This is a genomic window from Mucilaginibacter metallidurans (genome assembly GCF_003286435.2).
In the GTDB taxonomy this organism is placed as follows: domain Bacteria; phylum Bacteroidota; class Bacteroidia; order Sphingobacteriales; family Sphingobacteriaceae; genus Mucilaginibacter; species Mucilaginibacter gossypii.
Genome location: NZ_CP043449.1, coordinates 4776990 through 5699735, shown reverse-complemented (window position 1 = coordinate 5699735; position 922746 = coordinate 4776990). Strand labels below are relative to the sequence as shown.

Genomic DNA, 922746 nt, shown 5'->3' with positions numbered 1-922746 from the left:
ATAATTTAAACCCGATCACATGGCTAAAGTAATTTTCGATACCAATGGTTATCGTAACCTGGTATCAACCAAAACGTTTGAAGAAATAGACGACTGTATCGCCTTAATTAAAGTTAAGGAAAAGGAGAATGACATCGAAACGATGTTCAGCCCGATTGTAGCGCAGGAACTGTTAGCTCACCTTGCGGATAAAAATGACAACGCTTTTGACCGCTGCTTACGCGCCAATAAGGCCATGTACCTGCACAATGGCGACCGTGCTCAGGTAAATATGTTCCCGATGTTCGAAGCACTGCTGGCGCATATGTATTTCAATGATACTCCAGCCAAACGAATAGAGACCTATAATGCAATAGCACAGATCTCCATGCACCTTGCACTCAATCCAAATGAAGCGACGTTTGCTATTTTTCATGATAAATTGCAAACAATTAAAGCTTCAGTGGATATGGGAGAGGCTGGATTTGTTGACGGGATGTTCCAGTTTGTGAAGCAAACCGATCCTGCAGCAACTGATTGGATGCCATTTCGCAATGACCCCAAGAAGCGTCAAAAATTATTGACTGGGTTAAGATCAGATGGTGCAAGTTACGAGATTGCAAAGGGCTACATTTTCATGACCCACATTAACCTAATTGAAAATGGCCACTCCAATATTTATTCAGCCGAACAGATTACCGATTTTTCGAAATCTGTTCTCGAAAAATTCCCTGAGCCTATCGCTTTATTTAAAACGGTGATCGAGAATTTAGTTAATAGTGACTTTCCGCTTGACCAGGCGAGCAGGGCGAATTTCGTTTGGGATATAGCCCTGATGTTTGGAGCTGGTAAACATTCTATAGGGAATGACAAACTGTATTTTGTAACCGGCGACAAAGCGATCATCAATACCGCTATCCGGCAGGGTTCCGGCACATCCGTACTGACTTTACAGGAATATCTGGATTATATAGGGGTATAATTAAATAACCTAACTGGCCGGCGGTTCTTTTTAGTTCTGCCGGCTTTTGCATTTTGGGTCAGCTTGTTTCTAAAATGCTGCAAACCTGTATCTTTAAACCTAATAAGCACAGCCCTTTTCACTTTTAATAGTCTTTTTTATGATGACGATCAATGACATTATTGTTTTATTAACGCTGATCATCGCGCTGATTGCCATCATTAATGAAAAGAACCGGACGCACTTGCTGCTGAAATTCACCAAACTGGACAGGTGGCTTTTTGGTCTGGCTTTGGTGCTGATCAATTATTTTGTGTTTTATCAAGATTTTGAGCAAAAAGATTGGGTGATCCATTCGCTTTACTTTCATGGTTTCGGTTTGCACCAGCCACGGCATTGGGCGTATATCATTACCCTAATCAGCCTGATCTACCTTTTTTATAAGATCTACGGTTCATTCTATGCCAAATTTCAGATTGAAAAGGTCAATGCTTTTTATAGCAAGCAGATCGAGAACTTGGAATTATCCTTTTTAATAGACCTGATCGAGCGATACCACAAAAATGATATTATCCAATGGGTGAGTAAAAATCCAGTAAACAACGATGACTCCGAACGGGAGCTTGAAATTGATGAACCAGAAACATGGCAAGTTAAAGTAGGTATTTGGTGGACTGGATTTATAGCCGGGCTATTTCCGCTATCATGGAATAACCGAAGTACATATGCCCGTAGAGTCCTTCACTCTATTATTAACACGCCGGGATTTATTTGCCATGCCGCCAATCTTCGTCCGTATTTCTTTCCGGAGATTTACATGCACTTGACCGCCGCTCAGCACGACCAATATCCCGACGAACTAATTAACTCCTTTTTTAATGAATTGCTGCGGGACAAAAATTACTGGTTAAAAAAGGAACTGAAAGCAAGCGAATCCTTCGATACAGGTCAGCCGATACGATTTCACGAAGAAAATAAAATACTATCGGGCTTACTGGAAGATTTGACGGTTTCCGCGAAAAGCAAGATTTGGCAGTCCTTCGGTGATACCGCGGTACATGAACTCCAGGAGGAAATTCAAAAGGGTCTGGATAGTCCACTTTATCAGGAATATTTTTCCGACAACCAGCTTTGGGAGTTTAAGACACAGTTCTCCTACCAATTCTTTAAGATTTTGATTATCGAGGCGATCAATAAACAACATAACGGCCAACACTTCTGGCTCTTTTATTATGACCGGATCATTGAAAAGATCATCAAAGCATGGGAGAAAAATCCTCCTGTGGAAGATGTCAGCAAAACTGTGGGCCATAAATTCATCGAAAACATTTTTGATACCCTCCAGCAATGGCTTGAATTTGCCAACGAAAAGGAGCATACCGGTTTGTATTGCGATATTACAAGTTGCATCGGCAGGGTATTGCAGGTGGTTAATGAGTCAGCTCAATACCCGGAAAAAGATAAGATCAGGATGCTTGATATATTATTTAGAACCTATTGCAATTTAGCCGATAACGGCCAGACCGATACCCTGCGGACGGAGTTGGAGAAGGTTATTAAAAAGCCCAATAATCTGGTAGAAGCAGGTTTTCCATATTATGGAATCGTTGCCAAGGCCTGGGATCAATTTGATAAGGTACCGCATAGGGTTCAGGATTTTACGGACTATGCCTACTTTGGACGGTTCAAACGTAATGTAATCCAGCCACTTGGGTTGCCAACTAATACGCACTGAGATATTTGTAATTGTGATATTTAATAGCGAAATTTAAAATAACAAGTCCGTCAGCCTATGAAAACGAAAGTCCGCTTTGAATTTGACACCCAGTTATTCTACCCGGCTTATAATGGTCCGAGGAACATCATCTTTGAAAACCCGCCGCATATCCCCGCGACCGGCGACGCGGTTAACTTTAGGATCGCTGACTTTTTTGACGATAAAAAAGTGATCAAAAAGTTTGAGGCGCTGGATGATGGTAATGTTTTCTATGCCGAACGCTTACAGGCGATCTACAGTAAAGAGGAGATAGAGATCATTGTGGTGGTTTACGAAGAAGCCATATTTAAAGAAAACTTCCCGCAGTTTTTTGAGCGAAGCCTGATGTAATTTATAAAGTATTTTTGCAGCCTTATTCGTACTGGATTTTTAACTATATAATATCAGAATCTTTGTCCGATAATAGAAAATGAACAAACTCGAACTATTACGTTCTGAAAAAACTAAACTTTTCAATAATCGCGCGAAAGCTCCAAGCGCTCCCAATCGAAAGAGCGGTATGAGATAGGAAGGTCGAACCGCTCCCGTAAATATTCAAGATAATCTATAGAGTTCGGCTCAGGTTCCCGCTGTCCAACAACAATAATTTTTTTTGCCCGCTCTACGGCCGGATAGTAGGCATACTCCATTACCTGGCCAATGGCATTGCGTATGCTTCGTTTAGGACTGTCGGTCTTTATCTCAAAATAGTGCCAGGTTCCATCCGGCAAAACGGCTTTAATATCTACCCTGCTTTTTTCAATATATACATGCTTATAACCATACTTAGGATCGCTCCGTAAATGCTCAACAATGGCATTTTGCATTCGGTCATGTATCGGGTCGTATTCCTGTTCACCGTTAAATGTACGCTTTCTTTTGCCTTCATTTTTAAATTTGCCTTCGTCCGTTTCTTCCGGTTCGATTGGATTTAGGGATGGTACATATTCTCCCCGGTAGGGCAACAGCTTAAAATGGTCGGTTGTAATATTATCATCGATATCCGCCAGTTCCTCCATTTCGGCCTTCTGCTCGATATTGTGAAGCTTAAAACGCACATTAAATAGGAACTCAGGTTTGGTTTTATTGAAATGGGCAACATCGGCTTCGACATGTTCCAGTGATTTCGCCATTTCTGACAGCCAGCCTTTTGCTTGATAAATTTGGTAAACTTCTTTGGATTCTGCATTTGAAATTCCTTGTGCATCCCTGATGCAGCCTACATAATAATAGTTTCGAGAACTGTTTTGAGCATAAAGATGAACATTGTAAATTTTGCCGGCGTGGATTTGGTTTTTGGACTGCATGCCCTGAATAAAGCCATAATGATAGCCTTTGATTAATTTCGTACGGTCAAAAAGCCACTCTTCATATCCAAATCCATATTGCCCTTCATGTGTTTTGGGGTTAGCCGATTTACCCATCCAGCCGGATGGATATTGCCAATTGTTCTCGTTCCATGATAACCTTGTAATCTTGTTTTTTTTTCCGAATAATACCTGCCGGTTCCGAAGTTCGATCACTTTTATGCCGAATTTCTGAAATTGTGCGTCCGATACTTTGGAGATGCCAGGCGGGTTTTCAATTTCAAGCAGGTGGTCAACTTTTGGCTTAAAAATTTTAATGAAATAATCGAAATTTTTAAGATATTCATCGTTATTCTTTCCGGGGAATGCCTTGAACCATTTATGTTTAGTACCGGGGTGGTCAAAGCCTTTTTCCAATTTAGCAACCTTCTCTAAAAAGGGGACAACCTGTTCATTCCCCTGAGCAGACAGTTCGATATAACTGCTACGATCCGGCATAACTACAAACCCAATGAAATTTACCTTTTCCTTCCAGTCTGATCCTCGCCAAAGACACACAAATACGTACTTATCGTTACCTAAGAACCAGTAGCCTTTATCCAGGCGCTGATTATTATTCTTTTGGCGCGGCATAAAAAGCAATCCCGGATCAGTTTTGCGGCGCTCGATTAGGTGGTCAAGCAGTTTTTCGTGAATTTTAGCGATGGAAGGCATGTTACAGGTGATAAAGGTTTATTAATAATAATTCGTTTTATTCGTCATTCAGTTCTTTAAATGAAAAATGATGACGTTGAACGGAATGTGCTTCAGCTTTGATCTGTACAGCATTTATCGTATAAACGCCTACTGATTCGATGATCAATTTTAAGGATACCTGTCTTTCGTCAGTATTGGGATTATACGGGTATATATAAAAAGACCCAGGAGCCAAAGGAGGTAAATCTTCCCGAATGTTCGAGTTGGTCTCAGGAACGGGTTCTTCTTCTCTTTCATAGACCGTATATGACCGATATTCTTTTTCTGCATCTACATGGAGATTATGATGAATGAGACCACACCATTTCGGCGCAAGCTGACCCACTGTTTCGGGGCAAACTGACCATGGTATTTCGGGGCAAACTGACCCACCAAAACGCATAGCAAATGCTGTAGAAGCAACCATCTTTTGAGGGCAAAAGACCCGTTCTAAGATGGCCAATTTGACAATCAGCATGAGTAAGATTAGAAAGATTTTAAGGATGAACAGCCAGGGTCGCAGCACGCGATTTATAGCTGCCCAGATTGAATCATCCCGGAATACCGTAAGAAAGTACCTGGCGGTCCTTAAGAAGAGCGGCTTTACCTTTGAAGAAGTTAATAACCTGAATGATAAGGAACTGGAAGACCTTTTCGGCAAGACCAGAGAAAACAACCAGCCAAGCAGCCGTATGCAATCCATGCTGCGCTGCTTTCCACACGTTGATAAAGAGCTCAAAAAGACCGGGATGAACCGGCAGCTCCTGTGGGAAGCTTATATCAAAGAGTTTCCCGACGGCTATAAGTATACCCAGTTTTGCACGTATTACAACCAATGGAAGACCAGGGTCAACCCGACCATGCACATGGATCACAAGGCCGGGGACAAGCTATACGTCGATTTTGCGGGTGAAAAGATGAACTATACGGACAAGGAAACCGGTGAAGTCATTGAAGTAGAAGTCTTTGTAGCAATCCTTGGTGCCAGCCAGCTCACCTACGTAGAGGCTGTTATGAGCCAGCAAAAGGAAGACTTTATAGCGGCCTGCGAGAATACTTTGCACTTTATCGGCGGCGTTCCTGCCGCCATTGTACCGGATAACCTGAAAGCGGCTGTAACCAAAAGCAGCCGCTATGAACCAACCCTTAACGAAACGTTTGAGGACTTCGCCGACCATTATGGGACTACCATTCTACCAGCGCGGGCGTACCGCCCGCGTGACAAGGCATTAGTAGAAGGCGCCGTTAAGATCATTTATACCAAGGTATACGCCCCTTTAAACAAGCATATCTATCATTCTTTATCAGAACTCAATACGGCGATCCGGCAAGCTCTGGAAGTCCATAACAGCCAGTTGCTCAAGGGGCGCAATTACAGCAGGAAACTACAGTTTGAAGAGATCGAGCGCCAGACCCTGGCACCGCTGCCGGTATTGCGTTACCAGTTCAAAAAGCACTTCTATGCCAGGGTGATCAAAAACGGCCATGTCAATCTCGGCCCTGATAAGCACTATTACAGTGTGCCTTACCGCTTTATTGGCAAGCGGGTTAAGCTGTTATATTCCCGTACCATTGTAGAGATCTACTCCAATTATGAGCGTATCGCTTTGCACCCGCGCGAAAAGAACCCCTATGGTTATACGACCGACAAAGAACACATGGCCAGTGCCCACCGCTTCAAAAGCGACTGGACGCCAGATATGTTCCTCAATTGGGCGGCCTCCATCCACGAGGATGTCAGGTTATATATCCTTCAGATACTGGAGCGTAAACAACACCCCGAACAGGCTTACAAGTCCTGCCTGGGAGTACTTGGCTTTGCAAAAAAAGCAGGGAACGACCGGTTAATAATGGCCTGTCAGCGAGGGCTCAGTTATGGCCTTTATAGCTATAAAACGATACAAACCATATTGGAAAACAAGATGGACAACTATGAGGAAAGCATATTTGCCGATGAGCTGCCCATGCCTGATCATGGTAATATCCGGGGAAAAGACTATTACAAATAACCATTTAAAACAACAATAACATGAACACAAGCACCTTAGACAAACTGCGGAAGATGAAGTTCTTCGGCATGTTCCATGCCTTTAAAAGCAGCATGGAAACCGGTAAAACAAACGATTACACGGCAGATGAACTGCTGGCCCACCTGGTAGATGCAGAATGGGACGACCGGCAGAACAGGCGTATTGAACGCACCATCCTATATGCCCGGTTCCGCTATAAAGCTTCAATTGAAGATGTTCACTATCATGCTGACCGAAGTATTGACCGCAACCAGATCATGCGCCTGGCGGATTGTACGTTTGTTGACCGCTTCGAGAACCTGCTGATCACCGGGAGTACAGGTATCGGTAAAAGCTATATTGCTTCTGCTGTGGGCTACCAGGCCTGTGTATTGGGCTACCGGGTATTGTACACCAGTACGCCCAAACTATTTGCCAAGCTCAAGATGGCCAAGGCCGACGGCTCCTATATGAAAGAGCTGGCTAAGATCGAACGCCAGCAACTGCTCATACTCGACGACTTTGGTATCCAGCCATTTGATGCACAAAGCAGGGCGGCACTAATGGAGATCATTGAAGACAGGCACGGAAAGACCTCGCTGATCATTACTTCGCAGCTGCCGGTCAGTAAATGGTTTGAGGTGATCGGTGAAAAAACGATTGCTGATGCTATCCTGGACCGGATCGTTCATGATGCACACCGTATCGAGCTAAAGGGGAATCTATGAGAAGAAAACGTAACGTAGAACCGGAAAACAGCCACTAATGAAATTACCTTTTAAATAACTATTTTTGTACGTGCTTTTATAGCATTTGCTGCAACCCAAAAGTCAGCTAACCCCTGGGTCAATTTGGCCCGAAACAGGGTGGTCACTATCTCCATAATATACAACCAGCTAAAGATATCGAGTTAAAGCCCGCCCATATCTGGGCTTTCCTTAAATGTTTGCCATTGCTATTATTTGCCATTACCTTTCTGCTACTGGCTTGGTGGCTGTCGTATTATTTTATTCTATTCAGCCTCGCTGTAACCGGTGCGGCCTGGTACCGCATGCTATATCTGCGTAGCTATACCTTCCATGTCACCGCAGAACTCATCCGTTTGCAGCGTGGTATATTCAGCAAACGTTCTGATCAGGTAGAGATGTTCCGCATCAAAGATTACGTTGTTACCCAATCTTTCTTTCAGCAAATATTTAAATTAATGGATGTCACGCTGATAACTACCGACCTGGAAAACCACTCCGTTTATATGTTCGGCATTCCCGAATCGGACATAATTGATACCATCCGCGAGCGGGTACAACAGGCCAGGCAGGACAATCATATCTATGAAATAAATTAGATTTCGCTTGGGATATACTAACTTTATTAGTAAATTTAACTATAGAAAAGATATGAAAAATTTCATCCACCTCATCTTTACCTGCATGGTTTCTTTCTTTGCTTTTTGCGGTGCATTAAGTATGAAGGACAACCCATGGCCGGGTTTTGCAATCGCATTTGGGATCTGGGGAATATTCTTATGGCGTTACAATGTGCGTGCTAAACGCAATGCGATGAAACGCGAGTACGAAGAATGGATGTTCCGCGAATACATGCGATCAAGGTCTAACAGTCATCGTTAACACAACAATTAAAATTTTTAATGTAAATTGGCCACATTATTACAGTGCTCAACACTGTATGTGATAAGGTTTAGGTTGAAGAGTCCTGGCGGCGAGCGTTCAGGACTTTTCTATTTTTAAACCTTTCTTTTTTCCCCTTCCGGGTTAGGCTTTTTACAGCTCATTCATCTTTTTATTTTAATATCATGAATCTACATCAGGTTTGGATAGCGCCTGTCAGGCCATCTATCCGCTATACAGCCATTTGCACAGCGCCCTGGCTTTTAGTGTTTTTTATATTGACTGTCGCCGGATATTATGTGCATCCGCTGCTGATCATAGTCAGTTGGATTTCCCTTTTCGCTTTTTTCTACCACGTTCTGTTACTGCAATCTCATACCTACTTAATTACTCCCGAATATTTTTTGATTAGTAAAGGCCTGCTGAACAAGAAAGTGGAATGGGTGGAACACCTACAGGTAAAGAACTACGATATTCACCAGAACTTTTACATGCGCCTGGTTGATGTCGTTAGTGTCACAATTACCGTTAATGAACAATCTGAGGCCCAGTTCACGTTAAGAGGAGTTAGCCTTGCAAAGATGAAAATTGCATTCAGCGGCATCATTGATTTTTTGGAGGTGCGCAAAAACTATTATCAAAATATGCTTGATGCCGCAGAAGCTCTGGCCGGTAAAGCCAAAGCGGAAGGCTTACTGTAACGAATGCTTTGTTAATTTGGATCAGATCCATGCTACTAAGGGACATTCCCAGTGTCCCCGCACCAACTAAAGGTGTCTTTAACCTTAGCCAGTTACAACATCGCTGGCTAAGGCTACCTGATCACATATGGATTATGCGCTATGCTGCAACCTCATTCCATAATCACGTTAAGAAAACCTTCTTAACGCATCCACATCAAAATTTAATAAGGTGAATAAATTTGAGGGCTTAGATATTCTACGTAAGACAGATCTTACCGTCGAAGAAATAAAGGGCCATCCCGCATTCGCCAAACTCGAGGAAAGTCAAATCGCAGACTTTCTGCTTACCATCAAAACCATTACAGAAATCGCCTTCAGATGCGCCGATATTTCCGAAAAAAACCTTGGAAAACCCCCTGAAAATGGCGAAATTTAACCTATATAAAGCTTTTTAAAGCATTCTGGCATGATTGAAATTTCTCCATTTGACACCTTTGCAAAAGGTACTATAACATCAAATAAGGTACGTGGTACAAACTGCGTGATTTATACACGAGTAAGCAGTCGGGAACAGGCTGACAATTTGAGTTTGGGTACGCAGCTTAAAGGTTGTAACCAATATGCCGAGCGATTAAAATACAAAGTACTTGCCCAATTTGGAGGCACTTATGAAAGCGCTGAAAATGATGAGCGTAAGGAATTCATCGCCATGTTGGCCTTCGTAAAGAAGTCAAAGGAAAAGGTATCATATATCTTAGTTTATAGCCTGGAACGTTTTTCAAGAAATGACAATTCAATCTGGTTAAGCGGCGAGTTAAGAAAGCTGGGTATAGAAATAGTTTCAGTTACTCAGCCAATAGACACATCAAGCGCATCCGGACAGATGCAACAAAAGATGCTGTTCTTATTCGGTGAGTTTGATAATCAGTTAAGAAAGCAAAAATGTACCGCCGGGATTAAAGAAATGCTGCTCCGCGGCGATTGGCCTACCGCGGCACCGCTTGGTTTTGATATCGTACGCAGTAACGGGGTTCGCAAGATTGTTGTTAATCATAAAGGGAAGCTCTTGCGGGAGGCATTTGAGATGAAAGCGCAATACAATCTTTCCAATGAAGCCATCCGTCAAAAATTAAATGACAAAGGGCTAAAATTAAACCATCAAAGGATCTCTGAAATTTTTAGAAACCCATTCTATTGTGGGTTAATGGCCCATAATATGTTAGAAGGGCGGGTTGTTGAAGGCAATCAAGAGAAATTAATATCAAAAGCCACCTTTTTAAAAGTAAACGGAATCTTAGATCAAAATGCTCATGGATACTCTTTAAAAGAGGAGAATAATGCAATTCCTTTGAAAAGATTTACTAAATGTGCGGAATGCGGTAAACCTTTAACAGGTTACTTAATGCGCAAAAAGAACATTCATTATTACAAATGTAAAACGCTTGGATGTAATACCAACAAAAATGCTTCGTCATTGAATGAGACGTTTTATAAATTATTAAATAATTTCACTTTGAACTTAGACAATGATTTTTTAAAACTCATCCGTCAACAAGCTATAGCAACATTTAATCAACTTTTTAAGGGAGAAGAAGAAGCTTATGTTTCTTTATCTAACCAATACAAAGAACTGGAGAAAAGGATAGGTAGGCTTGAGGAACGTTACGTAGAAGAGGAAATTAATAGTGACTTATACAATAAGTTCTTGGAGAAATATCACCAGGAAAAAGGCGAGTTAGAGCGTAAACTTTTAAACGCCTCCAAAAAAAGTTCGAACCTGGGAAATTGTATTGACATTTCCATAGAAATAGCCTCTAAAATGGCTGAAAAGTGGGTTTTAAGCGACTATGTGAGTAAGCAACAGATCCAGTCTTTGGTGTTTCCAGAGGGTATCACTTTTAGTAAGAAAAAGGAAGAAGTTCGAACTCCCCGAATAAATTCTCTTTTTTTGTATCTCACTTATCTTCAGCAACTTATAAGCAATAAAAAAAGCGGCATACCAGAATTAAACCTGGATTTTGCCGCTTTCGCCTGTTTGGTAGCGGGGAGCAGGATCGAACTGCCGACCTTAGGGTTATGAATCCTACGCTCTAACCATCTGAGCTACCCCGCCGTTTGTTTTTATGGCTCTTTTTGTGGTTAGTAAAAAGAGTGGCTTTGCTTTAAAACAAGTGGCCGTCCCTAAAAAGGTTTGCAAATATAGTAGAAATTCGTTTTCTTTAGAAAAAATGTTTCACATTTACTTTTGTTCCTGTTTTTTTAAGTGTAAACCGAATGTCCGAAAAGAAAAAATTTACCATTGAGTACGAGATTAAGTCATCTCCGCGTATCCTGTTCAGCTTCTTAAGCGAGCCTAATGGCTTGTCTCAATGGTTTGCCGATGAGGTTAATATTCGTGACCATGTTTATACTTTTACATGGGATGACGAATCGCAAAAAGCCAAACTTTGCTCAGTTAAGGAAAACAGATCCGTACGTTTTAAATGGCTCGATGATGATGCCCAGTATTATTTTGAAATGGAAATAATGCAGGATGAGCTTACCAATGATGTAGCCCTGGCCATTACTGATTTTGCAACCGAAGATGCCATCACAGAACGAAAGCAGATCTGGGATAACTCTATCGATTACCTCATAAGTGTATTGGGCGCCTGATAAAACTTTATTTTAGCTAATTTTGTACGCTGAACTGGTTTTGCACGTTAAAGGGTTTTAACTGTGCGGCTAACTGGTTTTGCCCCTGTTAATTGCAAATAGCACTAATGAAGAAGATCCACCTTTTACTCCTTAAATCATTTATAAGGCCTTTTTTGGTTACGCTTTTCATCGTGATGTTTGTGTTGCTGATGTTGTTTTTGTTTAAATACATTGACGACCTTATTGGCAAGGGCTTTGCCTGGTATACCATCCTGGAGCTCATGATGTATAATTCGGCCACCAATGTTCAAATGGCCCTCCCTTTATCCATCCTGCTCTCTACCATCATGACCTATGGCTCCCTTGGCGAAAATTACGAGCTTGTTGCTATCAAAGCGGCAGGCATTTCGTTGCGCCGGGCCATGTACCCAATGATCGTGATCATTTCCATACTTAGTATCGCGGCGTTCTTTTTTTCTGATTATATGCTGCCGGTGGCCAACCTTAAATATTATTCGCTGCTGTATGATGCCCGCAAACAAAAATCGGCCGATTTGCTGCCCGAGGGGGTGTTCAGTACCAGTTTTCCCGGCTACACAATCCGTGTAAAGCGTAAAGACCCGGACGGACAGCGGTTGTATGATATCATGATCTATAAAAAAAGTGAGAAAGGTGATAATAACAATTCGGTGATCCTGGCCCGCGAGGGCACCATGTTTCGTACCATGGGCGATAAATACCTGGTATTACGTTTAAAGGATGGGGTGACATATGAAGAAACCGCTTCCGAAAATGCCACATATAATACGAGGCAGCGCCTGCTGCGGGAGCGTTTTAAGGAAACCGAAACCAAGTTTGATCTGTCGGCATTTAAGCTCACCCGCACCAGTGAAAGTGAGTTCAAATCGGCATCTCAAATGATGAACATTAAACAGTTGAGGCATTATCTCGATTCGTCGCAACGTTCAGTAGATAGCAATGTGATGGTGAATTATAAACTGGTTACCCCATACATTAAATACTATTCAATACCTGCGCAATCAAAGGTTATTAAAAAATATAAAGAGTTTGATCCTAAAAAAGATGTTTTTCAGGGCCTTACCTTATCCGAACAGCAAATGAGCCTCAACAGTGCGGCTTCCGAAATAAGATCGATCAAGGATGTGATCAAAAACCGGAGCGACAGGTATAAAGGCGATTCGGAAGGTATCCGCAGGTATTTTGTAGAGTATCAAAAAAAATATAACCTTTCGGTAGCTTGTTTGGTATTGTTTTTAATTGGTGCACCGCTGGGCTCCATTATCCGCAAAGGTGGTTTGGGCTTGCCGGTTGTAGTTTCGGTGGTATTTTTCCTCATTTACTATATCATTACCACCATTGGCGAAAAATCGGTTAAGGGCGGCGATATTAACAAGTATTTGGGCATGTGGATTTCTATTATCACGCTGCTGCCTATCGGTTTGTTCCTCTCTTATAAAGCGGCTACAGACTCCGCCTTGTTTGATATGGAGATTTATAAACGTTTTGTAAACCGCGTGGCAGCAAAGTTTAAGCCCAAGGCAACCCGCCACGGTCATTAACGGTATATTTAATAAACGCCATATTATAAAAGCATTATCATTTTACACAAGGCCGACCCAAGTCATGGTAATATGCGTTAAATTTGATTTAGATTAAACAAGCGTTTAGGCGCTACCCAACAAGTAAGTATAGAATGTTAAACACCATACAGGAAGCGATTGAAGAAATCAAAGCAGGTAAAACAATTATCGTAGTTGATGACGAAGATCGTGAAAACGAGGGCGACTTTTTAACGGCCGCCCGCAATGCCACCCCCGAAACAATTAATTTTATGGTACGCCATGGCCGCGGCCTGGTTTGCGCCCCAATTACGGCGCAAAGGGCGCGCGAACTTGACTTGATGCCTATGGTAAGCCATAACACCACATCGCACGAAACTAATTTTACGGTTTCTGTCGATTTACTTGGGCATGGCTGCACTACAGGCATTTCTGCAAGCGACAGGTCAAAAACCACACTTGCGCTGATCGATCCGGCTACTAAACCCGAAGATCTTGGTCGCCCGGGGCATATTTTCCCGCTGATAGCTAAGGATGGCGGTGTACTGCGCCGTACCGGGCATACCGAAGCTGCTATTGATCTGGCTGTTTTAGCCGGAATGGAACCGGCCGGTGTTATCTGCGAGATTATGAAGGAAGATGGTGAAATGGCCCGTCTGCCCGATTTGCTGGAGATTGCGAAAGAATTTAACCTCAAAATAGTATCTATCAAAGATCTCATTGCTTATCGCCTGGAGCATGAGTCGATGGTAAGACGTGAAGTAGCTGTTAAGATGCCCACCGAATGGGGGGATTTTGACATGATAGCTTATACGCAGGTTGATACCGGCGAAAATCATCTTGCCCTGGTAAAAGGTACCTGGGAGCCCGGTGAGCCTATTTTGGTCCGTGTGCATAGCTCATGCGTTACCGGCGATATTTTTGGCTCATGCCGTTGCGATTGCGGTCCGCAGTTGCATAAAGCAATGGAGATGATCAGCAAGGAAGGTAAGGGCGCTATTGTTTATATGAACCAGGAAGGCCGCGGCATTGGCCTGATCAATAAATTAAAGGCCTATCATTTACAGGAAAACGGTTATGATACTGTTGACGCTAACCTGAAGCTGGGCTTTAAGATGGATCAGCGCGATTATGGCATCGGTGCACAGATCCTGCGCAGCCTCGGTATCACCAAAATGCGTTTGATGAGCAATAACCCCAAAAAACGTGCAGGCCTTATCGGCTACGGTTTGGAAGTTGTTGAAAACGTACCTATCGAAATAGCCTCAAACCCTCATAACGAAGCTTACCTGCGCACCAAACGCGACAAGATGGACCATGCCATTATGCGGGATCATTGATCGTTATAAGCTAAAAGCGAAAGGCTGAAAGCCTAAAGCGAAATAAATAATTTATAGTAAAAGGCTTAAAGCGATCTGCTTTAAGCCTTTTACTATTCAATGTATTTGTGCAGGAAAGCTTTTGGCTCTAAGCCTGCAGCTCTACTGGTCCTCATCTTCATCGGGTCTGGTTGCCGGTGTAGTAATTGATGATGGGATAGGAGCGGGGTTAACCGGTGCGTTTTTGCGGCGGCCCTGTCTAAATATGTTCCGGATAAACTCGCCGAAGGTGTCAAAGTCACGCTGGTAAACCAAACCTAATCCGTTTACATACTGTGGTGCCAACACATCTGTAAGGCTGCTTAGTGTTACGTTGTTTAACGCCCTGTAAGAGTATCTTGCCGTTAGGTTGCCATCTCGGCGTATTTTGTATAAGGCCTCAAAGTCTTTGGTAAGGCTGTTAAAGCGTTGGTTAAACAGGTTGCTGTTGTTATTATTAAAAATATCATTTGAGCCATTATTACTAAATAAGCTTCCGTTAAATGTAAGTCTGTCGCCATAAAACCTGAACGATGCGCTTGCTTCATTTAATGAGCGAATGTTCAAATCAAAATATTTAATGTTCGATTGCGAAATCAGGCTGTTAAGCTTGTTAAATGCAAATTCGCTCACCGCCTCGCCGGCTGTACCCAGCACCTGGTTGGTTAAGTTATTACTGTTTGAGGTAAAGTTACGGCGAACGATAATGCTGATAGCCTGCTGGCTCCGGTTATTGGCATCGGCAAGGTAAGTCGCCAGATCGTCCTTAACAGATGGATCGGTAGGAAAGTTAAAGTCGAAATCAATATTAGGTTGTAACAGTGATTTGGTCAGGATCAGTTCGGCCTGTACCAAAGTTTGCTGCCCCGAGGTAGGAGTTTGCAGGCCTGCGGCAGTATACAGCGGCGCTTTACTGGTACGGACTTCATACAAGGCTTTAAGGTTTATTTCCGCGTTTGAAGGGTTGCCCGTCCACCGGATGGTGCCGCCCTGGCTTACCGTAAAGTTTTTACTGATAAAGTTTTTGGCAGTAAATTCAAACTTACCTGATGATATTAAAAAGTCACCGTACATCTCAAAATCGCCCAGGCTGTTAATATTCAATTTTAAATTACGGGCAACGCCGCTGCCTTCAAGCTGGCCATAATCAGTAGCTATTTTTACAATAGTTTTTTCATCGGCGCTTAAATCAAAGTTTAGGGTAACACCGTTGAAAGCACGCTCTTTGGCAACAACTTTAGCGGTGTCACTATGGCTTACAAATTTAATGAAATCGTAATCATTGGCGGTTGACGAGGTATTAAGGGGGATATTGAAAACGGTACCTGCATTGGTGCTGGCGGTAATATCAATCTTCATGTTATCAACCGGGCCATTAAAGCTGAAAGTACCTGTGCCATAAGCTGTACCATAATAAAGGTGATTGTCCTTGAATGTGGTATTCAGGGCCATCAGGTTATTGGCTTTAAGGGTTACATCAATATCCGGGTTGGATAGGTTATTGAGGTTTACGGTACCATTGGCGGTTCCGGTACCTTTGTGAATGTCTTTCAAAACCATATCCTTAATGCTGATAATGCTGTTGTTGACATCCAGCTTGTTATTAACCGTATAAGCTGTTTTTAAATAATTAACGGTAAGGCCGGTGTTAACAAGTGTAACTGTACCGTTAAGTTGTGGGTTTGAGGGCTTGCCGGTAAGTTTGAGGTCGGTTGAAACATGGCCTTTTATATCCGAAACAAGGTCTTTAATAAAAGGCTCAAATATAATAGCTTCGGTTTGGTTCATCTTGATATCAAAATCAAGGTTATCATCAGTCTCTTTGCCAAACGAGTAGGTGCCGCCAATGTTCATGGTTTCCAGGCCGCGGTTAATGATATTCATATTAACATCGGCCTGCTTGCGGTCGTTACCAAGTGTGGTAACCAGTTTTACATTGCCCACCAATGTCTTGTTCATGACAAGCGAATCGACAGTTAAATGCGAATCAACCCCCGGGGATTTGAGCACCGAGGTCAGTTTAACGTCACCATCCAGGTAGCCTTTTAAGTTTACCCCCGAAGTGCGCGTGAGCTGGTTAAACGTACGCATGTTAAATTTCTGGAACGAGAGCTTTAACTGATCGGCGGGGTTATCGGATATAAAACCATCGATAAATACTTTTTGCGGCCCGTTTGAAAGTTCAAAGCCCGATACCTGTGTTTTGCCGTCCAGTAAACGGATGCGCACCTGCTCCTGGATCTTCCATTTCTCTTTTTCCAGTATCACGTCTGATGGCAGCAGTTTCAGTTTGGCCGTAGTATCGCGGCCAAATTCAACCAGGCCGTAAAGGTCCAGCTGGTTAACAGCGTTTTTATCGGAGAGCTTAACGTTAAAGTTAAGGCTGTCGTTTTTCAGGAAGTTGGTAATGTTGATATCCTTGATAAAAAGACTGTCGGTTAGGTCAACCCTCCTCAGGGACACGTTGAGGCCCAGCAAACTATCGGTAGTGTTTTCGTCAATAATAAAATCATGGAAAACTGTTTTGCCGTATTTAAGCGTTTTGATATAGCCCGATAGCGTAGCCGTTTTCTTTTCCGAGTTAAACTGCCCAACAAAAGTTCCCTGGTCGGGGATTTTCAGATCGGGCAGGAAAATCGCTGTAAGCGGATCGAGGTTTTTAAGGTTGAGATTAAAATCAAACTCCTCCGGCTTAGGCGGCACTATAGTTGTTTTTATAGAAGGGATATACTTTTTAACGATGGTTTTAAAATACGAAGGCAACGTTGCAAGATCGTATTTGCCCTTGATGCTACCATCGGCAAAGTCAGATTTTAAAGCGATGGTGCGGTTATTACCTATTCCTTCTGCTGATAGGTAAAGCGAGTCAACCGCGTAATTATTCCGCGGATTGATCACCCTTGCCGGCGAAAACAGGATGTTCCCTTGCAAATTGGCCAGGTCATCGCCTTTAAACTGGGTTTTAAGCAGCGTGCTTACAGTTAAAGTATCTTTGGTAAAACCAAGCTTGTTCAGGTTAGCGTCCCTGATATCGGCAGTTAAATCATAAGTTGGCAAAGCGGGATTAAGGTTAACCTTGCCTTTAAGGTCAAGCTTTATGTTCCTGTCGTTTATGGTAATATGAGCGTTGGCCAGCCTGTTTATAAAACTGCCGTTAAGTGTAAGCCTGTTATAGGTGTAGTTATTATAGGTGACGGATGCGATTTTGGCATCCACTTTTTCAGTAAGGCTTTTCAGCGCGTCGCCGCTGCCCTGTATGTTTGAAGTAAAGGTGGCCCTGCCCAAGTCGCTTTGATCAAGCAGGGTGCCCAGGTCAAAAGCATAGGCGTTAACCCTGCCGCTGTAGCTTGGACGGCCATTTTTATCAATTTTAAGGTTGATGTCAGAATCAAAACGACCGAGTGCAGTTTTGAAAACACCATAAGCAACAAAATCATTCTGTGAGCCGGTAAACCTGCCGGTAAAATTAAAGTTGCCGAATTTGGAAAGTATGGCTGGGGCCTTTTCTGTAGGCGTTCCCGAAAAATGGCTGATCAGGTAATCAAGGTCTTTTTTGTTGGAGGCAACCTGGTCAAATTTTAGCTCAAGGAATGCGTTGTCCCAATCGGTAAGGTTGTGCAGGTTAAAATCGCCTTTAACAAAAGTGGCCTGCCCGCCGGTAATGGTCACTTTTTTGGCTTTGAGGTTGTTCACATAACCTTTGGCCTGCCCGTCAATACCCAAATCAAAACTCACTTTTTCTAATGAACTGGTAAAGTAGGAAATATCTGATGACGAAATGTGTGACGATTTAAAGCTGGCATCCATGTGCACCTTGTTTTCAAAATCATCAAAATCATCAAACGATTTAAACTTCATCCTGAAATAATCCTTCAGGTCTGATCGGGGTGTTTGAATGGCCAGGTGCCTTAGTAAAATTTGATTGGTATCTATTGTAGCGTCCGATGCGAAGTGTTTTACGGTGAACCCGCTTTTTTCATGCAGGCTTAGGCTTTTTATATTGGCTTTAAACAGGTGGTTCTTTAAATCCATACCCTGTATCAACGTGCTGAAATGCTGAACATCCAGGTCGTTAAAGTTAACCCCGGCTATTACCGTATCGCGCAGGCTGTTCTTGTACCTGAAATGAAAGTTATTGATAGCAATGGTTCCAAAATTTAGCGTCCAGGGTTTGTTTTGGTTTTTTTTGGTGGTATCCGCCGAATTAAAATAATCTATAACAAATTGCAGGTTGGTAGTACTGTCTTTTTGTTTTTTGAGATAGAAGGAGCCATTATCCAGTTCGATATTGGAAAAGTTGATGGTACGGCGTTTAATACTTCTGAAAAGATAAAAACCCTCAATATCAACAGCTAATCGGGGTGTGCTTAGTAAAGTGTCCCGCTTCTTATCCAAAATATAAAGCCCCTCAATTACCACCGAGCGAAATGGCCTGAGGTAAAGGCTTTTAATCCCAACCTTGGTTTTCAATTCGCCGGCAAGGTAAGCTGCTGCTTTTTTGGCAGCCCAGGTTTGTACCGGCTTAAACTGAAATGTGAGCAAAAGTATGCTCAATGTCAATAAAATGAACAATACCAGGCCCAGGAATATTTTGAGTACTTTTTTAATAACTTTGCACCTTTAAATAAATTAATGATTTAGTGATTTAGCGAATTCATTACTATTCCTCTACAATTTTGCAGAAAGATGGTTTGCCGCTAAATGATAAATCACTAATTCGCTAATTCAATAACTCAATAATTAATTAAACACGTGCCCGTAATTTTAGGAATCGAATCATCATGTGATGAAACCTCAGCTTCGGTTTGTGTTGATGGCGTGATCATGAGCAATGTTATTGCCAATCAAACCATACACGAGGCCTATGGAGGCGTGGTCCCGGAGTTAGCCTCAAGGGTTCATCAGCAAAATATTGTTCCGGCTGTTCAGCAGGCGTTATTAAACGCAAAAGTAAGCAAAAATGATATTGATGCGGTAGCTTTTACACGCGGTCCCGGACTTTTAGGCTCGCTTTTAGTAGGTGTGTCATTTGCAAAAGCCTTTGCCTTAGCAAAAGGCATCCCGCTTATTGATATCAACCATATGCAAGCGCATATCCTGGCGCATTTCATCGGCGATAAAAATCCCTCGTTCCCTTTCCTTTGCCTCACCGTATCCGGCGGCCATACGCAAATTGTGCTGGTGAAAGATTATTTTGATATGGAGATCATAGGGCAAACCCTTGACGATGCCGCCGGCGAAGCCATGGATAAAACCAGTAAAATTTTAGGCTTGCCTTATCCCGGCGGACCGCTCATTGATAAATATGCACGCCAGGGGAACCCTGATGCTTATAAGTTCCCGGAGCCGCAGATCCCGGGGTATGATTTTAGCTTTAGTGGCCTGAAAACTTCCATTCTGTATTTTATCCGCGATAACGTAGCTCAAAACCCTGATTTTGTTAGCCAGAACATGGCCGATATTTGCGCATCTGTAGAAAAACGGATCGCTACCATCTTGCTTAACAAACTGCAAAAAGCAGCGCAGGCATATGGCATTAAAGATATAGCTTTGGCAGGTGGCGTATCGGCCAATACAGGCTTAAGGTTAGGACTGCAGGCCATGGCCGAACAAAATGGGTGGAACAGCTTTATCCCTATAATGGAATACTGTACTGATAACGCCGCCATGATTGCCATAGCAGGCTATCATAAATACCTTAAAGGCGAGTTTATAGGGCAGGACGTTGCCCCGATGGCAAGGATGGCTTTTTAGCCCCCCGGCCCCCTAAAGGGGGAGGTATGGCTGAAGCTTAGTATAAAGATGATATTATAAAAATAAATAACACATTAACATTCCCCCTTTAGGGGGTTAGGGGGCATATGAACGCATCAGGATATATTTTTTACATTGTTTTTGTTATTCCGCTAATAGCAGCGATGGTTTGGCTTATGCGCCAGGATAAGAAAAAAGGGAAGATCGGGCTTGTAGTGCTGGCGGTTTTGGTGGTAGGGGTCTTGATTTACGTTTATCTTAACCGCGACGCTTTGAATGGCGTACGGCCATAAGCTTAAAGCGCAGCGGGCTAACCATTTGCTGTCATCTTTTCATATTCCCTGATCAGTTTTTTGGTGGCCCTTGCAAGGTAAGCTGTTATTAACAGGTGCTTCAGATCGCCGGGTGAAACGGTTTCGAGGCTCACCAGCATGTATTTATAATTTTGGTAATGCGGGGTAATGAAAAAGGTATGCGGGTCAAGCGCCATCCATTTTTCGCGCTCGGTGGTGTAAATAGCCAGTTGCTCATCCTTTTCATGTATGTTGGCGAAGATCTTATCGTTAACGTAAAATGCAGGATGCTCAAAGTGCATTTTATGGGTAACACCCGGCAGCGGCAACAAGGTGCTTTTCATAAACTGAAAAAAAATATACATATCGGTAGCCATACTTAAAGTTAACAAGTTTTCTCCATGGCATCCAATAAAACAGTAATTTCGGGTGAAAACAGGATTGGCCATGAACAGCAATAACCTCCGGAAATTATACGGCGATATCGATATCTATTTATTCGACCAGTTATTAAAAGGGCGTTTTGACGATTGCCGCACTATACTTGACGCAGGTTGCGGCGAAGGGCGAAACATAGCTTATTTTTTGCAAAACGGCTTCAAGGTTTATGGTATTGATCAAAGCGAGTATGCTGTTGAACTGGCCAAACGGCTATCCGCCGATCTGTGCCCTGATCATTCGCCTGATAATTTTAAACGGTGTACTGTTGAAGACTTGCCTTTTGATGACCGACAGTTTGACCTGGTAATTTGCAGCGCCGTGTTGCATTTTGCTAATGATGCCGAGCATTTTGACAATATGGTGCGCTCACTGTGGCGCGTACTGAAACCAGGCGGTTATTTCTTTGCAAGGCTTGCATCTGATATCGGCATTGAAACATTGGTACAACCTTTAGGCAATTACCGCTACCTGCTGCCCGACGGCTCCGAACGATTTTTGGTAAATGAAGGCATCCTGCTTGAATATACCCGTGAACTGGGCGCTCAACTTTATGAACCTATAAAAACCACCAACGTGCAAAACCTGCGCTGTATGACAACCTGGTGCATGCAGAAGCAGTAATCATAATTAACTGCTGAAGTTTTCTCTCCGTCTACGTCATTTTGCTGTTCATCGATACAATGTTGCCATGTATCGATACAGTAAGTGTTAACAACAATTTCGTCCGAAATATTTGCGTTAAGCTTTCAATAACGGTTTACACAACAATTATTATTAACGCTTAACACACCACCTTATGATTATTCTGCTTTGCGGGTTATCCGGATCAGGTAAAACCACCCTTGCTCAACATGTTAAAATGAGGTTATCTGATACTGATATCCCTGTTGAAATTATTGATGCTGATGTATACCGTCAAAAGCTGTTCCCTAACCTGGGTTACACCAGGGAAGACCGTTTTGAAAATATCCGCAGGCTCGGTTTTATTGCCGGTAAATTATCCGGGCATGGTGTGGTGACTATTGTCAGCGCTATAAACCCATATGATGTGATCCGCCGTGAACTGATAGCGACTTACCCTGATGTGAAGCTGATCCATATTGATTGCCCGGTTAAAACGCTGTTGCAAAGGGATACCAAAGGCCTTTACAAGCGCGCGTTATTGCCCGAGGGGCATCCGGACAAGGTAACTAACCTAAGCGGTGTTAATGACCCTTTCCAAATCCCGTCATCGCCTGATTTGTATATCAACACCCATATTACCAGGCAGACCGAAGCAACCGAAATGTTGGCAGGTTTTATTCTTGACAACTATCAGCAGGAGCAAATTAAGCAACTACAGCCAGCCGGCCGTTATTAACCAAGCTATGATCAATACAACAGTTAAATTCACGCCCCGGCAAACGTTAATTATTGCGGGGATGCACCGTTCGGGTACATCGCTTATAACCAATTGGTTAAACCGCTGCGGCCTGCAAATTGGCGAGCGCTTATGCGGCAGCGGTACAGGCAATGTTGATGGCCACTTTGAAGATCTGGAGTTTTTGAAGCTGCATGAAGAGATCCTTGATCGTAACAGTTTGGAAGTATCGGGGCTAACCGATACCCGGGATATTGAGGTGCCGCTTTATCAACTTGAAAAGATGAAGGCAGTAATTGGCATTAAACAGCAGCTTTATGACCAATGGGCCTGGAAAGACCCGCGTACCTGCCTTTTTTTGGATACTTATGCAAAGCTGCTGCCAGGCGCCAGGTACCTGGTGGTTTTGCGTAATTACCAATCGGTGGTTAGCTCATTACTCAGGCGCGATTTTGTATCCGTTGATCAAAAGTACATGGCCCGTAAATATATTCAGCGCCAGGTATGGACTCATTTCAGACGGCCACGCAGGTTGAAAGCATTTTACCATGACCATGCCGAAAGCTATTTAAAAGTATGGATCAATTACAATGAAGCAATATTGAAAATGCTTAAAAAGCTGAAGCCCGATGATTACCTGGTAATTAACTATTCGCAGTTGCTTGAAAACGACAGCGAAGTTTTTTCGTTTTTAACCGGCAAATGGAAGTTTGCACTCAATTATTTCGATTTTAAGGACGTGTATAAGCAGGAGCTGATGAACAAAGCAGACGATATCAGCGAGTTTGTTACCGATAAAACATTGCTGATAAAAGCAACCTACCTGCTAAAACGTTTAGGCAGCTATATGCGGGGCAGTGAAAGTTTTCCGGGGAGGGAGGAGTAGTTTTCTAAACAGGGTAAGGCCGTAGTGCTTGATATTGCCGTGAAAATTTGTTATATTATAATATGAATATTATAACAGAATTTTACCAACAGGCCCTTGAACACTGGCCAAAAACCGGGCAACATATTCTTGCTCATCAAATAAATGAGGAAATTGTAGTTTACCAGGCTTACAAAAAAAGTATTGCCCGCTTCGCTGCCGAAAACCAGTTTTTAGGCGGGAATGAATACAGCTACAATCGCATGTCGTGGATTAAGCCTAATTTTTTGTGGATGACGTACCGCTGCGGCTGGGCCGAAAAGGAAAACCAGGAAAGTGTGCTGGCTTTATGGATAAGCAAAAAAGATTTTGAGTCTATTTTAAATGAAGCTGTGATCTCGTCCTTTAATCCCAGTTACCATGATAACCACGAACAATGGCGGGCTGATCTCGACCAAAGGGAAGTACGCCTGCAATGGGATCCCGATCATGACCCATATGGGCATAAGCAGGAACGCCGCGCTATACAGTTAGGCTTAAAAGGAGGGTTACTTGAAAACTTCGGAAAAAAACAAATTATCCGCATTGAGGATATCACCGGTTTTGTTAAACAACAGAAATCCCTGTTGGATAGTGGCAGGCTTGATGAATTGCGGGTACCGGTTGAAAGGGTTTACAGAACTATTGATAACGCCTTGAATAAAAGGGTAGGGATCACTCCATAAGCGACAATATCAAATCTATATCTTGATTAGGCAAATACCTAAACTTCTTTGCATCAGGTACCATGTAAATAGCAGCATTTCTTTGTACTGCCCAGGCCCGGACCCTAAACCGGGGAAAATACTGATCTCTTTGCTGGCGCATTTAGCACGTCAAATAAACTTCCCGATGATTTTGTGAAAAATGTTCATGGTTAGCTTAGAAGCCTATATTTTAAAACCTTATTTGTAATTAATCTAAATAAATATAACTTTGCGCCGGTTCCGGGCCCTGGTGCACTCTGTAGCCCGGATCAGTTAATACTGATCCTTTAATCAATTCATTATTAAGTAAAATATGCATTTTACATTTACCCCTATTCTTGCTTCCGGTAAGCCGGCCATAACAAATGTTTCTTCAAATTTTAAAGTAGTGATGAAAATAGCTTTTAGCTTCATGCTGACGATGCTGTTTTTAAACTACAATGCAACTGCGCAAACCGGCACAGGAACTGTAAAGGGTACTGTAAAAACGGCCGATGGTAAGGCTGCGGAGTTTGTCAATATTTTTTTAACAAATACTAAGTTTGGTGCTACTACTGGGCAAAGCGGTCATTTTACTATTAAGAATATTCCGGCTGGCCCATACACTGTTGTTGCAAGCTTTATCGGCCTGCAAAGTCAAACCAAAGAGATTACTGTTAGTGCAGGTGAAACCACCACAGTAGGTTTTGTTTTAACCGAAGGGGCAAAAGACCTGCAGGAGGTTTATGTGAAAAGCGCCAGGCACAACAAATTCCTGAAGAAAGAAACTGAAGATGTTGCCCGCCTGCCGCTGAAAAACCTTGAAAACCCGCAGGTATACAGTGTAGTTACCAGCGAACTGATGAAAGAACAAATTGTAACCAGTTATGCAGATGGTTTTAAAAATATCCCGGGTACGGGTGTGCCATTAGTATATAATAACGGGCGTACTACCTTGTTATCAAGAGGTTTTGTTACCGGCAACTTTATCCGTAACAGCGTGGCGGGGTATAATTTTAATAGTATCGATCCTGCCGATATTGAAAAGATAGAAGCTATAAAAGGCCCTACCGGTACACTGTTCAATAGCAGCCTGGCTTCATTCGGTGGCTTGTTTAATCGTGTTACCAAACAACCCAATGAAACACCACGTACCGAAATCGCTTACCAAACGGGCAGCTTCGATCTCAACCGCCTTACGGCCGATGTTAACATGCCTTTAAATAAGGATAAAACCGTATTGTTCCGCGTTAACGCGGCGCTGCACAACGAGCACAGTTTCCAGGACGCGGGCTTTAACCGCGGTTTTTTTGTAGCCCCCAGCATAACCTACATCATTAATGATCGTTTATCGGTTGATGTTGACGCCGAAATAGGTAACTCGAACGCTACTTCGGCCTACAGGCTTGCCCCGGATATCAAAGGAAAGACCTATAATGTTAAAGATCTGGGCATCAACTATAAACGTTCTTTCGGTAACAATAGCGTTGATTACCTGAGCAGGCAAATTGATCTTTATTCATTGATCAATTACAAAATTTCGGATCACTGGAAATCGCAAACCATGTTCAATAAAACTTTTTCGACCACCAAAGGCATGGTTACGGCATTTACGCTTGTTGATAGTTCCAAACAGATAAAACGACAGGCTACCCAGGAAGATTATCCTTACTATATCACCAACGTACAGCAAAATTTTATAGGCGATTTTAAAATCGGTCAGTTCCGTAACCGCATTGTTGCAGGTTTGGAATTTTACAATCAAAAAAGCACTAATACCAATGTTACCGTAAGCACACCGGCAATAAGTTATCTTAACCCGGGAGCAGCTTATAATAGTTTTACGGCAGACAAAGTTTCGGCACTTGTAGCCGCCGCCGCTCCCAAGCCCGGCGATTATGTTCAAAACAATCAAAGTTCATATGCGGCCTATGTATCGGATGTGTTTAATATTACCGAACGGCTGAATGCCATGGCCAGCATCCGTATCGACAGGTTTGTTAACAAAGGCGCTTACACACCCGCCGATGGCAAAACCACCGGCAATTTCAGTCAAACGGCGTGGTCGCCCAAATTTGGTTTGGTTTACCATGTAGTTAAAGACCAGGTATCATTATTTGGTAATTATATGAATGGTTTTAATAATGTAAGCGCCACCAGTTTTGATAACACACCCTTTAAACCGCAATATGCCAACCAGTGGGAAGCCGGTGTAAAGGTTGATGCCTGGGATCACAAGATCAACTCGACTATCAGTTACTACGATATCTCGGTAACCAACACTACTATGGATGATCCTGCCCATCCCGGCTTTTCAACCCAGGCTGGTACTCAACTCAGCAAAGGTATCGAGGCTGAATTGATTGCTAATCCTTTTAACGGTTTCAACATTGTAGCTGGCTTTGCGTATAACAACAGCAAAATTACCGCCGCCGCTCCTGGCACAGGTCTGCAGGGTTTACGTCCTGCCAACTCAGGTCCGGCAAGGTTGGCCAACCTATGGATGAGCTATCGCATTACCCACGGTAAAGTTCAGGGTTTAGGTTTTGGAGGGGGCGGCAACTACGGAAGTGATTCGTACCAAACCAATACCGCTGCGTTTAAATTCACCATACCGTCATATACCACGGTTGATGCCACTGTGTTTTATGATCAGCCTAAATACCGCATCGGCTTTAAGCTGGACAACCTGACTAACGAAAAATATTGGTCGTTCCGTTTGGCGCCACAAAACCCAACTCGTGGTACATTAAGCATGAGTATTAAGTTTTAAAAATAATCGCATACAATTATATATAAAAGGCTTACCTCATTTAAGGGTAAGCTTTTTTTATCGCTAAAATTTATTGTTGAATGTCGCATCCCGGTGCATTTTTTCGTATCCCTTCTAAACCATACTTTACACAAACATGAAATTACATTTAACCTTGTCGTCCCTGCTATTATTGGCATGTTTTAAATTGTCCGCACAAACAAACGCTATTCAATTTGGCATCAGGGCGGGCGTAAGCAGCACCTGGTTATCCCGGACGCCCGGCACGGATGTGCAGATCCGCGATGCCGAAAAAAACGGGTCCGGCTATTTCGCCGGGGCCTTTGCCAGCATTAATGTCAACAGGTTTTCGTTGCAGCCGGCTATTATTTTCAATTCATTAAGCAGTAAAACTACCGAAGAAGTTTTAAGCGGAGATATTGTTTACCGGATGTATGGCAAATGGCGTTTATATTATATCCAGGTGCCGGTTAACCTGGTTTATAACATTCCGGTTCATGGAGGCAAATTTTATCTGGGCGCCGGGCCTTATATTGGTTGGGCTTTGTCAGGCAGGTTTACACCGGCAAGCAACGAATCGCCAGGGCAATCATCTCCCGCCGACTTTAGCTTCAAAGCCAAATTCGGCAGTGATGACAGGAGCAATTTTAAATCTTTCGACTATGGAGCCAACGTAGTCGCCGGCTTTGAGTTTGATAACGGTTTAATGATTAATGCGGTTCATAATTTAGGGCTTGCCAATATCGAGGTTGGTAATTACCCGTACGAGAAAACCAGGACCCGGAGCCTGGGCATTGCTTTAGGGTATAAATTTTAGTGAAGCTTTTTAGCTCAATTTTGCAAACCAGACCTGCCAACATACTTGTTTTACCTTACACTCCATGTAGCAGATGTTAACCTCATTCAAAACTTTCATAGCCGAAATTTGTATTTCAACTATGAAAGCATTGGTTTTTGAGCAGGCAGGCAATGCCGCTGATGTGATACAACTGAAACATTTAGCCTACCCCAAACCGGCTTCCGGCCAGTTGCTCATCAGGGTGAAGGCTTGCCCTGTACACCCGGCCGACCTGCTTTTTATTGCCGGAAAATACCGCTATCAGCCAGTGCTGCCCCAAATAGCGGGACTGGAAGGCGCCGGTTATGTTGAAGAAGCCGGACATGACAGCATTATCCCTAAAGGAAGCCTGGTAGCTTTTAGTAAAATAGGGGCATGGGCACAATATGTGGTAGTTGACGAGCAGGACGTGGTATTATTGCCCGATACCTTCCCATTAGCAAAAGCCGCGCAATTATTACTCAATTCGTACACCGCATATGGTTTAATAGAGGAAGCAAAAGTTAAAAGCGGCGATTGGCTGCTGCTTACCGCGGGCCATTCTACAGTATCGCGCATAGTGATACAGCTTGCCGCCGAAAAAGGTATTTGTGTTATAGCCACAGTACGCGATGAGGCGCAAAAGCAAGAGTTATTAGCTTTAAAAGCCGAGGAAGTAATAGTTCCCGAACCCGGTAAGCTTAAGCAGGTTATTGATGAAATTACCAAAGGCAAGGGCATCAAAGCGGCACTTGACGCGGTAGGCGGGGAACTGGCTACTGAAATAATATCCTCATTATCGCCCGGAGGGCACCTTATTGTTTATGGTTTGCTTGATCCACAGCCGGCTGCCTACCTCAACGCCGAAGTCGTGTTTAAAAACCTGGTCATTAAAGGTTTTGGTGTGAGGGGATATGTGGCAGGACTTTCGCTCGAAGAAAAAACTCAGATGATCAGTCATTTAGTACATTCCATTGGCAGGGCCGAGTTTCAGCTTTCCCCATCGGCAACTTATACAGTTGATGAGTTTGCGCAGGCTTTTGCTTATGATAAAGGGGGGAAGGTTTTATTAGCGTTTTAGCTGCAAATAGTTGTATTAAATAGTTAAACAAATCGTAAATTTAGCATTAAGCGCACGGGTCTCGTACGTACCTAAATTGTTTGTTATGAAAACTATATTAATACCGGTAGATTTTTCCGACACCAATACCAATGCTATAAAATATGCAGCCGACATGGGTTGTGATATGCCGGTAAAGAAAATTATACTGCTCAAAAGTTATTATACATCGGTATATGAACAAATCCTTCCTTCGCCCGATTTTTTACTGATAAGCGCTGATGATATTGAAAATGAGCGGCAAAAAATAGAAGTTCAGCTTAAGGAACTCATGAAAAAGCTGAAAAACCGCTGCCACGAAAATATTGAGATAGAAACGGTAGTTAGCACTGAGCCTATCGTTAGGGCTATACACAATGTAGTTGAAGATCAGCACCCCGACCTGATGATAGTTGGCGGCGATATGGGGCATGAGTTAAGTATGATTGGCGAACAGATTATCGAAATTGCAAAAAGCAGTCCGGTAAAAGTATTGGTTATTCCGCCCGATTGTAACTATCATAAAATAGAACAGGCACTGGTACCCTGTGATTTGGAAGCCGTAGCCCGGCTCGGCGTTTTAAAAGGCCTTAACACGTCGCACAGCTGGCTTAACCCAAAGCTAATGCTCCTGTATGTCGACCCGAAGAAAAAACATATTGGCCGGGAGGCCGAATTTGAAGCATCAGTAAAACAGCTGGTTAATTGTTATGAATGTAAGCTTCACTATTCGGAGGATAAAAATATTGTACGGGGCATACTCAATTTTGCTACAGAACAGCAAGTACAATTGATCATTGCCCTGCCGGGCAAACACAGCTTTTTTTATAATTTAACCCACAGCAGCATAACAGAAGCTTTGTCTTTAAATGCCAGGCACCCGGTATTGATACTTAAATAAATATTTGTATCGACTTTATCACCTTGTCTTTTAAGTTTGCGTCTTAATGAATTGTTAATTTTTACCGCAAACAGATGAGCATGTATAAACTCAAAGTAATAACATCAACCGTACGTCCGGGTCGTAAAGGGCCTGCAATAGCAAAATGGATAACTGAGGCTGCCAACAGCCATGGTTTCGAGGCTGAAATGATTGACCTTGGTGAACTTAACCTCCCCCTGATGAATGAGCCTGTTCATCCTGCCCTTAAGCAATACGAACACGACTATACCAAACAATGGAGCACTAAAATTGAAGAGGCGGATGCCTTTATTTTCGTAACTGCCGAATATAATTATAGTTATCCTGCCCCGCTTAAAAATGCAATTGAGTACTTAGTACACGAGTGGGCTTATAAGCCAAGTGGCATTGTAAGTTATTCTATAGGCCCTTTTGCCGGAGTAAGAGCAGTTATGAGTTTAAAAACCGATTTGCTCTCACTAAAAAATGTAGCCCTTGCCGAAATGGTAAATATCCCTCAGCTAAATCAGTTTGTTGACGAGGACAATAACTTTATGGCGGATGAAAGACTGGATAAAAATGCCAAAATTATGTTCGACCAATTGGTAAGGTGGACAAAGGGTATGAAAGCGATTAGAGAAGATAAGTTTTAAATAACAACACAGCTTTAAGCAGCCTGGGTTTTGTATTCCTGATAGTGTAAACAGAAAAGCTTTGACAGATTCATGTCCTGTAAATCTTGGGGTTCACAATGATTTAACGCTGTCGTTAAGTCTTGCTAAAACCTTTCTGTTTATATTTAGTTAAGTAGTCATTTATAATTAGCTTACTTAATTAAAAGCATGGAAAATTTTACAATGCTGCAGTTTTTTGAATGGTATTACCCCGCCGGAGGCAGATTGTGGAATCAGTTAAAAAATGATGCAGAAAACCTGAAGAAAAAAGGGATCGATTCGGTATGGCTTCCGCCGGCTTATAAAGCGGCAAGCGGGGGGCTCTCGGCCGGGTACGATGTTTACGATATTTATGATCTTGGCGAGTTTGACCAGAAAGGTACAATCGCCACAAAATACGGCACCAAACAGGAATATCTCGACGCCATAGCTGCGGCGCAAAAAGCCCAATTAAAGGTTTATGTTGATGTGGTACTTAATCATATGGGCGGTGCCGACGAAATAGAAAAGGTGAACGCCCGCAAGGTTGACCCCGCCAACCGGAACGAGTTTATTAGCGAGGTTTACGAAATAGGTGCATATACAAAATTCACTTTCCCGGGCCGCAAGGGAAAATATTCCAAATTTATATGGGACTGGCAGTGCTTTTCGGGTATTGATTATGATGCCTATAAAAAGGAAACGGCCATATTCAGCATCCAGAACCAATATGGTGAAGGTTGGAAAGATGTACTTGACGACGAAAACGGCAATTTTGATTACCTTATGCTTTCAGACATTGACACCCGTAACCCAAGCGTACGGGAGGAACTGAAAAAATGGGGCAAATGGTATTTTGAAACCGCAAAATTTAATGGCTTCAGGCTTGATGCCATTAAACATATGGATCATGGCTTTTACAACGAATGGCTTGATTATATGCGCAATGAGTTTAAGCAGGAGTTTTTTACTGTTGGTGAGTATTGGGCTTTCGATTTGCCCAAATTATTAAAATACATTGAGGTGACCGAAGGGCGCATGTCGCTTTTTGATACCTTACTGCATGATAACTTTCATCATGCTTCGAGGGCCGGGAAGGATTATGACCTCACCACTATTTTTGATAATACACTTGTGAGCGTAAAGCCCGAACTGGCAGTTACACTTATCGAAAATCACGACACCCAGCCGCTGCAGTCGTTGGAGCAACCAATCGATCAATGGTTTAAGCCTTTGGCCTATGCGCTGATCCTGCTGCGTGAAGCCGGTTACCCATGCGTTTTTTATGCCGATATGTACGGCGCAAAATATACAGACAAGGGGGGCGACGGTGAAGATCATGAAATAGAGCTGCCTGTAGTAACCGAACTGGAAACCATGCTTTATGTAAGGAAAAACATGGCTTACGGAACTCAGCGCGATTATTTTGACCACCCTAACTGCATAGGCTGGACGCGTGAAGGCGATACCGATCACGAAGATTCAGGTTGTGCCGTAGTGATTTCAAACAGTGAGGATGGTTTTAAGGAAATGGAAATTGGGGCAGGGCATGCAGGCAAAGTGTTTGTTGATTACCTTGATAAACACGATGGAGAAGAGGTAGTGATCACTGCCGATGGCTGGGCCGAGTTTAAAGTGAAGGCCGGATCGGTATCGGTTTGGGGAATTAAGAAGTAATTTCTGTTAAACGGGGTGAACATTTTATACATTTGTTCACGCCGTAATATATACGCTATGAAATACGAAGAAATCCCCCTGGTAAATAATGAGGCCATCCACAATTTTGAATTGACGGTTGAAGGCTACCGTGCTTTTATCGACTACAAAAAAAAGGACGATAAAATTTACCTCATCCATACCGAAGTGCCGGTTGAGCTGGAAGGCAAAGGCGTGGCATCGGCCATTGTTGAAAAAACATTCAACTATATCGAACAGAATAACCTGAAACTGGTGCCGCTTTGTGTTTACGTGGTATCATACCTGAAACGCCACCCCGAGTGGTCCCGGATATTGGCTATTGCTCCCGGTCATTAACTTATGCTGGTTTTAGTTACGGGCTCATCCGGCAGGTTAGGAGCAGTTACAGTTAAGCATTTGCGGGCGCACGGTCACAACGTTATCGGCATAGACTTGATTGCCGCCGAAACTACCGATGAACAGATTGATATATTAAATAAAGATGCTGTTTTAGCCATCGCAAAAAACACCGATGCAATTATTCATACCGCGGCAATCCACGGTAAACATTATGAACTCAACTACCCCAGGGAAGCGTTCATCGATGTAAATATTTACGGTACGCTCAATTTGCTTAATGCCTGTATTGCTAATGGTGTTCAAAAAATGCTGTATACCAGTACCACATCTATTTATGGCGATGCGATGGTGGATGCTAACCAGGCCGTTTGGGTTGATGAAGAACTGCCTATTAAACCACGGGATATTTACGACATCACCAAGCAAACCGCCGAGCAGCTTTGTAAGGATTTCTTTTACCGCGAAGGCTTGCAAACATCGGTTTACCGCGTTGGTCGTTTCCTGCCCGAAACGGATAACCTCAAACTAAATCACCGACTATACCGCGGCCTCGATGAACGCGATGGTGCCGAAGGCCTCCAATTAGCTTTGGAACAAACTTTTCCAGAGTTCGAGATCTTTAATATCACCAGTAGTTCACCCTTTAAAAAAGATGAGCTTGTGCAATTAAAACAGAACCCGGCAGAAGTGATCATAAAGCACTATCCGCAGGCTAAAGCTATTTACGAATTAAATGGCTGGACATTTCCGAAAAGCATTGACCGGGTTTATGTAAGCAACAAGGCTAAACGGTATTTTGGTTATGAGCCAAAGTTTACGTTTGATTATGTGTTGAATAACCTCGAACTGTGATAAGACTTGCGAAGTTTTCAAAACTTCGCAAGTCTGGTTTTTAATTTAAAGAAGGGTAACCACTCACTAATACGGCGAAGTACTAACCGCCGTCCATCCCCCATCAACTACCAAATTTTGCCCGGTAATGTGCCTTGCATCTGGCGAAACCAAAAACAACACCGCGTTTGCCACATCTTCAACAGTTGCGGCGCGACCCATAGGGGTAATGCGGGCCCAGGTTTTTTGATATCCGGCATCTTCCATCGTGCGCTCGGTAAGGGTGGCACCGGGCGCCACGGTATTCACGGTAATTTGATGTTGTGATAGTTCAACCACCAGGCTTTTGGCCAGCATTTCGAGGGCTGCTTTCGTCATACCGTAAGCTGCGAGGTCCTGATGGGCCTGGTGCCCTGTAACCGAGGACATGAACAGGATGCTGCCCCCGCTTTTTTGTTTCACAATTTGCCTGGCTGCCCTTTGCGCCAAAAAGAAACTGCCCTGCAAATTAACATTCATTACACTTTGCAGGGATTGGGCAGGGTAATTCAAAAAATCGCCAAACAAAGTGATCCCGGCATTGGCAACGGCAATGGTAAGTTTGCCATAACGCTGTACCGCTTCATCAACCATTTGCTGTATAAAATCAATGTCCGAAGCATCGCCGGCTATCGGGTAACAATTACCGCCGAGCCCATTAATGGTATCGGATGCCTGAACAGCCAGTTCCTCACTCAAATCATTCAATAATAAATCCGCACCGGCGAGACTTAGCTGTTTAGCTATTTCAAAACCTATCCCTTGCCCGGCACCGGTTATTATGGCTACCTGTCCGCTAAATTTATCAGTTATCATTTTTTAGGTTAATGGTTGGTTAACTAATTGCTGGCTGTCATGGGTAGCATGTCGAAGCATGGTGGGCGGGCCTCTGCGCGCGAGTCTTCGACAGGCTTAGACTGACCGCCCCTCGCTCAAAGCTTATTTGTTATTTTGTCTCTCTCAATGCGAATCCCTTAAAACCTCACTTCCCGAGCCTCCTCTTAAAAAATCAAGATCAGCCCCCAGATGGGCTTGCTCTACATGCGTTTGGTATAAATAAGTGTATCCCCGTTTGCTGATAGTGTTATTTAATGCCAGCTTTGATTTTCTTTCGGCAATTTCTTCATCACTAACCTCAAGGTGCAGTGTACCGGCAGGTACATCAAGTTTAATCATATCGCCATCCTGTACTATAGCCAATGTTCCGCCGATGGCCGCTTCTGGTGATACATGCAGTACTACCGTGCCAAAGCCGGTACCGCTCATCCGCCCGTCAGAGATGCGTACCATATCGGTAATGCCCTGGTCGGCCAGTTTTTTTGGGATCAGCATATTGCCAACTTCGGGCATGCCGGGGTAGCCTTTTGGGCCTGCATTTTTCAATACCAGCACACTGTTTTTATCCACATCCAATGCCGGATCATTGATGCGATGATTAAAATCCTCTATATTTTCAAATACAACGGCCTTACCGGTATGCTGCATTAAGCCCGGGCTTGCCGCCGACGGTTTCATCACTGCTCCATTTTCGCAAAGGTTACCTTTAAGTATCGTTATACCTGCTGTTGGGTTAAAAGGATTATCAACCGGCGCTATCAGTTCGCGGTTAAAACATTCGCTGTTTTCATAATTACGCAATATAGGGTGGCCGCTTACGGTTATGGCACCGCTGTTAAGTTTTTCATGCAGCTCTTTCATTAAGGCCGGTAAACCACCAGCGTAATAAAAATCCTCCATAAAATATTTGCCCGAGGGCTGCAGATTGGCCAGTAAGGGTATTTTGCGGGATGATGTATTGAAATCATCCATACTTAAATCAACCCCAATGCGGCCTGCTATGGCCAGCAGGTGAATAATAAAATTTGTAGAGCCGCCAATAGCCGCATTAACGGTGATGGCATTTTCAAAAGCCTGCCGGGTAAGGATGTCTGAAGGTTTCAGATCTTCATGCACCATATCAACAATGCGATTGCCCGATAGGTGCGCTAATACTTTACGACGAGAGTCGGCCGCGGGGATAGCCGCATTCTCTGCCAGTGAAAGTCCCAGCGATTCGACCATGCAGGCCATTGTTGATGCCGTTCCCATTACCGCGCAATGCCCCTGGCTGCGGGCCATGCAGGCTTCGGCAGTATAAAGGTCTTCATCGTTCATTTGCCCGGTTTGATGATCGGCGAAAAAGCGCCAGATATCCGATGTGCCAATATCCCTGCCCCGGTATTTACCTGTCAGCATGGCCCCGCCCGATACTACTATGGTTGGAATATTTACGCTGCAGGCTCCCATTACCAGTGCAGGCGTGGTTTTATCGCAGCCGCAAAGCAGCACCACGCCATCCAGCGGATTTGCGCGGATACTCTCTTCCACATCCATACTTACCAGGTTTCGGTACAGCATGGCAGTAGGTTTTACCAGTGTTTCGCCCAGCGACATCACCGGGAATTCAACGGGATAGCCACCGGCTTCATAAATGCCGTTTTTTATAGATTGGGCTAATTCCCGGAAATGGGCATTGCAGGGTGTAAGCTCTGACCATGTATTGCAGATGCCGATCACCGGCTTCCCCTGCAACTGATGTGCCGGGATGCCCTGATTTTTCATCCAGGCGCGATATATGAAGCCATCCTTGCCCTTTTTACCAAACCATTGCCGGCTCCGTAGCGGTTTTTCCTCCATTATATAAGATGTATTGTGTTTTGAATTGGTTGTTTAACAAATATAGATTTCTATAAATCGTTTTAGGCATTGGAAATGAAAAGTTAGAGAAATAGTGTGCCGGAGGTAGACAAGTCATCGTTGGCAGAGTTTCCGGCGGTTGTCTTCCTAAGTATATAGCAGAGGTTGCAACTGGATAAGTTATTTATAGACCGGATAGATGTTGATGACTCGTGATTTTTGTAAGTATTAATTGTGTGCTCAAAACAGCAAGCTGAATGAGGGCGTTGCCTTCGGCCGGGCTATTCGCTCATACGCCTGCAGGCTTTGCGCTCGTTGGCCGGTATCCGCTGCTATCCCTAACGCCGGTTTTCGAGGCTTGTATAAACTTTTTCTATCTGATGTATAGTATGTTAAGAAGATATTAAGGAAAATAGTAGAGAATAATTTGGAGAAGGCGTAAAAGTGGCTACCTTTGCAGCCCGCAAACGAGGAAGCGAGTTAAGCGGGGTTAGTGCATTGAAAAGGATAGAAAAGTAAAGGAAAAAAAGATTAAAATCTTTTTGTGGGAATGAAAAAAAATCCACACCTTTGCAGCCCGCAAAAGAGGAAAAGAAGAGAGTGAAGCGGGTCTGAAACTTTGAAAAATAAAAAACAAAAAAGTTTTGGAAATAAGAAAAGGTTTTCTACCTTTGCAGACCCAAACGGAAGGGAGCTTGAAAGAGCGAAAGAAGTTGAGGCTGAGCGATTTCAGTCAATAAAAGAAGGAAGAAAGTTAACAATAGTTAATGAGTAGTTCAAAAGAGCCGAAAGCGATTTTCGGGGAAACAAACTGACAAGTTAAGCAATGCGAATTGCGACGACATAATAGCTGATTCGGATGATGAAGCGAAAAAGTTCTTTTAAGAAATGGAAATCATGTAGCGTAACGGGAGGCAAAGTCTAACCAAGGTTAAACTGAGCTGAAGAGTTACAAAAAGAAGAGAGACTGTATAAAGATATATAATACAGATTCTATTAATTAATAATAGGGTCAGTGGTTAAACAAAACATTTTACAATGGAGAGTTTGATCCTGGCTCAGGATGAACGCTAGCGGCAGGCCTAATACATGCAAGTCGGACGGGATTTGGGAGCTTGCTCCTAATGAGAGTGGCGCACGGGTGCGTAACACGTATGTAACCTACCTTAGTCAGGGGGATAGCCTCTCGAAAGAGAGATTAAGACCGCATAACATATTGAAGTGGCATCGCTTTAATATCAAATATTTATAGGACTAAGATGGGCATGCGCAACATTAGCTAGTTGGTGTGGTAACGGCATACCAAGGCGACGATGTTTAGGGGATCTGAGAGGATGACCCCCCACACTGGTACTGAGACACGGACCAGACTCCTACGGGAGGCAGCAGTAAGGAATATTGGTCAATGGACGGAAGTCTGAACCAGCCATGCCGCGTGCAGGAAGACGGCCCTACGGGTTGTAAACTGCTTTTGCAGGGGAATAAACCTTCTTACGTGTAAGAAGTTGAATGTACCTTGAGAATAAGGATCGGCTAACTCCGTGCCAGCAGCCGCGGTAATACGGAGGATCCAAGCGTTATCCGGATTTATTGGGTTTAAAGGGTGCGTAGGCGGCTTTTTAAGTCAGGGGTGAAAGACGGTAGCTCAACTATCGCAGTGCCCTTGATACTGAAGAGCTTGAATGTACTTGAGGTAGGCGGAATGTGACAAGTAGCGGTGAAATGCATAGATATGTCACAGAACACCAATTGCGAAGGCAGCTTACTAAAGTATGATTGACGCTGAGGCACGAAAGCGTGGGGATCAAACAGGATTAGATACCCTGGTAGTCCACGCCCTAAACGATGAACACTCGATGTTGGCGATATACGGTCAGCGTCTAAGCGAAAGCGTTAAGTGTTCCACCTGGGGAGTACGCCCGCAAGGGTGAAACTCAAAGGAATTGACGGGGGCCCGCACAAGCGGAGGAGCATGTGGTTTAATTCGATGATACGCGAGGAACCTTACCCGGGCTTGAAAGTTAGTGAATGTGACAGAGACGTCACAGTTCTTCGGAACACGAAACTAGGTGCTGCATGGCTGTCGTCAGCTCGTGCCGTGAGGTGTTGGGTTAAGTCCCGCAACGAGCGCAACCCCTATGTTTAGTTGCCAGCATTTAAGGTGGGGACTCTAAACAGACTGCCTATGCAAATAGAGAGGAAGGAGGGGACGACGTCAAGTCATCATGGCCCTTACGTCCGGGGCTACACACGTGCTACAATGGATGGTACAGAGGGCAGCTACCTGGCAACAGGATGCCAATCTCTTAAAGCCATTCACAGTTCGGATCGGGGTCTGCAACTCGACCCCGTGAAGTTGGATTCGCTAGTAATCGCGTATCAGCAATGACGCGGTGAATACGTTCCCGGGCCTTGTACACACCGCCCGTCAAGCCATGGAAGCTGGAAGTGCCTGAAGTGCGTAACCGCAAGGAGCGTCCTAGGGTAAAGTCGGTAACTGGGGCTAAGTCGTAACAAGGTAGCCGTACCGGAAGGTGTGGCTGGAATACCTCCTTTCTGGAGCAGGATCTCTGATAGACTCGGAACTGTTCGCTACATGATATTTCTTAAAACACAAACAAAAAGACAAAAGGAAACCCAGAAGATGAAGCCATCTGTGGAATGTGCAAACGCAAGTAAGCACAGGACAAGTGGCAGTAAGCAGTGGCAGCAGCAGTAGGCAGAAAAGTCCTGCAAACTGCAACTGATAACTGCAACTAAAAACAAATAGTCCTGTAGCTCAGCTTGGTTAGAGCACTACACTGATAATGTAGGGGTCAGCAGTTCAAATCTGCTCGGGACTACTATTAAGGCGAAAGGAGGTTAGAGATAAGAGGTTAGGGAACTAATCACTGATCATCGATCTCTGATCATTCATCAACGGGGATTAGCTCAGCTGGCTAGAGCACCTGCCTTGCACGCAGGGGGTCAACGGTTCGAATCCGTTATTCTCCACCAAGTATTCTACAGTAACTATAATATAGGTTACGCTACAGATGAAAACTAACGTTCTTTGACATATTGGAAGAAGTAATTGAAAACAAGAGAAAACAACAGATAGAGACGTTGTACTTGATCAAGAGCTTCAAAGGTAAATAAGTAGCAATACTAATGAACCAATGAACTAATGAACAAATACGACTGATCTAACATAAAGACATACCTTGCGGCGCAAAAGGCGCAAGAGTAGAAGAAAGTAAGAAAGGGTACACGGGGGATGCCTTGGCTCTCAGAGGCGAAGAAGGACGTGATAAGCTGCGATAAGCTGCGGGATTAGCAAATATGAATTAATCCGCAGATTTCCGAATGGGGAAACCTAGTTATTTGAAGAATAACTGCATAAATGCGCTAACCTGCCGAACTGAAACATCTAAGTAAGCAGAGGAAGAGAAAACAATAGTGATTTCCAGAGTAGTGGCGAGCGAAATGGAAGAAGCCCAAACCTGTTATGTTACGGCATAGCAGGGGTTGTAGGACCACAACATGAATATTAAATAGAACCGGAACGGGTGGGAAACCCGGCCATAGAGCATGAGAGCTGCGTACGGGTAATAGATAATAGGATAGTGGTATCCTGAGTACCGCGAGGTCGGAGACGCCTTGTGGGAATTTGCCGGCACCATCCGGTAAGGCTAAATACTCCTGAGAGACCGATAGTGAACCAGTACCGTGAGGGAAAGGTGAAAAGAACCCCGAACAGGGGAGTGAAATAGAACCTGAAACCGTGTACTTACAAGCGGTCGGAGCCTGGAAACGGGTGACGGCGTGCCTTTTGCATAATGAGCCTACGAGTTACTCTTCCCTGGCAAGGTTAAGTGTTTAAGACACGGATCCGAAGCGAAAGCGAGTCTGAAAAGGGCGTATAGTCAGGGGAGGTAGACGCGAAACCTTGTGATCTACCCATGGGCAGGTTGAAGGTGCCGTAACAGGTACTGGAGGACCGAACCGATAAACGTTGAAAAGTTTCCGGATGACTTGTGGGTAGGGGTGAAAGGCTAATCAAACTGGGAAATAGCTCGTACTCCCCGAAATGTTTTTAGGAACAGCCTGGCGGTTGAGTTATAAAGAGGTAGAGCTACTAATTGGGTGCGGGGGAGTCAAATCCTACCAAATCCAGATAAACTCCGAATGCTTTATAATATACGCTGGAGTGAGGCTATGGGTGCTAAGGTCCATGGCCGAGAGGGAAAGAACCCAGACCATCAGCTAAGGTCCCTAAATTATTGCTAAGTTGAACTAACGAGGTCCGATTGCACAGACAGCTAGGATGTTGGCTTGGAAGCAGCCATTCATTTAAAGAGTGCGTAACAGCTCACTAGTCGAGCGATCGGGCATGGATAATAAACGGGCATCAAGCAGTATACCGAAGCTATGGATTCACAGTAATGTGACTGGTAGGGGAGCATTCTATTTGTCGGAGAAGCAGGAAGGTAACTGACTGTGGAGGGAATAGAAAAGCAAATGTAGGCATAAGTAACGATAAGGCGGGAGAGAAACCCGCCCACCGAAAGACTAAGGTTTCCTGATCAACGCTAATCGGATCAGGGTTAGTCGGGGCCTAAGGTGAAGCCGACAGGCGTAGCCGATGGACAACTGGTTAATATTCCAGTACTTTTTATTACTGCGATGCGGTGACGGAGTAGTGACACTGACGCGAACTGACGGAATAGTTCGTTAAAGGCTGTAGGTAAATAAACTGTAGTTAAGTACGCAGATTATGCTGAAAGCTGATAGTACACAGAACCTTCGGGGGATGTGATAGTTCAGGTAATCAGACTTCCAAGAAAACCCGCTAAGCTTCAGGTAATAAAAACCCGTACCGTAAACCGACACAGGTAGTCGAGGAGAGAATCCTAAGGTGCTCGAGTGAATCATGGCTAAGGAACTCGGCAAAATGGCCCTGTAACTTCGGGAGAAGGGGCGCTGGCAGCAATGTCAGCCGCAGTGAAAAGGCCCAGGCGACTGTTTAACAAAAACACATGGCTATGCAAAATCGCAAGATGACGTATATGGCCTGACACCTGCCCGGTGCTGGAAGGTTAAGAGGGGATGTTAGTCGCAAGGCGAAGCATTGAATCGAAGCCCCAGTAAACGGCGGCCGTAACTATAACGGTCCTAAGGTAGCGAAATTCCTTGTCGGGTAAGTTCCGACCTGCACGAATGGTGTAACGATCTGGGCGCTGTCTCAGCCATGAGCTCGGTGAAATTGTGGTATCGGTGAAGACGCCGGTTACCCGCAACGGGACGGAAAGACCCCATGCACCTTCACTATAGCTTAACATTGATATCGGATACAGGATGTGTAGGATAGGTGGGAGACTGTGATCCGGCTTCGCCAGGAGTCGGTTAGTCAACGTTGAAATACCACCCTTTCTGTATTTGGTGTCTAACTCTTCAAAGAGGAGAACATTGTTTGGCGGGTAGTTTGACTGGGGTGGTCGCCTCCAAAAAGGTAACGGAGGCTTTCAAAGGTAAGCTCAGTACGCTTGGTAACCGTACGTGGAGTGCAATAGCAAAAGCTTGCTTGACAGTGAGACAGACAAGTCGAGCTGGGTCGAAAGACGGATATAGTGATCCGGTGGTTCTGCATGGAAGGGCCATCGCTCAAAGGATAAAAGGTACGCTGGGGATAACAGGCTGATCTCCCCAAGAGCTCATATCGACGGGGAGGTTTGGCACCTCGATGTCGGCTCGTCACATCCTGGGGCTGGAGAAGGTCCCAAGGGTTGAGCTGTTCGCTCATTAAAGTGGCACGCGAGCTGGGTTCAGAACGTCGCGAGACAGTTCGGTCCCTATCTGTTGTGGGCGTAGGAAGTTTGAGTGGGGCTGACCTTAGTACGAGAGGACCGGGTTGGACTAACCTCTGGTGAATCTGTTATGCCGCCAGGTGTACTGCAGAGTAGCTACGTTGGGAATAGATAAGCGCTGAAAGCATCTAAGTGCGAAACTAGCCACAAGATGAGACTTCCATTGAGGGTCGTAGGAGACTACTACGTTGATAGGTTATAGGTATAAAGGTGGTGACATCATAGCCGAGTAATACTAATTGCCCGAAGCTTTCTTCAAAGCAGAGATTAGAGGTTAGAGATTAAGAGATTAGTCGCTACCTCTAATCCGAGACAAACAGATAAACAACAAAAGCTGTTGTTTTCTCTTAACTTCAATCACTTCTTTCAATAATATGTCATTTATGAGGCTGAAAGGCCAAAGGATAAAGGCGAAAGGTAAGAAACCTTTAACCTTTTACCTTTAAGTTTTCACCTTAATAAAAAGAAATTCAGGTGCCTATATCGGCGGTGTCTACCTCTTCCCATTCCGAACAGAGAAGTCAAGCCCGCCAGAGCCGATGGTACTGCGGTAAAACGTGGGAGAGTAGGTCGGTGCCACCCTTTATCACCTTCAATGGTGCTACATCGCAAAAGCCTTAGCTAATAACTAGGGCTTTTTGCGTTATTGGCCTTTTGATAAGCTTTTTTTCCCGCCACGCTACTATTCACCCAATAGCCAATTGCAGGCATCGACCCGGTTACAACCCACGGCCCATTTTTATAGGTGTGAAAACTTGTTAAGCCCTGCAGGATAATTGTATATGATAACCAGCTGGTTATAATCCTGCCAAAATCTCCTTACAACCGGATGAGCAGACAGATGTTGGTAATCAGTAAGTTATAGAAATTCATTCCATTAGTAGAATACCCTGTTTTAAACATTTGAACACTGACCATATAGTATCACCATTTTGCTTAAAAGCGCGTGGTAAATTGTATCACTTTTAAGATATACCGAATATCCGGGGCTTATAGTGCCTAGCTGATAATTCGACATTAAAAAAATTACTCCAATTAAAAAAAGTACGCTATATTCACGGCGTCAAATTAAGTGTTAATCTCACACTCAGTATAAACCAAATCAGTGATAGTCATGATGTTTAAACAGTTATCTCATAAAGGCGCAAAAGTTAGGCAATCGATTGCGTGGTTTGTTTTTCTTTTAGCTGGCATGTCTGCCATGCCGGCTATAGCAGTTATTAAATCTTTCAAAAAGGCAGCTGACGGGGTTACTTTCACGCTCGACAAAGGTTTGATGAAAGTGCTTATCCGCAGGGATGATATCATCGAAGTAAAATATACCATCTTTGATGCTTTTGATACCAAGCCATCATTGGTTGTGAATAATAAATGGGTTCAGCGCTCAGCGTACCAGGTTACTGATGGGAAAACCGAGGTGGTTATTACTACGGCAAAGCTGAAAGTAAAGATCAATAAGGCTACCAATGCCATCACCTATAATGATTTGAAGGGTAACGTGATTACTGCCGAAGACAGCGACAATAAATCCATTACTCCGGCAACCATCGCGGGGATCAGCACTTATAACGTTACTACCCAATTTGCGTCGCCTAAGGATGAGGCCCTGTTCGGTTTAGGCTGCCATCCTTTAGATTCCATGTCGATCAATTATAAAGGCCGTAACCAGGACCTGGCTATCAAATATCTTACCGGCGCTATCCCGGTGCTGTTATCAACAAAAGGCTATGGCTTAATGTGGGATAACTATTCGGCCAGTAATTTTTATGGTGCCGAAGCGGACAACACTAAATTTAAATATGTATCCGAAAGCGGTAAGCAGGTTGATTATTTCTTTTTTTACGGGCCGGGCTTTGACCATATCATCGATCTTTATCGAACCGCTACCGGTAAAGCGCCGATGTTTGGTAAATGGGCTTATGGCTTGTTTCAATCGCAAGACAGGTACCTGAGCGAGGACGAAATCCTTACCGTAAAGGATAATTACCGCAATAACCATATCCCGGTTGACGTGATTGTGCAGGATTGGTACTACTGGGACCCATTGCCGATAGGCTCACATGTAATGAAACCGGAACGTTACCCGCATCCGCAAAAATTGGTTGATGCTTTACACGCAGCCAATATCCATGCCATGATCTCTATCTGGCCGGTGTTTGGTAAAGGCACCCCTAATTATGATGCGCTGAACAAAATGGGAGGTTTAACCGATATCACCTGGGATAACGTGGTTACCCATACCTTTGATACTTATTATGATGCCCATAACCCTAAAGCTCGTGAGCTTTACTGGGACCAGGCCCGCGATAGCCTCATTAAACGTTACGGCTGGGATGCCTGGTGGATTGACCAGTGTGAGCCGGATAATGGTGCTTTACTTGACGCCCGTCGTCAAAGCAATTTTGCTATCGGTAAAGGCATTGATTATTTTAATACCTACTCTTTACAGCATACAAAAGGCGTTTACGAAGGCTGGCGCAGGGATATCCCGGGTAAACGTGCTTTCTTTTTGGTAAGGCAGTCCTTTGCCGGCGAGCAACGCAACGCCTCTACGTTATGGTCGAGCGATATTGAATGTACTTTTCATGATTTTAAAGACCAGGTGCCACAGGGCATCAACGCCTGTACCTCCGGCATCCCTTATTGGACGTCAGATATCGGCGGTTATCACTACCACTGGAAACCTGCCGATTGGTCGCAGCCGGATAAACGGGAGTTATTTACCCGCTGGTTTCAGTTTGGTACGTTTTGCCCTATTTTCCGAATCCACGGTAAAGGTGAGCGAGCCATCTTCAGCAAAAACTGGGACGAAAATACGAGGTCGATCCTGCTTAATTTTGACAAGCTCCGTTACCGTTTGATGCCCTACATTTATTCACTGGCAGGCCGTGTAACTAACGATAACTATACCATTATGCGTTCGCTGGCTTTTGATTACCGCGGCGACAGCAAGGTTTACGGTATTCCTGACCAGTATATGTTCGGGCCGGCCTTTATGGTTAACCCGGTAACCGAACAGCTATATACTTCAAGTGATGCAGATAAAAAAGCCAAGGCGCGCCAGGTTTACCTGCCTGCCGCCAGCAAATGGTATAACTTCTGGACAGGCGAACTGCTTGACGGTGGCCAAACCATCAGCGCTGCGGCACCTATCGAGATTTTGCCGTTATATGTAAAAGCGGGCTCAATTATACCAATGGGGCCGGATGTTGAGTATGCTACCGAAAAACCAAACAGCAATATTGAGCTTCGCATCTATCCCGGCGCTGATGCTTCATTTAAGTTTTACGAGGATGAAAACGATAACTACAATTACGAAAAAGGACAATCAGCTACGTTTACATTAAGCTGGAACGATAAAACACGTAAACTTAGCATATCTGACACTAAAGGCCATTTTCCGGGCCAGCTGAAAAGCCGTACGTTTAACATTGTGATGGTTAAAGGCGCCCATGGCTCGGATGTAGCTTTAACAGCTAAGGCTGATAAGGTTGTTAAATATGCAGGTAAAGCGGTGGTAGTGGCGCTATAGTGCGTCATTTGAGTCATTAGGATTTTCTCCCATTATGTCACTATAAGCGTAGCGCGGCAATCGCACGGAAGCATAACCGCTTTATATAACATGCGATTGCCGCGCTACGCTCAATGACATTACTTATTGTTTTGTCCTTTCTTTCCCTTATTCGCTTTCATTTTCAAATTCAGCATCTCTACCAAAACAGAGAATGCCATAGCAAAATAGATATACCCTTTGGGGATATGCTGTTCAAAAGCTTCGGCCAAAAGCGAAACGCCAATCAGCAGCAGGAATGATAGCGCCAGCATTTTTACGGTTGGGTGCTTGTTTACAAACGATGCTACCCCGTTTGATGCCCACATCATAATGCCTACGGCTATAACAACCGCCAGGATCATGATCTCCACATGGTTGGCCATTCCTACTGCGGTGATCACCGAGTCGAGCGAGAAAACGATATCCAGCAGCATGATTTGAATTATGGTACCCCAAAACGAATGTTTCTTTACATTGCCTTCTGCCTCTTCTTCGCCTTCAATTTTATGATGGATTTCGGCGGTGCTTTTGTAAATCAAGAATAAACCGCCGATAATAAGGATAAGATCGCGGCCGGAAATAGCCAGTTTCTCAACCCATTCGGCATCCGTAATACTGAAAATGGAGCTTAGGTTAAACATGGGCGCTGTTAAAGTCATTACCCAACTGATGGATAACAACAGCAGCACACGGGTGATCATGGCCATACCAAGACCAACCCTCCGGCCTTTGCTTTGCTGACTGGCGGGAAGTTTATCGGACAGGATTGAGATAAATACAATGTTATCGATGCCTAAAACAATCTCCAGTAAGGTAAGTGTGATTAAGGAGATCCATGATTCGGCGTGTTCGAAAATTTCAAAACTCATAGGTTGCAGGTATTTGTTTCTTCCCAAAAATAACAAAACCCCTGCCGTTACTGGTAGGGGTTTGCAAAAAATTAGGTTTATAACTGGTTTTTATTCAACTGTAACTGATTTTGCCAGGTTACGGGGCTGATCAACGTTACAGCCGCGCATCACGGCTATGTGATAAGCCAGCAACTGCAGCGGAATGGTTGCCACCAGCGGCACAAACGCCTCATTGGTTTGCGGGATCTCTATCACATAATCGGCCATGCCTTTCACTTCGGTATCTCCTTCGGATACAATAGCAATTACGTGGCCTTTGCGGGCTTTTACTTCCTGTATGTTGCTGATCACCTTTTCGTATGATGAATGTTTGGTGGCAATGAACACCACTGGCATCTCGTCGTCAATTAAGGCGATAGGGCCATGTTTCATCTCGGCGGCGGGATAACCTTCGGCATGGATGTAGGAGATCTCCTTGAGCTTTAAAGCACCTTCCAGGGCTACAGGGAATGAGCTGCCCCTGCCCAGGAACAGGCAATTGGTCGAATCTTTAAACCGGGCTGCAATTTGCCGGATATGTTCGTTTAATTTCAGGGACTCCTGTACCAGGTTAGGGATCTCGTTTAAGCCGGTTAAATATTCAACCATTTTGCTTTGGGTAATTTTACCCCGCTGCTGGGCTATATAAAAAGCTATTAGTGTTAGCACGCTTACCTGGGCGGTGAAGGCTTTGGTGGATGCTACACCAATTTCGGGCCCGGCATGGGTATAAACGCCCGCATGCGTTAAACGCGGAATAGATGCACCGACCACATTACAAATGCCGAAAATGGTAGCGCCTTTTTCCTTAGCCAGTTCAATGGCGGCCATGGTATCTGCTGTCTCTCCCGATTGGGAAATAGCTATCACCAGGTCTTTTTCAGTAATGATTGGGTTGCGGTACCTGAACTCGGAGGCATATTCAACTTCTACCGGCACACGCGCGTATTCTTCAATCAGGTATTCGCCCACCAACCCGGCATGCCAGGAGGTGCCACAGGCTACGATAATGATCCTGTCAACATTTTTAAGTTTCTCGGTGTATTCCTTAATGCCGCCCAACTGAACTTTGCCCTGCTGGGGGTAAATACGGCCACGCAGGCAGTCGCGGATGGAACGGGGCTGCTCATAGATCTCTTTCATCATGAAATGGTCGTAGCCGCCTTTCTCCAGCATTTCCAGTTTTAAGTCCAGTTCCTGGATATAGGGTGTTTGTACCGAATTGTCGATGTTTTTTACCAGCAGGCTTTCGCGGTGTACATAGGCAATTTCGTTATCATTCAGGTAAATTACATTTTTAGTATACTCTACAATAGGTGTAGCGTCCGAAGCTATGAAATATTCGCCTTTGCCTACGCCAATTACCATCGGGCTGCCTTTACGGGCTGCAATAAGCAGATCGGGCTCATCGGCACTCATGATAACGATGGCATATGCGCCTATTACCTTATTTAATGCAACGCGTACGGCGTCTTTCAAATCCAGGCCGGTTGCCTTTTGGATATCCTCAATCAGGTGTATTAAAACCTCGGTATCTGTATCGCTTTTAAAAACGTGGCCTTTAGCTGTAAGTGTTTCCTTGATCACGCCATAGTTTTCAATAATACCATTGTGGATAATGGTAAGCCTCCTGTCGCCCGATGAATGGGGGTGCGAGTTACGGTCGCTCGGTTCGCCGTGGGTGGCCCAGCGGGTATGGCCCATTCCTATTGTCCCCTTCAGGTCAATTCCCTTCACAAAATTTTCAAGGTCCTCAACCTTGCCGGCCTTTTTATAAACTTTAAGGTCATGATCAAGCAGGGCAACACCGGCACTGTCATAGCCCCGGTATTCGAGCCTGTGAAGCCCTTTTATAACGATAGGGTAAGCATCCCTGAATCCTATATAACCAACAATTCCGCACATAAAATAATCAAGTATAAATGTTAAACGCCGCAAAATAAACAGCTATATAACACATATCCGCAATAATTATTTTGATTTTTTTCGAAAATGAGGAAGTTTTGAAATACTTAAAAAAGTATTTTAAGAAGTGTGTTTGTCTTAAACAAAAAAATCCCCTAAGCGGGGATTCTTTTGTTTATTGAGAGATTATCTTACTTGCGAACCTTAGTGTAAATGATGTTCATGCGGATGCTGTAACCCGGGGTTGACTTATCGCTCCCCACTATTACCGTACGGGCTGCCGTTTGTGTTGACGGCGCCACGTCAATACCTGTTGTAGTGTTAACAAGGGTGGTATCAACCGGGGCAATATAAGTACCGTAATCAACAGTTTTTTTACGGATCAGGTCCTGTACAAAAGCTGTAACCAGGAAGTGGTATTCTTTTTTGGTACGATCATAACGGCCGCCAAATAAACTTGTTTGCGAACGCGGGTCGCTTGCGGTGGCGTCTTGTATCAATGTTCTTTGTTTGGCAATATCCAGCCTGTACATGGTAAGCTTAGGTAAAGGCGCATAAGGCACACCTGAGCCTGCACGTGGTGTTATCACAATCTCGGCACGGTTTAATACTACCGATGAGTCAACAAGCTTGTCAAGGCCCGGGAAACTAAGCTTAGCCCTTAAGCCTGCAAGCCCCTGGAGGTAAACCGTATTTTGTGATGTTGTTGTATTATTCAGGGCTGCCTGGATAGTGGTACTATAGGTATGCGTAATTTCGGCAGCTCGGTTAAAGAATGGCAGGGTTACCGATGCCGTATCAATGGCGCTGGATGTTGTACTGGTGGAGGCAGTAACAACCTTATAAAAAACATCAATGTGAGATGATGCGAGATTAAGCTGGATAATACCGCCGGCATCGCTGGCCTGTGCCTTGTCTAATGAAAGGTAAAGGCCTTTTACTGTACTTTGAAAAGTTGTTGGCGATGCAAGTACAGCACCACTTGCATTAAAAAGGTTGTTATAGATAAAGGCTTTACTAAGCGGCACACGTAACTGAGGTGCTACGCGCTGAACGGTATCCAATGTATCGGTACGGATGCGTGCTATGGTGATACTATCATGCGTACGGGCTGTGAAGGTCTTAGAGCCAAGCAAAGTGCCCAGGTCGGCATCCCAGTGGTTGTTGCTGTAATAGGTTTTGCTTTCTACTTTTTGTTGAAGCTGATACACGTTTATTTTATAGCGTGAAGCCAGCGAATCACCATAAAAACCGTCAGAATATCTAAGCACAAGTACAGCCGAGTCAATTGTCAGGGTACCTGCAGGAACAGTATAAGCTGCGCCGTTAGGCAGGTTAACACCTAAAGCAACGATGCTTTTTGTTGTACCGAATACCGGGTCGGTAAAGTTGGCAAGCGGTGTCCGGTTTTGACCCGAGGTAGCCGCGGTATCATCAACAACAGTGTTAATAACGATGTTGGTATCAACTATCAGGTTGCCATTGATCTCGTTTTGATCATTGACGCCCAAACCAATACCATCCTGGCGCTTACAACTGTTCAAAATAAAAAGACTTATTAACAGGGTCAATAAGTCTAATCGGAAAAATTTCATATATAATATTAAGTCTTATGCAACATCCACCAATTCGTCGTTGGTAATTTCGTCGTAAAAATTGTAATAATTTTCGAAATCTGCGGTAGAATCAAATTCTAAAACCGATTTATTGCTGTTTTTAACATTATTTAACACATCTGCATCAATATCAGGGCTGCCCAAAACAATACCGTCTGAGTAGTGGATTGCACCGGCATACAGCGCCGAATTGGTGCCGCCTTTGTAAGGCGCCACATGTTGCTCGTTCATATTGCTCATGATGGCTTTTGTAGCAAAGTCATTGTGCAATTGCTCTTTAAAATCATTTTCATAAATAGAGTAAATGATTTTTGAGTGCTTAAATGTTGGATCGTCTTTGTAGGTTGTTTTCAGATAAGCAGGCACAAGCGCGCTCATCCAGCCATGGCAATGGATCACATCCGGCGCCCAGCCTAATTTTTTAACAGTTTCTAATGCACCTTTGCAAAAGAAGATCATACGCTCGTCATTGTCGGCGTAAAATTTACCTTCCTTGTCTGCAAACACATGCTTACGCTGAAAATATTCTTCATTATCCAAAAAATACACCTGCATACGCGCCGCCGGGATAGATGCTACTTTGATGATCAGCGGGTTATCATTATCGTCGATAATAATATTCATACCCGACAACCTGATCACTTCATGAAGCCTGTTCCTGCGCTCATTGATATTGCCGAAACGCGGCATAAGGATACGGATCTCGTAACCTTTCTCCTGCATGGCCTGCGGAAGTTGGCGTGTTATTTCAGCAATTTTTGTGAGTTCAAGGAAAGGGGACATTTCATGAGTTATAAACAAAAGCTTAGATTTACCCATCACTAAATCAGTATTTAAAATGTAAAGAAGTCAAAAAATTTGAGTTTGCAAATATAACTATTATTATATAAACTGCCAACGAATTATGCAAGTAACTTTTGGTTATTTTTAATCAATTGTACACCTTTGCCAAATTTTGTAACACCTATTACGTTGAAAATATTCAGCACTAAAAACGAGATAACCGATTATTTTAACCGTAAGCCGGTAAAAGTAATTGGCTTTGTACCAACCATGGGCGCATTGCATAAAGGGCACCTGGGTTTAATTGAACTGGCAAAGCAGCAAAGCACCCAGGTTGTTTGCAGCATTTTTGTAAACCCCACTCAGTTTAATGACCCCAAGGACCTTGAAAAATACCCCCGCCCCATTACTGACGATATCCGCCGCCTTGAGGAAGTTAACTGCGATATTTTGTTTAATCCGCAGGTTACCGAGATGTATGCTGATAATGAAAAATGGCATTTTGACATGGGCGATCTGGAATACCTGCTGGAAGGAAAATTCAGACCCGGGCATTACCAGGGAGTTACTCAGGTAGTAAATAAGCTGTTCAATATTGTAAAGCCCGATATCGCTTTTTTTGGGCAGAAGGATTATCAGCAGTTTATGGTGATTAATAAAATGGTTGAGGTGCTGGAGATGCCCGTTAAGCTGGTGATGTGCCCGATTGAGCGTGAGCCCGATGGCCTGGCCATGAGCTCAAGGAACATCCACCTAACCCCGTATGACAGAGAACACTCGCTCATTCTCTCCAAAGCACTTAACTGGGTTAAGGAAAACTTCGATATTAACAAAATTGACACCCTGCAGCAGCAGGCAGCTCAAATGATCAGCAACGAACCCGGTGTTGAGCTGGAGTATTTTGAAATAGCCGATGGCAAAACATTGCATCATGCCACACCCGCATCCGAAACTATTGTTGCCCTTGTTGCAGCACGCGTAGGTAAAACAAGATTGATTGATAATGTGTTGATTGGGAAGGAGCTTATGGTTCATAGATCATAGTTCATGGTTTGATCGTTTTTTATCTGTTCTGGGGCGGTAACCGCTTAATTTCCATTTAACTGTAAACTTACTGCCATGAACCATTAACCATCAACTATGAACTTGTTCCCATGAATTAAATATTCCTAACTTTGCGCCATGATAATTGAAATATTAAAGTCCAAAATTCACCGGGTTAAGGTAACGCAGGCGGAGTTGAATTACGTGGGCAGTATCACTATTGATGAAGACCTGATTGAGGCTGCAAATATCATCCCCAACGAAAAGGTTCAGATAGTGAACAATAATAACGGCGCCCGCTTTGAAACCTATGTTATCAAAGGCGAACGCGGAACAGGCACTGTATGCCTTAACGGCGCTACTGCTCGCCTGGCACAGGTTGGCGATATCGTGATCATTATGTCATACGCCTACATGGAGGTTGAAGAAGCCCGGAATTATGAGCCTATTTTAATATTTCCCGATTCGGATAATAAATTGATTAAGTAAATTTTTTGTGAGGTCCCCGGTTTAATTAGCCGGGTACGATCCAATTCCTAATGATACTTTCAGGCTGGCATCAGTTGCCGTCGCTTTACGCAGGCGGTAAACCATCCGGATGCGCACGCTTGGCTGGCGCACCAGTTCGTCTAAAAAGTGAGAGTTGTCAATGTCAAGTACTATGCTGTTGCCGGCATTGGGGCTTATATCTTTACGTATAGCCACCATCACCTCTTCACTGCCATCGTTTTTAGCCATGTATACCCTTAATGACGCTATATTGCCAATGTTATAATCTGATGGGTCGCTCGACTGCAGTTTGGCTGATATGATGCGTACCTCGCTTATCCTGCTGGCATTATTGCCATCTTTAGTAAAATCCTGGTCAAAGCTGTTACCCGTGCTTATTGCAGTTTGCGCCTCATCAACTTTGGCCGACGCCGGAATAACCATGGTTGCAGTATATGGAAATGTTGATTTAACAACTGATTGCAGCATGGCGCAGCTGCCAAAAAATAAAATAGCCGCAAGCAATATAAAAACAGGCTTCTTTATCATAGTTCTTAAATATAAAAAGTATTTGCGGTTTCACGCAATTACAGGTTCAATTGGAAATTACAGGCCGGTCTGCAAGTAAATATAGTGAGATTTTACGGAAATAGTGAGCCTATTGTTTTAAGAAAATGTGCCCCGAAACTTAAAAAATGCCGGGTGTTATTGCTGTAATATTAAATGTGAAAAAAAACATGAATGGTGTTTGTTAAAACTCTATCTTTGCACCCCGACGCTGAAGTCGGGATTTCTTGGCTTTCAGCGCATAGGAAAAACCGTTTAAAGGCTTAAATGCCTTTGACTTTTGACTTAGAACTTTTGACTTAAAAAAAGCCCTATGCCCAAAGACACCTCCATCAAATCCGTTCTGATCATTGGCTCCGGCCCAATCATTATCGGCCAGGCTTGCGAATTTGATTATTCCGGTTCACAAGCCGCTCTCTCGCTAAAAGAAGAAGGCATCTCCGTTTCTATTATTAACAGCAATCCGGCAACTATCATGACGGATAAAGTTATCAGCGACCATGTTTATCTTCTGCCGCTCACTTGCGAAAGCATTGAGAAAATTTTAACCGAACAGCAGATAGACGCTGTGCTGCCTACCATGGGCGGTCAAACCGCGTTGAACCTTTGTATCGAAGCGTCTGAACGCGGCATATGGGAAAAGTATGGCGTTAAGGTTATCGGTGTAGATATTGCTGCCATCGAAAAAACCGAAAACCGCGAGGCGTTCCGCCAGCTGATGGTTGATATCGGCGTAGGGGTTGCCAAATCAAAAATCGCCAACTCTTTCCTTGAAGGTAAAGAAGGTGCGCAGGAAATTGGCTTCCCGCTGGTTATTCGCCCAAGCTACACACTGGGTGGTAAAGGTGCAGGTTTTGTTCACAGAAAGGAAGATTTTGATGCCGCCCTTAACCGTGGCTTACAGGCTTCACCAACCCATGAGGTATTGGTTGAGCAGGCTGTGTTAGGCTGGAAAGAATACGAATTGGAGTTGCTGCGCGATAGCAACGATAACGTAATCATTATCTGCTCTATCGAAAACTTTGATCCGATGGGTATCCACACCGGCGATTCGATCACTGTAGCCCCTGCCATGACCCTGAGCGATCGTTGCTACCAGGAAATGCGTAACCAGGCTATCAAAATGATGCGTGCCATTGGTAACTTTGCCGGTGGTTGTAACGTTCAGTTCTCGGTAAACCCTGCTGACGAAGCGATCATCGCTATTGAGATCAACCCGCGTGTATCCCGTTCATCGGCTCTTGCTTCAAAAGCTACCGGTTACCCTATCGCTAAAATTGCTGCAAAGCTTGCTATAGGTTATAACCTCGACGAAATTGAAAACCAGATCACCAAAACAACCTCGGCTTACTTTGAGCCAACTTTGGATTACGTGATCGTTAAAATACCTCGCTGGAACTTTGATAAGTTCAAAGGCGCCAACAAAGAGCTTGGCCTGCAGATGAAATCGGTAGGTGAAGTTATGGGTATCGGCCGCAGCTTTACCGAGGCTTTACAAAAAGCCTGTCAAAGTTTGGAGATCGGTCGTGCCGGTTTAGGTGCCGATGGTCGCCAGAGCCGTAATCTTGAAGAGATCATGGCCAGCCTGGAGCACCCAAGTTGGGATAGGCTATTCCACATCTATGACGCCCTGAGTCTTGGCGTGCCTATCGAATCGGTACGTAAAGCAACCAAAATCGACCGCTGGTTCCTGAACCAGATCCAGGACCTGGTTAACCTTGAAACAGAACTTCGCCGTTACTCACTGAACAATGTTCCTGAAGAGTTCCTGTATACCCTGAAACAAAAAGGTTTCTCAGACGTGCAAATCGCTCACATTTTGGGCAACGTGACCGAAGAGGACGTTTACCAGCGCCGCAAAGCCCTGGGCATGCACCGCGTTTACAAAATGGTTGATACCTGTGCTGCCGAGTTCCCTGCTAAAACTCCATACTACTATTCAAGCTACGAGGGCGAAAACGAGTCGGTAGCATCTGACAAGAAAAAGATCATCGTGTTGGGCTCGGGCCCTAACCGTATAGGCCAGGGTATCGAGTTCGATTACAGCTGTGTGCATGGCTTACTTGCCGCTAAAGAAGCAGGTTTTGAAGCCATCATGGTTAACTGCAACCCTGAAACCGTATCAACCGACTTTAACATGGCCGATAAGCTGTACTTTGAGCCGGTTTACTGGGAGCATGTACGCGAGATCATCGAGCTTGAAAAGCCGTATGGTGTAATTGTTCAGTTGGGTGGCCAAACAGCCCTTAAAATGGCCGAGAAAATGCACGAGCACGGCATCCGGATCATTGGCACATCATTCAATGATATGGACATCGCGGAAGATCGCGGCCGGTTCTCTGACCTTTTGAAAGACCTTGACATTCCATATCCAAAATATGGAGTAGCTGAAAGCGCTGAAGAAGCACTTGAAGTTGCCCACAAGGTTGGTTACCCGGTACTTGTACGCCCAAGCTACGTATTAGGCGGCCAGGGTATGAGCATTGTGATCAATGATGAAGACCTGGAAAAAGCGGTAGTAAGCCTGCTGCGCAACCTGCCCGGTAACCGTGTACTGATCGACCACTTCCTTGACCGTGCCGCCGAGGCCGAATCTGATTCGATCAGCGATGGTGAGGATGTACACATCATTGGTATGATGGAGCACATCGAGCCTGCCGGTATCCACTCGGGCGACTCATACGCTGTACTGCCTCCGTTCGATCTGTCGGATAATGTAATTCACCAGATAGAAGAATATACAAAAAAAATAGCTAAAGCGCTTAACGTACGCGGTTTGCTTAACATACAATTCGCGGTTAAGGATGATAAGGTGTATGTGATTGAGGCCAACCCGCGTGCTTCGCGTACGGTGCCTTTCATCGCCAAGGCTTACGATGTGCCATATATCAACATAGCCACAAAGGTTATGCTTGAGGCCAATAAGCTGAGCGACTTTACCATCGAACGCAAGCTTTGGGGGTATGCCATTAAAGAACCGGTGTTCTCGTTTGATAAGTTCCCTGAAGTTACCAAGGAGCTCGGCCCTGAAATGAAATCAACAGGTGAGGCTATCCGCTTTATCCCTAACCTGCAGGACCCATACTTCAGGCATCTGTACAAAGAGAAATCAATGTATTTGAGTAAATAATTAAAACATTAAATTGCAGCCTTTGTAGTTTAATTGCTAATAACGTGAACCTGCAACCCTAATTGCAGGTTCACTATTGTTGTATTTAGTTGCTATAGATTGAAAGTTAATACGGCTAATGGTCAGGAAATCAACCTGAAGAGTGTTGATCCTGAAGATATGGATGATGTTTTAGTGAAAATTGAAAAATCATTTAACATCAGTTTAAACGATACATCGGTAAACGATGTGCAAAACTTTGGTAAACTTTGCGACGTTGTTGTTGAAAAAGTAAAAAAAACAAATGATGGCTGTACCACACAGCAGGCGTTTTACAAACTCCGTAATGCCATCAATACATCATCGGGGTATGATAAGGATATCATAAAGCCCCAAACTAAACTCGCTGACCTTTTTCCGCGCGATAGCCGTATTGAGGCTGTGGCCGCTATTGAAGAAGAGATGGGTTTCCAGATCCGTTTGCTTCAGCCCAAGCAGTGGATAGTTAACCTGTTTTCCATGATATTGGTGGTTAGCTTTGTTCTGGCCTTTTATTACCTGGCCATAGGTATTGCCGGTATGGCAATAGCCGGGATAGGTTTAAAACTCGCAGGCCGTTTTGGCAAAGAGATGCATGTAAAAACCATCGGTGACCTGGCCGAAAAAATTGCCCGCGAACATTATATGAAATGCAAACGCGAAGCATCTGCAGTAAACAAAAACGAGGTTTCTGAAAAATTAAGGCAGCTCATTGTAACAAACGGGTAGATATTTGCCCGCCTTGAATAGCTTTATTTATCTATCATTAATCCTTTTACCTCAAAGCCAACCTTTCGGCCGGGGTTGGTATTTGTTTTATGCTGTTTTTTGCCGCTAACCGTATCGCCGGCCATATGCTGCAGGTCATCGGCAATAAATTGTTTGGCTGCTATTCCCGAAATGATTACTGTACGGCCCGCCAATTGCCTGGGAAGGTTTATCCCTGCATTGGTAAAATGGGCAGTTATGACCCGGTTGTTACCCGCATCCATTTCAAACCAGCCGCCTTTTTCTATGATTACTTTAATAACCCTGCCACTGATGGCCGTGGTGACCCGTGTTTTTTTTCCCATAAAAGCTTCCAGTTTGGAGGCGGGCATTAAAGCTATCGTGTCGGGCTTTTCGCCAAATATCATTCCGTGGGGTAGTGGTACATGTTTTTGCGCAATAGCTGTATTGGCTATCAAGATGGATATGAACAGCGTTATGAGTTTCATAGTAAATTAATAACAGGTATACACCAAAAATGTTGCCGGATTTTGATGATTTTGCCCCCGTTTGGAAGCAGTTAACTGGTTTTATTTGTGTTTGCAGGGCGGCGAAGCCTTTTGGTAAGTAATAAGTATGTTAATATTTGTTAAAATGTTACTTTAAAGTAATTTGCTACGTATTGATAAGTTAATTTTGCTTACTTACTACACATAACTTTTAAACTAACTCGTGAAAAAGAGCTTTACCAAAACAATTTTATTTGCCGCGTTTTTATTTGCCGTTGCTTTGGCCGGCACAAGCTGTGGTAAAAAAGGAAACGTTACACCCGTAACCGTGCCTGATTTAACCACAATGGATGTGGTGACTACCGAAAGTGGAACCATAGCCTATATAGGCGGTTTATTTAATGGATCGACTGACGTGAGCCTGAGCAGCTACGGTATCTGTTACAGCGCCACCAATCAAACTCCTACCACTGCCGATAAAAAAACCACCGATACGGTAATTTTGTACGCCTATACTACAAAGCTTACCGGCTTAAGCCCTAAAACAACTTATTATGCACGCGCATATGCTGTAAACAGCGCGGGTACAGGCTACGGTAAAGTGGTGCAGTTTACCACCGGCGATGGTACAACATCAACAGGAGGAACAGTTAGCACATTGGCGGGCAATACCGCGGCCGACTTTGTTGACGGTTTGGGCGGCGCCGCTCTTTTTAACAGCCCGCAGGGGATAACTGTGGGTGCCGACGGCAATATTTATGTAGCCGATTCATTTAACAGCGCCATACGCAAAGTTACTACGGCAGGAGATGTCACTACACTTTCGGGCAACGGTAGCATTGGCTATGTTGACGGCCCTATAGCCACAGCCCAGTTTTATGCTCCGCAAAGTTTGGTTACGGATGCAACAGGCAATATTTATGTAGCCGATTATGGTAATAATAATATCCGCAAAATTACCCCGGCAGGTGTGGTAAGCACTTTTGCAGGCAGCGGCGATGCCGGATATGCCGATGGTACAGGCACCAAAGCAACGTTTAACAGTCCGCGCGGGTTAGCAATTGATGGCTCCGGAAATATTTTTGTGGCCGATATGGGCAATAACCTGATCCGCAAAATAACCCCGGCGGGTGTTGTTACCACATTTGCAGGCAGCAGGGGTGCGAGCTACCTGGATAATGCAACCGCAACCAGTGCTACTTTCAATAAGCCCAACGGCATAGCTATTGATGCCAATAATAATATATATGTAGCCGAAACACTTAATCATGCCATTCGTAAAATAACCCCGGCGGGTGTTGTTACTACTTTTGTTGGCGGTAATAAACGAACCGGAGTTGTTGGCAACCCGTCGGCCATTGCGTTTGATAAAAGCGGAAACCTCTTCATAGCCGACCAGAATGGCAGGATCCTGGAGATTACCAAGGATAAGGTGTTAAAAGTAATTGCCGGTAACGGAACAAACGGTTTTGCGGAAGGTGTGGGCACTGCAGGGATTTTTAATTCGCCGCAGGGTGTTACCGTTGATGCCGGAAACAATGTTTACGTAGCCGACTATTATAACAACCGAATCCGTAAGATTGTGCTGCAATAAGCTTAATTGTTTAAATATTTTTAAGCGCCATAGCAGCTCTCTGTTTCGGGAAAATGCTATGGCGCTGGCTTTTTAGAGAGACTTTAATTGGGAAAGGTTTCTTGAAATCGCCTTGATTGAGGTTGTTATACAAAGAGATTATTTCAATATCTTAAAGCCTAACCAGCAATGTCATGAAAATAAAAGCAAGCTTAGATACAATTATACTTTATGTGCAAAGTGTTGAAAATTTAAAAACATTTTATGCCCGGTTATTTAACTTTCCTGTTGTAGAGGAATATGACTCTGTATGGGCGTTACTTGACGCAGGAGGCGCAAAAATCGGGCTTCACAAAATTGGCGAACAATATTCAAAAAAAATCAAGGGTAACTTTAAAGTTGATAATAACACCAAGATAGTTTTCGAAATAGGTGAAGATATTAACCAGGTAAGGACCGGGCTAATTGAGCAACACGTACTTATGAGAGAAATTAAAACGTTTGACAATTATGAATTTTGGCTGTGCGACGGAGAAGATCCAGAGGGGAATGTTTTTCAACTAAAGCAAAGGAAAATAGCATCTGCTTTATAAATAAATAAAATGTAGCAGATACTAAGGTTAAAATGATGATAACTGAATCTTTCAGTATGAGTTAAAAATCGGTATCATCTTTTGGAGGCAAATCCGCACTTTCCTTGCTATACGGGCTCAATGTTGCTTTGTATTAAGTCCTAACGGATTCTGACATTCAAAAAGAATCAGGAAGTTCTCGTTCCTAATTCTTCTTAAAATCATACGCGCCCCGCTCTACAAAATCAGCCACTTTTACGCGTACTCCCGTAACCTCGCCGTTTTGTACCATGAACGGAAATACAGCTTTCCCCAGTGTAGGATCAGAAAAAGTTACATAAAAGCGGTTACCGCCAAGTGGTTTTAGCAAGGCATACATTTTAGGGTGATGCTCAAAGCGCATTTCAAGATTGTTGCCCTCGCCCTGGGTAACCTCCATGCTGCCATAAAAATCGTTGCTGTACTTGCCAATGTATTTGTTTGGCAACAACATTGGTTTGGGGTTTAACAGGACAGAATCCCTCAGCTTTTTATCTTCGGCCTGTTCGGTTGCGATATTGGCTTTGTATTGTTTTAAATAACCTTCGCTGTAATTGCGGAAGGGTTGTTTGAAATAAGCATCTAAAATATCCCAGCGCAGGGCCTCAAACAACTGGTTCTGATCGGTATTGGTTAATATGATGATGCCCAGGTTGTCCTGCGGCGAAAGGGTTACTGACGACAAATAGCCGTTAACCCCGCCATCATGCATCACCAGCCTGTGGCCCGAGTAATCCTGGATAAACCAGCCTAAGCCATAAAGCTCAAAGTTATTTTCGCCGTTCATATGATGAACACTACTCACAATATCCTGCGGTACACGTGTTGCCTGGATGGCTGCGGAAGGGATCACCTGGCGCTGCCCAACCTTACCGTCGTTCAGTAAAGCAAGTGCCCATTTGCTCATGTCATTTACCGATGAGCTGATTGATCCCGCAGGTGCGATCCCATCTATCTGGCAATAAGGGATTGGCGTAAGCCTGCCGTCGACAATAGTATGCGGCACCGTGCGGTTTAAGGATGTTGGCAAATCCTTGCTTAGGGCCAAAGTATTGCCCATGCCCAGTGGTGCAAAAATGGCTTCCTTTAAGTAAGCTTCCCATGAGTGCCCGTTGGTAACCTTCGGAATGATCTCGCCGGCCGTTAAAAATGCCGCGTTGGTATAACCCCAGCGTGTACGGAACGGATAAGTAGCTTTAAGCTTGCCCAAACGCTGAATTACCTCCTGGCGTGTAAGGTTGGTATTGTAAAAAGTAAAATCGCCCTGGAAGGTTCGGAAGCCGAGGCGGTGGCAAAGGAGATCTCGCACTATTACCTGGTCGCTTGCGTTTTTGTCTTCCAGTTTAAATTCAGGTATGTATTTGGTTACCTTGTCATCTAACGACAGCTTTTTGTTTACTTCCAGCATGGCAAGCGCTGTTGCCGTGAAAGCCTTGGTATTGCTGCCTATCATGAACAGGGTATTTTCATCAACTTTGTTCATGAGGCCAAGCTCTTTAATGCCATAACCTTTCATCAGTACAACCTTGTTATCTTTCACAATACAAACAGCTATGCCCGGCACGCGCCAGTTGGTTAAGGCCTTGCTGATATATAGGTCTAAACTGTCTTTAATGAATTTGCTCCTGTCGGCCCGCTGGGCGTTTACCGATGTGAAAAATAACATGCAGGCAGCGAGCAATAGAGGTATTTTTTTCATTACAGAGGGCTTTAGAGTTCTTTATTGTGCTAATTTAACGCAAAATTTACAGTGACGTTATTTAATAAATAAAAATAACGCCGCTCTATTAATTCAAACTAAATGTATATGAAATTTTACCGTTCGGGATTATTTTTCCTTACTGCGCTATTGTTAATCTTACTGCAAAATACGGCCCTGGCGCAACGGGCCGCCGTTAACTGGACAAAAGACGGCTATCAGTATTACCGCATAACCGGCGGGCAGATCATCATGATTGATGCCCGCGATACCTCCAAAAAAACTGTTTTTATCACCAAAGAAGAATTGACGCCTGCAGGCAAACCGCCTATCAGTGTTAAAAGGTTTACGGTGAGCGATGATAATAAAAAAGTGCTCATTAATACCAATACCCAAAAAGTATGGCGTTATGATACCCGCGGCGATTACTGGGTGTATGATTCTAATACCAAAAAGCTTTGGCAGTTGGGTAAAAACCTGCCGGCATCATCACTGATGTTCGCCAAATTTTCGCCCGATGGCAGTAAAGCAGCTTACGTAAGCGGGCATAACATTTACATGGAAGATTTGGCCGATGGTTCGGTAAAACAATTAACTACCGATGGTACCCAAACGCTTATCAACGGTACTTTTGACTGGGCTTATGAGGAAGAATTTGGCTGCCGGGATGGTTTCCGCTGGTCGCCGGATAGCAAATCAATTGCGTACTGGCAATTAGACGCCAGCAAGATCAAAACCTATTTGATGCTGAACACTACCGATTCGGTTTATCCATATGTTGTGCCGGTTGAGTACCCTGTTGCGGGCGAAGATCCAAGCTCATGTAAAGTGGGCGTTGTTAACACCGCTACCGGTACAACTACCTGGATCAATGTGCCAGGCGATGCTGTGCAGCACTACATCCCTAATATGGAATGGGCCGATAACTCAAACGAAGTTATTCTTGAACAACTAAATCGTGCGCAAAATGAAAGCCGCGTGTTTATAGGCAACGTGTCAAACGGCACAACCCGTGTAATCCGCGAAGAGCATAATGATTCATGGATTGATGTTAAAGCACGTGTAGCCGGGGGCGACCCGGTAGGCTGGGGCTGGATTGAAAAAGGCAAAAGTTTTTTATGGCTGAGCGAAAAGGATGGCTGGCGCCATTTGTATAAAATAACCCGCGAAGGCAAAGAAAGCCTGATCACCAAAGGCAATTATGATGTGATCGGTATCGACATGATCGACGAAGCTCTGGGTTATGTATACTTCATCGCTTCGCCGGATAATGCTACACAGAAATATCTTTACAAAATAAAATTAAGCGGCGGCACGGCCGAGCGTGTTTCGCCTGCTGATGAACCGGGTACGCATAGCTATGATATTTCGCCTAATGGTAAGGTTGCGCTGCATAATTTCAGCAACAGCTATACCCGTCCGCAAAGCGAGGTGATCAGTTTGCCCGCTCATAAACATATCGGCGGTACTGTAATATCCGTTGATAAAAACGCTAAAAATAAACCCGAGTTTTTCAAAGTAACAACTGTTGATGGCATTGAAATGGACGGCTGGATGGTAAAGCCAACCAATTTCGACCCAAATAAAAAATACCCGGTACTGTTTACCGTTTATGGCGAACCGGCCGGACAAACCGTAACGGATACCTGGGGTACAGGTCGTAACAGGCTGTATGAAGGCAGCATGGCCGATGACGGATATATTTACATGTCGGTTGAAGGCCGTGGCGCTCCAGCCCCTAAAGGCACAGCCTGGCGCAAGGCTATTTACAAGAACATAGGTATCATCAACATCCGCGATCAGGCTATGGCTGCCAAAGAGATCATTAAATGGCCATTTGTCGATTCAGCCCGTATAGCAGTGCACGGCTGGAGCGGCGGCGGTTCATCAACCCTTAACCTGATGTTCCAGTATGGCGATATTTATAAAACAGGGATAGCGGTAGCGGCCGTAGGCAACCAGCTTACTTATGATAACATTTACCAGGAGCGCTATATGGGCGTACCAACCGATGATGCCGGCCGTGCAGTGTTTATCAAAGGTTCGCCGGTTACTTATGCTAAGAATTTGAAAGGCAACCTGCTTTACATTCATGGTACGGGCGATGATAATGTGCATTACAAAAATGCCGAGCTGCTGATTGATGAACTGGTAAAATACAACAGGCAGTTTCAGCTGATGTCATACCCTAACCGTACACATTCGATATCGGAAGGCGAAGGTACAACACAGCATTTGCGCACGTTATTTACACAGTATCTGAAAGCTAAATGCCCTCCGGGAGGAAGATAACATATTAACAGGAAAAGCCCTCATATAGTCCATTATATGAGGGCTTTGCGTTTGCCTGGAAAAAGAATATGCTGCTGTATCATTATGCTTTTTTTAAGCGTAATCATTGATATGAAACAAATTACGAATCCTGCCAAAGTGTTAGGCTTGTTAGCCATTGTTTTAGTAACGGTTTTTTGGGGCTGTCATAAAGAGACGGTAACGAAGAGTGAACTAAACATATCCGGAAAATGGATTGTTCCGGCTGCTTTTTCAAAACAGGGGGTACAATACGAATACGATTTTAAAACCGACCACACATTTGAAGGTACGGTGACCAGTATCGACTCGGTTTCCAAAAAGCTTATCGGAACAGCGTCAAAAAGGGTTGGAAAGTATAAGATCCAGAATTCGGTGTTAACCTTGTATGATATAACCGATTATCAAAACAAAAACAATGCTTTTGGTCCGGTTTCCGAACTGGCGGCGGTTAGCAATGTCATTGCGGTAACGGCCAACTACACTATGGTTTTAAATGCCGGAGGGAATGTACTTACGCTGACATATATATGCGGACCTGCCGACGATTGTACCGCGCCGCAGGGTGTGAACTATTTTAAGCAATAACCGATTTGTAATTCTCCGAATTATCCGGGATATAAAAAATGCCAGTGACAAGTGTTACCGGCATTTTTTCTTTGGGATGTTTTAGTAAGTATCGGTAATTTAATAATCTTCGGCATTTAAATGATCAATAAACGAATCTCCGTTTTTTGCGGGTGATTTTAACGGCTCGGTTTCAAAATCACTTTTTCGGCCAAGCATAGTGAAGTTTTCGGCCACAATTTCGGTAGTGTATTTTTTTATACCTTCCTTATCCTCAAATGAACGGGTGCGGAGTTTGCCCTCAATGTAAACCAGTTTCCCTTTTGAAAGAAACCTGGCCGCTACTTCTGCCAGCCCGCGCCACATTACAATATTATGCCATTCGGTTTGTTCAACCTTGCGGCCATCTTTGTTAAAAGTTTCGGAAGTAGCTAAAGGGAAACTCGTAACAGATACGCCACCTTCTAAATTCCGTACTTCAGGGTCTTTGCCTAAGTGGCCAACGAGTATTACTTTGTTTATTCCAGACATGCCATAAATTAACGTAAAATTATTTTACAAATTAAAAATATTTTTTAATAATATAAAAATGATTTTTGGTAAAGCTAACTCATGCAGGTTATGAACGTTAATTTTAACCCAGTTTTCGTGCGTTTTGAGTGGCTGGTTTTTAATTTTTATCAGTCTTACAAAAAGCCGCTGATGAGTAAGGATATGTTTATGAACCGGCGAGATTTCAGTAGCTTCAATACCATCACCAAAAACAGTTAAAACTTCGGGTTGTTTCAATAATTCTTCAAGGCTTAAAAGCGTATCTGTTTCAACCATAGGTAAATCAAACATATTAGCCCAGATGTCTTTATCGCCCCTTTTGTTCATCAAAATGGTGTCGCCGTTGGTTACCAGGAAATAATTAAAAAAGCGCTCACGTACTTTTACAGTTTTTAATTTCACCGGGAGAGCGGCGACAGCGTTGGTATTAAAGGCCACGCAACCCAAGCGGATAGGGCAAATATCACAGGCCGGATTTTTAGGTTTGCACAGCATGGCACCAAACTCCATCATGGCCTGATTATGCAGTCCCGGCATTTTCTTATTAAGAAAATCGTCGGCGGCTTGTTGAAATGTTTTTTTACCCCGGGTTGAGTTGATTGGTTCATAGATACCCAGGTATCGCGCCAGTACACGATAAACGTTACCGTCGACCACGGCTTTGGCTTCATTAACTGCAAACGAAGCGATAGCGGCGGCTGTGTATTCGCCAATACCTTTTAGTTTTATCAGTTCATTATAGCTATCCGGGAAACGGCCGTTATGGAGCTCCTGTACCAACCGGGCTGTTTTAAGCATGTTGCGCCCCCTTGAGTAGTAACCCAGTCCCTGCCACAGCTTCAGGATCTCATCTTCATGGGCTGCTGCAAAGCTGCTTACATCAGGATATTTTTCCAGGAAGCGATAAAAATATGGCATGCCCTGTTCTACCCGGGTTTGCTGCAATATGATCTCAGATAGCCAGATCACATAAGGATCGGTAGTATTGCGCCAGGGCAGGTTTCGTTTGTTGTTTAAGTACCATTGTACAATTTCGTCGGTAAAATTCATTGTTGTAAAAGTAATTAAGAAACAAGAAGGCAGGAAACAAGAAGGTAAGAATCAGGAATCAGGAGGAGAGGGCAGGAGGCATAGTCATGAGGCAGACAATCAAGAACCAACAAGACGGGGGAGGGTTGGGAGATATGATATTAAGATTCAGGAACAGGTGGAAAGCCAGGAGGCCGGGGAGTTGATATTTAAAAATCAGAGATAAATATTGGCAACTAACCTGTGAAAGTACAAGCCCTTTACTACCAGTTGGATTGATAGATTTTCACACTTTTTTTCACACTTCTTTACACCTGCAAATTGATGTTTAACCAGTAATTTATAAGCCTCTCATACTCAAAATTGTAACGAAAATGTAGGTTTTACGCCCCTGGCAAAAAAAAAACGGATAAATATTTCGCTGTTAACGGATAAAGCGATACTTTTGCAACCCCAAAACAGTTAAGTATTTATAAAATTAAATTAAGTAAATAAGATATGACTAAGGCAGAAATTATAACTGAAATCTCATCAAAAACAGGTATAGAGAAAGTAGACGTGCAGGAAACTGTTGAGGCGTTTTTCAAAGTTGTTAAAAGCTCAATGGTTGGCGGCGAAAACGTATATGTAAGAGGGTTCGGTAGCTTTGTGGTTAAAAAAAGAGCTAAGAAAACAGCACGTAACATTTCAAAAAATACTGCCATCATTATCCCTGAGCACTTTGTGCCAAGCTTTAAACCGGCCAAAACTTTTGTTGAGAAAGTAAAGTCAGGTAACAAAACCAGCAAAAAATAATTATACGTCATCATGAATAAAAAACAAATAGTCGTTAGTGCAGCCGTAGTTGTTATTATGGGCTATTTGTATTGGTTGCCCGTAAAAGGTTTAGTAAAACCAAAAGACGATAAAAACGGCAAACCGGCCATGGCCGCCTCAGCAGGCGCTGTTAAACCGGCAGCTAATGTTACCGTTGATATGGTGTCGGCCCCTGCCAAAGCAGCTATTGGGGATGCATTGGCGGCTAAGATCAATGACCTTGAAGCCCAGTTAAAAAAAGCATCAGACGCAGATGCGCCGGCTTTGCAAGCGCAGCTTGCCAAGCACTGGGATGATGTTAACCAGCCCGCACCTGCAGCGTTTTATTACCAGGCATTGGCCCGTAAAGAAAACAAGGTACAAGACTGGATAAATGCAGGTAACCGTTTTAATGATGCATATAAACTTACACAGGATACTTTATTTCAACCTGCGTTTGTGAATGATGCTGCCGAAGCATTTCAAAATGCTTTGAAATTACAACCCGAAAGCCTTGAAGGTAAAACCGGGTTGGGCATAGCTTACGTTAATGGCGCAGCAGGCCCTATGCAGGGTATAGCGCTGTTGCTTGAGGTTGTTAAAAAAGACCCGAAAAATTGGAACGCTAACCTTAACTTAGGTATGTTCGCCATGAAATCGGGTCAGTATGAAAAAGCGGTAAGCAGGTTTAAAACACTGCTTGCGCAAAAGCAGGAACTGGAACCTACTTTCTATTTAGCCGAAAGCTATAAGCAATTAGGCATGAAAAAGGAAGCTATTGACGCTTACCAGAAATGCAAAGAAATGATGCCTGACCCTGTTTTCAGTCAGCGCATTGATGGATATATTAAGGAATTAAATAACTAACACACATTTTAAAATTATTATTATGCCGAGCGGTAAAAAACGTAAAAGACACAAAATGGCTACCCACAAACGTAAAAAACGTTTAAGAAAAAACAGACATAAAAAGAAATAAGCATTTATGTTAAGTCGATAGTTCTTAGTCTTAAGTACAAAGTCTTTTTTTCTGACTTTAAACTTTCGACCAACGACTGAAGACTAAACATTAGTGATTTTACCTGCCCCAAACCGGGGTGGGTACTTTTTATTTATTAGTGTTTTTTACCCACTTATTAACACACGGTTTTTACCGTTATAAGAAATGGAGTAGCAATTGATAAAGGAATTAATTATCGATTCATCCCCCAACGGGGCTACCATTGCATTATTACAGGATAAACAACTCGTAGAGCTTCACAAAGAACAGGTAAGCAACAACTATACAGTTGGCGATATTTACCTGGGCCGCATCAAAAAGATCATGCCCAGCCTAAATGCCGCCTTTGTTGACGTTGGCTATGAGAAGGATGCCTTTTTGCATTATCTTGATCTTGGTCCGCAGGTACAAAGCCTGCTTAAACTAACCAAGCAAGTACGTAGCGGGGGATATCAGTCAAAGCTACTGGATGGGTTTAAGCTTGAGGCCGATATCAATAAGGGAGGAAAAATCTCCGAGATATTAACCAAAAATCAGCTTATCCCGGTACAGATAGCCAAAGAACCCATATCAACTAAGGGGCCGCGTTTAAGTTCCGACCTGTCGATAGCAGGCCGGTATGTTGTTTTAGTGCCTTTTTCGGAAGCAATTTCCATTTCGAAAAAGATAAAAAGCAATACTGAGCGCACACGTCTCCGTAAAGTAGTTGAAAGCATTAAGCCAAAGCATTTTGGCGTTATCATCCGTACAGTTTCCGAAGGTAAAGGGGTTGATGAGCTGCAGAAAGATTTGCTTGACCTGATCTCGAAATGGGAACAGTTTATTACCAAGCTTCCTTCTGTTGAGCCTTCAAAAAAGGTATTGGGCGAAATAGGGCGCACATCAACTATCCTCAGGGATATTTTGAACCCCGATTTTCAGCACATTTATACCAATGACAATAGTATGTTCGAAGAAATTCGGTCATACATTCATGAAATCTCGCCCGATATGGAGAGTATAGTCCGCATGCACAAGCACAAGGAGCCTATATTTGACCATTTCGGTATCGAAAAGCAAATTAAAGGCGCGTTTGGAAAAACCGTTAACCTTGCCGGCGGCGCTTACCTGGTAATTGAGCATACCGAAGCCCTGCACGTTATTGACGTAAATAGCGGTAACCGCACAGCCAGCAAAGAAAACCAGGAAGAGAACGCTTACCAGGTAAACAAGGAAGCAGCTAAAGAAATTGCAAGGCAGTTACGCCTGCGCGATATGGGCGGCATTGTGGTAATCGATTTTATCGACATGCACAAACCGCAGAACCGTAAAGAGCTTTTTGATTTTCTGCGTGCCGAAATGCAGTATGACCGGGCCAAGCACACCATTTTGCCGCCAAGCAAATTTGGATTGGTGCAGATCACCCGTCAGCGTGTAAGGCCCGAAATGAACATCGTTACCAGCGAGGTTTGCCCTACCTGTAACGGAACTGGCACTATCAGGCCAACCATTTTGCTGATGGATGATATTGAGAACAATTTCAATTACATCCTTACCGAGCAAAACGAAAAAGGCATAACCCTGTGTGTACACCCATATATTGAGGCCTTTATTAAAAAGGGCATCTATAACCGCCAAATGAAGTGGTTTATCAAATATGGCCAATGGATAAAGGTTAAAAATAACCCATCGTACCAAATCACGGAGTTTCATTTCTTCTCATCAAAAGACGAAGAAATTAAACTGTAAAAATTCAGAAGTGCAACTGTTTGAAAATGGCACAAAATTAAAGATCTTTAAAAAGAGCAGGTGTTGGATGAGCACCTGCTCTTTTTGGTTTTTAGGGGACCTTAAACCCAATTCAAAACAGCGTTACCTGTCATGGCTGTCGCTGTGTTCGGCATATGCATCAGGTGCAATAGCCTTATGGCAGCAGAGACGACGTCAGCCTTATGTTGGTTAGCATTTGGAATAAATAACAAACCTTGCTATTGCCAGTCTTTAATCATATCTTGCCCATCAATGATCAATTATCACATAACCAAATTCAATTGGTGGCGTCACAGTTTTGTGCAGCCGGGATCATAACGACTATCAGGTATTAGTCCTTTTTTAAATATCCGTCCGGCAGTATCATTATACAGATCCTTTTTTTATCCATAACAAATTACAATAATGGCTTTTGAACTAAATAACGTTGTGCCCTGGGGCCGCACGTTTACCGAATATCAGAAAATGTTTAACCTCAGCGCCGGTGATGTTACCAAAAAGATCGTCAGTATAGGTGATGGTCCGGCAAGTTTTAATGCGGAGATGCACGCAATGGGTAAGCAGGTTATCTCCATCGATCCTTTATATCAATTTTCGACTGATGATATCCGAAAACGGATTGATGAAACCTGTGTAGAAGTGATAGGCCAGGTGAGGGCTAACGCCGATAAGTTTGTTTGGAACAACATTAAAGATGTGGAAGAACTGCAGGAAATAAGAATGACCGCGATGAACCATTTTCTGCGGGATTTTGACCAGGACTGCTTTCGGCAAAGATATATTAAACATGCCATGCCCGCTAAAACCTCTTTCGCGGATAACGCATTTGAGTTGGGCCTAAGCTCTCATTTTTTATTGCTGTATGATAATCTGGGGTTAAAGTTTCATACGGAAGCGATACAGGAGATCATGCGCATATGCACCGAATTGCGGATCTTCCCAATATTAAACCTCAATGCCGGGGCTCCAATGTTTTTTGACGAATTACTTGAGGTGCTTGGCGGCGATTTTAATATTGATATACAAAAAGTGGATTACGAATTTCAAAAAGGAGGTAATCAAATGTTGGTTATTAAAAGCAAGACATAAGTAAATGTGAAAAATAGCCCGGTTGGATCTGATGTTTTTTAAAACCAACACATTTATTTTTGAGATATGGAGATAATTGATAAAATAAAAGAGATTTTCGAGCCAAACTTCGAAGTTTTAAAGGTAACGAGATCAGGCCCTGATAGCTTAAACGCCGAAGCCTTTATTACTATTGAGGCAAAGCACGAGGGGAAATCACATAAACGTGCTTTTAGAGAAGCTGAACTGATACAATTAAACGCCGAAGGTAAGTTAGCTGAAACAATAAGAGCGCTGTGCGCTGTAATGCTAACATCAGAAGAGTAAATACTTGTTTAAGTACCGGTGCGTTTCCTTCACACAGATAACGTTTAATTAATAATAGTTGTCGTATTGCTTCCGGCTTGGTTCGTGCCGGCAACCCTCCTGGTCGAAGGTGTGCCGGCTGCTTAACTCCGACCAGTTAGGCACATACAGTCTTTTCAGGTTGCCTGATGATGTACCAGGTCTGCCAGCTCATCCACATAGGTTTTATGTTTTTTCTTTTTAGGGTGTTTGGCCTCAAGATAATCCTGGACGTGTTCCTGTTGGGAGCCGGCTGTTTCATCTGATTTTTTGCCACGGAAGTAAAACCAGATCCCCGCGCCTGCTGCCAAAACTCCTGTTATGCCGGCTGTGATCCATAATCCGGTATTGTTTTTTTGTGCAAATAGGTTTTTCATAGCTTTTTTCTTTATAGCTGAACAAGCTACATTTCATTTAGTTGTAATTAATTTAAAAAGACAATTATTTACTCGGTGGTTAAAACCATTGAAATGTAGCGTTGTTAATCTGTTACATCTAATAAGAAAAGCTATGTCAAAAAGAGGCGTAAAAGTGGAAAGGAACTCTGTATCAGAGCAACCACACGAATTGAACTATGAAGCGCGCAAAGAAGGAACAACCGCAAAAAAGGTGGAAGCGGCAAAGAAATCAGCAGGCTCCAACCAACGTAGTACAGTTGAAAAGAAATTGAATAAGTAAGGTATTAATAATGCTGGCCGAAGTTCCTCTCTACTTCTCTGGTGTTTAGCGCAGCGTAACTTCAGCCTAAGATAAGGCAAGCATTCTGCTTGTGTGCCCTCTTATATAAAATAGGAATTTGTGTTCTTATACAGTTAAGTTGAAAGTTTTTAAACCTTCTCAAAACGGATTACCGCCACTTAAAAATCTCTTTATTCGGCCATCTATAAGAGCACTCAAAGGAGACTTAACGAGATGTATCCAATCATTTAATCTATATCCTATCAAAGCCTCATAAACATCAGGGTCATCTTTTCCTTCGTCCAGATACACAAATAGAAACTGGTCGCCCGCATTATAAACATCTATTACATAAAAAGGCCTGGAAATAACCCGGTTACGCCCGCCAATAGTCATAAATCTCCTGGAGCTTTCTTGCATCTGCTCCTGAGTATCATTGATGCCATAGTCGAGTACATAACAATCCCCTCCGGCTAAAAACAACAATTCACGCAAGGCTGCAGGAAATAGTCTGCCACCATTATACTTGTTTTCCAAGGCGATAATTTCTTCAACTGAAATCGGGCTTACAGCCTCTTTAATTCCGGTGTTGGGCGCTGTCACTGATAGGTTATCATTCAGCAATTTCATATATTTTATCTCCATAGCTTACTTTATTATTGATTATTGGATCTTAACCAAAGATGGGTCGAAGTTCAGGGTTTTATTTTTTAAAATCCGTCAAAATATGCTCTAAAAACGGCATCGATTTTACAGGGAAAATCATTTTAAAATAATGTGCTTCATCAATGCCCCAGCTTTTAGTTGCATCATGAAGTACCTCTATATATGCTTTTAGCTTTTCTTCGGTAAGCATGGGCATAACACGATGCACCAGCACAACTCCTTTCTTTTCTATCCAATGAAAATCACACAGACAATCGTAAACGGCATTCCAATTACCCCCAAAATAGTCTGGAAATTAAGTACCGCACTCAGCTCTTTTAACAATTCACCTTCTCCTTCAACTGCAGGAAGATGAGCGATAAATTCGCCTTCATCAAAATATTTATCGGGTTCATTCAAGAAAACAAATTCTATCATAAGCATCTTTTATATGGGTATGGGCCCAAGCCTATCCCCTCTAAAACAGTATAAAAAAAATCCCTTACTTTACCATCGTTAACAACCTATTTCATAACCTATGCTTAAATATTCCCGGTGGTTGATAGTAATAGCTGGATTGTTAACAACGGCTTCCTGCCGCAAATCCGGCAATGTTACAACAGCCTTTTATTACTGGAAAACCAGCTTTAACCTTAATCAACAGCAAGCGGCCTTACTAAAGCAAACCGGTAACAATGCCTACATCCGTTTTTTTGATGTAAGCTGGAACGATAAAGAACAACGCTCATATCCTAATGCAATTGTTCAACTTAATGAGCTCCCGGCGGGCTTAAATATTACCCCGGTTATTTACATCACCAATAAAACTTTCGAAAACACTGCAGATACTGCTGTAACCACCCTTGCCAGCCATTGCAATAAACTAATCAATCAACTGGCCGGAGAAAAGAAGATCAACTATACCAAAGTACAGGTTGATTGTGACTGGTCATTAAGTACCAGGGATAAATACTTCAGCTTCCTTAAGGCTTTTAAAAAGCTTAACAAAAAACAACTGGAAGCAACCATCCGCCTGCACCAGGTTAAATTTAAAGACCGTACAGGTGTGCCTCCTGCCGACCGCGGGGTATTGATGTTTTACAACATGGGCAAGCTCAACGCCGATCTGCAGCAGCCCAATTCAATATACAATAGCGATGATGCGGATAAGTATATTGCTTACTTGGGCAGCTATCCCCTGAAGCTGGATATTGCTTTGCCTTTATTTTCCTGGGCTATTCATATCAGGGAGGGCCGGGTGATCCAGGTATATGGAAAAATAGGGCGAAGGCAACTTTCCGATCAGGCTCATTTTGAACCAATTGAAGGGCAGGCAAATTACAGGGCCAAAACAAGCTTTTTTCTGGATGGAATTTATATCAAACAAAATGATATTTTTAAACTTGAAGAAACGGACAGCAATACATTGAACGCTGCCGCCCAGCAATTAACACAGCATCTGCCTAAACAAAAACATACAACCATCATCTACTATGAACTGGCCAATATCGACCTTTCAAAATTTAACCAGGAAACCCTTACGCAAATTTCTGCTCGTTTTTAGTTTATGCACACTAACGATAGCTGGCGTAATCTGGGCTTGTGCCGACTCGGACGATTCGGACTATTCTGTTTTTGCGCCTGAGTATTTCGTTAATAAACAGTACTCACCATTCTTTTATTCCAGCTATGAGATTTATTATGGCCAGGGCTATGCCGAAAGTAGTAACACCAGGTATAATGACATTATAGTTAATGAGTGGGATGCACATTTTAATCATCAGTTTTCTGCTGCATCCCTAAAGTTTTTATTACTGAAAGCAACCCCGGGGCAAGTGGATTCGGCTTACCGGAAATTTACCGGCGCGTTAAAAACTTTACCTGCAAAATATCCCCCAATAAATACAGGTACAATTTCGCATAAGATGTTGGCGGCATTTTATAATTATCTTAAGTTGGCTAAAAGCTGCGAATCCTACACCGTGAACAATGAAGACTACGTTTGGGAAAAAGTAACACCTAAACAGGCTTCGGTTAACCTCGAAGCAACATTGTTTAACGCTTATAATAAGGAAACCGATCCATTTATTAAAGAACGCCTGTGGTTTCAAACCGTGCGGTATTATTATTTTGCAGGTGGCAGCCTTAACGCCAAAATTGTAAAAGCTTTTGAGCAGTTTAAAACACATTTCCCCAAAAATCTTACCTGGTATCGTGCCTGGGGTTATGTGGCAGGCTATCACTATCAACAAAAAAACTATGCCTTATCCAATTATCTGTACAGCCTTTGTTACGATTATACTTATAAGCTGAAGATCCCGAGCTTCTGGAGTTTTCATCCCCAAAACGAAACGGACTGGCAGGCTACCCTAAAACTGGCCAAAACTGTCGACGAAAAAATTACACTATGGCATTTGCTGGGTGCCCAATATGATGAAGGGAGGGCTATTAAAGAGATAGTTGCCATTAATCCCAAATCCGAAAAACTGGATTTGTTACTCAGTCGCCTTATTAATATCCGCGAAGCGGGAACAGTGTCAATAGAAACCCCTCCGGTTGATTCGGCCCGAAAATCGAGAGTAAACAACAGGCGCCTTGTTGAAAGTATCGCCTTAAAAAACAATACCGCTAAGCCCTATTATTGGAACCTGGCAGCGGGTTATCTTAACTTTTTAGATAGTAATTACACGGCCGCAGGCAAGTTTTACACCGCTGCCAGGAAACAATTGCCTGCCGGCGATAAAATGCTCACCGCTCAAAGTAAACTACTGGATATTTTACTGTATGTTAAAACGCTTAAAAAAATCGATGCTACTGCCGAAGCCCGGCTGGTTGAACCATTAAACTGGCTGGCCAACCTGCGCGATGATAAAATTGAAATAACCGATTTAAGATTTAAAAACGCTGTAACCGATTGTACCTTCGCTATTTCTAAATTATATAAAAAACAGGGCAACTTAATTAAGCAGCTGTGTTTTGATAACAACTATCACGAGTTTTATAACGATAGTACTAATGTTTCGAGTTTAATTAACCTGTTAAACAAGCCCGTCAAAACACCCTTTGAGCAGGCTATGCTGCGATATTATCCTGTAGAGGTTAATGACCTTTACTATCATCAGGCCGTTATGTTGACTTACCGGCAAGAAACGCAAAAGGCTATAACATGGATTAAGAAAATGAAACCCGATACCACTACATTCCCGGGCAATCCTTTCAACGGGCGATTGGTTGACTGCCATGATTGTGACCATGCTGCACCTCAAAAACAAAAGTTTACCACCATGAGCTTTTTACAAACGCTTAATGCCATGGAAACCGAAATTAAGGACGGTAAAAGCATCTATCGTAATGCCTACCTCGTTGCCAATGCCTACTACAACATTACTTACTATGGTAACGCCCGGGCGTTTTATGAGGGAGACCCGGTAATGCCGGGCGCATGGAGCCGCTATTATTACGAGGACGAAGAAAAGATGAATGAAAAACTAACGTCAATGCGTATAGCTATAATATATTACGAACTCGCCCGTAAAAACGCAGCTACCGATGAGCAGCGTGCCCGCTGTACATTTATGTTGAGTAAATGTGCCCTGAATGAAATATATAATGATCCGGAATTTAAAGGTGCCGATAAGTTTGCCGATATAAAAGCCAGTCAGCCTGTTACGAATGCGTATTACAAATATTTCGCACAGTTAAAAGAGAAATACAATAACACGGCTTACTATAAAGAAGCGCTCAAAGAATGCGGGTACTTCAGGATTTATGCTGATAAGAAATAGATATTGTTTTGCTAATTTAATTAGTAAAAATCAAAATAATCTGCATATTTGCACATCTGTAATCTGCACATCTGATTAATAATGGCCAAATCCAAGATCGCGTACTTTTGTCAAAGCTGTGGCTTTGAATCCCCCAAGTGGCTGGGTAAATGCCCGTCATGCCAGCAATGGAACACTTTTGTTGAGGAGGTGATTGAAAAAGGCAATGCAGCGGTACCTGCCTGGAAGCCTGCATCAACCAGTCAGCAGCGGGCCAATAAACCTGTGGCCGTAACGGAGATCACTTATACCGAAGAGCACCGTGTGCCAACTCCCGATAAAGAGTTTAACCGCGTTTTGGGAGGAGGGATAGTGCCCGGTTCACTGGTATTGATAGGCGGAGAGCCGGGCATAGGCAAATCAACCCTGATGCTGCAGCTTGCGCTCAATATGCCAAACCAAAAAGTTTTGTATGTATCGGGCGAGGAAAGTGAAAGGCAGATAAAAATGCGGGCCGAAAGGTTAGCTTCGCCCGAAGGGGGAGTCATAGGCGAAGGGGCTTATATACTGACAGAAACTTCAACCCAAAACATATTTAAACAGATAGAATCATTAGAACCGGATATGGTGGTGATCGACTCGATCCAAACCCTGCATTCGGCACATATCGAATCAACTCCCGGCAGTGTATCGCAGGTTAGGGAATGTACCGCCGAATTGCTTCGCTTCGCCAAAGAGACTTCGACGCCGGTATTTTTAATTGGTCATATTACCAAAGATGGGATGATTGCCGGTCCGAAGATATTGGAGCACATGGTTGATACTGTGCTGCAGTTTGAGGGCGACAGGCACCACGTTTACCGCATATTGCGCACCATTAAGAACCGTTTCGGCTCGGCATCCGAATTGGGTATTTACGAAATGATGGGGGAAGGATTACGGGAGGTGTCCAATCCGTCGGAGATCCTGCTTTCGCACCGGGAAGCACCATTAAGCGGCATCACTATTTCGGCTACTTTGGAAGGGATGCGACCGATGCTGATTGAAACCCAGGCCTTGGTTAGTGCGTCGGCCTATGGGACGCCACAACGTACTGCTACAGGCTTCGATACCAAACGTATGAGTATGTTGTTGGCTGTATTGGAAAAACGCTGCGGTTTTAGGTTGGGTGCAAAGGATGTGTTCCTGAATATTACCGGCGGTATTAGGGTTGAGGACCCGGCTATTGACCTTGGTTTGGCGGCGGCCATTATCTCATCGCACGAGGATATGCCCATCCCGTTCAAAACCTGTTTTGCAGGCGAATTGGGACTTTCGGGCGAAATCAGGGCGGTGAACCGCGTGGAGCAACGCATTGCCGAAGCGCAGAAGCTTGGCTTTAACCAGATCTTTATCTCCAAATATAACCTCCCGGCCAGCGGCCAGGATAAAAAGCGCATGGATTTGTCCCGCTACGATATCGACATCAAAATTGTAAGTAGTATCGAAGAGGTTTTTAGCTTGTTGTTTGGATAAGAGGGGAGCTTAAAGCAGAAAGCTCAAAGCGTTTAGTTGATTTCATGTTATCTTTTTATAGTGTTGTTAGATAGCAATGATCATAAAACTATTGGCTTTAAGCTTTAAGCATTCCGCTTTTAGCTTTTTCACCCTAAAACTTCAAATTTGTTTTAAGCCAGTTCTGCACACCTTCCTGGCTGGTGATATCGGCAGGAAGTTCATTGTGGATCAGTTTTTCCATTTTATTGCCGGTATTGGCAAAACGGTAATCCCAAATCACCATTAATTTATTGATCAGGTATACCATCTCGTTCCCTTCGTTTTTGTTAAACGCGGTATGATCGGGCCTGCCATTTACACGCGGATCATTCGGGATGTAAGTAGTCCATTGGTAATCGGTGTAGTATAGATTTCTTTTTGAAAAAAGGATCATAAGCCGGCAAATTTCTTTAAATATACATATAATAAAACAGAAATGAATGGCGCCAAACCGGTTTTTAAATGAAGTAGCGAAAGGTTTGGAGGACGTAATTTTAGCAATTGATTCGTTATATTTGTATAGCGATGCAGTTATCAACTAAGGACATACAAATACTAAAAGATTACTTTTCGGGGCAACCTGTAATAAAGGCATATCTGTTTGGTTCCTATTCGCGCAATGAGGCCGACGATGAAAGCGATATCGACATCCTGGTTGATCTTGACTACTCAAAACACATTGGTTTGGGGTTTGTATCTATGCAAGCCGATATACAACAAAGGCTCCATAAAAAGGTAGACCTTATTTCGTCAAAAGCCATATCTAAATACCTTTCGCCATTTATCGAAAAAGACAAAATTTTGATTTATGAGAGGTAAGATGGGCGATAGCCAAAGATTGCTACATATTTTAGAGGCAATTGATGAGATTCATTCTTATACTTTAAATACCGACTTAACAACATTTCTTTCAAATTCAATGATGCGGTTTGCCTGCGTTAAGCAAATTGAAATTATTGGCGAGGCCGCCAACTACATTACGCCCGAAACAAAGGCAATGTTCACCGATTTAGAATGGAAACAGATTATCGGGATGCGGCACATTCTTGTTCACGAATACTTTGGCGTTGATTTTAATCTTATCTGGCAGGTTATCATTAATGATCTCCCGGTTTTGAGACAAAAAACTTCGATAGTATTAGAGAATATCAGGTAATAATATTGATATAAATTTTTCGCGATTTAATAGTAATTTCAACGCTGATAATTTAAGTTGATGAAAAAATTACTACTCTTTACCGCCGCCTCGGTACTTGCGTGCAGTGTTATGGCACAGCAGGAACCACAAAAAGCTATTTACTATTCCATATCGTTTCCAAACGCGGCCCATCACGAGGCCGAGATAAGCATGACCATTCCGCAGGCACCATCAGGCGCTTTCAGGGTACGGATGAGCCGCTCATCTGCCGGCCGGTATGCAACCCATGAGTTTGGTAAAAATATTTACAACGTTAAAGCTACCGATGTTGACGGTAAGGAGCTGCCTTTAACCCAAATTGAAGGTGACGTTTACGAAGTGGGAGAACACCCGGCCGCGGTGAAAGTGAGCTATACACTTTTTGGCAACTGGACCGATGGCACTTATGCTTCTATCGATCCGAGTCATGCCCACCTGAATATGCCCGCCACGTTTATGTGGGTGGTAGGGCAGGATAAACGTCCCCTTACCTTTGAGTTTAACGACATTGATAAATACGGCTGGAAAGTAGCTTCACAACTTAAGCATGAAGGCTCAAATGTGTACAGCGCACCCAATCTGCAATATATGATGGATAGCCCTACCGAACTGTCCAATTACAACGTTAGCAGTTGGGAAGTAGTAAATACCGATGGTAAGAAAGAAAAAATAAACCTTACCATGCACTCAGACGATGGCCAGGGTGTGATTGATAACTTCGGCAAGATGATCCAGAAGCTGGTGCTGGAAGAAAAAGCCGTATTTGGCGAACTGCCCACTTATGATTTTGGCGAGTACACTTTTGTTAGCGATGTAAATCCTGCTGTATCAGGTGACGGTATGGAACATCGTAACTCCACTTCTATAACTATTCCGGCACCCAAGGTTGAAGGATTTGAAAATAACCTCATGGGTGTTTATGCACATGAATACTTCCATAGCTGGAATGTAAAACGCATCCGCCCAAAATCATTGGAGCCTTTTAACTTTGAACACGCCAACATGAGCAGCGAGCTTTGGTTTGCCGAAGGTTTTACGCAATATTACGGCGAATTATTACTTGCGCGCGCCGGCTTTGTAACGGTTGATGATTATACCAAAACCATTGCCGGTTTGGTAAACCAGATCTTAAACACACCTGCCGCTGCCAAATATTCGGCCGCCCAAATGAGCCGCTATTCGGTTTTTGCAGATGCCGGTGTATCTATCGACCCTAATAATAACGTTAACGATTTTACCAGTTATTACACTTACGGCGGTGCTATTGCGTTGGCGCTCGACCTTCGCCTCCGCAGCGATTTTAACATGACGCTTGATGATTATATGCGTGCTGTTTGGCTTAGCAGGGGTAAAGTAATGAAACCGTACACTATTCCCGATTTGCAAACCGATTTAGGTAAAGTAACCAATAACCCTAAGTTCGCGGCTGATTTCTTTAAACGGTACATCAACGGAACCGACAAAAATAATTACGAAGAACTATTGGCTAAAGCAGGCCTGGTGCTGCGTAAAGTACAGCCGGGCAAAGGCTGGGCTGGTCCGCTGGCAGTTACGCCGGGCCGTGGCCGCGCCGGGCAGGTACGCGCTGCCGATGCCGAAGGCTTGCCAATACTTTCGAGCACGACTATAGGTACCCCGGTTTACAAAGCAGGCCTCGATGCCGGTGATGTTATTTTGAAAGTTGATGGAAAAGATGTGAAAGACCAGAAAGGCTTCAGCGATATTATTGCCGATAAAAAGCCGGGCGATAAGATCATGGTAAACTATAAAAACCGGACCGGTGCCCATGAAACCACTATCACACTTGAGGAAAACCCCAACTTTGAAGTGGTAACCTTTGAAAAGGCGGGCAAGCAACTGAGTAAAGAACAGGAAACTTTCCGTAACAACTGGCTACAGTCAAAAGTCAAATAACTATGAAAAAGATCTCGATAATAACAGCGGCATTGTTAAGCGTTTCGGCTTATAGCTTTGCGCAGGATGTTAATAAACTCATTAGTAAAGATGATGTAGCCCGGATTATCAAAACCCTGTCGGCCGATGATATGCAGGGCAGGGCCACTTTTACGCCGGGCATTGAAAAGGCCGCTACATTTATTGAAGGCGAATATAAAAAGGCCGGCCTTAAACCTATGGCCGGCAATACCGGTTACCGTCAAAACTTTACGATGGTACGGTCGACCCCTGTTAGCTTGAGTGTAAGCATCAATGGTAAAGCTATAGTTGCAGACAGCGCATTTGCAAGCGGTACGGATTCGTTTAAATGGGCAAGCGATAAAGATGTACAGGTAGTTACCGTTGGTGCGGATAAAAATTTCAGGACCGAGTACCGGGCAGCTTCACAAAGCGGCAAAAAAACACTTTTGCTGATCGACCCTAAGTTTAAAGATCTGTTTAGCCGGGTTAAGTCGTACCTTGGGGCAGGCAGCACAAATTTTAAAGGCACAGTAAAACAGCCCCTGGTATTTGTATTGGGCAAGTTCGATAACACAGCATCATTTGATGTTAACTGCGATATCAAAAACGAAGAACTGCCGCTGTTTAATGTTGCCGGTATCCTCCCCGGGAAAACCAAACCGAATGAATACGTGGTATTTTCGGGCCACTACGACCATTTGGGCATTATCAAACCCGATAAGCCCGGAGTAACTGATAGTATTGCCAATGGCGCGGATGATGATGCCTCGGGCACAACCGCGGTATTGAGCCTGGCTAAATACTATAAAAAGCTCAACAATAATGCCCGTACGCTTATTTTCGTAGCCTTTACTGCCGAAGAGATTGGCGAATACGGGTCGCAGTATTTTGCCAAACAAATAGATGCAGATAAGGTAGTTGCTATGTTCAACATCGAAATGATTGGTAAAGCATCTAAATTTGGCACTAACTCGGCATTTATTACCGGGTTTGAAAGATCTGATTTTGGCAAGATCCTGCAGAAGAACCTGAAAGGTACCGCCTTTAAGTTTTACCCGGACCCTTACCCAGACCAGAACCTGTTTTACAGAAGTGATAACGCGTCGCTGGCTGAAGTTGGCGTACCGGCCCACACCATCTCAACCGACCAGATTGATATTGACAAATTATACCATACTGTTAGCGATGAGTTTAGTTCGCTGGATGTGAACAATATCACTTCGGCCATCCGCGCGATAGCCCTGAGCTCGCGCACTATAGTTTCGGGCCAGGATACACCAACAAGGGTTCCGAAGAAAACGGAATAAGTGATTAGAGGTTAGTGATTAGAGATTAGTTTGCTCCCTTTACAGAAAAGAATAAAAGAAAATGTCATTGCGAGCGATAGCGTGGCAATCGCACAGCAGCAAAGCCGCCCTGTATAGCATACGATTACTTTTGTTCCTCCTATGACATTTTTGTCTTTCCAATAGCTGCGCTGTTGTCATCGGCGAAAAAAGAACACTTTGACGCAAATCCCCTCTCATGAGGGGATTTTTATTTAATGTAATTTTACCTCATGAACAAAATACTCAAAATAGCAGTCGTAGGCCCCGAATCAACAGGGAAGTCAACCATGTCTGAATATTTGGCGGCGCGTTACAATACAATTGCTGTACCCGAGTATTCGCGTGAGTATTGTGCAAATCTCACGGGCGATTGTACCTGGCAGGATGAGGTAAATATGTTCCACGGCCAGATAGCGCTTGAAAAAAAACTGCTGCCGCGGGCTAATGGGATCCTGATTTGTGATACCACTTTTTTAACAGTAAAGATCTGGAGCGAGGAAATGTTTGGCAGCGCCCCGCAGGAGGTGCTTGACGAATTGCCCCACCATCCTTATGATTTTTATTTACTCTTAGATATCGATCTGCCCTGGCAGGACGATCCTTTACGTAATTTTCCGACCAAACGCGAGTATTTTATGAACGTTTGGCACCGGGAGCTCCAGGCGCTCAACGCTAATTATAAGGTAATCTCCGGCCTTGGGCAGGATAGGTATGATAATGCGGTGAAAGTGGTGGATGAATATCTGCACCCGGATTTTTAGGATTAAAGGATGACCGGGATGATTTTTGGGGATGATGTGCGGATGTGTAAATGTTAAATGTGCAGATGGTGAATGTGCGGGTGATTTAATTATTCTATTAATTCAATAAATTCAGGTTCAGACAAAAACATCTGCGCATCTAAAATCGCCCTAACTCCATATTTTCAAAAAAATTATCAATAATTAAAAAAATATTTTTCACATACGTGCAACGTTGCAAAATGCCTTGCGTCTATTAACCTGAAGCCGGTCACGAATTTGGAAGCAATATATATTGATAAACATTACAACCTGGTAATTGAGTGCAAACAGGGGAGCAAAAAAGCCTGTTATGAGCTTTACCGTTTGTATTCGAAAGCTATGCTGAACGTGGCCTTTCGGATAGTGGGCGATATTACCGAAGCAGAAGATGTGCTGCAGGAAGCTTTTGTGGATGCCTTTGCCAAGCTGAAGGATTTTAGGCAGGATACCACATTTGGCCTCTGGCTTAAGCAGATTGTTGTAAACCGGTCGATCAACCTGCTGCGCAAACGAAAGCTGGAACTGGTTGAGCTGGAAGATGGCCATCTTGAAAATATTGCCAATGACGAGAGCTGGGACGATGAAGACCTGCAGTACCAGGTTGCCAGGGTAAAAGAAGGCATGAATCAGTTGCCCGATGGCTATCGCGTGGTGATATCATTATATCTGCTTGAAGGATATGACCACGAAGAAATAGGACAAATATTGAACATATCAGAAAACACATCAAGAACCCAGTTTTTGAGAGCTAAAAGAAAGTTAATTGAAATTTTAAACAGGAAAGGACAAGTATCATGAGCAAGCGATTTGAAGATTTCATGCACGACAATAACGAGGAATTTAACGAAATAGAACCATCGGCAGATTTGTGGGGTAAAATTGAGGCACAGCTCAATTTTTTGGACCAGGAGCAGGAGCAACCAAAAAAGCGGGAAGCAAAGACTTTTTCGCTGGGCTTCGTGCTAAAAGTGGCCGCATCGGTGATCATTGTAATGGGCGTAGGCTTCGGCATATATATACAAAGCCAAAAAGGCGCAAAAGGCGTTGACCTTGCCGCTATTAACCCCGAGTACGCACAACAGCAAATGCGCTATGCATCGCTTGTTGAAACCAAGCTTACCGAACTTAAGTCAGCATCTAAAAATGATCCTCAGCTATACAAGGAGTTCAGCGCCGAGATAGCCAAGATGGATTCAACCTATAAAAAACTAAACAGTGATTTAGCCACCAGCCCTAATCAGGAACGTGTTTTACGTGCAATGATCCGGAACCTGCAAATACAAACCGAGGTGCTAACTCAGCAATTAAATGTAATTGAACAGTTTAACCAGATGAAAAAGGAACAAAACAATGAAACCAAAAATATTTAGTCCGGCCCTGCTTATGCTTATCGGCTTATTAGCCATAAGTACAGCAAACTTTGCACAGGTAAGTCCTGCAGCCCCGCCTGCGCCGGCAATGCCAAAATTGCCTCCTACACCGCCTCCCGCCGCTGAATTGAACGGGGATGGCTGGACTTCGGTAACCGACAGTAAGGAGTATCAGCAAAAAATGAAAGAGCTGAACGCCAAAATGCGCGAACTGCAAAAGGAAATGAGCAACCTGCGCGTGCAGCAGCAAAAGCAATTGCATCTTAAAATGCAAAATATGCTGAAGCTGAACAAACAGCTTGCTTTTAAGTTTAAGGATAGCCTGAAGCTTAAAAACTTTGATAGCCTGAAATTTAAAATGAAGTTTAAAGGATTTGACAGCTTGAAGTTTGCCGATAAATTTGAGATGCTAAGTCCTAATATTAACTTCGGTTTTAAAAACTTCGACCAAAACTTTAGCTACAGTTATGATGGTGACGAGGGTTATGAAAAGCAGGTACAAAACGGAGACATCATTGAGAAGACCAAAAGCTACAGTAAAAGCTATAATGTTGACGGCAACGATGTGATTAACATTGATAATAAATATGGTAAAGTAACGGTGTTTACCTGGGCAAAAAGTGAGGTGAAAGTTGACGTGCAGATCGTAGTTGGCGCCAACGACGAAGATAAGGTGCAAAAGATGCTGGATGCCGTAAGCATCAAGGATAGCAAAGATGGTTCGGGTGTTTCATTCAGGACATCCATTAATCAGGGCGATGGTGATAATGAGGGCGGCATCTGGGGATCATTGTTTGGCAAAAGAAACGCGTTCCGCAAAATGGAGATCAATTATACCGTGTATATGCCAGCCAGAAACCCACTTACCATTAACAACAAATATGGCAATACCGAGTTGCCCGACCTGAGCGGTAAACTCAATATCAATAACTCATATGGCAGCCTTAGCGCCAAATCCTTAAGCAACCCAGCTTGCCAGATCAGGGTTAAATATGGCAGTGCAACTATCGGCAACCTTACCGGCAGCGATTTGGATGTAGCCTATGGCAGCCTTAATCTTGGTGATTGTGATAAACTCAATGCTGATGTAAGCTACGGCTCGGCCAAAATTGGCCGTATTACTACTTCGGGTAATATCAACGTTAAATTCAGTGGGGCGTTAAAGATTGAAGAGGTTGATAAAAATGTGAAAAATCTTTCGGTTAATTCATCATATTCAAGTGTAAAACTGGGAGTGAGCGACGGCCAGAATGCTGATTTTGATATCACTGTGCACTACGGTAGCTTTAACTATAGCGGCCATGATGTTAACATCACCAGTAAAACCCCTGCCGACGGTGAACGTGGCTATAGTCCGACAAAAACCTACAAAGGTCATTTAGGTAAAGGTGGTAGTGATAAAACCATTACCATCAATACCAGTTACGGCAGCGTAAGCTTTGATTAAAAATATTTTAGATGTAAAATAGAAAACGGCGTATTGTAACTGATGCGCCGTTTTTTATTGATTAGCCCGTTATTGCAAATCTACCGTATCCCTCATAGCTTTGGTGCAAACATCTCGTCATGCATCACCAGGATAATGAAAAACAGATCTTTAATACCCTTTATGATCAGTACAAGCACCTGGGCTTGCCACTTGAGCTAATAAAGCATACCGATTTTACGGTTTTTAACCTGAAAGATATCAATCAGCCAATGCCGTTTAGATCGCCCTTGAGCAGGCTTAACTTTTTTGTTTTCGCCTTTATTAAAGATGGGAGTGGCGATTATACCATTGATGAGCAAAATCATAAGCTGCAGCCCCGTGCTATTTACTTTACCAATCCGGGCCATTTTCGTTCGTTTAACTGGGAGCGTATTGGCGATGTATACCTGTTTACGTTGAGCGAATCGTTTTTGAAGGAAAACGTACACGCCAATATTTTTGATGAGTTTCCTTTTCTGCTAGCCGAAACATTTCCGGCCCGCGTACTTACGCCCGAAATTTTTGAGGAGTTTGATATTTTATATCACCAGATCCTGAAAGAGTATAATTCAGATAGCCCATTCCGTTACCGGATCATCGGTAACCTGTTTGTGGTGGTGCTGTTAAAATTCAAAGAATATTTCTGGAAAGACTATAACCCGATATATGAAGGTAACAGAAGCTCGGAAATTGTAAAAAACTTTAAACGCCTGCTCGAAAAACATTATCGCGACCTGAGCAGCGGCGTAGCCGAACAAGCTTTCAGAGTGCAGGACTACGCCGACGCGCAAAGCCTTCATCCCAATTACCTGAGTAATGTTATCAAAATAAAAACCGGCAAAACCATCAGCAACTGGATTGCCGAAAAAACTATAACTGAGGCCAAGGCCCTCTTGCAGAACTCAAAACTCTCTATTAAAGAAATTGCTTATCGCCTGGGTTTTTCTGAAGCTACCCATTTCAGTAATTATTTTAAAAAGCATACTGATTTGTCGCCGGTGCTGTTCAGGAAGGAGCACCATAGGGTATCCTCTTAATAAAGATGTCTATAAAGCAAGCTGGCTTGATAACTTACAAGGCTGCTTGTCCTATGGGAGACGCATGTAAGGCGTCTCTACTTTAAACCATCTCAAACAAAATTTATAAGCCAATCTTAGATATTCGTATGTAATGCTTTGATATGTGTATCATTCAGGGGCCTCGCCCTTGCCACCTTTGTATTGTCAATCTACGACAACAAAACATACACAACAAAATGAAACCATGAACACATTAGCATCAAAAGTAGTATTAGTAACCGGCGCCTCAAGAGGCATAGGTGCAGCAGTAGCCCACAAATTAGCAGCCGAAGGCGCTAATGTAATTATCAACTACGCAGGCGGCAAAGAAGCTGCTGACCAAACCGTAAACTCTATCAAACAACAAGGCGGCGATGCCATTGCCCTGCAGGCCGACGTTAGCAAGGCCGATGAAGTAGCAGCCATGTTTGATGCAGCGATAGCTCATTACGGCAAAATTGATGTACTGGTAAACAACGCCGGCATCATGATTACCAAATTAATAAAAGACACTACCGACGAGGATTTTACCCGTCAGTTTGATATCAACGTTCGCGGAACATTTAATACCATGCGCGAAGCCGCAACTAAACTGGCCAATGGCGGCAGTATCATCAATTTTTCATCAACCACTACCCGCGTTATGATGCCAACTTATGCTACCTATGTAGCCACCAAAGGCGCGGTGGAGCAATTAACCCGCATATTTGCCAAGGAAGTGGGAGCAAGAGGCATCAATGTAAACACAGTATCTCCGGGCCCAACAAATACCGAACTGTTTACCAAAGGCAAACCTCAGGATCTGATCGACCGCCTGGCGTCATTATCAGCTTTTAACCGCATCGGCGAACCTGAAGATATTGCCAAAATAGTAGCCTTCCTGGCAAGCGACGACGCCAAATGGATCTCTGCGCAAAATATCGGGGCTAATGGTGCAATGGCGTAAGCCCCTAACCCCTGAAGGGGAATGATAGAAGCAAGACGGCAAGAGTCAAGAAGCAAGACAGCGAGAGACAGGAATAGTAATCATAGAATCATTAACGCAATCGGTGAAATCAAACTTCATCGGTGTAATCAAAAAAACAATCATGAACTCATTAAATAATAAAGTAGCGGTAATAACCGGCTCGGCCCGTGGTTTAGGTAAAGCAATTGCAGAACGTTATGCAGCATTAGGTGCCGACATCGTGATCAACTATTCGCGCGATAAAGCATCGGCCGATGAAGTGGTCAGCAACATCAAAGCGATGGGTGCAAATGTAATAGCTGTGCAGGCCGATGTAAGTAAAGTAGCTGATATTGAAAGGCTTTTTAAAGAAGCTAAAGAAGCGTTTGGTAAAATAGATATCGTAGTAGCTAACGCCGGTATCGAACTGGTGGAAACCCCGGTAATTGATTTTACCGAAGAACAGTTCGACCGTGTGTTTGGCATTAATACAAAAGGCACTTACTTTACTATGCAGCAGGCAGCCAAAAATGTTGAGGATAACGGCCGCATTATTTACATAGCCTCAAGCACAACCTCATTCCCTGTACCCGGAATGGCAGTGTATGGCGGCAGTAAAACTACTCCAAGGTATTTGGTTGATATCCTTTCGAAAGAAATTGGTCACCGTGGTGTAACAGTTAACTCTATCATACCGTTTGCTGTTGATCATTCAGGTATCTTTGCCGAAGCTGATAGTTACCCCGCATTAAGAAAACAATTGCTTGACAGTTGTCCGATGGGCCGCCTGGCCGAAGTTGAAGATGTGGCCAATGTGGCCGAGTTTTTCGCCAGCGATCTTTCATCATTTGTGAACGGACAACACCTGTTGGTAAACGGCGGCGCAACAAATTAATGGTCAGTTTAGTAACATAGGGTAGCAGCTTATAGTCATAGCTATAAGCTGCTACCTGTATTTAATTCAAAAAGTAGCATTATTTGATTATACATCTACCATGTCATGAAAACGCTTAATCATTATATCATATACGGCACACTAATTACTTCTGCTGTTAACGCACAAGCTGCAAAAACACCTGCTGCAACTATCCAAAATATCAATACCATGAATACCGAAAAGTTAACTAACCCGGTAGTGAAACAAGCCATCGACGCCCTGCAAAGCGGCGATAAGCAGGCTTGGTTTAGCTTGTTCACCAATGATGCCCAACTTTTTGATGATGGTAATAAAATGGACTTTAAAAGTTTTTTTGAAAAAGCTTTAGGCCATGAACGTTTTACCAGTATCGACAAGGTGGAACAAAACGGCCTGCACCTATACGGCAAATTTCACAGCGACCAGTGGGGCGATTTTAAAACCTATTTTAAGTTTACGATTGGTGCCGGCAATAAGATCAGTAAATTGGAAATAGGGCAGGCGGGTTAGCCCCACCCAAACCCTCCCCGGAAGGAAGGGCTTTAAAATGAGATAAATAAAAGTCTCCCTCCGGGGGAGATTTAGAGGAGGCTTGTTGCTTCGTTCCTCGCAAGGACTTTTTTTATTGATGCTTTTACTTCAATTTTACCTGATCTTTGTATCATGCAACAGCAACTTATAGCCAGGTTACAGCAGTTAAAACCTATCCCGGTTGATGATCAGGAGCTCATACTAAAAGCCTTTGAGCCAACGAAATTTAAAGAAGGGGATACGCTTTTGCATCTCGGGCATGTAGCAAGACAGCTCTTTTTTATTACCAACGGCATACTGCGTATTATGGCGCGAAATGACAAGGGAAATGAGGTTACTTATTTCTTTTTAAAGGACAATCAGTTTTGCACCATTCTGTATAGCTTTAATAACAACTTGATCACTGATGAAAGTATTCAGGCCGCCTGCAATACAGAACTATTGGTTATTAGCAAAAACAACCTGCTGGCTTTATATGAAAAGCTGCCTTATCTCAAAGGAATGATCGATCAGATTTCGCAGCATACGCTTATGGAGAAGATAAAAACGCGAAACACTTATCTTGGTTACGACTCGTCGGAAAGGTACCGGTTGTTTTTGGAACGGCAGCCCGAGGTTGCCAGGAGAGTATCACTTACCGATATCGCGTCTTACCTGGGCGTAACGCCTCAATCATTGAGCCGGATCCGCAAAAATATTCGCTAACGTTTCTTGCCATCTGTTAAATTGGCACAGCGGAAATCGCTATCAATAAAATCTATATAAAGCAAAAATAAAATAGCTACTATGAATACAGTCAAAACAGGATGGATTGGTTTAGGCAAAATGGGCATCCCAATGTCGCAGCAATTAATCAAAGCCGGCTATCCGCTCAGCGTTTATAACCGCAGTAAGGATAAGGAAGCAGGGTTTAAAGAGCAAGGTATCGGTACGGCTGCATCTCCGGCCTCATTATTAAATAACGCCGATGTTGTTTTTGTGATGGTATCTGATGATAAAGCCATCAATGATATTTTTAATGGTGAGGGAGGTTTGTTAGCTGCAAATGTTAGCGGTAAGATTATCATTAACATGAGCACTGTATCGCCTGCTATCAGTAAGGAAATGGCTGCTGCATGTAAACAGCGGGGTCACTATTACCTGGACGCCCCGGTATCAGGCAGTGTCAAACAGGCGGAGGATGCCATGTTGGTTATTATGGTGGGTGGCGAGGCTGAAGCTTTTGACCAGGCTAAACCAATCCTCGAAAAAATGGGCAAGCTGGTGATGCTTGTAGGCGACACAGGCGCGGGCAACGTAGCTAAATTAGCCATCAATACGCTGCTTGGTATTGTTGCACAGGGATTTGCCGAAACAATAACACTGGCGCAGCAAAACGGTATTAATGCAGAAGCACTCACAATGCTGATTAGCAACAGCGCCTTAGGCAGTCCGTTTATCAAATAAAGGGCGATGCCATTGTTAACAATAATTATAACGCTGCATTTGCATTAAAACATATAGCCAAAGACCTGCGACTGGCTAAAGACCTTGGTTTGGCTACACCGCTTGGCGAAACCGCCTATCGAACCTACCAGGATGCTGAAAAAGCCTTTGGTGAAGAGGATATTATTGCGGTGATAAAACAGGTGGGGAAGGAGTAAAAAAGGAAGCACAAAAAATAGAGTCATGCCGAATTTATTTCGGCACCCCACATGCAAGGTGTAAACTATGCATGTGGGTAACCTTACCTGTGAGGTCCTGAAACAAGTTCAGGATGACAGATTTATAATCTACTCCAAAACTATCTTCTGATGCTGGTACGGGATCTCAACATGATGAAAGCCGTGCGCTTTAATTTTCGCGGCAAAATGCTGCTGCACTTCGTACTCGCCGTGAACAAGAAATACGGTTTTTACCAATGCGGGGTCCTGGCAGGCCAGGAAATGGAGCAGGTCGTCATAATCGCCGTGGGCGCTCATTGATTTAACGGAGCGGACCTCGGCTTTTACCTCATACATTTCGCCAAAAATATGTACCTCATGATCGCCTTTTAATAACCGGCCGCCCAATGAATTTGGCTCAGCATAGCCCACCATTAAAATAGTGTTCTTTTGATTATTGATATTGTTTTTAATGTGGTGCTTTACCCGTCCGGCCTCGGCCATGCCCGATGAGGAAATGATGACACAGGGGCGCGGATCGTTATTCAGCGCCTTTGATTCCTCTACACTTTCAATAAAGCGCAAGCCCTTAAACCCAAAAGGATTGGCATCGGTTTTTAAAACTTCCTGCACATTTTTATTATAAACCTCGGTGTGGTTCATCAATACTTCGGTTGCTTTTTCCGATAGCGGGCTATCTACATAATAAGGAACATCCGGCAGGATACCTTTCAGTTCCAGGCCGTTTAAGGCGTACAGTAATTCCTGCGTACGGCCAACGCTGAATGCCGGGATAATTACCTTGCCATTTTTAACTTCGCAGGTTTCTTTAATGATCTCCAGCAGCGACTCTTCAATAGGCCCCAGTTCTTTATGCAGGGAATCGCCATAGGTTGATTCCAGTAAAATATAATCAGCCTGCTCAAATGTTTGCGGGTTTTTCAACAGCAGATCGTCATAACGACCAACATCGCCGCTAAAAGTAATGTGGGTATCCCTGCCGTTTTCTGTAACGGTAATATGCACTGCCGCGCTGCCCAGAATATGCCCGGCATCAGTAAAGTTGAATTTTACGGCAGGGGTAATTTCAAACTCTTCACCATATTCAACAATTTTGAACAGGCGAAGGGCCTCCATCACATCCTCTTCGGTGTATAGAGGATTAAGCAGCGGCAAGCCTTTGCGGATGCGGTGTTTGTTACTATACTCGGTGTCCTGTACCTGGATCTTTGCCGAATCGAGCAGCAGGATGCGTGTAAGGTCCATCGTGGCCGAGGTGCAATAAATGTTTCCCTCAAATCCTTCGGCAACGAGCCGCGGAATTAAACCGCAATGGTCAATATGCGCGTGCGAAAGGATCATGTGCGTTACACCTTTGGGATTAAAGCCAAAATGTTCGTTCATTTCTTCGGTTTGCTCACCCAGGCCCTGGAACATGCCGCAGTCTAATAATATGCTGGTACCGTCGTTTAATCGGAGTAAATGCTTGCTGCCGGTTACGTTACGGGCAGCACCATGGAAGGTTATGTTCATTTATAAAATGGTATGAAGTATCACAACGAATATGATGATTTAAAGTTTAAGAAATTAATAACTAAAAATTTAGTTGCAAATATAAAATACATCTCTTACCTTAGTTTAACCAATTAAACACATTAATACACGAGGTATTAATATTTAAAGTACGCACATGGAAATTAAAGAGTTAACCCGCGCCGAAGAGCAGATTATGCAAGTGCTCTGGCAATTAAAAAAAGGGTATGTTAAAGACGTTATCGAACAGTTACCTGAACCCAAGCCAGCTTACAATACGGTATCGACAATTATCCGGATCCTGGAAACAAAAGGTTTTGTTGGGCATGAAGCGTTTGGTAAAAGTCATGAGTATCACCCGGTAATCAGCAAGGAGCAATACCAGAATTTTGCTGCCGACAAATTACTGAGCGGTTATTTTGACAACTCTGTTAACCGTATGCTTTCATTTTTTGTAAAGAAAGAAAAGATCGACCTGAAAGAGGCCGATGAGATCATGAAACTGATTGAAAAACTAAAAGAAAAGTAATTATGAACTGGTGGCAATATTTATTACTGGTAAACATATACCTGTTGCTGTTTTACGGGTTTTATGTGCTTTTGCTTCGCAAAGAAACCTTTTTTCAGCTTAACAGGCTTTACCTGGTAAGTGCCGCTTTACTATCATTTATGATACCCGTTATCCAGGCCGATTGGGTGCAAAATCTATTTATTACCCAGCAGGTAAAGTATACCCTGTACAGTAGCCCGGTATTGGTTTATCACTTTAAACCTATTGAAGAATCGCCTATTAGTATAGGGGAGGTGCTGTTTATTATATATGCGGCGGGTATCGTTTTTTTATCGCTCAGATTGATCTGGCAGTTGTTTAAGCTAAAAAAGGTGATTAGTCAGCCGCAATCACAGGTATCCTATTCCTTTTTCAAAACCGTGAAATTAAATGCCGATGGGGAGGCCAATGAAGCAATTGCCACGCATGAGGATGTACATGCCAAACAATGGCATTCGGCCGATGTGTTGCTGGTTGAACTGGTGATGATCATTAACTGGTTTAACCCGATTGTTTATTTCTATCGTCGGGCGATCAAGCATATTCACGAATTTATAGCCGACAGGCATGCTGTTGAAGCTGGTACTGATAAGGCCGATTATGCCATGCTGCTTTTAAGCCAAACATTTAATACGCCTTCACACAACTTGGTTAATTCATTTTTTAACAAAAGTTTGTTGAAAGAACGTATTATCATGTTGCAAAAAAATAAATCGCACCGCATAACGCTTATTAAATACGGACTGTCGGCCCCTCTGTTTATTTTGATGATGGTACTGTCATCAGCTACAATTAATAATAGTGATACCATTACGGTCATCAACACTAAGGCCGATAAAGTTTTCTCGACGCCGGCCAGTAAAGTGGCGGAGATTACTATTGATGAGCCTCTTAAACTTGAAAGGCCGGTTGTAGCAGCTGATACCTCACCGGTATATACTGCGGTTGCCCGTTTGCCCGAGTTTCCGGGCGGGCTGGGGGCTTTTGGTAAATTTTTATCTACCAATATAAAATACCCTGCAACAGCCCGTGAACAAAAGATCCAGGGAAGGGTGATCATAACCTTTGTTGTTGAAAAGGATGGCTCGCTTTCAAATGAAAGGATTGTAAAGGGTATTACGGATGATCTGAATAACGAAGCATTAAGGGTGATAAAACTATCGCCTAACTGGAAGCCCGGTATGCAGGGAAATCGTACGGTGAGGACACAATATTCAGTGCCTATCAGTTTTAGGCTTGCTCCCAGCGATGATACTACAAAGACTACCGCACCTGTAACATTCTCAATAGCTTCGGCTCAATCAGGTTCTGATCCGGTATTTACATCGGTTGAGCAGGTGCCTGAGTTTAAGGGTGGGTTAGAAGCATTTGGAAAATTCCTGATGACTAACCTGAGGTATCCCAAAGCCGCCCGCGATAATAATGTTCAGGGCAGGGTGATCATAACTTTTGTTGTTGAAAAAGATGGGTCGTTATCAAACATGAAGGTTGTAAGAGGGATAGGCTCAGGTTGCGACGAGGAAGCTGTAAGAGTGCTTAGTATATCGCCGGCCTGGAAACCTGGAATTCAGAATGGCAAGCCGGTAAAAGTGCAGTATTCGGTACCGATAAGCTTTACACTTGCCGACGATAAATCTGCCAAGCCGGGCGAAAACAAAACAGGGGATGTTGTAAATCCGTCGGGCGAAGACAGGCCAATATATGGCGGTTTGGTTGTTGATACCACCAGGCAGCATGTGATAGTTAGTGACAAGTATAGCGGTAAATCAGCGCCTTTAATTATTATCGATGGGGTAGCCCTGGCCCAGGGGACATCGTTAAGTAAGATTAATCCGACCGATATCGAACAGATAAGTGTGTTAAAAGATAAAAATACTGTGGCTATTTACGGCGAGAGGGCCGTAAATGGTGTTGTGCTGGTGACTACAAAAACAGCTGCTAAGAAAAGGGCAGCTTCAGGTAGTCCGGTGAAAGCCGTCAATTGATTTTCCTTTGATGTTGATGGGTTTTGGCGCAGTGTTGTGCTAATTTATGTGAAGTTTTATATCTTTGAAGCCAAAACCTTATTACATGAAAAAAAGAATACCGCTTTTATTGGCTTTAATCGCTATTGTCATTTACTCATCTTGTCATAAAGAGCAAAACAATCCCACTCCTCAGCCTGTAAAGCTTCAGGGAATAACAATAACTGATACTTTAACCGCTTACATAGGTAACGTGTTGCAAATGGATTTGAAGGTAGATCCCGTTTCGTTTGATACCTCAAAGTTTTTATGGCAATCTTCTGATACTTCGATTGTTTCTGTGTCTAAAACAGGAAAAATCACCGTTAAGAATGAAGGCACCTCAAAGATTTGGGTTACTGATTCTGCCAAAACAAAAACAGCCACCTGCCTGGTAACTGTTAAGGACAGCTTAAGTATAGGCCTGTTGGCGTATTACCCTTTCAATAATAACCTTAACGATTTTTCGCCCTATAAAAATAACGGTAAAGCCAATGACATATCATCAACAACCGATAGGTTCGGAAACGCAAACAGTGCTTTCTATTTCAATGGATCGAGCAGCTATATTGTTGTAAAAGATAACCAGGCCTTACGTTTAAGCAATACAAGCATCACATTAAGTACATGGGTTAAGTTAGATCAGTACAATTACTCGTACGGTGTCAATCTATTAACTAAGCATTATTCAGGCATTGAAAACGGATGGGCCTGGGGTATCACGGGCTATGGGTTTTCAACATTGGGTATTGTAACTTACGGCACAGGCGGTGGCAGTGCCGCAGCCCGGGGGACGCAGGTAATTAGTCTGAATCAATGGCACTTAGTTACCAATGTTTACGATTTGTCCAAACATCAGCTGAGCATCTATGTTGACGGCACACTTGATACCATAACAAACAATATGCCGGTGCCTAACATGAACATAGATGCCGACCTGTATATTGGGCGTGATAACCCAGGTGTTTCATCGGACGGGTACCTTGTACGTGGTGCTATGGATGAAGTAAGGATTTATCACAGGGCCTTGAGTGCCTATGAAATTCATAAATTATTTATATCAAAGAAATATTAAGAGCTACACGGATAATTAAAAAATAGGAGGACCGGTTAATGATATTCCAGTCCTCTTATTTTTTTAATACAACCGCGTATTGCAACTCTTCAGGTTGTTCCAGTCTGGGCTTATTTGTTATTTAAAACTGGTAAATTAGCTATATGTGAAAGGTAATAACAGATAAACACCGGCACAATGCAATAGGGCTATCTATGTCATCGCTGCTCCAAAAGCCCCCTTTAATATTATTTATTAACTTTGCGCCTGCAAAGCAAAGCATATTTACTCTGTATCTGTAATGACCGAAAATCCCAACCGCGAAAATGTAGTGTCATACTACGACGAGCACGTTAAAAATAAGCTTAACGACTACATCGTAGTTAATCCCCGCATAGAGCTTGGCTGGGAAACCATAAAACGATTTACAACGAAACCAAAAAGGATATTGGAAGTAGGCTGTGGCATGGGCAATATCTGTTCACGGATGCATAAATATTGGCCGGATGCGGTTATAACAGGTATTGATATCAGCACCTTATCTATACAGGTTGCCCAAAAGCTTTTTGCAGATAATAAACTGGATTTTAGGGAAAGTATACTTACTAAAGATACGTTTGATGAGCAATTTGATTTGATCATCTTTATGGACGTTTATGAGCATATTGCAGTTGTTGACAGGCCGGAGGTACACGCGGCCCTTGCAAAAATATTAAGTAATAAGGGGCGGATAGTTTTAACCGTGCCCACACCGCATAACCTTAAATGGTCATTGGTAAACAAGCCGGAAACGATGCAGCCGGTTGATGAGCATATATCTTTTGAAACCGTTGGCAAACTGGCTGCCGATATAGGTGCAGAAGTAATACTGTATGAATCCAAAAGTGTTTGGAATGTAGGTGATTATGCCCACATTGTACTGGAAAAAAATGACGACTTTGAGGCTGCTTTCTTTTATCCCAAGCCCGTTACATCTTCACAACGTGCAAAGCGTATTATAAACAAAGCCATTAATAAGTTTAGCAGCGTATTTCGTAGGTTTTACGTGAAGAGAAAACTTGGTTGATATGAAGGATACGTTCAACTTGTGTATAGTTAAGCCAAATAAATCCACCTTTTCTGAAACCTTTATACAAGCTCATATCGATAGGTTGAAGGGGAACAAAAAAGTACTCTATGGTGGCGACTTTCCGCTTTATGACCATGAAGGGAAATTTCTTATCCGCTCAAAGTTCTCGCTGTTAGCTTATCTCGTTCAAAAAAGGATTTTAAAAAAAAAGGAGATAGGAGTTCGCATAAGAGCTCTTTCTGCTTATCTAAAGGAAAATAAGATCGATGTTGTACTTGCCGAATATGGTATGGTAGGTGCGGCGATTGCATCGGCTTGTAAAATGGCCGGTGTACCACTGATTATTCATTTTCATGGTGCAGATGCGCATCATAAGCCCACTATAGCAAAATATTTGCCACTTTATCGTGTTGCCTTTGATTATGCTTCTGCAATTGTTGCGGTATCAAACGATATGGTTAAGGCTTTAAAAGAAATGGGTGCCCCGGCATCAAAAATACATCTCAATCCTTATGGCGTTGACGGAGCTAAGTTTCCACTGATGGATATAATAAATTCCGGTCCTTATTTTTTGTCGGTTGGCCGGTTTGTTGAAAAAAAATCACCTCAATCGGTCATCCGGGCCTTTAAGCAGGTACATTTGGGTTTTCCGGAAGCTCATTTATGGATGGTAGGCGACGGGCCTCTTTTTGATAATACAAAGCAGCTAATATCAGAACTTGGCCTTACAGATAGTGTAACGTTGACCGGTGTAATGACGTCTGCTGAGATCCGAGCACTTATGCAAAAAGTACGTTGCTTTGTACAGCATTCGGTAACGGCCGCCGACGGTGATATGGAGGGAACTCCCAATACCATTCTTGAAGCAGCTTCTGCAGGTTTGGCCATCGTAAGCACAGCTCACGCCGGTATAAAAGAGGCTGTTATTGACAGCGTAACAGGTTTTCTGGTTGCTGAACACGACATCGATGATATGGCAGCTAAAATGAGGCGTATTGCGGGCGACGTGGAATTAGCCGCGAAAATGGGATTAGCTGCTCATGATCATATTGTCAAAAACTATGATATTCACATGCGCATCGCTTTGCTTGATCATATTATCCAAAGCAGTATAAGCAATAATAAAATTAAATGAATCTTTTACAAAAGCAGGGATTTTTTAACAGCCTCATATTGTATGCGGGAGTTGCTTTAGGCTTCTTTAATCTTATCATTCTTTTTCAGCGTATCCTTACCACAGAAGAGATCGGTTTTTTTATTTTAATGGGGACCATATCGCTGCTGTATGCACAACTTGCGGGATTAGGTATTGGTAATATCATTCTTAAATATTTCCCTTACTATCGCAGCGACGATAAAAAACATGGCGGTTTCGCATCTTTTGTTACTGTTTGGAGCCTGATAGGTTTTGCGATCTTCACGGTGCTTTTTGTAGTTTTTAAGGATTTTATTATTAGTTACTACAAGAATAAGAATGGAGCTCCGCTACTGATCAGGTATTTCTATTACCTTATTCCTTTGTCATTTTTTACGCTGGTATTTTCTGTTCTGGAAAACCTGGCGCTTACGGTATTTAAAAATGTGCTTTCTTCCTTTTTACGCGAAGTAGGATTACGTTTGTTCACAACTGCGGGCGTTTTGCTCATAGCCATTAAGCTGGTTGATTACCATGTTTTTTTGATGATATATATAGCAGCTAACCTGGTAGCTGTATTGGTGTTGCTTGCTTATATTAGAAAAGGCCGGCACTTTAAGTTTTCGACTGTTGGTGCTCAGCTGCTGAACGAAAGAAAAACGTTTTTTAGTTATGGCATTTTTACGGTATTAAGTGGCAGCTCCTTTGTAATGATCCAGAACCTTGATACCCTGATGCTGAGCATGCTTACCAAAGAGTCATTTAGTTATGTAGGTATTTACGGTACGTTTTTCGCCATTGCGGTAGTGATAAGTTTACCGGCAAAGGCATTGAGCCGCACCTCACTGCAGATCATAGCCCAGTCATGGGTTACCAATGATCTGGCCAAGATTGGTAAAATTTATTACAAAACATCAGTAGTGCAAATGCTTATCGGCTGCCTGCTTTTCATAGGCTTGGTTATTAACAGGTCGTTTATTATAATGTTGTTACATAAACCTGAGTACGCCAATTATTTCAATGTATTTATTATAGTGGGCGTGGCCTTTCTGGTTGATATGACGGGAGGGTTAAATGGCTATATCATGAATGTATCTAAGTATTACAAGCTCACCACTGTTTTTATTGTTTCGGGGGTGGTGTTTTGTGTACTGTCAAATTTGGTTCTGATACCTATGTTAGGCATGATGGGAGCCGCCTTATCATACCTGATCACCATGTTTGTACTAAACTTTGCTTATTGGTTGTTTGTTAAAATTAAGTTTAACCTTCAGCCTCTTGCAATGGCGCATGTTTATATATTACTGATTTTTACGGTTTGCCTGCTTATCGGGCTTTATCTTCCGTCGTTAAAGAATGTATTCGCAGACATGATTTACAGATCGGTTATCGTGGGCGTAGTTTATGTGTTTTTGGCATATATTTTAAAAATTTCAGAAGATATTAATATAGTATTTGATCGCATCCTGAAAAAGGTATGAGTTAAGTTGTATTAATTGCTATAGTATTCCAGGCCTTTATAAAGTTTTATTGCCATCCGCTCACAATATTATTGCCGTTTATGTTATTAGCCGGGCTGAATTTACCCTTTATGGTTAATTAAATAAAACCGCTACCGGCGCAGGTTGTCATTCATCAGTCCCTTATTGAATGTACTTCATGTAAATTGAATTATCGATAACTCATGGTTTTCACATCATGCACTCAACCGGTACGGCTTTGCCCTCTCCTTTAAAAGGTAAAAATTTGTAATAGCTTCAATTGCAGTAAAGCATAGTTTGAAATTTTTTGATAATGTGAACATTATAATTAATTGTACCGTAGAAGAGCTTAGGATACCGTTGTAATATAACGTTATTGATAAACCTGAATTAACAAAAATAATTAATTAACATAACTGATTGGGCTAACTCAACGCGGATTGGCTTTGAAATCGTTTCGTTAATGATTAAAATATTTTGAAAATTTAGTAATATGAAAGATAATTATTATCATTATCCGTTAATTTAAACTATGCGCCCTAAACCTGCACCTCTATATAAAATAGTATTATGGGCAATGTTTTGCCTGTCTTTTCTCCCGTTCGCTGGGTTTGGCCGGGCATTTGAAACCCCATTGCCTGTTAACGTGGAGCCGCGGTCTGTTGAACCAAGGTTTACTCCATACCATATTAGGGTCGCCCCCCTGCAGGCAATTACCATTTGCTCCGCTGCTGCGGCTGTACTTAACGGCGATATAAAAAACCCTGTGCCCGACAGTTATCTATGGCAAATAAATAACAACGGAAACTGGGTAAATGCACCGTCGGCAAATACTCAAAAAGATTATATCACATCTTCGTTAACAAATACATCTGCTTCAAGTATTGTATACAGCCTGCGCCGCAGGATCTCTACCGCCGGCGTAGTGGATTATGATTCTTATTATGATGTTACCGTAAGGCCGATAGCAGCAGTCAATAACAATACAATAGTAGCGCCAGCTGTTACCCAATTTTGTTCAACAGGCAATCCGGCGGCTATTACGGGTAGTGTGCCCGGAGGGGGCGATGGAACTTTTTCATATCAATGGCAATCATCCACAGATAACGCAACATTTAATGATATTTCGGGTGCTGTATCAAAAAACTATGACCCGCCGGTGCTAAACAATGATACTTATTATCGCCGTATGGTTTCTTCAGGGGCATGTACAACTCCGGCGCTTAGTAATGTGGTGCTCATTAAGGTTTCAACACCACCACCTCCTCCGTCGCCTGCAGCGTCAACGATAACCATTTGCCAGGGAACCCCGGCTACATTGACGGTTGCCTCGCCGCAGGCCGGATTTACATACAATTGGTATGATTCGTCGGCTAAAACCACGGTGCTTGCTACAGGTACGTCATACACTACTCCTGTTTTAAACGCAGGCAAAAGTTATTATGTTGAGGCATCTAATAGCACCTGCAGCAGTCCTTTAACAACAATACAGGTAACTGTTTCGCCATTACCGGCGGTACCGCAATTTACGCAAAGCACTATTAGCGTTTGCTCCGGCTCCACAACGACAATTACCATACAAAACGCGCAAAGTAGTGTTGTTTATAACTGGTACGGCAGCGCCACCGAAGCTAACATTTTACATACAGGGACCAGTTATACAATCAGCAACGTAACAGCGGCAACAACCTATTATGTACAGGCTGTCAACGCTGCAGGGTGCGGTTCCTCGGCCCGGGGAACGGTTAGCGTAGCTATCATTCCGTTGCCGGTGGTTACAATAAGCAGTTCGGGAACATCTGTTTGCCCGGGCACCAGCGCTACATTAACCGCTTCAGCATCAGGCGGAGCAGTCATTTCCTGGTACGATGCACCGACGGGTGGAAACCTGCTTGCCCAGGGCAATACCTATGTTACGGCTAACTTAACATCGGCAAAAAATTATTACCTGGAAGCAACCAACAGCACTGGGTGTAACAGCAGCGGAAGAGTCACAGTGCAGGTACAGATGACCAAACCGCTTGATGCGCCCCTGGTAACGGTTGGCGAAGTTACGTCATCGAGCGTAGCTTTTGAGTGGAGCGCGGTAAGCGGCGCTACCAGTTACCTGGTAAGTACCAACAATGGTTTAACCTATACTGCGCCAAGTTCGGGCAGTAACGGTTTAACGCATAAAGTGGGCGGCCTTGGCCTAAACGAGTCTGTTACCATTACAGTGAAGGCTTTGGGAGCATCGTCATGTACGCTTAGCGGGGCATCGGCCGCGGTTACTGCCGCCACCATCGATAATAACAATGTAATATATGTAGCCAACAACTTTACCCCCAATGGCGACGGAAATAACGACATTATTTATGCACATGGAAAAAATATAAAAACACTTTCTTTTTATGTGTATGATCAATGGGGACAATTGGTTTTTACATCAACTGATGTTAACAAAGGATGGGATGGTTATTATAAAGGCTCATTGATGCCTGTAGGGGTATATGTATACTATTTAAAAGCTACAATGAATAACGGGGCGCAATTGAATAAAAAAGGAACAATTACGCTATTAAGATGAAGAAACTACTACTCATTATTACGATAGCGCTGCAGTTTGCAGTTGCAGAAAAGGTGAAGGCGCAGGTTGATCCGCATTTTTCACAATACTACGCTTACCCGCTTTGGCTTAACCCGGCGCTTACGGGCGTTTTTGACGGCGACACACGCTTATCTGCCAACTACAGGGACCAGTGGGCAAACATCAGCAATGGCTACCGCACAGCAGGGGTATCTGCCGATTTTAAACCAACCGATAAAGTGGGCTTAGGCCTTAATATACTTGATCAAAAAGCAGGCACTGCCGGGTATAATTACTTTACAGCTTATGGTTCATTTGGTTATGGCATAACCCTGTCAGGCGATGGTAATCAGCGGCTGCATTTCGGCTTGCAGGCGGGAGTTATCAGCCGTAATTTTGATCCGGGTAAGCTCCAGTCTGATAACCAGTACGATCCGAACAGCGGCTTCGACCCTACCTTGCCTAATTTCGAAAACTTTGGCTATTCGTCAAAAACGGCATTTGATGCAGGCGCCGGTATTTATTATTACAATGCCGACCCGATGAATAAAGCCAATTTGTTTGGCGGGCTTAGCATTAACCATATCAATGATGTAACAGATCCTTTTGCCGCTGGCGGTATAGCCAGCAAATTGCCTATGCGATTTACTGCACATGGCGGTGTCCGTATAAAAGCGTCTGATTTTTTTGACCTGATCCCAAACGCAGTTTACGTTAAACAAGGCAAAGGCGAGATCAAAGCCTTCGGATTATATTCTGAACTTAAGTTTGCCGATGATAACGGCCTGGTACTCGGTGGTATGGTCCGGGTACAGGATGCTGCAATTGCCAACGTTGGTTACCATATACACAGGATGGTGATTGGTGCCAGTTATGATTTTAATACTTCAGGGCTTCGCGCGGTTACATCAGGCCGCGGCGGTTTTGAACTATCAATAAGCTATATATTTAGTCGCTACACTGATTCCCCGGCCCCAATTTGCCCAAGGATATAATATGAAAAAACTATTACCCTATTTCTTACTATTGTTTTTTCCGTTGGTTTCATTTGGACAGGCGAAAAACTACAGGGCACTGGCCGACACTGCCTTTAACAGGCATGAGTACTATACTGCCGCGTATTATTACAAGCATATTGCCGATGGTACAACCGATGAACCAAAAGGCAGTGTGCAGCGTTCATCAGCAGTAAAAAAAATCAGTTCAAAAAAGGCTGAGACTAATCAATACATCATTTATCGCCTGGCCGAATCATATCGTCTGTATAAAGACTATACTGATGCTACCATATGGTATGCCCAATTGGCTAAGGAAGCACCAGCTGCCCAATATCCGTTAATACCGCTTTGGTACGGCATCTGCCTGCAGGCAAACGGGAAGTATAATGAAGCATTGGTCCAGTTAAAGCATTTTGCAGGGAACGCTCCCGATCCGCAGTATGCCGCTCTCGCTAAAAAAGAAATAATCTCGTGCGAATATGCCTTGAAGCAATTGGAACACCCACGCGCCGTTGATGTATCAGCGTTGGTGTTTTTAAATAAAGACCAGGGAGACTACGCCCTTACCGTTAACCTGGGCAGGTATTGGTTTACTTCATCGCGCCTGGTTGATAAGGATAAGTTTTATACCAACAGGGTTTACAGTTCGGCCATCCTTGATTCAACTAAAGCGCTTGCCACAAACTTTAACGCGTTTGATAAAGAAGGGCAAATTGAATACGCTACATCTGCGCTTGATGGTACCGGCACCAGGATGTACCTTACCCGCTGGTATAAAAAGAACGGGAAAACAGTATCTGCCATTTATTTTAGTCAACTGGTAAGCAGTGTATGGCAGCAGCCGGTAAGGCTGAATAATACTGTTAATGCCGAAGGCTATAATTCCAAACACCCTTTTGTTAGCGCTGATGGCCGGCGATTGTTTTTCTCATCAGACAGGCCCGGCGGTGAAGGCGGCGACGATATTTGGGAAAGTAACCTTGATGATGCCGGGCAACCGAAAACTGTAAGTAACCTGGGCGATGCAGTAAACACAGCATATGATGAACAGTCGCCATATTATGACCAGGCGGATAAAGTGTTATTTTTTAGCTCGAATGGTTTTACCGGTATGGGCGGTTTTGATGTTTACCGCAGCGAAGGAGATTTTGGTCATTGGTCGGCCCCGGTTAATTTAGGTTACCCGGTTAACTCATCTAAAGACGACTTGTACTATAGCCTTGATCCAACCAATCCAAATAAATTTTACCTGAGTTCGGCACGCGGCTCTGACTGCTGCTTAAGCCTGTTTACCGGGCAGTATAAGTTTTTATATATCAGTGGCCGTGTAATTGATTGCCACACTAACGGTGGTATGGCAGGGGCAAGGGTAATCCTTAAAGATCCGGACGTGAAAATGGGTTTGGCCGTTAAGGTAACCGATGCCAAAGGCGATTATGTTTTCCAGGTAAAGGAAAAACTGCCCAGGTATAAGCTGGAGATTTCGCAAAAGGGGTACTTTACCAAAGTTATTCCTGCACCGATAGTAAAGCCGGGTATCGACACGCTCATTAACCCCGAAATTTGCCTGCAGAATTATAAGATCAATGTTCAGATAACTATTGAGAATATTTATTTTGATTTTGGTAACGCCCATCTCCGGTCCGAATCATTTGATACGCTGGATAAACTGGTTGCCATCATGAACGATAACCCTAAAATTAAGATCGAGCTTGGCTCGCATACCGATGGGATAGGTACCGACGCGGCGAACATGAAGTTGTCGCAGGCCCGGGCCGAGGCTTGTGTTGATTACCTTTTACTGCAAGGCATTAAGTCTGCACGTATTACAGCCCGCGGCTATGGCAAAAGAATGCCCATCGCCCCAAACAAATTACCAAATGGCAAAGATAACCCCGAGGGCAGGCAACTTAACCGGCGCACCACATTTACTGTAAAATCGGTAGAATAAAAACAAATTGTTTTATTTGTTTGCAATCGGAAGGTTATGGTATAATTTTGCCTTGCAAATTAAATGCCCCGCTTAATGCAAGGCGTTTAAATTGCAATACCTGATCTGCTGAAATTATACCATGCAAAATCTTGCCCCGATAGCTCTTTTTGTTTATAACCGGCCCGACCATACCCGCCGTACCATCAGTTATTTGCAGCAAAATTTGCTGGCCGATGAGTCGCGCCTGTACATTTTTTGCGATGCAGCCAAAACCGATGCCGATAAGCCAAAGGTTGAACAGGTGAGGCAACTGGTAAAAGATGTAAGCGGTTTTAAATCGGTAAAAATTATTTTGCGTAATCATAATCTCGGTCTGGCCGAATCCATCATCAGCGGGGTAACACAGTTGGTGTATGAATATGGCAAAGTGATTGTTTTTGAAGACGATCTGTTATCTTCGCCATATACCTTGCAGTATTTTAATGACGCATTAACAAAATATGCAAACCAGGAACAGGTAATGCATATCGGGGCCTATATGTACAATCTGCATGACAAAAAACTGCCCGAAACATTCTTTTATCGTGCAGCCACCAGCTGGGGCTGGGCAACCTGGGCCCGCGCCTGGAAAAACTTTGAACCCGATGTTGATAAGCTGATTGCTCAGTTTGATACGCTGAAAATAGCCCGCTTTTCGATAGAAGGCAAAATGAATTTCTGGAAGCAGATAGAGCAGTTTAAGGCCGGTAAAAATAATTCATGGGCCATTCGCTGGTATGCCTCTATTTTTTTGAAGAACGGGTTGACATTGAACCCGTCGCAGTCGCTTATTCAAAATATAGGTCATGATGGTACTGGCGTACACTCCAATAAAGAGGATATGTACCATGTGCAAATGGGACGCAAACAGGTAACGCAATTTCCCGACACCATAGAGGAGAATGAAGAGGCTTATAAAGCTATCAAAAATTTCCTGGCAAACAGAAAGGGCACCTTGCTGCAGCGGATCAGAAGGTTCATGAAGCAGCAGATGGGGCGATAAGCTATTTAAGGCGTTTACAGCGCAAGTGTATAGACGTATGTGATGCCGCTCTGCGTGGAAATAATTAATTTGAACTCCCAGCTTAAACCGGGAAACAGAATTTCCCCATCAATACTGCCGGGTTAACACCAATCCTGATCGGCTCACCGCATAAGGCTTCATTACCTAATAATGCAAATAATATAGCTTCCTTAGCATCGGGGTTGATCCCCAGTAAACTGCTATCCTCTATTGCCGCTTGGGGCAATAGTTTTTTTAATTCCGCAATAACAAATGGATTTCGTGCCCCGCCGCCGCTGGTAAAAATTTTAACATGATCCCCTGTGATATTTTCCTTAACAAAACCGGCTATGGATGCCGCGGTGAAGGCGCTTAGGGTACAAATAAGGTCTTCACCACTAATTTGCCCGGTACCTGACCGTTGCTGTGCTTCAGCAATCATGGCAAGGTTGAACAGTTCTGGTCCGGTGGTTTTAGGGGCTTTTTCATCAAAAAACGGCTGGGAGAGGAGCGCCGTTAATAGATCATCATTTACCTGCCCGCTGTAAGCTATGGCTGAATCCTCATCAAAAGGCTTATTAAAATATTTTCGGCAGGCAGCATCAATGAGTGTATTGCCGGGGCCAATATCTGTGCAGAGCACGCGGTTAAAATCACCCTCGCCAGGAAGCCAGGTTAAATTAGCAATGCCTCCTATGTTTAACAGCACCCGGTTTTGGCCGGTTTTATTGCCCAATAATACATCACCATATAAAGCCAGCGGAGCGCCTTCTCCTCCGGCAGCAATATGCTTTTGCCTGAAATCGCTGATGGTTAGTATGCCGGTTTTTACGGCGATATGATCGCCGTCGCCAATTTGCAGTGTGGCGTTAGGGTAGTTTTTATGCTGATGTAAACGCTGGGGGGCATGGTAAATAGTTTGACCGTGACTGGCTATAAAATCAACCTCTTGCGGGTCGACTTTCCATTGAGCAAGTGCCTGCAATATCAGTTCGGCGTGGTAGCTGCCGATATAAGCGTTAAGTAAAGTTACCTTTTCCAGATCTGCATTACGTCGGGCAAATACCTGCTGAACTTGTAGCTTAAAGTCATCCGGATAGGGGATTGTGATAAATTGTACCAGCTCAAAATGAGTGCTTAAACCATTACCGGTAAATTTGCACAGGGCAATGTCAAGCCCATCCAATGAGGTGCCAGACATTAGGCCGACACCCATTTTTGATGGTTTTTGAGCGATGCTAAACAGGTGCTGCAGGTTATGGTTCAATGCTATCATGGGCTTAAATTACTATTTGTACGGCAACCCGCAAAAGTTGGGGCAATGCATTTAATATTTTGGTGACGATGACTTGTTGTTAAAATAGCTAACGAAATAAGATGATGATGTCGGCAAACTATTAGTATTTAATGATACTTGTCTTATGGCCTGATGCCGGTTAAACGGGGCAGGTGTCATTAGCACCTGATTTTGTCAATAACAGGGGCAAACGTTTGGATGTGTTAATTGCTCGAAAATATCAGTTTAGTGTAACCCGTGACTGTATTTAAACTGTTGATTGTTAATATTTTGCATTTTAAAGATTTGAAATGTGTTAACCTGTGTTAACCCCATTTAAATGGCTTAACACTACCGCAAAAGTTAAAATAATAACGGCACTATGTAAATATCTGATATATTTGTTTACAACAACTAACCTCATTTTCATTTCCTAAGATTCATGGCACGATTAAATTTATTGGAAGAGACACGTTACGAGAAGTTACCGGTAAGCGTATACAACAACCAGCAGGAAGCCTCGGTAGCGGTAGCGAACCGAATAGCAGATCTGATCCGCGCAAAACAAGCTAAAGGCGAAAAAGCGGTATTAGGGCTTGCCACCGGTGTAACCCCGATAGGGGTATATGCCGAACTGGTAAGGCAGTACAAAGAAGCAGGCTTGAGCTTTAAGAATGTGATCACTTTCAACCTGGATGAGTACTACCCGATGAAACCCACAGCAGCGCAAAGCTACGTGACTTTCATGTACGAAAACCTGTTCAGCCATATTGATATAGATAAAGCCAATGTGCACATCCCGGATGGTACACTGGATAAAGAAGCCGTAGCAGGCTACTGCCTGGCTTACGAAAAGCAGATAGAAGAACTTGGCGGCTTAGACCTTCAGATCCTGGGTATCGGTCGTACAGGTCACATCGGCTTCAACGAGCCGGGTTCTGCACCAAACTCAGGAACCAGGATGGTAACGCTTGACGACCTGACCAGGAGTGATGCTTCAAGGGATTTTGGTGGTAAGGCGAATGTGCCAACCAAAGCCATTACCATGGGGATCGGTACCATCTTCAAAGCCAGGGAAATCATCCTGATGGCCTGGAACAAGAAGAAAGCGCCGATCATCAAGAAAGCGGTAGAAGGGGAGATCTCGGGCGAAGTACCTGCAACCTACCTGCAACTATCACAACATGTAGAGTTTGTACTGGATGCAGATGCTGCATCAGAACTGACCAGGTTTGATACCCCGTGGCTGGTAAAAGATTGTGTGTGGGATAACCAGTTGAAAAAGAAAGCGGTGATCTGGCTTGCTAATGAGGTTAACAAACCTGTACTGAAACTAACCGAAGAAGATTACAATAACCACGGTATGGCGCAACTTGCAGTAGAGCAGGGCCCGGTATACAATATCAACATTGATATTTTTAACCAAATTCAGCATACCATCACCGGCTGGCCGGGTGGTAAACCGGATGCGGATGATTCGCAAAGGCCGGAAAGGGCACTGCCTGCTAAAAAGAGAAGTATCATTTTTTCACCACACCCTGATGATGACGTGATCTCGATGGGCGGTACCTTTATCCGTTTGGTAGACCAGGGACATGATGTGCACGTAGCTTACCAAACTTCAGGCAATACTGCAGTATGGGATGATGACGTGTTGAGATACATGGAATTTGCTATCGACTTTACAAAAAGCATTGGCGAGGACACAACGCATCTTCAAAAATCATATGAAGATATGCGTGCCTTCTTCCCAACCAAACAACCAAACGAGATCGATACCCAGGAGATCCGGAATGTAAAAGGGTTTATCAGGAAAACGGAAGCTATTTCCGGGGCGAGGTATGCCGGTTTAGAGGATGACCATATTCACTTCATGGCACTGCCGTTTTACGAAACCGGTAAAACGAAGAAGAACTCGGTAGGTGAGGAAGATATTCAATTAACCATCGACTTGCTCCAGAAAGTAAAACCACAGCAGATCTTCGCTGCCGGTGACTTTGCCGATCCCAACGGTACTCACCTGGTATGCTTCAAGATCATCTTAGCTGCACTGGACAGGTTAAAAGGTAAAGAAGCCTGGGTAGAAGACTGCTGGCTGTGGATGTACCGTGGTGCATGGCATGAGTTTGAAACACATGAGATAGAGATGGCAGTACCATTGTCGCCACAGGAAGTGATCCGCAAGCGAAATGCGATCTTCAAACACCAGTCGCAAAAGGACAGGCCTGTGTTTCCGGGCGATGATGCAAGGGAGTTTTGGGTAAGAGCAGAAGACCGTACCCGCGATACTGCCCAGCGCTACGACCGCCTTGGCCTTGCTGAATATGAGGCTATGGAGGCGTTTAAACGATATATGTTTTAAGGATTTGGATTGAACCCTATTGCAATTGGGACGATATAAGCAATGGCCTTGTGCGACTCCCCTCTTGAGAGGGGCGGAGGGGTGTGTTCCTCATCAAGCGACGAACACACCCCTGCCAATGCACAAACCCGACGCACCCCCTCTCAAGAGGGGAACTTAGAATCTGATCGTAAGCCTATGACCTCAGCTATAACCGAAAAACCCAAACGCCTTCTTTCTCTTGATGTGTTCCGGGGCATTACCATCGCCATGATGATCCTCGTTAATGATCCCGGTGATTGGGGGCATATCTATGCACCGCTTGAACATTCTAAATGGAACGGTTGTACACCTACCGACCTGGTTTTTCCTTTCTTTTTGTTTATGGTTGGCGTATCGGTTATATATGCCATGGAAAGTAAAAAGGCTACGGTATCGCATAGTAAACTCATCCTGAAGGCGCTGCGCCGTACCGTGATCCTGCTGCTGATCCCTTGGATAACTCAACTGATCTTTCGCCCCGATACCGGGCTGGCTCATTTACGTTTGCCAGGTGTGTTGCCGCGCATAGCCCTGGTATATTTCATCAGCACGGTGCTTTATCTCAAGACATCACAAAAAACACGCGACTGGATTTTTGCCATCGCACTTATAGGTTATTTTATCATCATGACCTTTATCCCCGTACCGGGTGTAGGCTATGCCAATCTCGAACCCGAAACCAATATGGGAGCCTGGATAGACAGGCTGGTATTTACGCCTGATCACCTCTGGCGCGAATCGCATACCTGGGACCCGGAAGGTTTGCTGGGAACTATTCCCGCCGTTGCCACAGCCCTATTTGGTATTAGGGTGGGCAGCTGGCTAAAACGTAGGGACCGCGATGATAACATCAAAACTAACTGGATGTTTGTTTACGGAATAATCGCGGTTATGGCAGGCTTGTTCTGGGATTTGTTTTTTCCTATTAACAAAGCCTTGTGGACAAGTTCCTTTGTGCTTTATACCGGAGGCCTGGCAACCATTGGGCTGGCTTTATGCTACTGGCTTATTGACATACAAGGGTACAAACGCTTTACTTATCCCTTTGTGGTATTTGGTGCAAATGCCATAACAGCTTATGTGCTGTCGGGCTTTATTCCGCATTATATGGGGATGATTAAAATAAACGGCTCATCTATTTATCAAACTTTTTTTGCTCCTTATTTTTCACCTGTAAATGCTTCGCTGATTAGCGCTATATTTACGGTGCTCATTTTATGGGTAGTGATGTGGGTGCTCTACATCAAAAAGATCTTTATCAAAATTTAATATGAACCTAAAACTTAAACTTATCGCATTAACAGGAATCATCCTGTTTTCTTTTTCAAGCTTAAAAGCGCAAACAACCACTCAAACTATTACCCAATCACATTTAAAGTCCGCTGAGCAATTGTTAATTTCTATTGGTATAGATAAACAGTTTGGCGGAATGATGGATAATATCATTAGCACTTCAAGTAGTCAAATGCCTGCAGAGCAGCGTGCCAAATTCATTGATGTGATGAAAACCTTTATGAACAAATACTTTACGTGGAATTTGCTTAAGGATAAAATGGCGGCTATTTATGCTGAAGAATTTACTGAAGATGAACTTAATCAGATTTCTGTGTTTTATAGCTCACCGATAGGGCAAAAAGTAAGCTCAAAATTGCCTGCGTTAATGCAAAGGGGGATGATGGTTGGCCAGAATGCCGTTGCAGAACATAAAGATGAGCTAACACAAATGATGCAGGATGCTTTTGGCTCTTCTAACCGGGCTCCGGCTAATCAGGCTCCGGCTGAAAAGCCGGCCTCAAAATCAACTACAAAACATTAATTTTCATAACAATACTTTGTAACTAAGATTTTCGTTTTGCATCTTAGTACCCTGACTATTTAAACTTTATAATGAACCTGAACAAATACGTTCCGCTGGCCCTATTGGCTTTAACACTTTCGGGCGGAAGTGCTTTTGCACAAGTAAAAAAGAAACCTGTTCCGTCGCCTAAAAATAAACCGGGCACCCAGGCCATTGCTGCCAAGAGCGATATATTACCGGTTGACAAGGATGTGATCATTGGTAAATTACCCAATGGCTTAACTTATTATATCCGTGCCAATGTTGAGCCTAAAAGCAGGGCCGAACTTTACCTGGTTAATAAAGCCGGTTCGGTTTTGGAAAATGACGATCAGCAGGGCCTGGCCCACTTTACCGAGCACATGGCTTTTAATGGGACACGCGATTTTCCAAAAAACCAGATGGTTGACTACCTGCAAAAAGCAGGCGTAAAATTTGGCGCCGATTTAAACGCATACACCTCGTTTAACGAAACCGTATATCAATTACCTCTGCCAACTGATACCGTCAACGTGTTTGAAAAAGGCTTTAATATACTGGCTAACTGGGCCGGGTATGTAAGTTTTGATCCTGCCGAAATTGATAAAGAACGCGGCGTTGTTTTGGAAGAAGAACGTCTTCGTGGCAAAAATGCCCAGGAACGCCTGCAACAGCAAACATTGCCCGTGTTGCTTAATAACTCAAGGTACGCGTTGCGCTTGCCTATAGGTAAAGAAGACATCCTGAAAAACTTTAAGCCGGAAACCATCAAAGCTTTTTACCAGGATTGGTACCGCCCCGATTTGCAGGCTGTTGTTGCCGTGGGCGATTTTGACCCAAAACGTGTTGAGGCGCTCATTAAACAAAACTTTTCACAGCTTAAAAACCCGGCCGCCGAAAAGCCGAGGACAAAATATTCCGTACCTGCAACACCGGGTACCGCGGTAAAAATTGTTACGGATCCGGAGTATCCATACACTGTTGCACAGATCATTGTAAAACATCCCGGCACGGTTACTAAAACTACCGGCGATTACATGCAGCAGGTAAGGGTGCAGTTGTTTAACCAGATGCTTAATTCGCGCATAAACGAGTTGCTGCAAAAACCTAATCCGCCGTTTTTATATGGCCGTACCAGCTATGGTAATTTTATCGGCGACCAGGATGCTTACACTTCACTGGTTGTCGCCAAGCCCGGCGAACTTGAAAAAGCGGTTAAAGCCGTAGTGGCTGAATCTGAACGCGCCCGCAAATTTGGTTTTACCCTTACCGAGCTGGAACGCGCCAAGCAGGATGCGCTGGTTGGTATTGGTAATGCTTACCGGGAGAGGGATAAAACCCCTTCGGCAAATTTTGTACGTGAATACCAGGCTAACTTTTTAACCGGCGAAGCTATCCCGGGTATCAGCTATGAGTACAATTTTTATATAGGCAATATCTATAAAGTAAGCTTGGCCGATATGAATGCCATGGCAGGTAAATTTATCAGCGATCAAAACCGTGTGGTGGTAGTACAAGCCCCGGATAAAGAAAAAGCCAATTTGCCCGATGAAAAAACCTTACTGAACTGGATTGCAACAGGCGGCCAAAATGTAACTGCCTATATTGATAATGTATCAAGTGACCCGCTGCTGGCCAAAGTTCCTGAAGGTACTAAAGTTGCCAAAGAAGAAACAGATGAGGCCCTTGGTACAACCACGCTTACTTTAGGCAACGGTTTAAAAGTGATCTTAAAACCTACTGAATACCGTAACGATCAGATCCTGATAAACGGTTACGCTTTTGGCGGTACATCACTGGCAAGTGACGATGAATTTACGTCGGCAAACCTGGCCTCATCTATTATCAGCGGTAGCGGTATAGCGCAGTTTAACCAGGGCATGCTTGATAAAAAGCTGGCTGGCAAAAACCTGAGTATTTCGCCGTATATCAGTGAGTTTGCACAGGGTATTTCGGGAAATACTTCCCCGGCCGATTTTGAAACAGCCCTTCAACTGATTTACCTGTACTTTACCCAGCCCCGTAAAGACAAAGACATTTGGGATGCCAACATCGATCAAACCAGGTCGGTATTGAGTACCCGCGGGCTTGATCCCGGAAGTGTTTACCAGGATACGGTATCGGCTGTATTAAGTAACTATAATTTCCGTGGTATGGTAACTACCTTACCAAGGTTAAATGCGGCAACACTTGATAAAGCTTACGATTTTTACAAAAAACGCTTTGCCGATGCCAGTGGTTTTACCTTTACACTGGTGGGTAATTTTAACGTGGAAACAATTAAGCCATACCTTGAGCATTACCTTGGCGGTTTGCCCTCAACCAACAGCAAGGAAACTTATAAAAACATGAATATTGAGCCGCCTGCAGGTTTGATCACCAAAACGGTGAATAAAGGGGTAGGTGAAAAAAGCACAGTACAATTGGTTTTTAGCGGCGATTATGATTACAATGAAGCTAACAATATACAGGTAGATGCGCTGGATGAAGTATTGAACATTAAACTGATTGAACGGTTACGTGAGCAGGAAAGCGGTGTATATGCTCCCGGGGTAAGGGCCGGCTACCATAAAATTCCGGGAGGCCGTTACACTTTTACCATATCTTTTGGTTGCGCACCCGAAAATGTGGATAAGCTGATCAACGCTACCATGGAAGAGATAGCCAAAATTAAACAGAACGGCGCCTTACCGGTAGATATCCAGAAATTTGTTGCCGAAGAAGCCCGTTCAACCCAGCAGCAGCTTAAACAAAATGTTTTCTGGGCGGGATATCTTGCCTCTACATCGCAAAACGGCGAAAACCCGGACCAAATCCTGGGGCATGTAAGCAGCCTTGAACAAATAACCCCTCAAAGCACTAAAGACGCCGCCAATAAATACCTTAGCGGTAAGAATTTGATTAAATTGATATTGATGCCCGAAAAGAAATAAGGATAGTCGATATCATAATAAAAAAGGCCTTCCCAAAACGGGAAGGCCTTCTTTTTTTGTAGAGACGCATCACATTTGCGTCTTCCGCAGGACAAGCGGCTTTGCTTAATGTGGTGATCTGCATGCCGGAGTCGCAATAATGCGTCTCTACGTCGAAAATATTCAATGCATATTCAAATAAGCCACTGCAGTATCATTGGCTTTATGTACTACCACGCCAACGCAACGGCCGCTGCTATCTATTTCAAAAGAAATCCCTTTACCCGGATCGGTGTAAATCTGCACCTTATCGCCATTGTTGGTATAGGTAGAGGTTGACTTTAATGCATAATATTTTTTAATATCCTGTTTGGTTGAACCTACACCTACGCCCTCACCGGTTTTAAACCGCGGCGATGTTATGAGGATCTTTTGTATGTGACCTATTGATTCATCCTTACCGCCCATGTTACGGTGCGAAAAAACAGCGGTACGGTAACGGGTAATATCATGTTTGGCAAACCAGACCATCAATGAACTGCCCATGGCCGCGTCAGAGCTATCAGGCTTGCCCAATTGCTTTATCACATTTTGAACATCGTCATTTAAAATAATATGCCCGATGCTTTTGCCGGGAGTTATCAGCCAGTCGGATTCGGGGACATTGGCGGTGCCGGTATCCGATGCCATAGTATGATGAATGGTGGTGTCGTTTTTATCCGGGAGATGCTGCCCCTCGGTATCTTCAGGTAATTTATTGGTATCGGCTAAAGTTGTTTCTTTTTTTGTGTTATTGCCACAGGCTAAAAGGCATATGGCGATCGAGATAATTATTAAGCTATTTCTGATCATAAGAGTATAACCAATTTAATAGTTATTTTGTTGGCATGTTTGGTTCACCTATAACCAAACAACAAAATTTTTGTTAACAGGATAATGACAAGCATCGGCCAACAGGTTATACAGCAATGGTACACGGAAAAAAACTGGGAGCAGTTCACTTTCCAGGAAGAAATGATGGAGGCGTACCTTGGCGGCTATTCAGGCTTGTTGAATGCTCCTACTGGCAGCGGTAAAACTTTTGCCCTGTTCCTGCCTTTTTTAGCGGGGTTCATCAACACACATCCCGATACCTATAAAACAAAACAAAATAATGGCTTGCTGATGCTTTGGATAACCCCATTACGGGCGCTTACCAACGATATCCGCAAAGCCATGCAGGAAGCCTGCGATGAGATAGGTTTACCATGGCGCATAGCTACCCGAACCGGGGATACCCCCGCTGCCGAAAAACAGGCCCTCAAAAAAAAGCTGCCCGAAGTGCTGCTCACCACGCCGGAAAGCTTGCACCTCATGCTTGCCCAAAAGGAATATCCTAAACTGTTCAGTCAGCTGCAGGTAGTTGTAATTGATGAATGGCATGAGTTGTTGGGCACGAAGAGGGGAGTGCAGGTGGAGCTGGGTTTGTCCAGATTAAAGCACCTCACCCCAACCCTCTCCAAAGGAGAGGGAGTCGAAAAGTTAGATACTAAAGTAAAAGAAAAATATCCCGGCTATCATACAACCGATGCTTTGAGCTGGCAGGCAAATATTGATAATGCAAAGTTTATGCGTCATCAACCTACCGAAGCTGAAAATATTTTGTGGCAATTATTGAGAGGTAAAAGGACGGGATATAAATTCAGAAGGCAACATCTTGTGTTGAATTATATACCAGATTTTATCTGCCTTGAGAAGAAATTGATTGTTGAGGTTGATGGAGGATATCATAACAGCATAGAACAACAACATTTAGACGAAGAAAGGACAGCATATTTAAATTCACAGGGATATACCGTGCTGAGATATACTAATGATGAAGTGTTGCAAAATCCTGAAAAGGTAATTGATTCCATTAAGCAATATTTAGAAAAAAGCTCCCTCCCCCTCGGGGAGGGTTGGGGTGGGGTGAAAATCTGGGGCATCTCCGCAACTATCGGTAATCTTGAACAGGCCGCCGAAGTTTTATTAGGGAATGATTTTCCGTCGGAACAGGTTAAAATGGTGCGCGCTAACCTGGAGAAGAAGCTGGATATCCGGTCTATTATTCCACAGAATATTGAGAATTACTCCTGGGCTGGGCATATCGGTTTAAAGCTGCTGCCCGAGGTGATGGAGATAGTTGCCAAAAGTAAAACCACACTGATATTTACCAATACCCGTTCTCAATCGGAGATCTGGTACCATGCCATTTTGGATAATTACCCGGAATATGCAGGCATCATGGCTATGCACCATGGCTCATTGGATAACGAGCTACGCAACTGGGTGGAAGCCGCCCTGCATGCCGAAGCCCTTAAACTGGTGGTGTGTACCTCAAGTTTGGACCTGGGGGTTGATTTTCGCCCTGTAGATACCGTTGTACAGGTTGGCAGTCCCAAAGGTGTTGCCCGTTTTATGCAACGCGCAGGGCGAAGCGGGCACCATCCGGGAGCGACATCTCTGGCTTATTTTGTACCCACGCACTCGCTCGAGTTATTGGAGGGCGCGGCGCTGAAGGAAGCTATTAAGGATAAGATTTTTGAAAGCCGCGATCCGATGCTGCTTACCATGGATGTGCTGATCCAGTACATGGTGACACTGGCCGTGTCAGATGGTTTTTACGCCGACGAACTTTTTAAGGAGGTTAAAACCACTTATGCCTTTGCCGATTTGAGCAGGAACGAATTTGGGCAATTACTTGATTTTATTACCAGCGGCGGTAAAACACTTGCCCAGTATGATGAATTTTTAAAAGTTGAGGTTGAAAACGGATTGTATAAAGTAAATAGCCGCAGAGTAGCCATGCGCCACCGGCTGAGTATTGGCACCATTACCAGTGAATTAAGCATCCGCGTAAAATGGCTCAGCGGTGGTAGTCTGGGTACTATTGAAGAGTCCTTTGTATCGAAGTTAAAACCCGGGAATACCTTTTGGTTTGCAGGCCGGAGTTTGGAGTTTGTACGGGTGAAAGAAATGACAGCCTACGTTAAAAAATCCAACTCAACCAAAGGCATCATCCCGAGTTGGAACGGGGGGCGGATGCCGCTGTCGTCACAACTGGCAGCCGTATTCAGGCTTAAGCTGGATGAGGTGGCGCATGGCATCGAAGAAGATGTAGAAGTTAAAGCTTTAAAACCGCTTTTTGATTTGCAGCAGCAATTATCACATCTGCCGCAAAGCCATGAGTTTTTGATCGAATCATTTAAATCAAAAGAGGGGCACCACTTGCTGTTTTACCCTTTTGAGGGACGGTTGGTTCACGAAGGTATGGCATCGCTGCTGGCTTATCGCATCAGTAAAATAAGGCCTGCAAGTTTTTCTATCGCCATGAATGATTACGGTTTTGAATTGCTTACCGACGAAGATATCCCATTGAAGAGGCGCTTGAAGATACCGGCTTTTTTTCGATAGATAACCTGATAGATGATATCCAGCACAGCTTAAATGCTAATGAAATGGCCCGCCGCCGTTTCAGGATATAGCACATATCGGTGGCTTGGTTTTCACGGGTTATCCCGGTCAGCAGGTTAAGAACAAGCATTTGCAGGCATCAACTTCATTGTTGTTTGAAGTCTTCAGCGAGTATGAGCCGGATAACTTACTGGTACGCCAGGCCTATAACGAGGCTTTGGCCTTTCAATTAGAAGAGTTCAGGCTAAGGGCTGCTTTGCAACGGATCCAAACACAAAATATCATTTTGAAAGTGATTGAGCGACCAACACCTTTTGCCTTTCCGATCATGGTTGACAGTCTTGGCCGGGAAAAACTGACTACCGAGACCATGGAAGAGCGCATAGCCAAAATGGCCCGCAGCTACGGCGCCGAAGGTGTTCCCGAACCTGCAGAGCGGAAAAGCAGAAAGCCGGGGATCACAAGGAAGAAGGGGTTTTAAATAAATGAAAAACAAAAGAGGCCAGCTGTATGCAAAGCAAACGGTGGCCCCTTTTTTTCTATCTTTTTACCTTATCAAAATCTCCTGTTCTACGTTTATCTCCTTTAAAAAATATTCATCGTGCGATACAACGATGAGCGTTCCCTGGTAATCGTTAATAGCTGCTGTTAAAATTTCGATGTTTTGAATATCGAGGTTATTGGTGGGCTCATCCAGGATGATCATATCTGGTGCCTGGTTGCTGATGGTTAACGAACAGAGCATCAGCCGCATTTTTTCGCCGCCGCTCAGGGCGCTGCATGGCTTAGCCCAATACTCCTTAGTAAACAAAAACCTGTTGAGGCGAATTTTGATGTCATGTTCCTGCAATACGCCCGAATTATATTCTTCTGCCTGTTCATAAACACTGAGCTTGTTATTGATGAGTGAATAATCCTGGTCGATATAAATGGCTTTAACCGCCGCGCGTTCAATTGTGCCCGATTGTGGTTTCAGTGAGCCCAGCAGCATCTTTATCAGCGTTGTTTTGCCCGAGCCATTTGCCCCTTTGATCACCAGCCTTTCGCCGCTGGTGATTTGAAAACTTAACGGCGGGTTCCAAAGCTCCTGATCTCCATATCCAAAGTTGAGGTCCTTAGCGGTAATCAGTACCTTCCCTTTATGAAGTGCCGAATTGTCAAAGCCCATCTTCATTTTATCAATATCCGGCAACCGTGTACGCAGCTGGCTTAGTTCCTGTGCGATAGCATCAGTTTTTTCGGCATGGATACCCTTCATCTTCGAGGTGCTTTTTTCGGCGCTGTTTTTAAGCGTTTTCATCATGATAGTGGGCACACCGGCTTTTTCCTGTTTCTTTTTACCACGGGCGTCCAGCTTTTGCTGTCGTTCAACTGATTCCCTTTCTGTTTCCTTAGCCTTGCGGAGTGCTTTTTCCCTGTTTCTTACATCCTGGTCCAGGGCATCGCTCTCCGTCATTTTTTGTTCGGCATAAAAATCGTAATCTCCGCCGTAAACGGTTATGCCCCGCTTGCTAAGTTCGCAAACCGTATTAAGTAAGTTGAGTAAGGTACGGTCGTGACTAACCACCATCAGTGTATTATTGGTTGATTGGATATAATTATACAACAGTTCCCGGCTTGTGTTATCCAAGTGGTTGCTCGGCTCATCCAGCAAAACTATTTCGGGGCGATGAATGGCGATGCCTGCTAAAAATACTTTTGTTTTTTGCCCGCCGCTAAGCGTGTCCATTTTTTGCGACAAATCAATATCCTTAAGCTGCCAATGTACAAACGCTTCCTGGCAGCGTTCCTCAATAGCCCAGTCGTCATTGAGCAGGGTCATATTTTCGTCGGTAACATTGCCTTCAAGGATCTGTTTTAAGGCATTTAGTTTATCGGCTATTTGCAGGGCTTCGGCAACGCTAAATGCATTGTACTGTCCAAAAATCTGGGGCACATAATATGGTTTCGAACCGGTTTTTACTACGCCGCTTGCGGGCTGTAAGTTTCCGGCCAATATTTTAAGCAGGGTTGATTTACCGGTGCCGTTGTTGCCTATGAGGGCTATTTTATCGTTTTTATTAACTACGAGATCTATACCGGCAAATAAAAGATCGCGGTTAGGGTGTATATAAGTGATATCGTGCAGAATAAGCATAATTTCTTTCTTTAAAAAGGTGAATAATTGCAGGGGCGTTGTGGCAACGGCGCTGTTTATTTGTCCTGAAAGAAATTATTTATCACATAGAGGGATTGGCTGTTTACCGGGGCAAAAATAATAAAAATGGTGGAAATGTAATGAAAGCGATATTCATTCCTCTTTCCACCAGAATCGGTTTAAAACAAAAAAGCCTTCAAACTTCAGTTCAAAGGCTTAGTTCTATATCAATCCTCCGACAAAATTATTTGCCGATCTTCAACACCTTAAAATCTTCAAACTTTACGTCAAAGCTTTGTTTGCCGGGTGCTGCCGCTACCATGCCTATCATCGCTTTTGCATTGGGCGGAAAGTAAGCCAGGCGGAGCATGTCATATTTTTCACCGTCGAACGAATATTTGATCTCTACGAAATCGCCTTTGCGCAGCAGTTTCAGCCAAACCGATTTGGGACTATCATGCCTTGGCACTACAGACCAGTCTGAAACTTCGCGGGTAACCACTGCGCTTACGTTTTGTACGCCGTCAACATATTCAATTCCGGTTTTGATCCAGTTTTTGTTATCTATCCTTACCATTAACCCGGCCTGGTGAAACAGCTCTTTGTAGGCCCCGGTAATTTTTACGCTGGCTTCAAAATCACCTTCCTGTTCGGTAAAATAAAATGGACCGTTATCCCTTATAAAGCCATAATGCGTTACCCGCCAGTAATCGGTTGCGGGGTCAACGGTCATGTGTAACGTACTGCCTTCTATTAATGATTTTTGAGGTTTACTGTACCACTGCATACTGTTTAAGTTTTGTGCGAAACCAAATTTGCTGAGCAGGGCAAATAAGGTTAAAAAGGTTAGTTTTTTCATAGAGGTAAATTTATGATAATAAAGAATGAAGGTCGTTTTAGTTTATAAACTTTTGCTCGATCGGCCCGGATCATACCAGGCTTGATAACGTCAGAGGGGGGGTATTTACTAATTGTTAAAATATGCTTAACTTAGTATTAAACAACATAAGCAAAATGTATGTCGAAGAACAAACTGCCACTTTATGCTATAGTTGAATTATTGATGCGCCTTGCCGGTATCGATCCTCAAATCGGAAATTATAAAAATCATTCAGAACGCGGAGACAACGTTCTTGTAAAAACCGCCAACGGTACTATTCAACTTTCAAGGGCCCTTGTTTTATCCCAGTTCCATAAGCCTGAAGACATTGAGAAACGCGATTTGGAATCCCTGGCTTCAAGGTTTAGAAGGAAACTGAGCAGGGCGAACAGGTGAAAGAAAAATCAGCCCCAAATCAAAGTAATAACCACATCGAGTATTTGTAATCTTTCGCAAAAAAACTGAATAGTTGTTTGACTGTGGGCTAATCGTCAATTTTTTAGAACAGCAGTCCTTATAGCTAAAAATTCAGGAGATTCGCCTCTTAAAAGATTTGCTTATGAACCTCGGATTAGATCAAAAGGTAGCTGTAGTGCTGGCTGCAAGTAAAGGATTAGGAAAAGCCTCGGCAATGGCTTTATCAGCAGAAGGCGCGAAAGTCATCATCGGTTCCCGGAACGCGGCAGAACTTAACGAGGCCGCAGAAGAAATCAGCTCAAAAACGGGCAATGAAGTGTCCTGCTTCCCGGTAGACGTTAGCAATAGCGGGCAATTGACTTCGTTTATAAATGGGGCGGGCAGCCTATACGGACGGATAGATATATTGGTTAATAACGCCGGCGGGCCACCTTTCGGAAAGTTTGAGAGCTTTGACGACATTCAATGGCAACAGGCTTATGAACAAAATATGCTCAGTTTCGTTCGCACATCCCGGTTGGTATTGCCGTTCATGAAAACGGCAGGCAGCGGCCGTATTATCAATATCGTTAGCGGTTCGGTCAAGTCTGTATTGACCAACTCGGTGCTGTCTACCGCGATGCGTATGGGCGTAGTTGGTACGGCCAAAATGCTTGCCGACGAATTAGGCGTTTATGGAATTACCGTCAATAACATTGCGCCGGGCCTTATTTTGACAGATCGGATCAGGCACACACTGCCCCGGGACGTGGACCCCGAAGAGGCAATTAAGGAAAAAGCTAAAAGCATTCCACTCAAACGCATTGGTAAGCCGGAAGAGTTTGCAGCCCTGGTAGCATTCCTTTCATCTGCCCAGGCGGCATACATCAGCGGGACAACCATACAGGTAGACGGAGGCGCCAGCCGCGCTATTTTTTAATAAGATTTGAACTTGTTGCCTGTAATTCTCTCACTCTCAGCAACATCGAACCTCTGATCTACTTGTATGCAATTGCCGCGCTTGATGGCCCCGTTAATGGAATGATTGAAGTTGATTTAAACCCGGCAATATTTGCCCACCCGTTAAAGTCGGCAAATGTGTAATCAAATCCGGTACCTGTTTCAATAAGCATATTCAAACTCATCATCATTCCAAAAACATTTTGCTTTCGCTCATCATCTATTATGTTTTCGATAGCTACAAATGCCCCGTTGGCGGGGAGCGCGTCATAAGCTTTTTTCATTAATGATATTTTATTTTCCTCGTCCCAATCATGCAGGATATTTCCCATTACAACAACATCAGCATTGGGTATCGGCATAGTGAAGAAGTCGCCGCTTGCTGTTTTTACCTGGTCGGATAGCCCGAATTGTTGTATAGTTGCGTTTGCAACAGGCTCAACCGGCGGCAGGTCAAAACTGGTGCAACGCATATGGGCATTATGCCTGGCAACCATCAATGAAAGCAGCCCGGCCGAACCGCCTACATCAATCAGCGTTTTATATTGGGTAAAATCAAATTTTTGAGCAAAGGCCATAAAGTTCCCCATTTGAATGCCACTCATTGCATTAATAAACCCTTTCAATTTTTCAGGATCTGAATATATTAAGCCAAAAAAATCCTCGCTTTTTTTTATTTCGTTTTGCGGAAGTCCGGTAAGCAACCCTTCGCCCAGGCTACCCCAAAATGCATATAAACGATTATTCATCATTTCAAGGATGCCGCCAATGTATGATGGCTTATTTTTATCTAAAAATGTATCTGTGTCCGGCGTATTTGAATAGATAGCGGTATCCAAAATACCTTCACGCTTTAAACAACCAAAAATGGTTAACGCATCTAAAAAATCGTAAACATTCCTGTCGGTACATTTAAGCCCTAAAATGTTTTTGATATCGTTGGCTTTCATGGTTTTCTTTTCGGCAAGCCGGGTGAACAATTGAAAATTTACGGCGGTTAAGAGGATTTTTGAAGGCCAAAAGCCGGTGCCAATTTTCATAATGTTTTCGGGTGATGGCTGGTTAGGTTGCTGTTCCATTTTTTAGTAATTATCGGTTTAAAACTGGTGATGCCTTTCGGCGAATTCTACCCGGGCGGGAGAAATTAATTATCTAAAATACAGGTATTTAATTTAAAAAGAAAGGGGGATTGATAATTATGAAGAATGTATTTATGTTAATTGATTATACCTTTTTCTGTTCGGCCCAAATGGAGGCAAGGCATGATAATTTCTTCGAAAGAATGAATTTTGCTACAAGCCATGCCTTTATTGCTTAAAATGATATCAGTATTTGGAGTGCCACTACGGATGAAGGTACGACTGATTTGAGCAGGGCTTGCGACAAAAGGGAATGATGCATCGGTGAAAAACTATTCCTCGGCTATTCGTCGACACAATCACCTCATTCATCGTCACATTGACACAAAAAATAGGCGGATTTGTTCCCTCAATAAACAAACTTTTTAAATCATGAAAAAGCTATTTTTATTTACTGCAGCCCTAAGCCTTATGCTCTTTTCCTGTAAAAAGGATAGTACCAATAACGGGAGTACCGCCCACGTGACCGTGAAGATGACCGATGCCCCCGGCGCTTTTGATGCCGTAATCCTGAATATCAAAAGTGTGATCATTGTAACCGATAAGGGTGAACAAACGCTCAACGTGGATGGAGGCGCGGTTGATATCCTGCGTTTCCGTTCGGGCCGTGATACTGTGCTGGCCGACCAGGATATCCCCGCAGGGACTATTCAGCAGGTGCGCCTGGTGTTGAACGACAGCGGCAACCGCGTGATTGTAGCCGGAGTATCATATGACCTGACCACGCCAAGCGGCCAGACCTCCGGCGTGAAGCTGAACGTTCATGATAAGCTTACCGCCGGTATCGCTTATACTATGCGTTTGGACTTCGACGCCGCGCAATCCGTTGTATTTACCGGTAACGGCAAGTACATCCTCAAACCAGTGATCCGCGCAATTGCCACTGCCGCTTCGGGTGCGCTGACCGGTGTAGTTAGTCCCGCCGCATCCTCACCGAAGGTATATGCTATTACGGGTGCCGACACCATTGGCTCAACTACAGATGCCACCGGTAAATATTATTTTCCTGGCCTCGCAGCAGGCAGTTACCAGGTGAAATTTGTGCCGGTTAGCCCTTATGCCATCAAAACAGTAACTAACATTTCGGTAACAAACGGCACCGTCACTGATATGGGAACGGTGAATATTACCCAGTAACCCTGGTTTACTATTAAAAGGAAACAGCGGAGATTCAGCGGATGGTTAGATGATCTCCGCACCGTTAACCTATATCAGTAAAAAGCCTTTGATCTTCAGATTAAAGGCTTTTTAGTTGAAATTTGGCCTCAGTGAGGATATTTCTAAGCTCATAGCTTGCAGTGTTTCCTAAATTAGGCTATTTGCTATTCATTTTTTTGAGATAGGTGGGCTGCAAATCTTCAACATCGGTATAGTCAAACGCGGTCCGATAGTGCCTCTTCATACTTCCTGCCATAATTCTATGTCTTTCGCTTATCTTTGCGCGCAATTCAATATTAGCATACAGTGATTAATGTCAACAACATTTCCGTTTCATTTGGCGGAACCACCTTATTTAGCGACGTAACCTTCTCTATCAATGAGAACGATAAGATAGCCCTGATGGGTAAGAATGGCGCAGGCAAGTCGACCATCCTCAAGATCATCGCCGGTGCGGCCAAACCTACTACCGGCAATGTAACCGGACCAAAGGATGCGGTAATAGCTTATTTGCCGCAACATTTGCTTACCCAGGATAACGTTACCGTTTTTGAAGAAACGATGAAAGCTTTTGACGAGGCTAATCAGATGCAGAAAGAGCTGGACGAAGTGAATGAGCAACTTAATATTCGTACCGATTACGACAGTGACGACTACATGAAGCTGATTGAACGGGTATCGGAGCTGAGCGAAAAAGTTTATTCGCAGGAAGAGGTGAATTATGATGCAGAGGTTGAAAAGGTATTGAAGGGATTAGGTTTTGAACGCAAGGATTTCACCCGCCAAACTTCCGAGTTTTCGGGTGGATGGCGCATGCGGATCGAGCTGGCCAAAATTCTGTTAAAGACACCGGATTTGATATTACTGGATGAGCCTACCAACCACATGGATATTGAAAGTATACAATGGCTGGAAGACTTCCTGGTAAACTCGGCTAAGGCGGTGATGATTATCTCCCACGACCGTACTTTTGTTGATAATATCACCAACCGTACCATCGAGGTAACCATGGGCCGGATCTACGATTATAAAGCCAAATACACCCATTATCTTCAGCTGCGTGCCGACCGCCGGGTACATCAATTAAAAGCATACGAAGAACAACAGCGTTTTATAGCCGATAATCAGGAATTTATAGACCGGTTCAGAGGCACGTACTCCAAAACTTTGCAGGTACAATCCCGCGTAAAAATGCTCGAAAAGCTTGAAGTCATTGAGATAGATGAAGTGGATACTTCGGCATTGCGATTGAAATTTCCACCATCGCCACGTTCTGGCCAGTACCCGGTAATGGTTGAAGACCTGACAAAAACCTATGGTGACCATGTGGTGTTCCAAAAGGCAGCCATGGTGATTGAGCGGGGCGAAAAAGTGGCTTTTGTTGGTAAAAACGGTGAAGGCAAATCGACTATGATTAAAGCCATCATGGGCGAGATTGATTTTGAAGGAAGTTTAAAAGTAGGTCACAACGCCAAGATCGGGTACTTCGCCCAAAACCAGGCGGCATTGTTAGATGAGAATTTAACGGTATTTGAAACAATAGATCAGATCCCTTTGAGCGATGGCACGGTAAAAATTAAAGATCTTTTGGGTGCATTTATGTTCAGCGGCGATGATACCACCAAAAAGGTTAAGGTACTTTCGGGCGGCGAGAAGACGCGTTTGGCCATGATCAAGCTGCTGCTGGAACCTGTAAACGTACTGATCCTGGATGAGCCCACCAATCATTTGGATATGAAAACCAAGGATATCATCAAAGATGCTTTAAGAGATTTTGACGGAACGCTTATCCTCGTATCTCACGACAGGGATTTCCTTGACGGACTGGTACAAAAAGTATTCGAGTTTGGCAATAAACGCGTTCGTGAACATTTTGAGGATATCAAAGGGTTTTTGGCTTATAAAAAGATGGATAGTTTGAAGCAGATTGAGCAGGGGTAAAGAAGTTCATTTTTGCTATAAAAGAAAAGCTTGCAATTACTTGCAGGCTTTTCTTTTACAATATTGTTTTATGTGGTCGATACGTTAGTTGAACACTTAACGAAAGTTTTAAAAGCAATGTAAGGGAGCCATCATAAATTTCCCGACTCCCAGTTTGACCAATGGTTGTTTGGTTTGTTTTTCGGTTTCCAAAAACCAGGGTTTCCAGTTACAAGCACTTTTGCAATCAACTGATAGGTTTCCTGGTTACTTGGCAAAATGTGTTTTTGATAAACACTCTCAAAATGAAACTTATCTATAATCGATATTTCAGGCAGGTCACTTGGCAAATGTGCTTTGATATCGTCTTCGGTTGCATTCATAATTAAGGGGTGAGTTTCGCTGAGGTATCGTACTAACCCCTCAAAATTTATTAAGCGCTTCGGGTTATCTTAACCTTATGACCTCTCACAATAACATAGTTAGCGTTTGGATCAACTAACTCGAACTGTTCCATTTCCGACCCGCTTTTGTTTTGTATTCGCTCGTATTCTTCTCCAGTAATTAATATTATACGACTTGCATTGGTAATATAATTCCGTTCAGGGTATTTATCTATAGGATAATTAATGCAGTTTCCTATATAGTCCAATTCGATCTCGGCATCACCACCACGGTTTGCGTAACCGGTTTTTTCAAAAACAATTGCCCAACGGCTTGCATCCGCATAAAGATGGATACGATTACCCGCTGTAGCAAAATAGCCATGTTCAAGGTCAAAAAAGAAATTGTATTTAATATCATCTTTCTTCCCAGCCGGGTAATATTCGCTCGGGATACCTTTAAAGGCAAGATCCAACTGAGTAAGTATTTCTTTTTCGGTGAAGCTTGTTTTAAAAGAAGTATTATTAGCCACGTTATAAAACAATAAAGCGAATGGCAATAAGCCAATGATAAGAATCGGTTTCATGAAACTAAAGTTAATTTATTCAGTAAGAATTACGAAAGTTTTTGAATTTTCATCTAAAGCTTCTCATATTATTTTTGCTCGCTTTCGGTGTTATCACTGAGCTACTTTAACGTTCCAATAACGACAAAAGCCTTGAGACTTCCGTCTAAAGGCTTTTGTCTTAGGATGTGGTCCCGACGAGAATCGAACTCCATCGGCCTATATGCTTTAAACGCTGTTTTTGCGTATATCTTCTTCAAAAACTCACCAGTGTTTCATAAGCCCTGGCTGTAAATGTTATACACAAATTTAAGGATTATTTTTAAAATATCACCAAACGTATTTTAAAAGGATTAGATTCCGTTGATTAAAAATGTGATGTGTTCGATTCTCTTCGGGGTCACTTCAAAAGCAGAAAACGGCCAAGTTGCTATTGCAAAGGCTCTTTTTTGTTTCACCAAGTAATAGAAGTAATTGATTTTGGATCTACATTATACCACGACTCATAGTCAAATCATCCCGCAACTTCAATAATATTACAATTATTGTTCTTAGGAAATACATGTAGTCAAATTCCTGTCGCTTCGCATTTCGGTCGTGAGAACCGTGTAAATACTTATTTCTAATATCCTTTGCGTTACTAAACTCTTTCATATTTAGATAAAAGTTCAGATAACTTACCTCCTCCTTGTTAAATAAACCATCGGCCGTTTCCAAAAAACCTTCTCTGATCAGACGATCTATTGCCGTCCTAAACGGTGCCGAAATATGCCAATAGCTGATGTATCCATTCTTCCGCAGTTTTCCTGCTATGAAAACCATAACCGGATCGATCATTTCGATAACATCATTTTCTGCATGGTGCAAATAACCCTGATCGATAGCGCGCTCCAAATGGGGCTGCTGGTAGGCTTCAAATTCTGATTTATATGTTTTTTGGGTGGACAGCCTTTGAAACACCGTATGTCGGTCTTCCATGTCTCCTCGATCTGCTAAAATGCTGTTAGGATCAAAGAAATAATGCTGTATTTCGCGAATTCTGTCATTCCTTGAGAAAACATATTTTTTCTTTAGCAGGCTTGGGACATCGCTAAAATGCACCGGTGATGAATCCAATTGCAGCAGTTCATGATCAATAACACCATCAATAACAAAATTTTTGAATTGCTTGATCAGATAATCAATTTCCGGCGCTGCCGACTTGATTTTTTCAGCAGGTGTCAAGCTATGAATTGGCATTTTAAAAACGAGATCTTTGATGCCACAAACATCACTAAAAAACACATGTACAAATCTTTCCAAAATCGCTTCGATTGAGGAACCTTTATCAGTCAAATAATGAGTCATGATTCCCAGTTGCGCTAATGAAAGCATATTTTTACGTTCAAATACTATCCCACGCTGGTACTCATTTTTAGAATGCATGAAAAGCTTCTCCAACTGATCCATCTCCGAATCCTTGCTTAGCAACGAAATCAATCCTTCTTCATCTGTGTATTGAAAGAGGTCGCTAAAGACGTTAAAAAGTTCCAGTTCAGTTGCCAACGAATCGAAATATCGGCCTCCGTAAACGATGGTCGGTTCCTCACGTTTATCATCGTAGATTAGCGGCTCAACCTGATTTTTATCGAGGCTGGCAGCTACACCAATGCGAATCGAATTCTCGCTATTAAATATTTCATCCCGTTTCCTTTCAGAAATCCGTTTCGCTCCCAAACGGACTTTTGGCGAAAGCTTTAGTTGCCTGGCGTTACGTGCGAGATCAATAAAATTCAGATTTGGGTCTTCAGACTCTATATAGTTTGTTATAATAATTTCCTTGTCCGTATCTGTTAGGCTTTTCGGAAAATGATAATTGCTTTGGTCTCCATCCCTTTTTTGTTCATAATGCGACAATAGCAATTCGGCAGCGTCCTCATAATTAAATAAAAAAAACCGGATTTCATGATTATAATGATCGACCAGCCCCTGTAAGGAAAGTATTTGGCGTATGTGATGAGGATAAGTTGATAAAATTTTTTCAAACACTGACCGGTCAACCTTTTTCTGCAATTGGAAATACCGAAAGACAAGCCAAAAGCTTTCCCGGTTATCAAACTCCAGCTTTCCGACTTCCTGAACCATTTCCTCATCCGATAGATTGTAAAGGAACAATCTTATTGCAGCCATTGCTTGGCCTACTTTAGCCTTATACCCCTCAATCTGCTCTACCGACCAATGCGTCAGAAACATTTCTATTTCAAAATATCGCTGAATATGATGAAATTCTATCAAGTCGTTGAGATCTAATCCACCGAAATCGAGGGTTCTATCCAATAACTTTTCGGCATTGCCCAGCATATGCGGCGCCATTAAATCACGCTTGGAAAAAAAGATAACACGTTCGAGCCTATTCATATTAACTGTATTTATTATAATTTTTTAAGCAAAGCAACGACTATCAATCCATTTATACTTGAATGGAATTGATTAATAAAGATAAGGTTAACCAAGAACCTGCCGATGATTAAGCTTTTCAAATTTCCTGATACAAAGAAAAAGGGAATGTGCGCAATCTATTTGCGCAGTAAACATCAAATTGTCTATACGGGGAATTTTTCTTTGTGTAAAATACTTGAGTGACTGTTGAGGAAAAAATTAGCATAGTACGCTGAAAATAAATGGATGGAAATCTTTTCAGACCACGTAGCTATTAGCTGATGGGGGTTCGTTATCAGCGGAGCGGGAATGCTGCTAACAGGATTATTCACCCTCAGTTTCCGAACCATCAGAGCTTACATGGCCAGTTGATATAAGTTTGATCTCGATGCTCAAAGCCTTTACTTCGACAGCTAAGCAAGCGGGGCTGTGATTTATTCACATCCCCGCGATGCTTTCGCTGGGGCTACTTGGTCGTTCCTCCTCGCGTTTCTTGGCGGTACATTACAAATTTCATTATGTAAATCCGGATAATCTATTCTTAACGTTTCTAAAACATTCAAAAACATGGGATATTTTAGTCTACATTTATTCGCTCACGAAAACTTACCTAATGAATACTCGAGAAATGCGATTTGTTGATTGTATAGTTCCTCAGTTCTTGACAGATACTGTTCTATCTTTTTTGTGGCGGTTTCTAAAACGGATTTTTCAGCTTTGAAATTTTTTGTTTTAGGCTTTGGATATCCTTTATCGAAAAGATTGTAGAAAACAAACTCCGTGTCATCATCTGTGTCCTTATAAAGGATATATTGGTAATCATCAGTAAACAGGCTTATTATCTGTTGCAGTTTGGCAAATTTTCCTTCCTGTCTGTTGTATCCCAACTTAAGCTCTATCGCACATCGTTGTACAGTTTCAATCGCTTTAATCATAAATGATATTGCAGACTTGTATTCTTCTTTCTTCAAGTGGGTTTCTATTCGTTTTAACAGGCTACAGCACTCTTTATGAGCGTTTTTCCAGCACCGTTCCAACACCTTCTTATGCATTTCGACAGTCACATATTCAGGATTTGGAATTACAAGATCCTGGTCGGTATATAATACTGTCCCTGCATATACTACCCATTCCCAAAAGCGTGGATTCGTTTTGATTTCATCTAACGCACTTTTGAGTTTATAAACGAGGGGAACGATAAATGTTTTTCCAAGCCTGTCAGATTGAATTTTATCCGATATCTCATCTTCTGTTATTCCAACCCGATCATCAACTAAAATTAACAGGTAAATCCTGTCTGCATATGGCAGAGCGCCCAGGTGGCATAAGTGCCGGATAAATGGAAATTCTTTTACGAGAGTCTCGGCCATTTCCCCGAATTTAAATTCCTTCTCTAATCTGTTTTTTCGTTTAAGTGCTCGTGGCAACTTCCAATCGAAAAGATTGTAATTTTCCGTGTCCTCCATAATCGTGATCACTTTCCTGCCGTCTTTAGTATAAGATAAATGATGGCCGTTATTTGTAGTGAGGGTTTCCCACACCGCACCGATAGCAAGTTGTTCGACCATATAAGCTGCCGAGTGGAGTTTTAAAAGGTCGTCGAATAATTGGGGCATATTGCCTTCAAATTCTGCTACGGTCAATGCCTTATTGCTCAGCGCTGAGTAAAGCCAGTAATCAAAATAGTCACGGATATCCTGCAAGCCGATATAGCCAAAGATTCGTCTAAAGACGATATACGGATTCCGCTCTTCGTAAAACGACAAATCATCAGGAAAATATTTCCAGGTATTCTTGGCAAAATTTAACTGCCAACCCTCAACAAGTTCAGCCTTATCCCAATCATCCGGGGTTTTTCTGTCAAGCCACAAAATATAGCAGATCTCGATCATCCTGACCCATTCATTTACCGCCTGTACAATTTTAGCTGGGCCGTCTTTACCACCCTGGTAATGTGTATCGCTTAGCGCAAATGCTTTTAATTGTTCCAGCAAACGTTTATTCCTTTCGGGTTCGCCCCAAAAACTGTCGCGTAGCGCGCGATAGGGATCGCGGATTTCATTGAATAGCAGGAATTTAGGATAGTTCTCCCACGGTACATAATGTTCGTCACCTCGCATAGCTTAATAAATTGAGTGAATAATAACTTGATATTCGAAGTTGATGATACCCGCTTGTATACCCTAATTAACCATTTTCTAACTTATATTTTCGCCCTGCATATTTCACCGTTTATTATTTCTATATTAGATAAAGCGGCACATTTTATTATTTTTTTTAATTTTGAGCATACTCTATATACTAACTTATGAATACTACCGACACACCAAAGAATATCCATCAAGGCCGCAATGTTAAACGTTTTCGTGAAATGCTTGGGTTAAAGCAAGAAGCACTCGCCATTGCTCTCGGTGAGGAATGGAGTCAGAAAAGGGTGTCACTCCTGGAAGCGAAAGAAGTTATAGAACCTGAGTTGCTGACTAAAGTTGCTAATGCTTTAAAAGTACCTGAAGAAGCGATCAAAAATTTTGATGAGGAAAAAGCAATAAACAACATTCAAAATAATTATGATAACGCAGTAATACATGCAGGCCCGGCAATTAATTTTCAATGCACTTTTAATCCAATAGATAAATGGCTTGAAGTCATCGAAGAAAACAAAAAGCTTTATGAACGCCTCCTACAAAGTGAACGTGAAAAAGTAGAAATCTTAAAGAATAAAGGTTAATGGAAGAGTATGCTGGTGAAAACAATTACCAGGATAGGGTATTTGCATTTATCAACGATAAAGAATTTGCTGCTATAGACCAGCGATTTAAACCTTACTTCGAACTTCATAAGATTGCAGCCGTTTTTGATCTGTTTGATGTTATTCAATCCGATTCCGGTGGTAATAATACAGCCAAACTCATTTGGAAAACGCAACGGGACTTACCTATCGAACTTAAGAAAGCCGTTATCGACGTTTACAGCAGACATTTTCAGAATTAGATTTACCTCTACATCGTAGCCGATTGGCCAGATAATCACAAACGCACCCAGTCATATCACCGCTTAAACAACAGGGGCTGTTAGCAGGAAAACTGTCAAGGCCCGGCGATAGCCGGTTTATATAGCCTTGACTGTTTTCCTGCGTAGCTAACTTTGTGACTGCGGTGCCGTGACTAATTAATATTCAGCGGGCGGGACAGGCAGGTGTGTATGAGGAACGAATACACTCCTGCGCGCGCGGCGGCGAGGCTGGCGGCGCAATGACACCCGAAGCGGAGCGCGTGGTGTAATGGAGCCGCCTGCCGCAGCCGCATGGGCTATCTTTACTTAGCGTGATAGCTGTTGTCCCCGATCATAACCCTGTCCCGGTCTTCTCTTCTTTTTGCGCCTCCTGCCGTCGTCTACAGTCGGCGGCCCATAGTTTTTGGCAGCACCATCAAGTAATACATCTAGGATGCCTTTGCTATGGCTTTGCTGGAAAAGGTTGCCGGACTCCTGAACCCTCTGTTTTTCCCTGAACTCAGCCTTTTGTTCGTAGCTTCCATTTTTCATAGCATTCGCATATCCAAAAGATTCTTTGACCTCCCTTTCATAATTAAACATTCTGTCAAAAATCTGCTCCGCCGACTGCTTAAAAGCTACCCGGTCAAACTGTCCAACGATTTTACTATGTTCAGCATTCGTCCCTTTTGAATTATTTAAAGGGCTTAACTTGATGGTATTACTGGCATCCTTCCTACTGACAATGACCTGAACATGCATCTGTTCTCCTGGTTTGACATCCCCTCTGCTGGCCTTGCCTTTTCTCACTTCCAAATCTTTATGAGTATAATACCTGTTGTTTTCCAGCTTGGCATAATAAACCAGGTCCTGGTTACCTGCTACCCGGTCACGTTTAAAGTTTTTAGCATAAGCATTCATCACCTCATTGGCGTAAGCTTTTAAATATCCTTTCGCGCCCTCCTTTCCAAACTTCTCCTTCAGGTACAATAACTCTTTTTCACTCGGGCTGATGTTCACCAGGAAAAACTTGGCATCGTCTTTTGAAAGTTTCGCTACGTTATTATCGATACCCGACCTTACCTCATAGGGCTGGATATTATCCCGTTCGTGGTTGAACCAATACTCCGGCTGGTAATGCTTATCCAGCACTTCGGCCATACGGTTCTCTTTTTCCAGGTAGGCTACCAGCCGGCTGCTGCTGCCTTTATTGTTCCCGGTTTCACTGGTTGTGATATTGATGTGCATTTTTTTCTCGATTAGTTGTAAATAAAATACCCCAATACGCGCTGGCTCATTATTGATGTCAAAGACTTTCCAACTGTTCCCTTGCAAAACGTACCAGCTCATCCTTATCTGCCTGCTTCGCAAATACATTTAAGTTCTCCCGCTGGGAAACGTAATGCTCCAGGATTGATTTGAAACGGGCTTTCAGGTTTCTTTTTTCCAATTGCAGCCTGTCTATAATTTGCAGGTATTTCACGATCTCTTCAATCGCTTTTCTTTGGGCGAGATAAGCTTCTTTCTGCTCTTTGTTATGCGTGATGATATATTGATTAAAATACTCCACGATCTTCGATTGTGAACTAACAATACGCTCCGAATCTTTTTTTAAGGGCATCAAAAGTTCCTGCTCCTGTGTCCTGATAAACGCAACGATATTGTCCGTCTTCCTGTTGATCGCATTTTTCAATAGCTCATCGTTCAGATCCCTCGGATCTTTCTTCGTCTTATAAAAATAGTCTACCATAAACATGAACAGGTCAAGCTTCGAAAGGCCGCATTTATTAGCAATGATCACCAGCTTCTCATCTGTCTTCACCGGGAACCGGATCGTTTTTATATTTTCATCCTTGCTCATAAGTTCTTTCGTATTGCAATAATTGAGTATACCGCCAGGTATACTGTTTTCTTTATCGGTAGCATAAAAGCGGGAGGAAAGTATACCGCAGGTATACGCAAAACCGCGTTAGCCCCGCAGGGCGAGCGGAAAAGTCGGGTGTGCCCGACTTCCGCTCGCTCCCTCCGCTTTTGCGAAGCGACCACCGCTTTTCTTCCTGATTTGCGAAGCAAATCATTACCTGTACAGCTATCGGCTGCACCGGGTTTATATATTATATAGCTCAATATCTGACTATACCTATATCGGAATAACCAGTTATTCCGATATGCGGTTATCCATATAGCCCGATATGCAGATATACGGATATAAAACACCGGGCTATACTTCCCAACCGGCAGGCCAGTAAACCTGGCTGCCGAGTTTAGGATGGTATGACGGCTGATAACGGATGTAACCATATTCATCGAGTTCTTTGATACACTTGTGATAGGTTGCGATAGAGGCGATCTTGCTGAACGTCATCATCGCCTTCCGGGTGATTGAAAAAGGGTTGGCATAACCATTCCGTTGCCAGTGAACGAACAGGCCTGTAAACAGGCTGACATGCGTTGCATTGAGCCGCTCGTCTTTGCTCATGCGTTTGAGCAACTTACTATAACCGGCAAGTTCACTGACCGCAATTTTATGAATACTCATTGCAGTCCTCCTTCCAGTAGCTTATTAATGTCGTCGAGCTTGTAATACATGATGCTGCCGACACGGGTATAACTCAATGTTCCGTTGATCCGCAGGTTCTGTAAGGTGCCCGGTGATATTTTGAGCAGCTTTCTTACTTCGTTACTTTTGAGCCATTTTTTGGACTGGCCCTGGCCATCCAGTTGAACCAGCCTTTTGATTTCTGTTAACAGTTCGCTTTTAAATTCATTCAGATCTCCTTTAGTGATCAGTTCGCTTGCATTCATAATCGCCTCCTTCGTTAAATCATTACTTAATACTTGTACCGTCCATACCGGGTACTAAGCAAAGATGTGGGCAAAGGGATATTTTTCATTACCATAAGCCAAGCTATGGTAACGGCAGTCAAAGCATCGTGCTGAAAAAGAGTGCGCTGAATAGTTTCGTGGCAATTGTTAATGTTTGCCAGCAAAAGAAAAGTGAACGTATGATCAGTTCTTAACCTGCCCTGCGTTTTGCAGGAACGATGTTAAAATGCTGGTTTTCGGAGGGGATGGCAGATGACCTGCCGCTCGGGTTACCTGCGTCACGCGGATAATAGCGCCGTACACGGTCTAACTTGATCGGCTCGCCGTCTTCCTGAAAGTACCGGCAAATCAGTTTGGCCCAGGTGATCGGCATCTGTGAAAATACCAGTTCCTTATCGCCAACTTTTAGCGCCTCGATCTTCTTGAAAAGGTCAACTACCGTGAGGAAATGACCACTGGTAATATTGATGGGATAATCGGTATCCAACTTCTCAGCCTCCCTGCGCTCATCCATCAGGCGTTGCACTTGTTCTTTGAGTATTTTGATCTGGCCTTCCTTCTCTGCAATGATCTCAGCCTGGGTACGGCCAAGGTTCCACTCATCAATACTTTGAAGATATTCTGCAAACCGATTAAGGTGAAACTTGTAGCGGAAGGTTTGGGCATGACTTGAAGTATACCTATCTTTTTGCCTTAATTGTGCAATAGCATCTTGTATGACTTCCCACACATACCTGAAGAACTCCTGCTGAGTTGCATCCTCGTATTCAGATAAAAAGAATTGCAGATGGTAGCTATACACTTCATCGAATTCTTGTTCACTCTTTCGATAAAGCATGTTAAGAAAATGGTTGTCCTCAACTTTTTTGTTCCAAAAAAATGGGCGGCCTATGTCATTAGTGTCTTTATTAAAATCGAAAGGAGATCGGTGTTTGAAATATTGTTCGCGCATAGGTTATGATTTAACCTAAAGTTATAATTTAACCACTACAAAAAAATTTAATGCTAATCCAATTATTCACAATTTATTTACCAAAATTTGGTAAAGCCGTTTTTTTTACCTATTTTTGGTAATAATTAATAAAAAGTTTAACTAAAAGCTTAGCAGTAAATTTATGAGTGACTAATGAATGTGATTATTGAAGACGACTACCTTGCAGATCTGTATGCGGGTGTCGGGGTGAAAGGAAAGCCGAGGTATAGCGAAGATATCATTCGCGGATTCCGTAAAAGGGTAACGCAAATGAAAAACGCTAAAGACAGTAATGACTTGAGAAATCTGAAGTCTTTGCACTTTGAAAAGCTTTCCGGAAATCTAAGAGGGAAAAACTCCATTAGGGTCAATGATGCTTTCCGCATCATCTTTAGACTGGAGTCGGACGGTACGAATGAACGTTTAGAGATCATTATGATCGAGGACCTTAACAACCATTACGACTGATCTGTATTTCTTAATCACTTTACCGATTAATTTACAAAGGGACTGTAAATACATGGTAAATCAAGTGTATTCAAAAAACGGAGACGAATTAAAGACTGATTTTGTGCTCCACCCCGGCGAGGTTTTGTTAGACGAGATCGAAGCCAGGGAATTAAAAAAATCAGCAGTTGCCGCTGAACTGGACATTCTGCCGGGCCACCTGAGCGAGATGTTCAAGGGCAAGCGTTCCATCAGTGCGATGACTGCCGTAAAACTGGAGAAGGTTTTAGGTGTCAGCGCCGAATTCTGGCTTGGGTTGCAGAGCGATTACGATCTGGCTCAGGCGCGAAGAATTCTAGCAGCATAAACAGGCGGGCCGCGAAAGCGGCCCGTTTTAATTATCAAATGTCCTTGAAGAAAAAAAATACCGAAACAAAAAAGCCAGCCGATTGGTCCGATGACCCGCACTTCAAAGCCATGCTGGCCAAGTTACAGGAACAGCAAGACAAGGAAACAAGCAGGCAGGAGGATCTGAGCAGGTTCGCTGCTAAACTGGATAATGCCGATCCGGTGCAAAATGCCTATGCACTCATTCACTATTATTATGAGCAGCATAACCGTTATTATGGTGACTATGAATTTTTGATACTGCTGGCCAGCCGCGGATTCGATGTGAGTGTCTATCAAATGTCTGTATTCAAAGACTGGAAAGTCGCAGCGGCGGATGAGATCGAAAAACAGTCCTGGTCAAGCCATTATAATGCGAATACAGGAGAGCAAAAAGTAGTAAAGACCAATCTTGAAGAGATTTGGCCATTCCCCGAATTTTGGCGGAGCGGCCGTAATGAGGCGAACAGTATCGATGCGACAATGCTGCGTATGGTCGATCATTTCAAGATCAATGGCTTCGATGGTTATTGGAACGAAATGAAGCAGGATGTCGAACTTTCGGTTGCGGGAAATTCCGAGGGGCAACATGCCATGGCGCAGTACCTTTTCAATATGTGCCGCTCAGAAACAGGTATCGGACTTTTACAAGAGCGAATGGCTATCATCATCGAGATCATGATCAAAGGCAAGCCTCACAACATCAAGCATTTTTGGGAATACCAGGATCTGAATAAAGATGGTAGGTATCATTATAAATGCCCTTACATTGCCGCTGGTCTGTTATTCAGCATCCTCAAATTGGGATTAAGGGAAAAATATGGCGACGTGGTCGGGGCTTGCGAAAAATATCTTCTGTCAGCCCAATCAGCAAATGGCGGTTGGAAGGCAGTTTCCCTGCATGAAACGGAATCTGTTGATGCTACCGCCGTTTGCACGCACGCTTTAGCATTGATGGACAGGGCGAAAAATCAACAAAGCCTCACTTTAGCAGGAGAATACCTGCTGAGCAAACAAGATAGTTGGTGGTTGTGGCATGAGGACATTAACCCGTATGTCAGTTACCCCTACCTTTCCGTGCTTGTACTCGACGCCTTAGAATTGGCGCGGGGAAACGACAGCAAGCTGACTTTTAAACTTGCGCCTTTACAGCAAGGCATACAGAATTCGGAAAACATTAAAAAAATCATAATAAATCAAATGGGAGATAATTACAATTTCAACGGCGGCCAGTTCGGTGCCGTAGGCCATGAGGCGAAAGCAGAAAACAACACTTTCAATCAGGCCAACTACCAACTACCCGCAAACCTCAATTATGAGCAATTAGCTGCGGAATTAGACCAACTGAAAACGGCGATGAAAGGCAAAGCGGATACACCAGAGGAATACCTTGCGCTTGCGGAAGTAGCCAACGCAAGGCAGGCCGCCAGTGAACAAGACGGCAATAAGGTCGTACAAAAACTTTTAGGCGCGGGTAAATGGGCATTAGATACTGCGAAAGATATCGGCGTGGGTGTGGTGGTCGAATTGCTCAATAAACACATCTCCGGGTAAACGGGAGGTTAGCACATCCTTCGAGTGATTACACCCTATACAACCGGAAAAAATAGACTTGGTCTATTGATCAGGCCGCGCCGGTGCCCGTTCTGCCAGTCAGCTGACCGTATCCTTTCTTTTGTTTCAGTTAGCTGATGCCGACTTTTGGGGGCGCTCCTATCAGATACCCATTACAAATGACTCATTAAGGCGCGGTGGTGCTGCGGGAAACAAAGCGCCGCCGTGCCGGACCGGTCGCAGCCGGGAGACCGGCAACTGCCTTTCCGAAGTAATTCGGAAGGTGCACCCGGAGGGCAGCAAGCTCTGCCACGGGCAGTACTTGCTGGTCGGTGGTCGAGCGGCTGAAGTGATACAGCATTGTAGTGATGTTGATTTTCGATATCTTGCGTCTTCTAAACCATGATCATGTCTTCTTCAGAAAATATCTTTCAGATCTGGGACCGTATCGGTAGAAAGGTCATACATTACGAAAATAAACTTATTCAGCTATAAGTTTTCCTAGTCCTAAGACTAATGTCGTAAAACGAGTTACTTTCTCTGCTAAAACAGAAACCGCCTATCGTGAATTTCAATCGAACGGGTTTGCGGCCCATTCTTCACTAACCACCAGGTCCAGGAATGTGGGATCGCCGCTCGGTGCTTCCAAAAACCCCAATCGATCGTTAAGGCTTTTCCATTTCAGTAATTTGATCCGGTAACTGATAAAAACGACCAGGTCATAAGGCCCTTCGTAGCCATCTTGAGTAGAGGCCTTGAGCCGGTAATGGATCAGTTCACACTGGTTGAGTTGCTCCAGCAAAGCATCAAAATGCAGTTTTGCACGTTTTTCGATATCAACTACCTGATAAAAAATAACGTTACGATGTAACTCTTGTCCGTGCGCCGCGATCTCTTTATATTCTTCGGTGAGTTCAGGAAATAACCGTTTGGCACTTTTACGCTCGTCGAACAGCCATTGGGTCTGTGAGTTGATCTCCGCGCCCTCGTTATGCAACAAAAAGGCCAGGACCAATTTGCCTTTGGGTGTCAGAAAGCCCAATTCAAAAGCCAGCTCGTTCAATTGTCTAATGGTTTCACCCGCGCCTTTGAACGCGGTGATCGCCTGACAATATTGATGCACGATCTCCGCGTGTTTCTGATCGGCCTCCGCTAATTTTTCAAACAGTTTTTTCTCGATCGCCTGGAGATCTTTGACATCCTGCTCATACGAGGCACCGATGGGGTCCCAGAAAAAGTCAATGATCTTAACGCTGCCGAATGCATCGATCATGACGTTATACAAGCGCAGATCATTATGGATCACGCCGTAATGATGGGATTTCTCCATCCCGGTTACGAGTTCAGCGATCATATTGTAATATTGGTTCAAGCCGATCGTCGCACTGGTTTTGATGAATTCCTCTAGGGTTTTGCCGTGGATATATTCCATCAGGTAGCCTACCTTCGGTTCAGCGCCGTCTTTTACATTGACCAGCCCGTAGACCGTAGCGATCTCCGGTTCGGCGGACAATCGCGCCAGTTTTTGGAACTCAACCTCCTGGTATTCGTTAAAGTTATCGATCTCGAATACCTTCAATACATAGCTTATCCCGGTCACAGGTTCCCGGTATACATAGATACCCAGATTGGAGATTATGATGAATGAGACCACACCATTTCGGCGCAAGCTGACCCACTGTTTCGGGGCAAACTGACCATGGTATTTCGGGGCAAACTGACCCACCAAAACGCATAGCAAATGCTGTAGAAGCAACCATCTTTTGAGGGCAAAAGACCCGTTCTAAGATGGCCAATTTGACAATCAGCATGAGTAAGATTAGAAAGATTTTAAGGATGAACAGCCAGGGTCGCAGCACGCGATTTATAGCTGCCCAGATTGAATCATCCCGGAATACCGTAAGAAAGTACCTGGCGGTCCTTAAGAAGAGCGGCTTTACCTTTGAAGAAGTTAATAACCTGAATGATAAGGAACTGGAAGACCTTTTCGGCAAGACCAGAGAAAACAACCAGCCAAGCAGCCGTATGCAATCCATGCTGCGCTGCTTTCCACACGTTGATAAAGAGCTCAAAAAGACCGGGATGAACCGGCAGCTCCTGTGGGAAGCTTATATCAAAGAGTTTCCCGACGGCTATAAGTATACCCAGTTTTGCACGTATTACAACCAATGGAAGACCAGGGTCAACCCGACCATGCACATGGATCACAAGGCCGGGACAAGCTATACGTCGATTTTGCGGGTGAAAAGATGAACTATACGGACAAGGAAACCGGTGAAGTCATTGAAGTAGAAGTCTTTGTAGCAATCCTTGGTGCCAGCCAGCTCACCTACGTAGAGGCTGTTATGAGCCAGCAAAAGGAAGACTTTATAGCGGCCTGCGAGAATACTTTGCACTTTATCGGCGGCGTTCCTGCCGCCATTGTACCGGATAACCTGAAAGCGGCTGTAACCAAAAGCAGCCGCTATGAACCAACCCTTAACGAAACGTTTGAGGACTTCGCCGACCATTATGGGACTACCATTCTACCAGCGCGGGCGTACCGCCCGCGTGACAAGGCATTAGTAGAAGGCGCCGTTAAGATCATTTATACCAAGGTATACGCCCTTTAAACAAGCATATCTATCATTCTTTATCAGAACTCAATACGGCGATCCGGCAAGCTCTGGAAGTCCATAACAGCCAGTTGCTCAAGGGGCGCAATTACAGCAGGAAACTACAGTTTGAAGAGATCGAGCGCCAGACCCTGGCACCGCTGCCGGTATTGCGTTACCAGTTCAAAAAGCACTTCTATGCCAGGGTGATCAAAAACGGCCATGTCAATCTCGGCCCTGATAAGCACTATTACAGTGTGCCTTACCGCTTTATTGGCAAGCGGGTTAAGCTGTTATATTCCCGTACCATTGTAGAGATCTACTCCAATTATGAGCGTATCGCTTTGCACCCGCGCGAAAAGAACCCCTATGGTTATACGACCGACAAAGAACACATGGCCAGTGCCCACCGCTTCAAAAGCGACTGGACGCCAGATATGTTCCTCAATTGGGCGGCCTCCATCCACGAGGATGTCAGGTTATATATCCTTCAGATACTGGAGCGTAAACAACACCCCGAACAGGCTTACAAGTCCTGCCTGGGAGTACTTGGCTTTGCAAAAAAAGCAGGGAACGACCGGTTAATAATGGCCTGTCAGCGAGGGCTCAGTTATGGCCTTTATAGCTATAAAACGATACAAACCATATTGGAAAACAAGATGGACAACTATGAGGAAAGCATATTTGCCGATGAGCTGCCCATGCCTGATCATGGTAATATCCGGGGAAAAGACTATTACAAATAACCATTTAAAACAACAATAACATGAACACAAGCACCTTAGACAAACTGCGGAAGATGAAGTTCTTCGGCATGTTCCATGCCTTTAAAAGCAGCATGGAAACCGGTAAAACAAACGATTACACGGCAGATGAACTGCTGGCCCACCTGGTAGATGCAGAATGGGACGACCGGCAGAACAGGCGTATTGAACGCACCATCCTATATGCCCGGTTCCGCTATAAAGCTTCAATTGAAGATGTTCACTATCATGCTGACCGAAGTATTGACCGCAACCAGATCATGCGCCTGGCGGATTGTACGTTTGTTGACCGCTTCGAGAACCTGCTGATCACCGGGAGTACAGGTATCGGTAAAAGCTATATTGCTTCTGCTGTGGGCTACCAGGCCTGTGTATTGGGCTACCGGGTATTGTACACCAGTACGCCCAAACTATTTGCCAAGCTCAAGATGGCCAAGGCCGACGGCTCCTATATGAAAGAGCTGGCTAAGATCGAACGCCAGCAACTGCTCATACTCGACGACTTTGGTATCCAGCCATTTGATGCACAAAGCAGGGCGGCACTAATGGAGATCATTGAAGACAGGCACGGAAAGACCTCGCTGATCATTACTTCGCAGCTGCCGGTCAGTAAATGGTTTGAGGTGATCGGTGAAAAAACGATTGCTGATGCTATCCTGGACCGGATCGTTCATGATGCACACCGTATCGAGCTAAAGGGGGAATCTATGAGAAGAAAACGTAACGTAGAACCGGAAAACAGCCACTAATGAAATTACCTTTTAAATAACTATTTTTGTACGTGCTTTTATAGCATTTGCTGCAACCCAAAAGTCAGCTAACCCCTGGGTCAATTTGGCCCGAAACAGGGTGGTCACTATCTCCATAATATACAAGCTAAGATCAACGCAAACATTTCGGGAGTAATGTCAATTTTTGTCCCTCTGTAATAATCCAGATAGATCTGCCATGGGGCTTTCATATTGTTCAGAAAACAAAGCTGGCAAGCCTTAAGGCCAAGTTCGAAGCCTAATGTCGGGGTGCCTTCGTAGACTAAATAATCTGCCACCTTCTGATAGCCTTCAAGATTTCCCACTGCTTTCAAGTAGGACAGCAGGGTTTCGTTAAAGGCATCTTCGGTCATTGAAATAACCCGGCTAAGTTCTGTGGAGATAAACAATTGTGGAATTGTACCGTGGTTGAGTACCGCCTTGTTTATATATTTGAGATTAGCGTCAATGACCTCCCAATGATGACCGTGAAAAGCAGATTTCCATACAAAGTCGATTGTGGCGAAGGAAAGCGCTTTCTCAGATTTTCCGGATTCGTGAATATATTGGAAATAGAACCGGTAACTTTTTGAATATTCAAACACTCCCTTTTCTTCAAACCACGAAATAATTGGATTATAAACTGTTCTTTCGAGTGAAATTTGATTTTTTATCAGCTGGTCGATAATGTACCTGCGGAAACTTTCATGATAAATACTGTATCCGTTTTGAGAAACATTCAGTTTGATGACCGGTCTCAGGGTTTCCAGTGATTTTTCAACTAGCTTTCCTTCGCCGGTGATCTCCTGAAGTTCATTCGTTGTCACACTGAAATTGATCCCGCTAAGTATTCTTGGTATCTGTTCCTTCAGGCTCAACTTACTTAATAAGTATTGATAATATCCCTTCAGACCTGCGTCGTAATGTGGGATCTGCTGCAAATGTTCAAGATCGATGCTTTCGAGATTCTGAATTTCTTCAACAATGTATCGGAGGTACAATGGATTGCCACAAACCTTTTGGTCAAGGTATTGGGACAATTTTTGATCGTCGGCTACCAATTGATCCTCAATTCCGCACTTATTCAGGTAGCGTTCAATTTCAGAATGCGCCCATCGCGGTATCAAGATCGAATGAAAATGATCAAGTTCTACTAATTCAGTTATAGGCTGCGATATAGAGAGTATTTTAACGAACGGCGAAGGGGTTAATTTATTAATGGCATGAAGAATATCGATCTCTGATCGCTTAAGATCAACCGAAAGATTTCTAAATTGATAAATACGCTCAATATGGTCGATGCCATCAATAACAAGGATTGTCTCTTCATCGATAGCGCTTAATAATAAATTGAGTTCCTCCAGGTCACTTGCATAGACCTTTGCTTTAGAATCTTTCAGCTTTGGAAAGATGTCAAGGATCTCCTTGATAAGGTTAGCGTAGAATACGTTGATCTGGATCCGTTCTTTTTGAAACTGATCATTCAGGTCGGTATAACAAAGATGGCGAATCAAATGAATTTCCGTGCCCGTGACATATTTTTTAAAATTTTCTACCAGCCACGATTTACCCATCCCTGGTTCTCCGGTCAAGGAGATCCGCTGATGTGCTTTCAATTCGAGGATCAGTTGATCATAGATCGAAACGGTCTCTATTTTCTGATTTTCATTGATAGGGAATACTTGCTGGATTGCACCGTAATCCGTTTTGATGCTGAAATTGTCGTAAAAATCAGCGGTTGTGAAGGCAACCCCTGAACTACGGTGTTTTCTAACTTTTGCCAGTAAAGCGGCAGCAAATTCTTGCTTTTTGTAATGATCATTGGGGAAATAGCCAATACCTAAACCTTCGACCTTATCTAAGACCAGTTTTTCCAGCGGTCCGGGTTGATAGAGATCCTCGCTGAATTTAGGTAATTCAAGTTCTATGGTCAGGTAAGTTAGAAATTCGCTGAATTTCTGACGATCTATTTGTTGCTGTTTGAACTTATTCCAACCTTGAGGCGGGGTGCCGGCTGCGGGCCAGAATTTGTCTATGTTGAATTGGAATACCCTCGTTTGAAATCCGGAAAAAGAACCTTCCATTAAAAGTTCATCCATAAGATCGGTCAAATTCGCATCTGGAGAATTCCATGCCAGGCAAAGCCGGACATAAGTTTTTGGTTTAATACTTGAGATCCATGAACTATAAAGGCTGAAAAGCGCTAGTTGGTAGTTACCATCATTGGCTAGATCATTTTTAGTAAGGGTATGGTTATTTTGCTCATTACTATATTTAACCTGCTTTTTATATACCGCGTCGGAATGTAAGATGGTAAAATCATCGAACCTGTCTTCTTTATATTCCTTAACGTCGATATAAAAATCAGAGATGTTGAATTTAACGACATCATCTAAAATATAATAGCAACATAAAAGGTCCTGATAGCTATATCCCTGATGGGCATCCCCAAGTGCCATATCAATCTTTAAAATAAGTTAACACCCTAAGAAAAGACTCAACGGTTAAAACCTCTACAGTTTCATCTTTTTCGGGATGAGTGATAGTGATGAGAGCGCCGAGATCAGGTGCCTTCTCGATCTTTGTGATCTGCTCTGAATCGATCCCAACCGGACCGTTGGCTGTAACTACAGTAATTTGGTATTTATAATGAGTTCCCATAAATTCGCACTTTAACAAGGTTTATTATCTTCGCCGTTATGAACTGATAAATATAATAATTGGTAGTTACTGATATTAATATTTAGGCGATTTGTCAATAATAAACTAATGCTCAAGGTTTACCAAATTTCATAAATCCACAGACCATTTTGACCTTTTTGCCACCAAAATTCAGGGTCAGGCGGTATCGTTAAAAGACTACAAAATAAATTACGTATAATATTGATTATCAGCATCTTTTGAGGGCAAGATTTGCAACTTTAAATTCAGGATGAATTGAGGTGAGTGATTCGGTGAGGAATATCGAACAGCTTCATAAGTAACTGAAAAACAAACCATTGGAAAGGACGGATAAATCCCTCCATTATTTAACCTATCATTCAGTTATTATAAATAAAAATTATTTTCAATTTCGCACCAAGCCTACAGTTTTGTATATTTGTTGTATACGATTGACGGCAAAATACTGTATTGTACAAATCGTTGAATGATCTTTTAAGAGTTCATAACCCATTATAATTTAAGGACTTATAAGCGAGGTTCGATTCCCGCTCTCAATACATTCTAACAAAACTTTTCTTTGCGCTATTTGAAATACCTGTTGCCGAACATGCTTTTATTGTAAACTTCGAAGTCTTCCTTAAGTTTAGCAAAACCAGGTTCTGTTCACCAATGAGCATATCCTCTGAAATTATTGTTTTAATAACATTGATATTTCCCAGCTTTTCACGAAAACAGAAACCTTCACAATTTACACACACAAAACTGAAATTCGTGTCGTTCATTTCAGCTTCAAAAATATTATATAACCCTGGTACTTTTCATCCGACGGCGCTGCAACAATACCCCAACCGTTTCTGTTTAAATAATGTTTGATAATATCCTCGTTAGATAATTTCATATCTTTTACTATCCGCTCCCTGTATCTTTTAAAAAATGAGGTGGATAAATGGTCGTCATATTTTTTTCTAAAGTTAATGCGGCAAGATAATTACCTTCAGGTCTATTATAGATTCCACAAATACCAATCAAAGGTTTTTCCCGATCGCTACGTTTGGATGCATATAAATTAACTTTAAAAAGATTTTTTTTGAGTCTTGTCCGGCAATAGTAAGTTTGAGAAACAGGATATCGACTTGATTTTAATACCATTCTTTTGAAATCTCTATGGCAGTTATCGATCTTACTTTCAAGCGTACGCAAATCACTATAGAGTTCTTTATGATTTCATTTAAAGTCATTGAGGGAACTATCATAACTAAATTTTTTTGTTAAAATGAGTATCGGTTACCATCGCTCGTTATGTGAACAATTATTATTATATTTAATTACTAATCTAAACCAAAATGCCTGCTCCAATTAAACCTACGGCTAACAAGATCAAACTTTATTTGATCAAACCGGCATACAAAGATTTTATGAAAATCTTGAAGGACCCTGCTGCGGCGGCGTTGCGATCAACGGTACTGCCAGGCATCGGCACCCTTTACTATAAACAGTCATTCCCTCAAACGCCGGAATGGCTCAAGGATTTCTTTGAAAATCACCCGGCACTTCATCTAGGAGACTTCAAAGTATCAAGTACTTCCGCTGTATTACTAGTAGAACAAAAAATAAAAACTGACTCAAGAATATTCGCCCTTACTTTTGGCGGTGGCCGGCACCTGTTGCATGAATTTGCCACAGAGGGCAGGTTCGGACTAATTACAACTTTAAATATAGTAGAACCTGCCGGCCTAAGGAGCATGATTAAAACAACGCTGAGTGCGAATCCTAAAATCAGCGCAGAACAGGTATCCAGAGCTAGTGACACCAAGGATTTTCAAATTAACATCGAGCAAGACATTGTCGAATCGATCACCGGAAGTAATACGCATCCGGACTTTGGCAAGATCATCTCGGGAAAGGACGCACTAAGTGTAACCGGAAAGATTACTGCCAAAACCCTATCACCATTTTTGAAAAAAATCTTCTTGCTTTATAGCAAAAAAGATTATCGAACCAATTTTAAATGGATAGATCAAATACAGGAGATCAAGGATTCCAAACTGATCGATCAGCTAAATAGCATCTTGTTAGACGGCATTAATAAGGTAATTGATATACCACTCTGGATGGCGGTTCCTGAGATCATCGATTGGAGTGATTTTAATGGCTTCAAATATTCTAATCGAAAAACAGACGACCTCCACGAGGACCTCGACTTGGAGGTTTATATAAGTGCCAAGGGCGGTAAGCCAATTTCTTACGATGATCTTAAACATGATATTGTAAGTTGCTGGCGTGAATCAAAGGACAATAGTGTGCTGCAATGGAGCGTGTTTAAATGCTTGAATAGCGAATTGACTCATGGAATTGATCTTTATTTTTTAGATAAGGGCAAATGGTACAAACTCGAACGCTCGTTTGTTAAAGAAGTTAAGAAAGTAGTAGCAGAAATTAAAATTTACCCGAAAGTTTTACCGGATTTTAAGCACAAGGATGAGGGCGACTACAACCTAGCTTTGGCTACTTCTTTAAAAGCCCTGTTATTAGATGCCCGGAATGTTCCCTATGGAGGAGGTGCCAGTAAGATCGAGGTTTGCGACATTCTAACGCCGCAACAAGAGTTTTTCCACATTAAGAAATATGGGGGGTCATCGACTCTGAGTCATCTTTTTGCGCAGGGTTTTGTATCCGGCGAATTATTTGCATCAGACTCGATCTTTCGTGAAAAAGTTAAAAAACACTTATCAGTGGGACCGCCATATAATGCATTTTTTTCAAAAGACCGGCCGGCTATCCATCAATATAAAGTTATCTATGGCGTTATCACCGCATCAAAAAAAGGGATTAGTATTCCTTTTTTCAGCCAAGTGACGCTAAAAAACTATAAGAGAATCCTGGAAGGTTACGGCTATACCCTTTATCTTGCGGAAATCAAAAACATTAACCCACCTTCAAAACCACCGAAAAAGAAAAAGGCTGTTAAACCTTAATTTTGCTTCAGTTATGATCAATGCTTATAACGCAGCTGCTTCTGCAAACTTCGCTAACTACGAAGGCTGTGGTAAACATAGGTATATTGTTTTCTGTATGATGTAGTTACGCGAATTGCCTCGAGTTGTATATAAATTCAAGTCCTGTATTCATGCCTATTTGCTACCGGCTGTAGTCTGCGAACTTTTATTATTTAATTAAATTATAAAAAAGATTGTTTTGAGCCTCATCCGGCAATTCGCAGGCAAAATTGGTTTCTTTCAAAATATATATGATTTTACATCTCAGCTTATAGCTTTGGAAGAAGCCATAAATTCCATTCCTATATATTAATGTTTATAAAGATCGACATCCGAGTCGGATTATATCGGACTGTTTTACGGTTACTAAAATTGTGTTTGCTTAAACTAAAAACAGGATTCAATTGTAGCAATAGATTTTTCAACGAAAGATTATCTGCAGCAATTCAACAAACTATTACTGAATGATCTGAAAGGAATGATTTCCGCCCAGAGAGAGCAGGTCAAACAATGGTTGAAAGCGCGGATATCCAAATTATGTAGCAAAATTTTGAAGGTCAGGAACTGCCGCTTAATATTTCGATCTATCCTGAGGCTGGTATCGGTTACCAGCAAACCGCCCTGGATAAATTGAACCCTGTGCTGAATAACTTACGCCAAACGGTCAATAAATCGACAGAATCCTCCTGAAGCGCGATTCATAGCCTGCTTATAGGGAATTGGCGAAAAATATTTGCTTAGTTTATTCATACTGTTCAAACACGTAGCTGATCACGTATTTATTGAAATACTAATGACATCAATGCGAAGGTTCACAGCAGGTGATCACGAAATTAAAGACGCCGGACGGGGAATGGCCAGGTAATGGAAGCGCTAAATCCTTTCTTACACTTTGTTGATTTATTCCATTTGTCGGATCCGCGTGTAGACAATGTAAGTTTCCGAAAAAGCATTGTAAATGCGACGCTAAAAAAGTAGACGTTTTTTTTGCGATGAAGGGTCAGGTATCTCACCCGCTCACCAAAAACTCCGGTTCAATTGTTATAACAGGGTGCATGATCAGAACGCGATCAGAGTAAAAGTACTCGGCCAAGTTTATTCTTTTCAAGAGAGATTATAGAAACAGAATGCGGAAAGGTTTGGAAAAAAGTCAGATAGGTAAAGGGGCAATCTCGGGATTTAGATTAACTGTGGTTGATAAAACAATTGATTAGTCAAAATCATACAGTTATTGAAATTTCTAATATCCTAAAACTGTGAAATAAATACAATATTTACCAAAAAGCAATCAATAACACACTAATATACAAAACATAATATAGTTATAAAGATAGATTGATTATATTAGTAAAGAATTACCGGACTATTTCCGATAACGGCTTTTTCACCTTACCTTTTTCATGATGAAGAATCAATTCAATCTGCTATTGGCATTATTATGCGTGCCCTTCTCTTCTTATTGCACCCCAAAAACTTATGCACTCCTGATAGGAATGAATAAAATCAACGTGCAACGTTATGCAACACAATACGGCCGTTCTTATAACAATGCAGCCGTTGCCGGAGTACAAAAAGATCTAGGTGACATTCAGGCAATATTAAGGCTTCCTCCCGGTGATGTAAAGGTACTAAAAGGGGAGGATGCTACACACGAAGACATACTTGCAGCGATGGAACGAATTGGCGGAATCGTAAAGCCTGGCGATATGTTTATATTTTATTATTCGGGTCATGGCGATACAATACCAGATATCAACCACGATGAAAGAAATAGCAAGTACGACCAGGTATTGGTAGCTTACGATCAATTTGTAGTTGATGATGAAATTGATGTGATAATGAGGAAATATTTCACCAAAACGATCAACTGTTTTATGATGGACTGCTGCCATTCAGGGACAACGTATAAATTCAATTCATTATTCCTGGATTTCAAACCAGTAAAAGATAAAGAAAACAAAAACTTCCAGTCATTTGCCAAAAGCGTTAATAAACAACAACAAGAACTGGCAAATTGCACGTTTGGCAAGCCTATCCCGGAATCATACAGCCTGATCTATTTTGGTGCAACTGCTGATGAGGATCTGGCGATTGGAAACGAAGCGGGGGGCCTACTGACCAGAAGCTTATTATATATCTTTAATGTAGCACTGTCAACCGGACAATGGGAGCAGTATAACTACAGGAAACTCGCCTGTGAAGTCCGGGATCTGATGGCTGGCGACAGACAGGCCCTTCAATATCACGAGATCGGAACTGGGACCGATCAGTTAGCCCTGCGTAAACCTTTTAACAATTAACATATGAAAACACGATTCCTGACATTGATGCTTGTTTTGTTGAGCGCATCAGCCATGGCACAGCCTTATTACCAATTATCTTCCGGTAACCCATTAAATGGCAACCCCTATTACATCTTGCCCAAAGCTGCTATTGTAATTGCTATACCTGTTACGACCCAAAGCTATATAGGGAGCAGTACATTGATCGCGGATTACAGTGATGATGAACAAAAGATTCTAGCATTGAAATACGGTTTTGATGCTGATATTTATAAAATTTTAATAAAAAAGGCGGAAAGGAAATTCGAAAAATCTTCGATTGGCAATGACTCCGTTAAAGTCGCATTGATAGCCAAACCTGATTATGCTAAAGTGTTTTTTACTGATGCCGAAAAAAAATGGAACAAAAATAAGTCGGTCAGTTTTACTTATGGCAGTGACGGCATTGTAACAGATGGAGAGTCTTTTACGGAAGATAAGACATTTGACCTGGTGGTTAAAACCTTTAGCAGTGTTGTATCTATAGCGGCTGCCGTATTCAAAGGCCCGGAGGAGACTTTGGCTGCAACGCCGAGAGTAACATTCGACGATTTAGATGAAATTAAAACGAAAATGGATGCGTTAGATCATATTATTAATAATGATATCTATAAAGACCGGAAAAGCATTCTACAGGGCAAATATGATAAAGCCTTCGCTGAACATTTTTACAAGGAAAAGAAAACAATAAAAATTACCAAACTTTACTATACCCCTAAAGCAGAATCCGTACCTGCAGACAACCAATACCAAACGCTATTTTCCTTAAACCCGGATAATGGTAAACTTACATTTAACAAAGAACTTTCGCAGGAACTTTGGGCTGTCAACATTTTCACGGCCGAGCTTGATCCCAAAGAGAGTTTTAAAATTAAATTTACCTCTCACCCGCAAACATTACAGAACGCCATTGGCCGGAGTTCGTTCCCTTCCAACGGGTTTGCCTATAATATCCCATCCCAAAAGGAATTTAAACTGGTAGATAAGAAAGAGGAAACTATTTATGATGATTTTATAAAGATACCTCAATGGGGCATTGTCGGAAGGCTAAATACTGAAAAAAACAAACTCACGTTTTCATTAGATCCTGTAACAGGTGAGTTGAAAAAAGTAGTAATCGGAAGTTCCGCAATTTCGTCTGACCAGATCGGCGGAGTAACATCTGGCCTAACTGACGCAGTAAAGTTTGCAAGGGGAGATAGTAAAGATACAGAGCGGGAAAAGGAAGCTAAACGTTTAGAAACGGAAGTTAAAATCAGAGACCTTCAAAAAAGTCTTGACCAGCAATAAATTAAATGCCGCCTGTCGTTAAACAGGCGGCATAACGGTATTGATATCGTTTAAAATCGGCGGTTATTCCTTCAATTCCACCTTGCCGTTCAACGCCCAGTTTTCTGCCCCGGAAACCATTCTATCGAGCATATCTGATAATGATAAAGGGCTTCTTCTAAATTTCAATTTATCCGATACTCATCTGTGGAAATGGAGATGACGAAAGCGCATAGTAAACAACTATGCGATATTTTGTGAATGAAAGCGAATTTGGAGTAACTATATAGATAGTATTTAAAAATGGAGACTCAAATAAGAATTGATTCCCTTACATATTTCGATCAAAGTTTAAAAAGTCTACAATTAAAAATCCCGTTAGCAGGAATTCAGAGCCATAGATAACAAAGCACTGTTAAAATTTTAAAATTATTGCCAGATGATGGAAAATATTCAAGTCATGTAACGATAATTCAAGCTATAGCCCTCCAAACAGCCATCATATTTAACCTTTGGTATCCTACAGATATTTGCAATTCATCAAATGAGTCCATCTAATATACAGCAGAAGACATGGGAAAATAGCATTCAATTTGGTTTTGTAAAACAGAAGCTTTCATCCTTTGAAATAATTTCAAAATAGCTATATTTACATTAAAGATTTGCGATCAATCTGTATCAAAAAACGCGGTGAGTAATTCGGTGAGTAGTGAATTATCAATCAGCTAAAATACTCTATTTCATATAATTAAAGGCACTGTTCGATTCTCGTCGGCAAGTTTCAGTTCATCCGCACGTCCTGATTACCGATGTTTTACATCCTTACGAAGTCCTTGATCTTGACCAGCCATAGAATACAATTTGTGTGTTCACTATCACGAATTCTATCCTGCCTGCATATCAAATCACATCTTGCGACCGAAGCCCTTTTTAGGTCTGCGTTTAATGGTCTGGACGATATTTTTTTGTAGAATAAGTTCATGGTCAGCAATGGCAGCTTTGATCGATCTTTCGATAACCGACCATTTAAATTCATCCTTGATAAGCATAATCTCAGTTGTGAAATCTATATCCTGGTGATGGAGCAACGACATCCTCACTTGATGGCTATTCGTATTAGGGTATTTAGTTAAGTAGGCCTCAACAATCTGCTGATAGGGCATTTCTTTCAATAGGTAATGGATATCTACAAAATCTTTTAACCGTGTACCATTCCCTACTATGGCGTTTATCTTCATAGCAGCGATATCTTCCAAACCGAGCATTCGGATACCTTCAGGATCGAGTACTCGATTTACGTGAGGGTAGTTGTGCAACAACATGTCCAGCCTTACACCATTAATATGACCAGTTAAAAAATTGTTACGTGCATTTAAGATAGTTGCCTGATGATCATCGTTTAAGTGTTTAGCCAATTCCAAACCATCAAAACTATCGGCCGTAAAAAGATCTATATCAATTGATAACCGGTGGCCAAGCATTAATGATAGTGCAGTGCCTCCTACCAAATAAAATTGTTTTAATTTTTCATCATCCATCAAGCGATGGATCAATTCCAGTGTTCCTGGCGTAACAGTTTCCGTGTGTAGCATTTGAGTTGAGTTTTACTCAACTGAAAATAGGTACAAGCGGCTTCCATGCCGTGGTCGGTTAAATAAGGTATATCTTCTGTTAATGCACTAATTACACGTTTCCTGCTGTAAAAGTTGATCATTGTTTCCCATTCCGCGGGTAGCCCTCTTTCGATGACACGTTCTATTACAGTCCGATAACTCCGCTGCCAATCCATTTTATCAAAGTCAAACTCCCAGAATAAATGTTTCGGCAGGTCGGGTTGAGCGGATCGGTGTTGTACCGGTTTTCTTTCTATACGGATCTCGTCATTTTCAAACGGGATTTTTCTCTTTGACAGGTAATTATTCAGGGTGTTATAGTTATAAGCGGGATGATTTTCACAGAAATTTTTCAGGCTGGAGAATATTTCAAAACTATGCTCAGCCAGTTTTTTCCACTGAACTACCAAGACGCGCCGGTTTTGATCTGTCTGTTCCTTCATTATACAAAGATATGTAAAATAACTTTTCAACCAATATTGTACGATATTTGTCAATTGAAGTGTTAAATAAAAATTATAATATGATATCCGTTCGTGCGTTTCTTAGCGAAACATGCTGACTACACGCCCCATTTCAATTTGTTCCGGCCCTGTAGCTTCAAAGTTGCCGGTCGTTGTAGCCTTATCATATAGCCGTTCTTCAAGCTTCTGCATATCCTCGCTTGTTTTGCTATCTAGCACTTTGGCGTAATGTTGCGTTGTCTTAATACTATTGTGTCCGAGCATTTTTGAAACAGTTTCCATTGGAACTCCATTAGATAAAGTAATCGTAGTGGCAAAAGTATGTCGGGCCATATGAAAGGTCAACGTTTTGGTGATACCACACAAATCGCCTATTTCCTTTAGATAACTATTCATCCGTTGGTTTGTCAGTACAGGTAACAGTAATGACCTGCGTACGCATACAGGGTGGTCTTTGTAATTTTCTATAATTTCGAGCGCCTCTTTTAATAAGGGGATATGTGATGGGGTATCCGTCTTATGTCTTTTGGTAAACACCCATAATTTGCCGTCGTCGCCTTGAGCTATTTCGTTGGGAGTCAATTTTTGCACATCAATATAGGCCAGTCCCGTGTAGCAGCTGAAAATAAAAATATCCCTTACGAGATTCAGCCGTTCAATACTCAACGCTTTATTTCGGATAACGTCCAACTCATGCTTTGTTAAAAAAGTTCTTGGAGAAGGCTTTGCGGTCGATTTGTAATGTAAAAAAGGATTGACTACTATCCACCTGTTGGCCAGGCAAAGCAGGATGATCTTTTTTAAGTGCTTAACATATTTGTCGGCAGAAATTGGGATACAATTCTTTTCAGTCCGCAAAAAGAAGTCATAATCTTTTATAAAGTTAAAATCGACTTTCCGCAATTCATAATCGGGCCGCTTAAACTTCCATTCAACAAATTCCCGCGCATGTTTAAGAGAGCTTTTAAAAGTTTTATGTGTATTGGCACCAAAGCCCCTGCCGATCAGGGATTCCATCTGTTTATTATGATCACTGAAAATCTCCAACAACATTTTAGATTTTTTCCCTTTGCCGTCCAGCTCGTTCCGCAAAGTATCGGCAGAGATCTCTTCTTCGCTGTCCAGCAGTCGTGTATGGATACGTTTCAGCTTCGCCAGGATACTGTCCAAATGGGCATTTAAACTCCTGGCATCCTCCGTATTTCCACGCGCTTTTCCACGTTTTTCGTCCCATTTTTCAGGTTCGATTCCTCGCCCGATAGTTGCCTCACTCCGTTTCCCGTCAACGGAAATACGCAAGTAGATAGGTAAATCACCTGATTCATAGCCCTTTACCTTCTTTAGATAAAAAAGCAGGTTAAAATTTTTAGTCTTCATTTACTCACCAATTTGTGTTTACAAATCATTACAAACCTACATTTACAGGCCACGAAAATCAAGATGTTCAAATTTTGAACAGGTTGAAAATCAATGATTTATGACACTTTTGGTGAGTAAATTGGTAAGTGGCAAAAAAACGCTCTAAAACTCACCAGAACAGTGAAAAAAGATGCATAAAATGGCCATTTTACCAAAATTAAAAAGCCTGTAAATGTTTGATTTGCAGGCTTTTGATTGTTTTTGAATTAAGCGTATGTGGTCCCGACGAGAATCGAACTCATATCTAGAGTTTAGGAAACTCCTATTCTATCCGTTGAACTACGGGACCGTTCAAAAATCAACCTCGAAAAGGCCGATCTTTTATTTAGTTTGCAAAGGTGCAATTTTTCATTGAAAAATCACACCCTAAAATCAAAATTTAAAACAGGCTTCATTTGCACATCCGCACATCTGAAATTTGCACATCTACCTAATTACCGCACCGTTGTGAAAATCTTCGGTTGGGGCAACAAAGCTTAACTTGCCTTCGCTGTTTTCGGCCATCAGGATCATGCCTTGCGATACAATGCCTTTGATCTCTCTTGGCTCCAGGTTTACCAGGATGCTTACTTTTTGACCGATAATGTTTTCCGGCTCATAATATTCGGCAATTCCTGATACTACGGTGCGCTCGTCGATACCGGTATCGATGGTCAGCTTCAGCAGCTTTTTGGTTTTGGCAACCTTTTCGGCAGCTAAAATGGTACCGGTGCGGATATCCATGGTGGCAAAGGTTTCGTAATTAACGTTTTCCTTTGCAGGCAGCACGTCGGCCGATTTTGGTGGAGCTACCACCTTTTTATCTGCAAGTTTTTTAAGTTGGGCCTCTATCACATCGTCCTCTACCTTCTCAAACAACAGAGCAGCAGGGTTTAGCTGGTGCCCATTGTTGAAATACATCTCCTGATCATAAGCAATCGGCTCATTAGGCAGATTAAGCATGGTGATGATCTTCTTAGCCGTAGTAGGTAAAAATGCCTGCGCCGCAGTTGCCAGGTGGCCAATCAATACTAAACAGTTGTGCAGCGCTTCTTTAGCGGCGGCAGGGTCTGTTTTAATGGTTTTCCATGGCTCTTTTTCAGTGAGGTAGCGGTTACCTAAGCGGGCCATATCCATTACAGCTTGTAAAGCCTGGCGATAGCGGTAAGCCTCAAGGTTTTTCTCTATCTCATCATAATATTCGCCTATGCCATTGCTCAGGTTTTCGTCGGTAAATTCTATCCTGTCGGTGTCTGCCTCAATTTTACCATCGTAAAATTTGTGCATCAATATCATTACCCGGTTCAAAAAGTTGCCAAGGATGGCAACCAGCTCGTTATTTACGCGTGCCTGGTAATCTTTCCAGGTAAATTCGCTGTCGCTGGTTTCGGGCAGGATAGAGGTTAACACATAGCGCAACTCATCCTGTTTGCCCGGAAATTCTTCCAAATACTCATGCAGCCAAACTGCGTGGTTGCGTGAGGTAGAAAGTTTATCGCCCTCTAAATTCAAAAACTCGTTGGCTGGTACGTTTTGCGGTAAAATGAATTCGCCGTGTGCATGCAGTATCGAAGGGAAAATAATACAGTGGAACACGATATTATCCTTGCCGATAAAATGAAGCAGACAGGCATCATCCTGCTCGTCGGCTTGTTTTTTCCAGTATAATTTCCAGTCCTTTTTGTTATCAATAGCCCATTGCTTGGTGGCCGAAATATAACCTATTGGCGCATCCATCCACACGTAAAGCTTTTTGCCTTTGGCTTCGGCTAATGGCACATCAATGCCCCAGTCAAGGTCGCGTGTCATGGAGCGTGGTTGCAGGCCCGATTTAAGCCATGATTTGCACTGGCCAAAAACGTTAACTTTCCAGCTGCCTTCCTTGGCGTCAATCCACTGCTCCAGCCATGGCTGGTATTTATCCAAAGGCAGGTACCAGTGTTTGGTTGATTTCAATACCGGACTTTTGCCGCTCAGGGTCGAGATCGGGTTGATGAGATCGGTAGGACTAAGAGAAGTACCGCAGCGCTCGCACTGGTCGCCGTAGGCATTTTCATTGCCGCAATTAGGGCAGGTACCAATGATATAACGGTCGGCCAGGAACTGCTGATAGTCTTCATCAAAGTACTGATCAGAGAATTTCTCAACAAACTCATCTTTTTCATACAAGTTCAGGAAAAACTCCTGGCTCAGCTCATGATGAATAGGCGATGAGGTACGGTGGTAAATATCAAATGCAATCCCGAACTCTTCAAAACTATCTTTTATTTGCTTGTGATATTTATCGATGATAGCTTGCGGGGTAGTATCTTCTTTTTTGGCTTTGATGGTAATGGCCGCACCATGCTCATCCGAACCGCATATATACACTACATCTTTCTTTTTAAGCCTTAAATACCGTACAAAAATATCTGCCGGTAAGTAAGCACCAGCCAGGTGACCAATATGTAAGGGGCCGTTGGCATAAGGCAGGGCCGATGTAATGGTGAATCGTTTATATTTGTTGAGTTGTGACATTAAATATCGCCTTGGTAAATAGTGTGCAAAGATAATTGATTTAAGTGGGAAAAATGCCTGAACCATGATGCTCATGATTTAAGGATTTCCTGATTTTTTTCTCTTATTATCAAGGTAATCGTTCAATCTTTAAAATCATGGTTCAAACTCAACCCCCATACCTCGAAAAAGGCGACAAAATAGCCATCACCTGTCCTGCCAAAAAACTGCCCAACCCCATGACAGATGCTATCGCGCTTCTGCAGAGCTGGGGACTGGAAGTTGTTTTGGGAGATACTGTAGAAGCCTCATTTCACCAATTTGCCGGCGATGATGATTTTAGGGCTGCCGATATGCAGCGATTTATTGATGATGACAGTATCAAAGCTATCATTGCCGCCCGTGGGGGCTATGGAACCGTGAGGATGATTGACAAGGTTGACTTTAGCCGTTTTTCACGAAATCCCAAATGGCTTATCGGCTTTAGCGATATAACCCTATTGCATACGCACTTGTTCACTAATTATGGTGCCCAAACTATTCACGGGCAAATGCCGGTTAATATCCCTGATGCATCCAAACATTCGATCGATACTTTACGAAGAGCCTTATTTGGCGAAGAATTAAGCTATGAATTTATAACACATGATACCAATAAGCCCGGCGTAACTTCAGGTATCATAGTAGGGGGTAATTTATCCCTGTTGGTTGCAGCAGCCGGTTCGGTATCTGATTTAGACTACGTAAGGAAAATTCTGTTTATAGAAGATATCGGCGAATATCTTTACTCGATAGACAGGATGCTGCGCATGTTGGACAGGGCGGGTAAACTAAAAAATCTTGCCGGCCTGGTAGTAGGCGGCTTTACTGATATTAAAGATAATGATATCCCTTTCGGTCAAACTGTTTCGCAAATAGTGATGGATATAGTTAAAGGATACGACTACCCGGTATGTTTCGATTTCCCGGCCGGGCATATTCCAGATAATAACAGTTTGGTATTGGGGCGGGAAGTGCATTTGAAGGTTGATGAAAAGGATGCCAAATTGTGGTTTAAGTGAGATTTTTTCAAATCCCCTCTTGAGAGGGGGCGCGATGGAAAGGGTGGTAGCAGGGGGGCGGCGACATTCATTAGCTCGTTGCATAAACACACCCCTCCGCCCCTCTCAAGAGGGGAATCGCTCATTCCCCGCTTTTTATTCCTTAAGTTGACGAGCCTGCTCTGAAGAGGGAACCGCGCAGCCCTATGCTTTTAAAGCTCCCCCTTTAGGGGGCAGGGGGGCGAAGCAAACCAATTTGCTTATCAGTAGTTTATATAACATGGCTAAAAAACCACTGCTTGAATTTACAGATAAAGGGATTTACTGCGCGCAGGGCAAATTTTATATCGATCCATGGAAGCCGGTTGATAATGCTGTAATAACCCACGCCCATGCCGATCATGCTTATTGGGGGCATAAACATTACCTTGCCCATCATCTTTCACGCGAGGTTTTATTGTACCGTTTAGGCGAAATCAACCTGCAAACGGTTGAGTATGGTGAAATAGTACACAAGAATGGTGTTACTGTGTCACTCTTCCCGGCAGGCCACGTGATCGGCTCAGCGCAGATCCGGGTTGAATACAAAGGCGAGGTTTGGGTAGTATCCGGCGATTACAAGGTAGAAGATGATGGGATCTCTACTCCATTTGAGCCGGTTAAAAGCCATCACTTTATTTCAGAGTGTACTTTTGGGATGCCGGTTTACCAATGGAAGCCGCAGGTACAAACTTTTAACGAAATCAATAGCTGGTGGCGTAATAACCTTGATAATGGACTGGCCACCGTATTGGTGGGTTATTCTTTAGGAAAAGCACAACGAATATTGCAAAACCTCGATCTGTTTAATGGCAGGGTTTATACTCATGGTGTTATCGAAAATACCAATGAAGCCCTGCGCCGTAATGGTGTATTGTTAAACCCAACCGAGCGGATAACCGCGGAAAGCTCAAAAGAAGAGGTTAGGAAAGGCATCATCATAGCGCCACCCTCATCAGTAGGTACGCCCTGGATGCGGAAGTTTCAGCCGTATAGTTTTGGATATTGCTCTGGTTGGATGGCTATTCGCGGAGCTAAACGCCGTCGTGCTGCCGACAGGGGTTTTGTTCTGTCCGATCATGCCGATTGGGATGGTCTCATTAGCGCTATTGACGCTACGTGTTGCGAATGCGTTTACCTCACCCATGGATACACAGCCACGTTTTCGAGATATTTAAATGAGATTGGTTTTAATGCCCGGGAGGTGCATACGCTTTATGGCGGCGAAGAGGAAGCCCCCACCCAACCTCCCCCGGAAGGGGAGGGGTTAAATGAATATGAAGCGAGCAAGAAAGTCTCCCCTTCCGGGGGAGATTTAGAGGGGGCCATTTCATGAAAGCCTTCGCCCAACTCTTTCTTTCGCTTGACGAAACCAATAAAACCAACGAAAAGGTTAAAGTATTAAAAGACTATTTTAATACGGTGCCCGATACCGATAAAATGCACATGCTTGCTTTGTTTACCGGTCGCCGGCCAAAGCGGCAGATCAATTCAACGCTGGTACGAAACTGGGCTATCGAGGCATCACACATTCCTGCCTGGCTGTTTGAGGAAAGCTATCATGTAGTGGGAGATTTGGCAGAAACTATGGCGCTGCTTATGCCCCAAAGTGACGCAAGCAGCAGCAAAGCACTCACCGAATGGATAGCTGAGATCAATGCCCTTAACGATAAAACCGAAGAGCAAAAAAAAGAATGGCTGATGGAATCATGGGCCATGCTGGATAACCAGGAGCGCTTTGTTTTTAACAAACTGCTTACCGGCAGTTTCAGGGTTGGGGTATCGCAAAATCTGGTAATCAAGGCGCTGGCGGATATTTCCGGACTCGAACCCGCAGTACTTACCCATCGCATTATGGGGAGCTGGCTGCCCGAAACCTATCAGTTTTCGCAATTGCTGGCAGAGCAGGATGCCGAAGCTAGTATCTCCCGGCCTTATCCTTTTTTCCTGGCCTATCCTATCCAGGAAACATCCGAAAAACAAAAAACTCCTGCCGAAGTAGGGATTGCCCTCGGCGATGCATCCGATTGGCAGGCTGAGTGGAAGTGGGATGGGATCCGTGCGCAGATGATAAAGCGTAATGGGGAAATATTTATCTGGAGCCGCGGCGAAGATCTGGCTACTGAAAAGTTTCCTGAGTTGCATCTCTTTTTAAATGCCCTGCCCGATGGTACAGTGATTGACGGTGAGATCCTCAGTTTCCAAAATGGCTTGCCTATGCCGTTTAATGTGTTGCAAACGCGGATCGGCAGGAAGAATCTCAGCAAAAAAATTCTGGAAGAAAGCCCTGTAGCCGTTATTGCTTATGATTGCCTGGAACATAAAGGTGAAGATATCCGCTATAAAACCCAAACCGAAAGACGGGAGATTTTGGAGCAGTTACAAACAGAAACACGATATTCCGAAGTGTTCCGTATTTCATCGCTGATTCAGTTTGAAAGCTGGGAACAGCTTGGAAGTATCAGGGAACAGTCGCGCGCTATGATAGCCGAGGGGATCATGCTGAAACGCAAAAGCGCGGCCTACCAGGTAGGCCGCCGCAGGGGCGATTGGTGGAAATGGAAGATCGATCCGCTATCGGTGGATGCTGTGTTGATCTATGCGCAAAAGGGGCATGGCCGCCGGGCCGATCTGTATACAGATTATACTTTTGCTGTTTGGGATGGCGATAAACTGGTGCCTTTTGCCAAGGCGTATTCGGGGCTTACCGATGCAGAGATCAATAAGGTTGATTATTTTATAAAACGCAATACCATCGAAAAATTTGGTCCCGTACGTACCGTAAAGCCCGAGCTGGTGTTTGAAATAGGTTTTGAGGGCATCAATAAATCCACCCGTCATAAATCGGGCATAGCATTGCGTTTTCCGCGGATCTTGAGGTGGCGGCATGATAAACCCAAAGAAGAGGCTGATACATTGGAAAGCTTAAAGGCATTACTGGGCGAATAAACACTATAATTTAATACCTTTGCGGCTTCAATATTAAAAAAACCTAACTATCAATAAACCAATATGATTGTAATCAGCAGTTTTCAGGAGTTTGAACAGCAGGTTGGCAACGACCTTGGCGTATCATCATGGCACACCATTACGCAGGAGCAGATCAACAAATTTGCCGATGCAACGCTCGATCACCAATGGATCCATACCGACCCGGAAAGGGCAAAAACTGAAAGCCCGTTTAAGTCAACCATTGCACATGGCTACCTTACACTTTCGCTTATCCCTCACCTATGGAAAGAGATCGTAAAGATCGAAAACCTGAAAATGGAAATTAATTACGGTATCGAAAACCTTCGTTTTGCACAACCGGTGCTGGTTGATAATGAGGTACGGTTAAAAGTAAAGCTAACCAGCTTGCTTAACCTTCGTGGCACAACGAAATCCACCATGGCCATCGAACTTGAAATAAAAGACCAACGCAAACCGGCTTTTACCGGCGAAGTTGTGTTTTTATATCATTTTATTGGGTAAATCCACACTCAATAATCGCCTGTTATTGCTGTAAGGTACGAAGCGATGACGGGCGATTTAGATTTACGGAGTTACCTGTACAAGCTTTTGCTCTCAATAAATTTCAATACCGGGTCTGGTACAAAAAACTGTACGTTCTTTTTTTCGGCTATTGATTTGCGGATAAACGTTGCTGAAAGTTCCATAAGCGGCGTCATAGTGATGGTAACCGAAGGGTGATCGGCCAGTTCGGCGTTTTCATAGCCGGGGCGCGGGTACACGTAAATACGATAATCGCGTAAGATAAGCTTATAGTTTTTCCACTTATGCAGGGAGCCAAGGTTATCCGAACCCATGATGAGGGCAAATTCATGCTCGGGGTATTTTTCCTTTAAATGAGTAAGGGTATCAATGGTATACGATGGCTGGGGCAACTTCAACTCAACATCGCTCACACTAATATTGGTTGCATTATCAGTAGCCAGGCGAGCCATCTCCAATCTGTCATAAGTGTTGATCAGATCGCCATACTTTTTTAACGGATTCTGGGGCGATACCACCAGCCACACCTTATCAAGCGTGGTATGGTTTGCCATATAATTGGCAATAATCAAATGCCCTATATGTATAGGATTAAATGAACCAAACAGTAAGCCTATCTTCATGTTGTGCCCTAACCCCTAAAGGGGAAATTAAAAGTTTTGTAGATTAAATGCTCCCGGTGTACAAAATGAGTTTTTTGCACTCCCCTTTAGGGGGCCGGGGGCTAATAAAGTTACTCACCAATTCCTCCGCCTCTGCGCAAGCCGTTTCAAGATCGTAATTTTTGAGTATAATATCAAATTGCGGAGCGTATTTAAGCTCTTTTTCTGCTTTTGCAAAGCGTTCTTTCAGTTTTTCTTCGCTATCGGTGCCACGGCCGGTCAACCTTTCAATTAAGACCTCAAGCGATGGCGGTTGTACAAATATAGCCAAAGCCTGGGGGCCGTATTTGCGTTTAAGGTGAAGGCCTCCTTCAACGTCAATATCAAATATTACCGTTTTGCCTTTTGCCCAAATGCGCTCAATTTCGGTACGGAGCGTGCCATAAAATGTACCGGTATAAACCTCTTCAAATTCAACAAACTGTTTTTTGGCAATGCGGTGCAAAAACTCTTCTTTGCTTATAAAGTAGTAATCTTTTTCATGCACCTCATCGCCGCGGCGCTCACGCGTGGTGGCCGAAATGGAAAATTCAAGATCAGGAATTTTTCCCAGCAAATGATGTACTATGGTGGTTTTACCAGCACCTGATGGAGCCGAAAATATGATGAGTTTACCTTCTTTGGTCATCGTTCATTAGTTCATGGTTCATAGCTGGCTATAGGGCAATGGAAGTAATCCATGAACTATGAACCATCATCTATGAACTTTACAATACGTTTAACAGTTGTTCTTTAATTTTTTCAAGCTCTTCTTTCATGCCTACTACCAGTTTCTGGATGTTGGCATCATTGGCTTTTGATCCTAATGTATTGATCTCGCGGCCAATCTCCTGCGAAATGAAGCCCAGCTTTTTGCCGTTTGCATCAGCGTTTTTTAATGTTTCGATAAAGTATTCGCAATGCGCTTTCAGCCTTACCTTTTCTTCGGTAATATCAAGTTTATCGATATAGTAGATCAGTTCCTGTTCAAACCGGTTTTGATCTATAGCTTCGCGGCTTGCGGCTTCGGCTAAAAACGTATTGAGGCGCTCCTTAATCAAAGGAACACGTTTTGGATCTTCCAGTTCAACGAGCTCCAGGTTTTTTAATATGGTATTGATACGACCTTTGATTTCCTGTTCAATAACATTCCCTTCCTGTGACCTGAAATCCTGGAAAGCGGCCATAGCCTGTTGGAAAGTTTTTTCAACGGCTTTCCACTCATCTTCGGATATGGTATCTTCTTCGTATTTAACAACTTCGGGTAAGCCCAATGCCAGCTGAAGCAAGTTGCCGGTTGGTTCGCCAAGCTCTTCACTAACCGATTTAAGTTGATTATAGTAGTGTTTAAGCAGATCTTTATCGATCCCCGCCGCTTTTACCGACTGGCTTACCTGTTCGGTATTGATAGATAAGTTTACTTTACCGCGTTCAATAAGCTTGCTGCAGTCATTACGCAGCTGAAACTCTTTTTCGGCAAAAATCTTCGGCAAACGAAGTGATAATTCTAAAAATTTGCTGTTCAGGGATTTAACCTCTACGGTGTATTTTGTACTGCCCGAATCAAAACTGGCAATTCCATACCCTGTCATGGATTTTATCATGCGGCAAAGATAGCAAATTTAGAGATTAGTGGTTGGTGGTTAGAGATTAGTGTTTTTCACCCGGAGAAACGACGGTTTACGGTAATCATTTATGATTAATGTTATGTTTTTTTGCTTTTACATGGCAAAACTAACCTCCAATCTCTAACCTATAACCACCAGGGCGAAGCCCTTTAACACTTTTTCACATTTCAAATAAAATACACTTCCTATATTTACGTTCAATTATCACTGATGCGCAACTATTTATACCTGCTTGTAACAGGCGTTCTATGCCTTATAACCGTTCATGTTTCGGCCCAGGAGTTTATGGTAAAGGGGGTTATCTCAAAAAAGGTAACCAACGAGCGCGTGGGGCAGGTTTTCGTTAAAGATCTCAACACTAAAACATTGATACTTAGTGACGATGTAGGCTGGTTTAGTATAAAAACCCGCGTTGGCGATACGTTGCTTTTTTCCCGCGATGACTATACCCCCCAAAAAGTAGTGGTACTGAACAATAGCGACATGCCCGTTTACATGCAGCCCATTATAAAACTTGACGAAGTAAAAGTTGTTGGCCAAACCAAGAGACAGGAGATAAACCAGGTGTTAAACGATTATAAGAAACAGGGAGCTTATTATAATGGCAAGCCGCCCGCGTTATCTTTTTTAAGTAATCCAGTAACCGGCCTTTACGAGCTTTTAGGAACAACTCCCAATCGCGCACGTCGCTTTGCTCAAAACGCCCAAGGTGAATTGGAGCAGGCCGAAATTCACAAACATTACAACATTCCATTTGTAAAACAATATACCGGCCTGGCTACTGATAGCCTTGCCCGTAAGTTCATGAATTATTATACGCCTACCTATAAGGATATCAAAGCATGGACTGATTATGACCTGATTAAGCACACCATACGGGCATATGAATATTACAAAAACAGCAGTGATAAAGAAAAGCTCGAAAAGCTCAACAGCCCAACATTCATCGTGCCGGATTCGACTGTTAAACTGGGTGAAGGGCCGGTGCAGCTTAAAAAAGAAAAGCAGCCACCGCTTTAATTGTTAAAAAAACTTTGAATCAGATGCCCAGGGCTTCGCATGCTTTTTCGGCGGCAAGCTTTTCGGCGTTCTTTTTACTGAACTCTTTGCCCGAGCCCATTACTTCACCATCTATGTTGGCCTGTACAGTGAAAAGCTTGGTGCTTTCGCCGTCCTGGTTGGTTACCAGTTCAAAAATAATATCGCGGCCATGTCGCTGGCACCATTCAATAAGCTTGCTTTTGAAGTTAGTTTCGGTTTGCTCAAGCGTATGAATATCAATATGAGGTTTTATGATGTGGTTGATGAGGAAGTTTTTGGTAAAGTCATAGCCTTTATCCAAATAAACCGCGCCAATCAGGGCTTCAAATGCATCGCCCAGTAATGATCCCTGCCTGCTCGAGTTAAGCATACGGTTGTCATACTCAATCAATTTATCAAAGCCAAGTTTTTTTCCGAGTGCGTTAAGGTTTACACGGCTTACTATTTTTGAGCGTAATTCGGTCAAAAAGCCCTCATCTTCATAAGGGTATAATTTAAAAAGCACTTCAGCAACAACACTGCCCAGTACGGCATCGCCCAAAAACTCCAGGCGTTCGTTACTGTTTTTTACCCCCTTCTTGATGTTTTGGGCTACCGATTTATGACGAAAAGCCATGCGGTATAAAGACAAATTGCCCGGCACAAAACCGAGCAAATTCTTTAAAATTTTAACATACTTTCTGTTGGGTGATATATAAAGCTTGTAGAACCGACTTATAGGCATCAAACCACAATTAATCTTCGTACTTTTTAAATATCACAGAAGCGTTGTGTCCGCCAAAACCAAATCCATTGCTTTGCACTATATTAATATCGCGTTTTTGAGCGGTATTGAAAGTGAAATTGATCTTAGGATCAAAAGCCGGATCATCAGTGAAGTGATTAATGGTTGGAGGGATGATACCATGTTTTAATGCCAGTATCGAAGCAATAGCTTCAACCGCGCCGGCAGCCCCAAGTAAATGGCCTGTCATTGATTTGGTTGAGCTAATGTTGATACGGTAAATATCATCACCAAACACATCCTGTATTGCTTTAATTTCCTGCGGATCACCGATTGGGGTTGATGTGCCGTGAACGTTCACATAATCAATATCGGCAGGGCTAAGGTTAGCATCTTCGAGGGCTGCGCGCATTACAAATGCGGCACCTAAGCCATCGGGATGAGGTGCTGTCATGTGATAGGCATCGGCACTCATGCCGCCACCCACCATTTCGGCGTATATTTTAGCGCCGCGGGCTTTAGCATGTTCTAACTCCTCTAAAATAATAGTACCTGCTCCTTCACCGGCCACAAAACCATCCCTGTCCAGATCAAACGGACGCGATGCCGTTGCCGGATCATCGTTTCGGGTTGATAATGCGTGCATGGCGTTAAAACCACCTATGCCGGCTTCGTTGATAATGGCTTCAGAACCACCGCTGATGAACATGTTAGCTTTACCCAAGCGGATGTAGTTAAATGAATCTATCAGGGAATTATTTGATGAAGCACATGCCGAAACAGTAGTGAAGTTGGGACCGCGCAAACCATATTTAATAGATATATGGCCGGGAGCTATATCGGCAATCATTTTAGGGATGAAGAACGGGTTAAAACGCGGAGAGCCATCACCTTTGGCAAAGGCCGTCACCTCGTCGAGGAAAGTTTTTAAACCCCCAATACCCGAACCCCAGATAACGCCAATACGGCTGGTATCCAGTTTTGAAAAATCTAATCCTGCGTCTTTTACGGCTTCTTCGGTTGAAAATAAGGCGTATTGTACAAAGGGATCCAATTTGCGGGCGTCTTTACGGCCCAAAAAACCATCCGCGTCAAAGTGTTTTACTTCGCACGCGAACTTAGTTTTGAATTTTTCGGTATCAAAACTTTTGATCAAGGCAGCGCCACTTACTCCATTGATCAGTCCGTTCCAATAATCTGAAACAGTGTTACCAATAGGAGTAAGTGCTCCAAGCCCGGTTACTACAACTCTTTTAAACTCCATTTAATCCAGTTAAGGAGTTTTATTTAACGTTTTTTTCAAGGTAAGCAACTGCCTGGCCAACAGTACCAATAGTTTCAGCCTGATCGTCAGGAATAGCCACGTTAAATTCTTTTTCAAACTCCATGATTAATTCCACGGTGTCTAACGAGTCGGCACCAAGATCGTTGGTGAAACTCGCTTCTGGCGTAACTTCACTTTCGTCAACACCCAGTTTTTCTACGATAATAGCTTTTACTCTTGAAGCGATATCAGACATAGTCTTTATAGTTTAATGATTAATAAAAATTCAGTGCAAAGAAAAATAAATTCTGTCAATAAACAAATCTAAAACTTTTACAATATAAATCTCTAAACAAAATTTTATTGAAACGGTTTGTATTAGTAATTTTGACGGCGTAAAAGTAATGATTTTGAACAGGAAATTTTTAAAGTTTGAGATCGATTTTGATTTTGTGCTCATTGCAGTAACAAGCTCACTTAAAGATTACCGGGTTTGTTTTCTTATAAACAAGTACTTAAATTTTAATTTCGTAAAAACCGATGACCTGGAAGTAGATATTTACCCCGGGAGCGAACCTGTTTTGTTTTCATTATACCGTTACAGCTGGGAGACCACCGAAACAGACTTCTTCTTTATAGGCAATAAAGGCTCAGATGGCTACCTGGTGCCTGAAATAAAAAGTGCCGACTATTTTTTAATGATCCGCAACTATATAGATGATAATGAGCTTGATACGATCATTTCATCGCTAAATAAAATACCAGAGATCGTTGCAGCTGTAAAGATTGACCCAAAAAAAATAAAATCACGGGAAAATCTTTTATTTTAGCGCCGAATTTAAAAAGATGTTGGTTTTACAATCATTAAATACCCTCCAGTTTTAACCCGAATAATATGGAACTATACTATAATCGTACAAAAATTGTTGCCACCATGGGGCCGGCATCAGCTAAAAAGGATGTTTTATTAGCGATGATCAAGGCAGGTGTTAACGTTTGCCGTCTTAATTTTTCGCACGGTAAGCCTGAAGATCATAAGGTAGTGATCGATCTTATCCGTGAAATTAACGAGCAATACAAAACCAATGTAGGTATCCTGGCCGATTTACAGGGCCCAAAGATCCGCATCGGACTGGTAAAGGACGGCGGTATTCATTTAGTTAACGGAACGCACATTAAAATTACCACTCACGAGTGCATTGGTAACGATGAGCAGATCTATATTACTTATGATACCTTCCCACAGGACGTACAGGCAAACGAGATTATTTTGCTTGATGACGGCAAACTGCAGTTAAGGGTTATTGAAACCAACAAAATTGATACAGTTATATGTGAGGTTGTTCACGGCGGTATCTTAACGTCACGTAAGGGGGTTAACCTGCCTAACACCAAAGTGTCTATCCCAAGCTTAACAGAAGAAGATTTGATCAACCTTGAATTTGCCCTTAAACAGGATGTTGAATGGATCGGTCTTTCTTTTGTTCGCACAGGCGAGGATATCATTGACTTGAAACGTATTATAGCACGCAACGGTTCGGCGGCTAAGGTAATTGCCAAAGTTGAAAAGCCGGAAGCTATTGAAAATATTGATGCCATTATTGCTGCTACAGATGGTGTAATGGTTGCGCGTGGTGACCTTGGTGTTGAAATGCCGCTTGAAGAAGTGCCGTTACTGCAAAAAATGATTGCCCGTAAATGCCGCGCTGCTTCAAAACCGGTTATCGTAGCTACCCAGATGCTGGAATCAATGATCACCACACCTCGCCCTACCCGTGCCGAAGTAAATGACGTTGCCAACTCTGTACTTGATGGTGCCGATGCGGTTATGTTAAGCGGCGAAACATCTGTTGGTGAGTTCCCGGTTATTGTTATTGAAACTATGGCCAAAATTGTACGCAATGTTGAAGAATTAGGCTATCCGTTTAACGCTCCAAAGCAAGCAACAGTTAAAGACCCTTCTTCTCCTGATTTCCTGATCAATGCACTTTGCGAATCTGCCGTACATATTGCTGAGCAAAGTAATGCGGTAGGTATCGTTTCCATGACAACTTCAGGTTATACCGCATTTGAAATATCAAGCCACAGGCCTAAAGCCAGTACCTATATATTTACATCAAACAAGCAGCTATTGAATGCGCTTAGCCTTGTTTGGGGTGTGAGGGCCTATTATTATGATCAGCTGGAAAGCACTGATCAAACCATTGCCGATGTTAATGACACTCTTAAAGCCGAAGGCTTGATTAAAACGGGCGACGTAGTTGTTAATACTGCTTCTACCCCCATAATTAAACAGGGTAAAACCAATACGCTTAAATTAAGCGTTGTGGAATAAGGCTATTTAAAATCTTACTTTTAATGAAGAAGGCTCGCCGGGATAACTGGCGGGCTTTTTTGTTGGTGGGATATGCAGGCATCAATGGAATAGCGTATTCCGCCTTGTAGGATATAAGATGAGGTCCCTTCTTAAAAAACAATGCCGGCTACCCGAAAGTAAACCGGCAAAGCACAATTAAAATCAGGCATAATTCAGGTTTAAGTTGAAAAGCTGATTTCTCTTGCTATCCTAAAAAATAAAAGGTAGATGCTTAAATAAATTTATCCGCGTTTATAAAACCTGTTTGAGCACCTGCTGCAGCGATAGCGTTTTACTGCAAGCCGGGGAAGCAACAGTTTAACAATAGCACCTCTTTTGATCCGGTCGCAAAATTTGTTTTTGCATCTCGGACATATTGCATCAGGCGCTTTGCCGATAGTTGGTATTGTATCGGTTTGGCTGTTAAGGGTACGGAGATTATCCTCATTAAAAGTCACAGTCATTATATTGGGGGTGATTGTATCTCACAAAGCTGCCTAAAAGCGATATAATAAAACTGCCATTTAGCTTTATAAAACCGCCATTTGCTTAAAAAGCCTCCTGTCAGTTAAAGGTTTCTGATAATTAAAAAGACAATGATAAGCGGCCGGATTGTTTAAAGTAGCTCGTTAACGTCGCGGCCATAATGTTCCTTAAACAATTTGCCAAAGTATGCAGGTGTATCAAACCCCGCGGCATATGATACTTCGGCAATTGTGCGGTACTTTCCGCTTTCGATCGCTTCGCGTGCTATTTGCAATTTAATGGCGCGGATGTATTTATTAGGCGTAAGTCCGGTAATTGATTTTATGCGGCGAAACAATTGCCGCTCACTGATCGCCAGTTCATAGCTCAGTGCGGCAAGGGTAAGATCGGTTTTGCCGGTATGTTTTCGTACCTGGGCTTCCAATTCCTCGAGCCAGGATAAATCGGCAGGCGAAAGTTTCAAGTCCGGGTTTTCTGCCGGTTGTTCAATCTGCTGACCATTGGTTCCTGTAATCAGCTCATCATCAGGAATGGTAGCCCCGGAGCGGGCGGCGGCGTTATTAATAAGATTGACAGCGCGTGCAAGCAATTCGCTGCTTAAAAATGGTTTGGTGAGATAATCATCAACACCAATATGAAGCGCTTTAAGCTTATGCCGCGTATTGGCCAGTGCGGTGAGCATGATCACCGGGATGTTGCAGTAAGCCGGGCTTTGCTTCAGGGTTTCAAGCAGGGTAAAGCCATCCATTTCGGGCATCATTACATCTGATATGATCAGGCTGGGCATTACCGGCATATCCTGCAGTTTTTGCAGTGCTGCGCGGCCATTGCCGGCAGTGATGAGTCGATATTGTGGCCGTAAAATATTTGCAATATAAGCAGCCATTTCATGATGGTCTTCAACCAGCATAATAAGTTCCCCGTTAGTGTCTTTCCCCACGGTTTTACTATGCGAAACAATTAAGGCTTCTGTTCCGGACACTTCAGTTGCCGGCTTTTCAGTTGCCTTAAGCGGGATAACTATCTTAAAAAACACACCCTTTCCCCAATTATTATCAACTGTAATCTGCCCGCCCATCAGTTCTGTAAGTTCACGCGCTATAGCAAGGCCTATGCCTGTGCCGCTTTCTAAGGGCGCGTTATTACCCCTGCCCTGGTAATAACGGTCAAAAATATTGGGCAGATCATCCGGATGAATCCCCACACCAGTATTGGCTACTCCAAACTCAATCATTTCCAGCTTAATATCAGCAGTAATGGTTATAGTACCTGCATGAGGCGTAAACTTAATGGCGTTACTGATGAGGTTATTAGCTATTTTGTCAAACTTTTCCTGATCGAGCAAAACAAAAAGTGCCGGATTAATGGAGTTGAGCAATCTGTAATCGATTTGTTTATATTCAGCGGCCGATACAAAACCCTGGTATAGTATCTTCACAAATGATAATAATGCAACGGGCTGGGGTTGTAATGCTAATTTCCCTGCTTCCAACTTGCCAAGATCAAGCAATTCGTTGGTCATATTCAGTAGCTTTTTGCTATTGCGTAATATCGAATGCAGCATGTTACGCTGCTCATCTTCATAATTAGTAAAAGCCAGGAGCTGAACCGCCGGCCCCATGATGAGTGTTAATGGGGTGCGTAATTCATGACTTACGTTTGCAAAAAAGCGTGTTTTCATAGCATCCATTTTTTCCAGTTGACTATGTTCTTCGGCCAGCAAAGCCGTCTCTCTTTTCTTTTTAAGAATAAACCAACGATAACTGATAATGGAGGCCATTACTATAAACAGCGCAAGCACAATTAAAAAATTCCGTTGTACCTCCACCAGCTTAGTTTCACCGGCGGCTATTAATAACCGTTTATCCGCCTGGTATTTTTTATCCAGTTCGGAAGCATCCCTCGCTTTATCGAGCTGATTGATGCTGTCATTAAGCCGCCGGTACAGATAACTATACTTAAAAGCGTTTTTATAATCACCAATACCTTCATATGCATCGGTTAAATGATTATATATGTTTTTTTGTACGGTGATGTTACTTTGTGATTCGGGTTGGATACTAACCGCCATTTCCCCGTATCGCGCGGCCTTTTTAAACTCCTTATGATCAACATACATGGTCATAAGTTCGTTAAGGTTATGCTTTTCGAGAGTTTTGAACTCGCCTTTGCGGGATAATTCCAGCGATTTCATCAGGATCTCCTCTGCCTTTTTATCCTGGTTGGTCATGAGGTAAAGCCGGCCCAGATTGCCCTGGTAACGGGCTATGCTAAAATCTGAAAGAAAATGAGCATACTTTTTATCAAGTACCTGTTCCATTAGTCGGGTAGCTTTTACCAGGTTACCCGGCGACGATATACTCCGTTCGGAAAGGATGTTGGATAGGTTACTCAGCGCAAAAATATAAGAAGCTGTATCTTTTATGCTCAATGCATCTTTTGAAGCTTGCTCAGCATAAGGCAGGGCTTGTTTAGGGTTACCTATAGATCGATAAATATCGGCAATACAAGCCCGACAGTCTATACTCAAGCTTTTCCATCCCTGATTATCGCACTCTTTCAGTATTTTAAAGGCAACATTTAAGGCTTCAACCGTTTTGGCCTCGCGGCTGAGCATGTAGGCTACCATTATTGGTGCTTTTTCATAAGTAAGTGAATCGGCCGTGGTTGTCAATTTGGTAGCTTCTTGCCCAAACGTTAAAGCATCATGTTCATTACCTATGCCATAAGCCTGGTAAGCCCGGGCCAGCCATACCCGCGCTTCAAATGGCTTATTGTTGTTTTTCCTGGCCGAATCGATCAGCTTTTTTGCAAGCACAGCTGCCGAATCCGGACTTTTCATGCTGCGGAGCATTTTTAATACAGGTTCTTTAGCGGGACGGGATGGACTTTGAGCCAGTGCAGCAAAGCTGCATAAAATGATAACACAAAAAGGGATGATCCTTCGGAAAAGACGAATAGGGTAAATTGTAATAGGGGTCATGATATTGAAGCCCAAATTACAATTTTATCGGCGCCCGGAATTACCTTAATTTGAAATAAATCTCCTTATAAACAATTTTTATCCAAGGTTTTTTCAGCTTACCCGTTTTAAATCAATAGTTAAAACTGCCAGTTTTGCTGTTAATATTACACCATTAAAGCTATGCCAGCTTAAGCTATAATTGATTACTTTAGCAGTTGATATCGTTATAAAATTGACCATGAAACACTACGGGCTAATTGGTTTTCCGCTCTCTCATTCATTTTCAAAAAAGTTTTTTACCGAAAAGTTCAAAAACGAAGGGATTACAGATGCACGCTATGATCTTTACCCTATTGAGCATATCAAGGACCTGCAGGACCTGCTTGATGAGCATCCGGATATTTGCGGTCTTAATGTAACCATTCCTCATAAAATAAACGTGCTGCCTTTTTTAGATTGGATAGAGCATGACGCCCGTACAGCCGGCGCTGTAAACTGTATCAGGGTAACTGCTGAAAGCCCGATTGAAGCCGCATTTTCGGGCGAGATAGGGGTTAAAGACCATGATTTCAGACTGGAAGGCTATAATACTGATATTTATGGGTTTGAGGAATCATTAAAGCCTTTAATTGGCGATGGCAATGATGACGCCCTGGTTTTGGGCGATGGAGGTGCCGCAAAAGCAGTAAAATGTGTACTGGAAAATTTAGGTATCACCTATAAAGTTGTTACCCGCAAGCCAACACACCATGCGGATAATATTCTGTTTGAAGATCTTCAGCCACACCATATCTTACAGCACAAACTTATCATCAATACAACTCCTTTGGGTACCCATCCTAATATTGATGAATGCCCGCCTATACCTTATGATTTTATTGGCGAAAATCATATTTTGTACGACCTGATCTATAATCCCGAAGAAACCCTGTTTTTAAAACACGGCCGCGAGCGCGGCGCGGTAACCAAAAATGGCTATGAAATGCTGGTTTTGCAGGCCGAAAAATCATGGGAGATCTGGAACTCAAAGGAGAAACATCCATGAAGTATGTAAGTTTACTGGCAGCGGCGCTACTGTTTTTGGCTGCATGCGGCGGCAATCATGATTACGCGCCCAAGCCCCGCGGCTACTATCGCATTCCGTTCCCAAAAAAAGAATACCAGGATTATGCTGCTGGTTGCCCGTATGCTTTTACATATCCCAAGTACGCCTTTATAGAACCGGATAAAAAGCGAGGTGCCAAACCTTGCTGGATAAACATGCAGTTCCCGCGGTTTAATGCCACGCTGCATTTAAGCTATCAGCCCATCACCTCAAAAAAAGAGTTTAACCAACTGGTGGAGGATGCCCGCACCTTCGCCTTTAAGCATACCGTAAAAGCCACATCCATTGACGAAGGCATCATCCATTATGCCGATAAAAAAGTTTATGGCATTTATTATACCATAGACGGCAATGCCGCTTCATCAGCGCAGTTTTTCCTTACAGATAGTGTGCATAATTATATACGGGGAGCGCTATATTTTAACACCGAACCCCGGCTCGACTCCATACAACCTGTGCTTAGTTTTATAAAGCAGGACATGGCGGTGATGATCAAAAGTTTTAAGTGGAAGTAGAAGCCAGAATCAAGACAACAAGATAATAGAAGCAAGACTTCAAGAGCTGGATATTTTAATCATGCAAAATTGCTATATAGGTATTGAAATAGGCGGAACCAAACTGCAAATAGTTTTGGCCGATGATAGTTTTATTATCAACAGGACATTTCGTTTTGCGGTAGACAGAGTGTTGGCTGCCGCAGGGATCAGGGAGCATATCGCCCAAACCATCACCAATATTTCAAAAGAGTATATCATTAAAGGCATAAGCATCGGTTTTGGCGGACCGGTTGACAGGGAGGCGGGCTGCATTGCTAAGTCGCACCAGTTAAGCGGATGGGACGGATTTAACATTTCGGGTTGGTTGCAACAGCAGGTTAATGTACCGGTTATTTTGGAGAATGATGCTAATGCAGCTGCCCTTGGCGAGGCATTAAAAGGGGCCGGGCGTAACTATGAACATGTATTTTATGTAACTCTTGGCAGTGGTGTAGGTGCCGGAATGGTCATTAATGGCCAAATTTATCACGGGACAAAACCCGGAGAAGCTGAGATAGGGCACATTCGCCTTAACCGCGAAGGCCTTACGCTTGAAGATAGCTGCTCGGGCTGGGCGGTTGACAAAAAGATCCGTACAGTAATCGCTCAAAAGCCTGATGGTAAACTGGCCCAACTTTGTGCGGATGTAAATGGAGGCGAGGCCAAAATGTTACTAACTGCTTTGGAACAGGGAGATGCAGATGCGCTGAAAGTATTGAATGATACCGCTGCCGACCTGGGCTTCGGCTTATCACATGCTGTTCATCTCTTTCATCCGGATATTATAGTGTTAGGCGGAGGCTTATCCTTATTGGGTGAGCCTTTGCGCGTTCGGGTACAAAACGCCATCCGGGCTAATACCATGGCACTGTTTTTACCCGGCCCCGAGGTTGTAATAGCCGAATTAGGCGAACTGGCAGTACCCGTTGGGGCAATTGAAAACTTAAGGAAACATATAGGTTAAATTAATTACCCTTCAAGGTTAGTTTCTCGCAATTTCAGAAAATCATTCCACCTGAATAAGCTTGCCTCTATAGTAACCATCCCGACCAGGATGAAAATATGGTTTAGCTATCCCCCTAAAACTTATTGTTCTGTTTCCGCCAAATTTACAAACACGCAGATGGATCTGTTGTTAATAATACAGCAGCTTAATAACTGCCATTAATTAATAAACAATGAAACTTATCAAATTCAATAAAATAGGTAATGATATCCGGTTGCATACCGAAAGCCTTGCCCATATGGGGTTTAGGAAAATATTTGAAGGCATCGATCAACTTAAAATAAAAAACGGCGTTGATAAACTCGGTCTCGAAGGTTTTATTAACCAGTGCGCTTGTCTTGCAGCAGGCTCGGGGGCTATGGCCGGCAGCGGGGGGATGTTTACCCTCGTAGCGGGGATCCCATTTGATTTCATGAATTTGATCACCCAGCAGTTTAGGGCTATTATGGGCATTATGTATTATTACCGGGGCACATATGATAATGGATTCGACGATTTTATGTCATTAGTGGCAACATCAGTAAGGGTGGAAGCCGGCGTGGCTATCACCAAATCCATGATGGAAGGCATTGCCGAAAGGATGCTGATGATATTAGGCACCCGCACTGCCGAACGCCTGGTTCCGGTTGTTGGCGCGGTTATTGGCGGTACGGCAAATTACCTGTTTATTAAACGCATGGCCGAGCAGGTGAAACGGATGCAAAAGGATTTTGTGGTTATTGAAGTGGGATAGGGCACCTAAACGCAGAACGGGCATATAGGCCTTTAACTTTAGGCTTTCAAGACTACAATGGCATCAAGTAATTACAGATTGAACTACGGTTTGATGATATACCTGAGTTGAATAAGTCCGCTTGAAAATTGCTCGGCACCAAGCAATACCAGGTTAATGCGTTCTTTTATATTTGTAAAAAGAGGTTTTCCACTACCTAAAATTACCGGGTGTACTGATAGTAATAATTCGGAGATTAGATTTTTTTTGATAAACGCTTCAACAAGTTCTGCCCCGCCAAACAACCAGATATCGCGTCCTTCCTGGCTCCTGATTTCTTCGATCCTGCTTTTAAAATCAGCAGACCTCAGTATTTTAACATTATCAGCTTGCGGGTCATGAAGTGTATCTGAAAACACATAAATTTTCATGTCGGCAAACATTTCTGGATCGGTACGCATGATCAGCTCATAGCTTTTGCGCCCGATGAAGATGGCATCACAGGCTTTAAAAAAGTCGGTAAGGCCATAATCCTGGTCGTCAAAGCACCAGTCGTACTCACCATTAGGGCCCTCAATATAGCTGTCGAGACTAACGGCGACGTTTAAGATTATTTTACGCATAGCATTATTCTTCGGGTGTGTTGTTCATTTCCTGCCATTGCTTGCTAAATGATTTATCAGCTACATGCGGCATCTCGCGTAAATGGCCCCAGGTACGTTTAAAGAAGGTTTTAAGCAGGAAGTTTTTCATGCCGCCGCCAAAAAAATCGGTAAGTTTGCGTTTAAGCATTCCTTTTTTCCAGATAGCCCAGCCCCAGCGTTCTTTATTGGTAACCAGGTTTTCGTTCACCGCATCGCGGCGGTTAAGGAGCAACATTTTATGGATGTCGATCTTAACCGGGCAAACCTCGGTACATTTACCACACAGGCTTGAAGCATAGCTCAAGTGTTTAAAATTTTCCATCCCCTGCGTATGCGGGGTAATAATAGAGCCTATCGGGCCACTGTAAGTGGTGGCATAAGTGTGGCCTCCAATGTTTTTATAAATGGGACAACCGTTAAGGCAAGCCCCGCAACGGATGCAGTAAAGGCCCTGGCGCTGGTCTTTTTTTGCCAGCAGGTTGGTGCGGCCATTATCCAGCAGCACTACGTACATTTCCTCAGGGCCGTCGGTTTCATCCGGCCGGCGCGGGCCACTTAATATAGTATTGTAAACAGTAAGATTTTGCCCGGTGCCATGTGTGGACAGCATTGGCCAAAACAAGTCCAGATCGGTAATGGAAGGGATGATCTTCTCGATCCCCACAATGGCAATATGGATTTTAGGGAATGTAGTACAAAGGCGTGCGTTGCCTTCATTTTCGCTGATGGCGATGCTGCCTGTATCCGCTAATAAGAAATTGGCACCGGTGATACCTACATCGGCCTGTACATATTTTTCACGAAGCAACTCGCGGGCTTTCAGGGTAATTTGTTCGGGCGTTGCATCAATGGGGGTGCCAAATTTTTCGTGGAAAAGCTTCGCGATATCCTCCTTGCTGAGGTGCATAGCCGGGGTAACAATATGATATGGCTTTTGGCCCAGCAGCTGCACTATATATTCACCCAGGTCGGTTTCAAGCGATTCTATTTGATTGCTCTCTAAAAACTCGTTCAGGTGAATTTCTTCCGTAACCATCGATTTGGATTTCACCACAGTTTTGGCGTTGGCTTTTTTGATGATGTTCAGGATCTCACGCTGGGCCTCTTCTACGTCGTTAGCCCAAATCACCTTGCCACCTCGTTTCTGAAAATTGGCCTCAAACTCCGGGAGGAATTTATCAAGGTTTTCCATCACCTTCCACTTAAGTACGTGGCCTTTTTTCTTGGCATTATCTAAATTGATGATGCGCGACAGTCCCCGCGATACCGCCGTGTTATACCGGTCAATATTGAAATTGATAATACGACGGTGATCAGCATCAAAAGCCTTCTCCTCCGATTTTACCAAAAATTCTTCAGCGGTTGCTCCCATATATGCGAAAGTAGGATTTTTGTTTTATTTTTTGGGTGAGTGGTTGATTAAGTTGATTATGTGAGTGGTTGTTTTTGAACAGATAACATGTTAGAAGGTTTTAAAAGCTTCTCATTGCCGTGGGTTTAGCGCAGCGTAACCCGTGGTTCTAAATAATTGAAGCTTTCAGCTTCAGTGGTTAAGTTGAAAACTTAACCGATACAACCCACGGGTTACGCGGCGCTAAACCCGCGGCAGTTATTTATAAAACATAAAAGGCGCATATTCTGCGCCTCTTGTGTTTTATTTTAATGAGAGAACCACTCTCCCAATCAATCACTCACTATTCCCCTCCGGCAGCAGCTGCGTCCACTACAGGGCGTTTATCGCGGTTAGCAAGTTCCCATCCGGTGTAAAATACCAGTTGAGCACGCTTGGCCAGCAGCGGGAAATTGATCTTGCTTACTTCATCACCCGGTTGGTGGTAATCAGCGTGTACACCGTTGAAGTAGAAGATGATTGGTACGCCGTGTTTTGCAAAATTATAATGATCGCTGCGGTAGTAAAACCTGTTTGGATCATTTGGATCGTCATACTTGTAATCAAGCTTTAACTTGGTGTAAGTGTTATTGGCATTTTCACCAATTTCATGCAATTCCTTGCTCAGCATGGCCGAACCGATGGGGTAGACATAATTTGCAGAATCGGGTTTGCCGATATATTCTTCACCAACGCGGCCAATCATATCAATGTTTAAATCGGTAATGGTATTAGCCAGTGGGAATACAGGATGATCTGAATAATACTCTGAGCCCAATAAACCTTTTTCTTCGCCAACGTTACCTAAAAACAGGATGCTGCGACGGGGGCCGTGACCGTCTTTTTTAGCTTTAGCAAAAGCGCGGGCAATTTCCAAAATGCCGGTAGTACCCGAGCCATCATCGTCGGCGCCGTTGTTCACTTTATCTTTTGCTTTTTCATCAGGGTTTAAACCGATGTGGTCATAATGTGCAGAAAAGACCAATACTTCATCTTTTAAATCGGTACCAGGCATGTAACCTAATACGTCAACTGCTTTTACATCTTTTTTAGTAGTTGCGTAGTTTATAACTACATTATCTTTTATAACAGTAGCAGGGGTAACTGCTGCTGCAGAAGCAGATTTAAGATCAGCATAAGTTTTACCGGTTGGTTTTACCAGTTCGTCAGCTAATGCAGCCGTGATATTAAATACAGGGGCATTGGTGTTTGCCGGTTTGCCTGCTTCGTCTTTAATGGTTAACCGCGGACTTGTTACGCTTTTTCCAAAGCGGGCCAGTGCAGCTGCAATACCCGGGTTAGCAGCTAATATGATAGCGGGATTTTTGCTTTGTAAGTTTTTTACAACCTTCATACGCGCATTGCTCATGCGATAGCTGGTATTTGGTGTTGCTCCTGCTTCGGGTTTATCTTCGTTGATCCAAAGTATAATTTTACCCGCCAGATCAGTGCTGCCTATTTCGGCATCGGTACCGTAGCCAACAAAAACGATATCACTTACAGATGTACTTTTATCAGGGAACGCACCTCCTAAATAAAAATCGGTACCATACTCAAATAACTTGCCGTTAACGGTGAATGCTGTTACTTTTAACGCATTTTCGGTAAGAGGAACAGCAAAAAAGTACGATCCGTTAACAGGAGCCTGAAGCCCTAATTTTTTAAACTCGCCGGCTATATAGTTAGCGGCCTTTTCAGCGCCTGGTTTGCCCGTTTCGCGGCCTTCAAAGGCATCCGAAGCCAGGATGCTCAGGTGCTTTTTCGCATCTTCAGCTGTTATCAGCCCGGCATATTTCATTGCCGTGGCATTCTGCTGGGCACAGGCTGTCGTTGCCGAAGCCAGCGCGATGAGCAATAGTGGTAATTTATTCATTCTTTTAGTTAATAGTTCGTTGTTAGTTGATGGATCATGGTTAATAGATCATAGCCATCAGTCGGAACAAAACCAACTAATCTCTGATCTCTAACCTCCAATCGCCGGCTTAAGCACAGGCTATCTTTTCCACACGGTTAGCATGCCTGCCGCCTTCAAATTCAGTATTTAAAAATGTAGTTACTATAGCCTTCGCTTCTTCGGGGGTAACAAAGCGGGCAGGTACGCAAACTATGTTGGCGTTGTTATGGCTACGGGCCAGTACTGCTATTTCTTCTTTCCAGCAAATGGCAGCACGAATGCCCTGGTGTTTGTTGGCAGTTATCGCAACGCCATTGGCGGCGCCGCAAATCAGGATTCCGAGGTCGTATTCACCGCTTTCAACGGCATTGGCTACAGGGTGGGCAAAATCGGGATAATCAACCGATTCGGATGAATAGGTACCGAAATCTTTTACTTCGACAGAAGACAGCGTCTCTGTTAAAATTTTTTTGTAATCATACCCGGCGTGGTCCGAACCGATAGCTATTTTTAATCCTTGCTTCATTTATCAAAAGTATAACGTTTTATCTCTTTTTAAAGGTAAATAATTTGTTATAAACCAACCGGGGTGTATTTACCAAAAAGGGGGATTATTACAGTCAAAAATATGCAGATCTCACTTTTTCTATACAGTCCAATAAAAACTACTTGTTAACTGTAGAATAAAGCGATTTTACTATTCGCCTTTTTCGAAATCAAGTTCCTTTTTGATCTTACGTTTTTCAACAAGGCCTGCTACAACAATACTAACCTCATACAATACAAACAGCGGGATACTAACAACTGTCATAGTGAGCATATCAGGAGTTGGGGTAACCACGGCGGCTATGACCAGGATCACCACTATAGCATAACGGCGGGTTTCTTTCATGAACTTAGGTGTCATGACACCCAGGTTGGCCAATATATACACGATGATAGGCAATTGGAAAACAACGCCTGTAGCCAGGGTAAGGGTAGCTACTGACGAGATATAAGAATCGATATCAAATAAATTTTGGATAGCCGCACTCACCGTATAACTCGACAGGAAATTAATAGACATCGGTGTGATCACGAAGTAACCAAAAGTGATCCCTAAAAAGAAAAGCACACAGGCATAAAACACAAAGCCGGTAGCGGCTTTACGCTCGGCGTCATGCAGGGCCGGCTTGATAAACCGCCAGATTTCCCATATCAGATATGGGACACCCAATGTGATACCGATAATTAATGCCGAGTTGATTTGCAGGGTAAACTGGCCGCCATTTCTGTATTAATGAGCTTGATGTTTACTTTGTCAATACAAAAACCATCACGGTGCAGGGCGGCGCCAATTTTGCAAAGCATCCTGTAAGTCCAGAAGGTTGACTTGCTGGGCCCCATGATAATGGTATCAAAGATCCAGTCGTAGTAGTAAAAAACAACAGCGGTAAATATTACAATTGCTACCGAAGCTCTTACGAGGTGCCATCTCAAGGCTTCGAGGTGATCAAAGAACGACATTTCTGCCTCTAACGTTTTACCTTTATCCTTTATGGCCTTGATGATCTTGTTTTCGCTCATTGTAATATATACCGCTGTATCAACGCTATAGTGCTAAATACGTTTTATAGTATGAAGATAGTTTGAATTTATTTTTATAATTCAAATGTATCCATAAACTTGGTGGTAAAGTTACCAGCGCGGAAGTTAGGATCCTTCAATAATTTTAAATGGAATGGAATTGTAGTTTTCACGCCTTCTATCACAAATTCGCTCAAGGCGCGCTCCATGGTGCTTAAAGCTTCATCGCGGGTTTGGGCCACGCAAATTACCTTTGCAATCATCGAATCGTAGTTTGGCGGGATAACATAGCCTGTATACACGTGTGTATCAATACGTACACCATGGCCACCCGGAGAGTGAAAATTGGTTATTTTACCCGGTGACGGACGGAAACTGTTAAACGGATCTTCGGCATTGATACGGCATTCAATGGCATGCATTGTTGGCTCGTAATTTTTACCTGAAATAGGGATTCCTGCAGCTACTTTAATTTGCTCTTTGATCAGGTCGAAGTTGATCACTTCTTCGGTAACCGGGTGTTCTACCTGGATGCGGGTGTTCATCTCCATAAAGTAGAAGTTGCGGTCTTTATCAACCAAAAACTCTACAGTGCCGGCACCTTCATATTTAACAGCTTTGGCGCCTTTAATAGCTGCCTCACCCATTTTTTTACGGAGTTTTTCGGTCATGAAAGGGGAAGGTGATTCCTCAACCAGTTTCTGGTGACGGCGCTGGATAGAGCAGTCGCGCTCAGACAGGTGGCATACTTTGCCAAACTGATCGCCTACAACCTGAATTTCGATGTGGCGCGGGTCCTGAACGTATTTTTCAAGATATAAGCCGTCGTTACCAAAGGCAGCACCTGATTCGGCACGTGCCGAATCCCAGGCGTTTTCAAATTCTTCGTCTTTCCAAACAATCCGCATACCACGGCCACCACCACCGGCAGTAGCTTTCAATATAACAGGGTAGCCTATTTTGTTGGCGATGGCAATACCCGATTTTACATCGGCAAGCAGACCATCAGATCCGGGAACAATAGGCACACCAGCTTTTTTCATGGTATCTTTGGCCGAAGCTTTATCACCCATCTGGTTGATCTGCTCGGCAGTAGCACCGATAAATTTGATACCATACTCAGCGCAAATGGCCGAAAATTTAGCATTTTCAGACAGGAAACCGTAACCCGGATGGATCGCATCTGCATTGGTTAGTTCGGCAGCCGAAATGATATTCGGAATATTTAAATAAGAATCGCGGCTTGGCGGCGGACCGATACAAACAGCTTCGTCGGCAAAACGAACGTGAAGGCTGTCGCGATCTGCAGTTGAATATACAGCAACCGTTTTAATACCCATTTCCTTACAGGTGCGGATAATACGAAGGGCGATTTCGCCACGGTTAGCTATTAATATTTTTTTAAACATTGTTTTTCTTGAATGTGCAAATTACAGATGTGCAAATATGCAGATGAAAAATATTAATGAATGATTGAAGGGCAAATATGTAAATTATAAATGTGCAAACGAATTAAATATCATCTGCACATCTGTAATCTGCACATATGTGCATCAATTAAACTGGTTCTACTAAAAACAGTGGTTGATCGTACTCAACTGGTGAAGCGTTATCAACAAGTACTTTTACTATACGGCCTGAAACTTCAGATTCAATTTCATTGAACAGTTTCATAGCCTCAATGATACATACTACGCTACCTGGTTTAATCTCGTCGCCAACATTAACAAACAGGGGTTTATCCGGGCTTGATGAACGGTAAAAAGTGCCGATCATTGGTGATTTTACGGTAATGTATTTCGACGTATCCGGAGCAGCAGGAGCAGTAGGCTCAACAGGCGCAGGAGCCGGTGCAGTTGGTAATGCCTGTGTAACAGGTTGCGTAACTGCCGGAATAGTGGCATGAACCACTGTAGGTTGCACCTCGTTGGTTTTTATTGTGATCTTAAAATCTTTTTGCTCGATTGATACTTCGTTCACGCCCGATTTGGAAACAAAGCGAATAAGGTCCTGAATTTGTTTAATATCCATGTTGAAGGATTAATTGGTTTTGGACAAAGTTTATATCTAAGTTATAGTCAAATGTGCAGATATGCAAATGCGCAGATATGCAAGTTATGTGTTGATTAATTAGCTTTTAAAATGACCGGCTATCGTAATTAAGCGGTCTGTTTTCTATTCCCTTAAGCAGATAACATGTACTTTTTACAGATGTTTTAAATTTCTGATGTGATGAATATACTTCCTTTATGTAAATTGGCACATCCGCACATCTGGAATCAGCACATCAATAAGCCCATTTTAAATAAACTGAACCCCAGGTAAAGCCACCGCCAAAGGCTGCTAAAATGAGGTTATCCCCTTTTTTAAACTTGCTTTCCCATTCCCACAGGCAAAGCGGGATGGTGCCGTTGGTGGTATTGCCATAGCGCTCGATGTTAACGATCACTTTATCTGAGCTTATACCTGTACGGTTTGCAGTAGCATCAATAATACGCTTGTTGGCCTGGTGTGGTACCAGCCAGGCAATATCATCACCGGTAAGGTGGTTGCGTTCCATTACCTCGTGCGCAACATCGGCCATATTGGTTACTGCAAATTTAAACACGGCCTGGCCTTCCTGGTAGGCGAAATGTTCTTTAGCATCAACCGTTTCATGGCTTGCCGGTTTCAATGAACCGCCAGCTTTCAGGTTTAAGTACTGACTGCCCGAACCATCGCTTTTTAAAATAGAATCGATAACTCCGTTGCCTTCTTCATTAGGCTCAAGCAATACCGCGCCGCAGCCGTCGCCAAAAATGATGCAGGTTGCACGGTCCTGGTAGTTAATAATGGCCGACATTTTATCGCCGCCAACAACCAGCACCTTTTTATGTTTGCCGCTTTCAATAAATTGAGCGCCTGTGGTTAAGCCGTATACGAAGCCTGAACAGGCTGCCTGCAAATCAAATCCCCATGCGTTTTTAGCACCAATTTTATGCGCTAAAAGGTTTGCTGTAGCCGGGAAGATCATATCGGGGGTAGTAGTGCAAAAGATGATAAGATCGATCTCCTCTGCACCGATGCCGCGTTTTCTGAGCAGCTCGGTAACGGCAGGGACCGCCATATCAGATGTAGCAAGGCCTTCGCCTTTTAATATGCGCCGCTCTTTGATACCGGTACGGCTGGTTATCCATTCGTCATTTGTATCAACCATTGTTTCCAGTTCCTGGTTGGTTAATACATAGTCGGGAACGTAACCATGTACTGCGGTAATAGCGGCATGAACTTTACTCATCTTTATAAAATTACTGGAATGCTTGTTTTATTTTATCAACGAGGTTACTGTCCACCATGTTCCTTGATAAAAGGACCATGTTTTTTATTGCCTCGGGGCTCGAGATGCCGTGACCAACAACAACGGGGGCATTTACACCCAGTATAGGGCTGCCACCGTATTGTTCATAATTAAACCTGTCAAAAAACTCGTCCTTTAGCTGTTTCTTCCGCGTTATAACATAGAACGATTCGGCAAGCTTTAATATTACATTGCCGGTAAAACCATCGCATACATAAACGTCGGCGCTTTCACTGAAAAGATCGCGTCCTTCAACATTACCTACAAAGTTAAACAACGTTGTAGCTTTCATTAATGGGTAGGTGGCCTGGCTAAGGATATTACCTTTTTCTTCTTCTTCGCCGATGTTCATGAGAGCAACACGCGGGTTGCTGATATCATAAACTGCCTGTGCAAATAAACTGCCGAGTACACCGAACTGAACAAGCACATCTGGCTTACAATCGGCATTGGCACCTACATCTAACAAAATACCCAAACCGCCTTTAAGTTTGGGTACAATAGTAGTCATTGCCGGGCGTACAACACCCGGAATAGTTTTTACGCTGAACATGGCACCAACAAGCATGGCGCCGGTATTGCCAGCCGATGAGAAGGCCTGAATTTCGCCGCTTTTTAACAGTTGGAACCCAACTGATATGCTCGAATCAGGCTTCTGAACAATAGCTTTGGTAGGGTGCTCACCCATACCAATAACTTCGGTTGTATGTACAAACTCGAAGTTATCAGGGCTTACACCATTTTCCTGAAGAATACTTACTGTAACTTCCTTATCGCCAATAAGTACCAGTTTCTGGTCGGCAGATAAAGTTTTATACGCTTCGATAGCTCCTAAAACAGCTGCTTTGGGAGCGTAATCACCGCCCATAATATCTAAGCCAATCTTCATTTTCAGAAAATTAAACTTATGCTACTGCTGCTTTCTCAATAAGAACTTTACCGTTGTAGTAAACATTACCATCAACAGTATATGCCCTGTGCGGCAAATGCACAGCGCCTGTAGTTTGGCAGGTAGTTAAAGTTGGAGCTTCCGCTTTGTAATGCGTTCTGCGTTTATCTCTCCTTGATTTCGAAAATTTCCGCTTTGGATGTGGCATAATATCCTAATATTAATTATTTATTCATTTTCCTGAGCGCATCCCACCGTGGGTCTGTTTGCTCACTTTGTTCACCATTTGCCGAAAAACTATTAAGTTTTTCAAGCATTTCTTTATCACAATAAGGGGTTTCACCCTCGTTGTCGCAAACCGATATAAACGGCACTGCAACGTTAATGTATTCATAAATCAGCCCGGCTACATCAATCTCATGATCGTTTTTGCCAAGGGTAATGATCTCCTCGTCTTCATCTATCGGTTCATCGCTGAACTTAGCTATTTGCTGTTCAGTAATATCAACCTGCTGCGGCAGTTGCGATAAACACCTGTCGCAGGTGGTATCAATTGTGCCGTCTATCTTAAAATTCAGGATCAGCATAGTTTCCTGCTTATCCAGTTCAACCTCACAGTGCAGGGTTGCTTTTTTAACGAGCGAATATTCAAACTCATCAAAAAAGTCATCCTGTATGTCATACTCAAACTGGTGTTTCCCAAGTTTAAGCCCCGTAAATGGAATCGAATATTTTTTAAGCGATTTCAATGAGCAACAATTAGCCCGCAAATGTAGAGAAAAATACCATAACTGGAAAGTGTTTTTTTATTTTGCCCCTTTGAAGAGGCGAAAGGCGACAGGTTAGAGGTAAAAGGTTATGTTACAGCGATTTTTATGTGCGCAAAAATCGCTGTAACATTGTTAAAAATCAATTTGCTAAGCTGTCGCCTTTCATCTTTGAGGCCAGTTGCAATGCTTTGTAAGCATTTACAATGCCCCCGGTTTTGGATAGCGTTGTAAAATCAACCTTTTCGGTTTTGCTGCCGGGTTTTAATACCATGGTGCCCTTTAGCGGTGTTGCCGAGCCTAAAATAGCTTCCTTTACCTGCTTAGCACTCAGGCTTGGATAGTATTCTAATATCAAAGCCGCAATGCCTGCCGTTATTGGCGACGAAAAGCTGGTGCCGTCTTCTGTATCAACCTCAGCATCGGTAGTGATGGAAGTAACTTTTACCCCCGGCGCAAATATATCAACGCTCTTTTTGCCGTAGTTGGAAAAATCGCCGGCAAGGTTTTGCCCCATTCTGGGCCCCGACGCACCAACGCTGATCACGTTATCAGCATCGCTTGATGAGCCATCTAAAAAAGTATCATTTGGAAATTCGGGCTGAAGATCCATGTCCTGGTTATCGTTACCGGCAGCCATCACTAATAAAACATCCTTTGAGGCAGCATATTTGAAAGCGGCATCTACCCATTCCTTATGCGGCGAGATCTTTTTTCCGAAACTCATGTTAACCACCCTGGCGCCGTTATCAACCGCGTAGCGTATAGCATTGGCTACGTCTTTATCATATTCATCGCCATTAGGGATGGCCTTAATGATCATCAGTTTTACATTATCGGCCACACCATTGATACCATAATTGTTGTTACGCACCGCGCCAATGAGCCCGGCCACACCGGTGCCATGTGCCGCATCGGCAAATTTTACCAGGTTATTGCCATATGGTTTGCCATCCATAGTATCAGGGTCATCCCCCACAACTCGCTTACGCGAAGTAAGATCAGGCGATACATCGTTGTTGAGCTTTGCAAGATATTCGCTTAGGTCTTTAATGATTTTGGCGTTGGTAGAACCGGCTCCCTCCTGCGAAAATACCGATTCCCAAACATATTTGCTTTGGCTTAGGGTGTCATTAGTGGCTTTAACCTTAACAAGGTCGGCCTGGGTAAAAGTGCCGTTTGCCGGTAAGTTCAGACCGCGCTTAATATACCCGCTGGTAACCATCAACGCGTTCATTACCGGCGAAAGCTGGCCGATTTCGGTATTGGCCTTGTTTACTGTTGAATCATAAACCGTTTTAACACGCAGCCAGTAAGCATATTCTTTTTTATTGGTAGCAGTCGAATCCGTAACCGAAGCATATCTACCTTTTAATTTACTGTATTCACGTACCTCTTCTGTGGTTTCGGTAAAGTCGGCTTTGCCGCCGGGGCCGCCTAAAAAGTTCCATCCGTGTATATCGTCAACGTAGCCGTTATGGTCGTCATCAATGCCGTTTCCCGGAATTTCTTTTTTATTTATCCATAGCACTGTTTTAAGATCCGTTTGTGAGGTATCGGCACCACTGTCAATAGTTGCAACAACAACCGGCTTGCTTTTTTTGCCTTGCACAAACATATAAGCCTGCTTTAAGCTGATGCCGTAAAAGCCGCTCTCCTTTAAATCAAGCAGGTGCCAGGCTTTTGGCGGGGCAGGATCGGTAACAGGGGCCTGTTGTGCCGATGCCGGTAAATTAACTAATAATGCTGCTGATAAAGTGGTTGCGCTTAAGTACTTGCAAAATTTGAACATGAACAGTGTTTAATATGATGTCTTTATTTAAAGACTAATGAATCGTTTTAGTTTCTATAATCTTACCAGGCTTTTTACGTGCCGGCTTTCATTTAGGTTAATTTTTATTTTCAGGGTGTTTCCTCTGGCCGGGCTATCCGCTCATACGCCTGCAGGCCTTACGCTCGTGGCCGGTATCCGCTACTATCCCTAACACTGTCTGAACCGGGATTTGGGTGGATTATGGGGATGGACAGGATTTTTTCTTGTGTCCTACTTATAAAATAGGAACAGCAATCCCATAAATCCTAAAAACTCCTCCAAATCCTGGTTCAGAAACTACAAATCAAACTTTATCCCCTGGGCTAAAGGCAGCGTTTTTGAATAGTTTATAGTATTGGTTTGTCGCCTCATATAAACTTTCCATGCATCCGAACCTGATTCTCTGCCGCCGCCGGTTTCCTTTTCGCCACCGAAAGCGCCGCCTATTTCGGCGCCCGATGTGCCGATGTTAACATTGGCAATTCCGCAATCAGAACCTGCGTAGGATAAAAATTGTTCTGCCTCGCGCAAATTATTGGTCATAATAGCCGATGACAGTCCTTGCGGAACACCATTTTGCAGGTCGATGGCCTCCTCAATAGTGCTGTATTTAATGAGGTAAAGGATAGGGGCAAAGGTTTCATGCTGCGCTATCTTAAAGTGATTTTTAACTTCGGCAATGCACGGTTTAACATAGCAACCCGATTCATAACCTACGCCTTCCAGCTTGCCGCCTTCAACTACAAAGTTGCCGCCTTCGGCTTTGCATTTTTCAATCGACTCAAGATACAAGGCAACAGCATCGGCGTCAATCAAAGGGCCCATATGGTTGTGTTCATCCAAAGGGTTTCCAATCCTGATCTGCTTATAAGCGTTAACCAGCTTTTGCTTAAATGCCTCGTAAACGCTTTCATGAATAATAAGCCTGCGCGTACTGGTGCAACGCTGGCCGGCAGTACCCACTGCACCAAACACCGCGCCGATGAGCGACATGTCCAAGTCGGCATTTTCGCTGATGATAATTGAATTGTTACCGCCAAGCTCCAGCAGGCTTTTGCCCAACCTTGCACCAACCGCGGCGCTCACCGCTTTACCCATACGGGTTGAACCTGTGGCTGAAATTAAGGGAACACGCGTATCAGCAGCCATGAGCTCACCAATGTTGCGGTCGCCGATAACCAGGCATGAAACGCCTTCTTCAATGTTATTCTTTTTAAAAACCTCCTGTGCAATATGCTGGCAGGCAATAGCTGTTAAAGGCGTTTTTTCGGATGGTTTCCAGATGCATACATCACCGCACACCCAAGCCAGCAGGGAGTTCCAGCTCCAGACCGCTACCGGGAAGTTAAATGCCGAAATGATACCAACTATACCCAGCGGGTGGTATTGCTCATACATGCGGTGCTCGGGCCTTTCGCTGTGCATAGTTAATCCATACAACTGGCGGCTTAAACCAACGGCAAAATCGGCAATATCTATCATCTCCTGCACCTCACCCAGGCCTTCCTGCAGGCTTTTGCCCATTTCGTAGGATACCAGGGTACCCAGGTCTTGTTTGGCTGCGCGTAAAGCCTCACCAATCTGGCGCACTATTTCGCCCCGTTTAGGTGCCGGGGTTTTGCGCCAGGTTTTAAATGCTTTGGCTGCCTGCTCAACCGCCTGGTTATAATCTGCTTCGGTTGCCAGCCTTACTGATGCTATTTTTTTGCCATCGACCGGCGATGTTATATTTTTTGCTGCAGCACCGTTGCTGCTGCCCCAGGTACTGCCTGTACTAAAGGCGTCATTAATATCGTTTATATGTAAACGTTTTAGGATATCTGAAATATTAGGCTCCATAATTGTTACTTTTGCCAAAGGTAGAAATCTTTAGGGCAATTTTTCAGAATCACTCATCGCTTGCCTGTTGTATCCATTGTCATTAATTATCAATGCTTTGTATTGAACAGTTGTTAAGAATGTTTGAATGTTGAAAACTAAATTGCATTTTGGATGCTTACTTATTGTAATTTGAACTCAATAAGTCTTTACAAGGCAATTTGTCAACCTAAAGCGGATGTTCTGCAAACAAAATTGAATGGAAGAAGAATTTGAATTTGGTTTTACCGAAGACCCAAAATTCTCGGTAGAACGGTACGAGGAAATGATCAGAAATCAGGACTTGTACTTTTTTGATGCCCAGGCGTTTGAGAACATTATCGACTACTACATCGAAAAAAATGATCCGGCCAGGGCATTACAGGTAGCAGAGTACGCGAGAAGCCAGCACCCTTTTGCGGCAATTTTCCTGATTAAACAGGCCCAACTGCTTGTGGTAAGCAACAAGGTTCCGGAGGCTTTTGCCGCTTTGGACCAAGCTGCTATGCTCGAAGCATCTGACGCGGATATCTATATCATCCGTGGTAATCTGTACGAAAGCCTGGAGCGTTACTCCGAGGCGTTGGAAAATTACGAAAAAGCGCTTGACCTTGCCGAAGAGACCGACGAGATCCTGCTGCACATAGCCTACGTTTATCAAAACATGGGCGATTATGATACTGCTATAACCTATCTTAAGCTTTGCCTTAAGCAAAATATGGAAAACCAGGATGCCCTTTACGAGCTGGCTTTTTGCTACGACGTGATGGATAACCAGCAGGAAAGCGTACAGTTTTATCAGCAATATATCGATAACGAACCGTACAGCTACGCGGCCTGGTATAACTTGGGCAACGCTTATACCAAGCTGAGTCTGTTTGAAAAAGCCATCGATGCTTATGACTATGCTATATTAATTAAGGACAGCTTTGCTTCGGCCTATTTTAACAAAGGCAACGCACTGGTTAACCTTGAAAAATATGCAGAAGCTATAGAAGTATACCGTCATACTTTTGAGTATGAACAGCCTAATGCCGATACGTATTGTGCCATTGGCGAATGCTACGAAAAGCTGGAGCAAATGGACGACGCCCGGGCTTTCTACAAAAAATCGGTTAAGATGGATCCAAAGCTGGCCGATGCCTGGTTTGGGATAGGTGTAACCCTTGATTTTGAAGAGCGCTATTTTGAGGCCCTGCACTTTTATAAAAAAGCGCTTGACCTTGACATCGCCAATGCCGATTACTGGTTTGCTATTGCCGATGCCGAATATAAGCTCGGGCATTTGGATGAAGCAGAAAAGGCTTACGAAAAGGTGGTTGAGCTAAATCCGCTTGATATTGATGCCTGGCTTGATTATTCGTCGATACTTTACGAGCAGCAAAAGCTTAATGAAGCTATTGAAATTATAGCCCAGGCTATCAAAAATAACCCCGAAGCGGCCGAGCTTTACTATCGTATGGTTGCCTACCTGTTTGCCAAAGGCGAATACAATGAAGCCCTTAACAACCTGGAGTATGCTTTAGCAGCCGATCCGGAAAAACATTACATCCTGTTTGATTACCTGCCGCAATTGCAAAAGAATAAAGTGATTGTGGATATTATCAACAGGTATACTAAGTAGGGAGAATGGTTGATTGAGTTGATTAGGTGAATGGTTCTATCTCTTAAATAAGGTAAAACACGAAAAGACGCATGGAATATGTGTCTTTTCGTGTTTTAAGATAGACGCGCGGCCGCAAGATGACGGCATATCACCCCACTCACTTAATCAACTCAATCAACAACTCACTACCAACAATGAATTTACCATGAGCTTTAAAATCATTTAACATTTGAAATTTGCACATCTGCATATTTGTTGCGACCTTTGCCTCGTTAGAACTTTTAGTTATAGGCTATAACAAATACTTACAATGAACTACACTATTAATCATCTTCCTGATCGTACAACTAAACCCCGCGATAAAGGCATTACCATGGTTATGGACAAAGGCCTTAGCTTGCGCCAGGTTGAAGATTTTATTGAAGTTGGCGGGCCGTATACTGACATTGTAAAGCTGGGTTGGGCTACATCATATGTAACCCCTAATCTTGAACAAAAGCTAAAGCTCTACCGGGAGGCCGGCATCCCTGTTTATTTTGGGGGCACCCTGTTTGAGGCCTTTATTGTACGTAACCAGTTTGACGATTACCGCCGTTTATTGGATAAGTTCCAGCTGGAACATTGCGAAGTATCCGATGGTTCGATCACTATTGAGCATGATGTAAAATGTAACTATATCAGCGAGCTGGCCAAACAGGTTACGGTAATATCCGAAGTTGGCTCAAAAGATGTTCAAAAGATTTTTGCTCCTTATAAATGGATCAAATTGATGAATGCCGAAATTGAGGCCGGCTCGTGGAAGGTGATAGCCGAAGCTCGTGAAAGCGGTAACGTTGGTATCTATCGTGATTCGGGAGAGGTACGCCAGGGGTTGATTGATGAGATCCTAACCCAGATTCCCGAAGGGACAATTATATGGGAAGCGCCTCAAAAAGCGCAGCAAGTTTGGTTCATTAAATTGATAGGTGCAAATGTTAGCCTGGGTAATATCGCCCCAATGGATATCATTCCACTGGAAACTTTAAGGTTAGGTATCCGCAGCGATACTTTCGACCATTTTTTAGAGATGTAATTGTTGACTGATCTTAATATAACAATTAACCCAGCCTCCGGAGCAATCCGGAGGCTTTTTGTTTTATAATAGTACTTTCCCTTTAACTTTGCCCTTTTTAGCGCAAGTCTTGAGTTTGGGGCTGTGTGTGGTTGACTTGTGCTTTAACTTTAATCTGTAAACTTATTTTAGGACGATACAGCATGGTGTAGAAGGCACAAGTTACCCGTGCTCAGGCAATCGCACAAAACTTGCGCCAGTGAGGGGTTAAAACTATATGTCTTTTTTCTTAAAAATCACATCAATTCTTAATTATCAACATTGCAAGTATTTAAAAATCAATTAATTTCTCTTGCATAAGAACAAGGGATGCATGTTATTCCAGGCATGTGGAAAACTCCGGCTATTATGCTGTTCAGCATACTAATAGATTTGATTTAAAACCCCTGAACCTTTTTAGTGTTGCACGTACTCAGTTAATTTTATCATAATCTGTAAAAGCTATGGCTAAAAACATTACCAGGAAGGCGCCCGCAGCAAGCGGGGAAAAGGGGCTCAAAGCCGAACGCTATTTCACCAAAGAAGGTACCAGTGTTTACGACCTGTTTAAATATGAAAAGCGATCGTCGGTGATCCGCAACCCCTCAGGCGATGCTGTATTTGAAATGAACGATGTTGAGGTGCCTGCAGGCTGGTCGCAGGTGGCTACCGATATCCTGGCTCAAAAATATTTCCGTAAGGCAGGCGTACCCCAACCCGACGGCTCAACCGGATCTGAAAAAAGTATTAAACAAGTTGCCCACCGTATGGCCAACTGCTGGAAGGATTGGGGCATGCGATATGTTTATTTTGCTTCACCAAAAGATGCTGAGATCTTTTATGATGAAATAGTTTATACTATTGTTGGCCAACTGGCTGCCCCAAACTCGCCGCAATGGTTCAATACCGGTCTGCATACTTCATACGGCATTACCGGCAAACCACAGGGGCATTATTATGTAGACCCGGTAACAGAACAATTAAGTAAATCAACTTCAGCTTATGAGCGCCCGCAGCCGCACGCCTGCTTCATCCTTTCTGTTGATGACGATTTGGTGAACGAGGGCGGCATCATGGACCTTTGGGTTCGTGAAGCCCGTATTTTTAAATACGGATCGGGCGTAGGTACAAACTTTTCTAAGATCCGCGGTGAGAGTGAAAAACTATCGGGCGGTGGTTATTCATCGGGACTGATGTCATTCCTGAAAATAGGCGACAGGGCAGCGGGAGCTATCAAATCGGGCGGGACAACCCGCAGGGCAGCCAAAATGGTTTGCCTTAACCTGGATCACCCCGAAATTGAGGGTTTTGTGAACTGGAAAGTGGAAGAAGAAAAGAAAGTAGCAGCCCTGATAGCCGCAGGTTATTCGTCTGATTATGAAGGCGAGGCCTACCGCACGGTATCGGGTCAAAACTCCAATAACTCGGTACGCATTCCCAACAGCTTTTTCACAGCACTTAAAACCGGCTCGGCCTGGAATTTAACCAGCCGGATGAGCGGCAAAACCGTTAAATCCATATCCTCGCAAAAACTGTGGGACGATATCGCTTTTGCTGCCTGGGCCTGTGCCGATCCGGGTGTTCAGTTTGATAGCACCATCAATGAGTGGCATACATGCCCCGAAGGTGGCAGGATCAACGCATCTAACCCCTGCTCGGAGTATATGTTTTTAGATAATACAGCCTGTAACCTGGCATCCATCAATCTTGCTCATTTCTTTAATCCGCAAACACGTGTATTTGATGTAAAGGGTTTTGAACATGCCTGCCGAATGTGGACCATTGTACTGGAAATTTCCGTATTGATGGCTCAATTCCCATCAAAAGAAGTAGCACAATTATCCTATGATTATCGCACACTTGGCCTTGGTTATGCCAACCTGGGTTCGGCCCTGATGGTGAACGGCATACCTTATGATAGTGACGAAGCGCGTGCTATTGGCGGCGCCATCACCGCCATCATGACCGGCACTGCCTATGCAACTTCAGCCGAAATGGCCCGTGAGTTGGGTGCTTTCAGCCGTTACAATGATAATAAGGAGCACATGATGCGGGTGATGCGCAACCATCGCTACGCTGCGTATAACTCTACCGAAAACTACGAGGGACTGGAAATTACCCCTCCGGGTATTAACCCAAAGCATTGCCCCGATTACCTGCTTTCAGCTGCCTGCAATGCCTGGGACAAGGCTGTTGAAATGGGCGAAAAATATGGCTACCGCAACGCCCAAACCACTGTTATAGCTCCGACGGGAACTATCGGTTTGGTGATGGATTGTGATACTACGGGTATCGAGCCGGATTTTGCACTGGTGAAATTTAAGAAGCTATCGGGCGGCGGTTACTTCAAGATCATTAACCAGGCCGTACCGGAGGCTTTGCGCAATTTAGGTTACCAGGAACATGAGGTTACCGCCATTGTTAATTATGCCAAAGGTGCAGCGACCCTAAAAGGTGCTCCGCATATCAATATAGATACGCTTAAAGCCAAAGGTTTTAATGATGATGAACTGGAAAAGCTGGACAAAGGCCTGGTATCTGCCTTTGAGATCAGTTTTGCTTTCAATATCTGGTCGCTGGGCGAAGAATGTTTGAAACGTTTGGGCATCACGGCCGAGCAGTATAATGCGCCCGATTTTAATGTGCTGCGCGCACTTGGTTTCAGCAAAAAACAAATTGCAGAAGCTAATGAGTATATCTGCGGTACTATGACCATCGAGGGAGCGCCGTACCTGAAACAACATCACTATCCTATTTTTGATTGCGCCAACAAATGCGGCGCAAAAGGCCAGCGCTATATCCATGCCCATGGGCACATCAAAATGATGGCAGCAGCGCAGCCGTTTCTTTCGGGTGCCATTTCAAAAACCATCAACCTGCCAAACGAAGCTAAAGTTGATGAGATAAAAGATTGCTACGAGCTTTCGTGGAAGCTGGGCCTGAAAGCCAACGCACTTTATCGTGATGGCTGTAAGCTATCCCAACCGCTTTCAACCAAATCAGATGTTAAGGAAGAAGCTGATGACAAGCTGGATACAATTGAAGAAGTATTAGGCGAAGCTGCTAACGTAAAACTGAGCGATCTGACACCCGAGCAGGTTATTGAAGCAGCCATGGCCATCATGGAGAAATCAAAGGATACCAATTTTATGCGCCAGCTTTCGCGCGTGGTGCAAAAGAAACACCTGCCATACAAACGCCGCGGCTTTACGCAAAAGGCCAGTATTGACGGGCAAACCGTATTTGTACGTACCGGAGAATATGAGGACGGTACCCTGGGCGAGATTTTTGTAGATATGCATAAAGAAGGTGCAACCTTCCGCTCATTGATGAACTGTTTTGCCATCGCGGTTTCTATCGGTCTGCAATATGGCGTACCGCTGGAAGAATACGTAGAAAAATTTACCTTCACCCGTTTTGAGCCGGCGGGAATGGTGGTAGGACATACCAATATTAAAAGTGCAACCTCCATTATCGATTATATTTTCAGGATGCTGGGCTATGAATACCAGGACCGCACCGACCTGGTACACATCATAACCGATAAAAACGGCATATTGGGAAACCCGCAAATGGGTGATGAGGATTTTAATGCCGATGAAACCAATGTGTACCAGCCATCTATGCAACCTTCAGATAATTCTATTAATGCTCAAAGAAAAGGCTTATCTTTCGATGTTAGTATGGGTGTGCAAAGTGATGCGCCGAGTTGTAACGTTTGCGGGCATACCACGGTTCGTTCGGGTACCTGTTACAAATGCTTAAACTGCGGCAACTCAATGGGATGCTCGTAATCAATACGGATTTTTTCAAATCAATTATAAATAGTTAATTATGTTTAGCCCCGCTCGCCAGGCGGGGCTTATTTATTACCAGGGGCAAAATTGATGCAGCAGTAATAGTAATTGCAATGCCATAAAAGCCCGGCTATAAAGCCCACCTCCAACCCGATGCTTATTTTTGTGTTCACAATAGATATGAGCACAAACAAGATTAAACTGAGCGTGCTCGACCAGTCGCCAATTAGAAAAGGCGCTACTGCCGAGCAGGCCATACAGGAAACCATACAACTGGCAAAATATACCGATACCCTTGGCTATACCCGCTTTTGGATTTCAGAACATCATAATATGGGTATTATAGCAGGCTCAACGCCCGAAGTGTTATTAGCCCATTTGGCCGGCGAAACTAAAAACATGCGCATGGGGTCGGGAGGTATTATGATGCCGAACCACAGTACACTAAAAGTTGCCGAAAACTTTCGGATGCTGGAAGCGCTGTTCCCCGGCCGGATTGACCTTGGAATGGGCCGCGCGCCGGGTACCGACAGGATCACCGCTGCCGCGCTTAACCCTTCAAACCAGTTCAGGGAGCAGGACTTTGTTGAGCAACTGGCCGATCTGCAGAATTATTTTCATGATACTTACGAACCGGGGACCATACAGGCGCGTATCAGGGCTATCCCGCAGATTAAAACCGTGCCTAACATGTGGTTGCTAAGCTCAAGCGGACAAAGCGGCTTGTTTGCGGCACATTTCGGTATGGGTTTTTCCTTCGCTCATTTTATTAACCCCAATGGCGGCCCTGAAAGTGTTAAAATGTACAAGGAGCGATTTCAGCCATCTGATGATCTGCAACAGCCAGAGGCCAATGTAGCGGTGTTTATCTTCTGTTCGGAAGATGAAGAAAAAGTAAAGCAACACCAGGCCGTTATGGACCATCGCTTTCTGCAGTTTGAAAAAGGCGGGCCAATAGTGCCGCTAAGCTATGACGATGTGAAAGATGTGGAGTATACACCTGCCGAACAGGAACGCATTCGTTATAATCGTTACCGTGTAATTGCCGGTTCGCCTGCCGAGCTGAAGCTGAAGTTAATGTGGCTTGCCAATGACTATGAAGTGGATGAGATCATGGCTGTTACCATTACCGAAAACTTTGAAGACAGGCTTGAATCGTACCGATTGTTGGCCAAACAGTTTGAACTATTGTAATTTCGGTAAATAACTTTTTTAATTAAATGCCGTTTCTATACCAGTAACGGCATTTTTTATTAACGCCGGTATCATTATTCACATATTAAAAAACTTTATAAGGCTTTAAATCGTATCTTTGGAAAGATTATAAATAAGTCTATTTTCTACAATTCAATGGTTATTGTCATATTCTTTATAGCGCACTGGTTTCTGTCGCTATTTTTTCAAACGTTTTTCCTGCACAGGTACGCATCTCACAAAATGTTCACAACCAATAAGTTTTACGAAGGAATGTTTTACCTGCTTACTTATGTTTGCCAGGGATCATCGTTTTTAAACCCGAGGGCTTATGCCATTATGCACCGTGAACACCACGCATATAGTGATACCGAAAAGGATCCGCATTCGCCTCATTTTTTTAAGGATGTTTTCCAGATGATGGTATATACAGCTAAAAGCTACAGGCTGCATGTAAAGAAGCTTAAAGAACCTGAAGAACGTTTTAAAGGTAACATTCCTGAATGGCGTTTTGTTGATTTCATAGGATCATCGGTTGTATCCCGTATTTCATTCGGCATTTTATATATTTTATTTTATGTAGAATTTGCTACCGCATGGTGGATGTATCTACTGATCCCGATTCACTTTTTAATGGGGCCAATTCATGGTGCTATTGTAAACTGGTGCGGCCATAAATATGGCTATCAAAATTTTGATAATGGAGATAAGTCAAAAAATACTACCCCGTTTGATTTTTTAATGCTGGGCGAACTATTTCAGAATAATCATCACAAACACCCCAACAAAGCCAATTTTGGCGCCAAATGGTTTGAGATAGACCCGGTTTACCCCGTAATGAAACTCATGCACTGGATGCGGATCATTAAACTGCGCAAAGCGTATTTGTAATTGCGCAGCGATTAGGTTAAAGGCGAAAGGTCAAAGGCAAAAGGTGCTTTTGACCTTTTCTTTTTAAGGCGAGACACGACTTGATAGGTCAAGGCGAAAGGTTTTCTCTTATCTTTGACCATATGGCTCTTTACAATGCCTTAAATAAACCTTTCGCCTTCTTCCCAACCTTTCGCCTTTTACCTTTACTCCTTTCAGCTTCTTTCCCGTATCTTTGCAGCTTATAAATACATAAATCCATGAGTGTTTCTTTATTAGCTCAAAATTTGCATGGCTCGGAGATCATTAAGATTGCGGGCGAGATCAACGAATTAAAACGACAAGGCCAGAATATCGCCAACCTTACCATTGGCGATTTCGATTCCAATATTTATCCTATTCCAACTCCTCTAAAGGAAAAGATTATAGACGCCTATAATCATAATCAAACCAACTACCCGGCTGCTGATGGTATGCTTGATCTGCGCCAGAGTGTAAGTGGCTTTTTGAAAAGAAGTTTAGGTCTTGACTATGCACCCAACCAAATCCTGATTTCGGGTGGTTCGCGCCCGCTGATCTATTCTATATTTTTGGCGGTAGTTAACCCCGGCGAAAAAGTGGTTTTCCCTGCACCGTCATGGAACAATAACCATTACAGCGATCTGCTGAATGCCGATGCAGTGATTATCCCTACTGCTCCTGAAAATAATTTTATGCCTACGGCAGATGATATTCGCCCGCATTTAAAAGGAGCGGCTTTGCTGGCGTTGTGTTCGCCTTTAAATCCTACCGGTACTATGTTCAGCAAAAAGGACCTGGAAGAGATCTGCGATCTTGTAATTGCCGAAAACAAGAGCCGTGCAGTGGGTGAGAAACCACTGTATTTACTATACGATCAAATCTACTCGCAGTTAACTTTTGGCGAGCATAAGCATTACGATCCGGTAACCCTTCGTCCTGAATTAAAAGATTATACCATTTTTGTTGATGGCGGTTCAAAATGTTTTGCAGCAACTGGTGTACGTGTAGGCTGGGGTTTCGGGCCGGAGCTGGTTATCGAAAATATGAAAGCCATTGTAGGCCACATGGGAGCCTGGTCGCCAAAGCCTGAACAGATGGCTATGGCCAAATTTTTAACTGATGAGGCTGATGTAAACAGTTATCTTGATGATTTAAAGGGAAAGATCCAGGCAAGCCTTACTGCTCTGCATGAAGGTTTCCAGGAAATGAAAGCCAGTGGTTTAAATGTAGATTCGATTGAACCGATGGGCGCTATCTACCTTACCCTGAAAATAGATTACAGTGGCAAAACCACTCCGGACGGCAAAGTATTGAAAGATTCGGCAGATATTAACTTTTATTTAATTAAAGAGGCCGGAGCTGCATTTGTTCCATTCTCGGCCTTTGGTACAGGTGATGAGGTGAACTGGTTCCGTGCATCGGTTGGTGCAACCCCACTTCATGAAATAGAAGCCTTGATACCGAGGGTGAAAGCAGCGTTGAGTAAGTTAAAATAGTAATTAAATTAAAAAAAATGTCATTGCGGGCGTAGCGTGGCAACCGCATACTATACAGAGCGGCCATGCTTCCGTGCGATTGCTTCGTGCCTCGCAATGACATGATAAAATAAGAAAGGGTAACTCATCACCCTTTCTTATTAAGTCCTTTCCGTAAGGAGTATGGCTTACCCCAAGATCTCCTTAATATCGTCCGCCGTAAGCGATTTAATAAAGCTTTCTTCGGTAGTGATCAACGCCCTTGACAGGCTGAGTTTGCGCTGCTGCAGGGCCAGGATCTTTTCTTCAACCGAATCTTTGGTGATGAATTTATAGATGAAAACGTTTTTGGTCTGCCCGATACGATGTGTGCGGTCAATGGCTTGCTGCTCAACAGCTGGGTTCCACCATGGATCGAGAATAAACACATAATCGGCTTCGGTAAGATTAAGGCCTACGCCCCCCGCTTTTATCGAGATTAGGAACACACGCGTTTTTTCATCCTCCTGGAATTGTTTAACCACATCGCCGCGGTTTTGCGTGGCACCGTCCAGATAGACGTAAGGAATACCAACGCGCTCAAAATGCTCACGGTAAATGCTAAGCTGTTTTACAAACTGCGAAAATATGAGCACCTTGTGACCACCATCAAGCACGTTGCCTAAGGTATGCACCACATCTTCAAATTTACCGCTGTCGCCTTCATAATCCTTATCGATCATGATAGGATGGTTAGCAATTTGCCTTAACTTGATCAAACCCTGCAATACCTGAATCTGTGTTTTAGCGAACGTGCCATCCTCCAGGCTTTTCAGCAACTCATTCCGGTATTCGGATTTTACCTCTTCATAAACCGACGACTGCTCTTCTGTCATCTGGCAGTAGAAAAGATTTTCAGTTTTGGGTGGCAATTCTGTTGCTACCTGCTCTTTGGTGCGGCGTAACACAAAAGGCTTGATCAAGGCCTGAAGTTTGCGGGCCTTATCTTCATCTTTTTTCTTCTCTATCGGTGCCACAAACTCGTTTTGGAAAAACTGTTGCGCGCCCAATAAACCAGGATTAATGAACGACATTTGCGTCCACAAATCGTTGACCGAATTTTCGACCGGGGTACCGCTCAAGATCAATTTAAAGCGCGACTTGAGCTGTTTAACCGCCTGGTATGATTTCGACGAGGGATTTTTGATATTCTGGCTTTCGTCCAGGATCACATAATCAAAAAAGAAGCCTTTAAACATTTCGATATCAATGCGGCTGATGCCATAAGTTGTGATCACCACATCGTAATTGGCAAAAACTTCGGCACTGCGGTAGCGCATAGTGCCCGTATGTACCATAAGTTTCAATTGCGGCGCGAATTTGCGGGCCTCATTAAGCCAGTTATATATCAGCGAGGTTGGCATGATCACCAGCGAAGTGGCTTTGCCTCCAGCCTCTTCCGTATCTTCCTTGTGCTTTTGCAGCAGTGATAAAGTTTGGATGGTTTTACCCAAACCCATATCATCGGCAAGGCAGCCGCCAAAGTGGTATTGCTTTAAAAAGTGAAACCAGTTATAGCCCGCTTTTTGGTATGGCCTCAAATTACCTTCAAAATTAACAGGCATCGGCGCATCTTCAAGCTCATCAAAATTAGTTAGCTTTTGTAGTTTACGGGTCATCGTAACGCTGGCCATTTCGCCTTCGGCCAAATCAGTAACGAGGCCTATATGATGACGGCGTAATTTTAACTCATTGCTGCCTTCGGTAAAATGCAGCAGGTTGCCGTATTGTGAAAACCATTTTTCCGGGATCACGGCTATTTCGCCCGATGGTAATGTAAATTCCTTTTTATGATTGAGGATATGGTTTTTTAACTGGATAAAAGGGATTCGGTAGGGGCCGAAGCTCACCATGGCGTTGATATCAAACCAGTCGTTATTTTCTGTTACTTCAAGCTCAATTTTGCTGCTGCCAAATACATAGCGTTTTTGCCCTTCGGGCTGTTCCAGCTCAAAACCCTGTTCAATAAGCTGATCATGATGCTGATTGAGCCATTCAAAAACGGAGAACGAGCGGTCATCATCTTCATCGTGGCCGGCAACTTCAAGGTTTTGGAACAATGATGAAGCTATTTTAAGCCCCATTTGCTCCAATTGGTGCATCTTGCCTTTTTCCCAGGTAGTTGAACGTTTAATACGGTGAAACAGGTAATCATCGCCGGTTTTTTCCATCCGCACAGAAATGTGCCTGCCATCGCCATAAGGAAATACATAGCCCGCATACTTAAAAGAAAGTTGCAGCTGCGAAGTACCGCCTTCAATATAAATAGGTTTAAGCACAGGGCAGGCATCATACTTTTCGGTATTGATGGTAAACCCTTCGGCGTAAACATTATGCTTTTCGATAAGCGGGGCTACAAACTTTTCAAAGTATGATTGCTCGGACGATTTGGGTATGGCAATAAAACGCTTGTTCAGGAATGGTTGCAGTTTTTTACCCTCAATCTCCTTGTCGAAATAATACAGGGTATCATCAAGCAGCATCCAGGCCGGGTGGTTACAAATAATCTCTGCATTTTTAAACATGAACTCAATGCGCATGCCCTGATATTTGATAGTAGGGAAATACCTGATCTCTTGCTCACTACGCCTGAAATGAAATAATACCGATGCTGCTTCGGTAGCCAGCTGAAGCTTACGCTCGCCGGGATAGCCTTCCTTGCTCATCTGGTACACCTGCTTGCCGCAAAGTAACGATAAGGCTTCGGCGATACGCTTCTCCAGTTTTGGGCGGATCATATCGAACATCTGCTCATTGAAGATCTTGGAGAAAAACTCGAACGGACGGATTGGTTTTTTATAATACCTTTTGATCACGTTTCCCTGCTCCATCTCCTCCAGCAGTTTGATCAACCTGATATCAGTTTCGTCCAGAAACTCGCAAAATTCTTTGGCGGTATTGGAAAATAAACGCTGATGGGTTAACGAAAATTCACCATTGGGATTAAGCTGAACAATGTGAGGCTCAATAACATACGACAGGTAGTCATGCTTGGCAATGGCATAAATAATTTGGCATGGTTTGGAACTGTCGACGCGTAACATGTGCTTCAGGGTAAAAAATTATTTGAAGCTACATCAAGAAAAAATTCAAACGTAAATAGAATTTACTGTAATTGAAAGAGTTTTATATTAAAAAATTGTTAACCCACTGAAATTGACACGGTTTTGATAACATAAAATGTTTTTATGCCGGATATTGTATGCTTATAAAGGGGAAGAGATGTCGTAAAGCGACCCTGTGACTTGGGAATTGCTTTGTTCTACTCATGACATAATAAAAAATCGTAGTCATGTTGAACTTGTTTCAACACCCCACTTGCTAAGCGGCCTCGCTGAGTAAATCAGCTACCTGTCTTGTGGGGTGCCGAAACAAGTTCGGCATGACGTGATGTGGATGTCAATGTTCCATCAGGGTCTCTCGCAGAGGCCCCTGATAGCTTCGCTGTTTATTCTTTTACTTTGGCTTGCTCAATAGATTAATAAACAACCTGTAAGCTCCCGGTACGCCGGCAGGCAGCTCCCTGAAAAATGCAAGTGAAGTATATATAAACCTGCCTTTGCCATAATCACCAACAATTAATGATCCGTTAAGTGGTTCTTCGCCTTTATCGTGCATTTGGAGAAGGGGTTTGTACTGCGGGTCGATATTGCTTACAAAATACAATCCGCGTTCCTGGATCCAACCGTTAAAATCATCATTGGTTATCTTATTAGGATAGTTTAATACCGGATTTTGCGGATCTAAAATCGTCACTTCGGCGTTTTCGTCAGTAACCCTGCGGTTCACTACGGTAAACGGATATGGGCCTATTTGCTTTACAACAATACCATTGTTGTTATTGTATTGCACTACCAGGTTGCCGCCGTTCTTTACATATGCCATTAACTTCGATTGCTGATAAGCAAGTCGCTCGTTCACATTGTAGGCCCGTACGCCGGTAACGATGGCATCATAGCCCGAAAGATCGCCGTTTGTTACCTCGTTTTCACTTAGTAAATGTACATCATAACCTACCTGGCGCAAAGCTTCGGGCATTTGGTCGCCGGCACCGACAATGTAGCCTATTTTTCTGCCGTTATGTTTAAGATCGAGGTAAACAAGCTTTGTTTGTGCCGGCGGAAATAGGGTAATAGCTGGTACGTGATCATACCTGATACGGCGAAGGCTAAGTGAAAATGGTTGGCCGTTAGCGTTAACCACCGCTTCCAGATCGGTAGTCTTAGTTTTAGTATCAGTTGGGGTAACCGTAAATGCTACCGACCATTCCTCATTTTTGTCCTTATCGGTAAAGTCAATTTTTTCGGGACTTATTTTCCAGCCGGCAGCGGGTTTCAGACTGATGGTGCCACTTGCTTTGGTGAAGCTTTTCAGCTTTACCAACACTGTTTGTGCCTGCTGTGCGCTGAAAATATAGTCCTTATCTTCAATGTTAGCTGTTACCGGTGGCGTTATTTCAATAGGCTGATAAACCTCGCCCCTAACCGGGTCAACGTATTTATATACAATACGGCGATCGATATTGATGGGCTTACCCTCAATAATAAACTGGAAAGTAACTTTTGGTAGGTCAGGATTTTCAGGGTTACCGGCAAGCGTGTTATCCTGTAACGTGTAAACGCCTATTGGGTGCGATGAGGCCAGCCAGTAAGGCTGCGTTAGCATGGAAGCTGCCGCAGTAGTTTCAAAAGTTTGCAATTGATTAAATGGGATCTCCTTGCCTTGCAGCGCCAAAGAGCTATCATTGGCATCAATGCTGTTTATTTTAACACGATAATTAAAACGGTTGATCACCTGCGCGCGCACGCCTATTTTATCGCCGAGTGGGTAAGTTGACTCAGTAGCATAAGCCTCAAACCACAGGCCGGCACATGCCGCTATGAGATTGTTTAGCTCTTTAGTTTTTTGTTCGCGCCAGTAGGTATCCGGTACTTTCTCAACTTTCATGAGTAATTGTACCAATGCAGGCAATGATTTTTCTGGTGCTTCGCTGATAAAGTTCCGGCTGATTACACTTATCATGGCTGCAATAGCGTCTCCGTCTTTAACCCGTTTCCAGGTGGTATTAACACCATCCATGAGGTCGTTTTGCGGGGCATCGCCTAAAATAGTTTTAAAAAACTCGTATGATTCGCCGCGTTGCTTGGCCGAGCCAAAGCCCTGGGTTTTATGATTACTGCGGCTTTCGGCAGCTATTTCACCATAACCTTTACCCAGGATGGTATTATAAACCCCAACATTGATCTTAAACTGATCGGCAGCAGTTGTATTGACACTTCCAAAACTAAAGGTGTTCCACATAAGGCGTTTGGCCTGCCACGGCTTTACATATTTTAATTGCTCAGGGTAACGGTTTGGATCGGCTGCGGCTGTAAAAGCTTCCTGCGCTAATATGGCCGATGAGGTGTGGTGGCCATGGCCCCCCTCGCCGGTTGTTGGGAAGCGGCAAATGATCACATCCGGCCTGAATTTGCGGATCACCCAAACTATATCGCCCAATACTTTGTCCTTATCCCAGATCTTTAGCGTTTCTTCCGGTCCTTTTGAAAAGCCGAAATCATTGGCGCGGGTAAAAAACTGTTCGGCGCCATCAATCCGGCGGGCAGCCAGCAATTCCTGCGTACGGATCAAGCCAAGTAATTCGCTTTGCTCATTGCCTATCAGGTTTTGTCCGCCATCGCCACGGGTGAGCGACAGGTAACCGGTGCGATAATGTTTTTCCTGCGCCAGGTAAGCCAGCAGCCGGGTGTTTTCATCATCGGGATGGGCGGCAACATATAATACACTACCAAGCACATCAAGCTTTTTAAGGTTTTGCTGAATGGTGCCGAGATCGGTAGGCGGGTTGGTTTGGGCCTTTGAAAAAACAGTTGCAAACAGGAATATTGCAATGAGGTGGATACGCTTCATAGCAACAAATATATTGAAAGATAGATATTCTGTATTTTCTGTATCAATAATATAACAAAACCATTACGGTGACCATCAATCTGTTAAAGTTTTTGATGATAAATATTAAATGTTTCAACAAACACTTTTGATTTTTACAATTTTTTCAAGCATTGTCAAACAAATCTGTCATTCGATGGTAATCTTAATCAACTGATTAACTTTTTCTGCTTCAATCCGATACGCTTAATCAATCGTTTGATTAATTTTGTGCCGTTAAAACAATGGAAAAAGATAAAATAGATAAAAAGGAACATATCCTCGACGTGGCCGAAAAGGTGTTCGCGGACCTGGGTTATGACGGAGCCTCCACCCGTACCATATCGGGCGAAGCCGGTGTAAACATGGCTATGCTCAATTACTATTTTGGATCAAAAGAAGGACTTTTTCTGGCAGTTTTTGAACGCAAGATCAATTCGTTCCGTACGCTGCTGCAAAATATTAGCAGCGACGGAAGCATGAATGCCTGGGATAAACTGGATAAATGTATTGACAATTACGTTGAACGCATCATTGCCAACAACTGTTTTCAAAAACTCATTAACAGGGAAGTGTCCATGAACAAACGTGGCGACCTTACCGATAAGATCATCGAAATACTGATGGTAAATGTATATGAGGTAAAAAGAATTATGGAAGAAGGTGTAAACAACGGCCTGTTTCATGCAGATGCCGATATACCGTTGGTAATAGCAACCCTCTTTGGTACAAAAAATTATATAGTTAACATGCCTCAGATATCATCATTAGTATTGGGACATGATATTCGTGATGAAAAGTTTATGGAAAATGAACTGAAACCACGTGTTAAAACATACATGAAAAGACTTTTAAAAGCTTATTTAGTTAAAGAACATGACAACTCAAAATAACAAAACCAACCACCTTAAGCTATTAAAGCAGGTGTTACGGCCCATTTTACGCGGCAGTATCGCCCTCATAGTTTTGAGCCTGCCTTTTGCTGCCAGCGCACAAGACAAGACAATTACACTTGACGAAGCCATTAAACTCGGCCTTGAAAACAGTAAAACACTAAAGCTATCAAACTCAAAGGTTGAACAGGCTGTTTCAGAATACAACCAGGCCAAAGATGAAGCCCTGCCAACAGGTAAAGTGAGCTACGGCTATAACCATGCTGAAATTCCGGCCAACAGGCTTGCGTTAGGCGAGTCGAGCTTTAATTTGCCTAACCGCGCTGATGCTTACCTTGGCATTTTAACTTTAAACCAAACCATATTTGCCGGTGGTAAATTGAAATATGCCCGCCAGTCAACCGACTTGCTTACACAGGTTGCCCGTTTGGATGTAGAGAATGATAAAGACCAGATTGTTTACGATATAATCAGCTCATACTACAACTTGTACAAAGTATTGCAAAGCAAAAAAGTAGTAACACAAAACTTAACTACTGTTGATGCCCAGATTAAACAGGCACAACGCTTTTTTGAACAAGGCTTAGTTACTAAAAACGATGTACTGCGTTTTCAATTGCAACGCTCAAACATTGAAGTTAATGGCGTTGACCTGGAAACTAACCGCCGTATCATTAACTATAACCTTAACGTGTTGTTAGGTTTACCTGAAAGTACACAGTTAAACATAGATCAGATTAAGGAGGCCGACAGGCAGGTAGCTCCGTTGACAGCTTACCTTGATACAGCAATGGCTGTACGCCCGGAGTTTAAGCAATTCGCGTTGCGTAGTCGTGTTGCCGAAACCAATATCAAGAGTATTAAAGCTAATGAGCTGCCAACTTTAGGCGCTTCGGTTGCGGGGTATTATGTAGATGTTAACTCCAACCCTATACCTAAAAGCGGCAATTTTATTACTCCGTTATCAGCCGGCTTAACGCTGTCATGGAACTTCGGCTCATTGTGGACTAACAAGAACAAGGTAAAGGAAGCCCAGATCCAGAGCCAGCAGGTTGACATCAATAAAAGTATCACCACAGATCGTGTGAAAGATGAGGTTAACCAAAGCTACCAGAACTATACCCAGGCGCTTGAAAAGGTTAAACTTTTACAGACCGCTATCGATCAGGCTGGTGAAAACAACAAGATCCTCGAATCAAAATACAAAAGCAATATAGCATCCGCAACCGATAGGGCAGATGCAGAAACCTTGCTTTACCAGGCACAGATCAACTTAGAATTGGCTAAAGCCGATGCTGGTCTGGCTTACTATACACTACAAAAATCAACAGGAAAAATCAACAAATAACAATACCAAACCTTTAAATAAAATGGCAAAGGAACAAGAAACACCGGAACAACCGAAAAAGAAAAACAAAGTTATCCCCATCATATTAGGCATTGTACTTATTGGCGGCGTAATTTTCGGTATAAAAGAATACATCTACTTTAGCAAACACATTGATACTGATGATGCCCAGATCGACGGCGATATCAGCCCTGTAGTTGCCCGCGTTGGCGGTTACGTTGATTCAATTTATTTTGAAGAAAACACCCATGTTAATGTTGGTCAGCCGCTGGTTAAAATTGATGACCGCGACTATAAAGTAAAATTAGAGCAGGCTCAGGCGGCACAAGTTGGCGCAAGCGCAGGCATTAATGTTAATCAATCGCAAATTTTTGCTAACGAAGCAAACTCTGCAAGTGCAAAAGCCCAGGTTTCATCAAATCTGGCCCATTTAGAAAAAGTACAGAAAGATTACGACCGTTACGCCAACCTGGTAAAAGATGGGTCAGTAACCCAGCAGCAATTTGACCAGGCCAAGGCCGATTTGGATGTTGCAAAAGCTAATTACAGGGCATCGCAGGATCAGTACAAAGCTGCTGTTCAGCAAATTGGTACAACCCGCAGCCAGTTGGCTGTTACCCACACGGGTGTATCACAAAGGCAGGTTGATATTGATTATGCAAAGCTGCAATTGAGTTACACGCTGGTGAAATCTCCGGCAAGCGGCTTAGCCTCTAAAAAGAATGTACAGTTAGGTCAGCTGGTACAGGCTGGTCAAACTTTGTTTTCAATAGTGAATGATAACAGCCTTTACATTACCGCTAATTACAAAGAGACACAGCTTACCAATATCAAAAATGGTTTAAAAGTTGAAATTGAAGTTGACGCTTATCCAGACATGAAGCTGAAAGGCCAGGTTTACAATTTTTCGCCTGCTACAGGTGCCAAATTCTCCCTGTTGCCTCCTGATAATGCTACCGGTAACTTCGTAAAAGTTGTACAGCGTGTGCCTGTAAAAATTAAAATCAACGGCACTAAAGAGGAGCTTGCAAAATTACGCCCGGGTATGAGCGTAAACGTATCTGTAATTAAAGAATAATATTATGGCTGAAACTGGCTTTAAAAAGTGGATCATTACCATTACGGTGATCACAGCCTCATTACTGGAGCTGATTGATACCACTATCGTTAACGTAGCGTTGCCTCACATACAAGGTAACCTTGGCGCAACCCTTGAGGATGTGGCCTGGGTAGTTACCGGGTATGCGGTAGCAAACGTGATCATATTGCCCATGTCGGGTTGGCTGGGCGGCCGTTTTGGGCGTAAAAACTATTTCATGGCATCTATCATCGTGTTTACCATTGTATCATTTTTATGTGGTAACGCGCACAGTATGGATGAGCTGGTATTGTTCAGGATTATTCAGGGTATTGCCGGCGGTGGTTTGATTTCGACAGCCCAGGCCATATTACTTGAAACCTGGCCCCGTGAGCAGATAGGTACTGCAACCGCGCTATTTGGTTTGGGAGCGGTTGTAGGCCCAACAGTAGGCCCAACCATTGGCGGTTGGATAGTTGAAAACTACTCATGGCCCTGGATCTTTTACGTGAATATCCCGGTGGGGGCGCTGGCGGCGTTTTGTACGTACACCTTCGTGCGGGAAACACCCAAGGATGCCAAAGGTAAACCTGTTGACTGGTGGGGTATTATCCTGTTGGCTATTGCAGTAGGCAGCTTGCAAACCGTACTTGAAAAAGGCGAAAGTGAAGACTGGTTTGCAAAAACATATATTCTGGTATTAACCATCACGGCTATATTAGGGACCATATTGTTCATCTGGCGCGAAATGAGTACAGAGCACCCGATCGTGAACTTCAGCATCCTGCGGCACCGAAGTTTTGCTGTGGGCATGTTCACATCCTTTATACTTGGGTTTGGTTTGTATGGATCGGTGTTCGTGTTCCCGGTATTTTGTCAAAACCTGCTTGGCTTTAACGCCCAGCAAACCGGTGAGCTGTTGTTCCCCGGTGGTTTATGTACCATTGTGATGATGCCATTTATAGGTAAGATGCTTAATAAAGGCATACCGGCCCAATTTATGGCCACAGCGGGCATGTTCCTGTTTTATGTATTTACACATATGCTGAGCAATTCAACGCTGGCCACGGGTGAAAAAGACGTGTTGGTACCGCTGTTGATCCGTGGTGTTGGTATGGCTTTATTGTTCGTGCCGCTTACTACATTGGCTATGGCCGATTTGAAAGGTCCTGAACTGGGCCAGGGATCGGGCTTGAACAACATGATGCGCCAGTTGGGTGGATCTTTCGGGATAGCTACATTAACCACCCTCATCCATATACGGCAGGGTGTGCACCGCAATAATCTGCTTGTAAATATCAATCCGTATAACAATCCGTTTAATGACCGTTTGCACATGCTTACACAAGGCTTTATGGCCAAAGGTAAATCGGTGATTGATGCTACCCATATGGCTTACCAGGCTATTGAAGGTATGGTTACCAGGCAAACATTGTTGTTAACGTATGATGATGCTTATTGGATATCGGGATTGGTGATGTTATTTTCGATACCGTTGCTTTATCTGCAGCCGTTCAAAAAGCTGAAAGCTGTTGCCGATTCGCACTAAAACAATAAAAGCCGTTCCACTATTACCGGAACGGCTTTCCCCAAAAAAAATTAACAATTAAAATTTAAGTAACTCCTCCCGCATAAACAACATATTTGAATATTGCGACCGGGGTTTGTTTAATCTTAAGGTATAAATTTACTGGATTTTAATTAATAAACGCAAATTTTATTGGGCAATAAAATACTATTTATGAAAAAGGCATGAAATTTTATTATTTCATGCCTTTTTCATTGTTAAAATAAGTTAAGCTTGTTAAAATATAACTTTACCTGTAGCGGTAATTAGTGAGGCTATACGTACGGCGTCAAAAATGCGCTCCTCGGTAGTGCCTAATTTTATAAGCGAATCCTCATGTGCGTTTACACACATTTCGCAACCGTTAACAGCCGATACAGCTAAGCTGGCCAGTTCAAAAAATTCTTTACCGGTTACCGGTTTCATCATGAGTTGCATACGGATTCGTGCCGGGATCTGGGTGTACTTTTCCTTTTGGGTAAAATGCCTGAAACGGTAAAATACGTTGTTTGATGCCAGCAATGAGGCGCAACCTACAGCTTCGCCAATTTCGGCATCGGTAGCTTCGCTATCTTTAGCGTATTTGGTAAAGAAGTTGGTAAGCGGAATATTGTTATTGTTTGCAGCAGTAGCCAAACCAAGTAGCGCACATTCTTTATTAGTTAAATGTGCTGAAGTAAGGGTACTGGTAAAATTCAGTTTAAGATCGCGCAGGTAGCGTGATTCGCCTGTTTCTAAAAGGCTCAGGCTGGCTGTACGGTAATTTTTATCTAATCCGATACTTTCAAGTATCTCCTGGATCACTTCGGTACTTTCGTTCATTTTTTGGGGTGATTTTCTTATTGTAGAGACGCATAATTGCGTCTCCTGTATGCAAATTAAGGAGGTTAAACACCATGCAATGTGGCTTGTCCTACGGAGACGCAATTATGCATCTCTATATAAAAAACAACTTTCAGCATTAGGCTTTTAGCCTTCCGCTTTTGGCTTTTCCTCAGCTTAAAAAAGGGTGTAAAAAATCCCCGCACCGAAATACAGTACGGGGACGTTTATCTGTTGTATAATTATACAGTTAAAGTTTCCTGACCTTTTTCCCAGTTGCAAGGGCAAAGTTCGTCAGTTTGTAAACCGTCAAGTACACGTAATACTTCTTTCACGTTACGGCCAACGCTTAGGTCGTTAACTGATACCCAGCGAATAATACCTTGTGGGTCGATGATGAAAGTAGCACGGTAAGCAATTTTTTCAGTTGGCTCTAAAATGCCCAGGTCTTCAGCTAATGATTTTGAAGTATCAGCAAGCATAGGGAATTTCAAATCACGCAGATCGTCATGATCTCTTCTCCAGGCAGCGTGAACAAATTCAGAGTCGGTAGAAGCACCGATCAAACGGGTTTCGCGGTCGCGGAATTCGCCAAAGTTTTTGTTGAATTCAGCAATTTCAGTAGGGCAAACAAAAGTAAAGTCTTTTGGCCACCAGAACATTACAGTCCAAACGTTGTCATCGTTGGTTAAATACTCAGAAGTAAGGGTTTCAAACTCTTTACCTTTTTCAAGGCTTACTACTGCTGTTTTAGAAAATTCGGGAAATTTTTGTCCTATCGTTAACATATTTTGATATTTCTTTTAATGTTTATGCAAATATAAAAATTTTAAACCGCCTCCCGAATACTAATAATTGATGTTATATAGATTTTAACTATATAATTATTGTATAATATAGTTGATTTTTATTGGGTTATTTTAAGGGTTTTAGCCTGTTTTTGCTATTTAAAAAAATACGTTACCTTGGTTGTATGAAAACTAAACCTATCCTCATTATTACCGTAACGGTTGTTGTTTTAGCTATAGGCGGATACTTTTTACTAAAAGGAAAGAGCGCTTCATCTCCAAAACAAGAAGATATAACGCAGTTCTTAAAAAGCTTCAATCAACAGTTAATTAAAGGTAACCGCGACTCACTGCTTTCATATTTCCCGGATAAACAAAACAGTGAACCTATCAACCGGCTAATCACGGCTTTGCTCAACAAAACCGAAGATCCCGAAACTTCGTTTAAGCTTGAGTTGAATGTTGATCAAAGCACAATCAGCTTTACGAACCCCGAACTTGCGGTTGCAGTTGTACCGGTAACGTTTAGTGGTGACCACCTCAGCAACAGACTAAGTAGTTTGACGTTCGCTATTGAAAAAGAAGAGAATAACAGATACAAAATTTACCAGGTTGATGGCACCAGCTTCATGACCGATTATATAGCTTATAAAAGCAGTGCCTGGCAAAAAAATTACAGTGATAAAGAGATTTACAGCCCGGTAACTTTAAAGGCTTTCGCCGATGCTAATAACCTAAAGACCAAATACGATAGCATAATCTGGTTTAGCCACATTAAAGCTCAAACCTATTTTTATGTGGTAAAAGGCAAATGGGATTTTTCAGAACAATTTCAGCAGGAAAAAGATACCGCTAAAACCTATAAAATGGGTTTAGTAAGTCCAGATTACAAAGAGATAATTCCGGCCGAATACGATCTTGTTTATACCATAGGCGGCACTTTTCCTAACCTTGTTGAAGTAGAAAAAGACCACAAACGCGGCTTCTATGACCTTAGCGGCAAAGTAGTATTACCTGTTGAATATGACCAGATATTCCCTCTGAACGATGCTGAAAACGTCGCAGCTATCAGGAAGGGTGATGATTATTTTTGGCTGAAAAGCGATTATACGGTTTCGGAAAAGGCGGATATTCACGTGAAGGATATTTTCGGTAAACTTAAGCAACCGGCTTCGTTCACTTTAAAGCAAAGCCCGGTAGGTGGCATTACCGAGTTTAATTCAAGGGAGCAGCATGGTGCAATTTACATCCCTCCTTCATACCTTGATGATCTGAATTTAATTTGCGGAATTAAACAGTTTAAAAATCCGTTGCGAAACCATGTTTATTTTGAAGAGTCAAGCAGTCAGTACATTGTAAAAGCCAAAGCTTTGCCTGTAAACAGTTCAGCAACAAGCAGCGATAATTGGATCCAAAGTGCTTATTACTCAATCCGCGATTATTTTATAGGTGGCCGTTCTGAATTTTATGACAGCAATAACATGGTACTTATTGATAACAAGAATAATAAACTGTATGGTTACAGGATCGATACCGACATTAACACCGAAGAGGGGGGCGGCGAATTCAGCGGCCGCTGCAATGAGTTTAACATCAATGTGCTCAGCGATTCATTACTGGAGGTCAAAGTAACATCTGTTGGAAGTATTGAATTATATAACAACACATACCTAAATGAACTGCCAGTATTTCATCTGTTAAAGATCCAAAACGGCAAGGTGGAGGAAACGAGAAACACCAAAAGGGTTTTTGCATTTACTAAATTTCGTAAAATGGACAACCATTTTATTGATGGCTGTTACGTTTGTTATAAGATGATCGATGGCCGATATGAAATGACCAGCAGTGGGGCAATTTCGCCAGAAGTGCTACGATATATGAAAAACGAAATCTATGCCGATTATAATTATAGGTTTAAAGACAAACGCTGGACGGAAATGTTCGAACAACAATTTTACGGACATTATAAATCAGAAAACCTCAGCGTTCAGGATTCATTAACCGAGATAGATAAATATAACATTCAGTGGATTGATCAGAAGCTAAAAGGATTGCCGGCAATAAAGCCTAATGTACTTGCGGCAAAATGAGCATCACCGCTCGCATATTAAGATATTTTGCCTTTTTCTGGGTATTTGTACTCTGCGCCGGTACGTTTGTTCAGTACTGGGATTTTAATCATGATTCTTATTTTCTGCATATCAAACAAAAAGCCGTTGAAACCGGATGGTACCTGCCTGCTTTTTATTGCCATATAATCGGTAGTAGTATAATTCTGTCAGCCGGTTTTTTCCAGTTTTCAAAAAAAGTATATAATAACAAAGCCCTACACCGGACATTGGGAAAGCTGTATGTGTTCGGCGTGCTGTTTTTCGCGGCACCGGGCGCTTATATCATGACGCTTTTTATAAACCGGGGTACGGGCGTATTTATATCTTTTTTACTTCAGAATACATTGTGGGTGGCCTTTACCCTGGCGGCATTTTTATTGGTTAAGAAAGGGCGAATTGATGATCATATTAAAATGATGAACCGGAGTTATGCGCTGGCTTTCGGCGCGGTTACTTTGCGGTTTTATATCTGGCTGTTTACTGTTTTGGGTAACGGCGTAAACTTTCATAATAATTACCTCATCATTGCCTTTTTAAGCTGGGTGCCTAATTTGATTTTGGCTGAGGTTATAAACAAGTATGGGAATAGGCAGGTTGAGGTAGAGAAGAGAATGGGTATAAAACAAAAGCGTCATTGCTGTAAAGGAACGAAGCAATGACGCCAATGCATTAATGCCTTCTCCGTTGGAGAGGGTTGGGTGAGGCTCTTTAACTCACGCTCGTCACCGTTTTCTTTAACTCCGTTTCCAGGTTTTGGAGCTCGGTGTTCAGCGTACGACGATTAGCTGTGCCTTCGTCGTGAATGCGTTTTACCTCGGTAAGGGTTTCAATAAGTGATGAAGTAGTCTTTTTCAGTGTGTCTAACGATACTACCGTCTTCTCATTTTCGCGGGCTACATCAATACTGTTTTGTTTCAGCATTTCAGCATTCTTTTGTAAAATGGTGTTGGTTGTATCTGAAATCTTCTTTTGCATCTCCACATTCTCTTTCTGGCGGTTCAGGGCCACAGCTATGGTGAGCTGGTTTTTCCAAACCGGGATTGTAGTTGATACAATAGACTGTGCTTTTTCGGCAATGGTGGTATTGTTGTTCTGCACTACACGGATCTGTGCCAGCGATTGCAGCATAATAAAGCGAACTACCTTCAGGTCGGCAAGGCGTTTATCAAGGCGGTTCACAAAATCGCGCAGATCAGCAATTTCATAGTCCTGGTAGCCTGTCGGGTTACCGTCCATCACAGCCAGTTTTTCGTTAAGCTCATTGTATTTGAGCTGCCCGGCAATGATCAGGTCTTCCATTTGCTTGATATAAGTAACGTTGCTGTCAAACATGGTTTGCAGCGAGCTGTTATCCTTTAACGAATTAACACGGCCTGCCTTGATCTTATTGGTGATCTTATCGATGTTATTAACCACAGTATCGTATTTCTGGAAAAGCTTTTTGGTATCAACCACCAGCTTTTTCATGAACGGGATATGTGATATAAATGAAGTGAACGCGTTTTGGTTCAGCTCGTCAACGTCAATATAGTTAAGCTCGGTAAGTAACTCGTTAATCAGCCCGCCTACTTCGCCTGAATTATAGGTACGTACCGAAGTAAGGAAGTTATTGCTATATTTCTCCATGGAGTTTTGTACCTCAACGCCGTAGTTAAGTATGGAGTTAACATCAGCAGGATTAATATCCTTACCCATCTCTCCATATTTTTGGAGGTCCTGGTTTGGTATAGCGTCAAGGTTGACATTACCTTGTTTATCTACCTTCATAGGCACATTGCCGGTTGGTGCGGCTGCCGCCGGAAGATCCAGATTGGTTGGAGTGATCAGCGGTGGTATATTCAGATTTAGTTCATCATTGTTTGGTGCACTTTCCATAATCTTATTATTAATGATTTAGTAGTACTTAATTAGCTGATCTTAAGCGCCACCCGGCTTAATACTTAAGATCAATGAATTAAACTTTTACAAGTAGGTTGCGGTTACAGTTTTCACTGTTTCTTCCAATTTACGGTCGCGGGTTGGTTCGCCGATGGCATTAAATTTCCACTCGCCGTTCTTTTTGTAAAACACGCCCATCACCATAGATACATGGCCTGCAAAATCCTTGCTGTGCGCAATATCATAAGTAGCGAAGATTTCGTTAACACGGGTTGGCGTACCTTCATAAATACGGATAGAGGCAAACGGTATAGTGCCAAAGTCCTGGCCACGGAAGCTGTTTAACACAAAGGCTACATAGCTTATGGTTGGGCTCAGCGTAGCAAAATCAACGGTGATCACTTCATTGTCCAGGCCGTCGTTGCCTGCCATATCGCCGGTTAGGTCATCGCCGCTGTGCCTTACAGCGTGGTCTTTTGAACGCAGGTTGCCGAAGTAGATTACATCAACCAAACGTTTGCTTTCATCATATAAAATGCAGCTGGCATCAAGGTCAACAGCTTCTTTGGTGGTGCCAAAGCCAAATAAGCCCTTCTTTTCAATAGCGCCCCAGTTTATCCCAACGCATACATTTTGCAATTTGCTGCCATTACTTTTTTCGAGGCTGATCCGTTGCCCTTTTTGAAGATTGATAGCCATGTTTTTAGTTGTATTTGTTTAAATAATCCTGCAGGCCACCTTTCATGCCTACGCCTACAGCTTCAAATTTCCAGTTATTGTCTTTTTTGTAGATACGGCCAAACTCAACGGCAGTTTCTATCGAAAAATCTTCTTCCAGCTCGTATTTCAAAATATCAACATTGGTAGCCGAATCAAAAATGCGGACGAAAGAGTTGCGTACCTGACCAAAGTTTTGACGACGGCTCTCGGCATCATGAATAGTTACTACGATGCAGATTTCAGTAGCGCGCGGATCGATCTTTGACAAGTCGACAATGATCTGCTCATCGTCACCTTCACCTGCACCGGTCAGGTTATCGCCGGTATGCTCAACAGCACCATCCGGAGATTTTGAATTATTATAGAAAACGAAAAATTCGTCGGCCAGTATTTTTTTATTATCGCCCATGATGAACACCGAAGCGTCGAGGTCAAAGGCCGAGCCTGTTGATGAGCTGTTTGTATCCCAACCAAGGCCTATCGTAAATTTAGGGGCACCAATAGTTTCCCTTTGGCCTTTTTGCAAGTTAATTGCCATGCTGAATTAGTTTATTATTGTTTATTAATAGGTTTTGTTTAATAAAGTTTAAGTTAGGTGTATAGGCTTCAATGATATGATAACCATTACCCAAAGCCATATCATACAGCAAGTTTATGAAATTGCTGTCTTGATCTTGTATAAAGATGCAAAAACTTTCGTGATCGTAATTTAAAATATATTTTACTATGCGGGTGTTGATACAAAATTTGCTGTCCTTAATGATATCATTTAAATGATAGATGTTTTTAACATGGTGATAATTGAGGTAGTTCTCAATATTGGGGTGTATGTTTTTGTTCACCAGTTCGGCAAAGTACAGCATGTAAATGTCGTTCTGTAAGCCATACTCGTCCACCATTTTCATGATCATGCGTTCATGACTTCCGGTTATCTTAATGTCATCCAAAAATAACAGCGTTTTGCCCACAAGGAAATCCTTATCAATATGAAACGAATCGTTACCTATTAAATTAATCCTTTGCTCGGCATCCAGCTCGCCATAATCTTCTTTGTAGGTTATGGTACGATGAACCTTGGTTTCCTGCACAACCGGATAACCATGATGGGCCAGCCAACGGTTAAGCCTGCACACAAAGTGGTTTTTCATGGCGAAGGTAGCCGTAGGAATAAATGAGTATGGGCTTGATATAACTACGATCTGTTTTTCTATTGGCTGTTTAGTTAAGATTTCGCTGATAAAGCCATCGGCCAGATCAGTGCCGAAGTAGCGGGATACCTCGCCATCGCCAAATTTAAAGCGACTGTAATCATCGGCATCGAAACCAAAATGTGTTGCGCTGTTGATATGATGTAATGAGTAGGTAGCTTTCATACACTTAATAAGGTTAAAATGGATAAGTTGTTTGAATTGATGAGCAGGCTATTGAGTCCTGCATCATTAGCCCCCGCTATATCTGCCGCCGGGTTATCGCCTATATGTATGATACCTGACCGGTCTATCTGCTTTGGTTTATTACACTCTTTAACTTTTTGCACCATCAGCTTAAATAAATCCCCGTTTGGTTTCGACATCCCCTCTTCGTCCGAATAGATCTGAAAGTTAAAGAACGTATCCAGCCCCAATTTAACCATTACCTTGCGGAGCGTTTGTCCTTTTATAAAGCCTGTATTACTTAAAATACTCAATGAGCAATCACCTTTTTGATTTAGATGCTGCAGCACCTCAATTGTTACAGGCGAGTAAACCACGGGCAGGTAGTAAAACAGCAAGGTTTCCATATCGGCATATAGCTTATCTACATTAATATCGGCAAGCGGATACTGGTTATCGTTGATCGTGCTGATCACCATCAGGTACATTTCATCAGCATCAATGTTTTTGCCGGTACGCTCATTTACTGCATTGCACATGAGGTCAACCTGGCGGAAAGCCCTTGCCACATCATCAATGCTTTTACCCGCCGGGTTAAAATCCCGGTGAAAGATCTTAGTGCGTTCTATCTTAAAGTATGGGTTTGACTTGATCAGCGTGAGCCACAGATCAAATGAATAGTGCTGGTACATTTATGTTTAGGTAGAATTAAACTTAACCAAAATGTCATTGCGAGCGTAGCGTGGCAATCGCTTGCTACACAGAGCGGCTATGCTTACGTGCGATTGCTTCGTCGTTCCTCCTCGCAATGACATGTTTTTATGTTAATAGTTCCGAAGTAATTCCGAAAGGCTATCAGTACTATGCGGATCACCTATGGCACGGAATTTCCAGGTGCCGTCTTTGCGGTATACTTCCGCAAAGGTCATCGAACACATACCGTTATAGGTTGAATCACCGGAGAGACTGAATTTAGCGATCTCTTTACCATGGCTGTCAACCGCGCGGATGAAAGCATTCTCCACCATGCCAAAGTGTTGATTGTTTTTACGACCCTGATAAATGGCTACCAGGAAAAGAATGCGGTCATATTTCGGATCGAGCGAATCAAGCTTTACGATGATCTGCTCGTCATCGCCCTCACCGGCCCCGGTGCGGTTATCGCCGGTAAGCCAGATGTGTCCCGAAGGATGACGCATCGAGTTAAAGTAAATCACATCTCCCTCGAACATATTGATGGTACGCCCATTAGCGGTTTGTTTGGCATAGCCGCGATTCGCTACTTTACCGTTCTTGTCCAGCAAAAATGCAATCGCATCCAAATCATATTCTGCCTCTTCGGCACCGCCAAAGAGTTTGCCTAAAAAGCCGCCATGGGTTTTCCTAACGTCCCAGCCCAAACCTATAGTTACTGACGACAAGTCGAAGCTTTCGCCTTTATCATTTTTACGCAGGTCAATTGTTTGACCTTTTACCAAATTTATAGCCATTGCCTTATTTGATTATTTGCCCTTTAAAATATTTACTTAAAAAGAAGGCCAGGTCTTCTTTGTAACCCACACCAGATGCTTCAAATTTCCATGCGCCACCGCGTTTGTATAACCTGCCAAACTCGATGGCTGTTTCGATAGAAAAATCCTCGCCCAATTCATATTTGCAAACCTCAGCACCTGTCTGGTTATCTAAGATACGAATGTATGAGTCACGCACCTGGCCAAAGTTCTGACGGCGCGCCTGTGCTTCGTGAATAGTTACCACAAACAGGATCTCCTGGATGCGGGCATCTACTTTAGTCAGGTCAACAGTGATCGATTCATCATCGCCGCCATCGCTGTTACCGCCTGTTGGGTCATCGCCGGTATGATGTACAGATTGCTCGGGCGAGTCGACATTATTATAGAATACAAAAAATTCATCCTGGGGTACCAGTCGGTTAACATCGATCATGATAGCCGATACGTCAAGATCGAAGTCATAACCTGTGCCTTCGTTTGGGTTCCAGCCCAATCCAACTGTCATTTTTGAAAGGCCGATATCAATTTTCTGCCCTTTTTGTAAGTTAATAGCCATTTTAGTATGTGTTATTTTTAGGTAAAACCTGTGTAGCCTATTGGGTTTGCGCGGCGCTGCAGGTATTGAGCCGGAGACAAACCGGCAATTAAACGCTTAATCTAAGGTAGATGTTTTATTGAGGTGATATTGTAAAATTGTCTACACAAAAATAAGACGATGACAGGGGGCGGTTGTTACAGAAGAGGGGAGATAATTTAGTTGCGTAATACGCTATTATTTAACAATGGTTGTTGCATTTGTTTTAGCTCATTCGTAATAGTACGTTGTAGTCCCCCAGTCGCTTTTTTATGTAACACGATTAATACACTTGCTTTAGCGTATTAAGGGAAAGACACTTGGTAATTAAGTGAAAGTCATGTAAATTCCGTTTTTATAAAAACCTAAATGTTAAAAAAATCACTTCTGGCCTTAGTTATCACCTGGGGCACAACGGCAAACGGTCACGTTTCTGCACAAGCGGGCACCGATAGCACGGGTTTAGGCCTCGTAATTGCTAATTATCACACTACTATAGGTCAACAATCACACCTATATAATGGGCCCGAATATGAGTTTTATGATCCCATAATAAAAGGTAATGCATATGTTTTTGACAATAAGTTATTTACGGCTGGAGATGTAAAATACGGGACCGCGGTTTATCGCGATGTTCCGATGTTATATGATCTGAATAAAGATTTGGTGGTTATACTGCTTTATAACCACTTTACCAAAATTTCATTACTAAGCGAGCGTGTGCCGGAGTTTTGGCTGCTTAACCATCATTTTATACGCATTACTACCGATTCGACAGGCCAGGCCCGCCTTGGTACCGGTTTTTATGATCAATTATACCAGGGAAAAAAGATCGGGATCATTGTAAAAAGGGCCAAGAGCATCCAAACCAACACGGGAAATAATACCATCGAATCTTTTTTTAGCGAAACAAGCGACTATTATGTTAAAAAAGGGGATAACTATTTCAGTTTTAGCGGAAAGGGCGGACTGTTAGATATTTTTAAGGATAAAAAGAAGGAGTTGCGGCAATATATAAAAGCAAATCATATTGACTTTCGCGAAAATCAGGAACAGGCTATAGTGGATGTAACTACTTATTATGATCATTTAACAAATTAATGTGGTGTGCCTATTATTTAATAACAAGGCAAAAAATGATATAGCATTAAATGTGTAAGGCAGGAAATAAAATAACCGGATGAAAAAAATTTACTTTTTAAGTTTCTGTTTTTTGATTTTAATTAAACTGTGCCAGGCCCAGCAGGGTCCGGTAAAATCAATCAGCGTAAACTTTCAACAAGCTACTATTGAGCAGTTTGTAACAGAACTGGAAGCAAAATCAGGCTTTCATTTTTTTTACGACGCCATGCAGTTTGATAGTTTGAAAGTAACTATGCAAGCAACCAATAAACCTATTGAAACCATATTGAGCCAGGCTTTTAAAAACACCGGTTTTAGTTTCGCCATAACCAAACAACAGCAGGTGTTTTTAACTAAAGGGCGCGAAATACAAACCGGGCTGGCGGTAGGTTATTTTGGCATTACAACTGCCAATGCAACTGCAGCAAATATGAGTGTATCCCCGGCTAATGCTGATCTTGATAAAGATAAAAAGATACCCGAAGCAACAACCGAAAATAAGCTATACGAAATAGGGATCAAAACCAACACTATTGAGGCGGGTACGGCAACGCTTTCGGGATATGTAAAGGAAGCTAAATCGGGCGAATCTGTAACAGGTGCCAGCATATATGTAACCAATACCAAAACGGGTGTAGCTACCGATCAGTTTGGCTATTTCACTATCAAATTACCCAAAGGCAGGCAGGTTTTAAGCGTTAGGGGCATTGGCATGCGCGATACCCGCAGGCAGATCATGCTTTACTCGGACGGTAAGATCATCATTGAGATGCAGGAACAGGTAACCAGTCTTAAAGAAGTAAAGATCTCTGCCGAGAAAGTGGCTAACGTGCGTAATGTTCAATTGGGGGTGAACAGGCTTGATATTAAAAGCATAAAACAAGTACCTACAGTATTTGGCGAAGCCGATATATTAAGGGTAGTGCTTACCCTGCCCGGCGTTCAATCAGTAGGCGAGGCTACCACCGGTTTTAATGTACGCGGGGGCTCGGCCGATCAGAACCTCATCCTGATGAATGACGCCACCATTTATAATCCCTCGCATTTCTTCGGCTTTTTTTCATCGTTTAACCCTGATATAGTTAAGGATATTGAATTATATAAAAGCAGTATCCCGGAAAGGTTCGGCGGGCGTTTATCATCGGTGTTGGATGTAACCAATCGTGAGGGTAATAAAAAGAAATTTACCGGTTCGGCTGGCATTGGTTTAATCACCAGCAGGCTTAACGTTGAAGGGCCTATCATTAAGAATAAAACCTCGTTTTCATTCGGGGGGCGTACCACTTACTCCGACTGGCTCCTTAAACTCCTGCCCGATGCCTACAAGCACAGTTCGGCTTCATTTTATGATCTTAACCTGGATATAAGCCACCAGATTGATGATAAAAACAACCTGTATCTAACCAGCTACATAAGCAAAGATAAATTCAGGCTTAATAGCGATACTGCTTACAGTTACAGCAACAGGAATATCAACCTAAAATGGAAGCATAATTTTAATAACAAACTATTCAGTGTTATTACGGCCGGGATAGACAAGTACCAATATGATGTTTCAAGCGCCGATAACCCGGTAAATGCTTACAAGCTGAATTTTGATATTAACCAGAGTAATTTTAAAACGGATTTTACCTATTACCTTAACCGCAAAAATACTGTCGATTTTGGGCTAAGTTCCATTTATTATAAGCTGCATCCAGGCAACTTTCAGCCTCTTGGCGCCCAATCATTGGTAGCTCCTGATGTTATCGCTACACAACAGGCTCTGGAAAGCGCCCTATACCTGGGCGACAAGTTTGACGTGACCGACGACCTGTCGATAAGCGGCGGTGTAAGGTATTCAATCTACAATTTCCTGGGGCCGCAAACGGTGTATAATTATGCGCCTAATCTGCCTAAAACAAGCGCCAACCTGTTGGATAGTACCTATTACGCGAGTGGTAAGTTTATTAAAACTTATTCGGGGCCTGAAATCAGGCTTTCGGCCAGATATCAACTTGGCGATAACCTATCGATCAAGGGCGGCTATAACACCCTCAGGCAGTATATTCACCTGTTATCAAACACAACAGCCATATCTCCCACTGATGTTTGGCAACTAAGCGATCCTAATATCAAACCGCAATATGGTGATCAGGTATCATTAGGCCTTTATCATAATTTAAAATCAAACACCATTGAAACGTCGGTCGAGGTTTACTACAAACGGTTAAGGGATTATCTTGATTACAAGAGCGGAGCCAACCTGGTATTAAACCATCATATTGAAACAGATGTGGTAGGTACACAGGGGAAGGCATATGGGATTGAGTTTTTAGTTAAAAAAGCCACCGGGAAAGCCAATGGATGGATCAGCTATACCTATTCGCGTACGTTTTTAAGACAAAATGATCCTAACGCAGGCGATTTGATTAATGGGGGGGCTTATTATCCTGCAAATTTTGATAAGCCACATGCTTTTAATTTTATTAGTAACTACAGGTTTTCACATAGGTTCAGCGTTTCATTAAATCTTACCTACAGCACAGGCCGTCCTATTACGCTACCTATTGCCAAGTATGAATATGGTGGTTCCGAACGGGTATTTTATTCAGACAGGAACCAATACCGCATCCCTGATTATTTCAGGTCGGATTTTTCAATGAACATAGAGGGGAACCATAAGGTACATCAGTTAACACACAACTCATTTACAATAGGTGTATATAACTTAACCGGCAGGCAAAACGCATACTCAACATTCTTTACCGAACAGGGCGGGGCCATTAACGGATATAAACTATCCATATTTGCTAAACCTATTCCATTTATTAATTACAATATCAGGTTTTAACAGAAAGAGATGAAAGGAAAACGATATATATTGATTTTATTGTTGCTGGCAGGTATTTACAGTACTTGCAAAAAGCCATATAATCCTAAAATTGTGGATTCGCCTAATCATTACCTGGTTGTTGAAGGGGTGATAAACAATGGCAGCGATTCAACTATAATAAAATTAAGCAGAACGGTTAAAATTTCGGGCAATGTAAGCACAAGCGGAGTTGATAATTGCGCGGTATCTGTTGAAGCCGAAGGGGGAGCAGCATATTCACTTACGCCCCGGGGAAGTGGGACTTATGTTATACCGGCGCTTAATCTGGATGCCTCAAAAAAATATCGATTGCATATTATTACAGGAGATAGCAAAGAATATGCATCAGATTATGTTGTGGTAAAAAAGACACAACCTATTGACAGCATAGGATTTAATATTAAAAACAACAACGTGCAGATTTATGTGAATACGCACGATGCCGCAAATAGCACCCGTTATTATCGTTGGAGTTATGATGAAACCTGGCGGTTCCATTCAAGATATCAGTCGGCATACATGGTTGACCAGGTGCTTAAGGCAGTTGTTTTTCGGCCGGTTAGTGAAAGCAGCTATTATTGTTTCGCGGGGAGCAAATCAAGCACCATAGTGATAGGATCATCAGCTAAGCTGTCGCAAGATGTAATATATCAGCAGCCGGTAACAACCATAGCTTCAACATCCGAGAAAATAGAAACCCGTTATTCCATTTTACTAAAGCAATATGCCTTAACTAAAGAAGCTTACCAGTTTTGGGAAAACATGAAGAAAAACACGGAGCAGTTAGGAAGTATATTTGACGCCCAGCCATCGCAGTTAACAGGGAATATCCACAATCTTAAAGATCCGGCTGAGCCTGTTATTGGCTATATAAGTGTAACCAACATTCAATCGAAAAGGGTATTTATTGATAATGCCGATCTCCCTCGCGATTGGGCGCCTACATATCCATATGATTGCGGTCCCCTTGATACTGCACTCTTTTTTAATCCCAAAACCAAACAAAATGATGTACTGGGCATCATAATTAATGGTAATTCAATACCTGTGCTTGATATAACCGAGAAAATGAATGTAATAGGTTATACTTATTCATCAATTGAATGTACCGATTGCAGGATCAGGGGACGAGTACAAACTCCCTCATTTTGGATAGAGAGATAAAAAAGTTTATGAATGATGCCATGAAAATAAATCAATAAGGTTTGGCTATGAATGAAATTAAAAAACTTGCTATGGTTCCGATGATTTCCGGCATGTTACTGTTGTCATTGAACGGGGTGGCACAAACTATAAGCCAAATTTCCGAGAGCTTTAATAAATATGGCCAAACTTCCTTGCAGGAAAAAATATTTGTACACACCGATAAAAGTGTATATATGACCGGGGAAATTTTGTGGTTTAAAATATATAACGTTGATGCTACTTATCATAAGCCGCTTGGCCTTAGCAAAGTTGTATATGTTGATGTGTTGGACAACAAGCAAAATGCCATAATACAAACTAAAATAGAAATAAAAAACGGCCTCGGTAGCGGTTCTGTTTATATCCCCGTATCGGCAAGCAACGGGAATTATAAATTAAGGGCATATACCAACTGGATGAAAAATTTCAGTCCTGATTATTATTTCGAAAAGAATATAACCATTATTAATCCTCTAAAATCTCCCGAAGCCACGAATAAAGCACAGTCACCGGGCTACGATGTTCAGTTTTTCCCGGAAGGGGGAAATTTGGTCGCGGGCATTAACAGTAAAGTTGCTTTTAAGGTTACAGCTTCGGACGGCATAGGCTTAAGTGAATGCAGAGGTTTTATTGTCGATCAGAACCACGATACGGTAGCACGTTTCCGGCCATTGAAATTTGGTATCGGCAGCTTTTTATTTACCCCGATAGCCGGGAATGTTTATACAGCTGTTATTAAATCGGGTAATAACCCGGCTGTTACCAAAGAGTTACCTGCCGTTGAAAGTCGGGGTTACGTAATGGCTGTAAAAGATGGAGGTAGCACACGGGTGGAGATCACAGTAAAAGGCGCCGGCGTTGAAGCTGGCGAATTATATCTGTTTGCTCATACAGGCCAATTGGTTAAAGCCGGCATGACAGCACCCTTTAATAGCGGTGCTGCCATTTTTACGCTTGATAAAGCTAAATTGGGCGAAGGAGTGTCGCACTTAACAATTTTCAATAGCGCCAGACAACCCGTGTGCGAAAGGCTTTATTTTAAACGTCCCAAACAAAACCTCATTATCGAGGCCTCCGCTGATCAGCCTTCATATACCCGCCGTAAAAAGGTAAGTGTGGACATCGCTGCCAAAGATTTTTCGGGGCGCGTAAAACCTACTAACCTGTCAATGTCGGTTTATAAGATTGACTCATTACAAAATATTGATGCCGGCGAAATATTCAGCTATCTGTGGCTCAAGTCAGATTTACGTGGAAATATTGAATCGCCAGGCTACTATTTCAAAAATTCCGATGCTGAAGCCGACACGGCCCTTGATAACCTCATGCTAACACAAGGGTGGCGAAGGTTTCAATGGGATAATGTATTTGGTAATAAACAGGCGGCATTTAGTTTTTTGCCAGAGTATGACGGGCACCTGATTGCCGGTAAAATAACCAATACGCAAACCGGTGGTATTGCCAAAGATGTAGTAGCTTATTTAAGTGTCCCGGGAAAACGGGTACAGCTGTATGCCGCAAAAAGCGATTCGACAGGCAGGTTGATTTTTAATACAAGACAACTTTATGGTCCCGGCGAAATAGTAGTTCAAACCAATTCAGAACGGGATACCACCTATCATATTGATATTTTAAGCCCTTTTTCTGAACAATTCGCAAAATCCCCAATATTAAAATTTAACCTAACCCGGGGCATGCAAAGTGCCATTGAAGAACGAAGCCTGAGCACGCAGGTTCAAAATATTTATTTAGGCAATAAGATCAAGCACTTTTATGAGCCGCAGGTTGATAGTTCGGGTTTTTATACAACCCCCTATAAAACCTACCTTTTGGATAACTATACCCGCTTTACTACAATGGAAGAGGTATTGAGAGAGTATGTAAAGGAGGTTTGGGTTAACAGATCGCAAAAACGGTATCACATCAAAGTATTGAATGGTAATGGATTTTTAGATGGCGACCCCTTAGTGATGCTTGATGACGTACCTGTTTTTAACATAGATAAGGTTATGGGTATTGACCCGTTGAAAGTTCGTAAACTGGAAGATGTTCCGTACCGGTATTATTGGGGGCCATCTGTTTACGAAGGAATCTTAAGCTTTACAACTTATAAGGGCGATCTTGGCGGTGTTGAAATAGACCCAAAGGCAGTAGTGCTCGATTATGAAGGTCTGCAATTGCAGCGTGAGTTTTATTCTCCGGTATATGACACTGAACAGGCAGTAAAAAACAGGTTACCCGATTTCAGAAACCTGCTTTATTGGGGGCCGGATATCAATACTTCGGCCGCTGGTAAAAATCAGTTGTCGTTTTATACGTCTGATCAAACAGGGAAATATATAGGAATTGTACAAGGGGTTACGTTACAAGGTGACATCGCAAGCCAATATTTTAGCTTTGAAGTAAATTAACTACTATTAAATTTCTACAGGATTTATATTTTGCGATTTCCTGATTTAATATTGAATATCAGTGATTTACAGTCACCAAAAAAGGCACGCCGCGCAAAAAAGTGCTTAATTTTCAAAATAATGAACTTTTTTGAAAAAACAATTTGTGTAGAATAAAATGGTTTGTATATTTGCACACCCAAACGGAGGAGTGGTAGTTCAGCTGGTTAGAATACATGCCTGTCACGCATGGGGTCGCGGGTTCGAGTCCCGTCCATTCCGCTGATTATGTTATCAAAAACATCAAAAAGGCCTTTAATCGTAGATTAAGGGCCTTTTTTGTTTCAGCACTTTACCAAAACTCGCATTAAAACACATAATTCTATTGCGTCATTCATTGCGTCATTTCAAAACCGAAAAAAGACGCAATGAAAACAGCATAACGGATTGATATAGAGCATGTCCAGCGCGTGGACATCTTGTTTGGATGATGATCTAAACCGACATTTGTTTAACCTTTAAAATGTTAGTTTATGTTAGAAAAAAGCTTCGGACTTCTTTTTTATTTGAAACAGTCCAAAAATCAGAAAAAAGGCCCCCTTTACATTTACCTAAAGATTACGGTAGATGGTAAATCAGTTGAGCTGTCTTCCAAGCGAAAATGGGAAGCCTCCAAATGGAGCTCTTCCGCTGCAAGAGCCGTGGGCACAAGGGAAGATGCCAGGGAATTAAATTATTACCTGGATGCATTAGAACAGCAAATTTACCAGGCTAAAAGATCACTGATCGAAGCTGATCGAGAAGTTTCCGCACAGGCGATAAAAGATATACTTACCGGCAATGTCGAGAAGCGTAAAAAGATCCTGGAAGTATTCAGTGTGCATAACGCCCAGATGAAAGCATTACAAGGGGTTGACTTTGCCGCCAGCACCATGCAGCGCTACAACATTTCTTATAATCACACCAGGGATTTTATAAAGTGGAAGTATGGAGCTGATGACAGGGATATTAAGGACCTCGATCATGAATTTATTTCACAGTATGCTTTCTGGTTAAAGACTGTCAGGAATTGCGATCACAACACCACCATGAAATATTTAGTAAACTTTAAAAAGATCGTATTGATCTGTGTGAAGAGTAAATGGTTGCCGGGCGACCCATTCTCCAATTTCAAATTAACGAGAAAGCCCCTGGAGCGAACCGCATTAACAGACATCGAACTTCAACGGATAGCCGAAAAGGATTTTGAAAACGTAAGATTAAGTAATGTAAGGGATATCTTCCTTTTTAGCTGCTATACCGGACTTGCTTATATAGATGTAAAAAACTTAAGACGGAGTGATATACAAAAAGGGGTAGACGGGGAGAAGTGGATTTTTATTAACCGGCAAAAGACGAATGCTTTATCAAGAATACCTTTGTTAAAGGAAGCGATTAGCATTATAAAAAAATACGACAGTCACCCGAAATGTATCGTTAATGGAGTGGTTCTACCGGTACTGACTAATCAAAAAATGAATTCCTATCTTAAAGAGATAGCAGACTGCTGTGGCATTCAAACAGAGCTTACTTATCATATTGCTCGCCATACATTTGCAACGACGGTGACCTTAAATAACGGTGTACCGATAGAAACCGTATCTAAAATGCTGGGACACGCGACTATAAAGCAAACGCAGCATTATGCAAAAACACTTGACTTTAAGGTGAGTGAAGACATGAACATGCTGAAGAAGCGTTTAATTAAGAAAAGGCCCGCATTAGCATAGTTAAACAAGAGGAGTATAAGACTGTACAGTCTTATACTCCTCTTAAATAGTTTGTAAAGGGATTGGAAGTTCGCCGGAACGGCATTTTGAAGGGAAGGGTCAGGCGAAAGCTGCCTAATAAACTAAGTGATAACTTCAATAACGCTACCCGCATAACAATCATAAGTAGGCTGGTATAGAATGTAGCCAAAGTCACATAATTGATTTATACATTTATGGTAGGTTGTTATACTGCCAATGTGGGCCTTCGTCATTAGTTTTTTCCGCGAAATTTTCACTTGTTTTTTGAACCCGCTTTGTTGCCATAAAATAAGCATGGTGATATAAAGGCTGATATGCCATACGCTTACGCGGGAATCTTCAGACATCTTACCATAGAGTTCTGAAATAATGTAGGTGTCAGGCATCGTCAATTATTTTTACCGCTAAGCATATTTTGGATGTCGGTGAGTTTATAAAAATGCATTCCGCCGATTTTCTGGGATTTTAGTTTCCCGGTAATCCTTAGATTTTGAATGGTGCCAGTCGAAACTTTGAGCAATTTCCGGACATCTGCACACCTGAGCCATTCTTTGGCTTCGGGTTTATTGTTGGCTAACAATGAGCGGATATCATTCAACAGCGTCTGGCGAAACGCTTCGAGATCGTCTTTAGTGACTACTTCTATTGCCATGATGATAAATCAAGAGGTTGGATGCGTAACCGGCGACTGCGGAACGCTATTATGAGACAGGTATTAATACCTGATATAAGTAGATTGTATTTTATTAGGGTTATTGAGTATTGTTGATTGAACAATCAACAGCCTGGAATAATCCTGCGTTTGAGCAAGACCATGTATACAGAAAATAGTATCAGCCGGCAAACGGGTTTATAGGTGCGAAGAAGAGATTAACCGCACATTAATTTGTATCGTCGTCAGCGGGTGGCATGTCATCCCAGCGAACACCATAAGGAGCGCCGCCGTTCGTATAGCCAACGATAAACGCAAAATTATCATCGCTATCGCCCAACACGTTGGCACCTGATGATGCTTTTTGTTCTTCCCTCAGTTTCTTTTGGCTGGCATGAACTGCTAAAGCTTGCTGAACTGTTTCCTCATACTTTTCGGTTATGATTACACCGAGCAGCCTAAGTTCCTTGATTGCGCATAGCAAATCGACCCGAAAATGTTTGGCGTAACCCCGAACGATGTTCTTACCATTGTAATTCCCAATCCAGTTTTTGCCTTGGAGGAGGCGCTGGGAACGCGGCAACGTTCTTTTTACAGGGTTATTATTTTTAACTTTTCTTTTGGCAGCCATCGGTATGTACAAATATATCAGTTCATTCATAGGGTTTATTTCGAACCGTCAACAAATTTCTTTTTGGTTCTGGCACGCACCAGGTCATATTTAGGGGGGATAACTTCTGCATAAAATCCCCGATAATTGAACCGGTGTTCACCGCGCAAATAACGGTTTATAAAAACGGTATAGTCTTCCCCGGGTGCAGCAACCTTTCTCCGATAGTGCTCCTTAACAAAGTGCACCATCTGTTTTTTGCTTTCAAACTTGATGAGCGACGTCTTATATAGCTCAGACAGTATCTGCGGTTCTATTGGCACAATCAGCCCTATGTTGTCATATTCCTTGATATAGATGGACCACTCGTAATACATTGACATAGCTACCTGGTAGGACATGGCGATCAGCTTCATTACGTCAACAATTTGTTTTTTAGGCAATAAGGTGACCGCGTTGGCCGGCATGGTATAATTGGGATGCAGGGAAATAGAATTTGGTATTTCGCTGAAAGAAAGTTTGTCCGCGTTATCGACCTTAGTACGTAGAGAGAAAAAGCCCCTGTTAAATTCGTATCCATTTTTACAACCATAAAATGCCTCTGTCTTTTTGTTGTAGAATGCGGAAGAAATCTCATAGGCGTAATGAAGTTTAGATCTTAGCGCTTGTTTCGTGCGGATATCCAGTTGCTTGACCTTGTTAAGTTGTATGGTCTCCTCGAACGTCATTACTTTAATGTTCAGGTCAGGGAAGATATCAGGTGTTGCCTGCAAATCAGTGAATGGCCTGAAAAATTTTACATTATTGTTTAAACTATCTTCGCCCCCGGCCATTAGATACGCTTTATCGAAATGGTTGCGTGTTACGGCAGGCAGGTATTCCGCCAGACGCATCTGATTAAAATTCTGCTGTATCATGAGCATGGCCCATTCCAGGCGGTCAATAAAGTCCGTGCCTATAAAATCGTTGGTGATGGCATCGGAAAATTGCTCGTAGTTAAGTGCTAAATCTTTGTTTAATAAACTGTTGTTTTTCATGGTCTGATGTTGTGGAGCGGGCGGCCCTTGCCCTGGGTTTGCGGATCAACTATTACAAGATGTATTATCGGCCGCGTTTAGGGCCGCGGTCATCTTGTTGATCGTTTCTTCTCTTATTATTATCTTCAATGAACTTCGACAGCCCGGTTTCTGATAACGGTGTAACTTTGGCCACTAATATCATCTGAAAGGGGTGGTCGGTTAATAAATCCGTTTCCCCTATCCCATATTCCCTTGCAACTGCAACCGGGTCCAGTTTTATTTCATAAGGTATTTCCAGTACGACGACCTTATCCGGTAATTCAAACAGGTTTTCATCGGGTTCAAATAGTTCGTGAGTTTCGGTATTGAAAAAACAGAGATATTCTTCCCCGCTGTCCGACATTTCCATTTCCTTAAGACTAATATTTTTCCAAGGTTCCTCTGTCTCCCTTAATTGTTTCAACCGCCAATCGATAGTAAAATCGGTACCTGCCAAATCAATATGTGGCAACGTCCCTGAAAGGCGTAGCGCCGTAGCGTGGTCAGACAGGTAAAAACCCCATTCCTGATGATTGCTCGATGTATTTAGGTCATGCTTGAAATTATCAGTTAGTAATTCCGGGGAATCAATGATCGGCGCAGGGAGCAAAACATCCTTGATGTCTGTTTTGTCCGAATCAAAATTCATTCGGGCGATGGAGAGATAATTGGCATTGTTATCAAAACGTGCTGAGTAATAACCTTCCTCCTTTTTTAAATCCTCAAATTTGATGACGTTATCCGGCCTGTTAAATTGCCTGAATTCCTGTTTCTCCCGGTCAATAACAAAGGGGATCGCCCCAAAGGCAATGATCTCTAATTCTTGTTCCATGATTTTGTAGTTGGAAATGCTTTTACAGTTGAGCTGTCAGCTATTAAAAAAGTAATGAGTTGCTGATAAGAGGTCTAAAAAAGAAAAAAGTTCTAAGCGCTGCCGCCGGACTTTTTAACCTAAACCATATCAGAATGCGGACAAGACGTCCGCTTTAAGATGCTGCAAACTGATAATTTAATTCGAGTATCAATACTCCCTGTTAAATGCTGAATTACGCATATACTCATTGAACCTGCGCTGGTATTCCCGTTCTTCGTTGATCCTTTTATAAAGGATATTACAGCGCCAGGCGCAGGCACCACAAGCTAAAAATGCCACAGATAAACAGGTTAATGTTTCCTTCCTGGCTTCAGCTTTCTGGGCTTTGGTCATTTTATCCTTAGCGTGCTTTCTGGCTACTGCCCCGAAAAAGGCAAACATGGATATTAAACAGGCTAATAAAATGTTTCGGACGATGGCTTTCATAACTCAAATTTATTGATTAAAATTACTAATTAAATTAGCAATTTTCAAGTATATATCAGTTTAATTCGTAAATATTATTGTGATGACGAGACTGTTGCACCCTATCCCTGATGGTGTCGGTGATGGCAGATTCAGGGATTCCTATAAACTGGATTACTGGGTTTTCAGGGTCAGTACTTTTCAGTGTCAGGTACATGAGTTTAAATAGTTGGAGAATAAACGATTGGGTAATTATGTAATCTTTCACCCTGAACATTTCCAGTTGGTCAACACGCTTAAAGAATATACCACGCGTCATGCGGATATACTCCGTAGTGATCAAATATTGAAAACTGCGGATGTATAACAGCCGGTACCAGGCTACGCCGCAAACCGCAAGGCTGAAAAGGATAAAATAAGGCGACAGCCACCAGGCCAGTAAGAGAAAAGTGATGGCCAGCAACATCAGCGGCAAAGCCTTCAGGAATGCAAACAGCATTGCTGGCTTTAATAAAATATCATCGTTCTGCGTCATGTTTTAATTGATCTAAAAAAGTTAATGATTGTACCGGCTTACCGGTTCGGAAACGTGGCCGAATACTAAAGGCTTCCTGGAAAGCATGAAGGGAGATCCGCTCCTGATCAAAGGCCCGAAATAAATTACCCCGGTAAATCAAAATTTGATTTTCGGAATGAAATATCCTAATGTTCAAATTCTTTATTCCGGCTGTTAATTTGATATCGGTGAGATGACCAATAAGGTCTTTACCAAAAACAAGCACAAATTTTCTCCCGCGAAAGTTCTCCCTGATCCAATTGGCCTGTTCTTTATAAAATCTGTTTCCAATGGCCACGACTGCCAATTGCTCCAACCGTGGATACCGGTGACGGTGAAGCGTTAGAAACGCGATGGCCTCCATTACGGAATAGGTAATGATCACTGTTGAGGCGGTGTTATTTCCAGCCACCCAAAGATTTTGGGTTGTCGGAATCTTATGAAAGCCCTCGCCACAATGTTCATACGCATCACAATAATCAAAGTCCAAATCATCGTCAATATTAAAAAAGGCCTGGAGTTCCGGTGGTACTCCAAGCCTTGTTAACATGGTGTTCATTGGTATTATCTGCCGTTGCGATGTTGGGAGCGTTCAAACTGATGCGGTTTAAATCCGTGCTGATTCTCAATATCCTTGATCGCTTGGTAATAACCGGGGCTCAATTTCTCAGCAGCCTTTTGGTCACGTTTCTGGTTGAATAAGGCATTCAGCCCTTTAAAAACCATATAGGATAAACCGCCATCCATCAGGATGGATGCAACCAGTGCCAGTTTATTGGAGCGGATGCCATGCTTGTCTATTGCCGAATAGCTGAAGCGGGTGCCGTCCGGTACCTGCACTTCCTTGCCTTTCCGGTAGTTCTCTTTTTGAGCCTGGGTCAGGAATTCGTTATTGACCATATCAGGGGCCAGGATCTTCTCCGTATCCGAAACGATAAACTCTTTTGTTTCCGGATCAAATTCAACGAGCATTTCCTTTTTATTGCCATGGTTATCGAGGGTAATTCTTAGTACGCTGCCTACCTCACCCTTTTGCAGTTGCAGGGCTTCATTATTGGTCAACAGATCAGGGATCTCCGCATCCCGGTAAATCGGATGGATCAAAAGATCAAGCTGGCCCTTTTCATTAGGTTTCAATGATATCTTCGCATTGATAGATTTGATCTTGATATTTTCGGCTTCGAGGTCATGCAATTCCATTAAGCTTGTGCGGCGACCTGAAAGCAAGGCTTTCAGGTCATCGACGTTTAACAGGAGCTGACCTCCTGAGGCCAGTCCAATGGTCTCCAGATCCTTGACCGGGAGATCATCTTCGTGAAACTTTATCGGGTTCATGTTAACGCCCTATTTTTTGTTGTTGCCCCTGTTCCTCGGCTTGGCCCTGTTCTTCCTCTAAAACCATTTCCGGTTCACGAGGATTGGTTTTCGCCTCCAGTAAGGATTTATAAAGTCCGTAATCCGGCTTTAGTACTTTACGCGCGCCTTCGCCATCTTCCACTTTAATGCTCTTGGTTTTGTAGGTTTCCAGCACTTTATAGGTGGTATCCATATAAGCGATCTCGTCGCCTTTCTTAAAACCAGGCATCTCGGCTCCCTGCTTTTGTTCCCGCTTTTGGGAAACACCCAATAATAAGTTGGCTATTTTTTGCGCATCCCTGGAAGCTTTGGCAATTTCAAAAGGCTCATCCTTTAAGATTTTAGCAAAATTGCTCATATAAGCCTTTTGCTGCCCGAAGTTGTGGCCGATATTTAATTCACCACCGATCAGGATTCCTGCAATTGCCGCACGTAATTCTTCACGGGCGTAATCCAGGGAGGCAAACTTGCCCTCCATCGGACGGTTTAACCGGTCTTCATGGCCGCTCCAATGTGCCAGCTGGTGAATGGCAGCCTGGTAGTATTTGGTTTCATTCTCGAACTGTTCAACCTCCGGCAGGAAGATAGCGTCCCGCTGTTTGTCATAATACGCTTCCTGGCCGCCATGGATGATCACTGCCTTGCTGTCTTCAATCAGTTTGGCCGCACGCTCGATGGATGACAGGGTTTGACCCTCATTTTGCTTGGCCAAAAATTCTTCTAATGGCTGTAAGTCATTCAACTGGCTTCCATTGAACAAAAAAGCCTGACCACGCTGCGGCTTATCAAACTCGACAGTTTTGGTTTGTGTTACGCCCGCATCATCTTTGATAACCTTGCCCTCGGCAGTACGAATGGCCTGAATATCGCTTGTTTTCGGAAACTCGATCATCGTGCCTTTTTCATCCTTTTTGACCCAATTCCCGGCATAACGTGCAGCATCGGCTGACATCCAACGGGGGTCGTCATGGCGCTGCATACCAAGGATCAGCGCATTCATTGCGCTGTAGCCTTTGCCGGTAATGGGATTCACCGGTTTGACAAAGGCAGGCATGCCATTTTCTTTTACCGGTTTTTGAAACAGGGAATTACCCTCTTTAATTTCTGCAACCAGCTTATCTGAAAGCTGGATCGGCAGTGCTTTGAAATTTTTGCTCATTTTCTTGGTTTTTTAGCAGTTCATATAAAAAATTAATTGGATTGATGTATTTGTGTCTGTAGCAAATACTGAAGTGCAGGTGCTGACCCGTCACCCGGCCTGTAGCGCCGGTAATGCCGATGGCATCGCCAGCTTTCACGCTTTCCTGAACGGTTACCAAAATCTGGCTGAGGTGACCGTAAATTGATTCAACATCACCATGTTCCAGCCAAATGTTAATTCCAAGGCCATTGTTATATCCTATCGATCCGACATAGCCGTCAAGAATGGCATAAACCGTATCACTTCGGGCTTTGAAATCGACGCCTTGATGCAGGGCATATTTGCCCGTTAGCGGGTGAATACGGTATCCGAAATCGGAATTTATTTGCAGGTGTTTGAGTGGCAGGCAGATCAGGCAAAGACTGATCAGTAATTTCATCGGCTGTAGGTTTTGGACAGCTCCTGTTTTTGGGTTGGGATAATGGGTTCTAATACCCTCTCCTGAATGCCAGGATTATCGTTTGCAATGGCCAGCGCAGAATACAAGGCCTGGGAAGTACCCCTGTCCTGTAATAGCATAATTTTATACATGGCCTTGAAATCATCAAGCGGCATTGATGAGCCATTGTTCGTCAGGTCATTGAAGACAGCCTGCTTATCTTTAAGCATCATCACCTGTTCTGCTGGGAAATAGGACTCCCCGCCTTCGGGAAATTTTACATAGTTTTCCTTTTCCGAAAAGGTAAGTGTTAACACACCGATATGTCCCCGCTTTGCGTCAGGGTCGTTTTCCATATCCGGCTGCACCAAAACGAGTGTTCCGGCTAAAGTTTGATTTTCCATAATATTAAAATGTTTTAAGATGTTACCTGCCGATTTTTCGGGCTGGGGTGAGGTCAAGGGCCTCATTTAAGCGGATGATCGCCACCCGATGAAGCTCTGGGTCGTCCTGTAGGAGTATAAAGGCTTTTTTCAGTTGTTCGGCCGACCCGGATGCTTGAAGCAAGGCCAGGGTTTGTAAATTCTTAGCTACAGGCGGCCATTGAACAGATTTGTAAGTTTCTGCCAATTCATTCAGCTCCTCAGTAGCTCTCAGGATAAACAGTGTTTTCGGGCTGAAGGCATCTACTTCCTCGTCCTCAAATCCAACCCAAATTTTATCTTTTTCAAAATCGGCAAGTTCAATGATGCCGATCTGGCCAACGTGGTCGGAAGTCCAAAGGACCGGGCTGACCATGACTATTAAACCCGTAATTTCTTCCTGTTTCATGTTATTGTTTTAAATGTTTTGTTAGGTTTTGTAATGGCCGGAAGGCCTAAGGGGCTTATCTTTTCAGGCCCCTGGTTTGGTCTATCCCAAGAAACTGGTCTAACCCAATGGTTACCGCATCATGAATGCCACCGTTCTTTTTAACCAGCTCCATTGCAGTGCGGACATGTTTTTCCGTTCCATGATCCAATAAGAGGGCAATATTTTTAAGGTCTTTAAAATCGTCAACGGATAGTGTCAGCGCTTTTTGGTGTAATAAATCGTAGATTTCGCCGGGCTCTTTGAATGTAAGCAGCGCACTGGCACTGTAAAAACCAACCTCGTGGTCGTCAAAACCTACATAAAATTCGTCCGTGTCTAGGATCGCTGCCGTTATAAAGCCGATCTCACCCTGTTTATTTGCCGGGTCATCTTTAAGATCAGGGTGTACCAACAGGTAATCGGGTAGCTGTATCTCATTTGAATCTTTTTTCATTTCTTCATGGATGCTTTAACTGGTGAAGCAGATGGCGGCGGTTTGAACGCCAATACCATTTCCTGTATCTGCTGGGTGATATGGTTGAAATTCTGGCGCAGTTTTTCATCTGTTTTACCACCGAAGTCATAAAAAGTGGGCAGGGACTTATATCCCATTTCTTCCCGCCGGATCTCTTCCATATCGAGATTGATGCGGCAGTTGACCGCAGATGTTTCAAAAGCGCCCGTATATTTTTCCTGGGCATCGGCTGCAATGACGCCAACCAGCTCGCCGGAATTGAGAGAGGCTATCTTTCCCGCAGGAATAAGCACCTCCAGTTTTTCATTCAGCGAAGTAGATGTTTTGTTGCGGTCGATAGACAACCCTTCACCGATCTGTTTGGATTTACCAAAGAGGCGTTCCAGCCATTCCAGGGTTTCCTTATTCCTTACAGAGCCGGACAAGACGGTTCCGACCACGGCGGTAATGGTTGCGGCAGTATCTTTCCCGTATTGCTGATTGAACTGAGGAAGTTCTTGCAAGCCCATCAGCACAGCCACTTTATTGGATCTGGCAGTGGCAATTAAATTTTCGACCCGGTGAACGAATAAAGTAGGTACCTCATCCACGATCAGTGCGGAGGGCAGGTTGCCCTTGGTGTTGATCAGTTTGGTTATTCGGTTGATGATAATGGAATAGCAGGCCGAATTGATGTTTTGGGTGTTAGGGTCGTTGGCCAATACCAGCATTCCGGGATTTTCTTGGGCTGATATTTTAAGGTCAAAGTCATTGCCGGAGAAAACCCAATACGTTTCCTTGGTCGCCAGGCGGCTTATAAATATTTTAAGGGTACCGATCTGCCCTTCTAACTGGTCAGTTGCCTTGGCGTTATAAGCCGTCATGAAGGGCGACAATAGCGAACGCAGTTCCGGCTCGGAGGTCAGGGCATTAAAGATGTCTTCGTACGAATGGTTAAGCAGCGCCAGCACATGCGGGAAACTGGAATAGATGCCGCCTTTGTATTTGCTCATGAAGTACACACAGGAGGCCAAAAAATTAATCGCGGACTGCGTGAAGAACTGGTCGCTCCCGCCTGAGCGGTCACCCTTTTTTAAGGCTTCTACCAGCGCTTCGGCAGTTTCAGCGGCATCAGCCAGTGATTTTATATAATCTGCCCGCCAGGGATTGATACGCCTGCTTTTTTCGATGTCGTTCAAATTGATGACATGAAAGGCAAAGCCTTTCAGCTTGCCGTTCTGTTTGGCCAGCAGGTAATGATAGTAGGCAATATGTCCGAGGTCAGGGAACTTAAAATCATATAGGCATACGGCAAACTCTTTAGCAATCAGCTGACGAATAAAGGGATTAACGATGCTAAAAGATTTACCCGATCCTGGGGTACCGATGACCATCGTGCCACGAAAAACATTGCAGATGTTTATCCAGCCATGCCGAACCTTGCCTTTGTAATAAAAAAGCATGGGAATATTGACCGAGTACGGTGTGTCGATCCGCTTAACCTGTTGCATGAAGCTTTCCGCTTCCGTATTCCATTTATCCTTGCCTAATCCTGAGTGGATGAACTTGGAAATATTGTCCATCGAAAGGCTTACCAGGAGCGCTCCCGTGAATGAGCAGGCCATATACAGCAGGTCATACCAGCTGGTATAGGCGAATGCCAATGGGGACGCACGCCCCCTGCAAACAAGGCTGCCGAAGAACAAAAACAGACCGGCCGTAAGCGGGTAGATGATATGTTTTTTAGGGTCGAGGTCTGTTTTCTTTTTTGCCAGCGTACCAATGCTGACCAGGCAGATCAAGCCAAACGTTGACAGCTTGCTGTAGACCAGGTCAGCGTAAATAACAAGTCGGCTGATCTTGTCGAGCGGGGTATTAAAAATACCCCAGAAAGGAGCATCATGATAAATAAAAATGGCCGCTTCTAAAGCTATGGACAGGTAAATGGCGCACTGCAAAAAACCATGCAGTTTTTGCTGCTCCCTGGTTTCTTCCATGATAAAAAGGTATTAAATAAAAAAAGCCACCGGAACTTGCGGTGGCTTGTGATAATGGATGAACCTAACGCCCAATCTTTCGTTGTTCATTTTGTTCATTATTATCGCTAAGCAGTTTTTGCTTTTGATGTAAGTCCAGCAAAGTAGCCAGTTGATGGCCGTCAGGCACTTCGGCAAAAATGATATGTTCAGGAAAAACAGCCGGAGGGTTGAACGGATCAAACTCATGCGGGAACGGCACCTGGACGACAGTTGTATCAATGTAGATACCCGTTTTACCATCCCGCTTAAACACATCAGCGAAATAGATCATGTTCCAGCAGTTTTCGATATCGCGAAAAGCTTTACGCCTTTCGTCAACAAAGAAGTCCTTTCCGGCGATCTGTATCACCGGAAGATCTGTCGGAAAATCCTTGCGCCAGCCCGGCCGTGTTTCATCCAGCCTGGCATTTCTTCCCTGCGGGTCCATCGCGTCAAAGGGGTAAAACCAAAATAGTTTTACCTGTTCAGGTATCTCCCCGGTTAGCGGGCCGTCATATACCTGTTTGCTATCGGTATCGTACCATAACTCATAGTGATCCTCCAAACACATCATGTCGAAAAGATCGAGCTGATTTTCGGGTTTGTCTACCTGGACCAACGCCATTAAATAACCGTTTACAAAAAATGAAGTGCCCTCCAGCTCAATTACCGGGAAAGGGCCGCTATAGTTACCTGTTTCATTCATGATTTTTAATGATTATCAGCGTCTGACAGCAACCGTTACTGATTCAGTTTCCTCGGGTTCCTGTTCGATCTTTAACTGTTCGGCCTGTGCCTGCTTTTCCTTTTCGGCGATCTTTTGACTGATCTCCAACTCCAGTTTTTCCACTTCCCTTTTCAGTGAGGCCAGCTCATACTCCTTGTCAAATGGCCGTAGGGAAAGTTCTCTGACCTCGGGGATCTGTTTATCGATACCGTCCACTTCCTTTTCGTAGCGTTCGGCCATACCGATAACCCTATTGATGGCATCCAGGAAATAGCGCGCAGCCAGTTTGGGGTTGTCGATATTTGGTGCCCCGCCATTCTGCATGTACTTAATACCTGTGGCGCGGCTTTCCGCATAAAGTGAGGTAACATGTTCGATCCTGCTGGAAAAGCCGGTTTCAACGGTTTGCAGCTTTTTCCTGATATAGAGGTCAAAGCCATACAATTCGCCTAAATGAAGTTCAGGCTTGGTGAAGTCCGTTGGCTGCCAGTTTTTATACAGGTCGATCAGCTTATTGCCGATGGCAACCGGATCTGAATAAACACCATCATTCAGCTTTAAGGGGTTTAATTTTGTTCCGTCCTCGTCAAGCTTTAATACCTGCCTGTAGATAGCTTCATCTTTACGAACAAGTTCCAGTGTTTGCCCGGTTTCCCGGCTTTTCTTCTCCAGATCCTCTAACAGGTAGCGGCTTCGTGAAACCTCTTTGAAATGTGCGCCTTTATAACCTTCCAGTTCAGCAACCTTCTTTTCCAAACGGGTTTTTTCCAGTAAGGAAGTGTCGCCGGATAATATGGCGATGTATTCAGAAAAGCTCATGCCGCTTTGTTCATCCATCGCTCCTTCGTCGAGTGTACGTACAGACAACTGGTTATTTTTCATCTGACTGATGAAGATCTGCTTGTTTTTAAGCAGGTTGAATTTGTAATTGTCCAGTGATTGCTCCACCGCGTAAATGAAATTCCTGACCTTGTTGCCGTAAAATTTCTTGGCCAGCCAGTTACCTTGCCTTGCTCCGCGACCATCGCGTTGCTCCAGCTCTGAGGGTTTCCACGGTATGTCCAGATGATGCATGGCAACGATACGTTCCTGGACATTTAGGCCGGTACCGGCTTTCTCGGTACTGCCGATCAGTATCCGGATCTCCCCGGCGTTCATCTTTCTAAAGAGCTCTTTACGTTGCTTATCTGTAGCCCAGTTATGGATAAAGGTGATCTGGTTTGCCGGGATACCGAAGTCCGTTACCAGTTTATCAAGTAGCGCGTCATACACGTTAAACTCTTCGGGCTTTGGGGTGCCGATGTCGCTAAAAATGATCTGCGTGCCTTTGTGCGACGTGCTTTCATGATAGATCTCCGCAACATTACGGGCGCAGACATTCACCTTGTTGCCGGGATGGTCACCGTATTTATCAGGATTGACCAGGCGCATATCTACCGCCATTTTTTTGGCATAGTTGGTGGCGATGAGCATGCGGCCCTTGTCTTCATCCCTGGTCAGGGGACGTCTACCGATCACGGTGGCATCGCCAGTTTTGGCGAAGGCCATCAGCCGCTTTATAAAATCCTGTTGATCCGGCGTTGGCTTAATGTTCACCAGGGTCTCTTCTATATCCGGCTTATCGAGATTGATATGTTTGGCCGTTTTATAATCGGTGATCTGGTTATAAAACATGGCCAGCTCCGGGACTTTGATAAAGTGGCGGAAACGCTCTTTTGCCCTGATCTCGTTGGTTACCGTAAATTCAAAATCGACGGTTTTACGGGCATAAACTGCCGCCCAGGCATCAAAGTTTGAAATTCGCTGCCTTTCCAGCTCGCGCGGCCGGAGGTATTTGAAGATCAGATACATTTCGGTCAGGCTGTTGGAGATCGGCGTGCCGGAAAGGAAAGTAGCGCATAGATCGGTATCGAAGCGCTCCTGTAAAGTGCGAATGGCAAAAAGCATGTTGAGGGCTTTTTGGCTACCGGCGATATTGCCTAAACCGGCAACTTTGGTATGCCTGGTCGTGAACGTCAGATTCTTGAATTTATGAGACTCATCAATAAACAGGTGATCTACGTTCATTTCCCGGAAATTGATCCCGGTATCCTTGCGTTGCTCTATCGCCTCGATGACGGCTTTGAGTTTAGCTTCGAGATTTTCCTTGCGGATCTCCAATCCCTTAAGCATTTCCTTGCTTATTTCTTCACCGGCATCCTGAACGGCCAATAAATCAAGCTCGGTGTTATCCAGTTCAATTTCGAGGATCTGCCGTTGTATTTCCGGCGCTTGTGGTATTTTTCCGAACTGGTCATGCGTTAAGATAATGCAGTCCCAATTGTTATTTTTGATCTCGTGAAAGATCCTTTTGCGCTTTGCCGGTTCAAAATCGGTTTCACCCGGCGCCAACAATTTGGCTTTGGGATAAGCCAGGCGAAAGGTGTCCGTTATCTGCTGCACATTGGCCTTTAGGGCAATGATCATGGGCTTATGCACGATGCCGAGCCTTTTCATTTCCATGGCGGCAATGATCATTGTCAGCGTTTTACCTAAGCCTACCTCATGATCGATGAGGCCGCCATTATTTTGGATAACGCGCCAGGCGGCGTTTCGCTGGGAGGGATACAGGTCAGCGATCTTTAAGGCTTTAAAGTCAAGCCCCGGAAATGTTAAGTGGCTGCCGTCAAATTCCCGGAGTGCGTAACAGTTATAGGTATCGTTATAGAGCTTCTCTAAATACTGTTTGTCCTCGTTGGGAAGTTCGAGCAGCCATAGCAGGTAACGTGTCCTTATGGTATCGATTTTCCGGTGGGCATTTTGAATGGCCTCGGTGTCGGGCACCCTTACCGTTTTGCCGTATTGTTCTACCGGGTAAGTAAAATGCGGATTCGTGTTCAGCAGCGCATATTCCAGTAAGGTGCGGCCGGTAACCTTATTGCTTTCCTTGGGCGTTACGGAAAACTCTTCATTAGTGATCGTGTTGCCTTTTTTGCCGTAGCTTACCTTATAATCATCTAAGGAACCCAGGTACTTGATCGTTGTATCCAGTTTGAACAGGTCGGTTGCAAAACGCTGATAGTAATCGATAGGCACCCAACGCTCACCGAGGTTAAAATCCAACCTTTCAAAAGGTATTCGCTCCGGCTGCACCCGCCGGATAGCAGCAAGGCTTCTTGCGAACTGTAAGTTTTGCGGCTGCTCTTCGGCAAGGTTTTCGGCAGCCTTCATTTTTGCGACAACATCGCCCGACAAGTAGTTGTCCGTTGTTTCCCACGATCCTGTTTCGGGGTTTAACAGAATTTGTTTTTCGAGTTGAATGATGGCCTCATCGTCGGTTAACCCAGTGATCTGGCAGATCAGCGTAAGATCCACGCGACCGGTATCATTCAGGCAGCGGGCCAGGGCTTCGGCGGGGTCATCGGTTTTCAGCATTTCTTTTTGCTGAAAAAGCGGCCCGTAAAAGATATCCGACCGGATAAACCTTTCGCCCTCCTTTATTTCCAGCGAGGACAGCGTTTTAAAGCCTAAAGCCGCATCGTTAAGTATGCGGTTCCGGTTTGCATTTTTATTGAGCTCGCCATGTTTGGCTAAAAAAGCATCGTAATAAAAGTTAAGTGACTTTCGCAGCTCGGGGAACTGGATCGCGTGTTCATTTTCGTAGCCGGAAAGTTCCAGGTAAATATCCCGCAGCGTCAAATAATCCTCATAGAACGGTAGCTCTGGCTGCGGATCGAGCGGGTTAAATTTCGCCTCAAAATTGTGGGGTTCACCGATGAGACCAAGCTTGCCCTGAAATATGACCAGCGTATCCCTGGTATAAAAGGGCTTCAGGTCTGTAAAAGCCTTTGGCCTGTCCGGCAGTAATTTGAAAGCGGGCTCTAAAGTAGCATCACCTTCATACCGGTAATCATGACCGTAATGCTTTAGCTTTAGTGAAAGTGCGTCCAGTTCCTGACCAAGGCTTAACCCAGTCATCCATTTTGCGGGAAATGAAATTTCAGAGAGGTTGCTAAAAAGTTTATAGCTATACTTATTATTCGCTTTGGCGCGCGCGGTCACCAGGACAATGCTGTCATGCTGCGGCTTGCCGGTAGTCCTGATGGTGCTGATAATTCGTGCAGTTCCGGCATCTACGAATTGTTTATCCAGGTCGTCGAGGTATGCCACCGCTTTGTTATCCTCGGGTTTAGTTACCGGTGCATCAAACAAACCCAACTGTCCTAAGTTTAATGTGGGCTTTTCCGACTTTTTTTCCAAGACTGGTACCGGCAGAAAGGTAAACTGGCTAAGTTGTGCCTGTTTTTGGTCAAAAGAGATGGCCTCCCATTTGGCATAGTTGAGGTTTGTAAACCCTGCGATCAGTTGTTCCTTTAATAAAGGGACGATGTCCTGCATGTCACCGTTTTGCCAGGCGATCCTTGCGGCTTTTCCCCTGGCGTTGGTGCCCTCAATAACTTCGTCGGCATAGACCAATTCGTTTTTATCGGCTAGCCAGGCATTCAGAAAATATTTGCCAAAGGGGTTTGCTACTTCCACCGTTTCGATCAGCTGGCTTTCAGCCTCGGTAAGTATATCCTTAGCGTCATTTTTCTGTACAAGGATGAGGTGCATACCCACTTCGACATTGGCATGTTCCTTCATCAGGTTGGCAGGCAACACGGCGACGGTTAGCAGGTCTGCTGAAGTAAATAAATATTTGCGTGCGGTCTCGTTCGATGGGTTATTCAGGAACGCATCGGTTACGATATAAGCTAAAATGCCGCCATCTTTGATCTTATCCAATCCTTTTGCAAAGAAGTAGGTATGCACCTTGGCGGAGATACCGCTTTTGTTGTAAGCAGGGTCATGAACAGCGATCTTGCCAAAAGGGATATTGCTGATGACCAGGTCAGATTGCGCTTTTTCAGTAACGGAAGTTTCTTCCAGCTTTTTGATCTGCACCTCGACCGGGATATCATGCACCGAACTAATGGCGGTCAATATTCTGCCGGTCAGGATATCCTTCTCCACGGCATTTATTTTTTCAAGATCAGGAAAGGCCTGTACCGCCTCGTCAACAAAAACACCGGCACCTGCACTTGGTTCATATAGGCGCTTTGGAACGATACTGCTTTCCTGCATAGCGGCATAAATCGCCCGGGGGATGTAATCTGGTGTATAATAGGCCGTTTGAGAGCTGCTTTTTAAAGCATCTATTGCTTCCTTATACTCCTTAGCAGTCAGCTTTTCCTGTAACAAACTGTGCAGCTCCATGACCTGGGGGTATAGCTTTAGGTCTGCCTTTGAGGCCCCGAATTTCTCCCATCCCTTTATTTCGCCCGGAGGAAAAAGCACCGCTTTCAGACCGCCGAAACCGGCGTATTTTTTTAGTGTTTCTAAATCTGCCAGCGAGAGTTGCTGGCCGGAAAAGTCCAGCGCTATCCGGATGGCCGCAATATTGTCTGCCATCTTCCGAACCGGATTAAATGCCATATCACACCTCCTGTAAATAATCTGCTATGGTGCCGATCACTTCATATTTTAAGAAGCGGTCGTCCTCGTCCAGGCCTTTGATCAAAGGCGCGCATAATTCGAGGATATTAGTAAGCTCGTAGTGGAGAATCCCGTGGTTGGAAAAGCGCAGGTAGGCCCTGATAAACTCCTCTTCCAACACAAGCTTTACATAATCGTAGGCTATGGAATCATTCATAATAAATTATAAAGGAATTAATTAGGGAGCGTATCTGCATCCAGTATGTCCTGGTAAGATATACTCAGGGTCACGACGCGGCCTGAAAGCTGCTTTTCGCTCAGTTCGGCGTGGAGCACCTTATTCCCGGGGAATGACATCTTTTTAAATACAAAGATGTTCCGGTAATTTTTGGAGAAGGCGGGTGGACTAAACAGCACGAACTCCGGTTTAACTTCCACCGATTGGTTATTGGCTGCCTTGGTCACTTTTTTATCATCCACCTTGAACCGGAAATCAGCAATGTCGTATTTCAGGTTGGTTTTATTATGATAGCCGATATCCAGGAAAATATAATCGCCAACCGTATAAACATGGTTTAATTGACCTTTGATGCCAAAGGCTTTTACCTTTTCCATGCGCTTATCAGGGCTTTTGGCAATCAGGCTGAGTGCTAAACCTTTTAATTGGTTTTGAGATAGGCCGATTCCGGAAATATCCAGCGGCCTCATATCCTCGGGAACGATATTGATTTCTGTGGGAACACCCGGAAAACCCGGCAATAGCTTGTATTGCGCAATAAATTTTTCGCCCGCGACAGTAACCACGGAACCTAAAAAGCTTTTTAGAGAATCGCGCAATTTTAACCGCAGCACATTTTTCAGCGGTAAATCACCAACCAGGTCTTTGGTTGAAATATCTACATATTGTATAGGCTCGGGAGAAACGAAATGTATGGTCAGGTTTTCCGGGAGGTAAACTACGGGTAGTTTATTCTGGGCGTAAAGTGATGGGGCGCATAGCACCAATAGATATAATAAGATCGTTTTCATGTTTATTTATGTTTTTAATAATCGTATACAGTCAAAATGAGTACTGCTCAGTTAATAGGACTTTTGGGCGTTTTGCAACGCGTCGGTGTCGATCAGATAGAGGTAGGAATTGTATTTAAGCTTCGCCTTGTTTTTGCGGATGAGGTCGGCGATGGCTGATGAGGTGGATTGAAATACTTTATCCAGCGAGCTCATGATAAACTGGCTATTACCGGAACTGCCATCTATGGTTACGCCCTGCACGGAATTGCTACCCAAATCTTTCGTAAAGTCACGAAATGCAGATGATGGTACATACAGGCCGGGTAATCCATCCATATCATAGATATCCAATTTGACAGGAAGGATCTTCCCGTCATACAGGATGGATGTTACCGACAGCGTAACACGCTGCTCTGTAAAGCCGCTGACCAGGGCGAAAAGGTAAGTGCCTTTTTTAATCAGGCTATTACCTGCCTTAATATCTTCCAACAGTTTTAACCGTAAACGTGATCCTGCATACCCGGTCACATTTTCGTCGATCACTGCACTAATAAAAGCAGGCTCCTTATCCGGCAGAACGGTATTAAAGTCCGTGGAAATGGCATCAGCTTTTTCAACCGAAAGTTTGACCTGGCTTTGTTTTAGCTTGGCAACTTTATCAGCAGCTTGTTTTTTCTTTAACTCATCTTTATAGGCCGGGTCATTCCCTTTATTGATACTATCCATGATGGCCATTTGTGCTTTGAAAACTTCCATCGGATCTTTTTCCTTCGTTACAGCAACAACCGGATGCGAGGGATTAGCCTGCCTGTGTTGCATTGCTTCAATTGCTTTGGCAACCTGCTGGTCATGTGATAAGCCTGTTGGTTGTTCTTGCCTCACACCCGTAGAATTACCTGTACCGAACTTTAGCTTCATGGCTTGCTGAATAGAATCCAGCTTTTTCTTTTGCTGATCAGAATAGTCATTGTTAAAAGCGGGGTTACTTGAATTTTCACGAGGGATCACATTTACGGCTGTTAAGCCATCGGCCTCTTTGTAGGTGCTCCTGTAGGCGTCGAGCTTATCCGTCAATTGTTTCTTTCGGACATCCGCTGAAACGTTACCCACAGAACCATTCAAGCCGACTTTTTCGCTAACTGCCTGCTTTGGTTTGGAAAACCCGCTATGCCAGACATAAAAGAAAAGACATAAAAAGGGCAACAGGATGAGCGGCAGCATATATTTAGGCTGCTTAAAATTAATTTCCATCGTTTTCTATTTAAGTGTTTGGTGAATTTTGGATAGGCGATCAAGGGCACTATCCAGTAAAGTGCTGTCTACTGCTGAAAGCTGTTTTTTGGCGGTCAGGCTATCCACCAGCTTTTTAAGTTTCATGGTTTCCCGGATATTGCCGGTCGCCTGTAAGATCTGGCGAAAGCCATCCTCCACCGGGTTAACTTTTTTGACAACGGTTATATTGGCTTTTTCGGATTTGCGAAAAACAGTAAAAGACAACACGAATGATAGTGCCATCAGGAAGATCATGGCACCCATAATGAACCTGGGGTAGGCATTTGCCAGGCGCCTGGCTGCGTTCCCGGCAATAGCGAAATAGCTATCAAATTCTTTATGTATTTCGCTGTACAAAGTATCCCTGGGATCTCTGTTAGAATGTATTCTTTTCCACATCTTGCAGGTCTTTATTTTCAAGGGTTTTCCAATTGGTGATCAGGACTCCGTGCGGGTTATTATCACTTCGCGGGATATCCTTCAGGTACCCCTCCGTTATCAGGGAACGGACCACCGTAGAGCTGCGGCGGTCAATTTTAAGTTTGCCGTAATAGCGGAAATAATGTTTAGGAAAATCCACCCAAATGGAATCTGTTTGCAGGGTTAGTACTGAACTTGAAGAAAGGATAGAGTTAAAAAAACCATTTTCCTTCAAATTATTGTATTGCTCCATCCCGGATTGATCGACGAGATACATGGCCTTTTTCATTTGGTATTCCATGTAATTATCATCCGGGGTTAAGGAAAAGAAAAGGGAATGAAAAAGGTCAACATCCGCCCTGTATTCAGCGGGGCGGTTCATTTGCACATCGGTTTGGCGGGCAAGAATCGGGATATTATTATCCAGGATATAAATACTTTTCTGTGCATTGGAAACCATTTTGTAGGCATAAAGACAATTTATACCGACAATGATGAGCGAAGTCAGCAGGCTACCGGCTGCAATGAAAGTGGCTAACCTTATTTTGGCTTCTATATTTTTTATGATCATTATTAAAAGCGTTAAATAGAAAAGGCCGGCCCGCACCTGCGGATCAGCCTGACATCAAAGGAGAAAGAGAAATGAAGATTTTAAAAGAAGCTGCCGGTTGCTTTCCTGGCCATACTTACCACGGTACCTGCGCTGCGGCCAAAAGTGGAGGTAGCAGAACTGATACCGGAGGTCGAGATGATCCAGGTAGAGATACTGGGCACGGTGAACATGCAGATAGCGCCAATCAGAAATACAATAATTACCGTACCGAAGGATAAGATGCCATTACCGGCAAACCAGGCCATCTTTTCGAGATTGGCACTCAATCCATTTTCACCAACCAGCTCCTTGTACTTGCTGATTTCTGAAGTTAAGGCATATTCCTGCATTAGCCCGGTAAGATACATGATCAGGTAAGCTATCCCGCTATAAAGGTTAACCGAAATAAAACGGGCGATCCAGGTGCTGAAGCTATCGCGGAATGCCGGCAGGATGCTCACGGCTACAGCGAAAGGGCCAAGAATAATCAGAATAGAGGAGTAAATGATCTGTATCATAAAAATGATGTACACGGCCAAACGTAAGATCCATATGCCCAATAGTTCAAGCAGTTGTGTAAAGAGCAATTGCATACCCACGGTAAGCCGGTTCTTTAATTCAAGTAACGGAGAAACAACGCTGCTGATACCCTCCTTAACGGTACTGGTTACCGAATCCCAGGCTTGTCCATACCAGGTGTCGCTTTCTTTTTCAGCGACCTCGGTTTGAGCCTGATAAGTATATAGGGAATTGGCAACAGCAAGCATCAGGTTTGACCTGTTTAGCCGCAAATTATCAACAATGGTTTGCTCACTGTTAAACATCTGTTCCGTTTGATTAGTCACCAGGTCAGTAGGGAATGCGATCATCTTAGTGAACGCGCCCCACCATAATATAACCATTGCCAAACCGAACGGCCGTAACAACGGCATAATTTCCAATTGCTTGTCACCTACCATCATTTCGTATGATTTAATGGCAAAAAAGATGATCATAAATATGGCGGCAAGTGCTTTAGCATCTGTAATAAACAGGCCGAAATGCGTCCATACGGAATCTTTAAGCCCTTTTAAAAAAACCATTACACCGGCTTCATAAACCCCGTCGCCCTGTAGAAACTGCAAAGTTTTGGTATTGTCGGTATTGGTTGTTGTTTGGGCAAATACTGCGGATATACATAAACATAGCAGTACTGCTAAAATTATTTTCCTTTTCATTGCAGATGTTGTAAAACTTTATTTGCGATCTGGATGTCTGTTTGTGGCGTCCAGTTGGTGACGGTAACCTGTCCAGCTTGTAACTTCTGCTGTTGGGCGGTCATATTTAGCGTGGCTTGCGCCGATGAGGTTCGGATTGCCCAGACTCCGGCCAGCCTGCGGTATTCCATCAGGTAGCGGTGATAAGCCAGGATGCGCGCACCACGATCCATCGTAGTCGTATGAGCTGCATTGATACGTTCCTTTAACATGTCCAGCTCATTTTTGTACCAGCTATACAAGCCTTCGGAAACCAGTTTTGTGCTGACCTGGGGGGCGAGTCCGGCTAAGATGGACGCCATTGAATAATTAAGCACCGGTTTCAGCTCTTTGCTGTAATAGAGTTGCCATAAAGGGTCTGCATCGGAAATCAGTCCTGATTGATTGGCGATTTCGGATAATGCGGTATTCCTAACTGTATCTGATTGGAGTTTATACTTATTATCTGTTGTATTCATAGCTGCAACTAACGCAAGGCGTTGTGTTTGTGGTCCGGCTGCGCTAAGTGGTCGGAGGTCTGTTTTATGATAATTGGGATGAAACAGCCCCCAGGTGAGCCAGTAATACGGGTTAAGACTTAGAAATCCCGCTTTGGGTTCAAACTTATTCTGGTCCCATTGCAGGTAGACCATACGTTCCTCCTGGTATCGGACGGCTTTATCCTGCGCAACGGCCTGGCCGAAACAATGATGTATCAGCGCCAGCATTAAAAATGGCAGTGGAATTAAGAATTTTTTCATGATTCAATTGTTTTTGTAAGTGTATTCAAGCATCATCCAACTATTGGGACTGATGGTTATTGGTGTAAATATTTAGCGTTTTGAATGATCTGATCAACAATCCGGGTGTCCTGACTGATGAAATTGGCAAACGGGTTGAGCGAAGCGATAACGCCGCGTTCCTTTGCCCAGTACATGGCTTTCCAGGTACCATAGGCTAAGCCGTCCAATATTTGCAATTGAGTAATAACCTTGCTTAATAGCTGGTCGCGGGAGTTATAGTCTGCCAAAACGTTGTTGCCCTCTTTGAGTACATAGCCGGAAACATCGGTTACCAATGCCAGTGACCTCGTTCGCATTTCAGAAGCCATATTCCCGGCAAAGACGAGTAGGTATGGCTCACTTTTGGCCATCGCCAATGCCTGATTAATATACCCCGTCATGTCAGCAATGATCACCGCTATGTTTTTTACTGCAAGCCCGTCCTTTAAAGCTGAATTGACATTAGATAGCCCATTATAGATCATAGTTTGCGCGAGGACTACGGAACCTACATTGGTATTCAGGTCATTGATGTTATTATTAATCTTGCCGAGATACTGGTCATGGGTCACTTCTGCGCTGCTCCTTACGGCGGCATTCTGGGAAACAGCAATCAGGTGCTGGTAATCGATCACGTATTCCTGCGCCTTTACATATTGGAAACATATCAGTAGCACGCTGACAAACCATAAGTTTTTCATTTTAAGTATTTGGCATTTTGAATGATATCACTGCCGATAGACTTATCGGCATCTATAAAATTCTGAAATGGGTTTGCGGCCCGTAACAACGAGGCGAGGCTGGAATACTGCATCATATTGAGCATGTTTCCGGAAAGGTCCTGGATGTTGCTTAATTCAGAAATTACAAAATCAAAAAGCAGTTTTCTATCGGAGGCTTTCATCTGGTTCACATCACCCAGTGATAGGCTGAGCCCGGTCACATAAGCTACCAGGCTTTTTGCCTGACCGGCAAATTGCAAGGCAGATTGGTAACCGATGGCGATTAATGCAGGATTTTTCTGCACCAGTTGGACGATCTGCGACTGATTACTAACGATGCGTTCCACCATGGGTGTCGCATAAATCCCGATGTCGGCGATGTTGATGGCGGTACCAAGGGTATTGTATCGCTGTTGCAAAGTGCGGTACATTTTTTTCATCTTGTCCAGCAGGGTAAGGTTAGCTTGTTCGTTTGCTGTTGCCGCCGCCTGTTGATTCTTCGCCTTTACCTGAAGATTGTTTTCAGATTCCGACTCAGCAACAAGTTGGTGGAGTGCTGGGATGTCAAGTATCTTTTGCTGTGCTAAAGCGGGTAATCCCATACCTGTCCATAGGGTTAAAATGGCTAATATTTTTTTCATAAAAATCTGATTAAGTGTCGTTGCGCTGAAACACGTCCCAGCCAGGGCGCTGGCAGTTTCCAAAGATTTGTACCTTGGCCCGTGTGGGATATAAGGCTTCTATCAGGACGTAAGCGTCTTCGGGTTTTTGACCCTTGCATTTAACCATGCCTGTAAACGGTGATTCCAAAGGGTCTGGAAAATCAATTGCGGGTACTTTGTAACCGTCCTTTTGGAATACCATCAGGTACTCAAAAACTTCCGTTGTGCTGCCGCGTTTCCATTTTGGCCGTTTCCAGATAAGGTAAGTGTCATACTGATATCCGAGGCGGCCTATATATTCACGGCATTCTTCGGTGAATTTTTCGGTTACCCAAACCAGGACGACATGCTCCTGAAAAGCCAGTTCGGCCAGACAGGTTTCTATAAAGTTAAAGGCCCTGAGCGCCCGCCACGTACTGGGAGGGATACTGTCGGTCATGATCTTATTTGATCTTTTGTACGCCCTATATTGTTTCCAGGGCGGACAAATCAGGAATAATTCATATTTCATTGCTTCAGGTATTTAGCATTTGTTAAAACATCATTGGCTATCCTGACATCCTGATTTTGCCATTCTGCCCAGGGGTTTAGTGAGCGAAAAATACCGTTGATCTTCGCCCAGTACATCGCCCTGTCCATACCATAGGCTATACCGCGCAGGATGCGCATTTCATCTGCTATATGGTTCAGCATTTTACCGCGCTCACCGGAATCCATCAGGTTATTTCCGCCTTTAAGAACAAAGGCACTCACATCCGCAGCAAGGGTTGCCGCCCTTGTTTCAAAGTCGCGGGCACCCTGCTCTGCGAATAGCAATAATACGGGGTCGGATTTGGCAAGCTTTACAGATGCCTCCACATCGCTGATAATATCAGTGCCGCATTCGGCGATCTCTTTGATGGTTGTCAGGTTATTGATGACTGATGCTACCTGGCTCAGTCCCTGGTAGATCTTATTTTGAAGGTCATTTACGATAACAAGCTGACCGGTTACCGCCAACTGGCCTTTTTGGATGAGGTCAAGTTTATTATTGGTCGTATTCAACTGGCCGTTGATCACACCTGCGTTAACAGCTATCGCAGCCGATACGGCCGGGTCAACGGTCAGTGTCTGCGCATGCGCATTGCAAATGCAAACGCATAGTACAATGCCTAAAAATGAATTTTTAAATAGGTTGTTATTCATGGTTGCTGATTTTGATTAACCTGTGAAATAAAGGCAGGTAAAGATTTACCGCTGCCTTTAAAGTCCCGGATAAAGGCATCCAGGCCATCCGGGTAAGAACCGAAACGGCTGGTGTAACTTTCCACCGCCGATTTCTCCGGTTTTTCTGTAGTATAAGTAAGGTATTGCTGCAACGACACTTCTACGCCGTAAACTTCGCCAACAGCGCCGCGACGGATATATACCTCTTTAAACCGACCCCGATTTTCCGTGTTGTCCAGTTGGTTAATGGTAAATATCTTACGCCTTTCCGTTTCGTTGATGGATAGCAAGGCGGCAATATCATTATAATTGTCTTTAAATTTAGTTTGGTCCAGCAGGCAGATGGTATCTGAATTATTAATGATACTATCCTTAACCACAACGTTTCCGATGATGTCACCAAGTTCCTGGGTGACGACTATGGCTTCACCCCAAAATTTCCGTACAGTTTTGTAGAGGTACAAAAGATAGCCTGCCATAAGCGGGCTTGCGATGGCTTTCCATGCTTCTTCGACCACTAAAGCTTTCCGCCTGTTCGACCGGTAACGCATTTTTTGGATAAAGACGTCCATAATGGTGAGTGTGACGAGTGGAAAGAGCGTCTTATTTTCCTTAATGGAATCAATTTCATACACAATAAAGCGCTCGGTAAACAATGATTTATCGGTGTCCTCATTCAGTAACCGGGCAAACTCACCCCCCTTGTAAAACTTTTTAAGGACATATTTAAATTCGTCAAAATCAAACACGATCCTTTCCTCGGTCTTGATCTCCGGAATTTTTTCCAGTGCGAATTCATAAAAGGTATTGAAGCTTAAATCACCATTTTCAGCAAAGAATGTGCTGTAGTAGGCTGAGATCACATTTGCGATTACATCGCGTTCCACCGGGCTTAGCGTTCCTTCGGCACCCTTCCAGGTTACCCCGATCAGTGTACAGAGGAAATCCTTCTTTTCTATGTTATATTCCGCCTCGGTGATACGGAACGGGTTCATTGTGATGGGGTTTTTATCGGTGTAAGTGATATATTTCCCATTGTAGTAAGAACATAGGCCAGAATAAGAGTGGCCGGTATCCACGATCACCATATCCATGTTATAGAGCATGTACTGCTCTATAAGTGCATTCATAAAAAAGCTTTTACCTGAACCGCTGGGGCCGAGTACAAACTTGTTCCGGTTATTGATGCGGCCCGTCCGCATGGGCAGATCGGCCGGGTCCATGCCTACAGGGATACCCTGCCGGTCAGTAAACTTTATCAAAAAATCGGAAGGCTCATCCTTTGGCAGGGATTCTTTAAAGAAAAAGCAGATCGCTGCATCACAGGTAGTCAGGAACCAATCGTATTCCTTTAACTCTACGCCGTTCCCCGGCAGCGCGGTACGAAAAAGTTCCAGTTGGTTGTAGGCATTTTTACTGGGGATGATCCCTAACTGGAAGAGCGAGCTTTCCACAAAATTGACGGCCTTTTGAATGGCGGCAACTGGAGCAGCCACCAGGATATTAAAATGGCAATTAACGAGTAACTGGCTTTCGCGGGCTACATCATTCAGCAGTAGATCAATATCCTCCACGCATAATTGGTTGGCAGGGTCAGGTATCCCGGAATGTCTTTTCTTTTTTTGCTCCAGTTTTCTGAGCGTCACTATCTGGTTTGGTATTTCAATGACCTGGTTATAAACGATCACATCCACACCGGGCACCTTAAAGAGGAATGACATGAAATCTACGGGAAACCCACGCATGCTCTCCTTATCATTTAATTCAATGTGTGTAGAAACGTCGGGCGGAAGATCAATACTGTCAATATTGACCAGGCTGATACAGCGTAGCGACTTTTCGCCCATCCTGATCTCGGTTTCCGAGGGAGCAATGTTATCAAGAACAATATTGGACCTGCCAAAATCCATACTCAGCATTTGTAAGACCAATTGGTTCAATTGGCTTTCAATAAGTGCTTTTGCTGATGGCAGTACATCCAGGACTTTTCCGATAGCCTGCCTGAAATCACGAAGAACACGTCTGTCGTAAACATAAAACGCGCCTTTTTTTACCTGGCGCGTGATCGTTAAATAAGTGGCAACCTGCAGGCATTCCCGCCCCTCAAAATGGGCATTATATTTTTTTTGCAGGTATTCACTGGAAGGCGGGCCCTTATAGGGGGAGCGGCTGATGATGTCCTGCTTTTGCAGAAGATAGCCGTCGCCTAAGATTTTAACAACATTAATAAGCAGGTGGTGGAATTCCTCATAACCTGCCGGGTAAGCGGAATAACGGATGACAGGGTTTACCAATTGGATGACAACAGAACATTCGCCGTTGAGGCCGATGAGTAAATCGTATTCACCATCTTTATCCACTCCCGCATAGGGAATGTTAAACAAGGTTTTTACGGCCATAATGATTAAGGATGTAAATGTTTGAGGTACGGCTTTTGGAATGAAGGCCGCCTTTTTGTTTGCTGGCGGTAAAAAGCAGACCGCCGACAATAAAGCCGATCAAGACCATGGCACCAAGCCACATATTGACCAGTGACATGGTTAAAGCTCCAAATACAAGTCCGGTTAAAAGGGAAGCAAGACCCCAGTAAATGAACTTGCCTTTGAAGCCTTTGAATATAAGGGGCCGTTGCAGCCCCTTATAAACAGGATACTTCCTGGCCATGCTTACAAGCCGAAGAAAGCTTTGATCACCAATGCGGAAACAACGAGAAAGACACATGAACCTCCCCAGCCCATTAATTCCTTATTGATATCCTGGTCACCGCTGTTCCACTTGGAATAGACGCGGATGGCACCGACGATACCAACGATGCCGCCGATCACCAAAGTAATGTTGGTTACTGGGGCTACGTAGGTTTTTAAGGTAGAGGTTGCAGTGTTCAGACCGTTAACGCCGCTTTGGGCAAATACGGGAACCGAAAGGGCCAGCAATACGGCTGAAGCCCATAACTTTTTTGTTTTTGAAAACATTAATTTGGAGAAAAAAATAAAGGCGGAGATCTTTTAGAGCCTGCCGGGAGCAGGCCGGTTATGCTAAAAGAGCGTTCAGATCACGAACACGCCCCGATTATTTCACCCAGGATGGATAGCAGACTAATACTGCCGGTCAAATCCAAGAAGGATTTAAACTTTGAAGAAGGTACAGACAGGAATCTTTTACAGCTTCAAGGGAAAGAAGCATTAAAGAAAAACAGGCATTCAGATTCCGAACAATGCCCGTAAAAAAGGACCCGATAGGATCATAAAGAAAGATGCAAAAAACCAGGCTGCAACAGCCGAATCTATCCGATCCTTACCCATTTGCCAGTTATGGTAAACTCTAAGTCCACCGAATAGTCCAAATATGCAGGCGAGAACCATGCAGCAATCAAAGGCGGAAAAGAAGGTGGAAGACAGGTCTTGTTTAGCCTGCTGCATCTCGGTAATCCCGGGTTGGGCAAATGCTGCTGCGCTTATAAGGCAGCAACAAACAGACAGGAGATATTTCATTCATTAGAAGCTAACGGATTTGATGTATTCGACCGATTCCTCACGGGCGAGATTGAAAAGCTGTTTAAGGCTTACACCACCGGAAAAAGACACAGCCGATTCCTTACCGGAACCGGTTATTTCCTCCACCAATGATTTAATGGGATGGATGTCCTCAACAAAAGTGAGTTCATGTTTGTCACTTCCGGTTTCGCCGCGGTTTGTGCGCAGGTAATCCCAAAAAATCAGGACGGTGTAATAGCCGGCATAGACGCCGAGCAGCCATAATGCGAATTTAATCCAAGTCATAATTTTGTATTTTGTAAGTATAGTTTGATGATGTTTTTGAGTTCAGGATTGGACTCAAAAAGGTATTTTACCGCGAAAGCGACAAATTTGGTTATATCAGTACCGGTAGCCATTTTAAACTTGTTCAGCAGGTCAACCGTCTGCGCGTCAAAACGCACATGCACCATTTGCTTGTGGTCACTGTTGTCGTAGGCGTATAGTGACCTCACCACGGTATCATGAACGAGTAACTTATCCACCTTTCTCTCCGGTGGGATCAACGGTTGGATTTTCGGAACATCTACTTCAATAACCGTATCTTCAACTGCTGTTCCTGCCACTTGCTTTTGGCGTTTTTGGTCCTTAATAATAACTATAGTGTAATAGGCCGCGTAGGTACAGAACAAGCTGAGTAAAAATTTAAGCTGTGTCATAAGTAGGATTTTTGTATAAAATGTTTGATTATTGTTTTAAGCTCGGGATGTGCACTGATAAACTGCCGGACGGAATAGGCCACAAATTTGGTGGCGTCCACACCCGTCGCTATTTTAAATTGATTGAGAAAATCAACCGTCTGCTTGTCAAAACGGAAATGCACCATGGTCTTATGATCGCTGTTATCATAGTCGGTTAACAGTTTTAATATGGGTGCATCGGGTGGTTTGTCGGTTTTATATACAGCCGCCTTTTTTTTAACTGCTACAGTATCCGGCTGGTCATTGCCAGGGTTTTCGGCGGGCTTCACCATTTTTTCGCGTAGCTGGTCGGCTAATGATTTCATTTTTTCCATAAGCGGTCGGCAAATATTTCTTCAAAAACAGGGGTGATAATTCCGTAGAGGGATAAGGGCGTCTGGAAGGTGGTGATCCTTTGAAAGTCAATACGATCAGGGATCGCCATGGTGATCTTGCCGAACTTGGAAAGCTGCTCGTTTACCTCACTCATAATTTCAAACTTCACGTTGGCTTTGATTCTATTTGGAACAAAAACCACCTCCACATTCGGATTAACTTTTTTTAGAACGACCGTAAATAAAACAGTCGATTCGAAAGTGAATTCATCATAAGCAAACGGGCATACGACCAGGTCAGCTGATGTAAAAACCGGTATGAGCCCGTCATCGTCGAGCTTACCCGGCAGGTCGATTAAAATCGCATCCTTTTTATTTTTTGTCAGGACGGGTATTAAAGGAGGAAAGCTTTCGAGGTTCGCCGGCAGTACATCGTAAGGCTCTTCATTTTCCAGCACCTTTGCCTTTTCAAATTTTTGCGAAATGGATTGCTGGTAGTCCATATCGATGATAGTCACCGGCCAGTCCTTAGCCAGGCTCAGGTAGTTCGCGGATAGGACGGTGAGCGTACTTTTTCCCACGCCCCCTTTTTGGTTGCCAAATAAACAGATCATAATTTTTCATGGATTTATCCCTTACCGGGTATTTGTTCTTGCTTTCCTTTGCCTCCGGCGTTTCATGCCAAGCACCTGCTGGTCGTCTACATCATCGGCAATCATCACCGGCTGAATGTAGATTGGTTCCGTGGACTGTTCGGAATAATAGGTTATTGCGTTCTCACTTAGGTAGTCGTATAGGTCAATGATTGGCGGGTGTTGTAACAGACCAATATTGATGTCCGCATCCAAAAGCATTTTAAGGTTAAGGATTTCGCTTCCTTTGAAGACCTGCTTTGTGGAATGGTCGATGACCGAATAACCGTATGGCGCTTTACCTTCCGAAGAATGAAATATAAGGTCAAGTCCATATTGCGTTTTCATCTGCCGGACAAAATCAGTGTCTGCTCTGTGGATCATAAACAATCCTTTTAATTCTGCTATTCGTGCTTTGTCTGGTTTATAGGATTGTATTCGCTTTTGAATCTTTTCCTCATTGAGGTAATCCCGGCCAAGAAAGCGTAGGTTTTCCAGTATCAGATAGAACTGTGCTTTAGTACTAAACCGGTATTGCATAGCAAAGTCATAGCCTAACACTTTGTTCATATTTCGGACTGCCCGCACCTGTTCGTAATCGCGGTCAATCTGCTTTCCGTCCTTTCCTACACGGGAACTCACAATATGTACGTGGTTATTATCTGTGTCTTTATGAAAGACAATGAGATAAGGTTGCTCGCCGTACTTCATTTCTTTCATCCACATCACTGCGGCTTTTGTCAATTCCTGTTTGCTATAACTGCGGCCGGTAGCCGAAACGACGGCATGGAATTGTGTGTTTGTAATGCCTTTGTTCTGTGCTGAAATCATTAACAGATAGTTTACCAGATCCTGTGGCCGGGGATTGTTGAGTGCCTGGATAGCACCGAAGTTGGCAATCAGCATCAGTTCGCCTGTATTCCGGTCAACTTTGTTCGTATTGTACTTCACACCGGCAAATGTTCGGGAAGGCTTTTCAAGAATGTGAGCGATCATTGATTAATCAGCGTTAGGAAAACCTATCTATCGATCTGTTTATTTTTAAATGAACCGATCTCGATAGCTACCAATCAGGCAATCTTAGTAGCTGGCAATCAACTTAGCAACCGATCTCACGAGCTGGTAATCTTACGATCTCCTGATCTGCGAATCTTAAAATCAGCCAATCAGCTTATCTCAATAGCTAATAAGCTACCGATCAGGGAATCAGCATAACTTGCGATCTGCCGAACTAACAAGCAGGCTATCTTACGAGTTCCGAATCTTCTAATCTATCGATCTTGTGATCTGTCGACTTGCTTATCCGTATAGCTTGTTTTAATATACGATAACACATACCGGATTAATTTGCGATTACAAGGGTAGCACGAATTCAAATGCCCATTGCCCTGATGATTTTACGAAGGGACACCTCAAATTGCTGTTGAACATGGATGTATTCATCAAACAAAAAGTTGAATTGCGTAATAACCTCCGGGTTTAATGCACTTTTTAATCTTAGCGTATTGGCATGTTTGGCTAATTGATTGATATTATTTCCAATTCTTCCCATTTCAGCGCCGGCGCTGTCAATGTATCTAATTAACTCCCGGGAATTGATTACGACTTTTTTCGCATCGGATAGCATGCGCATTCTGATCAGATCTGTTTTAGAAATACCCAGCTCTTTTTCGAGGTCGGCAATTTCCCGATATTCCACTTCAGTAAACCTGACGTTGATAAACTTGGTTCGTTTGCCCTCCGCTAATTTTGGTCTCCCGATTAACTTCTTTAGGTCAGCCATAGAAAAAACGAGTTGCGAAGTTTTTTATCTCCCCCCTGGAAGGGCAAGAGACTTTTTGTGAAACAAAAAGACATCTTGCCGTTGCAAAAGCAACGGAAATCCTGATTATCAATTTGGAGTTTCACCCATTAAATAAGAAGTTGGGCGGCGGCTCTGCCGCTATCCGCTCCCTAGCTATTTTAACAAAATCTATGGGTTTAACCTTTTGATGATAGGCCCCGTTATTTTTCTCGATGCCGATAAAATTCCGGGCTTCCCGGATAGCGGCAATCAAAAAAGAATCGCAACCGCAGGCGTTATCCAGTACCACCGCTCCAGGTGTGGTGAACGTCCGAATAAGGTAGCGGCCAAGGTCAACCGGCTTTTGTGTCGGATGATAAGGCCTCGTTTCTTCATGCTCACAGGTTTTACAATAAAACCAATCGTCGGGTTCTTCCTCATCAAAAAACAAAATATCAAAAGGATATCTGTCCCCGCTGGTGCTTAAAATAGGCGAAGGTTTGTACTCCCCATAGCACCCTGTGGTTGTCTTTCTCCGCCACCCTCTATTATAAGGTTTGCCGGGTATCATTTGAGGTTGATAAAGTGGCTGCTTATTATAAAAAATGCAGATATCCTCATGCCGCCGGAGCGGTTGTTTTTTGGCGTTTAAAAAATTGGTGGACTTTGATTTGATCCAAACGATCTTATATTTAAACCAAGCTGGATTGCTTAGGATAACTGCGCCGGTAAAAATGCCAGCGGCAGTTAGTGCAATAACGCCGTTGGGTTTAATGATTCGCTTATATTGTAACCAAAGCAAGGTGAAATCAATCGGGATATCCCAAGGATTTAATGTGGTTCCGTAAGGTAGATCACACAAAACCAAATCAATAGAACGATCTGGAAACATATGCATTATTTCCAGGCAATCACCTTCGATTACTGTATTTAAATAATGCGATAGTGGAATATCCATGACGCCTACCTTGCAAAAGGTACCCGTACGTTGGAGAAGAAATTATTCTTTTTTCCATCCTCCGCAACTGGTAGTTTCAGTTGCGCTTTAATTTTGTCGTTATAATCGTTAAAACCGTCGTATGCGGATGAACGGTCCGTAGCATAGGGTAATGCTTTTATGAAATCTCTACTGGCCAATTTGCCCGCCTTATCACGGTCAAAGTAGATGTCAAGACAGGAAAAGGCCTTTGCTTTGGCAATGCCTTGTTGTAATAAGGTCAGCGTGTTTAAAACGATAATGCTATGGTCCGCCTCGGGATTGTCAAAACGCCAACTCAAAAAGTCAAGAAAGCCTTCAAATAAGGCCGCCTTTTTAGGGTGGCCGGGTATAAAGGTAATTCCTTTGTGTCCCATACAGCCTTTGAAATACCGGTTGCGGACCTCCCATGAATTATTTTCATTGAGCCAGCCTGCCGCGAAATAATGTTTACGAACATCATTCTCATCTTCTAAAAAATAATAGACCTCGCTGAGGTAAAATTTTGCAACTTCGAAAACGCCACGACTTTTTAGATAATCCGTGATAGCCGGGTGTGCACCCAAGGGCCTAACCTTTTCCACTACATGATTGACCTTGACAGGTTTTCGAGGTCGCAAAATCCTTGGTTCAGTTGGTTCAATAGAACATACGTCCTGTATCTTTTTAACGACTTCGTTAAATCCTAAATTTTTCCAATAGGCCAAACCAAAATCAATAATGTTTCCGCCTTTTCCGGCTCCATGGTCAAACCATACGCCAAGATCATCATTCACACTAAAGGACGGATTGCTATCATTGTCCCGCAGCATACTAATGTACATTTTTTCACGACCACGCTTAGGGACGGGCTGATACCCCAAACGACTTAACAGGTCTACCAGAGAGGCTTGTTCCTTCAGCTCCCTGGCGGTTAATAACTTTGACATAAATAATGGATTTGAGTTAAACGGAAAGCCGGTTACCGGCAAAAAATAAAAAGACACCTGTTCAAAGAAAATGAGGTGTCGTACTAACGATTAGCGTAGTGTACCGGCAGCGGGTATTGGTCCCGAGAAATTCGCTTCTGCCGGTATATATATTTCGGGACTACTCACGTCAGATCCTACGATCCGGGCTGCCAGCCTGCCTTCGCGTTTTCAGATTGTTGCGGCTTTACGCTCACCTTCGCGAAATTTCCGGCTCCCCGCCGGATAATGCTTTATCCCCTCATGTCAAATAACGCTCGCTTGATCACCAGTCGAAACCGGTTGATCGATTACCGTTGTGGTAATCATGTAGGCAAAGCAAGCGGATATGGATATGCGTAACCAGTGAAAGGGGGTGAAACAAAGCTTTCACCCCTGTGCAGAAAAGAGCTGTTTTTCGGAGAGTAGAATAATTAAAATATTAATAAAGAGCTAGTTGTTTAATTCTTAAGTACCCATAAATTCAGCTAAAGTAATTTCGAGGCTCTTGCAAAATGCTGAGTAAGTACTTATGGAGGGGGCGGTTTAGCCCAACGGAGCGTATGAAAGCTGCGGTAGTTGATATCAGACAATTCAGCCAGTGTTACCATGGCAACGCTTCTATTGGCGTTTAAAATGGTTCTTAAACAGTTTTATACTTGTAAAGTAAACTGAATATTGGTACGGAAGAACGGCTGTTTTATAAAAATCGGGATAACAATTCATTTAATAGTACCTGAACCAGCTATATCATTAAGACAGCTATTAGAAAAAAATCAGTTTTCTAATAGTCGTAACCTGAGAGCTAACCGGCTTGTAATTGTTAATTACCTGAATTTGAATTTACCGCTTCCTTGAGGTTTTAAGCAGCTTGCCGGACAAGTAGGATGTAAAATTTTCGCGATAACTTTCGCCAACGGTGAATGATAAATTATTGTTCATTTTGACAATGTTGCCTTCTATGTAATTTATGCAATCGGTCGAAATAACAAAGGCCCTGTGAAACTGCTTGAATTCATCACGTGATCCCAAGAGTTCCAAAATATCTTTAATCGTTAAATAAACGGTTAAGACCTTATTATTTGCCAAGTGTATCTTCAAATAATTTTGTGAACTTTCAAAAGCGATAACTTCTTTGTAGCCAACCTTTACGATCCGCAAGTCTTCCTCTTTATTTTTTACCATAAAATAATCATCGCCGTGGCTTATTTCTGGGATCTTGGCAACCGTTTCATTCGGAAACAACCGATTGATTGTCATTGAAAACTTCCCAAAACTAAAGGGTTTTAATAGATAGGCATCGCCTTCCACTTCATATGCATCAAATGCATATTTAGAGTGAGACGTTGTAAATATTAGTTTTTGTGTTTTAGGCCTTAAAGCTTTTGCTAATTCGATTCCGGACAAAAAAGGCATATCTATGTCCATAAAAATCAAATCGATATTATTCTCCAGGGTAACATTTTCTAAAGCTTTAAGTGGGTTATTGTAAATTGCCACAACATAAAGTTTTGGGAGAAGTTCGATGTATTTTAGAATTGCATCAACAGAAAATTGTTCGTCATCAATAATAATACAATTCAACATAGGTTCTTAATATTATGCCGATCAAAAATTTGTCCATAAGAGCAGTGTAAATAGAACTTACTTAATACAAAATAACTAATCTTTTGCAAAGTGTAATAATTTTATCGTCGAATATACAATTCAATCTTTTTTAACTCATTCATTATGAGCAATGTCGATAATTTCGGCCTGATCGACATGCCTCAAAACAACTATTTCACTAATTTAATCGTAAAAAGGAGAAAGCTCACTTTAATTACCCAAAAGGGGATGTTTTCTACATAGAAGGGTTCGTTTTCTTTACTGTAAGATTGACGCGATAAGCGGAGGTGCTAAAATAGATAGCTATCGTTGTAGAAGTGCCCGATATAAGATCCTAATTAATTAATGCCTTTTGCCATCGTTATCGTTTGGAAAACACATATTACAAGAATAACGTGTTAATGTGAACGAATAACGATTAAACGTAATTAGTTGCTATTATATGGACATAAACAAATGCATTATCATAGATGATGAGCCCTATGCAATTGAGGGACTGAGAACTTACATCAGTTCGATTCCAAATTTGAGTGTAGTCAAGTCTTATACTGATCCGGTTCAGGCCTTAATTGACCTGGTTACGGCCGATATGGTTGATCTGATACTTTTGGATATTGACATGCCTAAAATTACAGGGATAGAGTTATCCAAGGAGATCCGGCAGAAAACCCGTAAGCTGGTGTTTACAACCTCTTATACCCAATATGGTTATGAAGCATTTGAAGTGGAGGCTGATGCATACTTGTTGAAACCTTATACGCTATCCAAATTTGCCGCTACCATTACTAAACTCTTTCCAAAAGACGAGAAGTCCCAAACAGATATAAAGGCACCTGATGATTATTTTTTTGTAAAGAACAAGGACGACAATTTAAAGATTGTAAAAATCAGGTATGACGAGGTTGTTGCTGTGGAAAGCAAACAAAACTATGTGCTGATCCATACGCTAACCAAAAAAGTACTCACCTATATGTCGTTGACCGAAATTTCCAAAATATTCAGGCAATTCCCAAACTTTGAGCAATTCCAGCGAAGCTATATTATTGGAAAGGATCATATTGACTCTATTGATGGCAATACTATTAAAATGGTCAATGGCCTTAGCATTACTATTGGAGAATATTATAAAAAGGATTTTACAACATTTATGTCGGAAAAATTGATAAAGGCAAAGCGTAAGGATTAACGCCTTGCCTTTAAAGGATTAATTTGAATTGCCGGCACCGAAGATGCCAGTTTTTGTCATTGTGATCATGCTCGTTGTTGGATCAGTACCCTCTGTTTCTGTAATGTTTTTTAAAGATTTAGAGGATTTGTACACCAAAAGTGTGGTGTCGATAATTTTAAATTGTTTGCGTTTCATAAGCTTTTTTTATGAAACTTATCGTGAATTTAATCGGCATTGAAAATGGTTATCTGGAATAGGTAAAATTCTATTCAGAAAGGAGGTTTATCATGAAAGGAATCTTTACAAGTTGGCTTAAAAAATACAGGCTCCATATATTAATATGGATCGTATTTATTCTATATGAATCGCTTACAATCGGTTGGCTTCTGGGCGTATTTGGAAATCCAATAACATATGTTGCGCATTATGTTATTATAATTTTCCTTTTTTATTTACATGCCAACTGGTCTTTACCCTGGGCATTGAAAACCAGCAAAACTATAATGTGGAAACTACCACTTGTCCTATTGCTGGAAATACTGGTTTTTATTTTAATATCTTTTTTTGTGGATAAATTGCTAATCAATATCCACGTTCTTATTAATAAAGGCTCTCTAGTGTTAAACTTTCAGTATAGCTTAAAAACTTTTTTTAGAGATCTTTATTTTATTGGCTTTGCAACAGGCTACTTTTTTCTGATTACTTACAATAAAGAAAAAAGAAAGACAAATGAGCTTGAAAAACAGCGACTAAATGACATCATTTATCGGCAAAAATCCGAGCAGGAATTGACTAAAGCCCAAAATGCTTTCCTAAAAGCACAAATTAATCCCCATTTTTTATTTAACACGTTGGATTTTATTTATCACAATATTGTATCCCTTTCCCCAACTGCCGCTGATACGGTTATAACGCTGGCTGAAATGATGCGTTACGCAATAGATTCTGACAAAATGGGTGACTTTATTCCTTTAGGAGATGAGATAGACCAGGTAGAAAATCTTTTGTATTTGAATCAAATCAGAAAGAATCACGGGCTAGGTTTTCAATTACAGTATGAAGAAGATGTCCGGCAAATACATTTAATTCCTTTAGTACTGCTGACAATGGTAGAAAACATTTTTAAGCACGGTAACTTAACAGAGCACGGACACGATGCATTGGTCCGTATTTATTTGAAAGACGGGGCACTTTTTATCGAAACCGACAATTTAATAGACAACAAAAAAAAGGTTGCTGGAAACCATATGGGCTTAAGCAACATACAACATAGATTAAAATACGCCTATGGCGATGATGTAACATTTTACTATCATACGGATGATACCAATCATTTTAAAGTTCAGTTGGGTATCCCCTTTTCACAATTGAAAGGGCCTGGTGAGTCTTTAGGTTTTTCACCAGGTAATGATATAATATTGCCTCATGACTCCGCTGGTCAGACAAAAATAATCGGTTGACGTGCATATGTAATAAATCCCCTAGCATACTAGCTCGATCAATGTTGTTATCACAACGATTCATGATTTTAAGAAATTGCTTTTCGCAACAACGAACCAACCTACCACTAACTGGGGGCACTTGCCTGGCCTCTTTGTGCTTCTCGAATGACTGATTTATTTTTTTAAAAGTTTCCGGATTCATATTCAATTCTTCGCTAAAGCTATTTGCCATTTTAGTGGCAAAGGCTATTTGGGCAGCTAGATCTTGATAACAGAGTTCTAAAAATCGTTTCATTAACCTTAAAGTATCAGCATATAGATACGCGGTAGTGTATTTTTTTTTCAGCAAAGACAATATCAATTTGCTATTGGTGCAGAAAAAACTTTCAACAAAGTCAATTCTCGTAGCGCCATATCGATGCACCTCCCGGAAATAAGTCTTTATTTGAATTTCGGAAATTAATCCACTTAAACAATCTTCTTCCATTAATGAATTTAAGCGACTAATGGTAAGGTAACCTTGAGATATATCCTTTAATTGCAGGCGTAACCGAAGGTGTGGTTTAGGGTCTTCATACCGGATAAAAAACCATTTTTTTATGTTTTTTTCACCTTCTTTCAAAAAAGCAGCAATTTGGTTAGTCAGCACAGCGTTACTTTTGGAAGGAAGACAATATATTTCAAAATACAGCCAATCACCTCCTGGCAAAGAGATACTTTTTAAGGGCCGATTATGTTCCGTGAAATTTGTTAAATATTGACTTCCAGAATAGATATTACCTTCATGTCCATAATGTACAATATATTCGGCTACATATGGTTTACCCTTGTCATCTGTAATGTCTAATTCGTTTGTTATTAACGCTTCGGAAATGTATATAGCCTTTTGTTGGTTCTGGCGGCAAAAATGAAGGAAAGCAATTTTATCTGCTTCTATAGCAGGGTCAAAGCATAAAGTTTGATCTGCAAAGCCTGCCTTAAGACGAAAATTGATCTGGCTTACTTTAAGCCAGTAATTCAAAGCGGCCTGCGCTTTTAATTGGTGACCTGCTTCTAAATTTTGTAAGATGTCCTTTGGCAACAGCCACATGGCTGGTGAAATAATTATACTCTTATATACTACTCGCGGATAGCGTTGGAGGTTAGGGAAAAATTGCTGGATTTTAAAACTCAGGTCAGACTTTATGCCCTGATGTTGGAGATCACACAAAAATCGGTAAACAGCCAAATCTGAACGGGTATAGTTGTATGCTGATGGAATACGCGGGACCAGTCGTTTTCCAAGTTTCTTTGACCAAAGAATTACCTCGGAATTGCTAATCCCAACAAGAATATCGTCAAAACTTATCGGCGACGGATTACATGACCAGGTCAGTATGGGCAACTCGTTGTCATAAAGTTGTTTTCGCCGGTTTACATTGTCGACTTGCCTTTCAGCTTGGTAGGCAATGTCGAAAAAAATTATATCAGGGTTTGCCTTTTTTTCTATGGATGCGATTTGCTTGCCCAGTTTTTCAAGTTCCGGGCTTGCAATAGTAAAACGGCCAATTAATGCATTTGCTGTACAGCCGCCCATATTTTCTACAACAGGTTGATCGCCAAAAAAGCGATACATGACGCTAAAGGTATTTGGTAGAGGTTTCGAGACTTGAGTTGAGGGCCCGTCGAACTCCTCCAGCCGGATATCGCCGCCCTTTATTAACGAGTCCAATAGAAAATGATATAATTTGGAATTAGGAATTTGTAAAGACCGTTCGTTTTGTCGTGTAGTTTCTAAGATATCAATCAGCACCTGATCTTTCAACTGATCGCCCAGGTTGCCATAGCCAATCCCGATTTCGGGGTCCATTACAATATTGAGTGGAACAACAGTTTTTTCAAACTTTTTAAGAAATGCGTTACGAAAGGTAGTCAATGAGCTATTACCAGCATCGGATAAATTCAATTGTAAAAATCTTATCAAACCTGGAAATTCCTTGACCTTTCTTTCGCTGAAACCGCCTGTGATAAATCTGCGCTCTGAAATAGTGTACATACTGGTTAATGCAGACTTTTCAAAATTTAACCTTTCAAAATAATCTTCACCGGTTACATTTGGAAACAACTCAGTTAAAAGGAGCTGAAGGTTTAAAAGTTGTTCGAGCAGTCCGTCAATAGATTTTATATGCAGATCGAAATTAGACTGTACGTGATCGTAAATTTCCTGTTTAGTAGTTTTTTCTTTACACAGGGTTATAATAGCACTAAGTTCCGGAAACCCTATTACTGAAGCCATTTCAAAACATCCATGTTTGATACGAATAAAGCGAATTTCATCCCCAACCGTATAAACCGAAGAATTGGTGTGAAACCATACCGAGTCATGGACGACTTTGGTAACATCGTTTGTATATGAATCCTTTTGCTGCCAGTCTACAAAGTGTTTGCTTAACAAATCTCCATCCAAGACTAAGGGTGATGTGTCGGTTGAAAACGGAAGGATAGTAAACGCGGCTAAGCCCCCAAAAGGCGTTGCCCTATATTTAGCCCTGTTAAAATACTTCCATACGGAAAAGCTTATTTTTTTGTCGCCTGTTTCTAATTCGTGAAATTCTAAATTTTCAATGATCTTATAAAACGAAGGTGATGCCTGGCTAATAAGTATTTTCAAATTCTGCCATCTTTCCTTCAGGTCATCTGTTACACTGAACACAGGCGTTCGGCAAAGGGGCATATCTAATACTTTCAACTTCATGGTACATTCTTATCAAATAGTAGCGGTAGTTCGCTTTGAACCTGATGCGTTTTATTTCTTCAAAAGAATGATTGTTAGCTGCTCTTACTGACCATTTTCTATACAATAGGGCTTTTTCGGGACAGACAGCTAAATATTCGGGAGATACTGACCTTACCAATTGGTAAACGATAATTAAACAATAGTTAATTTTATCCGGTTTTATTCACCTCGACTTATCGCATTGTTGAAAAATATTCGTAGCAAGTTATTTTATACAGGTACAGATAAATTGAGATGTGAAGTAGAATGCTGCTATTTACTTTATTTATCTAACTATGATCAAGGCTGAAGTTGTTGACAAAACAACGGTGATAAAGGTGTTAATTAGTTCATTTGAAGATAACCAGAGTGTAAATTTCATCATCAGAAAGGATGAGAAAAGAGCGCGACGTATACAAGCATTAATGGATTACTCTTATGAGATATGTTCGTTATTTGGCGAAGTATGGTTATCTGATGATAAAAATGCCTGTGCATTAATATTGTATCCGCAACAAAAACGTACCACGCTAAAGTCAATATGGCTTGATATAAGGCTGATTGTTCAAGCCGTAGGCCTGAGCGGGATAAGCAAAGCATTAAAGCGTGAGGAAAAAATCAAAAAATTGCAACCCAGAGAAAATATAGCCTATCTATGGTTTATTGGTGTTGATCCGGAATTTCAGCACAAAGGCATCGGCAGCAAATTAATGAAAGAGATCATTGCTGAATCAAACCGAAAACATCTACCGGTATATCTGGAAACTTCCACTTTAAGGAACATACCCTGGTATGAAGTACTTGGTTTTCACACCTATAATCAATTGGAATTGGGGTATACCCTATTCTTTTTGAAACGGGAGCCAGATAAGTAATATTATGCTGGTATTCGGAACTCAAATTCATATCGTAACCGCTATATTCATTGGACTTGAAATCTTGATGTTCATTTTCCAGTTGGCAAGTTACTTTTATTGGCCGGGAGATAAAAATCGTGGCCGATATTTGTTATTGCTGTTTTTAATGCTGTTATACAATATCACCGGCGGCCTCTTTCCTGATCCAAAAATTAATATCCCCATTAACATCCAGGAAATGATTGCCTACGGCACTGGTTTTCTTATGGCTTCTTATTTCCCATATTATTTTTATAGAGGATTTGAACTGAAAGAATTGCGTTGGCACGCACTGTTCGGAGTACCATTGTTCCTGATGCTTCCCTATCTTATATTCTTTGTCATTGTCTATGCGATAAATGGCAAGTTAAATGTAGATATCCGTTTTGGGATGATTGTACCCTTTATTTATGCGATTGTTTTGCTTTGGGTTATGTTTACGGCGATTCGGCATAAGCATGAGGTAAATCGTAATAAGAACGAATACCTGGAGGAAGTATCGATGTACTGTGCGGTTACTCCCTGGTTAGCATTAGCACTCTTCGGCCTGGTAGAAGAAAGTCAGTTAATAGAAGTGCTTTGCACGAATACGGGAATCATCATAATCACAGTTCTTTATTTGGCTAAATCTGTCACCAATGCAAGACAGGAGTTTAATCGGAAACTTAATGAATCGGCCATTGATGGTATCAGCCCGGAAGAATTCCTGGCTAGTTGCTTGCATTACAGTTTAACAAGAACAGAGATCCTAATCGTTCAGAAATTGTATAAAGGAATGAAAAATAGCGAAATCGCCGATAGCATGTTTATTTCAAGTGAAACCGTTAAAAAGCACATTCAAAATATCTTCAGAAAAGCCTTAGTAAATAACAGGGCGGCGTTAATTCATAAACTGCAGAATCGTCGCGAACAATAACTTTGCGCTCGTTTGTCATTAAATATACCCCTATTTAGTAATACCATATCCCTGATTTGAGTATTTAGATCACCTCGCCGGCACGGTAAATTTGACCCAGATTATAGGAGTTAAGATCTCCTGCAAGTTCCACCTTCTAGAATATTCCTATGCAGACACATCGTTTATTTGACGTGCTTTTCAGCATGAATCCGCTTCCGAAAGAACTGACAAATGAGGCAAATCGCAAAGAGTTAATAAATTATATCAATTCAAAAATTGGTTTTAGCCATCATACCCATCGTCAGCTTTTGTTAAATCCAGGCCAGATAGCTGATCACCTCTATTTTGTCGAAAATGGGATGGCAAGGGGTTATTATGACGATGAACTAAAGGAGAAAGAGTACACTATCTGCTTATGGGATGAGCAAACCATTATTACAGAACCTCAAAGCTTTTTAAAACGCACTCCATCCCAATTATATATTGAGGTGATGCCTGGCAGCAGATTATTGTCTATATCGAGGCAACAACTGTCAGACCTTATTGATGCGTTTCCGTATGCCGAAATATTTATCAGATGTCTAATGCTGCAATATGTTTCGTATCACACAAAAAGAACTCATGATCTGATTAGTCTTTCAGCTTGGGAAAGATATTTGGACTTACTTCAAAAACACCCTAAAATCGAACAAAAAATTTCAAAGGAGATCATTGCGTCTTATCTCGGTATTACTCCACAATCGCTCAGTCGTCTCATCAAGGACAATGGCCACCCATAACTTGGAAGCAGCTTATCATTTAATAACCCATTTCTGAACAAAAGGTAATTGATTTCTGAACTGAGGTTTACTCCGTATAAGAATATTCAGTTGTAGCTTTATACTACTTATTTAACCTATGAGAAACTTAATATTTATAAAGGGCTGGGTCAATCGCGGATTGATAATACCTGTTGTTTTCGCAACTTATACAATCCGTTTTATCCTCTGTTGTATAAAGTCATATTTACGATACGATATTGTAAATATCCGATCAATATCTAACTACACATGCTCTTCTAATAGATTCCTTGACCGTCCGATTCATAACCGCAAGTTTGCATTGTTTCCGGGTAGCACCAGCAACGTGTAATACATGAAAAGACCCGCCACATCAGACGAGCCTTTTCGGGGCGGCTCACCTCACGAGCAACCGAATTAATCGAATTATAAATATAAAGTTTTTGGAGCCCTTTTTTGCTATTATAAAAAGTTCAATCATGATGAACACCAAACTGTTCAAAAACAAAGTTATGGCTATAGTGGCCATGTTTACAATTGTATTAGGTGTAGGCGCAGCAATTGCGATGAAAGCACCAGATCATAAGATCAAAGTTCTGCCACCGGTTCAATACCAATTCAATGGCACCACGCTGTCCCAGGATAAAACCGCATCAAATTATTCCGTTGTCAGCGGCTCAGGGCCATCTTGTGACGGAACAGCCTTGCCTTGTGTGGTAAGCGTAACAGGAGATCTGCAAACCTGGTTAAATGCCCGCACTGACACCCAGATCAGGGATCAGGCCATATCTACAAAGGATTAACCAAACAAAAAAAGGAACGGCAATGCAAATCAGCACTGCCTTCCTTTTACTTAGGATTCTGCTGCATTCCGGTTAACTGAATAATGTCATCAGGTATGGGTAATGCGTATCGCAAATCATTCGGGAATAAAGTATAAGTTTGTCCGTTTACCTTTCGCGTTAAAGTAATATTAGCCCCCTCCTTATTTAACCTTTTTAGGTCCATCCACCGCAACCCCCTCATTAATAGCTCCTTTCTCCGTTCGTTCAGTATGGCCGTCAGCAAAATAGTTTGATCTGAAGCACTAATCGGCACAAAGGTTCCCGTTTTAAACCTGTTTTTTAATAATATGTTCAGATCATCTGCGGCTTCGGTCAGTTTCCCCGCTCTTGCAAAACATTCTGCCCTGATCAAATAAACTTCATCGGTTGCTATCCCCCCGAATAAGTTACCTCCTCCTTCATAGCTACCTTTGAAAGCGTAAGTTCCGCCAGTACTTGCTTTAAAGAAGATCGTTTTACGCAGATCATTTGCCATATAAGAACGGTAAAGTGCAGAATCTATCTTTGCTCTTGAATTACTCAATGGTGCGGGAACAGGAATTTTATTTTCATGGATCACTTCCATATTAAATTGTGCTATCGGATAGTTTGCAGCAGTATTTAGGGTGTTATAGTCCAATAAAGCATGATTTAATTGCAGGCAGGAATCTGCATAAAGCCCCGCTTTGTCATATTGCCTCATATTAAGATAAGTCCTGGCTAATAGGCCATACGCGGCAGGTTTTGATGACCGCATCACCTGCAAAGGTGTTATGGGTAACAAGGCAGCTGCGGAAGAAAGATCGGTGATGATTTGGTTGTAGGTCTCTTGCAGGTTACTTCTGACCGAAGCCTCATTAAAATCAGACGTTAGTCTGATGGGAATACCCAGCTGAGTAGTCGCTGTGCTTGCATCATAGGCAGAAGTCCACAAGCCAGCGATCTGAAGAAATGCTTTCCCCCGCACGAAAAGGGCCTGTCCTTTTACATTATTGTAATCATTGTGATTTCCTGCAGTCAGGGTTATCTTGTGCAATCCTTCCAAAACCGTGTTTGACGTGAATACCGGCCTGTAGGAATAAAACCAATCATTACTTTGTGGTAAAAACAGATTGTCTTTTTGCCATGTGTACATTCTTCTGGAAGTTTCCTGTGGGAGGGCCAGGTAAACCGCGTCCGTGAGGTAATAATTGTCGGCTGATATTTCTCCAGATCCCGGATCGAAATTATTAATGGCCGGGTAACTATCCAGTAATGCCTGAAAATCAACAAGGCTTGTCGGCACCGCAAGTTTGGCATCCGGTTTTTCGTCAAGAAACTTCTTGCAGCCGGAAACTATAATACAAAGAAAGAGCAGTATAATGATGGGATTGAATTTTTTCATGATTTTTAATTGTCTTGGAATTAAGCATACGGTAAATTAAAATGAGGTTCTTAAACCAAACGCTATCGTAAGCGGAGGTTTTAACGTATTGCCGCTATAGTAGTAATCAGGATCAATATGGTCTTTATTCGCCCGCCAGATAATTCCCAGGTTATTGATATTGGTGTATAATTGCAGAGTCTTAACAGGTAGCCGGGGCATCGTTTTCCGGTTAAATTCATAACCGAGGGTGATATATTGCAACCTCACATGATCGCCCTTTTCTACCAAACTTTCGGAGCCGCCATAGAAAGCATCCCGTGCAGGAATATCAGGATAGACCATCGATGGCACATAGGTATGCAGTTCATCCCCTGGTTTCTGCCAGCGCAGGGCAAAATCAGCATTACCCTGACCATTATTGAAAAGAAGCCCATAGTCAACAGAGGTCTTTCTGAAATAATATCCCAGTTTATAAGTGGCTGCTACGGTCAGGGATAAATTTTTATAAGTAAATGTGTTGGCTACTGATCCGAATTTTGTGGGTAAAGCTGACCCGCTGTATTTCAGATCAGACAACTGGCTATTATAATAAATCGTGTTATAATCTTCACTGACCTGCCCGTTTACGTAGCCACGCGGATTTCCGTTCAATGGATCAAGCCCCGCAGATTTAAAAGACAGAACAGAGTAAACAGGTTTTCCTACAATTCCTGAAATGACCGGTGAACTGCCTACATAGGCATATCCTGTTTGATCTCCCAGATAATAGGCGGTGATCTGATCTTTATACAAACTGAAATTGACCGCTGTTGTCCACTTTAGTTTACCCATAGTATTGATGCTGTTTAGGGTAATATCAATACCATTACCTTTCATTGCCGCTACATTTTTAACAATATAGTAATCTATGCCACTTGTATAATCCAGTGGCGCGAGGCCGAAAAGGTCTTTAGCGTTCTTATGATAATATTCTATGCTTCCTGATAGTCTGTTATTCAATGCACTGAAATCAATGGCCAGGTTTAACATCCTTACCGTTTCCCATTTCAGGTCAGGATTGGCATAGGTATTATATACCGCATACGGCGTTTGTGTATAAGGTGAATTTCCCTGGTAGCTGATCGTAGTTACCGCTGTTCTGGATAAATCTACATTACCGCTAAGTCCATAAGTGGCCCGGAGTTTTAGGTATGGTAAAAACCCTACTTTATAAAAACCTTCCTTAGAAATATCCCAGGCAAGGCCGGCAGACGCCAACGGGTTCCATTTATTATTGGTATTTACCCCGAACAAGTTGGACGCGTCCCTCCGTGCGCTGGCAGAGAAAGTATATTTACGATCATAAGTATAGGCAGCGTTGGCAAATAAGGAAACAAAACGGTTCCTGGTATCGGTTAAACTTTTGTTGTCCGGTATAAACAGGGATGATCCGGTCACATAAGTTGGGTACGTATTGGTTAAATCAACATTGCCAAAGGTGAGGGTGCTCGGATCGTAACCATATAAACTGTTCGCGTTCCCGGTCGTGTTCACCTGTCTTATTTCCGATCCTGCTATCGCATTGACCTCGTTTTTGCCCCAGCCTTTATTCAGGTTGAACTGTCCGCGTAAATTTTGTGACTCTATCAACTGGTCTGAAAGGTTTAAAATACCGCCTACGGGCACAATGTTCGTAACATTGCCTGAAGCATCAATCTGTGTAAACTCATTGATCAGGTTTCTTGCTGCATAACTACCCGCGCCTTGTAAATTATTGGTATGTGAATCCTGTCTTTCGTACTGGTATTGCATATTAAAATTCAGGAAGCTAAACAACTGGTATTGTGCAGACAGATTAGCAGTTAAGTCCTGCAAATTGGTCTTATTGTTTATTTGCTGGTAGTCTGTAAGCGGGTAATATTTCCAATCCTCTAACTGCGCCGATGGAAGCGTAGCTAAATAGGATAAGCTATAATCTTTTGCCACCGGTAATGCATCGCCATTTACATCCGCAAATTTTGCATAGGGATACAAAGCGCCATTATAAGAAGTAATATCGCCGAAGCCAGGCTTACCGGCAGTCGATGTACTTTGGGTATAATATATGGCGGTATTGACCTGCAACTTATTAATTGGCTTAAAAGAGTCCAGGAAATGAAGATTCACCCGGTCGTAGCCAGCTGCGAGGTTACTAAGATCTTTATCATAGCCACTCGAAAACAGCCAGGACTGGGTTGCAGACCCTCCTTTTAAACTGATCGCATACTGCTGGTTCGTGCTTTGCTGATATAAATACTTATTAAAATCATTCCTTACATCGCTGTTTCTTAAAGCATTGATCTGTGCATTGGCCCTGGTGGCTGAAATAGTCCCGTTGCGTACTGCTGAAAGTAATTCTACTACAGGTGTTAAACTGGGATGTGATGGGTCAGTTATTCTGCTGTCATAAAAACCATTGTTAAAAAGCGCCTGTTCAACATTGATATAGTCACTGGATGCCATTTGCCGGATATAGGATAAATCAGGTTTTTTACCAAACGTCAGGTTCGCATTAAGATCAACGGAAAGTGGTTGGTTGAACCTGGCTTTTTTGGTGGTGATGACAATAACGCCGTTCCCGGCCCTCGTCCCCCAAATGGATGCGGCGGCGGCATCTTTTAATACGGTCACACTTTCTACATCATTAGGATTAATATTGGTTATATCTCCTTCATAGGGAAAGTTATCCACCACGATCAATGGTGCAGTTGGGCCATTGATCGTACTTAAACCACGTATCTGTATTTGAGGCGTAGCACTGGTCGTACGGTTAAAAACAAGCCCATTGGTAACAGACTCTAATCGTGACAGTAGATCGGTACTTACCTGTTCATTTAGCTTCTGATTATTTACTACAGTAAATGAACCTGTTGCTCTTTCTTTTGGCAAAGTCTGGTATCCTGTAGAAACAACGACTTCTTGTAATGCCGTTGTGCCGGGCACTATCCTGATTATTAAATGCTGCGCCTGTGTATAGCCAGCCAAAAATAAATGTGTTGTTTTGTATCCCACATGACTAACAACCAAAGTATCAGGATAACTTCCCGCAGTAAAATTAAACGAGCCATCCTCACTGCTGGACGTTACTATTTTGCTTTTTATTAATCTAATGGTTGCACCCCCAATGGCTTCTCCCGTCTGCAGATTTATTATTTTGCCGTTCGTGTTTTGCTGCCCGAACAGATTCAGGCTGAACATACCTAAGATGATTATGATGAGTAGTTTTAGTTTCATACGTTAATTTGTTAAAATTTGAGTTTTGATTTCCTCCTCTTTATTTATCCTTAATGCTCAGCATTTCAACTTTTCTATATGCTGCATAAAGTTTTAAACCGTATCGCCTGAGATTTTTTTTCATAGCAGCCATATCCACTACACTATCCTTAAATTGCAGATCGACGTTTCGGAGATATCCCGTATCGTCAAGGATTACGGCGTTATTACTAATCTTATTCAGATATATACATAAATTGAGCAGGGGGGCATTGTTAAGCCTGGGATTAACTTTGTCGGTTAGCGCATCAATATATTGGCCTCCCTTTGTATGCATTAGGTCGGTATGGCCCGATCTTTCCAGTATCCAGCAGTGTATTTTCCGTTTTTCAAATTGGGCTTTATAAGGGGTGTACCTGTTCATATCCTCCAGAATACGGTCATATAAATGAGCCATCTCATCTGGCGGAACTATAAGTTCATAGCTGTACAGGTTTGCACTTTCCCAGGTGGTTTTGTTTTCTTTAGATGCCCTAAAAGAAAGTTTGGAGGGATCTCTAACTTCAACCGACAGCCGGTTTTCGCTTAATCCTGGGAGTATACCAGCGACGACACTTTGATAAATGGATAATAGGCTACGGTTGTGCAGGATAATACCGCGAGCCGTATCATTTATAACCCGCATCCCGCCACCGCCGATCCCGTCAATCTTCCCCTTTAGCAGCATACTGAATTGCAATAGGTGTTCTGTAGGAAGCTCTTTTACTGTATAAAGAGGTCGTGTGGGATCAAAATCACTTTTATGATGGACAGGTGCCTGATTATTTTTAAAAAAGCGTATAATATTATCACGTGTCAATTCATCGGCGGAAGTAATAGACTTTACGATGCCATTTTGATCTATCCATACATAATGGGGAATAGAAAAATGCGGGAACATTTTTTCTAATAACGTGTCCCCGGTAGCAGAAGGTAAACTGAATTTTGAAATGCCCGATTTATCGAACTTTCGCAGAGTGGTGAGGATTTTTCCTTTGGTGTCTTTTGTGTTTAGGGCATTGACCAAAAGGATTTGCAGTTCATCTTTAAATTCATTTTGTAAGCTATCGGTTAAGGGGAAATGCGCTAAACAGGAACCACACCAGGTAGCCCAAAAGTCAAGGATCAATAACTTGCCTTTAAAGTTGAATAATTTCACGCTTGCAGCGGGTTGGCCGTCAGCTCCTGAATAATTAATGAGGTTGTTAATGGTAATATCGGGAATTTGGTCGCCGATTTTGAGAGCAGTGATATTTGGTTTGTCCTGCGCACGCGCTCCAAAATCTAGGCAAAGCACAGCCAGTACTATTATTAGTATAGTTTTTTTCATGTAATTCAGTTAATGAGTTAGTTGATAATAATTGCCGTAAATGAATACGAAAAGAAGAAACGGCAGCCTTATGCAGAGATTAACTATTAACTGATCGGCTGCCCTTTACCCGCTATTTATTCGGGACTACAAATTATGTTTTTGATCGGGTTCTGGAGTGAAAAGGAAGTGATTTTTCGAGTAATAAATAAAGAAAACAGATAGCGATTACTTGAATAGTAATCGAAGAATAACAATGAATTTATCTGTTTTTGAATGACCTTCATTTTCTTTTAATATCTTTTTATGACACCAAAAGAAATGAACATAAGGCAGGGCCGCCTTTAGTGCTTATTCTGCCGAGAAGGCGTAGGACGGCCACCGTCCGAAGACGGCCGAACACAGAATAAGCAGGCGACCCAAATCCTTATGCCATGCAAAGATAGCATAGGAAATGAGTTCATACCTACTCTTGTGTTCTGAATGTCCTACTTTTCCCCACAAGTTCTTTCGGTAGTATTTACTCAATCCTAAGATTGTTGTTATAAACTATTTGAATTTACATCTATAGGCAATCACATCATTTAATTTACATCAAATATAACAATTTAGATTAATATATACAAATCAACAGTTAATTAACTTAAAAAAAGTATATACTATATCTCTTCATTTGATTAATGATAGAAGATAGCCTCCGTTTAGAAAAAGGAAAGAAAAAATATAAGGTTCCTAACGCCACCGAAATATTAGGAGAAAAACTTAAGCAACGAAGAATAACATCTGAATATTCATTAAGTGACGCAGGAGATTTAACAGGTTTTTCTACTTCAACGATTGTTGATATTGAAAACGGGGTAACAGTCGATATAAATTATTATATTGCCTATGCTCAAACTTTGCTATATCCATTGTCAGAATTTTTTGATATAAACATCCCATATGGTCCAAGATACAAGCTTTCATCTAAGAAACAATCCAGAGTTTTTATAACCTATAATATTAAAAAATTATATACTGATTTCGATTTTTTTGCTCAGAAGCAATCAGTAGGGGATGTGGCACTCAAGTTACTGGAATTGGAGGTTATCACAGACATTAGCCCGTTTATAAGAACCAGGATTTCTGGGGTTCTCTTAAGTTTGGTGGATGAAAATATGCTATTTGTTTCGGAGAAAAAAGGCAGAAACAATCTGTACTTAAAAACTAGCAAAAAGCTGATCAGAAAAGGAAATACAAAGAAAAAATAAAATCCTTATATACTTTTATAATGGATACTTATTGGTCACCTTTAATTTCTGATAATCATAAGCATTTCCATTATCAAGAACGGCCAGTTCATCATAATATTTATTGGCCAGTTCTTTATACTGGTTAAACTGTTTTCTCCTGTCTGCAATTTGTTTACTGTTAAACTTCCACGACTCATCGCCACCTAATCTAAAACTAAGTTCTCTATAAATCTCGGCCCTCAGTACCTTTAAATAAAAGTTCTGCATTTTTAATGTAATCGCTTTTTCAGCCATGTTTTTAGCTATAATCAAATTATTGAATGCGATTTTATTTCCCAGGTCCGGATTTACCATCACCTTATTGAAACTCAAATAAAGAACTGCCCGGAAAAACAAACTGGAGGTATCATTTGGATGAGTTTTTAAGTTTTTGTCCAGGCTATCCGTCAATGCGGAATACTTATTGGCATTCGGCTTACCAATCGTACCATCATTTATATCAATCAACCCTGATCTGACCTGTACGGGTAACTGCGCAAAACTAAAAGTTGATTTTACGGATAGAATAATTAGAATTATGAAAACAAGATTACACTTACTCATGAGCAGAAGATTAGTATTTATTTTCTTAATGATCATAACAATCAAACAAATGATTAGGGGTTTATCTAACAAAGTTCATTACTATTACAGGTACTATCCAAATAGGCTTTATACCGTAGATAGTTAATTAACTCTTTTTTTTGATCATCGTTCATTTCTCTATATAACATCACTGCGCTATCTCTAAAATCCCTGAAATTAATATACCAGCCATTTCGCTCTTCAGCGTCCAGCAAGCCTTCATCTGTTAACAGTTGAATAAGTCCTACGATTACCTGATAACCCAAAACGCTATACACTGGATGGTTATCAAATAAATCGATTCTTTTCATTTCCTGATTGTATCCGCGTTAAATATGGTTTAAGCCAGGCAAACACTTCAGCAGGCATTTACAAAATTAATTTTATAAGCGACATAGCTACCACGGGGAAATGTACTTATCTCCCGAATTTATACCAGTCTATCCCGAAAATATAATTTATGGATTGCAAAAAAGAGTTGAAAACCGCTATTGACTAGCTTCCGGATTAAACTCTAACAATTCTTTGGGCTCAACTTCGAGGGCTTTCGCCAGCTCGGCGAGAGAAAGGAGGGTAATGTTTTGTTTTCCGCTTTCATACCGCTGAATATCTGCATATTCTACGTTACATAGCAGCGACATTTTGCGGAGGGTCAGGTTTTTAGCCTGCCTTAAAAACTTAAGACGCTTTCCAAATTGTATTAATATTCCCTTATCTAAATCGCTAACCATTATCCTTGTAAATGATTAGGGAAATTGGAATAATATAATGTTAATGCTGTTGTGGCATATCACAACAAAGTTTAACTTTGATAATAGTCATGTTGTCACCTATCGTGACTTTATCAAAAACACTGTTGACAATGAGCAATGAATTATCGCTTTTGGAAAGAAAAATAGAAGATCTGTTTGGAGAAGAGCCGTTCAACGAGGTTGACGAGGAACTTTTCAGATGGCTGATGTTCGCTTATTTTGACAAGGGAAGCAATATCAAAAATTTGGATAGCCCGAATTTTGAAATGTTCAGAGATAAGCTTGCCGTGCTGATCGATGCGGTTTACCTGTGGCACCAGGGCCGGATGAAACTCGAAAAACTCAATAACAATCCTCTATCCCAATAGTCTCAATTCGGAAGAGATGCCTTTGAACACAAATTATGTTGTTTTCGGATGTTTATGGTGGCCGGAATATGGTAGTTGTGGAATAACACAACAAAATTGTTACAATCCAAGATGCTTTCTCAAATGCAAAAACGGTCTTAAAAGAGAAAAGCCAGGCATCGCGCCAGGCTTTTCTTACCTAAACCTTATCACAATAGCACGGAATGTGCTAAGATTTTTAAATATACCTGTATTTTCCGGATTGTCAACACTTACTTTAAAGTCAGTGTAAAAAGGGATATTTTCAGCGTTTCTTTTGTTTTTTATAGAATGTTGTCATAAGGGCCAGGAACTTTTCAAAAGAGTAGGGTTTGTTGATCATTTCCGCAACATTCAATTGATAATCTTTTATGCGGCTCAGCCGTTCGGAAGTTGTAATCACAACTTTAACAGAAGACGGAACATGAGGGAGGAAAGCCGGCGCATTCATCGGGCTCATATAGAAATCAAGAAATATAAGATCCAGCTTGCCATCCTGAATTAAGGGCAATGCCAATAACGGATCGGTAAAAGTAGCCACAAGATCAACGAACGGTATCCGGCTGCAATACTCTGTCAATATTTCATTGCACGAAAACTCATCATCTATCCCGATACATCTTATCATATAGGTTACTTTGAAGTCCTTATAAGTAAAAATAGGATTTTTTAAAGAAATATTAAATGATAAACCATAATTGGAAGAATAATCGTTGCCGGTTGGGTGAATTTGTCCGTATGTCATCAAACCTACCCCTATTTAGTTACCGTAAACCCCTGATATAAGTATTTATACCACTTCGGTGGCCGCTTAGTTTTGGAAGTAAATTTTATTGTTTCAAAAACAAATTTTTAGCATCATTTATGAACTTTATATCTATCCAACTGCGGCTATTTGTACAAGAGTCAATAGACCCTAAAAATTTTACGGGCAAACATATCACTACTTTAGAATTCAATAAATGGAAAAATTTCCTGAAAAAAGAAGTTACCGCTATACTTCTTAAAGTTTCAGAATGGCCTTTGAATCTACAGGAGCATGATGCAAAGCACATTGAGCGTTTAATTACCGGCATTGTTATTTTAAGCAATACGCTGAATTCCTACATTTTAAAAAATTCCGTTTTTCTAAAAAACCATCCCCAGGCGAAGATTATCAGGGAACATTACTATTATTCCTTTAATCTATTGGAAGAGCTCCTGTTGTCGCTCGGTGAATCCTTTCCGGGAGCGGCAGCTGGCGTAAAAATATCACAGGCAAATTTGCGACATGTTATCCCCGGCTTGAAAAAAAAGTTTTATAAATTATGCGGTCATTTTAATGAGTTCGTTATTGATAAAGCACTATTGGATATTGTAATACCCGGCATCTCAGCGCTTATCAATAAAAAGGACATCACCTGGGATGACACGAGGTACATTTCCTCCCTGATGGATCTGCTGTTAAACGATTCTGAGTTAGACAACAAAAAACTGGCCGACCTGCTGATCATTCACGATTTTAACATACAAGCGTTTTACCTCTATTATCTACACCGGCTCAGGGAGCGCCTGGATGACATTCCCGGCCTGCATGAACAACGAGAAATGTTATTAGCAGAAAAGGACAGGCTTTATAACCTGACGACCGAAAAAGGATTGATCATGCCCTCTAAGAACAGGAGTCTATTTATGGAACTGGGTGAATTTGTAAACGGTAAATATACTTTCGCAAAAAAAAGGGTTAAGTTACAGCGGAGATTTATACGAGATACTAAGAATGCAAAAACAAATACGCGCTTCCTGATCAATTTACCGGTTCCGCAGTTTGGCCTGTTCATCAGGATGCAAATTGAAAAAGGGTTCCTGGCAAAGGAAAATCTTGGCGAGCTATTCAAATTTTTCGCCGGCCACTTTTATACACCCAACACGTTGTATATTTCTCCGGATAGCTTGCAAAAAAAATCCACCGACGTAGAATTCGCTACTGCACAAAAACTAAAAGGACACCTGATCGGCATGATCAACTGGCTCAATGCCAACTATAACCTGTCCAATTATAATTAGTTAAAGATGAGCATCTGGCCGGTAATATACTGGCCGGTAACTATACCAGGCCTGGCATCAGACGTATAATAATGATTTGAGTAATTAAATTAATTTGCCGATATTTGTTATTAATCATTACGATCATGAGCGACAAGGATTTAAAAAAATTGACCGACCTGGTTAAAGAAGAACTTAAAACCGTTCCTACAAAGGAACAGGCGCTTCAATCCTTTATTTCGGCAGGCATCAAGAACGACAAAGGAGAGTTCACCGCGCCGTATGCTATCTTAACTAAACTGGTTAAATCTGCCTGATGTATGAATCCCGGCCAAATCTGATCATTGGTTTTCACGGCTGCGAAGAAGAGATCAAGAACAAGCTCATCAATAGTTCCAGTACGATTCAGTTGAGTGAAAAGCCTTATGACTGGCTTGGTCATGGCATGTACTTTTGGGAAAACAACTACGACAGGGCCTTACAATGGGCCAAAGACAAAAAGAAGCGCGGAGAGATCAAAGTCCCTGCAGTTGTTGGCGCTGTTCTTCATTTAAATTATTGTTGTGATTTTTTAGATAGCCGCTATATTCAGCTGTTAAAATTCCATTACCGATTGATGGCCAGCCGATATCACGCGCTCGGAGAGGAACTTCCTGAAAATAAAGATCTCGCCCACGATATTCATAAAGATAAGATTTTAAGAGTGCTGGATTGTACAACTATAGAGTACATGCATGCCGGGATATATAAACAATACCAGGCAGAAATTGCGGCTAAGGGATTCAGCGAGATCAAGCTGTTTGATTCCACCAGGGGCGTATTTACTGAGGGCGGGCCAGCCTTTACCGGTGCAGGCATTTTTGAGAAAAGCCATATACAAATCTGTATCCGGAACCCGGATTGTATTCAAGGGTTTTTTAATCCCAGGAAGGGTTTTGATTTTATGAAGTGGCTCGACAAAAAATATGGCAGTGCCTAAATAGTAAACAACAGTGATAAAGAACTTTGTTGGCCAATTGTGCTTATGAATTTTAACCTTTCCATAAAAAAACCAAAAACCACAATATCAGAAGTAGAACCGCAAAGATTGTCTGGTCTGAAAATCTCTCTTTAATTCCCGCTGCAGTCAGGTATTTCTCGCGACCAATGCCCCATTTCTTCATCACTGTCTTTTTTTAAAACAACTCTGATTATCAACCGAATATATATCGAATAGAGATTAAACAATTATAACTATAATTACATGCAAAAGCAATGACACGCTAATATACAAACATACTTATCATGGTTATATAGTTTAAAGTTAACCGGCGATACGGGTTCTGATCATGGGCATATTCAATTATTTATTGCATCTTTAATATTACTTATATCATCTGCCACTCATGGAAAAAACGGTACCAGCAAAAGAACATCTTCTTATCGATAAGCCTGCCGAATTTTCCAACCAAATCATCAAGCAGGTACAGGAATTGATACAGGAAGGCGGACAGATTAAGCCCGAATTGATCAAAGTCGGCCTGCACCGGGCCGCACTTTTAGCGGTCATTCTTAAAGGAGACCTGGTCATAAGTGTATGTTGTCTCAAAACTCCGTTAAGTTCTTACCGGGATAGCGTGTTTAAAGATGCCGGTGTGCCTGAAATGAAAGATGATTACAATGCTGAATTAGGCTACGTGGTTACGCACTCTGACTACGAAGGCTTAAAGCTTTGCCAACAGTTGCTTACTGCCATGTTTCCGCACCTAAATGATAAGGCCATATTTGCCAGTACCCGAAAACCCGCAATGATACATATATTGGGTAAGTTTGGTTTTAAACCAGTGGGTAAAGTTTACAAGCAGGACTTAAGTTTACTGATACGCCAAGGTATTTAAGGGCTGTAATTCTCTGCTTACTTACTGATACTAACAATTATTCCCGGCAGCCTGGCTCAAATAGTTGTGATAGCTCGCGGCTGAAGCGTATAGATTCCTCAATTAAATCCATAATAATTTATCGGCAAGGTTTTTTTATCTAATTTAACCCGGATATAAAACCATATTATTCAATAACCTTGTCCTTATGCATTTAACTGTTCGAATGGCCTGGCATGACAACAAATGGAACGGTAAAGTTTGTTGCGACCCGGCATCCAATACCTATTGTACGGGCGTTCATTCCCTGTTATCCGGCAGGATCGAGAAGCGAAAAAACACAACCTACGAGCAAAGCGATGGTGTTCGCGGGGAATATGTCGCCAAAAACTTTACACCCGGAAACGTCCCACCCTGTTATTGGAGCATTAATGCATTCGGTGATCAGGATATCCCTGTGGAACATCAGCACGCCTTTGATTCGATAGAACAAAGGATACCTGAAACCCTGCGCAAATACTCGGTAATCACCTGGCCCTTTAAGCTATCATTCGTTCATGGCAAAGAAAGCAAGGCGCTTCATGGTAATTACTGGCCGGACCTCGACCAACGGATTGATAATTATATCCAAAAATTCATTCCTAAGCAATCCGTCCTGTTTTTTTACGCCAACTATGATAACCCGGTATCAGGTGATGATATGAAATACCTGATTTTGGGTTGTTCCCTGGTCAGCGAATTGCCCGTACCGCAACATTATGACCTAAGTGATGAAGAGGTTGCGGATTGGAGGGCACCCGGTAAGAAGTTTAAGGACGGAAATTGGCAGGATGATGAAACCATGAAAAACTTTCCTACGATGAACTGGATGCTGCAATTCAGCCATGATCCGGAGAGCGCCTTATTGTTACCTTACCATGAATATCTGGCCTATACTGACGCGCACCCCGATGCAGCAAGCTTACTGGAAGATATCAAGGTGGTCGCAGATGAAGAATCACTTATCAAAGGATTTAAGTATGTGAGCATGGACATTGATGATGATAAATGCCTCTACCTGCTCTACAAAATCCGCAAAGCGATTTTGAAGATCCAGGATCATAACCAGGTCGTTGTTAAAACCGACTATGAAGCGGAGCAGGAAAAAATTGAAAAGCTGATCAGGGGTGTTTGGGAGAAAAGGGGCATTTATCCCGCCTTGGCGCATGTGCTGAATTACCTCATTGAAGACAAAAAGAAAGCTGATGAGCTGGCGAAGATCATCCGGTTCAATGCTAACAATGACTATGACCTGCAAAAAATCTTCGATTCGATATTGGCAGAAGATTTCCCTGGCTACCTGATGCCTTTTGAAGATACTTTGCTTGACCTGGCCGAGAGCCAGCAATTTAAAAAGTATCATAAGTCGTTCAGTAAGCTATCGCTATTTATATTAACGGAGCACCAGGTCAATAAGATCATTAAGGATAAACCGTTGCTTAAAATCATTGAGGAAAACCCTTATATCCTTTATGAGGAATATGAGCCTGATGAGGATAACCTGGACATCCCGGATATGCAGGATGAACCCATAGATGTTTTTAAAGTGGATATGGGTATGATCCCTGACACCAACTTTATGACCCGGCACCGGAAGATGCAGCGTTTAAAGGAGGACAGCCCGCAGCGGTTACGTTCGGTAATCATTAATTACCTATGGCAGATCAGTAGCCAGGGCCATTGTTACAGTTCGGCCAAAGAAACGTTAGATAACCTTTACGAATATCCACTGATCTACAAATCAGGTATCAAACTTGACGATGAGGCCATCCTGTTGCTGGATGATTATTATAAAGCCCACTTTCTTGAAAAACTCTATATCGAGGAATCCAAAAAAGAAAAATACATCTACCTGAAGATCGTCAAACAGGCCGAGGCTTATGTGGAGGAAACCATCACCACCCTTATGAACCGAAAGACAGCCTACCGCGGCAATATTGATATTGCTAAACATATCAAAAGCAGTCTTGCCAAATTAGCCGAAATTGTCAAAACAACGGAACAGGTTGAGATCTTTACGAACGAAAGAAAACAGCTTTACCAAAACGTTTTTGAGAAGGCACTTTTTGTGCTTACCGGCAAGCCGGGAGCGGGAAAAACCTATGAAACCAGTAAGGTCATTGAGCACTTAAACTCTTTGGGGGAAGAAGTAGTCATCCTGGCACCGACCGGTAAGGCTGCATTAAGACTCACGGAAAACATAAAGGCACATACTACTTTGGAGGGTATTGAGGCCAAGACCATTGACAGTTATATTTATCATAAAGGATTCGGATATCTGAACGATAATTGGGATGCGGCCTTTGAACTGGATGATGAAGATAAGATCAGGATCGATAACCTCGTTATTGATGAATCTTCCATGCTCGATCTTAACAAACTGTCCATCCTGTTTTCCATCATCTGCATTAATGAACAATACCCTAAAAGAGTGATCCTGGTGGGTGATGAAAATCAGCTACCCCCAATTGGCATGGGCAAGCCATTTCACGATATGATCACTTACCTAAAATCTGATGACCGGCTCGCTGCACAATACTATATCCATTTAACCTCCAACTGCAGACAAGAGAATGATGAAAATATTTTAGAGCTGGCAGAAGCGTTCACCGAAAAAACAAGGTGTTATGAGCAGGCTTTTAACCTGATCGATAGCGGGAGGGTAAAAAGAGCAAGGGTCTATATGTGTATAAATGGCCCAATGAAGAAGTCCTTCATCAAAAGGTACTCACCGCACTGGAGGAAGTGTTTACACTGGAAATACCTGCTCCTATCCCCGAAGATCATTTTCCCAAGCTCAACCTGCTTTTCAAATTGTATGACAGCGGCTATGTGAACAATCAGAACCTTAAATGGCGGGACGTATTGCAATTGGAATCTTTCCAGGTGCTGACCCCTTACCGTACCGACTATTTCGGGACAGTTGGCATTAACCGGCTTATTCAGGGACAATACCGTTATGTAGATACCAGGGGAAAAGAGGAAGATGTATTCAGGCAGTCTGAAAAGATCATCCGGCTTAATAACTGGTATTGGGGCTATGGGACAAACCGCAGGCTTGCCCTTTCCAATGGCTCCATGGGGGTAGTGAATTATAAATACAAAAAAACTAAAAACTGGTGGAAACAGGAAAAACAATACTTTTTCAGGGATGCCGACCGTATTTTGAACTCCATAGATGACCAGGAAAACTTTGACCTCGGTTACGCGATTACGGTTCATAAATCACAGGGCAGTGATTTCCGAAATGTGTTTATGATCATCCCCAAAAAGACAGCCTTGTTGAACAAGGAGCTTTTGTATACTGCGCTCACCCGCTCCAAATTCAGACTGTTCATTTTTATACAGGAAACCGGAGAAAACCTGCTGATGAAAGCCAAAAAAACCTCGGCGCTTTTGCCACGGCGAACCTCTATTTTCAGGAAACCGGAGATTAAGGTGGGTAAATTCTCACCGGAACCGGGAATAACCGTTTCCTCAAAAATCGAACTGATCATTTACCAGGCCTTGCAGAAAAGCGGGTTAAACTTCAAATATGAGTTCCCTTTAGAAATTCCCGGTCTGCTATACAAGATCCACCCTGATTTTACCATATACCTTCAAAATGGTAAAACAATTTACTGGGAGCATTTGGGAATGCTTGACCTGCGTAAATACTGGAATGACTGGCAGGAAAGAAAAGGGCAATTTATCGGTGATAACAAGTTTGATGATTTGGTAACAACCGATGACCTGGAAGGCGTGGACATGAAAAAACTTAATGAGGTGATTGATGATATCAAACACCTAAACCTAAAGAAGACATCGGGCAACAGGTTTTCAGATCATCATTATGAACTCAATTAATTTATAAAACAAAGCGCTGCCTGTTTACAGGGAACCTCACTTATACCTAAACAGGCGGCGTTGGGGCCCCGGCTCTGCCGGGGCCGTCCAAAAGATTTTCAAAAACTATAATTGGAACCGGTTATTTCCTGATACCGTTTACCCAATTGCTCGTGTGTCATGCCCTGTGTGTTCGCTAAATCCACAAAGGATTTTACCACGGTTTCCCTGGTTCGCCAGTTGAAAGAATAAACCAGCGTATCCTTATTCAGGGTTACGGTTAAAGGAATCGGCAGGCGGAGTGTATGGGCATTTTGCAAGAGGACTATCCGGCAACAGGTACTTTGATAGTCCTGTTCGCTTATATCTTCAAGACTAAGTTTTCGGGCCAGTTTCTCCAACTGGCAACGGCGCAGGTCAACGATGGGTTTAGTTTTCTTTCTTTTGCTTTTCGCTTTTTTCCTGTTCAGGTCATGGTAGAGCATCGTTTCGTTAAAGTCGGGGTAACGGGTTTGTATTTCTTCGATTGCAAACAGCGGGTTCTTTTGAAATACCCGCCTTACAAAATTTTTCCTGATACATTCCTGTGAAACAAAGACTTTACGCTCAATATCGCTGGCGGTTATAGTTAGTTTGATGGATTCGCCCGACGCATTTCTGTATAATTCCCGTAGCAGGATAAGGATAGCCAATCTTTTCTTCCCAATTTGTTCCGTTCTCAGTCTTTCCCCGATTTCGGTCACGCTGTAGTTTTGACCATGCTGTATCAGGTCACGGATCATTGTGCTTTCCTCCTTTTCAGGAATTTCTGTCCTTGTCACCCGTTTGCTATTTTCCTGCTTGCCAATGGTATATCTTTCCCTATAGCCCATAAGCTTTTCCAAAAAATCACTGCCAGTTCCGGCTGATTCCTTATTCAGTTCTTCCGCCTCCTGCTGCTCTGCATAAATGAGTTTATCCCAATCCTCGTATTGGTGGTAGCAAAGGCGGATGTCAAAATGATGGTATTCTATTTCCTCCCGGTTCATTGGCCGGGACAAAAACGGGTGCGCATAAAATAAGCCCATCGGCCTGCGGTTACGGTCGCACCAGGTTTCGGCGTGCATGTAAACATAAATACGCGGCGGGTATTTGGTCTGCGGTTTATAATAATAGTCCACTCGACCTGCTGTTTTACGGGGCAAGGCATTTACCCTGTCAAATTCAGCCTTTTCACGGGCTGTCATTATATAGCCTTCTTTAATCTTTACCATGATCTTAATTTGAAATAGGCCAGTGTTTCAGAAAAGCAAGGATAGCCGGAGGCAGGATTGATTTTATGAAAGTCTGGCGACCCAACACGCCATCCTGCCTGTTGCGGATGAAAGCAGCAAGTGGCAGGATGGCGCGATTTTTATTCGTTTCTTAGCCTGAGCAATTTTTGATAAACATCTTCCCAATAAGCCTGTAAGCCCTCATCCAAAGATTTGAATGAGGGATTGGCATGCCTGTAGTGGCGGTAATCGTCCGCTTGCAGGATAGCTAAATCCAAATTTTCTACGGTGATTATTTTCCCGTTAATATCTACTATCTTCATGACTGTTTAGGCTACTTTTAGTGGTTGTGTCCTGAAATCATGGAGGTTCATAAAGAAGCCCCTATTAAACAGCAAGCCCTCCTTAAACAGTTGCCATAGCAGGGATGAACCCATGTTCGCCAAAGTAGAATTGATAAATAAATCCTGTTTGGTCAGGGCTTCGGCTAAGGAACAGCTTGGCGTGTTGTCAGTAGCGTCTGCCGTTTCTAACAGTTCCTTAAAAGTTTCGGTAACAAACGGCAGGTTTCCCACGGGTGCATACTTCTTAGATTCTGGTTGTTTGTGGTTGCCTATTGTTGACAAAACTACCTGCCCGGTGTCTTTGCTGTTCCCTAAATCCATCCAGTATAAAGGGCGGTTTCGTTCATAGCTTTGGTAGCCTGTAAAGCCTTCCAATATTGTAGCGATTTCAAACCTCGAAACGGCATTGTCCACGCAGGTAACGAACAAATTGGCCTTGCCATCGTTGGATTGCGCTTCCACGTAGTCGGCATCATAGCGTTGCGTTACCGCTTTCCAGTTCGTACCAAAAAAACGGTTAATGCGGTTAATCAATACAACGCTCTTGTACAAGCCGATTTCTGCTTCCGCAAATAGCTGTCTGCCGAGGTTGGCCTCGCTAACCGTATCATCATCATAGGCAAAAACCATAAGACCGGGATGGTTAAGCGCAAGCATGGCCTGATTTATTCTTGCGAGGTTGGTCAGCATTTGGCTACCTGTACCACCGCAACCGATAAGGTTAACGGTAATAGGATTGGTAGGGTTTATCAGGTAGTTATCCGTAATATGTATGGGTGTTAATGTTTTCATTTGATGAGGTGTTTAATTTGAAATTTATTGGGTATCAATACATCTGTCGGGAACTGCTCCCCTGTTTTGGTCAGGTGTTGCCATAGCTGTACGATGTTTCCTTTTACAGGCTGATGCCCGCTAAACAGGTGACTGAAATAGCTATTGAAAAAATAGCTTTGCCATAGTTCCATAAACTGTTCTAACCCGCAATCTTTGGGGATGCTGATGCGCACATTACCCATGCAAACCCTGCCGTCAGGATAGACATTAAAAAACGGGGCATGATATAAAGGGGTATTTTCTGTAAATTCCGTATCGGTTATAACAAAAACCTGTAGGCTATTTTTCCCTGCTTTCCAAACCATTGCAGGGATATGCGCCATTTCTGATGGGATGCCGAGGTTTTCTATGAAAAGCAGTTTGATTTGTTGGGGTGGCGTGTGCCATACCGCAAAGCCGGATGAACTGCTATTGATGGTTAGCACGTTAACGGGCATCAAGCCTTTTGGGTTTAAAAAACCCTGCGCCTTTTTTTCATTTACCTGTAACGCTTTTGCTAATTTATGGCTTTCCTGAATAGATAGCGGATGGCCGTTGATGGGGCAACCCGAAACGTCCATATCATAACTTTCGATATAAAAATCGGATTGATGCCCATTGCCTGTTTTTTGCAGGATAAGCAAGGCTTTTACAGGCTGGTATAAATTTCCAAAAGTATTCGTTAAGTCTTTCATGGCTTGTGGTATAAAAGGGTACATAAATCATCGATAAGCAGGTATAGCTTATCTTCATAGGCCAGTTCATCTGTATAGCGGGGTTGTGCCTGATTAAAAAAAGTAACGACTTCAGGCTCCTGATAACGGGCACGCTCATTAAAATCGTTGTTCACCATATCCCGCAAAGTATCGCTTACGCTATCGTTCACGCTCCCGACAAAAGAGAAATACTCGTGCATGGCTACATAATTATCCTCGTAATCCTCCACCTCATAATCCTGTAAACTGGCATGTTTAAAAAGGTTCATTTTGGGAAAGGTCTGCCATAAGTCCCAACATTTTTGGGCAACGGTAAGGCATTCCTTCTCAAAATCGCTTAGGGCATTAAAGTTGGCTATAAGGCTGTCCAGACTATGGCGGAAACCTGTTGCCATCATTTTTTCCTGTATAAAATCCCCTTGTTTCAGGGCGTTGTCATAAGCGGTTTTTTGCCTGTTATAATCGTCTTCTTCCATGTCGTCCTTACCCTCGGTTATCCATTCTTCCAGTATTTCATAATTGTAAAACATATAGGTGTCTTCGTCCCGGTAATAAGTTACATCCGCTTCGATATACAGGTAGGCGCAAACGGCGGTAATCAATTCGGCACAATGGGTATGTTCAGGGTTTTGCCACAGGTCATAAATGGGCATCACCGGGATATAAAACAAGCCAAAATCCTGATTAAACGTTTCCTTAACGGTCAGGCAGGTATGATTGTCTTCCTGTTCCACGATCAGCAGTTCCCGACACCTGCCCTTTTTTTTCAGTTGGCGGTTGACCTCCTTTTGCGCCATCAGGATATTATAGGGATAGGGTAACTGGCGGTATTTGGTCAGGTTTAGCCCATAATGTTTAGTGAGGTAGGAGAGGGATTTAAAAAAATCCCCCTCTACTGCTGATTGTTTTGGCAAGTCTGTTGCGGTCTGGTACATGGGCATAAAGCTGTGCCTTAAAAAACCATTGGTAACAGGTTCTGCGGTGCGGATTTCGGGCGGTTGAGCCTTGCTTCCTGCGCATCGGGTAGCCTGTCGAGGTCTTTTACGAAGTGTGCGAGTTGCTGATGTAGTTTCCATTGTTGCTGATTGCGTTCTTTGATTAATCCTTTGTTCTCTTTGGTGTTTTCATTCATATTATTTGTTCTTTAATGGCAATGAAGCTACCATGAGCCGATGTGTTTTTTTGGGAGGCTCATGGTGGTCATCGCCTATCCTTTCACCCCTATGGTGGACACAAATTCATATTCCCGGCAGTCGTCCACAAACTCAGGCCCTGAAATTTTGGCGGTAGTCAGAATGGCGTACAGGTTCGCATAATAGTTGCATACTGCTTCGGGGCTAAAATCCTCGTTAGGGTCGGTCAGGTGTATTTTTTGCCCGTTTTCGGTATGGACAAAAACTCTTGGTAGTAATTTCGTTTCTAACATGGCTGTGTTTTTTTAGGAGTTGTAATTCAATAATGCTTTCTCGTACAGGTTGGCTTGTTGCTCCAAATACTGGCGTTTCTTTTTTAGTTCGTTTTCTTTGTTGGGGTGTTCTTCCACGCTCGGCAGGATGGTCAGGGCTTCGGAAAACTTGAATTTTTTAATGAGTTCTGTTACGTTGCTCATCGCTTCATCGTAAGCTTTTTTCTTGTCCTCCTTGCTGATTTTTGGTTCGGGAATTTCGGCATCCCCTGTGTTTTTAGTCGCTGTGTTTGTTTTGGCTTCTCTTGCATCTTTTGCTTCTTTAGCTTTTGCATCCTGTACCAATTTAGAAGCTGCTTTTGCCTGTTCTACGCTTTTTAAATGCGCTTCTAAATTGGTTTGCAGTTCGGCGGTTTTTACTACAGGCTCGGTAATCTTGGTAAAAAATGCCTCGTCTAAATCCTGCGCTGTGCCTGTGAGTGTATAAGGGATAATCAGCTTTACCGCTTTATCCCCGCAGGTAGCGTTAAATAATTCAGATACGGTCATGTTGCCGTCTGCATCGGTTTGAATGACTAACTTCCATGTGCCGGGAAGATTAAGGCTTGCTATATTTTGAAAAAAGTTCGTTGTCATGATTTTAATTTTTAGGTGTCCGTTTATTGAGTTCAATTAAGTGGTTTGCCGACCTGCCGTCTGCGGTAAACAGGTATTCATTCGTTAAAATGCTTTCTTTGATGGCGGTATCACTGGTTAGAAAATCGTATTGATTTTCGAGAGATTTGTACAGGTGACGGTTCAGGATTTCAGCGACCGAACGTAGCCATTCTTCGAGTTTATCCAGTTCCTCAAAGATGTTGTCGTGCGTTTTACCGTCCTTGATAACTTCCGAAATGCCTAAATCCGTTACTACGCCAAACTGCCTTGACCTGCAAATGATTTGTGGTTCGCTTGGCAACAGGCCATTAGCGACCAATGCAATCACCCTGCGGTTAATCTCTGGAATACCAAATACAAACTCCTGCATCGGGGCAAAATCTTTCCACGATTGGTTAGCCACTGCGATAAGCAGTTTGGGTATGTCCACTATTGCGGAGAAACCGCTACCATCGCCTTGGGAATAGAAACCCCTGAATTTGATACTATCCTTATTGACCGCTATGCCTAAGTAGGAACACAGTTCTATAAAGTCCTCCAGTTCATCATCCCACCAATCAAAATCGATATTCAAATCCCTGTAAGTTGTCAATGCCTTTTCTTTGGCTTCCTTATCCAGTTCGTTAAAACTGTATAGTTTTAAGGTTATCGTTTTCATGCTTTACAAGGTTTTGTTTTCGATGGATGACAGGTAAGCGGTGTACCTGCGGGTCAGGTTCTCGCCCTTTCGGAAGATGTCCGTTTTAAAGAAATATATCTCGTCAAAAAACGCTACGTTTTTAGTTTGCAGATTGATTTCATAACGGTAGGTCGCATTGGTACGTAGTTCGTTTAGTGCGCAATGCTCGGTTAGTAAAGCCAGTTCCGCATCTGCATCGTTGAGTGATAATAGCGGGAGCAAAAGTTTTTCAACGATGTACCCTTGTTCGGGTGCGCTACTACTGTCCGCAACACAAATTATCGCTTCGCCATTGGTCAGGATGATATATAAATTTGAACGTGTCATGTTATGCTTTTTAAATGAGGGGGATTGCTCCCCCTGATGGTTAATTAAGGATTAAGGCATTTGCGCCATTTTTGGAAAAATCACGGCAAAGGTTAAAGGCGGTTTGCGCCCTTTGTTTGGCTGTTCCCTCTATAATGGATTTAAATTTGGCTTCTTCGTCCTTGTAGTTGCGGACATTTTGAAAGTAACCTGTCACGGCATTATAAGCACCAAACACCGTTCCTGCGGTCGTTTCCATTTGCTGTGTCGGACTGCTTAAAGCATACTCATATACTTTGTCAACCATATTGGTGTAGGTGGTTGAAAGTTCATCGTCCTTGCCTAATTCGAGATTTTTAAGGACTTCCTTATTAGGAGCCATAGCAACCTGTATTAGTTTTTTCACTTCCTTATCGGTGATACGTACCTTTGACCAATTGTTAAACACGTCCTGTAAATCTGCGCCTAAATTGGAACTGATGCCCATTAAGGTATTCGCCTGTTTTAAGCGGTCGTTAGCCGATGCGGTATGACGGATTTTGATTGCGCCCGAATGGTTGGCTAAAGCAGCATTAAGGGTGTTGTTACAAACTATTCTAATCGGTGTAAAAGCTGCGGTGATACTACCGAAACCATCATGTGAAGTGGTCAGGAAAAGGTATTGCTCGATAAAATCGTCCTTTCCTACACGGATATAGCCGGGCAGTTTGGCGGTGATAAATATGCGCTCGCCCCTGCCCAATGCCCCTGCGGTTTCGTATAAAATCCCGTCCCCGCCACCTACGATGGCATCAAAAAACTCAAAGGCATTTACATTTTGTATGACTTCGTAATCTTTGCCGACTACACCTAATACCTGCTCATTATCGGTGCGGATGGTAGCGAAGTAATTAGGCACTTCGATTTCAGGGATTAGTATATCGTTGTCGGGGTCGCCTGTATGATTTTCGGTGTCATAGGTAAACAAAGGGCGTTTTTCTACGAAATAGTCAAGCCCTGCATATTTGATGGCTTCGGCGCTGGTCGGGTATTGCTCTACGATTTTACCCAATCCGTGCCATGCCCTTTCCTTTACGCTGAAAAAGCTGTATTCCTGATTTGCTTCGTTATAATTTAAGTTGTGTCCCATGATTTTTATTTTTTAGCTGTTTTGAAAATTGAAATGAATGTTAATAGCGGTTAGAATGGCAAATCATCGTCGTCAGCCCCTGCGCCTGTGGTATAGGGTGCGGTTTCCTTTTGTTCTGCTTTAGCTTCGGTTTTTGCGACTAATGAAAACAGTTTGATGGTGTCACAGGTACAAATTAGTCTTGCCTTGATACCATCCTTTTTGCTTTGGTAGCCTTGTGCTTCCATCCATCCCGAAATTTCTACTACTGCCCCTTTGGTGAGGTATTCGGCAATACCGGAGTTGCGCCAGTAAGCGCAGTCAACGAATGCGGTTTTTTCCTTTTTTTCGCCCGCTTTGTTTTTCCATTTTTGGTTAATGGCTACGGTAAAATTGATTACCTGTTTGTCCCCTTTGACCGCATTTACTTCTGCGTTTGCGGTTAATCTTCCTGTGAATAGCATAATTTTTAATGTTTAATAATGAATAATTTGTTGTTTGCTTTTCCTTTCGCCGCCTTGCCCTGATTGATTATTTTTAAAAGAAAAAGGGAAAAAAGAAAGCAAATCTTAAAGCCCCGGCAACGGGCAAAAGGAAACGGAATAATTGGAGGGGACCCGCCAGAGGCGGGGAGGAAACCGTTTATGCCGTAGTCTTTTGCAAACCCAACGACAGATCCGGGCTTGATTTTAGCTGCGCTTTTTACCCGTTTCGTTTAAAATATTCATTGATTAAATAAAAAAATGCCATTGGAGCCGCAGGCGATAAAGATCTCCGGCAGCAGGAATGATGGAAAAACAATAACTAAAAATGATCTCAGACAATAGCAAAAAGATCACCATTCACTTTTCCGCATCATGGGATTAGAGCGGCATCCTTCGATAGAAGATATAGCGGAAAGCCCGGCCCGGAAGGGGATGCCATAATTGGGGTTAGAAAGGTGCAAGGGCCAGGACGAGCGCTTCCGCCTTAAGGGAAAATACGACGCAAATCCATAATCATTACTGATCGCGGTAAGCGCAGAAGTATTCTTTTACATAGCGGCCGGTAAATTTAGCGGCAATGTCCCGGCATCGCTCGAGCTGCCTCCGTTACCGAAAAAGCAATAGCTTTTTACCGTTATTGATCGTATCAGTGGCCAAAAGAGCTGCCTGTTCTATTTTAAGTAAAAACTCAGGCCCCATAAGTCCTTGCGCGGCACACAGATGCTCTTCCATCTCGGCTATCATTTGTTCGTTCGTATTCATTTCGGGCGTTTTTTAGACAAGTTTATTTTTGAACCAGCCCTGCGATCACATTGATGCTCAAGGCTACGATAATGGTGTTAAAAGAAAATGCAAGCAGCCCGTGAAGCAAAGCCAGCCTTCGGATTCTCCGGGATGTGATCTGTACATCTGAAACCTGAAAGGTCATCCCGATAACAAATGAGAAATAGGCAAAATCCAGGTAGTCAGGTTTGGGTTCGTTCGGAAAGGCTAAGCCGCCAGGTTTATAGGTTTTAGAATCCTGGCCATCCTCTATATCACAGTAATAATAATGGGCATAGCGGAAAGTAAAAATAGTATGAACCAATACCCAGGAGGCGACCACACAAGCCAGGGACAACAACACATGAAGTGTTAACTGCCGTGCATCGCTACCCGAGCCGCTACGAAGCAAAAGAACGATGGCGAATAAGCTGGCTACTGAAGCGAATATGGCGAACAGGAAAACCAGCGTCTTGCTCGAATCCTGGGCGTGGGCATCCTGATGTATGACAGCGGGGTGTACGTTGAAGATCGTTAGCGCTGAAAGTGTTAATGAAATTAGCGCATAGGTTAGCCAGACCACCATAAACTGGGTAGATGCAGCTAATTCGCCTCTTGTCACGATCCAGCAAATGGCCGCCAGCGTTAGTGCAACGTATAATTTATGGTGGGCGTCAAGCCGGTTGATATTTAGTTTTTTTGATCTTGTCATTTAGAATTTTGATGTGGTAACAGCTTAACCATGAATCCAAGAGAAACGGAAATATTGGTCGGATATAACAATGGGTCACCGCTAAGTTTGAGATCGCTCAGACCAGTCGAAGCATAGACGGACAATCGTTGGTTGATTTCCAGGCTGTAACCCAACCCGCCGATCAGATAGTTGGCATGCCCTTTAAGACCACGTTCTTTTTGACGAAAGTTGAAAAAATTATAGCCCAGAAATGGGGTCATGATGAAAGCATTCGTTTCGCGGGTAACATAATAATCATAACCCAGATGCAAACCATACTGCGAATAATAGGTGCGATCGGTGCCGAAATTTTTTGCGCCCTCCAGTTGTAAAAACAAGTTTCGGTGTAAACGATAATTAACCCCAAGTTGCAACCCATAATTCATCCAGGAGAGACGACCGTCAGCGCTCGGAGTGGTTCGTACAGGAAATGCGGCCATGGCATAGGTTATCCGGAATTTTTCCGACCGTAATGAATCTGCTGGCCGATATTTTTGGGAATATTGCCCGCTACCAGCGGACTGTCCCTTGGCCTGAAAGAACAGGCAAAGAAGGGATAATAATATAACATGGCAAACCCCTCCCCATAGCCAGGCTATGGGGTTTCGGGGATATGCTTCGGGGATAATCATGCGTTTTGTCATGTCAAGCATTTTTTATGGTTCATACTTTGATCTTAACTGGGAGGCGATCTGCTGCTGCACTTGCAGGCGTTGCCAAACGTGTTTTTTTTCTTCCGGTGTCAGGCCGGCCTGCAGGTAACCGATGTTGATCTGGTTCAGGTTCTCAAACACCTGGTTCATTACCCATAGGTATTGCCTTTCACGATCCAGTCCAACGGGTTGCTGATACCTTCGGAAATTTCCCAGCGCTGCATCCGTATTTCGCTGGATGAACGTTGATACCGGCAGTGTTGGTTGGTTGACCCTTGGGGGTTTCAGGTCGTTGCGCAGCTTGGTGATCAGTTGCAACATCGTTTGCACAAAAGCGGCATTTACAGTGCCGTTTTGGTGTGCCGCTTCCGTTTTTGTTATCACCAATGCCTCACTATAAATGGTCCTGGTAACCCGAAAATAATACTCCCGGGCATTTTTCTCAACGGGTAAGCGCAGTACGGAATCTGCTGTCATCCGGAGCAAATCCATATAATTCGGCGCTTGTCGTTTAACCGGCAACGTTTGGGCCATAACAGGGCTGCCTGCTATTAACAGGCAGCCGGATACGATAGCCACCTTTACCCTGGTCATCTGTTGTTGGAGACGCTTAATGTTCATTAGGAAAATCATTTTGTTCAAGATCCATTACCCGGGCTTGCAGGTGATTAATGTTTTTTTGTTTTTCCGTTTCCCAATGAGCTTTAGCATACGCAGTGAAATAGGAATGATCGGTCATGAATTGTAAGTTCTGCCGGGTCCAATCACCTTCGCTATATTCTTTATGTAATACATTCGCCCATTCCGTGCGGAGGCGTTCAGCGTGCGTGGCGTAATCAGACAGCGCCAGATGGCGCATATCGGCATCACACATGACCGCCTGAAAATGGGTATGCGGTACCTGAGGCATTTGAGTGGCCCTGATACAATCGTTCACCGGGTTGATGAACAGTTCTTTTTTGCCCAGGCTGCGCAAAAAGTCCCCGGCTAATGTCATGCTGATGGCTTCGTGCCCATGGTAGGTATAACAATAACCGCTGTCATGAAACCAGGCGGCAACCAGCAGGATGTCTTGTTCCCATTCATTAAAAAGCATGTGCGTAGTCAAATCCTGTACAGCATCCACCATTAGGCGGGTATGCTCCAGGTTATGGTAAACCATCCCTGCCGGTAGTTTTCCGGTCAATAGCGTGGTTATATATTGTTCGGTTTTTTTGATAAGTTCGTTCATGAGCTAACTTGATGAAGTGCACGGATATCGTTGAATAGCACATAGCCGGAAAGCAGCATGATCGCTACCACACCGGCGAGATAAAAAAAGGCCCAGAAAGTACGGCTAACAGGTTTGCGGGTAACAGCTTCATAAAGCAGTACAGCCATAACCCCGCCGTCCATCGGGGCAAGGGGAATTACATTGAGTAATGCAAGCGCGGTCGATAGGAGAGCGACCAGCCCCCAAAATCGTTTGGCCTCGAAATGGCCGCTAAATAAAGTGGCGATACGGACCGGGCCTACCAACCCGTCCTTTGCCTTCACTTCACCCGAAACGAGCTGGCTCAACCCTTTGGAGTTTTGAGCAATGGTGCTCCAAACCTTCGTGGAACCGGCAGACAGTGACTGACCAATAGATACACGCTCAGGTTTGAACACGGGTAGATTGGTATTCAAACTGAAACCAATATGGCCATCCTTATCTCTATGCGCCAGCATCGTACTGGTTTTACCATCATGTATAACAGTCAGGTATAACTGCCGCTGCTCGTTCTCTTTCAACCGGATAATGAAATCATTGTAGGAACGCACGGAATCCCCATTGAGGGCAATAATGTGCGCCTTTTTAAAGGCCTGGTTACGGCGCAGATCGACATTGGTAAAAAATGAGTCAACCTGAAACCCCGCTTTGAGGGAAAAGAATTGGGTCAGCCCTTTATCTGCCACCAACTGCATAATCTTTGGTGAAACAGCCACATGCAGGTGTACCCTTTCTTTGCCCTGACGGCGAACAATGGAAAGCACAGTATTGCCGTGCATCAAATGCGTACTCAGTAATTCATCTTCATACAATGCCGAGTCCGCATTGATCGAGGTCACTTCGTCGCCCGGTTGTAAGCCCGCCTGCAGACCGAGTTGTCCCGGTAGAATGATGGCATTTTTTCCAAATACGGCAACCTGGTTCCTGCCGTAATACAGGAACATCCCGCAATATACCAGTAATGCCAGCAGCAGGTTCATAAAGATACCGGCAGACATAACGATCAGTCTTTGCCACACGGGTTTATGGCCATAACGATGAGCCGGGGGTACATCAGCATCTTCATCGGGATCACTGTCATCCGCCGTAGCTATACTTCCCGCCATACGCACATATCCGCCGAGCGGTAGCCAGCCGATGCCAAACTCCGTCCCTTTGTAATTAAAGCGGAAAAGCCGCTTACTAAAAGTGTCGAAAAACAGGTAGAACTTTTTAACCCTGATCCCAAATGCCTTGGCAGCCAGAAAATGCCCCAGCTCATGAATAAAAACCAGCAGGCTTAATCCAACCAAAAATTGTGCGATCATGATCAGTATACTCATAGTAGTCCGGCTGTTTGTGTAAGTTGTATCGCTCCCTGGATATGCATGGTAATGTCCGTTTGCGATCTGATCAGCATCCCATCATAATACCCTTGTTCTTTACCACAGGTCAGGTGAATGAACAATTCATTTTTTTGCAGGAAACGCGCCATGAAAGGGGCGATCTGCGCCTGTAAAAGTTTCTTTAATACTATTTCCCGGCCCGGGTGTAACAAAAAGAGGGAAACCGCTGAAGCGTTTTCGCCCAGACTGTCCTCGGGTATACTACGCAGGGTCATCAGATCTTTTAAAGTAATCAGCACCATCTCAGGTCCGTCATTTATTGCAGGCTGGAAACCTTTATCTATGCCCAAGCCGTTAAAGTCATCCGCCAGTAAATGGTAACCAAAGGCCACCTTTACCGCATCCGGCCATAACTCTAAAATTACTGGTGAATACGGCAACAACGCATAACACTCAAGCCCGAGCGACAGCCTGCGCGTCAGTGTCAGGTAAACCTGTAATTGCAGATTACTGTCCTGGATCGTCCGGTGTTCCGGGTTTGCCTTAACATGCAGGAACTGGTAGGTACCTGCTTCCTGGGTAATCTTAAAGGGAAAATCCATGGCTCACCCCTCCATGTCTAAGAACCACTGCTGGGCCCGTTTAACAGCTTCTTCCTCTCGGGTACAGCCCTCGGGAATATCGCTGTCTTTTAACTGCCCTTCGATCTCCAATGCCTTAGCTTTAACTTCAGGCTCCAGGTCTTTTAAAGGGGTTTGTGAATGATCTGAATGATTTGTTTCCATAGGTATTTTTATAATATGATGCCCAGCACCAAAAAGATCAGGAAGCCGGCAAAAAATAAGGCGGTATAAACCGGTGAATCTTTTTCTTCGTGGGCTTCTACCAGCAATTCTTCGGTCACCAGGTAAAGCAGTGCGGCTGCTCCAAACGACAAAATAAATTCCATGAGTTTTTCAGGCGCATTATGAAGCAGGAATAAACCGGCGACCGCACCGATCAGAAACACCAGGTCGAGGCCGACCAAGATCTGGTATAGTTTAGGTTTACTGTTGGTTCCTGACCTGATGGTGGTCACTACAGCGATGCCCAATGAAAAGCATTCGAGCGCTAAGGCGAAGGCTAGCAAAGTGCCTTCCTTTTGCCCGGCGGCAAACCCGATCCCTAAAAGGATACCATCAATAAGCAGGTCTATACCCACCGCAGCTAAAGCCGCCCAGGGCAATGTTCCTTTGCTTGTTGAATTTTCTTCGGTCGCCTCTATTTTTTCTGTGACCCGCTTAACGATCAGCATGGATGCGATACCCACAATGAACCCGGTCACGATCATGATAGGGTCGTGTATCTTGATCATATCCGGCAGCAGTTCAACGGCCACCACTGAAAAAACGACACCGGCGGCGAAGTGCAGGGTCATACTTTTGAATGCGCTGCTGGCATTTCGAAAAATAGCCAGGGTGCCGCCTGCGAGCAATAACACAACCGGGATTAGGGTAAACAGGATCTCTTTTTCAAACTGGGTCATAATGCTATACGGTTAAATAAGTGCCTTTAAATAAACGTTCAGCGCATCAACCTGGTCTTTTAATTTTGGATCAGGAGCAATGCCGGACTGCGATTGATGAACCAACACATTATCCATCATAGCTGCATATTGCAGGAGCAGAAAATTGATGTTCTTTTCAGTATAATGACTTAGATCACGGCGTTGTAAATTGTCCTGCTGTAAATCAAGCAGATCCTCCAAACGTTCACGTGTTTCATGCAATGCCGTTTGCCGGTAGCAATAAATTACGTAGAGCAGTAAGCAATAGGTAAAAGCGTTGATGATAAAGATGCTTTTAACAAAGGCGAAAGTAACTGCCGCTGATAAGCCTATGATATTGATGAACAAGTTGATGGCAATGATCAGATAGCTTGCCTTATAGGTATTCGTTTTCATAACCGGTCATCCTCCTTCAAATGGTTCATGGTTTTAAATATTTATAGAGTTCAGGGAACCGTTCTTCATTGGCCAGCGCCACACGGACATAAGCTATAGAGGCAGCGATAGCTGCTATTCCAATGGCAACCAATAACTGAAGCGGAAAAATCTTCGCCTGTAAAAGCGCGGCAAGGTTTAGGCTTAAGCCGCAAATGATCAGCATCACCTTTACCATCCAGTGGCGTTTGCGTAGACAAAGAAAAGCAAGCAGGCATATACCGGCTACTACCGCCCCGCTGACAAAAAATAATGAACAGCCTTCATAAGGTTGGGGATGCAGAAAGTTATCGGAACGGCCGCATAATTCCGGCCATAGCCAACGTATGGCTTGATTCAGCACAAACAGAATGGCGGTCAATAGGAGGCCGAACATGGAAAAGCGGTTTAGCCAGAACATAAACCTGACCCGTTCTTTATACAGGAACAGTAAAATAATCGCACACCAGTAAGGTATCCAGAACGGCGCGTTGACCAGGTGAGGTGCCAGGTCCATGAATGGTAGCCATTTGATCCGCTGAACATAACTTTCCAGCCAACCATTGATTTGACTCAGATTGACATGAAATACAGTTAAGCAAACTGCAATCAAAAAGCAAACCATGGCTACCGAAGTTGACCAGCACACGATCTGGAAGGTCCTGGAATTGTACTTGGTCAATTTCATTTGCTGAAAAATTCGAGGTAAACCAAAAAAACTGCTCCCGCCGTCATCACCAGCAAACAAAGCCCCCCTAACACATTAGATAATGTCTTATTGGTGTATCTACCCATGATCTTTTCGTTGTTGGCGATATGCAGGACGATCCCGATGATCACCGGGCAGGTAACCCCATAAAGGATAGCTGTATAAAGCAGCGCGTCCACCGGATTGATCCCAAAATAGTTAATACCTAAACCCAGCAATACGGAAATAATAAGGATCACGTAAAAAGCTTTAGCCTGGTGGAACTTTTTATCCAGGCTGCCTTTCAGCCCAAAAGTTTCTGTCACGATATAGGATAGTGAACCACTGAGCACCGGGATCGCCAGAAAACCCGTACCGATGATGCCAACGGCAAACAGCAGGTAGGATGATCTGCCCGCGACCGGTTCAAGGGCTTTGGCAGCTTGTTCAACGGTATCGATATTCCTGACCCCATGCGAATAAAGAGCTGTTCCGGTAGCCAGGATGGTAAAAAACATGATCAGGTTGGATAAAAACATCCCCAGGTTCACATCAATACTCATTTTTTGAATGAGCAGGCCCAATAATTTCCGCTCCCTTTTTTCGCCGTTATCCGGGAAAGCATCGCTTAAGGTCAGCCGTCTTTTATTCACGATCAATTGCCGCTTTACCGTTTTGACATCTTCGGCTTCCATAGCGGTTTGCCAGAAAAACAAATAAGGGGAAATGGTCGTACCCAATATGGCTACCAGCACACCTATAAAATCCTTGTCCCAACGGAAGGTTGGTACCACGGTTTTTTTCAAAACTTCCCACCAGTCCGGTTTCGTAAAGAAAGGCACAGCGATATAAAGCAATAATGTAAGGCAGAGATATTTTAATACCGCGACGAACTTTTGATAAGGTAGGTAAACGATAAAAAATAACAGCAGGCCTGTAAAAAGGATGCTAAAGTATATGGCGGGCACTGATGGTAGAAGCAGGTTGGCCACAGCACCCATTGCAGCAATGTCGGCACCAATATTCAGGATGATCGCAGGAACGCTAAAGATTACCATCAGGTATAATACCGGCTTACCGTAATGCGCTTTCAGTGTGGTGGTCAGTCCTGAAGAAGTGATCAGGCCGATCCTGGCGCACATTTCCTGTATAGCTGCCATCAATGGAAATGTAATGATCACCGTCCATAGGGTAGTTAAGCCATATTTAGCCCCGGCCTGTGAATAGGTCGCTATACCCGATGGATCATCATCACTCGCTCCGGTCACAATTCCAGGCCCGAGCGCCCCCAAAAATTTCTTTACCTTTTTAAGCATCTTTTTTCTTTTTAGATTTTGCTGAATTATGGTGACCGCTGTCGTAAGCCAGTAAGCGAAGTGCATTAAATACCACCAAAAGGGTTGAACCTTCGTGGGCAATAACCGCCGGGCCAATAGAGGCGATACCTAAAATGGTCAATGGGATTAGCACAGCGACCATACCCAAACTGATGCATAGGTTTTGTTTGATGATACCCCGTGATTTGCGGCTCAAGCCGATGGCAAAGGGCAGGCTTTCCAACTGGTCACCCATTAAGGCGATATCAGCCGTTTCCAAAGCCACGTCAGAACCGGCAGCCCCCATAGCGATACCAACCGTACTTTTCGCCATGGCCGGGGCATCGTTAACACCATCGCCGACCATCGCCACTTTCTTTTCTGATTTATCCAGTTTTTGAACAGCGGCAACTTTATCCTCCGGCATAAGGTTACCCCAGGCATCGGTCACACCAACTTCTTTGGCTACCGCCTCTGCCACCTGTTGGTTATCGCCGGTCAGCATGACCATTTTTTTGATCCCTAATTCTTTAAGTTGGGCAATCACGTTCTTCGCTTCCTTTCTTGGCGTATCCATCAGGGCGATGATGCCTAAAAAGTCTTTCCCGGATTTTACCGTCATGGTCGTATTGCCACCTTTTTCCAGTTCTTCAACCTGCTTTTTTAATTCATCAGGCAAGGTTTTACCAAATAAGGCGAGATTGCCGATCAGAATTTCACGACTGCCGATCTTGGCCTGAACGCCTTTACCAACGATGCCTTTTACGCTGCCGGCTTCCGGTATTTTATGATTTCTCTTTAACCTTTCCAGACCACCAACAACAATAGCTTCCGCTAAAGGGTGGTCACTCAACTTTTCAACGGCTATGGCTGTTTCCAGTAATTCTTCCTCGGTAGTTCCTTCAAAAGGAATAACCTGCGTCAATTTAGGTTTGCCTTCAGTTAAAGTCCCGGTTTTATCAAAGGCAATGGCTTGCAACTCACCTAGATCTTCTAGCGGGCGACCGCCTTTGATCAGCACACCGCCACGGGCGGCACGGGCAACACCACTCAAAACAGCGCTTGGTGTGCTGATAGCCAAAGCGCAGGGACTGGCAGCTACCAGTACGGACATGGCCCGGTAAAAGCTTTTGCTGAATGGCTCATCGATCACTAAAAAAGCAAAACATAACGCGGTAACCAGCACCAATACCGCCGGAACAAAGTATTTCTCGAATTTGTCAGTGAAAAGCTGGGTCGGCGATTTTTGCTTCTCCGCTTCGTTCACCATTTTAACCAGGCGGCTAATGGTGGAATCTTTAGCTTCCCGGATCACTTTCACCTCCAGTGCCGAACCGCCATTAATAGTTCCGGCAAAAACCCGGTGTTCGGGCTTGATGGTTTTTTCAGCGCTATAATCCTTATCGATATCGGCAACAGGTCGCTTTTCCACCGGAACGCTTTCACCCGTGATCGGTGCCTGGTTGACGCTGCCTTCACCTTTGACCACTACGCCATCAGCGGGTATCTTGCTATTGGGTTTGATCACGATGACCTCACCCAGTTTCAGTTCCTCAATGCGTACTTCGGTTTGCTTACCGTCACGGATGACATGGGCCGTTGGCGGCGCTAAACTGGTCAGCGCTTCAATGGACTTGCGGGCTTTGCCCATGGCATAATGTTCCAGGGAATGGCCAAGACTGAACAGGAAAAGCAGCAGCGCCCCTTCCAGCCATGAGCCTAATATGGCCGCGCCGACAGCCGCTACCAGCATCAGGAAATCGATCTCAAATCCGCCCTTCAGGACGGTTTCCACGGCTTCTTTCGCCGTGAAATACCCGCCGAAGAAATAAGCGATGATATAACAGGAAAGACTGGCCCACTCCGGCAGCGATTTGACGAAATGCAAACCCCAGCCTGCACCAAGCGCAACACCACAGAGAATCGCAAAGATCAGTTCGGTATTCTTGCCGAAAATACCACCATGCTCATGGTCGTGACCTTCTTCTTGTTCATGCCCCTCTTCATCATGATCGTGACCCTTTTTTTCCTCTTTATCTCCCGGGCGGCTGATATCCACCCTTGGATGTTCGTGCTTGTGCCCTTTGTGGGACGCCGCGTTTTTGCTTTCCTGTTTTTTCATGGTTTATTGGATTTTATTCTTCTTCACTGTTTTTTAGTTTACTCAAAAGGTCATAAGCGCCCCTGGTAACGATCTGGCTGTTCGCCGGGATCGCCGCCGGTAATTCGACCGCGATATAACCGCCTTCCTTAACGCCGGTAGTGATTTCCGCCATTTTAAAGCGATAAACTTTGGTGTCGCCATCTTTACGCTTTTCGGTGTCCGTACCTGACATTAAAAATACGTATTGTTTACCCTCAAAATTTACGATGGCCGATTCAGGCAATGCCGGTGTTTCACTTTTGCCGGTTTCAATAAATGCCTTAACGTAAGTACCCGGGAGGAAGTTAACGCTGCCTTTAGCGATGCTGTGGATACGGATGGTCTTATCGGTATTGATCTCTTTACCAACCAGCGAAACGATGGCCCGGCGCTCGGTAGAGTCGTTGGTGAGGGTGAACCGGACATTCTGGCCTGGTTTCACCTTTTCCGCATCCCGCTCGAACACATTGAGCTCCACATGCAGGTTGTTGCTGTTAACGATCTCCAGCATGATATCATTCGGATTTACGAATTTGCCTACATTGGTATTGACCTTAGTTACATACCCACCAATTGGTGCATAAATATTGACCGTGCTCCTGATAGCGGCGGGAGTTAATTTTGACGGATCAATATTGATCAGCTTTAAGCGCTGGCGCAAGGCTGCCTCTCTTGCCATCGAGCTTTCGTAACTGGCTTTGGCTTGCTGCAAGACCTTGGTCGCGGTCACGTTCTGTGAGGCCAGTGTTTGCTGACGTTTATATTCTTCCGAGTTCAGGTCATGCTGGCTTTTGCTATCTAGATAATCCTGCTGCAATTGCACATAGTCCTGGTTTTCGAGAACGGCGATCACCTGCCCTTTACTTACTACCGAGCCTTGCAGCACCGGAATAGATTTAACGATGCCACCCATTTGGGTACTGATGCTAACCAGGTCCTGCGGTGGTACGTCTATAAAACCATTCACTTTCAAAACCCCGCTCAACGCTTTCGGGCTTACTGTTTCCAGTTTCACGCCGAGTGTATTGTATTGCGCTTCGCTGATCTCAGCGACATTACTTTCTTCTTTCTTTTTGGTTGTATCAGCTTGTTCGGGGGTTTCTTTTTTACCGCCGCCGCAGCTGCCGAAGGTTAGGGCCAGTGAAGCGATCATCATTAACCCTGTAAATTTTATGATTTGTTTTTTCATTTCTTTAATTATAAACCGGTCAGGTATTGCAAGTCGTAAACAGATTGATTGTATTGATTAAGTGCCTGTAAATAGGCCAGCCGGATATCCGAAGCTGTTTTTAAGGCCTGGACAAATTCCACATAGCTGATCTCTCCATTCCGGAAAGCGATCTGCGCCTGTTTAAGGATCAGGTCAGCATTGGGTAAGGCACTGGTTTCGTAATAAGACACCGAGCGGTCGTTCTTCAGTAACTGGTGATAGGCCTGCTCATATTGGCTGGATAAGTTCTTCTCATACAATTGCAGCTGTGTCTGCGATACCTCCTTTTGAATACGGGCCGATTTCACACGCGCCGCATAAGGTTTAAAGAACAGGGGTATGGAAACCCCGGCCTGTACACCCTGGAAACGATTTGCGCCGGTAAAATTCCGGTCAATACCGTTTACATTCTGGATACCCATAATCGATTGGTTAAAATAACCGATGGTAAAATCCGGCCCCGACTTCGCTTTCTCCAGGTCAATGTTGCGGTCAGCCAGAATGATCTGTTGACGCTGGTAGGCCAGCTGCGGGTTCTGATTGATGGCGCTGTCGAGGTGCTTAAATTCGGCTACGGCCCTTTTCAGTGCGCCCTTGGAAAGGGTCACAGAATCGGTAGTATTCATCAGTCGCTGTAATTCGGCACTGCCCGCAGCAATATCCCCGTTATTGCGGGTCGTTTGATTCCTGATCTCATTTAACTGCGTTTCGGCGGTGGTTTTTTCCAGCAGATTACTTGCACCTGCTTTGTAACGAACCGAAGCTGCCCGGTAAAATTCGTTATAAATAGAATCCTGTCGCAGGTACAGGTCGCTTAAAGCCGTAAAGTAGGATAACTGCCCATAAGCTTGTCGCACCTGGTAACGCAGTTGCGCCTGTGTTAAGGTCAGTCCGATCTGGGCATTTTTTTCCTGCGCCTCAAATACCTGGCGCTGGCTTTTAAACAAGCCGGGGAAAGGTATGCTTTGCTGGATATTGATCTGGTTATCCCTTTTAATGCTGTTAAACTGCCCGTATTGCAGATTGATATTGGTCTTTCCGAGATCAAAAGCGCTACCTTTTAAGGCAGTTTGCTGGTTGATCTGAAGTTGGGAAGAGCGCACGCCGAAATTATTGGTCAATGCGGTGTTAACTGCCTGGTCCAGGCTGATAGGGCCACCTGTTCCAACACGGGTCTGCGCTTTAGCAGACGATAGCCCGAAGCCCATGAATAACAACAGGGTGGCTATGATCTTCGCCGCTTTACCGCCCTTGCGGTCACTGCGGGACTTTTCAAAATAGGTATATAACACGGGTAAAACGATTAGGGTTAATATGGTGGAGGTAAGCAAGCCACCGATCACCACCGTTGCCAGTGGTTTTTGTACCTCGGCACCTGCGGCAGATGAAATCGCCATCGGCATAAAGCCTAATGAGGCTACCGTTGCGGTCATCAAAACCGGGCGTAACCTTTCCGCTGTTCCCTCCAGTACGATCTTCTTCAGGTCGGTCAGTCCGCCTTTTTTCAAGCGGTTGAATTCAGTGATCAGTACGATACCGTTTAATACAGCCACACCGAACAGGGCAATAAATCCAACCCCTGCCGAAATACTAAATGGCATCCCTCTTAATAGTAAGGCGAAAACACCACCGATGGCTGCCATCGGGATAGCAGAAAAGATCAGGATGGATTGTTTGATCGAACCGAAAGAGAAATACAGTAATAACAAAATAAGTAGCAAGGCTACCGGTACAGCGACAGACAAGCGGGCAGTAGCTTCTTTCAGGTTCTCAAATTGACCGCCATAGGTTACGTAGTATCCTGCCGGCATTTTGATCTGCTGATTGATCTTGCCCTGGATCTCGGTCACCACTGATTGGATATCCCGGCCACGGACATTCAGGCCTACGACGATACGGCGCTTGGTATCTTCACGCTGAATTTGGTTCGGGCCAACCTGGAACTGCACACTGGCTAACTGTTCCAACGGCACCTGGTTACCATTAGGAGCGGTCACATACAGGTTTTTCACATCATCAATGCCCTGGCGGTTCTGATCTGATAAACGCACGACCATATCGTAACGGCGCTCTCCCTCGTAAACCAAACCAGCGGACTGCCCGGCGAACGCGGCATTAATAGCCGTATTGACCGTTGCTATACTCAAACCATATTGGGCAACTTTATCCCGGTCGATCTTAACTACGATCTGCGGCAAACCGGTGGCTTGCTCGATATACAAATCTTTCGCACCGGAAACACTGTTTACGATCTTTCCTACTTTTTGGGATAGGTCGGCCAGGGTTTGCAGGTCGTCACCAAATATCTTGATACCTATATCCTGACGTACACCGGAGATCAGCTCGTTAGAACGTAATTGAATTGGCTGGGAAAAACCAAAGGTGACACCCGGAACATTTTCCAGTTCCTTCGCCATCAGGTTAGCGAGTTCTTCACGGTCGTGGGTAGTGGTCCATTCTTTTTTGTCTTTCAGGATCACGGTCAGGTCACAGGCATCCATCGGCATCGGGTCAGTGGGTATCTCGGCGGCACCTATCTTACCGATCACCTCCTTTACTTCCGGGAATTTTTTAACCAGGATCTGTGAAGCCTGGTTAACCTTATCAATTGTTTGGGAAAGGGAACTGCCGGTTAGCAGGCGGGTTTCAACTGCAAAATCTCCTTCTTCCAGGGTCGGGATAAATTCGCCGCCCATACGGGTAAAAGTGAATACAGCAGCCACTAATAATACCACAGAAATGATAATGATCTTTAAACGGTGGTTCAGCGCGCCAATGATAAGCGGCTCATAACGTTTATGGATGGCATCCATCATTTTGTCCGAGATATTCTTTCCGTTCTTTGGCTTTTTACTCAGGAACATCGAAGATATCATCGGTACATAGGTCAGTGACAACAGGAATGCGCCAATAATGGCAAAGGCTACCGTTTCAGCCATCGGGCGGAACATTTTGCCTTCAATGCCTACCAATGCCAAAATTGGAAAATACACGATCAGGATGATGATCTGACCGAAAGCCGCAGCGCTCATCATACGCACTGCTGAAGTTTCAACCTGCTCATTCATTTCTTGCTGGGTGTAAGCTTTGGCACGTTGTTTCGCATATAACAAGTGCATCGTAGCTTCCACGATGATCACCGCGCCATCGACGATCAGACCAAAGTCGATAGCGCCCAGGCTCATTAAGTTCCCGGATACCCCAAATAGGTTCATCATACAGATAGCAAAAAGCATGGCCAGTGGTATCACGGAGGCTACCACCAATCCTGCACGGAAATTGCCCAGGAAAACCACTAAAACGAAGATCACAATGAGTGCTCCTTCGATCAGGTTTTTTTCTACAGTGCCGATAGCCCGGCTCACCAAAGCGCTGCGGTCAAGGAAAGGCTCTACCACCACACCTTCAGGTAAAGTTTTGTTGATGCGGGCGATTTTCTCTTTTACCGCTGTTACGACATTATTGGCATTGGCTCCTTTGAGCATCATCACGATACCACCGACGGCCTCGCCGCTGTTCTCTTTAGAGGCACGGGTTAATGCGCCGTAACGGATAGAGTTGCCGATATTGACGGTAGCGATGTCCCGGATCAGCACCGGTGTGCCATCCGTATTGTTTTTGACGACGATCTTGCCGATATCATCAGTTGAACCAACCAGACCTTCACTTCGGATAAAATAAGCATTGGGTTTTTTATCGATATAAGCGCCACCCGTATTTTGATTGTTTTGGGCAAGCGCGTCAAATACATTGTTGATACCAAGGTTAAAACTACGCAGCTTATCAGGGTCAAGTGCGATCTCGTATTGCTTTAGTAAACCGCCAAAGCTGTTAACCTCCGCAATGCCTGGTGTGCCTAATAACTGGCGTCTTACGATCCAGTCCTGCACACTTCGTAATTCACGCGCGTTGTATTTGCTTTCATAACCAGGCTTGGCATGAATAACATATTGATAGATCTCGCCAAGCCCGGTGGAAATGGGTGAGATTTCTGGGTTACCTAAACCTGCAGGGATATTATTTTTGGCTTCTGAAAGCTTTTCATTAACCTGCTGACGTGCCCAATAAATATTTACATCATCGTGGAATACGATAGTTACCACCGACAAGCCAAAGCGCGAAATAGAACGCACCTGCTCGATCTCGGGTATGGTCGCCATGGTTTGCTCAACCGGGTAAGATATGAGCCTTTCTACTTCCTGGGTGGCCAGTGAAGGGCTCAGCGTGATCACCTGAACCTGATTATTCGTAATGTCAGGAACGGCATCTATGGGTAATTTTTTGAGTGACCAGATCCCCCAGGCAATGAGCCCGAGTGTGAAGATCCCGATCACCAATTTATTGTTGATGGAAAAATGAATGATCTTATTCAGCATAAAAATGATCTAATGCTTGGATAAGATATGACAGTACCTCTGTACAATTCCGATCATTGCCAAGACCATAAAAATGGTCATGATGATGATAGCGATGGTGCGTATAATGCGCATCCATAACGGCCTTTGGAATTTCTTCTTCTTTTTTTTCTTGTGAGTTACAGAGGTACGCTTAGCAGGATTTATCCTGTTTGTTGCCATACCGGTACAAGTAAAACATGAAATAATAAACTTGCCGCAAAGCAGCGTCAACTATGACGCAAAACGGCGAACTCGGAAAGTTTATGCGTTTAGCTTGGGCGGTTGCCAAATGTTAGCTGGTCGGGTAACCGGCTTTTCAGGGATCATGAATGCTACAACAGGGGTATAAGTTCCGGCAACCGGTCGGAAGATCATTTTGCTTTGGATAACCACCTGCATGTTACAGCAACTGCAATGGCACATCGGCGGACACTGGTCCTGGTTGGTTTTGGACTGGTGCTGCTTTGTTAGAGTCAATGAAGCGAATGCATCGGGTACACCACCGACTTTATCCTTGCATGGCTCCAGGTCCAGGCAAAGAAAAAAAAGGGCAAATATGAAGCACATCCATTTCATTTCGGTGCAAAGATATTAAATCAGTATTTAAAAATACAATTTATAAGTTTGACTTTTGCCATAACCAAATACTTAACAACGTTTTATACGGTTTGTTTATCAGACTTTACCTTATATCCCTTGTTATAGTTTTAACAAACAACAGGTGATTCGCTTTAAGATCTCCGCAAAGATAGTAGAGTTACTATGTTTTGCAGAGTACCGCGAAGCTTATAAAGATTCTCTTTATGAAATAAAATTGTACCAGATATTACAAACTACTTTTTTCGAAGCTGCAAAAAAGAAAATTCTGGGTGGTTTGAAACGGGGTTACATGATCTTCATGGATACACCTGATCTTTTTAAAATCTTTAGTTAGCTGGTTTTGTAATTGTTCTTCTGTGTATTGTTTTATGGACAGCCCGCTGCATTGTTCTGGTCCGTTCTCCGAAAAAGTGCCAATGACCAGGTAATTTTTAACGGATCTTCCGGCTATGTCCAAATAAGCAGCAATTTGGTTTTGCCCTGTTAAGAAATGAAAGGTAGCACGGTCGTGCCAAAGGTCATAATATTCATCCGGTTTAAAATCAACAATATCGGAAATGATCCATTTGACCAATTCACTTTTTTTGCCAAGTCTTTCTTGTGCTTTTTGCAATGCGGCTGTAGATATATCCAGTACCGTAATATCTTCAAACCCTTCTTGCAGAAGGTAGTCAACCAACTTACTGTCGCCGCCTCCGATATCTATGATCTTTGAAGTTTTGGATAGATCAAAGCTATGAATGAAATCAAGCGAAGTTTGAGGAACAGATTGTGTCCAGCTAACCTGATCCGGTTTTTTGGTTTGATATACCTGTTCCCAATGTGTTTTTTTATTTTCTCTCATATCGGTTTGATGAGCTAATATAACCATCAATTGGAAAATTTATGTCGACTGACAACTACGTTTCCTAAAATTAATATAAGGATTACAATGATCAGGGCCGAAAAAGGAAGTTCAAACAGCCACTTGCTCAAGAAAGTTGAATCAATAAATGTGTTGCTATTACTGACTATATTATTTATTAGTACTTTATTCCGGATTATATTTTGTCTTTCTCGAACTCACATAAACGATCAGACAGCCGGTCAAAAACAGACCCATCGAAATCAATTCTGCCTGGGTTGGTTTTACAAATCCGAGATCATATTTATTATTAACACGGATCAATTCAATGAGAAACCGCTCGGCGCCATTCATTATCAGATAAATTCCAAACAGCCTGCCGGGCGAAGTAATAATCTTTCTCAGTTTCCACAACACCAGGAAAAGCAGGGTGCATACCACAAATTCATACAAGGAGGTCGGGAATACGCCAATAGGTAACTGAAAGCAATGCTCGCCTGTGCAGCCTGGGATCAATACACCCTGGTCACTTACATTGTGCGGATAGGTATAGCTCCACAGCCAATCGGGTAACCATTTTACTGGTTTTTGAAAAGAATTTACAATTCCCCAATCCCCATCGCCTGCCATATGGCATCCTATCCGGCCAATACCATAAGCCAGCATGAGTACGGGCGCAGCGCTATCGGCCAACTGCCATTTGTCGATGTGCTTTTGATGTGCATAGTACAAAATGGCCATCGACGCCACGATCAGTCCCCCATAAAATGTTAAACCGCTAAAAGCAAAGAAGTCAGCCGGATGGGCTATGTAGCTGCTCCAGTTTTCTAATCCGTCAAATAGCTTTGCGCCGACGATGCCGGCGACTGCGGCAATACCGATAATGGTATCGGTTCTTTCATGTGGCCAGTGCGAAATTACCTTCAATTCAGGCTTACCTGCGGCTTTCAGGCTTTTGAAGTAGTACCTTATAAAGGCGACGAGCACTGCAAGAATTAACGCAAAGGCCAGATCCATCAGCACAATGCCGTCATACGGATCGCCATCAAACGAAAAGCGGTTCCGGGCAAAAACAATCAATGCCAGGCCCATTAACAGGGTAATCAGGCCTGTAAAGAATATTTCCCACGAGCTGATTTGCTTTCCGACCCATGTAAGCTCCCGGCAAGGCTGTAACCAACCTTCACTTTCACGGCGTTTTAGTTCTTTCTTTAGGAGCAGCATTGCGACAAGAAACGCGATGGCAACAAACAGGCCGAACATTTTAATAGGTAATGGGATGGAAAAACCAAAAATATCTTTAGTGAGATCGGAGAGTGTTGGATACATAATAAATGACTGTTAAAATTTTCAGAATGGCCGCAGGACTCGCCTTAAGTTAAAGTTTCCCTCCTGCTCAGTCAAACCTGAAGTTCAACCAAATTAGATTGCATCTTAAAAAGCGTTGCATAGAAATAATCCAGGTGCGTTTTATCCAACTGTTGATTGATCATGCAATTTACCTGCTCAATCGCTTGCTGAATTTTGGGAATGATAGCTTCGCCTTTGCTGGTCAATAAAACGAAATGTGCTCTTCTATCCGCACTGTTCTGTTCGGTATAGACCAACCCGTCCCTAGTCATCCCTTCGATCAATACCGCTATACGCGATTTGTCGGCCTGGTATAGTTCTGCCAGCTCTTTTTGCGTAAGTCTGCGATTTGTGTATGCCAGGATGAGAAGGATCTCCGCATGATGTTCGAACTTAAGTTCCGGAAGAACCCTGGTGATAGCGCGGCTATATAAACGGCTCAGGCGGCTCAGACTTTTTGATAATAAAAAATGCATGATGAATTTCTTGAAGAATAAAAAAAGAAACAGCGCTGCTTTACAGCTCGTAAGGCATTAAATGGTCTAGAAAATCAAATACGCAGAGAGAGCCGGAATGGAGGGTAAGGATAAAAGTATCGCCGAAAAGGAACGAGCGTAAGTAATTTTGCACGTCGTCCGATTCGTGCCAGCAACAATAAGATAAAAAAAGAACCAGCCAGTTTAATAAATAAGTGATGAATATTTTGATTTTTATTCAAAACTGACTTATCGGTGCGGTGCATCAAACTGAGGGCGTGATTGTTGGCGTTGTCTAACTTTCGTTTAAAAATAGAGTTATAATGTCCTTGGGGATTGAGCGATCTTTGACCGAGAGGGGGGAGGAATAAAATATGGGTAAGTACTACAAACAAGTAGGCCACGAGAAGAAGCAATACATTTGCATTGTTATATTTACTATTACCCATATACAAACATAAGTTTTTTATTCTGGTAAATTAAAAGCTGAAGCTCTGGTACCTTCCCTTTAGAGATTTCGGGATGCGATTGTTATGGGTAATGGGTATCCTTTGACTAAGAAAAGTATTATCATCAATATGACAAATGCAGTGACATTGACGTTCCGATTTAAGTATTATAGAGATAGTAGGGTAAAGTCAATCACGTTGATGAACACAATTTTCCTACAGAATGATTTTTTATCATTGAATATAAACTTAAAAAATGAAAAAGAAATTATTGTTTGGCGTTATCGCCTTCCTTATCGCAGGCAATGTTATGGCACAGGACTTAAAAAGCTCCGCTGTGCCCTCCGTTGTTAAAGCCGCGCTGGCTAATAAATATCCGCAGGTTACCAAAGTCACCTGGGAAAAGGAAAAAGGAAATTATGAGGCTAATTGGGGTGGAAAATCTGGTGAAGACAATTCCGTTACATTTACACCGGCAGGTGCATTTGTCGAAATTGTGAAGGCCATATCTATAAGCGAATTGCCAAAAACTGTTGCGCCCTATGTTGCCGCGCACTATAAGGGCGCGAAAATTAAAGAAGCCGGAAAAGTAACTGATGCCGCCGGGAAAACCATGTATGAGGCCGAAATAAAGGGTGGCGACCTGATCTTTGATGAAAATGGTAGCTTTTTGAAAAAAGACTAAGTATCAGTGCAACTATCTGATCGAAAAAAACGAATAATGCTGTATGTACTGGTAACCATGATGATTGGTTTTCTGGCGCTCACAGCATTTGTTTTTTTCATGCCAGTATTCTTATTAGACCGGGAATTTTCAGAAGAAGCACAGGAACATCAAAACCCACAGTTGGACACGGCGATGAAAATGGTTAGCTGGTTTGGTTATATGCCAAATTCGGTTATCATCGTTTTGGGTACAGCGTTGCTGTTTTTTCTTTATAAATATAAAAAGGAAGGTTTATTCCTGCTGTCAACCCTGATCTCCGGTATAATCAGTTCTATCGTTAAACTTATTGTTAATCGTCCGAGGCCGTCAGAAACCTTAGTTAGGATCATTGAAAAAACAAGACAGCAAAGCTTTCCAAGCGGGCATGTAATTTTTTATGTCGTTTTTTTCGGTTTCCTGGCTCAGCTGATGTTTGAGATTGCCGCTGTCCCCAAATTTATCCGGGCATCAGTTGGCTCAATTTGTATGTTATTGATATTCATCGTTCCATTTTCCCGTATCTATTTGGGCGCGCATTGGTTAACCGATGTGCTTGGCGGCTTCTTACTGGGTCTGGTAATTTTAGCCACACTTGCTTATCTCTATTTGAAAAAAAGAAACATAGCCCTGCATAGAAACGAAGTGTAACAACGCACTTTCCTACGGTCATCAACAGATAAGTCATCCCTTTTGGTTAATTTGCCAGAAATATTAAATTAAACCCATGAAAAAGTTACTATCCTACCTATTACTCGCTGTATTATTCCTGTCGTTGTCATCGCTTTCTGCTGTCAATAGCGACAATATAGGGATTGGTCAGCAACCCCAGGTTAGCGTCGACACTAAGGGTGTAATCAGGGTTGTTTTTGGATCAGAGGATAAAATATTCTGCGCAACCTCAAATGATCATGGAAAATCTTTTAGTCAACGGGTTTTGGTAGCGCGGGTGCCTGATATGCACCTTGGCATGTCGAGAGGGCCTCAATTATCAAGCTCTGCTAATTATTCAGTGATCACGGCTATGGACAAATCCGGAAATATCCATTGGTTTAAGCTTAGTCACGCTACGGGGCACTGGAAGACGATGGGTGTCGTTAATGATTTGACAGGTTCTGCACCCGAAGGGCTGATGAGCATAGCAGCAGACAAAAAGGATAATTTTTACGCGGTATGGCTCGATAACCGAACCGGAAAGCACAATCAGATCTATTTTGCGTCCTTACCAGGCAAAGCTATGAAGTGGACAAAAAATATTTTGGCTTACCAGTCGCCTGATCAACATGTCTGCGAATGCTGTAAGCCAAGTATAGCTGTACAGGGAAATAACGTAGCTATTATGTTCAGGAACTGGCTGAATGGTTCCCGGGACCTTTATGTAACCCGGTCATTAAATGGCGGGCAGACATTTGCAGCAGCGCAAAAATTAGGTCTGGATACTTGGAAACTCAATGGTTGCCCGATGGATGGCGGCGGCATTGTCATTGATCCTACGAATACCGTTCAAACTACCTGGCAGCGAAAAGGTATGGTATATTTCTGCCAGCCCGGCCAGCCTGAAACTTTTATCGGCAATGGCAGAAGCTGTGCTATCGCGATAAGTGGTACCAGCAGCTTTATTACGTATCAAAATAGCGATACCGTAAAATTAATGTCGCTACAAAGCAAAAAAACACAAGTGGTAGGGAATGGCAGCTTCTTAAGATCCGCCATATTGCCAAACAACAAGATCATTTGTGTCTGGGAGCAGGATCATATGATCAAATTTAAAAACATCTAAACTATTGAATTGCCGGACAGGTTAATATTTTCGTGTCAATAAGCAGCCTATGCCTATAATTGCAATTGCATTTCAACCGCGTTGAGCAATTCAGCAACATCAAATGGCTTTGGCACAACGTCATCCGCGCAAACTTCTTTGATAGCGGTCAGGACTTTTGGATGCGTCGAAAATACAATTACGGGGATATGTTTTGTTTTCACGTTTTTCTTTAGCGTAAGGCATAACAGTGTGCCTTCTTCACTTGGTCTGATAATATCCAGTATGATGACATCCGGTTTGTAATCATTGATCACCTCTAATACTTTGCTCTCCGTGTTTAATGCTTTTACTTCATAACCTTCATCTTCCAGTATCAAGGACACAATTTCGATTATGGCCTGATCATTCTCCATCACAAGGATCTTTTTCTTCATGCTTTATAAAATAAACGTTAAATATAAATAATTTTTTATGGATCAGGCTACGGTGCTCAATGCCGGGATCAACCGCGGCTATCACAAATAACTAACAACTTAGCATGTAACCATATAGCGTCAATTGCGTTAAACAACGTCTAAATTGAATTTGGCCATGCAATTAAAGGAAAACGTTAAATATATATCAGCGGGTGTGATCCTGCTGATCCTGGCTTTTTTACAATGTTACAGGACAGTTCATGACCTGCATTGGGCCTTTGAGCCGGATTTCGACCGGGATATTGGCTATATCAGGAGTACGCTGGATGGACACTTTGGTTCCGACCCCAATATAGCCGGTGAGTATATGTGGTATAACCCCCTGTTGTACCTATCTGAAACTGCCATTGTTTATGTCACCGGCCTGCCGGTAAATATTGTGGTTGCAAGGGCCGGGGCCTTTCTCAACCTCCTTGGCCCAGTTTTCTTTTTTTTCATGATGATCCGGCTGTTTGATTATAAAGTTGCTCTCGCGGGATTATTGTCCTTTTTATTTTTGGCTTCCGGTAATCTGCCGGCTGGGGCGGTGCCACTTATTCACCCTGGCCGCTCGCTGATTCATACGTACAGTTTTTATTTTATCTGAATATTTTCTTTTGCTACAAGGCGTTTTCGACGCAGAAAATGTACTGGTTCTTAGTATTGGGCGCTTTCTTAGGTATCAGCTTTTTGGGGCATTCCGCGCCGACGATCATCATTATTTTGCTGCTGATTTCTTTGCAGGGCCAAAAAGTGGTATTGGCTTTAAAAAACAAGCAATTTAGTACTGTCGGCACCTATTTCCTACAGGGCGCGTTAACCATTATTCCGTTTTTTATCCTGAGCTTCCCTTTTCTATATTTCGTCCTATTCAAATACCACCTACATTTTATCAACCGTGTTATTTTACAGTGCGCACCAGGTATTTTCGCGAGGCACAATACCCTGGAACTGCTGAAACTAAATATTACATTTTCTATGGTTGTTGCTGTCATAGGGTTTGTATGGTTTTATAGGAAGTATCAGCAGCCTGTTATTCGCCGGATAGTTTTTAATTTATTGTTGATTACGTTAATAATGTATGTGTATGAGGCGGCTCTTCCTACAGCGAACCGCATGCTGCATATCACGCTTCCTGATACCATCCCGGCTTTCCATTACTTTTTCTACTTTAAAGCGCTGCAGTCCGTTTTCTTTGGTTTTGGTTTTATCGCCTTATCCGGCCGGTCATTCAATGGTTAAGTGACCTCCTTGTACGGAAATTCACAGTTAAAAACCCGTTGATCCTTTATAGTAATTTGATGGTATTATTCATTTTACTTTTTGCCCTGGTTATTATTCCATTTACAGCAAGCGCAAAGATTTTCTTGAACCGAGGCAGCAAGCGCTGGCTAAGGAAAAACGGACGGATGAAATAGAAGTGTACAATTACATCAGCAAGAATATACCGCTCGATAAAGTGATGCTTTGCGGCCATGATCAGTCTCTTTTCCCGGTAATGGCAACCGGCATTAAAATGGTTTCAGTGGAGATATACTTTTCCAATCCTTATATTAGCTATGAAAAGCGGGAAAGTGACCGGCATGATATGCTTTCCTTTCTGTCTACGTCGCAGCCGCTTTCCGCTGAAAAATTATTTGCTGCATACCGGGTCAGCTATGTCCTGTTAACAAACCAAAGCTTTGAAAACTATAAAAGCCCCTCTTTTCTGGCCAGCAGCGTGGTTTTTAAGAACAATTCCTTTACCCTGATAGCGTTGAACAATACGATATAATACAAGAGGGTAAAATTTGCGCACAAGTAGGTGCATGAAAATCATTGATGCGTAGGAAAAGGATTGCACAAATGAAAAAATATAATGACAAGAATGAGGTATTAACCATATTAAAAATGAATTCATCCTGATTCAGAATAATTTTTATATCGTAACTGCGAGGCTAAATGGTTGTAAATTCAAAAGCTGCTTATATTTTTATACCTTACAGTTACGCACCCGCTAACATATAATTTTGTATGTGACCAAAAACAACATAAACAAAAAATATGTTAACTTAGATATTTAATGAGAAAAAAAGCGGTATTTCTGTTATTTATCTTTTTGCTCAACTCTCTTGTTGGGCTTGGTTGTACTTTACGCCAGAGTTTTCAGGATCTGCCTCATCATAATGATCATGAAGTTGTAATTCATGCCCTGCATAATAGTAATCACGCTGACCACTTTTTAACCGAAAAAAATAATCATCCTGTTTTGCAAAACGAGGATGAGGCATGCTGTCAGAACAGTACGGCCCGGTTTAATTCGCTGGCCAAAGAAACACCTCAAGGTAACAAAGTTTCATTTGAGTCACCTCAAAATATATTTTTTCCCTGTAATCCACTTATCGTCAGGTTTACCAGTTTTTTGCCAGCAATTAAGAATAGTAAAAAGGTTTCCCAATGGCCACCATCCTGGACGATGCGCATAGCTATCCAGCGTTTCCAGATTTGATCAATTCCAATATTTTTTCTCCTTTTCATCATTCGAAGAATAATTGACGCGTGACTGTTTTTGGCCATTTTACTGTCCATCAGGTCTCAGTTAATGTTTGTTGAATGCCAGGAAAAAGGTCATCGGTAAGCACCATTGCATTTAGCGATGCCTCGCTTGTTTATTATGGAATTCGGTATCGCTTTGTACCGGTCAAAATATCAAATCTTTAATATTAAGACTATGTTTTCAGGATTTCCCTCTTTACACCCGTTAATTATACATTTTCCAATTGTATTGATTTTAATGGCATTTGCCTTCCAGATCATAATTGTAGCCAAACCTCAATGGCATCAAATCAGGTGGGCTACATTGGCGATCATGGCCGCAGCTTTTCTTTCCGCATTAGCGGCCAGCACTTTGTTCCATGCTGACCCGGCGGATAATACGCCTAAGGCCGCTATGGCAATATTTGCAGCGCATGAGAAGTATGCAAGGTATACACTATGGTTATCAGGCATCACGTTGCTTTTAAAGGCAATAGGCGTTTTTGCAAAATTTTATTCCAGGTCATATAATACCGTTGTTTTGGTATCGGCTACTCTTGCTGCTATCTGTTTATCAATTACCGGTCATCACGGCGCACGGTTAACGCACATCGCCGGCGTAGGGCCTATGGGCAGATATTTGATGAAAGAGGATGATATGGGTAAGGAGCATGCTAAACCCGGCAAACCAGATAGCCTCATGAAAATGGATTCTACCATGAAATAATGGGCTTGCCCGGTAATCAGGCAGAATGTAGCCAACTAAAGATCAATCCCCATGATGCACAAAACACCTGGACTTTTTGCGTTGTTTCTATTTTATGCTGTGACCGTTCATGGTCATGGCAGGAATAGCTACGTTTCGGCGGGTTTCGTTAATCCCGATACCACGGTAAGTTTCAACAGTATTATTGATAAGATGAATATCCAACTCGGTCAGCTGCTCATGACGGGCAATACTGACCGGGATATCGTCATGTCCATTATCGTAATCAATCTTGGTGCTGTGGAGTTGGAGATGCTGGAGATGCAAAAGGGAAAAAATGACCGGTTGGTCCGGAATGTCAGGAAAATGATTGCTGTCCGAATCCATGAAACTTTAGAATTAAATAAATTCCTGGTCAAGGGGAATCTGCCGGAAAATTACGATCCCTTACATAAAGACGGCTGCATAGGCCGCCAAATAGCTTCATTTCCCCAGCATAAAAAACTGACTTTCGCAAGCAGGCCAACAACCGACGAGGAATTTGTGCTGCTGCTGATCGACCTCGATCAGCAAGGCTTAAAAATGATTAGGGTATTATCGAAGTATGGGAATGATAAGGAACTGCGGTCGTTTGCCAAAAAGATCAGGAAGCATTTACGTGCGGAGATGGGTGAATTATCAGGCTATTATCATCGTAGCGGCAGGCCTGCCATAAACAGACTGGAACATTTCTAATGGCGTATCATTCGTGAGTAACAGACAAGAACATCGTCGGGCATCAGCTTTTGGCTTAAAAGCTAATGCCCGACATTTAGATTACTACCAGTTTAATTATTGTCTATGCCAATTCCAGAAAAGCAAAGAATTAAAAAGTCGGCTCCTAAAAAGAAAAAGCCCTGGACAGCCGGCAGAATATTTAAAGAGATTATCTATACGCTTGTGTTCTTGCTAAGCCTGGCGGGTATTATTGCTGTTTTATGGGCGGCATTCCATACGCATTTGCATTAACAGTACCGATCATGGCGAGACTCCACCGATCATCACTTTATTGCGGTATGACATAAGTATTGAGTTGTACCTAACAAATTATGTAATTCTTTCCCCGAATTATGTAATAGTCATAAAAGAATGAGGCGTAATTTTGTAACCATATATTTAATTCAAGAATGACAGCAGCAACCCAAACACTTACTTTTCCTGTGACCGGCATGACCTGCGCCGGATGTGCAGCGAGTGTAGAATCAATGATCAATGCACAGGAAGGTGTAGAAAAGGCGGAAGTTAATTATGCTACACAGTCGGTAAAAGTAGCCTTTCATCCGGCTTTAGTACAACCCTTTAGCTTGCAACAAGCTGTACAATCTGTTGGGTATGATTTAATCATTGATACGGTGAACGGGCGGGAAAAACAAGCAGAAGCCCAGCAAAGTCAATTGAATAAATTAAAGAAGAATATCATTTGGGCCGGGACATTAACGGTTCCGGTTGTATTGATCGGGATGTTTTTCATGAATTTTCCGTATGGAAATTACATCATGCTGATCCTGACTGCACCCGTATTATTCGTTGCAGGCCGGAGTTTTTTTATCAATGCCTGGAAACAGGCCCGTCACGGCAGAGCAAATATGGATACGCTTGTCGCGATGAGCACGGGAATCGCTTTTGCATTTAGCTTTTTTAATACCGTATATCCCGAATTCTGGTATCGGCAGGGACTGATGCCGCACGTTTATTTTGAAGCTGCTGCCGTAGTGATCGTCTTTATTATGCTGGGCAAGCTTCTGGAAGAGCGGGCAAAGTCTAATACCTCTTCTGCTATCAAAAAATTGATCGGGTTGCAACCAAAAACTGTTTTATTCATCACTGACAAGGGAGAAATAGAAACGCCGATTGCAGAAGTTCAGGTAGGTAACCGTTTGCTGGTTCGCCCAGGTGAAAAGATCCCCGTTGACGGCATCTTATTTGAAGGGAGCTCTTTTGTTGATGAAAGTATGATCAGCGGTGAGCCTGTCCCGGTTGAAAAAAAAGCAGGTGATAAGGTATTTGCCGGAACAATAAACCAAAAAGGCAGTTTTCGCTTTACGGCCGAAAAAGTGGGAAGCGCAACGATGTTGGCCCAGATCATTCAATTGGTTCAGGAGGCGCAAGGTTCAAAAGCCCCGGTTCAAAAACTTGTCGATAAAATTGCCGGCGTGTTTGTACCGGTTGTCATGTTAATTGCGCTGCTGAGTTTCGGAGCATGGCTTTTGTTCGGCGGGCAGCACGCCCTCACCCAGGGCCTGTTAGCTATGGTAACGGTGATGGTGATCGCCTGCCCCTGCGCTTTAGGGCTGGCAACACCTACCGCTGTTATGGTCGGGATCGGTAAAGGAGCTGAAAACGGCATCCTTGTTAAAGATGCTGAAGCCCTGGAACTTGGCTACCGTGTGAACGCTGTTGTTCTCGATAAAACCGGAACATTAACAGAGGGCAAACCAAAAGTAACAGATCTGGTCTGGACAAAACCGGCGGAAGAGAACAGGTCATTTCTTGCAGGAATTTTGCTGTCCTTAGAGCAAGAATCAGAACACCCTTTGGGAGCGGCTGTAGTTGAATACCTCAAAGAGATGGACGTAAAACCTGTTCCCTTAGCTTATTTTAAAAGCCTTACCGGACGCGGAGTAGAAGGCTTGCAGGATGGAAAGCCTTATTTGGCCGGGAGCCCCAAGCTGGTTAACAGCATTAACATCCAAATACCGGATGATCTGAAAAAGCAGCAGGATTTGTGGCAGAATGCCTCGAAGACCGTTATCTATTTTGCAGACCATACATCGGTCTTAGGTATCATCGGTATACAGGACAAGTTAAAAAGCAATTCCGCGCAGGCGGTAGAAGATTTGAAAAAACAAGGCATCGAAGTTTACATGGTTACGGGCGACAACCGGCAAGCGGCGAATAACATTGCAGCTGTAGCAGGGATCGATCAGGTCATAGCAGAAGCATTACCTTCAGATAAGGCAGACTTTGTTAAACAATTGCAAGCCAAGGGAAAGGTCGTAGCTATGGTTGGCGATGGTATCAATGACAGCCAGGCACTGGCCCAGGCTAACCTTTCCATCGCGATGGGGCAGGGTTCAGATATCGCAATGGATGTTGCGAAGATCACGTTGATATCCCCCGACCTTACGCAAATCGCTAAAGCGATAAAGCTTTCACGGTTAACGGTTCGTACGATAAGACAAAATTTGTTTTGGGCATTTGTTTATAACCTGATCGGCATACCTATTGCGGCCGGACTGTTGTATCCTATCAACGGATTTTTATTGAATCCGATGATCGCCGGGGCGGCTATGGCACTAAGCTCCGTATCGGTGGTGAGCAATAGCCTCCGGCTGAAATTATCAAAAATTAACATTTAATATAAATCAAATAACATGGAAACGTTCAAATTCAAAACCAATATTAACTGCGGTGGCTGCATAGCATCTGTAACCCCATCATTGGACAATTTAAAGGGTATAGATAAGTGGGAGGTAGATACCGCTAATCGCGATAAGGTACTTACCGTACAGGCAGAGGGTTTAACTGCCGAACAGATCATCGAAAGTGTGACGGCAAAAGGCTATTTTGCACAAAGAATTGATTAGCAAAGGTGTAGACAGAAATCCTGCTGCGATGCCAGCAGGATTTTAATTTTAAAGAAAAATATTTAGTCAAGAACAATTGTAACTTTTTTGTGTAGTAATAATAATGAAAAAGTTTAGTGCATTGATTTTGGCGGCCTTATACCTGATGTTAACATCAGGGGTATCAGCCTGCTTTTTTCATTGCTGTACCGATGCCGGCCCCGGTTATATTAACCATGGTTCCGCATTGTCCAAAACAGATTCTTGTGACGATGATCATTGCTGTGACGAGCCTTCGGGAGATTCCCCTTCTCAAATAAAAAGTCAGCATTGCACTTGCTGCAACCAGCAAAACTTGTCGATGGTCAAGGAAAATGTTAATGGATCAACGGAATTGCAGTTAGAGGTATTTAAAGTTCAACTTCATCAGATTATATATTTTCAGGATTGCGTTGTGCGAGCTACTACTGAGCAATTCAAATGGCCTATAGCTAAAGCACCACCTGATGCCTCAAAGCCATTTATATATATTTTAAATCGTTCTATCCTCATTTGAGTTCAAGCTGCCGCACCCCGCGGATGGTATTTTAATGTTTAATCGTTAACCGCTTGAAACTCGAACATGATCCTTCATATAAAAAATATGGTTTGCGACCGTTGTATTATGGTCGTCAAACAACAAATAGATAATCACAATTTTCTGGTCTCTGACATCAGCCTTGGCGAGGTTCAATTTCACCCCGAACCAAATGAGGAACAGATGCAACAGATCGCCTCCTCATTAAAAATACTGGGCTTTGAAATCATCGATAAGGAACGTGACCAACTGGTAGAAAAAATTAAAAACACCGTTATCAAGCTGGTCCACCATTCAGACCTGACCGGCGTTTATCAAACCCTCAGCAGTATACTTGCCGAAACCCTGCAAATGGATTATTCTTATCTGAGCCGTGTATTCTCCGATCACGAGGATGTAACCATTGAAAAGTTTATTATACAGCAAAAGATAGCGAAGGTGAAGGAACTACTGCAATATGGTGAGCTGAATATGAATGAAATAGCTCATATGATGGGTTATAGCAGCAATGCACATTTGTCTAATCAATTTAAAAGCATTACCGGTTTGACTCCCAGTCAGTATAAATCAATTGATAAAAATGACAGGAAACCACTGGATAAAATTTAATACCATCATGAAAATCACCATTAACCTATTAATCATCTGTCTGCTTGGATTTAGTCATTCAGCCAGTTGTCAGCAGAAAAAAATGCGCATGACCGATACCACCATGCACATGAAAATGCCGATGCCTGCCTCCAAGAAAGTTACGAAGAAACCTAACAAGTCGACTCCGGCTGCTCATCATATGCCCTCAAAAAACACCTCAGGAATGCCAGGGATGAAAATGGATGGCAGTTCAGCTAAGGCTTCTGGCGTTAAAAAAAGAAGTAATGCAATGCCTGGAATGAAAATGAGTAAGAAAAGTATGCCCGGAATGGATATGTCGGGACAAAATACGATGCCCGGAATGAATATGAAGGAAAAGACTGCAATGCCTGGAATGAACATGCAAGATACCGGTATGAAGCATATGGATATGAAAGATCAAATGAAAATGAGCGAAGGGATGCCGGGTATGCATATGAAAGGGATGACTAAACAGGGAAAGGACACCATAGGCAGTACCTCCTCTACCCTGAATGATCATTATATTCATGCCGGAAAACGGGTAAACTATGACCTCTTTATAACGGATACCATTGCAAATTATACCGGAAAACCGGTAAAAGCGATGGCGATAAACGGCCATATACCAGGCCCTACGCTTTCGTTTACGGAAGGAGACACAGCATATATCCGTGTTCACAACCGGATGAAAACGGAAACGTCTATTCACTGGCATGGTGTTTTAGTACCCAATCAGTACGACGGCGTTCCTTATCTCACCACTGTGCCAATCATGCCGGATTCCACCCATACCTTTATTATACCTCTCCGGCAAACCGGAACATTCTGGTATCACTCCCATACAGATTTGGACGAACAGTCCGGCCTTTATGGCTCCATTGTAATACATCCTCAAATAAAAAGCAAAGATTACCCCGAACAGGTGATGCTTTTTTCCGACTGGACGGATTATAAACCGAAAGAAGTGCAAAGGATGTTAAAGCGGGGAACCGACTGGTTCTCCATTCAGAAAGGAAGCGTTCTCAGTTATGGCGGAGCGATCTCAAAAGGTTACCTGGGCGACAAACTAAAACTGGACTGGATGCGTATGCCGGCAATGGATCTGGCGGATGTCAAATACGACCGGTTCCTGGTTAATGGCTACACGGATCAGCAACTGTCCAAATTTAAACCGGGTGAGACGGTTAGACTACGGATCATTAATGGTTCCTCATCCAGTTATTTTTGGTTGAACTATGCGGGAAGTCAAATGACGGTTGTCGCGGCGGATGGCCTGGAAGTAAAACCTGTGACGGTTGACAAGATACTGATCGGAACAGCAGAAACCTATGATGTACTTGTCAAAATACCCTTAAAAGGCAAATACGAATTCCGCGCGACCTATCAGGACGTATCAGGGAAAGTATCGGCTTGGTTAGGGTCTGGTGCTGAAGTTAAAGTTAAAGACATTCCTCCCGTACCCTATTATAAACTAACCCACACCTTCAACCGGATGATGAGCCAGATGAATATGCCTATGAATTCAGTGCCCAGCTCAAAAGTAAAAAATGACGGCCTGCAGTTCAGCAAGAGTACCGGCGAAATGAAAATGGACGGCATGGATATGGGTGATATGAAAATGGATAAAAAAGCAGATAAGCCTACGCCTGATAAAAGTGAAATGAAGATGAATGGAATTGACATGAAGGGCGACTCAAGCATGAAAAACATGGCTGGCAATAAAACAAAAAAAATGCCCGTGAAAGGAATGAAACCCGATATGGGTGACCAGCAGAAAGACATGGGTAAGATGGATATGGGCGAAATGGGTATGGGGGGCATGGGAAGCATGAATATGACTGATGACGGCAAAGGCACGAAGATGGGGCCGGGCGGTTCCATGTTGCTGGGATTAGGTGGTGAAGGGAAGATACTGACCTACGATATGCTTCAGGCAAATAGTTCAACTGTAATAGAAGGCTCTCATACGGTAAGAACGTACCATTTATATCTGACCGGAAGTATGATCCGTTACACGTGGTTGATCAACAATAAGGCTTTATCGGAAGCAGACAAATTATTGATCAGAAAAGGTGAGATCGTAAGGTTTGTTCTACATAATACCACGATGATGGAGCATCCTATGCACCTGCATGGGCACTTTTTCCGGGTTTTAAACGCCAAGGGCGATTCTGCGCCGCTAAAGCATACCGTCAGTATTGAGCCTATGCAGGTAAAAACCATTGAATTTTTAGCGGATGAAGCGCATGATTGGTTTTTTCACTGTCATACCTTATACCATATGATGTCCGGCATGGCCAGGGTGGTCCGTTATGAAGATAACCCAAGCAACCACGAGGTTGCCCCCTATCAGAAAAATAACCCCTTGTTAAAAGACGACCGCCGCTGGTATACCTGGGGTATGGCCTCTTTTCATTCGCAAACAAGTGTAGGGTCTATTTTCATATCGAACACCCGTTATGAATTCAACGCTAATTACAGGTTCAGCTACGATGGACGGTACGAAATTGACCCGCGTTTCCAGCGGTATCTGGATAATAACCAGTATTTGGCTGCTTATGTAGGCGGCAACTTCGAGCAGACAGAAAAAGGTAGGCTGTTTCGTCGTAACGGGGATAACAGCGCAGTTGCCGGTGTGCGCTACCTTCTTCCGCTTTTCTTACAAACAGATGCGCGTATCAGTAGCAAAGGGCAGTTTCGCTTCACGATCAGCCGGGAGGATATACCGTTGACCAAGAGACTGTACATGGGGTCATCCTATAATACAGATAATGAGTTCCAGGTCGATACGCGTTATATCCTTACCAAAAACTTCGCTGTTTCGGCAAGTTACGACAACCAATATGGTTTTGGCGGAGGCCTGACCATCATCTTATAGTATTTAACATCTAACATAAAACAAATAAAAACTAAGCTATGAAAACAACAATTTTAATGATCCCGCTTTTGGCAGCTAATGCCATTAGCTTTAACAGTACTAAGGGTGCGTTTGCAGGTAACAGTCCATTTGCAACAAAACCGGTTATTATTTTTTCGGCACCTGAAATCAAAACAAGCTTTCATGGGGAGGAGCTGATGGAGGTAATGAATAAGATGATGAAAGATATGGAGGCACAGCCGATGAAAGGCATAGTAGACCTCGACTTTGCGTCTATGTTAAAGATCCATCATCAGGGAGCTATTAATATGGCTAAGGTCGAACTCCAAGACGGCAAAGATGCCAAGTTGAAAGCAATGGCCCAAAAAATCATCGATGACCAAACGAAGGAAGTTTCAGATTTGGACCAGTTAATCGCTTCGTTGCAAAGCACTCCCAAAAACTATGACCCTATGAACAAAAGTGCCGGACCGGCAAAAGCGATGCAGGATAATATGATGTCTATGATGAAACCGGGCCATATGTCGATGTCCTCAGTGGACCATGAATTTGCAGACATGATGATTAAACATCATACGGACGGCATTCAAATGGCAAAAAGTATAATAGCCTATAGCAAAACAGACAAGCTACGTTCGATGGCACAAAAATCCATCCCACAGCAAGGCCAGGATATCAAAGGGTTTCAGCAGTGGAAGACCAATCATAAAGGATAAAATTCAGCAATTCATTTTAAATACACTACCATGAAAATTCTATTTAAACTTTCCATCTTAACCGCCTTTGTCGCCGTTTTTAGCGCATGTAAAAAAGATAGTAACCAATTGCAGCTACAGGGGCATGACCAAAATCAAATGATGGGCATCATGCACGCTACAATGGCGAAAATGGATACCTTAAAAATGACCAAAGACCCGGATAATGATTTCGCGCTGATGATGCGCATTCACCACCAGGGTGCGATAGATATGGCCAACCTCGAACTGCAAAGCGGAACCGATGCGACCATGAAACAAATGGCTCAATCCATCATTACAGCTCAGCAGGCAGAGATAGCGCAATTAACATCGTTTTTAAAATCACACCCGGCACACGGCAACGACCCGGATTTCGACATGCAACAAATGATGGATATGCAAAAAGGCATGAAACAAGCCGATCTACAGATCATTAACGGAAGGATCGATCACGATTTCGCCATCCTTATGATCGGGCATCATCAAACGGCAACAGAAAATGCACGATTAGAACTTTTGAAAGGCTCGGAAAGTGCTATGAAGACGATGGCTCAGAGTATTATAGACAGCCAAACTAAAGAAATCAGTCAGTTCCAGGATTGGTTGCTGGCAAATGGGAACAAATAGCTCCATCATTCATATAAATCTAACTACTAACTATATAAACGAAAAATTATGTCACATCAAAAATTCAAAGATTGCATTGATGCTTGTGTAGCGTGTGCGGTTTCCTGTAGCCATTGCGCTACCGAATGTTTAAAAGAAGAAGATGTCAAAATGCTATCTAAGTGCATACAACTCGATCTGGAATGTGCTGCCATTTGCCGGTCAGCTGCCGAGTTGATGAGTTTAGGCAGTGAATATAGCGCGCATCTGTGCCGCATCTGTGCCGATGCATGCAAAGCCTGTGCCGAAGAATGCGAAAAACATGCGCATATGGGTATGGAGCATTGTAAAGAATGCGCCGAAGCCTGCCGCAGATGCGCTGAAGCTTGTGAACAAATGGCTACAGCCGTTTAATTTTAAACTAAAGGTGTGCTGTGAAGCACGCCTTTAGCTTAATAGGTGAGCAATTTTATTCTTACGTGAGTACTGCTAACCAGCAAATATTTCAGAGATAACGAAATGAACTGGATAAGCTTTTGCCGGGATGCAAAGCATATTTTTTAAAGGAAACGATGTCAAATCCATATCAACAGGAATTTATTCAGAAGCTTGAAAGGTGTACTCTGCTTTGTGCATGCTATGTTGCTCAAAATCTGGGGCAGGACCCCTCCCGGGTTACGGGAACGGGAATACACATGGCTTTGGATTGTGCGTCAGTTTGCAAGGCAATGGCGGAAGAACTGACGCTGGAAGACATCATTACCTTACACTTATGCCAGGTGTGTGCATTCATCTGTAACTCCTGCGGGGAAGAACTTGAAAGGCTTGACGGCATGGGTATAGCATATTGCAGTGAGTGCAGTAAAGCTTGTTATCAATGTGCGCAAACCTGTCAACAAATTCTGTCCCGACCTGATAGCATAATTGAAGAACAACCTATTCAAACTTAAAACAGAAGTACAATGGAAAAGGAAAAAAGCGAAACCGCAATCAAATCCGGCGGAATACAAAAGGAACTGATCGTTGTTTCAGGTGCCAGTGGGTTGATAGGTACCGCGCTTATTGAAAAGCTGGCTTCAAAATTTCTTATTGCTGGATTAGACAATGCCGGCTATCCTTTTCCACCTGCCGAAGCTGAATGTATCTGTGTTGACCTTACCAGTGACCAAAGCGTTGAATTCGCTTTTGACCGGATTCGCTATGCTTACGGAAACAGGATTGCGTCTGTAGTACACCTGGCAGCGTATTACGACTTTTTAGGTAAGCCTTCTGACTTGTATGATAAAGTGACAGTCAAGGGAACGGAAAGGTTGTTAAACAACCTTCAGAAGTTTAAGGTAGACCAGTTTATATTTTCGAGTAGTATGCTTGTATATAAACCATCATCTCCTGGTGTAAAAATGGACGAGGAATGGCCGCTTGAACCCAAGTGGGACTATCCAAAATCAAAGGTGGCAACAGAAAAAGTTCTGAATGAGAAAAGGGGCAAGATACCGGTCGTGACAATGCGTATAGCCGGCGTATATAATGAACAGGGCAATTCAATACCCATTACTAACCAGATACAGCGCATTTACGAAAAGCAGATCAGTGCACGGCTCTACCCTGGCGATGTAACTCATGGCAGTACGTATGTTCACCTTGATGATCTGGTTGATTCCATTGTTAAAGTCATCAACAAAAGGAAAGAGTTGCCGCCAGAAGTCATCCTGAATATCGGAGATGACGAAACCTTATCTTATCAGGAATTGCAGGATATTATCAGTAAAGCAATTAATGGCAAAAATTCAGAAATCATTCATATACCGAAGTGGTTTGCCAAAGCCGGCGCATTTATGTTAAATCTTTTTGGCAAAGCATTTATTAAACCCTGGATGATTGATTTGGCGGATGATCATTTCGAGCTGGACAGTACTAAAGCAAAAAAAATGATAGGCTGGCGGCCAAAAAATGGACTACGTAATACTTTACCACAAATGGTTAAAAATCTAAAAGCGGACCCTGAGAAATTTTATAAGGTAAATAAATTAAAAGAGTAAATCCAATAAGTTTTGACCAATTACTAATCATATGAAGCAGCACGATCATTCTTCCATGTCGCCGCAAGGTGAAACATTTTCCCATAAGCAGCTGGCAGATCAAACAAAAATGATCGTTGAACACTACAATAACTTATATTGGACACATGCTACAAATGTCCTGCTCGGGTTTTTTCTTATGGCAGCGCCTTTTACCTTTGGTTATAAAAGCGCCGCAATGACCTATAGCGATTTGATTAGCGGGGTGCTTTTGATTGTCTTTAGTCTGCTTTCGGCTAACCCTTTCCGGCTTTGGGCACCATGGGCTTCTACAATGGTTGGTTTATGGCTCCTGTTCGCGCCGTTGGTTTTTTGGTCACCCGACGCATCAGCTTATATAACTGATAGCATAGCTGGTATCTTCGCCATTGGCCTATCCGTACTTATTCCGGAAATGCCAGGTATGATGCAAATGATGATGACGATGCCATCCGGGCCAGATACGCCTCCTGGCTGGTCGTACAATCCTTCCACCTGGCTGCAGCGCACGCCCATCATTGTATTGGGCTGGATCGGATTTTTTTGTTCCCGCTATTTGACGGCCTATCAATTAGGTTATATTCATCAGGCCTGGGACCCGTTTTTTAGCATGGGAACAGAAAAGGTTTTAACCTCCTCCGTTTCCAAATCTTTTCCGATTTCTGATGCCGGGCTGGGTAACCTATCCTACACCATAGAAGCCCTCATGGGTTATATGGGGATGTCGAACCGATGGCGAACGATGCCCTGGATGGTTAGTTTCTTTGGTATACTGGTTATTCCATTGGGTGTTGTCAGCATCGTGCTGATTACTTTACAGCCCGTTTCGGTTGGACACTGGTGTACCATCTGCCTGGTTACTGCTATCGCTATGGTCATAATGATACCACTTACTTTGGATGAAGTCGTGGCTATGATTCAGTTTTTGAGTAAGCGTGTAAAAGGGGGAAAGCCTTTTTGGCGTACTTTCTGGATGGGTGATACCATCAAAGGCGGCAGTAAAGATGTCCGGACCCCGCTTTTTACAGATTCTATCTCCAAAACGCTTCCGGCGATGGGCTGGGGAATAAACTTGCCCTGGAGTTTGTTATTATGCACAGTAGTTGGATTGTGGTGGATGTTTTATCCGGGCAATTTTGATATAACTGGTAAAGTCGCTAATTATTTTACCACGCTTGGTGCGTTAGTGGTCACTTTTTCCATAATTTCTATGGCAGAAGTTGGTAGGGCTTTAAGGTTGTTAAATATTATTTTTGCATTATGGCTTATCACAGTCATGGATTTTATGAAGTACATACCTCCTTTTCCACTTTGGAATGCTAACATCACGGGTGTAGCACTGATCGTTTTAAGTATACCAACAGGAAAGGTAAAGGAGAAATATGGAACTTTTAATAGATATATTTTTTAAGGGACATAACACGTTCACAGCTAATTTTAAATCATGAGACGAGATAGAAATAAGCATTTGAAAATCTAATATTAACTGAAATGTTCATCATAATATTTCTCAATGCCTTCCCCGATCAGATTTGCGGTTTCCTGATCAAATTCTCCACCTGCCAGGTCCCAGCTTTTATCTTCATTACTGGTAACAGCGCCTATGGTTTTTCCATTCAAAGAAATCGTAAATATTCCCCCTTCATGGTTAATTTCGAGGGTTTTGGAGTAGGTATTAAAACATAAAGGCGCTTTAATAAAAAAATGATTTTCCATGGTGTTTTGAATAATAGTTTATATCATCTCCATTAAATTAAAACGAATACCTCTATAATAGGTTTTCCATAAAAATACGTTTTTGGCAGCGGAGATATTAGTATTGGATACAATTTATATAAGAAACCATTCAACGATTTGCGGGGCTTCAATTCCTTGATTCATAGGTAAAAATTGGTTACAACTATTGGCTTGACAAATTGTTTCATAATCTACCGAGGCCATCCTTCCGAAACGAAACGATGCCCGGCAGTTATAACAGGTATCTCATTAATTAAAACATTAATTATTGTAACTTGTAAAAGCACAATAAACAGCTTTAATACACGTCTCAATATATATTCCATAGAAATGAAAAAGATTAAAAGCGGCCTTATTTGGCTTTTTAAATTCCTATTTATAAAAAAATGTTGCCGTTAACTTCAACAGTTATCATTAGTTCGACAGCAACCCAATCTATAATTTTTACGTACTGCTAATCAACTTAACAGATTATCAAACCTGCCTTAAGTGAATGGTTTTACAATTTGTTTAGTATTAGTCAAACCGGATGTATAGATGATATCACCTTATCATGAATACTAATTTAGGTTTCGAGCAGAATTACATCGCTTTGCGGCAAATAGAGAAACGGATCTATTCTGATATAGAAGTTTTGTTGTTACCTCATATTGCTCGCGATCATGTCCACTATAAAGAGTGGAAAATCAGAAAGCAATCCTGCAGTTTATTGATCTCCTATCTTAAAAGGAAAAGAAAACCCATAAAAATTCTGGAAGTAGGTTGCGGTAATGGCTGGCTTTCTGCGAAGTTATCAGAAATTGGACAATCAGAAGTAACCGGTTTAGATGTTAATCGGGTCGAAATCAATCAGGCGATAAACGTTTTTAGTAAAAAAAATCTAAAATTCATATATGATCGTTTTCCGTCCGAGCATTTAGAAGGACTGAAATTTGATATTATTGTATTTGCAGCTTCGATACAATATTTCAACTGCTTTTCGGAGGTTATAAATGAAGCATTTAAGTGTTTGACAGTGCGTGGTGAAATACACATAGTAGATACGCCTTTTTATAAGCCAGACGAGCTAGCAGATGCTGCAAATAGATCAAAGAAATATTTTTCAGGCTTAGGACATGCTGAAATGGCCCATCATTACCATTATCATTCAATAAATGATCTCTTAGAATTTAATCATAAAATCTTAGCAAATCCCAGGAAATTATTCAACCGTTTGTTTAAAAAGATCAAGTTTCCCTGGGTAATGATCAAGTGTTAGTTCAATACAAAAAACCGCTTATTACTTAAAGTAAACACTATTCCCATTTGTTTTATTCAATTAAGATGATCAATATTTTGAGAAGAATAATGTCATTTGACATTTAATAGAGAGTTCTGCTATCTTAGTGCATCAATTCTAAACATGAGCGAACATTTACAATCTATTATTACGCAGTATAAGAACGATCAGGAATCTGTTTATAATACCTGGTTTATCAATAATGAAGATCGGCTTAAAGCATTCCGGTCCATCCGCAGAGGTGTTTTGCAGGTCATTGATGATATTAAGAGAAAACGTTTCGGCAATGACTTTAAAGGCACTTCCCTGGAATTTGTGTTGAGTTGCATCACGGAGCAGAAGCAAGTTTTTGAAGGTGCTTCGCATCCTTTTTATTGGAAACCGAAGCTGCGAATACCGGATATTTACGAAAACGAGGCTAATAAAGTAGCTTTCGGTCAGTTTTTGGAAAATTGTATCAATGCAAAGAATGAAATTCAACTTATCCAGGAAATCGAAAAGCTGGATGCTTTAAAGATCAAAGGGCTCGGCCCGGCAGTAGCCAGTATCCTATACTTTTTGCATCCAACACTTATTCCTCCGTTCAACACGGCGATCATCAATGGATTTAATTATTTGTTCAAAGACAAAAAAAAACTGGGAAGTTGGAGCGAGTACCTGAAGATCCGGGAAGTCATCATGGATATGAACCGTAAATATTGTAATGAGCTTTCCATGGACACCGGTGCTTTTGCCGGCTTGTTGTTTGAGATTGGAACGCAAAAACTGCTGTTAGGTAAGGATGAATATTTATCAGAAACTGAACGAACCAGGCTGGAAAAATTAATTGAAAAGCGGCACAAAGACAAAAGGGCAGAGACAGAGGACGAACATTTACATAACGAAATGCAATATCACCTGCTCAAGATCGGGCATTCGTTAGGGTATGATGTAATAGCCGCCTCTAATGACCGCTCCAAATCATGGAACGGAAATAAATTTACTTTTATTTCCCTGGAAGAATTTCCGAGATTGAATCTTGAAAAAGAAGTATTGAACACAGTCAAACTCATTGATGTGCTGTGGTTCGCTAAAGGCACGGCCAAGGTGATCGCCGCTTTTGAAGTTGAAAAGAGCACAAGTATTTATTCGGGGATATTACGATTGACAGATTTGAACTGTAGTGTACAGGACGGCGGTGAAGTATTATATTTAGTTGTCCCCGATCAGCGGGAAAAGGATGTTATTATGCAGCTTTCGCGGCCCTCTATTCGGAAAGGGAATATGCAAATGAGCTATATCTGTTTTTCTGATCTGCGTCAATATTGTGATGCAATCTGCAAATTAGGGGAGGATCATCATAGCATGAAAAAGATAGCGAAATGCGTTTGTTAATCGCAATAAGCGTGACCAGAGGTAATTATGTAATTTATTTACCAAATTATGTAAACATTTATAAAAATAGTTATGTAGATTTGTTCGGAAAATGAAAAGTAAGGCACTATTTCTTTTAACTGTTTTTTTACTGAACACGCTTGCCGGGTTCAGTTGTGCGCTCCATATGAATATGGAAGGTACGGGAAAAAGCATGTTGCATGAAGAGAGTTTGCACGGCGCCCATCATGATCACATGACAATGATGGCTCCTCCAGGGCCCAAAAGCGATGGTCCGCAACTTGAGTCAAAAGCAAATCCTTGCTGTCAGGAAATGTCCAATAATTTTGCGACTCTGGCCAAGCTTATTCCGCAAACTGAGAAGGTTTCTATTCAAATTCCATTTATCTCTGCAGGATCATACTACGGTTTCCGTTTTCTACCCGCATATGATTTGGATGTGCCTTTCAATTACCTGATACCTCAAAAGCGGCCTCCGACGCGGGGCATCCGGCTTATCATCCGTAGTTTTCAAATTTGATTTTTTTTTAATTTTAGTTGCTTGTTGACATGGTTAGCCATGCCCAAATTGTTTATTAAAAATTAATTAAAATCAAAATGAAAAAAATATTTCTTTTAGTTGCATTAGTTGCAGCTACTTTTACCCAAACTTTCGCTCAAAATAGCGCAAAGCCATCTGCACTTGGTTCTTTATTGTCATCGTATTACGATGTTAAGAACGACTTGATCAAATCCAACAGCACCGATGCAGCGACACATGCTGCTGACTTTCTTAAAGCGGTGAATGCTGTTGATATGAAATCATTGCCCGCAGCTGATATGAATGCCTTTATGTCCTTTCAGGACAAGTTAGCCTTCGATGCCAAGCATATTTCAGAAAGTAAGGATATCGCCCATCAGCGCGAGCATTTCGCCAACTTCTCTTCCAACTTCTTTAAATTGGCCAAGGCGGTAAAACTGACCGATCAGGCAGTTTATTACGACTATTGCCCGATGAAGAAAAGTTATTGGTTGTCTGCAGATGCATCGATCAAAAATCCATATTTCGGTAGCCAGATGCTGACCTGCGGTAAGGTTACTGAAACCTTAAATAAATAAATTATTTCCCACTATTTAATTGATATACCCGGAGCATTTTTTTGTTCCGGGTGTATCTTAATTTCAATTTAAACGATATGAAAAATATAATCATTGTTTTGGCCATCGGCCTTACCACTTTATCTATAGCCGCTTGTAATAACAATTCAAAAAAAACGACTGCGCAAGCGGGTAATGATACTACAGCTGCGGCAGCTGCAACAACTACCGAACCTAATTCTTCAAAATCCGGGGTCGATGCTAAAACGAGTGCTTCGGTTAAAGAGATGGTTGCGAATTATTTACAACTGAAGAATGCTTTAACCACTGACAACACTAACGATGCGGCTACTGCCGGCAAAGCATTATCGGAAGGTTTCGTAAAACTCGACAAATCGGTATTGACCGCAGACCAAAAAAAGGCGTATACAGACATAGCTGATGACGCGAAAGAAATGGCTGAGCATATTGGCATAAGCGGAGGCAAATTACCGCATCAACGCGAACACTTTGACATGCTGAGCAAAGATATGTACGATCTGGTGAAATTATTTGGAGCGGGCATGCCTTTATACGTGGACCGCTGCCCGATGTTTAATGATAAAAAGGGTGCAATCTGGCTAAGCGAAACAAAAGAGATAAAAAACCCTTACCTGGGTTCGTCAATGCCTACCTGTGGTTCGATCAAAGAAGAATTAAAATAAAAGTATGAAGCGTAAAGTTTTAATTGGGCTGGGTGTCGTCGTCATTTTATTTATTGTCATTCAGTTCATACCCGGGCAATACAACCAGAGTAAACAGACCTCGGCGAACAATATCGCTCAGGTATATAGTATGCCACAGGACGTACAGGCGATTTTAAAGAAAGACTGTTATGATTGCCATAGCAATAACACCAATTATCCCTTTTACGCGCATTTGCAGCCAATGCGGCTTATGCTGGACAGGCATGTCCGTAATGGCAAGGATGAATTGAACTTCGATGAATTCGGAACGTATTCGGCGAGAAAGAAAAGAAGCAAGTTGCGGGCAATCAGCACAAGTTTAGATGAAGGAACTATGCCCCTGCCTTCATACCTGATTATTCACCGTGATGCTGCACTTAACCCGCGAGACACGGCTTTGATCAAAAATTGGATCAGGAAAGTCAACGAATAAAGTAATGACTAAAATAGCCAGTCAGTCGCGGAAAGGCTGACCGGCTATATTGTCCTAAATATGAACATGTAAAGATGAAAAAAATATTAGTAATTGTGGTACTGCTTTGTTTAAAACAGCTGGCATTCGCTCAAGGCGATATGCAGAATATGGCTGGTATGGAAAAAAAACAAGCGGTTACCTATACCTGCCCGATGCACCCGGAAATTCATGCTTCAAAGCCGGGAAATTGCCCGAAATGCGGCATGAAGCTGGTCAAAGAAAAAAACAAAACCGTTGCAAAAAAGGACAATGGTATGCAAATGCCTGCGAATCCTACTACAAAAAAAGCAGGTAGTATGGATGGAATGAAAATGGGTGAAGAAAATTCTAACCCAAATCCGGAAAAATCAAGCGGCATGTCCATGAAAAACGATGGTCAGAAAACGGATAATATGGAGGGAATGAAAATGGGTGATAACGATGCTGCTTCGGCTGAAATTAAAAGCGCCAGGGCCAATTTAGGGCCTATAAAAACGATTGCTGCTGTTTCTCCTCCGCATACCGTTCGTTACGACTTATACGTCAGGGATACTACGGTAATGCTTGGAAAAAAACCAAAGCGCGCCATTGCGGTGAATGGTCAGATCCCCATGCCCACACTGACATTTACCGAAGGCGATACCGCGGAAATATGGGTTCATAATGAATTGAATGAAGAAACCTCACTTCACTGGCATGGGTTGTTTTTACCCAATAAAATGGATGGCGTGCCTTACATTACACAGATGCCTATCAAGCCTCATACCAAATATCTTTATAAGTTCCCAATCGTGCAGCATGGTACACACTGGTACCATAGCCATTCCGGATTGCAGGAGCAAATCGGTATGTACGGAGCCTTCATTATGAAAAAAAGGCAGGAATGGAATATTCCGTCGATCCCGGTGGTACTAAGCGACTGGATTGATATGAATCCTAAAGAAGTGGAAAGAAGTCTTCACAACCAAACGGACTGGTTTAGTATCCTTAAGGGAACGACTCAGAGTTATGCTGAAGCGATTCGTACCGGTCATTTGAAAACTAAGTTGACCAATGAATGGAAAAGGATGACCGCTATGGATGTGAGCGATGTGGCTTATGACAATTTCCTGATCAACGGTAAAAACCAATCGACGCTGTCGCAATTTAAGGCCGGGGATAAAGTAAGGCTGCGGATAGCCAATGGTGGAGCCTCGTCTTATTTTTGGCTAAACTGGGCAGGTGGTAAGATCACCGTGGTTGCGAATGATGGTAATGATGTAGAACCGGTTGAAGTGGACAGGCTTATTATAGCGGTGTCAGAAACCTACGATGTTGTGGTAACGATACCCGATAATAAAAGTTATGAATTTTTAGTGACCCCCGAGGACCGTACCAAACATGCTTCGCTCTGGCTGGGTAGTGGCGAAAAGGTTGCGGCTACAAAAATGCCGAAGCTAAAATACTTTGCCGGCATGAAAATGATGAATGACATGATGGACATGAAGGGCAACCTGGTAAAGATGGACGGGATGGATATGAAAAACCAGGAGATGGATATGAATACCGTCATGTATCCGGAGATTTCGGGACCTGAAAATCCTGCTGACACGATGAAAAGTAAGCAGGATATGCGGAACAGTGATATGAACAAATCCCCTGTGCCGGCCAAGGATAGCAGCAAAAAAATGCAACCGCAAGGTGGGGCTCAAAGCATGGCTGGTATGGATATGGGAAATAGCAATGCAGATATTGTAACCCTTAGCTATGCGATGCTCCGGGCACCTGAAAAAACAACCTTACGTTCAGGTCCGGTAAAAGAACTCAAATTTAATTTGACCGGTAATATGAACCGTTATGTCTGGAGTATAGATAATAAGGTTGTCTCCGAGGCGGATAAAATTTTGATCAAGAAGGGGGAAAACGTGCGTATCATTTTATATAATAATACGATGATGCGACATCCCATGCACCTGCACGGACATGATTTTAGGGTGTTGAACGGGCAGGGCGAATACGCCCCGTTAAAGAACGTGCTGGACATCATGCCTATGGAAAGTGATACTATCGAGTTTGCCGCGACCGAGCCGGGCGGCGATTGGTTCTTTCATTGCCATATCCTGTATCACATGATGAGCGGAATGGGACGTGTATTTAGCTACCAGGATACCCTGGTTGACAAAACCGACATCACCAATCCTAAGTTAGCTCAGCGTCGTTTAAACGCTGACGATCAAATGCCTCACCCAATGGCGCGTATCGGATTGGAAAGTAGCGGCTCCGATGGAGAGCTTATGTTCGCCAATACCCGTTGGAAAGCAAACTCCATATGGCACCTGGGTTTAAATGCTAAGATGGGTTACGAAAGTGAAACCATGGTTGGTCGCTATATCGGGCGGAATCAATGGTTTTTCCCTTATGTAGGATTCGATTACCATTATAAACAATTTAATCCCGATGAAAAAAATATTTTTGGCAGCGATTATAAGAACTTATTTGGACAGGTAAGCAACAAGGAACACCGTAGAACAGTGGTAGCCGGTATGGCCTACACCTTACCGATGCTGGTCATCGCGGATGCACGTATTGACGGTGATGGTAAATTACGGTTCCAATTGGGACGTGAGGATATTCCATTATCAAAACGCCTTCGTATGAATTTCATGATCAATACCGATAAGGAATATGCAGCAGGATTAAGATATATTGTCACCAAATACTTTTCCTTATCGAGTCATTATGATAGCGATATGGGATTGGGTGCAGGTTTAACAGTAACTTATTAATTTTATCTAATGCCGGCTCATGAGTCGGCATTTTTTATTTAACGGCGACAGGTTCACGGATACATTGTTCAGTATCTGCGGTGGCTATTATTTTTATAAGTCATGGTCTGAGTATAGCTTCTCCACTTATTGGGTTTACTTGAAAATATAGGCACTTAATAGCGGTCAAAATATAAAAATATTAAATAACAAATAAACAATGAGCCATCAAACATCCATCACGAAAATGAAAGCCTGTAAAATTGTAGCTATCGGCTTATTTCTGATAATAACAGCTGCGCTCAATGGTTCGGCTAGCCCTTTCTATTCATATACAAACAGCCTTCCGGTACCTGGCTTTAAAGATTCTTTTGTAGATAAAGAAACACCATCTTTTACGCTGGAAGACAAAAATGGTAAAAGGATAAAATTGACCGACTTAAAGGGGAAAATCGTACTTATTAATTTCTGGGCTCCGTGGTGCGCGCCTTGCAGAGAAGAAATGCCCGGCTTGGATAAATTGTACAGACATTTCAAGGAAGATACAAACGTAATATTCATCACAGTGGATATGGATCATAATTTGAAAAAGTCTCTTGCTTTTATGAGCAGCAATCAATTGATGCTTCCTGTTTACGTTGCAGAGACTCAGATTCCTGCAGATTTTATAGGTGACGCAATCCCTGCAACGGTTATTTTAGATCAATCTGGCAAAATTGTTTTCAAACAAGAAGGGGGATTAGACTTTAACGATGAGCATTTTATCAAGTATTTAAAGAGTTTATTAACAAAATAAGTCAACAATGAAAGATATTCACAAAGATCATCCCGGGGATATGAATAACATATCATCACCCCATAAACATGAAAATCAAGCCTCAGAAGCGACATTAAACAAAGACCCTATGGGGCATGGCAAACACGCTGCGCAAGCCGGTATGGGGATGGCGGGCCATGATCATCACGCTATGATGATCGCTGATTTTAAGAAACGGTTTTATGTTGTTTTGGCGTTAACTATTCCCGTAATGTTGCTTTCTATGCAAATTCAACAATGGCTGCGCCTTGATCTACATTTTGTCGGTTCCAATTACCTCCTGTTTGGCCTGTCAACCGTCGTCTTTATTTATGGTGGATGGCCGTTTTTGTCTGGATGGTTTAGTGAATTGAAAGCAAAAAATCCGGGTATGATGACCTTAATCGGTTTTGCGATAAGCGTAGCTTATATCTATAGTGCAGCAACCGTATTTGGTTTGAAAGGAATGGACTTCTTTTGGGAACTGACAACGCTGATCCTAATCATGCTCTTAGGGCACTGGATTGAAATGCGTTCAGTTGCCGGGGCATCGAGGGAATTAGAGTTGCTGGTACAGTTGATGCCTGCTGAAGCGCATTTGATTGATGGTAAAAACACAAGCGAAGTTAAAACCGATAGTTTAAAGTCGGGTGATCTGATCTTAATCAAACCGGGTGAAAAAATTCCTGCTGACGGCATTATTGAGGATGGGGAAAGTTACCTCAATGAGTCTATGCTAACGGGAGAGTCTACTCCGGTGCAAAAATCCAAAGGACAGGACGTCATCGCAGGTTCTGTAAATGGCAACGGTTCATTACGGGTAAGAGTAACTCATAGTGGCGAAGATTCTTATTTGTCCAAAGTAATTACCCTGGTTAAAAATGCCCAGGATGCAAAATCCAACACGCAGCTATTAGCCGATAAAGCAGCAAAATGGCTGACCATTATCGCGCTTATAGCAGGTATCGGCACTTTTGCCTTTTGGCTGGCAGATGGTAAAGACCTGGCCTTTGCCATGGAAAGAATGGTTACGGTCATCGTTATCTGCTGTCCCCACGCTTTGGGGCTTGCCGTTCCGCTTGTAGTAGCAAAATCGACCTCTCTTTCTGCGAAGCATGGCTTGCTCATTAAAAACAGGACCGCATTTGAAAACTCCCGAAAGATCAGCACGATTGTTTTTGATAAAACCGGAACCCTTACGGTGGGAAAATTTGAAGTGGCCCGGGTACTTGTGATCGACCATCAAAGCAATGACCATCAAAAATGGGAAAATGAAATGCTGCGAATTGTCGCCGCGCTGGAGCAAAATTCAGAGCATCCTATTGCCACAGGAATTCTTGCCGAGATCAAGAAACGTTCTTTGGATGTTCCCAAAGCAATAGACTTTCAGGCGATAACAGGTAAGGGCGTGGAAGCAATGGTGGAGGGTAAACACCTCAAGGTAGTAAGCCCCGGCTATCTTAATGAAAAGCATATCGCTTTACCAGAGGGATTTGAGGCTAACGGCAGCGAAACGGTGGTCTTCGTTATAATCAATGAGGTTTTATACGGCTATATCGCTTTATCAGATACGATACGCCCTGAGTCGGCTGAAGCTATACAAACTCTGCATGACAACGGGATCAAATCACTGCTATTAACCGGCGATAATAGTCAAGTCGCTGAAAGTGTAAGCAACCAGTTAAAAATGGATGGCTTTTTTGCCGAGGTTTTACCGCATCAAAAATTAGATAAAATCAAGGAATTGCAGCAAAAAGGTGAGTTCGTAGCCATGACCGGGGACGGGGTGAACGATGCACCGCCGCTGGCTCAGGCAGATATAGGTATTGCGGTAGGTTCCGGCAGCGATATTGCGGCGGAAACCGCAGGGATCGTTTTAGTAAATAGTAATCCCAAAGACATCGTTAGTTTGATCCTGTTTGGAAAGGCGACCTATCGTAAAATGGTTCAAAATCTGGCTTGGGCGACAGGTTACAATGTGGTGGCCTTGCCCCTTGCCGCCGGTGTGCTTTATAACCAGGGTATTGTATTAAGCCCTGCAGTGGGAGCTGTATTGATGACCGTTAGCACGGTCGTAGTGGCCATTAATGCAAGCTTACTAAAAGTAAAACAGTCATAAGTTATTATAGAACAATGGCATGGATTATTCAATTTACATCAGGCCTTTGCTGATCAGCGATGCGGAAAATAATTTGAAGTGGAGTATTGATCCGGAATTGTGGAAATTAACCGGTGAAAGGCCGGAAAAATACATATCTATGGATTTGGAAGTCGCCTGGTTGTCTTATGTGCTCCGAAATACGACAGATAAATGTTTTGCCATATGTCTGAATTTTCCTGACCATCATATAGGGAACATCGAATTAACGAATATTACCGACCAAGAGGCACAATGCAATGTACTTATCGGGGAAAAACTATTTTGGGGTAAAGGAATAGCGGGTAAAGCCTTATCCCTGGTCAGCGACTACGCCTTCTCCTATCTCAAATTAAAACGCCTCTACACAAAAATTTACAGTGAAAATAAGCCTGCACTTTCCCTTTTTAAAAGGTGTGGGTTTATCGCAATTGGATTAGCCGAAAATAATTTTATAAAGCTTACGGTCGATTTAGAAGATCATCAAGTTAAATTGTCTCATTAACTATTTGCTAAAATAAAAATGATAAAAATTTTCAATTTATTTAAAAAAGCGAGGGCTGAACCGCCAGTCGACATAGATTTTCTTTCTTCAAGCTATCTTCGTTATCAGGACAAACAAATTGTAATAAGCCCCCAGACGGACAGCTCAGGTCGTCATGCAGAAAATACAGCCATCAGGGTCAAAACTAACATGCCTGCGAATCCGGGATATAGTGTTTTTATTAATAAGTCTGACGAGAATATTACCGGAGACACGTCTGTCATGCCAATTCCTATGAGCATCGTGCATACCAACAAATATATTACCGTCTTAAAAGGTTTTGGGGTTCACCCGAGCGGAGGTAGATATTCAGATTATGGATTGACAGTACGATGGACCGATCAGAAAATAGAAAAAATAATTTTTCATCTGCACGATAGGGATGTAAACATTGAGTTCAGTAAATGATAGCCGAACTAATACGTACAATATCATCGGCCTCTTTTTAAACCATTAAAAGCTATTGCTATGAATTCAGATCAATTCATCCGTAGACTACTAATCACTAACTTAATTCTGCTATCGGCCATAAAATTTGCATTAGCGCAGGACCCGGTAAAAGGTAAGGCATTATTCATAGCCAACAACTGTAGCACCTGCCATAAAATAGATGAGCAAATGGTGGGGCCGGCTCTAGGCCCCATGGTGACAATGGGACACAAAGAAGATTATTTGATCAGTTGGATACAAAATAATCAGGCCCTTATTGAAAAAAAGAACCCTGAGGCATTGAAGATTTATAATAAATTCAATCAGCAGCAGATGCCGGTGTTCAGTAACCTCACGAATAAGGACGTTAAGGATATCATTTCCTATATAAGAAGCGAGTGGCAAACCATGCAAACCGCTAACAATGATATGCAAGGTAAAGGAAAAACCGGTGAGAGAAAATTATCTGCAGAAAATACCTGGCCAATTATTGCACTAATTATTACCTTGATTATTACGTTCCTCATTATTGTTATGTTAAACAAGACAATAGCTCGGCTGGAAGGCCTGTTGCTCAACAGGAAAAAAGTGTTGCCCAAAAAACAATTTTCAAAAAAGAAAAGATAGGGGGAATTGCCAATCAAAACAGCCTGTTTGTAAAAAATATTATTACGGCTTGAATTTAACGCCGATAACAACGACGATGGAATTGTTGATAACCGCATTATAAAATTTATCAGCGATCAAATAGACATTTTGTCGTCAGGCTTTTCTTAAGCAAGTTTCCAAATGTTTGTCTTTCCTGACTGATATAGGTTGAACTTATTCCCCTGATGTTGCTAAAAAGATTTGCCGGATCATTGATTTGTATTTCTGAGTTCGGTAATAGAAATAATGGCACATCCATTCCTTTTATATTAATTTAAATGACAGCAGAGTTTGGCTTTTATTAAACATTAAATGTGAGCCAGAATTACCTGCAAATAAATCGCCAATTAGCTTAACACGATTATTTAAATTCCTATCAGTTAAATTCTTAAATACTGGAACGACTATTGTTTGTATAAGTGATTACCTTAATAATAAACTGAAAATACCATGAAAAAAATTTGTTGTATGATTGCCCTAGCCGCAATCTCATTTAGCAGCGTTTATGCGGAACCAAACATAAACTCATCTGTGAAAGCCGATGTGTTGCAAACCCATAAGAAAAAAGTTATTCATAAGAAAAAAAAGCCAATGAAAATGAAAAAAGGGACCTCGATGGGTAAAATGAAAATGTAATTGTAACACTGTTTTAAACGCCCCGGCTTACGGGGCTTTTTTATCTACCACTATTGTTGAGAGTCTTTAAGTTCTTTCAACTTGGCTATCATTAATCTGATCTCTGCTTACTGTCTTGTGATAATACCTTTCGCCGCTTCAGCTCGGACTTTCTAGTCGATCTCGACTATTTTTTGGGTAATCTTATTTCCTATTGTGTGATCCAATCGTGTGCGATGGATGTTAATCCGCTACACTCGGTTTGACGAAAGCTATTTATAGTTGTTGTTCAGGTCAAAAAATAGTTTAGTTGCGGCCAGTTTAAAATCATTTATGGCCTTGGTTCATCTCAATTGTTTTATTAAAAATACAGTGTAATTGGCAGTTGGCTCAGCGGATGTGCGTCTATAATTAACTTTCATAAAAGTTCGCTTGGTATAAACTTTTTACTTTATTGTGTGGCAATATTTTTATTCTTTATCTATATTTGTGTGTTGAAAAAAATTATTTCCATATTGCTCGTATTTGCTTATGCAATCTCTGTTTACGGGGTTTCTGTAAATAAATTTTATTGCTGCGGGCAACTTTCAACAGTCAGTATTGCTAAAATCACACAACTGAATTGTCCGAATAAGTCCGATCCATCTTGTTGTAAAACAACTAAACAAGAGTTTAAGATAAAAGACAATCATGTTTTTGCAAAGGCAAGTTCCATTGCGCATATACAGTTCGCCGTAGTAATTGCCGAGTATTTTATCCAAATACCTGCTGAAAGTATAGGCATCAAAAATGCAAGGGCTTATAATAGTCATGCGCCGCCAGCTACTCGGGATGCGCTTTATACGCTGTTTTGTACCTACAGAATCTGATTTCCTTCTCCTCATTTCTTTCGATTTAATTGAGCATAGAGCTCTTAAATCCACCAATCTCTTTTTTTATTAATCAAATTTTGCTGCAAGCCCATGCAGTGAGATACTTACTTAAATTTAAAAAAATGAAAACTATCACATTTTCAATAACATTGCTTGTATTGTTGTTTTCAAAAACACTTGTTCAGGCTCATAGCTTCAATGCTAATAAAATTCTTTCCAATAATACTGCTATTGCCGTCGCTCAACAGCATCAATTAGCTGATTATAAAGTTGTGGACCGAGGCGTCATTATCATTTACGAACGTGAGCGGCCCGGAGGTAAGCTAAATCTTTTTAAACCCGTTGTAACTTATTACTTCAGTTTGAAAGATTCTGAAAAGATATATTTGCTTAACCTGGAAAATTTGAAAAATATATACAGGGACGGTAAAGCTTTCGACTTGATAGATGGCAACTTTAGGACGGATAATGATTTGTTTTTTTACGACCCTTATCATCATCAGTACCGGATCAATTATTATCTCTCAAAAATCAATCATTCTTAAGGGATGCCCGTCTATTTATCCATCTTGAATTAAAAATATATGAAAAAAGTAACCCTGATAGCTGTGGCCATTCTTTTCTCCGGTGCAACGGTGTTTGCTGCTGGCCTGCCTGTCAAAGCTGTATCTGACACGACTAAAACAAAAAAGGTAAAGCCTGTAGCGAAACCTGAGAAAGTACAATACACCTGCGGTATGCACCCGGATGTATTAAGTGAAAAACCTGGCAAATGCCCTAAATGCGGCATGGAACTGGTAAAAAAAGAACCGGCGAAAAAGAAAGCTGAAACCATGAAGATGTAATTCATTTCAATACTCCATCCCGGTAGCCATCAGGATGGAGTATTGATTAAAACCATTAAGATGATCAATCAACTTATTACCCTGTCCTTAAAGAACAGGTATATCGTATTGCTGGTCGCCGTCGCACTTTTTGGATGGGGAACTTATGCCGTGCGTGAAAACCCAATCGACGCTATTCCTGATCTATCCGAGAACCAGGTGATCGTTTTCACCGAATGGGGAGGCCGCAGCCCGCAGATCATGGAAGACCAGGTGACTTACCCGCTGGTAAGCAACCTGCAGGGGATTCCTAAAGTTAAAGCCATCCGGGCCACCTCCATGTTCGGGATGAGCTTCGTCTATATTGTCTTCCAGGATAATACGGATGTTTACTGGGCGCGCAGCCGGGTACTGGAACGGTTAAGCTATGCGCAGCGCTTGCTGCCGCAAGGTATTACCCCAACATTGGGGCCTGATGGAACCGGTGTTGGCCATATCCTGTGGTACACGCTCGATGCCAAAGGAATAGATCTCGGAGAACAGCGGGCCTTGCAAGACTGGTATGTTAAGTTGGGGCTGCAAACCGTGCCGGGCGTTAGCGAAGTTGCTTCTTTCGGCGGCTTTGAAAAGCAATACCAGATCAATATAGACCCGCATAAACTCAATTATTATAATATTCCCTTATCACAGGTGCTGAAAGCTGTTAAAAGCAATAACAATGATGTGGGCGGCCGCAAGTTTGAAATGAACGGCACCGGGTATATCGTCCGCGGCCTGGGCTATATAAAAAACTTGCAGGACGTAGAAAATATTACCATCGGAACCATCAAAACCGTACCGGTCAGGGTAAAAGACGTCGCGACCGTTCAAATGGGCGGCGATCTGCGCCTTGGCATATTCGACCAGAACGGCGAAGGTGAGGCGGTTGGTGGAATTGTCGTGATGCGTTATGGCGAAAACGCCGATAAGGTTATTCATGCCGTAAAGGATAAAATGGCCGATATACAAAAAGGCTTTCCTCCAGGCGTGAAATTTAAAATTGCCTATGACCGGAGTGAATTGATCGAAAGCGCAATCGGATCTGTCAAACATACGCTGATCGAGGAAATGATCACGGTGTCAATCATTGTGATCCTGTTCCTATTGAGTTTGAAAAGTGCGCTCAGTATAATTATTCAAATCCCGATTACCATCGCGGCCAGCTTTATCCTGCTCAATGCCTTTGGTATTAGTTCCAATATCATGTCGTTAACGGGTATCGCATTAGCTATCGGGGTGATCGTAGATAACGGGATCGTTATGGTCGAAAACTCGCACCGGAATTTATCCGCTGCACAAGAAAAAGAAAAGTCATGACTACAGCAGAAAGAATTAGAATTATAGAAGCATCCTGTAAACAGGTGGGCCGTGGTGTGTTCTTTTCCACGCTGATCATTGTCGCTTCCTTTCTCCCGGTATTTATGCTGGAAGGACAGGAAGGTAAACTGTTTGGCCCTTTAGCATGGACAAAAACTTTCATATTGGCTATAGATGCGGTCCTTGCGGTTACGCTGGCCCCGGTATTGATTTCCTTTTTTCTGAAAGGAAAGCTGAGTTCAGACGACCGTAATCCATTGAACCGATTTTTGGAACGCGTTTACAGGCCGATACTCAACTGGTGCATTACCTGGCGCAAAACCACTATAGGTATCAACATCATCGCGCTATTGATCAGCATACCGCTCTTATTGAGTCTTGGTAGCGAATTTATGCCGCCGTTAGATGAAGGAACGATCCTGTTTATGCCGGTTACATTACCAGATGTGTCCAACTCAGAAACCAAGCAACTGCTGCAAATACAGGACCGGATCATTAAAAGTATACCGGAGGTAAAGAATGTACTAGGAAAAGCTGGCCGGGCGAATACAGCAACCGATAACTCGCCGATAAATATGGTGGAAACCATCGTCTTGTTAAAACCCACCAGTGAATGGCGCAAAGGCATCAAAAAGGAAGATATCATCAATGAACTTAACGGAAAATTGCAAATACCGGGTGTAGTGAATGGCTGGACACAACCTATCATTAACCGCATCAATATGCTTTCTACCGGTATCCGAACCGATGTGGGATTAAAAGTTTACGGTCAGAACCTGGATACGATCTATTCTTTGTCTAATCAGATGAAACAGGCTTTGCAGGGTATTAATGGTGTGAAGGATCTTTATGTTGATCCGATCACTGGTGGTAAATACCTGGATATACAAGTCAACAAAGATGCCATAGGACGTTATGGCCTAAGCGTAGATGACGTGAACGAGGTTGTAGAAAGCGCATTGGGCGGGATGAATATCACACCAACGATTGAAGGGCGCAGGCGCTTCAGCGTTAACCTTAGACTGGCACAAGACTACCGGAGTAACCTGGAGGAAATCAAGCGCACCTTGGTTCAAACGATGAATTATGGCCCGATACCGCTGTCTTCCGTTGCAGATATTAAGATCAGCGACGGGCCGGCAATGATCCAGTCGGAAAATGCCTTATTGCGCGGTACGGTATTATTTAATGTTCGTGACCGTGACATGGGAAGTACGGTAAAAGAGGCACAGGACAGGCTGAACACGATGGTGAGAAGCTTACCTAAAGGTTACTTTATCGAGTGGAGCGGCCAATATGAAAACCTGATCCGGGCTGAACATACCTTAAAGCTTATTCTTCCTATTGTACTGGTTATTATTTTTGGCTGCCTGTATTTTGCTTTTCACTCCATCCGGGAGGCCTTTTTTAGCCTGATCAGTATTCCGTTTGCGCTTATCGGGGGCGCTTACATGGTGTATTTCTTTGGCGTGCATTTGTCGGTAGCAGTAGCAGTGGGCTTTATCGCCCTGTTTGGCATAGCGGTAGAGACGGGTATCGTCATGGTAATCTATCTCAATGATGCCATGCAGCAACTGGTCGTATTGAAAGGAAATAGTAAGGTAACCATAACCAAAGAAGATCTTCGGATTTACGTGATGAACGGCGCGGTAAAACGTTTACGGCCTAAACTCATGACGGTTTGTGTGGCTTTGTTTGGCCTGGTACCCGTGCTTTGGGCAACCGGTACCGGCTCCGATGTCATGCTGCCTATCGTGCTGCCGATGATTGGCGGGGTATTAACTTCTTCCACGCATATTTTACTGGTTACCCCATTGATCTTCCTGATGGTCAAAGAATACGAATTGAGGAAACATGGCAAGCTGGAAGTATTGGAGGTAAAGGAATAATTATGAAAACGAAATATCACATCACCTATATAGTGCTTATCTGCTTTGCAAGCCTGACAGCAGAAGCTCAGGTTCAGCGCTTGCCTTTAGACAGCGTACTGGCGCGTATAGCTGCTAATCCTTCTTTGCAGGCGTATGATGAAAAAATCAGGGCACAGGATGCGTATGCTACAGGAGCGAAAAGCCTAGATGCACCAAAGATCAGCGCAGGCCAATACCAAACCCCTTATCAGATCAATCCGAACACGGGGTCCTTTATGATCCAGGCGGAGCAGATGTTCACTAACCCGGCCAAACTGCGGGCCAAAGAAAATTACATGAAGGGAATGTCTAAAGTAACCGCCGAAGACAAGAACTATATGAAAAATCAATTGATCGCCCAGGCCAGGCAATATTATTATGAACGAGTTGTGCTGGAAAAAAAACTGGCTTTATTGCAAAACACACAAAGCCTGCTGGAATATATGCTCAAGGATGCGAATATCCGGCTCACCTATGGTAAGGAAAAGCTGCCGAATATTTACAAAGCCAAAGCAGACTTATATCAGCTGGATAATACGCGAGAACAATTAAACAATGAGATCAGCCAAAAAAACATTATGCTCAACACGCTGATGAACCGTGATAAGCAAACGGTGTTTACTGTCGATACTACTGTCGTTCTGAAAGATTATGAAACTAACGTTACCGATACGGCAAGTCTCGCAAATGCGCGCAGCGACATTAAAGGGATCGACCGGAATATTGATTTACAACAATTGAATGCTAAAATGGAATACAGCAAGCGCAAACCCGATTTTGGTATCCAGGCGGGGCATATGTTTAGCTACGGAGGAATGGCTAACCAGTATATTTTAATGGCTTCTGTCACCATACCTATCGTTCCCTGGGCATCCAAAGAATACAAGGCCAACCTGAAAGGTATCCGGTATGAGGTAGCTGAATTACAGCAAAAGAAACTGGATATGCTGAACCAGGCCGAAGGGCAGCTGGCCGGTTTAAGAACGGATATGAGCAGCAAAAAAAGACAACTCAAAAACTATAACCAAAATATCATTCCTGCCTTGCAAAATACCTATAAAACATCCTTGCTCGCTTATGAACAGAATACCGGCGATCTGCCATCAGTATTGGACGGTATTAAAGGTTTACAGTTGGCCAGGATGGATGCATTAGATCGTTTACAGGAACTTTTACAATTACAGGTAGCTTATGAAAAAGAAAATGAAACCCATTAGGATCATATTGACCGGCCTCCTGTTAATTACGATGCTGATCAGTGCCTGCTCGGATAAAAAGAAGGTCCCAGCTACTGTACAGGTTACAAGCGATATTAAATATACCTGCTCCATGCATCCGCAGATCCTCGAAGATCATCCGGGCAATTGCCCGATCTGCGGCATGGCGCTGGTTAAAAAGTCAGGTCAGGCCGGTGCGCAGGCAGGCATCAGCATGAATACGGTATTGCAACCGGTTAATTCATCCGTAATAGCGAATATTACTGCCATTACCCCGGAAGAAAAGTTAATCCCAACCCAAATCGCGGCCCAGGGATATCTTGATTTTGATAACAGGACATTTAATAACATTGCCGCACGCTTTTCGGGACGTATCGAAAAGCTTTATATCAAATATGCTTTCCAGGAAATCCATACAGGTCAGCGGATCTTTGATATTTACAGCCCGGATATGGTTGTCGCGCAGCAGGACTTAATTTACCTGATAAAGAACTCATCCCAGGAAACAGCTTTGATCAATGCGGCCAGGCAAAAACTTTTGTTACTGGGAATGACAACAGCACAGGTGGAACAGGTCATCAAAAGCGGTAGGCCGTTTTATAGTCTGCCGGTGTACAGTCCTTATGACGGACACGTACACGATATGCCGCATAGTCAAATGACAGATACTGCAAGTACAGAATCTCCATCAGATTTCGCTAACAATCCTCCGCTTTCCATCAAAGAAGGTATGTATGTAGAAAAAGGGCAGAACATTTTTAATGTTGTTAACCCTCATCAGTTATGGGCGATCATTAAGATCGACCGCTCTGCAATTGCCGCCTTAAAATTAAACCAGCCAGTCACGATAACATTGCCGGATATGCCAGGAAAAACGATTAGGGGCAAAGTCAATTTTATTGAACCAACCTTGCAAAACGGTGATAAAACCACCAGCATTCGGGTTTATATTGACAATATGGATCATGCGTTGAAGGTACACAGCCTGGTTACAGCTAACATACAAACCGGGGAAATAAAAGGTTTATGGATACCAAGATCCGCATTACTAGACCTGGGACGAACGCAGGTAGTGTGGCTAAAAAAAGGCGCATTATTTAAGGCTCATCAGGTAAATACGGGGATTGTAAATGGCAATGAAGTACAAATTGTAAAAGGCTTATCTGTTTCAGATAGCCTGGCATCAGATGCTCAATATTTAACAGACAGTGAAAGTTTTATTAAAACATCAGGCAATGAATAACAGGATCAAACAACATATATGGCTAAAAGCATTGCGTTTGTTAGCTTTTTCCTTGCTGATAGCTGCGCTGTTTACCGCCTGTAAACAAAAACCCCAGCAGGTGGCAAAAACGCAAAGTAAGGCTTATTACACTTGTTCCATGCACCCGCAGATACACGAAGATCATCCCGGCAATTGCCCGATCTGCGGGATGAAGCTGATCAAAGTAGAACTTGCCGGGGGCAATAGCAGTACCGACATGAACACGATTAGGTTAACTGCTTCGCAGATCCAGTTGGCCGGTATCCTGACAGATACGGTCCGGGATGAAAATGTCGGAAATGAAAAAACGCTGACAGGGACGGTAACCACCAATGAAAATACAGCAGCAGAATTGAGCGCCAGGATTGCAGGCAGGATACAGCAATTATTTGTGAGAACTACCAGCGAAAAAATATCGGTGGGCCAGCCTATATATTCCATTTATAGCGAAGACCTGCTGGAAGCCGAAAAGGAATACCTATTGGCGAAACAACAGCAAAAAGTACTGCATAATCCGGATGTGGATTATCAGCAACTGATCAGTGCTGCCGAAAATAAATTACAGCTATGGGGCTTATCTCCCGCACAGATCAGGAACTTAGCGGCTCCCGGAAAAGTTTCTGCGACGACAACAATTTTAAGTAAAATTAGCGGCACCGTTAGTGAAATAGCCGTTCATGAGGGAGATTATGTAACCGAAGGGATGTCCATACTCAAAACACAAGCGTTAAACAGCTTATGGGTAGAAGCGCAATTGTATGCTGGCGAAGCCGGGAATTATAAGGTGAATGACCAGGTTAGTGTTTCATTTCCTGACCTGGGAGGACAGGTTATTGCCGGTAAGATTGAGTTTATTAACCCTGAATTATCTGATGCGTCCAAAGTGGATTTGATCAGGATCAGTATTCCTAATCCGCAGGACTTAATAAAGCCTGGTATGTTGGCCTATATCACTATTGGCGGGACAGGTAACCGTTCTTTAGCTATACCTGCTTCTGCTATTTTAACTGATGGCAAGGGCAGCAAAGTATGGGTCAGAAATACGGATGGCAGTTTTTCACCTAAAATGATTATAACAGGTTCGGGAAACCAAACTTATTTACCCATAGTTTCAGGTTTAAATCCTGGTGATAGGGTCGTTACACAGGGTGCTTATTTGTTGAATAGTGAAGCTATTTTTAAAAATGGTAGCGATAATATGGCTGGTATGAAAATGTAATCTCGAATAAGGAATCAACAGCGAAAGATTGTCTAATCGAACTGAATCTTTTTAACTGCTGGTTATTCAACTTTGGTTGCCGCCAGTCTGCGGAAAGTTAAGAAAAAATGGCAATAGTTATCTAATCATTAACGGCGCACTTTATTTGAAATAAAGCGTGCCGTTTTTATCAATCATAAATAAATTTTAAATGAAAGAATTCATGAAATAATGCTCTTAATAGTTTAATCACATCGTTTTTTCATTAGCCATCTTTCTTATGGCGCTTCATAAAAAACAGGGCTATCGCTAAAAATGCTATAGAAATAAGACCGCCATATAAAAAATCCTTTCCTGCAAAATGGCTGCCGGTGTAGCCTGCTATAGGGTACGCAATAGCCCACCACAAATGGGAAAACGCAAAATGTGAACCGTAAACTTTACCCTGCTCATTTTCTGCGGTATTTTCACCGATCAGTGTTTCTGATGGCATTTCCGCCAAACTTTGCCCCAAACCTGCAAAGACCCATAAAACCATCATGATAGGAAAGCTAACGAAATTCGTAATGGAGATCGTTATCGCTAAGATTAAGGCCCCTAAGATCAGGGATATGCGCCTTGTCTTTGTTTTGTCCAGGCTTCCTGCTACAAATGCCGCGATGCTGGCACCAATGCCAAATGCGGCCATCACCCAACCGTAATGCTTATCATCTAAATGCAAGCCGCTTTTGATGTGACCGACCGAGTTAACCAGTATTTGAGCACCGGCAAGTGCAGAAACAAACTCAATGATCAGCGCAAAGCGTATAATAGGATTGCCGAATAGCAGTTTTATCCCTTTAATTACATCCTGCCAGGCAGTAAACGTCTTCTGGGTGTTATCTACTTTCTTTTGCAGCTTACCTGCAGGCAGCATCAGGATCAATACGCCAGCTATAATAAATGAACCCGCATCGATAAAAAAAATCTCCCTTGCGCCGAACCAAATTGCCAGGATGCCCGCTAGGCCGGGCCCTAATACACCTAATATTTGGAAAGTTGCCGTAGATAAACCTACAGCCTGCCGATAATGTTCCTTGTCTACCACCTGCGGAATCACCGCGCGGTAAGTTGGTGTAAAGAAGGCATTGAACACGTTTAACGCAAATACTAAGGTATAGATCTGCCATTCGGCTTGTACGAATGGCAGGCTGGCTACGATACCCATACGAATAAAGTGGGTCGTGACCAATATAGTCTTTCGGCTTACCCGATCAGCCAGAACACCGACGAACGGAGAGAAAATAATAAATGCGGTTACCCGCAATGTCAAAGCGCTGGCCAAAATGATCGCCGATTTTTCTTTTCCAAACTGGTAAGACAACAACGCTAATCCTACCCAGGTCACCGCATCACCCAATAAACTGACCGACTGGGCGAAGTACAAGCCTGCGAATACTTTATTCTTTAGTGCCACGAAAGTGTCGGCAAAAGCCGAGAGCCAGTTACGGCTTTTGCTGTTATTCATCTTCCCCGGTATTCTTCATTTTCATTAATAAACTGTAAGCTCCTTTGATTACAAAGGTCTGGTTGCGCAATTCTGAACTATTCGCCAGTAATTCTACATAGCCATCTTTAGCTATCCCCGGTTTTATTTCTACGATCTCATAAGCGTTCTTTCCCTTTACCTTAAAAGCGTAACTTTTGTTTTCATAGTTTACAATGGCATCTTCCGGTAGGGTCAACGGACGATTGGCATTAATTTCAATTTCGGCATTCATGAACGTGCCCGGCAAGAGGTCTTTATCATATTGCTTAAAATGGCAATGCACCACCGTTTTACGCTGATCGGTCAAGTCTTTGCCAATCAGTACAATTTTACAGCGGTATTTTTTTTCCGGGTTGCTGTTGGTATAAGCCATCACGGTTTGCCCCTGGTGCAATAAGGTTACATCTTTTTCAAACACATCCAAAGCTAAATGGATGTCCCTTGGGTCAACGATCTCGAACAAAACATCGCTCGGATTAACATATTTACCAATGTTAACGTTCACTTTGCTCACAAAGCCATCAATAGGTGAATGGATAGCTGCGCTTCTCGTAATAGTGCCATCTGTTACTTTAGCCGGGTTCATACCGATTAAACGCAGCTTCTCCGCCAACGAACTGACCATGATCTTCTGGCTTTCATAATCCGCCTGTGCCTGCTGAAAGATCTTATCGCTATTGGCTTTGCTGACGTTCAGATCACGCTGGCGCTCAAAGTCCTTTTGCGCAAAATTCAGTTTGGCTTTGGCGGTTAAAAAATCCTGCTGTAGTTGGATAAATTGCTGGTCTTCCATCATTGCAATAGTTTCGCCACGGCTTACGTGCATACCCGGCAACAGCTTACTTGATTTTAAGTAGCCACCCATTGGGAAACTGATACTTACCATATTTTGTGGTGGCACATCAATGGCACCGGTAACTTTTAATGAGGTCGCTACCGGGCGATTACCTGCGTGGCCGGTATCTATGCCGGCGGTTTTGATCTGCGCGTCGGTGAGCGTAACAGTGGTCATGTTTTCGGTCTTTGGCTTCTCCATGGTTTTGGTTGCCGTTTTGTCGACCGTTTTGCCACCGCAGGAAAACAGCGCTAATGCTGCTATGAGCGCCGTAGTCTTATAAAGGTATGTTTTAGTTGCTGGTTTCATTGGTTCTGTTTTGAAGAGCGTTAATTTGAATAATGGCCTGGTTAAGATTATTGACCGCATCAGTGTATTCACTGCGTAATGCTGTTGCCTGGTTAATGAGCAAGGTATATTCAAGATAATTGACCTGCCCGGCCGTAAATTGCAGGTTGGCCGTTTTTAAGATCAGGGTGGCATTGGGCAAACCTGTCTTTTCATAATAAGCGGTCAACTTTTGGTATTTGACGACTTCCGCCGCCGCCTGTTTATAGCGGTTTTGCAAAGCCTGTAATCCCGAAAGGTAATCTATCTGTGCCTGTTGTTCTTTAATACGGGACGCACTGATTTTATTCTTTTGCGCACCGAAGAACAAAGGCACCGAAACACCTAACTGAACGGATGAAAAGCGATTGCTACCATCATAAGTCCGGTTTATCCCGTTTACGGTTTGTATACCGTTAAAGCTTTGGTTATAGTAACCCATGTTTAGATCCGGCAAGAGTTTTGAACGCTCTAAAGCAGTTTGTGCCTTGCTGACCTGTTGCTGCTGGCCTAACAACAATACCTGCGGATGGTTGCTAAATGCTGTATCTGTTGCCAAAGGTAAGGGCAGTTTCAGTTCCCTGGCTTCCGGCTGGTAATCCGAGGCTGTATTGAGCAGTACACGGAAACGGTCATCAGCAATTAGCAAATCGGCGTTTACCATTTCTGTTTGGCGGGCGATCTGTCCCCGTTGCGTTTCAGCCGTTGTTTTCTCCAGGATATTACTTTCCCCTTTATCAAAGCGTAGGTTGGCGTTTTTAACAAATAGCGCATAGGTACTGTCTGCACTTAATAACAAACTCAATTTCTGTTTCAGGTAGAGAATGTTATAAAAGCTTTCGGTAACTTGCCGTTCCAGTTCTTTTTTTCTGACATTTACATTCAGTTCCCCGGCCTGGTATTCCGCATGGAGCAAAGCTTTTTGCCGGGTGTAAACCGTAGGGAAATTAACAGACTGCACTACCGATAGGCGGTTGTCATTATAAGCGCTATTAATCTGGCCGTATTCGCCAGTAATATTGGTTTTGGGAATCGTAACGCCCGTACCGGTAATTCTTTTCAAATAATCAGCATTCAGCCGTTCGCTTTTCAGGTTCAGGTTATTTTTAAAGGCGGTATCTATCGCCGCCTTCAGGCTGATCGGTGTTTGTGCTTTCGTGCTTCCGGCGAACAACCCTAAAGAAGTGAGTAAGACGATCACCGCAGATTTAACAGGTATTTTCATGGATTTTCCTTTTTCAAACAGGATATACAAAATAGGCAGCACGAATAAGGTCAGGAACGTCGCGGTTATTAAACCGCCGATCACTACCGTAGCTAAAGGACGTTGTACTTCGGCACCTGCGCCATTACTTAATGCCATTGGAAGAAAACCTAAAGAGGCCACCGCGGCGGTCATCAAAACCGGCCTTAAGCGTAATTTTGTACCTTCAAATACAATGTTTCGTAAATTATCCCAGCCATCTTTTCTAAGCCGGTTAAATTCAGATATCAGCACCAATCCGTTTAATACAGCTACGCCAAAAAGGGCAATAAAACCCACGCCGGCACTGATACTGAACGGCATTCCTCTTATTACCAATGCGATCACCCCGCCAATTGCCGATAAAGGCACGGCGGAGAAGATGAGCAGCCCTTGTCTCATCGAACCGAACGCGAAATATAGCATCAGGAAAATGAGCAATAAGGACACCGGTACGGCGATCATCAAACGCTGTTTGGCTGCGTTCAGGTTCTCGAAAGCACCGCCATAGGTGGTATAATAGCCCGGCGGCAGCTTGATCTGGTTGTTTACCTTCTGTTGCAATTCTTCCACAATACTTTGCACATCCCGTCCCAAAACATTAAAGCCGACAATTATCCGCCGTTGCGCGTCTTCGCGCTGAATTTGGTTCGGGCCTTCTTCGATCTTTACATCGGCGACCTGTTGTAAAGGCACCTGGCTGCCTGTGGGTGTAGGGATCAGCATATCCTGCACATCGCTTAACTGCTTACGTTGTTCACCCGCCAGCCTTACGACCAGGTCGAATCGTTTTTCGCCTTCGTAAACGGTGCCGCTGCTTTGTCCTGCAAATGCGGTATTAACCACCCTGTTAATGTCTTCTACATTCAGCCCGTATTCGGCAATAGCGGCACGTTTGTAACGGATAACGATCTGGGGCATACCGGTAACCGCTTCCACATAAATATCCCGTGCGCCTTTAATACCCCCGGCTATAGTGCCCAACTTCTTAGCAAAGATGGCCAGTGTATCGAGGTTCTCACCAAAGATCTTACAGACCACATCCTGGCGAGCACCGGTCATCAATTCATTGAAACGCATTTGTACCGGGTATTGGAAACCAAAAGTAACACCAGGTACTGCTTCCAGTTCCTTCGACATTTTTTCGGTGAGTTCATCAAAACTTTTGGCATTTGTCCATTTGCTCTTATCCTTCAGGATCACCATCATATCGCTGGCTTCAATGGGCATCGGGTCAGTTGGTATCTCCGAACTGCCCGTTTTACCGACCACCTGTTCCACTTCGGGGAATTTGGATAGCAGTATTTTAGAACCTTGTTTAATTGCCTGCACCGAAGTTTGTAGTCCGCTGCCGGTCAATACCCTGGTTTCTACCGCAAAATCTCCTTCTTCAAGTTTAGGTATAAATTCACCGCCTAATCGGGTCAGTACAAATACTGATACGATGAAGGCAATAGCGGCAATGCCAATGGTCATTTTAGGGTGTTTGACAACCCTTACTAACGCGTAATGATAATGCCGCTGGAAAAAATTCATCATCTGATCTGACCAGTTCATCGTATTCTTTTGCTTACGGCTTAAAGATAAACTGCTTATTACTGGTACATAGGTCAGGGAAAGGATAAAGGCCCCGATTAAAGCAAAAGCAACTGTCTGTGCCATCGGCTTGAACATCTTGCCTTCAATACCCTGCAAGGTGAAAATTGGTATATAAACGATCAGGATAATAAGTTCTCCAAATATGGCCGCGTTGCGCATCCTTGCCGAAACGCTGATCACGTCGTTATCCATTTCTTCATGACTGACCGCGGCCCGCTTTTTCAGGTGAATTTCGTGCATGATGGCTTCCACGATAATGACCGTACCATCGACGATCAGGCCAAAATCAAGTGCGCCCAAACTCATCAGGTTACCCGATACGCCAAAGAGGTTCATCAAAATAACCGCGATTAGCATGGCCAGCGGGATAACTGAGGCTACGATAAGAGCCGCCCTGAAATTGCCCAGAAAGATGATCAGTACGATTAGTACAATGGCAATACCCTCTAACAAATTATGTTCTACCGTACCAATGGCATTATCTACCATCTTCGTACGGTCAAGAAAAGCGTCGATCACGACACCCTGCGGTAAAGTCTTTTGGATCTGCACTACCTTATCCTTAATGTTTTTGATCACTTCGTTGCTATTCGCACCTTTCAGCATCATAACGACGGCACCGGACACTTCCTGCTGGCCGTTCCAGGTCATTGCACCATAACGTGTCGCATGATCTAAACCTACTTCACCAATATCACGGATTAACAGCGGTGTGCCGTTGGGCAGGTTTTTCACCACAATGTTCCCTATATCTTCCAATGAACTGACTAAACCCTCACTACGGATAAATAGCACTGTAGGTCCGCGTTCAATATAAGCACCACCCGTATTGTTGTTGTTCTTTTGCAGAGCCGTGAACACTTCGCCGATGGAAATATTATTTGCTTTCAGGCGTGCCGGATCAACTGAGATCTGATATTGTTTAAGGTAGCCGCCAAAACTGCTCACATCAGCAACGCCGGGTAGGCCCAACAACTGTTTACGGACGATCCAGTCCTGAATAGTGCGCAAGGCCATCGCATCATATTTCTTTTCGTATCCGGCTTTGGCGCGGACGGAGTATTGGTAAATCTCACCCAAACCAGTGGTTACGGGTGCCATTTCCGGTTTGCCATATGCTGTTGGGATTTGGCTGGCAATATCGTTAAGCCGCTCGGAGACTTGCTGCCTTGCCCAATAGATCTCCGCTTTTTCATCAAACACAATGGTCACCACCGAAAGGCCGAAGCGGGAAAAGCTGCGGATTTTTTTTACATCAGGAATATTACGGCAGGATTGTTCAATCGGAAAGGAGATGAAGCGTTCCACATCAGGTGCGCCCAATGCGGGGGCACGGGTGATGATCTGTACCTGGTTATCGGTAATGTCAGGTACGGCATCTATCGGCAAGCGTTTCACTTCGTAGATACCAAAACATATCAGGCCGAATATAAAAAGGCCAACGATGAGTTTATTCCGTACGGAAAACTCAATAATTTTATTTAACATTTAGAAAAAGATTACTGTTAATGGTCGGAAAAAAATACAAGGCATAGCCTTTCGCTGTAAAAACAGCGTATGTTAACAGTCTGCAGGAGGGCCGCGAAGTATAGTTTCGTTAGTCACCCAACCCGGAGGGTAAGGCTCATCGGGGCTGACAACCGGCTGGATATACAGGGTCAGCGGAAATCCTCCAAAAACCAAATCCGGCTTAAAGATCAATACCGGCACGAGGGCTTGTAGACCGTCTAAATGATAAGTTTGGGAAGAAAATATATGGTCTACTTTCGCATGTTCAAGGACATCGTTATCATGATGTTCGATGTGATCATGATGATCCTCGTTATGATGATGTGCACAAATATTATGATACAGCAGCAGGACAAGTCCTGTCATTAAGAAAAATCTGCTGATCCAAAGCCTCATACCACAAATATAGTATATATCGCACCGTTTGGCTAAAGGCGGCAAAATATGGTTCGTTGCGTAAAAGAAATATTTGTTCATAACACAGGCTATTTAAGGACTTTGGCGTAATCGATCAATTTGCCGCCGGAATTTTTGATTAGCTGTACAGCCCAGCTGGTAATAACGATAGCGCCGATCAATCCGCTTGCCGCGTCAAGCCAATATAAATTGTAATACCAGCCAAACCCCAAAGTCACAATAGCCGTTAGGCTGGTTAATCCGTCCGCCAGTACATGAATATAGGCGGCCCTGATATTATCGTCATGATGCCCGTTTCCCTGATGCAACATTCTAGCGCTAATTGCATTTACGATCAAACCGATCACGGCGACAATGATAGCTTCACTGAATTTTACCGGCACCGGGTGTATCAACCTGTCAATTGATTCGATAGCCATAATAATGGCGATGATCTGTAAAACGATGGCGCTTGTGAACCCTGAAAGTGACAGCACCTTGTCTTGCTGGAAACTATGCCTTCCCGACTGCCCGTACCTGCGGCTAAAAAGGTATGCGAGCCAGGTAAGCCCAATGGCGAATACGTGGGTAGACATGTGCCAGCCTTCGGCTGTCAGTGCCATAGAATTGGCATAGTATCCGACTCCGATCTCCAGTAACATGGTAGCTACCGTTAAGTAAACAACCCATCGGCTGGTATTTTCATAGTCTATGGTATGCTCATGTACATCCATTGTTTCTTTGACTGATTTTGTATGGGCCACTGTTTCGTTCCTTGCCAGCAATTCCTGCAAATCGTCCCGGTTATCACTAATCCATTCGGTACTAACCTCCAAAGGATTTCTTTTCGATACTCCAGTTATGGTTTTAGCAGGATATCCGATATAAAAAAAACCAAGCAATTTATCTTTGCGTTGTAAGTCAAAGTACGGTTTGGCTTCTTCGAAATAAGTGATACCTGCACTTGTCCAATACGAACCTAAACCATAGGCGGTCACAGAAAGGAACATGTTTTGCACAGCGCAAGCAACGGCTTCTATTTCTTCATTCTCGGGAAGTTTTCCGGTATCGTCCCGTCGCATACCGATGGATATCACATGAGAAGACATCAAAGGATATTCCCGCATTTTACGATGCCTGTCCTCGTTGAAAGATTCTCCGGCAAACTGATTATAAAGGCTGGCCTGCAGATCGCCGAAATATTTCAAACCCTCACCTGAAAACACTTTAAAGCGCCAGGGTTCGGTCTGTTTATGGTTAGGCGCGCGAATAGCATTCTCTAATATCTGCCTGACGATCTCTTCGGGCACCTGTTTGCCTTTAATGTACTGATAAGGATAAATACTTCTCCTGTGCTTAATGATCTCATTAAGCTGTCTTGTATCGTAAGGTGTTTGTATTGATTCTTCCATGTAATTTACAGGTACAAAATTATCTTTAAGACAAATGCCTACATAGGTAAAAAACCGGCTTTTTTCGGTACTTTTGTTGATGCCACTATTTCAGGATATAGAAATAATATCAAAAGAGATACATTCATCAGTCTCTCCGATACATCGTCACCACTACTTTGAGTTATTGTATATCATGGAGGGTAACGGGGTGCATACCATCAATGATAATCATTATCAATACCAGAAAGGAAACCTGTATCTGCTAACGCCGGAGGATACGCATACCTTCAAAATAGAGACAAGGACATACTGTTGTATCATAGACTTCACCAAAGAACTGTTTTCCAAAAGAAAGCGCAAGGAGATGGATCGGGCGGAAATTGGTGAGTTCTTTATCAATATGGAATATGTTTTTCATAATCACCAGAACACGAAAGGCCATATCGAAATGGCGAGCGAGGAAGCGGAGCTAACCGAAAAATTGGTATTCCAGCTTACTGCTGAAAAAGAACACGACCGAATTTATAGTGGCATCATTATTCAGAATATCGTTTTTCTACTACTTAACCTGATCGCAAGGCGGATACAGGAAAATATTGCGGGCGAACTAAAAAACAGAGGTTTAAAGAATGTTGTTCATGAGGTTACAACGTATGTTCAGCAACATATTTATGATAAGGATCGGCTTAAAATAGAAATGCTGGCCAAAGCATTTCATAAAACACCTGATCATTTGAACCGCAATTTTAAACAGCAAACCGGATACACATTAAAAGCTTACATCAATCAATACAGATTAAATCTTATAGAATCGCGTCTGCGTTACAGCAGTTTAACGGTTTCTGAAATTGCTGACGAAATGGGCTTTACAGATGAGAGCCATTTGAATAAGATGTTTAGGAATAACCATGGTCAAACCGCCTCTGCTTACCGAAAAGCCCATTTAAGCTAAACAGAATTTCAGCTTCGGTCGTCAAATAAACAGTTCATTTTAACATTTGATAATACAAGCGGAGACACATGAAATTGCGGAAGCTGCAACGCTATTATGCGGAAATTCAGGTGCTTTGTCCATATCACATTTAGTTTCGTTCCCGGGAGTTTGCTAAATGGAATGAAATTTCTTAATTTCTAACAACAGGGCATAGCTTTTAAAAACGAAAAGTGCGACGAATCAAATTCTGAATTTGTTTTTTTATACCTTTAGCCTGGAAGTACTTCATGAGAAAGATCTGTGCTTTAATAATGACATCATTTTACCTGTTGCTTTCAACAGGCGCTTATGCATGTCTGCTCCATTGCGCGACGGATTATTTTTATGTTCAATTAGCAAAGAATGGTGAAGCGTTTGTTTCGGGCAACGATCATACTCATGATGAAAAGGAAAGTGATGAGGACTGCAAAAAGGGCGATTGTAATTGCTGCTATCACCATGGCACCTATGTAGTCAAAGAAAATGCAAAAGCCCATGCTCATTTTACCTTTCGACCTGCAGATGTGGCCACTGCAATTCTGCAAGCTGATACCGCTCTGTATATCCCATTACATATTACGAGTAGGATCAGCTGGCCAAGGCCCACAGGGCCGCCTTTTCTGCACAGCCAACCGATCTATATTTCCAACAAAGCTCTTTTGATCTGATCCAAGCTAATGCCGGGCTCCCGGCCAGGATACCTATTATCTCATTTTTTAGCTTGAATTATTATCATGACCTTACATTTAATTTTAATTGCGGCTCATTTCCGGTTGGAAAATTGGCCCTATATACCTGCGTTTTTAAAACAAGTTGGGAAAAATATAACTGATGCAACTGTATATTATCCTCGTTTATATTCTTTAATTAACGGCAGTAGCCCATGGTCGAACCTTAACTACTGCCTGGGAGTATGAATCAGCACATTGTTTATAAAATTCAAAAGAAATCAGGCGGGCTTGCCGCGATCAAAATTGTACCCGTAACCATACCCGGTTTCAATAACCGGACCAGTATCACCGGCGTTTTTCAATTGTTTTACTTCCTTTCCAATGGCAACCCAAGAACGGCAGAATTAGATATGGATACTTACATGGGTTTTGCAGGCGCTATTACCTTCTTTAACGAAAACTTTTTCGAGTGGCGGTACGATGGACAAATCCTTGAGGAATTGGAAGTTGCGCAATTGGTAAAGATCATTCAGGATCATGTGGAAGAGTGGTTCGACCAAGCAGATAACCAACCGGTTTTAAAGGAAGAAGATCTGCATGACCCGGAAAGTGCCTTTTACATGAGCGATGCGCAGCTTGCTGCGATCATGGAACATCCCTTATATGATATCTCGCCTTACTTCCTGTTCGGCCCTGATGATAACGTGATCGGGATCGTACAGAATGGGCCAGGATTTGACATTCATATCAACGGAGCCATCGTTGCTCACTTGGAAGTTTTCGAGGAAGATGATTATAAGATTGTAAACGGGGAGATCATCCAGGATGGTCTAACTGGAGAGATCGTTAGAAGAATAAAAGCGGTAAGGGATCTATAGAAAAGCTTTACTTTGCCAAAAACACTGCGATCTATTAAACTTTGCTAATTTAGGGTATCCGTAAAAGCGGATGCCCTAAATTTTATCGATACTCTTGAGTGAACATTCACAATCTGTTATTACCGAATATATGAACGATCAGAAGTAGGTTTATAACACATGGTTCAATGGTGCTTACTTGTTGAACAGAAAAGCGATATTCAAAAATGGAAATGATGTGTAAAATAAAGAGGTGAGATTACCTAAAAAGTGTATTAATTGGCTTTACGTAATCTGTCAGCCAGATCATCTGCTAATGGACTACCTTCAATGGCCTTTACCGCTTTTTCTATGTTATAGCAGAATCGGACAAATTCTACCTGGATGTCATTTTCAAGAGTCAGCAACACATAACAGCCGCGGGGATCTCCATCTTTAGGTTTGCCAACAGACCCAATATTAATCACATGCTTTTCACCAATGATGCGGTGGTAGGGCTTGTGGGAATGGCCGACACATAAAATGTCAGCTTTGGCTTCGATCATCATATCCAGCACATAGGCTTCGTCTGTATCCTCCAGGACATATTCATTGATACTGCGGGTGCTGCCGTGCGCCAGTACAATATTCAATTGGTCATTGTTGAGCTGATATTCCAGTTTGATATGCGACGGTAAAGTATTAAGATATTGCCGATTATTTGCCGATACCAGTTCATAAGCATAGCCTTTACTTTTTTGGTCATGGTTACCCGCCAATGTAGCGATACCGCGCCTACGTATTTCGGCGATGATTTCATTAGGCCAGATGTTATAGCCGATCATATCGCCTAAACAATAAACCGCATCTACTTTTCGGCTGTCCAGATCAGCCAGAAATGTTTCAAACGCCGGTAAGTTGGCGTGTATATCAGAAAAAAGTGCGATCCTCATCTTAGCCGTTCCTTAACATATCTGCATACTCATTGGGTAGCGGGCTATCTTCAACCGCTTTGGCGGCTTTTTCAATATCATAGTCAAAGCGCATAAATTCCACCTGTATGCTATCCTTATCCATTTTTGAGCTACTTTCATTGATGTTTAATAATACATAACCGCCGCGCGGGTCTTTATCTTTCGGTTTGCCTACCGAACCGATATTAATGGCCTGATAATACTGGTCGTTCGCCTCCAGTATCCGATGGTAAGGTTGGTGTGTATGGCCAAAACACACGACATCCGCATCGGCCTGCTCCATAATGCGTAGCATACTTTTTTCATCCCTGTCCTCAAACAGGTATTCATTCACTTTGCGGGGGCTGCCATGCACAAAAAGCACATTCAATTTATCATTGTTCAACTGGAACTCTAAACGGATATGGGCTGGCAGTGTGCGCAAATAAGCCCGCTGCTCATCTTTCACCACCTCGTTGGTATAAGCGATAGATATTTTGCCTAAAGCTTTTTCCTCGTCTGTTTTATAAGCACAGCCGCAATCATCGCTGTGTCGTCCGATACCGAAGTCATAATTGCCGGTGATGCAGGGTATATTGCGTTTACGGATCTCATCAATAACCTCATTCGGCCAGATGTTATAGCCTACCAGGTCACCGAGGCAATAAATGGCATCAGGCTTTTGTAATTCAACATCAGCAAAAAAAGCTTCCAGCGCCGGTAAATTGGCATGTATATCTGAAAAAAGGGCGATCTTCATTATTGAACAGGCGTTAAAGTTTTAGCGGTATAATATTTCTTTCGGAAGTAAAAAGCGAGGTTTACCAAAGCGATCAGGGCAGGTACTTCCACCAAAGGGCCGATCACACCGGCAAAGGCTTCGCCGGAATTGATGCCGAACACCCCAATGGCAACAGCAATGGCCAGTTCAAAGTTGTTACCCGTAGCTGTAAAAGCTATCGATGTTGAACGGGAATAGTCTGCACCAAACGACTTGCCGATAAAAAAGCTCAGCACGAACATGATGGTAAAGTAGATCACCAATGGTATTGCGATACGGAGTACATCAAACGGTATCTGAACGATCAGGTTGCCTTTCAGGCTGAACATCACCACGATAGTAAACAATAAAGCGATGAGTGTTATCGGTGAGATAAAAGGCACATATTTCGTTTGGAACCATTCTTCGCCTTTTAGTTTGATTAAAGAGTAACGGCTGATCACACCGGCGGCAAAAGGGATACCCAAATAAATACCGACACTTTTAGCGATCTCACCAATGGTGATGTTCACCGCTAAACCCTTCAGTCCGAACAGTGGCGGCAACACAGTTATAAATACATAGGCATAAACACTATATAGTAATACCTGAAAGATGCTGTTCAATGCGATCAGTCCTGCGGCATATTCCCGGTTGCCCTCAGCCAATTCATTCCATACCACGACCATGGCGATACATCGGGCAAGGCCAATTAAGATCAATCCAACCATATAAGCCGGATGGTCGCGTAATAAAGTGATTGCCAAAATAAACATCAGTATTGGCCCGATGATCCAGTTAAGGATGAGCGAGGCGCTCAATACTTTGGTATCCCTGAATACCTCGCCCATGTTTTCGTATTTTACTTTTGCCAATGGCGGGTACATCATCAGGATCAAACCAATCGCCAAAGGGATATTGGTCGTTCCGCTGGAAAACGAGTTGATAAAGCCAGATGATGAGGGAATAAAGTAACCTACGCCAACACCAATGGCCATAGCCAGGAATATCCAAAGCGTTAAATAACGGTCAAGGAAACTGAGTTTTTTGCGTTCGGCAACCGGGGTACAGTTGTTTGCTGACATAATTTATTGCGTATATCGTGTTTTAATATGAATAGAGTGTAAACTACTTCCAGTTTTCTTTGAATTTAGAAGCGGCAAAAAGCATTTCCGCTGTGATCAGTTTGGCCTGTACCTCGTACTGCTCATCGGTCGCACCTGCTGAAATGGGCGAATATTTCAATTTAACGGCGAACTTATCAGGGCTGGCCAGCAGCGATGCCGCGCTTTCCTGTGCCAGTATATGAATTGCCTGCGGATTTGAGGGCGAACTTTCTAAGGTAACCGAACCACCCTGGTCGTTATACTTGGCTTCATCGCCGCTTACTTTAAAGCCGAGTTTTGCGAGTGTCGGTGCAACTTTAGGAGACGCGGCTGCGCCAACAACAAAGATTTTCACATCATTTATACCGTAAGAAGCCAGCGCAGCTTTTAGCACGGCCTTGGCAATAGGTGCGCTAAAGCCATCATTGCCCACAAACTCGACGATCACCGGCAATTTTTTGCCTTTGGTAACAATACCCAATTGCTGGATGCCACCGAGTTCATCCTGACGGTCATTTGTAATAGGGGTATTTTTTTTGAGCAATTTGAAAGTCTGTGCCAGCTCAGCATAAATAGGGTCACCGGCAGGTGCGAAAGCCGAACTTACAACCAGTAAGCCTGCTAAGAAAAATAGGGATAAGTTTTTCATGATTTTAAGTTTTATGGTTTAATTGGTTTATTGCTATTTAACGATATATAAGAGTAAAAAAGGGTTAGTTAACGTGTTCGGCTACAAAGTTGGCTGCGTAAATTTTAATCATATCTCTAACCCGGCGAAACTCGGCCATTACTTCTTCGGGTGTGCCGGTAGCTTTGGCCGGGTCGGGAAAGTTCTCGTGAAAGCGTTCGACCTTACCGGGAAAGAACGGGCAGGCTTCATTCGCGTTATCACAAACGGTGATCACCTGGTCAAATGGGATGGCGATATACTCATCCACATAATTAGAAGTGTGCTTCGAGATATCAATATGATCTTCGGCCATCACCTGAATCGCCTTTGGATTGACACCGTGGGTTTCAATACCCGCGCTGTAAACATTGGCCTTGTCACCTGCAAAATAATGTAGGTAACCCTCGGCTAACTGGCTGCGACAGCTATTGCCGGTGCAGAGTACTAATATATTTTTCTTACTCATAATTCTTTTTTCATAACAATGGCCGATACCGGGCAAACATGGCTGAACTCGGATGATTGCTGAACCTCGACTGGTACTTCTTCGCGCGTTATTTTGCTATACTTCTTTCGCTCGAAGTAAGCTGGTGCGGTTTCTGTGAGCAGATATAAAGCTGTAAGGCTATTCTTTTTACTTATGCTGTTCAGCCGTGCTAATAGTTTACCTGCTATCCCGGCACCTCTGTGTTCAGGATGCACAGCTAAAGACCTCAGTAATCCGTTATTTCCATAAACTTCTACACCGGCTACACCAACCACTATACCGTCCTGGATGGCAACAATAAAGTTATCCAGCTTTTCGGGTAGGTCGGCTACCGGCAGCTTTTCAGCCGCCAGCAATTCGATCATTTTTTCTTTATAGGGTTGGGCCTTGTCGATGATCATTTTATAATATTTAGCAGCCGCCCCCTCCCGGTGTGCAGCAAGCTTCCGCTGGTGCAGCAAGGTTGACTAATTGTACTTTAGGTTTTTCCACTACCGCAGGTGTGCAGCACTCTTCACCTTTTTCAGTCGTACCGCAACTACCGCCACGACCGATAGCTTTACATTGTACCGCATCAGGGCGCAGGTCAACAGTCAACGCGTTGCCGTCGATTATCATTTCATTTGGGAACATCTGGCGGGTATCAAACGCTGAATTACCAAACTCGATCTTTACCGTGCCGTTAGGATTAAGCGGCAACATTTTTTCTACGATATCAACAATAGACAAAGCCTTACCTACTTTCATGGAGCGTTCCTGTTGTTCAGCATTCTCTGGTACCCATAACTGCACAATGATCTCCGTCCAAGCGTTCATCACACCACCACAATCTACTGAAGTGATCGGCGCTTGTTTGATCTCGGTAATATGATAGGCTGCATCTACCAGTTTGCCCTCTGCATATTGGAATTGCAGGTCAAGGTCGGGATGCTGTGATAAGGTGTCTTTGAAGGTTTTCCAGCTGATCGCTTCTACTTTATTCATGGCTTTATGGTTATTATATTATTGCAATATTGCGATGGATTTAATCAAATTTTTTTAACAGCAGGTCGCTTTCAGATCATAAGCCGCAAAGAAACCACTCATCTGTTCACGCAGTTCATTCCAAACCGGCGGGTTGATGCAGTAGCATACGCTAACGCCTTCAATCGTTCCCTGTATCAGTCCGGCATTTTTCAGTTCTTTTAAATGCTGCGAAATGGTTGGCTGCGCCAAGCCCAGCTCATCTACCAGGTCGCCGCAAATACAGGTATTAGATTTAATGATCTCCTGTAAGATAGCGATACGGGCAGGATGCGCGATAGCTTTAAGCATCACTGCTAACCTGTTCTGTTTTTCGGTGAATATTTCTGTTTTAGTTAAGCCCATACTTTATATTGCAATATTACGATTAATAATTCAATTATCAAATTAATTTTTACTTCAGTTTCATAAATCCGTAAGTAATTTATTAAATAATTTATATATGCTTTGAGTGGCGAAAAAGCTTCATTCAAAGGAAAAGCAGTAAGTGAGGCGCGATAGTATCCAAATAACGTTTGGTATAAATTTAAAATCTTAAATATCTTGCAACGTTCACCCGGAATTCAAAACGAAACTCATCAAAATTTCGCTGGCCCGGACTAATTATTTGTGAAGAACCGTTTAAAAAGTGTTTGGCGTATTCGACATGGAAGTTTACCAATTTATGTGTAAAAGGCAAGTTATAATTGAATCCTAACCTGATTGCCTGTTCTGTAGCGGTCTGGACCCTATTTGACAAATTAACAAGGTCATACATGGCAAAGGGAACCAGATCGCCTGTACTTTCTTTATCAAAGAGCTGAAATTGCAGCATCGCATAGCCGCCTGCAAGATTTAAACCCTGATCTGAATAACGGGAATAAATCGTTTCATATTCAAACGTATATAAATGCTCGCCAAGGCTATTGGTATAATCCAAATTGTTTTCAAAACTGAATTTATTCCCGGTAGCGGGTGTGCTCCCAAGCGAAACCTGGTTTATTGCGGACGCAAAAACAAAACTTCTGTTGGTAATATCAGCTGTCCGGTCAATGGCAATACCCACGTTTAATCTTTCGGGGCATTTACCCGTTGGGGTGATTAAGGTTTTTGTTACCTTAACGGCTATATCTTTCCAAAACTGGTACCGTGGCGTATCCGTGTTCATTGAACCCCGGTTATCCTGCATGGCAAATTGCAGAAGCATAGTAGGATTAATTTGCTTTTGTATTTGCAAGCCCCACTGCACGCCGAAATTATTTACGGAGCCATGTTCTTCTAAGATCAGACTTCTATTAATGGTGGGAAGATTGCCTGACGAGAGGTTATCTTCACGAGAAAGGATGTGCGTGTTTTCACCAAAAAGTATTCTGAATTTATTGGGGTCGTCCGCATTTTGAAAAGAAATAAATAAATTTTCCCAATCCTTAAAACGTTTGGTCGCCTGGAAGAACTTATTGTCGGTAAAGTCCACCTCATAAAATAATACCGTTCTATACTTCTCGCCATTGATCCGAAAGTTATAAGCCGGAAGTTTAAACTCCATACCCTGTCTTACCCGCCTGAATGCGGGATAATCACCAGGTGAAAACAAACTTTCAGCATAAGCCCAGGTTGTTAAAGTAAAATCCCCCTGTTTATACTGCAAACCGGAATCCTTATCGTATTGAAAAGGATGTGGCCGGGTTGCGCTATCAGTAAAAGTAACTTTTTTAGTAGTATCTGCCGTTTGCGCATGAAGCAGCAGACTAAAAAATAGCAAGGGGACCGAAAGCACAACTGCTATCCAATATTTGAACCTTCCCATTATTTTAGGTTGTCATAATCAATCCTGATCTTTGCAGACAGTGGAAAGGCCTGGCAAGTCAAAATTTGATCGTTTTTAATATCTGTATCGCTTAGAGATGTGTGCTTTTTCATCATAACCATCCCTTCAACGAGCTTTGCCTTACAGCTTGAACAAATACCCTCTCTACAGGAATATGGCGCGTTGATCCCGTTCGCTAATAATACATCTAATAGGATTTGATCTTTTTTACAACTGGTTTTATGGTTGCTTCCATCTAACTGCGCGTTTAAACTGGCTCCGACGGTATCAATATCTTCTAAGCCGGTACCTGCCTTTAACAGATCTTCGGCATTACTGATGGATATGAATTTTTCCAAATGAATTTTAGAGGGCTGTATTTTATGGTAAGCTAATTCCTGTTCAACTAATTCCATAAATGGCGAAGGCCCGCACACATAATAGACGGTATTCGCAACCGGCATGATTTTCCATTTATGCATAAATTGAACTATTTTATCCTGGTCAAGCCTACCCGTTAGTGCACTCCATCCCACAGAGGCGGCACTTAAAACATGGGTGATAGTCAATCTTTCCTGATAAGACGCTTCTAACAGTTCAAGTTCTCTTTGGAATATAATAGAATCTAAATCCCGGTTTGCATAAATCAGGGATATGTGGGAATCGGGCTGTTGATGTAACAGAGATTTGATAATGCTGTATATGGGCGTAATACCGCTTCCGCCAGCAAAAAATACAAAATGGGTTGGGGCGATTAAAGAATATTCTTTAAAAAAATTACCTGATGGCGGAAGCACAAGAAGTTCATCGCCAGGCGTAATAGTATCGTTTAAAAAATTAGAAACGATGCCATCTTTAACCCGTTTGATCGTAAAGTAAAGGCCGTCATCGGTGAAAGGAGAACTTGAAAGCGAATAAGCTCTTTTATACTCGTCACCGTTCACTGTTAATTCTAACTGTATAAATTGACCTGGGATATAGTTGAATACATTTTTTAGGTTCTCAGGTATCTCCAAAACAAATGTTTTTGCATCGGTTGTTTCGCTAATTACTTTTGAAATGCGCAGCTTATAAAATTTTGATGTTTGTCTTTTTTTGATCACGTAACGAACCCTGAAATAGACTGCCGCCAATAAAATTAAAAAGCAGGCCTCACTGGCCAATTTTTCCGCATCCAAATAATCAACCGGCCTATTCTTTAATTCCGGGTCCATCACGATACCGTGTATAATAAAAAGCAACCCGGTTGCATAAGATATTAAATGGATGTTTTTCCAGGCGCGAAAACCAAGCCGGTTTTTGATAGCTTTTTGCGTAGTCAAAATAACCAGAACAATAGCAAACATGGAGATAGTGCCTAACGCCACATATAACCTTTGTGTTGGCGCATGAATAGGAAAAACAATATTAACAAACGAAAATTTTGTTGCCGGGTCAAAGAGCAATAAAACCGGGTGCAGTAATACAATGGATAATGCGATGTAGGCTGTCCAATTATGCCAGTTATAAATACTGATGCTTTTTAAGGCCTTTGGTAGTTTTTGATAAAGAGTTGCCCGTTGATAAGAAGTACTGATCAATATACCGAACAGGTAATTGACGGTAAATATGATTGTAGCTGCAATACCCGCGTCAGCAGATAATTGCAGAAATATTGAATCTGACATAGAGGATGATTTTAAGATTTCCAGAAGATACCTGCCGTATGAACGGCAAGCGCATATTATAGCAGGAAATCAAAAATCAGATACGGAAAACGGAGTATTGCAGAAACAACCTTTCGGGTGGTAGAAACCGGGAAAGATTAAAGATTTTTTTAGGATTAGTTTCTGTGCAGTAGTGTAATGAAATGATGCTAAATGCAAATAACAAAGGTAGGAGAGCTAAATGAACAAGGACTTGAACATCATTTGGCTTTTCTATTGCAATTTTAAATTGTTGTTCCTGTTTAAAATTGGCTTTGCTTTCTTCATGGTCAAATTCTAATACAGATGACAGGTAAATAATACCAGCCAGGAGTAGAAAGAAGCTAAACACTCTGTTTTTCACAACACAAATATAACTTATCGAAGTCAAATTTAGATCTAACAAAATTTATTAGCCTTAAAGGTGTTAAAATCTGTAGGCCAATATTGCGTAGCAGGTATGTCAGCTCCTCAATTCAGCTAATTTGGTTTTATTTCAAAGCGCCTTGTTGACATAGGCGTTTCAATATATGGGACGGTGGGTTTAAAAGGTTGTTAATTTATTATATAACGGCCAAGACACACAATTAACTGTTAGCCAGGACATTGTTAATGGAAGTCTTTATCGCCGTAACTTTCCATACTCCCTATCGCTTAATAACCCATTTTTATATGTTTTATAATTGCAAAACTGCTATTTATTTGCGAACCACTACGAAAACCGTAGCTGTTCGCAAATAAACGATAACCTATTGCAAATTCAATCTTAATACTAAGTTTGCATAACACTACACTATCCGTAGTAAAATGCAAATCAAAAATTCGACAACATCAAGCCCTTCTTATAATTATTTAGAAGGCTATTAAACCTTTCGTTTATATCCTAATATTTACTATATTTAACCAACGATTTAGAATCATTTATCCATTGCGTGATTCGTAAAGTAGTTGATTTTTTGAAAATATAATTATTTGAAATATAGGCAGTTATGAACGATGTTCATGACCCGTCCATTCCGCTAAAAGCCTTACTGAAAAGTAGGGCTTTTTTGTGTTTTAACCTTTTTTAATTTTAAGTTCTACAATTTGTGTAGATCAAAAAGGTTTGTATATTTGCAACCCCAAACGGGAGGAGTGGTAGTTCAGCTGGTTAGAATACATGCCTGTCACGCATGGGGTCGCGGGTTCGAGTCCCGTCCATTCCGCTAAGAAGCATTTTAAAAATGTTCAAAAACCTTTAAATCATATGATTTAAAGGTTTTTTTGTTTGCCTCAAAATATTAAATTATTCCTGTTTTGAAGCCTTGGTTTGATTTTTGTAACTTTGTTTTATGTCGAAAGCAGAAACACTTCAAGATTTTTATCAAAGAAAGGTTAACTGGCTGCCCGGTAACCTTCAGCAAAGCATCGGTCACTTTAATGTATTCAGGATTGAGGATTGTATTGGCCCTAACGCAAAGCAAGTAACCTACAGCCGCCGTACTTTTTATAAGATCAGCCTGATGCGCGGCGATAACATCATTCATTATGCCGATAAAAGTATCAAGCTTTCGGGTTCAACGCTGATGTTCTTCAGTGCCATGGTACCTTATACATTTGAGCACATGTCTGATGACCGCACAGGCTTCTTCTGTATATTTACTGAGGAGTTTTTTCTGGAGAAATTCAGGACAGGCTTAAGCGAGTTTCCGATGTTTGGCCTTAATGCCAAGCCGGTTTATGCCTTAAATGATGAACAGGACGCTTATGTAACCGCTCTTTTTCAGAAAATGCTGTCTGAGATTAATACCGAGTATGCTTTTAAATATGATCTGCTCCGTAATTATGTTACAGAAGTAATTTATTATGCGCTTAAAACGGAACCATCCGAAAATGTTTATAAGCATGTTGATGCCAAATCGCGCATAACATCAGTATTTACCGAGCTGCTTGAAAGGCAGTTCCCTATTGAAACCCCTTCACAGCGGTTTGTATTGCGATCGGCCAATGATTTTGCACAACGGCTTTCGGTGCATGTAAACCATCTGAACAGGGCAATCCGCGAAACTACCGGCAAAACCACTACCGATCATATTGCCGACAGGCTGCTGAGCGAAGCCAAATCATTATTAAGGCATACCGACTGGAACATTTCTGAAATTGGTTATTGCCTGGGCTTTGAGGAGCCGACACATTTTAATAACTTTTTCAAGAAACAAACCCAACAAACGCCAAGCTCGTTCCGAAATGTTTGAATTTTGTAACCTTTGGTTTGATTAATGTAATGTGCCCCCTTTGTTGCTGCTGTAACTTTGTTTTATCTCAAATAAACAAAGCAAACAATTTTTATGGACAACAACAAAGTATGGTTTATTACCGGGGCTTCGAAAGGTTTTGGCCTCAGCTTAGTAAAACAACTACTGGATGCAGGACAGCTTGTTGCCGCTACTTCCAGAAATTTACAGGAATTAACCGCTGCGGTTAATACAACAAGCAATAATTTTTTACCCCTACAAGTCGATCTGGTAAACGATTGCAGTGTATCGCTTGCATTGCAACACACCTATGAAGCTTTTGGCCGTATCGATGTAGTGATCAACAATGCCGGCTATGGCATTGGTGGTGCTATTGAGGAACTTAGTGATGCCGAAACCCGTATGGCATTTGATGTAAACGTATTTGGTACGCTGAACGTAATCCGTGCAGCAATGCCATACCTGCGCAAACAGCGCTCAGGCCATATTATCAATATTTCATCTATCGCAGGTATTACAGCTAATACCGGCTGGGCAATTTATGCAGGGGCCAAATATGCCGTGATCGGTATTTCGGAAGTGCTTGCTGCGGATGTTAAGGAATTGGGTATTAAGGTAACCGTGGTCGCTCCCGGCGCTTTCCGCACCAGTTTTCTTACTGCAGGATCGCTTTCAATTACTGACAACCAAATTGATGATTATACAGAAGTGCGTGCCATTCATAACAAATACCTCAAAATGGACGGCAAGCAAGCCGGTGACCCGGAAAAGGCTGCAACTGCTATTATCAACACAGTTTATGAAGAGAACCCGCCATTGTACCTTTTATTAGGTGGCGATGCATACAATCGTGCTTTGGCAAAGCTTGATACTTTACACAATGAAATCAGGCAGTGGGAGGATGTAACCTGCTCAACTGATTTCTAAATTTTATTCCGTTTACCCTATATCTACCTATAAACACCAAATGGAAAGTATCAAGGATAAAGTGATTGTAATAACCGGTGCCAGCAGTGGCATCGGCGCATCTGCTGCCCGCAAACTGGCACAACTTGGCGCTAAAGTGGTTTTGGCTGCCCGCCGAGAAGATCAATTGAAAAACCTGGCACAGGAAATTGGCGAAAATGCAATTTATGTAGTAACCGATGTTGCCAGGCGAACTGATCTGGATAACGTCATTCTGCAGACCATAGCCAAATTTGGCCGAGTTGACGTAATGTGGAACAATGCCGGCATCATGCCCATCTCTTTTTTTGAAGAAGGTCATGTTGATGAATGGGACAAAATGATCGACATTAATATTAAGGGTGTATTGTACGGGATTAATGCTGTGCTGCCCCACATGCTTGAACGCGGCCAGGGGCATATCCTCTCCACGTCATCGGTTGGCGGTTTAAAAACGTCGCCGGGCATTGGCGTTTACAGCGGTACCAAGTTCGCGGTTAAGGCTATTATGGAAACCCTGCGCGAGGAAGTTGCCCAAAACATTAAGGTAACCACCATTTACCCCGGCGCAACTAAATCCGAATTAGGACATGATATTACCAGCCCTAAGATTAAGGGCTTGTACGGCAACCTTGCCAACATGCCAAAACTTGATGAGGAGGCTATAGCCAACGCGGTGATTTACGCTATAAGCCAGCCGGATAATATCTCCGTTAACGAGGTGGTGGTACGGCCGCTCGGACAAACACGATAGAGCAGGTTGAATTCATCATAAATCGGTGGAATCATAGCCTATCGGTGAAATCCCAAAAGACAAAATAGGTGAAAATCATAAACAATCATTGAAATAGTAACAAGTAAAATCAAAATCTATCAAATACAACATATGGAAAACAACAAAGTATGGTTTGTAACTGGTGCTTCAAAAGGACTGGGACTTGCCTTAGTAAAAAAACTATTGAATGAAGGCTATAAAGTAGCCGCTACATCGCGCAATTTAAGCGATTTGACCAAAGCAGTTGACACGCAAAACGAGCAGTTTTTACCCCTCGCCGTTAACTTGACCAGCGAAGACAGTGTGCAGGAAGCCGTTGAGCTTACTGTAAAAACCTTCGGGAAAATTGACGTTATTGTCAACAACGCCGGTTACGGATTATTAGGCGGTATTGAAGAATTGACCGACCGCGAGGCCCGTGATAACTTTGAGGTTAACGTATTTGGATCATTGAATGTGATCCGCAAAGTGCTGCCTTATTTGCGTGCTCAAAAATCAGGTCATATTTTAAATGTATCGTCGATAGGCGGATTCACAGGTGCGTTTGCGGGCGCCGGTATTTACTGTGCCACCAAATTTGCCGTTAATGGTTTCTCCGAAACATTATCAGCCGAAGTAGCACCATTCGGTATTAAGGTTACCATTGTACAGCCGGGTTATTTCAGGACCAACTTCCTGTCGGCCGGTTCATTGGCGGTACCTCAAAACCAGATAGCCGACTATCAAAACGTTCGCGATACAGTAAATTTTCACCAAAACGACATGGACAAGCAACAAGCTGGCGACCCTGAAAAAGCAGCCGAGGCTATGATCAGCATAACTAACGAAGCTAACCCACCGCTAAATTTATTTTTGGGCGAGGATGCTTACGGTCTGGTTGAAAAGAAGCTTGCCTTCGTTCAAAACGAATTAGCAACATGGAAAGATTTAACACTTTCAACAGCAATACAACAATAAATGCTCATCATTATATAGGTGTATGGGTTACCCGCGATGGGTTTATACGTCATGAATTTTTGCCTAACGGCCGTTATACCGAAGCCCGTGGCGACAAACAAAATGCCTACACAGGTTATTACAGCGTATTAGGGAACCACGTTGAATATCTTGACGATACAGGCTTTACCGCCGAAGGTGATTTCAGGGACGGGGTGTTTTACCATGCCGGCATGGTATTGTACAAGGAAACGGCGTAACGAACATCTCAAACAATACAGTTGTCATTTCTACGACCCAGCCCGGAAATGTATCTAAATGGGAGTCTCCTGCACTATGCATGCTTTATAAAGTATGCATAGTGCAGGAGATTTCTCTTCATGTCATTTACAGGGGAGTTTCTTACACTGTCGTAATTATTAAAGATATGTGTGGTCCCGATAACCTGCTATCCTTTCAAATCGGGCAGCTTTTCGGCCATTACCTCGCTGATCTTCCGGTATGAATCAAATGTCCAGCCGGCAACGTGAGGGCTTAACAGCACTTTGCCGCTTTGTTTTAATTCCTCAAACCATTGTTGTTCGGCAAGGGCTGGGAATTTTTCAACCTCCAATACATCCAACCCTGCCCCTAAAATTTTGCCTTCGCGTATGGCGTTTAGCACGGCACTTACTTTAGCAGTTTTGCCGCGTGAGGTGTTTAAGAAAAAGATAGGCTTTTTAAAATGGAACAGGTATTCATCATCCACCAGTCCGTTGGTTTCTGGAGTTAAAGGGATATGTAAGCTCAGTACATCGCTGTGCTTTACAATTTCTTCCATGCTTACCTCGCGCGCATATTTATCACTGAAGCCGGTTTTGTATTTATCGTAAGCAATAACATTTACCTGGAAGCCCGAAAGTTTCCTGGCAAAGCTGCTGCCCATATGGCCGTAGCCAATAATACCCACTGTTTTACCTTTTAGCTCGTAACCCCGGTTAGCCTCGCGCTGCCACTTCCCCCCGCGAATTTCGGCGTCGCCGCGGTTCAGGTTGTTCATTAATGACAGCAGTAAACCTATGGCATGTTCGCCTACGGCATCCGAATTGCCTTCGGGTGCGTTGATGAGTTTTATGCCTTTTTGAATAGCATAATCTTCATCAATATTATCCATACCAGCGCCGGCGCGGGCTATGAACTGTAAGTTGGTGGCAGCATCAAGCACGGCTTTATCCACCCTGAATTTTGAGCGGATCACCAACCCTGCATAGTCGCCTATGATTTGCATGGCTTCGTCAGGCTTAATCAGGGGGCGGTAATCGCAGGTGTAACCCTTGGCCTCGGCCTGGTGCATAAATATGGCGTGCACATCATCAACAATTAGAATATTATTTTTCAACTTGAATTGATTTTTAATAAGAGGCCAAATTTACAAAATGCAAGGTTATTAGCCGAGAGGGTTTTATAATATGACACTAATTCCTCGAATTAAATCGAATCACATAAGTTTTATTTTCTCTGTAAGGTTTCTAAATACAAATTCGTGTAATTCGATTTAATTTCTTCACATGCAAAGCATTCGTGTTTAAATAAAAACGCCCGGCATTGAAAGATGCCGGGCGTTCAATATTATTAATAATTTGCTTAGTTAGCCGGTTGCGATACGCTTGTATACTTATTGTCAAGGCTGATATAATCGGTCATGATTTGGCCGGCTTCGCGTTTTACAAAGTCAAGGTCTTCGTTTTTAGGTTTGGTTTGACCCTTTTTAAGGGCTGGCAAACCTAATGCTACCCGACGCAGATTGTTACGTTCAAACGCTTTGGTTTCATCGTCGTCACGTTGTTTCTTCAAATCAGATTCTTTTAACGATACGCTGTCATCGGCATCATGTTTTTTGAAATCAGCAATATCTTCAAGCAGGTATTTATAGCTGTCGCTGCCGGACATGCGTTGGTCGTGCAGTTTTTTTAGCTGTGGCAGTACGCCGGTAAAATCGCCTGTTTTGGTGTAATCAGTTTTGGCAATGATGTCAAAAGGCATTGCTGATGGTTCGGTATCTTCGCCATATTTATCCAATGGAATAACGGACGGGAATGAAATATCAGGTGTTACGCCTTTGTGCTGGGTTGAATTACCGCTGATACGATAGAATTTAGCTATGGTAAGATTAAGTTGTCCGTAAGTGCTTTGGCTGCCCGTTGAGGTTATTTTTTTGGAACCGCCAACAACGCCTGCAATTTTTTCACGAAGTGAAGAACCAATCACCCGGTCAAGATCGATAGCGCTTTGTACCGAGCCTTTACCATAAGTTTGGGTACCCAATATCAAACCGCGGCCGTAATCCTGGATAGCGCCTGAGAAAATTTCAGAGGCCGAAGCGCTAAAACGGTCAACCAGTACCGCCATAGGGCCGCTATAGGTGATGTCCGCATCCTCGTCTTTATCAATTTCCACCTGGTCTTTAGTGTCACGCACCTGTACTACAGGGCCGGTTTTAATGAACAGACCAGTAAGCTCAATAGCTTCCATCAATGAACCACCACCGTTTTCACGAAGGTCGATCACCAGGCCATCTACATTTTCTTTCTTTAACGAGTCAAGGATTGCCTTAACATCGTGGGTGGTGCTTTTGTAGTTAGGGTTGCCTGCTTTATAATCATTAAAATCAATGTAGAAGGCAGGGATAGATATTACACCTATCCTAACAGTTTTACCATTGCTGTTGTAAGTGCGGATCTCTTTTTTGGCCGATTGGTCTTTCAGGATGATCTTCTCACGTACCATTTCAACCACTTTGGGTTTGCTTGATGCATTTGCACCGGCAGGCAATATTTCAAGCCTTACCGTTGTGCCTTTAGTACCGCGGATGATAGCGATGGCATTATCAACACGCCATCCCACCACGTTCTGGAATTCGCCGGTTTTACCCTGGGCTACTGCAACGATACGGTCATCGACACTTATCTGGTGGCTTTTATCTGCAGGGCCGCCCGGTACAATGGTTTTAATCGTTACATACTCGTTTTCCACCTGTAGTGAAGCACCGATCCCTTCAACCTGGCGCGACATTTCGATATTGAAATTAGCTGCGTTTGACGGGTTAAAGTAGTTGGTGTGCGGATCAATAGCCTCTGTAAAGGCATCCATAAAGTATTGAAAAACGTCCTGGTTTGATAGCTTGTTGGTTTGTGTTAACAGGTTTTCGTAACGTTTCTTAAGTGTTTCCTTGTTTTTGGCCATATCTGCATTGGCCAGTTTCAGGTTTAGCAAATCGTATTTTACGCGCTTGGTCCACATGGCATCCATTTCGCTTTGCGAAGCAATCCATGGCAGTTTATCGCGATCATAAACAAAGGTTTCAGTTTTATTGAAATCGAAATTTTTATTGATCTGCTCAAGCGAATATTTTACATGCTCGATATATCTTTTCTGAAAAACGTTGAAGATATAAAAAGCATCGGCCAGGTTGCCGGCTTTAATGTCATCATCAAGTACGGTTTTATATTTTTCAAAATCCTTGATATCAGATGCTAAAAAATAGCTGTGGTTCTCGTCGAGCGATTTGATATACCGGTCGTAAATGATGGCGGATACTGAATCGTTCAGCGGAACTTTTTTATAGTTGTAGTTAGAGATTAATGATGCTACCTGCTTACAAACAAGGCTTTGCTGTTCATCGGGCTGTAAATCATTTGAACCTGCTACTTTAACAGGTTTGGATGGTGATGCTTTACAGGCGAGGGCTGCGCCCAGCACCAATAACAAATATACTTTCTTAAACATATCTTTTACTGTAGTTAAATCGGGGTTGGTGTAAAACATCAATACTTGTGCCTATTATTAATTTGCTAATGTAAAATAAAAAAGAGACAGTCAATATGCTGTCTCTTAATTACTAATAACAATAATACGATTATGTTTTACTAATAGTATGCAGGCAACACCATTTTACGTTTTTGTTACAAAAAAATACTATTTGTTAACCGGTTTGGTAATTGTACCTGCATCGGCGGTTTCGGCAAAATGGGTTTCGGTATGCAGCGTGTTGAATTTATTGTCCTGTAAATAGCGCGTTTTTTTCTCTACTGTAGCCAGGTCAAAAGTCAAACCGCGGGCAACAGCCAGTTGTCGGGCTTCGGCCAGGTCCTGTTTAGCTTGTGCGTAATCGCCGTAATCAGCTTTTACAGTTGCAAGGTCGAGCAGGTTGGCTATGGTGTGCCTGTCGTCATTTTGCTGGCGCGATATGGTAATACTTTGCAGCAGGAACCATTTGGCCTCGGCCAGGCGGTTTTGTTTCATATACATCTGGGCCAGGTCGCTAAAGTTGTAGCTGGCGGCATTGTACACATGAAAACGCATATTGTGCTGCGCGGTTTTCATAACCGATTCCTCGATCATGGCCAGTACATATGGGGTATGTTCAATAGTAAACGGGCGGATTTTTACTTTAGCCACTATAGGAGCGGGCAGCCTTTTAATAGAGTGGCTTTGTGCATAAGCCATTTGCGGAGACCGGGTACGCTTATTGAATGGCTTGTAATACCATTGCGCTGATGCATCGAACCCAACAGCGCATAAAATAATAAGTAGGAAATATCTCATCTAATCTTTTTCCTGGGTTTAAACTGTTTATTTTTAAATTAATCAGCTTAACAAATGTAATTATTTGTTAACGGGAAAACAATACCCGTAAAATGCAGTAAATACGTAAACGCCTAAAGGCCACCGTTATTTTACAGGTGCTTAACTTATACCCTTTCTACGGGAAAAATAAATTTAGGTTTTAGTTAAAAACTTCAATATCTCCGTCATGCAGGGCCCATACCATGTAAGGGTGGGTGTCTGAGTGATAGATCTGCCCATCAGTAGTAATGCCTATCACACCGGCAAAGCCGTCGTAAGGTTTCATTTCATCGAGGGTTTTTTCGGTAGCGGCCATAAGGGGCATGCCATCGGTTACTCGCGTAACAATTTTAACAGCTACCGAGCCACTTACAATATCTTCACCTACGCCGGTACATGAAACGCCGGCAAACTCATTGGCATAATTTCCTGCAGTAGTGGCCGAATCACTAACACGGCCGGGAATTTCAAAACCTTTGCCCCCGGTACTCGTTGCGGCTGCCAGGTTTCCATGCACATCCAATGCAACGCAGCCCACGGTGCCAAGCCTGATGGAATCGCTTAGTTTTTGTTCATATTCGTGACGTCGCTGCGGGATTTCGGGGTTATAATATTTATGACCGTTTTCTATAGCAAAATCGCATGCTCCTTTGCCGCTCAATACACGATCATCGTAGGCTTGAAGTTTTTCGGCTACACAGATAGGGTTTTTAACATCTTCAATGTTGATGACGCCCGAAAAGCGTTGGGTTTTGCCATCCATCAAAGAGGCACTGAGGCGGATCTTGCCATCGCTCTGGATCTGTGATCCCGTTCCGGCATTAAAAAGTTCGCAATCTTCAAGCAGCCTTACGGTATAAACGGCCGTTTCGGCAGCAGTGTGATGTTGCAGGTGTTTGTATCCTAACTGCACTATGCCGTTCAGGGCTTCCTGTTTGGCCAGCTTTACTTCCTGGTTGGTATGCGATTCGCTAAAAAAACCGCCGTGAATAATTATTTTCATAATTATAAATTAAAGTAGATGTACTGCATAAATAAGGCCAGGGTATTTATAAGAACTTTATGCAGTTTAAATTATTGTAGAAGTTTGCTGCCTGGTGCATTTATAAAAACACCTTCTTCAACTTTTACGCTCTTTTTTATGATTAAACGGTGCTGCACCAGATCGTACTTATCAAATATCGACATGACGTGCACCCGCAGGTTTTCGATAGATATTGGCGAACCAAGCTCCACATCGTATATATTAGTTGATACGATGTTGCGTCCGTCAACCAAAATAATAAGGCCCGAGCCGATAGCTTCCATCATATAACCTTCGGTAATGAGCAGTCCGGTATCCTCGCCCAAACCTATCCCTAAAATACCGGGATTAGTTGCCACGGCATACATTAACCGGCCTATGCGGCCACGCTGTACAAAGTGAGTGTCAACAATAACCGAATCGATAAAGCCAAGGCCGGCGGTTATCTGCACTTCGCCTTTAACCAGGGCTTCGTTACTTTGCCCGCGGTAGATCATATGTGTAGAAGCCGCTGCAGCGCCTGCTGACGTTCCGGCAATAACGAAATTCTCTTTTTGATAGCGTTGTTTAAGGATCTGTAAAAATTCGGTGCCGCCAAAAATGGCTGTTAGCCTGAGCTGGTCGCCGCCGCTGAACATCACTACATCGGCTTTGCGGATCCTGTCTAAGTATGCCTTGTTCCCCGCATCTTCGCGGCTTTTGATATGTAATACGTTCACATTGGTAACGTTGAGCTGGCCAAACGCCTTGATATACTCGGCGCCGACAAGCTCGGGGATTTGAGAGGCGGTGGTGATCACTTCAATTTGTGAGCCTTCGTGCTTAGCAGATTCGTTAATTATGCGCCTTAATATGCCTTGTTCAAAAAATTTGATATAATCGGGCTGCAAAATATGTTCCTGGAGGGTAACATTGCTCCCCATATCAACCGCGCCGCCTATAATTATTAGCTTACCTTTCGGGACAATCATGATTATTTCACACTATCTTAATACAACTATATACAAATTACGATAAAAACATGCACAAACACAGGAACTAATAATAAATAATGGCTTTTCGCCATCAAAAATTTTATTCCCGTGTTATGTTTTATAGTTTTAAGGGGAAAATCAGACTGACAAAAAAATAGCATCCTACATAATGAAGATCGAGAATATCCAGGTACTACGCGGACCCAACATTTGGAGCATCAGGCGCAAAAAATTAATACAAATGCGGCTTGACCTGCAGGAGATGGAGCACCGCCCCTCTAATGAAATTGATGACTTTTATGAACGGCTTGAAAAGCTGTTACCATCGTTATACAGCCACCGCTGCTCGCCCGGTGTACCCGGCGGTTTTTTTCAGCGGGTGATTGCCGGCACTTGGATGGGACACGTCATTGAGCACATAGCTCTGGAAATACAAACCCTTGCCGGTATGGATACCGGCTTTGGCCGCACCCGCGAAACCAAAACCAAAGGTGTATACAATGTAGTATTTGCTTATCTGGAAGAAAAAGTTGGCGTTTTTGCAGCCGAATCGGCCGTACGCATAACCGAAGCCTTGATAAAAGGCGAGGATTACAACCTGGATGCTGATATTCAGCAAATGCGCGAGATTAGGGAAAATACCCGTCTGGGGCCAAGTACCGGGTCAATTGTGGAAGAAGCGATCGCGAGGGATATCCCATGGATCAGGCTTAACAACCAATCGTTAGTGCAGTTGGGTTACGGCAAAAACCAGGTACGTTTCCGCGCTACCATGACCGAAAAAACCAGCAGCATTGCCGTTGATATTGCCAGCAACAAGGAAGAAACCAAACGACTTTTACAGGAGCAGGCCATCCCTGTTGCTAAAGGCGTAACTATTTCATCCGCATCGGCTGTGCCGGATGCCATCCGCAAAGTGGGCTTCCCGCTGGTGTTTAAACCGCTTGATGGCAACCACGGCCGCGGTATCTCTATCAACATAAAAACCGAAGAAGAAGCCATTGAGGCCTACGAGCACGCCGCCAAAATATCGCGCCGGGTAATTGTAGAGCGATATGTTACCGGCTTTGATTTCAGGGTGTTGGTGATCGATAATAAAATGGTTGCTGCCGCCCTTCGTAAACCGGCACATGTTACCGGCGATGGCAGGCTGAATATCCAGGAATTGATCGACCTTGAAAATACCGATCCGCGCCGCGGTTACGGGCACGAGAATGTGCTTACCGAGATAACTATCGACCGTGACACCCTCGATCTGTTGGCAAAAAAAGACTACACGCTTGAAACCGTTCCCGAAAAAGATGAGGTGGTTTATGTAAAATCAACTGCTAACCTAAGTACAGGCGGCACCTCTGTTGATGTTACCGACCATGTGCACCCGCAAAATATTTTTATTTGTGAGCGCATTTCTAAAATCATCGGCCTGGATATTTGCGGCATCGACATCATGGCGCAAAACCTTACCGAGCCGCTTACCGATACAGGTGGAGTGATACTGGAAGTTAATGCCGCACCGGGCTTCAGGATGCATATTGCTCCAAGCGAAGGTTTGCCCCGCAACGTAGCCGGACATGTGATTGATATGCTTTACCCGGCCGGTAAATCGGCCCGCATCCCTATCATTGCTATTACCGGGACTAACGGTAAAACCACTACCACCCGTTTGATAGCCCACATTGTTAAAAATAACGGTCACCGGGTAGGTTTCACCACCTCGGATGGGATCTATGTACAAAACAATATGATGCTGAAGGGCGATACAACCGGCCCGGTAAGCTCGGAGTTTATACTAAAAGATCCAACGGTTGATTTCGCGGTATTGGAAACAGCCCGCGGGGGTATCCTGCGCTCGGGCCTCGGTTTTGGCTTTTGCGATATAGGGGTAGTTACCAATATCCAGGAAGATCACCTTGGCTTATCGGACATTCATTCATTGGAAGACCTTTCACGCGTGAAAAGCGTAGTGCTTAACTCGGTTAAGAAGGATGGCTGGGGCGTTTTAAATGCCGATAACGAGTATTGCGTACGCATTGGCAAAAAGGCCGAATGTAACATCGCCTACTTTAGTCGTAATGAAAATAACCCAATCATTAAATCGCATTGCAAAAAAGGGGGCATCGCCGCTATTTGCGAAAACGGGTTTATCACCATTTTAAAAGGCGACTGGAAGATCCGCGTACAGCGTACTATCCTGATCCCGCTTACGTTTGGCGGTACTGTGCCCTTCATGATTGAGAATGTGCTTGCAGCAACACTGGCTACGTTTTTATGGGGATTTAAAACCGAGGATATCAAGATCTCGCTCGAAACCTTTATTCCATCGGCATCGCAAACGCCTGGCCGTATGAATATTTTTGAGTTTAAGGATTTCCGCTTCATGATTGATTTTGCCCACAATCCGGATGGGTACACCGGCATCAAGGAGTTTTTAAGACATATCGATTCGCCGCTTAAAATAGGTATCATAGCCGGCACCGGCGACAGGAGGGATGACGACATCCGCGAACTGGGTAAAATATCGGCCGAAATGTTTGATTATATCATCCTGCGCCAGGAAAAACACCTGCGCGGCCGCACCGCCGAAAATATTATTGGTTTACTCAGGGAGGGAATTGAATCAGTTGATCCTAACAAGCAGGTTGAAGTAGTGCCTAAAGAAGTTGACGCTATTAAACACGCCATGAGCCTGGCCCGCCCCGGAACATTCATTACCGCCCTGAGCGATGTGGTTGATAATGCCATTGAAACCGTACAGGATTACCAGGAACAGGAGAGGAATGGGCTATTTAATGTTTGACAGCCCCTAAAGGGGGGGCTTTGATAAGCATATTTTTAATGCGTTGGCGAAGCCAGCGCATTTTTTGTTTATATACTTTTGCAGGTTAAAGTGTAATAACACCAACCATGGACAGCACCAACAGGGGGTTAACAGGGTTAACACAATTTCGAATTATTCGGTGCAATGATTTGAATATCAATTGTTTAATAAATATAGGGGTTACGCGAAAGATGTGATAAAGATATTCAGCTTGCGGTTAGTGTTATTAAATTTAAGCCTCCGAATATCTTTATTTTTTAACGCCTTGCCTGGAGGGTTTGGGTGGGGCCGGTACTCTTTGGCTCAGATAATAATGCCACAAAATCATCGCCGCTACCGTTCGGTATGGTTTCCATTGTTCGGTCACCGCTAACAATTCTTCTTTGGTAATATCTTTTGGCAGATTTTTTACCCGTTTAAGGGCATTCACTGCGGCAAGATCCCCGATAGGGAAAACATCGGTGTGCTGTAATACAAACATCAGGTAAACATCAACCGTCCAGTTGCCAATGCCTTTGAGGGAGGTTAGTTTGGTACGGATAATATCATCAGGCATTTGTTCCATTTCGGCAAGGTTGATCTGCCCGCTTACAATGGCTTCGGCAAGGTATTTTATATAGATGGTTTTTTGGCGGCTTACATAACATGCCCTGAATTCTTCATCGGTAAGCAGTAGCACCCGTGCAGGGGTAATTTGCTGTACCCCCTCGCGGAGTTTATTTAAGGCAGATAATGCCGAAGCCAGGGACACCTGCTGTTCTAAGATAATATGCACCAGTGTTTCAAAACTATTTGGGCGCGACCATAAAGGTGGATAGCCATGATTTTGAATGATCAGGGCCAGATCAGGATCATTAGCTGCAAGATGATCACAAATGGAATGATAGTTTGAATGTGAAAATTGCTCAAACATAGGTTGATATTATGTTTTGCAAGATGGGAGATTGGGTTGGTAATTGCAAAATATTCCACTGTAGAGACGCATAATTGCGTCTTCGCCTATAAATCGGCCCTGCATAGTTGGGAGACGCAATTATGCGTCTCTACGGGAAAAATGCAGGGTTTTACTCGTAACTATGCCGCTCAAAATCATAATCAGATTGCGAGGTAATGATCTTTTTTCGCCGCTCGATATCAGTATCCAGGTTGTGATCGTAAATATTATCCGTAACCGCTATATCCCGTTCCTTATCCCGTTCGGCAAGGTGGATATTGGCTTCGGCTGTTTTGGCGATAGCCGTATCATAAGGCCCTTTGGGCGACATCAGCTTTACAAATACCGGCAAACATTCAAACAAAATGAAAAGGTAGCCGATAAACGAAATAGCGAGATACGTATCGAGGTCGCGCTTGCCGTTTTCAGTGTAGGTGAGCTGGCCTAATGCCCAGTTACGGTCGGAGAAGCCGGCTATGCTGGCCAGGCTGTCCAGTTGATGCTCGGTAAACAAACGGGTGCTGTTCAGTCCCTCATAATCTTTACGGGCGCTCAGGTATTGGTCCATCTGCCCTAAATTATCAGTAACGGATTTAAGCCGGGCTTCCTTTTCTTCCAGTATGGCCTGCTTTTGCTTTGCATAAGTGCCATAACCGGTAATGCCCGATGTTTGGTTGGTTTTATCGCCGAAAACTTCCTGGTTAAGCTGATAACGTGAGCGGTTAATATCCCGTTCAAGCGAATCTTTTTCTTTTTTAAGATCGGTGTTTTTACCCAGTTCCATGGCATACTTCTGCATGTAGGTTTTTTCGAGGGTATCAATTTTACTGCGTTGCCCTTTTAAATAGGCAGTTTTTAGTTTCTGGCGAATTTCTTTATCAAAGATCTTGAGTTCAAGCGGGCGGGATATCACAATACCTATCATAATAGCCAGCAAAATACGGGGCGATGCCTGCAGGATCTGCTGGTTGGTTGTGCCTTCTTTGTTGATACTGGATACAATGTAGCGGTCCATGTTAAAAATGGCCGTTCCCCACAGTAAACCAAATAGTATAGCAAAACCTACAGCAAATGCATCGCCATTAAAAACAAAGTACATGGCATAACCGCCGGATAACGCGGCAAACAGCGCAGTGAAAAATATAGTTGCCCCAATACCAACATACTTATTATGCTCAATTGGGTACTTTTTTAAGGTATCGATATGTGCTCCTGAACAGAACCAGAAAAAGCGTGTAACTTTTTTCATTAAGTAATTATTGTGTAAACATATATGAAACGCTCATATACTTTGATTGTTACAAATAACAAGCCTAAATATTTGATTAAGAAAAAAACTACCTTTGAATTATAATTACATTTAACATGAACGAGATAACCGTACAAGAACTAAAAGAGAAAATTGACAAAGGCGAAGATTTTCAACTGATTGATGTTAGGGAAGATTTTGAATACGAAACTTCAAACCTTGGCGGGCAGCTTATACCGCTTGGCGGAGTGCTGATAGAATCGGAAAAGATAAGTAAAGACAAGCCGGTTGTAGTAATGTGCCGCAGTGGTAAACGCAGCGCGGCTGCTATTATGCAACTGGAGCAGCAGGGTTTTACCAATCTGTCAAACCTAAGAGGAGGGATCCTTGCATGGCAGGCCGAAATTGACCCTGAATTAAACGTATACTAATAATGGGCTTTAAACTGGTGCTCAATGTGCTTTACACCATGGGTGTAGCTTTGTGCTTTATTGTAGCTTATAAAATGTTTACCGAAAAAAACTACCTGATCATGGCCGGTGCCATGATTGTTGGCGTAGTTGTGATTTTCATGAAGCTGAGGCTTTTGAAACAGGTTAAAGAGACCCAGCAAGCCCCGCAAAATAAAAAAGGCAAAGGGACTAAGTAACCCGATATTAATTAGGTTCCCAGACTTACGAAGTTTTCAAAACTTCGTAAGTCTTCCCTACTTCTAATGGCGCAAGTTTTGTGTAAAGGGAACAAGCGCCGGCTAACTTGTGCCGTTATGCTAAGTCGGCAAAAAAAATACCCCCCTTTCGCATCCATCTAATTCCCGGCAATAACAGCCTTAATCCCCTAAAAAACATTCTTATAATAAGCTTGCAGCATGCAAAAAAAGCTTAACTTCATTGCATGTTTATAGCAGTATTAGGAGTTATTGTACTCATTGTGGGTATAGTGCTCAAACGTTCGCCCGAACCGGCCGGCCGCTTTAACGGCGTGGTAACCGCGGTGGGTATCGCCATGGTGGTACTTGGCTTATTACTCAATATATTTAAAGTTATTGAGCCGGGCAAGGTAGGGGTTCAAACCCTTTTTGGCAAGGTGCAGGACCAGGTGCTTGAAAGCGGTTTGCACATTGTAAACCCAGTTGTAGAAATCACAACCTTCGATATCCAAACGCAAACCTATACCATGAGTGCAGTAAATAACGAAGGCCAAAAGGAGGGTGATGATGCTATCCGCGTGCTTTCATCAGATGGATTGGAGGTTACCATCGACCTTTCGGTGCTGTATAAAGTGAAACCCGATAAAGCCCCGTACATTATGCAGAACATTGGCGAAAACTATGTGGATAAGATCGTTCGCCCTGTTTCGCGCACGGCCATCCGCGATAACGCGGTTGCTTATGCCGCTGTCGATCTGTATTCGACTAAGCGGCAGGAGTTCCAGGATAAAATAAACCGTTACATCACCGCCAGTTTTGAAAAACGCGGACTTGAGCTGCAGCAGATCCTGGTGCGCAACATTACCCTGCCAGCCTCGGTACGCGCCAGCATCGAATCAAAGATCAATGCCGAGCAGGACGCCCAAAAAATGGAGTTCGTACTGCAAAAGGAACGCCAGGAAGCCGAGCGGAAACGAGTGGAAGCACAGGGTATTGCCGACTATCAGCGCATCCTTTCAACCGGGTTATCGGATAAGCAACTGCAATACGAAGCCATAAAAGCACAAAAAGAAATAGCGCTTTCGCCCAATGCCAAGGTGATTATTATTGGCGGCGGAAAGGGAGGTAACCCGATAATGATCAGCGATAAATAGTGCGTGATTAATGTACCTTGTTTCGGGCGGGCATAAATGGATTAGTCCGCCCTGTAGGCTTTCAATACTTTCCTTTCCCTACCTTCTCCGGGCCAAAGGGTAATCTTATAGTGATCGGTACCTTCGTCCTCATCGGGATTCACGTTTTTTACAGCATACGAATAAATGCGCACGCGATATCTTGCCGGGGTAACAATGGCTTTCAGGATAATTTTGGTATCCGGAAAATTCAGGACTTCCATAATGCCCGAACTTAGTTTTACACTGCCCTCAACAACGTGATCATATTTGCTGAAATCTTTTTCCGGGTCTGCCGTGTTCAGCACATTAAGTTCGGCCCGTATGTGGCCGTAACTGGCTGTTTTTATGCCGATGATATCTTCAGTAGTTCCTAAGCGCGCATTTTGGGCGTCGCTGTTCCAAAAAGTAGTATCACCGGTGGTACCGGTAAAGGCCGAATCGCAGAGGTAAAATTGGTTGTGGGTAGTGAAAAAATCAAGATTGTATTTGCCGAAAGGACGCATAGAAAAAGCAAAGACCACAGGCAGTATCAAAAGACATGCGATTAGTACTGAATAATGTCTTTTTTGGCTTTTCATTGATAAGGCAAGTTACAAAAAAGATAAAAGTAAATTCACCAATCAAAAGTAAACAAACCTAAATAGCTAATTAAAACCATATTCTTTATTGCTTTTGCCTGGCTTTATTCACAACCTCTTTAAAATCGGCATAATAAGAATCTATTGTTTCTTTCTTGATACCTGGCCAAAGGCTTTTATCAACGCTTAACTTATCTATGTCTTCGTCTTTTACCTTATCATGTGCTGTTAAAACGTTGATCCATCGCTGATCATATAACTCGTCATTTGCAGTTACATAGGCTACAACCTGGGGAACAACCTTTTCTAAGGTATCCAGATGCTCAAAGGCATATTGGTTTATCGACATCCCGATTGGGCCGTTCCAATTGGCTGCCGATACCGTTTTATCTACACTGCGGTTTACATCGTATCTTGATCTTAATTGCGCTACATAAAACCAAAAACAGGCATCGCTATATTTTTCCTGCCCAAATAAAACCATAGCCATAGTAAATAATACCGGAGGGATATGTTTATTGGCGCTGGCCTGCACAGAGGCAATAAGTTTATTTTGAGTTTTGTTGGCGCTGGGATTATAAAATGCCATCATCACCTTCCCGTCTTCACCATTCAATATGATCTGTTCGGCCTTTGATTGTCCCGCCTTTAAAGCCGGAAAATCCTGCGCTTTAACAATACAGGTAGTTGTGATAAGTACGAAAAGTAAAAGATATTTCATGGTTTAGTGTTAATTGCTAAATGTAGGTAAAACAAAACTTTTAGATGGAATATCTAAAACAAAAAACGCATAACCCGCATCTCCCGTCATAGCTAATTGATCAGCGTGGCGGGAGACGCATGTGATGCGTCTCTACAAAAAAGCCCTCCCTATTGGGGAGGGTTGGGAGGGGTGTTTACTTCTCGTTACTCATTGAATAAGGCACATCGGCATCTTTGGTGCCGCGGTCTTTGTTCGGAGTTGCCTGCATATCAAAGTCAAGTACAGCACCGTTTAATAACCCTTTGTGGCTTAACCAGTTGTTGGTGTATGGTTTACCATCAACAGTAAGTGTATTTACATACCTGTTATCCGCGCTGTTTTTTGGCGCGTTAATGGTGATGGTTTTGCCGTTCTCTAAATTAACAGTTACTTTTTTAAACAGCGGGGCACCTAAAACATACTGGTCGCTGGCCGGGGTAACCGGGTAAAAGCCCATGGCCGAGAAGATATACCATGCAGAGGTTTGACCGTTATCTTCGTCACCGCAATAGCCATCCGGCGTGGCTCTGTACAGCCTGTTCATAGCTTCGCGAACCCAGTACTGAGTTTTCCATGGCTGGTTAGCGTGATTATATAAGTAAATCATATGCTGGATAGGCTGGTTCCCGTGAGCGTATTGGCCCATACCTGCAATCTGCATTTCACGGATCTCATGGATCACACCACCGTAGTAGCTGTCATCAAATACCGGCGGCATTTCAAACACCGAATCCAGCTTGGCTGCAAATTGCTGCTTGCCGCCCATCAGGTTTATTAAACCCTGAATATCGTGGAACACGCCCCAGCTATAGTGCCAGCTGTTACCTTCGGTAAAGGCATCGCCCCATTTAAACGGATTAAATGGCGTTTCAAAAGTACCATCCTGGTTTTTACCGCGCATCAGTTTAGTTTGCGGATCAAAAATATTGCGGTAGTTCTGGCTGCGTTTTTTGTAGATCTCAATTTCCTTTTTAGGCTTGCCCAAAGCCTTACCCAACTGGTAAATGGCAAAATCGTCATAAGCATACTCAAGAGTACGGGCGGCATTTTCGTTGACCTTTACGTTGTATGGCACATAGCCTAAAGTGTTATAATACTGCACACCCCGGCGACCGGTAGCATTAGGCCCTTCGTTGTTGGCACCGTGTTTAAGGGCCTGGTATAAAGTCTCGATATCGTAACCGCGTAGGCCTTTCAGGTAAGCTTCAGAAACTACCGATGCAGAGTTGTTACCGATCATACAATCAGCGTAGCCCGGGCTCGACCACTCTGGCAACCAGCCACCTTCTTTATAATCATTGATAAGGCCTTCTTGCATTTCTTTGTTGATAGACGGGTAAACCAAGTTCAGGAAAGGATACAATGCCCTGAAGGTATCCCAGAAACCGGTACCGGCAAACAGGTAACCCGGCGCAACTTTACCGTTGAAAGGGCTGTAATGTATATTTTGCCCATTGGCATCAACCTCATACATCTTGTTTGGGAAAAACAGCATACGGTAAAGGCTGCTGTAAAAAGTACGGGTCTGGTCGATAGTACCACCTTCAACATCTAAACGACTTAACGTTTTGTTCCAGGTATCTTTTGCTTTTTGGCAGGTAGCAGCAAAATTATCGTTGCCCAACTCGCGTGTCAGGTTCAGTTCAGCTTGTTCAACGCTGATAAATGACGAAGCTACTTTTAAATGAACTTTTTCGCCCTTAGCAGTTTTCAGGGTGATCACTGCGCCGGCATGGTCGCCAGTGTATTCCAACTGGCCTGCATCCTGCTTCCAATCGTGCCATGTTGAAGCCAGCGCGAATGGTTTATCTACATAAATAACAAAATAGTTTTTAAAGTTGGCAGGTACCGCTCCGCTGTTTTTAGTGCTGTAACCAATAATCTTTTGTTCGCCGGGAATGATCTTTATATATGAGCCTTTATCAAAAGCGTCGATCACAATGTGCGAGCTATCACTTTTAGGGAAAGTGAACTGGAAGCTGGCAGCGCGTTCGGTTGGCGTTATTTCAGTTGTTACGTCATAGTCGGCCAGGTAAACGCTGTAATAGTAAGGTTTCGCTGTTTCAGCTTTATGCGAGAACCAGCTGGCGCGATCTTTTTCATCCAGTTTTAACTTACCTGTTTCCGGAAAAACAGAAAACATACCATAATCATTCATCCAGGGCGATGGCTGGTGGGTTTGTTTAAAACCGAGGATCTTATCGGCCTCATAAGTGTACTGCCACCCATCGCCCATTTTACCGGTTTGCGGTGTCCAGAAGTTCATACCCCATGGCAGGGCTACTGCCGGGTAAGTATTACCGTTAGATAACGATGGCTTTGATTGCGTGCCCATGAGCGGATTGATCAGATCGACAGGTGACGGCGCCTTTTCTTGGGCCGAAAGTGCTGCCGGTAAAAAGGCAAACGCCAGGAGAAGTAATTTTTTCATTTATTATTTGGGGACTTTATTTTCAAATCAATACAGTATTATCGGTACTCAAAGAAATTTAAAACGGGGATTGCGCGATTCCCTCCCTCGGGAGGGTGTAGGGAGGGGTTAATCACCATGCATATTCATTAGCAAAGCCTACAAACCCCTCCCCGCCACAACACTTTCCACCGCACCCCTCCCAAGGGAGGGAATTAAAAAATCTTCCGAATAGCCGTTATCAATACAAGGACAAATTTTTTGAGCGAATTACGGAATCTCTTTTCAAAAAAACTTCCGCACGTGAAATTTCACGTACGGAAGCATAAATCAACTCTCTCTCAAAAAGACTCTTTTACCATTTAATGCTCACCTTGATACCATCGGGACTGTTGGCAAAGCCCAGGTACAGGGTTTTTGATGATTTATCCCACGAGGATTTTACATCAGCAATGGTTTTTCCTTCGTTATCGGTAACTACTGTTTCTTTCGGTTGCGCCGGCAATAAGATTCGGGCGCTGTTTAATGTATTAATCGGGCTTTTGGCTACAAAACTGTAACTGTTTTCTGTTACTGCTTCGTCATAAACCCTTGAGGCCGATGCCAATACTTTTGGCTGTTTTTTATCCGCAACACGCTTAACTACATACAATAGGGCTTGCTCATTTGGATTGATCGTTTTTTCGGCGAGTACCGGCAATTGCGGATCGAACAGATCGATAACCGGGCCCTTTACCATATATGGCTTGCTATCGGCATTTTCATCCATTACCGAAATAATATCATACGGGCCACGCTCCAGGTACATGCTATTTTTAAATTTTAGCTTACCACCATCGGCATCTTTTTCATAAGCTTGCTTTACAGTTTTGATGAAGTTATCATCATTATTAGCCTGCATTACATACTCTTTGGGGTTTTGCCTCAGTACATAAACCGTACCTTTGCCAACAGCAAAACGCTGATCGTTCCCGGTTGAGTTTATACCCAGCAGTTTAAACAGGTGCTGTGATGGCGCTTTAAAATTATTGCCTTTGGTATCCCACCATTCCGTTACCGATTGGTAAGGGTCATCATCCCTGCCAACATAAATCAATACACCGCCCTGTTTAACCCAGGCAGCCAGTTGCTCATGAACTTCGGCTGATACAGGTTTCATGTTCGAATAGCTCATCACCAAAACCTTAATATCCTTAAGCGATGCGGCATAACCCAGGTTTTCCATGTGTACGGTTTGTACCGGCACACCGCGCTTTACCAGTGGCAGCGTTTGACCATAGAAGTTAGAGAACTGCGGATCTTCAAAGCCGTTATGTGTAGGGAAACGCTGGAACATCAGGGTATTGCTCATCAGCACACCGATTCCATTAACACCAGATACTTTGTTGGTTGAAACAGGCATATCATTCAGCGCGTTTACCATGATCTGCATCTGCGTTGAATAAAACTGGGGGATCAGTGTTTTTTCATTAGTACCCAATACCGGGTAGGGGTGCGTATAGATTCTTTCGGGCCATGGCATTACCTCGTAATCGGCAACCATCGGGTACAACAGTTTGGCGGTAAAAGTAGCCTGGTAGTTACGTTTGTAATCGCTCCAGTCGTGTACACGGTCTTCAATCGGGTCGGTAAGGAAAAATACTTTCCTCCCGGTTGGGGCCGTCATGGATACTACCGAACCGTATTCCAGAAACGCATTCTCGAATACCCGTTCCTTTTCCTTGCCATTAAAATAAGTAGGCTCACGCGAAGTACCTGTCCATACCTGGGCAATATATCCGTCGATACCCGGTAAAGATGCCAGGCTGGCCTCCGGGCTTACAATTTGCCATGATGAATAGTTTACCAGTGAGTGTGTAGCAATGAACACCTTAATGTTCATGCCTTTGCTTTTGCCGTACTCTTTGGCGTATGATGATACCTGTTTTATAGTTTCATAATACAGATTGTACTTTAGCTTGTTTGATAAGTAAGTATTTTCAGGAGATGCGTCCTGCGGTTTCCATGGGAAGCCGTAATATTTTTGCCATTGGTTTTTGAAGCCGGCGCTATACCCGGCACGGGCCCAAAACTCTGGTTCTTCTAAAAAAATTTTGGTGATACCAACGTCTATCACCCGTTTAACTACGGCGGTTTTCATGTATTCGATAAACGAATCATCGGGCACAACATAAGGCATATCCTTCCCGTGGAAAATTGTATCGCCTCTTTGAGTTACCTGCCCTACGCCAAGGTGGTTTTTACCATCCCATTTACCTAAAAAGTAATCTTTGTAATCGCCCCAGGCAATGCCGGTCATGAAATTTACGTCATAGCCACGGTCGCGCCATGATTTAACGCGTTGCTCAAAGGTCATGTTTGGATGATCGTTGGTACCATAAACAATGGCAATGTCCGATCGTACATCAATTTCGGGCCTCCAGGGACTGCTGGTTTGAAAAGCAGTTTTCTCTTTCAGGGAAGCCGGTTTAGGGTTAGAATCCTGCGCATAGGCGCTGGCAGCAAGGGCAAGTCCACAACAAAAAAGCAGCGTATTCTTCATAATGTAGTTTTAATAATAATGCCGTTCAGTCTTCAATCCCCAGTCTTTAGTTGAAAGTCAAAAAACAAGACTTTGACTTGCGAAAAGTACTATTGGCTTAGCGATGTTATATTTTATAAAACTGTGTTGGAAGGAACCGCTGCCGGCTCCCCCCTCACACAGGTATTTATTTCTTTTTACGGAACCTTTACCTCCTTAACGTCGGTATAGTTATAATAATTAAGGCCATAGGAAACCCTTGCACCTACGCGGATGAAATAGCTCCTTTTACCCGGCAATGCACCACCAAGTGTAGTAAGACTAAGAGTTTTACCAACCGAGTTATTTGCATCATTACCGCTCAGCTTAGGTGTGTAGCGATTATCGTAGTTATTATTGCCTACGTAGTTGTTTGAATTGACAAATACAGCCACATCACTTACGTTTTGCTGAAAATTAGGATCGGCAGTACCCCGGGTAACTTTAAAGCTGGTAGTTATGGTGCCATCAGCATTTAAAACAGGATCGCCAACCCACTCTATCCGTAAAAATGGCTCAACCGAAAAGTTTACGGTGGTTACATCTTTAACATCAACCGTTTGGCTTTTATCAACAATGGTTTTGCCGGTGTTATCAACCTGCACCAATGGAACAAAAGCGCCCTCGGCCGAAATTACATTTTTACCTGCAAACAGTTTGGTGTTTTGATAAGTACCATCCTGAAAAGAGGATATATAAAACGGAGTAGGATTTGAGCTCCAGCTTATCTCCAATAATTTAATGCGGGTGCCTGAACCCTGTTCGGTTTGCAGGCTTTTGCCATTCCCTGCATCGGTCACCGTACCTTTTAAGGTAACATTAGGAGCGGCATAATTATCAACCTTTTTGCATGAGCTGCCTGCGGCAACCAATACACTTAATGCTATGCTATAAAATAGTTTTTTCATCTCTCTCTTAAAATTAATAACCCGGATTTTGAATTAAATTCTGGCTTTTCTGGATCTCGCCCTGTGGAATCTGCTCGTAGTACCAGCGCACGTCAAAAGTGTACCTTGAGTTACGTTCGTCTAACCGGGCATCAAAGAAATACTTACCATCATTAGCCGAATAGAAAGGCATCAACGTACGATAGATTGTACTGTTTTGCTCTTTATCAGCAATCCTCCAGCGGCGCATGTCCCAGTATTGTTTGTTTTCAAAACCAAGCTCTTTTTTACGCTCTTTACGAACTACGTCGATAGTTAAATTGGCTGTACCGGTTAACAGGTCGGCACCCGCACGCTCACGGATAGCATTAATCTGGGTAAAGGCATCCTGTAAGTAGCTTTTATCCGACTGGCCTAATGCATTTAATTCTACAGCAGCTTCGGCACGGTTAAGTAATACCTCGGCATAACGCAATTCTATCCAGGTTTGATCAGAACGGTTTTCCAATACTTCGGATGTTGGTTTATCCGGTACGATATATTTACGGATAGAGAAGCCTGAAACAGAATTGGTACCATCGCCTGTGAAATAACCGCTTAAACCGGCAGGGTTCATAGTTGTACCATTTGGCAATTTGTATGGCGTTTGGCTGGCGTTGGCCGATTGAACAATATTATCAGTAGGATAATGAGCAGTCGAACCTGCAGGCAACAGCGGACTGATTCCACCTGCCGAAGGGCCTGTATAAATCCCCCTGCGGATCTCGATGCTTACACCTTTCATTACATCACCCGGCAAAACTACGGTTGCCCTTAACCTTGGTTCGGCATTGGCAAATATATCCATGGTGTTGGTGTACAGATCGTATTTACCACCGGTTGTAGTTTTGATGGTACCATCAGCATTTTTAGGAAAACCGTCAAACAGCTCCACAAAATCCAGCGTAGGGTTAACTTCAGACGAGTAACCATTAGCGCCCATTAACTGGCGGGGTACGTTGTAGGCATCATAACCATGTACCGATTCGGGGTAGTGATACTGGCGTACAAATATGTTTTCGGGGCTGGATGCATCAAAAAACATGTTCACGTAGTTTAGGTACTGCGCATTTTTATCACCCGCAGCCCATGCTTTTTTGTATAAGCTGTATTTGCCGTCAAGCAATGCCGCCGCGTCATAAGCTGCTTTAAAGTAAGTAACCGCTTTTGCAACCGGGATACCGCAAAGCCTGTTTCCGCTGCCATCAACCAATGTAATTTGGTTGTATTTAGCTATTGTACCGGCGTAAAGCATTGCCCTTGATTTGAAACCGGCAGCTGCATATTTGCTGGCCCTGCCCGCCTGGTTAGTTTCAGGAAGGTTAGTGTAAGCATAATCCAGATCGGTACCGATAAAATCATAGATCTTTTCTTCAGACGAACGAGGTATTTTCAGCTCCTCAATACTTTGCTCAGGGTAGTTAAGTACTTTATCAACAAGCGGCACACCGCCATAGCGTTTAACCAGTGCAAAGTAAGTAGCAGCACGTACAAACCTTGCTTCACCTAACCAGTTATTTACCTGATCGTTGGTGAAGTTGCTTGCATATTTAGGCAGGGTTTCTGCAAAATAGTTGGCATCCCTGATAACCCTGTAACAATCGCCCCAGGTTGAAAGGCCTGTGTTTTCCTGCATAGAGCCATTCTGGTCGCGACTTAAAGCTTCGCCGGTGGTAGCGCTTGTAGGGCTGATGATCCAGAACATATTCAAGCCTCTTTCGGGCGAATATCTGAAGTCTTCAATAGGCAATTCGCTGTACATGCGTGACATGTAGGCCTGAATCCCCGCAGCAGTTGCAAAAACGTCATCATCCTTAACAATACTTGGGGGCAGGGTATCCAGCTTTTTACATGCCGTTGTCCAGCAAAGTAAAAAAGCCAATATTGTATATGTGTATTTTTTCATGATCTGTAATGGATTATAGTTTAACATTTACACCGATTGAATAAATTTTATCTAAGGGGTATAAATAACCGTAGTTGGCCGATGGGTGTTCAGGGTCAAGATATTTCAAGCCTGTAATGGTTAAAATGTTGTACCCGTTTACAAAGATCCTTGCGCCTTTAATACCAATCTTTTTGGCGGCTGCGGCAGGAATGCTGTAGCCAATCTCAGCAGATTTTAACCTCACATAAGCCGCACTGTGGATATTTGACAGTGAGTTGGTGTTGGCTGTTGTACCGGTAAGGGCAAAAGTGCCCGGAGTCCATACAGTGTTTGGATCATAAGGATCGGCTTTAGGATCAGTTGGGTGGTACCTGTCCATGAACATAGATAGCGCGCTGCCACCACCCCATAACGGGATGTTCAACTGTTCGATGTAGGATACGTTGATACCTGCTGCACCCTGCCATACAGTATTGATATCAAAGCCTTTGTATGAACCGCCCAGTGTTAAACCAAATGTAGTTGAAGGTACGCTGTAATTGTTGTTACTTACGTTTTGTGCTATTGGGTGCACGTCCTGGTCGTTTATCACGCCGTCGCCGTTCCAATCCTGTAAAATGTAATCACCAACTACTGCGTTACGTGATACAAACTGCAGACTGTTCAGGATCTGCTGATAGTTTTGGAACTGGCCATCGGCACCAAAACCCCAGAATATGTTGTTATAGCGGTTGTCGTTATTATTATGCCAATTAAGCTGTGAGTTACCGTAAGCAGAGTGAACCTTGCTAATCCATTGTGTACGGGTATACCCGAATGTGCCTTTAACAAAATAGTTAAAGCTACCTATATGGTAACGATGGTTTATCTCGATATCGAAACCCTGAGCACGGTCGCTATTAAGGTTTTCCTGTGGCAAACCTGCACCTACTACACCCGGCAGGTTATCGGCACGAGTATCAAGCAGGCCACTTCTGTCGCGCCTGAAGGCATCAACAGTTAAGCCTAACAAACCGTTCCAGGCCTGTAAGTCGATACCTGCGTTGTAGGTTTTAGCAACATACCAGAAAATGTAAGGATTAGCTATACCACGGCTCTGTGCACCGTTAACAAAAGTACCGTCAAATACTGATCCCGGAGGCAACCTGTTGTTATCGCCTGTGGCAGGGTAGTTATAACCGGTAAGATATTGGTAAGCGTTAAGGCCTGCGTCATCACCCAGTTTAGCATATGATAAACGGATCTTCAGGTCGTCGATAAAAGAAAGAGCTGATGTGTTTTTCCAGAAGTTTTCCTGTGAGATTCTCCAACCTGCAGATGCACCCGGGAAAAAGCCCCAACGCTTAAGCGGAGAATTTTTGGAACTGCCATCATCCCTGAAGCTAAACTCAACCAGGTATTTTGATTTGTAATCGTAGTTTACACGACCAACAAATGATTTGTTTACATAATCATAAGGCCAGCCGCCATCAACCGTTGCGGTTTGATTTAAAGCGTTGCCCGCCGATAGCTGATCAACAGGAAGCGATAGTTGACGTTGCGCATTAAAGTTGTCGCCTTTTTGTTCACCTTCTTCATAAAGCGCTAACGCACTAATGTTGTGCCCACCTTTAAACTGCTTAGCATAGTTTAACGAAAGCTGCATTAAAGTGCTTGGCTTTTCATAAAACTGACGGGTGAGTGAACCCGGTGTTTGGTTAGCTATAGCCTGATAAGAATTGCTGTTAGCATCATAATTATACTGGTTATATGAGCGCTGATAGATCTTGTTACTTGAAAAATAGTAATCATAGTTATACAAGCCCTTAGCACTTAAACCTGGTACAAAAGGCACATTGTACGTTGCAGATACCGAAGACTGTAACCATTTATTGGCAATTTGTTTATAACCATCAACATTGGCATCGGCCATTGCGACAGGGTTTGAACCGTCCACCTCACCATTATTCAGGTAAGCCGGATTGTTGTTGGCATAGATACTTTGGGTAGGCACCTGCCTCCAAAACGAGCGGATGATCCACCAGGCATCCTGGTAAGGTTGATTTTTCTGTTCTATGGTACCGCTCAGGTTTACATCAACGGTAAGGTTTTTATTGATTTTGGTAGTGATGTTTGAGCGCAAGTTGTATTTTTTGTAGTTCAGATCGCCGCTTTTGAAAAAGCCGTCCTGATCAGTAATACCCATACTCACAAAGTAGCTGCTGTTATCGGTACCGCCTGTTGCATTCAGGTTATGCTGTTGCTGCGGTGCGCTGTTAGCAAAAACAGGGCTATACCAATCGGTACTGGTTTTTGTGCCGTTTTTGTAAGCTGCAAAATCAGCATCGGTATATTTTACCTGTCCGCCGTTAACGTTGTGCAATAACTGCTCGTTAACCAGGGTCATGAAATCAACAGCGCCAACAGGTTTTGGCATGTACGATGGGATTTGCCAGCCATAAGTGCCCGAGTAGTTAAGGTCAACCGCACCTTTTTTACCTTTCTTGGTAGTTACGATAACTACACCGTTTGCAGCACGCACACCGTAGATGGCAGCAGAAGCATCTTTCAGTACCGAAACACTTTCGATATCGTTAGGGTCAAGGCGGCTAATGTTATCGCGGGGAATCCCGTCAATTACCACCAGCGGGTTACCAAAGCCACGGATATCAAAAGCATTGCTGAATGAGCCCGGCTCAGATGTGTTTTGGGTGATACGAACACCAGCCACTTTACCGGCAAGCATGTTCAGCACGTTCTCGTTTTTGGTGGTTACGATCTCGCTGTTAGTAACCGATGCAACCGATCCGGTCACCGTTGCCTTACGCTGGGTGCCGTAACCTACCACTACCACCTCGTTCATGTTGGTGGCGTTTGGCTGAAGCTTAATGGTGATGCTTTTCTGATTACCTACATTTACTTCCTGTGCAACGTAACCCAGGAAAGTGAAAACCAGCGTTTGGCTTGGTTCGGCATTGATGTTAAACTGGCCGTTAACATTAGTAGTTGTACCATTAGGCGTACCTTTAAGCTTAACGCTTACACCGGGCAGTGGCTGCCCATGCTCGTCATTTACTACACCGGTTATTTTGCTACCCTGAGCAAAAGCCGAAGTACACATGGCTAAAAATAAAAGGGTGGTTATGCAGCATTGAAGCATCCCTTTAATTTTAGCACGATAACGGATGCGATGGCACCCATCATAATTGGTAAAATTTTCGTACATAAATAATTGGTTAATGGGTTTATAACTCTTGCCAAAAGGGAAGCAAAAACCATTAAACAGGGATGGTTAAACCCGTTCAATACATATCATGCTTTCCATTTGGCACAGCAATGATATAGCGGGTGGTATTAAAACGGGGGTTAAAAAAGGGGTTAACTCGGCAAAAATTTTATTAACCGCACAAAAATTAACCGCTTTTTTAAGCGGAGATAGGCTAATTAAAGAAAAACTGCCGCAGGTTTAGCGATAGCGTAACCTTTAGTAGATTGTAGCCAATTTATGAAATGAAAAAAAGTCATGTCATTAAGCGATAGCGCGGCAATCGCACGGAAGCAGGGTCGCCCTGTATAGCATGCGATTGCCACGTCGCGCCCTCGCTCATTCCCGTTCTGCTCCTCGCAATGACATTTTTTTATTCGTACTTGAAAACCCGCGGTAGCATAAATACGATAAAATGCCGAAGGCCCGTTTTGCTACGCAAAAACAGGCCTTCGACTAACGTTCCCCCTTTAGGGGGTTAGGGGGCTAAAACACCCTGCAAAGCAAACCTTTCAAATATTCACCTTCAGGGAAGGAAGCACGGACAGGATGATCTTCGGGTTGATGGAACTGGTAGATAAACTGAACCTGTTTACCCGCATCAAGCGCGGCCCAGGCAATTACCTGTTTAAAGGTTTCCATATCCATAGCACCCGAGCAGGAGTAGGTAGCCAGCAAGCCTCCTTCGTTAAGCAGCAGCATACCCAAACGGTTCAAATCTTTATAAGCCCTCGAAGCACGGGTGAGCGCCGAGCGTGACGGCGCATATTTAGGCGGATCGAGTACGATTACATCAAACTTTTCGCCCTCATCCCTGAATTTGCGTAACTGTACATTCACGTCGGATTTAATTGCTATGTGTTTGGTTGCATCCAGTTTATTCAGCCTGATATTTTCGGCCAGCGTTTCAATAGCTAACGCCGAGCTGTCTACGCTGGTTACTGATGCGGCGCCTTCTTTAAGGCTGTTCAACGTAAAGCCGCCGGTATAACAAAAGCAGTCCAGTACCTTTTTATCTTTAGTATGTACAGCCAACACATGACGATTATCGCGCTGGTCGCAATAAAAGCCGGATTTTTGGCCTTCGGTGATATTGATACCGTAAATAACGTTGTTTTCTAACACCTCAACCAGCTCAGGCGGCGGACTGCCAGCAAGTACTTTATTCTCAGCTTCGGGCAGCCCTTCGTGGGCACGTGAAGCATTATCACTTTTATCCGAAATACTTTCGGGATTCAGTAGTTTTTTTAGTTCATCAATAATAACAGGCATCTCATTTTGAATACCCGAGGTAAGTACCTGCACTGCCAAATGGCCGGCATATTTATCAACGATTAGCCCCGGCAGATAATCCGATTCACTAAAAATTAAACGACAGGTATTGGTACCGTTAGCCAATATGTTAGCACGGCTTTTAACCGCGGTTGCTACTTTTTCGCGAAACCACGCTTCGTTTACATGTACATCCTTGTTCCATTCCAGCAAACGTAAAGTAACCCTCGACTGATCGTTATAAAAGCCATAGGCCATGAATTCGCCCTGAGCATTCAGCAACTGTACCACGTCGCCATTGGCAGGCTTGCCCTTAACTTTTTCAATTGCTCCGGAAAATACCCAGGGATGCCTTTGCAATACGGCTTTTTCTTTACCCTTCTTTAATATAACGTCAATCATGGGTGCAAAGGTAATAAAGCGCTGGCAATTTTAGCTTTACAGCAACGCGGCCTTCATTTATTCCGTATTTACATTGAAGGTGCCTAAACCTTGAAAATATTTTTAGGTCATACACAATAATATCTGCATTAAAACATTTGGTATCTTAGATTCGAAAACTATAATCATGAAAAAAACCTACGTACTCCTGTTCAGTATGCTGATAGCGTGCTGTTGTTTTAGCTCAAAATCATACGCCCAGATTCCCCGCATACCTGAGGCCAGCTCAACTCAAACCATTATCCAGGATTTCGGGTTAGGGAAAATAACCATCACTTATTCCCGTCCAAATGTTAAGGACCGCAAAATATTCGGGGGTATTATCCCTTACGGCGAAGTTTGGCGTACCGGCGCCAACGCGGCAACAACCATTACTTTTACCGAAAAAGTTGTTATTGAAGGTAACCCTGTGCCTGCGGGTACTTATTCCCTGTTCAGTATCCCTAATAAAGGCGAGTGGACCATTATACTTAATAAAGTGGTAAAACAATGGGGCGCATACAGCTACAAGCAAGATCAGGATTTTCTACGTTTTAACATCAAGCCAATCCGCGTGAGCGAAAAACGCGAAACATTTACTATGGCTTTTGTTAATACAACTACCAAATCAACCGACCTTGTTTTGGTTTGGGACAAGACCGCGGCCTATATCCACATGGAAACTGATGACGACGCCAAAATTACAGCTAATATTGATGAGCTGATGAAAGGCGACCGCAAACCATACTATTTCAACGCCATACAATACTACTACGAAAACCATAAAGACGTTGATAAAGCCCTTGGCTGGGTTTACGAAGCCGAAAAAATTGAGCCTAAAGGTCCGTGGTATAAGCTATGGGAGTCGCGTTTGTTACTGCGTAAAGGTGATAAAGCCGGTGCTATAGCAGCTGCAGAAGCCGGTATTGCCTTAGCCAACGCCGACAAAGATGAAGAATACGCCCGCTTAAACCAGGAAGCCCTGGATCAGGCTAAGCGATAGCCCTAAGCCCCACCCAACCCTCCCGGAAGGGGAGGGCTTTAAAAAGAAAATCGCTGTTTTTTATAGGAAATGGCGATTTTCTTTTATGAATTGATAATATTCAGAAAGTCTCCCCAACCGGGGGAGATTTAGAGGGGGCTGCCACGCTGATCAACACCGCAATTACTATCAGCAGAAGTGCACCGATAGCATTGAGCCACAAATAAGCGATTACATCAAAATAGCCCAGGATACAAATAATTGCTTCCGTTATAACTGCCGCTATAAATACCGCAGTCCCTTTTATTTTTTTAAGATAGAAGGCCACTATGAACACTCCAAGGATGGTTCCGTAGATATAGGAGCCCAATTGATTCACGGCTTCGAGCAGGTTACCTATGCGGCTGGCGTAAAGGGCCATCCCAATGCAAACCAGGCCCCAGAACACCGTTGCCAGGCGCGATGCATTTAAATAATTCTTATCTGTGGCGTTGGGATTAACAATTCGTTTGTAAATATCAACCACGCTTGTTGAAGCCAGGGAATTCAAAGCACTGGCGGTTGAGCCCATAGAGGCGAGAAAAATAATGGCTATCAGTAATCCTATCAAGCCTTTAGGCAGATACTGGGTAACAAAGCTAAGGAATACGTAGTTGGTATCGTTATCATCGGCCTTGGGGTTATTTTTTTTCATCAGTTCAATGGCGTTTTGCCTGATGAGGCGGGCCTTAGTGTCGGCCACCTTTAATTGATCTTTGGCATAACTGATCCCCTCTTCATTTTTACTGTTGATGGCTTTTATCAACTCGTTAGCCTTGGTTTTTTTTTGCTCAAAAGCCTGGGTATATTGCTGATTGAGATGGTCATATTCCGCAGCGTAAACGCTTTTTCGAATTTGTTTAACCTCGTACTGGTTAAAAAACATTGGCGGGCGGTTAAACTGGTAAAACGCAAAAACCAGTACCCCTATCAGCAGGATCAGAAATTGCATCGGGATCTTGATCAGGCCATTCATGATTAGCCCGAGGCGGCTTTGCCCCACCGAGCTGCCGGTTAAATAACGGCCTACCTGGCTTTGATCTGTACCAAAATAGGAAAGCTGTAAAAAGAAGCCCCCGATCAATCCGCTCCAAACGGTATAACGGTTATTGGGGTCGAATTTCCAGTCTATCACGTTCATGCGGCCCATTTTACCTGCCATTTTGAGCGAACTCATGAAACTTACATTGCCGGGCAACAGGTAAACAACCAGTACTCCTGCCAAAAACATCCCCGTAAAAATAATGCTCATTTGCAATAGCTGGGTATATGACACGGCCTTACTACCGCCATAAACAGTATAAACAATTACCAGCCCGCCTATAAACAGTGTAGTGTAAACCGTATTAATATTTAATATGGTTGAGAGGATGATAGACGGAGCATAAATGGTAATGCCGGTTGAAAGGCCGCGCTGAACCAGGAAGAGGAACGATGTGAGTGCACGGGTTTTCAGATCAAAACGCTGTTCCAAAAATTCGTAAGCAGTATAAACCTTAAGGCGATGGAAAATGGGGACAAAGGTGATACAAAGTACGATCATGGCCAGGGCAGCCCGAAGTAGAACTGCACAAAACGCATCCCGTCTGAATAAGCCTGGCCCGGTGCCGAAAGAAAGGTAATAGCACTTGCCTGGGTGGCCATTACCGATAAGCCACATGGTACCAGGGCAATGAGCGGCTGCCCATCAAAAACTGGTCGATATTTTTATTATTGCCGCTTTTCCATATGCCATAAAGCACTATAGAAAATATGGTAAGGCCTAAAACAATCCAGTCGGTTAAACTCATTCAAAGAATTTGGTAATGAGCCAGAATACTAAAACTAAAAAAACCAGCCATGCGGCAACAATGCCGTAAAACTGGTTCCAATTTTTTATAAATGAAGGGAGGTCAGGATCAGGCCTCTTCATTACGGCCACGAACTAACACGGCGATATATGCAGCAGCAGTTAACAACCCTAAAACACCACCTACAAAAATCCAGGTAAAGCCTTTTTCAATAATACCGCCTACAAATAAGCCAGAGATTAATCCTACCAAATAGTATATGTAATCAAAGTTTTCTTTTTCTTCTTTATGGTGTCCCATGATGTTATGTATATGATTGCAGCAAAAATAGGTGATTAATTGAATTTTACCAAAGTTTGTTTTGTAAAAGGATTGTGTGGTTTTAAAAGCTCATAAATGACGACAATTATTCAGTCGGTTTCCGGTCGGCTTTAAATTCACTATCGTTGTAAATATGCCAATAGCTTTGCGGTATGCATGAACCAATACCCTTTCAACTATTGTGAAAAGGCTATTCCTGCAAGTTTTTTAACCGCTCAACATTTTCCGCCATAGTTGCCTTATCATTTGCAGAAGTAGCCAGGTTCATAGCTGTTTCGTAATGCTGTAAGGCTTTTTGATTATCTATGCCGGTATACAGGTTGCCCAGCAGCGAATAATAAAAGTGGTTATTGCTTAGGTTCAGTTTTTCGGCTTCGGCTATTGCAGCCGGTTTTCCATTGGCTTTGGCAAGGGCAAATGTCCGGTTTAGCGCGGCGATGGGCGAATACTCCAGCATGAGGAGGCTATTGTATAGCTGTAATATATTTTCCCATTTTTCGGCAGCATCTTCCTTAAAGGTATGCCAATAAGCAATGCCGGCTTCGAGGTGATATTTAGTTATTGAAGTTCCGGTTGAAGCCTGGTTCAGGTAATGGATACCTTTGTTGATCAGGTCCCTGTCCCAAAGTGATTCATCCTGATCATCATAAAGGATCATTTCACCATGATCATTGCTGCGGGCCTCAAACCGCGACGCGTGGAAACACATCAGCGCAAAAAGTGCATTTACGGCAGGGGTATTGGTGGCTGGATTTTCAATAAGGAGGTAATTAAGCCGCATAGCTTCAGTACAAAGATCACGGCGGAGGGTAACATTTTGGGAGATTGAGTAATATCCCTCAGAAAACAGCAGGTAAATGGTTGTTAAAACAGTTTCCAGCCTGTTGCCGATCTCGCTAAGGCCTGGCTGTTGGATCCGGATTCCGGCTTCTTTCAGTTTTTCCTTTGCGCGGTTTATCCGTTTGTATATTACCTCCTTGTTTGCTAAAAAAGCATCGGTAATTTCCTGTACGCCAAAACCGCAAAGCAGGTTAAGGGCAAGCGCTACCTGCGACTCGGCCGAAATAACCGGGTTGCAAACCGTAAAGATCATGGCCAACTGGCTATCAGCTATGTTTTTGGCAGACAGGTCGATCTCTATTTCGCCTGTGCTGTCGGTAGTATATTTTATTTCGGGCAAAAGTTTTTGCTTAAAAATCGTATCCCGTTTCAGGTAATTTTTGGTTTTATTTTTTGCAACGGTATAAAGCCATGCCGTCGGATTATCAGGTAAACCTTTCAGGCTCCAATTTTCAGTGGCTGAAAGGAAGGTGTCGCTCACAATATCTTCGGCAATTTCAATATGTTCAATACCAAAAAGGCGGCAAAGCACTGCTGCAATTTTCCGGTACTCGGTGCGGAACAGGTGAGGTAAAAGTTCTTGGGGTTGCATAGGTTAAAATAAAAATGCCTTTGCAAAAGTACAAAGGCATTTTATTTTATACGGCAGGCACAGCCATTCGTACTTCAACGGCGGCCCCCCATTGCAATATCGGGCAGCCTTTGGCAATTTCAACGGCCTCATCGTAATCTTCGGCCGTGATCATAAACAACCCGCCTATCGATTCCTTAATTTCGGCATAAGGACCATTGATCACGGTATTTTGCTTAATTGTCCGGCCATCGCCGTCCCAGCGTTTGGGAGCACCAACCAGTTTGTTTTGGGCCGCGATGCCGCCTATCCAATCCTGGAAAGGTTTTATAGCTGCCTGCATTTGTTCGGGCGAGGGACTGGCATCTTTACTTTTCAGATCCCTGTGGATCACTAACAAAAACTCATTCATAAGGCTATGTTTTAATGGCGTTAATATAAGCTGTTTATGCAAACTGGCCAACCTGGTATGTGCCGGGAGTATTAGGGAACGATAGGTTGATGCGGTTCCAGGTGTTAATGGTGGTAACGGACAGCGTAAGGTCTATCAGTTCTTCATCACTAAACTGCGCCTTGGCTATGTTGTATACCTCATCGGTTACATGGCAGGCGGTAACGGCTTCGGCCCAGGCGAAGGCGGCCCTTTCACGATCGGTATAATAAGGTGATTCTTCCCAGGCGCTCAGGCCGTATAAACGTTGTTCAGTTTCGCCTTTGGCACGTGCATCTTTATAGTGCATGTCAAGACAATAAGCGCATTTATTGATCTGTGATACCCTGAAATTTACCAACTCACGAAGGGATAACTCAAGGGGCGACTTTTTAAGATAAGTATTGATACCGAATAATGGTTTTAAGGCGTTTTGGCCTTTTTCCCACATGCTGATTCTCTGTTCCATTTTGTTTTAAATTTATGTTGTTAAAACCCAATGACAACCGTGCCTGGCAGATTGGACAAAATGAAAAAATATTTTTTATTTTTTTTAAGATCGGAATTCATATCGGGAATTTTTGTTGGGCGGCATCTAATGCATCGCCCGCTTCGCAGATTTTCCGGTTTAAACTACATATACATGTAATACGTCTCTGTATAAAAATACCTATCTTTCCCTCATGGCCTTACCCAATATTTTCACTGCACAGGTAGCTGATGATGTAATCAGCCGGATCAACAAGCTCACGCCTCAAACCTCACCGGGGTGGGGTAAAATGAACGTGGCACAAATGTTGGCACACTGCTGTGTAACGTACGAAATGGTGTATGAAGATAAGCACCCCAAACCCGGCTTGTTCATGAAACTCATCCTGAAAACGCTGGTTAAAAACAAGGTGGTGAGCGAAACACCATATAAACACAACAACCCTACAGCGCCTGCATTTCTCATTACCGACGAAAGGGATTTCAATACCGAAAAAAACAGGTTGATAGCCTACATCCAAAAAACACAGCGGCTGGGCGAAAAAGCTTTTGATGGCCGCGAGTCGCATTCGTTTGGCTCCTTAACCATTACCGAATGGAGCAATATGTTTTATAAACATATTGACCATCACCTCACCCAGTTTGGCTGTTAAGCGCATAGTTTGAACATACGGTTAAATTTTCCTTTCTTTACCGGCATACAGGTAAATCGATATAGTGCATGGAAAAACTAAGCCCCGCCATCCTTAAAACCAAACAGCATTTTGAAATTCTTGACGGTATGCGGGGCATAGCTGCTATAGCAGTTGTTACTTTCCATTTTATGGAGATTGCTTATTCCGATTACAGTAAGGATTTTATAGGTCATGGCTTTTTAGCGGTTGATTTTTTCTTTTGCCTGTCGGGCTTTGTTATTGGCTATGCTTATGACGACCGCATTGCAAAAATGGGCATTAGGGAGTTTTTTAAGTCGAGGCTCATCAGGCTGCACCCGTTTGTTGTTATGGGGTCAGTATTGGGTTTGTTAAGCTTTCTATTTGATCCTTTTAGCAGCCGGGCTGTAACCCAGAGTATGGGTAGTATACTACTATTATTTCTCAGCTCCATATTAATGATTCCTAACCCGACAATGAGTGAACGGTATTTTAACTTGTTTGGGTTTAATGCACCTGCTTGGTCATTGTTTTGGGAATATGTAGCTAACATTGTTTATGCACTTGTGCTTTGTCGCGTTCAGCGGCGCTACCTGATTGTCCTTGGTGCAACTTCTGCTGTAGGTATTTGCTATGTGGCAGCTCACTCAGGTAATTTAATGGGCGGCTGGAGTGGCGGAACTTTCTGGGATGGAGGTGTACGTATAGCTTATTCTTTTACTGCTGGTTTGCTGGTTTACCGTTATAACCTTATCGTCAAAAATAAGCTTGGTTTTATAGGTCTTTCTATTTTATTGATGCTGGCTTTCCTGTCTCCGTTCTCAACATGGAACTGGCTTACCGAGCCTTTTATAGTTATCATTTATTTCCCGTTAATGGTTTCGCTGGGAGCAGGTGCTGTTCTTAACAACGGCTTACGTAAAATATGTGTTTTTTCGGGGAATATCTCCTATCCTTTATACATGACCCATTACGCAGTAATGTGGATGTTTGGTAATTATTATGCCGCAAATAAACCCGATGCTGTTCACCTGGCATATATCATTATACCCGGTTTAATTGTACTGGTAGCGTTTGCTTACCTGGTTATGGCAGGTTACGATGTACCATTACGGCGTTACCTAACCGAAAGAAGAAAAAAACAGGCTGTTAAATAAACCGAATGGCTATTCGTTGGCTTAATTAAAGATTAAGGAAGGATTTAGCCGACGGTTAAATTAAAACCTGTATGTTTAAAATGCTGGAAAAGTGTTGTTTGTACACTGAAAATATTTATTTTTACAAGTGGTTTTGTGCTGATTTCCAGTTGTTCTGTTGAAGTATGCCAGCCTTTGGTACAATGAAAAAAACGTTAGTTATTGGTTGGCTTGTGATGCTTTTAATCGCCGTTGGCGCTTTGTTTTGGTATAATGAGCTGCAATACCAGTTGCCTACTCCTGTACCGAAAAACTATAAAGCAGTAAAGCAGGGTACGGTAGTATCCATCAATCCCAGGCACTATCAGGATCGCAGTAAACCGCTGTTTCTGCACTTTTTTAATCCGGATTGTCCCTGTTCAAGATTTAATATCAAACAGTTTAAGGCTATTGCCCAGCAATATCGCAGACAGGTGAATTTTGCCATTGTGATTATGAGCAGTAAACACTTCACCGAAAGCGAAATCCAGGACAAGTTTGGGATGAAACTCCCCGTGATATTTGATCCCTCGGTTGCTCAGGCCTGCGGGGTTTACTCAACACCCCAGGCTGCCCTTATTGATACAGGCAGCAAGCTGTATTACCGCGGCAATTATAATGTAAGCCGTTACTGTACCGACGAAAAAACAAGCTTCGCCAAAGTAGCTATCAACGGTTTACTGAACGACAATACACGCCTAACATTTAATAAACTTGCATTAACGTCATACGGCTGTCGACTGCCCGACTGTCATAATTAATATTACCCCTAAATATCAATCATTGTGACCGCAGACATAGTTCAAAACATTAATTTTCAAACCGAGATCAAAGACCGCTCAGACAGGTTGATGGATTATTTCCTGCCTGTGCATTTTGTAGTTGGTTTAGCATTGGCCTATTTTTATGATACATGGCTTATTGCCTTTGGCGTTGGCGGCCTGTGCCTGTTGGCGTACTATACTGCTAAAATAGCCCTGCCTAATTCTTCCTTATACCAATATGTGCTGGCAGCTGTATTAGGTATTTTTATGGCCCAGTATATTTACCAGATGCACGGCTTGTTTGAGATGCACTTTTTTGCTTTTATTTCGAGTGCGCTGCTGATCACCTACCAAAACTGGAGGCTACAATTGCCATTGCTTTTAGTTGTTATTGTACACCATGCTGTTTTTAGTTATTTGCAGGATATTGGTTATGGCGGCATATTTTTTACCCAGCTCAATTACTTTGACCTTCAAACGTTTATCATACATGTGTTGCTTACCGGGGTTATCATGTTCATATGCGGGCTTTGGGCCTATCAGTTGCGCAAGTATAATGAACTAAGAATAGTACAAACCCTGCAAATGGCCGATCTGCAGCGGGAAGCCCAGTTATCGCTCGAGCGCAAACATAATGAGGAAGTTTTGGCAGCTGCAAACCAGGAACTAAACTATTCAAACCAGGAACTTCAAAAGGCACGCCTCGCGGCTGATCAGGCTAACCAGGAAAAAAGTATTTTCCTGGCCACCATGAGCCACGAAATCCGTACGCCTATGAACGGGGTTATCGGGATGTCGGCTTTATTGAATGAAACTGCGCTTAACGATGAGCAGCGTATGTTTAACGAAACCATCATCAGCTGCGGCGAAACACTCATCCATGTGATCAATAATATTCTTGATTTTTCAAAGATAGAAGCAGGTAGTCTTGATCTTGAACAGGATGATTTTAACCTACGGCAATGTATTGAAGATGTGATGGATATGTTTGCCATCAAAGGCGGACAAATGGGGCTCGACCTGGTTTATGAAATTGCCGAAGATATATCGCCGGGTATCATCGGCGATCCGCTGCGGCTTAAACAAGTGCTCATAAACCTGGTAAGCAACGCCATAAAATTTACGGAGAAAGGTGAGGTGGGCATTAAGGTTAGTTGTGTTGACAAACAATCTGATGGCTTGCTGAAATTAAGATTTGATGTTTGGGATACCGGCATAGGCATTCCGCATGATAAGCTGCACCGGCTGTTCAAGGCATTTTCGCAGGTCGATTCATCTACCACACGCAAATACGGGGGCACCGGTTTAGGTTTGGCTATTTGCCAAAAGCTTGTTGCCCTAATGGGCGGCAGTATAGGCGTTGAAAGTGAGCCCGGTGCCGGTACCAGGTTTTTCTTTACCATAAACGCCTATCCCGGCGAGATCTCCCACCGGCAGCCTGCCAGTTTTGATCTTGAGGAACTGCGCGGCAAAAAGATACTTATAGTTGATGACAACCATACCAACCTGTCTATTTTAAACCGTCAGTTTGAAAACTGGAACCTTAAATCGGTACCGGCAGAGTCTGCCGCCGAGGCTTTAGTGATCCTGCAGAGAAACAAAGACATTGACCTGGTTATTACCGACATGAACATGCCCGTAATGGATGGGGTTATGCTGGCCCGCATCATCAGGGAAGGGTACAGCCACATTCCTATTATACTGCTAAGCTCGGTTGGCGAAGAATTTATAAAAGATCAGCGAATGCTGTTTACCTCTGTTATGAGCAAGCCGATAAAACAACAGGTGCTTGGCAAACAGGTTTTTATGGCACTCAGGAATAAACCGGTCCAAAACGATGATAAACAAACTAAGAGCAAGCTTTCGGTTGATTTTAGTGATAAATATCCCTTCAGTATCCTTATTGCCGAAGATAATGAGGTTAACCGGCACGTTATTAAACACATTTTAAACAAAATGGGCTATAAGCCGGGTATGGCCCAAAACGGGCTCGAAGCAATAGAGGCCCTGTACCAGAACGATTACGAGCTTATTTTAATGGATATGCAGATGCCTGTTATGGATGGGCTTGAAGCTACCCGTGTAATCCGTAAAGAAAACGTTAAGCAGCCTGTTATCATTGCTTTAACAGCCAACGCCATGGCCGGCGATGAACAGGATTGTTTGCAGGCCGGTATGAATGATTACCTGAGTAAGCCTGTAAAGCTTGATGAACTGATGAATAAGCTTTCGAGATGGCACACTACAGTTAATAAAACCGCATTGAGTCAGGGTTGATGCAACCGCATTCCTGCAATAAGTTTGAGGTTTGGTTCGCTATCAAGGGGAGGATAATTACCTGGCGGGGGCTGCTTCGACTTAATAGTAGTGAAGTTTTCTCATCCTGATATACGGAATATAAATGCAACAATACTTTTGCAAAACAATTAGGTTATTTTTTTCATTTTTGTACAGCATAAGCAATATGTTGAATAAGCGAAATTCTGAATTTTTGAGATCGTTGCGGATATTATCGGTAATGGCCTTTTATTTGGTCATCGCGAGCAGTCATGTTTTTTTCCTTCCCCGCTTAACGCAACTGGGCCGTACACGTTCAACAGGATTCAATTCGGTTTTTAAACGAAAGATGGAGAACCTGCACAGCAGCTTCAGCGAATCAAGCTACGTTCAAAGACCAGACAAATCAACCCTTGAGGAGAAAAAGTCTGTTACCGATTTGATCAGCGCTGTTGTAGGTAGTTTTATCCTGCTGTTTTTTGCATTGCAGCTATGGAAATTAAATCCGAAGCAATTAATCCGAAACTTCAGAATTATACCCGGGTATCGATACTCCTATCTTTCCCTTTGCACTTTTCGCATTTGATTTGAATGATTAAAGGCGCTCTGCCTTTAGATACATCATCGATCATTTTTTCAATTAATTATCCATCGTTTACCGGCATTTTTTGCAGTGCTTACTGATCTGTAGCGATCAGTGTGCGGGCATTTCCCGGTAAGCATATTCCGTACATCAAGATATGCGAATTTCAAAGAAGTTCTGCTGCCTGTTTACAGGCCTGCTAATAACAGCCTGTACTTATGCGCAGCAACAAGGTAACACACCGGTTAGCTTAAAAACGCTGCTCAACAGCGTAAACCGAAACGCACCCACATTGCTAACCGATTCGGCAGCTATTGCAGTAAGGCAAGCCCAGGCCGCTGAAACCAGGAGTAGCTGGCTCCCTAACCTGAAACTAAATTACCAGGCAGATTATGGCACCAATAACAATGTTGCAGGCCCATATTTCGGCTTTGGTATTATTCCTTCAAACTCCAGGGGCGTACGGCCCGAAAGCAATACTACCACCGTATCAGCCAACGTTGGGGTAGCCGCGCTCGACTGGGAGATCTATAATTTTGGGGCCTATGGTGCTCAAAATAAAGTAGCCAACTCTGATATTCAGGTACAGCAAAACCAGTTTGCTGATTCCAAATATCAGTTGCAGGCTTATGCCATTGGCAATTACCTCCTACTGACGGAACTGGAAAACTTCCTCACCATCCAGGCGCGGAACATAAAACGCAATCAGGAGATCCGCCGGTCGGTACAGTCGCTCGCCAAAAGTGGGGTAAGGGCAGGCGTTGATACCAGCATTGCCGAGGCCGAACTGTCAAAAGCCCGTTTGAACTATATCGAACTTAACAACCAGGTGAAGCAGGTACAGTTACAGCTTTCGGCTGTCAGCGGCTTACCTTATCAGACAATAGTACCCGATACCGCTGCCGAAACAAATCTTATCAATACCGCAACCGGCCTCGACCCCTTGGTTATCGACACCACCGATCATCCCTTGATCAATTATTATAAATCGGTATATCAAAACAGTTTGCAGCGGGAAACACTCGTTAAAAAAAGCTACAATCCTAAAATATTATTGGAAGGCGCCGTTTGGGGCAGGGGATCAAGTGTTGATGCTAACGATCATTTTAACAGCCTCAGCAGCGGATGGGGGTTCGACAGGAATAATTACCTGGTAGGTATAGGCATTTCTTACAACCTGTTTGATTTGCGCCGCAGGCAACTGAAACTAAGAACGCAACGCGCCAATACAGATTATACACTCCGGAAGCTGGATGAGCAAAAACAACTGCTGGCCATCAATGCCAACCGGTCGGGCGTAGAGCTGCAAACCGCCCGCGAACGCCTGGTTGAGATCCCCAATCAGCTTAAAGCGGCTTCTGATGGGTACCGGCAAAAGCTGTCATTATACAAAAATGGGCTAACCGATATCATTGAGCTTAACGCCGCGCTCAATATCCTTTACCGCGCCGAAACTGATTATGTACAGGCCAAATATGCCTATTCAAATGCCCTGTTCCAGCAGGCCGTTACCGGCAACCAGGTAAATACTGTATTAAACCTTTTAAAATAATTTAGCTATGTCAATGGTCACATCCGCACTTAAACGGCCCATCACAACGGTGGTGGTTACCTTGAGCCTGCTCATCTTTGCAGTGCTTAGTGCTATAAAAATACCGATAGATATTTTCCCCAAATTAAACCTGCCCACCATTTATGTTATTGAATCATATGGCGGTATGTCGCCGCAGCAAATGGAGGGTTTTTTTTCAACCCGTTTGCAAGACCAGTTTCTGTATGTAAACGGCATCAAAAGTATTACCAGTAAAAACATTCAGGGTTTAACTATGGTTAAACTGAGTTTTTACGAGAGTACAGACATGGCCGAAGCACAGGCCCAGGTGGCTTTGCAGGTAAGCCGCGTGATGAGCTTTTTCCCGCCGGGAGCACTGCCACCGCAGGTTGTAAGGTTTGATGCTTCATCGTTGCCCGTTGGGCAATTGGTACTATCCGCCCCCAATCGCAGCCTGAAGGATATTTATGATATGGCTGCTACTAAAGTGAGGCCTATGTTTGCTACTGTTCCCGGCTTATCGGCCCCGCCGCCGTTTGGTTCAAACGCCAGGTCCATCACCCTAAATGTTGATCCAAACAAATTAAGAAGTTACGGCTTGACGCCCGATGAGGTAGTAAGTGCGTTGGCTAAGTTCAATGTGATGTCGCCTTCGGGCAATTTAAGGTTAGGCAACACGATGTTTGTAACTACGGTTAACACGTTAATTAACCAAACAGATGAATTTGGCAATATCCCCGTAGTTACCAAAAACGGCGTACCCATTTTGGTAAAAGACGTAGCCCGTGTTGCCGACGCTACCGACGTTACGGTTGATTATGCATTGATCAATGGCAAGCGCTCTGTTTATTTGCCGGTAGTAAAAACCGCCGATGCCAGTACCTGGAGTGTTGTACAGGCTTTGAAAAAGAAGATTCCGGAAATTCAAGGCCTTTTACCCGATGACGTTAAAATCTCATATGAGTTTGATCAATCCATATTTGTGATAAACGCAGTAAAAAGCCTTATGACAGAAGGCGGTCTGGGCGCGTTGCTCACCGGGCTGATGGTATTATTGTTTTTGCGCGACTGGAGAAGCAGTTTGATCGTGGTTATCACTATCCCGGTATCCATTTTGTTAGGTGTATTACTTTTAGGCTTATTCGGCCAAACCATCAATATCATGACATTGAGCGGGCTTGCCCTCGCCATAGGCATTTTGGTTGACCAGGCTACAGTAACCATCGAAAATATTCACCAGCACCTGGAGATGGGCAAAAACAAAGCACAGGCTATTTATGATGCCTGCCAGGAAATCTCGTTCCCCCTATTGCTCATCCTGCTGTGTATCCTTGCAGTATTCGCGCCATCGTTTATGATGAACGGTGTGCCTAAAGCGATGTTTTTACCACTGTCGCTATCTATTGGCTTAACGATGATCGTATCGTACATCATAGCGCAAACACTGGTGCCTATTTTATCAAACTGGCTTATCAAAGCCGAAACTTATCAGCATTATGAACATGGGAAATTGCATGCCCATGCAGGCGAAGCTTTAGACCGGCCCGAAGAAGGGCAGGTAAACCATCACCTGCAACAGGAGCAAAACCATCCCGAAAAGAACGACCTGTTTGAACGGATAAAAATCCGTTTTATGTATATCATTGAACGCTGGATGCCAAACAAAAAATTAATAGTGCCTATTTATCTCGTGGTTGTTTTGGGGTTGGCCGGTGTTTGTTTTGTGACCATTGGAAAAGATATGATGCCGAAGCTCAACAACGGCCAGTTTCAGATCAGGATCAAAGAGCCTGATGGCACAAGACTTGAACGTACGGAAGACGGGCTGAAACAGGTGTTACAAATTATCGACAGCACGGTGAACCATCATATAGCTATTACATCGGCTTATGTAGGTATTGTGCCAAGCAGCTATGGCACCAGCAACCTTTATGTATTTAATACCGGTACACATGAAGCGGTATTACAGGTTAACCTTGATGAAGATTATCACATCAATATGGATGAGCTTAAAGATGCGCTCCGTAAAAATATAGCATCGCGCATGCCCGATCTCCGCATCACTTTTGAACCTATCGACATGACCGAAAAGATCATGAGCCAGGGGGCATCTACACCTATCGAAATAAGGGTAGCGGGTAAGGACATGGCACAGATAGAAGGCTACTCGAACAAAGTGTTGGCCGGACTTAAAAAGATCAGCTACCTGAGGGATGTGCAGATCAGTCAGCCTTTAAAGTTTCCTGTGGTGGCAATAACGCTCGACAGGTTGAAAGCTGCTCAATTAGGCCTGGATATTAAAGATGTTGCCCGCTCGGTTACCGCAAGTACATCATCAAGCCGTTTTACCGAGAAAAACCTTTGGCTTGATGATAAATCGGCCTATACTTACCAGGTGCAGGTGCAAATTCCAGAGTATGTGATGAATACAATGGATGAGTTGAAAGAGATCCCACTGGTGAAAGGCCAAAGTACACCTGTACTTGGTGATATCGCCAGCTTTAAGGTTAATTACGTTCCCGGTGAATATGACCGTACCGGTCCGCGCCGCTTCTTAACCGTGAGCGCCAATATTTATAAAAAGGACTTGGGTACGGCTACTGCCGCAGTGCAGCAGGTGATCAAATCTGTCGGGGCGCCGCCTAAAGGCCTGATTGCTGAAGTTAAGGGTATGTCGAGCTTGTTGACAGAAACGCTCGACAGCTTGCAGAACGGTTTGATGTTTGCCATTTTGGTGATCTTTTTATTGCTGGCCGCTAATTACCAATCGTTTAAATTATCCCTTACAGTACTATCTACCGTACCGGCAGTAATATTGGGATCGCTAACGGCATTACTGCTTACCGGTTCAACACTTAACCTGCAAAGCTATATGGGCATGATCATGTCTACAGGGGTATCGGTGGCAAACGCCATCCTGATCGTAACCAATGCTGAAACCCTGAGACTGGATTATAAAGACTCTACAAGGGCAGCCATTACCAGTGCGTCCATCAGGTTAAGACCAATCCTAATGACCAGTTTGGCCATGATGGCAGGTATGATCCCGATGGCATCAGGGATGGGTGAAGCCGGCGAGCAAACCGCGCCATTGGGCCGCGCGGTGATAGGCGGCTTATTTGCCTCAACATTAGCCGCGCTGTTTATACTACCGCAGGTATTTGCCTGGGTACAGCAAAAAACCACTTATGATTCACCGTCCTTAATGAAGGACGTAAATGTTAATGATCCTCAACAACTTGAAACCTCCAATAGCTAATATTATGAAACTAAAATATATTATACTGCTAAGCAGTATCAGTTTAATGGCCGCTTGCGCCGGCAATCAAAAGCCGGTGGACCTCACAGAAACCAAAAAAACCAACCAAAAAGCAAGCGGATATGAAACCGGCAAAGTGTCGGAAAAAGCACTGTCAAGCGAAGCCCGCCTTCCGGGCCAGTTAAAGCCTTATAACGAGGTAAACCTGTTTCCGAAAGTAAACGGGTTTGTAAAAACCGTTTTTGTTGATCGTGGTACTTTGGTTAAAAAGGGACAATTACTGGTAACCTTAGAAGCGCCGGAAATGGAATCGCAACTGCAGGCCGCCGATTCGCGGTATATGCAGGCTAAGGAAAATGCTGTTGCCAGTAAAGAAAAGTATCAGCGTTTAAAAGAGGCTGCAAAAGAACCTGGATCAGTTTCTCCGCTTGAATTGGATAACGCTTTAGCAAAAATGAAAGCTGATGACGCAATGGCCCGCTCAGAAAGCTCTATCGTGGCATCTGTACGCACCATGCAGGATTACCTGAACATTCGTGCACCGTTTGATGGCATGATCATTCAGCGTAATGTATCTCCGGGAGCTTTGGTAGCCCCGGGTAAAGGTACAGACCTGCCGATGCTTATTTTGCAGGATACCCGCAAGCTGCGTTTAGAGGTTTACATCCCCGAAGATTTCGTAGACAAAGTTGACTTAAAGCAGCAGGTAAAATTCACTTTTAATGCTATGCCGGGGCAGGAACAAACAGCCAAAATCAGTCGCTCGGCCAATGCTTTAGGGAGTATGCGTTCTGAAGCTATTGAAATAGACGTACAAAACCAAAATGGAATACTAAAACCGGGGATGTATGCCGAAGTTAAGATCCCGATGCTTTCGGGCGCCAAATCGTTGTTAGTGCCCAACAATGCCATCATCCGGTCAACCGAGAGGGAATATGTAATAGCCGTAAAAGACGGCAAGGCAGCATTAATTGATATAAAGGAAGGATTATCCAGACATGACTCAACCGAAGTATTTGGGAACCTGAAGGCCAACGATATCATTCTTAAAAATGCCAGCGATGAGGTGAAGGACGGGACGAATATTAATTGACGCAGTTAGAGGCAACGGCTAAGCCTAAGCGGTTTGGAACAGGACTTTCACATCCGGCCTTAATGGCAGAATTGTCGCGTTTTATTGTTATAACTCATTAGTTCATGATACATGACGCATTGATTTTGTTTACTAATGTCCATATCAAACCCTTTACTTAAAATTGGGGCAAGGGTAGCTTTTGAAGAAGAGCGAGAGACATATTTTTTTACCTTTGCCCGTATGGAAACCATCAACTGGCATGATTTTGAAAAAGTAGAACTGCGCGTAGGCACTGTATTGGAGGCGGTCGATTTTCCCGAGGCCCGTAAGCCGGCTTTTAAAGTGAGGGTTGATTTTGGGGCTTTCGGCATCCGGTGGTCGAGCGCACAAATCACTAAGCATTACACCAAAGAAGAATTGGTTGGCCGGCAGATAGTGGGTGTAACAAATTTCCCTAAAAAGCAGATCGCCAATTTCATGTCGGAGTTCCTGGTTACCGGTTTCGCCGACGAGAACGGAGACATTGTGTTAACCGCTGTTGAAAAGCCTGTGCCAAACGGCAGCAAACTTATTTAAATGAGATATATCAGTTTTGAGGATGAGGCCTCTATGTCGCCCGATGAATATTTTATGGGCGAGGCGTTAAAAGAAGCCCGCTATGCATTGGAGGAAGATGAAATCCCGATAGGGGCGATTGTTGTTTACAATGGCCGCATTATAGGAAAAGGGCACAATCTTACCGAACGGCTTAACGATGTATCGGCCCATGCAGAAATGCAGGCCCTTACTGCGGCCGCTAATTTAATTGGAGGTAAATACCTGCAAGGCTGTACGCTGTACGTTACTATGGAACCCTGTGTAATGTGTGCCGGGGCTTCGTACTGGTTCCAGGTAAGTAAGATCGTTTTTGGGGCTTATGATAACAAACTCGGGTTCGGCCGCATCAACCAAAAAATAACCCATCCCAAAACAGTGATCACCGGCGGTATCCGCGAAGCTGAATGCAGCCAGTTGGTGAAAGATTTTTTTAAGGGGAAGAGGAAAAAGTAGGATGTCTGAATCAGAATTTTCAGGATTTTAGAATTTACAGAATATGAATTGGTTTGATGATAAGCATTCTGCTAATTCTTAAATTCTGAAAATCCTGATCAAAAACATGACAATTATTTAGAACAAATAGTTCCGTCAACGCTTATATTTGTTACGTCACAACAAATAGTAAACTTTAAAATAAACAACTAAAATTATGGCATTTACCCTACCGGCGTTATCCTACGCTACTGATGCTCTGGAACCGCACATTGATAAACTGACCATGGAAATTCACCATGGCAAACACCACCAGGCTTATGTTACCAACTTAAACAAAGCTCTGGAAGGTAAGCCTGAGGCTGAAAGCAATATCGACGATATCATTAAAAATATCTCTAAATTCCCCGCTGCTGTGCGTAACAATGGCGGTGGCCACTACAACCATACCTTGTTCTGGACCTTGTTATCACCAAACGGTGGCGGCGAGCCTACAGGCGCTTTAGCTGATGCTATCAAAAGCACTTTCGGTTCATTTGCCGATTTCAAAACTAAAGTATCTGAAGCAGGTGCAACCCGTTTTGGTTCTGGCTGGGCATGGTTAATTGTTTCTGCTGATAAAAAATTAGCTATAACTTCAACTCCTAACCAGGACAACCCATTAATGGACATCGCTGAAGTTAAAGGTACCCCAATTTTAGGTATCGATGTTTGGGAGCATGCTTACTACCTGAAATATCAAAACCGTCGTCCGGATTACTTAGCAGCTATCTGGAATGTGATCAATTGGAACCACGTTGCCGAGCTTTACGCAAAAGCAACCGCTTAATATTATTTAAGCTCATAAATTTAAAGCGGCAGGATCTGATGGTCCTGCCGCTTTTTTATTGGTAACAGACTCAAAAATGTCATTGCTAATGATATAGTTTGAGATCATATTTTACGCCCGCGTTATATACTGGCTACCCATCTCTCTAATAATCTACTAACTTTGTGGACTTTTTTATATCATGATCAAAAAGCCCATAGAAACCCTGCTCAGCGAATCGAAGGAGGAGGGGGAACATTCATTAAAACGCTCGCTTGGACCCATTAACCTTATTTTAATTGGGATAGGCATCATTATAGGGGCCGGTTTATTTTCGTTAACCGGTATAGCGGCGGGCCAGCATTCGGGGCCTGCGGTAACCATTTCTTTTTTAATTGCTGCTATTGGCTGTGCTTTCGCTGCCCTTTGTTATGCCGAGTTTTCGGCCATGATACCTGTTGCGGGGAGCGCTTACACCTATTCTTATGCTACCATGGGCGAGCTTTTTGCCTGGATCATAGGCTGGGACCTTGCGCTTGAATATGCCGTGGGCGCAGCAACAGTGGCCATTAGCTGGTCGCAATACCTTACTAAATTTTTATCCTGGTTTGATCTGTATTTGCCTCCACAGCTTACGCTTTCGCCTTTTGAAACAGCTAAGGCTGCCAATGGCAATATTATTAACGGGATCATTAATTTGCCTGCTGCGCTCATTGTGATTTTGGTTACCAGTATCATTATCCGGGGTACAAAAGGTTCGGCATTGGTTAATGCCATTATTGTAACTTTGAAAGTGGGCGTGGTGCTGGTGTTTATCGCGGTTGGGTGGTCATTTATTAACCCGCAAAACTATCACCCCTATATTCCGCAAAATACCGGTGTTTGGGGCGATTATGGCTGGTCGGGCATATTGAGAGGGGCGGGATTAGTGTTTTTTGTATTTATTGGGTTTGATGCTGTATCAACCGCGGCGCAGGAGGCCAAAAACCCACAGCGCAATATGCCCATCGGGATCATCGGCTCCCTGCTGATCTGTACGGTACTCTTTATTGTATTTGCGCACGTAATGACCGGAATGGCCAACTATAAGGAATTTATAGGTTCAGGCGCACCGGTTGCCATCGCCATTGAAAAAACGCATTACCAGTGGTTGAGTAAAGCTATTGTGCTGGCTATTTTAATAGGTTATACCTCGGTGATTTTGGTCGACCTGTTAGGCCAATCGCGTGTGTTTTTCTCTATGTCGAAAGATGGTTTGCTGCCTAAGGTTTTTTCAGAAGTGCATCCCAAATTTCGCACACCCTGGAAATCGAATATTATGCTTTGCGCTTTTATAGCCCTCTTTGCCGCATTTGTTCCGATACGCGTGGTTGGTGAAATGACCAGCATTGGTACCCTGCTTGCATTTGTTATGGTTTGCGCCGGTGTACTTATTTTACGGAAGCAGCAGCCTGATATTCACCGGCCGTTTAAAACACCCCTTGTACCATTGGTGCCGGTACTGGGTATCCTGACCTGTTTTGCCATGATGACGTTTCTACCCGGCGATACCTGGTTGCGTTTGGTCATTTGGCTTGCAATTGGTTTGGTTATCTACTATACTTACGGCAAAAAGAACAGCGTTATCCGCAAAATACTTGCAGATAAACAATAACGCTATCAATTGATGACCGAAGAGATTTTAAAACTAAAAGTTGAACGCATAAAATGGGAAACCTCAGATACTGCTACTTTTTATTTGAGCAGTATAGATGGTAATCTTATCCCTTATACCGCAGGGCAGTTCATCACACTGATATTTAACCACAGGCAGGAAGAGATCAGGCGCTCGTATTCGTTAAGCTCGTCGCCCGATGAACAATACCCTGCAATAACTATTAAGCGCATTACCAACGGTGAAATCTCCAGGTTTATGCTCACTAAAATAAAGGAAGGCGATGAGTTAACAGCATTAGCCCCTGCCGGTCGTTTTACCATCAGTGACCATCAGCAGGAAAAGGATCTGTTTTTATTTGCGGGCGGCAGCGGCATTACCCCTATATTTTCGCAACTGAAATATATTTTGAGCCGGGAGGGTAAAAGCAGGCTAACTCTCATCTATAGTAATCAAAATGCGGCTTCCATTTTATTTAAAGATGAGCTGGATAAACTGGCAGCCGAACACCCTGAAAGGCTGACAATCATTTACCTGCTTAGCAGCGAAGGGAATCGCCTCAACCCCGATAAGGTAGAAAAGCTGGTGAAGCAATACGCCAGCTTTAACCTGGCAAATGCTGAGTTTTACCTTTGCGGGCCCTTCGCTTATATGCGTATGATCCGGTTCGACCTGGTGTATATGGGGATTGATCAGGCAAAGATCCGCCGCGAAAATTTTGTGCTCGAAACAGTTGCCGTAACAAGCAGCTTTACTAATTTTCCACCCAAAAACATCAAAATAAAATACCGGGGCGAGCTGCACGATATTGTAGTAGGCGAAAACCAATCCATACTGCAGGCTGCCCTGCAAAACAATATCCCTTTACCTTATAGCTGCCGGGGAGGAATATGCTCTACCTGCATGGTTAAATGCACCGGCGGCAAAGTTGAAATGGTGAAAAATGATGTACTTACTGAAGCGGATCTTGCACAAGGATGGATTTTGACCTGCACCGGGCATCCCTTGGATGATGAGGTGGTTATTGGCCCCCCAGCCCCCTAAAAGGGGGACTTATACCAGGAAGCGAAAGAACAATCAACGTAATCAGTATATCAAAAATCAACGGTCGGTTGGCAAATGCTGCCTTACCGTCCTTCTGTGCACCACCGTTTTTACCTTTTTTGATTTGGATTTTTTGCGTTTGCCCAGCCAGATGATAAAGCCGGTGACGGGTAAACTTGCGCAAATAAGGCTGGCCAGAAAAGCAATGATCTTACCGGGAAGGCCTAAGATTTGCCCTACGTGAACATCATAATTCATATTATTCATTTTCATGCCGGCACTTTTTTGTTCATGCGCGGTACGGTTCAATAATTTGCCGGTGTATTTATCGAAGGAATAGCTATCACTTTTATAGTAGTGCAGGGCCTGTGCGTATGCGGTTACGCCTATGGCACCGGCTTTAGCAGCATCGTCATAAATCAAAAACATTTCGGCAGTTGGCGAGGCGGCTTTGGCTGATAAATATGCTTTGTTGATAACCTGGGTGGTATCCATCTTGCCGTTCAACAACGAATCGGACTTGAAAACTACCTTTTCTTCGGGATGTGCTTTGCCCAAATTAGCGGCTGTGTAAATAGCTTCACGCATCCAGTCAAATGATATTGACAGACCTGTTATGGCCAATATGATGGCCACGCTGGTGGCATAAAAGCCCAAAACATTATGCAAGTCGTAATTAACGCGGCGCCAGCGGCCACCCCATTTAATAGTAAAGCTGCGTTTGCGGTCGCTTTTACGTTTGGGCCACCAGAGTATAATGCCGGTGATCATCAGCACCACAAAAACTATTACCGATATGCCTACTACCAGGGTGCCTATATTAGCAGGAAGTAACAGGTACAGGTGAATATATTCAACGATAATAAAAAAGTTCGTGGTGGGGCTTTCGGTATGGGTGATCTTACCTGTATAAGGATTCAGATATACAAAAAGGAGGCCCTCTTTCTTGTCCGTTACCAACACCCCCGCAGGCCGACCGGTACCGTAATAGTAAACATAACTGGCCGCAGCGCCCTTACGGCTTTTCAGTGCTTCGGCCTTAAGTATTGACGGTGCTATGTAGGGTTTATCTTGTACTTCAACCTTACGGTAACTGTGTATCGCATCCTGGATCTCGTCCTGAAAGCAGAAGATACAGCCGGTTATACTCACTATAAATACTACCAGCCCGGATATAAATCCGAGCCAGCGATGTATAAACAACAGTGTTTTTTTAAAAGGTGTCATTCATTAAAATTTGTAGCCGATACTTAAACGTACGTTTGTTGGTGCTTCTGCCTGCCAGCTGTAAACAGTTTTGCCGTCGGTGCTCAACCCCTCGTGCCCACCTGAATAAAGGTATTTGTTAAGCACGTTATTTACATTTAACGCAAAACTCATCTTCTTGACCTGGTAAGATGCGCCTGCATCTAAACGGAAATAGTTTGGCAGATCTGATGTGCCAGTGCCGAGGCTCCATGGCAGGCGGTCAAGCTGCCACTGATAGCCGGTTGAAAAGCCCAAGCCTTTTAAGCTGCCATGCTGTAAACGGTATGTTAACCAGGCATTGGTAACATGTTTTGCAAAGCCGGGAACAGGATTGCCAACATTTGCAGGGTTGGTATCTTTAGAGATCTTCGAATCGGTATACGCATAGTTAACCATCAGGCTCAGGCCGGTTATGATTTCGCCGCGGGCGTCAAATTCAATCCCTTTGGTTTTAGTTTGACCTAATTGCAAAACGTAATTTGCGGCAGATTCACCATGTTTGTCGGGGTCGGTTACCAACTGGTTGTTTTTAAGGATCTGGTAAGCAGATAAGGTAGTATTCCACTTTCCATCAAACCAGTCGCGTTTTAAACCGAGCTCCATGTTGTTGCCGGTAATAGGCTTAACTTTTTGGCCGCTGTATATTTTACCTGTTTGCGGCACAAATGATTGATCATATACCGCATAGGCAGTTGTAGTAGGATCAATGTTGACACTTAACCCAAAACGGGGCGTAAATTTATGCCCTTTAGTATCGCCGGCATAAGGATCGGTAGTAGTGGCATGGGTGTAACGACCGGCTACAGTTAAACGCAATTTCTGATCAAAAAAGCCCAACTCATCCTGTACATAAAATGACCGATATTTTTCGGTATTTACAGCGTTTTTGCCGCGCTCGCTAAGCGGGACCGACCTGTCAAACACGGGTAAAGTAACAGGCCCGTTGTTCGGATTGTGGATATTGAAAGGGTTTGCAGGATCAGGATCAAGCGAACCTGATTGAAAATAATCCGGAATGTAGTACTTGTTGCCGATATCAAGTCCGCTTAACAGGCGGTGAACAACTTTGCCTGTATTAAATTCGCCATTTAAAAAAGCCTGGGCAAATTTGTTTTTGTTAACAGCATCCCATAAACCAAGGTTACGGTCAACATCGCCGTTGCTGCTGATGCTGTTTATCCAATAGCTGTACGCCGTTTGCTTATAATAAAAATAAGCACCCTGCGCGGTAACTTTCCACTTGCTGTTAAAAGTATGCTCATAAGTTAAAAATGCACTTTGGTCCCGGATGCCCGATGATGGTGAATTTGATGGCGCATTAGTAAAGTTGCGCGGCAGTGTTGCATAGCCATCAGTGGAGAACAGGTACGCGGTACCAAAGGCATTCATGCGCTGGTACTGGTAGGTATACTCGGCAGTGAGGGTATTTTTGCTGTTGAATTTGTAGCGTAATACGGGAGCGATAACCGTACGGTTGGTAAAATCATACGGGCGCCATGATTTTGAAAGCTGACCCATCAGGTTGAGACGGTATTGCAGTTTACCGTCTTTAGTAAGTACGCCGTCAAAATCGGCAGTGGCACGGTAGCTGTTAAAACTGCCTGCAGTAAAACTGAATGCCTGGCCGGTAGTGCCGGTAGGCTTTTTAGTAACTACGTTATAAAAACCCGATGGGTTGCCGTTGGCCAGCATGAATGCAGCAGGGCCTTTTACAAATTCAATCCTGTCAACAAATGACATATCTTCGGTTAGCGGGCCCCAGGTAGCTTCGATGTTCATACCGTTGCGGAAAGGTGCAAGCCTGTCGCCGCGGGCATTTACACGGGCATAATTGCCCCAATGCTCCTGCATGGTTAAGCCGCTCACATTGCGCGACACGCCTTCGAGCATGTTAAAGATCTGCTGGTCCTTAATCTGGTCGGAAGATACCACCTGGATGTTTTGTGCCACTTCAAGTAAAGGCTCGTTTAGCCTCAGGCTGGCTGAGGGATCATCGATCTTATATTTTTGTTTCCTGCCCGAAATTAATACCTCTCCAATTTGGTTGGCGTTTTCGCGCAGCATAAAGTTTACGGTAACGCGTTGTCCATCGGCCAGTTCAACTGCTTTTTCTTCAGAAGCCAGGCCCACAAACGTTACTTTAATGGTGTAGCTGCCCGGTTTTACTTTGTTGAAAGTAAACCTTCCGCTTTCGCTGGTAACCGTGCCGGCAGATATCCCATTACCGTTAAGGCTTACGGTTACACCGGGAACGGTTTGGCCATCTGCAGTCGTGATTGTGCCTGTTATGATGCCGGGTTTTACCTCGGCCAGCGCGGGTTTTATATTGAAGAGCAGCAAAACTGCCCATAATAAAAGAGGAGGAAGTTTACAGAAAGAGTGTATGGATTTTGACATTTTATTCAGGATTAACAGGAATGATTTGGTTGTTAACTTAAAGCCGGAACTGTAATACACTCCTGCTTTTTATTTAATGGCTGTTTTAAAATTTATAGGTTGCGCTTAATGCAAAACTTCTTAATTTTTGAGGGTTAATAGTGGTGTAACCTATCCAGTATTTTTCATTGGTAAGGTTGTCAAGCTTAGCACCAAGCCGGTATTTATTAGTATCATAAAATGCTGATGCTCCTAATACAGTGTAAGCCGGCAGGGTAAATACGCCAATGGTCCGGCTGTTTACGATCTTGTTATCGCTGGCATAGTTGCCGCCGAAACCCAAACCAAAACCTTTCACCGCACCCTGATGAAACTTGTAGCTTACCCAAAAATTTGCCAGGTATGGCGATGAGGCGGTTGCAGGCCGAAGACCTTCAACGCTGGCATCTGCACTTTTGGTAAGCTTTGAATCATTATATGAAAAACCTGCTACGATGTTAAGGCCGATTATTGGGTTGGCTATTACTTCGGCTTCAAAGCCTTTGCTGTATTGGGTACCATCCTGTACCGAAAGAATGGGATTTATGGTGGAAGGGCGTACGATATTTTTCACTTTGATATCATAGTAGCTTACGGTACCGCTCAATTTACCATCGAACAGATCAAGTTTTACGCCGCCCTCAATTTGATTGGCTTGCTCGGGTTTAAGCGGTTGGTTGTTTTCGGTAGTACCGGTTTTGTTGTTAAAGCTGTTTTGATAATTGGCAAACAGCGATATGTGGTCTTTAACGGGTTGGTAAACCAAACCAAATTTTGGCGAAAAGGCGGTTTGTTTGTATGCCCCTGAAGTGGTTTGAGTTGTTGGGTCGTAGTTGCCTTTATTGTCAAACCTGTCTACGCGTAAACCTGCCGATGCTATCAGTTGATCCGTAATATTAAACACATCAGAGAGATAAGCGCTGTAGGTATTCCGTTTAAACATGGAAGGGTAGGTAAAACCATAAATGCCGGTAGCATAAAGGGTGTCCATCGCCGCTTTGTTGAAATTGCTATAGTTTTGATTGCCGGTTAGAGATACAGTATCGAGTGTACTGCCAAAAAAATATTGCTGCGAGTTTTCCCTGAAGAAATCCAGGCCGCCTACAAACCGGTTACGGAATTTACCTATTTTGAAGTCGCCGTTAAAGTTCTGCTGGATCTCCATCATGTCATCTTTACTTTTGCGGGTTGACTGATCGTTACGGGAAATAGAATCACCCGGCAACAGGTAGTAGTAAGGGCCAAAGCCGTCCGAATAACTATGGGTGAGGCTCAGGTTGGTTCGCGTTGTCCAGGCGTTGGAGATCTTATATTTTACTTCTCCATAAAAATTCCTGTTTTGTGACGTTTGAGCCAGGTCATCTCCATGATAGCTTTGTTTGTAGTCAAGCCTGAGCTGATCGGCACGACTGTAACCCAGGGCATCGATGGTCTGTCCGTAAGGGAAAAAGAAAATAGATTTTCCGATATTGGTACCATATGACAATTCAGCATCGGCACTAATGGTTAACCTGTCGGAAGCCTTATAAACAATGCTTGGGTCAATAACTATATTCCGCGAAAAGCCGTTGTTTTGGAAACTGCCGTCATGATAGAAAGCGGTGTTTAAACGGAAGAGTACCTTTTTATCTTTATCGAGCGGAGTGTTAATATCGGCGCTGCCCCGGTAAAAACCAAAATTGCCGCCAGATAAGCTTATTTCTCCGCCAAATGTGTCATAAGGTTTCTTGGTAACACGGTTGATCAGGCCGCCATATGAGGTTAAAGAACTTCCGAATAAAGTGGCAGAAGGGCCTTTAATAATTTCAATCCTGTCGATGTTAGCCGCGTCAATGCCATTAGTTATAATCCCTGCAATGCCGTTACGCATGGTACTTTGTACAATAAAACCTCTGCTGTTATAATAAGCGCCGCCATCGCCGCCACGACCGGTAGCTTCCCACATTTTTTGGATCCCTGGGGCATTTTTAATTGCGTCATCAACAGAAAATATCAATTGTTCCTGCATCAGCTGGCTGCTTATGGTATTATAAACCTGTGGGTTTTCGAGGTTGCTTAAAGGCATTTTGGCAACATCCTCGCTGCGTGAGCGTTTAAATTTATTGGTTTTATTGGCATTTATATTTACTTCCTGCAAACCATGAATAGTATTGTCAACAGTAATAACAGGCAGTACAGTTGTTTGCCCGGCTGTTACGGTTACTGATTTTTCCTGTCCTTTTGAGCCAACTTCGGATACTACAAGGGTATAATTTCCTTGCAGGGCTTTAATTTCAAATAAGCCGTTTTCATCGGTTATGGTACCATACCTGGTGCCTTTAAGTACTGCTGAAACGTTTTCGGCGGGGCCATTTTTTATAGTGACAATTTTACCCTTAAGGATTCCCCTGGCTTGCTGGGCAAGGGCCGGGATGGTGCCGATAAGTAGCACTATAAATGAAAGCGAAAAGATTTTTGAGAAAGATGATTTGGATTGGTTCATTTTATTTAGACTAAATATAAATAACTGCGCAAAAGTAGCCAGGCAAGTGTTATGATGCAAATTATTTATAATAAATCTAAATAGTACACTTAATATACTTGTTGTTCAGATACTTGTGTATGTAAGAATGGAGGATTGCTAATCCGGTAAGGGATTGTGAAAGCAATATCACCGAAATTATTCAGAAAAGAGTAGTTAAATTTAAGAATCATGTAAATGGGGGCCTTCTATAATCCTGAAGGCTGTCATCACCTAATGAAGCCTTGCAAAGTTTCCCAAACTTTGTAAGGCTGGTAGATAGATAGGCAATTACTAAATATCCATCACTTCCTTTTTCTTTTTGCTTTTCATCCGCTTTGGCACAAATTCCAGTATTTCAGCTTTCAGCGCTTCAATCATGCGGCGTTTTAAAAAGTTGCGCTGTATCACAATGCTTACCTCACGGGCGGGTTCGGGCGATTTAAAATAGCGTACCTTATCCAGTTGTTTCTCGCTAAGCTCAGACAGGGCCAACTCGGGGAGGATGGTAGCCCCGTTATTTTGGTCGACCATGCGTTTTAGGGTTTCAACGCTGCCGGTATTGTATTCAAAATGCTGAAAGCCACGGGTTGATTTCCGTCGCTGGCAAATATTCAAAACCTGCTCGCGCATGCAATGACCTTCGTTCAGGATCCAGATCTCCTCCATATCTATATCATCCGGCACAATATTCTTCTTTTTAGAAAGTTTGCTGTTTTTGGATACATAGGCTACAAAATTTTCATAAAATACAGGGATTTCGGTAAGGTTGTTTTCATGAAGCGGGGTAGAAAGGATGCCGCAGTCAAGCATACCGAGTTTTAGCTGTTGAATGATCTCTTCGGTAGTTTGTTCCCATACAATCAGTTTTACCTGTGGATATTTTTCAATAAAGCCATGGATGATTTTAGGTAATATATAGGGCGAAACGGTAGGGATGATGCCTACCCGTAATTCGCCCGAAAGTTCCTTTTGCCTGTCGGATATAATTTCTTTGATCTTTTCGCTCTCAGACAGCATTACACGTGCCTGCGTAATTATTTCAATCCCTATTTCGGTAGGCACAACGGGCTGTTTGCTGCGGTCAAAGATCTTAACGCCAAGCGTATCCTCCAGTTTTTGTACCTGCATACTTAATGTTGGCTGGGTAACAAAACATTTTTCGGCTGCCAAAACAAAGCTGCGATAGGTATCAACAGCTACAATATACTCCAGTTGTGTGATAGTCATGTAATATAGATAAATGCTATGTAAAGGTAATAAATATTGATTTTATCTATTCAAATATTTCGCAAGGACTGGATTATAAAAGCAACTAATATGAAAACAAAGAAGAAGGTTAAATACCGGTATTTATAATAAACTAAAGTCTCGTGAAACGGCCACTTTATTATTGTAAAACAGCTTGCCAGTCCATCTGTTAAAATAATTTTGCAGCAGGATTTTTGGATATTATTATTTGTTGTGCAGTTCGGTTGATCTGCTAATAATTTCTCTTAAAACAAAACCATTAAATCCTTACTTTAGGATATATGCTTCCTTTATTAATTGCCGAACAAATTCGCGAGGGTGATGCTTATACTATCGCTAATGAACCTGTTGCTTCTATTGATTTGATGGAACGCGCCTCAAAAGCGTTTGTGGGTTGGTTCGTTAACCGTTTCCCCGATAAAAACGAGCCGATAACTTTTTACTGTGGTACGGGGAATAACGGCGGCGACGGGCTTGCCATTGCGCGTATTTTATGTGATCATCATTATAATAAGCTCAACGTCGTAATAGCCCGGTTTTCTGATAAGGCATCGGAGGATTTTAACATCAATTTTGAAAGGCTAAAACAAACTTGCGTATCTATAAAGGAACTTGCCAAAGATGAAGAGATCCCGGCGGATAGCAGCCCGGTAATTATTGACGCCCTGCTTGGCAGCGGCTTGAACAAACCGCTCACCGGCAATTATGAACGGCTGGTTAAGTTCATTAATGATTTGGGCCGAATAGTTGTTGCTGTTGATGTACCCACAGGTTTTTTTTCGGAAGGGGAAGTAGTCAGGGATACCATTGCTATAAAAGCCGACCTTGTAATTACTTTTCAGCAGCCTAAAATCAATTTCCTGTTACCGGAATCGGCACCTTATATCAATTGCTGGGAAGCTGTGAATATTGGCATAGATGAAAAGTTTATCAAGTCGTTAAGTTCACCGTATCAGCTTGTTGAAGAAAAAGATGTGAGACAAATACTAAAACCACGTCGTCGTTTCAGCAATAAAGGCACATTTGGTCATGTGCTGATTATTGCAGGACAGGCAAAAACCATGGGAGCGGCGCTATTAAGCTCATCAGCTGCAGCACACGCAGGTGCCGGCCTGACGACTGCCTGTATCCCCGAAAGTGGCTTACCCGCACTAAACAGTTATCAGCCCGAGATTATGGCCATAGTTAGGAACGGTGATGAGCAGCCTGATATTGATTGGGATAAATTTAGTTCGATAGCTGTGGGACCTGGTTTAGGCAAGGATGCCGAGGCCTTAACATTATTAAAAGCAATCATCAAAAACTATAACCAACCGCTGGTTATTGATGCCGACGCATTGAACCTGCTTGCAGAAAATAAGGCATTATTAACCCAGCTACCTGCGGGGAGCATCTTAACCCCGCACATGAAAGAGTTTGACAGGCTTTTTGGCGAACATACCAGTTGGTGGCAACGGCTGCAAACCGCTATAAAAAAGGCAAAGGAGTTAAACCTGTGTATCCTGTTGAAAAATGATTATACCATTATCGCAGCACCCAATGGCAAAGCATATTTTAACTCATCAGGAAATGCTGCTATGGCAAGCGGAGGTATGGGCGATGTACTTACCGGTGTAATAGCTGCTTTGCTTGGGCAAAAGCATCCGCCGGATCAAGCCTGCATCATTGGTGCCTATATTCACGGTAAGGCCGGCGATGAACTTGCATTGCCAAACCGGATGCATGTAGTTTTGCCCGGTAAGCTCATTGCGCAATTGCCTGTTACTATGGCAAAGTTAAGGGCATAAAAAAACGGCTGCAAGTATCATACAGCCGTTTTAATTAACTATTAACTGATCTTATAAAGAACTAAATACTCAAATCCGGGGGTTAGGGTTATCAGGTTCACTGTTTCTCGTTTATGTCCTAACTAATCATAAGACGTTTACACGTTCCTATTAGTTACAAAAAAACTAATAATTGGTTTTGGTTTTCGTTAAAAAAATGTTAAATTATTAACCCAGTGTAGTTTAGGTTTACACAAAATACAAGTAATTAACGTATAAAAATCGAAAAGCTTACATCATTTCTGAATAAATCCGAAAAAATGTAAGCTTTTAATCATTATTAAGCTCTGGGAGATCGTGTTCGCTTTAATATTTACCCATTACCACCATTTGTGATAGTGTTGGACTTTCACTACCGCCTCTTGGCTCAAGCGTTACCGCGAAGGCATCGGCCGAGGCTATCGCTTTCATATTTTTGAATCCGCTTGAATCTGCTGTGGCGTCAAATACACCCAAATCAACAGGTTTGCCGGCCACCAGTGCCCAAAGCTGGTATTGATGCGCTTGGTCATTTGCAGGCAATTTAAGGCCTTCCATGTCAATCACCACTTTTTGTTTGGATGGGCTAAAGGCTACGGTCATCACCGACTCAGACGATTTTTCTGTTCCTTTCAGACGGATCAGTTTAAATGAGGTATCCCTTAAAAGGTTCAGCTCGCTGTCCTTTGCGCTAACCGTGGTGCTAAAATGCTGGTTTTGCAACTGCATGGCATTTAGCCGGGTATTGGTATCATTAAGACGGTTGTAAAGGTTATACAAAGCCGCTGCGCTTGCTAACAATAGAACAAGGCATGCGGCAAATGCGTATTTATAAAAATTAATTTCTTTTTCTTTATAGGGCCGTGTAACCACAACGCTTTCCCGTTCTGTATGGGTTTGTGTAGGAAAGTCATTATCGTCGCCAAAATTAGTTAGTAAACTTCCCAATACGCGGCTACGTAAATATTCAGATGGTTCAATCGCGTTTTCTCCGGCATACAATTCCATTGAGCGTTCAATTTCGGCAAGCTCTGCCTTAATAGCAGGGTGCTTTGAAGCCAGTTCTTCAACCTGTAGCTTTTCGGCAGGGGTAACATCCCCTAATACGTAAAGCTCCAGTATCCCTGTTTCAATATATGCTTTTAAATCTTCCACTTCAATTAAAATGTTTTCTGAGTTCCAGGATAGCCATTCTTAATCGGGTTTTAATGGTTCCCAACGGAATGCCCAATTCTTCGGCAGCTTCCACATGGGTATAGCCTTTAAAATAAACCAGCTCGATGATCAGTCGTTGCTCAGGTTTTAGTGTTTGCACTAAATTTTTAACCCCCATTAACTCAGGTTTGTAAACCGTGTTTCGTTGCTCGTCAATGAAAGTTACGTTATTTTCAATATCCTGGTTTTTATTCTGATTCTTAAAATCTTTCGATCTGGTCTTATCAATTGCAAGGTTGCGCGCGATATTAACCATCCAGGTAAATAAACGGCCTTTTTCCGTACTGTAGCTTGAAAAGGAATGCCAGATTTTTACAAAAGTTTCCTGTAAAACATCTTCGGCTATAGCGGTGTCATTTATAATGCGTGATATAACCCCGAATAACGAGGCCGAATACATATCATATAAAGCTTCGACGGCAATTTTTTCCCGGTGCCGTAATGACAACACCAGTTCTTCTTCTGACATCGATATTTTTCGTTTCTTACTCAACCTGATGAAGATATAAAGGAATTATCACATTTCAAACAAGTGTTTTTCTGCATGGTAAGATGAGCGTACCAGCGGCCCACTTTCAACATACCTGAACCCTTTTTGAAGGCCAAATTCCTTATAACGTGCAAACTGATCGGGATGGATCCAGTCAATCACCGGATGATGGTTACGTGTAGGCTGTAAATACTGCCCCAGTGTAAGTATATGAACGCCTGCTGCCAGCAAATCATCCATTGCTTCTAAAACGTCCTCCTCGGTTTCGCCCAAGCCAAGCATAATGCCTGATTTTGTACGCAAACCCGCTTCTGAAATATGTTTCAGGGCTTCAAGACTGCGGTCATATTTTGCCTGGATCCGTACTTCTTTGGTAAGGCGCCTTACAGTTTCCAGGTTGTGTGATACAACCTCAGGCCTGGTTTCCAAAACGCGGGCAAGGTTATCCCAGTTGCCTTTAAAATCGGGCAGCAGGGTTTCTAAAGTAGTATCGGGGCTTTCACGACGAATGGCATTGATGGTTTCGGCCCAGATAATGGAGCCGCCGTCTTTCAAATCATCACGATCGACAGAGGTAATAACGCAATGTTTTACCTGCATTAGTTTTACAGAAGTTGCTACGCGGTTTGGCTCATCAACATCAACAGCTAAAGGCCTGCCGGTTGCAACTGCACAAAACGAACATGAACGGGTGCAAATATTACCAAGGATCATGAAAGTGGCTGTGCCGGCGCCCCAGCACTCGCCCATATTAGGGCAGTTACCGCTTTCGCATATAGTATGCAGTTTATGTGTATCAACAAGGCTGCGTACGTGAGCATATTCTTTTCCTGTAGGAAGCTTAACCCTAAGCCAATCAGGCTTACGGACAGGCTGGCTAACAGCAGGAACTACCGGCAATTCAATCATGGTACAAATGTAGTTAAATATTTAGTTGATGGGGAATGGTTCATAGTTCATAATAGCAGCAAATGACTGCAAAATGATCATGAGCATTTGCAGCAACGTAATTAATACTAAAAATACTTTGTGAACCCATGAACCATGAACTATGATCCATTAACAAAATCTAAATCAGCACTTCTAAAGTTTCATCAACGGAGATGCCGCTGTGAGATTGGTCAAGGATGCATTCGCCATTTTTAATGAGTAACAGTTGGGGCGATTCGTGGTGTACCTCGAACAATTGCGCTACCTGGTTTGACAGGTCACGGTATTTGATCAGGTCTAAAAAGTAAAGGGGCATATTTTCGGGAAGATTATCCCAGTCAAGCTCAAAACGCCTTTTGGCCATCATGCTGATGGAGCAGCGCGTGCTATGTTTAAATATAAGGCTATATCCTTCTTGTTGTTTGATCGCCATTAGCTGATCGGCCGTCTCCAACGAAATCCAGTTCATATTATTAATAGTTAAAATGCTATAACGTAATTATAACACAAAAACTGTGTAGTGTGTTTAAACAGGTTTAAAAATGACAATTAACTGTTAACGGCCTGTTTTAGGATATGAACCATAAGCCGGGCATAATTTATTTGAGCAGGATGATGCTGTTGAAACTGCCGCGGCTATAAGTGCTATGTAAACTAATTTTTTCATGTTGAGCTAAAATTAATTGCTTTAACGGGTTTTAACTGTTTAATGTTTCAGCAAGGGCGGCCATTTTAATAGCGGTTATAGCTGCCTCATCGCCTTTATTACCATGTTTGCCGCCGGCCCTGTCAATAGCCTGTTGCTGATTATCAGTAGTTAATACACCAAATATAACAGGTTTTGAGTACTTTATGGCAACATTACTTACTCCGTTTGCTACCGCGTCGCAAATAAAATCAAAATGCCTTGTTTCGCCCTGTATTACACATCCCAGGCAAATTACCGCGTCAAGGTTGCCTTTTTTTAATAACAGATCTGCTCCCGATGTAAGCTCAAAGCTGCCCGGTACCTGGTATGAAAAAATGTTTTCGGCCAGTGCGCCATTGCTTATCAGGCTTTGGTATGCACCCTGGTAAAGCGCATTGGTAATTTCGGCATTCCACTCGGCTACAACTATACCGAAGCGGTACGGTGCTGCTGATGGTATTTCGGTATTTGAAAAATCGGAAAGGTTTTTAAGATGGGTCGCCATTTGATTTCGGATGTTTTTATTTCGAATTTCGGAGGTTCGATTTCGGATTTTGTTAAGTGTTGTGATCAGCGATCAAAATCTGCCTATAAAAAAAATCGATTCCGAATTTAAAGGTATTTAAAACCAGATAAATCCGAAATCGAAATTCTCAAATCCGATATTAAAATTATTGTTTTGCTTCGGCACGGGCTATATACTCGTCGATATTTTGAGCCTCAGCGCTTTCAGGATATTCGGTTTTTATTCTTTTATAAGCTTCAGCAGCTTCTTTATTGTTTTTTTGAGCCTCATAAGTTAAACCTAACTTCTTAAGGTAAAGCGGTGATAAAAATTTATTCTTTGCTTTATCAGCAGCTTTGCTGAAATAAGTTTCTGCTTTTTCGTAATCTTTCAGTTCAACATAAGCGTCGCCTGTGCTGCCAAAAGCTTCGGCTGCTACCATATTGTCGTCACCGCGGTAATTGGTTAGGTTATCAATGGCTTTACGGTAGTCACCTTTATTTAAATAAGCAGTGCCCAGGTAAAAATAAGCAAGGTTAGCAGCTTTGGTATTGCTGTAATCGCTGATGATCTTTTCAAAACCAGGGAAGCCGGCATCGCCTTTAATGGCTTTGTCCCAGTTTTTTTGCTGCCAAAAATCCTGCGCTTTGTACATTTGGTTAGCGGCAGTAACTTCACGTGGACCTAAGTATAATTTAATGTAAATGAAATAGATAGCAATAAGGGCAATAATGGCCCCTACAATAAATAGTAAGCTTTTCTGGTTCTCGCGTACAAATTTGCCACTCTGACCAAAATTGTTTTCTGGTGCTGCAACTTTGGTGTTCGCCTGGGTTTTTGACATTGTTGTTCTAAAATTAAGTTTGCAAAAATACGGTTTTCAAATTTACTGGCAATACCTTTTGTATTAAATCTTTAAAGAGAGTGGTTCATGGTTAATAGTTCATGGTTCATAGCCGCTGGTAGCTTCTTTACACGTTAAAAAGGATGTTAATGCTTAATAGATTTAAAGATTACTATGAACTATTAACCATGAACCATGAACAACTCAAAAAAACGTAACTTTGCCATCCCATGCACCTGCAACAGCTGTCAGTTATTAACTTTAAAAATTACGATGAGGCCGAACTGGTTTTCAGCGAGGGGGTTAACGCTTTTACAGGTAATAATGGCGCCGGCAAAACCAATTTGCTTGATGCTATTCATTACCTGTCCTTATGCAAAAGCTATTTTAACCCGATAGACAGCCAGCAGATTAAGCAGGGTGCCGATTTTTTTATCATCACCGGCGTCTTTAATAAAAACAATCAGCCCGAAGCTGTTGCCTGCTCTGTAAAGCGTAATCAAAAGAAACAGTTTAAGCGCAATAAAAAAGATTATCAGCGCCTGGCCGATCATATCGGATTGTTACCGCTTGTAATGATATCACCAAATGATACCAGTATCATAACCGAAGGGAGCGAAGAACGCCGCAAGTTTATTGATAATGTGATATCGCAAACAGATAACCATTATTTAGATGAGTTGATCACCTATAATAAAATCCTTACCAATCGTAACGCGCTTTTAAAACAGGTAGCGGATACAGGGCGATATGATGCCGGCTTATTTGAAGTGATTGATGGGCAATTGAACGCTTCGGGCAATCGTATTTTTGAAAGGCGCCGGGCCTTTATGGAGGGTTTTGTTACTATATTTAATAAGCATTACAGTTTTTTGAGCGATAATGCCGAGCATGTTGACCTCGTGTATGAATCGCAACTGCTTGCCGATGATTTCGATAGTTTATTAAAAAAGAGTTTTGACCGAGACAGGGCGTTGGAGCGTACCACGGCGGGCATTCACAAAGATGATCTGCAATTCAATATACATGGTATGGCCATGAAAAAGTTTGGGTCGCAGGGACAGCAAAAGTCATTTTTAATTGCCCTTAAACTTGCACAATATACTTTTTTATACCAGCAAAAAGGATTTAAACCCTTGCTTTTGCTTGATGATATTTTTGACAAGCTTGATGATGGCCGGGTTACCAAATTAATGCAGATGGTATCGAACAATGATTTTGGTCAGGTTTTTATAACCGATACCGGGGTTGAGCGGGTTGAAACCGTTTTTAATAAAATAGGGATACCTGTTAAACTATTTAAAGTAAAAGGAGGAGCGATTGATGCGTAAAACCAACGACAAAACACTGAAAGAAGCTATTGAGCAAATGCTTAATGTATATAAGATCAAGCGGCGTTTTGACGAAACCGGTGTTATTACCGCCTGGCCCGACCTGGTAGGCAAATCAGTAGCCAATCGCACCAAAGAGTTATTTGTGCGCGATAAGAAATTATTTCTGCGGATAGAATCATCAGTAATAAAAAATGAATTGATGCTGATGCGCAGCCAGATAATTGAAAAGATTAATAACGAAGCTAAAAGTGTGCTTGTTGAGGAAATTATCTTCCTCTAAGCATACGTAAGCTGTTATGCTTTAATTTGATATCATCCGTAAGCTTTGAATAAGCAAGAATGAACAGGCCGGGAATGGTAAGCGCAAGCTGGGCTTCGGGGTGTGTTCTGTAAAGCATTATCGATCCAATAACCAACATCACCAATATAAGTACGTAAAATATGTATTTGAATAATGGTTTCATGTTTTGTGATATTATTGGTTGATTAAATTATGTAATAATGTTTAGGTGAATAATGTAAAGTTACAAAAAACGTAACCATAATTACAAAAAAAACGTAAAAATTTCGGGTGTAACTTTGGTTTATATAATTACACCCGAAATAGGTTACTTAAAACCTTTCAAAAGCCGAGAAAAAGAAGTTTCCTTCAATCTCGGCATTCTCGTCAGAGTCTGAGCCATGAACGGCATTTTCACCAATTGATCTTGCATACAGGTTACGGATGGTACCCTCAGCGGCATCGGCCGGGTTAGTAGCGCCAATCAATTTACGGAATTCGGCAATAGCGTTGTCTTTTTCAAGAATAGCTGCTACAATAGGTCCCGATGACATAAACTCAACTAATCCGTTATAAAAAGGACGTTCTTTGTGCACTTCATAAAACTGGCCCGCTTTTTCGGCAGATAATTTAGTGTATTTAAGCGCCACGATTTTAAAGCCGTTTTTGGTAATAATGTCTAAAATAGCACCGATATGCCCGTCTGCAACGGCATCAGGCTTTATCATGGTAAATGTTCTGTTGTTTTTCATTGAAATAATTGTTTCTTTTTTGGGTTATTAATAGATTAAATGCCTTTGTTACGTTGGTTTTAAAACATAAGCTTACTGATGCTTATGATAACATTTAAAATTTGCGGCAAAAATAGGCTTTTGTAACTGTAAGATAAAGCTTTTTGAATTAAATTAGATGGTTTGTATTTCATTTATTTATTTAGCTTTGCAACTCTTTTTTTAAGAATTGATGTTAGATTTAGCTTCGCTTACTGACCTTTTAACGAAACCTCAAAAAATAGTGATCACTACCCATCATAAACCCGATGGTGATGCTATGGGGTCGTCATTAGGCTTATATAATTATTTGATACAGCAGGGCCATCATGCCAGGGTTATTGCCCCTACAGATTATCCTGACTTTTTAAGCTGGCTGCCGGGTAACGAGAATGTTATTATTTATACCGAGCACCGCGAAGAAGCTGCCGCCCTGATAGCAGATGCGAAACTTATATTTTGCCTCGACTTTAATGCGCTGAGCCGTATCAATGACATGGGCGAACTGGTTGGCGAGAGTAATGCCTACAAGATCATGATCGATCATCACCTGGAGCCTGCCGATTTTGACGATTACAGGCACTGGGATATCAATGCCTGTGCTACTGCGCAGTTAGTATACGATTTTATAGTAAACGAGCTTCACCACAAAGAACTTGTAAATAAAAATGTGGCAACCTGTCTTTATACAGGCATTATGACCGATTCGGCTTCATTCAGGCTTCCCAACACTACATCCGGAGTTCACCGCATAGTTGCTGATTTGATAGATGCCGGTGCGGTTAACTGGCGCATTCATGAGCTGGTGTATAATAGCGCATCTGAAAACAGGCTGCGCTTTTTAGGTCATTGCCTGGCTAATTGCCTGGAGGTATTGCCTGAGTTTAATACAGCTATAATTGCAGTTAACAAACATGACCTGGAACGTTTTGATGTTGAAACAGGCGACACGGAAGGTGTGGTAAATTATGCATTATCAATGGCAAGCATCCGTTTGGCTGCTTTCATAGTTGAACGAAGCGACAGGGTGAAACTTTCATTACGCTCAAAAGGCGAGTTCCCGGCCAACGAGATTTGCAAAAAATACTTCAATGGCGGCGGTCACCGCAATGCAGCCGGCGGCCATTCTGACGGTAGCCTTGAACAGGTTATACAACAATTTAAACAAATTTTACCCGAATATAAAAAACTATTAATACAGTAAAAAAGTAATGATGAAAAGAAAACTGATGTTTCTGTCACTTGCGGCTATTGGATTTGCAAGTTGTAACGGTGGGTTTAAGCAGGGCGAAGGCGGCTTGCTTTATAATATCCACACCTCAAAAGGCAATCCTAAAGTTAAGGAAGGTGACTTTTTGACACTGAACATGATCCTCAAAACCGATAAGGATTCAATTATCAATAATTCTTATGATAACGGCCAGCCTATACCAACGCTGATGCCTAAACCCCAAACGAAAGGTGATATTGTTTCTGGCTTAGCATTATTGGGCGAAGGTGATAGCGCCACATTTAAAATAGCTGCCGATTCGGTATTTAAAGGCGGTCAGCAACGCCCACCGGGCTTTAAAGGTAAGTACCTGGTTTATACTATTAAAATTGAAAAGGTAGTTGCTAAGGGCGCACTTACCGAGCAAGTTTTCCGCGATCGCGTTACCCAATACATGAAAGGTCAAACCGACGCCCTTAAAGGTAAAGAGCCTGCTAAGATCCAGGGTTACCTGGATGCACATAAAGACCTGAAATTTGTAAAAACTACATCAGGCTTAAATTATGCCGTTACTACACCAGGCAGTGGTGCTAACGTAGCAGTAGGTGATACAGCAGTAATCAATTATACTTTAAGGCTTGTTACTGGCAAAGTTTTGGAAACAAGTGTTAAAGCAGTAGCTGTAAAAGAAAAGATGCAGATCAACCCGATGAACCCTTATCAGCCAATCCGTATTCCGGTAGGTGAAGGTAAAGTGATCAAAGGCTGGGACGAAGCTTTTCAATTGTTTAATAAAGGGACTAAAGCGATGTTGGTTATTCCATCATCATTAGGTTATGGCGATCAGGGAAGCCAGCAAATGCAGCCTTATACGCCGCTTGTATTTGAAGTTGAGCTGGTAAATATCATCCACCCAAATCCAAATGCACCAAAACCGGTTGCACCGCAAATGCAAATGCCAACCCCGACAACGAAATAATTATTATGTTTTATAAGGCCTTTCCTGCTCAAAGCAGGAAAGGCTTTTTTATTTATAACTTATGAAAAAACATATTTTTTCTTTTTTATTGCCGGCGCTTTCTGCGCTTGCTTTAAACGCAGGTGCGCAAACGGCTGGTTTGCAGAAAACCGCTAAAGGCGCGCTTTACCAGATCTATACTGCTAACCCGGGCAACAAAGCTAAGATCAACGATGTGCTTACTTTTAACTTTATCCAGAAAACCGATAAAGATTCAGTACTGTTCAGTAGTTATAAGGCAGGACATCCCGTACAAGCCCAGGTGCAGGCCTCGCAAAATGTAGGCGACCTGATGGAAATATTCCCGCTGCTTGCAGCAAAAGACAGTGCCCTGGTTAAAATTCCAACTGATTCGGTATTTGTTGGTCATGAAGAAGCCCGTCCGCCATTTTTACCTAAAGGCAGCTTTCTTACTTTTATTTTGAAGATAGAGAAGGTTCAATCGTTAAATGATGCCATTGCCGAAAGGAATGCAGGCCTTGAAAAACTAAAACAAGCTGAAACAGCCGACAGAGAAAGCTATATTACGGCACATGGTCTTAAACCTGTTACTACAGCTTCAGGCTTAAAATACGTGATAACCAGCCCAACAACCAAAAGAAAGCCGCTTAACGGCGATACCGTGCTGGTAAATTATACCGGAAAGTTGCTTAACGGTAAACTGTTTGATACCAGCATTGAAGCTAACGCCAAAGCGGCAGGTATACAACAACCAGGCCGTCCGTATGAGCCTATAAGCGTTGTTTTGGGCGAGCATAGGGTAATATCAGGTTGGGATGAAGGTTTGCTTTTATTAAATGAAGGTTCAAAAGCAACATTCATCATTCCTTCAAATCTTGCCTACGGCGAACGTCCTTACGGATCGGAAATCCCAGGATACAGCACATTGGTGTTCGATATCGAACTGGTAAAAGTAAAACCAGGCAAACATGCCGCGGTTACCCCGAAACCGGCTGCTGGTAAAGCTCCACTAAAAAAGGCCGGCACAAAGAAACCGGCTACTAAAAAGAACTGATAAAAGAAACCTCTCGCCAAAAGCGGGAGGTTTTTTGTTTATAAGGCGTAATTTTTAGTTAAAGTGATTTATACTTTACCGCTATAAATTCGTTATTAAGTATTCAAGGTTTATTTTTGCAGCATGGTTTTAACCGACACGCACACCCATCAATACTACGAAACCATTCCTGAAAAACGCGCCGCGTTAATGCAGCGTTGTATCGATAATAACATTACCCGTTTGTTTTTACCCAATGTTGATGCGGCTTCCGTTCCGTTGGTTTATGGTTTGGCGAATGAGTATCCTCAATATTGCTATCCGATGCTGGGCTTACACCCCTGTGATGTAAAGGAGAATTGGGAAGAAGAACTTTCGGCCATCATGAATGCCCATCAGCAAAACAGGATCTATGCCATAGGCGAGATAGGTATTGACCTGTATTGGGATAAAACGCATTTAAAGGAACAGGTAGATGCGTTTGTAAAACAGATCAACTGGGCCAAAAGCCTTGATCTGGCCATTGTGATCCACTGTCGCGATGCTTTTGATGAAGTGTACGAAGTGCTGAAGGGGGAAGCAGATGAAAAGTTACGGGGTATTTTTCATTGTTTTGGAGGTACTGTTGAGCAAGCCCAAAAAGTGATCGACCTTAATTTTTACCTGGGCATAGGTGGGGTAGTTACCTACAAAAACTCGGGGCTTGATAAAGTAATACCGGAAATTGACCTTAAACATATCGTTTTAGAAACAGATTCTCCGTACCTTACGCCTGTTCCGTTCAGGGGTAAACCTAACGAAAGCTCGTACTTGGTATATATAGCCCAAAAGGTGGCGGAGCTTCACCAAACAAGCATTGAAAAAGTGGCAGAGGTCACTACCGAAAATTCCAGGCTTGTATTCGGAATTTAAAATTGTTTAATATTTATATACAGCATAAACTTAATTAATGAGCCAAATTTTGATCATCTATACCGGAGGGACAATAGGTATGATGAGTGATCCGGTTACAAAGGTGCTCAAGCCTATCAACTTTGAGCAAATAATGGATAACGTGCCCGAGCTTGAAAAGCTTAACTGCCGTATCAAAGTACACTCGTTTGATGAGATCATTGATTCATCAAACATGAACCCCGAAATCTGGAGCGAGCTGGCTGGTTTGATCCAGTCAAACTATCATGATAATGATGGTTTTGTGATTTTGCACGGCTCGGATACGATGGCATATACCGCATCTGCATTAAGTTTTATGTTAGAAAACTTAGGCAAGCCCATTATTTTCACAGGCTCGCAACTGCCGATAAGCGCCATCCGCACTGATGCAAAGGAAAACCTGATGACGGCTATTGAAATAGCCAAAGCCAAAAAGAATGACCGTGCCCGCGTGCCCGAGGTTTGTATCTATTTTGATTATAAACTGTTCCGTGGTAACAGGGCTTTTAAATATAATTCATCAAAGTTTGAGGCTTTTCGCTCGCCAAACTATCCTATATTGGCCGAATCGGGCGTTCATTTACGCTTTAGCGCGAACGATATCAGGCTGCCAGAAGACGAAAGCTCGTTGATTGTACACAATAACCTGGTGAATGATGTTGGCGTATTGAAGTTATACCCGGGCATAAGCCCTAAAGTGGTTGAGAACATTTTAAGCGCCGACGTGCGGGGTATAGTAATGGAAACCTTCGGGGCCGGTAATACCACAACCGACAGTTGGTTTATCGATTTGCTTAAAAGCGCTATCGACAGCGGTAAGGTAATCCTTGATATTTCGCAATGTAAGGTAGGTACGGTTGAACTCGGCCGTTACGAAACCAGCAAACATCTCAAAGATATCGGCGTAGCCAACGGCTATGACATGACCTTTGAATCGGCTGTTACCAAAATGATGTACCTGCTGGGCCAAAGCGATGATCCCTTGCAGGTAAAAGAATGGCTGGAAACGGATTTGAGAGGCGAGATTACGGTATCGTAAATTCATCGGTTAGTGTTGTACTGAATATGAAAATTTGACAGATTTTTAACGCGAGGCCTTTGAAGACTTACGAAGTTTTAAAAACTTCGTAAGTCTGGATTGGTTAATAAGCGGAGATGTTCATGTAAGATTTAAAATATCCTCCTATTAATAAGTTTCATAAAGCCATTTTTAAATTTTTCGCTTACAGGGATGTGTTTATCCGCGATATAAATATGGTTGTCCTGAATTTTTACCAGTTGTTTGGTATTTACAATATAAGAGTTGTGTACCCGCACAAAGGGAGCCGAAAGCTGCTCTTCAATATCCTTGAGCCTGCGGTAAATTAATAACTGTTCCTGACTGGTAACAAGCCGTACATATTCCTTTTCGCCTTCAAAGTATAAGATCTCGTCCAGGAGGATCCTGCGTAATACTTTGCCCGATTTTATAAAGAAATAGCCCTCATCATTAACCGGGGTTTGTTGCATCACCGGTTCGGACTTGCCAAAATACCCTTCAATTTTTTGCATGGCTGCCAGGAAACGTTTCAGTGTGATTGGTTTCAGCAGATAATCAATAGTTTGATAGGTATAGCTTTCGGCAGCGTATTCTGAATAGGCAGTGGTAAACACAATTTTGGTTTGCGGTGGAAGCAAGCCTGCCAGCTCCATGCCCGTTAATTGCGGTATGTTGATATCCAGGAAAATAAAATCAACCTTATTGGTTTTTAAAAAGGCCAGTGCCTCAAGCGCATTATAACATTTGGCTTTAAGCTGCCACTGCGTACTTTGCTGCACCAGCATCTCCAGCAGGTTAACCGCGTTAGGTTCGTCATCAATTATGATACAGCTTAAATTCATGCTATCGGGATCTTTAAAAACGCGGCAAATGTGTTGTTACTTTTATCAATTTTCAGGTCAAAATTTGAACCGTACAGCATGGTTAGCCTTTTGGTTAAGTTGACAATGCCGAAACCGGCAGCGCGTTTGCTTGCTACTTCGGCATGGATAGCATTGTTGGTTTTAAAAAAAAGATAATCACCCTGCTGAACCAAAGATATACCAATAAGGTTTTGTTCGCTCGATTTGTCGATGCCGTGCTTAAAAATATTCTCTACAAAGGTCATGAGCAGCATAGGCGGGATGCGCAGATCCGAATTGAAATTCTTTTCAAAAAAAACAACCACCTCATGCCTGATCCTGATTTTTTCTAATGCGATATAGTTTTCAATAAACTGTACTTCGGTACCGATGGCTACATCATCCTTGGGGCTTTCATCAACAAAATAGCGCATAATGTCCGAAAGCCGCTCAATCAATGCCGCGGTACGGGGAGCCTCGCGGTAAGCTTCGTAATAAATATTATTAAGTGTATTGAACAAAAAGTGCGGCTGCACTTGTGATTTAAGTAGATTTAGTTCGGCCTGGCTTTTTTGAATCATAATCTCTTCCGTTTGCTGCTTTAGCTTAAAATAAGCTATCGCTATGCGAAAGATCAGGCTCATAATGAAAATGAGCACTCCGCCCGAAACATAATTAATGATGGCTTTTTGACTGATATGCTCTGGTGTTTTTGCAAAAAAGGTATTATAAATAAGCAGGGTTGAATAACCCCGGAGCACACCCGTTGCCACTAAAAAAATGATGACAAGTAATACATACCAAACATATTTTTCCTTTTGGTAAAATACAGGATACAGGAAGAGGATGTTACCATATATGATAGCTGCGTAAAACGTAGTGTTAACAATGGTATAAACAGCCGATTGGCCTGCTCCATCCATCGGCAGATAAGAAAAAAATAGCAACAGCGACACCGCTAACCATATCAAGAGCTGGAGTTGTGTAATGGATGGGCGGGTTTTAAATAGTTGCATTTTTAAAATTACTAAGCTTTTTGTTTGTGGATGCCGGTTTTAAATAGTTGCCGGCATTTATTCAATAAATGGCACTAAATGTTCAATAAGTTGGTCTGCAGGTATATTATTGAATAAATACAGTAGTAGGCTAAAAAGAACGCGGCAGCGGTTTAACCGGTTTCATCGGATGGTTGATAAAAGACAGTTTTGAATTGTTAACAGAAAAGTATCCTTATCAAACCATCAAATTATCATGAAAACCGAACAATTAGCCGAAAAATTAGTAGCTGTAAGCCTTAGCTTGTTGCTGCTGCTATCGCATACGCCTAAAGTATTTGCTCAAACTGATACCATCCGTGTAAAAGACAAACGCCTGCTTACATCTGCGCTTAAACCCGGGCTAAAGCAATACCTTGTGTATTTTCAAAATACAAAGGACAACCGGAGCCTGAAATTTTGGCTTTGGCTGCGCGATATAAACCTCGAAACCCGTAACGGTGAAAAGGTATTTACCATAACCCAGCACTGGTATGGAAGCGATAGCTTATCATACCGTTCCATTTATTCCATTAATAAAGTACCTGATTTCGCGCCGATTTATCATTCAGAAACCATCGGCAAAAAAACAAAAGCCTTTAACTGGGCTGCCGATAAAGTGATAAGTGCCGATACCATTGCCAATAACGAGGCTAAGAATTTTAAGCTTGATTTTACCTTCGCCAACTTCAATTGGAATTTAGACATTGAAACCTTCGAGATGTTACCGCTTGCCGAAGGCAAAAGTTTTGCTATCCCTTTTTATGAGGCCGGGATCCCTGCACCGCTTTATGTTTTATACAAAGTAACCGGCAGTGAGTTAATTACCACATTGGATGGTAACAAAGTTGATTGCTGGAAGCTATATAACGAAAGCGATTACAATGGCCGCCATTTTACCGAAACCTACTGGATCAGTAAAAAGAACCATGAGTTTTTAAAAGAGGAGGATTCTTTTGGAGGTGGTTATCGCTACAAAATAAAAATGATGGGTGCCGCGACTAACCTGCTGCCGAGGTTTGCGAAGTAAAATACATTAAAAGAATATACCAATCCTCTGAAAAACAGCCGGGGCTATGATACTAAAATCATAGCCCCGGCCTTTGGTATAAGCAGTTAATAGTTTATTGATTTAACCCAAATGCTTCCCATCCTGAAGCGGTGGTCCGGTTACAGGTCATGGCCTGCGTTCCGTTTTCGCTTGAGATGAATTTGCCGTTGTTTCCGCGCAGTGTGATCTTGCCATCGGTGGTAACTATCCAGTCAAATTTTTCCCAGTCGCTTGGCGTGGTGCGGTTACAGGTGATGGCTTGTGTGCCGTTTTCTGATGATACATATTTACCCATGCTGCGCAGGTAGATTTTGCCGTTGCCTGCGTCAAGAACGGTGAAATGTTCCCAGTCGCCGGCGACGGTGCGGTTGCAGGTCATAGCCTGCGTGCCGTTTTCGCCGCTTACATATTTACCATTAAAGCCTTTAAGCGATATTACAGTGCCTATTGGAGGAGCTGGCGGAGGATTGGTAGTTCCGCCGGTAATAATAGTGTTCATGGCCGAAAGCAGGGAGTTGGCACCTGAAGAAGCGTCGCCGCCCAAATCCCAGATCATCATACCGCCTGCCTGGTTAAGTGCCAGGGTGGTTTTGCTTTTAATAGTTGGGATACCGTTATAGCCAAAAGTTTGAAAGGTATCCGAGTTAGGGCTACCGCCTATCGCTAAAACATCAACATAGTTCATGGTCGAATAATCGTACCGGTTATCCCTGGCATAAAACGGAACCCCCAGAATAGTTTTGGCTGCAGGTAAACCACGGTTTGCCCAATAGCTTAAACAATCAACAGCCGATTGGTAGGTAGAGTGCTGGAAGTTGTTGTCGTCATAATCCATGATGTTGATCCAATCAAGGATAGAGAACATATTGTTGGTAACGTAAGTAGCCCCAACCGAGATGGAGGCGATGGTACATAACCTGCCGCTGTTATGCATGGCAGTAGATAATTCCTGCAGTAATAAATAAAAGTTACTGGTTTCAGTACCTGCCGATGGGAACTCCCAGTCGATATCCACGCCATCAACATTATACTGGTTACAAAAGTTGACCATATTATTAACAAAAGTGGTACGGTAACCGGCATTGGCAACAATGGGATGGAAGGCATCGCCACCACCACCACCGCCTACAGATATCATTACTTTAACATTATGACTGTGTGCGTTTGATACCAGGCTGGTGAATTTTGAAAGGTTATCAAGCGGGTTCAGCCCTCCGGTATTGGTGGGGGTAAGAAAGGCGTAGTTAACGTGGGTCAGTTTGCTGTATTGAACAGCATTTACATCGCCCTGCCAGCTGGGCAGGTAACCAATTACTTTAAACGAGGCGACAGGTACAGCATTATTAACAGAGACCGGCTTGCTGCTGTTATCGGTGTTTGAATCGCTGCCGGTTTTAAACTGGTTCATGTTATCCTTTTTACAGGATGATAGCACGGCGAGTGCAGCCAGGATCAGGCCAAGGAGGTAAGAGTTAAGTTTCGATCTCATAAGTTAAATTTGTTAAGTGGTTTTAGATGTATTATTTGGTTTATAAATAAGCCGGGCAATAAAACACAAACCTGTTAACCAAATTCATGATACTTATGAATATCATATACTAATACCAGGAAAGGCACGTTAATAGGTATAATAGATGTTTTTGTATTGGTAAAATTATATAAACATCTTATTATAAATACCTTATAATAACCTCAATACGATTCGATCACAAGCGTGGTAGTGCTTTTGTAGTGTGATGATATACGGAGAAAACCCGCCTTCCCGACAAAAAAATATTTTGATGATACGCTTAACTCACAGTTTATATATTATTATAGACGGGAAAAAGCGTTGAGTGGGAAAATCGCTTACCCGATTTAAAACCAGATAAGCGGGTGCCTGATGGGTAAATTTCGGATAACTTCTTCAACCTGAGGGTTATGATCCAGTTTTTGCCAGGTTGTTAAACATGCTTTTTCATGGTAGGCATTAGCGCCAAATAGCAGGAAAGGCTGCGCAATAGGCCAGTTGTCCCAATACATTACGTCGGGTTTTAAAGTCCATTTACTTTTATCTGCCACGAAAGGATATAAATAACTTATTCCTTTTTTGATGGATTTACCATCCGGTGTTTCAAAGTTCCATAAATTATCCTGCGGGCTTGAAAGGATCTGGCACAGCATGGTCATGGCATCGAGGTTAAAAATAGAGTAGCCATAGGGTTTGGTACGTGCCATCTCTAAGGGGAAGCTGCCGTCGGTGCCCATTTGGCGGGGGAGCAATATCGTTTTGTATCGCACGCGCACCGAATCAAGCACAACCTCATTTTTGCAAAGTTTGGCAAAGGAAGCTACCTGCATAGCCCAGCAGGTGGCATGGTTATTTTTAACATCCCTTTCCTGCATACCGGGTTTACTGGTCATGAGCCAGTTGGTATAATCGGTAAACCATTTTTTAACAGCGGCTGTAGTTTCGGCGTCCATAGCTTTTTCCATCACGATAATGCCTTGCGCAACTTCCATCAGGTGAATAGTATCGATAATACCATAATTACGGCCGGTAAACTGCCCTTTAACTGCCTGGGCGAACCAAAGACTGGGGTTCATCAACGTTTCGGGATCAATAAACCAGGCTTTAAGGTGGATTACAGCCTGGTTAACATATTTTACATCTCCGGTTATTTTATAGGCCGATGCCAGAGCGCCGATGATCTTGCTAAAGCGGATCATGGCTTTGCGGTGTTCTACAAAATTATCCGGGTTGGTCATGCCATCACGGTTGATGTATGCGCCGTCCGGGTTTTTAGGATCCGGCCAGAAATAATCGGCTTCTGAAAAAAAGTCGTGTTTACCGCCCGCACTTCTGGGTGAAGATGTCGCTGTAACTGTAACCGGCTGCTGTTGCATGGTCCAGGCAGCTTCGGTCATTATTTGCTTTTTCAGGGTTTGTTCGGCGATTTTCTCTGTGGGTGATTTATCGCGTTTTGATTGTTCTGTAGTAAAAGAAAATTGCGTTAAGGTTATGGCAGCAAATAAAATTGCAGCAAATAATTTTTTCATGGCGATGGTTTATAATGGTGCCGACAAGATAACGATAGGCAATGAAATTGGGTAGCTGTTTTTGAAGTATAGGGGATTTGAAGGGGCGCTATTCGGTTTCTTTTGATTTTATCTTATCCCGCCAATCATAAAGGCCATTCTGTTCAAATACGCCTCCTATAAAAAACCTTGAAAGAAATTCGGAAAAAGAATTGGTTAGCACAAAACCCCTTTCGTCCGGATGGTTTATTTGATAACAATTGTTTTCAGGATTGATGATCAATGCCCACGTGTCACAATAACACAAATATTCGCCAATGTATAATATATTTTGCCCTCTGTCGTGAGATAAAAGTTCATTAAGCGGAACGATACGAAACTGGTCCTCGTCGGATATAAAACCATTACTAAACTTATAAAATTGTTTAACATCGTTGGGCAACTTAACACCTGCACTATTTTCAAGCTCTGCTATCTGTTGATCGGTTGCACCCTCATATAACGTAATGTCGGTTTCATCTAAATGGCTTTTCAAATAATTGATAACATCGGATATTGATTCAAAAAGATAGATTGCTTTGGTCATAATAACTCGTTATAATGTGCAGATAAGTTTAACAATATACTTAACAACAATCTAAATACAGTAAGGGGAATAAAGTTTCAACTCAATAATTGGCAAATGGCATAACTATTGATTAAATAATCTACATCAGTATGTAAAAAGCGTTATCCAGCCATAAAATTATGGTTAGGCACTATAAACATTATGCCAACGTTTTTTATGTTTACGCAAATCATTAGATATGAAAACTCTAAAAACACCTTTATTAGCTCTTGCAATAGCTGTTTTAGCTATCACTACCCAAGCCTGCAAAACCAAAAAAGCGGTTGTGCAAACACCGCCACCGGCCCAGCCAACACAACAAGCTGCAACACCTCCGCCCGCACCAAAACCGGCGCCAACCCCTCCGCCGGCACCTGCTCCTGCACCGGAGAAACCAGATTATAATTTCAGCAATATCCAGTTTGAGTTTAACTCAGCAGTGTTAAAAACTGCTTCGTACCAAACTTTAGATCATATTGTTAAAGAACTGAAAAAAGATCCGTCGGCGAAATTCGTTTTAAATGGCAATGCTTCAGCCGAAGGTACTGCCGAGCATAACATGTCATTATCTGTAGATAGGGCAAACTCTGTAAAATTGTACCTGGTAAACAGCGGTGTTAACGGCGATAACCTTACTGTAAAAGGCTGGGGCGAAAGCAAACCGATAGCTGATAACACTACCGAAGATGGCCGTGTGCTTAACCGTCGTGTTGAGGTTAAACTGGCACAGTAAATAAAAATTTTCAATGGAAACCACAGGCAGCTCATTGGGCTGCCTTTTTTGTTAGATAAAATTATTCGGCACCGTTAACCAACTGAAAAATGGTAAATAAATGATGGGCCTCATGCAATACAAAAAACTCGGCCCATTTTAAGATAGTTAGCCTGCCATATTTAGGGTGTACGCCAATGCGCGACAATTCGGTGTCACTAAGGCCCGACAACAGATCGATAATTGTTGTCCTGTCCGTATTTATCATGTCCAGCAGTTCTCTTAAACCCATTGATTTGAAAGGTATAAACTCAGGATCGAGATCTCCGGTGTAACGATCAAAAACAGGCGTATCTTCATTCAATATCAGGTGTATACGGTCTGTAAATATTTTCTGGTACCGGGCCAGGTGGGCTATGTTATCTAAAGCGCTCCATTTGCCGGGTACCGGTGGCGTAATTAATTTATCGTTGCTTATATAGGCAACCAATTGTTCTATGGTAAGATGCTGGGTTTTTAGTCTTTCGGAGAGTGATGTATATAAGCTCATATGCCTTACGGTTAATTTAAAAATTCATCACAAAAATGATACGATTTTACCAATGATTGAGCCGTTTTGTGTAAAATGATTGCTTTAATTTGGAATGTGTAAAACTGTCCGTAGTGCTATATGTTCAGGCATAAAAGCCTCGGTCATTTTTTAACCTTCCTGCTTTATTAAAACGTAAATTTAACCGAACTGGCGCAGGTATTTTGATCACCTATGAATAAATATAAACTATATGCCGGTTTAGTTGGTGCCGGTGCAATAGCGCTTGTTTCAGTTGCGTGGCAAACTAAAATCGTGAAGCAACCTGAGCAGGCAAGGAGACGCCCGAATATTATCGTGATCCTGGCCGATGATATGGGTTTTTCTGATCTGGGCTGTTATGGCGGTGAGGTGAATACCCCCAACATCAATTACCTTGCTAAAAATGGTATCCGCTACAGGCAATTCTATAACACATCGCGTTGCTGCCCAACAAGAGCATCTTTACTTACCGGTTTATACAATCAACAGGCAGGCATAGGCAAAATGACCGATGCCGAAGACGAACCCGGCTATCTCGGTCATATCACAGACAACGCGGTAACCCTTGCCGAAGTTTTGAAATCCGCAGGTTACCATACCGCCATGTCGGGAAAGTGGCATGTGTCCAACACCAACGGACAGCCTAACGCGCAGGACCAGATGGTCTGGTTAAACCATCATAAAGACTTTGGCGATTTTTCGCCCATTAGCCAGTACCCAACCAGCCGCGGGTTCGAGAAGTTTTTTGGAACCATTTGGGGCGTGGTCGATTTTTACGATCCTTTTAGTTTGGTTAGCGGTACTAAGCCCATTAAAACCGTCCCCAAAAACTACTATCATACAGATGCTATTAACGATACAGCGGTAGCTTATATCAAAGGCTACGCTAAATCGTTAAAGCCGTTCTTTTTGTACGTTGCCGAAAATGCACCGCACTGGCCGCTGATGGCAAAGCCAGAGGATATTGCCAAATATAAAGACACCTACAAAGCGGGCTGGCAGGCAATCCGCGAAGCGAGATACAAAAAGATGGTGAAGCTTGGTGTTATTGATCCTGCAAAAACAAAGCTATCCGATCGCTGGAAAGGCGATCTGCAATGGGAAAACAATCCTGATAAAGAATGGGACGCCATGGCTATGGCTGTTCATGCCGCCATGATCGACAGGATGGATCAGGGAATAGGCCGCATTATTAAAACGCTGAAAGAAACGGGTCAGCTGGATAACACCCTTATCGTTTTCCTGTCGGATAATGGGGCAAGTGCTGAAAACTGCGCTGCTTATGGTCCGGGTTTTGATCGCCCTAATGAAACCCGCGACGGACGGAAAATTGTTTATGCCACAAAGAAAGAAGCTTTGCCGGGCCCGGAGACTACTTATTCGTCAATCGGGCCGCGTTGGGCAAACGTAGCCAACACGCCGTATGAATATTGGAAAGCCGAATCATATGAAGGTGGTATCCATACACCGATGATCGCCTTTTGGCCAAAAGGAATTACTGCTAATAGAGGTGGCTTTAATGACCATGTAGGTCATGTGATGGACTTCATGAGTACCTTTGTTGAGCTGGCCGGGGCCAAATATCCTAAAACATATAAGGGACATAATATTCCACCGAATACAGGTATCAGCCTGGTGCCAAGCTTTAAAGGCAAACATACTCCCGGTCATGAGGATTTGTTTAACGAGCACTTCGGCGCGAGGTATGCGCGTTCAGGAAACTGGAAGCTGGTATCGCTGAGTAATGATACTACCTGGCATTTGTACGATCTGTCGCGGGATAAAACCGAAACTGCCGATCTGAAATCGAAATACCCGGAAAAAGTGCACCAACTGGATAGCCTTTGGCATATCTGGGCAAATACGCACCAGGTTTTTCCAAAGCCGGGAAACAAGAGTAAATAATAAAAAACCAACAATAAATTAAAACCAAAAGTAAAACGTAGTTTATGAACCTCATTTTTAAAAAAACGTACTTGCTTGTTTCCGGACTGGCAGCATCGTTTGTTGCACAAACAGCGCTGGCACAAGATAAGATGCCGTCTTATCCGCTGATCACGCACAACACTTATTTCAGCATCTGGTCAAACACCGATAAGTTAAATGAATCAACCACCAAACACTGGACCGGGAAAGACCAATCGTTACTGGGCCTCATTAAGGTTGATGGCAATTACTACCGTTTTATGGGCGCATCGGCCGTTAATTATAAAACCATTTTAGCAGCTACCGACGAAAAATCGTACAACAGTCAATACCTGGCCGAAACTGCCCCGGCAGAAGGTTGGGAAAAACCGGGCTTTAATGATCAGGCCTGGAAAAGCAGCGCTGCGCCATTTGGCGACGAACGTGCAGGCAAAGGCACCGACTGGAGAGGTAAAGACATTTGGGTTCGTCGTAAATTCAATATTGCCGAATTACCGAAAGGCCGTTTAATGCTGAAAGTTTATCATGATGATGAAGCCGAAGTATACCTGAACGGCCAGCAGATTGCTGCCGAAGGTGGCGCTAACGGCGATTTTGAAACTGTTGCGTTGCCTGCCAGTGCAAAATCGAATCTGAAAGCAGGTGAAAACGTTTTGGCTATTCATTGCAAAAACACCGGCGGAGGCTCGTTTATTGATGCCGGTCTTGCTGAAGAAGTGTTGAGCAAGGATGACGAAGCCGTTAAACTGGCTGAGCAAACCAGCGTTAAAGTTACAGCTACCCAAACCGTATATAACTTTAAAGCAGGTGAGGTAAACCTGAAACTTACGTTCACTTCGCCATTGGTTATGGGCGATTTGAAATTACTTACCACCCCGGTATCATACATCACTTACCAATTGAAATCAACCGATGGGAAGGCTCATGATGTTCAGATCTATCAGGGGGTATCAAGCAATCTGGCTGCGAATACACCATCACAGGAAGTTACGGCATCAAAATACAGTCAAAACGGCCTTAAGCTCTTAAAAGCTGGTACTGTGGAACAACCGGTATTACAGAAAAAAGGTGATAACCTGCGTATTGACTGGGGCTATGTTTATGTTGCTTCGTCAACAGCAGGTGCTAAACAATACATCACTCCCGAAGGCGATGCGGTATCATCATTCCTGGGCGCCCAAAAAGGTGAAGCTACGGTTATTGGTAAACAATTCATGTTAAGCACAGTATTACCATTTGGTAAAGTGACTGCTGCGCCGGTCTCTAAATTTATTTCGGTTGGGTATGATGATATTTATGCTATTCAATACTTTAAAACCAATTTAAGGCCATGGTGGAGGAACGCTCCGGGTGCTACTATTGAAGGCGTACTGAGCGATGCTACCAAAGCTTACGCTAAAGTAATTGGCACTTGTGTAAAAACAGATGCTAAGATCTGGGCCGACGCTGTTAAAGCCGGCGGTGAAAAATATGCTAAGTTATGTGTAATGGCTTATCGTCAAAGTATTGCCGCACACCAATTGGTTAAAAGCCCGGAGGGCGAATTGTTATTCTTATCTAAAGAGAATTTTAGCAATGGCTCTATCAATACGGTTGACATTACTTACCCTTCGGCTCCAATGTATCTGCTATACAATCCTGATTTGTTGAAGGGCATGATGAACGGCATCTTCTATTTCAGCGAAAGCGGTAAATGGAATAAACCTTACTCATCGCACGATTTAGGTACTTATCCATTGGCTAACGGCCAAACTTATGGCGAGGACATGCCGGTTGAAGAAAGCGGTAATATGATCATCCTTAACGCTGCTTTAGCAAAAGTTGAAGGCAATGCCAACTATGCTAAAAAACACTGGAAAACATTAACTATCTGGACTGAGTACCTTGCCAAATCAGGTTTTGATCCGGGTAGCCAATTGTGTACTGATGACTTTGCCGGTCACCTCGCGCATAATGCCAACTTATCAGTAAAAGCTATCGTAGCCATTGATGCCTACGGCGAATTAGCCGGTATGTTAGGTGATGCCGCAACCGCTAAAAAGTACAAAGCGATGGCTAAAGATATGGCCAAAAAATGGGAAGAAAAAGCCAACGCCGGCGACCATTACGGCCTGGTGTTTGACAGCAAAGATACCTGGAGCCAGAAATACAACATGGTTTGGGATAAAGTACTGGGCTTGAAATTGTTCCCGCAAAAAGTTTACGATAAGGAGCTTAAATACTATTTGGGACATCAAAACGAATTTGGTTTACCGTTGGATAGCCGTAAAACCTACACCAAAAGCGATTGGATCCTTTGGACTGCAGCGATGGCTGATAACCGAGCTGATTTCAATGCTTTGGTAGCACCGGTTTACAAATTTGCTACCGAAACTTCATCGCGCGTACCGTTAAGTGACTGGCACGAAACTACCAATGGTAAAATGGTAGGCTTCCAGGCTCGTAGTGTGATTGGCGGTTATTACATGAAAACTTTAAGGGATAAGTTGGCGGCTAAATAAGCAACTGATGATCCTTTGATTTTGACCAAGGGCCTGCATTAGCGGGCCCTTAGTTGTTTGAAAACGATTCTGGTCGAAGTTTAGCGGTAGCGTAACTTCGACCAGTAAAAGAAATTCCAAAAACTCGCTGTAAATTAGCATCTTTAGTCCATTCAACCTTAACTGTTACAACATAAATGCAGGATTACACATTTGAATACACCAGGCAAGGTTTTGCTTATCTTTTGTTTGCATTATCATTCGCGATTGTAGTTTTTGGGGTATCCCTATGTTGTATTTTATTTAAGGATATCATACCACTTGGTATAGCGGTAATAGTACTAATAGGATCTGGTATAGCGTTCTTTTTGCTAAACAAGCATCAAATTAAAAGAACCGGGATCGCAAAGCTCTCTATAAATGGCTTAACAATAGAACAGGATCAAGTAATTAATATTCCTTTTAGCGACTTAAAGTACTATTACATTTACGATGGAAAAAATGGAATTGTATTTACCCTGGGCTTCGGGGATGCTACAAAATTTAAAGTAGAAGCTAATAAAAGTTTCTGCAACGACAAGTTGCTAAAAGAGTTTCTCTCCGATTTTCAGTTAGCTATAGATAGTTATAACGCCCAAAACAAAGCTAACATCATTCACTTAGAAACGATATTTGCGAGGAAGCGAACATTATTCGTTTTAAGTATAATTACGGTTTTAGTAATTCTTGGGTTCTGTTTTACAAGTATGCCACTTACGTTATTGCCGATTGGCGTTAGCATGTCTATTTTGTTAGCCTGGATTAGATATTTTCAGCAAAGAAGTAAGAATAAACTTGTTGATTTTTAATCTTCAGTTTGTGGTTCGTATTACTCCCCTCATCTTTCCCTAACATTACAATCATCATAATTTGATATCCAATACTTAGGTTTTATGACTATTTTCATGGCTCGTTAGCTATAATAATTTCTATGCCGCTCCCCTTGGAAAAAATATTGGTTAAAACGCTTAAAATAAGCGCTGTCACCGTTGTTAGTTTATTGCTGTTGATGTTCCTTTTGCCTTATCTTTTTCCCGAAACGGTAACGCAAAAGATAAAGCAATGGGCCGCAGGCAGCGTAAACAGCAAGCTTTCGTTTTCGAGTACACGCTTGTCATTTTTTAAAAAATTCCCGTCGTTAACGCTTACACTGAATGATTTTGTGCTGAATGGCAGCGTACCTTTTCAGAATGATACCTTGGTTTCGGCTAAGGAAATTTCGCTGGCTATTGATCTTTCGTCGGTTTTTAAAAGCAAGATCAATGTAAACAGGATCTATCTTGATCACGCGTTGATCAACATCCAGGTTGATAGTGCCGGTAAAGCCAATTATAATGTTTACAAATCATCGCCCCCAAAACAGGATAATAAAGCTGATACCGCCAGTGCATCATTAGGGATTGAACAGATCCTGATAGACAAAAGCCACCTGGTTTATGACGATCGCTCGTTGCCCATGCAGATCAACGCGCGGGAACTTAACTACAAAGGCAGCGGCGATTTAAGCAAAGACATCTTTGACCTTTATAGCCATGTGGACGCGGCGTCAGTAGATTTTTATTACGGCAATAAGGCCTACGTGCTCAAGAAAAAAGTAAATGCAGATCTCGTAACTAGTATCAATACCAAATCATTGGCCTTCGCATTTCAAAAAAACGACCTGCTTATTAACAAGCTCCCGGTTAAATTTAAGGGTCGGTTTGAGTTCCTGAAAGATGGTTATGATATGGATTTCAAGATCAGGAGCGATCAGAATGACCTTGGTGATGTTTTTACCGCCATCCCCGATGAATACGCCAAATATGTTGATAACATGGATATCAGCGGTAATGGCATCATCCAGCTTGATCTTAGCGGAAAGTACATCGCCTCAAAAAATATTATGCCTAACCTGGGTATCAGCATGAAAGTGCGCGACGGTTCCATCGTTAACAAAAGTACCCCCGCGCCGGTTAAAAACCTGTACTTGAATATGGATGCCAGTTTACCTGGCCTCAACCCCGACAGTTTAAAAGTTAATATTGATTCGGTTTATTTTAATATTGGTAAGGACTACTTTGGTTCGGTACTGAAATTAAAGGGAATCAAATCTCCATACATTTATGCTAAAGTGAACACCGAAATTGATCTGGAGCAATGGTATAAGGTGTTTGGCATTAAGCCGTTCCAGGTAAAAGGAAGGTATGGTTTGCATTTACTGGCCGAGGGTAAGTACACCACCGGCATCAGGAAAACAGGACTAAGGCAAAAGGTCGATACCGTGATAACCAGTATTCCCCAATTTAAACTCAGGTCAACTTTCAGGAATGGCTATTTTAAATACAGCAAGCTGCCGCAGTCCATCAACAATATCAGTTTTGACCTGTATGCCGGTTGTCCGGATCATAATATTGCCAATGCCACTATGGATGTGCGCAACCTAAACATTAATGCACTTAATAATTACATAAAAGGCTATCTGAAATTAAGCAATAAAGCCGGTGCATTGATTGATGCCGGGTTGAATGCTAAATTCCATTTAGATGATATCAAGCAGTTTTATCCGGTTGATAGTATTGATTTCCGCGGTGATTTTGATGCCAACCTGCAAAGTAAAGGCAGGTATATTCCGGCCCGACGCATCTTCCCGGTTACCAATGCGGAGATCAACCTGAAAAACGGATATATCCAAACCAAATACTATCCGCACCCCATGCAAAATGTGCAGGTTAGCGTAAATATTTTTAACAACACCGGCTCGCTAAAAGGGCTTAAGGTGGATATTAAACCGGTGTCTTTCAGTTTTGAAGGGCAGCCATTTTTACTGAGGGCCAATTTCCGCAATTTTGATGACCTTGATTACAACGTAGCCTCGCACGGCAGCCTTGACCTGGGCAAAATTTATAAAGTATTTGCGGTAAAAGGATATGATGTAAATGGTTTTGTAAGCACCAACTTTAAATTGAAGGGCAAGCAAAGCGATGCTACTTCGGGCCACTATGATAAGCTGGACAATTCGGGCAGCATGAAAGTGAAGAACATCAAGCTTACTACCGAGCTGTTCCCTAAACCATTTTTTATCACCAACGGCGTATTCAGCTTTAATCAGGACAAAATGAAGTTTGATCAGTTTAAGGCTAATTACGGTAAATCGATTGTGGTGCTTGACGGTGCTTTATCTAATGTGATAGGCTATGCCATGCAGCCAAATTCGCCATTGAAAGGCGAGTTTAATCTAAAGAGTGATTTGATCATTGCCGATGACTTCATGGCCTTTGCCGGTGTGCCTGCGTCTGCCAAACCAACCAAATCATCTGGCGTGATCCTGGTGCCTGCAAACCTTGATCTTAATTTTGCTGCTGACGTTAAAAAAGTAAAATACAACGGTTTGGATATCAGTGACGCCAAAGGCGCAATGAATGTTACCAACGGGCAGATCGTACTTAAGCAAACTGGTTTCAGCCTGATAGGTGCCCCTGTAGTGATGGACGCCACTTATGGCAGCATCAATCCGCAAAAAGCATTTTTTGATTATCACATCAACGCGAAAGAGTTTGATATTCAGAGGGCCTACCGCGAAATCAAGTTGTTTCATGATATGGCAACTTCGGCCGAGCATGTACAAGGTATTGTATCTTTAGACTATAAGCTTGCGGGTAAGCTAAACAGCGATATGAAACCGGTTTATCCATCATTAAAAGGCGGTGGCGTACTTTCTGTAAAACAAGTAAAAGTATACGGATTGAAATTATTAAGCGCGGTTGGCAAGCAAACCGGTCATGACAGTGTTGGCCACGGTGATGTGAAAAAGGTTGATATCAAAAGTACTATAGCTAACAACATCATGACTATAGAACGAACCAAAATGCGGATTGCAGGTTTCAGGCCAAGATTTGAAGGACAGGTGGGTTTGGATGGCAAACTGAACCTGAAATTCAGGCTGGGGCTGCCGCCCTTCGGTATCTTCGGCATCCCGATGACTATCACCGGTACCCAGGATAAACCTATTATCCATTTGGGCAAAGGCAAAAAAGAAGATGAGCTGAAAGAAACGCAGGAAGAAGAATAAAAGCGGGTTGAGCAGACTGGCGAATTCATTTGTGAAAGAAATAGAAGCGAGGATTGTGCGAAGAGCAGGTAGGTGTACGCCAGTATTATGCCGACCCCGAAAAAGGCGACCAGGAGCTGGCTATATTCGGCACCGCAGGCTTAATGCCGACCATGAAGGGATCTCAATTTATAAATTAACCGACACTACGGGCTATATCCTGGTATCTGATCAGGGCGCCAACCGCTTCCAGATTTTCAGCAGGGAAGGCACAAAAGCAAACCCTTTTGAACATAAACTTTTGAAAATAGCCAACGTTGCCGCCAGACAAAGTGATGGCAGTGACATAACCGCCACTCCTTTAAATGGTACCTTTAAACATGGCATTTTTGTGGTAATGAGTACCGATAAAACTTTTCACTATTACCGCTGAGAAGACATAGCGGGCAAAGAACTTAAGGTAAAATAGTAGCACAAAAAACTCTCGTGTGGCCATATCTTTTTTATTTTACTATTAAAAAAAATGTCATTTCGACGAGCTCTTGGTGGTATTTGTGCGTTGGAGGCGAGGAGAAATCTTCTACGCCCTGCTTTTACAAGCACAGTTGCAAAGCTTAATGTAGAAGATTTCTCTTTCGCCTCATCGTTCATGCCCGTCCGGCTCTATCGAAATGACATTTTTTAAATATGTACACACACACAGTAGCCTTCAGATAGGGTTGGGGCGAAAGTTGTTTTTACCAGAATCATAATAGCTTATTTATAATATCTAAAAACTCCAGCTGAAAACTTTCACCTTTATCCTCGTTATACCATTTCTGCAATGCTATCTTTTTTTCGCTCATTTCAATATGGTCTTTCACCATTTGCAGGTATAATCGCTGGCACTCAGCCGGCCGCGGCCCCCATGTCGCAAGGTCTTGATTATTTTCATCTGCAATAATGATCTTCGGAATTGAGCGGGTGCCATTGGTAAGGTAACTTTCAATCAAAAATGGCGGCGAATCCCTTAACTGATAATTAACTTTAATAAGCGGATTCAATTCCGAAAGGCGATGCAGGAACGGTATAGTATGCGAAGCATCGCCGCACCAGGCCTCGGTAATAACCGTCCATAACTGTGGTTTGCTGATCTTTTCGATGGCATTTGTCAAATCCGGGTTCAGTACGCCAACCTTTAGCCAGCGCTGCTGGCGCGACCAATTAAGCTTTGTATAATTTAAATAATCCGGGTTGTCGTACGGAGTCGGCGGATTAGGGGTATTCAAAATATCGAAAAATAGCTGTTGATATGCTGTGAAATCCATAATAATTGCATTTGGCGCCATTTATGGCAATTCCTTTTACGATATGAAATTAAATAATGTGCGTGTGAATTTTGTTGATGTAGATTAATTTCGATAACCTTTACCGGGCTATGATTAATATACTATGTATTTTTGATTATCAAAGCGGGGTACATGAAAATTAAAATAAACAAACTGCTATTAATAGCAATTAGCCTGGTATGCACCGGGGCTTTATCGTCCTACAAATATTCGCCGGCCAAAAACGTTCCGGTTAAGTTTAAGCAGATCATGGGCGCCGATATTTCATTTATACCCCAGTTGGAAGCTGAAGGGCATAAGTTTTATGATAACGGCGTAAACAAGGACCCTCTCACTATTTTGAAAGATCATGGCTTTAATTATGTACGGCTTCGTATATTCAATAATCCTAAGGCCGATAGCGGGTATTCGGCAAAAGGCTATTGTGGTTTGGAAGATACCAAAAAGATGGCTCTGCGTATTAAAGAAGCCGGAATGGGCTTTTTACTTGATTTTCATTACAGTGATAACTGGGCCGATCCCGGTAAGCAATACAAACCTGCTGCCTGGAAAAAGCTCAACAACCAGCAACTGCAGGATTCTATAAAGGCATTTACCCGGCTTACCTTGCTGGCCCTAAAAAAGCAGGGCACGCTGCCCGATATGGTGCAGGTAGGTAACGAAATTAACCACGGCATTTTATGGCCCGACGGCCGTGTCAAAAACCTGGATACCCTGGCTGGCTTTTTAAAGGCTGGCATTAACAGTTTCAAAAGCGTGAGCAGCAACATCAGGGTAATGCTGCATATTGCCTGCGGCGGGCAAAATGCAGAATCAAGATACTTTGTAGATAACATGCTCAAACGCGGCGTTAATTTCGATATCATTGGCCAATCATATTATCCCGAGTGGCATGGCACACCGGATAGCTTACGCAACAACCTTACCGACCTCGCCGCCCGTTATACACAGGATGTGATAGTGGTGGAATATTCTCAGCGCAAACGCGAGGTAAATGATATAGCTTTTTCGTTACCTGGTAATAAAGTTAAAGGCACTTTTATTTGGGAGCCCTTTAACTGGGGCGAAACCTTTGTTGATAAACAGGGAAATATTAATGCGCATATGGCTACTTATGACAGCATTAGTAAACAATACCATATTCGGCTGTCCCTTGAATAGGAGGATCATGATACGCTTTGGCTTTATCATAGGATAAGTACAGGCAATTCCAATTTGCAGAGTCACTATATGTAGCTTCTTAAAGCGATTTTTCTAAAAATGCTTTGCATGTAGAATAATTGTTATATTGACATCAAATTTGCGATGCCTATTTATCGCAGCCACAATAAACCAAAATGAAGATATTCCGGTGCCCCCTCCCGCTTAAAACGCGAAAAGAACGATCGTTTTTGATGTTTCCTGCTGTATGTACGCTGATGTTATTTGCAGGGTGTAATCATGAACCCTCTGCCAACTCACCACAACTCTTGTTTAAACTGTTGCAGCCGGAACAAACCCATGTTGATTTCGCCAATACCTTAACCGAAGGATTAAACACCAACGTGCTGATGTATGAGTATTTTTATAATGGTGGTGGCGTGGCTGTTGGCGACTTAAACGGCGATGGCTTGCAGGACCTTTATTTTACAGGGAACATGACCGATAATAAATTGTACCTGAACCAGGGCAATATGCAGTTTAAGGATATCACCGCTGATGCCGGTGTAGCAGGACGGCCCGGTCCCTGGAAAACAGGTGTAACCATGGCCGATGTTAACGGTGACGGTAAGCTGGATATATACATATGTTATTCGGGTAAAGTACGGGCCGAGAAGCGGGTTAACCAACTGTTCATAAACCAGGGAAACAACGCTGCAGGTGTACCCATGTTTAAAGATCTGACCGCTGATTTTGGCCTCGATTTTCCATCATTCAGTACACAGGCATACTTTTTTGATTATGACCGGGACGGCGATCTCGACCTGTTGTTAATTAACCACAACCCAGGCCGGATCAGTATTATGGATGATGCCTTTGTTAAGGAGATGTCGGCCAAAAGGGATAACGAATCGGGGATCAGGCTGCTGCGGAATGACAATAATCATTTTACTGACGTTACCATCGGTGCAGGCATTATCAATACACCACTGTCATACGGCCTTGCAGCAGGTATCGCCGATATTAACGGCGATGGATGGCCGGATATCTATGTATCCAATGATTATAGTATTCCCGACAGGTTGTACATTAATAATGGGAAGGGCAGTTTTGCCGATGAGCTCCAGAAACAAATAGGCCATAGCTCGTTTTATTCTATGGGGAATGATGTAGCCGATATTAATAACGACGGCAAACCCGATATCTACACCCTGGATATGCTTCCCGAAGATAACAAACGGCAAAAACTGCTGTTCGGCATTGATAATTATGAAGCTTTTGACCTGAACCTGAGGGTTGGCTTTTATTACCAGTATATGCGTAATATGCTGCAAATCAACAATGGCAATAACTCGTTCAGCGAGATAGGACAGCTGGCAGGCATCTCCAATACAGATTGGAGCTGGTCGCCCCTTTTTGCCGATTATGATAATGATGGCTGGAAAGACCTGTTTGTAAGTAACGGATATACCCGCGACTATACCAACATGGACTTTTTAAAGTTTATGGGCGATAACATCAAAGACAGACGTGTAATGCGGCAAGACCTCCTGGATATTGTTAACCAGATGCCTTCATCGCAAATGAAAAGTTACCTGTTTAAAAATAATGGTAATACCACATTTACCAATAAAAGTGAACAATGGGGCATAACGCTGCCATCAAACAGTAACGGCGCCGCTTATGCCGATCTGGATAATGACGGTGACCTTGATCTGGTGGTAAACAATATCAATCAGCCGGCTTTTGTTTATGAAAACCAGGCCGCTAAACAAAATGACAATCATTATTTAGCTGTAAAATTAAATGGCGGCGGCGCAAATACCCAGGGAGTAGGAGCTAAGGTTAGCATTTATTCGGGTAATAAAACCCAGTATCTGGAGCAAATGCCTAACCGGGGCTATCAGTCGTCAGTTTCAACGATACTGCATTTTGGCCTGGGGAAAGATAAGCAGGTTGATTCATTAAGGATTACCTGGCAAAGCGGCAAATCGCTGGTGCTTCAAAAAGTAAAAGCCGATAAACAGCTTGTTTTAAATGAAAAGGATGCCACGGATGGTAGTCCTGTACAAAAACAGATCAATCCAATATTTAAAGAGGTGCCTGCCCCTATCGCAGGCAGCGAAAGCGATAATACCACCAATGATTTTAAAAGGCAGCCGTTAATGGTTAACTCCATATCGTTTTCAGGCTCCATCCTTACCAAAGGCGATGCAAATGGCGATGGGCTTGAGGATATTTATGCCGGTGCACATGATGGCAAAGCCGGTGTTTTATACCTGCAGCAAAAAGATGGGAAATTTATAAGCAAGGCTGTTGCCGCCTTTGAAGCCGATAAAAACAGTACCGATGCCGCAGCTTTATTTTTTGATGCCAATGGCGATGGCAAGCCCGATCTGTATGTAGCCTCTGGTGGCTATGCCGATTATAAACCGGATGACGCGCTGCTGCAGGACAGGTTATACCTTAACGATGGTAAAGGAAACTTCAGCAAAGCTAATGGTGCCTTGCCCAAAATGATCAGCAGTAAAAGCTGTGTAAAAGCGGCCGATATCAATGGAGATGGTTTTCCTGATCTGTTTGTTGGCGGAAGGGTAATACCCGGGCAGTATCCCGAAGCACCCGAAAGCTATATTTTGATCAATGATGGCAAGGGGCATTTTACCAACGAAACCGTAAAATATAATCTGGCAATAAAGAACATAGGGATGGTGACCGATGCTGCCTGGGTTGATATGAACGGTGATAAAAAGCCCGATCTGGTGTTGGCCGGCGAATGGATGCCGATTACGGTTTTTGAAAATAGCGTCACTAAGCTAACCGATGCCACAACAAAATACTTTGATAAAAAATATGCCGGCTGGTGGAACTGTTTACAGGTAAGCGACATCAACCATGACGGCCATCCGGATATTATAGCCGGAAACATTGGTTTAAATACGCAATGTAAAGCAAGCGATGCCGAGCCTGCGGAAATGTTTTATAAAGACTTTGATGATAACGGCTCCGTCGACCCGATGCTTTGTTTTTACATTCAGCATAAAAGTTACCCCTTTGTAAGCCGTGATGAATTGCTTGACCAGATGAGTGTAATGCGCGGCCGGTTCCCCGATTATAAAAGCTATGCCGATGCTACAATGGACAAGATTTTTACTGCCGAAGAAATGAAGGATGTAAAAAAACTGACAGCCAATGAACTGGCTACATCATGTTTTGTCAGTAATGCACAAGGAAAATTAAAGCAGGCGGTATTACCCTTACAGGCCCAGTATTCGCCGGTTTTTACCATTACTTCATTTGATTACGATCATGATGGCAAGGAGGATCTTCTGCTTTGCGGCAATATCAACAAGGCCCGCATCCGTTTTGGTAAATATGATGCTAACTATGGCGTATTGCTAAAGGGTGATGGCAAGGGTAATTACCAATACATAAACCAGCAGCAATCGGGCTTCAGCATTCGGGGAGATGTTAGGAGCGTGCTTCAATTAAATAATGTTTTACTATTTGCCCTTGATAAAGGCAAACTAAAGGCATATAAGCAATAATAAAAAGGCAATGAAAAAACTGTTAATGCTAATACCTGCCTGCGGCTTATTTGCGATGATAAGCTGCAGCCCGAAAAAGCAACCCGAACTAACCAACCAGGACGTGAGCAAAGTTGTTGGCCATATGACCAGCGTAATGATCCATGATGTTACTAACCCGCCATTGGCCGCCCGTTTTTTTGCTTATACCTGCCTTGCCGGGTATGAGGTAGTTGCCGAAAACGACAAACAGATCCATAGTATGCGCGGTGTACTGAATCAATATCCGGATGTCAAACACCCCAAACAAAATACCGATTATAATTATCAGCTAAGCGCAGTACTGGCCATGTTTGAAACATCTGCCAAGCTGTTGCCATCGGGTACCTTAATGCTGGGCTACGAGTCTTCCTTTATTGATTCGTGCAAGAACGTCGGCTTCAGCAGTGAGGCGATCGACAGCTCAAAAAGCTATGCCAAAACAATCAGTAAACAGATCCTGGCTTATGCCAAGGCCGATGGTTACCGGAAAATAAGTAACTATCCACGCTATAAGCTTAAGCAAACACCCGGTAGCTGGGACCTTACCCCGCCTGCTTATATGCTACCTGTCGAGCCATATTTTAACACTATCCGGCCCATGACGCTTGATTCGGCCGCGCAATTTGTGCCTGATGCGCCTATTCCTTTTTCAACCGATAAGAATTCGCTTTTTTATAAGTTTTTGCAGATGAGCTACGCCAAAAGTGGCAATGCTTTAAAGCAGGAAGAAAAAGATATTGCCAACTTTTGGGATTGTAACCCTTTTGCCGTTCAAAATGACGGGCACATGCTTATTGGCCTAAAAAAGATCTCGCCGGGGGCACACTGGATGGGGATAACGGCTATTGCCTGTAAGCAGGCCAAAACCGGTTTCTCTAAAACGGTGCAGATCAATACCGCTGTAGCTATAGGCCTGCTGGATGGTTTCATTTGCTGCTGGGAAGACAAATACCGCACCAACCGCATCAGGCCCGAAACGGCCATTCGCAGGTATATTGACCCGCATTGGAAACCCCTGTTGCAAACCCCTCCGTTCCCAGAATATATCAGCGGGCATTCGGTGGTTTCAACAACGGCTGCGGTTATCCTTACGCATTACCTGGGCGATAATTTTAAATATACCGATGATGTGGAAGTAAGTTATGGTATCCCGCCAAGGCATTTCAACTCGTTTACGCAGGCTGCTAAAGAAGCTGCTATTTCAAGATTTTGGGGAGGCATTCATTTTATGGATGCTATTGATAATGGTATCGTTCAGGGGAACAAGGTTGGCAACCTGGTCGTCACTAAATTGAGCGGGCAAAAGAAGTCATAAAATAATACGATACAAATAGATAAAAGGTTTTAGCATTTTTGTACATATGTATATCTGACAGTTGTTATATTTGAGTTTTATATTTCTTTGTTCCGGATCTGCGATATAAAAATCAAATCATTTCAACCAAATATATACCTATGCGCCAATCTCATTTAAACAAACAACTCCTTAAGGTTTTGTTGCTTTTCATTTTCGTTTTGAGCCATAAAGCAGGCTTCAGCTTTCAGCAGGCAGATAACGGATTATCGAAATCAGATACTGCTTCTGTTCCGAAAGAGATTGAAGACCCTGAAAATATCGGCATCAATAAGGAGGCAAGCCATGCTACACTTATGCCTTATGCATCTTTAAAAGAGGCTTTGGCCGGTAACAGACGTGCTTCAACCTTTAGCCGCAGCCTGAATGGGCTTTGGAAGTTTAACTGGGTGGACTGGCCGCAGAAACGCCCCGTTAATTTTTATAAACCCGGCTATGATGTAACGGGCTGGAAGGATATCAAAGTGCCATCCAATTGGCAGGTTGAAGGTTACGGCACTCCGTATTACAGTAACTTTACTTATATTTTTCAGAAAGATTTTCCGAGGGTGATGAGCACCCCGCCGGTGAAATATACAGCCTATAAGGAAAGAAACCCGGTAGGCAGTTACCGCCGTGATTTTACTGTACCTGCTGAATGGAACGGCCGCCGCATTTTTATCACCTTTGATGGGGTTGATGCTGGTTTTTTTATCTGGGTAAATGGTAAAAAAGTTGGTTACAGTGTAAATAGCCGTAATGCTGCCGAGTTTGACCTTACCAAATACGTTAAACCGGGCAAAAATACTTTAGCCGTCGAGGTGTACCGCTTTACTACCGGTAGTTACCTTGAAGATCAGGACATGTGGCGTTTAAGCGGCATATTCAGGAATGTAACCCTTTGGAGCAGTCCGCAGGAGCATATCAGGGACTATTTTGTGAAAACAAATCTCGATAAGCAATACAAAAATGCCGATGTGCTGGTATCGGCCAAAATAAAAAACTATGGTACAGTAGCTGTTAAGGCCCGTTTGCTGGATGTGGCTTTATATAATGGTTCGGTACCTGTTCCGGGGGCAACCGTTAAAAAAGCTATCCCGGCCCTAAAACCTGGCGAAGAAGTAACAGTTGAGGCAAGTTTCCATGTAAACAATCCGCAGAAATGGACAGCCGAAACGCCGAAGCTTTATACTACAGTTGTAAAAATTGATGATGGCGCCAATACCATTGAAACCCTGTCATCGCGAACCGGTTTCAGAAATATAGAAATTAAAGGCCGATTGTTTTTGGTTAATGGCGTGCCTATTAAACTGAAAGGTGTAAACCGCCATGAAAACTGGCCGAATGATGGTCATGCTGTTACCGAAGAGCAAATGATTAGAGACGTTGTGTTGATTAAACAAGCCAATTGCAACCACGTGCGTACCTGCCACTATTCTGACGACCCGAGGTGGTATGAACTGTGCGACCAGTATGGAATTTACCTTGTTGCGGAAGCTAATTTGGAAAGCCACGGTGCCTGGGATGAATTTAATGAAGAACCCAGGATTAAAGCCGCGTTGATTGACAGGAACGTGGCCAACGTAGAAAATTTCAAGAACCATCCTTCGGTTATTATCTGGAGCCTGGGTAACGAATGCGGCAGCGGAGGCTCAAACTTCAGGACTATCCTGAAAGTGATCAAAGGTATTGATAATACGCGCCCAACACATTACCAGGGCTTTGGTATAGGCAAAAACAATCCTGCGGATATGGACAGTGAAATGTATACCGATGTGGAGAACCTGGAAAAACATGCCAACGATCAAAGCCTGACCAAACCGTTTTACCTGTGCGAGTATGCACACGCCATGTTCAACTCCATGGGCTCGGTTGATATTTATAATGACTTGTTTGATAAATATCCCCAATTATTAGGTGGCGCTATCTGGGAGTGGCAGGATCAGGGCATCTATAATAACCGCGACCCTAAACATCCAATAACTGCTTTTGGCGGTGGTTTTGGCGAGTATCCGAACGATCAGTACTTCATTCACAAAGGCGTTGTATTTTCAGACCGCTCATTGAAACCACACTATCCCGAATTAAAACATGCCTACCAATGGATCAGCATTCATCCCAAAGATTTGAAAAATGGCCTGGTGACAATAAAAAACCGTTACCAGTTTATTAACCTAAACGGTTTAACTGCCAAATGGGTAGTGACGGAGGATGGTACAACCATATCTTCAGGCGATTTACCGCTTAAGGAAATTAAACCGGGCGAAGAGCTTGATGTAAAAGTTCCGTACCAGGTTACACCTAAACCCGGTGCAGAATATTTCCTGCGGATATCATTCGGTTTGGCGGCTGATAAAATGTGGGCCCAAAAAGGGTTTGAAGTAGCGGCTCAACAATTGGAATTACCAATTGCTCTTCCGGCCGCCAAAGAACAATCTGCAACGGGTAAACTATCTTTATCAGATGCCGGTAATAAGATCAAGGTTAAAGGCGATGGTTTTAGCCTGGAGTTTGACAAGGAAAAGGGCACTTTCTCAAAAATGGAGAAAGATGGGGAAAACGTTTTGCAAAATACCGGCGGCCCTATGCTGCACCTGTGGCGTGCACCTCACCGCAAAGATGATATGTGGGCTTATGAGGATTGGGTAAAATATGGTTTGAAAGAGATCAGCTGGAAAACGGATGCGGTGAAAAGTGCGCAGTTGTCAGCAGGGCAGGTAGAGATCAAAGTAAACCTCACCGGCACCGGTAAGCACGATTTTGTTGTTCATCATCAGGTAACATATACCATAAACAGCACCGGTACTATTAAAGCAGACAATAATGTAAGCTTTAATGCCGATCCTAAACTGGTACTGGCCAGGCTGGGTGTACGTTTGTTCCTGAAAAAGGATCTTGATCAATTTGAATATTTTGGCTGCGGGCCGATGGAAAATTATGCCGACAGGAAAAGCGGCTTTGATGTTGGCCGTTATTCAAGCAGCATAGCGCAACAGCAAACTCCATATGAAAAACCGATGGACTGTGGTAACCACGAGGATGTAAGGTGGGCTAATGTGAGCACCGCTAAAGGTACAGGCATTGCTGTTAAACAGGTAGGTGAGCTATTCCAGGTAACTGCACTGCCATACAGCGATGAGGAAATGACCGATGTGGAATACAAGATAGATTTGCCAAAAAGCAAAGGCACTGTGTTATGCATCAGCCATAAAACATTGGGCGTTGGCTCATATGGATGCGGCCCTAAACCACTGGAACAATACAGGGTTTACGCAAAAGATGCAAGTTTTAGCTACCAGATCCAGCTAATCAGCAAAAAATAGTTACTGATTAAAATAATTTAGATTGGGGGAGCAGATGATCATTTGCTCCCTTTTTACTGATACCCCGCAGCCTGCAAACTAAATAACTCGGCGTAACGGCCATTGTTTGCCATGAGTTCCTGGTGTGTGCCGGCTTCAAGGATTTTGCCTTTTTCTAACACGATGATCCTGTCAGCGAGCCTTGCTGTTGAAAACCGGTGTGAAATAAGCACAGCCGATTTACCCTGGGTTAATGATGAAAAGCGCTGAAATACCTCGTATTCCGCCCGGGCATCGAGCGCTGCAGTTGGCTCGTCAAGGATGAGTACCTGTGCATCTTTCATATAAGCTCTTGCCAGTGCTACTTTCTGCCATTCTCCGCCCGATAATTCAACTCCCTCGTTGAATCGCCTGCCCAGCCATTGCTCGTATCCCAGCGGAAGTTTGGCCGCAAGCGCGTCTGCAAGGCTCTCCCGGGCAGCTTTACGGATTAGTTCGGTATTGCCCTGTTCATCAATGTTTCCGACCGCAATATTCTGCGAAAAGCTCATCTGGTAACGGATATAATCCTGGAAAATAATGCCCAGGTTTAACCGAAGTTCGGTGAGGTTATAATCCCTCAAATCTGCACCATCCAGCAGGATGCGCCCTTCTGTTGGGTCATATAAGCGGGCCAGTAGTTTTACAAGCGTAGTCTTGCCTGCTCCGTTCTCGCCTACCAGCGCAATCTTTTCGCCGGGGTGCAGGGTGAAGTTCAGGTGCCTGTTGGCCCATGATTCGGCATTGTTATATTTAAATCCAACATCCTCAAAAGTAAACCCCTGCTTTATTGGATTTGGAAATGGTAAAGCAGAATCGGTGACTTTGATCTTTGGTTTGATCTCAAAAAACTCATGAAAGTCGTTGAGGTAGATAGCCCCTTGTGAAACTGATGTAAACCGGTTGAGCGAATTTTCCATCAGGCTGCTCAATTGCCGGAATGAACCGGCCAGGAAAGTAAGCGTACCTACAGAAGACTTGCCCGTAACAGTTTGATAAATAATAAAACCATACGCGGCATAGTAGCCAATACTTCCTAAAACAGAAAAGAAGGTACCCCAGGCCGAGCGCCTCACAGCCAGTTTGCTGTTATCGGCATAAAATTTATCTGATAACGTTTTGAAGCGGTTAATAATAAAATCAGACAGGCCAAAGATCTTGACTTCCTTAGCTGTTTCATCGCTCGCGCCAAGGTAGCGTACATAATCCAGCTCTCTTCGTTCGGGTGTCTGGCTCCTGGTGAGCGCGTAATTCTGGCTGTTGAAATAGCTTTCGCCCAGAAACGAAGGGATGATAGAAATAAGCAGCAAGAGGATCAACCAGGGGTTCAAAGTCAGCAAACCGGTAAGCAGGAAAGCAATTGATATAAAATCCTGGATCTGGCTCATCACCTGTGATAAAAGCACGGTACGCCCAACGGTTTGCTGCCGGGCACGCTCCAGTTTATCATAAAAAACAGAATCTTCAAACTGCTCCAGGTCCAGCGTGGCCGCATGCCGCATGATGCGCATGGAGGTATAGTTGGCAAAAAGATCACCCAGCAGGTTGTCCATCAGGCTGATCATCCGGTTTAGGCCGTCGGTTGCCACCGCAAGCAAAAACTCGATAATAACCAGTTTCCATAATTCATGCTGGCTTCCGCCGTGGCGGTTGAGCAATACCACCTGGTCAATGATCAACTTACCTACATATAACAAAGCTACCGGCATGGCCGAACGTATAATACGTAACAAAAAGCTTGCTGTTGTTTTACCCGGACTGCTTTGCCATACCAGCCTGAAAAACCCAGGGAGATTGCTTAATGCCGACAAGCGCTCTCTGAATGAGATCTTTTGCTCTGGTTTGATATTTCTTGTTTTAGCCATCTCCGAGTTTGATAAATGCGATTTTAAATAAAAAAATGTTCTTTACTACTGCAATGCAGGTTTGCGGGCCTATTTATGATCGTTTGCTGACTAAAGAGTAATTAAAATAAAAAAAGATTTGTGCAATCGATTGCACAAATCTTTTTTTATTTGTTACTTAGTCAAATAAACCATCAACAAATATTTCGGAGTTATGAGGTCGGTGAAGCTATTACTTGTCGCGCTGCTCGCTTGTTTGATATTACCGTGCTATGGAATAGTGCGCCTGCCGCAATTGGTTGCGGATGGCATGGTATTACAGCGCGATGCCAAAGTAAAGATCTGGGGATGGGCCGATGCAGGAGAAAAGATCGCCGTTAATTTTCAGCATAAAACATACCGCACCGTTACTGACGAAAGCGGTTCCTGGAAAATTGCCCTTCAGCCAATGAAAGCCGGGGGGCCGTATACTATGGAAATCACCGGTAATAATCGTATTACTATCCGGGACATTTTAATTGGCGATGTATGGTTTTGTTCGGGGCAATCGAATATGGTTTTGCCTATGGAGCGGGTTAAGGAAAAATATCCTGATGAAATAGCAAAAGCCAATTATCCGCAGATCAGGAATTTTTTCGTTAAAACGGAATCTGAAGTAACCAGGCAACATTCGGATCTGTTACCTGGTAAATGGGTTAAGGCCGATTCTGTAACTGTTTTAGGTTTTGGTGCCACATCATGGTTTTTTGCCAAACAGCTTTATCAAAAATATCATGTGCCTATAGGTATCATCAACTCAAGTGTGGGCGGCACGCCTATTGAGGCATGGATCAGCAGCGAGGGCTTAAAAAACATTCAATCATATCATAACAGGATTGCCCGGTTCAGCAATACGGCATTTATGGATAGTGTATTAAAAAAGCACCCGGAACCAGTGGAACCGCTTGACGCAGATAAAGGCTTAAATGAGCCTAAACCATGGTGTGATACCACCTATCAGCCGCATAACTGGCACCGTTTCTGGCTGCCGGGCTACTGGGCCGATCAGGGAGTAAAAGGATTGAATGGCGTGGTATGGTTCAGGAAGGAAATAAACTTGCCCGCATCGGTACAGGGCAAGACTGCTAAGTTGTATTTAGGCAGGATAGTGGATGCCGATCAAACCTATTTCAATGGGAAGTTGGTAGGAAACATTACTTATCAATACCCTCCAAGGCGCTATACATTGCCTGCCGGATTATTAAAGCCGGGTAAAAATACTGTTGTGGTACGCATTACCAATACATCAGGCAAAGGTGGTTTTGTGCCCGATAAACGTTACTATCTGGCGATAGCCGGTGATACTATTGACCTTCGCGGCGATTGGCAATACAAAGTGGGGCAGGTGTTTGAACCCGTTAGGATGAAACCGAAATTTTCGGCCCAGAATGAGCCGACCGGCCTTTACAACACCATGGTAGCACCCGCTATCAATTATACTATTAAAGGTATAGTTTGGTACCAGGGCGAAAGCAATACTTCCCGCGCATTTGAGTATGGCAAGCTGCTAAAAGCCCTTATAGCCGACTGGCGCAACAAATGGCAGCAGGGTAGCATTCCTTTTATTTACGCCCAGCTTCCGAACTTTAACGAGGTGCAATACTCGCCAACCGAAAGCAGCCTGGCCCAATTGCGCGACGGGCAGCTAAGTGCTCTTGAGATCCCCAATACAGGCATGGCAGTTACCCTTGAGGCCGGCGAATGGAACGATATCCATCCTCTTAATAAAAAAACAGTGGGTGAGCGGCTTGCCCGCGCCGCCGAAAATGTTGCTTATGGCGATATGAATGTAGTACCATCCGGACCGATTTACCAATCGGCTAAAATTGAGGGGAATAAGATTGAGATTACTTTTAAAAATACAGGTGCTGGACTTATTGCTGAGGATGGCGAAGAACTATCGCAATTCGCTATAGCTGGGGCCGATAAAAAGTTTGTTTGGGCAAAGGCTATTATTAAAGGAGATAAGATACTGGTTTGGAGTGATAAAATCCCTGCACCGCTTTACGTAAGGTATGCCTGGGCCGATAACCCGGATGGCGCGAATCTGTATAATAAAGAAGGCTTGCCGGCATCACCGTTTCAAACCGGAAAACTGCAATAACCATAAATCATCTTAAAACCAGGGACGATGAAAAGTACTGCCTTCTTTTTCTTACTAACATGGGCCATTGCTGCGAAAGCGCAAACCCTGACCCCGGTAAATTTCACTGCTGACCAGGACCATCAGTATATGATGAAGCAGTTAGGAATTAAAACCTTGCGTAACGGGCCGAGCGGCGATGAATCGGCCCCTAATCATGCTAATTATGATGAAGCGCTGGCTAACCCTTATCCTGATTTGCCTGACGCCCTTACGCTAAAGAATGGTAAAAAGGTAACTACAGCCGAAATATGGTGGAAACAGCGCCGCCCCCAAATTGTGGAGGATATGGAGCGTGAGGTTTATGGCCGCATCCCTGCTAATGTACCCAAAGTAACCTGGACGGTTAAAATAACCGATAAAGAGCGGGTTGGCTTTTATCCGGTGATTGCCAAACAACTGATAGGCCATGTTGATAATACGGCTTATCCGCTTATCAACGTCAATATTGAAATGACGCTTGTAATTCCAGCAAATGCTAAGGGGCCGGTACCTGTACTGATGATGTTTGGTCGGAGCGCGCTACCGGCGCCGGCGCAGCCCCCCGCTGCTGATGTGGAAAAAATCAACGCTGCATTGAAAGAACTTCTTTTAAAAGAACATCCCGAGTTTAAAACTATTTTTGAGCAATATCCCGCTTATAATCCTATTGCCGAACAATCTCCCTTTGGTCCCGGTGGTTTTCCAGTGATGAAAGGCGACCCACCGACTGCCACGCAACTAATTGCCAATGGATGGGGGTATGTACTTATAGATCCGTCGTCTATCCAGGCAGATAATGGCGAAGGTTTAACCAAAGGGATCATCGGTTTGGTGAACAAAGGCCAGCCCCGTAAGCCGGAGGATTGGGGAGCTTTACGTGCCTGGTCGTGGGGAGCGGCACGCGCATTGGATTACCTGGAAACAGAACCTGCGGTTGACGCCAAACATGTAGGTATTGAAGGTGTTTCCCGCTATGGAAAGGCAGCGCTGGTGACACTTGCTTTTGAACAAAGGTTTGCCATGGGGTTGATAGGCTCGTCCGGTGAGGGAGGAGCCAAGTTGCATCGCCGGAACTTTGGGGAAGCGGTTGAAAGCCTTACCGGTGGCGAATATTATTGGATGGCCGGTAACTTTATGAAATATGGTGCATCAGATGCTGTATTCGGTGCTAAAACCGCGAAAGACCTTCCGGTAGATGCGCATGAACTTATTGCCTTGTGTGCGCCGAGGTTTACTTTTATAAGCTATGGCGTGCCGGAACAGGGCGACGCCAAATGGCTTGATCAGCAGGGAAGCTATATGGCAACGGTAGCTGCGGGTTCTGTATTTAAACTGCTCGGCGCAAAAGATATAGGCGTTTCAAACGATTACAAAACTGAAAAAATGCCGCCGGTTAATACAGGTTTGCTTAACGGCGAGCTCGCCTGGCGTCAGCATGATGGTGGGCATACCGATGCCCCAAACGTAAAATATTTTATTGCATGGGCCAATAAGTTAATGCATTATGGTAAAGATGGAAGCGGGAAATGACGTCTCCTTCACGTCATGCCGAATTTATTAAAACCCTATCGAATTTCCACCATCAACCTGTAAAACAACCCCGGTTACGTATTTGGCGGTATCTGTCGCTAAATAATAAACGGCTTCGGCCACATCGGCAGGTTCACCTAATTTGCCCATTGGGGTACGGCCCATTACCTTTTGCTTGCGGGCCGGATCATTATCCAGCGCCTTTGCCGACATATCTGTAGCTATAAAGCCCGGAGCAACGCAATTAATCCTGATGCCCTGTGGTGAAAGTTCGGTTGCCATGGCTTTTGTCATACCTTCGATGGCGGTTTTAGATGCGGTATAGGCAATAACATACGGTATGCCGTATTGTGCAGCCATCGAACTGATGTTAATTATGCTCCCACTGCCAGCTTTCAACATGATTTTTACTACCTCGCGGCTTATAGCAAATATCGAAGTAAGATTGGTTTGGATCACTCTGGCGAACTCTTCATCGGTTACCTCGGCGAAAGCTTTTTTATGGTTAATGCCGGCATTATTAACCAAAATATCAGGTGCGCCAAATTCAGCTTCAATTTCTGCTATCAGTTGCGGTATACCGGTGGTATCACTCAGATCATATTGCCTGTAACTGCAAAGATCGCCGAGCTGTGTTACTGCCGCAATAAGTTTTGCCTCGTCGCGGCCTATGATAATGGTTTTGATGCCCTCCTCTGTGAATTTTTTGGTGGTAGCAAGGCCAAGGCCCGAGGCACCGCCGGTTACGATAGCAAGTTTGGTCTTTGAGTTCATGGATTTTTTAAGTTATTTTCTTCTGGAGGATTCACGTATTATCAATTCCGATCTGAGGATGAGGCTATGCGTTTGTTGCAGGTCCTGCCTGTTTGCCAAATGATTGATAAGCATATTGGCGGCAACCTCACCCATTTCATAGCCTTTATAATTTACTGTAGTGAGATTGGGCTCAATCACACAGGCTGCCGGGTCATTATTGAAGCCCGCAACTGCTATCTGTTCGGGAATTTTGATGCCTGCCTTTTTCAGTACTTGTATACAGCTTACGGCACTTACATCGTTAACTGTAAATATGCCATCGGGCAGGGGATCCATTTGTAAAATGGTTTCTGCCGCTACCGCAGCTTCTTTAGCGCTCAGGTCGTTGATGATCACCAATTGCCCATCAAAATCAATTTGGTGTTCTTCAAGAGCTTTTTTATACCCGCGCAGGCGTTCGGCGTAAACATTGCGCAATTGGTTGCCTGTAATATGTACTATCCGTTTGCAGCCTTGCTGAAGCAGGTGGTTGGTTACTTCGTAGGCGGCTTTGAAGTTATCGATATAGATCTGAGGGTACTGCTCATGCTCAACTATCCGGTCGAAGAACAGCACCGGGATATTGCGTTTGATAAAAGGTTCAAAATGCTCAATGCCGGTTGTATCATAAGCTAATGAAACCAACAGGCCGTCAACCCGGTTATTCAGCATGGCCCTGGCGTTGCTGATCTCTTTCTTCATCGTTTCTAACGACTGGCTGATGATGAGGTTGTAGTTATTGTCGTTCACCACTTTTTCGATGCCTGCAATAACGTCCGACATGAAACTGCTGTTGAGTCGCGGCACAATAACGCCGATGATGTTGCTGTTTTTACGGCGTAAATTGCTGGCGAACGAATTGGAGCGGTAACCCATTTCTTCGGCGGCCTTGATAATCTTCTTTTTGGTATTTTTATTAACCCGCGGGTGATCTTTGAGCGCACGGCTAACCGTAGCTGCCGAAACTTTTAATTTTTCGGCAATGTCATATATGGTTATCTCTTTTCCGCTGTCCGGCATATAGTTAATTTAAAATACATAAACGATGTTGCATGTTCGGTAATAACCGCAGCCAGATTGTTCAGGGATAAAAGTATAAAATTATTACAGATTATTTAAAATTTATGCAATCGATTGCATAAATTTATCGCATTGATATCAATTCGTTTTTAAATAATATGGTACCAGATTTAAAACAAACTTTCAGGTGGTTTGGCCCCGGCGACCCGGTAACTTTAAGCGCAATAAAACAGACGGGAGCAAGCGGGATAGTTACCGCGCTTCATCATATACCTTGCGGGGACGTTTGGGACCGTGAAGAAATCAGGCAGCGGAAAGCGGTAATTGAAAGCGCAGGCTTTAACTGGGTAGTTGTAGAGAGTGTAAATATTCATGAAAGTATCAAAATTGGTAGTGCGGAACGTGACCAGTATATTGATAATTATATCCAAACACTGCAAAATTTAGCGTCGGAGGGAGTCTTTACGGTGTGTTACAATTTTATGCCCGTATTGGACTGGACCCGTACGCATCTTGATTATCAATTAGCAAACGGTGCTTCTGCATTGCTTTACAACGCTCCGGCTTTAGCAGCTTTTGACTTGTATATTTTAAAGCGCGAAGATGCCTTTAACGAATTTACCACCGAACAACAGGCAACTGCAAAGCATTACTTTGATGGGCTGAGTGACGAAGACAGAACGCTGTTAACCAATACAATATTGGCAGGCTTACCCGGTACAGATGAGGTTTTTACCATTGCGGAGTTTAAAGAACACCTTAACAAATACAGTGAGGTGGACGCGCAAGCATTAAAGGAAAACCTGTTTTATTTTTTACGGGCTATAATCCCATATGCCGAAAAACTGGGCATTAAAATGTGTATCCACCCTGATGACCCCCCGTTTCCTATCCTGGGGCTGCCCCGTGTAGCATCGTCCTTAGATGATCTTATTGATATTGTAAATAGTTATCCTTCAGTTGCCAATGGTATCACGCTTTGTACCGGCTCGTTAGGTGCATCGGGCAAAAATGATCTTCCTGAAATTATAAGTCGACTGGGTAATAAGATCCACTTTTTACACCTGCGCAACGTGGCCCGGCAGCCGGATGGCAGCTTTTATGAGGCCGATCATTTAACAGGCAGTGTTGATATGTATGCTGTGATGAAAGCTATTATCAATGAACAGATGGCCCGTAAAAATGCAGGCCGGAGCGATATGGCTATCCCCATGCGACCTGATCACGGGCATAAACTACTTGATGACTTTAATTATGATACCTATCCCGGCTATTCGGTAACTGGCAGGTTAAAGGGCCTGGCCGAGTTACGCGGATTGGAGATGGGGATTAAACGAATACTATACGATGAGCAATAGCTGCAATAAATAAGGTAGCTTAAATAAGGAATCAATAATTAAATTCCTATTGCCAAAAGTCATAAAAGTTTTTATATTGCAATCGATTGCATAAAGCTAAAACTTTATAAACCATACTAAATGAAGCGGGATCTTAACCCATTTCATTCATAAGTTTTTCAACAGATTAATTGTGTTTTTTTATAAACCGCTTATGGGTTTATAAAGCTGGAATTAATAACGTCATGGCCAAATATTCATTAACGAACAGGTGTTTACTGGTACTGCTTTTCATGGCAGCGATAAATAAAGTGTATGCAGATAATGGCTATAAATTATGGCTTGAATATAATAAGGTGAGCAACCGGCAATTGGCCGTTACTTACAGGCAACAATTGCAATATATGATCTTCCCGGCACAGTCTGATCAGCTTAAAGCTGCAAAGGCCGAGCTCTTAACTGGCCTTGATGGAATGCTGGCCCTAAAGCCACGAGATACTAAAAGCATAACCAATGGGCAAACTATTATAATAGGTACGCCGCGATCACTAAAGGCTTTTTCGATAACTGCCCCCGATAGCATCGGCAGCGAAGGGTATCTTATCAAAACTGCCCTTGTCAATCAAAAGAAATGTATCATCATAACGGCCAACACCGATGCAGGGGTTATGTACGGTGTTTTTAATTTTTTAAAGCTGATCCAAACCCATCAATCTATTAATAAACTTGATCTTTCAGATCACCCAAGGATGATGTACCGGGTACTGGATCACTGGGATAACCTGAACCGTACCGTGGAGCGGGGCTACGCGGGCTCATCCATTTGGAACTGGCACAAGCTGCCAGGTGTGGTTGACCAACGTTATATTGATTATGCGCGGGCCAATGCTTCGGTAGGGATCAATGGCTCAGTTGTAAACAATGTAAATGCCGATGCCCTGATCCTTTTGCCCCAATATTTGTTAAAAGTGCAGGCTTTGGCCAATGTATTCAGAATATACGGTATCAGGATTTACCTGTCGGTAAAATTCAGCAGCCCGGTTGAGCTTGGAGGCCTAAAAACTGCCGATCCGCTTGATCCCGCGGTAAAAAAATGGTGGGCTGATAAGGCTGATGAAATTTACCGCTACATTCCCGATTTCGGCGGATTTTTAGTGAAGGCTAATTCGGAGGGACAACCCGGTCCGCAAAGCTATGGCCGTACCCATGCCGATGGAGCAAATATGCTCGCCGATGCTTTAGCTCCTCATCATGGCATAGTGATGTGGCGTGCGTTTGTTTATGATAATAAGGTACCCGACGATCGCTTTAAGCAGGCCTATAATGAATTTAAACCTTTTGATGGAAAGTTTAGGGATAATGTGATCATCCAGGTAAAAAATGGTCCGATAGATTTTCAGCCGAGGGAGCCATTTCACCCATTGTTTGGGGCTATGCCTAATACTCCGCTGATGATGGAGTTCCAGCTTACCCAGGAATATCTTGGCTTTTCAACCCATTTGGTTTTTGAAGCGCCTTTGTTTGCCGAATGCCTGCAATCAGATACTTACACACATGGCATAGGTTCAACGGTTGCGCGGGTTATTAAAGGTGATTACAATAAAAAACTGATAACTGGCATGGCGGGTGTAGCCAACATCGGCACTGATTTAAACTGGTGCGGTCATCCCTTTGCTCAGGCTAACTGGTATGCCTTCGGTCGTATGGCATGGAACCCGGATCAATCATCAGCGGTAATTGCCGGCGACTGGCTCAAAATGACTTTTAGTAACGACGATAGTTTTGTATCGCCGGTAAAAAACTTCATGCTGCAATCGAGGGAAAATACAGTTAACTACATGACACCACTCGGGTTGCACCATATTATGGGCATATCAACGCACTATGGCCCCGGCCCCTGGGTTGATAATGCCGGTCGTCCTGATTGGAATGCCACTTATTACCATAAAGCCGATTCGGCTGGGATAGGCTTTGACCGTACAGGCGCGGGCAGCGATGCACTCTCGCAATATGCACCTGAAGTTAAGGCACACTGGGAAAACCTGCGAACCTGCCCTGATGAATACCTGCTATGGTTTCATCATTTAAGCTGGACCTATAAAATGCGCTCAGGCAGGTCATTGTGGGATGAGCTGGTTCATCATTACTATATGGGGGCCGATTCTGTTAAACAGATGGGCCTTACCTGGAATAAAATGCAGGGCCGGATAGATGCCGAACGTTTTACGGAAGTAAAACAATTAATGCAGGTTCAGTTAAATGAGGCTACAACATGGCGCGATGCCTGTGTTTTATATTTCCAAACATTTTCAAAAATGCCTGTCCCGGCTATCTACCCCAGGCCGGAGCACTCGCTGGATTATTATAAAAAGATGAAATTTTATTATGTGCCGGGCATAGGAGGCAATAACTACATGACCAATTAATCATTACCATAAACCAAACGTCAATGAGCAAGCAATTTACCACAGCAAAATTAGTCCCAGCACTTTTTGCATCCTTATGCATTTTGAGTGCATGTGACTCATCAACAAAAAAGACAGCTAATGCAGGCGATAGTACAAAAACAGATACCGGCAAAAAAGTAAAGTATCTTTCTGAGCCGCTCATCAGTTCCATTTACACAGCGGACCCATCGGCCCATGTATTTAACGGCAAAATTTATATCTATCCATCGCATGATATCGATGCGGGCATCCCCGAAAATGATAACGGCGACCATTTTGCCATGAAAGATTATCACATCCTGTCGATGGATAGTATTGGCGGCAAGGTTACAGATAATGGTGTGGCACTTGATATCAAGGATATCCCCTGGGCTGGTCGGCAGCTGTGGGCACCGGATGCTGCTTATAAAAACGGTACTTATTACCTGTACTTCCCGGTAAAAGATAAAAAAGATGTGTTCCATATCGGCGTGGCAACTTCTGCAAGCCCGGTTGGCCCGTTCAAAGCCGAGCCTGAACCAATAGCAGGAAGTTACAGTATTGACCCTGCTGTATTTACGGATACAGATGGTAAAACTTACATGTATTTCGGTGGGATCTGGGGTGGTCAGCTTCAGCGCTGGATCTCCGGTAAATACGAGACAGATGGATCAAAGACCGATTCGAAACAGGAAAATGCCCCAGCCATAAGCTGTAAGGTAGCACTGCTAAAGCCTGACATGAAAACCTTTGATGGTGTTGCGAAAGACGTAGTTATTGTAGACAGCCTTGGCAAGCCGCTGTTGACCAAAGATCATGACCGCCGCTTTTTTGAAGGCTCATGGATGCATAAGTACAACGGTAAATATTACTTTACCTATTCAACCGGCGATACGCATTTGCTTTGCTATGCGATAGGTGATAGTCCGCTTGGGCCATTTACTTATAAGGGCGTATTTATGAAACCGGTTCAGGGGTGGACAACCCACCATTCCATCATCGAAATAAAAGGCAAATGGTACATATTTTACCACGATACCCAGCTATCGGGCAAAACACACCTGCGCAACGTGAAGGTAACCGAACTGCTGCATAATGCCGATGGTTCTATCAAGCTGATCGATCCGTTTTTGTAATCTCATCGTTATGAAAATCCTTAAAGCTTTAACCCTGTTACTGCTATTGCTTGATTTGTTGGGGACGCATGGTTTTGCGCAGCAGGTTAAGCCGGTTACCATCCCCAGCTCCGAACACCGGCAAATGCACTCTAAACTGGCGGGTAATGATTATGATATTTATATTCATTACCCGGCCGGTTATGATACCGCCAAACAAAAATTTCCGGTATTGTATGTGGTTGATGGTGATAACGACTTTTCACCATCGCTGGAGTATTTAGGATTATCGATGGCCGAATACCATATTCCCGAGCCTATATTGGTGGCCATTGGCGACGGCGGCCTGATTGGTACGCCCGGCAACAAACGTAACCGTGATTTCACACCGGTTGCATTTCCCAATGTGGCTGAAAGCGGCGGTGCGCCCGCATTCCTAGCTTTTATTGAAAAGGAATTGATCCCTTCGATAGATGCCGGTTTAAAAACAGACCCAGCAAACCGTACGCTTTATGGATATTCAATGGGCGGCTTATTTGCTACTTATACCTTGTTTGAAAAACCAACGCTGTTTAAAAATATCCTGATAGGCAGTCCGGCTTTAGGTTATGGTAATGGGGCGATATTTGAAACGGAAAAGCAATATGCTGACAAACATAAAAGCTTGCCCGTAAATGTTTTTATTGAAGTAGGCGGACTGGAAACGCCTGAACAGGTTGTGCCTAACAAACAGCTGGTGGCGTTATTGGATAGCCGTCATTATGAAAACCTTGTTTTTAAGCATATCATTATTGAGGATGTTACACATTTATCAGGCAAACCTGTTACCATGCTCAAGGCTTTGGCATGGGCATATGCGCGCAAATAACAGGGTTCTATTTACATCAAAATAAATAGCTATGAAGTCACCGGTATTAATATTTGTTTTTTGTTGTTTGATATCGCTTAAAGCTAAATCGCAAAATCTATCGCAGGGCATGCCCCAAATAAAGTATTATGGCGGCAATGCAGAGTTATTGGTAGATGGAGCGCCGTATTTAATGACAGGTGGGGAGTTGGGAAACTCAAGTGCCTCAAGCACGGTATACATGAACCCGATTTGGCCCAAACTGCAAAAAATGCACCTCAATACCGTGATTGCACCGGTTTATTGGGAGTTATTGGAACCACAAGAGGGTAAATTTAATTTTACGCTGGTTGATGACCTGATAAAAAGTGCCCGGCAACATCATATGAAACTGGTGTTGCTTTGGTTTGGTACCTGGAAAAACAGTATGAGTTGTTATGCGCCGGGCTGGGTTAAAACCAATCAAAAACGTTTTCCGCGTGTGGCAAATAGTGCCGGCGGCCCCGAAGAGATTATTACGCCGTTTTCCAAAGAGGCTTTACTTGCCGATAGCAAAGCATTCAGTTCGCTGATGAGGCATATTAAAGAAACTGATAGCAAGTTTCACACTGTGATAATGGTACAGGTTGAAAACGAAATAGGCATGCTGCCGGATGCCCGCGATCATTCGAAACTGGCCGATGAAGCTTTTAACCGGCCAGTCCCGACAAAGCTAATCTCCTGGTTAAATTCGCACAAAGACAAGCTTGTACCCGAGATGCAAAAAATATGGCAGGAGGGAGGGAATAAAACTTCAGGTAACTGGGAATCAGTTTTTGGCAAAAGCCCGGCTACCGACGAGCTGTTTATGGTCTGGTACTTTGCCGGATACGCTAACGCTGTGGCTAAAGCAGGTAAGGCCGTTTACCCGCTGCCGATGTATGTGAACGCAGCCCTTAACGCTCCGGGTAAAAAGCCGGGACAATACCCTTCCGCAGGCCCCTTGCCGCATTTAATTGATATCTGGAAAGCGGCAGCACCGGATATTGACTTTCTATCGCCTGATTTTTACAATCCAAATTTTAAGTATTGGAATGACCGTTATACGCGGCCTGATAACGCGTTGTTTATCCCCGAACATCGTTTTGAAGATGGGGTAGATGCGAAAGCTTTTTATGCCATTGGGCATTACAAGGCGCTGGGTTTTTCACCCTTTTCTATCGAAACAGATAACAAAACGGCAGGTGAGCCACTTGGCCAATCTTACAGTGTCATTCAGCAGTTAGCCGGTGAAATCAGTAAAGCCAAACACAAGGGGACTATAGATGGCGTACTGTTAAGCAAGGATGCAGATACGCTTCGGTTGCAAATGGGGGGGTATGTCCTGACAGTTTCGCATGATTTAACCCTGGGCTGGTCACCGAAAACTAAAGATGCAATCTGGCCATTAACCGGAGGGATTATCATTGCTTTAGGTAATGATGAGTTTTATGTAGGGGGTACAGGGTTGGTGATCAGCTTTAAATCTGTTAAAGATGGGGAGCGTGCTGGTGTTTTGCAGGTGGATGAAGGGGTATTTGTAAACGGCAAATGGCAACCCGGGCGTCGTTTAAACGGGGATGAGGATCACCAGGGAAGACATTTGAGAATCCCCGTAGGGGAATACGGGATACAGCGTATTAAGCTTTATAATTATAAATGATCAGAGGTTAAAAACCGTGGAAAATGTTTTTTAAGCACCTTCCGCGGTTTAGAGCCTTTAAGCACTCAACTAATGTTATGCGGGCATCAAATTGGTTGTAATGCCGATCCTGTTCCAGGCGTTAATGGTTATAATAGCTAAGATAACCTGTGCCAGATATTTTTCTTCCAGTACCTTGGCCGCCTGTTGATATGTTTCATCTTTTACGTGGTTGCTGATTAACGTAGCTTCTTCCGTAAGTGCCAATATCGCCCGGTCTTTCGATAGTATTAACGAATGTAGGGATCGAAAAAATGAGAGGTTCAATTATATCCGGACTGCATGTTTGTCAAGGTTTTCGAGAAATTGTTCCGCATTATTTAAATGTGCCCTTCGCTTTTCTGCCGGCATTTTATCAAAAGTTTTCACCAGCATGCCCAAACGCGGATTTTGGAGAAAAAAATTGCGGTGTACGTGCATGAAACGCCAAAAGAGGCCATCCCAGGTATCTTGCCAATCGCCTTTTTTCCAGTCGCCCATTTTTAGCAAATAGTTGCTGCCGCTGATGTAGGGCTTTGTCATCATAAGGCCGCCATCGGCAAATTGGGTCATACCGTAGGTATTGGGCACCATAACCCAATCATAGGCATCTATATACATTTCCATAAACCACCGATACACATCGTCGGGATGAAATTCGCACAGCAAAAAGAAATTACCCATCACCATCAGGCGCTCAATGTGATGGGTATACCCGGTAGCCAGCACCTTTTTTATCACAACGTCGACGGGGTGAATGCCTGTATTGCCTTTCCAAAACGAATGAGGAATGCGGCGTTTACATCCCCAGTAGTTTTTAGTGCGCTGCCTGGTTCCTTCGCGCTCATATACAATATGGATAAATTCGCGCCAGCCCATTACCTGCCTTACAAATCCTTCTAAAGAATTTAGCGGAATATCCATATCGGCGGCCACATCAAGGGCTTTATCAATAACCTGTTGCGGATTAAGCAGGCCAATGTTGAGCGCAGGGCTTAGCACCGAATGATATAAAAAACTTTCGTTGGCCACCATAGCATCTTCGTAAATGCCAAAGTCCCGAAAGCGTTGTTGCAAGAAATCATCCAGCCAGTGCTCTGCTTCCTCATAGGTAGTTGGATAAAAACCGCCCAGGTTACCAAAAGGAGATTTGGTGCTACCATAATTATCGGCGAAATGAGTATCTACATAAAGCCGGGCTTCCTTCAGATAATCGTTTTCCGGCGATATGTTCAGCAGAGGCACTACCCCATTCTTCGGAAACCTGAGCCGGTTTTCACTATCATAGGTCCATTTTCCACCAATGGGCGCTCCATCTGGTTCAATTAAAATATTTCGCTGCCGGCGCTGGCTTATGTAAAAATCGGTTTGGAAGTAGGTTTTCTTTTTATCAAAGAAATCGGCAACCTCGTGAGGACTATTAAGAAAATTGGGACTTCGATGTTTGATGAGCTTAATTTCATTTTCAGCAGACGCTGTGTTTAGTCTGCTTTCCAGCCAGTTATCTGCAGTGTCGGTGTAATAAATGTTTTTGACGCCCTTTTTAGCCAATGACGTAATCAGCCGGCGAACATCAGCAAGTTGATCCTGAGCATCAATATACTTCACCACGATATGCTGATCGGAAAGATGGCTTGCGTAAAACTTCATCGACGCACGGTGAAGTACCAGCTTTTTTTTGTTAAAATTATATTGATTGAAAAACAGTATTTCCTCCACCAAATAAACCGGTCTTAATTGGGTTATCTGGGGATTGTGTTTGAATAATTGATGTGGGAATATAAGTGTTATGCTGTTCTGTTGCATCTAATGGATAATAGGTACAAGGCCAAATATGTTTCAAATTGTCATTATTCATTTTTATAATGCCTTGATATTCTTGTAAGCTCTTTTTGAATTCGTCGCAAAAAAAGCAGCTCCGTTAAATGAGGTCAGTCAAAAACGGAGCAGCCGGGACAGAATTTTTATTAAGTAAATACTTTGTTAAAAAGTAGTTGGCACGTTGTTATGCGTATAGTTTGTCCAGCATAGGAAACCTATATCACCATTAGGCAAGCCGTTACTGTCGCATACATAGTGGCTTGCAATATAACTGGTTTCGGTAGTGCCGTAATGACGATTGGCCACTTCAATTCCCGGCCAGATAGGGTTGTTTACATTACCGTTAGGTGTGCATGGCGGCGACACGGTGCCGTGCATGAGCTTGTACTGGTAATTAAACCCGGTTAATAAGCGGCTGCTGCTCGCCGAGTAAATTGACAGATCACCTTGGATGCCGGCGATGTTGGCGGCATAGCTCAATCCTGTAAGTGAGTACTGATAATGTACATAATCATTGTGCGATCCGCAGATCTCGCCGTCCATCGAGCCGTCTGATGCAATTACGTTAGGCAATACTGTTTTTACAGCGGTCACGCCGTTTTGATATACGGTTTGGCTGTCTTCAAACACGCCGATGGCCATTTTTGCGTAACCTGCAGATACATTCCAGTTGTTGTTAAAGTTGGGGACATTATTGATGTAATTGTCTTTCATATTGTTCAGAAAGTTTACAAACTGGGTGTTTTCGGCAGTGGTCCAGCCGCCGCCAACGCCGCTGGCCGGAATGTAATATTTGATGATTTCGGCAGCCGCAGCAAAGGTAGGCGCAGCCCACGAAGCCTCAAGCGAAGCCTGGTTAGGTTGTGAGCCGGTTACGCTGAAGTTTTGAAAGCTATTGGCCCAGCCATCGAGTATTTGTTTTACGGTAGTTGCATATGAAGCGTTACCGGTTTTAGCCCAGCGTAGTGCCAGGGCATAGCTTAGCAAGGCATCGCCTTTAAAAGCAATTTCATCGGGCGTGGTAACGCCGCCGGCAACCTGTACAGTGGCTTTGTAGGCGCCGCTGGGGCTGTGGTTGTTGCAATAGTTGAGTACAAACTGGTAAGCCGCAAGCCGGTTCGCATCATTTGAATTGGCTTGCTGCCCCACATAATCAAGCGTTTGCTGCGTGTTGAGGATGCCGGGATGGATAAAGCCGGTAGCCTGGGTTTTTAATGCCCCTGAGGTAGCATCATTGCTTGCCGCCGCCGGCGAGACTTGTTTTTTAGTGCAATAAGTAAAAAATAACGCCATAAAAAGGGCCAGGCCCAGCAGGGTTGCAAAGGTAGTTTTTGGTTTGCTGTTCATAAATTGGTTTTTAGTTTGCAATTGGTTTCACCGGTATAGCTTATAAAACAAAGAGCTTAACGTTACCGAGGCGCGCTATTGCCTTGAATTAGGTTTTACCGTTGTTTTAAGAAGATGCCGGATAATTGGTTTGATGAAACAAAATTATTGTAAAGTATTGATTAAAAGCAAGATGTAATTGTGTCGATACGCTTGATTCGCAATAGTACTTCGTGATTGGGGGAGCTGTTTTAATGGGAAAAAAAATTTAATTTTTTTTCCCTGATACGGTTTATCCGCATAATAAATGGCGGGTTGGAGCCCGATTAAGAGTAGAGATCAACATAAAAACAAAAGCCTGCAATTGATTACAGGCTTTTGATAAAATGATATCAAGGAAAGCAGGAGTTGTGCAGACAATACAGGCTTTCGGCCCTCTGCTTTTAACTTTCGGTTTTCCTGTTATTCATTGGTGAGAAATCCTCCTTTGCCACGATAAAGGTCAAGCTTGCCGTTAAGCTCAATTTTTATTACCGACATATATTTATCCTGCTGGTTTTCGGGAATTGGGATGTACAATAAGCCCGGTACCGCACTCCATGAAATTTTGCCGACGATTTTATAGTTTAACGGTGTTTCGCTGCCGAGAACGGTTATTTTTTTGATGCTGTTTTTTAAACCTTTCACCAATACCGGTGCGCTTGTTTTAGCCGGAACAAACAAGTATACGGTGGTTGAGTCTTTTGACAGGGTACTTGCACCATAGTAATGCCCTTGTGGCATACCGGCTACCGTATTAAAAACACCTTCGCCGTTTTTCTTGTTCCATGCACCCAGTTCTTTAAGTATATTCACTTCTTGCGGAGGGATACTGCCATCGCCCTTAGGACCAATATCCAGTAGTAAATTTCCACCGTAGCTTACGGCATCAGTAAAAATGCTGATGATTTCATAAGGGGTTTTAAAATTCGTGTCCTGTGGTTGATAGCCCCAGTTGTCATTGATAGTCATGCAAAGTTCCCACCATTTGTAATTAGGCCGTGATACCGGGAAGTTTTGCTCAGGGGTATCATAATCACCGAATCCCTGCAAGCGTCCGTTTATGATCGCGTTGGGATTGTAGCTTAACAGTTTTTGTCTGATGGCTGATGCTTTCCATTCATCGGCGCTGTGTTCCCAATCGCCATCAAACCACCAAAGGTCGGGTTTATATTGTTTGGCCAGTTCATCCAGCTGTCCGTTCATAAAGGTTAAATATTTTGCCCATTTCGCTGGCTGTGCATTTACCTGGTACCTGCTGCTGTCTTTCAAAAAGCCCGGATAATCAGCATGGCTCCAATCTATCAGCGAAAAGTAGGCGCCTGCTTTTATACCACGTGCGCGCAAGGCATCGTATAATGGTTTTAACAGGTCTTTTTCGGCGGGAGTCTTTTTTACTACATTCAGCGGACCGTATTTGCTGTTCCATAAAGCCACTCCATCATGGTGTTTGGTGGTCATTACTGCGTAGCGCGCACCGCTTTCTTTAATCAGTTGTGCCAGCTCATCCGGTTTATATTGATTTGCCGTGAAGCCTTTTAGCTGGTTCATATAATCAGGGTAGCTGATCTTTTTGTTATGAAAACTCCAGCTTTCATCTATCCCTTTTACAGAATAAATGCCGTAATGAATAAATATGCCCAGCTTACCATCGGCAAACCATTGCATTTTTTCTTTGATCTCATCAGGATTTACACGGTGTTGCGCTTGTGCGTAACCGGTGTATAGCATGGTATAAAATACCATGAAAAGGTGTGATAGATTTCTTCTCATTTTCAAAAGTAATTATTGATTTTATAAATCTATATCATACTTTTTAAAAAAAATAAAAAGTTTTCTTTTGTTATTAAATTAATTTATTTAAATATGCAGATATAAACCCCTGCTACATGTTTCTTAAGCATATTGACCTCATTAAAGGACTTTATTACAATAAAACAGCTTCCCTTAACGACCTGAGTATTTATACTGGCCGAAGCATTCCTTATGTGACCAAAGGGATAGCCGATTTGATGAAGTTAGATATTGTAAAGGAAGTAGGTATAAGGGCGTCAAGCGGGGGCAGAAAGCCCGCAACTTATTCTTTGATAGCTGACACCGGTTTTATCCTTTCGGTAGCTATGAACCAGTTTTTGACAAGAATTGTAATTGTCAATATGAATAATGAATTTGTGGGAGAGGTGCAGGAGTTTGAATTAAAACTGGGCGATAACAAGGATGCTATCCATTCATTGATAGCCTGTATCAAGGCTGTGGTTGTTAATTCAGGATTAGCCCAAGATAAGTTTTTAGCTATAGGGATTACCATGCCTGGATTTATTGACGCGTTTTTGGGTAATAACCTGAGCTTTCTTAAAGTCCCGGAAGAAACATTGGTAACCTACATTGCCAAACACGCCGGACTACCTGTATTTATTGAAAACGACTCGACAGCCATAGCCCTGGCTGAGCAAAAATTTGGACTTCCCATTGCCCGTAATAACTCCATGATCATTAACCTGGGCTGGGGGGTTGGTTTGGGGATGATCATCAATAAAGAGATATTTAAAGGGCACAGCGGTTTTGCGGGAGAGTTTAGCCATTTGCCGCTTCATAAAAACGGAAAGCTATGCTCATGCGGTAAGCAGGGCTGCCTGGAAACAGAAGCTTCTTTGCTGGCTATTGAAGCTAAAGCTGCTGAGGGCCTGAAACAGGGGCAGGTTAGCAGCCTCCTAAAGTACGATACTGTATCGGCAGATAATATCATTGATGAAGCACTTAAAGGTGATGCCTTTGCAATAAAAATCATTGCCGAGGCTGCTTATTTTATTGGCCAGGGCCTGGCCATATTGCTGCATTTAATGAATCCCGAAAGCATCATTTTAAGCGGGAAGGGGAGCGTTATCGGTAAATTATGGCTCAGCCCTATTCAGCAGGCCATGAACGAGCACTGCATTCCCCACTTAACCACCTACACCCAATTAGCGGTTTCAAATCTGGGCAATAACGCGCAACTGTTAGGAGGCGTAACCACAGTGATTGAAAATCTATATAAACTTAATCCGCAGGCCAATATTTCTGAGCCTACATAAACATATTCAAGGTCTTTTTTTAACTCAATTAATCAATTTTTCATGCAACAATTTTATCTAAACTTGAAAAGGTGGGTGGTCCTGCTACTGCCCCTTTTTATCTCGGCAAATTTATTTGCCCAAACCAATGTTACGGGAGTGGTGCGCGATGATGCCGGGCCTTTACCGGGTGTAACCGTGTTAGTTGTGGGTACAACAACCGGTGTACAAACCAACATAAACGGTGCGTACAGCATTAAAGTGGCTAAGGGTGCAGTGCTTAAATTTTCATCTGTAGGCTATACACCAAAAGAAGTTACCGTGGGCGACAATGCTGTGATCAACGTAACACTGGCTGCAGGTAAAGGCGAATTAAATGAAGTGGTAGTTACCTCATTTGGTATCAAACGCCAGGAAAAATCCCTGGGTTATGCTACTACCACCATTACAGCGAAGCAATTAACAGAGGCCGGTAATACTAACTTTGCTTCAGCATTGTATGGTAAAGCTCCTGGTGTTAAAATCACTACTGCTCCAGGCGGTTCAAGCAGCGCTGTGAACGTGCAGATCCGCGGTATCAACTCGCTTAACTATAACACGCAACCCCTGTACGTTGTAGATGGTGTTATTATCCGTAATAACAGCGAGACAGGCGCTGGTGGTTCAAATAACGGTGGATACTGGTCTGATCAGCGGATCAGGGGTAACGGTATCCTGGATATCAACCCACAGGATATCGAAACCCTTACCGTATTAAAAGGTGCGAGTGCTACAGCGCTTTACGGATCTGATGCTATGAGCGGCGCTATCGTGATTACCACCAAAAAAGGTTCAAGATCAAGAGGCCTTGGTGTTGATTTCAACTATGTAGGTACTGCCGAGCAGGTAGCCTTTACACCAAACTTCCAAAACGTTTACGGTCCTGGTTATGACAGGGCTACCAACCTTGCAGGTGGTTTTACCGAAGACGGTTGGTTAGCTGATGCCAATTCGCCAAGCGGTTACAGGCCGCGTTTTAGCTCATATGCACAATTCGGCCCTAAAATGGAAGGCCAAAAGATCAGGTGGTGGGATGGCGAGATCAGGGATTACAGCCCACAGCCAAACAACTACAAAGACCTGTTTCAAACGGGCTATAGCTCAAATGCCAACATAGCTATATCAAACCAAACAGACAACGTTAATTACCGTTTGTCGGCAACCCGTTTAGATTATACCGGTATCCAGCGCGGTCAAAAACAACAAAAAAACTCGTTTAACTTAAATACCACTGTTAAGTTAAGCAATAAGATAAGCGCGGATATCGTTGCGAGCTACGTAAATACTTTAACTCATAACCGTCCGTATCAGTTGGGTCGTGTATTAGCCAACTTTGGTGGCTTCCTAAACCGTTCGGAAAAAGCGAGTGTATTGCTGGATAACTATCAAACATCGGAAGGTTATAAATACGTAACGCTTGCTAACGCTGCCAGAAACCCGGCTGAGGCTTTCAAATACAATATGAGCGGTGCGGATATTATGGACTTTTACTGGACACAGTTAAAGAATAGTGAGGATGAAACCGAAAATCGCTTAATCACCAGCGCTACTTTAAACTGGGATGTGCTGAAAAATGTAAAGTTCCGTGGACGTATAGGTAGTGATTATACCGGTCGCAACACCGACTCGCAACAATACAATGAATACTCTACTGCTTTTAACGGTTCGTCAAGTACAGGTTATTACGGTGTTTCCAAAGCTCAGTATTCAATTACTTACGGCGACTTATTATTAACCTATTCGCCAAAACTTACTAAAGACCTGAGTATGACTGTTAGCGGTGCGTATACCTCACGCAGCGAAACTTATCGTGATCAGTCGTCAGGGACCAATGGCGGTTTAGTAACCGAAAACTTCTTTTCTTTATCAAACTCATACGGCGTGCAAAATACAAGCGCAACCCGTGGGGCCTTAAAAAGCCAGGCTTTCTTTGGTGTCTTAAACTTTAATTATAAAAATTATTTGTTTTTAGAGGGCACTGCGCGTAATGAGTCGGCTTCAACGCTTCCAACAAAAAACAACACCTATTTTTATCCATCAGTAAACGCGGGCTTTGTATTTTCGGATGCGTTTAAAATGCCTGAATTTATCAGCTATGGAAAATTAAGGGCATCGTATGGTGTGGTTGGCAACAGGGCGCCAAGGTATGTGGCAAACGTGTTGTACAATCAATCATCATTGCAAACGCAACTCGGTTCTGTTACACAACTAACCTATGAGGCTGCTTATGGTAACTTGCAATTAAAGCCCGAAATGAAATATGAGCAGGAATATGGCGTAGAAGCCCGTTTCCTGAGAGACCGTTTAGGGTTTGATTTTACTTATTACACCAACCAGGTTAAAGACGTAATTATGGCATTAAGCGTTGCGCCATCTACTGGAGCTGCCAAGTTACTGGCTAATGCCGCTACTTTACATAGCAATGGTTTTGAGGTTGCTTTAAACGGTAAGCCTGTTACAGGTAAGTTTAACTGGGATGTTCGTTTAAATTTTGCTATAAACCGTTCCAAAACAAACAACCTGGCGCCAGGTTTTGACAAGCTTACATTCTACTACGGTGATCAGTCTGCATTAGCAGTAGTAGCCGAGGCCAACCAGCTTATAGGTAATATCCTGGTTTACCCGGTTGCTAAAGATGCTAATGGCAACAAGATTGTAAACGGCGATGGTTTATACACAATTGATAAATCAAAATATGTTAATGTTGGTAATATCCAACCTAAAATTGTAGGTGGTATTGCTAACACATTCAACTACAAAGGCTTCTCTCTTGATGTGTTGGTTGATTATCGTTGGGGCGGTAAAATGGTATCAAACCCATTAAAATACGGTACAGCTGCAGGTATGTACGAAAGCACTTTACAATATCGTGATGCTGCCCACGGTGGTTTGGCTTATTATATTGACGGCAATGGTGGCAAGCACTTAGGGACTGCACCAAACGGTGGCAAAACCTATAATGACGGTGTTATATTACCGGGTGTAAATGAAAGCGGACAGAAAAACACAACCATTGTTGATGCTGCTTCATATTATCTGAATACTTATGATTGGGGCGAAAACTCTGTAAACGAAAACGCGGTGTTTAAAAACAACTACGTGAAATTGCGTGAACTTGTATTTGGATACAGATTGCCTGTAAGTGTAAGCAAGGCGCTGCATCTGAACAATTTAAGAATCTCTTTAGTAGGAAGAAACTTACTGTATGTATACCGCACACTTAAAAACCTTGATCCTGAAGCCCCTATTGGCGACACATGGTACAGGCAAGGTGTGGATGAAGGTTCATCACCTGCTACCAGGAGTTTTGGATTCTCATTAAACGCGAATTTTTAATAGTATAAGTCATTGATTATGAAAAAGAATTTCAAATATATAGGATACGCGTTTTTGCTTGCTTTATCATTGGGAAGCTGCAAAAAAAGCATCGACGAAAAATTTAACAACCCCGAACAAACAGCCCGTGTGACTATTCCTTATATGTTTACTGGCATGTTGAACAACACCAGGGTAAGGGCTGAATACTGGCATTACAGAACGTTTGTATTAACTGCAACAGCGGATTTTTCACAAACCTGTTTCCTGCCGAATACCAATACTGTATATCAGCCTAATGATGGCTATATGGGAAACCGTTGGGAAGATTTTTATCATCCAAATGGTTCGGCCAATGGCGTAATGGCTTTGTATCGCACAATGGAAGTTAATTATAACCAGATGGCGGCTGCTGAAAAGGCTGCTAATGACGTGTTCATGAATGCTTCCCGGGTGGTTTTATTTGATCAGGCATCAGAAATGGTTGATTGCTGGGGTGATATCCCATTCAGCGAGGCAGGAAGCCTTGAGACAAGCGCTGCTGTGAAAAATCCTAAATTTGATGACCAGATAGCGCTTTACAAAAGCTTCATCTCAGGTTTGGATGCCGCTTCAACATATTTTAAAACAGCCACTCTATCGGGCCAGTCAAGCAAGGCATTTACACAACAGGATATCTTGTTAGGTGGCAGTGTTGATAAATGGAGAAGGTATGCTAACTCTATCCGTTTGCGTATGCTGATGCGTATGTCTTTTTATGATGAAGCTGGTTCAAAAGCCGAAGTAGCCAAAATGCTTGCTGATCCAACATCATATCCATTGATTGATGGTGGCAATACTGCGGCTTACAGCCCGGCGGCAACCGACGTTTTATTAACACCGTTAACTACTTACACCGGATCGTTGCAAAACGCGCTTACCGAAGGTGGTAGTAACTATGCGCCAGATTACCTGTTAAATACCGTATTGTTGCCAGCTAATGATCCAAGGATCCCGGTATTATACGATAAAAACGGTAATAAAACCTACCAGGCAATGCCGGTAACTTTTACAAGCGAACAGGCCTCATCTGAAGCTGCGAAATATTCGGTAGTTGATTCAACCACTTTCTTAACCAACAACAAACTTCCGGGTATCGTAATAACCGCACCTGAGGTTAATTTCCTGAAAGCTGAAGCTTTTGAGCGTTGGGGCGGTGGTGATGCTAAAGCAGCATACGAAACTGCGGTTAGCCAATCTGTTTACTATTATTTTTATTTGAACAGCTTGGGCACCGGTAGTAAACCAACTTTAAACACAGCTGATATTTCTACTTTATTAAATTCGGCTTCAGTAGCTTATACAGGTACACAAACACAAAAACTGGCAAAAATATGGACACAGAAATGGGCGCATTTTGGCTTTATGCAAGGCACCCAGGCCTGGAGCGAATACAGGCGTACAAAATATCCAGTATTGAATTTCCCAAGTACAGGTAAATTGGCCAATTACACTACTCCGCCAAACAGGTTAGTATATCCAAGTATCGAAACAGGTCTTAACAGTCATTATAATGATGTAAAAGCAAAAGATACCCGTACAACAAAGATCTTCTGGGATGTAAAATGAGATACCAGATAATAGTTGATTGAGGAGCCGCCCACGTTTGTGGGCGGCTTTTTTTGTACTTGTATAAATATTTTTCCCTATGCGCGATACGTGCAAAAGCAAATCATGTGCCCCGCCCGGATAGTAATCATCAATAAACACTCTATCTGACTTTCAGGGTTGTGGAGCAATGTGGATAGCCCGCATTGGTTCTTAAGGCGGCTGTTCGGTGGGTAAGATAAAACTTTAAATTTACTCACCTCATCGCTTTCCTTATTGATGCGAATTGATGGCAACTGCTGACCGACAACAAAATGCCGATTCAAATGATATGGGCAGGAAAACCTTATCCAATGGATTATGAGGCAATAGCCAGTTTTGATAAGATCGTAAACTTAGGTAAGTATTACCCAAACTGCGCGATTTTAGTCGGGTATGAATTGCGTTTATCACGACTGCTTAAACAAGGGGCAGATGTCTGGCTCAACACGCCGCGGCTAACCCACGAAGCTTCAGGTACGAGCGGGATGTCGGCGGCAATGAACGGATGTATTAATGTTTCGATTCCTGATTGCTGGTTTCCGGAATTCGTTGTGGATAGAGTGAATGGCTTTGTTGTTCCTAACACTCAAATTAATGAACATGAATTTCAACGGGATAAACCGATGCCCATAACCTGTACAACTTGTTGTAAAAACGGTCATTCCGCTGTATTATAATCATCCCGATCAGTGGCTCAGCATGATCACGGCCAGCATGCAGGGTATATTACCTCGTTTTGACAGCAATCGGATGGCAGATGAGTGCTATACACCTTTATACCACCCGGCCTCAATCCTAACGTCCATAGTTCACCTAAAGACAAAAATCATCTTAATTTCTGATAATGAGCATTTATTTAATAGTTAATCGCCCTGAACTTTATAATCAGATTAACTGAATCATTTGTTTTTGCCAGATGCTGGAGAGAATGAGTACACCAGATTGAATGCTATTTCCAATTCTATTTTTTGATTTAACATTACCGGTCAAAACGAGATGAGAGCCCGCTGGGGCGTAAATACCTGTACCAGGCAGTGTAGGTAACAAATGTTACCGTTTAACTTTTTTGCTGAAACTACTTTTGTTAAAAACTAAATTGATGAACAAAATAAAGCAATTGATCAAATGGGGACTGATCCTCTATATAGGAATACCAGGCTTCCTCGCAATAGCACAAGCGCAGGACATCCATCAAAAGCTAAGCCTGAATGAGGCCATTTTGGCAGCTTTAGCTAATAACAAAGCTATTCGAGTGGCCGGTCTGGACGAGCGTATTGCGGAGTCAAATTTCAACCAGACCCAGGCGATCTTCCTGCCGCAGGTTGATCTCTCTTATACAGCTATGAGCACAAACAATCCGCTCAGCGCTTTTGGTTTTAAACTGCAGCAGCGCAGCATTGCGCAAAACGATTTTAATCCCGCCCTTTTAAACCATCCTTCTGCAACACCGGATTATATGGCACAAGTAGAGGTCAAGCAACACCTGCTCAACATTGATATGCTATACATGCGTAAAGGTGCCGAAAAACAAACCGAAATTTACCGGTATAAAACACAGCGCACCCAGGAGTACATTACTTTCGAAATCACAAAAGCGTTTTTGCAGCTGCAACTGGCCTATCAGGCGGAGAAAGTTTTGACGGAAGCAAGCCAAACAGCAAAGTCTGTATATACCTTCACCGAAAATCACTTCAAACAAGGTTTGATCCAAAAGTCGGACTTATTGAATGCCCAGGTGCATGTAACCTCGGTTGAAAGTAACCTGGCAAAAGCAAGAAGCAGTATCCTTAACGCTTCTGATTACCTCAGCCTGTTAATGGGGCAGCCGACCGGGAAAATTTACAGCATCGCTGATGAGCCGCAAACAAACTTGTCAGTTATCGACAGCACGCAAAAGATATTCGCTAACCGGTCAGACTTTATGGCCATGCAGAAAGCAATTGATGCATCCAGCCTGATGATCAAATCGAGCCAGATGAGTTACCTGCCAAAGCTGAATGCCTTTGGCAATTACCAATATAATGACAGCCGTTTAACCGGGTTCGGTGCTAAAGCTTACCTGGTCGGTATACAGTTATCGTGGAACGTTTTTAACGGGAATAAGACCAAACATGTTATTGCCGCACAAAAACTGGAGCGTGACAAACTTACCATGCAGTTAGCTCAGCAAAAAGACCAGAGCCAACTGGAGCTTGACAAAGCTTACCGTGACCTGTCCGATGCACAATTTGAAATGGGCCAGGACCAGGCCGCAATAGAACAGGCAGCCGAGGCCCTGAGAATCTTACAGAACCGTTACCAGCAAGGGCTGGTCAATACCACAGATATATTGACTGCAGATACGCAGTTGTCCCAATTGAAATTTTCGCTTGCACAGGCGCGGTTTACCGCAGATGTGACTAACGCCTATATCACATTATTAACAACAACGACCACCAAATAAACCATCAGATATGAACTTGCCGATCCATAAAAACAGGACTTTACAGCTATTTGCAACGATAGGTTTGCTGCTTATTAGCTCCTGTTCTTCCAACGAAAAAAAAGACACACACGCTGGTGCAGATACCGCCATTTTTGTTACGGTAAGCCAACCTTCGGCCGATGCCAACCAGGGATTGACGGTAAGTGGACAAGTAGAGGCCAGTCAAACAGCCAATATCAGCACCAGGGTCATGGGCTATATCACGAAGATCAATGTTAAAGTGGGCGACCGGGTGAATAAAGGGCAAACGCTGGCGACTATCAGCAATGACGATATCCTGGCGAAACGGGCCCAGGCCGATGCGATGATAACAGAAGCTGAAGCTGGTTTTAAGAACGCACAAAAGGACTATGACCGCTTTACCGCATTGTATAAACAGCAAAGTGCTTCAGCTAAGGAACTCGACAATATTACACTGCAATACAGTTCGGCAAAGGCACGATTGGAAGCAGCAAAACAACAACGTAATGAGGTAAACGCCACGCTCAGTTACACCAGCCTGACCGCTCCTTTTTCAGGAACCGTAACTCAGAAAATGATGGATGCCGGTAGCATGGCCACCCCCGGAATGCCACTATTGACCATTGAACAAAGCGGGAGCTACCAGGTGAGCGCAACTGTGCCTGAAAGCGAGATCAGCCTAATAAAAAAAGATGCGCAGGTAACGATAAATGTCGATGCCATTCATAAAGTGATTAATGGCAAAATAACGCAAATCAACCAGTCTTCTGAAAACAGCGGCGGCCAGTATATGATCAAAGTAAATATCCCAGATAACGAAAAGCAAGGCTTGTTTGCCGGCATGTACGCCAATGTGGCCATCCCGTTACCATCGGCAATAAAAACCAACAATACTGGTGGTCAGTTGATGGTTCCGGTATCGGCTATCGAATATAAGGACCAATTAACTGGCTTATACACCATTGGCAGTAACCATACCGCCTTGCTTCGCTGGGTAAGGCTGGGCAAAGCGCAGGGTAACCAGGTAGAAGTATTAAGCGGACTGGCTTTAAATGAGCAATTTATTGTCAGCGCAGAAGGCAGATTGTATAACGGTGTAGCTGTTAAAATAAAATAAGAACATGAAAGACGGATTTGCAGGAAATATTGCTAAGGCATTTATACAGTCGAAATTAACCATACTGTTGATGATCGCCTTTTTACTCATTGGTGGTTACAGCACCTTCTTAATTCCGCGCGAGGAAGAGCCGCAGATACAGGTACCGATGGCCGATATTTTTATCGGGTACCCCGGCGCCTCTCCAAAAGATGTGGAAACCAAAGTTGCGGCACCAATTGAAAAAATGATCTCGAATATCAAAGGCGTAGAATACGTTTATTCAACTTCTATGCAGGGACAAGCCATGGTGATCGTGCAGTTTAACGTGGGCGAAGATGTAGAACGTTCATTAGTAAAGCTTTACAGCGAGCTATTGAAGAATATGGATAAAATGCCGCAAGGCGTTACGCTGCCATTGATCAAGACCAGGGCCATTGATGATGTGCCGGTATTAGGGTTAACGTTATGGAGTGATAAATATGACGATTACCAGCTGAAACAGGTGGGACAGGAATTGGCTAACGAGATCAAGAAGATCAACGATGTATCTGATGTCAATATCATCGGCGGCCGTAACCGCGAGGTAAAAGTATTGTTGGATAAAAATAAGATGGCCGAAAACCATGTGGACTTTTTGTCGCTGAGCAAACAAATTCAGGGTAGTAATATGCAATTACCAGGCGGCACGCTGCTGCAAAAAGATACTGCCTTTTCCGTCGAAACCGGGAATTTTCTCACTTCATCAGATGATGTTGGCAATTTGGTGGTAGGTATTAACCAGCAGCAGCCGGTTTATCTGAAACAGATAGCCAAAGTTGATGAGGGTGCGGAAACGCCGAATCAGTATGTGCTGTTTGATTATGGGAAAGCGGATACTAAAAACGTTCAAGCCTTTAAATCGAATTACCCGGCTGTCACCCTATCTGTCGCCAAAAAGAAAGGCGCGGATGCCATGAAATTGTCTGAACAGATCCTTGGTAAGGTGGAGCATTTAAAAGCAAGTTTATTGCCTGATGATGTGCATCTAACCGTCACCCGTAATTATGGCGAAAGCGCGTCAGACAAGGTGGGTGAATTACTGCTTCACCTGTTTATCGCCATCGTGGTGGTAACTGTATTTGTAATGCTGGCGATGGGCTGGCGAGGTGGATTAGTTGTATTTCTTTCTGTGCCGGTAACCTTCGCGCTTACGTTGTTTGCCTACTACTTTATGCATTACACGCTTAACCGAATTACCTTGTTCGCTTTGGTGTTTATTACGGGTATCGTTGTAGATGATTCTATTATCGTCGCCGAAAATATGCACCGGCACTTTAAAATGAAAAAATTGCCTCCATTGCAGGCCGCCATCTATGCCATTAACGAGGTTGGTAATCCTACCATACTGGCAACCTTCACTGTAATTGCAGCTGTATTGCCAATGGCTTTTGTATCCGGTATGATGGGGCCTTATATGAGCCCAATGCCTATCGGAGCCTCAATCGCTATGATCTTATCGCTGATAGTTGCTTTGACCTTAACCCCTTACCTGGGCTACATCTTTTTACGTGAGAAAGAGAAGCATGGTATCGCTGACGAAGAAAGCAAACCAAAACTACTGGAAGAAACCCGCATCTATAAAATATACCGCTCATTTATACGGCCTTTACTCGAAACCCGCTGGAAACGCTGGGCATTTATACTAAGCATCGTGGTGATCCTGTTCGCATCGTTATCGATGTTCTACACCAAGGCGGTGGCCGTTAAAATGCTGCCATTTGATAACAAGAATGAATTTCAGGTAGTGGTTGATATGCCGGAAGGAACCACTCTCGAAAAGACACAGGCCGTAGCAAAAGATATAGGATCCTATGTATCCAGACAAGTACTTGTCAGGAATTATGAAACCTACATCGGCACTTCTGCCCCGATCAGCTTCAACGGGTTGGTGCGCCATTATGATCTGCGCCGGGGAGACAATGTTGCCGATATACAGGTTAACCTGGTTGATAAAAATGACCGCAGCATCCAAAGTCACGACATCGCCAAAGAAATGCGTGGTCCAATACAGGAAATTGCCAAAAAATATAATGCCAATGTGAAGATCGTGGAAGTTCCCCCGGGTCCGCCGGTGTTGTCAACCTTGGTGGCTGAAATTTACGGGCCTGATTATAAGGAGCAAATCAAAGTGGCCAGGCAGGTAACAACTTTAATGAATAAAACCTCCAATGTGGTAGACGTTGACTGGATGGTCGAAGACGACCAGCCGGAATATCATATTGAAGTGAATAAGGAAAAAGCAATGCGTTATGGTATCGCTACGGCACAAATAGCTGCAACGGTTAACGCCGGGCTGTCGGGCATGCCGGTTGGCAATACAGCCCAGCCCGCTGCTTATAACCAAACCGCAATTAAGCTACAGTTGAGCGACGCCGATAAGAGCAATATAGATGATGTGCTGAACCTAAAAGTGATTGGATTACAGGGGAACGCAGTACCCGTAAAGGACCTGGTTACCGTAACGCGGCAGACCAAACCTAAAAGCATATACCGTAAAAATCAAAAAGAAGTAGTTTATGTACTGGGTGATATGGCCGGTGACCTGGAAAGTCCATCTTATGCTATTTCGGATGTTTCTGACCACCTGAAGTCGGTGACAGTTCCCAAAGGCTTTTCGCTAAAAGAGGAATACACTCATCAGCCGGAACTGGAGGATAATTACAGCCTGAAATGGGATGGAGAATGGCAGATCACTTTTGAAGTATTTCGCGACCTGGGTATCGCTTTCGCCGTAGTAATCATCATGATCTATATCCTGATCGTAGGTTGGTTCCAGAATTTTACGGTGCCGCTGGTGATGCTTGCTGCGATACCGCTTTCATTGATAGGTATTGTGTTAGGCCACTGGATGCTGCACGCTTATTTTACCGCAACCTCCATGATTGGTTTTATAGCCCTCGCCGGTGTGATGGTGCGTAACTCTATCTTACTGATCGACTTTATCAATATCAGGCTGGATGAGGGCATCCCGCTCAAACAAGCCATTATCGAAGCTGGTGCGGTACGGACTACGCCTATATTACTAACAGCCGGCGCAGTGGCCTTAGGCGCAGTGATCATTCTGTTCGACCCGATCTTTCAGGGGCTTGCTATCTCGCTGATGGGCGGTACGATCACTTCCACCTTCCTAACCCTGATCGTGGTGCCCTTATTATATTTCAAAATGATGCGTAAAACTCATCTTAATCCTAAAAAATCCGCGTCATGAAACTATTGGTCGTAACTTGTCTAAAAGAATGCCTGGGCGACATTTCAAAAATATTTAAAGAGGCAAACATTGATGTTTTTAGTACCAGCGAAATCATAGGACAGAAGCAAGGTAAAGGCACTAATCTTTTGGAAGATTGGTTTGCCAGCGGCGATGAAAAAGTTGAGTCAATGATGATCTTCACGTTTACGCCGTCGGCAAATGCGAAACAGGGGATGGAACTCATTAAAATTTATAACGAAACGCATGATGAAAAATTTCCGGTTAGGACATTCATCATGCCGGTAGAGAAATTTCTATAACCTAAAAGAAGATGAAAGAAAGAATTGTACGTGCCGTTGCCGGTACAATGGTGTTAACCAGTATAATATTAGCGTACACAGTAAATATCCAATGGCTTTGGCTAGGGGCATTTGTCGGACTTAATTTAGTCCAGTCCGCTTTTACGAGGTTTTGTCCTTTGGAATTGATCTTAAAGGCAGTAGGCGTCAAAGATTGATAACGGGAAGGTTTGTAACGGATCGTTCAAGTTTGCCCCCCGTTAGTGCTAAGCGCCCGATAAGTGATGAACATCATGAATGAGGCTATTGACGGTCATTATTTGTTTATTATAACAAAGGTAAATTGGCTTTCTGATCAATACAAAATGGAAACAACCGATGGAAGCGCATTATTATAAAGTAGAAGTTAACTGGAATACAGAACGCAAAGGCATGATGTGTTCCCCCGAGTTAAACCGGGATGCCGGCAGTTGCATCGAAGTTGCGACACCCCCCGAGTTTCCGAAAGGGGTTCCCGGGATCTGGTCGCCCGAGCATTTGTTCACGGCCGCCGTGAGTAGCTGTTTAATGACCACCTTCTTAGCCATTGCAGAAAATTCGAAACTCTCATTTGTGAGCTTCAGCTGCAATTCAAAAGGGAAACTCGAACAGGTGGACGGGAAATTCATGATGACCGAGGTTATTCTTGAGCCCACGGTAACCATCGCTGATGAAAAAGACAGGGAAAGAGCCGAAAGGGTGTTGCAAAAATCAGAAACGGCTTGTCTCATCTCCAATTCAGTCAGGTCAAAGATCATCATGACCCCATTAATCAAAGTTCTCAACATTTAAATTAACTTGTATGTCAAAACCTCATATCATTATCCTCGGCTGCAATTTTGCCGGGCTTACAACAGCCAGATATATTCATGCTGCTGTAAAGGACAAAGCGAACATTACCATCATTGATCGTAAAGCATTGCTCACCTTTGTTCCCAATATCCCTATGCAGGTTTTGGCCAATATCAACCCGGCAATCGACCTGCAATATAAATTCATGTCGTACCTGGAACATGACGGAAGTGAATTTATCCAGGCAGAGGTAACTACCATTGATGCCGATGCCAACACCGTATTTTACCAGCCGAACGAACGGCCCGGTCACCCGGTAAGAAAAATAAAATATGATTACCTGGTTGTTGCGCTGGGTAACCGCCTGGCTTACGATGCGGTGGACGGTTTTAATGAGAACGGACATAGCGTTACGGACGCTTTTTTGGGTAACCGGCTGAGAAATTACCTGCATAAAGAATACAAAGGGGGGCCTATAGCGCTCACCTCTGATGTTTTTCACCAGGGTAAGAGCTGGAAGCTGCCGTCCGGCTTGCCTATAGCCATGACTGCATGCGAAGGCCCGCCTGTTGAACTTGCATTTTCATTGGCACACTGGCTGGAAAAAAATCAAAAAGGCAATGCCGAAACAATTTATCTATCAACTCCTGCAAAAGTAATTGCGGAAGATGCAGGAGAAACGATATTGCATCAGCTATTACCCATGATGGCAAAAATGGGCTACCATTACCAGGCAAATACAAATGGTATCAAAAAGGTTTATAACGGCGGTATTGAGTTTAACGATGGTTCGTCACAGGAAGCAGAGGTATCTATCATTTTCCCCGACTGGCAGGCACATCCCTTTTTAAAGGAATTGCCTTTTACAGATGATATGGGTTTTGTCGTCACCGATCTGTATATGCGCAATCCCGATTATCAGAATATTTTCGCGGTTGGTGACGCCGCTGCAATTACCGTTCCTAAGATCGGGTCACTGGGCCACATGGAAGCCGAAGTATTGGCTAACACTATAGCGAAAGAATTAGGCGCCATTAAGGGAGATATTAAACCTATGGAATTTGAACTGCTATGCATGGGTGATATGGGTGGCATAAAAGGTTTTTACATGCGTACCAATGAATGGTGGGGCGGTAAAGAAAGCCACCTGGAGATGGGCATTACACCTTACGCCCTGAAAATGGGCTTTAAGCAAATGTATTATACCCTGGGCGGGAAAATTCCGCAATGGGGGCTGGCATTAAGTGAAATGATTGGCGATCATACCGTTCTGTAAAAAAATATTAGTGCCTTTAACTATGAAGTAAATCTTAGAAAGACAGTCGTTGAAAATCGAGTGTAACATTTGTTACCGTTGCTAAAGCTGATTCGAGGGATCTTTGTGTGATCATTAAATACTTAACCATCATTAAAATGGAAGAGAAGCAAGAAAAGGCGCTGGCGATGTGGCCGGCCATTGTCAAAGCCAAATGCCCTAAATGTCGGGTCGGAGATATTTATACCAGCCCTTTATATAGTTTAAGCGGCCAGAAAATGCACATCAATTGCCCGCATTGCGGGATGACCTATGAGCGGGAACCGGGATATTTCTATGGTGCTATGTATGTAAGTTACGCTTTTATCGTGGCCGAACTGGTAGCCCTGGCTATTGGTACATCCATCATAACAGGAAGCGATAACCCCTGGTTGTACATTATCGTTTTATTAGGTGTTGTTGGCCTGCTTGCCCCTTTCAACATGAGATACTCAAGGGTTATCCTGCTCCATTGGTTGACTCCAGGCCTCCATTATCATCCGGATTTAAGTGCCGGTCATTAATATGAGGTTATGAAAAATACGATACTGTACAATTGGACCTTGGGCCGCAGGCTTTGGGTCATTATCGGCTTAGTGATTATTACGGAAGGGATTTTCAAAAAAGATTTAGTAAGCTTTATCGGAGGCCTGATTTATACCGGGATAGGGGTATTTAACAAAACGCTGTGTTCAACCGGCTTGTGTTCGTTTTCTCCTAAAATAATAGAAACTCCAACCGACGACAATGGCACCAAACAAATAAAAAATTAATATGAATTTATTTAAGCAGTTATTTGGCGGCTCGCCGTCTGTTGACCTGGGAAGTCTAATCAAAGATGGCGCATTTTTAGTTGATGTACGCACTCCTGGCGAGTTTGCGGGCGGCCACGCTAAAGGTTCTGTCAATATTCCTTTAGACCAGTTACCGCAACAACTTTCCAGGTTCAGGAATAAGAAAAACATCATTGTTTGCTGTCAAAGCGGAGGCAGGAGCGGGCAGGCAAAAGTAATATTGGAAAAAAACGGTATAACCAATGTCATCAATGGCGGAAACTGGAATAATGTAGCGCAATACTGTTAACTTAGCTACATGGATGAATCTGCCAATTTTGCTTTTCAGTTTGAACCTGCGCTGATAGAAGAAATTGAGACGTTTGGTGAATTACGCTCATTCAAAGACGGTGATATCATTATGGATTACGGAAAATACATCCGTATGATGCCCCTCGTAGTAAGAGGTACATTAAAGGTATTGAAAAAGGATGATAATGGCAATGAGATATTGCTATACTATCTATCCAGCAGCGAAACCTGCTCTATGGCATACAGTTGTTGCCTGGAAGAAAAAAAGAGCGAAGTTAAAGCCATCGCTGAAGGTGACCTTCAGATCATAGCCATTCCGCATAACAAGCTGGATGAATGGTTATGCAAATACCCCAGCTGGAAAAATTATATCATGCGGAGCTTCAATGAGCGTTTTTCAGAATTGTTAAAATCGATAGAAAGTATCGCGTTTCATAAGCTGGACGACAGACTGATCGCTTATTTAAAAGAAAAGAAGAGATTATCAGGTTCCAATCTGATTAGAGCCTCCCACTACCAGATTGCCGATGAGCTGGCCACTTCCAGGGTAGTTATTTCACGCCTCCTAAAAATCCTTGAAAATAACGGGAAGATTTTACTATATCGTAACGAGATCAAGTTACTACATAATTTCGACGCTTAATTATTCCAGCCCAACATTGATCGTAATGCAGATCCCGACATTTTATTTAAATAAGACCAGGATCACTTTTCTATGTAACATTTGTCACCTACCAGCCTTTTTATATAGGTTAATTTTATTAAAAAATTAATGCTATGAAAAAGAACATGGGTACGCTTGACCGTTCTTTACGGATCCTTGCGGCGCTTGCAATAGCGATCTTATATTATACGGGTGTTTTGTCAGGGACGCTTGCAATTATTCTGCTGGCCCTTGCCGCTATCTTCATTTTAACAGGGTTTATCAGTTTTTGTCCATTGTATTACCCCTTCAAGATCAGCACAAGGAAAACTGGCGCCTAACTTAAAAAACTGCCGGTTTAATCCGAGCGAAAAGACAGAACGTGATCGCAGGCTTTCGTGAGCTGCATGAACCATTTGCCTGCAAAGTGTCCAGATATGCGTTGAATACCCGGACAGATTCCTTTATGCCTTTTAAGCGACCTGCTTTACTGTTCTATTGCGAGAGTTCAGAGGTTCTTGATGCTGTGGTTTCCGCCCGTTTTCCGTTCACTGTAACGCGCATGTAAATTGGTACCGGGTCGTCATTGTAGTTCTTTGGTTTCTTCAAATGGAAGAGCAAGCTGAAACTAGTTTTCATGTTAAATAACATTAGAAAGTGAAACAAAACTAAGTTTGCAACTAATCACAAAGAGGTTAATTATTTAATTCATTGACATTCAATATGATGTATTTGATTCGGTGAGTGAATAAAAATATCAGGTTTACTCACCTTATCGCTCTCTTTTGATGCGAATTGATGGCGATTTCGAGTATTTGAAATAAAAGCAAAATTCTGCAATTATTTGATTTACAGTCTTTTGAATAATTGAATATCAAAATCAGCGGGGTGAATGGGAATCTATTAGAACACCTGGAAGGAATTTTGGTAATTGTGAGAAGTATAATTGAAAATAAAATTGTTTAAAACCTCAACTAAGACTTAGGAAACTTCGCGTACTTTTTATATTGCTCTATAAATTCTTTCGCATCCCTTAAATTTTTTGGATACGGTGTATAGTTATCGCATTTACCTTTAACTAATTCGCTTTTCCCAACTTGATAAATATGTTGATATGTAAACCCATTATCAATAAGAAAATTTACCAACTGCCATCCTTTTAGATCAGCCTTTTTGGGGGGCCTGAAACGATGAGGTAAAAGTTTCATTGGCTTCCCGCATTGTGGACAGAAAAACACTTTTTCAGGGTCGAAACAAATTTCTCTGTTCAGACATAACCTGCACGATAAACATACTTTTTTGTGCCCCACAGTTGATTTATATGGTTATTTACAAATGTTATTCAAAGTTAACTATTGAGAATAGAAAAAGCCCATTGTTAAACTATAACGATGGGCTTAAAATCTTTCGCAACTTGCGAACCTCTTGCGTAGCGGAGAGGGAGGGAACAATAATCCTTATGATTCTCACTATAAATCAATACTTTGTGTTCTTATTCAATCGGAGGTCACCTAATAGATCACCCTTAAATAATCAAATCGCTTGTGCTTATTGAGCAAAGATAGAACTATTTCTAAATATAATGCTCCCAAATCTAAGAAGCTGTTTAAATTTGATTTAGTAAAAATATTATAGCTGATTTTGGTGGATAATTAAGCAGCTTACAGCGGCGTTGATTGGGAAAAGTCACATAATATTAAGCTTGAATGTCTACAAAATGCCCTATAACATTTTTAAATTACCGTTTTTAAACAGCTTCTAAGATGAAGGAATTGACAGACGCCCTGGTCTCAACTATCTATCGGAACTCATGCTGGTTCTACTCCGGCGCTGGGTACCGAGCCGGAGTTAGTTCTGGAGTATAATTGCCATCAGCCTGATACATTTCATTGTGCTCATCAGCAGGAACGATGATCTTGCCGCAATATCCCATCTATACCGATAGCTTTAAAAGCACAAGAGACTTCAACCCTGTTCTAAAAGTTCCTCCCTCCGGCAGAAATTGCACATCTGCATCCTCCTCAAATTTTTGGCCTACCACTTTCTGACTATTTTCAACAAGCAAGGGTTTTTCCTTAATATCACTACTTAAGTTTTTATTGTTCCCAAATTCGTTGGCCATTATAAAATGTTTATAAAAGTAACAGCCTAAACCAAAATTTCGCATTTAGATGTGTATGCATATAGAACATAATTGCCTACCGGAATGTCAGTAAATTATAGATCACCATTACCTAAGCCCCTTTTAGTAGGAAGAATAAATTGCTTTATAACACCCTTATAATCGCTCAATATCTGGATATATAAAACACCACTTTTGCTGATAAAGCCAAACTCAGTGAATGAAAAGATATGCTTTGAATCGTATGGTATCACCTTTTGTGTAATTAGTTTTATCAAACTGTAAATATAATCATTCAGATGGATATAGCCTTGTCAAGCTACCTGACATGTTTGTTTTTAAATTATGATTTAATGAATTGGTTTGGCAAGCAATTTTTTGGATACAACTACAAAAAAAACAAATAAACGTCAATATTTTTCTACCATAAAATTTCGGAAGTATCAATTTAATTGCCCCCCCAATAAAACAAATGTTGAATTCATATTGAAATGCTGTTTCAGGATAATATTTTTCCATATGGGTCAAGACGTATTCAGCTTTCGTTCTTGATTAAGAAACAAACATGAACTAGTAAAAGCTTTATTAATATTAACTAAGTGATTAATACTAATAAAGCTTAATTCGAATTAAATAATAATCGATTCCCTTACAAGCAAAGATCTTGTCCACCTTGTGACGGCTGACAAGTCAATCCAGAGCAGCATGCCACTCCGAAAAAACCGCTACAAATAAAGTGACTGCTTCCACATCCACCACCCCCACCGCCACTGCCAGCCATAATTTTTTCATTTCGGATCTACTCAAAACATTCTTGATGCTTTTTAAACTTAGTTTTTCAGTTTTCATAAAATATAAAAAGATTTACAATTGGTTTAGCTATCACGTGACTACCGGCATGCAATTAAGGGCATACAACCTTACTTTGCAAAGTATTTTTAGCGACAGTTTAAAGGATCGATCTGCCATAATTCGACCATATTTCTTTGCTTTCACCTATTTATAATTCCAATAATTTCGATGAATAGTTAGGAAACCTGCCTGGCATCATTAAATTCGGAATTGCACGACTTTAGGCATTTGTAAATAATCGAGAAAATATTACGGCTATTCATATTGTGTTTTAGGTCTTGGTTAACTATGAGTAATAGTAAGTATTTTAAAATAAAAAGCAACAACTTTTGAGTTAGGCGATCTTCTTTTTTAATATACAGCCTAAATACATTGCAGATAACAAGGATACAATCATTAGTTTGTTGTAAAATAGATATGCTGGCCTCTCACGGCGCTCATGTTAATGCGCGAAGAAGCAGCTTGGATATCACCAACGTCACAGAGGTCGACCTGGATAATATTTATTACACGGATAGGTATCGAATCAATGATCGAGTAATATCCATGTGTAGATCATCAACCAATTGCCGATATTGATTCCCTATAATTGTCGTTTTGTTTTTTATGCGGGGAATTTTTTACCAGGGCCTATTTTCCGGAAAAGGCTGTTAAAAGGCAATACAAGCATGCACACGATCATAACCGGGAGCGTACGCAACTATAAACGGATCAGTTAATACGGTTTTAGGTTACTTGATAGTGATTGTTATCTTGTTGGTTTAGAAATTGAGAGACGATATGGATATTTATTATTGTTTTTTGATTGATAGTTTTTATAATAAAAAAATAATCTTTACTTTTATAACAACCAATTATTTAAACCAAATACCTTACACTGAATTGAAAATATCTAAAATTATCATTAGTTCTAGTTAAAGAACTGAAATTACAAATTTTTGGAATAAAGAAATGATCTGGTGAGTGTTTACCAGTTGATGATTTTGATGGTATACATCATGAGTTATCACGCAGGTATTGATTCATAGGTACCATTGCTCGCCCGTAAAAATGCTTTGCAAAGAGAGGCTGTATGCACCTATTGCCTACCACTTGCTACGTGATAGCTAAGTTGGCTTAAACCTTAATTGAAATTTTATGAAAAATCAGCAACTAAGTTTGAAAAACATCGCCAATGTTCTGAGCAGATCAGAGATGAAAAAATTATGGCTGGTAGTAGAGGTGGTGGCTGTGTTACATATATAGCATGTGGCATTGGAGGCATTGATACGGGCGGTTCACCGCCGGTCTGCTGTTATGCATGCGTTCCAAATGACGTCTGGTCAGAGCGGCAGCCGTCAGGATATCTGCGTAGTACATTTTCTGGGAACCTGAATTGCAAACGAATAGAGATGGCCAAGCAAGCTTTAGATATTTTAACGCTGACGGCGAAGGAAGATATAGAATTGTTATTGAGGGAATAGATGAAAATGGTAATCTTGAATATCAGGTCTTTCATTATATGGCCAGGTAGATCGAATTGAATTTATTAGTTATATCAATTTCAGGACCTTAGTTTTATTGAATTCGATTTTGAAAAAAGCACTTTGCAAAGTAGGATGCATTTCCTTATTCATAATGCCGGTTGTTCCGTGATAACTATTTGTTAATCATTTATCTAATTTATACTTTATGAAATCAGAGAAATTAAGTCTCAAAAACATCAAAAATGTTTTGAGCAGGTCAGAAATGAAAAAAGTAATGGCTGGAAGCGGTGGAAGTGATTGCTGTTATTGCTACAACGTTTGTACTAGTACAGGATGGCAAGTGGTCAGCAGCAATTGCGCGCAAGCCTGCAATGGTCCTTGTTCCAGCACGCTTTACACCGGCTGCCTTTGATCTATTTAATTGGTCCTCCGCCCGGAACGGGCGGAGGACCAATCATTGCCAGGAACTGGTTAATAAATGTGACTATCGGCAACAAGGGCCCGGCCGTAACTTTTAACAGGAATTCAGGAAATAATGTCTGCTGGACAAACCATGAGTTCTGCCTCCAGCTGATTGTCGTCGGTATTCAATCTCATAATCCAAGCATTATCCGGATATTGCTTTCTAACGAAACCGGATCAATATAATAATCCCCTTCGAAGTAGTCTTCCTTTCCGGATGTTTGGCATATCTGATGATAATAGTTTATTTTGAGGCACTCTGCCATATACCAAAACAGAGGGCTGGGGTAGTCAAGTTCGTTTGTATTCTTCTGATGCAGCTCCAAAAGAGCAGCACCGCTTTCCATAAAGAGGAGATTTGTAAGTCCAGAACCATGTGTCCCGATTAAATACCTGACCTCTGAGAAAATGGCTACTTGTTCTAAAAACGAATGCTTTTCGGGGCAAAAGACTGCGAATCCATACTTTTTTACAACTTCCTGGACGGCTTCTTCGTTTATCACCTTCCGACGTCCGGCAAGTTCGCGGCTGACATAAAGTTTTGGTCTTTTTTGGAAAAATATCTTTTTTGAATTCCTCACATAATTGCGAATAAAGCTGCTGACTTGTTTTAGTTCGGTGGCGCTGTAAGAATCACAAATGGGTTTGATTTGCGGAAGGCACAAACTTTCTACCCAAAGACTTTTGCCATCGGGAATGAAGTAAATGTTTTTTACTCCAAAGGGCTCAAGTGACCCCATAATAAAATCGGCATTTTTGTAGTGTTCAGGAAGAACCAATATCAACTCATCGAGTTTGTCGCGAACGCTCCACAACCTGAAAATTGACTCACAAATCCAGTGGTAATAATTAAACCAGGGATGGTGTATCACTAAATAAGTATGAGAGCCATCGAGCTCAATTAAATTCCCCGGATGGTCAAGTGCATTATAGTAATAATAGCTTACTTCACTCTGGTAGTCTTTTAGCTGGTTTGCGTAATCGTGATGGCTCTCTTTTATCAGTCCATTTTTGTTCATACAAAAACCAGTAAAGGATACGAAAATGTTTTTGAGGCGTTTGACTTTCAACGGGGCCACCTCAAAAGTCAAACGAGAGGCATACAGATGCCTGTTTTCGTTTTTCAAATTTATGGGAAATGGTACTGTAACGGTTGATGGCATAGGATTGGCGATTTTCACTTAATAAAAAAAATGAGTTTGTAGCTGTTATAACACATGGATGGTAGATTCATCTTCTAACAATTTTGAAAAATCGGTAACACTGATTACGTTCATGAGTTTTGTCCTGTTTCTTTCAAAAAACGCATAATCAACGTCGTCTTCCGCCGGAAATAATTCCTGCTGCCCCCGTCTGATAATACCAAGGTCACAATCACTGTCGATAACTACCATTTGAAGATCAGTTTTATGCATTCGATAATGGGCCCAGGATTTCTAGCAATCCCCCATCCATCTGGCGGATATCCTTGGTACCATTTGCATCTCTTCGGTTTCCGGAAGCATATCGTGACAGACAATACTTCCATTTTTAGCCAGGTGCGTTATCGCGTTGTCAATATCTCTTGTAACCTGGTCCGCATGATGAAGGCCATCGATAAAAATAAGATCGAATTTCTTTTCAGCAGGTAAGTTCTCAAAAAAAGCATCTGACGTTAAGCCGATAATGTCTTCTCTTAATGGCTCCGGGTCAACGGCAGTTTTATTTGGACATTGAACCAGGTCGAAATTTTGAGTTGGATTTGAAGTGCCGATTTCGAGATAGGATGTATAGCTGAATTTCTGAATCAACAAATTGATAAGCTGACTCCTTGTTATTCCGTTCAAAGAATTGAATTGTCTGGCAGCTGCACTAATGAGCTGACTTCTGAAGAATTTATAAAGCGCGCTCCTTGGGTAGACTCTATGCTTTTGATTGGCGCATATAATATTGTTTATAAAATCACAAGCGATATTTAATTCATGGTCTGCCATAACACTGCCACCGTATAATTTAAGATAAGCCTCCCATTCTCTTATAGTGTATTTTTCAAGTATCCGTCCGATTTGTTTTCGTTTCAAATCATTTAAGTCCCCGGAAGGAACGGACTCACCGAGTTTTTTTCTGCCTAAAACTGGCGATGCCGAACCTCCTTCCAATAAACTTATCGAAAAACATTGCGATGCTTCATCTATAAAATTATAAAATGATAAGTTCTTGAAGGTCGAATCGAACAGCAGGCCATATTTCATTAAAGACGATCTTCTGAAAATCATGGTAGAAAATGAAAATGGATTGTGATGTAGAAGTACTACTTTAGTGTATTTCTTGAAATTTGACTTCCATAAGAAATCAAACGATGCTTGGGCAACATTTTGGAAGATCAACTGCGTTCCGGAGGCGCCAACACGGGGAGCGCTTTCCATGTATTCAAATTGTCTTAAAAGCCTGTCCTTTGTGTAAGTCATATCAGGCTCGCTGAAACAAACATACTTGGATTTATTATCAAGCAACCACTTGTTAATCAAATCGGATATGTTACGAGTTTCCTCATTATAAATGATTTTTACCCGCTCATCATCGATGCTTTTCAATTTTTGAGGGGTATCGTCCGCTGATGCATTATCGATAATGAGCAATTCAAAGTCTTTAAAGTGTTGATTTAAAATGCTGTCGATGCTTTGATTAATTGTTTGCTGATTATTAAAGCAAATCATTAAGCAAGAGATCTTAGTTTTCATGAAAGATTGGATTAGGTTTATTGCATCCAAAGTAAGAATAATTTTTTTCTTAAAACACTATATAAAATATAAAGGTGACTGATATTGGTTTAGTACAAAGCAGCCTTTATCGCATTGATAATGAAGATAAATAAATAGCGACAAATTGTTTTATATGATATTTTTTCAATATGTTTATAACAATTAAACCAATTAATAGCCAGCCTTATCATGATGTTATTTAGACAGGGATAAGTTTATATTTTCAGGCATGACTCCATAGAGCACGCTATCTTAAAGGAACTTTAAGGTTTTCGCAACGATGGAGGCTATGGCCGAGATTTACCACCCTTAAAAATCCCCATTAGAGCTGTCAGCTAACGGACACCGAATGAAAAACGTAATTTTAATAACAGATGTAAACTTTTGGGAAAAGTGTTCTGGAAACCGGGCGCGGATCGAAGCGCTGATCAGTTATATTGCTAAACACGTGAAACTTACTGTCGTTAATACCGGACCCGCGCCTAAACATATGCAAACCTATCTTGCAGACCGCTATCAGGCAGAGTTCATTATTTTAGAGTGTGACAGGATTCTCAACTCAACCGCTTACATCCGGAGACTCCGTTCTGTGATAAAGAACAGGAGCTTTGATTCGATAATTATAGAGTATGTGCACAGCAGCTATTTTTTAAATTGTTTTCCAGAGAACGTCAGGATGATTCTGGATGCACATGACATTGTAAGTGAACGTGCGCGACAGTTCGCCGCTTTTAATTATCAAGGCGTTTTATACGAAATGAATGAAGAAGATGAATACCGCCTGTTTCAGTGTTATGACCATGTAATGGTGCTTTCTTCCAATGATCAAACAATAGTTTCCGGTGTTTTAGGGCCCGAGCGTACAATTCTTAGTCCTCATCCGGTAGTCACCACTCCGAAAAAACTACGTAATGCTGTCAGCAATATAACCTTCATCGCGAGTTCATATCTGCCCAATGTTGATGGTATAAGCTTTTTTATTGAAAACTGCTGGCCCGCTATCCGCTCAAAATATGATGTCACGCTTAATGTCATTGGAACGGTGTGTGAAAAGCTCCAATCCCCTCCTGAGAAAAACATTATGATAAAGGGCTTTGCTGCAAACCTGAATGATGTTTATGCCGATGCTGACATCATTATCAATCCGGTACGGTTCGGAGCGGGACTTAAAATTAAAAACATAGAAGCGCTTGGTAATGGTCTGCCACTTGTAACAACTTCGCACAGTGCTTCCGGACTGGGTAAAATTCCTGCAGATATTATCAAAATAGCGGATCAACCGGAAGAATTTGTAAATGCAGTGGTACAATTGATCGATAATTATGAGTTACGGAAATCACAGGGCGCTGCCGCTTATCGGTTCATCAGGCAGAATTTCTCCGAAGAAGTCTGTTTTTCCGGCTTACTCCATATTATTGCCTGACATTGTACAAAAAATAATATTTTTTTTCTTGTTTTTTGATACTTAATATTTATTTTTAAAAACCTTGTAACTAATTATAAACCTATTCATGCTTTATCTCACAAATCGTCCCAACGCAGTGTCGGTGATTTTTGAACTGTTTAACTATTTCAAAAAAAACATTGACGAGTCATTGATTGCTGAAGAACTGGAGAAACACCCTGAATATGCCAGCTTACTCGCAGTCAGCGACGTATTGACTGTTTTGGGTGTCGAAAATGCCGCGGCCAACGTAAGTTTTGATGACCTGTCCGATCTGAGTCTGCCATTTATAGCGCATACCAATTACCCGGATAGTCAATTTTTGCTGGTGACTGGGATGGAGTCAGGCAAGGTAGCTTTATCAGGAGGAAAATGGAACAGACGGAAGGAAAGTCTGACAGAGTTTAAAAAACATTTTACCGGGGTTGTTTTAATAGTTGAAGAACCTGGTGATGTCCAATCTCAACCCGAAAATCACTTCTTGACAAAGTCTTTTCGCCACAGGCAGGTGGGCTACTTTTGTTAAGTATATTTTTAACCGGGGTAATATTTAAATCCGGTTTTTTTGGAGGCGACCTGACCTGGCAGACTTTGTTCCTGACACTGATTAAAAGCGCCGGCCTGGCGGTTTCGGTATTACTGTTAATCCAAACCGTCGATAGCAATAATCCACTAATACAAAAAATATGTAAGAGTGGGGAAAAAGTAGATTGCGACGCTATATTATCTTCACCCGCGGCTAAAATCTCGGCGAATCTGTCATGGAGTGAAGTTGGCTTTTTCTATTATTCCGGGACTCTCCTGTTATTATTATTTGGAGGATTTACGCCCTTTATAAGAGAGGTTATCGTTTTACTGAACATCGCGGGTTTACCTTACACTTTTTATTCGATTTATTATCAGGCTAAAATCAAAAAATGGTGTTTGCTGTGCTGCACTGTACAGGCCCTGTTATGGATAGAACTGATACCCAATTTGCCCCCTTTTCCGATACGATCATTTGCTTTACCCGGAACAAGCGAATTTGTCACCGCTTTTATTTGTTTAATACTACCCGCAGCTTTATGGATAATGACCAAACCGTTGCTCATGGAGGCCCGGCAGGCATCAACGCTTAAAGATCAATTGAGGAGTTTTAAATATAACACCGATACTTTTAGTTCCATTTTGGGTGAACAACCTAAATATATCATGCCGAATCAGGAATGGTCGATTGTCCTCGGAAATGCTGAAGCAAGCAATACCATCACGATGGTTACTAATCCGTTTTGCGAGCCCTGTTCTGCGGCTCATGAGCTGTTACATGAACTGTTGGAACAACGCAAGGACTTACAGGCAAGAATCGTTTTTATATCGAAAGACATAAACCCTGCAACTCCCGTCGGAAGCCATCTGATGGCACTAAGTAAATTGGCTGACAAAACGATAGTCAAAAATGCATTGAAAGACTGGTACGGGCAAAAGCAAAAAAATTACGCACTCTGGGCGAAGAACTACCCTGTCGAGTTAACAGGTGACGAACAAGGGGAAATCGAAAAGCACCGGGAATGGTGCGATATTGCTAAGGTACAAGGTACACCTACAATGTTGTTGAACGGGGCATATTTGCCGCAGCAGTACAAAGTATCAGACCTTAAATACATGCTTGAATTTTCATGACATGAATTCGGAATGAGATCGTTTTATCCAAACATGAAATTTAAATCAATTTTAACCTATAAACTTAAATTTTAACAAAATGAAAAAAATGAACCTGAAAAACATTAAAAGTGTGCTTAGCCGGTCGGAGATGAAAAAAATTATGGCAGGAAGCGGACAAGGAACTTGTTGCATCTGTTTCGATCTCTGCACAGGGGCGACCAAGCGAATTGAAACCACGTCTGACTGTGGAACTGTATGTAACGGGGGATGCGAACAATCTGGCGGAGGCTGCGGATATTAATGTAATTGATCCAGCTAGTCGTTCATTCGACTAAAACCCAAAGAATTCGAAACCAACGAATGGTTGAATTTCAGAGGAATAAAGAAAATGCAATTAGAAGCATTTCAATGCTTTTAATTGCATTGCAATGATAAAGATCATGATTGAAAGCAGCCCCGTTCACATTTGTTCCCGTCGCTTCGATCTCTGCTCAGGTAGTGCAACGCAATTTACACTATAGGAGGTACAGAACTGCGTGTAACGGATAATATAAAATCGCTGGATGCTAATGTTGATCACGTAAATGCTGATCGAATAATTCATTCTATAATTATAGTAGCTGCCTGACTTCGGGCGGCTATAAATTCGACCTTACGAGTTAAGTTATGATATCCAGCAAAATAAGTATCGGCCTTGTTGCTTGTTATATTGGTAAATTACCATGGTATTTTGTTTACTTTGTTCACTCCTGCTCGTATAATCCGGATATTGATTTTTTTATAATAACGGACGATGAAAGCTACGATAGCCCGGTGCCTTCAAACCTGAAGATCATTAGGCAGGATATCAAAGAAATCAGGGCCATCGTGAGCAGTAAACTTCAATTGGAGGTTGCGCTTTTTAACGGTTATAAACTGTGTGATTTTAAACCTGCTTATGGTATCATATTCTCTGATTATCTTGAAGGATATGATTTTTGGGGGCATACAGATATTGATATCATTTTTGGTCAAATCCGCGATTTCATCAGCGACGAGCTATTGACTACGCACGATTTGATCAGTGTGAGACCCGATTGGTTGACCGGCTGCTTTTTACTTTATAAAAACGTACCCCATATAAACAGACTGTTTATGCAAAGCAAAGATTATATCCGGGTATTTACTAGTAGGGAGCATTTTTGTTTCGATGAAACCAACTTCGCCCATGACGCCTTTTCTGCGGGAAAGATGTTTTACGAAGTCAACACAGATATTGAAAGCATGATGCATGTGGTGCAAAGGGCAGCCGCAAATCACCAGATAAAACCTTTTTTTGACCTGTTCATTATTGAAGGAACTCCCGGTAGGCTGCACTGGAGAAACGGAAAGCTCTACTATCGAAATAGATTTGAAATACTTTTGTATCACCTGATTTATTTTAAAAAGCAAGATCCGCCATCACGAGCCCCTCAATTTACCACTGCGGGCTTTAGCATAGGGCCATCGAAAATCCGTCATCACAAAACACCTCTTTTCTGCAATGAAGTTTAAATTCTATAAGCAGCTTGACAGTATGGATTGCGGGCCTACGTGTTTGCGTATGGTGGCGAGTTATCATGGACGTAAATTTCAATTGCGCACACTGAGCAATATCTGTGGCTTCAATAAAGACGGCGTTTCGATGCTTGGCCTTAACGATGCTGCACAAAAAATCGGTTTTAAGACCCTGGGTGTTAAAATGACGGTACAGCAGTTGAATTTTGCTGAAAAGCCGGTTATTCTTCATTGGCGGCAAAGTCATTTCGTCGTGCTTTATAGAATAGAAAATGACAAATATTATTTGGCAGATCCGGCATCTGGATTAATAACGCTTAACGAAAACGATTTTAAAAATAACTGGTTAAATGACGAAAAGGAAGAAGGAATAGCGTTGCTTCTTTTTCCAACCCCTGAATTTTATAAGCAACAGGGCGAAAAAAAAGAAAGAGTGCAATGGCTGTTTATATTCAGATACCTGATCAAATATAAACAGCTATTGTTTCAATTAATTTTAGGTCTGTTAATTGGTAGTCTGCTGCAATTGATAGCACCTTTTCTAACACAGTCAATAATTGATATCGGTGTCAATACCCATAATATCAGCTATCTGAATACGATTTTACTGGCACAGGCCGCTTTGATCGTCGGTAGAGTTAGCCTCGAATTCATTCGCGCCTGGATAATCCTGCACATAAGTACAAGAATCAATATTGCAATCCTGACGGATTTTTTGATCAAACTGATGAAACTGCCGATGAGTTTCTTCGATACGAAAATGACCGGGGATATAATGCAAAGAATGAATGACCAAAAGCAAATTGAGACATTTTTAACCAGTTCGGCGCTGACGACCGTTTTTTCGGTATTTAATTTAATTATATTTTCGGTTGTATTGGCCTTTTATAATTTAAGCATATTCTATGTTTTTGCCGGCGGCAGTTTATTATACACATTTTGGGTGTCTTTATTTTTGAGGCAAAGACGGGTGCTTAACTACAAGAACTTTGAAATTGCCGCAAAAAATCAAAGCTGCATGGTTCAGATGATAACCGGTATGCAGGAAATCAAATTAAATAACTGTGAACAGGAAAAAAGGTGGGAATGGGAGGAAATCCAGGCCAAGCTTTTTAATTTTAGTGTAAAGAAAATTGCACTTAGCCAGTATCAGCAGGCAGGTACAACTTTTATCAATGAGGGGAAGAACCTCCTGATTACTTTTTTAAGTGCCACCGCCGTTATCAATGGCCAAATCTCCCTTGGAGCAATGCTTGCCGTACAATATATTGTTGGGCAACTGAGCAATCCTGTCGATCTCCTGCTGGCATTCGTTCAAAATTTTCAGGATGCCAGGATTAGTCTTGAACGATTGAATGAAATTCATGAAATGCAGGATGAAGAAACTGCAGAAAAGCAGTGGATATCTCATTTACCCACTGATAAAAGTCTCAGCATAAACAACGTGACATTCAGATATCCAGGTGCCGGCAATGAAGCCGTGCTGAAGAATATAGATCTGTATATACCTGAAGGAAAGACCACTGCGATTGTAGGAATGAGCGGAAGTGGTAAAACTACGATATTAAAGTTGCTAACGAGGTTTTATGAACCGGAAAGCGGCACGATAACCATTGGCGATGAAGTTATTAACCAGATAAAGTTTAAAACATGGCGGGAACAATGTGGAATGGTGATGCAGGATGGTTTTATTTTTTCTGATACCATAGAACGGAATATTGCGGTCGGAAGTGGCAAACCTGACCTGACCCGGCTTGTTCGGGCCATTCATGTGGCCAATCTTAAAGATTTTATAGAAGGGCTGCCCCTTGGTTTGAACACGAGGATAGGACCGGAAGCAAACGGAATAAGTCAGGGGCAACGCCAGCGTATTCTCATCGCCCGTGCTGTTTATAAAGATCCCCATTATATATTCTTTGACGAAGCTACGAATGCATTGGATGCCACTAATGAACATATCATCAATGAAAACCTTAAAGCCTTTTTCAAGGGACGGACGGTGCTTATTGTTGCTCACAGACTAAGTACGGTCAGCCATGCAGACAACATAATTGTATTGGAACGGGGAGTTATTACAGAACAGGGAACGCACAGGGAACTTACCGATTCTAAAGGTCGTTATTACAGCCTGGTCAAAAATCAATTAGAATTAGGAGCATAGGAATGCAAACAGATACAATTGACACACCTATACCGTCTGCCAGCCAAAGACATACAAAAAATATCGCAGATATTATTGAATCGCAGCCACAGTGGCTAATTCAATGGGGAACTACGTTGTTATTTTTTATTGTAGCGATTGCCCTCTACGCCGCGTCTGCTATCCAATATCCTCAAGTCGTGACGGCAAAATTGAAGCTGATGAGTATTAAAGGCAATTGTCTCGAATTTCAAATACGATCCGGTGAAATTAAAAATTTCAATGTCGGTCAGGAGCTTGTCATCCTCAGCAGGAATCTTCAATCTGACGGCACAGTACGTTTACCGGCGCAGGTATCGTCCGTATCCGGTAATCCCGGCGATGCCATCCTTGTTCTGACAATTTCGCTGAGGGCGGATGATCTTTTTCAAATATCGAAGCAATATCAGGAGGGGGCTGTGGTCAACATGGAAATTGTCATCAAGAAGGAATCATTTTTACGACGAATCTTCAATAGGCTCTCCTTTTAAATGTACAACATAGAAGTGCACAAGGTTATCTTATGAAACATAACGACCCGAAAATATCTTTCTGTACGGTTTGCATGAACCGTTTACATCATTTAAGTAAAACCCTGCCTCAGAATATCTCCGATAACCGAATATATCCGTGTGTCGAGTTTGTCATTGTCGATTATAATTCAAGTGACGGATTGTATGAATGGATATCCACCAATTTCCGGAAGGAACTCAGCACGGGTTTGGTCAGGTATTATCGTACCAATCAACCACATTATTTTAATCGTTCGCATTCAAGAAATATGGCTTTCAAAAAAGCGAGTGGTGATGTTTTATGTAATATCGATGCGGACAATTTCACCGGACCGTTTTTTGCACAGTACATCGGTGAGTATTTCAAGTCAAACCCTAATGCGTTTTTGACACCTGATTATAGTGTCAGAGACGTCATGGGGCGTCTGTGCGTAAAGGCAACTGACTTTGCTGAAGTACGTGGTTTCAATGAACATCTGGAAGGATACGGATATGATGATATGGATATTTATAAACGCCTTGAAGCGAAAGGTTTACTGCATGGATTTATCGATAAGCATCCGGAGTTCTTAAATGCCATCAGCCATCCCAACATAGAACGGTATCAGAATGAATTTTTAGGTAAGCATATTGAAAAAATTTACATTGCTTATTTAAAGCCTTATTTATCAGAAGTTATATTCTTTTTTAATGACGGCCGCTATGAAAAAGGCCGGATATTAGACAGTGAATTAATTAAAGCCAGGAAACTATTCAGAGGCAGCGAAGATAACGAGATTTCACTTCTTAGTGGATGGCAGTCAGGTTCCTGGCTTTTAAAGGAGGAAAACTACTTGTTATCCGGCAATATGCAAAAGTTAATGAAGATGGTTAAAGTTGCTGAAGGTGCCGTAAATTACCGGGACAGAATATTTTTTGAAGTGTCAGATCGTAATGTATTTGATCAATTGATCATTAATAAATCAGAAATAGATAACCGGAGAAAATGTTTTTTTCATGAAAGCTATGTCAACAGAAGTTCGGTGAATACGGAAGGGTACGGACAGGGTGAATTATTGGAGCTTGTTCCTGAAATATAATGACTAACCGGACACTCATTCGATTTTCCATCTACTATGCAGATCAAGCCTGGCAGGAACTGATCAAAAATGTTATCGCTCCTTTTTTGAAACAAAACCAGGCTTTTATCGCACATTTCTATATATTCCTGTCGAACTACCGTGGGGATCATATTAAGTTAATCCTGGAACCGGAGAAGGGGTACAAGACAGCTCTTATCAATAGCTTCAGAACCCAGGTCTTACACTTTTTGGCAGAGATGCCATCCTCGGAACCATCAATCAGGTTCACGCCGGGCAAAAGTATCTGGATGAATTACGCTAATAATTCCTTTGAAATCAACAATTATGATACTTATTTCTTAACCGATGCAAGCCCTTTATTAGATTTTACCAGGGCTACGTCGCGTATGATTCTAAATCAATTTCTAAGCGGGCAAATTGAAGAGATGGAAGACATCATTAATTTGGCCACCCATCTGTTACTTAAATTGATCTCTAACCATGTTGACACACAAACTAACGCCTTTTTTGATTCCATGGTAAAGCAGCTTATAAACGATTTGGGGGCGTCCAGCGATTCGGAAACTATTGACCAAGTATTAGAAGACTCGGCAGAAGCCGCAACTCATAATAAGCATATTTTACTATCGTTTTGCGCATATAATACTGTTGATGAAGAATCATCATTGGAAGATCAAATAATATTATCAACTTGGCTGATACAGGGACAAAAACTAATCTCCGGCGAAGGAGGAAAAAAATTCATAGAAACCTTTTGTTATCAGATCGGTTTGAGCGAACTTTCCAAGTTGTATGTTTTAAACCTGATCGGTCATTTCTGGCGACACTCTCGCCAATCTTGATTATCTGCCGTGGCATTATATGAATATATGTCTTAAAACTTCCCATCTTTCTGTAACCTGACTCAGGGACAAAGAAAAAGTTGCCCGCACTAATGGAAGTCGGCAACTGTTTCGGGGTTGGCCAGCCTTAAATTAAACTGCTTAGCCTGATATGGCAGGAGTGTTATGCCACATAACAAGCGGTATATCAATCACGCTGTCACTTTAATTTTTTTAATAATGATAAGATATACATCTAAATAAACGATCACGCTTTGCGCTGAAAGGTTCAGTGATGGCGCATAAAAAATGTATAATTTGAACCCAATCGTATCGCCGGTAGCGTAAATGTTTTTATCAAAATGAATGTACACTTTTTTTTTTGCTCCGGACGATTTGTTCATACTGTCTGATTTCGCACTGATCTGCTCCAGTTTTGCATCGAATTGCTGAACAGTATTAACATCAATGATCGGTAGCTGAAAAATGCACGTTTAAGAATACCTACCATTTACTGAATATTGTTGACGTGAAAAGTCTTTTATTGCGGTAATAATTTCTTGAGCCTGCCTGTTTTTGAAATGGAACTGCTATGCCATTTTGTTTCGACCTCTGTATTCGGCAAATGAGATGTAACCAGCAGATATGATGAGCATTAATAACTAGCTTGTCTTGTATATTATAGAAGTCATATGTCCGATGCACTACGGTTTGAGCAGTTTCGGTTTTGTATCTCAGTTGGATCTAAATGCGCGATATTTCTCAATTTATACGTTATGTTCGATTAAGTTCCGTTCTGCTTGCAACTCCGTCGTTTTTTAAAGTTTCATCTTTATTCTAAAATCCGGGAACTCGTGAGAATCCCGGATCTTTAGAATGTAGGCTTTAACATCCACACACGCTGCAGCAAATAAAGTCGCGGCTGCAGACGGTACCGCCATCCTGCTCCTCAGCAGTAATCCGAGCCTGTTAATTGCTTTATCTCAGGTTGTGCGTGAAGGTTCCCTTGAAGTCTGTTAATGGTTTTATACATGAAGAAAATTGAAATGGTTTTTGCACATTAAGCTATTGTTATATTGTCAATTCTCCCAACGTCTTTGTACCAACCATGCTCAAAATAGACACAATATACCCTTAGATCAGATTTGGCCGCTTTATCAAACGTCTGCGTAACGGATATGCCATGTTCAAGGTCTTTATTTTCATTTTTAAAAAATTCCCAAAAAGCAGGACTCCATAAGGCAATTCCCCAAGTGTTATTAAATGCGGTAGACGCCGGTTTTTCTTCGGTGCCAATGACACGCTGATCGCTAGTGAACTCCACCGGGGCGAAATGTTGCGGTTCGTTCGTGGGAAAAACTCCTAATACGAGATCGGCATTCTTTTCATCCATCATTTGCTGCAAACTTTCAAATCCATTCGCCGGAGAAAATAGCGTATCAGGCATGGCAAAGCACGTATATTTATCTTTCAGCCAGGGATAACCGGATAACAGCGCGTCGGCTAAACCTGCTGCCTTACCGTTGTATAAATAGGCGATATGGTGATAAAATTGTTCTCCATCTTCGAGGTATCGCATGATCTCCGGTTTCCATTCAGGTACAACGACATATATATCCTGGATTCCGGTCAACGAAAATGCATTGAGCGAATGTTCAATAAGTAGTTTAGGGCGCACATATTCATCCTGGTTGACAGATTCATAATAAACAGGAAGCAGCTCTTTAGGATATCTAAAGGGGCGCATCCTCATACCATGCCCGGCCGCCGGTAATAGTCCGTAAAGTTTTTTCATTGGTGGGTTGTTTTAAGAAACAAAAAAAATTATTTCAAATCCAAAGCTAATAATTCCATGTTTTTTTCGAAAAGGTTTATGTCAACGATATAATTGGCAGTAAAATAGTCTGCTTGTACATCTGATGGTTCGCATATCTGGTGGTAGTAATGATGTTTTAATACCTCAGATAGGCTCCAAAAAGCAACGCTATGCCAATCCCTGCTATTTGTCAGTCGTTTCTGGAACTCAAAAACAACGCCCCCTGGGGGCATAAAAAGCATATTGGTCAAACCGGAGCCATGGATAGAGATTACACATGTCGCCCTGGAATAAATCGCTACCTGTTCAAAAAAGTCATAATCTTCGTTATATATGATTTTAAAACCATATCTTTTCAGAACCGGGACTAATTCGGGTTCGTTAATGATCTTTTTTCTCGCTGCCTTCTCCCTGCTTATATAAAGTCGGTCTCCGAGATTAAAGTTATAGGCATAATTACTGGTCACATAATTCAGATAGAAGTCCCTGACCTGCAGTAAGAGTTTATAATCATAAGATTCTATAAACGGCTTGATTTGCGGAAGGCATAAATTTCTTACCATTAAGCTTTTCCCTTTGGGAATGTAAAAGATTTTTCCGACGCCAAAAGGTAGCAGGGTTTTGTCCACAAAATCGATGCCTGCGTATTCTTCAGGCAATAAAAGTATGAGCTGTGACAGATTGTCTTTGACCGCCCAAAGTCTGAATATTGACTCACATAGCCAATGGTAATACATAAACCAGGGATGGTGAATCATTAAAAAGCGATCCTCACTTTCGAGGTATACAAGTTTATCTGGATTGTGAAGTGCATCGTAATAATAGAAACTGGCCTCTTTCAAATATTTATCAAGGTGTGCTGGATATGCGTGATGTGATTCTTTAACGAGGCCCCTGCCGTTAAGGCAAAAACCGCTGTTTGTTACAAATACGTTTTTTAAATTTTTAACCTTTATTTGCGGAGTTTTGAAAGACAGAAATGAGGCGAATAAATGTTTCTCCCCTTCTTGTACATTACGGGGAAGCGATAAAACAATACATTCTGGCATAAGTAGTGTGAGTTCTGCGGACTGTTTAGGTTTATAAACTCAAGTAATCTGTTCTGCCGCAGGCAACTACTGAAAGATAGTTTTCCAAAAGGAAAATACAGTACAGCAAAAGCTAGCGACAATTGAGATTATGAGTTTATATTATTTGGTGTTATAAAAATAACATTAGAAATTCAAAATGCAAGTATGCAAATAATAATAATTGTATTGTCCTGGAAGGACGGATAGCCAGCGAAAACTCCGTGATCAGCGATGCTTTTGCATACCTTTCTTTTCTAATATGGCTAATAGAGTTTTCAGGAGGTTGCAAAATGCGCTGATGAGCCTTTAGACTTGCCACGGTGATATGGTTACCGCGAACTTTATAACGTTTCGATCGCATGTGTATACAGATTTTGATATCTGTTTTTACCAAAATAGTGACCGCCACATTGCGCTTTAAACGGGAGCTAAATCTTAATGAAATGATAAATCAAATAGGTAAGCATGTTTTGAGAAAGAAGAATCACTTATTTGGAAAACAGGGAAAACATTGTTTGACGATCAACGTGGAGGACGCTAATTATAACTATCAAAAGAAGCAAAAATGTTCAGAATAGCTATTTTTGATTTTCCAAATAGTTGAATAAAAGGGGACGTGTCCAAATGCTTTTCTTCCAATCTCGAAACGCTTATTTTTGAATAAATCACCTTACCTATGAGTGTAATATATTTTAAACCGCATGATCGATTTGATTTTGCAAACGATACACTGGATATCGGCAATCCATTACAATGGGACAGGTCACATTTTTTAAAGCACTTTTTCAAAAGAGTGTTTGCCATTCGAGAAGATCAGATAGATGAATTTTACCAACGCCACCTGGCCTATTATCTGTCTCAACATACTGATGGTACAGAAGAAATATTCTATAAATATTTTTGGTCGCTTATTGAAAGGCAGTTGAAAGTTTTGTTGGGCAAAGATGTCTATGACCAGAATCATTTGAGGAATGAGCGGGAAATATTGCGATTGCAAAAAATTACAGCAATGCTGATCACGCATGACCGCTGGAATATACACAAGTCCAATGATGCAGTGATAGCGCAGCAGGAGTCAGAAATATTAGCACTTAAACAAGAGGTAACGAAATTGAAAGCCGATCTCAGGAAAGCTACAGCGTTTAAAACCGAAGGTTATATCAATATTCCGGAAGGCTACCGAAATGCGGTTTTACATCTGCATTTGCAAATGCAGGAACTTAAAACTCCAGAAGGCAAAGAACTCATGTTTTCCCAAACGCAAAGTGTCTGGATGAAAATGATCTGCAAGTATTTTCGCGAAGGGGATAAGGAGATCAATTACGAAACCATACGCAGGTATTTCCCAAGTGACAAGCGTGACCCTGGAGATAAACACGCCGATATTCCTGCAAAATCAAAGCTTTTTACGATAAATCCTGCAAAAAAGAGGAGTTAACTTTTTCTTTTGCTGGCAACGTAATTAGCTATTCGCAAATATAGCATCAATTTGTCAATGAGTATCTTATAAGCACTTTTAGCTCAGGGCCGACGCATTAGAAATTTTTGTTAGCTATAAGTGTTAGGAGAAACTTGTGATTCCACCCAGCCATTTTTCTTTTGGCCTTTATGCTGGCTTTGCTGGTTTTGTCAGCCTTTAGAATATTTAAAGCTATCTTTCTGACTACAGCAAGATTTTGTGCAGCCTGACTATTTCGTGTGGTATTATAATCTTCGGCAAAACCAACATCCAGTTGCCAGTGCAACTGGTTTTCTATTCCCCAATGTGTGCGGATGGCTTTGTTAAAATAGGCAGCGTCTGCCTGAAGGCTGGAGATGTAATAACGATTTTGTGTAGTACGGCTGTCCCAATTATGCGTTCGGAGGTGATTTTGATAATACTCTTTATTCCTTTCCAATTTTCCTTTTCGTCAATCCAGTTAAGTTCATGTATGACCTTGCAGGTTCTGATCTCAGACCGCCCGTGCCCTTTATCCAGATGCTGGCTGTAACTGTCTTCCCTGAAGTTAAACTGGTTGGTTACCTGGTCATAAAACGTTTCATGGTTTTGCTTCAGGGCCAGGATATAATCCCCTGACTTTCGATAATCTTTTCAGCGATTGCTTTTTGGGTGCCCATCGCATCGATGCTGACTACTGCCCCTTAATGTTCAATAAAGATAGTAATGCCGGGATGGCACTAATCTCATTACTCTTGTCAGCCACCTTTTGTTGCCCAAGTACCAACTGATTACGGCCTGACCAGGCACTTACCAAATGTAATGCCCCAATCCCTGATGCTTGCAGGCGCTATTGCAGACGCTCTTTCCATCGATAGCAATCAGTTCCCTTTCGCCAGATGTACCTGTTGTTTGAAGGCTCTGGCCAAGTTCCGCCGTCCAGGCGCGGAAACAGCGTTCAAAAACATCCGCATCGATCATCATAAAAACGCGATTGATCGTATCATGACTCGGTATGCCATTTTCAAGCGGTAGCAACTGTTTTAAAAAGTCTTCTTTTTCCTTGCCAACTCCTCCATTTCGTACCAGCTTTCCGCACCGCATACAACCGCCAATACCGATAGGATTATTACTTCCAGTAAATTATGTTTCTTATTATTGCCCGTGCGCGGATCGGGTATCCATCTGAAATGATCATGGAGTGAGGTTGTCATATTCTTTTTACAAAGAAAAAATTCTAAAAGGCTTTACCCCCCCCGAACATTTAAACTTATTCCCTCTTTACCAACATTTTGTTGGTAACACTACTCATTTTTACCGTTTCTTATACGTCAGCCCTGACTTTTAGCTTTCTCCAAACCACTCCATTTTAACCATGCAGTTCTGCATGGTCAAGAAATCTGTTCTCTACAGCACACATTTGTTCCAAAACAAATGCTATGCAGATAATTGATCAAGGAGCTCTTAGCCTGTGCATACGCCAGGCAGTGAGGGCGAAACTACAGGAACATTTTAAAACGGGCGGCAGCCAGCTGCCCAACTCAGAAAAACTTTTATCCAAGCAGGAACTTGCCGCTGAACTCGGCGTGTCTCTCGTTACGCTTACTGACTGGATGAAAAAAGGCTTACCCTATTTGCGCCTGCATAAAAGGGTATACTTCAGAAAAAGTGAAGTACTGAATGCCATGCAACAAACCATTAACGATTAAACAAGGAGGAACAGATGAATGTGGAACTGATCACCAAAGGGGATTTACTGGAATTTAAAAGCGATCTGCTAAACGAGATCAAAAGGATCATACAGCCGGGGCAGGCCAGTACCAAGCAATGGCTGAAGAGTGTGGAGGTAAGAAAGCTGTTAGGGATATGTTAAGGAGCTGGCAGCCTATGCCAGCTTGCTTAAATGCATGGAAAAGGATAATCGATTGTTGCCAACCCATCTTAGCCTGTTTACCGGTCTGTTTGTCTGCTGGCAGCGGAACGGCTTTGTCAGCCCATTTAGCGTGACCCGGAAAACGCTTATGGCGTTTTCCAAGGTCGCATCAATTGCCACTTACCACAAATGCATTAGGGAATTGGATGAGTATAGTTATATCCGGTATCAGCCATCTTATCATCCCAAGCAGGGCAGCCTGGTTTACTGGCCGGAAGCAGAAGCAGCGGCGAAAAAGGATACCGTCTAAATTACCGCAAAACTTCGTTTTGCAACATTGGAATCGCATACCGCGAGCGATATGCAGAACAAATACAGATAACGGGATATATGGTGGAGAAATCTAAGACCCGAAGGGAGCGAGTTAATGTTTTTGCTTCACAAAAACCCGGATACACCCCGCCGGGGTGATCCGGTAACTCGCTCCCGTTGGTCGGTTTGGGAAGAAGGTTTAGGAAATAAATTTTATGACAGGATCCACTGAAAAAGAGAAAATACAGAAAAAAAGGGTGCCCGGCAGACCGAAGAAAACAGTAAGCCGAAGCGATTTCCTGATGGTGCGGCTTACGCCGACGGAACGTGTTTTGATCGATGGGCGGGCAAAGAAAGCTGGCTTGAGATCGAGCGAATGGTTCCGCAGGGCTGCCAAAAGCGCCAAAGTCTTCCCGCGATTTACTGTAGAGGAAACCGGTTGGTTCAGGATGCTGGCGGGGCTTGCCAATAACCTTAACCAACTAACACACCTTGCCCATGTGGCCGGGCTTTTTTCTTTGGCTTTTAAGTGTCAGGCTATGCTTAAACAGATCGAAGATTTATTAACTAAGATCAGCAGGAATGATAGGTAAACCAATTACCGGGAGGAGCTTTGGCGGCTGTGTCCACTATGTGGTAAACAAGCAGGATGCAAAGATCATTGCTAGTGAAGGAGTGAGGATGCAGAATGCAAGTACGATCACCCATGATTTCAACCTGCAACGAAAGATGCGGCCGGAGTTAGGTAAAGCGGTGGGTCACTTGGTTTTAAGCTGGAGTAAAGAAGACTTGACCAAACTGACTAATCAAATTATGGTGGAACGAGCAAAAGAATACATGGATAAAATAGGTATCCGTAATACGCAATTTGTTATCGTCCGTCACCATGACAGGGAACACCCGCATTTACATGTGATCTATAACAGGGTAGACAATAATGGCAACACCATTACCGATAAAAATAATTTTGCGAAGAATGTGAAAGCCTGTAAGGAGATCACACTGAAGTATGGCTATCATTTAGGTGAAGGTAAGGATCAGGTAAATAGGCAGGCATTAAAAGGTACGGAGAAAACCCGGTATGAACTTTTTGATATTATTAAAGCAACGCTTAAACAATCAACAGACTGGAAACAACTGGAAGCGAAGCTGCATAAACAGGGTATAGGCATTGCTTATAAATTTCGTAGTGGAAGCACCGAGGTACAGGGTATCTCTTTTGAAAAAGGAGACATCAAAATGAAAGGCTCTGCCATTGACAGAAGTTTGAGTTATGCCGGGATTAATACGCAGCTTAAAGTCAATCGCCAGATGCAACAGCAGCAAGAAATAAGAAGACCAGATTCGCTTTCATTAGCCGATCAGTTAAGGGAGGCGATCCGACAGCATGGCCAGGCTGATCAGTTACACCTTCCAATTCACGGTAAAGGCATCTTGGAAACCTTGTTGGAACCGCAGTTTGTTGCCGGGCCGCCTGACCCGATGGGAGATGCGGATATTGCTCGAAGGAAACGAAAGAAACATGAAGCGGAGCATTCCCAGTCACAAGGAATAAGCAGGTAGCGTGATAACAAAAAAGATTATTTAATTATTAAAACTAAGTTTTATGCAACAGGAAGAACTGGAAGAAAAAGTAACGATGCTGGAGGAACTGATACAGGGGTTCATTCAAAGGATAACCATAGTAGAAACCGAAATGCCGGAATTTTTAAAGGGTTTCTTAAATCAATACAAGGAAACATTAGACCGGATAGCTGGCAGGATTGAAACGGCCAATAAACGTTATGATGATAAAAAAATCCAGCAACAGATCAATGAATTGAAAGATGTAGTTTCGAGAGTACCAAAAGTGATCGGTGTCAAAAATAGCCATCATTTCGGGGCATGGTCAAAAAGCCTGATCATTGGGATAGTCATTGTATTTGTTATTACGACCGGATCATTTGGTACTGCTTTATATTTAAATTATCAAAATGACCGGCTAAACGAGGAAGCTTATAATTTCTGGATGGTCAGGGCGATGTATCCTAAAACGGCCGAAACAATTATTACAAGATTAAAGGATGATCCGAGTGCTTTTATTGCCGAGGCTGAAAAGGCAATGGAGAAACAACAGGCAATTGCTGCCGCTAAAGCTGTTGCCGATCAGGCAGGCAAGGATCAGAAAACGGCTAGGGATAACCTGAACAAAGTAATATTGGCTAAGTGATTAACCTTTATTCGTTTTCTTATGAGATGAGAGAGGGGACGGCCATACGGCTGCGGCAGGCGGCTCCATTGCACCACGCGCTTCGCTCCGGGTTCCATTACGCCGCCAGCCTTGCCGCCGCGCGCGCAGGAGTGTATTCGTTCCTCACACCTGCCTTTCCCGCGCACGAGTTGTAGGTTAGTCACAGCACCGCAGTCACAAAATTAGCTACGCAGGAAAACCGTCAAGGGTATATAAATCCCGATGATAGGATCGGGACCCTTGACAGTTTTCCTGCTAACAGCTCCGGTTGTTTAAGCGGTGATATGACATAGTGTGCGCAGATCACAAGTCGAGAACGATCCGGTTTGCGGCTTCTTTTTTTGCTTTATCCATAACACGGGTATACCGCTGCGTGGTTTTAAGGTGCAGGTGTCCTAATAGCTTTGATATAGTATAAATATCTGTTCCGTGGTCAAGTTGTAAAGTAGCATAGGTATGCCGGAGACAACTAAAAGTCAGATGCTTATTTATACCGGCTTGTTTAGGCCAGACTTTTAAAAGATCCCTGGTGTAATTGTAATTAACTTTTGGAAAGACAAGTGTGGCAGGATCTCCGCGTTCGCCTAAGAGATAAAAGGCTTGGTTAGAGATATAAACGAGTTGGGGCTTATAGGTTTTACGCTGTCGAAATTGGAGATAGTAATTATCCTGCTCGCCGCGAACCTGTTTCCAGTTGAGGTATTTTATATCACAAAACCTAAGTCCCGTTAAAATTCTAACAACACGACCCTTTTATATAAATCATCTTTTATTGGAATGGTAAGCATCTGGCGCACTTCACTCATCGTTAGAAACTCAACTTCCGCCTCGATTTCCTTAAGTCCCGGCGACAACGCGTGTAAGTCATCGCTGATCAGTTTCTCGCGCCAGGCTTGTTTTAGTGCTGTAGGAATTTATTGAAATAACTTAGCGCACTATTATGCCCGATACCACGCCTTGATTCGCGCAGTTTAGGTTCGTCCAATAAAAACCGCTTGAATTGTTCGCAAAGAGACAGGTCAAGTTCAGCAAAACTAATATCTGCGCCATCTGCAAAAAGCTGGAAATACCTGACACTGCTATCCCAATTGTGCCAATTTAAGCCACGTTGCTGATCTGCAAGTTTCCTGAAGTAGGTAATAAAACTTTCATGTTTCCTGAAACTGGGCGACATTCCATGCTTTTGAGCCTGTAATTCGAGTTGACGTTTGGCGCAGATGGTATTTGCCAGCTCCATAGTTGTCCGGTTATGATTCTTTTCCGCAGGTGTTGTCGGATGGTCATATACGAAGAGTTTGAGATTTTCATATCCGGTTTGCTTTTTAGTTTTTGGATTTACGATTAGGGGTAGTAGTCCAAGAACAGGCGATGACGACCCTTGGTAAGGGCATGCGTTCTGATAGTTACTTTCATGGCGTTCGAGGTTGGTTACGGATGAAGTAACAGTTTGCTTAGCTAAAGGCTTAAGAAAATAAAATTATAAGCTGCAAAAGAGCTTTATTTATTATGCTTGTCTTTGAGAATCTCTACTTTTTCTTGTTCGCTTTGTAGCAGTCGTTCATAGAGCTTTTTGTTTTCCTCAAACAATTCTACAAGTTTGTCGATAGGATTGAATGTGAAATTGGGCTGGTATGCAATCGACGTTGAGTTGTCATTACTGGTAAATGTTGAATTGATAATATTAATTGCGGCCTCCTCGTCAAAGTTTTTGATAGAATCTTCCGGCACTTTTAATGCTTTCGCCACTTGAGATAAAATTTCAGGCTCCAAAGTTTCTTTACTTTCCAGTAATGAAACCCTTTTTTGACTCCACTCTTCACCAAGTGCGATAGCCAAAGCCTCTTGTTTAAGCCCCAGCATTTCACGGAAGCGTTTAACGTTACGGCCTTGATGAATATTTTTTGGTGTATCAGTCGTGTTCATAAGTTAGTATGTAGAGTTCGGTCAAATGTAAACAAAATAATAAAAAGCCTTGGTTTATCTAATATAGAAATAATAGTTGATGACTACGTGATCTCTTAAGATGTAGATTCTCTAATTTTTGATAAATATATCGCCCTTCCGTTTAGGTATTCATCTGATTTACAAAGTAATACATTATTCTTTTCATACTACATTATAGTATACGATAGCTCCTAAAAGATAGGGCGGTAATGAGAGGTACCTCCAATTCATTACATAGTGAGAGAATATTTTAGCACATTCCTGAATTTTATATACGCTCCAAACTCGTCTTATTTGTAAAAAAAATCATGAATAGCGTATTATATATAGCACGTAAAGCTAAGGGATTTACCGAAGGGCAGCTTGCACGTTTATTAAACATGGACGAAAAAACCTATGTAGAACTTGAAAACGAAGTTAGACTGCTGGATAAAGATACCTGTCTTAAGCTTCGCAAAATTTTTGATATTCCCGCGGATTATTTTTATATAAGCATAAAAAGAGAGGCTACGCTGCGAGCTAACACGATGAAAGATGTTTTATCTTTATTAAAACTTCCGGGTGCAGGGCTTTTGCCACCAGAAATACACGTTAAAATGGTAGCAATGGGTACTGAGGCTCTTATGGCGCACCAAGAGCTGTACGCAGCTTATCATGAAATTGATATACTAAAAAGGGAAAATGCCGCTATTAGGGATCTTTACACAGCATTGATAGAAGAGAAAAGGCTCTAAGATACGGTTTTGAAGCTCCCCTTGATTTTTTGCAGAAGATGTAACTGTATGCTTATATATAAGATGAGCGTTTCTTGTCAGAAAGTAAACCTGTCGTTTGGCTCTTGATGAAGAATAGTTTAGAAAGTTTAAGGATAGTTTAGAACATATAATTAAGTGACATTTGTGATGTCGGCAAATGATGTAGCGATAAATGCTTCTGGCTTATAAAAAGACTACATATACCTACAGACCAGCAAAACAAAAAAGTTTGTGAGATAATAAAAATTGACCATGAGTCAGATCGGTTGTGTACATAGATTAAGTCTCTTAATCTTTTTGCCGATGGAAAAAAAGAAACCGCACAGGGCACCGCTAGGACCGCAGTTGAAGTTCGGGCAGAGGTCGTGGATTATTCCACGGCCCTGCCAGCTTCACTGTGATTGCCGTTTTGACTGTCGGTGAAAGACTTTGCTTAATGAACGAAAAAATAAAAAATGATTCAATCGGCCTGCTATTCCAGCAGGCCTTGAATAAAAAGCTCGAATCCGATCTAAGCAAGCACCACAAAAACAATTTACGCTACGCCTTTAACCATTTTATGGAGTTCCTTGGAGCGGAAGGACGTGAAATGTCGATCCGCGAATTGACCACCTCCAGGATTGAAGAGTTCTTACAGCTTTTCGGCTCTTCCGCAACATATTACATGAACAGGCGGCTGGAGCTGAACATACTTTTTAATCTCGCTTCAAGAATGATCGACGAGGATTTGCAGGCCGCAAAAAGAACAGAATCCAGGAGAATCAAGGCAACACTCCATCTGGCTTACGAAAAAGAACAGCTAGAACCTGTATTTACTTTCCTGAAGGTTAACCACATAAACCTCTATCGGTGCTGCCTACGCTGATCAAATGCGTGAGGGTACGCGGCTATTTCTTTGAACTGCATGACGATGGCAATTATGTGGTGATACGCGATATCAGGTTAAAAGTGACATTTCGGGAGCGGACAACCAAGGTGAGGGTATATGATAAATCATATCGTAATTACGAATGGCACCCGAACGGGAAAGTTGTTTTCAGAATTGATACGAGGCTGAAATCAGAATGGCAGGACCTCAAAGCGGTTTTGCTGGAAGAGCAATTACCCAAAATACTGGCAAAGCTGGAACTGGCCGCAAAAGAGGAAGAACTTTACCTGGAAAAAGCCCGGATCTGGCAGGCAAACTGGGAACGTGAAAGAAAAGAAAAAGCCGAATTTGATGCCCGAAAAAAGCAGGAAAAAGATGCTTATAAAGAATTGATGAGGGATGCCGAACGCTGGAAGCGAGCTCAGCTGATCCGTGATTATACATTGGCCGTGCCGGATCCTGATCCACAATGGTTTGCCTGGGCGAATGCCAAAGCAGACTGGCTCGACCCTTATGATCCGGGCAATGTTGAATGGTTGAAAGATGCGGATAAGAATGATTTCTGAAGCCTTAGTGTGCCATCGTTAAATAAATACTAAATACATTTACAATTATGCAATTACAGATATCTTCTGATCTTCACCTGGAGTTCCCGGAAAACCGGAATTATATGGCTTTAAACCCTTTGCAGGTAAATGGAGATATTCTTTTATTGGCGGGGGATATAATACCATTGAAGGATATTGACCGTCATCGTGATTTTTTCAGTTTGCTTGCAGACAATTATGAGCATACTTATTGGGTTCCCGGCAATCACGAATTTTACCATTTCGATATAGCCAACAGGTCGGGCGCTTTTCGGGAATCGATACTATCCAATGTGACGCTGCTTAATAATTCTACTATTGAACTGAACCAGATCAGAATCCATTTTACGACACTATGGTCGGAAATATCGAAATACAAAGCCCGTTATATTGAACGCGGGATGATGGATTTCAGGGTAATCAAAAATGAAGGGAAGTGGTTTTCGGTGGAAAAATATAACCAGATGCATTCTGACGCCCTGGCATTTCTCGAAACTGCATTAGATGCTGGAGGGTATAACCGGAATGAGGATGTCAGGAACCTCATTGTGTCACATCACGTGCCGACATTTCAGCATTATCCCAAACAATATTCAGACAGCGTTTTAAATGAAGCTTTTGCAACCGACTTAGATGCTTTTATTGAGGATAGCGGTGCTGATTACTGGATATACGGCCATCATCACGATGCTACTCCTGAATTTAATATCGGGAAAACGAAGCTGTTGACTAATCAACTCGGATATGTACACCAGGATGAGCACAGCAATTTTGATCGCGGCAAGACGATAACAATTGATGCATAGATAAAATAAAGGATGCACTGGCTTGGATTTACACGCCAGTGTTCCTGAAATACGTAAAGATAAATGGGATGTCTGTTTTTTAAAAGCTATCAGTATCCGGCATATAACCGATTCTTTTTCTATCTATTGGCTGCGACTTCTTTTCGATCAGTTCATCGAGATAACCGAATACCAATTCAAGGCTTTTATCGTGCCTGATCAGTTTGCTTTTGATTTGTTCAATTTCCAAACGGAGTTCCGTATTATCGAGGTACATGTTTCGTATCCGGTTGAATATCCGCATAACCTGAATATTAACCTGGATGGCCTGTTTGCTATTCAATACGCTTGAAAGCATCAAAACGCCATGCTCAGTGAACACATAGGGGAGTTTTCGCCTTCCCCCACGTTTTGATGTCGCAATTTGCGACATCAAACTTTCAAACTCCGATTCATTCAACCTGAACATAAAGTCATTCGGGAACCTATCCATATTCCTGATTACCTGTTCGTTCAAGCGCCGTGTTTCTACGCGATAAAGTTCAGCCAGATCGCTGTCAAGCATTACTTTTTGATCCCTGATATAATAGATCTTGGTCATGATGATATCGTCTGATATTGAAGTTGTATTGTTCATTTATGTTAGTTAAAATGTAATAATTAACCATAGAGCCAACGGTGGCTCTATGGTTGTGTAAATAGGCGGTCTAATAAAGCTTCCTTAGCTTAGACATGTCCTGCGCCACTTTCATATCAAGGATTTTAGCATAATGCTGTGTTGTTTTGATATTGGTATGGCCAAGCATTTTTGATACGCTTTCTATGGAAACTCCGTTTGCAAGTGTTACCGTAGTCGCGAATGTATGACGGGCTATGTGATAGGTTAATTCTTTATTGATACCGCAGGCGTCCGCGATTTCTTTCAGATAGCTATTCATTTTCTGGTTGCTCAATACGGGAAGTAATAAGCCATCATTAACGCATTGAGGATGCTCCTCATACTTAACCATTAGTTCCATCGCCTCTTGCAATAAAGGAATGCGGGAAGAAGTATCCGTTTTCTGACGGCTTGTATAAACCCATTTTTGTCCGTCAATGCCCGTTACGATTTCAGTCCGCTTTAATTTCTTGACATCGGCATAAGCTAAGCCGGTGTAGCAGCTGAATAGGAAAATATCCCTTACCTGAGATACCCGGTCGCTAACCAGTTTCTTGTTTGCCATTACTTCCAGCTCTTCGGCATTTAGAAAATCGCGTTTAACTTCCTTTACTTTGGGTTTGTATTTAACAAATGGATCTTTATCAAGCCAGCCATTTGCGATACAGATCAGAATGATCTTCTTAAAGTTTTTCAGGTATTTCACTGTCGAATTATTATTGCAGCTTCTTTCTGAGCGCAGATAAAAGTCGTAAGCCATGATAAACTCATGATCAATTGCCCGGATGTCGATATCTGTCGAATTGTATTTCCAAAGCAAAAAAGCCTGTGTATGTTTCAAGCTTGTTTCATAGCGGTCAAGCGTACCCTTTGCATATTCTTTTCCGATAAGCGTGGCAACCTGTCTGTTATGTTCCTGAAATATCGGTACCAGCATTTTTCCGGGTGAAGGCTTGCCGCCAAGAAGCTTGTCTTTCAAATTAGTCGCAGTGATCAACAACTTTCGCTCTATCATGTCCCGGTGAACATCATAAACCTGGTGTTCTAAAGTTTTCAGGTAAGCGTTGATACTTTTTACTTCTTCACTGTTGCCGGTTAACTTTTGTCCGTTTGTGTTCCATTTGTCGGGATTGACATAGCGTTTAGAGGAGACTTCGATGCGTACGCCATCAACAGTGATACGGAGATAAACAGGGGCGAGGCCTTCGACATTTGTTTTTGATCTCTTTACGTAAAAGAGCAGGTTAAAAGATTTGTTCATCGCTGAAGCTTTTAAGTGAATAAAATTAGTTACATATCCTGCTGAAATCAAGATGTTTAAATAGTGAACATGCTCAATAACAGTGACTTATAAGCATTCCGGTGACCGATAGGATTACCTTGAAAAAGGTCACCCACGGGGCACCAGACCAAAGCGATTAATTGGTTTATTTTGGTGAGGGCTAAAACAGAAAACGCCGTAAATAATTCATTTACAGCGCTTTTGATCCTAATTGAATAATACTTGGCGGAGAGGGAGGGATTCGAACCCTCGATACCCTTTTGGAGTATACACACTTTCCAGGCGTGCTCTTTCGACCACTCAGACACCTCTCCGAGTAAATGCGGATTGCAAAGGTAAAATATTTGCCCTTACTATCAATAAAAAAGCGAAGCCCGTTTTAACCAGCTTCGCTTTCACAAAAACTTAACTCTACTTATAAAAATTGCACTCGCGCAAGTATGACAGTTATGGTGTGCTTTGGTTTAATTTGAGTAAAAAATATTAGGCTGCAATGCAGATACATAATTTTAGCTTATGTTTGCTGCGCACTGTCACATGGCGGTGGTTAACATAAAATACTGTTTTGGTTGCAATGCTGAGCATCAACGACATTAAAAAACCTATTGCTGCTGATATTGATGCGTTTGAGGAGAAATTCAGGAACTCAATGAAAAGTTCCGTTCCGCTGCTTGACCGCATCACACATTATATTGTAAAGCGTAAAGGCAAGCAGATCCGTCCTATGTTCGTGTTCTTTTCGGCCAGTATTTGCGGGGGCATCAATGAGGCTACGCACCGCGGGGCGGCATTGGTTGAGCTGTTGCATACAGCATCTCTTGTGCACGATGATGTGGTTGATAACTCTTATCAGCGCCGCGGCTTTTTCTCTATCAATGCTTTATGGAAAAATAAGATAGCCGTTTTGGTGGGTGATTACCTGCTTTCAAAAGGCTTGCTGCTTTCTATCGATAACAACGATTTTCAATTATTGCGTATTGTTTCGGATGCTGTTAAGCAAATGAGCGAGGGTGAACTGATGCAAATTGAAAAGGTGCGCCGCATGGATATTGGTGAACCTGTTTATTATGAAGTGATCAGGCAGAAAACCGCTTCGCTTATTGCATCCTGCTGCGCCTGCGGTGCTGCGTCGGCAGGGGCCAGTGACGAGGTGATTGAAAAAATGCGCCTCTTTGGCGAGAAAATAGGCATCGCATTCCAGATCAAGGATGATATGTTTGATTTCGGCACTGATGATGTGGGTAAGCCGTTAGGTATCGATATCAAAGAAAAAAAAGTTACCCTGCCGCTTATTTACGCCCTGGCCAATTGCAGCAGTTCAGAAAAAAAGAGGGTGATCAACCTGGTGAAGAACCATAATGAAGACCCTAAAAAGATTGCTGAGATCATTAAATTTGTGAAAGATACCGGTGGCTTACAATATGCCGAAACCCAGATGAAAAAGTACCAGGAGGAGGCTTTCGAAATCCTGAACACTTTCCCCGACAGTGATTCGCACCGCGGGCTGGAGCAACTGGTTAGGTTTACTACCGAACGGGACAAATAATCAATTTTATTGCTGCGTATAAATAACTGGTTTTTTAAAGATGCACTCCCTATCTTTATCACAACCGATTTTTACACTTATGACAGCTACAATCCCTACATTGTTTGAATGGGCGGGTGGTACACCTGCTTTTGAACTGCTTTTCAACGAGTTTTATGATAAGGTTTTGGACGATGAACTGTTGGAACCCGTATTTAAGCATATGTCGCCCCAGCACCGGATGCATGTGGCGCATTTTGTAAGTGAAGTTTTTGGCGGCCCAAAAACCTATAGCGAAACTGAAGGCAGCCATTATGCCATGATCAATAAACATTTGCAAAAGCATTTAACCGAAGCGCACCGCAAGCGCTGGATTGAACTGTTGCTGCAAACTGCCGATGAACTGTCACTGCCCGATGATCCGGAATTTCGCTCAGCTTTTATGGCTTACCTTGAGTGGGGTACGCGGATAGCAGTGCTGAACTCCCAAACAGATAATACTACAGAAAGCCCGGATACGCCTATGCCGAAATGGGGCTGGGGCGTGCCGGGAGGGCCATACATTCCCTGAAATAATAAAACGCGTATGTAAAATGACCGGTGTTCAAGGGCCGCACATCATAATTACTGCTCTTCCGGCATTTATGTTCGGGTAAACTTATTAACTTCGTAAATGCAGTCCATACAATCCCTCTTCCCTAAAATAGGTTTCTTTTCTATTCTTGATGTATTGCTGGTGGCTTTGATCATTTACCAGTTGTATAACCTTATCAGGGGAACCATTGCAGCTAATATCTTCATTGGGTTTGCAGTGATCTTTGCTCTCAATTTTGTGGTGAAGGCTTTGGATATGAAGCTGCTTACCATTATTCTGGGCAAATTTGTTGATGTGGGGATCATTGCCATTATCGTGGTTTTTCAACAGGAAGTAAGGCGATTTTTATTATTGGTAGGTAAAAATGCTTCACTCCAACGCAATAAAGCCTGGTGGCAATATTTCTTCGGAAAATCGGAAGTTGAGAAAAATAATTACGCCAGGATCAAGCCAATAATTGATGCCTGCAAAAGCCTGAAGCAAACCCGCACAGGGGCGCTCATTGTTTTCGCCAAGTATTATGACGAACAGTTTTATCAAAACAGTTGCGAGGTGGTGGAGGCCAAAATTTCAAAGCGATTATTGGAAAGTATTTTTCAGAAAACCAGTCCGCTGCATGATGGTGCGGTAGTGATTTCGGAGAATAAGATTAAATCGGCAAGTTGCATTTTGCCGCTTACCGAAAAAACGGATCTGCCGGCGCAGTTCGGCCTGCGCCACAGGGCAGGTATTGGTGTTACAGAGGCAAATGAGGCCACGGCGATCATTGTATCTGAGGAAACTGGTGAGATCTCGTATGCCAAACAAGGCCGAATTAAAATGAATATCAGCTTCGCAGAGCTGGAAAAAGTTTTAAATAAGGATTTTTAATCGGATAAAAATAAGACGGGATACCTTAACTGGCCCTTTAACTGGCGCAAGTATTGTGTGGTTGCAGGAGCGGGGCGTACTTGTGCCCTCTAAGGAATTAAAATAATCAGCGTTAAATTAACAATGCCACTGCAACCTTCCATCGATAAAATAACAGAAATTTCCCGGGTTCTGCTTTCTATAGCAGTGCGTTATCTTGTATTTGCCGGTGCGTTTTACCTGTTTTTCTATGTGTGGCGAAAAAGAGCTTACTGGTATGCAAAAATTCAGCAACGCTATCCCGCAAATAAGCACCTCGTTAGGGAAATTGTTTATTCATTCTTCACCATATTGATATTTGGTGCGGTGATCATGCTGGTGATCTATGCCAGTAAGCAGCATTTAACAAGGATCTATTTAAATATCAGCGATAAAGGATATCCTTATTGTTTTTTGAGTATAGGGCTGATGATCCTGATGCACGACACCTACTTTTACTGGACACACAGGGCTATGCACTGGAAGCCTTTGTTTAAGCTGATGCACAAAACGCATCATTTGTCAACTAATCCGACACCATTTGCCGCTTATGCTTTCCATCCGCTGGAGGCCGTAGTGGAGATTGGGATTGTACCGCTCATCGCCTTTACTATTCCCTATCACGGTACAGCACTCACTATATTTTCTTTGTATTCGTTGTTATTAAACGTAACCGGTCATCTGGGCTATGAGCTTTTTCCCCAGGGGTTTACTACGCATAAACTGTTTAAATGGCACAATACTTCAACGCATCATAATATGCACCACCGGTTGGTAAAATGCAATTATGGTTTATATTTCAACATATGGGACAGGTTAATGGGCACTAATCATCCCGATTATGAAAAGAGCTTTGAACAGGTGGTTGAAAAGCGCGAAAAGGTGAAGTATAAAGGAGACGGCGAACTACTGCCAAACGAGTTGGCTACGGAGTAACTTTTTCCTTTTTTACCCCGACAGAATCTGGATTCACTATATCTGTTTTTTTAATCAGCATATGGTATTTTATCCCGGGTTCGTCAGTTTTAACAACGGGCATATTGTCGTTCGGGTAATTTTTAACAACAGGCATCCGGCTATAAACGGTCACATTATCAACAAGTTCACGGGTATTTAGCAATGTCCTGTTATCATTTAAAAGTCCGTTTTTCGGAAGTACCGGCATTAGTTTAGACAAGTTGCTGTCAACCTGTAATGGTTTCAAATTAAAAAGTTTATCGACAGCGTTATTGTTTTTAGGTGCTTTATTGAGGTTTTGTGCTTTAAGCTGGCCTGCACAGGCTATGATAGCAGCAAGGATTAAGGTTTTTTTCATGGTGATACTATTTTATACTAATATACCTATCATTCAATAATATTTAAATGTTAAATAATGTTATTAAATGTTAAATGCTTTTGAATTGAACCCAAATACCAAAGCCATAAACTGATAGATTTTATTACTTTTGTGGAAAATTTAAAAACCGATGAGCGAACTCATTAAAAAACAAGTGAACGATGCAAAGGCCTTGATGGAAAAGGCCATTGACCATGCAGATAGCGAATTAAATAAAATACGTGCAGGTAAGGCAAGCCCTTCATTACTTGACGATATCAGGGTTGATTACTATGGTACCCCGACACCACTAAGCCAGATAGGTAGTGTTAACACCCCTGATGCCCGTACCATTGTTGTTCAGCCATGGGAAAAATCATTGTTAAACCCTATTGAAAAAGCCATTAAAGAAGCTAATTTAGGTGTTAACCCTCAAAACGATGGTATCATTATCCGTATTAATGTACCGCCGCTTACCGAAGAGCGCCGCCGTGATTTGGTTAAAAAAGCTAAAGCCGAGGCTGAGACCGGTAAGGTGGCTGTTCGTAACATCCGTAAAGATGCTAACGAAAAGATCAAAAAATTAAAATCAGAAGGTGTTTCTGAAGACGAAATAAAGACAGGCGAAGCTGAAGTTCAAAAACTTACTGATGCTTACATTGCTAAGGTTGATCAGCTTTCAGAAGCTAAAGAAAAAGATATCATGACGGTTTAATATTAACCTTGTGTCAAATTAAAAGGGAATGAGCTACTTAGCCATTCCCTTTTTTTATGTTTGCCGTTGAAACATGAATGTATTAATCTCTTACTTAAAAAAACACCGCTGGATAGTTGTATTTGCACTTTTCCTGGCGGCGATGAATATAGGCTTCTCACTGCTCGACCCATGGATAACCGGGCGTATTGTTGACCGTGTTATTGAACAACGCAGTAAGCTACAATATGACGCATACCTTAACCAGGTGCTGATGCTGGTTGGCGCTGCTATTGGTGTTGCCATGGTATCGCGTATAGCTAAAAACTTCCAGGATTATTTTACCAATATCATTACTCAAAAAGTTGGGGCCGAAATGTATGCCGATGGTTTAAAGCACTCGCTTGAGTTGCCCTACCAGGTATTTGAAGACCAGCGGAGCGGCGAAACTTTAGGCATATTACAAAAGGTGCGTTTAGATTGCGAAAAGTTTATTACCTCCTTTATCGGAATCCTTTTTGTGTCGCTTATCGGGATGGTATTTGTTATCGTTTACTCAGTGAGCGTAAGCTATAAAGTTACCCTGGTATATTTCGCTGCGATACCTGTCATTACTTTTGTGAGTATGGCCATGAGTCGTAGGATCAAAAAAATCCAAAAGACAATTGTAGCCGAAACAACAGCGCTGGCAGGTTCAACAACCGAATCGCTAAGGAATATCGAGCTTGTAAAAAGTTTGGGTTTGGCAAAACAGGAAATAGCAAGGTTGAATAATACCACTTACAAAATCCTCGACCTGGAACTGAAAAAAGTGAAGTATGTACGCAGCATGAGCTTTGTACAGGGTACTACTGTAAACTTTGTGCGCAGTGTGATGGTGGTGGTTCTGCTGATGCTCATTTTTAAAAGCACTATCTCTCCGGGCCAATATTTCAGCTTTTTATTTTACTCATTCTTCTTATTTAATCCTTTGCAGGAGTTAGGCAACGTAATCCTTTCCTGGCGTGAAGCTGAGGTTTCCCTTAGTAACTTCAACAGGATATTAAGCATTCCTATCGATAAAAAGCCAGAAAAACCGGTGCTGCTTGAAAAGGTAGAAACCCTCACTTTTAACGATGTTACCTTTAAGCATTTAACAGCCAATCGTAATGCCCTTAACCATATCAGCTTCGAAACTAATTCGGGCGAAACGATAGCGTTTGTTGGTCCGTCAGGTTCGGGTAAAACTACACTGGTTAAATTATTGGTTGGTTTATATCAGCCTTTGCAGGGAGATATTTTATACAACGGCACATTAAGTAAAGAAATAGACCTTGATCAGCTCCGTGAGAAAATTGGTTTTGTAACCCAGGATACACAACTGTTTTCAGGTACCATCCGCGAGAACCTGCAGTTCGTTCGCCCCGGAGCTACTGATGAAGAATGTATGGATGTGTTACAGCGTGCAGCCTGCCAAACCTTACTGGCCCGGGCCGATAAAGGTTTGAGCACTGTAATTGGTGAGGGCGGTGTAAAAGTATCGGGTGGTGAAAAACAGCGTCTGTCTATAGCGCGAGCTCTATTACGCAGACCGGATATCCTGGTATTTGACGAAGCAACATCATCCCTCGATTCTATCACTGAAGAGGAGATTACAGAAACCATCCGTAATGTATCCGAAAAGGAAAACCATATTACCATCCTGATCGCTCACCGTTTATCAACCATTATGCATGCTGATAGTATTTATGTGCTGGAAAAAGGCCGCATTATTGAAGGCGGTAAACATGCCGATCTGATAGCCCAAAAAGGTTTGTATTACGCCATGTGGCGTCAGCAGATTGGAGAGAAGGATACCGCCGATGCGCTGGATTAAGATATTAGAATATTTTATGTCATTGCTGTAAGCGAAGCGCGGCAATCGCTTGCTATACAGGGCGACCCTGCTTCTGTGCGATTGCTTCGTCGTCCCTCCTCGCAATGACATGTTTTTTTAACTATACTTCCGGCGGTACAAGTATTACTGTAGTACTTGCTACTTCAGTATTTGCCATGTGCTCAAACAAGCATACAGCATTTTTTATCGCCGCTTCGTGTTCTGCCTCAGGTATGGCATTGAGTACTTCTAAAAATTGTTTCCATTTTAAGCCAAGCTGGTCGCCGTAAACCTGGTAATAGTGATAACTCAGATTGTATGATAACAACTGCCCGTTAGTTTTTAGGCGTTTTGCTATTACGTTGCCCCCAAGTGTTGCCCCTTCCAATACATACATTGCACCAAGAATGGATGCGTCACTGTTTAAGTCAATATATTCGGGGGCTTCCGGCAAACTGCTGCTTACAGATGAGTTAATCTCCTCAAGGTCACGAAGCAGCGCTGGTAATTTTATCCTGGCTTCGATATTCAGTTTTTGACATAATTCATCGCTGAGATTGTTAAATAAAAAATCTTCTACCGCCAGGTGCGTAGCGTAGTTTACTGTCAGTATGGTTTGATATTGTTTAAAGGTAAATGAGCCATCCATGATCTGACCGGTAAACATTTTTTGTTCAAGCTGATCATGCAGGTGTGCTGTGGCTTGTTTTATTTTTTCATGAAGCATAGGTGTGCGTTTTTACGCCGCTAAAATACCGTCAATACACTTATAAAGTTCGTCAAGTGCAAATGGTTTTGCGAGGTAAGATGTAGCATTAAGATTTTCAGCAAGCTGCATAATGTTGTCATGGCCTGAAAATAATACAAAAGGTATAGTTCTGTGGTCATCAACCTCATGGATCTCTTTGATTATTTCACGGGCCTGGCGCTGGCCAATATAGTTATCGAGTATGATCAAATCAGGAGAGAAGCGTTCAATTTGCGCTACAACCTCGTAGCCGTCGCGTTTTACTTCAACCTCATATTTATCGCATAATGCGATGCCCATAATATCGGCTATATCCCCATCATCCTCGATGACTAATATTTTTTTCAGCGTTTTAATTGACATTCAGATTTTTAGTGAACCAAAAATTATAAAGTGATTCAACGCAATTTACCAGGTTTAAATAGCCCGCAGGCTTGGTTAAATAAGCATTAGCGCCAAATTCAAGTGATGCTTTAACGTCTTTTGGATTGTCGGACGTTGAAAAGAATATCACCGGAACATATTTTAAAAACGATATTTCACGAATGCGTTTTACCAGGTCGAGCCCCGAAAGCCCGGGCAGGTTAAGGTCGAGCAGTATAAGTTTCGGTTTTACCCTTGCTTCGGTAAGCTGTTTTAACTGCTCAAGCGCATCCTTCCCATTATCAATGATCTTTACCGTAAGCCCGTCTTTCACTTCGCGTACGGCATGCTGCATTATGAATGCAAAATCTTCGTCATCTTCAACATACAAAATATCAGGCGAACTCACAACTAACTAATTTTAAAAGATATATAAAAAACTGTGCCAAATCCTAATTTGCTCTCAAACCAAATTCGCGCTTTGTGTTTTTCAACAATGCGTTTTACAATGGCCAGGCCAACCCCTGTGCCTTCAAATTCGAGCGCGTTATCCATGCGTTTAAATAGTTCAAACACGCGGTTATAATAATTTACGTCGATACCAACACCATTGTCGGATACCGAATAAACGATCTCATTGTTTCTAACTATCCCCTCAACCTTAACTTTTGATGGCGTTGATTTTGAAGAGTATTTAACAGCATTGTTAATCAGGTTGGTGAAAACCTGCGTTATCATTACACTGTCGCCGTCAATACCTGGGGTATCTCCAATGGTAAATTCAATGCTTTCGGGCTTAAGGGCCGATAGTACTTCCCTTTTAATTTCATTTAGTAACAGGCCCATATCAATTGGGGCGGCCTCTATGTTGGTACGGCCCACGCGCGAATAATGCAGGATCTCTTTAATGAGCATGTGCATTTTATCGGTGCCCTTGATGATCCTTTCGAGCATTTTTTTTGCCGAATCATCCAGGCTTTTATTACTGGCCAGCAATAGCTCCGAGTAATTTTTTATTGATGATAGCGGGGTGCGCAGATCATGCGATATGGTATAGCTGAAGGTATCCAGCTCATCATAGGCCAATTGCAAACGTTCATTCAGGATCCTGATTTCGTTGGCTTTGCGGTTGATGGCAAAAATAACATCTTCACGAACCTTTAAAACCGCGGCGATCTCATCATGCTTCCACTTTTCGGATGTGTTTTTAACAATTTGTGTCCAGCTGTCAAATGATTTTCGTGGCGAGAGCTGCAACAGGCCGTCGGCAGTTTCTTCAACCGGCTTTTCCGGATTGCCCGCCCAGTTGATAGCTTTTACCTGCTCGGGCTTAAACCAAATGATCATCTCCCCAAGCTCGCGCGATAAACTGCAGGATAAAATTCCGCTGGCAACATCACTGTAATTTTTTGCCGCCGGATATATTTCGGGGAAACGGTAAGTGCTGTAAATGGTATCAACCATATTTACTTTAAGCCATTCAACTATCTCGGTTATTTGTTCTTCGGTGGGTGTCTGGCCGATGGTAGTTATCTCTTCATCGTACACCAGCGCCACACCCGTAGCCGTGGTAATATCTTTGATAGTAACTTTATTGCGGGTTAAGGCGAAAGTAAAATCAGTGTCCTTTTTAATATAATCGGCAATGGTATTGGCAGCTTCGCCCAGTTCATGAAGTTTTGCCAATTCTTCCTCGTCCTGGCGGTACTCTAATGCTGATGAAAGGATCTGACCGATCAGTTTCGATGCATCACGCGATTTATAGTCGATAAACCTTGGCGAATAATTATGGCAGGCGATAAGTCCCCAAAGTTCGCCATGGGCAATAAGCGAGATACTGAAGCTCGAGTCGACGCCCATATTTTTTAAATATTGGATATGGATAGGCGACACAGCCCTCAATACCGAATGGGTAAGGTCAAGCGGTGCGGCTCCCTCCTCATAGGTAATAATAGCCGAGCTTTCTGAATTTACATCGGCTATAATACGGGTAAGATTGATCTTATAAAGCTCGCGGGCTTGTTTAGGAATATCCGATGCCGGATAATGCAGCCCTAAAAACGGCTCCAGGTCATCGTTCTTCACTTCGGCGGTCACTTCGCCGTGACCATCCTCGTTAAATTTATAGATCATTACCCGGTCATAATTGATGATCTTTTTTATTTCAGAAGCAGCCTTTTGCAGTAGAAGGGATAAGCTTTTACCACTCAGGATCTCGGCTACCGAACGGCCTATAGTTTTTTGAATGTCACCACCCAGATCTGATTCGGTTGGCTCAAACTCCAGTACCAGGTCATTTACCGAGTGACTGATGATAAGATTGTAATTAGTTCCCTTTACATCAATAGCCAGCGGATTGATGGTGTCTGAACTTTTTGCACCTTTAGCCAACTTTAACAACTGCTGCAATGACGCGGTATCATTTGCTATGGCTAATTGTTCTTCCAGTTCGCTAATATTTTTGCCTAAGAGTCCGATTGCGTTGATACCGGTATAGCTTTCAACGTTTTGACTGATGTAGGAAATATTGTAAGATTTGCTGTTTACAGCGATCAAGAAACCGTGCGATTGGATCTTTCCCGGGATATGTATTGGTTCTCTGTCGCAATTGGTCAGGTCTACCTGGTAGCTCATAGTTTTTTGATAGGATGAATGACCGCGTAAAATACAAAAAATACACTTTTATGAAATATATTTTTTAAATAGGTAAGTTGTAAGGATTGAGAGGAAAGGTGATTGTTAATAAAACTATGTCATTAAGCCCATTCCTGGTTTTATCACAGTACCGTGTTAATTAGGGAAGTGAGGCGATGGAAATACCGACCACGAGCAAATGCGGGGAGGAGTTACTTTCCGAATAAATAAAACATCTCATTGCGAGGAGCGGAGGTAGAAAAGCGTCGGAGCGACGTGGCAATCTCATAGATATAAAACTATACAGGGCGCACATACATTGGCCACGATATTGCAACGTTGCGCTCAGCAATGACATGTTTTTATAGGTGTTGGTATGATTTGCGAATGAAAGTTACCCCTAAATATTTTTATTCTCAATCATCCTGAAAAACTCATCGCGATAGGTATCGCCTACAGGGATGATCTTGTCGCCGATCTGGATGCGGCTCCGTTCAATACTGTCTATTTTATTGAGGGCTACAATGTATGATTTATGTACACGTACAAAATGTTTTTCGGGCAAGGCATCTTCCATTTTTTTCATGCCCTGCAGGGTAATAATCCGCTCTGCAGAGGTAAAAATGCTTATATAATCCTTTAAACCCTCAATAAACATAATATCATGCAGGTATACCTTTTGAATCTTATGTTCGGTTTTTACAAAGATAAAATCGGTTGAAAAATCATCCTGCTGCACGGGCTCGGCCTGCATCACTACCTGTGGTTTGGCTGCAACAGGCTGGATAATGCTTTGTGCTTTTTGTACCGATTTAAAAAAGCGATCAAATGCGATTGGCTTTAACAAGTAATCAACTACATCAAGCTCATAGCCTTCAAGCGCGTACTGCGGGTAGGCTGTAGTTAAAATAACCTTGGCTTTGCCGTTAGCAATTTTCAAAAATTGAATGCCGGTAAGCTCGGGCATCTGAACATCTAAAAACACAAGGTCGGCTTCGGCGGCCTGTACCATGGTAAGCGCCTCGATGGGGTTAGTTGTGGCTTTAACCAATTGCAAAAAAGGCATCTTGGAAATATAGTCTTCCAAAATATGCAGCGCCAAAGGCTCATCGTCAACTACCAAACATCTGATCATAGCGTAAAAATAATGTAATAATGGTTATTCTAAATTTTTTAATGTGCTGTTTTGTTATAACGGCGTCAATTCAACAGATTTATACCAGATTTCGGCCCCTTCAGATTGTAAAAGGATGCGACCGTGCGATAATGAGGCTATTCCCCAGTTTACCAAATGCCCGTTAACATAATGTTCAATCTGGTTACCGTTGCATATAATTTCGATGGTGTTCCATTCGCCGCGCGGATTTTCAAAATTGGCGGTGCGGTAAACACGCTGCTGGTCCCACTCAATGGCCGATTTATTGGGCGTAACCACATTAGTATGTTGTACGCACCAAATATCGCCGCAATCACCCTCCTGAATCTGGCATTCTATCGATCTTGGCCATACGATATCTTTATCACCCTCCCCAAAATGATATAAAATACCTGCGTCGCGTACGCCCTTTTCGCGCGGGTGATATTGTTTGCTCCCCCATTTAAATACTACTTTCAGGTAATAATTATCGTACGATTTTTTGGTGGCCATATAACCAAAATACTTGCCCATTACATGCACCATACCATTTTCAATGGCAAAGTTGTTATGTACATCATTATCCTTGCCTAACGTATCCAGGTAGGTATACCAACCCTTTTTATCCTTGCCGTTTAACAATTTTTGAACCCCAATCTCCCTGATCCAGATATTGCGGAACGATACCGGAAACTCATGCTCCTGCAGCAACAGGGGTAAGGCGAAGGCATGTTTTTGATATTTGGGCTGACCAACATGCGCCACTGTTCCTTTTATAGCTACATGGTTTTGTACCAGTATGCCATTGTGTAATACGGTAATGTAAGCCGGTGATTTAACCGAGCTGTCGATATTAAAGCGCGGGGCAGTATAAATGATATCATACTTTTGCCACTGGCCCGGTTTAAGCGAGGCATTTACCTGTGGCAGGTATTGTTTATAAACAGAGCCGGCCTGCCCGTTTGAGTAAGTGCGGTTTTTATAACTATCCAGGATCTGCAGTTCGTAGCGGCTTTGCATAATTACGCCGCTGTTGCCACGCTCCTGTCCTTCGCCTTTAACAACAGCTGGTGTGCGCCATTCTATATGCAGCTGGCAATCTGCAAAGTTTTGTTTGGTGATGATAGAGCCGCTGCCCGGCTTAACGGTTACAATACCATCCTTTACTATCCAGCTCGGTTTGTTACCTTTCTGATCTGTCCATTTGTCCAAATTTTTGCCATCAAACAAAATAATAGCATCAGATGGCGGCTTGTTGCCGGCGCCCGGTAAAACTACTTCAGGCTCAGGGTCCCAAACTTCGGTTGCTTTAGGATCGGTTTGTGCAGATGCGGTAATGGCCGATGCTGCAAGAAACAGGGCTGGGAGCAATTTTTTCAAACAGGTCATGGTTATAATAGGTTATAACTATAAATCTATTGATAATTCGCAGGTGTAAGTATATTCTTCATCCCTTATTTTTAAAGAGTACCTGTTGGGGTAAAGCAGGTTGAGCCGGCGCTGCACATTTATCAAGCCGATTCCACCTACAGCATCACGGTTATTGTTATGTTTTTTATTTTGGATGTAGAAATGCAGTTTACCATCCGCCACGTTAATAAGTAGCTTTATAGGCGAATTGATATCATTTGCAACGCCATGCTTAAAAGCATTTTCGATAAAAGCGATCAGTAGCAAAGGTTCTATTTTTTGATCGGTGATATTGCCATCTACCTTAAAATCAATAAATGCCTTGCTGCCAAAGCGGATCTTTTGCAGATCGATGTAGTTTTGCAGGTACTGGAGTTCTTTACTCAGGTCAACTTTGTTTTCGTTACATTCATACAGCATATAACGCATAATTTCCGAAAGCTTTAAAATAGCCTCGGGGGTAGTTTCTGAGCGCTGATAAGCCAGTGAATAAATACTGTTTAAGGAGTTAAATAAAAAATGCGGGTTGATCTGCGATTTTAGAAAAGCCAGCTCGGCAATGAGGCGCTGATTTTCAAGGTCGCGCTGGATGCGTTCGTTCAGAAACCAGTCTGTACTGAATTTTAGTGCAGTGCTCAAAAATACAAATATGAGGCTGGTGAAAATACTGCTGTAGAAATAAGTAGCAAAACTGGTGACATGACCTTTTTGATGCACCAGTACAATATCTTTAAATAAAAGCCCCACGCCGTATTTGGCTACGCCGTAAACTATGATGCTTGTAAGCACAAAGGTGGCGTATTGCCAGTAGCGTTTTTTATTTAGAAATTTAGGTATAAAAACCAGGTAGTTAAGATAAAATAAGCTGATATTAATAGTAGGATAAAGCAAAAAAATCACCAGCAACTCCTTGGTACTAAGCATGGCATCATTAAGCCGGGCCAAAAAAACAAAAAAGGATATAATGGCTGCCCAGAAAAACAGGTGCCAAAAAATTATCCAGGCGGTTTTTATTCCGGTTCTGGATTTAGGTAATGGTAATGAAGCCTCCATTCGGTGTTTTTAAATCCCTTTTATGTTTACGGGTGTGGCATCTAATTTAATATTTTGATAATGATATCGGTCTGTTATTTATATATAGCGGCCCATTTTTTCGATGAACTGGCTTTTATTATCGATGAACCGGTTAAAAGGTGCAGAAAAGCGTTCATCTATAAACAAAGTGTGTTGGTCTAAATGATTTTAGCAGGTTATTTTTTTAATATTCCTTTGTTGTATAAAATCACCACTCACAATGAAAACGCTTATCAAAAATTCAAATCCTTTTATCATGTTATTGATCCCGGTAATGTTTGCCCTTATTTTGGGTGTAAGCTACCAGTTCGAGCAAAGAAAGGAAACAGCAATAATTGGCCGCACAGCAGTACATGCTACCTCATTGTTTCACAAAGGTTTTGTAATGGTTAAAACCGTTTGCTCAGTAGCAAAAAATAATATATGGTAATTAAAACCGAAGGGCTTTCCTTCACCTTTGGTAAGCAGCAGGTAGTTAAATCACTCGCGCTGCAAGTTCCAGAAGGAAGTATATATGGTTTTCTCGGTCCCAACGGTGCCGGGAAAACCACTACCATCAAACTCCTGCTTAACCTGTTAAAACCCGATGCAGGTAACATCCACATTTTTGAGCAGGATATCAAAACAAGCCGCATCAGCATACTTTCGCAAATAGGTTCGCTTATTGAGCAGCCTGCTTTATACCAGCACTTAACCGGGAGGGAAAATTTATTGAACAGGGCCTTATTATTGCAGGTGCCTGCTCAGCGCGTTGAAGATATGCTTGATCTGGTACAGCTAACCGCTGCTGCGAATAAAAAGGCCGGGCAATATTCATTAGGCATGAAACAGCGCCTTGGTATTGCATTGGCCCTGCTTGCTAATCCCAAATTGTTAATTTTAGATGAGCCCACCAACGGCCTCGACCCAAACGGTATCATCGAGATCCGCGAGCTTTTGAAAAAGCTTGTAGCCCAACATGGCAAAACTGTTTTTATATCAAGCCATTTGCTTGGTGAGATTGAACGGATGGCCACGCATGTGGGCATTATAAATAACGGCGCAATGCTTTTTCAGGGCAGTGTTGCCGACCTGCAGGCCATCAGCAAGCCACTGGTGCGCGTTGATGCCGAAAATACCGTTGACGCCGCCAACCTGTTAACCCGCCACCATATTAACGTTACCGAAGTAACCGACGAGCATTTACTGGTACCCTACATCTCCAAACAACAAATGGGCGAGATCAACGCCCTGCTCAATAAAAACGGGCAAATGGTTTACAGCATCAGTAAACAGCAAAAAGACCTGGAAAAACTATTTTTAGATATCACCCAAAGAGCCTAAGCCATGAAAGGATTTATACTGTCATTCCGTTCGGAGTTTTACAAAAGCCGTAAAACGCTTGGTTTCTGGGCTTCGGTAATGCTTCCTTTATTTATAGGTGTTTTGTTGTTCGTAGGGTTTTATACCAAAAGTGAAAAGTTGGTGTCAATGCCGCCGATGATGCTTTGGCTACAGTTTGCTGGTGCTATTTTGGGTATCATGGGCTCATTGGTGCTGCCAATGTATATCATATTTATAGCATACTCCGTAAACAGTATCGAACACCGGGCCGATACCTGGAAAACCTTGTTTAATCTGCCAATCCCCCGCTGGTCGGTTTATGCGGCTAAATTTTTTTATGCGGTTTTCCTTGTATTTGTTTGTCTTGCATTGTTTGTGCTGTTTACCATTGGTTTCGGCAATTTGTTAAGCATAGTAAAACCGGAGTTACGGTTCGACGATTTCCACATGGAGAAAGAACTGGCACAGATCTATTTCAAACTGTTTTTATCATCATTAGGTATCCTCTCCATCCAGTTTTTACTGAGTTTATTTTGGGCTGATTTTTTGAAGCCGATGGGGATAGGGTTTGTATGTACTATAGTCGGAGTTGCGGCAGCTTCAAAAGGCTGGGAATATAGCTACCTGTTTCCATATGCACACCCCATGGCCGCCATCAGCAGCATGTTAAAAAACAATCATGGCGATCCATCCAACCGGTTACAAATAGATGTTTTTACTAAAGATGTATTTGTAAGTATGGCTATTGCTCTTGTGGTATTTATTGCTGGATATTTTATTGTGCAGCGTAAGAGCGTGAAGTAGTTTTTAGTGATTGGAGGCTGGAGGTTAGTTAATCCTCATTTTTCTTGAGTGCAAAATCTAATGTCCATTATCTAACCTATAATCTTTTGATTATCTACCTCACCGGCTTCGGAAACACCGGCAAACTTTCGTGCCCTTCAGCATCAACAGACTGTACCGCGAAGAAGTAATTATCCTTTGAGTAATTCAACGTAGCTATAGTATCGGTTACATAGAATTTCTTTTCCCAATAGGGGCTGATGGTTTCGCGCATCAGTACATAATAACCGGCGGGCTTTTTGCCGGTAGCGGGAGCTTCCCATTTTAGTTTAGTTTTATTGGTTAAGTCGCTGGTGATCACGCTTACATTCTGCGGACCGGCCGGGGCTGAAGCGAGATTAGCCAATACTGCAAGGTTCATGCGGGCTACTTTTTGCACATAATTAAAATCAACAAAGTCGGGCAGGTCGCCGTATTCAACACCGTTTTCCGTGCGTATGTTCTGGTGCTGACGGTTAAAATTTTCGTTCATTTCGGTAAACCTTACTGCAGTAAAACCCTGCTCTAAAAATGGCAGGTGATCGCCGCCGCGGAGGTAACGGTCGCGCCTGTAAATGAGTTTCACATCCAGTTGATCGACATAACGCTCCCCAATTTCTTTGGTGTACCGCGCCAGTTGTCTTGACGGACTATCATTTTCCCCTCCCAATGATTTCAAAGCTGCCACTTGTTTATCGGTAGCTGCCGTAGGTACACCATCACTAAAAACACGTACGCTGCGGTTATCTTTTAGGTCGGTTTCCATGCCGTAAGTATTGCCAACGATATCATTATTCAGCATGGCATCCACATTCCAGTTTTCGGCTTTGGCCCGTTTGGCTACGTTGGCAGATCCGTAAAGCCCCTGTTCTTCGCCAACCACAGTCATAAAAATAATAGTGGCAGGGAACGATCTTTTAGCCATCACCCTGGCCAGTTCCATCGAAAGTGCAGTGCCTGAAGCATCGTCATTGGCACCGGGTTCAACTCCGTTGGCGTCCATCACGTCATTGATGCGTGAATCATAATGTCCCGATACCAGGTACACCCGTGTATCATTCGGATCGGTACCTTTCAGTGTGGCCAGTACGTTTTTGAGTTTAATGGGTTTATCGATACGTGTACCTTTAGGCTGTGTGAACGTATCAAACTGCACGGTCATCCTCCCGTTTGACTCAGTCGCATATTTCTCCATTTCGGCCTTGATCCAGTTGCGCGCTGCACCGCTGCCCATGGTTTTACTGGTTGTATCGCTCAGCGTGTGCCTGCTTTTAAAGCTAACCAGTTTGCGGATGGTAGCCTCAATGTTTTTGGCCGATACCTCATCAACCATTTGCTTAATGACAGCGTCCTGTTTTATGATGGTTTGGGCAGTGGCAGGCAAGGTCAGGATGAGGAGGAGGAATAAGAAAATGTGTTTCATATGATGATGTTGTTTTTTCCCGTAGAGACGCATAATTGCGTCTCCGACCATACAGGTCAACCTTGATGATTTGGGTCAGATATGTAAATTTTCAAACCTATCTCTTTCAGTAAACCAGTTGTTGGGATTGTTATGAATGTATTGCTTTATGTTATTGTACTCACGATCATTTCTAATTACCCGATCATAATAACGAGGCTGCCAAGCAAAATCGATGCTGTTGTCATTCGCATATTTCTTAACGGATGATTTATAGCCACGCAATACAGAAGCCAGGCTATCTTTTTGAACACCGAATTTATTTGCTTCCCAATTGATTTTATCAGGCTTGTTAAAAACAATATCCCATGCAAATGGTCTGGCATTACCACAAATTCATCCAATTCGACAAATGGATTAATTTCTGGAATTTTTAACCAGTTGATATGAGCGAATTCACCCATAATTGAGGATTGCAGAAATAGAGCTTCATTATTTTCATTTGGGAGGATATCTCCAAAATATGGTACACGGTTAAGGGTACAGATGGTTACAAAATATAAAACATGAGCCCCATAATCCCATCCAGCTAAACGAGGTGATGAGGTGCGATATTTATTTTGATATTTTTCTTCCATTTATATTGTAAGGATTATAATGCAATTGTTCCTGTCCTGCGAGAGACGCAATTATGCGTCTCTACATCAGCATCTTTTATTCTCCTTCCTCCTCCGCAACTATCCCTAAAATCTCATCGGCTTGTTTAAAATTGCTTTTTACAAAATGGCACCAATCGCATTCTTTTTTGCCGCAACCTGTGCTGAAATTGTGGACCATGATTTGCTCATAAGTGTCCTTAATCTGCCCGGTTACTGTCTCTACGTCTTCCGGTGTTATCACAAATTTTTCGCGGTAATATTCACCATCGCTTATGGGTTCAACAAAATCAAAAATGGTGCTGATCACCTGCCAGTCGGTAGTGCGGTCATGGTCTATCAGTATTTTATAAAAAACGGCCTGCCTCCAGTAATCGCCCCCGTTTGGCGCGTCGTTTGTTGGTCGTAACAACTTATCTTTCGCATTTTTAGGCTTGCCTGTTTTGTAATCAACAACGGTAGCCTGCTTGCCGTCAAACTCTATTTTATCCAGGTTACCTTTAATAGGAACACCTGCTATTTCAATGTTTTTTATAGATCGTTCGGTAACAGCTATCTTGTTCCAATGCGGTACGTTTTGTTCATAATATGTCGGCAGGATCTTTTCGCCGTAGGCCGAGCGCAGTTTAAACTCGTCTTTAGTAAATGAATCGCGATTGCGGGCCATATACCATCTAAACTCGCGCATGAAATTTTCCGTACTTAAAAACTCGTTGTCATTATCCTTCAACTGCCTGTAGGTTTTGTTGAGCGCCCAGTGTACTGCCTGCCCAAAAGTAGCCGCCGGGCTTTTACCCGATGGCACCCTGATCAAACACTGAAAATAAAATCGCAGCGGGCAGTCCAGGTAACTGTTCAGGTGGGTTACTGATAGCGTGTAATTTTGCAGCAACTGGTTGATGTAGTTTTTATCCAGTAATTCAACTTTTGGTTTTTCGGCTTCGCTGAATTGGGTTGCCTGGAACTCGATCATATCCATGGCATCCACTTTAGGGTATTGTACCTGCATATTGGTGCTGGCTAATATCTCGCCTATAAATTGGCTTGCCTCCTGGTCTTTGTCCTTCCTGTCCTTAGCGGCGTATGAGATCGTAAGGTGCTGCTTGGCACGCGTTACCGCCACATAAAACAGGCGGCGCGCTTCCTCTTTCTGTGCAATTTCATCAGCGGCGGAACGGGTGAGTGTGTCGGGATAGCTGAAACCGCTGTTCCGGCCTTTACTGTCCCAGGTACGTTTGTCGCAGCCAATAAAAAACACATATTCAAACTCAAGGCCTTTTGAACCGTGTGCCGTGAGGAAGTTGACACCATTCTCCGAAAAGATACTTTGGTTAAGTTCCAGGCGGATCTGATGTTTTTTCATCATCTCGATGGTCGAGATCAAATCAGGCAGGTTGATGTCTGGCCTTTTGCGGCTTTCATCTTTCAGGAAATCGAAAAAACTGGTAAGCATTTGCATGTAGCTGCCCTTATCCTGTTGTTGCATAATATATTTCAGGATGCCCATTTTGGCTATCACACTTTGAAAAAGCTGTTGCAGCGTAACGCTAACCGACTCTTTGAGCAGGTAATCAATATTGCTTACGAGGTACCGCATCTCCTGTTGCTGGTCGGGGTGAAAAAGGTCTGCTTGTTTGGGTGGCCTCATCTCGCTTACGTAACGGCGGATAGAAGTTTTAGGCTGATTGTAAGCCAGGGTACCAAAGTTTTCTTTAAACACGGCAACGCTTGCCTTGGCAATTTCAATAGGGGGGATGTTAAAGAAATCATAGTGCATGATCTCAAATAGTAATTCATCCCCGCTATATGGCGAATCGAGCTCCATGGCAAGGTAACGCAAGATATTAATGATCTTTTCACCAAAGGGTTGGGTAAGCACGTCTATCTTGCGTTTGGTGTTTACCTGGATCTTTTGCACATCCAAAAATTTGATCATCTCCTCAACCTGGTTGTGGTTGCGGTAAATTACCGCTATCTCGCCCGGAGGTACACCGTCAGTAACCAGTTGTTTTATCTGCAGCGATACATCAACCAGTTCTTTATCAGGGTTCTCGTACTCCCGGATCACCGGCCCGACCAACAGGTTATTAAAACGGGAGTGCGACGATTTTAAAGCTTTATCTAAATTAAGCTGACTGGTCAATCGCTCAAAATTGTTATCGATAAGCGCTTTTGAAATATCGAGGATCTGCTGACTGGAGCGATAGTTATGTTTTAGCACTACCGTGTATAGTGTATCTACATAGTCATTGGCAAAATCAAGGATGTTTTTCATATTGGCCCCCTGAAATTTAAAGATCGACTGATCATCATCACCTACCACAAAAACGTTCGGGGTATCCCAATAATTAAGCAGGAAACGCAGTAACTCATTTTGCGATCCGCTGGTATCCTGGAACTCATCAACCAAAATATACTGATAACGCTCCTGGTATTTACGAAGTATTTCTTCATTATCGCGGAACGCGCGCAACACCCAAATGATCATGTCGTCATAATCATAGCGGCCGCGCGTTTTCATTTTTTCTGTATAGTTTTGGTACTCTCCAACAGCAGCCAGCAGTTTTTTCATCACATCATGCGCGGCGTCAATATCTTTTTGTTTCGGGTCACCAATCTTGATGCCCGCTTTGGCATTAGCCCGTTTATAAATAAATTCCTCGCGGTTAGGCAAGTCTTCAAGATAGTCATTTACCGCCTGCTCAATCATTTCGGCGTTCCAGTTTTCCCGCTTCATAGTGCTGAACAGGCTTTTGAGCCGGGGAACATCGTAATAGATATCGCCCGTAAAACGCTTCAGCAGGTGATCGTTCGGGAACTCATCAACCAGCTCACGGAATAACATTGCCGATTCCAGATCAGAAAGCGACTCCAAATTCAGTTTGCCGAAATATTCCAGGTTTTCCTGGATGATCTCATTACAAAACGCATGGAACGTATATATATTAATACGGTAAGCATCAGGGCCGATAAATTCAAAAAGGCGTTTGCGCATGGCTACTGCGCCGGCATCGGTATACGTTAAGCACAGGATTTCGCTGGGTAAAGCGTCTGTATCGGTCAGGATTTTTCCTATCCGCGCTGCCAGGATCTGGGTTTTGCCCGTACCGGGGCCGGCTACTACAAGCACAGGCCCGTCCATTTTGTTAACCGCGGCCAATTGCTCGGGGTTTAAACCGGCTAAGGCTTCCTGAAATTTAGCGTTATATTTATTGAATGTAGATTGCATAATATTTAGTAAAGATAAAAAAGGATGCTGCTGCATTTGCAAACAGGATAATAAATATGATATTTAGGCTATAATATTAACCATGGAAAAACCTTATCAGGGGCGGGCGATAGTTGAGGATAATTTCGAGTATCTCAAAATTACTATTCCTGTAAAACGAAATTATATCTCCATTATATGGATTTGTTGCTGGGTAACTTTTTGGGGATATTTTGGAGCATCTGCATTTGGTGAACTTTTCAATTCCCCTAACGAATTTGGCCGCGTATTCATGTTGCTATGGATAAGCGGTTGGGCCCTTGGCGGAGTTATGGCAGTAAAAACGATAATTTGGTTGTTTTGGGGCAAGGAGATCATCGAAATTGGAATGGGCACCTTCAGCATCAATCGTAAAAATGATCTTTTTACCCGCGAAAAAATTTACGATCTCAATGAATGCAGGGAGTTTGGGATCAGGGAAATAGAATCAGAATCTGACAGGCAATTCTGGTTCGTATTTTATTACCGGAATAAAGAAAAGGGAACTATAGCATTTGATTACGGCATGCGAAACTTCTGCTTTGGAGAAGATCTTTATGAGCCAGAGGCACAATACCTGTTGAATGTTATGAAAAGTAAAAAAGTATTAACCGAAAGCCAGTTTAAATAACAGTTATGAGCTGTTAGATTATTTATAACTGCGGCGCACCTAACCTCTAATCGCCAGTCTCTAATCTCTTTCCTACAATCCCATCCCCGTAGTAAAAAATGCATTTACACTTACAGGCAGCTTACCAGTAGGCTTTAACCGACCGCTAAGCACTTTCGCTGCCGACTGTTGCAAGTCGGGCGACATCTGGTAGCAAACCAATAAACTGCCAGCTTTTTCAAGCCCCGGCAAACCCGCTATAGTATAAGCATTGGCAAACACACTGAATGCCGTGTTTTTGCGTGATGCCAGGTCGGCAATCATCAGTTTTACATCGCTGCTGTAGTCAAGCTTGCTCTGCGGGCGGAGGCGGGTATCATGTATGCCTACAATAATCTGCTGGTACTGTTTAAGCCAGTTCAGGATATTGGTAACTTCAATCGCCGGTGCATCTTTATTAATTATAAAAATGCGACTGTTCGGGAAACTTTTTACAACCTCCATCTGGAAAAGCGTTGGCGAGCTTACGCCTATACTCACGATGGCTGTTTTTAAAAATGGCTTGAGCTTTACCTTATTGTTCTTCAATTGGGTTACCGCGGCATCGCTTAGTTGTTGTACCAGTGCTTTGGCTGCATCGCTGTTAATGTCCTGGCTTAAATTGGTTAAAGCAGTTGGCTTGTATTGATTAAGCCCTGCCCAATATTTTGCTGTTAAGATCTTTTTGATTCTCGCCTCAAATTCGGCGGCACTAACACTGCCATGTCTTACGGCTTTACGGATCAGGCCTATGGCCCGGTCGGAGTTTTCAGACAGCTCGATGATGTCATTGCCTGCAATAAAGGCCTTTACATCGGCTTCACCGTTGGGGAAATATTTGGTTACCCCTTTCATTTCCATCGCATCGGATATCACCAGGCCTTTAAAGTTTAACGAATCTTTCAGGATTCCGGTAATAATAGGGCGCGAAAGGGTTGAGGGTAGTTTTGGCGTATTATCTAAGGAAGGGATCCCCATATGAGCGATCATTACCCCGCTGATACCCGCATTGATGGCTTCGCGGAAGGGATACATCTCCAATGAATCTAATCGACTGCGGCTATAAGGGAGCAGCGGCAAATCAAAATGCGAATCGACATTGGTATCGCCATGTCCCGGAAAATGCTTGGCCGAAGTAAGCAAGCCTGCATCCTGCATGCCTTTAAAATAAGCAATGCCTTTTTTGGCCACGTTATACATGTTATCGCCAAAAGAGCGGTAATTGATAACCGGGTTATTAGGATTGTTGTTCACATCCATATCTGGCCCCAGGTTCATTTGCATGCCCAGGCGTTTAAAATCATAAGCTACCTGTTGGCCCATTTTGTAAATCAGGTTATCATCCTGTATGGCACCGAGGGTCATTTGGTATGGGTATGATATCGTAGAATCCAGGCGCATACCCAGGCCCCATTCGCCGTCCATAGTTATAATTAAAGGTACTTTGGCCAGTTTCTGGTATTTATTGATTAGGTTGGCCTGGCGCACCGGTCCGCCCTGAAAAAACACAACGCCCCCCAATTGCTGCTCTTTAATCACCTGCCCAACCGAATCTTCATAGGCTTTCCCTTTATTGGTATGCGCCCGTACAAATAATAATTGTGCAACCCGCTGCTTACGGCTCATTTTATGATACACCGAATCGACCCAGCGGTTTTGTTTGCCTAACAACTGGATATAACTTTCTTTTTGTGCAAAAACATCGGCGGTGAAAAATGTGAAGATGATAATCAGCGGGTAGAAAATGCGGGTTTTAGAAGCTTGCATAGGCCAAATGTAGCGTTATTCTGAATTTTTGATGAAAATGATGTTATAACTATTATAAAAATCAAACCGCTAATAAACCTTTGTGTTTTTTATTAATCTATCACGTTATTAACATACATACGAGGAAAAGCCGGTGGTAACCGGTAACTAACGGGCTAACGACTTTTCCGCCACTTATTTAAAACAGACAAATACGATGAAAAAATTACTTTTCTTGGCAATGTGCCTCTTTACCGTAGGGACAGTTAGTGCGCAGGGGTATTACTATGGACCGCGTCATCGCCGCCCGCCCGCCGGGTTGTTGAAAGGTCTCAGCCCCAACGCCGTTATGATGATTTTTACACCCCCAAAGTTGGTTTGGCGGTTGGTTTAAACGTTTCAAACACGGTTGATGCTTATAACAGCAATTATAGTTCGAGTTCACTTGCGGGCTGGCACGCAGGTTTAACCTTTGATGTGCCTATTATCTACCCGCTGTCATTTGCTCCCGAAGTATTGTTTTCGCAAAAAGGATATGAGGTGAATGACCGGGACGGGAAATTTACACAGCGCACCAATTATATTGATGTGCCTTTGCTGGCTAAATTTAGGGTGGTACGGGGCTTTAACCTGCTGGTTGGTCCACAGCTTACCTTTTTAACTTCAACCAAAAACACTTACGAAAGCGGTTTGGGCACCAGTGTCGATCATATTGATAACGATGCCAGTCATAGCTACGTAGCCGGCGTAGTTGGTGTAAGCTTTGATATTAACCGCAATGTGGAGATCCGCGGCCGTTATAATATCGACCTTGGCGAAAATCGTCCTTATGCTGATCAAAACCTGCCCGATTACCGTAACCAGGTTTGGCAAATTGGTTTAGGGTTTAAATTTCAATAATAACTAATGGAGTACGGTAATTGATCACAGCTACTTTAATGTAGCATTTACTTTTATGCAAATACGCTAAGCCGCAAAGGGGGAAGAGATTCCAAAACTTTGCGGCTTAGCTTTTTTTGTGAGTTTAAGTTCGATCTTTATTTATTTAGGCGTTGCCTTCGGCCGGGCTTTTCGCTCATACTGCGCAGGGCCTTAGCCACATTGGCTGGTATCCGCTTCAATCCCTAACGTAAAGGCATAATATTACCATTCCCTCGGAGGATGCGTCGAGAGGATCCTTATTTCTTTAGGATAATAATTATTGATCCGATTTGGCAATAATTTGGCCCAGCCAAGCGGATGCCCTTCATAGGTCATGAGCGTCCAGCCTTTATCTGTTGTGGATAGTTCTATGTTGTCCCGGCGCAGGTATTGGATAGCCTGATCTTTATTAAGGGGCGTTTCCAAAACTGCATCTTTATTAATTATAAGGCTTAGCGCCAGTTCATGGTCGGGGATCAGATCTTTACCGGCAAGCTTACCTATAATTACGCCTGATTTTTTTATATAGAGCTGTCGCTGTAGTATATTGAGGCTTTCTTTATGGGCGCGGTTAATAGCCATCCAGTCGTCATTTACCTTAAAATAATAAAGGTCGTCGGGGTTATTAATATATGAGCGCACCTGGTCGAGCTCCTTGCCCGGCAATTTTTGCTGGGTGTTGTTTTTAAAGGAGGCCAGATCGCCGCTGTTTTCTTTTTTTTGCAGGCAGGCGGCAAATAAGCCTTCGCCTTTTATCTTACCCGGGTAAAAACGGTAGCCCCAGGCTTTTTTCTCCGGCGACTGGGTTTCAACAATGCCCCATTCATTATTAATAGGTATGCGGATGCTTTCCAGCTCAAACTCGGTGCAAAGCCAGTCCAGGATATCTTCATTTTCCTGGTGTGAGTAGGAGCAAGTACTATATATAAGGTACCCATCTTCTTTTAAGGCTGGGTAAATATCAGCCAGTATGCGTTCCTGTCGCTGGTGGCAAAGGTTCACGTTCCCTTCCGACCATTCGCTCATCGCGTCCGGATCTTTTCGGAACATGCCCGAGCCCGAGCAGGGGGCATCAGCGAGTATAATATCAAAAAAACTTTTCAGCCTCCCGAAATCTTTAGGGTCATTATTGGTGACAATGGTATTGGCCGTACCCCACCGGTTCAAATTATCTGTTAATATAGGTACACGTGTTTTAATGATCTCGTTTGCCACTAATAAATCGGCAGGTTGCAGGGCCGAATTAAGCAGGGTGCTTTTACCTCCGGGTGCCGCGCAAAGGTCAAGTACTTTTACCGCATCATCATTATTTTGGTTGATTGTTTTAAAAACATGATCAATAAACATTGATGATGCTTCCTGCACATAGTAACAGCCGGCATGAAAGAGCGGGTCAAAAGTGAACGACGGGCGGCTTTCAAGGTAATATCCGTTGGCGCACCAGGGTACATTTTGTGTGCTTTTTAAGGCAGATGGTTTAAAAGGATTAACCCTTATAGAGGTTGGAGCCTCCTCAAACCGGTGCGCTTTTACAAAATTTTCTTCATCGAAACCGTTTTCCGCGCTCAATGATGCGATGAAATGCGGAGGGAAATTATGCTCATTCATATACATTTCAAATATACACATTAGCTAAATGCCTGCCTTTACTTAATTATGAGGGTGCTTGGAGATGTATTTTGCCTTAACTTACAGGCAGTTGTAAAATAGGTTTAATTATTTGAAAATATATCTTGGTTGGTAGCTGGTTTTCTGTGTACATTTGTGACCGCTTTAGAAAAAGAGGCGTTGTTTTTTGAAATTAAGGGCGAAAAAAAAGATTGAAAAAAAGTGAACTTTTCACTTGCTAAATCAAAATGAAATTCGCACCTTTGCAGCCGCTTCAAACAGGAGCGGTAGTTCATACAAAGGGTAGAAGAATCGGTGTTGAAGAGGGAAAGAGAGGAGAGATATAACACTGCAAAACTTTAGAAAATAAAAAATAAAAAAGTTTTGGAAATAAGAAAAGGTTTTCTACCTTTGCAGACCCAAACGGAAGGGAGCTTGAGAGAGCGAAAGAAGTTGAGGCTGAGCGAGTTCAGTCAATAAAAGAAGGAAGAAAGTTAACAATAGTTAATGAGTAGTTCAAAAGAGCCGAAAGCGATTTTCGGGGAAACAAACTGACAAGTTAAGCAATGCGAATTGCGACGACATAATAGCTGATTCGGATGATGAAGCGAAAAAGTTCTTTTAAGAAATGGAAATCATGTAGCGTAACGGGAGGCAAGGTCTAACCAAGGTTAAACTGAGCTGAAGAGTTACAAAAAAGAAGAGAGACTGTATAAAGATATATAATACAGATTCTATTAATTAATAATAGGGTCAGTGGTTAAACAAAACATTTTACAATGGAGAGTTTGATCCTGGCTCAGGATGAACGCTAGCGGCAGGCCTAATACATGCAAGTCGGACGGGATTTGGGAGCTTGCTCCTAATGAGAGTGGCGCACGGGTGCGTAACACGTATGTAACCTACCTTAGTCAGGGGGATAGCCTCTCGAAAGAGAGATTAAGACCGCATAACATATTGAAGTGGCATCGCTTTAATATCAAATATTTATAGGACTAAGATGGGCATGCGCAACATTAGCTAGTTGGTGTGGTAACGGCATACCAAGGCGACGATGTTTAGGGATCTGAGAGGATGACCCCCCACACTGGTACTGAGACACGGACCAGACTCCTACGGGAGGCAGCAGTAAGGAATATTGGTCAATGGACGGAAGTCTGAACCAGCCATGCCGCGTGCAGGAAGACGGCCCTACGGGTTGTAAACTGCTTTTGCAGGGGAATAAACCCCGGTTCGTGAACCGGGTTGAATGTACCTTGAGAATAAGGATCGGCTAACTCCGTGCCAGCAGCCGCGGTAATACGGAGGATCCAAGCGTTATCCGGATTTATTGGGTTTAAAGGGTGCGTAGGCGGCTTTTTAAGTCAGGGGTGAAAGACGGTAGCTCAACTATCGCAGTGCCCTTGATACTGAAGAGCTTGAATGTACTTGAGGTAGGCGGAATGTGACAAGTAGCGGTGAAATGCATAGATATGTCACAGAACACCAATTGCGAAGGCAGCTTACTAAAGTATGATTGACGCTGAGGCACGAAAGCGTGGGGATCAAACAGGATTAGATACCCTGGTAGTCCACGCCCTAAACGATGAACACTCGATGTTGGCGATATACGGTCAGCGTCTAAGCGAAAGCGTTAAGTGTTCCACCTGGGGAGTACGCCCGCAAGGGTGAAACTCAAAGGAATTGACGGGGGCCCGCACAAGCGGAGGAGCATGTGGTTTAATTCGATGATACGCGAGGAACCTTACCCGGGCTTGAAAGTTAGTGAATGTGACAGAGACGTCACAGTTCTTCGGAACACGAAACTAGGTGCTGCATGGCTGTCGTCAGCTCGTGCCGTGAGGTGTTGGGTTAAGTCCCGCAACGAGCGCAACCCCTATGTTTAGTTGCCAGCATTTAAGGTGGGGACTCTAAACAGACTGCCTATGCAAATAGAGAGGAAGGAGGGGACGACGTCAAGTCATCATGGCCCTTACGTCCGGGGCTACACACGTGCTACAATGGATGGTACAGAGGGCAGCTACCTGGCAACAGGATGCCAATCTCTTAAAGCCATTCACAGTTCGGATCGGGGTCTGCAACTCGACCCCGTGAAGTTGGATTCGCTAGTAATCGCGTATCAGCAATGACGCGGTGAATACGTTCCCGGGCCTTGTACACACCGCCCGTCAAGCCATGGAAGCTGGAAGTGCCTGAAGTGCGTAACCGCAAGGAGCGTCCTAGGGTAAAGTCGGTAACTGGGGCTAAGTCGTAACAAGGTAGCCGTACCGGAAGGTGTGGCTGGAATACCTCCTTTCTGGAGCAGGATCTCTGATAGACTCGGAACTGTTACCTACATGATATTTCTTAAAACACAAACAAAAAGACAAAAGGAAACCCAGAAGATGAAGCCATCTGTGGAATGTGCAAACGCAAGTAAGCACAGGACAAGTGGCAGTAAGCAGTGGCAGCAGCAGTAGGCAGAAAAGTCCTGCAAACTGCAACTGATAACTGCAACTAAAAACAAATAGTCCTGTAGCTCAGCTTGGTTAGAGCACTACACTGATAATGTAGGGGTCAGCAGTTCAAATCTGCTCGGGACTACTATTAAGGCGAAAAGAGGTTAGAGATAAGAGGTTAGGGAACTAATCACTGATCATCGATCTCTGATCATTCATCAACGGGGGATTAGCTCAGCTGGCTAGAGCACCTGCCTTGCACGCAGGGGGTCAACGGTTCGAATCCGTTATTCTCCACACTTTGTAAGTAACAGTAATAAGTAGTAGAAGCAGGAAACTGCCACTGCAACTAAAGACTGCCGCTAACAACTAACGTTCTTTGACATATTGGAAGAAGTAATTGAAAACAAGAGAAAACAACAGATAGAGACGTTGTACTTGATCAAGAGCTTCAAAGGTAAATAAGTAGCAATACTAATGAACCAATGAACTAATGAACAAATACGACTGATCTAACATAAAGACATACCTTGCGGCGCAAAAGGCGCAAGAGTAGAAGAAAGTAAGAAAGGGTACACGGGGGATGCCTTGGCTCTCAGAGGCGAAGAAGGACGTGATAAGCTGCGATAAGCTGCGGGGATTAGCAAATATGAATTAATCCGCAGATTTCCGAATGGGGAAACCTAGTTATTTGAAGAATAACTGCATAAATGCGCTAACCTGCCGAACTGAAACATCTAAGTAAGCAGAGGAAGAGAAAACAATAGTGATTTCCAGAGTAGTGGCGAGCGAAATGGAAGAAGCCCAAACCTGTTATGTTACGGCATAGCAGGGGTTGTAGGACCACAACATGAATATTAAAGAGAACCGGAACGGGGTGGGAAACCCGGCCATAGAGCATGAGAGCTGCGTACGGGTAATTGATAGTAGGATAGTGGTATCCTGAGTACCGCGAGGTCGGAGACGCCTTGTGGGAATTTGCCGGCACCATCCGGTAAGGCTAAATACTCCTGAGAGACCGATAGTGAACCAGTACCGTGAGGGAAAGGTGAAAAGAACCCCGAACAGGGGAGTGAAATAGAACCTGAAACCGTGTACTTACAAGCGGTCGGAGCCTGGAAACGGGTGACGGCGTGCCTTTTGCATAATGAGCCTACGAGTTACTCTTCCCTGGCAAGGTTAAGTGTTTAAGACACGGATCCGAAGCGAAAGCGAGTCTGAAAAGGGCGTATAGTCAGGGGAGGTAGACGCGAAACCTTGTGATCTACCCATGGGCAGGTTGAAGGTGCCGTAACAGGTACTGGAGGACCGAACCGATAAACGTTGAAAAGTTTCCGGATGACTTGTGGGTAGGGGTGAAAGGCTAATCAAACTGGGAAATAGCTCGTACTCCCCGAAATGTTTTTAGGAACAGCCTGGCGGTTGAGTTATAAAGAGGTAGAGCTACTAATTGGGTGCGGGGGAGTCAAATCCTACCAAATCCAGATAAACTCCGAATGCTTTATAATATACGCTGGAGTGAGGCTATGGGTGCTAAGGTCCATGGCCGAGAGGGAAAGAACCCAGACCATCAGCTAAGGTCCCTAAATTATTGCTAAGTTGAACTAACGAGGTCCGATTGCACAGACAGCTAGGATGTTGGCTTGGAAGCAGCCATTCATTTAAAGAGTGCGTAACAGCTCACTAGTCGAGCGATCGGGCATGGATAATAAACGGGCATCAAGCAGTATACCGAAGCTATGGATTCACAGTAATGTGACTGGTAGGGGAGCATTCTATTTGTCGGAGAAGCAGGAAGGTAACTGACTGTGGAGGGAATAGAAAAGCAAATGTAGGCATAAGTAACGATAAGGCGGGAGAGAAACCCGCCCACCGAAAGACTAAGGTTTCCTGATCAACGCTAATCGGATCAGGGTTAGTCGGGGCCTAAGGTGAAGCCGACAGGCGTAGCCGATGGACAACTGGTTAATATTCCAGTACTTTTTATTACTGCGATGCGGTGACGGAGTAGTGACACTGACGCGAACTGACGGAATAGTTCGTTAAAGGCTGTAGGTAAATAAACTGTAGTTAAGTACGCAGATTATGCTGAAAGCTGATAGTACACAGAACCTTCGGGGATGTGATAGTTCAGGTAATCAGACTTCCAAGAAAACCCGCTAAGCTTCAGGTAATAAAAACCCGTACCGTAAACCGACACAGGTAGTCGAGGAGAGAATCCTAAGGTGCTCGAGTGAATCATGGCTAAGGAACTCGGCAAAATGGCCCTGTAACTTCGGGAGAAGGGGCGCTGGCAGCAATGTCAGCCGCAGTGAAAAGGCCCAGGCGACTGTTTAACAAAAACACATGGCTATGCAAAATCGCAAGATGACGTATATGGCCTGACACCTGCCCGGTGCTGGAAGGTTAAGAGGGATGTTAGTCGCAAGGCGAAGCATTGAATCGAAGCCCCAGTAAACGGCGGCCGTAACTATAACGGTCCTAAGGTAGCGAAATTCCTTGTCGGGTAAGTTCCGACCTGCACGAATGGTGTAACGATCTGGGCGCTGTCTCAGCCATGAGCTCGGTGAAATTGTGGTATCGGTGAAGACGCCGGTTACCCGCAACGGGACGGAAAGACCCCATGCACCTTCACTATAGCTTAACATTGATATCGGATACAGGATGTGTAGGATAGGTGGGAGACTGTGATCCGGCTTCGCCAGGAGTCGGTTAGTCAACGTTGAAATACCACCCTTTCTGTATTTGGTGTCTAACTCTTCAAAGAGGAGAACATTGTTTGGCGGGTAGTTTGACTGGGGTGGTCGCCTCCAAAAAGGTAACGGAGGCTTTCAAAGGTAAGCTCAGTACGCTTGGTAACCGTACGTGGAGTGCAATAGCAAAAGCTTGCTTGACAGTGAGACAGACAAGTCGAGCTGGGTCGAAAGACGGATATAGTGATCCGGTGGTTCTGCATGGAAGGGCCATCGCTCAAAGGATAAAAGGTACGCTGGGATAACAGGCTGATCTCCCCCAAGAGCTCATATCGACGGGGAGGTTTGGCACCTCGATGTCGGCTCGTCACATCCTGGGGCTGGAGAAGGTCCCAAGGGTTGAGCTGTTCGCTCATTAAAGTGGCACGCGAGCTGGGTTCAGAACGTCGCGAGACAGTTCGGTCCCTATCTGTTGTGGGCGTAGGAAGTTTGAGTGGGGCTGACCTTAGTACGAGAGGACCGGGTTGGACTAACCTCTGGTGAATCTGTTATGCCGCCAGGTGTACTGCAGAGTAGCTACGTTGGGAATAGATAAGCGCTGAAAGCATCTAAGTGCGAAACTAGCCACAAGATGAGACTTCCATTGAGGGTCGTAGGAGACTACTACGTTGATAGGTTACAGGTATAAAGGTGGTGACATCATAGCCGAGTAATACTAATTGCCCGAAGCTTTCTTCAAAGCAGAGATTAGAGGTTAGAGATTAAGAGATTAGTCGCTGCCTCTAATCCGAGACAAACAGATAAACAACAAAAGCTGTTGTTTTCTCTTACATTCAATCACTTCTTTCAATAATTGTCTTAGATATGAGACGATAGATATGAGACGTGAGATAAAAAATCTCAATACTCAAATCTAACCCTCAGATCTAAATAAAAAATAAATGGTTTGGAAAGAAGATATGTCTCAAATCTCATATCTAACATCTCAAATCTAAAGAAATTCAGGTGCCTATATCGGCGGTGTCTACCTCTTCCCATTCCGAACAGAGAAGTCAAGCCCGCCAGAGCCGATGGTACTGCGGTAAAACGTGGGAGAGTAGGTCGGTGCCAATCTTTATCACTTTCAATAGTGTAATAATCGCAAAGCCTTAGCTAATAACTAAGGCTTTTTGCGTTGGTACCTATTTGAATATCGTACAGATTACTCTCGCAAAGGCGCTAAGACGCAGAGCTATTCATTTAGGTGGGTACACACTTGACGGAAAGCAGGGCACTCACCGTTTTTCTGCTCTTAGCGTGACATACGCTTGTGCTGATCGGGAACAAAAGTTTATGGGCTTTTTTTATAAGTTCTGTTGGGGGAATGCCACTCTCGGGTTACAACTTTCCCACCCCAAACTCGCCATCACGTCATTGGGAGGCACGAAGCAACCGCCAACTTTACAGGGCCAATCTGCACAGCTGCTCTGCTCATTGGGGATTATTGATAACGATAATTTGTTGTTTATAGGTATTAATGAGCTCCCTTCGGTCGGTGCCGTCGTGCCTCGCAATGAAGTAACAGAGAGGTTTTTAGGCCGACATACGCTTGTGCTGATCGGGAAAGCAGAAGTCAACCTCTCCCCATCCCCCAATCAGCCACTCGCCGCAACCCCGCGTTAGATAGCAGCTGTAACTAATGCCTGTGCATTATGAGCGCATAGCCCGGCCGTAGGCAACGCCCTAATGAAAACTGTCATTAAGCTTTTAACAAATTCGACGCCTTTTTTTATTTACAATCATTCATCGTTGCTACTTTAGAGTAGTCGACTTTTCTTTTAATATTATTTTAACGTGAGTTCGGTTTAAGCAGCTAAAAGCAATTGATTGTCTTGTTCCTCGAAAACAATATTTAAGGAAGGTTTTTTAGGGAAGAAGTGGTAAGCGCAAAGGGACCCCATTATGTTCATTAAGAAGTTGTTGACGGAGCGGTGTCGGGTATGCTGAAGTTTGCAGATATTCTTTAATTCATCATAGACACATTCGATGATCGCTCTTTTTCTGAGCATGATCTTATCGGCTTGTGAAATATTGAAGTCCTTCATGTTTTTGCGCGGCTTAGTAATCATCTGGATACCATTTCCCCAAAGCAGATCGGCCAGCGCTTTAGATATATAGCCCTTGTCACCAAACAGTTTCCCGAATATTTCTTCTGTCATTGAAGTCATCAATTTGACATTGCGGTCATCTACATTGCCTTTGGTAAGATAAAAAGACAGTATTTCCCCTTTATCATTAATGATGAGGTGTAGTTTAAACCCGTAGAACCAACCTATGGAACATTGCCCCCTTTCTGCTGTCGCTGCAAAGACTTTATGGTTATGAATGCGCCGGTTATGACATACTTTGATATGCGTGGAATCTATAAAATTGATGCCCCTGGAACGTCCAAGGCAGTGCGTTTTCAGGAATAACATCATCGGAACAGCTACCCGTTGCTGCAATTCAACAAAACGATTATATGACACCAGCCCGGGAAAGAAATCTTTATAGTGCGAGCAGATATGCGTTATATAGAAATGCTTGAGGTTGGTGAAGTGCCCACTGTGAAAAGCGATTACGATAGTAATGATCTCGCTGTCCGCAAGTGATGCTTTTCTATCTCTGACCTTGTAATTCCCTGCATCAAGCTTGTGTTTAGCGATTTGTTCTTCACATTCTTTGCAGAAGTCATCCACTTTAACGAAAATTTCAATAATTTTATCAGAAGTAAGCATAGATTGTTATCATTTAGATTCGACACTTAAATATAATAAAATATGCTTACTTATTGATATTCAATTTATTATATATCTAAATCTTTTCCATAATCTTCTTTTCGTTATCCCGAACTCACGTTATTTTACTACTTTTAAGGCATATACCTAAGCTATGCTTACAGCAGAACAAGCCGTACTTTGGCAAAAGATCCTGGATTTTCAATTGGATGATCCGGAAGCTGCTTTTAAATTTTCAGAACGCCTTGCCCGTGAAAACGGTTGGAATATCCACTATGCTCTCCGTGTTATAGCCGAATATAGAAAGTTCATTTTTCTTTGTTGTATATCTGATAAAGGCGTTACCCCGTCTGACGCGGTTGACCAGGCGTGGCATTTGCATTTAACTTTTACGAGATCGTATTGGATTGATCTTTGTCGTGACGCCCTTGGTCGGGAGTTACATCACAATCCGACAAAAGGAGGGACGGATGAGGCTAATAAATACGATGAGTTTTACATAGATACAAGTTATTTATATTATCAATTTTTCGGCGAGTTACTACCTGCGGATATATGGCCTGATAATGCTAAACGTTTTACAGATATCGATTTTGAGAGGGTGAACAAGCGGCGGAACTGGATAATTCGTAAGCCCAGAAGCAATAAGGTATTGTCTATATCATTGTTTTGGACTTTTGCTATATTCATAATGGCATTAAAGGGGGGAAATGGTGATCTGCTCATTTTATCTCTTTTGGCCTTTTTAGTGGTGCTTTTGATAGCTGTTTTTAAATGGGAACGAGGAGGAGGCGATTATAGCGGAGATAACAATAGCAGTGGTTGTGGTACTACTGGTGCCAATGTAAATGATGGTTGTAATTCGGGGCACCACGGCCATTCAGAGCACGGCTGCCACAGCGGCTGTAGCGGACACAGTGGGTGTGGCAGCGGCTGTTCAGGATGCTCATCTTCAGGGTGTAGCAGTGGGCATTGATCCGTACTTTTTATATATTTACTTTGCTGCACCTATTTTATTGCAATGGATACTACAATAACTTATATAATAGACCAATCAAAACTCAATAATCTAATTAAACGCATGCTTATGGCTGCGTTTAATAGAACAGTTATAATAGGTATTTCTGTTTTTGTTTCGCAATCTCTTTTGTATCCAAGAAATAACTGGGGCTTACTTATTATTTCGTTTGGTGTTAGCACTACCCTTTTGATACTTATAATGACGTTAGGAGTTAGGAAAAGACTCAAAAGGACCTATGAAAGTTTCAAGTTGGTTTTAAATATTGAGGGAGTTGAGGCTAAAGCCGAAATGATGCCCTATAGAAGCATTCCATGGCAATACCTTGAAGTAAGGGAGCAAAGGAATGGCATTATTGATCTTTGTGACAATCGTGTTTCTAATTTTTCGCGAAGGTGGAGTGGAAAAGGGTGGATCAGATTACAACCGGAAATGGAGGATCGCGATACGTTATTACATGAGTTAGCAAAAAGGGGGCATCTGGTGGTTTAAGATATTATCTTAATGCCTCAAATATTTCCGCACTAAGTAATCCACTTCCTCCGCCAAAATGCTGCACTATCTTAATATCCGGCTTTTCGTTAATGAAGTAATCTTTCAATTTCCCCTCTGAAACCTCATCAACGCCGCCACCTAACAAAACCACTTTAAAGTCCTGCGCTTTGTATGCCGCAATGGCTTCCTCATCGCTGAGGCAGCCTGTTGCGTTCCAGTCAGGATTATTGTTTACCAGCCGTACTACGGTAGCTAAAATTTCAGGATGGCGGCCAACCACCAGTATCTGTGTCTTTTCCATGATCTTAAAATTTCATCGGTACATCTATCAATAAAAACTCGGCGTCGGTACCTGCTTCAATAGAGAACTTTTCGGTGTCCCAGATACCTAAAGCATCCCGGCTGCTCAATGTTTGACCGTTGATATTTACTTCTCCGTTTAAAACAAACGCATAAACTCCGTTGCCCTCTTTCTTGAGGTTATATTCGGTACTAACCCCTTTGTCAAATTTGCCTAAATGAAACCAGGCATCCTGGTGGATCCATACACCGGCATCATCCGGATTGGGAGATAATACCTGCTGTAATTTATTATGACGGTCTTCAAGATTTAATGAAATCTGATCATAACGTGGTTCAACGTTCCGTTTGTTAGGGTAAATCCAGATTTGAAGAAACTTAACTTCGCTGGTACGGTCAAAGTTATACTCGCTGTGAAAAATTCCGGTGCCGGCGCTCATAGCCTGGATATCTCCGTTTTTGATAACAGCTACATTGTTCATGCTGTCCTTATGCTCCAGATCACCCTCCAACGGAATGGATATAATCTCCATGTTATCATGCGGGTGTTTGCCGAAACCCATACCCGGATCAACGGTATCATCGTTCAACACCCTCAACGCGCCAAAGTTCATCCGTTGAGGATTGTAATAACCAGCAAAACTAAATGATTGGTAGCTGTGTAACCATCCGTGGTCTGCATGTCCGCGGGTGTTAGCTTTATGTAAAACGGTCTGTGCCATTGTGTGTTTCCTTTAAATTATAATACAAATTTAAGGGGGCGTTTAATGATGGCACTTGATGTAGGTTAAGAAAATTGAATGACACGAATTACACGAATAGAACGAATAAAACAGATTTACGTTCTCAATTAATTCGTGTAATTCGTCGTCATTGGTGAAATTTGTGTTTATCGTTTCCTCACCATTTCAGCTTTCATCCGGCTAAAAAATTCGGGGGTTACACCGATATAAGATGCTATTTGTTTTTGCGGCAGATGATCAATTAAGGTGGGGTAACGTTTACAAAAGTTATTATAACGCTCTTCTGCGGTTAGGCTTAGGCTATCAATCAGGCGTTGCTGGCTTGCTACCAAAGAATTTTCGGTGAGGATCCTGAAAAAGTGCTCGAACTTGGGTATTTGAGTATATAACTTTTCCTGATTTGCTTTCGAGAGCAGCAGTACCTCGGTATCTTCCAACGCTTCGATATTCTGGATACCGGGCTTTTGCGAAATTAGACTATACATATCGGCTATCCACCAATCAGCCGGAGCAAAACTTAACACGTGTTCAATTCCACTTTTATCTACCGTATATCCCCGCAAGCAACCGGTTATTACAAATGCCGAATATTTGCACACCTCACCATAAGTAAGCAAAAATTGTTTACGTTTTATTTTTTTTGGCTGTAAATAAGCCGTAAAAATTTCCTGCTCTTCGCGGGTTAGGTGAATGTGTTTTTCGAGATTGTTAAGTATCAAATTAAGCGGCATATGCAAAAATGTGGTTTATTTAGCTTATTTACCGAAGAATGGGCAATTAATCTATCCTGTTTTTTACAGGTACAGGGCATTATTTAATAATTTTTAAATTAGCTTTATCAACCGCAGGTAAGCCATGCCAAAATATGCGCATGTTATGCTTATAAAGCGGTATGGATAGCAAAAAATTATCAATATGATTGTGAATGGCTTTTTAACCAAGGCCTGAAGCATAAACAAATAAACCTGGAACGCATTACCAATTACTGCGTTAAATGATTTTAAAGATAAGTTTTATGGTGAAAAATTATTTTTTAACGATCTGCCTGTGTGTTATTGTTGCTTCGTTTGCTAATGCGCAACAAAAATTTAACGGTCTTGATGTTGGGCTCGGCAACCTTTATCGTACATCTGATGCCAAAACACGGTCTATTAGCCCTGAGAATTTCACGGGTGAAAAAGGCAAAGGTGGTATGGCCACAACAGGCACTGGCGCCAACGCATCCCGCGACTTAGGCCAGACCTGGAAAGTAAGCCCCAGTGTTGTTATCAAAAAGCATACAACTTTTACCGTTGCCGAAATCAATGGTTCGGGAGCTATTCAGCATATCTGGATGACCCCCACTGGCAACTGGCGATATTCAATACTCCGCTTTTATTGGGATGACGAAACTACCCCATCCGTGGAGGTGCCCGTGGGCGACTTTTTTTGTATGGGTTGGGGTAAATATGCGCCGGTAAGTTCCCTTGCCGTTGCAGTAAACCCTGGTAGCGCATTCAATTGTTACTGGCCAATGCCGTTCCGAAAAAAATGTCGCATTACTATGGAAAATATCGACGATGCAGACATGGTGCTATATTACCAGGTTGATTATACCCTGACCGATGTACCCGAGGATGCCGGGTATTTTCATGCGCAATTTCGCAGGATAAATCCGCTGCCATATAAAAAAGATTTTGTTTTGGTAGATAGCATTAAAGGCAAAGGGCAATACGTAGGTACTTACATAGCTTATGGCTCAAACAAAAATGGTTGGTGGGGCGAAGGTGAGATCAAGTTTTTTATGGATGGCGATACCAAATTCCCTACCATAAACGGTACTGGTACGGAGGATTATTTCTGCGGATCATATGATTTTGATACCCGTCATAAGGATGCCGACGGCAAAGAGAAACCCGGAACAGAATACACCGAATTTTGCAGCCCCTACAGCGGCTTGCCGCAGGTGATCCGTGGCGACGGACATTATAATATTGCGCAACGTTTCGGCATGTACCGCTGGCATATCGTTGATCCCATTCGCTTTGAAAAAAGCTTAAAAGTTACCATACAAGCTTTAGGCTGGCGGCACGACGGCCGTTATATGCCTTTGCAGGACGATATCGCTTCAACAGTGTTTTGGTATCAAACCGGCGAACACGGCCCTTTCCCTAAATTTCCCTCAAAAGACGAACTGGAAGTAAACTAATGAAATTATATAAACTTGCCAAAGGCAGCCTATTGCAACATAACGGTTCGTCATATATTATTGATGATGAATGGGATAAACTGATCAACAGGGATGGTTTAGCGGCTTACCTGGAAACGATCACTGCTGATACTACGGCTTTAAGCGCCGAGGTGGAGAATGAATATCTAAGCGGCAAAATATTGCCGCCGATTGGTACCCAGGAAGTATGGGCCGCCGGCGTGACTTATTTACGTAGCCGTGATGCCCGCATGGAGGAATCAGAAACCGGCGCGAGTTTGTATGATAAGGTTTATGATGCACTGCGCCCTGAGCTTTTTTTCAAAGCACTTGCTCACCGGGTATCCGGGCATAACGGTGAGGTTTACATCCGCAAAGACTCGGAGTGGGATGTGCCGGAGCCTGAACTTACACTATTTGTGAATAGCGATGGTAATATCCAGGGATACACCATTGGCAATGATATGAGCTCGCGGAGTATAGAGGGCGAAAATGCTTTATATCTGCCGCAGGCTAAAGTATATGAAAAGAGCGCCGCGCTTGGGCCTTGTTTATATGTTACTTCGTCGCCCATTCCCGGCGAAACGGTGATCAGCATGAATATTAAGCGTGATGGCGAGTTGGTTTTTGAAGATGAAACAACAGTATCGCGGATCAAACGTTCGTTTACGGAACTTACCGGTTATTTATACAGTGAATGTGATTTTCCTTACGGCTGCTTTTTAATGACGGGCACCTGCCTGGTGCCACCGCCAAGCTTTACTTTGCAAGCCGGCGATGTTGTGGAAATCAGTATTGACCATATCGGTACTATGGTAAATGTTATCGGTTTAAACCCTAAACATAAATAAGCAGTATGGTGCAGCTTTTAAAAAAGTCATCATTAGTTTTGCTGCTTGCCGGTTTGGCGCCGTGTACCATACGCAACCCTCAACTACCCATGAAAGGAACTTTTGGATCAGATCTTGATTTTTTAAAAGCAAAGGATAGTGTTATTACTTTAAAAGATGACAGCGGTTTGGGCCAGGTGATCGTATCGCCAAAATACCAGGCAAAGGTTTTTACCTCAACTGCCGATGGCTTAAACGGCAGAAGTTTCGGATGGATCAAATATGAAACGTTCGACCAGAAACAGCCCGACCCGCATATGAATGCCTTTGGCGGCGAAGATCGCCTGTGGCTTGGGCCGGAAGGCGGGCAATTCTCGCTTTTCTTTAAGCCCGGCACCAAAATGGAGTTTGCCAATTGGCATACGCCGGCTGCTGTTGATAATGAAAGCTGGGAACTCATTTCAGCTTCGGATAAAAAGGTATCCATGAGCAAAAGCACGCATCTGCAAAATTATGCCGGAACCGAATTATCCATAAAGCTGGAGCGTGATGTGGAGATCATGGAGCCGAATGCAATTCAGCAAGTATTAAGTATTGATGCGGATACAGCTGTAAAATCAGTTGGTTTTAATACTGTAAATTCCCTCATTAATGCAGGAGATAAAGCTTGGGATAAAGCAACAGGCGCACCTTGTTTATGGAATTTAGATATGTTTACCCCTTCGCCCAAAGTGGTGATTGTAGTTCCCTATAATGAAAATGCGAAAGGGAAAGTAGCCACTACCAATTATTTCGGCGAGATTCCGAAGGATAGGATCACTTATAAAAGCGGCATTCTGCTGTTTAAGGCCGATGGTAAAAGCAGGGGGAAATTAGGTATTCCTCCTCATCGGGCAAAAAATATGGCTGGCAGTTACGATGCCGAGAACGATGTTTTAACCATAACCATGTTTGATGTGGATAGTACAGCATCCTACCTAAACCAGGAATGGAAAACAGATACTGCGCCTTACAGCGGCGACGCGGTAAATGCTTATAACGATGGCCCACTGGCCAATGGTAAACAAATGGGGCCCTTTTATGAGATAGAAAGCGTATCACCCGCCGCGTTCCTGAAGCCGGGCGAAAAGCTTATACATAAACATAGTGTATTCCATTTTACCGGTAATAAAGCCGCATTAAATAAAATAGCATTAAAAACGCTGGGGATTTCGTTAGATGAGATCGCGACCGCATTTAAATAATAGATCAATATACAACCAACCAATAAATACTCAATGTCAAAAAACAACGCCCTGTTCGCAGTAGCATTAATTACCTCCCTATTCTTTATCTGGGGATTTGCGCTCAATCTTAATCCGATACTAATTCCACACTTAAAAAAAGCCTGTCAGCTTAATGACCTGCAATCCTCACTGATCGATTCGGCATCTTATATAGCCTATTTCATATTACCCATTCCGGCCGCGCAATTCATGAAAAAATATGGCTACAAGGGGGGGATCATTTTAGGTTTGATACTTTTTTCAACAGGAGCATTCCTGTTTTTCCCTGCTGCTGCGGTGCGTAACTATGCGTTCTTTTTAGCAGCGTTATTCATCGTATTTTCGGGAGCGGCCTTTTTGGAAACAGCCGCTAATCCTTACATAACGGTATTAGGTGATCCGGCTGGTGCTGAAAGAAGGATCAACTTTTCACAATCATTTAACGGATTGGCTGCTACCTTAGCTCCGCTTGTAGGTGGCAATTATATTTTATCGGGCAAAGTGTTAACAGATGCGGAATCAAGCAAAATGTCGCCCGAGCAGCTGAATGAATATCTTAATCATGAAGCATCGTCTGTACAAATTCCTTTTGTGGTAATCGGCGCAGTGGTGCTTGTAGTTGCATTCTTAATTTATCGTACGCACTTCCCGCCAATTGTTGAAGAAACCAGTGAAGAGGCAGTTAACGACAATCGTTCGCTTGGTGTAAGGATAAGCGAGCTGCTGCACGTGAAAAGTTTAAGGGCCGGTATCTTTGCTGAGTTTTTATATGTAGGGGCACAGGCTGGTATAAGTAGTTTCTTTATCCGCTATTCAGAAAAAGTAGCCGGATTTGCCGAAAAACCAGCTTCTTTTTATCTCACTATCGCTTCTGCGGGTTTCATGGCAGGCAGGTTTATTGGTACATTGCTCATGCGTTATTTTAACCCGGTTAAACTGCTTATCACTTATGCGATTATTAACATTTTCCTGATAGCTATGGCCGTAACACTAAAAGGCGAAGTAGCGGTTTACGCGTTAATGTGTACCTGGTTCTTTATGTCGATCATGTTCCCAACTATTTTCTCGTTAAGTATCCGTGGACTTGGTGCTAAAACCAAATTAGGTTCGTCGCTGGTAATTATGGGTATTGTAGGTGGCGCTATTTTCCCGGTAATCATGGGTAGGGTATCTGATGCCACTCATAGCATTCAGTGGGCTTATGTTGTTCCGGGTATTTGCTTTTTTGGCATCCTGATCTTTGCTATCAACAACCATAAAGTTAAAAAGCTAACCTTATCAGGTTCGCATTAATATTTGATCTATCTATCATAAATAAAATGAATTTACAACTTACAGATAAGGTAATTATAGTTACCGGCGGTGCCAAGGGCATAGGCGAAGGCATAGTGAAGGTGTTAGCCGCTGAGGGCGCTATCCCGGTTATAATAGGCCGGGGTGAGGCAGATAACCTGAAAACGGTTGAAGCTGTAGAAGCAGCAGGACATAAGGCGTACCAGGTAGTGGCCGAACTTACTGATCCCAAAGCATGCGAAAACGCAGTGAATGAAGTAATAACAAAATTTGGCCGTATCGACGGATTGGTAAACAACGCCGGTGTTAACGATGGGGTTGGCCTGGAAAGCGGTAATTACGAAGGGTTCATGGCCTCTCTGCATAAAAACGTGGTGCATTATTACCTGATGGCACATCATGCCCTGCCCGAATTGAAAAAATCAAAAGGAGCCATCCTCAACATTACTTCAAAAACTGCCGATACCGGGCAGGGAAATACCTCAGGTTACGCAGCATCAAACGGTGGCCGTAACGCGCTTACCCGCGAGTGGGCGGTTGAACTGTTAAAATATGGCATCCGTGTTAACGCACTGGTAGTAGCCGAATGCTGGACACCGCTTTACGCTAATTGGATCAAGACCTTGCCCGATCCTCAGGCAAAGCTGAAAGAGATCGAAGCAAAGATTCCATTAGGCAACCGGATGACTACTGCCGAAGAAATTGCCAATACCGTTGCATTTTTATTGTCGCCGGTATCAAGCCATACCACCGGACAGTTAATTTATGTTGATGGTGGTTATGTACATTTAGACAGGGCGCTGGCTAATGCGTAAAAAATAAAATGTCATTGCGAGGAACGAAGCAATCGCACGGAAGCATAGCAGCTCTGTATAGTATGCGATTGGTACGCTGCGCTCGCAATGACATGTTTAGAATTAGTATCTTCTATAACGAAAATCCCTTTAAATACTCTTTTCCCTCCGTGCCCCAATCTTTCATGGCGTTTTGCAATACAGTCATGAAGCTCTTGTTAGTAGCTGCTCTGCCTTTTTTAGGTGCTGTTAATGATTTTTCGTCGATAGGCTGTTCAGTAACTTTAGTGGCAAACCAGGTTACGTTTTCGTGCGGCAAAGCTACGCCTAATATCATCCCCGGCAAGCCATTAAATGATTCGGGACCGCCCGAAACAGGGATCTCTTCGGTATAAAAGGCTACTACATAAATCGAATCAAGAATCAGCCCGTTAGCCCGGCGACATGGATAGCCGGCAATTTCACGGGTTTCACCGGTAAGTTTCCATTTGATATGACGGGTGGTGTCCTTCACTAAAAAGGTTTCTTCAAATACACTTTTTTGGCTGGTGCTCATTCCTGTATTAAAATCAGAAAATATGGTGCTGTTTTGAGCCGTCATCATTGGCTCACTCCAGTAACCTGCTGTTGGTGTTTCCGGTTCAATAGGCATAAACAGCGTTTGGTTATTGCCAAACTTCAAGGTGCTTTTTAACACCTTAAACTGGGGCTTGGTTTTTTTATATTGTTCATACCTGGGCTGGTACCACATTTCGTTATCTTTATTAATGGCTTTTTGCAACATTGCCCATACATTTGAGGTTTTGTTATACTCAATGGTACCGTGAAAAGTAAAATGCTTATTGCCCTGCGCAAGCAAAAGGTTCGCACTTGATAGCAGTATGGTTGTTAAGGTTAAAATCTTTTTCATGATAGGTTATTTTTTAGGTGCACCGCCTCCAACTTTGTTAAAATCCCAGGTGAGGGAAAACATAAAATATCTCCTGATAGTAGTATAACGCTCCTGGGTAAGCACATTGGCCGATCCTGTGCGGTTATAGCCAGTATTCTGATTTAGCAGATCATTGCCTGATATAGTAGCTTTCAAAGCATCTTTCATGAATGTTCTTGATATGTTAGCATTCAGCAGGAACCTTCTGAAATCCTGCGGGAATGATTTGGTTGGCGCGTTATAGGTATAGTTGCCATCCGAGCCGATCTGGAATTTGCCGGGCAGATAGATATTGAATCCTCCGTTAGCATTAAACCCGCGGCCATTATTGTTTTGGACCGTATTAAGTGATGAAGAGTTAATGGTATAAGTAGGCCCTGCCGAGATCCAGGCATCAAATTTCTTTTCCTTATATTTAGATAGCCTGATATTGCCCGAATAACTATATGATTTAGTTTCGTTAAGCACATCGTTTGAAAGGTTATAGTAAGTATTACCATTGCCGGACAATTCAAAACCTGCGTTAATGTCCAGACCGGGAATCTTTCTCTCAAAATAGCTATTAACCCAGAAATTGCTGGTTGATTTGTTTTTAAGGTTTGACGATTGATAAGTGCTGATACCGGTAGTAGTATCGCGCGTTACATTGCTCACGATAGGGTTACTGGTAGTTGAGTATGAGCCACTGATCCAGATATATTGGTTGCTGATCACCTTGTACGAGTTGTAACTGATGTTGTACCTGTTCGTAAAGGACGGCTTTAATCCAGAGTTACCTACCTGTATATTCAGCGGATCTGTATTTATGCGTACGGGCTGGATCTGGTCAATATTGGGCTGTGTGGTATTCCCGTTGTAGTTCAACCTTAAGCTTGATTGTTTAGTGAATTTGTACTGGAAGGAAGCCTGGGGATACCAATTGGTAAAGTTACGCACCAAATCGGCCATCCGTCCAAATTCATCAACCTGCTTAAACCTTACTCCAGCCACTTTTGTACCAAAGTTGAACGAGTATTTCTGTTTTTGTACATTAAATACCATGCCCCCCTGGTTTGACAATTGATTCAGTTTATAATCGCTGCTGTAAATGTTATCGAGTATATTATAAGGTCCGTTGCCTGCATCTTTATTGAACGTGCGCCTGTCGGCAGTAGCGTTGTTTACCGATAGGGCATAGCTAACGGCGAGGGTAAAATCCTTGGCCAGTGGTTCGGTATAAGTTACATTGGTATTGATATTGGTGCTTTTGGTTTTATTTACCTTGTACTGATCGATGGTGTCTTTGCTTATATAGGTACCAACCGAGTCATAAAACCGCGTGTTTGACTTTAGGAAGCCTTTAGAGTCGCTTTCGTTGAAAGCGGTTTTAAAGTTTACAGAAAGCGTACGGCTTTTCTTTTTAAACTTTTTGGTGTAGAAGGCGTTGGCGTTAAATACTTTGCCGTCAACCTCGGCGCTGTTTTCACGGTCATTGCTGTTGATGAGGCTACCGTCAAGGCGGCGGGTTTGAGTAGCAAAGTTACTCCTGGTATTGCTGTTCTTCAACGTACCGTCGGCAGTGATCTTCAGGTTTTGCATCGAGTCGAGCTTTACCTGGTAATTTACATCCAGCTTTTGGCGGAACATATAATTATGGTTGCGCTGATCGCTGTTGCTGTTTGATATGTTACCCGGGAAGTTATTTTGCTGTTGAGTATTGCTTGTACCATCAATGGTTAGCGAACCTATTTTATAATTGGTGTTCAACGATTCCTTATCACTGTTCCATTTGGTGTCATAATGCGCGCCGCCTGTACGCGCTACAGGCTTTCCTTTTCCGTTGTACCTGCCGTCAAAACTATCCAAATCGTCACCGCCTCCTCCGAAAATATAGATACCACCATCGTCGCCGAATTCCATATTGCCGCCGCCGCCATATTTGTTATTATCCTCCCAGCCTAAACCTGTTTTGCCGGTGTTGCCGAGGGTGCCATAAAGTGAAAATTTTTGTTTTCCTTTAAAACGGTTAAACAAGGCCTGCCCCTGGTAATAGCCATCGGTACCTATACCGCCGTCAAGTTTACCAAAGTAACCGTTCTTTTTATCTTCCTTAAGTTTAATGTTGATGGTTTTATCCTTTACGCCATCATCGATGCCCGTAAAGGCAGCCTGATCGCTCTTTTTGTCGTAAAGCTGTACTTTATCCACCATATCGGCGCGCAGGTTTTTGGTAACCAGGGTAGGGTCATCGCCAAAAAACTCTTCGCCGTCAACCAACACTTTTTTTACCGTTTGGCCCTGTGCCGTGATCTTGCCGTCTTTATCCACCTCGATACCTGGCAGCTGTTTCAGGAGGTCTTCAACTTTTGAGTTAGGCTGGATATTGTAGGCTGCAGGATTAAACTCGGTGGTATCACCTTTAATTTTAATGGCTGCCGCTTTTCCTTTTACAATTACTTCCTGTAAAAGGCGCTCTTTGAGCAGCATGCTGATGCGGCCGAAATTCTGCGTGTTATGCGCCGAATCTAACGTAAAACGTTCTACAAAATCAGCATAACCGGGGTAGGTTGCCAGTACAATGTACTTGCCCTTGCTTAAATTGTTAATGGTAAAAGTACCGTCATCCTTAACGCGCGTAAATTTTTGCAGGATAGAATCTTTAGCAGTTATAACGCTGATGCTTGCGTTGGCTAATTTAGAATTAGAAACGGTATCGGCTATAATTCCTTTAATGCTGTAATTGGTTTGGGCTGATAAGTTTACTGTGCCCACAAGAAATAGCAGTAATCCAATAATTGTGATTTTCATAAGGTTGATTATGAAAGCCAAAATATAACTAAATAGTTAGTTGTGCAAGAGGTTTAACATTTTATACTGTAGATTTAACATTTCATCGCCAAAATTTAACATTTAGTCGTGGTTGGATATGTTAAATATGGGAGGCTGTGCCTAGGCGTTGACTAACCGGGCCAATAATGACGACGATAATACTGATCGGGATGGTCCCCAATAAGATTATTGCCCGGTTTGGTCTAATTGCACATTGATCGGCAAACAGACGGCCTAAATGATGAAAATCCCCCACCTGAGGTACTCAAAAAATGTATAATTTAGCACATTATTCTAACCTGTAGCGCTGTCCTGATCAGCAAGTTTAAACATGTATTATAAATGGTGGGAAAAAGTAAGGTTTTAATGCTTTCAAAAAGGGCATGTAAGCTTGTATTGCTTTTTATTATACTGCTGTCTGCAACTGAGAGCAGGGGGCAGGGGGTGCAGTTTGGTTCAAATGACAGCCTGATGAGCAAGCGCACGTCTTACCAGGTTTTTAAGGATGATCTGCCAACTTTTCATGATCAGCTGGTGATTGGTTTCGACCTTTCATTGTGGGATAATCAGCACCTCGGCTATATTTTAAACTTAACCGATGATAAGGGAAACTCCTACAGCCTGAGTGCGATTTACAATCATGGTTCGTTCCTCAATTTCAATATTGATAGCCGGAGTAATAAACTCAGCATCCCCCTTGCCGATACTATGCTGAAACGGCGTAAATGGTTTAAGGTGATAGTTGATCTTGATCTCAAAGGCGATAAAGTAGGCATATCCATAAACGGAAAATGGTACCGGGCAGCAGGATTGGGTTTTACCGGTAAAATAACCGCGAGGATCACCTTTGGCAAAAACGAGCACTACTCTGATGTTCCCAACATGGCCATCAAGAACCTTATTGTTAGTAACGACGATAAAACTTACACCTTTCCACTTAGTGAGTGGACGGGGAACGATGTTTTTACTACCGGTGGCGATAACCTGGGGCATGTTGATAACCCTGCATGGCTTATTAACGAGTCATACTTTTGGAAACAGAAATTCATACACACTTTTAATGAGGTTGCGGGGATCAACTTTAATGAAAAAAATGAGCAGTTCTTCATCTTCAAGAGTGATTCTCTGATGTTTTATGATGCCGGGCGGGATGCAGTAGGAACAAAACCATTCAAAAATAAACTGGCAGTACCCTTGCACCTGGGCAAAAGTATTGTAAACCTTAAAGAAAATAAATGTTTCATATATGAAGTGCTCAGAGCCCCGCAGCCTGCTCCAAGTATCGCTTCCTTTAATCTCGACAGCCTTAACTGGGATTTTTATGGCAAATCGACCATAATGGAGCAAAGGCATCATCATAATATTTTTTACGATAAAGACTTTAATAACTTTTACCTGTTTGGCGGGTACGGGTCGTTTAAATACTATAATAACTTTTTTAAATACAATAAAGCTGCAGATACCTGGCAAAAGCAAAGCTTCACCGGCGATGTGATCAATCCCCGGTTCTTTTCGGCTGCAAGTACCGCCAACCAAAACAACGATGTTTACATTTTTGGCGGCTACGGCAACCAGTCGGGCAACCAGGTAGTAGGCGGGATGCACTATTATGACCTCTACCGGGTTAACCTGGATAAGCATAACATTAAAAAACTCTGGGAGATCAAGCCGGATGAAGAAGCGTTTGTACCAGCCAATAATCTCATTGTATCAAAAGATAAGCAGTTTTTTTATGTGCTATGTTACCCGCACGAACGGCCTAAAACGAGTTTGCGACTATACAAGTTTTCAATAAAAGACGGTTCGTACCAGGTTGTAAGCGGTACCATTCCGGTAATATCCGAACGGATAGAGACGGATCATAACCTGTTTTACAACGCCAAACAGGATGTGTTTTATTGTACAACACAGGAGTTTGAAACCCCATCGCGATCTACCATAAAAATCTTCGCGCTTACTGCACCACCTGTAAGCCAGGAAGCTTATATGGCTGCTCATGAACCCCGGAAACAATCCTTTACATTATATAGGATTATAGGAGGAGCATCCGCATTGGTGTTGTTATTTGGTATTGTGACGTTTTTCCTGAGACGGAAAAGGGATGACGAAGAGCCAATACCGCTTGCAAATGAAGCGGAAGTTATTGAAGAGGTTGAAGAAAAGGAAATGGATAATAAAGCCAACGCAGTTTACCTGTTAGGCGATTTTACTGTTTACGATAAAAATAAACGGGACATCACTTACCTGTTTAGCCCTAAGATCAAACAGCTATTTATCCTTATTTTATTAAATAGCCGGGAAAAAAATGGGGTGGTATCAAAAAAGATCTCTACTACGCTTTGGCCCGATAAGGATGTGGTTAAAACTAAGAATATCCGCGGCGTAACTATCAATCACCTTCGCAACATTCTTTCGGATATTGACGGTTTGGAACTTGCTTTTTTGAATGATACCTATAGTTTTATTATTACTGAAAGTTTTTACTGCGATTACTTTGTAGTAAGGGATTCACTTAAACAAGGTAATGGCAGCGAATCAGCCGTGTTTAACCATTTTGACCTGATAGCCCGCGGCGGCTTATTACAGTATATCCCCGAAATATGGCTCGATGATTTTAAACAGGAGTATGAGGAAGCACTGATGCCGGTTATTTTACCGGTGATAAAAAAGGTTTACGATGCCGCGGATTATAAAAAAGCACTGGAAGTTTCACGTATCGTATTAAGTATCGATCCTTTTAATGATATCGGGATTAAGTTTAAGCTCAAGGCACTGCGCCGAACAAAAGGCATTGAACATGCACGCAAAATTTATGAAGAGTTCAGCGCCGAATATGAGAAATCATTAGGCGAAGAGTATCCCGTTCCTTTCGAAAAAATCTGCTCCAATAAGTCTGATCAGCGTTAGTTAGTAAGTTAAAGAAACTAATAATCAATATGTTTTAAGCGAATCGAATGTTTTATAAATTAATTCTACTAAATATATAGATTTAATAGAATATTTATATATTTGCAACAGATTAGTTTGCAAATGGGGTTCATTTTTAAACTAAATGGCAGGTGCTGGCCGGCAGCAAATGGATGGTTCGATTCCACCCCTGCATCTCTTCTCATCTCATGATTTATGTTTTATAATTGGTTAGCAAAAAGAGTATTCCTGCCCATCAGGAACTCTTTTGCCTTTTTACTCAATTTTTAACAAACAAAATGTCATTTCGAAACGAGGAACGAGTGAGTAATCTTGTACGACATGCTTTTAAAACTATGGGGCAACTTCGTAGGACGTACAAGATTTCTCTTTCGCCCCGGTGCTCAAGCCTTTTGGCTCTATCGAAATGACAATTTTTTAAAGCGAGGAAGAGAAATCAAGGATGCATATTTTAACCAAAATAGACACTGAAAGATATTTTACAGGATAAAATACTTATTAAAAAAATTTAAAAAGTTCTTTTAATTCAAATTTTGTTTTAGTAAGTTTGTATTGATAATGCACAGCATATTATTATACGCACTTTACTTTACCCTCATGTCGGTGAGGATAAACATTTTTGTTAATTGGTTTGATAAAAATCCTCGCCCTTGGCGGGGGTTTTTTGTATAGCGACTTTTTAAACTTTAACATATAACATATAGGTTCTGAGAAAATTATGGCACGATTAAATTTATTGGAAGAGACACGTTACGAGAAGTTACCGGTAAGCGTTTACAACAACCAACAGGAAGCCTCAGTGGCGGTAGCGAACCGGATAGCAGATCTGATCCGCGCAAAACAAGCCAAAGGCGAAAAAGCGGTATTGGGGCTTGCCACCGGTGTAACCCCGATAGGGGTTTATGCCGAACTGGTAAGGCAGCACAAAGAAGCAGGCTTGAGCTTTAAGAATGTGATCACTTTCAACCTGGATGAGTACTACCCGATGAAACCCACAGCTGCACAAAGCTACGTGACTTTCATGTACGAAAACCTTTTCAGCCATATTGATATAGATAAAGCCAATGTGCACATCCCGGATGGCACTTTGGATAAAGACGAAGTTGTTTCCTTCTGTTTAGCCTATGAAAAGCAGATAGAAGAATTGGGTGGCTTAGACCTTCAGATCCTGGGTATCGGTCGTACAGGCCACATCGGTTTCAACGAGCCGGGTTCTGCACCAAATTCAGGTACCAGGATGGTAACGCTTGACGACCTGACCAGACGTGATGCTGCCCGCGATTTTGGTGGTAAAGCTGATGTGCCAACCAAAGCGATCACGATGGGAATCGGTACTATTTTCAAGGCCAGGGAAATCATCCTGATGGCCTGGAACAAGAAGAAAGCGCCGATCATCAAGAAAGCGGTAGAAGGGGAGATCTCGGGCGAAGTACCTGCCACTTACCTGCAATTGTCACAACATGTAGAGTTTGTGCTGGATGCAGATGCAGCGTCAGAACTAACCAGGTTTGATACTCCATGGCTGGTAAAAGATTGCGTGTGGGATAACCAGTTAAAGAAAAAGGCCGTGATCTGGTTGGCGAATGAGGTTAACAAACCGGTACTGAAACTAACAGAAGAAGATTACAATAATCACGGCATGGCGCAGCTTGCGGTAGAGCAGGGCCCGGTATACAATATCAATATTGATATTTTTAACCAGATCCAGCATACCATCACCGGCTGGCCGGGCGGCAAACCAGATGCGGACGATTCGCAAAGACCTGAAAGGGCACTGCCTGCTAAAAAGAGAAGTATCATTTTTTCACCACACCCGGATGATGACGTGATCTCAATGGGCGGAACATTTATCCGTTTGGTAGATCAAGGACATGACGTACACGTAGCTTACCAAACCTCGGGCAATACAGCGGTATGGGATGATGATGTGTTGAGGTACATGGAATTTGCGATAGATTTTACAAAAAGTATCGGTGAAGACACAGCTCATCTTCAAAAATCATATGAAGATATGAGGGCCTTTTTCCCGACCAAACAACCGAACGAGATCGATACTCAGGAGATCAGGAATGTAAAAGGCTTTATCAGGAAAACGGAAGCCATTTCAGGTGCGAGGTATGCAGGCTTACAGGATGATCATATCCACTTTATGGCCTTGCCGTTTTACGAAACCGGTAAAACCAAAAAGAACTCGGTAGGTGAGGAAGATATCCAGCTGACTATCGACCTGCTTCAGAAAGTAAAACCACAGCAGATCTTTGCAGCGGGCGACTTTGCAGACCCTAATGGTACCCACCTGGTATGCTTCAAAATCATCTTAGCGGCACTGGAAAGATTGAAAGGTAAAGAAGCCTGGGTTGAAGATTGCTGGCTGTGGATGTACCGTGGCGCATGGCATGAGTTTGAAACACATGAGATAGAGATGGCCGTACCATTATCGCCACAGGAGGTGATCAGGAAGCGTAACGCTATTTTCAAACACCAATCGCAAAAGGATACACCGGTGTTCCCAGGTGATGACGCAAGGGAGTTCTGGGTACGTGCAGAAGATCGTACACGCGATACAGCTCAACGTTATGACCGCCTTGGCCTTGCCGAATATGAGGCCATGGAGGCGTTTGTGAGGTATAAGTTCTAAGTAAAGTATTTACATGTTGAAGGTCGCACGATTTATCGTGTGGCCTTTTTTATTTATATATTTATAGGAATGAGAGGACGGTTAACTAAAGTTAGATCAATAGATCTGAAAAAAGAAGCCGCGCAAAAAATAAGTGCGGAAGAAATAAAAACAAATAAGGAAGCTGATAAAATTGTTACGCTCGTTTTTATTTTGCTTGCTATAATTGTTATTGTTTTAGGATTATGCTTTGGATTTCCTGAAAGATGGTATATGCCAAACAAACATGCATTAAATTTAAAGTGAAGCGCTTGCTGCGGCACCAGGTTAAGGAAGCTGTGACTGGTCGAAGTTATGCTATCGCTAAACTTCAACCAGTGTAAACAAAAAAAGCCTCCCCAAAACGGGAAGGCCTTCAAATATTAAATCCGAAATCAAAATTCCGATATCCGAAATTAAGATGCCATTTGTTTGCGGATGATATTCAACGCACCGCCTGCTTTAAACCACTCAATTTGCTGAGCATTGTAAGTGTGGTTTACAGGGAATGATTCGGTTGAACCATCTTTATGGTGTAATACAACGGTTAACTGCTGGCCTGGGGCAAAAGTAGTTAAGCCGGTGATATCGATAGTGTCATCTTCCTGGATTTTTTCGTAATCGTTAGGATCAGCGAAAGTGATACCCAGCATACCTTGTTTTTTAAGGTTGGTTTCGTGAATACGGGCAAATGATTTTACCAATATGGCACGTACACCCAAGTGACGAGGTTCCATAGCCGCGTGCTCACGTGATGAACCTTCGCCATAGTTTTCGTCGCCCACTACTATCGAACCTATACCTGCTGCTTTGTAAGCCCGTTGGGTAGCCGGAACCGGACCGTACTCGCCGGTTAGTTCGTTTTTAACGCTATCGGCAGTAAGGTTAAAGTAGTTGATAGCACCGATCAGCATGTTGTTTGAAATATTGTCAAGGTGACCACGGAATTTCAACCATGGGCCGGCCATCGAAATGTGGTCGGTAGTACATTTACCTTTAGCTTTGATTAACAGTTTCAGGCCTGTAATGTCGGTACCTTCCCATGCTTTAAATGGCTCAAGTAACTGTAAACGTGATGAAGTTGGAGAAACGATAACTTCAACTTTGCTGCCGTCCTCGGCTGGTGCCTGGTAGCCTGCATCTTCAACCGCGAAACCTTTTACCGGTAATTCGATACCCTGAGGCTCGTCAAATTTAACCTGCTCGCCGGCTTCGTTGGTTAACGTATCAGTAAGCGGGTTAAAAGTTAAATCACCTGCGATAGCGAAAGCGGTAACAATCTCCGGTGAAGCTACGAAAGCGTGGGTGTTAGGGTTACCATCCTGACGTTTAGCGAAGTTACGGTTAAACGAAGTGATGATAGAGTTTTTGCGGGTAGGATCGTCAGTATGACGGGCCCACTGGCCGATACATGGTCCGCAGGCGTTAGCCAATACCACACCGCCCATTTGAGCAAAAGTATCAAGATAACCGTCGCGGTCAACAGTGTAACGTACTTGCTCAGAGCCCGGAGTGATGGTGAACTCGGCCTGAGTTTTTAATTTTTTATCGATAGCCTGCTTAGCGATAGAAGCCGAACGGGTGATATCCTCGTAAGATGAGTTGGTACATGAACCAATCAAACCAACCTCTAATTTGGTAGGCCAGCCGTTTTCTTTAACAGCGGTAGCAAATTTAGAGATAGGCCAAGCCAAATCCGGGGTGAACGGACCGTTTACATGTGGCTCAAGCTCAGATAGGTTGATTTCGATAACCTGGTCAAAATATTGCTCAGGGTTAGCGTAAACTTCTTCGTCGCCGGTTAAGTGCTCAGCAATAGCATCAGCAAGTTCAGCGATATCGGCACGTTTAGTACCTTTTAAGTAAGCAGCAGCTTTTTCGTCGTAACCAAAGATAGAGGTAGTAGCACCAATCTCTGCACCCATGTTACAGATAGTGCCTTTACCGGTTGCGGACATTGAGCGTGCGCCTTCACCAAAGTATTCAACAATAGCACCGGTACCACCTTTTACGGTAAGAATACCAGCTACACGCAGGATAACATCTTTTGCTGAAGTCCAGCCAGAAAGTTTACCGGTTAATTTAACACCGATCAGTTTAGGGAATTTAAGCTCCCATGGCAGGCCGGCCATAACGTCGCAGGCATCGGCACCACCAACACCAATAGCAATCATACCCAAACCACCTGCATTAGGAGTATGTGAGTCGGTACCGATCATCATACCACCCGGGAAAGCGTAGTTTTCTAACACTACCTGGTGAATGATACCTGCACCGGCTTTCCAGAAACCGATACCATATTTATCAGATACTGAAGCCAGGAAGTCATAAACTTCGCGGTTAACGTCAACAGCGGTGCTTAAATCTTCAACAGCGCCAATTTTAGCCTGTATAAGGTGATCGCAATGTACGGTAGATGGAACAGCAACCTGCGGGCGACCGGCTTGCATAAACTGCAAAAGGGCCATCTGAGCAGTAGCATCCTGCATAGCTACGCGGTCTGGTGCAAAATCAACATAGTCAACCCCGCGACCGAATGCTTTTTGGGCATCGCCTTCGCTAAGGTGGGCATATAAAATCTTTTCGGTTAAAGTTAGGGGTTTACCGGTCGCTTTACGGGCAGCCTCAACGCGGGTGCTGTAGCGGTCGTAAACCTTTTTGATCATATCTAAATCAAAAGCCATTTGTATTTGATTTTTAGGTGAAAAGTAAAAGAAATTGACGTTAAGCCCGTTATCCGGCCTTAGAGCGGCGAATTTACAAAAAATAACATTTGAAAGCTGTTAGTGCTTTATACAAATGTTATTTGGATAGGTTCTAAATAAGTGATTGGAGGTTAGTGGTTAGAGATTGGTTGGTAACAGCTTTTAGTAGCAGTGGCAGTCGGAATCGATTAGTATCAGTTTTTAGGTAGCAGTTTTAGTTTGGAGCTGCCGAGATTACCTAGCTGCTGTTTTGAAGTGATAGTAGCAGTTGCATAGTTCATACACTACTACAACTGCTACTTCGAGCTGTTACTGCAACTAAAAACTGCCATTGCTACTTCAACTGTTTCAAAATCTCCTCAATAGCCCTGTCCAATTGCGGATCTTTATTTTCTATTCTGTCGGCAAAATCTGTTTTTACATAAATGTCTGGTGTTACACCTGTTTTTTCAATATCCTTGCCGTCAAGCGTATAGCAGCCCCAGGCAGGAATGCGGTAAAAAGAACCATCAACCAAACCTTTACCACTGGTAAAAATGATCCAACGGTAGGTTTCGGTGCCGATAATTTTGCCCAGGCCCAGTTGTTTAAAGCCTTGTGAGGTCATCTCGCCGTCGCTAAGGGTTTGCTCATTCATGAGCAGGATGATCGGTTTGGCCGCCGGTGCAAAGTTTGATTGCTGTGTTTTTTTACCATCGCGGTAAGCCCATTGTAAATAAGGTTTTTGCGAGAGGAATTTTAAAACATTGTCATGTACATTGCCACCAGTGTTATATCTCAGGTCGAGGATGAGCGCGTCTTTATTATAAGCATCATCAACCATATCTTCCAGGAAATCTTCCAGGGCGCCATCGCCCATGTTTTTCATGTATGAATAGGCGATGCGGTTTTTACTTCTTTCTGCAACTGTTTTAGCATTGGTCTTGATCCAGTCGTCGTAAAGATTGCCCGACAGGTCACCGGTTGATTCGGGGTGAAGCTTCACTTTAATTTCTTTACCTCCTCGGTTAAAGGTTAGCTCAATCTCCTTATCAAGTGATGGTTTACTGAAGTAATAGTTACGGTCTTGTTTTTCACTTACAACAACACCGTTTACCGCTTTCAGTATATCGCCCGGTTTTACATCGATACCTGCTTTATCGGCGTTACTGTGGATAGCTATGCTGCTCACTTTGTATGGTGAATCATTGTCAAAAATAATTCCGGTTTCCATGGTGCGGTAGGAGATGGTTTTCTTTTCCTCGCTGCCGTTTGAGTAAAAGCCCTGGTGCGATGAATTGAGCTCGCCAAGCATATCATTCAGCAACAGGCGCAGGTCGGCCCGGTTATTAATATAAGGGACAAATGTTTTATAGCTGTCATGAACCTTTTTCCAGTCGGCCCCGTGGAAATTGCCATCGTAATAGTTTTCATTCAGGCCGGCCCAGGTTTCGTCAAACATCTGCGTAAATTCCCCCGCCATGTTACGGGTAAAGCTGTAATTGATATCTAACTTATCCACTTTGTTAGCATCGATGTTTAGGGTGTAGATATTGCCTCCGGCCAGTACAAAATATTTATCGCCATTGCCAAAAATGTCGTAATTGCCGAAGTCGCCGCCGCCAACTTTTTCAGTTTTGGGGTTTTCAAAAGCTTCAAGGGTGGTACGGTAAAGTGCCCCTTTGCCTTCGCTATGGTTTGAGGCATAGTATACCAATGTTTTATCTCCTTTTTGAATCACATAAGGTCCCTGGGCCTGGCCAAACTCCGGACTGATGCGTTCCAACCTTTTCATCAGTTCTTCGGTATCTATCACAATATCGGCAGGCGGTTTAGGCGTCGGCTGCTCGGATAAAGGTTTCTTTTTGTTAGACGCTTTTTTGTCCTTATCCTTTTTGTTTTTATCGTCGTCTTTTTTCTCTTCTTTAAACAGGGCCGTAAACTTATCCATCTTAAAAGGGTCGTCATACTTTTGCAAAGGCATCCGGTAAACGTGGGCATCTTTTGAGCCGTAAGGATACTCGGGCTGTGTACGGGATGATGTAAAATAAATATACTTACCATCCGGCGACCAGAATGGTGCCGCCTCTGTAACACCACTGTTGGTTAGGTTGGTGATTTTCCCGGTTTTTATCTCGTAAACAAAAACGTCCATCTCAAAATTGCGGTAGGCATTGTATACCACGTACTCGCCATTGGGCGAAAAGTGTGGAGGAGGATTGTAAAATCCCCAAAATTCATCGGTAACAATCGTTTTTGAAGCGAGTGTTTTCGTATCTAAAAGCTTCAGTTCGTTGCGGCCGCTCAGATAAATGGCCTGTGTGCGGTCTTTATTCATACTCAGCAGGCGATTGCTGCCTTTATCTGTGGTAAGCTGTTTTTCGGCACCGCTGCCGTCGGCTGCTATGGTATACCAGTTAGGATAGCCACCCAGGGTTTGACCAAAAATGAGGGTTTTGTTATCGCTCATCCAGCTTACTTCGGTAACCCGTTCGCTGGTATTGCGCTCCAGTTTTTTGCCGAATTTACCTTCGGCATCGCTTACAAATAATTCGCCGCGGGATACAAAAGCCAGCTTTTTGCCATCGGGTGATAATGCTGCCCCATCAATTTTACCGCCTGTTTCAAACGATTGCTCTTTGGGCAGTACATTATTGCGGAAAAGATTTAAGTTAAGCTTCTGCGTTTGTTTGGATGCCACATCGTACATAAAAATCTGGTAATCTTTTTCAAAAACAACCTTGCTGCCATCGGCACTAACCTGCGGGCGTTTAATGGATGTCGGGAACTGGGTTAAAGCAGTTTTTTTGCCATCGATAAAAGTGTACAGGTTATATTCCTCATTGCCCTCGTCGGATACAAAATAGATATTCCCTTTTTGGTCGATAGTAGTCCAGAAATCCTTTCCCTGCCAATCGGTATATTTTTTATAGGCTTTGGTTTTAGGATTGTATGATTGAATATCGGGATTGTAAGCGCCTTTATAATGCTTACGGGTTGGGAAATAAATGCTCTCCCAGGTATTGCTGAAAAACAGCTCGCCTGTTTGCGGATGTTCAACAACACCGTGTATGGTATTGAAATAATGACCGAACAACCGGACAGGCGTACCTCCGGTTGCTATTACCTTATATTCGCTGAAGCCATTATAACGGGAAGAATTGAAGTAAATGGATTTAGAGTCCCAGGTCCAGGAATCCACATTATCGCCGGCATCATTATAGGTAAGCTGCCTGATATCGCCGCCGGCAAGGGGCATTACGTATACATCGTTGTTGCCAAACTGGTTTGATGAAAAGGCAAGCCATTGCCCATCGGGCGATACGCGCGGGTTACTTTCTTCGCCCTGCATAGCGGTTAGCCTTGTGGCTGCCGGGCTGTTGATATCGGCTTTCCAAAGATCGCCTTCGTAACTGAAAATTACAGTTTTGCCATCGGGTGTTAGGGTTGGGTTAGATGTAAAATAGCTTCCGGTTGTTTGGGCTTTAAGGCTGGTTTGGCACAGTGCTGCCAAAAACAATACGATGTATAGTTTCTTCATATGGTTTAAGTTTTATGAATAAATGTATTTTTGAGCCATGTTAAAAGTGGTGCACCTCAATACGTATGACGGTAATGGCGGCGCGGGCAGGGCCTGCATGCGTCTTAACCGGGCATTACTTAGCCAAAATATCGATTCTAAAATTATAGTACATTATAAATTTGGAAATAATCCTGATATCAAGACTTTTAACCGTAATATTATCCAAAAATCATATACGGCCGCAACTATTATTCTGGAGCGGATATTGGCTAAACGTTTTCTAAAACCCGATAGCCGTACACCTTTTTCCTTTACCTGGTTTGGCCGTTCGGTAATCAAACATCCCGATGTTAGAAATGCCGATATCATTCACCTGCATTGGATTAATCACGGCTTTCTGGATCCCAAACATATAGCCGGAATTAGAAAGCTGGGCAAGCCTGTAGTGTGGACCTTTCATGACAGCAATGCCTTTACCGGTGGTTGTCATGTGCGCTATACCTGCGATCATTACCAGCAACAATGCGGTAACTGCCCGCTGCTGATCAACGCTGCCGATGATGACATTTCGCACCGCATCTGGCAGCAAAAAAATAAGGCTTATCAACAACTCGACTTCAACATTATCACCCCAAGTTTATGGATGCAAGCTTCTGTAAAGAAAAGCAGTTTGATGCGGGGCAAAGCCGCAAGCAATATTCCAAATACGCTGGAAACCGATGTTTTTAAACCGATAGACAAAAAGAAAGCAAAATCCAAAGCGGGCCTGCCGACGGATAAATTTATCTTTTTAAGCGGATTTATGCCATCGCGTAAAGATCTGCATAAAGGCACTCAATACCTGTTGGAAAGTATGGAATTGCTAAGACTGCGTTTAGGTGCAGAGACAGATCAGATAGAATTGGTGGTGTTCGGCAACCGGGGTACGGAAAACCTGCCTGGCTTTCCTTTTAAAACCAGCTTTTTAGGAACCATCAATAACGATGAGAAACTGGCCCTACATTATGCAGCCGCTGATGCTTTTTTGATCCCTTCCCTTGAGGATAATTTACCTTACACTGTAATGGAAAGCCTGAGCTGTGGTACACCTGTAATTGCTTTTACTACAGGTGGCATCCCGGATATGGTGCGGCATGAGCATAGTGGTTACCTGGCAACCTATCGTTCATCCGAAAGTTTTACTGATGGGATGGAATGGATCATTAAACATCCTGAAAGGGACAAGCTTAACCAGCAGGCCCGGCAAACCATTATGGATAGTTTTTCGGAAGAAGTGATCGCTAAAAAGCATATCGAAGTTTATAATCAACTTTTAAACAGGGGAGGTGCTGATGTTTAGTCCCCGGTTAAGCGTTGTTACTATTGTTTATAACAATGTGCGCGATATTGAACGTACCATACAGTCGGTAATCAACCAAACTTATAGCAATATCGAATACGTTGTTATTGATGGTTTATCTAACGACGGTACCTTGCAGGTTATTGAACAATATAAAAACCGTGTGGCTAAACTCGTCAGCGAAAAAGACGAAGGTATCTACGATGCTATGAATAAGGGCCTTGCCCTTGCCTCAGGTGATTATGTGATCTTCATGAATTCGGGCGATGAGTTTTATGATAACGAAACCGTTGCCGCTGTTTTTGCCGCGGCGGATGAAGCTGATATCTACTATGGTGAAACAGAAATGATAGCTGATGACGGCAGCAGTTTAGGACAGCGCCGTCACAAAGCACCAGCTAAGTTTACCTGGCGCGGTTTTAAATATGGCATGAGCATTAGTCACCAGGCTATCTATATCAGGCGTTCGCTGGCAGAACCCTATGACCCAAGATATCAATTGAGTTCGGATATCGACTGGATAATCCGCGCGGCAAAAAAAGCTAAAAAGATCGTGAACGTTAACCGTTACGTGGCCAAATACCTGGTCGGGGGCATGTCGAAGAAAAGGCACCGCCAAAGCTTGATGGAGCGTTTTGAGATCATGAAGCAAAATTATGGCTTGATCCCCACTATTTTTAACCATTTTGTTATCGCCTTTAATTTGGGCTGGTACTGGTTGAAGAATAGAAGGACGAATGATTAATCAAATGCAATAATATGCTCTTCTCTGGCGTCCTTCTCTGGCGCAAGTGTTGTGCGGTTGATTGAGCAAGACTCACTTGTGCCTGTGTGTCCTTCTCTGGCGCAAGTGTTGTGCGGTTGATTGAGCAAGACTCACTTGTGCCTGTGTGGTCGGAAAGCACAAGTCAGCAATCGCACATCTCTCCGCTCAAGACTTGCACTAATATAAGAGCTAAAGTGGCATATGCATTTAAAATCCCATAAAAAAAGCGATGAACACTGCCCATCGCTTTTCTTTTGAATATAAAATTGCTTAAGCTTTTTTATCAGCTGGCTTTGCAGCCGGAGTTTTCTTTTTGTTTTCGGTATAAGCGGCACCACCTAAGGCAAGCACCAGTAGGATTGAACCTGCTAATGAAATATTCTCGCCGGTGTAGTATGAAGCCGGATGGAAAATAAACTCAATTTTGTGGTTACCGATTGGGATCTGAGCTGCACGTAATAGATAATCGGCACGGAAATAAGGTTTTTCAACACCGTCGATATACATTTTCCAGCCTTTGTTGTAGTATACTTCGGAGAAAACCGCAATTTGTGAAGCGGTAGAACCGCTTGTGTAAACCATATGGTCGGGCGAGTAGCTGGTAAGCTCAATTTTGCCTTCGCCGGCACCTGCTCCCAAAGTTTTTTCGTCGATAATGCTTTTGTATTGTTTATCAACAATAGCTTCATCTTTTGGCGTAAAGCTGCTGATGGCTACCATCTCCTGGTCTGCATTGTCGGCATATTTAATACTTTTAACAAACCATGCGTGGCCACAGGCTGTTTGGTTTACCTGCATGCCTACGTTTTGTGTTTTTGGATCAGAATTAATAATGTACTTCACGTTCATCATATCCAAAACATCCTGGTTAATGCTTTTGCTTAATTGATTGTCAACAAGCTCTTCCCAGCGTTTTAGCCTTGCTGCCGAGTAACCACCCAATGACTTGTAGAAAAATGGGGTAAGGCCATCACCCTTAAGTGACTGGGTAGCGTCAAATACGCGAAAATCCGGGTCTTTATCTTTCATGATAAACTGGTCAACCTCGCGCGGCTGTGGCGTTTCATTATCCTGTTTCGGCGCAAAGCTGTCGTGATTTAAATAGCGCTTGTCAATACCCCAAAGGTCAACAAGGATCAGCGCCAGGAAAGCAAGCGATGCAACAGTTGGATTGATCTTCTTTTTAAGGAATGCCCATGCAATACCAAATGCTATAGCAATGAATATAAGTGACCGGATAGCATCTGCTTGTGCTATCGATTCCCTGTCGGCAATTAGAGCGCGGGTAAGGGCTGAGCTGTCAGTTTTAAGCGCCTGGCCTATTTGTGCTATAACACCAGCCTGCTGTTCACTTACGCTGAAAGACAAAAGCAGTGAGGGCACCACAGCTACAATCAATACAATACCGCCTGTAATATAAAATGCGATTTTTAATTTTTTGAACAGGTTTGCTTTGTCCTCATTTACAATAGCCTCGTTAACTGCCAACACAGCAAGGATTGGGAAGCAGAAACCTGCAACTGCCAGTATTGATTCAACCGCGCGGAACTTATTGTAAAGCGGGAAATAGTTAAAGAAAAGATCAGATACATAAGGCCAGTTCCGGCCGAAAGATAGCAGCATGGTTAAAACCACAGCGCCAAGTAACCACCATTTGATACGGTTTTTAACTATCATTAAGCCCCATACAAACAACAGGCAAATTACAGCACCAAAATAGAATGGACCGGCAGTAAATGGTTTATTACCCCAATAAAGCGGCAGGTAATTAGCTGAAATACCTGTAACCTGGTTGGGGTCGGCACCACTTGCATTTAAGGCTTTAATTACATGCGAATCAGGATCGGTTGAGCCTTGTTCACCACCACCATAAGCGTTTGGAATCAGGAAGGTGATACACTCACCAACACCCTGGCTCCACTCGTAAGCATAGTCTTTAGGTAAGCCGTTGCTTGGCTCGGCAGTATGCTGAGTAAGATTTGATTTGCCACGGATAGTTTCGTTGCCATAGTCGGCCGTGCTCCAAAGGATAGAGGCGTTCACTGCTACGCTCAATAGAACTGCGCCAGCAATATAACCTAACGATTTTAAAAAGGCATTTAAGGTTTTGTTTTTGATGGCATGGTAAAGTTCAATGCCAACCATGATCAATAAGGCCAGCATCAGGTAGTAGGTCATCTGCACGTGGTTAGCCCTGATCTCCAGGGCGAGAAATAAAGCCGTTACAGAAAAACCTAATAAATATTTACCGCGAAGGGTAAGGATAATCCCGGCAAGTATCGGCCCAAAAAATGCTATAGCGAACGCCTGGTTGGCATGTCCTGCAGTTAGCAGGATAATATTATACGATGAAAAAGTAAATGCTACCGCACCCGCTGCGGCAAGCCAGGGGTTAACCTTTAACACTATAAATAAAAAGTAGGTACCTAATAAAAACATTAATACTGTACCAACCGGAGCAGGGAAAGTATAGTTTATACCGGTTACAACCCATGATGTTAAGTTAGCTTTATAAGGCGCCCATATCTGGTAGGTGGGCATACCGCCATAGATCTGGTTGGTCCAGAGTATCGTAGTGTCTTTAGCTTTGTAATCGTTAATTTCTTTTTGGGTTGATTGCGCCCTTGTAACGTCATTACCGCCTAATGTTTTTCCCTGGAAAGCCGGGGTTAAAAATATAAAGCAGATCACTAAAAAAATTGCAGCTATGGCAAAATGAATGCCGTTACGCTTAAACCAGTTATTCATTTAAGTTTTTTGAAATGGATATTATATTCCTCAAAAATAGAAATTACAATGAGAATAGGAATTATAAGTTTTGTTAAGGAATAACTTAACAGGTTTGCGCACGGCTGCGCAGCAGGAAAAACATGGCAATCAGCACAATGATAGATATTACATAAGCAATAACCTGCACTTTGCCGTAATCTTCGCGGTATTTACGGATGTTGAAAAAGTTGTAAACGCCCAGCGCACTCATGATCACCCAGTAAAAAGTGCTAATCTTAGTGCAATTGGCAAAAATTTGAGTGGCCACTATAAATACGATGACATTGGTGATAATCAGCGTAATTGACTCGGGCGTGTTGTTATGATTTTGACGCCTTCTAAATACAGGGTTGGTGTCCATGATTTATTGGTTAGGTTTATTTTACTTCTTCGTAATCAACAAATTCACCTTCACTGTCGGGTACACTGCCTTTTTTTGGCTGCGGGATATGGTCGATCCTGATTTTTCCATCAGGTTTTGGGCCTTCATTGTAGTTACGTTGTTGCTGTTGATATTGCTGCTGGGCTTTATTCACAACACTTTCAAAAAGGAACGGCAGCAGGTAACGCGCCAGGCTGCGGATAATGTATAATACACAGATAGATATGATCAGGAAACGAATAAGAATCATACTGTTAATTTTGAGCTTACAAATATAAGGTATATAACGGTAAAAATGTTTTATTATGATTTGAGGATAGCTAATGCTATTTTAATTTGAAGATAAAGCGATTTGAAGATTTGAAAATGCGGGGACTGTCGTTTTCAAATCTTCAAATCAATAAATTTTCAAATTAAAACTTCTCCTCCATCATTTTTTCCAAAGCAAACATTTCGTCGCGTAGTTTGGCAGCCAGCAGGAAATCCATGTTTTTGGCGGCGGCGAGCATATCTTTTTTGGTGTTGTCGATTGATTTTTTCAGGTCGGCTTTGGTCATATACTGAACTATCGGATCGGCGGCAAGTGTCAGGGTATCGGTTTCCACATAAGCCTGCTGTACGCCGCCTTTAAAGTCGACCACTGATGTTTGCTCCATAATTTCCTCGCGCGTTTTGCCAACCGTTAGCGGTGTAATGCCATGTTGCGTGTTATATGCAATCTGAATTTCGCGGCGGCGGTTGGTTTCATCCATCGTGATCTGCATCGAATCGGTTATGGTATCAGCATACATGATCACACGGCCACGGTCATTACGTGCTGCACGGCCTATGGTTTGGATCAATGAGCGTTCTGATCGAAGGAACCCTTCTTTATCAGCATCCAAAATAGCCACTAAGGATACTTCGGGCAGATCCAATCCTTCACGCAGTAAGTTGATACCTATTAATACGTCAAATTCGCCAAGGCGCAGGCCACGTAAAATTTCCACGCGCTGCAGTGTTTTTACTTCTGAGTGAATATAACGGCATTTAATACCCAGCCTGTCCATGTATTTGGCCAGTTCTTCGGCCATACGTTTGGTAAGGGTGGTTACCAGTACGCGGTCGCCTTTTTTAATTGTTTTATCTACTTCGTCAAGCAGGTCATCCACCTGATTTATTACCGGGCGAACGTCAATCACCGGATCAAGCAATCCTGTCGGACGGATCACCTGTTCAACCACCACACCGCCTGATTTTTCAAGTTCAAAATCGCCTGGCGTGGCGCTTACATAAACGGTTTGCGGAGCAAGATTTTCAAACTCCTGGAAATTAAGCGGACGGTTATCCAAAGCTGCCGGCAGGCGGAAGCCATAGTCAACCAGCGAGATCTTGCGCGAACGGTCACCTCCATACATCGCCCTGATCTGCGGAACGGTTACGTGGCTTTCGTCAATCACCATCAGGTAATCTTCCGGGAAATAGTCAAGCAAGCAGAACGGCCTTGCACCGGGCTTGCGTCCGTCAAAAAAGCGGGAGTAGTTCTCGATGCCCGAACAGTAACCCAACTCGCGGATCATTTCCAGGTCATAATTAACCCTTTCTTCCAGCCGTTTGGCTTCCAGGAATCGGCCGTCATCAATAAACTGTTTTTTGCGGGTTTCCAACTCTTCCTGTATAGCCCAGATGGATTGTAAAAAACGCTCGCGGGGAGCAACGTACAGGTTGGCCGGATAAACCACCATGTGTGTCATTTTTTCGATGGTTTTACCTGTGCCGATATCAAAGGCGCTTAACTCTTCGATATCATCACCAAAAAAGGAGATGCGGTAGGCATAATCCAGGTAAGCCGGAAAAATATCCACTGTATCACCCTTAACCCTGAATGTCCCTCGTTTAAAATCGGCAGTGGTGCGGGCGTATAAAATTTCAACTAAACGATGTAAAAAAGCATTCCTGCTGATGCGCGTACCTACGGCAAATTTGAAAACCGAATCGGCAAAATCATCGGGGTTACCCATGCCGTAAATGCACGATATAGACGATACCACGATCACATCGCGCCTGCCCGACATTAAAGCCGAAGTAGTACGTAAGCGAAGCTTTTCTATCTCCTCGTTTATCTGCAGGTCCTTTTCGATGTAGGTATTTGTTGTAGGGATAAATGCCTCCGGCTGATAATAGTCATAGTACGACACAAAGTAGTTCACCGCGTTTTCGGGAAAAAACTGCTTAAACTCGCCATAAAGCTGTGCCGCTAATGTTTTGTTGTGGCTCAGGATCAGCGTAGGTTTTTGTGTTTGTGCTATAATATTGGCAACCGTAAAGGTTTTGCCCGATCCGGTAACCCCCAAAAGGGTTTGATAAGGGTCGCCGTTATTTATACCTTCAACCAGCTGCCTTATAGCTTCAGGCTGGTCGCCGGTTGGTTTATATTGAGATGTTAATTGAAAATCCATGTTGTTATGTAAAAATACAAATAATCCAGAAACAGGGTTTGCAAATCAAAATAAGTACATGGTAATGACAACCGTATGTCAACATTGTTGTGCCGGGGGTAATAAATTACATTTCCGCCTTTAAACGTAGCGCCCTATCCAAAAAACTCTGCTGCTTTATTTTCTCTTCGGCTTCAATAATAGCCTTCATCAGGTTGTTTTGGGTGTCGGCAATTTCCGCGGCGGCCGCTTTCATAATTTCCCAAACGGGTTTCATGCGCACAATAAGTTCCTGGCCTTTTGTTGTTAACATGATAAGCCGCTTCCTTTCATCGGCCTTGTCCTTTTTTGATCGGATCAATTTCTCTTTTTCCAATTCTTTTAACAGACTGATGGTGGAAGGGTGGGTGTAGCCAATTTCAGCGGCGATTTCCACTACGCTTAAAAGCGGCTTAAAATGTAAAGTGTAAATAACAGGGAACCATTTGGGTTCAAAATCAATATTGCTGGCTTTATAAATAAGTACGCCTTCCTTGCGCAGCTGCTCGGCCAGGCGCTGCAACCTTGTTGAAATTGCTAAAATTCCCGATTCGTCAATAACATTCATTATACCGCTGTTAATTGTTCAAATGTAACTCATAAAAAATAGTATCCGCAGCCATAAGCGGGAATGATTCAGGCAAATCCTGTTTGGCAAGGCGGGTAAAGCCATTTTTTTCATAAAAGCGATGAGCGGCTTTCAGCATCTCAACTGTGCCTAAATAAATGTCGGCAATGTTATTTTCCCTGCAATAAGCAATAAGGTTATCCAGCAATAGTTGTGCAATACCCAGCTCTTTGCCGCGGTATTCTTTAAGCACAAACATTTTGCGTATGGCCGCCGCATTATTATCAAAAGCAATAAGGGCTATGGTGCCAACAAGTTGTTCGTTATATATCGCTCCCCAAAAGTTGCCGCCGGTTTGGTGGTAATTGCTTTCAATATCAAGTAGGTCGGGTTGGGCTTCAAGCGTGATTGGCACATTAAATTCAATTTGCTGAATTGGTAAAATGATATCAATGATCTGCTGGCAATAAGTATTGTTGAGTGAGCTGATAACAGGTGTAGTATCCATGATTTTAATATTTATGTACAAATCTACGTAGTTAACTACATATATTCAAAATTTATTATCCTTCCCATGGTGCGGTATGACATTTAATAAACAAATAGTGATATTATTGCTTAAAAACGCTTAAATTTAAGCATGATTTTCATCCTCAATAAAACCAATACCATTGCCAACCAGTTTCTTGCCGAATTACGGGATGCCGTTATTCAGCAGGATAAGGCACGTTTTAGGCGGAACCAGGAAAGGTTAGGAGTTATATTGGCTTATGAGCTGAGCAAATCATTACATTACGAAACCAAAGAAATTCAAACCCCGCTGGGTACAGCCAGTGTTAATATGCCGGCCGACGAACCGGTGCTGGGTATTATATTACGGGCCGGGCTCCCTTTTCACCAAGGCTTTATGCAGTTTTTTGACCGGTCGCCCTCTGCATTTATCACAGCTTATCGCAAGGTGAAACGCAACGGCAGCTTTTTGATCCAGGTGGATCATATCTCAACCCCTAACCTTGATGATAAGATCTTTATTTTGTGCGATACCATGCTGGCTACCGGGCAAAGTATTGTATCGGTTTGTAAGGAGTTGATGGCTCAGTATAAAATAAAGGAGCTGCACATTGCCGCTGTAATTGCCAGCACCGAAGGCGTGGCGCATGTTAAAGCCAATCTCCCAAAAGCCAAGCTGTGGCTCTGCGCTGTTGATGACGAAATGACCAGCAAAGCTTATATTGTACCTGGTCTGGGTGATGCGGGCGACCTGGCATTTGGGGAAAAAGTGTAGTTTGATTTCGAATTTCGGAATTGGGATTTCGGATTTAGTAATATTGAAATTCTTAATTTTGAATTTTCGATTTATAAATAGGAAATAAAAAAATTCCGAAATCGAATATCCGAAATCCGACATGAAACAATACAAACACATCTTCTTTGATCTCGATCATACCATCTGGGATTTTGATAAAAATGCCGAAGAGGCCCTGCATGAGTTATATGTTATTCACCAGCTTGGCGAAATTGGTTTGCAATCTGCCGAGTTGTTCATCGAAACTTATACCCGTAACAATCATCGCCTTTGGGCACAGTATCATATCGGCGAGATCACTAAAGATGAACTGCGCGAGGCCCGTTTCAAATCAACTTTTACTGATCTTGGTTTGCATCCCGACCTGATGCCGCTTGATTTTGAGGACGCTTATGTAAAGCTTTGTCCCACCAAAACCAACTTGTTTCCGCATGCGCACGAAACACTGCAATACCTGCAATCAAAATATACCCTGCACCTGATCTCGAACGGGTTTAAAGATTCAACACGGATAAAAATCGCGGGGACCGATCTTGCAAAATATTTTCAGAACATTATCATCTCCGAAGATGTTGGCGTTAACAAGCCGGACAAAGCCATATTTCAACACGCGCTTGACCTGGCCGGGGCATCGAAAGAAGAAAGTGTGATGATCGGCGACAGCATCGAAGCTGATGTCCGCGGGGCGCTTGGTTTTGGGATAGATGCCATTTATTTTAATCCTTTTAATGCGGAAAAACCTCAGGATGTGCCCGTACAGATTGCTCATTTAAAAGAGTTAACTTTACTTTTATGAGTATCGCCAAAGAACGTAAAGCTATTGATGCAGCCCTTGATGAATACCGCAAACAACTGGATGTTATCCCCGATGTGTTGTTTGATGTTACTCCGGAGGATGGCGGCTGGTCGTTTGCCGAGGTTTACAGCCATATTATGCAGGCTACGCTGGGTTCATCAATCGCGCTTGAACGTTGCACCCACGGCAATTGCGAGCCAACTAAAAAAGGCATTAATTGGGAAGGCCGGATCTTGCTGTTGTTAGGTAAATTTCCACCGGTTAAAACAACAGTCCCCAATGCGGTAAGCGATAAAATGGCTGCCAATAAGATCAGTAAGGAAGATGCCAAAAACCTGATCATCAAATGCCGCAAACGGATTGAAACTACTATGCCACTCATTGCCGAATCATCGCCGGCTAACAGATACAAGCACCCGCGTATGGGAATGCTTAATGCCAGGCAATGGTTTAAGTTTATCCGCATTCATTTACAGCACCACTTGAAACAACTTAACAGGATCAAAAATAAATTTAATACAGCAAAGTAACCTTTTATATTTAATGTAGTCTTAACAGTAGGATAATGTTAAATTTCAGACATTTGTAAAAATCTTTGTGATGAATTTTGAGTATGCTTATTTGGTAGTTATAGGGTTGCTGATCCTGGTCGGCTGCTTCTATGCAAGTCCATATGAATTGACTGTTAACGAAGATGAGGACGACGAGTAATCGTTGCTTTATTAATGAAAATGTTGTTTTCCGGCATATCTTGCCGGCCTGTAAAATAGCCCCCTTAATTTAATGGCAAAACGCGAAGTTGATATTGTAGTAATATCTGATGTGCACCTTGGTACTTACGGCTGTCACGCAAAAGAGTTGCTTAAATATTTAAAAAGCATCAAGCCCAAAATCCTTATCCTTAACGGCGATATTATTGATATTTGGCAATTTAGTAAATCATACTGGCCCGAGGCGCACATGAAAGTGGTGCGCCGCATCCTGAAGTTTGTTACCGATGGCATCCCGGTTTATTATTTAACCGGCAACCATGACGAAATGCTGCGCAAGTTTACCGATTTTAACATGGGCACTTTTCAGCTGCTTGATAAGCTTGTGTTAAATATCGATGGCAAAAAAGCCTGGATCTTTCATGGCGATGTGTTTGACGTTACCATGCAGCACTCCAAATGGCTGGCTAAACTCGGGGCGGTTGGTTATGACACATTGATTTTGATCAACAGTTTTGTAAACTGGTTCCTTACCGCTATTGGCAGGCAAAAAATGAGCTTTTCGCAAAAGGTGAAAGCCAGTTTTAAAGAAGCAGTAAAATTCATTAACCAATTTGAGCAAACCGCAGCCGATCTGGCTGTCGATAAACAATACGGATACGTGATCTGCGGTCACATTCACCATGCCGAAATCAGGGAAATTACGTCTACACAAAATACAGGCTCGGTACTTTACCTCAACTCGGGCGATTGGGTAGAAAGTTTAAGCGCTCTTGAATATCACAATGGCAAATGGGAAGTGTTTAAATACAAGCCGGATGATTTCAATACAGATGCTGATGAAGATGATAAAACCGATTCGGAAGATCTGAACGCTATGCTCGATGTTAAAAACTTGTTGGAGCGCTTTAAGCACGAACACGATTAAATTACTTACCGAAAACATTTTTCTTTACTAAATTAAGCCCCTGAATATTGGTGCGGATAAATCAGTGCATCCGTTGTATCTGCGGCGCAATCATCATCCTATTTGAAAACAATTTATTTTAATGAAGATACTGTTTGGTATACAGGGAACAGGTAACGGGCATATAAGCCGGGCAAGGGAAATTGTGCCCCTACTGCAACAATACGGCGAAGTTGATTTGCTGGTAAGCGGCACCGAAGCCGAAGTATCATTATCACAACCCCTGAAATATCGCTTTCATGGTGTAAGCTTTGTATTTGGTACCAATGGCGGCGTGGATAACTGGGCTACCTGGAAAATCATGAACCTGCGCCAGTTTCAGCGCGATCTGCGGAGCCTTCCCCTGAAACAATATGACCTCATCATCAATGATTTTGAACCCGTAAGTGCCTGGGCTTGTAAATTACGGGGTGTACCGTCGGTATCTTTAAGTCACCAGTGCTCGTTTGTATCACCTAAAACACCGCGCCCCGAAAAAAAAGATCCTTTTGCACAATGGCTTTTAAAAAACTATTCGCCTACTACCTATCATGTAGGCTTCCATTTTGAGCGTTATGATACTTTTATCAATACCCCTGTAATCCGGAGCGAGATCAGGCAGATGGAAACCTCCGACCTGGGCCATTATACAGTTTACCTGCCGGCTTATGATGACAAAACACTGCTGAAATATTTAAGTGCCGAAAGAGAGGTTAAATGGCAGGTGTTTTCAAAGCGGCAAAAGCAGGCCTACAAATCGGGAAATGTGGAGATTTTCCCCGTAAATAATGAAGCTTTTAACAAAAGCCTGGCAAGCTGTACAGGTTTGCTTACCGGGGGCGGTTTTGAAGGCCCCGCCGAGGCCCTGTTTTTACAGAAAAAGGTAATGATGATACCCATGAAAGGGCAATACGAACAGCAGTGTAACGCGCTTTCGGCCTCCAGGTTGGGTGTTCCGGTGGTGAGCGAAATAAACGATAAGTTTAACGGCCATTTAAACCACTGGATAAACGACAGTAAAAAGATTGTAGTTGATTTTCCGGATGAAACCGCCGCTATTGTTGATAAACTGGTAAAGCAGTATACAAGGTAGTAAAGCATTGCAACTTAAGCGGTTTTTCTGCTAATTTTGCAACCGCAAACACGGCCGCACATATGATCAATCTTTTCAGGAACTATAATCCCCTTAATATTATATGGCTGGCTATTTTGCTGTTCGTGCTCCGGATAGGTTTCATGGTGCAGGTTCCCGAAAAGGTTGAGTTTATTTTTGTGGAACCCTTTGCACGGCTGCTGGTACCCGTAAAATATGAATACGCGTTTTCGCCGCTGCTTAACGTGATACTGGCCGGCGGGCTTGTATTTATCCAGGCTTTATTGCTTAATTCGTTAATTAATCATCATAATTTATTAGGCAAACCAACCTTTTTGCCGGCGCTGATGTATATCACGCTTTCGGGCTTGTTTACGCCATTTTTAACTTTAAGTGCCCCGCTTTTATGTAATTTCTTACTCATCTGGATGTTGTTTAAATTATTCAACCTGTATAAGGGGGAGGATGTTAAGTCAACAACTTATGATCTGGGTTTGATCGTAGCGGTGGGTTCGCTTGTTTATTTCCCGTTTATTTATTTGTTCCTGGTTATATGGATAGCGCTTATGATATTCAGGCCGTTTAACTGGCGCGAATGGGTTATTTCGATATTAGGTTATGTAACCGTGTTCTTTTTCCTTGCGGTTATTTATTTTATGAATGATATGCTGCCCGGTTTAGCCATATCTGGTCGCCCTTAGGCAAAAAATTTCCCGATCATATCAGTATTAACTCCTATAACTACCTGTTGCTGGTGCCGGTTATTGTAATATTAGTGCTTTGTTTTTTTAAGCTGCAGCAAAATTTCTTTAAAAGTTACGTGCAGATCCGTAAAACATTCCAGCTTTTGTTTTTTATTTTTCTGATCACATCACTTTCATTTTATCTCAATTCGGAATTTCGCCTGAGCCATTTTTTGCTTTGTGCAGTGCCGGTAACGGTGTTTTTTGCCTATTATTTTTTGTATGCAACCAAGCGCTGGTTTTATGAAATATTGTATTTGTTGTTGTTTATCAGCATCATTTACTTTCAGTTTAACAAATTTTAACTTTTACATTCGTCCTTATTTCGGCGGTTATGTTAGTTTTGTAGCCTGAAACTATATAATAAGCTATTTAGGTTCAACCTCAATTTAAAAAATAATTCTGATGAAGTTTGGAGTAGTTATATTTCCCGGTTCTAATTGTGATGAGGATATCATATATGTATTAGAGAAAGTGATGGGTCAGCAAGTGGTAAGGTTATGGCATAAAGATCATGACCTGCAGGGTGTTGACTTTGTTGTTTTACCCGGTGGTTTTTCATTTGGCGATTACCTGCGTTCGGGCGCTATTTCCCGTTTTTCGCCAATTATGCAGGAGGTTATCCAGTTTGCTGCCAAAGGTGGTTATGTAATGGGTATTTGCAATGGCTTCCAGATATTGACCGAGGCCGGTTTGTTGCCAGGTGCGCTATTGCACAACACCAATCGCAAATTTATTTGCCGCAACATTTACTTAAAACCGCAAACAACTCAATCATTACTTACCGCTCAGCTTGATCCGCAGCAACCCTTAAGGATCCCGATAGCACATGGTGAAGGCAACTATTTTGCTGATGCAGATGTGATCAAAGCCCTTAACGATAACGATCAGGTAATGTTCAGGTACTGCGATGAGGCCGGCAATATTACTGCCGACTCAAATCCTAACGGATCATTGGAAAACATTGCAGGTGTTACAAACTTAGGCAGGAATGTATTTGGCTTAATGCCGCATCCGGAACGTGCTGCCGACGGCTTATTAGCCAATGAAGATGGTTTAGCTATTTTTGAATCAATATTATCAATAGTTAGGGCCTGATGACCAGCCTGGTTATCGATATTGGTAATACGCTCATCAAAATCGCGGTTTTTAAACTGGACGAAATACTTGAGGTTAGCCAATATGAAACCATTGATATGCCGGTACTGGATGCTTTGCTTAACAAATACCATCCTGTTAAGGCAATCATATCATCGGTAAAAAAAAATACAGAAGCATGGCAGGCCGGGCTGGGGCAAAAAATTCCGCTGACGCATTTTAATACGTTAATGACAAGCGGAATAAATAACCATTATTTAACCCCTGAAACCCTTGGGCCCGACAGGCTGGCAGCTGTTATTGGTGCATATCATATATTCCCGGGGCAAAATAGCCTGGTAATAACCGGGGGCACGGCCATTACTTATGATGGTATCGACGCCGCAGGGAATTATTTTGGCGGCAGCATATCGCCGGGCTTAAATATGCGTTATAAGGCTTTGAACAATTATACGGCAGGTTTGCCGCTTATTGAACCCGATGCCGGTTTTGATACGCCATACGGAAACAATACAACCACGGCCATCCGTTCGGGAGTACAAAACGGAGTAAAATATGAGCTTACCGGTTTTATTGAAAGTTATAAAACCGGCGAGGGGCAACTGAACATTATACTAAGCGGGGGTGACAGCATTTTTTTTGATACTCTATTGAAAAATAGCATCTTTGCCCGCTACATAAAAATTGAACCATATTTGGTTTTAAAAGGATTAAACGCAGCTATACAAAAGCATAATGATTAAATATACCCGGTTTTTTATAACACTTTTATTGGCTGTTGCCGCTTTTTCAGCACATGCGCAATCAACGGCAACTTCAAGCTCTCCATATTCACGTTACGGTATTGGTGATATTGATCCTCAACTGATGGGCCAAAACATAGGTATGGGCGGTATAGCTGTAGCTACAAACAGGATAAGCCTTTTTAACAATATCAACGTAATAAATCCGGCTTCATACGGTGCCATTAATCTTACAACCATTGATGTTGGCTTATATGCAAACTTTTTAAATCTGTCGCAAACCGGTTCGGCAAGCCAAAAAAACAGTAATTTCAGGCTTAACCACATCGCGTTCGCCATCCCTACTTCAAAACGTTCGGCATTGAGTTTTGGTTTATTGCCATACAGTGAGCGCGGCTATAATTTTAAAAAAACGGTGAATAAATTAGGAACCTCGGGTTCACCTGCCGATACCAACGTAACAAATTACAGTTATAGCGGCGATGGTAGTTTATCAAAAGCATATTTGGGATATGGTTTTGGCATCGGTAAGCATTTGTTATTAGGTGCAAACGTATCGTACATATTTGGTAATATTAAAGATATCGCTACTACCGAAATTCCTGGCCTGGCAGGTGCCATCAACTCAAAAATTCAATCGAGCAATGCCATTGGAGGTATCAACTATGATTACGGCTTGCAGTATTCATTTGATTTGTCTGAAACCAAGCACCTTGTATTTGGCTATTCGGCATCTGCAGGTACAAAGCTGCACACGCAAAGCAGCTTTATTGTTAGCCAGTACTTTAACGATGCAAACGGAAACCAGGACATAGCTGCCGATAGCGTGGTTAGCACAACCGGGCCTAAATCAAAATTAAAATTACCGCAGATCAACAGGTTCGGGATCTCTTTCCAAAGTGATGGTAAATTTTTGGTTGGTGCAGATTACTCCATGGGTAAATGGTCCGACTTGTCAATCGCCGGCGTAAACCAGGGTTTACAGGATAGCAAAACTTTCAATATCGGTGGTTCATATACCCCGAACATCGCAACCATCAGAAACTATCTTGCCACTGTTGATTACCGCATAGGTGCTATATATGATCAAACCTACATGCACATTAACGGTACTACTATTAAACGTTATGCCGGTACTGTAGGTGTTGGCTTGCCTTTGCGCTCAAATAACGGCAGTTACTATAAAATTAATATCGCGGCAGAAATAGGTCAGCGCGGTTCGTTGGTTAACGGTTTGGTTAAAGAAAACTATGTTAACATTCACCTTGGCTTTACCCTTAACGATAAGTGGTTTACCAAGTATAAATTCGACTAATTCGCCGTCATGAGCCGCCCTGCAGTTAATATACCGGCTTTATGCCTGTTACTGTTGCCAATGGCGGCTTTCCTGTCTTCGTGCGAAAATGACCTGAAAAAGGTTAGGGAAATTTCAGCTAATGAGGTTGATACAGTAACCCGGCGCACTACAGGGCTTGATCTGATCATGAGCGATTCGGCCAAAGTGGAGATCCATCTTACCGCCCCGCTGATGATCGAATACCAGATCAAGAAGCCTTATAAAATTATGCCTAAAGGCGTAAAGATCGACTACTATGATCGGGGAACTGGCCAGTTTGCCGGTGATATCATTGCCGACACAGGTATCCAGCGTGAGCAGGAAAAATTGATAGAATTTCATGGCAACGTAGTTGCAACCAACGCCAAAGGCGAAACCTTTAAATCAAACGAATTATTTTGGGACCAGGTAACCAAGCGGGTTTATTCTAACAAACCCGTCCAGGCCACACTTAGCGGCGGTAATGTCATGAACGGCAATACCTTTGAAAGTGATGATAAGCTTTTGAACCCTACCTTTAAAAGCAGCACCGGGCTGTTTCATGTTGATGAAAAAGCGACACAATAATGACTTTTTTTAACGAAAATTTTGTGTTATAGAATTTTGTTAAAAATTGTATCTTGCGCCCTCTTAAAAAGAATAGAATAATTATAAATGTAATATGGGTATAATGGGTTTTTTGCGCGAAAGGATGGGGAAGATTCTCGCATTCTTTATTGGTTTCGCGCTGCTTGCATTTATTGTGAGCGAAGTTGTAAGATCGGGCGGTTCCTTTTTCAGGGACGATAGTAACGAGCTTGCCGTTGTAAACGGCGAAAAAGTGCCCTATGACAAATTCAACGAAAAGCTGGAGCAAAACTCTGCACAGTTTAAACAACAAGGACAAAGTATTTCTCCGCAGATAGCCAGCTATCTGCAGGAAACTACCTGGAACCAGTATTTAAGCCAGTTGTTGATAGGCAAAGAGATTGAAAAACTTGGCCTTACCGTTGGTGATGATGAAATGAATGTAATGATAGGTGATAACAATCCCGACCCGCAGATAGCCCGCCAGTTTGCCGATCAGCAAACCGGTCAGTTTGATCGCAGCAGGTATGATCAGTTCAAAGCCTACCTGCAATCAGGCAAAGCCGACCCTGCTCAGAAAAAAGCCTGGAGTGATTTTGTGATCGACCTGATAGAAGCTAAAAAAGCCACCAAATACATGACTTTGGTTACCAACGGCCTGTATGTAAACTCGCTTGAAGCTACAGATGATTACGAAGCAAAAAACAAGCTGGCTAACTTTAAATATGTATCGCTTGATTATGCTTCAATCCCTGATGCTAAGGTTACTTTAACCGATGCTGATTACAGCGCATATTATGATGCACACAAAGCTTCATTTAAAACTCCGCAAGAGTTAAGGAATTTTGAATACGTTAGTTTTAACGCGGCCCCTTCAAAAGAAGACTCGGCGGCAGTTAAACAACAAGCTGATAAATTAGCCAATGAATTCAAAACTACTCCTAACGATTCGCTTTTTGTGCAAATCAATGCCGAAACCAAAGCGCCTTTGGCTTACCAGCGTAAAGGCAGCCTTGACCCTAAACTGGATACTGCCATGTTTAGCGCGGCTAAAGGTTTTGTTTATGGTCCTTACCTTGAAAACGGCAGCTACAAAATAGCTAAGCTGGTTGATACCAAAACCACTTTCGATTCGGTTAAAACCAGGCATATCCTGATCGACCTTGCATCTGCAGGCGGTGAAGAAAAAGCTAAAGCTAAAGCCGACTCAATTAAAAAATTAATCCAGGGCGGTAAATCATTTGCCGAACTTGCAACAGCCTTCTCTGCCGATAAAGGCAGCGCGGTAAAAGGCGGTGAAATTCCTTCATTTGACGCCAATGGCTCAATGGGCGGTCAGGGCAATTTAGTTCCTGAATATTACAATGCTGCTTATAAAGCAAATAAAGGCGATATCCTTGTTGTGAAATCACAATTTGGCTACCACGTTATCCAGGTTGAAGATCAGAAAGGTTCTGTTAAACTGGTTAAAGTTGGTGTAGTTGATAAGCCGTTAACTGCAAGCAGCAAAACCCAAACTGTAGCTTACAGCAAAGCCCAGGCATTCTTAGCCTCATTAACACCTGATAATTTTGAGGCAGAAGCTAAAAAAGAAGGTTTGAAACCCCGTACCGCCGAAGATGTTACCGCGATAGCTTCTGGTCTTCCTGGCCTGGATAACGCGCGTGACGTGGTTAGATGGGCTTACAAAGCCGAAAAAGGCGATATTTCCGATAAAGTATTTACCGTAGGCGACCAGTATATAGTAAGCCGCCTTACCGAAATTAAACCTAAAGGTACGTTATCTCTTGAGGCTGTTAAAAAGCAAATTGAGCCAATGGTACGTAATGAGGTTAAAGCTAAACAATTGAAAGAGAAATTTGACACAGCCCTTAGCGGCGGTACTTCAATTGACCAGGTTGCCCAAAAAGTAGGCAGCAAGGTAGTTCCGGTTGAAAACATTGTATTTGCCAATCCTATTATCCCAGGTCAATCGGCAGAGTATAAAGTTATCGGTTCAATCTTTGGTTCGGCAATCAACAAAATTTCAAAACCTGTTGATGGTGCACAGGGTGTATATGTATATGTGGTTAATGGTTTCACTAACCCGCCGGCACTAACCAATGCTATTAAACAAAAAGAACAAATTAACCAGGCGCTTTTACAACGTTCACAAGGCCAGGTGCTGGATGCATTAAAAGATAATGCAATTGTAAAAGATAACAGGGCTAAATTCTTCTAAACAAAATTTAAAGTAAATTTGCATCCGGGATCAGCGTTAAGCCGTTTCCGGATTTTTTGTTTTTTATACAGTCTGTTAAGCTTTTATATAAAGCAATTAAGTAGTATTAGCTTTAAGCTTTGTATATCCTGCTTTCAGCTTGTACAAATATTGATTATCAGGCTAAGGGAGCATTAGGCTTTGTGCATTAGGCTTTTAGCTTTAATAAATATAAAAGATATGGATATCCAGGAAAACATAATAAACAAGGTGGCTCAGAGCGGCCTCGTTACCTTAGACCCGGCCTCTTTTTATCCTGCCGGAGATCGCGTTATTTATGATATTAAAGATAACCTGTTCCATGGCCTGATCCTTCGCGAGAAAGATTTCAGGGACTTTATAAAGGAACATGACTGGGCACAATATGAGGGTAAAAATGTAGGTATCACCTGCACTGCCGATGCTATTGTACCAGCCTGGGCATATATGCTGCTGGCCAACCGGATGGCCCCTTACGCCCGCGAAATTGTTTTTGGGGATAAAGAGGTATTGGAAACTGTACTTTTTGAAAAGGAAATAGCCAAAGCGGATTTTGAACAATACCGTGGGCAGCGGATTGTGTTGAAAGGTTGCGGCGATACCGAAGTGCCGGTATCTGCTTATGTTGAGCTGACTAAAAAGCTGAGTGCTGTGGTTAAAAGCCTCATGTTTGGTGAGCCTTGCTCAACAGTACCTATCTATAAGCGTAAGGATTAAGTATTTAAGCGGCAGTGCGCAATAAAAACAAGTTTAAACCATTTATAATAGCAGTTGTCATATCACAAGCCCGGCTAAAAAGGGCTATTAATCAATGAAGAAACTGCTGATAAATAAATATTTTTTTACTGTACTGATTTTTATAGCCTGCTGCAAGGGCGGATTTGCCCAGGAACTGAAAAAGATCAACGAGTCGATCTTTAAAGCAGGTGAACAACTGGACTACAAGATGAAATACGGTTTTTTTACTGCTGCCGAAGCTACCATAAAGGTAGAGGCCAGCGATAAGAAATATAATGACCGCCCTACATTTCATCTCGTGGCCGAAGGCAAAACCGCCGGCTCTTTCGACCTGTTTTACAAGGTACGTAACCGCTATGAATCATATGTAGATCAGACAACACTGATGCCCTATTTTTATACAGAAAACAGGCGCGAAGGTAAGTACAGGCATACCGACAATGTTACATTTGATCAGAAAGACAAGAAGGTAACGGCAAATAAAGGAACATTCGGGTATAAAGGCGAATCCTTTGATTTTGTATCGGCTTATTATTTTGCGCGGGCCATTGATGTTTCAAAGCTGCAACAGGGCGATACTTTTGATCTGCAATATTTCCTGGAAGACGGGTTTCACAGTATGCAAATAACCTATGTTGGCACTGAAACGGTTGAGTGTTCGCTTGGTAAGTTTAATTGTCTTAAATTTAGCCCTGCAATTATTCCGGGGCGCATTTTTCGGAAAAACAGCAAGTTGTACCTTTGGGTTACCAACGATAAGAACAGGATCCCGGTAAAGGCCCACGTTGAAGTGCTGATAGGCAGCGTAACAATGGACCTGAAATCGGCTGCGGGACTTAAATATCCTTTGAACCCTATAAAAGATTGATTTAAAAAAAGATAATGATTGAGGTTGGCAATGTATTACTGCACGAGGATGTGGTAAAAGAGAATTTTGTATGTAATTTAAATAAATGCAAGGGTGCCTGTTGCCTTGAAGGAGATTCGGGCGCACCGCTTAATGCCGATGAACTCGATATCCTGAAAGAGATCTATCCCAAAGTAAAGCCTTACCTTACCGCCAAAGGGATCAAAACCATTGAAAAGGAAGGGGTTTACGTTACCGATTTTGAAGGGGATTATACTACGCCCTGTGTTGATACCAACAAAGAATGCGCCTATGTAATATGGGAAAACGGCATTACTAAATGCGGCATTGAAAAAGCGTATGAAGAAGGTGCCGTTAATTGGAAAAAACCCATCTCGTGCCATTTATATCCTATCCGCATAACATCTTATCCCGAGTTTGATGTTTTAAACTATGACCGTTGGAATATCTGCAGCCCTGCATGTTCATTTGGGGATGAGTTGAAAGTACGCGTTCACGAATTTTTGAAAGATCCGCTCATCCGTAAATACGGAGCAGATTGGTACCGGGAACTGGAAGATACCGTTGCCGGGATTTAATCTTTTGTAAAATTTTTTAAGCCGGATATTTTTTCCTTAAACTGTAGTATAACGCCTTGCCTAAACCTATATATTGAGCGTTATAGGAGTAATTACAATAAAATTGGATATTATTGTACTACCTAATATATCTACGGTCATAATTAATGAAAAAGGCTTTAATAACAGGCATAACGGGTCAGGATGGCGCTTATTTAGCAGAATTTTTGCTGAAGAAGGGCTACGAGGTACACGGGGTTAAACGCCGCTCATCCTTATTAAATACCGCCAGGATAGATCATTTATACCATGACCCGCATGAGTCGGGTGTTAAATTCAGTCTGCATTATGGCGACCTCACCGATTCAACAAATCTGATCAGGCTAATCCAGGAAGTTCAGCCCGATGAAATTTATAACCTTGCAGCACAAAGCCATGTAAAAGTGAGCTTTGAAACCCCCGAATATACCGCCAATGCCGATGGTGTTGGTGTACTACGTATTCTTGAAGCAGTAAGGCTTCTTGATCTCACTAAAACAACACGCATCTATCAGGCTTCCACATCCGAGCTGTATGGCTTAGTACAGGCTGTGCCCCAAAGTGAAACCACTCCCTTTTATCCACGCTCACCTTACGCGGTGGCAAAACTATATGGCTACTGGATTGTAGTTAATTATCGCGAAGCCTATGGTATGTATGCCTGCAACGGGATTTTGTTTAACCATGAAAGCCCGGTAAGGGGCGAAACTTTTGTTACCCGGAAAATTACCCGGGCAGCATCAAAAATAGCCATAGGCCTGCAAAACTGTTTGTATGTAGGTAATCTTTCGGCACAGCGCGATTGGGGGCATGCCAAAGATTATATAGAGGCGATGTGGCTGATGCTGCAGCAGGAAACAGCCGAAGACTTTGTAATAGCAACCGGCGTAACAACCACCGTCCGCGATTTTATCAGGATGGCTTTCATGGAGTTGGGTATCGAAGTTGAATTTAGCGGAAAGGATGAGAACGAGCGTGGGGTGATTATTGATATTGATGAGGAAAGGGCCATCGCGCTTGGATTGAACCTGGAGGCTTTGAGGTTTGGGCAAACTGTTGTAAAAGTTGACCCAAAGTATTTCAGGCCGACGGAGGTTGATTTGTTAATTGGAGATGCTGCCAAAGCTTATAACAAGCTCGGCTGGAAACCAAAATATGACCTGCAGGCATTGGTGACGGATATGGTACTGGCAGATCTGCAACTGGTAAAAAAAGATGAATATCTGAAAAAAGGTGGGTTTAACACGCCTAATTATTTTGAATAACCAAGTATAAAACCATATAAACCATTATATGAAGAGAATATTTACAAGCATTATTTTACTGCTTTTGATAAGTGGGGTTGCGAAGACCCAGTCAATATATCAACCTTATAACTACCAGTTTTATCAGAAACTAAATGAGGATGTTTATTCAACCAAAACAAGAGTACATAGTTCATTAAAACCATTTATGGTTGATGACTCACTTTTGAAAGTTCACTATGACTCATTGATGAACTTAAACGATCTTAAAGGGCGTTTTTTTAATGAACATCAGATTGATGTTAAGAGCAGCAACTCCACCTTCTATGCCGATCTATTGCCCGACTTTAATCTAAGCCGTGATTTCTCAGGGAAAAAGAATACCAATTTTGGTACGCTTGGGATCCAGTTGGGCGGTACCTTCGGAAAAAACTTTTCGTATAATGTGGCCGGATATGAAAACCGTGCGGTATTACCTAATTATTTACAAACCTACGTTAACCAGGTTGGTATAGCCCCCGGGCAGGCGTACGCCGGTATTTACGGCAATGAATACCGCTGGTCATATATCACGGCTAACGTTTCGTATACACCGATAAAGTTTTTGAACATCAGCGCGGGGCGCGATAAAACCTTTGTTGGCGATGGCTACCGGTCATTATTATTATCTGATTATGCGTCACCATATCCATTTTTCAAGCTAACGGCTACGCTGGGCAATGTACGTTATATGGCAATGTGGACTTATTTTGATGACCCGCTTTCGGTAAAAGTAGATAACGGGGACAGGAAAAAATTTGGTGTATTTCACTATTTAGACTGGAACGTATCTAACCGGTTATCACTGGGTTTCTTTGATGCGGTGATATGGGCTGCTAAGGATGATTTAGGGCATAAACGCGGGTTTGATTTTACTTACATCAACCCGGTGATATTTTTAAGGCCTGTTGAAGCTTCAAATGGCTCACCCGATAACGCTTTGATAGGATTTACAGCTAAATATAAGCTAACTGATGGCATCACCGCTTATGGTCAGTTTTCGCTTGACGAGTTTGAGTCTTCAAGCTTTTTTTCAAGTAAAGGTAGCTCACGCAATAAATACGGATTTCAATTGGGTGTAAGGGGGGCTAACCTGTTTAATGTTAAAGGCTTAAACTATTTGCTCGAGACAAATAATGTTAAACCATATACCTATTCAGAGCGTTCTTCGGTAATCAATTACACTGAAAATGGCGAGCCGATAGGACATCCCTGGGGCGCCAATTTCCGCGAAGTAGTTGGACTGCTTAACTATTCATATAAAAGGTTTGATTTTTCAGGAGAGCTCGACTATGGCCATTACGGGCTTGATATGAATGGTCTGAACTATGGTAAGGACCCCTTTCAGGGTTATCGTGACCCGGCAAGGTTATATGGCAACTACACCGGGCAGGGCTTAACCACCAATATGGTTTACCTTGAGGGAAAAGTGGCCTATTTAATTAACCCTAAATATAACTTAAGGTTTGAGCTTGGCGGCCTTGTGCGCCGTGAAAAGAACAGTCAGTTTAATGATAAAACATCAATGTTAACCTTTGGTATCCGCAGTTCATTCCGTGCTATATACAATGATTTGGCGAGGTATAAAGCGAATTAGTTGGGGCTCTGCGTGATTAAAGAATTTTAACAAAACATAAAAAGCGACCATCAGTCGCTTTTTATGTTTTGTACGTAATGACAATTTTGCATTACGAGGCTATCGTATTCACATTGCGTTTCTCAGCCATGTTACGTACTTGCCTGGCTATACCGTTGGCATCAAATCCACAGTCGGCCCATAGTTCGGGCTGGTCGCCATGTTCAATAAATTTGTCAGGGATACCCAGGCGTTTAACCTGGATATTGGTATAGCCATTATCGGCCATAAATTCAAGTACCGCGCTACCCATGCCGCCTTCAATGCAGCCGTCTTCAACAGTAATTACTTTATTAAAGTTTTTGAATACGTCATGTAGCAAAGCTTCATCAAGCGGTTTTATAAAACGCAAATCATAATGGGCGGGGTTATAACCTTCGGCGTTAAGTTCGGCAGTGGCTTTAACTACTTCGTTGCCGATAGCACCGATAGACAGGATAGCCACATCATCGCCATCACAAACCTTACGGCCTTTGCCTACGGGGATGGCTTTGAACGGACGCTGCCAGTCCACCATAACTCCATTACCACGTGGATACCTGATCACGAATGGCCCCATGTTTTCCTGCTGGGCAGTAAACATCAGGTTGCGCAGTTCTTCCTCGTTCATGGGGGCAGATACCACCATATTGGGGATACAACGCATGTAGGCCATGTCATAGGCGCCATGGTGCGTAGCGCCATCAGCCCCTGCAAATCCTGCACGGTCAAGACAAAATACTACATTGAGTTTTTGTATGGCCACGTCATGGATCACCTGGTCATAAGCCCGCTGCATAAAGCTGGAGTAAATGTTGCAGAACGGAACGAGCCCCTGGGTAGCTAAACCGGCAGAAAAAGTTACCGCATGCTGCTCGGCAATACCTACGTCAAATGCACGGTTAGGCATGGCCTTCATCATCAGGTTTAATGAACAACCTGATGGCATCGCCGGCGTAATACCCATGATCTTAGGGTTTTGCTCGGCCAGTTCAATGATACTATGCCCAAACACATCCTGGTATTTAGGAGGCTGAGGCTTGTCGTATTTAGTTTTTTTGATTTCGCCGGTGATCTTGTCAAACAAGCCCGGAGCATGCCACTTGGTCTGGTCTTTTTCGGCAAGGGCATAGCCTTTACCTTTCACCGTGATACAGTGCAGTAATTTAGGCCCCGGAATATCGCGCAGGTCCTTCAAAACTTTTATCAGATGATTAACATCATGCCCGTCAATAGGGCCAAAATAACGGAACTTAAGCGCTTCAAAAAAGTTGCTGCGTTTAAGCAGGGTGCCTTTAATGCTTTTTTCGAGTTTTTGGGCTACTTTAAAGGCATCCGGGCCAATGGATGATAGTTTGGCCAGTACGTGGGCAATATCGTCCCTGAAGCGATTGTATGGCTTTGACGTAGTTATGTCAGTCAGGTATTCTTTCAATGCACCAACGTTAGGATCGATGGCCATGTTATTGTCATTCAAAATCACCAGCAGATTGGAGTTTTCAATGCCAGCATGGTTAAGTGCTTCAAAGGCCATCCCTGCGGTCATCGAGCCGTCGCCAATTACGGCTACATGCTGCCTGTCTGTTTCGCCTTTATAATGAGAGGCAACAGCCATGCCCAACGCGGCAGATATAGAAGTTGATGAATGGCCTACACCAAAAGTATCATATATGCTTTCCGAACGTTTGGGGAAGCCGCTGATGCCACCATGAATGCGATTGGTGTGAAACTCATCACGGCGGCCGGTAAGTATTTTATGGCCGTAAGCCTGGTGCCCAACATCCCAAACTAACTGATCATATGGCGTATTAAGTACGTATTGTAGCGCTACGGTAAGTTCAACCACACCCAGGCTGGCGGCAAAGTGCCCGCCATTAACTGATACCACGTCAATAATATACTGGCGTAGTTCCTTGCATACCTGTTCAAGCTCTGTTTCATTAAGTAGCTTTAAATCAGATGGATAATTTATTTTTTGTAATAAATTCCCGGCCGGTACCTGCATTGACATTCGTAAGGATATTTAACCTGCAAAATAAACTAATTATTGTTACATTCAGGGTATATAAAGATATTAAATTACTTAACAAACAGGATATGCCAAACAAAACAGTTTGGTTAAGGCATATTATGATGATTAACAGAGGCAGTGGATTGTTTGTTTTTAAACCTGAAAGTCTGTGCTTTGCAGCTTAATTCTTACTGCGATGAATCCGGTCGAAATGTTTATTTTTGACCGGATTTTATGACCGACGATAGTTTTGCCATTAGGTTACCCCAGTTTGAAGGCCCGTTTGACCTGCTGCTGTTTTTCATTGAGCGTGATGAGCTGAATATCCACGATATCCCGATAGCCAAAATTGCCGATGATTTTTTGAACTACCTGCACCAGATGTCAAGCCTCAATATGGAAATTGCCAGCGAATTTATTTTCGTGGCAGCAACACTTATGCGCATTAAGGCCAAAATGCTGTTGCCGCGTTACGGCACCGAAGAGGCCGGCGATGACCCGGACACCAAAGAAAACCTGATCAGGAAGCTCATCGAGTATAAAAAGTTTAAAGAGGTGTGTGAAGAGATCAGGCCCATGGAAGATGAGCGATTTAAACAGGAAAAGCGCGGCAATATCAAACATGACCTTGAACAGGTTGAAAAAGTGGCCGTCCCCGGCGAAGAGTTATCCGAATTAACCCTTTATCGCCTTATGGTTGTTTATGAGCGGATGATCCGCAATTTCACCAGGCGCAGCGAGGAGGTTAAACACACGGTAGTACAGTATCCCTACACCATTGAAAAACAAAAGAAGGCAGTTGCTGATCTGCTTAAGATTAATAAAATGCTCGATTTTAAAGCAATCGCCAAAGAATCTGAAAACAAAGTTCATTTTGTATATAACTTTTTGGCGGTGCTTGAAATGTTGCAACAGGAGCTGATAGATATCCAGATTGGGTTGGGTTATAATAACTTTTGGATTTCGCCGAAAGTGGAAAGTTAAAATCAAAATTATTAACTTTATAATAAAGTTTCAAATTATGGATATTGCATTAAAGTATAAAATAGTAGAAAAGATAATTCAGAGTAACGATGATAATATACTTAATGAAATAAACTCATTGTTGGGCTTATCCGAAAATGATTTTTGGTCAGATCTTCCAACACCGGTTCAGCAAGCTATTAATAAAGCAAAAAATCAGCTTGATCAAGGTAAAGGTACTCCCCACAAAGAGGTAATGGCTAAAATACAATCTCGTTTTCTGAATAAATGATGCAACGCGAGATTGTCATTTGGTCGCCTGTTGCAGAACTTACCTATTATGAGATATTGGAATATCTTGATGAGAACTGGACTGTTAAAGAGGTGATAGCCTTTGTTAAACGTACCAATGAAGTGATCGGTCACATATCCAATACCCCGTTACTTTATCCCTATTCTAAACAAAGTGATACACATAAATGTGTCGTTGTAAAACAGGTAAGCTTGTTTTATCGTGTAAAAGCCAATAATATCATCGAGCTTTTAATGTTTTGGGATAATCGGCTTGATCCGGATAAACTTAAATTCTAAACCTGCAATGCATGAGTAATCTATAGTCATTGTAGCTGTATGAAATTCTATTGATTTATTCGCTGTAAAAGCCTGAATAGCAAATAATATTATGTTTACTTTTTATTGAGTAAAATTTAACATTGCGGTATCTCAAATCTCATATCTCACATCTCAAATCTATATCAATTGTGTAACTTAGCGCCGTTAAAAACACACAATGAAAAGAGACAAACTGATATTTAAGCTATTGGATGAAGAGCAGCAACGCCAGGAAGAGGGCATTGAACTTATAGCATCTGAGAATTTTGTAAGCAGGCAGGTTATGGAAGCTGCGGGTTCTGTTGCAACCAACAAATATGCCGAAGGTTTACCGGGCAAACGCTATTACGGCGGCTGCCAGGTGGTTGACGAAATTGAAACCATAGCTATCGAGCGCGCTAAGCAATTGTTTAATGCCGAGTGGGTTAACGTACAACCTCATTCTGGTGCACAGGCAAACGCGGCAGTTATGCTTGCTGTATTGCAGCCGGGCGATAAAATATTAGGTTTTGACCTTTCACATGGTGGTCACTTAACGCATGGTTCGCCTGTTAACTTTTCGGGTAAATTGTATGAACCTCATTTTTATGGTGTAAGTAAAGAAACCGGTTTGGTTGACTATGCTCAGTTAAAAGAAGTAGCCCTGCGCGAAAAACCAAAACTGATCATCGCAGGAGCTTCGGCTTACTCGCGCGATTGGGACTATGAGTTTATCCGTAAGGTGGCTGATGAGGTTGGTGCTTTGGTACTGGCCGATATTTCGCACCCGGCAGGTTTAATTGCCCGTGGCTTGTTAACTGATCCGCTGCCACATTGCCACATCGTTACTACTACTACCCACAAAACTTTACGCGGCCCTCGTGGCGGCTTAATTATGATGGGTAAGGATTTCGAAAACCCATTCGGCATCAAAACTCCAAAAGGCGAAATCAGGATGATGTCGTCATTATTGGATATGGCCGTGTTCCCAGGTACACAGGGAGGCCCGTTGGAGCACATCATAGCTGCTAAAGCAGTAGCTTTTGGTGAGGCTTTGAGCGATAGCTACATGAAATACATTGTGCAGGTTAAAAAGAATGCCGATGCTATGGCCGAAGCATTTGTGAAGCTGGGCTATCAGATCATATCTGGCGGTACCGATAATCATTTAATGCTGATCGATCTTCGTAATAAAAATATTACAGGCAAAGCTGCCGAAAATGCTTTGGTAACTGCCGATATCACCGTGAATAAAAATATGGTGCCATATGATGATAAATCGCCATTTGTAACTTCAGGCATCCGTGTAGGCACTGCGGCTATCACTACCCGCGGGATGAAGGAAAAACATATGGAGCATATTGTTGAATTGATAGATGCTGTAATTTCTGATCCTGAAAATGAACATTCTATCAAGAAAATCCGTAAAAGGGTTCACAAGTTAATGTACGACTTCCCGTTGTACAGAGATAAGGACTCAGAGTAAAAAATGACACTAAGGCAGGAAGATCCATCAAACATAGAAGATAAGCGCTTAGCAGCGCTTAAATCATACAATGTTTTGGATACCATGCCCGAAAAGGAGTACGACGCTATTACGCGTTTAGCCTCCTACATATGCCAGGTACCGGTAGCGTTGATAACGCTGCTTGATGCCGAAAGACAATGGTTTAAATCAGCATACGGCGTCGACGTGGGGGAAACACCCCGCGCCGACGCTTTTTGCAACCGCACCATCCAATCTGATGCACTTCTTGAAATAGCCGACTCCAAAGAAGATGAGGAGTTTAAGGATAATCCCGCAGCCAATGAAATGGGCGTACGTTTTTATGCCGGCGCGCCGTTGATTGACCCGGATGGCCACAGGCTTGGCTCATTGTGTGTGATTGATACAAAGCCGCGTAAGCTCACAGCCGAACAGCGTGATGCGCTCCGCACGCTGGCCGATGAGGTCATGTCGCACCTGCTGCTCCGGAAACAGAAGCTTGAATTGGAGAAAAATTTGAAAAGCCATCAGGAGTTTCATAATCTTTTTGACAGTTCTCCTGATATCCATTGCATTATGGACCGGGATTTTATCATTGAGCAAATCAATCGTTCTGCCAAATCTGTTTTAGGCTATTCGCCCGTTGAGGTTATAGGTAAACCTATCTGGAGCTTTTTCCAGGAAGAAGAGCGGGCTAAATCGCTGTCGGCCCTGAAAAAAGGATTAGGCAGGCAGCAACGCCATTTCGAAATAGAAGCAAATATTATAACACCGTCGGGCGATATTAAATGCATCAGCTGGTCGGTAACTTTTAAAAGTGATAAATGGTTTGCCAGCGGGCGCGATATCAGCTATCAAAAAAAGGTGGCCAATGAATTGGCATTATTATCATTGGTGGCAAGTAGGGTTACCAGTGGTGTGGTTATCAGCAATGCGGCAGATGAGGTGATATGGACCAATGAAGCTTTTGAGCAAATAACCGGCTATAACCAGGCCGATGTAGAAAACCGGCGCCTGCGCGATGTGCTTAAAGGTGTACCGTTGGATGCCGAAGCTGTAAAACGGCTTGATGAAGCCATCCGCAACCAGGTATCTTACGAAGTAGACTTGTTGATAGATAAAAAAGGTGGTGAACCGGTTTGGATCTCGGTATTTAACTCGGTGATCCGCGACAGTGCCGGCCAAACAGATAAATTTATCAGGGTTATTATTGATATAACCCAGCGTAAAAAAATAGAACAGGAACTGGAGATACTGTCCTTCGCGGCCCGTAAATCGCCAAGCGGCATCCTGATCCGCAGTAATACGGGCGAGGTGATCTGGATGAACGAAGCCCTGGAGAATATAACAGGTTATACGTTTGACGAAATGCGTGGTAAAATGTTTGGTACCATGCTGGTTGGTGAAGATACCGACCTTAATGTGTTTAAGGCGGCAGTAAAAGCTGTAGAGGAAAAACGGGGATATGAAGTTGAAATAAAAGTTTATAAAAAGGACAAAACCCCGATCTGGATCTTTCTGTCAAATAGCCCTTTATTTAATGAAACAGGCAGTGTTGAAAGACAGATAGCTGTAATGGTTGACATCACCGAACGTAAGAAAACCGAAGAGCAGGTAAACATGCTTTCGTTGGTGGCCAGCAGTACTGCCAGTGGCGTGGTAATTAATAACAGCGATGGTAAGGTTGAGTGGGTCAATAAAGCGTTTGAGCAAATAACCGGCTATACTTTGCTTGATGTGAAAGACAACCATCTTGGCGATGTGCTAAAAGGGGAGCTTACGGACGTATCTATTATCCAAAAGGCACGGGAGTTGTCCCGCAATAAACAATCGTTTGAGGTTGACCTGCTGGTTTACCGGAAAGACAGGCAGCCTTTGTGGATTTCGGTGATCAACTCGGTGATTATTAACAGTAAGGGCGAAGTTGATAAATACATAGAGGTTATCATTGACATAACTGCTAAAAAGAAGGCTGAAATCGAACTCATTAATGCCCGGGAGGAAGCTGTACAGCTGAGTCGCGCCAAAGATATGTTCATATCGGTAATGAGCCACGAGATTCGTACGCCGCTGAATGCCGTAATTGGTATGTCGCATTTGTTACTAGAGGATGATCCGCTTGATGGGCAAAAGGAAAACCTTAACATCCTGAAATTCTCGGCCGAAAACCTGATGACACTGATCAATGATGTGCTTGATTTTGCCAAGATAGAAACCGGGAATGTTGAGCTGGAGAAGGAGCGGGTTGATTTAACCGAGCTTGTTCAAAGCATAACAAGCTCCATGCAGTATAAAGCCGCCGAAAAAAATATATATATTAGCAAAAGCATTGATGAGGCTATACCCAAAGTGATTTTGGGCGACCGCACCCGACTTATCCAGATATTACTAAACCTTGTTGGTAATGCCATTAAATTTACCGAGAAAGGTGGAGTTACCATCGATCTGAAAGTGATTCAGCAATCAGAACAGGATGTGCGCATCAGGTTTGCAGTAATTGATACCGGCATAGGCATTGCAGCAAATAAACTGGGTACTATATTTGAGCAGTTTAAGCAGGCCGAACTGGATACTACACGCAAGTTTGGAGGTACCGGCCTTGGCCTCGCTATCAGCAAGCGGTTAATTGAACTGCACGACTCGCGCATAAATGTTGACAGCGTACCAGGACAGGGATCAACATTTTGGTTTACCATAGGCTTTAAAAAAGGAGACTACCAGTCGAACAGAAATAGTAATAACGTGGAAGAAGGACTTAAAATAAATGTTTTAGTAGTAGATGACAATCAGATTAACCGCCTGCTCATTAATAAGATATTAAAGAAATGGGGTGCCAGCGCTGATTTTGCCGAAAACGGCATTGAAGCTATTGAAAAGGTTGAAACCAACCGCAACTACAACGTAGTGCTGATGGATATCCACATGCCCGAAATGGGCGGTTTGGAAGCGACAGGCATTATCCGCGCTAAAACAGAAGCTTATTTCCAGCAGTTACCAATCATTGCCCTTACGGCCTCTATGCTCAGCAACCAAATGGGCGAGATTAACAATGCCGGAATGAATGACTACATCCTTAAACCCTTTGACCCGAGGGTGCTTTACGATAAATTAAGCAGGTACCAGCAGCAGTAGGTGTTAGTGATTAGAGACTGGAGATTAGAGGTTAGTTTGTTTAAATCCCGGTACTAAAACAGGTGTTATTGCGATAGCGCGGCCATCGCATGGAAGCATGACCGCCCTGTGTAGTATGCGATTGCATGTCGCATCCCTGACTTATTCCTATGTTGCTCCTAGCAATGGCATGATTAGTATAATCTTATTCGATTATGATCCTACACCGCATAGGCTATGGTAGCTATACTCAACTTCAAACCAGGAACTTTCAATAACTCCGCGCCGCAGGCTTCAAGCGTTGAGCCGGTAGTTACAATATCGTCGACCAGTAATACATGTTTGCCTTCAAGTGCAGCCGCATCTTTAACAGCAAATACATGCTGCATATTTTCAAACCGGGCAAAGCGTGATCGTTGAGTTTGCGTTTTAGTGGCCACCGTACGTACAAGGCTGTGCTCATCAACCATCGCCTTTAACTTTTCGGCAAGGCCATGAGCAAAGCAGGCGCTTTGGTTGTAGCCACGTTCGCGCAGGCGGCGCTGATGGAGCGGCACCGGAATAATTACATCTGCCGTATTAAAAATATCATTTGCGGCCAGCTGTGCCCCTGCTATGGCGCCAAGCAGATTGCCGATCTGGTGCATGCCTTTGTATTTAAAATGGTGCATCAGGTTTTGGATTTTTCCTCCTTTATGAAAATAATAGAGCGCGTAGGCAGCTTCAACATTAATTTTACCCCAAAATTGCTGGGCTACAATATTAGCAGGCTGCTGATGAAAATTGGTAAAGGGTAAATTAAAGCGGCAATCGCTGCAAATGATACGCTCACCTGCTACCAAGCTGGCCTGGCAGGCCGGGCAAAGTTCCGGGAACAGCAGGGCGGCAAAATCTGAAAAGTAGGCACGCAGTAATTTCATGCCCTCAATTTAATACGGATTTTTTAAACTTCGGCCAGTTTATCTTTTTCTTTGATGGCGAGCTGTCCGCAGGCGGCGTCAATATCCTTGCCGCGGCTCCGGCGGAGATGCGTGTTAATACCTTGTTTGGTGAGGTAATCAGCAAATGCTTCAACTTTATCTTCGCCAGCATTGATGTAGCTGGCAAAAGCGATAGGATTGTATTCAATGATGTTGACCTTGCAGGGCAGGTGTTTGCAAAATTTAGCCAGCTCCATAGCGTCCTGGATGCCATCGTTCACACCATCAAAAATAATGTACTCGTAGGTCACCGGATTTTTGGTTTTGGCGTAGTAATATTTCAATGCCTCGGCCAGGGCTTTTAACGAGTTTTGCTCGTTAATGGGCATAATAGTATTACGCTTTTCGTCGTTTGCAGCATGCAGGGAAAGGGCAAGGTTAAATTTTACCTGGTCGTCGCCCAGTTTTTTGATCATTTTGGCAATGCCGGCTGTTGATACGGTAATGCGTTTGGCAGCCATGTTAAGCCCATCCTCGGAGGTGATGCGCTCTATCGACTTCATCATATTGGCATAGTTGAGCAACGGCTCGCCCATGCCCATGTAAACAATATTTGATAAAGGCTGATTGTAGTTTTCGCGGGCCTGCTGATCAATTAAAACTACCTGGTCGTAAATTTCATCGGGGTTGAGGTTCCTTTTGCGCTCCATATAACCGGTGGCACAAAATTTACAGGTAAGACTACAACCCACCTGCGATGATACACAGGCCGTCATACGGCCGGGAGTTGGAATTAAAACGCCCTCAATTAAGTGGTTATCGTGTAAAATAAAAGAATTTTTTATAGTTTTATCAGCACTAACCTGTGAAGAATTAATTTTTACATTATTAATTACAAAATTTGCATCCAGTTTAGCACGGAGTTCTTTTGAAATATTGCTCATCTCGTTGAAAGAAAAGCAAGATTTTTTCCAAAGCCATTCATACACCTGTTTTGCCCTGAAGCCTTTTTCATCCATACGGATAAAATGCTCCTGTAAAGCATTCAGGCTCAGGCTGCGGATGTCGATTTTATCTTTTGTATTGTTCACAGTGCAAAAGTACTTAAATTTAAAAAAATCTATCTTTTTTTAAAGTCATTCTTTTTGGCTAATAAAAAACAATAACTAAAAGTTAATTGTACTTATTTTGCAGGACAGATTGTTTTGAAAAACGTTATGTGTTACGATACCAAGTTTAAATTTTAATGAAAAGTTTTAGAGCCGATTACGTTTTTCCTGTTTATGCCGATCCGATTAAAAATGGTATAGTCACTGTTGATGATCAGGGTAAGATCATCGCTGTTACCGATAGTAACAAGCCTCCCAGCGGGCATGTGCAACAAGTAAGCGGAGTTATTTGCCCCGGATTTATTAATACGCATTGCCACACCGAACTTTCTCATTTAAAAGATAAAGTAAAGCCCAAAGGCGGCCTGGTAAATTTTATAAAAGACGTTCAATCTTTACGCAGTACCGATCAGCAGGAGGTTCTTGATGCCATAGCTAAAGCTGATCAGGAAATGTATGATAACGGCATTGTGGCCGTTGGTGATATCTCCAACACTAATAACAGTGTTGCGATGAAAAAACAAAGCAAATTATACTATCATACCTTTGTTGAAACTTTTGGTTTTTTGCCCGAAAAGGCTGCTGAAGTTTTTGAAAAAGCGCTGGCCCTGCTCAATGAATTTAAGCCCGGCTCATGTTCTATAACCCCGCATGCACCATATTCGGTATCAAAGGAGTTATTTAAGCTGATTAAAAAGCACAGCGATACCAACGATGAAAACCTGCTCAGTATCCATAACCAGGAGTGTGAGGATGAGAACAAATTTTACCGGTATAAGCTTGGTGCTTTTTTAGAGTTGTACGAGCATTTTGGTATGGACATATCCTATTTCAAGCCACAGGCCCGTAACTCTGTACAATCTATTATCCCGCTGCTCTCTAACAAACAAAAGGTTTTGCTGGTACATAATACCTGTACCAACCTGAAAGATATTTATTTCATAAAACGATTTGACAGGAAGATAAACTGGTGTTTTTGCCCTAATGCCAATCTTTATATTGAGGGGCGTTTACCTAAAATTGATCTTTTTGTTGACCAGGGTTTTAATATTACCCTTGGTACTGATAGCCTTGCATCAAACAGCAAATTATGTTTACTGAGCGAGATGCGAGCTATTCAACAAAAGTTCCCTTCCATAAGCTTACCGCGCCTGGTTGAATGGGGTACCCGCAATGGAGCCGAATACCTGGGTATCGACGATGAAAAAGGCACGCTTGAAGCAGGCAAAACCCCGGGCCTGAACCTGATCAGCGGCCTTGATGGGTTTAAGATCACACCCGAAACCAAAGTAAAGAAACTAATATAATTGACACTAATTTTCACAAATTAGATCGAATTACACGAATAACGTCAAGGAAACATTCGTGTAATTCGATTAAATTATAAGTAATCTATACAAGGATTCGTGCAGATATCATCCTTTACTCACCGGCACAACTAAATGGATAGTAACCTCGGGCGGCGTGCCGCTTCTGTCGATGCCATACTTAGGAGGCAGTACTTTAAAATCGCCTTTAAACACGGCCTCGCTGCCTTTTTCGTCAAACGTAAAATGGATGGCTTCGGGATTGGTTTTGCCTTTCATGGTTAGCTTGCCGCTGGCAACGTAGCCGTTACCGCTTTTTGATACCGAGGTTGATTCAAATTTAATGGTTGGATAATCGTCGGCACCCAGGGCCGATTTTACGTGGCTGGTTTTAATAAAGAAACCGGTTGCTGCGGTTGTAACATCGATAGTTGCCGAAATTTTAGCTTGTTCGGGATGGTCTTTATCAAATGTTATATCGGCTTTTAAGCCGCTGAATGAACCGCTTACCCTGTGGCCTTCAAAAGTTACCTGGGCTTCATCGTCTTTCACTTTCCAGTTGCCCAAAATAGCGAAAGCCGAAAAGGTTGTAAGAGCAATGATCAGGGCAGAAAAAATGATTTTTTTCATAAAATAGATTTTTAGAGTTATATCAATCAAAATAAAATGCAATGCGTTTTGTAGTGATTACGCTTGTTAAGTAAAACGGGTTGCTTAGCCGGAAAAAAGTTAACTTTGCGGTATCTAATATCCAACAAAACTGATGATAAAACATCTTAATATTACAGTTAAAGGCAAAGTGCACGGCGTTTTTTACCGTAAATCAACAAAGGCCGTAGCTGATCAGCTTGGTGTACGGGGTTTTGTATTGAATGAGCCTAATGGTGATGTTTACATCGAAGCTGAAGCTGATGAAACCTTTCTTGATATGTTTTTAGAATGGTGTAATGAGGGCCCTGAACATGCCGAAGTAAATGCCGTTGAAAGCCATGAAGGCGAATTGAAAAACTATCGTAATTTTGAGGTTGTTAAAAGGCGTTTGTAACTAAATACAAACCCATTAAATCGAATATCTCCATTGTCTACTATAAAAAAATTCGCCGGGCAAACTGCTATATATGGTTTAAGTACTATCATTTCCCGGATGATTTACTTTGTTTTAACTCCAATTTATACCCGTACCCTGCCGGTAAATGCTAACGGCGTTTTTACATCGGTATATGGAAGTGCTTCTATCATTAATGCCATTTTGGCTTTTGGTATGGAAACTACCTATTTCAGGTACCTGCAAAAACGTTCAGATAACAAACAGCAGGTTTATAATAATGCGTTTGGTGTTGTTATAATGGTATCAGTAATATTCCTGGTTTTTTGTGTACTATTTCTAAATCCTATTGTCAATTACATGCAGGCCGGCGTCACTAAAGATCATGCCGACTATACTTTTTACGTAAAGTGCTTCCTCGTAATTTTAGTGCTTGATGCTTTTTGCGTAATTCCTTTTGCCCGTATCAGGGCAGAAGGCCGCCCCATAAAATACGCCATTATCAAATGCTCAAACATCGGCCTTGTAATGATGCTCAATTTGTTTTTTCTGTTCGGCGTTCCGTTTATAATAAATCACCATTTGCCATCCGCAGCATGGATGGCAGGTTGGTACAGGCCCAATTGGGTAGGATATGTATTTTTAGCTAACGCAATAGCAAGCGGGCTTACCATATTATTGCTGTTGCCCGAGATATTGCAAATGAAGCTGAAGTTTGACGGTGCCATGTTAAGCGAAATGTTTGCATACAGTTGGCCTATATTGATAGCCAATATATCATTCATCATCAATGAGTCATTAGATAAGGTGATGCTGAAGCAAATGCTGCCCCAAAGTATCGCCGATACGCATGTGGGCATTTATGGCACCTGCGCCAAGATTGCATTATTTCTGAGTATTTTTGTGCAGGCCTTCAGGTTAGGCGCCGAACCGTTTTTCTTCAGCCATGCAAAAAACAAAAACTCGGGCGAAACTTATGCCCGCATCATGACGTACTTTGTAATTATGGTGGCCGTTATATGTGTAGCACTTATTGCCAATGTTGATATACTGGCTACTGTTATAGTAGGAAAGGAAACGCATGAGGTGAAACATCATATAGTTTACAATCCGTTTTGGCAGGGCCTTGGCGTTGTACCGCCCTTGTTGTTCGGTTACCTGAGCCTTGGTATTTATATGAATCTTTCGGTGTGGTATAAATTGTCTGACCAAACCCGGTATGGCTTATATATATCTGGTATAGGAGCGGTATTAACCGTTATTTTAAACTGGCTGCTTATTCCTAAATACAGCTATATGGCTTCGGCGTGGATCTCGTTCGCGGCCTATGCTACCATGATGGTGCTCTCGTACCTGTGGGGGCAAAAAAATTACCCCATCCCGTATAACTTAAAAAAGAACCTTGCGTATATAATTGTCTCGGTATTGTTTGTTTTTCTGTCGTTCTCGGTATTTAAACGTAATATTTTTGTTGGTAACGGGCTTTTACTTTTATTTGCGGCCGGGGCGTATTACTTTGAACGCAAGGAGTTAAAAGCTATATTTAAACGATGATCATCCGCATAATTAACAAATCAAAAAATAGTTTACCGGCTTATGAAACTGCTCATGCGGCAGGCATGGACCTGCGTGCCGATGTAGAAACCACGGTAGTGCTTAAACCAATGGAACGTAAACTCATTCCAACAGGTTTATATATTGAATTGCCCGAGGGTTTCGAAGCGCAAATCCGCCCGCGAAGCGGCCTGGCATTTAAGCATGGTATCGGTATTGTTAATTCGCCGGGCACTATTGATGCCGATTATCGCGGAGAGATCAAGGTATTACTAATCAATTTCTCGACAGAAGATTTTGAGGTCAATACCGGCGACAGGATAGCCCAGATGGTAGTTGCCAAACACGAGCGTGTTAACTGGGAGCAGGTAGAAGTACTGAACGAAACCCAAAGGGGCGAAGGCGGCTACGGACACACAGGGAAGTAATTAGAGTCGGGACTATAAGAGTCAGGAAGCAAGAAAGAAATATAGTCAAGACCATTAGAGTCAGGGAACAAGAAGAATGAAGATTGGTAAAAGCAATATTAAATTAGAAAGTACACGGAAAACACACCTGTTTTCTGCGCCTTTTCTTGCATCTTTATTCTTGCCTCTTGCCATCTTGCCTCTAAATTCTCAGGCTCAGCATAAAAAGAACGGCGATAATAAAACACAGGCATCGGCAGGTAAGGTGATGAGTTATCAGGACAGCGCTATGGTTAAGCAGCTTTTCTTTTCGGCCCTGCGCGAAAAAACAGTTGAGAACTATAAGCTTGCCACCGAAATGTTTGAGCGCGTTTTACAGGCCGACCCTGCAAATGATGCTTCCTTATATGAACTGGCCAACCTTAAAAGGCAGCAAAATGATTTTGCAGCTTCTGAGCCTCTTTTAGAGCAGGCTGTAGCAATAAATAAGGATAACGAATGGTATTGGGCGGCATTGGCCGATAGCTATGAAAAAACCAATACCATTGATAAGCTTGAAAATGTTTTTAACCAGCTGATCAGGCTTAACCCGGATAAATCAGCATATTATTTTGACAAGGCCAATGCTTTTACCATCCTGAAAAGGTACGATGATGCCCTTAAGGTATATGATGAGATTGAAAAATTGAACGGCCCGAGTGATGATCTTTTAGCCAATCGTCAAAAAATCTATTTAAAGCAGGGAAAAATTGATCAGGCCACTTCCGAACTGGAAAAGCAGATAGCCGCTAATCCCGGAGAGATCCGTTACTACCTGGCCCTTGGCGAAGTTTACAACTCGAACGGATTTGCCGATAAGGCGCTTAAAGTATTGCAGCAAGCCGAAAAGCTTGATCCGCGAAATGGTATGGTGCACTTCGCGCTGGCCGATATCTATCGCGATAAAAAGAATAACGAAGCCAGCTTTAACGAGCTTACCCAGGGATTTGCCATTCCGGAAATCGGCATCGATCAAAAAATTAATATTATATCGGGATACTTTCCTAAGTTTCCGGAGGCCAATGCTAAAGCCAGCGCGCTTGAATTAAGCCGGATCCTGACCGTTGCCCATCCTAACGACGCCAGGGCTTATGCTATTTACGGCGATATGCTGATCCAGAATACCAAATATAAAGAGGCAAAGCCAGTACTTAAAAAATCGGCCCAGCTTAATAACCAGGTGTACAATGTTCAGGAACAGGTGGTGCGCCTGGATTTAGGCGACAATGACCTTGATGCCGCTATTAAAGATGGTGAAAACGCATTGTCATTATTTCCGAACCAGGCCTGGATGAACTATCTTGTTGGTGTGGCCTGGGCACAAAAAAAGGATAACAATAAAGCGGTTGGTTATCTTAAAAATGCTACTTCATTAGAACTTCAGGATAAGGAGCTACTTTCGTTAAGTTTTTCATTATTGGGCGATTGCTATCATGAGTTGAAGAATATTAAAAGCTCTGATGAAAGTTATGAGAAAGCTTTAACCTACAATCCGGATAACGCATTTACTTTAAACAATTATGCTTATTATTTATCGTTAAGGAATGAGCAGCTGGAAAAGGCGGCAGCAATGTCGGCACATTCCAACGAGCTGCAGCCTAATACGGCATCGTTTGAAGATACTTATGCCTGGATCCTGTTTAAACAAAAAAAATATACCCAGGCAAAAGAATGGATGGAGAAGGCCCTCACGCATGATAAAGACAATAGCGGGGTTAAGTATGAACATTATGGCGATATATTGTTTTTCCTTGGGAATACTGATGCTGCCGTAACTAACTGGAAAAAGGCGAAAGGCTTTGGTGAGCAGTCACCTGTTTTAGATCGTAAGATAAATGAAAAAAAATATAGCGAATAGTTTACTTATAGCTTGCTGCCTGCTGGTAATGCTAAGCTGTAAAGCGCGTAAACAAGTTTTGGTTACCCGTAAGGCAGATTCGACCGCAAGGACGAGTGATATTGCCGGCAAACTGGCTGCCATAAGGGCAAACCAGGTAAATTTTACAACATTTGCGGGCAAGGCAAAAACCAAGCTTAGCATCAATAATAACAGCAATGATGTTACCCTGAATATCAGGATAGCAAAAGATAAAAGGATTTGGGTTTCTATTACAGCAGTATTGGGAATTGAAGCGGCCCGCGCCGTGATAACCCCCGACAGTATTATGATCATTAACCGCTTGCAAAACGTTTACATTAAAAAGCCATTCAGCTATATATATACTTACGCCAGCAAAGAGGTTAATTATAAAACGCTCGAGTCGTTGCTGATTGGCAACGCGGTACCCGAACTGCTGAACGAACAGTCGACCTTTGACCATGCCGATGGCAACACAACATTAAGCGGCACCCTGAACGATCTGGTTTACAAGCTGATACTCGGTCCGGATAATAAGGTTACGCAAACCAATTTAGATAACCAGCGCCAGGCGCAATCATTACAGGTTACCAATAATACCTTTATCGAAGCGACAAACCGGGTATTGCCGGCACAAATAGATATCGCATCAGTAGTAAAAGATAAAAAAATACAAGTTAATTTGCATTATACTAAGGCCGATTTTGAAGTACAGCAAAACTATCCGTTCAGCATTCCTGACGGGTACGAGCCTGGCAAATAATTAATATGTTTATTTGATGAAGTTTATAAAAGCAGTTTTCTTTTTATTATTGGTACTGGCAGCAGTTAATGTACACGCACAAAGCAGTGACGAACTGAAACGTCGTAAAGCACAGCTGAATAAAGAGCTTGAACAATTAAATGAAGATTACAATGAAACTTTAAACAATAAAAAGGCTTCATTAAAGCAGCTAAGCATACTAAAGGCACAGATAAACCTGCGGCAGGAAAAAATTGAAAATATCAACTCTGAAGTAAGATTATTGGATAACCAAATCTCTGAGAGTAATAATAACGTACGTAGCTTACAGTCGCAGTTAGATCAGCTTAAAAAGGAGTACGCAGCCATGATCCTGTTTGCATACCGCAACCAGAGCGCCTATAATAAGATGATGTTCCTTTTTGCATCAAAAGACTTTAACCAGGCCTATAAACGTTTAAAATATTTACAGCAGTTTGGTACCTACCGCGAGCGACAGGCAAACTATATTCAGGGTACACAAAAAGAGCTGCATGTTAAAATTAATGAGCTTGACCGTACCAAGAATGAAAAAAATGATCTTTTAAAAGATCAGCAAAAGGAAAAAGAAACACTGGGTAATGAACGTAATAACCAGGTTAAGGTGGTAAGCGATCTGTCGCAGCATGAAGGGATCCTGAAAAAACAACAGAAGGACCTGCAAGCTAAGATCGTTAAAACAACCCGTGCCATTAATGAGGCTATCCGCAGGGAAATTGAGGAAGCCAGGCGCAGGGCTGCTGAAGAAGAAAGACGCAGGGCTGAAGAAGCCGCAAGACTGGCCGCAGCCAAAGCAAAGGCCGAAAATAAGCCAGCGCCTGTTGCACCAGCTCCGGCTAAGCCGGCTGCCGCGCGCAGTACATCAAGTGTATTGAACGCCACGCCCGAGGCCGCTAAGCTGTCAAATGACTTTTTAGGTAACCGCGGAAGTTTGCCATGGCCGGTTGCTAATGGTATCCCAACCCAGGGCTTTGGTATTTATACCACACCCGAAGGGATCAGGAGTGAAAGTAACGGCTGGGATATCCGCACCAATTCGGGTAGCGCGGTAAGAGCGGTATTTGATGGAACCGTTGTAAAAGTAATGGATGTGAGCGGTACCTACCTGGTGGTTATAGTTCATGGAGAGTATTTTACTGCATACAGTAATTTGCGTTCGGTTAGTGTGGCAAGAGGCCAAAAAGTAAGTACTAAACAATCCATAGGTGTGGTGGCAACAGATCCGTCGACAGGTGAAACTGAAGCCCATTTTGAAATTTATAAGGGAGCAACGCCGGTTAACCCCAAGATCTGGCTGGCGCCTAACTAATTAGTTATGAACTATAAGAAATTTTAATTGTATATATTTGTATCCTTAAACAGAATGCTATGTTAAGTTCAGTTTTGTTATTTTTAAATATTGGTACGGGCGAGATGGTACTGATACTTTTTGCAGCATTGATGCTATTTGGCGGCGAAAAGCTGCCCGGCCTGGCAAGGAGCCTGGGTAAAGGTATCCGCGACTTTAAAGATGCCTCTGAAGATGTTAAACGTGAGATCAATAACCAGATCAATAATTACGAGGAAAAGAAACCTGCACCTAAAGTAGAAGAAGAAAAACCTCTTTTAGATGAAAAAGCTTCAGAAGCTCCGGAAACTGCAGCTGAGCACGAAAAGCCGGTTGTTGAAAATACTGTTCCAAATACAATCGCTATCAGTGATTATCATGTAAATACCCCGGCCGAGCCGGAACACCAAAGTCATATCAATTTAGATAAGACCATTACCGGCAGTCATTTGGATACCGAAAAAGAAGAAGAATACAAATCATAATATAATATTAATCATACATAAAACTTAAAATCATGGGTGGATTAGGCGCACCAGAAATTATTCTGATCATCATTGCGATACTTTTATTATTCGGCGGTAAAAAAATACCTGAATTAATGAGAGGCTTAGGGAAAGGCGTTAAGGAATTTAAAGACGCGCAAAACAGCGACGGCTCAGCTTCTTCATCTGAAGAAAAAAAAGCTTAATACCCTAACAGGGATTAGGTTTTAATGCCATTTTTATTGAGCATATGAACTTATCTGTTGATTTATTTCTTATTTCAACGGATAAGTTTTTTATTTTAGCCCCATGGCTAATATTTATTCCTCTTTAACCGAAATAAAGAGCGGGTTGCAACGTGCAGAAATTACTGTTGAAGGTCTTGTAAAAGGCTATTTGCTTGAAATTGAAAAAAATGCTCATTTAAATGCTTTTAATGAAGTGTTTACTGATGAAGCGCTGATTGCTGCAAAAAACGTTGACAACAAAATAAAGAATGGAGCCGCCGGCAAATTAGCCGGTATGGTTATCGGCATTAAAGATAATATCTGCTATAAAGGGCACCAGGTTAGTGCCTCCTCAAAAATCTTAACCGGTTTCACTTCCATCTTTTCATCAACCGTGGTTGAACGCCTGCTGGCAGAAGACGCGGTGATCATTGGGCGCTGTAACTGCGATGAATTTGCTATGGGCGCCACTAACGAATCATCATACTTTGGCCCGGTAAAAAATCATGCCGATGAAACTAAAGTTGCAGGCGGGTCGTCGGGTGGTTCGGCTGTGGCCGTACAAGCAGGGATGTGCCATGCCGCTTTAGGTACGGATACGGGTGGTTCGGTAAGGCAACCAGCTTCATTTTGCGGTGTTGTAGGTTTAAAGCCAACATACGGAACAATTTCAAGGCATGGTATTATCGCTTATGCTTCATCGTTTGACCAGGTTGGTCCTATCACTAAATCGGTAGAAGATGCTGCGTTATTGCTGGAAGTACTCGCAGGTCCGGATGAATATGACAGTACGTTGTCACAAACTCCGCCGCCTGCATCATATACTAATCTTCAAAAGCCGGGAAAAAAGAAGATAGCTTACCTGCAGGAAGCCATATCAAGCCCTGGTGTTGACACCGAAGTAAAAGACAACCTTGTACAATACATCGATAAGCTGCGTGCCGATGGGCACACAGTTACCCCGATAGCTTTTGAATTGTTGGATTATCTGGTGCCAACCTATTATATCCTGGCCATGGCCGAAGCATCATCAAACCTGGCAAGGTACGATGGTGTGCATTACGGTTATCGCAGTCCGCTGGCTACAGATTTACAGTCTACTTATAAACGTTCCCGTTCTGAGGGTTTTGGTAAGGAAGTAAAGCGCCGTATTATGCTGGGCACTTTTGTTTTGAGCGCGGGTTATTACGATGCCTACTATGCAAAAGCACAAAAAGTACGCAGGTTGATACAGGAAAAAACTAACCAGATACTGGAAGAGTATGATTTTATATTGGTACCTACGGCACCCGAACCGGCCTTTAACATAGGTAAGGAAGAGAAAGATCCGGTTGTAATGTATCTTTCTGACATATTTACCGTACAAGCCTCACTAACCGGTGTGCCGGCCATATCAATACCTACGGGCAATAACAGCAACGGTTTGCCGTTAGGTTTACAGTTATTAACAAAGCACTTTGGCGAACAGCAACTGTTAGATTTTGCCAAATATTTTCTCGATCTGTAATAAAAATGATATTTTAGTAAAATGCTGATGCTTTGGGCATTATAAATTAATCAAATCCCTGAATAAATGAAGAGATTATTTACGCTGACCATTTGCCTCTTATCACTCCAAATTTTACAAGCCGAAACAAACACAACCAATTCGGTAAAGTCAATTAAGCAAATAAACCGGGTAACCAAATTTAACCCCGATATTGTAAACACCGACACTACTATTTTACCGGTGCTTAACCAGTCGTTGCCGGTAAGTACATACGGCGGTTTGTACAAGCGCAGGTTAGATTCCATTCGTAAGGATATCCAGCTTGATTATAATGAATATGTACAGGCTTATATCGACCTGTATATGCATAACCGCGATGAAATGGGCCAGGTGGCAGGCTTAACCAAATATTACTTCCCTATATACGAAAAGGCTTTCCGCGAAGCCGGGATCCCCGAAGAAATAAAATTCCTGTCGATTGTGGAATCGAAACTTGATCCAAACGCGGTATCAAGGGTAGGGGCCACAGGTCTTTGGCAGTTTATGGGTACCACGGCAAAAACTTATGGCTTAAACATGGATAACTATGTTGATGAACGCCGTGACCCTATCCAGTCGAGCTATGCCGCGGCTGCCTATCTGAAGGATGCCTACCAGGAATTTGGCGACTGGCTACTGGCCATTGCCTCCTATAATTGCGGTAAAAGCAATGTGGAACGCGCTGTTGAAAAGGCCGGTGGTGTAACCGATTTTTGGAGCATCCGCCAGTACCTGCCTGTTGAAACCCGTGGCTATGTGCCTGCTTTCATTGCCATGAATTATGTGATGCATTATTTTAATAAACATAACATTGTTGCACAAGCCTGCAATTTCTCTACGCGTACCGATACGGTGATGGTAAAAAGGGTAGTGCCGTTAAGTAATGTTGCCCAGGCGCTTGATGTGAGTTTAAGAGAGATTACGATCCTTAACCCATCGTACAGGATGGCGGTAGTTAACGGAAGTCCTAAAACACCGCGCAGGCTTATTATTCCTCAAACTGCAAAAGATCATTATGCTGCATTATATAATGTATTAAATGGCGTTGATGCGCCTGTGCAACCAACACCTGCAAGGCCGGCTGCCACGTATGCCGCTGTTCAATACAGCCCTGCAAAAGCCGAACGCAGAATGCCCACACATCATAAAGTAAAAAGAGGCGAAACGCTTGCCTCAATTGCGGATATGTTTGGTTGTGAAGTGTCTGACCTTAAAGTTTGGAACCATCTAAAGACTAATAAAGCACCAATAGGGGCGATGTTAAAAGTATCGGCAGGGGAAGTTGCTGCCAACGTACAGGATGACGGCCAGTATTCAAAGAATTAATTTTTTTAGTCCGAAAGTCTGATATACGCAAGTATTTTTAATCGGAAAGTCCGAAGTCCGGGAGTCCGAAAGTTGAGATTCAGCTTTCGGACTTGTCTTTTACTATTGTAAATTCTTCAATCGCCGCCCGGTTAACGGCTACAGTGGTACAGCGACCGCAAACAAAGTACTTTTAGCGGATTGTTAGTGTAACCCCTGTTTTTATTATATATCTTATTATCAAGATTTTATATTGACAAATTGCGAAAAGTGTTAACCCTGTTAACCCCCCTCGCCGCCGCTCGCATCATGGCGAGTGGTAACTATCAAGCGGCCTCTGGCCGCCGGGGCAAAGTAACTTAGCTGTTATGTCCCATCAGGGTGTCTCGCAGATTTAAGTTCATCCACAAGATTACTTGTCGTTTAAACAGCAAGTCGTCGTGTTTTGCCCCTCTGGGGCAAAGGGTATTCTATAACTTTACGAGCTACAAACCTTTTGCACCTCTGGTGCATCCGTCCTTGGGCAATTAATACATGTTTATTAAATTGTAAAAGTCCCCCAGAGGGGGAACAGGTTTGTAGAAATAACGTCACACCCTTACCCGAACCCCAGAGGGGTTCAACTTATCAAGATTAACCAATTTGACTATTGATTTTATGGGGAAACTTAAACTCGCCGAGGCCCCTGATGTATATGTAACGTAATTCCAAAAACCAAAAAAGCTTCGTAGATTTATTTCAACTAACCACTCATTAACATGGAAAAGCCAAAGGAAAATATTGATGAATACATAGCCGGTTTCCCGGAGGATGTTCAACAAAAACTGCAATTGGTACGTGCCACCATCAGGGCTGCCGCGCCCGATGCCGAAGAAGCTATTAAATACGCCATTCCAACATTTATTCTTAACGGTAACCTGGTACACTTCGGCGGTTTTAAAAATCACATCGGTTTTTATCCGGCACCGCAGGGTTTGGAAGAATTTAAAGAAGAGCTTTCGGGCTATAAAGGGGCAAAAGGTTCGGTTCAGTTTCCGCTTGATGAGCCTATGCCCCTCGATCTGATCACCAAAATTGTAAAGTTTAGGGTTCAGAAAAATTTGGAGAAGGCAAAGAAGAAAAAATAGAACATTGCCAAATCCGTTCTTTTAAACACATCTTATCAAAACTTTAACCGTATTTTATCCTCTTTTTAACATAATCGCAAAAAGGGGCTTTTTTATGTTTGTTCCATAAAAAGAATTGTAATTTTGGGCGCTTCAATTTGAAAAAAATGAATAAAACTAACCGAAAACAGGACGCGCTGAATTACCACTCGCAAGGCCGTCCCGGAAAGATACAAGTTGTACCTACCAAACCAACAAATTCGCAGCGCGACTTAACCATGGCCTACTCGCCCGGTGTGGCTGAGCCATGTTTAAAGATTGCTGACAATACCGAAGATGTTTATAAATATACCGCCAAAGGCAATCTGGTAGCCGTGATCAGCAACGGTACTGCCGTACTTGGCCTGGGCAACATCGGCCCTGAGGCCAGCAAGCCTGTAATGGAGGGTAAGGGTCTCCTGTTCAAGATTTATGCTGATATTGATGTGTTTGATCTTGAATTGAACGCCAAAAGTGTAGATGACTTTGTAAACATTGTAAAAGCGCTTGAGCCCACTTTCGGCGGCGTAAATTTAGAAGACATCTCGGCGCCAACCTGCTTTGAAATTGAGCGCAGGCTGAAGGCCGAAATGAATATTCCCGTAATGCATGATGATCAGCATGGTACCGCCATTATATCTGGTGCAGCTTTAATGAATGCCTGCGAAATACAGGGGAAAAAGCTGGATAAGATAAAAATGGTAGTTAACGGTGCAGGTGCCGCCGCGGTATCGTGTTCAAAAATGTACCTGTCATTAGGGGTTAAAAAAGAGAACCTGGTGATGTTTGATATCAATGGTGTGCTAAACCAGGAACGCACCGATCTTGACGAGATCAGGATGGAGTTTGCTACTGACCGCAAAGATGTTAAAACACTGGCCGATGCTATGAAAAATGCCGACGTATTTGTCGGTCTTTCGGCAGGTAATGTGGTAACCCCCGACATGCTGAAAACCATGGCTAAAAAGCCCATTGTTTTTGCTATGGCCAACCCGGTGCCCGAAATTGATTATGACCTTGCAGCCGGCACACGCGATGATATTATTATGGCAACCGGCCGTTCCGATTTTCCTAACCAGGTAAATAACGTGCTGGGTTTCCCCTACATTTTCCGCGGAGCACTTGATGTAAGGGCTACTGCTATTAACGAGGAAATGAAGATTGCCGCTACGCATGCCATTGCCGAAATGGCTAAAAAGCCGGTCCCGGAAGCCGTTAACCTCGCTTATAACCTTACTAATCTGAAATTTGGCAAGGATTATATCATCCCGAAACCAATGGACCAAAGGTTGATCACCGAGGTATCCATGGCGGTGGCAAAAGCGGCCATAGCTTCAGGTGTAGCCCGTAAGGTGATCACCGATTGGGATGCATATGCAGAGGAGCTGAGGGTGCGCCTGGGTACTAATGATAAGCTGCTGCGGAACCTTACCGCTAAAGCAAAACAGAACCCTAAGCGCGTTGTATTTGCCGAGGCCGATAATTATAAGATCTTAAGATCGGCACAGATAGTGAAAGAAGAAGGTATTGCCACCCCTATTTTGCTGGGCAATATCGACAGGATCAAAAAGATCATCCATGATAATGACCTTGATTTGGGCGACGTTCATATCATCGATCCGCGGGAAGGATGTGAGCATATGGATGAGTATACCGAGTTTCTGTATAACAAACGCCAGCGCAGGGGGATTACCCTGTACGAGGCTAAAAAACAATTGGTAGACCGTAACTACTACGGCGCTTGTATGGTGCAGTTTGGCCGTGCTGATGCGCTGATCTCAGGTTTAACCAAAAACTACGTAACCACAGTAAAACCGGCCCTCCAAATTATCGGTACTGAGGAAGGTGTTAACCGTGTTGCGGGCATGTATATGATGATCACCGCTAAAGGCCCTGTGTTTTTTGGCGATACAACGGTGAACGTAAACCCATGTGTGAATGATTTGGTTGATATTACCGTGCTGATCGAACGCTCGGTAAAGCAATTTAATATCAGCCCGAGGATAGCTGTATTATCATACTCCAACTTTGGTTCGAACGAAGGGGAGATACCGGAAAAAACCAGGGAAACAGTAGCGATACTGCACGAAAAATACCCCGACATGGTTGTCGACGGTGATATGCAGGCCAACTTTGCGCTAAACGCAGATTTGCTTGATGATAACTTCCCGTTCTCAACACTCAATGGTAAACCGGCCAATACACTGATTTTCCCTAACCTGGAGTCGGGTAATATTGCCTATAAACTTTTGCAGGAAATAGGCGGCGCCGAAGCTGTCGGGCCGATATTGGTTGGCTTAAAGAAACCCGTGCATGTGCTGCAGTTGGGCAGTTCGGTACGTGAAATTGTAAATATGGTTACCATAGCTGTGGTTGATGCACAGGCAAAAGCAGCAGCCAATAGTTAATATATAAAGTAATAAATAATACACTTTTGATAAAGACGCTGGTATTTAAATGCTTAGCGTCTTTATTTTTTAAGGTGAGTATAACTCAGCTTTTTGTTTGTCATTATATGAACATAATGACGCCGGAATTTTATCTTTGGATAATCACTGTAAAGGCTGTTTGCCATTAACATCATTGTTTAATAAACTTAATAAAGTAATAATATATGTATGATTATATTAGTGGGAAACTAATGTTCAAAAGCCCGTCATATGTAGTGATAGACGCGGGAGGGGTAGGGTATCATATTAATATTTCGGTAAATACCTATTCGGGCATTAGTGACGACGAGAAATGTAAACTCTTTGCATGGTTACACGTAAAAGAGGACGCGCACACACTTTACGGCTTTGCTACAGATGGTGAACGCCGGTTGTTCTTACATTTGATCTCTATTTCGGGTATCGGGCCAAATACGGCAAGGATGATGTTATCGTCCATAAGCCCGGCCGAGATCCAGGCTGCTATTGTGAGCGGTAATGTTTCATTGATCCAGCGGATCAAAGGAATTGGGCCAAAATCGGCTCAGCGGATTATTTTGGAGCTGCAGGATAAGCTGCGTAAGGAAGGCCCCGATACCTTGACTGTTGTGCCGGTGAGCCAGACGGTTAAGGATGAAGCACTATCTGCATTAGTAATGCTGGGCTTTGCGCGTAACGTTGCCGAAAAGGTATTAGACCAGGAGATCAAGAAAAATAATGGTGAACTAACGGTTGAAGAACTAATTAAGTTCGCGTTAAAAACGCTATAATTACGGATAAATATCTACTAACTTTTGATCAAAGTATTTACTTATAAGACACTTATAAGTGTGTTGTTCATTGTGGTGTTCGGGGGGCTGGGTAATGTGTATGCACAACAAAAGCCCTCGCCTGCGGCTAAAAATGATACAACCAAATCAAATGCACCAATAAACCTGACCGCGCCACGAAGCCAGCGGATGAGGGAAGGTATTTTCAATACCGACCCGGCAGGCCTGGTACGTACCATTGAATATGATCCGGCCACAAACCGTTATGTTTTATACGAAAGGGTAGGTAATTTGCTTTACCGCCCGCCGCAGTATCTTACGTTTGAGCAATATTTAAAACTTAAAGAACGATCGGCCCAACGTGGCTATTTTCAGCAATTGGCAGATAATTATGCCTATGATTCGCAGCAGCCGGGGTTTATACCGCCTATAAAGGTCAGGAGCCGTACGTTTGAGCAGATCTTTGGCAGCTCGGTGATTGATATCCGTCCGCAAGGATCAGCAGAGATGATCATGGCCGGGCAGATAAATAAAAATCAGAACCCGCTTTTTAACACCCGCCAGCGCAGCCAGTTTAACTTTAATTTTGATCAGCGCATCCAACTCAACGTAACCGGTAATATAGGCGATAAGTTAAAGATCACCACCAATTACAACACCGACGCGCAGTTCCAGTTTGAAAACCAGATCAAGCTGGATTATACAGGCTCGCCCGACGAGATCATTCAGAAAATTGAAGCCGGTACGGTTAGTATGCCGCTTAATACCACGCTGATCACCGGTAGTCAGGCGCTTTTTGGTGTTAAAACCAAGTTGAAATTCGGACGGCTGGATGTTACCAGTATCTTTTCGCAGCAACGCTCACAGTCAAAAACGATAACTATTACCAATGGTTCGCAACAGGGTGAATTTAGGTTGACCCCTGCCGATTATGAGGCCAACAAGCACTTCTTCCTGTCGCAATATTTCAGGAATAATTATAACAGGGCGCTTGCCAATATCCCAATCATCAGCTCCAATGTAAACATTACTAAAATTGAGGTTTGGACAACCAACCGTACCAATGTAACTACCGATTCGCGCGATATATTGGCTTTCATGGACCTTGGTGAAAATAACCCATACAATAAAACCAGGATAGTAGGCGGCGGCAGCGCTCTGCCTGCGGGTTTTAAAGGGCCAGGTTTCGCCCAGCAATCAAACAACCTGTTATCTGTTTTGCCGCAAAATGCAAGGCTCACCAACTCCAATGATGTCGCCAGCTTTTTCCAGGGATCGGGCAATACGGATAACTATTCAAAACTAACTTACGCCCGCAAGCTTACTGATAAGGAATATACCCTGCACCCGCAGTTAGGTTACATCTCCCTAAATTATCCCTTAAATAACGACGAGGTGCTGGCGGTTGCTTACCAGTATACTGTTAACGGTGTACAATACCAGGTGGGTGAATTTAGCAGCGATGTTGCGGTTAATCCCAATACGCCTAATGTGCTTTTTGTGAAATTGCTGAAAGGCGAGTTATTGAAAACCAACCTGCCTACCTGGGATTTGATGATGAAAAACATTTACTCTCTCGGTGCTTTCCAGATAGCCCCTACCAATTTTAAGCTAACTGTAACCCGCCTCGATGATAAAACGGGGATCGAAAAAACGGTAATGGAAGAGGGGCAAAACCTAAAAGGCAAACTTTGGCTCCAGGTAGCAGGGCTTGATAACCTCAACCAGCAAAGCGATAAAAAACCGGATGGCTACTTTGACTTTTTAGAAGGAATCACCATCGATTCGCAAAACGGGCGGATTTCGTTCCCGGTGGTGGAGCCTTTTGGTTCGGACCTGGCATCCAAATTTACCCCGGGCGAGACTGACCTGGTTAAACGATACGTTTATCAACCATTGTATGACTCAACCAAAACTATCGCGCAGCAATATTTCCCGGCATTAAACAGGTATGTAATTAAGGGGACTTATACCTCAACAGGAGGTTCAGAGTACCAACTAAATGCAGTTAACATTCCGCAGGGATCGGTAAACGTAACCGCTGGTACGGTAAAATTGCAGGAGGGCAACGATTACACGGTTGACTACAATTCCGGGCGGATCAGGATCCTGAACCAGGCACTGTTATCTTCCGGTCAGCCTATTACTGTAAAGTTGGAGAATAATGAATTGTTTGGCGTGCAGCAAAAGTCATTGTACGGCACCAGGCTTGATTATCATGCCAGCGATAAACTTCAGTTAGGTGCTACTTTGATGCACCTTACCGAGCAGCCTATCACCCAAAATGAAATTGCCGGCGAAGAATCCATCTCCAATACCATTTGGGGTTTTGATGCCAATTACAGTTCAAATTCCAGGTTTTTAACCAGGTTGGTTGATAAGATCCCCGGCATCCATACCAAAGTGCCATCGTCCATTAATTTTTACGGCGAGTTTGCCAAACTGATGCCTGGCAGTCCCGGTGCATTGAATTTTGCAGGCTCCAAACACGGCACATCTTATCTTGACGATTTTGAAAACAGTCAATCGGTAATAGATATTAAAGGAGCTAACAGCTGGCAAATTTCAGGAACGCCGCAATTGTTTGGAGAATCGGCTTTGTTTGATAACCTGAGCTATGGCTATAACCGTGCCCGTCTGGCATTTTATAATATCGACCCGATATTTTATACCAATACAGGTTCCATCCCCATATCAAGAAGCGAGCTTTCCAATCATTATGTAAGGCAGGTGATTGAGCAGGAAGTTTTTCCTTACAAGCAGTCGGCTACCGGGCAACCGATTAGCCTGGCTACGCTCAACATGGCTTTTTATCCAAGTATCCGTGGGCCGTACAACTATGCTACCACCGGCATTAATCCCGATGGTACCTTGCAAAACCCTAAAACACGCTGGGGTGGTATGTTCAGGAAGCTGGAAACAAATGATTTTGAATCGTTGAACGTATCCTACATCGAATTTTGGATGCTCGATCCGTTCATATACAAACCAAACTCGGCTGGTGGCGACTTGTACTTTAACTTAGGCTCGATATCGGAAGATATTTTGAAAGATGGGCGTAAAAGCCTGGAAAATGGTTTGCCTGTTGACGGCGACCTGACCAAGGTGGATGAAACCAGCTGGGGGCGGGTGTCTAAACTACAGCCGGTTATTAATGCTTTTGATAACAACCCCGATGCCCGTAAACTGCAGGACGTTGGTTTGGACGGCATGAACGACCAGGATGAGCAAACCAAATTTGCCCCGGTTGTTCAGCAGATAAAAGGACAACTGAACGCGCAGGCCGCGACTACCATCGCTGCCGACCCTTCGTCAGATGATTATCAGTATTACCAGGGCGCGGCGCTCGACCAGGCCCGTGCCGGCATCCTCGACCGTTATAGCAAATACAACGGCACCGACGGTAACTCGAAAACGGCGCAGCAATCGCAGGCAGAGCTTGGCTTGCAAAACTCGGCTTCAACATCCCTGCCCGATGGCGAGGATATTAACCGAGACAACAACATGAGCCAGGAAGATTCATATTTTCAATATAAAGTATCCATGCGCCCGGCAGATATGGTTGTAGGGCAAAATTACATCAGCGATAAAGTTACCGCACAGGTAAAACTGCCCAACGGCACAACACAGGCAGTTAACTGGTACCAGTTCCGCATCCCAATCTCAGATTATCAATCAAAAGTGGGCAATATCCAGGATTTTAAGGCAATCCGTTTTATGCGGATGTTCATGACCAACTTTGCCGATACTGCAGTACTGCGTTTTGCGACCCTGGAACTGGTGCGCGGCGAGTGGCGTGCTTTCAATACCGAAAAAAATCCGCTGAATGTTATTGCCGATCCGGCTATCCAAAACCCGCCGATAGATAATTCGACCATCGACGTGCAAGCCGTAAATATTGAAGAGAACGGTAACCGCACGCCTATACCTTATGTGGTGCCGCCCGGTATTAACCGCCAGCGTAATTACAATAACCTGCAAACCAATACCAAGCTCAACGAGCAATCACTGTCCCTTAATATAAAAAGCCTGCGCGATGGATATTCAAGGGCCGCCTTCCGTACTTTTTATAATGACCTGCGCAAATACAAACGCATGCAGATGTTTATCCATGCCGAGGGTGATTATTTGAAGGATAATGACCTGAACGCGTTTATCCGCCTCGGGGTTGATTACCAGGATAACTATTATGAATACGAATTGCCTTTAAAAATAACCCAGCCGGGTACCAGCGATGCAGGAGCAATATGGCCGGATGTTAATGAAATGGACCTGGAGCTTGATTTGCTGATCCGGGCGAAGCTTGCACGTAATCACTCCAACGTGGCTTACAACCAGCTTTTTAAATACACCGAGGGTGATAAGGTAGTTTATATCAAGGGCCAGCCCGATTTAAGCAAGCTGCGTACCATTATGCTTGGCGTGCGCAATCCATATAAAGGCACAAATGTTTTGCCCGATGATGGGTTGGATAAATCAGGAACTGTTTGGTATGATGAGCTGCGCCTTACCGATTTTGATCAGCGCGGGGGATGGGCCGCTACCGCGAGGATTGATGCCAAGCTTGCCGACTTTGCCGATATTACCGTATCGGGCAGTAAAACAACTATTGGTTTCGGTACCCTTGATTCAAGGCTGAACGACCGGAGCCAGAGTGATGATCAAACCTATGACGTATCGGCCAATGTTGAGCTGGGCAAGTTTTTTCCGGATAAAAGCGGCATCCATATCCCGGCATACATCAATTTGTCATCACAAAGGAGCATGCCGCAATATCATCCCGGAGCGCCGGATGTTGAGCTGAAGGCATCGCTGGCGGCGGCAACGAGCACCAAAGAGCGCGACTCTATCAGGAACGCGGCTATTGATATTACCACCCGCAAAAGCATCAACTTTACCAACGTACATAAGGCACGTACAAACCAAAATGCTCTTAACCATATTTGGGATATTGAAAACTTTAATGCCACTTATGCCTACACCGAATACAATCACCATGATTTTGTGACGCAGAATGATGTGGAGAAAACCTATAATCTCACACTTGCTTATAACTATACCAATCAGCCCAAATACTACAGCCCATTTGCCAGGATCATCAAAAGCAATATGCTGGCCCTGTTCCGGGACCTTAACTTTAGTTTGCTGCCGTCGCGATTGAATTTTAGCATCAATTTTAACCGCTTTTATTCGGAGAATACGCTGCGCGATAATGATCCTAATAACTATATTCCTATCCCGACAACTACATTCAACAAGTATTTCAACATAACCCGTGTATACGGCATAGGCTGGAACCTGTCAAAATCATTACAAATGGATATTGACGCTACCAATCTTTCGGTTGTGGATGAACCCGCCGGCCGTATCAATGGTTTAAAGCGCGATACCCTTTGGGATAACCTGAAAAAGCTGGGCCGTACAACCAACTATAACCACACTATCAACTTTAATTATACGGTACCCATTAACAAAATTCCGGGATTGGATTGGATATCGGCAGTAGCTCGTTACAGTACACACTTTAACTGGCAAACACAGCCGCTGTTTGCTATCAATAGCACCGCTTATGATGTTGGTAACAGTATTCAAAACTCAAGGGCAATCCAGCTTAACCCAACCCTGAATATGGTTTCGCTGTATAACAAATTCCCTTTTATCCGTAAGGCCAATAATCCCAATAAAAAGAGCAACATCCTGATAGGCCTGCTAACCAGTGTTAAAAATCTGAGCGCAACCTATACCCGTACACAGGGAACGTTTTTACCGGGATACTTACCGCAGTCGGGCTTTTTTGGTGCAGATGGTAATGCCCCCGGGTTAGGCTTTTTATTAGGTAGCCAGGCAGATATCCGGGCCAGGGCTGTCGCTAATGGCTGGATCACCACCGATACTCTGCAAAATCAGTTGTATACCACATCGTTAAACGAGGATATGCACTTCAGGGGTATTATTGAACCATTTAAAGATCTGCGGATTGAGCTTAGTGCATTTAAAACCCAGGATCATAATTACCAGGCCAATTTTAAATACCTGGCATCAAGCAATAGTATCGAAACATTAAGCCCGGTTACATCGGGTAACTACAGTGTATCGTTCCTTACCATTGGTACCGCCTTTGAATCGGCAAAGGGAATTAACAATGTATCATCTACTTTCCAGAAATTTTTGGATGCCCGCGCCGTAATATCGCAAAGATTAGGGCATACCAATCCAAATTCGGCCGGGGTTGTTGATGGTTATGCCGATGGTTACGGGCCAAATTCGCAAAATGTGCTGGTGCCGGCGTTTCTGGCAGCATATGCAGGTAAAAATGCTTCGGGCAGTAACCTGTCGCAATTCCCAAAAATTCCTATTCCTAACTGGCAGGTAACGTACAATGGCTTAGGTAAGATCTCCTGGTTCCAGGATATTTTTGATTCGTTTGACCTGAGCCATGGTTACCGTTCATCATATAATGTAAGCGGCTTTACCTCGTTGCTGCAATACCGCGAGGCCAACGGCGCTGCCACTTCGCGCGATTTAAATAATGATTTCCTGCCGTTGTACCAGTTTTCGCAGGTCACCATTTTTGAGCAGTTTGTGCCTTTGCTGGGTGCAAGCGTACGCTTCAAAAACAGCATGACCGCCAATGCCGAATATCGCCAAAGCCGTTCGCTCAGCTTAAGTATGCTTAACAGCCAGTTGGCACAGCAAAATGAAAAGATCATTGTTTTTGGTTTTGGTTACCACACCAAAGATTTCCATTTTCCGTTTGGCTGGTTTGAGGGCATTCAGCATAAGGACGTGAACTTTAAGCTCGATTTTTCATTGCGCGATAATAAAACGCTCATTTACCGTGCCGACGTTGAATCGGCTGAGATCTCGTCGGGTGCACAAAATATTACCGTAAGGCCATCTGTTGATTACGTGATCAACCAGCGTTTTAACCTGAATTTATTTTATGATTCAAACCTTACCAAGCCCTATACTTCGCAAACGTTTAATACATCATTTACCAATTTTGGGATTAATTTGAAGTTGTTGCTGCAATAAGGCTGATTTGAAGATGGGTTAATTTAAAGATTTGAAAATGAAATAATAATCTACCCGCCATTGCTTGTGTTGTCATCAAAAACTTTTATGCGAAAAGCGAATAATGTCCGGAACTGAATATTGAGTGTTTACAAAAGCAAGGATATATTTGTTATATGGACGCATTAATTGTTTACCCTGAGAATAAGGAGCAGATGGAGGCTTTAAAGGCAATTATGAAGGCTATGAAAATATCTTTTGAACAAAAAAGTGAGGCCTATCCTGATTATGTGGTTAAAGGAGTTAAAGAGTCGTTAAAGCAAGCCGATGAAGGGGGGGCTAACTTCATATGCCGGATTTAGAGATGTGCTAATCAGAAGATGAGTTTAGAAATCCCCCGCCGTTGTTGATGTTATCACCATAGGTGTTCGGAAGAAATAAAAAAACCGGGGCATTGAGCGATTCCCTCCCCTGGGAGGGCGCAGGGAGGGGTTTCATCGCCTTACCTATTTTTTTGAAATAGCGGATAAACCCCTCCCTGCCACTACGCATTCCAACCACACCCCTCCCAAGGGAGGGAATTAAAAAATCTTCCGAACAGTTGTTGTGTTGTCACCAACTACTTTTAGCCCCCCTGATATTCAAGGCTTACAAGAGCCACGGGGCTGTTGGTGACAACACCAACAGCGGCGGAAGAAAACTCGAGGGGCTCCATTTTCAAATCTTCAAATTGAATAATTTTCAAATCAAAACTTCCCCTGGTCCATCAGCTTTTTTCGCTCTGCTTTTCTTTTTTGGCGTTGTGCCTTATTCTTTAACCGTTCTTCCTTGTTTTTGAGGTGCTCGTCGATGCGGTCTTTAGTGGCTTTTTGGCTTTCTTCATCAAGGCCGATGCATGGTTTGATTCCGGTAAGTAAGGTTTTCCAAACCGTTTTAAAAAAAGGCGAATCTTTAGGTCGCTTATATATTACTAATGACGAAGTGAGCTTTCCCTTATCATCAGGATTACTACGCCTGATCACAAAAAGGTTAGCAAATATCGACATGATTGATTTCCTTTTAAAGCGGTCGTTAGCAGTATCTGGTTTTAATAATACCACCTTTAAATCGTTATATAAAAAATCAACCTTGCCTTTAAATACCTTGCTGTTGGCCTGGATATCAAAGCTGAATTTTTTTACACTGCCCGATGTCATTTTTACCATAGCCAAAGGCATGGTAGCTGGATTTAGCCTTCCAAATTCCATTGGTCCTAATGTGCCCTTATAACTGAAGGCGGCATCTTCATCACTTAAATTGAATTTCAATTGCACATCGAGCCGGCCGCGGTTCATGAAATAGGTTGTCAGATCAACAAGGGTAATGTTGTTTTTGGCTATGGCCGATGGATTGTTGGTAATATTATAAATAGCCCCGCTGGTATTATTAAAGGTAACGGTGCCTGTTTTTTGAGATCTTTTATTGAACTCGTTATAAACCACATCAACGTGCCGGATTTTCATGGTGTCGATCCTTAAATCAAGGTTTAATTTCCTGATCATCATATTGGGGAACGTTTTAACCTTATCTGTTATAGGATCTGGTTTCTTCCCCGGGTTGGTGAAAGCTGTTATCTTGCCATTTATCATGGTTAGGCTTGAAGCAGAAACTGTGCGGTATTTGTGATAATTTAGGTAGTCAAAATTGTTTAGCTGCACAGAATCGGCCGTGAGGCCCAGGCGGTCTTTTTTACTTTTATCAAAAAAAACATTTGATTTGGCGGGTTGCATAACAAGCCCTTCGATATTTAGCCGTGATGTAAGGGTGGAGAGCTTAAGATGCCTGATCTTATAGGTGTACAGGCCGCTTGATGTTTCCCCGGTGTAATTGTTCAATTCGGTGATAATATCTTTGCAATACAGCAGGCGCGATTTATCATATTGTGTAGCCGAATCAATGAGCAGGTCGTTTGCACTTAAGTTTAGCTCTTTGAGTTTGGAAATGGCCACCTTGTTGCCCGAGTAATCTTCATAGTTCAGGTTAACATCATTAAGGAGGATGCTGCCGATATGGATCGATTTCAGGCTTTTGGAGATCCGCTGCCAGGCCGTGCGGCGATCTTTAACAACAGTATCCCTGGTATGGTTTAGCTGGTAGCTTACATTCAGGCGTGGCTCGTTCAGGATGATTTGGCCAATATTAAGCTTTTTTTGAAAATAGAGGCTAAATGGATGCACATGGTTAAGCACCAGTCGTTTTACCTTAAGTTCAACAAGTGTATTTGGCGCCAGGCGTAAACGCTTTTTTTGATTATAAACTGTTGTATCGGGCTTAAGGGTTATATTGTAAATAATGATTTTACCCTGCAAGATATGAAGTTCCGCATCCGAAAAATCGGCTTTATAAAGGCTGTCGCTGCTGCTTAATACCACATCCTTTACTTTGGCGGCCAAAATGGGCGACCAATACCTGTTTACTACTACAGCCAGCAGCAATATCACTATAACCGGTATCAGCACAAATTTGAACGTTTTTTTTTGCCACTGGTGCTTTAGAAAATTGAGTGCCATTTACCGGTGTTACTTTTACTTGTGTTTTAATGCTTAACAGCAAGGTAGCAACTTTTGTTATAGCGTAGCGGATGGATAAGTTATTTTTTGTTAAAACTCATACTTAATTCATCATTGTTAATGCGGGATTATATGCCGGCGTTTAACTCAAATAAAGGTTTTGTTTAACTGCAAAGCAACCCTCGGGAATTTCAGGGCGTTATGTTTATAAATATCCATAACTAACATCAAAAGACCCCCGATGAAAACAAAAATGTACTTAGCCCTGACAGGCTCAATCGCCCTAACTTTATTAGCGGCATCGTGCAAAAAAAATCACGACAACAATCCAACCACACCTAAAGCTGTTACGGGCGTACAGCTTACCTCAAACGCAACTTTTGGTAGTATCATAACGGATAATAACGGCCGTACGTTGTACCTGTTCTCTGATGATGCCGCAAACGTTTCAACTTGTACCGGTGGATGCGCTGTAGCCTGGCCTGCCTTTTATAAAGAAAACCCATCTATAGGTACCGGCCTGGCAGCTGCCGACTTCGGCGTTATCACCAATGCCGACGGCAACAAGCAAACTACTTATAAAGGCTGGCCTTTATATTACTATTCAAAAGACGTTGCTGCTACAGACGTTAACGGCGACGGTGTTGGCAAATCATGGTTTATAGCCAAGCCGGATTACACCGTTATGGTTTCCTACGCGCAACTGATAGGGCATGATGGTAACCAATACACAAGCAAAGGTATCGCCGGTACTGAAAATTCACAATATATCACAGATGCCAATGGCCGTACTTTGTACCTATTTACCAAGGATACGTTTAAGACAAATAAATTCAGCACCGGTGTGGTGGCGCATGACGCTAACTGGCCAATCGATGCGGTAACGGCGGTTCAAAGTGTTCCTTCTATTTTAAATAAAGCCGACTTTGATGTGATAACCGTATTCGGACAAACACAACTGGTGTACAAAGGGCATCCACTTTACTATTTTGGCCAGGACAATGGTGTTAAAGGTAGCACCAAGGGTGTAAGCTTCCCTACGCCCGGTGCAGCTATCTGGCAAATCAATAATACCACCACTTTAGCTTTAACGCAATAAGTAACGGCTTATTTGAATGGGATAAACGGGTAACGCGAAAGTGTTACCCGTTTTTTTTGAAATAAATGAGATTTTATTTAATACTGACAATATGTCATTTAGGTATTTAAATTTTGTTTATTTTTGCAAACTAATTTTTTATATAAATGATGGATTTGCTTATTCCGGATAAAACACATGATGAGAGCAGGCAGGGTGAGGCGTTAATGTTAAAAGCCGAAACAGCTAAAAACAATGGCCGCAAACTTTATATTGAAAGCTACGGCTGTGCCATGAATTTTTCTGACAGTGAGATAGTTGCATCGATATTGGCCGAAAGCGGTTTTGAAACCACTGCCGACTATAGCTTAGCCGATGTTATTTTCATCAATACCTGTTCTATCCGCGAAAATGCCGAACAACGCGTACGCAACCGTTTAAAAGAGTTTACCGTTGCCAAGGTAAAAAATCCGGGCCTGGTAGTAGGTGTATTGGGCTGTATGGCCGAACGCCTGAAATCAAAATTCCTGGAAGAAGAAAAATTAGTTGATGTTGTGGTTGGTCCGGATGCGTACCGCGATCTGCCGAACCTCATTAACCAGGTAGATGATGGTCAAAAGGCTGTTAATGTACTGCTCTCCCGTGAGGAAACTTATGCCGATATCAGCCCGGTACGCTTAAACAGCAATGGCATCAATGCATTTGTATCCATTATGCGCGGGTGCGACAACATGTGCTCGTTTTGCGTGGTACCTTTTACCCGTGGCCGCGAGCGCAGCCGCGACCCCTTATCGATAGTTGCCGAATGCCGCGACCTGTTTGACAGAGGCTATCGGGAAGTTACTTTATTAGGGCAGAATGTAGATTCATATAAGTGGACCTCACCCCAACCCTCTCCAAAGGAGAGGGCTTTAGAAGGGCAAATTGAAGCAGGCGTTGAAAATGACTCCAGCCTCCCCTTAGGGGAGGTTGGAGGGGTGAACTTCGCCAAACTGTTGGAAATGGTAGCACTGATCGATCCTGATCTGCGGGTTAGGTTTTCAACCTCGCATCCAAAGGATATCACCGATGAGGTGCTGCATGCCATCAATAAATACGATAACATCTGTAATTATATCCACCTGCCGGTACAATCGGGCAACAGCCGTATTCTTGACCTGATGAACCGCACTTATGACCGTGAATGGTACATCAACAGGATCGACGCTATCCGCCGCATCATCCCTGATTGCGCTATATCAACCGATGTGATCACCGGTTTTTGCAGCGAAACTGATGAGGAGCACAAGGATACCGTAAGCATGATGGATTACGTAAAGTATGATTTTGCCTACATGTTTAAGTACAGCGAAAGGCCGGGCACTTTAGCGGCAAAACGCTATGCCGATGACATCCCTGAAGATGTAAAACAGAAGCGCTTAACCGAAATAGTTGCCAAGCAGCAGGAGTATTCTTTTTACAGGATGCAGGCCCGCATAGGCAGGGTAGAACGTGTACTGATAGAAGGTTTCTCCAAAAAATCAGACAAAGACTATTGTGGCCGCAGCGATCAAAACGCGATGGTGATTTTCCCGGTTGGTGAAAATTACAAGCCGGGGCAATATGTAAACGTATTGATTGAACGCAGCACTACGGCCACGTTGATAGGTAAAGTTATCCCCCAAACCCCCTAAAGGGGAGTTACATCCTGATGGTTTGGGGTGTAACAAAAAATGTGGGGATTATGATAAACAAGAATTATAAACATTTACAATAACTCCCCCTTTAGGGGGCCGGGGGGTATGGAAGTACAGGAAATAAAACAACGCTTCGGGATCATTGGCAATTCGCCATTGCTTAACCGGGCTATAACTATAGCAAACCAGGTTGCACCTACTGATATCTCGGTATTGATTACCGGCGAGAGTGGTAGTGGTAAGGAGGTTTTTTCGCACATCATACACCAGATGAGCCCGCGCAAGCATGGGCCTTTTATTGCTGTTAACTGCGGCGCCATACCTGAAGGTACTATCGATTCGGAACTTTTTGGTCACGAAAAGGGAGCTTATACAGGCGCCGTTGGTGAACGTAAAGGTTATTTTGAAACCGTAAACGGTGGTACCATATTTTTAGACGAGATTGCTGAAATGCCCCTGGGTACCCAGGCCCGTTTGCTGAGGGTGCTCGAATCGGGACAATATATCAAAGTAGGTTCGTCGAAAGTAGAAAAAACTAACGTACGCGTTATCGCGGCTACCAATGTTGATGTGTATGACGCGGTGAAGAACGGCAAATTTCGTGAGGACCTTTACTATCGTTTAAACACGGTACCGCTGAAGATTCCGCCATTGCGCGATAGGAAGGAAGACGTGTTTCTGCTGTTCCGCAAGTTCACAGCTGATTTTACCGACAAATACCGTACGCCGCCCATCCAGCTTGATGAAGAAGCGCAGCAGGTATTAACCAACTATTCGTGGCCGGGTAATGTAAGGCAGTTAAAAAACATGGCCGAACAATTGGCTGTACTTGAGCGCGACAGGATTATTACCGCCCAAACCCTGCTTACCTATATCCCGCACGAGGCCGGCGCGCGTAACCTGCCAATGCGTTTGGACAATCAGCCTAAAGAGGATTTTTCTGAACGTGACATCCTCTATAAAGTATTGTTTGATATGAAGCGGGATATGGTAGAGTTGAAAAAACTGGTGGCCGATATTATTGAGCATGGCGGTGTTTCGCCACATTATGCCAATAATCCGCAAACCTTAAATCAGCTTTACCGCGATATTGAGCTGCATGGTAATAACGAACCACAATTTACTTTACAACAACCCGTTAATACCGTTACAAACAATAGCAGTAATAGCAACACTATCGACGGTTTTAATATAACACATGATGCCGAAGAAGTGGAGGAATCATTATCGCTGATTGAAAAAGAATCAGACCTGATCCGTAAGGCGTTGAAAAAACATAAGGGTAAACGCAAACTTGCCGCTAATGAACTGGGGATCTCTGAACGTACGTTATACAGGAAAATAAAAGAACTAAACTTATAAAATTGATGAAAAAACTTTTGGGGATTATTTCGGTGTGTGTGCTGTTACTTATATGCCAATCATGTTACACGCTCAAAAATCAATCAATCCCGCCCAGTTTGAAGACCATCAATGTGCAGTTTTTTGAAAACAACGCGCCGCTGGTTGTAAATAACCTAAGCCAAACTTTTACCGAAGCGTTAAAAGACAGGATCCGTACACAAACCAGCCTAAGCTTAGTCCGCGGCGAGGCCGATGCAACTATGTCGGGCGCTATTACCGGTTATTCTATCGCTCCGGCATCTATTCAGGCTACCGCAAATAACGTGGCCCCAATTGCTGATGCTAACAGGCTTACTATCACTGTAAGGGTTAAGTTTTCATTTGATGCGGCGAAAACACCCGCCGATAAAAAGCTCAGTTTTGAACAAAGTTTTACTAAGTTTGCTGACTACCGGGGGGACATTTCTTCGCAGGAACAGAACCTGATACGGCAAATTAATAAGCAATTAATTGATGATATTTTTAACGCGGCCTTTTCTAATTGGTAGGCAATTTGTATTTTCAACCACGTGGATCAATATTTGAATAGCAGGCAATACGAAATATTAGATGAACTGTTGGCCAACCCGGCCGAAACAGGTTCTTTTTATGGTTATAACCTGCAGCAACTGGTTGATGCCTACCCGCAAAGCGGTATTTTGCGTGCTTTGCTTGCCCATGCCGGTACCAATAAGGATATACAGCGCGCGGCCGTTTATTACAAACCCGTTTTACTGCATAAATTAATTCAGGAGCCCGAAGGCCTTTCTCCGGTAAATTCATCACAGGTAATTAACCTGCTTGATAGTATTCCGGTAAATAATACATCAGCCTCCGAAAACTATTTTAATATCGGTCCCGCTGTTGATGACCTGGCTGATACACTGCCCGAAGATTTAGCCGCAGACACAGATCAGGATAAAAGCAGTTTCAATTTTATCAATATCGATGATCCTGAGTCTGAAATTGCAGATGCAGAACCGGTAATGGAGGTTGCTGATCCGCGAGCAGTTGCAAATGAGCCCAACGGGGAATCAGTTGCATCTACGCATGATATAGATGATGAGGTTTACGATGAAATTGTTGGGATCGAGAATATAAGTATAGGCCAGGCTAATGTGAATGAACCTGTTGCTGCTGATGTTAATACCGATGCAGCGATAAACGATAAGACAGAGGTGGCCGATGAGGCGCCGGTTGCCGTTGACGAAGCTAAAGACGTAAGGGACGATGTAACTGAAAAATGGATAATCGGTAATATCGCATCCACGGATTATTTTTTGTTTGATAACTCGGTTGTTGACACAAGGAATGATGATAAGGCGATATCGCAGGAGTCGGCTCTGCAGCCGGCAGAAATTGAAGCTACTGAACAGCAGGAGGTTTTATCAAAGTACAACGACGAGAAAATGCCTTATACCTTTATGTGGTGGTTAGATAAAACCCGTAAGGAATATGCATCAACTTATCAGCCTTATAATATTGAAACGGTTGCACAGTCAAAAAAAACTGTAGCATCTGATAGCCAAACTGCTGATGCATTACAGCACCAGTATTATGAAAATATCTTCCATTCGCAATCTCTGGAGGAGCTGGAGAAAACCCCTCAGCCCGATGTGCCGGAGATAAAAAGAAAGGAAGACATCATCATTGAGAAATTTATTAAAGAGGAGCCCCAGATCAGGCCGCCATCAATTGATAAGCTCGATAATGAGAACAAAGCAAAGAAGAGCTCGGAAGACAGAAATGACCTGGTAAGTGAAACATTAGCCCAGATTTACATCGACCAGATGTTATATCACAAAGCTATTGCAACTTACAAAAAATTGATGTTGAAATTCCCGGAAAAAAGCCGTTACTTTGCAAGCCAAATTGAAGAGTTAGAGAAGAAAACTAATTAATATAAAGAAATGTATATCGTTTTAATCATTGTTACCGTAATTGTATGCGCTCTGTTAGGGCTTATCGTACTTATCCAAAACCCTAAAGGCGGTGGTTTGGCATCAAATTTTTCAAGCTCATCACAATTAATGGGTGTACAAAAAACCGGCGACTTTTTAGAAAAAGGTACCTGGGCGTTAGCTATCACCCTTATGGTGTTATCATTGGCCATTAACGTTGCTGTAAAAGGTGGCTCATCAAGCAGCAATGATAACCCGGCACTGCGTGAGCAAATTGAAAAAGCTTCAAAACCAAGCAACGCGCTTCCTTCATCAACTCCGGCATTAACGCCATCTGCTACACCGGCAGCTCCTAAAGCCGACAGCAGCAAAAAATAATAAATAATCAATTAAGATATATTGAAGGCCTCTGGATATATTCAGGGCTTTTTCTTTTTCCAGGAATTTCTGTCCCATCCGGGTCTTTCAGAGATTTAAGTTAATTCACAAAATTAATCAGCAAGGCGTGTTGTTTTGCCCCTCTGGGGCAAAGGATACTTCTATTTTTCATGCTACAAACCTTTTGCACCTCTGGTGCACCTGTCTATAAGCAATTAATATATGTTTATTAAATCGTAAAAGTCTTCCCGGAGGGAGAAAATGTTTGTAGAAATAGCATCCTACTTTATCTGAACCCCAGAGGGGTTCAACTCAGCTGATTACTCAATTGGTAATAGCCAAATGAGCATTAGTTTTATAGGGTAACTTAAATCTCTGAAAGGTCCTGAACGGACATAAAGAAAACGCCCCCGATTTTCGTCGGAGGCGTTTTTTATACAAGACGATTCAAATTATAATATCAGGATCAATACCAAAATAATGATGATGATAGCACCTACTGAAAGGTAAATACCGCCGCCGCCAAGGGCATTGGCTTCTTTTTTCATTGATTTTAATTCGGTACGCAATTCCTTACGTTCAGCTTTGGTAAGCTCCGATTTATCCATCGCTTTGATCTCATTTACACGGGCCTTGATCTCCTCAACACGGGCTTGTTTTTGCTCGGTTGTCATGGTTGCTATTTCTTCCTTGCTTAGCGGGGTAAGCGCGTGGCTATCAGCAGCAAAGGTGTTCAACGCCGTAAATGACAGCAGCATGGTGAGGGCTAATAAATAAACTTTAGTTTTCATAGTTTTAATATTTAAGTGATTCTTTCTATGAAAGAGAAAAAGTGCGAAAAATGTTTTACCGAAGTATAAAATTATTGTAACCCAAATGTTATAAGCAAACAAAATAGGCCGATTCAAAAACATGCCCCACGCTTAATTTTTGGATAGCTTCTTTATCTTTAATATCAACGTGTTTGCCTTCGGTATCGGCGCAGCCAAGCCATGGTTCTATGCAAACAAAATCAGCCCCCGGTTTGGCCCATAAACCAAGATAATTGAAATGGGGAAATTCAAGCGCTAAGGTTTGATCATGTTTATCGCTTTTAATAGTTACCATGCGCGATTTCAGATCTTTAAAAACCAGTGCATCGTCATTAAACAGATCACGGGTTAAATAGAGCTTTTTATTCGGAGTTGGTACCGGATGTGTTATGCCGTTAAAAAAGCCATCTTTTGATAAAAGGTGAGTGTTAAAATGTTCTTCGGTTTCAAACTCCAGGTAATAGTCCTCGTAGTTTTCGCCTTTGTTAAAAGGGACATTAAATGCCGGGTGCCCGCCAACAGAAAAATAGATTGATTTTTTATCAAGGTTGATCACTTTATAGGTAATGCGGAGCGCGTTATCAATAAGATGATACAGGATTTGGAAATCAAATTTAAAAGGATAAACTTTAAGCGTATTCTCGCAATTAGGTAACGAATAGCTTGCCGATGTTTCATCCGACTCCAATAAAAAAAACTCCGACTGACGTGCAAAGCCGTGGCGCGACATAGCATATTTTTCACCATCAACCAAAAGTTCATTATTAATGAGGCCGCCTACTACCGGAAAAAGATTGGGGGCATGCCATGGCCATATTTTTTCATCAGCCTGCCACATATGTTCAATACCTGTGGCTTTATTGATAAATGAACTCAGTTGAGCGCCTTTGGTGTCGATAGCTACTTTAATGTGGTCGTTTTCTAAATGAGTGATCATAGATGTATAATTAATGTAAAAGCCCGGCTTTTATAAACAACGGCCGGGCTTTAAACCAATATATTAAGGATTCGTTAATTGGATAACTTCCGGTTTAACGAAGTTAACAAATCAATCATCATCCTGTTCTTTTTTAGGTTCTAAAATTACAAAAGCGCTCCTTTTTGGTGCAGGCATAACCGATGCTTCGCCTTTTACATATTTCCAAACCACTTCATTCAGGTCGATATCGGGTGCGGCGTCTTCCCTGGCAAAATTAAACAGTTCCGAGCGTTTGCTGCTCTCGTTTACCGCTATATTTCGCTGTTCCAAATCAACCTGTGCCGGCTTAGCAGTATATGGCGTAAGGTCGGGCTTGCTGGTAAAGCAATCATACAGCGGCATAGCGGCTGCATCATACTGGCTCATTGGAGGCAAGCCTAAAATAAGCTCGATGGTACGCAAAACACCCGAGGTTGAATACATGCCATGGATCACAGCGTTGCGTTTTACATAAGGACCGGCTACAAACACCGGTGAACGGTGGGCATCAATATGGTCGGGGCCGTTTTGGGCGTCATCCTCCAAAATAAAAACCACCGACTCTTTCCAGATCGAACTATGTGATAAATGCTCAATGAACTGGCCAATGGCAAGATCATTATCGGCCACGGCGGCGATGGGCGATATGGCGCCTTTGCGCTGCCCGCTGGTATGGTCGTTTGAAATGCGCACGGTGTTAAAATGCGGCACCGCGTTTATAGTGAGTAACGAATCAAAGTCATGGGCCCAGATCTCAGTCCTTTTAACATCTTTCACATTCAGGTCAAAGCCCGGCGACTTGATACAAAAATGCCCTTCAAGCGATTTTAAGTTTGCTTTGCCGGGGTTACCATCGCTCACAAACTCGCCGTAAGTACGATAGCTTACACCGGCGCGTTTGCAATAATCCCATATAAAGCCATCGCGCGGATAGGCGGCTTTGCGGGTTCCTTCAAAATCATAATTGCCACCGCGGCTACCGTAACTGGTTGGCCATGTTTTTTCTACAAAATCGGTAGCATAGGCAGCCATGCTCCAGTTGTGGCCGTCGGCGCTTACCTCCGCATCAACGTAAAAGTTATCAAGCAATACAAATTCATTGGCAATAGCGTGATGGTTAGGCGTTACTTTTTTACCGAAGATGCACAACGAAGTATCGCCGTTCCCTTGCGGCATATCGCCTAAAACCTGGTCGTAAGTGCGGTTTTCTTTAATAATATAGAAAACATATTTAATGGGCGACTTTTCACCCAGGCGGCGTGGAATGGGGTTTCCTTCTTCGCCCTTGGCTGTTTTTTCAACTTTAGCAGTAAACGGTGTATTGGCGTAAACTTGTTTGGTGTAAGTTTTCAGTTCGGCATCCGACGGGCTGTTGATGAATGATAGCGTGCCTTTAAACAAACCGCCTATGTATTGCTCCCGGCTGTTGATGGCCCCTTGCTTGTAACCGCTGTTATCGGTTTTTTTAACCGGCTGCGGCCCTTTAGGATTGGCCATTGATGAAAACCCTTTGCCGTTTGATACCAGGATTTTATTGCCCAATACCTTTACGTTGGTTGGGTACCAGCCTACCGGGATAAAGCCCTTGCTTTTGCTGCTGCCCGGCATAGTGACATCAAATACAGCAAGGCAGTTATTATCCGCGTTGGCTATATAGAGTGTTTTCCCGTTTGGCGATAAGGCCAGGCCGTTGCTGGTTGAACCGGTGAGGCGGGTAGGATAAAGCGCTGTAGAAATGGTTTCTATTATTTTATGAGTTGAAGTATTTACTACGGATACCGCATTGTCGTTCGCATCGGCCACATACAGGAATTTCCCTTTCTTATCTAAAAGTAGTTCGTTAGGATGGCTGCTGGTTTTAATGGTGCTGAGTGTTTGCGTAGCTATGTTGTAAAAGCCAAGCATATCGCCGCCCCATAAAGAGATGTACAGCGTTTTTTCATCGGGCGATAAAATGCAGCTGTAAGCTTCGGCCGGCAGTTTTACCTGTTTCAGAATGTCTTTTTATCAGGATCGATAATATAAAGAGTGCTGTCTTCCTTTGTCACCGAATACAGGCGGCTGTTACTTTTGTTAGTTACCATGCCGGTAGGGCAAACCTTATTTTGGGCCAGGCATTCGGTGCTAATTTGATGGTATCCGGGGTGCCTAATTTGTTACCGGCTATATTAAATACCAGGATCCAGTTGTCATTACCGCCCGATGCGTATAGTTTTTTTTCATCACGGCTAAAAGCCAGCCCGTACCAGGATTTTTTAACCACTACCTCATCAAGCAGTTTTTCATTTTTAGGGTCGATGAGCTGTACCGACTGGGTGCTTTGGCCGTTGTTGGTAACAGCTAATAATTTACCCGATACAGAAAGCTGCATGTTCAGCGGCAGATCGCCAAGCGGTAAAGACCTGCCCGCGGGACTAAGCTTCCAGCCGTTGGGTAATAGTACCTGTCCTGTTTGTTCAATTTTTCCCGGAGTTTGAGCGAAGGATTGTAATGCCGCACATAAAAGAATAATGCCGGCGATGAGTTTTAGTTTCATAAGAAAACGATTGTAATCAAAATTACAAAATCGTTTTCTTCCGAAAGGCTTGTTAACAGAAACTTAATATAAATAAATTGGACTTTTCCGCGTAAGTGCCTTAGTTTATCAATTTACCAACTGTTTTTTAAACTGGTTAGGGCTGATACCCGTTTCTTTTTTAAACAATCGTGAAAAATATGGAAGGTTCTCAAAGCCAAGTTCGTATGCTATTTCAGAAACGCTTTGGTAATCACTTTTAAGACGGTTTTTCGCTTCGTTTATAAGGTAAATATGGATCAGTTCAATAGCAGTTTTTCCTGTTTCCTGCTTAAGCATATCACTTAGGTAACGAGGTGATAAATTAAGTTGTGAGGCCAGCGCGTTAACAGAGGGCAGTCCCTGGGTTAGCAATAAGCCGTTGGTAAAATAAGCTGCTAATACTTCATTAAACTTTGATACTGTTTTACCCGAAAGCTCTGTACGGTTAATAAACTGGCGTTTGTAAAACCGTTGCGAGTATTTCAGGATAGAATCGATATGCGTAAGTATAATGTCGCGGCTATACTCATCGGTGTTATTGTGATATTCGGCTTCTATCTTGTAATAAAGGTCCCACATAATCTGCTCTTCCGATGGCGAAAGGTGCAGGGCTTCGTTTGCCTCATAGTCAAAAAAAGCATATTTGCTTATTTCGTTATGCAGAAAGTGGCCGTTCAGAAAATCCTCGTGGATGAACATGATAAACGCATCCTCATCATACTCCACGCTGTTAAACTGGATCACCTGCCGGGGTTTGATGAACATCATGCTGCCGTTATCGTGATCATATTTTGTACGGCCATACATGATCTGACCTCCTTTAAGTTTTTTAAACCCGATCATGTAAAAATCAGATGTAAACTCTCTTTCGCCAAACCCACAGGTGTGGGTGCACCTGTACAGGCTGAAGAGCGGGTTCTCCGGCATCGGGAAACCATTGGAGCGGTGCATATCGGCCAAATTTTTAAAATGCTGCATGATGAATAAAGATAAACAAATCTACGCCGAATTGCGGCGTAGATTATATCAAATAATACCTTATATCAGAAGCTGAATGCTTAAAGCCTAAAGCATGGTCTGATTAATTAATATACTGTAGGATATTATTTACCGTGCGCAGCGGCAGATATCTCGCTCCAGCTTTCCCACTCAGCAGCACGGCCTTCATAAGTTTGTTTAACCCACGGGTGTGCGTGTTTACCCAGGAATAAACGCAACGGAGGGTTTTCGGTGTCAATCAGCTTCAGCACAGCATCTGTAGTAGCTTCCGGTACACCGAAAATATCGGTGTCATTTAAGCCAGCCTGGAAAGCCGCCCGTACAGCGTCATATTCGGGCATTGCCACGGTTTGCGCGGCAGAAGCGCCGGCCCAATCAGTTGCAAAGCCGTTAGGTTCAATCAGGGAAACGTTTATTCCAAAGCCTTTTACTTCGGCGGCCAGGGTTTCACTTAAACCTTCTACCGCAAATTTAGAAGCGTTATACAACCCCAGCACAGGTAAAGTAACGAGGCCAAGTACGCTCGAAAGCTGGATAATATGGCCGTAGCCTTGTTCACGCATTACAGGTAACACTGCCTGTGATAACCATAGTAGTCCAAAAAAATTGGTTTCCATCTGCTCGCGGGCTTCCTGCTCGGTAGTTTCTTCAACGCTGCCGAATAAACCGTAACCTGCATTGTTGATCAGCACATCAATACTGCCGAAGTGTTCTTTTGCTTTGTTGATAGCTGCGAAATCTGCAGCGCGATCATTAACATCCAGTTGCAGCGGTAAAATATTGTCGCCATATTTATTTACCAGATCATCCAGAGTGCTCAGGTTACGAGCGGTTGCTACTACTTTATCGCCTCTTTGCAGTAATGCCTCGGCCCATAATTTACCGAAACCACGTGATGCGCCGGTAATGAAAATTGTCTTTGCCATTGTTATTGTTTTTAAATGATAAGACAAAATTAGCTTGATTAGAGCCGGGCGATTTATACAGAAGTGGGGAACAATGATACATTTTTACGCAGGGGCTTGTAATTGGTAATCAAAGTGTCATTAGGCGCAAATGTCGGCAGAAACTTAGAAACCGTTTGACTTTGATTGTTTTAAATGTAGAGACGCATAATTGCGTCTCCCGCATGCAATTTCGAACGAAATCAGAAGCTTTTTGAATTGGCTTGTCCGCCGGGAGACGCAATTATGCGTCTCTACAAAAAACTTTCCCTCCGTTTTAAAGGCTCTTCGGTTTATAAAAAAACGCACCCCATCTACAGAGAGACGGGGTGCGTTTTTTTACGTCCAAACTCCCTCTCCTTTGGAGAGGGCCGGGGTGAGGTCTATTTGCTTTTCAATACCAATGTACTGCTTGGCAAACCATCAGCCGAGGCGGTTAAAGTTATCGTGCCGGCTTTTTCTTTGGCCTGTACTATGGCCAGCGCAAGGCCATGAAATGCCTTGCGGTAATCAGCTTTAAACGGATCATGACTAACCGGATCGCCGTTATCAACGCTGGCAATGGAGCCATCGCCGGCAATCTTAAAGTTTACCTTGTTATCAGCATCAGGTACAACGTTGCCGTCTTTATCCAATATTTTTACGGTGATAAATGACAGGTCCTGACCATCGGCTTTAATCTGCGAGCGGTCGGCAATCAGCTCAATTTTAGCAGGAGCCCCGGCGGTATGGATCTCGCGGGTAAACACGGTTTTGCCGTTTTTGCGTGATATAGCTTTCAGCGTTCCCGGCTCATATTTTACCCGCCACATTACGTGCAGGTCGTCGCCGGTTTTCTTTTGGATGCCTAATGATTTCCCGTTCAGGTAAAGTTCAACCTCATCGGCATTGTTATAGTATGCCCAGATGTCGATCATTTTACCAGGCTGCCAGTTCCAGTGCGGGAAGATGTGGAGCACATTTTTATTGGTCCACTCACTTTGGTACATATAATATACATCTTTAGGAAAGCCGGCCAGGTCAATAATCCCGAAGTAGGAGCTGCGCGATGGCCATGAATATGGAGTTGGTTCGCCCAGATAGTCAAAGCCCGTCCAGATGAACATGCCCGAAAGGAAGTCGTACTTTTTCATCACCTTCCAGGTCATTTCATGTGTTGATCCCCATGGTGGTCGGGTGTTGTCATATGCCGAAACATTGTTGCCTTCCCTTACAAAAGGTTTATCATAGCTTGGCGGCCAAACCCTGATGCTATCCGAAGGCATTTCATAATAACCACGCGTTTCCAGGCCCGAAGTAGTTTCGGTAGCAATAAACTTTTTACCCGGGTAACGGTCATGAAACTTAGCGTAATCAAACTGGTGATAGTTATAACCAACCAAATCAATAGCACCCGATTTTATAATTTTGTTGGTGCTATCCGGACGGTCATTAGCCGTAGTGAGCGGGCGGGTTTTATCGAGGCTGTGAACGATAGCCGCCAACTCAGGCGCAATGCGTAACGCGCTGGTATCCGCCTGTTGCGGGATTTCGTTGCCGATACTCCAGATCATGATGCTTGGATGATTGCGGTCGCGTTTGATTTGGTCTTCCAGGTCGCGTTTATGCCATTCTTTAAAATACAGGTGGTAATCGTAAGTGGCCTTTTTCCATTCCCAGCAATCAAAGGCTTCGTCCATCACAATAAAACCCATTTTGTCGCAAAGGTCGAGCAGTTCGGGAGCCGGAGGGTTGTGCGAGGTGCGGATACCATTACAGCCCATTGCTTTGAGCATCTGCAACTGGCGCTCCAACGCGCGGTTGTTAATGGCTGCGCCAAGGCTGCCAAGGTCATGGTGATTACAAACACCTAAGATCTTCATCGGCTTCCCGTTCAGGCTAAAACCTTTATCTGCATCAAAATTGAAATAGCGAATGCCTACGGTAGTGGTATATTCATCAATCACATCTTTGCCTTCCAGAACTTGTGTAACCGCTTTATACAAATAAGGTTTCTCAACTGACCATAACACCGGGTTTTTCACAGTGAGCGTATTGTCAGTAGTTAGTACAGCGTTTTTAACCCGTGCTGACAATGTAGCCTGTTTGCTGATTGCAACAATTTTACCGGTGGCATCATAAAGTTTAGTGCTAATAAATAATGATGGTGAAACCTCATTATTATGCAGTTGCACCTGTACATTTACTTTGGCAGACGCATCGCTGATATCGCTCGTGGTTACATAAGTGCCCCAATGATCGATGGCGATTTTGTTGGTGGTAACCAGCCAAACATGGCGGTAAATGCCCGAACCTGAGTACCAGCGCGAATTTGGCTGCACCGAGTTATCAACTTTAACAGCGATAACGTTGCTGCCGCCAAAGTTTAAATAAGGAGTAAGTTCATACCTGAAAGAGATATAGCCGTTTGGCCGGAAACCAAGGTGATGGCCGTTGATCCATACATCACTTTTTTGATATACGCCATCAAAATCAATATAAACCAGCTTGCCTTTTGATGTAGCCGGAACAGTAAAAGTTTTACGGTACCAGCCAATGCCGCCGGGCAGGGCGCCGCCTTCAGGTGTGGCCGGGTTATCTTTTGAAAATTTACCTTCAATACTCCAGTCATGCGGCAAATTGAGCACGCGCCATTTGCTGTCGTTCAGCGTTGTTTTTTCGCCGTTTTCGACAGCGCCGAGGTTAAAGCGCCAGCTTTTATCAAAATCAAGTTTCTGCCGGTTTTGGGCAAAAGGTTTTAACGCGGCCAGCGTCAGGACGGCAAGGATGCATGCAAACTTATAAGCCCCGGCGCGGTGGGTTTTTATTGATGACATAATATCGTTTGGGATTAAATGTATTTTGGACACTAAATTATAAATAATAGGCTAAAAGCAAAGGAATAGTGTAAATTAACCAGGGAGAGCGCCTTATGCTAAATTATATGTAAAATATTAAATAGCATCTTGGTATTTAATACTATTTGCTTCAACATTACGTTTCAAGATTCAATGAAAGCAATCGCCTTTATCATGTTAATTTTTATGGTGCTCCTTTCCACTATACCCGGGAAGGCGGAGCCTATGAATGGCATGACCAAAAATTGCTGTCGTCATATGGCTCATATGCCGCAGAAACAGCATGGCGGTCAAAAGGGATGTGACGGTGGTATGTGCATGACCATGCTATCGTGCAACGATTGCTGCTTTTTAAAAGTTGAACCTGTCAAAGCCGGGCCTGTTGCCGTTATTATTAGTAGCAATGCCCCTTTGCCTTACCTCGCAGGCAATTTATCCGATTACGAAAACACCTGCTGGAACCCTCCGAAAGCTTGATAAAAAGACATCTGCCTGTTTTCAATAGTGTATCTTTTTATTAAAAATTCAAATTAAAAATCATGAAAAAGTTTCTTTTCATCACCACTGTGATGCTGTTTACCATATTTAATATTTCGTTTGCTAATACACCTTGCTGCAATAACAAGATGAACCATTGCACCAAATGTGCAAAGTCATGCACCAAACCAACGTGTTTGGATAATTGCAGCAAAAGCTGTAAGGCCAGCGGCGATTGCAATAAAACGTGCAGTAAGTAAACAAAAACAGCCTCCCGAATGAAATTCGGGAGGCTGTTTTTGTTATAGTATAGTCCACCCGTCATTGCGAGGAACGAAGCAATCGCGAACTATACAGGGCGGATTTGCCTCCGTGCCATTGCTTCGTTCCTCATGACATGAGGTGATGGTGAGCTGCGCTTAATGTACCCTATCGGTTTTATATATCCCAAGCGGCCCATCTATAATATCAACAATCTGCTTACTGAACAGCTGGAAATGCTCCTGCTTAACATGCTGATCAAGCCCTTCCTGGCTGGTCCAGGTTTCGTGAAAAACAAACTGGGTTTCATCTGTTGTCGACTGGTATAGCTCGTATTGCAAACAGGCTTCTTCCTGGCGGGATGCTGCAACCAGCTTATCCAAAAAATCTTTCATTTGGGCAGTGGTGCCGGCCTTACACTTCACTAAGGCTGTTAAGTAAATTTTCATGGCTTGGGTTGTTTTGGGTAAATAGTTTGTTTAAATGTTCCTGGTAGCGTTGCAGGTTCTCCTCAATATTAGCGTTTTTCATCACATCATAAAAGTGAATACTTTCTAAAGCCCGCATACCGGTAAAGGCGTTCATGCGGTGAAAGCCAAACATCGGACCTTCGTCAACACTGTGCTCATTGAAAAATTCGCCGGGCAGGGTAAATGCAGTTACGGGTGCATTCCATGATGTGGTAAGCATATATTTTTTGCCCTGCATTAAGCCGCCTGTGCCGTAATTAACACCGGGATTTTCGGCGGTGCGGCCATCGCTGCGGTAAATGCCGTTTTGATACCCGGCGGTAAAAACTTCGTCGATATATTTTTTAAAGGCATGCGGCACCTGGAACCACCAAACCGGGGTGTGGTAAATGATCACATCGGCCCATTTATAGTTTTCCGCTTCCTGCATCGGGTCATAAGCGTTATTCACATCGGTTGAACGAATTTCAAAATCCGGATGACCGGTAAAATACTGCACGGTAGCATCCAATAAAGTTTTGTTAAATCTTCCGCCGGAGTGACCGAAGATCTGTCCGCCGTTTATTACAAATATGTTTGTCATTTATTTTCTGTTTTAATTTTCATCAAAATTACAGCGGCTTAATTCATTATTAAAATAGTTTAATTTATACATTTGTATCATAATTATAATAGATAGACTATGGTTAATTTTGAATGGTTCCGTACGTTTAAGGCGATCTATGAAACCGGGTCGCTAACCGGGGCGGCCGAAGCGCTGTTTATTTCGCAGCCGGGGGTGAGCCTGCATTTAAGTTCATTGGAAAGTTATGTGGGCTACAAATTGTTTGACCGTACTTCGCGCAAAATGGTATCGACAGAGCGGGGTAAGATCTTATACAACTATATCCTGGAGGCAATTTGTAAACTGGAGGATGCCGAACGACATTTTCATAAAAGCACCGAAAAGGACGTGCCTACCATAAGTATAGGCATGTGCTTTGAAACTTTTCAGTTTACGCTTGAATCCTACCTGCCCACATTGCCTTTTAATGTGATCATTAAATTTGGCGAATACCCCGAAATGCTGGCCGACCTGGACAATGGCATCCTCGATATGATCGTTACGCCTCATAAGGGCGATTATAAAGGTTTGGAGTATAAACCCTTTTTTAAGGAACGCATAGTGGTGCTTGCCGGGGCGCAAACGCCAACCGACGAATTTAATGAACTGTTGAAAACTAAAGACCTTAACCGGATTCAAGCCTGGCTTAAAGCCCAAACTTGGTACGGCTCATCGGGCGATATGGAACACCTGCGGCGCTTCTGGCATATTAACTTTGGCAAACGGCCTGATTTTAAGCCTAATTTCATCGTCCCTAACATGGGCTCTATTATCCGTTGTTTGAGTAATGGTAAGGGTATAGCCGTAATCCCTGATTTTCTTTCAAAAAAGGAGCGGGACAGCGGCAATATCAAACTGCTTTGGGAAGGATATAATTTAATTGAGAACACCTTGTACTTCGGCACCCGCAAAAAATCCATTTACGCGGAGCAGGTGGCTATGATCCAGGAAATTTTTGAGCGGGAGATGGTGTAAGCTTCTAATCGCCGCCGCTCGCCTCTGGCGAGTGGCAACTATCAAGGCGGCCTGTGGCCGCCGTGGCAAAAGAAGACCATGTGATTTATCGAAACTCAAACATTTCTTTGTTAAGATTGCCGGAATACCATCTGTCATTTATAAAGTAATAAGTTTCCTTACCTAAAATGATTATAGGGAAATTACCTGAAATTTTTTGTTTGGTCTTGTTTCTTGTTGTGATAAAGTGATCGTATATGTCTTGCTTAACGCTGTAAAAGACATTTTGCTGCATGTCGAAGGCTAAAACTGTGTTATTGTCATAGGCATAGTTTTCTTTAGGGCGAGGTTTTGAATCAACAAAATCATGTACACTGACTTTTAATTTGCAGTTGTTAATACTGTTGCCAATCAAACGTAATTTAATGCGGTATTCTTCCTGTTGTTTGCCGGATTCCCCGGTAAGATATCTTAAAACATGCATGGCCTTGTATAGATGTTGGCCCTCCACGCAGATGATCAGAGTATTTCCTAACCCAACCCCCGATCCGCCTCTTACTGCATAGTTAATCTCAATAAAGTTTTTATTCAATAACCTAATGTCAGGAGGTTCTCCCCAAAAATCCTCTATTGTAATAATATCCTTTAGGCAAATCATTTTAAGCACATGGTTTGCATAGTCAGGAACGATCTTCACCGTTTGATTTTTACCATCGATGGATGTAAGATGATATATTTTGGTGTCTCTTTTGGCTGCTTTTGCCTCAGCCGTTTTTAACCAATCTTGTGCGGATGAATGATCGAAATAAAGTATAAAAACCAAGGAAATAATTAAGGCGGCGTATCTGTTCATAAGATAAGGTTTACAGGCCAATTTATGCTTTTATTTTGCTGCTTTTACTACTAATTCCAGATTAAAATAATGCTGACAATGTACTGCCAGTACATTGATCATCAGCAGCGTGTGTTTTCAAAAACTCCAAAAAAACGCAAAAAACAAACAAAAAGATCCAGGTAAAAATGCCCGGATCTGAAACGCTGAATTTATACGCTTAAAAGGTTTATTTGCTGATAATCAAATGTTTAACAGTGTTTCGGGTAAAACGGTAAATTTCTGATTATCAATGTGTTTCATTTTTAATCCGTTCCGCTGTTTCACTCTCGAAAAATGGAACATTTGTTATTTGCAAAAAAAGAAACGCCGGCAATTTTTAATTTTTTTATGGAGAATCAAAAAATTGGGACACCTTATTTGTTACATTGGATATTGTCCAATAAAGCCTGTAGAATCACCGGGTGCTTATACTGTTGGTGTGGCCGTAAAAATACTCGCATAATACTTGCGATAGGCAAACAGCAAAAATACCTCTAAAACGATAACTGCCAGTCCAATTGGCAAACCGGCCGGTGCCAAAATGGCATGGAACAGGAATATATTTAATGAAATAGGTAGCAGCAATAACACAAACAGTGCCGTATACCGGTTGATAATTAAAAACAGGCCACTGGTTATTTCAATTACCTTCATGTATTGAAAAAAATAACCTGAACCAAATAACCCGCCGCTAAATGCCTGTGCCTTATCGCTCATGGGCGGTTGGGCCATATGCAGAAACTGGAAAAAGAAGTTTAAACCAAACACCACGAAGACCAGGCCCAGCAAAACGCGGGCAATTAATACTGCAATTTTCATAATTAATAGGTTTAATATAAGGTTAAACACTAAGTTTAGTAATTTAATTGACATATTCAAATCCGCCTCATAGCTAACTATTTAAACAGGCATTACTTTTGATAAAACAGGACATATGAACATTCAAAAAATAACTTTCGGCAACGGTTGCTTTTGGTGCACCGAAGCCGTTTTCCAATCTCTTAAAGGTGTAACATCAGTAACCTCGGGTTATATGGGCGGCAAAGTTTTAAACCCAACCTATGAGCAGGTTTGTACAGGCGCTACCGGTCACGCCGAAGTGATTCACCTGGAGTATGACGCCGACGTGATCTCGTTTGATGAATTACTATTGGTTTTCTTTAAAACCCATAACCCAACAACGCTTAACCGCCAAGGCAATGACGTGGGCACACAATACCGCTCGGCTATATTTTATTATACAGATGAACAAAAGCAGGCTTCGGAAGCGATGATCAAAACGCTTACAGATGAGCAGGTTTTTGACGATCCAATCGTAACTGAAATCACCCTGGCAAGTACATTTTACAGCGCCGAAGATTACCACCAGAATTATTTCAACGATAATCCTAACAAGTCATACTGCGCGTTTGTTATCCAGCCAAAACTCAATAAATTTGCAAAGGAGTTTAAGGATAAAATAAAGCCGGAGCTGTTATAAGCACACGGTGGTCATCCCCAATTTATTTCGGGATCCCACTTGCTAAGTCCCCGATGGATGTATGAGGTGCTGAGATAAATTGCCCATGATACGTTAAAAAATGGCGTCATCCCGAACTTGTTTCGGGACCCCACAAGACAAGCCGCATGAAGTATACTTAGCAAGTGGGGTGCTGAAACAAGTTCAGCATGACGGATGTGGAGATGTCATTTCGCCTTCAGAGCCCAGGATTTAAACACTCAACATGTCAGCCCATTTTAATCAACCCATATGAAAAAAAGCTATAGCTATCTACTATCTGGCCTGTTGTTATTCAGCGCCTGCTCATCTGTTAAAAAAACAGCCAATCCTAATCCCAGCATTACCAATGATGGTAAGATCTGGGCTTCATTATGGCAGCAGCGTGCGGCAGAGTACAAAGCATTATGCTTTCAGTCCTATAATATAGCTAAGCTCAGGGTTGACGAAGGGATTAAGAAGCCCGGTGATAAACCGCTGGCTATTGTTACCGATATTGACGAAACCGTGCTGGATAATAGCCCCTATGATGCCCATCGCGCCTTACAGAACTTAGATTACAGCGATGCCACCTGGAAACAATGGACAGACAAAGCCATAGCCGATACCGTGCCGGGAGCTCCTGCTTTTTTTAAGTACGCTGCATCAAAAGGGATCACGATATTTTACATCACCAACCGTAATGAAAATGAGCGGGCAAGTACGTTGAGAAATCTGCAGTTGTATGGATTGCCTAATGCCGATGATGAACACCTGCAGTTGAAAACTACTTCATCGAGCAAGGAAGCGCGCCGTCTTAACGTTTTAAAAACACATAACATCCTGCTGCTTTGCGGCGACAACCTGCCCGACTTTGACTTGCTGTATGATAATCACCCGGCTGAAGAAAACAGGACAGCCATTACACAAAAGCTGCAAACGGAATTTGGCAAAAGGTATATTGTTATTCCCAATCCTTCATATGGTGATTTTGAGGGGGCACTGTTCCGGTTTAATTACAAGCTTAGTCCTGCCCAAAAAGATTCGGTGATCAGGGCGAGGATCAAAGCCGATCAATAGAGCTCCCGATCTGTAACGATTGACCGGGGATAGCCGCCCGGGCAGGTATATAACTTAATTGCCTGTATTTACGTATATTTACACGCTGATCCCCCCTATAGGTGTAATTATTTTATATAGCTACAGCATTTTACTTAGTTTAATAAAATAATTGAATGTTTGGGTGATGTCATAATCTTGTGGTAAAATGTGCATGAAGCGCAAATAAATTGCAAATTTGCATACTGCATTATTATTATTCAGTTAACCCCTGTTTAACTATGAGTGATAGAACTATTCTGGTTTGGTTTAGAAATGACTTGCGCATAAATGATAACGAAATTTTGTTAGAAGCTGTACGCAAGGCTGATAAAATACTGCCGGTTTATTGTTTCGATCCTTATTATTTTCAACATACCGAAACGGGGGCTTCAAAAACAGGGAATTTCAGGGCGAGGTTCCTTTTAGAGGCCGTTGCTGATCTCCGCAAAAATTTACAGGGTTTTGGTGCCGAATTGATCATCCGCATTGGTAACCCTGCCGATGTGATCCCGCAGCTTGCCCAGGAATACCAGGTAAATGAAGTTTATCATCACCGTGAGGTAGCTTACGAGGAAACCAATATCTCCGAGCAGGTTGAAACTGCGCTATGGAAAATGAGGCTTAACCTCAAGCATTTCATCGGTCATACCATGTATCATAAGGAAGATCTTCCTTTCCCGATTAAGGATATCCCGGATAGTTTCGCGGTTTTTAAAAAGAAGGTGGAACGTGACAGTAATGTTCGCCCGTGCGTACCCAAACCCGATCATATCAGTGTTCCGGAAGTTACCGATGCCGGCGAATTGCCAACCTTGCAACAATTAGGTTTAAATGAACCTGTTGACGATATGCGCGCTACCGAATATTTTCAGGGGGGCGAAACAGCGGCTTTGGTGCAAATGCATAAGTGTTTTGCCAATGCAGATCAGCTGCTGAAACAAAAAAATGGGCGTAACGGCTCTGATTGCTCTTCAAAACTTTCTCCCTGGATCTCGATAGGGTGTATTTCGCCGAGGCAGGTTTACTGGGAAATTCAGAAATATGGCAGTAATGGTAACATGTTAAAGCTTGAATTGCTTTGGCGCGATTACTTCAGGTTCATGTTTAAAAAACACGGCCAAAAATTTATCAAAGCTAAAGACGAAGCTCAGGGCACTGACCTTGCACCGGACGCCGACCTGTTGCTCCAAAAATGGAAAAACGGCGAAACAGGAGTGCCCCTTATTGATGCAGCAATGCATGAACTTAATGCTACAGGCTATATCAGTAATCAAAACCGGCAGGTAGTAGCGGGCTATTTAGTAAACACCCTCAAAGCCGACTGGGTACAGGGTGCTGCTTATTTTGAAGAAAAGCTTATTGATTATTCGCCGGCCAGCAATTGGGGCAACTGGGCCTTTATTGCCGGTGTTAACGATGCTAAGGAAAGCAAATACGCTATAGTTACCAAACTGCCCAAAGAGCTTGAAGCCAAAACCGATTTTGTGAATACCTGGCAGCCATCATCCATTGATGAGGCCGGGGATTTGGTTAGCGCTTAAATATTATCTGTATCAAAATATTTTATATCCGTTTCAAAACAACACGCCATAATTTGAGTTTTCACCCCAAGGGGTAATATAAGCCTAATAATGGTTAAATTTCTTTACAATTAATTATGAAGTATATAGGGGTATATGCTTACTTTTGTACCGTTTTAAAGATCAGTTTCACATGGATCGTCTCAATTATATAAATAGCGGAAACGCTGCCTACATATCTTCCCTATATGAACAGTACAAACAGGAACCGGAATCGGTTGATTTTGGATGGCAAAAATTCTTTGAAGGATTTGATTTTGGTAAAGATACCGATGCTGCCGGAGCAATTGCGCCCGCTGCCGTTGGCGAAGCTACTCCTGAACATTTTTTAAAAGAAATCAATGTATTAAACATGATAGATGGTTACCGATCGCGCGGACATTTGTTTGCAAAAACAAACCCCGTTCGCGAACGCCGCCATTATTACCCAGGCAAGGAGCTTGAAACTTTTGGCTTGAGCGAAGCCGATCTTGATACCGTTTTTAATGCCGGTGTTGAAGTTGGTTTAGGTGCCGCTAAATTGCGCGATATCCGCCAGTTACTTGAGGATACTTACTGCCGTTCAATAGGTACGGAATATAAATACATCCGTAATCCCATTAAAATAAAATGGTTTGAAGAGCGGATGGAAAGCCGTCGTAATACACCTTCTTTTACCCTTGATGAAAAGAAGGAAATGCTTAACAAGCTGAATGAAGCGGTAACTTTCGAAAACTTTTTGGGCACCAAATTCCTTGGTCAAAAACGTTTTTCACTGGAAGGTGCCGAAGCGTTGATCCCATCAATGGATTCGGTAATTAAAAAAGGCGCCGATCTGGGTATCGAAGAGTTTATCATCGGTATGGCCCACCGTGGTCGTTTGAACGTATTGACCAACATCATGGAGAAAACCTATAAAGAGGTATTCTCTGAGTTTGAAGGTAAAAATTACGATTCTGAATCACCTTTTGGGGGCGACGTTAAATACCACTTAGGTTTTTCAACCGACGTGCTTACCAAGAGCGGTAAAAAAGTTCACCTGAGCCTTTGCCCTAACCCATCGCACCTGGAGGCAGTTGACCCGGTTGTAGAAGGTATCACCCGCTCAAAAATCGACTTTAAATATGGCGGCGATCATTCAAAGATCGCTCCAATCCTGATCCATGGTGATGCTTCAATTGCAGGCCAGGGTATAGTATATGAAGTTTTACAAATGGAAAAACTGGATGGCTATCGTACAGGCGGTACCATTCACCTGGTTATTAACAACCAGATAGGTTTTACCACCAACTATAAAGATGCCCGTTCAAGTACTTATTGTACCGACGTTGCTAAAACTGTGCTTTCGCCGGTTTTCCACGTAAATGGCGATGATGTTGAAGCTTTGGCATATGTAGTAAACCTGGCTATGGAATACAGGCAGGTATTTAATGAGGATGTATTTATCGATATCCTTTGCTACCGCCGCTATGGTCACAACGAAGCTGATGAACCTAAATTCACCCAGCCACTGTTGTACAAAGCTATCGATGCGCATCCTAATCCGCTTAAAATTTACAACCAAAAGCTGATTGATGAAGGAAGCATTGATGGCGAATACCTGAAATCTATCGAGAAAACTTTTAAAGACGAGTTACAGCAAAAGCTTGACGAAGTAAAATCTGAAGAAAGGTTTACTGATACCATTGCCATGTTTGAAGGCGCTTGGAGCGGATTGCACCTGGCAAGCCATAAAGAATTGGTAAAAGCTATTGATACTTCTGTAGTCGAAGAAACCATATTAGAGATTGGTAATAAGATCACTGTTTTGCCGCCAAACAAAGAGTTCTTCAAGAAAATTGAGAAACTGTTTGAAGACCGCAGTGCCATGGTGAACAAAACCAAAGTGTTTGACTGGGCCATGGGCGAATTGCTTGCTTACGGAACTTTGTTAAAAGAAGGTTACCCTATCAGGTTAAGTGGTGAAGACGTAAAACGTGGTACTTTCTCGCATCGCCATGCGGTATTGACGCTGGTTGATTCGGAAGATGAATTTACACCGCTTGCATCCATTAACCCCGAAGCTAAATTGAGTATCTATAACTCTTTATTATCTGAATATGGTGTTTTAGGTTTTGAATATGGCTATGCTTTAGCAAACCCTAATGCGTTAACTATTTGGGAAGCTCAGTTTGGTGACTTCTTTAACGGTGCACAGATCATCGTTGATCAGTACATTGCCAGTGCCGAAACTAAATGGCAGCGTGGTAATGGTTTGGTAATGTTGCTGCCTCACGGTTATGAAGGTCAGGGCCCTGAGCACTCATCTGCACGTGTTGAACGTTTTATGGAGCTTTGTGCCGATGATAATATTCAAATTGCCAACTGTACTACACCTGCCAACTTTTTCCATATTTTAAGACGTCAGATGCACCGCGATTTCCGTAAGCCACTGATCATCTTTACACCAAAAAGTTTGTTGCGAAGCCCTAAATGTGTTTCGCCGCTTGAAGATTTTACCAACGGTAAGTTCCACGAGTTGATAGACGATACTTATGTTGATCCTAAAAAGGTAAAACGCGTGCTGTTGTGTACAGGTAAGGTTTATTATGACCTGCTTGACAAACAGCAGGCCGATAACCGCAAGGATGTGGCTATAGTACGTGTTGAGCAGCTTTACCCAACTCCGGTTACCCAAATTTTGAAGATCAAAGCCAAATATGAAAAGGCCGAATTTATCTGGGTACAGGAAGAACCTGAAAATATGGGAGCATGGCCGTACATTTGCCGTAAATTCCATAATGATAAGGTAATTAACCTGAGCGTTATTTCAAGGATAGAAGGCAGCAGTACCGCAACCGGTTTTGCTAAACAGCATGCAGCCCAGCAGTTATACATAGTTTCAAAAGCTTTTGAGGCCCCTGCCGGTAAAGTGGTTAAAGAAGCTGTTAAAAAAACAACAAAGAAAATGGCTGATGCCGGGCTGATTGATTTTTAATTAATTATCCCGATGCTGTCCATTAAAAATATAAAATCTACAATACTACAATATGAGCTTAGCGATTAAGGTGCCTACCGTAGGCGAATCAATTACAGAAGTAACCCTTTCGAGCTGGAAAAAGAAAGACGGCGACCACGTTGAAATGGACGAGGTTATTGCCGAACTTGAGTCAGACAAGGCTACTTTTGAGCTTACTGCCGAAAAAGCCGGTACTTTAAAAATCGTTGCCAATGAAGGCGATGTACTACCAATTGGCGCTGTTGTTGCCAATATCGAAGACGGAGGCGCTGAAACTGCTGCTCCTGCAGCACAACCGCAGCCAGAAGTGGTAGCGAACGCACCTGCTCCGGCCCCTGTTGCTGCCGCCCCGGCTGCGGCATCAGCAACTGTTGAAATTAAAGTGCCGCCTGTAGGTGAATCTATCACCGAGGTTACTTTATCACGCTGGATCAAAAAAGATGGCGAAGCTGTTGCAATGGATGAAGCCATTGCCGAACTGGAATCAGATAAAGCTACTTTTGAACTTACTGCCGAAAAAGCAGGTACATTAAAAACTATTGCTAAAGAAGGCGATGTATTGCCTATCGGTGCTGTAGTTTGTACTATTGAAGGTGCGGGTGCTTCACAACCTGCAGTTACCCCGGTAACCCCGGCTGTAGTTAGCGCTACCGATGAATCGCCGCGTGGTGGTGCAGCTGCCGAAAGTGCTAAAACTTATGCATCAGGTACGCCATCACCGGCTGCCGCCAAAATATTGGCCGAAAAAGGTGTTGATCCAAAATCAGTATCAGGTTCAGGTGTTGACGGCCGTATCACTAAAGGTGATGCTCTTGGCGCGCAAGCTCCGGTAGCTAAACCAACTGCTTCGGCAGCTCAGCCTGCTGCTACCGCTCCGGTTGCAAATCTAACCGGTGGCGCCAGGGACGAAAAACGCGAGAAAATGACCTCACTGCGTAAAACCGTTGCTAAACGTTTAGTATCGGTTAAAAATGAAACGGCAATGCTTACCACCTTTAACGAGGTTGATATGCAGCCGATCATGGAATTACGCGGTAAATACAAAGATAAATTCAAAGAGAAACATGGTGTTGGCTTAGGCTTCATGTCGTTCTTTACCAAAGCTGTTACCGAGGCTTTGAAAGACTGGCCGGCTGTTGGTGCACGTATTGAGGGTGAAGAGATCGTATACAGCAATTTTGCTGATATCTCCATCGCTGTTTCTGCCCCTAAGGGTTTGGTTGTTCCGATTATCCGCAATGCTGATAGCATGAGCCTTGCCGAAATTGAGAAAGCCATTGTGGTCCTTGCCGGTAAAGCCCGTGAAAATAAACTGACTATCCCTGAAATGACCGGCGGCACATTTACCATTACCAATGGTGGTGTGTTTGGTTCGATGTTATCGACGCCGATCATTAATGCACCGCAATCGGCTATTTTAGGTATGCATAATATCATTGAGCGCCCGGTAGCAGTAAACGGACAGGTTGTGATCCGCCCGATGATGTACCTTGCCCTGTCATATGATCACCGCATCATCGACGGCCGCGAATCGGTAAGCTTCCTGGTAAGGGTTAAACAATTGCTTGAAGATCCTGCAAGGTTGTTGTTAGGTGTATAACCCTGCAAAAACTTTATAAAAGAGATCCCGGTAGGTTTTCCCTCCGGGATTTTTTTTGTGACTCGTATTTTATCGAGATGTTAGAATCAAATCATGAATCGGCAGAATAACAAAGCAGTTGGACGACTTCTGTAAAAACCTAATCTCTGACCTCCAACCTCTAATCTCTCTCTAAAGCTTGATTACCCTCTTAAGTACCAATAAATTTTGACCATTAAGGCTATAGCCACTAATGTTGTTTTGATAGAGGTTTACCAGTTTATCGTAGTATAATACCACAATGGGCGATTGCTCCATCATCAGATTATCCATCTGGCGGTAGATGGCAAAGCGTTTTTCATCATCTTTTACCTGGTAGGTTTGTTCAAAAAGCTCATCAAACCTTTTGTTGTTGAACCCGGTGTAATTGGGGCCGAAAGGGATTTTATTTTTGGAATAAAAAACTGAAAGATAGTTTTCGGCATCTGGATAATCGGCTATCCAGGAGCCGTAAAAAAAGTTGATGCCATTTTTGGAGATCAGTTCGCGCAGGCTGGCACCCTGGGTTATCTCTACATTTGTTTTTATACCAATGCGTTCCAATTGGCCTTGTACATACTCAATTAAACTGCGGTAACCAACGGTGGTAGCCAGGGTAATTTCGGGCATGTTTTTACCATTGGGATAACCGGCGTCTCGGAGTAGGCAACGGGCTTTTTCCGGGTCGTATATATAACCTTTTACCCCGGTGCCGTTAAAGCCTGGCATGCCTTCGGGCACAAAACCTCCGTAGCCCGGTGTACCCATACTGTTGCGGAGGTATTTGATCATCTTTTCGCGGTCGATGGCGTAGTTGATGGCCTGCCTGATCTTAAGTATTTTTAAGGGCGATTTTTTTACAATGGGCAAAGTGGTATCAACCAGCATGCCCAGGTAAATGGTATTCAGGTAAGGAGCGGTATTGAGTATAAATTTACCCTTATATTTTTGCGTTACCTTGCCTGCTTTGGTGAGGATATCATCGCGATAGCTGCCGTCGATATCATTCAAAAAATCGATATTCTTTTTTACAAACTCCAGGAACGAAGTCTGCTTATCAGCAATAAAGGTAGAACGGATGGCATCCAGGTAGGGGAGGCGGTTGCCTTTTTCGTCTTTTTCCCAGTAATGTTCGTTTTTTAAAAACACCAGTACTTCGCCTTCTTTCCAGTATTTAAACCTGAAGGGGCCGGTACCTACCGGGTGACTCCTGAAGTCCTTGCCATAAAACTCAACCACTTCTTTGGGTACTACAGAACAATATTGTGCCGTGAGTAAGCTTAAAAAGGGAGCGAAAGGCTGCTTAAGCCTGATCTGGAAAGTACTGTCATTAGGTGCCATGAAGGCGCTTTTGTCCTTTACCTTATCACTGAAGATCCATGACCCGGATGAAGCAACTTTAGGATCGATCAAACGACCGAAGCTATAAGCAAAATCTGAGGCCACTGCCTTTCGACCTGTACCATTTGCAAAATGAGGGTCGTCATGAAAATATACATCATTACGCAGATGGAAGGTATATAATAAACCATCAGCTGATGTTTCCCAGCTTTTGGCTATACAGGGAATGGTTTTTAAACTATCATTGATCTGTACCAGGCCGTTATAAAGCTGGTTGTCCATCCAAATGGTATAATGATTACGGCAAAAGGCAGGATCAAGCGAGGTAAGGCCCTCTTCAAGATTGATATTAAAAACGGTTTTGTGCTGATCGGGAGAAGTATCCGTATGGCAGGAACAAAGCTGAATGGAGAATAGTACAAAAAGGTAAGTGATCAGCTTATTCATTTAAGCTAATATATTAAATGTTGCGTTAGCTGTGTGAATGAATAGCTGATTATTACGCGGGGATGATTGATTGCCGGCGATGGCTAAAATTAAAATAGAAAAGTAAATCCATTTCCTTCGGATGGCTTTTTCATTTCTTCAAACTTTTCAATTTCCTGATTGAGCAAAAAAGAATACTCACCTGCCATGAATTCACGAAATACTTCAATATTTTCCTGTTGACGGGTATCAATTAATGCCTGAATATAAGCCGCTTTATTTTCGCTTCGCACAATTGCCAATGGAAGATTATAATATGCCTGAATGTAGTTCATTAATAATCGCGAGGTGCGTCCATTGCCATCATAATAAGGATGTATACTTACGAGATTGAAATGTGCATCAAAGGAAAGATTCAACTGTTCAGCAACAGATAAGGCGGAACCGATGGATTCATTGAGCCTTTTTACCAGGTCGCTCGTCAACCGTTCTACTTTGTCAAAATTCGGGAAATAGGAGATACCTGCAGTGACGTTGCCTTTCCGAAATGCTCCGGTTCGGGAATCCACGGTACCCAGCATAGTATTGTATACTTTGCCGGTATTCTTCATCACCAAAGAATTAATCTCCTTTAAAAGAGAAACGGATAGCGCTTTTTTTGCCCTTGCGTTTTCAATGGTGAAAAGAAGCGCTGCATGATGATCAGTTACCATCAAGCTTTCTTCCAATGGCTTGCCATTGGGCGTGCGCCCTTCGTTTATCAGCACTTGTGTTTCTACCTCTGTCAATGTTGAGCCTTCAATCCGTGTAGAGTGATGGTCAATAGAAATGAGGTTAAACCGGTTGTGGTCAATCACATCGGCTATGCCAAGGTCGTTATATTTCTCTATCAGGTTAACTATTTCCATCGTTTCAACAACGCGAAAATACTTATAAGTTTTTATATAGTGGTTCAGTTGTCTGGCACCGATAAACCTGGCAACTGAATCTAACTTTACTACGCATCAATACCGGTCAATCCCTTATAAAAATGTTTGGCATAACCTGCAATCAGCACATCGTGATCATTTCCGTTAATAATACGGCGGGCGTTGATCCAGTCGGCATGGGTGGTGTCAAAATATTTGCCTAAGCCAACGCCGGTAAACATGCCTTTTGTCATACCTTCAATCATAATATTGGCAGCTATATCTGGTTGAAGCGCCAATTCGGGATGGTTAAGCAGGTCGAGATGTAAATGCTTGCCCATGGCGTCATAGTTCTCGTACCAGGTTAATTGCACAAAGCCGCGGCCATAATAAAGCTGATCGGGCGTTGTATAAGGGATACGGTGACCTGGCCCCCCGCCCATTTTAAATTTTTCGCCATAAGGATGACCTTTGCCCTTGCCAAATTCAGTTATCGGCTGCATAGTACCTGCGCATTCATGGTAAACGGTGCCTAACATGTAGGCTACTTTACGCTGATCGGTAACGCCGGCATCTGCTGCGGCCTTTAAAATGGCTTCGATACCGTCAATCTGGCTTTGTAAAATGTGGCCTTTAAATACAGACGCACGGATAGTGTCATAAAATTCTTTTGTACCTGGCATGATAATGAAATTTAGGTATTAGTAATAAAATTAATTGCTGTAAACGGATGTTTCAGATTAAAAAGGTATGGAAGACTTAGGTAAATATAAATATTCACGTTTGGAATACCAAGGCTGATATTCAAAGAGTTGGGCCGGGATTTTCAGGGCAATTCCGGCATTGGTTGAGAAAGGCCTAAAGTAGGAATATGTTTATAAAGCAAATTTTAAAGTGCCCGTTTTGTTATACGAGCACTTTAAATTAAAACCGCTCTTTCAAAAACTTGCCGGTATAGCTGTCTTTTTGTTTTAATAGTTCTTCAGGAACGCCCTCAAATACTACTTTACCGCCCCGGTCCCCGCCTTCCGGGCCAATATCGATAACCCAGTCGGCACATTTGATCACATCCATGTTGTGTTCAATAACAATAATGGTATTGCCATGATCAAGGAGGGCATCAAATGATTTCAGCAGTTTTTTAATATCGGCAAAATGTAGGCCGGTAGTGGGTTCGTCAAAAATGAAAAGAGTTTTACTAGTATTGTTCCCCTTTACCAGGAATGATGCCAGTTTAATGCGCTGTGCTTCGCCTCCAGATAACGTATTTGACGATTGACCTAAATGCACATACCCTAAACCAACATCAACCAAAGGTTTTATTTTGGCGATGATCTTAGGCTCTTTAGCAAAAAACTCAACAGCTTCATCAATAGTCATGTTCAGGATGTCCGACACATTTTTTTCTTTATACTGGATATCTAAAATATGCTGTTTAAAACGATGACCACCACAAGTTTCGCAGGTAAGGAAGATATCGGCCATAAACTGCATCTCTATCTTAACTTCACCTTCGCCCTGGCAAACATCGCAACGGCCGCCTTCAACGTTAAATGAAAACGCAGATGGTTTCAACCCTGCGGCTTTTGCTGCCGGCTGAGCGGCGTACAGGTTGCGGATCTCGTCCCAGGCTTTAACATAAGTAACCGGGTTTGAGCGCGATGAACGGCCTATTGGGTTTTGGTCAACCAGTTCAACCTGTTCAATTTTGCCATAATCACCATCAATAGCATCGTATGAACCTGTTTGTTCGCCCGAATAATTACCTAATGCTTTTTGAACGGCAGGGGCAAGGATGCGTTTTACCAAACTGGTTTTGCCCGAGCCGGATACGCCCGAAACAACAGTAAGCACGCCTAACGGAAATTTGGTGGTAACGTGTTTCAGGTTGTTTTCGCGCGCGCCCTTTATTTCGATAAAATCATGCCATTTGCGGCGGCTTGCGGGGATAGCTATTTCTTCCCTGCCGCTCAGGTATTTGCCGGTAAGGCTTTTATCGTCTTTTATAATTTCGTTATAAGTACCGGTAAAAATCAGCTCGCCACCATGGGTACCAGCCTCCGGACCAATATCAATAATATGATCGGCAGCTTTCATGATCTCTTCCTCATGCTCAACAACCAATACGGTATTACCCACATCGCGGAGGGATTTTAATACGCTGATCAGCCTTTGGGTATCACGCGGGTGCAAACCGATGCTTGGCTCGTCCAAAACATACACGGAACCTACCAGGCTGCTGCCCAATGACGTAGCGAGGTTGATACGCTGCGACTCACCACCTGATAATGTATTTGATAAACGATTGAGCGTTAAATAGCTCAAGCCCACATCGTTTAAAAAGCTAAGGCGGTTGGTTATTTCCATCAGCAAGCGTTTGCCGATTTTGGCCTCAGTTTCACTGAGTTCAAGCGATTTAAAAAATTCAAAGGCTTTATCCAGCGGCATCAGTACCACATCGGTTATCGACTTTTCATTGATCTTTACGTACGAGGCATCCATTCGTAATCGGCTGCCCTTACATTCCGGGCAGGTAGTTTTGCCCCTGTATCGCGACAGCAAAACACGGTACTGGATCTTATACGTTTGTTCTTCCATTTCCTTGAAAAACTCGTCAAGGCCACGGAAAAACTTATTGCCGGTCCAGAGCAGGCGCTGCTCTTTTTCGGTTAGTTGATTGTATTGACGGTGGATAGGGAAGTCGAACTTTAAGGCATGTCTTACCAGTGCATCGTTCCATTCGCGCATTTTTTCGCCGCGCCAGGGGGCAATGGCCCCCTCATAAATAGATTTGCTTTTATCGGGGATAACCAGGTCTTCATCAATACCGATCACCTTGCCGTAACCTTCGCATTTTTTACAAGCGCCGTACGGATTATTAAAGCTGAAGAAGTTTGGCGTAGGCTCTTCAAACTTCAATCCGTCTAACTCAAAACGGTCGCAAAAAAAGCGCTCATGCTCGGTATCGTTGTCAGGTTGCTGGAAGCGAACAAAACAATCGCCCTTGCCTTCAAAAAAGGCAGTCTGTATAGAGTCGCCTAAGCGGCTAATAGTTTCGTCTTCTTCATTCTTGGTAACGCGGTCAACAACTATGCGTACTACAATTTGCTGATCAATTTCGGTAGTTTCTGCAGCTGCTTTTTTTGTCTTTGTTTTTTTGATCTCGACTGTTGGTTCAGCCGCCATTAAAGGAACGTTCTCTACTGTTTCATCCTCTAATAAAGATTCGATACGCGAAAGTTTGCCATTGTATTCAACACGAACAAAACCTTTTTGCATCAGTACTGCAAGCTCTTCTTTAAGGCTCCGGTTGTTGTGCGGGTGCAATGGAGCAAGAATGGTTACCTGGGTTTCGTTAGGCAATGAAAGCACAAAGTTAACCACATCGGTCACTGAGTCTTTTTTTACGATATTGCCTGATATGGGCGATATCGTTTTACCGATACGTGAAAAAAGCAGTTTTAAATAATCGTAGATCTCGGTTGATGTACCAACGGTTGAACGTGGGTTTGAGGTAATTACTTTTTGCTCAATAGCTATAGCCGGTGCAATGCCTTTAATATAATCAACATCGGGCTTGTTCATACGGCCCAAAAACTGGCGGGCGTATGATGAAAGGCTTTCCACATAGCGGCGCTGACCTTCGGCGTACAAAGTATCGAAAGCGAGCGATGATTTGCCCGAACCCGACATGCCGGTAACTACCACCAGTTTATTTTTGGGAATAGCCACATCAAGGTTTTTAAGGTTGTGCACCCTTGCGCCTTTTATAATAATATGCTTTTGCGGATCTTTTGCTGCTTCTTTACTCATTCTATTGAATTAGTTCATAGTTGATGGTTGATGGATCATAGTAGTATGCTTTGCAGGTTAGTGGCAAAATTTATACCATGAACCATGATCTATTAACCATGAACTTTTTGCGAATGCAAAAATCCTAAAAAATTTAGCAGAATCCAAATGAGTTTTGATTGTTTATTGGATTAAACTACGTGAAATATTGGAGTTTACAGTTTGCTGACTTTTTAAAACTTAATGTTGTTTTAACAACTACTTTTTAAAAAATTTATTTTGGCGAATGATTAAACCTTCGGTATTAAAAATAAGTCTAACGGAAGCGTACCAAATAAATGATGGTTTTACAGGTAATTATGCCGATTAATAGTAAAGTAGGACGCGAAAAAAAAAATTTTATTTGTTTTTTTGCCAATAATTTATTTTATTTGAGCGAACAAATCTTTAACCCCTAAGGAGCACGCTATAGAATATACTTTACTTTAAAAGGTTTTAACTAAAAATTAAGTTTTAAGTAGTACTTTCTATGGATTTTCAATTGAAGAGTGATCAGGATCTAATCCATCTATATGTAGCCGGCGACGAAGCCGGTTTAGTAGAATTGATAAGGCGTTACCAATCAAAAATATATACTTCTATTTACCTGCTGGTAAAAGACGAATACCTTGCTGAAGATATTTTTCAGGATGCATTTATAAAGGTGATTAACACCCTTAAAGCCGGTAAATATAACGAAGAAGGTAAATTTTTGCCCTGGGTAACCCGGATTGCACATAACCTGGTGATTGACCATTTTCGCCGTGAAAAACGTGCGCCTATGATCAGCAATGGCGATGATTTCGATATTTTTGAAGTGCTTGGTAATTATGACGAAAGTACCGAGGACAAGATGGTTAGGGATCAAACCCATAAAGATCTTAAAGCACTGATCCAGCTGCTTCCATCCGAACAAAAGGAGGTGCTTATTATGCGCCACTTTGGCGATATGAGTTTTAAAGAGATTGCCGATATTACCGATGTTAGTATCAATACCGCCCTTGGCCGTATGCGCTATGCCCTTAATAACCTCCGCAAAATGATGCAGAGCAAAGAGCTTAGCCTGAAAAATTAGCTTTTTAGTATAAGAGATTGCCGATAAAAGGTTAGGATATTATTGTTTAGGTTAAACCGGATAATAATATTCTAACCTTATTTTTTGTATAAAATTCTGATATTGTTTCATTAGTTGCTGATATAAAGTTATTTACTGTTGCAATAACGTAATTCATAGCGTCAGGCAGCTAATTTCTTTAAATAAAAATTTCATTTAATTTTCATTTAACAAAATATTATCTTTAAGCCACCGTTATAAACCATATAAAAATTATAGTAAAATAAGCTTATGGATGAAACCTTTACAAAAACGTTAAATGCATTAGCTAACGAAGCTGAAATGAACAGGAATGCACAAGAAAATCTGGACGCCGACGAAGTGATTTTTTACAATTCAATTCGTGCTGATTTGGACCTGCTGATCAGGAAACCTAAAGTGCAAACCATACACCAGATCCTGGATTATTCAAAAAGCTTACGTTAGTATTTATTGCGGATTCCCCCACTGGTTCATAGATCATAATTGTTGAAAAGGTTACCGATGCGAATCGAAAAACCAAAACCCAATAAGTGATTTATGAACCTTTCTATTTTAAGATGGCTTATGATTGATGGATCATAGTTCATGGTTTTTTATTGTTGTGAATATCTATACTTTTGGACAGGATTGCCATTGCGTTAAGCTGGGTGCTTGAACCATGATCCATGAACTATCAACCATGAACTAAAAATGTTAAAAGACGAACGCTATCGCCATTTTGTTGATTATTTTTCTAAAAACCAGCCTAACCCGGTTACTGAGCTGCACTATAATAACCCATTCCAATTATTGGTGGCCGTTATACTTTCGGCACAGTGTACTGATAAACGGATTAACCAGGTAACGCCGGCACTGTTTGAGCGTTTTCCTACTCCGCAAGATCTGGCTGCCGCAACATCCGACGAAGTTTTTGCATACATCCGGTCAGTAAGTTATCCTAATAATAAAGCCAAACATTTGGTAGGCATGGGCAAAATGCTGATGGAAGTTTTTAATGGCGAAATACCTTCGGGGATCGAAAATCTGCAAAAATTACCAGGTGTAGGCCGTAAAACAGCCAATGTGATCGCTTCGGTTATTTTTGAAGAACCGGCCATGGCTGTTGATACACATGTTTTTAGGGTGGCCAACCGCATTGGCTTAACTAATAATGCCCGTACCCCGTTGGCGGTTGAAAAACAGTTGGTCCAAAATATTCCTAAAGAATATATAGGTGTTGCACATCACTGGCTTATATTGCACGGCCGGTATATTTGTTTGGCGCGCAGCCCTAAATGCGATATTTGTCCGCTTACGTGGTTTTGTCGCTATTATGAGCGCAATAATACAGAAGCCGCGCTGCAAAGGCTTGAAGCTGCAAAACTTAAGAAGGCCAAAGAAGCTAAAAAGAAAAAGGCCCTTAATATTATAGATAAGGAGTTGAAGAAGAGAAGTGTGATTAATTAGTTGACTAAGTGGATAGATGACTTAGTGAGTAGTTATTATATTTACTTAATTAATACATTCCAATCAACCACTCGCAAAAAATAAATTACTAAAAAAATTAGTATTTTTAAAAAATGTAATTATATTTGTTGAAGAAATTAATACGATGGCTAACATAGATAAAAATAGCGCTGATAAATTGAAGGCATTACAGCTTACGTTAGATAAGCTGGAAAAATCATACGGTAAAGGTACCATCATGAAATTGGGCGAATCCGTAGTTGAACAAACTGAAGTTATATCAACCGGCTCATTGGGGCTTGATATTGCTTTGGGAGTTAACGGTTTGCCTAAAGGAAGGATCATTGAGATCTACGGGCCTGAATCGTCAGGTAAAACAACTTTGGCTATCCATGCCATTGCCGAATCGCAAAAGAACGGTGGTATTGCCGCCTTTATTGATGCGGAGCACGCTTTCGATCGTTTTTATGCCAAGAAATTAGGCGTGGATGTTGAAAACCTGCTGATCTCCCAGCCTGATAATGGTGAACAGGCACTGGAAATTGCCGATAACCTGATCCGTTCGGGCGCTATTGATATTTTGGTTATCGACTCTGTTGCAGCGTTGGTTCCTAAAGCCGAGATAGAAGGCGAAATGGGCGATTCAAAAATGGGCCTGCATGCACGTTTAATGTCTCAGGCATTACGTAAGCTAACCGGCACTATCAGCAAAACAGGATGCTGCTGTATCTTTATTAACCAGCTGCGCGATAAGATCGGTGTTATGTTTGGTAACCCTGAAACCACTACTGGTGGTAATGCATTGAAATTTTATGCTTCGGTACGTTTGGATGTACGCCGTATCTCCCAAATTAAAGACACCGATGAGGTTTCCGGTAACCGCGTAAAGGTTAAGATCGTTAAGAATAAAGTTGCCCCTCCGTTCCGTGTAGCCGAGTTTGACATCATGTTTGGCGAAGGTATTTCAAAAGCCGGTGAGATCATTGACCTCGGTGTTGAATACAACATTATTAAAAAAGCAGGCTCATGGTTTAGCTATGGCGAAACCCGTTTAGGCCAGGGCCGTGATGCTGTTAAACAACTGATCCTTGATAACCCAGAGCTACAGGAAGAATTGGAAAATAAGATCAAAGAAACGGTAACCGGCGAAAGCATGGAAGAAGTATAATTGGGATTATACTGATCTTTAAAGTGATTTAATGAATATATAAGAAGGCCTCCTGTAAGGGGGCTTTTTTTGTAAAATTGCCGCGGGATTGGCGTAGTGTAACCCGCGGCAGTACTATGTTAGCAATTGTTCCTGTTTTTCCGCAAAAAGAATATCTTTATCACCGCATAAACCGGAAAAAGCTATGGGATCATCAAAAGAGATTGTTACAAATATGTTTGCTTCAGGTGGTATTACCGTGAATGGCAATAACCCATGGGATTTACAGGTACGCAATCCTAAATTGTATGATCGTGTGCTGGCAGGAGGGTCTTTAGGTTTTGGGGAAGCCTACATGGAAGGTTGGTGGGATTGTGAAGCGCTTGACGAATTTTTTTTTCGCGTCCAGTATCACCGGGTTGATAAAATGATCCCGCGCGACTTAAATACGCTTAAATACTTTCTCAAGGCAAAATTTAGTAATCAGCAAACCAAATCAAAGGCAAAAGAAGTTGCACACAAGCATTATGATATTGGCAACGACCTGTTTGAGTTGATGCTTGATAAGCGGATGATATACTCCTGTGCCTATTGGGAAACTGCACAAACATTGGATGAGGCCCAGGAAGCTAAGCTTGATCTGATTTGTCGTAAGTTAAAATTGGAACCAGGCATGAGCTTACTTGATATAGGCTGTGGATGGGGCGGCCTCCTTCAATATGCGGCCGAAAGGTATGGCGTAAAAGGAATAGGCGTAACCCTTTCAGAAGAGCAGGCCATTATTGCAAAGGGGATTAACAAAGATTTACCTGTGGAGATCAGGGTGCAGGATTATCGCGATGTACATGAAAAATTCGACAGGATAGTTTCTGTGGGGATGCTTGAACATGTTGGCTATCGTAATTATCGCATCTTTATGGAAAGGGTGAACGAAAATTTAGCAGATGACGGTATTTGCCTTCTTCATACAATAGGCGGTAATTACTCAACTAAAGTTACCGATCCCTGGATTGCAAAATACATATTTCCGAATGGTATGCTGCCATCTGCAGCACAGCTATCAACAGCATGGCAGGGCTTATTTATTTTGGAAGATTGGCATAACTTCGGCGTATATTACGACCGAACCTGTATGGAGTGGCGTAAAAAATTTGAGCAAAGCTGGCCGCAGCTTAACGTTAAATATGGTGATACATTTTACCGCATGTGGCGCTACTATCTTAGTGCCAGCGCTGCATCCTTCCGCTCAAGAAAAAACCATTTATGGCATATCGTTTTAACTAAACCAAAGCATCTGGGATTGTACAAATCAATAAGATAAGCCCCCTTCTTTTTCATTATCAAATAAATGACGTAAAAGTACGTATTCAATAAACGTGTTTTTACTTAATTGAAAATCAAGTATTTGGATTTACTTTATTGTATTTTAGGAAATTTCCCAAATACTTACAATATGTTGCCATCACGTTTGAACAGGCTCCTGCATTTTTACAGGAAGCTTATCCCTGCTGTTTTAATCTCATTAATGCTGTGCAGTTGTTACACGGCCCGTGTCGAAACAAAGGCGCAGGCTGGGTCAGAGGTATCGCACCAGAATGTAAACTTCTTTTTTTGGGGAGCTATCCAGAGCCCCAAGCGAATCGTTACTCCTATATGTGATTCCCTTGGCTCCAATGGTATGGCCGAAGTTACGGTGAAGAATAATTTCGGTTATTCCTTGCTTACTGTTGTAACCTTAGGTATCTGGAGCCCTGCAAGGGTAGAGTGGAAATGCGGTAAACCTTGCGCCAAAGATGGCGTAATCAAATAAGCGGCTATGAAAGTTATTAAAACAGGAGTCAGCAGTTGGGAAAACCGGCACGAAACTTTTAGCGAGCAAATTAAAGATCTGTATGAATTAGGCAACGAAGACAATCTTGATGCCCTTGAAGGTTATAATGACGCTACCAAAGGGCTTCAAAACCTGATTAAAGAAGCTATTGAGACCGGTACCCCATTACGATCATTGGGCGCTGGCTGGTCGTGGACAAAAATAGCAACGGTTAAAGATGGTGTAATGCTGGATACAAAACCCCTTAACACCAGGTTTACTGTTGCTGATACTGCGGTTAATCCGGCTTACGCTGGGAACAAAGACCACCTGCTTTTTGCACAAAGTGGCAACGGTATTTGGGAGCTCGGCGCATTTTTGAAAAACAGGGGCTTGTCACTCAAAACTTCCGGTGCCAGCAACAGGCAAACTATAGCCGGTGCAGTGAGTACAGGAACTCATGGCTCAGCGTTTGATTTTGGTGCCACACCTGATTTTGTAGTAGGGCTCCATATTGTAGTAAGTCCCGACAGGCACATTTGGCTGGAAAGGGCTTCTGCGCCCGTTGTGGCACAACGGTTTGTTGATCTGCTGCAGACCGAGCTGGTACAGGATGATGAACTTTTCAATGCCGCATTAGTAAGTTTTGGGAGCTTCGGTATTATCCACGGCGTACTAATGGAAACAGAACCCCTGTTTTTATTAGAAACTTATGTACAGCGATTGCCCTACGATACCGAACTGCAGGGTATGATGGCAACACTTGATTTTAGCGATACCGATAAGCTGCCCTGTAGTAATGAGCGCCCTTTCCATTTTTCGGTACTGCTTAATCCGTACGATCTGGATAAAGGGGCATTTGTAACCACTATGTATAAGCGGCCGTATCGTACCAACTATCAGCCCCCGGTTGATAATGCGGCGGGGATCGGTCCGGGAGATGATGCTGCCAGTTTTATAGGTACTATTACGGATGCTGTGCCCGCTTTGGTTCCGGTTGTAGTTACCAAGGTGTTAAATATCAGCATGACAACTAATACTGATCCTCATTTTGGTACGCTGGGCGAAATTTTTAGCAATACTACGTTAAGAGGAAAACTATTGAGCTCTGCCATCGGTTTCCCGGCAGAACTTTCGCCAAGGGTTGCCGATTTGATGTTGAAGATCAATAAAGATATCGGCCCTTTCAGCGGTGTATTTTCATTCAGGTTTGTTAAGCAAACCAAAGCCACATTGGGCTTTACCCGGTTTGTACATACCTGCATTATGGAGTTGGATGCACCGCTATCAGACAAAGCTTATAACTTTTATTCCCAGGTTTGGCTGATGCTTGAGCATGAAAATATCCCCTTTACATTTCATTGGGGCAAAGCCAACGAAATTACCCCGCAACGCATCCAAAGAATGTACGGCGATGCAGCTACCCGGTGGATCAACGCCCGAAAAACCATGCTCAATGCTGATTGTCAAAAAGTTTTTACCAATCAAATTACGCAGCAATGGGGGCTGGCCTAACATATATTAACCGGAGAAACTATACAGCGTGGCTTAAAATCATAGTAAGTGGTCTGCTCTTTTTCTGTTCAGGCTTCTTGCAATCTAAAGCTCAAACCACTACACAGATCATCAATGAGATAAAGGCGATAAACAGCAAAGTGACTAACTATTCTAACAGCACAGGCCATGGGATGCTGATCTCTAATAAAAGCATGAATATCTTCCTGTCCAATAAGGTGAGCTCCTACCTCTCCGGTAATGAAGACCTTTCGTTGTATAAAAATTATGTTAATATCAACGCTGAGGAAGGGATGATCAGCATCAATCATAATTTTCACCAACCGGTTGATAGTGATGATTGGGTACGGTCATTTGTTGTAGCAGGAGCAAGGGTAAATATTGCCAATGCATATTCGGCAAAAAGTGCTAACAGGTATTATGATAATCAACTGGGTTTTACCATTCAAAAAACCTGGATGGGAAAACCGCGAACTTATTACGCAGCCAATGGTGATTTCAAAAAGGAGATGGATGCTGCCCGGGCATTAATAGTAAATACAATCGCTCAAAGTATCAACAAAAAAGCTGAAGAGTTTGAGCAATCTCTTAACGCTTTAAAACAGGAGGAGGTGCCGGGACAAAATCTCAATGAGGTTAAAAGCAAACTCCGGAAAACTTTTTACGCTTCGCTTCGGGCAGATTATTTGCAACAGTTTTCTGAACAGCAATCAGAACTATTGGTAAATACAGGTAGTTATGACCTGATAGCCGATAACTGGACAAGCCTGGGCGTTTACATCCCGGTTATCCCACAAAAATTTATGGTAAGCAATGATGTTAAGGCGCAGGTTAACCGATACTACAATTACCCGCTCGAATTATTTGTAAGTCATACCCGTTTCTGGGAAAGCCCCAAATTGGGCCGGTTCTTTTTAACCTTTGCCAGTAAAGGCTTTGTGAATAACGCGGTACAAAGCGGTTCCTTATTTAGTGCTGATGTAACGGGAGCACAGGGAGCAGATGGGATCAACATCGTCACCATAAATAAAGGTGACCGGTACATAGGCCAATATAAAAACTTTATAACACCCGTTGCGGCAGGTAAGTTAGTGTATATCCCCGGAACCTCGCATGTTGGCATTAGTTTCCGGATTGAAAAAAATTGGGGGACTTATAAGGCGCTCAATTCTATTATCGGCATTCCTATTGTATTGATCGATAAAAAGGGAGTCCCAACCATAAATTTTGAAGCACAACTTTTGCTTCAGGATATGAATAATTCCTTAAAAAACACCCGACTGCCTTACAATAAAACAGCAATCGGGTTAACGGTAGGGATCCCGTTTAGTAAGATTGTATACTAAACAAGCTTACTCATCTCCTCCAAAACCGCTCTTTTCAAAGCCATGATATAACCGGTATGCAAACCATCATGAAATGGCAAAAAACGGATTGCTTCTTCTATATTGCTCAAGGTAACACCATAACGGGTGGTCATCGGTTGATAGTTTGAGAAAATACGTGTCTGGTAATCTTCCTCCATTTTATCAATAGTTGAAATAAGCAGCTCTTTAACCTCAGCAATATCATCGGCATTAATAAAACTTTGCGGCTTTGTTTCGGGACGGTAGGGGGTATAGTACTTGTCATCAACCACAATAGGTACGCCTGCACGTGTATAGCAAATACCTTGTTGTCCGGAAATCATATGCGCCAGGTTCCAGATCAGGTTGTTATTAAACCCCGCTGGGATGTGGTTAAGTTGTTCGGGGCTAAGATCTTTAACAACGTTTAACAGCATCAGGCGCGGTTTTTTGATAACCTCAAATTCTTGTTTCATTTTATATTGGATGGGTTAAGGCTTTCCAGCTGCGCTAAATTATGAAGATTGTGGTATGTTTTTCGTCAAATTATCACATCGCCGCTGCCAACGTTTTATGGCTTATATCTTTTATCATACCTTTGCCCATTCATTTACTCATCCATTTTAATGCAGGATACCTCTTTAAATAGCGCGCCGGTAAAATATAATAAGCCAATAATTTATTTTTTACTGTTGTGGGCTTTGCTAAATGCCGTACAGGCATTTACCCTGGAAATCCATGCCGATGAAGCTTACTACTGGGTTTATTCGCGTTTTTTAGATTGGGGGTATTATGACCATCCGCCTATGGTGGCCGTTTTCATTAAAGCAGGTTACAGCCTCATACATAATGAATTTGGAGCGAGGCTCTTTACAGTGATCAGCACAACCGCATCTTTATACCTGATGTGGATGATGCTAAAGCGCTATAGGGTAGATGCTATTAACTTTATACTGGTGATTTCAGGCATCTTTGTATTCCATATTTATGGTTTTACTACCACCCCCGATGCCCCTTTGCTGTTTTTCACGGTGCTGTTCCTGTATTTTTATCAGCAATATATTGAAGAAGATAGCTTAAAACTTGCCATTATATTGGGCGTGGTGATAGCCTGTCTGCTGTATAGCAAGTACCATGGCATTTTGTTGGTTGCTTTCACGCTTGTATCTAATATAAAATTACTCAGACGGGGGGCTTTTTATGGCATTGTGCTGCTGGCGCTGGCTTTGTATGCACCGCATATCCTGTGGCAGGTAAACCACGATTATCCTTCAATAAGCTATCACCTTAGCGAGCGTTCGGCCGACGACTACCAGTTGGATAATACCTATTTATATCCATTGGGGCAATTGATAATGGCCGGGCCGCTGATTGGCTGGTTCCTTTTTTATAAAGGGTTTACAACTAAGATACAAGATGTTTTCACCCGAACCTTGCTCGTAAACAGCATAGGTATTTTGGCATTCTTTTTTCTTACCTCGTTTAAAGGTGAGGTACAACTCCATTGGACGCTTATAGCTTACGTACCGTTGAGCATGCTGGTGCTTATCAATTTTGCCAGGCCGGGAGGCAAACCTGTTTGGTTTAACCGTTTGGCTGTGATAAACGTCAGCCTGATTTTGCTTGTACGTATCTGTATTATCTGGGGGCCTCCCTTCTTGCTAAAGATCGATGCCATGAAAAGCTTTTTCGGCTTTAAGGATTGGGCGCATCAGATCAAACAAAAGGCTGGCGACAATTATGTGATTTTTTATGAAGGTTTTCAGGACCCGTCCAAATACAATTTTTATAATAATACCACCCGTGGGCTTGCCTATGATTCACGCCATTATCGCCGTACCCAGTATGATATCTGGCCTATAGAAGACAGCCTTCAGCATAAAAAAACTTATTATGTACTGGATGTTTGGTTGCCCGGTGTAACAACCGATTCCATTAACGTATTTGCCGGTAAATGGTATGGCGGTTGGGTGAATGACACACGCACTTATCAGCGAGTTGAATTTGAAACGAAGGCTCATAAGGAGACTGTTAGTCCGGGGCAAAAGATAGATTTCGATCTAACGCTTAAAAACCCTTATCCATTCGCCATTGATTTCAGTAATAAAAATCAAAAGCACCCTGTATTTTTTGAAGCCTGTTTCTTTAAAAAGACTGATCAGATCTCCAATCAAAACGCAGATGATTCATTCTATAACATTGCCCTAAAGCCGGGCGAAAGCACTCATTTTAAATTTAACGTAACAGCACCGGAGCAGCCTGGCAGATATCAACTCATTTTTTCATTGCGTACCGAACCATTTTTTGGCGGACGAAACAGCAAGAGCATCAACATTACAGTAAAATAATAAATCGACTATGTTTAAACGGATATACCTTTTTGTCTTTTTTTCGATCATAACCGCCACTGCCGCCCTTGCACAGGGCAGCCTCGATATTCATTTTAACGGTTTAGGTTTTATGGATAACCGTGAGTATAAAGATTTTGTGGCCCGCTCGCGTACTTATTCAGGCGTACGTACCACGCTTGACCTGGGCCTTAATGTGGATAGCTTAAACCACTTCATTGTAGGTGTTAACGGTATTCACGAGTTTGGCGCAAAACCATATTTTTTAAAAGTTAACCCCGTTGCCTATTACAGCTTCACCGGCAAAAACTGGCTGTTCAATGCCGGTGCTTTCCCGCGCGAGGGTTTGCTGGATGATTATCCACGGGCTTTATTGAACGACACTTTACGCTACTACCGCCCCAATGTTGAGGGTTTGCTTACTCGTTTTCATAATGCCCACTTTACCGAAACCGCCTGGATTGACTGGGTAAGCCGCCAAACCGTTACCGATCGTGAGCAGTTCCTGTTCGGTTTTTCGGGTAAATACCGACCATCCTTAACCGGGCCCTTTTATGTTTCGCACTATTTTTTGCTGATGCATGATGCAGGGGCTGAGGTGCTTTTACCAAACGACCACATCCAGGATAACGGCGGCGGACAAATAAGATTAGGGCTCGACTTAAGTCATAAAACCATTTTAGATTCGTTATCTATTGAAGCAGGCGGCATGATGTCGTTTGAGCGGGTTAGGGGTGTTGATGGTTTTCATAAACCCGCCGGCTTTGTAGCTAATGCTTATTTAAGTTGGAAACGTTTTGCCCTATTTGACGAATTTTACAAAGGCCAGGGCAGCCATATTATTTACGGCGACGCGTTTTTTGAAAAGAAAACTTATAACCGTTTGGATATTATTTACACGCCGTTTTTATACAAGCGTGTAAAGGGACAGTTTATATTAAGCCTGCACCAAACACCGGGATACAGCAGCAACCAGGAAGCCTTCAGGGTAACGGTTGACCTGGGCCGACAGACTTTGGTGAGGTTTAAGGATTAGTGAAGTTATGTGTAGAGACGCATTACATGCGTCTTTGCCTTTAATAAAACGACAGATCCTGCAAATTTCTGTCGCAAAAAGAGATACATGTAATGCGTTTCTACAATAAATGTTAACCTTTATAACACACATATATCATCCATGCAATTAAAAAAGCAACTATTAATTTTCGCAGTACTACTGCTCGCGGCACCTGCAAGGCTGCTTGCGCAAGACAACCAGTTTTCGGGCTGGGCGGCTATTTTTCACAGCCAAAAATTATCCGAACATTGGGGTTATTCGTTCGACGGGCAATTGCGCTCGCATGATGAAGTGAGTTACCTAAAGCATATCCTGCTCCGTCCTTCGGTTAATTATTATTTTGCCAAAAACAAGGTAGGGGCCTTGGGTTATGCCTACATAGCTACTTATGGCCGAACTCCAAGTAACGAAACAACATTTCGCCCGGAGCACCGCATTTGGCAGCAGTACACATATACCCATAAGCTTACCAAACATGTGCAATTGGCACATCGTTTTAGGTTAGAGCAGCGCTTTTTAGGGAATACTGCCGATAATAAAAACGATCGGTATTTTGCTCAGCGTTTCAGGTATTTTGCCCGTGCAGTGATCCCGATGAAACCGGATTCGGATGTATTTACAGAAGGTACTTTCGTCGCCCTGCAAAACGAGGCCTTTGTAAACGTTCAAAATAAGAATAAAGTTAATAAACACTTTTTTGATCAAAACCGTGCTTACGTAGCGGTTGGCTACCGCTTTAGCAAATCATTTGATGCGGAGGCCGGGTATCTTAACCAGTACATTAAACAAGCCGATGCCTATGTGGTAAACCATGTAGCACAGCTGGCTTTTTATACAAGGTTTTAATAACTAAGCGATTTCTAAGGCTCCCCTCTTGAGAGGGGGTGCGGAGGAATGAGCGGTAGCAGGGGGGCTGCTGTAGACTTATCAAAGCAGAAACACACCCCTTCGCCCCTCTCAAGAGGGGAATCGCGCAAACCCGTCCTTTTTTTGGATTTGTTAAACAAAAGACCTTGCCAATATCACTGGCAAGGTCTTTTGTTTAACAACGATAAATGAATCAAAAATTACTTCTTCGCCTGTGCAATCAGTTCATTATTTAAACGTACATATTCATCCGTCTTCATATCGGTAGCCATTTTTACACCTTCCTGGGCTGTTGCTATGGCTGCAGCTTTATCACCTTTTTTCAATAAGATCCGGGCTTTCCATAGTTTAGGCACAAACGGCGGAAAGTTTTTGTCTTTTTCCAGTTCGGTTGCCCAGGCTAAGGCCTTGTCCATATCTTTATTATTGTTATAGTAATAGATCAAAGCTTCATAGTATGGCTTTTTATCTGTATTCATGGCCGAGTCGATCCTGGCCATTACCTTGACATCGATATCGGTGGTCATGTGAATTGTGAAGCCACTGTGCTCCCACATCATCTGCAAATCGCAGGTGGTTGCTGTAACATTGCTGAATGCGAGGGTCATGGTTTCTGTTAAAGCCTTAAGGTGTTCTGTTTTTACTTTGAAACGCAAAAAATCATCAGCTTCCTTATAGTTATAGGCGCCCCATTGCTTTGGTTGTTTGCTGAGGATGATGGTCCACTCGTTTTCGCCGGGGATGCTGAACAGCCCATACTCGCCCGCCGGGATCTTGTTGCCTTCCATGCTTACCTCATCGGTAAATTTAATTACCGTGGCCGAATTGGCCCCCGTGCGCCAAACTTTTCCGTAAGGTTCCATACCTCCAAATATTTTACGGCTTCTTACATCCGGACGGGAGTAAACAAGACTGATTTTTCCGAGGCCAAAATCCTGCACAATACTTTGCGTTGAACTGGGTTGCGGCGTTAACTGCGCATAAACATTTACCGCAGTGAAGATCATCGTGGTGATGATACAGGTAAATAACTTTTTCATGATTTACGGTTTTAATGGTGGTGGAATATAAAACGCTGTGTTAGAATTGGTGTGCTACTTTTTATCTGCGTTAAATGTACCCGCGTCAACGTCCTTTAAAAAAGCGATGAGGTTTTTGAAATAATTTTGCTGATCATCATACATGCTCATGTGGCTGCCGTTGGGGCATAAATAGGTGCGGCTGTTGGGTAATAAACGGCCTTCCTTTTTCATGTCTTCGGGGTTCATTTCATCGTGTACGCCGCCTAAAACAAGGGTAGGCGTTTTTATATTCTGCAGTTTGTCCCAAAATTCCCATCCTTTAAAATTGCCGGTTACGTGAAACTCGTCAACACCCTGCATTTGTATGTATATGGTATGATTCGCTTTTTTAAAGGCACGCCATAAAGGTTCGGGCCAATTCTCTAATGGAAGCCTGCAGATCACCTGGGTATATAGCTTATTCATCAGCAAGTCGTTGTATTGAGGCGAGTCGTATTGTTTAAGCCTGTCTAATGAATCAAATACAGTGATATCACGCGGCGTAAAAAACTTCTTCTTCAACTCAGCGGCATAGGCAACATAGCCTTTAATACCGGCTGTCATGTTTGATAATACCGCCCCTTTAACGTGCGACTGGTATTTGTGCAGGTATTCCATAGCCAGCATACCGCCCCATGAATGTCCGAGTATGTAAAAATTATCAAGCCCTAATCCTTTACGCACTTCTTCAACCTCTTCAACATAACGTGGAATGTTCCATAATGAGGTATCGGCAGGCGCATCCGAATTACCACAGCCAAGCTGATCATAATAATAAAACTCAATGCCCTCCTTCGGCAAAAAATCCTCAAAGCATTCCATATAGTCATGTGAAAAACCTGGACCGCCATGCAGCAGTAACACTTTTATTTTACCGTCGCCAACTTTTTTCGTCCATACGTTATATTTACCGGCAACTTTAATGAGCTTATTCCCGCCGGTTTTTATTTCGTAAGGAGTGTTTGATGATTCAGTTGCGGTATCTGCCGCTGGTTTTGAAGGATTTTTGCATGCGCAAAAGCAGGCAGCAATCAGGATGAAGAATAGTTTTTTCATGTTAGCGATAGGAATGGTGAAGGTGATTATCTTAGATAAAGATAATAAGAAGCTAACTAAATTAGCTTCATTGGATATACAAAAAAAAGCGTCATTGCTTTGTTAAAGGCAATGACGCTTTTTTTTGAGTATTTAGTGTATCACACCAAATACTCAAACAGAGTTTGATCTTTATTAAGTTCAATAACATTGAAACGGTGCGCATGCATCCGCTGTAACAAGGCCGGATAATCCTCTGCATTTTTTAGTTCGATACCAACCAGTGCAGGGCCGTTTTCTTTTTCATTCTTTTTGATGAACTCGAAACGGGTAATATCATCACCGGGACCTAATACACTGTTCACAAATAGTTTCAATGCCCCGGACGCTGCGGGAAACGAACAATGAAGTAATGTTTCAGGCCTTCGTACAGTAATGATTTTTCTTTGATCTCCTGCATACGGGCAATATCGTTATTACCACCGCTGATGATACAAACTACCTTTTTGCCTTTGATCTGCTCTTTACAGGCATCAAGTGCGGCTACTGATAACGCTCCTGCGGGTTCAACCACAATAGCATCTTCGTTGTAAAGTTTCAGTATGGTGGTACAAATTTTACCTTCGGGCACCAGCAGCATATCGTCCAGGATATCTTTGCAGATATCATAAGTTAATGCGCCAACGCGTTTAACAGCGGCGCCATCAACAAAGCGGTCTATTTCATCTAATGTAATGGGTTTACCATGGTTTATGGCGCCCAGCATTGATGGGGCACCTTCAGGCTCAACGCCTATCAGATGGATGTTTGGAACATTGTTTTTAAGATAAGTACCTGTTCCCGATGCAAAGCCACCACCGCCGATAGGCATAATCGCTACTTCAATATCCGGAAGGTCCTGCAGTATTTCAACACCTACGGTTCCCTGGCCCTCAATAACGCGGTAGTCATCGAAAGGAGGGATGAAGGTCATCTGATTTTTTTCGGTGTAGGCAAGGGCTTCTGCCAGGCAATCATCAAAAGTATCGCCGGTGAGTACAATCTCTATATTGCCGTTCCCAAACATGGCGGTTTGTTTAACCTTTTGTTTGGGGGTAATTTCGGGCATAAAAATTACGCCTTTAATATTCTTTTTATTGCACGAAAAGGCTACGCCCTGGGCATGGTTACCCGCGCTGGCGCAAACTACTCCACGGCTCAACTCATCGTCATTTAACTGACTGATCATGTTGTATGCACCGCGCAACTTATATGAGCGAACAACCTGTAGGTCTTCGCGTTTTAAATAAACCTCACACTCGTATTTTGCCGAAAGACCGGCGTTATATTGCAGCGGGGTACGTTTCACAACGTCTTTTATCCGCTGGTATGCCGCTTCGAAATTAAGCTGGCTTTTTGTATCAGTTTCCATTGTTAATTTTTTACCAGTCGGTGCGCCATAAGGCTTTGCAAATCCTGGTCATTTATGTCAAGCTTGCTATCGGCAAGCGTTAAAAAGTTATTGTAAACAAAACCAAGTTCTTCCTTATCCAGCGTATATCCTAAACGCTCCAGATGGAATTTCAGAGCATGCCTGCCGCTGCGCGCGGTTAGCACTATTGTGGCGCTCGGAAAGCCTACATCTTCAGGGCGAATGATTTCATAGTTTTCGCGCATTTTCAGGAAGCCGTCCTGGTGAATACCCGAGCTGTGCGCAAAGGCATTTGCACCTACAATAGCTTTATTGGGCTGTACCGGCATTCGCATTTGTGTGCGGATCATCTGGCTCAATTCATAGAACCGTTTTGAGTCGATGTTGGTATGCAGGCCCAGGGTGTGATGCGTTTTGAGGATCATCACCACTTCTTCGATAGAAGTATTACCGGCACGTTCGCCGATACCGTTGATGGTACCCTCAATTTGGCGCGCGCCATTTTGCAAACCAGCTATTGAGTTGGCTGTAGCCAAACCAAGGTCGTTATGGCAATGTACAGAGATGATAGCTTTATCAATGTTTTTAACGTTCTCTTTCAAAAACTTGATTTTGCTGCCGTATTGATCTGGCAGGCAGTAACCATTTGTATCTGGAATATTTACTACTGTAGCACCGGCGGCGATAACAGCTTCAACCATTTGAGCCAGGTAAACCACATCGGCCCTGCCGGCATCTTCGGCGTAAAACTCAATGTCCTCGACAGATTTTTTGGCATATTTAACGGCTTCAACAGCGCGCTCCAAAATCTCTTCGCGGGTGCTGTTGAATTTATGTTTGATATGCATGTCAGACGAACCGATACCGGTATGGATGCGCGGACGTTTGGCATATTGCAGAGATGCTACAGCAGCGTCAATATCACCTTTGTTGGCACGCGTAAGCGCACAAACGGTAGGTTCTTTAACAGCTTTTGAAATTTCAACAACGCTTTGGAAGTCGCCCGGGCTTGAAACCGGGAAACCTGCTTCAATAATATCCACGCCCAGTAGTTCCAGTTCCTTAGCTATCTCAATCTTTTCGGGGGTTGTTAACTGGCAACCCGGTACCTGCTCGCCATCGCGGAGCGTGGTATCAAAAACATAAACGCGGTTGGGATCGTGTAACATATCTTTTTTAGATTTGAGATGTTAGATATGAGATTTGAGACTCATGCCTAATCATCTATATTGTTATTTTTTGTTTCTTTTATTTTTTGTTAGAGGTATAATTTGAGATATAAAGAAATCTCATATCTCACGTCTCATATCTCTTTGAAGAAGCGAGTATTCAAGTTAGAGAAAAAAATCTCATATCTCAAATCTCACGTCTCATATCTATTTTTTAATGGCAATAAATCTTAACCTTTTATAATCGGCATACCATTGGCCGTTATCGTTATAAAAGGGTTCAAGCTTTTTAGTGATCTCAGCCAGGATTTGTTCTTTCTCATCCTCGGGAATGCCTTCTAAAAACTGTGCGCCAAACATGGTAATCCATTTGGCTACGCCCTGATCGCCATCCTGCAGCGGGGTTTTACGATCATAATGAATCATGTAGGTAACCCTGAAACCATGCTCTTCCAGTTTGGTAGCATATTCGCCAACCGAAGGGAAATACCATACTTTGGTATCAGCTTTTTCATTGTAACCATGATTATGCAGTACCAGTTTGGTAGCCTCAATCAAACGTTCAACATTGCCCTGGCCGCCCATTTCGGCAACAAACCTGCCGCCCTGTTTAAGGCTTTTGGCTACGCTATGGATAGCACCATTGGCATCAAGCACCCAATGCAGCGCAGCGTTCGAGAATACAGCATCGTACTTTTCTTCGGCGTGAAAATCAGCCGCGTTCTCCACCGAAAAGTCAACATCAGGATAAAGCTGTTTAGCCTGGGCTATCATTTCGGGCGAATAATCGGTGCCTTTTACGATGGCACCTTTGTCCTGTATTAGTTTAGTTAAATGGCCTGTGCCGCAACCCAGGTCAAGGATGCGCTCACCAGGTTTCACATCCAAAAACTCAAGCACGTCTTCTCCGTATTTAAATACGAAGGCATGCTTTTGGTCGTATAAATCAGCGTTCCATTTCATGTTATTCCTTTTTTGTGATTTCACTGATTAAGGTGATTTCACAGATTTTGTTTTTTTGCCGGGATTACAAGGGGAATGGTGATTCTATCAATACATTGCCTAATCTCCAAGCTCCGGTCTCTAATCTCTACCTACAAATATTCCAGCACTTTTTGGCCCATTGCCGTAGTGCCTAAAATTTTCACTTTATCAGTATTGGCATCAGCAATATCGCCGGTGCGGTAACCGTCTTTCAGCGCTTTATCAATAGCATCAGTTATCTTTTTAGCTTCCTCTTTAAGGCCGAAGCTTATTTCAAGCATCAGCGCCACAGACAGAATAGAGGCCAGCGGATTTGCTTTATCCTGACCGGCAATATCATGTGCCGAACCATGGATTGGCTCAAAAAATCCTGTGCCATCACCTACTGAAGCCGAAGCCAGCATCCCCATTGAACCTGCAATTTGTGATGCTTCGTCGGTAAGGATATCGCCAAAAAGGTTGGCGGTTAATACCACATCAAACTTTTTAGGGTTTTTAACTAACTGCATAGCTGCGTTGTCAATGAACATGTGCTCGGTTTCAACGTCAGGGTATTTTTTGGCAATTTCCTGTACCACCTCGCGCCATAGGCGTGAAGCCTCCAATACATTTGCTTTATCAACAGAGCATAACCTTTTACCACGTACTCGGGCTGCCTCATATGCTTTAATCGCAATGCGCTCAACTTCGTAACGTGAGTAAATCATTAGGTCTGAAGCCGTGTTACGGTCTTCGCTGCGTTTTTTCTCACCGAAATAAACGTCGCCGGTTAGTTCGCGGAAGAAAAGGATATCAGTACCTTTCAATATCTCAGGCTTAAGGCTTGATGCATCCAAAAGCTCATCAAACAACATAATAGGGCGGAGATTGGCATATAAACCAAGCTCTTTACGGATCTTTAATAATCCCTGCTCCGGACGCACTTTGGCCGAAGGATCATTATCATATTTGATGTGACCGATAGCGCCAAACAGGATAGCATCGCTTGCTTTAGCTTTAGCCAGCGTTTCATCAGGTAGTGGATTTCCGGTTGCCTCGATACCTGCATGGCCCATCAGGGCTTCGTCGAAAGTAAATTCGTGGCCAAAATCCCGACCGATTTTTTCTAAAACTGCTTTACCCCAGGTAGTAACCTCTGGGCCTATCCCGTCGCCGGGTATTACTAATATGTATTTTTTAATTCCCATAACCCTAATCTCTGCCTGAGGCAGCGGTTTTTTGTTTTATAGATGTTTATTTTATTCGGGTTTTACGCCGCGTACTTCTTTTAGTTTCATCACCATTTGCTCGGCTTCATTTTCCACCCAGTTGGTGTACTCATCAATAGCCAGCAAGCGCGATTCATCGTCAATATAGCCTTCCTCAACCATTTGCTTTGACTGGGCTACTTTTGCCCAGATGCCTGCTTTGCCTTCAAAGTTATATTCGCCTTTTTGGTAAACCTCATCAGCGTTAAATACTTCGATATTTTCAAAACCTGCTTCCTGCAAATATTCGGGCAAGTCTTCGGCAATATGATTGTTCATGCCTGCGTCGCCCCGCCACCTTAAAAAGGTAGCATAAAAACGCTGCATACTTGCCGGCGGCTGCGGCTGCCATTGTAAAGCCTCGTGGTTATAATCCAAAATGGAAACTGTGCCACCGGGTTTTAACAGCGAATACATTTTCTTTAAAGCCTCAACTGGGTTGCTCAACCATTGTAATACCCTTGCCGAAACAATAAGGTCGTACTTTTCTTCCGGGTCAAAGCTGAACAGATCGGTATAGATGAGCTCCATGTTTTGAACCGAAGCGTAAGTTTCCTTGCCGCTCTGGATAAAATATTCGGTATTATCGATGCCTGTAACATGACCGCTTTCGCCAATCAAAGCTGCAATATCTTTAGAGATAGCGCCGGTACCACAACCAACATCCAGCACCTTCAGGCCCGGCCTGAGCAGGGGGGCAAGGGTTGCATAATCGTTCGCTAAACTCCGTTCGTCGAATAATTTGGCGGTACCTTTACCTTCTCGCTGAATATGTTTTTGTTGGTTCATTAGTTCATTTGTTTGTCCATAGCCGATGGTCCATAGTCCATAGCCCACTTAGTTTTAATCTATGGTCCATGGACTATAAACTATGGTCTATCTTGCTAACTCAAACTCCTCAATTTTGCCTTGTTGGCTTAAAATGTAGTCGATATCATCGTAGCCGTTTATCAGGCAGGCTTTTTTGTAAGGATTGATCTCGAAGCTTTCTTTTTCGCCGGTTGATGAGATGGTGATAGTCTGGCTTTCCAGGTCGATCTCTACTTCAGCTTTGTGATCGGCATAAACGGCATCGAAGATTTTTTTCAGAAAATCATCGCTTACTTGTACAGGTAACAAGCCATTATTAAGGGCGTTGCCTTTAAAAATATCGGCAAAAAAGCTGCTCACTACGGCGTCGAAACCATAGTCAGATATAGCCCAGGCAGCATGCTCACGGCTACTGCCGCAACCAAAGTTTTTGCCTGCTACCAATACCTTACCGCTAAAAGTCGGATGATTAAGTACGAAATCAGCTTTAGGGTTATCGTTCTCATCAAAACGCCAATCGCGGAATAAGTTATTGCCAAAACCATCGCGGGTAGTGGCTTTCAAAAACCTCGCAGGGATGATCTGGTCGGTATCGATATTCTCGATAGGTAAAGGCACCACTGAGGTTTGGACGTGTTTAAATATTTTAGTTGCCATTGTGATCAGAATTTACAGAATTTAAGAATTTACAGAATGCTCATGTTATTGCAGAATGTTGTTAATCCTAAATTCACTGTCTTTACATTCAATTTAATTTGATATTATATTTTGGATTGAAGATTAGTTTGTATTGAAGACTTTGACTTCCAAAGTTTATCAATAGCCCAATAGGAAAATCATAGGCAACCGTATAATTTTTTGCTTGTGCCAGATGCACATCCTCCAAATTAATGAGTGCTTTTATCTCCACGGACAATTTACCTTCAATTACAAAATCAGCTCTCCGTTTCCCAACTTCAATCCCGTCATAAAATATAGGATGTTCGAGTTCTCTTACAAAGCTTATCCCTGCTTTTTCAAGTTCGATGGCCAGACATTTTTGATATATCACTTCCTGGAATCCATTGCCAAGTGTGTTACGGACCCGCATTGCGCAACCAATGATATCGTATGTTAGCCTATCTTTTTCCATGAGGGTTAATCAGAATTTACAGCTATGTTTTATTTTTATTCTGTTAATTCTTTAATTCTGAAAATTCTGATTCAGATAGCATTTCCCTTATATCCGTAACCACACCTGTTATAGCACTTGCTGCCGCGGTAAGCGGGCTTGCAAGGAATGTACGGCTGTTTGGCCCTTGTCTTCCTTCAAAGTTGCGGTTTGAGGTTGATACGCAATATTTACCTGCCGGGATTTTATCCTCGTTCATACCAAGGCATGCGCTGCAGCCTGGTTCGCGAAGTGGGAAGCCTGCGGCATCAAATATTTTGTCCAGTCCTTCGGCAATAGCCTGCTGCTGTACTTGTTTTGAGCCGGGAACTACCCATACAGTAACATTATCGGCTTTGTGTTTGCCTTTTACAAACTCGGCAACCTGGCGTAGGTCTTCAATGCGCGAGTTGGTGCAGCTGCCGATGAAGACGTAATCAATTGGTTTGCCCAATAGCGTTTCATCATCGTGCAGGCCCATGTAATCAAGGGCTTTTTTATATGATCCCTGCTCTTTGGCTTCAAATGAAGCAGTTTCAGGAACATGTTGTGTAACACCGATGCCCATACCCGGATTTGTTCCGTAAGTGATCATCGGCTCAATATCTTCAGCTTTAAAGTATAATACCTCATCAAAAGATGCATCAGCATCAGAGTATAAAGTTTTCCAGTAGGCAACTGCTTTGTCCCATTCTTTACCTTTAGGAGCAAATTCACGGCCTTTTACGTAGTTGATGGTGGTTTCGTCGGGAGCAATCAGTCCGCAACGTGCACCCATCTCAATACTCATGTTGCAGATGGTCATGCGGCCTTCCATGCTCAACGAGCGGATGGTGTCGCCTGCATATTCAACAGCATAACCGGTACCGCCGGCAGCCGAGATCTGCGCAATGATGTAAAGGATAATATCTTTGGCGCCAACGCCTTTTTGTAGTTTTCCGTTCACTTCAATTTTCATGCGTTTTGGGCGAGACTGAAGTAAACATTGGGTAGCCAACACTTGCTCAACCTGCGAAGTGCCTATACCAAAGGCAATAGCACCAAAAGCGCCGTGAGTTGAAGTGTGACTGTCGCCGCAAACATAAGTACCACCCGGACGGGTGATGCCCAGCTCGGGGCCTATAACGTGAACGATGCCCTGGTACGGGTGGCCTAAGCCATATAGCTCAACACCAAACTCTTTACAGTTTTTGGTGAGCATATCTACCTGGTAGCGTGAAAGTTCTTCTTTAATGGGTAAGTGCTGATCAATGGTTGGAACGTTGTGATCGGCAGTGGCCACAGTTTGTTTTGGCCTGAAAACGGGCAAGCCTCTCTGACGCAAGCCATCAAATGCCTGCGGACTGGTTACCTCGTGAATGAAATGTGTATCGATATACAAAATATCCGGGAACCCCTCGCTGCTGCTGACGACGTGTGCATCCCAGATCTTATCAAATAATGTTTGTCCCATTTTTATTATTTTTCTTTAGTAACGTCATTGCGAGGAACGAAGCAATCCCCGATTAGCAGATCCGATCTGTTAAGTTTGGGATTGCTTCGTGCCTCGCAATGACGTGTTGGTGAGTTTGTTTTAAGGCCTTTCGCCTTTTACCTTTCGGCTTTCACCTAATTTATTACGCTTCTACAACCTGGTTCTCAGGGCGTAAGCTGCGTACGGTTTTGCCTGCTTGCCATAATTCGCTTTCGCGTAATTCTTTCAGTTCGGCATCCAGTTTTTCGCGGTAATCTGGCTGGCTGTTTGAATCGATAGAACGTTGTGACTCTTTGCCTGTAGCAACGCTTTCGTAAAGCTCTTCAAATACTGGTTTAGTAGCGTCACGGAATTTTTTCCACCAGTCAAGCGCACCACGTTGAGCAGTAGTTGAACAGTTGGCGTACATCCAGTCCATACCGTTTTCAGCAACAAGTGGCATTAATGATTGGGTAAGCTCTTCAACAGTTTCGTTAAATGCTTCAGATGGAGAGTGACCATGGCTACGCAATACATCGTACTGAGCAGCAAAGATACCCTGAACGCAACCCATCAACGTACCACGCTCGCCGGTTAAATCGCTATATACTTCTTTTTTGAAGTTAGTTTCGAATAAGTAACCGCTACCTACAGCGATACCTAAAGCGATAACACGATCAAATGCTTTACCAGTAGCATCCTGGAAGATAGCGTAGCTTGAGTTTAAGCCACGGCCTTGCAGGAACATACGGCGTAATGAAGTACCTGAACCTTTAGGAGCAACCAGGAACACGTCAACATCAGCAGGAGGTACGATGCCAGTTTGCTCGTTGAAAGTGATACCAAAGCCATGAGAGAAATATAAAGCTTTGCCTGGGGTTAAGTGTTTTTTAACAGTTGGCCATAACGCAATCTGGGCTGCATCGCTCAATAAGTAGCAAATCACAGTTCCCCTTTGCAAGGCTTCTTCAATTTCAAAAAGTGTTTCGCCGGGTACAAAACCATCGCTGATAGCTTTATCCCAAGTTTTAGTGCCTTTACGCTGACCAACAATTACGTTGATACCATTGTCTTTTTGGTTCAGGGCCTGGCCCGGACCTTGTACACCGTAGCCAATTACCGCTACTACTTCATCTTTTAATACTTCCTGAGCTTTTGATAAAGGGAACTCTTCGCGGGTTACTACGTTTTCTTCAGTGCCGCCGAAATTTAGTTTTGCCATTGTTTTTTGATTTTTGTGATTTCACCGAACAGTGGTGATCTCACCGATTTTATTTGTATTGAGTAATTTATTTTTCTTGATTACACTGATTATTGGGTGATTACACCGATTTTGACCGTTGACGGGTTTTGATGACGTTGATTAAGACTTACGGCTATGAACCATGATCTATCAACCATGAACCAACTCAACTAATCTCTATTCTCCAATCACTAATCTCTCTGCCTTTGGCGGTCTTACATCGTAAACACCTTCTCGCCCTGGTTAAGGTACTCATTTTCGATTACCTCTTCACCTGGTTCAAGCCTTTCAAATTCGCGCAGTTTGCTGTTAAAGCCTTCGCTATCTTTAATTATAGCGACGCGGGCGCTGCGTACAAACTCAATCAGGCCGTAAGGTTGTAGTATGTTGATCAGGTTATCGGTTTCCTCGCGGTGACCGGTGGTTTCAAACACGGTGTAGTCCTTACGGATCACTACCGCGCGAGCACCGTTTTCGCGTAGTAAACGCTCAACGCTAACCTTTTCGGCAATTACATCGGTTGATACCTTATATAACGCTAATTCCTGCCAAATCACATCTTCGTTGGTGTGATAATATGCTTTTAACACCTCAACCTGTTTTTCTATCTGGCGGGTAAGCTTACGTACTACCTCTTCATATTCGTTAATTACAATATTGAAACGGTGAATACTTTCAATCTCCGACGGAGAAGTATTCAGGCTGTCGATATTGATTTTACGGCGTGTAAATATAATAGCTATCCTGCTTAATAAACCAATTTGGTTTTCGGTATATATGGTGATGTTAAATTCCTGTTTTTTTTCTGCTTCGCTCATGATTCTGTTTTTTTAGAGGGCTTACTTTAACCTGATCTCGCTTACGCTGCATCCTTGTGGCACCATCGGGAATACGTTATTCTCTTTGGTAACCATTATTTCTAAAAGGAATGATCCCGGTGCGGTTAGCATTTCATTTAATGCTGCAGTCAAATCTGCACGGTCATCAACTAATTTGCCCGGGATGCGGTATGCTGCGGCTAATGCCACAAAATCCGGACTTTGAATATCAACAAATGAGTAACGGCGCTGATTAAATAATTCCTGCCATTGTCTTACCATGCCCAGGAAGCGGTTATTAAGGATGATAATTTTTACATCGATACCGCTTTGCATAATAGTACCCAATTCCTGGCAGGTCATCTGGAAACCTCCATCGCCAATAATAGCTACTACAGTACGATCCTGAGCGCCAAATTTAGCACCTATGGCAGCAGGCAATGCAAACCCCATGGTTCCTAAACCACCGCTGGTTACGTTGCTGCGGGTATTGTTAAACTTAGCGTAGCGACATGCTACCATTTGGTGCTGACCTACGTCGGTAACGATAACTGCCTCGCCTTTGGTAATCTCGTTAAGCTGTTTGATTACCTCGCCCATAGTCATTTCAGGCGTAGTTGGATTAAGTTCGTTATGGATAACGGCCTCAACTTCCTGGCGGGTGTAATCATTGAATTTAGCTAACCATTCTGTATGTTCTTTCTTTTCGATGGCCTTGGTCAGCAATGGAAGTGTTTCCTTGCAATCGCCCCAAACCGGTACGGTTGATTTTACGTTTTTGTCGATCTCGGCAGGGTCAATATCTAAGTGAACAACTTTTGCTTGTTTAGCATATTTATCCAGGCGACCGGTTACACGGTCGTCAAAACGCATACCTATCGCGATCAATACATCGCACTCGTTAGTTAAAACGTTAGGGCCGTAGTTGCCATGCATGCCCAGCATACCTACATTTAACGGATGGTCTGAAGGGATAGCGCCTGCACCAAGTACTGTCCAGGCAGCAGGGATACCACTTTTTTCAACAAAGGCTTTAAACTCCTGCTCAGCACCGCCCAAAATAACACCCTGACCAAACAGGATGAATGGCTTTTTAGCACTGTTGATCAACTCAGCAGCTTGCTCAATATATTGCGGACGAACAATTGGTTTCGGCCTGTAGCTGCGGATATGATCGCAAGGTTTGTAGCCTGCAAAGTCAAACAGCTGGATCTGCGCGTTTTTAGTAATGTCAATCAATACCGGACCTGGCCTGCCGCTACGGGCAATATAAAATGCCTTGGCAATAACTTCCGGGATTTCGGTGGCATCAGTTACCTGGTAGTTCCATTTGGTAACCGGAGTGGTAATGTTGATCACATCAGTTTCCTGGAAGGCATCGGTACCTAAAAGATGCGCGAAAACCTGACCGGTAATACAAACCAACGGGGTGCTGTCGATCTGGGCATCGGCCAAGCCTGTTACCAGGTTGGTAGCGCCCGGGCCGCTGGTGGCAAATACCACACCCACTTTGCCCGATGTACGTGCATAACCCTGACCGGCGTGAATGCCGCCCTGTTCGTGGCGTACCAGTATATGGTTCAGTTTATCATTATAATCAAACAAAGCATCATAAATGGGCATGATAGCGCCTCCTGGGTAACCAAAAATGGTATCGGTACCTTCGGCTATCAATGCTTCCAATAATGCTACCGATCCAGAAACGTTTACGGTTTCGGTGGCGGCTGGCGCGGTTAAGGTTTCTTGTGCAGTTTCCATACCTGTATTTTTTATATTCATAGCACTTTTTGGTGCTAAACTGATTTATTCTATCTGTCTCTAATTTGCTAAAATGAACGGGCTTAGTTTGTGTTCACTTTATTCATGGCTTTTATAATAAGCCATTTTGTTTATTAATTATTCGTCGGTAACGCAGCCTTCGGCAGCGGTAGTCACGTTTTTAGCGTAACGGTATAACACACCCTTGGTAACCTTCAGCGCCGGTTTTTGCCATGCGGCACGGCGTGCGGCTATTTCTTCTTGCGGTAGCGAAACGTTTATAGTATTGGCAACAGCATCAATATTAATAATATCATCGTCTTTTACCATCGCTATAAACCCGCCATCGTAAGCCTCGGGTGTGATGTGACCGACGACGAAGCCATGCGTACCGCCGCTAAAGCGTCCATCTGTAATTAATGCAACTGAACTACCCAAACCGGCACCGAATATGGCTGAGGTTGGTTTTAGCATTTCCGGCATGCCTGGCGCGCCTTTAGGGCCTACGTTGCGGATCACCACAACGTCACCTTTTTTAACACGGCCGCTCTGGATACCGGCAATCAGTTCAAACTCGCCGTCAAATACACGGGCGGGGCCAGTGAAACGTTCACCTTCTTTACCTGTAATTTTGGCAACGCTGCCACCTTCGGCAAGGTTTCCGTACAAAATTTGCAGGTGGCCGGTAGCTTTAATCGGGTTTTCTTTCGGTTTGATGATCTTTTGAGTCTCAAACTCCAGGGCCGGGATCTCAGCAAGGTTTTCGGCAATGGTTTTACCGGTAACAGTAAGGCAATCACCATGTAACCAGCCCTGCTCTAAACAGTATTTCATTACAGCCGGAACACCGCCAATGTTGTGCAGGTCTTCCATCATGTATTTACCGCTTGGTTTCATATCGGCCAGTACCGGGATCCGGTTACTTACAGCCTGGAAATCATCCTGGGTTAATTTAACGTCAACGCTTTTTGCCATTGCAATCAGGTGCAATACCGCGTTGGTTGAACCGCCCAGTACCATGATCACAACGATAGCATTTTCAAATGCCTCACGGGTCATGATATCTGATGGTTTAATATCCTTTTCTAACAATACCTTGATAGCTTTACCGGCGGCAAGGCATTCTGCTTTTTTCTCAGCGCTTAGGGCAGGGTTTGATGATGAATACGGTAAACTCATACCCAATGCTTCGATAGCGGCAGCCATGGTATTCGCTGTATATATACCGCCACAGGCGCCGGCGCTTGGGCAAGCATTTTTAATAACGCCCATGAAATCAACATCGTCTATCTGGCCGGCAATTTTTTTACCCAAAGCCTCAAATGCCGATACGATGTTCAAATCTTCGCCTTTCCAATGACCCGGTTTAATAGTTCCACCGTAAACCATGATTGAAGGACGATTTAAACGGCCCATAGCCATGATGGAACCCGGCATGTTTTTATCACAACCCGGCAGGGTAATTAAGCCATCATAGTACTGAGCGCCGGTTACAGCCTCAATTGAGTCGGCAATGATATCGCGGCTCACCAATGAGTAACGCATACCTTCAGTACCGTTGCTCATGCCATCGCTTACGCCAATAGTATGGAATATCAGGCCTACCATGTCTTCATCCCAGATACCTTGTTTAACCAGCTTAGCCAGGTCATTGAGGTGCATGTTGCAAGTGTTACCATCGTAACCCATACTGGCCACGCCGACCTGTGCTTTGCGCATATCATCGTCTGTTAAGCCGATCCCGTAAAGCATGGCCTGTGCGGCAGGCTGTGTTGGGTCCTGGGTAAATGTTTTGCTATACTTGTTCAATTCTATAGCGTTGGTGGTATCTGATGATGAACTCATTTTATTAGATATGTAGACAGTTTTAGTATTTAATTTTTGTTGATGATACTGGTTTACTTGGTATCGAAAATCAATATATGTAAGGTAGCCATAGCATCATGCAATAGCAATAGTCATTTCTGATTTTTTAAAATAAGTATTTAATTTTAATTATTTTGATTTTATAGAATTTAATTTTGTAAAATTTGTTTATAAAGATATAAAATATTTTACAAAATAGACCAAAGTTTAAAACGGTATTCGGTATGTTTTTTATGCATGCATAGCAAGTTGTCGATTTTCTGCCTGAAATGGGAGGAAGGTCGATTATGATTGAAAATAGAGGTTCATTTATAAAGGTGTGTACACGATTAAGAGCGGATGCTTAAACCTATGTCTGTAATCAAAATCATCCCACAAAAAAAGCGCCCGGATAATGATACCCGGGCGCTTTATAAATTTATAAAGTAGCGCCTATTTGTGCTGAATACCTTCGGCCAAAACAGTTACTTTATTGTTTAATGCTTCAACAACACCGCCTTTAATAAAAAACACTTCTTCTTTAGCTGCACCACCGCGTACGGTAAGTTTGCCATCCTGAAGGGTGGAAATAATAGGGGCGTGGTTGTTCAGTATTTCAAATAATCCCAAAGCACCAGGTAAGGTTACTGAGGTGGCCTCGCCTTCGTAAACTTTTTTATCGGGAGTAAGAATTTCTAATGTCATGCTTTTTGAGATTCAAGATTTAAGAATCAAGAACAGGCTTTTCCTGTTCTTGATTCTTAAATCTTATTTTCTTGCTTCTTATTAAGAGTTAGCTTCAGCCAACAGCTTTTTGCCTTTTTCAATAGCATCTTCAATGCTGCCAACTAAGTTGAAAGCTGCTTCAGGATACTCGTCAACTTCACCGTCCATGATCATGTTGAAACCTTTGATGGTATCTTTAATGTCAACCAGTACACCTTTTAAGCCGGTGAACTGCTCAGCAACGTGGAATGGTTGTGACAAGAAACGCTGAACACGACGAGCGCGTGATACAACTAACTTATCTTCTTCAGAAAGCTCGTCCATACCAAGGATGGCGATGATATCCTGAAGTTCTTTGTAGCGTTGTAAAGTCTCTTTAACGCGTTGAGCTGTATTGTAGTGCTCATCACCTAAAACAGCTGGGCTAAGGATACGTGAGGTTGAATCCAATGGATCCACTGCAGGATAAATACCAAGCTCGGCAATTTTACGTGAAAGTACGGTAGTAGCATCTAAGTGGGCGAAGGTTGTAGCCGGTGCCGGGTCAGTCAAGTCATCCGCAGGTACGTAAACGGCCTGTACTGAAGTGATTGAACCACGTTTGGTTGAAGTGATACGCTCCTGCATGGTACCCATCTCAGTTGCCAGCGTTGGCTGGTAACCTACTGCTGATGGCATACGACCTAAAAGCGCTGATACTTCTGAACCTGCCTGTGTAAAACGGAAAATGTTATCTATAAAGAAAAGGATATCACGGCCTTTACCATCTTCATCACCGTCACGGAAGTACTCGGCAATAGTTAAGCCTGAAAGGGCCACACGTGCACGTGCACCCGGCGGCTCGTTCATTTGACCGAACACGAATGTTGCTTTTGAATCTTTCATGGCTTCGGTATCTACTTTAGATAGGTCCCAGCCGCCTTCTTCCATTGAATGCATGAAAGCGTCGCCATATTTTATAATGCCTGATTCAAGCATCTCACGTAAAAGGTCATTACCTTCACGTGTACGCTCACCAACACCGGCAAATACAGATAAACCTGCATAAGCTTTCGCGATGTTGTTGATCAGTTCCTGGATCAATACTGTTTTACCTACACCGGCACCACCAAACAAACCAATTTTACCACCTTTTGCATAAGGCTCTAAAAGGTCGATAACTTTGATACCTGTAAAAAGTACTTCAGTTTCGGTAGATAGGTCTTCAAACCTTGGAGGGGTTGCGTGAATAGGACGACCATTTGTTTTGTCAAGATCAGCAATACCGTCGATAGCATCACCTACCACGTTAAATACACGGCCTTTGATATTATCGCCTACCGGCATTTTGATAGCAGCTTCGGTATCTAAAACCTTCATTCCGCGTAACAAGCCGTCGGTCGAGTCCATCGCGATAGCACGTACACGGTCTTCGCCTAAGTGCTGCTGAACTTCTAAAATAACTTTTTGGCCATTGTCTTTCGTGATCTCTAATGCGTCATAAATTTTAGGAAGATGAGCGTCATCAGCGAAACTTACGTCGACTACCGGACCAATGATCCTTGAAATTTTTCCAATGTTTGGCATATATAACCTGGTGTTTTTTAAAAAATGCTTTTACTGAACAGCGACATACATCATTTGTAACAGGAATGTATAAGATGCTATTTCAGAGGCGCAAAGTTAAGATTTCTATTCAATTATTTACATAGTGTTTTAACATTTTTGAAGGATAATTTCAACATTGATAATAGTTTGCCTTTATTGCACGAAAGTCAATACAATTTTGCCTGTATGAGTGCTGCTCTCCATCAGTTTATGGGCTACAGCAGCCTCGCCAGCATCAAAAGTTTTATACACTATGGGCCTGATTTTGCCCGATGTTAACAAGGGCCAAATTTTTTGTTCGAGGTTTTGGGCGATGGCTGCTTTGAAAGCTGTTTCCCTGCTGCGTAACATCGATCCGGTAATGATCAATCTTTTGGCCATCACTTTGCCCAAATCAAGCTGTACTTCGCGGCCATTCATTGCGTTGATCATGACCAGCCGCCCCTCGCCAGCCAGCGAATCAATATTGCCAGGCATATAGTTGCCGCCAATCATATCCAGGATCACATTAACGCCTGTACCATTGGTAAGCGATTTGATCGCGTCTTTAAAATCAGTCGTTTTATAGTTGATGGCTTTATCCGCGCCAAGCTGCTCACAGAAACTGCATTTTTCATCAGATCCGGCTGTTACATAAACGGAGCTGCCTAAAGCTTTGGCCATTTGAATAGCCGTAACACCAATGCCGCTCGATCCGCCATGTACCAGCAATGATTGGCCGGGTTGCAAATTGCCTCGGTCAAATACATTGCTCCAAACGGTAAAAAAGGTTTCAGGCAGTGATGCAGCTTCAGGGAAGCTTAGATTAGCGGGAATGGGCAGGCATTGATCTGCCGATGCGTTACAATACTCGGCATAGCCACCACCCGTAACGAGTGCGCAAACTTTGTCGCCCGGTTTCCAACGGGTAACCGCTTCGCCAACTTCGGCAATAGTACCGGCTACTTCCAGTCCGGGAATATCAGCCGGGGCATCGGCTGGCGGCGGATAGTTTCCTTTGCGTTGAAAAACATCAGGCCGGTTAATACCCGCCGCCATTACTTTTATCAGCACTTCATCGTTGGCGATAACAGGTTTTGGTCTATCGGTCAGCTGCAAGACTTCGGGCCCGCCGGGTTGAGTGATCACTATTGCTTTCATGGATTAAATATCAGTATTAGTAACCGTTATAAAGATTTGAATGTTTGTTTAATAGTAAAAGGCACCCGTAGTTTTCAGGGAATGATATACTGTCTATATATTGGATATTACATAAAGTAATTAAATAGTATTTATAAGTGTTCTTTCGGCTTTAGAGTTTGTGCTTCTGCTTGTAGTTTTCATATAAATTGACATTATAATTGTCGGCAAAATTAGAAAGTGAGACTTAAATACGATTTATTTGCAATATAAAACAAATACGTATGTCATTACAGATTGGCCAGCCCGCCCCTCAGTTCATTTTAATATCATCGGCCTTAAAAAGCGTTTCATTAGCCGATTTTAAAGGCCGTAAGGTCGTGATCCACTTTTTCCCTTTAGCGTTTACAGGTGTTTGTACCACGCAGCTTTGCACCATGCGCGATAGCTTTGGATACTATGATGGTTTAAACGCTACTATATTGGGCATTTCTGTTGATTCGCCTTTTACTTTAGCTAAGTTTAAAGAAGAGAACAATTACCAGTTCGACCTGCTTTCTGATTTTAATAAAGAAGTATCAACGGCTTACGGTGCTATTTATGATCAGTTTGTAATGGGGCTTAAGGGTGTTTCAAAGCGTGCCGCCTTTGTAATTGACGAAGAGCAGAATATCATTTATGCGGAGGTGCTTGAAGATGCCGGTCAACTGCCCAATTTTGAGGCTATTGCCGAAATTGTAAAATAATTTGAATAAAAGTTTGCAGCGAAAGTTTAAAAATCTATCTTTGCATTCCATTTCGGAAAGCACTCGTAGCTCAATTGGATAGAGCATCTGACTACGGATCAGAAGGTTAGGGGTTCGACTCCCTTCGAGTGCACAACAAAGCACTGCAGTCCGGAATTTTTCCACCGCTGGTGCAAATTAACTGTAAGCCTTTCTGTTGTATTACCGAAAGGCTTTTAATTTATCAAGAGCATGCTAAATCTGGTTTTGTTTGGCCCTCCCGGAGCCGGGAAAGGTACTCAGTCGAAAAAACTTATTGAAAAATACGATTTGATCCATCTTTCAACCGGAGATTTGTTACGTGGCGAGATTACTCAAGGTACAGCGTTGGGCTTAGAAGCTAAAAAACTGATGGATGAAGGGAAGCTTGTTCCGGATGCCGTGGTTATTGGCATGATCAGCAATAAGCTTGATGCTAATAAAGACGCCAAAGGTTTTATTTTTGATGGTTTCCCGCGTACAGTTGCTCAGGCAGAAGCTTTGGATGAGTTACTGGAATCAAAGCAATCGGCAATTTCGGGTATGATTGCCCTTGAAGTTGGCGATGATGAGTTGGAGCGTCGCTTGTTAGAGCGTGGTAAGGAATCTGGAAGACCAGATGATGCCAATCCCGAGGTGATCCGCAAGCGCATTAAAGAGTATAATGATAAAACTGCTCCTGTAGCTGGTTTTTATCAAAATCAAAATAAATTTAAAAGCATTAACGGCGTAGGTTCGGTGGATGAAATCTTCGATGCTATTGTTAATGTAATTGAAGAGTATAAAAAATAGTCGTTCGGAAGTCTTTAGTCCGGAAGTCAGTAAAGTCCGCAGGGTAGGAAGATTAAAATTCTTAACTTTCGGACTTTACTGACTTTCGGACTTTCCGTCTAAATCAAAAATTATGTCGCAGGGTTCAAATTTTGTTGATTATGTGAAGATCTGTTGCCGTTCAGGCCACGGAGGTGCTGGTTCTGCCCATTTGCATCGTGATATATTAACTTCAAAAGGCGGTCCCGATGGTGGCGACGGCGGCAGGGGAGGCCATGTTATTGTAAAAGGTAACGCCCAACTGTGGACTATGCTGCACCTTAAATACCGTAAACACGTAATTGCCGGTGATGGCGATTCGGGCGGCAGCTCATTGCGTACGGGCAAAACCGGCCGCGACGAAATATTGGAAGTGCCCCTTGGTACTACCGTGAAAAATGCTGAAACCGGTGAAGTACTTTTTGAAATAACCAAAGATGGTGAAACCAAGATCCTTACTCCCGGTGGCCGCGGTGGCTTGGGCAACTGGCATTTTAAAACATCAACCCAACAAACCCCCCGCTTTGCCCAACCCGGCGAAGATGGCCGTGAGGACTGGAATATCCTCGAACTAAAAGTGCTGGCTGATGTTGGTTTGGTAGGTTTCCCTAACGCAGGTAAATCCACTCTGCTTTCGGTGGTATCGGCTGCCAAGCCCGAAATTGCCGATTACGCTTTTACCACACTGGTGCCTAATTTAGGTATCGTATCATACCGTGGCGGCCGTTCATTTGTAATGGCCGATATTCCGGGCATTATTGAAGGAGCATCACAGGGCAAAGGTTTAGGATTTAGGTTTTTGAGACATATTGAACGCAATTCAGTATTGCTGTTTATGGTGCCTGCCGATACATCGCGCAGTATAAAAGAAGAATACAGCATCCTGCTGCATGAGCTGGAAGAATATAATCCCGAACTGATGCACAAGCCTCGTGTATTGGCCATAACCAAAACCGACATGCTCGACGATGAACTGCAGGCTGAAATGAAAAAGGAGATCCCTGATGGAATCCCCTCTATATTTATATCATCTGTGGCCCAGAAAAATATCGATCAGCTAAAAGACCTGCTTTGGAAAGAGATCAACGCCAGCGTTATTTAGCCTCCCACAAAATGTAGTCATTACTAAGCATCGTCATTTTAAAGCCGGTATAGCCAGGAAAACATTTGCGCATGATAGTTGATTTTGGACCGATGTAATCGGCGGGCAAAACTATGTACAGTGGTCCGGCGTGCCCATTATATACATAGTCATCATAATCGATAGCCACTTCAGCGCCAATGGTTTCAACGGTTATAGTGCGGTTGCGTTCAATTTCCAGGCTCAGATCAGGGCTGTTAAATACAAAAATGGCGTTGTTGTTTTGCTTATCCAGGTTGCGGATATAGTTTAGCGATGGCTGATCGATAAATAACTGTGCTATCCCCGAATATCCCTTTGCGCCGATATTTTTATTTTGAAAGTAGCTTGGCACAAAGTATTTGTAGCTGGAGTAAGCTATTACAAAACATATAAAATAAAACAGGTATTTATAACCAGTTTGCAATCTGCTTACCAGGTAAATGATGCCGGGTGCAGCAATGAGCCCGATGAGCCTCAAATGCCTTGCTTCATATGAAATATTGGCTTGTCTCAAAAATGATTGTCCGAAAAACAACACCGATACCACATAAAAAACCACCAGTAGCAGCGCATAATTTTTGTGAGGCGCCTTTTCTACAATAAACCAAATTAATAAAATGCTTAATACTGCACAGATCAGCACAATTATCACTCCCCAAAAGTAAGTAAACATGGGAGGGTCATCATGAAACAAAAGGCCGTTTGTAAGGTCATCTACCGAAAAAGCGGTTAATATTGGCGAGGCCAAAGGAAAGCCAAAAGTTTCCCAAACCAGCTTCATACTTCCGGTTATCGACGAGGGGTTAGCACCTTTTGAAAGATAAAAATGATAGACCATAAATAAGGATAATACCGCAGGGACTCCTATCCATATGCCATTTTTTATCCAGCGAATGATGTCTTTTGTTCCCATAGAAAACCTAAGCCATAAAAAACAGCAAGTGGCAGCATACATCCATAAAAATGACGATTTGCAAATGAAGCCTAATATTCCACCTATAAAGAGGAATACGGCCAGTTTCCAGGTTATTTTTTCAATGGCTATGCACCCGTATAAAAACCAGCCGGTGTAACCAAAAAGTAGTACCTCGCCACCATTGTAAAATACATAAGGTGTAAAAAAAGATAACTGAATTACGATGAATAGTACGCTTAAAGCCGAGATCATTGGTGTAAACCCTGCTTTTTTAAAGAAATAGTAAAAGCCGAAAATGCCAGATAACGAAAATAGCAGGGTTACTATTGAAGAAGCGCGACCTGTGTTGACGCCAAAAATAAGTTTAAAGAAATAGGGCACCAGGTATTGCCCCGGCGACCACCAGGCGAGGAATTCTGACGTGTTTTTGCTGATATCGTTCTGATCGGGTTTAACCATGACATTAAATGCCGAACCCAGTTCCATTGAGCGCATTACCTGAAAGCCCTTGCTGGGGTCGGGGTAAATGGCGGCTGGGGCTATGATCAGCATAATGCCCATAATGAAAACAATCCCGCTAATAACCAATAAAATGATTTGGTGGGTTTGTAGTTTCTGTTTCAGCATATAATTATTTTAAGCAGATGATGTTTAAGTTTAACTGATTTCCCTTTCCCTGATCTTTACCGCCGGGTTGCCCTGATAGATGCCGTACGCGTCCATGTTTTTTGTAGCGATAGAACCGCTGGTCAATACCGCGTGCGATGCTACCGTCACGCCCGGATTTACCATAGCCCCGGCGCAGATCCACACGCCGTCTTCCAAAATTATGCCTTTGGTTATCAAATCAAAGGATGTTTTTTGGTAATTGTGGCTGCCCGTTAACAGCACAGCCCCCTGCGACAGGCAAACGTGCGCGCCGATATGGATGGGCACTAAACTATCTATCCATACATTTTCACCTATCCAACTTTCATCGCCGATATGCAGGTTCCATGGATATTTGATGTTTACGCAAGGCTTAATAGTTACATTTTTACCCACCTTGGCACTAAATAGCTTCAGCAAAAATGCTTTGAACGCACTTGAGGGTATAATGCTTGTTTTAAAGAATATGGCATTACAGTAGTACCACAAAACGCGTTTTAAAACGTTGCCGCCCGGATGATAAGGATAATTATTATAATTTGAAAGGTCAGTTCTGAACATCAGCGCCGGTAAGCTTATCATTACGTTTGATCCAAATATACAGGCTAAACGCTATAATAATGTAAAGAAGTATATTAAAAATGGTATGGTGATCAACTATCCGGTTTGCCTTTTTCGACCAGAAGATGGCCAGTAAAACAAAACGAATCACGTTTAAAAATTCGATAACTAAAATGCCCGAAATGAGGAATACCAATTTTGACCGCAACGGAGACGGATAGGCCAGCACAAATGCCGAAAAGAAGCTGACCAGCCCTAAGCCGAGACAACTGTATACGATAGCCAGTGTCCCTTTACCCGCAACCAGTAACTCGGAATTGTTATCAATGGCAGCGTAACCAAGCCACTTCAGGATCATGACACTGCAATCCAATAAAACCTGTCTCAAAGCCGCAATATAATTCAGGTGTTCGGCTAAAAAGGCGTTATAATTCCCGCCGGGATTAGTAATACCGAAAAAGAAAATGTTAAAGCTATAAAATATGGCAAACAGCAATACAAACAACATCATGAACCGTATCGCCGGGTTATTTAAAAAAGCAGGTTGTTTCATTGTTTTTTGCTCTCCTTTCGTAACTCATAGATTTTGGCATCAATCAAAAACCTGAACCAAAAACCTTGTAAAAAATGAAATACCAGTCCGGTTTTTCCATCTAAAAACCCCAATTTTATAAAGTATCTTATGGTAAAGTAAATTACAGGCCTTACGAATAAAGGAAACGACTCATATCGTTTTTTCATATACCGGCGGCGCTCCATCGGGTTACCAAATAACCGTGGATGTACCAGCTTACCATTATCGTCAATAATCGGGGCGTTTTGCTGCTCAACAAGGTATTGCGCCTCCAGCGTTGCCCAATGATTATGCCGGGCAATGAAACTGGTAAGCGAATCGGTAATTACATCGATGATATCAGTTTTAAGTACCTGCGTTTTACCGGTAACTTTAAAATGCTGATCATAGAATTTTTCTTCGCAATGCCCGAAGCCGCGCCTGAACAGGTTGGCGTGGTATGTTGGATAGTGGCCGCCATGTTTGATCCATTTGCCCATAAATAGGGTACGCCTGCTGATCAGGAAGCCGTTTGTTTCAGCATCTATGGGCTTGGAGAAAATATCGTTAAGCTGGGCGGCAAGCTCTGGTGTTACCCGGTGATCAGCATCCAGGTTAAGTATCCAGGTACCTGTTAAAGGCAGGTTATTCAAAGCCCAGTTACGCTGGGTTGCATAATTTTCAAACGGATGGCTGAAGATGTTTTGCGTGTACCTTTGGCAAATAGCCAGTGTGGTATCCGTTGAACCTGAATCAACAATATAGATATTGGCTTTTAGCACCGCCGCGCTTTGCAGGCAGTCGTCAATGTTCTTTTCCTCGTTAAAAGTTAAGATAATAATATCCAGGCTCTCGCTCACTTAAGTTTGGCTTTAATGATCATGCTCATCCAAAAATACGGGAACCTGCCGCAGCCCCTGAATGCTGTTACCTCAAATCCATGTTCATTGAGGATTTGTGTCAGCGTTTTAACCGACCAAAATTTGATATGCCCGCCCTGCCACAAAGGGCTGATATGATTATCCCATTTATTTAAAATACTCAAAAACAGGTTTTTTAAATAACCATGATAAGGCGTTGAGATGATGAGCTCACCTTTTGATTCGCTTAAAACATCCCGGCAAAGGCGTATAAACGCGTAGGGGTCGTACAAATGCTCAATAACCTCAGTTGATATAATGGTATTAAACTGTATAGCTCTTAATGGCTCCGGTACCCCTTCAACCGAAAGATCATGAACGAAAAACCTGCCGGGATTTATTTTATCGGCAATAGCAATGCCTGGTTTAGATGCATCTATACCATAAGCGTTAAATCCCCTTGCCAATAAATAATTTACCAGGTGACCATTGCCGCAGCCAAGGTCGAGAATACTGGTGTTGTTATCATTATTTAATAACGACATAAGCGGTTTCTCGAGCTCCTTAAATACATGGCAAGGGCTTGCATCGGGATAATCGTAATCTTTATAAGCGCTCATGCGATGGTTATTTGCGGATCCACATTTTTATATTTTTTCATTAAGACAGTTCTTTCAAAATCATATCGATCGGTTGCGTAATTCAAATCTCTTTTAAAATCTTAGAATTTAACAATGCCTTATGAATGAGCAGCATGCTGATATAGCTCCAGAAGATGGTATTGAACAGGAACTCAAAACTGATGCCGCGCCACATGATCTGAAACAGGCCCGAAAATATAAGTGCTGTGCCTAATATATATCCCCCAAAAAGTTTTTCGGCTTTAACAGCTATTAGCTGTGCGAGGGCGCCGTAAGCGAAAAGGAAAATAAAGATCCCCCAATCACCTCCTGAAAGATACGCATCAACGATGTAGGCGGGTTTGGCTGATACGGTAGAGTTACGGTTAACCACCCGGCATCATAAACGCGCTGCATGATCATGGCTTCGGTAATTGGCTTGGAGGGCCAGAAAATCCGCGGCACCAACGCAATAGCCGATTGTTTAACAATATCCAATCCATAAAAATCCACATTTTTAGGTGTCGACTGCACAAAGCGGGTAAACATATCGATCTCGCTTAAGCGATATACCAAAAAATCCCAGTTAGTTTCGTCAACATCGCTGTTATCACTATTTAATGCTGCGTCAAGGGCCAGTTGTGATGCTTCGTCGCTATCTGCATCTCCATTCCATGCATTGGCCCGGAAAATATGGTTATATGTGGGTAAAACCGTAAATAATAAAACAATGATAGGGACAAAAGTGATGGTTACTAATTTTTTATAGGTAGGATATAGGAAGATCCCTAAAACCAGTACGCTGATAATAATAGGTTCTTTAAACCCCGATGTAAGCGCCTGATAAAAATTAAAGGCATATAGTAAAAGGCAGATGAGCGTATTGGCCCCTTTTTTTAGTGGTATGGCAAAGGCCAGCGCCAATGTACCGGCAATAAAGCTCAATGAGCTAAACTGGTAATAAAATTGGGAAAGGCCCGGTATCTTAAGAAATAACAGCGAAAGCGGAAAACTGACAATTGCCAACGTCATGAGCAGATTTGCCAGCCTTTCGGTTTCGACGTAGTATTTTTTAGTTACCGGATAATTCATGAAAATAAGTATGCCCATCACAAATGAAGCATGCCCAAGGCAGTAATAGCGCTGGCATTGGGCAATTAAGCCCAGAGTGTCTTTATCCTTTAACGTGTGAATAAACACGTGCTTGAAATTTTCATAGCCGAGGGTATTCATAAAATAAAAGATGGATGTACTGCACATGTACCCCGCAAAAATTATCTGGATAATAAATAAGGGCCTCATCAACTGTTCGGCCATGGGGCGGTCGTTGGGGATTGGACGTACCCAGCCGGTAAGTGTTATCAGGAATATAAAAAATGAGCCCCCCCATGCAATAAAATAGGATAACACGCTATCACTTTTACATGCCAGTGCCAGCAGCCATGGTATAAACAACACAATATATCGTTCTATCGATTTGCTTTGCTGCATTTATTAATTATGTTATTGATAAATTGTTTTTTGCCATTAGTTCGAAGTAATAAGTTATAAGTAAAAAAAGGTCAGAAACCAAACTTGTGAGTTAAGATTTAATACTATTGACTTAACACCAATTGTTCTATCGCTTCAACCTGTTTGACAAAGCTCCAACCTTCAATAATTTCCCTTGACTGTTGCCCCATTGTAAATAAAGCGGTTTTATCATAGAGTAGCAATGTTTTTAGCTTGCTTTTTAGATCAACCCCGTCGTTCGCGTTAAAGATCAGTCCGTTTTCATAATCCTTTACCAAATCGGTGCCCGCGCCTACTTTGTTTGATATCAATATGGCCTTGCCACAGGCCATAGCCTCGTTTATGGCCAGCCCCCATGTTTCACCGGGCCCTTTTGAAGGGAGGCAAAAAATGTCACATGCCTGATAAACCACTGGCATATAATGCTGGTTTTGGAAATCAATAAAGTGGATGTTTTTATGCCAGCTTGCTTTATTTTTCAGTTCTATCTCCAAAATACCATTTCCTGCAAGCAGCAGGTGGGTGCCCGGCTGGTTTACATCAATAAAAGCATCAAGCAGTAATAGCGGGTCTTTTTTTCTTTCAAATTTGCCTGCAAAAAGCAAAAGCTTTTCATCATTAGCTATCCCCAACCGGTTGCGCAACGCTTGGGCTTCATCTGTCCTGTTGATAGCGAAGCGAGTATTATCAACCGCATGAGGCGCAAAAAACAATTGTGTTTCTTTTAATCCGTTTTTTTTAAAATAGGCCTTATTATTTGATCCTGTATACAGCGCACAATCAACGTTTCTGTAAACCCTCTTTAAAAACAGGCTTCGCAATACGGATTTGATACCGCCTTTATCATCAAGTAAAGTTGAATCGCCCCGGAAAATAACAGGTACCCTGCCTTTAAAATATTTGAGGATTTTGAGATGGCTTTTGTAAAACCAGCCGTACACCATAATAACATCGGGCTGCCAGTTATTTATTTGACTGATAAGATCAGGATTATCAATCCCTTTTGAATGGTGCGAGCCGGGATCGGCCGAAATGTTTTTTACCCACTCATAACGATAACCCTCAAGGAGCGGAAGGTTCCACGTGATAGTTTTGCCAAAGCCCGGGTCAAATTTTTGCACACCGCCCTCGCCCCAGGTATAAAATACCATGACGTTTATTTTTTGCCGTTCATACAGGAGCTTAAATACCGGTGCATAATACTGTATGGGATGAGTGATAACTATGGCCAAATTTTTCATTCAGATGGTCTCGCCCATTATAGTAACACTTTTTGCATTTTGAAGGCGATGGTTTATCAGTTCAATGTCTCTGCAGTAAATAGTATTGTATGCACCAAAGGTATCTAACCCGGTTAAAACGCGTTTAAAAGGATCATAGGCAATGGCCCTAAAACCTTTTGACAGTAACAACTTGTGAATATCCTGATCGCTAAAACCGTACCGGCCGCCGCTACCGTTAAGCTCAATGATGATGGCCTTTAGCAGAGGCGAATCAAGGGTAGATCCCATTCCTTTAAGCACTTCGGTCTCAAAACCTTCCACATCTATCTTGATAAGAGCGGGTTTGTATGTTTCCAGTAGTGAATCAATAGTGATTATAGGTACGATAACAGTGTTTTTGCCTTTCTCATCTTTAGTAATAACATGGTTTCCGGTATCTTCATCGTCCGAAAATCTGATCTCGCCCACTGTTGCGCCGGCGCCGGCATTAATGAGCTTTACTTTGCTCTGCAAATAATTAAGCTCGATATTGCTGTTTAAAATATCAAAAGTTGCTTTAACAGGTTCAAGTGTAACACTATTAGCTTTGGCTATGCCGGAAGCCAACAGTGTATATGAACCTACATTCGCGCCAATGTCAAAAAAGATATCGTCCGGCTTTAAAAAATGAAGCAGAAAGGCCATATCATTAAATTCATGTAACCCCGTGTATATATTACCGGTAATACCGCTCAGCCCCTTGGTTGCATAAAACTTAACATCACCAACAAAAGGTTTTATAATGAACTTCGACCTTGAAAGCCTTGACTGTACCTGCCACCAGGCAAACCGCCATAAGGCTTTTGCCGGATGTTTTTTTCCCAAAGGATGCCTTAAAATAAAGCCGACAGTTCGTTTAATGGCGTTCATAAATAATTTTATCAAATAACCGGCACTGCGCCAGTGTCATTTCATGTGCCGAATATTTTTCGATGGCTTCAGCATTATATTCAACAGTTTGGAAATTACCCTTAATTAATTGCTTAAAAAATATAAATAGGTTTTCGGAGGTAACGTCATCATAGTTGTAAACATGTTCTACACCGTACTGCTGCATAATAGGTATAGCAGAGCTTGCTGCATTAAATACGGCCAAAACAGGCCTTTTTGTGAGCAGGTATGGGAATATTTTTGAAGCTGTGTATTTAGGATCATCTGACCCAGGTATAAAAAGCGCGTCGGCCTGTTGCAGTGTGAGCAAAGCTTGATAGTAGCTGATACGGTCAGTAATTTCAACAAGATGTTCTTCCATATCATATTGTTTTGCCAGGGGAAGGATAGTAGCGATCCCCTGCCCGGAAGGGGCATAACTGGTACCGATGAAGTAGAGTTTGATTTTGTCAAACCGCTCTTTATTTGTATTCAATCCGGTTCTTAATGCGTCGAACACCGGGCTAATGGCCTTGTGAAGGTCCTTCCCTCCGCGGCCGATATATACCACATTGATAAAGCCGTCATGAAGCAACCCTGCAAAATTTTTTTGGTTAGTTTTAGCTATTTGCAGATCGGGCTCAAATGCCCCGAAGGTTATGGTAGCGGTCGGAACTTTTTGAATTACCGGGTAACGTAATTTGAGCTGATCAATGTAACCGGCAGATACACTGATAATCCCGGACGCATTTTTTATGGCGATGGGTTCCAGGTATTCATTTAAACGGTAAGCGAACCAATATTTTGGCGGCCTATCGCTTTTAGGTTTGTTGATATAATAATCGGAATGCCAGGGGTCCTGCATATCAATGACGTAGGGAACCCCGAATCGCTTTTTCCAGTAAGCACCCAACGTACAAACCGGGAACTGTGTGGTTGAGAAATAAATAAGATCAAATTTGTTGTCCTTCAGCAGGCAGTTAACCGTTTTGCGGTAATACCATAACGAGCGGATGGCAATACTGCCCAACCCAACTTTTGAAGTGAGTGCCTTGCTGAGCGCTTTCACTTTGTGAACTTTAATGCCCGGAGGGAGACTTTGCAACAACAATTCGTCTTTTGCCAGGTCGGCATACTGGGCATCAATGGTCACCACTTCGGCATCCCAGCCGCAGGCTGCAAAATAAGGGAGGCTCATCCTCACGCGCTGCATATCTGCCGCGTTTACCGGCGGGAAGTATGGCGAAATAATGAGCAGCTTTTTATTCAATTGTTATACTTTTTGAACAAGACTTAAAAAGGTACGGCTTTCGGTTTCCCAGTTTAATGCTGTTTGGCCAAGCTGGTAGTTTTGTAAACGGGTTTGGTATAAAATATCCGGGTTTTGGAGGTAAAAGCTGATACAATCCGTTAGTGATTGCAGATTGCTTTTTTGGTATAGTTTTCCCGTATCCGGATATTGCTCCATAAATAAGGCTTGCGCCTGCGTATCGCTCACTATCATTGCCAGTCCACATTGTATGTAGGTAAAAATTTTATTCGTAAGGCAGATATCCCTGTTTAAAGGAATGCCTGTTTCGGTGGCTATGCCAATATCAAACTGGTTCGCGAAATCGAAAATCTCGCCCGCTCCAATGGGCTCATGAAACCATAACTGGTCTGCATTTAATTTAAGTTCTTTGGCAAGGTTCAACAATGCGGATCTGTAAGTTTCATTGCTACCGCCTAACAAGTGTAACCGAACATGCCCATTTGTAGCGGCCATCGCTTTAATTACATCTTCCAATCCTCGTTCGGGGCCGACCGTTTGCGAAAACCAAAACAGTTTTAATGGTTCGTGAGCCCTATAATTAGGGCTGATTTGCAGCGCTGTTTTAGGAAACACGTTGTTTATTACAACAGGTTTTAAATAGCGGTATTCGCGTTGATAAAATTCTGCAATGAGCGGGCTGGCGGCAGTAAAATAATCAACATGGGGAAAATATTTTTCTTCAATGTATTTATTGAGTTTGTAACCTTCATTATGAGTTGATGCAAACTGTCCCGAATGCAAATCTTCCGCATCGTAACCAACTTTTACGTTGTAATGTTTTGCTGCCTGTATGGCTGCGGGCAAGGCGCCGAGGTTATGGGCGATATAAAGATCTGTTTTTATTTTTTTAGCTATAGACAATGCTTCGGTATGTGTGCGGCTGATAGCGTTCTCAGGTATATCGAAATGCCGGGTATATTTAAACAGCAGCGTACTTAACTTTTGGCGAATGCGGGTTTTAAGGTAAGTTGCTCTTTGTATCACCGGATCGCCTCCGCAATAAATGTACATACCGGGATATTTGCCTGTTAAAGCTTCATCGGTTTTTTGGGCCCATTGCTGGTAAAAACAGCAGATCACTTTAACATTATAACCAAGCTTGTGCAAAGTTTCGGCTTCCTTCACGAGGCGAGGGTTAGTAGTTGGCTGGCCGGTAGTTATAAAAGTAACGTTCTTCAATCTTTGTCCCGTGCCAGTTGGTATAATTCTTCGTATTGTTTGGCCAGTACACCGGCACTAAATTTTTGTTCCGCTACCTTCCGGCAGCTGGCCCTGCTGATTGAGCCAATACTGTTAATCGCCGTTATCATGTCGGCTTCTGTGGCGCATACAAAGCCATTTGACCCGTTAATGACTATCTCCGGTATTGCGCCGCGATTAAAACCGATAACGGGTGTACCACAGGCCAGTGCTTCGGCCATTACAATACCAAAGGGCTCATCCCAGGTTACCGGCATCAGGAAAGCTTTTGAGTTACGAAGCAAGTCATTTTTCTGACGGTTATTGACCGGGCCTATGTACTTGATCTGATCGCCATCAATATGGGGTTTTACCTGTTCATTAAAATATTGCTGGTGTATTGGCTCATTGGGTACATTGCCTGCTATTACCAGTTTTTGATTTGTTTTTTTTGCCGTGTGTATGGCAATAGCTGTCCCTTTTTCATGCTGGATCCGGCCTAAAAAAGCGAGGGGGGCATCATTGGGAACACCTGCATTAAAATCGTAGTCGTTTAAATCCACCCCGTTATAAATAGTAGTTACATCAGCAAACGCATTGATTTGATTGGCTATGTAATTGCTGCAAGCGGTAAATTTCAATGTGTTTTTATGAGCGATACTTACTGCCTTTTTTACCTGCGATACGGTAGGGGGCAACTGATAGGATACGATTTTTGGGATTCGGCTTAGCATCAACAACGCAATATTGCTCATGCGACCGAAGGTATGTACAATATCAAAATGCTGAAAAGCAATTTTTGACGTAAGCCGGTTAATTTTCACCAGATCTTTAACGCCATAATTTGCCGATTCATGGTAGCTAACGAGTTTACAGCCCGGCTGCGAATGTTCATTGGCATACAGGGTAATATCGTGGCCTTTTTTTTTAAGTTCCTGGATCAGCATAAAAGCAATGCGTTCGATGCCGCCGTATTGCTCGGGAGGCACCGGGATCAGCGGATTTACTATAATGGCTATTTTCAATTTCAATTTGTTGGGTACACCGGCATAACGGTAAGCTTAGATGCCAAAAATGACACTCTTTATTTTTTTTAATGATGACGGGATCGCATGATCGTTCAAGGCCCTTTGCTGCCCGTTGATCCTTAGTTTATCCCTTTTTTCTTTATTGTTGAGCAGTTCTGTAGCTTTTTGTACCAATTCATCAACCGTGCGGTAAACGTTAATTTCGTTATCAGTATCATAAAGCTGCTCAATGCCTTCGCAATATTCGGTGAGGTAGCAGGCGCCAAGCATGGGCGCTTCTATATCCCGCAAGCGTGAGTAGGTTAGCGGCTTATTATGTGTACGTTTAAAAGTTGGCACCCGGTTAATCCCCAAAGTAACCATGCTGCTTTGAGTGATGTTGATATACTCGTCAAAATCCGGGCTCGGGAATATATGATCGTAGGCAATCGCAACTACAGGAAATTTGGTCAGTTGCTGAAGCCCTTTAATTGCTAAACCGGAAAACCCCTGCTGTTTTACGAAGTTAATCTGGTTAATAAGTTTTTGATACACAAAACCAGGAACAAATACCGGAGCTGCACTCTGTGCTAACCATCCGGCTCCACGAACGCTTACCGGCAAACCTTTTTGAATGGCCTGGCCTAACAGGTTTTCCCGCAGGATGTCTTTTGAACCGATAAATGATACCCCCGATATTTCATGAAGCAGGGTACGACACCTTAATTGGGGTTCAACCCACATCGGCATCGGCAAGTTGATATGCTTGACCCTCGCCTCCCTGTACATAGATAAAGCCTCATGCTCAGGCACCCAAATCAAATCGAAGATCCTGAACTTTTCCGGTACTGCTTTAAACTCCCGTACGCTATCGCAATAAAAATTAACACAGGGAATGCCCATTTTCCTGATTTGTTTTATTGGCTCTGCAAGTATTTGTTTGGGATACAGGTAGCTTAAAAAAATGTCTATATTTTGCCGGTTGGCTTTGATATAATTGAGGGTTGCCTGCCAGCTCCGTTCCTGCCAGTTTTGCAAAGCAACCGAACCTTCCTCATAAACCAGTCCTTCGGCCCAGTCAACCTCCGGTACTTCAATATAGCTCATCCCTGCCTCAGCAATGCCGTTTTTAACATAATGCTGCCAAAAACGGTAGGAGGGCACAGGGTGGGGCTTGCTTACTTGATCCTGTAAAAATGAAAGGAGTATGCGCATGGATAAACTATCGGCCAAATAAGGCTTTAAATTTTTGTGTTAATTTCCAGCCGATAATCCGGTTTAGCATTTTTGTGTAACCGCCTGCCGGATATTTAGCTGGTGAACCGCCTAACTCATCAATACGTTGTTGGGCTTTGTTTATAACATCAGGATAGTTGGGATAATATGCATAAACAAAGTTTTGCAGGCAATCGGCAACGGCAGCTCTTACTCTTGGGCTATTTTCATGCTGAAGCATGTATGTTGTACCTTCATAAATAGAGGTAAAAGCCGACTCAATTCCTCGCCTGGAAGTTAACGCAGACAACGAATTGCTTATACCGCTCCGGTAATACAGCACCGCGTTTTGAGCAAAGCGAATCTCACTTGCTTGCAACAACACGCGTGTAATAAATTCAAAATCATTTACAAGGCTTAACCGCTCGTCCCATAAACCCGATTTTTCAAGTACGGCCCTTGGCATTAGCCATAAGGCGCATTGCATCATGGCTTGTTTGCCATCCATGGACGATACCAGCCAGTCAATGGGTTTACAATCTTCCCTGATGAGGTCTTCATTTACTTTAAAGGAGCTAATATCATCGTGATAAAAACGGCCCCAGGCAGCTGAGGCTACTACATCATCGTTATCTCCAATCCGTTTAACCTGTTCTGCAATATAACCGGGCGAGATAACATCATCGGCATCCATAAACTTGATAAACCTGCCTTTTGAAAGACTGAAGGCTTTATTTGCAGCCGCACACTGCCCGCTGTTTTCCTGGTGGTAAATACCGATGCGGGGATCTGTAAGTTGCCTAAGTACAATGGATGTATCATCAGTAGAACCATCGTTAACAATAATGAGCTCCCAATTGGCGTAGGTTTGCTCAGCTATAGACCGAACGGCTTCGGCAATATATTTACCCGCGTTATATGCCGGCATGCAAACGGAAACTAAAGGATTACTTTTTTCCACTCTGAAGTAAGATAAGGCAGTTTGGCCTTAAAAATATAATGATGGACTACGTCGGTCCTGTCAAGGTTGGGCTTGTCGTCGTAAAAGATGCGGTATAATTTTTCATCAAGTGTCACGGCGGTTTGATGATACAACACATAACTCATGAGTGTTTGTTCAATTTGTGCCGGGCCTGCATTGGGATAATGCAACAGCAACAGTTTGGCTTTTTCTTCAAGATCGGTATAGTCAACCTTATCATTATCATAACCAACAATGCCACCGTTTACTTTTTTTATACAGTTAATGCCATATTTATCACGCAGCACATCCTCGCTGTCTACAAAATAGGAGTCTGCCAGCTGCTCTTTCATGTAAACTGCCGTTTTGTGTTGATAAGCCTCTATGATTTGAACAGGTTTGCCGAAAAAAATCATATCACTATCCATGTGGATTGTCCATGAGGGCGAAGTATGAATATCAATCAACCGGCGGAAAAAGGGGTGCCAGTTACGCAAATGTCGTAACGTTGGAAATGTATGTTGTGGTAAAACAAGGTTGAGATGTTGTAACACCTGCTGCTCGGATATGGTTTCAATACCTGGCAATACCTGGTTTATAAAACCGATATGCTCGTCGGTAAGTGTTCCGTCTGAGTATAACCTGATCCCTATCTCGCCATCCGAAAAGTGGGCAAGTGTATAAGCACAAAAAATGGTTTGGTGCCAGTATTTTGCTCCGGTAAGGAAGCTTACATTCAGGATTTTGTGTTTTGACAAATTAAGCGGCGATAACTTTAAGGCAGCTTTTTCCATTTGCTGCTCGCCCCGCTGCATGTTCAGCCAACCCTTTAGCCCAAAATGACTTATATGATACCTTATCGAAAAGGTTGGTTTAAAAAAATACTTGTATGCTATTTTACCTAATGACACGGGCTATAAAAAATGTTTCCAGGCTTGTTTAAAATAACTTTCTTTTGAAAGGTCGACATAGTGATGAAGAATGCCTGTTTTGTTTTTTATCTGATCCGGGCCGGGGTTAACAATATAATCTCCGGCTTTTAAAACAGCAGCATCAGTGTCGGCTATCATCATGGCCGATAACGCCTGCTCTAAATAATAAGAAGTTCCTTCCTGCTCCTCCAGTGTTTTAACCCAGTTTTCCAGCTTGTCCCAATCAATAGCTTCACTTTTTAAACCGATAGCCCCACATTAAGCAGCGGTTTTACAGGTGCTCCGGCCAGTTGTTCCATTAATTGCTGAGAATATCCATAAGCTTCTGTACAATCAATCATGTGCAAAGGTTGTTGCGGGGCGTAAAGCCAGGTAATTATCTCTCTGGGGGCGTGCCAAAAAAGCATGTCCGAATCCAGTACCAGTTTCCAGTCATCGCCTGGGATGGTGTGCACATCGGTTAGTTTTTTAATGTGAGGATATACTGCTCTTTTTTTATGCAGGTACGGATAACGTGCTTCGGGCAACGTGTTTTGCAGGTTTTCACTGATTTGCTCCACTGTAATTACCTGTGCGCCGGGCAGCTGTTTTGCTACCCTCTCCATCAGTGCAGCATTAAAGCTGCCGTCATCAACCAATATGAATTTAAATTGCGCAGCAGATGACTTAATTAACGATTGGATGCAGTAAAGCGTTTGGTACAGGTAGTTTTTACCTGTTAAAAAGTAAATCGGCAACCCATTAGTATGTGAAACTACCGGGGGCAACTCAAGCGAACGCTGTTCCATCTCCCTACGCCCGTTCATTATGTTTCGGTAATTGAAATAGCCACCAAAACGCCTGAATTTTTGTAATTGTGAACGCGGATTGCGGTATAAAAAATTAATGACTTGTTGTAACAAGGAAAGCTATAAATTAAACAACGAGTCGCGCCAGAATAAATGTCGGACGTTTGCAGTATAATGCCTGCCCACGATGCCTTTTTTTTTCATAGGCTTAATCTGTTGGCTATCCTGGTGATCGTTTTTTATAATCTTTGTTGTCCAGGGTATTCCAATTGATGAACTTGCTATATGAGCAAAAATAGTTTGTTCGGTAAAATAATGCACATAGTTACTTACGTGAAACAATAATTCCTCCAGCCGAAAGTCTTCGCAAATTCTGGGCCCATAAATAATTAATAAGCCCGAACTGAAGGTATAAGTATCATAGAGGTTATTACCGTAGAAATTCAAAACGCGATCATCATAAGTTGAGTGTCCCTCCTGGCTTCCGCCGCAAACAAACCCGTTATGTTGGGGAATATGTTTTTTAAAATCCTCGTAAAAAAGTATGTCACTGTCTATCCATATTACAGGTTGGATCTCGGCCTGGTGAAGTATCACAGCCAATTTTTTGCCAAGCACATGGCTCTCGGCATAGTTTAAAAGATTGATCCTGTTTTTGCCCTGATGATATACCGCGCTTTGTTGCCAGTGGTTAACAATAAGCTCACCCGGCCAAAACTTAAATTTACTTTTGATTTCTTCCGGAGATAACGATCCGTCGGATGCGATGATCAGTTTAGGAATCTCTTCCCAATATTTTGCAATAGAATATACGGCCAGGCGCGTCATATCTATGATGCTTTTGCCTGTCATCATAAGTACAGTATAAGCCGATGATGCTTTGGGCTCCCCTACAACAAGGGGCTTATATTTAAGTAAGCTCCTGTAAAGTACTGGTAAGCGATAAGCCAGTGAATTGCTTATTTTATTTAGCATGGTTGTTCTTTATAAGCCCATCATACATACCGCATGCGCCCTGCCATTTTATATATGCCGCAGCGTTTTTCCATGCTTTGTAGGTAAACCAGGCTTTAGCTTTCCGTAATGCAGCCCCCGATTTTGTGATTTGTTGCCATGGGTTTATACCGTGGCTTTGCAGTAGCTGCACCCATGATTTATTGGTATTGTTAAGCAAACGTGCAAGGTAACCTGCGTGCATGCGTTGAGCAGGAATAATATGTTGTAGTATAAGCTGAGGGAAATAACCAACCTGCCAGCCGCCTTTAAGGATCTCAAGCACAATATCGTTATCGCCGCCGGAGCTTAAGGAGTTACCCACCCTGTCGCTTATGTTGTTTTTGCCCTGTGTTATTTTTTCCAAATAGGATGATAGCGCTTCGCGTTTTATAGCCATCCCTGCACCTATGGGCGCAGCTATTGGATATTGATTATTCCATGCCGCTGTGACGGGGATATCGCCAAGGTCGCGCAGGGCCAGGCTCCCGTAAAACTCCCACAGCCATTCGGGAGGGTTAGTTTCAAACAATGGGATTGATTTACCACCTATAGCGCCCATTTTGGGATTTTGGCCAAATATACTAAGGGCTTTTTCAAGATAGCCGCCTTCAATCATATTATCATCATCAACCATTACTATAATATCACCTGTTGATTCATTGAAACCCTTAAGCCGGGCATAGGTTAACCCTTGCTTTGTTTCATCTACAATTTGGGCGTCAGGATGCCAGCTTAAATTAAGCTGCTGCCGGAAATTGTTGGATGAATTATTGTCGATAATGATTAACTCCCATTGGTTGGCAGGCAGTGATTGGCTTCTTAAGGCCGAAAGCGTTTGCCGGAATCTTGCTGTATCCGGGTTGTAAGTAGGGATGATTACGCTTAACTTAGCCATTATATAAGATATCGGCAGGCAAAGGTTCGTTAATTAAAGCCAACTGTTCTATTACAGCCGCCTCAACAGTGCAAGGTAAAATCATTTGCATGCACTTTTTATCGTAATGGCAGGTATTATGTAACCAGCATGGTGAGCATTCAACTGCAGAATATACATTTTTAAAACTGATATACCCCGATTGGTCTGGCCTTTCGCGCCCACCATATATGATTACCGACCGGCAGTCGACTGAGCGTGCCAAATGCATCATAAACCCTACATGTGATACCAAAAGGGCGGCATTACTTAATATAGCGGCTGTTTGCCGGATCGTAGTTTTCCCGCGCAGATCGATAACGTTTTTTAGCGGCGCATCTGTTTGAGAGCCTAACTGGATGAATTTGTGGGTTTGGCAAAGCAGATCAACAACTTGTTGATATTTTTTAACGTCCCATTCTTTGTTACCCATTGGGAACAATGCTGCCGAGCCGGATGTTGTTATTACGATATGGTTTTTTGCCCATTGCGCGGCTTTCAGTTCATTAACAGTTAAAATTAAAACGGGCTTAAGATCTATTTTACCTTTAAGCTGTAAATCATCGGCCATTTTTAAAATGATATGCTTTTCGGGTATTTCGTCGCCGTCGGTTTCGGGTGATAAACTGTGTATTTGGGAAAAACAGTTTTTACGTTGAAGGCTTTAAGAAGCATACCCGATAATAATGCCCCAAAAGGTAAAATAAGTTTGATATCCGGATTATGCTCAAAGAGTTGTTGTTGGTTACTTTTTACCCAGATATTTTTATGTCTGCGCCCGTAGAGCTCCCGGCTTAATACAGTGAGCAGCAGGTTATCGCCCAGTGATTCGCCAAAAGCAATGATATAGGATGGTATACCGTATTTATAAAAGTAAAACAGCGTTGATTTTATAGTTTTAATTCGGTTTTTCAAAATATTGCTTTGAGGCTTCCAACAGCTAAGCGTATTATCATCTTACCTTTTCATACTCCAGTACATCATTCTTAAAAAGGTTTTAAACCTGAATGGAATGCTCAGCCCGTTTAACCCAGTTATGTAGTATAAAATATTGAACCAGGCAAAAGTTATGCTTTGTTTTTCCTTCGCCAGCCACAGGCAGCAGTAAATTGATTGCTGCAAACATGTGGCTGTATCATTGATATTGCCAAGGGCTTTATGTGTTGACAGAAACTTATAATGATAACTGAAAAAACGATAATCATAAGTTGATGAGCTTAAACCCGCCTCGCCAAAACGCGCGATATCCAGATTGATATATCGGGTTTTAAATACTGGGTTGCAAAAAGCTTTCAATGTTAAATGGTAGTCAGCAGCCACCTTAAACTTTATGTTGTATTTCCCGGTGTAATTAAATATCCCGCGTTTATAAAAAATGCCCTGGTGATGGATGCCGCGTGATAATACTTTATTAATAGTATCATCCGCATATTTTGTTTTTGATGTAGCACCTGTTACATTACCATATATAAGATCGGCAGGATCATTTTGTATGGCCTGATAAACCTGATCCAAGACTGCGGAGCTGTTGAAAGTATCATCGCCCCCCATAAAGTAAAGCCATTGACCGCTCGCCATATCAATTCCTTTGTTCATGGCATCATAAATGCCCTTGTCGGGTTCAGAAATGAACTGGATACTAACCTTACCTGTTTTTTTTAAATTACTGATGATATACTGTGTATCATCATTTGAACCACCATCAACCAAAACCAGTTCGTAGTTTTTAAAAGCCTGGCAATTGATGCTATCTAATGTCTGCTGTAAGGTGCCCTCACAGTTATACAACGGCATGACGATGGAAAAAAATGGCTTCAATTGAGGTTTGATGTTAATACCTTGTCCGCTTCATTTACCCAGGTATCCAAGCCCTGCGGGTTCCAGTGTGTGTCACTGCGGTAGAATAGATTGCGCTTCTCGGCTTTGAAAGTTTTGTATAGTGGTATTACAGGAAGATCAGTTTTTTGCTCAACTCTTTCTAACAGATGATTATAGGGCATCCGTTTATCGTCATAGATTGAAACCGCATTTGGGATCACTGAAAGGAAAACCTTTTTAAAGCCAATAGCCCGATAATAATCGCGTGCAATATCCAGTTTGCGGACTATAGAATCTAAAGCGGCCCTGGTTTTAGGCCTAAATGCTGACTGTAAACTGGCGGTATCGACGGTAGTATTATAAAAAAGCCTTTTTTTATCGGTACTCTCCGTTACCTCTTTGGCTACGCGATTAAAAAGTTTATAGTTGAGTGATGCTTTGACCTCTTTGAAAGAGGTTGCCAGTTTATTATCAAAAAGAATTAGTTCGAGATTGCGGCTTAGTGCCTTATTAAAGATGATATTGCCTACCCGTTCAAAAATAGATGCTGCCGGCGGTTGGTTACCCAACCGGGGGGCATTACTAAAATTTAAGCCATTTTTAATTTCATTACTTGTCCACCTTGTTTCATCTGTTTTGCTGATATCATAGGTGATCAGGTTACGCTCGGCAAATTCCATTATGAGATAGTTTTGTTTGGTACTATCCAGTTTAATTGGACCGAAGGCAAAACGACGATCAAGGAAAATTACATTATCAAATGCATCAAAAGCGCCGTAAAGTATTTTATCTGCCAAAAAGCTGTCGCCTATAATATATAATACCCTATTGGTGTTTTGCCTGCCGGGTTTGGGGTTGTAGTGTTTAAAAAGTTCGAGTTCAAATTTGTATTGAGGTAGATTTGACATGCCGTAAAGATCGCCATAGCGCCACTTGTCCGAATAGGAAAAAAAGGCTTTGTACCAGTTGGTTTCCTTTGTTGTTTTGGAATAAATGTGGCTGAAATATTTGTCAAAATATAATTTATTGATGAATGACCGGTTCATGGAACTAAGCAGCAACGCAACACTAATGAGCAATATGAATAAACTGGTAACCTTACGCATTAAAACTGGAAATAAATGAACTGAGCTTCGTTAAAGATCCCTAAAAAGTAACAGGCAAGGATAAGCCCGCCTATAATGACCGCCTTTGTTGTGTTTGAATAATCTTTCGCTTTTCGCAAATAACGTTCGCCTAAAAGCAGGATAATGATAATAAAGGCACAATACCAAAGTTCAGGGACAGACATCAAGTTACCGGCCGAATAGGTAAATCCTTTACCGGCCAATATTTTACTTAAAATATAAAAAGCATCGGATACCGTAGCTGCCCTGAAAAACACCCAGGCAAGAGAAACCAGGTTAAAAGTGAAAAGCCATTTCAGGAAGGTAAAGCCTTTGATCCCGATATCGTACTTGTTGAATAACTGGTAAGCAACGAGCAGCAAACCATGAATCAGGCCCCAAACAAGATATTTCCAGTTGGCGCCATGCCACAGGCCGCTTATCATAAATACAATAAGCAGGTTAATGCAGGTTACCCGGAAATTAATCTTGCTGCCCCCCAACGGGATATACAAATAATCACGAAACCAGGTGGAAAGTGAGATATGCCAGCGTTTCCAAAAATCAGAAACATTGGAGGCGAGATAGGGCAAGTTAAAATTCTGCATTAGCTCGATACCCAAAACGAGGGCCGTGCCAACCGCGATATCCGAATACCCGCTAAAGTCGCAATAGATCTGGAATGCAAAAAAATAGGTAGCTACGAGCAGTTCAAGTGCCGAATGACCATGCGGATTATTGAAAACAGGGTCGACGTAAAGGCCCAGTCTATCGGCAATCACCACTTTTTTAAATAGGCCCATCGCCATAAAAAATAAACCAGTTATCAAGTTACTGCTTCGGAAATTGTTCACCCTGTGTAACTGGGGTAAAATATGCTGGGGCCGTTCAATTGGGCCTGCTACCATTTGCGGGTAAAACATTACGTACAAGGCATAAAGGCCAAAGTGACGCTCGGCGGGTTGATTGCCCCGGTAAACCTCGATAGTGTAGCTCATAGCCTGGAATGTATGGAACGATAAGCCAATAGGCAATATAAAATCAAGCAATGGTAATTGCGGGCCATGGAATGTGTCAGATAGCAAATTCAGGTTCGCGGCCAAAAAGTTGAAATATTTATAAAATCCCAGTACACCAATATTGGTGATCAGGCTTAAAATGAGATAAAACCTGCGGGTTTTGCCTGTGGCTTTTTCTATCAGGATACCAGCACAATAATCAACAATAATGGTAAACAGAATGATGAGGATGTATACCGGCTTAAAGTACATGTAAAAATAGCTGCTTGCGGCTAAAAGCCACATCCATCTTAATTTATGTGGCAGCAGGTAATATGCAATGGTTACAATTACAAAAAATACAAGGAACAACAGGGAGTTAAAAAGCATTTAAAAAAGCAGATATATAATTTAGTTTACAATAATTTTGACGTCAGCGCCTGGTTTAGCTTGCATTATTAAGAATTGATATTGCCTTATTACTGATAACCATAGGATCGACATTGTTGATATCCAGGTTGGAGCCGCGCTTGTATAAATCGTTGAGTAACGGATAATTATCTTTATTATTAAACTCTTCAGAAGGATAAAACGTGTATATATTGTTTGCAATGGTTAAGGGATAGGGAACAAAACGACCGAAATGGTTGCCATTGGAGATACAAATTGCGGTGGTTTGTGTACCTGCAGCAATATGTATAGCACTGGTATCATTTGAAATTAGTAAATCTGCATTGTTGATAAGTTCAATTAATTCAACAACATTAGTTTTACCGGTTTTATCTTCAATTTTTTCTTTGTTTTTTGATTGTGATATTATTTCAGTAGCCAGGCATGAATCTGCAGATGAGCCCGCAATTGTAACAGTAATTTTAAATGTTGAATTTGCCATTATGGAATCAATTGCTGTTGCAAATAAGTTTGTTCCCCACCTTCTATACTCCTGGCCCGCACCGGGAAATATTACCAATTGCAAAGCCCTTTTTTTGGTTGACTTACTTTCGGTTGGCAAATTTAATGAGGTATCAATTCTCTGACCAGTAAGGATTTCAATAAATTTGTGATTTCTCAGGTATTCAAAATAATCAGTTCCGGGAACATCTACAATGCTGTCATAAAATTTATAAGAGCGTTTTAATTCTTCTAATGATTCCATATTAGTATCATCCCCGCTGCTGCAAATCTTTTGTTTGGCTCCAAGTTGGGATATAAACTCATCAGTGTGCAATACTCTTGAATGAACCGGATTGATTAAGATATCAAATGCCTTTTTTTTAATGGCAAATGATAACCTTATTTTTTTGTTTATATCATAAATTATTGATGGCGTTATCCAGATAAATTCATCGATGACATCTTTATCATATACCTCGGCTATATCTTTAAATGCTATATTCCCAAGGAGCGTCAGTTTATAGCTTTTAAATTTTGGTGCGTGTTTGATACATTTTATATAGTTTCTGAAAAGAATGTAATCGCCAAGAGCATCAAGTCTTACAATTAAAATCCGGTTACTTTTAAAAGGAAGGGACGTTTGGTTAAAGAAATGGAATAACATCCTCCGGATCTTGTTTATACTTCTTTTTAGCAACATCATGAATAATATCCAAATACCTTATATAATTTGATCCTAATCCTGTTAAAAAAAATAATTTTCTTCCATTCATAAACGGTGCCGTGAGCATCTGCCGCCCATATTTTCTGATGATCGGCCTCCCATTGCGCCTTCATTTTTGGCGAATGAGTTTTGGCTTGGTCATGCACGTTGGCAACGGAAAGCGGCTCTTTGATTAATGCCCTGCTGTGTCCTTTTACCAGCCTGAGCCATAATTCAAAATCAAGGGAGCAATGAAGCTCCTCCCAAACGGGTTCATGAATGGCGGCGCTCCAAAAAGTGGAGGGCTGTACAAGGCTCGGAATCTTGATAAAATAATCAATAAAAGGTAATACCCGCGTTGTGGTTGTTTTGCCGGACACCACATTGTAGTCGTTCCCGTAACCGTATATAAAATCTGCATTGGTGCTCATGAATTTATTTAACACCTTATGGAAAACGCCTTTAAGATAGTAATCATCACTATTGATCCAGGCGTGGTACCGGCCCGATGAAAGACTGAACCCCTGATTAATGGCATGGCTTTGGCCATTATCTTTTTCGCTTTGGTAATAGCTAAGCCATGGGGCGTATTTTTCAATAATCTGTTTGGATTGATCGGTACTGCCGCCATCGATGATGATGTACTCCAGGTTGGGATAATTTTGCAAAAGCACAGCCCTGATGGTTTGCTCCAGAAAACCGGCCTGGTTATATGATGGGGTTACGATGGTAAGCTTAGGCCAGTTTATTTTATTATCATAAACTGTTTGTGCAACCTGCTCATCCCAGGGCCAGCCGGTTTTGCCGAACGGAGGCGGGGGCAACTGGTGCAATAGTCCGTTTTCGGTACCGGATACTATGGGTAGGGGCAATTGAACGCCTTTATTGATAAAGTTTGAACGGTAAGACTGAAGATCCGGAAGGTTCATGTTTTTGTTCAGTCAATTATCCGCAGAAATGTTCGGCCAAATTTTTCAACACATTCATGATAAGTGTTATTTTCAAAGAGCGGGGGAGGGTTTTGATGTTCACTGAACTGCTGAAGCAGTTGCGCTAACTGGTTAACACTATATGGATCAAAAAAGCGTGCCGAACTGTTAACCAACTGTTCCCTGTGGATCTCAATATCTGAAACCAGTAAAAATTTATTCATTAGTTTAGCATCCTCCACAACAGTGCTCCAGCCTTCAAACAATGATGGCTGTATTATGGCAATGGCATTATTCATCAATTGAAGCTGATCACGCCGGTCGATAAAACCCAGGAACTTAACGTTGTTGCCGATGTTATTGTCTTCAACAAACGCTTTCATCTCTGTAAAATAATGTGGGTTTCGGTAGTCGTTGGTATTACCGGTAAAAGCTACGGTAATTTCAATGCCTTCCGCCTTTAGCTCTTTAACTGCTTTTAGAACTACCAGTTGATTTTTATGTTTCCAGAACTGGTTTGGGCAGATAAAATAACGTGCGGGCAGCTGATATTTTTCAAGCAGTAATTTGATGTTGATATCCTGATACGGAGGATGCGCTACTGCGAAAGGCAGAACGCTTACTTTAACTGTATGCTGAGGGAAAATGGATTTGAAATGTCCGAGCGCAGTATTGCTGCTCACAATTAAATGCCCGGCCGAGGCTTGAATTTCCTGCTGGCTTTGCAGGCGCGAGGCAATATCATCTTCACTGAAAAACTCAGGGGCAAAATGTTCCTGGAAATCAGCTACCCAATATATTTTCTTTTTAGCAGCCGATTGTTGCTCACTTTTATAATAAGGAAAAACAGCATCAAGGGCTTTAATTTTCTGACTAAACAGACGAATTTTAAACAGCCGGTTTGTTATCCTGTTTAGTAATTGGAAACCTTTGTTTGCTTCGCCTGAATCCAACTGAAAGCTGATATAAGGATATTTGAATTTTTGCTGCGCCGTCCAAAAACTTTCGTAACTATCGGTAAGCAAAACAATATGCGGCTTTTCCTCATCATTAAGGGCGTTTAACGCATTTATCAGGTTTTCGATATAGTAAGTGCCGCCGATCCAGTTTTCGTTGTAGGTGTAGCTTAGCCCTATTCTTTTCCTTTTAGCCATTTACAATAGGTATTAATACCATCGTCAAAATTTACTTTTTGTTGGTAGCCCAGGCTAATTAGCCGGCTGTTGTCGGCTTGCCAGTATAGCGGATCGCCAACGCGGTTGGTGCCTGTAAATGACAAACCGCCGCTAAAGCCTATATATCTCAAAAAAGTTTTGGCTGCTGTTGCTATAGTGACGGTATTATTATTGGCAATGTTTGTAACGCTGAACCCTGGCCTATCGGCATTGATAAACAGGTGCATGGCGCTTACAATATCGGTGACATGAATAAATTCACGTGTTTCGTTACCGGTACCGAACAATGTGATATTTGTTTGGGTCTGCGATTTTTTGTAAAGATCCCAAAACAGCTGCTTTTTCAAACCGGCTCCATATGCGGAAAACACACGGAAGATATGAACATTTAAGCCAAAATGAGCATGATATAGCTGGCAGAGCTCTTCAGCTTGTTTTTTATGCACACCATAGGGTGAGAGCGGATTAAGCGTATGGGACTCTGTAATAGGTAGCATTTGCGGATTACCGTAAACTGCCGCGCTTGACAATTGGATGAGCCTGCAATTGCCATTACCTTCTTTTATGGCATTGAGGATGCTCACAAGGTGATGAACGTTTAGCAAGTAATCACGCTCAGGGTTATTGAATGATTCGGGCACTGACGCAGCCCCTGCACAGTTAATACACCAATTAAACTGTTGCTCATGAAATACCTTCTTAAAATCGGCGTTGGTGGCATTAATTAAAAAGTAGTTGGGATCGTCATATTCTACCACCACATCAGCGCCATAAACTTCATAGCCGGGCTGATTTTTAAAATAGTTGTAACAGGCCGAACCGATAAATCCTTTGGAGCCTATGACAAGTATTTTCATTGCTGTGGTAATGCTTTTATGAATTGTGCCGGGTTGCCGGCAACCATAGTAAATGGTTCAACATTTTTAGTAACCACTGCTCCTGCTGCTACGATAGCACCTTTGCCAATGGTAACGCCTTTTAAAATTACAGCGTTCAGGCTGATCCAGGCGTAGTCATCAATTATTATCGGTGCAGTGTGTACGTTGCCTTTATCGGCCCAGTGCCCGTTGTGTACCAGGTCCATCCACCGTTCGGCCCTTTCAATGGCTTCAAGCTCATGCGCATTTGTGTCCATAATATTTACATTATGTGAGATTTGCACAAAATTGCCAATGGTTATGCTTTCGCCCGACCAGATCCTGGTGTGATCGCCAATGTAACAGTTTTCGCCAATCACAATTTTACCGCCGTACTTAAATATATTGAGCATCCCCCGGATATGGGTTCCTTTGCCAACCACTATTCTCGATTTGTCGAGCGAGTTCGAAACTACCGCCTCCGGATAAAAAGTGGCCCCGAGATCGGTAATGCTTAATTGAATGTTGCGTTTTGCCTGTTTTTCATTAAGCAGGTAAATTAAATGGACAAGGTTTATTTTTTCAAAAAGGCCAAGCAATAACCGTTTTATGAATTGTTTCATTATGCTATCTTAAAAAATTTAAGCGCCCTGTGTATAACAGAAATTTTGTATTTTTTGTTAAGCCGGGCGTAAACCTGTTTTAAATAAGCGGTATCCAGAAGCATTTTTTTAGGATGCTGTAGTGGGAATATCATTGTGCCCAATGGTATATCGGCAATAGCATCATCTGCCGAATGCATATGTGTCCCATTTCCATAGCCTATATTTTTTACAAGATTTATGCAAGGATTAACTGCCATGCCACCGTTGATCAGAATGCTATAGAACCATTGAATATCCCAGGTATTTAATGATTTGTTAAAGGATGATTCAAACATGCCGTAATAACTATGGTACCAGTCGGTAGTGCCAAGCTGCATTTTAACCTTATTCTTTGTTTGCTGCTTGGCCCAGTCTTTCATTTCTATGTCATAAAGGTTCCATGCACGTTTCCAGGTGGCCCAACCCCAGATACCGCCATGCCCCCAATGATATGATTGGGCATCTTTTTTCCAGCCATCGGTGAGTAAATTTGAACCTGATATTGACATTACCCTGTCGTCGAAACGGTATTTTGTCAACAGATCCTCGCAAAAGGGGAAAAATGTTCTATCGGGCAGGCAGTCATCTTCTAAAATGACTCCTTCGTTAACATTTTCAAAAAACCAGTTGATGGCTTCGCTAACTGCCGATTTGCAGCCGAGGTTTTTATCCCTTAATAATGTTTTAACTTCACAATCCCAGTTTATGCGCTCAATTACCGAACGTGTTTTGGCGCACAGGTCGATATCATCGGGTTTATCAGGCCTTGGTCCGTCAGCAGCTATATAAAGGTATTTAGGTTTAATTTCAGCTATAGCTTCAAAAATCATTTCTGTAAAAGCCGGGCGGTTAAATATTAAAAAAAGTATCGGTACGGAATATCCCATAAGCTTAATAGCTTGTGAAAGCCTGGGCTGTTTTTACAATTTTTAATAATTGTTTTATGTGCTGGTACTGATTTTTTATCAGTTGCCTGTTAGTTAACAGCGATTTGAGCTGGCCACATTTTTGATAGTATAAAATTTTTTGTTCGATACTAACAGTCCGGAATTTAATAGTCTTCTGATAAACCAAGTTAACCGTTAACTTGGTTAAGGATTTTGCTGTGGAAAGCAGATCTTGATTTATGATTTGTTCGATAGATGGTTTATTATTAACCAGTGCGAAATAGCCATTGAGCAAAGCGCTGCTATAGTTTAGCCAAAACGCCGCTTTTAATATATAAGTGATATTTTGCCTTTTAAGCGGAACAAAGTGTTTAAATTTCAGATTATCATCGGCTATTATTTTGTAGCCCATTAAATGGCTCATCAAACATATTTCAACATCCTCGCCCGAAACCAGCTTTTTGCCTATGCGGCCGGTTGTTACCTGGCGCCAATTTGCGTTCTTCAGTTCAAGCAGTATACTTTTCCGGTAAACAGATCCGGCACCATAAACCCAATGGCTACCGACTGCCCAAGTTTGGGGGCCCCAAACGGTAGTAAATTTCAGCAGGCTTTCGGAAAGTGGGGCCGGTTGTTCAGCTTCTATTAATCCACATCCCCCCAATACACCTATTTGGCTATCACTGTTCATGATTTTAAAGGCACGCTCAATATAATCGTCGAAAAGCCAATTGTCATCATCGCAAAAAAGAAGGTATTCATATCGGGCGTGATTTAAACCCATATCCCGCGCATGACTTAGCCCTGCAATGGGTTGGCTCACAACGGTGAAAGGAACATTGGCTAAATTGTGTTTTCCCCATTCGGCCCTGGCTGTGGCCGCTGTGCCATCTGTTGATGCATTGTCAACAATAATAACCTCCCATCCAACACTTCCCGGTACCTTTTGTAGGGCAAGGTGTTTAATAGTTAAGGGAAGCCGCGCGCTGCTGTTATAACAGCAAAGAATAACCGATATGCCGGTACTCAAGTTATTGAGGTATTGGATAACATAAAACTACAAGACGATCGATCAAACCAGTTTATCAGAACGATTTGATTTTGGCAGCATCATAGCAAGCAATTCCCGCTTCATAACACTATTTAATATAAACCTGTTAAGCATTTCCTGATTACAAGCTGTAACTTCTTCATTCATCAGCGCTTGATTTTGACTTATATTTATTATCAGATCCGTCAATTTATCAAGCGTGTGACAGTAAGCAATTACATTATCGCACTTGTTTTTAAGCGATTTATCAATGTTATAAAAAATTGTTTTAAACCCGTTTTTGATACTTTCCAAACCTGAGAAGCCGGTAAATTCACCGATGGTGAAGTTGATAAAATATCCGTTTTTTATTTCATCGCTTAGTTCACTCATAGGAATGGATTTTTCAGTAAATGCGATGTTTGAGGAAACATTAAGCCGGCTGGCCATATCCATAATGTTTTGATAAACTTTCGGGCTATATACCGTGCCTATGAATAGTATCTGGACATCAGTGATCCCCTTGTTTTTTAACACGTGTAGTATTTTTACCAGATCCGGGAAGTAATTTTTGTCTTCAGCTATTCTTGATATAACGTTTAAATTAATCATTCAAAAAAAGTGGAAATAAGCCTCTTTTACATTTAAATACGGCGTTCCCGTAATGTGTATCGAGCTCGTTTAACTGGTATTGATTGATGCAAATCAGGGTGTCATCGGGTTGTCAAAGTATGTTTCGGGAAAGTTATAGGTACCTTGCGCCGCATTGGTTACATGCCAATAAAACCGGTGATCATGATCAACTGTGTCTTTTACCCTGTAAATATTATACAAGCCGATCACATGAACACTTTCATATATGCTGTTGGCAAGAAATTTTAATTTTAACTTCCAGTATATCGATCTCAACATTTTTAAAGGGGCTCTGAAGTTCTTTATTACGCCAAGCCGGGTTCTTACCACCCTTATTTTCTTCTGTTTAAAAATCAGGTCGTAATATTCCTGGTTGTAATTATCAAGGATCAGTATAGTTGGGGCAATTTTGTTTTGCTGGGCAAAAACAGCAAGTTCATGAACAAGCTTCTCAGCACCTCCAATTACCAGGCCACCATTCACTATCAAAATTTTACGCATAAAACTTTTTGATAGTTTTAGTTACGTACTCAATTTCCTCACTGCTCATGCCCGGATTCAGCGGAAGGCTCAAGCTCGTTTCTGCCAATTCCTCAGCTATCGGGAAGTCACCTTTTTGGTAACCGAGGTGCTCATACGCTTTTTGTAAATGGGCGGGTACAGGATAATGGATCCCGGTGCCTATTCCATTGTTGTTTAAATGTTGCTCCAGCTCATTTCGTTTTGCAGTACGGATTACATATAAATGGTATACATGTGATGATCCTGGGGAGGAAGCTGGTAAGATAAGGCCGTCGATTCCGTTAAGTTGACGAGTATAGGCAGAAGCTATGGTCTGCCGCTCAGTTGTCCATCCATTCAGATATTTCAATTTTACCGAAAGAAAAGCAGCCTGCAGTTCATCAAGCCTTGAGTTTACACCTATAACCTCATTGTAATATTTTCTTTCGGAGCCATAATTACGCAGCAGGCTTGCTTTTTGTGCGAGGCCTGGATTGTTGGTGGTTAAAGCCCCTGCATCGCCATACGCGCCCAGGTTTTTTGTTGGATAAAAACTGGTAGCGTTAACGTGGCCGAAGCTGCCGGTAAGCTTGTTGTTGTATGTGCTGCCCTGCGCCTGTGCGTTATCTTCTATCACAAAAAGATTATGCTTATGGGCTATCTGCATAATAGCGTCCATTTGGCAGGCCTGCCCGTAAAGGTGTACGGGTATGATAACTTTTGTTTTTGGGGTGATGGCTGCCTCAATCAAACGCGGGTTTAAATTATAAGTATCCTTATCGGGCTCAACCGGTACAATGGTAGCCCTTACCTGCGATACGGCGAGCCAGGTGGCTATAAACGTATTTGAAGGTACGATGACTTCATCGCCTTCACCAACTTCAAGCACCCGTAGCGCAATGCACAGGGCATCAAGTCCGTTGCCTACCCCAATGCAGTGTTGTACGTTATTGAAGGCAGCGTAAGCATTTTCAAAATCGCTTACTTCCTTACCAAGTATGTACCATTTATTTTGAAAAACGCGCTCAAACGCCGCGCGAATCTCTGCTTCAACTAAATTATTCTGACTGGTTAAAGATAAAAACGGAATATTCATCGGTTCAACTTTGAGCCTTAGGCTTTCTGCTTTTAAATAAATGTTATTACGGTTCCGGCCCATGAGTAGCCAACACCAAAGCCGGCCAAAAGCCATTTTGTTTGCGGAGTAACCTGTTTTTCTTTCATGGCTTCATCAAGTGCAATGGGTACCGATGATGATACCGTGTTACCAATAGCGGCCATATAGATATAAAAGTTTTCGGAAGCTATATCCATCTTTTTACGCAGGTGCTCCAGCATGTACCGGTTGGCCTGGTGCAGGATAAACTGCCCGATTTCGTCTTTGCGCACACCATTTTTTTTTAGGGTATCTGTTATTAAAGCAGGAATCTCTTTAGAGGTAAAAGCAAATATTTCGGGCCCGTTCATATATAAACTTCCTAATGATTGCTCATTCCCATAGTCATCATGTACGGTATCGGCACTTTTTTCAGGGTAACGGATAGCTCCCTGCTTTACCATCAGATTTTCAGCACCCTTACCATCCGTACCCAATTCAAAGTTACCTATAGCCGCAAAGCCTTCGGTGCTGATGAGGGTAGCGGCGGCGGCATCACCAAAAATGGTACGGTTTCCCTTATCTTTAGGATGTATGAATTTTGAATAGGTTTCGGCCGTGAGCAGCAAGATATTGGTGGCTATACCTGCCGCTATAAGACCCTTGGCTAAAGCAAGGCCGTACACGTAGCCCGAACAGCCCAGGTTAAAATCAAGTGCCCCCGCTTTAACCGGGATACTCAGCTTATCCTGTATAATACACGCTGTTGAAGGCAAAAAATAGTCTGGGCTTTGGGTACAGTATAATATAAAATCAATTTCAGTTGGATTGATGTTATGCGCGGCAAACAGTTTTTGTGCCGCGGCTATCGCCATATCTGACGCAAACTCATCCTCGGCAGCAACGTGGCGGGTGCTGATACCTATTTTGTTGGCTATCTTCTCTACTCCCCATTCGGGAAACAGGGTCGATAGCTCAGCATTGGTAAGCTGATTTTGAGGCAAATGATATGAAATAGCTTTTATAAAGGCCTGCATTTATTGTATGGTGAATCCTCCGTCTATTATCAGGGTGCTTCCGGTTACCCACTTACTGGCGTCAGATAACAGGTAAATAGCCGCGTTGGCAACATCAATTGGTTCGCCAAATCCCAGGGGGTATTTTTTTTCATCGTCTTTCAGCTGCTCCTCTGTAAATATAGGATCGTAGATGAGTTCGGTTTTTATCATGCCCGGAGAGATATTATTGACCCTGATCCTTTGGGCGGAAAGTTCAATAGCTAATACCTTTTGCATAGCATTTATGGCGCCTTTTGAGGCACTGTACATCGCGTTACCAGCGGTTCCAACATTGTTGCCGGCAATGGATGATATAAATACTACCGATCCATTTTTGTTTAGCTTTTTAGTTTTTAACAGCTTATTGATCAAAATAGCGGGGGAGAAAAAATTTGTTTCGAAGATCGAATCCAGGTCTTTCCTGTTTATAAATTTAAAAGGCAAAGTTTTTACAATCCCGGCAGATAATACGACGCCATCTAAATTCGGCATTAACTCAATCAGGTTGTCCTGTTCCTGCTCAATATCAAGATCGGCAACATATTGGGTGCCGGGTACTTCCAGCAAGTTAAAAACGTCTGACAGTCGTTGCTCGTTTCTGCCGGTAATAAAAGTTTCGGCTCCCATTCCTGAAACGCTTATAGCAATTTGCCTGCCTATGCCTGATGAGGCTCCGGTAACCAAAATTTTTTTACCTTTTAAACAGAATGGGTTATCCATAGGATATTAACGTCAGTGCCTGGGTTTACGAATTTGATTTTTCAATACAATATTGTATATATCCTGTATAACTTTTGAATTACGAATGTCATCGCCTGTCAGTCTGACTGCGTAAACGTCATCTACCATGGCAATCACTGAAAGTGCTGTCATAGAGCTCCACTCGTCATTCTCTTTGAATAATGTTTCGGCAGTAAAAGAACTTGTATCCAAGTCGTCAAACTGATCGGCAAATTCGCTTATAAATTTTTCAATATTCATAGTTAAGTTTTAGGTTGTATTATACTTATTAAAAAACTAACCTTGCGTTTAACGCTCTCCTCATCTATTGTAAAATAATAGTTGAGTTCGTCTTCACCTGTTATTGTTGCAAACATTTTATGAAACCGTAACACTTTTTTATTGTCTTTCCTTACATCAAACACACATCTTTTATTTTTTAATTCGCTGGCTGCAAATTCAGAAATAAACAGATCTGATTTTATGCTTACAAATTCATCGCATCCGGGTTTTACGATCCAGCTGCCACTGGTGTAGGTATCAGCTGTTATATCATACAATCTTATAACTCCGAGCGGCTGATAGTCATGGTCAGAAAATAAAAAGTAATATTCCTGTCGTTTTTTTTCCCGCTTTTTATATTCTCTAATCCATTCAATTTGCTTTTGCAAATTATTGTCGGTATGTGTCAGGTACCGGGCGTGCACCGGGTCAGTTCTTAAACTTAAAATAAATTCGGCATCGCTTTCCTCAACAAATCTAAATATTAAGTCAAATTTATAAAAAGGGAACTCCACTTATAATGATTTGTAATCTTTGAACTGTTTGTACTCTCTTAGATAGTCGGCTTCTGTATACAACATGGAAGCTAATACAAGGCAAATAGCCCCCGACGAAAAATTTGAAATATCGCGCCAGATGCCGGGCTGGATATGCAACCCTATGTACGGGCGGTTTAACTGTACTGTTTTTTTGTTGATACCATCGTCAATAGTGATATCAAAGCTGCCACTGGCTGCTACGATAAATTGTTCAAGCTGCTTATGTCCGTGCGCCGCGCGTGATTCTCCTCCCGGGATATCATACAAATAATATACCCGTTTAACAGCAAAGGGGATATGGATATTGTTTTCAACAGGAGTGATGTTACCGGCCCGGTTGTGAATACGGTTAAGGTGGATGATGTTACAATCAAAAACAGTTGATATTTTACCTTCCATGTTTGCAGCTCACAAATTGATCAAAAACCCTGATATATTCATTTACATCATACTTGCCGTTGGTCAGGATCAGGGCAAGTGAATTGGTCGAGAAGTTCTCAATCTCCCGCCACATCATTTTCGGAACATACAGCCCGTAATATGAACGGTTAAGGCTATACCGCATTTCCTTTACGCCATCATGAAGCACAACGTCGAAGCTGCCACTAATAGCGACAATAAATTCCTGCAGGTTTAAATAAGCGTGGCCGCCACGCCGTTCGCCGCCGGGTACGTCATAAATCCAATAGGTACGCTCAATTTTAAAGGGGATATGGTTGTTTTCTTCAATGAAAGAAAGGTTCCCCCGGTCGTCTAAAAACTTGGGCAATTGTATGATGCGCGGGGCTTCCATATGCTGTTATGCCTGGTAACTAATATCAAAATCAAGTTTAGGGTGAATTACACCCGGAGCTAAAGCGCTGTTACTTCCTTTACTTTCATTTTCAACCTCAAACCCGATAAAATCATCAGCACCAAATAATTGGTAACGTTGATTTTCGCCAAAAATCAACTTGAATGAATAATTGCCGGCGTTCAACAGGTTAGGCGGGATAGTACACTTAACCGTGTAAAACCCGGTTTTTGAATCATTATTGGTTGATATAAGCACGCCGTTATGAAATACGGGGATTTCATCACTATTTTTTAATTCAAAGGTTGCATCGAGATTAATGCCCGTTTTTTGATTAAAGAAGATCATCTCAAAGCTAATACCTGTCGAAATGGAGATGCTGTCGCCGGTAAGCGGGCGGATAATAAATTTAAGCACCCTTATATTTTCATTTCCCGGCGCTGAGCTTAGATCATCATGATGCTCAAATGTTGCCCGGGTATTATTATTGGTTTGATAAAAGCTTACTGCTTCGAGCTGTTTGTTGTCATATATCAACTGCCCGTTTGCAAGCACAATGCCCCGGTTACATAATGTTTTCACAGCGGCCATGTTGTGGCTTACAAACAAAACCGTGCGCCCTTCGTTCATGCTTACCTGTCCCATTTTACCGAGGCATTTTTTCTGAAACTCGGCATCGCCAACTGCCAGTACTTCATCTATTATCAAAATCTCGCTTTCAAGGTGCGCAGCCACCGCAAAGGCCAACCGTACGTACATTCCCGATGAGTAACGCTTAACCGGCGTATCGATGTATCTTTCAACCCCCGAAAAACTCACGATCTCATCAAACTTTTGTTTGATCTCGGCCTTGCGCATCCCAAGGATGGCACCATTGAGGTAAATATTTTCCCGCCCGCTCAATTCCGGGTGGAAACCTGTGCCTACTTCGAGTAAACTGGCTATCCGGCCCTTTAGTTTTACCGAGCCGGTAGTAGGAGAGGTAACACGGCTTAAAATTTTAAGCAGGGTACTTTTACCTGCTCCGTTGCGGCCTATAATGCCAACAGCATCGCCCTGTTCAACTTCAAAATTAATATCGTTCAAGCTCCATACCACATCACTTTCGCCTTTGATGGTACGATCATTCACTTCGCCTATTTTTAAAAAAGGATCTTCCTTACCCCGCAGACGTGCCCAAAAACGCTCCAGGTCGCGGGAGATAGTGCCCGTACCAAAATCGCCTAATTGGTAGGCTTTTGATAAGTTTTCAACTTTTATTGCCTTACTCATTTATACAGTATCAACAAAAGTTTTTTCAACCTTATTAAATATTACTATGCCTGTAAGCAGTATTACAATAGTGCTAACGATACTGTAAGCTAACAGCTCCCAGTTAAAGCTTCCTTTGCCTAAACAGCCATACCTGAACGTTTCAATTATGGCCGTAATGGGGTTAAACTTAATAAGCCAGCTGTATTTAGGATATTTAGCCTGTGCCACCGATAAAGGGTATATAACCGTTGTTGCATACATTAAAAGTGGTACGCCAAAGGCCACTATAAACGCTATATCTCTGTATTTTGTGGTAACAGCCGATATGATCATACCTAAGCCTAAACCCAGTGATGCTATCATGATAATGAGTAATGGCAGCAGCAAGGCTGCTATATTGGGAATAATATGTTCGCCCTTTAAGATAAATATGATGTACAGGATTATGAAAAGTAGAAACTGAACCGCGAAACGGATCAAGTTTGAAAGTACAATGCTTAGAGGCATAATAAGTCTTGGAAAATATACCTTGCCAAGTATACCGGCATTATCTTTAAAAACAGTTGACGTTTTGTTCAGGCAATCGGCAAAATAGTTCCAAATGATGATGCCGGCCAGGTAAAAAAGTGGCTTGGGCAGGCCATCAACCGGGATGCCGGCCAAATTGCCAAATATCAGGGTATAAAACAGGATAGTAATAACCGGCTGAATAAAAAACCACACCGGGCCCAAAATGGTTTGCTTATAAAAGGAAATAAAATCGCGCCTAACGAGTAGCACAAGCAGGTCGCGATAATGCCACACCTCTTTAAGCTTAAGGTCGAGCAAGCTGCCTTTGGCATTTATTTCAATGTCCCATTTTTCCGGATGCAAATCAGTCATTTATCAGCTGCTCAAGTTTGGTCATATAATCGCGCTCGTTAAAATGGCTTAAACATTTTTCCTGTAAGCTTTTGCGGGTATCAGCAGCTAAGTGTTTTTGCAAATGCTTTGTTATTGCCCTGTTAAGTTCGGTAAGATTGTCCGGGTCAATGGCTTCTCCCAGTTCGCCGTTCCGGATGGCGTCAATACTACCGTCGGCATTACCGCAAATAACGGGTAAGCCGCAGGCAAGGGCTTCAATAAATACAATGCCAAATCCCTCTTTTTTGCTTGGTAAAACAAACAGGTCGGCCAGCAGGAAATGGTCGGTGAGTTCGGCTTCATCAATAAAGCCGGTTAAAATTACCCGTTCCGTTACATCATGCGCCGCTATTAATTCTTTTATACGGATGTGTTCCTGCTCATCATATTTGCCCGAAAGTATATATTTAATTTGCGGAAATTGTGACTTAAGGCTGCCCAGGGCACTAATTACCTGGTCATACCCTTTGTATAGCTCGGTAGATGCCATGCGTGTTAACGAAAATATGATAAAATCATCGTGGTTTAAACCATAACGGCGCAACAGTTTTTGTGGCTTTGCGAAGATATCTGGCAAACGCATAAATGGGTCAATTGCATTATTCAGCACAATGCATTTATCTGCATTCAGGTTATGCCTTTTTATCATTTGCTGTTTGGTATAATTGCTTACACAAATTACGCAGTCGCAGTGTTTAAGCATCAGCCGCTTTAAAAACGAAAGCGGACGCCAAACCTCAATGCCGTGTGCTACAAGCCATAACCGGCATTTCGGATTAATTAGTTTAATTAACAGGCCAATGATGGCCAGGTTAACATGGCTTAATATAGCAACATGGGGCTTTGCGGAATGGCCGATGGTTTCCAAAACAAAACCTGCCCGGTTTATGCCAAACCCTTTGAAATTTGCAGAAGGTAAATATTGCGCCATCAGGTCATCCTGCTTATCATAAGCCGACCAAAGCTCAAAATTCCAATTGTTTTTTAAGGCAGCACGATGCAAGGAATGACCAAGTGTGCGTGTCATTTTCTGGATGCCGCCGGTAGTACTAAATGTTTGTAAAGTAAAAAGAATTACATTTTTAGCCATCATTTTGAACCTGGTACAAGGCAAAAGCCTTTGACCAATGAATGCTGTCGTTTTTAAACTGTTTTATAACATTTTGTGCCGCTTTTCCTTTGTAATTATCAGTATCACTAATTAGCTGGTGCCCCTTCATCCATTTTTGTAAGGGGAATGTGAAACCCATTTTGGGCCTGTTCCAAACTTCAGGCGGAATAAAGTTGTTGAAACTTTCAATAAGAAGTTTTTTCGGCTGGCGTTTATTAAATCTGATGGCTGGCGCGATATTCCGGGCTGCACGGTTAAAATCTTCATCCAAAAACGGAACCCTGACTTCAAGGCCATGATTCATGCTCATTATATCGGTATCCCTAAGCAATTGGTTTTGCATGTAGAAATGCGTTTCAAACCATTCTGCATGTTCGTTATTATACCCGTGTGGTGCGGGCGACAAAGCTGTGCCGAACAATACATCATTAATATGATCAATGCTCGTATCCAGTAGAGCAGAAACATCAGCCAATGAAAACAATCCACGCAAAGCCAGGTAATCAGCTACGGGATGGTTAACAGCGAGGAATGCCAATTTCTTATAATGATCAGGCAAAAAGTGACCGGATAGCTTTAACATCCATGATGGCAGTTTACGCAGATAGCCAAGATATTTTATGCGGTTAAATGAGGGATAACCACCAAAAAGTTCATCGGCGCCCACACCTGATAATACGGCCTTCAAGCCATCATCATGGGCATATTTACTTATAAACCAGCTGTTAATGCCATCGGTGGTAGGCATATCCATAGCACCCATGATTTGCGAAAAAAACGCTTCAAAATCTGATTGTTTTACCAGGTGTGAAAAGTTTTGGCCATTTATTTTATTGTTAATGATGTTTTGATAGCTGCGTTCATCATAACTTTTTTCATCAAAAAATATAGAAATGGTTTTAAGTTGCTCTTTTTTTTGCCGATTGGCCAGCATTGTGAGCAGGCTTGAATCAATCCCCCCGCTTAAAAATACACCTATGCGTGCATCGGCAATTAATTGCCGATGCACGCATAGGCTAAGTGCATTGTAGATTATCCGATGGGCTTCGTTTTTATCGGTTATTACATTTTGCAAACCATCAATGTGATATTTGCTTAAAGTATACCCTGCACTCCTGTGGTCCCAGCATAAAAAATGTCCTTTAGGCAAGCTGAATACATTTTTTAATGTGGTATAGGGTTCAGGAATATGGCCAAATGCCAGTAGTCTTACCGGCCAGTCCGGATCTTTTTCGATATTCAGTCCCGACTGTTTAAATGCCCGTACTTCGGATGCAAAACAAAGCTCGTTGTTTACAGCCGAATAATATAGCGGTTTTATACCGGTAGTATCACGTACAAGGTAAGTAAGGGCTTTGCCAACATCATACAAGGCAAAAGCAAACATACCTCTGAACCTTGCAAAAGCTGTAGTGCCCCAATTAAGATAGGCCTGGAGTATAACTTCGGTATCAGTGCCTGACTTAAATTGTGCTCCTGATCTTAGCAATTCCTGTTTTAATTCAGGGTAGTTGTAAATTTCGCCATTGAAGGTGATCCATGCATTTTGGCCCACATCTGCCATGGGCTGATGCCCGTTGCTGCTGAGGTCAATAATTGATAACCTGCGGTGACCGAAAACAAGGCAGGCTTTTTTATCTTCAAATATGCCCTCATCATCCGGCCCGCCATGCTGTAACGCGTGGCACATTAATTTTACGCTATTCCTGATCTCGTTCTGGGATATTTTTTTAGAAACGATTCCTGCTATACGGCACATTCTTCATTAAATTTCATAGCTTCGCCCCGTAAGTTACATTGATATCTTGTAACTAATTAATTATTAATTACTTGTGTTGCGGGGCACAAGCTGTCTATTTATTGAATTTTCGGTGCAAATAATGAAATATTATCTGTTGTCCAAACAATTCCTTTATTTTAAAACCGCTCAATGAGCGATGCAGCAACATTAACGATAATAGAGTAACCAATACTTTCCAGGCGTAATATCAGTTGTTTTTGCGATCTGCGTGATACAACTTCGCCTGTCATGCCCTTTAGTGCACCTGCTCTGATGATAATCTTCTCGCCCGGCTGCAGGTTTTCCTCTGTTACCTCCAGTTCATATGGGCTTGCCATGAGTAATTTAAGTTCATGGATCTGTTTATCAGGCATAACTGCAGGCTTGCCCGAAAAATAAAGGAACCGCGCAATGCCTTTGGTCATTAACACTTCGGCCTGCTCTTGTTCGGCAATATTTACAAACAGGTATGATTTTAACAATGGTTCCTCAACCCATTTTCTGCGGTCGCTCCATTGTTTAAGCTGACGGTGCAGGGGCAGGTAAACATTAATGCCTTTGCTCACTAATGCTTCATATGCCTTTTTTTCGGCTCGTGGGTTGGTGTAAACCGGGTACCATTTGTTTACTGCCATATTGATTTTAGTAACAATCTTTTTAAATAAACAAGCTTATTTAAACCATCGTTTTAAATTCCACCATTTTTTCTTTTCATCATCAAGATAATAGCCCGAACCTTCGTAGCCGCTGTAATCTGAATAATAGTAATATCGTGTGCCTGCATTTTCGCCGGTAAATTTGGTAGTGTAATATCTTGAATGCAGCAAATCTTCTTCGAATGCATTTAAAATTATCACGGTATTATCGAGGTGATATTCCTGCGCTATGCGCTGTGGCACAGTTGCGGCATAATATTTTGATTTGCCCGACCGGATCACAAAAACATTGATGTCACTTATCCTGATAAGCGGTATAGCATCTGATACCAGCCCGATCGGAGCGGTATCAATCATCACTATATCATACATTGTTTTAAGTGTTTCAATTAAAGCGTTCATCCTTTTGCTGTGTAGTAGCTCTGATGGGTTAGGCGGTACGGGCCCCGACACTATAAAATCAAGGTTTTCCTGTTCAGAGTGATGAATGATATCATCAATTTCAGTTTGGTGTGCAAGGTAATTGGTCAAGCCAATATCATTGGCCACATGAAAAGTTTTATGTAGCCTTGAACGACGTAAATCGGCTCCTATTAATATTACTTTTTTATCAATAAGTGAAAGCGTGCTTGACAAATTTACGGCAACAAATGATTTGCCTTCGCCGGCTACTTCCGAGGTTATACAAATAACTTTGCTTGCTTTTTCTGACGAAAGGAAACTAAGATTAGTACGTACAGAACGGACCGATTCGGCAAAAATTGATTTGGGTTTGCTGATAGCAAGGATTTGTTCGCTACTTTCGTCAAGGGCATACGGGAATTTTCGGATAACGCCCAGGATAGGTATGCTGGTTAGACTTTCAATGGTTTCCTTATCATAAATATAGGGGTTTAATATCCTGATGAGAATGATAAGCCCCAGGCCTATAGCCAGACCTAATATAGTGGCAGTACGGTGGATATTATGTTCATTGGGCGAAACTGGATTATAGTTTGGTTGAGCCAGTTCAATAATAGTTGCACCAGGCAAAATCCCGGCACGGCTGATCTGCGCTTCCAGTTTTTTTTCGGACAGAAAAGAGTATACCTTATCATTAATATCAAAATCACGCTGCAGGCTCACCATATCACGCTGGGCGGCAGGCAATGCCGCTATAGTTGAGTTAACCTGGCCAAGCTGATTATCAAGATATTGAATATTTTTTTCGATGCCAGCCCGGATCTGTTTTATATTGTTTAAAGCGGTGGTTTTAATTTGGATAATGCTTTGGTTAATGTTTTGAATAGGCTGCGAATCGGCATTATAGGTAGTTAATAAACTTGCCCGTTCTGTAATCAGGTTGTCCAGGCGGCTTACCATAACTTCTAACGACGGTAGATTAGCGCTGCCGACATTAAAGTTTAAGGTTACATTGTTTTTTTCCTTGGCTATTTCGCTGCTAAGCTGGTCGAGCGCTATTAATTGTATTTTTAATAACGATTTGTTTGATTCAAGCTCGGTTGCCTTGGTTACTGAAGTAGTTGATGCGGATGTAACGTCAAGTATCTTGGATTTTTTCCTGTATTTTTCTATCGAGTTTTCAGAGCCTTTTACTTCAGTCGACAGATAATCCAGCTGGCTGTCAATAAAATCGATCATTTGTGAAGCTGACTGCGCCTTTTGGTTCCGGTCAAAAATCACATAATTGTTCATAATCGCATTAAGTATATCTGCTGCAAACTGCGGATTGGAATCTGTTTGCTGGATGGCAATTATATTTGAGTTTTTTGCTGTTTCGCCAGCATATAAATTACCCTGTACCCGGCCGATAAAATCTTCGGGGATATTGAACTTAAATAAATAAATTGTTTTGGATGGAATTAACCCCGGGTATTTAATTCGGAAACTGGTATTGCCAATGGTTACAATATCGCCGTATTTGTAGTTGTTTTGGATCTCCTTACCGTTTATGCTATAGGTAAGATTGAAGCTTTGAGCACTGACCGGCTTAAAAGTTATCAGGCTATGGAAAAAATTAAGACTATCAAACTTTACCAGAGTAATACCGAGAGGTTTTTGCGGATAGGTTTCGGAGGTACGTACCCTGCCCGAGATATAAAAGCTGATACGATAGTCGAGGTCTTTTATTGCTGTTAGGATGAGGGTACGGCTGGTTAATACCGAAGTTATACTTTGAATTTTTGACGGGCCGCGTTCGGGCGTGGTCATTACACTGATAATGTCAGAAATTTCTGATTTTTTTTCTTCTACCTTAAGTGTTCCCCCGGTGGCATATGTTTTGGGTGTATACCATAAATAAGTGTACGAAATAGCTGATGTAATAACGACGGATGCCAATATCCAGTACCAGCGGCTGAGGAGTATTTTGCCGATCTTAAAATAGTCAATTTCCTGGTTGGGCAGCTTTCTTTGTACTTTTTCTAACTCTTCCATTTACCGATGAGAAAGCGTAAAAATAATCAAGGCAGTATTAAGCAGCAGTAAAACCGGCTGCGTTATTACCGAAAGGTTTTGCAATTTATCATTGCGAACGGCGCGCTTGTTTTGTGCTATATAAATAACATCTCCGCTTTGAAGAATAGCACGGGGATCATTTATTGATTGGATATCCCGAAGGTTAATTTCAGTAACCTGCGGGTTTTTTTGATCGCCTCTTATTATTTTTACATTTGCTTCATTAGCCTTATCGGTCAGGCCTCCCGCTTCGCCAATCATTTCAACCAAAGTTGTCCTGTCTTTTGTTAACGTATAGTTCCCCTGCCCCTTTATTTCGCCAAGTATGGTTACCTTAAGGTTAACGATCTTCAACTCAATTATGGGGTCTTTCAGCAGGTTTGTACGGTAAAGCTCCTCAATTTGTTTTGCTGCTTCCGGCCTGGTAAGACCAGCAACTTTTACATGGCCGATAACAGGCAGCGCAACAGTGCCGTCGTCTTCAACCTGAAACGTTTGCCCGGCAGCACCGCCACCTCCGCTGCCCCCTGCATTGGTAGCAGGCGCTTCGTCAACTATATACTTTATGCTTTGCAGGTTCCTGATCTGCAGTATATCCTGTGCTTTAATACGGTATGGGCCTACTGCTGCATCGCTTCCTTTTGATGCGGTATCAGTAACATTATACTTTTGGTCAAAAAGATATTGATATTGTTTGCTTGAGCAGGAGGTTAACAATAAAAGTATCCCAATTATCAGGCAGATAGATGTATAGTTGCGCATGTTCAGCTATAAAGTTCCAAGTTATATTTAAGATAATTAGGCTGCAAAGTCAAAATTACATAATTTCGGGGTATTAATACGTTGTATTTTTCCCAAAGTTGCAAGGTTGAAGATCTCGGTTATTACTGTTGTTTACAATGCTCAGGATACTATTAAAAGATGTATCGACTCTGTTATCGGCCAGAATTACAACAACATTGAGTATATTATAATTGATGGCGGCTCAACAGATAGTTCCCTGCAAATAATTAACCAATATAAATCGCACATCAAAGTTTTGATATCTGAGCCTGACCAGGGCATTTATGATGCAGTCAATAAGGGGATCCGTTTAGCAACAGGCGAAATAGTTGGTACGCTTAACGCCGACGATTTTTTTGCTAATCAGGAAGTTATATCAGCATTAGCGCAGGCTTTTTCAGACAGCGCAGCCGGGATCGTTTACGGAAACCTTGATTATATAAATTCTGTAGGTAAAATCACCCGTAAATGGAAAAGTCACAAATGTGGAAAAAATTCCTTTAACCGTGGTTTTATGCCCCACATCCTACCTTTTACTGTAAGCGCATCTTGTTTGATAAATACGGTTTTTACAGCCTTGAATACGGTTCTGCAGGCGATTATGAATTAATGGCGAGGTTTCTGCATAAGTGGCAGGTAAGGAGCTTTTATCTTAACAAAGTTATGGTTAAAATGCAGGTAGGGGGTATAAGCAACAGCAATTTAATGAACAGGTTTAAGGCGTGGTCATTTGATTTGAAAGCAATGCGTAAAAATAATGTGTTTTTACCCGTTTTGGCAATTGTGCTGAAACCCGTAAGAAAGATTTTTCAATTCCTTTAATTTTTAGTTAACTTTTTGTGTTGCGCTTCGTACAAGTACTTATAAATGAATAAGCCGGTCACTAACATATTTATAGCATATGCTTGAATTTCTACGCTCTTATCATTTTGTTTATAATGTGCTAATAGTTGTATTTTCAACCCTTATAACATTATTATGTATCCCTTCAATATTACATGTTGCACGTGCCCGCCATTTATATGACGATGTTGGACATTTCAGGAAACAGCATGATCATGGTATTCCCCGCTTGGGAGGTGTTGCTATTTTTGTAAGCTTTACTATTACAGTTTTGCTGTTTATCGATAAGTCGTTGCCCGTTAGTTACCTGCTTACCGCATGTATAATTTTGTTTGCCATGGGGTTAAAGGATGATCTTTCGGGGGTTAATTCAAGCACTAAGTTCATGATCCAGTTTGTGGTTGCTGCCATACTTGTTATCCCCGGAGATATCAGGATCAGCAGTATGTATGGCGTTTTTAATATTACGGCCTTGCCATATATACCCAGCGTAATGTTGTCAATACTGGTTATTATGCTCATCATCAATTCTTTTAACCTTATTGATGGTATAGATGGCTTGGCTGCAACCACGGGTATTATTGCCAATAGCACTTTTGCGACACTTTTTATTTATATGAACGAATATGAGCTTGCGGCAATTTCGCTTGCTATAGTTGGAGCGGTGGCTGGTTTTTTGCGTTTTAACATAACCCCCGCCAAAATATTTATGGGCGATACCGGTGCCCTCCTTATTGGCCTGGTATCTGCAGTAATGGCTATTCGATTTATTGAATTGAGCAAGGTTTCGACTGTTAAATTACCTTTTATATATACTGCTCCGGCTTTAATTATAGCAGTACTTATAGGTCCTGTTTTTGATACGCTCAGGGTTTTTACTATCCGGATCTTAAACAAAAAATCCCCTTTCGATGCAGACCGCAACCATATCCACCACCGTATGTTAAAAATGGGTTTAACGCATCTGCAAACTACTTTTGTTTTAGGATGCCTGAACCTTGTTTCGATAGTAATGGTACTGGTGTTTAATAATTTAAATAACTCCTGGCTTATTGCCTTTATATTTTTATTGTCGATATCTTTTAACGGGATGATCACTTATTTTATCCGTTCAAAAAAAGGTGAAGCCCTGGTAGTCCGGAATTTTAGCGACTAATAATCAATTGTAACCTGCAAGTAGTAATACCGTAAATAAACAAATTAACCATTCATCTTCATTAACTTTGATGCTTTATTTATCAGCACACCATGAAGATAGCTATAAACGGGTTTGGCCGCATTGGTCGCGTATTTTTAAGGAATATTTTATTGCATCCCGAGATAGAGGTGGTAGCTATAAATGATCTTACCGACACGCAAACCCTCGCTCATTTATTTAAGTATGACTCTGTTCATCGGGGGTTTAAGGGTACGGTGAGTTTTGATGATAACAGTCTTGTTATTAACGGTAAGCGTATACGGGTATTTGCCGAACGCGATCCTTTTAACCTGCCCTGGAAGGCTCTGGATATTGATGTCGTAGTAGAATCTACGGGTAAATTCACTTCCAGGGGTGGTGCTGAGGCGCATTTAACCGCCGGGGCACGGCAGGTTATCATATCTGCACCATCAACCGATAAAAATGTACCAACTGTAGTGCTTGGTGTAAACGACCGGGAGGTTGACCTACAATCTCCTGTGCTGTCAAACGCATCATGTACAACTAATAATGTTGCCGCTATGGTAAAAATATTAGATGAAAACTGGGGCATCATTGATGGTTACATAACCACCGTTCACTCCATGACCGGCGATCAAAGCCTGCATGATGCACCTCATAAAGATCTTAGGCGGGCAAGGGCCGCATCGGCTTCTATTATACCCACTACTACGGGTGCTGCTAAAGCAATAACCGCTATATTCCCTCATTTGGACGGCCGTTTGGGCGGAGCAGGAATTCGTGTACCGGTACTTAACGGTTCATTAACTGATTTTACCTGCAGTCTCAAAAAGCAACCAACCATAGTTCAAATTAACGAAGCATTTAAACAAGCTGCAAACGGGCCAATGAAAAATGTACTGGAATATACGGAAGACCCTATTGTATCAACCGACATATTGGATAATCCGCACAGCTGCATTTTTGACGCCCAACTAACATCAATAGTGGGTGGCCTGGTAAAAGTTGTTGGCTGGTATGATAATGAAATGGGATACAGCAGCCGGCTGGCCGATTTGGTAGTACGAATAGCCGAATTTAAAAAACAGCCTGCCTAAACAGTAGTATAAGTTATTTTCTGTATAATTTGAGTAGCTCCCGGAATACGTGAAATAAGCGTTGCTGCTTTAATTTAATGGAATTAAAATTTCCTGTTCCATGAATTTTTTCAATTTTGCTGCATGATCAAGTTTATAAAAGTTGATGAGCTGCTGCATGTGCGTAATGAGGTACTGCGTGAGGGCAGGCTCAATCTTGACGAATGCCGTTTCCCGTCAGATAATAATGAAGGTAATTTTCACCTTGGCTATTTTGTTAATGATGAACTGGCTTGTATTGCTTCGTTTCACCCGCAAAGTTATGGCGAATTTAAAGGTACGGGATACCAACTCAGGGGTATGGCCACTATCGAAAAATATAGAGGGCAGGGCTTCGGCAATCAGTTGGTTAACTTTGCTTTGGTATACCTGCGAGGGCAAAAGGCGGATTATCTGTGGTGTAATGCCCGAAAAAAAGCGGTGCGCTTTTACAACAGCCTTGGTTTTGAAATCGTTTCGCCCGAGTTTGAGGTGCCGGGCATCGGTCCTCATCATGTAATGTATGTTAAAATAAGATGAAATTTTGGCGGATCAAAACAGCTTTTTTTGTTTTTCGTTCAGTATTTTGAATTAAAATGCTCAATTTGCGCCCGTTCATAACAAATGACCCTTTAATAGATATGAAAACAGTAGATCAAATTAGTTTTGCAGGTAAAAAAGCCCTCATCAGGGTTGATTTTAACGTGCCTCTTGACGAGAATTACAATATTACCGACGATAACCGTATGACGGCAGCTTTGCCAACCATAAAAAAAATATTGAAAGATGGCGGCAAAGTTATCCTGATGTCGCACCTGGGCAGACCGAAAGATGGTCCTACAGAAAAATATTCATTAAAACATATCGTATCTCATTTGTCTGATCTGCTTGGTCAGCAGGTTCAGTTTGCTGATGATTGCATTGGTGAGCAAGCTGTTGAAAAAGCAAAAGCGCTTGGTAACGGCGAGGTTTTATTATTAGAGAACCTGCGTTTTTATAAAGAAGAGGAAAAAGGTGATGTTGCCTTTGCAGAAAAGCTTTCGAAATTAGGTGATGTATACGTGAACGATGCTTTTGGTACCGCTCACCGCGCGCACGCTTCAACTGCTATCATCGCTCAGTTTTTTCCTGATGCCAAATATTTTGGTTACCTGATGGCAGCCGAATTAAACAATGCCGAAAAGATCCTGAACAATGCACCTAAGCCATTTACAGCTATTATGGGCGGTTCAAAGGTATCTGACAAAATTGAGCTTATCGAAAAACTGCTGGAAAAAGTAGATAACCTGATTATTGGTGGTGGTATGGCTTATACATTTGCTAAAGCTGATGGTGGTAACATTGGTACCTCACTGGTTGAGATGGACAAGCTTGATCTGGCAATCAGCCTAAGGCAAAAAGCTAAAGAAAAAGGTGTAAACCTGTTATTGCCTTTAGATAACATCATTGCCGATGCATTTTCAAATGATGCTAACACGGATGTTGCCAAAACCGGCGAAATAAAAGATAACTGGATGGGTCTTGATATCGGCCCGGAAACGGTTGCTTTATTTAGCAAGGTAGTTGAAGAATCAAAAACCATTTTATGGAACGGCCCGATGGGGGTTTTTGAAATGGAGAAATTTTTAGGCGGAACCAAAGCCATTGCCGAAGCTGTGGCCAAAGCTACTGAAAACGGTGCCTTCTCGCTGATAGGTGGTGGTGATTCTGCCGCTGCGGTAGCCAAATTTGGCATGACCGACGAAGTAAGCTACGTATCAACCGGTGGTGGCGCCTTGCTTGAATACATGGAAGGTAAAGAATTGCCAGGTGTAAAAGCAATCAACGACTAATAAGAACTAAAACAAACAGGAAAAGCCCCGGTGACGGAGCTTTTTTTGTTTAAAGCCGTTGCCGATCAATTTATTCCCTGATAATTATCTTAACTTCAAATCGATTTTTGCATTTAAGCCAATTATTAAATATGATTAACATTAATTCCGGAGGAGAGGCTCAACACACGTTTGACGCCATTGTGATTGGATCGGGCATCAGCGGCGGATGGGCTGCCAAAGAGCTGTGCGAAAAAGGGCTGAAAACGTTGGTGCTGGAACGTGGCCGGAATGTTACCCATTTAAAAGATTATCCAACCGCAACTAAAAATCCCTGGGATTTTCCCCATCGGGGACATTTACCTAATAGTATAAAAAGCGAAAATCCGATTGCCGAAAAATGTTACGCATTTAGCGAGGCTACAACTCATTTTTTTGTTAAAGATAAAGAACACCCGTATGTTCAGGAAAAGCCGTTTGATTGGATCCGCGGGTACCAGGTGGGAGGTAAGTCGTTGTTATGGGCCAGGCAAACCCAGCGCTGGAGCAGTTTTGATTTTGAAGGCCCGGCAAGAGATGGCTTTGCTACAGCATGGCCTATAAGTTACAAAGATATTGCACCATGGTATAGTCATGTAGAGTTATTTGCTGGCATAGCCGGTAACAAGGATGGATTGGAAACGCTGCCGGATGGGAGTTTTTACCGCCATGGGAAATGAATGTAGTTGAAAAACACATTCAAAAAGGTATCATGGATGCTTATAAGGACAGGCATGTTGTTATCGGCAGGTGCGCACATTTAACCCAACCTCAACCAATTCATTTACAACAGGGCGGGGCAATGCCAGGCCCGGAGCTTATGTGAACGCGGCTGTCCGTTTGGGGGGTACTTTAGCTCTAATTCATCAACCTTGCCGTGGGCGGCCAAAACGGGTAATCTTACCCTCCGGCCCGATGCCGTAGTACATTCAATTATTTACGACGAACAAAAAGGAAAGGCGACAGGCGTTAGGGTAATAGATGCACACACTAAATCGGTTACCGAATATTATGCCCGTATTATTTTTGTAAACGCAGCTACGTTAAATTCTAACCTTATTTTACTCAATTCAAAATCAGGCAGGTTTCCAAACGGTTTAGGAAACGATAATGATTTGCTTGGCAGGTATATTGCATTTCATAATTATCGCGGATCGTTAACGGCAACCATTGATGGTTATCTGGATACCTATTACTATGGCCGGAGGCCGGCTGCGGTGATGATGCCAAATTTTAGAAACGTTTATAAACAGGAAACCGACTTTTTAAGAGGGTATATGACGTTTTATAGCGCTACAAGGAGCAATTGGGGGCATGCTGTTGATGGCGATCAGATTGGGGCTAACTATAAGGAAAATATCTCTGAACCAGGCAACTGGAATGTATATATGATGATGCAGGGCGAAACCATTCCCAAGGTCGAAAACAAGGTGAGCCTGAGTAAAGACCGAACAGATGAATGGGGAATACCATTATTATCCGTTTCTGTAGATTATGATGATAACGATGTAAAATCCCTGAACGATTTTTTGCAGCAGGGTGCCGAGATGCTTAATAAGGCGGGATGTAAAAACATCGTCCCTAACGATAGCAAGCAGGCGCCTGGTTTAGATATCCACGAGGTGGGAGGAGTGAGGATGGGAACCGATCCTAAAAACTCATTGCTAAATAAATGGAACCAATTGCATGCATGCCCCAATGTATTTGTAACCGATGGTGCTTGTATGACATCTACCGGTACTCAAAACCCATCTTTAACTTTCATGGCCCTAACTGCAAGGGCGGCAAATTACGCGGCAGATGAATTGCGGAAAAACAATATATAATTTTGCTTCGATTGTTTTCGAAAATGATAATTTAAAGGAACTGTTTGCAACCGCAAAGTCAAACGATTAATGGATCGTATCGTAACTGTGTTGAAATCAACTAACGTACTTATCCATCCAATTAATAAAGCAGATCGTGATAAACTTAGGGAAATCTACCTGCTTTGTCGCATACAGGCATTTCATTGGATGGACAGTAATTTGCTTACATTAAGTGATTTTGATGCTCATACGCACGATGAGGATATATGGGTAGCAACCTGCGATAATGAGACAGTTGGGTTTATGGCTGTATGGCCTCCTGATGCTTTTGTTCATCATTTATATGTGCACGTTGCATACAGAGGAAAAGGCATCGGAAAAGCCCTGTTGGCTTTGGCTGCTCAAAATTATCCGTCTCCGCTCAGGTTAAAGTGTCTTGTTAAAAATGAAGCGGCGTTTCAGTTTTATCAAGCATTGGGTTGGGAAATTATGGAAGAAGGCAGTGATGCTTTAGGTGATTATTTTTTAATGAAGAATGAATAAGAGCGGGCGGGACATCAAGAATATCCCGCCCCGTTTGTTTTATTGAATTTTAACCGAAGTCACCACGTCGTTTGCATTTGGTGATAGGGTGGTAAAATTAGATGTGTTCGATGTCCGTGTCCATGATGTGCCCGTAGAGTTATCGTTTGCATACATGGTCACTGTCCAGCCGGTTGGGATTTTTACCGATGAAGCCCAGTTATCTACAAAGCCATAAGCCTGCAGTTGTGCCAGGGTATAAGTGCCCTTAGGTATGGTGCTGGTAACTGTGCCTCCGTAATTGATGTCCTGGTAAAAAGTTACCCCCGTAGTACTGGTTCCCGTATATACTGTAGATTTGCCGTATAACGCGTTTGATACACTCGAAAGGTAAGTATGAACGTCGCTATTAGGCAAATTGTAATACAGATAAATACCATAATTATTATTTACGGTTTGGGTTGCCAGCGACGCAGCGGTTGATGAACTGGTGCTTTGAATATCAATAGCGGCCGGGCCAAGGTTGGCGGCGGTGAGTCCCGGAACGTTTGGGACAGAATAAGTGCCATAAATAGCGTTCCAGCTATAGTTAACTTTTGAGCCTACCGTTACTCCATTGTAACTCAGCCTTGACGCTGCCGGACCATAAAAGTAAAATGAAATTATTTTGGTAGGCATCAGGTTACGCAGGGCAGTAACGAGGTAAACAAATGAGCTGTCATTTGGCTGGCCGGTACCATTGGTGCCATAATCGGCATATTCATCGTCAAAGTCAATGCCATCCAGTCCGTAAGTGGTAACGGCGTTGCTTAATTGCTGAGCAAAATCATTTGCGGCAGCCTGAGAAGGAAAATTAGAGATCCCCGCGCCCTGGTGATTGCCCAAAATAGACAACAATACCTTAATACCTTTAGCCTGCAGGCTTTGAATGTAAGTAGCTTTATTGTTGAGTACGTTGGTTACCTGCGGGTTAAAGTACAACACTGCTTTTTGCGTGCCGGTGTCATAGTTGATGTTGGCCGCAAATATAATAGCAATATCAAAAAGCTGCTCCCCGGTTGATAGGGTGTAGTTACCCACATTGCGGATATCATTATTATTTACCTCCACATAGCAAACACCCTTAGGTCCGGCCACGCCTATGGCGTTGGTGCTTAACTTTGACGGGGTGTTGCCGGTATCGGTAGGCAGTGCAGCTTTTTCTTTTTTACAGGCGGATGTGAGCAGTACAACTGCGCCGAATAAAGCGGTTAGTGTTTTTGTAAGTGGCAGATTAAGGTTTGTTCTCATAATTGGTGTGTTTGTTAAATTGTTTATAAAAAGATAAATTGTTTTAGCATAACTGGTTTGCGTAAAGCCGGCCCATGGCATAGCCAGGGATAGTCACTATCTCTTAAAAAACTGTTTAAATATTTTAGGTTGCCGGCGCTTAGGTCCTCGCTCCGGTATTATTTGGTTCAAAGTAATAGACCATTAAACGAGTATAATTGCCTACAGGTTTTAATTATTATTTCATAAAAATATTATTATGGTTAATAAAGGTGCTTATTGTGCTTGATTTTAATTATAATAAAAACCTTTGTTCTGTAACAAAAAAGAGGCTTTTTGTAAATAGCCGTATCGTTAGTTGCCCTTTTTATTTTATTCGGTTACATTTGATTGACTGACAAAAAATTTATGAAGAAAAATTTACTTTTCGTTCTCTGCCTTTTGCTTTCGGCATCAGGCCTTTATGCGCAACCCAAAGCGCCCGATGCTGAGTACATCAAAGCCAATTATCAGAAATATGAATACCAAATCCCGATGCGGGATGGTAAAAAGCTGTTCACCTCGGTATATGTGCCAAAGGATCAATCTAAAAAATATCCTTTCATGATGGACCGGACCCCGTACAGTGTGGCGCCGTACGGTACCGAACTGTATAAAGGCAGCCTTGGCCCATCGTCGTTATTTACGCATGATGGTTACATCTTTGTTTACCAGGATGTACGAGGACGTTGGATGAGTGAAGGCATTTACGAAGAAATGACTCCCGAAAAAGAAGATCATAAAACCAATAAGGATGTTGACGAGGGCACCGACACTTACGATACTATTGACTGGCTGCTGAAAAACATTCCCAACAACAATGGCAAGGTAGGAGTATGGGGTATTTCGTATCCCGGCTTTTACACCACCACTGTTTTGTTAAGCCGTCACCCGGCCCTGGCAGCTGCATCGCCGCAGGCGCCAATTGCCGACTTGTACCGCGATGATGCTTTTCATAATGGCGCGTTCATGCTGGTTGCTAACTTTGGTTTTTACCCTGGGTTTACCAACAGGCAGGATGATAAACCAACCCAACGCCGCGGTGGGAGGTTTGATGCCGGCACAGAGGATGGGTATGAATTTTTCCTGAAGATGGGTTCGGTAAAAAATTCAAACACTAAATATTATAAGGATACTATCCGTTTATGGAACGAAATGCTTGATCACCCTAACTATGATCAGCATTGGAAAGATCGTAATGTGCTTTATCATCTGCATGATATAAAAACAGCAGTACTGGTAACCGGTGGCTGGTACGATGCCGAAGATTTATACGGAGCTATCAATACCTATAAAACCTTGGTAAAAGAAAACCCTAAAACCCGGTTTACTTTGCCATGGGGCCATGGGTACACGGCGGTTGGGCACGTGGTGAAGGAGATCATTTAGGTGATGTTGGCTTCGGCGGTTCTACAGGCCCGTTTTATCGCGAAAAATTGAGTTTGCGTTTTTTAGTCATTATTTAAAGGGTACTGCTGATTTCGACCTGAAGCCGGTATCTACCTTCGAAACCGGTGTTAACGAGTGGAAAACCTATAACACCTGGCCTCCGAAAGAATCGGCAGAAAAAAACCTGTACCTGCTACCGGGCGGAAAACTATCATTTACCGCTCCAACAGGCGTAGCCGATAGCCATGACGAATTTATATCTGACCCGAATAAGCCGGTGCCGTTTATCAACAGCATTGATATGGACATGAAACGCGAATACATGACCGCCGATCAGCGTTTTGCATCGCAACGCCCGGACGTGCTTGCTTATGAAACTGATATTTTAGATAATGATATAACTATTGCCGGTAATATCTGGGCCAATCTTAAAGTATCAACTACCGGCACCGATGCCGATTGGGTGGTTAAAGTGATTGATGTTTATCCTGATTCTACCAAAAACACCAAATGGGCAGGTAAAGACGTATACCTGAGCGGTTATCAGCAAATGATACGCAGCGAGGCTATGCGAGGTAAATTTCGTAATGGTTTTGATAAGCCAGAGCCTTTTGTGCCTGGTAAAGTAACCCCGGTTAATTTTGAACTGCAGGATGTGCTGCACACCTTCAAAAAAGGGCACCGTATGATGGTTCAGGTACAAAGCACATGGTTCCCGCTTATCGACAGAAATACACAGCAGTTTCAGGATATCATGAAAGCTAAAGATACCGACTTTAAAAAAGCCACACATAAGGTTTATACCTCAAAAGCTAATCCAAGTTATTTAAAGGTTAGGGTTGTTGAATAAAATACTTGCAATCTAAGCACGGCAGCCTCATGTATTTGCATGGGGCTGTCGCATTTTATACCATGATGTCGTAACGGTTAGTAATTAAACCTATAACCATGTATAAATACATCATCCTTTTTATGATAGCTTCAGTCTTACTGGGCTGTAAAAAACATAATCAGCAAACCGGCTGTCCAAGCCAGGCCTGCACGCTGAATTTCGCATCGTTATATGTGAATTTTGTTGATAAGGATGGTCAAATGGCATTTGGAAAAGATGTAAGGATTGTAAACTTACGTACCAAACAAACCATAATAGCTAAAGGAAACCCGGGGCCTCCTTCAACAACTGTAGGCCCGCATTTGTACACAATCGCTACAGATAATAATAAAAATGAGTTCTCGACCGAAGGCGATGATGTGGAGCTTACTGTAACCAATATCCAAACAGGTGCCACTCAAACCGCGCTGTTTAAAATTTCGGGTGGATGTAATTGCCATGTAGCTAAAGTATCCGGTCCGGGTACTATAGTGCTTAACTAATACATTTTTTTCCTACAAGAAAAGGCTGCAAAGAAAAATTGCGGCCTTTATATTTGCGCTTATTTAAACTAATTATAAATAAAGCTTGCAGATAAAAAGTCTTTTTATACTTTTGCGCTTAATTAGACTTAATCTAAATAGAATAATGAATAACCTTTACAATTACCTGCGCACAATCCCATTTTTAATTTTATTCCTGTTTGCAAATACATTAATCCTGAAAGCTGATGATGAAGGCAATAATGGTAAAATAACCGGTGTTGTTAAAACCAGCGATGATAAACCGGCTTCGTTTGTAAATGTTGCCATTAAAGGCTTAAACAAAAGCACTATAACGACGGATAACGGATCATTCGCTTTCAATAACGTTAAACCGGGTACCTACATCCTGGTTACTTCATACGTTGGTACAAAAACCGAAGAGCAAACTGTAACAGTTTCCGCAAATAAAACAACAGTTGTATCCTTTAAGCTTAACGAAAGCTCGGCCCAGTTAGATGAGGTTGTAGTTTCATCAACTAAAACCATCAACCGTAAAAAGTTAACCATCGGCAAAATGAACGTATCGCCAATGGACTTGCCGCAAAGCGTTACTGTAATAGGCCGCGATGTGCTTGATCAGCAACAGTCAATACGCTTAAGCGATGTTATCAAAAATGTGAATGGTGTGTACCTTTATAGCGGCCGTGGCAATACCCAGGAAACATTTGGCGCCCGTGGTTATAATTTTGGAAGCAATAACATTTTTAAAAACGGATTCAGGGTTAACTCGGGCGTTGTGCCGGAGATCAGTTCACTGGAACGTGTTGAAATATTGAAAGGCAGTGCCGCGTTGTTATACGGAAACGTTGCGCCCGGAGGCATCCTAAATATGGTAACTAAAAAACCTTTATTTACGCAGGGTGGCCAGGTATCAATGACCTATGGCAGCTATGATCTTTACCGCCCGTCGTTTGACGTTTACGGCCCTATATCTTCCAAATTAGCATATCGCGTAAATGGTACCTATGAAAATGCCAAAAGCTTCCGCGACAATGTAAAATCAGAAAAAGAATACATCAATCCTTCATTCCTGTACAAAATAAGTGATAAAACAACTTTAATTGTTGAAGGCGATTACCTTAACTATGATTTTACCCCCGATTTCGGAACCGGGCAAATCAACAACGTTATTGCCAACGTTCCTCGTAACCGGTATTTGGGCGCGTCATGGTCAACCGGTAATACCAAACAAACTACCGCAACGGCAACCATTAACCATCAGCTTAATAGCCTTTGGCAGTTAAGCGGCGGTTTTTCATACCAGCACTTTAACCGCCAATACCAAACCACCGAACGTGTATTGCCTATCCCCAATGGTGACTGGGGCCGCACGCTGAACCGGGCTAAAACGCTTGAAGATTATTACACCGGCCAGTTCAATATTACCGGACAATTTAATACAGGTGCTATAAAACACAATATTTTGGCCGGTGTTGATGCCGATTGGTACCGCAATAATGCTTATACCTACGTTACCACCGTAGATGGGGTTTCGACTTATCTTGACCAAACAAATACTAAGCAAAAAGCGGTTTATGATACCATCAACATTTTTGACCTTAATAAGTATATCCTCCGTACTAATAAACCACAGATGAACCCGTTTTATAGCATTTTAACGGCTACCAATCGTTTTGGCGCTTATGCTAACGATTTGATCAGTTTATCTGAAAAAGTTAAGGTGCTTGCGGGTATTCGCTGGTCATACCAGTATGTAGCGCCTACTACAGTTACTAATTACAGTACTATTGCCCCAGCCAAACCAGCTGCCGGGAAAGAAGATAAAGCGTTTTCACCGCGCGTTGGGGTCGTTTACAAACCAATAGCTAATACTGCCTTGTTTGCAAGCTACTCTAATTCGTTTATTACAAATACAGGCTCTGATATTAATAGTAAACCGCTTGATCCGTCGATAGTTGACCAGTATGAAGTTGGCGTTAAGAACGATTTCCTGAATGGCAACCTATCGGTAAATGTAACGGCTTACCGTATTAAAAATAATAACCTGGCCCAGACTGCGCCTTTCACTCTCGATGGGAAAGAGAACACCAATACCAATATCAAAGTGTTGAGTGGCGAAACAAGGAGCGATGGCGTAGAACTTGATATCGCAGGCCATCCGGTTAAAGGGCTCGATGTACTGGCAGGTTACAGTTATACTAATGCTAAATATACTAAAACAGGAACCGCACAAGGCAGTAACATAGCAGGGCAGCCTCTGCTGAATACGCCAAAGAATACCGCCAACACCAGTGTGTTTTATACCTTTTACAACGGCGATTTAAAAGGGTTTAAAGTAGGTGCATCTGTTTATTACCTGGGTAACCGTGTTGCGGGTAATGCTAATTTGGTAGGTCAGGCCCAGACGCTGTCGAAGTTGGTGTATGTACCAGGCTTTACCACGGTTGATGCCTCGGTAGGTTATACCTATAAAAAGATCTCTATTATTGGTAAGATCTCTAACATAGGCAACGTACTTAATTACAATGTACACGAAAACTATAGTATTAACCCTATACCACCAAGACAGTTTTTAACTACGTTGAGTTATAAATTTTAATTAATTAAACAAACCGGGCATGGAAACATGCCCGGTTTTTATGCTTATACCAACCAATGAAAGTATTTTTCCGCACCATTCACCTTTATTTGAGCCTTGCAGCCGGGGTAATCATTTTCTGCTCGTGTTTAACAGGTACAATGCTGGTTTTTGAAAAAGAAATTCAGCAGGCGCTTCATCCTCGGCGGTACTTTGTAGAACCACAGGAAAAGAGGTTGCCGCTTGCTAATTTAACAGCAGGAGTATTAAAGCAAATCCCTAAATCAAAGCTGGCAACGGTTATGGCTTATGATGATCCTGAGCGTGCGGTAGAAGTAGCCCTAATAGTGCCCGAAAAAAAAGGTAAGAAACCAGCGGATGCGCCTAAAACAGAAAAGCACTCCGGAGTTCATCCAAAAAAGGATGCGAAACCAAAAGACGCCGAGCGATCAAATCTTACTGCTTTTGTAAATCCCTATACCGGGCAAATAGTTGATCAGTTTAACCGCAGGCAAACGTTCCTGTACTCGGTAGAGATGTTTCATCGCTATTTATTAGGCGGTAAAAATAGCCTGGGCGATTGGGTGATCAGTCTCTCAACCTTGTTTTTCCTGGTAATATTGGTAACGGGCGTAATACTTTGGTGGCCTAAAACCAAGGCCATTATGAAGCAGCGACTTAAGATAAAATGGAACGGCAGCAGCAAGCGCCTCACACATGACGTGCATATTGTTACCGGTTTTTATACCTCTATATTTTTGATCATTATTTGTGCTTCTGGCCTCGTAATGACCTTTAAGTGGGCAAATAATACTTTGTTTTTCCTTACAGGTTCAAAGGTGGTTGCCAAAGAAGATATCAAAGCCCCGCTTTCGGTTTATCAGCCGGGTATTACCGCCATTTCGCCAGATGCTGCTGTTAGCGTATTAGGCAACAAAATAACCGACGCCGAAAATTACACTATCCGTTATCCGCGCGATACGGCAGCGGTTTATACTTTTAATGTGCTCAAAAAAGGTTCTGTTGAACTGGCTACCGATACTTATTATGTAGATCAATACAGCGGCAAGCTTGCGGGCTCTGCTTTATATGCTGATAAAAGCCTTGGTCAGCGTATCCGTGGGGTTATTAAACCAATCCATACGGGCTCAATTTATGGCTGGCCTACGCAGGCTTTAGCTTTTCTTGTTACACTGATTTCGCTGATCTTCCCGGTAACCGGGGTTATGATGTGGTTAAACAGGATAAGGAAAAAGAGGGAAAAACCGGTTCGTGGAAGAATGAGAGTGGTATCTGCTGAGGCAAAGGTATAATACAATATCATTAGGGATTTATCATTCGGGCTTATAATGGAAATCTCGTTTTTACAATATTATTATAGGGTACGAAGCGGTGACGTGATGGAAAGGGTTCTACAGGTTCGCCATTTAAGTCGATGATTGCTTCGCACCTTGCAATCACGGATGTGGTATCAATACTTACTATTCATCTCACCGGCTTCCCAACCATGATCCAATAAGGCCGGTAAGGGCTCCCATACTTTCTTATATCTTACCAATATTTCCAGCTTTTCCGCTCGTTGTCGGTAATATCCCGTAACATTCCTATGCAAAAAGCGGCAGGATGAGCGCTTCGTATAATGCGAAGCCCGGGTCTTTATACTTTATAGGTGTACATGCGGTTTGTTATGTTCAACAGCTTAATATACAAAATATTAGTACCCCAAGGCCAGTCAGATAGCAGAGGTTTATCAAAGTAATGCCTCCGCAATAAATGGATTTTTCTCCCACTTTTTAATAATACAATATTTATAACTGAAATGTGATTTAACTGATTGGTTATTAGTCGGTTTTATTGTGCCTGGAGTTTTAGAAAATCTTCAAAAAATATAAAACAGACCCGCCTAAAAATTGTTGAAAACTTTTAGTGGGGGAAAGTGGTAAGAAGTGGTAAAAGTATTTACTTTTACGTTACAAAATTGCCCAAGTCATACAATGTCGTTTTTAACCGGTGAATTTGAGTGTAAGCTTGATCCTAAATTTAGGATGATGATACGGCTGGCCTTAAAAAAAAGCTTCCTGAACTGGAATCTGAAGGCCTGGTGATCAATCGCGGGTTTGAAAAATACCTTGTTATATACACTAAAAAGGAATGGGATAAACGACTTGAAGAACTGAGCAAACTTAATGAATATGAAGAGGATAATATAGCCTTTATACGATATTTTACCCGTGGGCTACCGAGCTTATGCTGATGCTGCCGGGCGGGTATTGTTGCCAAAATTCCTGTTGGAATATGCGGGTATAAAAGGTGATGTAGTGCTGGCTTGCCAGTTGAATAAAATAGAGGTTTGGGATGCCGAAGCTCACCGTAAACTGATGGATGATGAGCCAAAAAGTTTTGGTGCATTGGCAAAAAAGGTGATGGGTAATAAAAGTAAGGAGCAGGAATGAGTGAGTACCATGTACCGGTAATGCTGAAGGAGTGTATTGATGGGCTGAATATTGATCCGGACGGTATTTATGTGGATGTGACTTTTGGAGGCGGCGGGCATTCGCGCGAGATTTTGAAGCATTTGGGGCCAAAAGGCAGGTTGATTGCTTTTGATCAGGATGCCGATGCGCAGCGGAATATTATTGATGATGAGCGTTTTGTTTTTGTAGATCAGAATTTCAGGTATCTCAAAAACTTTTGTCGTTTACATGGGGCTATCCCCGTAAATGGTATTCTGGCCGATTTGGGTGTGTCATCGCACCAGTTTGATGAGGCCGACCGCGGATTTTCCATCCGGTTTGATGCCGAGTTGGATATGCGTATGAACCAGTTGGGCGAGCTAACTGCGAAGGATGTGATAAATAATTATTCGGTTGCCGATCTGCACCGGATTTTTGGCATTTACGGAGAAATTCAAAATGCAAAATCATTGGCCGAAACCATTGCTACTGCAAGGTTGAATATGCCGATAGTTACTATTGCGGATCTGAAAAATGTGATCAGTAACCGCATCCCGAAAGGAAAAGAAAATAAATACCTGGCGCAAGTGTTCCAGGCATTAAGGATAGAGGTTAACCAGGAGTTAGAGGCATTAAAAGATTTTCTAATGCAATCGGCCGAGGTTTTGGGCGTTGGGGGCAGGCTGGTAGTCATGTCATACCACTCGCTTGAAGACAGGCTGGTAAAAAACTTCATTGCCAAAGGTAAATTCAGCGGCGAGGTGGAGAAGGACCTTTATGGAAATGATAATAAACCGCTTGATGCTGTAAGCCGCGGGGCTATAACGGCATCGGCAGATGAGATAACCAATAATAACAGGGCACGGAGCGCTAAATTAAGAATAGCTGTAAAAAAATGACCAATCGTTTACGTACAGAAATTCAGGAGGAGGAAGAAGTTGAAGAGGTAATTGAGGAAAGGCCTGCGAGGGAGCTGCCTGATAACTTTTTTACGCAACTTTTTACCAAAGGCTTTCTTACAACCGAGAAGGCCACCAATGCTTTGCCCTTTATTTTGTTTTTAGCCTTTTTGGGGATGGTGTATATAGGAAATATGCACTATGCCGAAAAATCTGTGCGTGAAATTGATGCGCTTACCAAAGAGGTTAAGGAACTGGGCTGGGATTATAAATCGACAAAGGCCGATATGGCTTTTAAAAGTACGCTTACCGAAGTGGCCAAGCGGGCAGATACATTAGGCTTAAGTCAATCCGTTGATCCACCGGGAAAAATAACAGTGAAGGAGGTTGCAGATGGGAATTAGGACTAACATACTGGCCAGGGTTTATTTAGCCTTCGGTCTTGTTTTGCTTTTGGCCATTGCTGTTGTGGTTCAGCTTTGCCGCCTGCAATATGTTCAGGGCGATAAGTGGAAAGCAATGGCTGCCGATCTTTCTGCTCAATATCAAACTGTTGAAGCGGCAAGGGGTAATATTTTTTCTGTGGATGGAAGTTTGCTGGCTACTTCGGTGCCCGAATATGAGTTGCATATGGATATGCTGGCCGGTGGTATTGCATCGGATACGGCGTTTAACAACAATATCGATCTGTTGGCTGCAAAGCTATCGGGTATGTTTGGAGACAGGTCGGCAAGAGAATACTCACGCGTATTGCGTGAAGCACGCAGGGATAGCTCCCGTTATGTGTTGATCAGGCGTAAGGTATCTTACCAGGATTTGAAAAAGATCCGGCAGTTCCCTGTGTTTAACATGGGTAAATATAAGGGAGGGTTAATTGTTATTCAAAAAAACAGGAGGATCCTGCCATTTCAGTCGCTGGCGGCACGTACTATCGGTTATAAAAACGAAAACGTAAAGAACCCGGTGGGTTTGGAAGGTGCTTATTCGGCTTATATAAACGGCGAAAGCGGCAGGCGTTTAATGCAGCGCATTCCGGGTGGTATCTGGATGCCTGTTGACGATGATGATGAAATTGCACCCAAAGATGGTGCTGATATTATTTCAACCATCAACGTAAACTTTCAGGATGTGGCGCAGGATGCATTGAAAAAACAACTGGTTAAAAGTGCGGCTGATCATGGCTGCGTTGTGCTTATGGAGGTATCTACCGGCGAGATCAGGGCTATTGCTAACTACACCCGTACTAAAGACGGCGATTACAAAGAGCAAATGAACTATGCTATCAGTAACGCTATCGATCCGGGATCAACCTTTAAACTGGCATCGTACATGACTATGCTCGATCAGCATAAGATTGATACCAGCACCATAGTTAATGCTGAGGGTGGTAAATATAAATTCCCGAAAGGGCCGACAATTACTGATACCGAGCATGACAATTATGAAATGTCGGTAAAGCGTGCTTTTGAAGAGTCATCAAACGTGGCGGCTGCAAAATTGGTTGATAGGTTTTACCACAATAACCCTTGGGAGTACATTAATAAATTGTACAGCTACCATTTGAATGAAAAGCTTCAGTTACAAATTCCCGGCGAAGGCAGGCCGGTGATCAAAAATCCATCAAACCGCAGCTGGAACAAAAATTACAGTTTGCCTGAGATGGCTTATGGTTATGAAATGAATATTACGCCGCTGCAAATGCTGGCTTATTACAATTCAGTGGCCAATAATGGTAAAATGATAGCCCCGCTGCTGGTTCGTGAGATCAGAAGATTGGGTAACCCTATCGAGCAATTCCAGGCCCGGGTAATCAATGAACAGGTATGTTCGGAAGCTACGCTGGGTAAGGTACGTGGTATGCTTGAAGGTGTAGTACTTAATGGTACCGGCAAAAATGTTATTAAAAATAAGCTTTACAGTGTGGCGGGTAAAACCGGTACAGCACAGGTGGCTAACGGAACAAAAGGTTATAAGGATAAAAAATACCAGGCCTCTTTTTGCGGTTATTTTCCGGCCGATCATCCTAAATATTCGATGATTGTGGTGATCAATAACCCAACCCAGGGCGACTACCTGGCTGCAAAGGTTGCAGGTCCGGTGTTTAGGGAAGTGGCCGACAGGGTTTATGCTAACGATTTAGATATTAACCAAACCTCGCAGGCGCATTTTGTAGGCAATACTGTAATGCCGCAGGTGAAGCAAGGAAATATGAAAGCCTTGAAAAAGGTTTATTCAAAACTGGGCGTTAAACCGTTGTATGCATCGGCAAACAGCACGGTTGATACAAGCAATGGTATCCCGTTTGAGGAAGTAAAGTATAAAAATGGCACCGTGCCTGCGGTAACAGGCATGGGGCTTAGCGATGCGTTGTATGTAATGGGTAACGCCGGCTATAAGGTAACCGTACGCGGAAGCGGCATAGTTACCAATCAATCGGTTACCGGAGGAAGTGCAATACCAAAAGGATCACGAATTTTAATAGAACTGCAATGAGGTATTTAAGCGATGTAATTGATGGACTGGCCTTCACTGAGTTGCAGGGAAGTGCTGATGTGGAGATCACGGCGATAGCTTTTGATTCGAGGGCAGTGATACCCGGAGCAATGTTTGTTGCTGTAAAAGGCACCGTTGTTGACGGGCACGATTATATTGACCAGGCAATAAAAAAAGGTGCTGTAGCAGTGGTTTGCGAAGACCTGCCTGCCCATACTACCGGCGAAGTTGACTTTTTGATGGTGGCCGATTCGGCGGTGGCACTTGGTATTGTAGCTGCTAACTTTTATGATAATCCATCCGCCAAATTGAAACTGGTCGGGGTAACGGGTACTAATGGTAAAACAACTATCGCAACATTGTTATATCAGCTGTTCCGCGATCTGGGTTATAAATGTGGCTTGCTTTCAACTGTCGAAAATCAGATCAATGGTAAAGTAATCCCATCAACCCATACCACGCCTGATCCGGTTGAGCTAAACAGTTTGCTTGCCGAAATGGTAGACAGCGGTTGTGACTATTGCTTTATGGAAGTAAGCTCACATGCCATTTCGCAAAAACGTATCGAGAGTTTGGTTTTTGCGGGAGGTGTGTTTACCAACTTAACGCATGATCATTTGGATTACCATAAAACCTTCCTGAGGTATTTGAATGCCAAAAAGGAATTTTTTGATGGTTTACCTAAAGATGCTTTTGCACTTACCAACAGCGATGATAAAAATGGTAATGTAATGCTGCAAAATACAGCAGCACATAAAAAAAGCTATGGTCTTAAAACCATGGCCGATTATAAAGCCCGGATCCTCGAAAATCAGTTTAGCGGCTTATTACTGCAAATTGACGGCGAGGAAGTATGGTTTAAAATGGTGGGCACATTCAATGCTTACAACCTGTTAGGGGTTTACGCTACCGCGATGCTGCTTGAGCAGGATAAAGCGAAAGTGCTTACAAGCCTGAGCAAACTTACAGGTGCCGAAGGCCGCTTTGAATATATCACAGCGCCAAATAAAGTTGTAGGTATTGTTGATTATGCTCATACACCTGATGCTGTACAAAACGTATTGAGTACCATTCATGATATCCGCAAGGGTAATGAAAAGGTAATCACTGTAATTGGCTGCGGTGGTGACAGGGACAAAACTAAACGCCCCATCATGGCCAAAACTGCATGTGAGTGGAGCGATAAGGTGATCCTGACATCCGATAATCCGCGTACCGAAGATCCGGCGCAGATCATCAAGGAAATGGAAGAAGGTGTCGACCCGGCATTTAAGCGTCATACGGTAAGCATCATCGACAGGCATGAGGCTATTAAAACAGCCTGTATGCTGGCCAATCCGGGTGACATTATCCTGGTAGCGGGCAAAGGGCATGAAAAGTATCAGGAAATAAACGGAGTGAAAAACCACTTCGACGATATGGAAGAATTGGAGAACCGGTTCAAAGATTTGGTGTAAAAGAAGGGCCAATTATAAAAGTGGCTGGATAGATTAAGAAGATACTATATAGTAAAAGAGAAGAGCAATGTTGTATTACCTGTTTAACTATTTAAGTAAAAATTACAGTATCCCCGGGGTAGGTGTATTTCAATACATCACGTTCAGGATGGCGATGGCTGTAATTACTTCATTGCTGATCACTACTGTTTATGGCAGGCGGCTAATAGATTATCTACGCTTTAAACAGGTGGGCGAAACCGTAAGGAATTTGGGTTTGGAAGGCCAGATGCAAAAATCAGGTACGCCAACTATGGGTGGTATCATCATTTTGCTGGGTATTTTAATACCAACGCTGCTGTTTGCCAAGCTGGAGAATGTGTATGTGATCCTGATGATCATTACTACCGTTTGGCTGGGTGCTATCGGTTTTCTGGATGATTACATTAAAGTATTTAAAAAGAACAAAGAGGGCTTAGCGGGCAGGTTTAAGATCATTGGTCAGGTGGGTTTATCACTGATTGTTGGGTGGACAATGTATTTTAACAGCAATATCATCATCCGCCAGGAAGTTGTGCTTCCGGTGAAAGACGATGCTCCTGTTGAGTTTCACATGAAGCGCAATACTCCTGTTTACACTCAGGACGTACACTCTACCAAAACAACAATGCCATTCTACAAAAACAATGAGTTTGATTACGGCAAAGTGCTGAAGTTTTTGGGTAAAGGTTATGAGCAATATGCGTTGGTGGTGTTCCTGTTTTTTGTGATCATCATCATTACGTTCATATCAAACGGTGCCAATATTACCGACGGGATTGATGGTCTGGCGACGGGCACATCTGCCATTATAGGTATTACGCTGGCTATACTGGCCTATGTATCGGGTAACACGGTTATTGCCGATTACCTGAACATCATGTACATTCCTAATTCGGGTGAGCTGGTAATTTTCGCCGGTGCCTTTGTCGGGGCTTGCGTAGGCTTTTTGTGGTACAACTCGTACCCGGCACAGGTGTTTATGGGTGATACTGGTAGTTTGGCTATAGGTGGTATCATCGCGGTATTTGCCATCATGATCCGTAAGGAACTGATGCTGCCATTACTGTGTGGTATTTTCCTGGTAGAGAATTTTTCGGTGATTATCCAGGTTTCATGGTTTAAATACACCAAAAAGAAATTCGGCGAAGGCAGGCGCGTGTTTTTAATGGCGCCGCTGCATCACCATTACCAGAAAAAGGGTTTCCATGAAGCAAAGATTGTTACTCGCTTCTGGATCATCTGTATTATACTGGCGATAGTGACGGTGATAACGCTGAAACTTCGTTAAGAAAAGAAGCAAGAAGTCAAGAGTAAGGAGACAAGAAAGAAAATGAGTCGGTGAAATCATCAAACAATCGGTGAAATCCCAAAAGAAAATAAAAATGAACGACAACAATAACAAAGAGACCAATCAAAAGCACCCTGTTCAAGGGGGGGGCGGGACTCGCCTTGTGGTGTTGGGCGCGGGTGAGAGCGGTGTTGGTGCTGCATTTCTTGCGCAGCAGCGGGGCTTTGATGTTTTTGTGTCGGATTTTGGCGGCATTGCCGATAACTATAAAAAGCAACTCGAAGATTGGAATATTCCTTTTGAAGAGAAACAGCATACAGATGAACTGATCCTGAATGCGGTAGAAGTGATCAAAAGCCCCGGTATTCCGGATAAGGCCCCGATCATTAAAAAACTGCATGAAAATGGGACACCTGTAATATCGGAGATTGAGTTTGCCGGGAGGTACACTGATGCAAAGATCATTGGTATAACAGGTTCAAACGGTAAAACGACCACCACCAGCTTAACCTACCACGTTTTAAAAGATGCGGGAATGAATGTTGGGTTGGCGGGCAACATCGGCAAAAGCTTTGCCTACCAGGTTGCTACCGAAAAGTTTGACTGGTATGTGCTGGAGCTAAGCAGTTTTATGCTTGATGATATGTTCAGGTTTAAAGTTGACATAGCGGTACTACTAAACATCACACCTGATCATTTGGACAGGTATGATTATAAACTGGAAAATTATGCGGCATCCAAATTCAGGATAACGCAGAACCAGACTGCAGCAGATTATTTTATTTATTGTGCCGATGACCCGGAAACAATAAAGGGAATGAAAGAGCGAACGTTCGGGGCACAGCTGTTGCCGTTTTCCATACAGCAAAAATTTGAACCGGGCGCATACCTGGATAACAACGACAATATTGTCATTAACACAACACAAGAACATTTTACAATGTCAATTCAAGATCTGGCCCTGCAAGGCAAACACAACATTTACAACTCCATGGCATCGGGTATTGTAGCAAAAGTGTTGGAGCTACGCAACGAAACGATGAGGGAGAGCATGGGCAACTTTAAAAGCATTGAGCACCGCCTGGAGTTTGTTGCCAATATATCGGGCATTCGCTTCATCAACGATTCAAAAGCTACCAATGTTAACTCAACCTGGTACGCCCTGGAAAGTATGACCAGCGATGTAGTGTTGATTTTAGGTGGTGTTGACAAAGGAAATGATTACAGTATGCTTAATGATTTGGTTAAGCAAAAGGTAAAAGCTATTGTGTGTTTAGGCAAGGACAACAAACGCATCCACGAAGCCTTTGATGATATGGTTGAAATTATAGTAAACACATCGTCGGCCCAGGAAGCAGCAACTGTAGCTTATCACCTGGCAACCAAAGGCGATACGGTTTTACTGTCACCGGCTTGCGCCAGCTTCGATCTGTTTAAAAACTACGAAGACCGCGGCAGGCAGTTTAAGGACGCTGTGAAGGAATTATAAATGTCAAGATTTCGGATGTGCAGATTGCAAATGAGTAAGTAACACAAAATATAGGATCAGGTTAATCCCAAAATCCTAAAAATCAAGGTTCAGAATGCATAGGATATTAAACAATACAAAAGGAGATCGCTGGATATGGCTTATAGTCATACTGCTTTCTGTTATATCCTTGTTGGCGGTATACAGCTCGGTTGGTACGCTGGCATTTAAGCAGGGTAAGGGAGTCGAGATCATCCTCATGAAACACGTGTTCATGATAGTAGGAGGGATTGCGCTGATGTATTTTTCGCACAAGCTGGATTACCGCTATTATGCTGGTATCTCTAAGGTAATGATGATCGTTACCATTCCGCTGTTGCTATATACATTGGTTTTTGGTAGTCATATTAATAACGCAAGCCGCTGGATAGCTATCCCGGGAACAGGGTTAAGCTTTCAGACTTCGGATTTGGCCAAGCTGGCATTGATCACTTACCTGGCCCGTACATTATCGCGCAAGCAGGAAAACATTAAGAATGTTAAAGAATCTTTTTTGCCTATCATGGGCTCGGTTTGCGTGGTTTTTATCCTGATTGCATTAGCTAACCTTTCAACAGCGTTAATGTTATTTGGGGTTAGCATATTACTGTTAATCATCGGCCGGATCAGTATCAGGCAAATAGCTATTACCTGTGCTGCAGGTTTTATATTGTTGCTGGGCGTAATATTCTTAGGGCCGAGGAGGCATACTTACGTATCCCGTATGAAGGTATTTATGCACCCCGAACTGGCAAAGGCCGATAAATCTTTCCAAAGCGATCACGCAAAAATTGCCATCGCAACAGGCGGGTTATTTGGCAAAGGCCCAGGGAACAGCACAGAAAGAAACTACCTGCCCGAGTCATACTCTGATGAGATCTACGCCATTATAGTTGAGGAGTATGGTTTGGTAGGAGGTATAATCGTAGTGGGGATCTATGTATTCCTGTTGTATCGATGTATCAAGATCATCACCAAAGCGCCAAAAGCCTTTGGGGCATTGCTGGCGTGTGGTTTAAGTTTTAGTTTAACCATACAGGCTTTTGCCAATATGGCTGTAGCTGTAGGCTTAGGGCCGGTAACCGGTGTGCCGCTGCCGTTGGTAAGTATGGGTGGTACTTCGATATTGTTTACAAGCATTGCCTTCGGTATTATACTATCGGTAAGTAAAGATATTGAAGAACCTAAAAAGGATAAGGCTATTAAAGAAGATAATACAGGGCCTAATAAGATCATAGTGGGAGAGATCAGGACGGCGTAAAGCTTCGCCCCTAACCCCCTAAAGGGGGAATGATTGATAAGGTTATATAAAAGTTAACAAGAAGTGACAGATAAAAGCAAGGATATGAAAGATGCAACTCAAAAGCACCCCTTCAGGGGCGGGGGGGCGTCGCCGCGTATCATCATAAGCGGTGGCGGAACAGGAGGACATATCTTCCCGGCTATCTCTATTGCCAATGCTTTAAAAAATATTGATCCCAATACCGAAATCCTGTTTGTGGGCGCTAACGGCCGCATGGAAATGGATAAGGTTCCGGCGGCGGGTTATAAGATCATCGGGTTGGACATCCAGGGGATTCAGCGTGGTTCGATAGTTAAAAACCTGATGTTCCCTGTTAAGCTCGCCAATAGCGTACGGAAGGCTATCAAGATCATAAAAGATTTTAAGCCAGACGCCGCAGTAGGTGTTGGCGGCTATGCTTCAGGCCCATTGCTGTATGCCGCATCGTTAAAAGGGATACCGTACCTCATACAGGAACAAAACTCGTATGCAGGTATTACCAATAAATGGTTAGGCAAGCATGCCAAAAAAATCTGCGTGGCCTTTGATGGTATGGAGAAGTTTTTTCCTGCCGATAAGATCATCAAAACCGGTAATCCTATCCGTAAGGATGCGGTAAACATTGCCGGCAAGCACATGCAGGCTTTGGAGTTGTACCATCTTTCGGCCTTTAAAAAAACGATACTGATAACCGGCGGTAGCCTTGGGGCACGTACGCTGAACAACAGTATCATGAACGGTATAGATAAGCTGCTGGCTGCCGATGTACAGGTGATATGGCAAACCGGAAAGTTTTACTATAAAAGTATCATCGAAAAGCTGGGCGAAAATTATCACCCCGATTTGCAGATCAGGGAGTTTTTAACCCGGATGGATTTGGCTTATGCCGCGGCTGATATCATTATATCAAGGGCTGGGGCCGGTACTATTGCCGAGCTGTGTGCCATTAAAAAACCGGTGATCCTGGTGCCTTCGCCAAATGTGGCCGAAGATCATCAAACTAAAAACGCTTTGGCCCTGGTGCATGAAAACGCAGCTGTTTTTGTGGCCGACCGTGATGCCGAAGCAAAACTGGTTGACAGGGCGCTTGAATTACTGGAAGACCGCGATCTGCAAAAGAAATTGAGCAATAACATTGGTAAAATGGCCATGCCAAATGCCGATGAAGTTATAGCAAAGGAACTTATCCAAATAATAAGTAACAATTAGAATGATGGTCCTCCTCTTCCAAAGGGAGGAGGGCCTTTTTTAAACAAATTTAAAAATGGAACTGCACGACATAAAAAGAGTTTATCTCATAGGCATAGGCGGCATCGGTATGAGCGGCCTGGCACGCTATTTCCATCATTTGGGTTGTATTGTTTGCGGATATGATAAAACGTCGACTGATTTAACCAACCAGTTGCACAATGAGGGGATCCAGGTTGTTTTTGAAGATCATGCGGATTACATTCCCATGAGCTTCCAGAAACCATGCAGCGACACGCTTATTATTTATACGCCTGCTGTACCAAAGGATTCGCACATATTAAATTATTTTAAAAATCAGGGCTTTGAGTTGTTCAAGCGCTCGCAGGTTTTAGGCTTGATCAGCAAGAGTTCATTTACTATTGCTGTGGCCGGTACACATGGCAAAACTACCACCTCAACCATGGTAGCGCACTTGCTTAAAGCATCGGGTAATGATTGCTCTGCATTTTTGGGTGGTATTTCATCAAATTACCAAACCAATGTGCTGTATGGCAAAAACAACGTAATGGTGGTTGAGGCCGATGAGTATGATCGCTCGTTCCTTACCCTGTATCCGGATGTTGCTATCATCACCTCAATGGATGCCGATCATCTGGATATCTATGGTGATCATGCGCATCTAACCGAATCGTTTAAGTTGTTCGCTTCGCAGATAAAACCGGGTGGTACGCTGGTGCACAAAAATGGTTTGCCTTTGGATGGTGGTTACACCTATGCTTTCGAAGATGAAACTGCTGATGCACATGCTTCAAACGTGAGGATCATTGACGGCGATTTCTATTTCGATTATAACAGCGCCGCGGTAAATATCACGGATATAAAAATGGGCATAGCCGGCACCCACAATGTGGAGAACGCCGTAGCTGCCATTGAAGCGGTACTGAAACTGGATATATCACCGGAAAACATTAAAGCAGCATTAGCATCTTTCAGAGGGGTTAAACGCAGGTTTGAATACATAGTTAAAACGCCAGAGCATATCTACATTGATGATTATGCGCATCATCCCGAAGAATTGAGGGCTTGTATATCATCAATAAAAAGATTATACCCGGCTAAGAAATTAACGGCCATTTTTCAGCCTCATTTATTTACCCGCACCCGCGATTTTGCCGATGGCTTTGCCGAAGTGCTTGGCATGGTTGATGAACTGATATTACTGGAAATTTATCCTGCACGTGAATTGCCGATAGAAGGTGTTGACTCGCAGATGCTGCTTAACCGTATGCATTTGCAAAATAAAAGGATATTGAGTAAAGAGGCTGCCGTTGCTGCTGTAGCTGCCGAAAAGCCCGAACTATTGTTAACGGTAGGCGCCGGTGATATTGATACCCTGGTGCAGCCATTAAAACAAGTATTAAGTAATGAATAAAAAACTCATTTGGAAGCGCCTGTTGATAGGTTGTGCCTGGGTAATAAGCCTGGGTGGCCTTGTGGTGCTCATGAGTTTTATTGAAGCAAAAAAAGCGGGTGTAAAGTGTACCGCGGTAAACGTGAGCATCCCCGGCGGGCAATATTTTATTGACAAGCAGGAGGTTGATCATATTATTGAAGTTACCAGTCACTCATTGGTAGGCAGGCCTATCGAAAATATCAATATCCAGGAACTGGAGGATAAATTGAAAGCGAACCCGTTTATTGAGTTTGCTAAAGTTTATACCGAAATGGACGGTGTACTGAGGGTTGAAGTAAGCCAGCGCCAGCCGATATTGCGCATCATGAACCATTATGATATGGATTTTTATGTAGATCAAAACGGCTTAAAGATTCCGCTATCATCAAACTTTACCGCGAGAGTATTGGTAGCTAATGGTTTTATCGAAGAGCTGTTTACCAACCGGGTTGATTCGTTACATACGCGCCTGGCTAAAGATTTGTTTAAAACGGCTGATTATATCCGTAAGGATTCGCTTTGGGATGCACAGATAGCGCAGATGTATGTAAACAACGAGCGTGAGATTGAGCTGATTCCGAGGGTAGGTAACCAAAGGATCCTGATCGGCAACGCGGATTCGCTTAACGTAAAGTTGAACAACCTGCAGGCTTTTTACAAGCAGGTGCTGCCAAAGGTGGGCTGGGATACTTATAAAGTGATCAATGTAAAATATACCAACCAGGTTATTGGTATAAAAAATGAAAATATAAAAGCAGATTCAATTAAGGCAGCTAAAACTGCCAAACAGGATTCGCTTAGGACGAAAAGGGATACATCTCAAATTAAATTGTAATATGGACAAAAGCTCAACTCAGGAAAAAAGTTCGCCAATTGTAGTAGGATTGGATATCGGGACTACCAAGATATGTGCCATTGTTGGGCGCAGGAGCAAGAATGGGAAGATTGAGGTTTTAGGGATTGGCAAGGCCGAATCTGCGGGTGTGACGCGCGGCGTGGTTTCAAATATAGATAAAACAGTACAAGGCATTCATCAGGCGGTGGAGGTGGCGGGCTCGCAATCAAATGTAGAAATCAGGGTAGTGAACGTGGGTATTGCCGGTCAGCACATTAAAAGTTTACAGCACCGTGGTTTAATAACCCGTCGCGATCTGCAATCAGAGATCGGTCGTAAGGATATTGATAAGCTGATAGAGGATATGTATAACCTGGTGATGCCTCCGGGCGAGGAGATCATCCACGTATTACCGCAGGAGTTTACTGTGGATAATGAGCCCGGTATTAAAGATCCGATAGGTATGGCTGGCGTTCGGCTTGAGGCTAACTTCCATATCATATCTGGTCAGGTTACGGCCATTAAAAACATTGTAAAATGTGTTAACAAGGCCAGCCTGGAGAGCCAGGAACTGATCCTTGAGCCGCTGGCATCTTCAGAATCTGTTTTGAGCGAAGAGGAAAAAGAAGCCGGCGTGGTTTTGGTTGATATCGGTGGCGGTACTACCGACGTAGCTATTTTCCATGAAGGTATCATTCGCCATACAGCCGTTATCCCTTTCGGCGGCAATAGTGTAACTGAGGATATCCGCGAAGGCTGTTCAGTAATGCGCAACATTGCCGAGCAACTGAAAGTAAGGTTTGGATCTGCCCTGGCCGATGAGAACAAGGAAAATGAGATTGTATGTGTGCCAGGTTTGCGTGGCCGTGAGCCAAAAGAAATTTCGGTGAAAAACCTGGCTTATGTAATTCAAGCCCGTATGGAAGAGATCGTGGAGCATGTTTACTACGAGATCAAATCATCAGGCTACGAGAAAAAGCTGATTGCTGGTATCGTGATAACAGGCGGCGGTGCCCAGTTGAAACACTTGCGTCAACTGGTTGAGTTTGTAACCGGTTTGGATTGCCGTGTAGGTTATCCCACCGAGCACCTGGCTAAAAACGAGGTATTGCCAAAAGGAACATACGAAGAATTGCAAAGCCCAACTTTTGCTACCGGTATTGGTTTGTTAATAAAAGGTATCCAGAAAATGGAATACATGAATGAAGCGATCCCTGCCGAAGTGAAAACGGCTAAGCCAAAATACGATGCGAAAAGTAAAGAGGGGGGCTTGTTAGACAGGCTGCTGAAAAAAAGCATCACATTTATTAAGGATGACATTAAGGATGAGGACTTTCTGAAATAATATTTATTCACAAGGGTTAAACTTATTCACATTACTCACAAATGTGGATAAACCTTGTTGAAAAAGTGTTATTATTACGATGGTAAAATCTAATGTTGGGTTGAATTACATATAGCTGAAAACGAAGATTATGCATTTTGAAATGTTAAAAGAAAAATCGTCAATCATCAAGGTAATTGGTGTTGGCGGTGGTGGTGGTAACGCGGTAAACCATATGTACAGGCAAGGAATTACCGGTGTTGATTTTATAATATGCAACACTGATGCCCAGGCATTGGAGCTGAGCCCTATACCTAACAAGGTGCAATTGGGTGCCAGTTTAACCGAGGGCATGGGTGCAGGCTCAATACCCGAAGTTGGTAAAAATTCGGCTATTGAAAATATCGACGATATTAAACAGATGTTGGGCGTTAATACCAAAATGCTGTTCATTACAGCTGGTATGGGCGGTGGCACTGGTACAGGCGCAAGCCCTATCATTGCCAAGGCAGCGCGCGAAATGGATATATTGACGGTGGGTATCATAACCACACCTTTCTCTTTTGAAGGTAAACGCCGTAAAATGCAGGCGGACGCTGGTTTGGAAGAACTGCGCAAGTATGTCGATTCGTTCCTGGTGATCTCGAACGACAGGCTTCGCCAGATCTTCGGTAACCTTACCATGAGCTCTGCATTTGCACAGGCTGATAATATATTGACTACGGCTGCTAAAGGTATTGCCGAGATCATCACCTTACCGGGTTATATAAACGTCGACTTTAAAGATGTGCGCACGGTGATGAAGGACAGCGGTGTATCTATCATGGGCAGCTTTAGCGCCGATGGGGAAAACCGTGCCCTTAAAGCTGTTGAAGGCGCGTTGGCATCGCCGTTGTTGAAAGATAACGAGATTGAAGGTGCAAGGTATATATTGCTGAACATCAGCTCGGGCCTTAAAGAGGTTACCATGGATGAGATCAGCGTAATTACTGATTATATCCAGGAAGAAGCAGGATTAGCTGCCGACCTGATCTGGGGTAACTGTATCGACGAAAATCTGGGCGAGCAATTATCAGTAACTATCATTGCTACCGGTTTCCAAACTAAAGATGAGCGCGAAAAGGAAAACAGCAACAAGAAAATAGTTTCTATGCTGGTTCCCGAAGAGCCTCAGCAGGTAAGGCCGGTTAACGAATTTATTAAACCAGTTAAGGTTGATGCTCCTGCCGAGCCATATGCTAAAGCACCTAAAGAAGATGCAAAGCAAGCTGGGTTGTTTGATATGTTTGCCGGCAGCCGTCAGGAAGAGCCCGCCGTTGTAAGACATAGCTTAATGAATGAAGAGCCGGAGGCAGATAACGAACCAGATACTGCTGGTTTCACTTTTAAAATGAGTGAGCCAGTGAGCTATGAGCAGCCTGTAAGGGAACAGTCACGTATGCCCGAGCCTGAACCAGAGCCAACTCCTGCACCGCAACCTGTTGGGGCTGATGATAACAAAACCAACGAATCTATAGAAGAGCAGTTAAAAAAATCGCGCGAGCGTATTATGAGACTGAAAGACCTGAGCATGAAACTGCGTACAGGTAATATCCAGGAATTGGAAAATGTACCGGCTTACAAACGTAAAGAGATAGCATTGCAGGATACGCCTGCATCTGACGAAAGCCAGATCTCACGTTTTTCCCTGATGCAGGATAGCGAAGGTAACGTAGAGATAAGGAATAACAATTCATACCTGCACGGAAACGCGGACTAAGAGAGTCAGGATTTTTAGAGTCAAGAGGCAAGAAAGAATAAAAACCACAATAATTGAATGGGAGGTCAACAAAAGAATTAAATCTGAAAGTTGATCTCCCTTTTTGTTATTATAGTAAATAAAAAATGTTATTTAGATAGAGCAAGGGGTGGCAGAGGGCGTTGGGGCGAAAGAGAAATCTTGTATGCTATGCAGTGGCGCGTTGTATGTAGTAATTGCAGGGCATATAAGATTTCTCCTCACCTGATCACACAGGCCATCACTCTTTTCGTCGAAATGACAGCCGTTTTATATTTAGGCCAAAGAATATTTCTTTTCTTGATTCTTACCTCTTGGTTTCTTGTTTCTCTTCCGTAGGTTATAAGCTATTCTAAAAAGTTATAGCTATTGTTTAAAGGTGTTTTAACGGCTATATTTGCAACTAAAATTATAAAAACAATTCATTTTGGATTTATTTGATAAAATAACAAAAAGCTTGGGTGGGCCGATAGGGCAGCATCAAAAGTGGTCGCATGGTTATTTTTCTTTTCCTAAACTGGAAGGCGAAATAGGTCCTCACATGCAGTTTAAGGGAAAAGAGCATTTGGTTTGGAGCCTGAACAATTATTTGGGCTTAGCTAATCATCCTGAAGTAAGGCAAGCCGACGCGCAAGCTGCTGCTGATTACGGTATGGCTTACCCGATGGGCGCAAGAATGATGTCGGGAAACTCAATTCACCACGAAGAGCTGGAGAACAACCTGGCTGCCTTTGTTGGCAAGCAATCGGCCTTTTTGCTAAATTACGGTTACCAGGGAATGGTATCTATAATTGATGCACTGGTTGACCGGAATGACGTTATTGTTTACGATGCCGAATCGCACGCCTGTATCATTGATGGCGTACGTTTACATATGGGTAAACGCTTTGTTTACCAGCACAACGATATTGAAAGCTGCGAAAAACAGCTTGAACGTGCAACTCGCCTAACCGAACAAACCGGCGGCGGTATCCTGTTAATTACCGAAGGTGTTTTTGGTATGTCGGGTGCGCAAGGCAAACTTAAAGCAGTTGCCGATCTTAAAAAGAAATTTAACTTCCGTTTACTGGTTGATGATGCACACGGTTTTGGTACCATGGGTAAAACCGGTGCGGGTACGCATGAAGAGCAGCATTGTATGGACGAGGTGGATGTGTACTTTGCCACCTTTGCCAAATCAATGGCGGGTATTGGCGCTTTTGTAGCTGCCGATCAGGATATTATCCACTACCTACGCTACAACATGCGTTCGCAAACTTTTGCCAAGGCGTTGCCAATGCCTATGGTATTAGGTTTGAAAAAACGTTTTGAAATGTTAAAGACTCAACCAGAACTTCGCGAGAAATTATGGTTGATTGCAAATACCTTGCAAGCAGGTTTAAAAGAACGTGGCTTTGATCTGGGTGCTTCAAACACTATGGTTACCCCGGTATTTCTAAAGGGTGATCTTTTTGAGGCAACAGCCTTAACCCGAGACTTGCGCGAGAATTATGGTATCTTTTGCTCGATAGTAGTGTACCCGGTTATCCCTAAAGGCTTAATTGTACTAAGGCTGATCCCAACAGCGGCTCATAGTTTGCAGGATGTACAACGTACCCTTGATGCTTACAGCGCTATCGGTGAAAAATTAAAGGCCGGTTATTACAAAGAAAATAAATTAGAGATTGCTTAAACGCATTTGATAATACTTAGAAGCCTCGGAGAGATCCGAGGCTTTTTTGTTTTTTTGCATTTGATGTAGAGGCATCACATGCATCTCCAGTTTGAAATGCCGCTATGGTGAATAAATGGGGAGGAGCTTTTGCCCTTTGGGCAGACGTATGTGATGCGTCTCTACGTTGAAGATTGCTACCCCTTAAAAATCCTTGATAAAACGTTTCTAAATTATTTTAGCAAGCTTTTTTGTTTAACAAAAACCCTTTTCTATTTTTACGCCTACCATATCAAAACCATGAAATTAACCAGACGACATTTTATAAAAATTAACAGCGTTGCAGCTGCCGGTATCGGTTTAGGTGTAACTCCTGTATTTGCTTCGGCTGTGGCTCCTGCCTTTGAAAGCCAGCGCCCAAAACTGGCCGACCGTAAGTTCACCAGCAAGGCTGTTGAAGCCATCATTAAAAAGGTTAAGGCCGACATCAAAGACCCTGAAGTTGCCTGGCTTTTTGAAAACTGCTATCCAAACACTTTAGATACTACCGTAAACTATTCTGAAAAAGACGGTAAGCCTGATACCTTCGTAATCACGGGCGATATCAACGCTATGTGGATGCGTGATTCATCGGCACAGGTTTGGCCGTATCTACCACTCATTAAAAATGACCCGGCATTAAAAAAATTAATCCAGGGTGTATTGAGCCGCCAGGCTAAGTGCGTGATCATTGACCCGTATGCAAATGCCTTTAACGAGGGCCCAACCGGCAGCGAATGGGACAGCGACCGCACTACCATGAAACCCGAATTGCACGAACGCAAATGGGAAATAGATTCACTTTGCTACCCTGTAAGGCTGGCTTACAATTATTGGAAAATAAGTGGCGACAGCAGCTTTTTCGACGAGAGCTGGCAAAAAACAGGTAAGATCATCCTGGCTACTTTCAAAGAACAGCAACGTAAGGATGGTAAAGGCCCATACTTTTTCCAGCGTAAAACCGAGACACAAAGTGATACCGCACCAAACAGAGGTTATGGTAACCCGATTAAACCTGTTGGTTTGATCTGCTCTATCTTCCGGCCTTCGGATGATGCTACTATTTATCCATTCCTGATCCCATCAAACTATTTCGCGGTTGCAAGCTTAAACCAAATGGCCGAAATGTACAGCACCATAGCTCATGATAGTGCTACCGCTGATGCCTGCAAAGCGTTAGCAAACGAAGTTCAGGCAGCGCTTAAGCAATACGCTGTGGGTAATCACCCGCAATTTGGCCAGGTTATTCCGTTTGAAGTTGATGGTTATGGAAATCAACTTTTCATGGATGACTCGAACGTTCCGAGTCTGTTGGCGCTGCCTTATCTTGATTCGGTAAAAGTTGACGATCCGCTGTACCAAAGTACTCGTAAATTTGTACTGAGCGATAGCAATCCCTACTATTTTAAAGGTACTGCTGCCGAAGGTATTGGTGGCCCGCACGTAGGTATTGGCTACATTTGGCCAATGGCAATCATTATGCGCGGTATTACATCAACCGATAAAGCAGAGATTGTACAGTGTATCAAATGGCTGAAAAGCACACATGCAGGCACCGGTTTCATGCACGAATCCTTTAATAAAGACGATGCAAAGGACTTTACCCGCAAATGGTTTGCCTGGGCTAACACTTTATTTGGCGAATTGATACTAAAAGTGCATCAGCACTATCCTGATATACTGCAGCAGACTTTTTAAACCCGCTGGATATATTAATACTTAATAGTATTTAAATACTGTGTTTAGGGTGTATAGATTGCCGTAAATATTATTTATAGTAATTTATGTTCTGTATTTTAATTATTAATCAAACTTATTTTAAAGTATAAGTTTGATTTGAACTTTTTAATGAAAAATAAGCAAAAGCTAATAAAGTAAAAACGGTAAAAATGTGGAAAAAAACCATTGTCAAGGCCGTATTTTTTGGCTTTAAAAGTTTTTAATTAACAAAAAACATTTTAGCTTAGCTTTAATTAAAACAATAAACCTCAAAATTTAAAAGGAGTAATTAAATGAAAAAATTTACTGAAGTAAAAGAGCTTGTAGCAGCTTTAGAGGCCGACGCCGACAAATTCTACAATAAAGGAAACAGCGCTGCCGGTACACGTGTACGTAAAGGTATGCAGGATCTAAAAAACCTGGCACAGGCAATCCGCCTTGAAGTTCAGGAGGCGAAGAATAAAGAGGCTTAGTAAGATTTTTATCATCTTATTCCAATAAAAAACCCGGTCCATGGACCGGGTTTTTTATTTTATGGAAAGCTTCGACATGTGGCTAAAAAAGCCCTCCAGGGAATATAAAAAACGTCATTGCTAGGTACGAAGCAATCGTAAACTTTACAGGGCATACCTGCTAATAGGGGATTGCTTCGTACATAGCAATGACGCTTGTAGATGATTCTTGTATTTTATGCTTTTACTGCTACCGGAGCCTGCTTTTTAAGCTCAACGGCAATAGCATCTGCAGTTTTTTCGCTTACCTGTACCAATGGTAGCCGTACTGTATCGCCGCAGATGCCTAATTGTTTTAGGGCAGTTTTAACACCTGCAGGGCTGCCTTCGGCAAACATTAATCGGGTAAACTCAATCAGGTTAAAATGTGCTTCGTGCGCGCCTTTATAATCATTATTCAGCAAAAGTCTAACCATGTCAGATAATTGACGCGGCAAAGCATTACCAATAACAGATATCGCACCAACCCCGCCTAAAGCCATCATGGGCAAAGTAACCGGATCATCGCCTGATATAAACAGGAAATCCTCGGGTTTGTCGCGCATCAACTGGTTAAACAGGTCGAAATTGCCCGATGCTTCTTTGATGCCGATTATGTTTTTAAACTCCTTTGCCAGGCGTACAGTTGTTTCGGCGCTGATGGTACTGCCTGTACGGCTTGGTACGTTATACAGGATTATAGGTAGTTTAGTATTTTGTGCTATAGCCCTGTAGTGCTGATAAATGCCCTCCTGGGTAGGTTTGTTATAATGCGGGCTTGCTGAAAGTATAGCATCATAGCCTTCTGTATCAAACGATTTTATTTGCTCAACAACTTCATGAGTATTATTACCGCCAATACCCGCCACCAGGCCAACGCGCTTATTTACCACTTCGGCTGTGAAAGCCCAAACCTGCTTTCGTTCAGCCTCGCTCAATGTGGCACTTTCGCCGGTTGTACCTAACGACACCAGGTATTCCACCCCGCCATCAATCAAATGTTCAATCAGGTTTCTCAACCCGTTGTAGTCAATTTGACCATCCGCATGAAAAGGGGTTACCATAGCTACCCCTGTTCCGTAAAATATATTCATGATTAAAATTAAAAGGATGCTAATATAGTGATTAGTGATTGTAGATTAAGAGTTTATTAGAGGTTTATTTTTTGAAAAAGTGCCTTGGTTGCGTTTAAAGTTAGATTTTGAGTAATTGAAGTATCTAATTTGAATAGATTGGAGCCTCTCTTTAAATACTCGGCTAAGGCAAAAGTTGCCGTGGGGACACGGCAACGAGGATATATGTATGTTCTTCTTTTGGCGCAAGTGTTGCGCGCTTGATTGTGCGTGGCTCACTTGTGACTTTTTAAGACAATAATATTTTCAAATCCGAAATCGAACATGCCAGATCCGAAATCAATAATGGCGTTGCCTGCGGCCCAGGCTTTCCGCTCATACTGCGCAGGCCTTAGCCACATGGCCGGTATCCGCTGCAATCCTTAACGCTGTCTGAATAAGAATTTGCAGGATTTAAGAATTAACAGAATTGGAAATCCTATAAATCCCCGAATCTGTTTAATCCCGGTTCAGACTCAAATAACCCCAAACAACGATCCGCCTTTTTCGCCCAATTTGTCCACTGTTTTTTCAACCTCAGGTACCCGCTCCAACACGGGGGCGTGATGTGGTTTTATTCGGGCATCAATAATCAGCGGACCTTTACAACCCCAGTGTTTATGCTCGGTAAAGCTGCCAACACCATAAATATCATGCGACGGGTTGCTGCGGGTAAAGGTTACCCAGACGAAATTGTTAATGGTTTGGGCGGCGAAACCGGCATCATCGCAAAGTACCATTAAGGGCAAGCCGGTAAGGTCTTCATCCTGCAGGCTGTATTCTATAATGCTGATAATATTATCTATGTCCTTGTGATTTACATGTTTGGGTACTTCAACCATGAGCACACCAGGCATGGCCATTTTGTAAGCGCTGATAGGGCGGGGGAGACTAAACCAATCGGGCAGCTCAGCCCACAGTTCACGTTTGATTTCGCCGGCAACGGTGATGGCTATTTTACTACCCGAGTTTAGGCCTTCGCCGCTGTAGTCCAGCGTATCGATAGTGGTGTTGGTGTGAAAATGCAGGTCGCGGGTAAGGTCTATCCTTTGCAGAATGTGCTTCAGGAAACCGCCAACATCGTTTACATTAAGTTTTGGGTCATCTTCCTGCGCGGCAATGAATAGGTATTTAGCAAGACTTAGCTGGCCTTTGCCCAATATGTGATTGGCGATAGTAACTATCTCCTGCGGCTTACGCTCTTTAAGATAGGGGGTATAACGCTCGCTGCCGGTAGCGAAGAGCAGTGGGTGCACACCGGCGGCATCAACAGCGTTAACTGCATGCAAGCCCGGAATTTCTTTAGGAATAGCCGAACCTGTAATTTCGTGGATCAGTGCCCCAAAACTGGTATCCTCCTGCGGTGGGCGACCAACCACAGTGAACGACCATACAGCATCTTTACGGTGATAAACGTTATGTACTTTCATCAGCGGGAACGGATGTACCAAACTGTAATAGCCCAAATGATCGCCAAAGGGACCTTCAGGTTTATTTTCATGCGGCATAACTGTGCCGGTGACCACAAAATCAGCATCAGCCGAAATACAGAAACCTTCGGCATCATAAAAATATCGGAAGCGACGGTTCCCTAATGCGCCTGCAAAAGTCATTTCTGATAAGCCCTCGGGCAGTGGCATTACGGCAGCTACCGGATGTGCCGGTGGCCCGCCTACAAAAATGCTAACTTTTAAGGGTTGCCCTTTGGCATTGGCTTTGGTTTGATGCACACCAATACCCCGGTGTATCTGGTAATGTAAACCAATTTCCTGGTTTGGGATGTAATCATTACCAGCCAGCTGAATGCGGTACATACCCAGGTTGGCATTCATAATGCCCGGTTTGTCGGCATCCTCAGTATATACCTGGGGCATGGTAACAAACGGGCCGCCATCCATAGGCCAGTTAACAATTTGCGGAATATCACTGATATGGCATTTTCCAAATTTAATTGGTGCACTTGTGCCACTTTTCATGGGTAATGCCGAAAGAGCCGTTAAGCCAACACCAGCATATTTAAAAGGATTTTTTATGGCCTTTATGGGATCGTTTTTAATATCGACCAGAACCTTGATCTTTTCGAGCGTGTCCCTGAATATGAATTTCGACCTGTCGAGCGTACCAAACAGGTTAGATACTGCGGGGAATTTACTGCCTTTTACATTCTCAAATAATATAGCGGGCCCCTCATTTTCAAATACACGTAAATGTATTGCAGCCATTTGCAGATAGGGATCAACCTGTTCTTTGATACGAACCAGGTGGCCATTTTTTTCGAGATCGGTAATGCAGGCTTGTAAACTTGAGTAACCCATAAGGCGAAATTAAGAAATTAGTTCATTGGGAGGATTCATTTCATTGTCATCAGGATATTTTCAATAGTTGTATTACAAATAATAAACTACCATTAACATAAGCAATGATTTGTCGGCTCCCTGACCTAATGATAAAATCCTTACTTTAGCCAGTAAATATCAATTACCCTATGTCGGTAACAGTACTAACACTTATTATACTTGTTGGGTCATATTTGGCGGGTTTGCTGGGCTCGTTAACCGGGTTGGGTGGCGGGGTTGTTATTATTCCGCTGCTTACTATTTTACTTGGGGTGGATATTCAGTACGCCATCGGGGCTTCGCTGATCTCGGTTATTGCTACATCATCAGGTTCTGCCGCAGCGTACGTTAAAGAAGGAATCACCAATATCAGGCTGGGGATGTTCCTGGAGATTGCCACAACGGCTGGCGCCATGGTTGGCGCACTGATAGCGGTTTATATCCCGACTAATTTTATAGCAGTTTTATTCGGAGTGATCCTGATCCTTTCGGCAGTAATGTCGCTACGGAAAAAATCGCAGCAAATCCATCAGCAAAGAAGTGTACTGGCCGAAAAGCTGAAATTAAACGGCAGTTTCCCCGGCCCGATAGGGGAAGTAACCTATTCGGTAAGGAACGTAGGCGGTGGATTTTTCATGATGCTTTTTGCAGGCGTAATATCAGGCTTGCTGGGCATAGGTTCGGGAGCGCTGAAGGTTTTGGCGATGGATGGCATTATGCGCATCCCTTTTAAGGTATCAACTACTACCAGTAACTTTATGATAGGGGTTACAGCAGCCGCAAGTGCAGTAGTTTACCTGCAACGGGGGTACATTGATCCGGGGCTTTCGATGCCGGTAGCCATAGGGGTTTTATTAGGTGCCTTAAGCGGATCAAAAATATTGGTACATACCTCTTCATCAGGATGGCTACGCGTGGTTTTTGCCGTGGTGGTTACTTTTTTGGCATCGCAAATGATATATAAAGGAATTACAGGAACTATATAGTTCACTGGTTCATTAGTTCAATCGTTCATTGGTCTTTTCTGAAGTATAGAATGACAGATTTAATGAATGCTTTTTGAACTAAGCCACCAATGAACTAATGAACAATTGAGCTAATGAACAAATTTAAAGATACCGATATGCAGGCCGTGATAGGCTGGATACTGCGCGCGGGAGTGCTGGTATCAATGAGCGTTATTTTTATTGGCGGGGTTATTTACCTGTACAGGCACGGGCAAACCCATGTTGATTACAGCAAGTTTGTTGGTGTGCCCGATTTTGTGAGTAATCCTGGTGGCATTATACGCGGTATCTTTACTTTACGCGGCCGGGCAATTATACAGGCGGGGATAATTTTGCTGATAGCTACACCGGTTATCCGGGTGTTATTTTCGGCTATTGGTTTTATTATGGAAAAGGATTACTTGTATACGGCTATTACAGTACTTGTGCTGCTTATCATTTTAACCAGTATGATAAGCGGTCACGCGGGCTGATATTTTAAAAACTTTTTTGTATTTAATATAGTATATATAATAAATGCAACGACGTACAGTACAATCATCGGCTTTAAGCAGCGTTGGCTACGATCCGGACGCCCGCATTCTTGAACTTGAATTTCGGGAAAATGGCGGTGTATGGCAGTACTTCGGTTTCCCTTTATCTGTCTATAATAAGTTTATTTGCTCCGATTCGCTTGGGCATTTTTTTGTTACCCGTATAAAAGGCAAATACCCCGAGTTAAAGGTTAGGTACGCACATCATTAATTTCCGGTGCGGCGGCGCTCATCATCATTACCCGTATTGCGTTTGTTAGCCGATTTAATGGTGCTTTTGCCAAAACGATAGGTAAAATTGAGCCTTACAATGCGCGTATCGCGTTTATTTACCTCCGAAAGATCAATGTTTTGATAACTGGCATGGTTGCGCCCCCTATCGGTATTAAATACATCGTTTAGTGCTAATTTAATAGTGGCCCGCTTATCCAATATTTGCTTGCTGATACCCGCGTTTACCGAATAGCTTGCTTTTAATTCATTGATGCCGTAAATAGTTGGGGTTTCATACCTGCCCGATATTTCACCAAGTAATGTACCGGTGATGGTGAAATTTTGTGTGCTGCCAAAAATAATGTCCTGCTTACCCCTGTCAAAATCCCCGTTTTGCGCGTACGCTTTGTAACGCACATAAATAGCATCAAGATTAAAACTGGCCGACCACCACCTGGTAAATTGCACAGGCGCATAGAATGAAGCCCCGTAAACAAAGATCTGCCCGAAGTTTTTACGGAGAGTTATGTTAACCTTAGTCGAATCATTTTGCTGATATACTGGAAAATCATAAGCATTATTAGTAACCGTATAATATAGCTCAGTTGAAAAAGTTTGATTATAAGTATGGGAAATCTGTATAGTGTTGGTGTATTCCGGCTTTAGCTGAGGGTTGCCTGCACGATAATCATACAGGTCGGTATAGTACAAAAATGGATTGATATCTTCATAAAGCGGTCTGTGAATACCACGGTTATAACCAATACCGATGATGTTTTTTTTATCGGCCTCATAGCTTATCTGTAACTGCGGAAAGAGGTTAAAATAATTATTGGTATTTATCATCGGTACCCGCTCATTTAATCCCCATGATTTGCCGGTTGCATGAGTGTTTTCGGCACGAACACCTGCGGTAATATCCCACTTACCTATTTTATTTACATAATTGATATACCCCGCGCTCACTGCTTCGGTGTAAAGGAACCTGTTGCTGAAATTGGGGTCGGCCTCATATATGTTGTTTATTTTGGGGCCAAAAATGAGATTATTATTGCTGCGGGTGTTGTTATATTTAATGCCTGTCTCCAATCGTGAGGTTTTATTTAATGGGTTAACAAAATCAACTTTTGATGTCCAGATGTGAATATCTGACGGCGAAAGGTTTTCCAACTCAAGATCATCGCGGTAAGTATTGCCCGCCGGGGTAAAAAAGCTATTGGTAATAAATTCATTAGAGTGTCGGGTGTAGGTTGAATAGTTACCATCTACCGAGATACTGCGGCCGCTTTTATCCAACACCGCGTTATAATTGATATTGTAGTTTAAATAGTTGCTGCCCCTGTCAAGGTTTGAACGGGCCCTGATTATTGAATCGAGCTGATGCCGATTGCTGATGTACAGGTCGTTGTGCTTTGTAAAATCATCACTCCTGATAATTCCGCTTACTAAAAAGCCTATAGTTTGCTTTGGGTTGATGGTATAATCGGCCCCTATTTTAAAGTTGTGGTTAGTGGTTTTTTGAATATTGTTATAATCAACATCGTAATTACTCAGGGTTTCGTTATAAGTAATATTACGGTTGGTTGTAATAGTGCGTGTGCCTTTATTATTATCGTAAGTGTAATTTCCAAAAATATTGAGTTTACTGGTGCGGTTGTTGAAAACAATGCCTGCTGTACTTTTGTAATACTTTCCATAACCCGCCATGGCAGTAACCGTACCGTTGGTGCCCAGGTTTTTACCCTTTTTTAAAATGATGTTGATGATACCTCCGCCCGATGCGTCGTATTTGGCCGACGGGCTGCTAATCATTTCAACCTGGTCGATAGTGCTGCTTTGCATACTGCGGAGCAAACTGGTAAGATCATCGCCGGTAAGGTTGGTAGGTTTGCCGTCGATGGTTATTAATGCTGCTTGTCTGCCGTTAATACTTAAAGTTTCGTTGCTGTTAACCCGTACCCCGGGTGATTGCCTCAGTATATCAAAGGCCGAATTCCCCTCGGCCAGGATGCTGTTTTGTACGCTTAATACAATTTTGCCAGGCTTTACCTCTATGTAAGGCTTCCGGGCAACTACTTTAACTTCCTGCAGTTGGTTGTTCGAGAGTTTTAAAACAATATCATTGGCAGTTATTATTTGACCAGCGTTAACCTTATATGGCCCCGTATAAACTTTTACGTATCCTATTTTACTGATAAGTATTAAATAGCTGTCGGGCTGCAGGCCGGTAAATTCAAACTGTCCGTTTTTATTTACCAGGTTTGATTTTAATATAGATGAGTCGGCAGCCGCAAGGAGAATGGCTGTAGCTGCATCGGCGGGCTGGTTGTTTTCTGTTAAAACTTTACCCTGTATTGTTGAAGGTTTTGTTTGAGCAAACGAAATACAATACATTCCTGTCAGGAATGCAAAAAAAAAGCCTGCTGTTAAAACCCTCATTAATTAGTAGATGTAGAAGTTTGCTATAGTTTAAAAAATTATAAAACGTATCGCAATATAATACAATATATATAAAACTATATGTATTGTATTGGTATTTTAACGATATAATATCAAACAATGTTGCAACATTAGTATGGATTATGCCGGGTAAAAGGGTTTACATTATTACAACTAAATATTGTTTGCCAAAACGCGCGCAATGGCATAAATAAACAAAACAACATGATTTTTTCTTTATTTTCGGCCTCAATACATCATCGCACTGTATATTGAACATTATAACATGAAAAAACTGTATCTGTTTATATTAATTACCTGTTTTGCAGGGAAATTGTTTGCCCAAATGCCACCGGCCAACTATGCTGTGGCTTTAAATAAGTTTAAACAACTATATAACAATAACCAGCCGGATAGCGTGTACAGCTTGTTTGGGCCAGAAATGAAGAAGGCACTTTCACAAGCCGATTTCAAAAGTACAACTGTGCAGTTAAAAACACAATTGGGCTCATTGTTACAGGCTGATTTTGAAAGCTATGAAACCCCGATAGCGCATTATAAAGCTACATTTCAGAAAAGTGTTTTTTTATTAAATCTATCATTAAATGCCGATAATAAATTTACAGGCCTGTCATTGACACCGTACAAAGCGCCGGCTGCAACTGCTGCGCCAAGTACGGCGGCGGCTACAAGCATATCTACCGATCCTTCTTTGGTTGAGTCGCCTGTAACTGTTAAAACTTTATTGGGTTCAATATCCGGAACATTGGCCATGCCTAAGGATGCTAACGGAAAGGTGCCGTTGGTATTGATCATTGCAGGCTCTGGCCCTACCGACAGGGACGGTAACAGTCCTAAATTGGGGCTTCACGCCAATGTTTATAAAATGATAGCTAATGAACTGGGAAAAAAAGGCATAGCATCACTTCGTTACGATAAACGCCTGGTTGGGCAAAGCACAACTTCCATTAAGGAAAACGAGATCAGGTTTGAGGATTATGTAGAAGATGCCGCCGCCTTGCTTAACATGCTTTCGTCAGATGAGCGTTTTTCACGGATAATTATTCTTGGACACAGCGAAGGTTCGTTAGTTGGCATGATGGCTTCGCTTGATGAGCCGATAAAGGGCTTTATATCTGTAGCCGGTGCCGGCGATTCGGCCGATAAGATCCTTACCGAGCAAATGAAATCGCAGCCTGCTTTTATATCAGATGGCTTTAACCGTATGCTGGATAGCCTGAAGCGGGGAAAAACAACTGATAATATCGACCCTGCATTATACTTTATAGCCAGGCCAAGTATTCAAAAATACCTGATGTCGTGGTTCAGGTATAACCCTCAGCGCGAGATCAGGAAGGTAAAAGCCCCGGTATTGATCATCCAGGGAACCACCGATTTACAGGTGACTGTTGGTGACGCCGAAAAGCTGAAAAAAGCAAAGTCGGACGCTATACTTGATATTATCCCTAACATGAACCATGTGCTGAAAGAAGCCCCGGCAGATAAGGAAAAGAACAAGGCAACTTATAATGAGCCTGATTTACCGCTTAAACCGGAGTTTGTAACGGCTATAACTAATTTTGTGCTGAAGACGACAAGGTAATAACACTAAATCCATGTCATTGCAAGCGTAACGCAATGACATGAAAATAATTACCAGGCCGCCAATAACCTTCTGATCATGATGATCTCGGCAATGTGGTAAGCGTTATGATCGGCTGCTTGTAACGCTTCCCGGAGTATAGTTTGCCCATCGCCATGCGGAATTTTTTTATAAATATCCTCGTTTTTCACCATTTCTATTAGCTCTTCCAAATCACTGTCAATTTGTTCAAGGCTATTATCCCAGGCTTCATCATCTTTAGGTGCAAGTTCTTTTGGCCAGTAATCATCGGGCCAGTTTGGTGATTCGTGGCTGCCGTCTTTGCTAAATTCAAGCATATCCCACTGGGCTATCCGGATATGTTCAACCAGTTGCCATATAGTATAAGGAAGTTTATCAACTTTAACCCCACGAAGATTGGACGGTAAACCATCGAGCGCTTTTTTCAGATCAGCATGTGCGTTGCCGCCTTGCAGCAAATGCACAATTTCATTTACTAAAACTTTATGTTCATTATTCATAGGTAATCCAAATTATAACGACTAATTCTCGCACCCCCTTTAGGGGGCCGGGGGCTTAAAGTAACAAATTCGTCGCCGGTTTGATTTATTTGGCTTAAAAGTTTTAAGTTTATGCTTCATTGTAAAACTCATCAGTTGTGGTCAGAAACATATTCTTAAAATTAGCACTCGCCGTTGTTTTATTCATGGTTGCCTTTATCGGCTGTAAAAAAGATGGGGGCAGCGGCACCGGCCCATTGTTAGGGAAGGATGATGAAGCTTTTATTAAATACGAGAACACGTTTCTGGATAACTTCTGGAAGTTGAACCCCGATTGGGCTACCTCTGCAGGGTATCATAAATACGACAGCCTGATGGTGCTTCCAAATGAGCAAAGCCGCGATAAGCTGGTGACCTTTGCCAAATACCAGGTTGATTCATTGAGTCGCTTTGAGGTAAATACCTTGTCTGAAGCTAATAAAATAGATTACAAGATTCTGCAAAATCAGCTTGAATACTTGCAATGGCAGGTGCGCCAGTTAAAACAATATGAGTGGGACCCATCGTCATATAACGTTATCGGTACCTTCGCTTACATCCTGAACGAGCACTATGAGCCTTTGCCTAAACGTCTGCGTCATTTTTATCAGCGCATGTCGTTTATTCCGCAGTATTATAAAGACGCCCAAAAGCAGATTAAAAACCCGGTAGCTGAACTTACCAGTTTGGCTATTGAGCAAAATCTGGGTGGGCTTGATGTAATAGGAAAAGACTTTGCCGATTCGCTTAAGAAAACAAATATCCCCAAAGCTGAGCAAAAGCTAATGACCGACAGGGCTGCGCAGAGCGTTGTTGTCATTAAAGCCTATGCCGATTGGCTTAAAGCTCTTAAAAATGATCACCCAAGAAGTTTCAGGCTGGGTAAGGATTTATATGAGGATAAGTTTAAATACGAAATTGTAGCTACCAACACTGCCGAGAAAATCTACAATGCTGCCGTTGAACGAAAAAAATACATTCACCGTGAGATGACTAAGATCAGCAAGCAACTTTGGCCAAAATACTTTGGTAAACAGGCCGCACCTGCTGATAGCCTGCTGATGATAAGCCAGCTGATAGATACTCTATCATCAAAGCATGTAAAGCCTGAAGATTTTCAGTCGTCAATTGAACAAATCATACCAAAGCTTAATGCCTTTGTTAAAGCTAAAGACCTGTTAACGCTCGATCCGTCAAAACCGTTGATCATTCGTAAAGAGCCTGGTTATATGGCGGGTGTGGCAGGCGCATCTATGAGCGGCCCTGGCCCGTACGATAAAAATGGTAATTCGTACTATAACGTAGGCAGCCTGGCAGGCTGGAGCAAGGAAAAGGCCGAAAGCTACCTGCGTGAATACAATAATTATATTTTACAGATCCTGAGCATTCACGAAGCTGTGCCCGGGCACTATGTTCAGGGAGTATACTCCAATAAAGCCCCAAGTATCATCAAAGCTGTGTTTGGTAACGGTGCCATGGCCGAAGGCTGGGCCGTATACACCGAGCAAATGATGCTGGAGAACGGCTTTGGCAATAACGAGCCGGAAATGATGCTGATGTGGTATAAATGGAACCTGCGTTCGGTATGTAACACCATTTTGGATTATAGTGTTCATAGCGGCAGTATGACCAAAGATGAAGCAATTAAGCTATTAACCCGCGAAGCTTTCCAACAACAGGCCGAAGCTGATGGCAAATGGAAACGCGTTAGCGTAACCAGTGTTCAGCTTACCAGTTATTATACCGGCTATAAAGAAATTATAGATTTGAGGGATGCCTATAAACAAAAAATGGGTGATAAATATAAACTGAAAGAGTTTAACGAAAAGTTCCTGAGTTACGGCAGTGCACCGGTTAAATTTATCAGGGAAGCCATGCTGGCTAAAACCAGCGGAAATTAATTGATAGTCCACGGGTATAAACTCATGGACTATGAACCATGGGTTTATCTCCCATGAACTATCAAATTCTTTTTTATTAACAGCTTACGCGTAATGATTTTTTATCTGATGCTCAAGCTGGGCCATAACGTTTTTCTTTAGCTTACCCTTATAGCAGGTACAGCCGTCCTTATTCAGGTTAAGTTCGGCAATTGTCTTACCCTGGTAAATCACACGGAAATTCCCTGCGTCGTTGGGTAAAATTGCCAAAATACGTTCATCTTCTCCCGAAAAATTGATCAGCACATGAAACTGGTGCTGTGGTATAAATGCTATCTGCTGTAACATAAAAACCTCTCTTTCCGCTAAATTAGGTGTGTGAAAAATTAAAGAGCCGAGCGCAGTATAAAGTTAACGAATTTGTTTTTAATTAATTGTTAGGAATTTTGAGTTTTTTGTAAGAGATATTATAATATATTTAGCGCTTACATATTACCAATCATGAAGAAAATTTTGATGACCGGTTTACTGGCTATAGGAGCGGTAACAGGTTATGGGCAGAAGGTAAAACCGGCTTTAAAACTAATTAAAGACAATAGTTACTACTTGTCTACCACGGCACACTCTGTTGTGAAGCAAACTATAAACGGGCAGGTTAATAATATCGATATGACGATTGACGGCAAAATGTCATTCAAAGTATTAAATGCTAATGATTCTCTTTATTATATGGAAGTTAACTATACCAAAGTGGGTATGAAAATGCAGCTGCCTACGGGTAATGTAACTTTTGATTCTGATAATAAGGATACCACAAATATTATGGCCAGAATCATGTCGGGCATAACCAATAAACCATTTACGGCAACGCTAACCAGAAGTGGCCGGATCAGGTCGATAGAGAACGCCGAGAATATGATCACATCTATGATAGATGGCTTTAAGGAAGTCCCGGCCGAGAAGAAAGAACAGTTAAAAACCCAGCTGAGCCAGTCGTTTGGTTCAGGGGCCCTTAAAAGTAATCTCGAAATGGCTATGTCCGTCCTGCCGGAGGTGCCGGTATCGAAAAATGATAGGTGGACAATAAATAATAACCTGCAGGGAGCAATGAGCGCCAAAATGGTTTCAGTTTATCAGCTGATGGATGTAACACCGCAAAGTTTTGTGATCCACGGCAATGCCACCATAGAAACCGATAATACTGCCGATTATAAAATAGTTAGTAATTTACCAATGAAGTATAACATGAAAGGTACCATGGTGTCGGATGTTATTGTTGACAGGGCTACCGGCTGGATCTCAAGTTCAAAGGTTAAACAAAATATTGACGGCACTGTGGCTATAAAAGATAGCCCGCAGGCACCTGGCGGTATAACCTTCCCCATGAGTATTACGAGCGAAACTTCAACCACCGATCATTAATTAAACCCACATAAACAAAATCCCTGCCATGCCGGCGGGGATTTTGTTTATGTGGGTTCGGTATTATAATATCCAAACCCCTTCAAGATAAACCTTATACCGTTGGGGTTGGAACTCGCCGAAGGCAAAAACATACACGGTATCACCTTTTTTGGCATAGTAAAGCCTGAGCCTGTCGCTGCCTTGATATAGGTTCAAAAAGCCGCCGTCTGTTTTAAAACCCGCGGTTTCAACAATGCTTTTAAAATCGTTGGTACCAATAACATCGGCTAATTTTTCGAAGTTATTATTGGCAAAATCATCAAACTTTACCTCGCCTTGAGGCAGGTTAAAGGTTTTGGTGAACAAGGTATCATCGGTATTATCAAAAAGCAGTGCTCTCGCTATCTCGTATTTTTTGATCATAAAAAGTACATTAAAAACAAATGCCGGTTTAATGGTTGCATAAAGCTATACCATCAAACCGACATTATAATAAGCGATATTTTATTTTATTGTTTTTCTTCTTCTATATAACCTTGTTGTTTAAGATCATTGATAGGGTATGGTACTTCATACTGGATACCTAAGCCCGGTTTACCAAACCATGGAATGATTTTGCCTTCGCGTACTTTTGGGATAGGCTTCAGGATCTTGTAAATTTTGTACGGCTTGCTGAGAGTATTATCCGGCAAAGCACGCATGGGGAAAGGTACGCCTTTTGGCGATACAAAAGTGCCTTTGTCCTGAAAAGTGCCGGTAGAATCGCTATAACCGCCATAGCGGTCAATCAACACACCCTTTTTTAGAGTAATGATGATAAGATTTACTGCGCCACGATTTGGAGGCCAGCCGCCATTAAGGTTGTTGGCGGTAAAGAATTTTTCAAGCGCGTCCCATTTCTCGGTTTTCCAGAGCAGCCAGGCCGAATCGGCAAGGGCTTTTTTATTGCTGGTGTCGGCAAAGTCAGCTACTGAACTTTTAAAGTCATCGTAAGTAATTCCCCGTACCGGCAGTTTGTGATGGTTTGCAGCAGGGTTGTGGGCATGTTTTAGTGGTTTTGTTTGCGCGGTTGCCAAAAAAGGTATCAACCATACTGACAGGATCAGGATTTTTAGTGTTTTCATTCGATGTAGTTTTTGTTTGATAAATCTACTATGTGCGCCGCGTTTATGAAAGAGATTTATCATATTTATTTTATTGGTATTATATGCAATATCATATACTAATTATTGTTATTACCGGCAACAAAAATTATTACCTAAAGCTGGTATTTACCTCGGTAAAAAGGATGAAATAAACTAAATTATTACCTTCGTACCTATGTCATCAGCTGAAACAAAAAAACAAATAGAGGTATTAACCGCCGAACTTAAACAGCACAATTACAACTACTATGTGCTGGCCATGCCAACCATTTCTGATTTTGATTTTGATAAAAAACTGGAGTTGCTTAATAAACTCGAAAAAGAATACCCGGAGTTTGCTGACCCTGATTCGCCAACACAAAAGGTAGGCGGTGATATAACCAAGGAATTTGTAACCGTTAGGCACCGCTGGCCGATGTTATCGTTGGGCAATACCTATAATGAACAGGAACTATTTGATTTTGATCAGCGGATACGCAAAGCCATTGGTGATAACTTTGAGTACGTGTGTGAGCTTAAGTTTGATGGTTTGAGCATGAGCCTAACTTATGAAGACGGCAAACTGGTACGGGCCGTTACCCGCGGCGATGGTGTACAGGGTGACGAGGTTACCACCAATATTAAAACCATTCATACCATACCTAAACGTTTACACGGCGAAGGCTACCCCGGTTATTTTGACATCCGCGGTGAAGTGTTCATGCACCGCAAAGCTTTTGACAGGTTGAATAACGAACGTATCGAAAGCGGGGAGGTTCCTTATGCTAATCCCCGTAACTTTGCCTCAGGCACAGTAAAAATGCAGGATTCGGCAGAGGTGGCCAAACGCCCGCTTGATTGCTTCCTGTACTTTTTGTATACCGAAAAAACTGTATTTAAAACCCATTGGGAAAGCCTGCAGGCTGTTAAAACCTGGGGTTTCCATACCAATGAGCATAGTGAGCTTTGCGCGGATATTAATTGCGTTTTGGAGTTTATTAATAAATGGGATAAGGAACGTTTTAACCTGAGCTATGATATTGACGGCATTGTTATTAAAGTAAATAATTACTCACAGCAGCAGGAGCTTGGCTTTACCGCCAAATCGCCGCGCTGGGCCATATCTTACAAGTTTAAAGCCGAAAGGGTGGAGACAGAGCTCCTTGAGGTGACTTACCAGGTGGGCCGTACCGGTGCAGTAACCCCGGTTGCCAACTTAAAGCCTGTACTGCTTGCTGGCACAACAGTAAAACGTGCAACGCTGCATAACGCCAATGAGATCATCCGACTTGATCTGCATGAGGGTGATACAGTTTTTGTTGAAAAGGGCGGTGAAATCATCCCAAAGATCATTAGTGTAAACCCAGGAAAACGTAAGGCGGATGCCGTGCCTGTTGTTTATCGTGTTACCTGTCCAGCCTGCGATACTCCGCTTGAGCGCAAGGAAGGCGAAGCTGCGTTTTATTGCCCCAATGATGAAGGCTGCCCGCCGCAGATTGTTGGAAAGATGCAGCATTTCATTGGCCGTAAAGCGATGAATATTGATGGGCTGGGTGATGAAACTATCGAAACCTTATATAGCAGAGGCTTCATAAACCACATCAGCGATATCTATGAGCTGCATACCCATGCTGCCGAATTGAAACAGTTGGGCCGTTTTGGCGAAAAATCGATCAATAATATGCTTGATGGTATTGAAACATCCAAAAAAATGCCTTTCGAAAAAGTGCTGTTTGGTTTGGGCATCCGTTATGTAGGCGAAACAGTGGCCCGCAAGCTGGCTTTCCATTTTAAATCGATAGATAAATTAATGGAAGCTTCGGTTGAAGAACTTACGGCTGCCGAAGAGATAGGCGAACGGATAGCTCAAAGCATAATCGAATATTTTGCAGGTGAAATCCATCGGAAGGAAATACAAAAACTAAGGGAGCAGGGCCTGCAATTTATTGCCGAAGAAAAAGAAGTTGTGCTGGCCAGTGAAAAGCTTGCCGGAATGAACTTTATTATATCGGGAACATTTGGCAACTTTTCGCGTGATGAGCTGAAAGATATCATTGAACAAAACGGTGGCAAGATATTGAGTAGTATATCGGCTAAACTTAATTACCTGGTCGCAGGTGAAAATATGGGCCCTGCCAAGTTAGAAAAAGCTAATAAACTTAATATACCTATTATCAGCGATGAAGATTTACTTGCACTGATAAAATAAGCATTCCTGTGTTGTTTATTTTTGTTTATTAGTGATGAATTTTATTTTTTGAGCTCAGAAATTACGTTATTTGTATTACCGAAAGGGCCCCATAATTAATTAAACGTACTAATGTTCGAGTAATTTACTATGGAAAAATTTATACATATACAAGAAAATATCTTTTGTGAACCCTGTAAGGAATGCGGCGAAAGGCCGGTTATAGAACAGGTTAAAGGTAAATTTATTGTGAGGTGCCCTAAAAGCAAATCGCATTATCAAACAAAGCCAGGCCTGGTTGATATTAAGGATTGGAACATCAAAAATAAGCCACACCCGCCTCTTGGCAGCAAAGATACATCAAAGAAAAAGGCATCCTAACCGGATGTCTTTTTACATTATTTAACAATTTAGTGCTGTAACAATCAATTAATAAGTTTCATCTTAGCATAAACATCTGCTTAATGAAGCCAGCCTTAGTTGCGTTATTTTTAATATTCAATTTTTCTTCATATGCCCAGCAATTCAGCATTAGCGGTAAAATAACCAACCAGGAAGGTAAGCCCATCCCCTTTGCATCCGTTTTTATAAAAAATACTACTATAGGAGTATCTGCCAACAGCGAAGGAACTTACTTGCTGCGTTTAAATGCCGGCATGCGGGAAATTCAATATAAAGCAGTTGGCTATGCCCAGCAAAGCAAAATTGTTGACCTTGCGGCTAACCAGGTTATCAACATCAGCCTGCAAACAGAAACTTACCAGCTTAAGGATGTTACTGTGCATGCAGGAGCTGAAGATCCAGCTTATGCAATTATGCGTAAGGCCATTAAAAAACGCAAAACCTATCTTAACGAAGTTAAAGCCTATACCTGCGATATCTACATCAAAGGCTTACAAAAACTATTGGCCGCCCCAAAAACTTTTATGGGTTTTGATGTGCAAAAAGCTACCAGTGAAGCCGGCCTTGATTCAAATCGCCGCGGGATAGTTTACCTTTCTGAGTCGGAATCAAAATATAGCTTTATAAGGCCCGATAAGGTGCATGAGGAACAGGTGTCGTCAAAAGTGTCGGGCCGTAACCGGGCGTTTAGCTTTAACAGGGCATCGGATATGGCGGTTAATTTTTACCAGAACTATGAAACCTGGCGGGGCTTGAGCAACCGCCCGCTGGTATCGCCGGTAGCTGATAACGCCATGTTTTATTATAACTACAGGTACATAGGTACTTCGGTTGAAAATGGCGAAACTATTAACAAGATCCAGGTAAGCCCTAAACGATTGCACGACCCATGTTTTGAGGGATATATTTATATTTTGGATGATAGCTGGCGCATTTACGGGATGCAGCTTTACATCACCAAAAGGGCTAATATCAATTTTGTTGATACCCTTAAAATTAACCAGCAGTTTTTCCCTGTTAGCGAAAAGATTTGGATGACATCCTCTGTTAAATTTGAATTTACAGGAGGTTTGTTTGGATTTAAATTAGGAGGTTACTTTATTTCGATCTACAAAAACTACAACCTCGACCCTGCATTAAACAAAGCCGATTTTAACGAAGTGCTCCGGATCACCAAAGGCATCAGCAAAGACTCAAATTATTGGAATCAGGCCCGGCCTATTCCGCTTACCGGCGAAGAGGTTACCGATTATACCAATAAAGATAAACTCGCCAAAAAACGGGAATCAAAAGAGTACCTCGACTCCCTGGATAAAGCCAACAATAAATTTAAACCGGTAAACCTGCTTTTCACTGGCATCAATACCCGCAATCGATACAAAAAAGAATATTTTCATTACGATCCAATCATCAGCTCCCTGCTTTATAACACAGTAGAAGGTTTGGCTTTTGATTACGGCGCATCGTACAGCAAGCTGACTGATACCGTAAACAACCGCTATTTTATGCTGAGCGGCAAGGTGCGCTATGGCTTCTCCAACCATTTGTTCAATGCTTCGGCAGGTGCGGCTTTCCCGGTAATGCAACGGTTTACGCTGGGTTTAAGCGGTGGTTCGGAGGTAGCTGACCTGAATAACCAGGCTCCCATGTCTACCTTTGTGAATACAGTTCACAGCCTGTTGGCACAACAGAATTTTAAGAAATTGTATCAGAAGCAGTTTGCAGTGGCATCGCTTTCGGGCAGAGTGACCGGCGGTTTGCGCGGTAGCGCATCGGTTGAGTGGGCTAACCGTAAATCGTTATTAAACACGGCTTCATTCAGTGTTTTCGATCCGCACGCCCACCAGTTTACATCCAATAACCCGTTGGATCCTGATCATAATACGCTGTTGTTTGCCGAAAATCAGTCGCTCACTGTAAACTTGCAGGCCAGTTATGATTTTAGTGACAAGTATGAAACTTATCCTTCGGGCAGGCGCTATCTGCCATCCAAATATCCAACCATCAGTTTAAACTATACTAAAGGCATCAGCAATGTATTAGGGTCGGATGTTAATTACGATAAGATCAGCGCCGAGATTTCAAAGGCAGATATTAGTATGGGGTTTTATGGCAGCAGCTCATTTTTTATAGGAGCTGGTAAGTTCCTGAATGCTAAAAGCGTATTCTTCCCCGATTATTTCCACTTTGAAGGCAACGAGGTGCTTTCATACAAGCCGAGGTTAAACCGATTTCTCTTACTGGATTACTACGATTTCAGCACGCCTGATAAATACGTTGAAGGGCATTTTGAACACAACTTTTCTGGTTTCATCACCAATAAGATCCCGCTGATCCGCAAGTTTAAACTGCAGGAAATTGTCGATGTAAATTACCTGTACACTCCCACGCTTAAAAACTATACCGAACTGGGTTTTGGATTGCAATATCTTAATATCCGTTTGATGTATGGCGTATCATACAATGGAGGTACTGAGGCAAAATCGGCAATAAGGCTTGGGATAAGCTTGTAATATGCTAATTATTAATTACACTTAATATGGTGTAGATATTAGTAATACTGTATATTTGGTTCAAACTATTGTGCCTGAACATATCATTAACTTAAACCTTTTACTAAAAAGAGCTGCATTGCTGTTTAATGTTATACTTTTAACTTTTGTTAAAGTGTATGGACAGCAGTTTTATGCCGCTACCGACCAGGGAATTTTACAGCAAGTAACCATTACGCCTAACGGGGCGGTTTCAAAAAATGTTAACGGTTGTGGGTCGGGTTATTTTTCGATTGCGCTTTGGGGTAATAAGATCTATTATACCCTGGCTTTCGGTGGATTGAGTGTAGCTGATATAACCGGAGGTAATACCCCCAGGTAGCTAATTGCCAGTATTTGGCGTCGGTGCCCCCCGTAAGTTCAATGACGGTTGATAAAAACGGGATCCTGTACATGGCCAGCTCGAACTCGCTGTACAAACTCGATCCTAAAAATCCTGTGCTTGTTAACCTGGGAATTATGCCGTACGGAGCTTCGGGCGACCTTGTGTTTTATAACGATAAGCTATATATGGCAAGTTATAATGGCATTGTCGAAGTCTCTCTCGATGATCTCTCTCAAAGTAAATTAGTTATACCTATTACAGACCGGATTGTATATGGTTTAACATCGGTAGCTTCCAGGGGGGCTGTAACGGTATATGCTATTGGTGTAAACAATAACAGGTCGGAGCTTGTAGAACTCGACCTGAAAAATATGTTTATAAAAGGTATTGCCGGTTCACTGCCCTATATAGTTTATGATGCCGGCAGTACTGTTGAAACAGGTGAAATACCGGTAATTAAGCTTCAAAACATTAATGTGACCCGGGAGTGCAATGTGGTGAATAAAGGGCGGGCCGAAATTATTTGTGCCCCACACGGAAATCAATACACTTACAAACTTAATACCGGAGAAAGTAACACAACGGGTATTTTTGATAACCTGCTTCCTGGTAATTACCGGGTTACTATTACCTCAAATGGTGGTGAGGAGCCTAAAACATCTCCATTCACTATTCCTGATTTTTCACTACAAGACCCCGTTGTTACTTTTAATAAAACGGATCCGATTTGTGATATCGCGGGGTCGATTAAATTGGAAATAAACGCCGATAAAGCGTTGTACCGGATAAAATATAACAACGCGGTTTACCCCATTGACCATGTTTTCGCAGATTTAATCCCGGGTGTTTATCACTTTTCAATTATAACACCAAACGGCTGTTTGCTTTACGAAAAAGATTGCACCCTCGTACAGGAAGTATGCCCGCCAATTGTTGTAAATGATATTGTCATCAAACCCGAATGTGACTTTTACGGCGAAGCAAATGTTACCGTGCTCACAGCAGCTCATCCGGATAATTATACATATAGCTTAAACGGTATAAGCAACACTACCGGCGTTTTTAACAGGGTGCTACCGGGTACCTATCAATTAGTAATTACTTCATCTGGCGGATCCCAGGCTGAAAAACAAGTTACCGTACCCGATTTTACTTTGACCAAACCCTATGTCTCATATACCGCTAAAAACGCGATTTGTACATTAGAGGGGCAGGTAAAGTTTAACACCTATGTAGAAGGGGTAGCTATCGGCGCTATTAAGCATGGTAGCCAAAGTTATACACCCGATGAAACAATAAGAGGCCTCAGCGCCGGCACCAACCACTTTGTCCTGCTGGATAAGCAGGGTTGCATCATTACGGAATTGGATATTATGATAACGCAGGATTCATGTGAGCCGGTTACGTTTTTTAACACTTTTACACCCAACGGCGACGGCGTAAACGACTTATTCAGGCCCAATCAAAGCAGCAATCCCATAGCGTATAAGCTTACGGTTTTTAACCGCCTGGGCCAGCGGTTATTTGAGTCGGAAAGTATATATGATGGTTGGAATGGCAATTATAACGGGAAACCTGTGCCTACGGGTGTTTACTACTGGTTGTGCAACTATACCATGGGCGATGGACAGGTTGAGGTTCAAAAAGGGCATGTAACCTTGCTGAGGTAGCTTAAATGTGTTTGTTTACAATAGGCGAGCTAAATGACCGGCTTAGCCTGTTTTTCCATGATCAGTGTTGCTGCAAATGGATATTATAACCGGGGCAAAAAAATCAGCGAAATCAACGTCATCAAATTCAAACCAACGGTTTAACTTTGCCACATGATCAAGAATATCTTCGCTTGCTTAATAATAATGCTTGTGGCTTTTGGCTGTACTAAAAAAAATGTGCCGCATTACACCATATCAAGGGTTACCAAATCAGATACAGCCACCCAGTTAACCGTTAAAATAGATGGCAGGCTTAAATGGGCCGAACTGCTGAGCATCACCTCACAAATTAAAGCCGATAGCGCTAAGCTGAGCAACCTGCAGCTTAACTTTTTGCTTCCCGGTCATAATGATAAAAGTACCGGTGCTAATACCTTTTACGCCGTAGCCCGCTATCCACAAGGAGATAAAGTTACTATGCAGGATACCACTAAAGATGCTGATGGCAATACCGTTAGGCTAAACTTACTTGGCCTGTCGCCCGAAAAAGCAAAATACCTGCTTGGTTTAAACCCTGCCGACCTTGACGGGAAAAATATCATAGGCAGGTTTATTGATGATAATAACCATACTGTTATTATTCCGTTTACTGATATGGCAGGTGGTAAAAAAGAAACTTATATTATTGAGCTTGATACCACGGGCACAGTAGTATCCCGTACCATTCCCCTCATGGATAACCGGGATGGTGTTGAAAAGCTGCATGTTAGCCAGGCAGGCGACTATATTACCATAAAAGACAGTGTGCTTACCCAATACGCCGCTCATGACATGGGTTTGCCTTATAATAGTATTAAAGCTGGTATTTAATTACTGGTTGGTAAATATGCCAAAATCACCACAGGCTTAATTTCGTCTTGAAAAATCAGGGATAAGCGGTTAAATCATTCACTTGTTTAAGATTATACCGATATATTTATAGTGTTAAAAATATTGTAAATATATGAACCGAAATTTTATCAAAATTTTTGCATTAGGCGTGGCCGCGGTTTTTAGCGCCGGCATCGCTAATGCCCAGGTGAGGTTGCCGGAAGGCTACTTCCTTAAAACATTGCCAAACGGCCTGGATGTGCTGGTGATTGAAAACAGTAAAGTACCTTTAACCACCATTGAAATAGCTGTTAAAAACGGCGCTTATACCGAAGGACCGGAGTTCAGCGGTTTGTCGCACCTGTTTGAGCACATGTTTTTCAAAGCCAATAAAGATTATCCAACCCAGGAGAAGTTTTTGAAACGTACGCAGGAGCTCGGCGCTATCTGGAATGGCACCACCAATACCGAGCGCGTAAATTACTACTTCACTTTTGACAGGGACAGCCTTAAAGCGGGTTTAAAGTTCATGAACGCGGCTATCCGTTTCCCAATTTACCGCGAGGAGGATATGAAAAAAGAGCGCCCGGTGGTTGACGGTGAATTTCAGCGTGCCGAAAGTGATCCGGGTTTCCAGCTTTGGTATGGCATGCAGCAAAAGCTTTGGGGTGATCTCATTACCCGCAAAAACCCTATCGGAGTGCATGAAGTGATCAACACGGCTACGCCCGAAAAAATGATGATCATTAAGGATAAATATTATTTCCCTAATAATAGCTTGCTGACTATTTGCGGCGATGTTAAGCATGATAATGCCTTTGCCCTGGCCGAAAGCATTTTTGGCGACTGGGCCAACAGCGGTTTCGATCCGCAAACCAAATTTCCTATCCCCGCATTTAAGCCTTTAACCAAACCTGAGTATTTTGTTAAGGAAGCAACCATTGCACAAACACCTTATATGGAGTTTACCTGGCAGGGGCCTTCATATCCAACGGATTCAGCTTCAACTGTTGCTGCCGATGTGTTTTCGACCATTGTAGGCTTAAATTCGTCAAAATTGCAGCAGGCATTGGTTGATAAAGGTTTGGCCAGCGGTGTTTACGTAAATTATACTACCAGCCGTTATGTAGGCCCTATTGATATTTTCGTGGTACCTAACCCTAACAAGCTTAAAGAATGCTATACCGAGTTAATGAACCAGGTAAGCATGTGGAACAAGGACGACTATTTTACCGACGAACAAATGGCCACTGCTAAAGCTATCCTGCACCGGAACGATATTCATGCCAAGGAAAAGCCCTCGTCGCTACCAAGTCAGATCAGCTACCAATGGTGCAGCACCTCGTTTAATTTTTATACCGACCTGGATGCCAACTATCAGAAAGTTACCCGTGCCGATATTAAAAAGTACCTGGATACTTACGTAATTGGCAAGCCATATGCTGCCGGTATGATCATAGCGCCCGAGTTAAATAAAACAGTAAATGCAGCTTCATTTTTTGCAGCCAAGTAATTTAAAACTACCTCATCATGATGAAAAAATATATAATTGCCCTGCTGGTAGCAGCGGCTATAGGGAATACAGCTAAGGCGCAAAAACAGGCCTATGAAACCACGGTAGATGGCGTAAAGGTTATTGTACAGCCAAGCGGCAACGATATTGTGGAAGTGCAAACCATCATAAAAGGCGGTGTGCAAAACTATCCGGCTACAAAGGCAGGTATCGAATCACTGGCGATGAGCGCCCTTACCGAGTGCGGTACTTTAAAGCATGATAAAAATAGCTTTAAAGATGAACTGGATAAAGTAAGCGCTACCGTTTACGGCAGCAGCAACAAAAACTATTCGGTAGTACGGATGAATTGTATTAAAGGCGACTTTGATATTGTTTGGCCGTTGTATGTTGAGGCTATAACCCAGCCCAAATTTGATGAAAAGGAATTTGCCCGCATTAAGCAGGATGCCATCAATAACATTAAACAAGAAGATTCACAGCCCGATAATGCCATTGATAAATATGCCGATAAGGTAGCTTTTGCCGGTACCAACTACGCTAAAGACCCAAGTGGAACCGTAGCTATTGTTACAGCCCTAACCCCTGCCGAAACAAAAGCTTATTATCAGTCCATACTGACCAAATCTCGCATGGTAATTGTGGTGGTTGCCGATCTTGACCAGGCTGCTATTGAAGCTAAAGTAAAGGGTATGCTGAGCGGTATTAAACAAGGTCCGGCTTTCGCGTTTAAAAAATCAACTTTCAGAGCCGATAAAAACAGCATCAATGTTGAAAAACGTGATTTGGCTACCAATTATGTGGAAGGTATCGCCAGTGGTCCTGCCGCCGGTACACCCGATTTTAACGCTTTTAATGTAGCCATGCGCATCTTCTCGAACATGCACTTTTTAGAGGTACGTACCAATAACGGTTTGTCATATGCCCCACAGGCCTGGTTTAGCGCGGGTCAAACCTCAACTGCCAAGTTCTCTGTTTCAACAACCGAGCCTGATAAATACATAGCTGTGTTTGATAAGCTGGTTGATAAAATTAAACGCGAAGGCTTTAAACCCGAAGATGTAGCCGATATGAAGGTTACTTATCTTACCGGTTTCTACTATAAAAACGAAACCAACAGCGCCCAGGCATCATCAATAGCAGCAAATGAAGTATTACATGATAACTGGAAACGTTCATTAACCCTGGTTGATGATGTAAAGAAACTCACTCCCGATGATGTGAGCAACGCCTTCCGTAAGTACATCAACAATATTGTATGGGTATACCAGGGCGATCCTAAAAAAGTAAACCAATTGCTGTACATTAACGGTACACTGCATAATGGAGATAATCCGGTGATGCACTAATTTAGGTAAAAGGTTAAAGGCGAAAGGTTAAAGGTAGCTGCATCTGTGCTCATCTTTAACCTTTCGCCTTTTTTGTTTTTGGCCTTTCGCCTTTCAGCTTTTACCTTTCACCTCATCCTCCGGCAGCACCGCTTTTTTCCTGGTTTTAGTCCAGCCGGCCCCTTTAGGCCTGGTGGGTACGGTATCGCCCAGGAGTTTGCCCCACGGTTTGAGGGTGTCAATCCTGTCGAAGATGATTTTGAGGACTGCTACAAATGGAATGGAAAGGAACATGCCCGATAAGCCCCAAAGTAAATTGCCTAACAACACAACCACAATGGAGATAAGCGCGTTGATCTGCACTTTTGATGATACAATGCGCGGTACCAGAATATTATTATCAATAAACTGGATAACAAGATAAGCTATGATCACCCCTAACTGCGTTGTGTAACCATCTTTGGTAACCGTAGCCATCAGTACAGGAAGAGAGATGGCTATAATGCCGCCCAGGTAGGGCAGCAGGTTAAGGATAGCGCCTATTACACCTATCAGGATGCCATACTTAACACCGAGTAATATCAGGGCCAGCGAATTCATGGCAGCAACTATTACCATCTCAATCAATAAACCCTGGATATAGCTTTGGATGGCCGATTTGGTTTCTTTCAAAACATCGGCAACCTGTTTGGAGTTTTCTTCAGAAAATACTTCGTAAATAAAATTGAGGAGCAGGGTTTTGTAAAACAATACCAGGAAAACATATACGGGTACCACAAATATCAACCCAAACGTGCTTAACACATTACCGAGTGTGCGGCCTACCAGCGCCTGGCTGTTATCCATAGCGTCTTTGATAAGCTTATCCTGCTTTTGAACTGAGTAGTTAAAAGTGGCGGCTACCCAGTCTTTAAAGGTGATGAACATTTCACCAAACTTCTTTTTAAGCGTGGGCAGCGAATCTCCAAACTGGATGATCTGGGTAGAAAGAAAATAGAACAACCCTGTCAGTAAAATAGCGCCAAGCAGCATAGCCAGGCATATAGACAAAATTTTGGGCACTTTATGTTCCTGCAGCCAGTTGCTAACAGGGTTAAGCAAAATTGCAATAAAAGCCGAAAAGGCAAGCGGGATCATCACATCTGCCAGTTGGGCAAACACATAAACCAATAATATCAATCCAAAAAGTATAACGGTACTTTTAAGGTAAAAGGGGTATTCTTTAACAGCAGGCATAGATGCAGGATTTTACACTGAAAGGAACAAGATAAGCAATTGTTTGCTTCGCTGATAATTAACCGGGGGATGCTAATCGGATTGGGTAGTGCCCGTCCACCTTGGGTACGGGCGATAGCTTGTGGGGAATCGCGCATTCCCCGGACTTTTAAACAAAAAGCCTGCACGGTAAATGCAGGCTTTGGGTATATTATATATGACTTGTTAAATCTACTAACTTAGCACATTTCTCCAGCTTACCAGATCGCCGATGATCTTGTCCAACTGATCGGCGGGAACGCGTTCCTGGGCCATGCTGTCGCGGTGGCGGATAGTTACGGTGTTATCTTCTAAGGTTTGATGATCTACCGTGATACAGAAAGGCGTGCCGATAGCATCCTGCCTGCGGTAACGTTTACCGATAGCATCTTTCTCTTCGTACTGGATATTGAAGTCGAGTTTTAGTTTATCCATGATCTCGCGTGCTTTTTCGGGCAGGCCATCTTTTTTGGTAAGCGGGAAAATTGCGGCTTTAACCGGTGCCAGGCAAGGGTGCAGGCGTAATACGGTACGGCTGTCCTGTTTATCTTCGGTGCTCAAATCTTCCTCTTCGTAAGCGTTGATCATGGTAAGCAGGAACATCCTGTCTAAGCCGATAGAAGTTTCAATTACATAAGGCACGTAATTACCATACGGCTTTCCTGTTTCAGGATCAACTTCAGGGTCAAAGTATTGAAGCTTTTTACCGGAGAATTTCTCGTGCTGACTTAAATCGAAATTGGTACGGCTGTGGATCCCTTCAACCTCTTTAAAACCAAACGGAAACTCAAACTCAATATCATAAGCAGCATCGGCGTAGTGAGCCAGCTTGGTGTGCTCATGGTAACGGTATTTGGCAGCATCTGTACCCAAAGCAAGGTGCCATTTTAAGCGGGCTGCCTTCCACTGGTCGAACCATTCTTTTTGTGTGCCGGGGCGAACAAAAAACTGCATCTCCATTTGTTCAAACTCGCGCATGCGGATAATGAACTGGCGGGCAATCACTTCGTTACGGAAAGCCTTACCAATTTGCGCAATACCGAAAGGGATTTTCATCCTGCCCGATTTTTGTACGTTAAGGTAGTTTACAAAGATCCCCTGCGCGGTTTCCGGACGAAGGTAAATGGTATCAGCATCGTCAGCAACTGCCCCCATCTGGGTGCTGAACATCAGGTTAAACTGGCGTACCTCTGTCCAGTTGCGGGTACCGCTTACCGGGCAGGCAATTTCATGCTCAATGATCAGATCGCGCAGGCGGGTCAGGTCTTCGGCTTTCAGGGCCTCATCCATGTCATGCTGTAGTTGTTCAGCTTTATCGGTTTTGCCTTCGCTGTCGTATTTAGCTATCTTGTCTTCCAGCAATTGGTCGGCGCGGTAGCGTTTTTTGGAGTCTTTGTTATCGATCATTGGATCGCTGAAGCCATCAACGTGACCGCTTGCTTTCCAGATCTTAGGGTGCATAAATATGGCCGAATCAATGCCTACAATGTTATCATTCATTTGTACCATGGCTTTCCACCAGTAGGTTTTGATGTTGTTTTTGAGTTCGGCACCATTTTGGCCATAATCATAAACTGCGCTTAAGCCATCGTAAATCTCGCTGGAAGGGAAAACAAAGCCATATTCCTTGGCGTGCGATATAACATTTTTAAAAAGTTCGTCGGTTGATTTGCTCATAATAGCTGCAAAGATAATTTTTGATTTCGGATTTGGGAATTTCGATTTCGGATTTACTTTGAGATAAGTGTTACCTAAAAACGTCGTTTTCTTAAAAGCTGCTGCTAATAAAATCTTATTTGGCCGTACTTTCTTTCCTGAACTTGTGTTGAGAAAGCCTTCATAACTATACAAACCAGTCCAGTAAACCGGATTGCATTCATTGTTTGTTATCAAACGATGCGTTAAGGGGTGTTAACTTTTGAGAAGCCTTACCTTCATATATTCCGCATATTCGGTCAGCCATTTCTCATAATTTGTAAACCATCTGCAATTATTGTCAATAGTTATAAACTATTGGCTGTTTTGCATTATTATTGTATTAAGCCTACGATACCGATCACAAATGGAACAAATCGTAAAAATACTTTCCGCAAAATATGTTACCCACAATGTGAGGCAATTCAGGCTTGAAAAGCCTGCCGGTTACAGCTTTATTCCGGGTCAGGCTACTGAATTATCAATCAATATGGAGGGCTGGCGTGATGAAACACGTCCCTTTACTTTTACTTGCCTTAACGATGATAATTACCTTGAGTTTACCATAAAAACTTATACCGACCATGATGGTGTTACCAACAGGCTAAGCAAGGTTAATGAAGGTGATGAGCTTATTATTCGCGACGTTTGGGGGGCTATTGAATATAAAGGGCCCGGTTACTTTATTGCAGGTGGTGCAGGTATTACCCCTTTTTTGGCTATACTAAGGCAATTAAATAGAGATGGTTCAATTGCCGATAATAAGCTTTTCTTTTCCAATAAAACTGATGAGGATATCATTTTGAGGGATGAACTGAAAAGCATCCTTGGTGCAAATGCGCATTTTACTATTACTGGTCAAAAGGACAGTATGTATGATCAGCGGCGCATAGATGCCAAATTTCTGAAAGCTGAAATAAAAGATTTCTCAAAGCATTTTTATATATGCGGCCCTGACGCGATGGTTACTGAGCTCAGTGACATATTAGGGCAACTCGGAGCCAATAGTGACTCCGTGGTATTTGAAAGGTAGTTTATGCGGAGACGCATCACGTGCGGTCTTCTATGCTTTGTCTTGCATGTTATCCCTGCATATTACAGACACATGTGGTGCGCCTCTGCAAAACACCTTTTATTAAGCAGCATTGTAAAGCTGTAACGTCGTCCTTCCGTCACGGGGAATCACACTTCGGCGGACGAAAGCAGACAGATTTTATCAGCTACGGAATGTAATACGTTTTTTACAAACTACATGTTGCCCTGTAGCTTCAAAAGATTTGCAGAATTACATTTATATGAACTTTTTAACCTTTGGGGTACATAACAATCTCCTGATTTTTATTCACTAAACTACCATCCGGAATGGTTTGTAAATAGCCAGCTTCTTCAGACGGACGGACATTTCAGAATTTATTCATCTTTAATAATCATGTTTTGAGGTAATTGAAGTAAATAACCCATCAAAATATTTAACCTGAAAGTGATTTACAGTGTCAATTAAAAATCTTAATTTTCGGCAGCTTTTACTTTATCACTTATACAATCAAAATAATAATGTTCGGGTGGCTTTCTGTTTTAAGGATTACAGCGCTCATACTTTTGTGTTTATTTTCTTATACTCCGGGTTTATTTGCCCAGGCGCCTGTTATTAAATACACAACGCCCCATAAATATAAAATTAACGACCCTATACCAACTTTAGCGCCAACCAATACGGGAGGCGCAGTACCGGCTACTATTTACGGACAGGTAAATACTATAGCAGGTTCGCCCACGATTTCAATTTTTATTAAAGTAACCGGTGTTGCTGTTGATGCGGCAGGGAATGTATTTGTAGCAGATTGGGGTGATAATACAATTTTCAAATTAACTCCATCAGGAAATCTTTCAAAGTTTGCCGGGCACTCATTTCCTGGTTTGGCCGATGGACAGGGCGTCTCGGCAGCCTTTAACGCACCCGATGCCTTGGTTTTAGATGCTGCGGGTAATTTATATGTAAGTGATCAGCAAAATAACGTGATACGGAAAATAACACCAGGAGGGTTGGTATCAACATTTGCGGGAACTGACTCGGAAGCGGGGGTCAATAACCCGAGAGGTTTAGCTATAGACAATGCGGGAAACCTGTATGTGGCTGATCAGGGTAATAATGTGATCAGAAAAATAACAGCAGCTGGTGTGGTTACAACTTATGCAGGCAATGGTACAGTTGGTGCTAATAACGGCCCGGCGGCTTCTGCCTCGTTTAACACACCCACTGCTGTTGGGCTGGATGCTGCAGGTAATTTATATGTCTCGGATTCTGGAAATAGTATTATTAGAAAAATAAGCCCTGCAGGTGTAGTTTCCACATTTGCAACAGGCTTCAATTTTCCGCGCGAGCTTAGGGTAGATGGTACTGGGAATGTTTATGTTGCCGAGCAATACGGCAACACTATTAAAAAAATAAGCCCTAACGGCACAGTAACCATTATAGCCGGTGGCGGTAAAAAAGATGCCAATGGGGTAGCCGCTATATTTAACGGACCGATTGGATTAGCAATGGACGGAAAGGGGAATTTGTTTGTTGGTGAAAGCGCTTTTGTAAGAAAGATAACGCTAACGGGTTATACTATTGATAAACCTTTACCGGCAGGTTTGGTATTTGACCCCAAAACAGGCATTATTTCGGGTACGCCAAGTGTTTTATCTCCACCAACGGTTTACACCGTAACAGCCTGGAATGCCACCGGCAGTAGCAGCACAACTTTAAGTATAGAGGTGGTTCAGGATATTACGCTGTTACCATCAGTTATTACCTTTCCGGTTCCTGAAGTAGTTAATATGAGTATTGACAATATCCTGCACCCCGGCGCTACCAGCACTAATACCAATACCGAAACACCAATTACCTATACAAGCAGCAATGCCAATGTAGCTGTTGTAAGTGCCGATGGGCAAATTCATGCAATAGCTCCTGGGCAAACCGTTATTACAGCTTATCAAGCAGCAAATGACGAGTATTTGGCGGCTGTACCCGTACCAAGAACGTTCACCATTACTCAAGACCAGGTAATCACTTTTCCTGCCATTGCTGCCAAAACTACCTGTGATCCTGATTTTTTGGTTGGGGCAACAAGTTCAAATTCAACCATTCCGCTTACTTATGTAAGTAGCAACCCGGCCATTGCTACGGTTTCGGCAACGGGAGCTATTCATATCATAGCGGCCGGTTCAACCACCATCATTGCGTCGCAAAGCGGTAATGATTTGTATAACGCGGCTACCCCTAAATCGCAAATATTAACTGTTACTGCCCCGGTTGTGCCATCGGTGAATATATCGCCTACTTTCTACGCCGGTTGTGAGGGCATGGAGGTTACTTATACTGCTAATGCTATGAACGAGGGTATCCATCCAAGTTATCAATGGCAGGTAAATGGTCAAAATAGTGGTAATCATTCAGATACATATGCCAGTAGCTCATTGCACGCGGGGGATATTATAACCTGCGTAGTTACCAATAACGATGGTTGTGAACCCGTTTCCTCTCCTGTATCTAATCAGGCTTCTTTAAGTGCGGATCCAAATGTTACACTTTCGGTAACCATCACGTCATCGTTTAGTGGAACCATAACTGCAGGCACTGCGGTTACTTTCAAAGCGCAACCGTCTAACGTGCAGGATAATCCTGTTTATCAATGGTATGTTAATGGGCAAACCGTTGGCAGCAACAGCGCCACATTTACCAGCAATACTTTAGCAGATGGTGATGTGGTTAGTTGTACTATGGCTTCGGGAGGGACATGCATAATTAACCCTGTCGTAAATTCAAATGTTATTACGGTTGCTGTAACAGTTCCTGAAAAAATTATAGTACCTAATACATTTACACCCAATGCCGATGGATATAATGATACCTGGTTTATCCCCGGGTTATTGTCGTACACTAATTGCACGGTGAATATTTATAACCGGTATGGCGCTATAATGTACCGCTCGGTAGGTTATCAACAGCCCTGGGATGGTACCAGTAATGGCAAAACGGTACCCGCCGGAGCCTACTACTATGTAATTGATACTAAGAGCAGCAGCGGAAAACTGAATGGGGAAGTAACGGTGTTGCGATAGTTAGCAACCATGAACAGGAAATGGTGTCTTTATCCATAGAGCGAGGTGGGTCATACCGGGACGGAGAACTAACTCTCCGCTTTGCATGAATCTCAATCTCCCGTCTCAAATCTCATATCTAAAGCATATTTTTACAGCCATGAGTATCAGTGTTGAGGCATTAACCAAGGTTTACGGTGTACAGAAGGCTGTTGATGGCATTAGTTTTACTGCCCAACCAGGCGTATTGGGCTTTTTAGGGCCTAACGGCGCCGGTAAATCAACCACTATGAAAATCCTTACCGGCTTTATTCCGCAAACATCGGGTACGGCATCGGTATGTGGGTTTGATGTAGCCAAACAGCCGCTTGAGGTTAAGCGCCGCATAGGTTATCTGCCCGAAAGCAACCCGCTGTATACGGATATGTATGTGAAGGAGTCGTTGGGTTTTGTTGCCGGCATCCATAAAATTCATGAGCCTGTCAAACGTATTGCCGATATTATTGAGCAAACAGGCCTCGGTCCTGAGCAGCATAAAAAAATAGGGCAGCTTTCAAAAGGTTACCGCCAAAGGGTAGGCCTGGCGCAGGCTATGCTGCATGATCCCGAAGTGCTGATACTGGATGAGCCAACATCAGGCCTCGACCCTAACCAGTTAAGAGGCATCCGCCAGCTGATCCTCGATTTGGGTAAAAGCAAAACCATCGTACTTTCAACCCACATTATGCAGGAAGTAGAGGCTGTGTGCAGCCAGGTGATTATCATTAATAAAGGAACTATCGTTGCCAACGATACCTTGCAGCAACTCCGTAAAAACAATGGAGGAAAATCATTAGAGGAGGTGTTTATCAGCCTAACTAATAATTGATTTCACAAATAGTTGACAGAAAAGTGTTTTGCTCGCAGTGCACCTGCAAAAACATTGTGGTGCATAATTAAAGGCATTGCTTAAATTTAAAACTTGTGGTGAAAAGCACATCGCTTAATGTGCCCGGATATTTTAATAAATATCAGTTTTGAGCCTTTTTATTGTCCATTTAATATTTTTTTAACATTTTTTGTAACGAAGAGCTGGTTTGTAACATCTATATAGGCGAACCGGCAAGGCGGAGGTACCCCGCCATGCCAAACTTTATTACATTATTGTTATGAAAAAACTATTATTATCCTTAGCCTTTTTAGGCTTTACCGCTATCGCGGCCCATGCCCAATCAGCAAATTCAGACGGCGGAAAATTCAGTATTGGTGTTGATGCAGGTTTGCCTGTTGGTGACGCCCACAAGATTTCAAACTTCGCTATCGGCGGCTCATTGAAGTATGATCATCCAATTGCCGATCAGTTATTTTTAACAGGTTCGGCAGGTTACACACGTTTCTTGTATAAAAAAGAGATCAAAGATTTTTTTGGTAAATCAGGAGCTGGTTTTATCCCGGTTAAAGCAGGTGTTAAATATTATTTTGACGATGCCTTTTTTGCCGAAGGTCAGTTGGGTGCGGTATTTGGTACAGAAAGTGGTGCCGGCACCGCGTTTGCTTACTCACCTGGTGTGGGCTATAGCTTTGCAGGTGGACTGGAAGCTGGTGTACGTTACGAAGCCTGGTCAAAAAACGGCACTACAAGCCAGGTTGCATTACGCGTAGCTTTTAGGTTTTAATTAAACTACTGTTAACCTTTAGAATAAGCCCGGGAAAAGTTTTCCAGGCTTATTGTTTTTCTTCATAATTATTAGCCGGGCAATATTGTATTTTCGGCCCGATATGAAAAAACTATTATTGCTGTTCCTTATCCTCCCTGCTTTTAAAACCTTCGCCCAGGACACACCGAAACCCTCAACTGCTTTTAGTGCCGGGGTGGAGTTTGGTATTCCCTCGCGCAGTTTGTACAATGTAGGTGTTGGTGCATCTCTAAAGTTAGAGCAGCCTGTTGTAAGCCCGGTAAGCCTAACGCTCACAGCGGGGTTCAGCAGTTTTTTTCGTAAAGATTCTCCATTCAATAATGGCCATTCGGGCGGCGATATTTTTGTACCGCTAAAAGCAGGTGTACGGTATAATGTAGGTTCGGGCGTGTTTTTGGAGGCCGAAGCAGGCAGCGCCATCGAACTTAATTATGACGAGCGCAAACTGTTCGCCCTTTCTGTTGGCCCGGCAATTATGATCCCTACCGGTACCGATAACCGCAGTTTTGAATTGGGCTTGAGGTATGAAAGCTGGTCGGCCCATACCTTGCAGCAAACAGCTATCAGGTTTGCGTATCGGTTTGGGAGATAATATATTTTATGCAGCGATATATTGCTAAAGGGCGTATTATCGTTATATAGCACTGCTAAACTTTTTATCACATGACTAATAAACCTATCTGCATCACATTAATTAACGTGAGTTCGGGATAACGAAAAGAAGATTATGGAAAAGATTTAGATATATAATAAATTGAATATCAATAAGTAAGCATATTTTATTATATTTAAGTGTCGAATCTAAATGATAACAATCTATGCTTACTTCTGATAAAATTATTGAAATTTTCGTTAAAGTGGATGACTTCTGCAAAGAATGTGAAGAACAAATCGCTAAACACAAGCTTGATGCAGGGAATTACAAGGTCAGAGATAGAAAAGCATCACTTGCGGACAGCGAGATCATTACTATCGTAATCGCTTTTCACAGTGGGCACTTCACCAACCTCAAGCATTTCTATATAACGCATATCTGCTCGCACTATAAAGATTTCTTTCCCGGGCTGGTGTCATATAATCGTTTTGTTGAATTGCAGCAACGGGTAGCTGTTCCGATGATGTTATTCCTGAAAACGCACTGCCTTGGACGTTCCAGGGGCATCAATTTTATAGATTCCACGCATATCAAAGTATGTCATAACCGGCGCATTCATAACCATAAAGTCTTTGCAGCGACAGCAGAAAGGGGCAATGTTCCATAGGTTGGTTCTACGGGTTTAAACTACACCTCATCATTAATGATAAAGGGGAAATACTGTCTTTTTATCTTACCAAAGGCAATGTAGATGACCGCAATGTCAAATTGATGACTTCAATGACAGAAGAAATATTCGGGAAACTGTTTGGTGACAAGGGCTATATATCTAAAGCGCTGGCCGATCTGCTTTGGGGAAATGGTATCCAGATGATTACTAAGCCGCGCAAAAACATGAAGGACTTCAATATTTCACAAGCCGATAAGATCATGCTCAGAAAAAGAGCGATCATCGAATGTGTCTATGATGAATTAAAGAATATCTGCAAACTTCAGCATACCCGACACCGCTCCGTCAACAACTTCTTAATGAACATAATGGGGTCCCTTTGCGCTTACCACTTCTTCCCTAAAAAACCTTCCTTAAATATTGTTTTCGAGGAACAAGACAATCAATTGCTTTTAGCTGCTTAAACCGAACTCACGTTAATTATATTATTTATTGTACTTTCATTTGCCGCCAAAGCACAGCAGGGCAAACAAACATCGTTGCGTAGGCACCGAAGCTATTATACCGATACGAGACAGTTATGTGGGGTCTGACTTTTATCCTCAAACAGGTTTAGGCATAAATTTAAAGCTGGAAAAGCCGATAACTTCTGCCTTTCATTTTACAGTAAGTACGGGTTTGGTGTTTACCGAGTCAGCCCCGCGTTATTTATATTTTAATGTTAATCAAGGTTATTCAAGCAACAGCTCAAACGCTTTTTACGACGACAGCTTTCATAGCATTTACGCTTATTTGCCATTAACTGCCGGATTTAAATATTACTGGGCAAAATACTTTTATGTAAATGCCGAAGCCGGCAGCGCTTTCAGCATCAATAACAGCGCACGTACCTCGTTTATATATGCAGGAGGGGCAGGGGCTGTTGTGCCTATCGGCCCTCATCACGGACTTGACTTTGGGTTGCAGTTTGAAAGAGGTTATAAAAATGTTGATCACGATCGCCCTGTCAGTCAGCTGGGTTTAAATGTTGCATATAAGTATAGGTTTTAGGATTTTGTAGTTGTCGGGCTTCTGGCCACAGATGGCCGGTTCTGGAAACGGACGGGCAGAGGCTTTAGTAGCAGATATTTAGTGGCAGTTGCAGTAGTGTTGCCCCACAAGCTCAAGAGTCCCCCGGCAAGTTCAAGCGTCCTTCGCTTGAACTACTCTTTAAAAGGAGCGTCCACGCTTTCCGGTTTAAGGTAAGCGTGGACGCTTAAACCCGCAAAGGGATTTTAAAATAATTAAATCCGATATCGAAAATCCGAAATCCGATATCTATCCCCGATATCCGAGCACACTTTGCTTTGGCGCATTATTGTTGTAATTTCGGCGCTTAATACAATATAATATAACGTGCTGAGCATCCTTAAAAAAGAAATAGTATCCTACCTCAGTTCGCTGGTAGCTTATGTTACCATCGGTGTGTTTTTACTGGTGCTTGGCCTGTTTTTGTGGGTATTCCCTGATTCAAGTATACTGGAGTACGGGTATGCCGGGCTCGAAAGCTTGTTCAGCACTGCGCCTTACCTGTTCATGTTCCTGATCCCGGCTATTACTATGCGTTCCCTTGCCGAAGAACGTAAGGAGGGAACCTTTGAACTGCTGTTTACCCGCCCTTTAAAAGATTGGGAGATAGTATTGGGCAAGTACTTTGCTTGTTTATTAATAGTACTTTTTGCTTTGTTGCCTACGCTGGTTTATTACTATTCGGTAAGTGCGTTAGGGATGCCGCAGGGTAATATTGATACCGGCGCTGTGATAGGCTCATACATTGGTTTGTTTTTATTAGGTGCTGTATTTGTGGGGATAGGTTTGTTTACCTCGTCCATCACCAAAAACCAGATCATTGCTTTTACTATATCTGTTTTCCTGTGTTTCTTTTTTTACAGCGGGTTTGATTCTATCAGTCAGCTGTTATCGCTGCAGGACCTTGGTTTGCAAAATTTAGGCATAACCCAGCATTATGATTCGGTAAGCCGTGGGGTGTTGGATACCCGCGATTTGATTTACTTCTTAGTAGCGGGGGGGATTTTTATCTGGCTTACTTTATTTGTTTTAGGCAGGCAAAGGCAAAAACGCTTATCGAATGGTATGGTTGGATTGCTTTGTGTGTTTTTTTCGCTTGGAAGTCAGGCTTATTTTTCTTTTACCCGCTTTGACTTTACTGCCGAAAAGCGTTTTACCATATCGCCTGTAAGTACAAAGATCATGCGCAGGCTATCAGAACGGGTAAAAGTGGTAGTTTATTTACAGGGCGATAACTTGCCGGGCGGCTTTAAACGTTTACAGAGTGCCACCCGCGATATGCTGAGCGACCTGCAGGCCTATAGTAAAGGAAAAATTCAGTTTGAGTTTCGTGATCCATTGAAGGGTTTAAGTAACGATCAGCAAAACGAGGTGATCCAGAATATGGCTGCCGAAGGTGTTGAGCCAACCAACCTGAGTGTTAAAACCGATAATGGTGTAACGCAAAAACTTATTTTCCCTTCGGCATTGGTATCGGCAAATGGGAAAGATATACCGGTGAAATTATTACTTAGCAGGATAGGCCTCTCGCCCGATGAGGTGCTTAACAACTCTATCCAAAACCTTGAATATGCGTTTTCGTCGGCTATAAAGAAGGCGGTTAACGGAGGCAGGCCGCAAATAGGTTTTACAGAAGGGCACCATGAACTAACAGACCTGCAACTGAATGATGCTATGAAAACCCTGGCAGATGGTTTTCAGGTAGGCCGGGTTGATTTGAATGCCATTTCCTTCGCAGACCTGCAAAAGATCAAATTGCTGGTGATAGCCAAGCCCGATCAGAAATTCAACGAGGTAGAGAAATTCAAGCTTGATCAGTATATCATGCACGGAGGCCGGGTATTGTGGACTATTGACCAGGTTAGCGCCGAGCTTGATAGCCTTCGAGGGCATGGCGGCGAGCAGCTGGCATTCCCCAAACAGCTTAACCTGGATGATCAGCTTTTCCGTTATGGGATCCGTATCAATTATGACCTGATTGCTGATATGAACTGCTCACAAATTCCTATCAGTACCGGCAATGTTGGCGGGCAGGCGCAGATCCAGATGCTGCCATGGCTGTATTACCCGGTATTTATCCCGCTAAGCAAACACCCGGTAGTGAAAAATTTGGATGGTATCAGCAGCGAGTTTGTAAGTACTATCGATATCCTCGATACCAAAAACGTAAATAAAACGGTGCTGCTAACCTCATCGCCTTATAATAAAAAGCTAACCGCCCCGCACATATTATCATTGCAGGCTTTGGAGCAGGAGCCAAATCCCAAAGATTTTCAAAGCACACCTAAAATAACCGGCGTATTATTGGAGGGCAGTTTTACAAGCGACTGGCAAAACCGCCCGCTTCCCGAAGGGCTTAAAGAGCAGGTTGCTATACAGCAGCAAAGCGTGCCCACCAAAATGATAGTGATAAGCGACGGCGATATTTTAAAGAACCAGATAGGTACCGATGGCTCGCCATATCCTTTAGGTTACGATCATTATACCCACCAAACCTACGGCAATAAAAACCTGCTGCTTAACATAGCCGACTACATGACCGACGATTCGGGATTGATAGCCTTGCGTACCAAGGAGATCAAGATCCGCCTGCTGGATAGGGCACGTATCCGCAGCGAAAAAATGTACTGGCAGTTGGTTAATACCATAGCGCCGCTGGTTTTAGTGTTAATATGTGCTATTTTTCAACATTATTTACGCAGACAAAAGTATGCCCGTTAAATTTTCTATTTTTGATAGATTAATTACAACCATATGAGATTTATTGTTTCTACCTCAACATTACTCAAACAACTGCAATCAGTAAGTGGTGCGTTAAGCAGCAGTACTGTGCTGCCGATACTGGAAAACTTTTTGTTCGAGATAAAGGATGGGAACTTGACCATTTCTGCTACCGACCTGCAAACCAGCATGACCACCTCTTTGCCAGTTGAGGCTAAAGAGAACGGCAGGATTGCAATCCCGTCGCGTATATTGTTAGAGACCCTGAAATCATTACCGGAGCAGCCTGTTGCTTTTTCGGTTGATGATAAGACCTTCGCCATTGAAATTAATGCCGGCGATGGTAAATACAAACTGAGCGGCGAAAACGGCGAGGATTTTCCAAAGATCCCTGTTGTTGAAAACGCTTCATCGGTAAACCTGCCTGCTTCAGTTTTAGCCGAAGCTATCAACAAAACCATTTTCGCGGTAAGTAATGACGAATTGCGCCCGGCTATGACAGGTGTTTACTGTCAGCTTACAACATCGGCACTTACATTTGTTGCTACCGATGCGCACAAGCTGGTTCGTTACCGCCGTAAAGATGCAAAGGCTGCAAGCACTACATCATTCATACTGCCTAAAAAAGCTTTAACCCTGCTTAAATCATCATTACCAAGCGATGATGTAAATGTATCTGTTGAGTATAATTCCACCAGTGCTTTCTTCAAGTTTGGCAATATTAACCTGGTGTGTCGTTTAATTGACGAGCGTTACCCTGATTACGAGGCGGTTATTCCTCAAAATAATCCTAATAAATTAAATATCGACAGGCTTACTTTCCTGGGTTCGTTAAACCGTGTGGCTATTTATGCTAACAAAACCACGCACCAGGTAAGGCTTAAAATAAATGGCAGCGAGTTAAATATTTCGTCAGAAGATATTGACTTTGCTAACGAGGCCCACGAGCGTTTAAGCTGCCAATATGAGGGCGAAGACATGGAAATTGGCTTCAATGCAAGATTTTTAATAGAAATGTTGAAGAATTTAAGTTGCGAAGAAGTATCTTTGGAAATGTCAACTCCAAACCGTGCCGGCTTGTTGCTGCCACAAGGCGGAGATGAGAATGAAGATGTGCTGATGCTGGTTATGCCGGTGATGCTCAATAGCTATGCTTAAGTGTAAACTTAAATTATAAATCCAAAACTAAGTCCGGTAACATAAAACCGGACTTTTTTTGTTCAACACCCAATACCAAAAATTACAGTAAGCAGTTATAGCTTATAATTGTATATGAATATAAAGGTTAAAGTTTTATTGTTGATAGCCGCGGCAGGTTGCTTTGCATCGTGCAAAAAAAACAACGATAAACCCGATGTGGTTGATTCGTCAACATCATCGTTAAATGTTATTAATGCTACTTTCAACAATGTTAACGTTTATCTTAATGGCACAAGGGTAAACAATACAACAACTTTTTATCCGGGAGGTACGCTTGGATATATTACTGTTAAAGCGGGTACACAAAATTATTCGGTTAAGTTGGATGGGCCTAATAATCCCAATCCGCTGTTTAGCCTACCCCTAACCTTAAGTAAGGATTCGGTGTATTCATTTTACATAGCCGGCAATTCAACAGATCAGGTTTTTAAAACTACCGACATCATAGCTGCAGATACAAATAAGGTACCATCTGCTAAAATCAGGTTTGTAAATGCTTCGCCGGATGCCGGGAATATAAGCGTGCATTTTGAAGGTACAACTGCTGCCTTAGATACCGAAAAGGTAAAGGACCTTGCTTTTAAAGGTACCTCGACGTTTTATTTGGTAACGCCCGGAGAGCACAATATGGCGCTGCATTCGGCGGCGTTTTCGGGCACTATTGTAAGGGATACAGTGCAGCTTGTAGGAGGAAAGGTGTATACCTACTACGGTTTTGGTAATAAAAGCACAGGCCTGGCAACCGGCCTGTTCATCAATCAATAATTACATTAATGGCTAATAAAAATAAAAGCAAGGTACTGGTTTCGTTTTTTATAGTTGTGCTATGCGGACTTTTCATCTGCGCTGTTTCTTCGTGCGGTAAGGGGGGCAATGCATCATCAGTAGGCCTCAATACCCAGTTTCAAATCGTCAATTTAAGTCCCGATATCCAGCCGGTATACCTTTATCAGCATTTTATCAGGTATAATACCACTACCTATACTTATCCAAACAGTTCGGGATATTTTTACCTTTCAACACTTGAACCGCCGTTACAGTTACGTACAGCTACCGCGGCGCCGGTTATTTTGCTGCAATTTGATACTACGCTTAAAGCCAACAGGAAATACACGATGTTTATAACCGGCTTCAGAAAGGATAGTTCGTTTGTTAGTTCATTTATACTATCTGATAGTACCGGTTTGCCAGCCATAGGTAAAGGAAAAGTAAGGTTTGTGCATACTTCACCCAATACCTCAGCCCTGGATCTGCGGGCTAATGACACCCTTGTGGTTAGAGGTACTACCTTTAACAAGGTATCTAAATACGTTGAACTTACTGCCGGTAATTATAACTTTACCATTACTACGACCCGAACGCCCACGACAATAGAAACAACCCTGCAAAATGTAACTATACAGGACGGCCGCGCCTACACCATTTATACCAAAGGTATTGTTGGCAGCGCCGACTCATTAGCCTTTGGCGCGGGGGTACTTACTAATAATCTGCTTAGTAAGACACTTCAGTAGCTGCGTTTTGTTTAATATTTATATTTTTGGGCAAAATTTTAGCCTGTGGAAGTAATAAAAAGCATAATCGACTTTATACTGCATATTGACAAGCACCTGGTACAAATAACCAGCGCTTACCAGGGATGGACTTATCTGATCCTTTTCCTGATCATATTTGCCGAAACAGGTTTTGTAGTAACTCCTTTTTTACCCGGCGATTCACTGCTGTTTGCAGCTGGCGCGTTAATAGCCGGTGGTAGTTCGGGTTTGGATATCTGGCTGCTGGGCATCATATTAATTGCCGCTGCCTTTATCGGTAATACGGTGAATTATCTTTTAGGCAACTATTTAGGCCCTAAAGTTTTTAAAGAGGAAAATAAGATCCTCAAGCTCGAATACTATCTTAAAACCAAAGCTTTTTTTGATAAACATGGCGGCAAGGCGGTGATTTTTAGCCGTTTTATGCCTATTATCCGCACTATCGCACCTTTTGTGGCCGGTGTTGGCAGGATGCCTTTTTTAAAGTATAGCCTTTATAACATCGTCGGCGGTGCATCATGGATCATTGTGTTCCTGTTTGCGGGTTACAAATTAGGGCAGGTACCGGTGATAGCTAAAAACTTTTCGCTGGTAGGGGTAATCATCATCCTCATCTCGATATTGCCGCCCATCTTTGCCGCTATAAAAGGCCGTAGCGCCAAGGTTTCTGAGGGGCAATAAAAAGCTTTTTCAATATTTCAAATATCAAAAGCCTGTGCAGGATATAATTCCCGGCACAGGCTTTTTGTTTATTAAACAGGATGGTGGTTTATTCAATCGCCATCGGTAACCACTACATTAAAGCGACGACTTCTGGAAAAAGGCGTTTTGGATTTATCTGAAAATCCGGTTACTTCCAGTTCTACGGTGTAACTTCCGGCCTCGTGCGTTTCATGTATAGTACCGGCGTATCCACCTTGCTTTGCCGCTGACAGGATACTCCCGCCCTTTATGTGCGGCAAAAGGTCCTCCTCCGTCAGCCGCTGCCTGTAAAGCAGATCGAGCTTCGCCAAATCGGGATGTTGTATAGTGTCCATTGTTTCTTCAGGCAGCTTTATATTTTTAAGGTCCGATGCATAAGCTTTAATTGCACTATGCTGACTTAGTTTGGGACGGGTAACCAAAGCACGTATTTGTTGTCCGGTTATCGGCTTTCCATCATCCGTTAAATGTGCGTGATAAGTAATAGGCTGTCCTTTGCGCACAACAGAGGGTGCATCAACTGTAAGCTGAAGCGGAGCGGCATTGCCTGAAGGTGCATATTCAAAGGCACCGCCTGTCAGGCCCTGCGGGGTTGTACCACCATACATGATCTGGATATACCATAGGCCTACCGCCGGGTTAGGAATGTTAAATACTACATAGGCCCCTCCCTGTAAGGTAGGCATTGGTGTAATTACCACGCCGGCCGGCGTTACAAGTGTTACACTTAATTGATTAAGTCCGGGCTGGCCGTTTGTGAACGTATAATTAGGATCACTCCATACAACCGAAAACTGTCCAAGGTCGTTGCCTGCGGATACGGTGGCCGGAATCAGCAGGTAATCATAGGCCTGGGCTACCTTGTATCCGTTTGCAAGTAATTGTGCAGCAGGAGTTTGTGCCCTGATCTGGTTGTAAATTTGCATCATGTTGAAAACATAGGGGGCATAATAATACTGACCGCCGCTCTGGGTTGCAATTTGCTGCATTAAGTTTTGGTCAGACGCCGGCCCCATTGCACATGAATATACGGGAGGGGTGCCGGCAGGTAATGGCAGGGGATTGGTGCCGCAGTTTTGATAACCGTCAGAAAGCAGCACCAGGCCTTTATTTACACCGGCAGGAGCACTTGAAAGCATATTTACAGCGGTTTGAAGCCCTCCGCCCATATTGGTGCAGCTTCCGGTGAAACTTAGGTTTTGTACAGCTGCAGCTGCTGTAACCGGTACGGTAAGGTTTTGGTCAACCAGTGTCAGATTGTAGGTTACTCTTCCGTTAACGTCATAAGAAGCAACGCCAATATAATCGCCCGGGAGCGCATTGTTCAGGAAAGCTTTGGTATCGATGACTGTGATTGCGACATAATTTGAAGATGTCATGCTATATGAAGTGTCTACCACAGGTATAGCGACAACAGGTGTTGAAGTTGGCATGGCTTTATGAATTAAAAGAAGGTGAAACATTAGTTGATTGGAGAAGCTGACCGCATGCGGTATTGTATTTAAGTGAAAGTATGGTAAGCTGAGTAGCCCATACAATAAAGCCGGCAAGTATGGCGGCTGCTTCCAGGCCCGTTACTATGGCTATTACTTTACGAAGGATCCAGAATAAGGCATACCATCCTGCGGATGTCAGCACAAATTTGATAATGGTCCACATTAAGCCCTGCTGATATACTACACCTACAAAACCAATGGCGGCTGTGGCGCTGATTGCTTTTCCGGCCATCGAGCTCATGGCGTTCATTACTGTTTGGTTTGCACGGAGCAGGTTATAAATACGCGTGGCGATATTGCCGGTGGTAGGTGCCAGCCCCACAGCCTGAAGGAAACCTACAGTAAGCGCAAAGATGAATTGGATCCACCAGAGCGTACAGTCTGATTCGGCGCCTATAGCCCCTTCGTAAACAAGCATATCTGCTTTTACACCATGGTAAATAATACGGGTTATTCCATTGGTATCGGTGCGGGTAAAAACGCGGGACAGGTTGGCATTTTCGTCAAACATTTGCCGGGCTTTTTCATAAGCGTTATCAAACTGCTGGCGAAAGCCTTCTGTTGCCGGGCCTCCGTTTTTACTGCCGAACCAATCTTTAAATTGTGACCAGCTTTCCTCTTTATGATCTTCGGTAAAAACTTTGGGCTGGCTGGCAAATAGTATGTCTGTAGGTGGCGGTACAGGAGTTTCCACGTTTTGATTGAGATAAATAGCGTTGATGGATTGTGGGATGCCCAAAAGCGCAATCTGCTCAGTGGTTAAAACGTTTACGGTTTGGAGCTGCTGCACGGCACCATTATCCAGTTCAAGGGTTGATTTGTCGGTTGTATCTATCGGTGGGTTAACGGTGAAATCAAAATTTGAAATTAAACGGTTATCGGTTATCACGTCATTGTACATCCATTGAACAATTTCTGATTGTTCCAAACATACATTCCAGATGCGCAGGTTTTGGATAGAACCGCCGAAGTTGTCGATGATATTTCCGTTCGAATCGTATTGGGCGCCTACGAGTACATGCCCGTTTGGAACCGCGGTAACCGGCGAAGGAAAATAATCGATAGCCTGAAGGTTACCGTTTACGTACAAGCTAAGGGCTTTAACATCGCTATCATAACTTAGTGCAAAATGATAATAGCTTAGCGGCAAAACCGAGGCTGCTGATGCTAAAGAAATACTGTCGCTGTTACGCTGGCCTATAACCTGGTTGTTTTGATAGCTTACTTTGTATTCCCATGCGCCGTTCAAACCGTAACTTAACAGGATACCGTTGCTGCTGCTGCCCGGGAAGAACCAGCCTTCAATGGTGTAAGGTGCGTTTCCGGGAATGCTGTATTCGGGAAAGGAGCCGCAATCAACATAACCATCCGCTCCCAGTACAACAGATGGAACATTGAACGCGTATTGTACATTGTTTTTGAAATTAAGGGCTATATTATTTCCGGAACTGTCTACCCCCGGCATTTCCGAAAAGTCGCTGTAAAATATAAGGTTGGGATTTTGGACAGCGCTATAATTATTTACCTGTACCGAATCATTTAGGATATCCTCAGCATCACGCACGCTGTTCCAGATCATAATCCTTCCAAGCTGGCCCTGTAGGTACCAGATCGGGCTACTCTGCTGCATTACAGCCCCCAGCAGCATATTGGTACCGCTTGCAGGCAGCGTTCCCGAAAAGGTGCTTTGCGCAACAGCCACGCCATCAACATAAAGCGATAAACTGGAAGTTGTACCATCAAATACAGAGGCCAGGTGGTGCCATTCGTCGACAGTGATGGGTAAAGTCGATTTGATCAGATACGGTGCGATGCCTACATAGGCGTAAACATAACCTGATTCAAGAAATAATTGGTATTGTCCGCCAACCGCATTGTCAACATTGCCAACTACGGATTGAAATCCGTTCAGGCTCGACACGTTTACCCAGGCCTCCAGGGTAAAGGAGGTTAAATTGTTTAGTACGGTTGGTGTACCGCAATCTACATAAGCGGTGTTTCCGAGTTGCAGCACACTTGATGCCCATCGTGGTGCTAAAGTTAAATTTGCCATAAGATGATAGTTTATAGATGTAAATATTCAGTGATATAAAACGCCAGTCACTCGATATGGCCTCCTGTTTATTTAATTCTCTATTAGGTTTAGGGCTTGTGGCTAAAAGGGGAGGTCAAATCAACTTCCTGATTGATTTAACTAAGTTAGGAGGGTTGTAAACCGGGTAATAGCGTATAAATACCTAATGGAAAAATTGCGTATAAATACCATGATACCGGGAAATGAAGCAGATGAGGCAGCAATTTCTAATGATTGATTATGCTGCCATTTTACGATTGTTTCAGATAAGAAAGGTGATAACCGGTGTTAGCCCTTTCGCTGTTTTCGTGGAGCTGATGCGGAGAATATAAAGAAGGCAGGGGAAGGTTGCCGGGTTTGATCGTTAACTATTTTATTATTAATGCTTTGCCTGATCGGTAAAGCATTTCTTCTTGCCGAAGCTTTGCCTTTTGTTCGATGCTTAAAGGCTGTGCGATAAGCTTGCTCAGGTCCGGCTGCCCTGCATCAACCCAGGCCGAGTACCAGAAACTACCTACGGAAAGAATAGATGCCCGCATTTGCCTTGCCACCATCCCCTTCAGCATTTTGTGATAGGTCAGGCTATAGGCCACGGAGTAATCGGTAATTTGCTTTTTTCCATGCTGTACCAACGCGTACTTTTTGTCCTGCGGGTAGGTTTTGTTCAGGAGGCGCTCAAAACGTAAAACGGTATCAACGGTTTTGTAACTAGCCTTGCATATACGGAATGCTTCGTTCAACGGGTTTTCAATATACCGGGCCTTGCCAACGTAGTAATTATAATGATCGGCAAATAACTCAGGCAGGCGGCTTTCCCAAAGGGCATGGATGCCGGTTTGCCCCGTAAGCTGGCCGTTGTAGTTTTGGGTTAGGTGCAGCGGTACGTGCGCATCGGCAATATAATGCCCTAAATAAGCAGATGCATTGAGGATAGCCGTTGTATCATGGGCTTTGAAAGCCCGTACCAGCCTGTAATACTGGTACTGAATGGTCCAGGGAACAATGCCGTATTTAACCATGGTATCTTTTGAGTATTTGGCAACGGCATCCTTCCATTTTTTAGGCATAGCCTCAAAGGGTTTTTTGCCATAACGGTCAGCATCAAAGAAATGGCGTGGCGCTTCTGATGAGTCAACATAGCGGCGTTTGTCGGCACTTACGGCATGTTCGGTTATATAATCGATATTGGACCTGTAAAAACCAGACATGGCCTTCGGTAGCGAGAAAACTGCCAGCCGGTTAATACGATAATGTGCAAAGAATCCCCATGATGAGCATAACATGATTAAACAGGTACCAGTTATGCTTAAAATTATGCGGCGGTTCATGAGGCAAAGATGCAATTAAAGGGGGAGTTTTAAATTATACTTCTCCCTTAATTGGCTGCTTACCTTATTGGCTTCATCAATAATACTCTCCGGGAAACCGACGCCTTTTAAAACAGCGATGCCATTTCGGTTTTTGAGCAATCCCTCTTTAATTTTATAATCAAATACCAAGCGGTCATCACCAATCACTTCCTCAAAAGAGAAAACTTTGTAATCGCTGCCCAGTAATTCGGCCAATTCCAGATCGTGTGTAGACACAAAAACGAAGCTTTGATTGCGGATAAAATAGCTTAGTACGGCTTTCGCGGCGGCTATCCGTTCAATGGTATTTGTACCCCTGAAAATTTCATCAATGATTACGAGGCTGTTTATGGGTTTGCTGGCAATGGTTTGTGCCACTATATTTTTAACGGCTAAAGCTTCGGCCTGGAAATAGCTTTTATTATCGCCCAAATCGTCGGTCATATCAATGCTGGTAAATATTTTGAGCGGAGGAGCTTGGTATACTGTAGCAAAACTGGTGTTAATGGTTTGCGATAGCAAAGCATTTATAGCAATAGCCCTGATAAAAGTGGTTTTACCCGACATGTTGGAACCTGTTACCAAAATACCTTGTGTATTATCTATAGCAATAGAATTTGACACGCAGTTTTCAATAAGCGGGTGATAAAGATTTTTAATAATGATATGGGTATTGCCGGTTGTAAGTTGAGGTTTGCAATAATGAGCCGCGCCATCACGTACCGATTGGATGGAAATAGCGACATCAACCTCAGCCACCGCTTCATAAACAACTTTAATGTCACTAAGGTATTTGTTTACCTTGGTAATGGATTTTATAAATACCAGCGGCTCAATAAGCAGGAACATTTTTAACCATTCGGTAACCAGGTAGTAAATATCGGTAGGGTCAATAGCGGCTTTGTTTTGCAGGGTAATATAATTTAACGACTTTTTAAGTTTGCTCATATTAACCATACTGAAGCGAGTGTGTACATCATCCCTGAGTAGGGTGTGGTTCTTAAGCCAGTTTGATACCTTGAATAAAACCAACAGCTGCGGTAACGAATGTGTGTAGTTCAGCATCTGGGTTTTATTACTGTAATGAATAATTACATTGGCTATCATTAATACCAGCAATAGCAAGAGCATAAACTGGTTAGGAACAATAAAAAGGCTAAATGCAACTCCAATGATCAAAAACGGCGCTATGCTGATATAAAAATTGCCAATTGCCGGAAATATGGAATGATGCGGTTTCTTAAAAAGCTCCGGTAAGTAGTAAGCATCATTGTTCCCTAACTCAGATAATTTAAGCTCGGCCGCCTCTCTCAATTCTTTATTGGCGGTGACATTGCCGATCCGTTGTTCAAGCGTTTCAAAATACTCTTCTGAAATTTGCGGGGAGTGTAATTTCTTATATAGATATTGTTGCCCGGGTTTTGAATTGGTACGGTCAATAAATTCAAATACGCTGTCGATGTCAAGGTCGGTGGCCGTATCGACAGAGATCCCGCTTGAGCCGCCATAAGCTGTAAGGTAGGTGCTGATCGGTTTGAAATTTCTGCCTGTAATTATGGGTTTGCCCCAGCGTTCTTTTATTTCGGTAAGTTTCTTTTTTTGTTGGGCTTTGCTTTTTAAATGGCTTATTAAAATAAATATAAAAGGCAGCAGTATTATAATAGTGATCCAGTATATCATCATTAAGTAGTATTAATAAGCCATTGTGTTTGCTTATTAGATAATACCCGCGTGCAATTGTTTCACCGATACGAAATAATGTTGATCTTACAGTTTCCCCGAATAAACCTTCGTGTCGTAATTAATAACGATAACGCCATCCTGCTGAAATTTATCAAAAAGTGCTTGTAAATCGTTGATCATTGGCTCGTACCCCTCATCGCCACGTGCAGGCATGTACGATGATGACAGCAGCCTGCCTTTTAATCCTTCAAAATCAAATACCTGTTTATTGGCGAATATTTCCAGGCGAACGGGTTGCGGCTTAAAGAAAGCAGCGATATGTTCGGTATCGATATTGCGGTGATCAATCTTTACGTAATCGCGGCCATGTTTTACGATGAGTTTATCGTATTCCTGTTCAAAGACTGAGGTTGTTTTTCTCTCATTCCAGATGAGGGCAACAATGCCATCCGGTTTCAGGATCCTTTTAAATTCAGCACAGGTTTTTACGGCATCAAACCAGTGAAAAGCCTGTCCGGCTATAATAGCATTAATGCTATTACTCTCGATGCCGGTATTTTCTGCAGTGCCGTTTCGGGGGATAAAGCCGTTATATGAACCGAGTAACTCGATAGCTTTTTCGCGCATCTCCAAATTTGGTTCAATGGCAATTACCCGGTAGCCTTTTTTCAGGAACAATGCGGTGGAGATCCCTGTACCTGCACCAATATCGGCAATGAGCTTATCCTGTGTTAAGCCGTAAGCGTCATGTAAAAACTTAACAAGTTCGTCGGGGTAGCCGGGACGGTATTTTACATAATCTTCAACCCGGTTGCTGAACCTGGTGGTGCTGTTGGTAACCATAAACGCAATAGTTTTAATTAATAGTAACGCAGCAAAAATCATTGTGTTGCATGAACACTTCGTGAATGCGGGGTTAACAGGTTGTTAATTTGGCAGGTCTGCAAGCCCAAAGGGTTCAGGTAATCATTCACATTATCAATCTAATCACACTAAAATATAAATCAAAAAACCACTTGCATATTAAATTTAATCGCCCTATATTTGCAGTCCTTAAAATAAGTAGAAAAGAATAACAAGCTATACGAGATGGCAAATCATAAATCATCATTAAAAAGAATCAGGGCAAATGCTGCGAAGCGTCTGCGCAACAGGTACCAGGCTAAAACAACCAGGAACGCTATTAAGAAATTAAGAAACACTACTACCAAAGCTGATGCTTCTGCACTGTTGGGTAAAGTGATTTCAATGCTTGATCGTTTAGCTAAAAAGAACGTTATTCACAAAAACAAAGCTTCGAACAATAAATCAAAGCTTACTAAATTTGTTAACGGCTTAAGCTAATCTCAGCTTTTAAAATATACCGAAGGGGATAGTGTACCAACGCTGTCCCTTTTTTTGTTTGGCGCTTTTTCATACTTTAATGCCGTGGAAAACTACGAAAGCAAGATCAGTATTAAATCATGGGCTGAGGAAGACCGCCCGCGTGAAAAACTTAGCGGGCAAGGGCGCCGCGCCCTTACCGACGCCGAGCTGATCGCCATCCTTATCGGCTCGGGCAGCCGCACCGAAAGTGCGGTTGAACTGAGTAAACGCATCCTGCGCCATTATGATAACGACCTGAACAAGCTTGGTAAGGCTTCCATAGCCGAACTATCCAAGTTTAAAGGGATAGGAGAAGCCAAAGCTATATCTATTATTGCCGCGCTGGAGATCGGTCGCCGCCGTAATGAATTTGAATCGGGTGTCATTGAGGTGATCACGTCAAGCAGGGATGGTTACAATATTATGCGCCGTCATTTGATGGACCTGAACCACGAGGAATTCTGGATCATACTATTAAACCGTTCCAACAAAGTATTAGGGAAGGAGCTGATCAGTAAAGGAGGTTTGTCGGCTACGGTATGCGACCCGAAGATCATCTTTTATTCAGCCCTGCAATACCAGGCCAGCGGCCTCATACTGGTGCATAACCACCCATCGGGTAATCTGAAACCCAGTAACGAAGACATCCAGCTCACCAAAAAAATAAGCGCCGCCGGCCGGATGCTGGACATGGGTGTGTTTGATCATTTAATCATTACCGATGCCGGCTACTTAAGTTTGGCCGATGAAGGGTTGATGTAGTTTTGATTTGAAGATTTGAAAATGAGGCGATTTGAAATTGACCTAACATTTTCAAATCTTCAAATTGGATCAATTTTTAAATAAAATACCTTTTACCTTTCGCCTTTAACCTTTCAGCCTAAATCGTATCTTTGCCGATTATCATTTCGGAATAATGAAAATATCTTATAACTGGCTTAAAGAATTTATTGATACTGATAAAACGCCCCAGGAAATTTCCATCATCCTTACCGGTACCGGTTTGGAGGTTGAAAGCCTGGAGAAAGTACAAGCTGTTCCCGGCGGGCTGGAAGGCCTGGTGATAGGCTATGTAAAGGAGTGTGTTGATCATGCCAATTCTGATCACCTGCATGTTACCAAAGTTGATGTAGGCGGTGCGGAAGACCTGCAGATTGTTTGCGGCGCTGCTAACGTAGCTGCTGGGCAAAAAGTGGTGGTTGCTGTGGTAGGCTCTACTGTTTACCCAACCGGCGGCGAGCCTTTTGCTATCAAAAAATCAAAGATCAGAGGCGAAGAATCTCACGGGATGATCTGTGCTGAGGATGAGATAGGTTTAGGATCCAGCCACGCTGGTATTATGGTATTGCCGGAGGACGCGCCTGTAGGCACTCCTGTTAAAGAGTACTTTAAGCTGAACGACGATTACATGTACGAGATAGGCTTAACCCCTAACCGTGCCGACGCGGCTTCGCATTTGGGTACGGCAAGGGATATTGCCGCTTTCCTGAAAATTGGTATCAATAAGCCCGATGTAAGTACATTTAAAGTTGATAATACCAGTCGTACTATTAAGGTTATTGTAGAGAATGAACAGGCTTCACCGCGTTATTCTGGCTTAACCATCAGCGGTGTTGATGTTAAGGAATCGCCACAATGGCTAAAGGAGCGTTTGGCTGTTATTGGCGTGCGTGCTATCAATAACATTGTGGACGTTACCAACTATGTACTGCACGAGCTTGGCCAGCCCTTACATGCTTTTGATGCCGATGAAATAGCCGGTGGTAAAGTGTTGGTGAAAAACTATGCTGAAGGCACTATATTTAAAACTTTGGATGATGTTGACAGGAAACTATCTGCCGATGACCTGATGATTGGCAATGCCGAAGAGCCAATGTGCATAGCAGGTGTATTTGGCGGTGCTAAATCAGGTGTTAAAGAATCAACTAAAAATATTTTTCTGGAGAGTGCTTATTTCAATTCCGTATCTGTTCGTAAAACTTCAAAAAGGCATGGTTTAAAAACTGATGCTTCATTCAGGTTTGAGCGTGGTACCGATCCGGACATGACCGTTTTTGCTTTGAAACGTGCGGCATTGTTGATTCAGCAGGTAGCGGGTGGCGAGGTGTCGTCAGAGATTTCTGATCATTACCCAGCCCCGGTTGCGCCGTTTGCTGTGGAAATCACCTATAATACCATTGATAAGCTGATTGGTAAAAAGATTGGCCATGATGAGATCAAAGGTATTATCACGGCGCTTGATATTAAGATAGTGAATGAAACTGCGGATTCATTATCGTTACAAGTGCCTCCATATCGTGTGGATGTTACCCGCGATGTGGATGTGGTTGAAGAGATCCTGAGGATCTATGGTTATAACAACATCGAGATCCCTACACAGATCAGGGCATCTCTAAATAACTCCATTCGTCCGGAGAAAGATACTGTTCAAAATCAGTTATCTGATTTGCTCAGCGCAAATGGTTTTAACGAGATCCTGGCCAACTCGCTTACCAAATCCGCTTATTCAGATAACCTGGATACTGCTGTTAAGATTCTGAACCCACTGAGCAGCGATCTGGATGTAATGCGCCAAACGTTGCTGTACTCTGGTTTGGAAGCCATAACCTATAATCAGAACCGCCGTAGCCCGGATTTGAAATTTTACGAGTTTGGTAAGGTATACAAGCTGGAAAATGATAAGTACATCGAAACACAACGTTTCAGTATTTTCATCACCGGGGCTAATACTGCCGAACAATGGAACCAGAAATCCAAGCCTGTATCATTCTATAATATCAAGGCTGTGGTTGATGGTATTTTGCAGCGCCTGAGCATCAGCAACTTTACAGTTGAGGATGCAACGTGTAAAAAAATGTCGTTTGGCATTCAATACATGTTAAATGGTAAGCAATTGGTGAAATTTGGGTCCGTAGCTGCAGCTTCTTTAAAAAAGGCGGATGTTGACAAAGAGGTATTTCATGCTGATTTTAATTTCGACCTTGTGCTGGCAGCTATCCGTAAAAATAAAATCGTTTACCAGGAGGTTTCAAAATTCCCGGCAGTAAGGCGCGATCTTTCTATGTTAATAGACCAAAGCATATCATTTGGCCAGTTAAAGCAAATTGCCCAGCGTACCGAGCGTAAATTGCTAAAGGAAGTTGATGTGTTTGATGTTTACCAGGGTGATAAGCTGCCTGCGGGTAAAAAGTCATATGCTTTAAGCTTTATCATCCAGGACATTGAAAAAACATTAACGGATAAGGCAATTGATTCTATTATGCAGAAATTAATTTATAATTTAGGAAAAGAAGCCGGAGCGGAGATCAGGAAGTAATTTCGGATTTCGGAATTTCGATTTCGGATTTAGAAATTAAAATTCAGTAATTCAATAAATCAATAATTCAGTAATTGAAGATGCCTTCATTAGCAGAGCAGTTAAATAAAATTGTAGATAAAACCGAGCGCCTGATTGAACTGTGCGCTGCTTTGCAGGAGGAAAATGACCTTTTAAAACTGGAAAGTGAGGCACTTACGGTAGCTCTTAACGCCAGTAAGGCCAAGACAAAAGAACTGGAAGAAAAATTAAAAGTTGTTAAAGTTGCCAAGTCTTTTTCTGAAACAAATGAAAAAAGTGTTGACATTAAGCAAAAAATTAACGACTTTGTGCAGGAAATAGATAAGTGTATTGTATTATTGAAAAAATAGTACAAAAAGTGAAAAGCTCAAATGGGAGAAATCTCAATAAAAATAAATATTGCTGACCGTGTTTACCCCTTAAAGGTTAACATGGAGGAAGAAGAAATAATACGCAGGGCGGCTAAGCTGATCAACGACCGGATAAAAGAATATCAGGAAAATTATGCGGTTAGGGATAAGCAGGATTTACTTTCAATGTGTGTGCTGCATTACGCAACATCATCATTGAAGGCAGAAAAGAAAGTTACCGTTGAGGATACAGAGGTGACTGAAAAAGTTTATCATTTAGATCATTTGTTGACCGAATTTTTTTCGAAGTAATAAACGTTCTTTACATAAATATACAAGAGCACATTAAGATTTAACCGCAGTTAAATTTTAGGTTTCACTATTAAAAACTTAACGCTTCAATATTAAGCGGATCAAGAGGCATGCGTTAGTTGCGATTAACGTTAACCAACCCATGGTCCCCAATATCCGGAATGAGGTTTTAAATACATGATACTTAAAAATTAGTTGCGGTTTTTTTATTTACATACATATATAACACCACCAAACCTAAAATGGACATATTACTATACGTCATCATCGGCCTGCTGGCAGGCGCCATCATTGGCGTGCTCATAGGTCGCTTCCTATTATTAAAGCTTTTTAAAGACCAGGAAACATCGGCTCAGAATAAAGTGAAAAAGATCTTAAAAGACGCTGAAAATAATGCCGAGATCCTAAAGAAAAACAAACTGCTTGAAGCCAAAGAGAAGTTTTTACAAATGAAAGCTGAACATGAACAGGAAGTAAACAATAAAAACAATGCTGTTAACCAGCGCGAAAATAGTGTTAAGCAAAAAGAGCAATCATTAAATCAGCGCCTGGAAAATGTTAACCGCAAGGAGAGCGAACTTGATAACACCCGCAAAAATCTTGAAAAACAAACCGAGATAGTTGTTAAAAAGCAAGACGAGGTAGAGCACCTTAAAAATCAGCACATTCAACAGTTGGAAACTATCGCCGGCCTATCAGCCGATGATGCCAAGAACCAATTGGTTGATACCCTGCGCGAGGAAGCCCGTACCAAAGCGATGATCCAGATCAAGGATATTGTTGACGAGGCTAAGCTTACTGCTACTAAAGAGGCTAAGAAAATAGTTATCCAAACTATTCAGCGTACTGCTACCGAAAGTGCGATTGAGAATACAGTGTCTATTTTCAATATTGAAAATGACGAGATCAAGGGACGGATCATTGGCCGTGAAGGGCGTAATATCCGTGCACTTGAAGCTGCAACAGGTATTGAAATCATTGTTGACGATACCCCCGAGGCTATCATCCTTTCGGGTTTTGATCCGGTAAGGCGCGAGATAGCCCGTTTGGCGATGCACCGTTTGGTTACCGACGGACGTATCCACCCGGCACGTATTGAAGAGGTAGTTGCCAAAACCAAAAAGCAAATAGAAGAAGAAATTGTTGAAATAGGTGAACGTACCGTGATTGACTTGGGTATCCATGGTTTACACCCCGAACTGATCCGGATGGTTGGTCGTATGCGTTACCGGTCATCCTATGGGCAAAACCTGTTACAGCACTCACGTGAGGTTGCCAACTTCTGTGCTACCATGGCTGCCGAACTTGGCTTGAACGTTAAAATGGCGAAACGTGCGGGCTTACTTCATGATATTGGTAAAGTACCTGATGATAATCCTGAACTGCCTCACGCTATTTTGGGTATGCAACTGGCCGAAAAATACAAGGAACATCCTGAAGTTTGCAATGCTATAGGTGCCCATCATGATGAAATTGAGATGACCTCAATGTTATCGCCGATAATCCAGGCTTGTGATGCTATATCAGGCGCACGTCCTGGTGCACGCCGCGAGGTTGTTGAAAGCTACATTAAACGTTTGAAAGAACTGGAAGAGCTGGCATTGTCATATCCGGGTGTCGAAAAAACGTTTGCTATACAGGCCGGCCGTGAGTTACGTGTTGTAGTAGAGAGCGAAAAGATCAGCGACGCGCAATCAGAAGTTTTGGCTGCTGATATTTCAAACCGGATCCAGACAGAAATGACTTATCCTGGTCAAATTAAAGTTACCGTTATCAGGGAAACCCGTTCGGTAGCATTTGCCAAGTAATCATTATAAAATTAAACGAAACCCTTTCGGCACAAAACCGAAGGGGTTTTTTATTTTTACAGCGTGGCAGCAAAAGCAAATAACAAACAGAAGGCAGCAGTTAAAGCTACTGCAAATATTGATGAACGCCCTGTTGATCGTTATTTCAGGGAATATGAAGATGCTCACCAGGATAGGGTTAACAAAATCATACACTATGTCTGTATTCCAACTTTGGCATTTAGTCTCTTTGGATTGATCTGGGCTATTCCTTTTCCTCATTTAGGCTTTTTAGGAGCCTACAATGGTTATTTTAACTGGGCTTCCTTTGTTATAGCTATTGCCATCTACTTCTATTTAAAGCTGTCGCCAATTATATCTTACTTCGTCCTGTTTATTTTATTAGGATTTAGTTACGGTATAATGGAGCTTGTAACCTGGCAGCAAACGGGAGGGCCCGTTATGCGGCTATTATGTGTTTCTGCGTTTATTCCCTCTGCAAGCGCGTTACTTATCGGCAATAGCCGTGAGCCGCAGTTTGCAGCAAACGGACTCAACATTAAATCATTAGCTGTAGCGCCCGCATACTTGCTGAATCAATTGCTCAATAAGTTGAGAATCAAAAAATGATTTTAATTATTTGCGTATTAAGTATTTGTTAAAATGCTCGTTACCGTTGCCCTTTAAATACTATATAATAGGGGCATTTTTTAGCTGTGACGAACATAATTGTGTAATTTATCTCCTATAGGCGATATATAGAAGCTTAATACTTTGGGGTATTTATTTGTATTTTATTGATAATCAGTATTTTTTTATTGGTTTTCAGAGGCCTGTATCAGGTAGAAAAGAAATCATTAAGTAGTTGTTAATATAATAATCTGATGTTAATGTAGAATTAACATTGGTAGGGCAATTTTGTGCAATAAAAATTCACAAATGAAAAAGCTCTACTTTATTATTTTAACACTAATAATTATTGGGGTTGGGGGCGTTGCAAACGCTCAGATCACCACCTCGGTACTTACCGGTAAAGTTACAGATCAAAAAGGTACCACTCTTCCGGGTGTAACCATTACTGTACTTAATACCAGCACAGGTACCAGGTATGGTGCACAAACCAACGGCGAGGGCCGTTTCTCGGTTAATAACATTAACCCGGGTGGTCCTTACACCGTAACTGCTACTTTTATCGGTTACAAAAAAGACGAAAAAAGCGACCTTACTCTCCAGTTGGGTAATGCTACTTTAAACTTTATACTGCAGGATGAAACGACAACCTTGCAGGAAGTTAAAGTAAAAGCATCTGCTGGTCCAGCTAAAACAGGTGCAAGTACCCGTATCGGCCAAAACCAGATCCGTACTGCTCCGTCAATTAACCGCAGCTTACAGGATTTAACCAGAAATACCCCTCAAAGCAACAACAACTCATTCCAGGGTACCAACTTCCGTTACAATAACGTAACACTTGACGGTGCCATCAACAACGACGCGATCGGTTTTAGCCCTTCATTAGGTGGTCAAACCAATGCTTCAGGTCAGGTAGGTAGCAGTACCCGTACAAGCCCAATCTCTCTCGACGCTATCCAGGATATCCAGGTTTATGTTGCTCCTTACGATATTAAAATTGGTAACGTATTAGGTGGTAGTATCAACGCTGTAACCCGTAGCGGTACAAATGATTTTAGCGGTGCTGTTTATGGTTACGGTCGCGGTTCATTTATGGTTGGTAAAAACAATGTGCCTGCAAACTTAGGTGGCGACGGTTCAAAACTTACCGATTTTCATGATTACCAAACTGGTATCCGTTTAGGTTTTCCTATTATTAAAAACAAATTATTCTTCTTTACCAACGAGGAGCTTGCCCGCAGGCAGGATCCAGTTATCCGCGGGTTGGATCACAATGGTTCGGCTAATATCTTAAGCCAGGCTGATGGTGATAAATTGGTTACCGCATTCAAATCATTTACGGGCGGCCTTGATCCCGGTACATACAACAACACTACGATATTCTCTAACTCAAACAAGTTCTTTAACCGCTTGGATTGGAATATTGATGATCACAACCAATTAACCATCCGTAATAATACTATCAGCTCAAAAGCTACAAACTTAGAGCGAGACCAACAGAACTTCCGTTTCAGCGGTATTGACTATACTTCACACAACAACTCAACTTCTACTGTCGCTGAATTAAAATCAAGGTTCTCTGGTAACTTAAGCAATAGCGTAGTATTAGGCTACTCTGCTGTTCACGATTATCGTGACCCTAATTCAAATCCTGCATTGCCACAAATAGAAATCACCGGCCGTACTCCTGGTACAACCATATTTATGGGTACCGACCGTGAGGCAGCTATTTTTGATATGCACCAAAAAACTGCTGAGTTTACCGATAACTTAACCCTTACAAAAGGAAGACATACGTTTACATTTGGTACTCACAACGAGTTTTATAATATCACTTATAACTTCGTAAATGCATGGAACGGTCGTGTATCTTATAGCAGCATCGAGAATTTTGTGAATAACAATCCTTCTCGCGTACGTGCTAACTTTAACTATACAAACAACACACGTGACTATATTTTAGCGAATCCTTCAGCTAAGTTTAAAGTTAACTTGTTCAGCTTCTACGCACAGGATGAAATCCAGATAACTGACGCTTTCAAATTAACTGCAGCTTTACGCCTGGATTATGCAGACGTACCGAACAAACAACCACTGAGCGATAAAACTACTAACGCTACAGTTGACCCTAACTACGGTAACACGTTTACTTATACTCTGCCAAAAAACATTAAACAAAACTATCTTGGTAATGCCGAGATCAACCCACGTGTTTCATTTAACTATGACGTACTTGGCGATCAAAGTGTTGTATTACGTGGTGGTAGCGGTTTCTTTACTGGCCGTGTTCCTTTCGCATGGTTTGGTTACGCATTTTATAATAACGGTGCCACTTATGGTGCTTATGATAATCAGCCGTCAAAATCAAAGACACCTTTTGTAGCTGGTACTAATCCGGTTCAGGCTCCTTCAAATGGTGGTTTAAATTTTGTTAATCAGCAAAACTTCAATACCTCATCTGCGGGTAAAACTCAAGTCGATCTGATTGATAATAACTTCAAAATGCCACAGGTATGGAGGAGTAGCTTAGCTGTTGATTATACAACTGATAACCAATGGAAATTCACTGTTGAAGGTATCTATACCAAAGTTATCCACGACTTGAAATTCCAACAAGTAAATACCACTGATCAGGTAACTTATTATCCTTATGATACCCAGCATTTACAGCCAATCTTCGTAAATAAAGGTGTTAATGCTACATATACAAACGCTTACTTGTTATCAAACACAAATCAGGGTTACCGTTACAGCACAACAGCTCAGGTAGGTAAATTTACTCAGTTTGATTCACAAAGCGCCTTGAATTTCTCAGTTGCTTATACTTACGGTCACTCAAAAGACGTTACCAATGGTATCCGTAATTCCATGGAGTCAAACTGGCAGCTTAACCAAGCTTTAAATCCTAACAACCCAGGTTTAGCTAACTCAAACTTTGATATCCGTAATCGCATCGTATCAAACGTTAACTTTAAACATGATTGGGATGCTGGTCATAACTATACTGCTAACTTTACTTTCTTCTTTAGCGCGCAATCAGGTAATCCATATACTTATGGTTTCTATCCAAGTGCTATCGATGGTACAGGTCAGCAAGTTAGCTTGGCTTATATTCCTAACAGGGGTGAGACAGCTAAATTCTTCGAAGATATTGTTGGTGGACAAACAGCAGTTCAGCAAGCAGCAGCATTCGACGCATTTATTGACGGTAACAAATATCTGAGCGGCCGTCGTGGTAAATTCACTGAGCGTAACGGTGCGTTCACTCCATGGAATAACGACCTTGACTTCCGTTTCACTCAGGACTTTAAATTTGGTAATGGTAAGCATAAACAGGTGATCACTTTTACTTATGACATCATCAACCTTACTAACCTGTTAAACAAAAACTGGGGCCGTTACTACTTCTCAGCTAATACTTATAACTCAACTGCAAGTGTAGGTTTATCTCCAAAAACAACTCCTTCATTTGCAAATGCGCCAAGCACTTATCCAACTTACACATTCCAGAACCCTGGTGTGCCGTACTCAGTTGATTTGTTTTCTTCACGCTGGCAAATGCAGTTTGGTGTACGTTACAGCTGGTAATTGTAAAACAACATATAGTTAATAAAAACGCCCCCGATAAATATTGGGGGCGTTTTGCTTTGGGTAATGATTTAATATCGCTATAAAAAAAGAGGTGGCCAGCCGGTGTCTCTCTGTTTCTATGGATTGAAGATTTACTACAAGTTTTTACCAAGCTTATCCAGTATATCCTGCGGTACTTTTTCAAGATCGAGTACCAGGAAACCGTCCAGGCAGTCGGCAAATTTAGGGTCGATGTTGAAGCTGATGATCTTAGCGTTTAGGGCAATGTACTGACGGAGCAATACCGGTACTTTCATGTTCCGGGTTTCCACCTCTGATATCAGGTTGTCGAGACCTTTAAAGCTGTCTTCACCGGCCATGAGCAGGTCGGTATCAATTTTAGCAAAATCAACCTTGAATTTTTTGCGCGGTTTAACATATTGAGCCATTTCATGGTCAAAGTGGTTACGGTTGATATAATCGACAATAAGTGATTTGGAAAATTTTGAAAAGGAATTGCTGATACTTACCGGGCCTATCAGGTAGCGGTAACGTGGATTATCGATCAGGAATTTCAGGATCCCTTTCCAGAGCAGGAAAAGGGGGAGTGGTTTGGTCTGGTATTCCTTGCGGATCCATGAACGGCCAAGTTCAAGGCTGCGGCGTAGTACAGGTATAAACTGGGTTTTAAGCTTAAACAGCTCGTTTACGTAGAAACCTTTTTTGCCGACACTGTAAAATATCTCGTCGCCCAAACCAATGCGGTAAGCGCCTACAATCCGTTTGGCTTCAAAATCCCAGATGAACAGGTGATGATAATAAATATCATATTCGTCAAGGTCGATAGCTTTGTTTGTACCTTCACCAACCTCGCGGAAAGTGATCTCTCGCAGTCTGCCTATTTCCCGTATCACATTGGGAATGGTTGACGTCGGAACGATGAACACCTCGTAGTTCTTCTCAGTCCAAACTTTGTAGGTTTCGCGCAGCGGCTCAATTTCTTTTTCAAGAATGGCACTATCTATTTCAGGAGAAACCTCTTCGGCTTCGCGTTTGATCTTAAACAGGTTTCGAGGGCTGAAGATTTTTTTTTCCTCTTCCAGGCCGGTACCTAAAGCATAGGTACGTGCGCGCAAAAAGTTAAGGAGCTTAGTGGTATTGGTATACTCCGGAATCTCCGTTACGTTAATGGGCTTACCTATCCGTAGTTTAATGGTATGCCCGTGTTTATTAAACAACTCTGACGGTAGCTTGGCTGTGCGCAGGGCAGGGTGCAATAAGCTGAGCAGATTAAACAACAGGCCGTTGTTACCATGAAAATAAATAGGAACCACCGGCACTTTGGCTTTAGCAATGATCTTACCTACAACCGGGTGCCACATACGGTCGGTCACCTGTTTTTGCTCAACTTTAAAGGTTGATACCTCGCCAGCGGGGAAAATACCTATCGGGGTGCCCTGTTTCAATAGCTCAAGGGTGTTTTTTAGGCCGCTTATGCTTGATGAATGTTCAACATTTTCAAAAGGGTTTACCGCTATAAAATAGTCGGCAAGGTTGGGGATTTTTTTAAGCAGGAAGTTGGCCATCAGTTTTGAATCGGGGCGGGCCATGCACAGGATTTTTAATAACACCATACCCTCAATACCACCGTATGGGTGATTGGCTATAGCGATAAATGCCCCGTCTTTAGGGATGTTGCGCAGCTCACGTTCATCAAACTCAACATCAATACCACAACCTTCTAATATGGCATCAACAAAGTCGGGGCCTTGCTTGGGCTGTGCCTGGGCAAACAGGTCGTTAACCTGGTTTATTTTCATTAGTTCCATCAATAAAGCGGCCAGGCCCGGCATTTTCAACTTATCCAGTTTGGTGGCTTTGGCAAACTCTTCGGTGGTTATAACTTTCATTGTTTTTAATAGCAGTATGTTTTAACAAATAAATATCCTAAATTTTTATTTAATTTAACGCCTGGAACATATCATAAATGAGGCCGCAAATTAAAAACTACCTGTCTGTCACAAAAAAAGAGTGGAACGGAATGGTAGTGTTGATTATTTTAATTGCAATGGTTTTGCTGACCCCTTATTTGTTTCAGGCAAACCACAAAGATAATATAATAAATTTTAAGGCTTTTGATAAAGCGATAACCGAAACCGATAAAACAGGCAGCATTATAGCTGATGAGAATACTTCTACGGCTAATGAAACGACTTTGCCCGTCAATCTCTTTCAATTTAATCCCAATAACTTACCCCTTGCAGGTTGGGTAAAACTTGGTCTTACTGAGCACCAGGCACAGGTAATTAAGCATTATGAAGAAAAGGGCGGGAGGTTTTTAACTAAAGGCGATGTAAAAAAAATGTACAGCATCAGCCCGGCGGAGTATAAACTTCTTGAGCCCTATATTATCCTGCCCGATGGCCCTGCTTATCACACAAATAAAGCCAAACCAGGCGAAGTGATAGAGATCAACACAGCTGATTCGGCGAGGCTTACCATGATCAGGGGAATAGGCCCCGCATTTGCCCGACGTATTGTCCATTACCGGGAGCGGATAGGCGGGTTTTACAATAAAGAACAGTTGAAGGAGGTTTATGGCATTGACGAAGAGAAGTATAACCAGATCAAGGTTGATATTGCTGTTGATGGTAGGCATATTATTAAAGTGAATATTAACACAGCTACTTTTAATGAGCTTAAGCGCTTTCCCTATCTCAGCTACAAACAAATGGATGCTATTGTAGCTTACCGCGATGAGCACGGCAACTATAGTGCCCTGAATGACCTGAAAAATATTGCAATACTTAATGACGGAATTTTGCGTAAAATTGGACCTTATTTAGTTTTCAAATGATAGCCCAGCAAATTAAAGCAGCCATAAGGGATATTCCCGATTTTCCGAAACCGGGAATTATTTTTAAAGATATCACGCCCATACTGAAAGACCCCGGATTATGCGAAAGCATCATCGATGCTTTTGTTGAGCAATTGCAGGGAACCCGTATTGACGCGGTGGCCGGTATCGAAAGCAGGGGCTTCCTGTTTGGGCTCACACTGGCAACCAAATTAGGGGTGCCGTTTGTACCCGTGCGTAAAGCGGGTAAGCTGCCTTTCACTATAAAACAAAAAGCTTATAAGCTGGAGTACGGTACCGCTACTATTGAATTACACACAGATGCCTTTGAACCGGGTCAGCATATATTATTACATGACGACTTGCTGGCTACCGGTGGTACGGTGACTGCAGCCAGCGAACTTATTAAGGAAATGGGCGGTATAGTTGCCGGTTTTTCCTTTGTAGTGGGGCTTGGTTTTTTGAATGGTAAAGAAAGGATTACGCCTATTTGTGATAAGCTGATAGTACTGGCGGATTATTAAGCCGTAACAAAATGGGGTATCCATTTTGTTGATTCTTTGTCGGAGGGTATGGACAACGCTTGTCCTGCTTACAGTTTGGTTGGTAATTGCGGGCCTGTGCGGGGCCGCGTTAGGGATGGAAGTGTAAAGCCCGCAGCGTGCGAATGACTTTGCAATGGGGAACGCGAGCACTTGTAACGTACAGCCTGGGCCGCAGGCAACGCCCATGTTATAAAACTGATCGAAATAGAATACCTTAATAATCGTCAACTTACAAATTGTAATTATCAATAAGCCAAACTAAAAAGCCTGCTCTTGTAAACAGGGGTTACTTTGCCGTTCCTCAACTTCTTTATTTGTTTTCAAACTAACAGTAAGGATTATTTCTGCAACGTTTGATATTTATTCCCATTCGCAGGGTCGAGCTTTAAAAATAGGTTCATGGCAGTTAACCGTTCCTGGTTATCGGCCTTGCTGTAAATGGAAACCAGTTCATCACTTTTTGCTGTGTAAAATATAAGCGGAAGCATCGCGCCCACACGTTGCCGGTCTATTTGCTGTAGTAAAGGTAGCAGGGCATCAATAGCTTTACGGCCTTTGCTCACATTATCGGCCATCAGATCGAGGCCGTTGCGGTGATAATCATACAAAAAGCTGCGCAGCGGATTATATAGTTTATTATTCAGGTTTTCGGATAACCAGTAACGGTTTACATTGCCATCAAACGCTTTCCAGCCACCGTATGATGATGTTTGCGCATTGGTTACGATGGTCTGTGCAGCTAAAAAATATGGCGTGCCGCCAAATTTTGAAAACGTGTCATAATCAAGACCGATAATAATGTTGGCATAAAAAGCCATGATCGAACTTAAATTTCCCTGAAAATTTTGATCGGTATAATCAATAGTCTGGCCCTCGGTATAACTAAAGCTAATATCTTTATCATTAAGATTTAATAGGGTAGAGGTATAGGATGTGCCATAAACCGGTCGGGACGATTGTACCTGCAGTTCGCCGGTAAAATTACTGCTGCCATCCCAGTTGGTAATGTTCAGCACAAAATTGCAATCTATTCTCTCCTGCGGCAAAATTGGATCAGCACTCCATTTGCGGCCGTTAAGGAAATCCTTCATGGCAGTTTCCAACGTTTGAAAAACGCGCTTATTCGCAACCTGTATCTTGGGCGATAACACTTGTATACGTGCATTCAGGTCCTGGGCTACAGTCCGGCAGCAAAGAAACATCAGTAAAGTATAAAGCAGCAGTCTTTTCATCCGTTTATCAGTTGGGCAACTTTATTGCAAATATCGCGGGCTACTGCTTCCTTGCTTTTCAGCTCGAAGGTAGTTTTCTTAAGCTCACGATCAATAATGGTTATCTTATTGGTATCGCCTGCAAAACCGGCACCCGCGTCATTAAGCGAATTTAGTACAATAAAGTCAAGGTTTTTCTTTTGCAGCTTGGTTATCGCGTTCATTTCCTCGTCGTTGGTCTCTAAAGCAAAACCAACCAAAATTTGTCCTTCCCGTTTGGCCTCGCCAAGGGTTTTTAATATATCGGTGGTTTTCTTCAGTTCGATACTGAGATCGTCGTCTTTTTTTTTGATCTTTTGAGTTGCTACATCAGCCGGGGTATAATCGGCAACGGCAGCGCTCATAATGCAAGCCTTCGCATTGCCATAAGCGGTTAAGCAGGCCTCTAACATTTGTGCCGCCGAAATAACATTAACCCGTTTTATATTTTGCTGCTTGCTGATTTGCGCAGTAGGCCCGGTCACTAAAGTAACATCGGCCCCCATCAAGGCCAGTTCATCTGCGATAGCAAACCCCATTTTGCCCGACGAATGGTTGCCGATAAACCGTACAGGGTCTATAGCCTCGTAAGTTGGCCCGGCGGTTACCAGTATTTTATGACCGGCTAAACGGAGTTTTTTTTTTGATTCAGCTTCCAGAAAATCAACAATTTCTTCAGGTTCGGCCATCCGGCCTTCACCATGCAGACCGCTGGCAAGTTCGCCGTTACCGGGCGCAACCATGATGTTATCAAATGATTGCAGCCTGCTTACGTTTTGGCGGGTAGCCGGGTGCAGCCACATATCCAGATCCATAGCCGGAGCAAAATAAACCGGGCACTTGGCCGAAAGATATACCGCGCTAAGCAGGTTATCGCAAAGGCCGTTAGCCATTTTAGCAAGGGTGTTGGCCGTGGCGGGGGCAATAACCATCATATCGGCCCAAAGCCCAAGTTCAACATGGTTGTTCCATTCGCCGGTATCGGCCTTAAAATAATCAACCAGCGCCGGGTTTTTTGAAAGCGTTGATAGTGTAAGCGGTGTAATAAAGTTAGTGGCATCGGCAGTCATCACCACTTTAACGTTAGCGCCGGCTTTAACCAGCAGCCTAACCAGCAGTGCCGATTTGTAGGCTGCAATACTGCCGCAAACTCCTAAAACAATGTTTTTGTCTTTAAGCATAAGCTCAGATTCGCCAATAGGCGAAAGGATAAATATAGGCTAAAATAGAAAAAACTCCCGATAGGGGAGTTTTTCACGATATAAATAAATTTCCGAAGCTGCTTTTTTAGGAGCCGGGAGACTAAACTTCTTTAGTTGGGTTACGGTAGTATACTTTACCATCTAAAAATTCCTGAACGGCAACTAATGACGGTTTAGGTAATTTTTCGTAGTATTTTGAAATTTCAATTTGCTCACGGTTTTCAAATACTTCTTCCAGGTTATCATTTGATGATGCAAATTCAGAAAGTTTCTGGTGAAGCTCTTCTTTAATGTTGTTCGAGATCTGGTTTGCCCTTTTCGACATAATCACAAGCGACTCATAGATGTTCTCTGTTTTGGTATCCAGCTCGCGTAAATCGCGGGTTACAGTGCTGCTGGCTGCTGCTGGTTTATTACTGTTGTTAGCTGTCATATCTTAATTTAAACTCTTTAATATATCTTAATTAATATGGTATTTTTTGCGGCTGATTTTTTTCAGATGGCGATGTTGTTGTTACAGTATCTTTCTTTAAAAGTTTCTTTGCGGTTTTTTCATTGCTCATTGCTTCGGCAATTAAACGCTGCGCCTGTTTTATGCCCTGCTGGCTGTCTTTTACATATGCCTGAGTTTCGTGCAGGTATTTGCTGTTAGGATATTTTTCGGCAAACTGATCGGCATAAGCTATAGCCTGGTTAAAACGGTCTTCCTGTTTGGTTTCAAAGCTATGGTAAGCATACTGATATTGCGCTTTAACAATAAGGTATTCCATTTCCTCGCCGTATTTGGTATCAGGATAGTCGCGCAGTGCATTGTTGAAAGCAATCACTGCCGATTGATAATCGCTGATAGTTAAATAAAGTTTCGCGTTGGCATAAGCTTTGGTTTCCAGTTTATCACGCAGGTTCTGGATCAGCTTGCTGGCCTCGGCTACACGGTCGCTTTTGGGATAAAGGTTAATAAACAACTGCAAAGCGTCGATAGCTTTTAACGTATTATCCTGGTCAAGCGAATATATCGGCGAATCAAGGTAGTAGCAATAAGCAGAGAAAAAGCGGCATTCCTCAGCCCTTGGGCTTGAAGGATAGGTATCGGCGAATGTTTTAAAGTGATACCTGGCCGATGTATAGTCTTTTTGTTTGTAGTAAGTAAAGGCGTAATAGTAAAAAAGATCCTCAGCACCTTCACGGCCACGGTAACGTTCAACCAGCACCTCAAATAACCCTAAAGCCTTGTTATAGTCTTTTTTGTTATAGTACTTAATAGCTTCCTGGTATTTTTTGGCGTAATCGTTACTGGCTTTTAACTTTTCGTATTTGCTTTTACAACTGCCAAGCGTAATAATTACGATAGCTAAAACACTGGCTAATAACGTTAGTTGCTTTTTAAACATTCTGCAAAGATAGTTAATAATATAAATCAATCAATTTTTATTTAGCCGCTAATATATAACGAGGTATTGGCTCGATGCCTATATATAAAGCGTATTTAACATCTTTTAACGATTGCGGGTTTTGATGTGGTGTGCTTGCTAAACTAATAGGATTAAAATGGTTGTTTCTTATATGATGAAGGTCGGTTTTTGAAAGTTCATTAAAGTGGAGAGCCATACGGTCTGGACGATGTTAATGATGTATTCAGTGAGATTGATTGCGAGTGCTTCGTGTTTCAATAATGTTAAGTGGCGACAGCGGGCCATATACAGAACAAAAGGTTTTACTTATAAATCTCTCTAAGTAATTTGATGATGACATTGGATGATGATACGGCCAGCTTTAGTAAATAACAGAAAATAAAAGTATATAAATTAAAGAATCGGCCGGCTGCACCAGCGGTGCAAAAGGGTTGCAGCGGAAAAAATATTTTGGTGTGCCGGCGGCATACAACTGCAGTTTGGTTAAGCATCATGCTGGTGGTAGTGAATGTTGCTTGATTTCAGCTTTACTATTAAATAAGATTTGGGCGTTGCCTGCGGCGGGCTCATACACCTGCGGGCATTACGCTCATTGGCCGGTATCCGCTTCAATCCATAACGTGGATACTACATTAGTAACGCGCTTTCGTTAATATTTACTTCCCGTCTAACCCAAACTAATAATGTATATATAGTAAAGGAGCTCCAATGTCAGTGTATCCATAGTTTGAGCGTGTATTATTAGTATAAAAGCGTTGCACTATGTAATAATAGAAAGATAGGGTATACGTATTAGAGTTGTTTTTGGCTCGGAGTGGCTTATTGTATATAGTATAAACAAATGGTAAACGATAGTTTGTAAGCGGCTGGGAGTAGAAATAAAGAGCGTAGTAAAGTTTTTAAACGAGAGTATAAACTTTTTCTATCTGATGTATAGTATGTTAAGAAGATATTAAGGAAAATAGGTAGAAATAATTTGGAGAAGGCGTAAAAGGGTGTACCTTTGCAGCCCGCAAACGAGGAAGCGAGTTGAGCGGGGTTAGTACATTGAAAAGGATAGAAAAGTAAAGGAAAAAAAGATTAAAATCTTTTTGTGGGAATCAAAAAAAATCCACACCTTTGCAGCCCGCAAAAGAGGAAAAGAAGAGAGTGAAGCGGGTCTGAAACTTTGAAAAATAAAAAATAAAAAAGTTTTGGAAATAAGAAAAGGTTTTCTACCTTTGCAGACCCAAACGGAAGGGAGCTTGAGAGAGCGAAAGAAGTTGAGGCTGAGCGATTTCAGTCAATAAAAGAAGGAAGAAAGTTAACAATAGTTAATGAGTAGTTCAAAAGAGCCGAAAGCGATTTTCGGGGAAACAAACTGACAAGTTAAGCGATGAAAATTGCGACGACATAATAGCTGATTCGGATGATGAAGCGAAAAAGTTCTTTTAAGAAATGGAAATCATGTAGCGTAACGGGAGGCAAGGTCTAACCAAGGTTAAACTGAGCTGAAGAGTTACAAAAAAGAAGAGAGACTGTATAAAGATATATAATACAGATTCTATTAATTAATAATAGGGTCAGTGGTTAAACAAAACATTTTACAATGGAGAGTTTGATCCTGGCTCAGGATGAACGCTAGCGGCAGGCCTAATACATGCAAGTCGGACGGGATTTGGGAGCTTGCTCCTAATGAGAGTGGCGCACGGGTGCGTAACACGTATGTAACCTACCTTAGTCAGGGGATAGCCTCTCGAAAGAGAGATTAAGACCGCATAACATATTGAAGTGGCATCGCTTTAATATCAAATATTTATAGGACTAAGATGGGCATGCGCAACATTAGCTAGTTGGTGTGGTAACGGCATACCAAGGCGACGATGTTTAGGGGATCTGAGAGGATGACCCCCACACTGGTACTGAGACACGGACCAGACTCCTACGGGAGGCAGCAGTAAGGAATATTGGTCAATGGACGGAAGTCTGAACCAGCCATGCCGCGTGCAGGAAGACGGCCCTACGGGTTGTAAACTGCTTTTGCAGGGGAATAAACCTTCTTACGTGTAAGAAGTTGAATGTACCTTGAGAATAAGGATCGGCTAACTCCGTGCCAGCAGCCGCGGTAATACGGAGGATCCAAGCGTTATCCGGATTTATTGGGTTTAAAGGGTGCGTAGGCGGCTTTTTAAGTCAGGGGTGAAAGACGGTAGCTCAACTATCGCAGTGCCCTTGATACTGAAGAGCTTGAATGTACTTGAGGTAGGCGGAATGTGACAAGTAGCGGTGAAATGCATAGATATGTCACAGAACACCAATTGCGAAGGCAGCTTACTAAAGTATGATTGACGCTGAGGCACGAAAGCGTGGGATCAAACAGGATTAGATACCCTGGTAGTCCACGCCCTAAACGATGAACACTCGATGTTGGCGATATACGGTCAGCGTCTAAGCGAAAGCGTTAAGTGTTCCACCTGGGGAGTACGCCCGCAAGGGTGAAACTCAAAGGAATTGACGGGGCCCGCACAAGCGGAGGAGCATGTGGTTTAATTCGATGATACGCGAGGAACCTTACCCGGGCTTGAAAGTTAGTGAATGTGACAGAGACGTCACAGTTCTTCGGAACACGAAACTAGGTGCTGCATGGCTGTCGTCAGCTCGTGCCGTGAGGTGTTGGGTTAAGTCCCGCAACGAGCGCAACCCCTATGTTTAGTTGCCAGCATTTAAGGTGGGGACTCTAAACAGACTGCCTATGCAAATAGAGAGGAAGGAGGGGACGACGTCAAGTCATCATGGCCCTTACGTCCGGGGCTACACACGTGCTACAATGGATGGTACAGAGGGCAGCTACCTGGCAACAGGATGCCAATCTCTTAAAGCCATTCACAGTTCGGATCGGGGTCTGCAACTCGACCCCGTGAAGTTGGATTCGCTAGTAATCGCGTATCAGCAATGACGCGGTGAATACGTTCCCGGGCCTTGTACACACCGCCCGTCAAGCCATGGAAGCTGGAAGTGCCTGAAGTGCGTAACCGCAAGGAGCGTCCTAGGGTAAAGTCGGTAACTGGGGCTAAGTCGTAACAAGGTAGCCGTACCGGAAGGTGTGGCTGGAATACCTCCTTTCTGGAGCAGGATCTCTGATAGACTCGGAACTGTTCGCTACATGATATTTCTTAAAACACAAACAAAAAGACAAAAGGAAACCCAGAAGATGAAGCCATCTGTGGAATGTGCAAACGCAAGTAAGCACAGGACAAGTGGCAGTAAGCAGTGGCAGCAGCAGTAGGCAGAAAAGTCCTGCAAACTGCAACTGATAACTGCAACTAAAAACAAATAGTCCTGTAGCTCAGCTTGGTTAGAGCACTACACTGATAATGTAGGGGTCAGCAGTTCAAATCTGCTCGGGACTACTATTAAGGCGAAAGGAGGTTAGAGATAAGAGGTTAGGGAACTAATCACTGATCATCGATCTCTGATCATTCATCAACGGGGGATTAGCTCAGCTGGCTAGAGCACCTGCCTTGCACGCAGGGGGTCAACGGTTCGAATCCGTTATTCTCCACCAAGTATTCTACAGTAACTATAATATAGGTTACGCTACAGATGAAAACTAACGTTCTTTGACATATTGGAAGAAGTAATTGAAAACAAGAGAAAACAACAGATAGAGACGTTGTACTTGATCAAGAGCTTCAAAGGTAAATAAGTAGCAATACTAATGAACCAATGAACTAATGAACAAATACGACTGATCTAACATAAAGACATACCTTGCGGCGCAAAAGGCGCAAGAGTAGAAGAAAGTAAGAAAGGGTACACGGGGGATGCCTTGGCTCTCAGAGGCGAAGAAGGACGTGATAAGCTGCGATAAGCTGCGGGATTAGCAAATATGAATTAATCCGCAGATTTCCGAATGGGGAAACCTAGTTATTTGAAGAATAACTGCATAAATGCGCTAACCTGCCGAACTGAAACATCTAAGTAAGCAGAGGAAGAGAAAACAATAGTGATTTCCAGAGTAGTGGCGAGCGAAATGGAAGAAGCCCAAACCTGTTATGTTACGGCATAGCAGGGGTTGTAGGACCACAACATGAATATTAAATAGAACCGGAACGGGGTGGGAAACCCGGCCATAGAGCATGAGAGCTGCGTACGGGTAATAGATAATAGGATAGTGGTATCCTGAGTACCGCGAGGTCGGAGACGCCTTGTGGGAATTTGCCGGCACCATCCGGTAAGGCTAAATACTCCTGAGAGACCGATAGTGAACCAGTACCGTGAGGGAAAGGTGAAAAGAACCCCGAACAGGGGAGTGAAATAGAACCTGAAACCGTGTACTTACAAGCGGTCGGAGCCTGGAAACGGGTGACGGCGTGCCTTTTGCATAATGAGCCTACGAGTTACTCTTCCCTGGCAAGGTTAAGTGTTTAAGACACGGATCCGAAGCGAAAGCGAGTCTGAAAAGGGCGTATAGTCAGGGGAGGTAGACGCGAAACCTTGTGATCTACCCATGGGCAGGTTGAAGGTGCCGTAACAGGTACTGGAGGACCGAACCGATAAACGTTGAAAAGTTTCCGGATGACTTGTGGGTAGGGGTGAAAGGCTAATCAAACTGGGAAATAGCTCGTACTCCCCGAAATGTTTTTAGGAACAGCCTGGCGGTTGAGTTATAAAGAGGTAGAGCTACTAATTGGGTGCGGGGGAGTCAAATCCTACCAAATCCAGATAAACTCCGAATGCTTTATAATATACGCTGGAGTGAGGCTATGGGTGCTAAGGTCCATGGCCGAGAGGGAAAGAACCCAGACCATCAGCTAAGGTCCCTAAATTATTGCTAAGTTGAACTAACGAGGTCCGATTGCACAGACAGCTAGGATGTTGGCTTGGAAGCAGCCATTCATTTAAAGAGTGCGTAACAGCTCACTAGTCGAGCGATCGGGCATGGATAATAAACGGGCATCAAGCAGTATACCGAAGCTATGGATTCACAGTAATGTGACTGGTAGGGGAGCATTCTATTTGTCGGAGAAGCAGGAAGGTAACTGACTGTGGAGGGAATAGAAAAGCAAATGTAGGCATAAGTAACGATAAGGCGGGAGAGAAACCCGCCCACCGAAAGACTAAGGTTTCCTGATCAACGCTAATCGGATCAGGGTTAGTCGGGGCCTAAGGTGAAGCCGACAGGCGTAGCCGATGGACAACTGGTTAATATTCCAGTACTTTTTATTACTGCGATGCGGTGACGGAGTAGTGACACTGACGCGAACTGACGGAATAGTTCGTTAAAGGCTGTAGGTAAATAAACTGTAGTTAAGTACGCAGATTATGCTGAAAGCTGATAGTACACAGAACCTTCGGGGGATGTGATAGTTCAGGTAATCAGACTTCCAAGAAAACCCGCTAAGCTTCAGGTAATAAAAACCCGTACCGTAAACCGACACAGGTAGTCGAGGAGAGAATCCTAAGGTGCTCGAGTGAATCATGGCTAAGGAACTCGGCAAAATGGCCCTGTAACTTCGGGAGAAGGGGCGCTGGCAGCAATGTCAGCCGCAGTGAAAAGGCCCAGGCGACTGTTTAACAAAAACACATGGCTATGCAAAATCGCAAGATGACGTATATGGCCTGACACCTGCCCGGTGCTGGAAGGTTAAGAGGGGATGTTAGTCGCAAGGCGAAGCATTGAATCGAAGCCCCAGTAAACGGCGGCCGTAACTATAACGGTCCTAAGGTAGCGAAATTCCTTGTCGGGTAAGTTCCGACCTGCACGAATGGTGTAACGATCTGGGCGCTGTCTCAGCCATGAGCTCGGTGAAATTGTGGTATCGGTGAAGACGCCGGTTACCCGCAACGGGACGGAAAGACCCCATGCACCTTCACTATAGCTTAACATTGATATCGGATACAGGATGTGTAGGATAGGTGGGAGACTGTGATCCGGCTTCGCCAGGAGTCGGTTAGTCAACGTTGAAATACCACCCTTTCTGTATTTGGTGTCTAACTCTTCAAAGAGGAGAACATTGTTTGGCGGGTAGTTTGACTGGGGTGGTCGCCTCCAAAAAGGTAACGGAGGCTTTCAAAGGTAAGCTCAGTACGCTTGGTAACCGTACGTGGAGTGCAATAGCAAAAGCTTGCTTGACAGTGAGACAGACAAGTCGAGCTGGGTCGAAAGACGGATATAGTGATCCGGTGGTTCTGCATGGAAGGGCCATCGCTCAAAGGATAAAAGGTACGCTGGGGATAACAGGCTGATCTCCCCCAAGAGCTCATATCGACGGGGAGGTTTGGCACCTCGATGTCGGCTCGTCACATCCTGGGGCTGGAGAAGGTCCCAAGGGTTGAGCTGTTCGCTCATTAAAGTGGCACGCGAGCTGGGTTCAGAACGTCGCGAGACAGTTCGGTCCCTATCTGTTGTGGGCGTAGGAAGTTTGAGTGGGGCTGACCTTAGTACGAGAGGACCGGGTTGGACTAACCTCTGGTGAATCTGTTATGCCGCCAGGTGTACTGCAGAGTAGCTACGTTGGGAATAGATAAGCGCTGAAAGCATCTAAGTGCGAAACTAGCCACAAGATGAGACTTCCATTGAGGGTCGTAGGAGACTACTACGTTGATAGGTTACAGGTATAAAGGTGGTGACATCATAGCCGAGTAATACTAATTGCCCGAAGCTTTCTTCGTGTGAAGGATTAAGGTGAGTGGTTGATTGAGAGAGTAGTTGCAAGACTGCAAACGAAATTGATCACTCATCCGAAACAAAACAAACAGATAAACAACACGCTGTTGTTTTCTCTACATTCAATGACTTCTTTCAATAATATGTCATGTTAATGGTAGTGAATGGTGAGCGGTTGATTGGGTGAGTAGTTGTAATGCTGCACATCATACAAACAATCAGACAAGAACCACTTAACCACTCACATAATCAACCACTAACTTAAGAAATTCAGGTGCCTATATCGGCGGTGTCTACCTCTTCCCATTCCGAACAGAGAAGTCAAGCCCGCCAGAGCCGATGGTACTGCGGTAAAACGTGGGAGAGTAGGTCGGTGCCACCCTTTATCACCTTTAATGGTGCTACATCGCAAAAGCCTTAGCTAATAACTAAGGCTTTTTTTTTTGCGTTATTGGCCTTTTCATAGGCCTGTCATATTCTCCATAGCGCGCTTCAGCCCCGCAAAAAAATACGCGTTAACACACATACTTTTTATTGTGGTAATAATAACTTACAATCATTTTTTTATGTTTGCGCTTCCAAAAATAGCCCCATGGAATTTGAAAAATTAGCAGCCCAAATTAAAGCAGAAATAGCAAAACTGGATACCACGCCCGAGCTTGATAAGATCAACAGGGCTTTTGACGAGAAGATCCGCAAGGTGGAGGAAGCCCGCCGTGAGAAGCTGGCTACCGTGCCCGATAATGCCGTAGAACGCAAAAAACTCATCGCCGCGCTTGAAGCCCTTGGCGAAAAATATGTTGAACCTGCTAAGAAGAAGAGCAGGGAATAGTGATCGGCTTTGTAGAAGAATTTAAAAGGTCTGCCAGGGTTTGGCGGGCCTTTTTTGTTTGTTGAGGTGTCCGGTCGTGGGGCAATGGTGGTTTCGGAGCATTGGCACTTACCTGTATTGTACTGTTCAATTTTTGAAAGTGTAAACACCTGGTGTTTTATCGTAAAATTGAACGCCTGATAATCAGTGTTTTATAAATTGACAAATCTGTTCAAAATCGGGATTTGAACAACTTGTATTTGATAATCAGTTGTTTATGTAAATTGGTTTTTGAACGTTGAACACCCGGTTTTTAAAAATTGAACACTGACAAAATGCTGTCACCATTGGGGGGCTTTTTAGTGGGTAAATTTGAGTGCCTTTCATGATTGCCGGCAGGTTGGCGGCAAATAACGATGGATGTTTCGGGCTTTTGAGCGGCCGGACAGGGGGCGCGACAAATTATGGACCATACTGCAGAAAAACCCCTGGTTATTCAAATGATTCAAAATGAGGTGCGGGAAGCGGCGGCTAAGCTTGGGCGAAAGGGGGAGGTTATGATCTCCGACCCGGATGCTGTGATTGAGCTGTTTGATATTTACCCGGCCAATGAGTGGATGGCCATGGAAACCGAACACGAAACTCCCCAAATGCTGTTTGGTAACTTCTGGCTGGAGGGCGAGCTGTGCATCCTGTTTGCCGATACCAATATGGGCAAAAGCCTGTTAGCTGTGCAGCTGGCCGACAGCATTACCCGGGGCGAACCCATTGCTCCCTTTACGCTTGGAGCCGAGGCCTCGCCGGTGTTGTATATTGATTTTGAACTTACCGGCAAGCAGTTTGAACAACGCTATACCGACGGCCAAAACCGTTACCAGTTTGCCACCGAGTTTTACCGCGGCGAATACAACCAGTTTAACCGTGCAAGCTCGCATTATCAAAAGCTGGACAGGTATGTGATTGAGGCTTTAACGCGGGGCATTAAGCGTACCGATGCCCGGGTGCTCATCATTGATAATATTACCTGCCTGCGCAACGGAACCGAGAGCGCCGGGGCTGCCCTGCTGCTGATGAAGGAACTGAAAAAGCTTAAAACCCGCCATGGTGTGAGTATCCTGGTATTGGCCCATACGCCTAAGCGCAACCCGCGGCTGCCGCTGAGCCGCAATGATTTGCAGGGGAGTAAAATGCTCATCAATTTCTGCGATAGTGCCTTTGCCATGGGCGAAAGCCACTCCATACCCGGCCAGCGGTATTTAAAGCAGATTAAGCAGCGCAGCACCGCCGAAACTTATGGTGCCGACAATATATGCCTTGCCCAACTGGAACGGCATAAAGGCTTTTTAAAGTTTGTTTTTACAGGCAATGACTGCGAGAAAAACCACCTGCGCGATGCCTCCCGGCAGGAACGCGAACGAATGCACCGGGAGGCTAAAAAATTAAGCGATGAAGGTTTAAGCCAGCGGCAGGTGGCGGAGCGGCTCGGGATGAGTGTGGGGAGTGTGAACAGGATGCTGAAGGGGGAATGAGCGTCAAACAATTTAAGGCATTAAAAAAGGCCAACCGGATTGGCTGACCTTTTATTTTATTGTAGTTGTTTAATAATTGATCTGAAATTTTCCAGACCTGCCTCGAGGTTTTCTAATATGTCTAACGCTAATTCGTCGGGATCGGGGAGATTATCTAAATCGGCCAGTGATTTATCTTTTAACCAGGTTATATCTAAACTGGTTTTATCACGTGCTATAATTTCATCATAGCTGTATTTTCTCCAACGTCCATCAGGGTTTGACTCAGGGTGGAATGTTTCTACGCGCTTGTGGCGATTGCTTGCTTGATAGCAGTCAATAAAATCTTGCAGGTCACTTAATTTAAGCGGATTCTTTTTTAATGTATGATGTATGTTGGTACGATAATCATAGTACCATATTTCTTTTGTCCATGGCTCTTTTGCCGAGGGTTTTGCATCAAAGAAAACTACATTGGCTTTAACGCCATTGGCGTAAAATATACCTGTGGGCAAACGGAGTATGGTATGCAAATCTGTTGTCTCCAAAAGCTTTTTACGCACCAACTCACCGGCACCACCTTCAAATAAAACGTTATCCGGTAGTACAACGGCAGCCATACCTGTAGTTTTGAGCATGGTACGAATATGCTGTATAAAGTTTAACTGCTTATTGCTTGTCGTTGCAAAAAAGTCCTGACGGTTATAAGTAAGATCTTCTTTTTCCTGCTCACCTTCTTCGTTGGTAAAGGTTTGGCTGCTTTTTTTGCCAAAGGGCGGGTTGGCCAGTACATAATCATAAGTATCCTTGCTTTGTGAAATAAGCGCATCGGCGGGCGAAATGTTGTTATCACTGTCAATATCGCCTATGTTATGCAAAAACAGGTTCATTAAAGCCAGGCGGCGGGTACTGGCTACTATTTCATTACCAAAAAAGGTTTGGTATTTTAAAAACTCCTTTTGCTCTTTATCCAGCGTGTAATTTGCGCTATCGGCAATAAAATCATAAGCTGCCAAAAAGAAACCGCCGGTGCCGCAGGCCGGGTCGGCGATAGTTTTGTTGGGTTCGGGGCGTATGCAGGCTACCATAGCGGCTATTAAAGCCCTCGGGGTAAAGTACTGGCCCGCGCCGCTTTTGGTATCTTCGGCATTTTTTTCGAGCAGCCCCTCGTAAATATCGCCTTTTACATCGGTACCCATCATAATCCAATTTTCCCGGTCAATCATGTCAATCAGCTTGTACAGCTTTGCCGGGTCCTGTATTTTATTTTGGCTTTTGGTGAAAATTTGTCCTAACACCCCTTTTTGCTGCGCCAGCTCGCGCAGCAGTACCGAGTAGTGTAACTCCAGTTCGGCACCGCGCTTTTCGGTTAGGCTATCCCATTTATATTGATCGGGGATGGTTAGTTTTCGGTTATAGGGTGGTTTACTATACTCATCGGCCATTTTTAAAAATAGCAGGTAGGTAAGTTGTTCCAGGTAGTCGCCATAGCTAACCCCATCATCGCGAAGAGTATTACAGAACGACCAAACTTTGGATATGATTGCGGATGAAGTCATTGTTTTTAATTTAAGATAATCTAAGGCTGGGCATCGGTTTTATTCCGGCTTGCGCTACCTTTCTTGCCTGATTTGATCCGGGTAATATTGCTCCTTTTCCAGACTGGATCCAATAATAGGGAGTTTGAGCCTTAATTTTATTTAATTCGGGTGCTTGAGAGCTTAGCCAGTTTTTTAGCCATTGCAGTTTTTTTATAACCACATCAACCTCGCTTGTATTGGCAGGATGCACTTCAATAAAGTAAGCTTTATCATTATAACCAAAGCTGTAATCCCAGCGATTTTCGTTTGCATATTTGGTAGCGGTACATAAATCAATATTAACACTTCCGTTGAACAAACGTGTGTTAACGGCATTTACTTTCGTACTATTTGTACCTAATCCAGATAGACCTGCCTGGAAACAATTTTTAACATCAGGAGTTGCTTCAACAGCCTCTTTGTAAGTTTTGACAGCAATTTTAGCCATTATTAGCAGCTATTGTTGAAACAATATCGTTTGCTTTTGAACTGAAAGAAGAAAGGCCTCCCCACTCGGCAATTGCCACCTCCTCACTTCCGGCGTCTAAACTGGAAATATCTCTTATTGTTACATCGTCTTTAGTCCGGTCGAAATAGTAGGTGTTTATTTTCTTTAGCTCAAGCTGATCTTTAAAAAGCCGGTTCAACTGGATGGATTTTTTTACATCGAAAAGATCGTAAAGTGCTTGTTTATCGGCACCGGCTTCTTTTAATATATTAAATGCCCATGCAAACTCGAGCAAAACCGGCGAATGCGTTGATACGATAACCTTATAATTTCTTGAAAGCAGGTCGAGGATCTGTAATAGCACTGTTTTTATCGCTTCCGGATGAAGCCCCATTTCCGGTTCTTCAATTATTACGTATTTAATTCCGTCTTTATTGGTTTTTAGTACCGGCGACAAATAATAAAAGCTGAGCAATAAGGGCATAAACTCTTTTTGACCGGCACTCCAGGCCATAAAAGGTATACTGGTATTGCCAATATTTAATTTTAACCTTTTCTTATTGGTTTTATCTATTACTATTTTTCCATTATGAAAAATACTGTTGTTAATGGAATCAATAAGCGGTTGCTTGATTCGTTGCGGTTGCGGAAATATGGATTCTTCACTTTTATTTATACCGCTTTCTAAAAATTGCCGCAAGGTTTCGCTAAAATCGCGTAAAATGTAAGGTACCGAATCATCATATTCGCTAAAAAAACGGGGCCATCCGTTTTGTAAACAAACCACACGTTGAGCAGGAATATAAAATAATTCGTCTTTAGCAGTTTTGCTTAATTTAGTTTTGGGTTTAAGGCTTTCGGCTAAAAAATCTTTTTTATCAAAAGCAACCCGGGTATTTTTAGTCCATATACCAGCCATACCTTCGCCAAAATACCTGTCTAATATTTCCTGTTGGTTATTGCCCCATACAAACCCGTATTGCTCAATGGTACGGCGAATAGTTTTTTTATCAATCAGCAATTTAATCAACTGCAGTAAAATGCTTTTACCGCTTGCCTGCGGGCCTACAAACAAGGTAAGATCGCCGAAATTAATATCGGCTTCTTTAATGGGGCCTAACGACTTGATTTTTATATTATCCATTTACAAACCTTCTTGTTCAAATATAACGAGTAATTAAGCAGTTTGTCTACAATTCACCTATCAATTGCGGCTGCAATGTCTGTTCATCCTCTTTTACCAGCTTGCCCCCAAAAGCCTTTTTTAAAATGCTTTGCCGTAAAGCTTCGGCTTGTTGTAAACTGCTGGTTATGGTTTCTTCTATTTTATCACAAACGCTTAGGCGGCTTTCGATTTCTTGAACAATTGATTCTTGTTTTGAGATAGGAGCCAGAGGTACTTTTAAGTTGCCTAATTTAGTACCATTCACATTCGGTTGACCTATACCCACTTGTCCCTCCGTGATCTGAGACCAATAGATACTTGAATTGAAAAACGCTGACAAATAACGTTCATTTATCTGTTTGCTAACTCTCACCCTAATCAAGTATGACGCAAATACAGCCTCTGGAATATCTCCTTTTATTAAATAACTTTTACCGACTGTAGCACCTGTTCTCGCAAAAACTAAATCTCCATCTTTTAGTAAGTACTTATTTTTTTCACCTTCTTTAATCTTACAATAGGGTACATTTTTCCAGTTAACCTTTCCATCTTGAATATCTGTAATTCTGAGAAATTTAGGCCCAATTAAATTTAGAGAAGATGATTCCGTATAACCGTATTGAATATTATCGGATATGTCTTTTAATTTCTTCCACTCCCACCCCTCTGGCAACTCCCCATCCTTTACATTTTCATTTGTCAGCTTTCCCTCAAAAGCCCATTTTAAAACAGCCTGCCTGTAAACCTTTAGTTGCTCCTGTGCTGTTTTTAAATTTTCAATACCTTTATCAAGTTCGCTAAAAAGCTCTTCTATTTTTTGGACGATTTGGATCTGTTCTCTAATAGATGGCAAAGGAATTTCTAACTCTACTAATTGCTTTTTAGTTACCCCATTTATTGTAGTTCCCCTGCTTTGATGTTTGAACGACTGAACTGCTCTTGACAAACAAATTAATGCATAAGCTTGATCAATTAAATTTTCATCAAGAACTAAACCTTGGTTATCTTGACTAAAGGCGATATCGTATGGCGTAATAGCAATTTTACCAAGACCTACTCTTGTAACTACAATTATTCCTCCTTTTGGTAAAATATTGGTTGTTGAATTTTCTAACCCCTTTAGCGTAATCATTTTTCTTGGGACTATTTCTTTCAATCCTTGAATATCTGCACTAGATATCCAGGGAATGTTACCACCCCAATATTCATTATTCTTTGTAGATGGAGTTCCGCCTCCTATAATCTTTTTGCAAACGTTACCTAATTTGACACATTTCCATCCTTCCGGCAATTCCATATTCTTATCCATTATGCCGCTAATACTTCGTTCAATTCATTAATTATTTCGCCGGTGCTATTACCAAACAGTTGCCACATTTTGCCAAGCCCTCCTTGCTTGTTGAACGGATCGAGTTCAAAATCATCCTGCTCTACATGAAAGCTGGATGCAATGTAATCCTTAATCATGCGCAGCCATTGCATCTGCTCGTCATTAAATTTTGCTGCCGCACCGGCCTGTTTACTAAACACCCATTGCTGAAAGTTAATATCAACCATTTTATCATAGGTGGTTAATTTTTCATCAATCCCGCTTATTTTACGGAGTAGCGAAACTAAAGCTATTAATTCATTTTTTGGCTGGTCATTTACTTTTTCCAGTTGGGCATAGGCTCGCCATATATTCAATGGCGCTAATAGCGGTTTGCTAACCTTTATTGTCTCAGCTAAATCTCTGATCATTTTATAGGTTAGCGTTCGCCTTTGATAAGGCTGTCCGTAAAATAATTGCAGAGCAGTTATTTCGGTTTTATTATCTGCTATCCATGTTTTGAAATCCTGCACCAGGCCTTCGGCAATGGCGGTATTGTCTTTTACCCAACCTATATTTAATAGCTCGTCGGGATTAATGTGGTCAATAACCTGGTCGTATTGTTTCCGGATATCAATTATATAGTTACGGAGTTCAAAACTGTTAAATACCTGTGTGGCTTGTTCGATCAATGCGTTATGCTGTATGTTAAAAGCCGCCTCTTTATCGGCAGGAGCAGCGCCGGGCATTTGCCTGTCAATTTCGCGACGTATATTATCTAATGTGTCGGCATCATGCGCATTAAGCAATTGTTTAACTACGTGAGTAATAGTTTGGCCTTCTGCTTTTTCGGCGAAAGCAGTTTTTTCTTTTTCGTTAATCAGTTTATCCAAACGGATGAGGCGGTTAGCCAGCGTGGTCAACATATCCTCGTCGGTATTGCCCATGTGTACACTTTCAATCACTTCTTTAAGTGATAAACCCGGCTTTTTCTCCAAAGGGCGGCTATCGGTTTTTTGGCTTTTTTCAACGCCAATGGCATCTATAATTACAAAGTGATCTTTAGTGAATTTGGCTGCCGGTGTACCGGTTAATTTTAATTCTTCAATACTACAGGTACGTGTACCACGACCTTTCATCTGCTCGTAATAGCTTTTGCTTTTTACATCGCGCATAAACAGTAAAACTTCCAGCGGGCGAATGTCGGTACCGGTTGCAATCATATCAACAGTAACGGCTACCCGTGGATAATAACTGTTGCGGAATTGCTGCAAAATGCTTTTCGGATCTTCCTCGCTCCGGTAGGTTATTTTTTTGCAAAACTTATTTTCCTCGGCAAACTCCTCGCGTACTATATTGATAATATCATCGGCATGGCTATCACTTTTGGCAAATATGAGCATTTTGGGTACCTCGAAGCTTTCGGGTATAGTTGCAGTAGCCGGGGTAATTCTGTCGGGAAACATCACCGGCAATTGTTCTTTTACTGCTTTAATAATTAACCTAAGCTGGTTCGGGTTCACTACCTTATCGTCCAGCTGTTTGGCGCTATACTCTACATCCTCATCAAGTGTATTCCAAAATTGTTTGCGGGTAAGCTTTTCGCGCCTGCCAATATATTCGCCAAGTTCAATTTTTGAGCCCTGCTGCGTAATTTTGGTTACAATTTCAAATACATTGTATGGCACCAGTACACCATCTTCCACTGCTTTTTGATACCCATAATCGCAAACCAGGTTTTGGTTAAAATAGCCAAAGGTGCGGTTATCGGGTGTAGCAGTTAAACCTATTTGAAAAGCATCAAAGTAATCCAACACCTGTTTCCAAAGGTTATAAATACTGCGGTGGCATTCGTCAATAACTACAAAATCAAAAAACTCCATCGGCGTTTTCTGATTGTAAACCACAGGTAATGGTTCTTTAGTAACCCATTTTTTTTCATTGGGGTTTTGTTCTTCGTCGCGCTCATCCAGTTCGCTTCCTTTTAAAATGGAGTATAGGCGCTGTATGGTACTGATGTAAACCTGGCTATCGTTGGGGATAAACGAACTGCTTAAGCGGGTAACACCGTACAACTCGGGAAATAAACGGTTATCGTCCTGTGGTTGGTAACGCTTAAATTCTTGCTCGGCCTGTTCGCCAAGGTTTTTGGTATCAACCAAAAATAAAATCCTTTTGGCTTTAGCATATTTTAGCAGCCGGTAAATAAATGATATCGCCGTAAATGTTTTACCCGAACCCGTTGCCATTTGTATCAGTGCCCTGGGGCGGTTTTCTTTAAATGATTTTTCAACCCCGGTAATGGCAGTTACCTGGCAATCGCGCAGGCCATCAGTTTCCAAAGTCGGCGTATCATGTAAACGGCTGCGCAATGTGCGGCCTTCTTTTATCCATTGCTGAAAAGTTTCGGGACGGTGAAATGTAAACACGGGCCTCGACCGGGGTTTCGGATCACGATAATCGGTAAAGCGGGTTAGTTCGCCTGTGCTTTCGTAAACAAAAGGCAGGGGATCATTATTAAGGTATTTAAGTTTGGCCTGGGCGTATTCGGCAGATTGCTCTTCTGCAACAATCAGTTTGTAGCCTTCGTCTTCGCGTTTGGCTTCAATAACGCCAACTGGTTTTTTATCTACAAATAATATATAATCGGCAGGGCCGGTTTCTGTTTGGTATTCCCTTATGGCTACGCCAATGCCTGCACTAATATTGCTTTGTTTTTTACCCTGCACTATCCAGCCGCAAGCTTCCAATTGCTTATCAATATGATCGCGGGCTATCTGTTCAGGGTTTTGGTTCATCAGCTAAATTAGGATTTATAAATATAGTATCATTTTTATAAATAGCTATATTGAAAATAATACAGCCCTGCGCCTCCGCCCGCGTTAGGGATTGCAGTGGAAAACCCACAGCCTTGCGCAGGCCTTCGCGCACAGGGGCAAGGCGAGGATTTGCAGCGTAAAGCCCGGGCCGCAGGCAACGCCATTATTTTGATTTCGGAATTGGGATTTTCGATTTCGGATTTCAAGGCATTAAGAAACGGCTGTTATGCCGGGGGATTAAATCCGGGGCTTCTGAAGGAGAATGACAAATCCACCACGTCATTGCTGAGTTACGAAGCAATCCCCAGCAGGCAGATAAAAGACTTTATTCTATAAACTTACCTTGTCGCGCTCCTGGCCGCGCGGGGCCAGTTAATTTGTCGCCACAAAAGTAACCAAAAAGGCTTGCAGCAGAGAGGCTTCTTTGCGCACAACCTGGCCCCACAGCCATCGGCGCGGCCTTCACCCTGCAAAACGAGCAGAACCACGGGCTGCAATTATTTTGCCCCGATTCGCACGCAATGCCTCCGCTTCTGCAAAAACTTGCTATGCCCCTGCAGCCGCACCGCCCGGCATCGTTCTGCTCGTTTTCACCCGAAGCTGATCTGCTGCGAAAAACCACCTTTTTTATCTTGTCATGGGTAGCGTTTAAATCCGGCGGCCTCTGAAGGTAGTATGACATCTCTCCTTAGTCATGCCGAACTTGTTTCGGCACCTCCAAGAAAAGTGGCAAATTTGATTAGCATGGTTGCTTAGCGAGTGGGGTGCTGAAACAAGTTCAGCATGACCTTAATTTTATTATGTCATGCTGAGTGTTTAAATCCGGCGGCCTCTGAAGGTAGTATGACATCTCTCCTTAGTCATGCCGAACTTGTTTCGGCACCTCACAAGAAAAGTGGCAAATTTGATTAGCATAGTTGCTTAGCGAGTGGGGTGCTGAAACAAGTTCAGCATGACCTTAATTTTATTATGTCATGCTGAGTGTTTAAATCCGGTGGCCTCTGAAGGTAGTATGACATCTCTCCTTAGTCATGCCGAACTTGTTTCGGCACCTCACAAGAAAAGTGGCAAATTTGATTAGCATGGTTGCTTAGCGAGTGGGGTGCTGAAACAAGTTCAGCATGACCTTAATTTTATTATGTCATGCTGAGTGTTTAAATCCGGCGGCCTCTGAAGGTAGTAAGACATCTCTCCTTAGTCATGCCGAACTTGTTTCGGCACCTCCCAAGAAAAGTGGCAAATTTGATTAGCATGGTTGCTTAGCGAGTGGGGTGCTGAAACAAGTTCAGCATGACCTTAATTTTATTATGTCATGCTGAGTGTTTAAATCCGGCGGCCTCTGAAGGTAGTATGACATCTCTCCTTAGTCATTCCGAACTTGTTTCGGCACCTCACAAGAAAAGTGGCAAATTTGATTAGCATGTTGCTTAGCGAGTGGGGTGCTGAAACAAGTTACCCATGACAAGTTTATAAAATGACGTCATCCCGAACTTGTTTCGGGAACCCACAGGACAAGCCGCATGAAGTATACTTAGCATGTGAGGTGCTGAAACAAGTTCAGCATGACGGATGGCGGAGATGTCATTTCACCTTCAGAATCCGCTCCGGATTAAATTTACTTAGCATGACCTTAATTTTATTATTTCATGGTGAGGCAGGCCTCTGCGCGCGACCCTTCGACAGGCTCAGGGTGACAGGCCGCTATCACTGCAACTGCTGCTGCCACTGCTACTAAAAAACTAACTGCAAACTGCCCACCAAAAACTGCCAACTGATTATTGCAACGTTACCACCTTGTACAAAATCCAGCCGTCGGTTTCGTAGGCGCGTTTGTAGTTTACACCGCTGTTGAGGCGGCGGATTTCGGGGATGTACCTGTCGCTGAGCTGGGTGTAGCCGGTGAATGGATTTTTTGGGGTGGCTATCAGGATATAGTCGTCGTATTTGTAAGGGGTTTCAATGGCCGACAGGAACGAGTTGAGCTGGTAGGGCAGGGTTAGCTTTTTGATGTTGTTGGTAAAGGCCACAATGGGGTATGATACGGCATCGTCCATGAGGATGTGCGTACCATCGGGCAGGCTGTTGATGTAGGCTGCTATTTCTTTGCTTTCGTTTTGATCGGTATTGGGTTCCAGCCGGCTAAGGGTGGTGATGAAGCGGCGCTCGTCGGTAATGAGCGAGTTGGTTAAAAAGGTGTAGCCAGTATATAGCTGCAGTACAATTACAAAGGCCAGGCCCAGTTTAACGGCCAGTTTATTTTTGATGGTATGTACCTTAAATATAATACACAGCAGCGCCACAAATAAAAATATAAGGTAGTACTGGTAGGTGAGGAAAAGCTTATCATACTTAATGTGCAAAAACTCCACAAAGGCAAACAGGGTGAGCACGGTTAGCACATGATAAGTGCTTTCGCGCAGCAGGTACAGGCCAAACAATATCAGCGGACAAAAATAAATCACCCTTAATGATACCAGGATGCTGAGCTCAGGCAGCTGGTAGTTTACGGCGGTAGCGGCAGTGTCGTAATTCAGCTTGTCGACCAGTACGTTCCAGGTGGCCAGGGGGCTTTCCATAAAGTAGTTATAGTCGCTGGCGTGGGTTTGGTTAAGCAGTTTATAGCAAACGAGGGATACCACGGGCAGGATGAACAGGATCACGTAAATGGCAAAAGTTTTATTAATAAGCTTACGCCTTAACGACGGACTGTTAAAGCTCATGAACAGCCTGAAAATGGATTCCTTTTCGCCCAGGTTAAGGCTGGCCAGCGTTATGGACAGCACCAGCGGTATAAAGAACAGCGTAAGCCAGATGAAGCGGTAATCGCAAAAAATGAGCATTACCAAACACATACTGGCTATGGATACGTGGAACGTGGTGTTTGAGCGGTAAAACTTAAGCAGGTTAAGGAAAAACAGGTACACGAAGATCACTACCAGGTAAATGGCTTTGCCCGAGCAGGCCATGTAAATGATGCCGGGGTGCAGCAGGAACAGGATGGCTACCATGATGAGGTAAAAATCATCCTTCACCCTGATAACAAACGAGCGCGAAATAAGATAGAAGAAGCCAGCCGTACCCAGCGCTGATGCGATGACCGGGGCGAGGTAACCGTTTATAGTTGAAAATATAAAGGTGGAGTAAAAGGGCAGCAGCGGGGCGGTTAAGCCCATTACCTTAAGGCGGTTGCCCAGCCCCTCAAACACGATCTTTGTTTTTTCGACATAAAAAAGGCTTTCCTGGTTATAATAGCCTAAGTGGTTAAGGTATACGCCGATAACCAGGTACCAGGCTGCCAGCACCAGGGTAAATATAAACAGGTATGTACTTTTGGCAATTTTCATTTAATAACGTTTGTGGGGTTATTAACCTTACTTAAACCGTGGTTGGTTTTTTCCCAGTAAAACGGATTGGTGATGAGCTGGTACAGGCCCATATAAGCTGCTACCGAGTGCATGAGCCAGTAAACCGGGTTGGCCATGGCAAACAAAATGAGCTCGAAATAGCGGCGTTTAAACACGGCCATCATATTGATATAGATCATGAGAATATTACCCACCATGAGGTTAAATATCGACATGAACAGCACCCAGTCCGGAAACAAATTGCGGATGGTTGAAAAATCAAATATGAGGTAACAGATAAAGATGATGAGCAGCACCGGGTAAATTAAAAAGGTGGCTGATGTGGCGCCGATGAAAAAGTTAAAACCCAGGAAGCCGCGAAAGCCTATTTTACGGATGAGGGCCGGCGGGTTGCGCATGTGCACCAGGTAGGTTTGCATGTAGCCCTTGATCCAGCGCGAGCGCTGGCGGATCCAGTTCCAGAAGTTGTTGTTGGCTTCCTCATACGTGGTGGAGTTTACTATAGCCACCTTATAGCCTTTGGCATAGGCGCGTACGCCAAGGTCGGCATCTTCGGTTACGTTAAAGGGGTCCCAGGCGCCAAGCTCAATCAGCGCGTCCATTTTAAAGTGGTTGCTGGTGCCGCCAAGCGGGATGGGGATATCCAGCGTATCCAAACCGGGCAGCATATAATCAAACCAGTACGAATACTCGAGGGTGAACATCCGGGTAAGGAAGTTTTCGTTGCGGTTAAAGTAATTGAGCGCGCTTTGAATGCAGATATAATTTTCGGGCAGCTTATGAAACAGGGCCACCACTTTTTTAAGCTGATCGGTATCGGGGATGTCCTCGGCATCATAAATGGTGAGGTATTGTCCCCTCGAAAAATGCAGACCGTAGTTACAGGCCTTGGGCTTGGTTTTAGGCATGTGGAAAGGCACCACAATAACTTCAAACACGGAGGGGAAATCGAGGTTTTTTACGGCGTTTAATGTTTTATCATCATCTTCTTCAATAAGCAGTTTGATATCCAGCTGCTGGCGCGGATAGTCGAGGCTTTGCAGGTTCCAGATGAGTTTTTTGATCAGCTTATCTTCCTTGTAAACGGGTAGCAGGATGGTATAAACCGGCAGCTCCTCGTTTACGATAGTGCGCAGGTCGTCTTTGGTGACAGCCTGGTGCAGCTCAAACCGGGAGCCTACCAGTGCCAAAAACAGTTTGAAGATGATAGCTATCAGGAAAAACGAACTGATGATTAAGTTAATGGTGATGGATACGTTTTTAAAGTTGAGGAACAGGCCGATGGCGGTAATGCCCCACAAGGCAAAAATGAAAACAAGCTGCGATGTGGTGAACGTTGTTGAGGCCGAGCTTTTTGGGTCGCGCTTAAGGAGCTCAAAAACAGATGCCTTCACATATTTTTGCCCGGTAAGCTTGTGGCTTAGCCAGGTGATCTCCAGATCGGATGCTACGATGATTTCGGGTTCCAGGTCATAGGTAAACCTTACAAAATCAAGGAAAAGTTCATTGCCGGGGTCGGCCATAACGGTAACCACCTTATTGTTTTCGATGCGAAGGGGGAGGCCCAGCTGGTCGTTGGCAAATTTAAGGTCAACCTGGTCGAGGATCTTTTGGTCGAAGGCTTCCTGGCGGATTTCGGCAAAGTGGTAGCCCGCGTTGCCCAAGGCGCGTTCATAGTTTTTGCGGGAAACATAGCCGAAGTTAAGGGCTATTTTGAGGTATGACATACCCGATCTTTCCGAAAAAGCATGGATCTTTTCCTGGTCGGCCGGCGAAATAAATCCGTGGGCAACCAAAATTTCAGGAACAGAAATACTCAATGTATCCATATATAAAAGCTGAAAGCAGAATGCATAAAGCCTAAAGCGGCATCCTGATTATTAATATCATTTAATTGCTTGGTGTGAAATTAATTAAATGACCCTATATAAATATCAGTTATCAAACCGGGGATAAGCCGGTTTGATAACTGATATGTGATGTATTTTGACACGCGATGTGCAGCGGCATTAATCGTTAAACAGATCCTGCGATTTTTGAACTTTTGACCGCACATACAGGAACGAAAGCAGGATCAGGATCAGGATGCCCAGCAAAATGTACAGGTTATAGCTGTCCCAGAAACGGGTAAGGCCGCTCTTGGTATCGATGTATTCCAGGTTTTCGCTGGATTTGTTGATGTTGAACAGGTACTTGTTGGAGTTAACATCCGAGATACAAACATTGCTCGACAGGGTTGAAAGCTGCTCGGTAATGGATTTGGATACCGCCAGGAAAGCTTCGGAAACATGTGTGCCGGTAGCGGTAAGCACCAGGGTAGCATTGTTGCTTACGCCGTAAAAGATTTGCGCCAGGCCGTTTGATACCGTATCCGAAAGCGAGTAAACCGGGCTATTATTATCGGTGTTGTACAGCCTGAAGTTCCTGTCAAACTGGATAGGGGCATCGCGGAACTCCTTAAGTACTTTATCATCTTTTGATAGCAGGGCTATGATATTGTATTGCTTCAGATCAGTTGGCTTCAAATCTTTCGAGTAAACAAACTCGGGGAAGTTATTGGCGTTGATGTTATTGTTAAGCTCATAAATGATCTCGCCCATAGCACCGGCGGCATATTTGGCGTATTCCTCGCTTACTACAATTTTGGTAGTGCCGTTGTTAAAAGCCTCGGGATATTGGTAAAAACTCAGGTCGCTGGTGATGAAGGGGTTTTTTGATTCGAGGTATGATTTGTCAACATCAACTTCGGCAAAAAAGTTGGTGAAACTGTTTTTACAGTTGCCGTTGGTTGGGTAAAACCTGAATTCGGCCTCCAGCGTGTTGTATTTATGGTGCTGATAACGGTTAATGGTGATAGAGCTGTTCAGCTTGCCCGATGCATCCAGCTTTTCGCTGCTGATGAGCAAACCGTTAAGGTATATGTTGAAGAAACCACGGTCGCCGGGGGCAAGGCCGCTGTAATTGGCAACAAAACGGATCTCCACTTCTTTAGGGGTGAAGCTGAAATCACTGTTTTTAAAGCTGTAAGCGCTCTTTAATGATCCAATGCCCGACAGGAAGTCGCTCACGCCGCCAATCTGTTTTAAGGATAGCTTTGAACGGTTTTCGTCGATAGTTTTAAAGAAAGTGTTCTCGGCCTTATTGATCAGCAGGTAATCGCCATAGGTTGAGTTCAAGATGTTCATGTTACCCAGGGCGGTAATGGCCTTTTCATAACCTGTATCATCGCCGCCGGTAACAAACAGCACCTCTTTAGGCGATTGCTCCTGTGTTACGGTTTTAACCGGCACCAACCGGCCTTTTACATCAACCATGTGCACAATGGTATCAGTAAGCAGGCTTACTGATTTATGCAGGTAGAATAAACCCTGTGTATTTTGCGGGGTAACTTTTACCAATGCGCGCGCATCGGCAGGTAATTTATCAATGGCGCCTACCCTGATGTAGTTACGAACGCTATCGGGCAGTTTGCTTTCTTCGTAAACGGCTATTTCACGTGTTTGGGTCTTTTTTAACCTTGAATAGGCCCATGCTACGGCCTTAAGGTCATGCAGGCTTGGGTTTGACGGGTAAACGATAGCTTTTTTGGAGTCGAAGCAGTTGCTGATATTTACGTTATCAAAAAAGTTTTTATTGCTTTTAACCAGCGACAGGTATGAGTAGTTTTTGATCTTTAACCACATAGCCGGGTTATCCAGGTCTTTACACTGATCGTCGGTAATGGTGAGCAGGGTTTTGATCTGGATCTTGAGGAACTTATCGGGGCTCAGATCGGCACGGCTCAGGTTAAGGATGATTTTCTGGATAGAATCGGGGCCCAGGTGGCCGCTGTATGCCGGTTTGTTATTAATAACCAGGTTAATGTACGAATGCGATTTTATCAATGCCTGCGACGGTTCAAAAAATAAAACCAGTTTACTGCCATTCATTTCAATCAAAGGGGTGACCTTGAAGTAAAATGAAATAGCGCCGCTCATGCCGTATACCACCTCATCGTCATGGCCGTAGGCTTTAAAGGATGCAATGCTGTTGCCCTGGGCCTGCGAAGCCGTGTTGAATAATAGGATAAAGGCTAATAAGGTAAAAAACTTATTCATTGATATCAATATTAATTTATTACGTAAAATTCTACTCTGAAATAATTACCGTTGTCATCACTGCGGTAGCTGAGCTCGCCGCCCATTTCCTGGGTCATCAGCTTGGCAATTGATAAGCCCAAACCCAGGCGGCTTTCGGTAACGCCCGATGTATCGTTAAGGGTTTTAAGCTTGTTGAACATCATGTCCAGCTCCTGCTGGCCTATGGCTATACCTTCGTCAATGATCTCGAAAACAAAACGCTGGCGCTGCAGGCTGGTTACTACCTTAATGCTGTTATTGGTTTGCGAAAATTTAATGGCGTTTGATAGCAGGTTTTGAAACACCTGGCCGGCAAATACTTTGTCGAGCCGTACGTTGAGGGGCAGCTTCAGGATATTATCAACCAGGTGGATGTTTTTCATCAGGGCAGTTTCGTACAGACCTTTAAAAACATGCATTACTTCAACGTTGATGTCAAAGATCTCCATGTTGAATTTCATATCCGGCGATTCGATCTCCTTAACATCCATCAGCTTGTTGAGCATATACTGCATCTTATCAGCCGATTCGGCGATGTAGCCCACAAATTCTTTCTGGTCGGTGCTCAGCCTAAAATCCTCTTCCCTGATCATGTTGTTGCTCATTATAATAGAGCCGATGAGGTTTTTAAGGTCGTGCCCGGCAATATTGATAAAGCTGTTCTTCTGGCTGTCGAGCTTACGGAGCTGCTCATACTGATGGTCGATGAGGTTATTTTTTTCGTTGATATCCTTGTTTTGCTGTTTAAGCTGTTCGTTTGATTTTTCGATCATGATCTGCGCACGTACTTCACGCTGGATCACCTTGTAGCGCGCCCCGGGTATTAAGCAGGAGATGCCCGAGATGATAAAAAAGATCTGCCCGCCGTTACTTAATACCAGGTCGAGGTTGTATTCGCTTAACAGGTTAAAGAAAATGGCCAGTAACAATAGCGCCATTAAGGTTTGTATGATGGAGTTTAAGGGCTCCCAAAAAACCTGCAGGTTAAAAAACAGCAGGGTGGTAGCAAACAGCATAAAGTAAATGGTCAGGAACTGAATGTTTACCAGGTTACATAATATAGCTGCCGTTACCGAAAGCATAAAGAAACTGATGTGCAATAATATGCGGTAACTAAATTGTTTATGCTGAAAATAGCTGAACAGGCCGTATATAATAAGGATAGTTATAATGCGGATAATAAAAAACTGCAGCCAGTAGTTTGTAGCGTAAATAAAATCAACAATACTAAAAAGAGGGTACAGGAATATAATTGTCCAGATTATATTATTGGTTTGGTACCATGCTTTTTTGGAGGTCTCTCTAATTAATTCTTCGTTGGTAATTTGAACAAACATTATTTGTTATCTTGAATTGTAATTAAAAATTAAGGCCGCTGTTTAAATTAACTCTGTTTAATATTGATAGACGAAAAATATTCGTTATACGATAATTTAAACAGGTTTGTTGTTACTGTTGCCAACAGTAATAATTGCCGTTGCAAAAAGCCGTCCAATTCCCCGGCAAGTTCGGGAAGTTGCTTTTAAACCATGCTAAAGTTTAAGCAAGGGCGTCAGTATTTTATGGCTTGCACAAATCCGAAACGAAAGCTCAGCGGCCCAAAGGCCATTAAAAAAATCCGATTTTATGCTGCTTAACAGCTGGGCTTCAAAAGCATCAGGCTGCCCGTGACTTTTACTTCTTTTGGCCCTGCAACTACTGCACAACTCTTTACCTATATTGATAAAGTTGTTGAGCAATGCAATACTTACGGATTTAGGGTAGTTATAGATTATCATTGGACGCTTAAATGATAATAATTCCCTTTCAGAAACATCCCAATAATTGATTCGTGGCTAAAAATAGCCAAAAGGTACAAAAACGCAAGCCACGACAATTTTTTTTGAGATCTACAACGAGCTGCCCCATATCAACCCCAAAGTGTGGAAGTATGCTGCTTATAATATTGTAACTGCCATCCGTAGAATTGATAAACAACAAACCCTGATTGTAAGTGCATCAAACTATATACCACCATCTATGAGCTAAGCAGGTTGGTAAGGCTAACCGATGACCATATCATCTGCACTTTTCACTTTTACGAACCTTTCTTTTTTATTTACCAGGGTGCAAGCAAGGTAGGCGATCAGGTTTCAACCACCGGGGTATCATTTCCATACAATGCGGAAAATTTTCCTGCACTTAATCCAAAAGCAAAAAACACCTCCGGCGAAAGCAATACCCTATGTGCTCCTGCGATGGCAACGATCAATCCATAAATGATAACTACCGCCGCGGGTATATCAGGGCAGTACACAAGGCTTTAAAAGAGCTTGATATTCCTGGCATACGTTGGGATTATAACAGTAGTTTTTCAATGTTTAACGGCAGGCCGGTTACGAGAAAATTATCCTTGTGTATGAAAGACGCAATTAGCGCCGTACAGTGAAATTTTAAACATTAATGTTACAATTTTATTACCTTTGCTCACTAATATACAGTTATGAGATTTTTTGAAGAAAAGCGCAGAGAAGTAATGGTGCATATCGAAAAGTTCATGTTAGAAAAGATACATGAATACCTGAAACCGATTGATACCATCTGGCAGCCGTCTGATTTTTTGCCCGATTCTTCAAGGGACTCGTTCTTTACTGAAATTAAGGAATTGCAGGAAAGCGCCGCGGGCCTTTCATATGATCTGATTGCTGTTTTAATTGGCGATACTATTACCGAAGAGGCTTTGCCTACTTACGAATCATGGCTTACCATGGTTGAAGGCGTATCTGACAATGAAGAAGGCGGCTGGATGAAATGGACCCGCCACTGGACCGGTGAAGAAAACCGCCATGGCGACCTGCTTAACAAATACCTGTACCTGTCTGGTCGTGTGGATATGCGCATGATGGAGATCTCTACCCAATACCTCATCTCTGATGGTTTTGACATAGGTACCGGTCATGATCCTTACCGTAACTTTATATATACCTCTTTCCAGGAGTTGGCAACCAATGTTTCGCACCGCCGTGTAGCATCACAGGCCAAAAAATACGGCGATCCGCTGCTTTCAAAAATGTGTGGTGTTATCGCATCTGATGAAGCCCGCCATGCTAAAGCTTACAAATACTTTATCGAAAAAATATTTGAGGTAGATCCAAGTGAGGCTATGGTAGCTTTTGAGGATATGATGCGTAAAAAGATTGTAATGCCTGCCCACTTCCTGCGTGAGGTTGGTTTAAAGGTTGGTCAAACTTTTGGCCACTTTACCGATGCCGCACAGCGTTTGGGTATTTATACCGCTATCGACTATGTGGATATCCTGAAAGAGCTTTTGACCGACTGGCATATCGAAAGTATCACAGGTTTGGACGAAGCCGGTGAAAAGGCACGCGATTACGTGGTAAACCTTCCGGCCCGCTTACTGCGTGTAGCCGAGCGCATGAAAAACCCAATGCTCGAGTATAAGTTTACCTGGATTAACGGTTGATTTTAGCTTAAAGCGGAAAGCCGAAGGCTTAAAGCTTTGCTTTGCAATCGGTTTGATAAGCTTCTTTTTTACTTTTCTGGCGCAAGTCTTGTGTGGCTGGCATGAGGGTTGATGACTTGCCCTTTCCGATAAAGCACAAGTCTCCCATTACACATTTCTCCGCTCAAGACTTGCGCTAAGGGAGATTTTTCATTGCTTTTAGCCTTAAGCTTTTAGCTTTAAGCATTCTGCTTTTAGCTTTCTTCCCGTTCTATTTTATACCCCGGTTTTTTATATCCATCGGCAACATAGTTTTCCGGGATCTGGATATGGCTTCCATCGCGCACAGCGGTAAAGTGCGGCGACATGATCTCCATGCCTGCTTCATTAAATTTATCCTGTATGTTTTGATACAATACCGAATAGATCATGGCCATTTTGCCGGGCTGATCTGTATAGGCGTTTATCTGGTAACTCACATTAAAATCATTCAAAGCGGTTTGCAGTACAAACGGTTTTGGATTGGCAAGGATCCCCTCTGTTGCTTCGGCCGCACTGATGAGCAGATTGTGGATGGTTTCCCAGGGGGCATCGTAGCCTATAGTAACACTGGTATTCAGTATCAAACCCAATGTTTTTGACGATGAAGTATAGTTAACCGTAGCACCGCTTAAAATGGTAGCGTTGGGCACGGTTACGTCTTCGTTTTTAATGGTGCGCACGCGGGTAACCAGCAGGTTTTTTTCAATTACATCGCCCATAATTTCGCCAACTTTTATGCGGTCGCCAATTTTAAAGGGGCGCATATAGGTAAGCACAATACCCGATACCATATTGGCAATAGCCGACGAGGAACCTAAAGAAAACAGCACACCTATAAACACTGTAACCCCCTGGAACACTTTAGACTGCGACCCCGGCAAATATGGAAATATCACCACAAACATAAACGCGTACATCAGTACCCGGATGATATTGTAAGTTGGGATAGCCCATTCAGGGTAAAAGCCCTTTAAAGCGATGGCGCCGTTTGCTATTTCGGTAGCTATAAATTTTACCAGTTTTACAATGTAGCGGGTAACCAAATAAATAACCGTTATGGTAAGCAGGTTGGGTATAAAGTGAACAATGGCCAGCAGGATACTTTTCAAGGGGTTAACCACAAAACCGATTAACTGTGTGGCAATAGGCTGCGAGGAAGGGAAAATATAAAACAACACGGGTAAAGCCAGGTAAACCAGCAGCAGGATAACGAGCAGCCGGCCAATATTTACAAGTCCGCTGATAAAAGGAAGCAGGCGTGAGGCGTAAGCCACGGGCGCCCCTTTGGCTGCCAGCTTTTCAACACGGCGCTCCCAACCAAGTATAATCTTTAATTTTATCCACCTGAAGCCCTTGTTAACAATCCAGATCAGTAAAATCAGTAAAATAACAACCGCCACGGCTTCGAGCACGTTGGTGATTAGTTGTTTAGGGCTGTTGCTTTCAAAAACATTGCCCAGTTTGTTTTTTAGTATGGATAAGTAGCTTGCTGCCAGCTGCGGTCGGTTCAGTTCGGAGTAAGAGGCATCGGTATTATTAACTCCCATGATCATCTGGCCGTTGTAGGTTATTACCGATACAGACGTATCGTTTTTAAGTGTTAACGAATCCGGGTTAAAATCTAACCGGCTCATCAGGGCCTTAATGCGTTGGGTAACAATCCCGGCGCGCTCTTTAGGATCAAACAATCCCTGCGGGGCATAAAATTTAAACAGGGTATCCCGGTTAATGATCACCGGTTCGCCTTTTTGTTCAGGGAGTTTTTGTGCCCGTGTGGTAAATGCAGCAAACAGAAAAAGGATGAGCAGGCTATAAATTTTAGGCATAGGGATGTTTTTCTGTTAAAGCTAAAAATTATTTGGCGGAAAAAAGAAGCGGTTTAAAGTTGATGAATATCATTTACGGATAGATAAAACTTCATTGCCGTTGGTTTTAACCAACGGAATAATGAGTAGCGATAAAAGGGCTTCAGCCTAAATCTGCTTGCCTAATTGGGGCTAAAGCCAGGACCTTTAGCTTTTTTGCCGTTGGTTTTAACCAACGGCAATGAATATTTTGCATTTTTAAACTGCGTAAGGCTTAGGGCTATCATCCTATTTAACAAATGGAACAGAAACCGTGTTTTTGCGAACGAAATAACCGCACATGAAAAGCGCATTGTATAACAAGCGATTACTTCGTCGTCTCTCTTTTTAACGTATTATTCCTTGGTAAATCAAAACTTTTCACCCCTCCTGTACCAGATCCGTCCCCAAATTACCTGCAATATTGCTGAACAGATCGTTCAGGATCGATTCCACAGTGAGCGAGTTTACATCATCAACATAATGTTCATTCCGGGTAATCCAAAGTTCGTTACCGTTAATCGCGATGCTGAACAGCGCACCTTCATAAACAGCAGGCAACGAAATTTCAACCGCCCCGTCTTTGCGCTCAACTGTGAAATTTAATTCGCTTTTTCGTTGCTTATGAAACAGCGGGTTAAGTTTTTCGTGCAGTAACTGGTATAACTGGTTGATGTCGGTATTGGTATGGAGGGTGATGATTTTCATAATTTGGTATATTAGCGATGTATTAATTAGTACAAAGTTGAAGGAGGGATTGTTTGTACTCGACTTTCCTCTGATTATAAAAACAATATGTCATTGCGAAGCGCGGCAATCTCGTAGCTATGCTCCGCGACTTTGCATATCACAGAGGCATAACGAAGAGATTGCCACGTCGCCCGGATGCTCTTTTGCCCGTGCTGCTCCTCGCAATGACATAACTTTTAATGGTAGGATTATATATGTGCCAATCCAATATGTCATGGGTAGCGAAGCGCGGCAATCTCGTAGCTATACTCAGCGGCTTTGCATATCGTAGAGGCATAACGACGAGATTGCCACGTCGCCCGGATGCTCTTTTGCCCGTTCTGCTCCTCGCAATGACATAACTTTTAATGGTAGGATTATATATGTGCCAATCCAATATGTCATTGCGAGCGAAGCGCGGCAATCTCGTAGCTATGTTCAGCGGCTTTGCATATCGTAGAGGCATAACGACGAGATTGCCACGTCGCCCGGATGCTCTTTTGCCCGTGCTGCTCCTCGCAATGACATAACTTTTAATGGTAGGATTATATATGTGCCAATCCAATATGTCATGGGTAGCGAAGCGCGGCAATCTCGTAGCTATGCTCAGCGGCTTTGCATATCACAGAGGCATAACGAAGAGATTGCCACGTCGCCCGGACGCTCTTTTGCCCTTGCTGCTCCTCGCAATGACATAACTTTTAATGGTAGGATTATAGATGTGCCAATCCAATATGTCATTGCGAGCGAAGCGCGGCAATCTCGTAGCTATGCTCAGCGGCTTTGCATATCGTAGAGGCATAACGACGAGATTGCCACGTCGCCCGGATGCTCTTTTGCCCGTGCTGCTCCTCGCAATGACATAACTTTTAATGGTAGGATTATGCATGCGCCAATCTACCTCCCCGCAATGAGATGGATGTTTAAAAATGGTGTAGTTTAATATTAATTCTTTTAGATTAGCGCCAAACCTTGTCTATTGAAAATACACCAATACTTCGTTTATATTTTAACAAACAAAGCTAACACAGTGTTGTACGTAGGAGTATCGAGTGATTTACATAACAGGATATCAGAGCATAAGAAAAAGATCTATAAAGGTTATACGGCAAAGTACGCGTGCGATAAATGGGTATACTTTGAACAATTTCAATTGATAGACGATGCCATAGCCAGAGAAAAACAATTGAAAGCAGGATCAAGACAAAAGAAGATTGATTTGATAGTGGCAACTAATCCATCGTGGGGAGATTTAAGTGTAGACTGGTATGATTGATCTGCATAGTCACAATGCATTGGTTACAAGATTGCCACGCTTCGCCAATAACATATTTTAAAAACGTTACATAAAACATCACCATATATGAACTACAAATTATTAGGCCGCTCGGGCCTTAAAGTTTCTGAATTATGCCTGGGCACTATGGGCTTCGGTACCGAAGGCGGCTGGGGCGCCGAAAAAGATACCAGCTTTGCCATTATGGATGCCTTTGCCAATGCTGGCGGCAATTTTATTGATACCGCCAACGTGTACAAACTGGGTACCAGCGAGAAAATCATTGGCGAATACCTGGGTAATCATGACCGCGATTATTTTGTGCTGGCTACCAAGTATACGCTGAAAGATAATACCACCAATCCTAATGCATCGGGCAATAACCGCAAAAACATGATGCGGAGCGTGGAAGAAAGCCTTAAACGCCTCAAAACTGATTTTATTGATGTGCTGTACCTGCACATCTGGGATAATATTACCCCTATTGATGAGGTTCTGCGCGGGTTGGACGACCTGATAAAACAGGGCAAAGTAAACTACGCCGCTATCAGCGATACACCCGCCTGGGTGGTATCAAAAGGGAATACCCTTGCCGGGCTGATGGGTTGGAGCCAATTCATCGCTTTACAGGTGGAGTACAGTCTGCTGGCCCGGACTGCCGAGCGGGAGCTGATACCAATGGCAAAACACTATGGCATGACAGTTACCCCCTGGGCCCCGCTGGCCGGTGGTGCTTTAACCGGTAAATACCTGCGCGGCGAACAGGGACGTGTAAAACCGGAAAGCAACCGTCGTAACGACAGGGCTAAAACTATTACTGAAGTGGTTGTTGGCCTCGCCGCTGAATTAGGGGTATCCGAAAGTAATGTTGCCTTGCAATGGATGATGGACAGGGATTTCAGTTGCATCCCTATTGTGGGTGCTACCAAAATTGACCAGTTAAATGATAACCTTAAGGCCATAGATACCAAATTAGCTCCCGAACATTTCAAAAAGCTCAATGAAGTTAGCGCTATTGAATTAGGTTTCCCCGGCGATTTTTTTAATGAGGATGCCGTGAAAATGAACAGCTTCGGCGGGTTTTATGATAGGGTTGAAAAAAGGTAGCCTGCCTCTACCTATCCATTGCAACGTCATTGCGAGGAACGAAGCAATCCCAAACTATGCAGAGCGGACCTGCTAATAGGGGATTGCTTCGTTCCTCGCAATGACGCTCTTTTATACACTTCATCTAAAACCGCTTCAGATAATTTTTACTGATCAGCTCGCCATACATGATCCCGCTGTGCTGGTCCATAGCAAACCAGGGTGAATCATATTTTAGCACCTGGATATTTTGGGCCGGCATAAAACTCTGCGCTAACAAAAATTGCTTTTGATGAGCGGTATTTTCTACAATATCGAGCACAATAAAACAATGCCCGGGCGAGCCCCCACGGATGAACACATCACCTGGTTTTACATCCTTGGGGTTAGTTACAGGTTTTAATTCTTTTTGCAGGGACAGGGTGCCCGCATAACCGAATACCAAATTCATGTAATTTAAAAATGCCGGGTACGAATAATCGGGTTTGGCTTTCAATACCCAATGGTCATTTTTGTAGCGATAGCCTTTAGCATAATGGGCATAGTCGCATTTAAAACCACTGGTAAAGTTGAAAGAAATTTCGTTGTATTTTTTTTGCTGATAAAGGTATTCGGCACGGAGGCGCATCACCGCGTCGGCGCATTGCTGTAAGTCCTGGTTGCCTATGCTCATGTCAATAACCGCAGCGGTGTAAACATCGGTACGGGCAATATCGCCTCTATAAGTTTTGGTTGGTGTGCCCGCCGGCTTTAAAGGTAAAGTCTGCAGCCATGCCCCGAAACTGCCGGGCGACGCTGCTATACGCTGATAACCTGCCGGTACCGCGAATCTTTTAATCACGTTATCCGGAGGAGCAATGTTAATATTCAAAAATAAGAGCAGGCAGGTGATCAGGATTTTCATAACGTTTTGGCTTTTTTTAGCTGTTCATAAGGGTTATAAGGTACCGGGATGCCATCCGCAAGCTTGAATGCTGAAAAATGCAGGTGAGTAGGGGAGCGTTTTTTATAAGCGTTGTACCCTGTTCTGCCAACCTCGGCTATTTTTTGTCCCTGCGTAACATAGCCGCCCGGTTTTACAAAAATCTGGTTATTGTGCGCATAGTACGTAAAAATATGAGTTGCCGGATGATAGATCCAGATAAATTTGCCGCCACGCATATTGCTGTTGGGTTCCCATTGATTGGTACAGGCTATTACCCAGCCATCGTCAACTGCAATAACATCAACCGGTTTTTGAGTATGGTCGTCAATGCAATCCTGATTGCGGTCGTTGATGAAAATATCGTGTGCAGGATGGGCACCATGTTTGTTGCCATCAAGGTAGCGGTAACCCTTATCAAAGTAACCATTACCATGAGTACCGCCGATGGCGCCGCTTTTATATCCCTTTAATGGAAATACCCATTGTAGTTTTGGCTGAATGCGTTCGGCCCGCAACATTTCCAGTAAATTAATTCGTTTTAACACCATATCGAATTGCTTTTGAGCCTCTGCTTTTTTTATGCCGCCATTTAAAACCGAATTATTAAAGCTGTTGAATTTGGTAAAAGCAGCCGTATCGCGCTGAGCCAAAGCCCCGGAGCCTATCAGTACAAAAGAAAAAAACAGGATAAGTTTTTGCATAAGGTTTATAATCAATAACATTAACTAATAAGCCGCCAAAATATTATCCTATCCGGATATCATATTTATTGAGCAACCCAGGTAAACCATGAAGTGAGAACTTTGCTTTTTTGATAATGTTATCATCCGGGTCGATAATAAAATTGTAAGAAGTGTTCAGGTCGGCGTTTTTGGGAGCGTTGCACCTTTTACGACAACCTTCTTGCCCTCCCTTAGGCATCCATAAGTAATACTTGATTATGTTATAAAACCATGCTGGCTCCAGCGGGGCCACATGTTTATAGCTTTAAAAGAGCAAATTTGGGGCTCCGTAGGTACCTCCTATCGGAATTTCAGGTTGGTTGTTTATCTGTTAACTTAAATCTGTGAGAGACCCTGATGGGACGTTAATTCGCTCCCTTTAACGTTGCTGTGATTATATGTAAAAAATTCAGCGTTTGCCTAAGCAGTTCGCGATTTTGTGGGGTAATTTCATCGGTTGCAAAATGCATTACATCATTTCGGATTTTACGAACCTCTTCTAATTGTTTCGCCAACACACTTCGATCAACGTTTAACTTTAATTTTTCGAATTTCTTAGGATCTTCTACTAATTTAACATATTGGCCGAATGTAAGGTCAGAAAGATTTTTAATTTCCTTGGGTTTCTCCACTTGCTTATCAGTAAAGACAAGATCCTCTGGGCCAAAAATGTTGTTTAGCATTTTCCGTATATGATTTTCGATTTGTTCTATCATTAAGAACGGTTCCGCCATAGAAATAAATTGCTGCCCAATGTCTGTTGCTGTGACGATACCGCTTATAGTTTTATCTTTTTGCCGAACCAGAATAACCTCTTTTTCAAGTACGATTTTAGCCGCGTTAAATAGTAACTCATCTTCCTCCAAGATAACAACCTCTTCTTTGCAATCGTTTACTGTTTTACAGGCCCTGCCTAATGATAAAGCTCGACCAATTGATCTCCAACTTATGATGCCCTCAACTTCCCTGGGGGTATTCATAATCGGTAACTGTGAAAAGTCATGCATAATCATTAATGTAGTTGCAGCAGCAAGTGGAGTATCGCGGTTGACAGATATAAGTCCTACACCCTCACCTCCATCTTTCAATTTACTTAGGTTTGCGGCTTTTAATGAACTCAAGCGAGGGGTGGGATCCCAATCCATTGCACTGTCATCAGTTTTGCCCGCGCTTAGTTTAGGTTTAGGTATTATCTCTATTTCTCCATAAAACCAAGCACGACCAAATTCTGGTTCGCAAATACAATCGTATTCATCCAACAATTCATTGATTTCTTGAATCACACGCCAACCACGGCGGGCAACGCCTAAGTATTGTGTAGCAACATATGGGAAGGTTCTAATTGATTTTCGGTTTTTTTTTACTTCTGCGAGAATATCTTCGAAGTTAGGTTGTGGTTGTGACATTTTTAGACTTTAACAAAACGAATATAAATTAAAAAGAATTAACGCCGAAAACTAAACCTAAATTAAAATGTGAATAAGCTACTTTGGGGTGGTTTATTTATACTAATAGAATTAAATTACTGATATCTGCATAGTTTGAATTTTGTATGAAAATATTATCCTAACCGGATATCATATTTAGCAAGCAACCCTGGTAAACCATGAAGGGAAAATTTGGCCTTTTTGATGATGTTATCATCCGGGTCGATGATGAAATTAAAGGAGGTGCTCAAATCTGCGTTTTTTAATACAGTACGACTAAAAAAGGCGTTTTTCAGATTGCAGTTATTGAATTTACAATCGGTCAGATCGGCTTCGGTCAGATCGGTCTCGATCATAGAGCAGTCGGTGTAAGAGGCTTTCTTATTCTTCTTTTTATAAAATATGGCGTTATCTAAAATACAGTCTTCAAAATGTACTTCGAATAAAAAATCATTGGCCTTGCCAAAGTTTACGCCGCTTATTTTGCAGTGCTTAAAACGAATGTTCTGCAAACCGGTATTGCCTAACTCTGCAAGGAGCAGGTTGCAGGTATCAAACAGGCAGTCGACAAAAGTAATGCCCGTGAGGTGGGCATGGGCGAGGTCGCAGTTGATGAATTTGCAGTTTTCGTAAGTGGTGCCGTTGAGCTGGCCGGCGGTTATTTTGGTAAAAGTTTGATCTTCGAAGAGTAGGGATTGCATGGGGGCAAATGTAAAGGTTAAAGGGAATGGGATGGTTTCCGGTCTCTTTAAATTAATAAAGATGATCAACCGCCATGCTTACCGGATTTGCATGGCGTACAAGATTCTCTTTCGCACCTGCGCGCAACCTTGCTCGCTCAATCGATAAATCAGGTTGTAATTAACAAAATAGGAGTTATCATTCAGCCATATTGTTCAGCACTTCCAAAAACTTTTCCGATGGATAAATCTCGATATTATTATTTTCTATTTTATACCGTAGTTGTTCAAAAACACCATCTTTATACCAGATCAGATTATTGCTAACCCCTCCGGGCCCCTGTTTACTCATATTATCAACGATGGGGATAATCGAAGTAACAGCATTGACAACCGCTAATGTTTCAAGCGGATATATAATTGCAGCATGCCTGTGAGGTACCCCGATAATCGCTCCCCAATTGCCAACAAGACTTTGTTTCTCCAGGTCAAATACAATATTCGGTGCGAAAAAATGATCGCCCTGGGCAAGTAAGACTTCAAATTCGCCTATTTTCTCCCTCGAAATACTGCACGGATATTTCTGCCTTACATTTTCAACGCCTTTTTCAAACAGCTCATCGTAGGTTTTATTCCATTTTTCCGCTTGCTCAGGTGTTATTGTCTGAATTGCATTCGGCAAATCAAATACTAACACCTTAGCTATTTCGCCTGCAATCATGCTATAGATCTTATTTTCTTCGCCTCCGTATTCCAGGTAGCCTA

General features: G+C 42.9%; 801 protein-coding genes, 12 tRNA genes, 9 rRNA genes and 10 pseudogenes (1 of these 832 cut by a window edge). 446 read left to right on the top strand and 386 right to left on the bottom strand.

Features of this window, described 5'->3' with window-relative positions; all coding sequences use genetic code 11:
• The first annotated feature begins 19 nt into the window (after positions 1-19).
• From DIU38_RS24225 to DIU38_RS24215, 3 genes are all read left to right on the top strand, one after another.
• Positions 20-961 (top strand): hypothetical protein, encoded by a 942-nt coding sequence (locus DIU38_RS24225; protein ID WP_112653392.1) that lies wholly within the window; start codon positions 20-22, stop codon positions 959-961.
• 139 nt (positions 962-1100) lie between these two features.
• The gene (locus DIU38_RS24220) at positions 1101-2675 is read left to right on the top strand and encodes a hypothetical protein (RefSeq protein WP_149354162.1); all 1575 of its coding nucleotides are present in this window, start codon (positions 1101-1103) and stop codon (positions 2673-2675) included.
• Positions 2676-2732: 57 nt separating this feature from the next.
• Complete coding sequence (locus DIU38_RS24215) at positions 2733-3047, top strand: hypothetical protein (RefSeq protein WP_149354161.1); 315 nt, start codon at positions 2733-2735, stop codon at positions 3045-3047.
• Positions 3048-3169: 122 nt separating this feature from the next.
• Here DIU38_RS24215 and DIU38_RS24210 read toward each other — a convergent pair whose 3' ends face one another.
• Both DIU38_RS24210 and DIU38_RS24205 read right to left on the bottom strand, forming a co-directional pair.
• Complete coding sequence (locus DIU38_RS24210) at positions 3170-4717, bottom strand: hypothetical protein (protein WP_112659174.1); 1548 nt, start codon at positions 4715-4717, stop codon at positions 3170-3172.
• Positions 4718-4754: 37 nt separating this feature from the next.
• Complete coding sequence (locus DIU38_RS24205) at positions 4755-5216, bottom strand: hypothetical protein (protein WP_149354160.1); 462 nt, start codon at positions 5214-5216, stop codon at positions 4755-4757.
• On the opposite strand from DIU38_RS24205, the gene istA reads away from it, so the two are divergent.
• The 7 genes from istA to DIU38_RS34955 all read left to right on the top strand — a co-directional run bounded on the left by istA (position 5215) and on the right by DIU38_RS34955 (position 11138).
• Positions 5215-6747, top strand: coding sequence for an IS21 family transposase (gene istA, locus DIU38_RS24200; RefSeq protein ID WP_243770679.1), 1533 nt, complete (start codon positions 5215-5217; stop codon positions 6745-6747). The genes DIU38_RS24205 and istA overlap by 2 nt on opposite strands.
• 20 nt (positions 6748-6767) lie before the next feature.
• Positions 6768-7475, top strand: a complete 708-nt coding sequence (gene istB, locus DIU38_RS24195; protein ID WP_149354026.1) for an IS21-like element helper ATPase IstB — start codon at positions 6768-6770, stop codon at positions 7473-7475.
• A 218-nt stretch (positions 7476-7693) separates the two neighbouring features.
• Complete coding sequence (locus DIU38_RS24190; RefSeq protein WP_149354159.1) at positions 7694-8092, top strand: PH domain-containing protein; 399 nt, start codon at positions 7694-7696, stop codon at positions 8090-8092.
• Positions 8093-8144: 52 nt separating this feature from the next.
• The gene (locus tag DIU38_RS24185) at positions 8145-8375 is read left to right on the top strand and encodes a hypothetical protein (protein WP_112653319.1); all 231 of its coding nucleotides are present in this window, start codon (positions 8145-8147) and stop codon (positions 8373-8375) included.
• Positions 8376-8560: 185 nt separating this feature from the next.
• Complete coding sequence (locus DIU38_RS24180) at positions 8561-9076, top strand: PH domain-containing protein (protein WP_112653318.1); 516 nt, start codon at positions 8561-8563, stop codon at positions 9074-9076.
• Positions 9077-9287: 211 nt separating this feature from the next.
• On the top strand, positions 9288-9494 hold the full coding sequence (locus DIU38_RS24175) for a hypothetical protein (RefSeq protein WP_112653317.1): 207 nt from the start codon (positions 9288-9290) through the stop codon (positions 9492-9494).
• Between the two features lie 30 nt (positions 9495-9524).
• Positions 9525-11138 carry a recombinase family protein gene (locus DIU38_RS34955; protein WP_407716485.1) on the top strand — a complete coding sequence of 538 codons (1614 nt, stop codon included), beginning with the start codon at positions 9525-9527 and terminating at the stop codon, positions 11136-11138.
• Here the strand turns inward: DIU38_RS34955 and DIU38_RS24165 are convergent.
• Positions 11095-11171, bottom strand: a tRNA-Met gene (locus tag DIU38_RS24165). The two genes, DIU38_RS34955 and DIU38_RS24165, sit on opposite strands and share 44 nt — an antisense overlap.
• A gap of 161 nt (positions 11172-11332) precedes the next feature.
• Between DIU38_RS24165 and DIU38_RS24160 the strand changes: the two genes are divergently transcribed.
• From DIU38_RS24160 to DIU38_RS24150, 3 genes are all read left to right on the top strand, one after another.
• Positions 11333-11713: an START-like domain-containing protein gene (locus tag DIU38_RS24160; RefSeq protein WP_090534561.1), complete on the top strand. Its 381-nt coding sequence runs from the start codon at positions 11333-11335 to the stop codon at positions 11711-11713.
• A gap of 107 nt (positions 11714-11820) precedes the next feature.
• Positions 11821-13275 (top strand): LptF/LptG family permease, encoded by a 1455-nt coding sequence (locus DIU38_RS24155; RefSeq protein WP_091175945.1) that lies wholly within the window; start codon positions 11821-11823, stop codon positions 13273-13275.
• Between the two features lie 134 nt (positions 13276-13409).
• Positions 13410-14615, top strand: coding sequence for a bifunctional 3,4-dihydroxy-2-butanone-4-phosphate synthase/GTP cyclohydrolase II (locus DIU38_RS24150; RefSeq protein WP_112653315.1), 1206 nt, complete (start codon positions 13410-13412; stop codon positions 14613-14615).
• A 141-nt stretch (positions 14616-14756) separates the two neighbouring features.
• On the opposite strand, the gene DIU38_RS24145 is transcribed toward DIU38_RS24150, so the two are convergent.
• A complete protein-coding gene (locus DIU38_RS24145) occupies positions 14757-19187 on the bottom strand; it encodes a translocation/assembly module TamB domain-containing protein (protein ID WP_112653314.1) in 4431 nt (1476 codons plus the stop codon).
• Between the two features lie 198 nt (positions 19188-19385).
• On the opposite strand from DIU38_RS24145, the gene tsaD reads away from it, so the two are divergent.
• Together tsaD and DIU38_RS24135 are read left to right on the top strand one after the other, a co-directional pair.
• A complete protein-coding gene (gene tsaD, locus DIU38_RS24140; RefSeq protein ID WP_112653313.1) occupies positions 19386-20387 on the top strand; it encodes a tRNA (adenosine(37)-N6)-threonylcarbamoyltransferase complex transferase subunit TsaD in 1002 nt (333 codons plus the stop codon).
• A 107-nt stretch (positions 20388-20494) separates the two neighbouring features.
• Complete coding sequence (locus DIU38_RS24135; protein ID WP_091176516.1) at positions 20495-20680, top strand: hypothetical protein; 186 nt, start codon at positions 20495-20497, stop codon at positions 20678-20680.
• Between the two features lie 17 nt (positions 20681-20697).
• Here the strand turns inward: DIU38_RS24135 and DIU38_RS24130 are convergent, their stop codons facing one another.
• On the bottom strand, positions 20698-21024 hold the full coding sequence (locus DIU38_RS24130; RefSeq protein ID WP_167516265.1) for an MmcQ/YjbR family DNA-binding protein: 327 nt from the start codon (positions 21022-21024) through the stop codon (positions 20698-20700).
• An 85-nt stretch (positions 21025-21109) separates the two neighbouring features.
• Between DIU38_RS24130 and DIU38_RS24125 the strand changes: the two genes are divergently transcribed.
• The 12 genes from DIU38_RS24125 (at position 21110) to DIU38_RS24070 (ending at position 33203) form a co-directional block, all read left to right on the top strand.
• The gene (locus DIU38_RS24125) at positions 21110-21742 is read left to right on the top strand and encodes a class I SAM-dependent methyltransferase (protein WP_243770673.1); all 633 of its coding nucleotides are present in this window, start codon (positions 21110-21112) and stop codon (positions 21740-21742) included.
• Between the two features lie 175 nt (positions 21743-21917).
• Entirely contained in the window at positions 21918-22481 is a 564-nt protein-coding gene (locus tag DIU38_RS24120) for an adenylyl-sulfate kinase (protein WP_091176522.1), read from the top strand.
• A gap of 7 nt (positions 22482-22488) precedes the next feature.
• Positions 22489-23367: a sulfotransferase gene (locus DIU38_RS24115; protein WP_146750465.1), complete on the top strand. Its 879-nt coding sequence runs from the start codon at positions 22489-22491 to the stop codon at positions 23365-23367.
• Positions 23368-23429: 62 nt separating this feature from the next.
• Entirely contained in the window at positions 23430-24071 is a 642-nt protein-coding gene (locus tag DIU38_RS24110; protein WP_112653309.1) for a DUF4291 domain-containing protein, read from the top strand.
• A gap of 334 nt (positions 24072-24405) precedes the next feature.
• Positions 24406-26844 carry a TonB-dependent receptor gene (locus DIU38_RS24105; RefSeq protein ID WP_112653308.1) on the top strand — a complete coding sequence of 813 codons (2439 nt, stop codon included), beginning with the start codon at positions 24406-24408 and terminating at the stop codon, positions 26842-26844.
• 136 nt (positions 26845-26980) lie between these two features.
• The gene (locus DIU38_RS24100) at positions 26981-27661 is read left to right on the top strand and encodes a porin family protein (protein ID WP_112653307.1); all 681 of its coding nucleotides are present in this window, start codon (positions 26981-26983) and stop codon (positions 27659-27661) included.
• A 121-nt stretch (positions 27662-27782) separates the two neighbouring features.
• Positions 27783-28742, top strand: coding sequence for a zinc-dependent alcohol dehydrogenase family protein (locus tag DIU38_RS24095; RefSeq protein WP_167516264.1), 960 nt, complete (start codon positions 27783-27785; stop codon positions 28740-28742).
• A gap of 85 nt (positions 28743-28827) precedes the next feature.
• On the top strand, positions 28828-29661 hold the full coding sequence (locus DIU38_RS24090; protein WP_112653305.1) for a universal stress protein: 834 nt from the start codon (positions 28828-28830) through the stop codon (positions 29659-29661).
• Positions 29662-29741: 80 nt separating this feature from the next.
• Positions 29742-30314, top strand: coding sequence for an NADPH-dependent FMN reductase (locus tag DIU38_RS24085; protein ID WP_112653304.1), 573 nt, complete (start codon positions 29742-29744; stop codon positions 30312-30314).
• Between the two features lie 189 nt (positions 30315-30503).
• Positions 30504-31991, top strand: a complete 1488-nt coding sequence (locus DIU38_RS24080; protein WP_112653303.1) for an alpha-amylase — start codon at positions 30504-30506, stop codon at positions 31989-31991.
• 57 nt (positions 31992-32048) lie between these two features.
• Entirely contained in the window at positions 32049-32348 is a 300-nt protein-coding gene (locus DIU38_RS24075; RefSeq protein WP_091176545.1) for a GNAT family N-acetyltransferase, read from the top strand.
• Positions 32349-32351: 3 nt separating this feature from the next.
• Positions 32352-33203 (top strand): NAD-dependent epimerase/dehydratase family protein, encoded by an 852-nt coding sequence (locus DIU38_RS24070; protein ID WP_112653302.1) that lies wholly within the window; start codon positions 32352-32354, stop codon positions 33201-33203.
• Between the two features lie 66 nt (positions 33204-33269).
• On the opposite strand, the gene DIU38_RS24065 is transcribed toward DIU38_RS24070, so the two are convergent.
• Together DIU38_RS24065 and DIU38_RS24060 are read right to left on the bottom strand one after the other, a co-directional pair.
• Positions 33270-34037, bottom strand: coding sequence for an SDR family NAD(P)-dependent oxidoreductase (locus DIU38_RS24065; protein ID WP_112653301.1), 768 nt, complete (start codon positions 34035-34037; stop codon positions 33270-33272).
• 144 nt (positions 34038-34181) lie between these two features.
• Positions 34182-35897 (bottom strand): IlvD/Edd family dehydratase, encoded by a 1716-nt coding sequence (locus tag DIU38_RS24060; protein ID WP_112653300.1) that lies wholly within the window; start codon positions 35895-35897, stop codon positions 34182-34184.
• 619 nt (positions 35898-36516) lie between these two features.
• On the opposite strand from DIU38_RS24060, the gene DIU38_RS33210 reads away from it, so the two are divergent.
• From DIU38_RS33210 to DIU38_RS24030, 7 genes are all read left to right on the top strand, one after another.
• Complete coding sequence (locus tag DIU38_RS33210) at positions 36517-36672, top strand: hypothetical protein (protein ID WP_167516263.1); 156 nt, start codon at positions 36517-36519, stop codon at positions 36670-36672.
• A gap of 260 nt (positions 36673-36932) precedes the next feature.
• A 16S ribosomal RNA gene (locus tag DIU38_RS24055) occupies positions 36933-38453 on the top strand.
• Between the two features lie 212 nt (positions 38454-38665).
• Positions 38666-38740, top strand: a tRNA-Ile gene (locus DIU38_RS24050).
• 78 nt (positions 38741-38818) lie between these two features.
• A tRNA-Ala gene (locus DIU38_RS24045) sits at positions 38819-38894 on the top strand.
• A 231-nt stretch (positions 38895-39125) separates the two neighbouring features.
• Positions 39126-42002 (top strand): 23S ribosomal RNA (locus tag DIU38_RS24040).
• A gap of 211 nt (positions 42003-42213) precedes the next feature.
• A 5S ribosomal RNA gene (gene rrf, locus DIU38_RS24035) occupies positions 42214-42325 on the top strand.
• Together the 16S, 23S and 5S rRNA genes with 2 tRNA genes alongside form the textbook arrangement of a ribosomal RNA operon.
• A 532-nt stretch (positions 42326-42857) precedes the next feature.
• The gene (locus tag DIU38_RS24030; protein ID WP_112657251.1) at positions 42858-45275 is read left to right on the top strand and encodes a glycoside hydrolase family 31 protein; all 2418 of its coding nucleotides are present in this window, start codon (positions 42858-42860) and stop codon (positions 45273-45275) included.
• 119 nt (positions 45276-45394) lie between these two features.
• On the opposite strand, the gene DIU38_RS24025 is transcribed toward DIU38_RS24030, so the two are convergent.
• The 4 genes from DIU38_RS24025 to DIU38_RS24010 all read right to left on the bottom strand — a co-directional run bounded on the left by DIU38_RS24025 (position 45395) and on the right by DIU38_RS24010 (position 50526).
• Positions 45395-46165: a TerC family protein gene (locus DIU38_RS24025; protein WP_112657253.1), complete on the bottom strand. Its 771-nt coding sequence runs from the start codon at positions 46163-46165 to the stop codon at positions 45395-45397.
• 90 nt (positions 46166-46255) lie between these two features.
• Complete coding sequence (glmS, locus tag DIU38_RS24020; protein ID WP_112657255.1) at positions 46256-48091, bottom strand: glutamine--fructose-6-phosphate transaminase (isomerizing); 1836 nt, start codon at positions 48089-48091, stop codon at positions 46256-46258.
• Between the two features lie 191 nt (positions 48092-48282).
• Entirely contained in the window at positions 48283-49635 is a 1353-nt protein-coding gene (locus DIU38_RS24015; RefSeq protein ID WP_167516262.1) for a DUF4270 family protein, read from the bottom strand.
• 66 nt (positions 49636-49701) lie between these two features.
• The gene (locus DIU38_RS24010; RefSeq protein ID WP_112657259.1) at positions 49702-50526 is read right to left on the bottom strand and encodes a glycogen/starch synthase; all 825 of its coding nucleotides are present in this window, start codon (positions 50524-50526) and stop codon (positions 49702-49704) included.
• Between the two features lie 126 nt (positions 50527-50652).
• On the opposite strand from DIU38_RS24010, the gene panC reads away from it, so the two are divergent.
• Together panC and panD are read left to right on the top strand one after the other, a co-directional pair.
• Positions 50653-51534, top strand: a complete 882-nt coding sequence (gene panC / locus DIU38_RS24005; RefSeq protein ID WP_243770674.1) for a pantoate--beta-alanine ligase — start codon at positions 50653-50655, stop codon at positions 51532-51534.
• Positions 51535-51672: 138 nt separating this feature from the next.
• A complete protein-coding gene (panD, locus tag DIU38_RS24000) occupies positions 51673-52023 on the top strand; it encodes an aspartate 1-decarboxylase (protein WP_090534618.1) in 351 nt (116 codons plus the stop codon).
• Between the two features lie 21 nt (positions 52024-52044).
• Here panD and DIU38_RS23995 read toward each other — a convergent pair whose 3' ends face one another.
• Positions 52045-52572 carry a hypothetical protein gene (locus tag DIU38_RS23995; protein ID WP_112657263.1) on the bottom strand — a complete coding sequence of 176 codons (528 nt, stop codon included), beginning with the start codon at positions 52570-52572 and terminating at the stop codon, positions 52045-52047.
• 331 nt (positions 52573-52903) lie between these two features.
• Here DIU38_RS23995 and carB point away from each other — a divergent pair, with 331 nt between their 5' ends.
• Both carB and DIU38_RS23985 read left to right on the top strand, forming a co-directional pair.
• A complete protein-coding gene (carB, locus tag DIU38_RS23990; protein WP_112657265.1) occupies positions 52904-55720 on the top strand; it encodes a carbamoyl-phosphate synthase large subunit in 2817 nt (938 codons plus the stop codon).
• A 99-nt stretch (positions 55721-55819) separates the two neighbouring features.
• Entirely contained in the window at positions 55820-56467 is a 648-nt protein-coding gene (locus DIU38_RS23985; protein WP_112657267.1) for a hypothetical protein, read from the top strand.
• A gap of 23 nt (positions 56468-56490) precedes the next feature.
• On the opposite strand, the gene DIU38_RS23980 is transcribed toward DIU38_RS23985, so the two are convergent.
• Positions 56491-56955: a DUF4920 domain-containing protein gene (locus tag DIU38_RS23980; protein WP_112657269.1), complete on the bottom strand. Its 465-nt coding sequence runs from the start codon at positions 56953-56955 to the stop codon at positions 56491-56493.
• A gap of 223 nt (positions 56956-57178) precedes the next feature.
• On the opposite strand from DIU38_RS23980, the gene DIU38_RS23975 reads away from it, so the two are divergent.
• Both DIU38_RS23975 and DIU38_RS23970 read left to right on the top strand, forming a co-directional pair.
• Entirely contained in the window at positions 57179-58549 is a 1371-nt protein-coding gene (locus tag DIU38_RS23975; protein ID WP_112657271.1) for an NHL repeat-containing protein, read from the top strand.
• Positions 58550-58722: 173 nt separating this feature from the next.
• The gene (locus tag DIU38_RS23970; RefSeq protein ID WP_112657273.1) at positions 58723-59121 is read left to right on the top strand and encodes a VOC family protein; all 399 of its coding nucleotides are present in this window, start codon (positions 58723-58725) and stop codon (positions 59119-59121) included.
• Positions 59122-59305: 184 nt separating this feature from the next.
• Here the strand turns inward: DIU38_RS23970 and DIU38_RS23965 are convergent, their stop codons facing one another.
• On the bottom strand, positions 59306-60838 hold the full coding sequence (locus DIU38_RS23965) for a serine hydrolase (protein WP_112657275.1): 1533 nt from the start codon (positions 60836-60838) through the stop codon (positions 59306-59308).
• 108 nt (positions 60839-60946) lie between these two features.
• Between DIU38_RS23965 and DIU38_RS23960 the strand changes: the two genes are divergently transcribed.
• Together DIU38_RS23960 and DIU38_RS23955 are read left to right on the top strand one after the other, a co-directional pair.
• Positions 60947-63130, top strand: a complete 2184-nt coding sequence (locus DIU38_RS23960; protein ID WP_407716471.1) for a S9 family peptidase — start codon at positions 60947-60949, stop codon at positions 63128-63130.
• A 111-nt stretch (positions 63131-63241) separates the two neighbouring features.
• Positions 63242-63736 carry a hypothetical protein gene (locus DIU38_RS23955; protein WP_167516261.1) on the top strand — a complete coding sequence of 165 codons (495 nt, stop codon included), beginning with the start codon at positions 63242-63244 and terminating at the stop codon, positions 63734-63736.
• Positions 63737-63835: 99 nt separating this feature from the next.
• Here the strand turns inward: DIU38_RS23955 and DIU38_RS23950 are convergent, their stop codons facing one another.
• Positions 63836-64246, bottom strand: coding sequence for a single-stranded DNA-binding protein (locus DIU38_RS23950; protein WP_091175697.1), 411 nt, complete (start codon positions 64244-64246; stop codon positions 63836-63838).
• Between the two features lie 24 nt (positions 64247-64270).
• The gene (gene mutY / locus DIU38_RS23945; RefSeq protein WP_112657281.1) at positions 64271-65317 is read right to left on the bottom strand and encodes an A/G-specific adenine glycosylase; all 1047 of its coding nucleotides are present in this window, start codon (positions 65315-65317) and stop codon (positions 64271-64273) included.
• Positions 65318-65794: 477 nt separating this feature from the next.
• On the opposite strand from mutY, the gene DIU38_RS23940 reads away from it, so the two are divergent.
• The 5 genes from DIU38_RS23940 (at position 65795) to DIU38_RS23920 (ending at position 70235) form a co-directional block, all read left to right on the top strand.
• A complete protein-coding gene (locus DIU38_RS23940; protein ID WP_090534644.1) occupies positions 65795-66091 on the top strand; it encodes an HU family DNA-binding protein in 297 nt (98 codons plus the stop codon).
• Positions 66092-66103: 12 nt separating this feature from the next.
• Positions 66104-66958, top strand: a complete 855-nt coding sequence (locus DIU38_RS23935; protein WP_112657285.1) for a tetratricopeptide repeat protein — start codon at positions 66104-66106, stop codon at positions 66956-66958.
• Positions 66959-67268: 310 nt separating this feature from the next.
• Entirely contained in the window at positions 67269-68819 is a 1551-nt protein-coding gene (locus DIU38_RS23930; RefSeq protein WP_112657287.1) for an Rne/Rng family ribonuclease, read from the top strand.
• 426 nt (positions 68820-69245) lie between these two features.
• The gene (locus DIU38_RS23925) at positions 69246-69929 is read left to right on the top strand and encodes an SAM-dependent methyltransferase (RefSeq protein ID WP_112657289.1); all 684 of its coding nucleotides are present in this window, start codon (positions 69246-69248) and stop codon (positions 69927-69929) included.
• A gap of 66 nt (positions 69930-69995) precedes the next feature.
• On the top strand, positions 69996-70235 hold the full coding sequence (locus DIU38_RS23920; protein ID WP_112657291.1) for a hypothetical protein: 240 nt from the start codon (positions 69996-69998) through the stop codon (positions 70233-70235).
• 155 nt (positions 70236-70390) lie between these two features.
• Here DIU38_RS23920 and DIU38_RS23915 read toward each other — a convergent pair whose 3' ends face one another.
• The gene (locus tag DIU38_RS23915) at positions 70391-70630 is read right to left on the bottom strand and encodes a hypothetical protein (protein ID WP_112657293.1); all 240 of its coding nucleotides are present in this window, start codon (positions 70628-70630) and stop codon (positions 70391-70393) included.
• A 133-nt stretch (positions 70631-70763) separates the two neighbouring features.
• Between DIU38_RS23915 and DIU38_RS23910 the strand changes: the two genes are divergently transcribed.
• A complete protein-coding gene (locus tag DIU38_RS23910) occupies positions 70764-70931 on the top strand; it encodes a DUF3606 domain-containing protein (RefSeq protein WP_112657295.1) in 168 nt (55 codons plus the stop codon).
• A gap of 159 nt (positions 70932-71090) precedes the next feature.
• Here the strand turns inward: DIU38_RS23910 and DIU38_RS23905 are convergent, their stop codons facing one another.
• Genes DIU38_RS23905 through DIU38_RS23895 form a run of 3 tightly spaced genes read right to left on the bottom strand, consistent with a single transcriptional unit; the run spans position 71091 to position 72014 of the window.
• Complete coding sequence (locus DIU38_RS23905) at positions 71091-71576, bottom strand: SMI1/KNR4 family protein (protein ID WP_112657297.1); 486 nt, start codon at positions 71574-71576, stop codon at positions 71091-71093.
• A 58-nt stretch (positions 71577-71634) separates the two neighbouring features.
• Positions 71635-71847, bottom strand: a complete 213-nt coding sequence (locus DIU38_RS23900; protein WP_112657299.1) for a hypothetical protein — start codon at positions 71845-71847, stop codon at positions 71635-71637.
• Entirely contained in the window at positions 71826-72014 is a 189-nt protein-coding gene (locus DIU38_RS23895) for a hypothetical protein (protein ID WP_146750355.1), read from the bottom strand. Before DIU38_RS23895 ends, DIU38_RS23900 begins: the two co-directional genes overlap by 22 nt.
• A gap of 100 nt (positions 72015-72114) precedes the next feature.
• Between DIU38_RS23895 and DIU38_RS23890 the strand changes: the two genes are divergently transcribed.
• The 3 genes from DIU38_RS23890 (at position 72115) to radA (ending at position 76855) form a co-directional block, all read left to right on the top strand.
• Entirely contained in the window at positions 72115-73140 is a 1026-nt protein-coding gene (locus DIU38_RS23890; RefSeq protein ID WP_112657303.1) for a hypothetical protein, read from the top strand.
• Positions 73070-75361: a hypothetical protein gene (locus DIU38_RS23885; RefSeq protein ID WP_112657305.1), complete on the top strand. Its 2292-nt coding sequence runs from the start codon at positions 73070-73072 to the stop codon at positions 75359-75361. Before DIU38_RS23890 ends, DIU38_RS23885 begins: the two co-directional genes overlap by 71 nt.
• 81 nt (positions 75362-75442) lie before the next feature.
• The gene (gene radA / locus DIU38_RS23880) at positions 75443-76855 is read left to right on the top strand and encodes a DNA repair protein RadA (protein WP_091175671.1); all 1413 of its coding nucleotides are present in this window, start codon (positions 75443-75445) and stop codon (positions 76853-76855) included.
• A 133-nt stretch (positions 76856-76988) separates the two neighbouring features.
• Here radA and DIU38_RS23875 read toward each other — a convergent pair whose 3' ends face one another.
• Positions 76989-77270, bottom strand: a complete 282-nt coding sequence (locus DIU38_RS23875; RefSeq protein WP_112657307.1) for a hypothetical protein — start codon at positions 77268-77270, stop codon at positions 76989-76991.
• A 131-nt stretch (positions 77271-77401) separates the two neighbouring features.
• On the opposite strand from DIU38_RS23875, the gene DIU38_RS23870 reads away from it, so the two are divergent.
• From DIU38_RS23870 to DIU38_RS34210, 15 genes are all read left to right on the top strand, one after another.
• A complete protein-coding gene (locus DIU38_RS23870; RefSeq protein WP_112657309.1) occupies positions 77402-77695 on the top strand; it encodes a nucleotidyltransferase family protein in 294 nt (97 codons plus the stop codon).
• A complete protein-coding gene (locus tag DIU38_RS23865; RefSeq protein ID WP_112657311.1) occupies positions 77685-78032 on the top strand; it encodes a HepT-like ribonuclease domain-containing protein in 348 nt (115 codons plus the stop codon). Before DIU38_RS23870 ends, DIU38_RS23865 begins: the two co-directional genes overlap by 11 nt.
• A gap of 60 nt (positions 78033-78092) precedes the next feature.
• A complete protein-coding gene (locus DIU38_RS23860) occupies positions 78093-79967 on the top strand; it encodes a M61 family metallopeptidase (protein WP_112657313.1) in 1875 nt (624 codons plus the stop codon).
• A 2-nt stretch (positions 79968-79969) separates the two neighbouring features.
• A complete protein-coding gene (locus tag DIU38_RS23855) occupies positions 79970-81277 on the top strand; it encodes a M28 family metallopeptidase (protein WP_112657315.1) in 1308 nt (435 codons plus the stop codon).
• A gap of 251 nt (positions 81278-81528) precedes the next feature.
• Positions 81529-82059 (top strand): AAA family ATPase, encoded by a 531-nt coding sequence (locus DIU38_RS23850; RefSeq protein ID WP_112657317.1) that lies wholly within the window; start codon positions 81529-81531, stop codon positions 82057-82059.
• Between the two features lie 258 nt (positions 82060-82317).
• Positions 82318-82878 (top strand): RNA polymerase sigma factor, encoded by a 561-nt coding sequence (locus tag DIU38_RS23845; protein ID WP_112657319.1) that lies wholly within the window; start codon positions 82318-82320, stop codon positions 82876-82878.
• Positions 82875-83450 carry a hypothetical protein gene (locus tag DIU38_RS23840; RefSeq protein WP_112657321.1) on the top strand — a complete coding sequence of 192 codons (576 nt, stop codon included), beginning with the start codon at positions 82875-82877 and terminating at the stop codon, positions 83448-83450. Before DIU38_RS23845 ends, DIU38_RS23840 begins: the two co-directional genes overlap by 4 nt.
• Complete coding sequence (locus tag DIU38_RS23835; RefSeq protein WP_112657323.1) at positions 83431-84897, top strand: DUF4097 family beta strand repeat-containing protein; 1467 nt, start codon at positions 83431-83433, stop codon at positions 84895-84897. The genes DIU38_RS23840 and DIU38_RS23835 overlap by 20 nt, the downstream gene beginning before the upstream one ends.
• A gap of 119 nt (positions 84898-85016) precedes the next feature.
• Complete coding sequence (locus tag DIU38_RS23830) at positions 85017-85955, top strand: helix-turn-helix domain-containing protein (protein WP_112657325.1); 939 nt, start codon at positions 85017-85019, stop codon at positions 85953-85955.
• A 226-nt stretch (positions 85956-86181) separates the two neighbouring features.
• Complete coding sequence (locus tag DIU38_RS23825) at positions 86182-86922, top strand: SDR family oxidoreductase (protein WP_112657327.1); 741 nt, start codon at positions 86182-86184, stop codon at positions 86920-86922.
• Positions 86923-87064: 142 nt separating this feature from the next.
• Positions 87065-87817, top strand: a complete 753-nt coding sequence (locus DIU38_RS23820) for an SDR family oxidoreductase (protein ID WP_112657399.1) — start codon at positions 87065-87067, stop codon at positions 87815-87817.
• 105 nt (positions 87818-87922) lie between these two features.
• Positions 87923-88348: a hypothetical protein gene (locus tag DIU38_RS23815; RefSeq protein WP_243770675.1), complete on the top strand. Its 426-nt coding sequence runs from the start codon at positions 87923-87925 to the stop codon at positions 88346-88348.
• A 153-nt stretch (positions 88349-88501) separates the two neighbouring features.
• On the top strand, positions 88502-89074 hold the full coding sequence (locus tag DIU38_RS23810; RefSeq protein WP_112657329.1) for a Crp/Fnr family transcriptional regulator: 573 nt from the start codon (positions 88502-88504) through the stop codon (positions 89072-89074).
• A gap of 81 nt (positions 89075-89155) precedes the next feature.
• Positions 89156-89815, top strand: coding sequence for an NAD(P)-dependent oxidoreductase (locus tag DIU38_RS23805; protein ID WP_243770676.1), 660 nt, complete (start codon positions 89156-89158; stop codon positions 89813-89815).
• On the top strand, positions 89812-90012 hold the full coding sequence (locus DIU38_RS34210) for an NAD-binding protein (RefSeq protein WP_317131851.1): 201 nt from the start codon (positions 89812-89814) through the stop codon (positions 90010-90012). Before DIU38_RS23805 ends, DIU38_RS34210 begins: the two co-directional genes overlap by 4 nt.
• Positions 90013-90141: 129 nt before the next feature.
• On the opposite strand, the gene DIU38_RS23800 is transcribed toward DIU38_RS34210, so the two are convergent.
• Positions 90142-91545, bottom strand: coding sequence for an MBL fold metallo-hydrolase RNA specificity domain-containing protein (locus DIU38_RS23800; protein WP_112657331.1), 1404 nt, complete (start codon positions 91543-91545; stop codon positions 90142-90144).
• Between the two features lie 157 nt (positions 91546-91702).
• Here DIU38_RS23800 and DIU38_RS23795 point away from each other — a divergent pair, with 157 nt between their 5' ends.
• The 10 genes from DIU38_RS23795 to DIU38_RS23750 all read left to right on the top strand — a co-directional run bounded on the left by DIU38_RS23795 (position 91703) and on the right by DIU38_RS23750 (position 105376).
• Positions 91703-92074, top strand: coding sequence for a BlaI/MecI/CopY family transcriptional regulator (locus DIU38_RS23795; RefSeq protein ID WP_090534685.1), 372 nt, complete (start codon positions 91703-91705; stop codon positions 92072-92074).
• A 2-nt stretch (positions 92075-92076) separates the two neighbouring features.
• A complete protein-coding gene (locus DIU38_RS23790; protein WP_112657333.1) occupies positions 92077-94080 on the top strand; it encodes a M56 family metallopeptidase in 2004 nt (667 codons plus the stop codon).
• An 85-nt stretch (positions 94081-94165) separates the two neighbouring features.
• Positions 94166-95173 carry a LamG-like jellyroll fold domain-containing protein gene (locus tag DIU38_RS23785; protein WP_112657335.1) on the top strand — a complete coding sequence of 336 codons (1008 nt, stop codon included), beginning with the start codon at positions 94166-94168 and terminating at the stop codon, positions 95171-95173.
• Positions 95174-95453: 280 nt separating this feature from the next.
• Positions 95454-96218 (top strand): class I SAM-dependent methyltransferase, encoded by a 765-nt coding sequence (locus DIU38_RS23780; protein ID WP_112657337.1) that lies wholly within the window; start codon positions 95454-95456, stop codon positions 96216-96218.
• Between the two features lies 1 nt (position 96219).
• The gene (locus DIU38_RS23775) at positions 96220-97356 is read left to right on the top strand and encodes a glycosyltransferase (RefSeq protein ID WP_112657339.1); all 1137 of its coding nucleotides are present in this window, start codon (positions 96220-96222) and stop codon (positions 97354-97356) included.
• Entirely contained in the window at positions 97353-98837 is a 1485-nt protein-coding gene (locus tag DIU38_RS23770) for an oligosaccharide flippase family protein (protein WP_112657341.1), read from the top strand. The genes DIU38_RS23775 and DIU38_RS23770 overlap by 4 nt, the downstream gene beginning before the upstream one ends.
• A gap of 532 nt (positions 98838-99369) precedes the next feature.
• Positions 99370-101403 carry a gliding motility-associated C-terminal domain-containing protein gene (locus DIU38_RS23765; protein ID WP_112657343.1) on the top strand — a complete coding sequence of 678 codons (2034 nt, stop codon included), beginning with the start codon at positions 99370-99372 and terminating at the stop codon, positions 101401-101403.
• Positions 101400-102398: a PorP/SprF family type IX secretion system membrane protein gene (locus DIU38_RS23760; RefSeq protein WP_112657345.1), complete on the top strand. Its 999-nt coding sequence runs from the start codon at positions 101400-101402 to the stop codon at positions 102396-102398. Before DIU38_RS23765 ends, DIU38_RS23760 begins: the two co-directional genes overlap by 4 nt.
• Before the next feature lies 1 nt (position 102399).
• Positions 102400-104352: an OmpA family protein gene (locus DIU38_RS23755; protein WP_112657347.1), complete on the top strand. Its 1953-nt coding sequence runs from the start codon at positions 102400-102402 to the stop codon at positions 104350-104352.
• Between the two features lie 121 nt (positions 104353-104473).
• Positions 104474-105376, top strand: coding sequence for a glycosyltransferase family protein (locus DIU38_RS23750; protein WP_112657349.1), 903 nt, complete (start codon positions 104474-104476; stop codon positions 105374-105376).
• A gap of 82 nt (positions 105377-105458) precedes the next feature.
• On the opposite strand, the gene DIU38_RS23745 is transcribed toward DIU38_RS23750, so the two are convergent.
• Positions 105459-106652 carry an anhydro-N-acetylmuramic acid kinase gene (locus DIU38_RS23745; RefSeq protein WP_243770677.1) on the bottom strand — a complete coding sequence of 398 codons (1194 nt, stop codon included), beginning with the start codon at positions 106650-106652 and terminating at the stop codon, positions 105459-105461.
• 442 nt (positions 106653-107094) lie between these two features.
• Here DIU38_RS23745 and nagB (DIU38_RS23740) point away from each other — a divergent pair, with 442 nt between their 5' ends.
• From nagB (DIU38_RS23740) to DIU38_RS23725, 4 genes are all read left to right on the top strand, one after another.
• A complete protein-coding gene (nagB, locus tag DIU38_RS23740; RefSeq protein ID WP_112657351.1) occupies positions 107095-109014 on the top strand; it encodes a glucosamine-6-phosphate deaminase in 1920 nt (639 codons plus the stop codon).
• Between the two features lie 177 nt (positions 109015-109191).
• On the top strand, positions 109192-110304 hold the full coding sequence (locus DIU38_RS23735) for an acyltransferase family protein (RefSeq protein WP_112657353.1): 1113 nt from the start codon (positions 109192-109194) through the stop codon (positions 110302-110304).
• A gap of 1 nt (position 110305) precedes the next feature.
• Positions 110306-110851 (top strand): DUF2059 domain-containing protein, encoded by a 546-nt coding sequence (locus DIU38_RS23730; protein WP_112657355.1) that lies wholly within the window; start codon positions 110306-110308, stop codon positions 110849-110851.
• A gap of 71 nt (positions 110852-110922) precedes the next feature.
• A complete protein-coding gene (locus tag DIU38_RS23725; RefSeq protein ID WP_112657357.1) occupies positions 110923-113784 on the top strand; it encodes a M16 family metallopeptidase in 2862 nt (953 codons plus the stop codon).
• Between the two features lie 162 nt (positions 113785-113946).
• Here DIU38_RS23725 and DIU38_RS23720 read toward each other — a convergent pair whose 3' ends face one another.
• Complete coding sequence (locus DIU38_RS23720; RefSeq protein ID WP_112657359.1) at positions 113947-114615, bottom strand: hypothetical protein; 669 nt, start codon at positions 114613-114615, stop codon at positions 113947-113949.
• 84 nt (positions 114616-114699) lie between these two features.
• Between DIU38_RS23720 and DIU38_RS23715 the strand changes: the two genes are divergently transcribed.
• Together DIU38_RS23715 and DIU38_RS34510 are read left to right on the top strand one after the other, a co-directional pair.
• Positions 114700-117195, top strand: a complete 2496-nt coding sequence (locus DIU38_RS23715) for a DUF559 domain-containing protein (RefSeq protein WP_149354158.1) — start codon at positions 114700-114702, stop codon at positions 117193-117195.
• Between the two features lie 85 nt (positions 117196-117280).
• Positions 117281-117676: a hypothetical protein gene (locus tag DIU38_RS34510; RefSeq protein WP_167516260.1), complete on the top strand. Its 396-nt coding sequence runs from the start codon at positions 117281-117283 to the stop codon at positions 117674-117676.
• Between the two features lie 66 nt (positions 117677-117742).
• Here the strand turns inward: DIU38_RS34510 and abc-f are convergent, their stop codons facing one another.
• Positions 117743-119332 (bottom strand): ribosomal protection-like ABC-F family protein, encoded by a 1590-nt coding sequence (abc-f, locus tag DIU38_RS23705; protein ID WP_112657361.1) that lies wholly within the window; start codon positions 119330-119332, stop codon positions 117743-117745.
• Positions 119333-119576: 244 nt separating this feature from the next.
• Entirely contained in the window at positions 119577-120191 is a 615-nt protein-coding gene (locus DIU38_RS23700) for a DUF1349 domain-containing protein (protein WP_167516259.1), read from the bottom strand.
• A gap of 159 nt (positions 120192-120350) precedes the next feature.
• On the opposite strand from DIU38_RS23700, the gene DIU38_RS23695 reads away from it, so the two are divergent.
• Positions 120351-120608 carry a hypothetical protein gene (locus tag DIU38_RS23695; protein ID WP_112657363.1) on the top strand — a complete coding sequence of 86 codons (258 nt, stop codon included), beginning with the start codon at positions 120351-120353 and terminating at the stop codon, positions 120606-120608.
• Positions 120609-120771: 163 nt separating this feature from the next.
• Positions 120772-121548, top strand: coding sequence for an SDR family oxidoreductase (locus DIU38_RS23690; RefSeq protein WP_112657365.1), 777 nt, complete (start codon positions 120772-120774; stop codon positions 121546-121548).
• A 58-nt stretch (positions 121549-121606) separates the two neighbouring features.
• On the opposite strand, the gene DIU38_RS23685 is transcribed toward DIU38_RS23690, so the two are convergent.
• Complete coding sequence (locus tag DIU38_RS23685) at positions 121607-122647, bottom strand: methyltransferase (protein ID WP_112657367.1); 1041 nt, start codon at positions 122645-122647, stop codon at positions 121607-121609.
• A gap of 432 nt (positions 122648-123079) precedes the next feature.
• On the opposite strand from DIU38_RS23685, the gene DIU38_RS23680 reads away from it, so the two are divergent.
• Entirely contained in the window at positions 123080-123844 is a 765-nt protein-coding gene (locus DIU38_RS23680; RefSeq protein ID WP_112657369.1) for a DUF4382 domain-containing protein, read from the top strand.
• Between the two features lie 327 nt (positions 123845-124171).
• Positions 124172-125806, top strand: coding sequence for an ABC-F family ATP-binding cassette domain-containing protein (locus tag DIU38_RS23675; RefSeq protein ID WP_112657371.1), 1635 nt, complete (start codon positions 124172-124174; stop codon positions 125804-125806).
• Between the two features lie 131 nt (positions 125807-125937).
• Here the strand turns inward: DIU38_RS23675 and DIU38_RS23670 are convergent, their stop codons facing one another.
• The 4 genes from DIU38_RS23670 to DIU38_RS23655 all read right to left on the bottom strand — a co-directional run bounded on the left by DIU38_RS23670 (position 125938) and on the right by DIU38_RS23655 (position 131272).
• Complete coding sequence (locus tag DIU38_RS23670) at positions 125938-126168, bottom strand: DUF7003 family protein (protein WP_112657373.1); 231 nt, start codon at positions 126166-126168, stop codon at positions 125938-125940.
• A 50-nt stretch (positions 126169-126218) separates the two neighbouring features.
• Positions 126219-126755, bottom strand: coding sequence for a DUF7003 family protein (locus DIU38_RS23665; RefSeq protein WP_112657375.1), 537 nt, complete (start codon positions 126753-126755; stop codon positions 126219-126221).
• Between the two features lie 465 nt (positions 126756-127220).
• Positions 127221-129131, bottom strand: coding sequence for a hypothetical protein (locus DIU38_RS23660; protein WP_112657377.1), 1911 nt, complete (start codon positions 129129-129131; stop codon positions 127221-127223).
• A 617-nt stretch (positions 129132-129748) separates the two neighbouring features.
• A complete protein-coding gene (locus DIU38_RS23655; RefSeq protein WP_112657379.1) occupies positions 129749-131272 on the bottom strand; it encodes a hypothetical protein in 1524 nt (507 codons plus the stop codon).
• Positions 131273-131460: 188 nt separating this feature from the next.
• Here DIU38_RS23655 and DIU38_RS23650 point away from each other — a divergent pair, with 188 nt between their 5' ends.
• On the top strand, positions 131461-131880 hold the full coding sequence (locus tag DIU38_RS23650) for a helix-turn-helix transcriptional regulator (protein ID WP_112657381.1): 420 nt from the start codon (positions 131461-131463) through the stop codon (positions 131878-131880).
• Positions 131880-132143 (top strand): hypothetical protein, encoded by a 264-nt coding sequence (locus DIU38_RS23645; RefSeq protein WP_112657383.1) that lies wholly within the window; start codon positions 131880-131882, stop codon positions 132141-132143. Before DIU38_RS23650 ends, DIU38_RS23645 begins: the two co-directional genes overlap by 1 nt.
• Before the next feature lie 327 nt (positions 132144-132470).
• Here DIU38_RS23645 and DIU38_RS23640 read toward each other — a convergent pair whose 3' ends face one another.
• The 5 genes from DIU38_RS23640 to DIU38_RS23620 form a co-directional block, all read right to left on the bottom strand.
• Positions 132471-133391, bottom strand: a complete 921-nt coding sequence (locus DIU38_RS23640) for a DUF5712 family protein (protein WP_112657407.1) — start codon at positions 133389-133391, stop codon at positions 132471-132473.
• 58 nt (positions 133392-133449) lie between these two features.
• Positions 133450-134004 carry a BfmA/BtgA family mobilization protein gene (locus tag DIU38_RS23635; protein ID WP_112657385.1) on the bottom strand — a complete coding sequence of 185 codons (555 nt, stop codon included), beginning with the start codon at positions 134002-134004 and terminating at the stop codon, positions 133450-133452.
• Between the two features lie 360 nt (positions 134005-134364).
• Entirely contained in the window at positions 134365-134682 is a 318-nt protein-coding gene (locus DIU38_RS23630) for a hypothetical protein (protein ID WP_112657387.1), read from the bottom strand.
• Complete coding sequence (locus DIU38_RS23625) at positions 134679-134948, bottom strand: helix-turn-helix domain-containing protein (protein WP_112657389.1); 270 nt, start codon at positions 134946-134948, stop codon at positions 134679-134681. Before DIU38_RS23625 ends, DIU38_RS23630 begins: the two co-directional genes overlap by 4 nt.
• A 211-nt stretch (positions 134949-135159) precedes the next feature.
• Positions 135160-135921: a hypothetical protein gene (locus tag DIU38_RS23620; protein ID WP_112657391.1), complete on the bottom strand. Its 762-nt coding sequence runs from the start codon at positions 135919-135921 to the stop codon at positions 135160-135162.
• Positions 135922-136095: 174 nt separating this feature from the next.
• On the opposite strand from DIU38_RS23620, the gene DIU38_RS23615 reads away from it, so the two are divergent.
• The 3 genes from DIU38_RS23615 to DIU38_RS23605 are packed head-to-tail and all read left to right on the top strand — an operon-like array spanning position 136096 to position 138330.
• Complete coding sequence (locus DIU38_RS23615) at positions 136096-136410, top strand: type II toxin-antitoxin system RelE/ParE family toxin (protein WP_112657393.1); 315 nt, start codon at positions 136096-136098, stop codon at positions 136408-136410.
• 52 nt (positions 136411-136462) lie between these two features.
• Complete coding sequence (locus DIU38_RS23610; RefSeq protein WP_112657395.1) at positions 136463-136756, top strand: HigA family addiction module antitoxin; 294 nt, start codon at positions 136463-136465, stop codon at positions 136754-136756.
• 44 nt (positions 136757-136800) lie between these two features.
• Positions 136801-138330 (top strand): prenyltransferase/squalene oxidase repeat-containing protein, encoded by a 1530-nt coding sequence (locus tag DIU38_RS23605; RefSeq protein ID WP_146752300.1) that lies wholly within the window; start codon positions 136801-136803, stop codon positions 138328-138330.
• Between the two features lie 571 nt (positions 138331-138901).
• On the opposite strand, the gene DIU38_RS23600 is transcribed toward DIU38_RS23605, so the two are convergent.
• Complete coding sequence (locus DIU38_RS23600; protein ID WP_208102603.1) at positions 138902-140056, bottom strand: protein kinase domain-containing protein; 1155 nt, start codon at positions 140054-140056, stop codon at positions 138902-138904.
• An 83-nt stretch (positions 140057-140139) separates the two neighbouring features.
• Here DIU38_RS23600 and DIU38_RS34205 point away from each other — a divergent pair, with 83 nt between their 5' ends.
• The 4 genes from DIU38_RS34205 (at position 140140) to istB (DIU38_RS23590) (ending at position 142437) form a co-directional block, all read left to right on the top strand.
• A complete protein-coding gene (locus DIU38_RS34205) occupies positions 140140-140583 on the top strand; it encodes an HTH domain-containing protein (protein ID WP_244311233.1) in 444 nt (147 codons plus the stop codon).
• Entirely contained in the window at positions 140580-140942 is a 363-nt protein-coding gene (locus DIU38_RS34200) for a DDE-type integrase/transposase/recombinase (RefSeq protein ID WP_244311232.1), read from the top strand. Before DIU38_RS34205 ends, DIU38_RS34200 begins: the two co-directional genes overlap by 4 nt.
• A gap of 74 nt (positions 140943-141016) precedes the next feature.
• Positions 141017-141670: a Mu transposase domain-containing protein gene (locus DIU38_RS34195; RefSeq protein WP_243770637.1), complete on the top strand. Its 654-nt coding sequence runs from the start codon at positions 141017-141019 to the stop codon at positions 141668-141670.
• Positions 141671-141690: 20 nt separating this feature from the next.
• Complete coding sequence (gene istB, locus DIU38_RS23590) at positions 141691-142437, top strand: IS21-like element helper ATPase IstB (protein ID WP_112659074.1); 747 nt, start codon at positions 141691-141693, stop codon at positions 142435-142437.
• 107 nt (positions 142438-142544) lie between these two features.
• Here istB (DIU38_RS23590) and DIU38_RS23585 read toward each other — a convergent pair whose 3' ends face one another.
• The 3 genes from DIU38_RS23585 to DIU38_RS23575 form a co-directional block, all read right to left on the bottom strand.
• The gene (locus DIU38_RS23585; protein WP_112651784.1) at positions 142545-144896 is read right to left on the bottom strand and encodes an NACHT domain-containing protein; all 2352 of its coding nucleotides are present in this window, start codon (positions 144894-144896) and stop codon (positions 142545-142547) included.
• A gap of 1 nt (position 144897) precedes the next feature.
• Positions 144898-145098, bottom strand: coding sequence for a hypothetical protein (locus DIU38_RS23580; RefSeq protein WP_146750353.1), 201 nt, complete (start codon positions 145096-145098; stop codon positions 144898-144900).
• A 909-nt stretch (positions 145099-146007) separates the two neighbouring features.
• Positions 146008-146301 carry a hypothetical protein gene (locus DIU38_RS23575; protein WP_146750352.1) on the bottom strand — a complete coding sequence of 98 codons (294 nt, stop codon included), beginning with the start codon at positions 146299-146301 and terminating at the stop codon, positions 146008-146010.
• Between the two features lie 143 nt (positions 146302-146444).
• On the opposite strand from DIU38_RS23575, the gene DIU38_RS23570 reads away from it, so the two are divergent.
• From DIU38_RS23570 to DIU38_RS23560, 3 genes are all read left to right on the top strand, one after another.
• Complete coding sequence (locus tag DIU38_RS23570) at positions 146445-148076, top strand: TIGR04141 family sporadically distributed protein (protein WP_112651778.1); 1632 nt, start codon at positions 146445-146447, stop codon at positions 148074-148076.
• Positions 148077-149590: 1514 nt separating this feature from the next.
• Complete coding sequence (locus DIU38_RS23565; RefSeq protein WP_167516257.1) at positions 149591-150397, top strand: caspase family protein; 807 nt, start codon at positions 149591-149593, stop codon at positions 150395-150397.
• A gap of 3 nt (positions 150398-150400) precedes the next feature.
• Positions 150401-151708 (top strand): hypothetical protein, encoded by a 1308-nt coding sequence (locus tag DIU38_RS23560; RefSeq protein WP_146750351.1) that lies wholly within the window; start codon positions 150401-150403, stop codon positions 151706-151708.
• A gap of 884 nt (positions 151709-152592) precedes the next feature.
• Here the strand turns inward: DIU38_RS23560 and DIU38_RS23555 are convergent.
• The 5 genes from DIU38_RS23555 to metG all read right to left on the bottom strand — a co-directional run bounded on the left by DIU38_RS23555 (position 152593) and on the right by metG (position 157679).
• Positions 152593-153279: a nucleotidyl transferase AbiEii/AbiGii toxin family protein gene (locus DIU38_RS23555; protein ID WP_112651772.1), complete on the bottom strand. Its 687-nt coding sequence runs from the start codon at positions 153277-153279 to the stop codon at positions 152593-152595.
• On the bottom strand, positions 153237-153743 hold the full coding sequence (locus DIU38_RS23550; RefSeq protein ID WP_112651770.1) for a DUF6922 domain-containing protein: 507 nt from the start codon (positions 153741-153743) through the stop codon (positions 153237-153239). The genes DIU38_RS23555 and DIU38_RS23550 overlap by 43 nt, the downstream gene beginning before the upstream one ends.
• A gap of 102 nt (positions 153744-153845) precedes the next feature.
• Positions 153846-155141 carry a site-specific integrase gene (locus tag DIU38_RS23545; protein ID WP_112651768.1) on the bottom strand — a complete coding sequence of 432 codons (1296 nt, stop codon included), beginning with the start codon at positions 155139-155141 and terminating at the stop codon, positions 153846-153848.
• A gap of 259 nt (positions 155142-155400) precedes the next feature.
• Positions 155401-155472, bottom strand: a tRNA-Arg gene (locus DIU38_RS23540).
• A gap of 137 nt (positions 155473-155609) precedes the next feature.
• A complete protein-coding gene (gene metG / locus DIU38_RS23535) occupies positions 155610-157679 on the bottom strand; it encodes a methionine--tRNA ligase (protein WP_112651766.1) in 2070 nt (689 codons plus the stop codon).
• Positions 157680-157816: 137 nt separating this feature from the next.
• Here metG and DIU38_RS23530 point away from each other — a divergent pair, with 137 nt between their 5' ends.
• The 4 genes from DIU38_RS23530 (at position 157817) to DIU38_RS23515 (ending at position 162211) form a co-directional block, all read left to right on the top strand.
• A complete protein-coding gene (locus tag DIU38_RS23530; protein WP_112651764.1) occupies positions 157817-158719 on the top strand; it encodes a S66 peptidase family protein in 903 nt (300 codons plus the stop codon).
• A gap of 259 nt (positions 158720-158978) precedes the next feature.
• Entirely contained in the window at positions 158979-160073 is a 1095-nt protein-coding gene (locus DIU38_RS23525) for a ligase-associated DNA damage response exonuclease (RefSeq protein ID WP_112651762.1), read from the top strand.
• Complete coding sequence (locus DIU38_RS23520) at positions 160070-161686, top strand: ATP-dependent DNA ligase (RefSeq protein WP_112651760.1); 1617 nt, start codon at positions 160070-160072, stop codon at positions 161684-161686. The genes DIU38_RS23525 and DIU38_RS23520 overlap by 4 nt, the downstream gene beginning before the upstream one ends.
• 63 nt (positions 161687-161749) lie before the next feature.
• Positions 161750-162211, top strand: a complete 462-nt coding sequence (locus DIU38_RS23515; RefSeq protein WP_090534746.1) for a MaoC family dehydratase — start codon at positions 161750-161752, stop codon at positions 162209-162211.
• A gap of 71 nt (positions 162212-162282) precedes the next feature.
• Here DIU38_RS23515 and nadD read toward each other — a convergent pair whose 3' ends face one another.
• The 3 genes from nadD to DIU38_RS23500 all read right to left on the bottom strand — a co-directional run bounded on the left by nadD (position 162283) and on the right by DIU38_RS23500 (position 164477).
• A complete protein-coding gene (gene nadD / locus DIU38_RS23510; RefSeq protein ID WP_090534747.1) occupies positions 162283-162855 on the bottom strand; it encodes a nicotinate (nicotinamide) nucleotide adenylyltransferase in 573 nt (190 codons plus the stop codon).
• A gap of 43 nt (positions 162856-162898) precedes the next feature.
• Positions 162899-163522 carry a guanylate kinase gene (gene gmk / locus DIU38_RS23505; protein ID WP_149354155.1) on the bottom strand — a complete coding sequence of 208 codons (624 nt, stop codon included), beginning with the start codon at positions 163520-163522 and terminating at the stop codon, positions 162899-162901.
• Positions 163523-163601: 79 nt separating this feature from the next.
• Positions 163602-164477 carry a YicC/YloC family endoribonuclease gene (locus DIU38_RS23500; protein ID WP_243770680.1) on the bottom strand — a complete coding sequence of 292 codons (876 nt, stop codon included), beginning with the start codon at positions 164475-164477 and terminating at the stop codon, positions 163602-163604.
• 234 nt (positions 164478-164711) lie between these two features.
• On the opposite strand from DIU38_RS23500, the gene DIU38_RS23495 reads away from it, so the two are divergent.
• Positions 164712-165521 (top strand): hypothetical protein, encoded by an 810-nt coding sequence (locus DIU38_RS23495; RefSeq protein ID WP_112651756.1) that lies wholly within the window; start codon positions 164712-164714, stop codon positions 165519-165521.
• A 19-nt stretch (positions 165522-165540) separates the two neighbouring features.
• On the opposite strand, the gene rnc is transcribed toward DIU38_RS23495, so the two are convergent.
• The 3 genes from rnc to DIU38_RS23480 are packed head-to-tail and all read right to left on the bottom strand — an operon-like array spanning position 165541 to position 167786.
• Complete coding sequence (gene rnc / locus DIU38_RS23490; RefSeq protein WP_090534754.1) at positions 165541-166266, bottom strand: ribonuclease III; 726 nt, start codon at positions 166264-166266, stop codon at positions 165541-165543.
• 10 nt (positions 166267-166276) lie between these two features.
• Positions 166277-167530 carry a beta-ketoacyl-ACP synthase II gene (fabF, locus tag DIU38_RS23485; protein ID WP_112651754.1) on the bottom strand — a complete coding sequence of 418 codons (1254 nt, stop codon included), beginning with the start codon at positions 167528-167530 and terminating at the stop codon, positions 166277-166279.
• Between the two features lie 19 nt (positions 167531-167549).
• The gene (locus tag DIU38_RS23480; protein WP_031266521.1) at positions 167550-167786 is read right to left on the bottom strand and encodes an acyl carrier protein; all 237 of its coding nucleotides are present in this window, start codon (positions 167784-167786) and stop codon (positions 167550-167552) included.
• Between the two features lie 154 nt (positions 167787-167940).
• Between DIU38_RS23480 and DIU38_RS23475 the strand changes: the two genes are divergently transcribed.
• Positions 167941-168360, top strand: a complete 420-nt coding sequence (locus tag DIU38_RS23475; protein ID WP_090534796.1) for an IPExxxVDY family protein — start codon at positions 167941-167943, stop codon at positions 168358-168360.
• 65 nt (positions 168361-168425) lie between these two features.
• Positions 168426-169865: a pyruvate kinase gene (gene pyk, locus DIU38_RS23470; protein ID WP_112651752.1), complete on the top strand. Its 1440-nt coding sequence runs from the start codon at positions 168426-168428 to the stop codon at positions 169863-169865.
• Between the two features lie 637 nt (positions 169866-170502).
• Here the strand turns inward: pyk and DIU38_RS23465 are convergent.
• On the bottom strand, positions 170503-173355 hold the full coding sequence (locus DIU38_RS23465; protein WP_112651750.1) for an ATP-binding protein: 2853 nt from the start codon (positions 173353-173355) through the stop codon (positions 170503-170505).
• 220 nt (positions 173356-173575) lie between these two features.
• On the opposite strand from DIU38_RS23465, the gene DIU38_RS23460 reads away from it, so the two are divergent.
• The 4 genes from DIU38_RS23460 to DIU38_RS23445 all read left to right on the top strand — a co-directional run bounded on the left by DIU38_RS23460 (position 173576) and on the right by DIU38_RS23445 (position 176717).
• Complete coding sequence (locus DIU38_RS23460) at positions 173576-174382, top strand: shikimate dehydrogenase family protein (RefSeq protein ID WP_112651748.1); 807 nt, start codon at positions 173576-173578, stop codon at positions 174380-174382.
• Entirely contained in the window at positions 174379-174957 is a 579-nt protein-coding gene (gene gldD / locus DIU38_RS23455; protein ID WP_112651802.1) for a gliding motility lipoprotein GldD, read from the top strand. Before DIU38_RS23460 ends, gldD begins: the two co-directional genes overlap by 4 nt.
• Before the next feature lie 61 nt (positions 174958-175018).
• Positions 175019-175942, top strand: coding sequence for an ROK family protein (locus DIU38_RS23450; RefSeq protein ID WP_112651746.1), 924 nt, complete (start codon positions 175019-175021; stop codon positions 175940-175942).
• A 214-nt stretch (positions 175943-176156) separates the two neighbouring features.
• Positions 176157-176717 carry a hypothetical protein gene (locus DIU38_RS23445; protein WP_112651744.1) on the top strand — a complete coding sequence of 187 codons (561 nt, stop codon included), beginning with the start codon at positions 176157-176159 and terminating at the stop codon, positions 176715-176717.
• 83 nt (positions 176718-176800) lie between these two features.
• Here DIU38_RS23445 and DIU38_RS23440 read toward each other — a convergent pair whose 3' ends face one another.
• The 13 genes and pseudogenes from DIU38_RS23440 to amaB all read right to left on the bottom strand — a co-directional run bounded on the left by DIU38_RS23440 (position 176801) and on the right by amaB (position 190835).
• Positions 176801-177319, bottom strand: a complete 519-nt coding sequence (locus DIU38_RS23440) for a dihydrofolate reductase family protein (protein ID WP_112651742.1) — start codon at positions 177317-177319, stop codon at positions 176801-176803.
• Between the two features lie 4 nt (positions 177320-177323).
• Positions 177324-178712 carry a LutB/LldF family L-lactate oxidation iron-sulfur protein gene (locus DIU38_RS23435; protein WP_112651740.1) on the bottom strand — a complete coding sequence of 463 codons (1389 nt, stop codon included), beginning with the start codon at positions 178710-178712 and terminating at the stop codon, positions 177324-177326.
• Between the two features lie 322 nt (positions 178713-179034).
• Entirely contained in the window at positions 179035-180603 is a 1569-nt protein-coding gene (locus tag DIU38_RS23430; protein WP_112651738.1) for a M28 family peptidase, read from the bottom strand.
• A 109-nt stretch (positions 180604-180712) separates the two neighbouring features.
• A complete protein-coding gene (gene rpiB, locus DIU38_RS23425; RefSeq protein ID WP_112651736.1) occupies positions 180713-181150 on the bottom strand; it encodes a ribose 5-phosphate isomerase B in 438 nt (145 codons plus the stop codon).
• 171 nt (positions 181151-181321) lie between these two features.
• Positions 181322-182130: pseudogene (gene tatC / locus DIU38_RS34950) on the bottom strand (twin-arginine translocase subunit TatC).
• Between the two features lie 134 nt (positions 182131-182264).
• Complete coding sequence (gene accC, locus DIU38_RS23415; RefSeq protein WP_091173015.1) at positions 182265-183599, bottom strand: acetyl-CoA carboxylase biotin carboxylase subunit; 1335 nt, start codon at positions 183597-183599, stop codon at positions 182265-182267.
• Between the two features lie 148 nt (positions 183600-183747).
• A complete protein-coding gene (gene accB / locus DIU38_RS23410) occupies positions 183748-184221 on the bottom strand; it encodes an acetyl-CoA carboxylase biotin carboxyl carrier protein (protein WP_112651732.1) in 474 nt (157 codons plus the stop codon).
• Positions 184222-184477: 256 nt separating this feature from the next.
• The gene (locus DIU38_RS23405; protein ID WP_112651730.1) at positions 184478-185467 is read right to left on the bottom strand and encodes a beta-ketoacyl-ACP synthase III; all 990 of its coding nucleotides are present in this window, start codon (positions 185465-185467) and stop codon (positions 184478-184480) included.
• Between the two features lie 10 nt (positions 185468-185477).
• A complete protein-coding gene (plsX, locus tag DIU38_RS23400; protein ID WP_112651728.1) occupies positions 185478-186416 on the bottom strand; it encodes a phosphate acyltransferase PlsX in 939 nt (312 codons plus the stop codon).
• A gap of 16 nt (positions 186417-186432) precedes the next feature.
• Positions 186433-186624 (bottom strand): 50S ribosomal protein L32, encoded by a 192-nt coding sequence (gene rpmF, locus DIU38_RS23395; RefSeq protein WP_090534782.1) that lies wholly within the window; start codon positions 186622-186624, stop codon positions 186433-186435.
• 16 nt (positions 186625-186640) lie between these two features.
• Positions 186641-187165, bottom strand: coding sequence for a YceD family protein (locus DIU38_RS23390; RefSeq protein ID WP_112651726.1), 525 nt, complete (start codon positions 187163-187165; stop codon positions 186641-186643).
• 160 nt (positions 187166-187325) lie between these two features.
• Positions 187326-188975 (bottom strand): S8 family serine peptidase, encoded by a 1650-nt coding sequence (locus DIU38_RS23385; protein WP_112651724.1) that lies wholly within the window; start codon positions 188973-188975, stop codon positions 187326-187328.
• A 318-nt stretch (positions 188976-189293) separates the two neighbouring features.
• Positions 189294-190835 carry an L-piperidine-6-carboxylate dehydrogenase gene (gene amaB / locus DIU38_RS23380; protein WP_112651722.1) on the bottom strand — a complete coding sequence of 514 codons (1542 nt, stop codon included), beginning with the start codon at positions 190833-190835 and terminating at the stop codon, positions 189294-189296.
• Positions 190836-191073: 238 nt separating this feature from the next.
• Here amaB and DIU38_RS23375 point away from each other — a divergent pair, with 238 nt between their 5' ends.
• The 6 genes from DIU38_RS23375 to DIU38_RS23350 all read left to right on the top strand — a co-directional run bounded on the left by DIU38_RS23375 (position 191074) and on the right by DIU38_RS23350 (position 200927).
• Positions 191074-192477 carry a tetratricopeptide repeat protein gene (locus DIU38_RS23375; protein ID WP_091172989.1) on the top strand — a complete coding sequence of 468 codons (1404 nt, stop codon included), beginning with the start codon at positions 191074-191076 and terminating at the stop codon, positions 192475-192477.
• A gap of 292 nt (positions 192478-192769) precedes the next feature.
• Entirely contained in the window at positions 192770-193531 is a 762-nt protein-coding gene (locus DIU38_RS23370) for a phosphosulfolactate synthase (protein ID WP_112651720.1), read from the top strand.
• A gap of 482 nt (positions 193532-194013) precedes the next feature.
• A complete protein-coding gene (locus tag DIU38_RS23365) occupies positions 194014-197343 on the top strand; it encodes a vitamin B12-dependent ribonucleotide reductase (protein WP_112651718.1) in 3330 nt (1109 codons plus the stop codon).
• A 183-nt stretch (positions 197344-197526) separates the two neighbouring features.
• Positions 197527-198540 carry an LLM class flavin-dependent oxidoreductase gene (locus DIU38_RS23360; protein ID WP_091172979.1) on the top strand — a complete coding sequence of 338 codons (1014 nt, stop codon included), beginning with the start codon at positions 197527-197529 and terminating at the stop codon, positions 198538-198540.
• Between the two features lie 156 nt (positions 198541-198696).
• The gene (locus tag DIU38_RS23355) at positions 198697-199431 is read left to right on the top strand and encodes an acyl-CoA desaturase (RefSeq protein ID WP_112651716.1); all 735 of its coding nucleotides are present in this window, start codon (positions 198697-198699) and stop codon (positions 199429-199431) included.
• Between the two features lie 239 nt (positions 199432-199670).
• Positions 199671-200927 carry a pyridoxal phosphate-dependent aminotransferase gene (locus tag DIU38_RS23350; protein WP_112651714.1) on the top strand — a complete coding sequence of 419 codons (1257 nt, stop codon included), beginning with the start codon at positions 199671-199673 and terminating at the stop codon, positions 200925-200927.
• A gap of 167 nt (positions 200928-201094) precedes the next feature.
• Here DIU38_RS23350 and DIU38_RS23345 read toward each other — a convergent pair whose 3' ends face one another.
• Both DIU38_RS23345 and DIU38_RS23340 read right to left on the bottom strand, forming a co-directional pair.
• Entirely contained in the window at positions 201095-203989 is a 2895-nt protein-coding gene (locus tag DIU38_RS23345) for a DEAD/DEAH box helicase (RefSeq protein ID WP_112651712.1), read from the bottom strand.
• Between the two features lie 412 nt (positions 203990-204401).
• Positions 204402-206855: a PIG-L family deacetylase gene (locus tag DIU38_RS23340; RefSeq protein ID WP_112651710.1), complete on the bottom strand. Its 2454-nt coding sequence runs from the start codon at positions 206853-206855 to the stop codon at positions 204402-204404.
• Positions 206856-207118: 263 nt separating this feature from the next.
• Between DIU38_RS23340 and DIU38_RS23335 the strand changes: the two genes are divergently transcribed.
• The 4 genes from DIU38_RS23335 to DIU38_RS23320 are packed head-to-tail and all read left to right on the top strand — an operon-like array spanning position 207119 to position 211741.
• A complete protein-coding gene (locus DIU38_RS23335; RefSeq protein ID WP_091172957.1) occupies positions 207119-207766 on the top strand; it encodes a TetR/AcrR family transcriptional regulator in 648 nt (215 codons plus the stop codon).
• On the top strand, positions 207750-209114 hold the full coding sequence (locus DIU38_RS23330) for a TolC family protein (RefSeq protein WP_112651708.1): 1365 nt from the start codon (positions 207750-207752) through the stop codon (positions 209112-209114). The genes DIU38_RS23335 and DIU38_RS23330 overlap by 17 nt, the downstream gene beginning before the upstream one ends.
• Positions 209115-209136: 22 nt before the next feature.
• Positions 209137-210192 carry an HlyD family secretion protein gene (locus DIU38_RS23325; RefSeq protein ID WP_112651800.1) on the top strand — a complete coding sequence of 352 codons (1056 nt, stop codon included), beginning with the start codon at positions 209137-209139 and terminating at the stop codon, positions 210190-210192.
• 4 nt (positions 210193-210196) lie between these two features.
• The gene (locus DIU38_RS23320) at positions 210197-211741 is read left to right on the top strand and encodes a DHA2 family efflux MFS transporter permease subunit (protein ID WP_112651706.1); all 1545 of its coding nucleotides are present in this window, start codon (positions 210197-210199) and stop codon (positions 211739-211741) included.
• A 255-nt stretch (positions 211742-211996) separates the two neighbouring features.
• On the opposite strand, the gene DIU38_RS23315 is transcribed toward DIU38_RS23320, so the two are convergent.
• Together DIU38_RS23315 and DIU38_RS23310 are read right to left on the bottom strand one after the other, a co-directional pair.
• On the bottom strand, positions 211997-212581 hold the full coding sequence (locus DIU38_RS23315) for a carboxymuconolactone decarboxylase family protein (protein WP_112651704.1): 585 nt from the start codon (positions 212579-212581) through the stop codon (positions 211997-211999).
• Positions 212582-212823: 242 nt separating this feature from the next.
• On the bottom strand, positions 212824-213369 hold the full coding sequence (locus DIU38_RS23310) for a peroxiredoxin (RefSeq protein ID WP_090535023.1): 546 nt from the start codon (positions 213367-213369) through the stop codon (positions 212824-212826).
• A 185-nt stretch (positions 213370-213554) separates the two neighbouring features.
• On the opposite strand from DIU38_RS23310, the gene DIU38_RS23305 reads away from it, so the two are divergent.
• The gene (locus tag DIU38_RS23305) at positions 213555-215459 is read left to right on the top strand and encodes a WG repeat-containing protein (protein ID WP_146750350.1); all 1905 of its coding nucleotides are present in this window, start codon (positions 213555-213557) and stop codon (positions 215457-215459) included.
• Positions 215456-216139: a DUF2306 domain-containing protein gene (locus tag DIU38_RS23300; RefSeq protein WP_112651700.1), complete on the top strand. Its 684-nt coding sequence runs from the start codon at positions 215456-215458 to the stop codon at positions 216137-216139. The genes DIU38_RS23305 and DIU38_RS23300 overlap by 4 nt, the downstream gene beginning before the upstream one ends.
• A 49-nt stretch (positions 216140-216188) precedes the next feature.
• Here DIU38_RS23300 and DIU38_RS23295 read toward each other — a convergent pair whose 3' ends face one another.
• From DIU38_RS23295 to DIU38_RS23265, 7 genes are all read right to left on the bottom strand, one after another.
• On the bottom strand, positions 216189-217355 hold the full coding sequence (locus DIU38_RS23295; RefSeq protein ID WP_090531250.1) for a toxic anion resistance protein: 1167 nt from the start codon (positions 217353-217355) through the stop codon (positions 216189-216191).
• Between the two features lie 87 nt (positions 217356-217442).
• Positions 217443-218057 carry a TerD family protein gene (locus DIU38_RS23290; RefSeq protein WP_112651698.1) on the bottom strand — a complete coding sequence of 205 codons (615 nt, stop codon included), beginning with the start codon at positions 218055-218057 and terminating at the stop codon, positions 217443-217445.
• A 4-nt stretch (positions 218058-218061) separates the two neighbouring features.
• Positions 218062-218616, bottom strand: coding sequence for a TerD family protein (locus tag DIU38_RS23285; protein ID WP_112651696.1), 555 nt, complete (start codon positions 218614-218616; stop codon positions 218062-218064).
• A complete protein-coding gene (locus DIU38_RS23280) occupies positions 218606-219451 on the bottom strand; it encodes a phosphoribosyltransferase family protein (RefSeq protein ID WP_112651694.1) in 846 nt (281 codons plus the stop codon). The genes DIU38_RS23285 and DIU38_RS23280 overlap by 11 nt, the downstream gene beginning before the upstream one ends.
• Positions 219448-220143 (bottom strand): HAD family hydrolase, encoded by a 696-nt coding sequence (locus DIU38_RS23275; protein ID WP_112651692.1) that lies wholly within the window; start codon positions 220141-220143, stop codon positions 219448-219450. The genes DIU38_RS23280 and DIU38_RS23275 overlap by 4 nt, the downstream gene beginning before the upstream one ends.
• A 132-nt stretch (positions 220144-220275) precedes the next feature.
• Positions 220276-220941 carry a TerD family protein gene (locus DIU38_RS23270; RefSeq protein ID WP_090531234.1) on the bottom strand — a complete coding sequence of 222 codons (666 nt, stop codon included), beginning with the start codon at positions 220939-220941 and terminating at the stop codon, positions 220276-220278.
• Positions 220942-220945: 4 nt separating this feature from the next.
• Positions 220946-221521, bottom strand: coding sequence for a TerD family protein (locus DIU38_RS23265; RefSeq protein WP_112651690.1), 576 nt, complete (start codon positions 221519-221521; stop codon positions 220946-220948).
• A 387-nt stretch (positions 221522-221908) separates the two neighbouring features.
• Here DIU38_RS23265 and DIU38_RS23260 point away from each other — a divergent pair, with 387 nt between their 5' ends.
• The 6 genes from DIU38_RS23260 to DIU38_RS23235 all read left to right on the top strand — a co-directional run bounded on the left by DIU38_RS23260 (position 221909) and on the right by DIU38_RS23235 (position 230859).
• Positions 221909-222640 (top strand): hypothetical protein, encoded by a 732-nt coding sequence (locus DIU38_RS23260; protein WP_112651688.1) that lies wholly within the window; start codon positions 221909-221911, stop codon positions 222638-222640.
• A gap of 79 nt (positions 222641-222719) precedes the next feature.
• The gene (locus DIU38_RS23255; RefSeq protein WP_112651686.1) at positions 222720-225494 is read left to right on the top strand and encodes a TonB-dependent receptor; all 2775 of its coding nucleotides are present in this window, start codon (positions 222720-222722) and stop codon (positions 225492-225494) included.
• Positions 225495-225503: 9 nt separating this feature from the next.
• Complete coding sequence (locus DIU38_RS23250; protein WP_112651684.1) at positions 225504-226679, top strand: DUF4249 domain-containing protein; 1176 nt, start codon at positions 225504-225506, stop codon at positions 226677-226679.
• Positions 226680-226726: 47 nt separating this feature from the next.
• Complete coding sequence (locus DIU38_RS23245) at positions 226727-229111, top strand: hypothetical protein (protein ID WP_112651682.1); 2385 nt, start codon at positions 226727-226729, stop codon at positions 229109-229111.
• A gap of 187 nt (positions 229112-229298) precedes the next feature.
• Positions 229299-229372 (top strand) — tRNA-Asp (locus DIU38_RS23240).
• A 251-nt stretch (positions 229373-229623) separates the two neighbouring features.
• Complete coding sequence (locus DIU38_RS23235; protein WP_112570958.1) at positions 229624-230859, top strand: site-specific integrase; 1236 nt, start codon at positions 229624-229626, stop codon at positions 230857-230859.
• 122 nt (positions 230860-230981) lie between these two features.
• Here the strand turns inward: DIU38_RS23235 and DIU38_RS23230 are convergent, their stop codons facing one another.
• From DIU38_RS23230 to DIU38_RS23030, 41 genes are all read right to left on the bottom strand, one after another.
• Positions 230982-231266, bottom strand: coding sequence for a hypothetical protein (locus DIU38_RS23230; protein ID WP_112570960.1), 285 nt, complete (start codon positions 231264-231266; stop codon positions 230982-230984).
• Positions 231267-231268: 2 nt separating this feature from the next.
• Complete coding sequence (locus DIU38_RS23225; RefSeq protein WP_112570962.1) at positions 231269-231532, bottom strand: helix-turn-helix domain-containing protein; 264 nt, start codon at positions 231530-231532, stop codon at positions 231269-231271.
• Positions 231533-231761: 229 nt separating this feature from the next.
• Complete coding sequence (locus DIU38_RS23220) at positions 231762-232193, bottom strand: hypothetical protein (protein ID WP_112570964.1); 432 nt, start codon at positions 232191-232193, stop codon at positions 231762-231764.
• 5 nt (positions 232194-232198) lie between these two features.
• Positions 232199-233179, bottom strand: coding sequence for a hypothetical protein (locus tag DIU38_RS23215; RefSeq protein ID WP_112570966.1), 981 nt, complete (start codon positions 233177-233179; stop codon positions 232199-232201).
• Between the two features lie 64 nt (positions 233180-233243).
• Positions 233244-234032, bottom strand: a complete 789-nt coding sequence (locus DIU38_RS23210; RefSeq protein WP_112570968.1) for a hypothetical protein — start codon at positions 234030-234032, stop codon at positions 233244-233246.
• 189 nt (positions 234033-234221) lie between these two features.
• On the bottom strand, positions 234222-234500 hold the full coding sequence (locus tag DIU38_RS23205; RefSeq protein WP_129567798.1) for a hypothetical protein: 279 nt from the start codon (positions 234498-234500) through the stop codon (positions 234222-234224).
• A gap of 55 nt (positions 234501-234555) precedes the next feature.
• Positions 234556-235014, bottom strand: coding sequence for a PH domain-containing protein (locus DIU38_RS23200; RefSeq protein WP_112570972.1), 459 nt, complete (start codon positions 235012-235014; stop codon positions 234556-234558).
• Positions 234998-235594: a hypothetical protein gene (locus tag DIU38_RS23195; protein ID WP_112570974.1), complete on the bottom strand. Its 597-nt coding sequence runs from the start codon at positions 235592-235594 to the stop codon at positions 234998-235000. The genes DIU38_RS23200 and DIU38_RS23195 overlap by 17 nt, the downstream gene beginning before the upstream one ends.
• 5 nt (positions 235595-235599) lie before the next feature.
• Positions 235600-236370, bottom strand: coding sequence for a DUF4099 domain-containing protein (locus tag DIU38_RS23190; RefSeq protein ID WP_112570976.1), 771 nt, complete (start codon positions 236368-236370; stop codon positions 235600-235602).
• 1 nt (position 236371) lies between these two features.
• On the bottom strand, positions 236372-237550 hold the full coding sequence (locus DIU38_RS23185; protein ID WP_112570978.1) for a zincin-like metallopeptidase domain-containing protein: 1179 nt from the start codon (positions 237548-237550) through the stop codon (positions 236372-236374).
• Positions 237507-237971, bottom strand: a complete 465-nt coding sequence (locus DIU38_RS23180; RefSeq protein ID WP_112570981.1) for a M23 family metallopeptidase — start codon at positions 237969-237971, stop codon at positions 237507-237509. Before DIU38_RS23180 ends, DIU38_RS23185 begins: the two co-directional genes overlap by 44 nt.
• Positions 237968-238375, bottom strand: coding sequence for a hypothetical protein (locus tag DIU38_RS23175; protein WP_112570983.1), 408 nt, complete (start codon positions 238373-238375; stop codon positions 237968-237970). Before DIU38_RS23175 ends, DIU38_RS23180 begins: the two co-directional genes overlap by 4 nt.
• A gap of 22 nt (positions 238376-238397) precedes the next feature.
• Entirely contained in the window at positions 238398-238802 is a 405-nt protein-coding gene (locus DIU38_RS23170; RefSeq protein ID WP_112570985.1) for a hypothetical protein, read from the bottom strand.
• 55 nt (positions 238803-238857) lie between these two features.
• On the bottom strand, positions 238858-239277 hold the full coding sequence (locus DIU38_RS23165) for a hypothetical protein (RefSeq protein WP_112570987.1): 420 nt from the start codon (positions 239275-239277) through the stop codon (positions 238858-238860).
• The gene (locus DIU38_RS23160) at positions 239274-241274 is read right to left on the bottom strand and encodes a type IV secretion system DNA-binding domain-containing protein (protein ID WP_112570989.1); all 2001 of its coding nucleotides are present in this window, start codon (positions 241272-241274) and stop codon (positions 239274-239276) included. Before DIU38_RS23160 ends, DIU38_RS23165 begins: the two co-directional genes overlap by 4 nt.
• Before the next feature lie 64 nt (positions 241275-241338).
• Positions 241339-242001, bottom strand: coding sequence for a hypothetical protein (locus tag DIU38_RS23155; RefSeq protein WP_112570991.1), 663 nt, complete (start codon positions 241999-242001; stop codon positions 241339-241341).
• A gap of 15 nt (positions 242002-242016) precedes the next feature.
• Positions 242017-247452, bottom strand: coding sequence for a helicase-related protein (locus DIU38_RS23150; RefSeq protein ID WP_223266072.1), 5436 nt, complete (start codon positions 247450-247452; stop codon positions 242017-242019).
• Between the two features lie 25 nt (positions 247453-247477).
• Positions 247478-247693 (bottom strand): hypothetical protein, encoded by a 216-nt coding sequence (locus DIU38_RS23145; RefSeq protein WP_112570995.1) that lies wholly within the window; start codon positions 247691-247693, stop codon positions 247478-247480.
• Positions 247694-247710: 17 nt separating this feature from the next.
• Positions 247711-248505, bottom strand: coding sequence for a DUF4138 domain-containing protein (locus tag DIU38_RS23140; protein WP_112570997.1), 795 nt, complete (start codon positions 248503-248505; stop codon positions 247711-247713).
• 51 nt (positions 248506-248556) lie between these two features.
• Entirely contained in the window at positions 248557-249738 is a 1182-nt protein-coding gene (gene traM, locus DIU38_RS23135) for a conjugative transposon protein TraM (RefSeq protein WP_112570999.1), read from the bottom strand.
• Between the two features lie 6 nt (positions 249739-249744).
• Complete coding sequence (locus DIU38_RS23130; protein WP_112571001.1) at positions 249745-250158, bottom strand: hypothetical protein; 414 nt, start codon at positions 250156-250158, stop codon at positions 249745-249747.
• Positions 250136-250750, bottom strand: a complete 615-nt coding sequence (gene traK, locus DIU38_RS23125) for a conjugative transposon protein TraK (protein ID WP_112571004.1) — start codon at positions 250748-250750, stop codon at positions 250136-250138. The genes DIU38_RS23130 and traK overlap by 23 nt, the downstream gene beginning before the upstream one ends.
• A gap of 80 nt (positions 250751-250830) precedes the next feature.
• Positions 250831-251988 carry a plasmid transfer protein gene (locus tag DIU38_RS23120; protein WP_112571006.1) on the bottom strand — a complete coding sequence of 386 codons (1158 nt, stop codon included), beginning with the start codon at positions 251986-251988 and terminating at the stop codon, positions 250831-250833.
• A complete protein-coding gene (locus DIU38_RS23115; protein WP_112571008.1) occupies positions 251985-252767 on the bottom strand; it encodes a hypothetical protein in 783 nt (260 codons plus the stop codon). The genes DIU38_RS23120 and DIU38_RS23115 overlap by 4 nt, the downstream gene beginning before the upstream one ends.
• Positions 252768-252823: 56 nt before the next feature.
• Positions 252824-253489: a hypothetical protein gene (locus DIU38_RS23110; protein ID WP_112571010.1), complete on the bottom strand. Its 666-nt coding sequence runs from the start codon at positions 253487-253489 to the stop codon at positions 252824-252826.
• Positions 253486-254151, bottom strand: coding sequence for a hypothetical protein (locus DIU38_RS23105; protein ID WP_112571012.1), 666 nt, complete (start codon positions 254149-254151; stop codon positions 253486-253488). The genes DIU38_RS23110 and DIU38_RS23105 overlap by 4 nt, the downstream gene beginning before the upstream one ends.
• 10 nt (positions 254152-254161) lie before the next feature.
• Entirely contained in the window at positions 254162-254683 is a 522-nt protein-coding gene (locus DIU38_RS23100) for an MT-A70 family methyltransferase (RefSeq protein WP_112571014.1), read from the bottom strand.
• Complete coding sequence (locus DIU38_RS23095; protein WP_223266071.1) at positions 254680-255357, bottom strand: hypothetical protein; 678 nt, start codon at positions 255355-255357, stop codon at positions 254680-254682. Before DIU38_RS23095 ends, DIU38_RS23100 begins: the two co-directional genes overlap by 4 nt.
• Positions 255354-257777 (bottom strand): TraG family conjugative transposon ATPase, encoded by a 2424-nt coding sequence (locus DIU38_RS23090; protein ID WP_112571016.1) that lies wholly within the window; start codon positions 257775-257777, stop codon positions 255354-255356. The genes DIU38_RS23095 and DIU38_RS23090 overlap by 4 nt, the downstream gene beginning before the upstream one ends.
• Complete coding sequence (locus DIU38_RS23085) at positions 257755-258042, bottom strand: plasmid transfer protein (RefSeq protein ID WP_112571018.1); 288 nt, start codon at positions 258040-258042, stop codon at positions 257755-257757. The genes DIU38_RS23090 and DIU38_RS23085 overlap by 23 nt, the downstream gene beginning before the upstream one ends.
• A 2-nt stretch (positions 258043-258044) precedes the next feature.
• Complete coding sequence (locus DIU38_RS23080; protein ID WP_112571020.1) at positions 258045-258350, bottom strand: DUF4134 domain-containing protein; 306 nt, start codon at positions 258348-258350, stop codon at positions 258045-258047.
• A 228-nt stretch (positions 258351-258578) separates the two neighbouring features.
• Positions 258579-258869: a DUF4134 family protein gene (locus tag DIU38_RS23075; RefSeq protein WP_112571022.1), complete on the bottom strand. Its 291-nt coding sequence runs from the start codon at positions 258867-258869 to the stop codon at positions 258579-258581.
• A 3-nt stretch (positions 258870-258872) separates the two neighbouring features.
• Positions 258873-259157, bottom strand: a complete 285-nt coding sequence (locus DIU38_RS23070) for a hypothetical protein (protein WP_112571024.1) — start codon at positions 259155-259157, stop codon at positions 258873-258875.
• On the bottom strand, positions 259154-259570 hold the full coding sequence (locus DIU38_RS23065; RefSeq protein ID WP_112571026.1) for a hypothetical protein: 417 nt from the start codon (positions 259568-259570) through the stop codon (positions 259154-259156). The genes DIU38_RS23070 and DIU38_RS23065 overlap by 4 nt, the downstream gene beginning before the upstream one ends.
• Positions 259567-259926 carry a hypothetical protein gene (locus DIU38_RS23060; protein ID WP_112571028.1) on the bottom strand — a complete coding sequence of 120 codons (360 nt, stop codon included), beginning with the start codon at positions 259924-259926 and terminating at the stop codon, positions 259567-259569. The genes DIU38_RS23065 and DIU38_RS23060 overlap by 4 nt, the downstream gene beginning before the upstream one ends.
• Positions 259914-260540 (bottom strand): ParA family protein, encoded by a 627-nt coding sequence (locus DIU38_RS23055; RefSeq protein WP_112571030.1) that lies wholly within the window; start codon positions 260538-260540, stop codon positions 259914-259916. Before DIU38_RS23055 ends, DIU38_RS23060 begins: the two co-directional genes overlap by 13 nt.
• Positions 260541-260561: 21 nt before the next feature.
• Complete coding sequence (locus tag DIU38_RS23050) at positions 260562-261554, bottom strand: relaxase/mobilization nuclease domain-containing protein (RefSeq protein ID WP_112571032.1); 993 nt, start codon at positions 261552-261554, stop codon at positions 260562-260564.
• Between the two features lie 376 nt (positions 261555-261930).
• The gene (locus DIU38_RS23045) at positions 261931-262341 is read right to left on the bottom strand and encodes a plasmid mobilization protein (protein WP_112571034.1); all 411 of its coding nucleotides are present in this window, start codon (positions 262339-262341) and stop codon (positions 261931-261933) included.
• Between the two features lie 121 nt (positions 262342-262462).
• Complete coding sequence (locus DIU38_RS23040) at positions 262463-263299, bottom strand: DNA-methyltransferase (protein WP_112571036.1); 837 nt, start codon at positions 263297-263299, stop codon at positions 262463-262465.
• A gap of 5 nt (positions 263300-263304) precedes the next feature.
• The gene (locus DIU38_RS23035; RefSeq protein ID WP_112571038.1) at positions 263305-264246 is read right to left on the bottom strand and encodes a CHC2 zinc finger domain-containing protein; all 942 of its coding nucleotides are present in this window, start codon (positions 264244-264246) and stop codon (positions 263305-263307) included.
• 861 nt (positions 264247-265107) lie between these two features.
• Positions 265108-265851 carry a LytR/AlgR family response regulator transcription factor gene (locus DIU38_RS23030; RefSeq protein ID WP_112571040.1) on the bottom strand — a complete coding sequence of 248 codons (744 nt, stop codon included), beginning with the start codon at positions 265849-265851 and terminating at the stop codon, positions 265108-265110.
• Between the two features lie 463 nt (positions 265852-266314).
• Between DIU38_RS23030 and DIU38_RS23025 the strand changes: the two genes are divergently transcribed.
• Complete coding sequence (locus DIU38_RS23025; protein WP_112571042.1) at positions 266315-267058, top strand: LytR/AlgR family response regulator transcription factor; 744 nt, start codon at positions 266315-266317, stop codon at positions 267056-267058.
• Between the two features lie 18 nt (positions 267059-267076).
• On the opposite strand, the gene DIU38_RS33205 is transcribed toward DIU38_RS23025, so the two are convergent.
• Positions 267077-267235 (bottom strand): hypothetical protein, encoded by a 159-nt coding sequence (locus tag DIU38_RS33205; RefSeq protein ID WP_167516256.1) that lies wholly within the window; start codon positions 267233-267235, stop codon positions 267077-267079.
• A gap of 92 nt (positions 267236-267327) precedes the next feature.
• Between DIU38_RS33205 and DIU38_RS34190 the strand changes: the two are divergent.
• A pseudogene (locus DIU38_RS34190) lies at positions 267328-268011 on the top strand (histidine kinase); the annotation flags it as partial.
• Positions 268012-268375: 364 nt separating this feature from the next.
• On the opposite strand, the gene DIU38_RS23015 reads toward DIU38_RS34190, so the two are convergent.
• Positions 268376-271216, bottom strand: a complete 2841-nt coding sequence (locus tag DIU38_RS23015) for a lantibiotic dehydratase (protein ID WP_112571046.1) — start codon at positions 271214-271216, stop codon at positions 268376-268378.
• A 317-nt stretch (positions 271217-271533) separates the two neighbouring features.
• Here DIU38_RS23015 and DIU38_RS23010 point away from each other — a divergent pair, with 317 nt between their 5' ends.
• The 4 genes from DIU38_RS23010 (at position 271534) to DIU38_RS22995 (ending at position 274613) form a co-directional block, all read left to right on the top strand.
• The gene (locus DIU38_RS23010) at positions 271534-272112 is read left to right on the top strand and encodes a GNAT family N-acetyltransferase (protein ID WP_112571048.1); all 579 of its coding nucleotides are present in this window, start codon (positions 271534-271536) and stop codon (positions 272110-272112) included.
• Positions 272113-272116: 4 nt separating this feature from the next.
• On the top strand, positions 272117-273049 hold the full coding sequence (locus tag DIU38_RS23005; RefSeq protein ID WP_112571050.1) for a helix-turn-helix domain-containing protein: 933 nt from the start codon (positions 272117-272119) through the stop codon (positions 273047-273049).
• A gap of 149 nt (positions 273050-273198) precedes the next feature.
• Positions 273199-273810, top strand: coding sequence for a Crp/Fnr family transcriptional regulator (locus DIU38_RS23000; RefSeq protein WP_112571052.1), 612 nt, complete (start codon positions 273199-273201; stop codon positions 273808-273810).
• A 479-nt stretch (positions 273811-274289) separates the two neighbouring features.
• The gene (locus DIU38_RS22995) at positions 274290-274613 is read left to right on the top strand and encodes a hypothetical protein (protein ID WP_129567796.1); all 324 of its coding nucleotides are present in this window, start codon (positions 274290-274292) and stop codon (positions 274611-274613) included.
• A 46-nt stretch (positions 274614-274659) separates the two neighbouring features.
• Here DIU38_RS22995 and DIU38_RS22990 read toward each other — a convergent pair whose 3' ends face one another.
• Genes DIU38_RS22990 through DIU38_RS22980 form a run of 3 tightly spaced genes read right to left on the bottom strand, consistent with a single transcriptional unit; the run spans position 274660 to position 280600 of the window.
• Positions 274660-276018 (bottom strand): RagB/SusD family nutrient uptake outer membrane protein, encoded by a 1359-nt coding sequence (locus DIU38_RS22990; protein WP_112571056.1) that lies wholly within the window; start codon positions 276016-276018, stop codon positions 274660-274662.
• A 36-nt stretch (positions 276019-276054) separates the two neighbouring features.
• Entirely contained in the window at positions 276055-279252 is a 3198-nt protein-coding gene (locus DIU38_RS22985) for a SusC/RagA family TonB-linked outer membrane protein (RefSeq protein ID WP_112571058.1), read from the bottom strand.
• Between the two features lie 40 nt (positions 279253-279292).
• Positions 279293-280600 carry a TlpA family protein disulfide reductase gene (locus DIU38_RS22980; protein ID WP_112571060.1) on the bottom strand — a complete coding sequence of 436 codons (1308 nt, stop codon included), beginning with the start codon at positions 280598-280600 and terminating at the stop codon, positions 279293-279295.
• A 659-nt stretch (positions 280601-281259) separates the two neighbouring features.
• On the opposite strand from DIU38_RS22980, the gene DIU38_RS22975 reads away from it, so the two are divergent.
• Complete coding sequence (locus DIU38_RS22975; RefSeq protein ID WP_112571062.1) at positions 281260-281829, top strand: helix-turn-helix domain-containing protein; 570 nt, start codon at positions 281260-281262, stop codon at positions 281827-281829.
• A gap of 15 nt (positions 281830-281844) precedes the next feature.
• On the opposite strand, the gene DIU38_RS22970 is transcribed toward DIU38_RS22975, so the two are convergent.
• From DIU38_RS22970 to DIU38_RS22960, 3 genes are all read right to left on the bottom strand, one after another.
• Positions 281845-282450, bottom strand: coding sequence for a hypothetical protein (locus tag DIU38_RS22970; RefSeq protein WP_112571064.1), 606 nt, complete (start codon positions 282448-282450; stop codon positions 281845-281847).
• 29 nt (positions 282451-282479) lie between these two features.
• Positions 282480-282746, bottom strand: coding sequence for a hypothetical protein (locus tag DIU38_RS22965; RefSeq protein WP_112571066.1), 267 nt, complete (start codon positions 282744-282746; stop codon positions 282480-282482).
• 177 nt (positions 282747-282923) lie between these two features.
• A complete protein-coding gene (locus tag DIU38_RS22960) occupies positions 282924-283166 on the bottom strand; it encodes a helix-turn-helix domain-containing protein (protein WP_112571068.1) in 243 nt (80 codons plus the stop codon).
• 131 nt (positions 283167-283297) lie between these two features.
• Between DIU38_RS22960 and DIU38_RS22955 the strand changes: the two genes are divergently transcribed.
• Positions 283298-283555, top strand: a complete 258-nt coding sequence (locus DIU38_RS22955) for a hypothetical protein (RefSeq protein ID WP_112571070.1) — start codon at positions 283298-283300, stop codon at positions 283553-283555.
• A gap of 283 nt (positions 283556-283838) precedes the next feature.
• On the opposite strand, the gene DIU38_RS22950 is transcribed toward DIU38_RS22955, so the two are convergent.
• Positions 283839-284318 (bottom strand): response regulator, encoded by a 480-nt coding sequence (locus DIU38_RS22950; protein WP_112571072.1) that lies wholly within the window; start codon positions 284316-284318, stop codon positions 283839-283841.
• Between the two features lie 119 nt (positions 284319-284437).
• Here DIU38_RS22950 and DIU38_RS22945 point away from each other — a divergent pair, with 119 nt between their 5' ends.
• The 6 genes from DIU38_RS22945 to DIU38_RS22925 all read left to right on the top strand — a co-directional run bounded on the left by DIU38_RS22945 (position 284438) and on the right by DIU38_RS22925 (position 291339).
• The gene (locus tag DIU38_RS22945) at positions 284438-285619 is read left to right on the top strand and encodes a hypothetical protein (protein ID WP_112571074.1); all 1182 of its coding nucleotides are present in this window, start codon (positions 284438-284440) and stop codon (positions 285617-285619) included.
• A gap of 125 nt (positions 285620-285744) precedes the next feature.
• Entirely contained in the window at positions 285745-285915 is a 171-nt protein-coding gene (locus DIU38_RS33200) for a hypothetical protein (protein WP_167516255.1), read from the top strand.
• Positions 285915-286577, top strand: coding sequence for a hypothetical protein (locus tag DIU38_RS22940; RefSeq protein ID WP_112571076.1), 663 nt, complete (start codon positions 285915-285917; stop codon positions 286575-286577). Before DIU38_RS33200 ends, DIU38_RS22940 begins: the two co-directional genes overlap by 1 nt.
• Positions 286578-286983: 406 nt before the next feature.
• The gene (locus DIU38_RS22935) at positions 286984-287475 is read left to right on the top strand and encodes a GNAT family N-acetyltransferase (protein ID WP_112571078.1); all 492 of its coding nucleotides are present in this window, start codon (positions 286984-286986) and stop codon (positions 287473-287475) included.
• Positions 287476-287662: 187 nt separating this feature from the next.
• Positions 287663-290329, top strand: a complete 2667-nt coding sequence (locus DIU38_RS22930; RefSeq protein WP_149354154.1) for an AAA family ATPase — start codon at positions 287663-287665, stop codon at positions 290327-290329.
• Positions 290239-291339 (top strand): ATP-dependent DNA helicase, encoded by a 1101-nt coding sequence (locus DIU38_RS22925; protein ID WP_167516254.1) that lies wholly within the window; start codon positions 290239-290241, stop codon positions 291337-291339. The genes DIU38_RS22930 and DIU38_RS22925 overlap by 91 nt, the downstream gene beginning before the upstream one ends.
• A 98-nt stretch (positions 291340-291437) precedes the next feature.
• Here DIU38_RS22925 and DIU38_RS22920 read toward each other — a convergent pair whose 3' ends face one another.
• From DIU38_RS22920 to DIU38_RS22775, 31 genes are all read right to left on the bottom strand, one after another.
• Positions 291438-292571 (bottom strand): hypothetical protein, encoded by a 1134-nt coding sequence (locus tag DIU38_RS22920; RefSeq protein ID WP_112571082.1) that lies wholly within the window; start codon positions 292569-292571, stop codon positions 291438-291440.
• Positions 292572-292711: 140 nt separating this feature from the next.
• Positions 292712-292894 (bottom strand): hypothetical protein, encoded by a 183-nt coding sequence (locus tag DIU38_RS22915; RefSeq protein WP_112571084.1) that lies wholly within the window; start codon positions 292892-292894, stop codon positions 292712-292714.
• A 6-nt stretch (positions 292895-292900) separates the two neighbouring features.
• Positions 292901-293707, bottom strand: coding sequence for a PRTRC system ThiF family protein (locus DIU38_RS22910; protein WP_112571086.1), 807 nt, complete (start codon positions 293705-293707; stop codon positions 292901-292903).
• A complete protein-coding gene (locus DIU38_RS22905) occupies positions 293704-294423 on the bottom strand; it encodes a PRTRC system protein B (RefSeq protein WP_112571088.1) in 720 nt (239 codons plus the stop codon). Before DIU38_RS22905 ends, DIU38_RS22910 begins: the two co-directional genes overlap by 4 nt.
• On the bottom strand, positions 294420-295379 hold the full coding sequence (locus DIU38_RS22900; protein ID WP_112571090.1) for a hypothetical protein: 960 nt from the start codon (positions 295377-295379) through the stop codon (positions 294420-294422). Before DIU38_RS22900 ends, DIU38_RS22905 begins: the two co-directional genes overlap by 4 nt.
• Before the next feature lie 17 nt (positions 295380-295396).
• Positions 295397-295576, bottom strand: coding sequence for a hypothetical protein (locus DIU38_RS22895; protein WP_112571092.1), 180 nt, complete (start codon positions 295574-295576; stop codon positions 295397-295399).
• Positions 295577-295651: 75 nt separating this feature from the next.
• Complete coding sequence (locus DIU38_RS22890; protein WP_112571094.1) at positions 295652-295870, bottom strand: PRTRC system protein C; 219 nt, start codon at positions 295868-295870, stop codon at positions 295652-295654.
• Positions 295871-295882: 12 nt separating this feature from the next.
• The gene (locus DIU38_RS22885; protein WP_112571096.1) at positions 295883-296485 is read right to left on the bottom strand and encodes a PRTRC system protein E; all 603 of its coding nucleotides are present in this window, start codon (positions 296483-296485) and stop codon (positions 295883-295885) included.
• 4 nt (positions 296486-296489) lie between these two features.
• Complete coding sequence (locus DIU38_RS22880) at positions 296490-297164, bottom strand: hypothetical protein (RefSeq protein ID WP_112571098.1); 675 nt, start codon at positions 297162-297164, stop codon at positions 296490-296492.
• Positions 297165-297167: 3 nt separating this feature from the next.
• On the bottom strand, positions 297168-297512 hold the full coding sequence (locus DIU38_RS22875; protein WP_112571099.1) for a penicillin-binding protein: 345 nt from the start codon (positions 297510-297512) through the stop codon (positions 297168-297170).
• 40 nt (positions 297513-297552) lie between these two features.
• Positions 297553-298620 (bottom strand): DUF932 domain-containing protein, encoded by a 1068-nt coding sequence (locus DIU38_RS22870; RefSeq protein WP_112571101.1) that lies wholly within the window; start codon positions 298618-298620, stop codon positions 297553-297555.
• Between the two features lie 50 nt (positions 298621-298670).
• Entirely contained in the window at positions 298671-299063 is a 393-nt protein-coding gene (locus DIU38_RS22865) for a single-stranded DNA-binding protein (RefSeq protein ID WP_112571103.1), read from the bottom strand.
• A gap of 627 nt (positions 299064-299690) precedes the next feature.
• Positions 299691-299846 (bottom strand): hypothetical protein, encoded by a 156-nt coding sequence (locus DIU38_RS33195; protein WP_167516253.1) that lies wholly within the window; start codon positions 299844-299846, stop codon positions 299691-299693.
• 22 nt (positions 299847-299868) lie between these two features.
• Positions 299869-300558: a DUF1345 domain-containing protein gene (locus DIU38_RS22860; protein WP_112571105.1), complete on the bottom strand. Its 690-nt coding sequence runs from the start codon at positions 300556-300558 to the stop codon at positions 299869-299871.
• A complete protein-coding gene (locus DIU38_RS22855) occupies positions 300555-301223 on the bottom strand; it encodes a hypothetical protein (RefSeq protein WP_129567794.1) in 669 nt (222 codons plus the stop codon). The genes DIU38_RS22860 and DIU38_RS22855 overlap by 4 nt, the downstream gene beginning before the upstream one ends.
• A gap of 12 nt (positions 301224-301235) precedes the next feature.
• The gene (locus tag DIU38_RS22850; RefSeq protein ID WP_112571109.1) at positions 301236-301853 is read right to left on the bottom strand and encodes a hypothetical protein; all 618 of its coding nucleotides are present in this window, start codon (positions 301851-301853) and stop codon (positions 301236-301238) included.
• The gene (locus tag DIU38_RS22845) at positions 301843-302463 is read right to left on the bottom strand and encodes an HD domain-containing protein (protein WP_112571111.1); all 621 of its coding nucleotides are present in this window, start codon (positions 302461-302463) and stop codon (positions 301843-301845) included. Before DIU38_RS22845 ends, DIU38_RS22850 begins: the two co-directional genes overlap by 11 nt.
• Positions 302460-303806: an RIP metalloprotease RseP gene (rseP, locus tag DIU38_RS22840; protein WP_112571113.1), complete on the bottom strand. Its 1347-nt coding sequence runs from the start codon at positions 303804-303806 to the stop codon at positions 302460-302462. The genes DIU38_RS22845 and rseP overlap by 4 nt, the downstream gene beginning before the upstream one ends.
• The gene (locus DIU38_RS22835; protein WP_112571115.1) at positions 303803-304411 is read right to left on the bottom strand and encodes a hypothetical protein; all 609 of its coding nucleotides are present in this window, start codon (positions 304409-304411) and stop codon (positions 303803-303805) included. Before DIU38_RS22835 ends, rseP begins: the two co-directional genes overlap by 4 nt.
• A gap of 3 nt (positions 304412-304414) precedes the next feature.
• On the bottom strand, positions 304415-304594 hold the full coding sequence (locus DIU38_RS22830) for a hypothetical protein (RefSeq protein ID WP_112571117.1): 180 nt from the start codon (positions 304592-304594) through the stop codon (positions 304415-304417).
• Positions 304595-304602: 8 nt separating this feature from the next.
• Positions 304603-305334, bottom strand: coding sequence for a ZIP family metal transporter (locus DIU38_RS22825; protein ID WP_112571119.1), 732 nt, complete (start codon positions 305332-305334; stop codon positions 304603-304605).
• A 12-nt stretch (positions 305335-305346) separates the two neighbouring features.
• On the bottom strand, positions 305347-305751 hold the full coding sequence (locus DIU38_RS22820; RefSeq protein ID WP_112571121.1) for a hypothetical protein: 405 nt from the start codon (positions 305749-305751) through the stop codon (positions 305347-305349).
• A gap of 25 nt (positions 305752-305776) precedes the next feature.
• The gene (locus tag DIU38_RS22815) at positions 305777-306457 is read right to left on the bottom strand and encodes a hypothetical protein (protein ID WP_112571123.1); all 681 of its coding nucleotides are present in this window, start codon (positions 306455-306457) and stop codon (positions 305777-305779) included.
• Positions 306454-307773 (bottom strand): Nramp family divalent metal transporter, encoded by a 1320-nt coding sequence (locus DIU38_RS22810; RefSeq protein ID WP_112571125.1) that lies wholly within the window; start codon positions 307771-307773, stop codon positions 306454-306456. Before DIU38_RS22810 ends, DIU38_RS22815 begins: the two co-directional genes overlap by 4 nt.
• On the bottom strand, positions 307766-309895 hold the full coding sequence (locus tag DIU38_RS22805) for a heavy metal translocating P-type ATPase (protein WP_112571127.1): 2130 nt from the start codon (positions 309893-309895) through the stop codon (positions 307766-307768). Before DIU38_RS22805 ends, DIU38_RS22810 begins: the two co-directional genes overlap by 8 nt.
• Before the next feature lie 13 nt (positions 309896-309908).
• The gene (locus DIU38_RS22800; protein ID WP_112571129.1) at positions 309909-311105 is read right to left on the bottom strand and encodes an efflux RND transporter periplasmic adaptor subunit; all 1197 of its coding nucleotides are present in this window, start codon (positions 311103-311105) and stop codon (positions 309909-309911) included.
• A gap of 8 nt (positions 311106-311113) precedes the next feature.
• A complete protein-coding gene (locus DIU38_RS22795) occupies positions 311114-315502 on the bottom strand; it encodes a CusA/CzcA family heavy metal efflux RND transporter (RefSeq protein WP_112571131.1) in 4389 nt (1462 codons plus the stop codon).
• 282 nt (positions 315503-315784) lie between these two features.
• A complete protein-coding gene (locus tag DIU38_RS22790) occupies positions 315785-316099 on the bottom strand; it encodes a DUF6660 family protein (RefSeq protein WP_112651674.1) in 315 nt (104 codons plus the stop codon).
• A gap of 250 nt (positions 316100-316349) precedes the next feature.
• Positions 316350-316967 carry a class I SAM-dependent methyltransferase gene (locus tag DIU38_RS22785; RefSeq protein ID WP_112571552.1) on the bottom strand — a complete coding sequence of 206 codons (618 nt, stop codon included), beginning with the start codon at positions 316965-316967 and terminating at the stop codon, positions 316350-316352.
• A 186-nt stretch (positions 316968-317153) separates the two neighbouring features.
• Positions 317154-318296, bottom strand: a complete 1143-nt coding sequence (locus tag DIU38_RS22780) for a prolipoprotein diacylglyceryl transferase (RefSeq protein WP_112571135.1) — start codon at positions 318294-318296, stop codon at positions 317154-317156.
• A 71-nt stretch (positions 318297-318367) separates the two neighbouring features.
• On the bottom strand, positions 318368-318793 hold the full coding sequence (locus DIU38_RS22775) for a MarR family winged helix-turn-helix transcriptional regulator (RefSeq protein ID WP_112571137.1): 426 nt from the start codon (positions 318791-318793) through the stop codon (positions 318368-318370).
• 705 nt (positions 318794-319498) lie between these two features.
• Between DIU38_RS22775 and DIU38_RS22770 the strand changes: the two genes are divergently transcribed.
• From DIU38_RS22770 to DIU38_RS22760, 3 genes are all read left to right on the top strand, one after another.
• The gene (locus DIU38_RS22770) at positions 319499-319927 is read left to right on the top strand and encodes a PepSY-like domain-containing protein (RefSeq protein ID WP_112571141.1); all 429 of its coding nucleotides are present in this window, start codon (positions 319499-319501) and stop codon (positions 319925-319927) included.
• A gap of 99 nt (positions 319928-320026) precedes the next feature.
• Complete coding sequence (locus tag DIU38_RS22765; protein WP_167516252.1) at positions 320027-320596, top strand: phosphatase PAP2 family protein; 570 nt, start codon at positions 320027-320029, stop codon at positions 320594-320596.
• 76 nt (positions 320597-320672) lie between these two features.
• Positions 320673-321725, top strand: coding sequence for a hypothetical protein (locus DIU38_RS22760; RefSeq protein ID WP_208057738.1), 1053 nt, complete (start codon positions 320673-320675; stop codon positions 321723-321725).
• A 53-nt stretch (positions 321726-321778) separates the two neighbouring features.
• Here the strand turns inward: DIU38_RS22760 and DIU38_RS22755 are convergent, their stop codons facing one another.
• Positions 321779-322141, bottom strand: coding sequence for a response regulator transcription factor (locus tag DIU38_RS22755; protein ID WP_112571145.1), 363 nt, complete (start codon positions 322139-322141; stop codon positions 321779-321781).
• Positions 322142-322298: 157 nt separating this feature from the next.
• Here DIU38_RS22755 and DIU38_RS22750 point away from each other — a divergent pair, with 157 nt between their 5' ends.
• The 17 genes from DIU38_RS22750 (at position 322299) to DIU38_RS22675 (ending at position 337865) form a co-directional block, all read left to right on the top strand.
• Positions 322299-322769: a hypothetical protein gene (locus DIU38_RS22750; RefSeq protein WP_149354152.1), complete on the top strand. Its 471-nt coding sequence runs from the start codon at positions 322299-322301 to the stop codon at positions 322767-322769.
• Positions 322770-322807: 38 nt separating this feature from the next.
• Positions 322808-323404 carry a hypothetical protein gene (locus tag DIU38_RS22745; RefSeq protein ID WP_149354151.1) on the top strand — a complete coding sequence of 199 codons (597 nt, stop codon included), beginning with the start codon at positions 322808-322810 and terminating at the stop codon, positions 323402-323404.
• 178 nt (positions 323405-323582) lie between these two features.
• A complete protein-coding gene (locus tag DIU38_RS22740) occupies positions 323583-323936 on the top strand; it encodes a hypothetical protein (RefSeq protein ID WP_149354150.1) in 354 nt (117 codons plus the stop codon).
• Positions 323937-324224: 288 nt separating this feature from the next.
• Positions 324225-324650 (top strand): hypothetical protein, encoded by a 426-nt coding sequence (locus tag DIU38_RS22735; RefSeq protein ID WP_129567793.1) that lies wholly within the window; start codon positions 324225-324227, stop codon positions 324648-324650.
• 285 nt (positions 324651-324935) lie between these two features.
• A complete protein-coding gene (locus DIU38_RS22730) occupies positions 324936-325403 on the top strand; it encodes a hypothetical protein (RefSeq protein ID WP_129567792.1) in 468 nt (155 codons plus the stop codon).
• A 51-nt stretch (positions 325404-325454) separates the two neighbouring features.
• Positions 325455-326117 (top strand): DUF305 domain-containing protein, encoded by a 663-nt coding sequence (locus tag DIU38_RS22725; protein WP_112571153.1) that lies wholly within the window; start codon positions 325455-325457, stop codon positions 326115-326117.
• 105 nt (positions 326118-326222) lie between these two features.
• The gene (locus DIU38_RS33190) at positions 326223-326390 is read left to right on the top strand and encodes a hypothetical protein (RefSeq protein ID WP_167516251.1); all 168 of its coding nucleotides are present in this window, start codon (positions 326223-326225) and stop codon (positions 326388-326390) included.
• A gap of 158 nt (positions 326391-326548) precedes the next feature.
• On the top strand, positions 326549-328780 hold the full coding sequence (locus DIU38_RS22720) for a heavy metal translocating P-type ATPase (RefSeq protein WP_112571155.1): 2232 nt from the start codon (positions 326549-326551) through the stop codon (positions 328778-328780).
• 15 nt (positions 328781-328795) lie between these two features.
• Entirely contained in the window at positions 328796-329008 is a 213-nt protein-coding gene (locus tag DIU38_RS22715; RefSeq protein ID WP_112571157.1) for a heavy-metal-associated domain-containing protein, read from the top strand.
• Positions 329009-329111: 103 nt separating this feature from the next.
• The gene (locus DIU38_RS22710) at positions 329112-329543 is read left to right on the top strand and encodes a hypothetical protein (RefSeq protein ID WP_112571159.1); all 432 of its coding nucleotides are present in this window, start codon (positions 329112-329114) and stop codon (positions 329541-329543) included.
• A gap of 66 nt (positions 329544-329609) precedes the next feature.
• The gene (locus DIU38_RS22705) at positions 329610-330173 is read left to right on the top strand and encodes a helix-turn-helix domain-containing protein (protein ID WP_112571161.1); all 564 of its coding nucleotides are present in this window, start codon (positions 329610-329612) and stop codon (positions 330171-330173) included.
• On the top strand, positions 330145-333054 hold the full coding sequence (locus DIU38_RS22700) for a multicopper oxidase domain-containing protein (RefSeq protein WP_112571163.1): 2910 nt from the start codon (positions 330145-330147) through the stop codon (positions 333052-333054). The genes DIU38_RS22705 and DIU38_RS22700 overlap by 29 nt, the downstream gene beginning before the upstream one ends.
• A gap of 38 nt (positions 333055-333092) precedes the next feature.
• Positions 333093-333770 carry a DUF305 domain-containing protein gene (locus DIU38_RS22695; RefSeq protein ID WP_112571165.1) on the top strand — a complete coding sequence of 226 codons (678 nt, stop codon included), beginning with the start codon at positions 333093-333095 and terminating at the stop codon, positions 333768-333770.
• 30 nt (positions 333771-333800) lie between these two features.
• A complete protein-coding gene (locus tag DIU38_RS22690; protein WP_112571167.1) occupies positions 333801-334418 on the top strand; it encodes a DUF305 domain-containing protein in 618 nt (205 codons plus the stop codon).
• A 48-nt stretch (positions 334419-334466) separates the two neighbouring features.
• Positions 334467-334811 (top strand): four-helix bundle copper-binding protein, encoded by a 345-nt coding sequence (locus tag DIU38_RS22685; protein WP_112571169.1) that lies wholly within the window; start codon positions 334467-334469, stop codon positions 334809-334811.
• 548 nt (positions 334812-335359) lie between these two features.
• Positions 335360-336436 (top strand): NAD-dependent epimerase/dehydratase family protein, encoded by a 1077-nt coding sequence (locus DIU38_RS22680; protein WP_112571202.1) that lies wholly within the window; start codon positions 335360-335362, stop codon positions 336434-336436.
• A gap of 31 nt (positions 336437-336467) precedes the next feature.
• Positions 336468-337865 carry a vitamin K epoxide reductase family protein gene (locus DIU38_RS22675; protein WP_112571205.1) on the top strand — a complete coding sequence of 466 codons (1398 nt, stop codon included), beginning with the start codon at positions 336468-336470 and terminating at the stop codon, positions 337863-337865.
• A gap of 71 nt (positions 337866-337936) precedes the next feature.
• Here DIU38_RS22675 and DIU38_RS22670 read toward each other — a convergent pair whose 3' ends face one another.
• Positions 337937-338170 carry a hypothetical protein gene (locus DIU38_RS22670; protein ID WP_112571207.1) on the bottom strand — a complete coding sequence of 78 codons (234 nt, stop codon included), beginning with the start codon at positions 338168-338170 and terminating at the stop codon, positions 337937-337939.
• A gap of 574 nt (positions 338171-338744) precedes the next feature.
• Here DIU38_RS22670 and DIU38_RS22665 point away from each other — a divergent pair.
• From DIU38_RS22665 to DIU38_RS22565, 21 genes are all read left to right on the top strand, one after another.
• On the top strand, positions 338745-339449 hold the full coding sequence (locus tag DIU38_RS22665; RefSeq protein WP_112571209.1) for a class I SAM-dependent methyltransferase: 705 nt from the start codon (positions 338745-338747) through the stop codon (positions 339447-339449).
• A 144-nt stretch (positions 339450-339593) separates the two neighbouring features.
• Complete coding sequence (locus DIU38_RS22660) at positions 339594-340844, top strand: hypothetical protein (RefSeq protein ID WP_112571211.1); 1251 nt, start codon at positions 339594-339596, stop codon at positions 340842-340844.
• Positions 340845-340935: 91 nt separating this feature from the next.
• Positions 340936-341364 (top strand): hypothetical protein, encoded by a 429-nt coding sequence (locus DIU38_RS22655; protein WP_112571213.1) that lies wholly within the window; start codon positions 340936-340938, stop codon positions 341362-341364.
• A 77-nt stretch (positions 341365-341441) separates the two neighbouring features.
• Positions 341442-341942: a DUF3347 domain-containing protein gene (locus DIU38_RS22650; protein WP_112571215.1), complete on the top strand. Its 501-nt coding sequence runs from the start codon at positions 341442-341444 to the stop codon at positions 341940-341942.
• A gap of 77 nt (positions 341943-342019) precedes the next feature.
• Positions 342020-342625 carry a DUF3347 domain-containing protein gene (locus DIU38_RS22645; RefSeq protein WP_112571217.1) on the top strand — a complete coding sequence of 202 codons (606 nt, stop codon included), beginning with the start codon at positions 342020-342022 and terminating at the stop codon, positions 342623-342625.
• 4 nt (positions 342626-342629) lie between these two features.
• Positions 342630-343079, top strand: a complete 450-nt coding sequence (locus DIU38_RS22640) for a heme-binding domain-containing protein (RefSeq protein ID WP_112571219.1) — start codon at positions 342630-342632, stop codon at positions 343077-343079.
• 74 nt (positions 343080-343153) lie between these two features.
• Entirely contained in the window at positions 343154-345865 is a 2712-nt protein-coding gene (locus DIU38_RS22635; protein ID WP_112571221.1) for a multicopper oxidase domain-containing protein, read from the top strand.
• Between the two features lie 199 nt (positions 345866-346064).
• Positions 346065-346640, top strand: a complete 576-nt coding sequence (locus DIU38_RS22630) for a TlpA family protein disulfide reductase (protein WP_112571223.1) — start codon at positions 346065-346067, stop codon at positions 346638-346640.
• A gap of 7 nt (positions 346641-346647) precedes the next feature.
• The gene (locus tag DIU38_RS22625; protein WP_223266070.1) at positions 346648-348759 is read left to right on the top strand and encodes a copper-translocating P-type ATPase; all 2112 of its coding nucleotides are present in this window, start codon (positions 346648-346650) and stop codon (positions 348757-348759) included.
• A 19-nt stretch (positions 348760-348778) separates the two neighbouring features.
• The gene (locus tag DIU38_RS22620) at positions 348779-349282 is read left to right on the top strand and encodes a GNAT family N-acetyltransferase (RefSeq protein ID WP_112571225.1); all 504 of its coding nucleotides are present in this window, start codon (positions 348779-348781) and stop codon (positions 349280-349282) included.
• An 18-nt stretch (positions 349283-349300) separates the two neighbouring features.
• The gene (locus DIU38_RS22615) at positions 349301-349729 is read left to right on the top strand and encodes a hypothetical protein (RefSeq protein ID WP_112571227.1); all 429 of its coding nucleotides are present in this window, start codon (positions 349301-349303) and stop codon (positions 349727-349729) included.
• Between the two features lie 60 nt (positions 349730-349789).
• Entirely contained in the window at positions 349790-350377 is a 588-nt protein-coding gene (locus DIU38_RS22610; protein WP_112571229.1) for a c-type cytochrome, read from the top strand.
• A gap of 471 nt (positions 350378-350848) precedes the next feature.
• Complete coding sequence (locus DIU38_RS22605; RefSeq protein ID WP_129567791.1) at positions 350849-351034, top strand: hypothetical protein; 186 nt, start codon at positions 350849-350851, stop codon at positions 351032-351034.
• 473 nt (positions 351035-351507) lie between these two features.
• On the top strand, positions 351508-351882 hold the full coding sequence (locus tag DIU38_RS22600) for an HYC_CC_PP family protein (protein WP_112651672.1): 375 nt from the start codon (positions 351508-351510) through the stop codon (positions 351880-351882).
• 125 nt (positions 351883-352007) lie between these two features.
• Positions 352008-352430, top strand: coding sequence for a hypothetical protein (locus DIU38_RS22595; protein WP_112571233.1), 423 nt, complete (start codon positions 352008-352010; stop codon positions 352428-352430).
• 39 nt (positions 352431-352469) lie between these two features.
• Positions 352470-352730 carry a heavy metal-binding domain-containing protein gene (locus DIU38_RS22590; RefSeq protein WP_112571235.1) on the top strand — a complete coding sequence of 87 codons (261 nt, stop codon included), beginning with the start codon at positions 352470-352472 and terminating at the stop codon, positions 352728-352730.
• Positions 352731-352790: 60 nt separating this feature from the next.
• The gene (locus DIU38_RS22585; RefSeq protein WP_112571237.1) at positions 352791-354065 is read left to right on the top strand and encodes an efflux RND transporter permease subunit; all 1275 of its coding nucleotides are present in this window, start codon (positions 352791-352793) and stop codon (positions 354063-354065) included.
• Positions 354062-355954, top strand: a complete 1893-nt coding sequence (locus tag DIU38_RS22580; protein ID WP_112571239.1) for an efflux RND transporter permease subunit — start codon at positions 354062-354064, stop codon at positions 355952-355954. Before DIU38_RS22585 ends, DIU38_RS22580 begins: the two co-directional genes overlap by 4 nt.
• Before the next feature lie 2 nt (positions 355955-355956).
• Positions 355957-357192, top strand: a complete 1236-nt coding sequence (locus DIU38_RS22575; protein ID WP_112571241.1) for a TolC family protein — start codon at positions 355957-355959, stop codon at positions 357190-357192.
• On the top strand, positions 357167-358435 hold the full coding sequence (locus tag DIU38_RS22570) for an HlyD family efflux transporter periplasmic adaptor subunit (RefSeq protein ID WP_112571243.1): 1269 nt from the start codon (positions 357167-357169) through the stop codon (positions 358433-358435). Before DIU38_RS22575 ends, DIU38_RS22570 begins: the two co-directional genes overlap by 26 nt.
• Entirely contained in the window at positions 358428-359675 is a 1248-nt protein-coding gene (locus DIU38_RS22565) for an efflux RND transporter periplasmic adaptor subunit (protein ID WP_112571245.1), read from the top strand. The genes DIU38_RS22570 and DIU38_RS22565 overlap by 8 nt, the downstream gene beginning before the upstream one ends.
• A gap of 244 nt (positions 359676-359919) precedes the next feature.
• Here DIU38_RS22565 and DIU38_RS22560 read toward each other — a convergent pair whose 3' ends face one another.
• The 5 genes from DIU38_RS22560 to DIU38_RS22540 all read right to left on the bottom strand — a co-directional run bounded on the left by DIU38_RS22560 (position 359920) and on the right by DIU38_RS22540 (position 368503).
• Entirely contained in the window at positions 359920-361161 is a 1242-nt protein-coding gene (locus DIU38_RS22560) for an MFS transporter (RefSeq protein WP_112571247.1), read from the bottom strand.
• Entirely contained in the window at positions 361154-362326 is a 1173-nt protein-coding gene (locus DIU38_RS22555) for an efflux RND transporter periplasmic adaptor subunit (RefSeq protein WP_112571249.1), read from the bottom strand. The genes DIU38_RS22560 and DIU38_RS22555 overlap by 8 nt, the downstream gene beginning before the upstream one ends.
• Entirely contained in the window at positions 362310-366674 is a 4365-nt protein-coding gene (locus DIU38_RS22550; RefSeq protein WP_112571251.1) for a CusA/CzcA family heavy metal efflux RND transporter, read from the bottom strand. Before DIU38_RS22550 ends, DIU38_RS22555 begins: the two co-directional genes overlap by 17 nt.
• Positions 366675-366746: 72 nt before the next feature.
• Positions 366747-367061: a hypothetical protein gene (locus DIU38_RS22545; protein ID WP_112651670.1), complete on the bottom strand. Its 315-nt coding sequence runs from the start codon at positions 367059-367061 to the stop codon at positions 366747-366749.
• Between the two features lie 119 nt (positions 367062-367180).
• Entirely contained in the window at positions 367181-368503 is a 1323-nt protein-coding gene (locus DIU38_RS22540; RefSeq protein WP_146749898.1) for a cation diffusion facilitator family transporter, read from the bottom strand.
• Positions 368504-368582: 79 nt separating this feature from the next.
• Here DIU38_RS22540 and DIU38_RS22535 point away from each other — a divergent pair, with 79 nt between their 5' ends.
• From DIU38_RS22535 to DIU38_RS22525, 3 genes are all read left to right on the top strand, one after another.
• Positions 368583-369437 (top strand): AraC family transcriptional regulator, encoded by an 855-nt coding sequence (locus DIU38_RS22535; RefSeq protein WP_112571255.1) that lies wholly within the window; start codon positions 368583-368585, stop codon positions 369435-369437.
• A gap of 293 nt (positions 369438-369730) precedes the next feature.
• A complete protein-coding gene (locus DIU38_RS22530) occupies positions 369731-370126 on the top strand; it encodes a hypothetical protein (RefSeq protein WP_112571257.1) in 396 nt (131 codons plus the stop codon).
• Between the two features lie 245 nt (positions 370127-370371).
• The gene (locus DIU38_RS22525) at positions 370372-371007 is read left to right on the top strand and encodes a hypothetical protein (protein WP_112571259.1); all 636 of its coding nucleotides are present in this window, start codon (positions 370372-370374) and stop codon (positions 371005-371007) included.
• A gap of 254 nt (positions 371008-371261) precedes the next feature.
• Here the strand turns inward: DIU38_RS22525 and DIU38_RS22520 are convergent, their stop codons facing one another.
• The 11 genes from DIU38_RS22520 to DIU38_RS22470 form a co-directional block, all read right to left on the bottom strand.
• Positions 371262-371918 carry a metallophosphoesterase family protein gene (locus DIU38_RS22520; RefSeq protein WP_112571261.1) on the bottom strand — a complete coding sequence of 219 codons (657 nt, stop codon included), beginning with the start codon at positions 371916-371918 and terminating at the stop codon, positions 371262-371264.
• A 1-nt stretch (position 371919) separates the two neighbouring features.
• Positions 371920-372678 (bottom strand): metallophosphoesterase family protein, encoded by a 759-nt coding sequence (locus DIU38_RS22515; protein ID WP_112571263.1) that lies wholly within the window; start codon positions 372676-372678, stop codon positions 371920-371922.
• A complete protein-coding gene (arsB, locus tag DIU38_RS22510; RefSeq protein WP_112571265.1) occupies positions 372678-373763 on the bottom strand; it encodes an ACR3 family arsenite efflux transporter in 1086 nt (361 codons plus the stop codon). Before arsB ends, DIU38_RS22515 begins: the two co-directional genes overlap by 1 nt.
• Before the next feature lie 43 nt (positions 373764-373806).
• On the bottom strand, positions 373807-374433 hold the full coding sequence (locus tag DIU38_RS22505) for a hypothetical protein (protein ID WP_112571267.1): 627 nt from the start codon (positions 374431-374433) through the stop codon (positions 373807-373809).
• Between the two features lie 64 nt (positions 374434-374497).
• Entirely contained in the window at positions 374498-374920 is a 423-nt protein-coding gene (locus DIU38_RS22500; RefSeq protein ID WP_112571269.1) for an arsenate reductase ArsC, read from the bottom strand.
• Positions 374917-375342 carry an arsenic resistance N-acetyltransferase ArsN2 gene (gene arsN2, locus DIU38_RS22495; protein WP_112571271.1) on the bottom strand — a complete coding sequence of 142 codons (426 nt, stop codon included), beginning with the start codon at positions 375340-375342 and terminating at the stop codon, positions 374917-374919. The genes DIU38_RS22500 and arsN2 overlap by 4 nt, the downstream gene beginning before the upstream one ends.
• Positions 375343-375352: 10 nt before the next feature.
• Positions 375353-375925: a DUF6428 family protein gene (locus DIU38_RS22490; RefSeq protein ID WP_112571273.1), complete on the bottom strand. Its 573-nt coding sequence runs from the start codon at positions 375923-375925 to the stop codon at positions 375353-375355.
• A gap of 54 nt (positions 375926-375979) precedes the next feature.
• Positions 375980-376309 carry an ArsR/SmtB family transcription factor gene (locus tag DIU38_RS22485; RefSeq protein WP_112571275.1) on the bottom strand — a complete coding sequence of 110 codons (330 nt, stop codon included), beginning with the start codon at positions 376307-376309 and terminating at the stop codon, positions 375980-375982.
• A gap of 181 nt (positions 376310-376490) precedes the next feature.
• A complete protein-coding gene (locus DIU38_RS22480) occupies positions 376491-377750 on the bottom strand; it encodes a hypothetical protein (RefSeq protein WP_112571277.1) in 1260 nt (419 codons plus the stop codon).
• Complete coding sequence (locus DIU38_RS22475) at positions 377750-379417, bottom strand: 2Fe-2S iron-sulfur cluster-binding protein (protein ID WP_112571279.1); 1668 nt, start codon at positions 379415-379417, stop codon at positions 377750-377752. Before DIU38_RS22475 ends, DIU38_RS22480 begins: the two co-directional genes overlap by 1 nt.
• 76 nt (positions 379418-379493) lie before the next feature.
• The gene (locus DIU38_RS22470; protein WP_112571281.1) at positions 379494-379799 is read right to left on the bottom strand and encodes a hypothetical protein; all 306 of its coding nucleotides are present in this window, start codon (positions 379797-379799) and stop codon (positions 379494-379496) included.
• Between the two features lie 767 nt (positions 379800-380566).
• On the opposite strand from DIU38_RS22470, the gene DIU38_RS22465 reads away from it, so the two are divergent.
• From DIU38_RS22465 to DIU38_RS22440, 6 genes are all read left to right on the top strand, one after another.
• Positions 380567-380640: transfer RNA gene (locus DIU38_RS22465), tRNA-Asp, on the top strand.
• Between the two features lie 126 nt (positions 380641-380766).
• The gene (locus tag DIU38_RS22460; protein ID WP_090531134.1) at positions 380767-381669 is read left to right on the top strand and encodes a helix-turn-helix domain-containing protein; all 903 of its coding nucleotides are present in this window, start codon (positions 380767-380769) and stop codon (positions 381667-381669) included.
• Between the two features lie 93 nt (positions 381670-381762).
• Positions 381763-382596, top strand: coding sequence for an oxidoreductase (locus tag DIU38_RS22455; protein WP_112651668.1), 834 nt, complete (start codon positions 381763-381765; stop codon positions 382594-382596).
• A 40-nt stretch (positions 382597-382636) separates the two neighbouring features.
• Positions 382637-383368, top strand: a complete 732-nt coding sequence (locus DIU38_RS22450) for an SDR family oxidoreductase (protein ID WP_112651666.1) — start codon at positions 382637-382639, stop codon at positions 383366-383368.
• 132 nt (positions 383369-383500) lie between these two features.
• On the top strand, positions 383501-384346 hold the full coding sequence (locus DIU38_RS22445; RefSeq protein ID WP_112651664.1) for an oxidoreductase: 846 nt from the start codon (positions 383501-383503) through the stop codon (positions 384344-384346).
• Positions 384307-384585 carry an Atu4866 domain-containing protein gene (locus DIU38_RS22440; RefSeq protein ID WP_112651662.1) on the top strand — a complete coding sequence of 93 codons (279 nt, stop codon included), beginning with the start codon at positions 384307-384309 and terminating at the stop codon, positions 384583-384585. The genes DIU38_RS22445 and DIU38_RS22440 overlap by 40 nt, the downstream gene beginning before the upstream one ends.
• Positions 384586-384773: 188 nt before the next feature.
• Here the strand turns inward: DIU38_RS22440 and DIU38_RS22435 are convergent, their stop codons facing one another.
• The 5 genes from DIU38_RS22435 to DIU38_RS22415 form a co-directional block, all read right to left on the bottom strand.
• Positions 384774-385703, bottom strand: a complete 930-nt coding sequence (locus tag DIU38_RS22435; protein ID WP_112651660.1) for an NAD(P)-dependent oxidoreductase — start codon at positions 385701-385703, stop codon at positions 384774-384776.
• 245 nt (positions 385704-385948) lie between these two features.
• Positions 385949-388090 (bottom strand): carboxy terminal-processing peptidase, encoded by a 2142-nt coding sequence (locus tag DIU38_RS22430; RefSeq protein WP_112651798.1) that lies wholly within the window; start codon positions 388088-388090, stop codon positions 385949-385951.
• A gap of 189 nt (positions 388091-388279) precedes the next feature.
• Positions 388280-388909 (bottom strand): tetratricopeptide repeat protein, encoded by a 630-nt coding sequence (locus DIU38_RS22425; protein WP_112651658.1) that lies wholly within the window; start codon positions 388907-388909, stop codon positions 388280-388282.
• A 181-nt stretch (positions 388910-389090) separates the two neighbouring features.
• Complete coding sequence (locus tag DIU38_RS22420; RefSeq protein WP_091172868.1) at positions 389091-389933, bottom strand: isoaspartyl peptidase/L-asparaginase; 843 nt, start codon at positions 389931-389933, stop codon at positions 389091-389093.
• Between the two features lie 71 nt (positions 389934-390004).
• Positions 390005-390925: a cyanophycinase gene (locus DIU38_RS22415; RefSeq protein WP_090531111.1), complete on the bottom strand. Its 921-nt coding sequence runs from the start codon at positions 390923-390925 to the stop codon at positions 390005-390007.
• Between the two features lie 172 nt (positions 390926-391097).
• On the opposite strand from DIU38_RS22415, the gene cphA reads away from it, so the two are divergent.
• Positions 391098-393725 carry a cyanophycin synthetase gene (gene cphA / locus DIU38_RS22410; protein ID WP_112651656.1) on the top strand — a complete coding sequence of 876 codons (2628 nt, stop codon included), beginning with the start codon at positions 391098-391100 and terminating at the stop codon, positions 393723-393725.
• A gap of 271 nt (positions 393726-393996) precedes the next feature.
• On the opposite strand, the gene DIU38_RS22405 is transcribed toward cphA, so the two are convergent.
• Both DIU38_RS22405 and DIU38_RS22400 read right to left on the bottom strand, forming a co-directional pair.
• Positions 393997-394659 (bottom strand): DNA-3-methyladenine glycosylase family protein, encoded by a 663-nt coding sequence (locus DIU38_RS22405; RefSeq protein WP_112651654.1) that lies wholly within the window; start codon positions 394657-394659, stop codon positions 393997-393999.
• A 151-nt stretch (positions 394660-394810) separates the two neighbouring features.
• The gene (locus DIU38_RS22400) at positions 394811-395929 is read right to left on the bottom strand and encodes a DUF4407 domain-containing protein (protein WP_090531102.1); all 1119 of its coding nucleotides are present in this window, start codon (positions 395927-395929) and stop codon (positions 394811-394813) included.
• A 116-nt stretch (positions 395930-396045) separates the two neighbouring features.
• Between DIU38_RS22400 and DIU38_RS22395 the strand changes: the two genes are divergently transcribed.
• The 3 genes from DIU38_RS22395 to DIU38_RS22385 all read left to right on the top strand — a co-directional run bounded on the left by DIU38_RS22395 (position 396046) and on the right by DIU38_RS22385 (position 397732).
• Complete coding sequence (locus DIU38_RS22395; protein WP_090531100.1) at positions 396046-396360, top strand: rhodanese-like domain-containing protein; 315 nt, start codon at positions 396046-396048, stop codon at positions 396358-396360.
• Positions 396361-396362: 2 nt separating this feature from the next.
• Positions 396363-396578 carry a DUF6358 family protein gene (locus tag DIU38_RS22390; RefSeq protein WP_112651652.1) on the top strand — a complete coding sequence of 72 codons (216 nt, stop codon included), beginning with the start codon at positions 396363-396365 and terminating at the stop codon, positions 396576-396578.
• 245 nt (positions 396579-396823) lie between these two features.
• Entirely contained in the window at positions 396824-397732 is a 909-nt protein-coding gene (locus tag DIU38_RS22385; RefSeq protein ID WP_112651650.1) for a prohibitin family protein, read from the top strand.
• A 41-nt stretch (positions 397733-397773) separates the two neighbouring features.
• On the opposite strand, the gene DIU38_RS22380 is transcribed toward DIU38_RS22385, so the two are convergent.
• The 8 genes from DIU38_RS22380 to DIU38_RS22345 all read right to left on the bottom strand — a co-directional run bounded on the left by DIU38_RS22380 (position 397774) and on the right by DIU38_RS22345 (position 411775).
• On the bottom strand, positions 397774-398331 hold the full coding sequence (locus DIU38_RS22380; RefSeq protein ID WP_146750349.1) for a hypothetical protein: 558 nt from the start codon (positions 398329-398331) through the stop codon (positions 397774-397776).
• An 85-nt stretch (positions 398332-398416) separates the two neighbouring features.
• The gene (locus tag DIU38_RS22375; protein WP_112651646.1) at positions 398417-399052 is read right to left on the bottom strand and encodes a hypothetical protein; all 636 of its coding nucleotides are present in this window, start codon (positions 399050-399052) and stop codon (positions 398417-398419) included.
• Between the two features lie 175 nt (positions 399053-399227).
• Positions 399228-401504, bottom strand: a complete 2277-nt coding sequence (locus DIU38_RS22370; RefSeq protein ID WP_112651644.1) for a GH92 family glycosyl hydrolase — start codon at positions 401502-401504, stop codon at positions 399228-399230.
• Positions 401505-401838: 334 nt separating this feature from the next.
• Positions 401839-404025 carry a hypothetical protein gene (locus DIU38_RS22365; protein WP_208057740.1) on the bottom strand — a complete coding sequence of 729 codons (2187 nt, stop codon included), beginning with the start codon at positions 404023-404025 and terminating at the stop codon, positions 401839-401841.
• Positions 404026-404201: 176 nt separating this feature from the next.
• Positions 404202-404951: a DUF3823 domain-containing protein gene (locus DIU38_RS22360; protein WP_112651640.1), complete on the bottom strand. Its 750-nt coding sequence runs from the start codon at positions 404949-404951 to the stop codon at positions 404202-404204.
• Positions 404952-404964: 13 nt separating this feature from the next.
• Positions 404965-406875, bottom strand: coding sequence for a RagB/SusD family nutrient uptake outer membrane protein (locus tag DIU38_RS22355; RefSeq protein WP_112651796.1), 1911 nt, complete (start codon positions 406873-406875; stop codon positions 404965-404967).
• Between the two features lie 13 nt (positions 406876-406888).
• Positions 406889-410062 carry a SusC/RagA family TonB-linked outer membrane protein gene (locus tag DIU38_RS22350; protein ID WP_112651638.1) on the bottom strand — a complete coding sequence of 1058 codons (3174 nt, stop codon included), beginning with the start codon at positions 410060-410062 and terminating at the stop codon, positions 406889-406891.
• A 525-nt stretch (positions 410063-410587) separates the two neighbouring features.
• Positions 410588-411775: a class I SAM-dependent rRNA methyltransferase gene (locus DIU38_RS22345; RefSeq protein WP_112651636.1), complete on the bottom strand. Its 1188-nt coding sequence runs from the start codon at positions 411773-411775 to the stop codon at positions 410588-410590.
• A gap of 166 nt (positions 411776-411941) precedes the next feature.
• Between DIU38_RS22345 and DIU38_RS22340 the strand changes: the two genes are divergently transcribed.
• Complete coding sequence (locus tag DIU38_RS22340; RefSeq protein WP_090531065.1) at positions 411942-412796, top strand: DUF2911 domain-containing protein; 855 nt, start codon at positions 411942-411944, stop codon at positions 412794-412796.
• Positions 412797-412896: 100 nt separating this feature from the next.
• Here the strand turns inward: DIU38_RS22340 and DIU38_RS22335 are convergent.
• The 5 genes and pseudogenes from DIU38_RS22335 to DIU38_RS22315 all read right to left on the bottom strand — a co-directional run bounded on the left by DIU38_RS22335 (position 412897) and on the right by DIU38_RS22315 (position 417235).
• Positions 412897-414604: pseudogene (locus DIU38_RS22335) on the bottom strand (sodium:solute symporter).
• A gap of 108 nt (positions 414605-414712) precedes the next feature.
• Positions 414713-414904: a hypothetical protein gene (locus DIU38_RS22330; protein ID WP_090531057.1), complete on the bottom strand. Its 192-nt coding sequence runs from the start codon at positions 414902-414904 to the stop codon at positions 414713-414715.
• 211 nt (positions 414905-415115) lie between these two features.
• On the bottom strand, positions 415116-416357 hold the full coding sequence (locus tag DIU38_RS22325; RefSeq protein ID WP_112651632.1) for an RNA polymerase sigma factor: 1242 nt from the start codon (positions 416355-416357) through the stop codon (positions 415116-415118).
• 46 nt (positions 416358-416403) lie between these two features.
• Complete coding sequence (locus DIU38_RS22320; RefSeq protein WP_112651630.1) at positions 416404-416748, bottom strand: YciI family protein; 345 nt, start codon at positions 416746-416748, stop codon at positions 416404-416406.
• Between the two features lie 34 nt (positions 416749-416782).
• Complete coding sequence (locus DIU38_RS22315; RefSeq protein WP_090531050.1) at positions 416783-417235, bottom strand: carboxymuconolactone decarboxylase family protein; 453 nt, start codon at positions 417233-417235, stop codon at positions 416783-416785.
• 214 nt (positions 417236-417449) lie between these two features.
• Between DIU38_RS22315 and DIU38_RS22310 the strand changes: the two genes are divergently transcribed.
• From DIU38_RS22310 to DIU38_RS22250, 13 genes are all read left to right on the top strand, one after another.
• Positions 417450-417908 (top strand): DUF1569 domain-containing protein, encoded by a 459-nt coding sequence (locus tag DIU38_RS22310; RefSeq protein ID WP_112651629.1) that lies wholly within the window; start codon positions 417450-417452, stop codon positions 417906-417908.
• Positions 417909-417976: 68 nt separating this feature from the next.
• On the top strand, positions 417977-419065 hold the full coding sequence (locus tag DIU38_RS22305; protein WP_112651628.1) for an acyltransferase family protein: 1089 nt from the start codon (positions 417977-417979) through the stop codon (positions 419063-419065).
• A gap of 182 nt (positions 419066-419247) precedes the next feature.
• Complete coding sequence (locus DIU38_RS22300) at positions 419248-419844, top strand: DUF6436 domain-containing protein (RefSeq protein WP_112651794.1); 597 nt, start codon at positions 419248-419250, stop codon at positions 419842-419844.
• A gap of 24 nt (positions 419845-419868) precedes the next feature.
• Positions 419869-422124: a response regulator gene (locus DIU38_RS22295; protein WP_112651627.1), complete on the top strand. Its 2256-nt coding sequence runs from the start codon at positions 419869-419871 to the stop codon at positions 422122-422124.
• Between the two features lie 241 nt (positions 422125-422365).
• Positions 422366-422710 carry a hypothetical protein gene (locus DIU38_RS22290; RefSeq protein ID WP_112651626.1) on the top strand — a complete coding sequence of 115 codons (345 nt, stop codon included), beginning with the start codon at positions 422366-422368 and terminating at the stop codon, positions 422708-422710.
• Positions 422711-422864: 154 nt separating this feature from the next.
• Positions 422865-424259: a TolC family protein gene (locus DIU38_RS22285; RefSeq protein ID WP_112651625.1), complete on the top strand. Its 1395-nt coding sequence runs from the start codon at positions 422865-422867 to the stop codon at positions 424257-424259.
• A gap of 7 nt (positions 424260-424266) precedes the next feature.
• Entirely contained in the window at positions 424267-427518 is a 3252-nt protein-coding gene (locus tag DIU38_RS22280) for an efflux RND transporter permease subunit (RefSeq protein ID WP_112651624.1), read from the top strand.
• A gap of 4 nt (positions 427519-427522) precedes the next feature.
• Entirely contained in the window at positions 427523-428611 is a 1089-nt protein-coding gene (locus DIU38_RS22275; RefSeq protein WP_112651792.1) for an efflux RND transporter periplasmic adaptor subunit, read from the top strand.
• A 222-nt stretch (positions 428612-428833) separates the two neighbouring features.
• A complete protein-coding gene (locus DIU38_RS22270) occupies positions 428834-429169 on the top strand; it encodes a tRNA-binding protein (protein ID WP_112651790.1) in 336 nt (111 codons plus the stop codon).
• Entirely contained in the window at positions 429170-429643 is a 474-nt protein-coding gene (locus DIU38_RS22265) for a nucleoside deaminase (protein ID WP_208057742.1), read from the top strand.
• Positions 429644-429839: 196 nt separating this feature from the next.
• A complete protein-coding gene (locus tag DIU38_RS22260; RefSeq protein WP_112651623.1) occupies positions 429840-430451 on the top strand; it encodes a superoxide dismutase in 612 nt (203 codons plus the stop codon).
• 181 nt (positions 430452-430632) lie between these two features.
• Positions 430633-432084 carry an amino acid permease gene (locus tag DIU38_RS22255; RefSeq protein ID WP_112651622.1) on the top strand — a complete coding sequence of 484 codons (1452 nt, stop codon included), beginning with the start codon at positions 430633-430635 and terminating at the stop codon, positions 432082-432084.
• A 12-nt stretch (positions 432085-432096) separates the two neighbouring features.
• Entirely contained in the window at positions 432097-433128 is a 1032-nt protein-coding gene (locus DIU38_RS22250) for a ferredoxin--NADP reductase (RefSeq protein ID WP_112651620.1), read from the top strand.
• Positions 433129-433185: 57 nt separating this feature from the next.
• Here DIU38_RS22250 and DIU38_RS22245 read toward each other — a convergent pair whose 3' ends face one another.
• From DIU38_RS22245 to DIU38_RS22230, 4 genes are all read right to left on the bottom strand, one after another.
• Positions 433186-434355, bottom strand: coding sequence for a PepSY-associated TM helix domain-containing protein (locus tag DIU38_RS22245; RefSeq protein ID WP_112651617.1), 1170 nt, complete (start codon positions 434353-434355; stop codon positions 433186-433188).
• Between the two features lie 3 nt (positions 434356-434358).
• Positions 434359-436773 carry a TonB-dependent receptor gene (locus tag DIU38_RS22240; RefSeq protein WP_112651788.1) on the bottom strand — a complete coding sequence of 805 codons (2415 nt, stop codon included), beginning with the start codon at positions 436771-436773 and terminating at the stop codon, positions 434359-434361.
• A gap of 85 nt (positions 436774-436858) precedes the next feature.
• The gene (locus DIU38_RS22235) at positions 436859-439273 is read right to left on the bottom strand and encodes a TonB-dependent receptor (protein ID WP_112651615.1); all 2415 of its coding nucleotides are present in this window, start codon (positions 439271-439273) and stop codon (positions 436859-436861) included.
• Between the two features lie 312 nt (positions 439274-439585).
• A complete protein-coding gene (locus tag DIU38_RS22230) occupies positions 439586-440521 on the bottom strand; it encodes a hydrogen peroxide-inducible genes activator (protein WP_091172769.1) in 936 nt (311 codons plus the stop codon).
• A gap of 302 nt (positions 440522-440823) precedes the next feature.
• Here DIU38_RS22230 and DIU38_RS22225 point away from each other — a divergent pair, with 302 nt between their 5' ends.
• Positions 440824-442329: an NAD(P)H-hydrate dehydratase gene (locus tag DIU38_RS22225; protein ID WP_112651613.1), complete on the top strand. Its 1506-nt coding sequence runs from the start codon at positions 440824-440826 to the stop codon at positions 442327-442329.
• A 345-nt stretch (positions 442330-442674) separates the two neighbouring features.
• Here the strand turns inward: DIU38_RS22225 and DIU38_RS22220 are convergent, their stop codons facing one another.
• The 6 genes from DIU38_RS22220 to DIU38_RS22195 all read right to left on the bottom strand — a co-directional run bounded on the left by DIU38_RS22220 (position 442675) and on the right by DIU38_RS22195 (position 447019).
• Entirely contained in the window at positions 442675-443502 is an 828-nt protein-coding gene (locus DIU38_RS22220) for an anti-sigma factor (protein ID WP_091172763.1), read from the bottom strand.
• Position 443503: 1 nt separating this feature from the next.
• The gene (locus DIU38_RS22215) at positions 443504-444031 is read right to left on the bottom strand and encodes an RNA polymerase sigma factor (protein ID WP_317131807.1); all 528 of its coding nucleotides are present in this window, start codon (positions 444029-444031) and stop codon (positions 443504-443506) included.
• A gap of 48 nt (positions 444032-444079) precedes the next feature.
• Positions 444080-444961, bottom strand: coding sequence for a lipoyl synthase (lipA, locus tag DIU38_RS22210; protein WP_090530990.1), 882 nt, complete (start codon positions 444959-444961; stop codon positions 444080-444082).
• A 160-nt stretch (positions 444962-445121) separates the two neighbouring features.
• A complete protein-coding gene (ytxJ, locus tag DIU38_RS22205) occupies positions 445122-445451 on the bottom strand; it encodes a bacillithiol system redox-active protein YtxJ (RefSeq protein WP_112651604.1) in 330 nt (109 codons plus the stop codon).
• A 229-nt stretch (positions 445452-445680) separates the two neighbouring features.
• Complete coding sequence (gene ribH, locus DIU38_RS22200) at positions 445681-446175, bottom strand: 6,7-dimethyl-8-ribityllumazine synthase (protein WP_112651602.1); 495 nt, start codon at positions 446173-446175, stop codon at positions 445681-445683.
• 166 nt (positions 446176-446341) lie between these two features.
• Positions 446342-447019: a tetratricopeptide repeat protein gene (locus DIU38_RS22195; RefSeq protein ID WP_112651600.1), complete on the bottom strand. Its 678-nt coding sequence runs from the start codon at positions 447017-447019 to the stop codon at positions 446342-446344.
• A 230-nt stretch (positions 447020-447249) separates the two neighbouring features.
• Here DIU38_RS22195 and recF point away from each other — a divergent pair, with 230 nt between their 5' ends.
• Together recF and DIU38_RS22185 are read left to right on the top strand one after the other, a co-directional pair.
• Positions 447250-448350 carry a DNA replication/repair protein RecF gene (gene recF, locus DIU38_RS22190; protein WP_112651598.1) on the top strand — a complete coding sequence of 367 codons (1101 nt, stop codon included), beginning with the start codon at positions 447250-447252 and terminating at the stop codon, positions 448348-448350.
• Entirely contained in the window at positions 448343-448633 is a 291-nt protein-coding gene (locus tag DIU38_RS22185) for a DUF721 domain-containing protein (protein WP_090530976.1), read from the top strand. Before recF ends, DIU38_RS22185 begins: the two co-directional genes overlap by 8 nt.
• Here the strand turns inward: DIU38_RS22185 and DIU38_RS22180 are convergent.
• Together DIU38_RS22180 and DIU38_RS22175 are read right to left on the bottom strand one after the other, a co-directional pair.
• Positions 448620-448817, bottom strand: a complete 198-nt coding sequence (locus DIU38_RS22180) for a hypothetical protein (protein WP_112651596.1) — start codon at positions 448815-448817, stop codon at positions 448620-448622. The genes DIU38_RS22185 and DIU38_RS22180 overlap by 14 nt on opposite strands.
• Before the next feature lie 148 nt (positions 448818-448965).
• Positions 448966-449385 carry a nucleoside-diphosphate kinase gene (locus DIU38_RS22175; RefSeq protein WP_112651594.1) on the bottom strand — a complete coding sequence of 140 codons (420 nt, stop codon included), beginning with the start codon at positions 449383-449385 and terminating at the stop codon, positions 448966-448968.
• Positions 449386-449596: 211 nt separating this feature from the next.
• On the opposite strand from DIU38_RS22175, the gene DIU38_RS22170 reads away from it, so the two are divergent.
• From DIU38_RS22170 to DIU38_RS22150, 5 genes are all read left to right on the top strand, one after another.
• The gene (locus DIU38_RS22170) at positions 449597-450607 is read left to right on the top strand and encodes a DHH family phosphoesterase (RefSeq protein ID WP_112651592.1); all 1011 of its coding nucleotides are present in this window, start codon (positions 449597-449599) and stop codon (positions 450605-450607) included.
• A 7-nt stretch (positions 450608-450614) separates the two neighbouring features.
• Positions 450615-451592, top strand: a complete 978-nt coding sequence (locus DIU38_RS22165; RefSeq protein ID WP_112651590.1) for an FKBP-type peptidyl-prolyl cis-trans isomerase — start codon at positions 450615-450617, stop codon at positions 451590-451592.
• A 61-nt stretch (positions 451593-451653) separates the two neighbouring features.
• A complete protein-coding gene (locus DIU38_RS22160; protein WP_112651588.1) occupies positions 451654-452646 on the top strand; it encodes an FKBP-type peptidyl-prolyl cis-trans isomerase in 993 nt (330 codons plus the stop codon).
• Between the two features lie 123 nt (positions 452647-452769).
• On the top strand, positions 452770-453537 hold the full coding sequence (locus tag DIU38_RS22155; RefSeq protein ID WP_112651586.1) for a TatD family hydrolase: 768 nt from the start codon (positions 452770-452772) through the stop codon (positions 453535-453537).
• A gap of 37 nt (positions 453538-453574) precedes the next feature.
• Positions 453575-454597, top strand: coding sequence for an asparaginase (locus DIU38_RS22150; protein ID WP_112651584.1), 1023 nt, complete (start codon positions 453575-453577; stop codon positions 454595-454597).
• Positions 454598-454728: 131 nt separating this feature from the next.
• Here the strand turns inward: DIU38_RS22150 and DIU38_RS22145 are convergent, their stop codons facing one another.
• On the bottom strand, positions 454729-455439 hold the full coding sequence (locus DIU38_RS22145) for a LytR/AlgR family response regulator transcription factor (protein ID WP_112651582.1): 711 nt from the start codon (positions 455437-455439) through the stop codon (positions 454729-454731).
• Positions 455436-456455, bottom strand: coding sequence for a sensor histidine kinase (locus DIU38_RS22140; RefSeq protein ID WP_112651580.1), 1020 nt, complete (start codon positions 456453-456455; stop codon positions 455436-455438). Before DIU38_RS22140 ends, DIU38_RS22145 begins: the two co-directional genes overlap by 4 nt.
• Before the next feature lie 235 nt (positions 456456-456690).
• On the opposite strand from DIU38_RS22140, the gene DIU38_RS22135 reads away from it, so the two are divergent.
• Positions 456691-457503, top strand: a complete 813-nt coding sequence (locus tag DIU38_RS22135; protein WP_112651578.1) for a DUF3108 domain-containing protein — start codon at positions 456691-456693, stop codon at positions 457501-457503.
• A 94-nt stretch (positions 457504-457597) separates the two neighbouring features.
• Here DIU38_RS22135 and DIU38_RS22130 read toward each other — a convergent pair whose 3' ends face one another.
• The 3 genes from DIU38_RS22130 to DIU38_RS22120 all read right to left on the bottom strand — a co-directional run bounded on the left by DIU38_RS22130 (position 457598) and on the right by DIU38_RS22120 (position 461128).
• Positions 457598-459013: a glycosyl hydrolase family 18 protein gene (locus tag DIU38_RS22130; RefSeq protein ID WP_112651576.1), complete on the bottom strand. Its 1416-nt coding sequence runs from the start codon at positions 459011-459013 to the stop codon at positions 457598-457600.
• 368 nt (positions 459014-459381) lie between these two features.
• On the bottom strand, positions 459382-460563 hold the full coding sequence (locus DIU38_RS22125) for an alginate lyase family protein (RefSeq protein ID WP_112651574.1): 1182 nt from the start codon (positions 460561-460563) through the stop codon (positions 459382-459384).
• An 88-nt stretch (positions 460564-460651) separates the two neighbouring features.
• Positions 460652-461128, bottom strand: a complete 477-nt coding sequence (locus tag DIU38_RS22120) for an SMI1/KNR4 family protein (RefSeq protein WP_112651572.1) — start codon at positions 461126-461128, stop codon at positions 460652-460654.
• A 220-nt stretch (positions 461129-461348) separates the two neighbouring features.
• Between DIU38_RS22120 and DIU38_RS22115 the strand changes: the two genes are divergently transcribed.
• Entirely contained in the window at positions 461349-461882 is a 534-nt protein-coding gene (locus DIU38_RS22115) for an OmpA family protein (RefSeq protein ID WP_090530934.1), read from the top strand.
• A 61-nt stretch (positions 461883-461943) separates the two neighbouring features.
• Here the strand turns inward: DIU38_RS22115 and DIU38_RS22110 are convergent, their stop codons facing one another.
• Positions 461944-462411: a DinB family protein gene (locus DIU38_RS22110; protein WP_112651570.1), complete on the bottom strand. Its 468-nt coding sequence runs from the start codon at positions 462409-462411 to the stop codon at positions 461944-461946.
• 213 nt (positions 462412-462624) lie between these two features.
• Here DIU38_RS22110 and DIU38_RS22105 point away from each other — a divergent pair, with 213 nt between their 5' ends.
• From DIU38_RS22105 to DIU38_RS22085, 5 genes are all read left to right on the top strand, one after another.
• Positions 462625-464337, top strand: a complete 1713-nt coding sequence (locus tag DIU38_RS22105) for an arylsulfatase (protein ID WP_112651568.1) — start codon at positions 462625-462627, stop codon at positions 464335-464337.
• A gap of 44 nt (positions 464338-464381) precedes the next feature.
• Complete coding sequence (locus DIU38_RS22100; protein ID WP_112651566.1) at positions 464382-466859, top strand: glutaminase family protein; 2478 nt, start codon at positions 464382-464384, stop codon at positions 466857-466859.
• A gap of 176 nt (positions 466860-467035) precedes the next feature.
• Positions 467036-467686, top strand: coding sequence for a hypothetical protein (locus tag DIU38_RS22095; protein WP_112651564.1), 651 nt, complete (start codon positions 467036-467038; stop codon positions 467684-467686).
• 122 nt (positions 467687-467808) lie between these two features.
• Positions 467809-470925 (top strand): AsmA family protein, encoded by a 3117-nt coding sequence (locus DIU38_RS22090; protein WP_112651562.1) that lies wholly within the window; start codon positions 467809-467811, stop codon positions 470923-470925.
• A gap of 31 nt (positions 470926-470956) precedes the next feature.
• Positions 470957-471337 (top strand): phytase, encoded by a 381-nt coding sequence (locus DIU38_RS22085; RefSeq protein ID WP_243770683.1) that lies wholly within the window; start codon positions 470957-470959, stop codon positions 471335-471337.
• A 313-nt stretch (positions 471338-471650) separates the two neighbouring features.
• Here the strand turns inward: DIU38_RS22085 and DIU38_RS22080 are convergent, their stop codons facing one another.
• Positions 471651-472211 carry a thioredoxin family protein gene (locus DIU38_RS22080; RefSeq protein WP_112651786.1) on the bottom strand — a complete coding sequence of 187 codons (561 nt, stop codon included), beginning with the start codon at positions 472209-472211 and terminating at the stop codon, positions 471651-471653.
• 153 nt (positions 472212-472364) lie between these two features.
• Here DIU38_RS22080 and DIU38_RS22075 point away from each other — a divergent pair, with 153 nt between their 5' ends.
• The 4 genes from DIU38_RS22075 to DIU38_RS22060 all read left to right on the top strand — a co-directional run bounded on the left by DIU38_RS22075 (position 472365) and on the right by DIU38_RS22060 (position 481597).
• Positions 472365-473393: a glycoside hydrolase family 53 protein gene (locus DIU38_RS22075; protein WP_112651560.1), complete on the top strand. Its 1029-nt coding sequence runs from the start codon at positions 472365-472367 to the stop codon at positions 473391-473393.
• Positions 473394-473701: 308 nt separating this feature from the next.
• Complete coding sequence (locus DIU38_RS22070; protein WP_208057743.1) at positions 473702-476920, top strand: VCBS repeat-containing protein; 3219 nt, start codon at positions 473702-473704, stop codon at positions 476918-476920.
• A gap of 10 nt (positions 476921-476930) precedes the next feature.
• A complete protein-coding gene (locus tag DIU38_RS22065) occupies positions 476931-478256 on the top strand; it encodes a vanadium-dependent haloperoxidase (RefSeq protein ID WP_112657435.1) in 1326 nt (441 codons plus the stop codon).
• Positions 478257-478396: 140 nt separating this feature from the next.
• Positions 478397-481597: a glycoside hydrolase family 2 TIM barrel-domain containing protein gene (locus tag DIU38_RS22060; protein ID WP_112657437.1), complete on the top strand. Its 3201-nt coding sequence runs from the start codon at positions 478397-478399 to the stop codon at positions 481595-481597.
• A gap of 53 nt (positions 481598-481650) precedes the next feature.
• On the opposite strand, the gene DIU38_RS22055 is transcribed toward DIU38_RS22060, so the two are convergent.
• Positions 481651-483480 (bottom strand): ABC transporter ATP-binding protein, encoded by a 1830-nt coding sequence (locus tag DIU38_RS22055; protein WP_112657439.1) that lies wholly within the window; start codon positions 483478-483480, stop codon positions 481651-481653.
• 193 nt (positions 483481-483673) lie between these two features.
• On the opposite strand from DIU38_RS22055, the gene DIU38_RS22050 reads away from it, so the two are divergent.
• Together DIU38_RS22050 and DIU38_RS22045 are read left to right on the top strand one after the other, a co-directional pair.
• The gene (locus DIU38_RS22050) at positions 483674-485602 is read left to right on the top strand and encodes a sialate O-acetylesterase (RefSeq protein WP_112657441.1); all 1929 of its coding nucleotides are present in this window, start codon (positions 483674-483676) and stop codon (positions 485600-485602) included.
• A gap of 27 nt (positions 485603-485629) precedes the next feature.
• Positions 485630-487153 (top strand): glucuronyl esterase domain-containing protein, encoded by a 1524-nt coding sequence (locus DIU38_RS22045; RefSeq protein WP_112657443.1) that lies wholly within the window; start codon positions 485630-485632, stop codon positions 487151-487153.
• 27 nt (positions 487154-487180) lie between these two features.
• Here DIU38_RS22045 and DIU38_RS22040 read toward each other — a convergent pair whose 3' ends face one another.
• Positions 487181-487927: an SDR family NAD(P)-dependent oxidoreductase gene (locus DIU38_RS22040; protein ID WP_112657445.1), complete on the bottom strand. Its 747-nt coding sequence runs from the start codon at positions 487925-487927 to the stop codon at positions 487181-487183.
• A 12-nt stretch (positions 487928-487939) separates the two neighbouring features.
• Positions 487940-488968, bottom strand: coding sequence for a LacI family DNA-binding transcriptional regulator (locus DIU38_RS22035; RefSeq protein ID WP_112657447.1), 1029 nt, complete (start codon positions 488966-488968; stop codon positions 487940-487942).
• Between the two features lie 158 nt (positions 488969-489126).
• Between DIU38_RS22035 and uxuA the strand changes: the two genes are divergently transcribed.
• The 5 genes from uxuA to DIU38_RS22010 all read left to right on the top strand — a co-directional run bounded on the left by uxuA (position 489127) and on the right by DIU38_RS22010 (position 496374).
• Positions 489127-490326 carry a mannonate dehydratase gene (uxuA, locus tag DIU38_RS22030; protein ID WP_112657449.1) on the top strand — a complete coding sequence of 400 codons (1200 nt, stop codon included), beginning with the start codon at positions 489127-489129 and terminating at the stop codon, positions 490324-490326.
• Between the two features lie 272 nt (positions 490327-490598).
• The gene (locus tag DIU38_RS22025; RefSeq protein ID WP_243770684.1) at positions 490599-492731 is read left to right on the top strand and encodes an alpha-glucuronidase family glycosyl hydrolase; all 2133 of its coding nucleotides are present in this window, start codon (positions 490599-490601) and stop codon (positions 492729-492731) included.
• A gap of 23 nt (positions 492732-492754) precedes the next feature.
• The gene (locus DIU38_RS22020) at positions 492755-493867 is read left to right on the top strand and encodes a glycoside hydrolase family 43 protein (protein WP_112657453.1); all 1113 of its coding nucleotides are present in this window, start codon (positions 492755-492757) and stop codon (positions 493865-493867) included.
• A 10-nt stretch (positions 493868-493877) separates the two neighbouring features.
• Positions 493878-494714 carry an alpha/beta hydrolase gene (locus DIU38_RS22015; protein WP_112657455.1) on the top strand — a complete coding sequence of 279 codons (837 nt, stop codon included), beginning with the start codon at positions 493878-493880 and terminating at the stop codon, positions 494712-494714.
• A gap of 109 nt (positions 494715-494823) precedes the next feature.
• Complete coding sequence (locus tag DIU38_RS22010; protein WP_243770685.1) at positions 494824-496374, top strand: GH35 family beta-galactosidase; 1551 nt, start codon at positions 494824-494826, stop codon at positions 496372-496374.
• A gap of 75 nt (positions 496375-496449) precedes the next feature.
• Here DIU38_RS22010 and DIU38_RS22005 read toward each other — a convergent pair whose 3' ends face one another.
• The 4 genes from DIU38_RS22005 to DIU38_RS21990 all read right to left on the bottom strand — a co-directional run bounded on the left by DIU38_RS22005 (position 496450) and on the right by DIU38_RS21990 (position 501351).
• Complete coding sequence (locus tag DIU38_RS22005) at positions 496450-496620, bottom strand: carboxymuconolactone decarboxylase family protein (RefSeq protein WP_208057744.1); 171 nt, start codon at positions 496618-496620, stop codon at positions 496450-496452.
• A 60-nt stretch (positions 496621-496680) separates the two neighbouring features.
• Entirely contained in the window at positions 496681-498198 is a 1518-nt protein-coding gene (locus tag DIU38_RS22000) for a cryptochrome/photolyase family protein (RefSeq protein WP_112657459.1), read from the bottom strand.
• 177 nt (positions 498199-498375) lie between these two features.
• Positions 498376-499560 (bottom strand): alginate lyase family protein, encoded by a 1185-nt coding sequence (locus DIU38_RS21995; protein WP_112683100.1) that lies wholly within the window; start codon positions 499558-499560, stop codon positions 498376-498378.
• A gap of 441 nt (positions 499561-500001) precedes the next feature.
• On the bottom strand, positions 500002-501351 hold the full coding sequence (locus DIU38_RS21990) for an alpha-L-fucosidase (RefSeq protein WP_112657463.1): 1350 nt from the start codon (positions 501349-501351) through the stop codon (positions 500002-500004).
• A 116-nt stretch (positions 501352-501467) separates the two neighbouring features.
• Here DIU38_RS21990 and DIU38_RS21985 point away from each other — a divergent pair, with 116 nt between their 5' ends.
• The 16 genes from DIU38_RS21985 (at position 501468) to DIU38_RS21910 (ending at position 518878) form a co-directional block, all read left to right on the top strand.
• The gene (locus DIU38_RS21985; protein WP_112657465.1) at positions 501468-502649 is read left to right on the top strand and encodes an ROK family protein; all 1182 of its coding nucleotides are present in this window, start codon (positions 501468-501470) and stop codon (positions 502647-502649) included.
• Between the two features lie 42 nt (positions 502650-502691).
• On the top strand, positions 502692-506003 hold the full coding sequence (locus DIU38_RS21980) for a SusC/RagA family TonB-linked outer membrane protein (RefSeq protein ID WP_112657467.1): 3312 nt from the start codon (positions 502692-502694) through the stop codon (positions 506001-506003).
• Between the two features lie 18 nt (positions 506004-506021).
• Positions 506022-507590, top strand: coding sequence for a SusD/RagB family nutrient-binding outer membrane lipoprotein (locus DIU38_RS21975; RefSeq protein ID WP_112657469.1), 1569 nt, complete (start codon positions 506022-506024; stop codon positions 507588-507590).
• A gap of 293 nt (positions 507591-507883) precedes the next feature.
• On the top strand, positions 507884-508288 hold the full coding sequence (locus tag DIU38_RS21970; RefSeq protein WP_112657471.1) for a hypothetical protein: 405 nt from the start codon (positions 507884-507886) through the stop codon (positions 508286-508288).
• Between the two features lie 422 nt (positions 508289-508710).
• A complete protein-coding gene (locus DIU38_RS21965; RefSeq protein WP_112657473.1) occupies positions 508711-510054 on the top strand; it encodes a TolC family protein in 1344 nt (447 codons plus the stop codon).
• A gap of 10 nt (positions 510055-510064) precedes the next feature.
• Positions 510065-511174 (top strand): efflux RND transporter periplasmic adaptor subunit, encoded by a 1110-nt coding sequence (locus tag DIU38_RS21960; RefSeq protein WP_112657475.1) that lies wholly within the window; start codon positions 510065-510067, stop codon positions 511172-511174.
• A 4-nt stretch (positions 511175-511178) separates the two neighbouring features.
• On the top strand, positions 511179-514403 hold the full coding sequence (locus DIU38_RS21955; protein ID WP_112657477.1) for an efflux RND transporter permease subunit: 3225 nt from the start codon (positions 511179-511181) through the stop codon (positions 514401-514403).
• Positions 514400-514705 (top strand): hypothetical protein, encoded by a 306-nt coding sequence (locus DIU38_RS21950; RefSeq protein WP_112657479.1) that lies wholly within the window; start codon positions 514400-514402, stop codon positions 514703-514705. The genes DIU38_RS21955 and DIU38_RS21950 overlap by 4 nt, the downstream gene beginning before the upstream one ends.
• An 11-nt stretch (positions 514706-514716) precedes the next feature.
• Positions 514717-514902 (top strand): YgaP family membrane protein, encoded by a 186-nt coding sequence (locus DIU38_RS21945; protein ID WP_112657481.1) that lies wholly within the window; start codon positions 514717-514719, stop codon positions 514900-514902.
• A 160-nt stretch (positions 514903-515062) separates the two neighbouring features.
• Complete coding sequence (locus DIU38_RS21940; protein WP_112657483.1) at positions 515063-515515, top strand: OsmC family protein; 453 nt, start codon at positions 515063-515065, stop codon at positions 515513-515515.
• A 10-nt stretch (positions 515516-515525) separates the two neighbouring features.
• The gene (locus DIU38_RS21935) at positions 515526-516791 is read left to right on the top strand and encodes an NAD(P)/FAD-dependent oxidoreductase (RefSeq protein WP_112657485.1); all 1266 of its coding nucleotides are present in this window, start codon (positions 515526-515528) and stop codon (positions 516789-516791) included.
• Positions 516792-516928: 137 nt separating this feature from the next.
• Positions 516929-517333 carry a DUF983 domain-containing protein gene (locus DIU38_RS21930; protein WP_112657532.1) on the top strand — a complete coding sequence of 135 codons (405 nt, stop codon included), beginning with the start codon at positions 516929-516931 and terminating at the stop codon, positions 517331-517333.
• A 9-nt stretch (positions 517334-517342) separates the two neighbouring features.
• Positions 517343-517582, top strand: a complete 240-nt coding sequence (locus tag DIU38_RS21925; RefSeq protein WP_112657487.1) for a hypothetical protein — start codon at positions 517343-517345, stop codon at positions 517580-517582.
• A 1-nt stretch (position 517583) separates the two neighbouring features.
• Positions 517584-517892, top strand: a complete 309-nt coding sequence (locus DIU38_RS21920) for a rhodanese-like domain-containing protein (protein WP_112657489.1) — start codon at positions 517584-517586, stop codon at positions 517890-517892.
• 9 nt (positions 517893-517901) lie between these two features.
• Positions 517902-518537, top strand: coding sequence for a Crp/Fnr family transcriptional regulator (locus DIU38_RS21915; RefSeq protein WP_112657491.1), 636 nt, complete (start codon positions 517902-517904; stop codon positions 518535-518537).
• A gap of 134 nt (positions 518538-518671) precedes the next feature.
• Positions 518672-518878 (top strand): YgaP family membrane protein, encoded by a 207-nt coding sequence (locus DIU38_RS21910; RefSeq protein ID WP_112657493.1) that lies wholly within the window; start codon positions 518672-518674, stop codon positions 518876-518878.
• A gap of 154 nt (positions 518879-519032) precedes the next feature.
• Here the strand turns inward: DIU38_RS21910 and DIU38_RS33185 are convergent, their stop codons facing one another.
• The 3 genes from DIU38_RS33185 to DIU38_RS33180 all read right to left on the bottom strand — a co-directional run bounded on the left by DIU38_RS33185 (position 519033) and on the right by DIU38_RS33180 (position 521508).
• Positions 519033-519176, bottom strand: coding sequence for a hypothetical protein (locus DIU38_RS33185; RefSeq protein ID WP_167516250.1), 144 nt, complete (start codon positions 519174-519176; stop codon positions 519033-519035).
• A 1294-nt stretch (positions 519177-520470) separates the two neighbouring features.
• Positions 520471-520659: a hypothetical protein gene (locus DIU38_RS21905; RefSeq protein WP_112657497.1), complete on the bottom strand. Its 189-nt coding sequence runs from the start codon at positions 520657-520659 to the stop codon at positions 520471-520473.
• A 690-nt stretch (positions 520660-521349) separates the two neighbouring features.
• Entirely contained in the window at positions 521350-521508 is a 159-nt protein-coding gene (locus DIU38_RS33180) for a hypothetical protein (RefSeq protein WP_167516249.1), read from the bottom strand.
• 1130 nt (positions 521509-522638) lie between these two features.
• On the opposite strand from DIU38_RS33180, the gene DIU38_RS21900 reads away from it, so the two are divergent.
• Positions 522639-522974: a hypothetical protein gene (locus DIU38_RS21900; protein ID WP_146750348.1), complete on the top strand. Its 336-nt coding sequence runs from the start codon at positions 522639-522641 to the stop codon at positions 522972-522974.
• Between the two features lie 596 nt (positions 522975-523570).
• Here DIU38_RS21900 and DIU38_RS21895 read toward each other — a convergent pair.
• Genes DIU38_RS21895 through DIU38_RS21885 form a run of 3 tightly spaced genes read right to left on the bottom strand, consistent with a single transcriptional unit; the run spans position 523571 to position 526159 of the window.
• Positions 523571-524620 (bottom strand): glycosyltransferase family 61 protein, encoded by a 1050-nt coding sequence (locus DIU38_RS21895; RefSeq protein WP_146750347.1) that lies wholly within the window; start codon positions 524618-524620, stop codon positions 523571-523573.
• A 27-nt stretch (positions 524621-524647) separates the two neighbouring features.
• Positions 524648-524854 carry a hypothetical protein gene (locus DIU38_RS21890; RefSeq protein ID WP_112657503.1) on the bottom strand — a complete coding sequence of 69 codons (207 nt, stop codon included), beginning with the start codon at positions 524852-524854 and terminating at the stop codon, positions 524648-524650.
• Positions 524855-524875: 21 nt separating this feature from the next.
• Positions 524876-526159 (bottom strand): glycosyltransferase, encoded by a 1284-nt coding sequence (locus tag DIU38_RS21885; protein WP_112683099.1) that lies wholly within the window; start codon positions 526157-526159, stop codon positions 524876-524878.
• A 370-nt stretch (positions 526160-526529) separates the two neighbouring features.
• On the opposite strand from DIU38_RS21885, the gene DIU38_RS21880 reads away from it, so the two are divergent.
• From DIU38_RS21880 to DIU38_RS21840, 10 genes and pseudogenes are all read left to right on the top strand, one after another.
• A complete protein-coding gene (locus tag DIU38_RS21880) occupies positions 526530-527603 on the top strand; it encodes a glycosyltransferase family 4 protein (RefSeq protein ID WP_112657507.1) in 1074 nt (357 codons plus the stop codon).
• Positions 527604-527691: 88 nt separating this feature from the next.
• Complete coding sequence (locus DIU38_RS21875) at positions 527692-528150, top strand: cysteine peptidase family C39 domain-containing protein (protein WP_149354149.1); 459 nt, start codon at positions 527692-527694, stop codon at positions 528148-528150.
• Positions 528144-528533 (top strand): annotated as a pseudogene (locus tag DIU38_RS34945) (vitamin K epoxide reductase family protein); the annotation flags it as partial. The gene DIU38_RS21875 and the pseudogene DIU38_RS34945, both read left to right, overlap by 7 nt.
• Positions 528534-528577: 44 nt before the next feature.
• Entirely contained in the window at positions 528578-528742 is a 165-nt protein-coding gene (locus tag DIU38_RS34185) for a hypothetical protein (protein ID WP_244311231.1), read from the top strand.
• A gap of 73 nt (positions 528743-528815) precedes the next feature.
• Entirely contained in the window at positions 528816-529283 is a 468-nt protein-coding gene (locus DIU38_RS34180; RefSeq protein ID WP_244311230.1) for a DsbA family protein, read from the top strand.
• 648 nt (positions 529284-529931) lie between these two features.
• Positions 529932-530798 (top strand): DUF6625 family protein, encoded by an 867-nt coding sequence (locus DIU38_RS21860; protein WP_112657511.1) that lies wholly within the window; start codon positions 529932-529934, stop codon positions 530796-530798.
• Positions 530788-532962 carry a peptidase domain-containing ABC transporter gene (locus tag DIU38_RS21855; RefSeq protein WP_112657513.1) on the top strand — a complete coding sequence of 725 codons (2175 nt, stop codon included), beginning with the start codon at positions 530788-530790 and terminating at the stop codon, positions 532960-532962. The genes DIU38_RS21860 and DIU38_RS21855 overlap by 11 nt, the downstream gene beginning before the upstream one ends.
• Before the next feature lie 2 nt (positions 532963-532964).
• The gene (locus DIU38_RS21850) at positions 532965-533471 is read left to right on the top strand and encodes a hypothetical protein (RefSeq protein WP_112657515.1); all 507 of its coding nucleotides are present in this window, start codon (positions 532965-532967) and stop codon (positions 533469-533471) included.
• Between the two features lie 32 nt (positions 533472-533503).
• The gene (locus tag DIU38_RS21845) at positions 533504-534571 is read left to right on the top strand and encodes a glycosyltransferase family 2 protein (RefSeq protein ID WP_112657517.1); all 1068 of its coding nucleotides are present in this window, start codon (positions 533504-533506) and stop codon (positions 534569-534571) included.
• Entirely contained in the window at positions 534571-535416 is an 846-nt protein-coding gene (locus tag DIU38_RS21840) for a hypothetical protein (protein WP_112657519.1), read from the top strand. The genes DIU38_RS21845 and DIU38_RS21840 overlap by 1 nt, the downstream gene beginning before the upstream one ends.
• A 191-nt stretch (positions 535417-535607) precedes the next feature.
• Here the strand turns inward: DIU38_RS21840 and DIU38_RS33580 are convergent, their stop codons facing one another.
• From DIU38_RS33580 to DIU38_RS21830, 3 genes are all read right to left on the bottom strand, one after another.
• Entirely contained in the window at positions 535608-535799 is a 192-nt protein-coding gene (locus DIU38_RS33580; protein ID WP_112657521.1) for a hypothetical protein, read from the bottom strand.
• A gap of 656 nt (positions 535800-536455) precedes the next feature.
• Entirely contained in the window at positions 536456-537190 is a 735-nt protein-coding gene (locus DIU38_RS21835; protein ID WP_112657523.1) for a sugar phosphate nucleotidyltransferase, read from the bottom strand.
• 29 nt (positions 537191-537219) lie between these two features.
• Positions 537220-538053, bottom strand: a complete 834-nt coding sequence (locus DIU38_RS21830; protein ID WP_167516247.1) for a glycosyltransferase family 61 protein — start codon at positions 538051-538053, stop codon at positions 537220-537222.
• A gap of 904 nt (positions 538054-538957) precedes the next feature.
• Between DIU38_RS21830 and DIU38_RS21825 the strand changes: the two genes are divergently transcribed.
• Complete coding sequence (locus tag DIU38_RS21825) at positions 538958-539719, top strand: hypothetical protein (RefSeq protein ID WP_112657530.1); 762 nt, start codon at positions 538958-538960, stop codon at positions 539717-539719.
• A gap of 97 nt (positions 539720-539816) precedes the next feature.
• Here DIU38_RS21825 and DIU38_RS21820 read toward each other — a convergent pair whose 3' ends face one another.
• Positions 539817-540179 (bottom strand): ISAs1 family transposase, encoded by a 363-nt coding sequence (locus tag DIU38_RS21820; protein ID WP_149354147.1) that lies wholly within the window; start codon positions 540177-540179, stop codon positions 539817-539819.
• A 29-nt stretch (positions 540180-540208) separates the two neighbouring features.
• Here DIU38_RS21820 and DIU38_RS33170 point away from each other — a divergent pair, with 29 nt between their 5' ends.
• On the top strand, positions 540209-540358 hold the full coding sequence (locus DIU38_RS33170) for a hypothetical protein (protein ID WP_167516246.1): 150 nt from the start codon (positions 540209-540211) through the stop codon (positions 540356-540358).
• A 171-nt stretch (positions 540359-540529) separates the two neighbouring features.
• Here the strand turns inward: DIU38_RS33170 and DIU38_RS34175 are convergent.
• Positions 540530-540933, bottom strand: a pseudogene (locus tag DIU38_RS34175) (ISAs1 family transposase).
• Between the two features lie 225 nt (positions 540934-541158).
• On the opposite strand from DIU38_RS34175, the gene DIU38_RS21805 reads away from it, so the two are divergent.
• From DIU38_RS21805 to DIU38_RS21785, 6 genes are all read left to right on the top strand, one after another.
• The gene (locus tag DIU38_RS21805; protein WP_112658299.1) at positions 541159-541428 is read left to right on the top strand and encodes a helix-turn-helix transcriptional regulator; all 270 of its coding nucleotides are present in this window, start codon (positions 541159-541161) and stop codon (positions 541426-541428) included.
• A gap of 14 nt (positions 541429-541442) precedes the next feature.
• Positions 541443-541592, top strand: a complete 150-nt coding sequence (locus DIU38_RS33165) for a hypothetical protein (RefSeq protein ID WP_167516244.1) — start codon at positions 541443-541445, stop codon at positions 541590-541592.
• A gap of 34 nt (positions 541593-541626) precedes the next feature.
• A complete protein-coding gene (locus DIU38_RS21800) occupies positions 541627-541902 on the top strand; it encodes a hypothetical protein (RefSeq protein ID WP_112658301.1) in 276 nt (91 codons plus the stop codon).
• Positions 541903-542119: 217 nt separating this feature from the next.
• Entirely contained in the window at positions 542120-542497 is a 378-nt protein-coding gene (locus DIU38_RS21795; RefSeq protein WP_112658303.1) for a MobC family plasmid mobilization relaxosome protein, read from the top strand.
• Complete coding sequence (locus DIU38_RS21790; RefSeq protein ID WP_112658305.1) at positions 542487-543467, top strand: relaxase/mobilization nuclease domain-containing protein; 981 nt, start codon at positions 542487-542489, stop codon at positions 543465-543467. The genes DIU38_RS21795 and DIU38_RS21790 overlap by 11 nt, the downstream gene beginning before the upstream one ends.
• Before the next feature lie 43 nt (positions 543468-543510).
• Entirely contained in the window at positions 543511-544113 is a 603-nt protein-coding gene (locus DIU38_RS21785) for a hypothetical protein (protein ID WP_112658307.1), read from the top strand.
• A 324-nt stretch (positions 544114-544437) separates the two neighbouring features.
• Here the strand turns inward: DIU38_RS21785 and DIU38_RS34940 are convergent, their stop codons facing one another.
• The 3 genes from DIU38_RS34940 to DIU38_RS21770 form a co-directional block, all read right to left on the bottom strand.
• Positions 544438-544842, bottom strand: coding sequence for a tyrosine-type recombinase/integrase (locus DIU38_RS34940; protein WP_407716484.1), 405 nt, complete (start codon positions 544840-544842; stop codon positions 544438-544440).
• A 190-nt stretch (positions 544843-545032) separates the two neighbouring features.
• On the bottom strand, positions 545033-545371 hold the full coding sequence (locus tag DIU38_RS21775) for a phage integrase SAM-like domain-containing protein (protein ID WP_167516243.1): 339 nt from the start codon (positions 545369-545371) through the stop codon (positions 545033-545035).
• A gap of 260 nt (positions 545372-545631) precedes the next feature.
• Positions 545632-546057 (bottom strand): helix-turn-helix transcriptional regulator, encoded by a 426-nt coding sequence (locus DIU38_RS21770; RefSeq protein WP_112658311.1) that lies wholly within the window; start codon positions 546055-546057, stop codon positions 545632-545634.
• A 329-nt stretch (positions 546058-546386) separates the two neighbouring features.
• On the opposite strand from DIU38_RS21770, the gene DIU38_RS21765 reads away from it, so the two are divergent.
• From DIU38_RS21765 to DIU38_RS21750, 4 genes are all read left to right on the top strand, one after another.
• The gene (locus DIU38_RS21765) at positions 546387-546812 is read left to right on the top strand and encodes a helix-turn-helix transcriptional regulator (protein WP_112658313.1); all 426 of its coding nucleotides are present in this window, start codon (positions 546387-546389) and stop codon (positions 546810-546812) included.
• A gap of 457 nt (positions 546813-547269) precedes the next feature.
• The gene (locus tag DIU38_RS21760; RefSeq protein ID WP_112658315.1) at positions 547270-547698 is read left to right on the top strand and encodes a hypothetical protein; all 429 of its coding nucleotides are present in this window, start codon (positions 547270-547272) and stop codon (positions 547696-547698) included.
• Positions 547683-548267, top strand: coding sequence for a hypothetical protein (locus DIU38_RS21755; protein ID WP_112658317.1), 585 nt, complete (start codon positions 547683-547685; stop codon positions 548265-548267). Before DIU38_RS21760 ends, DIU38_RS21755 begins: the two co-directional genes overlap by 16 nt.
• 47 nt (positions 548268-548314) lie before the next feature.
• On the top strand, positions 548315-549094 hold the full coding sequence (locus DIU38_RS21750; protein WP_112658318.1) for a metallophosphoesterase: 780 nt from the start codon (positions 548315-548317) through the stop codon (positions 549092-549094).
• Positions 549095-549173: 79 nt separating this feature from the next.
• Here DIU38_RS21750 and DIU38_RS21745 read toward each other — a convergent pair whose 3' ends face one another.
• From DIU38_RS21745 to DIU38_RS21735, 3 genes are all read right to left on the bottom strand, one after another.
• A complete protein-coding gene (locus DIU38_RS21745) occupies positions 549174-549710 on the bottom strand; it encodes an ORF6N domain-containing protein (protein WP_112658319.1) in 537 nt (178 codons plus the stop codon).
• A 70-nt stretch (positions 549711-549780) separates the two neighbouring features.
• Complete coding sequence (locus DIU38_RS21740) at positions 549781-550992, bottom strand: site-specific integrase (protein ID WP_112658321.1); 1212 nt, start codon at positions 550990-550992, stop codon at positions 549781-549783.
• A gap of 244 nt (positions 550993-551236) precedes the next feature.
• Positions 551237-551327 (bottom strand) — tRNA-Ser (locus tag DIU38_RS21735).
• A gap of 260 nt (positions 551328-551587) precedes the next feature.
• Here DIU38_RS21735 and DIU38_RS21730 point away from each other — a divergent pair.
• From DIU38_RS21730 to DIU38_RS21715, 4 genes are all read left to right on the top strand, one after another.
• Complete coding sequence (locus tag DIU38_RS21730) at positions 551588-552559, top strand: polyprenyl synthetase family protein (RefSeq protein ID WP_090530846.1); 972 nt, start codon at positions 551588-551590, stop codon at positions 552557-552559.
• Between the two features lie 79 nt (positions 552560-552638).
• Positions 552639-553109, top strand: a complete 471-nt coding sequence (locus DIU38_RS21725) for a group II truncated hemoglobin (protein ID WP_112658323.1) — start codon at positions 552639-552641, stop codon at positions 553107-553109.
• A gap of 102 nt (positions 553110-553211) precedes the next feature.
• The gene (gene cdaA / locus DIU38_RS21720) at positions 553212-554003 is read left to right on the top strand and encodes a diadenylate cyclase CdaA (protein ID WP_090530839.1); all 792 of its coding nucleotides are present in this window, start codon (positions 553212-553214) and stop codon (positions 554001-554003) included.
• Positions 554004-554126: 123 nt separating this feature from the next.
• Positions 554127-554957, top strand: coding sequence for a sterol desaturase family protein (locus tag DIU38_RS21715; RefSeq protein WP_112658325.1), 831 nt, complete (start codon positions 554127-554129; stop codon positions 554955-554957).
• Here the strand turns inward: DIU38_RS21715 and DIU38_RS21710 are convergent.
• Entirely contained in the window at positions 554947-555336 is a 390-nt protein-coding gene (locus DIU38_RS21710) for a hypothetical protein (protein WP_112658327.1), read from the bottom strand. The genes DIU38_RS21715 and DIU38_RS21710 overlap by 11 nt on opposite strands.
• 151 nt (positions 555337-555487) lie before the next feature.
• Between DIU38_RS21710 and frr the strand changes: the two genes are divergently transcribed.
• Positions 555488-556051, top strand: coding sequence for a ribosome recycling factor (gene frr, locus DIU38_RS21705; RefSeq protein WP_090530830.1), 564 nt, complete (start codon positions 555488-555490; stop codon positions 556049-556051).
• A 73-nt stretch (positions 556052-556124) separates the two neighbouring features.
• A complete protein-coding gene (locus DIU38_RS21700) occupies positions 556125-557885 on the top strand; it encodes an ABC transporter ATP-binding protein (RefSeq protein ID WP_112658329.1) in 1761 nt (586 codons plus the stop codon).
• 121 nt (positions 557886-558006) lie between these two features.
• Here the strand turns inward: DIU38_RS21700 and DIU38_RS21695 are convergent, their stop codons facing one another.
• The 7 genes from DIU38_RS21695 to DIU38_RS21665 form a co-directional block, all read right to left on the bottom strand.
• Positions 558007-558612 (bottom strand): biliverdin-producing heme oxygenase, encoded by a 606-nt coding sequence (locus tag DIU38_RS21695; protein ID WP_112658331.1) that lies wholly within the window; start codon positions 558610-558612, stop codon positions 558007-558009.
• Between the two features lie 12 nt (positions 558613-558624).
• The gene (locus tag DIU38_RS21690; RefSeq protein WP_091175516.1) at positions 558625-558996 is read right to left on the bottom strand and encodes a response regulator; all 372 of its coding nucleotides are present in this window, start codon (positions 558994-558996) and stop codon (positions 558625-558627) included.
• On the bottom strand, positions 558986-559405 hold the full coding sequence (locus DIU38_RS21685; RefSeq protein ID WP_112658333.1) for a response regulator: 420 nt from the start codon (positions 559403-559405) through the stop codon (positions 558986-558988). Before DIU38_RS21685 ends, DIU38_RS21690 begins: the two co-directional genes overlap by 11 nt.
• A 2-nt stretch (positions 559406-559407) precedes the next feature.
• A complete protein-coding gene (locus DIU38_RS21680) occupies positions 559408-561630 on the bottom strand; it encodes an ATP-binding protein (protein WP_112658335.1) in 2223 nt (740 codons plus the stop codon).
• 400 nt (positions 561631-562030) lie between these two features.
• Positions 562031-562765 carry a LytR/AlgR family response regulator transcription factor gene (locus DIU38_RS21675; protein WP_090530824.1) on the bottom strand — a complete coding sequence of 245 codons (735 nt, stop codon included), beginning with the start codon at positions 562763-562765 and terminating at the stop codon, positions 562031-562033.
• A gap of 54 nt (positions 562766-562819) precedes the next feature.
• Positions 562820-564154, bottom strand: coding sequence for a 3-keto-disaccharide hydrolase (locus tag DIU38_RS33160; RefSeq protein WP_112658337.1), 1335 nt, complete (start codon positions 564152-564154; stop codon positions 562820-562822).
• A gap of 18 nt (positions 564155-564172) precedes the next feature.
• A complete protein-coding gene (locus DIU38_RS21665; protein WP_112658339.1) occupies positions 564173-565228 on the bottom strand; it encodes a sensor histidine kinase in 1056 nt (351 codons plus the stop codon).
• A gap of 241 nt (positions 565229-565469) precedes the next feature.
• On the opposite strand from DIU38_RS21665, the gene DIU38_RS21660 reads away from it, so the two are divergent.
• Genes DIU38_RS21660 through DIU38_RS21650 form a run of 3 tightly spaced genes read left to right on the top strand, consistent with a single transcriptional unit; the run spans position 565470 to position 567376 of the window.
• A complete protein-coding gene (locus DIU38_RS21660; RefSeq protein WP_112658341.1) occupies positions 565470-565679 on the top strand; it encodes a hypothetical protein in 210 nt (69 codons plus the stop codon).
• Positions 565673-566572: an ABC transporter ATP-binding protein gene (locus tag DIU38_RS21655; RefSeq protein WP_112658343.1), complete on the top strand. Its 900-nt coding sequence runs from the start codon at positions 565673-565675 to the stop codon at positions 566570-566572. Before DIU38_RS21660 ends, DIU38_RS21655 begins: the two co-directional genes overlap by 7 nt.
• Positions 566573-566575: 3 nt before the next feature.
• Positions 566576-567376: an ABC transporter permease gene (locus DIU38_RS21650; RefSeq protein WP_112658345.1), complete on the top strand. Its 801-nt coding sequence runs from the start codon at positions 566576-566578 to the stop codon at positions 567374-567376.
• A 94-nt stretch (positions 567377-567470) separates the two neighbouring features.
• Here DIU38_RS21650 and DIU38_RS21645 read toward each other — a convergent pair whose 3' ends face one another.
• The 3 genes from DIU38_RS21645 to DIU38_RS21635 all read right to left on the bottom strand — a co-directional run bounded on the left by DIU38_RS21645 (position 567471) and on the right by DIU38_RS21635 (position 572681).
• Positions 567471-568817 (bottom strand): M28 family peptidase, encoded by a 1347-nt coding sequence (locus DIU38_RS21645; RefSeq protein WP_112658347.1) that lies wholly within the window; start codon positions 568815-568817, stop codon positions 567471-567473.
• Between the two features lie 176 nt (positions 568818-568993).
• The gene (locus DIU38_RS21640; protein WP_112658349.1) at positions 568994-569434 is read right to left on the bottom strand and encodes a hypothetical protein; all 441 of its coding nucleotides are present in this window, start codon (positions 569432-569434) and stop codon (positions 568994-568996) included.
• Between the two features lie 76 nt (positions 569435-569510).
• Complete coding sequence (locus DIU38_RS21635) at positions 569511-572681, bottom strand: ATP-dependent helicase (RefSeq protein ID WP_112658362.1); 3171 nt, start codon at positions 572679-572681, stop codon at positions 569511-569513.
• 82 nt (positions 572682-572763) lie between these two features.
• Between DIU38_RS21635 and DIU38_RS21630 the strand changes: the two genes are divergently transcribed.
• Entirely contained in the window at positions 572764-573330 is a 567-nt protein-coding gene (locus DIU38_RS21630) for a hypothetical protein (RefSeq protein WP_112658351.1), read from the top strand.
• Between the two features lie 72 nt (positions 573331-573402).
• Here the strand turns inward: DIU38_RS21630 and DIU38_RS21625 are convergent, their stop codons facing one another.
• A complete protein-coding gene (locus DIU38_RS21625) occupies positions 573403-575115 on the bottom strand; it encodes a glycoside hydrolase family 3 protein (RefSeq protein ID WP_112658353.1) in 1713 nt (570 codons plus the stop codon).
• A gap of 357 nt (positions 575116-575472) precedes the next feature.
• On the opposite strand from DIU38_RS21625, the gene DIU38_RS21620 reads away from it, so the two are divergent.
• Positions 575473-575994: a porin family protein gene (locus DIU38_RS21620; protein ID WP_149354143.1), complete on the top strand. Its 522-nt coding sequence runs from the start codon at positions 575473-575475 to the stop codon at positions 575992-575994.
• Between the two features lie 243 nt (positions 575995-576237).
• On the opposite strand, the gene DIU38_RS21615 is transcribed toward DIU38_RS21620, so the two are convergent.
• Complete coding sequence (locus DIU38_RS21615) at positions 576238-577623, bottom strand: methyltransferase RsmF C-terminal domain-like protein (RefSeq protein WP_112658364.1); 1386 nt, start codon at positions 577621-577623, stop codon at positions 576238-576240.
• Between the two features lie 776 nt (positions 577624-578399).
• Here DIU38_RS21615 and DIU38_RS21610 point away from each other — a divergent pair.
• From DIU38_RS21610 to rrf (DIU38_RS21590), 5 genes are all read left to right on the top strand, one after another.
• Positions 578400-579919, top strand: a 16S ribosomal RNA gene (locus DIU38_RS21610).
• 212 nt (positions 579920-580131) lie between these two features.
• Positions 580132-580206, top strand: a tRNA-Ile gene (locus DIU38_RS21605).
• 78 nt (positions 580207-580284) lie between these two features.
• Positions 580285-580358: transfer RNA gene (locus DIU38_RS21600), tRNA-Ala, on the top strand.
• A 258-nt stretch (positions 580359-580616) separates the two neighbouring features.
• Positions 580617-583493: ribosomal RNA gene (locus DIU38_RS21595) — 23S ribosomal RNA — on the top strand.
• A gap of 262 nt (positions 583494-583755) precedes the next feature.
• Positions 583756-583867, top strand: a 5S ribosomal RNA gene (gene rrf, locus DIU38_RS21590).
• Positions 583868-584598: 731 nt separating this feature from the next.
• Here rrf (DIU38_RS21590) and DIU38_RS21585 read toward each other — a convergent pair.
• A complete protein-coding gene (locus DIU38_RS21585; RefSeq protein WP_112653556.1) occupies positions 584599-585510 on the bottom strand; it encodes an IS982 family transposase in 912 nt (303 codons plus the stop codon).
• A gap of 154 nt (positions 585511-585664) precedes the next feature.
• Here DIU38_RS21585 and DIU38_RS33575 point away from each other — a divergent pair, with 154 nt between their 5' ends.
• On the top strand, positions 585665-586486 hold the full coding sequence (locus tag DIU38_RS33575; RefSeq protein WP_208057748.1) for a glycine-rich domain-containing protein: 822 nt from the start codon (positions 585665-585667) through the stop codon (positions 586484-586486).
• Between the two features lie 45 nt (positions 586487-586531).
• A complete protein-coding gene (locus tag DIU38_RS21575) occupies positions 586532-587020 on the top strand; it encodes a hypothetical protein (protein ID WP_112651550.1) in 489 nt (162 codons plus the stop codon).
• A gap of 4 nt (positions 587021-587024) precedes the next feature.
• Here DIU38_RS21575 and DIU38_RS21570 read toward each other — a convergent pair whose 3' ends face one another.
• From DIU38_RS21570 to DIU38_RS21560, 3 genes are all read right to left on the bottom strand, one after another.
• Positions 587025-587324, bottom strand: coding sequence for a hypothetical protein (locus tag DIU38_RS21570; RefSeq protein WP_112651548.1), 300 nt, complete (start codon positions 587322-587324; stop codon positions 587025-587027).
• A 4-nt stretch (positions 587325-587328) separates the two neighbouring features.
• Positions 587329-588045, bottom strand: coding sequence for a pirin family protein (locus tag DIU38_RS21565; RefSeq protein ID WP_112651546.1), 717 nt, complete (start codon positions 588043-588045; stop codon positions 587329-587331).
• A gap of 167 nt (positions 588046-588212) precedes the next feature.
• Positions 588213-588797, bottom strand: a complete 585-nt coding sequence (locus DIU38_RS21560; RefSeq protein ID WP_112651544.1) for a Crp/Fnr family transcriptional regulator — start codon at positions 588795-588797, stop codon at positions 588213-588215.
• 284 nt (positions 588798-589081) lie between these two features.
• On the opposite strand from DIU38_RS21560, the gene DIU38_RS21555 reads away from it, so the two are divergent.
• The 5 genes from DIU38_RS21555 to DIU38_RS21535 are packed head-to-tail and all read left to right on the top strand — an operon-like array spanning position 589082 to position 594457.
• Positions 589082-590254, top strand: coding sequence for a glycoside hydrolase family 172 protein (locus tag DIU38_RS21555; RefSeq protein WP_112651558.1), 1173 nt, complete (start codon positions 589082-589084; stop codon positions 590252-590254).
• On the top strand, positions 590254-591105 hold the full coding sequence (locus DIU38_RS21550) for a fumarylacetoacetate hydrolase family protein (protein ID WP_112651542.1): 852 nt from the start codon (positions 590254-590256) through the stop codon (positions 591103-591105). Before DIU38_RS21555 ends, DIU38_RS21550 begins: the two co-directional genes overlap by 1 nt.
• Positions 591106-591110: 5 nt before the next feature.
• Positions 591111-592328: a DUF6786 family protein gene (locus DIU38_RS21545; RefSeq protein WP_112651540.1), complete on the top strand. Its 1218-nt coding sequence runs from the start codon at positions 591111-591113 to the stop codon at positions 592326-592328.
• 33 nt (positions 592329-592361) lie between these two features.
• Positions 592362-593642 (top strand): L-fucose:H+ symporter permease, encoded by a 1281-nt coding sequence (gene fucP / locus DIU38_RS21540; protein WP_090534993.1) that lies wholly within the window; start codon positions 592362-592364, stop codon positions 593640-593642.
• Positions 593643-593668: 26 nt separating this feature from the next.
• Entirely contained in the window at positions 593669-594457 is a 789-nt protein-coding gene (locus tag DIU38_RS21535; RefSeq protein ID WP_112651538.1) for an SDR family oxidoreductase, read from the top strand.
• 112 nt (positions 594458-594569) lie between these two features.
• On the opposite strand, the gene DIU38_RS21530 is transcribed toward DIU38_RS21535, so the two are convergent.
• Together DIU38_RS21530 and DIU38_RS21525 are read right to left on the bottom strand one after the other, a co-directional pair.
• Positions 594570-595346 (bottom strand): GLPGLI family protein, encoded by a 777-nt coding sequence (locus DIU38_RS21530; RefSeq protein ID WP_112651536.1) that lies wholly within the window; start codon positions 595344-595346, stop codon positions 594570-594572.
• A gap of 6 nt (positions 595347-595352) precedes the next feature.
• Complete coding sequence (locus DIU38_RS21525) at positions 595353-598154, bottom strand: outer membrane beta-barrel family protein (RefSeq protein WP_112651534.1); 2802 nt, start codon at positions 598152-598154, stop codon at positions 595353-595355.
• Between the two features lie 363 nt (positions 598155-598517).
• Here DIU38_RS21525 and DIU38_RS21520 point away from each other — a divergent pair, with 363 nt between their 5' ends.
• The 3 genes from DIU38_RS21520 to DIU38_RS21510 all read left to right on the top strand — a co-directional run bounded on the left by DIU38_RS21520 (position 598518) and on the right by DIU38_RS21510 (position 604026).
• Positions 598518-601082, top strand: a complete 2565-nt coding sequence (locus tag DIU38_RS21520; RefSeq protein ID WP_112651532.1) for a Kelch repeat-containing protein — start codon at positions 598518-598520, stop codon at positions 601080-601082.
• Between the two features lie 739 nt (positions 601083-601821).
• Positions 601822-603741, top strand: coding sequence for a glucosamine-6-phosphate deaminase (nagB, locus tag DIU38_RS21515; RefSeq protein WP_112651530.1), 1920 nt, complete (start codon positions 601822-601824; stop codon positions 603739-603741).
• Positions 603742-603810: 69 nt separating this feature from the next.
• Positions 603811-604026: a hypothetical protein gene (locus tag DIU38_RS21510; protein ID WP_112651528.1), complete on the top strand. Its 216-nt coding sequence runs from the start codon at positions 603811-603813 to the stop codon at positions 604024-604026.
• Positions 604027-604175: 149 nt separating this feature from the next.
• Here the strand turns inward: DIU38_RS21510 and DIU38_RS21505 are convergent, their stop codons facing one another.
• Positions 604176-606443, bottom strand: coding sequence for an aconitate hydratase (locus DIU38_RS21505; protein WP_112651526.1), 2268 nt, complete (start codon positions 606441-606443; stop codon positions 604176-604178).
• Positions 606444-606798: 355 nt separating this feature from the next.
• Entirely contained in the window at positions 606799-609984 is a 3186-nt protein-coding gene (locus DIU38_RS21500) for a S41 family peptidase (RefSeq protein WP_112651524.1), read from the bottom strand.
• 37 nt (positions 609985-610021) lie between these two features.
• On the opposite strand from DIU38_RS21500, the gene DIU38_RS21495 reads away from it, so the two are divergent.
• Together DIU38_RS21495 and DIU38_RS21490 are read left to right on the top strand one after the other, a co-directional pair.
• Positions 610022-611305: a glycosyltransferase family 4 protein gene (locus DIU38_RS21495; RefSeq protein ID WP_112651522.1), complete on the top strand. Its 1284-nt coding sequence runs from the start codon at positions 610022-610024 to the stop codon at positions 611303-611305.
• Positions 611298-612050 carry a glycosyltransferase family 2 protein gene (locus DIU38_RS21490; protein WP_112651520.1) on the top strand — a complete coding sequence of 251 codons (753 nt, stop codon included), beginning with the start codon at positions 611298-611300 and terminating at the stop codon, positions 612048-612050. The genes DIU38_RS21495 and DIU38_RS21490 overlap by 8 nt, the downstream gene beginning before the upstream one ends.
• A 291-nt stretch (positions 612051-612341) precedes the next feature.
• Here the strand turns inward: DIU38_RS21490 and DIU38_RS21485 are convergent, their stop codons facing one another.
• The 6 genes from DIU38_RS21485 to DIU38_RS21460 form a co-directional block, all read right to left on the bottom strand.
• Positions 612342-614819, bottom strand: coding sequence for a glycosyltransferase family protein (locus tag DIU38_RS21485; RefSeq protein WP_112651518.1), 2478 nt, complete (start codon positions 614817-614819; stop codon positions 612342-612344).
• An 85-nt stretch (positions 614820-614904) separates the two neighbouring features.
• The gene (locus DIU38_RS21480) at positions 614905-615201 is read right to left on the bottom strand and encodes a hypothetical protein (RefSeq protein ID WP_112651516.1); all 297 of its coding nucleotides are present in this window, start codon (positions 615199-615201) and stop codon (positions 614905-614907) included.
• A gap of 16 nt (positions 615202-615217) precedes the next feature.
• Positions 615218-615472: a DUF4834 family protein gene (locus DIU38_RS21475; RefSeq protein ID WP_090534933.1), complete on the bottom strand. Its 255-nt coding sequence runs from the start codon at positions 615470-615472 to the stop codon at positions 615218-615220.
• A gap of 163 nt (positions 615473-615635) precedes the next feature.
• On the bottom strand, positions 615636-617660 hold the full coding sequence (uvrB, locus tag DIU38_RS21470; protein WP_091174530.1) for an excinuclease ABC subunit UvrB: 2025 nt from the start codon (positions 617658-617660) through the stop codon (positions 615636-615638).
• A 106-nt stretch (positions 617661-617766) separates the two neighbouring features.
• Positions 617767-618246, bottom strand: coding sequence for a MarR family winged helix-turn-helix transcriptional regulator (locus DIU38_RS21465; protein WP_112651514.1), 480 nt, complete (start codon positions 618244-618246; stop codon positions 617767-617769).
• Positions 618247-618256: 10 nt separating this feature from the next.
• The gene (locus DIU38_RS21460; RefSeq protein WP_112651512.1) at positions 618257-618754 is read right to left on the bottom strand and encodes a GNAT family N-acetyltransferase; all 498 of its coding nucleotides are present in this window, start codon (positions 618752-618754) and stop codon (positions 618257-618259) included.
• Positions 618755-618886: 132 nt separating this feature from the next.
• On the opposite strand from DIU38_RS21460, the gene upp reads away from it, so the two are divergent.
• From upp to DIU38_RS21380, 17 genes are all read left to right on the top strand, one after another.
• Positions 618887-619531, top strand: a complete 645-nt coding sequence (upp, locus tag DIU38_RS21455) for a uracil phosphoribosyltransferase (protein WP_112651510.1) — start codon at positions 618887-618889, stop codon at positions 619529-619531.
• A gap of 121 nt (positions 619532-619652) precedes the next feature.
• A complete protein-coding gene (locus DIU38_RS21450; RefSeq protein WP_112651508.1) occupies positions 619653-620348 on the top strand; it encodes a YjjG family noncanonical pyrimidine nucleotidase in 696 nt (231 codons plus the stop codon).
• Positions 620345-620878 (top strand): DinB family protein, encoded by a 534-nt coding sequence (locus tag DIU38_RS21445; protein WP_112651506.1) that lies wholly within the window; start codon positions 620345-620347, stop codon positions 620876-620878. The genes DIU38_RS21450 and DIU38_RS21445 overlap by 4 nt, the downstream gene beginning before the upstream one ends.
• Before the next feature lie 253 nt (positions 620879-621131).
• A complete protein-coding gene (locus tag DIU38_RS21440; protein ID WP_090534944.1) occupies positions 621132-621986 on the top strand; it encodes a UDP-2,3-diacylglucosamine diphosphatase in 855 nt (284 codons plus the stop codon).
• A gap of 121 nt (positions 621987-622107) precedes the next feature.
• A complete protein-coding gene (locus DIU38_RS21435) occupies positions 622108-623097 on the top strand; it encodes a glycosyltransferase family protein (RefSeq protein ID WP_112651504.1) in 990 nt (329 codons plus the stop codon).
• A gap of 62 nt (positions 623098-623159) precedes the next feature.
• Positions 623160-623798 carry a hypothetical protein gene (locus tag DIU38_RS34170; RefSeq protein ID WP_244311229.1) on the top strand — a complete coding sequence of 213 codons (639 nt, stop codon included), beginning with the start codon at positions 623160-623162 and terminating at the stop codon, positions 623796-623798.
• Between the two features lie 53 nt (positions 623799-623851).
• Positions 623852-624145 carry a hypothetical protein gene (locus DIU38_RS34165; protein WP_317132408.1) on the top strand — a complete coding sequence of 98 codons (294 nt, stop codon included), beginning with the start codon at positions 623852-623854 and terminating at the stop codon, positions 624143-624145.
• 100 nt (positions 624146-624245) lie between these two features.
• A complete protein-coding gene (gene purQ / locus DIU38_RS21425) occupies positions 624246-624938 on the top strand; it encodes a phosphoribosylformylglycinamidine synthase subunit PurQ (RefSeq protein ID WP_112651500.1) in 693 nt (230 codons plus the stop codon).
• Complete coding sequence (locus DIU38_RS21420) at positions 624938-625681, top strand: type III pantothenate kinase (RefSeq protein WP_112651498.1); 744 nt, start codon at positions 624938-624940, stop codon at positions 625679-625681. Before purQ ends, DIU38_RS21420 begins: the two co-directional genes overlap by 1 nt.
• Positions 625674-626996, top strand: a complete 1323-nt coding sequence (locus DIU38_RS21415) for a hypothetical protein (protein ID WP_112651496.1) — start codon at positions 625674-625676, stop codon at positions 626994-626996. The genes DIU38_RS21420 and DIU38_RS21415 overlap by 8 nt, the downstream gene beginning before the upstream one ends.
• Positions 626997-627005: 9 nt before the next feature.
• A complete protein-coding gene (gene lptC / locus DIU38_RS21410) occupies positions 627006-627584 on the top strand; it encodes an LPS export ABC transporter periplasmic protein LptC (protein ID WP_112651494.1) in 579 nt (192 codons plus the stop codon).
• 124 nt (positions 627585-627708) lie between these two features.
• A complete protein-coding gene (locus DIU38_RS21405; RefSeq protein WP_243770687.1) occupies positions 627709-629805 on the top strand; it encodes a peptidylprolyl isomerase in 2097 nt (698 codons plus the stop codon).
• Between the two features lie 219 nt (positions 629806-630024).
• The gene (locus DIU38_RS21400; protein ID WP_090534980.1) at positions 630025-630540 is read left to right on the top strand and encodes a DUF2480 family protein; all 516 of its coding nucleotides are present in this window, start codon (positions 630025-630027) and stop codon (positions 630538-630540) included.
• A 94-nt stretch (positions 630541-630634) separates the two neighbouring features.
• Positions 630635-631429, top strand: coding sequence for a DUF3108 domain-containing protein (locus DIU38_RS21395; protein WP_112651490.1), 795 nt, complete (start codon positions 630635-630637; stop codon positions 631427-631429).
• A 14-nt stretch (positions 631430-631443) separates the two neighbouring features.
• Positions 631444-632007: a DUF3109 family protein gene (locus DIU38_RS21390; protein WP_091174567.1), complete on the top strand. Its 564-nt coding sequence runs from the start codon at positions 631444-631446 to the stop codon at positions 632005-632007.
• A gap of 146 nt (positions 632008-632153) precedes the next feature.
• Positions 632154-633290, top strand: coding sequence for a GDP-mannose 4,6-dehydratase (gene gmd / locus DIU38_RS21385; RefSeq protein ID WP_112651488.1), 1137 nt, complete (start codon positions 632154-632156; stop codon positions 633288-633290).
• Between the two features lie 28 nt (positions 633291-633318).
• Entirely contained in the window at positions 633319-634905 is a 1587-nt protein-coding gene (locus tag DIU38_RS21380) for a gliding motility protein RemB (RefSeq protein ID WP_112651486.1), read from the top strand.
• 91 nt (positions 634906-634996) lie between these two features.
• Here the strand turns inward: DIU38_RS21380 and dxs are convergent, their stop codons facing one another.
• Positions 634997-636928 (bottom strand): 1-deoxy-D-xylulose-5-phosphate synthase, encoded by a 1932-nt coding sequence (gene dxs / locus DIU38_RS21375; RefSeq protein WP_112651484.1) that lies wholly within the window; start codon positions 636926-636928, stop codon positions 634997-634999.
• Between the two features lie 240 nt (positions 636929-637168).
• On the opposite strand from dxs, the gene DIU38_RS21370 reads away from it, so the two are divergent.
• The 5 genes from DIU38_RS21370 (at position 637169) to DIU38_RS21350 (ending at position 643106) form a co-directional block, all read left to right on the top strand.
• The gene (locus tag DIU38_RS21370) at positions 637169-637918 is read left to right on the top strand and encodes a segregation and condensation protein A (protein WP_112651480.1); all 750 of its coding nucleotides are present in this window, start codon (positions 637169-637171) and stop codon (positions 637916-637918) included.
• A 37-nt stretch (positions 637919-637955) separates the two neighbouring features.
• Complete coding sequence (locus DIU38_RS21365) at positions 637956-638189, top strand: hypothetical protein (RefSeq protein ID WP_112651478.1); 234 nt, start codon at positions 637956-637958, stop codon at positions 638187-638189.
• On the top strand, positions 638186-638488 hold the full coding sequence (locus tag DIU38_RS21360) for a type II toxin-antitoxin system RelE/ParE family toxin (RefSeq protein ID WP_112651476.1): 303 nt from the start codon (positions 638186-638188) through the stop codon (positions 638486-638488). The genes DIU38_RS21365 and DIU38_RS21360 overlap by 4 nt, the downstream gene beginning before the upstream one ends.
• 199 nt (positions 638489-638687) lie before the next feature.
• Positions 638688-639974 (top strand): serine hydroxymethyltransferase, encoded by a 1287-nt coding sequence (locus DIU38_RS21355; protein ID WP_091174585.1) that lies wholly within the window; start codon positions 638688-638690, stop codon positions 639972-639974.
• Positions 639975-639977: 3 nt separating this feature from the next.
• Positions 639978-643106: a PAS domain-containing protein gene (locus DIU38_RS21350; protein ID WP_091174586.1), complete on the top strand. Its 3129-nt coding sequence runs from the start codon at positions 639978-639980 to the stop codon at positions 643104-643106.
• Positions 643107-643306: 200 nt separating this feature from the next.
• On the opposite strand, the gene DIU38_RS21345 is transcribed toward DIU38_RS21350, so the two are convergent.
• Entirely contained in the window at positions 643307-644005 is a 699-nt protein-coding gene (locus DIU38_RS21345) for a ComF family protein (RefSeq protein ID WP_112651474.1), read from the bottom strand.
• Positions 644006-644028: 23 nt separating this feature from the next.
• On the bottom strand, positions 644029-645096 hold the full coding sequence (gene rlmN, locus DIU38_RS21340; protein ID WP_091174591.1) for a 23S rRNA (adenine(2503)-C(2))-methyltransferase RlmN: 1068 nt from the start codon (positions 645094-645096) through the stop codon (positions 644029-644031).
• Between the two features lie 155 nt (positions 645097-645251).
• On the opposite strand from rlmN, the gene DIU38_RS21335 reads away from it, so the two are divergent.
• Positions 645252-646421 carry an amidohydrolase family protein gene (locus DIU38_RS21335; RefSeq protein WP_091174594.1) on the top strand — a complete coding sequence of 390 codons (1170 nt, stop codon included), beginning with the start codon at positions 645252-645254 and terminating at the stop codon, positions 646419-646421.
• Between the two features lie 108 nt (positions 646422-646529).
• Here DIU38_RS21335 and DIU38_RS21330 read toward each other — a convergent pair whose 3' ends face one another.
• Positions 646530-647051, bottom strand: a complete 522-nt coding sequence (locus DIU38_RS21330; RefSeq protein ID WP_091174596.1) for a YceI family protein — start codon at positions 647049-647051, stop codon at positions 646530-646532.
• 136 nt (positions 647052-647187) lie between these two features.
• Between DIU38_RS21330 and DIU38_RS21325 the strand changes: the two genes are divergently transcribed.
• The 15 genes from DIU38_RS21325 to DIU38_RS21255 all read left to right on the top strand — a co-directional run bounded on the left by DIU38_RS21325 (position 647188) and on the right by DIU38_RS21255 (position 668697).
• Positions 647188-647466, top strand: coding sequence for an acylphosphatase (locus tag DIU38_RS21325; RefSeq protein ID WP_112651556.1), 279 nt, complete (start codon positions 647188-647190; stop codon positions 647464-647466).
• Positions 647467-647499: 33 nt separating this feature from the next.
• The gene (locus DIU38_RS21320) at positions 647500-649020 is read left to right on the top strand and encodes an oligosaccharide flippase family protein (RefSeq protein WP_112651472.1); all 1521 of its coding nucleotides are present in this window, start codon (positions 647500-647502) and stop codon (positions 649018-649020) included.
• A complete protein-coding gene (gene dut / locus DIU38_RS21315; RefSeq protein ID WP_090534327.1) occupies positions 649017-649448 on the top strand; it encodes a dUTP diphosphatase in 432 nt (143 codons plus the stop codon). The genes DIU38_RS21320 and dut overlap by 4 nt, the downstream gene beginning before the upstream one ends.
• 175 nt (positions 649449-649623) lie before the next feature.
• Positions 649624-651324 (top strand): tetratricopeptide repeat protein, encoded by a 1701-nt coding sequence (locus DIU38_RS21310; RefSeq protein ID WP_167516242.1) that lies wholly within the window; start codon positions 649624-649626, stop codon positions 651322-651324.
• Positions 651302-652087, top strand: coding sequence for a DUF4292 domain-containing protein (locus DIU38_RS21305; RefSeq protein ID WP_112651468.1), 786 nt, complete (start codon positions 651302-651304; stop codon positions 652085-652087). The genes DIU38_RS21310 and DIU38_RS21305 overlap by 23 nt, the downstream gene beginning before the upstream one ends.
• A 16-nt stretch (positions 652088-652103) precedes the next feature.
• On the top strand, positions 652104-653414 hold the full coding sequence (locus DIU38_RS21300) for a murein hydrolase activator EnvC family protein (protein ID WP_112651466.1): 1311 nt from the start codon (positions 652104-652106) through the stop codon (positions 653412-653414).
• 59 nt (positions 653415-653473) lie between these two features.
• Complete coding sequence (locus tag DIU38_RS21295; RefSeq protein ID WP_112651464.1) at positions 653474-653917, top strand: Sec-independent protein translocase subunit TatA/TatB; 444 nt, start codon at positions 653474-653476, stop codon at positions 653915-653917.
• Positions 653918-653949: 32 nt separating this feature from the next.
• On the top strand, positions 653950-654123 hold the full coding sequence (locus DIU38_RS21290) for a Sec-independent protein translocase subunit TatA/TatB (protein ID WP_112651462.1): 174 nt from the start codon (positions 653950-653952) through the stop codon (positions 654121-654123).
• A 103-nt stretch (positions 654124-654226) separates the two neighbouring features.
• A complete protein-coding gene (gene gatA / locus DIU38_RS21285; protein WP_112651460.1) occupies positions 654227-655651 on the top strand; it encodes an Asp-tRNA(Asn)/Glu-tRNA(Gln) amidotransferase subunit GatA in 1425 nt (474 codons plus the stop codon).
• Positions 655652-655717: 66 nt separating this feature from the next.
• A complete protein-coding gene (locus tag DIU38_RS21280; RefSeq protein ID WP_112651458.1) occupies positions 655718-656998 on the top strand; it encodes a lytic transglycosylase domain-containing protein in 1281 nt (426 codons plus the stop codon).
• A 737-nt stretch (positions 656999-657735) separates the two neighbouring features.
• Entirely contained in the window at positions 657736-658104 is a 369-nt protein-coding gene (locus DIU38_RS21275) for an iron chaperone (RefSeq protein WP_112651456.1), read from the top strand.
• 146 nt (positions 658105-658250) lie between these two features.
• Entirely contained in the window at positions 658251-660530 is a 2280-nt protein-coding gene (locus DIU38_RS21270; RefSeq protein WP_112651454.1) for an NADP-dependent malic enzyme, read from the top strand.
• A 206-nt stretch (positions 660531-660736) separates the two neighbouring features.
• A complete protein-coding gene (ruvA, locus tag DIU38_RS21265; protein ID WP_112651452.1) occupies positions 660737-661321 on the top strand; it encodes a Holliday junction branch migration protein RuvA in 585 nt (194 codons plus the stop codon).
• A 24-nt stretch (positions 661322-661345) separates the two neighbouring features.
• Positions 661346-668356 carry a T9SS outer membrane translocon Sov/SprA gene (sov, locus tag DIU38_RS21260; protein ID WP_243770688.1) on the top strand — a complete coding sequence of 2337 codons (7011 nt, stop codon included), beginning with the start codon at positions 661346-661348 and terminating at the stop codon, positions 668354-668356.
• A 155-nt stretch (positions 668357-668511) separates the two neighbouring features.
• Entirely contained in the window at positions 668512-668697 is a 186-nt protein-coding gene (locus tag DIU38_RS21255; protein WP_112651450.1) for a DUF2683 family protein, read from the top strand.
• 384 nt (positions 668698-669081) lie between these two features.
• Here the strand turns inward: DIU38_RS21255 and DIU38_RS21250 are convergent, their stop codons facing one another.
• Complete coding sequence (locus tag DIU38_RS21250) at positions 669082-670884, bottom strand: hypothetical protein (RefSeq protein WP_112651446.1); 1803 nt, start codon at positions 670882-670884, stop codon at positions 669082-669084.
• Positions 670885-671125: 241 nt separating this feature from the next.
• Between DIU38_RS21250 and DIU38_RS21245 the strand changes: the two genes are divergently transcribed.
• From DIU38_RS21245 to secG, 6 genes are all read left to right on the top strand, one after another.
• Positions 671126-671983 (top strand): hypothetical protein, encoded by an 858-nt coding sequence (locus DIU38_RS21245; protein WP_112651444.1) that lies wholly within the window; start codon positions 671126-671128, stop codon positions 671981-671983.
• A gap of 146 nt (positions 671984-672129) precedes the next feature.
• A complete protein-coding gene (locus tag DIU38_RS21240; protein WP_112651442.1) occupies positions 672130-673635 on the top strand; it encodes a MiaB/RimO family radical SAM methylthiotransferase in 1506 nt (501 codons plus the stop codon).
• A gap of 108 nt (positions 673636-673743) precedes the next feature.
• Positions 673744-675000, top strand: a complete 1257-nt coding sequence (locus tag DIU38_RS21235; protein WP_112651440.1) for a sigma-54 interaction domain-containing protein — start codon at positions 673744-673746, stop codon at positions 674998-675000.
• 5 nt (positions 675001-675005) lie between these two features.
• Positions 675006-675530 (top strand): LptE family protein, encoded by a 525-nt coding sequence (locus DIU38_RS21230; RefSeq protein WP_112651438.1) that lies wholly within the window; start codon positions 675006-675008, stop codon positions 675528-675530.
• A 21-nt stretch (positions 675531-675551) separates the two neighbouring features.
• Complete coding sequence (locus tag DIU38_RS21225) at positions 675552-676922, top strand: hypothetical protein (RefSeq protein WP_112651436.1); 1371 nt, start codon at positions 675552-675554, stop codon at positions 676920-676922.
• A gap of 9 nt (positions 676923-676931) precedes the next feature.
• On the top strand, positions 676932-677300 hold the full coding sequence (gene secG / locus DIU38_RS21220; RefSeq protein WP_091174641.1) for a preprotein translocase subunit SecG: 369 nt from the start codon (positions 676932-676934) through the stop codon (positions 677298-677300).
• Between the two features lie 452 nt (positions 677301-677752).
• On the opposite strand, the gene DIU38_RS21215 is transcribed toward secG, so the two are convergent.
• From DIU38_RS21215 to galB, 7 genes are all read right to left on the bottom strand, one after another.
• Entirely contained in the window at positions 677753-678091 is a 339-nt protein-coding gene (locus tag DIU38_RS21215; RefSeq protein ID WP_090534362.1) for a hypothetical protein, read from the bottom strand.
• An 88-nt stretch (positions 678092-678179) separates the two neighbouring features.
• On the bottom strand, positions 678180-679049 hold the full coding sequence (locus DIU38_RS21210) for an aldose 1-epimerase family protein (protein WP_243770689.1): 870 nt from the start codon (positions 679047-679049) through the stop codon (positions 678180-678182).
• A 111-nt stretch (positions 679050-679160) separates the two neighbouring features.
• Entirely contained in the window at positions 679161-680975 is a 1815-nt protein-coding gene (locus tag DIU38_RS21205; RefSeq protein WP_244311228.1) for a bifunctional YncE family protein/alkaline phosphatase family protein, read from the bottom strand.
• Between the two features lie 172 nt (positions 680976-681147).
• Entirely contained in the window at positions 681148-681606 is a 459-nt protein-coding gene (locus DIU38_RS34160; RefSeq protein ID WP_244311227.1) for a YncE family protein, read from the bottom strand.
• A 108-nt stretch (positions 681607-681714) separates the two neighbouring features.
• Positions 681715-682605, bottom strand: a complete 891-nt coding sequence (locus DIU38_RS21200) for a helix-turn-helix domain-containing protein (protein ID WP_112651432.1) — start codon at positions 682603-682605, stop codon at positions 681715-681717.
• Between the two features lie 125 nt (positions 682606-682730).
• On the bottom strand, positions 682731-683552 hold the full coding sequence (locus DIU38_RS21195; RefSeq protein ID WP_112651430.1) for an SDR family NAD(P)-dependent oxidoreductase: 822 nt from the start codon (positions 683550-683552) through the stop codon (positions 682731-682733).
• A gap of 401 nt (positions 683553-683953) precedes the next feature.
• Positions 683954-686386, bottom strand: a complete 2433-nt coding sequence (gene galB / locus DIU38_RS21190) for a beta-galactosidase GalB (protein WP_112651428.1) — start codon at positions 686384-686386, stop codon at positions 683954-683956.
• A gap of 174 nt (positions 686387-686560) precedes the next feature.
• Between galB and DIU38_RS21185 the strand changes: the two genes are divergently transcribed.
• Positions 686561-686884, top strand: a complete 324-nt coding sequence (locus DIU38_RS21185) for a hypothetical protein (protein WP_112651426.1) — start codon at positions 686561-686563, stop codon at positions 686882-686884.
• Positions 686885-686924: 40 nt separating this feature from the next.
• Here the strand turns inward: DIU38_RS21185 and DIU38_RS21180 are convergent, their stop codons facing one another.
• The 3 genes from DIU38_RS21180 to DIU38_RS21170 all read right to left on the bottom strand — a co-directional run bounded on the left by DIU38_RS21180 (position 686925) and on the right by DIU38_RS21170 (position 688198).
• Positions 686925-687209, bottom strand: a complete 285-nt coding sequence (locus DIU38_RS21180; protein ID WP_112651424.1) for a hypothetical protein — start codon at positions 687207-687209, stop codon at positions 686925-686927.
• Between the two features lie 94 nt (positions 687210-687303).
• A complete protein-coding gene (locus DIU38_RS21175; RefSeq protein ID WP_112651422.1) occupies positions 687304-687594 on the bottom strand; it encodes a putative quinol monooxygenase in 291 nt (96 codons plus the stop codon).
• Entirely contained in the window at positions 687560-688198 is a 639-nt protein-coding gene (locus tag DIU38_RS21170) for an NAD(P)H-dependent oxidoreductase (protein ID WP_112651420.1), read from the bottom strand. Before DIU38_RS21170 ends, DIU38_RS21175 begins: the two co-directional genes overlap by 35 nt.
• A 99-nt stretch (positions 688199-688297) precedes the next feature.
• On the opposite strand from DIU38_RS21170, the gene DIU38_RS21165 reads away from it, so the two are divergent.
• The gene (locus tag DIU38_RS21165) at positions 688298-689194 is read left to right on the top strand and encodes a LysR family transcriptional regulator (protein ID WP_112651418.1); all 897 of its coding nucleotides are present in this window, start codon (positions 688298-688300) and stop codon (positions 689192-689194) included.
• Between the two features lie 85 nt (positions 689195-689279).
• Here the strand turns inward: DIU38_RS21165 and DIU38_RS21160 are convergent, their stop codons facing one another.
• Both DIU38_RS21160 and DIU38_RS21155 read right to left on the bottom strand, forming a co-directional pair.
• Positions 689280-690047 carry a hypothetical protein gene (locus tag DIU38_RS21160; RefSeq protein ID WP_146750323.1) on the bottom strand — a complete coding sequence of 256 codons (768 nt, stop codon included), beginning with the start codon at positions 690045-690047 and terminating at the stop codon, positions 689280-689282.
• A gap of 426 nt (positions 690048-690473) precedes the next feature.
• Positions 690474-690866 carry a DoxX family membrane protein gene (locus DIU38_RS21155; protein WP_167516241.1) on the bottom strand — a complete coding sequence of 131 codons (393 nt, stop codon included), beginning with the start codon at positions 690864-690866 and terminating at the stop codon, positions 690474-690476.
• Between the two features lie 115 nt (positions 690867-690981).
• Between DIU38_RS21155 and msrA the strand changes: the two genes are divergently transcribed.
• From msrA to odhB, 5 genes are all read left to right on the top strand, one after another.
• Complete coding sequence (gene msrA, locus DIU38_RS21150; RefSeq protein WP_112651414.1) at positions 690982-691527, top strand: peptide-methionine (S)-S-oxide reductase MsrA; 546 nt, start codon at positions 690982-690984, stop codon at positions 691525-691527.
• A gap of 270 nt (positions 691528-691797) precedes the next feature.
• Positions 691798-692604, top strand: coding sequence for a 5'-nucleotidase, lipoprotein e(P4) family (locus DIU38_RS21145; protein WP_112651412.1), 807 nt, complete (start codon positions 691798-691800; stop codon positions 692602-692604).
• Between the two features lie 260 nt (positions 692605-692864).
• Entirely contained in the window at positions 692865-694166 is a 1302-nt protein-coding gene (locus DIU38_RS21140) for a DASH family cryptochrome (RefSeq protein ID WP_112651410.1), read from the top strand.
• 172 nt (positions 694167-694338) lie between these two features.
• Entirely contained in the window at positions 694339-697161 is a 2823-nt protein-coding gene (locus DIU38_RS21135) for a 2-oxoglutarate dehydrogenase E1 component (RefSeq protein WP_149354142.1), read from the top strand.
• Positions 697162-697213: 52 nt separating this feature from the next.
• Positions 697214-698782: a 2-oxoglutarate dehydrogenase complex dihydrolipoyllysine-residue succinyltransferase gene (gene odhB, locus DIU38_RS21130; protein ID WP_112651406.1), complete on the top strand. Its 1569-nt coding sequence runs from the start codon at positions 697214-697216 to the stop codon at positions 698780-698782.
• Between the two features lie 171 nt (positions 698783-698953).
• On the opposite strand, the gene DIU38_RS21125 is transcribed toward odhB, so the two are convergent.
• The 4 genes from DIU38_RS21125 to uvrA all read right to left on the bottom strand — a co-directional run bounded on the left by DIU38_RS21125 (position 698954) and on the right by uvrA (position 705288).
• Positions 698954-700588, bottom strand: a complete 1635-nt coding sequence (locus tag DIU38_RS21125; protein WP_112651404.1) for an ABC transporter substrate-binding protein — start codon at positions 700586-700588, stop codon at positions 698954-698956.
• An 89-nt stretch (positions 700589-700677) separates the two neighbouring features.
• On the bottom strand, positions 700678-701475 hold the full coding sequence (locus DIU38_RS21120; protein WP_112651402.1) for a Fic family protein: 798 nt from the start codon (positions 701473-701475) through the stop codon (positions 700678-700680).
• Between the two features lie 89 nt (positions 701476-701564).
• Complete coding sequence (locus tag DIU38_RS21115; protein WP_112651400.1) at positions 701565-702158, bottom strand: glycoside hydrolase family 19 protein; 594 nt, start codon at positions 702156-702158, stop codon at positions 701565-701567.
• A gap of 241 nt (positions 702159-702399) precedes the next feature.
• Complete coding sequence (gene uvrA / locus DIU38_RS21110) at positions 702400-705288, bottom strand: excinuclease ABC subunit UvrA (protein WP_112651398.1); 2889 nt, start codon at positions 705286-705288, stop codon at positions 702400-702402.
• Between the two features lie 508 nt (positions 705289-705796).
• Between uvrA and DIU38_RS21105 the strand changes: the two genes are divergently transcribed.
• The 8 genes from DIU38_RS21105 to DIU38_RS21070 all read left to right on the top strand — a co-directional run bounded on the left by DIU38_RS21105 (position 705797) and on the right by DIU38_RS21070 (position 713666).
• Positions 705797-706381 carry an RNA polymerase sigma factor gene (locus DIU38_RS21105; RefSeq protein WP_090534404.1) on the top strand — a complete coding sequence of 195 codons (585 nt, stop codon included), beginning with the start codon at positions 705797-705799 and terminating at the stop codon, positions 706379-706381.
• Positions 706382-706651: 270 nt separating this feature from the next.
• The gene (locus DIU38_RS21100) at positions 706652-706846 is read left to right on the top strand and encodes a hypothetical protein (protein ID WP_090534406.1); all 195 of its coding nucleotides are present in this window, start codon (positions 706652-706654) and stop codon (positions 706844-706846) included.
• Positions 706847-707092: 246 nt separating this feature from the next.
• Positions 707093-707848 (top strand): endonuclease III, encoded by a 756-nt coding sequence (gene nth, locus DIU38_RS21095; RefSeq protein WP_112651396.1) that lies wholly within the window; start codon positions 707093-707095, stop codon positions 707846-707848.
• 145 nt (positions 707849-707993) lie between these two features.
• On the top strand, positions 707994-709016 hold the full coding sequence (gene recA, locus DIU38_RS21090) for a recombinase RecA (RefSeq protein WP_090534412.1): 1023 nt from the start codon (positions 707994-707996) through the stop codon (positions 709014-709016).
• Between the two features lie 184 nt (positions 709017-709200).
• Positions 709201-710316, top strand: coding sequence for a cyclopropane fatty acyl phospholipid synthase (cfa, locus tag DIU38_RS21085; RefSeq protein WP_112651394.1), 1116 nt, complete (start codon positions 709201-709203; stop codon positions 710314-710316).
• 132 nt (positions 710317-710448) lie between these two features.
• Positions 710449-710805 (top strand): Bor/Iss family lipoprotein, encoded by a 357-nt coding sequence (locus tag DIU38_RS21080; RefSeq protein ID WP_112651392.1) that lies wholly within the window; start codon positions 710449-710451, stop codon positions 710803-710805.
• A gap of 6 nt (positions 710806-710811) precedes the next feature.
• Positions 710812-712320: an FAD-binding protein gene (locus tag DIU38_RS21075; RefSeq protein WP_112651390.1), complete on the top strand. Its 1509-nt coding sequence runs from the start codon at positions 710812-710814 to the stop codon at positions 712318-712320.
• A gap of 77 nt (positions 712321-712397) precedes the next feature.
• On the top strand, positions 712398-713666 hold the full coding sequence (locus DIU38_RS21070) for a hypothetical protein (protein ID WP_146750324.1): 1269 nt from the start codon (positions 712398-712400) through the stop codon (positions 713664-713666).
• Here DIU38_RS21070 and DIU38_RS21065 read toward each other — a convergent pair.
• Complete coding sequence (locus DIU38_RS21065) at positions 713663-714142, bottom strand: DinB family protein (RefSeq protein ID WP_112651386.1); 480 nt, start codon at positions 714140-714142, stop codon at positions 713663-713665. The genes DIU38_RS21070 and DIU38_RS21065 overlap by 4 nt on opposite strands.
• 150 nt (positions 714143-714292) lie before the next feature.
• Here DIU38_RS21065 and DIU38_RS21060 point away from each other — a divergent pair, with 150 nt between their 5' ends.
• The 3 genes from DIU38_RS21060 to DIU38_RS21050 all read left to right on the top strand — a co-directional run bounded on the left by DIU38_RS21060 (position 714293) and on the right by DIU38_RS21050 (position 717917).
• On the top strand, positions 714293-716014 hold the full coding sequence (locus DIU38_RS21060) for a glycosyltransferase family 39 protein (protein WP_112651384.1): 1722 nt from the start codon (positions 714293-714295) through the stop codon (positions 716012-716014).
• 10 nt (positions 716015-716024) lie between these two features.
• Positions 716025-717050 (top strand): hypothetical protein, encoded by a 1026-nt coding sequence (locus DIU38_RS21055; RefSeq protein ID WP_112651382.1) that lies wholly within the window; start codon positions 716025-716027, stop codon positions 717048-717050.
• 141 nt (positions 717051-717191) lie between these two features.
• On the top strand, positions 717192-717917 hold the full coding sequence (locus DIU38_RS21050) for a DUF2490 domain-containing protein (protein WP_112651380.1): 726 nt from the start codon (positions 717192-717194) through the stop codon (positions 717915-717917).
• A 221-nt stretch (positions 717918-718138) separates the two neighbouring features.
• On the opposite strand, the gene DIU38_RS21045 is transcribed toward DIU38_RS21050, so the two are convergent.
• The 17 genes and pseudogenes from DIU38_RS21045 to DIU38_RS20965 all read right to left on the bottom strand — a co-directional run bounded on the left by DIU38_RS21045 (position 718139) and on the right by DIU38_RS20965 (position 737375).
• Complete coding sequence (locus tag DIU38_RS21045; RefSeq protein ID WP_112656068.1) at positions 718139-718978, bottom strand: DUF2911 domain-containing protein; 840 nt, start codon at positions 718976-718978, stop codon at positions 718139-718141.
• A gap of 54 nt (positions 718979-719032) precedes the next feature.
• On the bottom strand, positions 719033-720055 hold the full coding sequence (locus DIU38_RS21040; protein WP_112656070.1) for a proline iminopeptidase-family hydrolase: 1023 nt from the start codon (positions 720053-720055) through the stop codon (positions 719033-719035).
• A 140-nt stretch (positions 720056-720195) separates the two neighbouring features.
• Positions 720196-721445, bottom strand: a pseudogene (gene ilvA, locus DIU38_RS21035) (threonine ammonia-lyase IlvA).
• 2 nt (positions 721446-721447) lie between these two features.
• Entirely contained in the window at positions 721448-722614 is a 1167-nt protein-coding gene (locus DIU38_RS21030; protein WP_112656074.1) for a 2-isopropylmalate synthase, read from the bottom strand.
• A gap of 207 nt (positions 722615-722821) precedes the next feature.
• Positions 722822-723577 (bottom strand): methyltransferase domain-containing protein, encoded by a 756-nt coding sequence (locus DIU38_RS21025; RefSeq protein ID WP_112656076.1) that lies wholly within the window; start codon positions 723575-723577, stop codon positions 722822-722824.
• Positions 723578-723708: 131 nt separating this feature from the next.
• Entirely contained in the window at positions 723709-724779 is a 1071-nt protein-coding gene (gene leuB / locus DIU38_RS21020) for a 3-isopropylmalate dehydrogenase (RefSeq protein WP_112656084.1), read from the bottom strand.
• Between the two features lie 57 nt (positions 724780-724836).
• Positions 724837-725634, bottom strand: a complete 798-nt coding sequence (locus tag DIU38_RS21015) for a methyltransferase domain-containing protein (RefSeq protein WP_112656086.1) — start codon at positions 725632-725634, stop codon at positions 724837-724839.
• Positions 725635-725721: 87 nt separating this feature from the next.
• Positions 725722-726312, bottom strand: a complete 591-nt coding sequence (gene leuD / locus DIU38_RS21010; RefSeq protein ID WP_112656078.1) for a 3-isopropylmalate dehydratase small subunit — start codon at positions 726310-726312, stop codon at positions 725722-725724.
• 88 nt (positions 726313-726400) lie between these two features.
• Positions 726401-726787 (bottom strand): GxxExxY protein, encoded by a 387-nt coding sequence (locus DIU38_RS21005; RefSeq protein ID WP_112656080.1) that lies wholly within the window; start codon positions 726785-726787, stop codon positions 726401-726403.
• A 43-nt stretch (positions 726788-726830) separates the two neighbouring features.
• Positions 726831-728258 carry a 3-isopropylmalate dehydratase large subunit gene (gene leuC, locus DIU38_RS21000; RefSeq protein WP_112656082.1) on the bottom strand — a complete coding sequence of 476 codons (1428 nt, stop codon included), beginning with the start codon at positions 728256-728258 and terminating at the stop codon, positions 726831-726833.
• 163 nt (positions 728259-728421) lie between these two features.
• On the bottom strand, positions 728422-729480 hold the full coding sequence (ilvC, locus tag DIU38_RS20995) for a ketol-acid reductoisomerase (protein ID WP_090531289.1): 1059 nt from the start codon (positions 729478-729480) through the stop codon (positions 728422-728424).
• Positions 729481-729716: 236 nt separating this feature from the next.
• Entirely contained in the window at positions 729717-730319 is a 603-nt protein-coding gene (ilvN, locus tag DIU38_RS20990; RefSeq protein ID WP_090530083.1) for an acetolactate synthase small subunit, read from the bottom strand.
• 21 nt (positions 730320-730340) lie between these two features.
• Complete coding sequence (gene ilvB / locus DIU38_RS20985) at positions 730341-732077, bottom strand: biosynthetic-type acetolactate synthase large subunit (protein WP_091174116.1); 1737 nt, start codon at positions 732075-732077, stop codon at positions 730341-730343.
• A 138-nt stretch (positions 732078-732215) separates the two neighbouring features.
• The gene (ilvD, locus tag DIU38_RS20980; protein WP_175490025.1) at positions 732216-733922 is read right to left on the bottom strand and encodes a dihydroxy-acid dehydratase; all 1707 of its coding nucleotides are present in this window, start codon (positions 733920-733922) and stop codon (positions 732216-732218) included.
• A 453-nt stretch (positions 733923-734375) separates the two neighbouring features.
• On the bottom strand, positions 734376-734627 hold the full coding sequence (atpC, locus tag DIU38_RS20975) for an ATP synthase F1 subunit epsilon (protein ID WP_091174059.1): 252 nt from the start codon (positions 734625-734627) through the stop codon (positions 734376-734378).
• 81 nt (positions 734628-734708) lie between these two features.
• Positions 734709-736214 carry a F0F1 ATP synthase subunit beta gene (atpD, locus tag DIU38_RS20970; protein ID WP_112654015.1) on the bottom strand — a complete coding sequence of 502 codons (1506 nt, stop codon included), beginning with the start codon at positions 736212-736214 and terminating at the stop codon, positions 734709-734711.
• A 174-nt stretch (positions 736215-736388) separates the two neighbouring features.
• Entirely contained in the window at positions 736389-737375 is a 987-nt protein-coding gene (locus tag DIU38_RS20965) for an NAD(P)H-quinone oxidoreductase (RefSeq protein WP_112654016.1), read from the bottom strand.
• 263 nt (positions 737376-737638) lie between these two features.
• On the opposite strand from DIU38_RS20965, the gene DIU38_RS20960 reads away from it, so the two are divergent.
• The 4 genes from DIU38_RS20960 (at position 737639) to obgE (ending at position 740030) form a co-directional block, all read left to right on the top strand.
• Positions 737639-738100 (top strand): redoxin domain-containing protein, encoded by a 462-nt coding sequence (locus DIU38_RS20960; protein ID WP_112654017.1) that lies wholly within the window; start codon positions 737639-737641, stop codon positions 738098-738100.
• A gap of 59 nt (positions 738101-738159) precedes the next feature.
• A tRNA-Arg gene (locus DIU38_RS20955) sits at positions 738160-738233 on the top strand.
• 98 nt (positions 738234-738331) lie between these two features.
• Complete coding sequence (locus DIU38_RS20950; RefSeq protein ID WP_090530057.1) at positions 738332-738910, top strand: adenylate kinase; 579 nt, start codon at positions 738332-738334, stop codon at positions 738908-738910.
• A gap of 112 nt (positions 738911-739022) precedes the next feature.
• On the top strand, positions 739023-740030 hold the full coding sequence (obgE, locus tag DIU38_RS20945) for a GTPase ObgE (protein ID WP_090530054.1): 1008 nt from the start codon (positions 739023-739025) through the stop codon (positions 740028-740030).
• Here obgE and DIU38_RS20940 read toward each other — a convergent pair.
• The 46 genes and pseudogenes from DIU38_RS20940 to DIU38_RS20720 all read right to left on the bottom strand — a co-directional run bounded on the left by DIU38_RS20940 (position 740023) and on the right by DIU38_RS20720 (position 782742).
• Complete coding sequence (locus DIU38_RS20940; RefSeq protein WP_112654018.1) at positions 740023-741594, bottom strand: hypothetical protein; 1572 nt, start codon at positions 741592-741594, stop codon at positions 740023-740025. The two genes, obgE and DIU38_RS20940, sit on opposite strands and share 8 nt — an antisense overlap.
• Before the next feature lie 30 nt (positions 741595-741624).
• Positions 741625-742197: a putative colanic acid biosynthesis acetyltransferase gene (locus tag DIU38_RS20935; protein WP_243770690.1), complete on the bottom strand. Its 573-nt coding sequence runs from the start codon at positions 742195-742197 to the stop codon at positions 741625-741627.
• A complete protein-coding gene (xrtY, locus tag DIU38_RS20930) occupies positions 742163-742729 on the bottom strand; it encodes an exosortase Y (protein WP_112654020.1) in 567 nt (188 codons plus the stop codon). Before xrtY ends, DIU38_RS20935 begins: the two co-directional genes overlap by 35 nt.
• Positions 742726-743589, bottom strand: coding sequence for a glycosyltransferase family 2 protein (locus DIU38_RS20925; protein ID WP_112654021.1), 864 nt, complete (start codon positions 743587-743589; stop codon positions 742726-742728). Before DIU38_RS20925 ends, xrtY begins: the two co-directional genes overlap by 4 nt.
• The gene (locus tag DIU38_RS20920; RefSeq protein ID WP_112654022.1) at positions 743586-744209 is read right to left on the bottom strand and encodes a class I SAM-dependent methyltransferase; all 624 of its coding nucleotides are present in this window, start codon (positions 744207-744209) and stop codon (positions 743586-743588) included. The genes DIU38_RS20925 and DIU38_RS20920 overlap by 4 nt, the downstream gene beginning before the upstream one ends.
• Positions 744210-744291: 82 nt before the next feature.
• A pseudogene (locus DIU38_RS20915) lies at positions 744292-745700 on the bottom strand (exosortase Y-associated Wzy-like protein).
• 104 nt (positions 745701-745804) lie between these two features.
• Positions 745805-746962, bottom strand: a complete 1158-nt coding sequence (locus DIU38_RS20910; RefSeq protein ID WP_112654024.1) for a glycosyltransferase family 4 protein — start codon at positions 746960-746962, stop codon at positions 745805-745807.
• The gene (locus DIU38_RS20905) at positions 746963-747853 is read right to left on the bottom strand and encodes an FkbM family methyltransferase (RefSeq protein WP_112654025.1); all 891 of its coding nucleotides are present in this window, start codon (positions 747851-747853) and stop codon (positions 746963-746965) included. It abuts the gene before it with no gap.
• Positions 747840-749123, bottom strand: coding sequence for a glycosyltransferase (locus DIU38_RS20900; RefSeq protein WP_243770691.1), 1284 nt, complete (start codon positions 749121-749123; stop codon positions 747840-747842). Before DIU38_RS20900 ends, DIU38_RS20905 begins: the two co-directional genes overlap by 14 nt.
• 3 nt (positions 749124-749126) lie before the next feature.
• The gene (locus DIU38_RS20895) at positions 749127-750344 is read right to left on the bottom strand and encodes a glycosyltransferase family protein (RefSeq protein ID WP_112654026.1); all 1218 of its coding nucleotides are present in this window, start codon (positions 750342-750344) and stop codon (positions 749127-749129) included.
• On the bottom strand, positions 750341-751369 hold the full coding sequence (locus DIU38_RS20890) for a glycosyltransferase family 4 protein (protein ID WP_112654027.1): 1029 nt from the start codon (positions 751367-751369) through the stop codon (positions 750341-750343). The genes DIU38_RS20895 and DIU38_RS20890 overlap by 4 nt, the downstream gene beginning before the upstream one ends.
• 36 nt (positions 751370-751405) lie before the next feature.
• Positions 751406-752566 (bottom strand): glycosyltransferase family protein, encoded by a 1161-nt coding sequence (locus tag DIU38_RS20885; RefSeq protein ID WP_112654028.1) that lies wholly within the window; start codon positions 752564-752566, stop codon positions 751406-751408.
• 7 nt (positions 752567-752573) lie between these two features.
• Positions 752574-753494 (bottom strand): glycosyltransferase family 2 protein, encoded by a 921-nt coding sequence (locus DIU38_RS20880; protein ID WP_112654029.1) that lies wholly within the window; start codon positions 753492-753494, stop codon positions 752574-752576.
• Positions 753495-753505: 11 nt separating this feature from the next.
• Positions 753506-754321, bottom strand: coding sequence for a hypothetical protein (locus DIU38_RS20875; RefSeq protein WP_149354141.1), 816 nt, complete (start codon positions 754319-754321; stop codon positions 753506-753508).
• 120 nt (positions 754322-754441) lie between these two features.
• Positions 754442-754600, bottom strand: a complete 159-nt coding sequence (locus DIU38_RS33155) for a hypothetical protein (RefSeq protein WP_167516240.1) — start codon at positions 754598-754600, stop codon at positions 754442-754444.
• A 98-nt stretch (positions 754601-754698) separates the two neighbouring features.
• Positions 754699-755265, bottom strand: coding sequence for a hypothetical protein (locus DIU38_RS20870; protein ID WP_149354140.1), 567 nt, complete (start codon positions 755263-755265; stop codon positions 754699-754701).
• Between the two features lie 102 nt (positions 755266-755367).
• A complete protein-coding gene (locus DIU38_RS20865; protein ID WP_112654032.1) occupies positions 755368-756222 on the bottom strand; it encodes a hypothetical protein in 855 nt (284 codons plus the stop codon).
• Positions 756212-757138, bottom strand: coding sequence for a glycosyltransferase (locus tag DIU38_RS20860; protein WP_112654033.1), 927 nt, complete (start codon positions 757136-757138; stop codon positions 756212-756214). Before DIU38_RS20860 ends, DIU38_RS20865 begins: the two co-directional genes overlap by 11 nt.
• Entirely contained in the window at positions 757131-757727 is a 597-nt protein-coding gene (locus tag DIU38_RS20855; RefSeq protein ID WP_149354139.1) for a glycosyltransferase family 9 protein, read from the bottom strand. Before DIU38_RS20855 ends, DIU38_RS20860 begins: the two co-directional genes overlap by 8 nt.
• Before the next feature lie 2 nt (positions 757728-757729).
• Positions 757730-758071, bottom strand: a complete 342-nt coding sequence (locus tag DIU38_RS20850; RefSeq protein ID WP_149354138.1) for a hypothetical protein — start codon at positions 758069-758071, stop codon at positions 757730-757732.
• A 42-nt stretch (positions 758072-758113) separates the two neighbouring features.
• The gene (locus DIU38_RS20845; protein WP_146750293.1) at positions 758114-758974 is read right to left on the bottom strand and encodes a glycosyltransferase family 2 protein; all 861 of its coding nucleotides are present in this window, start codon (positions 758972-758974) and stop codon (positions 758114-758116) included.
• Complete coding sequence (locus DIU38_RS20840; protein ID WP_112654036.1) at positions 758971-760080, bottom strand: hypothetical protein; 1110 nt, start codon at positions 760078-760080, stop codon at positions 758971-758973. The genes DIU38_RS20845 and DIU38_RS20840 overlap by 4 nt, the downstream gene beginning before the upstream one ends.
• Positions 760080-761468 (bottom strand): MBOAT family O-acyltransferase, encoded by a 1389-nt coding sequence (locus DIU38_RS20835; protein WP_112654037.1) that lies wholly within the window; start codon positions 761466-761468, stop codon positions 760080-760082. The genes DIU38_RS20840 and DIU38_RS20835 overlap by 1 nt, the downstream gene beginning before the upstream one ends.
• Positions 761469-761523: 55 nt before the next feature.
• Entirely contained in the window at positions 761524-762636 is a 1113-nt protein-coding gene (locus tag DIU38_RS20830) for a glycosyltransferase family 9 protein (protein WP_167516239.1), read from the bottom strand.
• Between the two features lie 35 nt (positions 762637-762671).
• On the bottom strand, positions 762672-763604 hold the full coding sequence (locus DIU38_RS20825; protein ID WP_112654039.1) for a glycosyltransferase family 2 protein: 933 nt from the start codon (positions 763602-763604) through the stop codon (positions 762672-762674).
• 8 nt (positions 763605-763612) lie between these two features.
• Positions 763613-764758: a glycosyltransferase gene (locus tag DIU38_RS20820; RefSeq protein ID WP_112654040.1), complete on the bottom strand. Its 1146-nt coding sequence runs from the start codon at positions 764756-764758 to the stop codon at positions 763613-763615.
• Positions 764737-765636: an NAD-dependent epimerase/dehydratase family protein gene (locus DIU38_RS20815; RefSeq protein ID WP_112654041.1), complete on the bottom strand. Its 900-nt coding sequence runs from the start codon at positions 765634-765636 to the stop codon at positions 764737-764739. The genes DIU38_RS20820 and DIU38_RS20815 overlap by 22 nt, the downstream gene beginning before the upstream one ends.
• 14 nt (positions 765637-765650) lie before the next feature.
• Positions 765651-765764: pseudogene (locus DIU38_RS34935) on the bottom strand (acyltransferase); the annotation flags it as partial.
• A 494-nt stretch (positions 765765-766258) separates the two neighbouring features.
• Positions 766259-767167 carry a glycosyltransferase family 2 protein gene (locus DIU38_RS20805; protein WP_112654043.1) on the bottom strand — a complete coding sequence of 303 codons (909 nt, stop codon included), beginning with the start codon at positions 767165-767167 and terminating at the stop codon, positions 766259-766261.
• A 4-nt stretch (positions 767168-767171) separates the two neighbouring features.
• Positions 767172-768197, bottom strand: coding sequence for a glycosyltransferase family 2 protein (locus tag DIU38_RS20800; RefSeq protein WP_167516238.1), 1026 nt, complete (start codon positions 768195-768197; stop codon positions 767172-767174).
• Between the two features lie 42 nt (positions 768198-768239).
• Entirely contained in the window at positions 768240-768809 is a 570-nt protein-coding gene (locus DIU38_RS20795; RefSeq protein WP_112654045.1) for a hypothetical protein, read from the bottom strand.
• A gap of 93 nt (positions 768810-768902) precedes the next feature.
• On the bottom strand, positions 768903-769331 hold the full coding sequence (locus tag DIU38_RS20790; RefSeq protein WP_149354137.1) for a glycosyltransferase: 429 nt from the start codon (positions 769329-769331) through the stop codon (positions 768903-768905).
• Positions 769324-770427 carry a DegT/DnrJ/EryC1/StrS family aminotransferase gene (locus tag DIU38_RS20785; RefSeq protein ID WP_112654047.1) on the bottom strand — a complete coding sequence of 368 codons (1104 nt, stop codon included), beginning with the start codon at positions 770425-770427 and terminating at the stop codon, positions 769324-769326. Before DIU38_RS20785 ends, DIU38_RS20790 begins: the two co-directional genes overlap by 8 nt.
• A 32-nt stretch (positions 770428-770459) precedes the next feature.
• A complete protein-coding gene (locus tag DIU38_RS20780; RefSeq protein WP_112654048.1) occupies positions 770460-771464 on the bottom strand; it encodes a 3-oxoacyl-ACP synthase III family protein in 1005 nt (334 codons plus the stop codon).
• On the bottom strand, positions 771465-772205 hold the full coding sequence (locus tag DIU38_RS20775) for an SDR family NAD(P)-dependent oxidoreductase (RefSeq protein ID WP_112654049.1): 741 nt from the start codon (positions 772203-772205) through the stop codon (positions 771465-771467).
• A gap of 12 nt (positions 772206-772217) precedes the next feature.
• Positions 772218-772466 (bottom strand): acyl carrier protein, encoded by a 249-nt coding sequence (locus DIU38_RS20770; protein ID WP_112654050.1) that lies wholly within the window; start codon positions 772464-772466, stop codon positions 772218-772220.
• A 2-nt stretch (positions 772467-772468) separates the two neighbouring features.
• On the bottom strand, positions 772469-773002 hold the full coding sequence (locus DIU38_RS20765; protein WP_112654051.1) for a GNAT family N-acetyltransferase: 534 nt from the start codon (positions 773000-773002) through the stop codon (positions 772469-772471).
• A complete protein-coding gene (locus DIU38_RS20760; protein ID WP_091173939.1) occupies positions 773003-773425 on the bottom strand; it encodes a sugar 3,4-ketoisomerase in 423 nt (140 codons plus the stop codon).
• The gene (locus tag DIU38_RS20755; RefSeq protein ID WP_112654052.1) at positions 773415-773819 is read right to left on the bottom strand and encodes a sugar 3,4-ketoisomerase; all 405 of its coding nucleotides are present in this window, start codon (positions 773817-773819) and stop codon (positions 773415-773417) included. The genes DIU38_RS20760 and DIU38_RS20755 overlap by 11 nt, the downstream gene beginning before the upstream one ends.
• Positions 773820-773825: 6 nt before the next feature.
• Positions 773826-775091 (bottom strand): ABC transporter ATP-binding protein, encoded by a 1266-nt coding sequence (locus DIU38_RS20750; RefSeq protein ID WP_112654053.1) that lies wholly within the window; start codon positions 775089-775091, stop codon positions 773826-773828.
• Positions 775092-775955 (bottom strand): ABC transporter permease, encoded by an 864-nt coding sequence (locus DIU38_RS20745; RefSeq protein WP_112654054.1) that lies wholly within the window; start codon positions 775953-775955, stop codon positions 775092-775094.
• Positions 775948-777069 carry a glycosyltransferase family 4 protein gene (locus tag DIU38_RS20740; RefSeq protein WP_112654055.1) on the bottom strand — a complete coding sequence of 374 codons (1122 nt, stop codon included), beginning with the start codon at positions 777067-777069 and terminating at the stop codon, positions 775948-775950. Before DIU38_RS20740 ends, DIU38_RS20745 begins: the two co-directional genes overlap by 8 nt.
• On the bottom strand, positions 777059-778846 hold the full coding sequence (asnB, locus tag DIU38_RS20735) for an asparagine synthase (glutamine-hydrolyzing) (RefSeq protein ID WP_112654056.1): 1788 nt from the start codon (positions 778844-778846) through the stop codon (positions 777059-777061). Before asnB ends, DIU38_RS20740 begins: the two co-directional genes overlap by 11 nt.
• A 158-nt stretch (positions 778847-779004) precedes the next feature.
• On the bottom strand, positions 779005-779502 hold the full coding sequence (locus tag DIU38_RS20730) for a UpxY family transcription antiterminator (protein ID WP_112654057.1): 498 nt from the start codon (positions 779500-779502) through the stop codon (positions 779005-779007).
• Positions 779503-779538: 36 nt separating this feature from the next.
• Positions 779539-781959, bottom strand: coding sequence for a GumC family protein (locus tag DIU38_RS20725; RefSeq protein WP_112654058.1), 2421 nt, complete (start codon positions 781957-781959; stop codon positions 779539-779541).
• Positions 781960-782742 (bottom strand): polysaccharide biosynthesis/export family protein, encoded by a 783-nt coding sequence (locus DIU38_RS20720; RefSeq protein ID WP_112654059.1) that lies wholly within the window; start codon positions 782740-782742, stop codon positions 781960-781962. It lies immediately after the preceding gene.
• 106 nt (positions 782743-782848) lie between these two features.
• Between DIU38_RS20720 and DIU38_RS20715 the strand changes: the two genes are divergently transcribed.
• The 7 genes and pseudogenes from DIU38_RS20715 (at position 782849) to DIU38_RS20685 (ending at position 790081) form a co-directional block, all read left to right on the top strand.
• Positions 782849-783373 (top strand): glycosyltransferase family 2 protein, encoded by a 525-nt coding sequence (locus tag DIU38_RS20715; protein WP_244311225.1) that lies wholly within the window; start codon positions 782849-782851, stop codon positions 783371-783373.
• Positions 783374-783664: 291 nt separating this feature from the next.
• Positions 783665-784762, top strand: a complete 1098-nt coding sequence (locus tag DIU38_RS20710; RefSeq protein WP_112654061.1) for an MraY family glycosyltransferase — start codon at positions 783665-783667, stop codon at positions 784760-784762.
• Between the two features lie 92 nt (positions 784763-784854).
• Entirely contained in the window at positions 784855-785862 is a 1008-nt protein-coding gene (gap, locus tag DIU38_RS20705; protein WP_112654062.1) for a type I glyceraldehyde-3-phosphate dehydrogenase, read from the top strand.
• A 123-nt stretch (positions 785863-785985) separates the two neighbouring features.
• Positions 785986-786420: a GNAT family N-acetyltransferase gene (locus DIU38_RS20700; protein WP_112654063.1), complete on the top strand. Its 435-nt coding sequence runs from the start codon at positions 785986-785988 to the stop codon at positions 786418-786420.
• A gap of 101 nt (positions 786421-786521) precedes the next feature.
• Entirely contained in the window at positions 786522-787712 is a 1191-nt protein-coding gene (locus DIU38_RS20695; protein WP_090531276.1) for a phosphoglycerate kinase, read from the top strand.
• Between the two features lie 131 nt (positions 787713-787843).
• Positions 787844-789556, top strand: a pseudogene (locus DIU38_RS20690) (GMC oxidoreductase).
• 69 nt (positions 789557-789625) lie between these two features.
• The gene (locus DIU38_RS20685; RefSeq protein WP_112654065.1) at positions 789626-790081 is read left to right on the top strand and encodes a GNAT family N-acetyltransferase; all 456 of its coding nucleotides are present in this window, start codon (positions 789626-789628) and stop codon (positions 790079-790081) included.
• A gap of 39 nt (positions 790082-790120) precedes the next feature.
• Here the strand turns inward: DIU38_RS20685 and DIU38_RS20680 are convergent, their stop codons facing one another.
• Positions 790121-791350, bottom strand: coding sequence for an endo-beta-N-acetylglucosaminidase H (locus tag DIU38_RS20680; protein WP_112654107.1), 1230 nt, complete (start codon positions 791348-791350; stop codon positions 790121-790123).
• A gap of 387 nt (positions 791351-791737) precedes the next feature.
• On the opposite strand from DIU38_RS20680, the gene DIU38_RS34505 reads away from it, so the two are divergent.
• From DIU38_RS34505 to DIU38_RS20580, 21 genes are all read left to right on the top strand, one after another.
• On the top strand, positions 791738-792757 hold the full coding sequence (locus tag DIU38_RS34505) for a CocE/NonD family hydrolase (RefSeq protein ID WP_262714339.1): 1020 nt from the start codon (positions 791738-791740) through the stop codon (positions 792755-792757).
• A gap of 46 nt (positions 792758-792803) precedes the next feature.
• Positions 792804-793607, top strand: coding sequence for a CocE/NonD family hydrolase (locus DIU38_RS34500; RefSeq protein ID WP_317132452.1), 804 nt, complete (start codon positions 792804-792806; stop codon positions 793605-793607).
• Positions 793608-793705: 98 nt separating this feature from the next.
• On the top strand, positions 793706-794131 hold the full coding sequence (locus DIU38_RS20670; protein WP_112654067.1) for a hypothetical protein: 426 nt from the start codon (positions 793706-793708) through the stop codon (positions 794129-794131).
• Positions 794132-794276: 145 nt separating this feature from the next.
• Positions 794277-796733 carry a TonB-dependent receptor gene (locus tag DIU38_RS20665; RefSeq protein WP_112654068.1) on the top strand — a complete coding sequence of 819 codons (2457 nt, stop codon included), beginning with the start codon at positions 794277-794279 and terminating at the stop codon, positions 796731-796733.
• Positions 796734-796789: 56 nt separating this feature from the next.
• Entirely contained in the window at positions 796790-798025 is a 1236-nt protein-coding gene (locus DIU38_RS20660) for a PepSY-associated TM helix domain-containing protein (protein ID WP_112654069.1), read from the top strand.
• A gap of 918 nt (positions 798026-798943) precedes the next feature.
• On the top strand, positions 798944-799165 hold the full coding sequence (locus tag DIU38_RS34730) for a division/cell wall cluster transcriptional repressor MraZ (protein ID WP_317132407.1): 222 nt from the start codon (positions 798944-798946) through the stop codon (positions 799163-799165).
• The gene (gene rsmH / locus DIU38_RS20650; RefSeq protein WP_112654070.1) at positions 799162-800064 is read left to right on the top strand and encodes a 16S rRNA (cytosine(1402)-N(4))-methyltransferase RsmH; all 903 of its coding nucleotides are present in this window, start codon (positions 799162-799164) and stop codon (positions 800062-800064) included. The genes DIU38_RS34730 and rsmH overlap by 4 nt, the downstream gene beginning before the upstream one ends.
• A complete protein-coding gene (locus DIU38_RS20645) occupies positions 800061-800468 on the top strand; it encodes an FtsL-like putative cell division protein (RefSeq protein ID WP_091173863.1) in 408 nt (135 codons plus the stop codon). The genes rsmH and DIU38_RS20645 overlap by 4 nt, the downstream gene beginning before the upstream one ends.
• Positions 800458-802557 (top strand): penicillin-binding protein, encoded by a 2100-nt coding sequence (locus DIU38_RS20640; RefSeq protein ID WP_112654071.1) that lies wholly within the window; start codon positions 800458-800460, stop codon positions 802555-802557. The genes DIU38_RS20645 and DIU38_RS20640 overlap by 11 nt, the downstream gene beginning before the upstream one ends.
• Positions 802554-804014 (top strand): UDP-N-acetylmuramoyl-L-alanyl-D-glutamate--2,6-diaminopimelate ligase, encoded by a 1461-nt coding sequence (locus DIU38_RS20635; protein WP_112654072.1) that lies wholly within the window; start codon positions 802554-802556, stop codon positions 804012-804014. The genes DIU38_RS20640 and DIU38_RS20635 overlap by 4 nt, the downstream gene beginning before the upstream one ends.
• Before the next feature lie 67 nt (positions 804015-804081).
• The gene (gene mraY, locus DIU38_RS20630) at positions 804082-805323 is read left to right on the top strand and encodes a phospho-N-acetylmuramoyl-pentapeptide-transferase (protein ID WP_090531268.1); all 1242 of its coding nucleotides are present in this window, start codon (positions 804082-804084) and stop codon (positions 805321-805323) included.
• Between the two features lie 94 nt (positions 805324-805417).
• On the top strand, positions 805418-806812 hold the full coding sequence (murD, locus tag DIU38_RS20625) for a UDP-N-acetylmuramoyl-L-alanine--D-glutamate ligase (RefSeq protein WP_112654073.1): 1395 nt from the start codon (positions 805418-805420) through the stop codon (positions 806810-806812).
• Between the two features lie 94 nt (positions 806813-806906).
• Positions 806907-808091, top strand: a complete 1185-nt coding sequence (locus tag DIU38_RS20620; RefSeq protein ID WP_112654074.1) for an FtsW/RodA/SpoVE family cell cycle protein — start codon at positions 806907-806909, stop codon at positions 808089-808091.
• Between the two features lie 84 nt (positions 808092-808175).
• Positions 808176-809321 (top strand): undecaprenyldiphospho-muramoylpentapeptide beta-N-acetylglucosaminyltransferase, encoded by a 1146-nt coding sequence (gene murG, locus DIU38_RS20615; RefSeq protein WP_149354136.1) that lies wholly within the window; start codon positions 808176-808178, stop codon positions 809319-809321.
• A gap of 55 nt (positions 809322-809376) precedes the next feature.
• Positions 809377-810735 (top strand): UDP-N-acetylmuramate--L-alanine ligase, encoded by a 1359-nt coding sequence (gene murC, locus DIU38_RS20610; protein ID WP_112654076.1) that lies wholly within the window; start codon positions 809377-809379, stop codon positions 810733-810735.
• On the top strand, positions 810728-811591 hold the full coding sequence (locus tag DIU38_RS20605; RefSeq protein ID WP_176844556.1) for a cell division protein FtsQ/DivIB: 864 nt from the start codon (positions 810728-810730) through the stop codon (positions 811589-811591). The genes murC and DIU38_RS20605 overlap by 8 nt, the downstream gene beginning before the upstream one ends.
• 1 nt (position 811592) lies before the next feature.
• Positions 811593-812936 carry a cell division protein FtsA gene (gene ftsA / locus DIU38_RS20600; protein ID WP_090529889.1) on the top strand — a complete coding sequence of 448 codons (1344 nt, stop codon included), beginning with the start codon at positions 811593-811595 and terminating at the stop codon, positions 812934-812936.
• Positions 812937-813066: 130 nt separating this feature from the next.
• Positions 813067-814674, top strand: a complete 1608-nt coding sequence (ftsZ, locus tag DIU38_RS20595; protein WP_112654077.1) for a cell division protein FtsZ — start codon at positions 813067-813069, stop codon at positions 814672-814674.
• 445 nt (positions 814675-815119) lie between these two features.
• Positions 815120-816364: an aminotransferase class I/II-fold pyridoxal phosphate-dependent enzyme gene (locus DIU38_RS20590; RefSeq protein ID WP_112654078.1), complete on the top strand. Its 1245-nt coding sequence runs from the start codon at positions 815120-815122 to the stop codon at positions 816362-816364.
• 279 nt (positions 816365-816643) lie between these two features.
• On the top strand, positions 816644-818080 hold the full coding sequence (locus tag DIU38_RS20585) for a glycoside hydrolase family 125 protein (protein ID WP_112654108.1): 1437 nt from the start codon (positions 816644-816646) through the stop codon (positions 818078-818080).
• A 314-nt stretch (positions 818081-818394) separates the two neighbouring features.
• A complete protein-coding gene (locus tag DIU38_RS20580; RefSeq protein ID WP_090529881.1) occupies positions 818395-818574 on the top strand; it encodes a histone H1 in 180 nt (59 codons plus the stop codon).
• A gap of 215 nt (positions 818575-818789) precedes the next feature.
• Here the strand turns inward: DIU38_RS20580 and dapA are convergent, their stop codons facing one another.
• The gene (gene dapA, locus DIU38_RS20575; RefSeq protein WP_112654079.1) at positions 818790-819686 is read right to left on the bottom strand and encodes a 4-hydroxy-tetrahydrodipicolinate synthase; all 897 of its coding nucleotides are present in this window, start codon (positions 819684-819686) and stop codon (positions 818790-818792) included.
• A gap of 494 nt (positions 819687-820180) precedes the next feature.
• Positions 820181-822019, bottom strand: coding sequence for a UbiD family decarboxylase (locus DIU38_RS20570; protein ID WP_112654080.1), 1839 nt, complete (start codon positions 822017-822019; stop codon positions 820181-820183).
• A 170-nt stretch (positions 822020-822189) separates the two neighbouring features.
• Between DIU38_RS20570 and DIU38_RS20565 the strand changes: the two genes are divergently transcribed.
• The 3 genes from DIU38_RS20565 to DIU38_RS20555 all read left to right on the top strand — a co-directional run bounded on the left by DIU38_RS20565 (position 822190) and on the right by DIU38_RS20555 (position 823791).
• Positions 822190-823026 (top strand): sulfite exporter TauE/SafE family protein, encoded by an 837-nt coding sequence (locus DIU38_RS20565; protein WP_112654081.1) that lies wholly within the window; start codon positions 822190-822192, stop codon positions 823024-823026.
• A gap of 113 nt (positions 823027-823139) precedes the next feature.
• On the top strand, positions 823140-823520 hold the full coding sequence (locus DIU38_RS20560) for a DUF1634 domain-containing protein (RefSeq protein ID WP_112654082.1): 381 nt from the start codon (positions 823140-823142) through the stop codon (positions 823518-823520).
• A 43-nt stretch (positions 823521-823563) separates the two neighbouring features.
• The gene (locus tag DIU38_RS20555; protein WP_112654083.1) at positions 823564-823791 is read left to right on the top strand and encodes a KTSC domain-containing protein; all 228 of its coding nucleotides are present in this window, start codon (positions 823564-823566) and stop codon (positions 823789-823791) included.
• Here the strand turns inward: DIU38_RS20555 and DIU38_RS20550 are convergent.
• Positions 823788-826232 carry an outer membrane beta-barrel family protein gene (locus DIU38_RS20550; RefSeq protein WP_112654084.1) on the bottom strand — a complete coding sequence of 815 codons (2445 nt, stop codon included), beginning with the start codon at positions 826230-826232 and terminating at the stop codon, positions 823788-823790. The genes DIU38_RS20555 and DIU38_RS20550 overlap by 4 nt on opposite strands.
• 286 nt (positions 826233-826518) lie before the next feature.
• Here DIU38_RS20550 and DIU38_RS20545 point away from each other — a divergent pair, with 286 nt between their 5' ends.
• A complete protein-coding gene (locus DIU38_RS20545) occupies positions 826519-827835 on the top strand; it encodes an alpha/beta fold hydrolase (RefSeq protein WP_112654085.1) in 1317 nt (438 codons plus the stop codon).
• Between the two features lie 50 nt (positions 827836-827885).
• Here DIU38_RS20545 and DIU38_RS20540 read toward each other — a convergent pair whose 3' ends face one another.
• Positions 827886-828356, bottom strand: coding sequence for a DinB family protein (locus DIU38_RS20540; protein WP_112654086.1), 471 nt, complete (start codon positions 828354-828356; stop codon positions 827886-827888).
• A gap of 137 nt (positions 828357-828493) precedes the next feature.
• Between DIU38_RS20540 and DIU38_RS20535 the strand changes: the two genes are divergently transcribed.
• Positions 828494-830275, top strand: coding sequence for a DUF885 domain-containing protein (locus DIU38_RS20535; protein WP_243770693.1), 1782 nt, complete (start codon positions 828494-828496; stop codon positions 830273-830275).
• Between the two features lie 84 nt (positions 830276-830359).
• Here DIU38_RS20535 and DIU38_RS20530 read toward each other — a convergent pair whose 3' ends face one another.
• On the bottom strand, positions 830360-830602 hold the full coding sequence (locus DIU38_RS20530) for a hypothetical protein (RefSeq protein ID WP_091173800.1): 243 nt from the start codon (positions 830600-830602) through the stop codon (positions 830360-830362).
• A gap of 153 nt (positions 830603-830755) precedes the next feature.
• Here DIU38_RS20530 and DIU38_RS20525 point away from each other — a divergent pair, with 153 nt between their 5' ends.
• On the top strand, positions 830756-831676 hold the full coding sequence (locus DIU38_RS20525) for a DUF6263 family protein (protein WP_112654088.1): 921 nt from the start codon (positions 830756-830758) through the stop codon (positions 831674-831676).
• 63 nt (positions 831677-831739) lie between these two features.
• Here the strand turns inward: DIU38_RS20525 and DIU38_RS20520 are convergent, their stop codons facing one another.
• Entirely contained in the window at positions 831740-832081 is a 342-nt protein-coding gene (locus DIU38_RS20520; RefSeq protein WP_112654089.1) for a hypothetical protein, read from the bottom strand.
• Between the two features lie 86 nt (positions 832082-832167).
• Positions 832168-832782 carry a TNT domain-containing protein gene (locus DIU38_RS20515; protein WP_167516237.1) on the bottom strand — a complete coding sequence of 205 codons (615 nt, stop codon included), beginning with the start codon at positions 832780-832782 and terminating at the stop codon, positions 832168-832170.
• Positions 832783-832978: 196 nt separating this feature from the next.
• On the opposite strand from DIU38_RS20515, the gene ligA reads away from it, so the two are divergent.
• The 8 genes from ligA to DIU38_RS20475 all read left to right on the top strand — a co-directional run bounded on the left by ligA (position 832979) and on the right by DIU38_RS20475 (position 843633).
• Positions 832979-834991 carry an NAD-dependent DNA ligase LigA gene (ligA, locus tag DIU38_RS20510; protein WP_112654091.1) on the top strand — a complete coding sequence of 671 codons (2013 nt, stop codon included), beginning with the start codon at positions 832979-832981 and terminating at the stop codon, positions 834989-834991.
• Between the two features lie 129 nt (positions 834992-835120).
• Positions 835121-835351, top strand: a complete 231-nt coding sequence (locus tag DIU38_RS20505) for a hypothetical protein (protein WP_112654092.1) — start codon at positions 835121-835123, stop codon at positions 835349-835351.
• 83 nt (positions 835352-835434) lie between these two features.
• On the top strand, positions 835435-837885 hold the full coding sequence (locus tag DIU38_RS20500; protein WP_112654093.1) for a DUF5686 and carboxypeptidase regulatory-like domain-containing protein: 2451 nt from the start codon (positions 835435-835437) through the stop codon (positions 837883-837885).
• Positions 837886-837940: 55 nt separating this feature from the next.
• The gene (locus DIU38_RS20495; protein ID WP_146750292.1) at positions 837941-838246 is read left to right on the top strand and encodes a hypothetical protein; all 306 of its coding nucleotides are present in this window, start codon (positions 837941-837943) and stop codon (positions 838244-838246) included.
• Positions 838247-838287: 41 nt separating this feature from the next.
• Complete coding sequence (locus DIU38_RS20490; RefSeq protein ID WP_112654095.1) at positions 838288-839919, top strand: gliding motility-associated C-terminal domain-containing protein; 1632 nt, start codon at positions 838288-838290, stop codon at positions 839917-839919.
• Positions 839920-840072: 153 nt separating this feature from the next.
• Positions 840073-840771: a hypothetical protein gene (locus DIU38_RS20485; RefSeq protein WP_112654096.1), complete on the top strand. Its 699-nt coding sequence runs from the start codon at positions 840073-840075 to the stop codon at positions 840769-840771.
• Between the two features lie 133 nt (positions 840772-840904).
• On the top strand, positions 840905-842284 hold the full coding sequence (locus DIU38_RS20480; protein ID WP_112654097.1) for a M16 family metallopeptidase: 1380 nt from the start codon (positions 840905-840907) through the stop codon (positions 842282-842284).
• Between the two features lie 17 nt (positions 842285-842301).
• The gene (locus DIU38_RS20475; protein ID WP_112654098.1) at positions 842302-843633 is read left to right on the top strand and encodes a M16 family metallopeptidase; all 1332 of its coding nucleotides are present in this window, start codon (positions 842302-842304) and stop codon (positions 843631-843633) included.
• 93 nt (positions 843634-843726) lie between these two features.
• Here the strand turns inward: DIU38_RS20475 and DIU38_RS20470 are convergent, their stop codons facing one another.
• Together DIU38_RS20470 and DIU38_RS20465 are read right to left on the bottom strand one after the other, a co-directional pair.
• On the bottom strand, positions 843727-844848 hold the full coding sequence (locus DIU38_RS20470) for an AI-2E family transporter (RefSeq protein ID WP_112654099.1): 1122 nt from the start codon (positions 844846-844848) through the stop codon (positions 843727-843729).
• Between the two features lie 213 nt (positions 844849-845061).
• Positions 845062-846543, bottom strand: coding sequence for a glycine--tRNA ligase (locus DIU38_RS20465; protein WP_112654100.1), 1482 nt, complete (start codon positions 846541-846543; stop codon positions 845062-845064).
• Between the two features lie 385 nt (positions 846544-846928).
• On the opposite strand from DIU38_RS20465, the gene DIU38_RS20460 reads away from it, so the two are divergent.
• The 12 genes and pseudogenes from DIU38_RS20460 (at position 846929) to DIU38_RS20405 (ending at position 860796) form a co-directional block, all read left to right on the top strand.
• Positions 846929-847594, top strand: coding sequence for an FAD-binding oxidoreductase (locus tag DIU38_RS20460; RefSeq protein WP_112654101.1), 666 nt, complete (start codon positions 846929-846931; stop codon positions 847592-847594).
• 566 nt (positions 847595-848160) lie between these two features.
• Positions 848161-850671, top strand: coding sequence for a T9SS type B sorting domain-containing protein (locus DIU38_RS20455; protein ID WP_167516236.1), 2511 nt, complete (start codon positions 848161-848163; stop codon positions 850669-850671).
• Between the two features lie 139 nt (positions 850672-850810).
• Positions 850811-851518, top strand: a complete 708-nt coding sequence (locus DIU38_RS20450; RefSeq protein WP_112654103.1) for an ATP-binding cassette domain-containing protein — start codon at positions 850811-850813, stop codon at positions 851516-851518.
• A 280-nt stretch (positions 851519-851798) separates the two neighbouring features.
• Entirely contained in the window at positions 851799-852305 is a 507-nt protein-coding gene (locus DIU38_RS20445) for an outer membrane beta-barrel protein (RefSeq protein ID WP_112654104.1), read from the top strand.
• A 103-nt stretch (positions 852306-852408) separates the two neighbouring features.
• Entirely contained in the window at positions 852409-852918 is a 510-nt protein-coding gene (locus tag DIU38_RS20440; RefSeq protein WP_112654105.1) for a hypothetical protein, read from the top strand.
• A gap of 226 nt (positions 852919-853144) precedes the next feature.
• Positions 853145-854055, top strand: a pseudogene (locus DIU38_RS34930) (IS982 family transposase).
• 28 nt (positions 854056-854083) lie between these two features.
• Positions 854084-854641 carry a hypothetical protein gene (locus tag DIU38_RS20430; RefSeq protein ID WP_146750325.1) on the top strand — a complete coding sequence of 186 codons (558 nt, stop codon included), beginning with the start codon at positions 854084-854086 and terminating at the stop codon, positions 854639-854641.
• Between the two features lie 345 nt (positions 854642-854986).
• Positions 854987-857380 carry a gliding motility-associated ABC transporter substrate-binding protein GldG gene (gene gldG / locus DIU38_RS20425; protein ID WP_112653333.1) on the top strand — a complete coding sequence of 798 codons (2394 nt, stop codon included), beginning with the start codon at positions 854987-854989 and terminating at the stop codon, positions 857378-857380.
• A gap of 33 nt (positions 857381-857413) precedes the next feature.
• Positions 857414-858538: a DNA polymerase III subunit beta gene (dnaN, locus tag DIU38_RS20420; protein ID WP_090529793.1), complete on the top strand. Its 1125-nt coding sequence runs from the start codon at positions 857414-857416 to the stop codon at positions 858536-858538.
• Positions 858539-858652: 114 nt separating this feature from the next.
• The gene (locus DIU38_RS20415; RefSeq protein WP_112653332.1) at positions 858653-859345 is read left to right on the top strand and encodes a DUF4397 domain-containing protein; all 693 of its coding nucleotides are present in this window, start codon (positions 858653-858655) and stop codon (positions 859343-859345) included.
• A gap of 8 nt (positions 859346-859353) precedes the next feature.
• Positions 859354-860094: a DUF4397 domain-containing protein gene (locus tag DIU38_RS20410; protein WP_091173724.1), complete on the top strand. Its 741-nt coding sequence runs from the start codon at positions 859354-859356 to the stop codon at positions 860092-860094.
• 45 nt (positions 860095-860139) lie between these two features.
• Complete coding sequence (locus DIU38_RS20405) at positions 860140-860796, top strand: DedA family protein (RefSeq protein WP_091173721.1); 657 nt, start codon at positions 860140-860142, stop codon at positions 860794-860796.
• 92 nt (positions 860797-860888) lie between these two features.
• Here DIU38_RS20405 and DIU38_RS20400 read toward each other — a convergent pair whose 3' ends face one another.
• From DIU38_RS20400 to DIU38_RS20380, 5 genes are all read right to left on the bottom strand, one after another.
• Entirely contained in the window at positions 860889-862250 is a 1362-nt protein-coding gene (locus DIU38_RS20400; protein ID WP_167516235.1) for a vWA domain-containing protein, read from the bottom strand.
• A 4-nt stretch (positions 862251-862254) separates the two neighbouring features.
• On the bottom strand, positions 862255-864366 hold the full coding sequence (locus tag DIU38_RS20395) for a LamG domain-containing protein (RefSeq protein WP_112653330.1): 2112 nt from the start codon (positions 864364-864366) through the stop codon (positions 862255-862257).
• A 389-nt stretch (positions 864367-864755) separates the two neighbouring features.
• Positions 864756-865715 (bottom strand): zinc dependent phospholipase C family protein, encoded by a 960-nt coding sequence (locus DIU38_RS20390; RefSeq protein WP_243770908.1) that lies wholly within the window; start codon positions 865713-865715, stop codon positions 864756-864758.
• A gap of 15 nt (positions 865716-865730) precedes the next feature.
• On the bottom strand, positions 865731-867419 hold the full coding sequence (locus DIU38_RS20385) for a MutS-related protein (RefSeq protein WP_112653329.1): 1689 nt from the start codon (positions 867417-867419) through the stop codon (positions 865731-865733).
• A gap of 84 nt (positions 867420-867503) precedes the next feature.
• The gene (locus DIU38_RS20380) at positions 867504-868262 is read right to left on the bottom strand and encodes a class I SAM-dependent methyltransferase (protein ID WP_112653328.1); all 759 of its coding nucleotides are present in this window, start codon (positions 868260-868262) and stop codon (positions 867504-867506) included.
• Positions 868263-868508: 246 nt separating this feature from the next.
• Here DIU38_RS20380 and rpsT point away from each other — a divergent pair, with 246 nt between their 5' ends.
• The 8 genes from rpsT (at position 868509) to DIU38_RS20340 (ending at position 878788) form a co-directional block, all read left to right on the top strand.
• Positions 868509-868763 (top strand): 30S ribosomal protein S20, encoded by a 255-nt coding sequence (gene rpsT / locus DIU38_RS20375; RefSeq protein ID WP_090529771.1) that lies wholly within the window; start codon positions 868509-868511, stop codon positions 868761-868763.
• Positions 868764-868847: 84 nt separating this feature from the next.
• Entirely contained in the window at positions 868848-869546 is a 699-nt protein-coding gene (gene radC / locus DIU38_RS20370) for a RadC family protein (RefSeq protein ID WP_112653327.1), read from the top strand.
• Between the two features lie 154 nt (positions 869547-869700).
• A complete protein-coding gene (pheT, locus tag DIU38_RS20365) occupies positions 869701-872100 on the top strand; it encodes a phenylalanine--tRNA ligase subunit beta (RefSeq protein WP_112653326.1) in 2400 nt (799 codons plus the stop codon).
• 80 nt (positions 872101-872180) lie between these two features.
• Complete coding sequence (locus tag DIU38_RS20360; protein ID WP_091173696.1) at positions 872181-872471, top strand: hypothetical protein; 291 nt, start codon at positions 872181-872183, stop codon at positions 872469-872471.
• A 21-nt stretch (positions 872472-872492) separates the two neighbouring features.
• A complete protein-coding gene (locus DIU38_RS20355; protein WP_090529762.1) occupies positions 872493-872783 on the top strand; it encodes a cell division protein ZapA in 291 nt (96 codons plus the stop codon).
• Positions 872784-873025: 242 nt separating this feature from the next.
• Positions 873026-874591 carry a ribonuclease Y gene (gene rny, locus DIU38_RS20350; RefSeq protein WP_091173692.1) on the top strand — a complete coding sequence of 522 codons (1566 nt, stop codon included), beginning with the start codon at positions 873026-873028 and terminating at the stop codon, positions 874589-874591.
• Positions 874592-874654: 63 nt separating this feature from the next.
• Positions 874655-875200, top strand: coding sequence for an Mpo1-like protein (locus DIU38_RS20345; protein ID WP_112653325.1), 546 nt, complete (start codon positions 874655-874657; stop codon positions 875198-875200).
• A gap of 309 nt (positions 875201-875509) precedes the next feature.
• Positions 875510-878788 (top strand): TonB-dependent receptor, encoded by a 3279-nt coding sequence (locus tag DIU38_RS20340; protein ID WP_112653324.1) that lies wholly within the window; start codon positions 875510-875512, stop codon positions 878786-878788.
• A gap of 137 nt (positions 878789-878925) precedes the next feature.
• Here the strand turns inward: DIU38_RS20340 and DIU38_RS20335 are convergent, their stop codons facing one another.
• On the bottom strand, positions 878926-880680 hold the full coding sequence (locus DIU38_RS20335; protein WP_112653323.1) for a lysophospholipid acyltransferase family protein: 1755 nt from the start codon (positions 880678-880680) through the stop codon (positions 878926-878928).
• A 77-nt stretch (positions 880681-880757) separates the two neighbouring features.
• On the opposite strand from DIU38_RS20335, the gene DIU38_RS20330 reads away from it, so the two are divergent.
• A complete protein-coding gene (locus tag DIU38_RS20330) occupies positions 880758-881627 on the top strand; it encodes a helix-hairpin-helix domain-containing protein (protein ID WP_112653322.1) in 870 nt (289 codons plus the stop codon).
• Positions 881624-882151, top strand: a complete 528-nt coding sequence (locus tag DIU38_RS20325) for an adenine phosphoribosyltransferase (protein ID WP_112653321.1) — start codon at positions 881624-881626, stop codon at positions 882149-882151. The genes DIU38_RS20330 and DIU38_RS20325 overlap by 4 nt, the downstream gene beginning before the upstream one ends.
• 359 nt (positions 882152-882510) lie before the next feature.
• Here the strand turns inward: DIU38_RS20325 and porD are convergent, their stop codons facing one another.
• From porD to DIU38_RS20305, 4 genes are all read right to left on the bottom strand, one after another.
• Positions 882511-883404, bottom strand: coding sequence for a type IX secretion system protein PorD (gene porD, locus DIU38_RS20320; RefSeq protein WP_091173673.1), 894 nt, complete (start codon positions 883402-883404; stop codon positions 882511-882513).
• Positions 883401-884603 (bottom strand): bifunctional phosphopantothenoylcysteine decarboxylase/phosphopantothenate--cysteine ligase CoaBC, encoded by a 1203-nt coding sequence (coaBC, locus tag DIU38_RS20315; RefSeq protein ID WP_112653320.1) that lies wholly within the window; start codon positions 884601-884603, stop codon positions 883401-883403. The genes porD and coaBC overlap by 4 nt, the downstream gene beginning before the upstream one ends.
• Before the next feature lie 121 nt (positions 884604-884724).
• Positions 884725-885057, bottom strand: a complete 333-nt coding sequence (locus tag DIU38_RS20310) for a DNA-directed RNA polymerase subunit omega (RefSeq protein ID WP_090529735.1) — start codon at positions 885055-885057, stop codon at positions 884725-884727.
• Between the two features lie 31 nt (positions 885058-885088).
• The gene (locus DIU38_RS20305; protein WP_090529732.1) at positions 885089-886015 is read right to left on the bottom strand and encodes an outer membrane protein assembly factor BamD; all 927 of its coding nucleotides are present in this window, start codon (positions 886013-886015) and stop codon (positions 885089-885091) included.
• A gap of 1606 nt (positions 886016-887621) precedes the next feature.
• Between DIU38_RS20305 and DIU38_RS20300 the strand changes: the two genes are divergently transcribed.
• The 7 genes from DIU38_RS20300 (at position 887622) to DIU38_RS20270 (ending at position 895025) form a co-directional block, all read left to right on the top strand.
• Positions 887622-889138, top strand: a 16S ribosomal RNA gene (locus DIU38_RS20300).
• Between the two features lie 212 nt (positions 889139-889350).
• Positions 889351-889425, top strand: a tRNA-Ile gene (locus tag DIU38_RS20295).
• Positions 889426-889503: 78 nt separating this feature from the next.
• Positions 889504-889580 (top strand) — tRNA-Ala (locus DIU38_RS20290).
• 231 nt (positions 889581-889811) lie between these two features.
• A 23S ribosomal RNA gene (locus tag DIU38_RS20285) occupies positions 889812-892690 on the top strand.
• 265 nt (positions 892691-892955) lie between these two features.
• Positions 892956-893067, top strand: a 5S ribosomal RNA gene (gene rrf / locus DIU38_RS20280).
• Positions 893068-893277: 210 nt separating this feature from the next.
• Positions 893278-893517: a hypothetical protein gene (locus tag DIU38_RS20275; protein ID WP_090535008.1), complete on the top strand. Its 240-nt coding sequence runs from the start codon at positions 893278-893280 to the stop codon at positions 893515-893517.
• Between the two features lie 443 nt (positions 893518-893960).
• Positions 893961-895025, top strand: coding sequence for an AAA family ATPase (locus DIU38_RS20270; protein WP_112659062.1), 1065 nt, complete (start codon positions 893961-893963; stop codon positions 895023-895025).
• A gap of 56 nt (positions 895026-895081) precedes the next feature.
• Here DIU38_RS20270 and DIU38_RS20265 read toward each other — a convergent pair whose 3' ends face one another.
• From DIU38_RS20265 to DIU38_RS20245, 5 genes are read right to left on the bottom strand one after another with little or no spacing between them, the layout of a single operon-like run.
• Positions 895082-896563, bottom strand: a complete 1482-nt coding sequence (locus tag DIU38_RS20265; protein ID WP_112659060.1) for a class I SAM-dependent DNA methyltransferase — start codon at positions 896561-896563, stop codon at positions 895082-895084.
• A 10-nt stretch (positions 896564-896573) separates the two neighbouring features.
• The gene (locus DIU38_RS20260; protein ID WP_112659058.1) at positions 896574-897032 is read right to left on the bottom strand and encodes a hypothetical protein; all 459 of its coding nucleotides are present in this window, start codon (positions 897030-897032) and stop codon (positions 896574-896576) included.
• Positions 897025-898176: an AAA family ATPase gene (locus DIU38_RS20255; protein WP_112659056.1), complete on the bottom strand. Its 1152-nt coding sequence runs from the start codon at positions 898174-898176 to the stop codon at positions 897025-897027. The genes DIU38_RS20260 and DIU38_RS20255 overlap by 8 nt, the downstream gene beginning before the upstream one ends.
• Positions 898177-898222: 46 nt before the next feature.
• A complete protein-coding gene (locus tag DIU38_RS20250; RefSeq protein ID WP_112659054.1) occupies positions 898223-899506 on the bottom strand; it encodes a restriction endonuclease subunit S in 1284 nt (427 codons plus the stop codon).
• Entirely contained in the window at positions 899506-902304 is a 2799-nt protein-coding gene (locus DIU38_RS20245; protein WP_208057750.1) for a type I restriction endonuclease subunit R, read from the bottom strand. The genes DIU38_RS20250 and DIU38_RS20245 overlap by 1 nt, the downstream gene beginning before the upstream one ends.
• A 96-nt stretch (positions 902305-902400) precedes the next feature.
• Here DIU38_RS20245 and DIU38_RS20240 point away from each other — a divergent pair, with 96 nt between their 5' ends.
• Positions 902401-902661, top strand: a complete 261-nt coding sequence (locus tag DIU38_RS20240) for a hypothetical protein (protein WP_112659050.1) — start codon at positions 902401-902403, stop codon at positions 902659-902661.
• A 1439-nt stretch (positions 902662-904100) separates the two neighbouring features.
• On the opposite strand, the gene DIU38_RS20235 is transcribed toward DIU38_RS20240, so the two are convergent.
• The 4 genes from DIU38_RS20235 to DIU38_RS20220 all read right to left on the bottom strand — a co-directional run bounded on the left by DIU38_RS20235 (position 904101) and on the right by DIU38_RS20220 (position 911145).
• Complete coding sequence (locus DIU38_RS20235) at positions 904101-905669, bottom strand: hypothetical protein (protein WP_112658654.1); 1569 nt, start codon at positions 905667-905669, stop codon at positions 904101-904103.
• On the bottom strand, positions 905666-907519 hold the full coding sequence (locus tag DIU38_RS20230; RefSeq protein WP_112658652.1) for a glycosyltransferase family 2 protein: 1854 nt from the start codon (positions 907517-907519) through the stop codon (positions 905666-905668). Before DIU38_RS20230 ends, DIU38_RS20235 begins: the two co-directional genes overlap by 4 nt.
• A 180-nt stretch (positions 907520-907699) precedes the next feature.
• The gene (locus DIU38_RS20225; RefSeq protein WP_112658650.1) at positions 907700-909787 is read right to left on the bottom strand and encodes a cellulose biosynthesis cyclic di-GMP-binding regulatory protein BcsB; all 2088 of its coding nucleotides are present in this window, start codon (positions 909785-909787) and stop codon (positions 907700-907702) included.
• Positions 909788-909798: 11 nt separating this feature from the next.
• Positions 909799-911145: a sensor histidine kinase gene (locus DIU38_RS20220; RefSeq protein WP_112658648.1), complete on the bottom strand. Its 1347-nt coding sequence runs from the start codon at positions 911143-911145 to the stop codon at positions 909799-909801.
• Between the two features lie 330 nt (positions 911146-911475).
• On the opposite strand from DIU38_RS20220, the gene DIU38_RS34925 reads away from it, so the two are divergent.
• The 4 genes from DIU38_RS34925 to DIU38_RS20210 all read left to right on the top strand — a co-directional run bounded on the left by DIU38_RS34925 (position 911476) and on the right by DIU38_RS20210 (position 913271).
• Positions 911476-911601, top strand: coding sequence for a hypothetical protein (locus DIU38_RS34925; protein WP_407716470.1), 126 nt, complete (start codon positions 911476-911478; stop codon positions 911599-911601).
• 127 nt (positions 911602-911728) lie between these two features.
• A complete protein-coding gene (locus DIU38_RS34920; RefSeq protein WP_407716469.1) occupies positions 911729-911836 on the top strand; it encodes a hypothetical protein in 108 nt (35 codons plus the stop codon).
• A 5-nt stretch (positions 911837-911841) separates the two neighbouring features.
• A complete protein-coding gene (locus tag DIU38_RS20215) occupies positions 911842-912066 on the top strand; it encodes a hypothetical protein (RefSeq protein ID WP_112683094.1) in 225 nt (74 codons plus the stop codon).
• Between the two features lie 224 nt (positions 912067-912290).
• Positions 912291-913271: an acyl-ACP desaturase gene (locus DIU38_RS20210; protein WP_091172035.1), complete on the top strand. Its 981-nt coding sequence runs from the start codon at positions 912291-912293 to the stop codon at positions 913269-913271.
• Positions 913272-913504: 233 nt separating this feature from the next.
• On the opposite strand, the gene DIU38_RS20205 is transcribed toward DIU38_RS20210, so the two are convergent.
• Both DIU38_RS20205 and DIU38_RS20200 read right to left on the bottom strand, forming a co-directional pair.
• Entirely contained in the window at positions 913505-915118 is a 1614-nt protein-coding gene (locus DIU38_RS20205; protein WP_112658644.1) for a mechanosensitive ion channel family protein, read from the bottom strand.
• A 399-nt stretch (positions 915119-915517) separates the two neighbouring features.
• A complete protein-coding gene (locus DIU38_RS20200) occupies positions 915518-915844 on the bottom strand; it encodes a hypothetical protein (RefSeq protein WP_112658642.1) in 327 nt (108 codons plus the stop codon).
• Positions 915845-916895: 1051 nt separating this feature from the next.
• On the opposite strand from DIU38_RS20200, the gene DIU38_RS20195 reads away from it, so the two are divergent.
• Positions 916896-917141 (top strand): GIY-YIG nuclease family protein, encoded by a 246-nt coding sequence (locus DIU38_RS20195; RefSeq protein ID WP_243770909.1) that lies wholly within the window; start codon positions 916896-916898, stop codon positions 917139-917141.
• Positions 917142-917228: 87 nt separating this feature from the next.
• On the top strand, positions 917229-918248 hold the full coding sequence (locus tag DIU38_RS20190; protein WP_112658940.1) for an aldo/keto reductase: 1020 nt from the start codon (positions 917229-917231) through the stop codon (positions 918246-918248).
• A gap of 124 nt (positions 918249-918372) precedes the next feature.
• On the opposite strand, the gene DIU38_RS20185 is transcribed toward DIU38_RS20190, so the two are convergent.
• The 5 genes from DIU38_RS20185 to DIU38_RS20165 form a co-directional block, all read right to left on the bottom strand.
• Positions 918373-919131, bottom strand: coding sequence for a DUF4846 domain-containing protein (locus DIU38_RS20185; protein WP_112658938.1), 759 nt, complete (start codon positions 919129-919131; stop codon positions 918373-918375).
• Positions 919128-919853, bottom strand: a complete 726-nt coding sequence (locus DIU38_RS20180) for a M23 family metallopeptidase (RefSeq protein ID WP_167516234.1) — start codon at positions 919851-919853, stop codon at positions 919128-919130. The genes DIU38_RS20185 and DIU38_RS20180 overlap by 4 nt, the downstream gene beginning before the upstream one ends.
• A 386-nt stretch (positions 919854-920239) precedes the next feature.
• On the bottom strand, positions 920240-921280 hold the full coding sequence (locus tag DIU38_RS20175; RefSeq protein WP_112658932.1) for a CBS domain-containing protein: 1041 nt from the start codon (positions 921278-921280) through the stop codon (positions 920240-920242).
• 155 nt (positions 921281-921435) lie between these two features.
• The gene (locus DIU38_RS20170) at positions 921436-922002 is read right to left on the bottom strand and encodes a pentapeptide repeat-containing protein (protein ID WP_112658930.1); all 567 of its coding nucleotides are present in this window, start codon (positions 922000-922002) and stop codon (positions 921436-921438) included.
• A 178-nt stretch (positions 922003-922180) separates the two neighbouring features.
• Positions 922181-922746, bottom strand: partial view of a hypothetical protein gene (locus DIU38_RS20165; protein ID WP_112658928.1) — the 3' portion only. Its footprint extends 367 nt past the window's final position; the window shows 566 of its 933 coding nt (coding positions 368-933); the start codon falls outside the window, past its right edge; it ends in the stop codon at positions 922181-922183.

Coding starts and splice junctions, on each gene's coding strand:
- DIU38_RS21235 (WP_112651440.1), top strand. CDS start 673,744: ATGGAAGTACAGGAAATAAAACAACGCTTCGGGATCATTGGCAATTCG.
- leuD (WP_112656078.1), bottom strand. CDS start 726,312: ATGGCAACTAAAATATTTAAACACGTCCAAACCTCAGTGGTGCCTTTA.
- DIU38_RS22255 (WP_112651622.1), top strand. CDS start 430,633: ATGATCAAAAAGCCCATAGAAACCCTGCTCAGCGAATCGAAGGAGGAG.
- DIU38_RS23350 (WP_112651714.1), top strand. CDS start 199,671: ATGAGTGTTTCTTTATTAGCTCAAAATTTGCATGGCTCGGAGATCATT.
- DIU38_RS21920 (WP_112657489.1), top strand. CDS start 517,584: ATGAATTTATTTAAGCAGTTATTTGGCGGCTCGCCGTCTGTTGACCTG.
- DIU38_RS23005 (WP_112571050.1), top strand. CDS start 272,117: ATGCTGGTATTCGGAACTCAAATTCATATCGTAACCGCTATATTCATT.
- DIU38_RS21080 (WP_112651392.1), top strand. CDS start 710,449: ATGTTGCCATCACGTTTGAACAGGCTCCTGCATTTTTACAGGAAGCTT.
- DIU38_RS20825 (WP_112654039.1), bottom strand. CDS start 763,604: ATGAACCTTCCGGATCTTCAGTCTTACCGTTCAAACTTTATCAATAAA.
- DIU38_RS23755 (WP_112657347.1), top strand. CDS start 102,400: ATGAAAAAACTATTACCCTATTTCTTACTATTGTTTTTTCCGTTGGTT.
- DIU38_RS22310 (WP_112651629.1), top strand. CDS start 417,450: ATGGCCTTACCCAATATTTTCACTGCACAGGTAGCTGATGATGTAATC.
- DIU38_RS23480 (WP_031266521.1), bottom strand. CDS start 167,786: ATGTCTGATATCGCTTCAAGAGTAAAAGCTATTATCGTAGAAAAACTG.
- DIU38_RS20485 (WP_112654096.1), top strand. CDS start 840,073: ATGATCAAGAATATCTTCGCTTGCTTAATAATAATGCTTGTGGCTTTT.
- DIU38_RS21635 (WP_112658362.1), bottom strand. CDS start 572,681: ATGCAATCTACATTCAATAAATATAACGCTAAATTTCAGGAAGCCTTA.
- DIU38_RS33575 (WP_208057748.1), top strand. CDS start 585,665: ATGCTTACAGCAGAACAAGCCGTACTTTGGCAAAAGATCCTGGATTTT.
- DIU38_RS20460 (WP_112654101.1), top strand. CDS start 846,929: ATGGAACAAATCGTAAAAATACTTTCCGCAAAATATGTTACCCACAAT.
- DIU38_RS21710 (WP_112658327.1), bottom strand. CDS start 555,336: ATGAAAAAAACCTTAATCCTTGCTGCTATCATAGCCTGTGCAGGCCAG.
- DIU38_RS23030 (WP_112571040.1), bottom strand. CDS start 265,851: ATGTTGAATTGTATTATTATTGATGACGAACAATTTTCTGTTGATGCA.
- DIU38_RS23215 (WP_112570966.1), bottom strand. CDS start 233,179: ATGAAAAACAACAGTTTATTAAACAAAGATTTAGCACTTAACTACGAG.
- DIU38_RS22610 (WP_112571229.1), top strand. CDS start 349,790: ATGAATTCAGATCAATTCATCCGTAGACTACTAATCACTAACTTAATT.
- DIU38_RS23955 (WP_167516261.1), top strand. CDS start 63,242: ATGAAACAAATTACGAATCCTGCCAAAGTGTTAGGCTTGTTAGCCATT.
- DIU38_RS23715 (WP_149354158.1), top strand. CDS start 114,700: ATGACAAGCATCGGCCAACAGGTTATACAGCAATGGTACACGGAAAAA.
- DIU38_RS21355 (WP_091174585.1), top strand. CDS start 638,688: ATGAAAAGAGACAAACTGATATTTAAGCTATTGGATGAAGAGCAGCAA.
- DIU38_RS22850 (WP_112571109.1), bottom strand. CDS start 301,853: ATGAACATTAAGCGTCTCCAACAACAGATGACCAGGGTAAAGGTGGCT.
- coaBC (WP_112653320.1), bottom strand. CDS start 884,603: ATGCTTAAAGACAAAAACATTGTTTTAGGAGTTTGCGGCAGTATTGCA.
- DIU38_RS21135 (WP_149354142.1), top strand. CDS start 694,339: ATGGATCGTCTCAATTATATAAATAGCGGAAACGCTGCCTACATATCT.
- DIU38_RS23695 (WP_112657363.1), top strand. CDS start 120,351: ATGTCGAAGAACAAACTGCCACTTTATGCTATAGTTGAATTATTGATG.
- DIU38_RS23765 (WP_112657343.1), top strand. CDS start 99,370: ATGCGCCCTAAACCTGCACCTCTATATAAAATAGTATTATGGGCAATG.
- DIU38_RS22800 (WP_112571129.1), bottom strand. CDS start 311,105: ATGAAAAAACAAATCATAAAATTTACAGGGTTAATGATGATCGCTTCA.
- DIU38_RS20450 (WP_112654103.1), top strand. CDS start 850,811: ATGAGTATCAGTGTTGAGGCATTAACCAAGGTTTACGGTGTACAGAAG.
- purQ (WP_112651500.1), top strand. CDS start 624,246: ATGAAGTTTGGAGTAGTTATATTTCCCGGTTCTAATTGTGATGAGGAT.
- DIU38_RS23190 (WP_112570976.1), bottom strand. CDS start 236,370: ATGAACCCGATAAAGTTTCACGAAGATGATCTCCCGGTCAAGGATCTG.
- DIU38_RS23205 (WP_129567798.1), bottom strand. CDS start 234,500: ATGAAAGCCATCGTCCGAAACATTTTATTAGCCTGTTTAATATCCATG.
- recF (WP_112651598.1), top strand. CDS start 447,250: ATGCACCTGCAACAGCTGTCAGTTATTAACTTTAAAAATTACGATGAG.
- DIU38_RS22105 (WP_112651568.1), top strand. CDS start 462,625: ATGAATAAATATAAACTATATGCCGGTTTAGTTGGTGCCGGTGCAATA.
- DIU38_RS21520 (WP_112651532.1), top strand. CDS start 598,518: ATGGTGGGAAAAAGTAAGGTTTTAATGCTTTCAAAAAGGGCATGTAAG.
- DIU38_RS22125 (WP_112651574.1), bottom strand. CDS start 460,563: ATGAAAAAATTATTTGCTGCAATTTTATTTGCTGCCATAACCTTAACG.
- DIU38_RS22580 (WP_112571239.1), top strand. CDS start 354,062: ATGACTACAGCAGAAAGAATTAGAATTATAGAAGCATCCTGTAAACAG.
- upp (WP_112651510.1), top strand. CDS start 618,887: ATGATTTTCATCCTCAATAAAACCAATACCATTGCCAACCAGTTTCTT.
- DIU38_RS22180 (WP_112651596.1), bottom strand. CDS start 448,817: ATGAAACCATTATTCAAATACATATTTTACGTACTTATATTGGTGATG.
- DIU38_RS21975 (WP_112657469.1), top strand. CDS start 506,022: ATGAAAAAGAATTTCAAATATATAGGATACGCGTTTTTGCTTGCTTTA.
- DIU38_RS22100 (WP_112651566.1), top strand. CDS start 464,382: ATGAACCTCATTTTTAAAAAAACGTACTTGCTTGTTTCCGGACTGGCA.
- DIU38_RS20330 (WP_112653322.1), top strand. CDS start 880,758: ATGAGGCCGCAAATTAAAAACTACCTGTCTGTCACAAAAAAAGAGTGG.
- DIU38_RS22935 (WP_112571078.1), top strand. CDS start 286,984: ATGGAAAAAACGGTACCAGCAAAAGAACATCTTCTTATCGATAAGCCT.
- DIU38_RS24110 (WP_112653309.1), top strand. CDS start 23,430: ATGAATATTATAACAGAATTTTACCAACAGGCCCTTGAACACTGGCCA.
- arsN2 (WP_112571271.1), bottom strand. CDS start 375,342: ATGATCATCGACAAGGCCCAACCCTATAAAGAAAAAATGATCGAATTG.
- arsB (WP_112571265.1), bottom strand. CDS start 373,763: ATGTCAGCAAACAACTGTACCCCGGTTGCCGAACGCAAAAAACTCAGT.
- DIU38_RS20515 (WP_167516237.1), bottom strand. CDS start 832,782: ATGAAAACACTAAAAATCCTGATCCTGTCAGTATGGTTGATACCTTTT.
- uvrA (WP_112651398.1), bottom strand. CDS start 705,288: ATGAGTAAAGAAGCAGCAAAAGATCCGCAAAAGCATATTATTATAAAA.
- DIU38_RS21995 (WP_112683100.1), bottom strand. CDS start 499,560: ATGAACAGCAAACCAAAAACTACCTTTGCAACCCTGCTGGGCCTGGCC.
- DIU38_RS23025 (WP_112571042.1), top strand. CDS start 266,315: ATGGACATAAACAAATGCATTATCATAGATGATGAGCCCTATGCAATT.
- DIU38_RS23010 (WP_112571048.1), top strand. CDS start 271,534: ATGATCAAGGCTGAAGTTGTTGACAAAACAACGGTGATAAAGGTGTTA.
- DIU38_RS22710 (WP_112571159.1), top strand. CDS start 329,112: ATGAAAAAGTTTAGTGCATTGATTTTGGCGGCCTTATACCTGATGTTA.
- DIU38_RS21480 (WP_112651516.1), bottom strand. CDS start 615,201: ATGGACACCAACCCTGTATTTAGAAGGCGTCAAAATCATAACAACACG.
- DIU38_RS24060 (WP_112653300.1), bottom strand. CDS start 35,897: ATGGAGGAAAAACCGCTACGGAGCCGGCAATGGTTTGGTAAAAAGGGC.
- DIU38_RS22795 (WP_112571131.1), bottom strand. CDS start 315,502: ATGCTGAATAAGATCATTCATTTTTCCATCAACAATAAATTGGTGATC.
- DIU38_RS21570 (WP_112651548.1), bottom strand. CDS start 587,324: ATGGAAAAGACACAGATACTGGTGGTTGGCCGCCATCCTGAAATTTTA.
- DIU38_RS20415 (WP_112653332.1), top strand. CDS start 858,653: ATGAATATAAAGGTTAAAGTTTTATTGTTGATAGCCGCGGCAGGTTGC.
- DIU38_RS24180 (WP_112653318.1), top strand. CDS start 8,561: ATGAATCTACATCAGGTTTGGATAGCGCCTGTCAGGCCATCTATCCGC.
- DIU38_RS22785 (WP_112571552.1), bottom strand. CDS start 316,967: ATGAGAGAAAATAAAAAAACACATTGGGAACAGGTATATCAAACCAAA.
- DIU38_RS22110 (WP_112651570.1), bottom strand. CDS start 462,411: ATGAGCTTATATACATCACTCTCCGAAAGACTAAAAACCCAGCATCTT.
- DIU38_RS22275 (WP_112651792.1), top strand. CDS start 427,523: ATGAAACTAAAATATATTATACTGCTAAGCAGTATCAGTTTAATGGCC.
- DIU38_RS24065 (WP_112653301.1), bottom strand. CDS start 34,037: ATGATAACTGATAAATTTAGCGGACAGGTAGCCATAATAACCGGTGCC.
- DIU38_RS21230 (WP_112651438.1), top strand. CDS start 675,006: ATGAAAAAACTTTTGGGGATTATTTCGGTGTGTGTGCTGTTACTTATA.
- DIU38_RS23260 (WP_112651688.1), top strand. CDS start 221,909: ATGTTAAAAAAATCACTTCTGGCCTTAGTTATCACCTGGGGCACAACG.
- DIU38_RS21250 (WP_112651446.1), bottom strand. CDS start 670,884: ATGGCACTCAATTTTCTAAAGCACCAGTGGCAAAAAAAAACGTTCAAA.
- DIU38_RS21640 (WP_112658349.1), bottom strand. CDS start 569,434: ATGGAAGAAAAATATCAAAATAAATATCGCACCTCATCACCTCGTTTA.
- DIU38_RS22035 (WP_112657447.1), bottom strand. CDS start 488,968: ATGCCGGACAGCGGAAAAGAGATAACCATATATGACATTGCCGAAAAA.
- DIU38_RS22045 (WP_112657443.1), top strand. CDS start 485,630: ATGAAAAGTACTGCCTTCTTTTTCTTACTAACATGGGCCATTGCTGCG.
- DIU38_RS23905 (WP_112657297.1), bottom strand. CDS start 71,576: ATGGAGATAAAATATATGAAATTGCTGAATGATAACCTATCAGTGACA.
- DIU38_RS23735 (WP_112657353.1), top strand. CDS start 109,192: ATGACCTCAGCTATAACCGAAAAACCCAAACGCCTTCTTTCTCTTGAT.
- DIU38_RS24085 (WP_112653304.1), top strand. CDS start 29,742: ATGTATAAACTCAAAGTAATAACATCAACCGTACGTCCGGGTCGTAAA.
- DIU38_RS23075 (WP_112571022.1), bottom strand. CDS start 258,869: ATGAAATATCTCCTGTCTGTTTGTTGCTGCCTTATAAGCGCAGCAGCA.
- DIU38_RS22150 (WP_112651584.1), top strand. CDS start 453,575: ATGAGCCAAATTTTGATCATCTATACCGGAGGGACAATAGGTATGATG.
- DIU38_RS22400 (WP_090531102.1), bottom strand. CDS start 395,929: ATGAAAAAAGTTACACGCTTTTTCTGGTTCTGTTCAGGAGCACATATC.
- rnc (WP_090534754.1), bottom strand. CDS start 166,266: ATGCCTATAAGTCGGTTCTACAAGCTTTATATATCACCCAACAGAAAG.
- DIU38_RS22725 (WP_112571153.1), top strand. CDS start 325,455: ATGATGCACAAAACACCTGGACTTTTTGCGTTGTTTCTATTTTATGCT.
- DIU38_RS22040 (WP_112657445.1), bottom strand. CDS start 487,927: ATGAACTCAAAGACCAAACTTGCTATCGTAACCGGCGGTGCCTCGGGC.
- DIU38_RS21450 (WP_112651508.1), top strand. CDS start 619,653: ATGAAACAATACAAACACATCTTCTTTGATCTCGATCATACCATCTGG.
- radA (WP_091175671.1), top strand. CDS start 75,443: ATGGCCAAATCCAAGATCGCGTACTTTTGTCAAAGCTGTGGCTTTGAA.
- DIU38_RS21790 (WP_112658305.1), top strand. CDS start 542,487: ATGATAGGTAAACCAATTACCGGGAGGAGCTTTGGCGGCTGTGTCCAC.
- DIU38_RS22245 (WP_112651617.1), bottom strand. CDS start 434,355: ATGACACCTTTTAAAAAAACACTGTTGTTTATACATCGCTGGCTCGGA.
- DIU38_RS21645 (WP_112658347.1), bottom strand. CDS start 568,817: ATGAAACACATTTTCTTATTCCTCCTCCTCATCCTGACCTTGCCTGCC.
- DIU38_RS23910 (WP_112657295.1), top strand. CDS start 70,764: ATGTCAAAAAGAGGCGTAAAAGTGGAAAGGAACTCTGTATCAGAGCAA.
- DIU38_RS22195 (WP_112651600.1), bottom strand. CDS start 447,019: ATGTCAAAAACCCAGGCGAACACCAAAGTTGCAGCACCAGAAAACAAT.
- uxuA (WP_112657449.1), top strand. CDS start 489,127: ATGGTACCAGATTTAAAACAAACTTTCAGGTGGTTTGGCCCCGGCGAC.
- asnB (WP_112654056.1), bottom strand. CDS start 778,846: ATGTGCCGTATAGCAGGAATCGTTTCTAAAAAAATATCCCAGAACGAG.
- DIU38_RS23300 (WP_112651700.1), top strand. CDS start 215,456: ATGAGCATCACCGCTCGCATATTAAGATATTTTGCCTTTTTCTGGGTA.
- DIU38_RS21565 (WP_112651546.1), bottom strand. CDS start 588,045: ATGGCACAGACCGTTTTACATAAAGCTAACACCCGCGGACATGCAGAC.
- DIU38_RS20960 (WP_112654017.1), top strand. CDS start 737,639: ATGTCATTACAGATTGGCCAGCCCGCCCCTCAGTTCATTTTAATATCA.
- DIU38_RS21210 (WP_243770689.1), bottom strand. CDS start 679,049: ATGATCACTCATTTAGAAAACGACCACATTAAAGTAGCTATCGACACC.
- DIU38_RS22250 (WP_112651620.1), top strand. CDS start 432,097: ATGACCGAAGAGATTTTAAAACTAAAAGTTGAACGCATAAAATGGGAA.
- DIU38_RS22605 (WP_129567791.1), top strand. CDS start 350,849: ATGAAAAAAATTTGTTGTATGATTGCCCTAGCCGCAATCTCATTTAGC.
- DIU38_RS22490 (WP_112571273.1), bottom strand. CDS start 375,925: ATGAATAAAGTAGAAGCGATCAGCTGGAAAACCTTCAAAGACACCTTA.
- DIU38_RS21970 (WP_112657471.1), top strand. CDS start 507,884: ATGCCGATTCAAATGATATGGGCAGGAAAACCTTATCCAATGGATTAT.
- DIU38_RS22575 (WP_112571241.1), top strand. CDS start 355,957: ATGAAAACGAAATATCACATCACCTATATAGTGCTTATCTGCTTTGCA.
- DIU38_RS20225 (WP_112658650.1), bottom strand. CDS start 909,787: ATGAATAAGTTTTTTACCTTATTAGCCTTTATCCTATTATTCAACACG.
- DIU38_RS20560 (WP_112654082.1), top strand. CDS start 823,140: ATGAACAAATTTAAAGATACCGATATGCAGGCCGTGATAGGCTGGATA.
- DIU38_RS23645 (WP_112657383.1), top strand. CDS start 131,880: ATGGAAGAGTATGCTGGTGAAAACAATTACCAGGATAGGGTATTTGCA.
- DIU38_RS21140 (WP_112651410.1), top strand. CDS start 692,865: ATGAGTGATAGAACTATTCTGGTTTGGTTTAGAAATGACTTGCGCATA.
- DIU38_RS21585 (WP_112653556.1), bottom strand. CDS start 585,510: ATGCTTACTTCTGATAAAATTATTGAAATTTTCGTTAAAGTGGATGAC.
- DIU38_RS22230 (WP_091172769.1), bottom strand. CDS start 440,521: ATGACTATCACACAACTGGAGTATATTGTAGCTGTTGATACCTATCGC.
- DIU38_RS21990 (WP_112657463.1), bottom strand. CDS start 501,351: ATGAGAAGAAATCTATCACACCTTTTCATGGTATTTTATACCATGCTA.
- DIU38_RS22670 (WP_112571207.1), bottom strand. CDS start 338,170: ATGGAAAATCATTTTTTTATTAAAGCGCCTTTATGTTTTAATACCTAC.
- DIU38_RS23690 (WP_112657365.1), top strand. CDS start 120,772: ATGAACCTCGGATTAGATCAAAAGGTAGCTGTAGTGCTGGCTGCAAGT.
- rpmF (WP_090534782.1), bottom strand. CDS start 186,624: ATGCCACATCCAAAGCGGAAATTTTCGAAATCAAGGAGAGATAAACGC.
- DIU38_RS21215 (WP_090534362.1), bottom strand. CDS start 678,091: ATGAAAACTAAAGTTTATTTATTAGCCCTCACCATGCTGCTGTCATTT.
- DIU38_RS24160 (WP_090534561.1), top strand. CDS start 11,333: ATGTCCGAAAAGAAAAAATTTACCATTGAGTACGAGATTAAGTCATCT.
- DIU38_RS23210 (WP_112570968.1), bottom strand. CDS start 234,032: ATGGAACAAGAATTAGAGATCATTGCCTTTGGGGCGATCCCCTTTGTT.
- DIU38_RS23495 (WP_112651756.1), top strand. CDS start 164,712: ATGCGCAACTATTTATACCTGCTTGTAACAGGCGTTCTATGCCTTATA.
- DIU38_RS23155 (WP_112570991.1), bottom strand. CDS start 242,001: ATGAATGAAACAGGTAACTATAGCGGCCCTTTCCCGGTAATTGAGCTG.
- DIU38_RS22370 (WP_112651644.1), bottom strand. CDS start 401,504: ATGAAAAAATTACTTCTCCTGGCGTTTGCCTTTTTACCGGCAGCACTT.
- DIU38_RS22700 (WP_112571163.1), top strand. CDS start 330,145: ATGACAGGAAACCACTGGATAAAATTTAATACCATCATGAAAATCACC.
- DIU38_RS34170 (WP_244311229.1), top strand. CDS start 623,160: ATGATCAATCTTTTCAGGAACTATAATCCCCTTAATATTATATGGCTG.
- DIU38_RS22790 (WP_112651674.1), bottom strand. CDS start 316,099: ATGAAATGGATGTGCTTCATATTTGCCCTTTTTTTTCTTTGCCTGGAC.
- DIU38_RS22160 (WP_112651588.1), top strand. CDS start 451,654: ATGAAAAAACATATTTTTTCTTTTTTATTGCCGGCGCTTTCTGCGCTT.
- DIU38_RS24095 (WP_167516264.1), top strand. CDS start 27,783: ATGAAAGCATTGGTTTTTGAGCAGGCAGGCAATGCCGCTGATGTGATA.
- DIU38_RS22080 (WP_112651786.1), bottom strand. CDS start 472,211: ATGGATTTCACAGCATATCAACAGCTATTTTTCGATATTTTGAATACC.
- DIU38_RS33180 (WP_167516249.1), bottom strand. CDS start 521,508: ATGAAAACTGAAAAACTAAGTTTAAAAAGCATCAAGAATGTTTTGAGT.
- DIU38_RS22285 (WP_112651625.1), top strand. CDS start 422,865: ATGCGAATTTCAAAGAAGTTCTGCTGCCTGTTTACAGGCCTGCTAATA.
- DIU38_RS21405 (WP_243770687.1), top strand. CDS start 627,709: ATGGGGAAGATTCTCGCATTCTTTATTGGTTTCGCGCTGCTTGCATTT.
- DIU38_RS22855 (WP_129567794.1), bottom strand. CDS start 301,223: ATGACAAAACGCATGATTATCCCCGAAGCATATCCCCGAAACCCCATA.
- DIU38_RS20385 (WP_112653329.1), bottom strand. CDS start 867,419: ATGATGATATACTGGATCACTATTATAATACTGCTGCCTTTTATATTT.
- DIU38_RS21305 (WP_112651468.1), top strand. CDS start 651,302: ATGAAAAAAAATATAGCGAATAGTTTACTTATAGCTTGCTGCCTGCTG.
- traK (WP_112571004.1), bottom strand. CDS start 250,750: ATGATCATAAAAAATATAGAAGCCAAAATAAGGTTAGCCACTTTCATT.
- DIU38_RS21885 (WP_112683099.1), bottom strand. CDS start 526,159: ATGAAAACTAAGATCTCTTGCTTAATGATTTGCTTTAATAATCAGCAA.
- DIU38_RS24210 (WP_112659174.1), bottom strand. CDS start 4,717: ATGCCTTCCATCGCTAAAATTCACGAAAAACTGCTTGACCACCTAATC.
- mraY (WP_090531268.1), top strand. CDS start 804,082: ATGTTGTATTACCTGTTTAACTATTTAAGTAAAAATTACAGTATCCCC.
- DIU38_RS21065 (WP_112651386.1), bottom strand. CDS start 714,142: ATGAAACAAGAATTTGAGGTTATCAAAAAACCGCGCCTGATGCTGTTA.
- DIU38_RS21345 (WP_112651474.1), bottom strand. CDS start 644,005: ATGAAATTACTGCGTGCCTACTTTTCAGATTTTGCCGCCCTGCTGTTC.
- DIU38_RS22530 (WP_112571257.1), top strand. CDS start 369,731: ATGACATCATTTTACCTGTTGCTTTCAACAGGCGCTTATGCATGTCTG.
- DIU38_RS22750 (WP_149354152.1), top strand. CDS start 322,299: ATGCAATTAAAGGAAAACGTTAAATATATATCAGCGGGTGTGATCCTG.
- DIU38_RS22540 (WP_146749898.1), bottom strand. CDS start 368,503: ATGGAAGAATCAATACAAACACCTTACGATACAAGACAGCTTAATGAG.
- DIU38_RS21730 (WP_090530846.1), top strand. CDS start 551,588: ATGCTGAGCATCAACGACATTAAAAAACCTATTGCTGCTGATATTGAT.
- DIU38_RS23525 (WP_112651762.1), top strand. CDS start 158,979: ATGGCTAAAAAACCACTGCTTGAATTTACAGATAAAGGGATTTACTGC.
- DIU38_RS21245 (WP_112651444.1), top strand. CDS start 671,126: ATGAAAACAAAAATGTACTTAGCCCTGACAGGCTCAATCGCCCTAACT.
- DIU38_RS23450 (WP_112651746.1), top strand. CDS start 175,019: ATGCAAAATTGCTATATAGGTATTGAAATAGGCGGAACCAAACTGCAA.
- pyk (WP_112651752.1), top strand. CDS start 168,426: ATGGAACTATACTATAATCGTACAAAAATTGTTGCCACCATGGGGCCG.
- DIU38_RS21805 (WP_112658299.1), top strand. CDS start 541,159: ATGCAGATAATTGATCAAGGAGCTCTTAGCCTGTGCATACGCCAGGCA.
- DIU38_RS21040 (WP_112656070.1), bottom strand. CDS start 720,055: ATGAAAAAACTATTCTTCATCCTGATTGCTGCCTGCTTTTGCGCATGC.
- DIU38_RS20490 (WP_112654095.1), top strand. CDS start 838,288: ATGACGGTTGATAAAAACGGGATCCTGTACATGGCCAGCTCGAACTCG.
- DIU38_RS23860 (WP_112657313.1), top strand. CDS start 78,093: ATGAAAAAATTACTACTCTTTACCGCCGCCTCGGTACTTGCGTGCAGT.
- DIU38_RS22395 (WP_090531100.1), top strand. CDS start 396,046: ATGAACGAGATAACCGTACAAGAACTAAAAGAGAAAATTGACAAAGGC.
- DIU38_RS23180 (WP_112570981.1), bottom strand. CDS start 237,971: ATGAAATTACTGATCAGTCTTTGCCTGATCTGCCTGCCACTCAAACAC.
- ruvA (WP_112651452.1), top strand. CDS start 660,737: ATGTATGATTATATTAGTGGGAAACTAATGTTCAAAAGCCCGTCATAT.
- DIU38_RS22655 (WP_112571213.1), top strand. CDS start 340,936: ATGAAAAGTAAGGCACTATTTCTTTTAACTGTTTTTTTACTGAACACG.
- DIU38_RS23950 (WP_091175697.1), bottom strand. CDS start 64,246: ATGTCTGGAATAAACAAAGTAATACTCGTTGGCCACTTAGGCAAAGAC.
- DIU38_RS20250 (WP_112659054.1), bottom strand. CDS start 899,506: ATGGATAAGAATATGGAATTGCCGGAAGGATGGAAATGTGTCAAATTA.
- DIU38_RS22475 (WP_112571279.1), bottom strand. CDS start 379,417: ATGTCAGATTCAATATTTCTGCAATTATCTGCTGACGCGGGTATTGCA.
- DIU38_RS22175 (WP_112651594.1), bottom strand. CDS start 449,385: ATGAAAAACAACAGAACATTTACCATGATAAAGCCTGATGCCGTTGCA.
- DIU38_RS22095 (WP_112651564.1), top strand. CDS start 467,036: ATGCAGGATTACACATTTGAATACACCAGGCAAGGTTTTGCTTATCTT.
- DIU38_RS21200 (WP_112651432.1), bottom strand. CDS start 682,605: ATGCAGCATTTTAAAAATTTGGCCGATATGCACCGCTCCAATGGTTTC.
- DIU38_RS20605 (WP_176844556.1), top strand. CDS start 810,728: ATGAATAAAAAACTCATTTGGAAGCGCCTGTTGATAGGTTGTGCCTGG.
- DIU38_RS23445 (WP_112651744.1), top strand. CDS start 176,157: ATGAAACTTATCAAATTCAATAAAATAGGTAATGATATCCGGTTGCAT.
- DIU38_RS22755 (WP_112571145.1), bottom strand. CDS start 322,141: ATGAAGAAAAAGATCCTTGTGATGGAGAATGATCAGGCCATAATCGAA.
- DIU38_RS21495 (WP_112651522.1), top strand. CDS start 610,022: ATGTTAAAAGTGGTGCACCTCAATACGTATGACGGTAATGGCGGCGCG.
- DIU38_RS24120 (WP_091176522.1), top strand. CDS start 21,918: ATGATTATTCTGCTTTGCGGGTTATCCGGATCAGGTAAAACCACCCTT.
- DIU38_RS20565 (WP_112654081.1), top strand. CDS start 822,190: ATGTCGGTAACAGTACTAACACTTATTATACTTGTTGGGTCATATTTG.
- DIU38_RS22805 (WP_112571127.1), bottom strand. CDS start 309,895: ATGAAAAAACAGGAAAGCAAAAACGCGGCGTCCCACAAAGGGCACAAG.
- DIU38_RS22265 (WP_208057742.1), top strand. CDS start 429,170: ATGAGATATATCAGTTTTGAGGATGAGGCCTCTATGTCGCCCGATGAA.
- DIU38_RS22270 (WP_112651790.1), top strand. CDS start 428,834: ATGGAAACCATCAACTGGCATGATTTTGAAAAAGTAGAACTGCGCGTA.
- DIU38_RS20265 (WP_112659060.1), bottom strand. CDS start 896,563: ATGACTTCATCCGCAATCATATCCAAAGTTTGGTCGTTCTGTAATACT.
- DIU38_RS23725 (WP_112657357.1), top strand. CDS start 110,923: ATGAACCTGAACAAATACGTTCCGCTGGCCCTATTGGCTTTAACACTT.
- DIU38_RS20210 (WP_091172035.1), top strand. CDS start 912,291: ATGAGATTTTTTGAAGAAAAGCGCAGAGAAGTAATGGTGCATATCGAA.
- DIU38_RS23355 (WP_112651716.1), top strand. CDS start 198,697: ATGGTTATTGTCATATTCTTTATAGCGCACTGGTTTCTGTCGCTATTT.
- DIU38_RS23085 (WP_112571018.1), bottom strand. CDS start 258,042: ATGGCCAGGAAGTATCCTGTTTATAAGGGGCTGCAACGGCCCCTTATA.
- DIU38_RS20310 (WP_090529735.1), bottom strand. CDS start 885,057: ATGACAGCTAACAACAGTAATAAACCAGCAGCAGCCAGCAGCACTGTA.
- lipA (WP_090530990.1), bottom strand. CDS start 444,961: ATGATTGAATTGCCGGTAGTTCCTGCTGTTAGCCAGCCTGTCCGTAAG.
- DIU38_RS21330 (WP_091174596.1), bottom strand. CDS start 647,051: ATGAAAAAAATCATTTTTTCTGCCCTGATCATTGCTCTTACAACCTTT.
- DIU38_RS20520 (WP_112654089.1), bottom strand. CDS start 832,081: ATGATCAAAAAATACGAGATAGCGAGAGCACTGCTTTTTGATAATACC.
- DIU38_RS34200 (WP_244311232.1), top strand. CDS start 140,580: ATGAACTATACGGACAAGGAAACCGGTGAAGTCATTGAAGTAGAAGTC.
- recA (WP_090534412.1), top strand. CDS start 707,994: ATGGCTAACATAGATAAAAATAGCGCTGATAAATTGAAGGCATTACAG.
- DIU38_RS23565 (WP_167516257.1), top strand. CDS start 149,591: ATGAATAAAATCAACGTGCAACGTTATGCAACACAATACGGCCGTTCT.
- DIU38_RS23195 (WP_112570974.1), bottom strand. CDS start 235,594: ATGAACACCATGTTAACAAGGCTTGGAGTACCACCGGAACTCCAGGCC.
- DIU38_RS23640 (WP_112657407.1), bottom strand. CDS start 133,391: ATGCACATCAATATCACAACCAGTGAAACCGGGAACAATAAAGGCAGC.
- istA (WP_243770679.1), top strand. CDS start 5,215: ATGAGTAAGATTAGAAAGATTTTAAGGATGAACAGCCAGGGTCGCAGC.
- DIU38_RS22240 (WP_112651788.1), bottom strand. CDS start 436,773: ATGTCAAAATCCATACACTCTTTCTGTAAACTTCCTCCTCTTTTATTA.
- leuC (WP_112656082.1), bottom strand. CDS start 728,258: ATGGGACAAACATTATTTGATAAGATCTGGGATGCACACGTCGTCAGC.
- DIU38_RS21145 (WP_112651412.1), top strand. CDS start 691,798: ATGAAAAAAAGCTATAGCTATCTACTATCTGGCCTGTTGTTATTCAGC.
- DIU38_RS24070 (WP_112653302.1), top strand. CDS start 32,352: ATGCTGGTTTTAGTTACGGGCTCATCCGGCAGGTTAGGAGCAGTTACA.
- DIU38_RS34185 (WP_244311231.1), top strand. CDS start 528,578: ATGGATAGAACTGATACCCAATTTGCCCCCTTTTCCGATACGATCATT.
- DIU38_RS23365 (WP_112651718.1), top strand. CDS start 194,014: ATGGCTAAAAACATTACCAGGAAGGCGCCCGCAGCAAGCGGGGAAAAG.
- DIU38_RS22515 (WP_112571263.1), bottom strand. CDS start 372,678: ATGAAGATCGCCCTTTTTTCAGATATACATGCCAATTTACCGGCGCTG.
- DIU38_RS33185 (WP_167516250.1), bottom strand. CDS start 519,176: ATGAAAACTAGTTTCAGCTTGCTCTTCCATTTGAAGAAACCAAAGAAC.
- lptC (WP_112651494.1), top strand. CDS start 627,006: ATGAGCCGCCCTGCAGTTAATATACCGGCTTTATGCCTGTTACTGTTG.
- DIU38_RS21770 (WP_112658311.1), bottom strand. CDS start 546,057: ATGAACACGACTGATACACCAAAAAATATTCATCAAGGCCGTAACGTT.
- DIU38_RS22685 (WP_112571169.1), top strand. CDS start 334,467: ATGTCACATCAAAAATTCAAAGATTGCATTGATGCTTGTGTAGCGTGT.
- DIU38_RS23185 (WP_112570978.1), bottom strand. CDS start 237,550: ATGAGCAAAAATTTCAAAGCACTGCCGATCCAGCTTTCAGATAAGCTG.
- DIU38_RS22445 (WP_112651664.1), top strand. CDS start 383,501: ATGGAAAACAACAAAGTATGGTTTGTAACTGGTGCTTCAAAAGGACTG.
- DIU38_RS20175 (WP_112658932.1), bottom strand. CDS start 921,280: ATGTCACAACCACAACCTAACTTCGAAGATATTCTCGCAGAAGTAAAA.
- DIU38_RS23060 (WP_112571028.1), bottom strand. CDS start 259,926: ATGGAAAAAATGAAATCATTAGCCGACCAGCTACGCGAAAAAATGGTG.
- DIU38_RS20340 (WP_112653324.1), top strand. CDS start 875,510: ATGAAAAAGCTCTACTTTATTATTTTAACACTAATAATTATTGGGGTT.
- DIU38_RS23200 (WP_112570972.1), bottom strand. CDS start 235,014: ATGACGCAGAACGATGATATTTTATTAAAGCCAGCAATGCTGTTTGCA.
- DIU38_RS20725 (WP_112654058.1), bottom strand. CDS start 781,959: ATGGAAGAGTTAGAAAAAGTACAAAGAAAGCTGCCCAACCAGGAAATT.
- DIU38_RS23340 (WP_112651710.1), bottom strand. CDS start 206,855: ATGAAGCGTATCCACCTCATTGCAATATTCCTGTTTGCAACTGTTTTT.
- DIU38_RS20685 (WP_112654065.1), top strand. CDS start 789,626: ATGGATCGTATCGTAACTGTGTTGAAATCAACTAACGTACTTATCCAT.
- DIU38_RS21795 (WP_112658303.1), top strand. CDS start 542,120: ATGACAGGATCCACTGAAAAAGAGAAAATACAGAAAAAAAGGGTGCCC.
- DIU38_RS22460 (WP_090531134.1), top strand. CDS start 380,767: ATGTCGAAAGCAGAAACACTTCAAGATTTTTATCAAAGAAAGGTTAAC.
- DIU38_RS23630 (WP_112657387.1), bottom strand. CDS start 134,682: ATGAGTATTCATAAAATTGCGGTCAGTGAACTTGCCGGTTATAGTAAG.
- DIU38_RS22675 (WP_112571205.1), top strand. CDS start 336,468: ATGAAGCAGCACGATCATTCTTCCATGTCGCCGCAAGGTGAAACATTT.
- DIU38_RS23520 (WP_112651760.1), top strand. CDS start 160,070: ATGAAAGCCTTCGCCCAACTCTTTCTTTCGCTTGACGAAACCAATAAA.
- nagB (WP_112657351.1), top strand. CDS start 107,095: ATGGCACGATTAAATTTATTGGAAGAGACACGTTACGAGAAGTTACCG.
- metG (WP_112651766.1), bottom strand. CDS start 157,679: ATGTCACAACTCAACAAATATAAACGATTCACCATTACATCGGCCCTG.
- DIU38_RS23265 (WP_112651690.1), bottom strand. CDS start 221,521: ATGGCTATTAACTTACAAAAAGGGCAGAAAATTGATATCGGCCTTTCA.
- DIU38_RS22425 (WP_112651658.1), bottom strand. CDS start 388,909: ATGAGATATTTCCTACTTATTATTTTATGCGCTGTTGGGTTCGATGCA.
- DIU38_RS20540 (WP_112654086.1), bottom strand. CDS start 828,356: ATGAATAATGAACATAAAGTTTTAGTAAATGAAATTGTGCATTTGCTG.
- DIU38_RS21680 (WP_112658335.1), bottom strand. CDS start 561,630: ATGAGCTACCAGGTAGACCTGACCAATTGCGACAGAGAACCAATACAT.
- DIU38_RS23360 (WP_091172979.1), top strand. CDS start 197,527: ATGAGCACAAACAAGATTAAACTGAGCGTGCTCGACCAGTCGCCAATT.
- DIU38_RS23315 (WP_112651704.1), bottom strand. CDS start 212,581: ATGAACGAAAGTACCGAAGTGATCCAGGAGATACTTGAAAGTATCGGA.
- DIU38_RS34160 (WP_244311227.1), bottom strand. CDS start 681,606: ATGAAACTAAAACTCATCGCCGGCATTATTCTTTTATGTGCGGCATTA.
- nth (WP_112651396.1), top strand. CDS start 707,093: ATGTTAAAAGACGAACGCTATCGCCATTTTGTTGATTATTTTTCTAAA.
- DIU38_RS22775 (WP_112571137.1), bottom strand. CDS start 318,793: ATGCATTTTTTATTATCAAAAAGTCTGAGCCGCCTGAGCCGTTTATAT.
- dapA (WP_112654079.1), bottom strand. CDS start 819,686: ATGAATATATTTTACGGAACAGGGGTAGCTATGGTAACCCCTTTTCAT.
- DIU38_RS21490 (WP_112651520.1), top strand. CDS start 611,298: ATGTTTAGTCCCCGGTTAAGCGTTGTTACTATTGTTTATAACAATGTG.
- DIU38_RS21535 (WP_112651538.1), top strand. CDS start 593,669: ATGAATTTACAACTTACAGATAAGGTAATTATAGTTACCGGCGGTGCC.
- DIU38_RS20935 (WP_243770690.1), bottom strand. CDS start 742,197: ATGATAAGCTTACCGGCGCTGATGTTCAGAACTGACCTTTCAAATTAT.
- DIU38_RS20885 (WP_112654028.1), bottom strand. CDS start 752,566: ATGCGCATACTCCTTTCATTTTTACAGGATCAAGTAAGCAAGCCCCAC.
- DIU38_RS22630 (WP_112571223.1), top strand. CDS start 346,065: ATGAGCCATCAAACATCCATCACGAAAATGAAAGCCTGTAAAATTGTA.
- DIU38_RS21875 (WP_149354149.1), top strand. CDS start 527,692: ATGCTTTATCTCACAAATCGTCCCAACGCAGTGTCGGTGATTTTTGAA.
- DIU38_RS21240 (WP_112651442.1), top strand. CDS start 672,130: ATGATGGATTTGCTTATTCCGGATAAAACACATGATGAGAGCAGGCAG.
- DIU38_RS21155 (WP_167516241.1), bottom strand. CDS start 690,866: ATGAAAATTGCAGTATTAATTGCCCGCGTTTTGCTGGGCCTGGTCTTC.
- DIU38_RS21800 (WP_112658301.1), top strand. CDS start 541,627: ATGGAAAAGGATAATCGATTGTTGCCAACCCATCTTAGCCTGTTTACC.
- DIU38_RS21945 (WP_112657481.1), top strand. CDS start 514,717: ATGAAAGAAAGAATTGTACGTGCCGTTGCCGGTACAATGGTGTTAACC.
- DIU38_RS20545 (WP_112654085.1), top strand. CDS start 826,519: ATGAAAAAACTGTATCTGTTTATATTAATTACCTGTTTTGCAGGGAAA.
- DIU38_RS24220 (WP_149354162.1), top strand. CDS start 1,101: ATGATGACGATCAATGACATTATTGTTTTATTAACGCTGATCATCGCG.
- fabF (WP_112651754.1), bottom strand. CDS start 167,530: ATGGAGTTTAAAAGAGTTGTAGTAACCGGGCTTGGAGCACTTACTCCT.
- DIU38_RS22225 (WP_112651613.1), top strand. CDS start 440,824: ATGCTTCCTTTATTAATTGCCGAACAAATTCGCGAGGGTGATGCTTAT.
- DIU38_RS20755 (WP_112654052.1), bottom strand. CDS start 773,819: ATGGAAGCCCCGCGCATCATACAATTGCCCAAGTTTTTAGACGACCGG.
- DIU38_RS21075 (WP_112651390.1), top strand. CDS start 710,812: ATGAAAGTTATTAAAACAGGAGTCAGCAGTTGGGAAAACCGGCACGAA.
- DIU38_RS22870 (WP_112571101.1), bottom strand. CDS start 298,620: ATGGGACACAACTTAAATTATAACGAAGCAAATCAGGAATACAGCTTT.
- DIU38_RS22000 (WP_112657459.1), bottom strand. CDS start 498,198: ATGCAACAGAACAGCATAACACTTATATTCCCACATCAATTATTCAAA.
- DIU38_RS20875 (WP_149354141.1), bottom strand. CDS start 754,321: ATGGAAAAAGCTGCCTTAAAGTTATCGCCGCTTAATTTGTCAAAACAC.
- DIU38_RS23230 (WP_112570960.1), bottom strand. CDS start 231,266: ATGCCTGACACCTACATTATTTCAGAACTCTATGGTAAGATGTCTGAA.
- DIU38_RS22260 (WP_112651623.1), top strand. CDS start 429,840: ATGGCATTTACCCTACCGGCGTTATCCTACGCTACTGATGCTCTGGAA.
- DIU38_RS22915 (WP_112571084.1), bottom strand. CDS start 292,894: ATGAAGATAGTAGATATTAACGGGAAAATAATCACCGTAGAAAATTTG.
- DIU38_RS22520 (WP_112571261.1), bottom strand. CDS start 371,918: ATGAGGATCGCACTTTTTTCTGATATACACGCCAACTTACCGGCGTTT.
- DIU38_RS22450 (WP_112651666.1), top strand. CDS start 382,637: ATGGAAAGTATCAAGGATAAAGTGATTGTAATAACCGGTGCCAGCAGT.
- ilvN (WP_090530083.1), bottom strand. CDS start 730,319: ATGAGCGAAGCAGAAAAAAAACAGGAATTTAACATCACCATATATACC.
- DIU38_RS22050 (WP_112657441.1), top strand. CDS start 483,674: ATGAGGTCGGTGAAGCTATTACTTGTCGCGCTGCTCGCTTGTTTGATA.
- DIU38_RS20585 (WP_112654108.1), top strand. CDS start 816,644: ATGAAATTAACCAGACGACATTTTATAAAAATTAACAGCGTTGCAGCT.
- DIU38_RS22860 (WP_112571105.1), bottom strand. CDS start 300,558: ATGACAAGATCAAAAAAACTAAATATCAACCGGCTTGACGCCCACCAT.
- rsmH (WP_112654070.1), top strand. CDS start 799,162: ATGAGTGAGTACCATGTACCGGTAATGCTGAAGGAGTGTATTGATGGG.
- DIU38_RS23680 (WP_112657369.1), top strand. CDS start 123,080: ATGAAAAAGCTATTTTTATTTACTGCAGCCCTAAGCCTTATGCTCTTT.
- DIU38_RS23610 (WP_112657395.1), top strand. CDS start 136,463: ATGGTAAATCAAGTGTATTCAAAAAACGGAGACGAATTAAAGACTGAT.
- DIU38_RS20795 (WP_112654045.1), bottom strand. CDS start 768,809: ATGATTAATTTAAACGTTATATCAAGAATAGCTGAAGACAAAAATTAC.
- xrtY (WP_112654020.1), bottom strand. CDS start 742,729: ATGAAACAACCTGCTTTTTTAAATAACCCGGCGATACGGTTCATGATG.
- DIU38_RS21255 (WP_112651450.1), top strand. CDS start 668,512: ATGGACGCATTAATTGTTTACCCTGAGAATAAGGAGCAGATGGAGGCT.
- DIU38_RS21370 (WP_112651480.1), top strand. CDS start 637,169: ATGACCGACGATAGTTTTGCCATTAGGTTACCCCAGTTTGAAGGCCCG.
- DIU38_RS21745 (WP_112658319.1), bottom strand. CDS start 549,710: ATGAACAATACAACTTCAATATCAGACGATATCATCATGACCAAGATC.
- cdaA (WP_090530839.1), top strand. CDS start 553,212: ATGCAGTCCATACAATCCCTCTTCCCTAAAATAGGTTTCTTTTCTATT.
- DIU38_RS20475 (WP_112654098.1), top strand. CDS start 842,302: ATGATGAAAAAATATATAATTGCCCTGCTGGTAGCAGCGGCTATAGGG.
- DIU38_RS23560 (WP_146750351.1), top strand. CDS start 150,401: ATGAAAACACGATTCCTGACATTGATGCTTGTTTTGTTGAGCGCATCA.
- DIU38_RS23515 (WP_090534746.1), top strand. CDS start 161,750: ATGATTGTAATCAGCAGTTTTCAGGAGTTTGAACAGCAGGTTGGCAAC.
- DIU38_RS20760 (WP_091173939.1), bottom strand. CDS start 773,425: ATGGAAGGTAAAATATCAACTGTTTTTGATTGTAACATCATCCACCTT.
- DIU38_RS23620 (WP_112657391.1), bottom strand. CDS start 135,921: ATGCGCGAACAATATTTCAAACACCGATCTCCTTTCGATTTTAATAAA.
- carB (WP_112657265.1), top strand. CDS start 52,904: ATGCCCAAAGACACCTCCATCAAATCCGTTCTGATCATTGGCTCCGGC.
- DIU38_RS23545 (WP_112651768.1), bottom strand. CDS start 155,141: ATGAAGACTAAAAATTTTAACCTGCTTTTTTATCTAAAGAAGGTAAAG.
- DIU38_RS21725 (WP_112658323.1), top strand. CDS start 552,639: ATGACAGCTACAATCCCTACATTGTTTGAATGGGCGGGTGGTACACCT.
- DIU38_RS22905 (WP_112571088.1), bottom strand. CDS start 294,423: ATGAAAGACTTAACGAATACTTTTGGAAATTTATACCAGCCTGTAAAA.
- DIU38_RS20270 (WP_112659062.1), top strand. CDS start 893,961: ATGGACCATACTGCAGAAAAACCCCTGGTTATTCAAATGATTCAAAAT.
- DIU38_RS20665 (WP_112654068.1), top strand. CDS start 794,277: ATGAATAACCTTTACAATTACCTGCGCACAATCCCATTTTTAATTTTA.
- DIU38_RS24100 (WP_112653307.1), top strand. CDS start 26,981: ATGAAATTACATTTAACCTTGTCGTCCCTGCTATTATTGGCATGTTTT.
- DIU38_RS20790 (WP_149354137.1), bottom strand. CDS start 769,331: ATGCGTAAAATTTTGATAGTGAATGGTGGCCTGGTAATTGGAGGTGCT.
- DIU38_RS23770 (WP_112657341.1), top strand. CDS start 97,353: ATGAATCTTTTACAAAAGCAGGGATTTTTTAACAGCCTCATATTGTAT.
- DIU38_RS23430 (WP_112651738.1), bottom strand. CDS start 180,603: ATGAATAAATTACCACTATTGCTCATCGCGCTGGCTTCGGCAACGACA.
- DIU38_RS22550 (WP_112571251.1), bottom strand. CDS start 366,674: ATGTTAAATAAAATTATTGAGTTTTCCGTACGGAATAAACTCATCGTT.
- DIU38_RS20745 (WP_112654054.1), bottom strand. CDS start 775,955: ATGACTGATTTGCATCCGGAAAAATGGGACATTGAAATAAATGCCAAA.
- DIU38_RS21925 (WP_112657487.1), top strand. CDS start 517,343: ATGAAAAATACGATACTGTACAATTGGACCTTGGGCCGCAGGCTTTGG.
- DIU38_RS23045 (WP_112571034.1), bottom strand. CDS start 262,341: ATGGCTGACCTAAAGAAGTTAATCGGGAGACCAAAATTAGCGGAGGGC.
- DIU38_RS21125 (WP_112651404.1), bottom strand. CDS start 700,588: ATGAATAAGCTGATCACTTACCTTTTTGTACTATTCTCCATTCAGCTT.
- DIU38_RS21985 (WP_112657465.1), top strand. CDS start 501,468: ATGTTTCTTAAGCATATTGACCTCATTAAAGGACTTTATTACAATAAA.
- DIU38_RS22620 (WP_112571225.1), top strand. CDS start 348,779: ATGGATTATTCAATTTACATCAGGCCTTTGCTGATCAGCGATGCGGAA.
- DIU38_RS20840 (WP_112654036.1), bottom strand. CDS start 760,080: ATGCGTAAGGTTACCAGTTTATTCATATTGCTCATTAGTGTTGCGTTG.
- DIU38_RS21955 (WP_112657477.1), top strand. CDS start 511,179: ATGAAAGACGGATTTGCAGGAAATATTGCTAAGGCATTTATACAGTCG.
- DIU38_RS22340 (WP_090531065.1), top strand. CDS start 411,942: ATGAAAAAAACCTACGTACTCCTGTTCAGTATGCTGATAGCGTGCTGT.
- DIU38_RS21120 (WP_112651402.1), bottom strand. CDS start 701,475: ATGGAAATAGTTAACCTGATAGAGAAATATAACGACCTTGGCATAGCC.
- DIU38_RS21335 (WP_091174594.1), top strand. CDS start 645,252: ATGAAAAGTTTTAGAGCCGATTACGTTTTTCCTGTTTATGCCGATCCG.
- secG (WP_091174641.1), top strand. CDS start 676,932: ATGTATATCGTTTTAATCATTGTTACCGTAATTGTATGCGCTCTGTTA.
- DIU38_RS22505 (WP_112571267.1), bottom strand. CDS start 374,433: ATGAAAAACTTATCCCTATTTTTCTTAGCAGGCTTACTGGTTGTAAGT.
- DIU38_RS23440 (WP_112651742.1), bottom strand. CDS start 177,319: ATGCGTAAAATAATCTTAAACGTCGCCGTTAGTCTCGACAGCTATATT.
- murD (WP_112654073.1), top strand. CDS start 805,418: ATGAACGACAACAATAACAAAGAGACCAATCAAAAGCACCCTGTTCAA.
- DIU38_RS20220 (WP_112658648.1), bottom strand. CDS start 911,145: ATGTTTGTTCAAATTACCAACGAAGAATTAATTAGAGAGACCTCCAAA.
- gmd (WP_112651488.1), top strand. CDS start 632,154: ATGAAAAAGGCTTTAATAACAGGCATAACGGGTCAGGATGGCGCTTAT.
- DIU38_RS21850 (WP_112657515.1), top strand. CDS start 532,965: ATGCAAACAGATACAATTGACACACCTATACCGTCTGCCAGCCAAAGA.
- DIU38_RS22375 (WP_112651646.1), bottom strand. CDS start 399,052: ATGAAATATCTTTTACTTTTCGTACTTATCACAACTACCTGTATTGTT.
- DIU38_RS21860 (WP_112657511.1), top strand. CDS start 529,932: ATGATATCCAGCAAAATAAGTATCGGCCTTGTTGCTTGTTATATTGGT.
- DIU38_RS23375 (WP_091172989.1), top strand. CDS start 191,074: ATGGAAGAAGAATTTGAATTTGGTTTTACCGAAGACCCAAAATTCTCG.
- DIU38_RS21500 (WP_112651524.1), bottom strand. CDS start 609,984: ATGAAGAAACTATACATCGTATTGTTTTTGGCAGCACTGTGCCAAACC.
- DIU38_RS22315 (WP_090531050.1), bottom strand. CDS start 417,235: ATGGAACAGAGAATCAGCATGTGGGAAAAAGGCCAAAACGCCTTAAAA.
- DIU38_RS20395 (WP_112653330.1), bottom strand. CDS start 864,366: ATGGCAAATTTAACTTTAGCACCACGATGGGCATCAAGTGTGCTGCAA.
- DIU38_RS23225 (WP_112570962.1), bottom strand. CDS start 231,532: ATGGCAATAGAAGTAGTCACTAAAGACGATCTCGAAGCGTTTCGCCAG.
- DIU38_RS22895 (WP_112571092.1), bottom strand. CDS start 295,576: ATGAATGAAAACACCAAAGAGAACAAAGGATTAATCAAAGAACGCAAT.
- DIU38_RS22820 (WP_112571121.1), bottom strand. CDS start 305,751: ATGAAAACGAATACCTATAAGGCAAGCTATCTGATCATTGCCATCAAC.
- DIU38_RS21440 (WP_090534944.1), top strand. CDS start 621,132: ATGGCAAAACGCGAAGTTGATATTGTAGTAATATCTGATGTGCACCTT.
- DIU38_RS20835 (WP_112654037.1), bottom strand. CDS start 761,468: ATGCTTTTTAACTCCCTGTTGTTCCTTGTATTTTTTGTAATTGTAACC.
- DIU38_RS21700 (WP_112658329.1), top strand. CDS start 556,125: ATGAATGTATTAATCTCTTACTTAAAAAAACACCGCTGGATAGTTGTA.
- gldD (WP_112651802.1), top strand. CDS start 174,379: ATGAAGTATGTAAGTTTACTGGCAGCGGCGCTACTGTTTTTGGCTGCA.
- DIU38_RS23100 (WP_112571014.1), bottom strand. CDS start 254,683: ATGAAATATGAATTATTCCTGATTTGTCCGCCCTGGAAACAATATAGG.
- DIU38_RS20185 (WP_112658938.1), bottom strand. CDS start 919,131: ATGAAAATCCTGATCACCTGCCTGCTCTTATTTTTGAATATTAACATT.
- DIU38_RS23325 (WP_112651800.1), top strand. CDS start 209,137: ATGGCAAAGGAACAAGAAACACCGGAACAACCGAAAAAGAAAAACAAA.
- DIU38_RS20380 (WP_112653328.1), bottom strand. CDS start 868,262: ATGGTTACCAACAGCACCACCAGGTTCAGCAACCGGGTTGAAGATTAT.
- DIU38_RS20235 (WP_112658654.1), bottom strand. CDS start 905,669: ATGAAAATTGCCAAAAGTACATACCTGTTTATATTTACCCTGGTGCTG.
- DIU38_RS23810 (WP_112657329.1), top strand. CDS start 88,502: ATGCAACAGCAACTTATAGCCAGGTTACAGCAGTTAAAACCTATCCCG.
- atpC (WP_091174059.1), bottom strand. CDS start 734,627: ATGACATTAGAAATTCTTACTCCCGATAAAAAAGTTTACGAAGGCGAG.
- DIU38_RS22990 (WP_112571056.1), bottom strand. CDS start 276,018: ATGAAAAAATTCAATCCCATCATTATACTGCTCTTTCTTTGTATTATA.
- DIU38_RS21950 (WP_112657479.1), top strand. CDS start 514,400: ATGAAACTATTGGTCGTAACTTGTCTAAAAGAATGCCTGGGCGACATT.
- DIU38_RS23775 (WP_112657339.1), top strand. CDS start 96,220: ATGAAGGATACGTTCAACTTGTGTATAGTTAAGCCAAATAAATCCACC.
- DIU38_RS22480 (WP_112571277.1), bottom strand. CDS start 377,750: ATGGGAAGGTTCAAATATTGGATAGCAGTTGTGCTTTCGGTCCCCTTG.
- DIU38_RS23895 (WP_146750355.1), bottom strand. CDS start 72,014: ATGATAGAATTTGTTTTCTTGAATGAACCCGATAAATATTTTGATGAA.
- DIU38_RS22880 (WP_112571098.1), bottom strand. CDS start 297,164: ATGAAAACGATAACCTTAAAACTATACAGTTTTAACGAACTGGATAAG.
- DIU38_RS22535 (WP_112571255.1), top strand. CDS start 368,583: ATGCCACTATTTCAGGATATAGAAATAATATCAAAAGAGATACATTCA.
- dxs (WP_112651484.1), bottom strand. CDS start 636,928: ATGCAGGTACCGGCCGGGAATTTATTACAAAAAATAAATTATCCATCT.
- DIU38_RS20820 (WP_112654040.1), bottom strand. CDS start 764,758: ATGGCTAAAAGGAAAAGAATAGGGCTAAGCTACACCTACAACGAAAAC.
- DIU38_RS21045 (WP_112656068.1), bottom strand. CDS start 718,978: ATGAAAAAGTTATTTACCTGTATCATCACCACGATGATCTTCACTGCG.
- DIU38_RS22320 (WP_112651630.1), bottom strand. CDS start 416,748: ATGAATGAGTTTTTGTTAGTGATCCACAGGGATCTGAAAAGTAAAGAT.
- DIU38_RS23175 (WP_112570983.1), bottom strand. CDS start 238,375: ATGGAAAATCAAACTTTAGCCGGAACACTCGTTTTGGTGCAGCCGGAT.
- DIU38_RS22155 (WP_112651586.1), top strand. CDS start 452,770: ATGGTTTTAACCGACACGCACACCCATCAATACTACGAAACCATTCCT.
- DIU38_RS22420 (WP_091172868.1), bottom strand. CDS start 389,933: ATGAAAATAATTATTCACGGCGGTTTTTTTAGCGAATCGCATACCAAC.
- DIU38_RS22440 (WP_112651662.1), top strand. CDS start 384,307: ATGGAAAGATTTAACACTTTCAACAGCAATACAACAATAAATGCTCAT.
- DIU38_RS20190 (WP_112658940.1), top strand. CDS start 917,229: ATGAACTACAAATTATTAGGCCGCTCGGGCCTTAAAGTTTCTGAATTA.
- DIU38_RS20905 (WP_112654025.1), bottom strand. CDS start 747,853: ATGAACGCCATTAAACGAACTGTCGGCTTTATTTTAAGGCATCCTTTG.
- DIU38_RS20480 (WP_112654097.1), top strand. CDS start 840,905: ATGAACCGAAATTTTATCAAAATTTTTGCATTAGGCGTGGCCGCGGTT.
- DIU38_RS23855 (WP_112657315.1), top strand. CDS start 79,970: ATGAAAAAGATCTCGATAATAACAGCGGCATTGTTAAGCGTTTCGGCT.
- DIU38_RS24150 (WP_112653315.1), top strand. CDS start 13,410: ATGTTAAACACCATACAGGAAGCGATTGAAGAAATCAAAGCAGGTAAA.
- ribH (WP_112651602.1), bottom strand. CDS start 446,175: ATGGCGACCCATCTTAAAAACCTTTCCGATTTTTCAAATACCGAAATA.
- murC (WP_112654076.1), top strand. CDS start 809,377: ATGGAACTGCACGACATAAAAAGAGTTTATCTCATAGGCATAGGCGGC.
- DIU38_RS23925 (WP_112657289.1), top strand. CDS start 69,246: ATGGCTTTTGAACTAAATAACGTTGTGCCCTGGGGCCGCACGTTTACC.
- DIU38_RS20275 (WP_090535008.1), top strand. CDS start 893,278: ATGGAATTTGAAAAATTAGCAGCCCAAATTAAAGCAGAAATAGCAAAA.
- DIU38_RS22165 (WP_112651590.1), top strand. CDS start 450,615: ATGATGAAAAGAAAACTGATGTTTCTGTCACTTGCGGCTATTGGATTT.
- DIU38_RS23150 (WP_223266072.1), bottom strand. CDS start 247,452: ATGGCAGACAATATTGCGGCCATCCGGATAGCGCTGGACTTTTCCGGC.
- gap (WP_112654062.1), top strand. CDS start 784,855: ATGAAGATAGCTATAAACGGGTTTGGCCGCATTGGTCGCGTATTTTTA.
- DIU38_RS20770 (WP_112654050.1), bottom strand. CDS start 772,466: ATGAATATTGAAAAATTTATAAGCGAATTTGCCGATCAGTTTGACGAC.
- DIU38_RS21655 (WP_112658343.1), top strand. CDS start 565,673: ATGGTAATTAAAACCGAAGGGCTTTCCTTCACCTTTGGTAAGCAGCAG.
- DIU38_RS21060 (WP_112651384.1), top strand. CDS start 714,293: ATGCAGGATACCTCTTTAAATAGCGCGCCGGTAAAATATAATAAGCCA.
- DIU38_RS21965 (WP_112657473.1), top strand. CDS start 508,711: ATGAACAAAATAAAGCAATTGATCAAATGGGGACTGATCCTCTATATA.
- DIU38_RS23935 (WP_112657285.1), top strand. CDS start 66,104: ATGAATAAAAAACAAATAGTCGTTAGTGCAGCCGTAGTTGTTATTATG.
- DIU38_RS21835 (WP_112657523.1), bottom strand. CDS start 537,190: ATGAAAAAACTTTACGGACTATTACCGGCGGCCGGGCATGGTATGAGG.
- DIU38_RS21290 (WP_112651462.1), top strand. CDS start 653,950: ATGGGTGGATTAGGCGCACCAGAAATTATTCTGATCATCATTGCGATA.
- DIU38_RS22650 (WP_112571215.1), top strand. CDS start 341,442: ATGAAAAAAATATTTCTTTTAGTTGCATTAGTTGCAGCTACTTTTACC.
- DIU38_RS34205 (WP_244311233.1), top strand. CDS start 140,140: ATGAGTAAGATTAGAAAGATTTTAAGGATGAACAGCCAGGGTCGCAGC.
- DIU38_RS23235 (WP_112570958.1), top strand. CDS start 229,624: ATGTTAGAAAAAAGCTTCGGACTTCTTTTTTATTTGAAACAGTCCAAA.
- gmk (WP_149354155.1), bottom strand. CDS start 163,522: ATGACCAAAGAAGGTAAACTCATCATATTTTCGGCTCCATCAGGTGCT.
- DIU38_RS21915 (WP_112657491.1), top strand. CDS start 517,902: ATGGATGAATCTGCCAATTTTGCTTTTCAGTTTGAACCTGCGCTGATA.
- DIU38_RS21415 (WP_112651496.1), top strand. CDS start 625,674: ATGATTAAATATACCCGGTTTTTTATAACACTTTTATTGGCTGTTGCC.
- DIU38_RS21175 (WP_112651422.1), bottom strand. CDS start 687,594: ATGAAAATTTACTTAACAGCCTTAGTGAAGTGTAAGGCCGGCACCACT.
- DIU38_RS22430 (WP_112651798.1), bottom strand. CDS start 388,090: ATGTTTAAGAAAGTATATTTGTTATTGGTGCTGGGCGCAGCCCTCGCC.
- frr (WP_090530830.1), top strand. CDS start 555,488: ATGAGCGAACTCATTAAAAAACAAGTGAACGATGCAAAGGCCTTGATG.
- DIU38_RS22945 (WP_112571074.1), top strand. CDS start 284,438: ATGAACTTTATATCTATCCAACTGCGGCTATTTGTACAAGAGTCAATA.
- DIU38_RS20620 (WP_112654074.1), top strand. CDS start 806,907: ATGCATAGGATATTAAACAATACAAAAGGAGATCGCTGGATATGGCTT.
- DIU38_RS23615 (WP_112657393.1), top strand. CDS start 136,096: ATGAATGTGATTATTGAAGACGACTACCTTGCAGATCTGTATGCGGGT.
- DIU38_RS20830 (WP_167516239.1), bottom strand. CDS start 762,636: ATGTTATTCCATTTCTTTAACCAAACGTCCCTTCCTTTTAAAAGTAAC.
- DIU38_RS21505 (WP_112651526.1), bottom strand. CDS start 606,443: ATGGCTTTTGATTTAGATATGATCAAAAAGGTTTACGACCGCTACAGC.
- DIU38_RS33580 (WP_112657521.1), bottom strand. CDS start 535,799: ATGAACAAATCGTCCGGAGCAAAAAAAAAAGTGTACATTCATTTTGAT.
- DIU38_RS22780 (WP_112571135.1), bottom strand. CDS start 318,296: ATGTATCCAACACTCTCCGATCTCACTAAAGATATTTTTGGTTTTTCC.
- DIU38_RS23330 (WP_112651708.1), top strand. CDS start 207,750: ATGACAACTCAAAATAACAAAACCAACCACCTTAAGCTATTAAAGCAG.
- DIU38_RS20880 (WP_112654029.1), bottom strand. CDS start 753,494: ATGCCGGCATATAACGCGGGTAAATATATTGCCGAAGCCGTTCGGTCT.
- DIU38_RS20680 (WP_112654107.1), bottom strand. CDS start 791,350: ATGAGAACAAACCTTAATCTGCCACTTACAAAAACACTAACCGCTTTA.
- DIU38_RS20720 (WP_112654059.1), bottom strand. CDS start 782,742: ATGCGCAACTATACATCTATCTGCCTGATAATTGGGATACTTTTATTG.
- DIU38_RS24215 (WP_149354161.1), top strand. CDS start 2,733: ATGAAAACGAAAGTCCGCTTTGAATTTGACACCCAGTTATTCTACCCG.
- DIU38_RS22920 (WP_112571082.1), bottom strand. CDS start 292,571: ATGGTAAAGATTAAAGAAGGCTATATAATGACAGCCCGTGAAAAGGCT.
- DIU38_RS23385 (WP_112651724.1), bottom strand. CDS start 188,975: ATGTTCAAATTTTGCAAGTACTTAAGCGCAACCACTTTATCAGCAGCA.
- DIU38_RS21165 (WP_112651418.1), top strand. CDS start 688,298: ATGGTTAATTTTGAATGGTTCCGTACGTTTAAGGCGATCTATGAAACC.
- istB (WP_112659074.1), top strand. CDS start 141,691: ATGAACACAAGCACCTTAGACAAACTGCGGAAGATGAAGTTCTTCGGC.
- DIU38_RS23335 (WP_091172957.1), top strand. CDS start 207,119: ATGGAAAAAGATAAAATAGATAAAAAGGAACATATCCTCGACGTGGCC.
- DIU38_RS20200 (WP_112658642.1), bottom strand. CDS start 915,844: ATGAAAATCATCACCCTCCATACCAATACCGACATCAACCAGTTATAC.
- DIU38_RS21395 (WP_112651490.1), top strand. CDS start 630,635: ATGAAGAAACTGCTGATAAATAAATATTTTTTTACTGTACTGATTTTT.
- DIU38_RS23465 (WP_112651750.1), bottom strand. CDS start 173,355: ATGACCCCTATTACAATTTACCCTATTCGTCTTTTCCGAAGGATCATC.
- DIU38_RS24105 (WP_112653308.1), top strand. CDS start 24,406: ATGCATTTTACATTTACCCCTATTCTTGCTTCCGGTAAGCCGGCCATA.
- fucP (WP_090534993.1), top strand. CDS start 592,362: ATGTCAAAAAACAACGCCCTGTTCGCAGTAGCATTAATTACCTCCCTA.
- DIU38_RS21765 (WP_112658313.1), top strand. CDS start 546,387: ATGAATAGCGTATTATATATAGCACGTAAAGCTAAGGGATTTACCGAA.
- DIU38_RS23815 (WP_243770675.1), top strand. CDS start 87,923: ATGAAAACGCTTAATCATTATATCATATACGGCACACTAATTACTTCT.
- DIU38_RS23820 (WP_112657399.1), top strand. CDS start 87,065: ATGAACTCATTAAATAATAAAGTAGCGGTAATAACCGGCTCGGCCCGT.
- DIU38_RS24075 (WP_091176545.1), top strand. CDS start 32,049: ATGAAATACGAAGAAATCCCCCTGGTAAATAATGAGGCCATCCACAAT.
- DIU38_RS22635 (WP_112571221.1), top strand. CDS start 343,154: ATGAAAAAAATATTAGTAATTGTGGTACTGCTTTGTTTAAAACAGCTG.
- DIU38_RS21940 (WP_112657483.1), top strand. CDS start 515,063: ATGGAAGCGCATTATTATAAAGTAGAAGTTAACTGGAATACAGAACGC.
- traM (WP_112570999.1), bottom strand. CDS start 249,738: ATGGAAATTAATTTTAAGCAGCCTAAATATATGCTGCCGCTCATCCTG.
- DIU38_RS22745 (WP_149354151.1), top strand. CDS start 322,808: ATGTACTGGTTCTTAGTATTGGGCGCTTTCTTAGGTATCAGCTTTTTG.
- pheT (WP_112653326.1), top strand. CDS start 869,701: ATGAAAATATCTTATAACTGGCTTAAAGAATTTATTGATACTGATAAA.
- DIU38_RS23655 (WP_112657379.1), bottom strand. CDS start 131,272: ATGCGAGGTGACGAACATTATGTACCGTGGGAGAACTATCCTAAATTC.
- DIU38_RS21185 (WP_112651426.1), top strand. CDS start 686,561: ATGAAAGCAATCGCCTTTATCATGTTAATTTTTATGGTGCTCCTTTCC.
- DIU38_RS23290 (WP_112651698.1), bottom strand. CDS start 218,057: ATGGCTATCAATCTTCAAAAAGGGCAACGGATCAGCCTCGAAAAAAGT.
- DIU38_RS20570 (WP_112654080.1), bottom strand. CDS start 822,019: ATGGGTTACTCAAGTTTACAAGCCTGCATTACCGATCTCGAAAAAAAT.
- DIU38_RS23885 (WP_112657305.1), top strand. CDS start 73,070: ATGAACTGGCCAATATCGACCTTTCAAAATTTAACCAGGAAACCCTTA.
- DIU38_RS20950 (WP_090530057.1), top strand. CDS start 738,332: ATGCTAAATCTGGTTTTGTTTGGCCCTCCCGGAGCCGGGAAAGGTACT.
- DIU38_RS24080 (WP_112653303.1), top strand. CDS start 30,504: ATGGAAAATTTTACAATGCTGCAGTTTTTTGAATGGTATTACCCCGCC.
- DIU38_RS21420 (WP_112651498.1), top strand. CDS start 624,938: ATGACCAGCCTGGTTATCGATATTGGTAATACGCTCATCAAAATCGCG.
- DIU38_RS23055 (WP_112571030.1), bottom strand. CDS start 260,540: ATGATCTGTTTATTTGGCAACCAAAAAGGGGGCGTGGGAAAAAGTACG.
- DIU38_RS22830 (WP_112571117.1), bottom strand. CDS start 304,594: ATGGAAACAAATCATTCAGATCATTCACAAACCCCTTTAAAAGACCTG.
- DIU38_RS22185 (WP_090530976.1), top strand. CDS start 448,343: ATGCGTAAAACCAACGACAAAACACTGAAAGAAGCTATTGAGCAAATG.
- DIU38_RS20920 (WP_112654022.1), bottom strand. CDS start 744,209: ATGAGCGCTTATAAAGATTACGATTATCCCGATGCAAGCCCTTGCCAT.
- DIU38_RS33170 (WP_167516246.1), top strand. CDS start 540,209: ATGTATGACCTTGCAGGTTCTGATCTCAGACCGCCCGTGCCCTTTATC.
- DIU38_RS22730 (WP_129567792.1), top strand. CDS start 324,936: ATGGCATTTGCCTTCCAGATCATAATTGTAGCCAAACCTCAATGGCAT.
- DIU38_RS21270 (WP_112651454.1), top strand. CDS start 658,251: ATGAATAAAACTAACCGAAAACAGGACGCGCTGAATTACCACTCGCAA.
- DIU38_RS20910 (WP_112654024.1), bottom strand. CDS start 746,962: ATGAAAAATTTGGCCATAGTTATCACTCATCCCATACAGTATTATGCA.
- DIU38_RS23345 (WP_112651712.1), bottom strand. CDS start 203,989: ATGTTACGCGTCGACAGTTCCAAACCATGCCAAATTATTTATGCCATT.
- plsX (WP_112651728.1), bottom strand. CDS start 186,416: ATGAAGATTGGCTTAGATATTATGGGCGGTGATTACGCTCCCAAAGCA.
- mutY (WP_112657281.1), bottom strand. CDS start 65,317: ATGAATTTTACCGACGAAATTGTACAATGGTACTTAAACAACAAACGA.
- DIU38_RS20390 (WP_243770908.1), bottom strand. CDS start 865,715: ATGAACCGCCGCATAATTTTAAGCATAACTGGTACCTGTTTAATCATG.
- DIU38_RS21300 (WP_112651466.1), top strand. CDS start 652,104: ATGAAGTTTATAAAAGCAGTTTTCTTTTTATTATTGGTACTGGCAGCA.
- DIU38_RS20445 (WP_112654104.1), top strand. CDS start 851,799: ATGAAAAAACTATTATTATCCTTAGCCTTTTTAGGCTTTACCGCTATC.
- DIU38_RS22985 (WP_112571058.1), bottom strand. CDS start 279,252: ATGAAACTAAAACTACTCATCATAATCATCTTAGGTATGTTCAGCCTG.
- DIU38_RS22595 (WP_112571233.1), top strand. CDS start 352,008: ATGAAAACTATCACATTTTCAATAACATTGCTTGTATTGTTGTTTTCA.
- DIU38_RS23275 (WP_112651692.1), bottom strand. CDS start 220,143: ATGTACCAGCACTATTCATTTGATCTGTGGCTCACGCTGATCAAGTCA.
- DIU38_RS22555 (WP_112571249.1), bottom strand. CDS start 362,326: ATGAAACCAGCAACTAAAACATACCTTTATAAGACTACGGCGCTCATA.
- DIU38_RS22890 (WP_112571094.1), bottom strand. CDS start 295,870: ATGTTAGAAACGAAATTACTACCAAGAGTTTTTGTCCATACCGAAAAC.
- DIU38_RS23255 (WP_112651686.1), top strand. CDS start 222,720: ATGAAAAAAATTTACTTTTTAAGTTTCTGTTTTTTGATTTTAATTAAA.
- odhB (WP_112651406.1), top strand. CDS start 697,214: ATGAGCTTAGCGATTAAGGTGCCTACCGTAGGCGAATCAATTACAGAA.
- DIU38_RS20730 (WP_112654057.1), bottom strand. CDS start 779,502: ATGGCAGTAAACAAATGGTACCCGGTTTACACCAACCCACGAGCCGAA.
- DIU38_RS21115 (WP_112651400.1), bottom strand. CDS start 702,158: ATGCCAGGTACAAAAGAATTTTATGACACTATCCGTGCGTCTGTATTT.
- DIU38_RS23875 (WP_112657307.1), bottom strand. CDS start 77,270: ATGATCCTTTTTTCAAAAAGAAATCTATACTACACCGATTACCAATGG.
- DIU38_RS22970 (WP_112571064.1), bottom strand. CDS start 282,450: ATGATCATTAAGAAAATAAATACTAATCTTCTGCTCATGAGTAAGTGT.
- DIU38_RS23570 (WP_112651778.1), top strand. CDS start 146,445: ATGCCTGCTCCAATTAAACCTACGGCTAACAAGATCAAACTTTATTTG.
- DIU38_RS21055 (WP_112651382.1), top strand. CDS start 716,025: ATGTTTAAACGGATATACCTTTTTGTCTTTTTTTCGATCATAACCGCC.
- ytxJ (WP_112651604.1), bottom strand. CDS start 445,451: ATGAACTGGATTTCGTTGGAGACGGCCGATCAGCTAATGGCGATCAAA.
- DIU38_RS23915 (WP_112657293.1), bottom strand. CDS start 70,630: ATGAAAAACCTATTTGCACAAAAAAACAATACCGGATTATGGATCACA.
- DIU38_RS23000 (WP_112571052.1), top strand. CDS start 273,199: ATGCAGACACATCGTTTATTTGACGTGCTTTTCAGCATGAATCCGCTT.
- DIU38_RS23310 (WP_090535023.1), bottom strand. CDS start 213,369: ATGTTAACGATAGGACAAAAATTTCCCGAATTTTCTAAAACAGCAGTA.
- DIU38_RS21050 (WP_112651380.1), top strand. CDS start 717,192: ATGCAATTAAAAAAGCAACTATTAATTTTCGCAGTACTACTGCTCGCG.
- DIU38_RS22565 (WP_112571245.1), top strand. CDS start 358,428: ATGAATAACAGGATCAAACAACATATATGGCTAAAAGCATTGCGTTTG.
- DIU38_RS33200 (WP_167516255.1), top strand. CDS start 285,745: ATGAGCGACAAGGATTTAAAAAAATTGACCGACCTGGTTAAAGAAGAA.
- DIU38_RS22825 (WP_112571119.1), bottom strand. CDS start 305,334: ATGACCCAGTTTGAAAAAGAGATCCTGTTTACCCTAATCCCGGTTGTG.
- ftsZ (WP_112654077.1), top strand. CDS start 813,067: ATGCATTTTGAAATGTTAAAAGAAAAATCGTCAATCATCAAGGTAATT.
- DIU38_RS21750 (WP_112658318.1), top strand. CDS start 548,315: ATGCAATTACAGATATCTTCTGATCTTCACCTGGAGTTCCCGGAAAAC.
- DIU38_RS22130 (WP_112651576.1), bottom strand. CDS start 459,013: ATGAGATCGAAACTTAACTCTTACCTCCTTGGCCTGATCCTGGCTGCA.
- DIU38_RS22525 (WP_112571259.1), top strand. CDS start 370,372: ATGAATCAGCACATTGTTTATAAAATTCAAAAGAAATCAGGCGGGCTT.
- DIU38_RS21525 (WP_112651534.1), bottom strand. CDS start 598,154: ATGAAAATCACAATTATTGGATTACTGCTATTTCTTGTGGGCACAGTA.
- DIU38_RS21930 (WP_112657532.1), top strand. CDS start 516,929: ATGGAAGAGAAGCAAGAAAAGGCGCTGGCGATGTGGCCGGCCATTGTC.
- DIU38_RS20555 (WP_112654083.1), top strand. CDS start 823,564: ATGCAACGACGTACAGTACAATCATCGGCTTTAAGCAGCGTTGGCTAC.
- istB (WP_149354026.1), top strand. CDS start 6,768: ATGAACACAAGCACCTTAGACAAACTGCGGAAGATGAAGTTCTTCGGC.
- DIU38_RS20870 (WP_149354140.1), bottom strand. CDS start 755,265: ATGAACGGGCGTAGGGAGATGGAACAGCGTTCGCTTGAGTTGCCCCCG.
- DIU38_RS21465 (WP_112651514.1), bottom strand. CDS start 618,246: ATGAATGTTATTGACGAATCGGGAATTTTAGCAATTTCAACAAGGTTG.
- accB (WP_112651732.1), bottom strand. CDS start 184,221: ATGGATATTAAACAAATTCAGGACCTTATTCGCTTTGTTTCCAAATCG.
- DIU38_RS21715 (WP_112658325.1), top strand. CDS start 554,127: ATGCCACTGCAACCTTCCATCGATAAAATAACAGAAATTTCCCGGGTT.
- obgE (WP_090530054.1), top strand. CDS start 739,023: ATGTCGCAGGGTTCAAATTTTGTTGATTATGTGAAGATCTGTTGCCGT.
- DIU38_RS21555 (WP_112651558.1), top strand. CDS start 589,082: ATGGTGAAAAATTATTTTTTAACGATCTGCCTGTGTGTTATTGTTGCT.
- DIU38_RS22350 (WP_112651638.1), bottom strand. CDS start 410,062: ATGTACGAAAATTTTACCAATTATGATGGGTGCCATCGCATCCGTTAT.
- DIU38_RS23500 (WP_243770680.1), bottom strand. CDS start 164,477: ATGATAAAATCCATGACAGGGTATGGAATTGCCAGTTTTGATTCGGGC.
- DIU38_RS23995 (WP_112657263.1), bottom strand. CDS start 52,572: ATGATAAAGAAGCCTGTTTTTATATTGCTTGCGGCTATTTTATTTTTT.
- DIU38_RS21180 (WP_112651424.1), bottom strand. CDS start 687,209: ATGACGGGTGGACTATACTATAACAAAAACAGCCTCCCGAATTTCATT.
- DIU38_RS21545 (WP_112651540.1), top strand. CDS start 591,111: ATGGTGCAGCTTTTAAAAAAGTCATCATTAGTTTTGCTGCTTGCCGGT.
- DIU38_RS22625 (WP_223266070.1), top strand. CDS start 346,648: ATGAAAGATATTCACAAAGATCATCCCGGGGATATGAATAACATATCA.
- DIU38_RS21030 (WP_112656074.1), bottom strand. CDS start 722,614: ATGTTACACGATCCCAACCGCGTTTATGTTTTTGATACCACGCTCCGC.
- DIU38_RS23550 (WP_112651770.1), bottom strand. CDS start 153,743: ATGAAGGAACAGACAGATCAAAACCGGCGCGTCTTGGTAGTTCAGTGG.
- DIU38_RS22135 (WP_112651578.1), top strand. CDS start 456,691: ATGAAAACCGAACAATTAGCCGAAAAATTAGTAGCTGTAAGCCTTAGC.
- DIU38_RS20700 (WP_112654063.1), top strand. CDS start 785,986: ATGATCAAGTTTATAAAAGTTGATGAGCTGCTGCATGTGCGTAATGAG.
- DIU38_RS22215 (WP_317131807.1), bottom strand. CDS start 444,031: ATGTCAGAAGAAGAACTGGTGTTGTCATTACGGCACCGGGAAAAAATT.
- DIU38_RS21025 (WP_112656076.1), bottom strand. CDS start 723,577: ATGAAATGGAACGCTGATTTATACGACCAAAAGCATGCCTTCGTATTT.
- DIU38_RS21560 (WP_112651544.1), bottom strand. CDS start 588,797: ATGCCGCTTAATTTGATACTTAACAATCTCGAAAAACACATTCACCTA.
- abc-f (WP_112657361.1), bottom strand. CDS start 119,332: ATGCTTATTCTGCACGATATCACTTATATACACCCTAACCGCGATCTT.
- DIU38_RS23920 (WP_112657291.1), top strand. CDS start 69,996: ATGGAGATAATTGATAAAATAAAAGAGATTTTCGAGCCAAACTTCGAA.
- DIU38_RS23970 (WP_112657273.1), top strand. CDS start 58,723: ATGAAAATAAAAGCAAGCTTAGATACAATTATACTTTATGTGCAAAGT.
- DIU38_RS23145 (WP_112570995.1), bottom strand. CDS start 247,693: ATGAATGATTCCATAGCCTACGATTATGTAAAGCTTGTGTTGGAAGAG.
- DIU38_RS22140 (WP_112651580.1), bottom strand. CDS start 456,455: ATGCAACTATTTAAAACCCGCCCATCCATTACACAACTCCAGCTCTTG.
- DIU38_RS21775 (WP_167516243.1), bottom strand. CDS start 545,371: ATGGAGCTGGCAAATACCATCTGCGCCAAACGTCAACTCGAATTACAG.
- DIU38_RS23750 (WP_112657349.1), top strand. CDS start 104,474: ATGCAAAATCTTGCCCCGATAGCTCTTTTTGTTTATAACCGGCCCGAC.
- DIU38_RS22390 (WP_112651652.1), top strand. CDS start 396,363: ATGGGCTTTAAACTGGTGCTCAATGTGCTTTACACCATGGGTGTAGCT.
- DIU38_RS23940 (WP_090534644.1), top strand. CDS start 65,795: ATGACTAAGGCAGAAATTATAACTGAAATCTCATCAAAAACAGGTATA.
- ilvC (WP_090531289.1), bottom strand. CDS start 729,480: ATGGCAAAACTAAATTTCGGCGGCACTGAAGAAAACGTAGTAACCCGC.
- DIU38_RS22115 (WP_090530934.1), top strand. CDS start 461,349: ATGAAAACTCTAAAAACACCTTTATTAGCTCTTGCAATAGCTGTTTTA.
- DIU38_RS22485 (WP_112571275.1), bottom strand. CDS start 376,309: ATGGGCTTAACTAAAACAGAAATATTCACCGAAAAACAGAACAGGTTA.
- DIU38_RS22715 (WP_112571157.1), top strand. CDS start 328,796: ATGGAAACGTTCAAATTCAAAACCAATATTAACTGCGGTGGCTGCATA.
- DIU38_RS24010 (WP_112657259.1), bottom strand. CDS start 50,526: ATGGGTAAATCTAAGCTTTTGTTTATAACTCATGAAATGTCCCCTTTC.
- DIU38_RS23270 (WP_090531234.1), bottom strand. CDS start 220,941: ATGGCTATAAATTTGGTAAAAGGTCAAACAATTGACCTGCGTAAAAAT.
- DIU38_RS21445 (WP_112651506.1), top strand. CDS start 620,345: ATGAGTATCGCCAAAGAACGTAAAGCTATTGATGCAGCCCTTGATGAA.
- DIU38_RS22765 (WP_167516252.1), top strand. CDS start 320,027: ATGCCAGTATTCTTATTAGACCGGGAATTTTCAGAAGAAGCACAGGAA.
- DIU38_RS23665 (WP_112657375.1), bottom strand. CDS start 126,755: ATGAAACCGATTCTTATCATTGGCTTATTGCCATTCGCTTTATTGTTT.
- DIU38_RS23165 (WP_112570987.1), bottom strand. CDS start 239,277: ATGAAAAAAGATTCAAATGAGATACAGCTACCCGATTACCTGTTGGTA.
- DIU38_RS22640 (WP_112571219.1), top strand. CDS start 342,630: ATGAAGCGTAAAGTTTTAATTGGGCTGGGTGTCGTCGTCATTTTATTT.
- DIU38_RS23980 (WP_112657269.1), bottom strand. CDS start 56,955: ATGAAACTCATAACGCTGTTCATATCCATCTTGATAGCCAATACAGCT.
- DIU38_RS23065 (WP_112571026.1), bottom strand. CDS start 259,570: ATGACACAGCTTAAATTTTTACTCAGCTTGTTCTGTACCTACGCGGCC.
- DIU38_RS23960 (WP_407716471.1), top strand. CDS start 60,947: ATGAAATTTTACCGTTCGGGATTATTTTTCCTTACTGCGCTATTGTTA.
- DIU38_RS22875 (WP_112571099.1), bottom strand. CDS start 297,512: ATGACACGTTCAAATTTATATATCATCCTGACCAATGGCGAAGCGATA.
- DIU38_RS23080 (WP_112571020.1), bottom strand. CDS start 258,350: ATGTTTTCAAAAACAAAAAAGTTATGGGCTTCAGCCGTATTGCTGGCC.
- DIU38_RS20410 (WP_091173724.1), top strand. CDS start 859,354: ATGGCTAATAAAAATAAAAGCAAGGTACTGGTTTCGTTTTTTATAGTT.
- DIU38_RS20660 (WP_112654069.1), top strand. CDS start 796,790: ATGAAAGTATTTTTCCGCACCATTCACCTTTATTTGAGCCTTGCAGCC.
- DIU38_RS22865 (WP_112571103.1), bottom strand. CDS start 299,063: ATGCTATTCACAGGAAGATTAACCGCAAACGCAGAAGTAAATGCGGTC.
- DIU38_RS20695 (WP_090531276.1), top strand. CDS start 786,522: ATGAAAACAGTAGATCAAATTAGTTTTGCAGGTAAAAAAGCCCTCATC.
- DIU38_RS22680 (WP_112571202.1), top strand. CDS start 335,360: ATGGAAAAGGAAAAAAGCGAAACCGCAATCAAATCCGGCGGAATACAA.
- DIU38_RS21625 (WP_112658353.1), bottom strand. CDS start 575,115: ATGCAAGCTTCTAAAACCCGCATTTTCTACCCGCTGATTATCATCTTC.
- DIU38_RS23585 (WP_112651784.1), bottom strand. CDS start 144,896: ATGGCACTTGGGGATGCCCATCAGGGATATAGCTATCAGGACCTTTTA.
- DIU38_RS22695 (WP_112571165.1), top strand. CDS start 333,093: ATGAAAACAACAATTTTAATGATCCCGCTTTTGGCAGCTAATGCCATT.
- DIU38_RS24185 (WP_112653319.1), top strand. CDS start 8,145: ATGAAAAATTTCATCCACCTCATCTTTACCTGCATGGTTTCTTTCTTT.
- DIU38_RS23580 (WP_146750353.1), bottom strand. CDS start 145,098: ATGGGAACTCATTATAAATACCAAATTACTGTAGTTACAGCCAACGGT.
- DIU38_RS22660 (WP_112571211.1), top strand. CDS start 339,594: ATGAGCGAACATTTACAATCTATTATTACGCAGTATAAGAACGATCAG.
- DIU38_RS23785 (WP_112657335.1), top strand. CDS start 94,166: ATGAAAAAAAGAATACCGCTTTTATTGGCTTTAATCGCTATTGTCATT.
- DIU38_RS23405 (WP_112651730.1), bottom strand. CDS start 185,467: ATGAGTAAAGTTCATGCCGCTATTACCGCAGTACATGGTTACGTTCCC.
- DIU38_RS20670 (WP_112654067.1), top strand. CDS start 793,706: ATGTATAAATACATCATCCTTTTTATGATAGCTTCAGTCTTACTGGGC.
- DIU38_RS22300 (WP_112651794.1), top strand. CDS start 419,248: ATGAAAAAAACGTTAGTTATTGGTTGGCTTGTGATGCTTTTAATCGCC.
- DIU38_RS23040 (WP_112571036.1), bottom strand. CDS start 263,299: ATGGATATTCCACTATCGCATTATTTAAATACAGTAATCGAAGGTGAT.
- DIU38_RS23170 (WP_112570985.1), bottom strand. CDS start 238,802: ATGAAACAGGAAGAAATTACGGGTTTAATAGTCATGGTCAGCCCGGTC.
- DIU38_RS21365 (WP_112651478.1), top strand. CDS start 637,956: ATGGATATTGCATTAAAGTATAAAATAGTAGAAAAGATAATTCAGAGT.
- DIU38_RS22120 (WP_112651572.1), bottom strand. CDS start 461,128: ATGACCAAAGCAATCTATCTTTTTGAATCAATATCCGATGTTATCAAT.
- DIU38_RS21695 (WP_112658331.1), bottom strand. CDS start 558,612: ATGCTTCATGAAAAAATAAAACAAGCCACAGCACACCTGCATGATCAG.
- DIU38_RS22405 (WP_112651654.1), bottom strand. CDS start 394,659: ATGTTTGAGCAATTTTCACATTCAAACTATCATTCCATTTGTGATCAT.
- DIU38_RS22015 (WP_112657455.1), top strand. CDS start 493,878: ATGAAAATCCTTAAAGCTTTAACCCTGTTACTGCTATTGCTTGATTTG.
- rpsT (WP_090529771.1), top strand. CDS start 868,509: ATGGCAAATCATAAATCATCATTAAAAAGAATCAGGGCAAATGCTGCG.
- DIU38_RS21690 (WP_091175516.1), bottom strand. CDS start 558,996: ATGTCAATTAAAACGCTGAAAAAAATATTAGTCATCGAGGATGATGGG.
- DIU38_RS20400 (WP_167516235.1), bottom strand. CDS start 862,250: ATGCCAACTTCAACACCTGTTGTCGCTATACCTGTGGTAGACACTTCA.
- DIU38_RS23035 (WP_112571038.1), bottom strand. CDS start 264,246: ATGTCAAAGTTATTAACCGCCAGGGAGCTGAAGGAACAAGCCTCTCTG.
- DIU38_RS21360 (WP_112651476.1), top strand. CDS start 638,186: ATGATGCAACGCGAGATTGTCATTTGGTCGCCTGTTGCAGAACTTACC.
- DIU38_RS23830 (WP_112657325.1), top strand. CDS start 85,017: ATGCATCACCAGGATAATGAAAAACAGATCTTTAATACCCTTTATGAT.
- DIU38_RS24030 (WP_112657251.1), top strand. CDS start 42,858: ATGATGTTTAAACAGTTATCTCATAAAGGCGCAAAAGTTAGGCAATCG.
- DIU38_RS23435 (WP_112651740.1), bottom strand. CDS start 178,712: ATGGGAGCAACCGCTGAAGAATTTTTGGTAAAATCGGAGGAGAAGGCT.
- rny (WP_091173692.1), top strand. CDS start 873,026: ATGGACATATTACTATACGTCATCATCGGCCTGCTGGCAGGCGCCATC.
- DIU38_RS24205 (WP_149354160.1), bottom strand. CDS start 5,216: ATGCTGATTGTCAAATTGGCCATCTTAGAACGGGTCTTTTGCCCTCAA.
- DIU38_RS22995 (WP_129567796.1), top strand. CDS start 274,290: ATGATGAACACCAAACTGTTCAAAAACAAAGTTATGGCTATAGTGGCC.
- DIU38_RS20640 (WP_112654071.1), top strand. CDS start 800,458: ATGGGAATTAGGACTAACATACTGGCCAGGGTTTATTTAGCCTTCGGT.
- DIU38_RS23670 (WP_112657373.1), bottom strand. CDS start 126,168: ATGAATGCAACCGAAGACGATATCAAAGCACATTTGCCAAGTGACCTG.
- DIU38_RS22500 (WP_112571269.1), bottom strand. CDS start 374,920: ATGAGTAAGAAAAATATATTAGTACTCTGCACCGGCAATAGCTGTCGC.
- cfa (WP_112651394.1), top strand. CDS start 709,201: ATGGGATCATCAAAAGAGATTGTTACAAATATGTTTGCTTCAGGTGGT.
- DIU38_RS24135 (WP_091176516.1), top strand. CDS start 20,495: ATGAACGCATCAGGATATATTTTTTACATTGTTTTTGTTATTCCGCTA.
- DIU38_RS22570 (WP_112571243.1), top strand. CDS start 357,167: ATGAAAAAGAAAATGAAACCCATTAGGATCATATTGACCGGCCTCCTG.
- DIU38_RS22665 (WP_112571209.1), top strand. CDS start 338,745: ATGAATACTAATTTAGGTTTCGAGCAGAATTACATCGCTTTGCGGCAA.
- DIU38_RS21435 (WP_112651504.1), top strand. CDS start 622,108: ATGAAGATACTGTTTGGTATACAGGGAACAGGTAACGGGCATATAAGC.
- DIU38_RS22980 (WP_112571060.1), bottom strand. CDS start 280,600: ATGAAAAAAACTATACTAATAATAGTACTGGCTGTGCTTTGCCTAGAT.
- DIU38_RS20775 (WP_112654049.1), bottom strand. CDS start 772,205: ATGGATAACCCATTCTGTTTAAAAGGTAAAAAAATTTTGGTTACCGGA.
- DIU38_RS20965 (WP_112654016.1), bottom strand. CDS start 737,375: ATGAAAGCAATAGTGATCACTCAACCCGGCGGGCCCGAAGTCTTGCAG.
- DIU38_RS23090 (WP_112571016.1), bottom strand. CDS start 257,777: ATGGCCGTAAAAACCTTGTTTAACATTCCCTATGCGGGAGTGGATAAA.
- DIU38_RS22020 (WP_112657453.1), top strand. CDS start 492,755: ATGAGCAAGCAATTTACCACAGCAAAATTAGTCCCAGCACTTTTTGCA.
- DIU38_RS22810 (WP_112571125.1), bottom strand. CDS start 307,773: ATGCTTAAAAAGGTAAAGAAATTTTTGGGGGCGCTCGGGCCTGGAATT.
- DIU38_RS23760 (WP_112657345.1), top strand. CDS start 101,400: ATGAAGAAACTACTACTCATTATTACGATAGCGCTGCAGTTTGCAGTT.
- DIU38_RS22010 (WP_243770685.1), top strand. CDS start 494,824: ATGCCCCAAATAAAGTATTATGGCGGCAATGCAGAGTTATTGGTAGAT.
- DIU38_RS21960 (WP_112657475.1), top strand. CDS start 510,065: ATGAACTTGCCGATCCATAAAAACAGGACTTTACAGCTATTTGCAACG.
- DIU38_RS21785 (WP_112658307.1), top strand. CDS start 543,511: ATGCAACAGGAAGAACTGGAAGAAAAAGTAACGATGCTGGAGGAACTG.
- DIU38_RS21100 (WP_090534406.1), top strand. CDS start 706,652: ATGGATGAAACCTTTACAAAAACGTTAAATGCATTAGCTAACGAAGCT.
- DIU38_RS23730 (WP_112657355.1), top strand. CDS start 110,306: ATGAACCTAAAACTTAAACTTATCGCATTAACAGGAATCATCCTGTTT.
- DIU38_RS20780 (WP_112654048.1), bottom strand. CDS start 771,464: ATGCAGGCCTTTATAAAAGCTATTTCATATCATTTGCCTCAAAATCAG.
- DIU38_RS33160 (WP_112658337.1), bottom strand. CDS start 564,154: ATGACCTGTTTGAAAAAATTGCTCCCAGCCCTGTTTCTTGCAGCATCG.
- DIU38_RS21350 (WP_091174586.1), top strand. CDS start 639,978: ATGACACTAAGGCAGGAAGATCCATCAAACATAGAAGATAAGCGCTTA.
- amaB (WP_112651722.1), bottom strand. CDS start 190,835: ATGGAGCCTAATATTTCAGATATCCTAAAACGTTTACATATAAACGAT.
- DIU38_RS22235 (WP_112651615.1), bottom strand. CDS start 439,273: ATGAACCAATCCAAATCATCTTTCTCAAAAATCTTTTCGCTTTCATTT.
- DIU38_RS20740 (WP_112654055.1), bottom strand. CDS start 777,069: ATGATGGCTAAAAATGTAATTCTTTTTACTTTACAAACATTTAGTACT.
- panD (WP_090534618.1), top strand. CDS start 51,673: ATGATAATTGAAATATTAAAGTCCAAAATTCACCGGGTTAAGGTAACG.
- atpD (WP_112654015.1), bottom strand. CDS start 736,214: ATGCCAAACATTGGAAAAATTTCAAGGATCATTGGTCCGGTAGTCGAC.
- DIU38_RS23120 (WP_112571006.1), bottom strand. CDS start 251,988: ATGAAAAGGAAAATAATTTTAGCAGTACTGCTATGTTTATGTATATCC.
- DIU38_RS23660 (WP_112657377.1), bottom strand. CDS start 129,131: ATGAATAGGCTCGAACGTGTTATCTTTTTTTCCAAGCGTGATTTAATG.
- DIU38_RS22065 (WP_112657435.1), top strand. CDS start 476,931: ATGAAAAAACTGTTAATGCTAATACCTGCCTGCGGCTTATTTGCGATG.
- ftsA (WP_090529889.1), top strand. CDS start 811,593: ATGGACAAAAGCTCAACTCAGGAAAAAAGTTCGCCAATTGTAGTAGGA.
- DIU38_RS22705 (WP_112571161.1), top strand. CDS start 329,610: ATGATCCTTCATATAAAAAATATGGTTTGCGACCGTTGTATTATGGTC.
- DIU38_RS20865 (WP_112654032.1), bottom strand. CDS start 756,222: ATGCTAAATAAAATAAGCAATTCACTGGCTTATCGCTTACCAGTACTT.
- DIU38_RS23460 (WP_112651748.1), top strand. CDS start 173,576: ATGAAACACTACGGGCTAATTGGTTTTCCGCTCTCTCATTCATTTTCA.
- DIU38_RS23745 (WP_243770677.1), bottom strand. CDS start 106,652: ATGATAGCATTGAACCATAACCTGCAGCACCTGTTTAGCATCGCTCAA.
- DIU38_RS21170 (WP_112651420.1), bottom strand. CDS start 688,198: ATGACAAACATATTTGTAATAAACGGCGGACAGATCTTCGGTCACTCC.
- DIU38_RS22560 (WP_112571247.1), bottom strand. CDS start 361,161: ATGAATAACAGCAAAAGCCGTAACTGGCTCTCGGCTTTTGCCGACACT.
- DIU38_RS21910 (WP_112657493.1), top strand. CDS start 518,672: ATGAAAAAGAACATGGGTACGCTTGACCGTTCTTTACGGATCCTTGCG.
- nadD (WP_090534747.1), bottom strand. CDS start 162,855: ATGAAGATAGGCTTACTGTTTGGTTCATTTAATCCTATACATATAGGG.
- DIU38_RS20255 (WP_112659056.1), bottom strand. CDS start 898,176: ATGGATAATATAAAAATCAAGTCGTTAGGCCCCATTAAAGAAGCCGAT.
- DIU38_RS24225 (WP_112653392.1), top strand. CDS start 20: ATGGCTAAAGTAATTTTCGATACCAATGGTTATCGTAACCTGGTATCA.
- DIU38_RS23790 (WP_112657333.1), top strand. CDS start 92,077: ATGAACTGGTGGCAATATTTATTACTGGTAAACATATACCTGTTGCTG.
- DIU38_RS20805 (WP_112654043.1), bottom strand. CDS start 767,167: ATGGGATATTCCGTACCGATACTTTTTTTAATATTTAACCGCCCGGCT.
- DIU38_RS21760 (WP_112658315.1), top strand. CDS start 547,270: ATGAACGAAAAAATAAAAAATGATTCAATCGGCCTGCTATTCCAGCAG.
- DIU38_RS21005 (WP_112656080.1), bottom strand. CDS start 726,787: ATGGAAAAAGATAGGCTAACATACGATATCATTGGTTGCGCAATGCGG.
- DIU38_RS20180 (WP_167516234.1), bottom strand. CDS start 919,853: ATGCAAAAACTTATCCTGTTTTTTTCTTTTGTACTGATAGGCTCCGGG.
- DIU38_RS22025 (WP_243770684.1), top strand. CDS start 490,599: ATGGCAGCGATAAATAAAGTGTATGCAGATAATGGCTATAAATTATGG.
- DIU38_RS20465 (WP_112654100.1), bottom strand. CDS start 846,543: ATGAGCAAATCAACCGACGAACTTTTTAAAAATGTTATATCGCACGCC.
- DIU38_RS20855 (WP_149354139.1), bottom strand. CDS start 757,727: ATGGCCGATGATTTACAGCTTAAAGGTAAAATAGATCTTAAGCCCGTT.
- DIU38_RS23095 (WP_223266071.1), bottom strand. CDS start 255,357: ATGAATAACAACCTATTTAAAAATTCATTTTTAGGCATTGTACTATGC.
- DIU38_RS22355 (WP_112651796.1), bottom strand. CDS start 406,875: ATGAAAAAATACACATATACAATATTGGCTTTTTTACTTTGCTGGACA.
- DIU38_RS22380 (WP_146750349.1), bottom strand. CDS start 398,331: ATGAAAAGCCAAAAAAGACATTATTCAGTACTAATCGCATGTCTTTTG.
- DIU38_RS21905 (WP_112657497.1), bottom strand. CDS start 520,659: ATGGCCAACGAATTTGGGAACAATAAAAACTTAAGTAGTGATATTAAG.
- DIU38_RS22960 (WP_112571068.1), bottom strand. CDS start 283,166: ATGGTTAGCGATTTAGATAAGGGAATATTAATACAATTTGGAAAGCGT.
- DIU38_RS23370 (WP_112651720.1), top strand. CDS start 192,770: ATGAACTACACTATTAATCATCTTCCTGATCGTACAACTAAACCCCGC.
- DIU38_RS23720 (WP_112657359.1), bottom strand. CDS start 114,615: ATGATCAGAAATAGCTTAATAATTATCTCGATCGCCATATGCCTTTTA.
- DIU38_RS20505 (WP_112654092.1), top strand. CDS start 835,121: ATGGAAAAATTTATACATATACAAGAAAATATCTTTTGTGAACCCTGT.
- DIU38_RS20440 (WP_112654105.1), top strand. CDS start 852,409: ATGAAAAAACTATTATTGCTGTTCCTTATCCTCCCTGCTTTTAAAACC.
- DIU38_RS22760 (WP_208057738.1), top strand. CDS start 320,673: ATGAAAAAGTTACTATCCTACCTATTACTCGCTGTATTATTCCTGTCG.
- DIU38_RS20550 (WP_112654084.1), bottom strand. CDS start 826,232: ATGAGGGTTTTAACAGCAGGCTTTTTTTTTGCATTCCTGACAGGAATG.
- cphA (WP_112651656.1), top strand. CDS start 391,098: ATGAAGATCGAGAATATCCAGGTACTACGCGGACCCAACATTTGGAGC.
- accC (WP_091173015.1), bottom strand. CDS start 183,599: ATGTTTAAAAAAATATTAATAGCTAACCGTGGCGAAATCGCCCTTCGT.
- DIU38_RS20860 (WP_112654033.1), bottom strand. CDS start 757,138: ATGGCTAAGTTAAGCGTAATCATCCCTACTTACAACCCGGATACAGCA.
- DIU38_RS20580 (WP_090529881.1), top strand. CDS start 818,395: ATGAAAAAATTTACTGAAGTAAAAGAGCTTGTAGCAGCTTTAGAGGCC.
- DIU38_RS21530 (WP_112651536.1), bottom strand. CDS start 595,346: ATGAAAAAGATTTTAACCTTAACAACCATACTGCTATCAAGTGCGAAC.
- DIU38_RS20230 (WP_112658652.1), bottom strand. CDS start 907,519: ATGGATACATTGAGTATTTCTGTTCCTGAAATTTTGGTTGCCCACGGA.
- DIU38_RS21460 (WP_112651512.1), bottom strand. CDS start 618,754: ATGGATACTACACCTGTTATCAGCTCACTCAACAATACTTATTGCCAG.
- DIU38_RS23130 (WP_112571001.1), bottom strand. CDS start 250,158: ATGTGGAAAAGAATACATTCTAACAGAGATCCCAGGGATACTTTGTAC.
- glmS (WP_112657255.1), bottom strand. CDS start 48,091: ATGTGCGGAATTGTTGGTTATATAGGATTCAGGGATGCTTACCCTATC.
- DIU38_RS21280 (WP_112651458.1), top strand. CDS start 655,718: ATGAAGAGATTATTTACGCTGACCATTTGCCTCTTATCACTCCAAATT.
- DIU38_RS23285 (WP_112651696.1), bottom strand. CDS start 218,616: ATGGCAATTAACTTGCAAAAAGGCCAAAGGGAAACTATTGGTGCCCCT.
- DIU38_RS21890 (WP_112657503.1), bottom strand. CDS start 524,854: ATGCATAAAACTGATCTTCAAATGGTAGTTATCGACAGTGATTGTGAC.
- DIU38_RS20260 (WP_112659058.1), bottom strand. CDS start 897,032: ATGGCTAAAATTGCTGTCAAAACTTACAAAGAGGCTGTTGAAGCAACT.
- DIU38_RS22950 (WP_112571072.1), bottom strand. CDS start 284,318: ATGACATACGGACAAATTCACCCAACCGGCAACGATTATTCTTCCAAT.
- DIU38_RS23700 (WP_167516259.1), bottom strand. CDS start 120,191: ATGAAAAAACTAACCTTTTTAACCTTATTTGCCCTGCTCAGCAAATTT.
- DIU38_RS23250 (WP_112651684.1), top strand. CDS start 225,504: ATGAAAGGAAAACGATATATATTGATTTTATTGTTGCTGGCAGGTATT.
- DIU38_RS22590 (WP_112571235.1), top strand. CDS start 352,470: ATGAAAAAAGTAACCCTGATAGCTGTGGCCATTCTTTTCTCCGGTGCA.
- DIU38_RS20815 (WP_112654041.1), bottom strand. CDS start 765,636: ATGAAAATACTTGTCATAGGCTCCAAAGGATTTATCGGTTCGGCCTGT.
- ilvB (WP_091174116.1), bottom strand. CDS start 732,077: ATGGAAACTGCACAAGAAACCTTAACCGCGCCAGCCGCCACCGAAACC.
- DIU38_RS20750 (WP_112654053.1), bottom strand. CDS start 775,091: ATGAGTAAGGCAATAAAAGTTGAAAACTTATCAAAAGCCTACCAATTA.
- DIU38_RS22090 (WP_112651562.1), top strand. CDS start 467,809: ATGCCGCTCCCCTTGGAAAAAATATTGGTTAAAACGCTTAAAATAAGC.
- dnaN (WP_090529793.1), top strand. CDS start 857,414: ATGAGATTTATTGTTTCTACCTCAACATTACTCAAACAACTGCAATCA.
- DIU38_RS33195 (WP_167516253.1), bottom strand. CDS start 299,846: ATGAATACGAACGAACAAATGATAGCCGAGATGGAAGAGCATCTGTGT.
- DIU38_RS21510 (WP_112651528.1), top strand. CDS start 603,811: ATGAGAGGACGGTTAACTAAAGTTAGATCAATAGATCTGAAAAAAGAA.
- DIU38_RS23625 (WP_112657389.1), bottom strand. CDS start 134,948: ATGAATGCAAGCGAACTGATCACTAAAGGAGATCTGAATGAATTTAAA.
- DIU38_RS21845 (WP_112657517.1), top strand. CDS start 533,504: ATGAAACATAACGACCCGAAAATATCTTTCTGTACGGTTTGCATGAAC.
- DIU38_RS22585 (WP_112571237.1), top strand. CDS start 352,791: ATGATCAATCAACTTATTACCCTGTCCTTAAAGAACAGGTATATCGTA.
- DIU38_RS22965 (WP_112571066.1), bottom strand. CDS start 282,746: ATGAAAAGAATCGATTTATTTGATAACCATCCAGTGTATAGCGTTTTG.
- rseP (WP_112571113.1), bottom strand. CDS start 303,806: ATGAGTATACTGATCATGATCGCACAATTTTTGGTTGGATTAAGCCTG.
- DIU38_RS20525 (WP_112654088.1), top strand. CDS start 830,756: ATGAAGAAAATTTTGATGACCGGTTTACTGGCTATAGGAGCGGTAACA.
- DIU38_RS20500 (WP_112654093.1), top strand. CDS start 835,435: ATGAAGCCAGCCTTAGTTGCGTTATTTTTAATATTCAATTTTTCTTCA.
- DIU38_RS23840 (WP_112657321.1), top strand. CDS start 82,875: ATGAGCAAGCGATTTGAAGATTTCATGCACGACAATAACGAGGAATTT.
- DIU38_RS20785 (WP_112654047.1), bottom strand. CDS start 770,427: ATGAATATTCCGTTTTTATCTTTAACCAGTCAGAATAATTTAGTTGAA.
- DIU38_RS20305 (WP_090529732.1), bottom strand. CDS start 886,015: ATGTTTAAAAAGCAACTAACGTTATTAGCCAGTGTTTTAGCTATCGTA.
- DIU38_RS21485 (WP_112651518.1), bottom strand. CDS start 614,819: ATGAATAACTGGTTTAAGCGTAACGGCATTCATTTTGCCATAGCTGCA.
- DIU38_RS22955 (WP_112571070.1), top strand. CDS start 283,298: ATGAGCAATGAATTATCGCTTTTGGAAAGAAAAATAGAAGATCTGTTT.
- DIU38_RS23015 (WP_112571046.1), bottom strand. CDS start 271,216: ATGAAGTTGAAAGTATTAGATATGCCCCTTTGCCGAACGCCTGTGTTC.
- DIU38_RS20635 (WP_112654072.1), top strand. CDS start 802,554: ATGAGGTATTTAAGCGATGTAATTGATGGACTGGCCTTCACTGAGTTG.
- DIU38_RS23650 (WP_112657381.1), top strand. CDS start 131,461: ATGAATACTACCGACACACCAAAGAATATCCATCAAGGCCGCAATGTT.
- DIU38_RS23245 (WP_112651682.1), top strand. CDS start 226,727: ATGAATGAAATTAAAAAACTTGCTATGGTTCCGATGATTTCCGGCATG.
- DIU38_RS24090 (WP_112653305.1), top strand. CDS start 28,828: ATGAAAACTATATTAATACCGGTAGATTTTTCCGACACCAATACCAAT.
- DIU38_RS22385 (WP_112651650.1), top strand. CDS start 396,824: ATGTTTATAGCAGTATTAGGAGTTATTGTACTCATTGTGGGTATAGTG.
- DIU38_RS22930 (WP_149354154.1), top strand. CDS start 287,663: ATGCATTTAACTGTTCGAATGGCCTGGCATGACAACAAATGGAACGGT.
- DIU38_RS22645 (WP_112571217.1), top strand. CDS start 342,020: ATGAAAAATATAATCATTGTTTTGGCCATCGGCCTTACCACTTTATCT.
- DIU38_RS22835 (WP_112571115.1), bottom strand. CDS start 304,411: ATGGATTTTCCCTTTAAGATTACCCAGGAAGCAGGTACCTACCAGTTC.
- DIU38_RS22330 (WP_090531057.1), bottom strand. CDS start 414,904: ATGGGACACCATAAAGAAGAAAAAGAAAACTTTGATTACATATACTAT.
- DIU38_RS21400 (WP_090534980.1), top strand. CDS start 630,025: ATGGATATCCAGGAAAACATAATAAACAAGGTGGCTCAGAGCGGCCTC.
- uvrB (WP_091174530.1), bottom strand. CDS start 617,660: ATGGATTTTCAATTAACATCTCAATATAAACCAACCGGCGACCAGCCT.
- DIU38_RS34505 (WP_262714339.1), top strand. CDS start 791,738: ATGAAGAAAAATTTACTTTTCGTTCTCTGCCTTTTGCTTTCGGCATCA.
- DIU38_RS21575 (WP_112651550.1), top strand. CDS start 586,532: ATGGATACTACAATAACTTATATAATAGACCAATCAAAACTCAATAAT.
- DIU38_RS33165 (WP_167516244.1), top strand. CDS start 541,443: ATGAATGTGGAACTGATCACCAAAGGGGATTTACTGGAATTTAAAAGC.
- DIU38_RS23685 (WP_112657367.1), bottom strand. CDS start 122,647: ATGGAACAGCAACCTAACCAGCCATCACCCGAAAACATTATGAAAATT.
- DIU38_RS23220 (WP_112570964.1), bottom strand. CDS start 232,193: ATGAATGAACTGATATATTTGTACATACCGATGGCTGCCAAAAGAAAA.
- DIU38_RS22305 (WP_112651628.1), top strand. CDS start 417,977: ATGGAAAAACTAAGCCCCGCCATCCTTAAAACCAAACAGCATTTTGAA.
- DIU38_RS22365 (WP_208057740.1), bottom strand. CDS start 404,025: ATGAAGAATACGCTGCTTTTTTGTTGTGGACTTGCCCTTGCTGCCAGC.
- nagB (WP_112651530.1), top strand. CDS start 601,822: ATGGCACGATTAAATTTATTGGAAGAGACACGTTACGAGAAGTTACCG.
- DIU38_RS23110 (WP_112571010.1), bottom strand. CDS start 253,489: ATGAAAAACTTATGGTTTGTCAGCGTGCTACTGATATGTTTCCAATAT.
- DIU38_RS23530 (WP_112651764.1), top strand. CDS start 157,817: ATGGTTCAAACTCAACCCCCATACCTCGAAAAAGGCGACAAAATAGCC.
- DIU38_RS21935 (WP_112657485.1), top strand. CDS start 515,526: ATGTCAAAACCTCATATCATTATCCTCGGCTGCAATTTTGCCGGGCTT.
- DIU38_RS21840 (WP_112657519.1), top strand. CDS start 534,571: ATGACTAACCGGACACTCATTCGATTTTCCATCTACTATGCAGATCAA.
- DIU38_RS21550 (WP_112651542.1), top strand. CDS start 590,254: ATGAAATTATATAAACTTGCCAAAGGCAGCCTATTGCAACATAACGGT.
- DIU38_RS22360 (WP_112651640.1), bottom strand. CDS start 404,951: ATGAAAAAACTATTTTATAGCATAGCATTAAGTGTATTGGTTGCCGCA.
- DIU38_RS21015 (WP_112656086.1), bottom strand. CDS start 725,634: ATGAACCAACAAAAACATATTCAGCGAGAAGGTAAAGGTACCGCCAAA.
- DIU38_RS21630 (WP_112658351.1), top strand. CDS start 572,764: ATGGAAAAACCTTATCAGGGGCGGGCGATAGTTGAGGATAATTTCGAG.
- murG (WP_149354136.1), top strand. CDS start 808,176: ATGAAAGATGCAACTCAAAAGCACCCCTTCAGGGGCGGGGGGGCGTCG.
- ligA (WP_112654091.1), top strand. CDS start 832,979: ATGTCATCAGCTGAAACAAAAAAACAAATAGAGGTATTAACCGCCGAA.
- DIU38_RS22345 (WP_112651636.1), bottom strand. CDS start 411,775: ATGATTGACGTTATATTAAAGAAGGGTAAAGAAAAAGCCGTATTGCAA.
- DIU38_RS23050 (WP_112571032.1), bottom strand. CDS start 261,554: ATGATCGCTCACATTCTTGAAAAGCCTTCCCGAACATTTGCCGGTGTG.
- DIU38_RS21675 (WP_090530824.1), bottom strand. CDS start 562,765: ATGATCAGATGTTTGGTAGTTGACGATGAGCCTTTGGCGCTGCATATT.
- DIU38_RS21980 (WP_112657467.1), top strand. CDS start 502,692: ATGCAACAATTTTATCTAAACTTGAAAAGGTGGGTGGTCCTGCTACTG.
- DIU38_RS23305 (WP_146750350.1), top strand. CDS start 213,555: ATGAAAACTAAACCTATCCTCATTATTACCGTAACGGTTGTTGTTTTA.
- DIU38_RS23795 (WP_090534685.1), top strand. CDS start 91,703: ATGGAAATTAAAGAGTTAACCCGCGCCGAAGAGCAGATTATGCAAGTG.
- DIU38_RS22170 (WP_112651592.1), top strand. CDS start 449,597: ATGTTAGATTTAGCTTCGCTTACTGACCTTTTAACGAAACCTCAAAAA.
- DIU38_RS23800 (WP_112657331.1), bottom strand. CDS start 91,545: ATGAACATAACCTTCCATGGTGCTGCCCGTAACGTAACCGGCAGCAAG.
- DIU38_RS22290 (WP_112651626.1), top strand. CDS start 422,366: ATGGCCTTTTATTTGGTCATCGCGAGCAGTCATGTTTTTTTCCTTCCC.
- DIU38_RS23070 (WP_112571024.1), bottom strand. CDS start 259,157: ATGACTTGGATTAAATTCGCATTATGGCTGCTCGGCGTCTATGCCGGC.
- DIU38_RS23850 (WP_112657317.1), top strand. CDS start 81,529: ATGAACAAAATACTCAAAATAGCAGTCGTAGGCCCCGAATCAACAGGG.
- DIU38_RS23105 (WP_112571012.1), bottom strand. CDS start 254,151: ATGAAAAAAATATTAGCCATTTTAACCCTATGGACAGGTATGGGATTA.
- DIU38_RS22455 (WP_112651668.1), top strand. CDS start 381,763: ATGGACAACAACAAAGTATGGTTTATTACCGGGGCTTCGAAAGGTTTT.
- DIU38_RS20360 (WP_091173696.1), top strand. CDS start 872,181: ATGCCTTCATTAGCAGAGCAGTTAAATAAAATTGTAGATAAAACCGAG.
- DIU38_RS21880 (WP_112657507.1), top strand. CDS start 526,530: ATGAAAAACGTAATTTTAATAACAGATGTAAACTTTTGGGAAAAGTGT.
- DIU38_RS23780 (WP_112657337.1), top strand. CDS start 95,454: ATGACCGAAAATCCCAACCGCGAAAATGTAGTGTCATACTACGACGAG.
- DIU38_RS20205 (WP_112658644.1), bottom strand. CDS start 915,118: ATGCCTAAAATTTATAGCCTGCTCATCCTTTTTCTGTTTGCTGCATTT.
- DIU38_RS22735 (WP_129567793.1), top strand. CDS start 324,225: ATGAGAAAAAAAGCGGTATTTCTGTTATTTATCTTTTTGCTCAACTCT.
- DIU38_RS22815 (WP_112571123.1), bottom strand. CDS start 306,457: ATGAAATTGACCAAGTACAATTCCAGGACCTTCCAGATCGTGTGCTGG.
- DIU38_RS23835 (WP_112657323.1), top strand. CDS start 83,431: ATGAAACCAAAAATATTTAGTCCGGCCCTGCTTATGCTTATCGGCTTA.
- DIU38_RS23635 (WP_112657385.1), bottom strand. CDS start 134,004: ATGAGCAAGGATGAAAATATAAAAACGATCCGGTTCCCGGTGAAGACA.
- DIU38_RS22845 (WP_112571111.1), bottom strand. CDS start 302,463: ATGAACGAACTTATCAAAAAAACCGAACAATATATAACCACGCTATTG.
- DIU38_RS23865 (WP_112657311.1), top strand. CDS start 77,685: ATGAGAGGTAAGATGGGCGATAGCCAAAGATTGCTACATATTTTAGAG.
- gatA (WP_112651460.1), top strand. CDS start 654,227: ATGGCTAATATTTATTCCTCTTTAACCGAAATAAAGAGCGGGTTGCAA.
- msrA (WP_112651414.1), top strand. CDS start 690,982: ATGAACATTCAAAAAATAACTTTCGGCAACGGTTGCTTTTGGTGCACC.
- DIU38_RS20170 (WP_112658930.1), bottom strand. CDS start 922,002: ATGCAATCCCTACTCTTCGAAGATCAAACTTTTACCAAAATAACCGCC.
- DIU38_RS22615 (WP_112571227.1), top strand. CDS start 349,301: ATGATAAAAATTTTCAATTTATTTAAAAAAGCGAGGGCTGAACCGCCA.
- DIU38_RS33190 (WP_167516251.1), top strand. CDS start 326,223: ATGCCAATTCCAGAAAAGCAAAGAATTAAAAAGTCGGCTCCTAAAAAG.
- DIU38_RS23160 (WP_112570989.1), bottom strand. CDS start 241,274: ATGGAAGAAACCAGGGAGCAGCAAAAACTGCATGGTTTTTTGCAGTGC.
- DIU38_RS20355 (WP_090529762.1), top strand. CDS start 872,493: ATGGGAGAAATCTCAATAAAAATAAATATTGCTGACCGTGTTTACCCC.
- DIU38_RS23280 (WP_112651694.1), bottom strand. CDS start 219,451: ATGAAAGCTACCTACTCATTACATCATATCAACAGCGCAACACATTTT.
- DIU38_RS21105 (WP_090534404.1), top strand. CDS start 705,797: ATGGATTTTCAATTGAAGAGTGATCAGGATCTAATCCATCTATATGTA.
- galB (WP_112651428.1), bottom strand. CDS start 686,386: ATGTCATCAATAAAAACCCACCGCGCCGGGGCTTATAAGTTTGCATGC.
- DIU38_RS23115 (WP_112571008.1), bottom strand. CDS start 252,767: ATGAAAAAATTCTTAATTCCACTGCCATTTTTAATGCTGGCGCTGATA.
- DIU38_RS22770 (WP_112571141.1), top strand. CDS start 319,499: ATGAAAAAGAAATTATTGTTTGGCGTTATCGCCTTCCTTATCGCAGGC.
- DIU38_RS23320 (WP_112651706.1), top strand. CDS start 210,197: ATGGCTGAAACTGGCTTTAAAAAGTGGATCATTACCATTACGGTGATC.
- DIU38_RS33205 (WP_167516256.1), bottom strand. CDS start 267,235: ATGAAACGCAAACAATTTAAAATTATCGACACCACACTTTTGGTGTAC.
- DIU38_RS22060 (WP_112657437.1), top strand. CDS start 478,397: ATGCGCCAATCTCATTTAAACAAACAACTCCTTAAGGTTTTGTTGCTT.
- DIU38_RS22690 (WP_112571167.1), top strand. CDS start 333,801: ATGAAAATTCTATTTAAACTTTCCATCTTAACCGCCTTTGTCGCCGTT.
- DIU38_RS21275 (WP_112651456.1), top strand. CDS start 657,736: ATGGAAAAGCCAAAGGAAAATATTGATGAATACATAGCCGGTTTCCCG.
- DIU38_RS22325 (WP_112651632.1), bottom strand. CDS start 416,357: ATGCAACCCCAAGAACTTTTACCTCACCTGTTCCGCACCGAGTACCGG.
- DIU38_RS22885 (WP_112571096.1), bottom strand. CDS start 296,485: ATGACAACGAACTTTTTTCAAAATATAGCAAGCCTTAATCTTCCCGGC.
- DIU38_RS21660 (WP_112658341.1), top strand. CDS start 565,470: ATGAAAACGCTTATCAAAAATTCAAATCCTTTTATCATGTTATTGATC.
- DIU38_RS22545 (WP_112651670.1), bottom strand. CDS start 367,061: ATGACAGGACTTGTCCTGCTGCTGTATCATAATATTTGTGCACATCAT.
- DIU38_RS24115 (WP_146750465.1), top strand. CDS start 22,489: ATGATCAATACAACAGTTAAATTCACGCCCCGGCAAACGTTAATTATT.
- DIU38_RS20940 (WP_112654018.1), bottom strand. CDS start 741,594: ATGCTGAAACAGAAACTACAAACCCACCAAATCATTTTATTGGTTATT.
- DIU38_RS21295 (WP_112651464.1), top strand. CDS start 653,474: ATGTTAAGTTCAGTTTTGTTATTTTTAAATATTGGTACGGGCGAGATG.
- porD (WP_091173673.1), bottom strand. CDS start 883,404: ATGAAAAGACTGCTGCTTTATACTTTACTGATGTTTCTTTGCTGCCGG.
- DIU38_RS22720 (WP_112571155.1), top strand. CDS start 326,549: ATGACAGCAGCAACCCAAACACTTACTTTTCCTGTGACCGGCATGACC.
- DIU38_RS23295 (WP_090531250.1), bottom strand. CDS start 217,355: ATGGAAAGTGCACCAAACAATGATGAACTAAATCTGAATATACCACCG.
- DIU38_RS21615 (WP_112658364.1), bottom strand. CDS start 577,623: ATGAATGAGCATAATTTCCCTCCGCATTTCATCGCATCATTGAGCGCG.
- DIU38_RS22280 (WP_112651624.1), top strand. CDS start 424,267: ATGTCAATGGTCACATCCGCACTTAAACGGCCCATCACAACGGTGGTG.
- DIU38_RS23870 (WP_112657309.1), top strand. CDS start 77,402: ATGCAGTTATCAACTAAGGACATACAAATACTAAAAGATTACTTTTCG.
- DIU38_RS21855 (WP_112657513.1), top strand. CDS start 530,788: ATGAAGTTTAAATTCTATAAGCAGCTTGACAGTATGGATTGCGGGCCT.
- DIU38_RS33155 (WP_167516240.1), bottom strand. CDS start 754,600: ATGATGATAGCCGACACTGATGCTGCTGTTTTAAAAGCCGGAGATTAT.
- DIU38_RS34180 (WP_244311230.1), top strand. CDS start 528,816: ATGCCGAATCAGGAATGGTCGATTGTCCTCGGAAATGCTGAAGCAAGC.
- DIU38_RS21740 (WP_112658321.1), bottom strand. CDS start 550,992: ATGAACAAATCTTTTAACCTGCTCTTTTACGTAAAGAGATCAAAAACA.
- DIU38_RS22940 (WP_112571076.1), top strand. CDS start 285,915: ATGTATGAATCCCGGCCAAATCTGATCATTGGTTTTCACGGCTGCGAA.
- DIU38_RS20325 (WP_112653321.1), top strand. CDS start 881,624: ATGATAGCCCAGCAAATTAAAGCAGCCATAAGGGATATTCCCGATTTT.
- DIU38_RS23890 (WP_112657303.1), top strand. CDS start 72,115: ATGCTTAAATATTCCCGGTGGTTGATAGTAATAGCTGGATTGTTAACA.
- dut (WP_090534327.1), top strand. CDS start 649,017: ATGATCATCCGCATAATTAACAAATCAAAAAATAGTTTACCGGCTTAT.
- DIU38_RS22075 (WP_112651560.1), top strand. CDS start 472,365: ATGAAAATTAAAATAAACAAACTGCTATTAATAGCAATTAGCCTGGTA.
- DIU38_RS20335 (WP_112653323.1), bottom strand. CDS start 880,680: ATGAAAGTTATAACCACCGAAGAGTTTGCCAAAGCCACCAAACTGGAT.
- DIU38_RS21195 (WP_112651430.1), bottom strand. CDS start 683,552: ATGGCAAAGACAATTTTCATTACCGGCGCATCACGTGGTTTCGGTAAA.
- DIU38_RS22415 (WP_090531111.1), bottom strand. CDS start 390,925: ATGATTGTCCCGAAAGGTAAGCTAATAATTATAGGCGGCGCGGTTGAT.
- DIU38_RS21205 (WP_244311228.1), bottom strand. CDS start 680,975: ATGCTTGGCTTTTACAACATAGCTACGCAAACACTCAGCACCATTAAA.
- DIU38_RS20245 (WP_208057750.1), bottom strand. CDS start 902,304: ATGAACCAAAACCCTGAACAGATAGCCCGCGATCATATTGATAAGCAA.
- DIU38_RS21825 (WP_112657530.1), top strand. CDS start 538,958: ATGAGTGTAATATATTTTAAACCGCATGATCGATTTGATTTTGCAAAC.
- DIU38_RS23825 (WP_112657327.1), top strand. CDS start 86,182: ATGAACACATTAGCATCAAAAGTAGTATTAGTAACCGGCGCCTCAAGA.
- DIU38_RS21475 (WP_090534933.1), bottom strand. CDS start 615,472: ATGATTCTTATTCGTTTCCTGATCATATCTATCTGTGTATTATACATT.
- DIU38_RS24025 (WP_112657253.1), bottom strand. CDS start 46,165: ATGAGTTTTGAAATTTTCGAACACGCCGAATCATGGATCTCCTTAATC.
- DIU38_RS20710 (WP_112654061.1), top strand. CDS start 783,665: ATGCTTGAATTTCTACGCTCTTATCATTTTGTTTATAATGTGCTAATA.
- DIU38_RS23555 (WP_112651772.1), bottom strand. CDS start 153,279: ATGCTACACACGGAAACTGTTACGCCAGGAACACTGGAATTGATCCAT.
- DIU38_RS21380 (WP_112651486.1), top strand. CDS start 633,319: ATGAAGAGAATATTTACAAGCATTATTTTACTGCTTTTGATAAGTGGG.
- DIU38_RS34955 (WP_407716485.1), top strand. CDS start 9,525: ATGATTGAAATTTCTCCATTTGACACCTTTGCAAAAGGTACTATAACA.
- DIU38_RS23805 (WP_243770676.1), top strand. CDS start 89,156: ATGAATACAGTCAAAACAGGATGGATTGGTTTAGGCAAAATGGGCATC.
- DIU38_RS22910 (WP_112571086.1), bottom strand. CDS start 293,707: ATGAAAACATTAACACCCATACATATTACGGATAACTACCTGATAAAC.
- DIU38_RS22900 (WP_112571090.1), bottom strand. CDS start 295,379: ATGTACCAGACCGCAACAGACTTGCCAAAACAATCAGCAGTAGAGGGG.
- DIU38_RS22145 (WP_112651582.1), bottom strand. CDS start 455,439: ATGAATTTAAGCTGTATCATAATTGATGACGAACCTAACGCGGTTAAC.
- DIU38_RS20470 (WP_112654099.1), bottom strand. CDS start 844,848: ATGCCTGCTGTTAAAGAATACCCCTTTTACCTTAAAAGTACCGTTATA.
- DIU38_RS23965 (WP_112657275.1), bottom strand. CDS start 60,838: ATGAAAAAAATACCTCTATTGCTCGCTGCCTGCATGTTATTTTTCACA.
- DIU38_RS21650 (WP_112658345.1), top strand. CDS start 566,576: ATGAAAGGATTTATACTGTCATTCCGTTCGGAGTTTTACAAAAGCCGT.
- DIU38_RS23140 (WP_112570997.1), bottom strand. CDS start 248,505: ATGAAAACGATCTTATTATATCTATTGGTGCTATGCGCCCCATCACTT.
- DIU38_RS21390 (WP_091174567.1), top strand. CDS start 631,444: ATGATTGAGGTTGGCAATGTATTACTGCACGAGGATGTGGTAAAAGAG.
- DIU38_RS22975 (WP_112571062.1), top strand. CDS start 281,260: ATGATAGAAGATAGCCTCCGTTTAGAAAAAGGAAAGAAAAAATATAAG.
- DIU38_RS20530 (WP_091173800.1), bottom strand. CDS start 830,602: ATGTTACAGCAGATAGCATTTATACCACAGCACCAGTTTCATGTGCTG.
- DIU38_RS20645 (WP_091173863.1), top strand. CDS start 800,061: ATGACCAATCGTTTACGTACAGAAATTCAGGAGGAGGAAGAAGTTGAA.
- DIU38_RS24155 (WP_091175945.1), top strand. CDS start 11,821: ATGAAGAAGATCCACCTTTTACTCCTTAAATCATTTATAAGGCCTTTT.
- DIU38_RS22055 (WP_112657439.1), bottom strand. CDS start 483,480: ATGGCTAAAACAAGAAATATCAAACCAGAGCAAAAGATCTCATTCAGA.
- rpiB (WP_112651736.1), bottom strand. CDS start 181,150: ATGAAGCAAGGATTAAAAATAGCTATCGGTTCGGACCACGCCGGGTAT.
- ilvD (WP_175490025.1), bottom strand. CDS start 733,922: ATGAGTTCATCATCAGATACCACCAACGCTATAGAATTGAACAAGTAT.
- DIU38_RS24130 (WP_167516265.1), bottom strand. CDS start 21,024: ATGAAAAGCACCTTGTTGCCGCTGCCGGGTGTTACCCATAAAATGCAC.
- DIU38_RS21665 (WP_112658339.1), bottom strand. CDS start 565,228: ATGGAGGCTTCATTACCATTACCTAAATCCAGAACCGGAATAAAAACC.